The 743,951-nt window shown below is 71.9% G+C and carries 708 protein-coding genes, 9 tRNA genes, 3 rRNA genes, 1 other RNA gene, 4 pseudogenes and 1 riboswitch (1 of these 726 only partly in view); of the genes and pseudogenes, 499 read left to right on the forward strand and 226 right to left on the reverse strand.

Translation table 11 applies throughout. The annotated features are described in order from the left end of the window. Positions 1–152, forward strand: partial view of an N-acetyltransferase gene (locus ASC54_RS04210; RefSeq protein WP_055857179.1) — the end only. The gene continues 883 nt to the left of window position 1, outside the view; 152 of the gene's 1,035 nt are visible here — the last part of the coding sequence; its start codon lies beyond the left edge, outside the window; the stop codon is at positions 150–152. A gap of 33 nt (positions 153–185) precedes the next feature. On the opposite strand, the gene ASC54_RS04215 is transcribed toward ASC54_RS04210, so the two are convergent. After that, on the reverse strand, positions 186–2,054 hold the full coding sequence (locus tag ASC54_RS04215; RefSeq protein ID WP_055896864.1) for an acyltransferase family protein: 1,869 nt from the start codon (positions 2,052–2,054) through the stop codon (positions 186–188). A gap of 65 nt (positions 2,055–2,119) precedes the next feature. On the opposite strand from ASC54_RS04215, the gene ASC54_RS04220 reads away from it, so the two are divergent. The 4 genes from ASC54_RS04220 (at position 2,120) to glmM (ending at position 5,525) form a co-directional block, all read left to right on the forward strand. Next, the gene (locus ASC54_RS04220) at positions 2,120–3,034 is read left to right on the forward strand and encodes a tRNA pseudouridine(38-40) synthase TruA (protein ID WP_235451377.1); all 915 of its coding nucleotides are present in this window, start codon (positions 2,120–2,122) and stop codon (positions 3,032–3,034) included. Positions 3,035–3,168: 134 nt separating this feature from the next. Then, positions 3,169–3,615: a 50S ribosomal protein L13 gene (gene rplM / locus ASC54_RS04225; protein ID WP_055857173.1), complete on the forward strand. Its 447-nt coding sequence runs from the start codon at positions 3,169–3,171 to the stop codon at positions 3,613–3,615. Positions 3,616–3,647: 32 nt separating this feature from the next. After that, positions 3,648–4,130, forward strand: a complete 483-nt coding sequence (gene rpsI, locus ASC54_RS04230) for a 30S ribosomal protein S9 (protein WP_055857171.1) — start codon at positions 3,648–3,650, stop codon at positions 4,128–4,130. Between the two features lie 33 nt (positions 4,131–4,163). Next, complete coding sequence (glmM, locus tag ASC54_RS04235; protein ID WP_055896867.1) at positions 4,164–5,525, forward strand: phosphoglucosamine mutase; 1,362 nt, start codon at positions 4,164–4,166, stop codon at positions 5,523–5,525. Between the two features lie 24 nt (positions 5,526–5,549). Here the strand turns inward: glmM and coaA are convergent, their stop codons facing one another. Then, complete coding sequence (gene coaA, locus ASC54_RS04240; RefSeq protein ID WP_055857165.1) at positions 5,550–6,494, reverse strand: type I pantothenate kinase; 945 nt, start codon at positions 6,492–6,494, stop codon at positions 5,550–5,552. A gap of 57 nt (positions 6,495–6,551) precedes the next feature. Between coaA and glmS the strand changes: the two genes are divergently transcribed. From glmS to ASC54_RS04285, 9 genes are all read left to right on the forward strand, one after another. After that, positions 6,552–8,402: a glutamine--fructose-6-phosphate transaminase (isomerizing) gene (gene glmS / locus ASC54_RS04245; protein ID WP_055857163.1), complete on the forward strand. Its 1,851-nt coding sequence runs from the start codon at positions 6,552–6,554 to the stop codon at positions 8,400–8,402. A gap of 21 nt (positions 8,403–8,423) precedes the next feature. Continuing rightward, positions 8,424–8,777, forward strand: a complete 354-nt coding sequence (locus ASC54_RS04250; protein WP_055857159.1) for a holo-ACP synthase — start codon at positions 8,424–8,426, stop codon at positions 8,775–8,777. Beyond that, the gene (gene alr / locus ASC54_RS04255) at positions 8,774–9,880 is read left to right on the forward strand and encodes an alanine racemase (protein ID WP_055896870.1); all 1,107 of its coding nucleotides are present in this window, start codon (positions 8,774–8,776) and stop codon (positions 9,878–9,880) included. Before ASC54_RS04250 ends, alr begins: the two co-directional genes overlap by 4 nt. Next, positions 9,877–10,413 carry a tRNA (adenosine(37)-N6)-threonylcarbamoyltransferase complex ATPase subunit type 1 TsaE gene (tsaE, locus tag ASC54_RS04260; RefSeq protein WP_369813315.1) on the forward strand — a complete coding sequence of 179 codons (537 nt, stop codon included), beginning with the start codon at positions 9,877–9,879 and terminating at the stop codon, positions 10,411–10,413. Before alr ends, tsaE begins: the two co-directional genes overlap by 4 nt. Next, positions 10,397–11,011, forward strand: a complete 615-nt coding sequence (gene tsaB, locus ASC54_RS04265) for a tRNA (adenosine(37)-N6)-threonylcarbamoyltransferase complex dimerization subunit type 1 TsaB (protein WP_055896873.1) — start codon at positions 10,397–10,399, stop codon at positions 11,009–11,011. The genes tsaE and tsaB overlap by 17 nt, the downstream gene beginning before the upstream one ends. After that, positions 11,011–11,508, forward strand: a complete 498-nt coding sequence (gene rimI / locus ASC54_RS04270; RefSeq protein ID WP_055896877.1) for a ribosomal protein S18-alanine N-acetyltransferase — start codon at positions 11,011–11,013, stop codon at positions 11,506–11,508. Before tsaB ends, rimI begins: the two co-directional genes overlap by 1 nt. Next, entirely contained in the window at positions 11,505–12,569 is a 1,065-nt protein-coding gene (tsaD, locus tag ASC54_RS04275) for a tRNA (adenosine(37)-N6)-threonylcarbamoyltransferase complex transferase subunit TsaD (RefSeq protein WP_082514836.1), read from the forward strand. The genes rimI and tsaD overlap by 4 nt, the downstream gene beginning before the upstream one ends. Positions 12,570–12,683: 114 nt before the next feature. Then, positions 12,684–13,061, forward strand: a complete 378-nt coding sequence (locus ASC54_RS04280) for a DUF4190 domain-containing protein (RefSeq protein ID WP_055857143.1) — start codon at positions 12,684–12,686, stop codon at positions 13,059–13,061. A gap of 86 nt (positions 13,062–13,147) precedes the next feature. Then, positions 13,148–13,513 (forward strand): DUF4190 domain-containing protein, encoded by a 366-nt coding sequence (locus ASC54_RS04285; protein ID WP_055857140.1) that lies wholly within the window; start codon positions 13,148–13,150, stop codon positions 13,511–13,513. A gap of 8 nt (positions 13,514–13,521) precedes the next feature. On the opposite strand, the gene ASC54_RS04290 is transcribed toward ASC54_RS04285, so the two are convergent. Then, positions 13,522–14,700 carry a class I SAM-dependent methyltransferase gene (locus tag ASC54_RS04290; RefSeq protein WP_055896883.1) on the reverse strand — a complete coding sequence of 393 codons (1,179 nt, stop codon included), beginning with the start codon at positions 14,698–14,700 and terminating at the stop codon, positions 13,522–13,524. A gap of 142 nt (positions 14,701–14,842) precedes the next feature. Between ASC54_RS04290 and groES the strand changes: the two genes are divergently transcribed. From groES to ASC54_RS04310, 4 genes are all read left to right on the forward strand, one after another. Continuing rightward, positions 14,843–15,139 carry a co-chaperone GroES gene (gene groES / locus ASC54_RS04295; protein ID WP_055857134.1) on the forward strand — a complete coding sequence of 99 codons (297 nt, stop codon included), beginning with the start codon at positions 14,843–14,845 and terminating at the stop codon, positions 15,137–15,139. A gap of 90 nt (positions 15,140–15,229) precedes the next feature. Next, entirely contained in the window at positions 15,230–16,156 is a 927-nt protein-coding gene (rarD, locus tag ASC54_RS04300; protein WP_055857131.1) for an EamA family transporter RarD, read from the forward strand. A gap of 35 nt (positions 16,157–16,191) precedes the next feature. Continuing rightward, positions 16,192–17,490 (forward strand): ABC transporter substrate-binding protein, encoded by a 1,299-nt coding sequence (locus ASC54_RS04305; RefSeq protein WP_055896886.1) that lies wholly within the window; start codon positions 16,192–16,194, stop codon positions 17,488–17,490. Between the two features lie 264 nt (positions 17,491–17,754). Beyond that, positions 17,755–19,017, forward strand: a complete 1,263-nt coding sequence (locus tag ASC54_RS04310; RefSeq protein WP_055857127.1) for an ABC transporter substrate-binding protein — start codon at positions 17,755–17,757, stop codon at positions 19,015–19,017. A 286-nt stretch (positions 19,018–19,303) separates the two neighbouring features. Here ASC54_RS04310 and ASC54_RS04315 read toward each other — a convergent pair whose 3' ends face one another. From ASC54_RS04315 to ASC54_RS04330, 4 genes are read right to left on the reverse strand one after another with little or no spacing between them, the layout of a single operon-like run. Continuing rightward, positions 19,304–20,083: an ABC transporter ATP-binding protein gene (locus tag ASC54_RS04315; protein ID WP_055859186.1), complete on the reverse strand. Its 780-nt coding sequence runs from the start codon at positions 20,081–20,083 to the stop codon at positions 19,304–19,306. Next, the gene (locus tag ASC54_RS04320) at positions 20,061–20,990 is read right to left on the reverse strand and encodes an ABC transporter ATP-binding protein (RefSeq protein ID WP_055857124.1); all 930 of its coding nucleotides are present in this window, start codon (positions 20,988–20,990) and stop codon (positions 20,061–20,063) included. Before ASC54_RS04320 ends, ASC54_RS04315 begins: the two co-directional genes overlap by 23 nt. Continuing rightward, the gene (locus ASC54_RS04325) at positions 20,980–21,960 is read right to left on the reverse strand and encodes a branched-chain amino acid ABC transporter permease (protein WP_055859183.1); all 981 of its coding nucleotides are present in this window, start codon (positions 21,958–21,960) and stop codon (positions 20,980–20,982) included. The genes ASC54_RS04320 and ASC54_RS04325 overlap by 11 nt, the downstream gene beginning before the upstream one ends. A 12-nt stretch (positions 21,961–21,972) precedes the next feature. After that, positions 21,973–23,199 carry a branched-chain amino acid ABC transporter permease gene (locus tag ASC54_RS04330; protein WP_055857121.1) on the reverse strand — a complete coding sequence of 409 codons (1,227 nt, stop codon included), beginning with the start codon at positions 23,197–23,199 and terminating at the stop codon, positions 21,973–21,975. A 355-nt stretch (positions 23,200–23,554) separates the two neighbouring features. Here ASC54_RS04330 and guaB point away from each other — a divergent pair, with 355 nt between their 5' ends. From guaB to ASC54_RS04360, 6 genes are all read left to right on the forward strand, one after another. After that, the gene (guaB, locus tag ASC54_RS04335) at positions 23,555–25,057 is read left to right on the forward strand and encodes an IMP dehydrogenase (protein ID WP_055857118.1); all 1,503 of its coding nucleotides are present in this window, start codon (positions 23,555–23,557) and stop codon (positions 25,055–25,057) included. A gap of 39 nt (positions 25,058–25,096) precedes the next feature. Beyond that, positions 25,097–26,218, forward strand: coding sequence for a GuaB3 family IMP dehydrogenase-related protein (locus ASC54_RS04340; RefSeq protein ID WP_055857115.1), 1,122 nt, complete (start codon positions 25,097–25,099; stop codon positions 26,216–26,218). 6 nt (positions 26,219–26,224) lie between these two features. Further along, a complete protein-coding gene (locus ASC54_RS04345; RefSeq protein WP_055896889.1) occupies positions 26,225–26,977 on the forward strand; it encodes an SURF1 family protein in 753 nt (250 codons plus the stop codon). A gap of 9 nt (positions 26,978–26,986) precedes the next feature. Continuing rightward, the gene (locus ASC54_RS04350; RefSeq protein WP_055896892.1) at positions 26,987–27,439 is read left to right on the forward strand and encodes a DUF3817 domain-containing protein; all 453 of its coding nucleotides are present in this window, start codon (positions 26,987–26,989) and stop codon (positions 27,437–27,439) included. Further along, positions 27,436–29,010, forward strand: coding sequence for a glutamine-hydrolyzing GMP synthase (gene guaA / locus ASC54_RS04355; RefSeq protein WP_055896895.1), 1,575 nt, complete (start codon positions 27,436–27,438; stop codon positions 29,008–29,010). The genes ASC54_RS04350 and guaA overlap by 4 nt, the downstream gene beginning before the upstream one ends. Positions 29,011–29,209: 199 nt before the next feature. Continuing rightward, positions 29,210–30,061 carry an SGNH/GDSL hydrolase family protein gene (locus ASC54_RS04360; protein WP_082514837.1) on the forward strand — a complete coding sequence of 284 codons (852 nt, stop codon included), beginning with the start codon at positions 29,210–29,212 and terminating at the stop codon, positions 30,059–30,061. Positions 30,062–30,134: 73 nt separating this feature from the next. Here the strand turns inward: ASC54_RS04360 and ASC54_RS04365 are convergent, their stop codons facing one another. The 3 genes from ASC54_RS04365 to ASC54_RS04375 all read right to left on the reverse strand — a co-directional run bounded on the left by ASC54_RS04365 (position 30,135) and on the right by ASC54_RS04375 (position 31,927). After that, complete coding sequence (locus ASC54_RS04365) at positions 30,135–30,947, reverse strand: Bax inhibitor-1/YccA family protein (protein ID WP_055857101.1); 813 nt, start codon at positions 30,945–30,947, stop codon at positions 30,135–30,137. A gap of 93 nt (positions 30,948–31,040) precedes the next feature. Then, entirely contained in the window at positions 31,041–31,640 is a 600-nt protein-coding gene (locus ASC54_RS04370; RefSeq protein WP_200932267.1) for a hypothetical protein, read from the reverse strand. Next, entirely contained in the window at positions 31,637–31,927 is a 291-nt protein-coding gene (locus ASC54_RS04375) for a DUF4190 domain-containing protein (RefSeq protein ID WP_055896898.1), read from the reverse strand. The genes ASC54_RS04370 and ASC54_RS04375 overlap by 4 nt, the downstream gene beginning before the upstream one ends. Here ASC54_RS04375 and ASC54_RS04380 point away from each other — a divergent pair. After that, a complete protein-coding gene (locus ASC54_RS04380; RefSeq protein ID WP_055859180.1) occupies positions 31,926–32,969 on the forward strand; it encodes a glycerophosphodiester phosphodiesterase family protein in 1,044 nt (347 codons plus the stop codon). The two genes, ASC54_RS04375 and ASC54_RS04380, sit on opposite strands and share 2 nt — an antisense overlap. Positions 32,970–33,171: 202 nt before the next feature. Here ASC54_RS04380 and ASC54_RS04385 read toward each other — a convergent pair whose 3' ends face one another. Beyond that, positions 33,172–33,882: an endonuclease domain-containing protein gene (locus tag ASC54_RS04385; RefSeq protein ID WP_055896901.1), complete on the reverse strand. Its 711-nt coding sequence runs from the start codon at positions 33,880–33,882 to the stop codon at positions 33,172–33,174. Positions 33,883–34,031: 149 nt separating this feature from the next. Here ASC54_RS04385 and ASC54_RS04390 point away from each other — a divergent pair, with 149 nt between their 5' ends. The 7 genes from ASC54_RS04390 (at position 34,032) to sucD (ending at position 43,123) form a co-directional block, all read left to right on the forward strand. Then, entirely contained in the window at positions 34,032–36,446 is a 2,415-nt protein-coding gene (locus tag ASC54_RS04390) for an ATP-dependent helicase (protein WP_082514838.1), read from the forward strand. Positions 36,447–36,552: 106 nt separating this feature from the next. After that, positions 36,553–36,888 carry an STAS domain-containing protein gene (locus tag ASC54_RS04395; RefSeq protein ID WP_055897972.1) on the forward strand — a complete coding sequence of 112 codons (336 nt, stop codon included), beginning with the start codon at positions 36,553–36,555 and terminating at the stop codon, positions 36,886–36,888. After that, positions 36,881–38,491, forward strand: coding sequence for a SpoIIE family protein phosphatase (locus ASC54_RS04400; protein ID WP_082514839.1), 1,611 nt, complete (start codon positions 36,881–36,883; stop codon positions 38,489–38,491). Before ASC54_RS04395 ends, ASC54_RS04400 begins: the two co-directional genes overlap by 8 nt. Beyond that, positions 38,488–40,542 (forward strand): glycosyltransferase family 2 protein, encoded by a 2,055-nt coding sequence (locus tag ASC54_RS04405; RefSeq protein ID WP_235451379.1) that lies wholly within the window; start codon positions 38,488–38,490, stop codon positions 40,540–40,542. Before ASC54_RS04400 ends, ASC54_RS04405 begins: the two co-directional genes overlap by 4 nt. After that, a complete protein-coding gene (locus ASC54_RS04410) occupies positions 40,529–40,897 on the forward strand; it encodes an STAS domain-containing protein (protein ID WP_055857090.1) in 369 nt (122 codons plus the stop codon). Before ASC54_RS04405 ends, ASC54_RS04410 begins: the two co-directional genes overlap by 14 nt. A gap of 148 nt (positions 40,898–41,045) precedes the next feature. After that, positions 41,046–42,209: an ADP-forming succinate--CoA ligase subunit beta gene (sucC, locus tag ASC54_RS04415; RefSeq protein WP_055896903.1), complete on the forward strand. Its 1,164-nt coding sequence runs from the start codon at positions 41,046–41,048 to the stop codon at positions 42,207–42,209. Positions 42,210–42,220: 11 nt separating this feature from the next. After that, positions 42,221–43,123, forward strand: coding sequence for a succinate--CoA ligase subunit alpha (gene sucD, locus ASC54_RS04420; RefSeq protein WP_055896906.1), 903 nt, complete (start codon positions 42,221–42,223; stop codon positions 43,121–43,123). Between the two features lie 132 nt (positions 43,124–43,255). Here the strand turns inward: sucD and ASC54_RS04425 are convergent, their stop codons facing one another. Then, on the reverse strand, positions 43,256–44,026 hold the full coding sequence (locus ASC54_RS04425; RefSeq protein ID WP_055857079.1) for an IclR family transcriptional regulator: 771 nt from the start codon (positions 44,024–44,026) through the stop codon (positions 43,256–43,258). A 197-nt stretch (positions 44,027–44,223) separates the two neighbouring features. On the opposite strand from ASC54_RS04425, the gene ASC54_RS04430 reads away from it, so the two are divergent. The 9 genes from ASC54_RS04430 (at position 44,224) to ASC54_RS04470 (ending at position 56,640) form a co-directional block, all read left to right on the forward strand. Further along, positions 44,224–44,991: an MIP/aquaporin family protein gene (locus ASC54_RS04430; protein WP_055857075.1), complete on the forward strand. Its 768-nt coding sequence runs from the start codon at positions 44,224–44,226 to the stop codon at positions 44,989–44,991. Then, positions 44,988–45,986, forward strand: coding sequence for a dihydroxyacetone kinase subunit DhaK (dhaK, locus tag ASC54_RS04435; RefSeq protein ID WP_055857072.1), 999 nt, complete (start codon positions 44,988–44,990; stop codon positions 45,984–45,986). Before ASC54_RS04430 ends, dhaK begins: the two co-directional genes overlap by 4 nt. Before the next feature lie 76 nt (positions 45,987–46,062). Beyond that, positions 46,063–46,707 (forward strand): dihydroxyacetone kinase subunit DhaL, encoded by a 645-nt coding sequence (gene dhaL / locus ASC54_RS04440; protein WP_055857069.1) that lies wholly within the window; start codon positions 46,063–46,065, stop codon positions 46,705–46,707. Continuing rightward, positions 46,704–49,229 (forward strand): phosphoenolpyruvate--protein phosphotransferase, encoded by a 2,526-nt coding sequence (gene ptsP, locus ASC54_RS12570; protein WP_082514840.1) that lies wholly within the window; start codon positions 46,704–46,706, stop codon positions 49,227–49,229. Before dhaL ends, ptsP (ASC54_RS12570) begins: the two co-directional genes overlap by 4 nt. A gap of 23 nt (positions 49,230–49,252) precedes the next feature. After that, entirely contained in the window at positions 49,253–50,491 is a 1,239-nt protein-coding gene (locus ASC54_RS04450) for a DUF6350 family protein (protein WP_156376724.1), read from the forward strand. A 9-nt stretch (positions 50,492–50,500) separates the two neighbouring features. Further along, on the forward strand, positions 50,501–51,085 hold the full coding sequence (gene purN / locus ASC54_RS04455) for a phosphoribosylglycinamide formyltransferase (RefSeq protein ID WP_055896913.1): 585 nt from the start codon (positions 50,501–50,503) through the stop codon (positions 51,083–51,085). 38 nt (positions 51,086–51,123) lie between these two features. Next, positions 51,124–52,719: a bifunctional phosphoribosylaminoimidazolecarboxamide formyltransferase/IMP cyclohydrolase gene (purH, locus tag ASC54_RS04460; RefSeq protein WP_055896916.1), complete on the forward strand. Its 1,596-nt coding sequence runs from the start codon at positions 51,124–51,126 to the stop codon at positions 52,717–52,719. Positions 52,720–52,915: 196 nt separating this feature from the next. After that, on the forward strand, positions 52,916–54,835 hold the full coding sequence (locus ASC54_RS04465) for an ABC transporter ATP-binding protein (protein ID WP_082514841.1): 1,920 nt from the start codon (positions 52,916–52,918) through the stop codon (positions 54,833–54,835). Then, complete coding sequence (locus ASC54_RS04470; RefSeq protein WP_055896918.1) at positions 54,832–56,640, forward strand: ABC transporter ATP-binding protein; 1,809 nt, start codon at positions 54,832–54,834, stop codon at positions 56,638–56,640. Before ASC54_RS04465 ends, ASC54_RS04470 begins: the two co-directional genes overlap by 4 nt. Positions 56,641–56,699: 59 nt before the next feature. Here the strand turns inward: ASC54_RS04470 and ASC54_RS04475 are convergent, their stop codons facing one another. The 3 genes from ASC54_RS04475 to ASC54_RS04485 all read right to left on the reverse strand — a co-directional run bounded on the left by ASC54_RS04475 (position 56,700) and on the right by ASC54_RS04485 (position 59,102). Next, a complete protein-coding gene (locus ASC54_RS04475) occupies positions 56,700–58,187 on the reverse strand; it encodes an alpha-amylase family protein (protein ID WP_055896922.1) in 1,488 nt (495 codons plus the stop codon). 77 nt (positions 58,188–58,264) lie between these two features. Next, positions 58,265–58,591 carry an MGMT family protein gene (locus ASC54_RS04480; RefSeq protein WP_055896924.1) on the reverse strand — a complete coding sequence of 109 codons (327 nt, stop codon included), beginning with the start codon at positions 58,589–58,591 and terminating at the stop codon, positions 58,265–58,267. 58 nt (positions 58,592–58,649) lie between these two features. Continuing rightward, the gene (locus tag ASC54_RS04485) at positions 58,650–59,102 is read right to left on the reverse strand and encodes a GNAT family N-acetyltransferase (RefSeq protein ID WP_055857051.1); all 453 of its coding nucleotides are present in this window, start codon (positions 59,100–59,102) and stop codon (positions 58,650–58,652) included. Between the two features lie 174 nt (positions 59,103–59,276). Between ASC54_RS04485 and ASC54_RS04490 the strand changes: the two genes are divergently transcribed. After that, positions 59,277–60,494, forward strand: coding sequence for an NADP-dependent isocitrate dehydrogenase (locus tag ASC54_RS04490; protein WP_055896927.1), 1,218 nt, complete (start codon positions 59,277–59,279; stop codon positions 60,492–60,494). 368 nt (positions 60,495–60,862) lie between these two features. Further along, on the forward strand, positions 60,863–62,758 hold the full coding sequence (locus tag ASC54_RS04495) for a heavy metal translocating P-type ATPase (protein WP_055897978.1): 1,896 nt from the start codon (positions 60,863–60,865) through the stop codon (positions 62,756–62,758). Here the strand turns inward: ASC54_RS04495 and ASC54_RS04500 are convergent. The 3 genes from ASC54_RS04500 to ASC54_RS04510 are packed head-to-tail and all read right to left on the reverse strand — an operon-like array spanning position 62,740 to position 65,559. Next, positions 62,740–64,212 (reverse strand): FAD-dependent oxidoreductase, encoded by a 1,473-nt coding sequence (locus tag ASC54_RS04500; RefSeq protein WP_055896929.1) that lies wholly within the window; start codon positions 64,210–64,212, stop codon positions 62,740–62,742. The genes ASC54_RS04495 and ASC54_RS04500 overlap by 19 nt on opposite strands. A gap of 8 nt (positions 64,213–64,220) precedes the next feature. Beyond that, positions 64,221–65,120 (reverse strand): FAD:protein FMN transferase, encoded by a 900-nt coding sequence (locus tag ASC54_RS04505; RefSeq protein ID WP_055896930.1) that lies wholly within the window; start codon positions 65,118–65,120, stop codon positions 64,221–64,223. Further along, entirely contained in the window at positions 65,104–65,559 is a 456-nt protein-coding gene (locus ASC54_RS04510; protein WP_055896932.1) for a hypothetical protein, read from the reverse strand. Before ASC54_RS04510 ends, ASC54_RS04505 begins: the two co-directional genes overlap by 17 nt. 391 nt (positions 65,560–65,950) lie before the next feature. Here ASC54_RS04510 and ASC54_RS04515 point away from each other — a divergent pair, with 391 nt between their 5' ends. The 8 genes from ASC54_RS04515 to ASC54_RS04550 all read left to right on the forward strand — a co-directional run bounded on the left by ASC54_RS04515 (position 65,951) and on the right by ASC54_RS04550 (position 76,740). Further along, positions 65,951–68,887 carry a S8 family serine peptidase gene (locus tag ASC54_RS04515; RefSeq protein WP_156376725.1) on the forward strand — a complete coding sequence of 979 codons (2,937 nt, stop codon included), beginning with the start codon at positions 65,951–65,953 and terminating at the stop codon, positions 68,885–68,887. Between the two features lie 132 nt (positions 68,888–69,019). After that, the gene (locus ASC54_RS04520; RefSeq protein WP_055896936.1) at positions 69,020–70,186 is read left to right on the forward strand and encodes an ROK family transcriptional regulator; all 1,167 of its coding nucleotides are present in this window, start codon (positions 69,020–69,022) and stop codon (positions 70,184–70,186) included. 70 nt (positions 70,187–70,256) lie between these two features. Next, a complete protein-coding gene (locus ASC54_RS04525) occupies positions 70,257–71,528 on the forward strand; it encodes an extracellular solute-binding protein (protein WP_082514843.1) in 1,272 nt (423 codons plus the stop codon). A 146-nt stretch (positions 71,529–71,674) separates the two neighbouring features. Beyond that, positions 71,675–72,694, forward strand: coding sequence for a carbohydrate ABC transporter permease (locus ASC54_RS04530; RefSeq protein WP_082514844.1), 1,020 nt, complete (start codon positions 71,675–71,677; stop codon positions 72,692–72,694). Continuing rightward, the gene (locus ASC54_RS04535; RefSeq protein WP_235451380.1) at positions 72,691–73,545 is read left to right on the forward strand and encodes a carbohydrate ABC transporter permease; all 855 of its coding nucleotides are present in this window, start codon (positions 72,691–72,693) and stop codon (positions 73,543–73,545) included. The genes ASC54_RS04530 and ASC54_RS04535 overlap by 4 nt, the downstream gene beginning before the upstream one ends. Then, complete coding sequence (gene nagZ, locus ASC54_RS04540) at positions 73,542–74,972, forward strand: beta-N-acetylhexosaminidase (protein ID WP_055896940.1); 1,431 nt, start codon at positions 73,542–73,544, stop codon at positions 74,970–74,972. Before ASC54_RS04535 ends, nagZ begins: the two co-directional genes overlap by 4 nt. Then, positions 74,969–75,925, forward strand: coding sequence for an ROK family protein (locus tag ASC54_RS04545; protein WP_055896943.1), 957 nt, complete (start codon positions 74,969–74,971; stop codon positions 75,923–75,925). The genes nagZ and ASC54_RS04545 overlap by 4 nt, the downstream gene beginning before the upstream one ends. Then, positions 75,922–76,740: a glucosamine-6-phosphate deaminase gene (locus ASC54_RS04550; RefSeq protein ID WP_055896946.1), complete on the forward strand. Its 819-nt coding sequence runs from the start codon at positions 75,922–75,924 to the stop codon at positions 76,738–76,740. The genes ASC54_RS04545 and ASC54_RS04550 overlap by 4 nt, the downstream gene beginning before the upstream one ends. On the opposite strand, the gene nagA is transcribed toward ASC54_RS04550, so the two are convergent. Both nagA and purU read right to left on the reverse strand, forming a co-directional pair. Beyond that, positions 76,737–77,876, reverse strand: a complete 1,140-nt coding sequence (gene nagA, locus ASC54_RS04555) for an N-acetylglucosamine-6-phosphate deacetylase (RefSeq protein ID WP_055896949.1) — start codon at positions 77,874–77,876, stop codon at positions 76,737–76,739. The genes ASC54_RS04550 and nagA overlap by 4 nt on opposite strands. An 11-nt stretch (positions 77,877–77,887) precedes the next feature. After that, a complete protein-coding gene (gene purU / locus ASC54_RS04560) occupies positions 77,888–78,808 on the reverse strand; it encodes a formyltetrahydrofolate deformylase (protein ID WP_082514845.1) in 921 nt (306 codons plus the stop codon). Positions 78,809–78,858: 50 nt separating this feature from the next. Between purU and ASC54_RS04565 the strand changes: the two genes are divergently transcribed. Beyond that, positions 78,859–80,151, forward strand: coding sequence for an MFS transporter (locus ASC54_RS04565; RefSeq protein WP_156376726.1), 1,293 nt, complete (start codon positions 78,859–78,861; stop codon positions 80,149–80,151). Between the two features lie 38 nt (positions 80,152–80,189). Here the strand turns inward: ASC54_RS04565 and ASC54_RS04570 are convergent, their stop codons facing one another. Beyond that, complete coding sequence (locus ASC54_RS04570; protein WP_055857028.1) at positions 80,190–81,398, reverse strand: low temperature requirement protein A; 1,209 nt, start codon at positions 81,396–81,398, stop codon at positions 80,190–80,192. Between the two features lie 31 nt (positions 81,399–81,429). After that, positions 81,430–81,513, forward strand: a riboswitch (ZMP/ZTP riboswitch). Positions 81,514–81,565: 52 nt separating this feature from the next. Here ASC54_RS04570 and glyA point away from each other — a divergent pair. The 3 genes from glyA (at position 81,566) to ASC54_RS04585 (ending at position 85,584) form a co-directional block, all read left to right on the forward strand. Then, entirely contained in the window at positions 81,566–82,840 is a 1,275-nt protein-coding gene (glyA, locus tag ASC54_RS04575) for a serine hydroxymethyltransferase (RefSeq protein ID WP_055896954.1), read from the forward strand. A 2-nt stretch (positions 82,841–82,842) separates the two neighbouring features. After that, positions 82,843–83,751, forward strand: coding sequence for a bifunctional methylenetetrahydrofolate dehydrogenase/methenyltetrahydrofolate cyclohydrolase (locus ASC54_RS04580; protein WP_055897991.1), 909 nt, complete (start codon positions 82,843–82,845; stop codon positions 83,749–83,751). Between the two features lie 168 nt (positions 83,752–83,919). Continuing rightward, complete coding sequence (locus tag ASC54_RS04585; RefSeq protein ID WP_235451381.1) at positions 83,920–85,584, forward strand: ATP-binding cassette domain-containing protein; 1,665 nt, start codon at positions 83,920–83,922, stop codon at positions 85,582–85,584. A gap of 64 nt (positions 85,585–85,648) precedes the next feature. Here ASC54_RS04585 and ASC54_RS04590 read toward each other — a convergent pair whose 3' ends face one another. Both ASC54_RS04590 and ASC54_RS04595 read right to left on the reverse strand, forming a co-directional pair. Continuing rightward, the gene (locus tag ASC54_RS04590) at positions 85,649–87,298 is read right to left on the reverse strand and encodes an urea amidolyase family protein (protein WP_235451382.1); all 1,650 of its coding nucleotides are present in this window, start codon (positions 87,296–87,298) and stop codon (positions 85,649–85,651) included. After that, positions 87,295–88,056, reverse strand: a complete 762-nt coding sequence (locus ASC54_RS04595; protein WP_055857023.1) for a LamB/YcsF family protein — start codon at positions 88,054–88,056, stop codon at positions 87,295–87,297. The genes ASC54_RS04590 and ASC54_RS04595 overlap by 4 nt, the downstream gene beginning before the upstream one ends. A gap of 76 nt (positions 88,057–88,132) precedes the next feature. Here ASC54_RS04595 and ASC54_RS04600 point away from each other — a divergent pair, with 76 nt between their 5' ends. From ASC54_RS04600 to ASC54_RS04610, 3 genes are all read left to right on the forward strand, one after another. Beyond that, positions 88,133–89,215 (forward strand): Rv2578c family radical SAM protein, encoded by a 1,083-nt coding sequence (locus tag ASC54_RS04600; protein ID WP_055896957.1) that lies wholly within the window; start codon positions 88,133–88,135, stop codon positions 89,213–89,215. 63 nt (positions 89,216–89,278) lie between these two features. Further along, positions 89,279–89,935 (forward strand): response regulator, encoded by a 657-nt coding sequence (locus ASC54_RS04605; RefSeq protein ID WP_055857017.1) that lies wholly within the window; start codon positions 89,279–89,281, stop codon positions 89,933–89,935. Continuing rightward, on the forward strand, positions 89,935–90,603 hold the full coding sequence (locus ASC54_RS04610) for a thymidine kinase (RefSeq protein ID WP_055857014.1): 669 nt from the start codon (positions 89,935–89,937) through the stop codon (positions 90,601–90,603). The genes ASC54_RS04605 and ASC54_RS04610 overlap by 1 nt, the downstream gene beginning before the upstream one ends. Positions 90,604–90,853: 250 nt before the next feature. Here ASC54_RS04610 and ASC54_RS04615 read toward each other — a convergent pair. The 3 genes from ASC54_RS04615 to ASC54_RS04625 all read right to left on the reverse strand — a co-directional run bounded on the left by ASC54_RS04615 (position 90,854) and on the right by ASC54_RS04625 (position 94,519). Further along, positions 90,854–90,927, reverse strand: a tRNA-Pro gene (locus tag ASC54_RS04615). Positions 90,928–90,951: 24 nt separating this feature from the next. Further along, entirely contained in the window at positions 90,952–91,905 is a 954-nt protein-coding gene (locus tag ASC54_RS04620; RefSeq protein ID WP_055896959.1) for a metallophosphoesterase, read from the reverse strand. Then, entirely contained in the window at positions 91,895–94,519 is a 2,625-nt protein-coding gene (locus ASC54_RS04625) for a transglycosylase domain-containing protein (RefSeq protein ID WP_082514848.1), read from the reverse strand. Before ASC54_RS04625 ends, ASC54_RS04620 begins: the two co-directional genes overlap by 11 nt. Before the next feature lie 50 nt (positions 94,520–94,569). On the opposite strand from ASC54_RS04625, the gene ASC54_RS12755 reads away from it, so the two are divergent. Further along, positions 94,570–94,725 carry a DUF4177 domain-containing protein gene (locus ASC54_RS12755; RefSeq protein ID WP_156376727.1) on the forward strand — a complete coding sequence of 52 codons (156 nt, stop codon included), beginning with the start codon at positions 94,570–94,572 and terminating at the stop codon, positions 94,723–94,725. A 1-nt stretch (position 94,726) separates the two neighbouring features. Beyond that, positions 94,727–95,191, forward strand: coding sequence for a RidA family protein (locus ASC54_RS04630; RefSeq protein ID WP_055896961.1), 465 nt, complete (start codon positions 94,727–94,729; stop codon positions 95,189–95,191). An 84-nt stretch (positions 95,192–95,275) separates the two neighbouring features. Here the strand turns inward: ASC54_RS04630 and acs are convergent, their stop codons facing one another. Further along, complete coding sequence (acs, locus tag ASC54_RS04635; RefSeq protein WP_369813316.1) at positions 95,276–97,231, reverse strand: acetate--CoA ligase; 1,956 nt, start codon at positions 97,229–97,231, stop codon at positions 95,276–95,278. Positions 97,232–97,761: 530 nt separating this feature from the next. Between acs and ASC54_RS04640 the strand changes: the two genes are divergently transcribed. The 12 genes from ASC54_RS04640 to ASC54_RS04695 all read left to right on the forward strand — a co-directional run bounded on the left by ASC54_RS04640 (position 97,762) and on the right by ASC54_RS04695 (position 109,095). Further along, positions 97,762–98,823, forward strand: coding sequence for a CpaF family protein (locus ASC54_RS04640; RefSeq protein WP_082514849.1), 1,062 nt, complete (start codon positions 97,762–97,764; stop codon positions 98,821–98,823). Then, entirely contained in the window at positions 98,820–99,740 is a 921-nt protein-coding gene (locus ASC54_RS04645) for a type II secretion system F family protein (protein WP_055896965.1), read from the forward strand. Before ASC54_RS04640 ends, ASC54_RS04645 begins: the two co-directional genes overlap by 4 nt. Positions 99,741–100,018: 278 nt before the next feature. Next, complete coding sequence (locus tag ASC54_RS13145; RefSeq protein ID WP_235451424.1) at positions 100,019–100,174, forward strand: DUF4244 domain-containing protein; 156 nt, start codon at positions 100,019–100,021, stop codon at positions 100,172–100,174. Continuing rightward, entirely contained in the window at positions 100,171–100,509 is a 339-nt protein-coding gene (locus ASC54_RS04655) for a TadE family type IV pilus minor pilin (RefSeq protein ID WP_055856991.1), read from the forward strand. Before ASC54_RS13145 ends, ASC54_RS04655 begins: the two co-directional genes overlap by 4 nt. Further along, on the forward strand, positions 100,509–100,829 hold the full coding sequence (locus tag ASC54_RS04660; RefSeq protein WP_055859146.1) for an Rv3654c family TadE-like protein: 321 nt from the start codon (positions 100,509–100,511) through the stop codon (positions 100,827–100,829). Before ASC54_RS04655 ends, ASC54_RS04660 begins: the two co-directional genes overlap by 1 nt. 126 nt (positions 100,830–100,955) lie before the next feature. Then, positions 100,956–103,727, forward strand: a complete 2,772-nt coding sequence (topA, locus tag ASC54_RS04665; protein ID WP_055896969.1) for a type I DNA topoisomerase — start codon at positions 100,956–100,958, stop codon at positions 103,725–103,727. A 5-nt stretch (positions 103,728–103,732) separates the two neighbouring features. Then, entirely contained in the window at positions 103,733–104,365 is a 633-nt protein-coding gene (gene tmk, locus ASC54_RS04670; protein WP_055896971.1) for a dTMP kinase, read from the forward strand. Next, on the forward strand, positions 104,362–105,516 hold the full coding sequence (locus tag ASC54_RS04675; protein ID WP_055896973.1) for a DNA polymerase III subunit delta': 1,155 nt from the start codon (positions 104,362–104,364) through the stop codon (positions 105,514–105,516). Before tmk ends, ASC54_RS04675 begins: the two co-directional genes overlap by 4 nt. Next, positions 105,513–107,054, forward strand: coding sequence for an alpha/beta hydrolase (locus ASC54_RS04680; protein WP_055896975.1), 1,542 nt, complete (start codon positions 105,513–105,515; stop codon positions 107,052–107,054). The genes ASC54_RS04675 and ASC54_RS04680 overlap by 4 nt, the downstream gene beginning before the upstream one ends. A 106-nt stretch (positions 107,055–107,160) precedes the next feature. Continuing rightward, positions 107,161–107,236, forward strand: a tRNA-Thr gene (locus ASC54_RS04685). 220 nt (positions 107,237–107,456) lie between these two features. Then, positions 107,457–108,128 carry a cation transporter gene (locus ASC54_RS04690; protein WP_235451383.1) on the forward strand — a complete coding sequence of 224 codons (672 nt, stop codon included), beginning with the start codon at positions 107,457–107,459 and terminating at the stop codon, positions 108,126–108,128. Then, the gene (locus ASC54_RS04695; RefSeq protein WP_055896978.1) at positions 108,118–109,095 is read left to right on the forward strand and encodes a DMT family transporter; all 978 of its coding nucleotides are present in this window, start codon (positions 108,118–108,120) and stop codon (positions 109,093–109,095) included. The genes ASC54_RS04690 and ASC54_RS04695 overlap by 11 nt, the downstream gene beginning before the upstream one ends. A gap of 27 nt (positions 109,096–109,122) precedes the next feature. Here the strand turns inward: ASC54_RS04695 and msrB are convergent, their stop codons facing one another. Next, positions 109,123–109,548, reverse strand: coding sequence for a peptide-methionine (R)-S-oxide reductase MsrB (gene msrB / locus ASC54_RS04700; protein ID WP_055896980.1), 426 nt, complete (start codon positions 109,546–109,548; stop codon positions 109,123–109,125). A 97-nt stretch (positions 109,549–109,645) separates the two neighbouring features. Here msrB and ASC54_RS04705 point away from each other — a divergent pair, with 97 nt between their 5' ends. The 6 genes from ASC54_RS04705 to groL all read left to right on the forward strand — a co-directional run bounded on the left by ASC54_RS04705 (position 109,646) and on the right by groL (position 114,860). Beyond that, positions 109,646–109,969, forward strand: coding sequence for a hypothetical protein (locus tag ASC54_RS04705; RefSeq protein WP_055896982.1), 324 nt, complete (start codon positions 109,646–109,648; stop codon positions 109,967–109,969). Between the two features lie 27 nt (positions 109,970–109,996). Next, positions 109,997–110,971, forward strand: coding sequence for a DUF2332 family protein (locus tag ASC54_RS04710; protein ID WP_162242491.1), 975 nt, complete (start codon positions 109,997–109,999; stop codon positions 110,969–110,971). 55 nt (positions 110,972–111,026) lie between these two features. After that, positions 111,027–111,293: a DUF3263 domain-containing protein gene (locus ASC54_RS04715; protein WP_055856963.1), complete on the forward strand. Its 267-nt coding sequence runs from the start codon at positions 111,027–111,029 to the stop codon at positions 111,291–111,293. A gap of 64 nt (positions 111,294–111,357) precedes the next feature. Further along, positions 111,358–111,906 carry a LytR C-terminal domain-containing protein gene (locus tag ASC54_RS04720; protein ID WP_055896989.1) on the forward strand — a complete coding sequence of 183 codons (549 nt, stop codon included), beginning with the start codon at positions 111,358–111,360 and terminating at the stop codon, positions 111,904–111,906. Positions 111,907–112,028: 122 nt separating this feature from the next. Further along, positions 112,029–113,087 carry a DUF3048 domain-containing protein gene (locus ASC54_RS04725; protein WP_055896990.1) on the forward strand — a complete coding sequence of 353 codons (1,059 nt, stop codon included), beginning with the start codon at positions 112,029–112,031 and terminating at the stop codon, positions 113,085–113,087. A 144-nt stretch (positions 113,088–113,231) separates the two neighbouring features. Continuing rightward, positions 113,232–114,860: a chaperonin GroEL gene (gene groL, locus ASC54_RS04730; RefSeq protein ID WP_055856952.1), complete on the forward strand. Its 1,629-nt coding sequence runs from the start codon at positions 113,232–113,234 to the stop codon at positions 114,858–114,860. Between the two features lie 170 nt (positions 114,861–115,030). Here groL and ASC54_RS04735 read toward each other — a convergent pair whose 3' ends face one another. The 3 genes from ASC54_RS04735 to ASC54_RS04745 are packed head-to-tail and all read right to left on the reverse strand — an operon-like array spanning position 115,031 to position 117,819. After that, on the reverse strand, positions 115,031–115,321 hold the full coding sequence (locus ASC54_RS04735) for a WXG100 family type VII secretion target (RefSeq protein ID WP_055856949.1): 291 nt from the start codon (positions 115,319–115,321) through the stop codon (positions 115,031–115,033). Between the two features lie 52 nt (positions 115,322–115,373). Continuing rightward, entirely contained in the window at positions 115,374–117,098 is a 1,725-nt protein-coding gene (locus ASC54_RS04740; protein WP_055896993.1) for a cell wall metabolism sensor histidine kinase WalK, read from the reverse strand. Between the two features lie 28 nt (positions 117,099–117,126). Beyond that, the gene (locus tag ASC54_RS04745; protein ID WP_055896996.1) at positions 117,127–117,819 is read right to left on the reverse strand and encodes a response regulator transcription factor; all 693 of its coding nucleotides are present in this window, start codon (positions 117,817–117,819) and stop codon (positions 117,127–117,129) included. Positions 117,820–117,957: 138 nt separating this feature from the next. On the opposite strand from ASC54_RS04745, the gene ASC54_RS04750 reads away from it, so the two are divergent. Then, positions 117,958–118,674, forward strand: coding sequence for an alpha/beta fold hydrolase (locus ASC54_RS04750; RefSeq protein ID WP_055856940.1), 717 nt, complete (start codon positions 117,958–117,960; stop codon positions 118,672–118,674). A gap of 29 nt (positions 118,675–118,703) precedes the next feature. Here ASC54_RS04750 and ASC54_RS04755 read toward each other — a convergent pair whose 3' ends face one another. From ASC54_RS04755 to ASC54_RS04765, 3 genes are read right to left on the reverse strand one after another with little or no spacing between them, the layout of a single operon-like run. Next, positions 118,704–120,353: a DNA repair helicase XPB gene (locus ASC54_RS04755; protein WP_055856938.1), complete on the reverse strand. Its 1,650-nt coding sequence runs from the start codon at positions 120,351–120,353 to the stop codon at positions 118,704–118,706. A 44-nt stretch (positions 120,354–120,397) separates the two neighbouring features. Next, positions 120,398–122,299 (reverse strand): helicase-associated domain-containing protein, encoded by a 1,902-nt coding sequence (locus ASC54_RS04760; protein ID WP_055856935.1) that lies wholly within the window; start codon positions 122,297–122,299, stop codon positions 120,398–120,400. Further along, positions 122,286–122,537: a hypothetical protein gene (locus ASC54_RS04765; RefSeq protein ID WP_055856932.1), complete on the reverse strand. Its 252-nt coding sequence runs from the start codon at positions 122,535–122,537 to the stop codon at positions 122,286–122,288. Before ASC54_RS04765 ends, ASC54_RS04760 begins: the two co-directional genes overlap by 14 nt. Positions 122,538–122,665: 128 nt before the next feature. On the opposite strand from ASC54_RS04765, the gene ASC54_RS04770 reads away from it, so the two are divergent. Further along, positions 122,666–123,046 (forward strand): cold-shock protein, encoded by a 381-nt coding sequence (locus ASC54_RS04770; protein WP_055856929.1) that lies wholly within the window; start codon positions 122,666–122,668, stop codon positions 123,044–123,046. Continuing rightward, entirely contained in the window at positions 123,039–123,599 is a 561-nt protein-coding gene (locus ASC54_RS04775; RefSeq protein WP_055896999.1) for a DUF3027 domain-containing protein, read from the forward strand. Before ASC54_RS04770 ends, ASC54_RS04775 begins: the two co-directional genes overlap by 8 nt. A 24-nt stretch (positions 123,600–123,623) precedes the next feature. On the opposite strand, the gene ASC54_RS04780 is transcribed toward ASC54_RS04775, so the two are convergent. Further along, positions 123,624–123,842 (reverse strand): hypothetical protein, encoded by a 219-nt coding sequence (locus ASC54_RS04780; RefSeq protein ID WP_156376728.1) that lies wholly within the window; start codon positions 123,840–123,842, stop codon positions 123,624–123,626. Positions 123,843–123,857: 15 nt separating this feature from the next. Continuing rightward, positions 123,858–124,973 (reverse strand): phosphoserine transaminase, encoded by a 1,116-nt coding sequence (serC, locus tag ASC54_RS04785; RefSeq protein ID WP_055856920.1) that lies wholly within the window; start codon positions 124,971–124,973, stop codon positions 123,858–123,860. Positions 124,974–125,067: 94 nt separating this feature from the next. Here serC and ASC54_RS04790 point away from each other — a divergent pair, with 94 nt between their 5' ends. The 3 genes from ASC54_RS04790 to ASC54_RS04800 all read left to right on the forward strand — a co-directional run bounded on the left by ASC54_RS04790 (position 125,068) and on the right by ASC54_RS04800 (position 127,598). Beyond that, positions 125,068–125,757, forward strand: coding sequence for a metal-dependent transcriptional regulator (locus tag ASC54_RS04790; protein WP_055856918.1), 690 nt, complete (start codon positions 125,068–125,070; stop codon positions 125,755–125,757). Positions 125,758–125,961: 204 nt separating this feature from the next. Further along, positions 125,962–126,735: a C40 family peptidase gene (locus ASC54_RS04795; RefSeq protein WP_055897005.1), complete on the forward strand. Its 774-nt coding sequence runs from the start codon at positions 125,962–125,964 to the stop codon at positions 126,733–126,735. 362 nt (positions 126,736–127,097) lie between these two features. Next, positions 127,098–127,598 (forward strand): HNH endonuclease, encoded by a 501-nt coding sequence (locus ASC54_RS04800; protein WP_055897007.1) that lies wholly within the window; start codon positions 127,098–127,100, stop codon positions 127,596–127,598. 51 nt (positions 127,599–127,649) lie between these two features. On the opposite strand, the gene ASC54_RS04805 is transcribed toward ASC54_RS04800, so the two are convergent. The 3 genes from ASC54_RS04805 to ASC54_RS04815 all read right to left on the reverse strand — a co-directional run bounded on the left by ASC54_RS04805 (position 127,650) and on the right by ASC54_RS04815 (position 129,291). After that, positions 127,650–128,258, reverse strand: a complete 609-nt coding sequence (locus ASC54_RS04805) for a hypothetical protein (RefSeq protein ID WP_055856912.1) — start codon at positions 128,256–128,258, stop codon at positions 127,650–127,652. After that, positions 128,245–128,844: an RNA polymerase sigma factor gene (locus tag ASC54_RS04810; protein ID WP_200932268.1), complete on the reverse strand. Its 600-nt coding sequence runs from the start codon at positions 128,842–128,844 to the stop codon at positions 128,245–128,247. The genes ASC54_RS04805 and ASC54_RS04810 overlap by 14 nt, the downstream gene beginning before the upstream one ends. A gap of 72 nt (positions 128,845–128,916) precedes the next feature. Further along, on the reverse strand, positions 128,917–129,291 hold the full coding sequence (locus ASC54_RS04815; protein WP_055856910.1) for an iron chaperone: 375 nt from the start codon (positions 129,289–129,291) through the stop codon (positions 128,917–128,919). An 89-nt stretch (positions 129,292–129,380) separates the two neighbouring features. Here ASC54_RS04815 and ASC54_RS04820 point away from each other — a divergent pair. Continuing rightward, positions 129,381–129,452, forward strand: a tRNA-Arg gene (locus ASC54_RS04820). Between the two features lie 642 nt (positions 129,453–130,094). Here the strand turns inward: ASC54_RS04820 and ASC54_RS04825 are convergent. Both ASC54_RS04825 and ASC54_RS04830 read right to left on the reverse strand, forming a co-directional pair. Continuing rightward, entirely contained in the window at positions 130,095–132,125 is a 2,031-nt protein-coding gene (locus tag ASC54_RS04825) for a hypothetical protein (protein ID WP_055897012.1), read from the reverse strand. Further along, positions 132,122–133,033: a hypothetical protein gene (locus ASC54_RS04830; protein WP_055897015.1), complete on the reverse strand. Its 912-nt coding sequence runs from the start codon at positions 133,031–133,033 to the stop codon at positions 132,122–132,124. Before ASC54_RS04830 ends, ASC54_RS04825 begins: the two co-directional genes overlap by 4 nt. 39 nt (positions 133,034–133,072) lie before the next feature. On the opposite strand from ASC54_RS04830, the gene ASC54_RS04835 reads away from it, so the two are divergent. After that, the gene (locus ASC54_RS04835; RefSeq protein WP_055897018.1) at positions 133,073–133,348 is read left to right on the forward strand and encodes a transcriptional regulator; all 276 of its coding nucleotides are present in this window, start codon (positions 133,073–133,075) and stop codon (positions 133,346–133,348) included. Between the two features lie 71 nt (positions 133,349–133,419). Here ASC54_RS04835 and ASC54_RS04840 read toward each other — a convergent pair whose 3' ends face one another. Continuing rightward, positions 133,420–134,337 (reverse strand): site-specific integrase, encoded by a 918-nt coding sequence (locus tag ASC54_RS04840; protein WP_055897021.1) that lies wholly within the window; start codon positions 134,335–134,337, stop codon positions 133,420–133,422. A 43-nt stretch (positions 134,338–134,380) separates the two neighbouring features. Here ASC54_RS04840 and ASC54_RS04845 point away from each other — a divergent pair, with 43 nt between their 5' ends. The 12 genes from ASC54_RS04845 (at position 134,381) to ASC54_RS04900 (ending at position 142,738) form a co-directional block, all read left to right on the forward strand. Further along, positions 134,381–134,896 (forward strand): hypothetical protein, encoded by a 516-nt coding sequence (locus ASC54_RS04845; protein ID WP_055897024.1) that lies wholly within the window; start codon positions 134,381–134,383, stop codon positions 134,894–134,896. A gap of 316 nt (positions 134,897–135,212) precedes the next feature. After that, the gene (locus tag ASC54_RS04850; RefSeq protein WP_156376729.1) at positions 135,213–135,743 is read left to right on the forward strand and encodes a hypothetical protein; all 531 of its coding nucleotides are present in this window, start codon (positions 135,213–135,215) and stop codon (positions 135,741–135,743) included. A gap of 56 nt (positions 135,744–135,799) precedes the next feature. Next, complete coding sequence (locus ASC54_RS04855; RefSeq protein WP_055897030.1) at positions 135,800–136,222, forward strand: hypothetical protein; 423 nt, start codon at positions 135,800–135,802, stop codon at positions 136,220–136,222. Between the two features lie 77 nt (positions 136,223–136,299). Next, the gene (locus tag ASC54_RS04860; RefSeq protein ID WP_156376730.1) at positions 136,300–136,758 is read left to right on the forward strand and encodes a hypothetical protein; all 459 of its coding nucleotides are present in this window, start codon (positions 136,300–136,302) and stop codon (positions 136,756–136,758) included. A gap of 68 nt (positions 136,759–136,826) precedes the next feature. Then, positions 136,827–137,450, forward strand: coding sequence for a DUF305 domain-containing protein (locus ASC54_RS04865; RefSeq protein WP_235451384.1), 624 nt, complete (start codon positions 136,827–136,829; stop codon positions 137,448–137,450). After that, positions 137,447–138,349, forward strand: coding sequence for a hypothetical protein (locus tag ASC54_RS04870; RefSeq protein WP_055897036.1), 903 nt, complete (start codon positions 137,447–137,449; stop codon positions 138,347–138,349). The genes ASC54_RS04865 and ASC54_RS04870 overlap by 4 nt, the downstream gene beginning before the upstream one ends. A 120-nt stretch (positions 138,350–138,469) precedes the next feature. Beyond that, entirely contained in the window at positions 138,470–138,808 is a 339-nt protein-coding gene (locus ASC54_RS04875) for a helix-turn-helix transcriptional regulator (protein ID WP_055897039.1), read from the forward strand. Next, positions 138,805–139,509 (forward strand): cation transporter, encoded by a 705-nt coding sequence (locus tag ASC54_RS04880; protein WP_055897041.1) that lies wholly within the window; start codon positions 138,805–138,807, stop codon positions 139,507–139,509. The genes ASC54_RS04875 and ASC54_RS04880 overlap by 4 nt, the downstream gene beginning before the upstream one ends. Further along, positions 139,506–140,417, forward strand: a complete 912-nt coding sequence (locus tag ASC54_RS04885; protein ID WP_055897043.1) for a cation diffusion facilitator family transporter — start codon at positions 139,506–139,508, stop codon at positions 140,415–140,417. Before ASC54_RS04880 ends, ASC54_RS04885 begins: the two co-directional genes overlap by 4 nt. A 294-nt stretch (positions 140,418–140,711) precedes the next feature. After that, the gene (locus ASC54_RS04890; protein WP_055856907.1) at positions 140,712–141,542 is read left to right on the forward strand and encodes a phosphatase PAP2 family protein; all 831 of its coding nucleotides are present in this window, start codon (positions 140,712–140,714) and stop codon (positions 141,540–141,542) included. A gap of 49 nt (positions 141,543–141,591) precedes the next feature. After that, the gene (locus tag ASC54_RS04895) at positions 141,592–142,296 is read left to right on the forward strand and encodes a class I SAM-dependent methyltransferase (protein WP_082514850.1); all 705 of its coding nucleotides are present in this window, start codon (positions 141,592–141,594) and stop codon (positions 142,294–142,296) included. 49 nt (positions 142,297–142,345) lie between these two features. Then, entirely contained in the window at positions 142,346–142,738 is a 393-nt protein-coding gene (locus ASC54_RS04900; protein WP_055856902.1) for a PPOX class F420-dependent oxidoreductase, read from the forward strand. Positions 142,739–142,762: 24 nt separating this feature from the next. Here the strand turns inward: ASC54_RS04900 and ASC54_RS04905 are convergent, their stop codons facing one another. The 5 genes from ASC54_RS04905 to ASC54_RS04925 form a co-directional block, all read right to left on the reverse strand. Further along, a complete protein-coding gene (locus tag ASC54_RS04905) occupies positions 142,763–143,095 on the reverse strand; it encodes a YciI family protein (protein WP_055897047.1) in 333 nt (110 codons plus the stop codon). Positions 143,096–143,169: 74 nt separating this feature from the next. Next, positions 143,170–143,913, reverse strand: a complete 744-nt coding sequence (locus tag ASC54_RS04910) for a phosphatase PAP2 family protein (RefSeq protein ID WP_055856898.1) — start codon at positions 143,911–143,913, stop codon at positions 143,170–143,172. Positions 143,914–143,981: 68 nt separating this feature from the next. Then, positions 143,982–145,613 carry an AarF/ABC1/UbiB kinase family protein gene (locus ASC54_RS04915; RefSeq protein ID WP_082514951.1) on the reverse strand — a complete coding sequence of 544 codons (1,632 nt, stop codon included), beginning with the start codon at positions 145,611–145,613 and terminating at the stop codon, positions 143,982–143,984. A gap of 82 nt (positions 145,614–145,695) precedes the next feature. Next, on the reverse strand, positions 145,696–146,274 hold the full coding sequence (locus tag ASC54_RS04920; protein WP_055856893.1) for a PadR family transcriptional regulator: 579 nt from the start codon (positions 146,272–146,274) through the stop codon (positions 145,696–145,698). Between the two features lie 174 nt (positions 146,275–146,448). Next, a complete protein-coding gene (locus ASC54_RS04925) occupies positions 146,449–146,919 on the reverse strand; it encodes an Lrp/AsnC family transcriptional regulator (protein WP_055897051.1) in 471 nt (156 codons plus the stop codon). Between the two features lie 178 nt (positions 146,920–147,097). On the opposite strand from ASC54_RS04925, the gene ASC54_RS04930 reads away from it, so the two are divergent. From ASC54_RS04930 to ASC54_RS04945, 4 genes are all read left to right on the forward strand, one after another. Beyond that, positions 147,098–148,180, forward strand: a complete 1,083-nt coding sequence (locus ASC54_RS04930) for a Glu/Leu/Phe/Val dehydrogenase dimerization domain-containing protein (protein ID WP_156376781.1) — start codon at positions 147,098–147,100, stop codon at positions 148,178–148,180. Between the two features lie 454 nt (positions 148,181–148,634). After that, positions 148,635–149,741, forward strand: coding sequence for a substrate-binding domain-containing protein (locus ASC54_RS04935; RefSeq protein ID WP_055897054.1), 1,107 nt, complete (start codon positions 148,635–148,637; stop codon positions 149,739–149,741). A 94-nt stretch (positions 149,742–149,835) separates the two neighbouring features. After that, a complete protein-coding gene (locus ASC54_RS04940) occupies positions 149,836–150,867 on the forward strand; it encodes an ABC transporter permease (protein WP_055856877.1) in 1,032 nt (343 codons plus the stop codon). Then, positions 150,867–151,631, forward strand: coding sequence for an ATP-binding cassette domain-containing protein (locus tag ASC54_RS04945; protein WP_055898009.1), 765 nt, complete (start codon positions 150,867–150,869; stop codon positions 151,629–151,631). The genes ASC54_RS04940 and ASC54_RS04945 overlap by 1 nt, the downstream gene beginning before the upstream one ends. Positions 151,632–151,679: 48 nt before the next feature. Here ASC54_RS04945 and ASC54_RS04950 read toward each other — a convergent pair whose 3' ends face one another. From ASC54_RS04950 to ASC54_RS04960, 3 genes are all read right to left on the reverse strand, one after another. Continuing rightward, the gene (locus ASC54_RS04950; protein ID WP_055897057.1) at positions 151,680–152,681 is read right to left on the reverse strand and encodes a LacI family DNA-binding transcriptional regulator; all 1,002 of its coding nucleotides are present in this window, start codon (positions 152,679–152,681) and stop codon (positions 151,680–151,682) included. Positions 152,682–152,716: 35 nt separating this feature from the next. Beyond that, complete coding sequence (locus ASC54_RS04955; protein WP_235451385.1) at positions 152,717–153,442, reverse strand: nucleoside/nucleotide kinase family protein; 726 nt, start codon at positions 153,440–153,442, stop codon at positions 152,717–152,719. 114 nt (positions 153,443–153,556) lie between these two features. Then, entirely contained in the window at positions 153,557–154,192 is a 636-nt protein-coding gene (locus tag ASC54_RS04960; protein ID WP_055856873.1) for a TetR family transcriptional regulator C-terminal domain-containing protein, read from the reverse strand. Between the two features lie 112 nt (positions 154,193–154,304). On the opposite strand from ASC54_RS04960, the gene ASC54_RS04965 reads away from it, so the two are divergent. The 4 genes from ASC54_RS04965 to ASC54_RS13030 are packed head-to-tail and all read left to right on the forward strand — an operon-like array spanning position 154,305 to position 158,316. Continuing rightward, entirely contained in the window at positions 154,305–155,369 is a 1,065-nt protein-coding gene (locus ASC54_RS04965; protein WP_055898011.1) for an agmatine/peptidylarginine deiminase, read from the forward strand. Next, positions 155,366–157,090, forward strand: coding sequence for an amidase (locus tag ASC54_RS04970; protein ID WP_055897059.1), 1,725 nt, complete (start codon positions 155,366–155,368; stop codon positions 157,088–157,090). The genes ASC54_RS04965 and ASC54_RS04970 overlap by 4 nt, the downstream gene beginning before the upstream one ends. Positions 157,091–157,141: 51 nt before the next feature. After that, positions 157,142–157,555, forward strand: a complete 414-nt coding sequence (locus ASC54_RS04975) for an iron chaperone (protein ID WP_162242492.1) — start codon at positions 157,142–157,144, stop codon at positions 157,553–157,555. A gap of 23 nt (positions 157,556–157,578) precedes the next feature. Further along, positions 157,579–158,316: a hypothetical protein gene (locus tag ASC54_RS13030; RefSeq protein ID WP_200932269.1), complete on the forward strand. Its 738-nt coding sequence runs from the start codon at positions 157,579–157,581 to the stop codon at positions 158,314–158,316. Here the strand turns inward: ASC54_RS13030 and ASC54_RS04985 are convergent. After that, a complete protein-coding gene (locus ASC54_RS04985) occupies positions 158,303–158,635 on the reverse strand; it encodes a ribonuclease E inhibitor RraB (RefSeq protein WP_055856867.1) in 333 nt (110 codons plus the stop codon). The genes ASC54_RS13030 and ASC54_RS04985 overlap by 14 nt on opposite strands. Positions 158,636–158,747: 112 nt before the next feature. Between ASC54_RS04985 and ASC54_RS04990 the strand changes: the two genes are divergently transcribed. The 5 genes from ASC54_RS04990 (at position 158,748) to ASC54_RS05010 (ending at position 165,543) form a co-directional block, all read left to right on the forward strand. Next, positions 158,748–159,497, forward strand: coding sequence for a tyrosine-protein phosphatase (locus ASC54_RS04990; RefSeq protein WP_055897062.1), 750 nt, complete (start codon positions 158,748–158,750; stop codon positions 159,495–159,497). A 20-nt stretch (positions 159,498–159,517) separates the two neighbouring features. Then, entirely contained in the window at positions 159,518–160,261 is a 744-nt protein-coding gene (locus ASC54_RS04995; protein ID WP_055897065.1) for a CDP-alcohol phosphatidyltransferase family protein, read from the forward strand. Continuing rightward, positions 160,258–160,779 carry a GNAT family N-acetyltransferase gene (locus ASC54_RS05000; RefSeq protein WP_055856860.1) on the forward strand — a complete coding sequence of 174 codons (522 nt, stop codon included), beginning with the start codon at positions 160,258–160,260 and terminating at the stop codon, positions 160,777–160,779. Before ASC54_RS04995 ends, ASC54_RS05000 begins: the two co-directional genes overlap by 4 nt. Positions 160,780–160,798: 19 nt before the next feature. After that, the gene (locus ASC54_RS05005; RefSeq protein WP_055856857.1) at positions 160,799–161,662 is read left to right on the forward strand and encodes a putative RNA methyltransferase; all 864 of its coding nucleotides are present in this window, start codon (positions 160,799–160,801) and stop codon (positions 161,660–161,662) included. A gap of 80 nt (positions 161,663–161,742) precedes the next feature. Beyond that, positions 161,743–165,543: an ATP-binding protein gene (locus tag ASC54_RS05010; RefSeq protein ID WP_055897068.1), complete on the forward strand. Its 3,801-nt coding sequence runs from the start codon at positions 161,743–161,745 to the stop codon at positions 165,541–165,543. A gap of 414 nt (positions 165,544–165,957) precedes the next feature. Here ASC54_RS05010 and mscL read toward each other — a convergent pair whose 3' ends face one another. The 3 genes from mscL to ASC54_RS05030 form a co-directional block, all read right to left on the reverse strand. Beyond that, on the reverse strand, positions 165,958–166,395 hold the full coding sequence (gene mscL / locus ASC54_RS05020) for a large conductance mechanosensitive channel protein MscL (RefSeq protein ID WP_055856850.1): 438 nt from the start codon (positions 166,393–166,395) through the stop codon (positions 165,958–165,960). Between the two features lie 84 nt (positions 166,396–166,479). Then, positions 166,480–166,794, reverse strand: coding sequence for an FmdB family zinc ribbon protein (locus ASC54_RS05025; RefSeq protein ID WP_055856847.1), 315 nt, complete (start codon positions 166,792–166,794; stop codon positions 166,480–166,482). Positions 166,795–166,869: 75 nt separating this feature from the next. Further along, entirely contained in the window at positions 166,870–167,475 is a 606-nt protein-coding gene (locus tag ASC54_RS05030; protein WP_055897070.1) for a 5-formyltetrahydrofolate cyclo-ligase, read from the reverse strand. Between the two features lie 69 nt (positions 167,476–167,544). Between ASC54_RS05030 and galU the strand changes: the two genes are divergently transcribed. The 11 genes from galU (at position 167,545) to ASC54_RS05085 (ending at position 178,299) form a co-directional block, all read left to right on the forward strand. Then, complete coding sequence (gene galU, locus ASC54_RS05035) at positions 167,545–168,435, forward strand: UTP--glucose-1-phosphate uridylyltransferase GalU (RefSeq protein ID WP_055897072.1); 891 nt, start codon at positions 167,545–167,547, stop codon at positions 168,433–168,435. Between the two features lie 6 nt (positions 168,436–168,441). Beyond that, complete coding sequence (locus tag ASC54_RS05040; protein WP_082514852.1) at positions 168,442–169,095, forward strand: GNAT family N-acetyltransferase; 654 nt, start codon at positions 168,442–168,444, stop codon at positions 169,093–169,095. A 27-nt stretch (positions 169,096–169,122) separates the two neighbouring features. Next, positions 169,123–170,130, forward strand: coding sequence for a hypothetical protein (locus ASC54_RS05045; RefSeq protein WP_055856840.1), 1,008 nt, complete (start codon positions 169,123–169,125; stop codon positions 170,128–170,130). Positions 170,131–170,179: 49 nt separating this feature from the next. Next, positions 170,180–170,252, forward strand: a tRNA-Ala gene (locus ASC54_RS05050). Between the two features lie 180 nt (positions 170,253–170,432). Continuing rightward, a complete protein-coding gene (locus ASC54_RS05055; RefSeq protein ID WP_200932270.1) occupies positions 170,433–171,662 on the forward strand; it encodes an ROK family transcriptional regulator in 1,230 nt (409 codons plus the stop codon). A 34-nt stretch (positions 171,663–171,696) separates the two neighbouring features. Beyond that, positions 171,697–172,503 carry an ABC transporter permease gene (locus ASC54_RS05060; protein WP_055897075.1) on the forward strand — a complete coding sequence of 269 codons (807 nt, stop codon included), beginning with the start codon at positions 171,697–171,699 and terminating at the stop codon, positions 172,501–172,503. After that, a complete protein-coding gene (locus ASC54_RS05065; protein WP_055856835.1) occupies positions 172,500–173,357 on the forward strand; it encodes an ABC transporter ATP-binding protein in 858 nt (285 codons plus the stop codon). The genes ASC54_RS05060 and ASC54_RS05065 overlap by 4 nt, the downstream gene beginning before the upstream one ends. Before the next feature lie 8 nt (positions 173,358–173,365). Beyond that, positions 173,366–174,397 carry an aliphatic sulfonate ABC transporter substrate-binding protein gene (locus tag ASC54_RS05070; RefSeq protein WP_082514853.1) on the forward strand — a complete coding sequence of 344 codons (1,032 nt, stop codon included), beginning with the start codon at positions 173,366–173,368 and terminating at the stop codon, positions 174,395–174,397. A 3-nt stretch (positions 174,398–174,400) separates the two neighbouring features. Next, on the forward strand, positions 174,401–175,906 hold the full coding sequence (locus ASC54_RS05075) for a sulfatase-like hydrolase/transferase (RefSeq protein WP_055897077.1): 1,506 nt from the start codon (positions 174,401–174,403) through the stop codon (positions 175,904–175,906). Next, positions 175,903–177,342, forward strand: a complete 1,440-nt coding sequence (locus tag ASC54_RS05080) for a sulfatase (RefSeq protein ID WP_235451387.1) — start codon at positions 175,903–175,905, stop codon at positions 177,340–177,342. The genes ASC54_RS05075 and ASC54_RS05080 overlap by 4 nt, the downstream gene beginning before the upstream one ends. A gap of 30 nt (positions 177,343–177,372) precedes the next feature. After that, complete coding sequence (locus tag ASC54_RS05085; RefSeq protein ID WP_369813317.1) at positions 177,373–178,299, forward strand: formylglycine-generating enzyme family protein; 927 nt, start codon at positions 177,373–177,375, stop codon at positions 178,297–178,299. Here the strand turns inward: ASC54_RS05085 and ASC54_RS05090 are convergent. Together ASC54_RS05090 and ASC54_RS05095 are read right to left on the reverse strand one after the other, a co-directional pair. Next, the gene (locus ASC54_RS05090) at positions 178,248–178,697 is read right to left on the reverse strand and encodes a hypothetical protein (RefSeq protein WP_055897081.1); all 450 of its coding nucleotides are present in this window, start codon (positions 178,695–178,697) and stop codon (positions 178,248–178,250) included. The two genes, ASC54_RS05085 and ASC54_RS05090, sit on opposite strands and share 52 nt — an antisense overlap. Beyond that, positions 178,694–179,212: a hypothetical protein gene (locus ASC54_RS05095; protein ID WP_055856826.1), complete on the reverse strand. Its 519-nt coding sequence runs from the start codon at positions 179,210–179,212 to the stop codon at positions 178,694–178,696. The genes ASC54_RS05090 and ASC54_RS05095 overlap by 4 nt, the downstream gene beginning before the upstream one ends. 85 nt (positions 179,213–179,297) lie before the next feature. On the opposite strand from ASC54_RS05095, the gene ASC54_RS05100 reads away from it, so the two are divergent. Beyond that, entirely contained in the window at positions 179,298–179,522 is a 225-nt protein-coding gene (locus tag ASC54_RS05100; RefSeq protein ID WP_055856822.1) for an SCO4848 family membrane protein, read from the forward strand. 56 nt (positions 179,523–179,578) lie between these two features. Here ASC54_RS05100 and ASC54_RS05105 read toward each other — a convergent pair whose 3' ends face one another. Beyond that, a complete protein-coding gene (locus ASC54_RS05105; protein ID WP_055856821.1) occupies positions 179,579–180,247 on the reverse strand; it encodes a peroxiredoxin-like family protein in 669 nt (222 codons plus the stop codon). A 205-nt stretch (positions 180,248–180,452) separates the two neighbouring features. Continuing rightward, positions 180,453–181,007 carry a dihydrofolate reductase family protein gene (locus ASC54_RS05110; RefSeq protein ID WP_055856819.1) on the reverse strand — a complete coding sequence of 185 codons (555 nt, stop codon included), beginning with the start codon at positions 181,005–181,007 and terminating at the stop codon, positions 180,453–180,455. A gap of 51 nt (positions 181,008–181,058) precedes the next feature. Between ASC54_RS05110 and ASC54_RS05115 the strand changes: the two genes are divergently transcribed. From ASC54_RS05115 to ASC54_RS05130, 4 genes are all read left to right on the forward strand, one after another. After that, a complete protein-coding gene (locus ASC54_RS05115; protein WP_055897084.1) occupies positions 181,059–183,431 on the forward strand; it encodes an excinuclease ABC subunit UvrA in 2,373 nt (790 codons plus the stop codon). 156 nt (positions 183,432–183,587) lie between these two features. Beyond that, entirely contained in the window at positions 183,588–184,760 is a 1,173-nt protein-coding gene (locus ASC54_RS05120; RefSeq protein ID WP_055859107.1) for a Re/Si-specific NAD(P)(+) transhydrogenase subunit alpha, read from the forward strand. Then, the gene (locus tag ASC54_RS05125; protein WP_055856814.1) at positions 184,760–185,074 is read left to right on the forward strand and encodes an NAD(P) transhydrogenase subunit alpha; all 315 of its coding nucleotides are present in this window, start codon (positions 184,760–184,762) and stop codon (positions 185,072–185,074) included. The genes ASC54_RS05120 and ASC54_RS05125 overlap by 1 nt, the downstream gene beginning before the upstream one ends. Beyond that, a complete protein-coding gene (locus ASC54_RS05130) occupies positions 185,071–186,444 on the forward strand; it encodes an NAD(P)(+) transhydrogenase (Re/Si-specific) subunit beta (protein WP_055856811.1) in 1,374 nt (457 codons plus the stop codon). The genes ASC54_RS05125 and ASC54_RS05130 overlap by 4 nt, the downstream gene beginning before the upstream one ends. An 85-nt stretch (positions 186,445–186,529) precedes the next feature. Here the strand turns inward: ASC54_RS05130 and ASC54_RS05135 are convergent, their stop codons facing one another. Then, positions 186,530–187,270 (reverse strand): LuxR C-terminal-related transcriptional regulator, encoded by a 741-nt coding sequence (locus ASC54_RS05135; protein WP_055856808.1) that lies wholly within the window; start codon positions 187,268–187,270, stop codon positions 186,530–186,532. Between the two features lie 250 nt (positions 187,271–187,520). Here ASC54_RS05135 and ASC54_RS05140 point away from each other — a divergent pair, with 250 nt between their 5' ends. Together ASC54_RS05140 and sufU are read left to right on the forward strand one after the other, a co-directional pair. Beyond that, the gene (locus ASC54_RS05140; protein ID WP_055856805.1) at positions 187,521–188,843 is read left to right on the forward strand and encodes a SufS family cysteine desulfurase; all 1,323 of its coding nucleotides are present in this window, start codon (positions 187,521–187,523) and stop codon (positions 188,841–188,843) included. Beyond that, positions 188,840–189,310, forward strand: coding sequence for a Fe-S cluster assembly sulfur transfer protein SufU (sufU, locus tag ASC54_RS05145; RefSeq protein WP_055856802.1), 471 nt, complete (start codon positions 188,840–188,842; stop codon positions 189,308–189,310). The genes ASC54_RS05140 and sufU overlap by 4 nt, the downstream gene beginning before the upstream one ends. Positions 189,311–189,317: 7 nt before the next feature. On the opposite strand, the gene ASC54_RS05150 is transcribed toward sufU, so the two are convergent. Beyond that, positions 189,318–189,761 (reverse strand): nitroreductase family deazaflavin-dependent oxidoreductase, encoded by a 444-nt coding sequence (locus tag ASC54_RS05150; protein WP_055856799.1) that lies wholly within the window; start codon positions 189,759–189,761, stop codon positions 189,318–189,320. A gap of 135 nt (positions 189,762–189,896) precedes the next feature. On the opposite strand from ASC54_RS05150, the gene ASC54_RS05155 reads away from it, so the two are divergent. Both ASC54_RS05155 and ASC54_RS05160 read left to right on the forward strand, forming a co-directional pair. Next, entirely contained in the window at positions 189,897–190,235 is a 339-nt protein-coding gene (locus tag ASC54_RS05155; RefSeq protein ID WP_055856797.1) for a hypothetical protein, read from the forward strand. A gap of 62 nt (positions 190,236–190,297) precedes the next feature. Further along, entirely contained in the window at positions 190,298–191,125 is an 828-nt protein-coding gene (locus tag ASC54_RS05160; protein WP_055856794.1) for an alpha/beta fold hydrolase, read from the forward strand. Here ASC54_RS05160 and ASC54_RS05165 read toward each other — a convergent pair. Next, entirely contained in the window at positions 191,122–193,038 is a 1,917-nt protein-coding gene (locus ASC54_RS05165) for a BglG family transcription antiterminator (protein ID WP_055897089.1), read from the reverse strand. The genes ASC54_RS05160 and ASC54_RS05165 overlap by 4 nt on opposite strands. A 161-nt stretch (positions 193,039–193,199) precedes the next feature. On the opposite strand from ASC54_RS05165, the gene ASC54_RS05170 reads away from it, so the two are divergent. The 7 genes from ASC54_RS05170 to ASC54_RS05200 all read left to right on the forward strand — a co-directional run bounded on the left by ASC54_RS05170 (position 193,200) and on the right by ASC54_RS05200 (position 200,414). Continuing rightward, positions 193,200–193,550, forward strand: coding sequence for a hypothetical protein (locus ASC54_RS05170; RefSeq protein ID WP_055897092.1), 351 nt, complete (start codon positions 193,200–193,202; stop codon positions 193,548–193,550). After that, a complete protein-coding gene (locus ASC54_RS05175; RefSeq protein ID WP_055856786.1) occupies positions 193,543–193,806 on the forward strand; it encodes an HPr family phosphocarrier protein in 264 nt (87 codons plus the stop codon). The genes ASC54_RS05170 and ASC54_RS05175 overlap by 8 nt, the downstream gene beginning before the upstream one ends. 26 nt (positions 193,807–193,832) lie before the next feature. Further along, a complete protein-coding gene (gene ptsP, locus ASC54_RS05180; RefSeq protein WP_156376784.1) occupies positions 193,833–195,497 on the forward strand; it encodes a phosphoenolpyruvate--protein phosphotransferase in 1,665 nt (554 codons plus the stop codon). Positions 195,498–195,587: 90 nt separating this feature from the next. Further along, positions 195,588–197,060, forward strand: a complete 1,473-nt coding sequence (locus ASC54_RS05185) for a PTS mannitol transporter subunit IICB (RefSeq protein WP_055856780.1) — start codon at positions 195,588–195,590, stop codon at positions 197,058–197,060. A 104-nt stretch (positions 197,061–197,164) separates the two neighbouring features. Beyond that, complete coding sequence (locus tag ASC54_RS05190; protein ID WP_055856777.1) at positions 197,165–197,614, forward strand: PTS sugar transporter subunit IIA; 450 nt, start codon at positions 197,165–197,167, stop codon at positions 197,612–197,614. A 7-nt stretch (positions 197,615–197,621) separates the two neighbouring features. After that, positions 197,622–198,785 carry a mannitol-1-phosphate 5-dehydrogenase gene (locus ASC54_RS05195; RefSeq protein WP_055856774.1) on the forward strand — a complete coding sequence of 388 codons (1,164 nt, stop codon included), beginning with the start codon at positions 197,622–197,624 and terminating at the stop codon, positions 198,783–198,785. Between the two features lie 240 nt (positions 198,786–199,025). After that, on the forward strand, positions 199,026–200,414 hold the full coding sequence (locus ASC54_RS05200) for an HNH endonuclease signature motif containing protein (RefSeq protein ID WP_055897098.1): 1,389 nt from the start codon (positions 199,026–199,028) through the stop codon (positions 200,412–200,414). On the opposite strand, the gene ASC54_RS05205 is transcribed toward ASC54_RS05200, so the two are convergent. After that, on the reverse strand, positions 200,378–201,493 hold the full coding sequence (locus tag ASC54_RS05205) for a DUF4349 domain-containing protein (protein ID WP_055897100.1): 1,116 nt from the start codon (positions 201,491–201,493) through the stop codon (positions 200,378–200,380). The genes ASC54_RS05200 and ASC54_RS05205 overlap by 37 nt on opposite strands. Before the next feature lie 325 nt (positions 201,494–201,818). Here ASC54_RS05205 and ASC54_RS05210 point away from each other — a divergent pair, with 325 nt between their 5' ends. Genes ASC54_RS05210 through ASC54_RS05220 form a run of 3 tightly spaced genes read left to right on the forward strand, consistent with a single transcriptional unit; the run spans position 201,819 to position 204,993 of the window. Then, positions 201,819–202,805 (forward strand): aldo/keto reductase, encoded by a 987-nt coding sequence (locus tag ASC54_RS05210; protein ID WP_055897103.1) that lies wholly within the window; start codon positions 201,819–201,821, stop codon positions 202,803–202,805. Continuing rightward, complete coding sequence (locus tag ASC54_RS05215; RefSeq protein WP_055897105.1) at positions 202,802–204,157, forward strand: MFS transporter; 1,356 nt, start codon at positions 202,802–202,804, stop codon at positions 204,155–204,157. Before ASC54_RS05210 ends, ASC54_RS05215 begins: the two co-directional genes overlap by 4 nt. A 32-nt stretch (positions 204,158–204,189) precedes the next feature. Continuing rightward, on the forward strand, positions 204,190–204,993 hold the full coding sequence (locus tag ASC54_RS05220) for a siderophore-interacting protein (RefSeq protein ID WP_055856760.1): 804 nt from the start codon (positions 204,190–204,192) through the stop codon (positions 204,991–204,993). Between the two features lie 35 nt (positions 204,994–205,028). Here the strand turns inward: ASC54_RS05220 and ASC54_RS05225 are convergent, their stop codons facing one another. Next, positions 205,029–205,886 carry an aldo/keto reductase gene (locus ASC54_RS05225; RefSeq protein ID WP_055856757.1) on the reverse strand — a complete coding sequence of 286 codons (858 nt, stop codon included), beginning with the start codon at positions 205,884–205,886 and terminating at the stop codon, positions 205,029–205,031. Between the two features lie 107 nt (positions 205,887–205,993). On the opposite strand from ASC54_RS05225, the gene ASC54_RS05230 reads away from it, so the two are divergent. Next, positions 205,994–206,578, forward strand: coding sequence for an NADPH-dependent FMN reductase (locus tag ASC54_RS05230; protein ID WP_055897106.1), 585 nt, complete (start codon positions 205,994–205,996; stop codon positions 206,576–206,578). A 26-nt stretch (positions 206,579–206,604) separates the two neighbouring features. Here the strand turns inward: ASC54_RS05230 and ASC54_RS05235 are convergent, their stop codons facing one another. Then, complete coding sequence (locus tag ASC54_RS05235; protein WP_055897108.1) at positions 206,605–207,813, reverse strand: MFS transporter; 1,209 nt, start codon at positions 207,811–207,813, stop codon at positions 206,605–206,607. Positions 207,814–208,151: 338 nt separating this feature from the next. Here ASC54_RS05235 and ASC54_RS05240 point away from each other — a divergent pair, with 338 nt between their 5' ends. The 6 genes from ASC54_RS05240 (at position 208,152) to ASC54_RS05265 (ending at position 216,482) form a co-directional block, all read left to right on the forward strand. Beyond that, the gene (locus ASC54_RS05240) at positions 208,152–210,626 is read left to right on the forward strand and encodes a ribonucleoside-diphosphate reductase subunit alpha (protein WP_055897109.1); all 2,475 of its coding nucleotides are present in this window, start codon (positions 208,152–208,154) and stop codon (positions 210,624–210,626) included. Continuing rightward, positions 210,626–210,718 (forward strand): hypothetical protein, encoded by a 93-nt coding sequence (locus ASC54_RS05245; protein WP_055856743.1) that lies wholly within the window; start codon positions 210,626–210,628, stop codon positions 210,716–210,718. The genes ASC54_RS05240 and ASC54_RS05245 overlap by 1 nt, the downstream gene beginning before the upstream one ends. 75 nt (positions 210,719–210,793) lie before the next feature. Then, positions 210,794–211,777, forward strand: coding sequence for a ribonucleotide-diphosphate reductase subunit beta (locus ASC54_RS05250; protein WP_055856740.1), 984 nt, complete (start codon positions 210,794–210,796; stop codon positions 211,775–211,777). A gap of 20 nt (positions 211,778–211,797) precedes the next feature. Beyond that, the gene (locus ASC54_RS05255; protein WP_055898023.1) at positions 211,798–213,552 is read left to right on the forward strand and encodes an amidohydrolase; all 1,755 of its coding nucleotides are present in this window, start codon (positions 211,798–211,800) and stop codon (positions 213,550–213,552) included. Positions 213,553–213,777: 225 nt separating this feature from the next. Continuing rightward, on the forward strand, positions 213,778–215,466 hold the full coding sequence (locus ASC54_RS13150; protein ID WP_055897112.1) for a hypothetical protein: 1,689 nt from the start codon (positions 213,778–213,780) through the stop codon (positions 215,464–215,466). A gap of 35 nt (positions 215,467–215,501) precedes the next feature. Next, positions 215,502–216,482, forward strand: coding sequence for an acyl-CoA thioesterase (locus tag ASC54_RS05265; protein WP_055897114.1), 981 nt, complete (start codon positions 215,502–215,504; stop codon positions 216,480–216,482). 11 nt (positions 216,483–216,493) lie between these two features. Here the strand turns inward: ASC54_RS05265 and ASC54_RS05270 are convergent, their stop codons facing one another. Further along, on the reverse strand, positions 216,494–217,087 hold the full coding sequence (locus ASC54_RS05270) for a DUF2332 family protein (RefSeq protein WP_082514859.1): 594 nt from the start codon (positions 217,085–217,087) through the stop codon (positions 216,494–216,496). Between the two features lie 183 nt (positions 217,088–217,270). Then, on the reverse strand, positions 217,271–221,242 hold the full coding sequence (gene hrpA, locus ASC54_RS05275; RefSeq protein ID WP_082514860.1) for an ATP-dependent RNA helicase HrpA: 3,972 nt from the start codon (positions 221,240–221,242) through the stop codon (positions 217,271–217,273). Between the two features lie 310 nt (positions 221,243–221,552). Here hrpA and ASC54_RS05280 point away from each other — a divergent pair, with 310 nt between their 5' ends. Genes ASC54_RS05280 through ASC54_RS05305 form a run of 6 tightly spaced genes read left to right on the forward strand, consistent with a single transcriptional unit; the run spans position 221,553 to position 227,127 of the window. Continuing rightward, positions 221,553–221,960, forward strand: a complete 408-nt coding sequence (locus tag ASC54_RS05280; RefSeq protein ID WP_055856725.1) for a helix-turn-helix transcriptional regulator — start codon at positions 221,553–221,555, stop codon at positions 221,958–221,960. 32 nt (positions 221,961–221,992) lie between these two features. After that, positions 221,993–222,715: a GntR family transcriptional regulator gene (locus tag ASC54_RS05285; protein ID WP_369813318.1), complete on the forward strand. Its 723-nt coding sequence runs from the start codon at positions 221,993–221,995 to the stop codon at positions 222,713–222,715. After that, positions 222,712–224,223, forward strand: coding sequence for an MmgE/PrpD family protein (locus ASC54_RS05290; protein ID WP_055856723.1), 1,512 nt, complete (start codon positions 222,712–222,714; stop codon positions 224,221–224,223). Before ASC54_RS05285 ends, ASC54_RS05290 begins: the two co-directional genes overlap by 4 nt. Next, entirely contained in the window at positions 224,223–225,119 is an 897-nt protein-coding gene (prpB, locus tag ASC54_RS05295; protein WP_055897121.1) for a methylisocitrate lyase, read from the forward strand. The genes ASC54_RS05290 and prpB overlap by 1 nt, the downstream gene beginning before the upstream one ends. A gap of 23 nt (positions 225,120–225,142) precedes the next feature. Beyond that, entirely contained in the window at positions 225,143–226,270 is a 1,128-nt protein-coding gene (locus ASC54_RS05300; protein ID WP_055897123.1) for a bifunctional 2-methylcitrate synthase/citrate synthase, read from the forward strand. Between the two features lie 14 nt (positions 226,271–226,284). Further along, entirely contained in the window at positions 226,285–227,127 is an 843-nt protein-coding gene (locus ASC54_RS05305; protein ID WP_055897126.1) for an aldo/keto reductase, read from the forward strand. A gap of 30 nt (positions 227,128–227,157) precedes the next feature. Here the strand turns inward: ASC54_RS05305 and ASC54_RS05310 are convergent, their stop codons facing one another. Further along, a complete protein-coding gene (locus ASC54_RS05310; RefSeq protein WP_082514862.1) occupies positions 227,158–228,042 on the reverse strand; it encodes an MBL fold metallo-hydrolase in 885 nt (294 codons plus the stop codon). A 12-nt stretch (positions 228,043–228,054) separates the two neighbouring features. Between ASC54_RS05310 and ASC54_RS05315 the strand changes: the two genes are divergently transcribed. Both ASC54_RS05315 and ASC54_RS05320 read left to right on the forward strand, forming a co-directional pair. Next, entirely contained in the window at positions 228,055–229,947 is a 1,893-nt protein-coding gene (locus tag ASC54_RS05315; RefSeq protein ID WP_055897129.1) for a thioredoxin domain-containing protein, read from the forward strand. A gap of 65 nt (positions 229,948–230,012) precedes the next feature. Further along, positions 230,013–231,767 carry a hypothetical protein gene (locus tag ASC54_RS05320; RefSeq protein ID WP_055856709.1) on the forward strand — a complete coding sequence of 585 codons (1,755 nt, stop codon included), beginning with the start codon at positions 230,013–230,015 and terminating at the stop codon, positions 231,765–231,767. A gap of 54 nt (positions 231,768–231,821) precedes the next feature. Here the strand turns inward: ASC54_RS05320 and ASC54_RS05325 are convergent. The 5 genes and pseudogenes from ASC54_RS05325 to ASC54_RS05345 form a co-directional block, all read right to left on the reverse strand. Next, positions 231,822–232,079 (reverse strand): annotated as a pseudogene (locus tag ASC54_RS05325) (CoA-binding protein); the annotation flags it as partial. Positions 232,080–232,124: 45 nt separating this feature from the next. Beyond that, the gene (locus ASC54_RS05330) at positions 232,125–232,664 is read right to left on the reverse strand and encodes a DUF2231 domain-containing protein (RefSeq protein WP_156376731.1); all 540 of its coding nucleotides are present in this window, start codon (positions 232,662–232,664) and stop codon (positions 232,125–232,127) included. A gap of 69 nt (positions 232,665–232,733) precedes the next feature. After that, positions 232,734–233,351: a CoA-binding protein gene (locus ASC54_RS05335; protein ID WP_055897137.1), complete on the reverse strand. Its 618-nt coding sequence runs from the start codon at positions 233,349–233,351 to the stop codon at positions 232,734–232,736. A gap of 1 nt (position 233,352) precedes the next feature. Further along, positions 233,353–234,648 carry an O-acetylhomoserine aminocarboxypropyltransferase/cysteine synthase family protein gene (locus ASC54_RS05340; protein ID WP_055897140.1) on the reverse strand — a complete coding sequence of 432 codons (1,296 nt, stop codon included), beginning with the start codon at positions 234,646–234,648 and terminating at the stop codon, positions 233,353–233,355. A gap of 364 nt (positions 234,649–235,012) precedes the next feature. Then, positions 235,013–236,647: a dolichyl-phosphate-mannose--protein mannosyltransferase gene (locus tag ASC54_RS05345; protein ID WP_055897142.1), complete on the reverse strand. Its 1,635-nt coding sequence runs from the start codon at positions 236,645–236,647 to the stop codon at positions 235,013–235,015. An 83-nt stretch (positions 236,648–236,730) separates the two neighbouring features. On the opposite strand from ASC54_RS05345, the gene rsmI reads away from it, so the two are divergent. Continuing rightward, positions 236,731–237,546 (forward strand): 16S rRNA (cytidine(1402)-2'-O)-methyltransferase, encoded by an 816-nt coding sequence (gene rsmI / locus ASC54_RS05350; protein ID WP_055856698.1) that lies wholly within the window; start codon positions 236,731–236,733, stop codon positions 237,544–237,546. Between the two features lie 249 nt (positions 237,547–237,795). Here the strand turns inward: rsmI and ASC54_RS05355 are convergent, their stop codons facing one another. Genes ASC54_RS05355 through ASC54_RS05380 form a run of 6 tightly spaced genes read right to left on the reverse strand, consistent with a single transcriptional unit; the run spans position 237,796 to position 244,118 of the window. Next, positions 237,796–238,290, reverse strand: coding sequence for a hypothetical protein (locus ASC54_RS05355; RefSeq protein ID WP_055856696.1), 495 nt, complete (start codon positions 238,288–238,290; stop codon positions 237,796–237,798). A 41-nt stretch (positions 238,291–238,331) separates the two neighbouring features. After that, complete coding sequence (locus tag ASC54_RS05360; RefSeq protein ID WP_082514863.1) at positions 238,332–239,213, reverse strand: carbohydrate ABC transporter permease; 882 nt, start codon at positions 239,211–239,213, stop codon at positions 238,332–238,334. Beyond that, positions 239,203–240,156, reverse strand: a complete 954-nt coding sequence (locus ASC54_RS05365) for a carbohydrate ABC transporter permease (protein ID WP_055856692.1) — start codon at positions 240,154–240,156, stop codon at positions 239,203–239,205. Before ASC54_RS05365 ends, ASC54_RS05360 begins: the two co-directional genes overlap by 11 nt. A gap of 2 nt (positions 240,157–240,158) precedes the next feature. Further along, positions 240,159–241,448 carry a sugar ABC transporter substrate-binding protein gene (locus ASC54_RS05370; RefSeq protein ID WP_055897145.1) on the reverse strand — a complete coding sequence of 430 codons (1,290 nt, stop codon included), beginning with the start codon at positions 241,446–241,448 and terminating at the stop codon, positions 240,159–240,161. Positions 241,449–241,467: 19 nt separating this feature from the next. Next, a complete protein-coding gene (locus tag ASC54_RS05375) occupies positions 241,468–243,078 on the reverse strand; it encodes an FAD-dependent oxidoreductase (RefSeq protein ID WP_055897148.1) in 1,611 nt (536 codons plus the stop codon). Continuing rightward, positions 243,075–244,118 carry a LacI family DNA-binding transcriptional regulator gene (locus ASC54_RS05380; protein ID WP_055897150.1) on the reverse strand — a complete coding sequence of 348 codons (1,044 nt, stop codon included), beginning with the start codon at positions 244,116–244,118 and terminating at the stop codon, positions 243,075–243,077. The genes ASC54_RS05375 and ASC54_RS05380 overlap by 4 nt, the downstream gene beginning before the upstream one ends. A 424-nt stretch (positions 244,119–244,542) precedes the next feature. On the opposite strand from ASC54_RS05380, the gene ASC54_RS05385 reads away from it, so the two are divergent. After that, positions 244,543–246,705, forward strand: coding sequence for a DUF1349 domain-containing protein (locus ASC54_RS05385; protein WP_162242494.1), 2,163 nt, complete (start codon positions 244,543–244,545; stop codon positions 246,703–246,705). A gap of 70 nt (positions 246,706–246,775) precedes the next feature. Here ASC54_RS05385 and ASC54_RS05390 read toward each other — a convergent pair whose 3' ends face one another. Beyond that, positions 246,776–247,408, reverse strand: coding sequence for an alpha/beta hydrolase (locus ASC54_RS05390; protein ID WP_055897156.1), 633 nt, complete (start codon positions 247,406–247,408; stop codon positions 246,776–246,778). Positions 247,409–247,449: 41 nt separating this feature from the next. On the opposite strand from ASC54_RS05390, the gene metG reads away from it, so the two are divergent. The 3 genes from metG to rsmA are packed head-to-tail and all read left to right on the forward strand — an operon-like array spanning position 247,450 to position 250,908. Beyond that, the gene (metG, locus tag ASC54_RS05395) at positions 247,450–249,039 is read left to right on the forward strand and encodes a methionine--tRNA ligase (protein ID WP_055897159.1); all 1,590 of its coding nucleotides are present in this window, start codon (positions 247,450–247,452) and stop codon (positions 249,037–249,039) included. A gap of 12 nt (positions 249,040–249,051) precedes the next feature. Next, a complete protein-coding gene (locus tag ASC54_RS05400; protein ID WP_156376732.1) occupies positions 249,052–250,062 on the forward strand; it encodes a TatD family hydrolase in 1,011 nt (336 codons plus the stop codon). Further along, a complete protein-coding gene (rsmA, locus tag ASC54_RS05405) occupies positions 250,063–250,908 on the forward strand; it encodes a 16S rRNA (adenine(1518)-N(6)/adenine(1519)-N(6))-dimethyltransferase RsmA (protein WP_055856675.1) in 846 nt (281 codons plus the stop codon). It abuts the gene before it with no gap. Between the two features lie 12 nt (positions 250,909–250,920). Here the strand turns inward: rsmA and rlmC are convergent, their stop codons facing one another. Continuing rightward, the gene (rlmC, locus tag ASC54_RS05410; RefSeq protein ID WP_055897162.1) at positions 250,921–252,075 is read right to left on the reverse strand and encodes a 23S rRNA (uracil(747)-C(5))-methyltransferase RlmC; all 1,155 of its coding nucleotides are present in this window, start codon (positions 252,073–252,075) and stop codon (positions 250,921–250,923) included. A gap of 55 nt (positions 252,076–252,130) precedes the next feature. Here rlmC and ASC54_RS13040 point away from each other — a divergent pair, with 55 nt between their 5' ends. From ASC54_RS13040 to ASC54_RS05425, 3 genes are read left to right on the forward strand one after another with little or no spacing between them, the layout of a single operon-like run. Then, entirely contained in the window at positions 252,131–252,784 is a 654-nt protein-coding gene (locus ASC54_RS13040; RefSeq protein WP_082514864.1) for a TetR/AcrR family transcriptional regulator, read from the forward strand. After that, entirely contained in the window at positions 252,781–254,442 is a 1,662-nt protein-coding gene (locus ASC54_RS05420) for an MDR family MFS transporter (RefSeq protein WP_082514865.1), read from the forward strand. Before ASC54_RS13040 ends, ASC54_RS05420 begins: the two co-directional genes overlap by 4 nt. Positions 254,443–254,501: 59 nt before the next feature. Next, a complete protein-coding gene (locus ASC54_RS05425) occupies positions 254,502–255,437 on the forward strand; it encodes a 4-(cytidine 5'-diphospho)-2-C-methyl-D-erythritol kinase (protein WP_055856666.1) in 936 nt (311 codons plus the stop codon). Here the strand turns inward: ASC54_RS05425 and ASC54_RS05430 are convergent. Further along, on the reverse strand, positions 255,388–255,972 hold the full coding sequence (locus ASC54_RS05430; protein WP_082514866.1) for a signal peptidase II: 585 nt from the start codon (positions 255,970–255,972) through the stop codon (positions 255,388–255,390). The genes ASC54_RS05425 and ASC54_RS05430 overlap by 50 nt on opposite strands. A 71-nt stretch (positions 255,973–256,043) precedes the next feature. Here ASC54_RS05430 and ASC54_RS05435 point away from each other — a divergent pair, with 71 nt between their 5' ends. Then, complete coding sequence (locus tag ASC54_RS05435) at positions 256,044–257,915, forward strand: ABC-F family ATP-binding cassette domain-containing protein (protein ID WP_055897168.1); 1,872 nt, start codon at positions 256,044–256,046, stop codon at positions 257,913–257,915. A gap of 28 nt (positions 257,916–257,943) precedes the next feature. Here ASC54_RS05435 and ASC54_RS05440 read toward each other — a convergent pair whose 3' ends face one another. Both ASC54_RS05440 and fgd read right to left on the reverse strand, forming a co-directional pair. After that, a complete protein-coding gene (locus ASC54_RS05440; protein ID WP_055897171.1) occupies positions 257,944–258,375 on the reverse strand; it encodes a hypothetical protein in 432 nt (143 codons plus the stop codon). A gap of 6 nt (positions 258,376–258,381) precedes the next feature. Then, a complete protein-coding gene (fgd, locus tag ASC54_RS05445; RefSeq protein ID WP_055897174.1) occupies positions 258,382–259,431 on the reverse strand; it encodes a glucose-6-phosphate dehydrogenase (coenzyme-F420) in 1,050 nt (349 codons plus the stop codon). 120 nt (positions 259,432–259,551) lie between these two features. Here fgd and ASC54_RS05450 point away from each other — a divergent pair, with 120 nt between their 5' ends. After that, a complete protein-coding gene (locus ASC54_RS05450) occupies positions 259,552–260,319 on the forward strand; it encodes an SDR family NAD(P)-dependent oxidoreductase (RefSeq protein ID WP_055897177.1) in 768 nt (255 codons plus the stop codon). Between the two features lie 61 nt (positions 260,320–260,380). Continuing rightward, a complete protein-coding gene (locus tag ASC54_RS05455) occupies positions 260,381–260,782 on the forward strand; it encodes a hypothetical protein (protein WP_055897179.1) in 402 nt (133 codons plus the stop codon). A 111-nt stretch (positions 260,783–260,893) separates the two neighbouring features. On the opposite strand, the gene ASC54_RS05460 is transcribed toward ASC54_RS05455, so the two are convergent. Both ASC54_RS05460 and ASC54_RS05465 read right to left on the reverse strand, forming a co-directional pair. Further along, complete coding sequence (locus tag ASC54_RS05460) at positions 260,894–261,289, reverse strand: DUF2510 domain-containing protein (protein WP_082514867.1); 396 nt, start codon at positions 261,287–261,289, stop codon at positions 260,894–260,896. A gap of 82 nt (positions 261,290–261,371) precedes the next feature. Next, positions 261,372–261,875 carry a MarR family winged helix-turn-helix transcriptional regulator gene (locus tag ASC54_RS05465; RefSeq protein WP_055897184.1) on the reverse strand — a complete coding sequence of 168 codons (504 nt, stop codon included), beginning with the start codon at positions 261,873–261,875 and terminating at the stop codon, positions 261,372–261,374. A 146-nt stretch (positions 261,876–262,021) separates the two neighbouring features. Between ASC54_RS05465 and ASC54_RS05470 the strand changes: the two genes are divergently transcribed. The 6 genes from ASC54_RS05470 (at position 262,022) to ASC54_RS05495 (ending at position 267,347) form a co-directional block, all read left to right on the forward strand. Then, positions 262,022–262,093 (forward strand) — tRNA-Gln (locus tag ASC54_RS05470). Between the two features lie 309 nt (positions 262,094–262,402). Next, a complete protein-coding gene (locus ASC54_RS05475; protein ID WP_162242495.1) occupies positions 262,403–263,683 on the forward strand; it encodes an ABC transporter substrate-binding protein in 1,281 nt (426 codons plus the stop codon). Between the two features lie 76 nt (positions 263,684–263,759). After that, complete coding sequence (locus tag ASC54_RS05480; RefSeq protein WP_055856629.1) at positions 263,760–264,695, forward strand: carbohydrate ABC transporter permease; 936 nt, start codon at positions 263,760–263,762, stop codon at positions 264,693–264,695. Then, positions 264,692–265,516: a carbohydrate ABC transporter permease gene (locus ASC54_RS05485; protein WP_055856626.1), complete on the forward strand. Its 825-nt coding sequence runs from the start codon at positions 264,692–264,694 to the stop codon at positions 265,514–265,516. The genes ASC54_RS05480 and ASC54_RS05485 overlap by 4 nt, the downstream gene beginning before the upstream one ends. Beyond that, positions 265,513–266,463 carry a 5-dehydro-2-deoxygluconokinase gene (gene iolC / locus ASC54_RS05490; protein WP_055856623.1) on the forward strand — a complete coding sequence of 317 codons (951 nt, stop codon included), beginning with the start codon at positions 265,513–265,515 and terminating at the stop codon, positions 266,461–266,463. Before ASC54_RS05485 ends, iolC begins: the two co-directional genes overlap by 4 nt. Beyond that, complete coding sequence (locus ASC54_RS05495) at positions 266,460–267,347, forward strand: class I fructose-bisphosphate aldolase (RefSeq protein ID WP_055856622.1); 888 nt, start codon at positions 266,460–266,462, stop codon at positions 267,345–267,347. The genes iolC and ASC54_RS05495 overlap by 4 nt, the downstream gene beginning before the upstream one ends. Before the next feature lie 11 nt (positions 267,348–267,358). Here ASC54_RS05495 and ASC54_RS05500 read toward each other — a convergent pair whose 3' ends face one another. Beyond that, a complete protein-coding gene (locus ASC54_RS05500; protein WP_055856619.1) occupies positions 267,359–268,144 on the reverse strand; it encodes a GntR family transcriptional regulator in 786 nt (261 codons plus the stop codon). Between the two features lie 98 nt (positions 268,145–268,242). Between ASC54_RS05500 and ASC54_RS05505 the strand changes: the two genes are divergently transcribed. Continuing rightward, a complete protein-coding gene (locus tag ASC54_RS05505; RefSeq protein WP_055856616.1) occupies positions 268,243–269,235 on the forward strand; it encodes an alcohol dehydrogenase catalytic domain-containing protein in 993 nt (330 codons plus the stop codon). On the opposite strand, the gene ASC54_RS05510 is transcribed toward ASC54_RS05505, so the two are convergent. Both ASC54_RS05510 and ASC54_RS05515 read right to left on the reverse strand, forming a co-directional pair. Continuing rightward, positions 269,222–270,199 carry a hypothetical protein gene (locus ASC54_RS05510; RefSeq protein ID WP_156376733.1) on the reverse strand — a complete coding sequence of 326 codons (978 nt, stop codon included), beginning with the start codon at positions 270,197–270,199 and terminating at the stop codon, positions 269,222–269,224. The genes ASC54_RS05505 and ASC54_RS05510 overlap by 14 nt on opposite strands. Further along, the gene (locus tag ASC54_RS05515) at positions 270,196–270,978 is read right to left on the reverse strand and encodes an SDR family NAD(P)-dependent oxidoreductase (RefSeq protein ID WP_055856610.1); all 783 of its coding nucleotides are present in this window, start codon (positions 270,976–270,978) and stop codon (positions 270,196–270,198) included. The genes ASC54_RS05510 and ASC54_RS05515 overlap by 4 nt, the downstream gene beginning before the upstream one ends. A gap of 78 nt (positions 270,979–271,056) precedes the next feature. Here ASC54_RS05515 and ASC54_RS05520 point away from each other — a divergent pair, with 78 nt between their 5' ends. Genes ASC54_RS05520 through ASC54_RS05530 form a run of 3 tightly spaced genes read left to right on the forward strand, consistent with a single transcriptional unit; the run spans position 271,057 to position 274,075 of the window. Next, the gene (locus ASC54_RS05520; protein WP_055859087.1) at positions 271,057–272,244 is read left to right on the forward strand and encodes a Gfo/Idh/MocA family protein; all 1,188 of its coding nucleotides are present in this window, start codon (positions 271,057–271,059) and stop codon (positions 272,242–272,244) included. Further along, entirely contained in the window at positions 272,241–273,158 is a 918-nt protein-coding gene (locus ASC54_RS05525; RefSeq protein WP_055897191.1) for a sugar phosphate isomerase/epimerase, read from the forward strand. Before ASC54_RS05520 ends, ASC54_RS05525 begins: the two co-directional genes overlap by 4 nt. Next, on the forward strand, positions 273,158–274,075 hold the full coding sequence (locus tag ASC54_RS05530) for a Gfo/Idh/MocA family protein (RefSeq protein WP_055856606.1): 918 nt from the start codon (positions 273,158–273,160) through the stop codon (positions 274,073–274,075). Before ASC54_RS05525 ends, ASC54_RS05530 begins: the two co-directional genes overlap by 1 nt. Here the strand turns inward: ASC54_RS05530 and ASC54_RS05535 are convergent. Both ASC54_RS05535 and ASC54_RS05540 read right to left on the reverse strand, forming a co-directional pair. Beyond that, positions 274,072–274,839 (reverse strand): amidohydrolase family protein, encoded by a 768-nt coding sequence (locus ASC54_RS05535; RefSeq protein WP_055856603.1) that lies wholly within the window; start codon positions 274,837–274,839, stop codon positions 274,072–274,074. The genes ASC54_RS05530 and ASC54_RS05535 overlap by 4 nt on opposite strands. A 2-nt stretch (positions 274,840–274,841) precedes the next feature. Next, positions 274,842–275,927: a Gfo/Idh/MocA family protein gene (locus tag ASC54_RS05540; protein ID WP_055856602.1), complete on the reverse strand. Its 1,086-nt coding sequence runs from the start codon at positions 275,925–275,927 to the stop codon at positions 274,842–274,844. 139 nt (positions 275,928–276,066) lie between these two features. Here ASC54_RS05540 and ASC54_RS05545 point away from each other — a divergent pair, with 139 nt between their 5' ends. The 8 genes and pseudogenes from ASC54_RS05545 to ASC54_RS13215 form a co-directional block, all read left to right on the forward strand. Continuing rightward, entirely contained in the window at positions 276,067–276,765 is a 699-nt protein-coding gene (locus tag ASC54_RS05545) for an HAD hydrolase-like protein (RefSeq protein ID WP_055897194.1), read from the forward strand. Next, complete coding sequence (locus tag ASC54_RS05550) at positions 276,762–277,802, forward strand: Gfo/Idh/MocA family protein (protein WP_055897198.1); 1,041 nt, start codon at positions 276,762–276,764, stop codon at positions 277,800–277,802. The genes ASC54_RS05545 and ASC54_RS05550 overlap by 4 nt, the downstream gene beginning before the upstream one ends. Then, positions 277,799–279,163, forward strand: a complete 1,365-nt coding sequence (gene uxaC / locus ASC54_RS05555; protein WP_055897201.1) for a glucuronate isomerase — start codon at positions 277,799–277,801, stop codon at positions 279,161–279,163. The genes ASC54_RS05550 and uxaC overlap by 4 nt, the downstream gene beginning before the upstream one ends. Before the next feature lie 20 nt (positions 279,164–279,183). Further along, a complete protein-coding gene (locus tag ASC54_RS05560) occupies positions 279,184–280,491 on the forward strand; it encodes a mannitol dehydrogenase family protein (RefSeq protein WP_055897203.1) in 1,308 nt (435 codons plus the stop codon). After that, positions 280,488–281,726, forward strand: coding sequence for a D-mannonate dehydratase ManD (gene manD, locus ASC54_RS05565; RefSeq protein ID WP_055897206.1), 1,239 nt, complete (start codon positions 280,488–280,490; stop codon positions 281,724–281,726). Before ASC54_RS05560 ends, manD begins: the two co-directional genes overlap by 4 nt. Next, positions 281,723–282,214 (forward strand): gluconokinase, encoded by a 492-nt coding sequence (locus ASC54_RS05570; protein WP_200932272.1) that lies wholly within the window; start codon positions 281,723–281,725, stop codon positions 282,212–282,214. Before manD ends, ASC54_RS05570 begins: the two co-directional genes overlap by 4 nt. Beyond that, positions 282,214–283,254, forward strand: a complete 1,041-nt coding sequence (locus ASC54_RS05575) for a lactonase family protein (RefSeq protein WP_055897210.1) — start codon at positions 282,214–282,216, stop codon at positions 283,252–283,254. The genes ASC54_RS05570 and ASC54_RS05575 overlap by 1 nt, the downstream gene beginning before the upstream one ends. A gap of 210 nt (positions 283,255–283,464) precedes the next feature. Further along, positions 283,465–283,611: pseudogene (locus tag ASC54_RS13215) on the forward strand (serine dehydratase beta chain); the annotation flags it as partial. A gap of 405 nt (positions 283,612–284,016) precedes the next feature. On the opposite strand, the gene ASC54_RS05580 reads toward ASC54_RS13215, so the two are convergent. Then, on the reverse strand, positions 284,017–285,210 hold the full coding sequence (locus ASC54_RS05580) for a sensor histidine kinase (RefSeq protein ID WP_082514872.1): 1,194 nt from the start codon (positions 285,208–285,210) through the stop codon (positions 284,017–284,019). Positions 285,211–285,511: 301 nt separating this feature from the next. Here ASC54_RS05580 and ASC54_RS05585 point away from each other — a divergent pair, with 301 nt between their 5' ends. From ASC54_RS05585 to ASC54_RS05595, 3 genes are all read left to right on the forward strand, one after another. After that, positions 285,512–286,162: a response regulator transcription factor gene (locus ASC54_RS05585; RefSeq protein ID WP_055897212.1), complete on the forward strand. Its 651-nt coding sequence runs from the start codon at positions 285,512–285,514 to the stop codon at positions 286,160–286,162. Between the two features lie 195 nt (positions 286,163–286,357). After that, on the forward strand, positions 286,358–287,035 hold the full coding sequence (locus ASC54_RS05590; RefSeq protein ID WP_156376734.1) for a hypothetical protein: 678 nt from the start codon (positions 286,358–286,360) through the stop codon (positions 287,033–287,035). 18 nt (positions 287,036–287,053) lie between these two features. Then, positions 287,054–287,278, forward strand: coding sequence for a hypothetical protein (locus ASC54_RS05595; protein ID WP_055897218.1), 225 nt, complete (start codon positions 287,054–287,056; stop codon positions 287,276–287,278). A 462-nt stretch (positions 287,279–287,740) separates the two neighbouring features. On the opposite strand, the gene ASC54_RS12770 is transcribed toward ASC54_RS05595, so the two are convergent. Then, complete coding sequence (locus ASC54_RS12770) at positions 287,741–287,890, reverse strand: hypothetical protein (protein ID WP_156376735.1); 150 nt, start codon at positions 287,888–287,890, stop codon at positions 287,741–287,743. 202 nt (positions 287,891–288,092) lie between these two features. Here ASC54_RS12770 and ASC54_RS05600 point away from each other — a divergent pair. The 4 genes and pseudogenes from ASC54_RS05600 to ASC54_RS05615 all read left to right on the forward strand — a co-directional run bounded on the left by ASC54_RS05600 (position 288,093) and on the right by ASC54_RS05615 (position 292,337). Continuing rightward, a pseudogene (locus ASC54_RS05600) lies at positions 288,093–289,428 on the forward strand (L-serine ammonia-lyase). 36 nt (positions 289,429–289,464) lie between these two features. Then, on the forward strand, positions 289,465–289,866 hold the full coding sequence (locus tag ASC54_RS05605) for a polyketide cyclase (protein ID WP_055897221.1): 402 nt from the start codon (positions 289,465–289,467) through the stop codon (positions 289,864–289,866). After that, on the forward strand, positions 289,863–291,290 hold the full coding sequence (gene glmU, locus ASC54_RS05610) for a bifunctional UDP-N-acetylglucosamine diphosphorylase/glucosamine-1-phosphate N-acetyltransferase GlmU (protein WP_055897224.1): 1,428 nt from the start codon (positions 289,863–289,865) through the stop codon (positions 291,288–291,290). Before ASC54_RS05605 ends, glmU begins: the two co-directional genes overlap by 4 nt. 69 nt (positions 291,291–291,359) lie before the next feature. Continuing rightward, entirely contained in the window at positions 291,360–292,337 is a 978-nt protein-coding gene (locus ASC54_RS05615) for a ribose-phosphate diphosphokinase (RefSeq protein WP_055856579.1), read from the forward strand. Between the two features lie 180 nt (positions 292,338–292,517). On the opposite strand, the gene ASC54_RS05620 is transcribed toward ASC54_RS05615, so the two are convergent. Next, complete coding sequence (locus ASC54_RS05620; protein ID WP_082514873.1) at positions 292,518–293,879, reverse strand: transaminase; 1,362 nt, start codon at positions 293,877–293,879, stop codon at positions 292,518–292,520. Between the two features lie 245 nt (positions 293,880–294,124). Continuing rightward, a complete protein-coding gene (locus tag ASC54_RS05625; RefSeq protein WP_055897227.1) occupies positions 294,125–294,499 on the reverse strand; it encodes a hypothetical protein in 375 nt (124 codons plus the stop codon). A gap of 297 nt (positions 294,500–294,796) precedes the next feature. Between ASC54_RS05625 and ASC54_RS05630 the strand changes: the two genes are divergently transcribed. The 3 genes from ASC54_RS05630 to ASC54_RS05640 all read left to right on the forward strand — a co-directional run bounded on the left by ASC54_RS05630 (position 294,797) and on the right by ASC54_RS05640 (position 299,630). Further along, on the forward strand, positions 294,797–296,173 hold the full coding sequence (locus tag ASC54_RS05630; protein ID WP_055897230.1) for an APC family permease: 1,377 nt from the start codon (positions 294,797–294,799) through the stop codon (positions 296,171–296,173). Between the two features lie 24 nt (positions 296,174–296,197). Further along, positions 296,198–298,249 (forward strand): CoA transferase, encoded by a 2,052-nt coding sequence (locus tag ASC54_RS05635; protein ID WP_055897233.1) that lies wholly within the window; start codon positions 296,198–296,200, stop codon positions 298,247–298,249. Positions 298,250–298,373: 124 nt separating this feature from the next. Then, positions 298,374–299,630: a low temperature requirement protein A gene (locus tag ASC54_RS05640; protein WP_055856568.1), complete on the forward strand. Its 1,257-nt coding sequence runs from the start codon at positions 298,374–298,376 to the stop codon at positions 299,628–299,630. 64 nt (positions 299,631–299,694) lie between these two features. Here the strand turns inward: ASC54_RS05640 and gndA are convergent, their stop codons facing one another. After that, positions 299,695–301,143: an NADP-dependent phosphogluconate dehydrogenase gene (gndA, locus tag ASC54_RS05645; RefSeq protein WP_082514874.1), complete on the reverse strand. Its 1,449-nt coding sequence runs from the start codon at positions 301,141–301,143 to the stop codon at positions 299,695–299,697. A 126-nt stretch (positions 301,144–301,269) separates the two neighbouring features. Here gndA and ASC54_RS05650 point away from each other — a divergent pair, with 126 nt between their 5' ends. From ASC54_RS05650 to ASC54_RS05670, 5 genes are all read left to right on the forward strand, one after another. Then, positions 301,270–301,785, forward strand: a complete 516-nt coding sequence (locus tag ASC54_RS05650) for a gluconokinase (protein WP_055856565.1) — start codon at positions 301,270–301,272, stop codon at positions 301,783–301,785. 150 nt (positions 301,786–301,935) lie between these two features. After that, the gene (locus ASC54_RS05655) at positions 301,936–302,598 is read left to right on the forward strand and encodes a 50S ribosomal protein L25/general stress protein Ctc (protein ID WP_055897236.1); all 663 of its coding nucleotides are present in this window, start codon (positions 301,936–301,938) and stop codon (positions 302,596–302,598) included. 41 nt (positions 302,599–302,639) lie between these two features. Beyond that, positions 302,640–303,227, forward strand: coding sequence for an aminoacyl-tRNA hydrolase (pth, locus tag ASC54_RS05660; RefSeq protein WP_055897237.1), 588 nt, complete (start codon positions 302,640–302,642; stop codon positions 303,225–303,227). Positions 303,228–303,299: 72 nt separating this feature from the next. Next, positions 303,300–306,842, forward strand: a complete 3,543-nt coding sequence (gene mfd, locus ASC54_RS05665) for a transcription-repair coupling factor (RefSeq protein WP_055897240.1) — start codon at positions 303,300–303,302, stop codon at positions 306,840–306,842. A gap of 120 nt (positions 306,843–306,962) precedes the next feature. Continuing rightward, entirely contained in the window at positions 306,963–307,445 is a 483-nt protein-coding gene (locus ASC54_RS05670) for a CHRD domain-containing protein (protein ID WP_162242496.1), read from the forward strand. A gap of 45 nt (positions 307,446–307,490) precedes the next feature. Here ASC54_RS05670 and ASC54_RS05675 read toward each other — a convergent pair whose 3' ends face one another. Then, positions 307,491–308,363 (reverse strand): CPBP family intramembrane glutamic endopeptidase, encoded by an 873-nt coding sequence (locus tag ASC54_RS05675; RefSeq protein ID WP_055897244.1) that lies wholly within the window; start codon positions 308,361–308,363, stop codon positions 307,491–307,493. A gap of 188 nt (positions 308,364–308,551) precedes the next feature. Here ASC54_RS05675 and ASC54_RS05680 point away from each other — a divergent pair, with 188 nt between their 5' ends. The 11 genes from ASC54_RS05680 to ASC54_RS05730 all read left to right on the forward strand — a co-directional run bounded on the left by ASC54_RS05680 (position 308,552) and on the right by ASC54_RS05730 (position 319,571). Beyond that, a complete protein-coding gene (locus tag ASC54_RS05680; protein WP_082514876.1) occupies positions 308,552–309,964 on the forward strand; it encodes an MDR family MFS transporter in 1,413 nt (470 codons plus the stop codon). A gap of 187 nt (positions 309,965–310,151) precedes the next feature. Beyond that, the gene (locus tag ASC54_RS05685; RefSeq protein ID WP_055897247.1) at positions 310,152–310,892 is read left to right on the forward strand and encodes a MazG family protein; all 741 of its coding nucleotides are present in this window, start codon (positions 310,152–310,154) and stop codon (positions 310,890–310,892) included. Between the two features lie 47 nt (positions 310,893–310,939). Next, positions 310,940–311,863 (forward strand): ABC transporter ATP-binding protein, encoded by a 924-nt coding sequence (locus ASC54_RS05690; RefSeq protein WP_055856543.1) that lies wholly within the window; start codon positions 310,940–310,942, stop codon positions 311,861–311,863. Then, on the forward strand, positions 311,860–312,945 hold the full coding sequence (locus ASC54_RS05695; RefSeq protein ID WP_235451388.1) for an ABC transporter permease: 1,086 nt from the start codon (positions 311,860–311,862) through the stop codon (positions 312,943–312,945). The genes ASC54_RS05690 and ASC54_RS05695 overlap by 4 nt, the downstream gene beginning before the upstream one ends. Positions 312,946–313,008: 63 nt before the next feature. Further along, positions 313,009–314,343: a histidine--tRNA ligase gene (gene hisS / locus ASC54_RS05700; protein WP_055897250.1), complete on the forward strand. Its 1,335-nt coding sequence runs from the start codon at positions 313,009–313,011 to the stop codon at positions 314,341–314,343. Between the two features lie 94 nt (positions 314,344–314,437). Beyond that, positions 314,438–315,718, forward strand: a complete 1,281-nt coding sequence (gene eno / locus ASC54_RS05705) for a phosphopyruvate hydratase (protein WP_055856537.1) — start codon at positions 314,438–314,440, stop codon at positions 315,716–315,718. A 78-nt stretch (positions 315,719–315,796) separates the two neighbouring features. After that, on the forward strand, positions 315,797–316,315 hold the full coding sequence (locus ASC54_RS05710; protein WP_082514877.1) for a septum formation initiator family protein: 519 nt from the start codon (positions 315,797–315,799) through the stop codon (positions 316,313–316,315). Beyond that, positions 316,312–316,830, forward strand: coding sequence for a DUF501 domain-containing protein (locus ASC54_RS05715; protein WP_055856535.1), 519 nt, complete (start codon positions 316,312–316,314; stop codon positions 316,828–316,830). Before ASC54_RS05710 ends, ASC54_RS05715 begins: the two co-directional genes overlap by 4 nt. Beyond that, entirely contained in the window at positions 316,803–318,083 is a 1,281-nt protein-coding gene (locus tag ASC54_RS05720) for a S8 family serine peptidase (protein WP_235451389.1), read from the forward strand. The genes ASC54_RS05715 and ASC54_RS05720 overlap by 28 nt, the downstream gene beginning before the upstream one ends. A 38-nt stretch (positions 318,084–318,121) precedes the next feature. Beyond that, on the forward strand, positions 318,122–319,444 hold the full coding sequence (locus ASC54_RS05725) for an NAD(P)/FAD-dependent oxidoreductase (RefSeq protein ID WP_055897255.1): 1,323 nt from the start codon (positions 318,122–318,124) through the stop codon (positions 319,442–319,444). Positions 319,445–319,497: 53 nt separating this feature from the next. Further along, a tRNA-Leu gene (locus tag ASC54_RS05730) sits at positions 319,498–319,571 on the forward strand. A gap of 11 nt (positions 319,572–319,582) precedes the next feature. On the opposite strand, the gene ASC54_RS05735 is transcribed toward ASC54_RS05730, so the two are convergent. After that, positions 319,583–321,715, reverse strand: a complete 2,133-nt coding sequence (locus ASC54_RS05735) for a hypothetical protein (RefSeq protein ID WP_055897258.1) — start codon at positions 321,713–321,715, stop codon at positions 319,583–319,585. Positions 321,716–321,889: 174 nt separating this feature from the next. Between ASC54_RS05735 and ASC54_RS05740 the strand changes: the two genes are divergently transcribed. Both ASC54_RS05740 and ASC54_RS05745 read left to right on the forward strand, forming a co-directional pair. Then, positions 321,890–322,456, forward strand: a complete 567-nt coding sequence (locus ASC54_RS05740) for a LemA family protein (RefSeq protein ID WP_055897261.1) — start codon at positions 321,890–321,892, stop codon at positions 322,454–322,456. Positions 322,457–322,503: 47 nt separating this feature from the next. Next, positions 322,504–323,385: a M48 family metallopeptidase gene (locus tag ASC54_RS05745; RefSeq protein ID WP_055897264.1), complete on the forward strand. Its 882-nt coding sequence runs from the start codon at positions 322,504–322,506 to the stop codon at positions 323,383–323,385. Between the two features lie 141 nt (positions 323,386–323,526). On the opposite strand, the gene ASC54_RS05750 is transcribed toward ASC54_RS05745, so the two are convergent. Further along, positions 323,527–324,735 carry a winged helix-turn-helix domain-containing protein gene (locus ASC54_RS05750; protein WP_055897265.1) on the reverse strand — a complete coding sequence of 403 codons (1,209 nt, stop codon included), beginning with the start codon at positions 324,733–324,735 and terminating at the stop codon, positions 323,527–323,529. A 199-nt stretch (positions 324,736–324,934) separates the two neighbouring features. On the opposite strand from ASC54_RS05750, the gene ASC54_RS05755 reads away from it, so the two are divergent. From ASC54_RS05755 to ilvA, 6 genes are all read left to right on the forward strand, one after another. Next, entirely contained in the window at positions 324,935–326,059 is a 1,125-nt protein-coding gene (locus ASC54_RS05755; RefSeq protein ID WP_156376736.1) for an ABC transporter substrate-binding protein, read from the forward strand. Positions 326,060–326,213: 154 nt separating this feature from the next. Continuing rightward, complete coding sequence (locus ASC54_RS05760; RefSeq protein ID WP_055897268.1) at positions 326,214–327,035, forward strand: ABC transporter permease subunit; 822 nt, start codon at positions 326,214–326,216, stop codon at positions 327,033–327,035. Continuing rightward, on the forward strand, positions 327,032–327,847 hold the full coding sequence (locus ASC54_RS05765) for an ABC transporter permease (protein WP_055859050.1): 816 nt from the start codon (positions 327,032–327,034) through the stop codon (positions 327,845–327,847). Before ASC54_RS05760 ends, ASC54_RS05765 begins: the two co-directional genes overlap by 4 nt. Beyond that, a complete protein-coding gene (locus tag ASC54_RS05770; protein ID WP_055897269.1) occupies positions 327,844–328,905 on the forward strand; it encodes an ABC transporter ATP-binding protein in 1,062 nt (353 codons plus the stop codon). Before ASC54_RS05765 ends, ASC54_RS05770 begins: the two co-directional genes overlap by 4 nt. Positions 328,906–328,931: 26 nt before the next feature. After that, positions 328,932–330,095 (forward strand): AI-2E family transporter, encoded by a 1,164-nt coding sequence (locus ASC54_RS05775; RefSeq protein WP_235451390.1) that lies wholly within the window; start codon positions 328,932–328,934, stop codon positions 330,093–330,095. Further along, positions 330,092–331,399 (forward strand): threonine ammonia-lyase, encoded by a 1,308-nt coding sequence (gene ilvA / locus ASC54_RS05780; RefSeq protein WP_055856503.1) that lies wholly within the window; start codon positions 330,092–330,094, stop codon positions 331,397–331,399. The genes ASC54_RS05775 and ilvA overlap by 4 nt, the downstream gene beginning before the upstream one ends. 65 nt (positions 331,400–331,464) lie before the next feature. Here ilvA and greA read toward each other — a convergent pair whose 3' ends face one another. Both greA and ASC54_RS05790 read right to left on the reverse strand, forming a co-directional pair. Then, positions 331,465–331,959 (reverse strand): transcription elongation factor GreA, encoded by a 495-nt coding sequence (greA, locus tag ASC54_RS05785; protein WP_055897272.1) that lies wholly within the window; start codon positions 331,957–331,959, stop codon positions 331,465–331,467. An 83-nt stretch (positions 331,960–332,042) separates the two neighbouring features. After that, positions 332,043–332,552 carry a DUF4307 domain-containing protein gene (locus tag ASC54_RS05790; protein ID WP_156376737.1) on the reverse strand — a complete coding sequence of 170 codons (510 nt, stop codon included), beginning with the start codon at positions 332,550–332,552 and terminating at the stop codon, positions 332,043–332,045. Between the two features lie 98 nt (positions 332,553–332,650). Here ASC54_RS05790 and ASC54_RS05795 point away from each other — a divergent pair, with 98 nt between their 5' ends. Then, positions 332,651–332,983, forward strand: a complete 333-nt coding sequence (locus ASC54_RS05795) for a hypothetical protein (RefSeq protein ID WP_235451391.1) — start codon at positions 332,651–332,653, stop codon at positions 332,981–332,983. Here ASC54_RS05795 and ASC54_RS05800 read toward each other — a convergent pair. Then, positions 332,927–333,703, reverse strand: coding sequence for a hemolysin III family protein (locus ASC54_RS05800; RefSeq protein ID WP_082514879.1), 777 nt, complete (start codon positions 333,701–333,703; stop codon positions 332,927–332,929). The genes ASC54_RS05795 and ASC54_RS05800 overlap by 57 nt on opposite strands. A gap of 85 nt (positions 333,704–333,788) precedes the next feature. Here ASC54_RS05800 and ASC54_RS05805 point away from each other — a divergent pair, with 85 nt between their 5' ends. The 3 genes from ASC54_RS05805 to ASC54_RS05815 all read left to right on the forward strand — a co-directional run bounded on the left by ASC54_RS05805 (position 333,789) and on the right by ASC54_RS05815 (position 337,261). Next, positions 333,789–334,571, forward strand: a complete 783-nt coding sequence (locus tag ASC54_RS05805) for an isoprenyl transferase (protein WP_255357365.1) — start codon at positions 333,789–333,791, stop codon at positions 334,569–334,571. A 13-nt stretch (positions 334,572–334,584) separates the two neighbouring features. Beyond that, positions 334,585–335,715 carry an aminotransferase class V-fold PLP-dependent enzyme gene (locus tag ASC54_RS05810; protein ID WP_055897275.1) on the forward strand — a complete coding sequence of 377 codons (1,131 nt, stop codon included), beginning with the start codon at positions 334,585–334,587 and terminating at the stop codon, positions 335,713–335,715. A gap of 253 nt (positions 335,716–335,968) precedes the next feature. Continuing rightward, a complete protein-coding gene (locus tag ASC54_RS05815) occupies positions 335,969–337,261 on the forward strand; it encodes a PhoH family protein (protein ID WP_235451392.1) in 1,293 nt (430 codons plus the stop codon). A gap of 55 nt (positions 337,262–337,316) precedes the next feature. Here the strand turns inward: ASC54_RS05815 and ASC54_RS05820 are convergent, their stop codons facing one another. Beyond that, positions 337,317–337,613, reverse strand: coding sequence for a winged helix-turn-helix domain-containing protein (locus ASC54_RS05820; RefSeq protein ID WP_055856490.1), 297 nt, complete (start codon positions 337,611–337,613; stop codon positions 337,317–337,319). Positions 337,614–337,738: 125 nt separating this feature from the next. Here ASC54_RS05820 and ASC54_RS05825 point away from each other — a divergent pair, with 125 nt between their 5' ends. Genes ASC54_RS05825 through ASC54_RS05835 form a run of 3 tightly spaced genes read left to right on the forward strand, consistent with a single transcriptional unit; the run spans position 337,739 to position 341,822 of the window. Then, positions 337,739–339,064 (forward strand): proton-conducting transporter membrane subunit, encoded by a 1,326-nt coding sequence (locus ASC54_RS05825; protein WP_055897277.1) that lies wholly within the window; start codon positions 337,739–337,741, stop codon positions 339,062–339,064. Then, the gene (locus tag ASC54_RS05830; protein ID WP_055897280.1) at positions 339,061–341,502 is read left to right on the forward strand and encodes a putative inorganic carbon transporter subunit DabA; all 2,442 of its coding nucleotides are present in this window, start codon (positions 339,061–339,063) and stop codon (positions 341,500–341,502) included. Before ASC54_RS05825 ends, ASC54_RS05830 begins: the two co-directional genes overlap by 4 nt. Then, positions 341,499–341,822 carry a hypothetical protein gene (locus ASC54_RS05835; protein WP_055856483.1) on the forward strand — a complete coding sequence of 108 codons (324 nt, stop codon included), beginning with the start codon at positions 341,499–341,501 and terminating at the stop codon, positions 341,820–341,822. Before ASC54_RS05830 ends, ASC54_RS05835 begins: the two co-directional genes overlap by 4 nt. A gap of 85 nt (positions 341,823–341,907) precedes the next feature. Here the strand turns inward: ASC54_RS05835 and ASC54_RS05840 are convergent, their stop codons facing one another. Genes ASC54_RS05840 through xseA form a run of 5 tightly spaced genes read right to left on the reverse strand, consistent with a single transcriptional unit; the run spans position 341,908 to position 346,273 of the window. Beyond that, positions 341,908–343,311, reverse strand: a complete 1,404-nt coding sequence (locus ASC54_RS05840; protein ID WP_082514883.1) for an aspartate ammonia-lyase — start codon at positions 343,309–343,311, stop codon at positions 341,908–341,910. Positions 343,312–343,358: 47 nt separating this feature from the next. Next, positions 343,359–343,997, reverse strand: a complete 639-nt coding sequence (locus ASC54_RS05845; RefSeq protein ID WP_055856481.1) for a carbonic anhydrase — start codon at positions 343,995–343,997, stop codon at positions 343,359–343,361. A gap of 48 nt (positions 343,998–344,045) precedes the next feature. Next, complete coding sequence (locus tag ASC54_RS05850) at positions 344,046–344,687, reverse strand: DUF4245 domain-containing protein (protein WP_055856479.1); 642 nt, start codon at positions 344,685–344,687, stop codon at positions 344,046–344,048. A 10-nt stretch (positions 344,688–344,697) separates the two neighbouring features. Continuing rightward, positions 344,698–344,964, reverse strand: a complete 267-nt coding sequence (locus ASC54_RS05855; protein ID WP_082514884.1) for an exodeoxyribonuclease VII small subunit — start codon at positions 344,962–344,964, stop codon at positions 344,698–344,700. Positions 344,965–344,983: 19 nt separating this feature from the next. Further along, positions 344,984–346,273, reverse strand: a complete 1,290-nt coding sequence (gene xseA, locus ASC54_RS05860) for an exodeoxyribonuclease VII large subunit (protein ID WP_055897283.1) — start codon at positions 346,271–346,273, stop codon at positions 344,984–344,986. An 88-nt stretch (positions 346,274–346,361) separates the two neighbouring features. Between xseA and ASC54_RS05865 the strand changes: the two genes are divergently transcribed. The 5 genes from ASC54_RS05865 to ASC54_RS05885 all read left to right on the forward strand — a co-directional run bounded on the left by ASC54_RS05865 (position 346,362) and on the right by ASC54_RS05885 (position 351,823). After that, positions 346,362–347,273, forward strand: a complete 912-nt coding sequence (locus tag ASC54_RS05865) for an ATP-binding cassette domain-containing protein (protein ID WP_055897285.1) — start codon at positions 346,362–346,364, stop codon at positions 347,271–347,273. After that, positions 347,270–348,121: a hypothetical protein gene (locus ASC54_RS05870; RefSeq protein ID WP_055856469.1), complete on the forward strand. Its 852-nt coding sequence runs from the start codon at positions 347,270–347,272 to the stop codon at positions 348,119–348,121. Before ASC54_RS05865 ends, ASC54_RS05870 begins: the two co-directional genes overlap by 4 nt. Positions 348,122–348,259: 138 nt before the next feature. Continuing rightward, positions 348,260–349,264, forward strand: a complete 1,005-nt coding sequence (locus tag ASC54_RS05875) for a 4-hydroxy-3-methylbut-2-enyl diphosphate reductase (protein ID WP_055859030.1) — start codon at positions 348,260–348,262, stop codon at positions 349,262–349,264. 70 nt (positions 349,265–349,334) lie between these two features. Next, positions 349,335–350,534: an ATP-binding protein gene (locus tag ASC54_RS05880; protein WP_055897289.1), complete on the forward strand. Its 1,200-nt coding sequence runs from the start codon at positions 349,335–349,337 to the stop codon at positions 350,532–350,534. Further along, positions 350,531–351,823 (forward strand): hypothetical protein, encoded by a 1,293-nt coding sequence (locus ASC54_RS05885; protein WP_055856463.1) that lies wholly within the window; start codon positions 350,531–350,533, stop codon positions 351,821–351,823. The genes ASC54_RS05880 and ASC54_RS05885 overlap by 4 nt, the downstream gene beginning before the upstream one ends. 4 nt (positions 351,824–351,827) lie before the next feature. On the opposite strand, the gene fbaA is transcribed toward ASC54_RS05885, so the two are convergent. Then, on the reverse strand, positions 351,828–352,856 hold the full coding sequence (gene fbaA, locus ASC54_RS05890) for a class II fructose-bisphosphate aldolase (RefSeq protein ID WP_055856460.1): 1,029 nt from the start codon (positions 352,854–352,856) through the stop codon (positions 351,828–351,830). Between the two features lie 155 nt (positions 352,857–353,011). On the opposite strand from fbaA, the gene glpX reads away from it, so the two are divergent. From glpX to ASC54_RS05905, 3 genes are all read left to right on the forward strand, one after another. Further along, the gene (gene glpX, locus ASC54_RS05895; RefSeq protein WP_055856457.1) at positions 353,012–354,004 is read left to right on the forward strand and encodes a class II fructose-bisphosphatase; all 993 of its coding nucleotides are present in this window, start codon (positions 353,012–353,014) and stop codon (positions 354,002–354,004) included. A 99-nt stretch (positions 354,005–354,103) separates the two neighbouring features. After that, positions 354,104–355,837 carry an ABC transporter ATP-binding protein gene (locus ASC54_RS05900; RefSeq protein WP_055897291.1) on the forward strand — a complete coding sequence of 578 codons (1,734 nt, stop codon included), beginning with the start codon at positions 354,104–354,106 and terminating at the stop codon, positions 355,835–355,837. Further along, entirely contained in the window at positions 355,834–357,741 is a 1,908-nt protein-coding gene (locus tag ASC54_RS05905; RefSeq protein ID WP_055897293.1) for an ABC transporter ATP-binding protein, read from the forward strand. Before ASC54_RS05900 ends, ASC54_RS05905 begins: the two co-directional genes overlap by 4 nt. Positions 357,742–357,869: 128 nt before the next feature. Here ASC54_RS05905 and ASC54_RS05910 read toward each other — a convergent pair whose 3' ends face one another. After that, a complete protein-coding gene (locus ASC54_RS05910) occupies positions 357,870–358,280 on the reverse strand; it encodes a VOC family protein (protein WP_055897296.1) in 411 nt (136 codons plus the stop codon). A gap of 10 nt (positions 358,281–358,290) precedes the next feature. Next, complete coding sequence (locus ASC54_RS05915; RefSeq protein WP_055897299.1) at positions 358,291–359,616, reverse strand: DNA recombination protein RmuC; 1,326 nt, start codon at positions 359,614–359,616, stop codon at positions 358,291–358,293. A 66-nt stretch (positions 359,617–359,682) separates the two neighbouring features. Here ASC54_RS05915 and ASC54_RS05920 point away from each other — a divergent pair, with 66 nt between their 5' ends. The 10 genes from ASC54_RS05920 to ASC54_RS12775 all read left to right on the forward strand — a co-directional run bounded on the left by ASC54_RS05920 (position 359,683) and on the right by ASC54_RS12775 (position 369,417). Continuing rightward, on the forward strand, positions 359,683–360,597 hold the full coding sequence (locus ASC54_RS05920) for a LysR family transcriptional regulator (RefSeq protein ID WP_055897302.1): 915 nt from the start codon (positions 359,683–359,685) through the stop codon (positions 360,595–360,597). 112 nt (positions 360,598–360,709) lie between these two features. Continuing rightward, positions 360,710–362,200, forward strand: a complete 1,491-nt coding sequence (locus ASC54_RS05925) for a CoA-acylating methylmalonate-semialdehyde dehydrogenase (protein WP_055897305.1) — start codon at positions 360,710–360,712, stop codon at positions 362,198–362,200. A gap of 252 nt (positions 362,201–362,452) precedes the next feature. Further along, complete coding sequence (locus ASC54_RS05930) at positions 362,453–363,004, forward strand: TasA family protein (protein ID WP_055856437.1); 552 nt, start codon at positions 362,453–362,455, stop codon at positions 363,002–363,004. Between the two features lie 157 nt (positions 363,005–363,161). Further along, entirely contained in the window at positions 363,162–363,824 is a 663-nt protein-coding gene (locus tag ASC54_RS05935) for a signal peptidase I (protein ID WP_055856435.1), read from the forward strand. Positions 363,825–363,912: 88 nt separating this feature from the next. Next, on the forward strand, positions 363,913–365,718 hold the full coding sequence (locus tag ASC54_RS05940; RefSeq protein ID WP_055897308.1) for an Ig-like domain-containing protein: 1,806 nt from the start codon (positions 363,913–363,915) through the stop codon (positions 365,716–365,718). A 47-nt stretch (positions 365,719–365,765) separates the two neighbouring features. After that, a complete protein-coding gene (locus ASC54_RS05945) occupies positions 365,766–366,110 on the forward strand; it encodes a hypothetical protein (protein ID WP_156376738.1) in 345 nt (114 codons plus the stop codon). Between the two features lies 1 nt (position 366,111). Continuing rightward, the gene (locus ASC54_RS05950; protein ID WP_055856427.1) at positions 366,112–366,873 is read left to right on the forward strand and encodes a response regulator transcription factor; all 762 of its coding nucleotides are present in this window, start codon (positions 366,112–366,114) and stop codon (positions 366,871–366,873) included. Beyond that, a complete protein-coding gene (locus tag ASC54_RS05955; RefSeq protein WP_055856423.1) occupies positions 366,866–368,158 on the forward strand; it encodes a HAMP domain-containing sensor histidine kinase in 1,293 nt (430 codons plus the stop codon). Before ASC54_RS05950 ends, ASC54_RS05955 begins: the two co-directional genes overlap by 8 nt. Positions 368,159–368,252: 94 nt before the next feature. Next, positions 368,253–368,804: an OsmC family protein gene (locus ASC54_RS05960; protein ID WP_082514887.1), complete on the forward strand. Its 552-nt coding sequence runs from the start codon at positions 368,253–368,255 to the stop codon at positions 368,802–368,804. Between the two features lie 67 nt (positions 368,805–368,871). Further along, positions 368,872–369,417: a hypothetical protein gene (locus tag ASC54_RS12775; protein WP_156376739.1), complete on the forward strand. Its 546-nt coding sequence runs from the start codon at positions 368,872–368,874 to the stop codon at positions 369,415–369,417. Between the two features lie 33 nt (positions 369,418–369,450). Here the strand turns inward: ASC54_RS12775 and ASC54_RS05970 are convergent, their stop codons facing one another. Further along, on the reverse strand, positions 369,451–370,065 hold the full coding sequence (locus ASC54_RS05970) for an exonuclease domain-containing protein (RefSeq protein WP_055897314.1): 615 nt from the start codon (positions 370,063–370,065) through the stop codon (positions 369,451–369,453). Between the two features lie 106 nt (positions 370,066–370,171). Between ASC54_RS05970 and ASC54_RS05975 the strand changes: the two genes are divergently transcribed. From ASC54_RS05975 to ASC54_RS05990, 4 genes are read left to right on the forward strand one after another with little or no spacing between them, the layout of a single operon-like run. Beyond that, positions 370,172–371,194 carry a DMT family transporter gene (locus ASC54_RS05975; protein ID WP_055897317.1) on the forward strand — a complete coding sequence of 341 codons (1,023 nt, stop codon included), beginning with the start codon at positions 370,172–370,174 and terminating at the stop codon, positions 371,192–371,194. Between the two features lie 28 nt (positions 371,195–371,222). After that, a complete protein-coding gene (locus tag ASC54_RS05980) occupies positions 371,223–372,281 on the forward strand; it encodes an LLM class flavin-dependent oxidoreductase (RefSeq protein WP_082514959.1) in 1,059 nt (352 codons plus the stop codon). A gap of 22 nt (positions 372,282–372,303) precedes the next feature. After that, a complete protein-coding gene (locus ASC54_RS05985) occupies positions 372,304–372,762 on the forward strand; it encodes a GNAT family acetyltransferase (protein WP_055856409.1) in 459 nt (152 codons plus the stop codon). Further along, a complete protein-coding gene (locus tag ASC54_RS05990) occupies positions 372,759–373,271 on the forward strand; it encodes a metallophosphoesterase (RefSeq protein WP_055856407.1) in 513 nt (170 codons plus the stop codon). Before ASC54_RS05985 ends, ASC54_RS05990 begins: the two co-directional genes overlap by 4 nt. Positions 373,272–373,408: 137 nt before the next feature. Here ASC54_RS05990 and ASC54_RS05995 read toward each other — a convergent pair whose 3' ends face one another. Then, positions 373,409–375,250, reverse strand: coding sequence for a gamma-glutamyltransferase family protein (locus ASC54_RS05995; protein ID WP_055897323.1), 1,842 nt, complete (start codon positions 375,248–375,250; stop codon positions 373,409–373,411). Between the two features lie 80 nt (positions 375,251–375,330). Here ASC54_RS05995 and ychF point away from each other — a divergent pair, with 80 nt between their 5' ends. Both ychF and ASC54_RS12780 read left to right on the forward strand, forming a co-directional pair. Then, complete coding sequence (gene ychF, locus ASC54_RS06000) at positions 375,331–376,404, forward strand: redox-regulated ATPase YchF (protein ID WP_055897326.1); 1,074 nt, start codon at positions 375,331–375,333, stop codon at positions 376,402–376,404. A gap of 47 nt (positions 376,405–376,451) precedes the next feature. Then, positions 376,452–377,264, forward strand: coding sequence for a hypothetical protein (locus ASC54_RS12780; RefSeq protein ID WP_156376740.1), 813 nt, complete (start codon positions 376,452–376,454; stop codon positions 377,262–377,264). A 134-nt stretch (positions 377,265–377,398) separates the two neighbouring features. Here the strand turns inward: ASC54_RS12780 and ASC54_RS13270 are convergent, their stop codons facing one another. The 3 genes from ASC54_RS13270 to ASC54_RS06010 all read right to left on the reverse strand — a co-directional run bounded on the left by ASC54_RS13270 (position 377,399) and on the right by ASC54_RS06010 (position 379,378). Further along, positions 377,399–377,956, reverse strand: coding sequence for a Swt1 family HEPN domain-containing protein (locus ASC54_RS13270; RefSeq protein WP_162242497.1), 558 nt, complete (start codon positions 377,954–377,956; stop codon positions 377,399–377,401). Continuing rightward, positions 377,953–378,567 (reverse strand): DUF5343 domain-containing protein, encoded by a 615-nt coding sequence (locus tag ASC54_RS12785; protein ID WP_156376741.1) that lies wholly within the window; start codon positions 378,565–378,567, stop codon positions 377,953–377,955. Before ASC54_RS12785 ends, ASC54_RS13270 begins: the two co-directional genes overlap by 4 nt. Positions 378,568–378,802: 235 nt before the next feature. Then, the gene (locus ASC54_RS06010) at positions 378,803–379,378 is read right to left on the reverse strand and encodes a 1-acyl-sn-glycerol-3-phosphate acyltransferase (protein ID WP_055897332.1); all 576 of its coding nucleotides are present in this window, start codon (positions 379,376–379,378) and stop codon (positions 378,803–378,805) included. A 44-nt stretch (positions 379,379–379,422) separates the two neighbouring features. On the opposite strand from ASC54_RS06010, the gene ASC54_RS06015 reads away from it, so the two are divergent. From ASC54_RS06015 to ASC54_RS06035, 5 genes are read left to right on the forward strand one after another with little or no spacing between them, the layout of a single operon-like run. After that, the gene (locus ASC54_RS06015) at positions 379,423–380,049 is read left to right on the forward strand and encodes a dihydrofolate reductase family protein (RefSeq protein ID WP_055897335.1); all 627 of its coding nucleotides are present in this window, start codon (positions 379,423–379,425) and stop codon (positions 380,047–380,049) included. Continuing rightward, the gene (locus tag ASC54_RS06020) at positions 380,042–380,497 is read left to right on the forward strand and encodes an NUDIX domain-containing protein (protein WP_055897339.1); all 456 of its coding nucleotides are present in this window, start codon (positions 380,042–380,044) and stop codon (positions 380,495–380,497) included. The genes ASC54_RS06015 and ASC54_RS06020 overlap by 8 nt, the downstream gene beginning before the upstream one ends. Before the next feature lie 49 nt (positions 380,498–380,546). Continuing rightward, positions 380,547–380,888 (forward strand): DUF4190 domain-containing protein, encoded by a 342-nt coding sequence (locus tag ASC54_RS06025; RefSeq protein WP_055897341.1) that lies wholly within the window; start codon positions 380,547–380,549, stop codon positions 380,886–380,888. After that, positions 380,889–381,431, forward strand: a complete 543-nt coding sequence (locus ASC54_RS06030) for a GNAT family N-acetyltransferase (protein ID WP_055897344.1) — start codon at positions 380,889–380,891, stop codon at positions 381,429–381,431. Next, a complete protein-coding gene (locus ASC54_RS06035) occupies positions 381,424–381,963 on the forward strand; it encodes a DUF1697 domain-containing protein (protein ID WP_055897346.1) in 540 nt (179 codons plus the stop codon). The genes ASC54_RS06030 and ASC54_RS06035 overlap by 8 nt, the downstream gene beginning before the upstream one ends. 66 nt (positions 381,964–382,029) lie before the next feature. On the opposite strand, the gene ASC54_RS06040 is transcribed toward ASC54_RS06035, so the two are convergent. Then, positions 382,030–382,680: a DUF6518 family protein gene (locus ASC54_RS06040; protein ID WP_055897347.1), complete on the reverse strand. Its 651-nt coding sequence runs from the start codon at positions 382,678–382,680 to the stop codon at positions 382,030–382,032. A gap of 83 nt (positions 382,681–382,763) precedes the next feature. Here ASC54_RS06040 and ASC54_RS06045 point away from each other — a divergent pair, with 83 nt between their 5' ends. From ASC54_RS06045 to ASC54_RS12790, 14 genes are all read left to right on the forward strand, one after another. Next, positions 382,764–383,192: a DUF1761 domain-containing protein gene (locus tag ASC54_RS06045; RefSeq protein WP_055897349.1), complete on the forward strand. Its 429-nt coding sequence runs from the start codon at positions 382,764–382,766 to the stop codon at positions 383,190–383,192. A gap of 38 nt (positions 383,193–383,230) precedes the next feature. After that, positions 383,231–383,797, forward strand: a complete 567-nt coding sequence (locus tag ASC54_RS12970; protein WP_055897352.1) for a hypothetical protein — start codon at positions 383,231–383,233, stop codon at positions 383,795–383,797. Beyond that, a complete protein-coding gene (locus ASC54_RS12975) occupies positions 383,794–384,468 on the forward strand; it encodes a DUF2461 domain-containing protein (protein ID WP_055897355.1) in 675 nt (224 codons plus the stop codon). The genes ASC54_RS12970 and ASC54_RS12975 overlap by 4 nt, the downstream gene beginning before the upstream one ends. A 127-nt stretch (positions 384,469–384,595) precedes the next feature. Next, positions 384,596–385,810 (forward strand): ROK family transcriptional regulator, encoded by a 1,215-nt coding sequence (locus ASC54_RS06060; RefSeq protein WP_055859025.1) that lies wholly within the window; start codon positions 384,596–384,598, stop codon positions 385,808–385,810. 90 nt (positions 385,811–385,900) lie between these two features. Then, a complete protein-coding gene (locus ASC54_RS06065) occupies positions 385,901–387,265 on the forward strand; it encodes an extracellular solute-binding protein (RefSeq protein ID WP_055897358.1) in 1,365 nt (454 codons plus the stop codon). 151 nt (positions 387,266–387,416) lie between these two features. Further along, complete coding sequence (locus ASC54_RS06070) at positions 387,417–388,265, forward strand: carbohydrate ABC transporter permease (RefSeq protein WP_082514891.1); 849 nt, start codon at positions 387,417–387,419, stop codon at positions 388,263–388,265. After that, positions 388,262–389,131, forward strand: a complete 870-nt coding sequence (locus ASC54_RS06075; RefSeq protein WP_055856364.1) for a carbohydrate ABC transporter permease — start codon at positions 388,262–388,264, stop codon at positions 389,129–389,131. The genes ASC54_RS06070 and ASC54_RS06075 overlap by 4 nt, the downstream gene beginning before the upstream one ends. Before the next feature lie 20 nt (positions 389,132–389,151). After that, positions 389,152–392,178, forward strand: coding sequence for a glycoside hydrolase family 38 C-terminal domain-containing protein (locus ASC54_RS06080; protein WP_055897361.1), 3,027 nt, complete (start codon positions 389,152–389,154; stop codon positions 392,176–392,178). 66 nt (positions 392,179–392,244) lie between these two features. Beyond that, positions 392,245–392,838 (forward strand): GNAT family N-acetyltransferase, encoded by a 594-nt coding sequence (locus tag ASC54_RS06085; protein ID WP_055897364.1) that lies wholly within the window; start codon positions 392,245–392,247, stop codon positions 392,836–392,838. 160 nt (positions 392,839–392,998) lie between these two features. Further along, complete coding sequence (locus ASC54_RS13050) at positions 392,999–393,142, forward strand: GPGG-motif small membrane protein (RefSeq protein WP_200932273.1); 144 nt, start codon at positions 392,999–393,001, stop codon at positions 393,140–393,142. 222 nt (positions 393,143–393,364) lie between these two features. Further along, positions 393,365–393,814, forward strand: coding sequence for a hypothetical protein (locus ASC54_RS06090; protein WP_055897369.1), 450 nt, complete (start codon positions 393,365–393,367; stop codon positions 393,812–393,814). 114 nt (positions 393,815–393,928) lie between these two features. Continuing rightward, positions 393,929–394,273 carry a Gmad2 immunoglobulin-like domain-containing protein gene (locus tag ASC54_RS06095; protein WP_055897372.1) on the forward strand — a complete coding sequence of 115 codons (345 nt, stop codon included), beginning with the start codon at positions 393,929–393,931 and terminating at the stop codon, positions 394,271–394,273. A 48-nt stretch (positions 394,274–394,321) separates the two neighbouring features. Next, positions 394,322–394,981, forward strand: coding sequence for an LON peptidase substrate-binding domain-containing protein (locus ASC54_RS06100; protein ID WP_235451393.1), 660 nt, complete (start codon positions 394,322–394,324; stop codon positions 394,979–394,981). Continuing rightward, a complete protein-coding gene (locus ASC54_RS12790) occupies positions 394,978–395,127 on the forward strand; it encodes a hypothetical protein (protein ID WP_156376742.1) in 150 nt (49 codons plus the stop codon). The genes ASC54_RS06100 and ASC54_RS12790 overlap by 4 nt, the downstream gene beginning before the upstream one ends. Positions 395,128–395,145: 18 nt before the next feature. Here ASC54_RS12790 and ASC54_RS06105 read toward each other — a convergent pair whose 3' ends face one another. The 3 genes from ASC54_RS06105 to ASC54_RS06115 form a co-directional block, all read right to left on the reverse strand. Beyond that, positions 395,146–395,760 (reverse strand): hypothetical protein, encoded by a 615-nt coding sequence (locus ASC54_RS06105; protein WP_156376743.1) that lies wholly within the window; start codon positions 395,758–395,760, stop codon positions 395,146–395,148. 97 nt (positions 395,761–395,857) lie between these two features. Then, positions 395,858–397,387 carry an aminopeptidase P family protein gene (locus ASC54_RS06110; protein WP_055897378.1) on the reverse strand — a complete coding sequence of 510 codons (1,530 nt, stop codon included), beginning with the start codon at positions 397,385–397,387 and terminating at the stop codon, positions 395,858–395,860. Between the two features lie 59 nt (positions 397,388–397,446). Beyond that, positions 397,447–398,454 carry an endonuclease/exonuclease/phosphatase family protein gene (locus ASC54_RS06115; protein WP_055856346.1) on the reverse strand — a complete coding sequence of 336 codons (1,008 nt, stop codon included), beginning with the start codon at positions 398,452–398,454 and terminating at the stop codon, positions 397,447–397,449. A 101-nt stretch (positions 398,455–398,555) separates the two neighbouring features. On the opposite strand from ASC54_RS06115, the gene ASC54_RS06120 reads away from it, so the two are divergent. Next, the gene (locus tag ASC54_RS06120) at positions 398,556–399,407 is read left to right on the forward strand and encodes a PHP domain-containing protein (RefSeq protein WP_082514893.1); all 852 of its coding nucleotides are present in this window, start codon (positions 398,556–398,558) and stop codon (positions 399,405–399,407) included. A 97-nt stretch (positions 399,408–399,504) separates the two neighbouring features. Then, entirely contained in the window at positions 399,505–399,864 is a 360-nt protein-coding gene (locus ASC54_RS06125) for a hypothetical protein (RefSeq protein ID WP_055856343.1), read from the forward strand. Here the strand turns inward: ASC54_RS06125 and ASC54_RS06130 are convergent. Together ASC54_RS06130 and ASC54_RS06135 are read right to left on the reverse strand one after the other, a co-directional pair. Beyond that, positions 399,771–401,417: an MDR family MFS transporter gene (locus ASC54_RS06130; RefSeq protein ID WP_235451394.1), complete on the reverse strand. Its 1,647-nt coding sequence runs from the start codon at positions 401,415–401,417 to the stop codon at positions 399,771–399,773. The two genes, ASC54_RS06125 and ASC54_RS06130, sit on opposite strands and share 94 nt — an antisense overlap. A gap of 133 nt (positions 401,418–401,550) precedes the next feature. After that, complete coding sequence (locus tag ASC54_RS06135) at positions 401,551–403,029, reverse strand: DEAD/DEAH box helicase (protein ID WP_055897380.1); 1,479 nt, start codon at positions 403,027–403,029, stop codon at positions 401,551–401,553. Positions 403,030–403,120: 91 nt separating this feature from the next. Here ASC54_RS06135 and ASC54_RS06140 point away from each other — a divergent pair, with 91 nt between their 5' ends. Then, on the forward strand, positions 403,121–403,837 hold the full coding sequence (locus ASC54_RS06140) for a ferritin-like fold-containing protein (RefSeq protein WP_055897383.1): 717 nt from the start codon (positions 403,121–403,123) through the stop codon (positions 403,835–403,837). Here the strand turns inward: ASC54_RS06140 and ASC54_RS06145 are convergent. Next, the gene (locus tag ASC54_RS06145; protein ID WP_055856336.1) at positions 403,834–404,664 is read right to left on the reverse strand and encodes a carbon-nitrogen hydrolase family protein; all 831 of its coding nucleotides are present in this window, start codon (positions 404,662–404,664) and stop codon (positions 403,834–403,836) included. The two genes, ASC54_RS06140 and ASC54_RS06145, sit on opposite strands and share 4 nt — an antisense overlap. 168 nt (positions 404,665–404,832) lie before the next feature. Here ASC54_RS06145 and ASC54_RS06150 point away from each other — a divergent pair, with 168 nt between their 5' ends. From ASC54_RS06150 to ASC54_RS06165, 4 genes are read left to right on the forward strand one after another with little or no spacing between them, the layout of a single operon-like run. Further along, positions 404,833–405,072: a hypothetical protein gene (locus tag ASC54_RS06150; RefSeq protein ID WP_055856333.1), complete on the forward strand. Its 240-nt coding sequence runs from the start codon at positions 404,833–404,835 to the stop codon at positions 405,070–405,072. Then, positions 405,069–406,502 carry a cytosine permease gene (locus ASC54_RS06155; RefSeq protein WP_055856329.1) on the forward strand — a complete coding sequence of 478 codons (1,434 nt, stop codon included), beginning with the start codon at positions 405,069–405,071 and terminating at the stop codon, positions 406,500–406,502. Before ASC54_RS06150 ends, ASC54_RS06155 begins: the two co-directional genes overlap by 4 nt. A 1-nt stretch (position 406,503) precedes the next feature. Further along, positions 406,504–407,595 (forward strand): alcohol dehydrogenase catalytic domain-containing protein, encoded by a 1,092-nt coding sequence (locus ASC54_RS06160; RefSeq protein WP_055856326.1) that lies wholly within the window; start codon positions 406,504–406,506, stop codon positions 407,593–407,595. 24 nt (positions 407,596–407,619) lie between these two features. Beyond that, a complete protein-coding gene (locus ASC54_RS06165; protein WP_055856323.1) occupies positions 407,620–408,237 on the forward strand; it encodes a TetR/AcrR family transcriptional regulator in 618 nt (205 codons plus the stop codon). A gap of 46 nt (positions 408,238–408,283) precedes the next feature. On the opposite strand, the gene ASC54_RS06170 is transcribed toward ASC54_RS06165, so the two are convergent. Next, positions 408,284–408,604: a hypothetical protein gene (locus ASC54_RS06170; protein WP_055856320.1), complete on the reverse strand. Its 321-nt coding sequence runs from the start codon at positions 408,602–408,604 to the stop codon at positions 408,284–408,286. Between the two features lie 2 nt (positions 408,605–408,606). Continuing rightward, complete coding sequence (locus ASC54_RS06175) at positions 408,607–408,828, reverse strand: DUF3107 domain-containing protein (protein WP_055856316.1); 222 nt, start codon at positions 408,826–408,828, stop codon at positions 408,607–408,609. Between the two features lie 115 nt (positions 408,829–408,943). Here ASC54_RS06175 and ASC54_RS06180 point away from each other — a divergent pair, with 115 nt between their 5' ends. Both ASC54_RS06180 and ASC54_RS06185 read left to right on the forward strand, forming a co-directional pair. After that, a complete protein-coding gene (locus tag ASC54_RS06180; protein ID WP_055897386.1) occupies positions 408,944–412,174 on the forward strand; it encodes a UrvD/REP family ATP-dependent DNA helicase in 3,231 nt (1,076 codons plus the stop codon). Beyond that, the gene (locus ASC54_RS06185; protein WP_055897390.1) at positions 412,171–415,464 is read left to right on the forward strand and encodes an ATP-dependent DNA helicase; all 3,294 of its coding nucleotides are present in this window, start codon (positions 412,171–412,173) and stop codon (positions 415,462–415,464) included. Before ASC54_RS06180 ends, ASC54_RS06185 begins: the two co-directional genes overlap by 4 nt. On the opposite strand, the gene ASC54_RS06190 is transcribed toward ASC54_RS06185, so the two are convergent. From ASC54_RS06190 to ASC54_RS06215, 6 genes are all read right to left on the reverse strand, one after another. Beyond that, positions 415,461–416,684, reverse strand: a complete 1,224-nt coding sequence (locus ASC54_RS06190; RefSeq protein WP_055856307.1) for an NAD(P)/FAD-dependent oxidoreductase — start codon at positions 416,682–416,684, stop codon at positions 415,461–415,463. The two genes, ASC54_RS06185 and ASC54_RS06190, sit on opposite strands and share 4 nt — an antisense overlap. A 6-nt stretch (positions 416,685–416,690) precedes the next feature. Beyond that, positions 416,691–416,885 carry a ferredoxin gene (locus ASC54_RS06195; RefSeq protein ID WP_055897393.1) on the reverse strand — a complete coding sequence of 65 codons (195 nt, stop codon included), beginning with the start codon at positions 416,883–416,885 and terminating at the stop codon, positions 416,691–416,693. After that, the gene (locus tag ASC54_RS06200) at positions 416,882–417,808 is read right to left on the reverse strand and encodes a fumarylacetoacetate hydrolase family protein (RefSeq protein ID WP_055897396.1); all 927 of its coding nucleotides are present in this window, start codon (positions 417,806–417,808) and stop codon (positions 416,882–416,884) included. Before ASC54_RS06200 ends, ASC54_RS06195 begins: the two co-directional genes overlap by 4 nt. A 2-nt stretch (positions 417,809–417,810) precedes the next feature. After that, complete coding sequence (locus tag ASC54_RS06205; protein ID WP_055897400.1) at positions 417,811–418,722, reverse strand: catechol 1,2-dioxygenase; 912 nt, start codon at positions 418,720–418,722, stop codon at positions 417,811–417,813. Positions 418,723–418,724: 2 nt separating this feature from the next. Beyond that, positions 418,725–420,188, reverse strand: a complete 1,464-nt coding sequence (locus tag ASC54_RS06210; protein WP_055897403.1) for an aldehyde dehydrogenase — start codon at positions 420,186–420,188, stop codon at positions 418,725–418,727. An 83-nt stretch (positions 420,189–420,271) separates the two neighbouring features. Further along, the gene (locus ASC54_RS06215; protein ID WP_055897410.1) at positions 420,272–420,769 is read right to left on the reverse strand and encodes a MarR family winged helix-turn-helix transcriptional regulator; all 498 of its coding nucleotides are present in this window, start codon (positions 420,767–420,769) and stop codon (positions 420,272–420,274) included. Between the two features lie 162 nt (positions 420,770–420,931). Here ASC54_RS06215 and ASC54_RS06220 point away from each other — a divergent pair, with 162 nt between their 5' ends. Beyond that, the gene (locus tag ASC54_RS06220; protein WP_055897411.1) at positions 420,932–422,173 is read left to right on the forward strand and encodes a cytochrome P450; all 1,242 of its coding nucleotides are present in this window, start codon (positions 420,932–420,934) and stop codon (positions 422,171–422,173) included. Between the two features lie 314 nt (positions 422,174–422,487). Here ASC54_RS06220 and ASC54_RS06225 read toward each other — a convergent pair whose 3' ends face one another. Next, positions 422,488–423,198: a type 1 glutamine amidotransferase gene (locus ASC54_RS06225; protein ID WP_055897414.1), complete on the reverse strand. Its 711-nt coding sequence runs from the start codon at positions 423,196–423,198 to the stop codon at positions 422,488–422,490. A gap of 95 nt (positions 423,199–423,293) precedes the next feature. Between ASC54_RS06225 and ASC54_RS06230 the strand changes: the two genes are divergently transcribed. Next, positions 423,294–424,643, forward strand: a complete 1,350-nt coding sequence (locus tag ASC54_RS06230) for a glutamine synthetase family protein (RefSeq protein ID WP_055856284.1) — start codon at positions 423,294–423,296, stop codon at positions 424,641–424,643. A gap of 68 nt (positions 424,644–424,711) precedes the next feature. On the opposite strand, the gene ASC54_RS06235 is transcribed toward ASC54_RS06230, so the two are convergent. Next, the gene (locus tag ASC54_RS06235) at positions 424,712–425,524 is read right to left on the reverse strand and encodes an acetoacetate decarboxylase family protein (RefSeq protein WP_055856282.1); all 813 of its coding nucleotides are present in this window, start codon (positions 425,522–425,524) and stop codon (positions 424,712–424,714) included. Between the two features lie 147 nt (positions 425,525–425,671). Between ASC54_RS06235 and ASC54_RS06240 the strand changes: the two genes are divergently transcribed. Together ASC54_RS06240 and ASC54_RS06245 are read left to right on the forward strand one after the other, a co-directional pair. Further along, complete coding sequence (locus ASC54_RS06240) at positions 425,672–427,192, forward strand: APC family permease (protein WP_055897417.1); 1,521 nt, start codon at positions 425,672–425,674, stop codon at positions 427,190–427,192. Between the two features lie 95 nt (positions 427,193–427,287). After that, positions 427,288–427,548, forward strand: a complete 261-nt coding sequence (locus tag ASC54_RS06245) for a hypothetical protein (protein ID WP_156376744.1) — start codon at positions 427,288–427,290, stop codon at positions 427,546–427,548. 15 nt (positions 427,549–427,563) lie between these two features. On the opposite strand, the gene ASC54_RS06250 is transcribed toward ASC54_RS06245, so the two are convergent. Beyond that, positions 427,564–428,706, reverse strand: a complete 1,143-nt coding sequence (locus ASC54_RS06250) for a phosphotransferase (RefSeq protein ID WP_055897425.1) — start codon at positions 428,704–428,706, stop codon at positions 427,564–427,566. A 75-nt stretch (positions 428,707–428,781) separates the two neighbouring features. Here ASC54_RS06250 and nudC point away from each other — a divergent pair, with 75 nt between their 5' ends. Both nudC and ASC54_RS06260 read left to right on the forward strand, forming a co-directional pair. Then, positions 428,782–429,720, forward strand: coding sequence for an NAD(+) diphosphatase (gene nudC / locus ASC54_RS06255; protein ID WP_055897428.1), 939 nt, complete (start codon positions 428,782–428,784; stop codon positions 429,718–429,720). Further along, positions 429,717–431,471, forward strand: a complete 1,755-nt coding sequence (locus ASC54_RS06260; protein WP_055897431.1) for an ATP-dependent helicase — start codon at positions 429,717–429,719, stop codon at positions 431,469–431,471. Before nudC ends, ASC54_RS06260 begins: the two co-directional genes overlap by 4 nt. Here ASC54_RS06260 and ASC54_RS06265 read toward each other — a convergent pair. Continuing rightward, complete coding sequence (locus tag ASC54_RS06265; RefSeq protein WP_055897434.1) at positions 431,443–432,243, reverse strand: hypothetical protein; 801 nt, start codon at positions 432,241–432,243, stop codon at positions 431,443–431,445. The genes ASC54_RS06260 and ASC54_RS06265 overlap by 29 nt on opposite strands. 34 nt (positions 432,244–432,277) lie before the next feature. Beyond that, positions 432,278–433,675, reverse strand: a complete 1,398-nt coding sequence (locus tag ASC54_RS06270; protein ID WP_055897437.1) for a zinc-dependent metalloprotease — start codon at positions 433,673–433,675, stop codon at positions 432,278–432,280. Between the two features lie 82 nt (positions 433,676–433,757). Here ASC54_RS06270 and ASC54_RS06275 point away from each other — a divergent pair, with 82 nt between their 5' ends. The 5 genes from ASC54_RS06275 (at position 433,758) to ASC54_RS06295 (ending at position 440,335) form a co-directional block, all read left to right on the forward strand. Continuing rightward, entirely contained in the window at positions 433,758–434,870 is a 1,113-nt protein-coding gene (locus ASC54_RS06275; protein ID WP_055897440.1) for a PDZ domain-containing protein, read from the forward strand. Positions 434,871–435,003: 133 nt separating this feature from the next. Continuing rightward, positions 435,004–437,925, forward strand: a complete 2,922-nt coding sequence (locus ASC54_RS06280) for a UPF0182 family protein (protein ID WP_200932274.1) — start codon at positions 435,004–435,006, stop codon at positions 437,923–437,925. A gap of 12 nt (positions 437,926–437,937) precedes the next feature. Continuing rightward, positions 437,938–438,807, forward strand: coding sequence for a bifunctional 2-polyprenyl-6-hydroxyphenol methylase/3-demethylubiquinol 3-O-methyltransferase UbiG (locus ASC54_RS06285; protein ID WP_055897443.1), 870 nt, complete (start codon positions 437,938–437,940; stop codon positions 438,805–438,807). Positions 438,808–438,939: 132 nt separating this feature from the next. Beyond that, positions 438,940–440,178 (forward strand): GAF domain-containing protein, encoded by a 1,239-nt coding sequence (locus ASC54_RS06290; protein ID WP_156376745.1) that lies wholly within the window; start codon positions 438,940–438,942, stop codon positions 440,176–440,178. 83 nt (positions 440,179–440,261) lie between these two features. Next, positions 440,262–440,335: transfer RNA gene (locus ASC54_RS06295), tRNA-Met, on the forward strand. Positions 440,336–440,629: 294 nt separating this feature from the next. Here the strand turns inward: ASC54_RS06295 and ASC54_RS06300 are convergent. Further along, entirely contained in the window at positions 440,630–441,565 is a 936-nt protein-coding gene (locus tag ASC54_RS06300) for a ribokinase (protein ID WP_055856245.1), read from the reverse strand. 41 nt (positions 441,566–441,606) lie between these two features. Between ASC54_RS06300 and ASC54_RS06305 the strand changes: the two genes are divergently transcribed. Next, on the forward strand, positions 441,607–442,443 hold the full coding sequence (locus ASC54_RS06305) for a carbon-nitrogen hydrolase family protein (RefSeq protein WP_055856242.1): 837 nt from the start codon (positions 441,607–441,609) through the stop codon (positions 442,441–442,443). Between the two features lie 46 nt (positions 442,444–442,489). On the opposite strand, the gene ASC54_RS06310 is transcribed toward ASC54_RS06305, so the two are convergent. Beyond that, on the reverse strand, positions 442,490–443,689 hold the full coding sequence (locus ASC54_RS06310) for an aminotransferase class I/II-fold pyridoxal phosphate-dependent enzyme (RefSeq protein WP_055897446.1): 1,200 nt from the start codon (positions 443,687–443,689) through the stop codon (positions 442,490–442,492). Positions 443,690–443,731: 42 nt separating this feature from the next. After that, entirely contained in the window at positions 443,732–444,385 is a 654-nt protein-coding gene (locus ASC54_RS06315) for a TetR/AcrR family transcriptional regulator (RefSeq protein ID WP_055856236.1), read from the reverse strand. Positions 444,386–444,589: 204 nt separating this feature from the next. Here ASC54_RS06315 and ASC54_RS06320 point away from each other — a divergent pair, with 204 nt between their 5' ends. Then, the gene (locus ASC54_RS06320; protein ID WP_055897449.1) at positions 444,590–446,023 is read left to right on the forward strand and encodes a S1C family serine protease; all 1,434 of its coding nucleotides are present in this window, start codon (positions 444,590–444,592) and stop codon (positions 446,021–446,023) included. Between the two features lie 18 nt (positions 446,024–446,041). Continuing rightward, positions 446,042–447,091: a glycosyltransferase family 2 protein gene (locus ASC54_RS06325; protein ID WP_055856232.1), complete on the forward strand. Its 1,050-nt coding sequence runs from the start codon at positions 446,042–446,044 to the stop codon at positions 447,089–447,091. 36 nt (positions 447,092–447,127) lie between these two features. Here the strand turns inward: ASC54_RS06325 and ASC54_RS13155 are convergent, their stop codons facing one another. Continuing rightward, complete coding sequence (locus ASC54_RS13155) at positions 447,128–449,926, reverse strand: CDP-glycerol glycerophosphotransferase family protein (protein WP_235451395.1); 2,799 nt, start codon at positions 449,924–449,926, stop codon at positions 447,128–447,130. Between the two features lie 100 nt (positions 449,927–450,026). Here ASC54_RS13155 and ASC54_RS06340 point away from each other — a divergent pair, with 100 nt between their 5' ends. Continuing rightward, a complete protein-coding gene (locus ASC54_RS06340) occupies positions 450,027–451,325 on the forward strand; it encodes a CDP-glycerol glycerophosphotransferase family protein (protein ID WP_055897452.1) in 1,299 nt (432 codons plus the stop codon). A 3-nt stretch (positions 451,326–451,328) separates the two neighbouring features. On the opposite strand, the gene ASC54_RS06345 is transcribed toward ASC54_RS06340, so the two are convergent. The 4 genes from ASC54_RS06345 to ASC54_RS06360 form a co-directional block, all read right to left on the reverse strand. After that, on the reverse strand, positions 451,329–452,198 hold the full coding sequence (locus ASC54_RS06345; RefSeq protein ID WP_055856225.1) for a hypothetical protein: 870 nt from the start codon (positions 452,196–452,198) through the stop codon (positions 451,329–451,331). Further along, complete coding sequence (locus ASC54_RS06350) at positions 452,195–452,938, reverse strand: ABC transporter ATP-binding protein (protein WP_055856222.1); 744 nt, start codon at positions 452,936–452,938, stop codon at positions 452,195–452,197. Before ASC54_RS06350 ends, ASC54_RS06345 begins: the two co-directional genes overlap by 4 nt. Next, positions 452,938–453,735 carry an ABC transporter permease gene (locus tag ASC54_RS06355; RefSeq protein ID WP_235451396.1) on the reverse strand — a complete coding sequence of 266 codons (798 nt, stop codon included), beginning with the start codon at positions 453,733–453,735 and terminating at the stop codon, positions 452,938–452,940. Before ASC54_RS06355 ends, ASC54_RS06350 begins: the two co-directional genes overlap by 1 nt. A 133-nt stretch (positions 453,736–453,868) precedes the next feature. Next, positions 453,869–454,561 carry an NTP transferase domain-containing protein gene (locus tag ASC54_RS06360; RefSeq protein WP_055856218.1) on the reverse strand — a complete coding sequence of 231 codons (693 nt, stop codon included), beginning with the start codon at positions 454,559–454,561 and terminating at the stop codon, positions 453,869–453,871. Positions 454,562–454,818: 257 nt separating this feature from the next. Here ASC54_RS06360 and ASC54_RS06365 point away from each other — a divergent pair, with 257 nt between their 5' ends. From ASC54_RS06365 to ftsY, 4 genes are all read left to right on the forward strand, one after another. Beyond that, a complete protein-coding gene (locus ASC54_RS06365; RefSeq protein WP_235451397.1) occupies positions 454,819–455,772 on the forward strand; it encodes an ABC transporter ATP-binding protein in 954 nt (317 codons plus the stop codon). Then, positions 455,748–457,298 carry a hypothetical protein gene (locus ASC54_RS06370; RefSeq protein WP_055897455.1) on the forward strand — a complete coding sequence of 517 codons (1,551 nt, stop codon included), beginning with the start codon at positions 455,748–455,750 and terminating at the stop codon, positions 457,296–457,298. Before ASC54_RS06365 ends, ASC54_RS06370 begins: the two co-directional genes overlap by 25 nt. A gap of 39 nt (positions 457,299–457,337) precedes the next feature. Further along, entirely contained in the window at positions 457,338–457,607 is a 270-nt protein-coding gene (locus ASC54_RS06375; protein ID WP_055856209.1) for a DUF3039 domain-containing protein, read from the forward strand. A gap of 77 nt (positions 457,608–457,684) precedes the next feature. Continuing rightward, entirely contained in the window at positions 457,685–458,557 is an 873-nt protein-coding gene (gene ftsY / locus ASC54_RS06380; protein WP_055856206.1) for a signal recognition particle-docking protein FtsY, read from the forward strand. Between the two features lie 14 nt (positions 458,558–458,571). Here the strand turns inward: ftsY and ASC54_RS06385 are convergent, their stop codons facing one another. Then, positions 458,572–459,084 carry a gamma carbonic anhydrase family protein gene (locus ASC54_RS06385; RefSeq protein ID WP_055897458.1) on the reverse strand — a complete coding sequence of 171 codons (513 nt, stop codon included), beginning with the start codon at positions 459,082–459,084 and terminating at the stop codon, positions 458,572–458,574. Between the two features lie 59 nt (positions 459,085–459,143). Here ASC54_RS06385 and ffh point away from each other — a divergent pair, with 59 nt between their 5' ends. Continuing rightward, positions 459,144–460,748, forward strand: a complete 1,605-nt coding sequence (ffh, locus tag ASC54_RS06390) for a signal recognition particle protein (protein ID WP_055897460.1) — start codon at positions 459,144–459,146, stop codon at positions 460,746–460,748. Here the strand turns inward: ffh and ASC54_RS06395 are convergent. After that, the gene (locus ASC54_RS06395; protein ID WP_055897463.1) at positions 460,745–461,179 is read right to left on the reverse strand and encodes a hypothetical protein; all 435 of its coding nucleotides are present in this window, start codon (positions 461,177–461,179) and stop codon (positions 460,745–460,747) included. The genes ffh and ASC54_RS06395 overlap by 4 nt on opposite strands. A gap of 66 nt (positions 461,180–461,245) precedes the next feature. Here ASC54_RS06395 and ASC54_RS06400 point away from each other — a divergent pair, with 66 nt between their 5' ends. The 7 genes from ASC54_RS06400 (at position 461,246) to ASC54_RS06430 (ending at position 466,218) form a co-directional block, all read left to right on the forward strand. After that, on the forward strand, positions 461,246–462,637 hold the full coding sequence (locus tag ASC54_RS06400; RefSeq protein ID WP_055897467.1) for an amidase family protein: 1,392 nt from the start codon (positions 461,246–461,248) through the stop codon (positions 462,635–462,637). Between the two features lie 4 nt (positions 462,638–462,641). Further along, on the forward strand, positions 462,642–463,433 hold the full coding sequence (locus ASC54_RS06405; RefSeq protein ID WP_055856190.1) for an LLM class F420-dependent oxidoreductase: 792 nt from the start codon (positions 462,642–462,644) through the stop codon (positions 463,431–463,433). A 200-nt stretch (positions 463,434–463,633) separates the two neighbouring features. Further along, positions 463,634–464,119 (forward strand): 30S ribosomal protein S16, encoded by a 486-nt coding sequence (gene rpsP, locus ASC54_RS06410; RefSeq protein ID WP_055897470.1) that lies wholly within the window; start codon positions 463,634–463,636, stop codon positions 464,117–464,119. A 6-nt stretch (positions 464,120–464,125) separates the two neighbouring features. Next, positions 464,126–464,362 (forward strand): RNA-binding protein, encoded by a 237-nt coding sequence (locus tag ASC54_RS06415; protein WP_055897472.1) that lies wholly within the window; start codon positions 464,126–464,128, stop codon positions 464,360–464,362. Between the two features lie 6 nt (positions 464,363–464,368). Then, complete coding sequence (rimM, locus tag ASC54_RS06420; RefSeq protein WP_082514895.1) at positions 464,369–465,037, forward strand: ribosome maturation factor RimM; 669 nt, start codon at positions 464,369–464,371, stop codon at positions 465,035–465,037. A gap of 9 nt (positions 465,038–465,046) precedes the next feature. Continuing rightward, positions 465,047–465,730 (forward strand): tRNA (guanosine(37)-N1)-methyltransferase TrmD, encoded by a 684-nt coding sequence (gene trmD, locus ASC54_RS06425; RefSeq protein ID WP_055856184.1) that lies wholly within the window; start codon positions 465,047–465,049, stop codon positions 465,728–465,730. 2 nt (positions 465,731–465,732) lie between these two features. Then, positions 465,733–466,218, forward strand: coding sequence for a hypothetical protein (locus ASC54_RS06430; protein ID WP_055897476.1), 486 nt, complete (start codon positions 465,733–465,735; stop codon positions 466,216–466,218). A gap of 6 nt (positions 466,219–466,224) precedes the next feature. Here the strand turns inward: ASC54_RS06430 and map are convergent, their stop codons facing one another. Together map and ASC54_RS06440 are read right to left on the reverse strand one after the other, a co-directional pair. Then, the gene (gene map, locus ASC54_RS06435; protein ID WP_055897479.1) at positions 466,225–466,992 is read right to left on the reverse strand and encodes a type I methionyl aminopeptidase; all 768 of its coding nucleotides are present in this window, start codon (positions 466,990–466,992) and stop codon (positions 466,225–466,227) included. Then, positions 466,992–467,663 carry a TetR family transcriptional regulator gene (locus tag ASC54_RS06440; RefSeq protein WP_162242498.1) on the reverse strand — a complete coding sequence of 224 codons (672 nt, stop codon included), beginning with the start codon at positions 467,661–467,663 and terminating at the stop codon, positions 466,992–466,994. Before ASC54_RS06440 ends, map begins: the two co-directional genes overlap by 1 nt. Before the next feature lie 216 nt (positions 467,664–467,879). On the opposite strand from ASC54_RS06440, the gene rplS reads away from it, so the two are divergent. The 8 genes from rplS (at position 467,880) to ASC54_RS06480 (ending at position 474,434) form a co-directional block, all read left to right on the forward strand. Next, positions 467,880–468,227: a 50S ribosomal protein L19 gene (rplS, locus tag ASC54_RS06445; protein ID WP_055856171.1), complete on the forward strand. Its 348-nt coding sequence runs from the start codon at positions 467,880–467,882 to the stop codon at positions 468,225–468,227. A 137-nt stretch (positions 468,228–468,364) separates the two neighbouring features. Then, positions 468,365–469,147: a signal peptidase I gene (lepB, locus tag ASC54_RS06450; protein ID WP_055856169.1), complete on the forward strand. Its 783-nt coding sequence runs from the start codon at positions 468,365–468,367 to the stop codon at positions 469,145–469,147. Positions 469,148–469,149: 2 nt separating this feature from the next. Further along, a complete protein-coding gene (locus tag ASC54_RS06455; protein WP_055897484.1) occupies positions 469,150–469,824 on the forward strand; it encodes a ribonuclease HII in 675 nt (224 codons plus the stop codon). 10 nt (positions 469,825–469,834) lie between these two features. Beyond that, a complete protein-coding gene (locus tag ASC54_RS06460) occupies positions 469,835–470,158 on the forward strand; it encodes a DUF2469 family protein (RefSeq protein WP_055856165.1) in 324 nt (107 codons plus the stop codon). A 108-nt stretch (positions 470,159–470,266) separates the two neighbouring features. Beyond that, on the forward strand, positions 470,267–470,617 hold the full coding sequence (locus tag ASC54_RS06465) for a YraN family protein (RefSeq protein WP_055856163.1): 351 nt from the start codon (positions 470,267–470,269) through the stop codon (positions 470,615–470,617). After that, positions 470,617–472,149, forward strand: a complete 1,533-nt coding sequence (locus ASC54_RS06470; protein WP_055898070.1) for a YifB family Mg chelatase-like AAA ATPase — start codon at positions 470,617–470,619, stop codon at positions 472,147–472,149. Before ASC54_RS06465 ends, ASC54_RS06470 begins: the two co-directional genes overlap by 1 nt. Beyond that, entirely contained in the window at positions 472,149–473,489 is a 1,341-nt protein-coding gene (gene dprA / locus ASC54_RS06475; RefSeq protein ID WP_082514896.1) for a DNA-processing protein DprA, read from the forward strand. The genes ASC54_RS06470 and dprA overlap by 1 nt, the downstream gene beginning before the upstream one ends. 18 nt (positions 473,490–473,507) lie before the next feature. Then, positions 473,508–474,434: a phosphodiesterase gene (locus ASC54_RS06480; RefSeq protein ID WP_055898073.1), complete on the forward strand. Its 927-nt coding sequence runs from the start codon at positions 473,508–473,510 to the stop codon at positions 474,432–474,434. Here ASC54_RS06480 and ASC54_RS06485 read toward each other — a convergent pair. Further along, positions 474,431–475,000 (reverse strand): MarR family winged helix-turn-helix transcriptional regulator, encoded by a 570-nt coding sequence (locus tag ASC54_RS06485; protein ID WP_156376746.1) that lies wholly within the window; start codon positions 474,998–475,000, stop codon positions 474,431–474,433. The genes ASC54_RS06480 and ASC54_RS06485 overlap by 4 nt on opposite strands. Before the next feature lie 102 nt (positions 475,001–475,102). Between ASC54_RS06485 and ASC54_RS06490 the strand changes: the two genes are divergently transcribed. After that, positions 475,103–477,250: an MMPL family transporter gene (locus ASC54_RS06490; RefSeq protein ID WP_055897487.1), complete on the forward strand. Its 2,148-nt coding sequence runs from the start codon at positions 475,103–475,105 to the stop codon at positions 477,248–477,250. A gap of 98 nt (positions 477,251–477,348) precedes the next feature. Beyond that, positions 477,349–478,251 carry a tyrosine recombinase XerC gene (locus ASC54_RS06495; protein ID WP_055898076.1) on the forward strand — a complete coding sequence of 301 codons (903 nt, stop codon included), beginning with the start codon at positions 477,349–477,351 and terminating at the stop codon, positions 478,249–478,251. 119 nt (positions 478,252–478,370) lie between these two features. Here ASC54_RS06495 and ASC54_RS06500 read toward each other — a convergent pair whose 3' ends face one another. Beyond that, positions 478,371–478,910: a murein hydrolase activator EnvC gene (locus ASC54_RS06500; RefSeq protein WP_055856156.1), complete on the reverse strand. Its 540-nt coding sequence runs from the start codon at positions 478,908–478,910 to the stop codon at positions 478,371–478,373. A 250-nt stretch (positions 478,911–479,160) separates the two neighbouring features. Between ASC54_RS06500 and rpsB the strand changes: the two genes are divergently transcribed. From rpsB to ASC54_RS06550, 10 genes are all read left to right on the forward strand, one after another. Further along, complete coding sequence (rpsB, locus tag ASC54_RS06505; RefSeq protein ID WP_055897491.1) at positions 479,161–480,144, forward strand: 30S ribosomal protein S2; 984 nt, start codon at positions 479,161–479,163, stop codon at positions 480,142–480,144. Positions 480,145–480,175: 31 nt separating this feature from the next. Beyond that, positions 480,176–481,003: a translation elongation factor Ts gene (gene tsf / locus ASC54_RS06510; RefSeq protein WP_055856150.1), complete on the forward strand. Its 828-nt coding sequence runs from the start codon at positions 480,176–480,178 to the stop codon at positions 481,001–481,003. Positions 481,004–481,113: 110 nt separating this feature from the next. After that, positions 481,114–481,824 carry a UMP kinase gene (gene pyrH / locus ASC54_RS06515; RefSeq protein WP_055856148.1) on the forward strand — a complete coding sequence of 237 codons (711 nt, stop codon included), beginning with the start codon at positions 481,114–481,116 and terminating at the stop codon, positions 481,822–481,824. Further along, positions 481,821–482,717 carry a DMT family transporter gene (locus tag ASC54_RS06520; protein WP_055897494.1) on the forward strand — a complete coding sequence of 299 codons (897 nt, stop codon included), beginning with the start codon at positions 481,821–481,823 and terminating at the stop codon, positions 482,715–482,717. The genes pyrH and ASC54_RS06520 overlap by 4 nt, the downstream gene beginning before the upstream one ends. Positions 482,718–482,762: 45 nt before the next feature. Beyond that, positions 482,763–483,317 carry a ribosome recycling factor gene (gene frr / locus ASC54_RS06525; RefSeq protein WP_055856141.1) on the forward strand — a complete coding sequence of 185 codons (555 nt, stop codon included), beginning with the start codon at positions 482,763–482,765 and terminating at the stop codon, positions 483,315–483,317. Continuing rightward, on the forward strand, positions 483,318–484,325 hold the full coding sequence (locus ASC54_RS06530) for a phosphatidate cytidylyltransferase (RefSeq protein WP_082514897.1): 1,008 nt from the start codon (positions 483,318–483,320) through the stop codon (positions 484,323–484,325). A 35-nt stretch (positions 484,326–484,360) separates the two neighbouring features. Further along, positions 484,361–484,909 carry a DivIVA domain-containing protein gene (locus ASC54_RS06535; RefSeq protein WP_200932275.1) on the forward strand — a complete coding sequence of 183 codons (549 nt, stop codon included), beginning with the start codon at positions 484,361–484,363 and terminating at the stop codon, positions 484,907–484,909. A gap of 201 nt (positions 484,910–485,110) precedes the next feature. Beyond that, positions 485,111–485,629, forward strand: a complete 519-nt coding sequence (locus tag ASC54_RS12605; RefSeq protein ID WP_235451399.1) for a lytic transglycosylase domain-containing protein — start codon at positions 485,111–485,113, stop codon at positions 485,627–485,629. Positions 485,630–485,641: 12 nt separating this feature from the next. Then, positions 485,642–485,941 carry a hypothetical protein gene (locus ASC54_RS06545; protein WP_055856136.1) on the forward strand — a complete coding sequence of 100 codons (300 nt, stop codon included), beginning with the start codon at positions 485,642–485,644 and terminating at the stop codon, positions 485,939–485,941. A gap of 19 nt (positions 485,942–485,960) precedes the next feature. Then, positions 485,961–486,680, forward strand: a complete 720-nt coding sequence (locus ASC54_RS06550; protein ID WP_055897497.1) for an alpha/beta hydrolase — start codon at positions 485,961–485,963, stop codon at positions 486,678–486,680. Between the two features lie 13 nt (positions 486,681–486,693). Here ASC54_RS06550 and ASC54_RS06555 read toward each other — a convergent pair whose 3' ends face one another. Both ASC54_RS06555 and ASC54_RS06560 read right to left on the reverse strand, forming a co-directional pair. Continuing rightward, positions 486,694–487,755: an AI-2E family transporter gene (locus ASC54_RS06555; RefSeq protein WP_055897500.1), complete on the reverse strand. Its 1,062-nt coding sequence runs from the start codon at positions 487,753–487,755 to the stop codon at positions 486,694–486,696. Positions 487,756–487,829: 74 nt separating this feature from the next. Next, on the reverse strand, positions 487,830–490,286 hold the full coding sequence (locus ASC54_RS06560; protein ID WP_055897501.1) for a DivIVA domain-containing protein: 2,457 nt from the start codon (positions 490,284–490,286) through the stop codon (positions 487,830–487,832). Positions 490,287–490,550: 264 nt separating this feature from the next. Here ASC54_RS06560 and ASC54_RS06565 point away from each other — a divergent pair, with 264 nt between their 5' ends. Both ASC54_RS06565 and ASC54_RS06570 read left to right on the forward strand, forming a co-directional pair. Beyond that, positions 490,551–492,419 carry a hypothetical protein gene (locus ASC54_RS06565; RefSeq protein WP_055897504.1) on the forward strand — a complete coding sequence of 623 codons (1,869 nt, stop codon included), beginning with the start codon at positions 490,551–490,553 and terminating at the stop codon, positions 492,417–492,419. Beyond that, entirely contained in the window at positions 492,419–493,342 is a 924-nt protein-coding gene (locus tag ASC54_RS06570) for a tetratricopeptide repeat protein (protein WP_055856121.1), read from the forward strand. Before ASC54_RS06565 ends, ASC54_RS06570 begins: the two co-directional genes overlap by 1 nt. A 9-nt stretch (positions 493,343–493,351) precedes the next feature. Here the strand turns inward: ASC54_RS06570 and glgB are convergent, their stop codons facing one another. Next, positions 493,352–495,613, reverse strand: a complete 2,262-nt coding sequence (gene glgB, locus ASC54_RS06575) for a 1,4-alpha-glucan branching protein GlgB (RefSeq protein WP_082514898.1) — start codon at positions 495,611–495,613, stop codon at positions 493,352–493,354. After that, complete coding sequence (locus ASC54_RS06580) at positions 495,613–497,583, reverse strand: alpha-1,4-glucan--maltose-1-phosphate maltosyltransferase (RefSeq protein WP_055898085.1); 1,971 nt, start codon at positions 497,581–497,583, stop codon at positions 495,613–495,615. The genes glgB and ASC54_RS06580 overlap by 1 nt, the downstream gene beginning before the upstream one ends. Before the next feature lie 452 nt (positions 497,584–498,035). Here ASC54_RS06580 and glgP point away from each other — a divergent pair, with 452 nt between their 5' ends. Both glgP and cofC read left to right on the forward strand, forming a co-directional pair. Then, positions 498,036–500,588: an alpha-glucan family phosphorylase gene (gene glgP, locus ASC54_RS06585; RefSeq protein WP_055897505.1), complete on the forward strand. Its 2,553-nt coding sequence runs from the start codon at positions 498,036–498,038 to the stop codon at positions 500,586–500,588. A 15-nt stretch (positions 500,589–500,603) separates the two neighbouring features. Beyond that, positions 500,604–501,275, forward strand: a complete 672-nt coding sequence (cofC, locus tag ASC54_RS06590) for a 2-phospho-L-lactate guanylyltransferase (protein WP_055856116.1) — start codon at positions 500,604–500,606, stop codon at positions 501,273–501,275. 48 nt (positions 501,276–501,323) lie between these two features. On the opposite strand, the gene ASC54_RS06595 is transcribed toward cofC, so the two are convergent. The 3 genes from ASC54_RS06595 to cofD all read right to left on the reverse strand — a co-directional run bounded on the left by ASC54_RS06595 (position 501,324) and on the right by cofD (position 505,772). Further along, positions 501,324–503,945 (reverse strand): bifunctional FO biosynthesis protein CofGH, encoded by a 2,622-nt coding sequence (locus ASC54_RS06595; protein WP_055898087.1) that lies wholly within the window; start codon positions 503,943–503,945, stop codon positions 501,324–501,326. A 152-nt stretch (positions 503,946–504,097) separates the two neighbouring features. Then, positions 504,098–504,622, reverse strand: coding sequence for a hypothetical protein (locus ASC54_RS06600; protein WP_055897507.1), 525 nt, complete (start codon positions 504,620–504,622; stop codon positions 504,098–504,100). Between the two features lie 124 nt (positions 504,623–504,746). Beyond that, positions 504,747–505,772, reverse strand: coding sequence for a 2-phospho-L-lactate transferase (gene cofD, locus ASC54_RS06605; RefSeq protein WP_055897510.1), 1,026 nt, complete (start codon positions 505,770–505,772; stop codon positions 504,747–504,749). 196 nt (positions 505,773–505,968) lie between these two features. Between cofD and ASC54_RS06610 the strand changes: the two genes are divergently transcribed. The 13 genes from ASC54_RS06610 (at position 505,969) to mutM (ending at position 518,444) form a co-directional block, all read left to right on the forward strand. Further along, positions 505,969–506,817 (forward strand): nitrilase-related carbon-nitrogen hydrolase, encoded by an 849-nt coding sequence (locus ASC54_RS06610; protein WP_055897513.1) that lies wholly within the window; start codon positions 505,969–505,971, stop codon positions 506,815–506,817. A gap of 25 nt (positions 506,818–506,842) precedes the next feature. Beyond that, complete coding sequence (gene hydA / locus ASC54_RS06615) at positions 506,843–508,306, forward strand: dihydropyrimidinase (protein ID WP_055856104.1); 1,464 nt, start codon at positions 506,843–506,845, stop codon at positions 508,304–508,306. Between the two features lie 29 nt (positions 508,307–508,335). Then, entirely contained in the window at positions 508,336–509,352 is a 1,017-nt protein-coding gene (locus tag ASC54_RS06620; RefSeq protein WP_055897516.1) for a TIGR03842 family LLM class F420-dependent oxidoreductase, read from the forward strand. Then, a complete protein-coding gene (locus ASC54_RS06625) occupies positions 509,349–510,272 on the forward strand; it encodes an ABC transporter permease (protein WP_369813319.1) in 924 nt (307 codons plus the stop codon). Before ASC54_RS06620 ends, ASC54_RS06625 begins: the two co-directional genes overlap by 4 nt. Continuing rightward, positions 510,269–511,105, forward strand: coding sequence for an ABC transporter ATP-binding protein (locus ASC54_RS06630; RefSeq protein ID WP_055897520.1), 837 nt, complete (start codon positions 510,269–510,271; stop codon positions 511,103–511,105). The genes ASC54_RS06625 and ASC54_RS06630 overlap by 4 nt, the downstream gene beginning before the upstream one ends. Continuing rightward, positions 511,102–511,881, forward strand: a complete 780-nt coding sequence (locus tag ASC54_RS06635) for an ABC transporter permease (RefSeq protein ID WP_055897522.1) — start codon at positions 511,102–511,104, stop codon at positions 511,879–511,881. Before ASC54_RS06630 ends, ASC54_RS06635 begins: the two co-directional genes overlap by 4 nt. Before the next feature lie 84 nt (positions 511,882–511,965). Continuing rightward, positions 511,966–513,117 (forward strand): ABC transporter substrate-binding protein, encoded by a 1,152-nt coding sequence (locus ASC54_RS06640; RefSeq protein WP_055897525.1) that lies wholly within the window; start codon positions 511,966–511,968, stop codon positions 513,115–513,117. Between the two features lie 97 nt (positions 513,118–513,214). Continuing rightward, the gene (locus ASC54_RS06645; RefSeq protein ID WP_055897527.1) at positions 513,215–514,447 is read left to right on the forward strand and encodes an FAD-binding domain-containing protein; all 1,233 of its coding nucleotides are present in this window, start codon (positions 513,215–513,217) and stop codon (positions 514,445–514,447) included. A 40-nt stretch (positions 514,448–514,487) separates the two neighbouring features. Next, on the forward strand, positions 514,488–515,855 hold the full coding sequence (locus tag ASC54_RS06650; RefSeq protein ID WP_055897529.1) for an aspartate aminotransferase family protein: 1,368 nt from the start codon (positions 514,488–514,490) through the stop codon (positions 515,853–515,855). 122 nt (positions 515,856–515,977) lie between these two features. After that, entirely contained in the window at positions 515,978–516,490 is a 513-nt protein-coding gene (locus ASC54_RS06655; RefSeq protein WP_235451400.1) for a DUF177 domain-containing protein, read from the forward strand. Between the two features lie 49 nt (positions 516,491–516,539). After that, entirely contained in the window at positions 516,540–516,743 is a 204-nt protein-coding gene (rpmF, locus tag ASC54_RS06660; RefSeq protein ID WP_055856078.1) for a 50S ribosomal protein L32, read from the forward strand. A gap of 1 nt (position 516,744) precedes the next feature. After that, complete coding sequence (rnc, locus tag ASC54_RS06665; protein WP_055856076.1) at positions 516,745–517,491, forward strand: ribonuclease III; 747 nt, start codon at positions 516,745–516,747, stop codon at positions 517,489–517,491. Further along, the gene (mutM, locus tag ASC54_RS06670) at positions 517,491–518,444 is read left to right on the forward strand and encodes a bifunctional DNA-formamidopyrimidine glycosylase/DNA-(apurinic or apyrimidinic site) lyase (protein WP_055856073.1); all 954 of its coding nucleotides are present in this window, start codon (positions 517,491–517,493) and stop codon (positions 518,442–518,444) included. Before rnc ends, mutM begins: the two co-directional genes overlap by 1 nt. A gap of 182 nt (positions 518,445–518,626) precedes the next feature. On the opposite strand, the gene ASC54_RS06675 is transcribed toward mutM, so the two are convergent. Together ASC54_RS06675 and ASC54_RS06680 are read right to left on the reverse strand one after the other, a co-directional pair. Continuing rightward, positions 518,627–519,151 (reverse strand): glycosyltransferase, encoded by a 525-nt coding sequence (locus ASC54_RS06675; protein WP_369813321.1) that lies wholly within the window; start codon positions 519,149–519,151, stop codon positions 518,627–518,629. 79 nt (positions 519,152–519,230) lie between these two features. Beyond that, on the reverse strand, positions 519,231–520,349 hold the full coding sequence (locus ASC54_RS06680) for a GNAT family N-acetyltransferase (protein WP_055897530.1): 1,119 nt from the start codon (positions 520,347–520,349) through the stop codon (positions 519,231–519,233). A 100-nt stretch (positions 520,350–520,449) separates the two neighbouring features. Here ASC54_RS06680 and ASC54_RS06685 point away from each other — a divergent pair, with 100 nt between their 5' ends. After that, positions 520,450–524,169, forward strand: a complete 3,720-nt coding sequence (locus ASC54_RS06685) for a chromosome segregation SMC family protein (RefSeq protein WP_055897533.1) — start codon at positions 520,450–520,452, stop codon at positions 524,167–524,169. A 9-nt stretch (positions 524,170–524,178) separates the two neighbouring features. Here the strand turns inward: ASC54_RS06685 and ASC54_RS06690 are convergent, their stop codons facing one another. Next, entirely contained in the window at positions 524,179–524,616 is a 438-nt protein-coding gene (locus ASC54_RS06690) for a VOC family protein (RefSeq protein ID WP_055856061.1), read from the reverse strand. Between the two features lie 28 nt (positions 524,617–524,644). Further along, positions 524,645–525,982 (reverse strand): nicotinate phosphoribosyltransferase, encoded by a 1,338-nt coding sequence (locus ASC54_RS06695; RefSeq protein WP_255357372.1) that lies wholly within the window; start codon positions 525,980–525,982, stop codon positions 524,645–524,647. Between the two features lie 30 nt (positions 525,983–526,012). Here ASC54_RS06695 and ASC54_RS06700 point away from each other — a divergent pair, with 30 nt between their 5' ends. The 6 genes from ASC54_RS06700 to ASC54_RS06725 all read left to right on the forward strand — a co-directional run bounded on the left by ASC54_RS06700 (position 526,013) and on the right by ASC54_RS06725 (position 531,896). After that, a complete protein-coding gene (locus ASC54_RS06700) occupies positions 526,013–527,491 on the forward strand; it encodes a cryptochrome/photolyase family protein (RefSeq protein ID WP_055897536.1) in 1,479 nt (492 codons plus the stop codon). Between the two features lie 170 nt (positions 527,492–527,661). Continuing rightward, on the forward strand, positions 527,662–528,501 hold the full coding sequence (murI, locus tag ASC54_RS06705) for a glutamate racemase (protein ID WP_055856055.1): 840 nt from the start codon (positions 527,662–527,664) through the stop codon (positions 528,499–528,501). Beyond that, the gene (gene rph, locus ASC54_RS06710; RefSeq protein WP_055897539.1) at positions 528,498–529,259 is read left to right on the forward strand and encodes a ribonuclease PH; all 762 of its coding nucleotides are present in this window, start codon (positions 528,498–528,500) and stop codon (positions 529,257–529,259) included. Before murI ends, rph begins: the two co-directional genes overlap by 4 nt. 5 nt (positions 529,260–529,264) lie before the next feature. Next, positions 529,265–529,873, forward strand: coding sequence for an RdgB/HAM1 family non-canonical purine NTP pyrophosphatase (rdgB, locus tag ASC54_RS06715; RefSeq protein WP_055898091.1), 609 nt, complete (start codon positions 529,265–529,267; stop codon positions 529,871–529,873). A gap of 37 nt (positions 529,874–529,910) precedes the next feature. Then, positions 529,911–530,615: a metal-dependent transcriptional regulator gene (locus tag ASC54_RS06720; RefSeq protein ID WP_055856049.1), complete on the forward strand. Its 705-nt coding sequence runs from the start codon at positions 529,911–529,913 to the stop codon at positions 530,613–530,615. A gap of 9 nt (positions 530,616–530,624) precedes the next feature. Further along, positions 530,625–531,896, forward strand: a complete 1,272-nt coding sequence (locus tag ASC54_RS06725; RefSeq protein WP_055897542.1) for an Nramp family divalent metal transporter — start codon at positions 530,625–530,627, stop codon at positions 531,894–531,896. Between the two features lie 42 nt (positions 531,897–531,938). Here the strand turns inward: ASC54_RS06725 and ASC54_RS06730 are convergent, their stop codons facing one another. Beyond that, entirely contained in the window at positions 531,939–532,799 is an 861-nt protein-coding gene (locus ASC54_RS06730; RefSeq protein WP_082514899.1) for a DedA family protein, read from the reverse strand. Between the two features lie 89 nt (positions 532,800–532,888). Continuing rightward, positions 532,889–533,143, reverse strand: coding sequence for a hypothetical protein (locus ASC54_RS06735; RefSeq protein ID WP_055897546.1), 255 nt, complete (start codon positions 533,141–533,143; stop codon positions 532,889–532,891). Positions 533,144–533,297: 154 nt separating this feature from the next. Between ASC54_RS06735 and ASC54_RS06740 the strand changes: the two genes are divergently transcribed. Next, positions 533,298–533,594: a hypothetical protein gene (locus ASC54_RS06740; RefSeq protein WP_156376749.1), complete on the forward strand. Its 297-nt coding sequence runs from the start codon at positions 533,298–533,300 to the stop codon at positions 533,592–533,594. A 24-nt stretch (positions 533,595–533,618) separates the two neighbouring features. Here the strand turns inward: ASC54_RS06740 and ASC54_RS06745 are convergent. Next, positions 533,619–533,700: transfer RNA gene (locus tag ASC54_RS06745), tRNA-Leu, on the reverse strand. Between the two features lie 76 nt (positions 533,701–533,776). On the opposite strand from ASC54_RS06745, the gene ASC54_RS06750 reads away from it, so the two are divergent. Beyond that, positions 533,777–533,983, forward strand: a complete 207-nt coding sequence (locus tag ASC54_RS06750) for a hypothetical protein (protein ID WP_055856036.1) — start codon at positions 533,777–533,779, stop codon at positions 533,981–533,983. Here the strand turns inward: ASC54_RS06750 and ASC54_RS06755 are convergent, their stop codons facing one another. Continuing rightward, entirely contained in the window at positions 533,984–534,196 is a 213-nt protein-coding gene (locus ASC54_RS06755; RefSeq protein ID WP_055856033.1) for a hypothetical protein, read from the reverse strand. A gap of 73 nt (positions 534,197–534,269) precedes the next feature. Beyond that, positions 534,270–535,793, reverse strand: coding sequence for a PucR family transcriptional regulator (locus tag ASC54_RS06760; RefSeq protein ID WP_055856031.1), 1,524 nt, complete (start codon positions 535,791–535,793; stop codon positions 534,270–534,272). A 57-nt stretch (positions 535,794–535,850) separates the two neighbouring features. On the opposite strand from ASC54_RS06760, the gene gabT reads away from it, so the two are divergent. From gabT to ASC54_RS06775, 3 genes are all read left to right on the forward strand, one after another. After that, a complete protein-coding gene (gene gabT / locus ASC54_RS06765) occupies positions 535,851–537,212 on the forward strand; it encodes a 4-aminobutyrate--2-oxoglutarate transaminase (RefSeq protein WP_055897551.1) in 1,362 nt (453 codons plus the stop codon). A 70-nt stretch (positions 537,213–537,282) separates the two neighbouring features. After that, positions 537,283–538,743 carry an NAD-dependent succinate-semialdehyde dehydrogenase gene (locus ASC54_RS06770; RefSeq protein WP_055856025.1) on the forward strand — a complete coding sequence of 487 codons (1,461 nt, stop codon included), beginning with the start codon at positions 537,283–537,285 and terminating at the stop codon, positions 538,741–538,743. A 101-nt stretch (positions 538,744–538,844) separates the two neighbouring features. Beyond that, the gene (locus ASC54_RS06775) at positions 538,845–539,609 is read left to right on the forward strand and encodes a type 1 glutamine amidotransferase (protein ID WP_055856022.1); all 765 of its coding nucleotides are present in this window, start codon (positions 538,845–538,847) and stop codon (positions 539,607–539,609) included. 24 nt (positions 539,610–539,633) lie between these two features. Here ASC54_RS06775 and ASC54_RS06780 read toward each other — a convergent pair whose 3' ends face one another. The 3 genes from ASC54_RS06780 to ASC54_RS06790 all read right to left on the reverse strand — a co-directional run bounded on the left by ASC54_RS06780 (position 539,634) and on the right by ASC54_RS06790 (position 541,091). After that, entirely contained in the window at positions 539,634–540,410 is a 777-nt protein-coding gene (locus ASC54_RS06780) for a ZIP family metal transporter (protein WP_055856019.1), read from the reverse strand. 100 nt (positions 540,411–540,510) lie between these two features. Continuing rightward, a complete protein-coding gene (locus ASC54_RS06785) occupies positions 540,511–540,846 on the reverse strand; it encodes a hypothetical protein (RefSeq protein ID WP_055897554.1) in 336 nt (111 codons plus the stop codon). A 23-nt stretch (positions 540,847–540,869) separates the two neighbouring features. Then, positions 540,870–541,091 carry a hypothetical protein gene (locus tag ASC54_RS06790; protein ID WP_156376750.1) on the reverse strand — a complete coding sequence of 74 codons (222 nt, stop codon included), beginning with the start codon at positions 541,089–541,091 and terminating at the stop codon, positions 540,870–540,872. A 166-nt stretch (positions 541,092–541,257) separates the two neighbouring features. Between ASC54_RS06790 and ASC54_RS06795 the strand changes: the two genes are divergently transcribed. From ASC54_RS06795 to ASC54_RS13060, 9 genes are all read left to right on the forward strand, one after another. Beyond that, positions 541,258–542,484 carry a CpaF family protein gene (locus ASC54_RS06795; protein WP_082514901.1) on the forward strand — a complete coding sequence of 409 codons (1,227 nt, stop codon included), beginning with the start codon at positions 541,258–541,260 and terminating at the stop codon, positions 542,482–542,484. Then, on the forward strand, positions 542,481–543,341 hold the full coding sequence (locus ASC54_RS06800; protein WP_055856007.1) for a type II secretion system F family protein: 861 nt from the start codon (positions 542,481–542,483) through the stop codon (positions 543,339–543,341). The genes ASC54_RS06795 and ASC54_RS06800 overlap by 4 nt, the downstream gene beginning before the upstream one ends. Further along, positions 543,338–544,276, forward strand: a complete 939-nt coding sequence (locus tag ASC54_RS06805; protein ID WP_055856003.1) for a type II secretion system F family protein — start codon at positions 543,338–543,340, stop codon at positions 544,274–544,276. The genes ASC54_RS06800 and ASC54_RS06805 overlap by 4 nt, the downstream gene beginning before the upstream one ends. A gap of 90 nt (positions 544,277–544,366) precedes the next feature. After that, entirely contained in the window at positions 544,367–544,543 is a 177-nt protein-coding gene (locus ASC54_RS13055) for a hypothetical protein (protein WP_200932278.1), read from the forward strand. Positions 544,544–544,578: 35 nt separating this feature from the next. Next, positions 544,579–544,929: a TadE family protein gene (locus tag ASC54_RS06810; protein ID WP_235451401.1), complete on the forward strand. Its 351-nt coding sequence runs from the start codon at positions 544,579–544,581 to the stop codon at positions 544,927–544,929. After that, a complete protein-coding gene (locus tag ASC54_RS06815; RefSeq protein WP_055897560.1) occupies positions 544,904–545,353 on the forward strand; it encodes a hypothetical protein in 450 nt (149 codons plus the stop codon). The genes ASC54_RS06810 and ASC54_RS06815 overlap by 26 nt, the downstream gene beginning before the upstream one ends. Next, positions 545,350–545,832, forward strand: a complete 483-nt coding sequence (locus tag ASC54_RS06820; protein ID WP_235451402.1) for a pilus assembly protein TadG-related protein — start codon at positions 545,350–545,352, stop codon at positions 545,830–545,832. Before ASC54_RS06815 ends, ASC54_RS06820 begins: the two co-directional genes overlap by 4 nt. A gap of 28 nt (positions 545,833–545,860) precedes the next feature. Next, complete coding sequence (locus ASC54_RS06825; protein WP_055855995.1) at positions 545,861–546,547, forward strand: Type 1 glutamine amidotransferase-like domain-containing protein; 687 nt, start codon at positions 545,861–545,863, stop codon at positions 546,545–546,547. A 66-nt stretch (positions 546,548–546,613) separates the two neighbouring features. Further along, complete coding sequence (locus ASC54_RS13060; RefSeq protein WP_055855992.1) at positions 546,614–547,906, forward strand: SDR family oxidoreductase; 1,293 nt, start codon at positions 546,614–546,616, stop codon at positions 547,904–547,906. A 21-nt stretch (positions 547,907–547,927) separates the two neighbouring features. Here ASC54_RS13060 and ASC54_RS06835 read toward each other — a convergent pair whose 3' ends face one another. Next, entirely contained in the window at positions 547,928–549,151 is a 1,224-nt protein-coding gene (locus tag ASC54_RS06835; protein WP_055897566.1) for an MFS transporter, read from the reverse strand. Positions 549,152–549,210: 59 nt separating this feature from the next. On the opposite strand from ASC54_RS06835, the gene prfB reads away from it, so the two are divergent. The 5 genes from prfB (at position 549,211) to ASC54_RS06860 (ending at position 554,183) form a co-directional block, all read left to right on the forward strand. Further along, positions 549,211–550,320: a peptide chain release factor 2 gene (prfB, locus tag ASC54_RS06840; protein ID WP_055855986.1), complete on the forward strand. Its 1,110-nt coding sequence runs from the start codon at positions 549,211–549,213 to the stop codon at positions 550,318–550,320. Positions 550,321–550,384: 64 nt separating this feature from the next. Then, positions 550,385–551,134, forward strand: coding sequence for a cell division ATP-binding protein FtsE (gene ftsE, locus ASC54_RS06845; RefSeq protein WP_055855983.1), 750 nt, complete (start codon positions 550,385–550,387; stop codon positions 551,132–551,134). Beyond that, positions 551,131–552,045 (forward strand): permease-like cell division protein FtsX, encoded by a 915-nt coding sequence (gene ftsX / locus ASC54_RS06850; protein WP_055855981.1) that lies wholly within the window; start codon positions 551,131–551,133, stop codon positions 552,043–552,045. Before ftsE ends, ftsX begins: the two co-directional genes overlap by 4 nt. 81 nt (positions 552,046–552,126) lie before the next feature. Then, a complete protein-coding gene (gene smpB, locus ASC54_RS06855) occupies positions 552,127–552,603 on the forward strand; it encodes an SsrA-binding protein SmpB (protein ID WP_055855978.1) in 477 nt (158 codons plus the stop codon). Positions 552,604–552,677: 74 nt separating this feature from the next. Continuing rightward, a complete protein-coding gene (locus tag ASC54_RS06860) occupies positions 552,678–554,183 on the forward strand; it encodes an MFS transporter (protein ID WP_082514902.1) in 1,506 nt (501 codons plus the stop codon). Here the strand turns inward: ASC54_RS06860 and ASC54_RS06865 are convergent. Further along, positions 554,180–554,851 carry an SIMPL domain-containing protein gene (locus tag ASC54_RS06865; protein WP_055897569.1) on the reverse strand — a complete coding sequence of 224 codons (672 nt, stop codon included), beginning with the start codon at positions 554,849–554,851 and terminating at the stop codon, positions 554,180–554,182. The two genes, ASC54_RS06860 and ASC54_RS06865, sit on opposite strands and share 4 nt — an antisense overlap. A gap of 208 nt (positions 554,852–555,059) precedes the next feature. On the opposite strand from ASC54_RS06865, the gene ssrA reads away from it, so the two are divergent. Then, positions 555,060–555,431, forward strand: a transfer-messenger RNA (tmRNA) gene (gene ssrA, locus ASC54_RS12615). A 61-nt stretch (positions 555,432–555,492) separates the two neighbouring features. Beyond that, entirely contained in the window at positions 555,493–555,867 is a 375-nt protein-coding gene (locus ASC54_RS06870) for a YccF domain-containing protein (RefSeq protein ID WP_055855972.1), read from the forward strand. Positions 555,868–555,885: 18 nt separating this feature from the next. Here ASC54_RS06870 and ASC54_RS06875 read toward each other — a convergent pair whose 3' ends face one another. The 7 genes from ASC54_RS06875 to ASC54_RS06905 all read right to left on the reverse strand — a co-directional run bounded on the left by ASC54_RS06875 (position 555,886) and on the right by ASC54_RS06905 (position 564,526). After that, on the reverse strand, positions 555,886–558,000 hold the full coding sequence (locus ASC54_RS06875; RefSeq protein WP_055897573.1) for a prolyl oligopeptidase family serine peptidase: 2,115 nt from the start codon (positions 557,998–558,000) through the stop codon (positions 555,886–555,888). A gap of 85 nt (positions 558,001–558,085) precedes the next feature. Then, the gene (locus tag ASC54_RS06880; RefSeq protein ID WP_055897576.1) at positions 558,086–559,564 is read right to left on the reverse strand and encodes a cation acetate symporter; all 1,479 of its coding nucleotides are present in this window, start codon (positions 559,562–559,564) and stop codon (positions 558,086–558,088) included. 13 nt (positions 559,565–559,577) lie between these two features. Further along, positions 559,578–559,991 carry a hypothetical protein gene (locus ASC54_RS06885; RefSeq protein ID WP_055897579.1) on the reverse strand — a complete coding sequence of 138 codons (414 nt, stop codon included), beginning with the start codon at positions 559,989–559,991 and terminating at the stop codon, positions 559,578–559,580. After that, positions 559,988–560,722 (reverse strand): LytTR family DNA-binding domain-containing protein, encoded by a 735-nt coding sequence (locus ASC54_RS06890; RefSeq protein WP_055858971.1) that lies wholly within the window; start codon positions 560,720–560,722, stop codon positions 559,988–559,990. The genes ASC54_RS06885 and ASC54_RS06890 overlap by 4 nt, the downstream gene beginning before the upstream one ends. 26 nt (positions 560,723–560,748) lie before the next feature. Next, positions 560,749–561,975, reverse strand: coding sequence for a sensor histidine kinase (locus ASC54_RS06895; RefSeq protein ID WP_055855960.1), 1,227 nt, complete (start codon positions 561,973–561,975; stop codon positions 560,749–560,751). 23 nt (positions 561,976–561,998) lie between these two features. Next, complete coding sequence (locus ASC54_RS06900; protein ID WP_055858968.1) at positions 561,999–562,247, reverse strand: YbdD/YjiX family protein; 249 nt, start codon at positions 562,245–562,247, stop codon at positions 561,999–562,001. Next, entirely contained in the window at positions 562,247–564,526 is a 2,280-nt protein-coding gene (locus ASC54_RS06905) for a carbon starvation CstA family protein (RefSeq protein ID WP_055855957.1), read from the reverse strand. Before ASC54_RS06905 ends, ASC54_RS06900 begins: the two co-directional genes overlap by 1 nt. A gap of 268 nt (positions 564,527–564,794) precedes the next feature. Between ASC54_RS06905 and ASC54_RS06910 the strand changes: the two genes are divergently transcribed. The 3 genes from ASC54_RS06910 to ASC54_RS06920 are packed head-to-tail and all read left to right on the forward strand — an operon-like array spanning position 564,795 to position 566,546. Next, positions 564,795–565,271: a hypothetical protein gene (locus ASC54_RS06910; RefSeq protein WP_156376751.1), complete on the forward strand. Its 477-nt coding sequence runs from the start codon at positions 564,795–564,797 to the stop codon at positions 565,269–565,271. After that, positions 565,265–565,486 carry a helix-turn-helix transcriptional regulator gene (locus ASC54_RS06915; protein WP_055855951.1) on the forward strand — a complete coding sequence of 74 codons (222 nt, stop codon included), beginning with the start codon at positions 565,265–565,267 and terminating at the stop codon, positions 565,484–565,486. The genes ASC54_RS06910 and ASC54_RS06915 overlap by 7 nt, the downstream gene beginning before the upstream one ends. A gap of 46 nt (positions 565,487–565,532) precedes the next feature. Continuing rightward, positions 565,533–566,546 (forward strand): NAD(P)-dependent alcohol dehydrogenase, encoded by a 1,014-nt coding sequence (locus ASC54_RS06920; RefSeq protein WP_055897582.1) that lies wholly within the window; start codon positions 565,533–565,535, stop codon positions 566,544–566,546. Between the two features lie 30 nt (positions 566,547–566,576). Here the strand turns inward: ASC54_RS06920 and ASC54_RS06925 are convergent, their stop codons facing one another. Beyond that, positions 566,577–567,662, reverse strand: coding sequence for a maleylacetate reductase (locus tag ASC54_RS06925; RefSeq protein ID WP_082514967.1), 1,086 nt, complete (start codon positions 567,660–567,662; stop codon positions 566,577–566,579). Between the two features lie 116 nt (positions 567,663–567,778). On the opposite strand from ASC54_RS06925, the gene ASC54_RS06930 reads away from it, so the two are divergent. Then, positions 567,779–568,678, forward strand: coding sequence for a dioxygenase (locus tag ASC54_RS06930; RefSeq protein ID WP_055897585.1), 900 nt, complete (start codon positions 567,779–567,781; stop codon positions 568,676–568,678). A 10-nt stretch (positions 568,679–568,688) separates the two neighbouring features. Here the strand turns inward: ASC54_RS06930 and ASC54_RS06935 are convergent, their stop codons facing one another. Genes ASC54_RS06935 through aroA form a run of 4 tightly spaced genes read right to left on the reverse strand, consistent with a single transcriptional unit; the run spans position 568,689 to position 572,539 of the window. Continuing rightward, positions 568,689–569,201 (reverse strand): septum formation family protein, encoded by a 513-nt coding sequence (locus tag ASC54_RS06935; protein ID WP_055897588.1) that lies wholly within the window; start codon positions 569,199–569,201, stop codon positions 568,689–568,691. Between the two features lie 3 nt (positions 569,202–569,204). Beyond that, entirely contained in the window at positions 569,205–570,056 is an 852-nt protein-coding gene (locus tag ASC54_RS06940) for an inositol monophosphatase family protein (protein ID WP_082514904.1), read from the reverse strand. Positions 570,057–570,086: 30 nt separating this feature from the next. Further along, positions 570,087–571,133 carry a ribosome small subunit-dependent GTPase A gene (rsgA, locus tag ASC54_RS06945; RefSeq protein ID WP_055858961.1) on the reverse strand — a complete coding sequence of 349 codons (1,047 nt, stop codon included), beginning with the start codon at positions 571,131–571,133 and terminating at the stop codon, positions 570,087–570,089. Next, on the reverse strand, positions 571,130–572,539 hold the full coding sequence (gene aroA / locus ASC54_RS06950) for a 3-phosphoshikimate 1-carboxyvinyltransferase (RefSeq protein ID WP_055897595.1): 1,410 nt from the start codon (positions 572,537–572,539) through the stop codon (positions 571,130–571,132). Before aroA ends, rsgA begins: the two co-directional genes overlap by 4 nt. A gap of 147 nt (positions 572,540–572,686) precedes the next feature. Between aroA and ASC54_RS06955 the strand changes: the two genes are divergently transcribed. Further along, positions 572,687–573,289, forward strand: a complete 603-nt coding sequence (locus tag ASC54_RS06955) for a sigma-70 family RNA polymerase sigma factor (RefSeq protein ID WP_200932296.1) — start codon at positions 572,687–572,689, stop codon at positions 573,287–573,289. Then, entirely contained in the window at positions 573,286–573,528 is a 243-nt protein-coding gene (locus tag ASC54_RS06960) for a zf-HC2 domain-containing protein (RefSeq protein WP_055855935.1), read from the forward strand. The genes ASC54_RS06955 and ASC54_RS06960 overlap by 4 nt, the downstream gene beginning before the upstream one ends. 80 nt (positions 573,529–573,608) lie before the next feature. Here ASC54_RS06960 and ASC54_RS06965 read toward each other — a convergent pair whose 3' ends face one another. Then, positions 573,609–577,379, reverse strand: a complete 3,771-nt coding sequence (locus ASC54_RS06965; RefSeq protein ID WP_082514905.1) for a multifunctional oxoglutarate decarboxylase/oxoglutarate dehydrogenase thiamine pyrophosphate-binding subunit/dihydrolipoyllysine-residue succinyltransferase subunit — start codon at positions 577,377–577,379, stop codon at positions 573,609–573,611. A 131-nt stretch (positions 577,380–577,510) separates the two neighbouring features. On the opposite strand from ASC54_RS06965, the gene ASC54_RS06970 reads away from it, so the two are divergent. The 3 genes from ASC54_RS06970 (at position 577,511) to ASC54_RS06980 (ending at position 581,482) form a co-directional block, all read left to right on the forward strand. Continuing rightward, the gene (locus tag ASC54_RS06970) at positions 577,511–578,950 is read left to right on the forward strand and encodes a GuaB1 family IMP dehydrogenase-related protein (RefSeq protein WP_055897602.1); all 1,440 of its coding nucleotides are present in this window, start codon (positions 577,511–577,513) and stop codon (positions 578,948–578,950) included. Positions 578,951–579,113: 163 nt separating this feature from the next. After that, positions 579,114–580,436, forward strand: coding sequence for a hemolysin family protein (locus ASC54_RS06975; protein WP_055897604.1), 1,323 nt, complete (start codon positions 579,114–579,116; stop codon positions 580,434–580,436). Further along, positions 580,433–581,482: a hemolysin family protein gene (locus ASC54_RS06980; RefSeq protein WP_055855927.1), complete on the forward strand. Its 1,050-nt coding sequence runs from the start codon at positions 580,433–580,435 to the stop codon at positions 581,480–581,482. Before ASC54_RS06975 ends, ASC54_RS06980 begins: the two co-directional genes overlap by 4 nt. 93 nt (positions 581,483–581,575) lie before the next feature. Here the strand turns inward: ASC54_RS06980 and ASC54_RS06985 are convergent, their stop codons facing one another. Next, positions 581,576–582,670 (reverse strand): NADH:flavin oxidoreductase/NADH oxidase, encoded by a 1,095-nt coding sequence (locus ASC54_RS06985; protein ID WP_055897607.1) that lies wholly within the window; start codon positions 582,668–582,670, stop codon positions 581,576–581,578. A 169-nt stretch (positions 582,671–582,839) separates the two neighbouring features. On the opposite strand from ASC54_RS06985, the gene ASC54_RS06990 reads away from it, so the two are divergent. Further along, positions 582,840–583,685, forward strand: coding sequence for an ADP/ATP-dependent (S)-NAD(P)H-hydrate dehydratase (locus ASC54_RS06990; protein WP_055897609.1), 846 nt, complete (start codon positions 582,840–582,842; stop codon positions 583,683–583,685). 139 nt (positions 583,686–583,824) lie between these two features. Here the strand turns inward: ASC54_RS06990 and ASC54_RS06995 are convergent, their stop codons facing one another. Next, the gene (locus ASC54_RS06995; protein ID WP_055897613.1) at positions 583,825–584,787 is read right to left on the reverse strand and encodes a hypothetical protein; all 963 of its coding nucleotides are present in this window, start codon (positions 584,785–584,787) and stop codon (positions 583,825–583,827) included. 260 nt (positions 584,788–585,047) lie between these two features. Here ASC54_RS06995 and ASC54_RS07000 point away from each other — a divergent pair, with 260 nt between their 5' ends. From ASC54_RS07000 to ASC54_RS07015, 4 genes are read left to right on the forward strand one after another with little or no spacing between them, the layout of a single operon-like run. Then, complete coding sequence (locus tag ASC54_RS07000) at positions 585,048–586,460, forward strand: glycosyltransferase 87 family protein (protein ID WP_200932279.1); 1,413 nt, start codon at positions 585,048–585,050, stop codon at positions 586,458–586,460. After that, positions 586,457–586,765 carry a thiamine-binding protein gene (locus ASC54_RS07005; RefSeq protein ID WP_055897616.1) on the forward strand — a complete coding sequence of 103 codons (309 nt, stop codon included), beginning with the start codon at positions 586,457–586,459 and terminating at the stop codon, positions 586,763–586,765. The genes ASC54_RS07000 and ASC54_RS07005 overlap by 4 nt, the downstream gene beginning before the upstream one ends. A gap of 7 nt (positions 586,766–586,772) precedes the next feature. Then, on the forward strand, positions 586,773–587,969 hold the full coding sequence (locus ASC54_RS07010; protein WP_055855910.1) for a benzoate/H(+) symporter BenE family transporter: 1,197 nt from the start codon (positions 586,773–586,775) through the stop codon (positions 587,967–587,969). 9 nt (positions 587,970–587,978) lie between these two features. Then, positions 587,979–589,277 (forward strand): GNAT family N-acetyltransferase, encoded by a 1,299-nt coding sequence (locus ASC54_RS07015; protein WP_055897619.1) that lies wholly within the window; start codon positions 587,979–587,981, stop codon positions 589,275–589,277. A 4-nt stretch (positions 589,278–589,281) separates the two neighbouring features. On the opposite strand, the gene ASC54_RS07020 is transcribed toward ASC54_RS07015, so the two are convergent. Beyond that, positions 589,282–591,312, reverse strand: a complete 2,031-nt coding sequence (locus tag ASC54_RS07020; protein WP_055897622.1) for a M3 family metallopeptidase — start codon at positions 591,310–591,312, stop codon at positions 589,282–589,284. A gap of 131 nt (positions 591,313–591,443) precedes the next feature. On the opposite strand from ASC54_RS07020, the gene ASC54_RS13065 reads away from it, so the two are divergent. Together ASC54_RS13065 and ASC54_RS07030 are read left to right on the forward strand one after the other, a co-directional pair. Further along, positions 591,444–592,130, forward strand: a complete 687-nt coding sequence (locus tag ASC54_RS13065) for a transcriptional regulator (RefSeq protein ID WP_055897625.1) — start codon at positions 591,444–591,446, stop codon at positions 592,128–592,130. Then, complete coding sequence (locus tag ASC54_RS07030; RefSeq protein WP_055897628.1) at positions 592,127–592,348, forward strand: hypothetical protein; 222 nt, start codon at positions 592,127–592,129, stop codon at positions 592,346–592,348. The genes ASC54_RS13065 and ASC54_RS07030 overlap by 4 nt, the downstream gene beginning before the upstream one ends. Before the next feature lie 123 nt (positions 592,349–592,471). On the opposite strand, the gene ASC54_RS07035 is transcribed toward ASC54_RS07030, so the two are convergent. The 5 genes from ASC54_RS07035 to ASC54_RS07055 form a co-directional block, all read right to left on the reverse strand. After that, positions 592,472–592,717 carry a hypothetical protein gene (locus tag ASC54_RS07035; protein ID WP_055898104.1) on the reverse strand — a complete coding sequence of 82 codons (246 nt, stop codon included), beginning with the start codon at positions 592,715–592,717 and terminating at the stop codon, positions 592,472–592,474. A gap of 2 nt (positions 592,718–592,719) precedes the next feature. Further along, positions 592,720–593,172, reverse strand: a complete 453-nt coding sequence (locus tag ASC54_RS07040) for a GNAT family N-acetyltransferase (RefSeq protein ID WP_055855896.1) — start codon at positions 593,170–593,172, stop codon at positions 592,720–592,722. Positions 593,173–593,256: 84 nt separating this feature from the next. Next, a complete protein-coding gene (gene valS, locus ASC54_RS07045) occupies positions 593,257–595,848 on the reverse strand; it encodes a valine--tRNA ligase (protein ID WP_055897631.1) in 2,592 nt (863 codons plus the stop codon). 1,127 nt (positions 595,849–596,975) lie between these two features. Next, the gene (locus ASC54_RS12800) at positions 596,976–597,737 is read right to left on the reverse strand and encodes a hypothetical protein (protein ID WP_156376752.1); all 762 of its coding nucleotides are present in this window, start codon (positions 597,735–597,737) and stop codon (positions 596,976–596,978) included. Between the two features lie 272 nt (positions 597,738–598,009). Then, positions 598,010–598,951, reverse strand: a complete 942-nt coding sequence (locus ASC54_RS07055; RefSeq protein WP_055897637.1) for a serine protease — start codon at positions 598,949–598,951, stop codon at positions 598,010–598,012. 450 nt (positions 598,952–599,401) lie between these two features. Here ASC54_RS07055 and ASC54_RS13070 point away from each other — a divergent pair, with 450 nt between their 5' ends. Beyond that, entirely contained in the window at positions 599,402–600,976 is a 1,575-nt protein-coding gene (locus ASC54_RS13070; protein WP_156376753.1) for an RHS repeat-associated core domain-containing protein, read from the forward strand. Continuing rightward, a complete protein-coding gene (locus tag ASC54_RS12805; RefSeq protein WP_156376754.1) occupies positions 600,970–601,410 on the forward strand; it encodes a hypothetical protein in 441 nt (146 codons plus the stop codon). Before ASC54_RS13070 ends, ASC54_RS12805 begins: the two co-directional genes overlap by 7 nt. A gap of 144 nt (positions 601,411–601,554) precedes the next feature. On the opposite strand, the gene ASC54_RS12810 is transcribed toward ASC54_RS12805, so the two are convergent. Further along, a complete protein-coding gene (locus ASC54_RS12810; RefSeq protein WP_055897645.1) occupies positions 601,555–602,460 on the reverse strand; it encodes a hypothetical protein in 906 nt (301 codons plus the stop codon). Positions 602,461–602,560: 100 nt separating this feature from the next. Next, entirely contained in the window at positions 602,561–603,901 is a 1,341-nt protein-coding gene (locus tag ASC54_RS07070; RefSeq protein WP_055855878.1) for an MFS transporter, read from the reverse strand. Between the two features lie 344 nt (positions 603,902–604,245). On the opposite strand from ASC54_RS07070, the gene ileS reads away from it, so the two are divergent. The 4 genes from ileS to ndk are packed head-to-tail and all read left to right on the forward strand — an operon-like array spanning position 604,246 to position 609,751. Beyond that, on the forward strand, positions 604,246–607,506 hold the full coding sequence (ileS, locus tag ASC54_RS07075; protein ID WP_055897648.1) for an isoleucine--tRNA ligase: 3,261 nt from the start codon (positions 604,246–604,248) through the stop codon (positions 607,504–607,506). Then, a complete protein-coding gene (locus ASC54_RS07080) occupies positions 607,503–608,885 on the forward strand; it encodes a folylpolyglutamate synthase/dihydrofolate synthase family protein (protein ID WP_055897653.1) in 1,383 nt (460 codons plus the stop codon). The genes ileS and ASC54_RS07080 overlap by 4 nt, the downstream gene beginning before the upstream one ends. Continuing rightward, positions 608,882–609,277 (forward strand): DUF4233 domain-containing protein, encoded by a 396-nt coding sequence (locus ASC54_RS07085; protein WP_055897656.1) that lies wholly within the window; start codon positions 608,882–608,884, stop codon positions 609,275–609,277. The genes ASC54_RS07080 and ASC54_RS07085 overlap by 4 nt, the downstream gene beginning before the upstream one ends. Positions 609,278–609,328: 51 nt before the next feature. After that, a complete protein-coding gene (gene ndk / locus ASC54_RS07090) occupies positions 609,329–609,751 on the forward strand; it encodes a nucleoside-diphosphate kinase (protein ID WP_055855867.1) in 423 nt (140 codons plus the stop codon). A 34-nt stretch (positions 609,752–609,785) separates the two neighbouring features. On the opposite strand, the gene ASC54_RS07095 is transcribed toward ndk, so the two are convergent. Next, positions 609,786–610,412, reverse strand: coding sequence for a vitamin K epoxide reductase family protein (locus ASC54_RS07095; RefSeq protein ID WP_235451403.1), 627 nt, complete (start codon positions 610,410–610,412; stop codon positions 609,786–609,788). Positions 610,413–610,747: 335 nt separating this feature from the next. Between ASC54_RS07095 and ASC54_RS07100 the strand changes: the two genes are divergently transcribed. Genes ASC54_RS07100 through ASC54_RS07115 form a run of 4 tightly spaced genes read left to right on the forward strand, consistent with a single transcriptional unit; the run spans position 610,748 to position 616,731 of the window. After that, entirely contained in the window at positions 610,748–613,483 is a 2,736-nt protein-coding gene (locus ASC54_RS07100; protein ID WP_055897659.1) for an Rne/Rng family ribonuclease, read from the forward strand. Between the two features lie 6 nt (positions 613,484–613,489). Next, positions 613,490–614,533, forward strand: a complete 1,044-nt coding sequence (locus tag ASC54_RS07105) for a permease (RefSeq protein ID WP_082514909.1) — start codon at positions 613,490–613,492, stop codon at positions 614,531–614,533. Further along, complete coding sequence (locus ASC54_RS07110) at positions 614,523–615,275, forward strand: TIGR03943 family protein (RefSeq protein WP_055855862.1); 753 nt, start codon at positions 614,523–614,525, stop codon at positions 615,273–615,275. Before ASC54_RS07105 ends, ASC54_RS07110 begins: the two co-directional genes overlap by 11 nt. After that, positions 615,256–616,731 (forward strand): hypothetical protein, encoded by a 1,476-nt coding sequence (locus ASC54_RS07115; RefSeq protein ID WP_055897662.1) that lies wholly within the window; start codon positions 615,256–615,258, stop codon positions 616,729–616,731. The genes ASC54_RS07110 and ASC54_RS07115 overlap by 20 nt, the downstream gene beginning before the upstream one ends. Here ASC54_RS07115 and ASC54_RS07120 read toward each other — a convergent pair. Further along, positions 616,728–617,000: a DUF4031 domain-containing protein gene (locus ASC54_RS07120; RefSeq protein WP_055855856.1), complete on the reverse strand. Its 273-nt coding sequence runs from the start codon at positions 616,998–617,000 to the stop codon at positions 616,728–616,730. The genes ASC54_RS07115 and ASC54_RS07120 overlap by 4 nt on opposite strands. A gap of 154 nt (positions 617,001–617,154) precedes the next feature. On the opposite strand from ASC54_RS07120, the gene rplU reads away from it, so the two are divergent. The 14 genes from rplU (at position 617,155) to ASC54_RS07190 (ending at position 628,323) form a co-directional block, all read left to right on the forward strand. Further along, the gene (rplU, locus tag ASC54_RS07125) at positions 617,155–617,463 is read left to right on the forward strand and encodes a 50S ribosomal protein L21 (protein ID WP_055855854.1); all 309 of its coding nucleotides are present in this window, start codon (positions 617,155–617,157) and stop codon (positions 617,461–617,463) included. 15 nt (positions 617,464–617,478) lie between these two features. Beyond that, on the forward strand, positions 617,479–617,733 hold the full coding sequence (rpmA, locus tag ASC54_RS07130) for a 50S ribosomal protein L27 (RefSeq protein WP_055855851.1): 255 nt from the start codon (positions 617,479–617,481) through the stop codon (positions 617,731–617,733). Between the two features lie 129 nt (positions 617,734–617,862). Then, a complete protein-coding gene (gene obgE / locus ASC54_RS07135; RefSeq protein WP_055897664.1) occupies positions 617,863–619,371 on the forward strand; it encodes a GTPase ObgE in 1,509 nt (502 codons plus the stop codon). Further along, positions 619,368–620,156, forward strand: a complete 789-nt coding sequence (proB, locus tag ASC54_RS07140) for a glutamate 5-kinase (RefSeq protein ID WP_055897667.1) — start codon at positions 619,368–619,370, stop codon at positions 620,154–620,156. Before obgE ends, proB begins: the two co-directional genes overlap by 4 nt. A gap of 32 nt (positions 620,157–620,188) precedes the next feature. Then, the gene (locus ASC54_RS07145; protein ID WP_055897669.1) at positions 620,189–621,493 is read left to right on the forward strand and encodes a glutamate-5-semialdehyde dehydrogenase; all 1,305 of its coding nucleotides are present in this window, start codon (positions 620,189–620,191) and stop codon (positions 621,491–621,493) included. A 48-nt stretch (positions 621,494–621,541) separates the two neighbouring features. After that, positions 621,542–621,742, forward strand: a complete 201-nt coding sequence (locus ASC54_RS07150; protein ID WP_055855838.1) for a hypothetical protein — start codon at positions 621,542–621,544, stop codon at positions 621,740–621,742. A 13-nt stretch (positions 621,743–621,755) separates the two neighbouring features. Next, positions 621,756–622,379, forward strand: coding sequence for a nicotinate-nucleotide adenylyltransferase (gene nadD / locus ASC54_RS07155; RefSeq protein WP_255357375.1), 624 nt, complete (start codon positions 621,756–621,758; stop codon positions 622,377–622,379). Continuing rightward, positions 622,376–623,815, forward strand: a complete 1,440-nt coding sequence (locus ASC54_RS07160; RefSeq protein ID WP_055897672.1) for a hypothetical protein — start codon at positions 622,376–622,378, stop codon at positions 623,813–623,815. Before nadD ends, ASC54_RS07160 begins: the two co-directional genes overlap by 4 nt. A 25-nt stretch (positions 623,816–623,840) precedes the next feature. Further along, positions 623,841–624,227 carry a ribosome silencing factor gene (gene rsfS / locus ASC54_RS07165; protein WP_055855829.1) on the forward strand — a complete coding sequence of 129 codons (387 nt, stop codon included), beginning with the start codon at positions 623,841–623,843 and terminating at the stop codon, positions 624,225–624,227. A gap of 85 nt (positions 624,228–624,312) precedes the next feature. Beyond that, positions 624,313–624,708, forward strand: coding sequence for a zf-TFIIB domain-containing protein (locus ASC54_RS07170; protein WP_055855826.1), 396 nt, complete (start codon positions 624,313–624,315; stop codon positions 624,706–624,708). A gap of 120 nt (positions 624,709–624,828) precedes the next feature. Beyond that, positions 624,829–624,901: transfer RNA gene (locus ASC54_RS07175), tRNA-Ala, on the forward strand. Positions 624,902–625,022: 121 nt separating this feature from the next. Beyond that, a complete protein-coding gene (locus ASC54_RS07180; RefSeq protein ID WP_082514910.1) occupies positions 625,023–626,435 on the forward strand; it encodes an aminotransferase class V-fold PLP-dependent enzyme in 1,413 nt (470 codons plus the stop codon). A 63-nt stretch (positions 626,436–626,498) separates the two neighbouring features. Beyond that, positions 626,499–627,170, forward strand: a complete 672-nt coding sequence (gene pdxH, locus ASC54_RS07185; RefSeq protein WP_055855823.1) for a pyridoxamine 5'-phosphate oxidase — start codon at positions 626,499–626,501, stop codon at positions 627,168–627,170. An 88-nt stretch (positions 627,171–627,258) separates the two neighbouring features. Next, the gene (locus ASC54_RS07190) at positions 627,259–628,323 is read left to right on the forward strand and encodes an LLM class flavin-dependent oxidoreductase (protein WP_055855820.1); all 1,065 of its coding nucleotides are present in this window, start codon (positions 627,259–627,261) and stop codon (positions 628,321–628,323) included. Positions 628,324–628,325: 2 nt separating this feature from the next. On the opposite strand, the gene ASC54_RS07195 is transcribed toward ASC54_RS07190, so the two are convergent. The 3 genes from ASC54_RS07195 to ASC54_RS07205 are packed head-to-tail and all read right to left on the reverse strand — an operon-like array spanning position 628,326 to position 630,915. Beyond that, the gene (locus tag ASC54_RS07195; RefSeq protein ID WP_055897676.1) at positions 628,326–629,528 is read right to left on the reverse strand and encodes a cation:proton antiporter; all 1,203 of its coding nucleotides are present in this window, start codon (positions 629,526–629,528) and stop codon (positions 628,326–628,328) included. A gap of 2 nt (positions 629,529–629,530) precedes the next feature. Then, positions 629,531–630,031 (reverse strand): cation:proton antiporter regulatory subunit, encoded by a 501-nt coding sequence (locus ASC54_RS07200; RefSeq protein WP_055858942.1) that lies wholly within the window; start codon positions 630,029–630,031, stop codon positions 629,531–629,533. 50 nt (positions 630,032–630,081) lie between these two features. Continuing rightward, positions 630,082–630,915 carry a UbiA family prenyltransferase gene (locus ASC54_RS07205; protein WP_055897679.1) on the reverse strand — a complete coding sequence of 278 codons (834 nt, stop codon included), beginning with the start codon at positions 630,913–630,915 and terminating at the stop codon, positions 630,082–630,084. 33 nt (positions 630,916–630,948) lie between these two features. On the opposite strand from ASC54_RS07205, the gene ASC54_RS07210 reads away from it, so the two are divergent. After that, positions 630,949–632,223: a glycoside hydrolase family 3 N-terminal domain-containing protein gene (locus tag ASC54_RS07210; RefSeq protein ID WP_082514911.1), complete on the forward strand. Its 1,275-nt coding sequence runs from the start codon at positions 630,949–630,951 to the stop codon at positions 632,221–632,223. Between the two features lie 25 nt (positions 632,224–632,248). On the opposite strand, the gene ASC54_RS07215 is transcribed toward ASC54_RS07210, so the two are convergent. Continuing rightward, positions 632,249–632,497 (reverse strand): hypothetical protein, encoded by a 249-nt coding sequence (locus tag ASC54_RS07215; RefSeq protein ID WP_055855813.1) that lies wholly within the window; start codon positions 632,495–632,497, stop codon positions 632,249–632,251. A gap of 192 nt (positions 632,498–632,689) precedes the next feature. Between ASC54_RS07215 and ASC54_RS07220 the strand changes: the two genes are divergently transcribed. Beyond that, positions 632,690–633,922 carry a phosphotransferase family protein gene (locus ASC54_RS07220; protein WP_055897682.1) on the forward strand — a complete coding sequence of 411 codons (1,233 nt, stop codon included), beginning with the start codon at positions 632,690–632,692 and terminating at the stop codon, positions 633,920–633,922. 109 nt (positions 633,923–634,031) lie between these two features. Further along, positions 634,032–634,406: a hypothetical protein gene (locus ASC54_RS07225; protein ID WP_055855808.1), complete on the forward strand. Its 375-nt coding sequence runs from the start codon at positions 634,032–634,034 to the stop codon at positions 634,404–634,406. Positions 634,407–634,421: 15 nt separating this feature from the next. Here the strand turns inward: ASC54_RS07225 and ASC54_RS07230 are convergent, their stop codons facing one another. The 3 genes from ASC54_RS07230 to ASC54_RS07240 form a co-directional block, all read right to left on the reverse strand. Beyond that, positions 634,422–635,087 (reverse strand): response regulator transcription factor, encoded by a 666-nt coding sequence (locus ASC54_RS07230; protein WP_055855806.1) that lies wholly within the window; start codon positions 635,085–635,087, stop codon positions 634,422–634,424. After that, positions 635,084–636,643, reverse strand: a complete 1,560-nt coding sequence (locus ASC54_RS07235) for a HAMP domain-containing sensor histidine kinase (protein WP_055897684.1) — start codon at positions 636,641–636,643, stop codon at positions 635,084–635,086. Before ASC54_RS07235 ends, ASC54_RS07230 begins: the two co-directional genes overlap by 4 nt. A 77-nt stretch (positions 636,644–636,720) precedes the next feature. Next, on the reverse strand, positions 636,721–637,794 hold the full coding sequence (locus ASC54_RS07240) for an App1 family protein (protein WP_055855801.1): 1,074 nt from the start codon (positions 637,792–637,794) through the stop codon (positions 636,721–636,723). Positions 637,795–637,959: 165 nt separating this feature from the next. Here ASC54_RS07240 and ASC54_RS07245 point away from each other — a divergent pair, with 165 nt between their 5' ends. The 5 genes from ASC54_RS07245 to ASC54_RS07265 all read left to right on the forward strand — a co-directional run bounded on the left by ASC54_RS07245 (position 637,960) and on the right by ASC54_RS07265 (position 641,942). After that, the gene (locus tag ASC54_RS07245) at positions 637,960–638,601 is read left to right on the forward strand and encodes a TetR/AcrR family transcriptional regulator (protein ID WP_055855798.1); all 642 of its coding nucleotides are present in this window, start codon (positions 637,960–637,962) and stop codon (positions 638,599–638,601) included. 207 nt (positions 638,602–638,808) lie between these two features. Further along, positions 638,809–639,633, forward strand: a complete 825-nt coding sequence (locus ASC54_RS07250) for an ABC transporter ATP-binding protein (protein WP_055855795.1) — start codon at positions 638,809–638,811, stop codon at positions 639,631–639,633. Further along, entirely contained in the window at positions 639,630–640,274 is a 645-nt protein-coding gene (locus tag ASC54_RS07255; protein WP_055855792.1) for an ABC transporter permease, read from the forward strand. Before ASC54_RS07250 ends, ASC54_RS07255 begins: the two co-directional genes overlap by 4 nt. Next, on the forward strand, positions 640,271–641,008 hold the full coding sequence (locus ASC54_RS07260; RefSeq protein WP_055855789.1) for an ABC transporter permease: 738 nt from the start codon (positions 640,271–640,273) through the stop codon (positions 641,006–641,008). Before ASC54_RS07255 ends, ASC54_RS07260 begins: the two co-directional genes overlap by 4 nt. 16 nt (positions 641,009–641,024) lie before the next feature. After that, positions 641,025–641,942 (forward strand): ABC transporter substrate-binding protein, encoded by a 918-nt coding sequence (locus tag ASC54_RS07265; RefSeq protein ID WP_055855785.1) that lies wholly within the window; start codon positions 641,025–641,027, stop codon positions 641,940–641,942. Positions 641,943–642,038: 96 nt separating this feature from the next. Here ASC54_RS07265 and ASC54_RS07270 read toward each other — a convergent pair whose 3' ends face one another. Continuing rightward, on the reverse strand, positions 642,039–642,710 hold the full coding sequence (locus ASC54_RS07270) for a DedA family protein (RefSeq protein WP_055855783.1): 672 nt from the start codon (positions 642,708–642,710) through the stop codon (positions 642,039–642,041). 165 nt (positions 642,711–642,875) lie between these two features. Here ASC54_RS07270 and ASC54_RS07275 point away from each other — a divergent pair, with 165 nt between their 5' ends. From ASC54_RS07275 to cydC, 4 genes are read left to right on the forward strand one after another with little or no spacing between them, the layout of a single operon-like run. Further along, a complete protein-coding gene (locus tag ASC54_RS07275; protein WP_055897687.1) occupies positions 642,876–644,282 on the forward strand; it encodes a cytochrome ubiquinol oxidase subunit I in 1,407 nt (468 codons plus the stop codon). Positions 644,283–644,291: 9 nt separating this feature from the next. After that, positions 644,292–645,311: a cytochrome d ubiquinol oxidase subunit II gene (cydB, locus tag ASC54_RS07280; RefSeq protein WP_055897690.1), complete on the forward strand. Its 1,020-nt coding sequence runs from the start codon at positions 644,292–644,294 to the stop codon at positions 645,309–645,311. A gap of 20 nt (positions 645,312–645,331) precedes the next feature. Further along, a complete protein-coding gene (gene cydD, locus ASC54_RS07285) occupies positions 645,332–647,023 on the forward strand; it encodes a thiol reductant ABC exporter subunit CydD (protein WP_369813322.1) in 1,692 nt (563 codons plus the stop codon). Continuing rightward, entirely contained in the window at positions 647,020–648,681 is a 1,662-nt protein-coding gene (gene cydC, locus ASC54_RS07290) for a thiol reductant ABC exporter subunit CydC (RefSeq protein ID WP_055897693.1), read from the forward strand. The genes cydD and cydC overlap by 4 nt, the downstream gene beginning before the upstream one ends. 41 nt (positions 648,682–648,722) lie before the next feature. Here the strand turns inward: cydC and ASC54_RS07295 are convergent, their stop codons facing one another. Further along, entirely contained in the window at positions 648,723–649,190 is a 468-nt protein-coding gene (locus tag ASC54_RS07295; protein ID WP_055855772.1) for a nucleoside deaminase, read from the reverse strand. 187 nt (positions 649,191–649,377) lie between these two features. On the opposite strand from ASC54_RS07295, the gene ASC54_RS07300 reads away from it, so the two are divergent. Further along, positions 649,378–650,808: an aspartate ammonia-lyase gene (locus tag ASC54_RS07300; RefSeq protein WP_055858935.1), complete on the forward strand. Its 1,431-nt coding sequence runs from the start codon at positions 649,378–649,380 to the stop codon at positions 650,806–650,808. A gap of 51 nt (positions 650,809–650,859) precedes the next feature. On the opposite strand, the gene ASC54_RS13160 is transcribed toward ASC54_RS07300, so the two are convergent. From ASC54_RS13160 to ASC54_RS07320, 5 genes are all read right to left on the reverse strand, one after another. Beyond that, positions 650,860–650,976, reverse strand: a complete 117-nt coding sequence (locus ASC54_RS13160; protein WP_235451404.1) for a Rho termination factor N-terminal domain-containing protein — start codon at positions 650,974–650,976, stop codon at positions 650,860–650,862. Continuing rightward, positions 650,976–651,383 (reverse strand): SDR family oxidoreductase, encoded by a 408-nt coding sequence (locus ASC54_RS07305; RefSeq protein ID WP_082514968.1) that lies wholly within the window; start codon positions 651,381–651,383, stop codon positions 650,976–650,978. The genes ASC54_RS13160 and ASC54_RS07305 overlap by 1 nt, the downstream gene beginning before the upstream one ends. An 86-nt stretch (positions 651,384–651,469) precedes the next feature. Beyond that, on the reverse strand, positions 651,470–651,763 hold the full coding sequence (locus ASC54_RS07310) for a hypothetical protein (protein ID WP_055855766.1): 294 nt from the start codon (positions 651,761–651,763) through the stop codon (positions 651,470–651,472). A gap of 66 nt (positions 651,764–651,829) precedes the next feature. Then, complete coding sequence (locus tag ASC54_RS07315) at positions 651,830–652,060, reverse strand: hypothetical protein (RefSeq protein WP_055855763.1); 231 nt, start codon at positions 652,058–652,060, stop codon at positions 651,830–651,832. Beyond that, on the reverse strand, positions 652,057–653,604 hold the full coding sequence (locus ASC54_RS07320) for an AlkA N-terminal domain-containing protein (RefSeq protein WP_055897699.1): 1,548 nt from the start codon (positions 653,602–653,604) through the stop codon (positions 652,057–652,059). Before ASC54_RS07320 ends, ASC54_RS07315 begins: the two co-directional genes overlap by 4 nt. A 96-nt stretch (positions 653,605–653,700) precedes the next feature. On the opposite strand from ASC54_RS07320, the gene ASC54_RS07325 reads away from it, so the two are divergent. From ASC54_RS07325 to ASC54_RS07350, 6 genes are all read left to right on the forward strand, one after another. Next, positions 653,701–654,969 carry a PrsW family intramembrane metalloprotease gene (locus ASC54_RS07325; RefSeq protein ID WP_055897702.1) on the forward strand — a complete coding sequence of 423 codons (1,269 nt, stop codon included), beginning with the start codon at positions 653,701–653,703 and terminating at the stop codon, positions 654,967–654,969. A 519-nt stretch (positions 654,970–655,488) separates the two neighbouring features. Then, on the forward strand, positions 655,489–656,523 hold the full coding sequence (locus tag ASC54_RS07330; protein ID WP_055897704.1) for a zinc ribbon domain-containing protein: 1,035 nt from the start codon (positions 655,489–655,491) through the stop codon (positions 656,521–656,523). A gap of 158 nt (positions 656,524–656,681) precedes the next feature. Next, on the forward strand, positions 656,682–657,515 hold the full coding sequence (locus ASC54_RS07335; RefSeq protein ID WP_055855745.1) for a DUF4397 domain-containing protein: 834 nt from the start codon (positions 656,682–656,684) through the stop codon (positions 657,513–657,515). A gap of 16 nt (positions 657,516–657,531) precedes the next feature. Further along, positions 657,532–658,185 carry a class F sortase gene (locus tag ASC54_RS07340; protein ID WP_055855742.1) on the forward strand — a complete coding sequence of 218 codons (654 nt, stop codon included), beginning with the start codon at positions 657,532–657,534 and terminating at the stop codon, positions 658,183–658,185. A gap of 77 nt (positions 658,186–658,262) precedes the next feature. Beyond that, the gene (locus ASC54_RS07345) at positions 658,263–658,826 is read left to right on the forward strand and encodes an RNA polymerase sigma factor (RefSeq protein WP_055855739.1); all 564 of its coding nucleotides are present in this window, start codon (positions 658,263–658,265) and stop codon (positions 658,824–658,826) included. Beyond that, positions 658,807–659,631 (forward strand): anti-sigma factor, encoded by an 825-nt coding sequence (locus ASC54_RS07350; RefSeq protein WP_082514914.1) that lies wholly within the window; start codon positions 658,807–658,809, stop codon positions 659,629–659,631. The genes ASC54_RS07345 and ASC54_RS07350 overlap by 20 nt, the downstream gene beginning before the upstream one ends. On the opposite strand, the gene ASC54_RS07355 is transcribed toward ASC54_RS07350, so the two are convergent. The 3 genes from ASC54_RS07355 to ASC54_RS07365 form a co-directional block, all read right to left on the reverse strand. Next, positions 659,628–660,167, reverse strand: coding sequence for an HdeD family acid-resistance protein (locus tag ASC54_RS07355; protein WP_055855736.1), 540 nt, complete (start codon positions 660,165–660,167; stop codon positions 659,628–659,630). The genes ASC54_RS07350 and ASC54_RS07355 overlap by 4 nt on opposite strands. A gap of 35 nt (positions 660,168–660,202) precedes the next feature. After that, on the reverse strand, positions 660,203–660,625 hold the full coding sequence (locus ASC54_RS07360; protein WP_055855734.1) for a pyridoxamine 5'-phosphate oxidase family protein: 423 nt from the start codon (positions 660,623–660,625) through the stop codon (positions 660,203–660,205). An 80-nt stretch (positions 660,626–660,705) separates the two neighbouring features. Next, entirely contained in the window at positions 660,706–661,884 is a 1,179-nt protein-coding gene (locus ASC54_RS07365; RefSeq protein ID WP_055897707.1) for a MarP family serine protease, read from the reverse strand. A gap of 146 nt (positions 661,885–662,030) precedes the next feature. On the opposite strand from ASC54_RS07365, the gene ASC54_RS07370 reads away from it, so the two are divergent. The 5 genes from ASC54_RS07370 to ASC54_RS07385 all read left to right on the forward strand — a co-directional run bounded on the left by ASC54_RS07370 (position 662,031) and on the right by ASC54_RS07385 (position 666,317). Then, the gene (locus tag ASC54_RS07370; RefSeq protein WP_055897712.1) at positions 662,031–663,539 is read left to right on the forward strand and encodes a class I SAM-dependent DNA methyltransferase; all 1,509 of its coding nucleotides are present in this window, start codon (positions 662,031–662,033) and stop codon (positions 663,537–663,539) included. Between the two features lie 2 nt (positions 663,540–663,541). Beyond that, complete coding sequence (locus ASC54_RS12630) at positions 663,542–664,630, forward strand: restriction endonuclease subunit S (RefSeq protein ID WP_082514915.1); 1,089 nt, start codon at positions 663,542–663,544, stop codon at positions 664,628–664,630. Positions 664,631–664,647: 17 nt separating this feature from the next. Then, a complete protein-coding gene (locus ASC54_RS07375; RefSeq protein WP_200932280.1) occupies positions 664,648–665,559 on the forward strand; it encodes a restriction endonuclease in 912 nt (303 codons plus the stop codon). A gap of 93 nt (positions 665,560–665,652) precedes the next feature. Then, on the forward strand, positions 665,653–665,925 hold the full coding sequence (locus ASC54_RS07380) for a type II toxin-antitoxin system VapB family antitoxin (RefSeq protein WP_055897715.1): 273 nt from the start codon (positions 665,653–665,655) through the stop codon (positions 665,923–665,925). Further along, on the forward strand, positions 665,922–666,317 hold the full coding sequence (locus ASC54_RS07385; RefSeq protein WP_055897717.1) for a type II toxin-antitoxin system VapC family toxin: 396 nt from the start codon (positions 665,922–665,924) through the stop codon (positions 666,315–666,317). Before ASC54_RS07380 ends, ASC54_RS07385 begins: the two co-directional genes overlap by 4 nt. Positions 666,318–666,356: 39 nt before the next feature. Here ASC54_RS07385 and ASC54_RS07390 read toward each other — a convergent pair whose 3' ends face one another. After that, the gene (locus tag ASC54_RS07390; RefSeq protein WP_055897720.1) at positions 666,357–667,352 is read right to left on the reverse strand and encodes a hypothetical protein; all 996 of its coding nucleotides are present in this window, start codon (positions 667,350–667,352) and stop codon (positions 666,357–666,359) included. A gap of 209 nt (positions 667,353–667,561) precedes the next feature. Here ASC54_RS07390 and ASC54_RS07395 point away from each other — a divergent pair, with 209 nt between their 5' ends. From ASC54_RS07395 to ASC54_RS07440, 10 genes are all read left to right on the forward strand, one after another. Continuing rightward, the gene (locus tag ASC54_RS07395) at positions 667,562–670,957 is read left to right on the forward strand and encodes a DEAD/DEAH box helicase family protein (RefSeq protein ID WP_055897723.1); all 3,396 of its coding nucleotides are present in this window, start codon (positions 667,562–667,564) and stop codon (positions 670,955–670,957) included. A gap of 135 nt (positions 670,958–671,092) precedes the next feature. After that, positions 671,093–671,362 carry a 30S ribosomal protein S15 gene (gene rpsO, locus ASC54_RS07400; RefSeq protein ID WP_055855728.1) on the forward strand — a complete coding sequence of 90 codons (270 nt, stop codon included), beginning with the start codon at positions 671,093–671,095 and terminating at the stop codon, positions 671,360–671,362. A 164-nt stretch (positions 671,363–671,526) separates the two neighbouring features. Then, on the forward strand, positions 671,527–672,117 hold the full coding sequence (locus ASC54_RS07405) for a TetR family transcriptional regulator (protein WP_055897726.1): 591 nt from the start codon (positions 671,527–671,529) through the stop codon (positions 672,115–672,117). Continuing rightward, complete coding sequence (locus ASC54_RS07410; RefSeq protein ID WP_055855724.1) at positions 672,114–672,353, forward strand: hypothetical protein; 240 nt, start codon at positions 672,114–672,116, stop codon at positions 672,351–672,353. The genes ASC54_RS07405 and ASC54_RS07410 overlap by 4 nt, the downstream gene beginning before the upstream one ends. Before the next feature lie 50 nt (positions 672,354–672,403). After that, a complete protein-coding gene (locus tag ASC54_RS07415) occupies positions 672,404–673,117 on the forward strand; it encodes a hypothetical protein (protein ID WP_156376755.1) in 714 nt (237 codons plus the stop codon). Further along, positions 673,114–673,824 carry a hypothetical protein gene (locus tag ASC54_RS07420; protein ID WP_055855718.1) on the forward strand — a complete coding sequence of 237 codons (711 nt, stop codon included), beginning with the start codon at positions 673,114–673,116 and terminating at the stop codon, positions 673,822–673,824. The genes ASC54_RS07415 and ASC54_RS07420 overlap by 4 nt, the downstream gene beginning before the upstream one ends. Further along, a complete protein-coding gene (locus tag ASC54_RS07425) occupies positions 673,821–674,498 on the forward strand; it encodes a hypothetical protein (RefSeq protein ID WP_055897732.1) in 678 nt (225 codons plus the stop codon). Before ASC54_RS07420 ends, ASC54_RS07425 begins: the two co-directional genes overlap by 4 nt. A gap of 56 nt (positions 674,499–674,554) precedes the next feature. Continuing rightward, positions 674,555–675,043 carry a hypothetical protein gene (locus ASC54_RS07430; RefSeq protein ID WP_055855713.1) on the forward strand — a complete coding sequence of 163 codons (489 nt, stop codon included), beginning with the start codon at positions 674,555–674,557 and terminating at the stop codon, positions 675,041–675,043. Positions 675,044–675,052: 9 nt separating this feature from the next. Continuing rightward, positions 675,053–675,988, forward strand: coding sequence for an NADP-dependent oxidoreductase (locus ASC54_RS07435; RefSeq protein ID WP_055897736.1), 936 nt, complete (start codon positions 675,053–675,055; stop codon positions 675,986–675,988). A gap of 329 nt (positions 675,989–676,317) precedes the next feature. Beyond that, complete coding sequence (locus ASC54_RS07440) at positions 676,318–678,585, forward strand: polyribonucleotide nucleotidyltransferase (RefSeq protein ID WP_055855707.1); 2,268 nt, start codon at positions 676,318–676,320, stop codon at positions 678,583–678,585. Positions 678,586–678,659: 74 nt separating this feature from the next. On the opposite strand, the gene ASC54_RS07445 is transcribed toward ASC54_RS07440, so the two are convergent. Next, positions 678,660–679,190 carry a YbhB/YbcL family Raf kinase inhibitor-like protein gene (locus ASC54_RS07445; RefSeq protein ID WP_235451405.1) on the reverse strand — a complete coding sequence of 177 codons (531 nt, stop codon included), beginning with the start codon at positions 679,188–679,190 and terminating at the stop codon, positions 678,660–678,662. A gap of 261 nt (positions 679,191–679,451) precedes the next feature. Between ASC54_RS07445 and ASC54_RS07450 the strand changes: the two genes are divergently transcribed. Further along, positions 679,452–680,186 carry a bacteriorhodopsin gene (locus ASC54_RS07450; protein ID WP_055855703.1) on the forward strand — a complete coding sequence of 245 codons (735 nt, stop codon included), beginning with the start codon at positions 679,452–679,454 and terminating at the stop codon, positions 680,184–680,186. A 199-nt stretch (positions 680,187–680,385) separates the two neighbouring features. Continuing rightward, positions 680,386–681,444 carry an aldo/keto reductase gene (locus ASC54_RS07455; RefSeq protein WP_055897741.1) on the forward strand — a complete coding sequence of 353 codons (1,059 nt, stop codon included), beginning with the start codon at positions 680,386–680,388 and terminating at the stop codon, positions 681,442–681,444. 50 nt (positions 681,445–681,494) lie between these two features. On the opposite strand, the gene ASC54_RS07460 is transcribed toward ASC54_RS07455, so the two are convergent. Then, the gene (locus ASC54_RS07460) at positions 681,495–682,088 is read right to left on the reverse strand and encodes a TetR/AcrR family transcriptional regulator (RefSeq protein WP_055855697.1); all 594 of its coding nucleotides are present in this window, start codon (positions 682,086–682,088) and stop codon (positions 681,495–681,497) included. A 261-nt stretch (positions 682,089–682,349) separates the two neighbouring features. Here ASC54_RS07460 and ASC54_RS07465 point away from each other — a divergent pair, with 261 nt between their 5' ends. After that, the gene (locus ASC54_RS07465) at positions 682,350–682,952 is read left to right on the forward strand and encodes a histidine phosphatase family protein (protein WP_055855695.1); all 603 of its coding nucleotides are present in this window, start codon (positions 682,350–682,352) and stop codon (positions 682,950–682,952) included. Positions 682,953–682,976: 24 nt separating this feature from the next. Here ASC54_RS07465 and ASC54_RS07470 read toward each other — a convergent pair whose 3' ends face one another. Beyond that, positions 682,977–683,876, reverse strand: coding sequence for an oxygenase MpaB family protein (locus ASC54_RS07470; protein ID WP_055855693.1), 900 nt, complete (start codon positions 683,874–683,876; stop codon positions 682,977–682,979). Between the two features lie 91 nt (positions 683,877–683,967). Here ASC54_RS07470 and ASC54_RS07475 point away from each other — a divergent pair, with 91 nt between their 5' ends. The 3 genes from ASC54_RS07475 to ASC54_RS07485 are packed head-to-tail and all read left to right on the forward strand — an operon-like array spanning position 683,968 to position 686,211. After that, positions 683,968–685,632, forward strand: a complete 1,665-nt coding sequence (locus ASC54_RS07475) for an FAD-dependent oxidoreductase (RefSeq protein WP_055855690.1) — start codon at positions 683,968–683,970, stop codon at positions 685,630–685,632. Further along, the gene (locus ASC54_RS07480) at positions 685,625–685,945 is read left to right on the forward strand and encodes a rhodanese-like domain-containing protein (RefSeq protein ID WP_055855687.1); all 321 of its coding nucleotides are present in this window, start codon (positions 685,625–685,627) and stop codon (positions 685,943–685,945) included. Before ASC54_RS07475 ends, ASC54_RS07480 begins: the two co-directional genes overlap by 8 nt. Beyond that, on the forward strand, positions 685,942–686,211 hold the full coding sequence (locus ASC54_RS07485; protein ID WP_055855684.1) for a metal-sensitive transcriptional regulator: 270 nt from the start codon (positions 685,942–685,944) through the stop codon (positions 686,209–686,211). The genes ASC54_RS07480 and ASC54_RS07485 overlap by 4 nt, the downstream gene beginning before the upstream one ends. Positions 686,212–686,243: 32 nt before the next feature. On the opposite strand, the gene ASC54_RS07490 is transcribed toward ASC54_RS07485, so the two are convergent. Further along, positions 686,244–686,738, reverse strand: coding sequence for a GNAT family N-acetyltransferase (locus ASC54_RS07490; RefSeq protein ID WP_055897744.1), 495 nt, complete (start codon positions 686,736–686,738; stop codon positions 686,244–686,246). A 60-nt stretch (positions 686,739–686,798) separates the two neighbouring features. Between ASC54_RS07490 and dapB the strand changes: the two genes are divergently transcribed. Continuing rightward, positions 686,799–687,596, forward strand: coding sequence for a 4-hydroxy-tetrahydrodipicolinate reductase (dapB, locus tag ASC54_RS07495; protein WP_055855678.1), 798 nt, complete (start codon positions 686,799–686,801; stop codon positions 687,594–687,596). Further along, positions 687,593–688,048, forward strand: coding sequence for a hypothetical protein (locus tag ASC54_RS07500; RefSeq protein ID WP_235451406.1), 456 nt, complete (start codon positions 687,593–687,595; stop codon positions 688,046–688,048). Before dapB ends, ASC54_RS07500 begins: the two co-directional genes overlap by 4 nt. Here the strand turns inward: ASC54_RS07500 and ASC54_RS07505 are convergent. The 4 genes from ASC54_RS07505 to ASC54_RS13170 all read right to left on the reverse strand — a co-directional run bounded on the left by ASC54_RS07505 (position 688,045) and on the right by ASC54_RS13170 (position 690,481). Further along, the gene (locus ASC54_RS07505) at positions 688,045–689,049 is read right to left on the reverse strand and encodes a TIGR01777 family oxidoreductase (protein WP_255357373.1); all 1,005 of its coding nucleotides are present in this window, start codon (positions 689,047–689,049) and stop codon (positions 688,045–688,047) included. The two genes, ASC54_RS07500 and ASC54_RS07505, sit on opposite strands and share 4 nt — an antisense overlap. After that, positions 689,049–689,474, reverse strand: coding sequence for an OsmC family peroxiredoxin (locus ASC54_RS07510; protein ID WP_055855673.1), 426 nt, complete (start codon positions 689,472–689,474; stop codon positions 689,049–689,051). The genes ASC54_RS07505 and ASC54_RS07510 overlap by 1 nt, the downstream gene beginning before the upstream one ends. 96 nt (positions 689,475–689,570) lie before the next feature. After that, positions 689,571–690,056: a DUF4395 domain-containing protein gene (locus ASC54_RS13165; RefSeq protein ID WP_055897747.1), complete on the reverse strand. Its 486-nt coding sequence runs from the start codon at positions 690,054–690,056 to the stop codon at positions 689,571–689,573. Beyond that, positions 690,053–690,481 (reverse strand): thioredoxin family protein, encoded by a 429-nt coding sequence (locus ASC54_RS13170; RefSeq protein WP_055897749.1) that lies wholly within the window; start codon positions 690,479–690,481, stop codon positions 690,053–690,055. The genes ASC54_RS13165 and ASC54_RS13170 overlap by 4 nt, the downstream gene beginning before the upstream one ends. Positions 690,482–690,570: 89 nt before the next feature. Between ASC54_RS13170 and thyX the strand changes: the two genes are divergently transcribed. From thyX to dapF, 15 genes are all read left to right on the forward strand, one after another. Continuing rightward, a complete protein-coding gene (thyX, locus tag ASC54_RS07525) occupies positions 690,571–691,335 on the forward strand; it encodes an FAD-dependent thymidylate synthase (RefSeq protein ID WP_055858927.1) in 765 nt (254 codons plus the stop codon). Positions 691,336–692,032: 697 nt separating this feature from the next. Beyond that, a complete protein-coding gene (locus ASC54_RS12990; RefSeq protein WP_055897752.1) occupies positions 692,033–692,530 on the forward strand; it encodes an endonuclease domain-containing protein in 498 nt (165 codons plus the stop codon). 150 nt (positions 692,531–692,680) lie between these two features. Next, complete coding sequence (gene dapA, locus ASC54_RS07535; protein WP_082514919.1) at positions 692,681–693,655, forward strand: 4-hydroxy-tetrahydrodipicolinate synthase; 975 nt, start codon at positions 692,681–692,683, stop codon at positions 693,653–693,655. Between the two features lie 78 nt (positions 693,656–693,733). After that, positions 693,734–695,410 carry a ribonuclease J gene (locus ASC54_RS07540; protein WP_055897755.1) on the forward strand — a complete coding sequence of 559 codons (1,677 nt, stop codon included), beginning with the start codon at positions 693,734–693,736 and terminating at the stop codon, positions 695,408–695,410. 63 nt (positions 695,411–695,473) lie between these two features. After that, positions 695,474–696,217: a hypothetical protein gene (locus tag ASC54_RS07545; RefSeq protein ID WP_156376758.1), complete on the forward strand. Its 744-nt coding sequence runs from the start codon at positions 695,474–695,476 to the stop codon at positions 696,215–696,217. A 68-nt stretch (positions 696,218–696,285) separates the two neighbouring features. Further along, complete coding sequence (locus ASC54_RS07550) at positions 696,286–699,021, forward strand: DNA translocase FtsK (protein WP_055897759.1); 2,736 nt, start codon at positions 696,286–696,288, stop codon at positions 699,019–699,021. 110 nt (positions 699,022–699,131) lie between these two features. Continuing rightward, a complete protein-coding gene (pgsA, locus tag ASC54_RS07555) occupies positions 699,132–699,728 on the forward strand; it encodes a CDP-diacylglycerol--glycerol-3-phosphate 3-phosphatidyltransferase (protein WP_055898133.1) in 597 nt (198 codons plus the stop codon). Then, positions 699,725–700,246, forward strand: coding sequence for a CinA family protein (locus ASC54_RS07560; RefSeq protein ID WP_055855656.1), 522 nt, complete (start codon positions 699,725–699,727; stop codon positions 700,244–700,246). The genes pgsA and ASC54_RS07560 overlap by 4 nt, the downstream gene beginning before the upstream one ends. A 183-nt stretch (positions 700,247–700,429) precedes the next feature. Next, positions 700,430–700,738 (forward strand): helix-turn-helix domain-containing protein, encoded by a 309-nt coding sequence (locus tag ASC54_RS07565; RefSeq protein WP_055897760.1) that lies wholly within the window; start codon positions 700,430–700,432, stop codon positions 700,736–700,738. Positions 700,739–700,840: 102 nt separating this feature from the next. Further along, positions 700,841–701,065, forward strand: a complete 225-nt coding sequence (locus ASC54_RS07570) for a DUF3046 domain-containing protein (RefSeq protein ID WP_055855653.1) — start codon at positions 700,841–700,843, stop codon at positions 701,063–701,065. 296 nt (positions 701,066–701,361) lie between these two features. Further along, the gene (gene recA, locus ASC54_RS07575; RefSeq protein ID WP_055897763.1) at positions 701,362–702,435 is read left to right on the forward strand and encodes a recombinase RecA; all 1,074 of its coding nucleotides are present in this window, start codon (positions 701,362–701,364) and stop codon (positions 702,433–702,435) included. Between the two features lie 2 nt (positions 702,436–702,437). Further along, positions 702,438–703,193, forward strand: a complete 756-nt coding sequence (locus ASC54_RS07580; RefSeq protein ID WP_055897767.1) for a regulatory protein RecX — start codon at positions 702,438–702,440, stop codon at positions 703,191–703,193. A 25-nt stretch (positions 703,194–703,218) separates the two neighbouring features. Continuing rightward, a complete protein-coding gene (gene miaB, locus ASC54_RS07585) occupies positions 703,219–704,823 on the forward strand; it encodes a tRNA (N6-isopentenyl adenosine(37)-C2)-methylthiotransferase MiaB (RefSeq protein ID WP_055897770.1) in 1,605 nt (534 codons plus the stop codon). Further along, positions 704,820–705,767, forward strand: a complete 948-nt coding sequence (gene miaA, locus ASC54_RS07590; RefSeq protein ID WP_200932282.1) for a tRNA (adenosine(37)-N6)-dimethylallyltransferase MiaA — start codon at positions 704,820–704,822, stop codon at positions 705,765–705,767. Before miaB ends, miaA begins: the two co-directional genes overlap by 4 nt. A gap of 20 nt (positions 705,768–705,787) precedes the next feature. Beyond that, the gene (gene dapF / locus ASC54_RS07595) at positions 705,788–706,666 is read left to right on the forward strand and encodes a diaminopimelate epimerase (RefSeq protein ID WP_055855644.1); all 879 of its coding nucleotides are present in this window, start codon (positions 705,788–705,790) and stop codon (positions 706,664–706,666) included. 16 nt (positions 706,667–706,682) lie between these two features. Here dapF and ASC54_RS07600 read toward each other — a convergent pair whose 3' ends face one another. Further along, complete coding sequence (locus ASC54_RS07600) at positions 706,683–707,345, reverse strand: class I SAM-dependent methyltransferase (protein ID WP_055855641.1); 663 nt, start codon at positions 707,343–707,345, stop codon at positions 706,683–706,685. Between the two features lie 41 nt (positions 707,346–707,386). Between ASC54_RS07600 and hflX the strand changes: the two genes are divergently transcribed. Then, positions 707,387–708,943 carry a GTPase HflX gene (hflX, locus tag ASC54_RS07605; RefSeq protein ID WP_055898139.1) on the forward strand — a complete coding sequence of 519 codons (1,557 nt, stop codon included), beginning with the start codon at positions 707,387–707,389 and terminating at the stop codon, positions 708,941–708,943. An 18-nt stretch (positions 708,944–708,961) separates the two neighbouring features. On the opposite strand, the gene lexA is transcribed toward hflX, so the two are convergent. Continuing rightward, positions 708,962–709,651, reverse strand: coding sequence for a transcriptional repressor LexA (gene lexA, locus ASC54_RS07610; protein ID WP_055897771.1), 690 nt, complete (start codon positions 709,649–709,651; stop codon positions 708,962–708,964). 293 nt (positions 709,652–709,944) lie between these two features. Between lexA and ASC54_RS07615 the strand changes: the two genes are divergently transcribed. The 6 genes from ASC54_RS07615 (at position 709,945) to ASC54_RS07640 (ending at position 714,319) form a co-directional block, all read left to right on the forward strand. Next, positions 709,945–710,286, forward strand: coding sequence for a LysM peptidoglycan-binding domain-containing protein (locus ASC54_RS07615; RefSeq protein ID WP_055855636.1), 342 nt, complete (start codon positions 709,945–709,947; stop codon positions 710,284–710,286). A gap of 81 nt (positions 710,287–710,367) precedes the next feature. Further along, on the forward strand, positions 710,368–711,444 hold the full coding sequence (locus ASC54_RS07620; protein WP_055855631.1) for a histidinol-phosphate transaminase: 1,077 nt from the start codon (positions 710,368–710,370) through the stop codon (positions 711,442–711,444). Beyond that, positions 711,441–712,046 carry an imidazoleglycerol-phosphate dehydratase HisB gene (gene hisB / locus ASC54_RS07625; protein ID WP_055855628.1) on the forward strand — a complete coding sequence of 202 codons (606 nt, stop codon included), beginning with the start codon at positions 711,441–711,443 and terminating at the stop codon, positions 712,044–712,046. Before ASC54_RS07620 ends, hisB begins: the two co-directional genes overlap by 4 nt. A gap of 2 nt (positions 712,047–712,048) precedes the next feature. After that, on the forward strand, positions 712,049–712,687 hold the full coding sequence (gene hisH / locus ASC54_RS07630) for an imidazole glycerol phosphate synthase subunit HisH (RefSeq protein ID WP_055855625.1): 639 nt from the start codon (positions 712,049–712,051) through the stop codon (positions 712,685–712,687). 99 nt (positions 712,688–712,786) lie between these two features. Further along, positions 712,787–713,536 carry a bifunctional 1-(5-phosphoribosyl)-5-((5-phosphoribosylamino)methylideneamino)imidazole-4-carboxamide isomerase/phosphoribosylanthranilate isomerase PriA gene (gene priA, locus ASC54_RS07635; protein WP_055897774.1) on the forward strand — a complete coding sequence of 250 codons (750 nt, stop codon included), beginning with the start codon at positions 712,787–712,789 and terminating at the stop codon, positions 713,534–713,536. 18 nt (positions 713,537–713,554) lie between these two features. Further along, the gene (locus ASC54_RS07640) at positions 713,555–714,319 is read left to right on the forward strand and encodes an SseB family protein (protein ID WP_055897777.1); all 765 of its coding nucleotides are present in this window, start codon (positions 713,555–713,557) and stop codon (positions 714,317–714,319) included. Between the two features lie 4 nt (positions 714,320–714,323). On the opposite strand, the gene ASC54_RS07645 is transcribed toward ASC54_RS07640, so the two are convergent. Then, on the reverse strand, positions 714,324–714,680 hold the full coding sequence (locus ASC54_RS07645; RefSeq protein WP_055855614.1) for a DUF1844 domain-containing protein: 357 nt from the start codon (positions 714,678–714,680) through the stop codon (positions 714,324–714,326). Positions 714,681–714,866: 186 nt separating this feature from the next. Here ASC54_RS07645 and infC point away from each other — a divergent pair, with 186 nt between their 5' ends. The 21 genes and pseudogenes from infC to ASC54_RS07745 all read left to right on the forward strand — a co-directional run bounded on the left by infC (position 714,867) and on the right by ASC54_RS07745 (position 735,210). Then, positions 714,867–715,919, forward strand: a complete 1,053-nt coding sequence (gene infC / locus ASC54_RS07650) for a translation initiation factor IF-3 (protein ID WP_369813320.1) — start codon at positions 714,867–714,869, stop codon at positions 715,917–715,919. Between the two features lie 26 nt (positions 715,920–715,945). Beyond that, on the forward strand, positions 715,946–716,143 hold the full coding sequence (gene rpmI / locus ASC54_RS07655) for a 50S ribosomal protein L35 (protein WP_055855611.1): 198 nt from the start codon (positions 715,946–715,948) through the stop codon (positions 716,141–716,143). Between the two features lie 30 nt (positions 716,144–716,173). Beyond that, positions 716,174–716,560, forward strand: a complete 387-nt coding sequence (gene rplT / locus ASC54_RS07660) for a 50S ribosomal protein L20 (protein WP_055855609.1) — start codon at positions 716,174–716,176, stop codon at positions 716,558–716,560. Between the two features lie 136 nt (positions 716,561–716,696). Then, complete coding sequence (locus ASC54_RS07665; RefSeq protein ID WP_055897780.1) at positions 716,697–717,527, forward strand: RNA methyltransferase; 831 nt, start codon at positions 716,697–716,699, stop codon at positions 717,525–717,527. Between the two features lie 16 nt (positions 717,528–717,543). Then, positions 717,544–718,215: a response regulator transcription factor gene (locus tag ASC54_RS07670; RefSeq protein WP_055897782.1), complete on the forward strand. Its 672-nt coding sequence runs from the start codon at positions 717,544–717,546 to the stop codon at positions 718,213–718,215. A gap of 2 nt (positions 718,216–718,217) precedes the next feature. Further along, complete coding sequence (locus ASC54_RS12825; RefSeq protein ID WP_055897785.1) at positions 718,218–719,594, forward strand: HAMP domain-containing sensor histidine kinase; 1,377 nt, start codon at positions 718,218–718,220, stop codon at positions 719,592–719,594. Continuing rightward, positions 719,591–720,124, forward strand: a pseudogene (locus ASC54_RS13220) (TAXI family TRAP transporter solute-binding subunit); the annotation flags it as partial. The gene ASC54_RS12825 and the pseudogene ASC54_RS13220, both read left to right, overlap by 4 nt. A 106-nt stretch (positions 720,125–720,230) precedes the next feature. After that, positions 720,231–720,548, forward strand: a complete 318-nt coding sequence (locus ASC54_RS13225) for a TAXI family TRAP transporter solute-binding subunit (protein ID WP_255357376.1) — start codon at positions 720,231–720,233, stop codon at positions 720,546–720,548. Between the two features lie 200 nt (positions 720,549–720,748). After that, on the forward strand, positions 720,749–721,498 hold the full coding sequence (locus tag ASC54_RS07685; protein ID WP_055855593.1) for an amino acid ABC transporter ATP-binding protein: 750 nt from the start codon (positions 720,749–720,751) through the stop codon (positions 721,496–721,498). Between the two features lie 62 nt (positions 721,499–721,560). After that, positions 721,561–722,493 (forward strand): glutamate ABC transporter substrate-binding protein, encoded by a 933-nt coding sequence (locus ASC54_RS07690; protein WP_055897788.1) that lies wholly within the window; start codon positions 721,561–721,563, stop codon positions 722,491–722,493. A gap of 81 nt (positions 722,494–722,574) precedes the next feature. Further along, positions 722,575–723,222, forward strand: coding sequence for an amino acid ABC transporter permease (locus tag ASC54_RS07695; RefSeq protein ID WP_082514920.1), 648 nt, complete (start codon positions 722,575–722,577; stop codon positions 723,220–723,222). Beyond that, on the forward strand, positions 723,219–724,094 hold the full coding sequence (locus ASC54_RS07700) for an amino acid ABC transporter permease (protein WP_082514921.1): 876 nt from the start codon (positions 723,219–723,221) through the stop codon (positions 724,092–724,094). Before ASC54_RS07695 ends, ASC54_RS07700 begins: the two co-directional genes overlap by 4 nt. Before the next feature lie 33 nt (positions 724,095–724,127). Continuing rightward, the gene (pheS, locus tag ASC54_RS07705) at positions 724,128–725,168 is read left to right on the forward strand and encodes a phenylalanine--tRNA ligase subunit alpha (protein ID WP_055855586.1); all 1,041 of its coding nucleotides are present in this window, start codon (positions 724,128–724,130) and stop codon (positions 725,166–725,168) included. Then, positions 725,168–727,678: a phenylalanine--tRNA ligase subunit beta gene (gene pheT, locus ASC54_RS07710; protein ID WP_055897791.1), complete on the forward strand. Its 2,511-nt coding sequence runs from the start codon at positions 725,168–725,170 to the stop codon at positions 727,676–727,678. The genes pheS and pheT overlap by 1 nt, the downstream gene beginning before the upstream one ends. A 96-nt stretch (positions 727,679–727,774) precedes the next feature. Continuing rightward, entirely contained in the window at positions 727,775–728,821 is a 1,047-nt protein-coding gene (argC, locus tag ASC54_RS07715) for an N-acetyl-gamma-glutamyl-phosphate reductase (protein ID WP_055897793.1), read from the forward strand. Next, entirely contained in the window at positions 728,818–729,969 is a 1,152-nt protein-coding gene (gene argJ, locus ASC54_RS07720) for a bifunctional glutamate N-acetyltransferase/amino-acid acetyltransferase ArgJ (RefSeq protein ID WP_055897796.1), read from the forward strand. Before argC ends, argJ begins: the two co-directional genes overlap by 4 nt. Before the next feature lie 10 nt (positions 729,970–729,979). Next, on the forward strand, positions 729,980–730,894 hold the full coding sequence (argB, locus tag ASC54_RS07725; RefSeq protein ID WP_055897799.1) for an acetylglutamate kinase: 915 nt from the start codon (positions 729,980–729,982) through the stop codon (positions 730,892–730,894). Between the two features lie 68 nt (positions 730,895–730,962). Next, entirely contained in the window at positions 730,963–732,123 is a 1,161-nt protein-coding gene (locus tag ASC54_RS07730) for an acetylornithine transaminase (RefSeq protein WP_255357377.1), read from the forward strand. Further along, on the forward strand, positions 732,120–733,100 hold the full coding sequence (argF, locus tag ASC54_RS07735; protein ID WP_055897802.1) for an ornithine carbamoyltransferase: 981 nt from the start codon (positions 732,120–732,122) through the stop codon (positions 733,098–733,100). Before ASC54_RS07730 ends, argF begins: the two co-directional genes overlap by 4 nt. Further along, positions 733,097–734,497, forward strand: a complete 1,401-nt coding sequence (argH, locus tag ASC54_RS07740; RefSeq protein WP_055897805.1) for an argininosuccinate lyase — start codon at positions 733,097–733,099, stop codon at positions 734,495–734,497. The genes argF and argH overlap by 4 nt, the downstream gene beginning before the upstream one ends. A gap of 56 nt (positions 734,498–734,553) precedes the next feature. After that, positions 734,554–735,210, forward strand: a complete 657-nt coding sequence (locus ASC54_RS07745; RefSeq protein ID WP_055858901.1) for a DNA-3-methyladenine glycosylase — start codon at positions 734,554–734,556, stop codon at positions 735,208–735,210. A gap of 64 nt (positions 735,211–735,274) precedes the next feature. Here the strand turns inward: ASC54_RS07745 and ASC54_RS13175 are convergent, their stop codons facing one another. Both ASC54_RS13175 and ASC54_RS07755 read right to left on the reverse strand, forming a co-directional pair. After that, a complete protein-coding gene (locus ASC54_RS13175) occupies positions 735,275–735,844 on the reverse strand; it encodes a hypothetical protein (protein WP_055855560.1) in 570 nt (189 codons plus the stop codon). Beyond that, the gene (locus ASC54_RS07755) at positions 735,841–736,479 is read right to left on the reverse strand and encodes a SatD family protein (protein WP_055897807.1); all 639 of its coding nucleotides are present in this window, start codon (positions 736,477–736,479) and stop codon (positions 735,841–735,843) included. The genes ASC54_RS13175 and ASC54_RS07755 overlap by 4 nt, the downstream gene beginning before the upstream one ends. A 109-nt stretch (positions 736,480–736,588) precedes the next feature. Here ASC54_RS07755 and tyrS point away from each other — a divergent pair, with 109 nt between their 5' ends. The 4 genes from tyrS to rrf form a co-directional block, all read left to right on the forward strand. Then, positions 736,589–737,962: a tyrosine--tRNA ligase gene (gene tyrS, locus ASC54_RS07760; RefSeq protein ID WP_055897810.1), complete on the forward strand. Its 1,374-nt coding sequence runs from the start codon at positions 736,589–736,591 to the stop codon at positions 737,960–737,962. A gap of 636 nt (positions 737,963–738,598) precedes the next feature. After that, positions 738,599–740,121: ribosomal RNA gene (locus ASC54_RS07765) — 16S ribosomal RNA — on the forward strand. Positions 740,122–740,623: 502 nt separating this feature from the next. Then, positions 740,624–743,738: ribosomal RNA gene (locus tag ASC54_RS07770) — 23S ribosomal RNA — on the forward strand. A 128-nt stretch (positions 743,739–743,866) separates the two neighbouring features. Then, positions 743,867–743,951, forward strand: a 5S ribosomal RNA gene (rrf, locus tag ASC54_RS07775); the annotation flags it as partial.

The following is a 743,951-nucleotide window of genomic DNA, read 5'->3' on the forward strand; positions in this document are numbered from 1 at the left end:
TGGCCGAGGTTATGCGCGCCGCGCGCGACGCGGGCCTCGAGCGCGTCGTGCTCGACGTCGATGCCGAGAACCCCACGGGCGCGCTCGGCGTGTACACGCGGCTCGGCTTCACGGCGACATCGCGGGATGTCTCCTACCGCATCGCCCGCTGACCGGCGGCCCCGCGGGCGGTCGCCCTCCGGCGCTCAGCGCTGGTCGAGCGGATCCGGCAGGTAGTCCGTCACGCGCGGCAGCGAGGCGAGCCGGGTGAGCGGCGCCGCGAGAGCCTCGGCGTAGACCTCGCCGCCGGTCGGCCCGGGGTGGATCTGGTCGCCGGCCAGCAGGTCGAGGCGCGGCTGGATGGCCGCCCGCCAGTCGCTCAGCTCGACCGCGCGGTAGCGCTCGGCGAACGCGGTCAGGGTGCTGTTGACGCCGTCCGTCCAGCTGCGCGGCGCCTGGGTCGTGACGAGCACGAGCTCGCGCTGCGGGCCGATGATGTTCCGCACCTCGTCGAGGGTCTCCGCCTCGATCGGCCCGTTGGTGCCGAGGGCGACGACGACGACGGGGCGCAGCTCGCCGCGCTCGGCGAGCCCGCGGAGGATCTCCGGAGCCTGCCGCATCTGCCGCGACACGGCGGCGTCGATCGCGATCCCGGGGAAGCGCTCCGTGAGCGCGGGGGCGGAGGCGAGCATGACGGAGTCGCCGATCGCGAGCACATCCTCGCCGGGCGGCGTGCTCGGCGGAGGAGTGGGCGTCGTGGTGATGATCGGCTGCGGCGGCACCGACGCCGCGGGCGCGTCGGTCGGCGCCCGCAGCGCGGCCTCGCCCGCCGCGATGGCCGCCGCGGCGCTCGATGCGCCCGGGGAGCGCACGACGGCGGCGCCGGCGCCGACCGTCACCGCGAGTGCGACCCCGCCGGCGAGGGCGAGGCGCCCGACGTGCCGCTCGGGGCGCCGGAGGAGGCCGAGCCCGTTGCGACGCACGGGCTGCTCGAGCCAGCGGTACGAGGCCGCCGTGAGCGCGACGCTCGCGGCGAGGGCGACGGCCCCGAGCATCCACCCGCCGGTGCCCGCCCGCTCGACGGCCGGGAGCGCGGACCCCATCAGCACGATGATCGGCCAGTGCCACAGGTACAGGCCGTACGAGCGCTCGCCGATCCAGCGGGGCACGGGGGCGTCGAGCACCGCCGCGGCTCGCCCCTCCGGGTGGTCGAGGGCGACGAGCAGCACGACCGTGAGCGCGACGACGAGCGCCATCCCGCCGCGGTAGGCGAGCGCCGCGTCGATCGCGAGGGCGCTCGCTGCCAGCACGATGCCGATCGCGGCGGTGGCCGCGGCGGCATCGGCGACCCGGGCGGGGATGCGCGGCGTCCGCGCCCTCCCGCTCGACAGCGGCGTCCGCGCCATCGCGAGCGCCGCCCCCGCGAGCAGCCCCCCGCCGTGCGTGAGCGTCGAGTAGTACGCCGTCGACGCGGCAGCCGGATCCGCCGCCGGGTCGCCCGCGACGAGCGCCATGGCGAGGGCCGAGGCGACCGCGAGCGCGGCGACGGCGAGCACGCGCGGGGCGCGCCGAGGGATGAGCAGCAGGGCCATGAGCGCGAGCGGCCAGAGCAGGTAGAACTGCTCCTCGACGGCGAGCGACCACGCGTGGCGCAGCAGCTCGGGGCTGGTCTGCTCGAGGTAGCTCGCCCCCTGGGCGATCGCGAGCCAGTTGCTGGAGAAGGTCGCGGCGCCGAGGATCTGCCAGCCGACGCCGACGAGCACGTCGCCGCCGATGAGGGCGGCGGCGGTGGCGGAGACGCCGACGACGAGCGCGAGGGCGGGCAGCAGACGTCGGGCGCGGCGGCGCCAGAAGCGGCCGAGGGCGATGCGGCCCGTGCGCTCGTGCTCGGCGAGCAGCAGCGCGGTGATGAGGTAGCCGCTCACGACGAGGAAGACGTCGACGCCGACGAACCCGCCCGGCGCGAGGCCCGGGAACAGGTGATAGCTGAGGACGAGCACGATCGCGAGGGCGCGGATCCCGTCGAGACCGGGGAGCCGCTCGCGCGCGCTCGACACGGCGGTGGAGGAGCTCATGTCCCCTCCAGGCTCGCCGGTCGAGGCCGCGCCGTCAAAACGGACGCGCCGTAGACTTGCCGCTCGTGACCTCCGAGTCGCTCGTGACACCCGAGCCCGCCGTGCGCCTGCGCCTCGACCTGGCGTACGACGGCGCCGAGTTCTCCGGCTGGAGCCGCCAGCCGGGGCTCCGCACCGTCCAGGGCGAGCTCGAGGCCGCGCTCGCGACGATCGTCGCTCGCGCGGTACCCGACCAGCCGACCCCGACGCTCACGGTCGCGGGCCGCACCGATGCGGGCGTGCACGCGACCGGTCAGGTCGCGCATCTCGACCTCTCGGCGGAGCAGTGGGGCGCGGTGAGCGCACGGCGCCGCTCGGCCGCCGACGAGCACGACCCGCAGTCCTCGCTCGTCCGACGCCTGAACGGCATCGCCGGGGCGGAGGGCGATCTCGTCGTCCACCGCGCCTCGATCGCCCCTGCCGGGTTCGATGCGCGCTTCTCGCCCGTCTGGCGCCGCTACGAGTACCGGCTCGCCGATGCCGTCGCGAGCCGAGACCCCCGCCGCCGCGGTCACACCCTCTGGTACCCGGCCGCTCTCGACGGCGGGGCGATGGATGCCGCGGCGCGCGCTCTCGAGGGACTCCACGACTTCGCGGCCTTCTGCCGACCGCGCGAGGGCGCCACGACGATCCGCACGCTCCTCGACTACACCTGGGCACGGGATGACGACGGCGTGCTCGTCGCCGCAGTGCGGGCCGACGCCTTCTGCCACTCGATGGTGCGCGCCCTCGTCGGGGCGGCCGTCGCGGTCGGGCTCGGCCGGCTCGACGCCGAGCGGCTCGTCGCGATCCGCGACGGCGCAGCACGAACGAGCGACTTCCCCGTGCTCGGCGCGAAGGGGCTGACGCTCATGGAGGTCGGCTACCCCGACGACGCGGCGCTGGCCGCGCGGGCCGAGCAGACGCGGGCGAAGCGCGAATTGACCGCAGAACCGCGGTGATCTAGGCTTGCCCCTTGGTGTCCGTCGCCGACGGTCATCCAGTTGAGCCCTCCACCGGGACGTTCCCGTGCGATCCGCACGAAACCACCCACCGGAGCGGGATTCACGAACACCTCGACAAGAAAGCACGTACTGTGACGCGCACGTTCAGCCCCACGCCCGCTGACGTCAAGCGCGACTGGGTCATCATCGACGCAACCGATGTTGTCCTGGGTCGCCTTGCCAGCCACGCCGCCGCCCTCCTCCGCGGCAAGCACAAGCCCACCTTCGCCCAGCACATGGACATGGGCGACTTCGTCATCATCGTGAACGCCGACAAGGTCGCGCTCACCGGGTCGAAGCTCGCGCAGAAGAAGGCCTACCGCCACTCGGGCTACCCGGGCGGCCTCACGGCCACCTCCTACTCGGAGCTGCTCGAGAAGAACCCCGAGCGCGCCGTCGAGAAGGCGATCCGCGGCATGCTGCCGAAGAACAGCCTCGGTCGCGCCCAGCTCAAGAAGCTCAAGGTCTACCGGGGTGCCGAGCACCCCCACGCTGCTCAGCAGCCCAAGACCTTCACCCTCGACCAGGTCGCCCAGTAGCGACCGCCTGACGACGTTTAAGGATCGATACCGTGGCGAACGACACCACCACTGACGCAGCTCCCGAGAGCTACACGACCGAGTCCACCGCGGCGCCGGCCCAGGCCGCGCCCCGCGCCGTCCTCTCCGTCTCCGGCGCGGCCGTGGGTCGACGCAAGCAGGCCATCGCCCGCGTGCGCCTCGTCCCCGGCGCCGGCACCTACAAGGTGAACGGCCGTACCCTGGAGGACTACTTCCCCAACAAGCTGCACCAGCAGCTGATCAACGACCCGCTGACGATCCTGCAGCTCGGCGGCGCGTACGACGTCACCGCGCGCATCACCGGCGGCGGCCCCTCGGGCCAGGCGGGCGCGCTTCGCCTCGCGATCGCTCGCGCGCTCAACGAGATCGACCGCGAGAACAACCGCGCGACGCTCAAGAAGGCGGGCTTCCTCACTCGTGACGCGCGCGTCATCGAGCGCAAGAAGGCCGGTCTCAAGAAGGCCCGCAAGGCGCCCCAGTACTCGAAGCGCTAACGCGCTCCGGCTGCTCACCACTCGCCGATCGACATGGGTCGACTCTTCGGCACGGACGGGGTCCGGGGGCTGGCCAACGGTGATCTCACCGCTGACCTGGCCCTCGGCCTCGCCCAGGCCGCCGCACTCGTGCTCACGCAGGGCCGTCACGCCGACGAGCTGCGGGCTGCGGGCAAGCGCCCGCGCGCGGTTCTCGCGCGCGACCCTCGCGTCTCGGGCGAGTTCATCGGCGCCGCGGTCGCCGCGGGCCTCGCCTCGTCGGGCATCGACGTGCTCGACGCCGGCGTCATCCCGACGCCGGCCGCCGCGTTCCTCGTGAGCGACATCCGCGCCGACTTCGGCGTCATGATCTCGGCCTCGCACAACGCCGCGCCCGACAACGGCATCAAGTTCTTCTCCTTCGGCGGCGTCAAGCTGCCCGACGAGGTCGAGGACCGCATCGAGGCCGCCATGGCGGGCGACAAGCTCGCGCCCACGGGCGGCGGCGTGGGGCGCATCCGCCGCTTCGCCGATGCGGAGGACCGCTACGTCCTGCACCTGCTCGGCACACTCGACACGCGCCTGGACGGTCTGCACGTCGTCATCGACTGCGCGCACGGGGCCGCCGCGGGCATCTCGCCGCAGGTCTTCGCCGACGCCGGCGCGACGGTCACGGTCATCGGCTCCGACCCCGACGGCCTCAACATCAACGACGGCGTCGGCTCGACGCACCTCGAGCTCCTGCAGCGCACGGTCGTCGAGACGGGCGCCGACCTCGGCATCGCCCACGACGGCGACGCCGACCGCTGCCTCGCGGTGGATGCCCGGGGCCAGGTCGTCGACGGCGACAAGATCATGGCGGTCCTCGCCGTCGCCGAGCACGGGCGCGGGCTGCTCGTCGACGACACGCTCGTCGTCACGGTCATGAGCAACCTCGGTCTCAAGCGCGCGATGGCCGAGCGGGGCATCCGCATCATCGAGACCGGCGTCGGCGACCGCTACGTCCTCGAGGCCCTCGCCGAGCACGGGCTGAGCCTGGGCGGCGAGCAGTCGGGCCACATCATCTTCAGCCGTCATGCGACGACGGGCGACGGGATCCTCACGGGCATCCAGCTCGCCGCCGAGATGGCGCGTACGGGCAAGAGCCTCGCCGAGCTCGCGAGCGTCATGACGGTCTTCCCGCAGGTGCTCATCAACGTGCGCGGCGTCGACCGCACGGGGCTCGCGGGCCACGCGGGCATCGCGGCCGCCGTCGCGGAGGTGGAGGCCGAGCTCGGCGACACCGGGCGCGTGCTGCTGCGTGCGAGCGGCACCGAGCAGATGGTGCGCGTCATGGTCGAGGCCGCGACGGAGGAGACCGCTCAGGCGATGGCCGAGCGGCTCGCCGAGGTCGTTCGCGAGCAGCTCGCGGCCTGACCCGGCTCGCCGCGGCGCCCTTCGTCAGATCTTGCGGAGGAGCACCGTCGAGACGGCGTGATCGCTCTCCTTGCGGAGCACGAGCGATGCCCGCGCTCGCGTCGGCAGGATGTTCTGCACGAGGTTCGGCTCGTTGATCTCGCGCCAGATCTCGCGCGCCTTCGCGACCGCCTGCTCGTGGCTGAGCGCGGAGTAGCGGTGGAAGTAGCTGCGCGGATCGGCGAAGGCGCCGCGCTGGAGGGCGAGGAAGCGATCCTCGTACCACTGCGCGATGTCGCTCGTGCGGGCATCCACGTAGATCGTGAAGTCGAAGAGGTCGCTCACGGCGAGCGCGGCGCCCGGCCCGGGCGGCTGCAGCACGTTGAGGCCCTCGACGATGAGGATGTCGGGCCGGCGCACGATGATCTCGGCGTCGGGCACGATGTCGTAGCTCATGTGCGAGTAGACGGGGGCGCGCACCTCGTCGGCCCCGGCCTTGATGCGCGAGACGAACCGCAGGAGGGCCCGCCGGTCGTAGGATTCCGGGAAACCCTTGCGGTGCAGGATGCCTCGGCGCCCGAGCTCCGCGGTGGGGAGGAGGAAGCCGTCCGTCGTGACGAGCTCGACCCGGGGGGTGTCCGGCCAGCGCGAGAGCAGCTCCCGCAGCAGGCGCGCGATCGTCGATTTGCCGACCGCGACGGAGCCTGCGACGCCGATCACGAAGGGCGTGCTCGTGCCCGGCGCGCCGAGGAACTCGCGCGTGGAGTCGTGCAGGCGTCGCGCGCCGACGGCGTAGAGCGAGATCAGCCGGCTGAGCGGCACGTAGACCTCGGCGACCTCCTGGAGGTCGAGCTGGTCGCCGAGCCCGCGGAGCTGGACGAGCTCGGTCTCGCTGAGCGGCTGCGGAGTGGCGGGTGCGAGCGCGGCCCAGCGGCGTCGATCGAGCTCGACGAAGGGGGAGTTGTCGCGCGCTGCGCTCGCCTCGGACATCGGCTCCACAGTAGTGCCCGGCCACCCCCCGCCCGACCGGGCAATAGACTCGATCTCATGTGCGGAATCGTGGGCTATGTCGGAACCCGGGGGAGCGTCGACGTTCTGATCGGCGGGCTCAAGCGGCTGGAGTACCGGGGCTACGACTCCGCGGGTGTCGCCGTGATCGACGCCGACGGGCACCTCGGTACGCGCAAGCACGCCGGCAAGCTCGCGGTGCTCACCGACGACCTGGGAGCGAGGCCGCTCGCCGACGGCACGACAGGCATCGGCCACACTCGCTGGGCGACCCACGGCGGCCCGACCGACGAGAACGCGCATCCGCACCTCGGCGACGGCGGAAGGCTCGCGCTCATCCACAACGGCATCATCGAGAACTTCGGTGAGCTCAAGGACGAGCTCCTCGCGAGCGGCCACGAGTTCAGCTCGCAGACCGACTCCGAGGTCGCCGCCCTCCTGGTCGGCGACGCGTACCGCGAGACGGGCGACCTCACGAGCGCGATGCTGCAGGTCGTGAACCGGCTCGAGGGCGCCTTCACGCTCCTCGCCGTGCACGCCGACCAGCCGGGCGTCGTGGTCGGCGCTCGCCGCAACTCGCCGCTCGTCATCGGTCTCGGCGAGGGCGAGAACTTCCTCGGCTCCGACGTCGCGGCGTTCGTCGCGTACACCAAGCAGGCGATGGAGATCGGGCAGGACCAGCTCGTCACGATCCGCCCAGACAGCGTCGAGGTCGTCGACTTCCACGGCGCGCCCGTCGAGACGAAGACCTTCGAGGTCGACTGGGACGCGTCGGCGGCCGACAAGGGCGGCTGGTCGAGCTTCATGGCGAAGGAGATCAGCGAGGAGCCCGAGGCCGTCGCGAAGACGATCATCGGTCGTGTCGAGGACGGGCTCGTGCGCATCCCGGAGCTCGAGGGCCTCGACGCCGACACGCTCCGCGACATCGACCGCGTCGTCGTGATCGCGTGCGGCACCGCCGCCTACGCCGGCATGGTCGGCAAGTACGCGATCGAGCAGTGGGCCCGCGTGCCCGTCGACGTGGAGCTCGCTCACGAGTTCCGCTACCGCGACCCGGTGCTGAGCGCGCGCACGCTCGTGGTCTCGATCAGCCAGTCGGGCGAGACGATGGACACCCTCATGGCCGTCAAGTACGCCCGCAAGCAGGGTGCGCGCACGCTGTCGATCTGCAACACGCAGGGCGCGACGATCCCGCGCGAGTCCGACGCGGTCGTCTACACGCACGCCGGCCCCGAGGTCGCCGTCGCGTCGACGAAGGCCTTCGTCGCGCAGATCACGGCGATGTACCTGTTCGGCATCCAGCTCGGTCAGGTCCGCGGCACGCTCGAGCCCGAGCGCGCGCGCGGGCTCGTGCGCGAGCTGCAGGCCGTGCCCGACAAGCTGGCCGCGGTGCTGAGCTCGGGCGAGCGCATCCGCGAGATGGCGAAGTGGATGGCCGATACGCAGTCGGTCCTCTTCCTCGGCCGCCACGTCGGCTACCCCGTCGCTCTCGAGGGCGCGCTCAAGCTCAAGGAGCTCGCGTACATCCACGCCGAGGGCTTCGCGGCGGGCGAGCTCAAGCACGGGCCCATCGCCCTCATCGAGCCCGGTCAGATCGTCTTCGTGATCGTGCCGAGCCCGCGCGACCCGAACTCGCTGCACGCCAAGGTCGTCTCGAACATCCAGGAGATCCGCGCGCGCGGCGCCCGCGTCATCGCCATCGCGGAGGAGGGCGACGCGGCGGTCCTCCCGCACGCCGACGAGGTCATCCGCATCCCGCTCGCCTCGCCGTTCTTCGAGCCGCTCCTCGCCGTCGTGCCGTTGCACATCTTCGGCATGGAGCTCGCTGCCGCGAAGGGCCTCGACGTCGACCAGCCGCGCAACCTCGCCAAGTCGGTCACGGTCGAGTAGCCGGGGCTGCGCGGTGCGGTCGTGATCGTGGGCATCGGCGTCGACGTCGTCGACCTCGCGCGCTTCGAGCGGGCGCTCGGCCGCACGCCGGGTCTGCGCGAGCGGCTCTTCGCCGACCCGGAGCGCGCGCTGCCGCTGCGCTCGCTCGCCGGACGCTTCGCCGCGAAGGAGGCCCTCATGAAGGCCCTCGGCGAGACCGACGGCATCCGCTGGGTCGAGATGGCGATCGAGACGGATGCCGACGGCAACCCCGATTTCGCCCTTAGCGGGCGGGCGGCCGAGATCGCCGCGCGGCGGGGCATCGGCCGCATCCACGTGTCGATGTCGCACGACGCGGGCATCGCGACGGCCTTCGTCGTGGCGGAGTCGGTGTGAGCGACCGACCGTTCCGCGAGGCCCGCGTCGCGATCGACGCGATCGCGCACAACGTCGAGCTGCTGCGCCGCCTGGCGCCGAGCCGGCACCTCATGGCGGTCGTCAAGGCCGACGGCTACGGGCACGGAGCGGTGACGGCGGCGCGCGCGGCCCTCGAGGCCGGCGCCGATCACCTGGGCGTCGCCGACGTCACGGAGGCGCTCGAGCTGCGCCGCGCCGGCATCGACGCTCCGGTGCTCGCGTGGCTCCACGACCCCGCGGCCGACCTGTCCGTCGCGACCGAGGCGGGCATCGCGCTCGGGGTGAGCTCGCTCGCCGAGCTCGAGCGCGCCGCCGCCGCCGGCCACCGCCCTGTCGTGCACGTGAAGGTCGACACGGGACTGTCGCGCAACGGCGTCGTCGAGTCCGAGTGGGGCGCGCTCCTCGAGCGGCTCGCCGCGCTCGTCGATTCCGGGGACGTCCGGCTCGACGGCGTCTTCAGCCACCTGTCGAACACGAGCACCGACGACGACCGTGCGCAGCGCGAGGTCTTCGAGCGGTTCCTCGACGCCGTCGACGCGGTCGGCCTCGAGCCGGGCATCCGTCATCTGGCCGCCTCCGCCGCCGCGATCGACCTGCCCGAGACGCGGTTCGACATGGTGCGCTCCGGCATCGCGGTCTACGGCGTCGCCCCCGCGCCCCAGCACCGCGCGATCGGCCTGCGGCCCGCGATGGAGCTCAGCGCGACCGTCGTGAGCGTCAAGCGCGTGCCGGCGGGCAGCGGCGTCTCGTACGGCTACCTCCACCGCACCCAGGGGGCCTCGACGCTTGCGCTCGTTCCGCTCGGCTACGCCGACGGGGTGCCGCGACACGCGCGCGGGGCCCGCGTGCTCATCGGCGACGAGATCTTCCCGGTCGCCGGGCGCATCGCCATGGACCAGCTCGTGGTCGACGTCGGCGACCGCCGCGTCGCCGTCGGGGATCGCGCGGTGCTGTTCGGCGATCCCGCGTCGGGGGCGCCGACCGCCGATGACTGGGCCGACGCGGCCGGCACGATCGGCTACGAGGTCGTCACGCGCCTCGGCCGCCGCGTCACGCGCACCACCGTGAGGGCCCACGCGTGAGCGGAGGGAAGCGCCTCGTCATCGCCGACCCCGAGGCCATGGAGCGCTTCGGCGCGCGCGTCGCGGCCGAGCTGCGCGCGGGCGATGTCGTCCTGCTCACGGGCGAGCTCGGCGCCGGCAAGACGACCTTCACGCGCGGGCTCGGCGCCGCGCTCGGCGTGCGCGGCGCCGTCACGAGCCCGACCTTCGTCCTCGCCCGCACCCACCCGCGCGAGGGAGGGGCGCCGCTCGTGCACGTCGACGCCTACCGGCTCGCCGACGCGGCCGAGCTCGACGATCTCGACATCGACTTCGCGGGCTCGATCGTCGTGGTCGAGTGGGGCGCGGGGCTCGTCGAGCACCTCGTCGACGAGTGGCTGTCGATCGTGATCGAGCGCCCGACGGGAGGCGGAGCATCCGCGCCCGATGGTGCATCGGACGCCGACGAGATCGACGACCCGGACGACGCCCCCGTCGAGCCGCGCACCGTCACGGTCGCGGGCACGGGCGCGCGCTGGGCCGACCTAGGCTGGGTCCATGCTGCTCGCGATTGACACCTCCGCGGGCACGGCGGTCGCGATCGTCGCCGACGACGGCCGCGTGATCGCGGAGCGCTCGAGCGCCGACACTCGCCGTCACGCCGAGGTCATCGGGCCGCTCCTTTCCGAGGTGCTCGCCGCCGCGGAGGTCGACGACGCACGCCTCACGCACGTCGTCGCCGGCATCGGGCCCGGGCCGTTCACGGGCCTGCGGGTCGGCATCGCCGCCGCCCGCGCGGTCGCGATCGCCCGCGGCATCCCGCTGCTGGCCGTGCCGAGCCACGAGGCGGTCGCACTGCGGCTGACCGAGGGCGGCGTCGCCGCCGGCCGCTTCGCGGTCATCACGGATGCCCGCCGTCGCGAGGTCGCCGTCACCGTCTTCGCCGCGCAGCTCCCCCTCCCCGCCGAGGTCGAGTCCGCGCACCTGGTGGCCCGCGCCGCGTTCGCGCCCGCCGAGGGCGTCACGCCGTTCGAGGCGCAGGAGATCCCCGCCGCCGCGCTGGCGCACGCCGCCCTCGCGCGCCTCGCGACCGGGGTCGCATTCCCGGAGGCGCAACCGCTGTACCTGCGCGCCCCCGACGTCACGCTGTCGACGCCGAAGCGGGTGAGCTGATGGCGAGCACGCGCGGGGCGGCCGGGAGCGGGGGCGGCGCCCCCGCCATCCGCGTGCGCGATGCGGAGCTCGCCGATCTCGACGCGATCATGGCGCTCGAGATCGCGACCTTCCCCGGCGACGCGTGGAGCCGCGACCTCATGGCCGCCGAGCTCGCGAGCCCGCACACGGTGTACGTGGTCGTGGAGTCGGGCGACGAGGTCGTCGCCTACGCCGGGCTGAGCGCGCCGGCCGGGGCGGGGCAGGGCGACATCCAGACGATCGCGGTCGACCCGACGCATCGGCGCCTCGGCATCGGCACGGTGCTCATGCAGCAGCTCCTCGGGGCGGCGCAGGTGCGCGGGGCGAGCGAGGTGTTCCTCGAGGTGCGCGCCGACAACCCGGGCGCCGAGGAGCTCTACCGCCGGCACGGCTTCGTCCGCATCGGCGTGCGGCCCCACTACTACCAGCCCGACGACGTCGACGCGATCGTCATGCGATGGGAGGGGGAGGGATGAGCGCGCAGCCATTGGTCCTCGGCATCGAGACGAGCTGCGACGAGACCGGCGTCGGCATCGTGCGCGGCACCGAGCTGCTCGCGAACGTCATCGCGAGCTCGATGGACGAGCACGCCCGTTTCGGCGGCGTCGTGCCCGAGATCGCGGCGCGCGCCCACCTCGAGGCGCTCGAGGCGACGCTGCTCGCCGCCGTCGAGCGGGCCGGCATCGCGCTCACCGACCTCGACGCCGTCGCCGTCACGAGCGGCCCCGGCCTCAGCGGAGCGCTCATGGTGGGCGTCGGGGCGGCGAAGGCGCTCGCGCTCGCGCTCGGGAAACCGCTCTACGCCGTCAACCACCTCGTCGGTCACGTCGGCGCCGACATCCTCCACGCCCCGGGCGCCGACGATCGCGGCGAGCTCGAGCTGCCGACGATCGCGCTGCTCGTCTCCGGAGGGCACACGAGCCTGCTGCTCGTGCGCAGCCTCACCGACGACGTCGAGCTGCTCGGCGAGACGATCGACGACGCCGCGGGCGAGGCCTTCGACAAGGTCGCGCGGCTGCTCGGCCTGCCGTACCCGGGCGGGCCGCAGATCGACCGCGCCGCCGTCGACGGCGACCCGACCGCGGTCCGCTTCCCGCGCGGCCTCACGCTGCCGAAGGATCTCGTCGCGCACCGCTACGACTTCTCCTTCTCCGGCCTCAAGACGGCCGTCGCCCGCCACGTCGAGAGGCTGCGCGACGCGGGCCAGCCCGTCCCGGTGGCGGATGTCGCGGCGAGCTTCCGCGAGGCGGTCGCCGATGTGCTCACCGCCAAGGCGATCGCCGCCTGCGTCGATCTCGGCGTGCCGCGGCTGCTGCTCGGCGGGGGAGTCGTCGCCAACGCGCGGGTCCGCACCCTCGCCGCGGAGCGCGCGGCCGCCGCGGGCGTGAGCCTACGCATCCCGCCCCTGTCGCTCTGCACCGACAACGGGGCGATGATCGCCGCGATCGCCGCCCAGCGCATCATGGCCGGTCACGGCCCCTCCGACCTCGGCGTCGGAGCCGACTCGACCCTCCCGGTGACCGTCGTCCAGGCGTGAGGTCGCGCGTGGTTCGTTGACACCTCCTCAGCCCCCTGGCACAGTGGCGGATGCGCGCGCCCTGCGCCGCCGGCGGACTGCACCGTCGTCCTTCCACCCCACCAGGAGACCCCGATGACCGACGCCCCGCCGCCTCCCTCGCCCGACTACCCCGCGCAGCCGGCCGAGTCCGCCCAGCCCGCGCAGCCCAATCCCTACGCGAGCCAGAACCCCTACGCCTCGTCGACGCCCTACGCGGCCGCCCCGGCGCAGAAGACCAACGTCCTCGCGATCGTGTCGCTCGTCCTGTCCATCCTCTGGATCTCGATCCCCGGCGTGATCTGCGGCCACATCGCCATGAACCAGATCAAGAAGACCGGCGAGAACGGGCGCGGCCTCGCGATCGCGGGCCTCGTCGTCGGCTACCTCGGCATCGTCGGCGGGATCCTGCTCGCCGTGCTGTGGATCGGCCTCTTCGCGGTCGCGGGCGTCAACAGCTACACGACCTACTGATCCGCGTCGCACCACGGCCCGCCCGCGCTCAGCGCCGGCGGGCCGTCGTGCGTACGCTGGAGCAGGCCCAGCCCCCGAGGAGACCCATGCCCGCACCGACCGAGCCCGACGCCGAGCCCGGGTCGACCGCCGAGCTCCCGGCCCTCGCGCCGCACCCGCCCGCCGCCGCGAGCGCGCAGACGCTCAGCGTGCTCGGTCTCGTGTTCGGCATCGTCGGGCTGCTCGCCTCGTTCGCCGCCGTGGGCCTCGTGTTCGCGCTCGTCGGCGTGATCCTCAGCCACCTGGGCCTGCGGCGCGAGCCGACCGGGCGCTCGATGGCGATCGCGGGGCTCGCCTGCGGCTATGCGGGGCTCGGCATCTCGGTGATCTGGGGCGTCATCCTGCTCGCCTCGGTGCTCGTCCCGCTCTTCGCGGTCGGGCTGTTCGCGAGCCTCTCCACCATCGGCGGGTAGGGCGCCGCTCAGTCGACGCGCTCGACGAGCAGCGCGACGCGCTCGCCCGCGACCCGCGTGAGCACGAGCGTCGCCGCGTTCGGCCCCTGCGGCTTCAGCTGCTTCCGGAAGACGGCCGGGTCGATGTCGACGCCGCGCTTCTTGATCTCGATCGTGCCGATGCCGCGCTCCCGGAGCGCCTTCGCGATCCGCTTCGCGTCGAGCGGCCACCGCTCGAGCACGCGGAACGCCCGTGCGAACGGCGTCGGGGCGAGCCGATCGGCGGTCACCCACGCGATCGTGCCGTCGAGCATCCGCCCCTCGAGCGAGCGGGCCAGGTCGCCGATGAGGCGGGCGCGGATGACCGCCCCGTCGGGCTCGTACACGTACTCCCCGAGGGGGCCGGCCTCGACGTCGGGCGCATCCTCGGCCGCCACGAGCTCCGCGGCCCCCTTCGGGCCGAGCACGAGCGCCGCCCGCCGGACGCCCGGCCGCGCGAGCGCGCCGCTCCACAGCACGACCTCCACGACCTCGCCGCCGTCGCTCACCCACTGCGCCTCGTGCGTCTCGGGGATGAGCGCGCGATCCATGCCGGGCGCGAGCTTGATGCCGCCGGGCCGCCGCTGCGAGATCGCGAGGGCGGCGTCGAGCGAGGGCGACCAGTCGTCGGGGGAGGACAGCCGTCGGGCGCCCGTGCGTCGTGCGGGGTCGAGCCACACGGCGTCGGCACGGCTGACGTCGACGGCCTCCGCGTCGCCGAGCTCGACGGTCGCGCTCTCCCACGGGGCGAGGTTGTAGGCGGCGATCGCCGCGGTCGGCTCGTCGCGCTCGACGGCGAGCACCTCGAGGTCGAGGGCCGCGAGGGCCATCGCGTCGCCGCCGATGCCGCAGCCGAGGTCGGCGACGCGCGCGAGCCCGGCGGCGGCGAACCGGCCGGCGTGCTGCGCGGCCACTCCGAGCCGGGAGGCCTGCTCGAGCCCGGACTCGGTGAAGAGCATCCGCTCGGCGAACGGGCCGAACTTCGCGACGGCCCGCCTGCGCAGTCGGTACTGCGTCAGGACGGCGGCGACGCGAGCGGGTGGATGCCCGGCCGACCGCAGTCGGCTGACGAGAGCCACGGCATCGGTGGCCGAGTCGCTCGGCGCCAGGCTCGTGAGCAGCTCGAGCGCCTCCGCCGTCAGCAGCTCCCGCACCTCGGACGCGTCCATCGTCCGATCCTCCCACGCCCTCCCGCGGCGAGCGCTGGCACTCGGATTGCATGAGTGCTAACGGCTTGGGTACAGTGGTTCCTGGCACTCGCAGGGCGAGTGTGCCAATCCCCTCAACGTCTTAGGAAAGAAGAGGTCAACCGTGTCGGTCTCCATCAAGCCGCTCGAAGATCGCATCGTCATCAAGCAGGTCGAGGCGGAGCAGACCACCGCTTCGGGTCTCGTGATCCCCGACACCGCCAAGGAGAAGCCCCAGGAGGGCGAGGTCGTGGCGGTCGGCCCCGGCCGCATCGACGACAACGGCAACCGCGTCCCGCTCGACGTCGCGGTCGGCGACAAGGTCATCTACTCGAAGTACGGCGGCACCGAGGTCAAGTACGACGGCCAGGAGTACCTGGTCCTCTCGGCCCGCGACATCCTCGCGGTCATCGTCCGCTAGTCGCGACGCTGCGCTCCGGCCCCCACTCGCCTCGGCGGGCGGGGGCCGTTCGCGTCCGAACGGGCCGCTGCCCGGGCGTACACTGACCCGGTGCCCGACTCTCGCTCGTCCCGCAGCGGGTTGCCGCTCGCGGTCGGTGCCTACGGCCTCTGGGGCTTCCTGCCCGCCTACTTCCTGCTCCTGACCCCGAGCGGTGCCGTCGAGATCGTCGCCTGGCGGGTCGTGCTGTCCCTCGTCTTCTGCGTGGCGCTGCTCGCGCTCACGCGGGCGTTCCGGCCGTTCGCGGCCATGCTGCGCGACCGGCGGATCATGGTGCTGAGCCTCCTGGCCGGCATCCTCATCGCCGTCAACTGGACGGTCTACGTCTACGCCTCGACCAACGGCTTCATCGTCGAGGCCGCCCTCGGCTACTTCATCAACCCGATCGTCACCGTCGCCCTCGGCGTGCTCGTGCTGCGCGAGCGGCTGCGGCCCTGGCAGTGGGCCGCGGTCGGCATCAGCATCGTCGCCGTGCTCGTGCTCGCCATCGGCTACGGGCAGCCGCCGTGGGTCGCGCTCACGCTCGCTGCGTCGTTCGGTGTCTACGGCCTGCTGAAGAACCGCATGGGTCCCCGCGTGACCGCCGTCGCCGGGCTCACGCTCGAGACGGCCTGGCTCACGCCGATCGCCCTCATCGTGCTCGTCGCGATCACGAGCGCGGGCGATCTCACGATGGGGCGCGAGGGTCTCGGCCACGCCGTGCTGCTCGGGCTCGCCGGAGTCGTGACCGCGGTGCCGCTGCTGCTCTTCGCCGCGGCCGCCCGACGGCTGCCGCTCACCGTCATGGGCTTCATCCAGTACCTCGCCCCGCTGCTGCAGTTCGCCTTCGGCGTCGCCGTCATGGGCGAGCCGATGCCGTTCGAGCGGTGGGTCGGATTCGGTCTCGTCTGGCTGGCCCTCGTCGTCCTGACGGTCGACGCCGTCGGGCACCGGCGGCGCACCGGGGCGGTGCGCCTGCCGGAGGTCGCGGCCGGGTAGGGTTCCGCCGAGCCCTGCACCCCGGAAGGATCCCCATGCGCCGTCGTGCCGCGACCGCCCTCGTCGTCGTGATCGCGCTCGGGGCGCTGGCGGGGTGCACTCCGGCCGCGCCGGTCGCCGTCCCCACCCCCGCGCCCGGAACCGCAACACCCACGCCGATCCCGCCGAGCGGCGACGGCGTCCTGCGCATCGGCACCCTCGCGCCGCTCACCGGCCCCTCGGCCTCGCGCGGCCCCGTCCAGGTCGCCGCCGTCGAGATCGCCGCGCGCGACATCGCCGCCGCGGGCGGCATCCTCGGCGCCGCCGTCGAGGTCGTCCACCGCGACGTCGGCGACCCCGCGACGTCGACGGCCGAGGCGTCCCTCGCCGCCCTCGTCGAGCGCGGCATCGACGTCGTCATCGGTCCCTCCGATCCCGGCCTCGTGCTGCGGCTCGCCCCGCTCGCGGCGGAGGCCGGCGTCACGATGCTCGTCCCCGGCTCCGGCGGCGCGGCCGTCGGAGCGGCCGACCCCGCCGACGTGCTCTTCCGCATCGCGCCCCCGCTCACCGCGCAGGTCGCGGCCGTCGGTCGGGCGCTCGCCGCCGGCGGTGCCGAGTCGATCGCGCTGCTCACCGCCGAGGGTGACGAGGGCAGCGCGCTCGCCGAGGCGCTCCGCACCGCGCTCGAGGGCGTCGACGTCGACGTCGTCGTGCCCGAGCCCCTCACGGCGTCCACCCGCGCCCCGGCCCTCGCGCGCGCGCTGCTCGAGCCGGAGGCGGGCGACGGCGAGGAGCCCGCGCCGCGGACCGCCGACGCCGTCATCGTCGCCACGAGCGCCGACCTCGCGCCCCCGACCGCGGCAGTGCTGGAGGCGCTCGTCGATGCGGGGCTCGATGCCGACGGCCTGTGGCTCCTCGGCGACAGCCTCGTCGACTACACGACGGTCGTCGAGCCCGGAGCGCTCGAGGGGGCGCACGGCGTGCGCGCGGGCGCCGACGCGAGCGAGCGCTTCCGCACGATCCTGCGGCAGTCCGACCCGGGCATCCCCTCGTTCGCCCTCGCCGCCGAGGTGTACGACGCGGTCATGCTCGCGGCGCTCGCCGCGGAGCTCGCGGGCGACGACGGCGGGCCCTCGATCGCCGGCTCGCTGCGCGCGGCCGCGGCCGGCGGGGTTCCGTGCACGAGCATCGGCGCCTGCCTCGACGTCATCGCGCAGGACCGCGAGCCCGACTACGACGGCATCAGCGGCCCCCTGACGATCGACGACGCGGGCGATGTGGTGGATGCACTCCTCCCGCTTTTCCGATACTCCGCGGCGGGCTCTCCGGAGCGCGACGGGGTGCTCGGGGGCTGAGCCGCGCGGCCCCCGCCGCTGCGCCCGAGCAACGGCGGTGCGCCGCACGACCCGGCGGGTCGGACCTGCGGAATCCGTCGCCGGAAAGCGCGACCACTGCGAAAACCGCCGTCGAGCATCCGCCGTGAATTCGTTTCGGGGCGTTACAGGGCTGTAACCCCAATGTATTGTGCGCGCCCGCTCCGTCACCTACCGTGGCAGGACGGCGATGGCGCATGCGCGCTGTCGTCTTCCTGAACACATTCGAACTACGCAAGGAGCAACATGGGCGTATTCACCACGGCCTCGGCCGGCCGCTCGCGGTCCCTCTCAGCGACGCTCGGCGGCCTCTCGCTGCTCGGCGCCAGCGCGCTCATCCTGAGCGGCTGCGCTGCGCCCGCCGCGGAGGAGCCCGAGGAGTCGCAGGGCCCCCGCGAGGACCTCACTCTCACGATCGGCACGATCCTTCCCCAGTCCGGCACCCTCGCCTTCCTCGGCCCGCCCGAGATCGCGGGCGTCGACCTCGCTGCTCAGGAGATCAACGAGGCCGACCTCGGCATCCAGGTCGAGGTCGTCCACCGCGACTCCGGCGACACCACGACCGACACCGCGACCGTCTCGGTCACCGACCTCCTCTCGCAGGACGTCTCGGCGATCGTCGGCGCCGCCTCGTCGGGCGTCTCGTTCACGGTCATCGACCAGATCACGGGCGCCGGCGTCGTGCACTTCTCGCCGGCGAACACCTCGCCCGACTTCACCACCTACGAGGACGACGGGCTCTACTGGCGCACCGCCCCCTCCGACCTGCTGCAGGGCGAGGTCCTCGGCAACGTCATCGCCGGTGATGGCAAGTCGACCCTCGGCCTCCTCGTCCTCAACGACGCCTACGGCACCGGCCTCGCGGCCGCGGTCAAGGAGTCGTTCGAGGCCGCCGGCGGCGAGGTCGTCGCGGAGGAGCTGTTCAACGAGGGCGACACGAGCTTCGACGCTCAGATCTCCTCGCTGACGGCCGCCGCGCCCGACGCGATCGCGGTCATCACCTTCGACCAGGCCAAGGTCGTCGTCCCCGCCCTCGTCGGCACCGGCTACCCCGGTGACTCGCTGTACTTCGTCGACGGAAACCTCGCCGACTACAGCGCCGACTTCGAGGCGGGCCTCATCGAGGGCGCCAAGGGCACCCTCCCCGGCCCGGCCATCGAGGACGACTTCCGCGACCGTCTGCTCGAGGTCAACCCCGATCTCGACGACTTCTCCTACGCGGCGGAGTCGTACGACGCCGTCATCCTGATCGCGCTCGCCGCTCTCGCGGCGAACTCGACCGAGGGGGCCGACATCGCGTCGTACCTCCAGGAGGTCTCGGGCGGCTCCGGCGATGGCGAGCAGGCGACCGACTTCGCGTCGGCCGCGCAGATCATCCTCGACGGCGGCACGGTCGACTTCGACGGCGCGTCCGGTCCGATCACGTTCGATGAGAACGGCGACCCGACCGAGGCCACCATCGGCGTCTACCAGTACGGCGCGGACAACACCTACACCCGCATCAACTAGCTCTCGCGAGAGCGGCAGAGAAAGGGCCCCGGCATCGCGCCGGGGCCCTTTCCCGTGCGTCCGGATGCCCGTTGCGCAGCCACCGCCGCCGAGCCGGGCGGGGCCCGTACGCCACTCACGACCTGTCGACCCAAATGAAGGGAGCGCGGTTCGCTGCAGCGGCGTGTCGGCACGACACGCCGCGCGGAGACCCGCGGCTCCCTTCATTTGGTCGTGACAGGGCTCGGAGAGACGCTGATCGGCCCCGAGCGCGGTGCGCTCGGGGCCGATCAGCGGTGCTGCGGGGCTACTCCTGGCCGAGGGTGCCGAGGTAGAGCCCGATGACCTTGGGGTCGTTGAGCAGGTCGCGACCCGTGCCCTCGTAGGCGTCCGTGCCCTGGTCGAGCACGTAGCCGCGATCGCAGATCTGCAGGCATCGGCGCGCGTTCTGCTCGACCATGATCGTCGTCACGCCCGCCTTGTTGATCTCGCGGACGCGGATGAACGCCTCGTCCTGGCGCACGGGCGACAGGCCGGCGCTCGGCTCGTCGAGCAGGATCACCTCGGGGCTCATCATGAGCGCGCGGCTCATCGCGACCATCTGCCGCTCACCGCCCGAGAGCGAGCCGGCGCGCTGCGGGAGGCGCTTGCCGAGCTCGGGGAAGATGCCCGTGACGAAGTCGAGGCGGTGCTCGAACTCCTTGGGCTTCAGGAACATCCCCATCTCGAGGTTCTCGCGGATCGTCAGCGTCGGGAAGACGTTGTTCGTCTGCGGCACGAACCCCACGCCCTTGGCGACGAGCTTGTTCGCCTTCAGGTTCGTGATGTCCTCGCCGTAGAGCGTGATCTTCCCCTCGCGCACCTTCACGAGGCCGAAGATCGCCTTGAGCAGCGTCGACTTGCCGGCGCCGTTGGGGCCGATGATGCCGATGAGCTCGCCCGCGCGCGCGGTCAGCGAGCACGCGTTGAGGATGTTGATGCCGGGCAGGTAGCCCGCCGTCACGGTGTCGACGTGGACGACGACGTCGCGGGTCTCCGCCGCGGGCGATCCGGACGCGCCGGCCTCAGTGCTTGGACTCGTCGGCATCGTCATCTGCCAGCTCCTTGATCGCGGTCACCACGCCGGTGTCGGGGTCGCCGAGGTCCTGGTCGTGGTGCGAGCCCAGGTAGGCGTCGATCACGGCGGGGTTCGCCATGACCTCGTGAGGGTCGCCCTCGGCGACGACGCGGCCCTCCGCCATCACGACGACCCAGTCGGCGATGTGCCGCACCATGTGCATGTCGTGCTCGACGAAGAGCACGGTCATGCCCTCCTTCTTGAGGTTGAGGATGTGGTCGAGCAGCGACTGCGTGAGCGCGGGGTTCACACCGGCCATCGGCTCGTCGAGCATGACGAGGGTCGGCTCGCTCATCAGCGCGCGCGCCATCTCGAGCAGCTTGCGCTGGCCGCCGGAGAGGCTCGCGGCGTAGTCGTCCTTCTTCGCGTCGAGCTTGAAGCGGGCGAGCAGGTCGAGGGCTCGTGCCTCGATCGCCTCCTCCTCCTTGCGCCAGAACCACGGGAAGATCGCGCGGGCGAGGCTCTCGCCCGACTGCCCCTTCGCCCCGAGCTTCATGTTGTCGAGCACCGTGAGGAGGCCGAGGGCCTTCGTGAGCTGGAAGGTGCGCACCTGCCCCTTGCGGGCGACCCGGAAGGCGGGCACGCCCGAGATCGACTGCCCGTCGAAGGTCCAGGTGCCCTCGTTCGGCTTGTCGAACCCGGTGAGCAGGTTGAACAGCGTGGTCTTGCCGGCGCCGTTGGGCCCGATGAGCGCCGTGATGGCGCCGCGCGGGATCTCCAGGTGGTCGACGTCGACCGCCGTGAGACCGCCGAACTGACGCTTGATGCCGTCGGCGACGATGATCGGGTCGACCTTCTTGACGCCGGGAGCGGGCTCCCCGACGTGCAGGCCGGTGGACTTGACGGGGGCGCCGTTGGCGCCGGCGCTACTTGACAAAGGCCAGCTCCTTCTTGTTGCCGAGGATGCCCTGTGGTCGATAGATGACGATGACCATGATCGCGATTCCTACGAGGATGAATCGAAGCTGACCTGCCTGGACGCTCGACATGAACGGCAGCCAGCCCGCCTCGACGGCGCGGGCGATGAAGCCCGAGAAGAACGACAGGAGCACCCAGAAGATGACGGATCCGACGATGGGCCCGAGCACCGTCGCGGCCCCGCCGAGCAGCAGGATCGCGTAGATGAAGAACGTCAAGGACGTCTGGTAGTTCGAGGGCACCACGGCGCGCGGAAGGATGAAGATCATGCCTGCCAGGGAGCCGAACACGCCGCCGATGACGAGCGACTGCATCTTATAGAAGTAGACGTTCTTGCCGAGCGCGCGCACGGCATCCTCGTCTTCGCGGATGCCCTTGATCACGCGGCCCCAGGGGCTCTTCATGAGGCGCCACGTGATGAGCGCGGCGATGACGACGAGACCCCAGCCGAAGATGCGGACCCACCAGTCGTACTCGTTGTAGACCCACGGGCCGAAGCCGTACGTGCCCTCCGGGATGGGGTTCAGATCCTCGAAGCCGCCCTTGTAGCCCTGGAGGCCGTTCGCCGAGCCCGTGACGGGCTCGAACGTGTTGGTCGTGAAGAGCAGGCGGAGGATCTCGGCGGCCGCGATGGTCACGATCGCGAGATAGTCGGCGCGCAGCCGCAGCGTCGGCACGCCGAGTATCAGCGCGAACACGATCGAGGCGACGATGCCGAAGAGGACCGCGCCCCACACCGGCAAGCCGAACGTCAGGGTCGCGATCGCATACCCGTACGCGCCGAGGGCCATGAAGCCGGCCTGACCGAAGTTGAGCAGGCCCGTGAACCCGAAGTGGATCGCGAGGCCGAGAGCCGCGAGCGCGTAGGCGGCCGTCGTGGGAGAGATGATCTCCTGCGCGGCGTTGGAGAAGAGGAGAAGCCAGTCGATCATGATGCGCTCCTAGCCGATCCGCTCTTTGCGGCCGAGGATTCCCTGGGGCCGGATGAGCAGGACGATGATGAGGATGACGAGGGCGCCGACGTACTTCATGTCGGACGGGATCCACAGCGTCGAGATCTCGACGAACATGCCGACCACGAGCGAGCCGACGAGGGCGCCGAACGCCGTGCCGAGACCGCCGAGCGTGACCGCGGCGAAGGTCAGGAGCAGGATCTGGAAGCCCATGTCCCAGCTCACGCCCGGCCGGAAGTACGCCCACAGGATGCCCGAGAGGCCGGCGAGAGCGCCCGACATGACCCAGACGATGCGGATCACTCGGTCGACGTCGATGCCGCTCGCGGCCGCGAGGGCCGGATTGTCGGAGACCGCGCGGGTGGCCTTGCCGATCCGCGTCCGCAGGAGGAAGAACGCGACGCCGAGCAGGACGACGATCGACAGCGCCATGCTGCCCACGTCGACCCAGGTGAGGCCGAAGAGGCCGATCGACCCGGAGGTGTCGGTCGCGCCGGGAAGCTGCGAGGTGCCGCCGCCGATGAAGTACTGGTAGACGTAGCGGACGGCGAGCGAGAGGCCGATGCTCACGATCATGAGCGGGATCAGGCCCACGCCCCTCTTGCGCAGCGGCTTCCAGAGGGCGGCGTCGTTGAGCCAGCCGAAGGCGCCGCTCAGCACGACCGCGATCGGGATGGCGAGCCAGATCGGCACGTCGAGGAAGACGCTGAAGAGCAGCGTCATCAGGCCGCCGAAGGTGATGAGCTCGGCGTGGGCGAAGTTGCTCAGCCCCGTGGTGCCGAAGATCAGCGAGAGCCCGATGGCCGCGAGCGCGAGGAGCAGGCCGAAGTTCAGGCCGTTGAAGATGCGGTCGACCACCTGGTCGAGGTAGCTGGTCGTGTTGCGCTCGCCCTGCCCGATGAAGAAGTTGGCGACGGTGCTGCCGCTCTGGCCGACGTTCACCTCGCGGACGTTCGGGGTCTCGTCCTCCTCATCGATGACGGCGATGCCCTCGGGCAGGCTCTCCTCGTCGAGGGTGACGTTGTAGTCCGCTTTGTCCGGGACTCCGACCGCCCAGCGGCCCTCCGCGTCCGTCTCGACCTCCACCTCGAACCCGCTGCCGGTGATGACGAGCCGGACATCCTCCAGCGGCTCGTCGGCCAGCTCGACGATGCCGAAGATGCGGAAGTCGTAGTCGTCGAGGCCGACCTCGTCGGCGACGGCGGGTGACGCCATCGAGAGCGAGAGTGCGGCCAATCCGGCGGCGAAGAGGCCGGCGAGGAACCGCGGGGCCTTTCGCGCGCGTGGTCTGCTAGCAGCGTGAGCCACGAAACCTCCAGGTCGTTTCGGGTGAGGCGCTCTGCCCCGCGGGCGGGTAGCCCGAGTTCGTCCACGGTGACGATACGGACGGGATGTTGCACGCGTGTTTCCGCGCCCAGCCTCCCGACCGTCCCCCATTATGACCGCGGAATACTCACGGGCCTAACTCGTTAAGATGAAGCACCGGCATTCGATGCGGCATCCGGGGACCTCCGGCTCGCGAACTCGCTCACGGCCGCGCTCTCGACCTCTCTCTCGACCAAGGGGACTCATGGACCAGCCCGACCCGTTCGGCTTCATCGGACTCACCTACGACGACGTGATGCTCCTCCCGGCGCACACCGACGTCATCCCCTCCGAGGCCGACACGAGCTCGCGGCTCTCGCGCCGCATCCGCGTCCACGCCCCGCTGCTCTCGGCCGCGATGGACACCGTGACCGAGGGCCGCATGGCGATCGCGATGGCGCGCCAGGGCGGGATGGGCATCCTGCACCGCAATCTCTCGATCGACGAGCAGGCCGAGCAGGTCGACAAGGTCAAGCGCTCCGAGTCGGGCATGATCTCGAATCCGGTCACGACGACGCCCGATGCGACGGTCGCCGAAGTGGATGCCCTGTGCGGCCAGTTCCGCGTGTCGGGTCTGCCCGTGGTCGAGGGCGACGGTCGCCTCGTCGGCATCATCACCAACCGCGACATGCGCTTCGTCTCGCCGTTCGAGGCCGCGACGACGCTCGTCCGCGACGTCATGACCCCGGCGCCGCTCATCACCGGGCCCGTCGGCATCTCGCAGGGCGAGGTGCTCGCGCTCTTCGCCCAGCACAAGATCGAGAAGCTCCCTCTCGTCGACGACGAGGGCCGTCTGCACGGCCTCATCACCGTGAAGGACTTCGACAAGAGCGAGCAGTACCCGAACGCCACGAAGGACGAGGAGGGTCGCCTCCGAGTGGGCGCGGCGATCGGCTTCTTCGGCGACGCGTGGGACCGCGCGGGCAGCCTGCGCGACGCCGGTGTCGACGTCATCGTCGTCGACACCGCGAACGGCGACAGCCGCGGCGTGCTCGAGATCATCGCGCGCCTCAAGGCCGACCCCGCCTTCGCCCACATCGACGTCATCGGCGGCAACGTCGCGACGCGATCGGGGGCCCAGGCCCTCGTGGATGCCGGTGCCGACGCCGTCAAGGTGGGCGTCGGTCCCGGATCGATCTGCACCACGCGCGTCGTCGCGGGCGTCGGCGTGCCCCAGGTCACCGCGGTGTACGAGGCGTCGCTCGCCGCGCGCGCCGCGGGCGTGCCGGTCATCGCCGACGGCGGCCTGCAGTACTCGGGCGACATCGCGAAGGCGCTCGTCGCCGGCGCCGACACCGTCATGCTCGGCTCGCTGCTCGCGGGCACCGACGAGAGCCCGGGCGACCTCATCTTCGTGAACGGCAAGCAGTTCAAGTCGTACCGCGGCATGGGCTCGCTCGGCGCACTGCAGACGCGCGGCAAGAAGACGTCGTACTCGCGCGACCGGTACTTCCAGGCCGACGTGCCGAGCGACGAGCAGCTCATCGCCGAGGGGATCGAGGGTCAGGTGCCCTACCGGGGCCCCGTCGGCTCGGTCGTGTACCAGCTGCTCGGCGGCCTGCGGCAGTCGATGTTCTACACCGGCGCGCGCACGATCGACGACCTCAAGGTGCGCGGCAAGTTCGTGCGCATCACGGCCGCCGGCCTCAAGGAGTCGCACCCCCACGACATCCAGATGGTCGTCGAAGCGCCCAACTACCGCCGGTAGCCGCTCGGCCGCTCGGCGGCGCGCCGGTAGGCTGGGAGCGTGACGGACATCGAGATCGGGCGGGCCAAGCGCGCCCGGAGGGCCTACTCCTTCGACGACATCGCGGTGGTGCCCAGTCGGCGCACGCGCGACCCCGAGGTCGTGTCGCTCGCGTGGAGCATCGACGCCCTCAAGTTCGACATCCCGGTCATCGCGGCGCCGATGGACTCGGTCGTGAGCCCGGAGACGGCGATCGCGATCGGGCGGCTCGGCGGCCTCGGAGTCCTCGACCTCGAGGGGCTGTGGACCAGATACGAGGATGCCCCGGCGCAGCTCGCCCGGATCCGCGAGCTCGACGGCGACGAGGCGACCGCGGAGATGCAGCGCATCTACGCCGAGCCGATCAAGCCCGAGCTCATCAGCGCGCGCCTCGCCGAGATCCGCGCGGCCGGGGTGCCCGTGGCCGCTGCGCTCAGCCCCCAGCGCACGCAGGAGCATCACGCGGCCGTCGTCGACGCCGGCGTCGACCTCTTCGTCATCCGCGGCACGACCGTGAGCGCCGAGCACGTGTCCAACTCGAGCGAGCCCCTCAACCTCAAGAAGTTCATCTACGAGCTCGACGTGCCCGTCATCGTGGGCGGCGCCGCCACCTACACCGCCGCGTTGCACCTCATGCGCACGGGTGCGGCCGGGGTGCTCGTCGGCTTCGGCGGCGGGGCCGCGTCGACGACGCGCCTGAGCCTGGGCATCCACGCCCCGATGGCGACCGCGGTGAGCGACGTCGCCGCCGCCCGACGCGACTACCTCGACGAGTCGGGCGGGCGGTACGTGCACGTCATCGCCGACGGTGGCCTCGGCACGAGCGGCGACATCGTGAAGGCGGTCGCGATGGGCGCCGACGCGGTCATGCTCGGCTCGACCCTCGCGCGCGCCGCCGAGGCGCCCGGCGGCGGCTGGCACTGGGGCGCCGAGGCGCACCACCCCGAGCTCCCGCGCGGCAACCGCGTGCACGTCGGCCAGCTCGCGCCGCTCGAGCAGCTGCTGTTCGGGCCGAGCTCGCACGCCGACGGCCGGGTCAACCTCATGGGTGCGCTCCGGCGCTCGATGGCGACGACCGGCTACTCCGACCTCAAGGAGTTCCAGCGGGTCGACGTCGTCGTCGCGCCCTACCAGGGGCACTAGCCGACCGTGTGGCGCATCGCTCGCCGCCCCAGGTGGATCGCGGCGCTCCTCCTCGCGCTCGGCGTCGCCGCGGCCTTCGCGGCCCTCGGCCAGTGGCAGCTCGAGCGCTCGATCGACGCGGCGACGGTCGTCGAGCGCGACACCGAGACGCCGGTGCCGCTGGCGAGCATCGCCGAGCCGCAGGAGGTCATGACCTCCGACGCGAGCGGCCGCACCGTGACGGTCGAGGGCACCTGGGTCGAGGGCGACGAGGTCGTCGTGACGGGTCGCGAGAGCGGGGGAGAGCCCGGCGACTGGGTCGTCCGCCACCTCGAGACGAGCGATGGGGCGAGCCTCGCGGTCGTCGTGGGGTACGTCGCTCCCGGAGCGGGCATCCCCGACCTGCCTCTCGGCGAGGCGAGCCTCGTCGGCCGCTACGTGCCGAGCGAGTCGCCGCAGCAGTCCGACTTCGAGGCCGGCGAGCGGCGCGCGATCGCGGTGGCCGAGCTCATCAACCTGTGGCGCGACGTCGACCTCGTCTACTCGGGCTATCTCGCGGTGGCGGATGCTCCGCCGGGGCTCGCCGAGATCGCCGCCCCGCCGCCCGAGGCCGACGTCGAGCTCAACCTGCTCAACCTCTTCTACGCGATCGAGTGGGCGCTCTTCGGCGGCTTCGCGGTGTACCTCTGGTGGCGCCTGGTGAGGGACGAGTTCGAGAAGGAGCAGGCGGCGCTCGCCGAGGTCGAGGCGGCGGCCGAAGCCTCCAGCGAGCCCGCCTAGACTTGAGGCATGGCGCTCGGCCCTCAGCCCTCTGACATCCCTCTCATCCGGCGCACGCTCGCCGTGTTCAAGGTCTCGTCGATCGTCACGGGCGTCTTCCTCCTCGGCCTGGTCGTGATGATGGTCACGCGCTACGGCTTCGGTCGCGACATCGAGCTGATGGGCCCCGACGGGTTCCTCGCCCTCACGCCGAAGGATCAGCTGACGGGCGTGAACCTCTCGATCGTGCTCCTCACCGTGCACGGCTGGCTCTACGTCGTGTACCTCGCCTGCGACTTCGTCCTGTGGCGCGTCGCCTACCAGGGGGCGCGCTCGAACGCGTTCCTGCGCTTCCTCTGGATCGCCATGGGCGGCATCGTCCCCTTCCTCTCCTTCTTCTTCGAGCGGCGGGTGCCGGGCGAGGTCGAGGCGATCGTCGCCGAGCTCGACCAGCACCCCACGACCCAGGAGGCCGCCGCGTGAGCGAGACCGTCCACCGCCCCGTTCTCGTCGTCGACTTCGGCGCTCAGTACGCGCAGCTGATCGCGCGCCGCGTGCGCGAGGCGAGCGTGTACAGCGAGATCGTGCCCCACACCATCACGGCCGAGGAGGTCGCGGCGAAGAACCCCGTCGGCATCGTCCTGAGCGGCGGCCCGTCGAGCGTCTACGAGCCCGGCTCGCCGACCCTCGACCCGGGAATCCTGCAGCTCGGCGTGCCGGTGATGGGCATCTGCTACGGGTTCCAGGTGATGGCGCAGCAGCTCGGCGGCGAGGTCGCGAGGACCGGCCGCCGCGAGTACGGCGCGACGACGACGACCATCCTCGGCGACGGCGGCGCGCTCCTCACCGAGCAGCCCGAGACCCAGACGACCTGGATGAGCCACGGCGACTCGGTCGCGAAGGCCCCCGAGGGCTTCCAGGTGCTCGCCTCGACCCCCGACACCCCCGTCGCCGCCTTCGCGAGCGACGAGCGGAAGATGTACGGCGTGCAGTGGCACCCCGAGGTCAAGCACTCGGAGTTCGGCCAGCGCGTGCTCGAGAACTTCCTGCACCGCGCCGCCGGCATCGCCCCCGACTGGAACAGCGGCAGCGTCATCGCCGAGCAGGTCGAGCGCATCCGCGAGCAGGTGGGGGATGCCCGGGTCATCTGCGGACTGTCGGGCGGCGTCGACAGCGCGGTCGCCGCGGCCATCGTGCACGAGGCGGTCGGCGACCAGCTCGTGTGCGTGTTCGTCGACCATGGCCTGCTGCGCGCCGACGAGCGCCGCCAGGTCGAGGAGGACTACGTCGCGGCGACGGGCATCCGCCTGGTGACGGTGGATGCGCGGCAGCAGTTCATGGACGCCCTCGCGGGCGTCACCGACCCCGAGACGAAGCGCAAGATCATCGGGCGCGAGTTCATCCGCACCTTCGAGAGCGCGGCCGAGGCGCTCGTGCTCGAGGCGCAGGGCGAGGGCGAGGCCGTGAGGTTCCTCGTGCAGGGCACCCTCTACCCCGACGTCGTCGAGTCGGGCGGCGGCACGGGCACGGCGAACATCAAGAGCCACCACAACGTCGGCGGTCTCCCGGAGGACCTGGAGTTCGAGCTCGTCGAGCCGCTACGCACCCTCTTCAAGGACGAGGTGCGCTCGATCGGCCGCGAGCTCGGGCTGCCCGAGGCGATCGTGTCCCGTCAGCCGTTCCCCGGCCCGGGCCTCGGGATCCGCATCATCGGCGCGGTCACCGAGGAGCGCCTGGAGATCCTCCGCCAGGCCGACGCGATCGCGCGCGAGGAGCTCACGGCGGCCGGCCTCGACGGCGAGATCTGGCAGTGCCCGGTCGTGCTGCTCGCCGACGTGCGCTCGGTCGGCGTGCAGGGCGACGGACGCACGTACGGGCATCCGATCGTGCTGCGCCCCGTGTCGTCGGAAGACGCCATGACGGCCGACTGGACGCGCCTGCCCTACGACGTGCTGGCGCGCATCTCGAACCGCATCACCAACGAGGTGCCCGACGTCAACCGCGTCGTGCTCGACGTCACCTCGAAGCCCCCGGGCACGATCGAATGGGAGTAGTTGCACGTTCTGGAAGGCCGGCAGGCCTTCCAGTGCAACTACTCCTGCCAGCGCCCCCGCCGGCAGAGCCTTGCGTGAGCGCGGCATGAACGCAGTGGGTCGAGCGGCAGGGCGAGGTCGCACCCGCGGATAACGCGAGCACGTGCACGAACCGCCCGGTCTACTGTGCGCGCGCTCGGGGCAGGCGTACCGTCCCACCATGACACGAACCCCGCACACCCGAATGCGCTTCCTGTCACGGCTCAGCGCCGTCTCGATCCTCACGCTCGGCCTCGTGGTCGCCGCAGGGATCGCCCCCACCTCCGCGGCGCCCGGCGCCTCCGTCGGCAACTCGGTCGGAGGCTCGTACGTCGCGCTCGGCGACTCGTTCACCGCCGGGCAGGGCGCCTCGCCCTCGCTCGATGATCCGTGCCTCCGGAGCGCGACCGAGAGCTACCCGGCGATCCTCGCGAGCACGAGCAGCTATCGGGACAGGACGATCAATGCCGCATGCTCGGCGGCCAGCACGGGAAGCATCCCCGGTCAGATCGCGTCGGTCGACCCGAGGGTCGCGGCCCAGGCCTCGCTCGTCACGATCACGGTGGGCGGCATCGACGCGGGCGTCGCGGCGATCGTCGCGGCGTGCGGGCAGGACGCCCAGTCGCTCGCGTGCCAGGCCGCGTTCGGCACCGCGCTGGAGAACCTGCCGGACGTCGGCACGAGGCTGGCCGGAACGTACGCCGCCGTCGCGGCCGCGTTCCCCCGCGCGCGCATCCACGTGCTGACGTATCCGCGACTGTTCGACCCGGGGTTCCCCGACCCGGTGACGGCGGCCACGGTGAACGGCGCGACCGACGCCCTCAACCAAGTGATCGCGGGCGCCGTGGTCGCGAGCGGCCAGTCGCGCGTCTCGCTCGTCGACGTCACCGCGCGGTTCGCCGCCCACGGCATCGGCTCGTCGGACCCGTGGATCGCCTTCGGCCCGCCCGTCGAGAGTCTCCACCCGAACGCCGCCGGCAACGCCGCCTACGCTGCTGCGGTGCGGGAGGTCGCCACGATCCGCGGGCGCTGAGCACCCGCCTCCACCCACCCGGAACGCAGAACGGGCCGCCCCGAGGGGCGGCCCGTTCGTGCAAGAGGTGCGGCTACTCGCCGCCGCGCAGGATCGCGAGGAGGCGCAGGATCTCGACGTAGAGCCAGACGACCGTGACCATGATGCCGAACGCGGCGGTCCAGCCGAAGGCGGCGGGGGCGCCGCGGCGGACGCCCTGCTGGATCGAGTCGAAGTCGAGCACGAGCGAGTACGACGCGAGCAGGATGACGAAGATGCCGATCAGCACGCCCCACGGGATTCCGAAGAGCGGGCTCGGCGCGCTGCGGAGACCGAAGTCGCCGTCCGTCCCGCCGAAGACCATGAGGCCGAGGTTGATGAGGGAGAAGACCCCGTATCCGATCATCGCGACCAGGAAGACCTTCGTCGCCCTCTTCGACGCGCGGATCTTGCCGCTCCGGAAGAGGACGAGCACGACTCCCACGACGACCATGGTGCCGATCACGGCCTGACCGACGATGCCGTCGAGCTGCGACTCGAAGATCGCCGAGATGCCGCCGACGAAGATTCCCTCGAGGGCGGCGTAGGCGAGGGTGAGAGGCGCGCTGGGCTTCTTCTTGAAGATCAGGATGAGCGAGATGACGAACGCGGCGATCGCGGCCGGGATCGCGAGCAGCGGCACGAACCAGCCGACCGCGGCACCCGCCAGGAGGACGGCGAACGAGCCGACGATCTTCTGGATCGTGTTCTCGTACGTCATGCGGTCGGTCTGCTCCGCCGTGGCGGCGGGCCGGCCGTAGAGCTCGTCGAGCTGCTCGGCGCTCGGCGTCTGCGAGAACTGGACGGCCTTCGATGCGCTCTGCGTGAAGGCGGGGGAGTTCGAGAAAGCGGGATTGGACGTTGCCATGGGTTCCTCTTCGACGTGTCGGCCGCGGGGAGGCTCCCCGGTCGGCACTGCCCCCAGTGTAGAGAGGGATGCTCGGCGAAGGAACGCGGAACCCTATGCGCTCGCTGTGGGCGTATCGGGCGCGGTCGCGGCCTCCGGGCCCCGGGCGGGGCGGCGGATGCTCGCCACGGGCCGGGCGAGAGCCCGAGCGCCCCAGGCCGACGCGACGAGGACGGCGGCCGAGAGGGCGACGGCCACGGGCATCCAGCGATATTCGGTGAAGAGGGTCGCGCAGACGACGCCGTTGAGGAGGACGGGGCCGACGGCGAGCGCGCTGCGCCACGGACGGTGCCGCACGAGGAGCCAGAAGAGGAAGGGGACGGTCAGCGTCCACATGGACGACGGGCCGGTGAGGAGGAGCCAGACGACGAGCGTCGACGGTCCGAGCGGGACGATGCGTCGCCACCCGGCGGCGGGCATGATGAGCCAGCCGAGGACGTGCGCGGCTGAGCCCGTGATGAGCGGGATGAGGTTGCCGGTGTCGGAGGACTGCAGGTGCAGCAGGCCGCCGGCGATGAGGAGCAGGCCCAGCACCCAGCGGTCGCGGTAGCTGCCCCAGCGCAGGGGGAGGCGCGCGGCGGGCTCGACCCATGGGGTCGGAACGCGGGAGGCCGGGGGCGCGTCGGGCTCGCGACGGGGCGCGTTCTCGCTCACGAGCTCAGGGCCACCCAGACGGCGCCCACGGCGATGACCAGCAGCAGGAACCACAGCCAGCCCAGGCCCACGGCGACCCAGGCGATTCCGGCCCCGCGCTCGGCGCCGAACGAGCGGGCGACCTGACCGGCGGCGAGGTGGCCGAAGAGGGCGGCGAGCGGGCTGAGGAGGACTCCGAGGATCAGGGCGAGCACGGCGAGCGGGTTGAGGCGGGCGGCGCGAGCGGGCGGCGCGAGCGGGGCGACGTCGGTCGCGGCGGGGCTCGGGCCGGGCATCCCGTCGATCATGCTCGGCAGGCTACCCCGTAGGGTGGTCGCCGTGATCGAGCCCACGCGCGCGCTGCCGCTCATCGTCGCCCACCGCGGAGCGAGCGGGCATCGGCCCGAGCACACGCGGGCCGCGTACGAGCTCGCGATCGCCCTCGGCGCCGACGCGATCGAGCCCGACATCGTCGCCACGCGCGACGGCGTGCTCGTGCTGCGGCACGAGAACGAGATCAGCGGCACGACCGACGTCGCCGACCGCCCCGAGTTCGCCCACCGGCGCACGACGCGCGTCATCGACGGCGAGCGCCTCACCGGCTGGTTCACCGAGGACTTCACGTGGGGCGAGCTGTCGACCCTGCGCGCGCGCGAGCGGCTGCCGGGCACGCGGCAGGCGTCGACGCGCTTCGACGGGCGGTACCCGATCCTGCGCCTGCGCGACCTGATGGCGATCCTGGATGCGGCGCCCCGGCCCGTCGGCATGGTCGCCGAGATCAAGCACGCGACGCACTTCGCGGCGCTGGGCCTTCCGCTCGACGAGCTGTTCGCCGCCGAGGTCGCCGGCTGGAGCCCGGCGGCCCCCCTCGTCGTGGAGTCGTTCGAGCAGTCGGTGCTGCGGCAGCTCAGCGCGCGCGGGCTGCCGGCGCGGTACGTGTTCCTGCTCGAGAAGAGCGGGTCGCCTGCCGACCTCGTCGCCCGGTACGGCGCCGCGTCGCTCTCGTACGCGGGCCACCTGACGGATGAGGGACTCGCGCGGCTCGCGCGCGAGGTCGACGGGATCAGCGTCGACACCGCGCTCGTCGCGCGACCGGCCACGCGGGGCGGACCGGTCGTCGTGAGCGACCTCGTCGACCGCGCCCACGCCGCCGGGCTCTCCGTGTTCGCGTGGACCCTGCGCCCCGAGAACCGCTTCCTGCCCGGCTCGCTGCGGATCGGCTCGAGCGCCGCGGCGCACGGCGACTGGATGACCTGGTTCACCACCCTCATGCGGGCAGGCCTCGACGGCGTCTTCGCCGACCATCCCGACCTGGCGCTCGAGGCGCGCGCGGCGCTCGCCGCGGGCTGACCGGCTGCGCGCCCGCCCGCGGCCTGCCCGCGCGGTCGATCCTCCCGGCCCGCCCCGCGCTCCCCGCGCGGCAGTGCTCGACCAAATGAAGGGAGCGACGCGCGCGAACGCGGCGTGTCGAGCTCGACACGCCGCGGAGCGGCGTCCTGCTCCCTTCATTTGGTCGACGGCCGGGGCGTGAGCGCGGTTGCTGATCACCGCGTCAGTGGTGATCGCCGCGTTCGATCGCGGCGAGTACGGCGTGCTCGACCTCGGCCCAGCGGTGGAGCACCTGGTCGTGGCTGAACCGCAGACCCCGGCGGCCGCCGCTGCTGATCGCCGCGTCGCGTGCGCGATCCCGCTCGAACTGGTCCGCGAGATCGTGATAGCCGCGTCCATCGACCTCGATGACGAGCCTGCGCCCGATGAGGAAGTCGACGCGTCCCACTCCCGGCAGCGGGACCTGCCGGAGCGGCGCGATACCGAGGCGGAGCATCCGCACGGAGAAGACCGTCTCGGTGCCGGAGTCGCGGCGTCCATCCACGCCTTCCCACTCGTCGACCCCGAAGCGCCGACGGAGCTCGGAAGCCTGCTCCGGCACCCGCCGGATCAGCGAATCGAGCGCCGCGAGCGCGATGTCGCGCTCGATGCACGAGAAGTAGTCGTCGAGTGCGTCGAGCGGGCCGGCGAGGAGGCGCGAGGAGTCGGTCGAGCTCGGTGACCAGTGCACGACTGCGCGATCGTCGGGATGCTCGGAGAGGCGCTCGCGCGAGTCCCGAGTCGTGCGCAGCCGGCACGAGGTGTGGTGCACGCGAACGTGCACGCCGCTCCGCTGCACGCTCCATAGGTCGTGAGCCTCGAGCGCCCGTGAGCAGGTGAGCACGCCTCCGACGCGCACGGCCTGGAGCGCGGGAGCGGCGGTGCCGGGCAGCACGTACCAGCCCTGCCGGGCGCGCCCGCACTCCCTTCATTTGGTCGATCCCGGGGGCGAGGGGTGGGGGGTGAGGGCGACGGCGGGCGGCGCGGATGCTCTGCTCCCGCTCGGCGGGCGGCGTCGGGGGTGCGACCTAGACTTGGGCGGTCATGTCCTTCCTGCCCGACGAGTCCCTCGACATCCCCGGTCTCACGCCGCCGCCGCGTGCGCAGCCCCCCGCCGCCGCACAAACCGCCCCCGCCGCCGCGACCGACGACCCCCTGCTCGCGGGCCTCAACCCGCAGCAGCGCGCGGCCGTGCTGTCGCGCGCCGAGGCGCTGCTCATCGTCGCGGGCGCGGGCTCGGGCAAGACGAGCGTGCTGACCCGGCGCATCGCGCGCCTGCTGCGCGATCGCGAGCTGTGGCCGAGCCAGATCCTCGCCATCACGTTCACGAACAAGGCCGCGGGCGAGATGCGCGAGCGGGTCGGCCAGCTCATCGGCCACGAGGCCGCGAACGGAATGTGGATCTCCACCTTCCACTCCGCGTGCGTGCGCATCCTGCGCCGCGAGGCCCAGCAGTTCGGCTTCACGCAGGCCTTCACGATCTACGACTCCGCCGACTCGCGCGCCCTCATCAAGCGCATCGTCAAGGACCTGCAGGCCGACACCCTCGGGCTCACGGTCAGCGCTGCGTCCGGCAAGATCTCGCGCCTGAAGAACGAGCTCATCGACGCGGAGGGCTACAGCCGCCAGCTCAACCCGAACGATCCGACCGAGGTGATGTTCCTCGAGGTGTTCCGCCGCTACTCGGCCGAGCTCGCCCGGGCGAACGCCTTCGACTTCGACGACCTCATCGCGCAGACGGTCTACCTGTTCCGCGCCTTCCCGCAGGTCGCGGCGCTCTACCAGCGCCGCTTCCGGCACATCCTGGTCGATGAGTACCAGGACACGAACCATGCCCAGTACGCGCTCATCCGCGAGCTGACGCGGGCGGTCGAGCCGCAGCACGTGCCCGCCGACACCCGCATCGAGACCGACGCGACCGGGGGCATCCCCGCTGCGGCCCTCACGGTCGTCGGCGACTCCGACCAGTCGATCTACGCGTTCCGCGGCGCCGACATCCGCAACATCGTCGAGTTCGAGCGCGACTTCCCGGGCGCCGAGGTGATCCTGCTCGAGCAGAACTACCGATCGACCCAGACGATCCTCGACGCCGCGAACGCCGTGATCGGCAACAACTTCGACCGCATCGCCAAGAACCTCTTCACCGAGGTCGGCGCGGGCGACAAGATCACGGGCTTCACCGGCTACAGCCAGCACGACGAGGCGCAGTTCGTCGCGGACGAGATCCAGAAGCTGCACGAGCAGGGTGTGCCGTACAACCAGATCGCCGTGTTCTACCGCACCAATGCGCAGACCCGCGCGCTGGAGGAGATCTTCATCCGCTCGGCGCTGCCGTACCGGGTGCTCGGCGGCACGAAGTTCTACGAGCGCGCCGAGATCAAGGACGTCATGGCGTACCTGATCGCGGTCGCGAACCCCGCCGACGCGCTCGCGCTGCGGCGCATCCTGAACACCCCGAAGCGCGGCATCGGGCCGGCGACGGAGACGGCCCTCGCCCTCCACGCCGACCAGCTGGGCGGCACCATGCGCGATGCGCTGGGGGATGCCGCGGCTCTCGGTCTCGGACCGAAAGTCACCGCGGCCATGCTCGACCTCGCCGGTGTTCTGGACGGCGCCTCGGCGAAGGTCGACACCGCGCTCGTGCCCGACATCCTGACTGCGATCCTCGAGCGGACGAAGTACGTCGAGCTGCTGCGCGCGAGCCGCGACCCGCAGGACGAGGCGCGCGCCGAGAACGTGGAGGAGCTCGTGGCGGTGACCCGCGAGTTCCAGCGCAACAACCCCGAGGGTCGCCTCATCGACTTCCTCACCGAGGTCGCGCTCGTCGCGGCCGCCGACGACCTCGACGACTCGAGCGGCACGGTGTCGCTCATGACGCTTCACACCGCGAAGGGCCTCGAGTACGACGCCGTCTTCATCACGGGCGTGGAGGAGAACCTCCTGCCCCACCAGATGAGCGCGAGCGAGCCCGGCGGCCCGGCGGAGGAGAGGCGCCTGTTCTACGTCGGCATCACGCGCGCCCGCAAGAGGCTGCACCTCTCTCTCGCCATGACGCGCTCGACCTTCGGCGACACCCAGGTCGCCGCGCCCAGCCGGTACCTCCAGGAGATCCCCGCCGAGCTCATCGACTGGCGCGATGCCCCCGGCATGGGCAATCGATCGGGTTCGAGCCAGCGCGCGCTGGGCACGACCCGCAGCGGGCGCGAGCAGTTCAGCTACGGCACCTCGCTCCCGCCCGGCAAGCCGAAGACCGAGTGGGCGAACCGGGTGACGGCGACCGTGCGCGACAACGGCGACCTCACCCTCGCCGCCGGCGACCGCATCCGTCACGTCGACTTCGGCGAGGGGCGCGTGACGGCCGTGACGGGCATCGGGCCCAAGAGCATCGCCGAGGTGCAGTTCGAGTCGGCGGGGCGGAAGAGGCTCCTCATCAAGATCGCGCCCATAGAGAAGCTGTAAGTCCCGAGACGCCCGTGTGAACGTCCTGGCCCGTGCGGCGTGCGAGCGACGCCGACCCGCACGCACCAGAATGGGTGACGACGATCATCCGATGAAGGAGACGACCATGGATCTCGTGTCCATCCAGCACCCCGGCGGAGTCACCGAGCTCACCCTCGACGGCCGCCTGAACATGGTCACCGCCGCGCGCGTGCGCGAGGCCATCCACGAGGCGATCGTGGCGAACAGCGCCTCGATCGCGGTCGACCTGTCGAGGACGTCGTTCCTCGACTCCTCCGGTCTCGGAGCCCTCGTCTGGGGCCTCAAGGCCGCCCGCGAGGCCGGAGGCGACCTCGTGCTCGTGAACCCCACCGAGCAGGTCGTCCTCGTGCTCGACCTGACCAACATGAACGCGACCCTGCGGTCGTTCACGAGCGTCGCCGAGGCCTACCCGCATGGCTGACATGGTGGCGCGCACTCTGCGCATCACCTCCCCGCCCGACACCGTCGACACCGTCCACTCCGCCCTCGAATCCGTCTGGGCGGTCGTGCCCGACGTGCACCCCACCGACCGGATGTCCGTGGAGACCGCCGTCATCGAGCTCACCGCGAACGTCATCCAGTACGCCAATCGCGGAAACCCGGTCTCGTTCGCCCTCACGATCGTCGTCTACGACGATCGCATCGAGGCGACGCTGAGCGACGGGGGAGAGGTCGACGACGTCGGCCTCCACGACCGCGGGATGCCCGAGCCGATGGCCGAGCACGGCCGCGGCATCCCGATGATCCAGGCGCTCGTGGACTCGGTCGAGCACCGCCGCGTCGAGGGCTTCAACCACTGGACTCTCGTGCGCGCGCGCGAGGCCTCGCGCGACGTCCTGACCCCGGCCCGCGGCCTCCCCTCGGTCTCGATCAGCGGCGTCATCGACGAGATGGCACGGCAGCGCGCGCTCGAGGAGCTCGCGATACTCGACACCGCCCCGGAGGAGCGCTTCGACCGCGTGACCCGCCTCGCGCAGCAGCTGTTCGGCGTGACGGGCTCTGCGATCAACCTCATCGACCGCGACCGGCAGTGGTCGAAGTCGATGGTCGGGCCGTTCGGCACCGAAGTGCCGCGCGAGAACTCGGCGTGCGCCGTGACGATCGAGTCGGACGACACGCTCGTCGTCGCCGACCTCACGGCCGCACCCGGCTTCGAGCTCATCGCCATCCCCGGCGAGTTCGAGTTCTACGCCGGTCACCCGCTCTACGCTCCGGGCGGCGAGCGCATCGGATCGTTCTGCGTCTACGACGCGAAGCCCCGGCACTTCAGCGAGAAGGAGGCCGCGATGCTGCGCGACCTCGCCGCGTGGGTGCAGCAGGAGCTGTCGGTCAGCCAGGAGCTGAGCCGCGCCGCCGAGGTGCAGCAGGGCCTCCTGCCGCAGCAGCTGCTGAGCATGCCCGGGTGGGACATCGCCGGCATGTGCCTGCCCGCGCGCGCGGTCGGCGGCGACTTCTTCGACTGGTACCCGGTGGGGGAGGGCGCGGCGTTCACGCTCGCCGACACGATGGGCAAGGGCATCGGGGCCGCGATCATCGCCGCCACCGTGCGAGCCGTGCTGCGATCGGCGGCGCGATTCGGCGACGTCGCCGGCGCGGTCGACGCGGCCGCGGCATCCCTCACCGGCGACCTCGACTCGACGGGCCTGTTCGTCACGCTCTTCCACGGTCGTCTCGACATGGACTCGGGCGAGCTGACCTTCGTCGATGCGGGCCACGGTCTGACCTTCATCGCGCGGGCCGACGGCACGGTTGAACGATTGAAATCGACATCGCCTCCCCTCGGGATCGACATCGAGACCGAGTGGATCCCGCAGACGGTGACGATCGAGCCCGGCGACGCGCTCATCAGCGTGAGCGACGGCGTGCTCGATCTCTACGACGGCGTCCCCGAGGCGCTCGAGAGCGTCACGACGCTCACCCTGCTCGCCGACAGCGCCGCGGAGATCGTCGATGCGATGCGCGCGCGTGCGCGAGGCGTGGCCCCCGACGACGTGACCGTCCTCGTCGTCCGGAGAGACGTGTGAGCCCGGAGAACGACCTGACGCCGGAGACCTCCGCGCGTCGCCATCTGCTCCTGCGGATCCTCGTCCTGCTGACGCTCACCTCCGGGCTCGTCTACATCTCGTGGCGATGGACGGCCTCGCTGAACTTCGACGCGTGGTGGATCGCGATCCCTCTCGTCGTCGCGGAGACCTACAGCATCATCGACGTGGCTCTCTTCGGCATGACCATGTGGAGGGCCAGGCGGCGGCCGGCGCCGCCCGCCGCCCCCGATGGCGCGACGGTCGACGTCTTCATCACGACCTACAACGAGGACGTCGAGCTCGTCTCCGCCACCGCCGCCGCGGCGCGGCGGATCAGCTTCCCGCATCGCACCTGGATCCTCGACGACGGCGCCCGGCCCGAGATGGCGAAGGCCGCCGAGGCGCTCGGAGTCGGATACATCACGCGCACGCCCGACTGGAAGAACAAGCCGCTTCACGCGAAGGCGGGCAACGTCAACAACGCCCTCATGCAGACGGACGGCGAGTTCCTCCTGATCCTCGACGCGGACCAGATCCCCCGTCCCGAGATCCTCGACCGGACGCTCGGCTACTTCGACGATCCGCGGGTCGCGCTGGTCCAGACCCCGCAGCGCTTCTCGAACGTCGCGTCGGGCGACCCTCTGGGCAGTCAGGCTCCGCTCTTCTACGGTCCGATCCAGCAGGGCAAGGACGGCTGGAACGCCGCATTCTTCTGCGGCTCCAACGCCGTCCTGCGGCGCGACGCGCTCATGCAGCTCGGCGTCACGCGCTACGTCGTCGAGCTCGAGCAGGCGCTCGTCCGGGCGCTCCGCGGGGCGCGCAGCGTCATCCGTCGCGCGCGCCGTCATCCGGCGGCGGCGCACCCCGGGGTCTCGGAGGCGCTCGACGAGGTCCAGGCCGCCCTGCGTGACGCTCGGCAGGCGCTCGCCGCGGGTCAGGCCTTCGGGCGCGTCACCTACGACCTCCAGAGCCGTGTCGGCGAGATCTCGAGCCGCCTCGTCGAGTCCGACCTCCGACTGATCCGCTCCGATCTGGATGCCCTGCGCGAGCTCCCGATGGAGTCGGACGAGACCGTCGACACGGTCTCCGACATCGACCTGACGATCGACCGCCTGACGGCTCAGCAGCTCAGCCCCCTCGGCGCGATCGAATCCGTGCAGCGGCTCATCCGCTCGATCGACGTCGATCGTCACGACGAGGCGCAGCCCCTCATGCCGCTCGCCACGATCTCGGTGACGGAGGACATGGCGACGTCGATGCGCCTGCACGCTCTGGGCTGGTCGAGCGCGTACCACCACGAGACGCTCGCCGACGGTCTCGCGCCGGACGATCTGGGCACGATGCTCAAGCAGCGCCTTCGCTGGGCGCAGGGGACGGTCCAGGTCATGCTCCGCGACAATCCTCTGGTCAAGCGGGGCCTGAGCCTCGCGCAGCGCCTCATGTACTTCTCGACGATGTGGAGCTACCTCAGCGGGTTCGCGGCCGTGGTCTACTTCACGGCGCCGGTCGTCTTCCTCCTCTTCGGGATCCTCCCCGTGGACACGACGGCCGCGGAGTTCTTCCTCCGCTTCCTGCCCTTCATGGTGCTCAACCAGCTGATGTTCCTGGTGGCCAGCCGCGGGGTCTCGACCTGGCGCGGGCAGCAGTACAGCCTCGCGCTCTTCCCCGTGTGGATCCGCGCCGTCGTGAGCGCCGCGGGCAACGTACTCGCGGGCCGCCCGCTCGACTTCGTGGTCACGGCGAAGAGCCGCCAGTCCACCTCCGGAGGATGGCGGCTCGTGCGCTGGCAGCTCGTGGTCGCCGTGGTCCTCATCGTCGCGGCCGTCGTGGGGATCGTGCGCCTGGCGCTCGGAGTCGGGGAGTGGATCGGGACCGCCGTGAACCTCGCCTGGGTCGTGTTCGACCTGGTGATCCTGAGCGTGCTGATCCCCGCGCTGCGGTACGACGGCTACGACGGTGACGGTGCGGAGGCGCCGGAGGATGCCGCCGACGCTCGCGATCTCCGCGCGCGCGTCGGCGATGAGAGAGGAGAGGCCCATGGAGCTGAGTGAGCGGATGACGGATGACGGCATCTCGGTGGTGTCGCCGTCGGGGCGTCTGACGATGGTCGGAGCCCCGGACCTGCGTGAGATGGTCTCGAGCCTCGTCCGGGACGGGCGCACCCGTCTCGTCGTCGACCTGAGCGGCGTCACGTTCCTCGACTCCTCCGGCCTCGGGGCGCTCGTGGCCGGTCTGAAGTCGGCGCGTCAGGCGGGCGGCGACCTGCGGATCGCCGCGGCCTCCGAGCAGGTCCTCCTCGTCCTCAAGCTCACGAGCCTGGATCGCGTGCTCGAGCCCCACGCGAGCGTCGACGCGGCGTTCGCCGAGCTCCGCCCGCGGGATCGGCGGGGGCGTCGGGCTCGCTGACGAGTGTCACCGATGCCTCTCGGCGGGAGTACCCTGGACGAGGCCGTTTCTCTCGATATCGAGAGATCTCTCGACGTCGAACCACCTCGAGACCGAGAACCGCCGGCCGGTTCCGACGTACATCGCACGTGGATGGGAAGAGCAGAGCGTGGATCTTTTCGAGTACCAAGCACGGGACATGTTCGAGAAGCACGGTGTTCCCGTGCTCGCCGGCATCGTCGCCGACACCCCTGAGGAAGCCCGCGCCGCGGCCGAGAAGCTCGGCGGCGTCACGGTCGTGAAGGCTCAGGTCAAGACCGGAGGCCGCGGCAAGGCCGGCGGCGTCAAGGTCGCCAAGACGCCGGAGGACGCGGAGGCCGCGGCCGAGGCGATCCTGGGCCTCGACATCAAGGGCCACGTCGTCAAGCGCGTCATGGTCGCCGCCGGAGCGGACATCAAGGAGGAGTTCTACTTCTCCGTCCTGCTCGACCGCGCGAACCGCAGCTACCTCGCGCTGTGCAGCTACGAGGGCGGCATGGAGATCGAGCAGCTCGCCGAGGAGCGCCCCGAGGCGCTCGCGCGCGTCGAGGTCGACCCGGGTCGCGGCATCGACCTGGACAAGGCGCGCGAGATCGCGGTCGAGGCGAAGTTCCCGACCGAGCTCGTCGAGAAGGTCGCCCCCGTCTTCGTGACGCTGTACGACGTGTACGTGAAGGAGGACGCGACGCTCGTCGAGGTCAACCCGCTCGTGCTCACCGGCGCCGGCGACATCGTCGCCCTCGACGGCAAGGTCTCCCTCGACGAGAACGCCTCGTTCCGCCAGGCCGACCACGCGGCGCTCGAGGACAAGGACTCGACCGACCCGCTCGAGGCCAAGGCCAAGGAGCACGACCTCAACTACGTCAAGCTCGACGGCGAGGTCGGCATCATCGGCAACGGCGCCGGGCTCGTCATGTCGACGCTCGACGTCGTCGCCTACGCCGGTGAGGCGCACGGCGGCGTGAAGCCCGCCAACTTCCTCGACATCGGCGGCGGCGCCTCGGCCGAGGTCATGGCCGCGGGCCTCGACGTCATCCTCGGCGATGAGCAGGTCAAGAGCGTGTTCGTCAACGTCTTCGGCGGCATCACCGCGTGCGACGCCGTCGCGAACGGCATCGTGAAGGCCCTCGAGATCCTCGGCGACACGGCGACCAAGCCGCTCGTCGTCCGACTCGACGGCAACAACGTCGAGGAGGGTCGCCGCATCCTCGCCGACGCGAACCACCCGCTCGTGACGATCGCGAGCTCCATGGACGAGGGCGCCGACAAGGCCGCCGAGCTGGCTGCGAAGTAAGGGACGCGAACATGTCGATCTTCCTCAACAAGGACTCCAAGGTCATCGTCCAGGGCATCACCGGCGGCGAGGGCACCAAGCACACGGCGCTCATGCTGAAGGCCGGCACCCAGGTCGTCGGCGGCGTCAACGCCCGCAAGGCCGGCACGACCGTCTCGCACACCGCGGCCGACGGCTCGACCGTCGAGCTCCCGGTCTTCGGCACGGTCGCCGAGGCGATGTCGGCCACGGGCGCCGACGTCTCGATCGCGTTCGTGCCGCCGGCGTTCGCCAAGGACGCGGCGATCGAGGCCATCGACGCCGAGATGCCCCTCCTCGTGATCATCACCGAGGGCATCCCCGTGCTCGACTCGGCCGAGCTGTGGGCGCACGCGAAGGCCAAGGGCGGCACGACCCGCATCATCGGCCCGAACTGCCCGGGCATCATCACGCCCGGCGAGGCGCTCGTGGGCATCACGCCCGCGACGATCACCGGCAAGGGCCCGATCGGCCTCGTGTCGAAGTCGGGCACGCTGACCTACCAGATGATGTACGAGCTGCGCGACCTCGGCTTCTCGACCGCCATCGGCATCGGCGGCGACCCGATCATCGGCACGACGCACATCGACGCCCTCGCGGCGTTCGAGGCCGACCCCGAGACGAAGGCGATCGTCATGATCGGCGAGATCGGCGGCGACGCCGAGGAGCGCGCGGCCGACTTCATCAAGGCGAACGTCACCAAGCCCGTCGTCGGCTACGTCGCGGGCTTCACGGCCCCCGAGGGCAAGACGATGGGCCACGCGGGCGCGATCGTCTCCGGCTCGGCCGGCACGGCGCAGGCCAAGAAGGAGGCGCTCGAGGCCGCCGGCGTGAAGGTCGGCAAGACGCCGAGCGAGGCCGCCGCCCTCATGCGAGAGATCATCGCGGGGCTCTAGCGGGCATCCGCACCATCGACGGCCCTGTCGCTCCTCGTGAGCGGCGGGGCCGTTCGCATGCCCCGGCGGGCGCACCGAATCAGCGGATGCTCGCCCGGACCCGATCGTCGACCGAGGCCGCGCTCCGCCGGGTCAGTCGTCGTCGCGCGGGCTCACCGCGGGCGGCCAGCTCGACGAGCCGAGCTCGCGGGAGATGTTGCGCGCCGTCTCGCGCAGGTCGTTGAGCACCCCCGCCTCGGGGGGCCACTCGCTCGAGGGCATGACGACCGAGACCGCGGCGATGACGGAGCCGCTGCGGTCGGCGACGGGCACGGCGACGGACGATTCGCCGAGGACCGCCTCGTCCTCCTCGAAGGCGAGGGCGCGCTCAGCGATCTGTGCGAACTGGAGGCGGAGCGTCGCCGGGTCGGTGATGGTGTCACCCGTGAGGCTGCGCAGGGGCTTCGCGAGCAGCTCGTCGGCCGCCGACGGGTGGTAGGCGAGCAGCACCTTGCCGAGCGCCGAGGCGTGGGAGGGGATGGTGAGGCCCGTCTCGAGCATCTGCTGGCTGCCGTCGGGGCGCCGGTTGTGGTGGATGATGATGACCTCGTCGAACAGCTCGGCCCCGAGCCGGGCGGAGAGCCCGGTGCGGCGGGCGAGCTCGCGCGTCCAGCGCATCGCGCGCGCGCGAACGTCGAGCGTGTCGAGGTAGACGTTCGAGAGCTTGAGCAGTGCAGGGCCGAGCATGTAGCGCTGGCTGCCGGGCTCCTTCGCCACGAGGCCGTGGGCCTGCAGCGACTTGACGATGCCGTGCACGGTCGACGGCGGGAGCTCGAGGATCGCCGCGAGCTCGGTGATGCCGAGGTGCCGGGCGCCCTGCAGCGACGTGAGCACGCGCGCGGCGCGATCGATCGCCTGGATCATCGTCGAACCTCCTCGGTCTCCGCCCATTATGCGTGCTGTGCGCCTCGCCATCCGCAATTGCCGAACCCCTCAGCGATTCGCTCTTGACAGCACCCGCATTCTCGTCGCATATTCGACATTATCGAAAGGTGTTCCGGAAAACCCGGCTCACTCGGCGCCCATCGCCATCGATGATCCGCATGTTCGAAGGAGCACATATGGATGACAACCGGCAGTGGCAGAAGCTCGCCGCCGAGTTCCTCGGCACCGCCTTCCTCGTCTTCGTCGGGGTGGGTTCGGTGCCCGCCACCCTCATCGTGAACGGCGACGCGCCCTTCACGATGGCCGACCTGGGCATGATCTCGCTCGCGTTCGGGACGATCGTCGTCGTCACCGTCTACGTGTTCGGGTACATCTCGGGCAACCACATCAACCCGGCCGTGACCATCGCCCTCGCGGTGAGCGGCAAGTTCCCGTGGCGCGACGTCCCGGCCTACCTCGCCGCGCAGGTCGCCGGCGCGATCGCCGGCTCGTTCGCCATCGTCGGCGTGCTCGGGGCCCGCGCGAGCGAGGTCGGCCTCGGCGTCGCCGCCTACGATGCGGCGACCGTGCCCTGGTACCAGGCGTTCTTCGCCGAGTTCGTCGGCACCTTCCTGCTCGTGTTCGCGGTCTTCGGCGTGATCTACCGCCGCGCGGCGCCGGGCTGGGCGGGCCTCGCGATCGGCTTCGTGGTGTTCGCCGCGATCATCCCGGTCGCCCCGACCACGGGCGCATCCATCAACCCCGCCCGCACGACGGGGCCGATGCTCGTCCAGCAGCTGCTGGGCGGCGAGGTGGCGTGGGAGCAGTGGCCCGTGTACGTCGGCGCCGAACTGCTCGCCGGTGCACTCGCCGCACTCGCATTCGCCCTGTTGGCTCACACTGAAGGCGACAAGACTGGCCTCAAGGAAACCCTTGCGAAGAAGGAAGGAACCCTCTCGTCATGAAGAAGCTCATCAACGACCCCGATCACGTCCTCGCCGACGCGCTCCGCGGCATCGAGGCCGCGCACGCCGACCTCCGCGTCGATCACCAGAACCGCATCATCTACCGCGCCACCCCGAAGGACCACGGCACGGTCGCCCTCGTCAGCGGCGGCGGGTCGGGTCACGAGCCCCTGCACGGCGGCTTCGTCGGCTTCGGGATGCTCGACGCGGCCTGCGCGGGGGAGGTGTTCACCTCGCCGACGCCCGACCAGATGCAGGAGGCGACGAAGACCGTCGACCGCGGCGCGGGCGTTCTGCACATCGTCAAGAACTACACGGGCGACGTCATGAACTTCGAGATGGCCGCCGAGCTCGCCGCCATGGAGGCGAGCGTCGAGGTGCGCACCGTCGTCGTCAACGACGACGTCGCCGTGCAGGACTCGCTCTACACCGCGGGGCGCCGCGGCGTCGGGCTCACCGTCCTGCTGGAGAAGATCGTCGGCGCCGCCGCCGAGCAGGGCCGCAGCCTCGACGAGATCGTGGCGCTCGCCGAGAAGGTCAACGGCGACGGCCGTTCGATGGGCATGGCGCTCACGAGCTGCACGGTGCCCGCGGCCGGCAAGCCGACGTTCGACCTGCCCGACGACCAGATGGAGATCGGCATCGGCATCCACGGCGAGCCCGGTCGGCATCGCGTGCCGATGGGCACGGCGAGCGAGATCGCCCAGCAGCTCGTCGAGCCCATCCTCGGCGACCTCGACTTCGGCTCCTCCCCGACGATCGTCATGCTCAACGGCATGGGCGGCACGCCGCTCATCGAGCTGTACCTCATGTACGGCGAGGTCGCGGCGATCCTCGAGAAGCACGGCGTGACGGTCGCCCGCAGCCTCGTGGGCAACTACATCACCTCGCTCGACATGGCGGGCTGCTCGGTCACGGTGCTGCGCGCCGATGACGAGATCGTCTCGCTGTGGGACGCCCCCGTGGAGACGAGCGGTCTCCGCTGGGGTCGCTGACCGAGAGCGCCGCCGCGACCACCCGCACCCCGCACCGCCTGCCACCCCGGCACCGACGCCGAGACCGAGGAGAACCATGAGCACCACCGACACCATCACGATCGAGGGCTTCACCGCCTGGCTCGCCGCTTTCCGCGACCGCGTCACCGAGCACAGGTCGTACCTGACCGAGCTCGACTCGGCCATCGGCGACGCCGACCACGGGGCCAACATGGCCCGCGGCATGGCCGCCGTGATGGAGAAGGTGGGCGCCTCGCCCGCCACGACCGCCGACGAGCTGTTCAAGACGGTGGGGATGACCCTCGTCACGTCGGTGGGCGGGGCGAGCGGGCCGCTCTACGGCACCTTCTTCCTCCGACTCGGGATGACGGCCGGGGCGGTCGCGGAGTGCGATGCGGCGGCGCTCTCCTCCGCCCTCCGCGCCGGGCTCGACGGAGTCGTCGCGCGCGGCAAGGCCGAGGCGGGCGACAAGACGATGTTCGACGCGATGGCGCCCGCGCTCGAGGCGATGGATGCGGCGATCGCCTCGGGCGCATCCCTCGCCGAGGCGACGGCCGCGGCCCGCGATGCCGCCGAAGCCGGCCGCGACGCGACCGAGCCGCTCGTGGCCCGCAAGGGTCGCGCGAGCTATCTCGGCGAGCGCAGCGCCGGCCACCTCGACCCCGGCGCCACCTCTACCGCGCTGCTGTTCGACGCCCTCGCGGAGGTCACGGCGTCGTGAGCGTCGAAGCCCCCCGCGTCGGCATCGTCGCGGTCTCGCACAGTCGACCCCTCGCCGAGGCGGCCGTCGCCCTCGCCCTCGAGATGGTCGCGGGCGATCCGCCGCCCATCGCGATCGCGGCGGGCACGGCCGACGGCGGCACGGGCACCGATGCGGTGCGGGTCTCCGAGGCGATCGTGGAGGTCGGCGCGGGCGGCGCGGGCGTCGTCGTGCTCATGGATCTCGGCTCGGCCGTCATGAGCGCCGAGATGGCGCTCGAGTTCGTGGCCGACCCCGATCTCCGCGTGCGCCTCGTCTCGGCGCCCTTCGTCGAGGGCCTCCTCGCGGCCGTCGTCCGCGCGGCCGGCGGGGCCGACCTCGACACCGTCGCCACCGAGGCGCTCGGCGCCCTGCGTCCGAAGAGCGAGCAGCTGGGGGACGCGCCCGTCGTCAGTGGGGACTCCGCGACCGCCGACGCGACGAACGCGGCGGATGCCCCGCCGGCCCCCGTCGACGACCTCGCGTCGGCCGCACCCCCGCCCGCGATCGCGGAGGCGGTCGTGCGCAACGTGGCAGGCCTTCACGCCCGCCCGGCGGCCGAGATCGCCGGTCTCGTGGCCGAGCGCGGCGTCGCCCTCACTCTCGCGACCGGGTCGAAGGGCCCGGTCGACGCGACGAGCCCGATCGGCATCGCCATCCTGGGCGCGGGCCCCGGCACGATCGTCCGCATCGCGGCGAGCGGCGCGGGCGCCGCCGAGGCGGTCGAAGAGGTGCGCGCGCTCATCGAGTCGGGCTTCGGCGAGGAGCTCGCCGAGCTCGACGGCGCCGCTGCGACACCCGCCGCCCCGGCCGCCGCCCCCGCCGCCTCGGCCCCCGTCGCCCCCGCGCGCCCTGCCGCCCTGTCCCACCCCCTGGGCGTGAGCTCCGGCCGTGTGGTCGGCCCCGTCGCCGTCATGGTGCACGCGGCCGACGAGCCTGACGCGGCCGCGCGCATCCCCGCCGACGAGCGGCGCGGCGCGGCGACGCGCCTGCGCGAGTCGATGCTCGCCGTCGCGGGCGAGATGCACACGACGGCGCAGACCCTCAGCGGCCAGCGCCGCGACGTGCTCGTCGCGACCGCCGCGATCGCCGCCGACCCGGCCCTGCATCGTGCGGCCGAGTCGCTCGTGCGCGACGAGGGGCTCACGCCCGAGCGCGCGGTCTGGGTCGAGCTGGGCCGCACCGCCGCGCAGTACCGCGAGCTCGGCGGGCGCATGGCCGAGCGCGTGACCGACCTCGTCGACGTGCGCGACCGCATCATCGCCCGTCTCACGGGCGTCGAGCGGCCGGGTGTGCCCGAGCGCGACCACCCGTTCATCCTCGTCGCCGACGACCTCGCCCCCGTCGACACGGTCGGCCTCGACCCCGAGCGCTGCCTCGCGATCGTCACCGAGCAGGGCGGTCCGACCTCGCACACGGCGATCCTCGCGCGCGAGCTCGGTCTGCCGGCCATCGTCGGCGCGGCCGGGGCGACGGCGCTCGCCGACGGCACCGTCGTTCTCGTCGACGGCGACACGGGCGAGCTCATCGTCCAGCCCGACGAGGGCACGCGCGCGACCGCGACGGGCGTCATCACCCTGCCGCCCTTCGAGGGCCCGGGCGAGACGGCCGACGGGCACCGCGTCGTGCTCGGGGCGAATGTCGGCGCCCCCCGCGACATCCGCCGCGCCGTCGAGCGCGGGGCCGAGGGCGTCGGGCTGTTCCGCACCGAGTTCTGCTTCCTCGACCGCACGAGCGAGCCGAGCGTCGACGACCAGATCGCGGCCTACCGCGAGGTCTTCGCGGCCTTCCCCGGTGCGCGCGTCGTCGTCCGCACCCTCGACGCCGGCAGCGACAAGCCCCTGCCGTTCCTCACCTCCGACGACGAGCCGAACCCCGCGCTCGGAGTCCGCGGCTACCGCACCTCCCGCCGCGACCCCGAGGTGCTCGACGCGCAGCTGCGCGCGATCGCGCGCGCCGCCGGCGCCGAGAGGGCGGATGCCTGGGTCATGGCCCCGATGATCGCGACCGTCGCCGAGGCGACCGAGTTCGCCGCGCGCGCCCGCGCCGCGGGCAACGCCACGGTCGGCGTGATGATCGAGACTCCGGCCGCGGCGCTCGTCGCCGACGAGCTGTGCGCCGCCGTCGACTTCGTGAGCATCGGCACCAACGACCTCTCGCAGTACACGATGGCCGCCGACCGCATGTCGGGCGAGCTCGCCCACCTCGCCGACCCGTGGCAACCCGCGGTGCTCCGCGCCATCCGCCTGATCGGCGCGGCGGGCACCCGGTCGGGCACCCCGGTCGGGGTGTGCGGCGAGGCCGCCGCCGACCCCGCGCTCGCGCCCGTGCTCGTGGGGCTCGGCGTGACGAGCCTGTCGATGGCGGCGCGCGCGATCACCGCGGTGGGGGCGATCGTGTCCTCCGCGACGCTCGCGCAGTGCCGGGCCGCGGCCGAGGCGGCGTGCGCGGCGACCGATCCGGCGGCGGCCCGAGCGGCGGCGCGGGAGGCCCTGGCCAGCTAGCCCCGCCGGTAGGCTCGCCCCCGATGAACCGCCGGTCGACCGTCCTCTTCTCCGCTCTCGAGGCGTTCCTCGTGGTCGGCATCGGCATCGGCATCCCGCTGTCGATCCTCACCGTGATGTGGGCGGTGCAGTTCGGCTTCCAGCTCGACTGGCTGCCGTTCTGGCGCGCCGCGGTCGACATCTGGGCGCTCGGCCACGGCGCCGACGTCACGTTCACGCTCGACCCGGTGACCGCCGCGGCCGTCGGCGCCGACGCGGCGGCCGAGCCGTTCCTCGTCTCCCTCGCCCTCCTGGGCTTCGCGGCGCTCACGCTGCTCGCCGGGTGGCAGATGGGCCGGCGATCGCTGGGCGAGCCGCACCGGGCGCTCGGCGGCGCGGTCGCGATCGCGGGCATCCTCGTCATCGGCGGTCTCGCGGCGCTCAGCGCGACCCACCCCGCGGCTCTCATCGCGCGCGGGCAGACCGCGATCTTCCCCGCCCTCGTCTTCGCTCTCGGCTTCGGCGTCGCCTCGCTCGACGCGCGCGGTCCGTGGCGCGAGCGGGCGGATGCCCTGCTCGAGCGCCTCCCCTCCCTCGCGCGCGGCATCATCGGCTCGGCGCTGCGCCTCGGCTCCGGCGCCGTCATCACCGTCGTCGGCGCGGCCGGCGTCGTGACGGCCGCCGCGCTCGTCCTCGGCTACGGGCAGGTCATCGCCCTGTACGAGAGCGTGCAGGCCGACGTGCTCGGCGGCATCGCCCTCACGGTCGGGCAGCTCGCGCTCATCCCGACCGTCGTGCTCTGGACGGCCTCGTGGCTCATCGGCCCCGGGTTCGCGATCGGCACCGGCTCGGCGATCTCGCCGCTCGGCACCGTCGTCGGGCCGCTCCCGGCCGTCCCGCTGCTCGGCGCCCTGCCGACGAGCGATGCGAGCCCCGGGCTCGTGGTGGTGCTCGTGCCGGTGCTCGCGGCCTTCGTCGCGGGCGTGCTCGTGCGGCCGCGGCTCGTCGCCGCGCTCGGCCCCGACCGGCGACCGGAGCCCTGGGCGCTCGCGACGGCGGGGGCGGCGGCGCTCGCCGCGGGCATCCTCGCCGCCTTCTCGGCCTGGATCGCCGCGGGCGCGGCGGGCCCGGGTCGCCTCGCGACGGTCGGCCCCGACCCGGTCGCCGTGGGGGTCTGGATGCTCGTCGAGACGCTCGTCGGCGCCGCACTCGGCCTGCTCGCCGGGGGAGTGCGCCTGCCGTGGGCCCCTCGGGCGTCCGATGCTCATCCGCGCAGCGAGTAGCCTGGGAGCGTGCTGCGGGTCGTCGTTCTGATCTCGGGCGGCGGGTCGAACCTGCGCGCTCTGCTCGAGGCGTCGGCGCACGCGGACTACCCCGCGCACATCGTCGCGGTCGGCGCCGATCGCGAGGCCGACGGTCTCGCGCACGCCGAGGCCTTCGGGATCCCGAGCTTCACGGTGCCGTACTCGTCGTTCCCCTCGCGCGAGGCCTGGGGCGACGAGCTGCTGACGACGATCCGCGAGTGGGAGCCCGACCTCGTCGTGCTGAGCGGGCTCATGCGCCTGCTGCCCGCGACCGTCGTCGACGCGCTCGCCCCGACCATCATCAACACGCACCCCGCCTACCTGCCCGAGTTCCCCGGCGCCCACGGCGTGCGCGACGCGCTCGCGGCCGGTGTCGAGCAGACCGGCGCGAGCGTCATCGTCGTCGACGCGGGCGTCGACTCCGGGCCGATCCTCGCGCAGGAGCGCATTCCGGTCCTCCCCGGCGACACCGAGCACAGCCTGCACGAGCGCATCAAGCCCGTCGAGCGGCGCCTGCTGATCGAGACCGTGCGCGGCATCGCCACGGGCGAGATCGACCTCGCCGCCCTCTAGAACCGCACCCCACCACCCCACACTCGAGGAGCACCCCCATGGCCGGCCCCGCCCACGACCCCGCCTCGTACCGCCACCGCGACGCCGTGCCCGTGCGCCGCGCGCTCGTGAGCGTGAGCGACAAGACCGGGCTGCTCGAGCTCGCGGCGATTCTCGCGAGCGCGGGCGTCGAGATCGTGTCGACGGGCTCGACGGCGTCGACGATCGCGGCGGCCGGGCATCCGGTCACGGAGGTCTCGAGCGTCACGGGCTTTCCCGAGGCGCTCGACGGGCGCGTGAAGACCCTGCACCCGAGCGTGCACGCGGGCGTTCTCGCCGACCTGCGCCTCGAGAGCCACGAGCGGCAGCTCGCCGAGCTCGGCATCGCCGCCTTCGACCTCGTCGTCGTGAACCTCTACCCCTTCGTCGAGACCGTCGCGAGCGGCGCCGAGGGCGACGCGGTCGTCGAGCAGATCGACATCGGCGGCCCCGCGATGGTGCGCGCCGCGGCGAAGAACCACGCCAACGTCGCGATCATCGTCGACCCGGCCGACTACGTCATGATCAGCAAGGCCGTGACGCTCGGCGGTACGACGCTCGCGCAGCGCCAGCGCTTCGCCGCGAAGGCGTTCGCGCACACCGCCGCGTACGACACCGCCGTCGCCGGCTGGTTCGCCGACTCGCTCGGCATCCGCGCCGAGCATCCCGCGGCCGGCGGCAGCCCCGCGACGATCGACGTGCACGCGACGCTGCAGCAGGTGCTGCGATACGGCGAGAACAGCCACCAGGCCGCCGCGCTCTACCGCGTCGACGGCGCGCAGGGCATCGCCCACGCGCGCCAGCTGCACGGCAAGGAGATGTCGTACAACAACTTCGTGGACGCCGACGCCGCCGTGCGCGCCGCGTACGACCACGAGGCTCCCGCCGTCGCGATCATCAAGCACGCGAACCCGTGCGGCATCGCCGTCGGGTCGAGCATCGCCGAGGCCCACGCGGCCGCCCACGCGTGCGACCCCGTGTCGGCGTTCGGCGGCGTCATCGCCGCCAACCGCGTCATCACCGCCGAGGCCGCCGCGTCGATCGCGCCGATCTTCACCGAGGTCGTCGTCGCTCCCGGCTTCGAGCCCGAGGCGCTCGAGCTGCTGATGGAGAAGAAGAACATCCGCCTGCTCGAGCTGCCCGCCGGCTTCGCCGTGCCGAGCGTCGAGCTGCGCCAGGTGAGCGGCGGGATGCTGCGGCAGCAGGCCGACCACCGCTTCGCACCGGCCTCCGACTGGACGCTCGCGAGCGGCGAGCCCGCCGACGATGCGACCCTCGCCGACCTCGAGTTCGCGTGGCGGGCCTGCCGCGCCGTGAAGTCGAACGCGATCCTGCTCGCCGCAGGCCTCGCCTCGGTAGGCGTCGGCATGGGCCAGGTCAACCGCGTCGACTCGTGCCACCTCGCGGTGTCGCGCGCCGGAGACCGGGCGCGCGGCTCGGTCGCGGCGAGCGACGCGTTCTTCCCCTTCGCCGACGGCCTGCAGGTGCTCATCGACGCGGGCGTGCGCGCGGTCGTGCAGCCCGGCCGCTCGGTGCGCGACGAGGAGGTCATCGCGGTGGCCCAGGCGGCCGGCGTGACGATGTACCTCACGGGCGAGCGGCACTTCTTCCACTAGGCGCCGACCCGGAACCGGTGTCGACAATCCCTCCGCTCCGGGTCTAAGCTGGAAGGCTACGCTGCGCCGCTCCCGATCGGGGGCGGTCGCAGCCCGGCACCGCACCAGCAGCCACCAGCATCCGCCACCTGACTGCGGCATCCGCCGCTTCGATGCGCGCCCCGACACGATCGGAGCGCGCCGCCAGAGGACCACCATGTCGACGACGCAGCACGACCGACCCCGCTTGAGCACGGCCAGGGCCATCGCCCGGCTGTACCCGTACGCGAAGCCGGCGATGCCGCGCATCTACCTCGGCATGGTCGCCGCGCTGCTCGCCGGAGTCGTCGCGCTCGCGATCCCGCTCGTGCTGCAGCAGCTCGTCGACGGGCCGCTGTCGTCGGGCTCGTCCGAGGCGATCGTGCCCGCCGTCGTGCTCGTCCTCGTGCTCGGCGTGCTCGAGGCCGTCATGATCGCCCTGCGCCGCTGGTTCGTGCTCACGCCCGGCACCCACATCGAGGCGCGCATGCGCAACGGCCTCTACGCGAAGCTGCAGGACCTCCCCGTCGCCTTCCACGACCGGTGGCAGTCGGGCCAGCTGCTGTCGCGCGCCGTGAGCGACCTCAACCTCATCCGCCGCTGGATCTCGTTCGGCCTCGTGCTGCTCGTCGTCAACGTCGTGACGATCGTCATCGGCTTCGGCGTGCTCGTGTACTGGAACCTCTGGCTCGGACTTCTGTTCCTCGTGTGCTCGGCCCCGCTCTGGATCTACGGCTACGTCTTCGAGAAGAAGTACTCGGTCATCTCGCGCCGCGCGCAGGACCAGCAGGGCGACCTGGCGACAGCGGTCGAGGAGAGCGTGCACGGCATCCGCGTGCTCAAGGCGTTCGGTCGCGGCAAGCACTCGCTGCTGAAGTTCGCCGACCAGGCCGAGCTGCTGCGCTCGACCGAGATCGAGAAGGCGCGCTCCGTCGCCGGCATCTACTTCTGGCTCATCATGATCCCCGACGTCGCCTTCGCGCTGTGCCTGCTGGGCGGCGTGGGGCTCGCGGCGGCGGGCGAGCTGAGCGTGGGCGAGCTGCTGGCCTTCTTCGCCACGGCGACGGTGCTGCGCTTCCCCGTCGAGTCGATCGGGTTCCTGCTCGCCATGACCTACGACACGCGGTCGGCGACCGACCGATACTTCGAGGTCATGGACGAGGTCAATGCGATCGTCGACCCCGCGCATCCGGCCACGATCGGTGCGCCCGAGGGGCGGCTGACGTTCGAGAACGTGGGGTTCCGGTACCAGGATGCCCCTGCCGACCGCCCCGGGACCCTCGCGGGGCTCGTTCTCACCCTCGAGCCCGGCGAGACCATGGCGCTCGTCGGCATCACGGGCAGCGGCAAGACGACGCTCACCGCGCTCGCGACGCGCCTGTACGACGTCACGAGCGGGCGCGTTCTGCTCGACGGCGTCGACATCCGCGACCTGTCGCGCGAGGAGCTGCGCCGCCACATCGCGATGGCCTTCGAGGACGCGACGCTGTTCTCGGCGAGCGTGCGCGACAACGTGCTGCTCGGCCGCCCCGAGCTCGAGGGCGACGACCCCGCGGTGCGCGCCGAGGCCGACCGCGTGCTCGCCGAGGCGCTCGAGATCGCCCAGGCCGACTTCGTGCACCGGCTGCCCGACGGCGTCGACACGACCGTGGGGGAGGAGGGGCTGAGCCTCTCCGGCGGCCAGCGGCAGCGCCTCGCACTCGCGCGCGCGGTCGCCGCGCGCCCCGCGGTGCTCGTGCTCGACGACCCGCTCTCGGCGCTCGACGTCGACACCGAGGCGCTCGTCGAGGCGGCGCTGCGGCGCGTGCTCGCGACGACGACCGGACTCATCGTCGCCCACCGACCCTCCACCGTGCAGATGGCCGACCGCGTCGCCCTCCTGCAGGAGGGGCGCATCACCGACGTCGGCACCCACAGCGAGCTGCTCAGGCGCAACGAGCACTACCGCTACGTCATCTCGTCGCTCGAGGACGAGGAGCTCGCTCAGACCGAGCGCGAGGATCGCGAGCTCAAGCTCGCGGAGGAAGAGGGTCGGCGCCGCGAGGCCGTCGATCGCGAGTCGCGCGTCATCGAGCGCGACGGGGAGGTCAAGCGATGAGCGTCACCGGTGTCGAGGGCGAGGAGAGGGACGACTTCTCGAAGGCCGAGTCGCGCGCCCTGCGTCGGCGATCGCTGCGCCTGCTCGGGTCGCTCGTGCGCCCGGTGCGCGGTCGCGCCATCGCGACGATGGCGGTCATCGTGCTGTCCATCGCGCTGCAGGTGGCCGGTCCCGCTCTCATCGCGGCGGGCATCAACCGAGGACTCCCGGCGCTGCAGGGGCAGGGCGACTGGATGCCCGTGGTCCTGATCGTGTCCGCCTACGTTCTGACGGGCGTGGCCGGCGCGAGCTTCATCGCGCTGTTCCAGGTGATGGCGGCGCGGCTGAGCCAGGCCATCCTGCTCGACCTGCGCAAGCGCGTGTTCCTGCACACCCAGCGGCTGTCGCTCGAGTTCCACGAGTCGTACACCTCGGGGCGCATCATCGCGCGGCAGACGAGCGACCTCGACTCGATCCGCGAGCTGCTCGATGCGGGGCTCACGCAGCTCGTCTCGGGCGCCCTCTACATGGGCTTCACCGCCGCCGCACTCGTGCTGCTCGACCCCACCTCGGGCCTCGTGCTCGCGGTCGCGCTCATCCCGCTCATCGCGCTCACGCGGTGGTTCCAGGTGCGATCGCAGAAGCTCTTCCGGCAGACGCGCGTGGCCTCCGCGCGCCTCATCGTCCAGTTCGTCGAGACCATGACGGGCATCCGCGCCGTCAAGGCGTTCCGGAAGGAGAAGCGCAACGAGGAGCACTTCGGCGGACTCGTCGAGGACTACCGGCACGCCAACGCGCGCGTGATCCAGGTCTTCGGCATCTTCGATCCCGGGCTCGTGCTCATCGGCAACATCACGGTCGCGGCCGTGCTCCTCGTCGGGGCGTTCCGGATCATCGAGGGCGACCTGCTCATCGGCTCGCTGCTCGGCATCGTTCTCTACACCCGTCGGTTCTTCGACCCGGCGGAGGAGATGGCGATGTTCTACAACTCGTACCAGTCGGCCGCCGCCGCGCTCGAGAAGATCTCGGGCGTGCTCGAGGAGAAGCCGTCGGTGCCCGACCCCACGACGCCGATCGACCTGTGGAAGGCGCGCGGAGCCGTGCACTTCGACCAGGTGCGCTTCTCGTACAACGACGACTCGGTCGTGCTGCCGCGCCTCGAGCTCACCATCCCGGCCGGGCAGACGATCGCGCTCGTCGGCACGACGGGGGCCGGCAAGTCGACGCTCGCGAAGCTCATCGCGCGCTTCTACGACCCCAGCGAGGGCGCGGTGACGCTCGACGGCGTCGACCTGCGGAAGCTGCACCCGAAGGATCTGCGGCGCGCGATCGTCATGGTCACGCAGGAGGCGTACCTGTTCTCCGGCACCGTCGCCGACAACATCGCGCTCGGCAAGCCCGAGGCGACGCGCGACGAGATCGTCGCGGCGGCGCGCGCGGTGGGGGCGCACGAGTTCATCGAGTCGCTGCCCGACGGGTACGACACCGACGTCAACAAGCGCGGCGGCCGCGTCTCGGCGGGGCAGCGGCAGCTGATCTCGTTCGCGCGGGCGTTCCTCGCCGACCCGGTCGTGCTGATCCTCGACGAGGCGACGGCGTCGCTCGACATCCCGAGCGAGCGGCTCGTGCAGATCGGCCTGCAGACGCTGCTCGCCGACCGCACCGCGGTGATCATCGCGCACCGGCTCTCGACCGTCGCGATCGCCGACCGCGTGCTCGTCATGGAGCACGGCGAGGTGATCGAGGACGGCACGCCGGCCGAGCTCATCGCCGGGTCGGGGAAGTTCGCGCAGCTGCACGCCGCCTGGCGCGAGTCGCTCGTCTAGGGGCTCTGCGGAAGGCGAGTCGCGCGGCGCGGTCGGCGCGCTCCGTCGGCGCGGTCGCGCTAGCGCTCGACCGCGCCGACGTGCAGCGCGACCACGCCGAGCCCCGGCACCTCGGCCGTGAATCGACCCTCGCCGTCGACCTCGATCACCTCGCCCGACACCGCGTCGGTGTACCGGCCGGCCACGAGCGACGTGTCGAAGCTCGCCGTCGCGCCCGTGGCGCCCGCGTTGAAGGCGACGAACCCGTAGGCGCCGCGGCCGAATGCCGTGACGCTGCGCAGCTCGCGCGCCTCGAACTCGGTCGCGTCGGTGAGAGGAGCGTCTCCGACCGCGGCGCGGAAGGCGAGCATGCCGCGCACGAGATCCCAGCTCTGCGGGCACACCCAGGTGCCGGGCTCGTAGCGCGGACGCGGCTCGGCGGGGGCCTCCGCGCAGGAGGCGTCGATGACGCGACCGGAGTCGTCGGCCGGCGCCCCGGCATCCCGCCCCTCGAAGGCGTAGCCCGAGGTCAGCTGCGGCGTTCCGTACGGGTGGGCGAGGAGGAACGCCGTCGCGAGGGCGTACGCCTCGCCGTCCTTGTACGAGAGCGTCTCGCCGTTGCGCTCGGTGTCGTGATTGTCGACGAAGGCGATCGCCTGCTCGCTCGGCAGGGTGCGGCCCTCGGGGCCGAAGCGCACCTCGGGGTTGAGCGCGCCGGTCTCGATCATGCTCGTGAGGGTGCGGGCGTAGGCGAACTCCCATACGGGGCCGGTCGCTGCGTAGTCCTCCGGCTGGATGGGCTCGCCCTGGCCGCGGATGACCTCCTGGTAGACGCGCGTGCCCTCCGGGAGGCCGTCGACGATCGCGGCGATGTCCTCCGGCGGCATGTGCTTCGCGGCGTCGATGCGGAAGCCCGCGACGCCGAGCGACAGCAGGTCGTCGAGGTAGGCGCGCAGCCGCTCGCGCACCCGGTCGGTCTCGGTCGCGAGGTCGGCGAGGTTCACGAGCTCGCAGCGCTGCACCTCGGCGCGGTCGCGGTAGTCGATGATGTCGCCCGTCGGAGACTCGGTGCAGGAGTGGAAGTCCGCAGGCGTGAACAGCCCCGGGTAGCGGTAGTGCTCGTACGCGCTGCCCGCCCAGCCGACGCCGGGGTCGTCCTGCCCCGACATGTGGTTGATGACGGCGTCGGCGACGACATCGACGCCGGCCTCGCCGCACGACTCGACCATGGCCGCGAACTGCTCGCGCGAGCCGAGCCGCGACTCGATGCGGTGCGACACCGGCTGGTACGCGACCCACCACTGCGGCCCGACGACGTGCTCCTGCGGCGGGCTCGTCAGCACCCAGTCGATGCCGATCTCGCCCAGGGCCGGGCATTCCGCGGCGATCGCATCCCACGTCCACTGGAACATGAGGATGCCCGCATCGCGCCGATCCTGCGGCTCCGGCGGCTGCGAGGCCGGGGTGCAGGCCGCGAGCACGAGCAGCACGGAGGCGGCGAGCCCCGCGAGCGCGGTGCGCGCGCGGCGGCGGGCGGCCGGAGGTCGAGCGGGTCGGGTGCGGCGCATCGGGACACTCCTTCGTGCAGTCTGCAAGCGCTTGCACAGAGTGTACGGTGCGCCGGGCATCCCGCCCATCGCGCCGCTCAGCTGAAGCGGTGCCGCGCCTGCGCGAGATCGATGCGGTAGGCGTCGGGCTCGCCGCGGTCCCCGACCCAGCGCAGGGGAGTGCCCTCGCGCTCGTAGTGCTCGAGCGCCTCGACCTCGTGGCCCGCGGGCGGGCGGCCGTCGGATCCGATGACGCGCCACCAGGGACCGGTGCCGTCGGAGGTGGCGAGGATGCGCCCGACCGCTCGGGCGCCCAGCGAGCCGAGCTCGGCGGCGACGTCGCCGTAGGTCATGACCCGACCGGCGGGGATGTCGCCGACGATGACGTGCACGAACGCCGCGAAGTCGAGGGGCGACTCGCTCATGTGCGACCGCGCTCGGGCCGGGAGAGGGCGTCCGCGCGTATCGGGCGGGTCTCGCGCATCAGACGGGCAGCGACCCGATCTTCTCGCCGTACTCCGTCTCGCCGACCTCCTCGAATCCGAGTCGGCGGAAGAACTCGCCCGGGCCCTCCTCGCCGGTCTCCCAGATGACGGTCACGGTCTCGAAGCCGCGTGAGCGGGCTTCCTGGGCGAGCTCGCGCACTGCGAACCGCCCGACGCCGCGACCCTGCTTGGTGGCGTCGACGTTGATGCGCCAGATGCAGCTGCGGAACTCGGGCTTCTCGTGATCGGGGTCGAAGTTGCCGCGGATGAAGCCCACGACCTCCTCCCCGTCGAGCACGACGCGCGCCCACGTCGTGGTCGGGTTGAGGTACGCGTCAGCGGCCGAGTACGAGACGGGAGTGACGAACTGCTCCTGCCCGGGCCGCAGGGTCAGGCCGTTCGCGGCCACGATGGTCTTCGCCGACAGTTCTTCCAGTCTCAGATCGCCCATGACCCCAGGGTAGTCAGAACGTGCGCCGAGCATCCGACCGATTTATCTCGACGTCGAGACAGATGACCCGACGCGGTAGGATCGAGCCGGGCCTCACCGTGCCCCCGATCGGCCGCCATCGCGGCCCCGGGCCGTCGACCACCTCGACGCCCGTGAACGTGCGAAAGGATCCCTGTGCAGAAGATCAAGGTCGAAGGCACCGTCGTCGAGCTCGACGGCGACGAGATGACCCGCATCATCTGGCAGTTCATCAAGGACCGCCTCATCCACCCGTACCTCGATGTGACGCTCGAGTACTACGACCTCGGCATCCAGCACCGCGACGAGACCGACGACCAGGTCACGATCGACGCGGCCCACGCCATCCAGAAGCACGGCGTCGGCGTGAAGTGCGCGACGATCACGCCCGACGAGGCGCGCGTCGAGGAGTTCGGCCTCAAGAAGATGTGGAAGAGCCCCAACGGCACGATCCGCAACATCCTCGGCGGCGTCATCTTCCGCGAGCCGATCATCATCTCGAACATCCCGCGCCTCGTGCCCGGCTGGAACAAGCCGATCATCATCGGCCGCCACGCGTTCGGCGACCAGTACCGCGCGACCGACTTCCTCTTCAAGGGCAAGGGCACGCTGACGGTCGAGTTCACGCCGGAGGACGGCTCCGAGCCGCAGAAGTTCGAGGTCTACCAGTCGCCCGGCGACGGCATCGCGCAGGTGCAGTACAACCTCGACGCGTCGATCCGCGACTTCGCCCGGGCCTCGCTCAACTACGGCCTCGCGCGCAACTACCCCGTGTACCTCTCGACGAAGAACACGATCCTGAAGGCCTACGACGGCCGCTTCAAGGACATCTTCCAGGAGATCTACGACGCCGAGTTCAAGGACCAGTTCGAGGCCGCCGGCATCACCTACGAGCACCGCCTCATCGACGACATGGTCGCCTCGGCCATGAAGTGGGAGGGCGGCTACGTCTGGGCCTGCAAGAACTACGACGGCGACGTGCAGTCCGACACCGTCGCGCAGGGCTTCGGCTCGCTCGGCCTCATGACGAGCGTGCTGACGACGCCCGACGGCAAGATCGTCGAGGCCGAGGCGGCCCACGGCACGGTCACGCGCCACTACCGCCAGCACCAGCAGGGCAAGCCGACCTCGACGAACCCGATCGCGTCGATCTTCGCGTGGACGCGCGGCCTCATGCACCGCGGCAAGCTCGACGGCAACGCCGAGCTCATCACCTTCGCCGAGACCCTCGAGGACGTCGTCATCACGACCGTCGAGAGCGGCAAGATGACGAAGGACCTCGCGCTGCTCGTGAGCCCCGACCAGGCGTGGATGACCACCGAGGACTTCCTCGAGGCCCTCGACGAGAACCTGAAGCAGCGCCTCGGCGCCTAGCCGACCGAGAACGACCGGATGCCCGTGGCCGCGTGCCACGGGCATCCGTCGTCTGCGGCGACTTGCGCGCATATACCCCCCGGGGTATTCTGACGCCACGGGCCGAACCGACGCCCCCTCCACCGGAAGGAACCACCATGTGCTCTCCCGCCCGCTGCGACCGTTGCGGCAAGACCACCTGGGCCGGCTGCGGCCAGCACATCGAGCAGGCGCTCGAGGGAGTCCCCGCCGAGCAGCGCTGCACCTGCGACTGACGCGCACGGTGCGCGTCACGAGGTTGCCCGGTCCGGGACGGACGACTCTGGCGCCCGCCCCCTCGGCACGATAGACCTGGGAGCGTGACCCGCGTCCTCGACCTCGCCCGCCGCATGCCCCTCGTGGCCCTCGCGCTCGTCATCGGCGCGATCGGGCTCGGGCTTCTCGCCGCCGGCGCGGAGCCCGCGGCGCGGTGGGGCATCTCGATCTTCGCGCTGACCGTCGCCGCGATCGAGGCGGTCCGCATGATCAGGGGGCTGCTCTCCGGGCAGTTCGGTCTCGACATCCTCGCCGTCACCGCGATCGTCAGCACGGTGGTCGTCGGCGAGTACTGGGCGAGCCTCGTGATCGTGCTCATGCTCGCCGGCGGCGAGGGGCTCGAGCTCGCCGCGGCCGGTCGCGCCCAGCGCGAGCTGCGCGCGCTGCTCGACCGCGTTCCGCAGCTCGCGCACCGCATCGACTCTACGGGCGCGATCACCGACGTGCCCGCGGCGGATGTCCGGGTCGGCGACCGCCTGCTGGTGCGGCCCGCCGAGATCGTGCCCGTCGACGCCGAGCTCACGAGCGCGCATGGCGAGTTCGACGAGTCGTCGCTCACGGGGGAGAGCCTGCCCGTGGAGAAGGCGGCGGGCGACCTCGTGCTGAGCGGGTCGGTGAACGGCTCGGCCGCGCTCGAGGTCGTCGCGGCGGCCGCCGCGGTCGACAGCCAGTACCAGCGCATCGTCGAGCTCGTCCGCGAGGCCTCCAGCAGCAAGGCGCCGCTGGTGCGGCTCGCCGACCGCTACGCGCTGCCGTTCACGGCCGTGTCGCTCGGCATCGCGGGCGTCGCATGGGCATTGAGCGGCGACCCCGTGCGCTTCGCCGAGGTGCTCGTCGTCGCGACCCCGTGCCCCCTGCTCATCGCCGCGCCCGTCGCGTTCATGGGCGGCATGAGCAGCGCCGCGAAGCGCGGCATCGTCATGAAGAGCGCGGCCTCGCTCGAGAAGCTCGCGCGCGCCCGCACGGTCGCCTTCGACAAGACGGGCACGCTGACCGCGGGCCGCCCGGAGGTCGTCGGCGTCCACCCCCGTGACGGGCTCGCCGCCGACGAGCTGCTGCGCCTCGTGGGCTCGGCCGAGCGGTACTCGTCGCACGTTCTCGCCGCCTCGCTCGAGCAGGCCGCGGTCGAGCGCGGCCTCGCACTCGCGGAGTCGGCCGACGCCCGCGAGGTCGCGACCTTCGGAGTCACGGCGACGGTCGACGGCCGCAGCGTCGTCGTCGGCAAGCCGGCCTTCGTCGCCGAGCACGCGCCCGACCTCGAGCGGGTGACGACGGCGAGCGGCGAGGCCGTCGTCTACGCCGCGATCGACGGGCGCTTCGCCGGCACCCTCGTGCTGCGTGACGGCGTGCGCGGCGACGCCGCCGCGACGCTCGATGCTCTCGCCCGCCTCGGGGTGACGCGCACGCTCATGGTGACGGGCGACGTCGAGGCGACCGCGCGGCCGATCGCCGACGCGCTCGGCATCGACGAGCTGCACGCCGAGTGCCTCCCGGAGGACAAGGTCCGGCTCATCCGAGAGGCCCGCCCGCGCCCCGTCGTCATGGTCGGCGACGGCGTCAACGACGCGCCCGTCCTCGCCGTCTCCGACGTCGGCATCGCGATGGGGGCGAAGGGCTCGACTGCGGCGAGCGAGTCGGCGGATGTCGTGATCCTGCTGGACGACGTCTCGCGCGTCGCGCGCGCCGTCGCCATCGGGCACCGCACGGTGCGCATCGCCCTGCAGAGCATCTGGCTCGGCATCGCGATCTCGATCGGGCTCATGATCGTGGCGTCGATCGGGCTCCTGCCCGCGATCGCGGGAGCCGCGCTGCAGGAGGTCGTCGACCTCGTCGCCATCCTGGGCGCGCTGCGCGCCGTGCGGGCCGGAGCGGCGCCCGTGCCCGGTCTCGACGATGCGCCGCGGGCGCGCCCGGCCGCGGCGCGAGAGTCACTCGTCGACGACGAGCCGGCTCAGTACCCCGCGAAGTAGTCGGTGCGCACGCGCTTCGCCCCGGCCGAGCGCAGGGCCGTGCGGCCCGCCGCGACGAGCGCCGGAGCCCCCGACACGTAGCCGCGCCGCCTCGCGATGTCGGGCACGGCCCCGCGCAGGCCCTCGGCGGTGAGCGCGCCGCGCGCGAGCGTCACGACGCGCGCGCCCGACGCCTCGAGCACGTCCGCGTAGAGCGACTCGTCCTCGCCCGACGGGATCACGACGATCACGACGTCGCGCTCGTCGCCGAGGCGGCGCAGCTCGTCCAGCTGGCTCGCGAACGGGGTGATCCCGATGCCGCCGGCGACGAGGACGATGGGCTCCGTCGGGTCACGCGGGAGGAGGAAGTCGCCGCTCACCTGCGTCACGCGCACGAGCGACCCCGGCTCGAGCGCGGCGAGCGCGCGCTTGAACGAGGAGCCCTGCTCGGGCATTCGGAGACCGATCGCGATCTCGGGGGCGTCGCCGACCGCCGCCGACGGCGCCGAGGCGATCGAGAAGACGCGGCGCGTGCCGCGGACGTCGGCCGAGTGCGGAAGGTGCAGCTCGAGCCACTGGCCGGCCGCGAACCGCACGGGCCGCGTCGGGGCGAAGCGGAACTCGGTCGCGGTCGGCGAGAGCGCGCGAGAGCCCGTGAGGCGCAGCGCGAACCCGGGGCGGCGCGAGACGGCGAACGCGACGACGTTGCCGAGCAGGAGCGCGAGCTCGGGCGAGGTGTAGATGAGCACGGGGCCCAGCGGGAACGAGAACGGGATCGAGAACGCGACGGCGACGACGGCCGCCGTGAGCCACTGCTGCCAGCGCCGCGGCGGCAGGGTGAGGGGCTCGGAGAGCATGTACCCCGCGAGGAATACGACGGGGTAGACGACGAGCACGGACAGGTAGGCGTCGAGCGGCGTGGCGCCCGTGAGGACGAGCCGCGTGCCGATGATCGCGACCGTGAGCACGACGAGCACGACGCCCACGTCGAGCCGCCGCGTGCGGTCGAGCAGCACGAGGGCGCCGAGCGCGACGATCGGCAGCATCTCGGGCGTCGCGATCCACCAGATGCCGACCGTGAGGCCGAACAGGCCCGCGACCCACACGCCCGTCGCCGCGGGGTTGAGGATGTGGCGTCCGCGCCAGACGAGCAGGTACTTCGACAGCGCGGCGATGACGCCCGCGGCGGCGGCGCCGACGAGATCCATCGTCGCGACCGACGGCGGCACGAGGCACACGATGATGAGCGCCGTGATGACGCTCGACTCGCGATGCGGCACGACGCGCGCCGCCCGGGCGGCGATCTCGTTCGCGCCGAGCGTCGCGACGCCGACGACGCCGAGCGTGCCCAGGAGTCCGATCGGGTCGGCCCCGATGATGTCGAGAGCACCGAGCAGGAGGCCCATCGCGAGCACGGCGGCGAGGGTGATCGTCGCCAGGCGGTACATGCTCACACGGCCGGTCAGGGCATCCACGGTCGCTCTCATCGGTACAGCTCGCCCTCCCAGTTCGCGCTCGCCTCGAGGCGGCCGTCGCGGAACATCCTCGCCCACGCGAATGCGAACGCGCCCTCGAGCTCGCGCGGGTCGACGAGGAAGAGCGCGGTCGCGAGACCGTCGGCCTCGAGCGCGGTCGGCGCGATCGCCCACGTGCCGATGACGTCGTCGACCGGCCGGCCCGTGACGGCGTCGATGATGTGGTGCAGCCCCTCGCCCCATGTGCGGCGCGACGGCGACGACGCGCACAGCGCGGCATCGCGCAGCTCGACGACGCCCACCGCCTTCGACGGGTTGGCGGGGTTCTCGAGAGCGATGCGGATGCCCGCTCCGCCCCGATGACGGATGTCGCCGCTGCCGTCGACGACCGTCTGGGTCGCGCCGCGGGCCGCGAGCAGGTCGCCGACGATGTCGACGAGGTGGCCCTTCCCGGCCGCGCCGACGTCGAGCAGCACGGGCCGCATGGTCGTGAGTCGCACGGCGCCCGCGTCGTCCGTCGCGAGGTCGAGGAGCTCCTCCCACGCCGGCGCCGGCAGCGGCTCGCCCGCGGGCCGCAGCCGGTAGGCCGCGTCGTAGCCGAGCCGCTCGAGGGAGGCGCCGACGAGCGGGCTCACCCGCCCGCGACTGAGCGCGTGCAGCCGCGCGTACAGCCCCAGCAGCGGCGCGGCGTCGTCGGGGAGCTTCCACGTCCCCCCGTCGCCCGCGGCGGCGATGGCGGACACGAGCGAGTCGGGTCGGAAGCGCGACCAGTCGAGGTCGAAGCGCTCGACGCGCTCGGCGACGGCGGAGCGGTCGGACTCGTCGAGGGGTCGGTCGGCATCGATGCGCCAGGCGGTGCCGATCGCCTCGAAGAGCCAGGCGTCGCCAGCGCTAGCCGACGAGGGCATCCGCCTTGATCGTCTCGAGGGCCTGGCGGAATCCGCCGCTCGTGAGCGACGAGCCGGCGACGCGGGTGACGTCGAGGGTGTCGATGTCCTTTCCGACGACCTCGGCGGCGATCCCGCCGGCGAACTCGCCCTGGAAGCGCTCGGTCGTGGGGTTGTTGGCGTTGGTCGTGACGACGACGTCGGTGACGATGTCGCCCTCGAGCGTCAGCTCGACGATGATGCTCTCGCCGCCGTTCGGGCTCTGGTACTCGCCGGTCGCGGCGTATCTGCCGTCCTCGTAGACGGCCGAGGTGTCGGCGTCGGCTCCCGTCGCGGGCTCGATCGGGGCCGGGGCGCCGGAGACGGGTCCCGCGGCGCATCCGCTGAGCGTGCCGAGCAGGGTCGCGGCCGCGGCCGACGCGTACAGCGGGGCGACGAGGAGGCGGGACGTGCGGGTCATGGTGTCTCCGGGCGACGGTGGTCGAGTGGGCGGGCGGAGCGGAGAGCGGCGGTGGGTCAGCGCGTGGGCGGACACCAGCATCCTGGGGCTCGATGGGTATTCGCTGTAGTCGGCCGGGACGATTGCTCCACGGCGCATGAATGCTCGCCGATCGAAGAGCCCCGGGCCGCAGCACGACCGAGACAGAAAAGGTTGTCCACCCCCCTTCGCGGGACATAAGGTGAGCGAATCCACGGTTGCAGGACTCTCTGCAGCGCCCACCTCCACACGAAGGATGCACAACGCTGTGACACCTAGGGCACGCCGTACCTCGGCACACCATCCCATCCGTTCCCTCCTCTCTCTCGCCACCGGTACCGCGCTCGTCGCGGCGGGTGTGCTCGCGGCGCCGATGACGTCGACCGCGGCCCCCGCCGATCGCGCGGCATCGGTCGCCTCGTTCGAGGACGGCCGCTACGTCGTGCTTCTCGCCGACGACGCGGTCGCCACCTACGAGGGCGGCGTCGCCGGCCTCGCGCGCACCGCGCCGAAGAAGGGCGAGCAGCTCGACTCGAACCGCTCGGCCGTCGCGAAGTACCGCCAGTACCTGAAGCAGCAGCAGAGCGAGATCGCCGCGACCGTCGACGCCGCCGTCGGCGCGTCGTACACGACCGCGGTCAACGCCTTCACCGCCGACCTCACCGCGGCGCAGGCGGCGAAGCTCGCCGCGCAGCGCGGCGTCGTGGCGATGGCGCCCGACGAGCTGCTGAAGATCACCTCCGTCCCCGGCACCGAGTTCCTCGGTCTCGAGGGCCCCGGCGGGGTCTGGGAGCAGGTCGGCGGCGCCGAGACCGCCGGCGAGGGCATCGTCATCGGCGTGCTCGACACCGGCATCGCCCCCGAGAACCCGTCCTTCGCCGGCGACAAGCTCGGCAAGTCCCCGGGCGACGCCCCCTACCGCAAGGGCACCTCGATCATGTTCGAGAAGGCCGACGGCGGCATGTTCGCCGGCGTCTGCCAGACGGGCACGCAGTTCTCGGTCGACGACTGCTCGACGAAGGTCATCGGCGCCCGCTACTTCGTCGACGGCTTCGGCTCGAAGAACATCGGCAGCGTGAAGACCGGCCCCGGCGAGTTCCTCTCGCCGCGCGACGGCGACGGCCACGGCTCGCACACCGCGGGCACCGCGGCAGGCAACCACCTCGTCGAGGCGAGCGTCTCGGGCATCGACTTCGGCACCATCTCCGGTGTCGCGCCCGCTGCGAAGATCGCCGCGTACAAGGTCTGCTGGAACGGCAAGGACGCCGCCTCGACCGCCGATGACGGATGCGCGACGAGCGACCTGCTCGCGGGCATCGACGCGGCGACTGCCGACGGCGTCGACGTCATCAACTACTCGATCGGCGGCGGCGCCGCCGACTCGACGGTGTCGATCATCGACCAGGCCTTCCTCGGCGCTGCCGCTGCGGGCATCTTCGTCTCGGCGTCCGCCGGCAACTCCGGCCCCGACGCCTCGACGCTCGACAACGCGAGCCCGTGGATCACGACGGTCGCCGCGAGCACCATCCCCTCGTACGAGGCCACGGCCACGCTCGGCGACGGACAGGCCTTCGCGGGCGCGTCGATCACCGTGGACATGACCGAGGGCGCTGAGCCCACGACCGGAGCGCTCGTGCTCTCCGACGTGCTCGGGGCCGCGACCGCGACCGCCGCGGACGTCAAGCTCTGCGCCCCGAACTCGCTCGACGCGAGCAAGGTCGCCGCGGGCACGATCATCGTCTGCGACCGCGGCGTGTACGACCGCGTCGCGAAGTCGGCCGAGGTCGCCCGCGTGGGCGGCATCGGCATGATCATGGTCAACGTCACGCCGGGCTCGGTCGACGCCGACGCGCACTCGGTGCCGAGCATCCACCTCAACAGCCAGTACCGCGACGCGGTCCGCGCCTACGCGGCGACTCCCGGTGCCACGGCGAGCCTCGCGTTCGGCAACTCGACGGATGTCGTGACGGCCGTTCCGCAGGTGGCCGGCTTCTCGTCGCGCGGCCCCGTGCTCGCCGACGGCAGCGACATCCTGAAGCCCGACATCTCGGCGCCCGGCGTGGGGATCCTCGCCGCGACGTCGCACCGCGAGGGGAACGCTCCGACGTTCAACTTCCTCAGCGGCACGTCGATGGCGGCTCCGCACATCGCGGGTCTCGCGCTGCTCTACCTGGGCGAGCGTCCGAACGCGACGCCGGCCGAGGTCAAGTCGGCGCTCATGACGACGGCCTACGACACGAAGAAGGTCGACGGCTCGCCGATGACCGACCCCTTCACGCAGGGCGCCGGTCACGCCGACCCGACGCGGTTCTTCGAGCCGGGCCTGCTCTACCTGAACGGCCTCGGCGACTGGTACAGCTACATCGAGGGCATCGGCTACGAGCTGGGCGACAGCGTCGACCCGGTGGACGCGAGCGACCTGAACCTCGCCTCGCTCACCGTCGGTGAGATGACCGCACCGCAGACGCTCACCCGCACGGTGACGTCGACGCAGGCCGGCACCTTCACCGCCTCGGTGCAGGGCATGGCGGGCATGGACGTCACGGTCGAGCCCTCGACGCTGAGCTTCGGCGCGGCCGGCGAGACGGCGACGTTCACGGTCACCTTCGCGCGCACCACGGCGCCGCTGGACGCGTACGCGACCGGCTCGCTCACGTGGACCGCGGGCGAGACCACGGTGCGTTCGCCGCTCGCGGCCAAGCCCGTCACGATCATCGCCGCGGCCGAGGTCGCCGGCGAGGGCGTCGACGGCTCGGTCGAGATCAGCGTGACGCCGGGCGGCACGGGCGACATCGCCCTGTCGACGACGGGGCTGTCGGCGGGCGAGGTGCTCTCGGGCAGCGGCGCGACCGGCTTCACCGGCGAGTACACGGTCGAGGTCCCGGAGGGAGCCGCGATGGCGCGCTTCGACCTCGACTCGCTCGACGACACGGCCGACCTCGACCTCATCGTGTACCAGCTCGATGAGACGGGGACTCCGATCGCGGTCTGGTCCTCGGCGACGGGAGCGGCCGACGAGCGCGTCGACCTCGTGGCGCCGGAGGCGGGTCAGTACCTCGTCCTCGCCGACGTCTACTCGGCGTCGGGCACGGTCGGCTGGGATCTGACCGTCACCTCGGTGGTGCCGGGAGGTGCCGAGCTCGCGCTCGACCCCGCGGTCCTGGCGGGCGAGCAGGGAATCCCGACGACCTACACCGCGTCGTGGAGCGGGCTCGAGCCCGACTCCAGCTACCTCGGTCTGGTCAACTACGGCGAGACGGGCGCGTTCACGGTCGTGACCGTGGACACGGGAGTCGTCCCGACTCCGTAGCGCAGTGAGACCACGACGGCCCGGGTCCTGTTCAGGAGGCCCGGGCCGTCGTCATGCGCGGCCGGGACCGCGACGGGGTGAGATCGGAGAAAATGCTTGCGCATTGATTGTTCGTAAGGTGTACTAACAATCATGAGCTCGCAGGGACGCGACCCGCATTCGCCGACGACGCAGATCGGCGGCGCGCAGCGCACCCTGCGCCCGAGCGCCAAGGTGCTCCCCGAGCAGGCGCGCTCGCACAACCGCTCGCTCGTGCTGCAGACGCTCTACCGCCAGGGCCCGCTCAGCCGCGCGGATCTCGCGCGCGAGACCGGGCTCACGCGCGTGACGATCGGCGACCTCGTCGGCGGCCTCATCGGCGAGGGTCTCGCCCTCGAGCTCGGCGCGCGCGTCGACCCGACCCGCCCCGGCAAGCCCGCGATCCTGGTCGACCTCGACCGCGACGGCCACCGCATCATCGGCCTCGACCTCAGCGATACCGCCGTGTTCCGCGGAGCCCTCATCGACCTCGATGGCCGCATCGTCGAGCGCCGCGAGGTCGCCGCCGTCGGGCTGACGGGGGCGGATGCCACGGCAGCGGCCCTGACGCTGGCCGAGGGCCTCGCCGCGAGCGCCGACCGCCCGGTGCTCGGCGTCGGCGTCGGATCGCCCGGCATCGTCGACCTCGCCGGCACGGTGCTGTCGGCGCCCAATCGCGGCTGGATCGACGAGCCGCTGCAGCGTCGGCTGCAGGAGGCGCTCGGCCTTCCCGTCATCGTCGGCAACGACGCGAACGCCGCGGCTCTCGCCGAGTACGGCTTCGCGGGCGCCTCGGCCGACCTCATGCTCGTGGCCGTCGGGTACGGCGTCGGCGCCGGCCTGCTCATCGCCGGCAGCCCCATCTTCGGTGCCCGCTTCGCGGCGGGCGAGATCGGTCACGTCGTCGTCGGCACCGACGGCGGCGAGGCGTGCGCGTGCGGCAAGCGCGGCTGTCTCGAGACCTGGCTCGCGGTTCCTCGGCTGCAGGCGCGCATCGCGGCCGGGCAGCCGCGCGAGCACGTGCTTCGTCAGGCGGGCGAGCGCCTCGGCATCGCCCTCGCGCCCGTGGTGGGCGCCCTCAATCTCAGCGAGGTGGTGCTCTCGGGCCCCGTCGAGCTGCTCGACGGCGACCTCGCCGAGGCCACCGTCGAGACACTCCGTCAGCGCACCATGGACCAGTTCCACGGCGACCTGACGGTGCGCATGACCACGCTCGGAGCCGACATCGTGATGCGCGGCGCTGCCGTCATGGTGCTCTCCGCGCGACTCGGGGTCTCGTAGACCCCCGCACCAAGGGTGTCGAGCGCCCCCGCGCCCGGCACGACCATCGCCCTAGGAAAGGAACACAGTGATGAGGAAGATCAGCATCGTCGCATTCGGTGCGGCTGTTGCACTCGCCCTGGCGGGCTGCGCCGCCGCGGAGCCCGCGGGCTCCGACGGCGAGGCCGAGGGCGCGGAGATCCGCGTCTGGCTCGTCGGGGCCGACACTCCCCAGGAGGCGCGCGACTACCTCAAGGAGACCTTCGAGGACGAGAACCCCGGCAGCACCCTCGTGATCGAGGAGCAGGCCTGGGGCGGTCTCGTCGACAAGCTGACGACGGCTCTCTCGGGCTCCGACAGCCCCGACGTCGTCGAGGTGGGCAACACGCAGGCCGCGGCCTTCACGACGGCGGGCGCGTTCCTCGACATCACCGACGAGTACGACGCTCTCGGCGGCGACGACCTGCTGCCGGGATTCGTCGAGGCCGGCTCGGTCGGCGATGCCTTCTTCGCCGCTCCGTACTACTCGGGTGCGCGCGTCGTGTTCTACGACACCGCGCTCTACGAGGAGCTCGGCCTCGAGGTGCCGACCACGCTCGACGAGTACATCGCGAACGGCCAGGCGATCGCCGAGGCGAAGCCCGGCGTCTCGGGCATCTACTTCCCCGGCCAGGACTGGTACAACGCGCTTCCGTACATCTGGGAGAACGGCGGCGACATCGCGACGCTCGACGGCGACGAGTGGGTTCCGGCCCTCTCGACCGACGGCTCGATCGCGGGTCTCGAGATGGTGCAGGAGGTCATGACCACGGCCTCCGTCGCCCCGAAGGACGGCAACGAGGCCGAGGCGCAGGTGCCGTACTGCGCCGGTCAGATCGGGCACCTGAGCGCTCCGAGCTGGTTCAAGTGGAGCATCCTCGCCCCGGCCGACGCCGAGGCGCCCGGCTGCCCCGAGCGCGAGGCCAGCCTCGGCGTCTTCGCCCTCCCGGGGCTCGACGGCGGCCCCGCCCAGGTCTTCGCGGGCGGCTCGAACATCGCGGTCTCGGCCAACTCGGCCAACCCCGAGCTCGCGAAGAAGGCGCTCGCGATCATGCTGAGCGACGAGTACCAGTCGATCCTCGGCGGCGCGGGCCTCGTGCCGGCGCTCACGAGCCTCGGCGACACCGTGGGCACCGACGCGACCGCGCAGGCGATCGCGCAGGCGGCGAGCAACGCCAAGCTCACGCCGGCCTCGCCCGCGTGGGCCGAGGTCGAGGCCTCCGGCGTGCTGCAGGACTTCTTCGTGAAGATCGCGCAGGGTGGCGACGTCGCCGACCTCGCGGCCGAGACGGATGCCCGCATCGCGGAGATCCTGAACCCGTAATCCCGCGGCGGCGCGGGCCCATTGCCCCGGAGCTCGCGCCGCAGCCCTCGCCCCACCGGTGGTGGCCAGTTGCCCCTGGCCACCACCGGACGGTGACCATCGCCCTAGGACGGTGACGGCACCCGCTCAATCTACAAGGAGCCCCCATGGCTGTGGCACCCCTCGGCACGCGGGCAGCGCCGACCTCCGCGACCGCGGGACCGCCCGCGAACCTGCCCGGCGACCGGGAGCGAGACCGCGACCGCGACCGCATCGCTCGCCGCGATCGCCGCGGCCGCCGCGTCGTCGCCCTGACCCCGGCGATGCTGCTCATTCCGGCGACGGCGGTGCTGCTCGTCATCATCGGCTGGCCGCTCGTGCAGCTGCTCGTCATCTCGTTCCAGGAGTTCGGCCGCGCCCAGGTCTTCGGCGCTCCCGCTCCGTTCGTCGGCTTCGACAACTACGCCGACGTGCTCGGCGACGCGACCTTCTGGGAGGTCCTCGGCCGCAGCATCCTCTTCGCCGCCGCCAACGTCATCCTCGCCATGGGTCTCGGCACGCTCGTCGCGCTGCTCATGACGCGCCTCGCTCGCGCGCTGCGCCTGCTCGTCTCGGTCGGCCTCCTGCTCGCGTGGGCGATGCCGGCCCTCACGGCCGTCGTCGTCTGGGGCTGGATGTTCGACACCCAGTTCGGCGTCATCAACTACCTGCTCAGCCAGCTGCCGGGCGTCGACATGATCGGCCACTCGTGGCTCATCGATCCGCTGAGCTTCTTCGGCGTCGCGACGGTCATCATCACGTGGCAGTCGGTGCCCTTCGTCGCCTTCACGATCTACGCGGGCCTCACGCAGGTGCCGACCGAGGTGCTCGAGGCCGCGCAGCTCGACGGCGCGAACGGGTTCGCGCGCTTCCGCTTCATCGTCTTCCCGTACCTGAAGTCGATCTTCCTCGTCGTGACGATCCTGCAGGTCATCTGGGACATGCGGGTGTTCACGCAGATCTACGCCCTGCAGGGCATCGGCGGCATTCGCGAGCAGACGTCGACGATCGGCGTGTACATCTACCAGGTCTCGGTCGGCTCGGGCGACTTCGCCGCGGGCGGCGCGATCGCCGTCATCCTCGTCGTCATCATGATGGCGATCTCGGCGTACTACGTGCGCGCCTCGATCAAGGAGGAGCAGCTGTGACCCCCGCCCTCGTGCGCCGCCGCGTCTCGACCGTGGTTCTCAGCGCGATCGCGATCGTCGTGTTCGTCGCGAGCGTCTTCCCGGTCTACTGGATGCTCAACTCGTCGTTCCTGCCGAACAACGCCATTCGCGGCCCGGTGCCGCACTTCTGGCCCGACGAGTTCACGCTGCGCAACTACGAGACCGTGCTCGGCGACGGGGGCCGCGCGCCCTTCCTCCCCGCGCTCATGACCTCGCTCACGGTGACGCTCATCACGGTCGCCGCGGCGCTGCTGCTCGCGTTCCTCGCCGCGCTCGCCGTGACGCGGTTCCGATTCACGGGCCGCCGGTCGTTCATCATCGCGATCCTGCTGATCCAGATGATCCCGGGCGAGGCGATGATCGTCTCGACCTTCCGCGTGCTCGACGGCTGGCAGCTGCTCAACACGATCGCGGGACTCACGATCGTCTACGTCGCGACGGTGCTGCCCTTCACGATCTGGACCCTGCGCGGCTTCGTCGGCGGCGTGCCGATCGAGCTGGAGGAGGCGGCGATGATCGACGGCTGCACGCGCATGCAGGCCTTCCGCCGCGTGACCTTCCCGCTGCTCGCTCCGGGTCTCGTCGCGACGGGCGTCTTCGCCTTCATCCAGGCGTGGAACGAGTTCCTGCTCGCCCTCGTCATCATGCAGCGCCCCGACATGATGACGCTGCCGGTGTGGCTGCGCACCTTCCAGCAGGCGACGCAGACGACCAACTGGGCCGCGATCATGGCGGGCTCGACGCTCATGGCCATCCCCGTCATCATCTTCTTCCTCATCGTGCAGGGGCGCATGACGAGCGGGCTCGTCGCCGGGGCGGTGAAGGGATGACCGCCGCGAGCGTGCTGCTGCCCGGGTTCGACGGCCCGATCCTTCCCGAGTGGCTCGACCGACGGCTGCGCGCGGGGCTCGCGGGCGTGTGCCTGTTCGGGGCGAACATCGTCTCGCGCGAGCAGGTCGCCGAGCTCGTCGCGGCGATCCGCGCCGCCAACCCGCGCGCGATCATCGCGATCGACGAGGAGGGCGGCGACGTCACCCGACTGCACTACGATGTCGGCTCGCCCTACCCCGGCAACGCGGTGCTCGGGCGACTCGACGACGAGGCGCTCACCGAGCACGTCGCGCGCGCGGTCGGGTGGGAGCTGCGACGCTTCGGCATCGACCTCGACCTCGCCCCCGATGCCGACATCAACTCGAACCCCGACAATCCCGTCATCGGCACGCGCTCCTTCGGCGCCGACGCCGGGCTCGTCGCGCGCCACACGGCCGCGTGGGTGCGGGGCCTGCAGTCGACGGGCGTCGCGGCGAGCGTCAAGCACTTCCCGGGCCACGGCGACACGGCGCAGGATTCGCACCTTGCACTGCCCGTCGTGAGCGCCCACCTCGAGACCCTGCACCGGCGCGAGCTCGCGCCCTTCGTCGCCGCGGTCGAGGCGGGCGTCCGAACCGTCATGTCCTCGCACATCCTGCTGCCGGCGCTCGACGCCGAGCGGCCCGCGACGCTCTCGCCGCGCGTGCTCACGGGCCTGCTGCGGGACGAGCTCGGCTTCGACGGCGTCATCGTCTCCGACGCGCTCGACATGGCCGGCGCGAGCGCGGGTCGAGGCATCCCCGCCGCGGCCGCGCTCGCTCTCGCGGCGGGCTGCGACCTGCTGTGCCTCGGCACGAACGGCACCGAGCAGCAGCTCGACGACATCGAGGCGGCGGTCGAGGCGGCTCGTGCGAGCGCAGAGCTCGACCCCGCGCGGCTCGCCGACGCGGCGCGCCGGGTGGCGGCGCTCGCCGAGGAATCCGCCGCGCTCGCGGCCGCGCGACCCGTCGCGACGGAGGGCACCGGTGCGGGTGCGTCCGTCGTCGAGGGCGGGATGCTGCGCTCGGCGATCGAGGCGAGGCCGGGCATCCGCATCGCCCAGGATCGTGAGCTCATCGTGCTCGCCACGACCGTCAACATCGCCGTCGGCACCGCGCCGTGGGGGCCAGCCGCTGCGGGCGCGACCGTGCGCGTCGTGCACGAGGGCGAGTCGATCTCGCCGCGCACCGGAGCGCAGCCGGTGCTCATCGGGCAGGGCAACCATCGCCACGACTGGGTGGGGGCCGCGATCGCGACCGTGCGCTCCGAGCATCCGGATGCGGTCGTCGTCGAGATGGGCTGGCCGTCGTCGGATCGTGCGCACGCCGACATCGTGACGTGGGGCGCCTCGCGCGCCATGGGGGAGGCGCTGCTCGCGTGGCTCCAGGAGCAGGAGGAGCGCTCGTGAGGATCGGCATCGACATCGGCGGCACGAAGACCCACGCAGTCGCGCTCGACACCGAGGGGCGTGTGATCGCGCAGTGGCGGGGCGCGACCGGGCAGGGGGATGCGGCCGTCGTCGCCGCCGCACTCGCCGCGGCCGAGGCGATCGCCGATCGGCTCGGCGCGCCGCTCGCGGCGTTCCGCTCGGTCGGGGTCGGCATTCCCGGCACCGTCGACGGCGCCACCGGGCACGTCGCGCACGCCGTCAACCTCGCGGTCGAGTCGCTCGCCCTCGGCGAGTTGCTCGCGGCGCGCCTCGGTCGCCCCGTCGCGGTCGAGAACGACGTCACGGCGGCCGCGCTCGGGGCCCATCACCTGCTCGGGCCGGCGGTCGGAGCGCGGTCGATGGCGTACCTCAACCTCGGCACCGGACTCGCCGCGGGACTCGTGCTCGACGGCGCCCTCTGGCGCGGGTCGCGCGGGGCCGCGGGCGAGATCGGGCACATTCCGATCGACCCCGCCGGCGAGCCGTGCCCGTGCGGGCAGCGGGGCTGCCTCGAGACGATGGCCTCAGGGTCGGCGATCGCGCGGCTGTGGCCCGAGGGCGACGGGGCTCCCGCGAGCGCGCTGCTCGCCGCCGCCGATGCCGGCGACGCGCGGGCGTCGGCGGTGGCCGAGCAGCTCGTGGCCAACATCGCCGCGGCGGTGCGCATCCTCGCCCTCACGGTCGACGTCGACGCGGTCGTCATCGGTGGCGGCGTGAGCGCGAGCGGCGCCCGGCTGCTCGACCGGCTGCGGTCGCAGCTCGATGCCGACGCCGCCCGCTCGCCGTTCCTCGCCTCGCTCGCGCTCTCGAGCCGCGTGCTGCTCTCGCCGCCCGGGGCACCCGTCGCGGCCGTCGGCGCGGCGCTCGTGGGTGAGCGCGCGCTGCCCGTCGTCGCTCGCGCGCCGCAGCCTGCAGCAGTGCCCGCGTCGTGACCGAGGTCATCGTCGTCGGCTCGCCCCGCGAGGCCGGCGAGCTCGTCGCGGGCGCCATTCTGCGCCTCGTCTCCGATCGGCCCGACGCCGTACTCGGCCTCGCGACCGGGTCGACGCCGCTGCCTGTCTACGAAGCGCTGCGCCCCCACGCTCGAGCTCTCGCGCGCGTGCGGGGATTCGCACTCGACGAATACGTGGGGCTGCCGGCCGGTCATACGGAGTCGTACCGGGCCGTCATCGACCGCGAGGTCGTCGGGCCGCTCGGGCTCGACCCCGCGCGCGTCCGTGTTCCCGGCGACGACATCGCGGCCGAGAGCGCGCGTCTCGGCGGTGGCCCGGCTGCCGACGAGCTCGCCCTCGCTACCGCGGGCGACCGGTACGAGCAAGCCTTGGCGGCAGCGGGCGGCGTCGATCTGCAGCTGCTCGGCATCGGTGCGACGGGCCACATCGGCTTCAACGAGCCCGGGTCGTCGTTCGCCTCGCTCACGCGCGTCAAGACGCTCACCGAGCGCACTCGCCGCGACAACGCACGGTTCTTCGCCTCGCCCGACGAGGTGCCGCAGCACTGCATCACGCAGGGTCTCGGCACGATCCTGCGCGCACGGCACCTCGTGCTGCTCGCCTTCGGGGCGGCGAAGTCGGATGCCGTGGCCGGCGCCGTCGAGGGAGCGGTCACCTCGTCTCTGCCCGCGTCGGCCATCCAGCTGCACCCGCACGCCACCGTGGTGGTCGACGCGGCCGCCGCCTCGCGCCTGCGATTCCTCGACTACTACCGGCAGGCGTGGGCCCACAAGCCGGCCTGGCAGCAGATCTAGAGCGCGACCGGCTCGCCGGCGGCCCACACGCGCTCGACCCGCAGGTCGGCGTCGAGGACCACGAGATCGGCGGCGAAGCCCGCGGCGAGCATCCCCCACTCGCCCTGCCGGCCGAGCGCGCGCGCGGGCGTCGCGGTCAGGGCCTCGATCGCCGCCGACTCGTCGATGCCCGCGGCGAGGGCCGTGCGCAGGGCGACGTCCTGGGTGAGCGTCGAGCCGGCGATCGTCGAGGTGCCGTTGAGCACCGCGATGCCGTCCTTGACCGTGACGTTGAGGCTGCCGAGCCGGTAGAAGCCGTCGGCGCTGCCGGCTGCGGCCATCGCGTCGGTCACGAGCGCGACGCGATGCGGCGCCGAGCGGAAGGCGATTCGCGCCACGGAGGGGTGCACGTGCACGCCGTCGAGGATGAGCTCGAGCACGACGCGCTCGTCGTCGAAGGCGGCCGCGACGGGGCCGGGGGCCCGATGGTGGATGCCCGGCATCGCGTTGAACGCGTGCGTCAGCATCGTCGCCCCCGCGTCGAACGCCGCGCGCGTCACGTCCTCGTCGGCGTCGGTGTGGCCCACCGCGGCGACGACGCCCGCGCCGGCGAGTCGCCGGATCGCGTCGAGCGCCCCGGGCAGCTCGGGCGCGATCGTGACCTGCACGAGCGCGCCGGCGGCGGCCGAGAGGAGGATCTCGACGACGTCCTCGTCCGGGGCGAGGAGGTGCTCGGCGGCGTGGGCGCCGCGGCGAGTGGGCGCGAGGAACGGGCCCTCGAGGTGGGCGCCGACGATCGTCGGGTCGTCGGCGGCGACGCGCGCGATGAGCCGCAGGCTCTCGACGAGCGACTCCACGGGGTTCGCGACGAGCGAGATCACCGAGCGGGTCGTGCCGTGCGCCCGGTGGACGCAGATCGCCGCGGCGATGCTCTCGGCGCCGTCGTCGAAGCCGCCGCCGCCGCCGCCATGGCCGTGGAGGTCGATGAACCCGGGGGTCAGGGTGCGGCCGGGGAGGTCGAGGCTCGCGTCGGCGGCGGGAGGAGCATCCGCCCCGCCCCCCACGGCGGCGATGCGGTCGCCGTCCAGCAGCACCCAGCCGGGTCGGCGGCCGCTCGCGTCGAGCAGCTCGGCCCCCTGCAGCAGCGTCCTCGGCACGCGGGCTCCTCCTACTTGAAGATGATGGTGCGGCGGCCGTCGAGCAGCACGCGGTCCTCCGCGAACCAGGTGACGGCCTGGCTGAGGGTGCGGCTCTCCTCGTCCTGCCCGATCGCGACGAGCTCGGCGGGGCTGCGCGAGTGGTCGACCCGCACGACGTTCTGCTCGATGATCGGGCCCTCGTCGAGGTCGCTCGTGACGAAGTGCGCCGTCGCCCCGATGAGCTTCACTCCGCGCGCGTGCGCCTGCTTGTATGGGTTCGCGCCCTTGAAACCGGGCAGGAAGGAGTGGTGGATGTTGATGATGCGGCCGGCGAAGCGCGCGCACAGCTCGGGGGAGAGGATCTGCATGTACCGCGCGAGCACGACGAGCTCGATGTCGTGCTGCTCGACGACCTCGAGGATGCGCGCCTCGAACGCCGCCTTCTCCTCCGGTGTCGTGACGGGCCGCGACTCGAACGGCACGCCGTAGAAGCTCGCGAGCTCGCCGAGCTCGGGGTGGTTGCCCATGACGAGCGGGATCTCGGCGGGCAGCTGACCGGCCCGCTGGCGGAAGAGCAGGTCATTGAGGCAGTGCGCGGCCTTCGACACGAGCACGAGCGTGCGCAGCGGTCGGCCGACGCGGTCGATGCGGCAGTCCATCCCGTACCGCTCGACGACGGGGGCGAGGGCGGCGGAGAGCCGATCGTGGTCGGCAAGGGTCTGGGTCTGCAGTCGCAGGAAGAAGCGCCCCGACTCCAGGCTCGAGAACTGCTGCAGCTCGGTGATGTTGCCCTCGGCCTCGACGATCGCGCCCGTGACGGCGTGCACGATGCCGGGCCGGTCGTCGCAGACGAGGGTGACGATCCAGTGGTGGGGGGTGTCGGTCACGGCCCCCAGCCTATGGGCCGAGCGCGGAGGCGTTAGCGTAGAGGCGGATGCTCTGCCGGGCATCCCCGGATGCGTCGGCCCGCCACGCCGACCGCGAAAGCCCCACCAGCCGCATGACCTCCCCCCAGCCGGGCGCCGAGCGCCCCTTCCCGTGGATCGGCCTGCTGACGCTCGCCGCCGCGATCTTCGTGCTCGTCACGAGCGAGTTCCTCCCCACCGGGCTCCTGCCCGACATGGCTGCCGACCTGCGCGTGAGCCCCTCCCAGGTGGGGCTGCTCGTCACGATCTTCGCCGCGACCGTCGCCCTGTCGACCGCTCCTCTCGCCGCACTCACGCACCGCTACTCGCGCAAGTGGCTGCTCATCGGAGTGCTCGGGGTCTTCGCGCTCGCGAATCTGCTGGCCGCGATCGCACCGAGCTACGAGCTGCTGATCGGCGCTCGAGTGCTCGGCGGTCTCGCGCACGGCCTGTTCTGGGCGATCGCGGGCGCCTACGCCGGCCACCTGGTGCCCCGCCACCAGATCGCGCGGGCGGTCGCCGTCACGAGCGCCGGCGGCACGACCGCGTTCGTGCTCGGCGTGCCGGTCGGCACCGCGATCGGTCAGGCGCTCGGCTGGCGCGCGGCGTTCGGCATCATCGCCGCGTCCGTCGTGCTGCTCGCCCTGCTCGTGCTGCGCTTCCTGCCGCCCGTCGATCACCGCGTGACGCTCGCGACGGGCGAGATCCCCGTCCCGGCCCGCCGCGACCCGACCTTCCCTGGCGTGCTGCTGGTGTGCCTGCTCGTGGTGATCATCGTCATGGGGCACAACGTCTTCTACACCTACATCGCGCCGTTCATCATCGACGAGGCGGGCTTCCCGCGCGACTCGGTGAGCGTCATGCTCTTCCTCTACGGCGGCGCGGGCGCGATCGGCCTCGTCCTCGCGGGCGTCGTGGGCAGCCGGTTCCCGCGCGCGGGCCTGTACGGGATGCTCGCGGGCGTCGCGCTGTCGGTGGCCGTCCTCGCCGCCGCGCCGGGCATCCCCGTCATCGTCGTCGTCGCGATCGTGGTCTGGGGCGTCGCGTTCGGCGGCATCCCTGCCCTCCTCCAGACGCGGCTGCTGCACGTCGCCTCGCCGCGCGTGCGCGACCTCGGCGCTGCGCTGCTGACCACGTCGTTCAACATCGCGATCGGCGGCGGCGCGCTCATCGGGGGGCTCCTGCTCGACGGCGCGGGTCTGCTCGTGCTGCCCGTGGTCGAGGCCTCGGTCATCGTGCTCGCGATCCTCGTGCTCGTGATCGCCGATGCGCGATCGCGGCGCGAGCCGGGCGCCGCGCCCGCGGGGGACCAGTCCGACGCCCCCCGCGAGCTCGAGTTCGGCTCGCCGCTCACCGGGCCGATCCCGACCGCAGACCGCGACGCCTGAGCGCGGGGGCGCCGCCCCTCGGTCCCGCCCGGGCGCGATCAGCCGAGCGATGGCGCCCCGCGGCGTCGGCGCAGGAGGGTGTCGGCGACGCAGGCGACGACGAGCACCCCCGTCGACAGGCACGACAGGACCCACGGCTCCAGCGCGCCCGAGAACGGCACGAACGCCGCGCAGGCCCCGGCCGCGGCGAGGACGATGCCGACGCCGGGGGCTCCGACGATGCGCCGGTACAGCGCGATGCCGAGCGCGAAGAGCGCGGGCCCGCCGAGGACGAGCGCGATGGCGAGCGGGCTCGACGTCCGCGGCTCGGCGATGATCGTCTTGTCGGCGGCGCCGATCATCACGACCCCGGCGATGACGGGGATGTGCGCGTAGGCGTACGCGGCCCGCGCGATGGCGCCCGCGCGCGGATCGTGCTCCATCCGCTCCTCGCCCCGCTTCTCGCCGTGGTCGAAGTAGAGCCACCAGAGCGCGGCGGCCGCGACGAACGCGCTCGCCAGGGCGGCGTTCCGCTCGCCGCCGCTCGGGTTGCCGACGAAGGCGAAGCCGCTCACGAGGAACCCTTCGCCGATCGCGATGATGACGAACAGCGCGGCGCGCTCGGCGAAGTGGTGCGCCGAGAGATCCCACCCCTCCAGCCGGCCCCGCCCGAGGCCCGGCAGCGCGTAGGAGATCGCAGGCCCCGTGAGGTCGATGAGCGCGGCGAGGGTCCAGGCGGCGAGGAGAGCGCCCGCGCCCGCCTGCGCGCCGACGACGGCCCCGCCGATCCAGAGGACGCCGCTCGCAGCGAACCACAGCAGCATGCGAGCGAAGTCGGTCGCGATGCTGCCGTCGTGCCGCACGGCCGCGACGACCATGAACGCCGTCCGGGCCAGCTGCAGACCCACGTAGGCGATCGCGAAGGCGAGCGCGCGGTCGCCGAGCGATTCCACGATTGCCGTGGAGAGCACGAGGCCCGCGCCCGCGAGCGCGATGATCGCCAGCCGAACGGGGAGCCGGGCGGGGTCGAGCCAGTTCGTGACCCAGGTGGTGTGCATCCACAGCCACCAGACCGCGACGAGGACGAGCACGGCGTGGAGGGCGTGGAGCCCCGTGGCGACCGTCGCGACGACGGCGCCGACCTGGGTGAGCGCGAGCACGAACACGAGATCGAAGAACAGCTCGACGAAGCCCACGCGCTCGCCGCGCTCCCGATCGGCGCGGCGGAGCAGGTCGGTTCGGATTCCCCATCCGGGCGGCGACGGCATGGGCGCATCCTCGCAGATCGCGACGTAGACTGGGGGCAGTCGCGACTGGCGTTGAGATGGTGAACCATCAGGGAGCGACCGACACGGTGAGCTGCCGTCCGCCTGGGCCGCTCGTCCGGCCGACCTGCGAGGGCCGCTGGCCTCCGCCCCGTACCGAGGAGCATCCCGTGTCCGCACTTCCCAGCTCGTTCAACGAGCCCCTCTCCGTCGTCGACCCCGAGATCGCCGCCGTGCTCGAGCAGGAGCTCGGCCGCCAGCGCGACACCCTCGAGATGATCGCGAGCGAGAACTTCGTCTCGCGCGCCATCCTCGAGGCGCAGGGCTCGGTGCTCACCAACAAGTACGCCGAGGGCTACCCCGGCAAGCGCTACTATGGCGGCTGCGAGTTCGTCGACATCGCCGAGAACCTCGCGATCGAGCGCGCCAAGAAGCTCTTCGGGGCCGAGTTCGCCAACGTGCAGCCCCACTCGGGCGCCTCGGCGAGCGCGGCCGTGCTGCACGCCCTCGCGCAGCCCGGCGACACGATCCTCGGCCTCGAGCTCGCCCACGGCGGCCACCTGACCCACGGCATGAAGCTCAACTTCTCGGGCAAGGTCTACAACGCCACGAGCTACGGCGTCGACCCCGAGACGATGCTCGTCGACATGGACGTCGTGCGCGCGAAGGCCCTCGAGGTCAAGCCGACCGTCATCATCGCCGGCTGGTCGGCGTACTCGCGGCAGCTCGACTTCGCGGCCTTCCGCGCCATCGCCGACGAGGTCGGCGCGAAGCTCTGGGTCGACATGGCGCACTTCGCCGGCCTGGTCGCCGCGGGCCTGCACCCCTCGCCGCTGCCCCACGCGCACGTCGTCAGCTCGACCGTGCACAAGACCCTCGCCGGTCCGCGCTCAGGTCTCCTCCTGAGCAACGACGAGTCGCTGTTCAAGAAGCTCAACTCGGCCGTCTTCCCCGGTCAGCAGGGCGGCCCGCTCATGCACGTGATCGCCGCGAAGGCCGTCGCGTTCAAGCTCGCGGCCCTGCCGGAGTTCGTGGAGCGCCAGGAGCGCACGATCGCGGGCGCGCGCATCCTCGCCGATCGCCTCACGCAGGACGACGCGATCGCCGCCGGCGTCAACGTGCTCACCGGCGGCACCGACGTTCACCTCGCCCTCGTCGACCTGCGCACCTCGCCGATCAATGGCCAGGAGGCGGAGGACCTCCTCCACGAGGTCGGCATCACCGTCAACCGCAACGGCGTGCCCTTCGACCCGCGCCCGCCGATGGTGACGAGCGGCGTGCGCATCGGCACCCCGGCGCTCGCGACGCGCGGCTTCGGGGAGGCGGAGTTCACCGAGGTGGCCGACATCATCGCGCGCACTCTCATGCCGAGCCCCGACATCACCGCCCTGCGCGGTCGCGTCGACGCGCTCACCGCCGCGTTCCCCCTCTACCCGGGGCTGTGAGCGTGACGGATCCCCGGCCCGCCGGCGCATCCGCTCAGCTCCTCGACGGCACCGCGACCGCTCGCGCCATCAAGGCCGAGCTCACGACGCGGGTGTCGTCGCTGCGTGAGCGCGGCATCGTGCCGGGCCTCGCGACCGTGCTCGTCGGCGACGACCCGGGCTCGCGCTGGTACGTCGGCGGCAAGCACCGCGACTGCGCCGAGGTGGGCATTGCATCGATCCGCCGCGACCTGCCCGCGTCGACGACGCAGGAGGAGCTCGAGGCGGTCATCGACGAGCTCAACGCCGACCCGGCCGTCACGGGCTTCATCGTGCAGCTGCCGCTGCCGAAGCACCTCGACACCGACGCGATCCTCGAGCGCGTCGCCCCGGAGAAGGACGCCGACGGCCTGCACCCGACGAACCTCGGGCGCCTCATGCTGCGCGTCGACCGCGCGATCGACACTCCGCTGCCGTGCACGCCGCGCGGCGTCATCGAGCTCGTCGAGCGGCACGGGCTGTCGTGGGCGGGCAAGGATGTCGTGGTCGTCGGTCGCGGCGTCACCGTCGGTCGCGCGATCGGCAGCCTGCTGACGCGACGCGAGTACAACGCGACGGTCACCCTCACGCACACCGGCACGACCGACCTCGCCTCGCACCTGCGTCGCGCCGACGTGATCGTGGCCGCCGCGGGCGTGCCGGGCATCGTGTCGGCCGCCGACGTCAAGCCGGGCGCGATCGTGCTCGACGTGGGCGTCTCGCGCATCACCGACGCCGACACGGGCGAGTCGCGCATCGCGGGCGACGTCGCCGACGACGTGCGCTCGGTCGCGGCCTGGGTGTCACCGAACCCCGGCGGGGTCGGGCCGATGACGCGCGCGCTGCTGCTCGCGAACGTCGTCGAGACGGCGGAGCGCGCGGCGGGTCTGTAGCTCGTCGGCGGGGCCGCTCGTGCGCGACCCCGCCGACGAGGCTCACCACGCACTTGACCGTCGGCAGGAGCTGACGTATCGCCGACCCCGCTATGAAGAGATGACGCAGTCCGTCCCGCGCCCGAGGCTCAGCCCGGCGGGGTCCTGCGAGCCGATCGGCACTCGCTCTTGGCACCTGCATCTCTGTCTTCCGCGCGCTCGACGCGCGCATCCGTCACACGTCCGCTCGTCGCGACGGGCATCCATCGCACCTACGATCGCGCGCCGGTGCTCGACGGCGTCGACCTCGTCGTCTCGCCGGGCGAGCGCCTCGGCCTGATCGGCGAGAACGGCGCGGGCAAGTCGACGCTCCTGCGCGTTCTCGCCGGGGTCGAGGCGCCCGACGCGGGTCGGATCGAGCGCCCGACGAGGGTCGGCTACCTGCCGCAGGAGGTCGAGCACGACGCGGCCGCGCCGCTCTCGAGCCTCATCGAGGATGCCGTGGCGCCGCTGCGAGCGCTCGAACGACGTCTCGAGGCGGCGGCCTCCGCTCTCGCCGTCGACCCGCGTGCGGATGCCGCCTACGCGGCCGCGCTCGACGAGGCCGAGGCGCTCGATCTCTGGAGCTGGGAGTCACGCCGCGACGCCCTCCTCGAAGGGCTCGGCGTCGCGGGCATTCCGTTCGAGACGCCGCTCGGGTCGATCTCGGGCGGACAGCGCAGCCGACTCGCGCTCGCCGCTCTCCTGCTCGCCCGGCCCGATGCGCTGCTGCTCGACGAGCCGACGAACCATCTCGACGACGCGGCTGTCGCCCTCCTTCAGCGCGAGCTGCGCGCGTGGTCGGGGCCGGTCCTCCTCGCGAGCCACGACCGCGCGTTGCTCGACGACGTCGCCACGGGGCTCGTCGACCTCGACCCGAGCCGTCGCTCGGCCTCGGGCGAGAACGGCGGCGGCATGCTCACGCGCTTCGGCGGCGGATTCAGCGACTACCTCATCGAACGCGCGCTCGAGCGCGAGCGGTGGGAGGAGCGCGTCGCGGCCGAGGAGCGCGAGCTGACGCGAGCGCGGGGCGCCCTCACGGGCTCGGCGAGAGCGCTCGACGGGCCCGATCGCCCTCCGCGCGACAACGACAAGTTCGTCAAGAACTTCAAGCGCGGTCGGCAGCAGAGCGCGACGAGTCGCCGGGTGCGCGCCGCCGAGCAGCTCGTGGCCGAGCTCGAGGCGTCGCGCCTATCGTCGCCGCCAGCGGTGCTGACCTTCGCGGGCATCCCGACCGGGTCGACGGCGCTCGCGGACGCGACGCTCGTGCAGCTCACGGATGCTCGGATCGACTCCAGGCTCGCCCCTGTCTCTCTGCGCATCGGCGGCGCCGATCGCGTGCTCGTCACGGGCGCGAACGGCGCGGGCAAGTCGACCCTGCTCGCGGCGATCGCGGGGGCGCTCGCGCTCGACGGCGGACGGCGCACCGCGCGGCGAGGGCTGCGCGTGGAGCTGCTCGCGCAGGACGTGCGCTTCGCCGACCCGAGCGCGACCCCGCGCGCGCTCTACGAGCGAGCCGCGGGCGAGCGCCGAGCCGAGACGCAGCCGCTCGCCGGGCTCGGGCTCATCGCGCCGCGCGACCTCGATCGCGCGGTCGGGTCGCTCTCGACGGGACAGCAGCGCCGTCTCGCGCTCGCCCTCGTCATCGCGCGCCCGCCGCACCTGTTCCTGCTCGACGAGCCCACCAACCACCTGTCGCTGCAGCTCGCCGGCGAGCTCGAGGAGGCCCTCGGCGGGTATCCGGGCGCCGTCGTCGTCGCTTCGCACGACCGGTGGCTCCGGGCGCGGTGGGAGGAGCGCGTGGTGCGACTCTGACGCTCACGCGTGTGTCGCGCGCGGGTGTCGAGCGGTGTCGGCGGGCGACGCGGCCGGCTCGACGCTACGGTCGACCCGTGGCGAGGCGCAGGCGCACCGTCTGCCCGGGGCGGGCCTGCGCGAGCGAGTCGAGCGCAGCATCCGTGACGACCGCGATGACGGGGTAGCCGCCCGTGACCGGCGCGTCGGGGCCCAGGATCGTCGGGGCGCCGTCGGGCGAGACCTGGATGCTGCCGGGCAGCATGCCCTCGCTCGGCAGCTCGCGGCCCGTCGCCTCGGCGGTGCGGTCGAGTCCGGGCCCCTCGAGCCGCACGCCCGTGCGGTCGGAGCGCGGCGACACTCGCCATTCGGTGCTCAGCAGGCTCTCGTGAGCCGACTCGGTGAACCAGTCGTGCCGGGGGCCGGGCCGCACGGCGAGCTCGACCGGGCCGTCGTCGGGAGCGTCGAGCGGAACGAGGTCGATCGTCGGAACGGGGCCCTCGACGGCGTCGCCGATGCTGAGGATGCTCCCGGCTGCGAGCGGCGCCGGTCCGATCCCCGAGAGCGTGTCTCGCGATCGCGACCCGAGCTCGGCGGCGGCGTCGAGCCCCCCGCGCACGGCGACGGTCGCCCGCAGGCCGTGCTCGAGGCGGCCGATGTGCAGGAGCGCCCCCTCGCGGCCCGCGCGCGCGGGCAGGCGCGGAGCCAGGCTCGCGCCGTCGAGCGTCACGGCGCCGACACCGCCCGTGACCGCGACCCAGGCGCCTTCCGGAAGCGCGAGGGTCAGCCCGCCGAGCAGCACCTCGAGGGCGGCTGCCGTCTCGTCGTTGCCGACGAGCCGGTTCGCGAGCCGGTGGGCCGCGCGGTCGAAGGCGCCCGCGGCGCCCACGCCGATGGCGGCGCGGCCGGGGCGCCCGAGGTCCTGCACGAGGGGGAGCGGGCCGGGCTCGACGACCTCGATGGCGCGACCGTGGGCGGCCGGAGGCGCGGGGGCGACGGGCGCGGAGCTCGCGCGCGAGCGCGTCGTACCGAGCTCGGGCACGGGGACGAAGCGCACGCGCGCACCCGGCGCGACGAGCGCGGGCGGGTCGCGCCGGGCATCCCACAGCGTCGCGTCGGTGCGGCCGATGAGCTGCCACCCGCCGGGGGAGGAGCGCGGATACACCCCCGTGTACTCGGCGGCGAGGGCGACGGCGCCGGCCGGAACGGCGGGGCGCGAGGTCGCGCGACGCGGCACGGGCGGCGGTGCGAGGGCAGCATCGACGGGTAGGAGGTACGGGAATCCGGGCGCGAAGCCGACGAAGGCGCAGCGCCACTCGGTGCGCGCATGTCGTTCGACGACCTCGACCGGTTCGCATCCCCAGTGGTCGGCCACGGTCGCGAGATCGTCGCCGTCGTAGACGACGGGCAGCTCGACGAGGGGGCCGTCCGGCAGCGCGGCATCCGGGTCGGTCTCGGCGAGCGTCTCGCGCACCCAGTGCTCGGCGTGCGCGAGACCGAGCACGCGCGGGTCGAGCCGCACGAGCACCGTGCGCGCGGCGGGCACGAGCTCGAGCACTCCGGCGGGCGCACTCTCCGCGAGCGCCGCATGGGCCGCGAGGGCCTGCTCGAGCGCGTCGACCTCGACGAGCAGGGCGCGATCGCCGCAGGGCAGGATGCGCGCCGCGAGCCCCGCGCCCGACCTCGCGCCCGACCTCGCGCTCGTTCCCGCGCCTGCCGCCGCCCCGTCGCTCACGGCGCGCCGAGCACGGGTCGCACGTCGACCCCGGCCTCCGCGAGGGCCTCCCGCACGGCCCGCGCCATCGCGACAGCGCCGGGAGTGTCGCCGTGCACGCACAGCGACTCGGCCTCGACGCGCACGATCGACCCGTCGACCGCGACGACCGAGCCGTCGACCGCGAGCCGCACGGCGCGCGCGGCGACCAGCGCGACGTCGTGCAGCACGGCGCCCGGCTCCGACCGCGGCACGAGCGACCCGTCGGGCCGGTACCCGCGATCGACGAAGGCCTCCGCCACGAAGCGGATGCCCGCCTCGCGCGCGGCGCGCTCGATCGCCGACCCGGGCATCCCCATCACCGGGAGCCCGGCCGCGGCCGCGACCCGCGCGACGACCTCGGCGCGCTCCGCGTCGCGCACGATGCGGTTGTAGAGGGCTCCGTGCGGCTTGAGGTAGCGGGCCGCGCCGCCCGCGGCCGCCGCGACCCCGGCCAGTCGCGCGACCTGCTCGCGCAGCTGCGCGTCGAGCGCCTCGGGGGCGACGTCGACGTGGCGCCGGCCGAAGCCCGCCCGGTCGTCGTACGAGGGATGCGCGCCGATCACGACTCCGCGCGCGGCCGCCGAGCGGCAGACGGCGGCCATCGTGGTCGGGTCGCCGCCGTGGGCTCCGCAGGCGAGGTTCGCGCTCGAGACGAGAGCGAGCATGGCCTCGTCGTCGCCCACGACGTCGGGCAGCCACGACTCGCCGAGGTCGCTGTTGAGGTCGATCGCGGGCATGCTGCGAGCCTACGACGCGGGGCGCCCCGGGATCCGAGCCTTGCGCGCGAGTCGAACATGTGTTCGAATATCGGCCATGCGGTGGAGCGGCCAGGCGGCGAGCGCGACGAGCCCCGACGCGCTGCCCGAGCTCGGCAGCACGGCTGCGATCGCGCGCCTGTCGGGGCTGCAGCGCACGGTGCGACCGCCGGAGTTCTCGGGGCTCGTCTTCCACGAGGTGCTCGCGAAGTCGGCGCTCAATCGCGTGCCCGGCGGGGGAGGGGCGCTGCCTTTCGGCCACACCGTGAACCCGTACCGCGGCTGCGCGCACGCGTGCGTGTACTGCTTCGCGCGCCCCACGCACGCCTACCTCGACCTCGACACGGGCGAGGGCTTCGACCGCGAGATCGTCGTCAAGATCAACGTCGCCGACGTCCTCGCGCGCGAGGTGCGCCGCGCATCGTGGGGGCGGCATCCGGTCGCCCTCGGCACCAACACCGACCCCTACCAGCGCGCTGAGGGCCGGTACGCGCTCATGCCCGGCATCATCACGGCGCTCGCCGAGAGCGGCACGCCGATCAGCATCCTCACCAAGGGCACGCTCCTGCGCCGCGACCTGCCGCTGCTCGCGCGCGCGGCCGAGCTCGTCCCCGTCGACGTCGCGATGTCGATCGCCATCTACGACGACTCCCTGCAGCGCTCGATCGAGCCGGGCACCCCCTCGACGGATGCCCGGCTCGCGACCGTCGCCGCCGCCGTCGCCGCGGGGCTCGACCCCGCCGTGTTCCTCATGCCCGTGCTGCCCCACCTCACCGACACCCGCGCGCACCTCGACGAGGCGTTCGCCCGCATCAGCGAGACCGGAGCGACCACGGTCATGACCTCCGCGCTGCACCTCAAGCCCGGCGTGCGCGAGTGGTGGTTCGCGTGGCTCGAGCGCGAGCATCCGGAGCTCGTCGCCCGCTACCGCGCGCTCTACGCGGCCGGGCCGTACGCGCCCGCCGGCTACCGCGAGTGGCTCGTCGCGCGGGTCCGCGAGCTGCGCGCGCGGCACGGGCTCTCCTCGCGCCCGCTCGACGCGGCGACCGGCACGGTGCGCAGCCGCGCGCTGCAGCCCGACGCCGCGCGATCGCCGGGCGAGCGCGCGCCCCTGACCGCCGGCGCGCCGACGCTCTTCTGACGGGAACGGCGCCGACGTGCGCACTGCACCCGCGCGGCGCGGCCGAGGTTCTAGAGTCGACTCATGGACCCGAGCGCGCGCACCCCCGTGCGGCTCGCGATCCTCGACGACCACGAGCTCCTGCTCGACAGCATCGCCTCCTGGATCTCGGCCAACGCTCCCGACTTCGACCTCGTGCTCACGGCGTCGACGTGGTTCGGGCTCGTGCAGAGCGACCGCTTCCCGACCGACCTCGTGCTCATCGACTTCCAGCTGCAGGAGCCGGTCTCGATCGAGGCGCGCGTGCGCACCTGCCGCGCGGCGGGGGCGAAGGTCATCGTGCTGTCGAGCCTCGAGACCGCCGACGACCGCGACCGCGCCTTCGACGCCGGCGCCTCCGCGTTCCTCTCCAAGGCGCTCCCGCTCGGCGAGGTCATGGAGACGGCGCGCCGCGTGATGGGGATGGAGTCCTCCGGCGAGCCGTCGCGCGACTGGCGGCCGCTGCCCTCCGGCGCCCAGCACGCGGCGCGCCCGAAGCTCTCCACGAGCGAGCGCGAGGCGCTCGTGCTCTACGTCAACGGCAACTCGACCGCCGAGGTGGCGCGTCAGATGCACGTGCAGTACGAGACTGCGAAGACCTACCTGCGCCGCGTGCGCGAGAAGTACGCGCGCGCCGGCAGGCCCGCGAGCTCCAAGACCGACCTCATCCGACGAGCAGCAGAAGACGGGCACTTGCGCTGATGGCGAAGCTGTACTTCCGATACGGGGCGATGAACAGCGGCAAGAGCACCGCTCTGCTGCAGGCCGCCTACAACTACGAGGAGCGCGGGCAGAAGGTCCTGCTCGCCAAACCCCGCATCGACACCAAGGGCGACCAGCTCATCGTGTCGAGGCTCGGCGTCACGCGGGAGGTCGACTTCACGATCGGCCCCGACGACGACATCTACGCGCTCTTCCAGCGCGAGCGCGAGGCCGTCATCCGCTCCACCGGCCGCGACGTCGCGTGCCTCCTTCTCGACGAATCCCAGTTCCTGAGCCCCCAGCAGGTCGACGACCTCCTGCGCATCGCCATCCGCGAGAACATCCCCGTTCTCGCCTACGGCATCCGCACCGACTTCCAGACCGCCGCGTTCCCCGGCAGCCGACGCCTGCTGGAGGTCGCGCACTCGCTCGAGGAGCTCAAGACCATCTGCCGCTGCGGCCGCAAGGCCGTCTTCAACGCCCGCACCATCGGGGGCGTGTTCGTCTTCGACGGCGACCAGGTCGCGATCGACGGCGCGGATGTCACGTACGAGAGCCTGTGCGGAGCGTGCTACCTCGACGAGTCGGGCGACTCGCTCGCCTCGGGGTGGCGGGCGCCGGTGGCGCTCGGGAGTTCGGAGCTGGGGCCGGATCCGGACTTCGCGTAGGTCGTCGTCCTGCTTTGCGGGGCGGCTGCCGCGATGCGGCCGCCGTCCGCTGCGCGCGGCTTCGGAGCGCGGGCCCGCGACACTCCTGCTCGCGCAACCGGATTTGTCCCCATCGCACCGACGGCACAGCGCTGCGCGCTGCGCCATTACGGGCGACGTGGGCCCACCTGCTGGGTGCAGCTTCGCGTCCGAGATACCCCAGACCCAATGAGAAAGGGACCGCCCTCTGGGCGGTCCCTTTCTCATTCAGTCGGGGTAACAGGATTTGAACCTGCGGCCTCGTCGTCCCGAACGACGCGCGCTACCAAGCTGCGCCATACCCCGGTGCGCCGCGCGAGCGGCACCTCGTCAAGAATAGCCGATGTCGTCGGCCACGAGCGTCACGAGCACCGCCTCGGGCGGGCAGGCGAATCGGAAGGGCGCGAAGATCGAGTGCCCGAGGCCCGCCGAGACGTTCAGGAAGGCGGCTCGATGCGCGTGATGCCACATGCTCAGGCCCCGCGCTCGCTCGCGCGGAAGGTCGCAGTTGGTGACGATCGCGCCGAAACCGGGCAGCGCGACCTGACCGCCGTGGGTGTGGCCGGCGAAGATGACGTCGGCGGCCTGCGTCGTGAAGGCGTTGAGCACGCGCTGGTACGGAGCGTGCGTGACGCCGATCATGACCGCGGGGTCGTCGCTGTCGTCCTCGTCGAGCTCGCGCAGAGCATCCACGAGACCCGGGAGCACATCGAGGCGGTCCCAGCCCCGGTGCGCGTCGTTCGTGCCCATGAACTCCAGGATCGACCCGTTGATCGTGAGCTGCGCGACGTCGTTGTTGAGCGAGTGCCAGCCGAGGCGGTCGACGTACAGCCGCTCGAGGGCATCGATGTCGAGCCGGGTGGGCTCCGAGGCGTCCCGCGAGCCCGACGGGCCGGTCAGGTACGCGAGCGGATTCTTGAAGGTCGGCCCGAAGTAGTCGTTGGAGCCGTGGACGAAGACGCCGGGCACGCCGTCGAAGACCGACAGGGCCTCCTCGAGCGCGGGGAGGGCATCCACGTGGCCCATGCTGTCGCCCGTGTTGACGATGAGATCGGGCCTCAGGTCGGTGAGCGAGCGCACGAAGTCGATGCGGTCGAACTGCCACGGTGCAAGGTGGAGGTCGCTCAGGTGCAGAATCCGGATCGGGTCGGCTCCCGGGGAGAGCACGGGGACGGTCTCCCGGCGGAGGCCGTAGGCGCGGCGCTCGACCGCGGTGGCGTACACGGCGACGGCCGCCGCGGCCCCGAGGGCCGCGACGGCCGCGAGCCGCGCGCTACCCGCCACCGGGGTCCGGGGTCGGGGTCGGCGAGCCGCCGCCGCCCCCGCCTCCGCCGCCGTTGCCGCACTTGTCGCTCGCCACGCCGAGCGTGATGAGCGTGCTGCGGCTCGTCGACGTGCCGGCGGCCGGGCTCTGCGACTCGACGATGCCCTCGCGCGCGGGGTCGGCGCCGCCGTTGATCGGCACGCAGGAGGTCGCGATGTTGCTGAAGCCGGCGCCCTGCAGAGCCGCGCGGGCCTGGGCCTCGTCGTAGCCGGCGCTCGTGACGTCGGGGACCGTGGCGAGGTTGCCGTTGCTCAGCTGCACGCGCACGATCAGGCCGCGGCCGACGACGGAGCCGGGCGCAGGCGACGTGGCGGCCACCGTTCCCTGGGGCTGAGCCGAGTCGATCGTGTCGCCCTCGCCGTAGCGCAGACCGAGGCCCTCGAGGATGGCGCGCGCCTGCGACGGCGACTGCCCGATGAGGTTCGGGAGCTCGATGCCGCTACCGCGGATGAGACGCTGAGGCGGCTCCGGGAAGGCCGAGCCGCCGTACTGGGCGTTGGCGGCGCCGAGAATCTCGCGCATGATGCGGTGACGCAGCTCGCCGCCCCAGAAGCCCTCGGGGTTCTGGTACTGACGGATCCGGGCGTTGCCGACGATGTTGCCCACCCAGACCGCCGTGGCGAACTCGGTCGTCGACGTGATCACCCAGGTGTCCTTCGACTGGTCCGTCGTCCCCGTCTTGCCGATGATCGGCGTGCCGTCGAACGGGTTGCTCGCGACCGCGGTGCCGCCGTCGACCATCGTGTACCCCATCGCGAAGGAAGCGGCTGCGGCGACCTCGGGGTCGATGCCCTGATCGCACTTCGGCGTCTGCCCCGGGAGCTCCTCGCCCTCGCGCGTGACGAAGCGGTCGACCATGATCGGCTCGCAGTACTGGCCGCCGTTGGCGATGCCGGCGTACGCGGCGGCCATCGTCAGCGGGGCGATCTCGTTCGTGCCGAGCACCGAGGAGGGGTTGGTCTGCAGCTCGCCCCCGTCGGCGCGATGCACGCCGAGGTCGGCCGCGCGGTTGCGGATCTCGCACAGGTCGAGCTGCGTCGCCATCGACACGAAGGCCGAGTTCACGGAGCGTCGCGTCGCCTGGATCGGGTCCATGGAGCCCGCGGCGCCCTCGTCGTTGCCGAACTTGAAGGTCTGGCCGGGGTCGACGCCGTTGCAGGAGTCGGTGAAGGCCGAGAACGGATACTGGAAGGTCGAGGCGTCCACCACCTCGCGCAGCCCGCGCCCCTGGTTGAGCCACTCGATGAGGGTGAACATCTTGTAGGTCGAGCCCGGCTGGAACCCGCTCGAGCCGCCGTAGGCGCGGTCGGTGTTGAAGTTCACGGCCGTGTACTCGGGCCCGGGAGGAACCTCGCTGTTGTCGAAGAGCTTGTTCTGCGTCATCGTCAGGATCCGACCCGTGCCGGGCTCGACCGACACGGCGACGGCGCCGAGCTCGAGACGCGTCTCGCTGGCGGGCGCGTAGCGCAGCACGGCGTCGTACGCGACCTGCTGCAGGGACATGTTGAGCGTGGTGTAGACGTCGATGCCGCCGGTCTTCCAGGCGTCCAGCCGAGACTCGGCGTCGGCGCCGAGAGACTCGAAGTTGGCCACGTTGCGCACGACGTAGTCGCAGAAGAACCGCGCGTAGTCGTTCGCCGCGATGCAGCCGTTGCGCGGCGGGGTCGGGGTGACGAAGGCCTCATCGACGGGGATGGCGACCGCCTCGTCGTACTGGGCCTGCGTGATCATGTCGTAGGCGAGCATGTTGCCGAGGATGACGTCGCGGCGCTCCTGGTTGCCCGCGTAGTTGTCCGGCGTCTTGAGCGAGCGCGCGCCGGGCTCCTGGACGATCGCGATGAGGCTCGCCGCCTGGGCCAGGGTGAGATCGGCGGCGGTCGTGTTGAAGTACTCCTGCGCGGCGGCCTGGATCCCGTACGTGTTGCCGCCGAAGCCCGCGATGTTCAGGTAGGCGAGCATGATCTCGTCCTTCGTGAACTCCTTCTCGAGGTTGATCGCGAGCTTCGCCTCGTTGAGCTTGCGCTCCAGGCTCGACTCCTGGCACGAGTCGTACTCGGCGCGGAACGCCTCCTCGTCGGTGCCCTGGAGCTTGAGCGACTCCTGGATGCAGATGTTCTTCACGAGCTGCATGGTGAGCGTCGAGGCGCCGGACTCGATGCCGCCGGAGACGACGTTGCCGACGGCGGCGCGGATGACCGACTGCACGTCGACGCCGTTGTGCTCGTAGAAGCGGCGGTCCTCGCCGGCGAGAGTGGCGTCCTTGACGAAGTCGCTGACCTCCTCCCACGCCACCTCCTCGCGGTTCTGGGCGAAGACCGTGGCGATCGCCGTGTACCCCGCGGCGGGGTCGGCGGTCTTCTGCGCGTAGATCGTGTTGCGCTGCTGGAGCTCGTTGATCTCGATGTACTCGGGCAGGCTGTCGAAGATGCCGATGGTGTTGCTCGCGGCCATCCCCGTCAGCGCGATCGCGGGCGTGACCATGACGGTGGCGAGCACGCCGGCGATGACCGAGAGGCCGAGCATCCCGATGAAGGATCCGGCCCGCGTCGAGACCGGGCGATTCTGGGCAGACATAGACTCAAGGGTACGCGATGACCCTATGAGGAAGACCGAAGGACCCGACGATGACTCAATGGGAGTACACGACCACTCCGCTCCTCATCCACAGCACGACCGCGATCCTCAACAACTGGGGCGAGCAGGGCTGGGAGCTCGTGCAGATCGTCACCGGCCCCGAGGGCGGTCTCGTGGCCTACCTCAAGCGCCCCAAGGCGGCGTGAGATGAGCCGCATCGACGCGCGTCTCGCCGAGCTCGGGCTGAGCATCCCCGCCCTCGCCAAGCCGGTCGCCGCCTACGTGCCCGCGACGATCTCGGGTCACCTCGTCTTCACCGCCGGCCAGCTGCCGTTCGTCGACGGCGCGCTGCCGGCGACCGGCAAGGTCGGCGACGCGGTCTCGGCAGAGGATGCGGCCGGCTATGCCGGCCGGTGCGTCCTCAACGCGCTCGCGGCGGTGCAGAGCGTCATCGGCTCGCTCGACCGGTTGACGCGCATCGTCAAGGTCACGGGCTTCGTCGCCTCGACCCCCGACTTCACCGGCCAGCCCGCCGTGCTGAACGGCGCGAGCACCCTGCTCGGCGAGATCTTCGGCGATGAGATCGGCGCGCACGCCCGCAGCGCCGTCGGCGTCGCCGTTCTGCCGCTCGACGCCCCCGTCGAGGTCGAGCTCGTCGTCGAGTTCGCCTAGGCGGCGCCCACGACGAGAAACGGGGCCCCCGCCTGGCAGGGGCCCCGTTCGTCGTGATCGGCGGCCGCGCGGCCGCCGACGGTCTCAGCGCATCGTGTCCGTGATGACGGTGATGACGGTCGAGTCGGTGAGCGTGGTCGTGTCGCCGATCTCGCGACCCTCGGCGACGTCGCGCAGGAGCCGCCGCATGATCTTGCCCGAGCGCGTCTTCGGCAGCTCGGCGACGACGAAGATCTCGCGCGGTCGCGCGATGGCCCCGATCTGCTCGGCGACGTGCGCGCGCAGCTGCTGGCTCGCCTCGGTCGCCGAGATGTCCTTCGCCTTCTTCGAGCGGAGGATCACGAACGCCACGACCGCCTGACCGGTCGTGTCGTCGCTCGCGCCGACGACGGCCGCCTCGGCGACGATCGGGTGCGAGACGAGCGCCGACTCGATCTCCATCGTCGACAGCCGGTGGCCCGAGACGTTCATGACGTCGTCGACACGGCCCAGCAGCCAGACGTCGCCGTCCGCGTCGAGGTGCGCGCCGTCGCCGGCGAAGTACTTGTCGCCGAACTTCGACCAGTAGGTCTCCTGGAACCGCTCGGGGTCGCCCCAGATGCCGCGCAGCATGCTCGGCCAGGGCTCGGTGACGACGAGCAGACCGCCCGCCTCCTTGCCGACGTGGGTGCCGTCCTCGTCGAGAACGTCGATCGAGATGCCCGGCATGGGCACCTGCGCCGACCCGGGCTTGGTCGTCGTGACGCCCGGCAGCGCGCTGATCATGATGGCGCCCGTCTCCGTCTGCCACCAGGTGTCGACGATCGGGGTCTTCCCCCCGCCGATGATCTCGCGGTACCAGATCCACGCCTCCGGGTTGATCGGCTCGCCGACCGAGCCGAGCACGCGCAGGCTCGACAGGTCGTAGGCGAGCGGGATCTCGCGGCCGGCCTTCATGAACGAGCGGATGGCCGTGGGCGCCGTGTAGAAGATGGTCACGCCGTACTTCTGGATGATCTCCCACCACCGGCCCGGGTGCGGCGTATCGGGAGTGCCCTCGTACATGACCTGAGTCGCGCCGTTCGCGAGCGGGCCGTAGACCATGTACGAGTGGCCCGTCACCCAGCCCACGTCGGCGGTGCACCAATAGACGTCGGTCTCGGGCTTGAGGTCGAAGACGCTGCGGTGCGTGAAGGCGGTCTGCGTCAGGAAGCCGCCGCTGGTGTGCAGGATCCCCTTGGGACGGCCCGTGGTACCGCTGGTGTAGAGGATGAACAGCGGGTTCTCGGCCTCGAAGCCCTGCGCCTCGTGCTCGGGCGATGCCGCGGCCATCGCCTCGTGCCACCAGAGGTCGCGGCCGTCCTGCCACTCGACCTCGTTCTCGCCGCGCCGCACGACGACGACCGTCGTCACGTCGGTCTCGGCGGCCGCGAGGGCGGAGTCGACGGCGTGCTTGAGCGGGAAGACCTTGCCCTTGCGCCAGCCGCCGTCGGCGGTGATGACGAGCTTGGCGTCGGCATCCTCGACGCGGGCGCGGATGCTCTCGGCGCTGAAGCCGCCGAAGATGACGGAGTGGATCGCGCCGAGGCGGGCCACGGCGAGCATCGAGATGACGGCCTCGGGGATCATCGGCAGGTAGATCGCGACGCGATCGCCCTGGCCGACGCCGAGGTCGGCGAGCATGTTCGCGGCGCGCTTCACCTCGGCCGTGAGCTCGGCGTAGGTGATGGTTCGGCTGTCGCCCGGCTCGCCCTCCCAGTGGATGGCGACGCGGTCGCCGTTGCCCGCCTCGACGTGACGGTCGAGGCAGTTGTAGGCGACGTTGAGCTCGCCGTCGTGGAACCAGCGGGCGAACGGCGGGTTCGACCAGTCGAGGGTCTGGGTGAACGGCGTGTGCCAGTGCAGCTCGCGGGCCTGGTCGGCCCAGAAGCCGAGGCGGTCCGCCCGCGCCCGCTCGTAGAGCTCGGGGCCGGCGACCGCGTGGGCGGTGAAGTCGGGGTCCGGCGCGAAGCGCCGCTCCTCGTGCAGGAGGCTGTCGATCGAAGTCGTGGACATCGTCATCCTTGGTCGATGTGCGTAACAGGCCTGGACTGCCGCAACGCTGAGGTGGTCGACCGCCATCCTATTCACCGGCGAGGCGGTCGCCACGGCTCGGGCCCGTCCTGCGACGAACGCGCGCGATCCGGCGACGAGCGGGCTCATCCGCGCCTCCGATCCCCGCTCGTCCCGGTCCGCGAGCTCCACCGATCGGGGCTGCGGCTCCCGTCGGTCGGGGGCCCGATCGTGCCCCCGACCGGGGGTCGGCACTTTGGGGGACAATTCGGGGTCGGAAACTCTTGACGCACGGGTGCGCTGTCGTAGACTGATCCCTGTCAGCAGCAAGACTGACTTGAGCAGCACGGCTACGATTCCCCCCAATCGCGTGCTGCTGAGGCGGCGCCCATTTCCCCCCAAAGTTGGGCGCCGCCCCCCAAACTCCGCACGACACAGCTCGACGAACGGCTCCTCCCCACGAGGAGCCGTTCGTTCTTTCTCCCCTCGTGCGGGTCGGAGCCGGCCTCCGCGGTCGCGCGTCCGGCGAGGATCGGGCGATGCACCGCGCGCCGTTCGTCCCCCGAGATCCTCGTCGCCCGACAGAGGGGGAGGGCCCTTCCGGACCTGTCCCGATCCCCCGTGAGCTCGACGCGGACCTGCGCGCGATCCTCGGCCCCCTGGCCCGCGCCGTCGAGGACGACGCGACGACCGACGTCTTCGTCACGGGCGACGGGGCGGTGTGGCGCGATGCCGGGGCGGGCGTGCACCGCGTGCCGGGCATCCGCCTCGATGCCACGGCGGCCAGGGAGCTCGCCGTCCGCCTCATCGAGCACGGCGGACGGCACATCGACGAGGCGACGCCCTGCGCCGACGTGCGCATCGGCGACGGCATGCGCGTGCACGCCGCACTCCCGCCGATCGCATGGGCGGGGCCGGCGCTGTCGATCCGGCTGCCGCGATCGCGTCCGGTGACCCTGGCGGACTCGGGGCTCGCCCCCGCGGTCGTCGACGCCCTGCGCGGTGCGCTCTCCGATCGCCGCACGGTGCTCGTCACGGGCGCGACCGGAAGCGGGAAGACGACGCTGCTTGCGGCCTGGCTCTCCGAGGCCGCCCCGACCGAGCGGATCGTCGTCATCGAGGACGTCGCGGAGGCGCGCATCCGGCACCCCCACGTCGTCGGTCTCGAGTGCCGGCAGGCGAACCTCGAGGGTGCCGGCGAGGTCGATCTCGCCCGGCTCGTGCGCGAGGCGCTCCGGATGCGCCCCGATCGGCTCGTGGTGGGGGAGTGCCGGGGTGCGGAGGTGCGCGAGTTCCTCGCCGCGCTCAACACCGGGCATCGCGGAGGGGCGGGGACCCTCCACGCCAACTCTCTCGCCGACGTGCCGAGCCGTCTCGAGGCGGTGGGCATGATCGCGGGCCTCGACCCGCTCGCCCTCGCGCGCCAGGCGCTCAGCGGCATCGACCTGGTCGTGCACCTCGCGCGCGCGCTCGGAGGCGCGCGGACCGCGGAGCTCGGCCGGTTCCGGCTGGACGGGCGGGAGCGCCTCGCGATCGAGCCGCTCCCGCCCGAGCCGCTCTCTCGTCGGCAGCTCTCCGATCCAGCCGGGGTCAGAGCATGACGGAGGAGTCGGACGCCCTCGCGAGCCATGTCCACCGACTGGCGGTCCTCGTCGGCGCCGGCATCGCGCCCGCGTCGGCGTGGAGGCACGTCGCCGGTGCGGCCCACCCGCCGGACCGGGCACTCGACGCGATCGTGCACGGCGTCGACGCGGGCGCGCCGCTGTCGGAGTCTCTCGCCGCGGTCGCGCGCGAGCACGGAGCGAGGTGGCGGGCGCTCGCGGCGGCCTGGTCGGTCGCGTCCATCAGCGGCGCGCCGCTGGCTCCGGCGCTCACCGCGTTCGCCCAGGCCGTGCGCGATCGCACGGCCGCCCAGCGCGACATCGAGGTGGCGCTCGCCGGCCCGCGGGCGACCGCCCGCATCGTCCTCGCCCTGCCCCTCGTCGCCGTCGGTCTCGCCCTGCTGGCCGGCGCCGACCTCGCGGCGAGCCTCGCGCATCCGATCGGTGTCGCGAGCATCGCGACGGGTCTCGCTCTCGGGGTGCTCGCACGGGTCTGGATGAGACGGATGCTCCGCGCGGCCTCGCCGCCTCCGCCGACCATCGGCCTGCCCCTCGACCTCCTCGCCGTCGCGGCCGCCGGAGGCGGCTCGCCCGAGGCCGCCCGCGAGACCGTGCTGCGGGCGCTCGTCGAGGCGCAGCTCCTCCCGCCGCGAGGCGACCGCGCGCAGGAGGCCGACGCGCTCGGTCGGCTCGTCGAGCTCTCCCGCCGGTCCGGCGCGCCGCTCGGAGCGCTCGCCCGCGCCGAAGCCGCGGAGGCCCGCGCCGCCGAGCGCGCTCGGGCACGACGATCGGCGGAGGAGCTGGCCGTGAGGCTCATGCTCCCGCTCGGCGTCTGCGTCCTTCCCTCCTTCCTCTGCCTGGGCGTGGTGCCGATGCTCGTCGGACTCCTCTCCTCCACAGCGGGGGCGGGGTCATGAGCTTCGCCGTTCTGCCGCTCGGGGCCGCCGAGCGAGCGGCGCTCGCCGCACACTGGTTCCGGTTCGTGCCCCCGACCGCGATCACCTCTCACGGTGATCGCACCGACCCGAAAGGCGCGACCACCATGTCCCGCAGCCACTCCTCTCTTATGCAGCTCACGACCGCGGGCGGCGCGATCCCGCCGCACCGCGCGTCGGGGCTCCGCTCGCCCGCGCGGCAGCGCGCGTCGCTCGCGGCCGCGCTCCGCTCCGATGACCGCGCGCCGCGCGCGCTCTCGATCGCCGATGATCGCGGCGCGGCGACCGCCGAGTACGCCATCGCGACGATGGCCGCCGTCGGATTCGCGAGCCTCTTGGTCGTCATCATGCGCAGCGACGAGGTGCGGGGCATCCTCACCGACATGGTGCGCACCGCCCTGACCTTCGGCGGATGACCCGGACGCGCCGGGATCGCGGAGCGGTGACCGCCGAGGTCGCGATCGCCCTCCCCGCCGTCGTCCTCGTCCTCGTCGCCTCGATCCACGGGCTCACCGCCGCGACGACCCTGATGCGCGCGCAGGATGCGGCGGCGGACGCGGCGCGATCCGTCGCGAGGGGCGAGTCCGCGGCGGCGGCCGCGGGCCAGGTCGTCGGCGCGCTCCCGGGCGGACGGCTCAGGACCGAGCTCTCGGGCGATCTCGTCTGCGCGACGGTCGTCGTGCGCCCGCGCATCCTCGGCGTCCCGATCGCGCTCGACGCCCGATCGTGCGCGCTCGCCGGGGGCCGCTGATGGCGGGCGCGCCGCTCGTGGTCGGCCTCCTCGCGGTCGTGGCGCTGGGCGGCGGGGGCATGACGCTCGCGAGCACCGCCCTGGCCGAGTCGCAACGGCTCGCGGGCGTCGCCGACGCCGCGGCCCTCGGGGGAGGGGACGCGCTCCTCGGGTGGGTGCCCGGGCCGCCGTGCGCCGTCGCCGAGCGCGTCGCCGAGGCCAACGGAGCAGGCCTGTCCGGGTGCCGGGTCGAGGGGCTCGAGATCGTCGTCTCGGTCTCCGGAACGACCGCGGGGATCCCCGTCCAGAGGTCCGCGCGCGCCGGGCCGCCGCGATCGTGAGCGGCCGCCCGTGGGGCGACGGCCTCGACAACCTGTGTATGGTGTGCCTGACCGCGGCATGCGAGCCGCAGCGACCGCCGGGGTGCGGAGACATCCCCCCGGACGCCCCCGAGATCGAGGAGTACCGTGCCGAGCACGAAGAAGCTGGTCATCGTCGAGTCGCCCGCGAAGGCGAAGACGATCGGCAAGTACCTGGGCGAGGGCTACGAGGTGCAGGCCTCGGTCGGCCACGTGCGCGACCTCATCGAGCCGAAGAACCTCCCGGCCGAGCTCAAGAAGGGCCCGCTTGGCAAGTTCTCGATCGACGTCGACAACGGCTTCGAGCCCTACTACGTCGTCTCCGACGAGAAGAAGCGCGTCATCGCCGACCTCAAGAAGGCGCTCAAGAGCGCCGACGAGCTCTTCCTCGCCACGGATGAGGACCGCGAGGGCGAGGCCATCGCGTGGCACCTGCTCCAGGTGCTCAAGCCCTCCGTGCCGGTCAAGCGCATGGTGTTCCACGAGATCACCCCCGAGGCGATCGCGCGCGCGACCGAGTCCACCCGCGAGCTCGACACGGCGCTCGTCGACGCCCAGGAGACCCGGCGCATCCTCGACCGTCTCTACGGCTACGAGGTCAGCCCCGTCCTGTGGCGCAAGGTCGGCCCCGGGCTCAGCGCGGGCCGCGTCCAGTCGGCCGCGACGCGACTCGTCGTCGACCGCGAGCGCGAGCGCCTCGCGTTCGTCGCCGCTCAGTACTGGGACCTCGACACCACCCTCTGCCCCGTCGGGGCCGAGACGGCCTTCACCGCGCGTCTCACGCGCCTCGCGGGCGATAAGGTCGCGAGCGGCCGCGACTTCGACGACCGCGGTGCGCTCAAGGGCTCCGGCACGGTCGCGCTCGACGAGGCGACGGCGACGGCGCTCGCCGAGGCCCTCCGCGCGCCCGACGTCGCGGTCACGGTGACGAAGGTCGAGTCGAAGCCCTACACGCGGCGTCCAGCCGCGCCGTTCACGACCTCGACGCTGCAGCAGGAGGCCGCGCGCAAGCTGCGCTTCACCGCGCGCCAGACGATGTCGGTCGCGCAGTCGCTCTACGAGAACGGCTATATCACCTACATGCGCACCGACTCCTCGTCGCTGTCGCAGCAGGCCATCGCCGCCGCCCGCTCGCAGGCGTCGTCGCTCTACGGCGCCGACAGCATCCCCGACAAGCCCCGCGTCTACGCCAGCAAGTCGAAGAACGCGCAGGAGGCTCACGAGGCCATCCGCCCCGCGGGCGACACCTTCCGCACGCCCAGCGCGCTCGAGGGCATGCTCCGCGGCAACGACTGGAAGCTCTACGACCTGATCTGGAAGCGCACCATCGCGAGCCAGATGGCGGATGCCCGCGGCCAGACCGCGTCGGTCGCGATCCAGGCGGGCCCGCTCTCCGCTCCGGCGCAGGCCGGCGCCCTCGCCGAGTTCGCGGCGAGCGGCACCGTCATCACCTTCCGCGGCTTCCTCGCCGCGTACGAGGAGGGCCGCGATGAGGAGCGCGACGCGGAGAAGAGCTCCGACACCGCCGAGGCCAAGCTGCCGCCGCTCGTCGAGGGCCAGAACCTGACGGTGCAGGACGTCGAGGCCAAGGGCCACGAGACCAGCCCGCCCCCGCGCTACACCGAGGCGAGCCTCGTCAAGGCGCTCGAGGAGCGCGGCATCGGCCGCCCGTCGACCTACGCCGCGATCATCTCGACGATCGTCGACCGCGGGTACGTCACGCCGCGCGGCACCGCCCTGGTGCCGAACTGGATCGCCTTCTCGGTCGTCCGCCTTCTGGAGGAGAACTTCGCCGACCTCGTCGAGTACGACTTCACCGCCGAGATGGAGGCCGACCTCGACCGCATCGCCAACGGCGAGGCCGACCGCACCGACTGGCTGAAGGGCTTCTACTTCGGCGACGCCCACCAGCCGGGCCTCCGCCCCGTCATCGACAACCTCGGCGACATCGACGCGAAGACCCTCAACTCGATGCCGATCACCGATGCGATCACCCTGCGCATCGGCAAGTACGGCCCCTATCTCGAGGTCGCCGAGGAGGGATCCGAGACGCCCCGGCGCGTGAACCTCCCGGAGGACCTCGCCCCCGACGAGCTCACCCCCGCCAAGGCCCAGGAGCTCATCGACGCCCCCGTCGTCGGCGACCGCGTGCTCGGCATCAACCCCGAGAACGGCAAGCAGGTCGTGGCGAAGGACGGCCGCTTCGGCCCCTACGTGACCGAGGTCGACCCCGAGCCCGAGGTGCCCGCCGAGCCCGCGGCCGCCGAGCCGGTCGTCGACCCCGCCACGGGCGAGGTCGTCGAGCCGCCCAAGAAGCGCGCCCCCGCGAAGAAGAAGGCCGCTGCGGAGAAGCCGCGCACGGCATCCCTCTTCAAGGACATGGACCCGGCGACGGTCGACTTCGAGACCGCGATGAAGCTCCTCGCCCTCCCGCGCGAGGTCGGGATCGACCCGGAGTCGAGCGAGCCCATCACCGCGCAGAACGGCCGCTACGGCCCGTACCTGAAGAAGGGCACCGACACCCGGTCGCTCGACAGCGAGGATCAGATCTTCGAGATCGACCTCGACGGCGCCCTCGCCAAGTTCGCCGAGCCCAAGTACGGGGCCCGTCGCGCATCGAGCGCGCTCAAGGAGTTCGACGCCGACCCCGTGAGCGGCAAGCAGATCAAGGTGAAGGACGGCCGCTTCGGCCCGTACGTCACCGACGGCGAGACGAACGCGACCATCCCGCGCGGCGAGGACGTCGAGGCGGTCGACTTCGACCGAGCGGTGCAGCTGCTCGCCGACAAGCGAGCCAAGGGGCCGGCCAAGAAGCCCGTCAAGCGCGCCTCCGCGAAGAAGCCCGCCGCCAAGCGCACGACCGCCGCCAAGAAGAAGTAGCCGGCATGACCGGCCTCTTCCTGACGTTCGAGGGCGGCGACGGCTCGGGCAAGTCCACGCAGTCCGCCCTTCTGACCGAATGGCTGACCGGGCGGGGCGAGACTGTCGTCCACGCGCGCGAGCCCGGGGGCACCGAGCTCGGGCTCGAGCTGCGCGAGATCATCCTTCACCGGCGCGGGTACATGGCGCCGCGGGCCGAGGCGCTGCTGTACGCCGCCGACCGCGCGCACAATATCGCGACCGTCGTGCGGCCCGCGCTCGAGCGCGGCGAGGTCGTCATCCAGGATCGCTACCTCGACTCCTCGGTCGCCTATCAGGGCGCCGGTCGCGTGCTCTCGACGACCGAGGTCCGCGACCTGTCGCTCTGGGCGACGGAGGGGCTGCTGCCGCACCTCACGGTGCTCCTCGACCTCGACCCCGCGCGCGGGCGCGAGCGGCTCGACGCGAGCCGCACCCGGTACGACCGGCTCGAGGCCGAGGCCGCCGTCTTCCACGAGCGCGTCCGCGACGCGTATCTCGCCCTCGCGCGAGACGAGCCCGATCGCTTCCTCGTGCTCGACGCGACCGAGGCGGTCGAGGCGCTGCAGGAGCGCATCCGTGCCCGGGTGTCCGATGTGCTCGATACCCTGACCGCATGACGGGCTGGGACGACCTCACCGGGCAGGAGGCGGCCATCGCGCTGCTGCGCTCGGCGGCGAGCGACCCTGCGTCGATGACGCACGCGTGGCTCATCACAGGGCCGCCCGGCTCCGGTCGGTCGAACCTCGCGTTCGCCTTCGCGGCCGAGCTCCTGACGCCCGAGCCCTCGGCCGCGGCGAGGACCGCCGCCCAGGTCGCGGCGCGCACGCACCCCGACCTCGCCGTGCTCGCGACCGAGCGGGTCATCATCTCCATCGAGGAGGTGCGCCAGCTCGTCTCGCAGAGCCAGTATTCGCCGAGCGTCGCCCCTTACCGCGTGATCATCGTCGAGGACGCCGATCGGATGAGCGAGCGCACCTCGAACGTGCTGCTCAAGGCGCTGGAGGAGCCCCCGCCGCGCACGGTGTGGATCCTCTGCGCGCCGAGCGCCGCCGACCTCATCCCGACCATCCGCTCCCGCGTGCGCGCGGTCCGCCTGCGCGTGCCGAGCGTGCGCGAGGTCGCTGACCTGCTCGAGCGCCGCGACGGCGTCGACGCCGCGCTCGCCGAGCGCGCCGCCCGCGAGGCGCAGAGCCACATCGGGATGGCCCTCCGCCTCGCGACGGACGCCGAGGCCCGCGAGCGGCGGGCCCGCACCCTCGAGCTCGCGCTCGGGGTGTCGAGCGTCTCCCGCGCGGTGCTCGCGGCGGAGCAGCTCGTCTCCCTCGCCACCGACGACGCTAAGGCTTTCACCGCCGAGCGCGAGGCCCTCGAGCGCGATGCCGCCCTCCGCTCGCTCGGTCTCGACCCCGGCGGCGCCATCCCTCCCGCCATGCGCGGGGCGCTCAAGGCGCTCGAGGAGGACCAGAAGCGCCGGGCGACCCGCTCGGTGCGCGACGGCATCGACCGGGTCCTCGTCGACCTGCTCTCGCTCTACCGCGACCTGCTGCTGCTGCAGCTGGAGGCCGGCGTCGAGCTCGTCAACGAGTCGCAGCGAGCCCGGCTGGAGGAGGCCGCGCGCTCGAGCTCGCCCGAGCAGTCGCTCGCCGCGCTCGACGCCATCGGGCAGGCCCGCCGTCGGGTCGAGGGCAACACCCCGCCGGTGCTCGCCCTCGAGGCCATGCTGATCACGGCCAGCGGGCGGGTGCCCGCGTTAGGCTCGCCCGCGTGAGGACCCGAACCCGCCTATCCGCCGTCGCCCTCCCTCTGGTCGCGGTTCTCGCGCTCTCCGGCTGCGTGCCGACCTGGCTGAGCGGCCTCACCGGCCAGGACACCTCGACGCCCACCGGCGAGGAGGTCGAGGCCGCGCTCGAGCCCTACTACCGTCAGGCGCTCGTCTGGGAGCGCTGCGGGGGCGGGGCGCAGTGCGCGACGGCGATCGCCCCTCTCGACTGGGACGACCCGGGCGCCGGCGACGACATCGAGCTCGCGCTCGTGCGCTACCGCGCGACCGACGAGGCTCAGGGGTCGCTCTTCGTCAACCCCGGCGGCCCCGGCGCCTCGGGCTTCGACTTCGTGCGCGACAGCGTCGACTTCGCGGTGAGCGAGCGCCTGCGCGCGAACTTCGACGTCATCGGGTGGGACCCTCGCGGCGTGGGACGCTCCTCGGCCGTGACCTGCTTCACCGACCCGGCCGACATGGACGAGTTCATCTACGGCGTGCCGGAGGCCGAGCCCGAGACCCCCGAGTGGGTCGCCGAGGTCGAGCGGAGCGCGCAGCGCTTCGTCGACGCGTGCGCCGAGAACACCGGCCCGCTGCTCGAGCACGTCGACACCGACTCCACGGTGCGCGACCTCGACATGCTGCGCGCGGTGGTCGGCGACGAGGCGCTCAACTACTTCGGCTACTCGTACGGCACGGAGATCGGCGCCCGCTACGCCGACCGCTTCCCCGATCGCGTCGGCCGGCTGGTGCTCGACGGCGCCACCGACCCGACGACGACCCAGTTCGAGGTCGTCCTGGCCCAGTCGATCGGCTTCGAGGCCGCGCTCACGACCTACCTGACCGAGTGCTCCGCCGCGGCGAGCTGCCCGTTCCCGACCGACACGACCGCCGCTCTCGCGATCGTCGAGCAGCTGTACCAGCAGCTCGAGGCCGATCCCATCCCGGCCGCCGACGGGCGCCTGTTCACCGACTCGGTGCTCGACATCGCGGTCGCCACGGCCCTCTACGACGAGGCCTCGTGGGAGTTCCTGAGCCAGATGTTCACCGAGCTGCGCACGGGCGTCGTCGAGACGGGCTTCCTCCTCGCCGACTTCTACTACGGGCGCGAGAACGGCGAGTACGTCGACAACTCGCTCGAGGCCTTCATCGCGATCAACTGCCTCGACTACCCCGTCGAGCGCGACCCGGAGACGATCGTGGAGCAGAACGCCGCGATCGCCGAGGCGGCTCCCGTGACCTCAGACCCGAGCATCCTGGGCGACGTGGTGTGCCAGAGGTGGCCGTTCGCCTTCGAGGGGCAGCTCGGTCCGGTGAGCGCCGAGGGCGCCCCGCCGATCCTCGTCGTCGGCACCACGGGCGACCCCGCGACCCCCTACGTCTGGGCCGAGGCGCTCGCCTCCCAGCTCGACAGCGGCGTGCTGCTGACCTACGACGGCGAGGGCCACATCGCCTACGACGAGGGCGACCCGTGCATCAACGAGCTCGTGGACGACTACTTCGTGACTGGGGCGGTGCCCGCGCGCGATCCCGTCTGCGCGGGCTGAGCGCACCGAGCTGCCGCTCGCCCCGCCGCCACGGCGCCGCCCGGTGCGAACGGCGCCCTCCGGATGGGCTAGACTCCATAGCCGTGTCCCGGTGAGAGCCGTGCACGCCGCCTTAGCTCAGTCGGCAGAGCGATTCACTCGTAATGAATAGGTCGTGGGTTCGATTCCCACAGGCGGCCCCACCTCCCATCCAGCTCCGGCCCGCTCGCGATCGGAACCGCGATCGCTCGCAGTGCGACGGTGCAGCCCTGCGCGTGGCCGGTCGCGTTCGGGTGGAACGCGTCGTACTCCGCCTCGCCGCCGCCGGGCTCGCCGCCTCGCGGTCGGAACCCGCAGCCCCCCGAAGGGGGGTGGACGGGAGCCGCGTCCGCGAGCGGCCGCCCGATGCGCGACGATGGGACAGTGGATCAGGGTGAGGACGACGCCGGCATCGGGTCGAGGGCGTCGTCCGACCCGCCGAGCACCCCGGTCTCGGCCCTCCGCCGGACCGTGCTGACCGTCGCGGTCCTCAACCTCGCGTACTTCTTCGTCGAGGGGGGAATCGCCGTGGCCATCCGGTCGGTCTCGCTCCTCGCCGACAGCGTGGACTTCCTGGAGGACACCGCGGTCAACCTCCTCATCGCGCTGGCCCTGGGCTGGACGCTCGCGGCGCGAGCGGCGGTCGGCCGCGCGCTCGCGGTCATCATCCTCATCCCCGCGGTCGCCGTCGTCGTCCAGCTCGTGCTGAAGGTCGGCGAGCCGGAGGCTCCGGGCGTCGTGCCCCTCATCCTCACCGCGGCCGGCGCGGCGGTCGTGAACCTGATCGCGGCCCTCCTGCTCGCCCGCATCCGCGCCTCCTCGGGCGCGATGGGCCGCGCCGCGTGGCTCGCCGCGCGCAACGACGTCGTGGTCAACCTCGCGATCATCCTCATGGCGCTCATCACGCTCGCGGTCGGCACGGGCTGGCCCGACATCGTGCTCGGGGCGCTCATCATCGCCCTCAACGGCCGGGCCGCTCTCGAGGTGTGGCGGCTGGCCGGCGAGGAGTCGCTCGCGGCCCGCGCTCTCGCGGGGGAGGACCCCGATGTCGACTGAGCCCCGCCACGCCCTCCTCGTCGCGGTCGCCAGCGTCGCCACGGTGATCGCCGGACTCGGCGTCGCCGCGCAGCACCGCGTCAACGGCGAGCTCGGCCAGGTGATCGGCGACGGGTTCACCGCCGCGATCATCTCCTTCTCCACCGGCCTCGTGATCCTGCTCGTCGCCTCGGCGGCCTCACCGCGCGCTCGCGCCGCCTTCCGCGCGATCCGTCCGCTCGTCGCGTCGGGCGAGCTGCGGGGGTGGATGCTCCTGGGCGGGCTCGGCGGAGCATTCCTGGTGCTCGGCCAGAGCCTTGTCGCGGGCATCCTCGGGGTCGCGATCTTCACGGTCGCGACGGTGACCGGTCAGACGGCGATGGGTCTCTGGATCGACGCCACCGGCTTCGCGGGGGGTCGCCGCGCCCCCGTGACGCCGCAGCGGCTCATCGGCACGGTTCTCACGCTGGCCGCGGTCGTCGTCGCCGTCGCGCCCGAGATCGGCGGCCAGGTCCCCGTCGCCGCTCTCGTGCTGCCGCTCCTCGCGGGCCTCGGTGTCGGCGCCCAGGCCGCGGTCAACGGGCGCGTCCGCGTCGCGACGGACTCGCCGATCGCCGCGACGACCATCAACTTCATCGTCGGCACCGCGGCGCTCGCGGTCGTGACGGGTGTCCACCTGCTGATCTCGGGGCTGCCCGCGTCGTTGCCGACCGACCCCGTGCTCTACCTCGGCGGGGCGATCGGGGCGGGCTTCATCGCGATCCAGACGATCACGGTCGCGCGGATCGGCGTGCTCGTGCTCGGGCTCTGCCTCGTCATGGGCCAGCTCATCGGCGCCCTCGTGCTCGATCTCGTCGCCCCGATCGGCGTCCCGACGACCGCCTCGACGGCGATCGGCGCGGCCCTCACCCTCGTCGGCGTGCTCGTGGCCGCCATCCCCGCCCGCCGACGCCGCGGTCGGGCCGCGCCGGCGACCGTCGAGCGGTAGGGGCGGGTCCGCGACTCCTGGGCGCTCCTACGCCTCGTCGTTCGCCTGGAAGTCGAGCGCGAGCGAGTTCATGCAGTAGCGGTCGCCCGTGGGCGTGCCGAAGCCGTCGGGGAAGACGTGGCCCAGGTGCGAGCCGCAGTTGGCGCAGCGGACCTCGGTGCGCACCATGCCGAGCGATGTGTCCTCGAGCAGCTCGACCGCCTCGGGACGCACCGACTCGTAGAAGCTCGGCCAGCCGCAGCCGGAGTCGAACTTGGTGCCCGCGACGAACAGTTCGGCGTGGCAGGCGCCGCACGTGTAGATGCCGGAGCGGCTCTCGTCGAGCAGCTCTCCCGTCCAGGCGCGCTCGGTACCGGCCTGCCGCAGCACCTGGTAGCGCTCCTCGCCGAGCTCCTCGCGCCACTGCTCCTCGGTCTTCTGGACGGCGTACGTGCCGGTCTGCTGCTCGGTCATCGTGTCTCTCCTCCTCGCCCCGCAGGGCGGTACGTCACCTCTCATTAAACTCGACGCCGCGGCGGACTCTTCCCCGATCCAGCGTTCCTGGAGCCAGATGACGCCCGATGACGCGTTCGAGATCGTCGCTCTGCGCACGAGCGTCTTCTCCCTCGAGCAGCGCATCGACGAGGAGGAGCTCGACGCGCGCGACCGCGATGAGTCCACGCTGCACGTCTGGATCCGCGACGACGCCGGGGTGGCGAGCTCTCTGCGCGTGCTCGAGAACGACGAGCCCCGTCCCGGTGACGCGGATGCCCGGCGCCTGATCGGCCGCGTCGTCACCCGCGCCGACCGCCGCGGGCGGCTTCGCACCCTACAGGACGAGCACTTCGAGGCGGGCATCCCGCACATCGGGATGCGGCGCGCGCCGACCGCCTGATCGCGCCGCATCTGCCAGGATTCGAGCGTGATCTCGACCGCCGAGAGGTACCGCCGCTTCGCCCGCGAGGCCGCTCCGCGCTCGCCGATCTACGCAGCGTGGTCGGAGGCGATCGCGGGCGACGACGAGCTTCTCGCCCTCATCGACACGCTGCCCGTCGCCGATCGGCAGCCCGTGCTCGTGCTCACGGCGGCACGTTTCACCGGCCTGAGCCCGCGCGGCGACGTGCGCACGTGGCTCGAGGGGGAGTGGGACGCCGTCGCCGCCGTCGCCCGCGCCCGCGCGACGCAGACCAACGATCCGCGGCGCACGGGCCCGCTCATCGCGGCGCTGCAGGGCATCTCCGGGCCCATCGCGCTCCTCGAGGTCGGAGCCTCCGCGGGGCTCGGCCTCCTCGCCGATCGCTACAGCCACGTCTTCGCCGGGCCGTCCGGTGAGCGCCGCATCGACCCGCTCGACGGTCCGTCGAGCCTCGAGCTGCGGTGCGAGCTCGGCGCGGGCGTGCCGCTCCCGGGACGGATGCCCGACATCGTCTGGCGCGCCGGTCTCGACCGCAGCCCCCTCCGCCTCGATCGCGCCGACGACGAGCGCTGGCTGCGCACCCTCGTGTGGCCCGAGGAGCGGGCGCGAGCGGCGCAGCTCGACGCGGCGATCGGCATCGCGCGCGAGCATCCGCCGCATCTCGTCGCCGCCGACGCGGTCGACGGGGTCGCCGCGCTCGCCGCCCACGCGCCCGCCGACGCGACGCTCGTGGTGTGGAGCCCGGCCGTGCTCGTGTACCTCGCGCCCGCCGAGCGCGACCGCTTCGCGCGCACGGTCGCGGGTCTTCCCGGGAACTGGATCTCGCTCGACGGCCGGCGCGTGCTCGCCGGGGTGGGCGAGCGCGCCGACGAGAGCCTGCCGGGCGCCGACGGCGACTTCCTGCTCAGTCGCGACGGGCATCCGCTCGCCGTCGTCAGCCCGCACGGCGAGCGCATCGACAGGTGGGCCGCTCGCGACTGAGTCGGGAGCGCGCGTCACGAGCGACGACGGGCCGCCGCGGGCCTACCATGCGAGCGTGACCACCGTGCCCGACGCCGACCGCATCGCGAGCGTGCTCGAGTTCGAGCGGCGCTGGTGGGGGGCCGCGTCGGGCCGCAAGGAGGTCAGGATCCGCCAGGAGTTCGGCTGGAGCCCCGCCCGGTACTATCAGGTCCTGAACGCTCTCCTCGACGAGGAGGCGGCCGTGCGGTACGACCCCGTGCTCGTCGGCCGCCTGCGCGAGGTGCGCGCCACCCGCGCCGAGCTGCGCCGCACGCGGCGCCCCGGCACCGGGGCCGCCTGAGCGCCGCCGAACCTCCCCGCTCCGACCGACCCCTCGCCCACCCGCCCCGGAGGCAGCCGACAGCATGGCCGAGTACCCGAGCGATCGCTTCGACGACGTGCCCGCCGAGCTCGGCCGCGTCGGGGCGCACCGCGCCCCCGTCCCGCCCTCGCGCGGATGGGTCGCGGCGGGCGTCATCGCGCTGGCCACGGGGATTCTCGTAGGGCTGGGCCTGCTGGCCCTCCAGGCCATCGACAGCGGTCTCGATCTCGGCGCACCGCCGCCCGTCTCCGAGCCCTCGGCCGAGCCCGAGCCGGAGGTCGCACCCGTCACCGACCCCTCGACCGTCCAGCTGCCGGAAGGCTTCACGATCACGGTGCTCAACGGCGCGGGCGTCGACGGGCTCGGGCAGTCGAGCGCCGATGCGCTCATCGCGGCCGGCTGGCCGGTGGGGGCCGTGACGAACGCCGCGGCCGACGACATCGAGACGACCACCGTGTACTACTCGGACCCCGCGGACGAGGGGATCGCGCTGGGCATGGTCGAGCTGCTCGGGCTCGGGACGATCGAGCTCTCCGACGCCTTCCCCGGGGCCCCGATCACGATCGTCGTCGGGGCCGACGCCGCCGGTTGAGCCGCCCCTGGGGTGCTCGAGGGGGCCCCCATCGCTCCGTTCGGGGGCGCGCCCCCGAACGGAGCGCGGCGCGCCCGATCCCCCTGCGCCGCCCGTCCGCGCGCCCGGGTTATCGTGACCGCATGGATCGCCCCGCCCGCCGCCGCTCGACCGCTGTGATCGCGCTCGGCGCCGCGGCGGCGCTGCTCGTCGGGTGCACCGGCGCGGCGGAGCCCGACCCCGTCTCGACGAGCGCGGCCCCCGAGGCGACGCCCGAGCCGGCCTTCACCTCGACCTACGTCGCTCCGGAGGACTTCGATCTCGCCCCGCTCACGGGCGAGCGCATCGCGGTCGGCGGTCTCGCCGCGCCGTCGCTCGCGGCCAAGATCGACAACCACCCGCGCGCCCGACCGCAGATCGGGATCGACCGCGCCGACATCGTGTTCGAGGAGCTCGTGGAGGGCGGCCTCACGCGCTACGTCGCGGTCTGGCACTCCGACATCCCCGCCGAGATCGGCCCGATCCGGTCGATCCGCCCCATGGACCCCGACATCATCTCGCCGCTGCGCGGCATCGTCGCCTACTCGGGCGGCCAGCAGCGATTCGTCGACATGATGCGCGCCACCGACGTGTACAACGCCATCCACGGGCAGGCCGACACGGACGCGGTGATGTACCGGGGCGGCGGCGCCCCCGCGCCGCACAACGTGATCGTCCGCGCCCCGCAGCTCATCGCCCAGCACTCCGAGCTCGCGCCGCCCCAGCAGCACTTCGGCTACGCCGCCGAAGCGGCGTCCGCGACCGCCGCGCGCGAGGGCGCTCCTGCCTCCAGCGCCGCGCTCGTCTTCGGCTCGCTCGCGACGCCCTCGTGGGCGTGGGATGCCGGGTCCGCGACGTGGCTGCGCACCATGACCGGCGGCGCGCCGGACGTCGCGGCCGGGGGCGCGCGGCTGTCGGCGGTCAACCTCGTGATCGTGCGCGTCCCGGTCGACGTGATCCAGGACATCCCGACCACCCAGATGATCGGCAGCGGCGAGGCCTGGGTGCTGCAGGCGGGCAAGGCCCTGAAGGCGACCTGGAGCAAGGCGGATCGGAGCTCCCCCGTTCGCCTGGTCGACGCGAACGGGCTCGCGGTGCGCCTCGCCCCTGGCAACACCTGGGTCGAGCTCGTGCCGAACGCGGGCTCGGTCGCCATCGGCTGACGAGGCTCGCTCGCCGCCGCTTCCTCGGTGGGCCCTCGGCTTGCACTCGGCCTACGAGAGTGCCAGAATCGCTGTTAGCACTCCGGTTCTGCGAGTGCCAGAAGCTACCGTACGTACTGCGTCCGGGAGGGACGAAAGACACACATGGCTAAGATCATCGCTTTCAACGAGGAGGCCCGTCGCGGCCTCGAGCGCGGCCTCAACATCCTGGCCGACGCCGTCAAGGTCACGCTCGGCCCCCGTGGTCGCAACGTCGTGCTGGAGAAGAAGTGGGGCGCCCCCACGATCACCAACGACGGCGTCTCGATCGCCAAGGAGATCGAGCTCGACGACCCGTACGAGAAGATCGGCGCCGAGCTGGTCAAGGAGGTCGCCAAGAAGACCGACGACGTCGCCGGTGACGGCACGACCACGTCGGTCGTCCTCGCCCAGGCGCTCGTCCGCGAGGGCCTGCGCAACGTCGCGGCCGGCGCCGACCCCATCAGCCTCAAGCGCGGCATCGAGAAGGCCGTCGCGGCCGTCTCGGAGCAGCTGCTCAAGAACGCCAAGGAGGTCGAGACCAAGGAGGAGATCGCCGCGACCGCGAGCATCTCCGCCGCCGACCCCGAGATCGGCGCGCTCATCGCCGAGGCGATCGACAAGGTCGGCAAGGAGGGCGTCGTCACCGTCGAGGAGTCGAACACCTTCGGCACCGAGCTCGAGCTCACCGAGGGCATGCGCTTCGACAAGGGCTACCTGTCGGCGTACTTCGTCACCGACCCGGAGCGCCAGGAGGCTGTCTTCGAGGACCCGTACATCCTCATCGTCAACGGCAAGATCTCGGCGATCAAGGACCTCCTCCCCGTCGTCGACAAGGTGATCCAGAGCGGCAAGCAGCTGCTCATCATCGCCGAGGACGTCGAGGGCGAGGCCCTCGCGACGCTCGTCGTCAACAAGATCCGCGGCATCTTCAAGTCGGTCGCCGTCAAGGCCCCCGGCTTCGGCGACCGCCGCAAGGCCATGCTCCAGGACATCGCGATCCTCACCGGCGGCCAGGTCATCAGCGAGGAGGTCGGTCTCAAGCTCGAGAACGCGACCCTCGACCTGCTCGGCCGCGCCCGCAAGGTCGTCATCACCAAGGACGAGACCACGATCGTCGAGGGCGCCGGCGAGGCCGACGCGATCGCCGGTCGCGTGAAGCAGATCCGTGCCGAGATCGAGAACACCGACTCGGACTACGACCGCGAGAAGCTCCAGGAGCGCCTCGCCAAGCTCGCCGGCGGCGTCGCCGTCATCAAGGCGGGTGCCGCGACCGAGGTCGAGCTCAAGGAGCGCAAGCACCGCATCGAGGACGCCGTCCGCAACGCGAAGGCCGCCGTCGAGGAGGGCATCGTCGCCGGTGGTGGCGTCGCGCTCATCCAGGCCGGCAAGCTCGCCTTCGAGTCCGACGCCCTCACGGGCCTCGTCGGCGACGAGGCGACGGGTGCGAACATCGTGAAGGTCGCGATCGACGCCCCGCTCAAGCAGATCGCCCTCAACGCCGGCATGGAGCCGGGCGTCGTCGTCGACAAGGTGCGCCACCTCGCGGTGGGCCACGGCCTCAACGCCGCGACCGGCGAGTACGTCGACATGCTCGGCGCCGGCATCGCCGACCCGGTGAAGGTCACGCGCTCCGCCCTGCTCAACGCTGCGTCGATCGCCGGTCTCTTCCTCACCACGGAGGCCGTCGTCGCCGATAAGCCCGAGAAGAACCCCGCCCCCATGGGCGACCCGTCGGGCGGCATGGACTTCTAGGTCTCGCTCGTACGACACGACAACGGGGCGGTTCCCTTCGGGGAGCCGCCCCGTTCCGCGTGTCCGGGCGCGGGAGCCGGTGGGGGGAGCCGACCTCTCGTGCCGGAGCGGCTCGAGAGCGTCGCGCGTCGGGTCGCGCGACGGCCACGAGCCGGTCGATGCCGGAACGATCAGCGCGCGAAGAGCCGCGCGTTCGCCTGCTCGATCTCGGCGTAGTGCTGGCCGGCGCTGCCGAGCGCCTCGGTGAGGGCCGCGAGCGTCTGCTCGATGCGCTGCTGCGTGGCCGTCCACTCACCGACGAGCGACTGGAACGCCGTCGCGGCCGAACCCTGCCACGAGCCCTGCAGCGCGCCGAGCTGGCCGCTGAGCGAGGCCACCTCCGCCTGCAGGCGCCCGATCGAGGCGCGGGCCGCACCCGTCGCGCTGATGATCGCGTCGCTGTCGACCTGGTACCGGGTCATGAGTGCCTCCTGAGCTCGGTGCGGCGGGCGTGCCCCCGCCGACGCGAGCAGGTTAGGAGGCCGAGGCGGTGCGGCGCGCCGCGGTGCCGCTCGCGGCGGAGAGCGTCGCGCGACGCGGGCTGGGGAGGAGCGGCAGCGACACCATGAACGTCGCGCCGCCGCCCGCGGTGTCGAGCACGTCGATCCGCCCGCCGTGCTGGTTGACGATCGACGCCACGATCGCGAGGCCGAGCCCCGACCCGCCCGTGTCCCGGGTGCGCGACGAGTCCGCGCGGAAGAAGCGCTGGAAGATCTTCTCCTTGAGCGCCGCGGGGATCCCCTCCCCGTGGTCGACGACCGAGATCGTGCCCATGCTCCGGGCGCGGTCGATGCCGACGACGAGCTCGATGGGCGAGCCGGCCGGGGTGAAGCGCATGGCGTTGCCGACGAGGTTCGTCACGACCTGGCGGATCTTGTTCTCGTCGCCGAGCACGACGGCCTCCGCGGCGGGCAGCTCGGGCACCGCGAGCTCGAGGACGGGCTCGGCCGCGGCGGCGGCGGTGCGGCTCCGTCGCCCGCGCAGGCGGGCGATCGCGGCGATGGCCGCGGTGCTCAGTGAGGAGGTGGTGGCGGGCTCGGGATTCCGTGCGGGCTCGGGCCGGGCATCCGTCGCAGGCGTCGCGGGGGATGCGGCGGCCTCGTCGACCGCGACCGTCACCTCGCGATCGGGGGCGCCGGCCATCGCGTCGAGGGCGGCGTCGCGCGCGAGCGGCACGAGGTCGACGGGGCCGGCCTCGAGCGGCTTCGACTCGTCGAGGCGCGCGAGCTCGAGCAGATCGGAGACGAGCGCGCCCATGCGGATCGCCTCCTTCTCGATGCGCTCCATGGCCTGGGCGACGTCCTCCGGCTTCTGGATGGCGCCCATGCGGTAGAGCTCGGCGTAGCCGCGCAGCGATACGAGGGGGGTGCGCAGCTCGTGGCTGGCGTCGCCGACGAAGCGGCGCATCTGGTCGATCGTCGCGGCGCGGTCGGCGAAGGCCCGGTCGATGCGGGAGAGCATCGTGTTGAGCGAGCGGCTGAGGCGCCCCACCTCCGTGTTCGGCGTCGCGCCGCCGAGTCGCTGACTGAAGTCGCCGCCGGCGAAGCGCGCCGCCGTGGCCTCCACGTCGCGCAGGGGGCGGAAGGTCGAGGTCACGAGCAGCCGCGTCAGGGCGGCGCTGATGATGACCGCGACGATGCCGAATCCGAGGAAGATCGAGGCGAACGATCCGATGATGCCGTTGGTCTCGGCGAGGTTGGCGCCGATGACGAGGGTCGCCCGCATGGGCTCGCCGTCCTCCTCGTCGCGCAGCGTGAGCGAGAACGGGGCGAGCCGCCACTGCGCGGTGCGGTCGGCGCTCGCGACGGTGACGCCCTCGCCGTAGCGCCCGTCGATCGTGTCGAAGGTCAGCCGGCTGACGTCCGGGGCCTGCCGCAGCTGGCTCGCGTCGACGTTGTCGACGAGCACGTCGCCGTCGGCGTCGACGGCCGCGAAGTAGAACGGGCTCGAGAACACCGAGCCGGTGAGGTCGCTGAAGTCGTCGAAGTCGTCGATCGAGAGCTGGTCGGGAGCCTGGGGGAGCTCCGTCGCGGCCTGCCGCAGCTGCCGGTCCACCTCGCCCACGAGGGTCTGCTGCAGCACGGTGAGCGTGCCCATGCCGACGACGAGCAGCCCCACCGTCACCACGAGGACGGTCACGCCCGTGATCTTCGATCGGAGGGAGATGCCCTCCCACCACTGGCTCAGCTGCTCATGCATCGCGCACGACGGCGCCCGTCGGCACGGTCTAGGCCTTCGCGGCCTTCAGCATGTAGCCGAAGCCGCGCTTGGTCTGGATGAGCGGCTCGTCGGTGTGCTGGTCGAGCTTCCGGCGCAGGTACGAGATGTAGCTCTCGACGATGCCGGCGTCGCCGTTGAAGTCGTACTCCCACACGTGGTCGAGGATCTGCGCCTTCGACAGCACCCGGTTGGGGTTGAGCATGAGGTAGCGCAGCAGCTTGAACTCGGTGGGGCTGAGCTCGATGACGGCGTCGCCGACGGTGACCTCGTGGGTGTCCTGGTCCATGGTGAGCTCGCCGGTGCGGATGATCGCGTCGTCCTCCTCCTGCATGGTGCGGCGGAGGATGGCCTTGATGCGCGCGACGATCTCGTCGAGGCTGAACGGCTTGGTGACGTAGTCGTCGCCGCCGACGGTCAGACCCATGATCTTGTCGTCGGTGTCGTCCTTGGCGGTGAGGAAGAGGATGGGGCTCGTGTACCCGCTCGAGCGGAGGCGCTTGGTGACGCCGAAGCCGTTGATGTCGGGGAGCATGACGTCGAGGATGATCAGGTCGGGCTCCTCCTCGAGCACCGCCGAGATCGCCTGGGCGCCGTTTCCGACCGCGCGCACCATGAACCCCGCGAAGCGGAGCGACGTGGTGAGGAGGTCGCGGATGTTGGGTTCGTCATCGACGATGAGGATCTTGGGACCGTCAGCCATGGCCTTAGTATCTGCGCGTCCGTTGCGAGTTTCCTGAATGCCGCGCCGATGCGGCCAGAACGGGATGCCCGACCCGGGCCGGAGCGCGCTGCGAGCCGGCGGGGCGACGGTGTCGGTGCCCGGCCGTAGATTCTCCCCATGGACATCGTGCTCATCCCCGGCTTCTGGCTCGACGGCGACTCGTGGAGCACGGTGACCCCGCCGCTCGCGGCCGCCGGCCACCGCGTGCATCCGCTCACCCTTCCCGGCAAGGAGGCCGACCCCGCGGCGCACGCCGGCATCGGCCTCGGGACGCACATCGATGCGGTGGTCGCCGAGCTCGACGCGCTCGCGGCAGCCGGCTCGACGCCCGTCGCGCTCGTCGGGCACAGCGGCGGGGCGGCGATCGCGTGGGGTGCGGCGGACGCCCGACCCGAGCACATCGCCCGACTGGTGTTCGTCGACGCCTTCCCCCTCGGTGACGGCAGCGTCGTCAACGACGAGCTGCCCGTCGAGGGCGACTCGGTGCCGCTCCCGGCGTGGGACGTCTTCGAGGAGGCCGATCTGCGCGATCTCGACGACGAGCTGCGGTCGCGCTTCCGCGCGATCGCCGTGGCCGAGCCGGCGGGGGTGGCCCGCGATCCGCTGCGTCTGACGAACGAGTCGAGGTACCGCATCCCCGCGACGGTCATCGCGTGCGAGTTCCCGGCGTCCGACCTCGAGGGCGCGATCGAGCGCGGGGCGCCGTGGGCCGACGAGCTCGCGCGACTCGACGTGCTCGAGGTCGTCGAGCTGCCGACCGGGCACTGGCCGCAGCTGACGCGTCCCGTCGCCCTCGGCGAGAGCATCCTCGCCGCGGTCGGGCCCGCGCGGTAGCGAGGGCGGCGGCTCCTCCGCGGCCGCTCCTACGCGGCGGCTCCGATCGAGGTCGCGTCCATGATCGTGTAGCTGTAGCCCTGCTCGGCGAGGAAGCGCTGGCGGTTCTGCGCGAAGTCCTGGTCGACGGTGTCGCGCGCGACGAGCGTGTAGAAGTGCGCAGGCAGCCCGCTCTCCTTCGGGCGCAGCAGGCGCCCGAGGCGCTGGGCCTCCTCCTGCCGCGAGCCGAACGAGCCCGAGACCTGGATCGCGACCGTGGCCTCGGGCAGGTCGACGGAGAAGTTCGCGACCTTCGACACGACCAGCACGGGCGTCTCGCCGACGCGGAACTCCTGGAACAGCCGCTCGCGCTCGTCGACAGGCGTCGAGCCGGTCAGCTGCGGCACTCCGAGCGCCTCGCTCAGCTCGTCGATCTGGTCGAGGTACTGCCCGATGATGAGGATGCGCTCGCCCTCGTGCTGGGCCACCAGCTGCTTCACGACCTCGAGCTTCGCCGGGGCCGTCGCGGCGAGCCGGTACCTCTGGTCGTCGGCGCTCGCCGCGTACTCGAGCCGCTCGGTCGCGGGCAGGTCGACGCGCACCTCGTAGCAGGAGGCGGGGGAGATGTAGCCCTGCGCCTCGATCTCCTTCCACGGCGCGTCGAAGCGCTTGGGCCCGATGAGGCTGAACACGTCGCCCTCGCGGCCGTCCTCGCGCACGAGCGTCGCGGTGAGACCGAGGCGCCGGCGGGCCTGCAGCTCGGCGGTGAGCTTGAACACCGGGGCCGGCAGCAGGTGCACCTCGTCGTAGATGACGAGACCCCAGTCGAGCGCGTCGAGCAGCGCCAGGTGGGCGTACTCGCCCTTCCTCTTGGCCGTGAGGATCTGGTACGTCGCGATCGTGACGGGCTTGATCTCCTTCAGCTGCCCCGAGTACTCGCCGATCTCGTCGGCGGTGAGCGAGGTGCGGCGCAGCAGCTCGTCGCGCCACTGGCGGGCCGAGACCGTGTTGGTCACGAGGATGAGCGTCGTGGTGTCGGCCGCGGCCATCGCGGCGGCGCCGACGAGGGTCTTGCCCGCGCCGCAGGGCAGCACGACGACTCCCGACCCGCCTTCGAAGAAGTGGTCGACGGCGGTCTGCTGGTACGGCCGCATGCTCCAGCCGCTCAGATCGAGGTCGATCTCGTGCGGGGTGCCCGGGGTGTACCCGGCGAGGTCCTCCGCGGGCCAGCCGATCTTCACGAGCTCCTGCTTGACCTGGCCGCGGGCCCAGGCGGCGAGCTCGAACGCGGAGTGGTCGATGCGCCGCGTGAGAAGCGGGGCGACCCGCTTGCTGTGGGCGATCTCGGTCAGTACCGCCGCATCCGTCGATCGCAGCACGAGATTGCCCTCGTCGTCGCGCACGATGATCAGGCGGCCGTAGCGGCCCACCGTCTCGGTGATGTCGATCGACACCGACTGCGGCACGGGGAACTTCGCGTACTTCTCGAGCACGGCGAGCATCTCGGCGGCCTCGTGGCCGGCGGCTCGGGCGTTCCAGAGGCCGAGGCGCGTGATGCGGTAGGTGTGCACGTGCTCGGGCGCGCGCTCGAGCTCGGCGAACACGGCGAGCGCGTGGCGGGCCTCGTCGGCGAGCGGGTTGGCGACCTCCAGCAGCACGGTGCGGTCGCTCTGGACGATGAGCGGGCCCTCGGGATTCATAACGGGCCAGTCTAGGTGCGCCGGCTGAGAGGGGCGGGCGCGCCCTACTCGAGAGGCTCGAGCGCCGTGATGCTCGAGATCGGCAGGGTGCGCTCGACGTCGGCCTGCAGGTCGCGGCCGCGGACGCGCGAGCCGGCGATGCCCGTGGGCTCGAGCTCGAGCACGCGCTCGGTGCCGTCGGGCATCGCGATCGTCGCGCGCACGCCGAGCCTGCCGCGCACCGCGAGCTCCCACTGCCGCGAGACCCACGCCGCGCCCGACTCGCTGCTCGTCGAGGCGGCGGCGTGCCGCAGGCGGGCGACTGCGGCGAGCACCGGATCCTCCGTCGGAGCGGCGGGCGGGCGGGCCGAGCTGGAGCGCGGGCGCTCCGGCGGGAGCGCCCCGTCGTCGGGAGCTGCAGGGTAGCGGGCGTCGATGAGGGTCCAGAGCACGATCGCGGGCTCGACGCGACTGACGAGCCGGTGCGGCCCGGTGCGGCGCAGACCGAGGGATGCGGTGGCCGCGTCGACGAGGACGGCCTCGAGCATGACGCCGTCATCGCTGCGCACCGCCGTCCGGGCGCCGAGCGCCGTGCTCTCGTCGTGGTCGAGCGCGCCGACGCGCACCGCGCCGTAGCGCCGCGCGGTCTCGCGCACGAGGTACTCGAGCGGCTGCGGCACGCCCGTGAGCGAGATCTCCTGGAGGAACGTCACGAGCGTGTCGGCGGTCTCGCCGAGCGCGATCGCGCGCGTCACCGACTCCTGCGTGACGCGGTAGCGGCCCGCGAGCCCCGCGGCCTCCATGACGGCGACGCGGCGCAGCCGCTCGTCGAGCGCACCCTCGAGCGGTCCGGGCGAGACGATCGTGAGATCGTGCTGGAGGTAGACCCTGTCGACCGCCGGCGGGATGAGCGGAGCGAGCACCTCGGCGGCCGCCGCGGCCCCGGAGGTCACGAGCGCCGCACCGATCGACGACGGGCGGCCGTCGGTCGCGATGCCGAGGCGATCGCCCTGGGCGCCGCGCCGGTGCAGGCGACGCAGGAGGGCATCCCCGCCCGCCGGGTACAGCCAGTCGACGAAGTCGGCGATGCCCTCGCCCCAGCGGGCGTCGACGCGGTCGGCGAGCAGCTCGCGCAGCTCCTCCGGCAGGGCGGATGCCCAGGCGTCGGCGAGCGCGGCCCACCGGTCGGCGACGGGGAGGCTGCGCCACGCGTCCACGGCAGGCAGGGGGCGCGTGTGGCCCGCCGCGTCGTCGACGAGCCCGGCGAGGACGGCGAGGTCGAGCAGCACGGGGACCTCGTCGAGGTCGGCGTCGGCGGCGGCCGCGAGGCGCTTCGCCTCGGGCAGCGACAGCCCGCCCTTCGCGAGGAGGCGCGCGGGGCTGTCCTGCAGGGCGATGAGCAGCTCGGTGACGCGCGTGACGGTCGTGTAGGCCTTCTCGGCGGCGCCGCGGTCCAGGAATCGGCGGTCGGAGTCGTCGACGGGCTCGAGCGCCGGGGGAGCGGGGTCGTCGCGGAGCGCCTCCGTGCTCGGCAGTCCTCGGGCCGGCCAGCTCGCGAGCTCGGCGGCGACGGAGGGCCAGACGAGCACGGTCGGGTCGCCGGCGACCGTGGGCTCGGTCCGGCCGTCGGCCGCCTCGCCCAGGGCCACGAGCGCCGCGCGCTCGGCGGGCACGAGGTCGTGGAGGACGGCGGCAGGGTCGCGGTCGAGCCCGGAGGCCAGGTCCGAGAGCGGCACGCCATCGGAGTGCTGGGCGGCGGTCGCGATCGCGGCGAGCGCGCGCCGGCTGAGGGCGGCGAGGGAGGAGGCGACGGTGCCGCCGTCGAGCAGCGCCTCGGCGAGGTCGAAGACGTCGCGGAGCCCCGCGGGGCTCACGCCGCGGTCGCGGATCAGGCGAGCCAGGCTCGCGTCATCCCGGTCGCGCAGCCGCGCGGCCAGGGCCAGGGAGGCGGCGCTAGTGCCCGGCATCCCGCGCGGCCCGCCCCCGGCGCACGGCGCTCACGACGAGCAGCGTGATGATGAGGACGAACCCGATGGGCAGGCCGATGAGGGGCAGGACGGTCACGGCCGGCCAGATGCCGACGGCGAAGTCGCCGCGCTCGAGTCCGGAGGCGGTCGCGATGATGACGGCCACGAAACTCGCGAGGCTCAGCACGATGATGCCGGCGACCATGTAAGCCAGGATGCGCTCCACGCGGTTGGTCATCACGACGGATTCTTCTGGCACGTCACCAGGATAGGTGCCGCCGCCGACGCGGCAGTACCCCCGATCCTGGGGCCGCGGGTTCGCGGTATCCTCGAAGGCTGGATCATCCACAGGCGAGGAGTGAGCGCATGCCCACCGGCAAGGTCAAGTTCTACGACCAGGAGAAGGGTTTCGGGTTCATCAGCGGCGACGATGGCTCCGAGGTCTTCCTGCACGCCTCCGCGCTGCCGGAGGGGGCGGTCGTCAAGGCCGGCAGCCGCCTCGAGTTCGGCGTGGCCGACGGCAAGCGCGGTGCGCAGGCACTCTCGGTGCGCGTGCTCGACGCGAAGCCGAGCCTCGCGAAGGCACACCGCAAGCCTGCCGACGAGATGTCGATCATCGTGGAGGACCTCATCAAGCTCCTCGACGGCGTCGGCGGCCGGCTCAAGGGCGGGCGCTACCCCGATGGCGAGCACGGCGCCAAGATCGCCGCGGTGCTGCGCCGCGTCGCGGACGAGCTGGATGCCTGAGTCGCCCGAGGGCTCGACGATCGACCGAGCGACCCTCGAGCCGCTCGCGCGTGCGGCGCTCGGCGAGATCACGAACCCCAAGCACGTCGGAGCGCTGCGCGACGTGACGATCGCCGATGACGTCGCCACGGTGCGCTTCTCGACCACCCAGGGCGGCTACCCCGGCTGGGCCTGGACGGTCAGCATCGCCGTCAACCCCGGCATGGAGCCCGCCATCCTCGAGACCGAGCTCATGCCGGGCGACGGCGCACTCGTCGCGCCCGACTGGGTGCCGTGGTCCGACCGGCTCGAGGACTACCTCGCGCAGCAGGCGGAGGCGGGTGCCGGCGAGGGCGACGAGTCGGACGACGACGACCACGACGACGACCACGAGCTCGATGACGACGTCGACGGCGTCGACATCGACCTGCACGCGGACGACCTCGACGACGAGGACGACGAGGACGACGATGACGACGACGACATCGACGACGACGGCATCGAGGACGACGAGGACGACGACGAGGACGACGACGAGGACGACGACGACGACGAGGACGACTCGGGCCTCTGAGCCCCGAACCCCGTCCGGGAGGGGCTAGGTCCGGCGGGAGGAGACGACCCAGCCGGCCACGCCGAGCAGGAGCCCGACCCCGATCGTGACCAGGGCGCCGACGCTCGCCTCGCGATCGGTCAGCACGAGCATCCCGACCGTCACGATGCCGGCGATGATCCAGCCGACGATGCCGATCGTGAACGCGAGCCGGTCATCGGTGCGCAGCGGCGCCGGGTCGGCCCGGCGCTCGTCGCTGCGCACCCACAGCCGCACGCCTCAGCCCGCCGTGCTCTCGAGGACGAAGTCGATCGCGCGCGTCAGCTGTCGGACGTCGTCGGGCTCGATGGCGACGAACGTCGCGATGCGCAGCTGGTTGCGGCCGAGCTTGCGGTAGGGCTCGGTGTCGACGATGCCGTTGGCGCGCAGCGTCTTCGCGACCGCGGCGGCGTCGACCGAGTCGTCGAAGTCGATCGTGACGACGACCGGCGAGCGGTGGTCGGGGTCGGTGACGAAGGGGGTCGCGAGCGCGTGCGCCTCGGCCCACGCGTAGAGGTGGTTCGAGCTCTCGGCGGTGCGAGCGCTCGCCCAGGCGAGGCCGCCCTCGCCGTTGATCCAGCGCACCTGCTCGTCGAGCATGACGAGGGTCGCGAGGGCCGGGGTGTTGAGCGTCTGCTGCAGGCGCGAGTTGTCGATCGCGGCGGTGAGGGAGAGGAACGGCGGGATCCAGCGCCCGCTCGCGCCGATGCGCTCGGCCCGCTCGATCGCGGCGGGGCTCATGACGGCGAGCCAGAGCCCGCCGTCGCCGGCGAAGTTCTTCTGCGGGGCGAAGTAGTAGACGTCGGTCTCGGTCACATCGAAGTCGATGCCGCCGGCCGCGCTCGTCGCGTCGACCACCGTGAGGGCGTCGGGGGATGCTCCGATCCGCGTGACCGGAGCGCTCACGCCCGTCGACGTCTCGTTGTGGGGGTAGGCGTAGACGTCGACGCCGTCGACGACATCGAGCGAACCGCGCGTGCCGCCGGGGGTCTTGACCACGTGCGGGGCCTCGAGCCAGGGCGCGCTCGCCGAGGCGACGAACTTGCTGCCGAACTCGCCGAAGTCGAGGTGGGCGCTGCGCTGCTCGATGAGGCCGGCCGCTGCGACGTCCCAGAAGGCGGTCGACCCGCCGTTGCCGAGGACGACCTCGTAGCCGTCGGGGAGGCGGAACAGGTCGGAGAGCCCGCTGCGCACGCTCGCGACGAGATTCTTCACCGGAGCCTGACGGTGCGAGGTGCCCAGCAGATCGTGGGCCGCGGCCAGCGCGGCGAGCTGGTCGGGGCGGACCTTCGACGGGCCGCAGCCGAACCGCCCGTCGCGCGGGAGGAGGTCGGCGGGGATCACGGTCTCGGCCATGCCCTGATCCTACCGACGTCGGGTGCGACGGAGCGCCGTCGGGCGTTCCCGTTAGGCTAGCCTCACCATCCGGAGTGCGACGAGGAGGCACCGCGTGACCGATCTGGTCGACACCACCGAGATGTACCTGCGGACCATCCTCGACCTCGAGGAGGAGGGGATCATCCCCCTCCGGGCCCGCATCTCGGAGCGCATCGGGCACTCCGGCCCCACCGTCTCGCAGACGGTCGCGCGCATGGAGCGCGACGGGCTGCTGAGCGTGGAGGGCGACCGTCATCTCGAGCTCACCGCTGAGGGCCGGCGCAAGGCCGTGGGCGTCATGCGCAAGCACCGCCTGGCCGAGCGCCTGCTCGCCGACGTCATCGGGCTCGACTGGTCGCTCGTGCACGACGAGGCCTGCCGGTGGGAGCACGTCATGAGCGAGCAGGTCGAGCGCCGCCTGCTCACGCTGCTGGAGTCGCCGACGGAGTCGCCGTACGGCAACCCCATCCCGGGCCTGGAGGAGATCGGCGGCCCCGCGGCCGAGTCCTTCCTCGACGGCGTCATCTCGCTCCCGACCGCGGTCGCCGCGGGAACCCGGCACTGCACGATCCGGCGCCTGGCCGAGCCCGTGCAGTTCGATCCCGATCTGCTCCACCAGCTCCAGGAGGCAGGGGTCCTGCCCGGTGCGGAGGCCACGATCCGCGGCGAGTCCTCCGGCTACGTGAGCGTCGAGATCGACGGTCGGGCCGAGGGGATCGAGCTGCCGCTCGAGGTCGCGCGGCACATTTACGTCGGCGACTGACGTATTTACACAACATCTAGTGTTCGTGTCCTGATTGTGACCTTCTCGTAACCTCGCGTACACTCGCACAGTCCGACACGGCCACCCAGCCGGCAAGGGCTCTTCGCGCGGCGCTCTCGCTCGCCCGTCCCGCGCGGGGACCGTGGAATACACGAAAGAGGACGGGCCGCCCCAAGGAGCGGCGAGGCGCAGGAGGTCACACTCTTGATCCAAGGCACTGATTCCGGCTCCGTCGCCCGAACGGACACCGGCAGCTCGACCCCCCGCACCACCCGCTCACGCCGCTCCTCCCTGCGCGGCACGGCGCTCAACGTCACCGTCATGGCCGTCGCCACCGGAATCGTCGCCACCCTCGCCCTTCCCGGCTACGCCGTGAATCCCGCCGCCAACGCGGACGGCGTCGAGGCGGCGGAGGCCATGGCGCAGCTGCGCGCGACGCAGTCGCAGAGCCTCACCGTCGAGTCCGAGACGGCGCAGACCGTGTCGCGCGACCAGTTCACCGCCACGAGCGAGGAGGAGCTCGCCGCCGCCCAGGCCGCGCAGGCCGCCGCCGAGCGTCGCGCCGAGCTCGCCGCCAGCTACACGGCGTACAGCGGGCCGACCGCGCAGGACTTCCTCGCCGCGCCGCCCGCCTCGTACAGCCAGAGCGCGGTCGTCAACATCGGCCTGCAGTACGTCGGCACGCCCTACCAGTACGGCGGCACGACGCCCGCGGGCTTCGACTGCTCGGGCTTCACCGCCTACGTCTTCGCCCAGGTCGGCATCGCCCTCCCGCACAGCGTGTCGGGCCAGGCCTCGATGGGCACCAGGATCTCGCGGGCGGATGCCGTGCCCGGCGACCTCGTCGTGCTCAACGACCACAGCCACATCGGCATCTACATGGGCAACGGCGCGATCCTCGACGCGCCCTACCCCGGCAAGACCGTTCAGGCCCGCCCGCTCTGGACCGACGCGTACTACATCGTCCGCATCGGCTGAGCGCCTCGGGCGTCACCGCGCACTCCGGTGAACAGACCATGAATCGGCGTGCCCGCTCAGGCGGGTGCGCCGATTCTGGGTTAGCCTGATGCCCTCGGCGCCATCAGAGGACATAACCGGGAGAGGCCATGTGCGAGCGACGCGACATCCAAACCGTGGATGCGCGCGCCGTCTTCCGCATACGGCACAGCGTTCGCACGGCCCTGCCCTGTCGGGGCCGCGCGCGATCGAGCACTGCAGTCTGACTGCAGTGCTTTTTTTGTGCCCGTCACCGCGGGCGCGCTGAACCTCCCGCCCGCGGCGGCACCGGGACGCAAGGACAGCCCGCAGGCCATGCGGGCTCCGTTCATGGAGGTCAGCGGATGCGCACTCTCGTTCTCAACGCCGGATACGAGCCCCTCGCGGTCGTCTCGTTCCGTCGAGCCCTCGTGCTCGTGATGAACGGCAAGGCCGTGGTGCTCGCGCGCGACGACGCGCACCCCGTCATCGGGATCCACGACGCCTTCGAGCGACCGAGCGTCATCGTCCTGCGCCGCTACGTGCGCATCCCGCACGCGCGGCAGGTGCCCCTCACGCGCCGCGGCGTCCTGCGTCGCGACGGCAACCGCTGCGCCTACTGCGGGTCATCGGCCACGACGATCGACCACGTCATGCCGCGCTCGCGCGGCGGCGCCGACTCGTGGGAGAACCTCGTCGCCTGCTGCCTGAAGTGCAACAACATCAAGAGCGACCGCACCCCGGCGGAGATGGGGTGGCGCCTGCGCGTCCAGCCCAAGGCCCCGCACGGGACGGCCTGGCTCGTGCGCGGCATCGAGCGCCCGCAGCCGGCGTGGGACGAGTACCTCGCGCCGCTCGCGGCGTAGGGCGGGCATCCGCCGGTCGTCGCCGACCGGCGGGCCCGCCCCAGCCGGCGGTCAGCCCGCGAAGGCCGCGTCGTAGAGCGCGCGGAGCTCGGGGGAGTCCTCGCCCGTGACGCCGCAGCCCGTGATCATGCCGTCGAGGGCGCCGACGAGGAACTCGCCGCCGACCGTGAACGGCACGCCCGAGTAGTCGGACGAGGTCGCGTCGATCTGCGGCACCTCGACGCGATCGGCGACCTCGCCGGCGAACGTCTCGGTGACCTCGAGGGTGACGGTGCCGCCGTCGACCTCGAGCACGGTGGCGGCGAAGGCCTGATCCTGCGCGGCGATCGTCGCGGGGTCGAGGGCGAGGCAGCTGCCGCTCGCGAGTCCGCCGCCCTCGGGGGCGGCGAGCTGCTCGACGGTGGGCTGCGTGCCGCCGAGGGCGAGGGGCGCGACGATCGCGGCGGCGATCGCGACGGCCGCGGCGGCGCCGGCCACGGGCATCCAGCGGGGGATGCGCGAGCGGGCGTGGGTCGCCGACTCGGGGGCGGTGGCGGTGCTGGTGTCGGTCATGAGCTGCTCCATCCTGTGGTCGAGCCACGTCGCAGGGAGGGGAGCGAGCGCGCGCGCCGGGTCGGCGGCGCCGAGCTGCTGGCGCAGCTCGCGGTCATCGTCGGACATCGATGCTCCCTTCCTCTTCCCTGACATGTCCAGATGAAGCGGCTGCTTTCAGCGCGGCGTGCGACTCGTCCGACAGCTCGGCCTTCAGTCGCGCCTTCGCGCGGTGCAGGCGGATCGACGCGGCGTTCGCGCTGATGCCGAGCACGACTGCGATCTGCGGGCTCGTGAGCTCGTCCCACGCCCACAGGCGGAGGATCTCGGCGTCGTCGCGGCGCAGTCGGGCGAGGGCGGCGCGGAGCCGGACGTGGTCGTCACCATGGGGGTCATCGTCGTCTGCCGCGGCGTCGGGCGCGTCGATCGGCGGCGGGTCGATCGCGATGATGCGGCCGACGAGGCGCGTGCGGCGGCGCTCGGCGCGCTGGGCGTTCGCGAGGCACTGGCGGGCGACGACGATCGCCCAGGGCAGCGCGTCGGCCTCGGCGGGAGGGACCTCGTCGAGCCTCCGCCAGCACACGAGCAGCACGTCGCCGAGCACGTCGTCGGCGGTCGCGGCGTCGGTGCGGCGATGCAGATAGCGGCGCACCGGGTCGGCGACGAGGTCGACGAGGGCGCGCATCCGCCGCTCGCGATCGGTCGAGGTGCTCACACCCTGCTTATGTCGCGGCGCGGGGCGATCTTTCGTGCTCGCGCCCAGGCAGACCCGCGCGGACTCCGCGTCTCAGTGGTCGAGGGCCGCGTCGATCTCGTCTCGCCGGGCGAGCAGCATCGCGTCGAAGGCCTCGCGCGGCAGCGGCCGGGCATCCGTGAACGCGACGGCGCCCTTCGATCGCTTCAGGTCGCCGAGCAGCGGCGCGACCGCCACGATCACGGCGGGGCTGAACGGGTACACCGAGTAGCCCGCGGCGGTCGCGGCGACGGCGATGAGCGGACGCCCGCGGTAGCGCAGGGCGGGCATGCCGTACGAGACTCCCTCGGCGGCGCGCGGCTCGAGCTCGAGCGCGCGAGCGTACCAGCCGGCGAGGACGTCGCGGGAGGGGTGCGGGGCCGCAGCGATCGAACCGGTGAGCGGATGCTCAGGGCTCGAGTCGGGCATCCGGTCATGGTTGCAGAGGCCGGCGCCGGCGGGAAGGGGCCGCGACCGCGGTGCCGTGCCGACGCCCGCGGTTTAGAGTGGAGGCGTCAGCCTCTGTAGCTCAATGGAAGAGCAGTTCCGTCCTAAGGAAAGGGTTGGGGGTTCGAGTCCCTCCAGGGGCACGCAGGGCCGATTGCGGAAATGTCGGATCTCGATTGCGGAAATGTGGCGATCTGACCGGCCGCTGTCCACCCCGGCAGGCGCTGCTCCGACACGCCCGATCGGGCTGTGTGTTGCGTAGGACGTCAGGGCGACATACGTTCGACCTACGTCAACGAAGAAGCCCCCGGCAGATGCGCCAACATCCACCGGGGGCGTTGCTAGTACAGCTAGCCGTTGATTCTCTTACCGGAGATTGAACGCCCTGCGGCACCGCGAGCAGGACACGAGCCCCGGCGTGCGCAGGCGTACGCCGGGGAGCTCGTGCCTGAAGTGGCAGTACGGACAGGTGACGATCAGGGCGGGGATGCGGCGCATCTCATGCTCCTTCCTGGCCGGCTTAGCAGCCGGACCTTCTTTGTGGTGCCCGAACGGTCGCCCGAGCACCACAACGGTACGTCCGCCTACAGACATCGAAGCGACACCACATCTAGTGGGCGTGTCCTCCACAGCTGTGCATATCTTGTGGTTTGAGTTCTCCACAGGGGCCTCGCTCGAAATCCCCGCCACTGATGGAGCCGGCCCCGCTTGTCCTCACCGTGTCCTCCAAAATGGGGACAACGCTGTGGAGAACTCGTAGGGCGGGTCGGTGCCGAGTTGATTGCCTAACCAGCGAGCTTGAGAGCCTGCAGTCGAGAGAGGCGCCGCCTCTTCCGTCTGCGCTGCTCGCGGGCTGCCACCAGTCTCGCGACCTCCTCCATGTCGCCGATCCGACGCGCGGCCTTGACGTCCTCGCCACGACGACGATCCGCGATGATACGCCGGCGGCTCATCTCCGCCTCCGAGAGAGGCATCAACGTCGGAGTCACCGCCCAGGTCGTCCCGGCCGCAACTTCCTGGACGACAGGCTTCTTCACCACGCGCGGAGGCTTCGGAGGATCGATGAGGAAGGTACGGACCTTGCGGAGGTTGCTCGCGGTGACCAGGAACGCCGCAAGGACGTACTGCGCCGCGTGGCCACGGAGCCGCCGGCGGCTGCTCCGGCCAGCCTGCTCGGGCGTGTTCTCCTTCAGGTAGCCGTTGTAGCCCTCCACGATCGTCCGCTGGGCGTACTGGATGAGGAACTCCTCGGAGCCCCAGATCAGGCCCTGCCGATGACGGGCCCATTCTTCGAACGGGATCGACACGGACTCCTCGTTCGTGCAGATCTTGCCGGGGTGGTCAGGAAGGTTCGAGGGCAGGATCGGCAGGAGCACTTTTCCCTCGGGGACTGCGCTGCTCCGAGGCTTCAGCGGGCAGGAGACCGTGGCGTTCGGTCCGGCCGCCGGGCAGGTGATGACCAGAGCGCCGCCGGGCTTGGGCTTCTGCTTCTGCTTCAGCTCGTACGGCCGCAGCGCGTTCACGGCCCGGACGAGTCGCTCTTTCGCGGGCTCTCTCTCCTCGCTAGGACGCTGACGGTCCTGGAAAACCACCGCCGTGTTGAAGGGCTCCTCGAGCAGCGCCTTGGGCGTCGCCGGGCAGAAGTGGCGGCCGACCAGTTGCAGGCCGCCACCAGATCCCCCCTGAACCCCGGTCTTGCCCGGCACCTTCGTCCCGTCGGAGCGGGTCTCCGGGAGGAGATCGAAAATGACCTCGTAGCCCATGGCGATGATCGGGTACCGGAGCTTCTCCGGAAGAGCCTGCGTGTAGGCGGCATCACCGATCCAGTAGCCGGCCGGATGACCCCGATCGCGAATCGACGCAGTGCAGTTCACTGCCTCGAGCGCGAACGCCTTGCCCGGGCGGTGGAATGACATCCCGGCGGCCAGGTCGGGGAACTGCGGCTCGTCGAACGGAGAGTTCGGCAGCCAGATCGCGAGCGTGGCCTCGTAGCCGTTGACGAGCTTGCCCTTCTTCGCGTTGTCGCCGTCGTGGTCTCCCTCTCGCACGTATGGGCCGGCGTCTCTGTCGGAGGAGGACCGTCCGGTGTGGATGTTGGTGGTTTGCCGCGCGAAGGCGTCGAAGAGCGTCGCGTCGACCGCGATGTTGCCCTTCCACTGGTCGCGGTAGACCGCCGGCAGAGTCCGAATACTGGCCTCCAGCAGATGGTTGGCCAGCCAGTCAAGGCGCGCAAGCATCACTTCGACGTTCGGATCGTCGTTCTCCTCATCCGTGAGTCGCTGGTGCTCCTCTGCGGACACCCGCGTGCGCCGCTCGGACGGAAAGGGATCGATGCTCTCGATCCAGGAGTCGAAGGCTCGCCGGATCCGGGTGCATCGACCCTCCTCCCGGATGGCGTGCTCGGGAATGCCGATCCGAGCGACCTGGTCGCTGGTCAAGCGTCCTACCAGCTCGTCGATCCGGGTCATGAGGATCGGCTTTTCGTCGAACAGGGTGACGAGGATCAGGATGAAGATGTGCCGGATGGTGAACTCGCTGCGCCGTCCGGCGCGACCTCGCGCTCCGCGAAGCTTCATCCGGTACTCCTCAGCCCACACCTCGAGCTGCGGCACGACACCGGATCCGTCGATGAAGGCGATCGCTCGGTCGATGGCGACGTCAGACACCCCTCCGATGTTGTGCAGTTCGGCGTACTCGCCGTTCGGGCCGAAGATGAGGAGCTTCTCCCCGTCGAGAGTCGCCTCTCCGGCGTGCGCGAGGCGCAGGCTGATCTCCTTACGGGGCGGGTTCTTGGGTCCCAGTCCCTTGGCGCTCATCGGACAGCCCCTGACCCGCGCATGAGTCTGTCGGCTGACTCGCTGTCTCGCTGGACGTGATCGAGGTATCGCTGGAACGAGTCCAGTGTGGTGTTCCCTGCTGTGGCGAGCAGAAGGTCCAGCGGTGTTCCGAACTGGAGGTGAGTGACGAGCCAGGTCACTCGCATCCGTCGTGAGTCGGGCCCGCCTGACTTGGTCGTGAAATCGCCGACGTAGTTTCCGCCGGAGACCTCGCCCGTGACGCCGACGAGATGATCGGTCTCTCCGGCCTCCTCCAGCGACAGGTGGAGAAGCGGCTCCCAGTCGTGGAGAAGCGGAACGGTTCGAGGATGGCCGACCGTCACGTTGACGCTCAGGCCGCCCGGCAGGTGCAGCACGTCTGCGCGCCTCACGCCCGCCATCTCTGCAGCGCGAAGCCCCGCTCCCATCCCCAGCGCGGCGATGGCGCAGGCAGTCCGTCGGTGGTTCGCATCGCGTCGGGACTTGGCCCACGACTCGATAAGGGAGTAGTCCGACGGATCGAACGGCGCGGGAGAGCGGTGGCGCTGAGGCCGCGTGAAACGCACGCCGAGCGGTTCGCTGTCGACGAGCGTCAGACGGGCCTGGCGGAGTGTGGTCCGCGCGTGGGGGTTGTCCGCGTGGCCCTTCCTCACCCGAAGCGCGATGTGATGCTCGACGACTGCCTCGGAGAGCACCGTCTCGGGGGTCAGGTCCCACCCCTGCTCCCAGCAGTGGGCCGCCAGTCGTGTCAGGTTGAAGAGCAGGTCCTTCGTGAGCGCGACAGGCGCGGGCCCGATCTGCTCCATCCATTCCAGGAGTCGCGGTCGGATCATCGCCCACGCCTCGCCATCGATCCGCGGCGAGTAGTCATGGAGCTGCTTGCGCCAGCGCTGCTCGCGGTCGGCCATGGGGCCTCCGCCAGACGCACTGTCGAGTACGCTCGCGCCATGGCTCGAACCACCCGTCCGACGCCTCGGGAGCTGGCCGTCGACTGGCCGCGAGTCGCTTCCGGCGATCCCATCGGGGAGATCGCGCGAGGCTTCACGCTGAACCTCATCGAGGCGATCGGTGATCGCAGTCTGCGCAGCGTCGCCGAATCCACCGGCGTGGGGCATGCGAGTCTGTCGCGCATCATCGAAGGCCAGCTGTGGCCGGACATGTGGACTGTCGCCCGTCTGGAGCGAGGTCTCGGCAGGGCGCTGTGGCCCCGCGGGGACGAGTGAGTTGGATTCCATGTAAAGCCCTATGCGGGCTTGTTCGGATCGGCCGGAGTGTGAGCCTCACCTGGCCCCCGCTACATGGCATGTCGAAGCTCCGCGTCGGCAAGCTCGTCCATCGGTGCGTCGGCGAAGGGCATGAAGCGGTTCAGTGATTCCAGCGAGCTGAACCCTGCTGCGCGGGACAGCGCGATGAGGTGCGTACCAGCGCTGATGTGGCGGATGAGCCATGTGGCGCGCAACCGCTGCATGTTCGGCCGGGCGCTCGGGGCTCCCGCAGACTTCGCGATGAAGTTGGTCACCAGGTTCAGGTGGTGGCCGCGGGGGCCCGGCCGAAACACCCAGTCGCGGTCATCGAGATCAACGCACGCGTCGGCCAATGGCGATTCCCACGATGCCAGTAGCGGAACCCGCCGCGGTCTCGGCCCTCGGACCTCGACCGTCGTCCCACCCGGTTCGCGCGTGAGGTCGCCGCGACGGAGGTGGAGCAGTTCCGACGAGGTGAGACCTGCGCCCGCCCCGAGCGAGACCAGAGCGAGAGCGCTCCCGCACCTCCACCGGCCGGATTGGGTTCGCGCCCACCAGGCGAGCTCGCCCAGCTCTTCGGATGTGTACGGCCGACTCGGTTCGGAGCCAGGGAGCGCTGCGAGTCGACGAGGCGTCCCCTCGGGGCCGATCGCTTCCGCGATCCTCAGCAGGATCGGGCGGACACACGTCCGACTGCCAGCGGACAGATTCGGCATCTGATTCGACACGGCGAAGTCGATGACCTCGCGCCGGAGCGCCGTGGCTGTCTCGAGCGGCCAGCCGAGTTCAACACACGCCCTGGCCAGGTTGCAGAGCGCATGGATGATTCGACGCGGTGGGTAGCTGACCAGGGGAGCCGCTGCCGTGGCTGTCTCCAGCACGAAGGGCCCGATGGTTGTCCACTCCGAGGCGGAAGACTTGGCCTGATACAGGCGCAGCGTGCTCTCCAGCAGCTTCGTGTCGGACATGGTGATTACTATCGCCATTACCCCCGACAATGGAGGAGCCCCGATGCACACTGCCGCCCCGCAGGCCCGATCGTTGCCTGTCCACGAGCACCCGACCCTCAACCGGATGGCCACCGCCCGTAGGCTCCAGCTTGTCGCTGAAACGGACTTCCAGCCCTTCCTCTTCGGGTGGAGGAACCGATCAGGCGAGTCGCACTACAGCTCGAACCTGCTGACGCTCGTCGATCTGCTTGGCCGGGTGGGCCACACGGAGGAGTGGGCATGGGTGACCACCTGGCCGGTGGACGATCCGGCTGCCATCGCCCAGGCATGCGGACGTGTGGACCGCGGGTTCGTCGTCGAAGTCGGCTGGCGATGGACCACAAGTCAGATTGTCCGACTCGGTGCTGCCCACTTCCCGCGCGTGAACGTTGCGACGCCGCGGTGGGCCCGCTGGAGCTCGCTCGATGAGCTCCACGGACTGGGGGAGGCGGCAACGATCATGGGCGACTGGCTGATCGACCGGGAGATCGGACAGGGCTTCGAGAGTCGCGCGCCCGACCCATACGCGTCACGATGACATCGGACATCCATGTCCCCCCGAAGGACAGAGCGCGGACATTCGGAGGACACACCTGTCCCGTGGTGTCTCGCCACATCGGACGTGCACGTCTCGCGCTCGGGACAAGCAGCGTGGGCGAAGGTCGCGCCGCGACGAGAAGATCTACCAGCCTCGCGGTGCCAAGCGAGCGTGGAGCGGCTCCCACTTTGCCTGCCACGGATCGGCGTCCTAACGACGGGCCTCGGAAGTCGCGAGCCAGCTGTCGCGCTGAGGGGAACGGCGATACCGTCTGGATGCGGGGTCAGGTTTGACAAGGACGGGATAACGTGGCGCCGTGCAGGCTGCAGCCGAGGAGTCCGACCGATCCGCGAAGAGCGGCAGCCTGTTTCCGCCAATGCGATGGTGGGTGCCGGCCGCATCTGCGGCGCTGCTGGTCTTGTTCCTGATCGCGGTAGTCGCCATCCTCGTGCGGCCGCCGGGGCCTCTCGATGACCCTCGGCCAGCGTTCCAGCGGGATGGACTTCTCCGTGATGGACCGGTACTCGATGCCGACGTCGCGGGTGTTCGATTCGGGGAGCGCACTGTGATCGTGCTCTTCGAGCGGGAGGAACCCGAAGGCCGAACGTGGGACCAGTGGTCCGCGGACGTGACTTCGGGTGGCGCCGCGTTGGTCGTCGTGACGCCGGTTCAGGTTGCCCACGGATCGTTGGTGGACGCGATCGGCATGCCCGCACCGGTCGATGGCGGGCCGCCCATCGGCTACGCGGTGGTCGATTCGAGCCGCCAGGTGCGGTACGCAACGATCGACCCCCAGTACCTCAAGAACGCCTTCGAAGTCGACGTCATCAGCGGGGCCGTGGAATGAGAGCAGAGCATCGGCCCGGCGCGTCCAGCTATCGAGCGCTCCATCCGCGTTCATTGATGATCCAGCTGGCGCTTCTGCTAGTCGTTGAGGTCCTGCTGTTCCTGAGCTACAGCGTCCACGACGCCCGATTCCACTGGGCGACCCACTTCCTCGTCGCCGTGATCGTGGCGATAATCGTCATGGCGATCTACCTCCGCGTGCGGAAGGCACCGGGTCCGCGTTTCCTCCTCATGCTCGTCCTCGGGCTTCACGTCTTCGCTATGGCGCCGGACCTGCTGTTCCGGGCAGGAGCTCCTCACGCTGCATGGATGGACATCTTCCTCGGGCACGTATCTGCGCACTACATGCCGGGAGGTGACACGACATGGCTCGTCATCGCCGTGACCGCGATCACCGGCTACGTCGTCGCGCTAACGCGATGGCTTCGATCACAAGCTCCCGAAGCTGGCACCATCGACCGTGGCGGCGTGGACAGATGAGCCGAGATCGGGCCTCTGCTGCCCCGCGACCCGCTCACACACAGTCATTCCGCACCACCTCGTGGCACTATTGCCGCGTGAGAATCGGCCTGAGCACGACGAGCGCGCGCGCGATGAGTCTGCTCATCGCGCTGGCACTTGCCCTGTTCGGAGCGCTGATGGCAGGGCACGGCGCGGGATCGGCGAGCCACGACGAGCACACGCTCTCCGCCGCTCTCACCATCGACACTCACTCGAGCATTCAGGCGCCGCCTGCATCCAGCCACCACGCCGGATCTTCGGCGCTCACTGCCAACCCGGGCGAAGTCCCTCCCACAGACACGTGTTCGACCTGCCTCACTGAGGGGCAGATGCACGTGCTGACGGTTTGCGGCCTTCTCATCATGTCCGCGGTGACGCTGCTGCTCATGCCCCGGTGGCGCGAATCGATCCACCGAGCTGCGGAAGCGATCGGCCTCCTGGTCGCGCAGACGGCTGTTGCTGCCGTCGGCGCAGCGACCCCGAACCTTCTCTCGCTCGGCATCAGTCGCAGGTGATGCGCGGAGCTCGGTTTCCCGCCGACTCCACTGCTCACCAGACAACACCGACAGATGAAGGACCAATGATGACCACCAATGCAATGCGGCGCGCCCTCGCGGGCGCCCTGACCCTCGCCGTGGCGGCGACCCTCACGGCCTGCGCGATGCCCTCCGACATGGACATGAGCGCCGGAAACTCCGACCGGACAGCATCCTCCGCCCCCGACGCCTCGGTCGAGCCGAACAACGCCGACGTCATGTTCGTCGGCATGATGATCCCGCACCATGAAGAAGCCGTCGAGATGGCCGACATGCTCCTCGAGAAGGACGGCGTCGAGTCGGAGGTGATCGAGCTTGCCGAGGCGATCAAGGCAGCGCAGGAGCCTGAGATCGAGTTGATGGAGTCCTGGCTCAAGGAGTGGGACTCGATGCCCGCCGAGGGCATGGGCGGCATGGATCACGGAGATTCTGGCATGGGCTCGATGATGGGCATGTCCGAGGAGGACATGCAGGCTCTGGAGGAAGCGCCGGGCCCCGAGGCGGGTGACCTGTTCCTGGAGCTGATGATCGTGCACCATGAAGGGGCGATCGTCATGGCGCAGGACGTGTTGGATGACGGCCGCCACCCGGACGTCCTCGACCTGGCGACCCAGATCATTTCCGATCAGGCAGCCGAGATCGAGCTGATGCGCTCGATGCTCGACTCATGATCGCGCCGAAGGCGGCACTCGCAGCGGTCGTGACCGCCCTCACATTGTTCATCGCTGGGTGTACAGCGCCGGACGCTGAGGGCAACCGGGAGGAGGTGCCCGCGCCGGAGTTCCAAGCTGGCGTATCGCATGTCCACGCGATCGACCTCGACGAGATGACCGGATTCGTCCACATCGCCACCCACGAGGGCATCCTTCTTGCGGGCATGCCGCACGATGGCGAGACCGTCTCAGAGGCGAATCCCCTCGGAGACTGGCGAGGCGATGCGATGGGGCTGGTTCGAGTGGGCGATCGTCTGCTCGTCTCGGGGCACCCTGGACCGACTGAGGAGGGGCCGGGCGCTATCGGGCTCCGCGAGTCCGACCTCTCCGGCGATGAGTGGACAGCGATCAGCCTGGAAGGCGAGGCCGATTTTCACTCGCTCGCAGCGGGAGGCACCAGTCCGGGGATGTCCATGCTCGCCGGTGTGGACTCCATCTCCGGGCGCGTGATGGTCAGCCCGGACGGCGGAGCTGGCTGGCAGCAGGGCGCCGCCATCGCAGCGGCGTCAGTGGCGTGGAATGCCGATGCTTCGGCGCTGCTCGCCACGACATCTAACGGCCTGGTCGTGAGTCGGGATCGAGGGCAGAGCTTCGAGGCGGTTCCGGATGCTCCTTACCTCGTGCTTCTCGCGTCGAGCCCGACGGAGTCCGACACCTTCACCATGGTCGGCATCGACGTTCAGGGTGTCCTGCACCGCTCGACCGACGGCCTGACGTGGGAGGCGGTCGGGGCTGTCCCCCTCGAGCCGGCCGCCATCTCGGTAGGCATGACCGGTGCGATCATCGTGGCGGACACCACACAGGTCATGCATTCAGTGGACGGCGGAACCACCTGGAACCTGATCGTCGCTCTCTGATCCGCAGTGCCGGCGGGGTGGGACCAGTCGTGCTGGACCCACTCCGCTGGCGGGCGGCAGACCGAACCAGAAATGCCAGCCCCGGTGCGAACAGTACATCGTCCGATGTACAGTTTTGCCATGACCTCTATGTCCTTGTCCCGCCTCGACGCCATTCGCCGCATCGGGAAGGCCCTCGCCGACCCGACGCGCGCGGCGATTCTCTTGGCACTGCTCGACGAACCCCGCTATCCGGCTGATCTGGTCGATGAGCTTGGGATCACCAAACAGAACGCGTCGAACCACCTCGCCTGCCTTCGCGACTGCGGCATCGTCGTTGCCGAGCCGGCAGGCCGACGGGTTCTATACGACATCTCCGACGCTCGTCTCCGTCACGCGCTGCAGGATCTCGTCGGCGTCGTGCTCGCCGTCGACCCCGAGGACGCTTGTGATGTCCACGCCGGATCGGTGCCCGCATGACCTTCCCAACCACCGTCGCGCCGGACGTCGCGCGGAGATCGGCGCTGCGTCGAAGGGTCAAGATTATTGTTGCCATCACCATCGTCTACAACGTCGTGGAGGGCGTCATCGCTCTCATCGCCGGGGCCGCCGCCGACTCGGCAGCGCTCATCGGGTTTGGGCTGGACTCCGGCGTCGAGGTCCTTTCCGCGACCGCGGTGGCCTGGCAGTTCACCAGACGAGACCCTGAACGGTATGAGAAGCCGGTGCTTCGGGTGATCGCGTTCGCCTTCTTCGCTCTGGCCGCGTATACCATCGTCGGCTCGACCCTGTCGTTGACTGGGTTGAGCACGCCCGAGTCCAGCGGCGTGGGGATCGCGCTCGCCGCCATCAGTGTCGTCGTGATGCCCGTCCTCTCTCTGATCGAGCGACGCACCGGACGAGAGCTTGGATCAGCGACTGTCGTGGCCGACTCCAAGCAGACCCTCATCTGCTCCCTGTTGTCGGCGGCGGTCCTGTTGGGTCTTGTCGCTAACGCGACGCTCGGATGGGCATGGGCGGATGCCGTCGCCGCTCTCGTGATCGGCGCCTTCGCTATCCGCGAGGGTATTGAAGCGTGGAACGGCGACACGTGCTCGACCGCGATCGGCGAGCTGATGGAGCACAAGGATCCAGATGCCGATGGCGGCGACGCGATCTCCAGCCGCGGAGCCGGCGTATGACCGAAGAGCCGCACAGTCATGGGACCGCGAGTAGCTCTCCTCGGCGCCTAGCGATTGCGTTCGGGCTGACGCTCAGCGTTTTCATCGCCGAGGTGATCGGCGCAATCGTCACCGGTTCGCTTGCTCTGTTGGTTGACGCAGCCCACATGCTCACCGACGCTGGCGGCCTTCTTGTTGCTCTCCTGGCGGCTCGACTCATGGTGCGCCCGGCGACCTCGCGCCGTACGTGGGGGTTTCGTCGCGCTGAGGTCCTCGCAGCGACGGCGCAGTCCGCGGTGCTTCTTGGGGTAGGGCTCTTCGTGGCCATCGAGGCGATCCAGCGTCTCAGCGACCCGGCAGAGGTCGGGGGGCCCGAGCTGCTCGTCTTCGGCGTCATCGGGCTCGCGGCCAACCTCACCGCGGTCGTCGTGCTGGCCGGGGGACGGCGCGAGAATCTCAATATGCGGGCGGCGTTCCTCGAGGTTCTCAACGACACGCTCGGATCGGTGGCCGTCATCGTTGCGGCTGTCGTGATCGCCACCACCGGTTTCCAGCAGGCCGATTCGATCGCCGCGCTTCTCGTCGGTGTTCTCATCATCCCGCGCACGGTGCGACTGCTCCGTGATGCCGTGGACGTGCTGCTGGAGTCTGTGCCACGAGGGGTCGACCTCGAAGCCATTCGGCAGCACCTCCTCGACGAGGAACACGTGGTCGACGTCCACGATCTGCACATCACGCAGATCGCGACAGGCCTGCCGGTTCTCACTGCACACGTGATCGTCGAGGACGGGTGCTTCCACGATGGCCACGCTCCCGAAATCACCGAGGCGCTCGAAACCTGCGTCGCAGAACACTTCTCTGTCGCCATCGGCCACTCGACCTTCCAGCTGGAGCCTGCAGAAGCGGGCCGATCGCACGACCTCCACTGACCGTCGAACCATCGTGGAGCCGCGGCTCGTCAGCTCCTGATCATCGGGGGTGCCGGTGATTCACCTTGTTGTCGCGGTGTCGCCCCGCTACGGTCAGCGATGGGATTTTTGTAGCCACAGCGTGGGATCGTCATCGATCTCGTTTGCGGATATGTGCCCGAAGTTCGCCTGTGGTTCGCCTGAAGCGCGGAGGGCGGGCTCATTCCGCAAACCCCCCACGCACGGCACCATGCGCGGGGACAGGGTCCTGCCGTGGTCGTAGGGTCCTCCACCGAGGCCAGTGAGGCGGCGTCCATGATCGAGTTCCTCGCCGGAGTGGCGGCCGAGATCGGGTGGGCGCTTCCCGTCGCAGCCGTGCTGTGGTTCATCGCGCGACGCGTCACGCGCATCGAGACCACGGCCGGCTCGACCCGCACCGCGGCGACTCGCCCGGCCTGGCAGCGTGCGGTCGGTCTCGTCGGCGCCGCCGCGGCCCTCTGGGGGCTGCTCATCGGGATGGGCGCGCTCATCACGACCGTCCTGGCGCCGGTGCGCGACCTCGACGTCGCCATCATCGAGCGCCTGGTCGAGAGCCGGACCGATCCGCTGACCGCGCTCGCTCACATCGGCGACAAGATCGGGAACACGCCGGGCATCATCGCGATGGTCGTCATCTCGGCCACCGTCGCGCACGCGCTGACGCGGCGCTGGGCGCCGGCGCTGGTCGTCGTGGCCGCTGCGGCGGGCGAGACCTCCATCTTCCTCGCGACCCAGGTGGCGATCAGTCGGGCGCGACCGGATGTCGAGCAGCTCGCCGGCGAGCCGGCGACGTCGTCGTTCCCGTCCGGGCACGTCGCGGCGACGATCGTCACCTACGGCTGCATCGCCCTGCTCGTGCTCGCCTGGTCGCGCGGCGCGGTGCGCGTCGTGGCCGTCGCCGCGGCCATCGTGCTCCCGCTGCTGGTCGCGTGGGCGCGCATGTACCAGGGGATGCACTTCCCGAGCGACGTGCTCGCGAGCTTCCTCTTCGCGCCGCTGTGGCTGGCCGTGTGCTGGTGGGCGATCCGACCGCAGCCGCGAGGCGAGACGGTGCGGATGGGCCGGGCAGTGGCGGACGTGGAGAACGCGACGCCCCCCGCACGCTGAGTCCTCTAGGTTCGTGCGGGCGCCACCGCCGTCTTTCGGAGAGGACCCCATGAGGACAGACCACTACGACTCCTTCGCCGAGGCCTACGACGCGGAGAACGCCTCGAGTCTCGTCAACGCCCATTACGAGCGGCCCGCGATGATCGCGCTGGCGGGGGATGTCCGCGGCCGGCGCATCCTCGACGCCGGCTGCGGATCGGGCCCGCTCTCGGCCGCCCTGCGCGAGCGCGGCGCCGAGATGTCCGGCTTCGACGGCAGCCCCGCGATGATCGAGCTCGCGCGCCGGCGGCTGGGCGACGGCGTACCGCTCGAGGTGGCGGATCTCGCCGAGCCGCTTCCGTACGATGACGAGTCGTTCGACGTCGTCGTCGCCTCGCTCGTGCTGCACTACCTCGAGGACTGGTCGGGGCCGCTGGCCGAGCTGCGTCGCGTGCTGACACCGGGCGGGCGTCTGATCGTCTCCGTCAACCACCCGACGGTCTACATGATCAACTACCCGGATCAGGACTACTTCGTCACGCGACGATTCTCTGAGGAGTACGAGTTCGCCGGGCAGGCGGGCACGCTGACCTACTGGCATCGACCGCTCCACGCGGTCACCGACGCGGTCATCTCGGCCGGATTCCGGATCGCGGCGCTCGCCGAGCCGCCCGTGTCGCCCCTCGCCCCGCCGGAGCTGCTCCCTCCGAAGATCCGCAGCGGCGAGAAGTCGGCCTTCCTGTGCTTCCTGTTCCTCGTGCTCGAGAAGGCCTGATCGAGGCGGCGTCGGCCGGTTCGGATCCGCACGGGCCTAGGGTGGGGGCATGACCGACTCGCTCCTCTCGCTGGGCGATCAGCGCTTCCTGCTCCTGACGACGTATCGCCGGACGGGAGCCGCGGTCTCCACACCCGTGTGGGTCGCGCGCGACGGTGACGCTCTCCTCGTCTCCACGCCGCGCGATTCGGGCAAGGTCAAGCGACTGCGCAATGACGCGCAGGTGGAGCTCACGGCGTGCGGACGATTCGGGCGGCCGCGGCGGGGCAGTCGAGCCGTCCGCGCCGTGGGACGCCTCCAGGACGATCAGACGGCCGTGGATCGCGTCACCGCGCTGCTGCGCGCCAAGATGCCGCTGGAGTACCCCCTCGTCATGCGGCTCGAGGGCTCCCTGGGCTCCGAGCGCGAGAAGCGCGTGGTCATCCGGATCACCGAGGAGTAGGCGCCCGCCACGGCCGGAGCCGAGCTACGACTCCTCGTCGTACATGAACTCGCGCAGCTCCTGCGGGCACCGGCACGCGGCTGCGATCCGCTGCGCCCAGTGCAGCGCCTCCTCCCGCGTCGGCACCTCGATGATCGTGAAGCCGCCGTCGAAGGGCGGGTAGATCGGCGCGCTCACGGCGCCGTCCGCGGCGACCGTGACCGGCTCGACGCCCTCGTCGATGCCTCCGCCGAAGACGTAGGCGCCTGCGGCCTTGAGATCGCGGATCACCTGGTGCGAATCGTCGACGACCTGCTGCCACTGGCCGTCGGGCACCTGCATGACACCGCTCGGGAGCGAGATCACGTACTTCGTCATCACAGACCTCCGATACGGGTGGCGACCGTGCGGGCGACGACGCCGATGACGGAGAAGCTACACCTGCCGCAGCCTCACGGCTGCGGAGTGCCCACCCGGACCGTCCGCCACGTGTCGATCGCGATCACGCCGCCGAGCACGATGAGCGAGAGCGAGATCGACGCGAGCGCATCGGTCGGCCAGTGGTAGCCGAGGTACACCCGGCACACCGCCGTCGCGGCCACGAGGACGATCGCGACGAGGAACGCGATCACGGTCGAGATCGGGTACCGGCGGCGCGAGAACACGAGGAAGGTCGTGATGAGCAGGAAGTCGGTCGCGCCCATGACGTGCCCGGAGGGGAACGACGGCGTGTAGTCCGCGTCGAGCAGCATGAGGGAGATCGGCGGGCGGTCGCGGCCGATGATCGGGGCGAGCGTCTGCACGATCGCCACGCCGACGATCATGCCGCCGGCGAGAACGAACGGTCGCCAGGCGTGCTTGGCGGCGAACCCCCACCACACGGTCGTGACGAGGACGATGATCGGCATCGCGATGGGGCCGAAAACGTTCGCGATGATCGTCATGACGATCGTGAGACCCGGCGACTCCATGCTCCGCAGCCAGTCCTGGATCGGCTGATCGATGACCGACAGCCCATCGCTCTCACGGACCGAGTCGAGGATGACGAGGAAGGCGACGAGCCCGATCGCGCCGAGCGACCCGGCGATGATGTACAGATTCCGTCGGGCGGACGGGCGCACCGTCCGCTCCTCGACGACGAACTTCTCGTGGAAGCGACGCAGCGCCCCCGGCTTCTTCGCGGCCGTCTCTGTCACTCCCGGTACTCCTCCGTCGCTCCGCCCGGCACGCCGAGATGTCACCGCAGGGTATCGCGACCTCCGCTCTACCGCAGGCGCCAGGGAGCGACGGCGTGCAGGGCCGGCAGCGCGGCGGCGATGACCAGCACCGTGCCGAGGACCTCGTCACCCGGGCGGAGGATCGCGCCCGCGATGAGCAGCCCCGCCGCGAGAATCGCCGAGGTCGTGCGGCGCACGCTCGCGTCGATGACGCGCAGGCGCTGCTCGACCTCGGGGCTGCGGACGGCGAGCTCGCCGCGGTCGAGGCGCGTGGCGAGAGCATCCACCCGCTGGGGGAGCCGGGCGAGCGCGGACAGGATGGACACGGCCTCGCGACCGAGCGATCGAGCCGTCGACGCGCCGCCGCCGTTGAGGAGGGTGCGGGCGAAGGGGTCGACCGCGTCCCACATGTTGAAGTCGCGGTTGAGGGCGCTCGTGACGCCCGAGATGAGCGAGATGGTGCGGATCAGCAGCAGGAAGCTCTCCGGCAGCTGGAACGGGAGCGTGCGGATGACCTCGCTGAACTGGCGAGCGAACGCCTCGAGCTCGCGCGGGTCGATGCGCGTGAGCTCGGCGACGCCCATGCCGCCGAAGCGGTCGAAGAGGGCCGAGATCGCGCGCTCGAGCTCGACCGTGTCGGCCGACGGCAGCAGCACGCCGAGGCGCTGGGTCGCCGCGACCCAGCCGCGGGCGTCCCGGGCGGCCACCGCGAAGATGAACTGCCGCAGGCCGTCGCGCAGCTCGTCGTCGATCTCGCCCATCATGCCGAAGTCGATGAAGGTGAGCGCGAAGCCGCCCGGGTCGCCGCCGGCGGCGGGGGTGACGAAGATGTTGCCGGGGTGCGGGTCGGCGTGGAAGAACCCGGCGACGAAGATCTGCTCGAACGTCGCACGCGCGAGCTCGGCGGCGACGGCGTTCGGGTCGATGCCGGCGGCCTGCAGCGCGGCGATGTCGGTGATCTTGATCGCCGTGACGTCGCTGAGCGTCAGCAGGCGGCGGGCGCTGCGCTCCCACACGACGACGGGGGTGCCGACGCGCGGATCGTCGGCGAAGTCGGCGGCGAAGCGCTCGACGTTGACGGCCTCGTGGACGTAGTCGATCTCCTCCAGGCTCGTCGTCGCGAACTCCTCCACGAGCGCCGGGGCGTCGGTGCGCCGGTTGACGAGCCGCACGCGCGAGAGCCAGCGGCCGACACGGCGCAGCGCGGCGAGGTCGACCTCGACGATCTGCTCGATCCCGGGGCGCAGGACCTTCACGACGACGTCCTCGAAGCCGAGGTCGGCGGCGATGCCGGGCGACAGGCGGGCCCGGTGCGCCTGACCGAGGGAGGCGGCCGCGATGGGCGTCGGGTCGACGAACCCGAACGCGCGATCGAGGGGGATGCCCAGTTCGCGCTCGGCCTGCGCGACGATCGCCGCGAACGGCTCGGGAGCCACCTCGTCCTGCAGCCCCTCGAGCTCGCGCGTGATCTCCGGCGGCAGCACGTCGAGCCGCGATGACAGGAACTGGCCGACCTTGATCATGAGCCCGCCCAGATCGGCGGCGAGGTCGTGGAATCGGCGCGAGAGCCGCTGCAGGCGACGGATGCGCCCGCGCGCTGCGAGCCGGCCGAGGCCGAACCGCGGCAGCACGAGCTCGAACCACCACGCCTGCACGAGCGCGCGCGCCGCGAAGCGCATGATCCGCCGGTAGCGCGCGCGAAGAGCCGGGTTGCGCTGGACCTCGGCGGAGAGCGTCTCGTCGCCGGGTGTCGGCACCCTCCTAGCCTTCGGCGAGGAGGGCGTAGAGCTTGCGCCGCGTCTCGTCGAGGAGGGCGGCCGCGCGCTCCTTCTGCTCGCGCGAGCCCGACTGCGCGACCTGCGCCGCGGCCTGGGCGAGGCGGGCGCCGGCGCGCGGCACGGCGGCGGAGGTCTCGTCCCAGCGGGGCAGGCGCCAGTCGTGCTCGTCGCGTCGGGCGTGCTCGTGGTCGTGCGCGTCGGCGGCCGCGGCCGCATGGGCGGTCGCCTCGGCGGCGGCCGCGCGACCCGTCTCGGTGAGCGAGTAGACCGTGCGCTCGCCGTCGTTCTGCGTGTGGAGGAGCCCCTCATCGGTGAGCTGCTGCAGCATCGGGTAGACGGCGCTCGCGCCGGGCGTCCACGCCCCACCGCTCGCGGCCGCGATCGTCTGCATGACCTGGTGGCCGTTCATCGGCTCGCGGGAGAGCGCGGAGAGCACGGCGACCCGGATGTCGCCGTGGCCCGAGGTCGTGGAGGAGCGCCCGCCGGAGCGAGGCGAGAACGCGTCGCGGAGGCCGTCGACGGCCTCGCGGAGGTCGAAGCCGGCGGAGGAGGAGCTGCGCATCGGGGAGTCCCTTCGGAGAGGGCGGCGCGAACGGCCGCCGTGCTGATGCCGACGGTACGCCGCGTCTCTGGATGCGCGCTCACCGCCGGCCGCAAGCCCCTGTCGAGCGACCTGAGCGTCTGCTCGTCCTTCCCCGAGGCCCCGCGACCTTCGCTCGACGTTCCGCGATCGAGGTCAGTCCACGAGCAGCTGGGCGATCCGGTGCTCGATGAGCTCCTTGAGCACGAGCGACGTCGCGGTGCGTCGGATGCCCGGGCACCGCAGGATCTTCTGGCCCACCTCGTACAGATGGTCGGCATCGCGCGCGACGACCTGGATGAGCAGGTCGTCGACGCCCGACATCGCGACGCACTCGATGATCTCTGGGATCTCGCGCAGCGCGACCATCGCGTCGTCGAAGCGGTGCTGATCGACCTCGGCGGTCACCATCGCGCGGACCGCGTAGCCGAGCGATTCGGGATGCGCGGTGATCGAGTGCGGGCGCAGCGTGCGGCCGTCGAAGAGCTGGCTGATGCGGTTCTGCACCGTACCGCGTGCGAGGCCGAGCGCCTCGGCGAGCCAGCCGACCGTCGCGCGCGGGTCGCGATCGAGAGCGGCGAGGATGCGCCGGCTCGACCGATCGAGGAGTCTGGGCGAATTGACCATGGTGCGCTCACAGTACGCGCTCATCATGGTCGGATCGACCACTTGTCGCAGGCGCACTGGCGCAGAACGCGCAGACGGCGTTGACTCACTGGTCATGATGCGCACCGGTGCGCGAGCGGCGATCCCGCGCGGGCGCCGGATCGATCCCGCCCACGACCGCACCGATCTCCCTGGAGTCATCATGCCGACCGCACCCCTGCCCGAGTTCACCCACGAGCGCGTCTCGACCGTGCGCGGCGAGCGCTCGGGCCTCGCGATCACCGTCGCTCTGCACTCCTCGGCGATCGGGCCGGCGCTCGGCGGCTGCCGCATGTGGCGCTACCCGCAGTGGATCGACGGGGTCGCCGACGCGATGCGCCTCGCCTCCGCGATGACGATGAAGAACGCGCTCGCCGACATCGGCGCGGGCGGCGGCAAGTCGGTCATCGCGCTCGGCCCCGACGACGTCGTCGACGACGAGCGCCGCCGTGCCGCGCTGCTCGACCTCGGCGACCTCATCGAGACCTTCGGCGGGCGCTACCGCACGGCCGAGGACGTCGGCACCACCGAGCACGACATGCTCGTCGTGCGCGAGCGCACCGAGCACGTCGTCGGCCTCCCTGCCGCGAACGGCGGGGCGGGGGAGCCCGCCGAGGGCACCGCTCTCGGCGTGTACGTCTCGATCGAGCGCGTGATCGAGGAGCTCTTCGACTCCGGCTCGCTCGTCGGCCGCTCGTTCGTGATCTCCGGTCTCGGCCAGGTCGGCTCGCGCCTCGCCGAGCGGCTCGCCCGCGCCGGCGCGCGACTGTTCGTCACCGACATCGCCGAGTCGAAGCGCGCCCTCGCGGCTGACCTCGGCGCGACCTGGATCGACGTCGACGCCGCCCTCACGACCCCCGCGGACGTGTTCGTGCCCGCCGGACTCGGCGGGGTGCTCACCCCGGCGACGATCGCGACGCTGCCGGTCCGCGCGGTCGTCGGCCCGGCCAACAACCCGCTCGCCTACCGGTCGGGAGCGGAGCACCTGGCGGCCCGCGGCATCCTCTACGCACCCGACTTCGTGGTCAACGCGGGCGGCGTCATCCACCTCGCGCTCACCGGCGACGGCGCCTCGCCCGCCGCGATCGACGCGCGCCTGCGCGGCATCGGCGACACGCTGTCGGAGATCCTGTGCGCGGCGCGCGCGAAGGGCGTCACGCCGCTCGCGGCGGCCGAGGCCCTCGCAGTCGAGCGCGTCGAGCGGGCGCGCGCGGCGTCCGCGGTCGGGGTGCTCGCGGTCTGACGGATGTCGCACCCGACGAGTCGACGCCGGTCGCCGTCATCGCGACGACGCTCGACGCACCGACCTTCATCCCGGTCTCCGTCCCGCAGCGCCTGACGCGAGCGGAGGAGGACGAGCAAGGACGCTGCGTGGGCATCGCGACACCGCGCACTGCATCCTTCGTGGGGTCGGTCGGACGCAGCGTTGGGCGGCCAGCGACGGCCGACTGCGGCCAGCGATCCGGCGCGCCCGACGCCTGCGCCCCGGCGGCCGCGAGCAGCCCTGCTCGGAAGCGTCGTGCCGCCGTGCCCCGTCCTGGTCGGCGTTCTCCTGCGCGGCACCTCACGCGCGGACGCCCGCCGAACCTGATGCACGCTCGCGCATTCGTCTGCGTATACGGTTGCGCAATCGCATGCGGAGCTGTTTGACTGTGTTTCGGCACCAACGGGGGATGACCGATTCCAAGGAGGATTCAATGAAGAGTCAGACTGCACGAGCACCGCGCTTCGGACGGATCACCACGGCGACGGCCGCATTCGCGTCCGCTGCCCTGCTGCTCTCCGGATGCGCCGCCTCCGCCGACAGCGGCGCGACCGAGGGCACCGAGGGCGACGACCCGATCGGCGTCACGCTGATCGTGAAGACCGAGGCGAACCCGTTCTTCGTCGCGATGCAGGAGGGCGCCGAGGCGGCCGCCGAGGAGGCCGGCGTCGAGCTGACCTTCGCCGCGGGCAGCGAGGACGGCGACGAGGCGAGCCAGATCACCGCCATCGAGAACGCGATCGCCCGCGGCGACGAGGGCATCCTCATCGCCCTCAACGGGCCCGGCGTCAACAGCGCGATCGAGCGGGCCCGCGACGCGGGGCTGTACGTGATCGCGCTGGACACCGCGCCCGACCCGGCCGATGTCGTCGACATCACCTTCGCCACCGACAACCGTCGAGCGGGCAACCTCATCGGCTCGTGGGCCGCCGCGCAGCTCGACGGCGAGAAGGCCGTCATCGCCCTGCTCGACGTCTTCGACGACCGCATCGTGAGCGTCGACTACAACCGCGACCAGGGCTTCCTCGAGGGGATGGGGATCGACGTCGCCGACCCGAACCTCAACGGGGATGAGGCGCCGACCGGCACGTACTCGGGCGGCGACTACGAGATCGTCGGCAACGAGGCCACCGGAGGCGCCGAGGACGGCGGCCGCGCAGCGATGGAGACCCTGCTGTCCAAGAACCCGGACATCAACATCGTCTACACGATCAACGAGCCGGCCGCCTTCGGCGCCTACCAGGCCCTCGAGGCGGCAGGACGCGAGGACGACGCCCTGATCGTCTCGGTCGACGGCGGATGCGCGGGCGTCGAGTACGTCTCCGATGGCATCATCGACGCCACGGCTCAGCAGTACCCCGTCGACATGGCGCGGCTCGGCGTCGAGGCCATCGTCGAGCTCGTCGAGACCGGCGAGGCCCCGGAGGTCACCGACGGACTGGACTTCTTCGACACCGGGGTCGCCCTCGTGACGGACGACCCGGTCGACGGCGTCGAGAGCATCGACACCGCCGAGGCCAGCGAGCTCTGCTGGGGCTAGACGGCACCGGATCCACCACGGGCGTCGGCCCTGGGGTCACCCTCAGGGCCGACGCCGCACATCCTGATCCGCGACGAACGAAAAGGCCATCGACATGACATCGAATCCGCCCACGGATGGCATCCATCTCGCCACCGAGTTCCTGGACAGGTCCACGCCGGCGTCGCGGATCCGCCATCTGCTGCTGAGGTACCCGGCGCTCAGCCCGGCGATCGTGCTGCTCATCGCCGTCATCATCTTCGGCCTGCTCAACGAGCGCTTCCTCCTGCCGAACAACCTCTCGCTCATCGTCCAGCAGGTCGCGATCGTCGGGACGGTCGCCGCGGCGCAGACGATCATCATCCTCACCGCCGGCATCGACCTGTCGGTCGGCGCCGCGATGGTGCTCTCGTCGATGGTCATGGCGCAGCTCGCGACCGAGGCCGGCGGGCTCCCCGCGGCCGTCGCGCTCGTCGTCGGGTTCCTGGCCGCGGTGGGCGCCGGGGCCCTCAACGGGGCGCTCGTCACGCGGCTCAAGCTGCCGCCGTTCATCGCGACGCTCGGCACTCTCAACATCTTCATCGCCCTGACCCTCCTCTATTCGGGCGGCCAGACGATCATCGGGGCCGACCTGCCCGAGCTGCTGACCTGGACGGGCTCGATCATCGACATCGCGGGCGTGCGCATCACGACGGGCGTGCTCATCATGGTCGTCCTGTACCTCGTCCTCGCCTTCGTCCTCGGACAGACGGCCTGGGGCCGCCACGTCTACGCGGTCGGCGACGACAAGGACGCCGCGCGTCTCGCCGGGATCCCGGTCACCCGCGTGCTCATGAGCGTCTACCTGACCGCCGGGGCGATCCTCGCGATCGCCGCCTGGCTGCAGATCGGTCGCAGCGACGCGGCCGGACCGAACGCGGCGGTCGACGTCAACCTCGACTCGATCACCGCCGTCGTCATCGGCGGCACGAGCCTGTTCGGCGGTCGAGGGATCATCTGGGGAACCCTCCTCGGCGCGCTCATCGTCGGCGTCTTCCGCAACGGGCTCTCGCTCGCGGGCGTCGACTCGCTCTACCAGACCTTCGCGGTGGGCGTGCTCGTCATCGCCGCGGTCTCGATCGACCACTGGATTCGGAAGGCGAAGTGATGACTGACCGTGAACCCGTGATGCGGGCCGAGCGCCTCGTCAAGACCTACGGCCGCGTCGTCGGCCTCGACGGCGTCGACTTCGAGCTCATGCCGGGCGAGGTGCTCGCCGTCATCGGCGACAACGGCGCGGGGAAGTCGACCCTGATCAAGTGCCTCACGGGCGCCGAGATCCCGGACGAGGGCGACATCTACCTCGACGGGAAGAAGGTGACGCTCTCCCGGACCCAGGACGCGCGCGCGCTCGGGATCGAGACCGTCTACCAGAGCCTCGCCGTCTCGCCCGCGCTGGACGTGGCCTCCAACCTCTTCCTCGGCCGAGAGCTGCGGCGGCCCGGGCCGCTCGGCTCGATCCTGCGGATGATGGACACGCCGGCGATGCGGCGGCGCGCCCGCGAGGAGCTCACCGAGCTCGGGATCACCACGCTGCAGGACGTGACCGTCGCGGTCGAGAACCTCTCGGGCGGCCAGAGGCAGGCCGTCGCCGTGGCTCGAGCGGCGGCGTTCGGGTCGAAGGTCGTCGTCCTCGACGAGCCCACCGCCGCGCTCGGCGTGCGCGAGTCGAACCAGGTGCTCAACCTCATCGGGCGGCTGCGGGAGCGCGGGGTCTCAGTGATCCTCGTCAGCCACAACATGCCGCACGTGTTCGACGTCGCCGATCGCATCCACATCCAGCGGCTGGGCAAGCGCGCGACCGTCATCACCCCGCAGTCGCACAGCATGACCGACGCCGTCGCGATCATGACGGGCGCCGCGCGCTCCTGAGCTCGAGGGGGCCCGCGCGCTCGTCGAGCGTGCGGGCGCTCCTCTCTCTCAGCGGCGCAGGGCTCCGGAGTCGCGCACGATCAGCTCCGTGCGGAGGCGGACCTGGCGTGCGGCGAGCTCGGGCGCGGCCATGCGATCGAACAGCATCGTGACCGCGCGCGAGCCCAGCAGGTCGACCGGCTGGCGGACGGCCGTGAGGCGGGGGTGGAAGAGGTCCGCCCACGGGAAGTCGTCGAAGCAGGCGAGCGCCAGGTCCTCCGGGATGCGGATGCCCCGCTCGGCGAGGCGGCGCATCGAATCGATGGTGGCCTGGTTGTTGCCCATGACGAGCGCGGTCGGAGGCTCGGGGAGCGCGAGCAGAGCATCCACCGCCGCACCGGCGTCCTCCGCGCCGTGCGCGACGTCCGCCTCGCTGCTGGCGAGACCGCGGCGGCTCATGCCCAGATGGAAGCCCTCGATGCGCTCGATCGTCGTCTGCAGGCCCTTCTTGCCCGCCACCATCGCGATGCGCCGATGGCCCTGGTCGACGAGATGCTCGACGAGCTCGGCCATGGGCTCGACGTTCTCCACGCCGATCGCGTCGAAGGGCCAGCTGTCGATCTCGGGGTGCACGCGGTCGATGAGGACGGTGGGGATGCGCCGGCTCGCGATCCGGTCGAGCGCCGTCTGCGGGTCGGAGGACGGTGCGATGAGGATGCCGTCGGGCCGATGGGCGAGCAGGTCGGTCACCGCGCGCAGCTCGTGCTCGGGGTCGTCGTGCGTGTCGGCGAGCAGGAGGGAGTGGCCGTTGGCACTGACCGTCCTCTCGATCGCGTGGACGACGTCCGCGAAGTAGGGGTTCGAGATGGCGGAGATCGCGAGCCCGATCGTCATCGTCTTGCCGGTGCGCAGCGAGCGCGCGACCCGGTCATTGAGGTAGCCCGTCTCGGCGATCGCGGCGAGGACGGCCCGTTCGGTCTCCGGCTCGATCTTGCGGGTCTTGTTGATGACGTGCGAGACCGTCGTCGCGGAGACGCCGGCGACTCGCGCGACGTCCGACATCGTCACCATGGGGTTCTCCGTTCGCGTGCCTGGGGTGCGGGGTGTCAGGGGTGCTCGGGCGGGGGTTCCGCGCGCGTGGGCGCGCGCCTCACAGTAATGATCCGATCGGCCGACGCGCGGGTCGCCTCGACCTCCTCGGCGTTTCGCTGATCGGTGCCGGTGGCCCAGGCCCTCGCGTCGGCGGCGGGCTTGCCGAACTCCATGTGGCGCGCCACGAGCTGGGGGAGCCGGATCTCGGGCGGCGTGTCGAGGTACCACACGGCGTCGAGCAGCCCGCGGACCTCCTGCAGAATCGGGTCGGCGGAGAGCAGGTAGTTGCCCTCGGTGATGATGAGGGGCGTCTCGCGCGGAACGGGGATCGCCGAGGCGATCGGCTCCTCCAGGCCGCGCACGAAGGTGGGCGCGTAGACGGTTGCCTCGTCGCGGCGGCGCAGTCGCTCGATGAGGGAGCGGTAGGCGCCGAGATCGAAGGTCTCGAGGGCTCCGCGACGGGCGGCGAGCGGGGTGCCCTCGAGCACGCTGCTCGCGAGGTGGAAGCCGTCGAAGGGGACGACGACCGCGGTGTCGCGCGCGAGGTGGGCGGCCAGCGCGTCGGCGAGGACGGACTTGCCCGCGCCCGGAGCCCCGCAGATCCCGAGGATGACGCGATGGCCCGACTGCCGCGCCATCGCCAGCAGGTCGTCGGCGAGCTCGCCGATCGTCGATTCCGGCACGAGGTCGCCGCGCGGGGAGGCGCCGAGGCGCTCTGCTGCCGGCCCGTCATCTCGCACGACGCGTTCCTTCCTCTCCTGGTCGGCACGGACATCCACCCCTCGATCATGCCCGTGCGCATGCGATTGCGCAATCGGGTGCGCCTCAGTGTCCCGGGCGCCCCCGATCCGGGCTCAGCGGGTGAGCGCGCCCTCGGGCAGCGACAGCTCGCGCTCGACGACGCGCGCGATGAGGGCCAGGCCCGGGCCGGTCGGGCCGTAGCCGACGAGCCCGTGCGCGTTGAGCCCGTCGACCATCGCGAGCACGTGCGCCGCCACCCGGTCGAGCTCGCGCGCGGGCATCGACGCCGGCGCGGCCTGCGTCAGCACCTCGACGATGGCCGCGTGCCAGGCCGTCATCTGCTCGCGCACCGCGGCGGCGAGGGGGGATGACCGGCGCGCGATGCTCCACGCGTCGACCCACACGCCCGTGACGTCGTCGCGGCTGCCGTCGAGGAGGGTCGCGAGCAGCGCCTGCAGCCGGGCGGTCGGATGACGCACGACGCTCGCGTGCGCGCGCACCTCGGCGAGCTCGGAGGCGACGATGGATGTGAACGCGTCGGCGACGAGCTGCTCCATGCTCGGGGCGTAGTGCGCGACGAGGCTCGAGGCGACTCCGGCGCGCGCGGCCACGGCGCGCAGGGTGAGGGCGTGCAGACCCTCCTCGAGCGCCAGGGCCTCCGCGGCGGCGGCGATCTGGGCGGCGCGCTCAGTGGGCGAGGTCCGGGGGGCGCGGGGGCGGGCATCCGCCCCGCTGCTCGCTGTTGACACGCCGACCCCCGCCTCGGTAGCTTTCGAGCAGTCTAGATATTGATCGCCTGATCAACAAGAGATGCCGCGCCGCGGTCGCGGCGGCGGCGTCCGACACGACGAGGAGCCGACGATGGCCTGGCGCATGCCCGCGGAGACCGCTCCGCACGACCGCATCTGGATGGCGTTCCCGCGCGAGGGCGAGGTGATGGGCGACAGCTCGGCCGCCCGCGAGGCCACCTACGACGCGTGGACGACCGTCGCCCACGCGATCCTCCCCTTCGAGCCCGTCACGATGGTCGTCGACCCGAGCGAGCGCGAGCGCGCCCGCCGCATGCTGAGCGCCGACATCGACATCGTCGAGGCCCCGCTCGACGACTTCTGGATGCGCGACTTCGGCCCCACCTTCGTCATCGACGACGCCACGGGCGAGCGCGGCGGCGTCGACTGGATCTTCAACGCCTGGGGCCAGGGCGCCGACTGCGAGAACGATGCGCTCATCGCCGCGCGCATCCTCGACGAGCTCGGCCTCGCGCGCGTGCCGAGCCTGCTCGTCAACGAGGGCGGCGGCATCCACGTCGACGGCGAGGGCACCGTGCTCGTCACCGAGACCGTGCAGCTCGACCCCGACCGCAACCCCTGGGCGACGAAGGAGCGCGTCGAGGCCGAGCTCGCCCGCACGCTCGGCGTCGAGACGGCCATCTGGCTGCCGCGCGGCCTCACGCGCGACTACGACGAGCTCGGCACCCGCGGGCACGTCGACATCGTCGCGACCTTCGCGAGCCCGGGCCGCGTGCTCGTGCACGCGCAGCACGACCCGGCCCACCCCGACCACGCTGTGATGCCCGCCATTCACGACGCCCTGCGCGCCGCGACCGACGCGCGCGGCCGCTCACTCGAGCTCATCGAGCTGCCCGCTCCCGCGCAGCTGCGCGACGAGGAGGGCTTCGTCGACTACAGCTATGTCAATCACCTCGTCGTCAACGGCGGCGTCATCGCGTGCGGCTTCGGCGACGACGCGGCGGATGCCCGGGCTCGCGACATCCTGCGCGACGCGTACGGGCGCGAGGTCGTGACGGTCGACGCGCGCGAGATCTTCGCGCGCGGGGGCGGTATCCACTGCATCACGCAGCAGCAGCCGCGGGCGGGGCTCGCGACGCTCGCGGGCGGCGACGCGGCGGGCGCGGGCGACCGGTGACGAGCATCCCCCTCGTCGAGGCGTCGATCGGCGAGCTGCGCCGCGCGCTCGACGACGGCCGCCTCACCGCCGTCGAGCTCGTGCAGGGCTACCTCGAGCGCATCGCGGGCTACGACGCGGCCGGCCCGACTCTCAACGCCTACGTCGTCATGAATCCGGATGCTCTCGCCGAGGCCCGCGCGAGCGACGAGCGACGCGCCCGCGGTGAGGTGCTGAGCCCGCTCGACGGGATCCCGTACGCGGCGAAGGACAGCTACATGGTGCGCGGCCTCACGGTCGCGAGCGGCTCGCCCGCGTTCGCCGACCTCGTCGCGCAGCGCGACGCCTTCACGATCGAGCGGCTGCGCGCCGGGGGAGCGATCTGCCTCGGGCTGACGAACATGCCCCCGATGGCCAACGGCGGCATGCAGCGCGGGCTCTACGGTCGCGCCGAGAGCCCCTACAACGCCGACTACCTGACGGCGCCGTTCGGCTCGGGGTCGTCGAACGGCTCGGGCACCGCCGCGGGCGCGAGCCTGTGCGCCTTCGCCCTCGCCGAGGAGACCTGGTCGAGCGGCCGCGGCCCGGCCTCGAACAACGGTCTCGTCTGCTACACCCCGAGCCGCGGCGTCATCTCGGTGCGCGGCAACTGGCCGCTCGTTCCGACCATGGATGTCGTCGTGCCCTACACGCGCACGGTCGACGAGCTGCTCCTCGTGCTCGATCAGATCGTCGCCGACGACCTCGAGACGCGCGGCGACTTCTGGCGCGTGCAGCCCTGGGTGGGCATCCCCGCCGCATCGACCGTGCGCCCGCTCTCGTACGCCGCCATCGGCGCGCCCGCGGCCCGGGACGCCGCGCTCCGGGGAGCCCGGGTCGGCGTGCCCCGCATGTACATCGGCGCCGAGCCCGACTCCGACGACCCGATCGAGACGCGCGCGACCGTCATCGCGCAGTGGGAGCTCGCCCGACGCGACCTCGAGGCCGCGGGCGCCGAGGTCATCGAGGTCGACCTCCCCGTCGTGACGAACTACGAGAGCCGCGGGCGCGCCGACGACCGCTCGCTCACCGTGCGGGGCCTCGTGCCGGAGGGCTTCGCCGACTCCGAGCTGTGGGAGCTGTCGATGTGGGGGTGGGAGGAGTTCCTGCAGGCCAACGGCGACCCGCACCTGCACCGCCTCGTCGACGTCGAGCCCGAGCTCATCTTCCCGACCCCGCCCGGGTCGCTGCCCGGCCGGTACGACGATCATCTGAGCCGGTTCGCACCGGAGGACGTGCCGCTCGAGGACTACGTGCACCGCGCGCGCCGCGAGGGCGTGCCCGCGCTCGCGGACATCCCGCACCTCGAGGCGGGGCTGCGCGGCCTCGAGGAGGCGCGCCGCCTCGACCTCGAGCAGTGGATGGACGACCTCGGCCTCGACGCCGTCGTCTTCCCCGCCGTCGCCGACGCCGGCCCCGCCGACGCCGACGTGAACCCCGCGAGCGCCGAGCTCGCCTGGCGCAACGGCACGTGGGTCGCCAACGGCAACCTCGTGCCGCGCCACCTCGGGATCCCGTGCGTGCAGGTCGGCATGGGGCTCATGAGCGATATCGGGATGCCCGTGGGGCTGACCTTCGCCGGTCGCGCCTACGACGACGCGCGCCTCCTCGCTCTCGCGGCGGCGTTCGAGGCGTCGGCGAACCGGGCGGGCTCGGCGCTCGGGTCGACCCGCTCGCCCGCTCCGCGGGCGCCGGAGCTGTGATGGCCTCCGACTCTTGACCTTCCCTCGCTCCGGGTGGATGCTGGCGGCACCATGAGCGACGTCGACGACTACATCGCGCGGTTCCCGGCCGACGTCCAGTCCATCCTGCGCGGCGTCCGCGGCGCGATCCGCAGCGCCGCCCCCGCGGGCGACGAGCGAATCCGGTACGGGATGCCGGCGATCCCGCTCGACGGCGGCTACTGGCTGCACTTCGCGGGGTGGAAGAACCACATCGGCATCTACCCGGTGCCGCGCGGCGACGATGCGTTCGAGGCCGAGATCGCGGAGTACCGATCGGCGAAGGACACCGTCAACCTCCTCTACTCCAAGCCCATCCCGTTCGACCTCGTGACGCGCATCGCGCAGCACGCGGTGCAGCACGCCGCGCAGCACGGCGCGCGGCCCGCGGCGCAGCACCCGGCGGTGCACGCAGGACCGGCGCACGCAACCCCCGCGCGCGGCTGAATCCTGTTCAGTAGGGTCGCTCCATGAACCTCTTCTCGAAGAAGGCCGACGCGGACCCCGCGGTTCCGGCCGCCCCGGCCTCCGCCCCGGCCGGCAGCGCCTCCTCCTCGGAGGACTCCGCGATCTCGTGGCGCGACGACCGCGTCGGGGCGAGCGCCCGCGGCGAGAACCCGATGGTCATGCTCGAGCTCTCGAGCGGCTGGGCGGTCATCGGCGACACCCAGTTCCTCCCCGGCTACTCGCTGCTCATCAGCAAGCACCGCGACGCCGCGATGCTCAGCCAGCTCACGCGCGAGCAGCGGCTGCAGTTCCTCGCCGACCTCGACCTTCTGGCGATCGCGGTCGAACGCGCGTGCATCGAGAAGGACCCGGCCTTCCGGCGCGTCAACATCGAGATCCTCGGCAACACCGACGCGTACGTCCACGCGCACGTCTTCCCCCGCTACGAGTGGGAGGGGCCGAAGGCCGAGCGCCCCGTCTGGGAGTACCGCGACACGCACTGGACGGACGAGCTCCACGAGTACAAGCCGGGGCACCAGCCGCTGCGCGATGCGATCACCGCGCAGCTCCGCGAGCTGTCGGGCGTCAGGGAGGAGCCGGAGGGCCCTCTGGCCCAGCCGCACGAGATCGAGCTCGAGGGTCCGGTGAGCACCGAGCCGGAGTCGGCGCCCGAGCCGCAGCCGGTCCAGGACCCGCAGCCCGCCCTGGATCAGCAGCCCGCCCAGGAGCAGAGGCCCGAGCCCGCGCCTACCGCTGGATGACCGGCGCGCCCCAGCCGTCGTAGTCGCCACGGCGCGCCTCGACGACGCCGAAGACCTCCTCGACCATGGCGTCGGCGGTCTCGATGTCGACGGTGGACTGCTTGGTGGCGCGCAGCGTCGCGCGGAACACCATCCGGCGCGTGACGGCGACCTCGTAGCCGAGCGCCTGGAGGTCGCGCGCGGCCGACCGGGCGTCCTTGATGGCGGCGAAGTTGGCGAAGTGCTCGACCTCGCGCGGCAGGTCGACATCGTCGCGCATCTTGATTCGCTGGCTGAACTGCTCGACGTTCGAGGTCAGGTGCGGCTGGATGTCTCCCACGGCGGTTGAGCATAGACCCGACCGAGCGCGCTCGCGTAGCCGACACCGGTCGCCCGGCCGACCCCTCGCACTCGGACTCGCACAAGCTGAGGATTCATGGTCTTATGACTCCATGACGCGCGCGCTCCCCATCACCGGCCTGCACAACGCGTGGGATCTCGGCGGGCTCCCGCTCGACGACTCCCGAGGCGACACCGTGCGCGGCCGTCTCTACCGGTCGCCCCAGCTCGATGCTCTCGATGACGCGGGGTGGGATGCCCTGCTCGAGGCCGGCGTGCGCACCGTCGTCGACCTCCGCAACGACGACGAGGTCCGCACGACCGGGGCGCCGGCCGCCATCACCGTTCACCGCGCCCCCATCGAGGATCAGGGCGACGCCGAGTTCATGGCCCGCTACGGCGAGCACCTCAACTCGCCCCGCTACTACCCGGAGGTCCTGCGCCGCTGGCCGCACCTCGTCATCGGAGCTCTGCGCCCGATCGCCGAGGCGCCCGCGGACGGCGCCGTGCTCATCCACTGCGCGGGCGGCCGCGACCGCACGGGCCTCATCGCCGCGATGCTCCTCCAGCTCGCGGGCGTCATGCGCGCGGGCATCGTCAACGACTACTGGCTCGCCGTCATCGCGACGAACTTCCACCTGCGCGAGAACCCGCGCCCGCACGACCCGTGGCGCTCCAACCGCGAGCTCGGGCCCTGGCTCGATCGGGTCACGGGCGAGCTCCACCTCTTCCTCGATGCGTTCGACGCCGAGGCCTGGCTGCGCGAGCACGGCGCGGGCGAGCTCGTCGCGCCCCTCCGCGCGCGGCTGCGCGACGCATGGCACCCTGACGCGGGTATCGAGTTCTCCTCGCGCTCCGCTTAACCTCTGGTGAGGAGGTGCGCATGACCCGAACGCGCGCGCGCGATGATGCGCGTCGTCGTGCCCTCGCGGGCGACGACAGCCGTGCGGCCTCGAACGCCCTCCTCGACGGGCTTCGCGAGGGGCGATTCGGGCCGGCCGCCTGGGGCAGGTTCGCGGTCGACACGACGGCCCGCAGCATCCTGGAGGCCCGCAAGCGGCCGCGCGCGGTCGTGGAGGCGACCGCGGTGCACCTCGCGATGGCCGCCCTCGCGCACCCGCGGGGCCGCGCCTGGGTGCTCACGAGCTGGCTCATGACGGTCACCCATCTGGGGATGCTCGAGGAGCGCCGCACGCTCGGCGCCCCCAATCTGCTCACGATCGCCCGCGCCAATCTGCCCGCGGCCTCGGCCCGACTCGGCGGCGCCGTGCCCGTGCTCGCGCTCGCGACCGACTTCGTCGACGGCAAGCTCGCCCGGGGCACGGGCACGGTCACGCGCTTCGGCACGCAGGGCGACTACCTCTCCGACACCGCGCTCTGGACGTGGTTCGTCGTCACGCACGAGCCGAGCACCGCCTGGCGCGCCATCACGTTCGCCGCGTGGGCCGCGCCCGTGGCGGCTCTCGCCGCGGTGAGCTTCGCGCGCGGCGGCGTCGTCGACCTGCCGCGCTCGGCGTGGGTGCGCCCCGCCGCCGTCGTCGAGGTCATCATCGGAGCGCGCGCGATCGGCCGCATCGTGAGCAGGCGCCGGGATGCCCGGCTCGAGCGCGGGGGAGCCCCCACATGAGCGCGCCCCTGCCGTACCGGCCGCTCGACGCCGAGCTCGCGACCGAGAGGCTGACACTCACGCCCTTCCAGCCGGAGGACGCCGTCGCCTACGCCGCGATCTGGACGGCGCGCGGCGGCGAGCCCGCCTCGGCCGAGCAGGTGCTCGCGCGCATCCCGGCCCTCGAGGGCCAGCTCGCCGACCACCGACTGGGGCTGCGGATGATCCGGCTCGCGGGCGAGCGCTGGCCCGTCGGCTACGTCGCGCTCGTCCCGGGGCGGGCGACCGTCGACGAGCCCGAGCTCGTCTCGGAGCTACTGCCCGCCGTGCACGGCCACGGGCTCGCGACCGAGGCGGCCCGCGCGCTCGTGGCCGCCGCGTGGCGCACCGGCCGCGAGAGGCTCTGGACGACGATCGCGGCGACCAACGCCGCGTCGCTGCGCGTCGCCGCGAAGGTCGGCTTCGTGGCCCAGCACGTCACGCACGACGAGCGGGGCGAGGTCGTCTGGTGCGCCCTGGAGCGCCCCGCACAGCAGTGAGCGCCCGTACAGTAGCGGCGTGACCCCGGCCCCGCCGCACGACCCCGATGCTCTGACCGCAGCCCTCGAGATCCTCGAGTGCCCGCTCTGCCGCGAGGCGCTCGAGCGCGTCGACGGGGGAGTCCGATGCGAGGCGGGCCACCACTTCGACGTCGCGCGCCAGGGCTATGCGAGCCTGCGCGGGGGCGCCTCGACGGCGACGGGCGATACCGTGCCCATGGTCGAGGCGCGCGAGCGCGTCCAGGCCTCCGGTGTGCACGACGCCATCGCGGCGGCCGTCGTCGACGCCGTTCCGACCGACGCCCGCTGGCTCGTCGACCTCGGCGGCGGCACCGGGTGGCACGCCGCCCGCGCCCTCGTCGCTCGACCCGCGCTGCGCGGTGTCGTGCTCGATGCCTCCGTGCCCGCCCTGCGCCGCGCGGCCCGCGCGCACGAGCGCCTCGCGGCTGTCGGGAGCGACGTCTGGCGCGGCATTCCGGTGGGGGATGCGGGCGTCGACGTCGCGCTCCGCGTCTTCGCGCCGGGCGGCGGCGAGCGCGGAGCCGCGGAGCTCGAGCGGATCCTCGCCCCCGGGGCGCGCGTCGTGATCGTGGTGCCCGAGGCCGACCACCACCGCGAGCTCGTCGAAGCCCTCGGGCTGCTGCGCGTGCCGGCCGGCAAGGCGGAGGAGGCGGCGGCGAGCATCCCCGGCGCCCGCGTGGTGTCGTCGACGCGGGTGAGCGCGGTGCACGAGCTCGGCCGCGAGGAGCTCCTCGACCTCGTGATGATGGGGCCGAACGCCTTCCATCACGATCGTTCCGAGCTCGTCGACCGGCTCGCCGGATGGCCCGAGCCGACGCCCGTGACGATCGCGGTGAGCGTCGTCGTCCTCCAGGTCGCGTGACTCGGCGGGCGCGCGCCCGATTTGCCGCCGAACGGGGCGCAATGCCCCGAGTCGGACCGCACCGCGCGTAGGGTGTCGGCGTGTGGCGTGCCGACCGATACGACGATCCCGATGTCGCTGACGACGACGCCCCCGCGACCGCCGCATCCGGGGGCACGAGCGCGAGCGCGCTCTCGATCGGGGATCCGACGGTGAGCGTCGGCAACATCGCGACCCCCGTGTGGGAGCGCTGGCGCGAGGAGCTCGCCGCTCTCGGCGGGCGCTCGCCCCTGCTGCACTTCGAGGACTCCGACCGCACCCGCATCGAGCTCGGCACGAGCCACCCGGGCGGGCTCGCCCGCTTCATCGCCGGGAGCCCCACCCTGCTGAGCAACCTCGTGCGCGACGACGTCGCTCTGCGCCGGGCGCGCCTCGCCGCCGAGCGCATCGCCGACAAGGGGCTCGAGCTCGCGAGCGTGCGCGGAATCGACGCCGTCGCGCTCGGCATCGGCATGGTCGCCTGGCACCACGAGGGCGTCGACCACCGCGCCCCCCTCCTGCTGCGCCCCCTGCGGCTGCGCCGTCGGGGTCGGGATGTCGAGCTCACCCTTCGCGGCGAGGTCGCCGTGAACCCCGCCCTGGTCCGCGCCCTCTCGCAGCAGTTCTCGGTGCACCTCGACACGCACGCCTTCGTCGCCCTCACCGACGACGAGGGGACCTTCAAGCCGAACCCGCCCCTCGACCGGCTCCGCGGGCTCACCGCGCACCTCGACGGGTTCACGATCGCGCCGCGCCTCGTCGTGAGCACCTTCGCGGAGATCGGCGCCCCGATGGCGGCCGATGCGCACGACCTCGCGCATCCCGTTCTCGACGCCCTCGCCGGCAACCAGAGCGCCCGCTGGGCCGTGCGCGAGAGCACGACCCCGGTCGAGCTCGTGCATGCCGACAGGCGCCCGCCCGAGACCGACCTCCTGCTGCTCGACGCCGACGCCGAGCAGGAGCAGGTGATCGCGAGCATCGCGGCCGGCAATTCGCTCGTCGTGAAGACGCTGCCGGGCACGGGCGGCACCCAGACCGTGGTCAACGCCGTCGGAGCCCTCGTCGCCCAGAACAAGCGCGTTCTCGTCGTGAGCCCCCGCCGCGCGAGCGTGCGCTCGGTCGCGAGCCGGTTCGCCGAGATCGGGCTGCCGGGCATGGCGGTCACGGCGCGCTCGCTGCGGCGCGACGTGATCCGCGCGATCTCCCGCAACGAGAAGGCATCCCGCCCCCAGGTCGCCGACGTCAACGAGGCGCTCGCCCGACTGCGCGGCGTGCTCGTCGACTACCGCGAGGCGCTCGCCCGGCCCGATGCGGCGCTCGGCATCAGCGTCTACGACTGCGTCACCGAGCTCAGCCGCCTCGCGCTGCTCCCGACGCCCCCGACGACCCGCGCGCGCCTGAGCCGCCAGGCCGTCGAGCTGCTCGCGAAGGATCGCGCCCACGCGAGCTCCGTCATGGTGCAGGCCGCCGAGCTCGGGCAGTTCAAGTACGGCCCGGACGACTCGCCCTGGTACGGCGCCCGCTTCGCGACCGGTCAGGAAGCGGAGCGCGCTCACGAGCGGGCGAAGCGCCTCCACCGCGAGCTGCTGCCGCGCCTGCTCGAGCGCGCCAACGCCCTCGTCGGCTCGACCCACATGCGCCCCTTCGAGTCGGTCGCCGAGCTCGGCATCTACCTGCGCCTGCTCATCGACATCCGCGACACGCTCGACAAGTTCCAGCCGTCGGTGTTCGACCGGTCGCTCAGCGAGCTCATCGCGGCGACCGCGCCCCGGCGCGAGGGCTCGTCGATGCCCGCGGCGACGCGGCGGCGCCTGAAGTCGCTCGCGAAGGAGTACCTGCGCCCCGGCGTCCACGTCGGCGACCTGCACGAGGCGCTCACGCGCATCCAGCAGCAGCGCGTCCTGTGGCAGCGCTTCGTGCCCGTCGGCATCACCCCCCAGGTGCCGGTCGGCATCGCGGACGTCCATCACGCCTTCCAGCAGGTCGAGCAGGATCTCGACGCGCTCGATGCCCCGCTCGGCCACGAGTCGAAGCCCGAGCTGCTCCGCCAGCGCCGCATCGCCGACCTCGTCGAGCTCGTCGAGGCGCTCGCCGCGGAGAGCGATGTGCTCAACAACCTGCAGGAGAGAACCGAGCTGCTGCGCGAGATGGAGCGCTGGGAGGTCGGCCCGCTGCTGAGCGACCTGTCGGCCCGTCACGTCCCGCACGACCAGGTCGCCGCCGAGCTCGAGCTCGCCTGGTGGCGCTCGGCCCTCGACGCGCTCCTGCAGAGCGATCGCGCGCTGCTCGGCGCCGACACCGCCGTGCTCGACCGCCTCGAGGCCGACTTCCGTCTCGTCGACGAGGCGCACGCCGCGGGAACCGCGTCGCTGCTGGGGTGGCAGCTGGCGGAGAACTGGTCGATCGGCATCACCGACTGGCCCGACGAGGCCGCCGCGCTCAAGGCGCTGCTGAAGGCGGGCATGCTCACCTCGGGCGACCTGCAGAAGTGCGCTCCGCACCTCAGCCGCCCGATCGCCCCGGTCTGGCTCGCCTCGCCGTACGACGTGCACCGCATCAGCGACGACATCCCCTTCGACACCGTGTTCCTGCTCGACGCGGGTGCCGTGACGATCCCCGAGGTCGCCGGAGCCATCCGTCGGGCCCGGCAGGTCGTCGCCGTCGGCGACCCGGTGACGCAGAGCCCGTCGCCGTTCACCGTCGCGCTCGACGCCGACGAGACCGAGGGCGACACCGACGTGGATGCCCGGCACGCGGCCTCGGCGCTCTTCCAGCTCGCCGAGCTCCTTCCCTCGATGTCGCTCACCCGCTCCTACCGCGCGGGCGGGGAGGATCTCGCCGAGCTCGTCAACCGACGCTTCTACGCCGGGCGCATCGACTCGCTGCCGTGGGCCGGGTCCTTCCTCGGCCACCCCTCGATCGCGGTCGACCACCTCGACGGCCACGGCATGCCCGATGACGAGTCGGGGGCGGTCGAGAGCGTCGACATCGAGGTCGAGCGCGTCGTCGACCTCGTGCTCGAGCACGCGACGGCCCGCCCGCACGAGTCGCTCATGGTCATCACCGCGAGCACGAAGCACGCCTCGCGCGTGCACGCCGCCGTGCTCGAGGCGATCGGCACGCGGCCAGACCTGCACGACTTCGTGCTCGGCGATCGCCCGGAGCCCTTCGCCGTCCTCACGATCGAGCAGGCCGTCGCCCAGAGCCGCGACCGCGTGATCTTCTCGATCGGCTTCGGCCGAACACCGCACGGCCGCGTCCTGAGCGAGTTCGGCGCGCTCGGCCGACCGGGCGGCGACCGCCTGCTCGCCGTCGCGATGACGCGCGCCCGCCGCTTCGTGCGCATCGTCAGCTGCGTCCGCGCGGAGGACCTCGACGACGACCGCATGTCGCACGGCGCCCGGGCCCTCGCCGACCTCCTCGCCGACATCGAGGCGCGCCGCTCGCGCGTCGACCTGCCCGACGACAGCGACCCGATGCTCATCGACCTCGCTCGGCGCCTCGAGGCGCGCGGGCTCCGCGTCTCGCTCGGGCACCGCGGGAAGTTCCGCCTCGTCGCGAGCCGCGGCGGCTACTGCATCGCCGTCGACACCGACGCCTCGCTCATGGACATGAGCCTGCGCGAGTCGCTGCGCCTGCGACCGGATCTCCTGCGCCGCCTCGGCTGGCATTACGCGCGCGTCCACGTCTTCGAACTCTTCAGCCAGCCCGACGCGGTCGCCGACCGTATCGCGGCCATGGCGGGAGCGAGCGCGGGGACGACGGGTCGCCCCTCGGCGGCGACCGAGGCCGCGGCGGCCCGGCACCGCGCGGCCCTCACCGAGACGCAGCCGATCGACGTGCTGCCGCCGATGCCGCGGTAGGCCCGGTGCGCGATCTCCCCTCGGATCCCGAGCCTGCGGACTCGGAGCAGCGGCCGTCCGCACCGCCGCGACGACCCCGCGCTCGCCGACGCGCGACGACCCCGCCGCCGCCGGGCTCGGACCCGACCCCGGTCGGCGAGCCGGAGCGTCACCGCCTCGACGAGAACGACGCGCGCCTCACCGCCGATAAGCCGCCCCACTACTGAGCGGTGACGGTCCACCGCGTTCCGCCGTCTCGTCGAGCACCAGGCGACGGCGCCGCTGTCTTGCGGACCGTCTATCGGCCGCTCGTTGCGGGCGGCCGCGCGAGCGTCCGCAACGACTGACCGATAGAGGGCTCAGCCGTCGCCCGCACAGGCGCGGGTGCAAGCTCCGACGCGCGCGCGTGGGCGGGCAGAGCGGGTGCGCGCCGCGCTACTCCTTCGGCTCGGCGGCGTCGCGGCGGGCGAGGAGGTCGCGGATCTCCCCGAGCAGCTCGATCTCCGTCGGCGGCTCGTCGGCCGCCGTCACGGGCTGCCCCGCCTGGCGCGCCGCCTCGGCGCGCTTCGCCAGCGCGTTCATGGGCATCACGAGCGCGAAGTACACGACGGCCGCGACGATGAGGAAGTTCAGGAGCGCGGCGATCACGGCGCCGAACATGAGCTTCGCGGGCTCGCCGCCCGTGAGGGTCGGGATCTCCACGACGAGCGCCGTGCTGAGGCTCTCGGCGCTGAAGAGCGCGCCGATCGCCGGGTTGATGACCGCCGAGACGATGGCGTTGACGAGCGCGGTGAACGCCGTGCCGACGACGACCGCGACGGCGAGCTCGATGACGTTGCCGCGCAGGATGAATGCCTTGAAGCCGCTGAACACGGGGACTCCCGGGGGTGAGGTGGTTGACAGTGCCTCGAGCCTAATCGGCGGTGCGGCCCGGGCGCCCCACCGAGCCGGAATCGATCAGCTCGCGGCCGCGGAGGTGCTCGCCGGAGCGGAGGAGCTCGCGGGAGCGGGCGCGCTCGATCCGCCCGATGACGTCTCGGATGATCCGCTCGACGATGATCCGCCCGACGACGATCCGCCCGACGACGATCCGCTCGCGCGGCTGTCGGTGCGGTAGAAGCCCGAGCCGTTGAAGGTCACTCCGACCGCCGAGAACAGCTTGCGGAGCCGACCGCCGCACTCGGGGCACTCCGTGAGCGAGTCGTCGGTGAACGCCTGCTGGATGTCGAACGCGGTCGAGCATTCCGTGCAGCGGTACGAGTACGTGGGCATGGCGATCCTCCTGGACAAGGATACGGGCGACCGCGCGTCGTTCCGGACCAGGTCGACCCTCCCGGCCCCGACCGCTCAGCCGAAGCGGACGGTGCCGCTCGGCGTCACGACGCCGTCGACGCGCTGGTCATGCGGCTCGCTCGGCAGCTCGTCGACGAGCTCGTCGTCGAAGACCACCGCGAACACCGGCGGGCGGCGGTCCATCGACCCGAGGGTCTTGTCGAAGTAGCCGCGACCCCAGCCCATGCGCATGCCGGAGCGGTCGACGGCGGCGGCGGGGACGAGGATCAGACCTGCGTCGTTGATCGCGAGCGGGCTCAGCAGCTCGGCGTCCGGCACGGGCATGCCGGCGGCGTCGAGGAGCTCGGCGAGGGCATCCGCCCCCGAAGGCGGGAGCGCCGCCCAGTCGAGCAGGCCGTCATCGCGCGAGACGGGCAGCAGGACCTCGATGCCGCGATCGCTCGCCCATTCGAGGAAGGCGCGGGTCGGCGGCTCGTCCGGCTTCGAGAGGTAGCAGCTGAGCCGTTGCGGGGCGAGCGCGGAGACGAGCTCGATGAGCTGCCCCGTGAGCCGCTCGCAGACGGTCTCGCGCTCGTGCCTGGGCCGGATGCGCCGGCGCTCCCGCAGCTCGGCGCGGAGGGCGCGCTTGGCGTGGGCGGCGTGCTCGGCGTCGCTCGGCATGGGGCAATCCTAGAGTTCGCCGGGCGCTCGCAGGAGGCCTGTCGGGGCCCCTTCGCTAGGGTTGCGGGCATGACTCCCGCACTCACGAAGGCCGTCATTCCCGCCGCCGGACTCGGAACGCGCTTCCTCCCGGCCACCAAAGCGATGCCCAAGGAGATGCTGCCCGTCGTCGACAAGCCCGCCATCCAGTACGTGGTGGAGGAGGCGGTGGGCGCAGGCCTGCACGACGTGCTCATGATCACGGGGCGCAACAAGGCCGCGCTCGAGAACCACTTCGACCGCATGTACGAGCTCGAGTCCACGCTCGAGGCGAAGGGCGACCACGAGAAGCTCGAGAAGGTCGAGTACTCCACCGACCTCGCTGACGTCCACTACGTCCGTCAGGGCGACCCGCTCGGCCTCGGCCACGCCGTCCTCCGCTCGAGGATGCACGTCGGTCACGAGCCGTTCGCCGTCCTGCTCGGCGACGACATCATCGACCCGCGCGACCCGCTGCTCTCGCGCATGACCGAGGTGCACGAGCGTCGCGATGCGACCGTCGTCGCCCTGCTCGAGGTGCCCGCCTCGCAGACGCACATGTACGGCATCGCGACGGTCGAGAAGACCGAGGACGACGACGTCGTCCGCATCACCGGCCTCGTCGAGAAGCCCCCGCAGGGCGAGGCGCCTTCGAACTACGCCATCATCGGTCGGTACGTGCTCAAGCCCGAGATCTTCGATGTCCTCGAGCACACGGCGCCGGGCAAGGGCGGCGAGATCCAGCTGACGGATGCGCTGCTCGAGCTCGCCAACGACGAGAGCTCCGGCGGCGTCTACGGCGTCGTGTTCCGCGGGCGCCGCTACGACACGGGCGATCGCCTCGACTACATCAAGGCGATCGTGCAGCTCGCCGTCGAGCGCGACGACCTCGGCCCCGACCTGCGCCCCTGGCTGCGCGACTTCGCCGCGAACCTCGACTGACCGGCAGTGGCGACGAGCATCCCGACCCTGCGCGACGGGGCGACCACCCTGCGGCCCATCCGCGTGCGCGACGCGAGGGCCCTCGAGCGCGAGCTGCTCGTGAACCGCGCCTGGCTGCGCCCGTGGGAGGCGACGAGCCCCGTGGCCCCCGTCTCGTGGGACACGCGCGGGAGCATCCGCGGGCTGCTCGCCGCAGCGCGCACCGGGTCGGGACTGCCGTTCGTGATCGAGAGCGAGGGCGAGTTCGCCGGCCAGCTCAACGTCTCGGGCATGACCTACGGCTCGCTCGCCTCGGCGACCATCGGCTACTGGGTCGGCGAGCGCTTCGCCGGGCGCGGGCTCACCCCGACCGCCGTCGCGCTCGCCACCGATCACGTGTTCTTCACCCTCGGTCTGCACCGCATGGAGATCTGCATCCGCCCCGAGAACGGCCCGAGCCTGCGCGTGGTCGAGAAGCTCGGCTTCCGCTACGAGGGGCTGCGACGCCGCTACATCCACATCAACGGCGACTGGCGCGACCACTTCTGCTTCGCCCTCACCGTCGAGGAGGTGCCGCAGGGCGTGCTGCAGCGCTGGCGGGCCGGACGCGCCCCCGCGACGGCCGCGAGCATCCCCGAGGTCGACCTCATCGCGGCGCGCCGCGGGATCGCCCTGCCGTAGCGTCCGCTCGGGCATACCGTTGCCGCCATGGAGTTCACAGGCGGTGGAACAGCGATCCTCATCGCTCTCGCCGCAGGGCTCTGGCTCGTCTACCTCGTGCCGATGTGGCGCCGCCGCACCGAGTACCTGTCGACCGAGCGGAACGCTCTGCGGCTGCAGCAGACGCTGCGCATCATGGCGCAGACGGCCGAGCTCCCCGAGGCGGTGCGCGCCGAGATGACGGCGCGCGAAGTCGCCAACCAGGAGCGCACCCTCGCCGCCCGTCAGCGGGAGGAGCAGGCCATCGCCCGCGCTCGTGAGGCCGCCGCGCAGCGCGCCGTCCGCGAGCGTCTGCAGCAGACCGCCCCCGGTCTCGCCGCCGAGGTCGACGCCGCCCAGCGCGGCCAGGCGCGCGTTCGCCGCTCGCGCGCGGCCACCTCCCTGCTCACGCTCCTCGCCCTCGTCGGCGTCGTCGTCTCCGCCGTCGCCGGCGCCTGGGCGTGGACGGCTCTCGCCTCCTTCATCGTCGTGAGCGGCGTCACCCTGCTGGTCGGGCTCGCGCGTGCGAGCCGTCGCCGCTCGACCGGCGCCGTCGTCCCCCGCCGCGCGCAGCGCTTCGTCGACTTCGCCGCCGACGCCGACCGCGGGTCCCGCGCCGCCGAGCCGCGCGACTGGACGCCGGTGCCCCTGCCGAAGCCGCGCTACCTCGCCGTGCCGAGCGCGAGCTCCGGCCGGCCGGGCCTCGGCGCGATCGACCACGCCGCCGTGCTGGCCGCCGCCGCGGCCGAGGCCGAGCGGGCGCAGCGGGCCGCGACGGCGCCGAGCGCGCCCGCGGTCGCGAGCGCCGCATCCGCCGCCCCCACGCCGGCCGACTCGGCCGCGGCCGAGACCGCCCCTGTTCCTGCCGCTCCGGTCGCCGTCCCCGCTGCTGACGCGACCGGGGGCAGCTCCTCCGAACCGGTCAGCCGGTTCGCCCGGATGGGCCTGCTCGAGGGGCTGCCGACCGCGGCGCCCGACCTCGACGAGGTGCTCGAGCGCCGTCGCGCCGCCGGCTGAGCGGGGTGCGATCGGCCTCGTCGGCAGTGATAGTGTTGTCGTCGTTCACGGGCCTGTGGCGCAGTTGGTAGCGCGCTTCGTTCGCAATGAAGAGGTCAGGGGTTCGAATCCCCTCAGGTCCACCGAGCAGCATCAGCGTCATCGCTGAGCACGAGAGAACCCCGGCCCCGCGGCCGGGGTTCACTCGTTTGCGCCCGCCGAGGGCGTCGAGACCGCGAGGATATGTCCGCGGTGCGAGGGAATGAGAACTTCTTTCTGTCGGAATACTGACGGAAAAAAATCGCCTCCGTAGCGTCGCTCTCGTGTTCGAGCCCATCGGAGTGCACGCCCTCGTCCGGCGATCCCACGTCGACCGCGTCATGCGGGCGCTCCAGCGCGACGGCGCCCTCAGTCGCGGCGAGATCGCGGCTCGCACGGGCATCTCACGGACGACCGTCTCCGATATCGTGGGCGGCCTCCTCGCGAGCCGTTCGATCGTGGTCGTCGCGACCGACGCGAGCGGGCGCACGGGAAGCGGTCGTCCCGCGGAGCTTCTCGCCCTCGACCCAGCGGCTGGGCAGTTCCTCGGCATCGACTTCGGGCACCGCCGCGTGCACGTGTCGATCGCCGACGCCTCGCACGACGTCATCGCCTCCGGCTCCGTCGCCTACGCGGAGGATGCGCGCTGGCCCGAGCGCCTGGCCGCCCTCTACGCGCTCGTCGAGGACCTGCAGACCTCGACTGGCATCCACCTCGAGTCCCTCCAGGGCATCGGCGTCGGCGTTCCCGGCCCATTCGTGACTGCCGAGTGGGCGCCCGGCGAGGGCTGGGGACGACTCTCGGAGAGCCGGTCGATCGAGGCGGAGCTGAGCGAGCGATTCGGCGCACGGGTGCTGCTGGACAACAACACCCAGTTCGCCGCGCTCACCGAGGCGCAGCACGCCACGGGCGACGAGCCGGGCGACGTCGTCTACATCCGGCTCGGCGACGGCGTCGGCGGCGGACTCGTCGTCGGTGGCCGACTCGTGTCCGGCTCGATCGGTCTGGCCGCCGAGTTCGGGCACATCCGCGCCACCGAGGGCGGGCGGCTGTGCCGATGCGGGAAGACCGGGTGCCTCGAGACGATCGCGTCCATGCCCGCCGTGCTCGCGGGTTGCGCGGCGCGCGGGCTGGAGCTCGGTTCGATCGAGGAATTCCGTGCCGCGGTCGCGGTCGCGCACCCCATCGTCGACGAGGTCGTGCGCGAAGCGGGCGTCGCGGTCGGCCGCGTGCTCGCCGCGGCCACGCTCATGCTCAACCCCGCGATCGTCGTGGTCGGTGGAGACGTGCCGCACCACGCGCCCGCGATCATGCGGGCGATCGGCGACACGATGACGTACGAGCTGTCGTCCACCGCCCCCGCTGCTCCGCAACTGCGCCAGGCGGCCTACTCGGGCGACGAGGGATCTCGCGGTGCGATCGCCGCGCTCTTCCACGCCTCGCCGCTTCTCATCGACTACCCCGAGCGGGAGACCGCCCCGCGCGCCGCGGACAGCAGAAGGAGCTTCGCATGATCCCCGCGACCACCCCCGACCGAGGAGGAACGATATGGCCGTCCTGACCGCTCCTGCCGCGACGCTCACGGCACCGCCGCGCCCCCGCCGGAGATCCACGCGCAGGTTCCTGCTGGTGCTCAACGCGATATCGGTCGCCGCGGGCATCGCCATTTGGTGGGTGCTCGCCCTCAACGGCTTCCAGTTCCCGACGCCGGACGAGGTCGTCATGAAGGCGATGGCGCTGTGGAACGCGGGGATCCTCCAGGAGGACATCCTCGCAAGCCTCGGCCGCGTCCTCAGCGGGTTCCTCCTCGGCTCCGCGCTCGCGATCCCGGTCGGCTTCCTCATGGGCTGGTACACGGTCGCGCGCGGGCTTTTCGAGCCGTGGATCCAGTTCTTCCGCACCATCCCGCCGCTCGCTCTGCTGCCGCTCGTGCTCGTCCTGCTCGGCATCGGAGAGGTCCCGAAGGTGTTCGTGATCTTCCTCGCGGCGTTCCTCGCGTGCGTCATCTCGACCTATCAGGGCGTGGTCACGGTCGACAAGACGCTCATCAACGCGGCCCGCGTCCTCGGCGCGAAGGACGGCACGATCTTCGTCCGCGTCGTGGTCCCCGCCTCGACCCCGTTCATCCTCGTCGGCATGCGGGTGGGGCTCGGATCCTCCTGGGCGACCCTCGTGGCCGCCGAGCTTCTCGCAGCTCAGGCGGGCCTGGGCTATCGGATGCAGAACGCGCAGCTCTACTACGACCTCGCGACAATCTTCGTCGGCATCGTCCTCATCGGGATCCTCGGCCTCGTGATGGACCGCCTCCTCCTGCTCGCCGAGACCAAGCTCACCGGATGGCAGGAGCGTCGATGACCGCCACGATCCCCACCCCCGCGCCGCGCGTCGACGGCAGCGCCGCGAAGATCTCCGTCCGCGAGGTCTCCAAGGTGTTCCCCCTCAAGGACGAGCAGTTCGTCGCCCTCGATCGCGTCTCGCTCGAGATCGAGGACAACGAGTTCGTCACCGTCGTCGGCCCGTCGGGCTGCGGCAAAAGCACGCTCATGAACATCCTCGCGGGCCTCGAGACCCCTTCGGGCGGCTCCGCGCTGGTCGACGGCGCCGAGGTCCAGGGTCCCGGCCCCGAGCGCGGCGTGATCTTCCAGCAGTACGCGCTCTTCCCCTGGCTGACCGTCCGTCAGAACGTCGAGTTCGGTCTCTCGGTCGGCAAGGTGGCCGCCCGCGAGCGCCGCGAGCGCGCCGACCACTTCATCCGCATGGTCGGTCTCGAGCAGTTCGCGGATGCGCTGCCGAAGATGCTCTCCGGCGGCATGAAGCAGCGCTGCGCCATTGCCCGCGCCTACGCCGTGAATCCGTCGATCCTTCTCATGGACGAGCCGTTCGGGGCGCTGGATGCTCTCACGCGCGTCACTCTCCAGGAGCAGCTGCTCGACACCTGGAGCAAGGAGAAGCGCACCGTCATGTTCATCACGCACGACGTCGACGAGGCCGTCTTCCTCGCCAACCGCGTCGTCGTCATGGCAGCCGGGCCCGGTCGGATCTACGACATCGTCGAGGTCGACCTGCCCTACCCCCGAACCGAGGACGTGCGTCTGAGCCCCGAGTTCGCGCAGCTGCGAAATCGGGTCTGGACCTCCGTCTATCACCAGACCGCCGGCACCCACGCCGCGACCGCGTCGTCGTCGACGACCACCCCCACCGAGAAATGAGGATCACAATGGTGTTGTCATCACGGATCTGGAGCGCTGCGGCCCTCGGGCTCGCCACCGCTCTCGTCGCTACGGGCTGCGCGAGCAGCCCGGCCGCCGAGCCCGCCGCTCCCCAGGCGGGAGAGAGCGCAGAGGCGCTCGAGCCCATCGACGTCAACTTCGGCTACATCCCCGACTTCAACGGCACGAGCCTGCTGGCGATCGCCGAGGACCAGGGCATCTGGGAGAAGTACGCGCTCAACGTCGAGACGCTCAGCTTCACGAACGGCCCCCTCCAGATCCAGGCGCTCGGCACGGGCGACCTCGACTTCGGCTACATCGGCCCCGGCGCCATGTGGCTCCCCGCCTCGGGGCAGGCCAAGGTGGTCGCGATCAACACTCTCGGCAAGGCCGATCGCGTCGTGGCCCAGCCCGGCATCGACTCCATCGAGGACCTCCGCGGACAGACGGTCGCGGTTCCCGAGGGCACCTCGGGAGACATGATCCTCACCCTCGCGCTCGCCGAGGCGGGCATGACGAAGGACGACATCGAGCTCGTTCCGATGGAGCCGTCGGCGATCGTCGCCGCGCTGTCATCGGGGCAGGTGCAGGGCGCCGGCTTCTGGTACCCCGGCCTCGCCACCGTCAAGGAGAACGTGCCCGACCTCGTCGAGCTCGCCCAGAACACCGACTTCGTCGACCAGATCGCCTTCCCGACCGCCTTCGTCGCCGGCAACGACGTCGTGGCGAACGAGGGCGAGAAGGTGCAGCGCGTGCTCGCCGCGCTGCGGGAGGCGATCGACTACCGCGCCTCGAACCCGGAGGATGCGATCGCGCTGACTGCCGCCTTCCTGGCCATCAGCGAGGAGCAGGTTGCGGCAGACGCGGGCAACGTGCAGATCATGTCGCTCGCCGAGCTCGACGAGCTGACCGAGGACGGCACCGTCAACACGTGGCTGTCGGGAATGGTCGACTACTTCGTCGGAGCCGGCAAGCTCACCGAGCCCGCCGACCCGGCCGATTTCTACACCGGCGACCTCTTCCTGGGAGCGGGCGAGTAGACGATGGCGGGGAACATCCTCTTCCTGATGACCGATCAGCACCGGGTCGACACTCTCGGCGCATACGGGGCGACGGCAGGGCGCACGCCCGCGCTCGACGCTCTCGCGGCCGGGGGAACCCGGTTCGATCGGTGGTACACGCCGACCGCGATCTGCACGCCCGCGAGGGTGAGTCTGCTCACCGGTCAGGCGCCGTTCCGCCACCGGGTGCTCGCCAATCACGAGCGCAACGTCGGCTATCTGGAGGATGTTCCCCGCTCCGCCTTCACCTTCTCGCAGGCGCTGACCGAGGCCGGCTACAACTGCGGCCTCATCGGCAAGTGGCACGCGGGGCATCTGCGCCCCGCCGCCGATTTCGGGTTCGACGGGCCCGACCTGCCGGGCTGGCACAACCCGATCGACCACGAGGAGTACGTGGCGCACCTCGCCGCGAACGACCTCCCGCCGTACGCCATCAGCGATCGCATCCGGGGCGTCCTGCCCAACGGAGGGCCGGGCAATCTTCTCGCCGCTCGCCTTCATCAGCCGGTCGAGGCCACGTTCGAGTACTTCCTGGCCGAGCGCACCATCGGACTGCTCGAGCAGTACGCCGACGAGTACCGCAGCGGTGCGCGCCCGTTCTTCCTGGCACTGAACTTCTACGGTCCGCACCTGCCCTACATCCTGCCGAACGAGTACTTCGACCTGGTGGACCCGTCCGAGGTGGAGCTGCCGGCCTCGATCGCCGAGACCTTCGAAGGCAAGCCTCCGGTGCAGGCCAACTACAGCGCCCACTGGACCTTCGATACGATGCCGCTCGAGATCTCGCGCAAGCTCATCGCGATCTACCACGGCTATGTCGCGCTCATCGACGACCAGATCGCCCGGGTCATGACCGCGCTCGATCGTCTCGGTCTGACCGACTCGACCACCGTTTTCTTCACCAGCGACCACGGCGAGTTCACGGGGTCGCATCGTCTGCACGACAAGGGTCCGGCGATGTACGAGGACATCTACCGCACCGCCGGCATCATCAGGATGCCCGGGGGCGCGCCCGGGCAGGTGCGGGATGAATTCGTCAGCCTCGTCGACTGCACGGCCACGATCCTGGAGATCGCCGGGCTCGACGCGGGGTTCGCCACCGATTCGCGCAGCCTCGTGCCTCTCGTCGCGGGCGAGGAGGTCGAGTGGGACGAGGACATCGTGTGCGAGTTCCACGGCCACCACTTCCCCTACCCGCAGCGGATGCTGCGCACCGACCGCTACAAGCTCGTGGTCAACCCCGACTCGGTCAACGAGCTCTACGACCTCGAGGCCGACCCCGATGAGATGACCAACCGATACCTCGACCCCGCCCTCGTCGAGGTGCGCGCCCGGCTGATGCGGCGGCTGTACCGCTGCCTCGTCGAGCGCGGCGACAACTTCTTCCACTGGATGACCTCGATGTACGAGGTCGGCGAGGTCGACCACGACCCGACCATGAGCGGGCTCGACGAGTCCACTTACGCCCCGGCGGCGCCGGCATCGTGAGCACCCGCCCCAACATGGTGCTGGTCATGTCGGACGACCATGCCGCCCACGCGATCGGCGCCTACGGCTCGGTCGTGAACACCACCCCGCGCATCGACGAGATCGCCGAGCTCGGGTGGCGGTTCGAGAACTGCTTCGCCGCGAACGCGCTGTGCTCGCCCAGCCGGGCGAGCATCCTCACCGGCACCCACAGCCACGTGAACGGCGTGACGACGCTCGCGACCCCGATCGACTCCGGTCAGCCGACTTTCATCACGCAGCTGCGCGAAGCCGGCTACCGCACGGCGATCATCGGCAAGTGGCACATGGGCGACGGGGAGGGCCACGATCCGCAGGGGTTCGACCACTGGGAGGTGCTCATCGATCAGGGCGAGTACCACGACCCGCGCCTGCTGTCGCCGAGCGGCCTGCGCACGGTACCCGGGTACGCGACCGACATCATCACGGAGCTCGCGATCGACTGGGTCGAGTCGCTCGAGGGAGATGCGCCGTGGTGCGTGCTGGTCTATCACAAGGCTCCGCACCGACCGTGGGAGCCCGACGAAAAGCACCGCGGCCGCTTCACCGATCTGCCGGTGCCCGCCACGTTCGACGACGACTACCGCTCCCGATCGGCGAGCGTCCGTCGGGCGGCGATGCGCATCGCCGAGCAGCTGACGATCGAGGACGTCAAGCGGACCCCGCCGGAGGGCCTCGACTACGAGGAGCGCGCGATCTGGCTGTACCAGCGGTACATGGAGGACTACCTCGCGTGCGTCGCCTCCGTCGACGACAGCGTCGGTCGGCTGATCGACTGGCTGCGCGGGCGCGGCGAGTTCGACGACACTCTCCTGATGTACACGAGCGACCAGGGCTTCTTCCTCGGCGAGCACGGCTGGTTCGACAAGCGCCTGATGTTCGAGGAGTCGCTGCGGATGCCTCTCGTGCTCAGCTGGCCCGCGGCCATCCCGGCGGGTCGCGTGCACGACGGCATCGTCACGAACGTCGACTTCGCCCAGACCCTCCTCGACGCGGCCCGCGTGGCCCACCACCCGCGCATGCAGGGCCGCAGCTTCTGGGGCGACCTCACCGGCGTCGACCCCGAACCACCGGCCGAGGGCATGTACTACCGCTACTGGGAGCACGACGACCCGCACCATCGAGCGCCCGCCCACTACGGCTATCGCACTGACCGCTACAAGCTCATCTACTACTACAACGACGGTCTCGGGCTGCCAGGCGCAGGCCCCCGCGTCTACGACCCCGAATGGGAGCTCTACGACCTCGAACGCGACCCGGACGAGCTGCGGAACGTCGCCCACGAGCCCGAGTACGCAGACGTGCGCGACGAGCTCGACGCGGCGATGTGGCGGCTTCAGGCCTCGCTCGGCGACGTGCCGCACTCGTCGCAGCCGATGCCCCGGCTGATCGCCGAGCATCCCGCCGCCTCCCTGTAGTTTCGGAGAGCATCGAAAGGAGACGCGGCCGTGGCCACTGACCTCGGAATCGACCTCGACCTCGTCGCTCTCGATGGCGGCGTCGTCGCGATGGGCTCGACGGACTTCTACCCGGAGGAGGGCCCCGTGGTGAGGCGGCAGGTCGGCCCCTTCGCTCTCGCCCGCACTCCCGTCACCACCGCTCATTTCGCCGCGTTCGTGGCCGCGACCGGCTACGTCACCACCGCCGAGCGGCCCCTCGACCCCGCCGACTTCCCGGGCGCCGTCGATCTCGACACGACGCCCGGCTCGCTCGTGTTCACGCCGACCGACGGCCCCGTCGATCTGCGCGACTGGCGCCAGTGGTGGCGCTGGGTGCCGGGAGCGAGCTGGCGCGCGCCCCGGGGGCCGGAGGCGCCGGCGGCGGCGCTCGACGGGCATCCCGTCGTTCAGGTCTCGTTCGAGGACGCGCTCGCATTCTGCGATTGGGCCGGCGTGCGCCTGCCCACCGAGGAGGAGTGGGAGTTCGCCGCGCGCGGCGGCCTCGACGGCGCGACCTACGCGTGGGGCGAGGAGCCGCAGCACGTCGGCGCGCTCAAGGCCAACACGTGGCAGGGCGACTTCCCGTGGCGCAACACCGGCGCGAACGGCTGGGTCGGCACGTCGCCGGTCGGCAGCTTCCCGCCCAACGGATTCGGCCTGCTCGACATGACCGGCAACGTCTGGGAGTGGACGTCGACCCGCTGGACGGACCGTCACGAGGCGGTGCCGCCCGCGTCGTCATCGAGCTGCGGATGCTCGCCCGCGGCCGCGCCGGGCACCGACGATCGCGTCGCCAAGGGCGGCTCCCACCTGTGCGCCCCCGAGTACTGCCTGCGCTACCGACCGGCGGCGCGGACCCGGCAGACCACCGACTCGGCGACCACTCACATGGGGTTCCGGGTGGCCCGCAGCCAGCGCGTGAGCGCTACGACGTAGGCGCCGACCGCGACGAGCGCGATCGCGAGCCCCGCGGTGTCGCCGCCCGGCAGGTAGTGCACCGAGATGTGCCCGAGGAAGACGTCCATCCAGAGCGCGTGCGGGGCCCCGGCGCGGAAGATGAGGTCGGGAGCCATCGCGAACAGGTGCAGGGCGAGGACGAGCAGGAGCGGGTACCGCCCGGGCGAGCCGCGCACGAGCAGGACGGCGAGCAGGACGAGGGCCGCGGTCGCGACGGCGACGAGGAAGTGCGCCGCCCAGTGGAACCGCGCGTCGTGCGCGCCGTACGTCTGGAACAGCGCGATCTCGGCGAGCACGAGCACGGCGAGCTGGATCGAGAGCGAGAGGGGATGCCACGAGCGCGCGGTCGTCGTCGACCCCGGGTCGCGCGCGCTCACGAGACCGCTCCCGTGATGACGTCGACCTCGAAGGCGTTGAGCAGGTACTTCGGGTCGAGCGTCGCGTAGCGCACCTGGCGATCGGGGTCGACGACGGCGTATCCGACGGGCGGTCCGCCGTCGACGGGCACGGGCATCCCGACCGCCGCCGCGAGGGCGCTCGCCCCGTCGACGCTGGCGGGCACGAGCACGAGATCGACGCCGTCGTCCGAAACGTCCTGCCGCCACTCCTCCCACTCCGCTCCGGTGGGCGCGTCGCGCTCGAACAGCAGGACGACCGTGCGCTCGCCGAACGGCACCCCGGCGACCTCGCGCGCGAGGACGGGGCCATCGCGGAGGATGCCGTCGCGCTGGTACGCGGGTCGCGGGTCGTCGAGCGGACCGGGCGGCCGGACGAGCCCGATGACGACACCGATGAGCACGATGGCGAGCACCGCCGTCGCGGCGGCGGGGACCCACCAGCGCACGACGCGGCTGAGGTGCGCGCGGTCAGGAAGATCTGCGTCCCGGGTCACGTCCCCACGGTAGCCCGATCGTCCTGAACGAGGCCTGTCGTCGGATCGACGCGGGACGAGGGTCGCGCAGGCTAGCCTCGAGGCGATGGATGCCCCCTCGATCGCCGCCGTGGTCGTGCTGCTGCTCGGCGCTCTGTTCAACGCCGTGGCCTGGCCCCGGTTCTACCCGCGGATCGCCTCCGATCCGCGATCGAGGAACGCCGCGGGGCGCCGCACGGCGTTCTTCCGCGTGCACGTCGTGCTCATCGCGCTCGCGCTCGTGATCGCCGTGCTCTCCGTCATCGCGGCCGTCCTGCTGCTCGCCGGCTGAAGCGACGGTCGCGCCCAGGACCCGATCGTCTCGGAGTCCCGGGCGTCGAGCTCTCGTCAGAGCGCGTCGACGGCGGCGAGGATGTCCGGAGTCTCGGTGCGCTGCGTGTAGTCGGCCTTGATGTCGACGAACGCGATGCGCCGATCGGCGTCCACCACGATCACGGAGGGGTACGGGATAGCCGGCGAGTCGTCGGCGTTGCTGTCCTTCACGGCGAACCCCAGGGCGGTGTGCGCGCGCTGGGCCTCTTCGCTCGGCGCCGTGACGATGCCGAGGGCGCCTGCGAGGGCGTTGCCGGGGTCGGAGACGACCGCGAACCCGAGCTCTCCGTTCTCGACGGCCGATCCGGTGCCCTCCGGCCTCTGGGGACTGATCGCGATGAGTCGCGCGCCGCGCTCCTCGAGCGCCGGGGCGAGCGTCTGCTGGTAGTGCCTGAGCGTGATGTTGCAGAAGGGGCACCAGGCCCCGCGGTAGAAGACGAGAACCGCGACTCCGTCGCCGAGCAGGTCGTCGAGGTCGTGAGCAGTGCCATCGGCGTCGAGCACCGAGACTCGAGGCAGCGGGGCGCCGACGACAGCGGCCTCCGCCGGTGCCCCCGCGGCACGGAGGTCGGCCTGCTCGCCCTCGAAGACCGCGGAGAGTTCCGGTCCGATGGCGCCGCTGAAGCCCGGCAGGAACGCGGCGATCTCGTCGGCGATGGTGGAGGTCGTGGTGTCGGTGGTCATGCTCGCTCCTGTCGATAGCGGTTGCGCCCCGGGCGTCGATCGGAGAGGCGGGTGGACGAGACGCTACGTGCGCTTCGGAGCGGGATCCAGGCGGGGCGTTACGCGCCGTCATCCGGCGTCACAGATCGTCATGCTGCAGGCGCTCGCGTCGCGAGGGCGGGCCTCATCATCGAGCGGCTTCGCGCCGCGCCGCTCTCGCAGCCGGTCAGGCGCGCTCGTACGTCACCTGCACCATGCCGTTCTCGAAGCGGCGTTCGCGCACGAGCCGCAGGTCGAGGCGGACGTCATCGGGGAGGGCGCGGATGCCGCCGCCGACGACCGCGGGGCAGATGAGCAGCTGCACGACGTCGACGAGACCGAGCCTGAAGGCCAGGGCCGCGAGAGTCGGACCCTCGATCGTCACGTCCCCGGCCGCGGAGTCGAGCGCGCGGGCGATCGACTCCGCGGTGAGCTCGCGCTCGAGCCGGGTCCGGGTGGTGACGACGCCGTCGAGGGTGCGCGAGAAGACGACCTTCTCCGCGCGCTGCCAGATTTCGGCGAACCGGACCATCTCGGGGGTGTCCGCCCATGCCGGCTCGGTCTCCCAGCCCGACATCGTCTCGTACATGCGGCGTCCGTAGAGGAAGGTGCTGACCGAGCCCATGTCGTCGTTGATCGCGGTGACGACCTCCTCGCTCGGGAAGGCCCACTCGAACCCTCCGTCGGCATCGGAGTTGTAGCCGTCGAGCGAGCAGGCGACCGAGTACACGAGGCGCGACATGGGCACACGGTACCCCTGCCCCGTGCCGGCGTGCAGGACTACGCTCGCGCCATGACCGCAGCGCAGCATCCCGCCGACAGTCACGATCTGATCCGGGTGCAGGGCGCGCGCGAGAACAATCTGCGCGACGTGAGCGTCGACCTCCCGAAGCGGCGCCTCACGGTGTTCACGGGCGTCTCGGGCTCCGGCAAGTCGAGTCTCGTCTTCGCGACGATCGCGGCCGAGTCGCAGCGGATGATCAACGAGACCTACAGCGCGTTCGTGCAGAACTTCATGCCGAGCCTCGCCCGCCCCGATGTCGACGTGCTCGAGGGGCTCACGACCGCGATCATCGTCGACCAGGAGCGCATGGGCGCGAACTCCCGCTCGACGGTCGGCACCGCGACCGACGCGAACGCGATGCTGCGCGTGCTCTTCAGCCGCCTGGGCGAGCCGTACATCGGCCCGCCCAATGCCTTCTCGTTCAATGTGCCGACGACGCGCGTGAGCGGCGAGCGCGAGAGCTCGACGGGCGAGCGCACGGTCATCGAGAACGAGGTGTACCTGGGCGGCATGTGCCCGCGCTGCGAGGGCATGGGCAGCGTGACCGACATCGACATCAGCCAGCTCGTCGACGACAGCCGCTCGATCGCCGACGGCGCGATCACCGTGCCGGGCTACACCGCCGACGGGTGGATGGTGCGCATCTTCACCGAGTCCGGCTTCGTCGACGGCGGCATCCCGGTGCGCGACTTCAGCCCCGAGATGCTCGCCGACTTCCTCTACAAGGAGCCGACGAAGGTCCGGGTCTCCAACATCAACATGACCTACGAGGGCCTCGTGCCGCGCATCCAGAAATCGATGCTCAGCAAGGACGTCGACGCGATGCAACCGCACATCCGCGCCTTCGTCGAGCGCGCGGTCACCTTCACGACGTGCCCCGAGTGCGACGGCACCCGCCTGAGCGAGGCCGCGCGATCGTCGCGCATCGCGGGCGTCAGCATCGCTGAGGCGTGCGCGATGCAGATCAGCGACCTCGCCGCGTGGGTCGCCGCGATCGACGATCCCGGCGTGGCGCCGCTCGTGACGACCCTCCGCCGCACGCTCGACTCGTTCACCGAGATCGGGCTCGGCTACCTGAGCCTCGACCGGCCTGCCGGCACCCTGTCGGGCGGCGAGGCGCAGCGCACGAAGATGATCCGGCACCTCGGCTCGTCGCTCACCGACGTCACCTACGTCTTCGACGAGCCGACCGTCGGGCTGCACCCGCACGACATCCAGCGCATGAACGGGCTCCTGCAGCGGTTGCGCGACAAGGGCAACACCGTGCTCGTCGTCGAGCACAAGCCCGAGGCGATCGCGATCGCCGACCACGTCGTCGACCTCGGCCCGGGCGCCGGCACCGCGGGCGGCGAGATCGTGTTCGAGGGCACGGTCGACGAGCTGCGGAGGAGCGGCACGCTCACCGGCCGGCACCTCGACGACCGCGCGGCCCTCAAGGCCGGCGTGCGCACGCCGACGGGGGCGATCGCCGTGCGCGGAGCATCCGATCACAATCTGCAGTCGGTCGACGTCGACGTGCCGCTCGGCGTGCTCGTCGTCGTCACGGGCGTCGCGGGCTCGGGCAAGAGCTCGCTCATCCACGGCTCGGTCGTGCGCGACGGCGGTGGCCCGCGGGAGGGCGTCGTCGCGGTCGACCAGGGCGCGATCCGCGGCTCGCGGCGCAGCAACCCGGCGACCTACACGGGCATGCTCGAGCCGATCCGCAAGGCCTTCGCGAAGGCGAACGGCGTGAAGCCCGCGCTCTTCAGCGCGAACTCCGAGGGCGCGTGCCCGACCTGCAAGGGAGCGGGCGTGATCGACACCGATCTCGGGATGCTCGCCACGGTGTCGTCCCCGTGCGAGGACTGCGGCGGCCGGCGCTTCCAGTCGTCCGTGCTCGAGTACCGCCTGAACGGCGCCAACATCACCGACGTCCTGGCGATGCCCGTCAGCGAGGCCGTCGACTTCTTCGTGACGGGGGAGTCGCGCGTGCCCGCGGCGCTCGCCGTCCTGCAGCGACTCGTCGACGTCGGACTCGGCTACCTCACGATCGGCCAGCCGCTCTCGACGCTCTCGGGCGGCGAGCGGCAGCGGCTCAAGCTCGCGATGGCCATGGCCGACACCGGCCGCGTGCTCGTGCTCGACGAGCCCACGAGCGGCCTGCATCTCGCCGACGTCGAGCAGCTGCTCGGCATGCTCGACCGGCTCGTCGACGCGGGCACGTCGGTCATCGTGATCGAGCACCACCAGGCGGTCATGGCGCATGCCGACTGGATCATCGATCTCGGCCCCGGCGCGGGTCACGACGGCGGTCGGGTCGTGTTCGAGGGCACGCCGGCGGACCTCGTCGCCTCCCGCGCGACGCTCACGGGCGAGCACCTCGCCGAGTACGTCGCCCGCTGACGACGCGCACCGGAGACCGCGCGGCGTTCTCATTTCCGAAAGATCCGCCGTTCCTTCACGCTGTTCAGCCAGAATGAACGCCCAGAAGTGCGCTCGGCGTGGATACAGTTCGTCAACACCACCGTGCTTTACGAGCACATCGACCGAGGGAGCTGCATGGACATCGCCGTCCGCCGCGAACCGATCGAGGGGGAGCGCCGCGTAGCGGCCACACCCGCCTCGACGGCGCAGTATCTGAAGAACGGGCTCACCGTCACGATCGAGCGAGGGGCCGGCGAGGCCTCAGGCTACGCCGACGCCGACTACGAGGCCGCGGGCGCGACGCTCGTCGACGCGGTCGACCTGGGCCGCGTCGAGGTCCTCGCCCACGTGCGCCCGCTCGACGCCGCGACGATCGGAGCGCTGCCGAGCGGCGCGGTCACGGTCGGATTCGGATCGCCCGCCTCCGAGCTCGAGGGTGTCGCCGCGCTCGCCGCGCAGGGCGTCACCGCCTTCTCGCTCGAGCTCATCCCGCGCATCTCGCGCGCCCAGTCGATGGACGCCCTCACCTCTCAGTCGCTCATCGCGGGCTACCGCTGCGTGCTCGAGGCCGGCATGCGCTTCCCGCGCTTCTTCCCGCTCTACATGACCGCCGCCGGCACGATCCCGCCCGCGCGCGTGCTCGTGCTCGGTGCCGGCGTCGCGGGCCTGCAGGCCATCGCGACCGCGAAGCGCCTCGGCGCCAAGGTTTCGGCGTACGACGTGCGCTCGGCCTCCGCCGATGAGGTCCGCTCGATGGGCGGCACGTTCATCCACCTCGACCTCGACGCCGCGGCCGACGCCGCGGGCGGCTACGCCAAGGAGCTCGCCGCCGACCGCGCCGACCGCCAGCGCGAGCTGCTCGCCCCGCACGTCGCCGACGCCGACGTCATCATCACGACCGCGGCCATCCCCGGCCGGCCGGCGCCGCGCCTCATCACGGCGTCGATGCTGCAGGGCATGAAGCCCGGCTCGGTCATCGTCGACCTCGCCGCCGAGACCGGCGGCAACGTCGAGGGCGCCGTCGCGGGCGAGGATGTCCGCGTCGAGGTCCCCGGCGGGTTCGTCACGATCGTGGGCATGAAGGACGCCCCCTCGACCATGGCCTTCGACGCGAGCCGCCTGCTCGCCCAGAACATCGCCAACCTCATCGGCCTCATGACCGTCGAGGGCGCCATCGCGCCCGACTTCGACGACGAGGTCGTCGCGGGCGCCTGCCTCGCCCACGCGGGCGAGGTCCGCCACGAGCCCACGGCCGCCGCGATCGCGGCCGCCGCCACCTCCTCGACCGGAACGACGGGAGCGCACTGATGGACCCCATCACCCTGCTGACCTTCTTCGTGCTCTCGGTCTTCGTCGGCTTCGAAGTCGTCTCGAAGGTCTCGAGCACCCTGCACACGCCCCTCATGTCGGGCGCCAACGCCATTCACGGCATCATCCTCGTCGGGGCGATCATCGTCGCCGGCCAGGCCGAGAACGTCGGCCTGCTGATCGTCGCGCTCATCGCCGTCCTGCTCGCGACGGTCAACCTCGTCGGCGGCTTCGTCGTCACCGACCGCATGCTCGAGATGTTCGGCGGGCGCAAGCAGCCTGCCAAGGCGACCACCGAGGAGGGCGCGCGATGAGCATCCTCTCGATCGAAGCCACGGCGCTGCTCTACCTGATCGCCGCGGTCTGCTTCATCCTCGCCCTCAAGGGCCTCAGCTCGCCGAAGTCGGCGCGCCGCGGCAACCTCATCGGCGCCGCCGGTGCGGTCATCGCGCTCGTCACGGTGTTCCTGTCGACCGAGCTGGACAACGTCGCGCTCATCATCGCGACGATCCTCGTCGGCTCGGCGATCGCCGCCCCGATCTCGCGCCGCGTCGCCATGACGCAGATGCCGCAGCTCGTCGCGCTGTTCAACGGCGTCGGCGGCGGTGCGGCGGCGCTCGTCGCGCTGCTCGAGCTCACGCACGTCGAGGGCATCGGCGCGGTCATCGCGGTCGCCTTCACCGTGCTCGTCGGCGCGGTGTCGTTCTCAGGCTCGGTCATCACGTTCGCGAAGCTCCAGGAGCTCATGCCGACGCGGCCGATCGTCTTCCCCGGCGGCCCGGTCGTCATGGCGATCGTCGCGATCGCCTCGCTCGCCGCGGCCGTCTGGCTCGTCGTGACGAGCGACCCGACGGCGGCGTACGTGCTGCTCGCGCTCGGCCTCGCGCTCGGTGTGCTGTTCGTGCTGCCGGTCGGCGGCGCCGACGTGCCGATCGTCATCTCGCTGCTCAACGCCTTCACGGGCCTGACGGTCGCAGCGTCGGGCCTCGTGCTCGGCAACACGCTCCTGCTCGTCGCCGGCACGCTCGTCGGCGCCTCGGGCACGATCCTGACCCGTGCCATGGCCTCGGCGATGGGGCGCAGCGTCGCGGGCATCCTGTTCGGGGCCTTCAAAGGCGGTTCGACGGCGGGCTCCACGGTCGCCTCCGACCGCCCGGTGCGCTCCTCCAGCGCGGAGGACGTCGCGATCCTGCTGGGCTACGCGCAGCGCGTCATCGTCGTGCCCGGCTACGGCCTCGCGGTCGCCCAGGCGCAGCACACGATGGCCGAGCTCGCGACGACGCTCGAGGCGAAGGGCATCGAGGTCGTCTTCGGCATCCACCCCGTCGCGGGCCGCATGCCCGGGCACATGAACGTGCTGCTCGCCGAGGCGAACGTGCCGTACGAGGTGCTGCAGGAGATGGACGAGGTCAACCCGCAGTTCAAGACGGCCGACGTCGCCCTCGTGGTCGGCGCCAACGACGTCGTGAATCCCGCGGCGAAGTCCAGCCCCGGGTCGCCGATCTACGGGATGCCCATCCTCGACGTCGCCTCGGCCCGCCAGGTCGTCTTCCTCAAGCGCTCCATGCGCCCCGGATTCGCCGGCATCGAGAACGACCTCCTGTTCGAGCCGCAGACGACCCTGCTGTTCGGCGACGCGAAGGAATCGCTCACGAAGGTGCTCGGAGCGGTGAAGGCGCTGTAGCGCCGCATCGCACGTTCACCCGCAGACGGACGACGCGCGGGGCTTCCGGTGGTAGGAGCCCCGCGCGTCGTCGCATCCGAGCGAGTCAGAGCGACGGCTGCTCGCGCGGGGCGAGGATGCCCGCGCGCTCGGCGGCCGCCACGGCCTCGCGCCGCGACTCGACCCCGAGCGCGTCGAAGATGCGCATGATGTCATGACCGATCGTCGACGTGCCGAAGTTCATCGCGCGGGCGATCTGGCCGTTCGTGCGGCCCTGCTGCATGTGCCCGAGGATCTCGCGCTGCCGGGCGCTCAGTGGAGCGCTCCGGCGTTGGCGGTCGCGCGGCGCGACGGGGGCGGGGTCATCGCTCGAAATCGTCGCCGACACCAGATCGGCCACGGCGCTCCAGAACACGCGGTTCTCCTCATGGCGGGGCGCGGCATCCATGAGGATCGCCATGCCGCCGATCGTGGCCCCACGGAACAGCAGCGGAGTGAGGAGCATGTGCCTGCCCCGAAGCTCGAGAGGACCGATCGCGGGGTATCTGTCGACCAGGTCATCGAGAGTCCCCTCGATGGCGACGCCGCGACGCACCGCATCGGGTAGCGGGTAATCGTCGTCCAGCAGATAGCGGGGGCCGTCGCGCAGCGCGCCAGCAGGAAACCCGTACATCGTGCGCATGTCCAGATAGCCCTGACCGTCGACGATCCCGACCCCTGCAGCCCGAGCCTCGAAGGGTCGCAGCACTTGGAGGACGAGCGAGCACGCGAACGACGCGCGGTCGGGTCGGTTCGCGCAGATGCGCGCCAGCTCGGCGAGGCAGTCGAGGAGGTCGCTCTCCCTCATCGGGTCGGGAGGTGCAAGGTCGCGGGGAGGGGGGCGGGGCCGACGCAGGCGGCTCTCGTCATGGATCGTCTCTCAAGGTGTTCGGGGCGGTGCTGTCCGCCGGTGCATCCTTGTCATCCGAGCATATGGAATGTTCCGTCGGTAGGGATTGACGAAATCGCTCGGATAGGGCATGCAGCGAACACGCTACCGACCTCGGCGGAGTCGCCCCGCGCAGCGGCTCCCCGGCGGCACGGCCTACCCTGGAGGGGTGCTCGCCGCCCCGCTGACCTCCGCCGAGATCGAGGGGATCCGCGCGCGGTTCCCGATCCTCCGTCGCGAGGTCAACGGGCATCCCCTCGTCTACCTCGACTCGGCGGCCACCGCGCAGAAGCCCGACTCGGTGATCGACGCCGAGAGCGACTTCCTGCGCACCTCGAACGCGGCCGTCAATCGCGGAGCGCACTCCCTCGCCGGCGAGGCCACCGAGGCGTACGAGGATGCCCGGGGCGCGATCGCGCGCTTCCTCGGCGTCGACGACGACGAGATCGTGTTCACGAGCCACGCCACCGAGGCGCTCAACCTCGTCGCGTACTCGCTCGGCACGGCGAGCATCGGCGCGTCGAGCCCGGGCCGCGGCGCCGGATCTCACCCCGGTGCGGCACCCTTCGCCCTGCGCGAGGGCGACGAGATCGTCGTCACCGAGCTCGAGCACCACGCGAACCTCATCCCGTGGCAGGAGCTCGCGGCGCGCACCGGCGCGACGCTGCGGTACATCCCCGCGCTCGACCACGGCGGGCTCGACCCCGAGGCCGCCGCGCGCATCATCGGCGAGCGCACGCGCGTGCTCGCCGTCACCCACGTCTCGAACGTCACGGGAGGCGTCACCCCGCTCGACCGGCTGGTGCCGCTCGCCCGCGCGGTCGGCGCGCTCGTCGTGCTCGACGCGTGCCAGTCGGCGCCGCACCTGCCCTTGCGCCCGCGCGAGCTCGACGTCGACATCGCCGTCTTCAGCGGCCACAAGCTCTACGGGCCGACCGGCATCGGCGTGCTCTACGGCCGCGCCGAGCTGCTGGACGCGCTGCCCCCGTTCCTCTACGGCGGGTCGATGATCACGACCGTCACGATGGAGCGCGCCGAGTACCTGCCCGCGCCCCACCGCTTCGAGCCGGGGACGCCCCGGCTCTCGCAGGCCGTCGGGCTCGCCGCGGCGATCCGCTTCGTCGAGGAGGTCGGGATGGAGCGCATCGCGGCGACCGAGCACGTGCTCGCCGCGCGTCTGCTCGACGGCCTCGCCCGCGTGCCCGGCGTGCGCATCCTCGGCGCCGACAACCCCGCGCCGCGCGTCGCCCTCGCCTCGATCGTCGTCGACGGCGTGCACGCGCACGATGCGGGCCAGGTGCTCGACGACCGCGGCATCGCGGCCCGCGTCGGCCACCACTGCGCGCAGCCGCTGCACCGGCGCTTCGGCGTGAGCGCGAGCCTGCGGCTGAGCGCGGGCATCCACACGACGGAGGACGAGCTCGATCGCGCGATCGACGCAGTGGCGGGCATCCGCCCGTTCTTCGGTCTCGGCGAGGGGGCGGGAGCATGAGCGGTCTCGAGCAGCTGTACCAGCAGATCATCATGGATCACGCGAAGCACCCGCACGGCACCGACCTCGCCGCGGGCGAGAAGACGAGCCACCAGCGGAACCCCGTCTGCGGCGACGAGGTGACGCTCGCCCTACGGTGGGATGCCGCGGGCGATCGCATCGCGGACGTCGCGTGGGAGGGGAGCGGGTGCTCGATCTCGCAGGCGAGCGCCTCGCTCCTGGCGACCCTCGCGGAGGAGAGCGCCGCCGAGGGCGCGGCGTGGACGCCGGAGGAGCTCACGGCGCTCATCGCGGAGTTCCGCGAGGCGCTCCGCTCGCGCGGGGCGATCGCCCTCGACGAGGAGCGCTTCGGCGACGCGGCGGCGCTCAGCGGCGTCTCGAAGTACGTCGCGCGCGTGAAGTGCGCGATGCTCGCGTGGGTCGCGGCGGAGGACCTGCTCGTGCGGCGCGCGGGCGAGGGCCGCTAGGCGCGGCTCAGCCCTCGACGGCCTCGAGCACCCAGATCGGGATGCGCCGCTCCGTCTTCTTCTGGTACTCGGCGTAGTCGGGCCAGACGGCGCAGGCGCGCTCCCACCACAGCGCCCGCTCGGGGCCCTCGGCGAGCTCGCGGGCCCGGTAGTCGCGCTTCTCGGCCATGTCCTGCAGCTCGCACAGCGGGTGCGCGACGAGGTTGCCGTGCCAGGCGGGATGCTCGGGGGCTCCGCCCTTCGACGCGACGACGAGGTAGTCGCCCTTGTGCTCGACGCGCATGAGCGCGGTCTTGCGCAGCTTGCCGGTCGACGCGCCGAGCGTGGTCAGGACGATGATGGGCCGGCCGCGGAGGTCGTTGCCCTCCAGGCCGTTCGTGCGCTCGTAGAGCTCCGCCTGCTCGCGGGCCCACTCGGACGTGCTGGGTGCGTACTCTCCGGTCAGCGGCATGACTCGAGGCTAACGCCGACGGACGCCTCTTGGCGTGTCGCGTGCGCGAGGCGTACTGTCGGCACTCGAACGTATGTTCGAGTGATCCCATCAGTCGCGCGGGCCGGAGCGCACGAGCCGATGAAGGAGGCAGCCGTGCCGGCTCCTGCTCCCACCCCGTCACCCGCCGTGCTCCCCGCCGAGCGCGCCGCCGCTCTCGAGCCCGCCGTCGTCTGGAGCGACGCCGATGGCCGCCCGATCCGCCTGATCTGGCAGGGCTCCCGGTGGCGCGTCACCGATCGCCCCACGGTCATCACCGAGCCGGTCGCGTGGTGGCGCCGCCTCGATCCGGATGCCCTCGCTCTCGATCGGGCGCCGCGCGAGTGCACCGGCTGGCGCCTGCAGGCCACGGCCGACGACGGGCGCAGCTGCATCCTCGACCTCCGCGACGGCGGAGACCCCTCGCGCTGGCTCGTCGTGAAGGTCTACGAGTGAGACGGCGCCCGTAGCGGCCCGACCGTCGGGCCCCGGCCATCCCGGTCCGACATAATCGGGCCATGGCACCCCGGCCGTGGCGCGGCGCTCCGCTTCTCGCGGTCACGAACGACTCCGGGAGCGGCCCGGTCGTCGTCATGATCCACGGCATCGCGTCCTCCTCGGTCACCTTCCATCACCTCGTGCCGCTCCTGGAGCCGCACTTCCGCGTCATCACCCTCGACATCCTCGGCTTCGGCGCCTCGCCCGCGCCGGAGGGAGCGACGTACACGCTCGAGGAGCACGAGCGCTCGCTGCACGCGACGCTCCGATCGCTCGGGCTCCGGCGCGACGTCATCCTCGTCGGGCACTCGCTCGGCGGGCTCATCGCCGCGCGCTACGCCGCGACGCACCGCAGGGTGCTCTCGCGCCTCGTGCTCGTGGGGTCGCCGATCTACCTGCCTCCGGCGCTCATCGGCGACCCGGTCGATCGGGCGAGCATGGGCGCCTACTTCTCCGTCTACGAGTTCCTGCGCTCCAACCCGCGCTTCACGACGCGCACGGCGGCGGCGCTCGCCGCGATCGCGCCCATCAAGAACGTCCTCGAGCTCACCGAGACGAACTGGACGCCGTTCATGCTCTCGCTGCAGAACGCGATCGAGTCGCAGACGACCCTCGCCGATCTCGCGCGCGTGAGCGTCCCGATCGACCTCGTCTACGGCGCGCTCGATCCGTTCCTCGCGCCGAGCGGCATCGGGATCGTCGAGCAGCTGCGCCACGTGACCGCCCACCGCGTCTCGGGCGTCGCGCACATCCTCCGCCCCCGACTCGCGCAGGCGGTCGCGCGCGTGCTCGACTCGTCGCGGCCGGTGAGCCCGGCGGCGACTCGGACGCCCGTCGATCCGGGCTAGCGGCGTTCGATGAGCTGCGCGAGCTCGCCGATGAAGCTCGCGAAGTCGCCGCCCGCGCGCACGAGCTCGCCGACCTCGCGGCGCGAGGCGAACACGTCGACGAACTGATCGAACAGGGGCTGGAAGCGCGCCCTGCCCTCGGGGCTGAACGCGATGAGAGCCACGACCGAGACCCGGGCATCCCCCCACGCGACGGGGGTGGGGCACAGCGCGAGGGCGATCGCGGTGCGCGCGGCCGAGAGCCCCATGGCGTGGGGCATCGCGAGGGTCTCGCTGAACGCGGTCGACGACATCCGCTCGCGCTCGAGGGCGCCCTCGACGTAGCGATCGTCGACGATGCCCGCGGCGACGAGCGATGCCCCGAGCCCGCGGATGATCGACTCGGGGTCGTCGCCCGGGGGCTCGGCGAAGAAGAGCTCGGCGTCGAAGTACTCGAGCAGCTCGTCGGTGATGCGCTGGCGGCGGCGCTGCCGGCGCACGCGCCAGATCGCCTGGCGGATCGCGTCGATGTCGTCGTCGGTGAGGAAGGGCTGCACGACGACGACGCCCTCGCGCAGCGCGGGGGAGGGGATGGTCGAGATCACGAGGTCGCTCGTGAGCTCGCGCGGGTCGACGTCGGTGCGCGTGACGACGAACTCGATCGACAGGTCGGCGCCCAGCTCGCGCTCGATGCGGCTGCGCAGGATCGCGTGCAGGTCGTAGTAGCTCGGGCAGATGATCGTCCCGGTCACGCGCTCCTCGCGGCGGGCGACGCGCTCGAGGTGCGAGCCGAGGTGCAGGGCGATGTACGAGATCTCGTCGTCGTCGACGGTGATACCGCGCTCGCGCTGCACGATCGAGGCGATGAAGACGGCGATGTCGAAGATGAGCGGGTACGAGCTCTTGATCGAGCGCGCGAGCGGATTCCGCGAGCGGGCGTCCTCGCGAGCGCGCGTCACGAGGTTCCCGAGGTGCAGCGCGAGGCGGGCGATGAAGGCGTCGTCGCGGAAGTCGACGAGGTACTCCTCGGCCACGAGGTCGACGATGCGGCGCACGGTGCCGAGGTCGGCCTCGTCGACGTGCGGCGCGCCCTCCGACCCGGCGCCGGGCGCGATGACGCGCGTCGTGAGCAGTCGTGCGAGGTACTCGACGTCGGCCTCGGTGACCGCGACGTCGAAGTGGTCGGGGATGAGCCGGTGCAGGGTCGCGTTGATGGGGGCGGCGCGGTTCGCGGCCGTCGGGGCCGTCGCGGTCGGCGGCAGGTGACGCTCGCGCCGCGCGCGCTCGACCGCGATCGCGACGTGCAGGATGACGGCGTCGATGCCGTACTCGTTGATGAAGAAGCCGTCCGCGTCGAGCGCCTGGATCAGCTCGGTCTTGAACGCCCCGAGCCCGCCCACGCCGAACTCGCTCTCGATCGCGTCGAGCTCGAGCACGCCCTGCGCGCTCTCGCTCTGCAGGAGGCGGCTGAGCAGGCGGCGGCTCGCGGCCTCCGACCCGGCGAGCGCGATCGTGCTGCCGCGTCGGGTGAGGGATGCCCCGCTCTCCTCCGCGAGCGCCCTCACCTTGCGCAGGTCGGCCTCGAGGGTCGAGTCGCTCACGTAGAGGCTCTCGGCGAGCTCGTAGGCGTCGAGTCCCTCGTCGGCGTCCGTCAGGCGGCGGACGAGGTGGTGCACGCGCGCCTGCGGGGTCTCGGCGGCGCTGCCCCGACCGCGGCCCGCGGCGAGGAACTCGGCGTAGGCCTCGCGGTTCAGTCGATAGCCGGCGGTCGACGCGGTCACGATGACGAGCGGGTGCGCGGCGGTCTTCGCGGCGGCGACGTAGCTGCGCACCGACCGCGTCGTCACGCCGAGCCGCTCGGCGAGCTCGGTGGCGGTCACCCAGTCGTCGGCGTGCAGCAGGAGCTCGAGCATCCGCTCGTACTTGTCGGCCATGTCCGGCTCACTGTAGACCAGCCCGTCGCGCGGGCCGACGGTCGCAGCGGCGCGGATGCCCGGCGCGCCTTCCGCAGGGGTGGGAAGGAAGTCTGCTGGAGCCGCGGGCGGCCCGCGGGCGAGCATGAGTACGTTCCGCACACGATCGCGAGGAGGCGCTCATGACCCGCACGGTCGCCGTCGTCTGCGGTTCGGGCGTCTCGAGCACCTTCCTCGCCCGCGGGCTCCGCGGCGCGATCGCCGAGCGCTCGCTCGACTGGCGCGTCGAGCCGCTCTCGGTCGACGAGCTCGCCGACCGCGCGGACGACCTCGATCTCGTGATCGTCGGGCAGCACCTCGCCGCCGGCGTCGACGCGGTCACCTCGGCGCTCGACGGTCGCGCACCGTCCGTCGTTCTCGACGCCCCGGGCACCGGGCCCGACGCCGTCGCGTCGGCCCTCGCGCACCTGACCGCCGCCCCCTCCGCAGCCTCGTCCACCACCGCCCCCTCCGAAGGAGAGCACCATGGCTGACCGCACCCTCGTCGTCGCATCCGCCCACGGGCTCCACGCCCGCCCCGCCGCGCTGTTCGTGAGGTCGGTCACCGAGTCGGGCTGCGCGGTGCAGCTGCGGAAGGGCGAGCGCAGCGTCAACGCCGCGAGCATCCTCGGCGTCGTCTCGCTCGGCATCGAGCACGGTGACGAGGTGACTCTGACCGTCACGGGCGACGACGACGAGCGCGTGCTCGCCGAGCTCACCTCCTTCCTCGAGCAGGACCACGACGCGTGAGCGGCACCTCGACCCGCCCGGCCCTCATGCGCGGCATCGGAATCGGTCGCGGCACCGCCGTCGGCCCCGTGCTGCGCATGCCCGACCCCGTGCCCGAGCCGAGCGACCGGCCGAGCACCCTCGCGCCGGCGGAGGAGCAGGCGCGCGCGGCCCAGGCGCTCGCGGCGACGGCTTCCCACCTGCGCGAGCGCGGTCAGGCCGCGGGCGGCACCGCCGCCGAGGTGCTCGACGCCCTCGCCATGATGGCGGAGGACCCCGCGCTCGCCGCCGACGTGCAGCACCGCACGGAGGACGGCGCGACCGCGGAGTTCGCGATCCACGCCGCGATGACGACCTTCCGCGAGCTCCTCGCGGGGATGGGCGGCTATCTCGGCGAGCGGGCCGGCGACCTCGATGACGTCGCGCGCCGCGCGATCGCCCGCCTGCAGGGGCTGCCGGCACCGGGCATCCCCGAATCGGCGACTCCGTTCGTGCTCGTCGCGCGCGACCTCGCCCCCGCCGACACGGCGACCCTCGACCTCGACCGCGTGCTCGCGCTCATCACGACCGACGGCGGCCCGACCTCGCACACGGCGATCCTCGCCCGCGAGAAGGGCATCACGGCGATCGTCGGCGCCTCCGACGCGGCCGGGCTCGTCGACGGCGACCTCGTGCTCGTCGACGCCGAGAACGGCACGGTGGAGCTCGACCCCGCGCAGGAGCGCATCGACCTCGCCCGCCAGCGCACCGCCACGCTGCAGGCTATCCGCGCCGCGAGCAGCGGCCCCGGGCGCCTCGCCGACGGCCGGGCCGTGCCGCTGCTCGCCAACATCGGCTCGCCCGAGTCGGCGCGCGAGGCGGCCGCCCGCGGCGCCGAGGGCGTCGGGCTCTTCCGCACCGAGGTGCTCTTCCTGGGCGCCGAGACGGCGCCGAGCGTCGACGAGCAGGCGGCGACCTACCGGGATGTCTTCGCGCAGTTCCCGGGGCAGAAGGTCGTCGTGCGCGTGCTCGACGCCGGCGCCGACAAGCCGCTCGCCTTCCTCACCGACCAGGGGGAGGAGAACCCCGCGCTCGGCCGCCGCGGGCTGCGCGCGCTCGCCGCGCACGAGGAGGTGCTGCGCGATCAGCTCACGGCTCTCGCGACGGCCGCCGCCTCGAGCGAGGCGCATGTCCAGGTCATGGCGCCGATGGTGTCGACCGCGGCCGAGGCGAAGTACTTCCGCGACCTGGCCCATGAGCTCGGCATCGCCGTCGCGGGCGTCATGGTCGAGGTGCCGTCGTGCGCGATCATGGCCGACCACGTCGCGGCGAACGCCGACTTCCTGTCGATCGGCACGAACGACCTGACGCAGTACGTCTTCGCCGCCGACCGCCTGCTCGGCACGGTGTCGGCTTTCCAGGACCCGTGGCACCCGGCGGTCCTCCGGCTCATCGAGCAGGTCGGCCGCGCGGGCGCCGAGCACGACGTGCCCGTCGGCATCTGCGGCGAGGCCGCCGCCGACCCGCGGCTCGCCCTCGTGCTCGTCGGACTCGGTGCGACGAGCCTGTCGATGTCGTCGACGTCGATCGCCGACGTGCGGGCCGAGCTCGCGCTGCGCACGTTCGACGAGGCGACCGAGCTCGCCGCCCTCGCTCTCGGCGCCGACAGCGCCGAGTCGGCCCGCGCCGCGGTCGCCGACCGCATCGCGTCCTGGCCCCCGCCCGCCATCTGACCCGCACCCCGGCATCCACCGCACCACCCGGCAATCGCACACCTGCACTCCGAAAACACCCCGAACCCCAGAAAACAAGGAGCGACACCCATGACGACGACGTCAGCCCCTCCCGCCAGCTCCGCACGCGTGCGCGTGCAGCGCTTCGGCACCTTCCTGAGCGGCATGATCATGCCCAACATCGCGGCCTTCATCGCGTGGGGCTTCATCACGGCCTTCTTCATCCCGACCGGCTGGACTCCCAACGCCGACCTCGAGAAGCTCGTCGGCCCGATGATCGTCTACCTGCTCCCGCTGCTCATCGCGAACACCGGCGGCCGCATGGTCTACGGCACGCGCGGCGGCGTCGTGGCCTCGATCGCGACGATGGGCGTCATCGTCGGCACGAGCGTGCCGATGTTCCTCGGCGCGATGATCGTCGGCCCGCTCGCGGCGTGGCTCATGAAGAAGGTCGACGCGCTGTGGGCCGGCAAGATCCGCGCCGGCTTCGAGATGCTCGTCGACAACTTCTCCGCCGGAATCCTCGGCTTCGGCCTCGCGATCCTCGCGTTCTTCGGCCTCTCGCCCGTGTTCACGGTCGTGAGCGACGCCCTCGGCGCCGGCGCGAAGTTCCTCACCGAGACGGGCCTGCTGCCGCTCGCGAGCCTCGTGATCGAGCCGGGCAAGGTGCTCTTCCTCAACAACGCCATCAACCAGGGCGTGCTGACCCCGCTCGGCATCGAGCAGGCCGCTGAGCAGGGCAAGTCGATCCTGTTCCTCCTGGAGGCCAACCCCGGCCCGGGCCTCGGCCTGCTGCTCGCGTTCGCCGTCTTCGGCGTGGGCATCGCGCGCGCCACCGCGCCCGGCGCGATCATCATCCAGTTCCTCGGCGGCATCCACGAGATCTACTTCCCGTACGTGCTCATGAAGCCGATCCTCATCGTCGCCATGATCGGCGGCGGCATGACCGGCATCGCGACGAACCTGATCTTCCAGTCGGGTCTGCGCGCTCCCGCCTCGCCCGGCTCGATCTTCGCGGTGCTCCTGCAGACGGCGAACGACAGCTACCTCGGGGTCATCCTCTCGGTCGTGCTCTCCGCGACGGTCTCCTTCCTCATCGCCGGCGTCATCCTCCGCGCGAGCCGCAAGAAGGACATGGCCTCGCTCGAGGCGGGTGCCGACGGGTTCACCGGCGCCGTCTCGCAGAACGCGGCCAACAAGGGCGGCGACTCGAAGGTCGCGGGCCTCCTGGGCCAGGAGGCGGCGACGGCGACGGCCACGCGCATCCAGAACATCGTGTTCGCGTGCGACGCCGGAATGGGGTCGAGCGCGATGGGTGCGACCGTCCTGCGCAAGAAGCTCAAGGACGCGGGCATCGAGGGGGTCACGGTCACCAACCAGGCGATCACCAACCTCACCGACGAGGCCGACCTCGTGATCACGCACCAGGACCTCACGGCCAGGGCCCACGAGCAGGCTCCGCACGCGCAGCACGTCTCGGTCGAGAACTTCATGGCGAGCCCGCAGTACGACGTCGTGGTCGGACTCCTGACGTCGCAGCAGTCGCCGCGGCAGCAGGGCTAGTCTCTGCCGCAACCCGGGGGCGGTCGTCCAGGCGGCCGCCCCCGGGCCCCCGCACTCCGGCGCCCGTCCCCGCGCGCCGACTCCCAGGAAGGACCGGCGACCCCATGACCGCCACCGTGCTCACCACCGACCGCATCGTCCTCGACGGCACCGCGCGCACGCGCGACGAGGCCATCGCCGAGGGCGCCCGCCTGCTCGAGGCCGCCGGGGCCGTCACGAGCGAGTACCACGCCGCGATGCTCGCGCGCGAGGAGCTCACCTCCACCTTCATGGGCAACCACCTCGCCATCCCGCACGGCACGAACGACGCGAAGGACGCGATCAAGGCGTCGGCGATGACGATCGTCCGCTACGCCGAGCCCATCGACTGGGACGGCGACCCCGTGCGCGTCGTCGCTGCGATCGCCGGCAAGAACGGCGAGCACATGAGCGTGCTCTCGGCCCTCGCCCTCGTCTTCAGCGACGAGGAGGCCGTCGAGCGGTTGCTCGTCGCGCCCGACGCCGAGACCGTCCTCGCGATGCTCGGCGACGTCAACGACGCCGTCGCGGAGTGACGGCGCGATGACCGCCGTCCACTTCGGCGCCGGCAACATCGGCCGCGGGTTCATCGGCCTGCTCCTCCACGACGCCGGCCACGAGCTCGTCTTCGTCGACGTCAACGCACCGCTCATCGCCGCGATCGCGGCCGCCGATTCGTACCGGGTGATCGAGATCGGAGGCGAGGAGCGCATCCGCACCGTCACCGGCTTCACCGGCATCGACTCGTCCGCCGACCCGGACGGCGCGGCGGCGGCCGTCGCCTCGGCCGACGTCGTGACGACGGCCGTGGGCCCGAGCATCCTGCGCTTCATCGCGCCCGTCATCGCCGCCGGGCTGCGCGCCCGCCCCGCAGGCCGCGCCCCTCTGCCGATCATGGCGTGCGAGAACGCGCTCGGAGCCACCGACCTGCTGCGCGCCCACCTCGCCGAGCTGCTCGTCGACGACCCGTCCGTGCTCGACCGCGCGGTCTTCGCGAACACGGCCGTCGATCGCATCGTCCCGATCCAGGAGCCCGAGGCGGGTCGTGAGCTGGATGTCCGCGTCGAGCCGTTCTGCGAGTGGGCGATCGAGGCGGGCCCGTTCGCCGACTCGCCCCCCGTCATCCCGGGCGCCCACCTCGTCGACGACCTCGCCCCCTACATCGAGCGGAAGCTCTTCACCGTCAACACCGGGCACGCGGCGACCGCGTACCTGGGGCGGCTCGCCGGCGCCACCACGGTCGACGAGGCCATCGGGATGCCGGCGGTGCGCTCCGGTGTCGAGGCGGCGCTGCGCGAGACGTCGCGGCTGCTCGTCGCGCGACACGGCTTCCCGGTCGAGGTGCAGGACGCGTACCGCGAGACCGCCCTGTCGCGCTTCGCGAACCCGGCACTGCACGACGGCGTCGAGCGCGTCGGGCGGCAACCGCTGCGCAAGCTCTCGCGGCACGAGCGGCTGATCGAGCCGGCCGCGGCGCTCGCCGAGCAGGGGGTCGAGCCGGTCGGACTGCTCGCGGTGATCGCGGCCGCGCTGCGGTTCCGCGTCCCGGACGACCCCGAGAGCGTCGAGCTGCAGGAGCGGCTGGGGTCGGAGAGCCCGTCGGCCGAGCTCGTGGAGTCGGTCACGGGGGTCGAGCCGGGGCATCCGCTGTTCGCGGCGCTGGAGGCGGCTGTTGCGGGGGCGCGGGTGGACGGCGTCGGGGCGTAGGGCGCGCTGTCGGGGGCGTCCTGGTGGCCGCCTTCGTCCTGCCGCCCTCGCCCTGCCGCCCTCGTCCTGGCCGTCCTCGCTGCCGTCGCCGCCCTCGCGTCGCACGTGCTCCTTGGTCGCACAGCGGCCCCCGGTTCGCCGCTCGTCCACATTTGCCCAGGTCAGGGGGCGTTCCCCATCGATTCGGCGCTGAAGCTCGGCGACGTTCGAATGTCGGCGGTGGGGTGTTGAGTGGGATGCATGACGAGCCCGATCGAACCGCCCGCACCGGGGGAGAGTCCTTGCAACTCCGACCTGCGTCGCGCGTTCGACGAACTCATCGCCGCTGCAGAATTCGACGAGCTCACGGCGGAGATCAGCGTTACTCTCGCATCGTCGCGAACGGATGCCCTGCTCGAGGCGCTCGTCGAGTGCGAGGTGCGCGCGTCCCGCATCGCCGCGCGCCGGCTCGAGCTCGTGCACGAGCTGCGGGTCGAGCAGGAGCGCGTCGAGAAGGAGCGGGCTGAACGGGAGCACGGGGCCCCGGTGTCGACCGGCGCGAACTGGGATCCCGGCGTCATCGCTCGACGGAGCGCGTCGGCGGAGCTCGCGTGCGCACTGCGCATCACCTCCCGCACGGCGGACTCGCTTCTTGCTCGGGCGGCGACGCTCATCACGACGCTGCCGGTCACGATGGAGGCGCTGCGGGACGGGCGGGTCGCGTTCGCGCATGCCGCCGTCATCGCGGATGCCGCTGACGCTCTTCCTGTTGATTCGCGCGCCGAGTTCGAGTTGGCGATCCTGCCGAGCGCGGAAGCGCAGAACCCTTCCCGGCTGACGTCACGTGCGCGCATCCTCCGCGAGCGGATGCACCCCGAGTCCATCGCCGCGCGCAAGGCGGAGGCGATGGCGGCGCGAGATGTCTTCGTGGACCCTGTAGCCGACGGCATGGCGTGGCTGAGCGCGCTCCTGCCCGCCGAGAAGGCCTACGGCGCTTATCGGCGGCTCACGCGAATCGCCGAGTCGCTCGAGGACGAGCACGACCTCGGCGTCGGCGCGCCGGCCCGTTCCGGCATCGAGCGCCGGACGCTCGGCAACCGTCGCGCCGACGTGCTCGCCGACCTGCTCATCGCCGGAGAGATCGACGCGGGCGGTCTCGGCGTCGGCGTGCGGGCCGAGGTGCACGTGACGGTACCGGTTCTGACGCTGCTCGGGCAGAGCGGCGGTGCGCCCGCGACCCTCGAGGGCTACGGCCCGATCGACGATGACACCGCTCGCCGGCTCTCTGCGACGGCCCCGAGCTTCACGCGACTGCTGACCCACCCCGAGACCGGCGTCGTCCTCTCGGTCGGGCGCGATCGGTACCGGGTCCCTGCCGACCTCCAGACCTGGCTGCGGGTGCGCGACGGCACCTGCCGCTTCCCGGGCTGCGCGCGCAGCGCCGCCCGCTGCGACCTCGACCACACGCGCGACTGGCAGCACGGCGGCACGACGAGCCACGACAACCTCGCCCACCTGTGTCGACAGCACCACCGGCTCAAGCACCAGACCGGCTGGACCGTGGCTCAGGAGCACGGGGGAGTGCTGCGGTGGCGTGCGCCGTCGGGCCGCTCCTACGCGTCGGAGCCGGCGCTCGCGCTCACCGGCTGAGCGTCGCTCGTCGCCTTCGACCGCCGCGTCCATGCGCGCCGCAGGATCGCCCACGCGACGAGCGCGAGCACCCCGAGCGCGATGAGCCACGGCAGGAGCACGCCCGCGACGACGAGGGCGCCGCCGAGGAAGGCGAGCAGGGCATCCCACCCGGTGGCCAGCCCCGACCAGAACGAGTCGGGCTCGTCGACGGGCGCGACGTCCTCCGACCCGAGCGTGAGCGTGATCGTCGAGAGCGACACCTGGTCCTCGTAATAGCGTTCCTGCGCCTGCAGGCTCTCGAGCTCCGCCTGCCGGTCGCTGATCGCCGACTCGAGGGCGATGAGATCGTCCAGGTCCGCGGCCGCATCCTGCAGGGCCAGCAGGCGCGCGACCGACGACTCGAGCGCCGAGATGCGCGCCGTCAGGTCGCGCCGCTCGAACGTCACGTCGTCGCTCGAGAGTACGAGCTCCTCGCGCTCGCCGAGCGCCTCCAGTTCGTCGAGGGTCTCCATCAGCCGCGTGCTCGGGATGCGCAGCTCCAGAACCGCGCCGCCGCCGTTCCCGAACGAGTAGTAGCCGCTGTACCCGCCGTACTCGTCGACCGAGTAGTCGGGCGCGAACTCAGTGCCGCCGCCCGACGAGGTGCCGTCGCCGCTCCCAGCGTCGCGCGGGGCGGACTCCCGCCGCCCATCCACCCGGCCGCCCGCGCGCTCGACGATGCGCGCCGCCTCGTCCGCCGCCTCGAGCGGATCCTCGACCGTCACGTAGAGCGACCCCGTGATGACGAGCTCGCGATCCTCCGAGGGAGCATCGCCGCCACCCGACTCCTCGCCGCCCAGGTCGCCGCCGTCCTGGACCGGAGCCTCGCCGACGACGCCGGGCTCGCCGCCCGCGCCGCTCGACTCGTCGCGCGCGCCGATCGCCCCGCATCCGGCGAGGAGCGGCGCGACCACGACGGCGAGAGCCGCGAGCGACAGCGCCGCGCGGCCGCGTCGTCGGAGGCGCGACCGGTGGTCGGCCGTCGGCCCGGATCGAGCCGCGACTCCCGCCCCGCGCATCGTCCCGACCGGGTCTCCCGCCGCATCCTGGGTGCTCATGCGGCTGACGGTAGACCCGGCCCGCTCGCCCGCACCAGGGTCCGAAGACCGGTGCAACGCGATCGTGACCTGGGCGTGATCCGAGAGTGATCTGAGCGTCGGCCTCGAACGGCTCGAGGGCCCTCGACGCCCCGCTACGGTCGACTCAGCGCGGTGGGGATGCGCACCGGATCGGCCTGATGGACGGCGGTCCGAGCATCCGTCGCCGCTCTGACAGCCTGCGCGCTCAGGGGTGGACGCGAGGGACGAGGGGGCCGAGAGATCGGCCCCCTCGCTGCGTCTGCGGCTGTCCCCGGCTGTCCCCCGCCCTGCGTAGGCTGGCCTCATGCGCACTTCGATCCTCGGCCGCACCGGTGCGACCGTCTCCTCCATCGGCCTCGGAACCTGGCAGCTCGGCGCCGACTGGGGCGACGTCAGCGAGTCGGATGCCCGGGCCGTCCTCGACGCCGCCGTCGAATCCGGCGTCACCGTCTTCGACACCGCCGACGTGTACGGCGACGGGCGCAGCGAGCAGCTCATCGGCCGCTACCTGCACGATCGCCCCGAGCTCGACGTCTTCGTCGCGACCAAGATGGGCCGCCGCCTGCCGCAGGAGCCCGAGAACTACTCCGCCGAGAACTTCGACGCCTGGACGCGCCGCAGCCTCGACAACCTCGGCGTCGAGACGCTCGACCTCGTGCAGCTGCACTGCCCGCCGACCGCCGTGTACGGCATCGACCGCGTCTTCGACGACCTCGACGCCCTCGTCGAGCAGGGGCGGATGCGCCACTACGGCGTGAGCGTCGAGCGCGTCGACGAGGCCCTCGCCGCGATCGCGCGCCCGAACGTCGCGAGCGTGCAGATCATCGTCAACGCCTTCCGGCTCAAGCCGCTCGACGAAGTCCTGCCCGCCGCGCAGGCCGCCGGCGTCGGCATCATCGCGCGCGTCCCGCTCGCCTCGGGCCTGCTGAGCGGCCGGTACACGCGCGACACGACCTTCGCCGCCGACGACCACCGCACCTACAACCGCCAGGGCGAGGCCTTCGACGTCGGCGAGACCTTCTCGGGCGTCGACTACGCGACGGGCGTCGAGGCCGCGCAGCGGTTCTCCGCGCTCGCCGCCGAGCACGACCTCGCGCCCGCGACGGCCGCGCTCGCCTGGCTCGCGCAGCTGCCGGGCGTCTCGACCGTCATCCCCGGAGCCCGCAGCCCCGAGCAGGCGCGCGCGAACGCCGCCGCCGGCGAGGTCGCCGACCTGCCGCCGAGCTTCCACGAGAGCGTCGTCGCGCTCTACGACGAGTACTTCCGCGCGACCATCCACGAGCGCTGGTGACGGCGGCGGCCGGGCCGGCCGCGGGCGAGGAGAGCGGCGGAGGGCGACCGGCACGGTCGGGCCTCGGCCGCACCTTCGGCACGGTCTTCACCGCGAACCTCGCGTCGAGCCTCGGCGACGGCATCGCCCGCACCGTCTCGCCGCTCCTGGCGGCGCGGCTCACCGACGACGCACTGCTGATCGCCGGGATCGCGGCGGTCGCGATGCTCCCGTGGCTGTTCTTCGCGCTGCCGGCGGGCATCCTCGTCGATCGGATGGATCGTCGACGCGCCCTCGCCCTCGCGGCCGGAGTGCGCACGGCCCTCGCGGTCGGGCTCGTGGTGCTCGTCGCGACGGACGCGCTCACGATCTGGTGGCTGTACCTCGTGATCTTCGTCTACGGCGCGTGCGAGACCCTCTACGACGGGGCGATCCGCGCTGTCGTGCCGAGCATCGTGCCGAAGGCGAAGCTGCCGCGTGCGAACGCCCGCATCGAGGGCGCCGAGCTCGTCGTGCAGAACTTCGCAGCGGCCCCGCTCACCTCGGTGCTCTTCGCCGTCGCCGTGCTCATCCCCGTCGGCGGGCTCGTCGCGGCGTTCGGGCTCGCCGCCCTCCTCGCCGCCTTCCTGCCCGCGGTCGCGTCGGGCAGGCAGTTCCACGCGCCGAAGGACGAGGCGGCGGTCCCCTTCCGCCGGCAGCTGGCCGACGGCTGGCGGTTCATCATCGGCAACCGGATGCTCCGCACCCTGTGGTTCTTCTCCATCGGCACGGCCATCCTGTTCTCGGCGGCCTCGGCCACGCTCGTGCTGTTCGTCCTCGACACGCTCGCCGTGCCGGAGGCGGCGTTCGGCGGGTTCCTTCTCGCGGGCGCGATCGGCGGTCTGCTCGGCTCGGTCGTCGCCTCGCGCCTGCAGGCGCGCTTCGGCCTGGGCCGCGTCATGGCGGCCATGAACCTGCTGTGCGGCGTCACGACGCTCCTCATCGGCGTGTGGCCGCAGCCGATCTGGGTGGTCGTGATGTTCGCGATCGGCTCGGGCGCGGTCACGATCTGGAACATCCTGATGATGTCGTTCCGGCAGGCGATCATCCCCGGTCGCCTCCTCGGCCGCGTGCACGGAACCTGGCGCACCCTCCTGTGGGGCTCGATGCCGCTCGGCTCGCTGCTCGGCGGCGGGCTCGCACTGCTCGGCCTGGCCGTGCCGTGGATCGTCGGCGGCGCCGCCCTCACCGTCCTCGCCCTCGTCTTCTACCGCTTCCTCACGACGCTGCCCGACCCCGAGACGATCGACAACGGCGACGAGCCGCCCGCCGAGACCGGGGCGATCGGCACGCTCCCGCCGGGCGAGCCGCCGGGCGTGCCCGCGGCCGACTGACCCGCGGCGCGACCGTCTGCGAGCATGAGCCCATGCCGTTCACGCTGACCCGCCACCCGTTCCCGCCGCGCCGGCGGCAGGTGCGCCTCGCCGCGCGCACCGACCTCGTGCCGCGGGCCGCCGACGGCGCCGGGTTCATCCGCATCCGCCTGCAGAGCGGGGTGCCGCTCGACGGTTTCACGTCTCCGGGAGCGGGCGACCATCTGCGGGTGTTCGTGCCCGAGGCCCCCGAGTGGGCGAGCGTCGCGGTCGACGATGCCGGGCATCCGACCGCGCCGTCGCGCACCGAGACGATCGTCGCGTTCGACGCCGAGGCCGGCTGGGTCGACCTCGACATCCTCGTGCACGCCGCCGACGAGACGGGCGACGCGGGGCTCATCGGCCCGTGGGCCGCCCGCGCACCGCTCGGCTCGCCCGCGATGCTCGCCGACCCGAAGGGCTCGGTCGTCCTCGGCGGCGCCCCGGTCGCGTTCGTCCTCGCGGGCGACGACTCCGCGATCCCCGCCCTCCGCCGCTATCTCGGGATGTTCGGCGCCGGCACCCCCGGCCTCGTGCTGCTCGAGACCGCGTTCGACCCCGCGGCCCTCGGAGTCGCGGTCGGCCCGGGCGTCGAGCTGCGCGTGCTTGCCCCCGACCCCGCGCGCCCGAGCGCTGCACTCGCGGCTGAGCTCGCCGCGCTCGCGGGGGAGCCGCCGCCCGCAGCCTCCCCCGACGTCTTCATCTTCGCGTGCGGCGAGCAGTCGCTGCTGGCCCCGGCGCGGGCGCTCCTCGCGGCCTGGGGCATCGATGTCGAGCACGCGGTCGCGAAGGGCTACTGGAAGCGGCGCGCGGACTGAGGCGCGTGGCGCCGCGGCCGGCAGGCGGGTCCTGCTCAGTCCAGGTCGTCCGGGTGCCGCCCCGTGCGCGCGCCGGTCTCGAGCGTCGCGATCTCGGCCATCTCCTCGACCGTCAGCTCCCATCCGAACAGGGCGGAGTTCTCCTCCACGCGTCGCAGCGACGTCGACTTCGGGATCACTACGAGCCCCTGCTGAACGTGCCAGCGCAGCGCGACCTGCGCGGCTGAGCGGCCGTGCCGCTCGCCGATGGCCGACAGCACCGCGAGATCGCGCGAGCCCTCGGCGAGCATCTGACCGCGCGCGAGGGGGCTCCAGCTCTCCGTCACGATGCCGAAAGCCGCGTTCGCCTGCCGCACCGCCGTCTGCGGAAGATGCGGGTGCAGCTCGACCTGGTTGACCACCGGCACGACCCCGGTCTCGTCGACGAGGCGCTGCACGTGGTGCGGCTCGAAGTTGCTCACCCCGATGGAGCGCACGCGGCCCTCGTCGCGCAGCGCGATCATGGCGCGCCACGCGTCGACGTAGCGGTCCTGCGTCGGCGCGGGCCAGTGGATGAGGTAGAGGTCGAGAGTCTCGAGCCCCAGCAGCGCCATGCTCGCGTCGAACGCGCGGCGCGTCTCGTCGAGCCCGTGCGCGTCGTTCCAGACCTTCGTCGTGACGAACACCTCCTCGCGCGGCAGTCCGCTGGCACGGATGCCCTCGCCGACGCCGCGCTCGTTCAGGTACAGCGCCGCGGTGTCGACGTGCCGGTACCCCCGGCGCAGCGCGCCGGCGACGAGGTCGGCCGTCTGCGGCTCGGGCACCTTGTAGACGCCGAGCCCGAGCTGCGGGATGGCGGCGCCGTCGTGGAGGCGGATGGTCGGGCCGATCGCGGGGAGGATGCTGTCGGTCATCGCTCCAGTATCGTCGCCGACCCTGGATCTCCGCGTCGGCAGTGCGCGCGGTGGGAGTCGGCTGGACGCGCGGAATGGACGCGCGGTCCATGCGGTTGCATGGAGACATGACCCGCATCATGATCATCGTCGGCAGTGTCCGCCCCGGCCGAGTCGGCCTCTCCGTCGCGGAGTGGGTCCGCGATCGCGTCCAGGAGACCGTCCAACGCGACAGGCACGGGGGAGGGGACGCGGCATCCATCGACCTGGTCGATCTCGCCGAGCTGAACCTGCCGTTCCTCGACGAGCCGCACCATCCGGTGAAGAAGCAGTACACGAAGCCGCATACCGTCGCGTGGAGCGAGCGGGTCTCGGCCGCCGACGCGATCGTGCTCGTGTCCCCGGAGTACAACCACTCGTACAGCCCGGCGCTGAAGAACGCGATCGACTTCCTCTTCACCGAGTGGGCGCACAAGCCCGTCGCGGTCGTCAGCTACGGCGGCGCCTCGGCCGGCACGCGCGGCGTCGCGGCTCTCGACCCGGTGCTCTCGACGGTGGGGCTCGTGAAGATCGCCGCGAACCCGGAGATCAACTTCATCGGCTCGAAGATGGTCGACGGCGTCTTCCAGGGCGACGACAAGCTCGCCGGCACGGTCGCCGCGATGACGACGCAGCTGATCGAGACCGCCGAGGCGCTGACGCCGCTGCGCTGAGCCGCCTGCTCAGCCGCCCTGCCTGCTCAGCTGACGGGAAGGCGCACGGGCTCGGTGTCGGGCAGCGGGCTCGCGTCGCGCCCCCGCAGGTCGGGGTGGGCGCGCCGGAAGACGATCGCGATGAGCATGCCCGCGAACGCGAACGCGGCGCCCGCGGCGAATCCGCCGCTCGCGCCGAACCCGTCGATGAGGAAGCCCGCGGCGGCCGAGCCGAGCGCGGCGCCGATGAGCTGGCCGGTGCCGACCCACCCGTAGGCCTCGGCGGTGTCGCTGAACCGCACGCTCGCCGAGACGATCGCGAACATGACCGCGAGCGCGGGGGCGATGCCGGCGCCGGCGATGAGCAGCGTGATCGCGAGCCCCCAGAAGTCGAGGAAGAACATCGCCGCGGCGCCGCCGACGAACACGACGGCCATGCGCCGCGCGAGCGCCCATGGGCCGATGGGCACCTGGCCGAAGCCGAGGCCGCCGGCGAGCGAGCCGATCGCCCAGATGGCGAGGATGACGCCCGCCTCGACACCCTCCTTGCCGAAGTTCGCGACGACCGCGGCCTCGATCGCGGCGCACGAGGCGACGAGAAGGAAGCCGACGACCGTGGCGAGCAGCACGGGCGGGCGCGCGAGGACCGCGCCGAACGAGCGCTTCGACCGGGGGATCCGCACGCGGCCGAGCTCGGGGGAGGCGAGGAACCAGACGCCGCCTCCGAGGAGGAACGCGCCCGCGAGGGCGATCGCGGCGACGGTCGAGACCTGGGTCGCGACGAAGGTCGTCATGACGGGGCCGGCGATCCAGATGATCTCCTGGGCGGAGGCGTCGATCGCGAAGAGCGGGGTGAGCTGGCGCGAGTTCACCATCTTCGGGTAGATCGTGCGCACGGCCGGCTGGATCGGCGGGTAGGCGAGGCCGCCCACGAGCCCGACGAGCATGTAGCCCCAGAGCTCCATCGGCACGAAGGCGATCGCGGCCATGCTGGACGCGCACACCGCGATGGTCAGGGCGATCACGGGGCGCATGCCCCACACTCCCATCCAGCGGCTCGTCAGCGGGCCGGCGACGGCCTGCCCGACGCTCGTCGCGGCGAGCACGAGCCCCGCGGCGCCGTACGAGCCGAAGATGCCCTCGACGTGGATCAGGTACGCGAGCGAGAGCATCCCGCTGGGGAACCGCGCGGTGAGCTGCGCCGCGATGATGCGGGCGACCCCCCGGGTTCTCAACAGGTCGCCGTATCCGCTCACGAGAGCCCAGCCTAGGGGAGCCCGACGACACTGTCGGAGGGCCGGGGGAGGCGCGAGGATCCGCCGGTCTGCGTCCATCCGCCGGGGTGTCGGCGGTTACCCCCAGACTGTGGATAAGGCGGCGGACTTATGCACAGCTGTGGACGACACGCCCACTACATGTGGGGTGTGCGCATTGTCAGTGCCCCGATATATAGTGGCGGAACCGCCGGACCGGAGCATCGCTCGGTGGCCCCCGATCGGGGGTCGGAGCCCTCGCCGACAGGCGATAACCACGCCGATTCGGGCGAGAGAGAACCGCAGAGCCGCGCCGCTGGCGCGAAGAGGAGAAGAGCCACGTGAGCAGCATCACGGTCGTCAAGCGCGACGGGACCCGCGAGCCCTACGACGCCAACAAGATCAACCTGGCGATCGAGAGCGCCGCCGAGGGCCTCGACCCCAGCATCACGTGGGTCACCCAGATCGCGAGCGAGCTCGAGCTCACGCTCTTCGACGGCATCACGACGCAGCAGCTCGACGAGGCCGTCATCCAGGTCGCCCTGCAGAACATCAAGGACGACCCGGCGTTCGACATCGTCGCCGCGCGACTCCTCCTCAAGACCATCTACAAGCGCGTGCTCGGCGACTACTCCTCCGCCGACGAGCTGCGCGGCCTGCACCGGGAGCACTTCGCCGCCTACGTCCGCCGCGGCGTCGACGAGGTCCTCCTCGACTCGCGCTTCACCGAGCTCTTCGACCTCGAGAAGCTCGCCGCGGCCCTCGAGCCCGCGAACGACGAGCTGCTGAAGTACATCGGCGTCGTCACGCTCAACAACCGCTACGGCATCAAGGCCCGCAACGGCGAGCCGCTCGAGGTCCCGCAGTACTTCTGGATGCGCGTCGCCATGGGCCTGTCGCTCAACGAGGCCGACCCGACGAGCCACGCCATCGCCTTCTACTCGAAGATGTCGACGCTCGAGTACCTCGCCGCCGGCTCGACCCTCGTCAACGCCGGCACGAGCTACCCGCAGCTGTCGAACTGCTTCGTCATGGAGATGCAGGACGACATCGAGCACATCGCCAAGAGCGTGCGCGACGTCATGTGGCTCACGAAGGGCACCGGCGGTATCGGCCTCTCGGTCACGAAGCTCCGCGCCCAGGGCTCGCCCATCCGCTCCAACAACACGACCTCGACCGGGCCGATCCCCTTCATGCACACGATCGACTCGGTGCTGCGCGCGGTCAGCCGCGGCGGCAAGAAGTTCGGCGCCCTGTGCTTCTACATGGAGAACTGGCACATGGACTTCCCTGAGTTCCTGGACCTCCGCCAGAACTCCGGCGACCCTTACCGCCGCACCCGCACGGCCAACACCGCCGTCTGGATCAGCGACGAGTTCATGAAGCGCGTGCAGAACGACGAGGACTGGTACCTCTTCGACCCGCTCGAGGTCAGCGACCTCAACGAGCTCTACGGCAAGGCCTTCTCCGCCCGGTACGCCGAGTACGTGGCGATGGCCGAGCGCGGCGAGCTGAAGATGTTCAAGAAGCTCGGGGCGCGCGAGCAGTTCAAGCAGATCCTCATCTCGCTGCAGTCCACGAGCCACCCGTGGCTCACGTGGAAGGACACGATCAACAACCGGGCGATCAACAACAACACCGGCACGATCCACCTCTCCAACCTCTGCACCGAGATCTGCCTCCCGCAGGACCGCGACAACATCTCCGTCTGCAATCTCGCCTCGATCAACCTCTCGCGTCACGTCGAGAACGGCGTCGTCGACTTCGCGAAGATCGCTGAGAGCGCCCGCCTCGCCGTCCGCCAGCTCGACAACCTCATCGACATCACCGTCTCGAGCGTCGACGAGGCCGACTTCGCCAACCAGCAGAACCGCGCGATCGGCCTCGGCGTCATGGGGTTCACCGACGTCGTCGAGAAGCTCGGCTTCTCGTACGACTCGGAGGAGGCCTTCGACCTCATCGACGAGATCATGGAGCACGTCTCGTACGCCGCGATCGACGAGTCGACCGAGCTCGCGAAGGAGCGCGGCTCGTACGCGAACTTCGAGGGCTCGCGCTGGTCGCAGGGCCTCGTGCCCCTCGACACGATCGACCTCACCGAGGCCGACCGCGGACTCGAGGTGCAGGTCAACCGCACGAGCCGTCTCGATTGGGACGCGCTGCGGGCGAAGGTCAGGGGCGGGATGCGCAACGCGACCCTCATGGCCATCGCGCCCACGGCATCCATTGGCCTCGTCGCCGGCACGACGCCGGGCCTCGACCCCCAGTTCTCGCAGATCTTCAGCCGCTCGACGAGCTCGGGCAAGTTCCTCGAGGTGAACCGCAACCTCGTGGCGACGCTGCAGGAGCACGGCCTGTGGGAGCGCGTCCGCGAGGACATCCTCCGCAGCCAGGGCGACATCCAGGGCATCGCGCTCATCCCCGACGAGATCAAGGCGACGTACAAGACGAGCTTCCAGCTCTCGCCGTACGCCTTCCTCGAGGTCGCGGCGCGCGCCCAGAAGTGGATCGACCAGGCCATCAGCCGCAACATGTACCTCGAGACGCGCGACGTCGACGAGATGGTCGACATCTACTCGGCCGCGTGGAAGAAGGGCGTGAAGACGACCTACTACCTGCACATGAAGCCGCGCCACACCGCTGAGCAGTCGACGGTCAAGGTCAACAAGGCCGAGACGATCAACGCCGGCGGCGGCGCGCCCAAGAAGGGCTTCGGCGCGGCCGGCGGCTCCGCTGCGCCGGCGGCCGAGCCCGCCGCGGCGGCCCCCGCGCGCAAGGGCTTCGGCTTCGGCGGCGTCGCGAAGGGCGGCGAGTGATGGACCCCCGCGACTCCACCGTCGACACCGTCGGCGGCTACTACGTCCCGACCGATCCGATGGACGACCTGCACTGCGAGAGCTGCCAGTAGGCGCAGCGCTCGCACGACCGCTCCACCCATCCACCCCACACTTCCCCTCCTCCCGAACAGAAAGAACGACAGATCATGGGAATTCTCGGCACCGGCATCCAAGAGGGCCTGCTGCTCAAGCCCGTCACGTACAAGTGGGCGATGGATCTCTACGACCAGGCCGTCGCCAACACCTGGTTCCCCAACGAGGTGCAGCTCGGCGAGGACATCGCCGACTTCAAGAAGATGACGGACGAGGAGCGCCACGCGATCACGTTCCTCATGAGCTACTTCAACCCGAACGAGCTGCTCGTCAACAAGGCGCTCGCGTTCGGCGTCTACCCCTACGTCAAGGCTCCCGAGGCGCACCTCTACCTCGCGAAGCAGATGTGGGAGGAGGCCAACCACTGCATGAGCTTCGAGTACGTGCTCGAGACCTTCCCGATCGACCGCGCCGCGGCCTACGACAGCCACATCGACGTGCCGTCGATGGCGCGCAAGGAGGAGTTCGAGGTCAAGTTCATCCGCCGCATGACGGAGGACACGCTCGACATCACGACGACCGAGGGCAAGCAGGACTTCATCCGCAACCTCGTCGCGTACAACGTGATCCTCGAGGGCATCTGGTTCTACTCGGGCTTCATGGTCGCCCTGTCGTTCCGCCAGCGGAACCTGCTGCGCAACTTCGGCTCGCTCGTCGACTGGATCGTGCGCGACGAGAGCCTGCACCTGAAGTTCGGCATCAACCTCATCCTCACGGTGCTGGAGGAGAACCCCGACCTGCAGACGCCGGAGTTCGCCGCCGAGATCAAGCAGATGATCCTCGACGCCGTCGAGATGGAGTCGGCGTACAACCACGACCTGCTTCCCAACGGCATCCTCGGCCTCAACGCCAACTACATCAACCAGTACGTCAAGTACCTGGCCGACCGCCGCCTCGAGGAGCTCGGCTTCGAGCCCGAGTACAACGTGTCGAACCCGGCGAAGTGGATGGCGACGGCGAACGACACCCTGCAGCTCGTCAACTTCTTCGAGTCGACGAACACGTCGTACGAGGTCAACGCGAAGACCTCGGCCTAGCTGTTCCCGACGTGCGGCCCGTGCTCCCGGCAGACCTCCTCTTCATCGGAGGGGTCGTCTACCGGGGCGCGGGCCGCTCCGTCGTTCCCGAGCCCCTCGAGGTCGCGGTGCTCGACGGCTGCATCGCGGCGGTCGACGCCGACCTGAGCGCCTGGCGCGGGCTGGCGACCGACGTGGTCGATCTGGCGGGCGGGATGCTCCACGCCGGGTTCGTCGACGCCCACATCCACCCCATCCAGGGCGGCCTCGAGCGGCTCGCGTGCGACCTGAGCGAGGGCTCGACGCGCGAGGAGTACCTCGAGCTCATCGCCGCCTACGCGCAGCTCAACCCGCCGAGGGGATGCGACGCCTCCCGCTCCTGGATCACCGGGGGCGGCTGGGCGATGAGCGCCTTCCCCGGCGGCACACCGACCGCCGCCGAGCTCGACGCGGTCGAGCCGATCCGGCCGGTGCTCCTCTACAACCGCGATCACCACGGCGCGTGGGCCAACTCGGCGGCGCTCGCTCTCGCGGGCATCACCGCCGAGACGCCCGACCCGGCCGACGGGCGCATCGAGCGGCTGCCCGACGGATCGCCCTCGGGGACCCTGCACGAGGGTGCGGCGAAGCTCGTCGCCGACCTCGCGCCGACGCCGAGCCCGGACGACGTGCACGCGGCGCTGCTGGAGGCGCAGCGGTACGCGCTCAGCGTCGGCATCACCGGCTGGCAGGATGCGATCGTCGGCGACTACTTCGGCTCGGCCGACACCGCGCAGGTGTATCGGCGTGCGCTCGCCGACGGCCGACTGCTCGTCGACGTCACCGGCGCGCTCTGGTGGGACCGCGATCGCGGCGTCGAGCAGGTGCCCGAGCTCGTCGCCCGTCGCGATGCGCTCGCCGCCGACCTCGGCCCGCACGCGCGCTTCCGCCTCCCCGCGGTGAAGATCATGGCCGACGGCGTCGTCGAGAACGGCACGGCGTCCATGCTCGAGCCGTACCTCGGGCCGCTCGGCGAGACCGAGCACCCGCGCGGCATCGCGTTCGTGGGCGGACGGGAGCTGATCGACGCGATCGTCGCCCTCGACGCCGCCGGGTTCAGCGCGCACGTGCATGTCATCGGCGACCGCGCCGCGCGCGACGCTCTCGACGGCTTCGAGGCGGCGCGCACCGCGAACGGCTGGGCCGAGCGCGATCCGGCGGATGCCCGGCGCCACCACCTCGCCCACCTCCAGTTCGTCCACCCCGACGACGTCGCCCGCTTCGCCGCGCTCGGCGTGACCGCCAACATGCAGGCCCTCTGGGCCTGCTACGAGCCGCAGATGCGCGAGCTCACCGTCCCGTTCGTGGGGGAGGCGCGCGCCGCGACGCAGTACCCCTTCGCGAGCATCCTGCGCTCGTCGGGTGCCCGCGGCGGCATGCATTCCGACACCGGCATGGATGCTCGCCCGGTGCTGTGCGCCGGCTCCGACTGGCCCGTCTCGACCCCCGACCCGTGGCAGGCGATCCACGTCGCGGTGAACCGGCGCCTGCCGGAGGACGACCCGGAGTTCGACCCGGAGGCGCTGCTCCCGCACGAGGCGCTCACGCTCGCCGAGGCTCTCGACGCGTACACCGCGGGCTCGGCGTGGATCACCGGGCGCGGGCCGGGCGACGCCGAGGTCGCGGGCGTCATCGCGGTGGGCGCGATCGCGGACCTCGCCGCGACGGACCGCGACCCGTTCGCGGGGGAGGCGACGGGTATCCACGCCGCCCGTACCGTCGGCACGTGGATCGCGGGCCGCCGCGTCTTCGGCTGAGCGCCGGGTTCTGCCGCTCCGTAATCGGTCATCCCGTAACCGGGGGCTCAAGTCAATCCTGCGCTCCCGGCGTTGGCGTGGCGTCCTCCGTGCCCTCCGGAGTGCAGTACTGTCATCGCAAGCTCGGATGCCCCTCTAATTCGAATCGCTTTCATCGCGATCCGGCGGGGCGCGACGGTCGACCACTGCGTGCTGCTTCCTCCCCCGGATCGATCGGACCTGCCCATGGGCTTCCTCACTGCACGTGCACCCCGTCGAGAGACTCCCATCGGCGCGCGACGACCTCGCGTCGCGACGCAGGCCGTCTCATCGGTCGCGGTAGTCGCTCTCGGGCTCGGTGCGGCCCTCGCGGTCGTTCCCGCGATCGGCGCGAGCGCGGCGGTGCCCGCCGACTGCCGGCTCGATCTCTCGACCGGAGCGCCGGTCGCCGTCTGCGACTTCACGACCAGCGCGAGCTTCACGGTGCCGTCGGGGGTGACGCAGCTCACCGTCGTCGCGAGCGGCGCGGCCGGCGCGATGAACTGGATCATGCCCGGCGGCGCAGGGGCCACCGTCACCGCCCTCGTGCCCGTCATCGAGGGCGAGCAGCTCACCGTCACGGTCGGGGCCAATGGCGGCGCGCCCGGTGGCGGCGGCGCGTCCGACGTGCGGACCGGCGTCGACTTGACGACCGCGCTCGTCGTGGGCGCGGGCGGCGGCGCCGGGGGCTACGCCGGTGCCGGAGGGCTCGGCGGGGCGGCCGGGGTGCCGGACGGCTCGGCGCCGTGCGCGCCGGGTGCTGCCGGAACGAACGCCTCGACGAACCCGACGCGAGGCGGCAGCGGCACGGGCGGCGGCGGCGCGACCTGCAGCGCCGGCGGCGCGGCCGGAGTGTCGAACGCCGGTGCAGGCCTGCTCGGCATCGGCGGTGCGGGCGGCGTCGGCGGTAACGGCGGAGGCGGCGGCGGGGCGGGCTACTACGGCGGTGGCGGCGGCGGCGCATGGACGGGCAGCGGTGCGAGCAACGGCGGCGGTGGCGGTGGAGGCTCGAGCTATCTCGCCGACGGCGTGACATTCGTGAGCGGCGCCGCGAACGCGTCCACGACCGCATCCGTCAGCATCAGCTACGCGGTGCCGATCGCCAGCATCGCGATCAGCCCCGCCACGAGCGTCGTCACGTTCCCCGCGGCCGCCACCTTCGCCGTCGAGGGTTTCGATCGCGATGGCGACTCGCTCGGGGACCTGACCGCGATCGCGAGCTTCTCGATCACGAGTGCTGGCGGCTGCACGGGCTCCAAGTGCGGCGGGCCGGTGGGGGTGCACACGGTCACCGCGACGGTCGGCGACCTCACGGCGCAGGCTGCGCTCACCGTCGACCCGGCCGAGGTCACGCCTCCGGTTGATCCGGTTGATCCGGTTGACCCGGTGGACCCGGTGGACCCGGTCGAGCCGGTCGACCCGGTCGACCCTGTTGATCCTGTTGACCCCGTCGAGCCCGTGGAGCCCGTCGACCCGTCGGTTCCGATGGAACCCGAATCGCCCACTCCTGATCCGCCCACCGCGGTGGACACGTCGGCGACCAGTATCGAGCCCGGCGGCACGATCACCGTGAACGCGTCCGGCTTCCTCCCGGGCGAGCGGCTCCAGGTCTGGCTCAATTCGACTCCCGTGCTGCTTGCGACCGGCGTCGCCGAATTGGACGGGACCTTCGCGACCACAGTGAGGATCCCGGCGGGGACGGAGGCCGGTGCGCACCGCATCGAGGTGCGCGGCGCCGCCTCGGGCTCGGTCTTCACGGGGGTGACAATCCTGCCCGCGCTGGCCGCGACCGGCTCGGCCGGCGTCGACCCGCTCATCCGCACGGCGCTGCTCGTGCTGACGCTCGGGGCTCTGCTCCTCACGGCGCGACGCCGCGAGCTTCTCTCGCAGCCTTGACGGGGCGCCCCCTCACGGGGTGATTCAATCGAGCCATGAAGCCTCCCGCCGACCGCATCACGCTGCAGTTCTTCGCCGAGCCGATGGACTCGGCCGTCGGCGGGAAGACGGTCGCCGCGGGCAGCGTGCTGGAGTGGATCGACAAGGCCGGCTACGCCTGCGCCGTCGGATGGAGCGCGTCATACTGCGTGACCGCCTACGTCGGCAACGTGCACTTCACCCGCTCGATCGCCCCGGGCGACCTCGTGCAGGCGCACGCCCGCATCGTGCACACCGGTCGCACCAGCATGCAGGTGCTCGTCGTCATCGAGTCGGCGAGCCCGCGCACGCGCGAGTTCTCGATCGCGACGCACTGCATCCTCGTCTTCGTCGCGGTGGACGCGAACGGCTCGACGACGACCGTGCCGGAGTGGCGACCGCGCACGGACGAGGATCGTGAGCTGAGGGCGAGCGCCGAGCAGCGGATCCTCGTGCGACGGGAGATCCGCGAGGCGATGCTCGCTCAGGTCTACTCGGACGCGGGGACAGCGCCGCGAACGGTGTTCCGCTTCCTGTCCGCGCCGTCGGTCGCGAACTGGGGCGGGAAGGCGCACGGCGGCACGGTGATGCGCTGGATCGACGAGGCCGCCTTCGCGTGCGCGGCCGGCTGGTCGAGCGAGCACGCCGTCGCCGTGTACTCCGGCGGCATCCAGTTCGCCAGCCCCATCGGCATCGGCGACCTCGTCGAGGTCGAGGCGCGACTGATCCACACGGGGCGGCGATCGATGCACATCGCCGTGCACGTGCGGGCGGGGAGCCCGACGCGCCCGCACGAGCTCCCTCTCACCACGACGTGCATGACGGTGTTCGTCGACCGCGGCGACAGCGGACGTGCGCTTACGATCGCCCCGCTGCCGCTCGAGTCGGAGGAGGACCGCCGCCTCGACCGGCACGCCCTCGAGCTGGTCGAGCTGCGCAAGAAGCCCGCACCGATCCCTCCGAGCGCACTGTCCGTCGCACCAGTCGCGAGCCGATAGGCGGCGAGAGATCAGAGGGCGGCGAATCGTCCGCCGTGCGGGGCCGCGTAACCGAGCGGTACCCCGTCCAGGGCGAGTACGAAGTCGCCATCCTTGGCCACAGGCTTGCTCGGGAGCCGGGCGGCGACATCGGGGAGCGCCAGGACCCCTTCGAGGCTCACGCGTCGCGCGTCACGTCGTGAGATGACGGATTCCGCGGCCGCCCGCGCCGACTCATCGAGGTACGCGAACACTGCGCTGTGCATGATCACCACTGTCGAGTCAGACGGGGCTCTCGCGACGAGGGCGGGAAGCTCGGTCACGAGGTCGCCGTGAAAGATGGCTGGCGGGTCTTCGCGAAGCACGTCGACCGCGCGACGGAATCGATCCCGTCTCGCGGCGTGCTCCGGCCAGATCAGCGTCTCCATCCAGGAGCGCTCGTCAGCGTCTGAGAGATCGACCGGATTCAGATCAAGGCCCGCACGCCAGACAATGTCCGGCATCCGCGCAGGGGCCTCTGTGCCTTCGACGGCACACTCGATCACCAGCGAACCGTCATCGGCAGGTCCGAGCGTGCGTGTCGTCCGTCCGTGGGTGAATCGATAGCCGTAGCGATCCGGAATCAGGCGCCACCCGGGTTCGGCTGCCGGTTCCCGTCAGGCCGAGCGCGAATCAGCGGAAGCCGAGAGTCCGACTCTGAGACAGCCACAGCCCACGCCTCGTAGATGTCACTGGAACCGCGGGCTTCGATCTCCGCCCAGCGGCGATACCCCTCGGCGATTCGATTCACGGCGCAGACCGCAGCAGCGCTACCCGCCGAGCGCCTTGCGGATGCGCTGCACCGAGATCGGCCCGTGCGCGCCGAGCGGCTGCGCGAAGAGCGAGATGCGGAGCTCCTCGAGCATCCACCGGGCGGTCACGAGGTCGGGTCGCGCGTCGGGCGGCAGCGGCAGCGAGCCGCCCGCGCGGGTGAAGAGCGTCGTCGCCTCCTGCTGCTCGGTCATGCGCTGGCGGTCGCGGCCGACGTCGTCGGCGAGGCGCTCCACGCGGTGGGTGATGCCGCGCACGTAGACGGCGAGGCGCGGCAGGCGATCGAGGCCCGTGCGTGAGAGGAAGCCGTCGAACACGAGGTGGTTCAGGTGCTCGCGCGCGTCGGCGAGCGGCGCCATGAGCGACATCGACGAGGCGCGCCCGATCGCGACGTCGGCCTCGCGTGCCGCGGCGAGCACGGAGACGCACGTCGCCACGATCCGGAACAGGCGGTCGGGGAGTCCGGCATTGACGCGATCGCGGAGGGCCTCGAAGGACGCGCGATCCCAGGGGATGCCGCCCGCCGCATCCATCTCGGCCTCGACGACGGCGCGCAGCGCGTCGTCGATGAGCGCCGCGGTCGACCGGTACGGTGAGGCGGCGAGGGTGAGCTTCTCGGGCGTCGTGAGGTGCTCCTGCACGTACGACAGCGGAGAGGGCACGCCGAGCTGCACGAGTCTGCGGACGCCGCCGCGGTGGGCGCGCTCCTGGTCGGCGGCGGTCGCGAAGAGCTTCAGGGCGACGCTCGAGCCCTCGTCGACGAGGGCGGGGTAGGCGCGGATGGTCGTCTCGCCGCGCCGCGAGTCGAGCGCGCGCGGGAGGGTGCCGGCGGGCGCGCCCGAGCCGGCGCCGATCGAGTCGTCCCACGCCGTGATGCCGCCGCGCTCGATCGGACTGCGTGTCGCGGCGGTTGCGACGCGGGCGACCGAGTCGCGCGTGCGCTCCTTGAGCTTGGCCTGCAGAGCGGTGAGGTCGGTGCCGCGCGCGAGGCGCGACCCGCGCTCGTCGACGACCGCATAGCCCATGCGCAGGTGGGCGGGCAGGCGCTCGAGGTCGAAGTCGTCGGGCTCGACGGGCGTGAACGTCTGCCGCCGGATCTCACGCGCGAGGAACTCCGTGATCGACAGCTCGCGCAGATCGGCGCCCTCGGGAACCGCGGCGAGCAGCTTCGCGGCCCAGTCGGCGGCGGGCACGACGCTGCGGCGGATCGCCTTCGGCAGCGTCTTGAGCAGCGCCGTCACGAGCTCGAGGCGCAGCCCGGGCACGAGCCAGTCGAATCCCGCGGTGTCGAGGCGCGGCAGCAGCGGCAGCGGCACGGTGACGGTGACTCCGTCGTCGGCGGTGCCGGGGTCGAAGCGGTATCCGACACTCAGGGTCTGGTCGCCGAGCGTGAGCCGAGTCGGGTACGCGTCGTCGTCGACCGCGATCTCGTCGGCCTCGACGAGATCGTCGCGCGTAAGGGTCAGCAGGTCGGGATGCTCGCGCCGGGCATCCCGCCACCACTTCTCGAAGCGGCGCACGTCGGTGACGTCCGCGGGGATTCGCGCGTCGAAGAAGTCGACGATGCGCTCGTCGTCGAGCAGGATGTCGCGGCGGCGCGTGCGCTCCTCGAGCTGCTCGAGCTCCCGGCGGGTGCGCTGGTTGTCGCGCAGGAAGGCGGTGAGGCGCTTGTCGATGCGCGAGACATCCCAGTCGCCCTCGACGAGGGCGTGCCGGATGAACAGCTCGCGCGCCTGCGCCGGGTCGATGCGGGCGAGCTGCGCGCGGCGCCGCGGGATGATCGGCACGCCGTAGAGCGTCACCTTCTCGTCGGCGACCGCGGCGCCCTGCCGCTTCTCCCACCGCGGCGCGCTGTACTGGCGCTTGGCGAGATCGCCGGCGATCGGCTCGGCCCACGCGGGGTCGATCGCCGCGATCGTGCGCGCGAAGAGGCGACTCGTCTCGACGAGCTCGGCGGCCATGATCGCGGCGGGCTGCTTCTTCGCGAGCCCCGAGCCGGGGAAGAGGACGAAGCGGCGCTGGCGGGCGCCGAGGTAGTCGCGCTTCTCGGCGTCGCGGATTCCGAGATGGCTGAGAAGGCCCGCGAGCAGCGAGCGGTGGATGGCGTCGCCGTCGGCGCCGCTCTCGGCCGGGCGGCGAGCCTCCTCCTTGGTGAGCAGCCGCAGCTGCTGGCCCTGGCGGGTGAGCTGGCGGTAGACGTCCTGCCACTCTCTGATTCGGAGGTAGTTGAGGAACTCGGCGCGCACCTCCTTGCGGAACTGGTTGCCGCTGAGCTCGGACTGGCGCTGCTGGAGGTGGTTCCAGAGGTTGAGCAGGCTGATGAAGTCGCTGTTCGGGTCGCGGAATCGCGCGTGCAGCTGGTCGGCGCGCTCGCGCTTCTCGGCCGGTCGCTCGCGCGGATCCTGGATCGACAGCCCGGCGACGATCGCCATGACCTCGCGCACGACGCCGTGCTTCCTGGCCTCGAGCACCATGCGGCCGTAGCGGGGGTCGAGCGGCAGCTGGGCGAGGTCGCGGCCGAGCTGGGTGATGCGGTTCTCGCCATTCGCCGGCACGATCGCGCCGAGCTCGAGCAGCAGGTCGAGGCCGTCCTTGATGCCGCGCTTGTCGGGCGGCTGCAGGAAGGGGAAGCGCTCGATGTCGCCGAGCCCGAGCGAGATCATCTGCAGGATGACCGCGGCGAGGTTCGTGCGGAGGATCTCGGGGTCGGTGTACTCGGGACGCTTCGTGTAGTCGAGCTCGGAGTACAGCCGGATCGCGATGCCGTCGCTCGTGCGCCCCGAACGGCCCGAGCGCTGGTTGGCGCTCGCCTGCGAGATTGGCTCGATGGGCAGCCGCTGCACCTTCGCGCGGGCCGAGTAGCGGCTGATGCGGGCCGTTCCGGTGTCGACGACGTAGCGGATGCCCGGCACGGTGAGGCTCGTCTCGGCGACGTTGGTCGCCAGAACGATGCGGCGACGGATGCCCGCGGGCGCCCGCTCGAACACCCGGTGCTGCTCGGCCGCGCTGAGCCGACCGTAGAGCGGCAGGACCTCGGTGCCTGCGCCGCGCGGAGCTTGGCGGGCCAGGTGGCCGCGCAGGGCATCCGTCGCGTCACGGATCTCGTTCTCGCCGCTGAAGAACACGAGCACGTCGCCGTCGCCGCTGCCTTCGCGCGCGAGCTCGTCGACCGCGGCGATGACGCCGTCGATCATGTCGATGGCCTCGCCGGGGGTCGACGGGCCGTCGGCCTCGTCATCGTCGGGGTCGGGGTCGGTCAGACTGTCGGTGTCGACGCCGTCCGGGACGAGCGGCCGATACCGCACCTCGACCGGGAACGTGCGCCCGCTGACCTCGATGATGGGGGCGGGCGTGCCGTCGGCGGCGGCGAAGTGGGCGGCGAAGCTCTCGGGGTCGATCGTCGCGGAGGTGATGATGACTTTGAGCTCGGGGCGGCGGGGGAGGAGCTGCTTGAGGTAGCCGAGCAGGAAGTCGATGGTGAGGCTGCGCTCGTGGGCCTCGTCGATGATGATCGCGTCGTAGTTCCTGAGCTCGCGGTCTCCGCGGAGGGCGGCGAGCAGGATGCCGTCGGTCATGAGGGTGACGCGCGTGGTCTTGCCGACCTGGTCGGTGAAGCGCACCTTGTAGCCGACGAGCCCGCCGAGCTCGGTGCCGAGCTCTTCGGCGACGCGCTCGGCGATCGTGCGGGCGGCGATGCGGCGCGGCTGCGTGTGGGCGATGCGCTCCCGGCCGAGCTCGAGCAGGATCTTCGGCAGCTGCGTCGTCTTGCCCGACCCGGTCTCGCCTGCGACGATGACGACCTGGTTCGCGGCGATCGCTGCGGCGATGTCGTCGCGTCGCTGACTGACCGGCAGGTCCTCGGGGTAGGTGATGCGCAGGGGGGCGGCGCTCGCCGGAGAGGTGGCGGCGCGGTCCGCGGTCGCCGACGGCGCCGACGAGTCGGCCGGCGTGGTCTCGGGCTGCGCGGTCATGAGCCCTCCAGTCTAGATTCCCGCACCTGCGGCCTCGCCCGCCCGCTCAGCCCGCTCAGCCCGCTCAGCCCGCTCAGCCCGCCCCTCCCGCCCCGCCCGCCCAGCCCGCCCCGCTCGCCGGCCCGCCGGACCGCCGGCCGAGCCGGCCCGCGGCCACGCCGACCGACTGCGGTTTCTGTTTCGCCAGTGTGCCTGTCGCGGCACGTGCCGCGCTTGGCCGTAGTCGTCCACAACCGGGAGGGGCCCGGCGCACTCGACTGATCCGACGCAGGCGCCCCGCGGCATGTGCCGCGGCGGGCACACTCGCGAAATGGAAACTCTCTTCCTGCTGGCGCACCCGCTGCGGTGGCGCCTCATCGAGATCCTCGCGAGCGGCGAGCACAGCGCCGGGCAGCTCGCCGACGCGGTGCAGTCGATGCGGGGCGTCGGACGCGAGGCGGTCTCCAAGCACCTCGGCCGCCTCCGCCGAGCGGGCCTCGTCGAGATCCGCATCGACATGAACAACCGCATCTACCGGCTCAGCCCTCGCGTCATCGGGGCCCTCGACGGTCTCGTCGCCCACCTGATCCAGTTACGAGCGGCGACCGAGTACGACGACCTCGACCTGGACGGCGGCGACCGCGACATCGGCTGGGAGCCGCCGCCGACGTTCGACACCGAGGAAGACGTCGCGCGCTGCTGGTGTATACGACGGGGCCTCTATCTGCAGAATCGCTAGCGCCCGATGCCCTCAATGTATACATTGAGGGCATGGCGATGGATGCGGCGGTGAAGCGGGCGAGCGCCCTCACCTCCGCCGACCGCGCGTTCGAGACGCTGCGCACGCAGATCGTCGAGGGTGAGCTCGCGCCCGGCGCCCCGCTCGCCGAGGTCGAGCAGGCGACGCGCCTCGGCGTGAGCCGCACGCCCGTGCGCGAGGCATTCGCCCGGCTCATCGCCGCCGGGCTCGCGACCGAGCGCGGGCCGCGCTCCCTCGTCGTCTCCGACATCGACGCGGCCGACGTCGCCGCGCTCTTCGACCTCCGCCGCGCGCTCGACGAGCAGGCCGCCCGCCTCGCCGCCGCCCGCGCGTCCGCCGACCCGCACACCGCGGCTGCCTTCGCCAACCTCGCCGACCGGTTCCGCGCCGTCACCCCATCGACCCTCGCCGACGACGATCCCCAGCGCCACGGCTACTACGCCCTCGTCGCCGAGTTCGACGCCGCTCTCGACGACGCGCTCAGCCGCAGCCCCTACCTCGCGGCCGCGATCGCGAGCACGCGCGTCCACCTCGCGCGCGTGCGGCGCCTCGCCCGCGACGATGACGCCCGCCTCGCGGCCAGCGCCGCCGAGCACGGCGCCATCGCCCGCGCGATCGCCGACGCGGACGGCGAGCGCGCCGCCGCCGCCACCCGGCTGCACCTGCACGAGGCTCTCACGAGCATCCACCGCCACCTGCCGCCCGGCGCCGGCCAGAACCAGGAGACACCATGACGACCGTCCACACCGTCCGCACCTACAAGAGCAGCGAGCCCCTGAGCGCAGAGAACCAGCTCGCCGGCAAGCTCGCGGCGCTCGCCGCCGAGCAGGACCGCCCGCTCGACGACCGCGCCGTCGACATGGTCATCAACCGCATCATCGACAACGCTGCCGTCGCTACCGCGAGCATCGGCCGCGCCCCCGTCGTCAGCGCGCGCGGCCAGGCCGAGGCGCACCCGTACAGCCCCGGCGCGACCGTCTTCGGGCTGACCCAGCAGCAGCGCGTCAGCCCCGAGTGGGCCGCCTGGGCCAACGGTGTCGCCGTGCGCGAGCTCGACTACCACGACACCTTCCTCGCCGCGGACTACTCGCACCCGGGCGACAACATCCCGCCGATCCTGGCCGTCGCGCAGCACACCGGCCAGAACGGCGCACAGCTCCTCAAGGGCCTGCTCACCGGCTACGAGATCCAGATCGACCTCGTCCGCGCGATCTGCCTGCACGAGCACAAGATCGACCATGTCGCCCACCTCGGCCCGAGCGCCGCCGCCGGCATCGGAACGCTTCTCCAACTCGACCAGAGCACGATCTTCCAGGCCATCGGCCAGGCCCTCCACACGACGACCGCCACGCGCCAGTCGCGCAAGGGCGAGATCTCGACCTGGAAGGCGCACGCCCCCGCCTTCGCCGGCAAGATGGCCGTCGAGGCCGTCGACCGGGCCATGCGCGGCCAGACGAGCCCGAGCCCCATCTACGAGGGCGAGGACGGCTTCATCGCGTGGCTGCTGAGCGGCCCGGATGCCCGGTACGAGGTCCCGCTGCCGGACAGCGGCGAGCCGCTCACGGGCATCCTCGACAGCTATACGAAGGAGCACTCGGCCGAGTACCAGGCGCAGGCGTGGATCGACCTCGCGCGACGCCTCGGCACCGAGCGCCCCGAGCTGCGCGACCCCGCGAACATCGCGAGGATCGTGCTGCACACGAGCCACCACACGCACTACGTCATCGGCTCGGGCGCCAACGACCCGCAGAAGTACGACCCCACCGCGAGCCGCGAGACGCTCGACCACTCGATCCCGTACATCGTCGCCGTCGCGCTGCAGGACGGCCGCTGGCACCACGTCGACTCGTACGCCCCCGAGCGTGCCGCCCGCGCCGACACCGTCGCGCTGTGGCAGAAGATCACGACGACCGAAGACGCCGAGTGGACCCGCCGCTACCACTCGCTCGACCTGAGCGAGAAGGCGTTCGGCGGTCGCATCGAGATCGAGCTGACCAACGGCGAGAAGGTGATCGACGAGATCGCCGTCGCTGACGCCCACCCGCTCGGCGCTCGGCCCTTCGGCCGCGCCGAGTACGAGCACAAGCTGCGCATCCTCGCCGACGGCGTGCTGGCCGACGAGGAGGTCGACCGCTTCCTCGCCCTCGCCGCTCGCCTGCCCGGCCTGAGCGCCGACGAGCTCGGCGGCCTCACCGTCACGCCGATCAGCCCGGTGCCCGCCGCCCCGAAGGGACTCTTCTGATGCTCTCCACGACGACGACACCCAGTCAGCGCCGCCAGGCCTTCCGGGCGGGGCTGCGGAGCGACCGCCTGCAGGTCTTCCCCGGCGCGTTCACGCCGCTGAGCATCCGCCTCATTCAGGAGAAGGGCTTCGACGGCGCTTACATCTCGGGAGCCGTCATGGCCGCCGAGCTCGGCCTGCCCGACATCGGCCTCACGACGCTCACCGAGGTCGCGCAGCGCGCGCACCAGATCAGCCGCATGAGCGACCTGCCGACGCTCGTCGACGCCGACACCGGCTTCGGCGAGCCGATGAACGTCGCTCGCACGGTGCACGAGCTCGAGGACGCGGGCGTCGCGGGCCTGCACCTCGAGGACCAGGTCAACCCGAAGCGCTGCGGTCACCTCGACGGCAAGGCGGTCGTGGATGCCGACACGGCGATCAAGCGCATCCGTGCGGCCGTCGACGCCCGCCGCGATCGCGACCTCGTGATCATGGCGCGAACCGACATCCGCGGGGTGGAGGGCATGGACGCCGCGATCGACCGCGCGAAGGCCCTGCAGGACGCGGGCGCCGACGCGATCTTCCCCGAGGCGATGAGCACGCTCGAAGAGTTCGAGCAGATGCGCAAGGCGGTGAGCGTGCCGATCCTCGCCAACATGACCGAGTTCGGGAAGAGCCAGCTGTTCACGCACGCCCAGCTCGCCGACGTCGGCGTCAACATGGTGATCCACCCCGTGTCGCTCCTGCGCATCGCATTCGGAGCCATCGAGCGCGGGCTCGACACCCTGCTCACGACCGGCACTCTCGACGGCGAGGTCGCGGGCATGCAGACTCGGGGCAGGCTCTACGAGCTGCTCGACTACGAGGCCTACAACGCCTTCGACGACAGCATCTTCACGTACACCGGCCACTGACCCCGCACCCCCAAGGAGCCACCATGACCGAAGACATCCGCAAGGGCCTCGCCGGCGTCGTCGTCGACCGCACCGCCGTGAGCAAGGTGAACCCCGACACCAACTCGCTGCTGTACCGCGGCTACCCCGTGCAGGAGCTCGCTGCGAACTGCACCTTCGAGGAGGTCGCGTACCTGCTCTGGCACGGCGAGCTGCCGACGGATGCCCAGCTCGCCGAGTTCGAGACCCTCGAGCGGGCGCACCGACGCCTGAACCCCACGGTGAAGGACGCGATCGACGCCCTGCCGCTCTCGGCCCACCCCATGGACGTCGTGCGCACGGCCGTGAGCGTCATCGGCGCCCTCGACGAGACGCTCACGACCGACCGGACGTGGATCGATCTCGACCTCACCCTCGAGCGGAGCATCCGCCTCTTCGCCCAGCTGCCCGCGATCGTCGCCTACGCGCAGCGCCGCCTGCGCGACGAGCACCTCGTCGAGCCCCGCGACGACCTCGGCTACTCGGCGAACTTCCTGCATATGACCTTCGGCGAGGTGCCCGAGAAGGTCGTCGTCGACGCGTTCGACGTGTCGATGATCCTGTACGCCGAGCACTCGTTCAACGCCTCGACCTTCACCGCGCGCGTCATCACCTCGACGCTCAGCGACGTCTACTCGGCGGTCGTCGGCGCGATCGGCGCGCTCAAGGGTCCGCTGCACGGCGGCGCCAACGAGGCCGTGCAGCACACCTTCGACGAGGTCGGCTCGGCCGACGGCGCGCGCGAGTGGCTCGCGACGGCGCTCGCCGAGAAGCGCAAGATCATGGGCTTCGGCCACCGCGTGTACAAGAACGGCGACTCCCGCGTGCCGACGATGAGGGCCGCGCTCGAGACCCTCGTCGCGCACTACGACCGGCCCGAGGTGCTCGACCTGTACGACGCCCTCGAGACCGCGATGGTCGAGGCGAAGAACATCAAGCCGAACCTCGACTACCCGTCGGGCCCCGCCTACAACCTGATGGGCTTCGACACGACGATGTTCACGCCGCTGTTCATCGCCGCGCGCGTCACCGGCTGGACGGCCCACGTGCGCGAGCAGCTCGCCTCGAACGCGCTCATCCGTCCGCTGAGCGCGTACAACGGCCCCGACGAGCGGCACCTCACGGTTTCGTGAGTCAGCATGGGGCAATGACTTCTGCGATTCCCACCCCCCACCTGACGCTCAACGACGGCCGCACGATCCCGCAGCTCGGGCTCGGAGTCTTCCTCGTCGACCCCGCCGAGGCCGAGCGCATCGTCTCCGACGCGCTCGAGGTCGGCTACCGTCACATCGACACGGCGATGATCTACAAGAACGAGGAGGGCGTCGGTCGCGCGGTCGCCAAGTCCGGCATCCCGCGCGAGGAGCTCTTCATCACCACCAAGCTCTGGAACAGCGACCAGGGCACCGACTCGGCCCGCGCCGCGCTCGACACCTCGCTCGAGAAGCTCGGGCTCGACTACGTCGACCTCTACCTGATCCACTGGCCGGCGCCGAAGTACGGCAAGCACGTCGAGTCGTGGCAGACGCTCGTCGAGCTGCGCGAGAGCGGCAAGGCGCGGTCGATCGGCGTCTCGAACTTCATGCAGACGCACCTCGACGACCTCGCGCAGGTCTCCGACGTCGTGCCCGTCGTCAACCAGGTCGAGCTGCACCCCGCCTTCCAGCAGCGCGAGCTGCGCGCCTTCCAGGAGCCCCGCGGGACCCTCACCGAGGCCTGGGGCCCGCTCGGCCAGGGCAAGTACGAGCTCGCCGAGCTGCCGGGTCTCGCCGAGATCGCCGCGCGTCACGGCAAGAGCGTGCAGCAGGTCGCGATCCGCTGGCACCTGCAGGAGGGCATCATCGTCTTCCCGAAGACCACGAAGCGCGAGCGCATGATCGAGAACGCCGATGTTTTCGACTTCGAGCTCTCGGCCGACGAGATGGCGACGATCGCCTCCGCCGACCGCGACCAGCGCGTCGGCGCCCACCCCCTCAACACCGACTTCTAGGGGCGGGGCGGATGCCCGGCTCGCGCTGAGCTAGAGCACGAGCTCGGTGCGCTCGCCGAGCGGCGTCGCCGCGAGGAGCGCGCCGCCCGCGGGAGACTCGAGCCCGGCGAACTCCCGCTCGAGGGCGTCGCGACCCTCGCTGAAGTGCGTCCACTGGTCCACGTGCAGCCCCACGACTCGACGGGCGGCGAGCGCGAGGGCGGCGGCGCGCGCGTCCGCCGCGGTGAGGGTGAGGGCCGCATCGATCGCGGGGACGCGCGCCGCGCCCGCGAACAGGATCGCGGCATCCACCGCACCGTGGCGAGCGGCGATCGCGCGCACGACGTCGACCGACGAGTTGTCGCCCGACACGTAGATCGTCGGCTCGCCCGGAGCGGTGAGCACGAAGCCGATGACGGGGCCGAGCTCATCGGCGACCTCGAGCGGCCCGTGCTGCGCCGCGACGGCGATCACGCGCGCGCCGGCCGGGGCGTGCTCGGCGACCGCGTCGCCGACGAGCGCCGCGCTGTCGAGGGCGAGCGACTCGTCCTCGTCGAGTCCGATGACGGTCGCCGTGCCCTCACCGGCCTCGCAGCGGGCGGCGAGCTCGCTCGCGCCCTCGGAGGTCGTGATGACGAGCGGCAGCCCGAGCGAGACGGCGCGGCCGGCCACGTCGAGGTTGTCCTCGTGGTGATGGTGCGAGACGAGCGCGACGTCGATGCGGCCGAGGTCGGCGGCGGCGACGGCGGGCGGGTCGGTCTTCGTGAGGTCGTTGGGTCCGGGGCCGTAGACGGTCGGCGGGTCGAACGTCGGGTCGAGCAGCAGGCGCAGACCCGCCCACTCGAGCAGGGCGGTGGGCCCGCCGACGACGGTGACGGCGACCGGCGAGGCCGGGTGGAGGCTGGGAGACGCGGGGGAGTCGGAGGGGAGGCTCATAGGCTCGAATGTATGGCAGTCAGACTCGAGAACGCCGTCAGCCCGTACCTCCAGTCGCACGCCGACAACCCCGTCGACTGGTGGCCGTGGGGCGAGGAGGCCTTCGCCGAGGCCGCGCGCCGCGACGTGCCCGTGATGATCTCGATCGGCTACGCGACGTGCCACTGGTGCCACGTCATGGCGCGCGAGACGTTCTCCGACCCCGAGGTGGGCGCGTGGCTCGCCGAGAGGGTCGTCAGCATCAAGGTCGATCGGGAGGAGCATCCCGACGTCGACGCCGCGTACATGACCGCGGCGAGCGCGTTCAGCGACCAGCTCGGCTGGCCCCTCACCGTGTTCGCGACCCCGCAGGGGCGCGTGTTCTACGCCGCGACGTACCTGCCTCCGCAGCCCATCTCGGGGGTGCCGTCCTTCCGGCAGGTGGTCGACGCGGTTCTCGAGGCGTGGACGAGCCGCCGCGAGGAGGTGCTGCAGAGCGCCGACGGGCTGCGCGACGCGATCACCGCCGCGAGCCGCCGCGACCCCGGCGCGCTGCCGAACGCCGACGCTTTCGCCGAGATCGTCGCCGAGCTCGCGGGCTTCGAGGACCAGCTGCACGGCGGCTTCGGAGGCGCGCCCAAGTTCCCGGTCGCGCCCGCGCTGCTGTTCCTGCAGGCGCGCGGCTCCGCCGGTGATGCGGATGCCGATGCCCTCGCCGCGCGCACGCTGCAGCGCATCGCCGCGAGCGACCTGCGCGACCCCGTCGAGGGCGGCTTCTTCCGCTACGCCACCCGGCGCGACTGGAGCGAGCCCCACTACGAGCGCATGCTCAACGACAACGCCCTGCTGCTCGAGGTCGCCGCGCGCGCCGGGGCGCGGGAGACCGCGGCCGGGGTCGTGGGGTTCCTCCGCGAGATCTTGCGCGTCTCCGGCGGCCTCGCCTCGGGGCAGGACAGCGAGAGCCTCATCGACGGAGAGCGGAGCGAGGGCGGGTACTACGCGCTGCCGGCCGCGGCCCGCGCGGAGCATCCGCCGCCCGCTCTCGACGCGAAGGTGCTCACCGGCTGGAACGGCCTCGCGATCGGCGCGCTCGCCGTCGCCTCGCGGCTGCTCGACGAGCCCGAGTGGGCGGCGTTCGCGGCCGGGCTCGCCGACGAGCTGGTCGCCGCGCACCTGACCCGCGTCGACGACGGCAGTGATGACGACGGGGCGCCGCGACTGCTGCGCGCGAGCCGCGACGGGCGCCCGTCGACCGCCCGCGCGGCGCTCGAGGACTACGGCGACCTCGCCGTCGGCCTGCTCGAGCTCGCGATCACGACGGGCGAGCATCGCTACGCGACCGTGGCGCGCGAGCTCGTCGACGCGTGCCTCGTCGCCGGCGACCGCGAGGCCGTCGCGTCCGGGCGGCCGATCACCGCCGCGGTGCCCGGCGGCGGCGACCCCGTGCTCGCGGCGCAGGGCCTCGCGGCGGGGGAGGATCCGAACGAGGGCTCGGCCCCGAGCGGCGAGGCGGCGATCGCGCGCGCGGCCTTCCTGCTGCACCAGCTCACCGCTGAGCCGCGCTACCGGTTCTCCGCCGACGCGCTCGTCGCCGCGCTCGCCCCCCTCGCGCGGCAGCGGCCGATGGCGTTCGGGGCGACCCTCGCCGTCGCGTCGGCGCTCGCGGCGCCCGCCCGGCAGCTCGTCGTCGTGCGACCCGATGGCGCCGCGCCCGGAGAGCTCGAGGCGCGCGCCCGCGGGCCGCAGCGGGAGGGGACGCTCGCCATCGCCCTCACGGCGTCCGCGGCGTCGGCCTGGGCGGGCGCGGGATTCGCGCTGCTCGACGACCGGCAGCCGCAGGGGTCGGCGAGCACCGCGTTCGCGTGCACCGACTTCGTGTGCCGGCTGCCGGTCGCGAGCGTCGCCGAGCTCGACGCCGACGGCTGACAGGGGGAGGGGCGTCCGCCCTCGAGGTATTGTCACCCTGAGTCGATGGGTCTAGCATCGCGCTCGTGCGCATGCTCGCGTCGGCTCTCGCGATCGCGATGGTCGGCGCCCTCGTCGGCTGCGGCCCGACGGGGCCGATCGAGGCGGTCGAGATCATCGAGCTCGACGTGGCGCCCGTCGCGGTGCCCGACGCGGCACCACCGCTGCCCGACGACCCGGGCGGCATCTACTTCGCCACGGCGGAGCCGCTCGGCGACTACATCGCCCTCACCGGCGAGACGGTCGATGTCGCCGGGCTGCTCGAGGCCGAGCGTCTCGCCGGTGAGGAGCTGCGCGCCGCACTCGACGAGCCCGACCCCGACGCGCAGCCCGAGGCCGGGGCAGCGACCGGGAGCCCTCCGGGAGTCGCGCTCTTCGATCCGAGCCTGACGGCGGCGGACGCCCGGCCCGCCGCTACCGCGCAGCTCGCCTTCGTGGGGCCGCTGCTTCGCTCACCCACCGAGTCCGGCGGAGCGGGCGAGTCGCTCGTGGTCGGCATGCTCAGCTCGGGCCTGCTGGTGCCCGCCATGCAGGGCGCGTGGTGGGCGAGAGACCTGCAGATCGGCCAGTCGAGCGGGCGCATCGGCGACGCGCAGACCGCCGCCGCACGCAGCAGCGGTGAGACGGAGGTGCGTCGCGTCGGCGCGAATGAGCTGTCGGTCGCGATCCAGCAGGAGTCGACGTCCGCCAACGGCGTCACGACGCGCAACCGACTCACGCAGGAGGGGAAGGTCTGCCCGAGCGATGACGGTGAGTTCGACTTCACCGTGAAGCTCGATCGCGAGGTGACCGGCCCCGGGGGCGACACGGTGCGGGAGGAGCTCACCGTGCGCGTCACGGGGCGGCTCGGTGAGGACGGCTATCCCGAGTCCATGGCCATCGACGCCACCCAGGCGACCCGGGAGGCGCCCGCGGGCAAGCAGCCGATCTACGTCGAGACGCGGCAGACGCTGCCGGAGGCGAACATCCTCAACGTCGTCCTGGTCAGCCAGCAGCCGGCGCAGCTCGTCCGCTCCTCGAGCGGTGCGACGAGTGCCGACGTTCGTCGAATCGCCAGTCGCGCGGCCGCACGCCTCGGTGCGCTGTCGTGGGGTTCGGCACTGGGCTCCGTGACGGGGATGTGGAACAACGGCTGCGTCGGCATCGAGGCGACGGGTCCGAAGACGGCGCCGCCCCGGTCCGGCACCGAGATCCCGGTCGTCGTGCGCTCGAAGCTCTCGGCTGAGGAGTTCAGCTCCTCCGTCACGGCCGCGCTCACCGGCAGTGACTCGGTGTCACCCGATTCGTTCCGATCGACGAGCTCGGTCACGTTCGTGGCGGGCGAGGCGGGCACGCAGGGCACGATCCTCTTCCGGGCGGCGTCACGTCGCGGCGTTGCGACGAAGGAGATCACGATCTCGACCGGCGGCCGCGCGTACTTCGTCGAGGGCACGAACGGCGACGTGTACGCCTCGGGCGTGATCTGCGACCTCTCGAGCGGTCGCTCGTTCGATCTGGTCGGCACCGGCACTGTGACGACGTTCTCGCCGAACGATGATCGCAGCGGCACCTTCCGGTACGTCGACGACGGCACCTACGGGCAGGGCCTGATCGAGCTGGATGCGCGCGGCACGTACACGATCGCCCTCGAGCCCGACGGGCTCACGGGCCGCCTCACGACCGACGGCACGGGCACGACCGCCTACGAGACGCCGCTCGGCCGACAGGAGTTCGAGTTCCCGGCGAACCTCACCTTCACGATGACAGCGGTGGAGGGAACGCCCGACGCGTGCGCCGGATGAGGCGTCGACCGCGAGGTCAGGGTGCGGTCGGCGGCGAGGGCTCGACCGCCGGGCTCAGCGCACCTGCTTCTTCGCGCTGATGACTCCCGTGTCGAAGCCCATGAGGTGCAGGCCGCCGTGGAAGCGCGCGTGCTCGACCGTGATGCAGCGGTCCATGACGACCGTGAGCCCGCGCTTCTCGGCGTCGATCGCGGCCTCCTCGTTCCCGACGCCCAGCGGCACCCAGATGGTCGAGGCGCCCGCGGCGACGACGTCGTCGACGACGGAGGGGATGTCGCTCGCCCTGCGGAACACGTCCCCGATGTCGGGCACCCGCTCACGGGGTCGCGCGGAGCGGCGCCCGTGCGCGTCGTGCGCTCAGCCGCCCAGTCGCGACATCCACACCGACTCCGCGCCCGAGTGCCCGACGAGGATCGTGTACCAGACGGTGTAGATCATCCAGCCGGCCGCGATCACGGAGACGACGATGCGCGCGATCGCGAGTGCGCGCACGGGGGTCGCGCCGCGCCGCGCGGCCCGGGCCATCAGGTGGCTGATGACCGCCCACACGATGCCGAGCAGCAGGGCGATGCCCGCGATCACGGGAAGCTTCTCGCCGAGCTCCGCATGGACCTCGGGCTCGCCGACGCGCTCGGACAGCGCCTCACCCGACTCGGAGGCGACCCACGCCGACACCGCGCCGACCGCGAGAGCGCCGACGACGCTCCAGCGCACGGCCGCGTGGACCCGCGGGAACGCCATGGCCACGATGAGGCCGAGGGCGGCGACGGGGAGCGCGATGACGGCGAGGTGCACCACGAGGGGGTGCACCGGCAGGCCGCCGATCAGATCGAAGACGCCTCCGCCCTCTGTGGGGCGAGCGAGCGGGGCGGCGGCGAGGGCGGCGAGAGCGGTCATGGCCGTGATCTTAGGGGTCGCGTCGATGCGGCGCGCCTGCGCCGCCACCGGACCCGCCGACGATCGGCGTCAGCGCACCTGCTTCTTCGCGCTGATGACTCCCGTGTCGAAGCCCATGAGGTGCAGGCCGCCGTGGAAGCGCGCGTGCTCGACCTTGATGCAGCGGTCCATGACGACCGTGAGCCCGCGCTTCTCGGCGTCGATCGCGGCCTCCTCGTTCCAGATGCCCAGCTGCACCCAGATGGTCGAGGCGCCCGCCGCGATGACGTCGTCGACGACGGAGGGGATGTCGCTCGCCTTCCGGAACACGTCGACGATGTCGGGCACCTCGGGCAGCGACGCCAGGTCGGGGTAGGCGGGCCGGCCCAGGATCTCGGTCGCGTTCGGGTTCACGAAGTACACGCGGTAGTCGCTCGACTGCTGCAGGTAGGTGCCGACGAAGTACGAGCTGCGGGCCGGGTTCGGCGAGGCTCCGACGATCGCGACGCTCCTGGCCCGGCGCAGGATGCCCAGCCGCTCCTTCGCGGACGGGCCCACCCAGGTCCGCTGCGACTTCAGCAGCTTCGCGAGCGGCGAGCTCGCCGGGATCGCGCAGGTGAGGCCGTTCGCGAGGGTGACGGTCTCGGTGCTGTCCGTCGCCGTCGCCGTCGGCGTCGCGCCCCCGGCATCCGTCGTCGTCTCGCTCATGTCACACCGCCTTCTGCGCCGCGTCGAGCGCCTGATCGAGGTCGTAGATGATGTCGTCCACGTCCTCGATGCCGACCGAGAGGCGCACGAGGCCGGGGCCGATGCCCGAGGCGTGCAGCTGCTGCTCGGTGAGCTGCGCGTGCGTCGTCGAGCCGGGGTGGATGATGAGCGTCTTCGCGTCGCCGATGTTGGCGAGGTGGCTCGCGAGCTGCACGTTCTCGATGAGCGCCTCGCCCGCGGCGCGACCGCCCGCGACGTCGAACGAGAAGACCGAGCTCGGCCCGATCGGCAGGTACTTCGCCGCGCGGTCGTGGTGGCGGTGCGAGGGCAGCCCGGCCCAGCGCACCTGCTCGATGCGCGGGTCGGCCTCGAGCCACTCGGCGACGCGGCGCGCGTTGTCGACGTGCGCCTGCATCCGGTACGGCAGGGTCTCGACGCCCTGGGCGAGCAGGAAGGCGGAGTGCGGCGCGAGCGCCGGCCCGATGTCGCGCAGCTGCTCGGCGCGCAGGCGCGTCAGGAAGGCGTACTCGCCGAAGTTGCCGTACCAGGTGAGCCCGCCGTAGTGCGGCACCGTCTCCTCGAACAGCGGGAAGTTGTGGTTCGACCAGTCGAAGCGGCCCGACTCGACGACGACGCCGCCGAGGGTCGTGCCGTGCCCGCCGAGGAACTTCGTCGCCGAGTGCACGACGACGTCGGCTCCCCACTCGATCGGGCGGCACAGGTACGGCGTCGCGACGGTCGAGTCGATGATGAGGGGCAGGTCGGCGGCGTGGGCGACGTCGGCGAGCCCGGCGATGTCGGCGATGTCGCCGCTGGGGTTCGCGATCGTCTCGGCGAACACGAGCTTCGTGCGCCCCGGGATGATCGCGGCGGCGTAGTCGGCCGGGTCGTCGCTCGCGATGAAGGTCGTCTCGACGCCGAAGCGGCGCAGCGTGACGTCGAGCTGCGTGATCGATCCGCCGTAGAGGTTGGCGCTCGCGACGATGTGGTCGCCGGCGCCGGCGAGGGATGCGAAGGTCACGAACTGCGCGGAGAGCCCGCTGGAGGTCGCCACGGCCCCCAATCCCCCCTCGAGGCTCGCGATGCGCTCCTCGAAGCTCGCCACGGTCGGGTTGGCGAGGCGGCTGTAGATGTTGCCGTACTTCTGCAGCGCGAAGCGCGCGGCGGCGTCCTGGGCGTCGTCGAAGACGAACGCGCTCGACTGGTAGATCGGCAGGGCGCGAGCGCCGGTCGCCGAGTCGGGGACGTTGCCCGCGTGGAGCGCGCGCGTGCGGAAGCCATAGTCGCGGTCGGCCATGGAGTCAGGCTACGTCGCGGCGGGGTGCGGCGGCGGTCGGCGGCGTCACAATCCGTAGCGTGCGCGGGGCGGGTTCGGCGGTGCTCGATCGGCGATCCCCACCGCGATCGAGCACCGCCCGGGCGGATCGACTCCGCCCGCCCCCGAACGCGAGCTCCCCACCGCCCCGCACCCTCGGGGCAGGCAGGCAGGATCGCGTCACATCGTGGCCCCCGCGCACGGCGCGAGGAGGGGATCGCCGCTGAGGCGTCGACGCGGGGTGGGCGTCTGCCAGGTTCTGCGGCGGGTGGGTACAGACAACCTAACCCCCGAACGGGTCACACGGAAGACGGTGTCGCGAAAAGGATCCTCGGGTGTCGGAAGCTCAGATCCAGCCCGGCAGCCAGTAGTGCAGGCGCAGGAAGTCGAGCGGCACGGGCGAGCCCGTCCACAGCGGCAGGAAGAAGACGCTGAGCGCGACGGCGGCGACCACGAGCGAGGCCACGACCGCGATGCCGAGCCGGCGTCGGGGCGCCGGATCGGCGGGCCCGCCGAGCACCGCACGCAGCACCGCCACGAGCGCGAGCGCGAGGAACGGCGTCAGCACGACCGTGTAGAAGAAGAACATCGTGCGCTCCGGGTAGAGCAGCCACGGCAGCCAGCCCGCCGCCACCCCGGTCAGGATTACGGCGAGGGCCCACGGGGAGCCGAACGGCGCGATCGCGGCGCGGGCGCCGGTTCCGCGCGCCGCCGCGACGGCCGCCAGGAGGCATCCGATCACCAGCACGATCACGGCCGCGACCGACGCCCACCACAGCAGCGGATTCGGAATTCCCGTGATCGCGACGGCCGTGCCGTCGCCCTGATCGACGTAGTGCATGTAGGTGGGGCGCAGTAGCAGCGGCCAGCCGAGCGCGGGCGCCTCGTACGCGTGCGGGCTCGACTCGCCCACGTGATACCCGTACACGGACGCCTGGTAGTGCCACAGGTTCTGCACCGCGTCGGGCACCCAGGCGAGGATGCCCGACCATCGCTCGCCGCCCGACGCGATCCACTGCCGGTCGTAACCGTCGCTCGACAGGAACCAGCCCGTCCACGTCACCAGATGCGCGGCGAGCGCCGCGGGCAGGACGAGCAGCGCGCTCGCCGGAGCCTGCCGCAGGAGCGTGCCCGAGGCCCACAGCGCGACGCCCGCGCTGCGGCGGTCGAGGGCGTCGGCGGCGACGGTGAGCACGGCGAACGCGGCGAGCAGGTAGAGGGCGCTCCACTTGATCGAGACGGCGATGCCGAACGCGACGCCGGCCGCGATGAGCCAGGGCCGCCCCCACAGCACGGGCCCCCAGTCGGTCGCACGCCCCTCGAATCGTCGTCGGGCGAGCCACTCTCGCAGCCGATGATGGCTCCCGCGCCGGTCGAGGATCACGAAGAGCACCGCGATGAGCACGACGAGCGTCAGCAGCCCGTCGAGCAGCGCGACGCGGCTCATGACGATCGCGTTGCCGTCGATCGCGACGAACCCCCCGGCGAGGCTCGCGAGCCCCACCGACCGCCACAGCCGGAACGCGATGAGCATGACGATCCCGACGACCGCGACGCCCGCGAGCGCCGTCGCGATGCGCCAGCCGACGGGCGAGTCGGGCCCGAGCGCGGCGAGGCCGAGCGCGATGATCCACTTGCCGAGCGGCGGGTGCGCGACGAACGCCGCCTCCGGGCCCACCGCGCCGGGCTCGCCCGCCGCGAAGGCCTCGTTCGCGCCCTCCGGCCAGCGGCCCTCGTAGCCGAGCTGCAGCAGGCTCAGCGCATCCTTCACGTAGTAGGTCTCGTCGAACACGAGCGTCCGCGGCTCGTCGAGCCCGATCAGGCGCGTGGCGGCCGCGACGCCGAGCACGAGCGTCGGTGCGGCGATGCGCACCGCGCGGCGGGCGGCGGGGGATGCCGCGGCCCAGCGCTCGTCGAGGCGCGAGCCGGGCATCCCGCCACCGACCCCCGAGGGTGCGGTCGTGGGTTCGGCTCGCGTCACGCGCTCATGCTAGCCGCGCCCGCCCCGGGCAGGACCCCGCCCGCTCCGGGCCGCCCCGGGCGCTCGAGTGGGAGGATGACCGGATGATCGTGCTCGCCGCCACCCCCATCGGCAACCTCGGCGACGCGTCGCGGCGGCTCATCGAGACCCTCGAGGCGGCCGAGCTCGTCGTCGCGGAGGACACCCGCACGACGGCCCACCTGCTGCGCGCCCTCGGCATCGAGAACCGGCCGCAGCTGCTCGCCCTGCACGAGCACAACGAGCGCGCGCGCTCCGCCGAGCTCGTCGAGCGGGCCCGCGACACCGACGTCGTCGTGCTCACCGACGCGGGCATGCCCGGCATCAGCGACCCCGGCTACGTGCTCGTCGAGACCGCGATCGCAGCCGGGGTCGGTGTCACCGCCCTGCCTGGGCCGAGCGCCGTACTCATGGCGCTCGTGCTGAGCGGGCTGCCGACCGACCGGTTCGCGTTCGAGGGGTTCCTGCCGCGCAAGGGGCGGGCCGGGTCGCTCGCGGCGCTCGCCGCCGAGCAGCGCACCCTCATCTTCTTCGAGGCGCCCCACCGCATCGGAGCGGCGCTCGCCGACCTGCGCGACGCCTTCGGAGCCGACCGCCGCGCCGCCGTCTGCCGCGAGCTCACCAAGAGGTTCGAGGAGGTCGCACGCGGCACCCTCGCCGAGCTCGCCGACCGCTACGCCGACGGAGCCCGCGGCGAGATCGTCGTCGTCGTCGAGGGCGCGCCCGCGCGGTCGGGCGACCTGCCCGGCGCGGTGGCGGAGGTCGTCGCGCGTGCGGCGGCTGGCGAGCGGCTGAAGGATGCGGCGTCGGCCGTCGCCGCCGCCACCGGGCTCGGCACGCGCGAGCTCTACGAGGCCGCGCTGGCGGCCCGGCGCGGGTAGGCGCGGGCGCGCGGCTTCCGCGCCGCGCGCCCGGGCCCGCCGCCCCCGAGCTGTCCCGTCCCCGCCGCCCCCGCGTTGTCCCGCCCCCGCCGCCCCCGCGCTGTCCCGCACCGACCCCTCTGACAATGCGTCAGTTTGATGACGATGCGCCACATTGATCCCGCGCATTCTCACCAATCCGGCGCATCGTTGGGTCGCACGGCTCGCACGGCTCGCACGGCTCGCACGGGCCGCGCCCGCGCCTCGCGCTTACCCGCAGTCGTCGAGCAGCACGAGGCGCACGGGCGCGATCGTCTCGCGCTCGTCCGTCGTGATGACGACGCCGTTCACGCGGCCCTCGGCGGCGCCCGTGCGCTCGACCTCGATGCCGACGAACGCGGCGGCGCCCGGCTCGATGCTCGCGTCGGCGAGGTCGACGCCGTCGAACCCACCGCGCCCCTCCGACTCGAACAGCACGGGCGTCGCCCGCGCCTCCGGGTCGATCGCGATGAACCGGTCGACGACCGCGACGCCTTCGGCCTCGGCGAGCTCGACCCCGGTGATCTCGAGCGGCTCGCCGGCCGAGTTGGTCACTCCGAGGGCGAGGGTGCCGCGATCGCCGACCAGGCACCCGCTCAGCTCGGCGTTCTGGTCAGGAGGCGGGCCCGAGCATCCGCCCAGCACCGCGACGGTCGCGATGACCGCGCCGACGGCGATCGCGCGGGATGCCCGTGGCCGGGCCGGGCGGGTCGGGTCGCGTCTCACGCTCAGAACGCTACGCGACCCCGCTCGCCCCGACCGTCGGCTCAGCCCTTGAGCCCGGTGTGCGCGAGCCCCTCGACGAACTGCCGCTGCGCGACGATGAAGACGAGCAGCACGGGCACCGCGGTCATGGTCGCCGCCGCGAGCTGCACGTTCCAGAGCGCTCCGCCGTAGGCGTCGGTGAATCGCGTGAGCGCGACGGGGAGCGTGAACAGTTCGGTCGACTGCAGATACACGGTCGGCTCGAGGTACAGGTTCCATACGTGGAGGAACGAGAAGATCGCGACGGCCGCGAGGGCGGGCCGAGCGAGCGGCATGGCGATCCGCCACCAGATGGAGAACCGGTTGAGCCCGTCGAGGCGCGCTGCCTCCTCGAGCTCGACCGGCAGCGAGAGGAAGAACTGGCGCATGATGAACGTCGTCAGCACGCTCGGTGCGCCGAAAGTCGACACGAGGATGATCGGCCAGTGCGTGTCGATCAGCCCGAGGCCGTTGAACATCTGGAACAGCGGGACGATCGTCACCTCGGCGGGGATCAGCAGCCCGACGAGCACGACGAGGAAGATCGCGTTGGCCCCCGGGAACTGGATGCGCGCGAACGCGTACCCGGCGAGCGACGACACGAGCATCGTGCCGATCGTGACGACGATCGCGATGTAGGCCGAGTTCCAGTACTGCTGGGCGAACGGCTGAAGTGCGAACACGTCGAGGAAGGGCTGGATCGTCGGGTTCTCCGGCACGAGCGTCGGCGGGAAGGCGAAGATCTCGGTGATCGGCTTGAAGCTCGAGGTGATCATCCACCAGGTCGGGAAGACGAAGGGCACGGCGAGCACGGTCATGGTCGCGTAGAACGCGAGATACGACAGGGTGCGGCGACGCGAGCGGCGGGAGGCGCGGCTCACGTCGGGGGCCGTCTCAGTTCTCATGGAAGACCCACTTCCGGCGCAGCATCCACTGCACGATCGTCAGGACGAGCACGATGAGGAACAGCAGGATGGCGAGGACGGAGCCGTAGCCGAACTTGCCGAACTGGAACGCCTGCTGGAAGAGGTAGTAGACGAGCACGGTCGTCGAGGTGCCCGGCCCGCCCTGGGTGAGCACGGCGATCTGCGCGAACACCTGCAGCGAGCCGACGATCGTGATGATGACGGTGAGCAGGATCGTCGGCGAGATCATCGGGAAGGTGATGCGCCAGAAGATCGTGGACGGGCGGGCACCGTCGACGCGAGCGGCCTCGAAGAGCTCGTGAGGCACGCCCTGCAGCGCGGCCAGGAACAGCACCATGTTCAGGCCGACGTTCTTGAACACCTGCACGATGACGACGCTGGCCATGGCCGTCGGTCCCTCGCGGAGCCAGTTCGGGCCCTCGATGCCGATCGTGGCGAGCATCCCGTTGATGCCTCCGTCGGCCTGCAGCAGGAAGCCCCAGACGATCGTCCAGGCGACGAGCGAGACGACGACGGGGGAGAAGAACACCGTCCGGAAGAATCCGACCCCGCGCATCCGCCGGTTGAGGAGGAGGGCGAGTACGAGGGCGAGCGTGAGATTCGCGATGACGAGCGCGATCGAGAAGATCGTCGTGGCCTGGAGCACGCCACCGAGCTGCGGGTCGGTGAACAGGCGCTCGAAATTCTCGGTGCCGACGAAGCGGAAGGTGCCCGCGAGCACGTTCCACTCGTGGGCGCTGTAGTAGGCGATGAGGCCGAGCGGCACGAGCACGAAGGCGACGATGCCGAGCGCCTGCGGGGCGATGAAGAGGTAGCCGACGAGCGCATCCTGCCGGCGATGCCGGTGGGGCCGCCGCCGGGGCGCGCCCCCGGGCCGGGCCGGAGCCCGGCTCGGGAGCGCGCGAACAGCGGTGAGGGTCACGGTCAGCCCTGGATGAGCGGCTGCATCGCGTCGCACACCGACGTCAGAACCGCGGGGATGTCCGCGTCCGGCGTCCAGAGCGCGTCGAGCTGGGCGCGCACCGCCTGCTGGATCTCGGCGGAGCCCTCGATCGTCGGGCGAGTGACACCCGTTGCGATGCCGTCGACGACGACCGCGTCGAGCTGCTCGGCGCTCAGCAGGGGGTTGGTCTGCGCGAGCGTCTCGCCGGTGAGCAGCGACGCCCGCGGCGGCGGGAAGTACTGCGCGAGCTGGCGCGAGTTCTCCGGGTTGGTGAAGAACGCGAGGAAGTCGGCTGCGGCTTGCGCGTTGGGGCTGTCGGCGATGACGCCGATGCCCGCCTGCCCGAAGACCGAGTACTCGCCCGCGGGGCCCGCCGGCAGCGGGTGGAGCTCCCACTCGAACCCGGCTTCGCCGAGCAGCGCGGCCCGCGAGATCTGGGTCACCGTGTAGGCGACCTCGCCGGCGAAGAAGTCGGCGGTCGTGCCGGGGCCGGGCATCGCGCCGGTCTCGAACGCGGCCTCGTGCAGGAATTCGAACGCGTCGACCATCTCGTCGGAGTCCATCGTGCACTCGGTGCGCTCGTCGTTCCAGGGCTGCGCGCCCCAGCCGTTCCAGACCGTCGAGAGGAGATCCCACTGCTGGTACTCGAAGTCGCGGACGATGAAGCCGGCCTTGCCCGTCGCGGCCTTCACGGCGGCGCCGTTCGCGGCGACCTCCTCCCAGTTCCAGTCGCCGGCGGCGACCTGCTCGCTCGCGCTCGGCACGCCCGCCTCGGCGAGAAGGGTCGTGTTCGAGAAGATCGCCATGGGCGAGGTCGAGAACGGGTAGGCGTAGAGGCCCTCTCCGTCGCGCCACAGCCCGGTCGCCGAGTCGGTGAGGTCGTCGTAGTCGAAGCCCTCCGCCTCCTCGAAGGTCGGGGCGAGGTCGAGCAGGGCGCCGCTGCCGACGAAGTCGAGCGCGGCGTTCTCGAGCACCCACGCGAGGTCCGGGGCGTTGCCGCCCGCGATCTGCGTCGTGATGGTCGTGGTGTAGTCCTCGAACGGCAGTGGGTCGAAGGTGATCGACGTGACGTTCTCGTTCTCGGCCATGTAGGCCTCGGCGATGGAGTCGAAGAGGGCCAGGTGGTCCTCGTTGGCCGTCCAGACCGTCATGCGCAGGTCGACCGGGCCTTCCGGCTCGACGGCCGTGGGCTCGGCCGCGGCGCACGCGGCGAGCGTCATCGCCGACGCGGCCAGCACGCCGGTGATGGTCAGCATCTTCGCTGATCTCATGAGTTGCTCCTCTTGGGTGTCAGTAGCCCTCGACGTCGGGCCAGTGCAGCTCGACGCCGGAGCGGTGGAGAAGGGATTGGAACTCCTCGAGCAGTCGAGGAGTGGAGCGGACCGCGCGGGGATCCACCGCACGGTCCAGGCAGAAGGCCGCTAGCCAGCCCGCCGCCTCGCCGATGCTCCACTCCACCGGATGGAGTCGGAAGGCTCCATTGGTGATGTGAGTCGTACCGACGTTCTTTCCCGCGGCGAGCAGATTCCGGGTCCGAACCGGAATGAGCGCACCGAGGGGGATCTCGAACGGCGCCGAAGCGACGTCGATGTAGTTGTCCCCTCCCGTGGAGGGGTGCAGGTCGATGCGGTACATGCCGACACCGACCGAGTCGGAGAATCGCGCGGGGCGGCCGTGGCCCCTGATCGCGATCGAGAGATCCTGCTCGCGGACCGTCACCTGGGCGCGGATGCGACGCGATTCGCGGATGTACGCCGCTTGCGCGAATCCGTCATCGGTTCCGGTCACGTCGCCGCGCAGGCGGAGGCCCGGCCATCCCGTGCCGCCATCCGGGCGCGGGGCCTCGGTCTGCAGCCAGTAGAACATCGACAGCGACTGGCGCCTGGCGCCCTCGAAGTGCCGCTCGGCGTCGGGGTTGTCGATGACGGTGCCGCCGAGGTAGTCGATCATCGGCCAGTTCACGAGCACGATGTCGCTCGGGTAGAGGCCGCCGGTGAATTGCGCCCGCGCGGCGATGCGGCGGAAGGTCCAGAGCTCGCGGTCACCGCCGCTCGCCCGCTGGTCGGCGATCATGCCGTCCGGGTCGTCGTGCTGGTTCGGCGTGAAGGTGCGCGTGACTTGCTCGAGCGTCCGCGGGTCGGGCCCGGTGAGGGAGAGCATCGGCGCGCCCCAGAACTCGGGCTGGAGCGATCGCCAGTGGTCGTAGTCGTGCGGTCGATCGATCGTCCGGTCGCCGTCGACGTGGTCGACGACGAAGCACCAGCTGATGGCCTGCTGGTTGTCGGGCTGCGCCTCGGAGGGTGCGCTCGGCTCGCCCGTCTCGGCGCTCGATTCGAACCCGGTCACGTACTCGGTGCCCGTGAGCGGCAGCAGGTCGCCGAGCTCCGTGGCGTCGAGGATGTACGCGGCCTCGATCTCGATGCGATCACCCGTCGACAGGTGCTCGAGCGTTACCGATCGCACATCGTCGCCGTCGGTGGCAGCCTCGATCGGCCGGTACGGCTGCAGGACGGTGAGCCGGTCGGACGAGCGCCACGGGGCGAGCAGCTCGTCGATGACGGCGGCGCCGACGCGCGGCTCGGCGCAGAGGCGGCTCACGAGCCCGGCGCCGGGGTTGAGGGCGAGATCGGCGCGAGCCCGCGCGGTGAGCGGATAGTTGCGGCGGTAGTAGTCGCGGATTCCCTCGCGCAGTCGGCGATAGGTCGCGCTCACGCCGAACTGCTCGACCCACGTGTGCTCGTCCATGGGGACGGCCTGGCTCGTGAGCTGGCCGCCGAGCCACGCAAACTCCTCGGTGAGCACGACGCTCCGGCCGGCGCTCGCCGCGGCGAGCGCGGCGGCGACGCCGCCCATGCCGCCGCCGACCACGAGCACGTCGCAGCGGAGGGTGCGGTGGCTCATTCGACCACCGCCACGAGCGTCGAGCCGTCGGTGATGTCGCAGTCGAGCAGGCGGCGGAGGTCGGCGTCGGTCGGTTCGTCGTCCGGGTCGAGGATGCGCGTGAGCAGCGCGACGGCGTCGGCGCCGAGCTGGACGCGAGGCGGGCTCAATCGGGTGAAGTCGACCGCGAGTGCGTCGTGTACGGCGACCTCGCCGAGCACGACGATCGACACTTCGCGAGGGATCTCGACGCCGTCATCGATGGCGATCCGCCGGAGCTCGGCGGCGTGGTCGGGCGATTCGACGAACAGCACGGTGGGGCGGAAGTCGCGGATGCGGGTCCAGGCGCCGACGAGATCGTCGCCGCGGGTCGGGCCGCTCCAGACCCGGATGTCCGCGTGCGCAGCCACCTCCTCGCGGAATCCTCGCTGCCGGTCGAGCACCGATTCGGCCGTCGAGTCGAGGTGCAGCAGCGCGAGGCGTCGATGGCCGAGCGCCACGGCTCGGCGGACGAGCTCGGCCGTGCCGGCGGCGTAGTCCACGCCGACGTAAGGCACGCCCGGGACGTCGCGGCGACCGATCGCGACGAAGGGGAACTGCATGTCGACGAGTCGTTCGAGCTCGACCGGGTCCATCTCGCGTCCGAGCAGCAGCGCGCCGTCGGCGAGCCCGAGGCGGTTGTTCTCGTGGAAGAGCCGGCGTCGTCCGTTCTCGACGGGAGCGCTCGTGAAGACGAGGAGGTCGCAGCCGTGCTGCTCGGCCTCGGCCTCGATGCCGGTCAGCAGCGGTGTGTAGAAGTCGATGCTTCCGCTCGGGAAGGCGGGCTCGTAGGTGAAGACGCCGAGGATCTTGTTGCCCACCCCGGCAAGCCGGCGAGCGGCAGGGTCGGCGACGTAGGACGTGCCGGCGATCACATCGAGCACGCGCTGTCGCGTCGCCTCGGGGATGCGTGCGTCGCTGTCGGCCTTGCCGTTGAGCACGAGGGAGACCGTCGCCTGGCTCACGCCGGCGAGCTCGGCGATGCGGCGCTGGGTCATCTTGGTCTTGCCGGGGGCGGTCATGCGCGGGTCATCCTTCGTGGGGAGGGTGCTAATCCGTATTAGCGGGGCGTTGAGGTGATGCTAATGCGCATTACCACTCCTGTCCAGTCCGACTTCCGCGACGCTTGCTCTCGACCCGGCACTCGGGTTACCGTGATCTCGAATCGGGTGCTAATGCGCATTAGCGTTCGGGAGATTCGCTCCGGTTCTCGAGAGGCCGCCGTATGGGGGCGACGACGATGTCGCCGCGGCGCCTCATGAGGAGACCGTCATGCCATCGTCCCGTCGAGAGCGAACCGGGCGCATCGTCGCCGCGGCCATCGCGATCGTTCTCGCTGCCACCGTCGTTCCCGGCGGACCGCCCGCGAGTGCCACGCACCCACCCGCCCCGACCGTTGCCGACCCGCTGCCCTCGTGGCGTCACGGGGGAGTGATCACCGATCCCGTGACGATCAAGTGGAAGCCCAACCCGACGAACTACGAGTACATCTTCCCGGGGGTCATCGAGACCACCGAGCTCGAGAATCCGCTTGGGCGCTACTACCTCTACACGGCGCCGCACGACAGGCCGGGCGGCATCATCCTGCTCTACTCCGACTCCCTCGAGGGCCCGTGGACGCAGTACGGCTCGACCCCGCTGATCGACAATCGATGGGAGAAGAACGACGGCTCGGGCCAGGTCTACTACGACGTGGATCACGTCTCGGGTCCGGATCCCATCTGGAACCCGACGGACGGGCTGATGTACCTGTACTTCCACGGCGAGAACTACACCACGCGGTGGGCGACCTCGAGCGACGGCATCACCTTCACCTACGGCGGCGAGGCGCTCAATTCCCAGGACGGCAACACGATCATCAAGAACGGCGTCGCAGTCGGCGAGACGATCACCGAGCGATCGTACGGCCGGGTGTTCATCCACCCCGCGCCGACCAGCCAGGTGAAGTGGGGCATGCTCTACATGGACCACCGCGGTGACCCGACCTACACGAGGCGAGTCCGCCTTGCCGAGTCGGCAGATGGTCGGAACTGGACGGTGCGACCAGACTTCGTGATCACCGGCGACTCGGTCGCAGGCGCGCAGGTCTCCGGCGGCAACCTCTGGACCTGGAACGGTCAGAACTACGTCGTCTACCACGGGTCCAACGGCAAGACGATCGCCCGGACGGTGAACTCCACCTTCACCGACATCGGCGAGCCGATCGTGCTCCACGAGTCCACGGGCATCAGCGGAGACGTCGGTGGCGTGAAGTCGCCCGAGATCATCACCGATGAGACCGGCACCTACCTCTTCTACACGGGCAATCAGGGTGGCGCCGGCACGAACGAGACCGTGCGCTGGGCGAAGCTCGATCCGTCGGCGCCGTTGCACGACAGCTGCCCCGGGACAGGGTCAGACGAGTTCCGCGGGTCGGCGCTCGGGTCGAGCTGGACCGTCACGAATCGCGCGGGCGTCGCAACAGCCCATCGCGTCGAGGGCGGCGAGCTCGTCATCCCGACCTATGCGGCCGGCGTCGCGGGCGCCCCGCTCGTGCAGCGCTCGCTGCCCAGCGGAGCGTGGGAGTACACGGCCGAGGTCCGCGTGGACCCGCAGACCGCGTATCAGCAGGGCGGAATCCTCCTGCACGGAACTGACTCGACCTACGCGAAGCTCGCACTCGCGCAGAGCTCGAGCGGCGAGCGCTTCGAATTCACGTGGAGGAAGAACGGGACCGAGCAATCCATCGGGGTGGGGTTCGCTCCATCGGAGGACATCGCGGGCGAGCCCGTGTGGCTGCGCCTCGTGAGCGACGGCTCGTCCGTGCGAGCGCGCTACTCGACGGATGGCGATCGCTTCCAGCCGCTCGGCGGCGCGGTACCGCTCGCGGAGGTCGCCGCGACGCGCATCGGCCCGGTCGCACTGCAGGGAGCGACGGGCGGCGCAGCGACCGAGGCGTCGTTCCGCTGGGCGCGATTCACGCCGTCCGATGCGCAGCGCGACGCGTGCGCGCTCGGCGGGCCGACAGCGGCGAGCGCGGGCAGCGGCTCCGACGAATTCGCCGCAGCATCGCTGTCGAGCTCGACGTGGCCCATCCGACCGTCGACGTCGACCTACCGGCTCGAGAACGGCCAGCTCGTCATGCCGACGGTCGCGGCGGGCATCTCCGGTGCGCCGCTTCTGGCGCAGCCGGTCCCGGCGAGCGCCCCGTGGGCGGTGACCACGCGCATCCAGATCGACCCGACGCAGCCGTTCCAGCAGGGCGGGCTTCTGCTGAGGAGCGACGGTGATGACTACGCGAAGCTCGTGCTCGGTCGCGCGAGCGCCGGGCTCGTCGTCGACTTCGCCTGGCGTCACGAAGGAGTCGACCGGCCGTCGACGTCGGTCGACACGCGAGGACCGGGTTCGGGCACGGCTGCCGGATTCTGGTTGCGACTGTCGAGCGACGAGCGCTACATCACCGCGAGCATCTCGCACGACGGCGTGCTCTTCACTCCGATGGGTCGACGGATTCCGGTTGAAGAGCTCCCGCTGGCGACGATCGGCCCGGTCGCCATCCACGGCGCGACCGCCGCCTCGCCGACGGATGCCCGATTCGACTGGTTCCGCTGGCGCAGTCCCGGTCGATGACAGACCTGAGGGGGTGCGCGCCTGGGCGCACCCCCTCAGCCATCTCGGCACGCCTCGCGCGCGCTCGAGATCAGTTGACCCAGCCCAGCTCCCGCAACCAGCCCGCGCACTCCTCAGACCACCGCGCGGCCGCGCCCTCACCATGCGCGAGCCCGAGGCCGTGCCTCCCGTGCGGATAGACGTGCAGCGCGTGGGGAACCTCATGTTCCGCGAGGGCGGCACCCAGGCGGTACGCATGCTCGACGCGCACCGAGGCGTCCTCCGCGGTGTGCCAGACGAAGGTGGGCGGCATCGCCGCGGTGACGAGTCGGTCGATCGAGAGAGCGCGGCGTCGCTCGTCAGCGGCGTTCTCTCCGGCGAGCCAGCGCTGCGAATCGGCGTGCGTCTCCGTCTCCATCGAGACCACGGGGTAGCAGAGGATGGCCGCGTCGACGAGCCCCGACACCGCGGCGTGCCCCGCCAGGTGCCCGCCCGCTGAGAACCCGATGATGCCGAGGCGCTCGACGCCGCGCGCGCGCAGCTCGTCCACTCGCGCCCGCACGGCATCGAGCGGGGCAGGGTGCTGCGTCTTCACCGGGTACAGAAGCTCGCTCGCCTCGAGGCCGAGGGACTCGAGCCACTCGATGACGGGGGCGCGCTCGTGGTCGGCATGACGCCAGTACCCGCCGCCGGGGAGGACGATGATGTGGGGAGGTCTGCTCACGCGGAAAACGCTACGCGACCCCGCCCGTAGACTTGTGCGCTATGGCCGCAGGCGACTCCTTCTCCGTCACGACCCCGATCTTCTACGTGAACGACGCTCCCCACATCGGGCACGCGTACACCGAGGTCGCGGCAGATGTTCTCGCACGCTGGCACCGGCAGAGCGGCGTCGACACCTGGTCGCTCACGGGCACTGACGAGCACGGGCAGAAGATCCTGCGCACGGCGGTCGCGAACGGCGTCACCCCGAAGGAGTGGGCCGACAAGCTCGTCGCCGACGCGTGGGTCCCGCTGCTGCAGACGATCGACATCGCCAACGACGACTTCATCCGCACCACGGAGGAGCGCCACGAGTCGGTCGTGCAGCAGTTCCTGCAGAAGCTCTACGACGACGGCCTCATCTACGACGGCGAGTACGAGGGCTACTACTGCGTCGGCTGCGAGGAGTACAAGCAGCCGTCCGACCTCGTCGACGGCTCGGGCGAGTTCGAGGGCCAGTACGTGTGCCCCATCCACGGCCGCCCGGTCGAGGTGCTGAAGGAGAAGAACTACTTCTTCCGCATGAGCCGGTTCCAGCAGCGCCTGCTCGACCTGTACGAGTCGCAGCCCGACTTCATCCAGCCCGACAGCCTCCGCAACGAGATCGTGTCCTTCGTGCGGCGCGGCCTCGACGACCTGTCGATCTCGCGGCAGAGCTTCGACTGGGGCGTGCGCGTGCCGTGGGACGACAAGCACGTCGTCTACGTGTGGTTCGACGCGCTCATCAACTACATCTCGGCCCTCGGCTGGAACCCGGAGCAGCCCGGCGAGCTGTTCGACCGCTTCTGGCCGTCGAACCACATCGTCGGCAAGGACATCGCGCGCTTCCACGCCGTCATCTGGCCCGCCATGCTCATGGCGGCCGACCTTCCGGTTCCGCGTCGCGTCTTCGGTCACGGCTGGCTGCTCGTCGGCGGCGAGAAGATGTCGAAGTCGAAGCTCACCGGCATCGCGCCGTCGCAGATCACCGACGTGTTCGGCTCCGACGCGTTCCGCTACTACTTCCTGCGCGCGATCGCGTTCGGCCAGGACGGCTCGTTCTCGTGGGAGGACCTCGCCGCCCGCTACCAGGCCGAGCTCGCCAACGGCTTCGGCAACCTCGCCTCGCGCGTGGTCGCGATGGTCGGCCGGTACTGCGACGGGGTCGTTCCCGAGGCGGGCCCGCTCGGCGAGGCCGAGGCGGGCATCCAGCGAACGGTGGCGGATGCCGTGGTCGCCGCGACCGCCGCGATCGACCGGTTCGCGATCCACGATTCGATCGCGGCCGTGTGGTCGATCGTCGACGAGCTCAACGGCTACCTGACGGTGCAGGAGCCCTGGAAGGTCGCGAAGGACGAGTCGCAGACCGAGCGCCTCCGCACGATCCTGTACACGGCGGCCGAGGGGCTGCGGGCGCTCGCGGTGCTGCTGAGCCCGGTGCTGCCGCAGGCGACGCAGAAGCTGTGGACGGCCCTCGGCGCTGAGCCGCACCTGGGAGCACTGGTCGACCAGCGCATCCCCGATGCGGGAGAGTGGGAGCAGCTGCCGGCGGGCGCCCGCACCCAGGCGCTCGAGGCTCTCTTCCCGCGCATCGAGCACGAGGCCACCGCCTAGAAGGGGCGCGACATGACCGACGAGATGGCACCGCACGTGCGCTCCCGCGCCGCGATGGAGGACTCGTCGCGCGACCTCAGCTACCCGCCGAGCCCCGAGGCGCTCGTCGTTCCGGTGTACGACAACCACACGCACCTCGAGATCGCCGACGGCGAGAACCCGATGCACTACCGCGAGCATCTCGACCGCGCGTCGGCCGTCGGCGTGCGCGGCGTCGTGCAGGTGGGCACCGACGTGCCGACCTCGCGCTGGTCGGCGGCGATCGCGGCGCGCGAGCCGCGCGTGCTCGCCGCCGTGGCCATCCACCCGAACGAGGCCGCGACGCTCGCGGCGGCGGGTGAGCTGGATGCCGCTCTCGCCGTCATCGACGAGCTCGCCGCGCAGCCCCGCGTGGTCGCCATCGGCGAGACGGGCCTCGACTACTACCGCACCGAGTCGGGCACCGGACGCGACGCTCAGCTGCACGCCTTCGAGGAGCACATCCGCATCGCGAAGGAGCACGGCCTCGCTCTGCAGATCCACGACCGCGACGCGCACGACGACGTGGTGGCGACGCTGCGCCGGGTGGGGGCGCCGGAGCGCACGGTCTTCCACTGCTTCAGCGGCGACGTCGAGCTCGCGTCGATCCTCGCCGAGAACGGCTGGTACGCCTCGTTCGCGGGCACGGCGACGTTCAAGACGGCGCGCAACCTCCGCGACGCGCTCGACGTCCTGCCGCGCGCGCTGCTGCTCGTCGAGACGGATGCGCCGTTCCTGACCCCGCACCCGTTCCGCGGCCGTCCGAACTCGCCGTACCTGCTGCCGTGGACGCTCCGCGCGATGGCCGACCACCTCGGCACGGACGTGTCGATGCTCGCGGCGCAGATCAGCTCGAACACCGAGACGGTGTACGGCACGTGGGATGCCGAGCCGGTCACCGCCCCCGGCGACCCCTGGGCCGATCGCCCGGATGCCGATCACCCCGAGCGCGACGCTCTGCCGGGCCGTGCCGACGACCTGACGACCGAGCAGGGCGGGGCCTGAGTGGCGGGGCTCCTGGGCCCTGCTGAGGTGCGCGACCTCGCCGCGCTGCTCGACGTCACGCCCACGAAGAAGCTCGGGCAGAACTTCGTCCACGACGCCAACACCGTCCGCCGCATCGTCGCCACGGCCGCCCTGCCGCCGGGCTCGACGGTGCTCGAGGTGGGGCCCGGGCTGGGCAGCCTGACGCTCGGCCTGCTCGAGGCCGGGCATCCGGTCGTCGCGGTCGAGCTGGATGCCCGGCTCGCCGCCCAGCTGCCGCTCACGGTCGCCGAGCTGCAGCCGTCGGCGCGCCTCGAGGTCGTGCACGCGGACGCCCTTCGCGTCACGTCTCTGCCGGAGACGCTGGGGGAGCCGACGTCGCTCGTCGCGAACCTCCCGTACAACATCTCGGTGCCGGTGCTGCTGCACCTGCTCGCGCACGTCCCGTCGATCACGCGCACGCTCGTCATGGTGCAGGCGGAGGTCGGTCAGCGGCTCGCGGCGGGGCCGGGCTCGAAGATCTACGGCAGCCCGAGCGTGAAGGCCGCCTGGTACGGGCAGTGGGGGCTCGAGGGCGTCGTGAGCCGGCAGGTGTTCTGGCCGGTGCCTAACGTCGACAGCGTGCTCGTCGGGATGAAGGCGCGAACGGCGCCGCCGGGGACGGAGGAGGAGCGGCTGCGCATGTTCGCGCTCGTCGACGCCGCGTTCGGTCAGCGCCGCAAGATGCTGCGGCAGGCGCTCGCGGAGCTCTTCGGGTCATCGGCGGCCGCCTCGGCGGCGCTCGAGGCGGCGGGGCTCGACCCGACCGCCCGCGGAGAGCAGCTCGTCATGCGCGACTTCCTGGCGCTCGCGCGCGTGCAGGGCTGAGCCGCAGGCAGATCACCGCTCGAGCAGCACCATGACCTCCGAGTGCGTCGACTGCGGGAACATGTCGAACAGCCGCGCCTCGACGACGCGGTACGACGGCATCGACTCGAGGTCGCGCGCGAGCGACGCGGCGTTGCAGCTCGAGTAGACGACCGTCGGCACCCCCGACCGCTCGAGCCAGCTCGTGAGCGACTCCCCGAGTCCGCGCCGCGGCGGGTTCACGACGACGAGGTCGGGCGGCGGAGCGCCCGCGCCGCGACCCCGGGCGGTCGCGGCGCTCGTCGCGTCGCCGACTTCGAAGCGCACCGCGGGCATCCGCCCATCGGGCCCGGCCGGCAGCGCGGCGGCGGCGATGCGCGCGCTCGCGACCGCGTCGGAGGAGAGCTCGACGCCGAGCACCTGCCGCCCGGGCGCCGCGGCGTGAAGGGCGAACCCGCCGACTCCGCAGTAGAGATCCCAGACCGACGCCGCCTGAGCCGCGTCGATCCACGCGCGGCCCTGGCGGTAGAGCGCCCCCGCGATCGCCGTGTTCGTCTGCACGAAGCTCTGCGGCCGCACCTGCAGCGTCGCGTCGCCCACGCGCATCGGCAACGTCGACCGCGAAGTCAGCACGACCTCCTCCGCTCCCTCGACGACGGCCTTGTGCTCGGAGTGCAGATTGACCGAGACGACGGCGATCTGCGGCACAGCATCCGTCAGCCACGGAACGACCGCCCGCACGGCGGCGACCGACGCGCGCGACCGCACGACGAACCGCACCATGAGCTCGCCGTCGGCCGACTCGGTCACGATGAGGTACTTGAGCTCGCCCGCCCGCGACGGCACGTCGTACGGCTCGAGCCCCGACCGCGTGATCGCCTCGGCGAGCTGGTCGAACACGGCGCGGATGCCCGGCGCGATGATCCCGCAGGCGCGCAGATCGACGCCCCGCCCGCGGCCGTCGAGGATCCCGAGGGTCGGCGCGGTGCTCGAGCCCCCCACGACCATCTTCGCCTTCGCGCGGAAGCCGGACTCCTCGCTCGCGACCGCGGGGAGCCAGCGGGCCTCAGGATGAGCGGCGAGGAGCGTGCGCGCCGTCGCCTCCTTCACGGCCAGCTGCTCGGCGTACGGCGTGCCCATGAGCGTGCACGAGCGGCACAGTCCGGCGTCGAAGTAGGAGCACTGCATGGGCCCCCAGGCTAACGCTCAGGCTGCAACCTGCATCAGTGCATAAGATGCACCAGTGCAAACTTCTGTCGAGCATCCCGTCGGGGCCGCCGTGAGCCTGCGCGAGCGCAACCGGCGCGAGACCTGGTCCGCCCTCTACGAGGCCGCCGCCTCGCTTGCCGAGGAGCGCGGACCGAGCGCCGTGACCGTCGACGACATCGCCTCGCGCGCGGGCGTGAGCAAGCGCACCTTCTTCAACTACTTCGGCACGAAGGAGGACGCGATGCTCGGATTCCGCGAGCCGCGCCTCACCGATGCGGCGGTCGCCGCGTTCCGCGGCGGCGACGGGACCCTCCTCGACCGCACCGTCGCCCTCATCATCGCGGCGATCCACGAATCCACGGATCTGCCCAGCACCGGCGGACGGCGGCTCGCGCTCGTGCGCGCCCACCCAGAGCTGCGCGGACGGCTCGACGCCCTCGCCGGAATGCTCGAGTCGCTCGTCGCGCCCAACATCGCCGACGAGCTCGCCACCGACCACGTCCCCCTCGACGCCCCCGCCGAGCGCGACCCCGACCAGCGCCGCGCCGCCGCGACCTTCATGCTCGCGACGACGATCGTGCGCTTCGCCTACAAGACCGACCTCGCACAGGTGGCCGCCGGCGATGAGCGCCCCGCGCTCGATGCCGCGCTCGACCTGTTCCGCGATCTCCTCAGGAAGGAATCATGACCGCCACCGCGTCATCCAGCCCCACCGCGTCATCCGCCCCCACCGGAGCGTCCGCCGCATCGCCCACCGCGCGCGACCAGGCGCACGCGCGCCGCACTCTCGTGCTGCTCTTCGCGACCCTCATGATCGTCATGCTGCTCGCCTCGCTCAGCCAGATGGTCCTCTCGAGCGCCCTCCCGACCCTCGTCGGCGAGCTCGACGGCGTCGAGCACCTCTCGTGGGTGATCACCGCCTACCTGCTCGCCTCGACCGTGACGATGCCGATCTACGGCAAGGTCAGCGACCTCGTCGGCCGCAAGCCCATGCTCATCGCCGCCGTGGTGCTCTTCGTCGTCGGCTCGGTGCTCGGCGGCCTCGCGACCGACATGACCGCGCTCATCACCGCCCGCGCCGTGCAGGGGCTCGGCGGCGGAGGACTCATGGTGCTGTCGCAGGCCGCGATCGCCGACGTCGTCCCGGCGCGCGAGCGCGGCAAGTACATGGGGATCCTCGGCGGCGTCTTCGCCCTCTCGTCGGTCGCCGGCCCGCTCCTCGGCGGCTGGTTCACCGAGGGCCCCGGCTGGCGCTGGACGTTCTGGATGAACGTGCCGCTCGGGCTCCTCGCGATCGTCGCGATCCTCGTGCTCATGCGGATCCCCCGGCCGGAGCTCACCGCGCGTCCGCGCATCGACGCGCTCGGGATGGCGCTGCTCGCCGCCGCGACGACGGGAGCCGTGCTCATCGCGACGTGGGGCGGCTCGCAGTACGCCTGGAACTCGGCCGAGATCATCGGACTGGCCATCGGCACCGTCGTGGTGAGCATCCTCTTCGTCCTCGTCGAGCGCCGGGCGAGCGAGCCGGTGATCCCGCTGCGACTGTTCGCCGACCGCAACTTCGTGCTCGCCACCGTCGCAGGACTGCTCGTGAGCGTCGCCATGTTCGGCGCCATCGGCTACCTGCCGACCTACTTCCAGATGTCGGTCGGCGCGAGCGCCACCGAGGCGGGTCTGCTGATGATCCCGATGATGGCCTCGCTCCTGCTGACCTCGATCATCACCGGCACGATGATCTCGCGCTCGGGCCGCTACAAGCGCCTCCCGATCGTCGGCACGGCCATCCTCGCCGGCGGCCTCGTCGGCCTCTCGAGCGTCACCGTCGACACCCCCGTGGCGGTCGTCTGCGCCTGGATGGCCGTCATCGGCATCGGGCTGGGGACGAGCATGCAGGTCATGACCCTCGTGGTGCAGAACTCGTTCGCGCATCGCGAGGTCGGCACGGCCACTGCGGCGCACAACTTCTTCCGTCAGGTGGGCGGCAGCCTCGGCTCCGCCGTCGTCGGCTCGGTGTTCGTGACGCGGCTCGGCGACCTGCTCGCCGAGCGGCTTCCCGCGGCGCCGGGCGAGGGCGGTACCGGCTCGCTCACTCCCGCGCTCGTGCAGGAGCTCCCGGACGCCCTGCGCATCCCCATCATCGAGTCCTACAACGACGCGCTCATGCCGATCTTCCTCGTGATCGCGCCGCTCGCGGTCGCCGCCGTGATCGCGCTGCTCTTCATCGTGGAGCGTCCGCTCTCGACGAGCATCGAGCACGAGATCCCCGCCGAGTCGCTCGCCGAGGGTCAGCTGCTGCTCACCGAGGAGGACGACGTCGCGACCGCCCCGCGCGGCGCGCGGAACTGAGCACGGGGGCCCGGGAGAGAGCGCACGAACGCACTCCCGGGCTCCCATAAGGTGTTCTCATGGTCGCCACCGGAGCCTCGCGCGCAGTGCACGTGCGGGCGCCCGGCAAGATCAACGTCTTCATGAAGGTCGGCGTCCTCATGGGCGACGGCTACCACGACGTCGCGACCGCGTACCAGGCCATCTCGCTCTACGAGGAGGTCTCCGCCCGCCCGGCCGACGACTTCTCGGTGAGCTTCTCCGGCTCGATCGACACGAGCGCGCTCGCGACCGACGGCTCGAACCTCGCCATCCGGGCCGCGCGACTCCTCGCTCGCGTCGCCGACTACCGCGGCGGCGTGCACCTCGACATCGAGAAGAACGTGCCCATCGCGGGCGGCATGGGCGGCGGCTCGGCCGACGCCGCCGCGACCCTCCTCGCGTGCGACCACCTGTGGGGCACGGGCCTCGGGCGGGAGGAGCTGCACTCCCTCGCCGCCGAGCTCGGCGCCGACGTGCCCTTCGCGCTCATGGGAGGCACCGCCGTCGGCACGGGCCGCGGCGACGCGCTCTCGCCCGCCCTCGCGCAGGGCACGTTCCACTGGGTGCTCGCGCTCTCCGAGGCGGGGCTGTCGACGCCCGAGGTCTACGCCGAGCTCGACCGGCACCGCGAGCGCCACGTCAACGACATCGCGCCCGCCCCCGAGCAGCCGACCGTCGACATCGAGGTTCTGCAGGCGCTGCGCGCGGGTGACCCGCACCAGCTCGCCGAGTACCTCCACAACGATCTGCAGGCTCCCGCGCTGCACCTCGAGCCGGGGCTCGCCCGCACGCTCGAGGCGGGTGAGAAGGCCGGAGCCCTCGCGGGCATCGTGTCAGGCTCGGGCCCGACCGTCGCCTTCCTCGTCGCTGACGCCGACGCCGCGCTCGAGCTGCAGGTCGAGCTGAGCGCGGGGCGTCACACGGTCATCCGTGCGACGGGTCCGGTTCACGGGGCTCGGGTCGTCGCGGGCTGACGCCCATCAGGCTCAGCAGCACGACGCCGACGGCGCCGAGCACGAGTGCGATGTCGGCCACGTTGCCGATGAAGTAGCCCGCGTAGTCGATGAAGTCGACGATCTCGCCGCGCGCGAACGCGGGCTCGCGGAAGAGCCGGTCGCCGAGGTGGCTGATCGCCCCGCCGAAGAGCGCCCCGGCCGCGATCGCCCAGCGGATGCTCGACAGGCGTGACACGAAGACCGCGAGCCCGATGACCGCGAGCGCGGCGACGAGCGTGAGGATCCACGTGTAGTCGCCGCCGATGCCGAACGCGGCACCCGGGTTGTAGACGAGCCGCCACTGGATGAGCTCGCCGATGACGGGGACGCCCACGCCGCGCTCGAGCGTCGCCTCGGCCCAGAACTTCGAGCCCTGGTCGAGCAGGATGATGCCGGCGGCGAGCACGAGGGTCCACGGCAGCACGCGGCGGATGCGCGCCCGCACGGCGGGGTTGTCGAGCGCGGTCGCGCGCTCCTCGTCGGCGGGCACGGCGGGACCATCAGGCGAGGACATGGTGACCATTCTGCCCGGTCCGCGCCCCTGCCCCGTCCGGCCGCCCGGCCCGCGCGCCGTAGGCTCGACGGGTGGCCCACCTCCTGGGAGCCGAGCAGCTCCGCGTCGAATACCCCACCCGCGTCGTGCTCGACGGGGTGACGGTCGGCATCGGCGACGGAGACCGCATCGGCGTCGTCGGCCGCAACGGCGACGGCAAGTCGACGCTGCTGCGCATCCTCGCCGGCAAGCAGGAGCCGGACGGCGGTCGCGTCACGCGCCGCCGCGGCGTCACCCTCGGGATGCTCGACCAGGGCGACGAGCTGGCGACCGGCCGCACGGTGCTCGACACGGTCGTGGGCGGACGGCCCGAGCACGAATGGGCGGGCGATCGGAACGTTCGCGACGTTCTCGCGGGACTCATCGCGGACATCCCCGGCGACACGCTCGTCGATGATCTCAGCGGCGGCCAGCGGCGCCGCGTCGCGCTCGCCGCGCTGCTGAGCCAGGAGTGGGACATCGTCGTGCTCGACGAGCCCACCAACCACCTCGACATCGGCGGCGTCGCGTGGCTCGCCGAGCACTTGAAGCGCCGCTGGCCGGCGGGGCAGGGCGCGCTGCTGGTCGTGACGCACGACCGGTGGTTCCTCGACGAGGTGAGCCTCGACACGTGGGAGGTGCACGACCGCATCGTCGAGCCGTTCGAGGGCGGCTACGCGGCGTACGTGCTGCAGCGCATGGAGCGCGACCGGCAGGCCGCGACCATGGAGGCCAAGCGCCAGAACCTCATGAAGAAGGAGCTCGCGTGGCTGCGCCGCGGAGCCCCGGCCCGCACGGCGAAGCCGAAGTTCCGCATCGAGGCGGCGAACGCGCTCATCGCCGACGTTCCGGAGCTGCGCAACCCGATCGAGCTCGCGCAGATGGCGACCGCCCGCCTCGGCAAGGACGTCATCGACCTGCTCGACGTGTCGGTCTCGTACGGCGACCGCCAGATCCTCCACGACATCGAGTGGCGCATCGCGCCGGGTGAGCGCACGGGCATCCTCGGCGTCAACGGCGCCGGCAAGTCGACGCTGCTCAAGCTCATCGACGGCTCGCTCGCCCCGACGACCGGACGCGTGAAGCGCGGCAAGACGGTCGTCGTCGCGACCCTCGATCAGCAGCTCGGCGACCTCAGCGCCGTCGAGCACGAGCGCGTCTCGGCGGTCATCGCGACGAAGCGCACCAGCTACGTGGCCGGCGACAAGGAGCTCACGCCCGGCCAGCTGCTCGAGCGGCTCGGCTTCACGTCGGCGCAGCTCTCGACCCCGATCAAGGACCTCAGCGGTGGCCAGAAGCGCCGCCTGCAGCTCCTGCTCATCCTGCTCGACGAGCCGAACGTGCTCATCATGGACGAGCCGACGAACGACATGGACACCGACATGCTCGCCGCGATCGAGGACCTCCTCGACTCGTGGCCGGGCACGCTCATCGTCGTGTCGCACGACCGCTACCTGCTCGAGCGCGTCACCGACCAGCAGTTCGCGGTGCTGCCGGGCTCCGACGGCGTCGGGCGCCTGCGGCACCTGCCGGGCGGCGTCGACGAGTACCTGCGGTTCGCCGCGGCATCGGCAGGGTCGGTATCGGATGCCGGGCGCGCGACGGTCGCGTCCGTCACGAGCGCGGGCGGGGCATCCGGTGCCTCGTCGTCGGGCTCGGCCGGTGCAGGCTCGGCGGCCCCTGCGGCTGCCGCGCTCTCGCTCGGAGGGGCCGAGCGCCGCAACGCCGAGAAGGAGCTCGCGTCGATCGAGCGCCGCATCGCGAAGCTGCAGGGCGAGATCGACCGGCTGCACGTCGCGCTCGCCGAGCACGACACGAGCGACTACACGGGGATCGGCGCGCTGCACGACCAGGTGCGCCGCCTCGAGGATCAGCGCGACGAGCTCGAGACGCGCTGGCTGGAGCTCGGCGAGCTGCTCGGCTGAGGCCGCGCGGCGGGTCGGACCTAGCGCGCTACTTCGTGCGGCCCATGAGCAGGTCGACGCGCCAGCCCTGCTTCGTCTGCACGACGGCGACGGGGATGCGCGGCTTGTCGCCGCGGCCATCCAGTCGGCGCACCGCCTCGTCGTAGACGCTCTCCAGCCCGCGCGGCACGACGCCCACGACACCCGAGACGCGCCTGCCTGAGAAGACGCGCACCTCGATGGGGGCATCCACCCGCTCTTGATCGAGGCTGCGCGCCGGGGTCGCCGTCGCGAGCGCCTCGGGGTCCTCTCCGGCGAGGGCGGCGATCTCGTCCTGGTGCGACGTCGCGTCGGCGAGGCGCATCGTGATCTCGCGGTTCTTCGGCAGCAGGTCGTACGCGTAGTCGTCGAACGAGCCCTTGCCGCGGTCGTCCTTGGGCAGGGCGGGGTCGCCGAACTCCTTCTTGCTCCAGAACGGCATGAGCGACTAGCCCTGGGTCTCCGACGAGCCCTGCGCGTCGAACGCGGCGACCGCGGCCCGCAGGCGCGGCACGACCTCCGTGCCGTACAGCTCGAGGAACCGCGCCTGGTCCGGGCCCGGAGCGTGGAAGACGAGGTGCCGGAAGCCCATTCGCACGTAGTCCATGACGCGCTCGACGTGCTCGTCGGGGTCGGTCGAGACGATCCAGCGCGAGGCGGCGCGCTCGAGCGGGAGGGCGTCGGCGAGCTTCTCCATCTCGCGCGGGTCTTCCACCCCCATCTTCTCGTCGCCGCTGAGCGCGAGGGCGGCCCAGTGCCGGGTGTCCTCCATGGCGCGCTGCCTGTCGGTGTCGAATGAGACCTTCATCTCGATGAGGGTGTCGACGCTCCCGGGAGCCCGCGACCCTTTCTCGAGGCCCTCGCGGAAGGCGGGAAGCAGGTTCTCGGTGTAGAGCTCGCGCGGCTTGCCGGAGGTCGTGATGTAGCCGTCGGCGATGCGGCCGGCGAGGCGCGTCGCGGCGGGGCCGGAGGCGCCGATGTAGATCGGCACCTTGACCTCGGGCCGGTCGTAGATCGTGACGTTCTCGGTGCGGTAGTGCTCGCCCTCGTGGCTGACGCGCTCCTCGTCCCACAGGCGCTCGATGAGCTGCACCGCCTCCTTGAGGCGAGCGAAGCGCTCCTTGATGTCGGGCCAGACGAAGCCGAGCGGGGCCTCGTTGAGCGACTCGCCCGTGCCGACGCCGAGGATCACCCGGCCCGGGAACAGCTGCCCGAGCGTGCCGAACGCCTGCGCGACCATCGCCGGGTGGTGCCTGAAGGTCGGCGTCAGCACCGAGGTGCCCATGACGATGCGCTCGGTCTTCGCGCCGAGGGCTCCGAGCCAGGCGATCGCGGCGGGCGCGTGGCCGTCGGTGTGCTTCCACGGCTGGAGGTGGTCGCTGATGAAGACCGACTCGAAGCCGGCCTGCTCGGCGAGCGCGCCGTAGTCGAGCAGCTCGCGCGGAGCGAACTGCTCGCTCGAGGCCTTGTAGCCGATGCGGAACGGGACAGTGCTCATGCGTGACTCCAGTCGACGGCGGCGGGTGCAGAAGAACCCTACGCGGCGCACCCCCGTGGTAGGCATGGAAGCCGCGCCGTCATCGTCGTCGGCGCTCGGAAGAGCTCTCGGAGGACATCCATGCACATCACCGGCCGCACCGCTCTCATCACCGGTGGCGCTTCGGGGCTGGGCCGGGCGACGGCTGAGCGGATGCTCGCCGCGGGCAGCTCGGTCGTCATCGCCGACCTGCCCCAGTCTCCGGGAGCCGCGCTCGCCGACGAGTGGGGCGACCGCGCCGTCTTCGTGCCGACCGACGTCACCGACGCCGAGCAGGTGCAGGCCGCCGTCGACGCGGCGAGCGAGCTCGGGCGGCTCGACGTCGTCGTGGCGTGCGCGGGCATCGTGCGCGGGGCGCGCGTCGTCGGGCGGAAGGGGCCGTTCCCGCTCGACATGTTCCGGCAGGTGGTCGACATCAACCTCACCGGCACGTTCACGGTCGTGAGCCTCGCGGCGGCGCGCATGGTCGAGACGGCGGCCGACGCCCCGGACGAGGAGTCGGGCGTGATCGTCATGACCGCCTCGGTCGCGGCGTTCGACGGGCAGGTCGGTCAGGCCGCCTACTCGGCGTCGAAGGGTGCGATCGTGGGTCTCACGCTGCCGCTCGCGCGCGACCTGGCCGAGCACCGCATCCGGGTGATGGCGATCGCGCCGAGCCTGTTCCGCACGCCGATGGCTGAGATGCTGCCGGAGGAGGCGCTCGCCTCGCTCGAGGAGCAGACGCTGCACCCGCACCGCCTCGGCAGACCTACGGAGTACGCGGCGCTCGTGCAGCACATCGTCGAGAACCCGATGCTCAACGGCGAGGTGATCAGGCTCGACGGCGCGGTGCGGATGGCTCCCCGCTGAGCACGGCCCGGGCCCGCCGCGCGACCCGTCGTGACCGAGCGTTCGCCCCTACGATGAGCACATGACCGACCCCCTCGACGCCATCGCGATCGTCGCCGAGGCCGTGTCGTGGCTGCTGCTGCCGAGCGGCATCATCCTGCTCGTCATCGGGCTCTCGCGCCGCGCGTGGGCGCGCCGCTACCGCACGGCGAAGGCGGTCATCACGAACGTGCACGAGCGCGACGCCAAGCTGCGCTGGTTCGGCGACGGAGGCGACGTGCACGAGACCGTCTCGCCCCTCACGGGGCCGATTCCGGCGGTGGGGGATGCCCGGACCGTCTGGGTGCACCCCTCCCGCCCCGAGAACGCCCGCCTCGACTCGCCGGCCCACGACGGGCGCGCGCTCATCACGCTCGGCGGCATCCTGACGGCGGTCGGAGTGATCGCGGTCGTGCTGTCGTTCGTGCTGCCGCTGCTGGGGTGAACGGCATCGGTCGACGAGGCGGGTTCTAGATCGCCCCCTCGAAGTCGGCGCCGGCGACGACGGGTTAAGGCGATCGCGTGGTGATTCCGGTCGCTCCCGGCTGTCGTTGAATTACAGATAGGCCGGTTGAATGCCGGCTCTTCGATTTGCTTGCGCGACGAGGTTCGGCAGGGCGACCAGGTCATAGATCCACCACACGAAGACGGCAAAAAGCATGACAAACCCGACACCGATGCCAGTCAGGAGCCATCCACCCCACCAGAGCGCGAGCAGGATCCAGGCTTCAGCCCATCGGCGGAGGTAGAAGTGGTGAGCGGCGAAGCCTCCGAGTAACAGCAGGAATGCGTAAGCGGCTCCGACCGACTTTGACGGGATCGCGGACACCGTGACTTGAACGGGAGGTGCCGTTCCTGGTGTTCGGTGCTCGGTCCAGGCCTGCCCGTTCCACCATCGCAGAGAACCGTCCTGCGGATACCAACCTGCGGGGGGCTGCTGAACTTCGCTCATTGCCTGAGGCTAGTTGACCGCGTCGGCAGATATCCAGGCCTAATCATCGGCCGCACGAACGCTTAGCCCGAATGCGATCTCCTCAAACCGACCCCTCGAAGTCGGCACCGAGCGTCCGCAGAAGGCTCGCGAGCCGCTCCTGGTCGGCGCGGGTGAGGCCGCTGAGCAGCTCGCGTTCGGCGACGACGAGTTCGGCGATCGCATGGTCGACGCGCTCGCGGCCCGACTCGGTCATCCGCACCAGAATGCCGCGGCCGTCGTTCGGGTCCGTCCGCCGCTCGACGAGTCCGCGCGCGGTCAGCCGGTCGATGCGGTTGGTCATGGTGCCGCTCGAGACGAGGGTCTGGCGCAGCAGCGAGGTGGGGCTCAGCTCGTACGGGGAGCCGGCGCGGCGCAGGGCCGCGAGCACGTCGAACTCCCAGCTCTCGAGCGCGGATGCCGCGAACGCCGCCTTTCGTGCCCGATCCAGGTGCTTGGCGACGCGGCCGAGCCGCGACAGCACGTGCAGCGGAGAGAAGTCGAGGTCGGGCCGCTCGCGCTGCCACGCGTCGACGATGCGGTCGACGTCATCAGCGGGGGCGGTCATGCGTTCATTATCGCGGGCGCCTCATGTGTGGCGGTCGCGTCGCGTCTCGGTCGCCTGCCGGCGGCGACGGATGCTCGGCGCGCGCCCGCCGCCCGCGGGCCGCTCGGGCTCGTCTGGCAGACTTGCCCCGCGCCCGTGAGGCGCGATCCGCCTTGGTGTAACGGCAGCACGACAGCCTTTGGAGCTGTTAGGCCCAGGTTCGAATCCTGGAGGCGGAGCTGATGGAACTACGGCGCCCACAGGCGGCATTTCTGAGCCGCTCGCTCTCCTGCCCACGCAGATCGCATGCGCTCCCAGTCTTCTCTCCCGGTCATGTGCGGCCCGAAGAAGTTCGACGGCGAGACCAGACTGCGCGTCGGAACTCGGGGAGCGGGGTCGGCAGGCCATGCTGTCGTCCGTGCTCGCGCGGTCGAGAGCTCGCTTTCCCGTCAATACTTTGGCTTGACATTTGTTTGTTAGTACATTTGAATGGCGTCGCACCAGGACCCGATGGGCCCCCGCTTTCACCTACGAAGAAGAAGGACGAAATGCGCAAATCACGTGGCAGTGTCGCCATCGGACTTGCAGCGCTCATGGCGCTGACCGGTCTCACGGCGTGTGCGAGCGAGGCAGAGGAGCCCGCCGCCGAGTCGCCCCAGAGCGACATCACCCTCACCGTCTCCCGCTGGGCCGGGCCTCAGGCCGACGCTCAGCAGGAGCTCCTCGACCAGTACAGCGCTGAGACCGGCGTCACCATCCGATTCGACGCCATCGACTACGGCCAGCTCAAGCAGAAGCAGACGCTGAACATGAGCACGGCCACGGGCGAGTACGATCTGATCTACGTGCCCGAGGCTTGGGTCGGCGAGTACACCGAGGCTGACTACCTCACCGATCTCTCCGACTTCGTCACTGACGAGGCCCTCACCGGCCCCGATTGGGACTTCGCGGACTTCAACGAGAGCGGCGTCGAGGTCTACACCCGCGACGGCGCTCTGTACGCCCTTCCCTACTTCGTGCAGACGCCGCTCGTGGTCTTCGATGAGGAAGCACTCGACGCCGCCGGGCTCGAGGCCCCGAGCACGTGGGACGAGACGCTGGAAGTCGCGAAGTACTTCAAGGAGCAGGGCTCCGGAATCGCGCTCCCCTTCCGTCAGGGCTCGGCCATCGTCAACATCATGGCGGTGCTTCTCGCCGGGAACGACACCGATTTCTTCGACGAGAGCGGGGCGCTAGACCTCACCAACCCTGATGTCGTCGAAGCCGTCGAATTCATCCAGGAGCTCAGCCAGTACGGACTCGAGGGCAGCAACGCGTGGCACTGGGATGAGGTGAACAAGGCGCTGCAGTTCGGACAGGCTCCCATCGGCATCCTCACCTCCGGCCTCTTCACGGCGCTGGAGAACCCGGACGAGTCCAATGTCGCCGGCAAGCTCGCCTACGCACCGCTCCCGTACAGCGAGACGCCCGCGGGCCTCTTGCAGACCTGGGGCTGGGCCGTTCCGGCCGACTCGAAGCACCAGGAGGAGGCCTTCAAGCTCGGCGCCTGGCTCACCAGCAAGGCCGCGCAGAAGGAGATGGGCACGATCGACCCGTCGTTCATCAGCTTCCGCGAGTCGCTCTATACCGACGCCGACCTCACTGCGAACGCCCCGTGGCTCCCGACGGTTCAGGAGGCGCTCGCTAAGGGCGTGACCGTTCCTCTGCAGCCCAACGCACCCGCGCTGACGGACGCGCTCAGCGTCGGACTCTCGGGAGTGGTGAGCAGCGGTGAAGACCCTGCGACGATGCTGCAGGGGATCCAGGACACGCTGGCCTCGCAGTTCTAGACGCTGGTCCATCGCCGGTGCGGGCTCGTTCACGGCCCGCACCGGCGCCCTCTCCCCCGACGCCCCGGAGGTTCCCATGACCCGCATCCAGCTCGCCCCGAGGGGCCGAGCGCAGAGGCGCAGCACGAGCAGCTACGCACGCAAGGATCTCCGGCTCGCCCTCTATCTCGTGCTGCCCGCGGCCGCCGCGATCTTCATCGTCATGATCGTCCCGCTCGGCTTCGCTCTCATCGCCAGCACGTTCGAGTACAGCCTGGGTCAGGAAGAGTCGGCGGTCTTCGTCTTCCTTGACAACTACGCCAAGTTCTTCGCTGACCCCGTGGCCATCTCCTCGTTGCTCAACACCGCCCTGTTCACCGTGATGTCGCTGTTCCTCTGCATGCTGATCGGCGTCGGCATGTCCGTCCTGCTCAAGAGCCTGAACCCGCGCACCGGCAACATCCTCCGGGCGATCTTCGCGATGCCGCTGCTGATCTCCCCGATCATCGTCAGCCTCATCTGGCGGTACATGTACGACCCCACCTACGGACTCGTCTACTACGTGCTGAGTTGGTTCGGGCTGGAGGAGTGGGGCGGTCTGACCGACACCACCACGGCCCTCTTCAGCATCGTGATCACCGATGTCTGGCACGCCGTCCCGTTCATCATCCTCGTGACGTCAGCGGGTCTGACCGTGATCCCGGAAGAGCTCTACGAGGCGGCCCGCATCGATGGAGCAGGGACGATCGGCACGCTTGTCAACGTCACGCTGCCGCTCCTCGTCAAGACATTGATCGTGCTCATCCTCATCCGCGGCACCGACGCCTTCCGCGTCTTCGACCTCATCTACGGACTCACGGGCGGCGGCCCCGCGAACTCGACCTCATCCCTGAGCATCTACGCCTACAAGCAGGCCTACGAGAACAACGAGATGGGCTACGCCATGGCCGTGGCGATGATCACGCTCATCGCCCTTGTGATCCTGTTCGGACCGCTCATGCGCAACTCCGCTCGAAGCAAGGGCGACTCATGACCAAGCGCGCGCTCGTCACCATTGCGAAATGGCTCGTGATCGTCCTCTTCCTGCTCTGGACGGTCGTCCCGATCGCGCTCATCATCGTCAACTCGTTCAAGCGGGCGAAGGACATCTTCACCGACGTCCCGAAGATCTTTTTCGAACCGACGCTCGATAACTACGTGAACGCCTTCACGAAGAGCGACTTCGGCCTCTACTTCATCAACAGCACGGTCGTCGCCGTGTGCTCGACCTTCATCGTGATCGTGCTGGCGACCTTCGCGTCGTACGGCCTCACGAGCTTCGAGCTGCGGTTCGCGAACTCGGTGGCGAACGGCTTCCTGGTCGGCAAGCTGGTCCCTGGTATCGCGATGATGCTCCCGATCTTCGTGATCATCAACGCGGTCGGATTGCGCGGCACGCTCGTCGGGCCCGTGCTGGCTCACGTGGCGCTGAATCTTCCGTTCGCGGTGTGGCTGCTCATGGGGTTCTTCCGCGACATCCCGCGCGAGCTCGAGCACGCCGCGATGATCGACGGATGCACGCGCATGCAGGCGTTCTGGCGCGTCATGCTCCCTGTCGTCGTCCCAGGGATCGCCGCGGTGTTCATCCTGAGCGCGCAGTACTCGTGGAACGAGCTCCTGTTCTCGCTGCAGCTGACCACCTTGGAGACCTACACGCTGCCCGTCGGCATCGCGAGCTTCGTCGGCGCCATCTCGGTCGACTGGGGGCTGTCGAGCGCCGCAGCCACCGTGACCATGGTGCCCATGATCATCATCGGCTTCTTCGTGCAGAAGTACATCGCTGAGGGCACGACCGGAGGGGCGGTGAAGGGATGACCGCGCCACTGGACGTCCTCACGATGGGTCGGGTCGGCGTCGACCTCTATCCGCTGCAGGACAGCACGCCGCTCGAGGACGTCGCGACCTTCAGCAAGTCGGTCGGCGGAAGCGCCACGAACGTCGCGATCGCGGCCGCTCGACACGGTCGGGCGAGCGCGGTGATCACCGCCGTCGGCGACGATCCGTTCGGCCGCTTCGTCGCACGCGAGGTGGCGCGACTCGGAGTCGACCCGCGGTACATCGCGGTCACGGCTGGCCTCAACACGCCCGTCGCGTTCTGCGAGATGTTCCCGCCCGATCACTTCCCCATCTACTTCTACCGCGAGCCCGTCGCACCCGATCTCATGATCGAGGCCGGGTCCCTGGATCTCGAGGCGGTGCGGGAGTCCAGGATCTACTGGTCGACGGTCACAGGCCTCTCCCGGGAGCCCAGTCGCGCCGCTCACCATGCGGCCTGGTCGGCGCGGGGACGAGCGGGAATCACGGTGCTCGATCTCGACTACCGACCGATGTTCTGGGACAGCGCGCAGCAGGCGCGGGCGCAGGTGGCGAGCGCGCTCGAGCACGTGAGCGTCGCCGTCGGCAATCGCGAGGAGTGCGAGATCGCGGTGGGGGAGACCGACCCGCATCGAGCGGGGGATGCTCTGCTCGAGCGCGGCGTCGAGCTGGCGATCGTGAAGCAGGGCCCGAAGGGCGTTCTCGCGAAGACTCGCGACGAATCCGTCGAAGTGGCACCGTTCCCCGTCGACGTCGTCAACGGCCTCGGGGCGGGGGACGGATTCGGTGGCGCACTCTGCCACGGGCTCTTGAGCGGCTGGTCGCTCGAGGCCACGCTGCGCTTCGCCAACGTCGCGGGAGCGATCGTGGCGAGTCGGCGCGAATGCTCGACCGCGATGCCGAGCACCGACGACGTTGAACGCCTCTTGGAAGGGACGCCTCAGTGACGACTCAGCGAGACTTCGAGGCGGTTCGCCACGCCAGGGCATCCGATCCGGAGGCGATCCGCCGTGCGCTGGTGAACCGATCGCGGCGGCCTCTGCTCGTCGGCGACAACCGGCTGTTCATCCTCGCTGCTGATCACCCGGCGCGAGGGTCGCTGGGTGTCGGCACCGACGGCATGGCGATGGCCGATCGCTACGACCTGCTCGACCGCCTCGCGGAGGGTCTGGCCAACCCTCGAGTCGACGGGTTCCTCGGCACTGCCGACCTCGTCGAGGACCTCGCGCTCATGGGCGCTCTGGAGGACAAGATCGTCGTCGGCTCCATGAATCGCGGAGGCCTCAAGGCCGCGGTGTTCGAGATGGACGACCGATTCACTGCGTACGACCTCGACACCATCCGCGAGCTGAATCTCGACTTCGCGAAGCTCCTCGTGCGGATCAATCTGCAGGACGCCGGCTCGGCTCAGACGCTGCACACCGCCGGCGATATCGTGACGCGCGCCGCCGAGGCGCGGATGCCGCTCATGATCGAGCCGTTCATGAGCGAATGGTCGGAGGGCTCGATCAAGAACGACCTCACGGCCGACGCCGTCATCAGGTCTGTGGCGATCGCGTCTGCGCTGGGCGCGAGCTCGGCGTACACGTGGCTCAAGCTCCCGGTCGTTCCCGATATGGAGCGAGTCATGAAGGCCACGACGCTCCCGACCCTCCTGCTGGGCGGCGACCCGGCGATGGCATCGGAGGACATCTACCGATCGTGGGAGAACGCACTCGGCCTGCCAGGCGTTCGCGGACTGGTCGTCGGTCGGACGATCCTGTACCCCCCGGATGGCGACGTGGGCCGTGCTGTGGAGCGCGCCGCCGAGCTCGTGCACGGCGCCCGCTGACGCCGCTCGTGCTACTTCTCGACGAGCGTGACCTCGAACGAGTAGAGGTCGGGCCGGTAGGAGTGCTCGCCGTACTCGACGGCGTGTCCCGACTGGTCGTACAACGTGCGCGACATGACGAGCACCGGCGAGCCCGCCTTTTGCGCGAACAGCTTCGCCTCCTCCGGCGTCGCGCTCCGCGCGCCGATCGTCTGGCGGGCGACGCGCATGGTCGTGCCGCGCGCTCGCATGAGCTGGTAGAGCCCATGCTTCTCGAACTGATCGGCGGTCAACGTCAGAAACTCGGGCGGGAGGAAATTCTCCAGGAGGGCGAAGGGCACGCCATCGGATGCCCGAAGTCGCTTGATATGGAGGACCGACGTCCCGGCGGGGAGGGTCAGCGACTCGAGGACCTCCGCGGACGGCACGACCTCTTCGTGCAGCAGGACGGTTGTGGAGGGGGAGCGGTTCGACAGGCTGAGGTCGTCGTAGAGACTCGTGAGCTCGACGCTGCGCGTGAGTCGCCCCCTGACGACCTGGGTGCCCACCCCGCGTCGTCGCACGAGAAGGCCCTGGTCGACGAGCTCCTGGATGGCGCGGCGGATCGTCGGTCGCGAGATGGCGAGCTGCTCGGCGAGCGCGAGCTCGTTCTCGATCCGAGAGCCGGGCGGCAGCGCCCCGCTCTCGATGGCCGCCTGCATGCGACGAGCGATCTGGTAGTAGAGCGGCACGGGGCCCGAGCGATCGAGGTCCATGAAGAGTTCGGCCGTGGGGATGGTCGGCTCGGCCTGCGAGGCGGACGGCGGAGGCAAGGGCATACCAAAATGATAAGACAAAGAAACATAATGGCAAGTGTGAACGGGTTCGCGAGTGGCGCGGAGCCGATTCGGCCGCACCGAGTACGAGGAGAGAGCGCATGAAGGCAGTGGTCAAGATGGGGCGGGGGCCGGACAATGTCGTCCTGCGCGACGTGGAGGAGCCGGTCGCGGTCCCCGGCCACGTCCGCGTGCGCGTCGTGGCGACGGGCATCTGCGGCACGGACATCCATGTCGCCCACGACGAGTACGCCCACGAAGTCCCGGTGATCATGGGGCACGAGATCCTCGGAGTGGTCGACGCGGTCGGGGACGGGGTCGACGAGCAGTGGATCGGCGCCCGCGTCGCGTGCGAGACCTACTACTCGACCTGCGAGACGTGCGAGTGGTGCCGGGCCGGACGGCGCAATCTCTGCCCGTCTCGCCGATCGCTCGGTTCGTTCGAGAACGGGGGCTTCTCGGCATTCGTCGTCATGCCGGTGACCAACCTGCACCGACTTCCGGATTCGCTCGGGCCGCTGGACGGCGTGCTGGCGGAGCCTCTTGCGTGCGTGGTGCAGTGCCTGCTCGACCCCGCGGTCGTCAACGCCGGCGATCGCGTGCTCGTCACGGGGCCGGGAGCGATGGGGCAGCTCGCGGCGCAGGTGGCTCTCGCGCAGGGAGGGAGGGTGACGCTGATCGGCCTCGCGAAGGATTCCGACCGACTCGCGATCGCCGCGGCACTGGGCATCACCACGAGCACGGAAGCGCCCGAGACGGACGCCTATGACGTCGTCATCGAATGCTCGGGAAGCGCCCCGGGTGCTGCGGCGGCGCTGCGCGCCGCCCGGCGCGGCGGTCGCTACGTCCAGGTCGGGATCTTCGGCAAAGAGGTGACGCTGCCGTTCGACGTCGTGCTCTACAAGGAGCTCGTGGTCTCGAGCGGCTTCGCCTCGACCGCCACGTCCTGGCGCCGCGCCATCGCGCTGATCGAGCAGGGCCAAGTGTCGCTCGGCCCGCTCGTGACGCGAGAGGTGCCGATCGAACGATTCGCTGAGGCCTTCGCCGCGGCGGCCGCCGGCGAGGGCATCAAGACGGTCATCATCCCGTCGTGACGATCCCCTCCCGCGAGATCCCCGTCACCTGATCGTCGGTGGCGGGGAAGACGGTCATCGTGATCCAGCTCGATGTGCTCTCGCCGGGCTCGAGGACGATCTGCTGTCCTCGCTCGATCGCACCGACCAGCCCGTCGAACGGCCACGAGCGCTGTGGCTCGAGGCCGACCATCCGGGCCCGGCCGTACCAGGGGAATCCCGGGTCGCCGTTCTGCAGCCACAGCCACATATGCGGGAAGGTGGCGAGATCCCACGCGAGACCGACTGCGGGCCGGCCGTCGGCCAGCGGAGGTCGCAGCGCCACCCAGCCTTCGGCGAGATTGGGCAGATAGGTCACTCTCACCTGCTCCTCGGCGGGGATGACCGACAGATCGGCGGAGCCGCCGTCCGATCGGGGGAGTGTCGGCCATGCGCCGCTCCCGGTTGCGAGCGGACCGGGGATCGTCGGCTCGACGATCGCCGTGGGTGCGCTGGGGAGGTCGATCCGAGATCCGGTGATGGCGGGGAAGGTCGGATGGTGGCCCCAGATGAAAGGGACGGGCCGGGCGCCGACATTGACGACGGTCTCCTCCACGAGCACGGCGGGGTGGTCGTGCGCGAGACGGATCGTCCTCGTGAGCTCGAGGGGCAGTCGGGCGACCGCACGCAGTGAGCACGAGTCGACGGTCTCGGACAGGACCGAGAGCCGGGCGAGCGCGGTCTCCCCGTGGAAGGCGACAGGTACGCCGTCGACCACTCCTTCGGCGCCCGCGTTCGGGAACAGCACCTGCCAGCCGGCTCGGTACATCGACAGGAAGTCCAGCTCGCTCGAGCCGTACCCGGGCCCGTCCGCGGCGGACAGCGGAGCATCCCATTCGTGCCATGCGAGCAGATTGGGGGATCCATGCGCCACGACGGACTGCAGCTCTCCTCCCCGATTAGGGTCGAGGCGAACCGTCAGATGGGGGGAGCGCAGCGTGATCATGCGCTGCGCTTGTGCCCGACGGAGCCGTTGAGCGTGAGCCCGCCGTCCACCAGCAGCATCTGCCCCGTCACATAGCGCGCGCCCGAGGACGCCATCATCACGATGCAGTCGGCGATCTCCTCCGGAGCCGCGATCCGGGCGAGCGGGATGCGCGCTCGGTAGGTCTCTCGGACGTCATCCGTGTAGCTCTCCGCGTTGAGCGGCGTCTCGGTGGCTCCGGGCGCCACGGAGTTCACGGTGACGCCGGTCGGCCCGAGCTCGACCGCCAGCGCGCGCGTCAACCCGCCGATGCCACCTTTCGCGGTCACATAGGCCGTCATGTCGGTCGGCGGGAGCGGGTCGACCGCCGAACTGACATTGATGATGGTGCCTCGACCGGCGGGGACCATGACGCGCGCCGCCGCACGAGCGCCGCGCACGTACCCGAGCAGGTTCGTGTCGAGAAGCCTCTGCCAGTCCTCGTCCGACATCGACAGGAACGGCTGCACGAGGAGACGTGCCGCGTTGTTCACCCACACGTCGATACGGCCCCATCGACGAACGACCTCCGCAGCGAGCGCGTCCACGTCGTGCGTCGAACCGGTGTCGCCCACAGCGATGCAGGCCTCGCCCCCGCGTCCGATGATCTCCTGCTCGAGCTCTCGGGAGACCTCCGGATCCGCTCCCCGGTGCATGCCGGCGACGCGGAAGCCCTGCTCGGCGAAGGCGAGGGCGGCTGCGCGTCCGATGCCGCGGGATATCCCCGTGATGACGACGGTCGGCGAATCGGTATTGGCCACGAGCTCCTCCTACGTTAGTATGTAAAGACATTCTGACCGCATGGTCACCCTGATGTCCAGCCGAGAGGGCCGATGCGCATGTCGAGCTCGACCGAGCGGCCCCGTGCCGCCATCGTCGGAACCGGATTCATCGGCGCCGTCCATCTGGACGCGCTGCGGCGACTCGGCGTTCCCGTCGCGGGCGTTCTCGGATCCTCGCACTCGCGCAGCGTGGAGTTCGCGCAATCGTGGGGCCTCGGACGCGCCTATCGCGACTACGACGAGCTGCTGTCGGATGAGGCTGTCGATGTCGTGCACATCACCTCGCCGAACGATCAGCACTTCCCTCAGGCGCGCGATGCCCTGCGGGCCGGCAAGCACGTCGTGTGCGAGAAGCCGTTGGCGATGGATTCGGTCGAGACCGGGCAGCTCGCGGCGCTCGCCGAGTCGACGGGTCTGGTCGCGGCGGTCAACTTCAACATCCGCTTCTATCCGCACGTGCACGAGATGCGGAGTCGCGTCGCGACGGGCTCCGTCGGGCGCCCGTATCTCGTCACCGGGTCATACCTCCAGGACTGGCTGCTGCTGGACACGGACTGGAACTGGAGGCTCGACAGCGCTCGGGGGGGCGACCTCCGCGTTGTCGGAGACATCGGCTCGCACTGGTTCGATCTCGCAAGCTTCGTGACCGGTCAGCGCATCGTGGAAGTCATGGCCGATCTGACGACGTTCATTCCGGTCAGGAGGCGGCCGAGCGGAGAGGTCGCGACCTTCAGCGCCGTCTCGGGGCCCACGACGGACGCGAAGATCGGATCCGAGGACGGCGGAAGCATCCTTCTCCGTTTCGACGGCGGAGCGCGCGGGGCCGTCTCCGTGTCGCAGGTGAGCGCAGGGCGGAAGAACGCGGTGTCGATCGAGGTGAGCGCATCGACGGCATCCCTGTCGTGGCGCGGCGAGCGGCCCGACGAGCTCTGGATCGGTCACCGCGAGTCGCCGAACGAGGTCCTCCTCCGCGACCCCGCCCTGCTCTCTCCTTCGGCAGCGAGTATCACAAGGCTGCCGGGTGGTCATGCCGAGGGGTTCGAGAACGGATTCGCAGCTCTCTACGCGGCCGTCTACGGGGATGTCGCAGCCGGCGGACCTGCCGCAGATCCGACGTACGCAACCTTCGCCGACGGGCACTACGAGGCTCTCGTGATCGATGCCGTCGCGGAGAGCGCACGCACCTCGTCGTGGACGGCCGTCGCCGACCACGGATTCGGAACAACAGGAAGTGAGCGAACATGAAGCTGGGACTCCTCACAGCGGCGTTCCCCACGCTGACCCTCGACGAGGTCGCGGACTGGGCGTCGAGCAACGGGTTCGAGGCGATCGAGATCGCCGTCTGGCCGACCGGCGCCGGCGCCTCGCGGCGGTACGCGGGAACCGCCCACATCGACGTCGAATCGCTCGATGCATCGAGCGCGCAGCGCATCGTCGACGACCTCGCCGAGAAAGGACTTTCGATCTCGGCCCTCGCCTACTATCCCAATCCGCTCTCGGCCGACGAGACGGAGGCCGCGGCCGCCTTCGAGCACCTCAAGGCGGTCGTGCGCGCCGCGAAGCTCCTGGGGGTGTCGACCGTCGGGACCTTCGCGGGCCGCGAGAAGGGCACGTCGCTCGACGAGAACTTCGATCGATTCGCCGCCGTCTGGCCGGAGATGGTGCATTATGCGGGGGATCATGGCATTCGGATCGCCATCGAGAACTGCCCCATGATCTTCAGCGGGGATGAGTGGCCGGGGGGGACGAACATTGCCTTCAGCCCGGCGAACTGGCGGCGGATGTTCGAGATCATCCCGGACGAGAACTTCGGTCTGAACTTCGACCCCTCGCACCTTGTCTGGCAGTTCATCGACATCCCCCGAGCCGTCCACGAGTTCGGCGACCGGATCTTCCACGTGCATGCGAAGGACCTGGAGATCCGGAGGGACGGGCTGTACGACCACGGGATCATGAGCGCCGGAGTCGGATGGCAGGTGCCTCGGCTCTGCGGCCTCGGCGAGGTGGATTGGGGCGCCTTCTTCGGAGCGCTCTACGCGGTCGGCTACGACCATGTGGCTTCGGTCGAGCACGAGGATCGCGCGTTCGAAGGGTCAGTGGAACTCGTTCAGCGCGGGTTCCGAATCGCGAGAGACACCCTGCGACCGTTCGTGCACTGATGCCGGCCGCTCTGCGCTTCGGCGTGATCGGCAGCGGCACCTGGGCGCGATCCGTCCACATCCACGCCGCAGCCTCGGAGCCGCTGGTGCAGCTCACCGGTGTGCTCGGCCGCGACGCCGATCGAACGACGGCCGCAGTGGACGGCACGTCGGCGCAGCCGTTCTCTCAGCTCGAGAAGTTCCTCGATGCGGTCGACATCGTCGGATTCGCGGTGCCGCCCGCGGTGCAGATTCGCATGGCACGGAGCGTGATCGAGGCGGGCAAGCACGTGCTGCTCGAGAAGCCCGTCGCGATCGATGCGGACGACGCGGCCGACCTCGCTGCACGCGCTCGCGCACGCTCGATCCGATCCCTCGTGTTCTTCACGCATCGCTTCGTTCCCGAGCTCGCGAAGTGGACGGCGGAAGCGAAGGGCGAGGGCCCGTGGGCCATCGGCCGGGTCGACAGCTACTCGTCGCTGCTCGCAGTCGCAGGCGATGCGGTCGCCGACTCCGCCTGGCGCCACGAGCATGGGTCGCTCTGGGATGTCGGCCCGCATGCGGTGGCTCGTCTGTGCGGCGTGCTCGGCCCGGTTGCGACGGCCGTCGCCCGCCGCGGGAGGGGCGACTGCCGCACGATCGTGCTCCAGCACGACTCCGGGGCGATCGGCATCATCTCGCTCGCCGCCGACCTGCGCATCGCGCCGCCCGGCGGCATGCAGCTGGTCGGCTCGCTGGGCAGCGCCGCTCCGCCAGCGGTCACGGACTGGGTCACCGGTGCGCGGCGCGCGTACCGCTGCGCTCTCCAGCGCCTCGCAGCAGAGGTCACGCACGGCGGCCCTGCGCACGAGTGCAATCTCGAGTTCGGCGCGCACGTCACGCGAGTGCTCTCCGCCGCGGAGCGCTCGACTCAGACCGATCGCGTCGAGGTCGTCTAGAGCGAGGCCAGGAGTGCCTCGGCGTTGCCCGAGAAGATCGCTGCGCGGTCGTCGTCGCTGATCTCGGCCTGCTCCACAGAGCGGATGACGTCTCGAGCGGAGAAGAACGGGGCGTCACTGCCGAACAGCACCCGACTCGCGCCGACCTCGCGAACGAAGTACTCGGTGACCGCTGGGTCGGCCTGATAGGCGATGTCCACGTGCAGGTTGGGCGTGGCCGTGACGGCTCGCACCGCTTGCGACCGCTGATCCTCGGTGAACAGGGGATGGCCCATGACGAACGTGAGCAATGGGTAGTCGGCCGCGACCTGGGCGATCGCGCTCGGGCTGGCCTTCGGATCCGGCGTCGAGTGCAGAAGGATGAGCGCAGGCGTGCTCGCGACGGCGTCCAGCACTGCTGAGAACGCGGCCGACCGCACGGTGAACCCTTCGAAGGTCGCATGAAAGGCGAGCCCCTTAAGCCCCAGCTCATCGATCGCGCGACGTGCTTCGGCAACCCCCGCCAGGCCGTGTCGCACCTCGACGCTGCCGAGTCCGGCGAGGAACAGCCCAGGATGCGCGACCACTGCCGCGGCCACGGCATCGTTCGCGCGGCGGGTGTCGATGATGCCCTCGGTCTGAAGACCGCCGGCTGCGACCGAGATGACCGACCTCGTGACCCCGCTCGCCGCCATCTCGGCGATCCACTCGTCGACTGTCTGGCCGACGTCGGAGGTGATCGTGCGTCCGATGTGCGCGTGCACGTCGATGACGGAGTGCGCCACCGTCACGACCCGATCGGCAGCTTGCGACCCTGCCGACCCGACTCGTAGGCGGCATCGAGGATCAACTGGGTCTTGAGACCGAACCGCGCGTCGCTGCGCACCTCCGTGTCATCCAGGCATGCGTCGACGAAGTGCTGGTGCTGCGGAACCCAGGGGCTCTCCTCGCCGTTGATGTGCATCGAGAACTCGCGGTGGTCCGCGGCCATCACGGGGAGCTTGGGGCTGATCCAGCCGTCTGAAAGCAGTTCGTCGGTCGCCGACTTCTCGCTCGTGAAGACGCGGAACGTGGGCCGCGCCGCGGCATCCCACTGCACGGTGCCCTTCGTGCCGTATACGGCCCACTGATCCTTGAAGGCCATCGTTGCCCCGCCCGGCTCCTGCAGCCGGTTGGAGCCTGAGATCTCGAGGATCGCCGAATCGGTTCGAATCACCATGACCGCCGTGTCTTCGACCTGGATGTCGGCGGTGAGCGCCCCGTACTCGGCGTACACGCTCTGCACCTCGGGATTCCCGAGCAGGTAGAGCGCATTGGAGACGTGGTGCACGCTGCCGTCGAGCATGATGCCGCCGCCCGCGAGCGCCGGATCGAATCGCCAGCTGCTGGTCACGTCGGGAGTGTGCCAGGCCATGATCGCCTTGAAGAGGAAGGGGTCGCCGATGAGCCCTGCCTCGATGATCGCGCGAGCGCGCTCGATGGGGGGGAGGAAGAGCTCGAAGAACGAGACCATGAGCTTGAGGCCGGTCGTGTCGGCGAGCTCGAGTGCGGCGCGCGCCTCGTCGACGTTCGCGGTCATCGGCTTCTGCACGAGCACGTGCTTGCCGGCCTCCAGTGCCTTGATGATCAGCGGGCCGTGCGACTTCGATGACGTCGAGATCACGACGGCGTGGACGTCGTCGCGCTGGAGCACAGCATCCAGGTCGGTCGAGTGCGTCTCGAAACCGAATCGTTCCTTGAATCGGAGCGCGGCCGCCTCATCGATGTCGACGCTCGCGATCAACCGGGCGCGAGCCACCTTGGTGAGCGCGAAAGCGTGGCTGCGGGCGATGCCGCCGCAGCCGACCATGGCGATGCCGAGAGTGTCGGGCATGGAGTGTGGGTCCTTTCGACGGCGAAGATCGGGCGGCTCGGCGGGTTGGCCATCGCGCTACGACTATGACAGAATGTTCGCACATAGTCTGACGCGCCGTCAAACCCCGACGCGTCTCGCCGAGAGATCGGATCCGCTCATGACCGCAGGCGCGCTGACGAGGGTGTCGTGCGTGCTCTTCGACCTCGACGGTACTCTCGTCGATTCGGCGCCCGGCATCACGGAATGCCTTGCGCAGACGGTGCGAGAGTTCGGCGGCGACGACCATCCGCCCGAGTCGTTGCGGGAATTCGTCGGGCCGCCCGTCGTCGAGACCCTTCGAGCGTTGACACGGGTGCCCGCTCCCGAGTTACCCCGGGTGGTTCAGCACTACCGAGCCCTCTACTGGGAGCGCGGCATGCACGAGAGCTCGGTGTTCCCGGGTATCCGCGCGCTGCTGGATGCCATCCATCGCTCGAACGTGCCCATCGCTGTCGCAACCTCCAAGCGGGAGAGTCACGCACGCGCGATCCTGCAGCTCCACTCGCTCGAGAGCGGATTCATCGCGGTGCACGGCGCCGGTGAGGACGACGAGGGAGGAGGGAAGGTGACGGTGATCCGCGCCGCCCTCCGGAGCCTGGCAGCAGCAGCGGAAGCGCCCCTCATGATCGGCGACCGGTCCTTCGACATCCGCGCTGCGAGTGCGGTCGGTATTCCTTCATTGTTCGCGCAATGGGGGTACGGTCGCCGCCACGAGTCCGAGGGCTCGATCGTCACCGCGAGCGACCCCCTGCACGCGCGCGAGCTCATCAGCCCGCTGCTCTCCCGTCACGCCGAGCTGAACCCAGGAGAACGATGACTGCCTTCCCGACCTCGCTTCCCGCTGCGCGAACCGTCGCCCTGCGCGGCGGGCCCGCCCTGCGCTGGGGGATCCTCGCACCCGGCGACATCGCGAAGGACTTCGTGCGAGCCGTCCACACGCACACCGATCAGCGCATCGAAGCGGTCGCCTCGCGATCCCTCGAACGCGCGCAGCAGTTCGCGGCGACGCACGGCATCGCCCGTGCCTACGGGGAGCACGCTCAGCTCGTCGACGACCCTGACATCGACATCGTGTACGTTGCCTCTCCGCACACCGAGCACAAGCGCCTGGCACTGCTCGCGATCGCGGCGGGGAAGCACGTGCTTATCGAGAAGCCCATCGGCGTCACCGCTCAGGACGCGCGCGACATCCAGGCCGCGGCGCGCCAGGCGGGCGTCTTCGCGATGGAGGGCATGTGGTCCCGCTATCTGCCGCAGACCGACGTCATGCTCCAGCTCTTCGAGGACGGTGTGCTGGGTGATGTTCGGCTCGTGCTCGCCGACTTCGCCACGATCGCGCCGACCGACCCGACCGGCCGGAACTACAACCCCGACCTCGCCGGCGGGTCCTTGCTCGATCTCGGCATCTACCCGCTCTGGTTCAGCCAGCTCTTCCTCGGCGCTCCCGACCGCGTGTCGACGTTCGGCAGCCTGACCGCGACCGGCGTCGATGCGCAGACCGCCATGGTGCTCGAGTTCGAGGGCGGTGCGCAGTCCGTCCTCACCACGAGCCTGCTGCACTTCAGCCCCGAGCGCGCGAGCGTCAACGGCACCGCTGCGCGCATCGAGGTGAATTCGTGGTTCGTGGTGCCGGCGGGCTTCGACCTGATCGCCCCCGGCAAGGGCGACAAACGCTTGTCGTTCGTCAACGACACCGGGCTCGAGTTCCGCGATGGGATCGCATGGGAGGCCGCCGCGGTCGCGCAGCATGTCGACGACGGTCTGCTCGAGTCGCCGGTCCACCCGCTCGACCTCTCCATCGAGATCATGACCACGATGGATGCGGTGCGCCGTTCGGTCGGGACGCTCGCGTGACGAGCGACGAACCGCTCGACCCCGACCGGCTCTTTCCCGTCGAGGGCCGCACGCGGGCGATCGCCCGCGAGCTCTACGCTCTCGTGGACGAGGCCCCGATCGTCTCGCCGCACGGGCACGTTCCTGCTCGACTGCTGCTCGACGACGCGCCGTTCCCCGACCCGGCGACGCTGCTCGTCTCCGCAGACCACTACGTCACTCGGCTGCTGCACGCCGCGGGAGTCCCGCTCGCCGCTCTGCGGGAGAACCCCGACCCCCGCGAGGTCTGGCGACTGTTCTGCGATCACTGGCATTGGTTCCACGGCACGGCGGTCGGTTTCTGGATGAGGGAGACGCTGTCGACCGTGCTGGGCGTGAACGGAGCACCGCGCGCGACCATGTACGACACCCTCGTCGCGGCACTCGCGCAGCCCGGCATCCGGCCCAGGGCCCTGTTCGATGCGTTCCGAATCGACGTGCTCGCGACGACGGATGATCCGCTCGACGACCTCGCGGCGCATCAGGCGCTTCGTGCGGACCCGAGCTTTCGCGGTCGAGTGCTGCCCACGTTTCGGCCCGACGCCTACCTGGACCCGTCGATGCCGGGCTGGGGCGACCGGGTCGAGCGACTGGGGGCGACGAGCTACGCGACCTACCTCGATGCTCTGCGCGAGCGTCGCGCCTACTTCATCGCGCACGGTGCCGTCTCGGCCGATCACGGGGTCGCGCACGCCGCCGCGATCGACATCGACGACCGCGACGCAGCCGCGCTCTTCGAGCGAGCGCGATCCGGTGACCTTGACGCGAGCGAAGCGGCCATCTTCAGCGCTCACATGCTCCTCGCATCGGCGGAGATGTCGGTCGACGACGGCCTCGTCATGACGGTGCACGCGGGCGTGCAGCGGAATCACCACACGGCCACCTTCGATCGATTCGGTGGCGACACGGGTCACGACATCCCTCTGGCGACATCGTTCACCCAGCCCCTGCGCCCTCTTCTCGAGCGGTTCGGCACGACGCCCGGCTTCCACCTCGTGCTCTTCGCGATCGATGAGTCGGTGTGGTCGCGTGAGATCGCGCCGCTCGCCGGCTTCTATCCATCGGTGTTCATCGGGGCTCCGTGGTGGTTCCTCGACGCGCCGGACGCGAGCCGACGTTTTCGGGAGGCCACCGTCGAGACGGCCGGCTTCTACCGCGGCTCGGGGTTCATCGATGACACCCGAGCCTTCCTGTCGGTGCCGGCTCGACACACCATGGCGCGTCGAATCGACTCGGGCTTCCTCGCTCAGCGGGTCGTGGAAGGTCGGCTGACGATGTCGGAGGCCTCGAGAGTCGCGACGGACCTCGTCGGAGCGATACCGAGAGCGGCCTTCAAGCTGTGAGAGAGCTCAGCCGAGCCGCCATGGGCTCCTCCCCGGCGCCCGTCAGGATCGCTCACCTCGGGCTGGGAGCGTTCCATCGTTCGCACCAGGCCTGGTACACCGACGCGGTGACCGACGAGTGGGGGATCGCCGCATTCAGTGGCCGCCGCTCGACGGCCGCCGACGTGCTCGCGGGCCAGGGCGGCCTCTACACGCTCATCGAGCGGGGGGCGGATTCTGACCGCGCGTCCGTCGTCGCGAGCATCGTCGAAGCGACCGACGGGTCACGGGTCGATCGCCTGGTGGAGGTCGTCGCCGCCGAGACGACCGCGCTCGTCACCCTCACGATCACGGAGGCCGGCTATCGGCTCACGAGCGACGGCCGGCCGGACGAGACCGACCCGATCATGGCCGCCGATCTGGCAGGCGGAGTCCCGATCTCTGCGCTCGGTCGCCTCACCGTCGCTCTTGAAGCGCGGCGCCGAACGGGCGCTCCGATCGCGTTGGTGCCGTGCGACAACCTGCCGTCGAACGGCCCCTTCCTGCGGTCCGGTGTGCTCGCCATCGCCGCACGGCGAGACCCCCGACTCGCGGAGTGGATCGAGACCAACGTGTCATTCGTCTCGACCTCGGTCGACCGCATCACCCCGAGACTCACGGAGGACGAGCGAGCGGTCGCCGGACGACTGGGCGGCTGGCTCGACGCGGCACCGGTCGTCACCGAACCCTTCACCGACTGGATCCTGAGCGGGGAGTTCCCGCTCGGGCGGCCTCGATGGGAGGACGCCGGGGCCCGATTCGTCGACCGCATCGACGCCTTCGAGCATCGCAAGCTCTGGCTGCTCAACGGGGCGCACTCCCTCCTTGCATCCCTCGGAGTCGTGCGCGGCTTCACCGTCGTGGCCGAGGCCATCGTCGACCCGGTGTGCCGCGCGAGCGTGCTCGAGTTCTGGCGCGAGGCTCGTCGAGCTCTCGACGACGAGACGCTGGGGCTCGACGAGTACTGCACGGCGCTGCTCGGCCGCTTCGAGAATCCGCGCATTCGGCATGAGCTCGCGCAGATCGCCACCGACGCAGCCGCCAAGCTGCGGCTCCGCGTTGTGCCGACCGCACGCGCAGAACGTGAGGCCGGTCGCGATGCGGCAGGATGCGCGACCGCTGTGGCCGCGTGGATCGCCACGCTCCGAGCCGGACGATCGGGAGCCGACTCGGCGTCGGATGCCATCGCGGCCAGCGAGGGCGACCTCCGCGCTCTGGTCGCGATCCTCGACTCCGACCTCGCGGCCGATCGCGCCTTCCTCGACACCATCACCAACGCCCTCACGAACCTGCAGAAGGAGTCATCATGATCATCGAGCGTGCCGACGTCATCGTCACGAGTCCGGATCGGAACTTCGTCACCCTCCGGTTGGAGACGAGCGACGGCCACGTCGGACTCGGCGACGCCACCGTGAACGGCCGCGAGCTCGCCGTCGTGAGCTACCTGCGCGACCATGTGGTGCAGCTCCTGATCGGGCGAGATGCCTCACGGATCGAAGACACCTGGCAGTTCCTCTATCGGAGCGCCTACTGGCGACGCGGCCCCATCACCATGGCCGCGATCGCGGCCGTCGACATGGCGCTGTGGGACATCAAGGGCAAGGCGGCAGGCCTGCCGGTGTACCAGTTGCTCGGAGGCGCCAGCCGCACCGGACTGCTGGCCTACGGCCATGCGTCCGGCCGAGACAACGAGGAGCTGTTCGACAGCGTCCGGAAGCACCAGGCGGAGGGCTACAAGGCCATCCGGATCCAGGCCGCGGTACCCGGCCTCACCTCGATCTACGGGATCGCATCCAACGCGACCTTCGAAGCGAACAAGGGTGCCCGGTACGACCACGAACCCGCGCAGCGAGGCGCGTTCCCTGCCGAGGAGGATTGGGACACTCGCTCGTATCTCCGGCACATCCCCACCGTGTTCGAGGCGGTTCGGAACGAATTCGGACCGGAGATCCCGCTGCTGCACGACGGCCACCACCGCATGACACCGATCCAGGCCGCCTCACTCGGCAAGTCGCTCGAACCCTTCGACCTCTTCTGGCTCGAAGACCTCACGCCGGCCGAGAACCCCGAGGCGCTGCGGCTCGTCCGTCAGCACACCACGACCCCCCTGGCGATCGGCGAGATCTTCAACACCGTGTGGGACTACCAGCAGATCATCCGCGAGCAGCTGATCGACTACGTCCGCGGGGCCGTCACGCACATGGGAGGCATCAGCCACCTCAAGAAGACGCTGGAGTACGCGGCGCAGTACCAGATCAAGTCGGGCATGCACGGGCCGACCGACATCTCGCCGGTCGGCATGGCGGCGGCGATGCACCTGGGGCTGAGCATCCACAATTTCGGGATTCAGGAGTACATGAAGCACGGCGCAGCGACCGATTCCGTGTTCGAGCAATCGTTCACCTGGGCGGATGGCATGCTGCACCCCGGGGACGAGCCAGGGCTGGGCGTCGCTCTGAACCTCGACGAGGCGGGCCGCTACCCGTACGAGCAGGCCTACCTCCCCTACAACCGGCTCGCGGACGGCACGGTCCACGATTGGTGACGCTCGTCGTCGTGATGGGAGTGGCGGGGAGCGGGAAGTCGACGGTCGGCGCCCTGCTTGCGGAGCGACTGGGGGCACCGTTCGTCGACGCGGATGCCCTGCACTCGGATGAGAGCATCGCCAAGATGACGCGGGGCGAGCCGCTCGTCGACGCGGACCGCTGGCCCTGGCTCGCGCGCGTCGCGGACGTCGTGGCCACCGGTCGCGAGGGGCGAGGCGTCGTGATCGCGTGCTCCGCGCTGCGAACGGCGTACCGTGATGCCATTCGCCGAGGGACGGATGACGTGGTGTTCGTTCATCTCGCCGCCGACGAGTCCGTGCTCGCTGCTCGACTTCAGACCCGCACCGGCCACTTCATGCCTCCGGCGCTGCTCGCCAGCCAGCTCGATGCACTGGAAGGATTGTCGCCATGCGAGAACGGGGTGACGATCACGGCGTCGGCGCATCCGACCACGATCGCCGATCTCCTGGTCGATCAGCTGACGTGATGCGCGGTCTGCTGCTGGTCGGCACCTACACCGAGGAGATGCCCCACGTGCTCGGGCGCGCGAATGGCGTTGTGCTCGCCGAGTACGACGGCACCATCGGAGCGGCGCGGACGACGCCGCTCCGCAACCCGTCGTGGCTCACCGCATCCCCAGACGGCGAGCGCGTCTACGCCGTCGTCGAGGCCGGCGGTGGCGATGCCGGAGAAGTGGCGGTCCTCTCGGTCGTCGACGGGGCGCTCCTTCTTGACCAGCGCGTGAGCAGCGCTGGTCGCGAACCGGCGCACCTCGCTCTCGATCCCACCGGCCGCTTCCTCCTCGTCGCCAACTACGACGACGGCCGCGTCGCGGTGCTCCCGCTTCGGCCTGACGGCCGAGTGGACTCGCCCGTGCACGTCGTCCAGCACCGCGGTGCGAGCGCGCATCCGGTGCGGCAGACCGGTCCGCACCCGCATCAGATCGTCCCGGATGCTCGGACGGGCAACATCCTCGTCACCGACCTCGGGATCGACGCCATCATCAGCTACTCACTCGACGCGTCCGGCGTGCTCGCTGAGCGCGGTCGGGTCTCGCTGCCGGCGGGGTCCGGACCACGGCACATGGTGCTCCACCCGGATGGTGAGCGCGCGATCGTCGCCAACGAGCTCGCGAGCACCGTGGCCGTGCTCTCGCGGGCGGGGGAGACCTTCGTCGTCGAGTCGATCACCTCGACGGTGCCCGCTGGGCACGCGAGACCGAACCACGCAAGCGCGGTGGCGGTCACGTCCGACGGTGGCACCGTCTACGTCAGCAATCGCGGGCATGACAGCATCGCCGTCTTCTCGTGGGATGACGGAGCGCTTCGCCCCATCCAGTTCGAGCCGACTCGCGGCCGGACGCCTCGAGACTTCACGCTCGCTCCCGACGAGTCGCTGCTGCACGTCGGCAATCAGGACTCGGACAGCATCGTGACCTTCACGCGATCGGCGGATGGGCGGCTGCACTACCGGGATGAGGTGTCCGTGCGGACACCGGTGTGCCTGGTGATCGTGCCGTCTCGCTGACATTCGCGCTTCGCCAGCACCCAGTCGGCGCGCACGCGCGCAAGGTCGTGCGCCCCCGAACGATCCGCGCCACAATGGACGTGCGGCTCGACGACGCCCGCACGAGGGGCGTCGCGCGCGCCGCCGACCCGCGCAGCGCGAGCAGAGCTGGTCGCTCCACCCCAGGCCGCGACCCGGCCGCACCGATCGGAGCCCGCCGTGAGCATCCCCGTGGCCGTCAGCCTGCCGCTCGCCGAGCGCGCCTTCATCTCCGTGCACGACCTCTTCCGCGTCGGCATCGGCCCCTCGAGCTCTCACACGGTCGGGCCGCTCCGCGCCGCCAAAGCGTTCGTGAGCGCCCTGAGCGATGCCGAGATCTCCAGGGCTCCACCGGCGTCGGCCGCGGGCGAGGCGGAGCATCGGCACCAGGCCCGCAGCCGACTCGAGATTCGGATCATCGAACACCGCCGACACAGCAGCGGGAGCATGCTTGAATTGCTCCTACGAGATACCTCTCGTTTCCGGGAACTAGAACCTTCGACAAGCTCTATTTTCCCTGATCCGAGCTGCATTTCCGCGCGACGCCACCCCCTCCAACCCCAGGCTTGCGCATCGAGGCTTAGACATGGAGGACTGGTTCTGACCTGAACGGTTGCAAGGGGGAGCTTCCTGGTGTCCCCCGCGGTCCCCGCGTTCCCATCGCGACGGAATCTCCGAGTTGGAAGAACCCGCTGCTCGAGCAGCTTTCGTCCGAGTCCAAGCCTGCATGACCCGACCGCGATGTCACTTCTGCGGGTGATGAGTCGGCACTGTCGCGCGCAACTCCCACCCGTCGGCCGTCGACCCTGACTCCAGGCGCCCACCGCACAGTGCAAGCCGTTGTCGCGCGCGGGGCAGTCCTCGACCTCCACCACTGGCGCGAGTCGCCCCCACCGCCAGGCCCGCCTTGTTGTTCACGACGAGCTCGACGATGTCTGGGCCATCGCTGATCTTGATGCTTGCGGACTGCGAACTAGGTGCGTGCTTGAGGATGTTGGTGACGGCCTCGATGGCGGTCTCCGCAAGGACTCGTCCGACCGCTGGGGTCGCGCTGTGCAAGGCTTCCGGCGCCAAGACGCGCGTCGGAATGCCCGCCTCGCTGAGCAGCATGCCGAGAGATGTGGCGGTCTGCGCAGCGTCCCCGTCGTACCGTGTCGGGCATGCCTCTGCACCCTCAGGCCGAGTCTCACGCATCAACGACAACAGCGATTGGACGCTCTGCAACGCATTTTCGGCGGAATCCTCGATAGTAGTGAGCGACACCTGCCGCGCCGCCTCATCTGGCTGGCGCGGGAGCGCACGGGCGTGGAACAGGACCAGGGTGAGATCGTGTGCGATCCCGTCGTGCAGAGCGTCGGCGATCCGCTCCTGCTCCTCTCGAGCGAGTGCCTCTAGATCTGTGACGACGCGGGCGCGTTCCGCGACGAGGATGGCTTCGCGCGCGGTGACGATCCGGAACGCGAGACCTGCGAGGAACGCGATCATGGCGATACCTGCGATCCCGTACACGCCTCCATCTGTGAGCGACGAACCGTTGAGGGCGATATCTGCGGTCAGCGCGCTGAGCACCAGCACGTGGAGTCCGATCACCCACGGCGCGCAAGTCGCTGCGACGAGACCGAGCGCGATCGCCAACTCAAGGAGGTCTCCGCCACTACCAGTGAGAACGGCGCCGAGGCTGCAGATCACCATGACCATGAACGCCGCCGTGAGCGGATGCCAGGCGTACGCGGCGATTGCGGCGTACAGCATGAGCGCGAGCAGGTCGGCGCGAGCGAAGTGGCCAGCTGTGATGATGAAGCCGACCGCGATGCACAGGAGCACACTCACCACGACGATGAGCAGAATCCGTGCGACCGGGTGCAGGGCTCGCTGGTTCCAGAACTCCCGGGAACCGAGCACGCGCCGGAGGGACGTCGGCGCGGCGTCGGAGATCATCAGCGCGCGTCCGGAGGGGCGCCGACGATGTCAGGCACAGATCCCCAGCATCTTGCACAGCCAGTCGCCGAGATCCGCGTTGGAGGCGACCATCGTGCTGATGAGCGGGCCGATTCCGAAGGGGTTCAGCGGGGACATGGTGACTCCTCAGGGTCGGGTGACGAGGTCGACACATGCCCGTGGGTTCGATGTCGACCTCAACGTGAATGCTCCGTCCACCCTACGTCGGGCATCCGCGGGGCCAGACATCCATAGCCCTAGGGCTAAGGATCGGCGCGCACCCTGGCGATAGCGTGAGGGAGTGAGCCAGGCCGTGAGAGTTCTCGTCGTCGACGACGAGGCCCTGGTTCGCCATGCGCTGCGTGCGTTCATCGCCGATGACGACCGCGTCACCTTGGTCGGGGAGGCCGCTGACGGATCCGAGGTCGTCGACGTCTGCAAGCAGACGAGCCCCGATGTCGTCCTCATGGACATCAAGATGCCCGAGGTCAGCGGTGTCGAGGCCACGCGTCGCGTCCGCGAGTGGCAACCGAGCTGCCGGGTGGTCGCACTCACGACCTTCGCTACAGAATGGCGCGCCCTCGAAGTTCTCCGAGCGGGGGCATGCGGGTATCTCGTGAAGAACTCCACGCCCGATGAGATCATCGACGCCATCGTCGCGGCTCACGCCGGTGACCGGGTCGTCTCGCCTGAAGTCCAGGAGCGGTTCGTGCGCAGCGCGATCGAGGCGGGTGATGGGCGGTCCCCTGAAGCGCCCGCTCTCAGCGAGCGTGAGCGCCAGGTCATCGAGCTGATCGCCAAGGGTCTGTCGAACACGGAGATTGCGGATGCACTCCATTACGCGGAGGCGACGGTGAAAGCCGACATCCGGCACATCAACCAGCTCTGGGGCGTCGAGAACCGCCTCCAGATCGTCCTCCGAGCAACACAGCTCGGGATCATCAGCCTGTGATCCAACCCCGCCGCTGGTTTCTGAAGCCCTAGGGCTACTACTGCCCTGGGGTGCTTGAGCTAGATGAGTGGGCGTGCACAGGATGCCAGAGTCCGGTCATTACTTCTCTGATCGGGCACCGTCAATGCGCCTCTTCCGGATGTGACCGGTTACGGCGCTCCCCACCCGGCGAGCCGGACTTCGGAAAGGACAACGATGAACTCATCCACGAAGACGCGGGGGCGACTGATCGCCTCGATCACCGCTGCTACCGCAACAGTACTGGCAATGCTCGTTATGGCCCCAGCCGCCAACGCCGCGGAAGGGGCGGCAGATCCAGCTCCCCGGGTTGAGATCTCTGCGGAAGAGCAGGCGAACCTGGACGCACTCCTCGCCGCGTCGGACAACTCCGGCGATGTCGCGGTATTCGACATCGACCAGGCGCTGGCGCTCGGGGCTGATGCCACCGCTACCCAGGAGTACGCGGCGTCCTTCGTCGAAGCGGGCGGGACGCTCGCGCCGACCGAGTCTTCGTCGGCGGCCGACGTCGCCAAGGGCACCGAGGCGGGCGCCATGGCCCTCGCGGCATGCCGCGGCAAGAACGGCTTCACCGGGTACTACTGGTTCGGTTCCCAGACGGCAATGAACTCGTGCAACACGCAAGCGCTGATCAACGGCATCACTCTGGCCGCCGCCGGCGGCGGAACCTACGCCGCAGCCTCTGCTCTCACCGTGGCTGGGCTTCCGGCTGCCGCCGTTGTCGGGGTCATCGCCGGGATCCTCGGAATCGGGGTGGCGTTCTTGAACATCTGTAAGGACACCAGTAGCGTCAACGCCATCTACCTCAACGGCGGAGTTGCTGGCGTGGTTCCCCCCAGCTGCTGGGCTCAGTAAGGAGCAGAGGTAACCCTCATGTCCACCGATAACCGTTTCACCACCGTCGGCATTGTCCTCGGCGTCCTCGCCATCGGGATCGGTGTCGGTCTCGTGATCGCGAGCTTCATGGTCGGGCTGGGAACGTCGCAGGGGTCGGCGTTGTCGTCGTCCGGAACAATCACGACCATCGCGTTCGTGATATTGACGGTCGTCTTGGCCGCTGCATCGCGGCGGCAACGCCAGCTTGGCAGCCAGGGCTGATCACGATCAACCTGAAGAAGAGGGTCTCGGATACCGGGACCCTCTTCTGCTGCCTCCGACAGAGCCAACCTGACAGCACCTGGCGTCCAGACCCTCTGAGCCAGGTCAGTTCCCATTCATCCTGTGGCGTACGGCTGTCCAGAACGTTCTTCCAGAACAACTAGCGCGCCAGGCTGATGTCAGCCCGGGTCTTCGGGCCGAAGATCCAGGATCGGGTACCAGAAGTTCCCCACGATGTGGGGTCGAGGTACTGACGGATCTGCTCGAGCTCGCGGCCGACAGGAGACTCGGATCATCGAAGCCTGCGGACCCCGCGGCCGGAGCATGCGTCAATCGCATCTACGAGATGCCTCTCAGATCGGCAGAAATGGAACCCTTAACAAGCTGTATTCTCCCAGATCAGAGGGGCATTTCCGTTTCGCGACGCTCGTTCAAAACCTCTCCACACCGGTGGATCGAGGCTTAGCCGGGGGCGAGCAGGGGCGTGCCGTTCAGCACCGACTGCGCGAAGTTCTCGAGCACGCCCGAGTGCTGCGCGCCCCACGGGGAGTCGAACTCGATGACCTCGGTGTCGCAGAGGACGGCGGCTTTGAGCTGGCCCGACCGCCGCATGACCTTGACGCGTACCCGCGCAAGGTCGTGCGCCCCCGAACGATCAGGGCCACAATAGAGTCGCGGCTCGACGACGCCCGCACGAGGGGCGTCGCCTGCGCCGCCGACCCGCGCAGCGCGAGCAGAGCGGGTCGCTCCACTCCTCGGCCGCGACCCGGCCCCACCGATCGGAGCCCTCGTGAGCATCCCCGTGGCGGTCAGCCTGCCGCTCGCCGAGCGCGAGTTCATCTCGGTGCACGACCTGTTCCGCGTCGGCATCGGCCCCTCGAGCTCTCACACGGTCGGGCCGCTCCGCGCCGCCAAAGCGTTCGTGAGCGCCCTGAGCGATGCCGAGATCTCCAGCCCCCGACGCCGTGCTCGCCGGGCTCGCCGGCCACGAGGTCGAGCACGTCGTGCGCGACGACGTCGTGGCCGTCCGCGGGCGCGCCGACACCGAGCGGCGCCTCAGGCTCGACGGCCGCCACGACATCGCGATCGACGAGAGCTGGCTGACGTTCGCGCCGCGCGAGCTCAAGCCGCGGCATCCCAACGCCCTCACCCTCACCGCCCGCGACGCGGATGGCGCGGTCGTCGCGGAGGAGACCTACTACTCGATCGGCGGAGGCTTCGTCGAGCAGGAGAGCGCGCCCGCCTCCGAGCGCGCCGGCGACGCGCACGTCGGGGCCCCGCGAGTCCCGTACCCGCACGACACCGCCGCCGAGCTCCTGCGCCTGTGCCGCGCCAACGGGCTCACGATCGCCCAGCTGGCGCGCGCCAACGAGGAGTCGCTGCGCACCTCCGACGAGTCGAGCGCCGCCCTCCGCCGCATCTGGCACGCCATGAACGCGTGCATCGACGCCGGCCTCGAGACCCGCGGAACCCTGCCCGGCGGGCTCAACGTGCCGCGCCGCGCCGCCGCGATGGCCGGCCAGCTGCGCGACATCGACGAGGCGCACACGCGCGACTGCACCCTCGAGTGGCTGCAGGCCTACGCGATCGCCGTCAACGAGGAGAACGCCGCGGGCGGCCGCGTCGTCACCGCGCCGACGAACGGGGCGGCGGGCATCATCCCGGCCGTGCTGCGGTACGCGCTCGACGTCCTGCCGATCACCGACAGGGATGCCGCGGCCGAGGACTTCCTGCTCGTCGCGGGAGCCATGGGCGCCCTCATCAAGAACAACGCGAGCATCTCGGGCGCCGAGGCCGGCTGCCAGGGCGAGGTCGGCTCCGCCGCGTCGATGGCCGCCGCCGGATTCACCCACCTGCTCGGCGGCAGCAACGAGCAGATCGAGAACGCCGCCGAGATCGCCATGGAGCACTCGCTCGGCCTCACGTGCGACCCCGTCGCGGGCCTCGTGCAGCTGCCCTGCATCGAGCGCAACGCGATCGGCGCGGGGAAGGCCGTCGCGGCCTCCCGCATGGCGATGCACGGCGACGGCACGCACCTCATCAGCTTCGACACCGTCGTCGCGACGATGCGCCAGACGGGCGACGACATGTCGCGCAAGTACAAGGAGACGTCCGAGGGCGGCCTCGCTGTGAATTACGTGGAGTGCTGATTCCCTCCGCCCGCGCCCGACCGACAGACTGACCCCATGTTCAGAGCCCGGCACGTCAGCGAGTCGATCGCCCGCCCGCCCTCGGTCGTCATGGCCATCGCCCGCGACCCGCTGAGCCTGCCCGAGTGGGCCGCGGGGCTCGCCGAGGGCATCCGCCGCGAGGGCGACGCGTGGATCGCGAGCTCGCCGATGGGCGACGTGCGGGTCGAGTTCCGCACCGACATCGAGCGGGGCATCCTCGATCACGACGTCACGATACCCGACGGCACCGTCGTCACGAACGCGATGCGCGTCCTGCCGAACGATGGCGGAAGCGAGGTCGTCTTCACGCTCTTCCAGCGCGACGGGATGTCCGACGCCGAATTCGACGCCGACGCGGCCGCCGTCGCGGCCGACCTGCGGTCCCTGCGCGAGCTGTGCGAGAGAATGGCCGGATGACCGATTCGCAGCTCGCCGTCATCGTCCTCGCCGCCGGCCAGGGCACCCGCATGAAGTCGCGCACGCCGAAAGTGCTGCACCGGCTCGCGGGAGTCCCGCTCATCGGGCACGTGCTCGCGACCGCCCGCGCGCTCGACCCCGCGCACGTCGTCGCCGTCGTGCGGCACGATCGCGACACGGTCGCCGCCGCGATCACCGAGCTCGACGCCGACGCGCTCATCGCCGACCAGGACGAGATCCCGGGCACCGGCCGGGCCGTCGAAGCAGCATTGGATGCCCTTCCCGCCGACTTCGCGGGCGACGTGCTCGTCGTCTCGGGCGACGTGCCCCTGCTCGACGCCGACACCCTCGCCCAGCTCATCGCCGCGCACCGGACCCGCTCCGCCGCCGCGACCGTGCTGAGCGCCGTGCTCGACGACGCCACCGGGTACGGCCGCATCGTGCGCTCGACCGCCGGCGACCTCGACCGCATCGTCGAGCAGAAAGATGCCACCGACGACGAGCGCGCCATCACCGAGATCAACTCGGGCACCTACGTCTTCAGCGTCGCCCCGCTGCGCTCGTCGCTCGCGCTCGTGTCGACCGACAACGCGGCGCAGGAGAAGTACCTCACCGACGTCATCGGCCTGCTGCGCGGCGACGGGCAGGGCGTCGCGGCGCTGCCCGCGGGCCAGTCGTGGCTCGTCGCGGGTGTCAACGACCGCGTGCAGCTCGCCGACGCGGCGCTGCGCCTCAACCGGATGATCGTGCGCGGCTGGCAGCTCGCGGGCGTCACGATCAGCGACCCCGCCTCGGTCTGGATCGACCGCACCGTCACGCTCGAGGCCGACAGCGAGGTGCTTCCCGGCACGCAGCTGAAGGGCGCGACGACGATCGCGGCCGGAGCCGTCGTCGGCCCCGACTCGACGCTCACCGACACCGAGGTCGGGCAGGATGCGCGCGTGAGCCGCACCGACGCCACGCTCGCGGTGATCGGAGCGGGAGCATCCGTCGGCCCCTTCGCCTACCTGCGCCCCGGCACCGTCGTGGGTGAGAAGGGGAAGATCGGCACGTTCGTCGAGACGAAGAACACGACCCTCGGCGCCGGCAGCAAGGTGCCGCACCTGTCGTACATCGGCGACACGACCGTCGGCGAGGGCTCGAACATCGGCGCCGGCACCATCACCGCCAACTACGACGGCGTCAACAAGCACAAGACGCAGGTCGGGTCGCACGTGCGCACCGGGTCTCACAACGTGTTCGTCGCCCCCGTTAGGATTGCTGACGGAGCGTACTCCGGCGCCGGAACGGTCATTCGCAAGGATGTCGGGCCGGGCGAGCTGGCCGTGAACGTCGCTCCGCAGCGGAACATCGCCGGCTGGGTGGAGAAGAACCGGCCGGGAACCGCGGCGGCCGAGGCGGCTGCCGCAGCCTCGGACGACTAACACCCCCCTGCCGCCACAGTAGAACCACACCGATCGCAACGTCGCCGCGGCGGCAGAAACCGAGGACTCGTGGCCAGCATCAAGATCACCGGCCAGAAGCGCCTCGTCATCATCTCGGGGCGCGCCTACCCCGAGCTCGCCGAGCAGGTCGCGGCGGAGCTCGAGACCGAGGTCCTGCCCACCGACGCGCGCACCTTCGCCAACGGCGAGATCTACGCGCGCTTCGACGAGAGCGTGCGCGGCTGCGACGCCTTCGTCATCCAGTCGCACGCGCGCCCCATCAACGAGGCGCTCATGGAGCAGCTGATCATGGTCGACGCCCTCAAGCGCGCCTCGGCCAAGCGCATCACCGTCGTCGCGCCGTTCTACCCGTACTCGCGGCAGGACAAGAAGGGGCGAGGCCGCGAGCCGATCTCGGCCCGCCTCATCGCCGACCTGTTCAAGGCCGCCGGCGCCGACCGCATCATGAGCGTCGACCTGCACGCCGCGCAGATCCAGGGCTTCTTCGACGGGCCGGTCGACCACCTGTTCGCGATGCCCGTGCTGCTCGAGCACTTCCGCGCCAAGCTCGACCCCTCGACCCTCGCGGTCGTCTCGCCCGACATGGGGCGCGTGCGCGTCGCCGACATCTGGAGCGACAAGCTCGGGGCGCCGCTGGCGATCATCCACAAGCGCCGCGACCCGCTCGTGCCGAACCAGGTCTCGGTGCACGAGATCGTCGGAGAGGTCGAGGGCAAGGTCTGCCTCCTCGTCGACGACATGATCGACACCGGCCGCACGATCGTGAAGGCCGCCGAGGCGCTCAAGAAGGCCGGCGCGATCGGCGTCGTCGTCGCCGCGACCCACGCGATCTTCTCCGACCCCGCGTTCGACATCCTGCAGGCGGAGGCGATCGACCAGGTCGTCGTGACCGACACGCTGCCCATCCCGGAGGACAAGCGCTGGGATCGCCTCACCGTCCTGCCGATCGCCCCGCTGCTCGCGCGGGCCATCCACGAGGTGTTCGACGACGGGTCGGTCACGAGCATGTTCGACGGGGCCGCGTAACCGCACCTGCGCCCCGCGCACCGTGCACCTGCGTCCTCGCGCCCCCGCGCCGAACCGCTTGCCCGCGGTTGAGCCCGAAAGTCGCGGTTGAGCCCGAAAATTCGGGCCCAACCGCGACTTTTCGACTCATTCGGCGCTGATCGACGCCCCGCCGACGCCGAGTCCACGCCCCGCGGCGCGCTACGCGGCCACGAGCTCCCGGATGCACTCCTCGAAGACGCGGTGGTGGGCATCCACATCGGCGCGCGTCGTCATGGGAGCCATGAGCGCCATGTTGTGGAACGGCGTGAGCATGATGCCGCGGTTCGCGAGGTACAGGTGGATCATGTCCTCGAGCTCGCCGTCGGCCGCCTCAGCCGCCTGCGTCCCGTTGAGCGGGTAGGGCCGCGCGAAGCGGTACTCGGCCCGCGCGCCGAGCTGGTTGATCGCCCACGGAAGGTCGTACTGGTCGAAGAGCGCGTTGACCCCGTCGGTGAAGTACGTCGCCGTGTCGATCATGTGCGCGAACGCCTCGTCGGTGAGCACGTGCTCGAGGGTCGCGCGCATGGCCGCGACCGAGACGGGGTTGCCGGCGAGCGTGCCGCCGACGCCGCCCATGTCGACGAGGTCGAGGTCGGTGCGGGCGAGGGCGCGCTCGGCGAACTCCGCAGACAGGCCGTAAGCCCCGGTCGGGATGCCCCCGCCGATCGCCTTGCCGATGACGACGAGGTCGGGCTCGATGTCGTAGGCGGTCGTCATGCCGCCGGGCCCGGCCGAGAAGGTGTGCGTCTCGTCGATGATGAGCAGCGCGTCGTACTGGCGCGTCAAGGCGCGCACGCCCTCGAGGTAGCCGGGCTCGGGCAGCACGATGCCGATGTTGGTGAGCGCGGGCTCGATGAGCACCGCGGCGACGTCGCCATGCGCGAGGGCGCGCTCGAGGCCGGGCAGGTCGTTGTACTCGGCGGCGCGCGAGGTCTCCGTCACGGGCACGGGGGCGCCGACGTTGCCGGGGCGCGACATGCTCTCGCCGTCGGGCCCGACGACGACGAGAGACTCGTCGACCGATCCGTGGTAGCAGTACGAGTGGAAGACGATCTTGCGTCTCCCGGTGATCGCGCGCACGAGACGAATCGCCCAGCGATTCGCATCCGTCGCCGTCAGTGAGAAGCTCCAGCGGTCCATCTTGAAGCGGCGCGAGAGCTCGGCGCCGACCCACTCCGCGTCCTCCGTCGGCAGCATCGTCACGAGGCCGCCGAGCTCGCCGATGCGGCGCGTGACGGCCTCGACGACGATCGGGTTCGAGTGCCCGGCCATCGAACCGGTGTCGCCGAGGGCGAAGTCGATGTACTCGTGCCCGTCGATGTCCCACACGCGGTTGCCGTGCGCGCGGTCGAGGTAGATGGGGAAGCCGCCGGCCTTCTTGTTCATCCAGGTCATGGGCACGCGGCCGAACAGGTGCTCGGCGCGCTCGTAGGCGGCCTTCGACTTCGGGCGGGCGGCGGTGAACGCCTCCTGCTCGCGGGCGTACATCTCGGCCAGGCGGGTGCGATCGATCGTGATCATGGGGTCCTCATTCGTTTCGTCGACGGTGCGAGCGCTGCTGGGCGCGGAGTCTCCGCGGGCAGGGCGCACCGGCTCCGTGCTGGTGATCGCATGAGGTGACCGGAAGCGATGAAAGCAACCACCGCTCCTCGACGGGTCAGGCGCTGCGCCCTCCAGGGCGCGGCCATCGGCGAACACGGAACGCTCTTATCATCGCAAACCGGCCCGGCATCCCGAAAGAGGGGCGACGGATGCGCGGCGCGGGTTCAGGCGCCGCTGCGCGGCCGCAGGTCCGGCGCCCCCGGGATCACCCCGAGCACGGCCACGCGCACCTCGCCCGTGGGGGCGAGCGCGTAGCAGTTCCAGCCCACGGTCTCGAGGCTGCCGAGCTCGAAGGCGACGCGGGTGGGGATGCGGGCATCCGCCTGCGTGTCGACGGCGAGGCGGCACGCGCGCGCCGCGGTCGACTGGGCGAGCGCCCACGTCGCGAGGGCGCCCGGGACGATGAGGGAGAGGAGGGCGACGATGCTGACGATGCGCATGACGCGGGCACGGCGCTCCCACGCGGGGGAGCGACCGTCGGCACCGTCTCCGTCGCCGGGCCAGTCGGCCTCGCGGAGCTCGCGGGGGTCGTCGTCCATCCCGGCCAGTCTCGCACGCGGGGTCGCGGGCCGCGTGCCCGGGGGAGTGCGGGGCGGCGGGTGCGGGGCGGCGGGTGCGGGGCGGCGGGTGCGGGGCGGGAGGCGCGCCACCCCACGCGTACCGACCCGCCGCACTCATGATGTGGAGGAATGACGAAAAAGCATTACGTCACTCCTCCGCATCGTGAACGGGTGCGCGACTGACCGTGGTCGCCGGCGGCCTGGACACCCCGACGTGCGTCGCGCGCCCGCCCCGTCCACCCCGCCCCGTCCACCCCGCACCGGTAATCTGCGCGCGTGACCTCCGACGCCGACGCCGACGAACCGCCGACCGGCGCCGAGCCGCCGACGCCGCCAGGTCGCTCCGCCCTCGCGCGCAGCGTCGCGCTCGGCGGCGCGATCGGCATCGGGCTCGCGTCGATGATCGGGGCGGGCGCGTTCTTCGTGTGGGCTCCCGCGGCGGCAGCGGCCGGCGAGCTTCTCCTGCTCGCGCTGCTCATCGCCGCCATGGTCGCGACGCTCAACGCCTTCAGCTCGGCCCAGCTCGCCATGGCGCACCCCACCTCCGGAGGTGCGTACGCGTTCGGCCGCCGCTACGTCGGCCCGTGGATCGGCTTCAGCGCGGGCTGGCTCTTCGTCGTCGGCAAGACCGCCTCGGCCGCCGCGATCGCATCGGTCGCCGCCACGTACCTCGGCACCGCCCTCGGGCTCGACGCCGTCCCGACCCGCATCCTCGCCGCCGCGTTCATCGCTGTGCTCGCCGCACTCAACATGTCGGGAGTCCGCACGACCGCGCGCGTCGCGATCACGATGGTGAGCATCGTGCTCGCGGGCCTCGCGGTCTGGTTCGTCGTGACGGCGCTCACGGCGGCCCCCGACTTCGGCGGCGTCGACGGCCCCGTCGTCGGCTCGGTGGGCGACCCGGAGTCGGGCGACGGAGCCCCACCGCCCGCGCCCGAGCCGACGCTCGGAGGCCTCCTCGAGGCCGCGGCCCTCCTCTTCTTCGCCTTCGCCGGATACGCGCGCATGGCGACCCTCGGCGAAGAGGTCCGCGCGCCGCGCCGCACGCTCCCCCGCGCGATCCTCATCGCGCTCGGGGTCGTGCTCGCGCTCTACGCGGCCCTCGCGCTCGTGCTCGTCGACCGGCTCGGGGTCGACGCGCTCGCCGCGAGCAGATCACCGCTCGCCGACGCGATCGACCCGCGCTGGGCGCTGCCGATCGCGCTGCTCGCGGCGCTCGCGTGCCTCGGGTCGCTCGCGGGCATCCTCGCCGGGCTCAGCCGCACGAGCCTCGCGATGGCGCGCGAGCGCGACCTGCCCGGCCCGCTCGCGCGCATCTCGACCCGCACCGGGGCGCCCGTCGTCTCGGAGGCGCTCATCGCGCTCATCGCGATCGGCATCGCGCTCCTCCTGCAGCCCGCCCAGCTCGTCGCCGCCTCGAGCGCCGCCGTGCTCGTCTACTACGCCATCGCCCACCTCTCCGCGCTCCGCCAGCCCGCGGGCGAGCGGTGGCAACCGCGGCTCGTCGCCGGCGCCGGGCTCGTGGGGTGCCTCGTCCTCGTCGCCGCGCTGCCGGCGGCGTCGCTCCTCGGCACGGCGGGCATCCTCGTCGTCGGGCTCGTCGCCCGGGCCGTCGCCCTCCGGGTCCGCGCCGGAACGAGCGGCGCGCGCTGAGCGCGACTGGGGCAGACTGAGGGCGTGACCCGACACGCCCACCCCGGCGCGCCCGGCGCGGCGAACGGCGATCCCGACGGCCCCGGTCGGCTCGGCGACAGCGGCGACGTGCGCGCGCTCGAGCTCGCCGCCGCCGCCCTCGCGGCGAGCGCGGGCGTCGCGGGCGGCGTCACCGCCCGCGGACGGCCCGCACTCGGCGGCGCCTACCCCGTCGGCGCCTTCGCGGCCGCCGCCGTCTCCACGACCGCGCTCGCGCTCGCCGACCTCATCGACCACGACGGGCCCGTGACGGTCGACGCGGCGCTCGCGGGAGCCTGGTTCCGGGCGGCCGTGCGGCCGCGGGCCGAGCAGCCGAGCCCGTGGGACCCGCTCAGCGGCGACTACCGCGCCGTCGACGGCTGGATCCGGCTGCACATGAACGCTCCGCACCACCGGGCGGCGGCCCTCGCCGTGCTCGGCCTGGCCCCCGCCGGCGTGACGGCCGACACCGCGGCGGCGCAGCCCGACCGCGAGACCGTCGCTCGCGCCGTCGCGCCCTTCGGCTGCGACGCCCTCGAGGCCGCGGTCGTGCAGGCGGGCGGGGCGGCCGCCCGACTGCGGTCCGTCGCGGAGTGGAGCGAGCATCCCCAGGGCGTCGCCGTCGCCGCCGAGCCCCTCATCGCCGTCGAGACGACCGCGATCGCGCGGCCGGACCAGCCGTTCCCGCCCGGCGTGCCCGAGCGCCCCCTCGTCGGCGTGCGCGTGCTCGACCTGACGCGCGTGCTCGCCGGGCCCGTCGCGACGCGCACGCTCGCGATGCTCGGGGCCGATGTGCTGCGCATCGACCCGCCCGGCTGGGACGAGCCCGCCGTCGAGCCCGACATGACCCTCGGCAAGCGCTGCGCCCGCGTCGACGCGCACACCGTCGAGGGGCGCAGCGAGCTCATCGCGCTCGTCGCCGAGGCGGACGTGATCGTGCACGGCTACCGGCCGGGGGCCCTCGCCGGGCTCGGCCTCGACGACGACACCCTGCGCGCGATCCGCCCCGGGCTCGTCGAGGTCCAGCTCGACGCGTGGGGGTACTCGGGGCCGTGGGCGGGCCGGCGCGGGTTCGACTCGCTCGTCCAGCTCGCGACCGGCATCGCCGATCCCGCGACCGCGAGCGTCGCGGCCCCCGCGCCCTCCGAGGGGGATGCGCACCGCGCACCCGACGCCCCGATCGCCCTGCCCGTCCAGGCCCTCGATCACGCCACCGGGTGGCTGGCCGCGACGGCCGCCCTGCGCGCTGTCGCGCACGCCCGCCGCACGGGGGAGGGGTCGCGCAGCCGCCTGTCGCTCGCCCGCACCGCCCTCGAGCTCGAGCGCTTGCGCGACGCGCTCGGGCCCGCCGAGGCGCACGCCGAGCCGCGCGTGCCGTCGACGCCGCTCGACACCCCGTGGGGGCTCGCCGACGTGCTCGCCTCGCCGCTCGAGGTCGGGGGAGTCCGCTTGCACACCGTCCACCCGCCGCGCCACCTCGGCTCCGACGACCCGTTCTGGCTCGTCGACGAGCGGCACGACGAGGCGGAGGCCGAGCGGGTCGCTCCGCGCGGGCCGCGCGCGGTCATCATGCGGCCGACGCGCGCGATCGTGTGGGCGCTGCTGAGCGCCGCGCTCGTGTGGGCGATGCAGGGGCTGCCCGAGACGCTCGGCGCCGCGCTCCTCGCCCAGCCCGACATCGGCGCGCGCTGGTGGTCGAACCCCGGCTGGGCGGTCGGCGCCGCCGCGCAGGCGCTCGCGCTCGCGCTCGGCTGGGTCACCCTCTCGCGCCGCCTCGCGGTCGGCCCGACGCTCGCGATCACGAGCGCGCTGGGTCTCGTCGCGCACGTGGTCGGCGCGACGCTCGCCTACACCGGGTCGCTGCCGACCTCCGGCGAGGCGGCCTGGAACCTCGGGGTCGGTCTCGGCCTCGCGGTCGCCGTCTCGGGGGCGGCGCTCATCCAGCTCGCCGTCCCCGTGCTGCTCGCGCTGACCCGACCGTTCCTGGGGCGAGCGTCCGCGCGGTCGCGCGCGGTGACGCCGGGCTACGCGCGTCGCCGCGGCCGCCGGGCCCGCTGAACGCGCGGGAGCGCCTCGCCCGAGACGACGGGGGAGGCACGCCGTTCCGCTCCCCGTCGCGGTCACGTGCCACAATCGGGCGGCGGCTCCATCGCGGCGAGGGGCGCAGGACAGGAGCATCCTCATGACGTCGTCCCAGGCCATCGCACGTGGACGCATCGGACGCATCGGTCTCATGGTCGGGCGGGACCCGCGCGAGCGCGGTCGGGTGGTCACACCGCTCGAGCTTCTCTTCGATCTCGCCTTCGTCGCGGCGATCGGGGTCGCCGCCGACCAGTTCGCCCATCTGCTCACGCACGGGCACCCGGCCGAGGGCGTGTTCGGCTTCGGATTCGCGATGTTCGCGATCTCGTGGGCCTGGATCGCGTTCTCGTGGTTCGCCTCGGCGTTCGATACCGACGACTGGTTCTATCGCATCACGACGATGGTTCAGATGACCGGCGTCATCATCCTCGCGCTCGGGCTCCCCGTCTTCTTCCACTCGCTCGAGGAGGGGCAGCCGCCAGCCAACCTCGTGGTGGTCTCCGGGTACGTGGTCATGCGCGTGGCCATCGTCGTGCAGTGGCTCCGCGTCGCCCGGCAGGACCCCGAGCATCGGGCGACCGCCATCGGCATGTCCGTCACGACCCTGGTCATTCAGCTCTTCTGGGTCGCCCTGGCGATCGCCGCGCTCCCGCTGCCGCTGTTCATCGTCATCGGCGTCACGCTCACCGTGATCGAGCTGGCGGCCCCCCGCGTCATCGAGCGGCGCTCGGGCAGCACCCCGTGGCATCCGCATCATCTGGCGGAGCGGTACGGACTGTTCGCGATCATCGTTCTCGGTGAGGGGGTCTTCGGAACGATCGCCGCGGTCAACGCGCTCGTCGACGTGCAGGGCTGGAGCGGCGACGCGATCATGGTGGTCGTCGCCGGCACCGCACTCACCTTCGCCATGTGGTGGGCGTACTTCACCCTGCCATCGGGGCCCGTCCTCGCGCGGTATCGCGACCGTCTCGTCAGCTGGGGCTACGGGCACATCGTCCTCTACACCTCGATCGCCGCCGTCGGCGCCGGCCTGCACGCGGCCGCGTACTTCATCGAGGGCGAGTCCGAGCTGAGCTCGCTGCTCACGGTGGTCGCGGTCTCGCTTCCCGTGCTCGTCTTCGTGGTCGCGCTCTTCGTGCTCCACACCGCGCTCGTCGGCGAGGGCGACCCGTTCCACTGGGGCCTGTTCGCCGGAACGATCGCGCTGCTGGTGCTCGCGGTGGCCCTCGCCGCTGCGGGCGTCGCCCTGTCGATCTGCCTCGTGGTCGTCACGCTCGCGCCGATCCTCATCGTCGTGGGCGATGAGACCGTCGGGCATCGCCACCGCACGGAGCTCCTGTCGCGCGTGCTCTCCTGATCTCGGCGCGTCGTCGAGTGCCCCCCGCCGCAGCGGCGGCCGCGCGACGACGCAACCGTGAGGCTCAGTGCGCGTCCGCCGCCGAGATCTCGCTCCGGTCGCCGCTCCACAGCGTGTGGAACGTGCCCTCGCGGTCGACGCGCTCGTACGTGTGCGCGCCGAAGAAGTCGCGCTGGCCCTGCACGAGCGCGGCCGGCAGGCGGTCGGCCCGCAGCCCGTCGTAGTACGAGAGCGACGACGCGAACGTCGGGGTCGGGATGCCCGCGAGCGCGGCCCCCGAGACGACGCGCCGCCAGGAGGGCAGTGCGCCCGCGACCGCGTCGGCGAAGTACGGCGCCGTGACGAGCGCGACGAGCTCGGGGTCGTCCGCGTAGGCCTCGGTGATGCGGTTGAGGAACTGGGCGCGGATGATGCAGCCCGCACGCCAGATCTTCGCGATCTCGCCCTTCCTGATGTCCCAGTCGTACTGCTCGGCGCCGGCGACGATCGCGTCGAAGCCCTGGCTGTAGGCGATGATCTTCGAGGCGTAGAGGGCGCGGCGCACGTCCTCGACGAACGCGGCGCGGTCGCTCACCTCCCACGCGTCGACGGCGCCCGGGAGGTCGCGCGCGGCGAGGCGCTGGGCCGGCTTCGACGAGAGCGAGCGGGCGAACACGGCTTCCGCGATGCCCGACACGGGAACGCCGAGGTCGAGCGCCGACTGCACGGTCCATGCGCCGGTGCCCTTGGCGCCGGCCTGGTCGAGGATGACGTCGACGAGCGGCTTGCCGGTCGTCGCATCCACCTGCTTCAGCACCTCGGCGGTGATCTCGATGAGGTAGCTCTCGAGCTCGCCGCGGTTCCACTCGGCGAAGATCTCGGCGATCTCGGCCGGCTCGAGGCCTCCGACGCGGCGGAGCAGGTCGTACGCCTCGGCGATGAGCTGCATGTCGGCGTACTCGATGCCGTTGTGGATCATCTTGACGAAGTGGCCGGCGCCGTCGGTGCCGACGTGGGTCACGCACGGCTCGCCGTCGGCGACCGCCGCGATGGAGCGCAGGATGGGCCCGAGGGTCTCCCACGCCTCGGCCGAGCCGCCGGGCATGATCGAGGGTCCGTTGAGGGCGCCCTCCTCGCCGCCCGAGATGCCGGCGCCCACGAAGTTGATGCCCGTCGCCCGCACGGCCGCCTCGCGGCGGATGGTGTCGGTGAAGAGCGCGTTGCCGCCGTCGACGATGATGTCGCCCGGCTCGAAGACCGTCGTGAGGGCGTCGATCACGGCGTCGGTTCCGCGACCGGCCTGCACCATGATGATCGCCGTGCGCGGCTTCTGCAGCGCCGCGGCGAACTCGTCGTACGTGCTCGTCGCGATGAACCCGGCCTCGGGGTGGTCGGTGATGAGCGTCTCGGTCTTCTCGTACGAGCGGTTGAAGACGGCGACCGTGTTGCCCTCGCGGCTGGCGAGGTTGCGGGCGAGGTTCGAGCCCATCACGGCGAGTCCGACGACGCCGATGTTGGCCTGGGGCTGGGTCACGGGGTGCTCCTGAAGGGGGGTGAGGGCGCTCGGCGCCGCGGTCAGAGAGGTGGTGGCACGACCGTCTCCAGCCTATTCCCTGAACGCTCGGCGCCGGCCCGACGGCCTCCCGCCTACGGTGGAGGCATGCCCGATCGCCCCTCCCTCGTGCTCATGGGCGTCTCGGCCGCCGGCAAGACGGTCGTCGGTCGTGACGCGGCGGCCCGCGCGGGCGTCGTCTTCCTCGACGCCGACGACCTGCACCCGGCCGCCAACGTGGCCAAGATGGCGGCGGGGCATCCGCTCGACGACGCCGACCGCGCCCCCTGGCTGGATGCCGTGGGCGCGGCCCTCCGCGACCACCGCCCCTGCGTCATGGCCTGCAGCGCCCTCAAGCGCTCCTACCGCGCACGACTGCGCGAGCTCGCCCCGGGCACGCTCTTCGCGCTGCTCGACGTCCCCCGCACCGTCCTGGAGGGGCGGCTCGCGCGGCGTCAGGGCCACTACATGCCGGCGAGCCTGCTCGACTCGCAGCTCGCGACGCTCGAGAGCCCCGCGCAGGGCGAGCTCGTCACGGTGCTCGACGGCGAGCGGAGCATCCCGCAGCTGGCACAGGAGGTCGCCGACCTGCTGCCGGTGCCGGCGTCGCCCGATGTCGCGTAGACTGGCCCACTGAACTTCGGCGAGGAAGGGCGCGTGCCCTTCGTTATCGACGCGGTGGGCGAGGCGCCAGGTCTTTCCTCACGCGTGAACGCGTTCGAGTCGACACACACGACCGGGTCTCAACGGCCCACTGATCACAAGGAGTCCGGCATGTCCGAGAACACCCACCTCGCAGCGGAGGTGCGCTCGAGCTTCGGCAAGGGCGCCGCGCGCAAGATCCGTGCGACGAACAAGATCCCCGCCGTCATCTACGGCCACGGCACCGAGCCCCGCCACGTCACCCTGCCGGGTCACGAGACGGCTCTTCTGCTCCGCAAGAAGAACGTCGTGCTGACGCTCGACATCGAGGGCGACGAGCAGCTCGCGCTCGTCAAGGACGTGCAGAAGGACCCGGTGCGCCAGCTCATCGAGCACATCGACCTCATCGTCGTCCGCAAGGGCGAGAAGGTCGTCGTCGACGTGCCCGTGCACCTCGAGGGCGAGAGCTTCGCCGGCACCATCGCGATGCTCGAGCACACGACCCTCTCGGTCGAGGCCGAGGCCACGCACATCCCCGAGAGCTTCGTCGTCTCGATCGAGGGCCTCGAGGAGGGCACGCAGATCCTCGCGGGCCAGGTCGAGCTGCCCAAGGGCACGACCCTCATCACCGACCCGGAGGCGCTCGTCGTCGTCGTGTCGACCCCGCAGCTCGACACGACCTCCGACGCCGACGGCACGACCGAGGCCGAGGGCGCCGAGGGCGAGGCCGCTGAGGGCGCTGAGGGCGCCGAGGGCGAGACCGCCGAGGGCGAGTCGACCGAGGCCGCCGAGTAGGCATCATCGTCGGATTCACGAGGCGTCAGGCACCTCCGGCTGTGGCCGACGACGTCTGGCTCGTAGCCGGGCTCGGGAACCCCGGGCCCGGCTACGCCGGCAATCGGCACAACGTCGGCCAGATGGCGCTCGACGAGCTCGCGCAGCGGCTCGGCGGGAGGTTCTCGCGCCACAGGTCGACGACGATGCTCGCCGAGGTGCGGCTGCGCCCCGGCGGCCCGAAGCTCGTGCTCGTCAAGCCGCTCAGCTACATGAACACCTCCGGCGGGCCCGTCTCGAGCGCGGCCAAGTACTTCGGCATCCCGCCCGAGCGCGTCGTCGTCCTGCACGACGACCTCGATCTGCCGTTCGAGTCGATCAAGCTCAAGGCCGACGGCGGGCACGGCGGCCAGAACGGCGTGCGCGACATCATCAAGGCGCTCGGCACGCAGGAGTTCCCGCGCGTCCGCATCGGCATCGGCCGCCCGCCCGGGCGGCAGGATGCCGCCGATTACGTCCTGAAGGACTTCCCGGCCGCCGAGAGGGCGCGCCTGCCGTTCCTCCTCGGCGACGCCGCCGACGCGGTCGAGCTGCTCGTCGAGCAGGGGCTGCTCGCGGCGCAGCAGAGGTTCCACGGCCCGCGCGCCTGACCCGCAGCGCACCCGCTCCGCGCCGCCCGCCACCCGCGCAACCCTCAGCCGCCCGCGCGTACACTCACTCCAGTGAGTCTCGAGCGGTTGATCCCGGCCCTGTCGCGCGCCCGCACGCTCCAGGAGGCGCTCGAGGCCGCGAGGGTCTCGACCGATTTCTCGGTCGTCGAGGGCCTCCGCGCTCCGCTCGTGGCGAGCATCCTGACTGCTCGTGACGCCCCGCAGTGCCTGCTCGCGATCACCGCGACCGGCCGCGAGTCCGAGGGCCTCATCGACGCGCTTCGCTGCCTGCTGCCCGACGCGACGATCCTCGACCTCCCCGCGTGGGAGACCCTGCCCCACGAGCGACTGAGCCCGAGCGCCGAGACCGTCGGCCGCCGCATCCGCACCCTGCGGGCGCTCGCGCAGTGGGCGGATGCCCCCACCGGCCACCTCGTCGTCGTCGCCTCCGTGCGCGCGGCGCTGCAGCCCCTGCCCACGGGTCTCACGAGAATCGAGCCCGTCGTGCTCGCCGCAGGCGAGCGCGGGCACGAGCTCGCCCCGACGGTCGAGCGGCTCATCGACCTCGCCTACGCGCGCGTCGACATGGTCACGCGGCGCGGCGAGTTCGCGGTGCGCGGAGGCATCCTCGACGTCTTCCCGGCCGTCGCCGAGCACCCCGTCCGCATCGAGTTCTTCGGCGACGAGGTCGAGCAGCTGCGCGAGTTCTCCGTCGCCGACCAGCGCTCGCTGCCCGAGCCCGTCGCGCGCATCGAGCTGCCGCCGACGCGCGAGCTCCTGCTCACCGAGAGCGTGAAGCAGCGGGCGCGCGAGATGCAGCACGAGTTCCCGAGCCTCGCGCAGATGCTCGCGAAGATCGGCGAGGGGATCCCGGTCGAGGGCATGGAGAGCCTCGCCCCCGCGCTCGTCGACGAGCTCGTCCCCCTCACGCACTACCTCCCGGCCGGCGCGGCGGTCGCCGTCCTGAGCCCCGAGCGCGTCGCGAGCCGGGCGACGACGCTTGTCGAGACCAACCGCGAGTTCCTGTCGGCGGCGTGGCACGCGGCCACGGCCGGAGCCGAGGCGCCCATCGACCTCGACGCGGGCGACTTCCTCACCGTGAACGGCCTGCGCGCAGCATCCGGTGACCGCCCCTGGTACACGATCAGCGCGTTCGACGCCGACGACCCGGATGTCCTGCGCATCGACGCGACCGAGCCGCCGAGCTTCGCGGGCATCGCCGGGGGAGCCGTCGACCACGTCGTCGATCGCGTGCGTGACGGGTGGGCCATGGTCGTCGTCGCGGGCGGCGCGGGCCTGCTCGAGCGCGCGAGCGACGTGCTCTCCGAGCAGCAGGTCGCCGCGCGCATCGTCGACGAGCTGCCCGAGACGCTCGAGCCCGGCGTCGTGCACCTCGTGCGCGGCAGCGTCGAGCACGGCTTCGAGCTGCCCGAGCTGCGGATCGGCCTGCTGAGCGAGACCGAGTTCTACGGCCGCGCCGTCGGCTACGACTCGCGCCAGCCGAAGAAGCTCGCGAGCCGCCGCAAGAACGTCGTCGACCCGCTGCAGCTGAAGACCGGCGACTTCGTCGTGCACGCCACGCACGGCATCGGGCGCTTCCTCGAGCTCGTGCAGCGCGAGGTGTCGACGGGCGGCGGGCGCAGCGCCGTGAAGAGCACGCGCGAGTTCCTGGCTCTCGAGTACGCGCCCTCCAAGCGCGGCTACCCGGGCGACAAGCTCTACGTGCCGACCGACCAGCTCGACCTGCTGACGCGGTACGTCGGCGGCGAGGCGCCCGCGCTCAGCAAGATGGGCGGCAGCGACTGGGCGGCCGCGAAGGGCAAGGCGCGGAAGGCCGTCCGCGACATCGCCGTCGAGCTCGTGAAGCTGTACTCGGCGCGCATGTCGAGCCGCGGGCACGCGTTCGCGCCCGACACCCCGTGGCAGCGCGAGCTCGAGGAGGCGTTCCCGTACGCCGAGACCCCCGACCAGCTCACGACGATCGATGAGGTCAAGCGCGACATGGAGTCGCCCATCCCGATGGACCGCCTCCTCGCGGGCGACGTCGGCTACGGCAAGACCGAGGTCGCCGTGCGCGCCGCGTTCAAGGCCGTGCAGGGCGGCAAGCAGGTCGCGATGATCGTGCCGACGACCCTGCTCGTGAAGCAGCACATGGAGACCTTCGCCGACCGCTTCGCCGGATTCCCGGTGCACGTGCGGGCGCTCAGCCGGTTCCAGACCGACAAGGAGGCGAAGGAGACGATCGAGGGGCTCGCCCGCGGCACGGTCGACGTCGTCCTCGGAACCCACCGCATCCTGAGCCAGGGCGTCACCTTCAAGGACCTCGGCCTCGTCATCATCGACGAGGAGCAGCGCTTCGGCGTCGAGCACAAGGACGCGCTCAAGAAGCTCAAGACGAACGTCGACGTGCTCGCGATGTCGGCCACGCCCATTCCCCGCACCCTCGAGATGGCCGTGACGGGCATCCGCGAGATGTCGACCCTCGCGACGCCGCCGGAGGACCGCCACCCGATCCTGACCTTCGTCGGGCCGTACAGCGACAAGCAGGTCGCCGCGGCGATCCACCGCGAGCTGCTGCGCGAGGGCCAGGTGTTCTACGTGCACAACCGCGTCTCGAGCATCAACCGCGTCGCCGCCCACCTCGCCGAGCTCGTGCCCGAGGCGCGCATCGCCGTCGCGCACGGGCAGATGAGCGAGTCGAGCCTCGAGCAGGTCATGGTCGACTTCTGGGAGCGCCGCTTCGACGTGCTCGTCTCCACGACGATCATCGAGACCGGCCTCGACGTCGCGAACGCCAACACGCTCATCATCGACCGGGCCGACAAGTACGGGCTCAGCCAGATGCACCAGCTGCGCGGGCGCGTCGGCCGCGGCCGCGAGCGCGCGTACGCGTACTTCCTCTACGACGAGCTCAAGCCGCTCACCGACACCGCGAACGACCGCCTGCAGACCCTCGCCGCGAACACCGACCTCGGCGGCGGCATGCAGATCGCGATGAAGGATCTCGAGATCCGCGGTGCTGGCAACCTGCTCGGCGCCGAGCAGGCCGGCCACATCGCGGGCGTCGGCTTCGACCTCTACCTGCGCATGATCGGCGAGGCCGTGAGCGCCTTCCGCGGCGACGCGGCCGACGAGCAGACCGAGCTGCGGCTCGAGCTGCCGGTCGACGCGCACATCCCCGAGGAGTTCATCGAATCCGAGCGCCTGCGACTCGAGGCGTACCAGAAGCTCTCGGCGGCGGCGGGCCCCGCGAGCCCCGATGACGCGCTGGATGCCGTGCTCGACGAGCTCACCGACCGCTACGGCGACCCGCCGCAGGCGGTGCTCGCGCTCCTCGCGGTCTCTCGCCTGCGCCGCCAGGCCCAGGCTCTCGGACTCAGCGACGTCGTCGTCATGGGCTCCAACCTCCGCATCGTCGGCAAGGAGCTCCCCGATTCGCGTCAGCTGCGCCTGCAGCGCATGTACCCCGGCTCGAAGTACTTCGCGCAGCAGAAGGTCGCGACGATGCTGCTGCCGAAGGACGCGAGCGACGACGACCTCATCGCGTGGGTCGGCTCGGCGCTCACGAACCTCTACGCGGTCGAGCCCGCGCCGTCGGCCGCGCCCTCCACCTGACGATCGAGTGCGACATCGCTCCCGGTTCGCTGGGGGCGGGGGTCGCTCTCGGGAGGGCCGGGTGAGCATCATCGGGCGCGGCGCTGCGCCGCGGTTCCCCCGATGAGTCTGGAGCACCACATGATCGCCACTCGAACCCGCTCGATCATCACCGCGGCCGCGGTTCTCGGCCTGCTGAGCGCGCCCGCGGCCGCCCATGCCGCCTCGGTCAGCGACGACGGATCCTCCGGCCGCCCGCTCGCCGCCGAGCTCAGCGGCGCCAACGAGGTCGGCGCGACCCCCGGCGCCGTCGTCGGCGACCCCGACGGCATGGGCACGGCGAACGTCACGGTGAACGTCGGCCAGGGCGAGCTCTGCTACGACATCGCCTTCAGCGGCGTCGCGCCGATCTTCGGGCACGTCCACGCGGGCGGGGCCGGGGTCAACGGACCCGTCGTCATCACGCTCGCCGCGGTCGCCGGAGCCGACGGCGTCGCCGCCGGGTGCGTCGACGCGCCGCGCGAGCTGCTGCGCGACATCGTCCGCGATCCGGGCGCGTACTACGTCAACATCCACAGCGACGAGTTCCGCGCGGGCGCGATCCGCGGTCAGCTCGAGCGCTGACGCAGGTCGAGGGGTGAGGGGCGGGGCGCTTCGGCGCTCCGCCCCTCATCGCGTCTCGGGTGTCTCCGCGTCCGCGTCGGCCTCGGCAGCCGGCTCCGGCTCCGGCTCCGGTTCGCTGAGCGACAGCGCCGCGAGCGCCGGCGGGAACCGCCGAGTCCCCGGCACGCGGTGCACGTCGTACACGGCGACCGGCACGAGCACGAGCGTGCGCAGGTCGAGCAGCGCGTGCAGCACGATCGCGACGACGATGCTGCCGCTCAGCACGTACGCGGCCGTCAGCAGGAGCCCGACGACGAGCGTGCCGATCACGCCCGGAACCCCCTGGTAGGCGTGCAGCGCCGCGAACAGCAGCGCCGCGAGCCCGAACGCGCTGAGCGGCTCGCCCGTCACGACGAACAGCAGCGCCGGCAGGCACAGCCGGAACAGCAGCTCCTCGACGACCCCCGCGTTGACCGCGAGCGCCGACGCCCAGCCGAGCTCCGGGCGGTTGCGGGGCAGCAGCGCCGCGATGTCGCCGATCATCACGACGCCGCCCTCGCGGCGGGCGGAGCGCACGCCCACGATCGTGAGCGCCACGGCGAGGGCGGCGGCGAGCGCGAGGACGAGCATCCCGACCGGGCTCGAGAGCCAGCCCACGACGGCCGCGACCCACCCGACCGCGCGGGCCGCCTCGAGGACCGACCCCGTGAGCGGATGCACGACCGCGGCCAGCACGATCGCCGAGCCGCCGAACAGGAGCAGCGACTCGATCAGCCAGCGCCGCATCATCGCCCGGCGCTTCGCGCTCGAGCGGTAGCGACGGAAGCGGGAGTACTCGCGGCGGTCCTTGCGGATCGCCCGCCAGATCAGCAGCGCGACGAGCCCGACCGCGATCGCGGCCGCGATGCCGCGGCTGAGCGGGTCGTCGGGGGTGAGCACGGGGCCATCCTGACAGGGAGCGGATGATCGGCTCCCGAGCGGTCGCCTCCCAGACTGCGGTGCCAGCATGAGCCGACCGCGCGCAGCGGCCAGCAGCGTGCCGATGACGGCCCCGAACCGAGGAGCGACCCCTGAGCACTGCCGACGTCGGACTCCGCTCCTCGCGCGGGCCGATCCTGCTCTCGCTCATGGTCACCACGGGCCTCGTCGCGATCGACGCGACCATCCTCGCGACCGCCGTGCCGACCCTCGTCGCCGAGCTCGGCGGGTTCGAGCAGTTCCCGTGGCTGTTCTCGATCTACCTGCTCGCCCAGGCCGTCTCGGTGCCGATCTACGCGAAGCTCAGCGACGTCGTCGGGCGCAAGCCGATCATCCTCACCGGCATCGCGCTCTTCCTCGTCGGCTCGATCCTGTGCGGCCTCGCCTGGAGCATGCCCGCCCTCATCGCCTTCCGCGCCGTGCAGGGCCTCGGCGCCGGTGCGGTCGGCCCCATGTCGATCACGATCGCAGGCGACATCTACTCCGTCGCCGAGCGCGCCAAGGTGCAGGGCTACATCGCGAGCGTGTGGGGGGCATCCGCCGTCATCGGGCCCCTGCTGGGGGGCCTGTTCGCCGAGCTCGACGCGTGGCGCTGGATCTTCCTCGTCAACGTCCCGCTGTGCGTGCTGGCGGGGTGGATGCTCATCCGCCACTTCCACGAGACCGTCGAGCGCCGCACCCACCGGGTCGACTACCTCGGCGCCGTGCTTCTCACCGCCGCACTCGCGCTGCTCCTCGTCGGAGTGCTCGAGGGAGGCCAGTCGTGGCCGTGGCTCTCGTGGCAGAGCGCGCTCGCGTTCGGAGGGGGCGGGGCGCTGCTCGTCGCGTTCGGCCTCGCCGAGCGGCGCGCATCCGAGCCCATCCTGCCGATGTGGGTATTCTCGCGGCGGCTGCTGCTCACCACGACGCTCGTGTCGACGGGCATCGGCGCGGTGCTGTTCGGGCTCACCTCGTACGTGCCCACCTACCTCGAGGGCTCGCTCGGGGTCTCGCCGCTCATCGCCGGTCTCGCGCTCGGCGCCCTCACGATCGGCTGGCCCATCTCGGCCGCGCAGTCGGGGCGGCTCTACCTGACGGTCGGATTCCGGAACACGGTGCTCATCGGCATGGTGCTCGTGATCGCGGGGCCCGTCGTGCTCGCCGCCACGGCCGGGGTGCCGTCGGTCGCCGTCGTCGCGGTCGCGTGCTTCGTCAGCGGCCTCGGCATGGGGCTCGTCGCCACGCCCTCGCTCATCGCCGCGCAGTCGAGCGTGCCCTGGAACGAGCGCGGAGTGGTCACCGGCACCAATCTCTTCGCCCGCTCGATCGGCAGCGCCGTCGGCGTCGCCATCTTCGGAGCCATCGCCAACGGCATCATCGGCCGCGAGGGCGCTCCGGCGGGGGAGGGCGTGAGCGCGGAGGCGATCATCGCGGCGTCGTCGGCCGTCTTCGCCGCGACGCTCGTCGCCGCCGTCGTCACCCTCGTCGCGGCGTCCACGATGCCGCGCACGCCCGCGCCGAAGGGCGACGAAGCGCACGCCGCGCCCGACCGCGCGGCCGCGGACGCTGCCGCGCCCGCCTGAGCTGCACCCGCCGAACTGGGTGGGCCGGCCCACCCCGCGCGCGCCCTGACGACCAAATGAAGGGCGGCGACACCTCGGCATCGGAGTGTCGCGGCGACACGCCGGGTGCGCCGCCGCGTCGTCCTGCATTTGGTCTCGAGAGCCGCGAGGGGGCCGGGGAGTGGCGAGCCGATGCCAGGATGACGGCATGAGTTCGCCGACCCCCGCCGCCTCCGCCGCGCCCCCGGCCGGCACCCCGGTCGAGCCGCACCCCGCGCTCGACGCGCTCATCGGCGTGATGGCGCGGCTGCGCGCCCCCGGCGGCTGCGCGTGGGATGCCGAGCAGACCCACGAGAGCCTCACGAAGTACCTCATCGAGGAGGCGCACGAGCTCATCGAGGCGATCGAGCACGGATCCCGCGACGACCTGCTCGAGGAGCTCGGCGACGTGCTCTACCAGGTGCTCTTCCACGCCGACATCGCCGCCGCCGACTCCGACGCGCCCTTCACGATCGAGGATGTCGCCGCCCGCAGCATGCTCAAGATGGTCGGCCGCCACCCGCACGTCTTCGCCGACGTCGTCGCCGACACCGCCGACGAGGTCTCCGCCAACTGGGAGACGTGGAAGGCCGCCGAGAAGCCCAACCGCACGAGCGTGCTCGACGGGCTGCCGGGCGGACTGCCGGCGCTCGTGCGCGCCGACAAGGTGCTGAGCAAGGGCGGCGCGCTCGGCGTCGCGCCGCAGACTGCGGGGCGCGAGCGCCCTGACCTCGCCGACGAGCGGGCCCTGGGCGAGGAGCTCCTCCACCTGGTCGCGGTCGCCCGCGAGCGGGGGTGGGATGCCGAGCGCGCCCTCCGCACGGCGACGCGCGATCTGGAGGCGGGCATCCGCGCCGCCGAGTCGACGGCCGCGACCGCGACGGTGTCCGGCGAGGAATCGTCGCCATAGGCGAGTCCTCCTCGACACCGGGTGCCGTGAGTGCTTGACTCACCCCCATGACCACCCAACCCGCGATCGCGGTCGAGGGCGTCGCGCGCAGCTTCGGCGACGTGCACGCCGTGCGCGACGTGACCTTCGAGGCGCGAGCGGGCGCCGTGACGGCCCTCATCGGGCCCAACGGCTCCGGCAAGACGACGCTGCTGCTCATGCTCGCGACCCTCCTCGAGCCCGATCGCGGCTCGATCCGCATCGAGGGCCACGACCCGATCTCCGACCCCCGCGCCGTGCGGCGCGTCATGGGGTGGATGCCCGACGTGCTCGGTTCCTGGGCCACGCTGACCGTGCGCCAGACCCTCGAGACCACCGCGCGCCTGTACGAGATCGAGGCCGCGCAGGCCCGCGTCCGCGCATCCGAGCTCATCGATCTGGTGGGCCTGGAGGCGCTCGCCGACCAGCCGACGCGCGTGCTGAGCCGCGGGCAGAAGCAGCGCCTGAGCCTCGCGCGGGCCCTCGCGCACCGCCCGAGCGTGCTGCTGCTCGACGAGCCCGCGTCGGGCCTCGACCCGGCCGCGCGCATCGACCTCCGCGTCCTCGTGCGGCGGCTCGCGAGCGAGGGCGCGGCGATCCTCGTCTCGAGCCACGTGCTCGCCGAGCTCGACGAGATGGCCGACGAGGCCGTGTACATCGACGCCGGCGTCACCGCGTCGCGCGCGAGCGTCGAGGCGAGCCGCGCGACGGTGCGCGACTGGCGCATCCGCGCGCTCGACCCCGCCGCCCTGACCGCGGCGCTCGCCGAGTTGGGAATCCCCAGTTCCGGCGCCGACCATCTGGGCGTGCTCGTGCCCGTCGCGGGCGAGCCGGAGGCCGCGGCCCTGCTGGCCCGGCTCACGGCGCACGGCGTCGGCATCAGCGCGTTCGGGCCCGCGGTCGGCGACCTCGAGCACACCTTCCTCGACCTCGCGAAGGGCGGCCGCTCGTGAACCGCTGGATCATCGGCCTCGGCACGATCGCGAGCCTCGAGCTGCGCCAGCGCGTCCGCTCGGTCGCGTGGATCGTCCTGCTCAGCGTCGTCTTCGTCGTGGTCGGCGTCGTCACGCTCCTGCTGTGGCTCGCGCTCACGCAGTTCGGCGCAGGCAGCCTCGACAACGCGGCGATCTACTCGAGCATCATCTTCTTCGTGCTGCTCGTCGGCACGCTCGTCACGCCGGCGGTCTCGGGCGGTGCGATCAACGCCGAGCGCGACGCCGGCACTCTCGCGACCACGCAGGTGACGCTCGTCAGCGCGGGGCAGATCGTGCTCGGGAAGTTCCTCGCCGCCTGGACGATCGCCCTGACGTTCCTGGCGGCGAGCCTCCCGTTCATCGTCCTCGCGGTCGTCCTCGGCGGGGTGCCGTTCCTGACGATGCTCACCTCGCTCGGCGTGCTCGTGCTCGAGCTCGGCGTCGTCGCGGCGGTCGGCGTCGGTCTGTCGGGCCTGCAGACCCGCGCGCTGTTCTCGGTCGTCACGACCTACCTCGTCGTCGCTGCACTCAGCATCGGCACGCTCATCGCGTTCGGGCTCGGCGGCCTCGTCAACCAGACCGAGGTGCGCAACGTCTACATCGGGCTCGACTACTCGGGCGAGATCGACCCCGAGACGGGCATCCCCGAGGAGATCCGCTGCCTCGAGCCGGAGGTCACCACCTACCAGTCGCCGCGCTTCGACCGGGTGTGGTGGCTGCTCGCCGCGAACCCCTACATCGTGCTCGCCGACGCCTCGCCGACGACGTTCGACAGCAACGGCAACCCGGAGGACCTCTTCGGCGGCATCGGGCTCGGCATCCGTCAGGCGCAGATCGCGCCGGACGCCGAGACCGTCTACGACGAGTGCGAGAGCGCCCGCAACGGCTTCCAGGATCCGTACGACTACCCGACGCCGGAGGAGATCTACGCCTCCACGGTGCCGAGCTGGTTCGTGGGTCTGCTGATCCACGCCGGTCTCGCGGCACTCGCGCTGTGGGGCGCGGTCGCCCGCACGCGGACGCCCTCCCGACGTCTGCCGAAGGGCGCGCGCGTCGCGTGAGGCTCCAGGCGGAGCATCCGCCGCTCGCCGGGACCCCGCCGCGCGCTCTGACAGAATCGAGGCATGGCCAGCCCGGTGACCCCGCCCCGCGGGATGCGCGACTTCCTGCCCGGTGACAAGGCCCGCCGCGAGCACGTGCTCGCGCGGATCCGCGGGGTCTACCGCGCGCACGGCTTCGACGAGATCGAGACCCCTGTGATGGAGGACGCCGCGCGCCTGCATGCGGGCCTCGGCGGCGACAACGAGAAGCTCGCCTTCGCGGTCATGAGGCGGGCGCTGACGACGGATGACCTGCGCTCCGCCGCGACCGCGCTCGACCTCGCCGACCTCGGCCTGCGGTTCGACCTCACGGTGCCGCTCGCGCGCTTCTACGCGAGCAACCGCGGACAGCTGCCCGGCGTCTTCCGGGCCATCCAGATCGCGCCCGTCTGGCGCGCGGAGCGCCCGCAGAAGGGCCGGTTCCGCCAGTTCGTCCAGTGCGACATCGACATCATCGGCGAGCCGGGAGTCATCGCCGAGATCGAGCTCATCGCGGCGACGTCGAGCGCGCTCGACGCCCTCGGGATCCCCGGCTGCAGCATCCGCATCAACGACCGCCGGTTGCTCACGAGCATGCTCACGGTGCTCGGCTTCGCCCCCGAGAGCCACGCCGAGGTGCTCATCACGCTCGACAAGCTCGACAAGATCGGCACGGCCGGCGTGCTCGCCGAGCTGCGCGAGCGCGGCCACGCGACCGACGCGATCGAGGCCCTCGCCGCGGTTCCGGCGTTCGCCGCGTTCGGGGCGGAGGCGGCGTCCGCCGCCGACGGCTCGGGGGAGCGCCGCGCGCCCGCCGCCGGCGGCGCCCTCACCGCCGAGAGCATCGCCTCGCTCCTCCCGGCCGGCGTCGACGAGGCGGCCCTGACCGACCTGGCCGCGATCGCCGCGGGCCTCGGCGACGCGGTGCCGCTCGTCTTCGACCCCTTCCTCGTGCGCGGCATGGGCTACTACACGGGCCCGATCTTCGAGGTCGCTCACCCCGAGCTCGGCTACTCGCTCGGCGGCGGCGGGCGCTACGACGGCATGATCGGCCGCTTCCTCGGCAGCGACGTGCCCGCGACGGGCTTCTCGCTCGGCTTCGAGCGGCTCATCGACCTCGTCGAGCTGCCCGAGGGCGACGGCGACGGCGACGCGGCCCTCGTCTACGACCGCGACGTGAGCGCCGCCGACCTCATGGCGCTGAAGTCGACGCTCGTCGCCGAGGGCGCCCGCGTGCGCCTCGTGAAGCGCCCGAAGAACATGAGGACGGCGCTCGACCAGCTCGCCGCCGACGGCTTCGCCCGGTTCGCGACGGTCAGCGCGAGCACCGGGGCGGATGCCTCGGCTCTCGACTGGCGGCCGCTCGAGCGCAGCGCCTGAGGCGACCGGGGCCGCGTTCCTCGCGGCGAGTAGGATTCCCTGCGGACGACCACCACCGTCGCGTCCGCACCCCCACTGGTTAGGAGACCCATTCGTGGCAGCTATCGAGGCCGTTGGAGCCCGTGAAATCCTCGACTCGCGAGGCAACCCGACCGTCGAGGTCGAGGTCCTGCTCGACGACGGAACCGTCTCGCGCGCGGCCGTGCCCTCGGGTGCGTCGACCGGTGCGTTCGAGGCCTACGAGCTGCGCGACGGCGACAAGGGCCGCTACCTGGGCAAGGGCGTGCTGAAGGCCGTCGACGCCGTCATCGACGTGCTCGGCCCGGCGATCGAGGGCCTCGAGGCCAGCGACCAGCGCCTGATCGACGGCGAGCTGCGCGCCGTCGACGGCACCGAGAACAAGTCCAAGCTCGGCGCGAACGCCATCCTCGGCGTCTCGCTCGCGGTCGCGAAGGCCGCCGCCGACTCGGCCGACCTGCCGCTCTTCCGCTACCTCGGCGGCCCCAACGCCCACGTGCTGCCGGTGCCGATGATGAACGTCATCAACGGCGGCGCGCACGCCGACACCGGGGTCGACGTGCAGGAGTTCATGATCCTCCCGATCGGCGCCGAGAGCTTCACCGAGGCCCTGCGCTGGGGCGCCGAGACGTACCACGCGCTCAAGGGCGAGCTCAAGGCCGGGGGCTTCGCCACGGGCCTCGGCGACGAGGGCGGCTTCGCCCCCGACCTCGCGGGCACGACCGCCGCGCTCGACTTCCTGCTCGCCGCGATCGAGAAGGCCGGCTTCACGCCGGGCACCGACATCGCGCTCGGCCTCGACGTCGCCGCGACCGAGTTCTACCGCGACGGCGCGTACCACTTCGAGGGCTCGCAGCGCTCGGCGACCGAGCTCGCCGCGTTCTGGGCCGACCTCGTCAAGAACTACCCGCTCGTCACGATCGAGGACCCGATGTCGGAGGACGACTGGGACGGCTGGGCCGCGCTCACGACCGAGATCGGCGGCGCCGTGCAGATCGTCGGCGACGACCTCTTCGTCACCAACCCCACGCGCCTCGCCGACGGCATCGCGCGCGGCACGGCGAACTCGCTGCTCGTGAAGGTCAACCAGATCGGCTCGCTCACCGAGACGCTCGACGCGGTCTCCCTCGCGCAGCGCAGCGGCTACACGGCCGTGCTCTCGCACCGCTCGGGCGAGACGGAGGACACCACGATCGCCGACCTCGCCGTCGCCACCAACTGCGGGCAGATCAAGACCGGTGCGCCCGCCCGCAGCGAGCGCGTGGCGAAGTACAACCAGCTGCTCCGCATCGAGGAGGAGCTGGGCGACGCCGCCGTGTACGCGGCGCGGACCGCCTTCCCGCGCTTCCGCGGCTAGTCCGTCCGCCGCGTCAGCGCTCCGGGGCCCGCCCTCTCCCTCCCGGGAGGAGGCGGGCCCCTCGCGTAGGCTGGAGGCATGGCCGGCCGCTCGCGACACCTCCCCGTCGAGCTGCCCGCCGACGCTCCGGCCTCCACCCCGTGGTTCCGCAATCTCGAGATCTCGGGCTTCACCGTCACGGTGCTCGTGCTCATCATCGGCGCCCTCGTCGTGCTCGCCCCGTCCCTGCGCATCCTCGTCGAGCAGCAGCAGGAGATCGCGGCGCTCGAGGCCCGCGTCGCCGAGCAGGAGCGCGCCGTCGAGGGTCTCTCCTCCGAGATCGACCGGTGGTCCGACCCCGCCTACATCGAGTCGCAGGCCCGCGACCGCCTCCTCTACGTCAAGCCCGGCGACATCAGCTACCTCGTGATCGACGACGGCGCGACGATCGACGTGGGCCCCGTGCAGCCGGTGAGCGACGAGATCCAGCGCACCCGCATCGACTGGAGCCGCGCCGTGCTCTCCTCCGTCCTCACCGCCGCCCTCACCGACCTCCCGGCCGTCGAGCTCGTCGGCCCCGAGATCGAGACCCCGCCCGCGACGGAGCCCGCCCCGTGAGCCGTCCGCCCTTCGACCCCGCGAGCGAGCGGGATGTCCGGATCGTCTCCGCGCAGCTGGGCCGGCCCGCGCGCGATGTCATCGGCATCCCCGCCCGCTGCGTCTGCGGCGCTCCGACGGTCGTCGCGACCGCCCCGCGGCTCGAGAGCGGCACGCCCTTCCCGACCCTGTACTACCTGACGCACCCGGCCGCGACCGCCTCCGCCTCGCGGCTCGAGGCGAGCGGCGTCATGGCCGAGTACCAGGCCGAGCTCGCCGACGACCCTGCGCTCGCCGCGGCCTACGCCCGCGCCCACGAGAGCTACCTCGCCGATCGCGCGACCTTCGGCGACGTCGACGAGATCGCGGGCATCAGCGCCGGCGGCATGCCGACGCGCGTGAAGTGCCTGCACGCCCTCATCGGCCACAGCCTGTCGGTCGGCCCCGGCATCAACCCGATCGGGGATCGCGCTCTAGCCGAGTGCGACTGGAGTCCCGAGGTGTGCGCGTGCGCCCCCGACCAGCGCGGCTCGTAGCGGCCGCGCTCCTCCTCGCCGCGATCGCCGGCGCGGCGCCCGCGGTGCCCGCCTCCGTCGCCGTCGCGGCCCCGGGCATCCTCGCCGCCGACGCCGTCCGCGACCGGCAGTACTGGCTCGACGAGTACGGGATCCGCGCGGCGTGGGCCGTGACGCGCGGGGCGGGCGTCACGATCGCGATCATCGACTCGGGGGTGGATGCGACGCATCCCGATCTGCGCGGAGCCGTCGTCGACGGCATCGACCTCTCCGGCGTCGGCTCGTCCGACGGCACGCGGCCGGTCGGAAGCGATGCTCCCGATCACGGCACGATGGTCGCCTCGCTCGCCGCCGGCCGGGGGAGCGCGCCCGGCGACGGGGTCATCGGCGCGGCCCCCGAGGCGAGCCTCCTCAGCGCCTCGCTCGCGTTCGGCCCCGAGCAGCGCGACGGCGACGCCCAGGTCGCCGAGGCCGTGCGCTGGGCCGTCGACGCGGGCGCCGACGTCATCTCGCTCTCGCTCACCCGCAACACGCTGTCATGGCCGGAGAGCTGGGACGACGCGTTCGGGTACGCCGAGGCCAACGACGTCGTCGTCATCGCCGCGGCCGGCAACCGCGGCAGCGGCACCGAGCAGGTCGGCGCGCCCGCGACCATCCCCGGCGTCGTCGCCGTCGGGGGAGTCGACCGGCGCGGTGTCGCGAGCGACACGGCGAGCGCGCAGGGCATCTCGATCGCCGTCATGGCTCCGAGCGAGCAGCTCGTCGGCGCCGTGCCCGGGGGCGGCCACGTCATCTGGCAGGGCACGAGCGGCGCGGCGCCCATCGTCGCCGGCATCGCCGCGCTCATCCGCTCGGCGCACCCCGAGGCGACCGCCGCCGACGTCGTCGCGCGCCTCATCGGCACCGCCAGACCCGTCACCGCGACCGTGCCGGACCCCCTGTACGGCTACGGGCTCGTGGATGCGGCCGCCGCCGTGCGCGCCGACCTCCCTCCCGTCGCCGAGAACCCCCTCGGCAGCCTCGCGGAGTGGATCTCGCTCAACCGACGGGCCGACGCCGAGGTGCGGAGCGTGCGCGTCGAGAGCGCGCGCGAGGCGGTCGGGCGCGCCGGGCATCCCGGACTGGGTAGGATCGGTGAGGCAGTGCGCCCCGTCGTGGCGGCCATCGCCCCCCTCGCAACCGTCGGGGCAGCCGTGCTCGGCGGCTCGCTCCTCGTCATCGCGGCCGTCTCGATCGGCGCCGCGCGATTCGTCAGGCGTGCTCGCTCGGGGTAGATTGTCCGGGTCCCTCACCACAAGGAGATCGTTCCCCCGTGCCCAGAATCCTGATCGTCGGTGGCGGTTACGCCGGTTTCTACACCGCACTGAAGCTTCAGAAGTGGCTCCGCCCGGGTGAGGCCGAGGTCGTCGTCGTCGACCCGCTCCCCTACATGACCTACCAGCCCTTCCTGCCGGAGGTCGCCGCCGGTCAGATCGAGCCGCGGCACGCGGTCGTCTCGCTGCGCCGCCACCTCGACAGGACGCGCATCATCACGGCCAAGGTCACGGGCATCGACCACGCCGCGAAGACCGCGACCATCACGCCCGAGGCGGGTGAGCCCTGGCAGCTCGAGTACGACCACATCGTCGTCACCGCGGGCTCCGTGTCGCGCACGTTCCCCATCCCGGGCGTCGCCGACGAGGCCATCGGCATGAAGGCGATCGAGGAGGCCGTCGCCGTGCGCGACCGCCTCATCGACAACTTCGCCCGCGCCGCGCTCCTGCCGGCCGGCCCCGAGCGCGACCGCCTGCTCACGGTCGTCGTCGTCGGCGGCGGCTTCGCCGGCATCGAGACCTTCGCCGAGCTGCGCAGCCTCGCGAGCTCGCTGCTGAAGGAGTACCCGCAGCTCTCGATCGACGACACCCACTTCCACCTCATCGAGGCGATGGGCCGCATCATGCCCGAGGTGTCGCTCGAGACGAGCCAGTGGGTGCTCAAGAACCTCGCGCAGCGCGACGCGATCGTGCACCTCGACACCCAGCTCACGAGCGCCGTCGACGGCGTCATCGAGCTGTCGACGGGCGAGAGCTTCCAGAGCGACCTCATCATCTGGACGGCCGGCGTGATGGCGAACCCCGTCGTTCGCTCGACCGACCTGCCCGTCGAGGAGCGCGGCCGCATCCGCGCCCGTGCCGACCTCCGCGTCGTCGACGAGAGCGGTGCCGTCGTCGAGGGCGCCTGGACGGCCGGCGACGTCTCGGCCGTTCCCGACCTCACCGGCGGCGGCGTGGGCGGCTTCTGCGTGCCCAACGCCCAGCACGCCGTGCGCCAGGGCAAGCGCCTGGCGAAGAACCTCGTCGCGGTCCTGCGCGGGGAGGAGCCCCAGGACTACGTGCACAAGAACCTCGGCGCGGTCGCGGGCCTCGGCCTCGGCCACGGCGTCTTCCAGTCGGGCAGGATCGCGATCAAGGGCTTCCCGGCGTGGGTCGCGCACCGCGGCTACCACGGCCTCGCGATCCCGATGTGGGAGCGCAAGATCCGCGTGTTCAGCGGCTGGCTCTGGAACCTCCTCCTCGGCCGCGACAACGTCACGCTCGCCGCGCGCGAGGAGCCGCAGGAGTACTTCCAGGCCTTCGCCACGCGCCCGAAGGCGTAGCAGCGCACCGCAGAGCTGTCGGGGGCGGGTGCTCGTCCTAGGCTGATCGGTGCGCCCCGGTAGCCCAACCGGCAGAGGCATCCGACTTAAAATCGGACCAGTCTGGGTTCGAACCCCAGCCGGGGCACGCACGGGGGATCACGCGAGGGCGGGCTCGACCCAGCGCACCCACAGGGTCGTGCCGACGAGCACGGCGCCGATGCCCGCGGCGGCGAGCCCGAGCCCGACGATCGGGAAGCTCGCGCCGGAGGCGAGGATCGCGCCCGTCACGGTTGCCACGGCGAGCGACGCGACGCCCCACGTCGTGCGGGAGATCTGGAACACCGCCCGGCCGGGGAATGAGCCGACGGGGAGCAGCATGAGCAGCAGCGAGCCGAGCCCGCCGAGCGCGACCGTGGCGGCGGTCTCGGCCGCGAAGCTCACCCAGAACCCGGTGCTCGGGGTCAGCAGGTCGTGGGTCGCCCAGGCGGCGAGCGCGAGCGCGGCGACAGCGACGAGCTGCAGCACGGCGAGCCCCACGCGCACTCGGAACCGTGCGACGCCCACGACGCTCGCCGCCACGAGCACCCCGATGAGGATGGCCGGTCGCAGCTCGGCCACGCGCGAGAGCAGCGCCGCCCCGATCGCCGCGGCGAGGATGCCCGGCAGGAGCTGCGTGACGACCGGCACCCGCGCCGCTCGCCGGATGACGCCGGCCGGCAGCAGCACCCCGACGGCCGCGAGCACGAGCAGGCCGAGCCCGATGGCCGCGGTCAGGCGGAGGTAGCGCACCTCCAGGTCGAGACCGCCGCCGACCGCGGCGACGACGGCGGCCCCGGCGAAGACGCCGACGGCCGTGAGCGCGGGCGAGACCACGGGGTCGTCGGCGCTGAGCACCGTTCCGCGGTTGCGGCCAGTGAGGCGGGGCATCGCCAGGCGGATGCGCGGCGCGGCCCGCGTCGCGAACCAGCGCAGCGGCAGCGCGATGAGCGCGAGGTAGCCGAGCGCGAAGAGGGGGGCGATGGCGAGTCCTCCGCGCTCGAGGATCTGCGCCGCGGTCGGCAGGGTTCCGCCGAACCCGGTCGGCGTCCCCCAGTTGGAGGAGGGCGCGTCGCTCGACGACCCGGGCAGGGGCGGCGCGGCGGGGGGCGCTCCGGCGTCGCCGCCCGGATCGCCCGGGCCGCCGGGATCTCCGCTCGCGTCGTCGGGTCCCTCGGCGGATCCGCCCGATCCGCCGTCGTCCCCGGGCGTCGCGGGCGCGCCCGGCTCGGCGTCCCCGCCCGGCGCGTCGGTCCCCTCGTCACCGGGAGCGGCCCCGTCGGTTCCGCCCGGCGACGGCTCGTCGGGCACGGGGCTCGCGCCGCCGGGCACCGCCCACTCGACCCGCACGCCCGTGCTCGCCGAGCTGAAGTTGCCGGCCGGGTCGCGCTGCAGCGCCCGGAGCTCGCGCACCCCGGGCGCGGGGAGGCGCGCCTCGCACGCCCAGAGCTCGCCGGGGTCGACGGTCGTCGCGCACACCATCTCCCCGTCGACGTAGAGCTGGAGCGTCGCGCCGGGCTCACCGGCGCCCTCGGCGCGGACGTTCGCGGTGGCCGTCCGCGTTCCCGTCCGCGGGACGTCGATGGTCGGAGCCGCCGGCACATCGCGGTCGACCGTCGCGACGGTCGCCGCCGACCAGCCGGACGGCTCCGGCCCGATCTCGGCGAGCGACTGCCGGGCGCTCGTGCGGTACTGCCCGCTCGGCACCGTCACGATGCACGACCAGTATCCGTCCGGCAGCGCGGCCGGGCAGTCGTGCACGATCGAGCCCCGCGGCCCGATCGTGCGTACCTCGATCGCCGCCCCGGGCGCCGCCGTGCCGGTGAAGCGCCCGGCCGTGAGCAGCGTCCCGCCGCCCCCGTCGATGCGCGGAGGGCCGAGCACCCGCACCGGCAGGGGCCCGAACTCCTCCGTCGTGCCGTCGTCGAGCGTCTCGACGCCCGCGAGCTCGATGACGCCGTCGGGCAGATCGACGCCCTCGCAGCGCCAGACGGTCGAGGCGTCGGCGACGATGCAGACGACGGGGCCGCCGACGACGGCGACGCGCACGCCGCTGCCGGCATCCTTCGTGCCCGCGACGGTCACGCGATCGCTGCCCACGAATCCGCCCGACGGCTCCGCGAAGGATGCCGCCGCGGCGGCCGGCGACGCCGGCAGCGCGATCGAGGCGAGGGCCGCGATCGCGGCGAGGGCGATGACGAGGGCGCGGGTCGCACCGCGGCGCCGCGCGGGGCGGTGCGGGTGCGCGCGCATGCCGCCTCCTCGGGCCGATGGTGCTCGGTCGTCGTGCGGGGGAGGTGCTGCCCTCCCGCCGCTCGACATTCTTCCAGGTGCGTGCTGAGCGATCGTCGCGATCCGGGCGGATCCATAGCCGGGGTCGAGCGGGCCACCTGTCGGCGGGTCGGCGGCGGCCCTAAGCTGTGCCGCATGGAAATCCTCATCCTCGTCGGAGTGGTCGTCCTGCTCGCGGTCATCGTGGGCATCTACCTCTGGGCGACGTACAACTCGCTCGTCACGCTGAACGTCCGCGTCGACGAGGCATGGAGCGACATCACGGTGCAGCTCAAGCGCCGCGCCGACCTCCTGCCGAACCTCATCGAGGCCGTCAAGGGCTACGCGGCCCACGAGAAGCAGGTGTTCGAGAGCGTCACGCGCGCCCGGGCCGAGACGCTCAGCGCGCAGGGCCCCGCCGATGCCGCCGTCGCCGAGGGGCACATGCAGCAGGCGCTCAAGAGCATCTTCGCCGTCGCCGAGGCCTACCCGCAGCTGCAGGCGAGCCAGAACTTCCTCCAGCTCCAGGGCGAGCTCGTCGACACGGAGGACAAGGTGCAGGCCGCCCGCCGCTTCTACAACGGCGGCGTGCGCGAGCTCAACGTCAAGATCAAGCAGTTCCCGAACACCCTGTTCGCGCGCCGCCTGGGCTTCCACGAACGCGACTTCTTCGAGGTCTCCGACGCCGCTGCGATCGCCGAGCCGCCGCGCGTCCAGTTCTGACCCCGCCCCGAGCATCCTGACCCCGACCCCGCCCGAGGAGGGCTGACGTGTATCGCGCGATCGCCGCGAACAAGCGCAACACCATCGTCATCATGCTCGTGTTCCTGGTGCTCATCGGGCTGCTCGGTCTCGTCGCCGACTACCTCTACGGGGGCGGCTACAGCATCTTCATCGGCACCCTCATCGGCGCAGCGGCTTACACCGCCTTCCAGTACTTCGCGGCGGGCAGGCAGGCGCTCTCCATGGCGGGTGCGCGCCCGATCGAGAAGGCCGATAACCCGCGGCTGTACCGCATCGTCGAGAACCTCGCCATCTCCGAGGGGATGCCCATGCCGAAGGTCTACCTCGTGGAGGATCCGGCCCCGAACGCCTTCGCGACCGGCCGCGACCCCGAGCACGCGAGCGTCGCCGCGACGACCGGGCTCCTCGAGATCATGACCGACCGCGAGCTCACCGGTGTCATGGCGCACGAGCTCGGGCACGTGAAGAACTACGACATCCGCGTCTCGACGATCGTGTTCGGGCTCACCGTCGCCGTCGGCCTCATCGCCGACATCCTCGCCCGCATGGCCTTCTTCGGCGGCAACCGCAACAACAACGGCGGCAACCCGATCGTGCTCGTCTTCGGCCTCGTCGCGATGCTCGTCGCCCCGCTCGTCGCCGCGATGATCCAGGCGGCGGTCTCCCGGCAGCGCGAGTACCTCGCCGACGCGACCGGCGCCCTCACGACGCGCGACCCGGAGGGTCTCGCGAGCGCGCTGCAGAAGCTCGGCGACTACGCCCGCCCGATGCGTCGCCAGAACTCGACCATGGCGCACCTCTGGATGAACGACCCCATGAAGCCCGGCGTCATGGACCGCATGTTCCAGACGCACCCGCCGATCCCCGACCGGGTCAAGCGCCTGCTGGAGAACTCGGCGCGCTTCTAGCGGAGGCGCTGGCTCCGCCGCCGGCTCCCGCCCGCGCTCGCGAGTGAGCCCGTTCGTCGCATCTGAGCCCGAATTTTCGGGCGCATTCGCGACGAATGGGCTCAGGTGCGCGAGTGCGGCGGTTCTGCGGCGGCCGCGGCCTCAGCCGCGGTCGAGGGCCGCGCGCACGGCGGCCGTCGCGTCGCCGCGGTCGGCGACCACGACATCCCCCAGCCCCTGCCACGCGGCGGCCGCCCGCAGGGCCGGCGCGACGCGCTCGGCCATCGCCCCCGCGTCGGCGCCCTCCTCGGCCCACGCCGACTGGACGCGCAGCACGCCCGCCGCGCGGTCGCTCTTGAGGTCGATGCGGCCCGGGAGCGCGTCGTCGACGAGCACGGGCAGCGAGTAGTAGCCGTACACGCGCTTCGGAGCGGGCGTGTAGATCTCGATGCGGTAGTGGAAGCCGAAGATCCGCAGCGCGCGGTCGCGGTTCCAGACCACGGGATCGAAGGGCGACAGCAGCGCCGTCGCGTCGATGCGACGGGGGATGCGCGTGCCCGGCACCCGGAACGCCGGCAGCGACCTGCCGCCCCGCTCCCACCCCTCGACCGCGACCTTCTCGACGTCGCCGGCCTCCACGAGCTCGCGGAGCGCGGCCTGCGTCGGAGCGATCTTCAGCCGGTGGTAGTCGGCGATGTCGCCGACGGTGCCGACGCCGAGGGCGCGCACGCCGCGCAGCACGAGCTCGCGCACCGCATCGGCCTTCGGCACGGCGACCTCGTGCAGCTCGGCGAGGCCGACGTGCTCGGGCAGGGCGTAGACGCGCGAGAAGCCGCGGCGACCGCCGCTCACGACGTCGCCGAAGGCGAAGAGGTACTCGAGCCCGTTCTTGACGTCCGACCAGCCCCACCAGGGCCCGCGCCGCCCGGTGGCGTCGTGCTCGACCTCGGCGACCGTCAGCGGGCCCTTGTCGGCGAGCTCGGCGCGCAGCCACGCCATGAGCGCGGCGTTCTCGCCGACCCACGGCACCTTCCGCGTGAAGCGCTCGCGCAGCTCGCCGCGCTTCCAGTGCCAGAGCGGCCAGTCCTCCCGACGGATGACCGCCGCCTCGTGCGCCCAGTACTCGGTGTAGCGGCCGCCGTGGGCGAACAGCAGCCGGTCGAGGACGGCGCGGTCGTAGGCGCCGAGCCGTGCGAGCAGGGGCAGGTAGTGCGAGCGCGCGAACACCGACACCGAGTCGAGCTGGAGCACCTGCAGGCGGTCGACCGCGGCCGTCAGCTGCCGAGACCCGACGGCGGCGGGATGCGCGCGGTCGAAGCCCTGCGCGGCGAGGGCGAGGCGGCGCGCGGCGGCGGCGGAGAGGCGATCCACGCCGCCACGCTAGCGGCTCGCACCGACACCGGCGGAGCGCGCCGGCGATCGGTGAGGCACCCTCGTCCACCGATGATTGGCCCGCCGTTCACCCGCCGGGGGCCGCCCGGTCACGGGGCCTTCGTACGGTTCGACCAGTCGCGGTTCCCCGTGCTCGTCAGCCCTCGAGCCGCCGCGACGCACCCACGGAGGAAACACAGTGATCCGTTCTCGCACTCTCGCCGGCGCCGCCCTGCTCGCCGCGACCGCGATCAGCCTGTCGGCGTGCGCCGTCGACGCCGAGCCCGTCTCCGACGTCGACGCCGCCGGCGCGACGAGCCTCGCCGACTTCGGCTCGTTCGAGGCGCTCGAGGCCGCCGCGAAGGCGGAGGGGCAGCTCAACGTCATCGCCCTGCCGCGCGACTGGGCCAACTACGGCGAGATCCTCGACCTCTTCGCCGAGCGCTACCCAGAGATCACGATCACCGAGGCCTCGCCGGACGCCTCGAGCGCGGAGGAGATCCAGGCCGCCGAGAACCTCAAGGGCCAGGACACCGCGCCCGACGTCTTCGACCTCGGCCTCGCGGTCGCGCTCAGCAGCACCGACTACTTCGCGCCGTACACCGTTCAGCGCTGGGACGAGATCCCCGATGAGCTCAAGCACCCCGACGGTCTCTTCGTCGGCGACTACGGCGGGTACATGGCGGTCGGCTACGACCCCGACGCGGTGCCCGCGCCGGAGTCGCTCGAGGACCTCCTCGGCGAGGAGTACCGAGGCAAGGTCGCCATCAACGGCGACCCGACGCAGGCCGGCGCGGCCTTCGCGGCCGTCGGCATGGCGACCGTCCAGAACGGCGGCGAGCTCGACGACTTCCAGGCCGGCATCGACTTCTTCGCCGAGCTCGACGAGGTCGGCAACTTCGTGAAGATCGACCCGACGCCCGCGACGGTCGCCTCGGGCGAGACGCCCGTCGTCTTCGACTGGGACTACCTCAACAGCGGCTACGCCGCCGAGCTCGAGGGTCAGCGCAACTGGGAGGTCGTGGTCTTCGACGGCGTCGGCTACGCCGGCTACTACAACCAGGCCATCAACATCGACGCGCCGAACCCCGCCGCCGCGCGCCTCTGGATGGAGTTCCTCTACTCGGCCGAGGTGCAGAACCTGTGGCTGAAGGGCGGCGCCCGCCCCGTGCTCGAGGCCGCGATGGTCGAGGCCGGCGAGATCGACGAGGCGCTCTACGCCGCGCTGCCCGAAGCTCCCGCCGAGACGGTCGTGCCGACCGCCGAGCAGAGCGAGGCCGCGGCCGCGCTCCTCGGCGAGAAGTGGGCGACGGCTGTCCAGTAGCGCGCCCGTCGCGATCGCGGCCGACCCCCGGGGCGACGCGCTCCGGGGGTCGGCCCGCGCGACCGGCACCGCCCGCCTCGGCCGCTCCGGCCACCCCCCGCGCTCCGGCGGCGCCCGACGACTCCGCGCGGCGCTCGCCCACCCCGGGTGGGGCGTGGCGCCCTTCGCCCTCTACGTCCTGCTCTTCCTCGCCCTCCCGACCGGCATCGCCCTCGGCACCGGCTTCCTCGACGGCGACGGCGCACTCACCCTCGACAATCTCGCCGCCCTAGGCGACCCCTTCGTCGTGAGCGGCCTGCTGACCTCGGTGCAGCTCTCCGCGGTCACGGCGGTCGTCGGCGCGGTCCTCGGCGCGCTCGTCTGCTACGCGCTGCTCGGGCTCCGCCCGGAGGGGCCTGTGCGCTCGGTCATCGACGCGGCCAGCGGCGTGCTCGCCCAGTTCGGCGGCGTCATGCTCGCCTTCGCCTTCGTCGCGACCATCGGCATCCAGGGAGTCATCACGGTTCTGCTGCGCGACCGCCTCGGCATCGACATCTTCGCCGACGGCGTCTGGCTCTACGAGGCCCCGGGGCTCGTGCTGCCCTACATCTACTTCCAGGTGCCCCTCATGGTCATCATCTTCATGCCGGCCCTCGAGGCGCTCAAGCCGCAGTGGGCGGAGGCGAGCGCGACCCTCGGCGGCACGACGGCGACGTTCTGGTGGCGCATCGGACTGCCCGTGCTCGCCCCCTCGTTCCTCGGCTCGCTCCTGCTCCTTTTCGCCAACGCCTTCTCGTCGTACGCCACGGCGGCCGCGCTCACGAGCCAGGGGCAGGCGATCCTGCCGCTGCAGATCCGCGCCGCGCTCACGAGCGAGACGCTGCTCGGGCGCGAGAACCTCGCCGGAGCCCTCGCGCTCGCGATGATCCTCGTCATGGCGGTCGTCATGCTGCTGTACGGCCTGCTGCAGCGTCGCGCCTCCCGGTGGCAGCGATGAGCGGGATGCCCGGCGCGGGCATCCCCGTCCCCTCCCGCCGCGCCCGCTGGACCATCCTGGGTCTCGTCGGCGCCGTGTTCGCGATCCCGCTCGTCGCGATGCTCGAGTTCACCCTCCGCCGCGGGCTCGAGGGCGGGTACGACCTCTCCCGCTGGGCCGCCGTACTCACGGGGAGCCTCGGGCCCGAGTACCGCGTCCTCGGAACCGCGATCGGCAACTCGCTCGTGCTCGCGGCGGCCACGGTCGCGATCGTGCTCGTGCTGCTCGTGCCGACGATGATCGTGGTGCACCTGCGGCTCCCGCGCCTGCGCCCGGTGCTCGAGTTCGTCTGCCTGCTGCCGATCAGCATCCCCGCGATCGTGCTCGTGGTCGGGCTCGCCCCCGTCTACGGGGTCATCGCGCGCGCGGCAGGCAGCGGCGTGTGGAGCCTCGCGTTCGCCTACGGGATCCTCGTGCTGCCCTTCGCCTACCGCGCCGTGCAGTCGAACCTCGACGCGGTCGACGTCGCGACCCTCACCGAGGCGGCGCGCTCCCTCGGGGCGAGCTGGCCCGTCGTGATCGCGCGCGTGCTGCTGCCGAACCTCCGCCCCGGGCTCCTCGCGGGCGCCTTCATCACCGTCGCGGTCGTGCTCGGCGAGTTCACGATCGCCTCCCTCCTCAACCGCCAGAACCTGCAGACGGCGCTCGTCATCGTGCAGAAGGACGACCCCTTCATCGCCGTCATCGTCGCGCTCCTCGCCCTGTTCCTCGCCCTCGCCCTGCTGCTCGTCATCGGGCGGCTCGGGCGCATCCGCTCCGGAAGGACCCCATGACCTCCGTCACCGCCGCTCGCGTCTCGGCCCCCGTCTCGCTCCGCGGCGTCGTCAAGCGATTCCCCGGGCTGACCGCGCTCGACGGGGTCTCCCTCGACCTCGCGCCGGGCGAGCTCGTCGCCCTCCTCGGGCCGTCCGGCTGCGGCAAGACTACTGCCCTGCGCGTCCTGGCCGGGCTCGAGGCGGCCGACGAGGGCAGCATCCTCATCGACGGCGACGACGTCGACGGCACGCCCACGAACAGGCGCGACATCGGGATGGTCTTCCAGTCCTACTCGCTGTTCCCGCACCTCACCGCGATCGAGAACGTCGAGTTCGGCCTGCGCATGCGCACGGTGGCCGCGCCCGACCGGCGGCGTCGCGCGGCCGAGGCGCTCGAGCTCGTCGGGCTCGACCACCATGCCGCCCGCTACGCCCACCAGCTCTCCGGCGGCCAGCAGCAGCGCGTCGCCCTCGCGCGCGCCCTCGTCACGCGACCGCGCGTGCTCCTGCTCGACGAGCCGCTCAGCGCGCTCGACGCGAAGGTGCGCGTGCAGCTGCGCGACGAGATCCGCCGCATCCAGACCGAGCTCGGCATCACGACCCTCTTCGTCACCCACGACCAGGAGGAGGCGCTCGCCGTCGCCGATCGCGTCGCCGTCATGCGCGCCGGCCGCATCGAGCAGATCGGCAGCCCGGAGGAGCTCTACGCGCGCCCGGCGAGCGCCTTCGTCGCCGACTTCGTCGGCCTGTCGAATCGGATGCCCGGCTGCGTCGTCGACGACGTCGTCCTCGTCGCGGGCCAGCCGCTCCCCCTCCTCGACCCCGGCTCGGCGAGCGGCGACGTCCACGCCCTCGTCCGTCCGGAGGACGTCGAGCTCGTGGGCGAGCACGAGCCGGGATCGCACGCCGGGCGCGTCATCACCACCTCGTTCCTCGGCGCGTTCCGCCGCACGCGCGTGGAGCTCGACGGGGGAGCCGAGCTCCTCGTCCAGCACCCCGCCGGCGCGGTCGCGCACCCCGGCGATCGCGTGCACGTGAGGCTGTCGGGCCGGCCGGTCGCGGTCGCACCGCGCTGAGGACCCCGCGCTCGTAGACTGGGGCGATGTTCCGACGCCTGCGCACGCCCGTCGAGTCCACGACGCTCCGCCCGGACGACGTGCCCCGCGGCATGCGCATCGCCGGCGCCTACTCGTGGCGGCTCCTCGCGGTCGCGGGAGTCGTGGCCGTGGTCATCTTCCTCGTCATGCAGCTGCGACTGCTCGTCATCCCGGTCTTCGTCGGCGTGCTCCTCGCGGCCCTGCTCGGCCCGTTCGTCGGCTGGCTCCGACGCCGGCGCGTGCCGAACGGGCTCGCGGCGACCATCGGCCTGCTCACCCTGCTCGGCGTGATCACCGGTCTGATCTGGCTCGTCGTGAGCCAGGTCCGGTCGGGGATGGCCGACCTGCAGGAGCGCTCTGCCGAGCGCTTCGACGAGCTGCTCTCCTTCGTCGCCACGACCTTCGGTCTGTCGCAGACCGAGATCCAGGCCTCCATCGACGAGTTCTTCGGTCAGTTCGAGCTCACGGACGACTGGTTCGTCGACGGCGCGCTCTCGATCGGGGCGACCACCGCCGACATCCTCACGGGGGCGGTGCTCGCGCTCTTCGCCCTCCTGTTCTTCCTCCTCGACGGCCGCCGCATCTGGCTCTTCGTCGTCGGGCTCTTCCCGCGCAGCGCGCGCGAGGCCGTCGACGGCGCCGCGAGCGCCGGATGGCGCACCGTCACCGAGTTCGCCAAGGTCCAGATCTTCGTCGCTTTCGTCGACGCGCTCGGCATCGGGCTCGTCGCTCTCGCCCTGCAGCTGCCGCTCGTGCTGCCCATCGCGGTCGCCGTCTTCCTCGGCAGCTTCGTGCCGATCGTCGGCGCCGTCGTGACGGGCAGCCTCGCGGTCGTGGTCGCGCTGGTCTACGCCGGGCCCGTGCCGGCGCTCATCATGCTCGCCGGCGTCCTGCTCGTGCAGCAGATCGAGGGCAATGTTCTGCAGCCGCTCGTCATGGGCTCGGCGATCAAGGTCCACCCGCTCGCGGTCGTGCTGGCCGTCGCGGCGGGCGGCTTCCTCGCGGGCATCCCGGGCACGCTCTTCGCGGTGCCCATCGTGGCGTTCCTCAACGTGTTCGTCCGGTACATTGCGACGGGGGCGTGGCGTGCCGACCCGGCCGCGCTCGCACCCGGCCCGCTCACCCCGGGGGCCTCGCCACCACCTCTCGCAGACAAGAGACCCCGATGACCGACATCGCCGCCGCCGCGCCCGCGGCCGGTGCTGCGCCTGCCGCTGACGCTGCGCCTGCGGCCGGCGCGCTTCCGCGGTACCCCGGCCCGTCGCTCGCCGAGGTCGAGGAGGCTCGGCGCGTCGTGAGCGCGGTCGCCGAGGTCACCCCGATGGAGACCTCGCGGTACCTCAGCGAGATCCTCGGCGCCCCCGTCCTGCTCAAGGCCGAGAACCTCCAGCGCACCGGCTCGTACAAGATCCGCGGCGCCTACTACCGGATGTCGCGGCTCACCGCCGACGAGAGGTCCCACGGCGTGGTCGCCGCGAGCGCCGGCAACCACGCGCAGGGCGTCGCGTTCGCCGCCCGTGAGCTGGGCATCCGCGCCACGATCTTCATGCCCGTCGGTGTCGCCCTGCCCAAGCTGCAGGCGACCCGCCACTACGGCGCCGACGTCGTGCTGCGCGGCCACACCTTTGACGAGTCGCGGCGCGCCGCGCAGGAGCACGCCACCGCGACGGGAGCCGTGTTCATCCCGCCCTTCGACCACCCCGACGTCATCGCGGGGCAGGGGGCGCTGGCCCTGGACATCCTCGACCAGGTGCCGGACATGGAGACCATCGTCGTGCCCATCGGCGGGGGCGGGCTCATCGCCGGCGTCGCGACCGTGCTCAAGCAGCGGGCGTCGGCCGAGGGGCGGAGCATCCGCGTCATCGGCGTGCAGGCCGCGAACGCCGCCGCCTACCCCGCGAGCCTCGCGGCGGGAGAGCCGACCGCCATCACCATGACACCGACCATCGCCGACGGCATCGCGGTCGCCAAGCCGGGGAAGCTCAACTTCGCGATCGTCCGCGAGACCGTCGATGAGGTCGTCACGGTCGACGACGACGACATCGCCCGCGCGATGCTCGTGCTGCTCGAGCGGGCCAAGCTCGTCGTCGAGCCCGCCGGAGCCGTCGGCGTGGCCGCCGTGATCACCGGTCGCCTGCGCGCGACGGGGAAGACGGTCGTCGTGCTGTCGGGCGGCAACATCGACCCGCTCATCATGGAGCGCGTCATCAGCCACGGCCTCGCCGCGAGCGAGCGCTACCTGAAGCTGCGCATCCCGCTGCCCGATCGCCCGGGTCAGCTCGCGCGCACGAGCGAGATCGTCGCCTCGCAGAACGCCAACGTCGTCGAGGTGCTGCACACCCGGCACGGCTCGGGCCTGCAGATCAGCCAGGTCGAGCTCGAGCTGCACATCGAGACCCGCGGCCCCGAGCACGCCGAGCAGGTGCTCGCCGCGCTGCGTGACGCCGGGTACGAACCGCGCCGCACGCTCTGAGGCGTCGCGGCCCCGCAGACGCCGACGGCGCCCGCCCCGAGGGAGCGAGCGCCGGCGACTCGTGATCAGGGGCGGTAGGTCTGCACGTCGAGGATCTCGACGTCGATCTCCTTGCCGCTGGGTGCGGTGTAGGTCGTGAACTCGCCGATCGTGAGCCCGAGGATCGCCGCGCCGAGGGGGCTCTGCTCGCTGTAGACGTCGAGTTCGCTGCCGTCGGCGAGGATCTCGCGGCTGCCGAGGAGGAACTTCTCCTCGTCGCCCATCACCTTCGCGGTCACGACGGTGCCGGGCTCGACGACGTCGGTCGCCTCGGGCACCTCGCCGACCGTCGCGGTGCGCAGCAGCTCGGTGAGCTGGCGGATGCGCGCCTCGATCTTCCCCTGCTCGTCTTTCGCGGCGTGGTAGCCGCCGTTCTCCTTCAGGTCACCCTCGTCGCGCGCGGCCTCGATGCGCTTGGCGATGTCGGAGCGCCCCGTCGTCGACAGGTACTCGAGCTCGGAGCTGAGACGGTCGTGGGCCTCCTGCGTGAGCCACTTGGTGGAGCTGCCGGTGTCGCTCATGGGAGTGCCCTTCGGTCGGTCGTTCGTGTCAACGCACGAGAACCGGCCACATGGGCCGGTTCCGCGGATCGATTCCGTGGATTCTACGGAAGCCAGCAGCGATACGGCAAACCCGTCACCGCGGGCTCCGCGGTCCGCAGAGACTCCTCGAAGACGCGCGTGCGCCGCTCCGACGCCCCGAGGTCGATGACCCGCCAGCCCACGATGCCGAAGCTGCCGTTGAGGGCCTGGATCGCGCACGACACCTCCGTGCCTGGCTCGGTCGTCACCTCCCAGCGGACGGAGATCGACGTGTCGGTCGCGTCGCTGTAGCCGAGCTCGCGCACCTCCAGGGTCGCGTTCGTGCCCGAGAGGCCGCCCCACACGACCCACGCGGCGAAGACCACGACGAACGCCGCGGCGGTCGCGATGACGATGGTCCGCGTTCGGCGGCGCTCGCCGGGCGTGCGGCCGTACCGGGCATCGAGCCGCGCCTGCGCCGTCATCGGCCGGCCGTGTGCGGCCGCGGCGGAACCGGCGCTCGTGCCACCGGTGCTCCTGCGGTCGGAGGTCGCGTCGTCGGGCATCGCGCGGAGGGCATCCTGTCTGCTCACGGAATCGGACGGATAGTCTGGAGCAACGCTACTGCGCGGCGCTGAGCGCCGACCGCACCGGGCCCCCCGCGCGGTCCACCCTTCTCGAGGAGCTCGTCGTGAACTGGCTGTCGTCTCTCGCCCCCCTCACCGTGGGCCCCGGCCCTGTCGACGACCCGGGCGACCCGTTGATCCCGCCCATCGAGGTCGACCCGAACTCGGTCACCCCCGGCGTCGTCGGCTTCCTGGCGATCGCGCTCGTGACGATCGCCGCGATCCTGCTGATCATCGATATGGCGCGCCGGGTCCGGCGCGTGCGCTACCGCGGCGAGGTGCGCGAGCAGCTGGAGGCGGAGCGCGCCGAGGCGGCGCTGCGGGCCGCGAACCCCGGCGCGTCAGCCGCCGAAGGGCGGGTCGAGGGCGACGAGCAGGATCCCCGTCCAGTGGCATAGGAACGCTACGACGGTGAGCGTGTGGAAGATCTCGTGGAAGCCGAAGACGCCGGGGACGGGGTTGGGGCGCTTCATCCCGTAGATCACCGCGCCGGCCGTGTAGGCGAGGCCGCCGACGATCACGAGCACCATCATCGCCCGGTTCGCCGCGTAGAGGTCTGCCATGTACAGCACGGCGGCCCAGCCGAGCACGACGTAGAGCGGCACGTAGGCCCAGCGCGGAGCGTGGATCCAGAACACGCGGAACCCGATGCCGATCGCGGCGCCGGCCCATACGAGCGCGAGCAGCAGCAGGCCCTTCTCGGGCGGGAGCGCGAGCACGGCGAGCGGCGTGTAGGTGCCCGCGATGAGCAGGAAGATGTTCGCGTGGTCGAGGCGCTTGAGCAGGATGCGCGTCCGCTCGCTCCACGTGAACCGGTGGTAGGTGGCCGAGATGCCGAAGAGCAGCAGCGACGTCGTCATGAACACCGCGCTCGACCACGTCGCGCTCGCGCCGTCGGCGAGCACGAGCAGCACGACGCCGAGCACGATCGCGAGGGGGAAGGTGCCGGCGTGGATCCAGCCTCGCCAGAGCGGCTTGCCCTCGACCGGCGGGTGCTCGAGCTCGTCCTCCAGGAGCGGGATGTTCGGGATGTCCGCGCCCGCCTCGCGGTCGACGGCCGCCTCGTCCGCCGACTCGTCGTGCGATCGCGGCGAACCGGGGGCGGGGGTCGAGGTCATGCGCCCACGCTACGCGGCCCGGGGTGCCCCGCCCAATCCCTTGACGCTCGGGCACAAGCCCTCGGCAGTGGACTACCGTAAGCCTGTGCGTTCGAGGAGAATCCCCGGCGGGAGCGGGCTGCTCTACGAGCTCTACATGCGTCGGCTGCGCCGCCAGCTGGCGGAGACCGTGCACCCCCGCCACGTGGCGATGATCATCGACGGCAACCGGCGGTGGGCCCGGCAGTTCGGCGGAACGACCGAGCACGGCCACCGCGCCGGCGCCGAGAAGATGCGCGAGTTCCTGTCGTGGTGCGACGAGGCCGGCATCGGCGTCGTGACGCTCTACCTGCTGTCGACCGACAACCTCACCGGGCGCGACGAGGCCGAGCTGGCCTCCCTCACGGGCATCATCGCCGAGCTCGCCGACGAGCTCTCGCGCGTCCCGCAGTGGAGGGTGCAGCACGTGGGCAGCCGCGAGGGGCTGCCGGAGCCGCTGCTCGCCGCCCTCGACGCCGCCGAGGCGCGCACCGCCGACGACCGCGGCCTGCACATCAACCTCGCCGTCGGCTACGGCGGTCGCCGCGAGATCGCCGACGCCGTGCGCTCGATCGTGCACCATCACGCCGAGCGCGGCGGCACCCTCGACGAGCTCGCCGAGCAGGTCACGCCCGAGAAGATCGCCGAGCACCTGTACACGGGGGGCCAGCCCGACCCGGACCTCGTGATCCGCACCTCGGGCGAGCAGCGCCTGAGCGACTTCATGCTGTGGCAGAGCGCGCACAGCGAGTTCTACTTCGTCGAGGCCCTCGGCCCCGACCTCCGCGAGGTCGACTTCCTGCGCGCCCTCCGCGACTTCGCCCGCCGCCAGCGACGCTTCGGCGCCTGAGAGGAGCAGACGGATGCCCGCCATCGACGACTACGCCGCCCGCTTCTCCGAAGAACCGGGCTACCTGAACTTCCCCTCCTTCGGCCCTCCCGGCGAGGCCGCGCTCGCCGAGCAGCGCGCCCAGTCGGAGCTCATGGCCCGCGCGCGGTTCGGCTCCGTCCCCTCCATGGACGCAGAGGAGGAGCGAGCGGATGCGGCGGTCGCCTCGCTCATCGGCTTCCGCCCTGATCAGGTCGTCTTCCAGCCCTCGACGAGCCAGGCGCTCATGCACACGATGTTCGGCGTGACCGGCGGCGTCGCGGCGAGCCAGGGCGAGTTCCCCTCCATCGGGTACGGCGTCGCTCGCGCGGCCGAGGCGCTCGGCGTGCTCGTGCCGCACACCATCACGCCCGACCACGATCGGGTGACGCCGGCCGTCGTCCGCGACCAGATGGCGAGCTCGGTGGTCGCGGTCGCGGTGAGCCTCGTCGACTACCGCACGGGGCACCTCATCGACCTCGAAGGCATCCGACAGGTGATCGGTGACCGGCTGCTCATCGTCGACGCCATCCAGGGGCTCGGCGTCGTCGAGGCGCCGTGGGAGCTGTGCGACGTCATCGTGGCGGGCGGCCAGAAATGGCTGCGCGCCGGGTACGGCACGGGCTTGCTCGCGCTCAGCGACCGCGCGCGCGAGCAGCTCACGCCCGTGTGGTCGGGCTGGAACGCGATCGATCACCCCCTCGACGACGGGCCCGTCCACGAGATCGTCGCGCCCCACCCGACGGCCCGCGCGTTCCGCGTCGGCTTCGCCGATCCGGTCGCGCAGGCGCGTCTCGCCGGTGCCGTCGAGGAGGTCGTCGCCGTGGGCGTCGCGGCCATCCGCGAGCGGGTGCTCGAGCGCGCCTCGGCCATCATCGCCGCAGCGGACGAGGTCGGGCTGCCCGTGAGCTCGCCGCGGGACGACGCCGAGCGGGCGGGGATCGTCGTGATCGATCCGCCCGCGGAGGAGCTGAGCATCCTCACCGCCGCACTGCACAACCACGGGGTGTCGACGACCGTCCGCGGGGGCCGGGTGCGCCTGGGCCCGCACGCGTCGACGACCGACGAGACCATCGAGCTGCTGCGCGCCGCGCTCGGCGAGTACCAGGCCGGCACGCGCGTCTGAGTCGGCACGGTCGGCACGGATGACCATTGCATGTCGCGCGCGTGTCGGTCCCGCGGGTCCGTTCCGGCGGGTCTAGCGTCAGCCGCATCGGGCACCTCGCCCGGTCGGGACGGCCTCGAATCGTCTCGCGAGCCCCTGGCCGTCTCGTCGCGACAATGGTCCGGGGATGCCCGCGCTCCCCGGGGATGGAGCACCGGTGGCCTCTTCCCGCACTACTCGCCAGGCAGCAACCAGCAGCGCGACGTCGGGGGAGGTGAGCCAGCGCACCTACGTGCTCGACACGTCGGTCCTGCTGAGCGATCCCACGGCGCTCTTCCGCTTCGCGGAGCACGCCGTCGTCATCCCCGTCGTCGTCATCGGCGAGCTCGAGGCCAAGAGGAACGACCCCGAGATCGGCTACTTCGCGCGGCAGGCGCTGCGCAATCTGGATGATCTGCGCGTGCAGCACGAGCGCCTCGACTTCCCCATCGCCGTCGGCGACGGGGGTTCGCTGCGCGTCGAGCTCAACCACTCCAACCAGTCGGTGCTGCCCTCGGGGCTCCAGCTCGGCGACAACGACTCGCGCATCCTCGCCGTGGCGATGAACCTCGCGAGCGAGGGCCTCGACGTCGTCGTCGTGTCGAAGGACCTGCCGATGCGCGTGAAGGCCTCCTCGATCGGCCTCGCCGCCCAGGAGTACCGCGCCGAACTCGCCGTCGACTCCGGGTGGACGGGGCAGGCCGACGTCACGCTCTCGAGCGACGAGATGGCCAGGCTCTACGACCGCGAGACGATCGAGACGTCGGCCGTCGCCGACGTGCCGATCAACACCGGGCTCGTCATCCACTCCGACCGCGGCTCGGCGCTCGGGCGCGTCATCGAGAAGGGCCGCATCGGGCTCGTGCGCGGCGACCGCGACGTCTTCGGCTTGCACGGGCGCTCGGCCGAGCAGAGGCTCGCGATCGACCTGCTCATGGATCCGCAGATCGGCATCGTCTCCCTGGGCGGTCGTGCCGGCACCGGCAAGTCGGCCCTCGCCCTCTGCGCGGGGCTCGAGGCCGTGCTCGAGCGGCAGCAGCAGCGCAAGATCATGGTCTTCCGCCCGCTGTACGCGGTCGGCGGGCAGGAGCTCGGCTACCTGCCGGGCGATGCGAGCGAGAAGATGAACCCCTGGGCGCAGGCGACGTTCGACACGCTCTCGAGCGTCGTGTCGCAGAACGTGCTCGACGAGGTCATCGACCGCGGGTTGCTGGAGGTTCTGCCGCTCACGCACATCCGCGGTCGGTCGCTGCACGACGCCTTCGTGATCGTCGACGAGGCGCAGTCGCTCGAGCGGAACGTTCTGCTGACGGTGCTGAGCCGCATCGGCCAGAACTCGAAGGTCGTCCTCACGCACGACGTCGCCCAGCGCGACAACCTCCGCGTCGGTCGTCACGACGGCGTCGCGAGCGTCATCGAGACGCTCAAGGGCCACGGGCTGTTCGGGCACATCACGCTGACGCGCAGCGAGCGCAGCGCCATCGCCGCCCTCGTGACCGACCTGCTGGAGGGCAACGAGCTGGCCTGAGCCGGGCATCCGCGATCGGACGGCGCTCGCCCCGCGGGGCGGGCGCCGTCCGTCGTCAGTCGGTCGACCGGGCGCGGCGCGACTGCGCGACCGCGGCGAGCAGCTCGCCGAGGGTGTGGTCGCCCTCGACGCGGTGGCGGAGGCTCGCGCTGCCGACCACCGAGTAGCGGTTGCGGCGGCCGTCGCGCTCCTTGAGCAGGTAGCCGCCCTCGACGAGCTCGGCGATGATGCGCTGGGTGGCGCGCTCGGTGATCCCCACGAGCTCGGCGATCTCGCGGATGCGCAGCTCGGGGTCGGCGGCGAGGCACACGAGCACGTGCGAGTGATTGGTCAGGAACGTCCACTCGGCCACCCGCCCACTGTAGAGCGAGAATCCTCCGATCGGCCGGATGAGCGCCAACACACGACGCCGATCGCGCGAACGACAAAACGCGATACGAATTGCGTGTATTGTGTGTCGCGTAAGGAGGTTCGCCCATGCCATCCGCCCCTCTCCTCAGCCTCGAGCCGCTCTCGGTGCTCCTGCTCGTGCTCGTCGGCGGCATCGCGCTCGCCGTGCTGCCGTACGCCCACCGCTCGCTGCGCGGCGATCGCCACGGGGTCGCCGTGACCGTCGCCCTCGCAGGGATGCTCTCGGCGACCGCGCTGCTCGCCGTCGCCGCCCGGCCCTGGCTCGTCGCCCTCGCGTGGAGCGCGGCGACCCTCGCGACGCTCACGGCGCTCCGACTCGGCGGCGGCCCCTCCGCCGTGCGGCGCGCGCTGCCGTGGCTCCTCGTCGGCGACCTCGCGCTCTGGGGCGCCGTCGCCGCGATCGCGGCGGGAGGGCGCGCCGATCTGGCGGCCGTCCTGCTCGTCGTGGCGGCGGGCATCCGCTGCGCCGCACCGCCCGCGCACGGCTGGCTCGTCGACTCGCTGCACGCCCCGACGCCGGTGAGCGCCGCCCTGCACGGCGGCATCGTCAACGGCGGCGGAATCCTGCTCCTCAGCCAGCTGCCGGTTCTGCAGCGGAGCCCCCTCGCGCTCGCGCTGCTCGCCGCCCTCGCCGCCGTCGCCGTGGTCGCCGGAACGATCGGCGCTCTCGTGCGCACCGATGTGAAGGGCCGCCTGGTGCTGTCGACCGTCGCGCAGATGGGCTTCATGCTGCTGTGCATCGCGCTCGGCCTGCACGCCGCCGCAGCGCTCCACCTCGTCGCGCACGGCTTCTACAAGAGCGCCCTCTTCCTCGGCTCCAGCGACGGCATCGACCGCCGCGCCGCCGACCGTCGCGCCCCGGCACCGATCCGCCTGTCGACGGCCGGGCGGCGAGGGCGGATGCTCGTGGGCGCGCTGCCCGCCGTGCTCGCCCTCGTCGTCACCGCGCTCGCCCTCTACCCGGGCGGCCGCGGCCTGCCCGAGGCGCTCCTGCTGCTCGTCGCGGCCACGGCCATCGCCACCGCCGGCTCCCGCGCCGCCCTCGCCGTGCGCAGTCTCCCGCACGCGCTCGGCGTCGGAGCCCTCGCCGCGCTCGCCGCCGCCGCGTTCGCCGCGCTGACCTCCGCGCTCTCCGGAGCGCTCGCGCTTCCCTCCGGTGACGCGGCGATCGGCGGGAGCACCGTGCCGCTCGTGCTCGCCGCGCTCGCGCTGTCGGCGCTCGCCGCGATCGCCGCCGTGCGCGGCACGGCGCCCACCGGGCGGCTCGCGCTGCGCATCCTCGCCTTCGGGCACCGCCTCGGCGGCCCCCGGACCCGCCGCCCGCACCGCCCCGGTGCCGCGCGCCCGGCTCGCACCGCCCGCGCGCTCGACCCGATCGGAGCCTCCGCATGACGACACTCCTGCCCACGACCGCGCGCATCCTCCGCGCCCGAGCCGACGCCGAGGTCGCCGCGAGCGTCATCGCCCCCTTCTACGGGCTCGACGCCGCGATCGCCGTCAACCCCGTCCTGCCCGCGCTGCGTCAGGGGATGCCCGCGGCACTCCGCGACGCCGCTCCCGCCCTCGGGGCGCGCGGCTCCGTCTCGGAGGCCTACGGGCGCGCCTGCGTCGAGTCGGGGCGCATCGCGCGCGCCGAGCTCGCCGCGGCGCTGCGCGAGCGGCTCGGCTCCGAGCACCCTGCGGCGGCGGAGCCCGACGCGACTCTCGTGGCGCGGTTCCTGGCCGGAGGCGAGTCGATGGAGAAGCACGCCCCCGCGACGGGCGGCGCGGAGCCCGACGGATCCGAGCGCATCGACGAGCTGCTCACCGCCTGGTGCCGCGCCGCGCTCGCGCCCGAGGCGGCCGCCTGGCCCGTCCCGGTCGCCGAGCTCGGCTTCTACGGCGCCTGGCGCGCGCTCGCGGCCGTCGACCCGACCCTCCCGCGCGAGGCCCGCCGTCTCATCGAGGAGGCGCCGGCCACGGCGGAGGCCGCGCTCGCCGCAGCCCTCGAGGCCAGCGGGATCCCGCAGGCCGAGCGCGCCGAGGCTCTGCGCCGGGAGCTCGCCCGCACGCCCGGCTTCACCGCGCACGTGCGGTGGCGGGCCGAGACGCGGGGCGACGTCGAGGTCGTCGACCTGCTCGCCGTCCGGCTCACGCTGCGCGCGGCCCTCGGCCTGCCGCTCCCCGCCGACGGGTCCGCCGCGACGACCCGCCCGCGACGGGACCCGCTCGGGCTCGACGACGTCGAACGGGCCCTCGTCTGGCAGGTCGCCCTCGAGGCCCGGGTGCACGGGCGTCTGCTGTCGCGCGTGCATACGGCGGCGACCGCGGCCGCCGCCGCGCCGCCGCGCGCCCACCTCGTGTTCTGCATCGACGTCCGCAGCGAAGGGATCCGCCGCCACCTCGAGGCGCAGGGTCCGTACGCGACCTCCGGGTTCGCGGGATTCTTCGGCATCGCGGCCGAGATCGAGCCGCTCGCCGCCTCCGGCGTCTCCGCAGCCTGCCCCGTGCTCCTCGCGCCGCGCTACCGCGTGAGCGAGCGGCCGGCACCGGGGGAGTGGCGCGGCGCGCGGACGCTCGTCGACCGGCTCGCCGGAGGCCGGGCGTGGCGCTCGGCGCTGAAGGCGCCCGACTCCGTGGCCGGTGCGCCGCTCGGGTGGGCCGAGATGACCGGCTGGCTGTGGGGTCCGGTCGCGGCGACCCGCAGCATCCTCGCCGGTGCCGCTGGACGCGGCCGCCGACCGGACGAGCCCGCGAGCGCGCCGTCGACGCTCTTCGACGTCGACTCGGCGATGACGGTCGAGGACCAGCTGGACGCGGCGGAGGTGATCCTGCGCACGATGGGCATGACCGCGCCGGATGCCCCGCTCGTCGTGCTCGTCGGCCACGGCTCCACGACCACCAACAATGCCTACCGGACGGCTCTCGACTGCGGCGCGTGCGGCGGCCATCGCGGAGCCCCCAACGCCCGCATCGCCGCCGCGATCCTCAACGCCGTCGCCGTGCGCGTCGGGCTCGCGGCCCGCGGCATCGAGATTCCCGCCGAGACCGTGTTCGTCGCCGCCGAGCACGACACCGTGAGCGACGCGATCCGCATCGTCGACGCCTCCGCGCTCCCGGCCGAGCGGCGAGGCGAGCTCGACGCGCTGCGGGCCGACGCGGCACGGGCGGCCGTCGCCCTCCAGCGCGAGCGCGCCGCCGAGCTCCCCGGCGCCCGCGCGCGCCGCCGCACCCGGCTCGAGCGCCGCGGCCGCGACTGGGCGCAGGTCTACCCCGAGTGGGGTCTCGCCGGCAACGCCGCGATCATCATCGCTCCGCGCTCGCGCACCGCCGGGGCCGACCTCGAGCGCCGGGCCTTCCTGCACTCCTACGACCCGGTGGCGGATGCCGATGGCTCCGCTCTCGAGACGATCCTCACGGCGCCGCTCGTGGTCGCGCACTGGATCAACGCCCAGTACTACTTCTCGGCCGTCGACCCCGACGTGCTCGGCGCCGGATCGAAGACCGTGCACAACCTCGTCGGCGGCGCGGGCGTGCTCACGGGCCCCGGCGGCGACCTCCGCATCGGACTGCCCTGGCAGTCGATCGGCACGCGCGCGGGGCTCCACCACGAGCCGCTGCGGCTGCTCGCCGTCGTCGACGCCCCCCTCGAGCGCATCGACGGCATCATCGCGCGCGCCGACGTGGTCGCCGACCTCGTCTTCGGTGCCTGGGTCGTGCTCGTGGCACCCGGCGCCGAGCCCGGAACGTGGGCGCGCCGCACGCGCGATGGCTGGGCGCCGTATCCACTGACCCCCCTCACCGCAGCGGCCGAGCCGGCCGTGAGCCCCGACCGGAAGGAGGCGGCATGAGCCGCGACTCGCTCACCAGGATGACCAAGATCGAGGTCGTCGCCCGCACCGCCGACTCCGACGCCGTGCGTCGGCAGATCGTCGCGTCGGGCGCGACCGGCTACACGAGCCTCCCGGCCGTGACCGGGCTCGGCCACCACGGCGCGCACGAGGGCCGGGCGCTGTTCAACGACCGCGATGCGCTCACGCTGACCATCACGGTCGTGCCCGACGACCGCGCCGACGACCTCATCGAGGGCCTGCGCTCGCTCCTCGAGCGCTCGACGGGCGTCATGTTCGTGAGCGACACCTACGTCAGCCGGCCGCACTACTTCAGCTGACGCGGGGCGCGAGCCGGGCATCCGCTCATGAGGACGGCGCCCGCCCCGGGAGGGGGCGGGCGCCGTTCCGCGACGAGAACCGGGCCTACAGGCCGGGCGAGGTCATCGAGAGCACGTCGAGGAGCTCGTCGAGCTGCTGCTCCGTGACCTCGCCGCGCTCGACGAAGCCGAGGTCGACGACGGCCTCGCGCACCGTGAGGCCCTTCGCTACCGAGTGCTTGGCGACCTTCGCCGCGGCCTCGTAGCCGATGACGCGGTTGAGGGGCGTGACGATCGAGGGCGAGGACTCGGCGAGCGCGCGGGCGCGCTCGACGTTCGCCTCGAGCCCGACGACGGTCTTGTCGGCGAGCACGCGCGTCGAGTTCGCGAGCAGGCGGATCGACTCCAGCAGCGAGGTGCCCATGACGGGGATGGCGACGTTGAGCTCGAACGAGCCGGAGGCGCCCGCCCACGCGACCGTCGCGTCGTTGCCGATGACGCGCGCGCACACCATGAGCACGGCCTCGGGCACGACGGGGTTCACCTTGCCGGGCATGATCGAGGAGCCGGGCTGCAGGTCGGGGATACTCAGCTCGGCGAGGCCCGTGTTGGGGCCCGAGCCCATCCAGCGGATGTCGTTGCAGATCTTCGTGAGAGACACCGCGATGACGCGCAGCGCACCGCTCGCCTCGACGAGGCCGTCGCGCGCGCCCTGCGCCTCGAAGTGGTCGAGCGCCTCGGTGATGGGAAGGCCGGTCGAGGAGGCGAGCTCGGCGATGACCTTCTGCGAGAAGCCGAGCGGGGTGTTGATGCCCGTGCCGGTCGCCGTGCCGCCGAGCGGCACCTCGGCGACGCGCTCGATCGTCGCCTGCACGCGGGCGATGCCGAGGCGGATCTGGCGGGCGTAGCCGGCGAACTCCTGGCCGAGCGTGACGGGCGTCGCGTCCATGAGGTGCGTGCGACCCGCCTTGACGACCGTCCTCCAGAGCTCGGCCTTCCGCTCCAGGGCCCCGGCGAGGTGGTCGAGCGCGGGGATGAGGTCGGCGAGCAGCGCGCTCGTGACCGCGAGGTGCACGGAGGTCGGGAAGACGTCGTTCGACGACTGCGAGGCGTTCACATGGTCGTTGGGGTGCACGGCGAGGGCCTCGGTCGACGCGAGCGTCGCGAGCACCTCGTTCATGTTCATGTTCGAGCTCGTGCCCGAGCCCGTCTGGTAGGTGTCGACGGGGAAGTGCTCGTGGTGGCGGCCGGCGATGATCTGGTCGGCCGCGGCGACGATCGCGCTCGAGCGATCGGCGTCGAGGATCCCGAGCTCGGCATTGACGATCGCGGCGGCGCGCTTGATCTGCGCGAGCGCGACGATCTGGCCGGGCTCGAGGCCCGAGCCCGAGATCGGGAAGTTCTCGACGGCGCGCTGCGTCTGCGCGCGGTAGAGGGCGCTGCGCGGGACGCGCACCTCGCCCATCGTGTCGTGCTCGATCCGGTACTCCGGCTCAGTGGTCTCGCTCACGGCGATCTCGTCCTTCTCGTAGAGGCGTGCGGGGGTCGGTGCGCCGGTCAGATCTGGCCGACGACGATGTCGGGCACTGCTCGACCCTCGAGCAGGCGGTAGTTGGCGCCGACGATAGCCAGGGTACCGGCGGCGACGGCGTCGCTGATGAGCTCCGAGGCCGCGAGCAGCTCGCCGACCGTGTCGCGCAGGTGCTCGCGCCCGACGTCCTGCGCGTCGAGCTCGTGGATGTCCGTGGTGCCCGTCGCGAGCAGGCACCGGTCGACCGCGGGCTGGATGCGCTCGACGAGCCCGTGGATGTGCGGGGGCAGCGGAGGAGCATCGGGGCCTCGCGAGTCGATGGCGGCCCGCACCGCACCGCACTCGTCATGGCCGAGGACGAGGATGAGCGGCACGCCCAGCACCCCGACCGCGTACTCGAGCGAGCCGACGACGCTGCTCGAGATCACCTGCCCGGCGTTGCGCACGACGAACAGGTCGCCGAGGCCCTTGTCGAAGATGATCTCGGCCGCGAGCCGCGAGTCGCTGCAGCCGAACAGCGCCGCGTGCGGCGCCTGCGCGAGGGCGACCTCGGTGCGGCGGTCGACGTCCTGCCGCGGGTGCGCCGGCTCCCCGGCGACGAAGCGGGCGTTCCCGCGCTCCATCTCGCGCCAGACGTCGGCGGGGGTGCGCGTGGGTGTCGTCATGGTCGTCCTCCGCGTGCGTCGTTCGGCTCGGGCGGTCGAGATCGGCGGTCAGCCGTCGGTGCCGTCGAGCTCGGCCGCGACCGCGGTGGCGAGCTGGGCGAACTCCGACTCCGACGCCGTGCCGTACAGCACGAGGGTGCTGCCGGTCGTCTCGGTCACGAGGGCGTAGCCGCGATTGCCGGCGCCCTCCACCTCTCGTCGATCGTAGAGCGTCCACTCGACGCCGCCGATCTCGACGCTCTCGCCCTGGCCGCTCGGCTGCCGCAGCGCCTCGTCGAGCCAGGTCGGGTTCGCGTCGAAGCCCTGCAGGACTCCGATGAAGCGGTCCTCGCCCGTGATGAGGCCCACGTACCACTCCTGCACCGAGCCGTCGCTGCCGAGATCGGCGCGGTTGGCGTACCAGCCCTCCGGCAGCTCGGGGGCGACCACGGGCATCCCCAGCCCCGCCTCGGCCTGCTGGGCCGTCGCTCGGTAGTCGACGCTCTCGGGGGTCGGGTCCTCCCGCACCGTGACGACGACGAGGAACAGCACGATGAGCAGCGACGCGGCGATCGACAGCAGGAGGTTCGTGGACGACTGATTCGCGCGCCGCTTGCGGCGATTCTCGGCGACGCGGGCCGCGCGCTCGTCGTCGGTCTCGGGGCGGCCGAGCTCGGCGACGATGGGGCGGCCGGTGACGGGGTCGGTCATGCGCGGATGCTCAGCCCTGGCCTGCGGCGGACCGCGCGGCATCGAGGCGCTCCTTCGCGCCGATCAGCCACTCCTCGCAGCGGCGCGCGAGCGCCTCGCCCCGCTCCCAGAGCGCGATGGACTGCTCGAGCGTCGCGCCGCCCTGCTCGAGCTCGGTGACCACGCGCACGAGCTCGTCGCGCGCCTGCTCGTACGACAGCGCGTCGACGCCATCGGCCGCGGCCGCGGCGGGGGCGCCGGCGGGAGCGGGAGCGGCGGGAGGGGTCACATCAGCCATGGTAGGAGCGTCTCTCTGTCTACAGGGTGGGCGTCTGCGGCTCGGGGGCTGGCGGGGTGGGCGTCCGCGTGCCGGACGCCGGGTTCGCGCTCGCCGACGGGTGCGCCTCGCCGGCGGTCGCCGCGATGCGGCCGCGCGCGAGCGTCAGCACGAGGGCGTCGCCGGGCGCGGTCTCGGCCGCGTCGCGCACGACGCCGCCCGCGCCGGTCTGCACGATCGCGTACCCGCGGTCGAGCGTGTGCTGGGGCGAGAGGGCGCGGAGCTGGCCGCGGCGCTCGGTGAGGTCGAGGTGCGCGCGCTCGAGGCGGCGCGCGGTGAGCTCGACGCCGCGCGCGACGAAGCGCGTGAGCTCCTCCGCCCGCTGGTCGATGATCCAGGTCGCGCTCGCGAGCGCGGGCCGCGAGCGGATCTGCGCGAGCCGGTCGATCTCGGTGCCGATGAGCCCCGTGACGCGCGTCAGCAGGCGCGAGCGCACCTGCTGCACCTTCGCGAGCTCGTCGCTCACGTCGGGCACGACGCGCTTCGCGGCGTCGGTCGGCGTCGAGGCGCGCAGATCGGCGACCTCGTCGAGCAGGGGCCGGTCGTTCTCGTGCCCGATCGCGCTCACGAGCGGCGTCTCGCACGCGGCTGCCGCCCGCACGACGGCCTCGTCGCTGAACGGCAGGAGGTTCTGGAAGTCGCCGCCGCCGCGCGCGACGATGATGACGTCGACCTCGGGGTCGGCGTCGAGCGCGCGGATGCCCGCGATGATCTCGCCCACCGCGCGCTCGCCCTGGACGGCGGAGTGGTGGACGCGGAAGCGGACCGACGGCCACCGCAGCTGGGCGTTGCGGAGGACATCCTTCTCGGCGTCGCTGTCGGCACCGGTCACGAGGCCGATGCAGTGCGGCAGGAAGGGGAGCGGCTTCTTGCGCGAGGGGTCGAAGAGCCCCTCGGCGCGGAGCTGCTGCTTGAGCCGCTCGAGCCGTTCGAGGAGGTCGCCGAGCCCGACGCGGCGCATCTCGAAGACCTGCATCGTGAGCGAGCCGCCCTTGACCCACCAGTTGGCCTTGACGAGCGCGACGACGCGGTCGCCCTGCCCGAGACCCTGCGGGAGCTTCGCCTTGACCGACGACCACACGGTGAACGAGACGGTCGCATCGACCGCGAGGTCCTTGAGCTTGCCGTAGACGTTGCCGCCCGAGACGCCCCACTGGGTGATCTCGCCCTCGACCCAGACGCTGCCGAGGCGGTCGATGTAGCCCTTGATCTTCTGCGACAGCTCGCCCACGGGCCAGGGCGCGTCGGCGGTGGACGGTGCCTCGCTCATGACCCTCCCTTGCCTCGATCGGCGGCCTCCGCCAGGGTAGTGGACGCCCCCGACGCCGACGCGGGCCCGCCGCCGACCGGAGGACACCATGCCGTTGCCCACACCCCTCGCGGTCGAGCGGCTCTCGAAGGTCTACGGCGAGGTGACCGCGCTCAGCGACGTGTCGTTCACGGCGCGGCCGGGTCGCGTCACGGGCTTCCTCGGTCCGAACGGCGCCGGCAAGACCTCGACGCTGCGCATCCTGCTCGGGCTCAACGCCCCGACCGCGGGTACGGCGACGATCGCAGGGCTGCCGTACCGCGCGCTCGACCGGCCGCTCGCGCGCGTCGGCGGGTCGCTCTCGGCCGACGTCTTCCACCCCGGCCGCAGCGCCCGCGACCACCTGCGCGCGCTCGCGCTCGCGGCGGGCATCCCGACCTCCCGCGCCGACGCCGTCCTTCAGCAGGTGGGGCTCGCGCACGCGGCGCGCCGCGCGGTCGGCGGCTACTCCCTCGGGATGCGCCAGCGACTCGGCCTCGCGAGCGCGCTCCTCGGCGACCCCGACGCGCTCGTCCTCGACGAGCCGATCAACGGGCTCGACCCCGACGGTATCCGCTGGATGCGCGGCCTGCTGCGCGCTCTCGCCGACGAGGGCCGCACCGTGCTGCTCTCGTCGCACGTGCTGAGCGAGGTGCAGCAGACGGTGGATGACGCGGTCGTCATCCGCCGCGGACGCATCGTCTTCGACGGCCCGCTCTCCGATCTCGAGGCGGGCACCGCGCAGGTGCGCGTGGACGCGCTCGACCGCCCCGCGCTCGCGGCGGCGCTCGCCGCGGCCGGGGCCCGCGTCGAGCCGGCCGAGCAGCCCGGCCACGGCCTCGTCGTCGCCGGGCTCGACGCCGCGCGCACGGGCGAGGTCGCGCGCGACGCGGGGATCGCCCTCACGCACCTGAGCGACGAGGGCGACGGCCTCGAGTCGGTCTTCCTCGCGCTCACCGCCGATGCGGAGGGAAGCGCGTGACCGCGCTCGCGACCGCCCTCGCCCGCCAGACGGCCTCCGAGTTCTCGAAGGTTCTCTCGCTGCGCGCGTGGTGGCTCCTCGGACTCGTGCTCCTGGTCTACGTGGGCGTGACGGCAGGCGGCCTCGCCTTCTTCCTGAGCGACGTGGGCGCCCGGTTCGGGGGAGCCGGCGCGCCCGCTCTCGACCCCGTCGTCTCCGCGAATCTCGTCTACAGCAGCGTCACGGCGGTCGGGCTGGTGATCCCGCTGCTGTTCGGCGCGCTCCTGGCGACGACCGAGCACCGCCACCGAACGCTCACCCCGACCGTGCTGGCCCAGCCCCGCCGCGGCGTCGTCCTCGCGGCGAAGGCGGTCGTCGCTCTCGTCGTCGGCGCCCTCTACGGCGCGATCGGCCTCGTCGGCTCGGTCGGCGTCGGCGCGCCCGTGCTCGAGGCGCTCGGCGAGAGCGCGGCGCTCGACGAGCCCGAGGTCATCGGTCTGCTCCTGCGCACGCTGGTCGCCACGGCGCTGTGGTCGCTCCTGGGGCTCGGCCTCGGCGCGCTGCTGACGAGCCAGATCGCGGCGATCGTCATCGTGCTCGCGTTCACGCAGTTCGTCGAGCCGATCCTGCGGATCCTCGCCGGCGTCTGGGAGACCACGGCCGCGATCGGGCGCTTCCTGCCCGGGGCGGCGACCGACGCGCTCGTCGGCGCGGGCATCCTCAGCTCGCTCGGGTCGATCGATCCGACCGTTCCGCAGGCGGCGACGGATGCCCTGCTCTGGTGGCAGGGGGGCCTCGTTCTCGCGGCCCTCGCCGCGGTGCTGCTCGTCGTCGCCGCCCTCACGACGCTGCGGCGCGACGTCGAGTAGCGCGAGCGAGCCCGACCCCGGCCGCGCACGGCGGTCCCCCACGCGAGCCCTCGTAGACTGGCGACCGTGAGCACGATCACGAACGGCGCCCTCGGCGTCACCCTGACCACGCCCGTCGTCCCCGAGCGGCGCGAGCGCCTGCGCGCGACCGACGTCGCCGCGCCCCGCCGCATCCTGCTCGCCGCGCCGCGCGGCTACTGCGCGGGAGTCGATCGTGCCGTCATCGCGGTCGAGAAGGCGCTCGAGCAGTACGGCTCGCCCGTGTACGTGCGCAAGCAGATCGTGCACAACGTGCACGTCGTGAGCGAGCTCGAGCAGGCCGGTGCGATCTTCGTCGACGAGGTCGAGGAGGTTCCGGAGGGCTCGCACATCGTGTTCTCGGCCCACGGCGTGAGCCCGGCCGTCGTGCAGGGCGCGGCCGACCGCAACCTCGCCGCGATCGACGCGACGTGCCCGCTCGTGACGAAGGTGCATCGCGAGGCCGTGCGCTTCGCCAAGCAGGACTACCGCATCCTCCTCATCGGTCACGCCGGCCACGAGGAGGTCGAGGGCACGATGGGGCACGCCCCCGAGCGCACGATCCTGATCGGCACGCCGGAGGAGGCCGACACGGTCGAGGTCCCCGCCTCCGACGCGCTCATCTGGCTGTCGCAGACGACGCTGAGCGTGGACGAGACGATGGAGACCGTGCGCCGGCTGCGCGCCCGCTTCCCCCACCTGCAGGACCCCCCGAGCGACGACATCTGCTACGCCACGCAGAACCGCCAGGTCGCGATCAAGAAGGTGGCACCGGATGCCGACCTCGTGATCGTCGTCGGTTCGGCCAACAGCTCCAACAGCGTGCGGCTCGTCGAGGTCGCGCTCGAGTACGGCGCGAAGGCCGCGTACCGGGTCGACTACGCGAGCGAGATCAAGCAGGAGTGGCTCGAGGGCGTCGCCACGGTCGGCGTCACGAGCGGCGCGAGCGTGCCCGAGGTGCTCGTCGAGCAGGTGCTCGCCGACCTCGCCGACGCCGGATTCGCCGACGTGGAGGTCGTGAAGACGGCGGAGGAGGACCTCATGTTCTCGCTGCCGAAGGAGCTCCGCACGACCGCGAGCGGAGAGCAGGACGCCCGCGCTCTCGGCGGCCGCACCCGCGCGTAGCCCCCGCTCGGCGCTCGCGCGCCCGGTAGTCTGCGAGCAGCGCGCCGCGCGGCGCGCACCGGGAGGGCCCATGGCATCCATCGCGCTGCCCCGCGACGTCGCCTCGGGCATCATCGTGCGCGGCTTCGCGACCGCGCAGCGCGCCATGGTGGTCGTGGGCGCGGCGCTCACGGCGGTGGCCAGCACGGTCGCGGTGCTCGCGCGCGGCGGCGAGCCGCTCGCGCTCGTCCCCGTCCTCGCCGCGCTCGCCGTGATGGGCGTCCTCGCCCTGCGGCTCCTGCTCCGCCCGACCGCCGCTCGTGCGACCGTCTTCCTCGCCGTGGGCGCGGTGGCCTCCGTCGTCTACACGGTCGCGCTCCTGACCGCGGATGCCCGGCTCGACGAGCCCGGCCCGTCTCTCGTGAACCGCGCCGCGGCCGGGCTCGTCCTCGTCGGGGCCCTGCGCGGCAGCGCCCGCAGCGGCGTGCTGTGGACGGCGGCGGGCCTCGTGCTCGCCGAGCTCTCGCTCGTCGTGGGCTTCGCGCTCGCCGGGCGGCCGCCGGAGACGGGGGTGGCGCCGCTGCTCGGCGCGATCATCGTCCTCCTCGCCTACGGCGCCCTCGTTCTCAGCCATGCGCGCGCGCGCCGCCGTGTGCCCGACCTCGATCGTCTGCAGCGCGAGCTCGAGCTCGGCGATCGGGAGCGCGAGCTCGAGCGCCGCGCCGCTCGAGTCGCCCACGACACCGTGCTCGCCGACCTTGCGATCATCGCCGCGCGCCCGGGGCCGCTCGACCCGGGTGCGCGCGCCCGCCTCGAGCGCGACCTCGCGCTCGCGCTCGCGGGGACGGTCGCGCTCGACACCGCGGAGCCGTCGGAGCCTCGGCGCTCGCCGATCGCGGACGACCTCCTCGAACTCGTCCGCGAGTACCAGTGGAGCGGTGTCACCGTGGACGTCTCGGGCTGCGACGACCTCGTGGTCGCGGTCGACGAGCCCGTCCGCGCGGCCGTGCTGGGCGCCGCGCGCGCCGCACTCGACAACGTGGTCCGTCATGCCGCGACCGACCGGGCCGAGCTCGTCGTGGGGGAGCGGCACGGGACGCTCTCGGTGCTCATCGTCGACGACGGGGTCGGGTTCTCCTCGACCTCCGTCGACGCCGATCGCCTGGGCGTGCGCTCCTCGATCGACGCGCGCGTGCGCGAGGTGGGCGGCTCGGCGCGCGTGTGGTCGGGCGAGGAGGGCACCACGGTCATGCTCTCGGTCCCGATCGGCGGAGACGGGACGCCGTCGTGATCGGCCGGGCCGCCGCGCGGCGCAGGGCGGCCGACCGCTCGCGCTCGCCCTGGAGCGCGGACCCGCTGAGCTGGCTCGCGATCGACCTGCTGGCGCTCGGCTGCGCCGCGTACGCGGCCGTGCGCTCTCTCGTGATGCTCCTGCTGATGGACCCGGACGACTCGCGCCCCCTCCTTCAGGTGGCCGCCGCGGTCCTCCCCATCGTCGCCTTCCTGCTCGTGCACGTCACGACCCGCCCCCATCGAGGACCTCTGCGGGAGCCCGTCGCCTGGGCCGCCATCGCCATCGTGATCGGTGCCCTCGCCCTCTCGGCGTACGGCTACGCCGGCTCGCCGTTCCCCGCCGACATGTGGTCGGCTCCCGCGAGCGTCGCGCTCATGCTCGTCGCGCTCACCCCGTTCTCGACCGGCCTGCAGCTCGCGCGCTACGGCGCCGTCTCCTTCGCCGTGACGGCGTTCGCCACCCTCGCGCTCGAGGCGGAGGCCTCTCTCGGCTGGCCGGTGCTCGTGACGGTCTACCTCGTGGAGCTGCAGATCGTTCTCGCGGCGGTCGGCTGCATCGTGTTCGTGGCCGTCGTCACGCGCCTGTTCGAGACCTGGAACGAGAGGCCGCTGGGGAACGACGGCGACACGATCGACGCGATCGACCCGGTCGGCGCGGTCGGCGCCATGGACGGTGCCGATGGGGCACGCGTGCCGGCGGCATCCGATCCTGGCGCGGCTCTCGCGAGACGCGTCGACGGCCAGATGTCCGCCCGCCTCGCCGTCCCCCTGCGCTTCGTGCGGGAGATCCTCGATCGCGGTGCGGTGACCCCGGAGGACCGCGAGCGGGCGCGCGCGCTCGCGGCGGCGCTGCGGGCCGAGCTCATCGCCGAGGCGGAGGACACCTGGCTCGCGCGCCTCGTGCGCGGCAGGCCGATCGAGGTCGACGACGTCGACCGCCTGGCCGAGCGGTTGAGCCTCCCGCAGCGCACGGCGCTCCGCGCGATGCTGGATGCCCTGCTCGCTCAGCCCGATTCGGGCTTCGTCGCGGGGCAGGTCGAGCTGAAGGCGGCCGATCGCGGAACGGTGGCGGTCGCGCTGCGGATCCTCAGCACGCTGCCGGAGGGGCGACGCGTGACGTTCCTCGCGCCGTACTACGTGACCCTGCAGGCGACGGTCGACGACATCCGCTGGCGCAACGGCACGACCCTCGTCGTCGACTTCGAGGTGCCGCTGAACGACCTCGCGCCGCGGGCGGTCGTGCAGCACTCGCCCGCCCCGGCGCCCGCCCGCCCGCGCGCGATGTGACTCGCTACTTCCCCGAGTGACCGGCCGAGCCGAGCTGGCGCGTCGCGTCGACGACGCGCTCGGCCATCGCCTTCTCCGCGATCTTGCCCCAGGCGCGGGGGTCGTAGATCTTCTTGTTGCCCACCTCGCCGTCGACCTTGAGGAAGCCGTCGTAGTTCTTCAGCACCGTGTCCGCGATCGAGCGGCTGAAGGCGTACTGCGTGTCGGTGTCGATGTTCATCTTGATGACGCCGTTGCGCACCGCCTCGGCGATCTCGGCGTCGGTCGAGCCCGAGCCGCCGTGGAAGACGAGGTCGAGGGGCAGGGCATCCGTGCCGTACTTCTGAGCGATGCCGGCCTGGATCTCGGCGAGCAGCTCCGGGCGGAGCTTCACGTTGCCCGGCTTGTACACGCCGTGCACGTTGCCGAAGGTGAGCGCGGCCATGTAGCGGCCGTTCTCGCCGAGGCCGAGGGCCTCGACGGCCTGGGTGACGTCGCCGAGCGTCGTGTAGAGGGCCTCGTTCGAACCCTCGTGCTGGACGCCGTCCTCCTCGCCTCCGACGACGCCGATCTCGACCTCGAGGATGGCGTTGATGCTCTTCATGCGGGGCAGGAGCTCGCGGGCGATCTCGATGTTCTCCTGCAGCGGCACGGCCGAGCCGTCCCACATGTGCGACTGGAAGATCGGGTTGCGGCCCGCCCTGACCTCGGCCTCGCTCGCCTCGATGAGCGGCATGACGAAGCCGTCGAGCGCGTCCTTCGGGCAGTGGTCGGTGTGGAGGGCCACGGTGATGGGGTAGTTCTTGGCGACCTCGGTCGCGAAGGCGGCGAAGGCGAGGGCGCCGGAGGCGCGGGCCTTGACGCTCTGGCCGGCGAAGTAGTCGGCACCGCCCGTGGTCACCTGGAGGATGCCGTCGGAGCCCGCCTCGGTGAGGCCCTGCAGCACGGCGTTGATCGTCTGCGACGACGACACGTTGATCGCGGGGTACGCGAACCCGCCCTTCTTGGCCTTGTCGAGCATCTCGGCGTACTGCTCGGGGGTGGCGATGGGCATGGGACTCCTTCGACGGCGGTGTGGTGGATTTCGTGCGTCAGTCTAGCGACGGGGCCCGCAGCCGTCAGCGGCCCCGCGGTAGGGTTGGCGCAGCGCTGTGCTACCACCCGGCGCGTCCTTCACTCAGCTCGCCACGACTCGAGAGGACGCCACTCATGGTGACCACGCAGACCGGATCCCTCTACCTCCAGCCCGACCGCAACCTCGCCATGGAGCTGGTCCGGGCGACCGAGGCGGCGGCCATCCGCGCCACCCCCTTCATCGGCAAGGGCGACAAGAACGCGGCCGACGGGGCGGCGGTGGATGCGATGCGCAAGTTCCTGGGGACGGTCAACTTCGCCGGCGTCGTCGTCATCGGAGAGGGCGAGAAGGACAAGGCGCCGATGCTGTACAACGGCGAGGAGGTCGGCAACGGCCAGGGGCCCGCGTGCGACATCGCCGTCGACCCGATCGACGGCACCTCGCTCACGGCCGCGGGCCGCTCGCACGCCATCTCGATGCTCGCGGTCGCCGACCGCGGCTCGATGCTCGACGCCTCGAGCGTGTTCTACATGGACAAGATCGTCACGGGCAACGAGGGCATCGGGGTCGTCGACATCCGCCAGTCGGTCGGCGAGAACATCCGCGCCCTCGCCAAGGCCAAGGGCAAGCCGGTGGAGGAGATGCGCATCGCCGTCCTCGACCGTCCCCGCCACGAGCAGCTGATCGAGGAGATCCGCAGCGCCGGCGCCGGCACCCGCATCATCCTCGACGGCGACGTCGCCGCGGGCATCAACGCCGCCCGTCACGACTCGCGCATCGACATGGCCATCGGCACCGGTGGGAGCCCCGAGGGCGTCGCCACGGCGTGCGCGATCCGCGCGCTCGGCGGCTTCATCCAGGGTCGGCTCGCGCCCGGCTCGCAGGAGGAGATCGACAAGGGCCTCGCCGCGGGCCTGAAGTTCGACCACGTCTACGAGGCCAACGAGCTCGTGCGCAGCGACAACACCTTCTTCGTCGCGACGGGCGTGACCGACGGCGAGCTCGTGCGCGGCGTGCGCCGGCAGGGCGACATCATCACGACCGAGTCGATCGTGCTGCGCTCGCGCTCGGGCACCGTCCGCCGCGTCGTGGCCGACCACCTCGCGTCGAAGTGGCTCGACTTCTGAGCCTCCTCGGGCGGAGCTGACCGCTTCCCGCGAGAGCGGTGACGCTCACGGCGAACGCGGGCGCTCGCCGGGCATCCGCGGGTGAAGAATGAGCCCACGATGCTCGCGCGAATCCTGAAGCGGTACCTCCGCCCCTCCGCACCCCTCATCGTCGACGTCGTGGTGTTCCAGCTCGCGCAGGCGCTCGCCTCGCTGCTGCTGCCCGCGCTCAACGCCGACATCATCGACCGCGGCATCGCGCGCGGCGACACCGGGTACATCCTCGGCGTCGGCGGCATGATGCTCGGCATCGCGCTCGTGCAGATCGCGTGCGCGATCACCGCCGTCTACTTCGGCGCGCGCGTGGCGATGGCGCTCGGCCGCGACCTGCGCGGCGCGATCTTCGCCCACGTCGGCACCTTCAGCGAGCGGGAGGTCGCCCGCTTCGGCGCCCCCTCGCTCATCACCCGGTCGACGAACGACGTGCAGCAGGTGCAGATGCTCGTGCTCATGAGCCTGACGATGCTCGTGAGCGCGCCCATCCTCGCCGTCGGAGGCGTCGTCATGGCGCTGCAGCAGGATGTCGGGCTCTCGGCGATCATGGCGGTCGCGATCCCCGTCCTCCTCATCGCCGTGAGCCTCATCATCGTGCGCATGGTGCCGCTCTTCCGCGTCATGCAGGAGCGCATCGACGGCGTCAACCGGGTGCTGCGCGAGCAGCTCGCGGGCATGCGGGTCGTGCGCGCGTTCGTCCGCGAGCAGCACGAGATCGACCGGTTCGCCGACGCGAACGCGGCGCTCACGCAGACCGCGCTGCGGGCCGGGCGGCTGTTCGCGCTCATGTTCCCGATCGTGCTGCTCGTGCTCAACGCCTCGAGCGTGGCGGTGCTGTGGTTCGGCGCCGCGCGCATCGAGGCGGGCCAGATGCAGGTCGGGGCGCTCACCGCGTTCCTCACCTACCTGATCCAGATCCTCATGGCCGTGCTCATGGCGACCTTCATCGCCGTCCTGCTGCCGCGCGCGACCGTCTCGGCCGACCGCATCGGGGAGGTGCTCGAGACGCGGTCATCGGTCGTCCTCCCGAGCGCGCCGGTGACGGAGCTCGCGACGCGCGGGCGCGTCGAGCTGCGCGGCGTCGGCTTCGAGTACCCGGGCGCCGCCGAACCGGTGCTCGCCGGCGTCGACCTCATCGCCGAGCCGGGAACGGTCACAGCCATCATCGGCAGCACCGGCTCGGGCAAGACGACCCTCGTGAGCCTCCTCCCGCGGCTCATCGACGCGACCGCGGGCCAGGTGCTCATCGACGGGGTCGACGTGCGCGACCTCGACCCCGACGTGCTGTGGGCGCGCATCGGTCTCGTGCCGCAGCGCCCCTTCCTGTTCTCCGGCACGATCGCGTCGAACCTCCGATTCGGCAAGCCCGACGCCGCCGACGACGAGCTGTGGGCAGCGCTCGAGATCGCGCAGGCCGCCGACTTCGTCCGGGCCATGCCCGACGGTCTCGACACCGCGGTCGCCCAGGGCGGCACGACCGTGTCGGGCGGACAGCGCCAGCGACTCGCGATCGCCCGTGCGCTCGTCAAGCAGCCGCCGATCTACGTCTTCGACGACTCCTTCTCGGCCCTCGACACCGCGACGGATGCCCGGCTCCGTCAGGCGCTGCGCCGCGCCGTCGCCGACGCCACGGTCATCATCGTCGGCCAGCGCGTCGCGACCGTGCAGGACGCCGACCAGATCATCGTGCTCGAGGACGGCGCCGTCGTCGGCCGCGGCACCCACGCCGAGCTGCTCGCCCGCAATGGGACGTACGCCGAGATCGTCAGCAGCCAGCAGCGGGTGGAGGCGGGAGCATGAGCGAGCGGGCCAGCGCCCCCGAGCGCCCGGTCGGCCCTCCCGGCGGGGTGCGGCGCGGCCCGATGGGGGGTCCGATGGGCGGCGGCATCGGCATGCCGGCCGAGAAGGCGACCTCGTTCGGGCCGTCGGCGAAGCGACTCGTGGGCCGGCTCCGACCCGAGCGGGGCCGCGTCATCGCGGTCATCGCGCTCGGCGTCGTCAGCGTGCTGCTGAGCGTCGTCGGCCCCGCGCTGCTCGGACTCGCGACGAACCTCATCGTCGAGGGGGTCTTCGGCAGCGCCGACCTCGCCGGCGAGGCCGGCGACGGCGGGGGAATCGACGTCCCCGCGCTGCAGCTGCTGCTCGGCGGCGTGCTGCTCGTCTACGTCTTCTCGTCGCTGTTCTCGTGGCTGCAGGCCTACGTGCTCAACGGCGTCACCCAGCGCACGATCTACCGACTGCGCGAGGAGGTGCAGGCGAAGCTCAACCGGCTGCCGCTGACCTACTTCGATCGCGTGCAGCGCGGGGAGGTGCTGAGCCGCGTCACCAACGACATCGACAACGTCTCGCAGAGCCTGCAGCAGACGATGAGCCAGCTCCTCACCTCGCTGCTCACGGTCATCGGCGTCGTCGTGATGATGTTCGTCATCTCGCCCGTGCTCGCGCTCGTGTCCCTCATCACCATCCCGCTCACGCTCGTGATCACCGCGGTGATCGCGAAGCGCTCGCAGTCGCTCTTCGCGGCGCAGTGGCGGCACACCGGCGAGCTCAACGCGCAGATCGAGGAGACCTTCACCGGCCACGCCCTCGTGAAGGTCTTCGGCCGGCAGCGCGAGGTCGAGGCGCGGTTCCGCGCCAAGAATGACGAGCTCTACGCGGCGAGCTTCGGCGCCCAGTTCGTCAGCGGCATCATCATGCCCGCCATCATGTTCGTCGGGAACCTCGTCTACGTCGCGATCGCCGTCGTCGGCGGCCTGCTCGTCACGACCGGGGCGATGACGATCGGCGGCGTGCAGGCGTTCATCCAGTACTCCCGGCAGTTCACCCAGCCCCTCAGCCAGCTCGGCTCGATGGCGAACCTCCTGCAGTCGGGCGTGGCGAGCGCCGAGCGCGTGTTCGAGCTCATGGACGCGCCCGAGCAGTCGGCCGACCCCGACCCGGGGGAGCGGCCCGAGGCATCCACCGGTCGACTCGTGTTCGAGGGGGTGTCGTTCCGCTACGAGGCAGACCGGCCCCTCATCGACGATCTGTCGCTCGTCGCCGAGCCCGGCCAGACGGTCGCGATCGTCGGGCCGACGGGCGCCGGCAAGACGACGCTCGTGAACCTCATGATGCGCTTCTACGAGCTCGACGGCGGTCGGATCACCCTCGACGGGGTGGACATCGCCGCGATGACGCGCGACGACCTGCGCTCGCGCATGGGCATGGTGCTGCAGGACACATGGCTGTTCGGCGGCACGATCCGCGACAACATCGCCTATGGCCGCCCGGACGCGACCGAGGAGGAGATCCTCGACGCCGCCCGCGCGACGTACGTCGACCGGTTCGTGCACTCGCTGCCGGACGGCTACGACACCGTGCTCGACGACGACGGCGGGAACGTGAGCGCGGGCGAGAAGCAGCTGCTGACCATCGCGCGGGCGTTCCTCGCCCGGCCGAGCGTGCTGATCCTGGACGAGGCCACGAGCTCGGTCGACACGCGCACCGAGGTGCTCGTGCAGCACGCCATGGCGGCGCTGCGTCGCGACCGCACGAGCTTCGTCATCGCGCACCGCCTGTCGACGATCCGCGACGCCGACCTCATCCTCGTCATGGAGGCGGGACGCATCGTCGAGCAGGGCAGCCACGCGGAGCTGCTCGTCGCCGACGGCGCCTACGCGCGGCTCTACGACGCGCAGTTCGCTGAGCCCTTGGGCGAGGCGTAGCTAGCACAGTGCTGAGCCCTTGGGCGAGGCGTAGCCAGCACAGTGCTGAGCCCTTGGGCGAGGCGTAGCCGGCACAGTGCTGAGCCCTGGGCGAGGCGTCGGCACGGCGCCGAGAACGCCGCTCGTGATCAGATCGGTGCGGCCTCGTCGCGCGGCGGGTTCTGCAGCACCGAGATGATGTTGCCCGCGGGGTCGGTGAACCAGGCGATGTCGGGGCCGCGGTCGGTGGTGATCCCGCGGGCGATGCCCCGGGCATCCTGCCCGAAGCCCTCGTAGCGCAGGAGCGTCACGCCGGCCGCCTCGAGCTCGTCGACGGCCCGGTCGATGTCGTCGACCTCGAGGTTCAGCACCGTGTAGGTGGCGGGCTCGTGGTCGGGCTTCGGGTAGATGAGCACCCAGCCGCCGCCGGGCAGCTCGAGCGAGAGCTGCCCCATCATCTCGGTGGCGACCTCGAGGCCGAGCACGCCCCCGTAGAACGCTCGCGCCGCGTCGATGTCGGGAACGGCGAACCCGGCGAAGGCGAAGGCGAGGGTCCTCATGGACGGGAGGCTACTCCCGTGCGGGCAGCGCGTCGACGGGCTGCCCGCCGGAGGCGAGCTCGTCGGTGAGCTCGGGAGCGGTGAGCTGTCTCGGCTGCTCCTCGATCGTGCGCGGAGCGGGCACGACCTTGCTCTCATCGAGCCCGTCGAGCCGTCGGGCGGTGACGAGCACGCGGCTCTCGAGCGAGCTCGCGAACTGGTTGTAGGCCTTCACGCTGCGCTCGATCGCGCCGCCGAGAGCGTCGGCGTGCTCGGCGAGCTTGGCGAGGCGCGAGTAGAGCTCCTTCGACAGGTCGAACAGCAGCTTCGCCTCGTCGGTGAGCACCTCCTGCTGCCAGGTGAAGGCGATCGTCTTCAGCACCGCCCAGAAGCTCACCGGGCTCGCGAGCGCGATGCGCTTGGAGAACGCGTACTCGAGCAGGCTCGGGTCCTTCTCCAGCGCGGCGGCGAGCAGCGGCTCGTTCGGGATGAACGCGATCGTGAACTCGGGGCTCGCCTCGAGGCCCGTGAAGTAGTTCTTCGCGGCGAGCGCGTCGACGTGCGCCTTGATGCGCTTGGCGTGCTCGGTCAGCAGCGAGGCGCGACGCGCCTCTTCCTCGCCGGTCGCCGTCGCGGGGATCGCGCTCGCCTCGATGTAGCTGTTGTACGGCACCTTCGCGTCGACCGCGATCGACTTGCCGCCGGGCAGTCGCAGCACCATGTCGGGACGACGCGCCGCGCCGTCGGCCTCGATCGACTCCTGCAGGAAGAAGTCGACGCGGTTGAGCAGCCCGGCCGACTCGACGAGAGTGCGCAGCTGGGTCTCGCCCCAGACCCCGCGCGTGGCGTTGTTGCGCAGAGCGCTCGCGAGCGACTCGGCGGTCGCCCGCAGGCGCTCCTCCGCCTCGGTCGCCTGCCGAAGCTGCTGCGAGAGCTCGCCGTGCTGCCGGCTGCGCTGCGTCTCGAGCTCGGTGACCTTCGCCTGCATCGTCCGCAGCATCTCCTGGACGGGGGTGAGCTGCTGCAGGACTCGGCTCTCGGCGCGCTCTCGCTCCGTCTGCACCTGCTGCTCGGCGCGCTGGCGCTCCACGAGCTCACGGTGCTGCTCCTGCTGCTGCACGACCTGATCGCGCAGGGCCGCGGCCGTCGCCTGCAGGCCGGCGAGCTCGCTCGAGAGCCGCGCCCGATGCGAGGCCTCCTCCGCGCGCACCTCGGCCAGCAGGGCCTGATGCCGCGCCTCGATGATCGCCGGGTCCTCCGTCGCGGGGCGTGCGCGTCGCGCCAGCAGCACGCCGACCGCGAGGCCGAGCAGCACACCGAGCAGCGCGCCGATGAGGAGGGGGAGGAGGAAGTCCATAGCGAGGAGTGTGGCAGGGGCGTCCGACATCGCCGGCGCCCGCGCACCGCGCCATAGGGTGAGCGCATGGCCTCCGCTCCGCGCCCGCAGGACGTCTCGACGGATGACGTGCGCTACCTCGTCGCCGTCGCGCGCGTCGGGCGCATGACCTCGGCGGGGACGCTCCTCGGCGTCGACCACACGACCGTCCGCCGCCGCATCGACCGGCTCGAGGCCGCGCTCGGCGCTCGGCTGCTCGACCGGGGCGCCGACGGATGGGAGCTCACCGCGATCGGGCGCGAGGTCGTCGATCGGGCATCCGCCCTCGAGGGCATCGTCGAGCAGGTCGTCGCGGCCGCCTCGGGCGACGGGGCCGTGCGCGGCACCGTGCGCGTCGCCGCCCCGGACGGCTTCGGGGCGATGTTCGTGGCTCCGGCGCTCGCCGCGGTGCGGGCCCGGCACCCCGGCATCGCCCTCGAGCTCGTGACCTCGACGCGGCCGCTGAGCCTGCGCGGCTCCGGCTTCGACCTCGCCGTGACGATCGGCGCGGCCCGTGCGGCGCGGGTGCAGTCGGAGCCGCTCGCGGAGTACGCGCTGCGCCTCTACGCCTCGCGCGACTATCTCGCCGCCCGCCCGCCAGTGCGCGCGCTCGCCGACCTCGAGGGCCACGACCTCGTCTTCTACGTCGACGCGCTGCTCACGGTGCGCGAGCTCGACCTCGCGCCCGTGCTCGGCGGCATGCGGCTCGGCTTCGGCTCGACGAGCGTGTTCGCGCAGGTGGAGGCCACGCGCGCTGGCGCCGGCATCGGACTCCTCCACGCCTTCATGGGCGAGGCGGATGCCCGGCTCGTGCCCGTGCTGCCCGAGCTCGTCGACTTCCGGCTGGAGCTCACCCTCTCGACGCGGCCCGAGAGCCCCGCCGTCGACGCCGTCGCGATCGTGCGCGACGCCCTGCGGGCGGAGGTCGCGCGCCGGCGGGACGAGCTCGTCCCGCCGCGCTGAGACGCATCTGCAGATCTGCACATCGACTGTGCACCTTCACCGCTTGAGTGCAGATCACAGGGAGCGCAGACTGGGCACGAACCCCACCCTCTTCGCTGTCAGGAGCATCCCCATGACCATCGTCCAGCACTGGGTCGACGGAGCCGCGTTCGCGGGCTCCTCGACGCGCACCGCTCCCGTCTACAACCCCGCCCTGGGCTCCGTGGCCCGCGAGGTCGCGCTCGCGACGACCGCCGACGTCGACGCCGCCGTCGCCTCGGCGAAGGCCGCCCTGCCCGGCTGGTCCCGTACGCCCGTCGGCAAGCGGCAGCAGATCATGTTCGCCTTCCGCGAGAAGCTCAACGCGCGCAAGGACGAGCTCGCGGCGATCCTCACCGCCGAGCACGGCAAGGTCACCTCCGACGCGCTCGGCGAGATCGCCCGCGGCCTCGAGGTCGTCGAGCTCGCCTGCTCGATCCCGCAGCTCATGAAGGGTGAGTACGCCGAGCAGGTCTCGACCGGCGTCGACGTGTACTCGATCAAGCAGCCCGTCGGCGTGGTCGGCATCATCAGCCCCTTCAACTTCCCGGCCATGGTGCCGCTGTGGTTCTTCCCTCTCGCCGTCGCGGCGGGCAACACCGTCGTCCTGAAGCCGAGCGAGAAGGACCCGTCGGCGTCGATCTGGCTCGCCGAGCTCCTCACCGAGTGCGGTCTGCCGAACGGCGTGCTCAACGTCGTCAACGGCGACAAGGAGAGCGTCGACGCCCTCCTCGACAACCCCGACGTCGCGGCGATCAGCTTCGTCGGCTCGACGCCCATCGCGAAGTACATCTACGAGCGCGGCACCGCGAACGGCAAGCGCGTGCAGGCCCTCGGCGGCGCGAAGAACCACATGCTCGTCCTCCCCGACGCCGACCTCGATCTCGTCGCCGACTCGGCCGTCAACGCCGGCTTCGGCTCGGCCGGCGAGCGCTGCATGGCGATCTCGGTCGTCGTCGCCGTCGAGCCCGTCGCCGACGAGCTCATCGCCAAGATCTCCGAGCGCATGAGCACGCTGAGGGTCGGCGACGGCACGCGCAACTGCGACATGGGCCCGCTCATCACGAAGGAGCACCGCGACAAGGTGGCCGGCTACCTCGACGTCGCCGAGACCGACGGCGCCGAGATCGTCGTCGACGGCCGCGGCATCGACATCGACGGCGACGCGAACGGCTTCTGGCTCGGCCCGACGCTCATCGACAAGGTGCCGACCTCGTCACGCGTCTACACCGAGGAGATCTTCGGCCCCGTGCTCTCGATCGTGCGCGTGCAGAGCTACGACGAGGGCCTCGAGCTCATCAACGGCTCGCAGTACGGCAACGGCACGGCGATCTTCACCAACGACGGCGGTGCAGCGCGCCGATTCCAGAGCGAGGTCACCGTCGGCATGATCGGCATCAACGTGCCCATCCCCGTGCCGGTCGGCTACTTCTCGTTCGGCGGCTGGAAGGACTCGCTGTTCGGCGACACGAAGGCCTACGGCACGCAGGCGATCCACTTCTTCACGCGCGAGAAGGCGATCACCTCGCGCTGGCTCGACCCGAGCCACGGCGGCATCAACCTGGGCTTCCCCCAGAACGGCTGATCACCGCCGCCGCTGCCTCCCATCGGGGCAGGGGCGGGGCGGATGCGGGGCTCGCGCCGAGGCGCGAGCCCCGTTCTCGTTCTCCGGCGACCGTTCTCGGTCGCTGACAGGCGGGCGAGTTGTGGAGGAGCCGTGGATGAGCGATGGACGACGTGTGGCCGATCGGTGGATCGCGGCTTCGTAGTTTGAACCCATCGCACCACCCCCAGACCTTCAGAGCTCGTCCGCTCCACCCCACCAAGGAGAACCCCCATGAAGCACGCAGCCGCTCCCGCCAAGAAGTCCGCCGGCCTGAAGTTCCTCGTCCCGGTCGCCACCCTCCTCGCTGCCGTCGCGCTGACCGCCGGCTCGGGCGCCGACTTCGTCTCCACCTCGGTCAACACGAGCAACGTCTACGCCTCCGGCACCCTGACCCAGAGCAACAGCAAGGCGAACGCCGCGATCTTCTCGCTCTCGAACCTCAAGCCGGGTGACTCGGTCGTCGGCAGGGTCACGATCACCAACACGGGAACGCTGCCCGCGACCTTCCGCCTGAGCGAGGCCGCGACGAACGGCTTCGTGAACAAGGCCAACCTGTCGCTCTCGATCGCCGCGGCCTCGGCCCCCGGCACCCCGGTCTGGGCCGGAACCTTCGGCACCGCAGGAACCGTCGCCCTCGGCAACTTCGCCGCCGGCGAGGCCCGCGAGTACATCTTCACGGTCACCCTCGCGCAGTCGGCCGACAACACCGAGCAGGGCAAGACCGCCTCGGCGACCTACACCTGGGACGCCATCCAGACCGCGGCGACGACCTACAACCAGTAGTCGCTCGCCCCGCCAGCCGCGCCGGCGCGGGCCTCCCTCCTGGGGCCCGCGCCGGCGTCGCCGCATCACCGCATCGCATCACCGCACTGCCGCACCGCACTGCCGCACCGCTCCGCCGCTCGACTCTCCGTCCGCCCCGACCGCGAAGGACCCCACGATGCTCTCGATCGCCCGCCGCGCAGCCCGCCGCACCGCCCGCGTCCTCGTCGGCGTCGTCGGCGTCGCGACCCTCGTCTTCGCCCTCATCATCCTGATCCCGGGGATGCTCGGCCTCGAGCGCTACGTCATCACGGGCGGCTCGATGTCCGGGTCCATCGAGCGGGGCGACCTCGTGTTCTCCGAATCCCGCCCCGTCGGCGATCTCGCGGTCGGCGACGTCATCACCTACATTCCGCCGGCCGAGTCCGGCCTCACCGAGCTCGTGACCCACCGCATCATCGAGGTGGAGCAGAGCGCCGAGGGCCCCCTCTTCCGCACGCAGGGCGACGCGAACGCCTCGGCCGATCCGTGGCAGTTCCGTCTCGACGGCGAGTCGCAGGCCGTCCACATCGCGACCGTTCCGGCGCTCGGCTGGGTCTTCATCGCCCTCGCCGACTCCGCCAACCGCATGCTGCTGCTCGGCGTGCCCTCGGCGATCATCGCCCTCATGGCGCTCCGCGAGATCGTCCGGCTCCTCCGCCCCGCCCCCGGCACCGTCCGGAACCTGGACGAGCTCTCGGCCCGCGCTCGAGCCACGGACTCCGCCGCGACCGCCGCCGACGCGGAGGCCCCCCGCGTCCTCGCGGCGTCGCGCGTCACCGCGATTGTGGATCAGCCGTAACCATCGCGTTGACGGGGTGTGGGCGCCTCCTCCGTAGTTTCGGAAGCAGCCCCGCACCCGCGGGCATCGAGCAGAGAGGAGACACGTCATGTCCGGGCGCTCCTCTCTGCTCGTCTCCTCGCTCGGGCTGCTCGTCGGCGCCGCCGTCCTCGGCGCCCCGGCCTTCTCGACCGCCGCGTTCACGGCCAGCACGAGCAACGCCGCCTCGACCGTCTCGGCCGCCGCCGACTGGACGCCGCCCACCGTGGCGATCGCCGACCCGGGCTCGCCCGTGAAGGGCACGGTCGCTCTCTCGGCGACGGCCTCCGACGGCGAGTCCCTCATCGCGACCGTCGTCATCCAGTACCAGCTGCCCGACGCCGCCGCCTGGACCACTGTCTGCACCGACACGACTGCCCCCTACTCGTGCGCCTGGAGCACCGCGGGCCTCGCCGACGGCAACTACGACGTCCGCGCCATCGCCACCGACGCTGCCGGCTACTCGACCGCGTCGGCACCGGCCCGCACGCTCGTCGCCAACAACGTCCTCGTCGTCCTGGCCGCTCCCGCCGACGTGGTCCGCGCGACCGTGCCCCTCTCCGCGTCGATCGTCAACGGCGGCACCGCCGCCTACTCGATGCGCATCGAGTACGCCCCGGCCGGCACGACAACGTGGAAGACCCTCTGCACGATCTCCGCCTCCCCCTACACGTGCTCGTGGGTGACGACCGGGTACGCCAACGACTTCGTCGACCTGCGCGCCGTCGCCACCTCCGGCGGCACGAGCCACACCTCCGCCGTGGTCGCCGACATCCTCGTCGACAACCTGGCTCCCGTCGCGACGATGGTCGACCCGGGCTCGCCTCTGAGCGGCTTCGTGACGCTCGCGGCGACCGCGACCGACGCCCACTCCGGCGTCGCCCAGGTCGTCATCCAGTCGGCCCCCACCGGCTCTACGACGTGGACCTCCCGCTGCACCGTCACCGCGGCGCCCTACAGCTGCCGCATCGACAGCGCGGCGCTCGCCGACGGCGGCTACTCGTTCCGCGCCATCGTCACCGACGCCGCAGGCAACAGCACGACCTCGGCGACGATCGCCAACCGGATCGTCGACAACACGGTCTCCTCCGTCTCGGTCGTCGATCCCGGCGCCTACCTCCAGGGGACGGTCTCGGTGAGCGCGAACGCGTCGTCCACCGCGGGGATCACGTCAGTGACCATCCAGCGCTCCCCGAGCGGCGCCGGCACCTGGACGGACATCTGCGTCGACTCCGCGAGCCCGTACGCCTGCTCGTGGACGACCACGGGCGTCGCGGACGGCACGTACGACCTCCGTGCCGTCCTGGTGGATGGCGCCGGACGCACCACGACCTCCGCGATCGTCGCCGCTCGGCAGGTGGACAACACACCGCTGCGCGGCTACGACGTCCAGGCCGTCAACGGCGGCACGACCCTCGGGCGTCTCGAGTCAGGAGACACCCTGACCCTCACCTACAACGACGCCGTGTCGCTCGGCACCATCACGAGCGGCTGGACGGGCTCGGCGCTCGCCGTCACGCTCCGCCTCCAGGATGGCAACCTGCTCGGTCTGGGCAACGCCGGCGACACGATCGACGTCCTGCGCAGCGGTTCGGCCGTCGCCCTCGGCTCCGTCGCGGTCAGGAACGATGTGATCAAGTCGTCGAGGACGGTCAGCTTCGCCTCGACGATGACGGCCTCCACCGCGGTCGTCAACGGCCGCACCGTCACGGTCGTGAGCATCCGCCTGGGTGCCTCCAGCGGCGGCGGGCTGCGCACCACGAGCCTGACCGGTGCGATGATCTGGACCCCCTCGAGCTCCGTCACCGACGCCTTCGGCAACCGCGCCTCGACCGCCCCGACCACCGAGCTCGGCACGCTCGACCGGGACTTCTGATGCGGTCGTCGACGGCCACTCGGCTCGTCCTCGCCACGGGCGCGGCCATGCAGGCAGCGGCTCACGCGGCGGCGGCGGGGCCGCTCGTCGCCTCCGGCCACGTCATCGGGAGCATCCTGGCCCTCTTCTGCCTCGTGGGCGTGTGGGCCGCACTGCGCCTCCTCCTCGTCGACTGCGTCGAGGGCCGGGCGATCGTCGTCACGCTCGCCGTGCTCACGCTCATCGGCATCGGCCTGTCGACGACGATCGGGTACCCCGGGCAGGAGGCGGCGCCCCTCACCGCGGCGGGGATCGTCGGAGCGCTCTCGAGCGTCACCGCGTGCGCCGCGATGCTCGTCCCGCGCACGGCGCGAGCGCCCGGAGTGACGGAGCGGGCGACCTATCATCGATGAGATGGCGCACACGATTCTCGTCGTCGAGGACGACGACGGCATAGCCCTGCCTCTCACGCGCGCCCTCGGCCGCGAGGGCTACACCGTCGAGCGCAGCGCCACGGGCGGCGACGCCGTCGACCGCGTGGGCGTCGGCGACGTCGATCTCGTCGTGCTCGACCTCGGCCTGCCCGACATGGACGGCCTCGAGGTGTGCCGCTGGATCCGCGTGAACGGCTTCGACGGCCCCGTGCTCATCCTCACGGCGCGCGGCGGGGAGCTCGACCGCGTGGTCGGCCTCGACGTCGGCGCCGACGACTACATGGCGAAGCCGTTCGGACTCGCCGAGCTCCTGGCGCGCGTGCGGGCTTTGCTGCGGCGCGCGGTGCGTCCGGCGACGGATGCTCCTGCCGCGACCCCGTCGGTCGCCTCCGACGCAGCGCCGCCCGCCGACGCCGGGCCGGCCGCGCCGGTGCCGGCGCCCGCACTCCCGTCGACCGCCCTGCGCCTCGACTCGAGCGCCCGCCGCGCCTGGGTCGGCTCCGACGAGATCGTGCTCACCACGAAGGAGTTCGACGTCCTCGCCCTCCTCCTCGTCGACCGCGGAGCGGTCGTCACGCGCGAGGAGCTCATGGATCGCGTCTGGGACGAGAACTGGTTCGGCTCGACCAAGACCCTCGATGTCACGATCGGGCGCCTGCGCCAGAAGCTCAGCGCCGCCGGGTCGGGCTCGCGCGTGACGGCGATCCGCGGCGTCGGCTTCCGGATCGACGACGATGCGTGAACGGCTCATCGCGGCCTTCGTCGGCCTGACGATCGCGGTGGTCGCCCTGTACGGGATCCCGCGCGCCTACATCGTCGCCGAGCAGGTGCAGCAGAACGAGGAGCGCAAGATCGAGCGCTCGCTCGACCTGCTCGCCGTCCTGCTCGTCGAGCGCTCGAGCGACGCCGCCCCCATCACCGAGGACTTCCTGTCGCGACTCCTCAACGAGGCCGAGCGGATCGAGTACGTGGCCCCCGACGGCGCGAGCACGGTCGCGGCCGGCAGCGAGGTGTCGGACGGGTCGCACGACATCGTGCGGAGCATCCCCCTCGAGAACGGCGGGAGCGTCACGCTCTCGCGCGCGAGCGACCTCATCGAGCAGCGCATCGCGGACGCCGTCATGCCCGTCGTGCTCATCGGCATCGCCCTGGTCCTCGGCTCCGTGCTCCTCGGCTTCTGGCTCGCGCGACGGCTCGCCCGCCCGTTCCAGGAGCTCGCACGCGTGGCCGACGAGCTCGGGTCCGGGCGGTTCGACGTCGAGGTGCCCCACTACCGGGTTCCCGAGGCGGAGGAGATCGCCTTCGCCCTGCGATCGAGCACGGATGCCCTGCGCGAGCTCGTCCGCCGCGAGCACGAGTTCGCCGCCAACGCCTCGCACCAGCTCCGCACCCCGGTCACGGCGCTGCGGCTCGAGCTCGAGGACCTCGCGATGTGGCCGGAGACGCCGCCGGTCGTCGCCGACGAGCTCGGCCGCGCACTGCGCGAGCTCGACCGGCTGTCGGAGACCGTCACCGAGCTGCTCGCGCTCGCGCGCGGTCAGCGGCTCGCCGCAGTCGCGGAGGTCGACCTCGGCGCGATCGTGCGCGAGGCGGAGGCGCGCTGGTCGCCCACCGCCTCGGGCGAGCGTCGACGCGTCACCGCGAGCACCCCCGACGCGCCGCTGCCCTCGCTCGTGCCGCCCGGCCCCGTCACCCAGATCCTCGACGTCCTCATCGAGAACGCGCTGCGGCACGGGCGCGGCCCGATCGCCCTCTCGGCCGTCGACCGCGGGACGCACGTCGAGCTCGCCGTCGCCGACGACGGGCCCCGGCCGAGCGATCAGGGCATCTTCGCCCGCGCGACCCGCGGCGATTCCAGCACGGGGGAGGGCATCGGGCTCGCGGTCGCGCAAGAGCTCGCGACGGCCCTCGGCGGCCACCTGCTGCTCGCGGAGGGGCGGACGACGACCTTCACCCTGCTGCTCGCGAAGCCTTCAGACGCGGGCGTCGGGCTCGGCGCCTCGGGCGTGGAGCGCCCCGCACGGTGACGTCGCGTGACGCGCGATGGCGGTTCATGACGGTGCGCGACGCCGCGTGACGGGCCCGCGTGACGCGGGGCGGGCATCCGCCTAGCGTGCCCGCATGACGATTCTCACCGCACCCTCCGTCCCCCTCTCGACCGCCGACGACCGCGCGGCCCGACTCATCGACGCCGGCGCCACGTGGACCGACCGCATCGCCGCGTCGCCGGCCTCCGCGCAGCTCACCTACCGCGTCTCGGGCGAGGGCGAGGGGTCGGTCGCGACGCGCATCCGCGCCGGCAAGCACGAGTTCGTCGTCGACGAGCCGGGAGCCCTCGCGGGCGACGACGTCGCGGCGAGCCCCGTCGAGTACGCGCTCGGCGCGCTCATCTCGTGCCAGGTCGTGGTCTACCGCCTGTACGCGCAGGCGCTCGGCATCCGCGTCGACGAGATCGACATCGCGGCCGAGGGCGACCTGGATGCGCGGCGACTCTTCGGCATCGACGAGAGCGTGCGGGCCGGCTTCAGCGACATCCGGCTCGTCATCACGATCACCGGGCCCGAGACGCTCGAGCGCTACGACGAGCTGCGGGCCGCCGTCGACGCGCACTGCCCGGTGCTCGACCTCTTCGCGAACCCGACGCCCGTGAGCGCGGTCGTGCGCAAGGGCTGACGGGCAGGATCGACCCCGTCTGTCAACGGGGTCACGGCGAGCGGATGCCCGGCCTAGCGTTCGGCGCATGGATCAGTCACAGATCATCACCCTCGTCGTCATCCTCATCGTCGTCGCGGCCCTCGCGGTCGTCGTCGCCGTCGTCGTCTCGCGCAAGCGCAAGGAGCAGCACGCGGAGCAGGAGCGCCGTCGTGCCCAGGAGCTGCAGGCGCAGGCCGAGCGCGACCGCATCACCGCCGCAGACCGCGAGGCGCGCGCCGCGGAGGCCGAGGCGGAGGCACGCCGCGCCGAAGCCGACGCCGCGAAGGCCCGCCAGGCCGCCGAGGAGCACGCGAGCACGGCGCAGGAGGTCCGCGCGCGCGCCGACGAGCGCAGCCGCGAGGCGGCGACGATCGTCGGGAACGACGGTCACGCCGACGGCGCGCACGCGGATGCTCGTCACGAGGATGTTCGTCACGACGATGTTCGTCACGACGACGTCCGTCACGACGACGTCCGTCACGACGACGTCCGTCACGACGAGGTCCGTCACGACGAGGTCCGTCACGACGAGGTCCGTCGGGATGGCGCCCAGCACGAGGGCATCCGCCTGGACGACGAGCCTCGCCGCTGAGCCGACGCTGAGTCGACGCTCTCGGCCGGTCGGCTAAGCGAGCGCGGCGGGGCGGCGCTCCGCCGCGGCCTCCGCGGCAGCCGCTCCGATCGCGCCGATCGTCGTGCCCGTGATGCGGGCGAGCTCATCGAGGTCGCCCGCGTCGTGGCGCTTCGCGGCGTGCACCATGATCGCCGCGCAGGCCTCGGCGTCGGCGAGCGCGTCGTGATGCGCGAAGTCCTCGAAGCCCGCGGCCATCGCCGCCACGGGGAGCCGGTACGAGTCGAGGTGGTAGGTGCGACGGGCGACGCGCAGGCTGCAGGCGTACCGCAGGCTCGGCACCTCGAGTCCGCTCGCCTCGGTCGCGGCGCGCAGCACGCCCATATCGAACCCCGCGTTGTGGGCCACGAGGGCGTCGTCGTCGACGAACTCGAGCAGGGCATCCAGCTGGTCGGCCCACAGAACGGCGTCGACGATGTCAGCGGCGGTGATGCCGTGGATGCGCGTGTTCCACTCGAGCATGTGGTCGAAGCCGAGCGGCGGCCGGATGAGCCACCCCGTCTTGTCGACCACGCGGCCGTCGGCGACCTTCACGAGGCCCACCGAGCAGGCCGAGGCCGCGTGGTTGTTGGCGGTCTCGAAGTCGATGGCGGTGAAGTTCAGCGGCACCCCTCCAGGGTCGCACGGGCCTCCGACGGCGCCGCACCGAACCGCCGCGCCGATGCGCCCACCATCCGTGTCATCGTTCGGCCCCGCACGGTTCTAGCCTGGTGACGTGCACTCCCTCCGCCGGTTCGCGCCGCCCGTCCTCGCGCAGCTGTTCTGGGCGACGAACTTCATCTTCGGCGCCCGCCTCATCGACGAGTTCACGCCCGTCGAGCTGACGACCTACCGCTGGCTCGGCGCGCTGCCGCTCCTGCTCGTCATCGCCTGGTGGCTCGAGCGCCCCGACTGGCGCGTCGCGTGGGCCGAGTGGAAGTGGCACCTGCTGCAAGCGATGCTCGGAATGGTCGGATACACCCTGCTGCTCTACGCGGCGCTCGGCACGAGCTCGTCGGTCAACGCCGCCGTCATCAGCGCCATGAGCCCGGCCACGATCACGATCGCCGCCGTCATCCTTCTCGGCGAGCGCGTCACCCGCATCGGCGTCGTCGGCATCGCGCTGTCGATCGTCGGCGTGCTCCTCGTCGTGCTCGCGGGGCAGGGGGATGCCTCGGCCGGCTTCTCCGTGTCGGTGGGCGACCTGCTGCTGGTCGGCTCCGTCCTCTCGTGGACGGCGTACGTCATCGTCTCGCGCCGCCTCACGACCCCGCCGATCACGGCGACGACCGTGCAGGTCGCGCTGAGCGTCGTCGTGCTCCTGCCCCTGCTGCTCATCACCGGCGCGCCCGCGCAGCCGACCGACGCCGGCTGGTTCGGCCTCGCCTGGATCATCGTCTTCCCCAGCGCCCTCGCCTACCTGCTGTGGAACATCGCCGCCGCGACCCTCGGCCCCTCGAAGACGGGCGTCTTCCTCAACCTGCTGCCCGTGTTCACGACGATCATCGCGATTGCCCTCGGCGACGTCGTCACGATCTGGCAGATCGTCGGCGGGCTCGTCGTCCTCGTCGGCGTCTACCTCGCGACGCGTCCGCCGCGCGTGCCGGCTGACCCGCCGCTCTACGCCGACGGCGCCGGCGAGCCGGGGGCCGCGCACACCGCACCGATCGAGATCGTCGGGCACGGGCATCCGTCGCCCCACGATGCTCACGCGGTGACCGACGCGGGGGATGCCCGGGGCCGGTACCGCGCGGAATAGCGCCCGCGCTCCATGCGTTCGCATGAGCATGACGCGACTCGGCTTCCTCTCGTTCGGCAACTGGAGCAACGTCCCCGGCTCGCTCACGCGCACCGGCGGCGAGGCGATCCTGCAGGGCATCGAGCTCGCCGTCGCGGCCGAGGAGGCCGGCGTCGACGGCGCCTACTACCGCGTGCACCACTTCGCGAAGAACTACTCCTCGCCCTACCCGATGCTCGCAGCAGCCGCGGCGCGCACCTCGCGCATCGAGCTCGGCACGGGCGTCATCGACATGCGCTACGAGAACCCGCTCGCGATGGCCGAGAACGCCGCCGCGACCGACCTCATCAGCGGCGGGCGCCTGCACCTCGGCATCAGCCGGGGGTCGCCCGAGACGTCGATCGCCGGGTACCGCGGCTTCGGGCACGTCCCCGGTGAGGGCTCGGTCGGCGACGTGCGCGCCGACGAGACCGACGCCGACATGGCGCGTCGCCACACGGCCGTCTTCCGCGAGGCGCTCACCGGAGCCGGCATGGCTCCCGCGAACCCGCAGATGGTCGGGGTGGGCGGGCTGCTGCCGGTGACGCCGCAGTCGCCGGGCCTCGCCGACCGCATCTGGTGGGGAGCCGGCACCCGCGCGACCGCCGTCTGGGCGGCCGAGCAGGGCATGAACCTCATGAGCTCGACGCTGCTGACGGAGGACACGGGCGTGCCCTTCGATGAGCTGCAGGCCGAGCAGATCGCCCTGTTCCGGTCGACGTGGGCCGCCGCCGGGTGGGAGCGTGCGCCGCGGGTGTCCGTGAGCCGCAGCATCATCCCGCTCATCGACGATGAGACCGAGTACTACTTCGGGCTGCACGGGCAGGCCGAGCAGCGCGACCAGGTCGGCATCCTCGATGGGTCTCGCTCGCGGTTCGGGCGCCAGTACATCGGCACGCCCGATCGCCTCGCGAAAGAGCTCTCTCGCGACGCCGCGGTCCTCGCGGCCGACACGCTGCTCGTGACGGTGCCGAACCAGCTCGGGGTCGACGTCAACGCGCGCATCCTCGCGTCGCTCGCGCGCGACGTCATGCCGGCGGTGCGGGCGGCGGTGCCGTCGCTCGCGTAGTGCGATCTGGGATGCTGGCGAGGTGAGCCGCGCCGCATCCGACGTCAGCATCCGTCCCTTCGACCCCGCGGATGAGCACGCGGTCATTGGGCTGTGGGACGAGGCCGGTTTGCTGCGCCCGTGGAACGACCCGCACGCCGACATCGCGCGCAAGCTCGCCGAGCAGCCCGAGCTCTTCTTCGTCGCCGCGCGGCCCGACGGAGAGATCGTCGGCGCCGTCATGGCCGGGTACGACGGCCACCGCGGCTGGCTCAACTACCTCGCGACGTCGACAGCTGCACGGGGGACGGGCGCCGGGCGCGCCCTCGTCGAACATGCCGAGGCGGAGCTGCTGCGCCGCGGATGCCCGAAGATCAACCTGCAGATCCGAGCGGGCAATGACGCCGTCGCGGGCTTCTACCGGCACCTCGGCTACACGGTCGACGAGACGATCGACATGGGCAAGCGGCTGATCATCGACGAGCCGCCGGCGGCGACGTGAAGCTCCTTCTGCTGAGCGATACGCATCTGCCCGTGCGAGCCAAGGCGCTGCAGGATCAGGTCTGGCGGCTCGTCGACGAGGCCGACCTCGTCATCCACGCCGGCGACTGGGTCGACCTCGCGACGCTCGACGCGCTGTCGGCGCGCGCCCGGAGGCTCGTCGGCGTCGCGGGCAACAACGACGGCCCCGAGCTGCGGGCGCGGCTCGGCGAGGTCGCGCGCGTCGAGGTCGAGGGCGTGCGCATCGCGGTGATCCACGAGACCGGGGCGGCCGCGGGTCGCGAGGCACGGTGCGACGTCCGCTTCGGCCCGGCATCGGAGCTCGAAGCCGACGTGCTCGTCTTCGGCCACTCGCACATCCCGTGGGATTCGACGACGCCCGGCGGCGTGCGCCTGCTCAACCCGGGTTCGCCGACCGATCGGCGGCGGCAGCCCGTCGGCACGGTCATGACGCTCGAGGTCTCCGGCGGGGCCGTGCGCGGCGTCGAGCTGGTGCAGACGCCGCGCTAGCCGCGCCCGGCCGCGCCCCGCGGTTCGACGAAGAGCGGGTTTGATGACGAAGAGCTCCGGTGATCGCGCTCGTCGTCACCAAAGCCGCTCATGCTCGCGCCTGCAAGCCTGCGCTGGCTCGATCTAGTCAGCCCGCCCTATCGCCCGGCCGCGTACCCCTGCGCCCCGCGCGAGTTCGACGCCGCGTACATCCACCCGCGCGAGCGGTCGATGCCGACGCAGCTCATGCGTCCGAGCGTCCACGGCCCGACGACGCTGACCGCGTGCCCCCGCGCGCGCAGCCCCTCGATCACGTCGTCGCCGAGCCGCGACTCGACCGTGAGCGACGCGACCTGCACCGTGCGCGGCTGGAACGACGCCACCATCGCGTCCGTGTGGAACATCGGCGCATCGATCGCCTGCTGCGGCTCGTAGCCGCCGACGATGCGGCGCAGCAGGTAGAGCAGCTGCCACTGGTCCTGCTGGTCGCCACCGGGCGTGCCGAGCGCCTCGAACGCTTCACCGGCGACCGCGAGCATCGTCGGCGAGAGCGTCGATCGGGGGCGGATGCCCGGCTCGAGCCGCGACGGAGACGCCGGGTCGAGCCACATCATCTGGGCGCGCGTGCCGAGGCAGAAGCCGAGGCTGGGGATCGTGGGGGAGGACTGCAGCCATCCGCCCGAGGGAGTCACCGACACGAGCGTGCCCCACTGGTCGACGACGTCGAGGTGGCACGTGTCGCCGCGGGAGCGGCCGCTGCGGTCGATCGTCGGCTCGCCCGCGCCCGACGGCGAGGCCGCGCCGCCCGCGACGGCGGCGGCGTGGTCGACGACCGGGGGCATCCACGGCGTACGGCCGCCGGGGCTGCCGGGTCGCACCTCGCGCGAGGCCTCGTCGCCGATCAGCTCGGCCCGCGAGGCCAGGTACGACGACGACAGAAGGTCTGCGAGCGGCACCTCGACCGCCGCCGCGTCGGCGAACCACGCGTCGCGGTCGGCCAGCGCGAGCTTGAGAGCCTCGACGATCGTGTGCACTCCGAGCTCGGTCGACGGGTCGAGCACGCCGTCTCCGTGCGTCGCGGCGCGCGCCTCGAGGATGCCCAGCGCCATGAGCAGGGCGGGCCCCTGCGTCCACGCCCCGGCCTTCACGACGTCGACCCCGCGGAAGGCGAGCATGACCGGCTCCTCCTCCGCTGGCGCGAACGCCGCGACGTCGGCCGCGGTGATGACGCCCGCGTGGTCGCCGCCCGTCGAGTGCCGCACGGGGGTCCGCACGAACTCCTCGATCGCCTCGGCGACGAAGCCGTGCTGCCACATTCCGATCGCGGCATGGATGCGGTCCTCGCGCGAGCCGGTCGACTCGCCGGCCGCGATCAGTCGCCTCAGCACCCCGGCCCACGCCTCGTTGCGGATCAGATCGCCCGCCTCGGGCACCTCGCCGCCGGGCATCCACTGCGCCTTCGACGTCGGCCAGTGCTCGTCGAACAGCGGCGCGACCGCGCGGATCGTGCGCACCACGTTCTCATGCACGGGGTGGCCCTCGGCCGCGTAGCGCAAGGCGGGGGAGAGCACGTCGCGCAGCTCCCACGTTCCGCGCTCGGCGAGCAGGGTCAGCCACGTGACGACCGAGCCGGGCACGGCGGCCGCGAGCGGGCCCGCGCCCGGAACCTCGTCGAGACCGAGAGACCGGTAGTGCGAGATCGTCGCGCCCGCGGGCGCCGCGCCCTGCCCCGCGAGCACGATCGGCGCCTCGCCCGCGGGCGCGATGAGCCCCGTGAGATCGCCGCCCGGCCCGTTGAGGTGCGGCTCGACGACGTGCAGCACGAACGCGCACGCGACGGCCGCGTCGATCGCGGTACCGCCGCGCTCGAGCACCGACTGGGCGGTCGCGGTGGCGAGCCAGTGGGTGCTCGCCGCCATGCCGAAGGTGCCGCGCAGCTCGGGGCGCGTGCGATCGGCGAGCGGAGGGGTGAAGGCGGAGCCAGCATCGACGGTGGTCATCCTTCGAGGCTAGCCCGGGCATCCCTCATCGAATGCTGCGACGGCGGGCGCGCCGCGCCCCGCCGGTAGGCTGGTGGATCGTGGCTCTCTCTATCGGCATCGTCGGCCTGCCCAACGTCGGCAAGTCCACCCTCTTCAACGCGCTCACCGAGAACGACGTGCTCGCGGCGAACTACCCGTTCGCGACGATCGAGCCCAACGTCGGCATCGTCGAGCTGCCCGATGAGCGCCTGCAGGTGCTCGCCGGCATCTTCGGCAGCGAGCGCATCCTGCCCGCGACGGTGTCGTTCGTCGACATCGCCGGCATCGTGAAGGGCGCGAGCGAGGGCGAGGGGCTCGGCAACCAGTTCCTCGCGAACATCCGCGAGTCGGATGCGATCGCGCAGGTCGTGCGCGCCTTCACCGACGATGACGTCGTGCACGTCGGCGGCAAGGTCGACCCCGCCGGCGACATGGAGACCATCAACACCGAGCTCATGCTCGCCGACCTGCAGACGCTCGAGAAGGCGATCCCGCGCTACGAGAAGGAGGTCAAGGGCAAGAAGCTCGACCCCTCGGTGCTGCAGGTGGCGCAGGATGCTCACGCGCTGCTCTCCGCGGGCACCACCCTCTCGGCGGCGGGCTTCGACGCCGCGCCGATCCGCGAGCTCGGCCTCCTCAGTGCGAAGCCGTTCATCTACGTGTTCAACGTCGACGAGGGCGTGCTCGGCGACGCTGCGCGCATGGACGAGCTCGCCGCGCTCGTCGCGCCCGCGAAGGCCGTCTTCCTCGACGCCAAGATCGAGAGCGAGCTCATCGGGCTCGACGCTTCAGATGCTGCGGAGCTCCTGGCCTCGACCGGGCAGACCGAGAGCGGGCTGCACCAGCTCGCCCGCATCGGCTTCGACACGCTCGGCCTGCAGACCTACCTCACTGCGGGCCCCAAGGAGTCGCGCGCCTGGACGATCGGCAAGGGCTGGAAGGCTCCGCAGGCGGCCGGCGTGATCCACACCGACTTCGAGAAGGGCTTCATCAAGGCGGAGGTCATCTCGTTCGACGACCTCGTCGCGTGCGGCTCGGTCGCCGAGGCCCGCTCGAAGGGCAAGGCCCGCATCGAGGGCAAGGACTACGTCATGCAGGACGGCGACGTGGTCGAGTTCCGCTTCAACGTGTAGTGAGCCCCGGCTCCTAGATTCTCACCCGAACGCACGCGGAGGTTGCCTTGAACGCATTCGAAGGGACGGGCCAGAACTCGGCCGTCGTGCAACTAGTGGCAGCTGGGTCGGGAGCAACCGGCGTTGCCGCCGGCGCGCTTTTGGGATTCCTGGTCGGGGGCCCGGAGGGGGCCGCCTTGGGGGGCGGTTCAGGCGCGCTACTTCAGGAGGGAATAAAGGGTGCCGTCGGGCACATAGCGGTTCGTTTGTCCACTGATATGGAAAGGGAGCGAGTAGGCACGTGCCTTATCCTCGCCCACCGCCTGATCGCGGAAAGGCTAAACGCCGGAACTCCTCTACGGGAGCCCGGCTTTTTCAGTCGGCGTGAACGTCGTGCACAGAGGCAACTGCGCTCAGAAGCCGAAGAGTTGCTAGAGGGAACGTTCCTTGCCGCCCGGGATGCCTACGAAGAACGAAAGGTCGAACTGCTAGCGCGTTTTTACGCCAACGCGGCGTTTGCGACGAATTTGGATCCAAGCCATCTGAATCATATCTTGAATCTGGCAAAGCTGCTTACCTACCGACAACTCGTGATTGTAGGTATTCTGGGGAGTCAAGAACTTTCGCGGGTGAGGTCCCTTGACTTCAGGGGCAGCGAATCATTGCCGGCAGCTACAGTCGGCGTGCTGTTCGAGCTTTACCAGATGGTAGGTCTGGACCTAATAGTCTCGGCGGACAGTTCTTACATCATGGGCGTGGCGGATATAAACCCGAGCCTATTGCGATTGCAGGGAAACGGAGTCCACCTTTTTCAGCTACTCAGGCCCGACGAGGTGCCGACAGACGAGCAGCGGTTCTTCTTCGAAGCGTTCGGTGTGTAGACGCCGTGTGAGTCCTGTCCGCAAGAATAGGCTGATGAAGCTTATTGTGTCCGGGCGGACACAAATGCCATTCTGCTCGGCGCTGTTTTGGTACCCGTGTACGAGCGCATCCGAGGTAGGCGCCGACAGTGAGGTCAGCCCACTACTCGAAGCCAGTCCCTGACTCGCACTTCCATCCGTTCCACATCGGCTTCCGTCAAGCGTCCAGTGTGGGCAAGAGCGCGACGAGTTCGGTTCAGCTCCTCAAAATAGTATTTGACCCACGCTTGATCTCCCAGCAGACCTTCGAAGTGAGGCCATTGGGACAAGATTATGTCCGCGTACTGAGGAAAATCGACATACGAGAGCAGGGAATTGCCCCGAGGCCCGTGCCATCGCGACCGAGCGTCGTCATCGCGACGTCTTTCGGCACTCTTCCTAATTGTGGGATCTACACCGATCGACCACCAGGTTTCGGCTCCTAGCGCATCGCGCAAGGTTGACTCGATCAGCTCTCGAATTGAGTTCTCCAGGCAGTACAACAACTCATAGACATCTCCCATGAAGCCTGCCTGAGCTCGAGAAGCTTCGGAAAAGTTTGCGATCGTACTTGGGCGGTCTGCATTCCGGATCGCCTCGGTGACGTTGGTTGCTCGGTTTACGTTCAGCGCTCTAAATAGGAAAGCTTGCAGCTCAGTGGACGAGCTGTTCATGACAAGTGAGACTTCAGAGATTTGAATATGGCGTCATAAACGGCCACGTCAGTGGTTAGCGGCAGGTGTACATGCACGTCATGTCGGAGTGTGAGTCCGCCGACGGACCCGACCGGGTGCGGCGTCTCGGTGGACGCTGCCTCAACAAGTACCTGGTCATTCGTCCTCTCCGAGGTTGGCGTTGCCCCGCCACTTGTGAAGTCGGCGAGCGAGCACAATGCGGTGAACGTCAGTGCCATCTTGGCGCTTATCGAGTCGCCCTTGTCCGACAGTCGGCCGAACACGCCCGTGAGTTGCGAAGAGGACTTTCTATATGCTTCGGTGTCAATCGCAAAAACGTCGGCGTAGGCTTCACGGATGCCCTGTGCAAGGGACGTTTTGGCTACTGATTTGTCTTTGTAGCGCCTATATCGATCTGTGGGTGTCGCGGCGTCATTCAGAAATCCAAGGGATTTCAGAACCGGAATCATTGGACGATCGCCTGAACTCGCGTATCCGAGCTGTTTCAGGAATTCGTATGAGAACTTTTCGGGAACACCGGCGCGCTGAATCGCATCGAATATTGCTGCCGTGTTCTTAGTGGAAGTGAGGTACGAAGTCGGGACGGACATGTCCGCAGAATACCCCGAGTGTGAGGATTGCGCACTCTATCTCTGCCTTTGATCGTATCGCAATTTGTAGTCGGCCGGCCCGGAGTCGGAGAGCTCGACAGTAGATGGGGGTGATGACACAGATGGCACCGGAAAGTGGAGAGCGCCCTGCGATGGGTTGGCGATGCGGAACAAAGGGCCGATCTCCGGGGCGCGAAACCCGGAATGTGGTTGCATGCCACCCCGTGGTTATGTCCTATACAGCGGGTTCCTCCCGCAGCCGCGGCTCGACGCGGTTCTTCGGGTGGTAGCCCGACTTGTCGGCGTAGTACCCGCGGATCCGCTCCATGTCGGCCGCCACATCGCCGGTGAGCTCGAACGTCGGCCCGAGGCCGGTGGTCATCGTGGTCCGGTCGACGTACCCGAGGGTCACGGGCAGGCCGGTCTCGCGCGCGATCCGGTAAAAGCCAGACTTCCAGTGCGTGTGCCCCGAGCGCGTGCCGTCCGGTGTGACGACGAGGCTGAACACCTCGCCGGAGCGCATCCGCTCGACGACCTCCGACACCACACGGCCGGGCGCCTCCCGATCGACCGGGATACCACCGAGGCGCAGCATCAGCGGCCCCCTCCACCCGCGGAACAGGCTCTTCTTGCCGAGCCACTTGATGTGGATGTCGAGCTTCCACGTGATGGCGAGCATGAACACGAAGTCCCAGTTCGACGTGTGCGGCGCCCCGATGAGCAGGGTCGGGCGGTCCGGGGCGGTTTCGGTCTCGAGGCGCCACGGGCTGACGGCCCAGAACGCACGGGAGGCGAGGCGGCGCAGGAGCATGACTCAAGCGTATGCCGAGGGTCCTGCAGCGATAGCGTCGCCGCATGCGCACCCTCACCGTCTGCAACTTCGTCACGATCGACGGCCGCTACGAGGACGACGACCACGACATCGCATCGTTCTTCGAGCACCTGCACGCCGACTACCGCGCCGCCGACCACTTCGACCACTACAACGCCGGTCTCGTCCGCTCGTCCGACACCCTGCTGCTCTCGGGCCGTCAGTCGACGCTCGGCAACCTCGGCTACTGGAAGGGCGTGCGCGACGACCCGCACGCGACCCCCATCAGGCGCGAGTTCGCCGAGCTCATCGAGGCGATCGAGAAGGTCGTCGTCTCCGACACGATCACCGAAGAGGATCTCGCGCCGCATCCGAACACCCGCATCGTGTCGGTGGCGGATGCCCGCGCCGAGGTCACTCGCCTGAAGCAGCTCGACGGCCGCGGCATCCTGGTCATCCTGGGCCGCCGTCTCTGGAACGACCTCATGCACGCAGGGCTGGTCGATGAGCTGCACCTCGTCACGTTCCCGCTCATCGCCGGAGGCGGGGTCGCCCTCTTCGACAACCGGCCACCGGTCTCGCTGAGGCTGCTCGGCACCGAGACCTGGGCCGAGGCCGGGCAGGTGCTCATGCGCTGGGCGGTCGAGCCCGCGAGTGCTGTCGATGCCTGACGCGACCGAGCGGAACCTTGTGCGCAAAGTCGTCGGCTACGTGCTCCGTGACGACCGACTGCTCGTCTTCACCCACGACGACGTGCCCCTCGAGGAAGCCGGCATCCAGGTGCCCGCTGGCTCGATCGAACGTGGCGAGGAGCCGCGCGATGCTGCAGCGCGCGAAGTGCTCGAGGAAACCGGCGTCGAGACGCGCGTCGTGAAGGAGCTCGGTATCGAGCACTACGACATCAGCCCGTCCCGACCGGAGATTCACGAGCGCCACTTCTTCCAGCTCGAACCCGCCGACGCCGACCTGCCCGAGCGGTGGGCGGCAGGCGAGTTCTCCCCGTCCGGCAGCGGGGCCGGAGCGCGGTGGACGTGCTGGTGGCTCCCGATCGAGCACGGCCACGTGCTGAGCGCCGGCTTCGGGGCGCGCCTCGGTCAGCTCGACCTCGGGCGCGGCTGATGCGGCAAAGGCATCCTCGGCCCGCCCTTGGTCCTGACAGAATCTCCGCATGACGGATCTCCCGCCCGACCACGGCCCGGCGCAGCAGACACCGGCGGCCGCGCCGCCGCTCGGTGCTCCGGTCGCGTCCACCGCCCCGCCGACGAACGTCCTCGCGATCCTCGCCCTCGTCGCGGCCTTCATCGCCCCGCCCGCGGGGCTCGTCCTCGGCATCATCGCCCAGCGGCAGATCGCCCAGTCGGGGGAGTCGGGCAGCGGCCTCGCGCTCGCCGGCACGATCGTCGGCGGCGTCTTCACCGCGTTCATCGCGCTCTTCCTCATCGCGTGGCTCGGCACGTTCGTGTCGATCTTCGCGACCTTCTTCACGGTCTTCGCCGCCACCGGGGCCTGAGTGCTCCAGCTGCGTCCCGTCGAGGTCGGCGATATTCCGAGGCTCACCCGCCTGCTCCACGCGGCGTACGCCGAGCTCGGCGCGGCCGGCCTCAACTTCACGGCGGTCGACCAGAGCTATGAGGTGACCGCGCGGCGCATCAACAGCGGCTCGACCTGGGTGGCGGAAGCCGGTGGCCGCCTCGCCGCGACGGTCACGCTCGCAATCCCGCCCTCGTCGCCGCTGCGCGCGCTCAGCCTCACGGCCGCGGCACCGCGCACTGCGTGGCTCAACCAGCTCGCGGTGCACCCCGATCACCGAGGCGCCGGGTGGGGCCGCGCGCTGTTCGAGCGGTGCGTACGGGAGGCCCGCGCCCGCGGGGCGGAGCGACTCGGCCTCGACACCGCTGAGCCGGCGGAGCACCTGCGCGCGATGTGCAACCGGTGGGGGTTCGAGGGCCGCGAATCGATCCACTGGGAGGGCAAGACCTACGACAGTCGCGTCATGTCGCTCGACCTCGCGGGAGCATCGGTCGGCACGACAGCGGAGGTGAACAGTGCCTGACCCCTGCGTCGCCCTCCTGCGCGCCGTCAATCTCGGGGCGCGCAACAAGGTGCCGCAGCGTCCGCTCGCCGAAGCGCTCGAGGCCGAGCTCGGCGTGCCCGTGCGCCACTACCTGCAGTCGGGCAACGTGCTCGTGGCCTCGGGAGACCCTGCTGCGGTCGGCGCGCGGGTCGCGGCGAGCATCCGCGCTCAGACGGGGCTCGAGATCCCCGTGATCGTGCGCACGCTCGCCGAGCTCGAGTCGCTCGCCGCGTCGAACCCGTGGCCCGACGTCGACCCGGTTCGCGTGCACCTCGCCGTGTGGGACGAGCGACCGGATGCCGCGGCGCTCGCCGCGGTGCGCGCCACCGACTGGACGGGCGACGAGCACGTCATCGACGAGTCGTCGGCGTGGATGCGCTTCGCCGACGCCTCCCGCACCGCCAAGCTCGGAGCCGCCGTGCTCGAGCGACGGCTGAGCGTCGTCGCGACGGCCCGCAACGCGCGGACGATCGCCGAACTCGTGGAGCGACTGCGCGCGCTCGCGACCTGACCTGACCTGGCCTGATCTGATCTGACCTGACAGGTCGCGATCCGCGCCCCCGCCGGCTGGCCAGCCCTACAGGAACCCGAGCAGCAGGAAGAAGCCGATGAAGGCCAGCGACCCGGCCACGATGAGACCGACGGTGAGGGCGGCGATCGGCACGGGCATCCGCGGTCTGAGGACGACCAGGAGCGTCAGCGCGACGCCAATGACCATCTGCACGGTCCAGTACACGGGCGATGTCGTGTCGCCGACGACGGTGAGCCCGAAGATCCCCTCGCCGATGAGCACCGCCGCAACCGGCGCGATGGCGATGCCCCGCCACAGCGGATTCGGGTGCCGGACGAGCACCGCCGCCGCCCCCACGATCGGCCCGGCGAGCACGCCGATGATCGTGAACATGCCCGTGAACGGCTCGCCGTAGTCGTAGCCGCGCCACTCCGAGACGAGGCGATAGCCCTCGACGAGCAGCACGAAGCCGACCGCGCCGAGCACGGCCGACAGCCACAGCGGCGTGCGCACAGCCCAGACGATGGCGAAGGTCAGCAGCGTCCAGCCGCCGGCCGAGTTCGCGAACGACGACAGGGCATCCGGCAGGGCGCCCTGCGCGGGGCTCGTGAGCCCGCCGAGCACGAGCGCGGCGAGCGCCACGAGCATGCTCCGAACGACCAGACCGAGACGGCTCGTGCGCGAGGCGGCGGATGCTCGGGCAGACGTTTCGGGCACACCGAAGTCTAGAGCGGCTCGCGTCGGCGACACGCTCGCGACCGGGCATCCCGCTCGCCCCCGTGCGGGAGTACGGTTCCCCCATGTTCCTCACCGAGCTCAACTGGCTGGGCGTCCTCGCCGGCTTCGTCGTCTACTTCGTCACCGGCGCCATCTGGTTCGGCCCGAAGACCTTCTACCCCGCGTGGATGCGCGCGAAGGGCCTCGACCCCGCCGAGCCGCAGGGCTCGCACGGCATGGCGGTCGTGTTCGGCATGACCGCGCTCGGCGCGCTCGTGCAGGTGCTCGCGCTCGCCATCGTGCTCGCGTTCGTCGCTCAGGCGACGGGCGACCCCGTCGGGCCGCTCGGCGGCGCACTCGGCGGCCTGCTGCTCGGCATCGGGCTCGTCGCGGCGAGCTCGCTCTCGCACCGGCTCTTCGGCGGCGACGGGTTCCGGGTCTGGGCGATCGAGGTCGGCGGCGACGTCGTCGGTCTGACGCTCGCGGGCCTCGTCGTCGGCCTGATCGGCTGACGTCGCGCGCACCCAGCCGCATCCGGCACGATGAGCGGGTGGATGCTCCCCGCGCGCTCGCCGCCGCTCGAGCCGCGCTCGCCGAGGCCGTCGCCGAGCTTGCCGCCGCGGGTGCGCGCCCCGAGCAGATCGCCGTCCTCGCGCCGGCGCACCGCGCTCTCGGGTTCATCCCGGTGCGCGAGAAGCTCCGCCGCACCGGCGAGGGATTCCTCCTCGGCGCCCTCATCGCCACGCGAGACGGAGACGTGCTCGATCCGGGTCGAATCGTGCGCGCGAGCCGGCAGGTACTGCCCGGGCACCAGTCGGCGAGCGCCCAGGAGCGCCGCGCCCTCCGGCAGACGGCTCTCGACTCCGGGTTCGACGAGGGCGAGACCCTCGTGCTCGACTCCCGCGCAATCCCGCTCGACGACCCGGAGGCGATGCGCGCCGAGCGGGGCCCGCTCGTCCTGCGCGAGACCGAATCCGGCGAACTCGAGGTCCTCGTCCGCTGGATCCCGACCGCCCCGGACAGCGCGCTGCGCCCCATCGCGGCCTACCTCGCCGAGCGCGTCGACCTCGCGCGCGGAGCCCTCGTCGCCGCGCGAGCCGAGAGCGAGCATCCGTGACCGAATCGACCGGCCCAGCCCCCGCGACAGGCCTCGACCCCGACGTCTTCGCCTTCTACGCCGAGCTCGAGCAGAACCAGGACCGCGAGTGGTGGCTCGCCAACAAGACGCGCTACGACGAGCGGGTGAAGGCCCCGGTCGAGCGGCTCGTCGACGCGCTCGGCGGCGAGTTCGGGCCGCTGAAGATCTTCCGGCCCTACAAGGATGTGCGATTCAGCGCCGACAAGCGCCCCTACAAGGACCACCTCGGGCTCGTGAGCGCCGACCGCTCCGCCGGCACGTACTACCTGCAGGTCTCGCAGCACGGGCTCATGCTCGCCGGCGGTGAGTACCAGCCGAGCCGCGAGCAGCTCGCGCGATTCCGAGAGATCTGCGACGACAACCGTCTCGTCGGCGATCTCGAGGCCACGCTGGACGAGGCCGCCGAGCGCGGCTTCGCGATCATGACGGCGGATGCCCTCGCCACCGCCCCCCGCGGCTACCGCGCCGACCACCCGAAGATCCATCTGCTTCGCCTGAAGCGCCTGGCCGTCGCCGCCGAGCACGACCCCGCCGACTGGATGACCGGGCCCGAGCTCGTCGACCGCGTGCGCGCGGGCTGGCGCGTCGTCGGCGAGTGGAACACGTGGCTCGCCGAGAATCTGCCCGCGCCCGTCGAGGCGGCCCGCTGACGCGAGCGGGCGGCCCGCTCACGCGCGCGGGCTCGCCCGCTAGGGTGCACGTATGGTCGGCGACGGGGCTCTGCGCGCGCTGCCGCTCGACGGCGCCGGCGGACGGCGCGGGACCAACCTGCCCGCGATGGGCGACTTCAACCAGTCGGTCATCCTCGAGGCGGTGCGACGCGCGCCGCAGGGGCTGAGCCGGGTCGAGCTCGCGGAGGCGACGGGGCTCTCCGCCCAGACGGTGTCCAACATCAGCCGTCGACTCCTCGACGCCGACCTGATCTCGGAGGCGGGCAAGGAGGTGAGCGGGCCGGGGAAGCCCCGCACGATCCTGAGGCTGAACCCGGGCGGGCGCTTCGCTCTCGGCGCGCACCTCGACCCCACGGTGACGACGGTCGTCCTCCTCGATCTCGCGGGGTCGGTCATCGCGCGCGAGCGGATCGGCACGCCGCTGCAGCAGCGCCCGGACGAGGTGATCGACGCGATCGCCGCGACCGCCGAGCGGCTCCTCATCGACTCGGGCATCGACCGGAGCCGGCTCGCCGGCCTGGGCGTCGCGGCGCCCGGTCCGATCGACCCCGTCGCGGGCGCGCTCGTCGGGCCGCCTAACCTCCAAGGCTGGCACCGGGTCGCGGTGCGGGACGAGCTGCGGCTCCGCTCGGGCATGGAGGTCGTCGTCGACAAGGACGTCACGGCGGCCGCCGTCGCCGAGAAGTGGGCGGCGGCGAGCGGCGCGGGGAGCGGCTCGTTCGTGTTCCTGTACGTCGGCACGGGCATCGGAGCGGGCATCGTCGTCGACGGCGAGGTCGTGCGGGGGAGCGCGGACAACGCGGGGGAGGTCGGGCACATCGTGGTCGACCCGGGCGGTCCGGAGTGCACCTGCGGGTCGCGCGGCTGCGTCGCCGTGACGTGCACGCCTGAGGCGCTGGTGCGGGAGTGGTGGGGGCTCGGCGGGCGCTCCGCCGACCGCGGCGCCACCGACACCGAGGCGATCGACGGCGCCTTCACGCTGCTGGCGGCGGAGGCCGGGAGCGGCGACCCCCTGGCGGTCCTCGTGCTGGAGCGCGCGGCGATGAGGTTCGCACGACTGCTGGCGGTGATGACCAATCTCCTCGACGTGGACCGCGTCGTCCTCGGCGGCCCGTTCCTCACCCCCATCAGCGCGCTCATGATGTCGACGGTGCCCGTGGAGCTCGAGGGGCTCCGCGCGGCGCGCGGCATCCACCCGCTCGGTGTCGGGACGTCCGCGCTCGGCGACGACGTCGCGGCGATCGGGGCCGCGGCGCTCATCCTCGATCGCACGCTCTCGCCGCAGACGCGCTCGCTGATGCTTCCGGCGATTCTCGCTTGACGCGGATTACTCCATTCGATTTACTTATCGTGATCGGGCTGCGGGTCAGTGCTCGGTCCCCCTCCGCCATGCCGAGCAAAGGAGCACAGCATGAGGCGCACCCTTCGCACGACCACCACCGCCCTCGTCGTCACGGGAGCCCTCATCGGCGTCGCCGGCTGCTCCGCCGCGGGGGAGGAGTCCGACGACCAGACCCTCACCGTCTCCTACATCCGCACGGATGCCTTCACCGCGCTCGACACCCTGTTCCAGACGGTCAAGACCGAGTTCGAGGATGCGAACCCCGGCGTCACCGTGGAGCTCCAGCCCGTCTCCGCTCCCGATGAGGACTACAAGACCCGCCTGGCCCTCTCGCACCGCTCGGCCGAGACCGCGCCCGATGTGTTCTACCAGGACACGACCACGATCCGCGCCGACGCCGAGGCCGGCTACCTGCTGGCGCTCGACGACTACCTCGCCGAGTGGGAGGACTGGGGCCAGTTCAGCGAGGCCGCGCGTACCGCGGGCCTCGGCACCGACGGCTCGACCTACGCCGTCTCCCTGGGCACCGACACGCGCGCCCTCTGGTACAGCATCCCCGTGCTCGAGGCAGCCGGCATCCCGACCCCGTGGGAGCCCGAGACCTGGCAGGACGTCCTCGATATGGCCGAGGCCGTGCAGACCTCCGACCCCGAGGCCGTGCCCTTCATGCTGTACTCGGGCACCGGCACCGGTGAGGGCTCGAACATGCAGGGCTTCTACCAGCTCCTCTACGGCACCGAGCTCGGCGGCGACGCTCTCTTCGACTCCGAGTCGGGCAAGTGGGTCGTCGGCTCCGAGGGCTTCGTCGACGCGCTCGAGTTCGTCGACACCGTCTACTCCGAGGGCTACTCGCTCCCCGCCGACCAGGCGCTCGACCCGAACGTGTGGCAGTCGGTGTTCGGCGAGCTCTTCCCGGAGGGTCGCCTCGGCGCCACGATCGAGGGCTCCTACACGCCGTCGTTCTGGGTCGAGGGCGGGTCGTTCGAGTGGCCCGAGTACGCCGATCAGATGGGCGCCACGGCGTTCCCGACGAAGAACGGGGACGGCGAGGGCGTCAGCATGTCCGGCGGATGGACGCTCGCGGTCGGCGCTGCGTCCGAGATCCCCGACCTCGCCTTCGAGTTCCTCACCATGGCTCTGAGCAAGGAGAACTCGCTGTCCTACGTCACCGAGAACTCGCAGATCGCGGTGCGCGCGGACGTCGCGGCGGAGCCGAGCTACCTGGAGTCGAATCCCTTCGTCGGCGCGGTCACGGAGCTCGTGGAGATCACGAACTTCCGCCCGGCGACGAGCGACTACAACCAGATCTCCGCCGCGGTCCAGAACGCGACCGAGGCGGTGATGACCGGTCAGTCGACCCCCGAGGAGGCCGCCGCGGCGTACGACCGCGACGTCGAGTCGATCGTCGGCGCAGACGGCATCATCGAGAGATGACCCCAGACCTCGATGCGGCACCGCCCCACCGGTGCAGCCGGGCAGCAGCCCGGTGACGGCAACCGCATCGTCGTCGCAGCGTCCGTCCGGTACCTTCGGACGCCGCGACAGCCCGTTCGGGCGGCGAGCCTCTCGGCTCGCCGCCCGGACGATGCCTCTTCTTCCCGCACTCCTGCTGCTCGCGGTCTTCCTGCTCGGTCCCATCGTCTGGTCGATCGTCGGGTCGCTGACGAACGCGACCCTCACCGGAGCCTCCGCGACCTCGCCCGACTGGGTGGGGCTCGCGAACTACGAGCGGCTCCTCGCCGATCCCGACTTCCCGCTCTCGCTGTGGCTGACCGTCGTCTTCACGGTCCTGTCCGCCGTCGTCGGGCAGAACGTGCTGGGCTTCCTCGTCGCCTTCGCCATGACGCGGGCCGATCGCCGGGTCGCGACGATCGCGAGCGGCGCGGTGATCGGCGCCTGGGTGCTGCCGGAGATCGTCGCCGCGTTCGTCGCTTACGCGTTCTTCTCGCGTGACGGCACGCTCAACCAGCTGCTGGCGGTCATCGGGCTCGAAGGCGACAACTGGCTGTTCACCGTCCCCATGCTCACGATCGTGCTCGCCAACGTGTGGCGCGGCACCGCCTTCTCGATGCTCGTCTACCGGGCGGCCCTCAGCGAGGTGCCGCCGGAGCTCACCGAGGCCGCGCAGATCGACGGGGCGAACGGCTGGCAGCGGCTGGTGCGCGTCACCGTCCCTCTGCTGCGCGGCACGATCGCTACGAACCTCATGCTCGTCACCCTGCAGACGCTGTCGGTCTTCACCCTCATCTACGTCATGACAGCCGGCGGCCCCGGCAATGCGAGCGCGACCCTGCCGGTGTACGCCTACCAGGAGGCGTTCCGCTTCGGCAGCATCGCGTTCGGCACCGCGATCGCGACCGTCATGCTCGTGATCGGGGCCGTCTTTTCGATCGTCTACATCCGCATCCTCAACCGGGCGGAGGCCGACCGATGACGGCCGCCGTCGCCCGCGCCCCTCGACCGGTGTCGGTGGCCTCCCCGCGTCGATCGGTCTCCCGCGGGCTGTCGACCGCGGCGCTCGTGCTCGTCACCGCGGCCTTCCTGCTGCCGCTCGCCTGGCTGCTGCTCGCGGCCTTCGACGCGAGAGCCACCTACGAGACCCGACTGCCGCAGGAGCTGTCGCTGGACAACTTCGCCGCGGTCCTGACCCCGCAGACGACGTTCGTGCCGCTGGGCAACAGCCTGCTGCTGTCGACCGCGACGGCCGCGATCACGGTGCTCGTCGCGCTGCTCGCGGCGTATCCGCTGTCGCGCTATCGCTCGCGCTTCCATCGGGGCGTCATGTACGGGGTCCTGTTCGGCACCTGCCTCCCGATCACGGCGATCATGGTGCCGGTCTACAGCCTCTTCGTCGTGCTCGACCTCCTCGACTCGATGCCCGGCACGATCCTCTTCCTGGTCGCGTCGTCGCTGCCGATGGCGGTGTTCATGACGAAGAGCTTCATGGATGCCGTTCCTGTCACTCTCGAGGAGGCGGCGTGGATCGACGGCGCCTCCGCGATGCGCGCGCTGCGGATGATCGTCGTGCCGCTCATGCGCCCGGGCATCGCCGTGGTGTTCGTCTTCGTCTTCCTGCAGGCGTGGGGCAACTTCTTCGTGCCGTTCGTCCTGCTCTACTCGCCGAGCAAGCAGCCCGCGGCGACGAGCATCTACACCTTCTTCGGACAGTTCGGCTCGATCGCCTACGGTCAGCTCGCTGCCTTCTCGCTGCTCTACTCGCTGCCCGTCGTCATCCTGTACATCCTCGCCTCGAGACTGATCGGCGGGTCGTTCGCCCTGGCCGGCTCGGTCAAGGGCTGACCCCACCCGGAAGGACCACCGTGCACGAGCACCGCCTGACCACCGACGGTCGCATCGAGCGCTTCCTGCGCGACGTCCTCGGCCCGCAGCGCATCGCCGAGCGCATCCCGCTCGCGGTGACGGCGTCGGTGGTCGACGGGGAGCCCATCCCGTTCGCCGAGGCCGTCGCGCGCCCCTTCGCCCCGTTCGCCGTCGGGTCGGAGTGGGGCAGGGCGTGGGACACGGTCTGGTTCCGCGTCACCGGCGAGGTGCCCGCGGAGTGGTCCGGCGCGGACGGGCGCCACGAGGTCGAGCTCGAGGTCGATCTGGGGTACTCGTCGCGGCTGCCCGGCTTCCAGGCCGAGGGCATCGTGTACGACGCCTCGGGCCGCATGCTCAAGGGCCTCGAGCCGCTCAACCGCTTCGTTCCCCTGCCGCACGCGGGCGCGGTCGATCTGCTCATCGAGGCCGCGGCGAACCCGAACATCGCCGACGACTTCAGCTTCCGGGCGACGCCTCTCGGCCACCGCGATACGGCGGGGGATGCCCTGCTCTACGTGCTGCGACGCGTCGACCTCGTCCGGCGAGACGTCCGGGTCACCGAGCTCTGGCACGACGCCACCGCCCTGTGGGACCTCGTCGGCCAGCTGCCGGACGAGCAGCCGCGTCGGCGGCGCATCGTGGAGGCGCTCGCGCGCGTGGTCGACCTCGTCGACCCCGACGACGTGGCCGCCGACGTCGACCGGGCGCGGGAGGTGCTCGCGGTGGAGCTCGGGCGGCCCGCCCACGCGAGCGCGCATCGCGTCCACGCCGTGGGGCACGCCCACATCGACTCGGCGTGGCTCTGGCCCACGCGGGAGACCGTGCGGAAGTTCGCCCGCACGCTCTCCAACGTGCTCGACCTCATCGACCGAGACCCCGACTTCCGCTTCGTGGCCTCCTCGGCCCAGCAGTACGCGTGGGTGCAGCAGCACTACCCGGAGCTGTTCGAGCGGCTGCGCACGGCGGTCGACTCCGGCCGGATCATCCCGGTGGGCGGGATGTGGGTCGAGTCCGACGCCACGATGATCGGCGGTGAGTCGATGATCCGGCAGTTCCTGCTCGGGTCGCGGTTCTTCCGCGAGGCCTTCGGGGTCGAGAGCGACATCGTCTGGCTCCCCGACTCGTTCGGCTTCTCGGCCGCGCTGCCGCAGATCTTCCTCGGCGTGGGGGCGACCGGTTTCGTGACGCAGAAGATCTCGTGGAACGACACCAATCGGATGCCGCACCACACCTTCTCGTGGGAGGGCATCGACGGCTCGCGCATCCTCACCCACTTCCCGCCGGTCGACAGCTACATGAGCGATCTCGGAGCTGCCGATCTCGCCAAGGCCGAGCGGCAGTACGCCGAGAAGGCGGTGGGATCGAGCTCGATCGTGCCCTTCGGCTGGGGCGACGGCGGCGGCGGCCCGACGCGGGAGATGATCGCTCTGGGTCGACGCAAGGGCGACCTGGAGGGCTCGCCGCGCGTGGAGTTCTCCACGCCCGCCGCGTTCTTCGACGAGGCGCGCCAGGAGATCGCTCGCCCGCCCGTCTGGTCGGGGGAGCTCTATCTCGAGCTGCATCGCGGCGTGTTCACCTCGCAGGCCGAGACCAAGCAGGGCAACCGCCGCAGCGAGGCGCTCCTGCACGAGGCGGAGCTCTGGGCGGCGACCGCCGCGGTGCGCTCCGGCGCCCCCTACCCGCACGAGGAGCTCGACGCGGCCTGGCGCATCGTCCTCCTGCAGCAGTTCCACGACATCCTTCCCGGCACGTCGATCTCGTGGGTGCACGAGGAGGCGGAGGAGCGCTACGCGCAGGTGCGCCGCTCGCTCGAATCCCTCATCGACGCCTCCGTGGCCGCGCTGGCCGGGGAGGGCGACCGCGAGCTGCGGGCGATCTCCTCGCCCTGCGATCCGGCGGCCTTCGCGATCGTGGAGTCCGACCTCGGCACCCGCTCCGACGCCCTCGGCCGGGCCGTCGGGCGCGCGGACGACGGGGGATTCGTGCTCGAGAGCGACACGCTCCGCGTCGTGATCGATCGGGGCGGGCGCATCGTCTCGTTCGTCGACCTGACCAGCGGGCGCGAGCTGATCGTGGCGGGAGAGCCGGCGAACCGCTTCCAGCTCTTCCGCGACCGCCCCGCGCAGTGGGACGCCTGGGATCTCGACGAGAACTACCGGCGCACCGGTCGCGAGGTCGATGACGTCGTCTCGTGCGAGATCGAAGGCGAGGCGGTCGTCCTGCTGCTCACCGCGGGGGCGTCCACGATCGAGCAGCGGATCTCGCTGTCGCCCGACGGCGCGGCGCTCGACCTCGACGTGCACGTCGACTGGCGCGAGGACCGCATGATCCTGAAGCTCGCGCTGCCCGTCGGCATCCTCGCCGATCGCGCCTCCTCCGAGACCCAGTTCGGCCACGTCCATCGGCCGACCCACGCCAACACCTCGTGGGACGCGGCGCGGTTCGAGACGGTCGCCCACCGCTGGGTCCAAGTCGAGGAGCCCGGGCAGGGGCTCGTCGTCGCCAACGCCAGCGCGTACGGGTGGGACATCCAGCGTCTCGATCGGGACGGTCGCGGCGTCGGCACGCTCCTGCGGGCTTCGCTGCTGCGGGCGGCGACCTTCCCCGACCCCGACGCCGATCGGGGCGAGCACGATTTCGCGCTCTCGCTCCGGCCGACCCGCTCGATCTCCGACGCGGTCGCCGAGGGCTACCGACGGAGCCGTCCGCCTCGCGCCCTGCGCGGCGCGACGCCGGTCGCGCCCCTCGTCCGGCTGGAGGGAGGCTCGGCCGTCATCGAGACCGTGAAGCTCGCCGACGATCGATCGGGCGATCTCATCGTCCGGATCTACGAGGCGAGCGGCGCGTCGACCACGACCGCCGTCGTGGTCGACGCCCGCCGCGGCGAGGCCCAGTGCGTCGACCTGCTGGAGCGCGAGCGCGGCGACCGGCGCGACGCGTTCGCCCCGGACGAGGAGATCGTGCTGCTGCTGCGGCCCTTCGAGATCGTCACCCTGCGCATCCGCCTCGACGCGTCGGCGGTGTGACGGCGTGTGACGCTCCGGCCGCGAGCCCCGCGACCGTTGTCGGAGGTTCGACATAGTCTCGACTCCGTGCTCCTCGAGACCCACGTCCTGCAAGACACCGATCCCGACCTCCCGGGGCTCCTCGGTGACGGCTTCGAGGTGGTCGGCGAGTCATGGGGCGCCGAGCTCGTGATCGACGGGGGCGCCGACACGGCGGCTCTGCTCGAGCGCCTGCGCGGCTTCGTGGCGTCCGCCCGCGGCTCCGGGCTCGAGCTCCGCGAGCTCGCCCCGCGCGACGCTCCCGCGATCGAGGCCCTCGACGCCGAGAGCTGGGCCGACGTGCCGACGACGCCCGCGACCGTCCACGCTCCCGTCTCGGCGGCCGACGTGCACGACTGGGCCCGCCGCGGTCGCCGCGCGTTCGGCGCGCTCGACGGCGACCGACTCGTCGGCGTCTGCGTGGGCTCGGCCGGCGACAACGACTTCGTGGTCGTCGCCCCCGATCAGCGCGGTCGCGGCATCGGCGCCGCCGTCGTCGCGGCGTGGATGCTCGGCGCGATCGCCGCGGGCGAGCGCGCCTTCACCGCGGGCGGGGCCTCGCAGAACGCCCGGAGCCTCGGCATGATCCGAGCAGTGGGGTTCCGCGTCACGGAGCGCTGGCTGAGCCTGCAGCGCCCCTGACGTCGCGGGCGGCTCCGCGAATCCATGTCAGCACTTCGGTCCGTCGTCAACCCCCTTCTCGCTCTCTCGCGCTGACCGTTAGCGTCAGCCCATACCGACAGGTCGTCGGAGGTCACGGCACGAGCCGGGGCGCGATCCGCGACCGGAAGGAGGCACCACCATGGCAACACTTCTCTGGATCATCGCGGCCATCCTCGTCATCGCGGGAATCGTCACGCTCGTCCGCGGTCAGATGCTGTGGGGCATCGTGCTGATCGTTCTCGGTCTGCTCGTCGGCCCCGGTGGCGTCAGCATCTTCACTTGATCGGACGTGGCTAGGCCCTGAGCCCCCGATGTGATCAGGATCACGGCGCCCCCGGGCGCCGCACCCCGAGAGGCGGTGCCGCGGACGCGGCCCGCCTCTCGGCATGTCCGGGCTCCATCCCTGCGAGCGGATGCTCGGCTCGGGACCTTCGGCCCTGACCGGCCGCTCTCGCGCAGGGCTACCGTGACCCCACGCGGCGTCGAGCCGCACCAGGAGGTCACCATGAGCCGCCGACGCCTCGCCACCCGCGCCGAGCTCCTCATCCGCGCGTCCGCGCACCTGGCCCTCGCCTCGGCCCTCGCGGTCGCGCTGGCCGGCTGCGTCCCGCCCCCGGGCCCCGAGCCCACCGCATCGACCGCGCCGCCGAGCGCGAGGCCGAGCGAGACCGCCGAGCCTACGGCGGCCCCGACCGAGACGGCCGAGGTCGAGCTCTTCTTCGCGGTCTCGCACCCGACCGACATCGACCTCATCCCCGAGACCCACGAGCTCGAGGTCGAGTCCGATGGCAGCGCCATCGAGGCCGCGCTCGCCGCGATCACGGAGGGCGCGATCGCGCCGACCGACCCCGACTACGCGAACCTCTGGCGCGATGTCCCGCTGAACGGCGTCGAGCGCGGGGGCGACGTGCTCCGCGTCGACCTCGGCGGGCTCCTCCAGGGCGTCGGTGCCTAGGCCGAGACCGTCGCGATCGAGCAGCTGGTCTGGACGGCGACGGACATCGAGCCGGGCATCCGCGCCCTGACCTTCACGGTCGATGGCGACGTCGTCGAGACGCTCGGCGGGCACGTGGATGCCCGGGGCGAATTCGCGCGCGGCCTCGCCGAGAGCACCCTCAGCCCCCTGCAGATCGACACCCCCGCGCAGGGCTCGACGGTCACGAGCCCCCTGCGGGCGAGCGGCCTCGCGTGCGTGTTCGAGGCGACCTTCGGGTGGGAGCTGCTGCAGGGCGGGATGGTGCTCGAGGAGGGGTCCGCGATGAGCGAGGAGGCGTGCCCCGCACGGGCGCCCTGGAGCCTCGACCTGGGCCCGCGACAGCCGGGGGAGTACACCCTCGTCATCACCGAGTACTCGATGAAGGACGGCTCGGTCGCGAGCACCGACTCCAAGACCTTCACCGTCAGCGGCACCTGAGCGCTCCGCGGGGTCGACGCGCACAGGTTGCGGTGCGACAGTGGAGGCATGACGGTCATGCCGATGTTCCCCCTCGGGTCGGTGCTCTTCCCGTCCATGCCGACCGCGCTGCGCATCTTCGAGGAGCGCTACATCGTCATGCTCTCGACCGTGCTGCAGGAGGAGCCTGCGGAGTTCGGGATCGTGCTGATCGAGCGCGGTTCAGAGGTCGGCGGCGGCGAGCAGCGGTTCCCTGTCGGCACGATCGCGCGCATCGCGCAGGTGCAGGCCAGCGAGGGCTTCATCGGCCTCGTCGCGCAGGGCACCGCGCGCGTGCAGGTCGAGGAGTGGCTGGAGGACGACCCCTACCCGCGGGCGCGGGTGAGCACCCTGCCCGAGCTGGAGTGGCACGACGCGCTCGGCCCGCTCTTCGACGAGGCCGAGTCGACCGTGCGCCGCGCGCTCGCCCAGGCGAGCGAGTTCGTCGAGCAGCAGTGGGGCGCCGACGTCGAGCTGAGCGCCGACCCCGTGGAGGCGATGTGGCAGCTCGCCGGCATCGCGCCGCTCGGACCGCTCGACCAGGTCCGACTGCTGCGCGCGCCGGACGCCGAAGCGCTCCTCCGTCAGCTCATCGAGCTCGCCAACGACGCCATCGAGGTTCTCGCCATCACGTGGGATGACACCGACGACTTCCCGACCCCCGACGACTTCCGCGACGGCGACGCGTGACCGCGCTGCTCGCCTTCCCCATCCCGACCGACCCCGGCACGGCATCCGCCGCGAGGCCGCTCTTCCTCGCGATGGGCCTCGCGACCGTCGCCGTGCTCGTCTGGCAGGCCGTCCGCTACTTCCGCGACTCGCGCGACGACGACTGAGCCGGCGCGACCGCGGGGTCAGGCGAGACCGGTGCCCGTGGCGTGCCGACCTCGCTCGAGGAGGATGGCGATCGCGGCCGTCATGAGCGCCGCGATCAGGAGCGCGCCGTAGACCGTGCGATCGGCCATGAGGAAGTCCGAGATCGGCGGCGTCGGCACGATCATGATCAGGAGCGACAGCGCCGCGGTGAGCGCGAAGATCGCCCAGGCGCCGCGCCGCGCCCAGCCGGCCGAGCGCAGAGCGCCGAACAGCAGCGTCAGGTGCCCGGCGGGCACGAGCAGGAGCACGGGGACGTCGAGGGCCGTGCCCGTCGGGGCTCCGGCGTAGTCGCTGCCGAGCAGCTCGTTGGCCACGAGCAGGGTCCCGATGGGCGCGGCGAGCATCACCGCGCCGGTGCGGCCCATCGCGCCGAGCCGCGGCATGAGCGCGAGACCGAGGAGGGTCGCGGCGCCGAGCAGCAGGGCGGTCGCGGGCGATCGATGGCCGAGCACGGGGTGGAGCTCCCGCGGCGCGAGGGCCGCGGCGGCGAGCGCGACACCGACGAGCACGAGCAGGACGACGAGCGCGCCCATCGCGATCCGCGGAGCGGTCCGCGCGAGCCTCGTCGGTCGAGCAGCGCGTGGGGTCACCATGGCGCGGCCTCCTCCATCACGAGGGCTGGGTGGCGCCAGTATCCTCCTGCGTCGGCGCGGGCACCAGGGGCGGTCGGCCCGCTGCGGTGCGGGATGCTCAGCGCGCGGCGCGCGCCATCCAGGCCTCGACCTCGTCGGCCGTGCGGGGGATGCCCGCGGAGAGGCTCTCGCAGCCGTCGGCGGTCACGATGACGTCGTCCTCGATGCGCACGCCGATGCCGCGGTACTCCTCGGGCACGGTCAGATCGTCGGGCTGGAAGTACAGGCCGGGCTCGATCGTGAAGACCATGCCCGGCTCGAGGATGCCGTCGAGGTAGAGGTCGCGCCGGGCCTGCGCGCAGTCGTGCACGTCGAGGCCGAGATGGTGCGAGGTGCCGTGCACCATGTAGCGGCGGTGCTGGCCGCCCTCGGGCTGCAGCGCCTCCTCCGCGGTGACGGGCAGCAGGCCCCACTCGGCGGTCCTCCGCGCGATGACCTCCATCGCGGCGGCGTGGATCTCGCGGAACCGGATGCCCGGCCGCACGACCGCGAAGGCCGCGTCAGCCGCCTCGCGCACGGCCTCGTACACCCGGCGCTGCACGTCGGTGAAGGTGCCGCTCACGGGCAGGGTGCGGGTGATGTCGGCGGTGTAGTAGCTCTCGAGCTCGACGCCCGCGTCGATGAGGATCAGGTCGCCGGGAAGCACCGGGCCGTCGTTGCGCGTCCAGTGCAGGATGCACGCGTGCGGGCCGCTCGCCGCGATCGTGTCGTAGCCGACGGTGTTGCCCTCGGCCCGGGCGCGGCGGTCGAAGGTGCCCTCGACGAGGCGCTCGCCGCGGGGGTGCCGGACGATCTCCGGCAGATCGGCGATGACGTCGTCGAATCCCTGCCGGGTGGCGGCCACGGCGCGGCGCATCTCCTCGATCTCGAAGGAGTCCTTCACGAGCCGCAGCTCGCTCAGGTCGCGCGCGAGGTCGGCGTCGCGCTCCGTCAGCTCGCCCGCGAGAGCCTCGGCGTCGTCGGCTCCGTCGGTCGCGAGCAGCAGACGCAGAGCATCCACCCGGTCGGTGATGGCGCGGTCGGCGTCGCGCACCACGAGAGTGCGGGCGTCGAGGCTCTCGAGCACGGCGTCGAGGTCGCCCAGGCCCCGGGTGGCGAGCGCGAGGTCGGCGGCGACGTCGTCGGCCGTGGGGCGCGGGCCCGTCCAGAACTCGCCGATCTCGGGGTTGGCGTAGAACTCGTCGGAGTCGCGGCCCGCGGCCTCGCGGAAGTAGAGCACGGCGTCGTGCCCGTCGGGCTCGCCGGCCTCGTCCGTGCGCGGCTCGAGGATGAGAACGCTGCCGGGCACGGTGTCGGAGCCCCAGCCGGTCAGGTGCGCGAAGGCGGAGTGCGCGCGGTACGGGTAGTCGGTGTCGTTCGAACGCTGCTTGGCCGGTCCGGCGGGGATCACGAGGCGCGCGGTCGGGTGCAGCGCCGAGACGCGGGCGCGGCGCTCGGCGGCGAACGCCGCCTGCTCGCGGGGCCCGCTCGCGCGGCTCGGGCGCTCGGCCCAGCCCTGCGAGATGTACTCCTTGAAGGCGTCGGAGCCGGGAGTGGTCGAGCGGTTCGCGGTCGCGCGCGGGGCATCCTTCTGATCGGTCTCAGCCATGCCCCCATCCTCCCACCCGGCGCGGGGCGGGGGTGCGGGATGCTCGCACGCGCACTCGATCAGAGGCCGAGTCGCGCCACCACGGGCCGGTGGTCGCTCCCGGCGTCGTCGAGGGTCGTGATCACACGATAGGAGCGGATCTCGAGATCCGGGGTCGCGAGCACGTGGTCGATCGGTGCGCCGAGGAGCGCGGGCAGGCGCGTCGGCCACGTGCCCACGGCCCCGCTGCCGGTCGCGAGTGCGGCATCGACGCACGAGCCGAGGCCCGGTCCGTCGTCGGTCGCGGTGAAGTGGTCGGCGGTCGCGTTGAGGTCGCCGGCCATGATGACGCGCTCACCCGTGCACACCTCGTCGAGCCAGGCGAGGTCGGCGCGCCAGCTCTCCAGCTCGCCCGGGACGGGCGCGATCGGGTGCACGCCGATGATCGTCGGCCCCTCGCCCGAGATCGGCCGCAGGACGATGCTCGGCAGCACGGTGGTCGAGCCGACCGAGTCGTCGCGCGCGTACTCGCCGAGCTCGACCGAGACGAGCACGCTCGTCGACCGCGCCTTGAGCTCCAGCTCGGGGTCGAAATCGAGCGTGTGCACCCACATCGGCCGGCCCGCGTCGCGGAGGATCTCGGCGACGACGACCGCGGTCTCCTCCGTGGTCTCGGGCAGAACGATCACGTCGGCCCGCTCGGCGGCGGCCAGATCGGCGATGATGCCCGGGCCGGTGGCGTCGCCGAGGGTGTTCCAGGAGAGCACGACGAGGTCGTCGCCGGCGGGCGCGGGCAGGGCATCCGCCCCGAAGCCGCGACTGGCGAGGACGGCGACGTTGATCGCGGTGAACCCGAGGGCGATGACCGCGAGGCCCGCGAGGAAGCGCCGCCCGCCCGCCCACATCGCCGCGATGATGAGCAGCGTGACGGCGACGAGGACCGCGACGAGCGAGCTGAGGCCGCGCAGCCCGACGAGCTGCGCGATCACGGGCGCCCCCGCGAGCCCGAAGAGGCTCGGCCACGCGATGACCAGGAGGGCCGCGGCCGCGCCGAGCAGGAGGGCGGCGGCGGCGGAACGGCGGATCATGACCCCGTGAGCCTATCCCGCGCTCTCGCGAGCCCCCTCGGCGGCGGATGCCCGGCGCGCGCGGGGCGGGCCCCGAGCTCCTCCTGCGTAGCATGAGGAGCATGCCGCGCCCCACGATCGACCTGCACAGCCACAGCAGCGTCTCGGACGGCACGGAGACCCCCACCCAGCTCGTGCGCGCGGCGATCGCAGCCGGGCTCGACACCCTCGCGATCACCGACCATGACTCCACGGCGGGGTGGGACGAGGCGGTCGCGGCGGCGGCGGGCAGCGGGCTCCAGATCATCCGCGGAATGGAGCTGTCGACCCGCTACGAGTGGCGCAGCGTCCACGTGCTCGGCTACCTCTTCGACCCGCACGACGCGGACCTCGTCGCGGAGACCGGCCGCATCCGCGACGATCGCCTGACCCGCGCGGAGCGCATGGTCTCGCGCATCTCGGAGGACTACGACGTCACCTGGGACGACGTTCTCGCCCAGTCGGGCGGGGTCTCGATCGGCCGCCCGCACATCGCCGATGCGCTCGTCGCGCGCGGCATCGTCCGCACGCGCAGCGAGGCCTTCGAGTCGATCCTGCACTTCCGCGCCGGCTACTACCTGCCGCACGCCGCGCCGACCGTGCTCGACGGCGTGCGCATCATCGCGAGCGCGGGCGGCGCCCCCGTCATCGCGCACCCCGCTACGCGCGGTCGCGACGCCGTGATCGATGAGGGGATGCTCGAGCAGCTGGTCGACGCCGGTCTCGTCGGCCTCGAGGTCGATCACCGCGAGAACACGAGCGAGGGCCGCGCGACGCTGCGGGAGTGGGCGCGGCGGTACGACCTGGTGATGACCGGGTCGAGCGACTACCACGGCGACGGCAAGCCCAACCGCCTGGCCGAGAACACGACCGACCCCGAGTCGCTCGAGGCGATCGTCGCCTGCACGCGCGGCGTCGCGCCCGTGCGCGCCTGAGGGCGATCCCGGCGCCCGACGGCGACGGCGGCGTACCGTCGGTGCTCAGCCGACGCCGACCCGCGGCGTCCGGCCGACGACCGGGAGGCGATGCCGCGTGATCACCGAGCTGGGCCCGAACGAGATCTTCGTCTTCGGCTCCAACCCCGACGGCTGGCATGCGGGGGGTGCGGCGAAGACCGCGCTCGACCGTTTCGGCGCCGTGTGGGGCGAGGGCCACGGGCTGCACGGCCGCTCGTACGCGGTCGACTCCATGAGCGGGCTCGGCGTGCTGGAGGAGGAGGTGCGGACCCTCCTGGAGTTCGCCGCCGAACACCCCGAGCTGCGGTTCCTCGTCACCCCGATCGGGACGGGCATCGCCGGCTACGACCCCGAGGAGGTCGCGCCGTTCTTCGTCGGAGCGCCCGACAACGTCGTGCTGCCTGAGGAGTTCTCGGCGGTGCTCGCGGCGGAGTGATCGGCGCCCTCGGTCGCGGGGGCGCTCGCGGCGCGAGCCCCGCCCTCGGCCGGGGCTCCGCCCTCGGCGTCGGCCGAGCCGTCGCCGGCTCCGTCGGGTCCGGGTGTCGCGAACGGAACCGGCTCGGCGCGGCGCACCATGAGCACGAGCGGGATCGTGACGAGCGCGATGATGGCGCCGACCGCGAAGGCCGCGCGGACTCCCTCGGCGGTCACCGAGTCGGTCGTCGCGCCCTCGGGCCCGGCGAAGGCCGACGAGACCGAGATGAAGAGCGCGATCCCGGCGGCGCCCGCGACCTGCTGGATCGTACCGACGATCGCGCTGCCGTACGAGCTGAGCGGCGGCGTGAGCGATGACATGCCGTTCGTGATGAGCGGCGTGAACAGCAGGGCGAGGCCGAGGCTCGTGCCGAGGTTCGCGACGGTCACGAGCCAGAGCGGGGTCGTGGCCGAGAACAGCGTCATGCCCCACAGCGACGCCGAGAGCAGGATCGCGCCGGGGATGACGAGGGAGCGCGGCCCGACGCGGTCGTACCGGCGGCCGATGACGGGGGCGGCGAAGGCCATGAGCAGCCCCCCGGGGAGGATGAGCAGCCCGGAGACGACGGCCTCCGCACCCAGGACGTCCTGGACGTACAGCGGGATCAGGATGATCGCCCCGAAGAGCGCCATCGACGCGATCGTCACGGTCGCGATCGCGAGGGCGAACTCGCGCGATGCGAAGGTGCGCAGGTCGAGCAGTGCGCCGTCGGTGCGCTGCAGCACGACCTGTCGAGCGGTGAACAGGGCGATCGCGCCGATGCCGATGCCGAGCGCGATCAGCCCGGGGACGAGCTGCTCGCCGCCGCGCTCGCCGAGCAGGCTGAGCCCGTACACGAGGCCGCCGAAGCCGGGGATCGAGAGCACCACCGAGGGGACGTCGAGGCGCACCGGGCGCTGCTCGCCGACGTTGACGATGCGCGCGGCGCCCAGCGCGAGCGCGCCGATGGCGAAGGGCATCATCGTGATGAAGAGCCAGCGCCAGTCGGCGATCGACAGGATGAGGCCCGAGACGGTCGGGCCGAGCGCCGGCGCGACCGAGATCACGATCGAGATGTTGCCGACGACGCGCCCGCGCATGTGGGCGGGCACGAGCGCGAACACGGTCGTGAAGAGCAGCGGCATCATGATCGCCGTGCCGCTGGCCTGCACGACGCGTGCGATGAGCAGCACCGCGAAGCCGGGCGCGACGGTCGCGATCGCCGTGCCGATCGTGAAGAGCGACATCGCGGCGAGGAACATGCGCCGGGTGGAGAAGCGCAGCATGAGGAAGCCCGTGATCGGGATCACGACGGCGAGCGTCAGCATGAACGCGGTCGTCAGCCACTGCGCGGCGCTCGCCGTGATGCCGAGGTCGTCGATGAGCTCGGGGATCGCGACTCCCATGAGCGTCTCGTTGAGGATCACTACGAACGCCGAGACCAGCAGAAGGCGGATGACGAGCATGTTGCGCGCGTGATCGGGCGACTCGGCGGTCGACGGCGTGGTCGCGGGGGAGGAGGGGGAGGAAGTCACGAGTCTCCGAGGCGGTCGGCGGCGAAGCGGGGGATGCGCGGCGGTGGCCGCGAATGCACAACCTACTCCTGCCCTCCGTCATTCCCGTCCGTGAGGAATCCGCAGCGCGAGTTCCTCCGGACGGGGTCGGCGACTAGGACTGCGCGGCGGCCGAGCCCTCGCCCGCGCCGCCCTGCCCGGCTTCGCCGGGGCCGCCCGACCCGCCCGAGCGACGACGGCGGCGACGGCGCTTGGCCGCGGGTGCCGTGCCATCGGCCGCGGGCGACGCTGCGGGGGCATCCGTCGTCGTGCTCTCGGCGGGCTCGCTGCGACGGCGCTCGCGCGGCGGCCGCGACCCGCCGCGCGAGCCCTCGCCCGAACCGGCCGAGCGGGACCGCGAGCGCTCGCGCGGCGGGTGCGAGGCCTCCTTCTCGACCTTGGGGATGGGCGTCGCCTTGAGGCGGCCCTTCGAGCCGGCGGGGATGTTGAGGTCGCTGAACAGGTGCGGCGACGAGGAGTAGGTCTCGACCGGCTCGGGGATTCCCATCTCGAGCGCGCGGTTGATCAGCGCCCACTTGTGCATGTCGGCCCAGTCGACGAAGGTGACGGCGATGCCGGTCTTGCCGGCGCGGCCCGTGCGGCCGACGCGGTGCAGGTAGGCGTCGTGGTCGTCGGGGACGGTGTGGTTGATCACGTGGGTCACGTCGTTGACGTCGATGCCGCGGGCCGCGACGTCGGTCGCGATCAGGATGTCCTTCTTGCCGGCCTTGAACGCGGCCATCGAGCGCTCGCGGGCCTCCTGCGTCATGTCGCCGTGGACGGCGCCGGCGCTGTAGCCGCGGTCGTTGAGCTCCTCGACGAGCTTCGCGGCGGCGCGCTTGGTGCGCGTGAAGACGACGGTCTTGCCGCGGCCCTCGGCCTGGAGGATGCGGCCGATCACCTCGTCCTTGTCGAGCGCGTGCGCGCGGTAGACGATGTGCTCGATGTTGGCCTGGGTGAGGCCCTCGTCGGGGTCGGTCGCGCGGATGTGGATGGGCCGGTTCATGAAGCGGCGCGCGAGGGCGACGATCGGACCGGGCATCGTCGCCGAGAACAGCATCGTGTGGCGCGTCGGCTTGGTCTGCGAGAAGAGCTTCTCGATGTCGGAGAGGAAGCCGAGGTCGAGCATCTTGTCGGCCTCGTCGAGCACCATGACCTCGACGTTCGCGAGGCTCAGCAGGCGCTGGCTCGCGAGGTCGAGGAGGCGCCCGGGGGTGCCGACGACGATCTGCGCGCCCGCCTTGAGCTGGTCGATCTGGCCCTCGTACGCCTTGCCGCCGTAGATCGACACGATCTTCACGTCGCGGTTCTTCGAGGCGAGCTCGAGGTCCTCCGTCACCTGCACGCACAGCTCGCGCGTGGGGACGACGATGAGGGCCTTGACGCCGGGCTCGGGGTGCAGGCCGAGGCGCTGGATGAGGGGGAGGCCGAAGCCGAAGGTCTTGCCGGTGCCGGTCTTGGCCTGACCGATGATGTCCTGCCCCGTGAGGGCGAGGGGGATGGTCTGCTGCTGGATCGGGAAGGGCTCGATGATGCCCTGGGATGCGAGGGCATCGACCAGGTCGGTCTCGATGCCCAGATCGGTGAAAGTCACGTGAAGGTTCGCCCTGTCTGGTATTGGTAGCGCTCAGTTTACCCGTCGGTCCCGCTCTCCGGCCGACGAGAGCATCGCCTAGGCTGTCCGCGTGACTCCGTGGCTCCGACGCTCCCGTCCGCGCACGCCCGCGCCGACGCTCCCGTCGCGCGACACGTCGACGGCCACGACGCGCGTCGACCTGCACGAGCTGACCCCAGACACCGGGGTCTTCCTCGGCCACTGCGCCGCGCTGCACCTCACCTTCTTCGAGCAGCTGAGCCACGCGGTCGCGAACGCTCCGCGCGTCGCCGAGAAGGATGCCCTCGCCGAGGCCGCGGCCACCACCCTCGCTCGCTACCGCGGGCTCGTGGCCGAGATGGGGCGGCTCAAGCTCGACCCGGCCGCCGTCATGGAGCCCCACCTCGCGGGCGTGCAGGAGTTCGAGCGCCGCACGATGGGCGCCGACTGGCACGAGCAGGTCGCGAGCGCGCACGTCGCGATCGGCTTCCTCACCGACTTCTGGATCCGGCTCGGCGCGGGCCTGCCGCGCGAGTCGCGCGACCGGGTGGAGGCGGTGCTCGCCCAGGGCGACCTCGAGCGCCCGCTGCACGCGATCATCGAGCGCGCCATCGCCGCGAACCCGCGGCTGTCGTCGCGGCTCGCGCTGTGGTGCCGCCGACTGGTCGGCGACACGATGCTGCAGGCCCGGTCGGCGCTCGCCCTGCATGCCGATCGGTCGCGCGACGAGGAGCAGATCGAGCCGGTGTTCACCGAGCTCATCGCGGAGCACACCCGGCGGCTCGACCGCCTCGGCCTCACGGCCTAGGCCGGCGCGGGCTCGGCCTTGTCGAGCGCGCCGAGGTCGGCGAGGTAGCTGTTCACCCTCCGAGCCCGCTCGATCGCCCCGGGCGGGACCTCGAGGACCCCGATCCCCTCCGCGTCGCCGAGCAGGACGGCATTGCGCCCGAACGGCGTCGCGAGGCAGCTGCGGCCCGTGAACCCGGGGCCGCAGTGGTTCGCGTAGGCGATGACGACCCCGTTCTCGAGCGCCCGGGCCGGCACCTGGAGGGTGGAGGTCTGGGTGGAGGAGTAGTGCCACGGGTCGTCGAGGCCGGGCGCGCCGTCCTCCACGAGGGGCACCGCCGTCGGGACGAGCAGGATGTCCGCTCCCGCGAGGGCCGCGGCGCGCGCGAACTCCGGGTACTCCAGGTCGTAGCAGATGCCGAGGCCCCAGAGAGCGCCGTCCCACGAGATCGGGTCGGCGTAGTGGTGACCCGGGCTCATCCACCGCTGCTCGACCGGTCCGAACAGGTGGCGCTTCGGCGCTCTGCCCAGCTCCTGCCCGTCCGGTGAGAAGAAGGAGGCGGAGATGCGGTGCTCGCGCGTCGTCGAGTCGACGGTGGAGGCGACGAGCGCGACGCCGTGCCGGCGGGCGATCCCGGCGAGGGCCTCGCGGACGGCCGCGCCGTCGTGCCGCCAGGCGCGGTCGGGGGCGTAGCCGGTCGCGAACAGCTCGGGAGTGACCACGATGTCGGCGCCCTGCTCGGCCGCCTCCTGCACCAGCCGGCTGATGGTGGCCAGATTGCGATCGATGTCGTCGACCACGGCCTCGGCCTGCGCCACGGCCACGAAGCGGGATCGTGGGTCGCTCATGGGTCCATCCTCTCCGAGCGTCCGGGGGGACGCGTCTGCGTCGGCGCGCCGACGGCCGAGAAAGCAGTTGACGGCCGACCGCTCATCGCCCAAGATATCCGCTAACCCAACTACATTGGGTTACCGGCTCACAAGGATGTGGGCCGCGACCGTCCCCGAGGAGCCGAGATGACGTCCACTCCGTACACCGATACCGCTCCGGCGGAGCACAGCGGCTTCCAGGCCGCGATGGTCGACGGGGGCACCGAGCCCGCCGTCGCCGCCGAGCTCGAGCGGCGCATCCGCGTCATCGAGCACGACGAGGCGCAGGACGAGTCCCGGCGGCCGATGTCCGGTCGCGAGCTCGCCGTGTACGTCGCCGTGTCGGTCGTCGTCGTGGTGCTGGGCCTGCTGGTGGTGATCCTGTGAGCCGTGCGACGGCGACGGAGGCCGACGGCTCGCTCACGCGCGATCTCCTCTTCGGCACCTTCCCGCTCCTGAAGAAGGAGCGCAGCTGGAGCGCGCTCGACTTCACCTGGGTCAACACCGCGCTCGCGATCGCGACCTGGGCCTTCCTCGTGGGCGGATCGACCGCCCTCCTCGTCGGCTTCCAGGCGGGCGTCGCCGCCATGGTCATCGGCAACGCGATCGGGCTCTGCATCATGGTGCTCGCCTCGGTCGTCGCCTCGCAGCGATGGGGCTCGGAGCAGTACATGCTCCTGCGCGGCGCCTTCGGGGTCGTCGGAGTCGGGATCGTGGTCTTCACCGTCATCCTCATCACCGAGATGGGCTGGTCGTCGCTGCTCGCGGTCATGGCGGGCCGGGCCACGAGCCAGGTCGCCTCGACCCTCGTCGGCGTCGACCTCGGGCAGTACGGCCCGGTCGTGACGATCGGCGGCCTGGTCGCCATCGTGATCGCGTGGTGGGTCCTCTCGCGCGGCCCCGTGACGATCGGCCGCTTCAACGCGGTCATCGCCCCCGGGCTCGCGATCATCACGGTCGTGATGATGGTCTTCCTCGTGATCAACACCTCGTGGGAGGCGCTCTTCGCCGCGGCGCCCATCGCGCCGTTCGACGACGCGACTCTCAACTTCGTGGTCGCCGTCGAGTTCAACGTCGGAGTCGGCGTGTCGTGGTACCCGGTGATGGGGTCGCTCGCGCGCATGACCCGCACGCGTCGGGCCGCGGTGTGGCCCGCCTACGGCGGGCTGCTGGTCGCGACCCTCATCGCCCAGGTCGTCGGCATGGCGGCGGCGCTCACGCTCGGCGACTCGGACCCCACCGTCTGGATGGTGCCCTTCGGCGGCGCCGTTCTGGGAGTCGCCGTCCTGATCTTCATCGCCTTCGCGAACATCACCTCGATGTCGTCCATCGTCTACTCGACGATCCTCGCCATCCGGCAGTCGTCCGGTCGGCTCATGGCGCGCGTTCCCTGGCCTGTCCTCACGGGAGCGTTCTTCGTGCTCCCCGCGATCATGACGTTCTTCCCGCAGTTCATGTACGAGCAGTTCATGATCTTCGTGCTCATCTCCGGGGCGTTCCTCGCGGCGCTCTGCGGCGTCGCGCTCGCCGACTACTTCATCCTGCGCCGGCAGAGCATCGACCTCCGGGAGATCCACCTCGGTCAGCGCGGAACGCTCTACGCCTTCCGCGGCGGCATCAACTGGGCGGGCATCGGATCGCTCGCGGTGGGCACGCTGTTCTACCTGTGGCTGTACAACCCGATCACGCTGGAGACGCAGCCGGCGTTCGTGGTGATCAGCGCGACCCTCCCGTCGGCGATCGTCTCCGCGGTCGTCTACCTCGTCCTCGCCCGCGTGCTCTACCGCGGACGCACGTTCACCGCCGGAGCGCAGTGACGTGACGACCACTCGCGCCGCCGTCTACACCGGCACCGGCACGCTGCAGATCCGCGACGTGGCCCTGCGCGAGCCGGGCCCGGGCGAGGTGCTCGTGCGTCTCGGAGCATCCGGGGTGTGCGGCTCCGACCGGCACGTGCTCGACGGCGACTGGCGGATGCCGACGCCGATGATCCTGGGGCACGAGGGCGCGGGGGTCGTCGAACGGGTCGGCACCGGGGTGCGCAGCCTCGCCCCCGGCGACCACGTGATCATGACCTGGTTCTACCCGTGCGGGTCCTGCACGAGCTGCCGCGAGGGCCGGACCTGGGTGTGCACGGGCTCGAACTCGGAGGCGTGCCTGCTGCCTGACGGCTCGACGCCCATGACGCTCGACGGCGAGACCGCCTACCCGTACCTCGCGGTCGGCTCGATGAGCGAGAGGGTCGTGGTCGCGGAGCAGGCGGCGATCCGCGTGCCGGAGGAGCTGCCGTTCGATGTGGCGGCGCTCATCGGATGCTCGATCGCCACGGGCGTCGGCGCGGTCGTCAACGGCGCCCGGGTCCGGGCGGGGCGGTCGGCCCTCGTGATCGGCGCGGGCGGAGTGGGGATCAGCATCGTGATGGGGCTCGCGCTGGCCGGCGCGAGCCCGATCATCGTCGCCGACGTCACCGAGGAGTCCCTCGAGCTCGCCCGCGAGTTCGGCGCGACGCACACGGTGAGGTCCGACGCCTCGCTGCCGGACCGCATCCGCGAGATCGCTCCCGACGGGGTGGACGTCGCCTTCGAGGCGATCGGGAGGCAGGAGACCATCGCCCTCATGCCGGCGACGCTGAAGCGCGGGGGGACGGGCGTGATCGTGGGCCTGCCCCCGCAGGATCGACCCGTGCCCATCGACGTGCTCGCGCTCGCGGAGGAGGGCAAGTCGCTCCTCGGCTCGAACTACGGGTCGACGGTCCCGGCGAGGGACTTCCCCATGCTGGCTCGGCTCTACCTCGACGGCCGCCTGCCGATCGACCGGCTGATCACGAACCGCTTCCCTCTGGCCGACGTGAACGCCGCGTTCGACCTCATGCGCGCGGGAGCCCGGGGGCGAAGCGTCATAATGTTCTGATCGCTCACTTCTGACGGGGGCACGGTGGCACGACCCAGGCAGCAGCTCCTCTCGCCGGAGATCATCGCCGATGCCGCCATGCGGCTCGTCGCGAAGAACGGCGACTTCACGATCCCCGGCGTCGCCGCCGCGCTCGGGGTGCACCCGTCGTCGCTGTACCACCACCTCCCCGGCGGCAGGCTCGCGATCGTCCACCAGATGCGGCAGAGGCTCTACTCCGCCCTCGACCTCGGCTCCTCGATGGACTCATCGAGGCCGGCTCTCGATCGGCTCCGGCAGTGGATGCGCGCCTACCGATCGGCCACCGCCCAGGTCCCCGAGGCGGTCACCGTCCTCGTCGGGGCGCAGGTCGAGGACCGCCCGACCCTGGAGATCTACGAGGCGCTCTTCGTCATCCTCCGCGACGCGGGCGTGCCGCGCGAGCAGCGGGTGGCGGCCTCCGCGATGATCGACGCCGTCGTGCTGGGCTCGGCCGTCGACGCCGGATCGCCCGTGCCGCTGTGGCGGATCGGCGCAGAGGACCTCCCGGAGCTCCGCGACGTCGCCGCGACCGATGACGACGAGCGCCGCAACGAGTCGGGATTCGAGCTCGCCGTGGACGCGGTCGTCGTCGCCGTGGCGTCGATGTCTCGACCCGGCTGACGCGGCAGCAAGCCTCGGGCGAGGGGCGAGTCGAGCGCCGAGCGCGTCAGGCGGAGCGGGCCGGAGCGGGCATCCCGCCCGGGGCCATGAGGCGCGCCAGGAGCGCGTCGTCGGCGGCGCGCCGGCGGGGAGGCAGCAGGAGCGCGAAGGCGAGCGCGACGCCGGGGCCGATCACGAGGCTGAACACCCAGATCCACCCGCCGTCGAAGGTGAAGCCGAGCCACAGCAGGAGCACCCAGGTCGCCGCGGTCGCGGCGGCGGCGATCGCGGGGATCAGCAGCAGGCCGTGAGTGTCGCGGCCCGGCGCGCCGTAGCGGACTCCGAGGCCGAGGGCGGCGCCGATGACCGTGACGAACAGGAGCTCCATCGTCAGCCGACGAAGCCGATGCGGCGGGTCGACTCGGAGCCGATCTCGACGTAGCCGATCGCCGCGGCCGGCACGACGTACTGCTTGCCCTTGTCGTCGGCGAGGGAGAGCACGGTGCCGGCGGCGAGAGCCTCGGTCACGGCCTTCTCGATGTCTGCGGCGGTCTGCGAGGTCTCGAAGGCGAGCTCACGGGGGCTGTTGAGGATGCCGATGCGAATGTCCACGAACGTCACTGTACCCCGGCGCGCGGGGCGGTCCCGCGGCGTTCACCGAGAGCGGAGCGCGCGGGCCGCGCGGCGGCGGCGAGGCGGTGTCGGAGGGCGGCGCTAGCGTGTGGGCATGCCCCCGCTCGACCCCTCGCAGCTCGCCGCCGTCGAGGCCCGGCGCGGCCGCGGGGCCGTCGTGCTCGGCGCGCCAGGAACGGGGAAGACGACCGTCGCGATCGAGCTCCTCGCGCTCGCGGTGCTCGAGGACGGGCTCGCCCCCGACGAAGTGCTCGTCCTCACGCCGTCGCGGCGGTCGGCGACCGCCCTGCGCGATCGGATCGCCCTCCGGCTCGCCGAGCCGGACGAGACCCGCGCCCCTGTCCTGCCCGGTCCGCTCGCGCGCTCGATCGCCTCCTTCGCGCACTCCGTGGTGACCGCGGAGGCGCGTCTCGCCGGGGACGCCGATCCGCGCCTGCTGTCGGGGGCCGATCAGGATGCTGACATCGCCGAGCTGCTGGACGGCCACCTCGCCGACGGGGCCGGCCCGGTCTGGCCCGCGCACCTCGGGCCGGACGTGCGCGCGCTCGGCGCGTTCCGAACGGAGCTGCGGGACGTCGTCGCGCGGCTGTCGGAGCACGACTGGTCCTCCGACGACCTGCGGGCGGCGGCCGCCCGGCGGTCGCGGCCCGAGTGGGCGGCGATCGCCGACTTCGTCGACGAGTACCGCGCCGTCCTCGGCGGCGCGCGGGCCGACCAGGTCGACCCCGCGGAGCTCGTGCGCGCGGCGATCGGCCTCGTCCGCGACCCGCTCCCGAGCGCGCCTCCGGTGCCGCGCCTCGTCGTCCTGGACGATGCTCACGACGCGACGCCGAGCGGCTTCGACCTGCTCGCCGCTCTCGCCGCGCGCGGGTCGACCGTCGTGGTGATCGGCGATCCCGACGTCGCGACGAACACCTTCCGCGGCGCCGAGCCGGATGCGGTCGCTCGCTTCGCGGCCCTCGTCGAGGGTGCGGCGCTGCCGACGCTCGTGCTCGGCGTCGCGCATCGGCACGGGCCCGCGCTGCGCGCGCTCACCGCTTCCCTCGCCGGCCGGGTGGGTACGGCCGCGGCCGGAATGCAGCGGCGCGCGGTCGCCGGACGCGAGCGGGATGCCGGTGCTGCGGAGGGGGTGGCTGCGGAGGGCCCGGGCGCGGCTGGCCTCGACCCGCTCGTGCTCCCGCTCGACCCGCCCCTGATCGCGCTCACCGCGCCGAGCGGTGCGCGGGAGCGCACCCTCGTCGCCGACCTGCTCCGCGAGAGGCACGTGCTCGATCGGGTGCCGTGGTCGCGCATGGCGGTCGTCGTGCGCAGCGGCGCCCAGGTGCCCCTCATCGCGCGCGCGCTCGCGGTCGCCGATGTGCCGGTGCGCACGACGGCGGCGGGCCGACCGCTGCGGGAGCACCCCGCGGCGCGCGCGCTCATCCGCTTCGTCGACGTCGGGGTCGGGCGCAGCGCGCTCGATGCCGACTCCGCCACCGAGCTGCTCCTCGGCCCGCTCGGCGGTCTCGACCGCATCGGCCTGCGACGGCTCCGTCGCGCGCTGCGGGCCGAGGAGCTCGCGGGCGAGGGCGACCGACCGGCGGACGAGCTGCTGGTCGAGGCGCTCGCCGCCCCCGACCGGCTCGAGACGATCGACCATCGCGTGGCCCGTCGCGCCGCGCGCGTCGCGCGGACCCTCGCGGGCATCCGCGCCCGGCACGAGGCCGGGGCGACCGTGGACGAGCTGCTGTGGGCGGCGTGGAGCGATGCGCGTACCGCCGACGAGTGGGCGCGCCAGTCGGCCGGCTCCGGCATCGCCGCCGTCGAGGCCGATCGCGCGCTGGATGCGGTCGTCGCGGTGTTCACGGCGGCGACGACGATCGTCGACACTGTGCCGGAGGCGACCGTCGAAGCCTTCCTCGCACGCGTGCTCGACAGCGACGTCGCCGACGACCTGCTCGCCCCCGTGCGCGTCGCGGAGTCGGTGCTCGTCACGACCCCCGCCTCCGCGACCGGCCTCGAGGTCGACGTCGTCATCGTCGTCGGCCTGACGGAGGGGGTGTGGCCGAACCTGCGCATCCGCGGCACGCTGCTGCACGCGCCGCAGATCAGCCGACTCGCGAGCGGGCTGCCCGTCGATGACATCGACGAGCGCCGCCTCGTGCTCGACGACGAGCTCCGGATGGCCGTGCTCGCCTTCTCGCGCGCCCGGTTCCAGCTCATCGCGACGGCGACCGCGGGCGACGACGAGCAGCCCAGCGCCCTCTGGCAGGTCGTCGCCGACGCGGCCTCCGCGCTCGAGAGCCGCGAGGACGGCGACGGAGCCGGAGGCGCTGCGGGCTCGGGCGCAGCGAGAGCGGCGGCCGAGCGTCGGCGCGGCCGACCGCGGTCGCTGCGCCGGCTCGTCGGGCACCTGCGACGCATCCTGACCGACCCGGGCTCGGGGGAGACCGCGCGCGCCGACGCCGCCGTCGCACTGCGACGGCTCGCCGAGGCCGAGGTCGCCGGCGCGGACCCCGCCGAGTGGTGGGGCCTCATCGACCCCTCGACGACCGAGCCGCTCTTCTCCGAGACGGAGCACGTCGCCCTCTCGCCCTCGAAGCTCGAATCCATCGAGTCGTCGCCGCTCGACTGGTTCCTGGACCGGATCGCCCCGGAGGAGTCGAGCCCCGCGATGGGCATCGGCACGATCGTGCACGGCGCGATGGAGACCGCCGCCGACCCGAGCGTCGATGCCGTGTGGGCCGCGATCGAGGCGCGCTGGAGCGAGCTCGTCTTCGAGTCGCCCTGGCTCGCCGATCAGCAGCGGCGCCTCGCGCGCCGCTACGCCGAGGGCGTCTCGGCCTACCTCCAGGACGCCGCGCGCGCCGGCCGCGCGCTCGTCGCGGCTGAGAGCCGCTTCGAGGTCGAGGTCGACCGCGCGCGCCTGCGCGGCACGGTCGACCGCATCGAGCGGGGTGCCGACGGCGCCGTGCGGATCATCGACCTGAAGACCGGGCGACCCGTGACCGACGCCGGCGCCGCCGAGAACGCGCAGCTCGGCGCGTACCAGCTGGCCTACGCCGACGGCGCCTTCGACGAGCTCCTCGACGGCCTGGGGCCGCATCACGCCGAAGGGGCGCGCCTCCTGTTCGTGCGCGAGGGGGTGCGGGGAAAGCCCTACCGGGAGGCGAGCCAGCCGGTGCTCGATGAGGCCGGGCTCGAGACGTTCCGAGAGCGGCTGCGCCAGGCGGTCTCCGCGATCGCCGTCGCCGAGCTCACCGGAGCCCGTACCATCGGCCGCTACGACTACGGGGCACTGCGCCACCGCATCCACCGCGTGCCGCCCGTGACGGGAGAGTCATGACGAGCTGGATCGCCTCCGTGCCCGGCGCCCGCGTGAGCGCCGATGAGATCGCCGACGCCATCGGCCAGCACCGACCCACTCCCGAGCAGCGCGCCGTCATCGAGTCGCCGCTCGGCCCCGCGCTCGTCGTCGCCGGCGCCGGGTCGGGCAAGACCGAGACCATGTCGGCGCGCGTGCTCTGGCTCGTCGCCAACGGCTTCGTCGCGCCCGAGCAGGTGCTCGGGCTCACCTTCACCCGCAAGGCGGCCGGCGAGCTCTCGCACCGGATCCGCGAGCGGCTGACCGCGCTCGGGAGCACACCGCTCATGAGCCGGGGCGCCGACGCGCCCCCGCTCGTCGATGCGTTCACCCAGCCGACCGTCTCGACCTACAACGCCTTCGCCTCCACGCTCTACCGCGACCACGCCGTGCTCATCGGCCGCGACCCCGAGGGGGCCGTGCTCGGCGAGGCGAGCGCCTGGCAGCTCGCGCGCCAGCTCGTGACGGGCTCCGACGACGCCCGGCTCGCCGAGCTCGACCGGCCCGTCGACCGCATCTCGGCCGCCGTGCTGCAGCTCGCCCACGCGGTCGCCGAGCACGACGCCGACATCGCCGACGTGCGCGCGCTCATCACCGACTTCCTCGGCGTCGCCGACCTGCCCCTCGGCGATCGCCACGAGCGCAGGCAGGGAATCGAATCGCTGCTGCGGCTCGGCGCGACGCTGCCGATCGTCGACCTCGTCGAACGGTTCCAGTCGCTCAAGGCGCGGGAGGGGCTCGTCGAGTTCAGCGACCAGGTGAGCCTCGCTCTGCGCATCGTCGCCCGCCACGGCGAGGTCGCCGCGGGGGTGCGCGACCGGTACCGCGTCGTGCTGCTCGACGAGTACCAGGACACCAACGTCGCCCAGTCGCGCCTGCTGGCCTCCCTCTTCGCCGGACTCCCCGTCATGGCCGTCGGCGACCCGCACCAGTCGATCTACGGCTGGCGCGGCGCGAGCGCGTCGAACCTCGACGACTTCGCCCGGCGCTTCACGCGCGGCGAGGAGGCGAGCGTCGCCCGTTACTCCCTCAGCACGTCCTGGCGGAACGGCCACCGCATCCTCGACGTCGCCAACGCACTCGTCGAACCGCTCACCGCGCGCGGGGGAGTGCCGGTGGAGCGCCTCCACCCCGGCCCCTCCGCGAGCGCCGAGCCCGTCGAGCTCGCGCAGCGGGAGACGGTGACGGAGGAGGCCGACGCAGTCGCGCGCTGGCTCGCCGCGCGGCTCGCCGAACCGCCGCACGGGCTCGACCCCGGCGCGGTCGACGACGCCGGGCGCCCGCTGCGGCCGAGCGCCGCGCTGCTCATGCGCAATCGCACGCTGCAGCCGATCTTCCTCGCCGCGCTGCGCGAGCACGGGGTCCCCTTCCACGTGCTCGGCATCGGCGGGCTCCTCGCCGAGCCCGAGATCGCCGACCTCGTGAGCGCGCTCGCGGTCGTCGACGACCCCGCCGCGGGAACCGAGCTCGTGCGCCTGCTCGCCGGGCCGCGCTGGCGGATCGGACTCGCCGACCTCGAGGCGCTGCGCGGCATCGCCTCCTGGCTGCGCGAGCGCGACCTCGCCCAGCGCGCCTTCCCGCCCGAGGTCATCGAGCGGATGCGCGCCTCGGTCGCCGCCACCGACGGCGTCTCGCTCGTCGACGCCCTCGACTTCGTCGCCACGGCCCCCGACGGCCACGGACAGCTCGCCCGCCTGAGCGAGACAGGACGGGAGCGACTGCGCGAGGCGGGCCGGCTCTTCGCCCGCCTGCGCGCGCGGACGGCCCTCGACCTCCCCGACCTCGTCGCGGCCGTCGAGCACGAGCTGCAGCTCGACATCGAGGTCATCGCCAACCCAGCGCGGGTGCTCCGCGACGCGCCGCGCGACGCGTTCCTCGACGCCCTCGACGGGTATCTCGCGCTCGCCGACCACGCGACGCTCGGCGGGTTCCTCTCCTGGCTGCGCGAGGCGGAGTGGCGCGACAACCTCTCGCCGCGCAGCGAGGACCCGGAGCCCGGCACGGTGCAGGTGCTCACCATCCACGGCGCCAAAGGACTCGAGTGGGACCACGTGGTCGTCCCCCGATTCGTCGCCGACGAGCTGCCGTCCAAGCCGCGCGACGGCACCACCGGCTGGCTCAGCCTCGGCGTCCTCCCCTACGAGCTGCGCGGCGACGCCGCGGAGCTGCCCGTCTTCGCCTGGCGCGGGGCGGAGACGCGGAAGGAGCTGCTCGAGCGCCGCGACGCCTACTCCGCCGAGGTCGGCGCGCACCTCGAGCGCGAGGAGCGCCGGCTCGCCTACGTCGCCGTCACGCGAGCCCGCCACCGGCTCCTGCTGACGGGATCGTTCTGGGCGGGGCAGTCGAATCCGCGGCCGGTGAGCCCCTTCCTCGTGCCGCTCGTCGAGCGGGGCATCCTGCCCGGGGTGCCGGAGGCGAGCGCCCACCAGGAGAACCCGCTCGTGCTCGACGACGATGACGCGCCCTGGTGGCCCGGCGATCCGCTCGGCGCCCGCCGCCCCGTGCTCGAGCGCGCCGCTGCGCGCGTGCGGGCGGCGAGCCCCGACGCCGCGAGCGCCTGGCACGACGACGTCGAGCTGCTCCTCGCCGAGCGGGCCGAGCGGCTCGCCGGCGCCCGCCGCGCGCCCGTTCCCCTCCGCGTGGCCGCCTCCACCCTGAAGGACTTCGTCACCGACCCCGAGGGCATCGCCGAGCGTCTGCGGCGCCCGATGCCGCAGCGCCCGTACCGCGCGACGCGACTCGGCACCGTCTTCCACCGCTGGGTCGAGCAGCGCTACGGCCTCGCGACGATGGAGGACGCCGTCGACGGGATCGTGCTCGACCCCGACGCCGTCGACGAGCTCGGAGGCGAGGAGGTCGAGCGCGAGCGGCTCGCCGAGCTCCAGGCGACCTTCGCTCGATCGTCGTGGGCGACTCGCCGACCTCTCGATGTCGAGCGCGAGCTGCACGTGCCGCTCGAGGGGCGCATCCTCGTCTGCAAGATCGACGCCGTCTACGCGCTCCCGCCCGGCCCCGACGGCGAGGAGCGGGTGGAGGTCGTCGACTGGAAGACCGGCCGCGCCCCGCGGGATGCCGACGACCGCGCGGCGAAGGAGCTCCAGCTCGCCGTCTACCGGCTCGCCTACGCGCGCTGGCGCGGACTGCCGCTGGCGAGCGTCGATGCGGCCTTCTACTTCGTCGCCGACGACAAGGTGGTCCGGCCGGAGCGGCTGCCCGACGAGGCCGAGCTGCGCGCGCTCTGGCGCGCGGCGATCGACGCGGAGGCGGGCTAGACCGCGGCGGTCGGCACCGTGAAGCGCGAGCGGTAGCTCTGCACGAGCGAGCGCATCCCGATGCCGCACACGCCCACGAGCGCGTCGCCGCGGTGGTACTCGACCACGCACTCGTCGTCGAGCGAGCCGGCGACGAGCTCGCGCCGGTCGGCGAGGTACGTCATGCCGAAGGCGAGCAGGTGCATGTCGTACTGGTCGCTCCAGAACGACGGGAGCGGCGCGAAGCCCGCGGCGGCGAGCGGCTCGCAGTCCGCGCCGGCGAGGTGCGCGGCGATGAGCTGCCCCGCGCGCTTGCCCGTCTCGGTCGGCAGGTTCCAGTGCTCGACGCGCCTCGCGACGTCGTCGAAGAGCGGGTTCGGGTAGCGGGCCACATCGCCCACCGCGAAGACGTCCGAGCGCACGACGCCGTCGTCGCCGACGGCCCGAAGGCCCCCGTCGACGAGAACGCCGTCGCTCACGTCGAGCCCCGAGCCGTCGAGCCACTCGGTGTTCGGGTCGCTGCCGACCGCGACGACGAGCACGTCGCACTCGAGCATGACCCCGCTCGTGAGGATCACGCGCTCGACGCCCGGATCGCCGACGAGCCCGAACAGCCCGTCACGGGTGAAGAACCGCACGCCGTGCGCCTCGTGCCGTCGTCGCACCTCGCCCCCGAGCTCGGGGCCGAGCGCCCGCTCGAGCGGCACCGCGCTCTGCGTGACGACCGACACCGCGCATCCGTTCTTGGCCGCCGTCGCCGCGATCTCGCAGCCGACAAACCCCGAGCCGAGGATCACGACGTTCGCCCCCGACCGCAGCGCCGACCGCAGGCCGACGGCGTCGTCGAGGGTCCGCAGAACGTGGATGCCCGTGAGCCCGTGATCAGGGATGGGCAGCGGCTTGGGGCGCAGCCCGGTCGCGATCACGAGCGCGCGGTACGGATGCTCGTCCCCAGCCTCGTCGGTCACCACGCGCCGCTCGGCGTCGAGCGATGCGGCCGCTCGACCGAGCGTCCACGTGACGTCCTGCTCGAGCGCCGAGCGGATCGGGAAGGCCACCTCGTCGTGCCCGTGCCCCTCGGTCTGCAGGAGCTCCTTCGACAGCGGCGGCCGGTTGTACGGCGCGTGCGCCTCGGCCCCGAGGAACTCGATGGGGCCCGCGTAGCCCGCGCGCCGGGCGCTCTCCGCCGTGCGGAGGCCCGCCATCGCGGCTCCGACGATGAGGAGCGGGGCATCCGTCATCAGGAATCAGGCCCGCGTGATCGTGATCGCCTGCATCGGGCACACGTCGGCGGCGGCCTCGAGGTCGGCGAGCATCTCGTCAGGCGCCTCGGCGACGTACTCGAGCTTGTCGTCGGCGTTCAGCTGGAACACCTCGGGCGCCTCGAACACGCACTGGCCGTAGTGCTGGCACTTGTTCATGTCGACATCGATCTTGATCATGCGTCTTCTTCCTCCTGGACGGTGGACGGGTAGAGGTCTTTCGAGGGGGTGCGGATGCCGCGGAACTCCCAGTCGCCGCCGAGCGCGGTCGAGACGACCTCCTCGCTCTCGGTCGGCTGCGCGCCGACGTCGGTGCGGATCGGCGTGGGGCCCTCGACGATGCGGTTGCGCAGTCGGCCGAGGCCTTCGACCTCGACCTCGACGACGTCGCCGGGGACGACCGGGCGCGAGTTCGCGGGCGTTCCGGTGAAGATCATGTCACCGGGCTCGAGGGTGATCGTTCGCGCGAGGTCGGCGACGAGGTAGTGCATGTCCCACTCCATGTTGTCGGTCGAGTCCTCCTGCTTGAGCTCGCCGTTCACGTAGGTGCGGATCATCTTCCCGCGGAAGTCCCAGCCCTCCACGAGCCCGGGGCCGACGGGCCCGAGCGTGTCGGAGCCCTTCACGCGCAGCATCGAGCCGGCGTCGGTGTCGCGGAAGTCGTGCAGCCCGTAGTCGTTGCCCACCGAGTAGCCGGCGATGTAGTCGCCCGCCTCGGCCGGTGACACGTTGCGGCACGTGCGCCCGATGATGATGACGATCTCGCCCTCGTAGTTGAGCCACTTGCAGCCGACCGGGCGCACGATGTCGCCGTCGTGGCTGTTGAGGGCCGTGATCGGCTTGTGGAAGTACGTCGGCGCGGCCGGGAGCCTCGTCATGAACTCCTCGGTGCGGCTGGCGTAGTTCAGGTGCACCGCGAGAATCTTGGTGGGGATGCTCGGCGCGAGATGCACGGCCTCCGCGATCGCGACCCGGCGCCCGTCGGGGGCGACGAGCTCCTCGCCCTCGCGGCGCACCCGCACGGGCGCCCCGCCGAGCAGGATGCGGCGGTACTCGGTCGTGGCTGTCGTGCCGGCGGCGGCGGCGGTCGTCGTCTCGCTCACGCTCAGCGCTCCCGCGAGAGGACGAGGTCGCGCGGCTGCGGGAACCCTCCCTCGGGCTCGGCGAAGTACACGTGCACCTGGCCCGTGCCGATCGAGTTCTCGTACTCCGAGTACAGGACGCCCGGCGCGGTGTTGGCGCCCTCGCCGGTCGCGCCGGCCATCGTCAGCCAGTGGCTGAAGTTGGCCTCCGGCTTGTACCTCTTGAACTCGTCCATCGTGTCGAGGATGCGCGCGTGGTCGCCGGCCTTCATCCACTCGATGCGCTCGAGGTCGGCCTCGCGGGCCTCCGGGCTGTAGATGTGCGAGGGGTCGCTCGACTCGTGCGCCCGCAGGTCGCGCAGCTTGTAGAAGGTGTGCGAGAGCGCCCCGGAGGCGAGCAGCAGCACCTTGCGGTCGCTGTCGCGGATGGCCTCGCCGAGGGCGCGGCCGGCGCGGAGGAAGTCCTCCGTCTCCGCCGTCTGGCAGACCGACATGCTGACCCAGCGCTTGTCGAGCCCGCGGCCGAGGTAGTGCCAGAGGTTGACGGTCGCGTAGAAGATCGGCAGGTGCGGGTCGCTGATGGGCGTGATCCAGGTGCCGTTCTTCTCGTCGTACTCGGCGGTGAGGTTCGCGAGCTCGGGGTCGCCCTTGAACGCGTAGGGGATCTGCGACATGCCGCGCGGCAGCTCCTCGCTCGTGAAGAGCCCGCTGCGCTCGGCCTGGGCGGTGATGACGAACTCGACGGTCGTCGCCCAGTGCGAGTCGAGCACGACGACCGTGTCGTAGTCGAGGGTCTCCATGACCTCCTCGCGCAGCCGCTTGAGGCCGGGAACGAGCGAGATCTCCTTCCCCTCGTTGAGGTCGTACCGGACATCCTGCGGGAGCATGATGGTGGGCACGTGAGCCAGGATGGCGGCTCCGACGACTCTTCCCATGACTATTCCTTCCAACCGGTCGGTGCGTAGACGGTGTTCTTGACGTCGGCGTAGAAGTCGAAGGACCACGTGCCCCCCTCGCGGCCGATGCCCGACTTCTTGGACCCGCCGAAGGGCGCGGCGAGGTCGCGCACGAAGAAGCAGTTGACCCAGATCGTGCCGGCGACGAGGTTCTTGGTGAGGCGCTCGGCGCGCGCGCGGTCGCCGCAGACGACGACAGCGGCGAGGCCGAACTCGGTGCCGTTGGCGAGCTCGACGGCCTCCTCGTCGGTCGAGAAGGTCTGCATCGCGAGCACGGGCCCGAAGACCTCGGCGGTGAGGATCTCGCTGTCGGGCGCGGCGTCGACGACGAGCGTGGGGCGGTAGTAGAGCCCGCCGAGCTCCTCGTTCGGCCCGCCGCCGAACGCGATGCGGGCGCCGCTCTCGCGAGCGCGTTGCACGAAGCCGTCGACGCGGTCGAGGTGCACGCGGTGGATCTGCGGCCCGATCTGGGTCTCCTCCTCGCGCGGGTCGCCCTGGCGCAGGGCGGCGGCGCGCGCGGCGAAGGCCTCGGCGAAGCGCTCGGCGACGGCCTCGTGCACGAGCAGGCGAGTGCCCGAGAGGCACACCTGGCCGGCGTTGTCGTACTGCTCGACGGCGAGACCGACGGCGAGGTCGAGGTCGGCGTCGTCGGCGACGATGAGCGGGCTCTTGCCGCCGAGCTCGAAGCTCACGGGCGTGAGGTTGTCGGCCGCCGCGCGCGCGATCGCCTTCGCCGTCGGCACCGAGCCGGTGAACGAGATGCGCGCGATGCCGGGGTGGGCGACGAGCGCGGCCCCCGCCTCTGCGCCGAACCCCTGCACGACGTTGAACACACCGGCCGGGATGCCCGCCTCGTTCGCGAGGTCGGCGAACACGCTCGCAGTGAGCGGCGTCCACTCCGCGGGCTTCAGCACCACGGTGTCGCCGGCCGCGAGCGCCGGGCCGATCTTCCAGGTCGCGAGCATGAGGGGCGCGTTCCACGGCGTGATGAGCGCGGCGACGCCCGAGGGATCCCACGAGACGTTGTTGTCGTGCCCGCGGGTCTGCCACACCTCGTGGTGCAGGCGGTTCATCGCCCAGTCGGCGAAGAAGCGGATGTTCATGGCGACGCGCGGCATGACGCCGCGGAGGTGGCTGCGCAGCAGCGAGCCGTTGTCGAGGGTCTCGAGGTTCGCGAGCGGCTCGAGGTTCGCCTCCACGAGGTCGGCGAGGCGATGGAGCAGCTCGCCACGGCCCTCGGGCCCGAGGTCGCGCCAGGCGGGGAAGGCCGCGCGAGCGGCCTGGACCGCCGCATCCACCTCAGCGGCACCGCCGCGGGAGACGTGCGCGAGGATCGAGCCGTCGATGGGCGAGATGCTGTCGAAGGTCTCGGCCGATGCGAGGCGCTCGCCGCCGATCGCGTGTCGGGTGTCGACCGTCAGGCCCGCGAGTTGCACCTGGTGCACGTGGCTGCTCCCTTGCAGTGGCGATTCATTCGGATGCGAATGACTGCGACGATACTAACGGAATCGCCCTCCGCGCGACAGGCTCAGCGCTCCTTCTCGACGACGAGCGTCACCGCGCGCAGCAGCACGGCGAGCTCGACGCGCCGGTCGCCGGCCGCCCCCGCGATGGTCCGCTCGTGCTCGTTGAACTCGGGGAAGAGCGTCAGCATGAGCGCGCGGCCCGCCTCGGTCATCGACACGACCACGAGGCGGCCGTCCGTCGCACTGCGCTCGCGGGCGAGGAGGCCCTTGGCCTCGAGGGTCGTGAGCACGCCCGTGAGGGTGGCCTTCGAGAAGCCGCCCTCCTCGGCGATCTGGCGGGTCTCGATCGGCTCCCAGATCCAGGTCACCCAGAGCACGACGAAGGCCGTCCACGACAGGCCGTGCGGGGCGAGCACGGTGCGCTCGAGGTAGTTGCGCGTCGCGTTGGCCGCGCGGAAGAGGTTCGACACGACGGCCATGGCCTCGAAGTCGATGGGCAGGCCGCCGAGCTTCTGCGCGACCTGCTGCTCCGTCTCGGCGAGCGTGTGGGGGCTGGGCATCGATGGATCCTCTCCACGAGCATCCAACCTCATTCGGACGCGAAACGTGCTGAGAGACCGCGCCCGCGTCGCGATGGCGCGCCGGGGGAATCGGCACTCGACGCGGGGTGCCAAAGATTGTTAGCATCCGAATAATCAGCCTCCGACGAAAGCAGGCGCACCATGTCGACGACGACAGCCCTCACCCTCGCCGACCTCGACCTGTTCGCCCACGGGGCGCCGTGGGAGGTCTTCGAGGGGCTCCGGCGCACTCCGGGCCTCCACTTCTCGACCGAGGAGGCCCCCAACAGCGGCTTCTGGTCGGTCACCCGATACCACGACATCGTGCGCGTGCTGCGCGACACCGAGACCTTCACCTCCACGCACTTCACGAACCTCGAGGAGGTCGACGCCGAGCAGGAGGAGATGCGGCGCTCCCTGCTCGAGACCGACGGCCTCCGGCACCGCGCCGTGCGACGGATGCTCCAGGGCGAGTTCACGCCGCAGGCGGTCGCGAAGTACGAGACCTTCCTTCGCGGCATCACCGCGAAGACGCTCGACGCCGCGCTCGCCAAGGGCGAGTTCGACTTCGTCGAGGAGGTCAGCGCCGACTTCCCGATCCGGGTCCTCGCGCGCATCCTCGACGTACCGGACAGCGACACCGGCAAGCTCATCGAGTGGGGCAACCGGATGGTCGGCAACACCGACCCCGAGCACGCCGACGTGCTCATCGGCTCGGCCGACAGCGAGGCGTACCGGCACGTGCCCTTCCGCTCGCCCGCGGCGATCGAGGTCTACGAGTACGGCAAGCACCTCAAGGCCGAGCGTCTCGGGAAGGGCGGCACCGACCTCGTGTCGCTGCTCGCCAACGGCGTCCCGAGCGACGGCGTGCCGCTCAGCGAGCGCGACTTCAACACCAACTTCCTGCTGCTCGTCGTGGCCGGCAACGAGACGACGCGCCACACGATCACGCACTCGATGAGCAACCTGCTGAACAACCCCGACCAGCTCGCGCTGCTCAAGAACGACCCCTCGCTCATCCCGTGGGCGATCGAGGAGTTCCTGCGCTTCGCCTCGCCCGTCTACCACTTCCGGCGCACGGCGACGAAGGACGTCGAGTTCGCGGGGACCGAGATCACGGAGGGCGAGAAGGTCGTCACGTGGTTCGCCTCCGGCAACCGCGACGACGCGATCTTCGAGGACCCGTACCGCTTCGACGTGACGAGGAACCCCAACGAGCACATGTCGTTCGGCCGCGGCGGCCCGCACATGTGCCTCGGCAACGCGCTCGCGCGCATCGAGCTGCGCATCATGTTCGAGGACCTCCTCACGCGCGACGTCGTCCTCGAGCGCACGGGCGACATCGACTACCTGCGCAGCAACTTCGTGCACGGCATCAAGCGGATGCCCGTCCGCGTCGTCTGACCCCGGCGCTCCGCGCAGGGCGTCGGCGGGTCGCACGGGTCGGGCCCGCGGCGTGCGTCAGGTCGCGGGCGCGCGCCTGCGGGCGGCCGCCTGCGAGCGCCCCTGCGCGCGCCGAACATGCGGAACTCAGGACGGATCCGGCAGGGCGCGCCGATGTCCCGCACGTTTCCGCGGTAAAGCGCGGCGGTCGCTGCCGGAGTTCCTGAGTTGCGCAGTGAGGGCGCAGTGCGGGGGAGTCGGCGCGCCCGGGGTGCGGTGCACCGGGTCCGCGGGATGCACGCGCGCTCGCGAGCGCGCCCGATCGGCCTCCCGTCTCAGGGGACGAGCAGCGCGACGCGCGTCAGGAACGCGTCGACGAGCGCGAAGGTGCGCTCGCGCGCGGCGGCCTCCTCGGCGCGCGTCTGCGCGAGCATGATCGCCGGGTCCTGGCCGTCCTCCGCGACCGCGCGGACGCCGCCCCAGTCGAGCCAGCCCGTCAGCCCGGCGGCGTCGAGCTCGGGGTGGAACTGCACCGCGAGGGTCCGCTCGATCGTGAACGCCTGCGAGGCGACGGGGGTGCGCGCGATCTCGACGGCGCCGGGCGGAAGAGTCCAGCGGTCGAAGTGGAACTGGAACCACGGGCCGGGCCCGACGAGCGACGGGTCGTCGCTCCAGATGGCCGTCCACCCGATCTCGCTCTTCGGCGCGGGCGCGACCGAGCCCCCGAGCGCGCGCGCGACGAGCTGGCCGCCGAAGCAGATCCCGAGCACGGGCATCCCGCCCCGCACCGCCTCGCCGAGCCAGTCGAGCTCGGCGCGCAGCCAGGTGCCGATGCACGCGTCGTCCCACGCGCCCCACGGGGCGCCGAGCGGCACGACGACGTCGTAGTCGGCCAGGTCGGGGAAGTCGACGGCGATGTCGGGGGAGTGGAAGCTCTCCTCCGGCACGACGAGGAAGGCGTCCACGTCGAAGCCGTGGTGGGCGAATCGCTCGCCGACGGGGCCGAGCGGGCTCACATGATCGTGCTGCACGAACAGGACTCGCAACGGGGACCTCCTCATCGACGGCGCCGGGTGCCTACTGTATCGTTTGAAGCCGAACGATCCAGAGCCGGATCACGAGTGCCACAAGGGAGTCGCACATGAGTCGGAGCCTCGTCAACCTGCAGAGCGAGCTCACGGAGGCGGGCATCGACGTGCTCCGCGTCGTCTACGCCGACATCATCGGCACGGTCCGCTCGAAGGATCTGCTCGTCAGCCAGCTCGACAAGGTGAGCCACGGCGGCCCGACCTTCTGCCAGGGCGTGTGGGTCACGACCACCCAGGGCGGCGTGCTCGACGGCGGCGACGTGCTGAGCGACGGGCTCGAGGACTTCGTCACCCAGATCGTGCCCGAGAGCTGGCGCGCTCTGCCGTGGGAGCCGGGCGTCGCCTACGTCGTCGCGGGCGCCAACAACCCCGACATGACGCCGAACGAGTTCGCGCCGCGCACCCTGCTCGAGCGCATCGTCGGCGAGTACCGCGCGCTCGGCCTCACGCCCGTCGTGGGCCCCGAGCTCGAGTTCTACATCGCCGACCGCAACGAGGACGGCTCGTTCCGCCGCGCGCTCACGCAGCCCGGCCGCGTCTACACGAGCGGCGCGACCGTCGACCCCAAGGGCACCTTCCTGCACCTGCTGCGCATGCTCGACCAGCTGCGCATCGGGGTCTTCGCGGGCAACCACGAGTTCAGCCCGAGCCAGTACGAGATCAACATCTGGCACGGCGAGGCGCTCGACGCGTGCGACCGCATCTTCATGCTCAAGGCCGGCGTGAAGGACCTCATCGCGCGCCTCGGCCAGGCGGCGACGTTCTCGGGCAAGCCCTGGAGCGACGAGGGCGGCAGCGGCTTCCACCTGCATGTCTCGCTCGAGAGCGCCGAGGGCGAGAACCTCATGCACGAGGGTCACGACCTGAGCGTGCTCGCCCAGCGCATGATCGCGGGCATCGTCGCGCACGCCCCCGCGCTCACGGCGCTCTGCAACCCGACCATCAACGCCTTCAAGCGACTCGGCCCCGACACCCTCGCCCCGTACCGCGCGAACTGGGGCTACGACAACCGCAGCGCGATGCTGCGCATCCCGCCCGAGCGCGGGTCGGGCACGCGCCTGGAGGTGCGCCTCGCCGACGGCGCGGCCAACCCGTACCTCATGACCGCGGCGATCCTCGCGGCCGGTCTCGACGGCATCCGCCGCGAGCTCGACGCGCCGCCCGCGGCCGTCGGGTACTCCTACGAGGACGAGACGCAGGAGATCCTGCCCATGTCGCTCGGCGATGCGCTGGATGCCCTGCGCGCCGACAGCGCTCTCATCGAGCTGCTCGGCGGCCCGCTCGTCGACGTCTTCGAGGTCATGAAGCGCGACGAGATCGAGCGCTACACCGAGGCCGTGGACGACCCCTGGACGCGCGACGTCACCGAGTGGGAGGTCAAAGAGTATTTCCTCGACCTGTAGATCGAGGGAATCAGATGCGAGGGGCCCGGGAGCGACGCTCCCGGGCCCCTCGCCTTTCTCGCCCTGATCTAGATCGCCGGGTTCGAGAAGTCCTTCACGAGCGTTCCGCCGTTGAACGTCACGCCGACCTCGCGGTAGTATGCGCCGATCTTCTCGCGCATCGGCAGGATCGACGCGAGCTCGTCCCAGGGGGAGTCGTGCAGCTCGAGCTCGAAGTCGCCGCGCCAGGTCGCGCCGATCTCGGCGTCGGTCGTGCTCATGGTGATGAGCTGGTCGAAGCTGTTGCCGGCGCCGGGCGTGATGGAGGGCATCCACCGCGAATGCAGCATGGGGTGCCCGTTCACGAAGCCGTTGCTCTCGCTCTCGGCCTCGAGGGTGACGACGAGCGAGGCGAGGCGGTGGTCGTACGCCGCGAGCGACGCGCCGATCCTCGCGCCGGGCGCGAGGCGGGGCGCGGCACGGCCGACGTTCATGACGCGCGTGACGGCCATCGAGCCGAGCTTCTTCGGGTAGCCCTGGAACCAGCCGCGCGCGATCGCGAAGTCCTTCGTGACCCATATGGCGACGCACCGCGTGTACGTGACGCCCTCGTGCTTCACGCGCACGACGGCGAAGGTCTCGAGGTACTGCGAGCGCTGCGGGTCGAGCAGCTCGGCGCCCGAGGCCGAGCACGACTGCCAGTCGGCCCAGATGAGCGCGACGGCGCCCGGATCCTCGTCGGCGAGCTCGAGTCCCTCGGGCAGGAGGGCGGCGACCCTCTCGGGGTCGGTGCGGTACTCGGCGGTCAGCAGCGTGCCCGAGTAGTACCAGGGCATGTCGGGCACGATCGCGCTCGCGCCGGAGGGGGTCTTCGGGGCCATGAAGCCGTTCAGGTCTGCCATGCGCTTCAGCGTACCCATTCGTTCGCAAACAAACGATAGGGAAAATCGCCGAGCGCCGCTGCTTGACGGAGGGAGGAGCGAGGGCCATTCTGTGAATCAGTCGTTTAGGCCCAAACGATCAGCCCTGCTCAATGAGGAGTTCTGGACATGACCTATTCCACCCCCACGGCCACGACCGAGCGCTCCTCGCTCCGAGCCGGCCGACTCGGCGTCATCGGCGTCGTCTTCTTCGTCGTCGCGGCATCCGCCCCCCTCGTGGGCATCACGGGCGCCGTCCCCGTCGCGATGCTCGTCGGCAACGGCGCGGGCACCCCGGGCGCCTACCTCGTCGTCGGCCTCACCCTGCTGCTGTTCAGCGTGGGCTACGCCGCGATGAGCAACCGCGTGACGAACTCCGGCGCCTTCTTCGCCTACGTGGGCAAGGGCCTCGGAGTGAACGCGGGCGTCGCCTCGGCGTTCGTGTCGATCCTCACCTACGTCACCATCCAGCTCGCCATCTACGGCTTCTTCGGCGGTCTCGTCGCCGGCACGATGGCCGAGCTCGGCCTCGACCTGCCCTGGTACCTCTGGTCGATCCTCGCCTGGGTGCTCGTCACCGGCCTGTCGCTCCTCACCGTCGACATCGGCGCGAAGGTGCTCGGCGTGCTGCTCGTCCTCGAGCTCCTGTCTCTGCTCGTCGCCGCGATCGCCATGCTCGCCGATGGCGGCCCCGAGGGCTGGAACATCGCGGCCTCCTTCAGCCCCGAGAACATCTTCGCCGGCGGGTTCGCCGGGGGCGCCGGCATCGCCCTCGCCTTCGCCCTCGCGAGCTTCATCGGCTTCGAGGCGACGGCGATCTACGGCGAGGAGTCGCGTGACCCGAAGCGCACCGTCCCCCTCGCGACCTACATCGCGATCTCGACCATCAGCATCCTCTTCGCCATCGTCTCGTTCGGCATGGTGACCGGCATGGGAGCGAGCGGCATCATCGACGAGGTCGTCACCCGCTCGGCCGACGCCGACGGCAACCCTCTCGTGAACCCCGCGGGAGTGCTGTTCAGCCTCACCGAGCAGTACGTCGGGGGCTGGCTCGTCACGATCATGACCGTGCTCGTGATCACGAGCCTCTTCGCCGGCCTCCTGGCCTTCCAGAACGCCGCGGCGCGCTACTTCTTCGCCCTCGGGCGCGGCGGGGTGCTGCCGCAGCGCGCGGCGACGACCAACCGCGCGGGTGCCCCGGTGGGCGGGGTCGTCATCACGTCGGCGCTCGCCCTCCTCGTGATGATCGTCTTCGCGGTCGCGGGCCTCGACCCGGTCGCGAACCTCTTCTTCTGGATGAGCTCGATCACGGCGATGTCGGTGATCGTCGTCGAGATCCTGGTCTCGATCGCGATCATCGTCTACTTCCGCCGGGAGGGCGGCGGCTCGATGTGGAAGACCACGATCGCGCCCGCGCTCTCCGCCGTGCTGCTGGTGCTCGGCCTCTACCTGGTGATGTCGCGCTTCAACCTGCTCGCCGGCACCGTGCCCGACGGCGTCGACCCGACGCTGCCCGAGAGCGCCTTCCAGCTCAACGCGCTCGGCTGGTTCCTCGTGCTCCTGCCGTTCATCGCGCTCGCCGTCGGCTACGCCGTCGCGATCGTGAACAAGAAGGAGAACGAGCAGCTCGTGCGCGACTTCGCGTCCTAGCCGCCAGCACCTAGGCTCGGATGCTCCGCCCGGTCGGGCGGCGCGCGCTCCGGCTCGCGCCGCCCGGCCCCCTATCCCTCCCGGAGGTTCCGCGCATGTCCGACGACTTCGACCTCGACGTCACGCCCGAGCACGACATCGACGACTCGGCGGTCGACGCGCTCGGCTACGACGAGCTCGTCGGGCGCATCTCGCAGCTGCCGCCCGAGCTGCGGGCGCCGCTCGGCGGGATCCTGCTCGAGAAGCGCAGCTACTCCGATGTCTCGCAGGAGCTGGGCATCCGCCAGCAGGAGCTCGTCCGCGCCGTGCAGCGCGGCCGCGCCCTCATCGCGCGTCGGATCGCCGCCGACGAGTAGCCGGCGCGCGGCGCGCTAGTCGCGGGGCGTGGGCGGCGTCGGCGGAGTCGCCGCGCTGCCGTTCGAGCCGGGGCTCGCGGGCGAGCCGCCCGAGGCCCCCGATGCGGTCGACCCCGCCCATGCCGGGCTCGCGGACGACGGCCCCGCGGGCTGCGTCGCGATCCGAGCAGCCTCGGGCGCGCCGAGCTCGGCGAGGTCGTGCGCGTCCGTGAGCGACGCCGGGCGATCCTGCTCCATCGTGAGGGGGTTCGTCATGTCGCGGTGCACGCGGTCGAGCAGAGCGTGCAGCATCTCGACGGCGTCGTCGGTGACCTCGGTGCTGCGGGTCGTCGTGCCGTGCAGCAGCCAGCGCGCGACCTCGAGCTCGGCGGCGAAGACGGCGCGTCGGGCGAGCTCGCGATCGTGGATGCCGCGGGCCTCGTGGTATGCCTCGAAGGCCGATTCGGGCACGGCGGCGTCGGCCGAGCCGAGCAGCCAGAACAGGTCGCGGGCGGGGTCGGCGATCTGCAGGCGCGACCAGCCGAGCACGCCCGTGACGGTCTCGCCGATCGAGAGGAACGACCCGGCCGAGAGACCTCCGTTGATGACGGTGGGCGTGAACTGCCAGAGCGACTGGTCCTCGCTCGCGAGCTCCCAGCGCCGAAGCAGCCCCGCGGGCACAAGCCCGGTCTCGCTCGCGCGGTCGAGGGTCGCGAGGGATTCGCGCATGACGTCGATCGCCCGCAGCTGGGGCAGCCCGACGTCGGCGACGACGCTCGTGGGCAGCGCGTGCACGGCGGCGATGGCCCGCCCGATCGAGGAGGCGAGCCCCGGCGTGATCGACTCCAGGGCCACCGGATCGCCATCGACGAACTCGTGCACGATCGCGCGCGTGCCGCCGACCGGGGTCTGACCGACGAGCCGCGGCACGGCGAACGGCAGCCGCGAGCGCACGCCGTCGCTGAGCGCCCGCAGCGCGACGAGATCGGCCGACTGCTCGGCCTCGGCCGGCTCGGTGCGCGGAACGCGGATGACGAGGTGCCGCCCGTCGCGGCTCGTGAGCACGGCGGCGTCGACGTCGCGCCCGGGGGAGGAGCCGAGGCGCGAGGCGTGCGTGACGTCCAGTCCCGGAACGGCCGCCGTGGCGAGCGCGGCTAGAGTGAGAGGGGATCTGGCCATGCCCCCAGGGTAGGCGGCGGGCACCCCCCGGCCGCCCTGCGCCACGCAGTTCCCACCCGGCAGTTGGAGGCATCCATGCAGTTCTCGCTCACCTCGTCGCTGCCGCTCTCGCGCTATCGCATCGACCGCGATGACGCCTCGCGGACGCGGCCGAGGCTGTTCGACGAGCTGTGGGCCGAGCCGACGACGCGCATCCTGGCGGTGTGGCGCGGCGAGGTCCTGCTCTCGGCGGGCGACGCGCCGGCCCTCGCCCTCCTCCCGGTGCAGGCGGCGCCGTCGGATGCCCTGCGCATCTACCTCGGGCGCTCGACCGACGACGCGCCCGACCTCCCGGCCGGCGCCGCCGTCGTCGCCGTCGTGCTCGACGACGACCGCGCGACCGGATTCGCCGCCGACATCGCCCGCTGGGGGAATCCCCGCTCGCTCGGCCACGCGCTCGGCGACCGCGACGCCGGTCTCGCCGTCGAGGCGCTCGGCATCGCGAACTGGCACGCGGTCCACGCCTTCTCCCCCCTCACCGGCAACCCGACCCAGCCCGGTCGCGGCGGCTGGGTGCGCGTGGACGTCGAGACGGGCCGCGAGCTCTTCCCGCGCACCGACGCGGCGATCATCGTCGCCGTGACCGACGTCGACGACCGCATCGTGCTCGGCTCGAACGCTCAGTGGGAGGCCAATCGGTTCTCGCTGCTCGCGGGCTTCGTCGAGCCGGGGGAGTCGCTCGAGGCCGCCGTGGTGCGCGAGGTGCGCGAGGAGTCGGGGCTCCGCGTCGTCGACCCCGTCTACGTCGGCTCCCAGCCGTGGCCGTTCCCCGCCTCGCTCATGCTCGGCTTCCGCGCGCGCCTCGACCCGTCGCTCGAGCACGAGCTGCGCCCCGACGGCACCGAGATCCTCGACCTGCGCTGGTTCAGCCGCGAGGAGCTCGCCGCGGCGCTCGACGACATCGCCCTGCCGGGGCGCACCTCGATCGCCCGCGCGATCATCGAGGACTGGTACGGGGGCCCGATCGACGCATGACCGGCCCCGACCCCGATCGTCTGCTCGCCCAGCTCGACGACCAGCAGCGCGTCGTCGCCGAGAGCCTGCTCGGCCCCGTGTGCGTGCTCGCCGGCGCCGGGACGGGCAAGACCCGCGCGATCACCCACCGCATCGCGTACGGCGTCGCGACGGGCGCCTACGACCCCTCGCGCGTGATGGCGCTCACCTTCACCGCGCGCGCGGCCGGCGAGCTCGTGGGCCGGCTGCGGGCGCTCGGTGCTGACGGCGTCTCGGCCCGCACCTTCCACTCCGCGGCCCTGCGGCAGCTCCACTACTTCTGGCCGACCGTCGTCGGGGGGTCGCCGCCGCGCGTGCTCGACGGCAAGGGGCCGCTCATCGGCCAGGCGGCGTCCTCGCTCAGGCTGGGTCTCGACACCGCGGCGCTCCGCGACGCCGCCGCCGAGATCGAGTGGCGCAAGGTCTCGCGCCTGTCGCTCGACGAGTACGCGCGCGCCGCCGAGAGTCGCACGATGCCCGCGCGCCTGCCCGTCTCCGCCATGGTCGACCTGCACCGCCAGTACGAGGCGATCAAGGATGAACGGCGCCAGATCGACTTCGAGGACGTCCTGCTCGCCACGGCCGGGATGCTCGAGGTCGAGCCGCGCGTCGCCGAGCAGGTGCGCGAGCAGTACCGCTTCTTCGTCGTGGACGAGTACCAGGACGTCTCGCCCCTTCAGCACGACCTCCTCTCGCTCTGGCTGGGCGGCCGGCGCGAGCTGTGCGTCGTCGGCGACGCCTCCCAGACGATCTACTCGTTCGCGGGCGCGTCGAGCGACTACCTCGTGCGCTTCGGCAGCGAGTTCCCCGACGCGCGCGTGGTGCGGCTGGAGGACAACTATCGATCGACCGAGCCGATCGTGACGCTCGCCAATCGGCTGATGCGCGGGCGTCCCGGCGCGCTCACGCTGCGCGCGGCGGCCCGCGAGGCCGGCGCCGCCTCACCCGCGCCGACGGTGTCGGCGCACCCGGACGACGCCTCGGAGTCGGCCGCGGTGGCCGAGTCGATCGCGCGGCGCATCGCCGACGGCGCGAGCCCCGAGTCGATCGCCGTGCTGTTCCGCATCAACACGCAGTCGATTGCGCTCGAGGCCGCCCTGCGCCGCGCGGGCATCCCCGTGCAGACCCGCGCGAACAGCCGCTACTTCGACCAGCCCGAGGTGCGGCAGGCGATCATGCTGCTGCGCGGCGCCGCGATCTCGATCGGCGACGAGCCGCTGTTCAAGAGCGTGAGCGATGTCCTGCGCGGTCTCGGCTGGCGGCAGGACCCTCCCGAGGGCGGCGGCGCCGAGCGCTCGCGGTGGGAGAGCCTCACCGCCCTCCTCGGTCTCGCCGAGGAGTCGCCCGCGGGCACGACGCTCGCCGATTTCGTGCGCGAGCTGCAGCGCCGCGCCGAGCAGCAGCACGCGCCCGCGCGCTCGGCCGTGACCCTCTCCACCCTCCACGCCGCGAAGGGCCTGGAGTGGGATGCGGTCTACATCGTCGGCCTCAGCGAGGGCACCGTGCCGATCACGTTCGCGACGAGCCTCGAGGCCGTCGACGAGGAGCGCCGCCTGTTCTACGTCGGCATCACGCGCGCCAGGCGGGCGCTCGAGCTCTCGTGGGCCCAGCGCCCGAGCGCGAGCCGCGCCGAGCGGTCGCCGAGCCGCTTCCTCGACGAGGTGCGCGCCCCCGGCTCCCCGCCCGTCGGTGCGACCGGCGGCGTCAGCCGGCGAGGGGCTGCGCGGCGCTGAGGCCGAGATCGAGACCGCGGCAGCCGCAGCGCGCCGACGGCGCCCACGTCCGGCGGTGGCGGCGGCCGGTGACGGCGTCGATGCGCACGCTCGCGGCGTCCCGCTCGCGCAGCACTCGCAGCACCTCGATCGCGGCCTCGGTCGCGAGCATCGGCGCATCGGCGTGCGCCTCCTGGCCCCACAGCTGCGCCTCGATGGCGGGCCACGCGGGGTCGGCGGCGGTGCGCGCCTGATCGACGCAGGCCAGGCACGGCGTCGAGCCCGGCTCGACGCGCGGGCCGACGGTCGCGGACTGCTCGCCGATCACGACGGGCACGTGCACGATGTCGCGGCGCAGCCACGCGAGGTGCTCGGTCGGGTCGATGACGTGGTGGCTGACGAGCACGGCGGCGTCGATCGACTCGTCGAGGACCCCCGCGCCGTGCGCGGCGGCGATGACCGGATGCCCGGCATCGGCCACGATGCGCGCGATCCGCCCCGCGGCCGGCACCGCACCGATCACGGCCACGCGTCGCACGGCGGCGACGGGCGGGGCGGTGAACGCGGGCTCGAGCGCGGTCAGCAGCTCGTCGACGCGGCTCGCGGCCACGCCGAGGGTCGAGGCGAGCATCCCGAGCCCGCTGCGCGTGACGCCCGTCGCAAGGGCGGCGATCAGCCGCGCGTCGCCGTCGTCCACGGGGTCGATGATCGCGACGACGGGGTCGACGCCGATCTGGATGCTGTGCGGCGTGCGCCACACGAGGGGGCGACGCGGATCGATGCGCAGAACCATGCGCACATGATGCGCGGCGGCTCCCCGCGGGGCCTCAGTTGTGCACAGGGCCCTCGTCGTCGCCCTCGGTCGGCTCCTCGCCCGGAGCGCCCTCGACGGGGCGGTCGCCCTCGCCCGCGAGCAGCTCACTGAGCGCCTGGTCGAAGGCATCGTCGTCGACGGGCCCGGCCTGGATCCCCGCGATGATGCGCGACGGGTCGTCGATGTCCTCCGCGGTCGGCAGCAGGTCGGGGTGGCCCCAGAGGTCGTCGCGGGCGGCGGCGCCGACGGCGTCCGTGATCGCGCGCCAGAACGCGGCCGCCTCGCGGAGGCGCCGCGGGCGCAGCTCGAGCCCGACGAGTGTCGCGAAGGCCGACTCGGCCGGCCCGCCCGCGGCCCGGCGCCGGCGCACGGTCTCGGCCGCCGCATCCGCCCGGGGCAGGCGCGCGGTCGCGTCGGCGGTGACGACGTCGACCCAGCCCTCGATGAGGGCGAGGGTCGTCTCGAGCCGCGCGAGCGCCGCGAGCTGCGACTCCGTCTTCGGCGGGATGAGCGCGCCGCTCGTGAGCGCCTCGCGCAGGCTCTCGGGGTTCGCGGGGTCGAAGTCGGCAGCGACGCTCTCGATGCTGGAGGCGTCGATGCTGATGCCGTGCGCGTAGTCGGTGATCGCGCTGATGAGGTGCGCGCGCAGCCAGCGCGCGTGCCGGAAGAGGCGGGCGTGGGCGAGCTCGCGCACCGACAGGTAGAGGTGCACCTGGTCGAGGGGGATGTCGAGGCCCTGCGCGAACGCCGCGACGTTCTGCGGCAGGAGCGCCGCCTGCACGTCGTGGTCGTCGCGGCCCGGGAGGAGCGGGATACCGATGTCGCCGCCCGAGACGACCTCGGCTGCGAGCTGGCCGACGACGTGCCCGAGCTGGAGGGTGAAGAGCGTGCCGCCGAGCGAGCGCATCATGCCCGTGGCGTCGCCCATCATGGCCTTGAGCTCCTCCGGCACCTGGGTGTCCAGGGCCTGCGTGAGGGCGTCGGCGATCGAGAGCGCGACGGGCTCGGCGAGCTGGCTCCAGACCGGGAGCGTCTGCCGCGCCCAGTCGGCGCGTGAGATCAGGGAGGGCTCGGCCGTCAGCTGCGTGATGCTCGTCGCCTCGTCGAGCCAGAGCGCGGCGACGTGGAGCGACTGACGCAGCGCTTCGAGCTCGGCGGCGGTGGGGGTGACGGCGCCGGTCGCGGCGATGCGGCCGGCCTCCTCGCGCGCGAGCTTCTCGTCGATGCCCTCCGTCTGCGCGCTCATCGCCCGCTGCAGCTGGCCCATGAGCCGCGCGACCATGGCGGGGTCGGCCGGCAGCCCCGCGGCTCCGGCGAGCCTCGCGGGGTCGATGTCGCCCTCTCCCGCCAGGAACCTGCGCATCATCTCGCGGAACTCGTCCTCGGCGCCGCCGAGGGAATCGTCAGCCATGCCGCCTACGCTAGTGCGGCGCCCGCGCTCTCCGGCCGGGTTTCGCCGTAGGCTGACGGCCGGATTTCGAGAGGAACAACCCGTGTCGCTCTTCACCGACGGGGCCGACGCCGAGCAGGACGACGCGCGATCGCGCGGCCGCCGCATCGGCTGGCTGCTGCTCGCCGTGACCGTCTTCGGCGTGCTCGGCATGGCCGTGCTGCCCTCGCCCTACGTCATCGAGCGGCCCGGCCCGGTCTTCGACACCCTCGGAACGGTCTCGGTCGACGGCGAGGAGGTTCCGCTCATCACGATCCCCAGCGAGCCCACCTACCCCACCGAGGGCTCGCTCAGCCTGCTGACCGTGAACGTGCTCGGCAACCCGGAGGCGCAGCCCTCGTGGTTCGAGGTCGCCACCGCCTGGCTCGATCCCGAGCAGTCCGTCGTGCCGCTCGAATCCGTCTTCCCCCCGGGTCTCTCGACCGACGACCGCCGCGAGCAGAGCCGCATCGAGATGGAGAACTCCCAGCAGGAGGCCGTCGCCGCGGCCCTGCGCGCGATCGGCGAGCCCTACGAGAGCCGCCTGTACGTCGTCGAGGCGCAGGAGGGCGGCGCATCCGTCGGCGTCCTCGAGGCCGACGACGTCATCCTCTCGATCGAGGGCGAGCCGGTGCGGGATGTCACGGCGCTGCGCGCCGCGATCGCGGAGAACGGCACGGGGTCGCCGGTGCTGCTCGGCGTCGAGCGCGACGGCCGGGAGCTCACCGTCGAGGTGACCCCGCGCCTGAGCGAGGGCGAGAACCGCGTGCCCGTGATCGGCGTCCTCGTAGCGGGCGACTACGAGTTCCCGTTCGAGGTCGACATCGAGCTGTCGAACGTGGGCGGTCCGAGCGCCGGCATGATGTTCGCCCTCGGGATCATCGACAAGCTCACCCCCGGCTCGCTGGCGGGCGGGGCGGAGGTCGCCGGCACGGGCACGATCGCCGCCGACGGCACTGTCGGCCCGATCGGCGGCATCGTGCAGAAGATGTACGGAGCCGTCGACGCGGGCGCCGAGGTGTTCCTCGCGCCGGCCGGCAACTGCGACGAGGTCGTGGGGAGCATCCCCGAGGGCCTCGAGGTCTTCCGGGTCGCGACCCTCGACGAGGCGATCGGCGTCCTGCAGACGATCGCCGACGACGCTGATCGCGACGCCCTCGCCCGCTGCGGTTCGTAGCCCGACGCGCCGACCGGGAGCGGCGGAGGAGGGCCCCGCGCCCTGAGCGAACACCGCTCGAGCGCGGGGGTGCCGCCAAGGTTGCGCCCGATAGTCTGGCGGGGCTCGCCACCCGACTCCTGGGAGACCCTCCGTGACGTCCACCGCACCGCCGCCCGCCACCCGAAGCCGGGCGACTCTCGCGATCTCGGCCGGCATCCTCGCCGTCATCGTCGTGCTCTTCTTCGTCTTCGCGAACTTCTACACCGACGTGCTGTGGTTCGACCAGCTCGGCTACCTTCCGGTGCTGACGACGCAGTGGTTCGCCACAGCGGGGATGTTCGCGGTCGGCTTCCTCGGCATGTTCCTGCCGGTGTTCGCGAGCCTCCAGATCGCGTACCGATCGCGCCCCGTCTACGCCAAGCTCTCCAGCCAGCTCGATCGCTACCAGGAGGTCGTCGAACCGCTGCGCCGGGTCGCGATGCTGGGCATCCCGGCGGTCCTGGGGCTCTTCGCGGGCGTCGCGGCGGCGAGCCGCTGGCCGATGGTCCTGCAGTGGATCAACCGCACGCCCTTCGGCGACGTCGACCCGCAGTTCGGCCTCGACATCTCCTTCTACGTCTACGAGCTCCCGTTCTGGCGCGGCGTCGTCGCCTTCGCCTCGGGAGCCGTGCTGCTCTCCGCCATCGCCGCGGTCGCGACGAGCTACCTCTACGGCGCGATCCGATTCACGGGGCGCGAGGTCCGCATCTCCCGCACCGCGCGCATCCAGCTCGCCGCGACGGCGGCGGTCTACATCGCCCTGCAGGCGGTCTCGATCTGGCTCGATCAGTACGCGGCCCTCGTCCAGCCGAGCGACGGCTTCCTCGCTGCGGGCGCCGGCTACACCGAGGTCTTCGCGACCATCCCGGGCCGGCAGATCCTCGCCGGGATCGCCGCGCTCATCGCCATCCTCTTCATCGTCACGGCGATCATCGGCCGCTGGCGCCTGTCGATCGTCGGCACCGCGCTGCTCATCGTGTCGGGCCTGCTGGTCGGCAGCGTCTACCCGTGGATCGTCCAGCGCTTCCAGGTCGAACCGAGCGCTCGCTCGCTCGAGGCGCCGTACATCGAGCGCAACATCGAGGCGACGCGCGACGCCTACGGCATCTCCGGCATCGAGGAGGTGCCCTACGCGGCGACCACGAGCGCCGAGGAGGGCGCGCTGCGGGAGGACGCGGAGACGACCGCGAACATCCGCATCATCGACCCCGCGCTCGTGACCGACGCGTTCGCGCAGCTCGAGCAGTTCCGCCCCTACTACGGGTTCCCGACGTATCTCGACGTCGACCGCTACGAGGTCGACGGCCAGACGCAGGACACCGTCATCTCCGTCCGTGAGCTCACCCCGAACGAGCAGACGGAGGAGAGCTGGTACAACTCCCGCATCGTGTTCACGCACGGCTACGGCGTCGTCGCGGCCTACGGCAACCAGCGCGCCGACGACGGCCAGCCGCTCTTCCTCGAGTCGGGCATCCCCGCCAGCGGCCCCCTCTCGGAGTCGGTCGGCGAGTACGAGCCGCGCATCTACTTCGGCGAGACCTCGCCCGAGTACTCGATCGTCGGCGCTCCCGAGGGCGCTCCGGCGCTCGAGCTCGACTACCCGTCCGAGGGCGGCGAGGAGGACGACACCTCCGGCAACCGCACATACACCTTCACGGGCGAGGGCGGGCCCGCGCTCGACAACGCCTTCAAGAAGCTGCTGTACGCGATCAAGTTCCAGTCCGAGCAGATCTTCCTCTCCGACGCCGTCAACGACGACTCGCAGATCCTCTACGACCGCAACCCGCTCGACCGCGTGCAGAAGGTCGCCCCGTACCTGACGCTCGACAGCGACCCGTACCCGGCGATCGTCGACGGGCGCATCCAGTGGATCGTCGACGGCTACACGACCTCGGCGAGCTACCCGTACTCGACCTCGGTGCCGCTCTCGGCCGCGATCGCCGACACGTACACGCCCACGCCGACCTTCCCGATCGACGACATCAACTACATCCGCAACTCGGTGAAGGCCACGGTCGACGCCTACGACGGCTCGGTGACGCTCTACGCGTGGGACACCGAGGACCCGATCCTGCAGACGTGGCAGAAGATCTTCCCGTCCACTCTCGAGCCGATCAGCGAGATGAGCGACGAGCTCCTCGACCACGTCCGCTACCCCGCCGACCTGTTCAAGGTGCAGCGCGACATCCTCGGCGAGTACCACGTGACCGACGCGGGCTCGTTCTTCTCGCGCGACGACGAGTGGGTCACGCCCAATGATCCCGGCTCGCCCGCGACGAACCCGACGCTCCAGCCGCCGTACTACCTGACGATGCAGGTGCCCGGCACCGAGAGTCCCGCGTTCACGCTGTACTCCACGTTCATCCCCGCCTCGTCGGGCGGCAACAGCCGCAACGTGCTCTACGGCTACCTCGCGGCGAACGCCGATGCGGGCGACGACTACGGCAAGCTCACGCTGCTGACCCTGCCCCGGCAGACGACGGTGCCCGGCCCCGGCCAGGTGCAGAACCAGTTCGACTCCGACGCGAACGTCGGCCAGCAGCTCAACCTGCTGCGCCAGGGCGAGACCGAGGTCATCAGCGGGAACCTGCTGACTCTCCCCGTCGGCGGCGGTCTGCTCTACGTCCAGCCGGTCTACGTGCAGTCGACCGGAGGCACGAGCTACCCGCTCCTGCGCAAGGTCCTCGTCGCGTTCGGCAACGAGATCGCCTTCGAGGACACGCTCGATCAGGCCCTCGACAGCCTCTTCGGCGGCGAGTCGGGCGCGGAGGCCGGCGACGGCGACGTCGACCCGGTCGACCCGCTGCCGCCGACCGACCCCGAGGCGCCGACCGACCCCGAGCAGCCGACCGACCCCGAGGCGCCGGCCGAGCCGGACCTCGACTTCGAGGCGGCGCTGCAGGAGGCCCGAGCGGCGCTCCTGGAGCGCGAGGCGGCTTACGCGGCGAACGACCTCGTGGCGGCCGCCGAGGCGGATGAGCGGCTGCAGACGGCCCTTGAGCGGCTCTTCGCGTTGAGCGAGCAGCAGCCCTAGGGGTCGTCCGGAGTGGGAGCCGACGTCGAGCCCGAGTGGGTCGCCCTCAACCGCGCGCACTGGGATGAGAAGGTCCCCGTGCACCTCGGCAGCGAGTTCTACGACCTCGCGCCCCTGAGGCGCGGCGAGGGGCGGCTCTACTCCATCGAGGAGGCGGAGCTGCCCCGCATCGCGCCCGACGGCTGGGCGGGTCTGCGAGTGCTCCACCTGCAGTGCCACTTCGGCGCCGACTCGCTCGTGCTCGCGCAGCGCGGCGCCGAGGTCGTCGGCATCGACTTCTCGATGCCCGCCATCCGCGCCGCGCGCGAGCTCGCGACCGAGCTCGGCCTCGACGAGCGCACGCGATTCGTCTGCGCCGACCTGTACGACGCCCGCCACCGCCTGCCCGACCCGGAGGGCTTCGACGTCGTCTACACGACGTGGGGCACGATCGGCTGGCTGCCCGACACCGCCGAGTGGGCGCGCATCATCGCCTGGTTCCTGAAGCCCGGCGGGCGGCTGTACTTCGCCGACGGGCATCCGACCGCCTTCGTCTTCGACGACGCGGCCGGAAGCGTCCCGATCGACGGCGCGCCGTTCCCGCTGCCCGCCTACGGCTACTTCCTCGAGGAGGGGCTCTCGCTCGACGAGGGCGGCGACTACGCCGACCCCGACGCGACGCTCGCGAACTCCCGCACCGTCGAATGGTTGCACCCCCTCGGCCGCACGGTCACCGACCTCATCGAGGCGGGTCTCGCCATCGACTTCCTGCACGAGCATGACGCCGTCCCGTGGAGGATCTTCTCGGTGTGCGAGCGCGACGAGAGCGGGATGTGGCGCATGCCGGGCGAGTCGATGATCCCGCTGGGGATGAGCCTCGGCGCGACGCGTCGGGCCGACTGACGACGGCCCAAGGGCGGGGGCGCGCCCGGTCCGTTCGCAATGCGAACATCCGCTCTGTCCTCCAAACGGAGGACACTCGGTCGGAGGCCCGCGCGGGCCTAGCCTGAGCGCAACCCGACCCGGGAGGTGCTCATGTCCACAGATCTCGCCGACGCCATGGCGGTGTCGCTGCGGCCCGTCCTCCGCGCGTGGGAGGCGTGGGCCTCCGACGTCCGCGACTCCACTCCGCGCCCCATCGACGGCCCGCGCGCGGTCGCCGACGGCCCCTCGCCCGACCGCGTCCTGCTCGTCGGCGCGGGCGCCGCCGTGGGCTGGGGCGTCGCCTCCCACGAGCTCGCCCTGCCGGGCTCGGTCGCTCGCGCGCTCCGCGCGGGAACGGGGCGCGGCGCCGTCGTCGACGTCCTCGCCGACCACCGCTGGGGCCTCGCCGACATCGCGCGCGAGCTCCGACCGGCCTCGCCCGGCCGCTACGACGTCGTCGTCGTGGTCCTCGGGGGAGCGGACGTGCTCTCCGGCCAGACCTCCCGTGCCTGGCGCGACGCGATCCACGAGCTGCTCGAGGGCTGGCGGGCGACGGCGGGCTGGGCGACGCGCCTGGTCGTGCTCGAGATCCCCGAGATGGGCGAGATCGCCGGGCTCCACGGCGCCGTGCTCGGCTGGGCCGAGCGCCGGGCGGTCGAGCTCAACGAGATCCTGCGCTCCCGCATCGCGACCGAGTCCGGCATCGACGTCGTCCGCCTCCCGGCATCGCCCGCGCACGGGGTCGCTCCCGACCCCGCCGTCGCGCGCGGCGACTACGCCCTGACCGGGACCCTCCTCGCGGCGTCCCTCATGGACGAGCTCGACCGCGTCGTCGGCGTGCCCGTCGCCCGCCGTCGATCGCTCGACGCGGCCGATGCCGCGCGCAACGACCTCCTCGTGCTCGCGCTCTCGCAGCACCGCGCCCGCCTCGAGTGGATCGTCACGGTCGCCGCCGCGGCGTTCCGGGCTCCCTCCGCTCTCGTGACGGTGCTCGGGCCCGACCGCCAGTGGCACGTCGCGCGCACCGGTCACGCGACCGACAGCGTGCCCATCCAGGACTCCTTCTGCCTCTACGCCGTCGAGCTGGACGAGCCGCTCATCGTGCTCGACGCTCAGCGTGACGCGCGTTTCGCCGACAACCCGCTCGTCACCGAGCCCGACGGCATCCGCTTCTACGCCGGCGCCGCGATCGAGGGCGCCGACGGCCGCCCGGTCGGAGCGGTCTGCGTGATCGATCGCGAGCCGCGCACGGGGGTGACCGCGGCCGAGCGCGGCCTGCTGATGAGCCTCGCCCGCCGCGCCCAGGAGGTCGTGTGGGCGGCGGAGGCCGAGTTCGCCCGCGCCTCCTGAGCCGTCCGGAGCGCGCCGGCATCGGTGCGGCGCGGCCCCGATTCGACGGATGCTCCAGCCCCTGGTATCGTTGACTCTCGTGCCGCGGGGTGGAGCAGTTCGGTAGCTCGCTGGGCTCATAACCCAGAGGTCGTAGGTTCAAATCCTGCCCCCGCAACAAGAAGAAGGCCCGGAATCCTGGATTCCGGGCCTTCTGCGTTCTCCGGGCCTTCTGCGTTCTCCGGGCCTTCTGCAATCCTGGCCCTCTGCATTCCCGCCGCATGTGCGCTATGCGAACATCCGGCGCGCCGCCCTCGCTCGCGCATCCGGTCGATACCGCCAGAGTGGTCGCGGGAGATCGGGTCCGACCCGACCGCACAGCCCCCTCGCGCTCCCGACGGGCCGGTGCCCACCTCGTTCGCCCCCCGAGCGCGTGAGCACCGGCCCCTGCCGGGGCGACGCTCGCACCCTGTCAGCCGCGCGGCGGCTGGGCGCCCGGCCACTGCACGGCCTCGGCGCCGGCTGCGACGCCGCTCTCGACGGCCTCCTCCAGCGAGCGTCCGCGGGCGAGCTCGGCCGCGACGGCTCCGACGAACGCGTCCCCCGCGCCCGTCGTGTCGAGCACGTCGACCCGCGGAGCCGGCCGGTGGCCCGAGACGGTCCGGTCGGCGGGGCCGGCACCGTGCTCGAGCGCCGCGCCGTCGTCGGACGCGCGCCGCGCGAAGACCGCGCCCTCGCCGCCGAGCGTGATGACGACGCTCCGGCAGCGCTCGAGCAGGGCGACCGCGGCAGCCGCCGCGGAGGCGGGGCCGTCGACGGACGTCGCGGCGAGATCGGAGGCCTCGGACTCGTTGACGACCAGGGGGTCGCAGAGGGCGAGGAGGGCATCCGGCACGGGAGCGCTCGGGGACAGATTCAGCACGACGCGACCGCCCGCCGCGTCGACGGCGGCGGCGGCCGCCGCGACGACGTCGATCGGCACCTCCAGCTGCGCCAGCATCACGGTGCCCGGGGCCGCGAGCGCGCGCAGGCGCTCGACGGTCGGCTCGACGGCGAGCCGGCCGTTGGCTCCGGGGGCCACGACGATCGAGTTCTCGCCGTCGCGGGCGAGGGTGATGAGCGCGACCCCCGTGGGGGCGCCTGGCACGGTCTCGACGTGGGCGACGTCGACCCCGCCGGCGGCCAGCGCCTCGAGCAGGGTGCGACCGCCCGCATCGTCGCCGACGGCTCCGAGGAACACGGGCGGGGCGCCGAGCCGCGCGGCCGCGAGCGACTGATTGGCGCCCTTCCCGCCGGTGCCCGTCGCCACGTCGCCGCCCATGACGGTCTCGCCGGGCCGCGGGTGCCTCTCGACGGCGACCGTGTAGTCGGTGTTGGCGGAGCCGAGGACGACGAGGGAGGCGCTCATGGCCTCCAGCCTGGCAGAGGGCGCGGCTCTAGGCTGAGCGCATGACCGACCACGCCGCCCCCGCCGGGCCCGGGGCCGCGCGCACGGGCGTCGCCGTGGCGCAGTTCTCGCCGGGCGCCGATCGCGACGAGAACCTCGCGAGCATCCGAGGCCTGGCCGCGCTGGCCGTCGAGCGCGGGGCGGGCCTCGTCGTCGCGCCCGAGTACAGCTCGTACTTCGCCCCCGAGCTCGGCCCCGACTGGGTGGCCGCGGCCGAGCCGCTCGACGGCCCTTTCGTCACCGGTCTGGGAGCGATCGCTCGCGACCTCGGCATCGTCCTCGTCGCCGGACTCGTCGAGACCGGCACGCGGCCCGACCGGTTCCGCAACACGATCGTCGCTGTGGGTGCCGACGGTGCGGTCGTCGCGATCTCGCGCAAGCTCCATCTCTACGACGCGTTCGGAGCCCGCGAGTCCGACTGGGCGGAGGCCGGCGACATCGAGCCGCCGCAGCTGCTCGCCTTCGCGGGACTCCGGGTGGGCATCCAGACCTGCTACGACGTGCGGTTCCCCGAGGTCACGCGCCGCCTCGTCGACGCGGGCGCCGACCTCGTGCTCATCCCCGCCGAGTGGGTGCGCGGCCCGCAGAAGGAGCACCACTGGCGCACCCTCGTCACCGCGCGCGCCCTCGAGAACACGATCTACGTCGCCGCCGCCGACCACGCCCCGCCCATCGGCGTCGGCTGCAGCCTCATCGTCGACCCCATGGGAGTTGCGATCGCCTCCCTCGGCGAGCAGACGGATGCCGCGGTCGCCTTCCCGACGCGCGCCCGCCTCGACGAGGTGCGGGCCGCGAACCCCGCCCTCGGCCTGCGGCGCTTCGGGGTCGCGCCCCGCTGACGCGCGCTCGGGCCCGGCGGCGGTTGCCGCCCACCCGTGACCCGGCTCAGCGGCGGTAGGCGCTCAGCCGGCGCACGGCCTCCTCGATGGCCTCATCGCGGCGGCAGAACGCGAAGCGCAGCGAGCTTCGGATCGCGGGGTCGGTCGTGCCCGGCGCGAAGGCGGCGAGCGGTATCGAGGCGACGCCGGCATCCCTCACCAGCTCGCGCGCGAACGCCGCGCCGTCCTCGACGCCCAGGGGCGCCGCGTCGGCGACGACGAAGTACGAGCCGCGGCTCGGCGACACCGCGAAGCCCGCCTCGCGCAGCCCCGCGCTCAGCAGGTCGCGGCGGCGCTGGAGCGTCAGGCTCGCCTCGGCGAAGTAGGAGTCGGGCAGCCGGAGCCCGACGGCCACGGCGGGCTGGAAGGGCGCGCCGTTGACGTAGGTGAGGAACTGCTTGACGGCGACCACCGCGTCGATGAGGGCGGCGGGGCCCGTGATCCAGCCGATCTTCCACCCCGTGACGCGGAAGGTCTTGGCGGCGCTCGAGATCGACAGTGCGCGGCCGACGGCGCTCGGCACGGTCGCGATCGGCGTGAACGGGGCGTCGTCGAACACGAGGTGCTCGTACACCTCGTCGCTCACGACGATCGCGCCGTGGGTGGCCGCGCGAGCGGCGATGCGCTCGAGCAGCTCGGGCGAGATGACCGCGCCGCTCGGGTTGTGCGGGTTGTTGAGCAGCACCGCGCTCGTGCCCGGGCCGATGGCCGCGTCGATGTCCGCCGGGTCGGGCTGGAAGTCGGGGCCGCGCAGCAGGATCACCGTGTGCCGCGCGCCGATGAGGCCGATGATCGCGGCGTAGCTGTCGTAGAAGGGGGAGAGGGTCACCACCTCGCCGCCCGGAGGGACGAGCGCGAGGAGCGCGGCGGCGATGGCCTCCGTCGCGCCGGCCGTGACGAGCACATCGGTCTCGGGATCGGGAGCGGGGCTGCCGAAGCGCGCGCGGTGCTCGCTGATCGCCGCGCGGAGCTCGGGTGCTCCGCGGCCCGGCGGGTACTGGTTCACGCCGGAGCGGATCGCCGCGATGGCGGCCTCGAGCACCTCCGCGGGGCCGTCCTCGTCGGGGAAGCCCTGGCCGAGGTTGACGGCCTCGTACCGAGCGGCGAGCGCCGACATCTCGGCGAAGATCGTGGGCCGCGTCGTGCCGTCCGCGTCGAGGAGGCCAGCGGCCGCGAGAGATCGTCGCCAGGGCTCCGTCGCGCTCATGCGCCCACCCTAGCGATGCCCGGCACCGGCGACCGGCCGCGCTCAGTCGTCCGAGCCCGACCTGCCCGAGATCGTCAGGCTCGTGGCCCAGTCGTAGAAGACGCGCTTGCCGGGCGTCGTGTCCTCCACGGCCGCGTCGACCCCGCGCGAGAGGAGGTCGCTGATGCCGCGGATCACCGTGTCGAGATCGTCGTGCGGCGCGGTGAGGGCGAGGCCGGCCGAGCACACGGAGAGCACGGACGAGACCATCGACGCGTCGACGTCGCGGCGGACCATGCCCGCTTCCTGGAGGCGCTCGATCATCTCGCCGCGGATGCCCACCTGGGGCACGTAGCGGAAGGAGTGGCTGTGGCGCATGATGCGGTTGAGGGCGTCGCGATCGATCACGAAGAGTGTCTTCGACAGCGGCCGCTCGTAGATGCCGGCGAGGATGTAGAGGTAGATCCGCGAGAGGAGGCCGCCGCGCGGGTCGCGCTCGATGTGATCGACGATGCTCGCGTACATGGCCGTGAATTCGCGGTTGAGCATCGCGACGAGCGCGTCGCCGGGCGTCTCGAACAGCTCGCCGACGTCCGACTCGCTCATGCCGGCCGATGCGGCGATGCGGGGGATGCTGACGGCGTCGTAGCCGTCCGCCATGAGGATGTCGGCAGCGGCCGTGAGAATCCGGTCGACGTCGGTGGGCGGAGCGGGCATGGAGCGTCCTCATTCGGGTGATGGGCGGCGTCAGCATTGTACGACGGGGAGGCGGAACGGTGGGTGCACCCCTTCCGGGGGTGCTGGTCGAGCCCCGCCCCGCATAGACGCCGTTGACCGGAGCGTCAGGCCGCCCTCAGTGGGGGCAAATAGACTGCACAGGTTTGCGGAGGACGCTGACAGCGGCCGAAAGGAGACCTCGCCATGACCGAGAACCCGACCACCCCCGAGCCCCCCGCGCACGAGCCGTCGGCGGGCCCGACGCCCGAGCAGCACGCGGCCCCCGAGCAGCACGCGGCCCCCGAGCAGCATCCTGCCCCCGACCAGCACGCGGCCCCCGACCAGCAGGCCGGCCCCGATCGGCATCCCGCCCCGAGCGCGCCCGTGCCCCCTGCGCCTCCCGCGGCGGCCGCCGCACCGGCCCCCGCAGCCGCTCCGACGGCCCCGCAGCGCTCGCTGGCCCCGCTCATCGCGGCGCTCGCCGTGGGAGCCCTCGTCGGCGGAGCCGCGGGCGGCGGCATCGCCGCCTGGGCCCTCGCCGACCGCGGCGGCTCGATGTCCGCGCCGACCGGCCCCGCCTCGGTCACCGTCAACGACCCGGAGGACGCGACCATCGTCACGGGCGTCGTCGCCACGGCGATGCCCTCGGTGGTCACGATCCAGGTCGCGGGCGGCGGCGCGCAGGGCAGCGGCTCCGGCGTCATCCTGAGCGACGACGGCTACGTGCTCACGAACGCCCACGTCGCGACGCTCGACGGGGCGGCCGGCGACCCGACCATCCGCGTCACGACCGCGGACGGTCGTCTGTGGGACGCGACCCTCGTCGGCGCCGACCCGATCGCCGACCTCGCCGTCATCCGCCTCGACGGAGCGACCGACCTGCAGCCCATCGAGTTCGCCGACTCCGACGAGCTCAACGTCGGCGACCGCGCGATCGCCATCGGCGCCCCCCTGGGGCTCGCCGGAACGGTGACCGACGGCATCGTCTCCGCCCTCAACCGCTCGATCACCGTGAAGTCGTCCGCGGTGCCCGAGGCCCCCGAGGCCCCCGAGGCGCCGGGTCCGGACAGCGGGGGACCCTTCGAGTTCTGGAACTTCGACATCCCCGGCCGCGACAGCCAGCCCTCGGCGTCGTCGACCATCTCGCTCGCGGTCATCCAGACCGACGCGGCGATCAACCCGGGCAACTCCGGCGGCGCCCTCCTCGACCAGGACGGCCGTCTCATCGGCATCAACGTGGCGATCGCCACGGCCGGCGGGGGCCAGGGGAGCGCCGGGAGCATCGGCGTCGGCTTCTCCATCCCGGCCAACTTCGCCCAGCGCATCGCGACCGAGATCATCGAGACGGGGTCGGCGAGCCATGGCCTGCTCGGTGCGACGGTGACCGACGCGAGCGCCGCCGCCTCGAGCGACGTCGTCGGCGCCCTGATCGATCAGGTCTCGCCGGGCGGGCCGGCCGATCAGGCGGGTCTGCGCGGCGGCGACGTCATCACCGAGTTCAACGGTGTTCCGATCACCGACCAGATCGACCTGACCGCTCAGGTCCGGGCCCTGGCCGGGGGCGAGAGCGCCGAGCTCACCTACGTCCGCGGCGGTCGCAGCGAGACTCTCACGGTGACGCTGGGCGAGCTCGGCTAGGCAGTAGCCTCGGGAGCTATGGCCGCTCCACCCTCAGAGACCCCCGGTGTGAGCTACGTCATGCCGGTCTACAACGAGGCGGCCTACATCGACGACGCGATCGCGAGCGTCCTGGCGCAGCGCTACGGCGGCGACCAGGAGCTCGTGCTCGCGCTCGGTCCCTCGACCGACGGCACGAGCGAGCGCGTCGCACGGCTCGCCGCCGCCGACGAGCGCATCCGGATCGTCCACAACCCGGAGATGGCCATCCCGATCGGGCTCAATCGCGCGATCCGGGCCGCGCGCCATGACGTCATCGTGCGGGTGGATGCCCACACCGAGCTCGACCCCGACTACACCGCCACCGCCGTCGCCACCCTCACCCGCACGGGCGCCGCGTCGCTCGGGGGCCTCATGGTCGCCGCCGGTCGGAGCCGCTTCCAGTCGGCCGTCGCGCGCGCCTACAACTCCCGGCTCGGACTCGGCGGCGGGGCGTACCACGGCTCGGCCGTTGAGGGCCCGGCGGAGAGCGCCTACCTCGGCATCATGCGCCGAGCCGCGGTCGTCGAGGTCGGCCTCTACGACGAGGGCCTGCGCCGGGGGGAGGACTGGGAGCTGAACTTCCGGCTCCGCAGCGCCGGTCACGTGGTGTGGCTCGACCCCGCGCTGCGCGTCACGTACTGGCCGCGCGACACGTGGTCGAAGCTCACCCGCCAGTTCGTGGCGACGGGGATCTGGCGGGGCGAGCTCGTGCGCCGCCACGGCGGCCGGCACCCCGTGCGCTACTTCGCCCCTCCCGCTCTCGTAGTCGCGAGCGCGGCGAGCCTCGTCGTGCTCCTGCTCCAGCTGACCGGAGCCCTCCTCGGCCCCGCGTCGGTCGTGCTCGGGCTCGTCCACCTCGCGCCGCTCGCGTATCTCCTCCTCCTGCTGGGGCTCCTCGGGGTCCCGTCGAGCGGGCGCTCGCTCGCCGACCGCGCGACCTTCGCGCTCGTGATCGCGACGATGCACGTGTCGTGGGGCTCGGGCTTCCTCCGCGGCGTCGCGCTCGGCGCGCGGGACGCGGTCGACCGTTCGCGCACCGAGTCCTGACCCGCGCCGCGGCACGCCGCGCCGCAGGAGCCGGGCTCAGCCGAGCATCCCCGCCGCGATCATGCGCGCCACGACGCGTTCGGCGGCGCGTCCGTCGTCGAGCGGGTTGAACCGCGCGCGCCACGCGGCGAGGGCCGCGGGGTCGGCGGCCGGCGCTCCCTCCGCGAGGTCGCCGAGGACCGCGAGCAGGGCATCCCGGTCGGTGACGACGGGGCCGGGGGCCTCGGTCGTGACGTCGAAGTAGAAGCCGCGCAGGTCGCGACGGTAGTGCTCCAGGTCGGGCAGGAAGAGCACGAGCGGGGCATCCGTCGTCGTCGCATCGAACATGATCGAGCTGTAGTCGGTCACGACGACGTCGGCCGCGAGCAGGAGGTCGCTCATCGACGGGTACGTCGTGACGTCGATGAGCCCCGGCGCCGAGAGGTCGCGGCCGAAGCGCAGCGTGCGGCTGTGCCCGCGCACGAGCAGGACGTGGTCGCCGGGCAGGTCCGCGAGCGCCGCCGCGAATCCGGGCAGGTCGAGGAAGTCGACGATCTCGGTGCGGTCGTCGCGCCACGTCGGGGCGTAGAGCACGGCCCGCTCGTGCGCGCCGACGCCGAGGCGCTCGCGCGCGGCCGCGCGGTCGCCCGTCACGAGGACGTCGTTGCGCGGGTACCCCTCGACCCAGACGGGGCCGCGGAAGGCGTAGGCGCGGCGCAGGATGCCGGCGGCGTAGGGGTTCTGCGCGAGCAGGACCGACCACCGGGCGCTCTCGCGCCGCACGGCGATGCGCGTGCGCGGCCCGACCCGATCGCGGTCGAGCGCGAGGCGCTTGAGCATCGTGCCGTGCCAGGTCTGCAGCACCGTCTGGTGCGGGCGGGGCCGCCAGCGCTTGCGCAGCCAGTCGTTCACGACGAGCACGCGCGCGTCGGCCCGCACGCGCCACCACTCCGCCGAGCCCTCGACGAGCGGCACACCGCCCTGGGGAACCGCCACCGAGCGGTCCACGACCGACCAGTAGCGAACCACGTCGGGGTGCGCGCGGGCGAGCTCGCGGTCGATCGCGAGCGGGTTGCAGGCCGCGGTCTGGGCGTAGAAGCTCTCCAGGAGCACGGCGCGCTCGGGGGTCGCCTCGCGATGACGGTAATCGGCCTCGAGGCGGCGCTGGGCGGCCGCGCCGCGCTCGTCCTCGGCGAGGGGCGGGGCGAGCGTGACCAGGAGGGTTCCCCGGTCGGCGGCGACCTCGACGCGCAGGAGGGGCGAGAGGGATGCCGTGGGCAGCGTCGCCGCGACCGTAGCGCGCGCGGTCGGGCGCGCCGCGCCGTCGAGCTCGAGCTCGAGCGCGTACGCGCCGCTCGGCGCCGGCAGCGGCTCCGAGCCCCAGCGGGAGACGAGGAGGGGGATACGCGCGGTGAAGCGCTCGCCGTCGACCGAGAGCGCGCCCGGCAGGTGCTGCCGGGGCCCGACGAGCGCGATGCCGCGCAGGCCGAGGGCGCATCGCCCCGCGACGACCACGGTCGCGCCCGCGCCGTCGTCCCCGCTCTCGATCGCGACGGCGTCGACGACGACGGGGCGCTCGGGCACCGCGTCGAGGTCCTCCGGCGCCGCGCGCTCGACGAGCAGGGCGAGGATCGCCGCGCGGACCCGCTCGGTCGCGCGCCCGTCGAGGCGGTCGACGTGCTCGTCGCGCAGCCACGTCGCGTGCGCGAGGGCGGCCGCGCGCGCCGAGCCCTCGTCGAGGGCGCCGTCGAGCCGTTCGAGAGTGCGCGACCAGGTCGTCGCCGGGTCCTCGCCGCTGAACGCGCGGTACGGGGTGTAGAGGCCGCGGGTCGAGAGGTAGCGCGCGAGGTCCGGCGCGAAGAACACGCTCGGCACGCCCGCGATCGCGGCGTCGAACGCGATGGAGGAGTAGTCGGTGACGAGCGCGTCGAGAGCCGGCAGCGCGGGGGTCGCATCCCCCAGGAGGTCGCGCCCCATGAGCCGGATCCGCGGTGACAGCGCCGGCCCCGCCGCGTACGAGCCCGCGCCGAGCGGGTGCGATCGGATCAGTAGCACGGCGTCGACGCGCTCGGCCCACTCCGCGATCGCCCGCCACTCCTGCTCGGTCGGGATGGCCGGGTCGGTCTCGCCGTCCCGCCAGGTGGGGGCGTAGAGGACCACGCGCGCGGACTCGGGGAGGACGCCGACCACGCTCTCGACCAGCGCGCGCGCCGCGGCCCGGCGGGCGTCCGCATCGCCGTGCAGGAGGACGTCGTCGCGGGCGTCGCCGAGCACGCGGACGCGGGAGGAGGGCAGTCCGAACGCCGAGCGCACGCGCGCGGCGACGAGCTCGCTCGCTACCGGGAACAGCGCGATGCGCGAGGAGCCTGCGCGGTACAGGCGGGCCATGAGCGCTCGGGCTCCCGGCAGGGATCCGATGAGGGGCAGGCGCAGCGCGGCCCCCGTGTCGAGGTGCAGCCGCTTGAGCGGGATCCCGTGCCACAACTGCACGACGAGCGCGCGGCTCGAGCCGTAGCGGTTGACGTCGCCGAGCCCGTGCGTGACGATGACGACGCCCGACCGCAGGGTCTCCCAGAACCCGCGGATGCCCCGCGCCGGCACCGCGCGCATGCCCCGCGCGATCGCGTCCGCGAGCTCCTCGTCGCTCGAGGCGAGCCACACGAGGCGGCGCTGCGGGTCGCGATCGCGGCAGAGCTCCCACAGCGCGAGAGCCCCCTCGCCGACCCCGATGCCCGAGCCGAAGACCCACCGGGACGGGTCGCGGGGCACGAGGCGCGCGGCGAGCGCGCCCAGCCCGTACAGCGGGGCGCGAGCCAGGGCGCGCGCGTTGCCGGCGCTGAACGTGAAGCGGGCCATCGCGGGCGATTCTTCCACGCCCGCGCCTCCAGCGAACAAACGCATAACGGTTGCCCCCTGTTCGCGGGGTCGCGTCGACGGCGGAGACCATGATGGAGCAGTGAGCATTCTGAAGCAGCTGGGCACGGCGCGACGCCTCGCGCGCAACATCCTGCGGTCGCGCCGCCATCGCGCGCAGCTGGCCGCGCGACTGGCGTCCGTGACGCCCCCCGCCCCGGGCAGCATTCAGATCGCCGTGTATTTCGCCGACACGCGGGTCAACCTGTACCAGATCCGCCAGTGGTACGCGCCGCTCGCCGAGCTCGCGGCCGAGCATCCCGTCGCCATCATCGCCCGCAGCCCCGGCACGATGCTGACGCTCCTCGAGGAGTCGCCCGTTCCTGCCGTGTACCTGCGCCGCGTCGTCGATCTCGAGCGGTTCGTCGCTGAGCAGCCGCTGCGCATCGTGCTCTACGTGAACCAGAACGCGAAGAACTTCCAGATGTTCCGCTACAGCCGCATGTGGCACGTGTTCGTCAACCACGGCGAGTCGGACAAGATGTACATGACCACGAACCAGTACAAGGCGTACGACTACGCGTTCGTCGCCGGCGACGCCGCGAAGGAGCGCCTGCGCCGCAAGCTCTGGAACTACGACATAGAGAGCAAGGCCATCGCGATCGGCCGCCCGCAGGCCGACCACTTCGCGGGAGCCCTGCCCTACGCCCCCGACGACCGCACGGTCGTGCTCTACGCGCCCACCTGGGAGGGCGACCGGCCGGCCGCCGCCTACGGCTCGATCGCGAGCCACGGGGAGGCGCTCGTCGACGAGCTGCTCGCATCCGGCCGGCATCGGGTCATCTACCGGCCGCACCCGCGCAGCGGCGTCGTCGACCCCGAGTACGGTGCCGCGAACGCGCGCATCGTCGCCGCTCTCGCCCGCGCGAACGCCGCCGACCCGCGCGCGCAGCACGTCTTCGACGACGGCCCGGAGCTCGGCTGGCAGCTCGCCGCCGCCGACGTCGCCATCACGGACATCTCCGCCATGGTCTACGACCGGCTCGCCACGGGCAGGCCCATCCTCATCGCGCGTCCCGCCTCGTCCCAGGCGGAGATCGATGCCACCGGCTACCTCGGCGCGTGCGAGTGGCTCACCGCGCACGAGGCGCGCGAGGTCGTCCCCGCCATCGACCGCGTGCTCACGAGCACCGAGGCGCACGAGCGCCTGCAGCACTGGGTGGAGCGCTACTTCGGCGACACGACGCCGGGTGCCGCGACGGCTCGCTTCCACGCCGCCGTCGAGACGCTCATGGCCGAGTGGGAGCGCGCGGCGGCCCAGCACCGCGACGACCCCATCACGAGCGAGTCGAACCCCTTCGACGAGGACATCGACGAGGACGCGGCGCCCGGCGAGGGCTGAGCGTCAGATCTCGAACGCCTCGTCCGGCGCGTCCGTCTCGCCGCGCCGCTCGATCGCGAGCCGAGGGACCCGTACGGGCCCGATACGGCCGGCCTCGCGGATCACGACGCGGCGGCCCGGGCGGGGCGCGCCGGGTGCGCGGGTCTCGATCTCGAGGGTGATGGGCCACATCACGGGTGCGGGGCCGAACGCCTCGCGCGCGTTGCTCACCACCTTGCGACCGAGGATGTGATTGCCCGTTCCGCCGATGACGGCGCCGATGCCGAAGGGAATGGCGCGGCCGATCGCCGTGCCGCCCTGCGTGACCGCGAAGCGCCGGACGAACGCCGTGCGCAGCCGGTCGGCGAGCGAGTCGAGCATGACCCGCGGCATGCTCTTGGTCACGAGCTCGCCCCAGTAGGCGTTGCGCGGAGCGCCGCCCGTCATCTGCCGCGCGAACTGCGTCACGAGATCCTTGCCGGCGCCGCCGAGCATGAGCGCCATGACGAGGCTCTGCGCCCGCTCCGGGTCGTCGATCGCGATGCCGTGGACCTCGGTGACCGACTGCGCGAACAGCGCGCTCGCCTCGAGGAAGGCGACCGTCTCGACGCCGCTGAGCGTCAGGGAGGCGGCGATCCCGACGGCGGGCACGGCCGCCGCGGCGCCGACGGATGCCCCGCTCGCGGTCACGAGCGTCAGGTAGTGCTTCTCCAGCATCCTGATCACCTCATCGGGCGAGGCGTTCGGCGAGCGGCGGCGCAGTCGGCGCACGTGCGCGATGACCGCGGGGCGCTGGGACGACATGATCGCCTGCAGGGCGCGCACCATGCGCGGGTCGGCCTCCTCGTGCGGCGGCGGGACGATCCGGGGCGTCGTGGGGTCGTGGGAGCTCATGAGGGGGAACCGTAGTCCCTGTTGTAGGCCGCGAGAACCCCCTCGATCGGCCCGTCGAGCTGCAGTAGGCCCTTGTCCAGGTAGAGGCCGCGCGTGCAGAACCGCGTGAGGTCCCGCTCGTTGTGCGAGACGAAGAAGAGGGTGCGACCGCCGGCGAGCAGCTCGTCGATGCGCTGGTAGCACTTGTCGCGGAAGGCCTTGTCGCCGACGGCGAGCACTTCGTCGACGAGGAGGATGGGCTCCTCCAGTCGCGAGATGACCGAGAACGCCAGGCGCACCTTCATCCCGCTGGAGAGGTGCTTGTACGGGGTGTCGACGCTCTCGCGGAGCTCGGCGAAGTCGATGATCTCGTCGTAGCGCTCGTCGATCTCGGCTCGGGTCATGCCGTGGAGCCCGGCCGTGAGGTGGACGTTCTCGCGCACCGTCAGATCGTCGACGAATCCGCCGGTGATCTCGATGAGTGGGGCGACGCCGCCGATCACATCGACGCGACCCTCATCGGGGAGCATGACGCCGGCGACGAGCTTGAGGAGGGTCGACTTGCCCTGGCCGTTGCGGCCCACGACCCCGATCGCCTCGCCGGCCCGCACCTCCACGTCGACGCCGCGCAGGGCCCAGAACTCGTTGGGGCGCGCCCGGCGGTTGCTGCCGGCGAAGAGGTCCTTGAAGCTCCGGCGCCCTCGGCGGTTGCGCCGGAAGCGGATCCCCGCTCCCTCGACGCGGATGACGACGTCGCCCATCAGATCTCCTTCAGCACGGCGCGCACCATGCGCCGGAAGACGAGGATGCCCGCTCCGAGGATGACCAGGCTCATGATCGCCGCGACGACCACGGCGAACGGCTCGACCTGGTCGGGGAAGAAGCTCGCGCGGTACAGCGAGAAGATCCCCGAGAGCGGGTTGAACGCCATCCACGCCTCCAGTCCGTCCGGCAGGTCGGTCAGGCCGTAGATGATCGGCGAGGCGTAGAAGAGGAACCGCAGCACGAGCTTGACGGCCCGCTCGAGGTCGCGGAAGAACACCACGAGCGGCGCGATCATGAGGCCGAGCCCCAGGATGAGGGTCGCCTGCAGCAGGATCGCGAGCGGGAGCCACAGGACGCCCCAGGTGGGCTCGGCGCCGTAGATGACCGCGAACGCGATCACGACCGGGATCGCGAGCACGAACTCGATGCCCTTCGACAGCACGATGCGCGCGACCCAGACGCTCCGGGGGAGGCGCGTGGATCGCACGAGCTTGGCGTCCTTGATGAACGCCCGCGTGGAGTCTCCGATCGCGCCGTTGAACCACGTCCAGGGCAGGAGCCCCGCGAGGAGGAAGACGATGTAGGGGTCCGCGCCGATCGACCGGTCGACGATCTGCGTGAACACGAACCAGTAGATGACGGCCATCACGAGCGGGTCGAGCACCGACCACACGTAGCCCAGGAACGACGTCGAGTACCGCACCCTCAGATCGCGACTCGTGAGCAGCCAGAGCGTCTGACGGTAGACCCGTGCGGGGGTGCGCGGCGGGCGCGACGGCGAGGCGAGGGTCACAGTGCACAACGCTAGCGGCATCCCGCCCGCGTCGGCCGAGAGCGGCACCGATCGATCGAGCGGCGGGGCGGATGCCGAACGGCCCGCCCCCTGCCGGGGTCGGGCCGTTCGCGGTCGTTCGGGGGCGCGTCGATCAGACGAAGAGGTTCGCGCGCTCCAGGTCCTCGGCGAAGTCGATCTCGACGGCGTAGAGGTCGGAGATGTCGAGCGGCTCGACGCGGAGGCCGTTCTGCTCGATCGCGAGCTCGATGCCGCGCTCGAAGTAGTCCTGGTCGGCGACGCGCTGCAGGTGGTGGATGAGCGTCGCCTTGTCGGCGGAGGCGATGTAGTTGATGCCGACGGCCTCGCCGAGCCCGCCGACGACCTGCTTGGAGAGCTCCTTGATGAAGCCCTCGGCGTCGACGGTGTACTTGACCTCCTCGTCGGAGACCTTGGAGGTGTTCACGCTCACGAACGAGCGATCGGCGTGCACGAGGCTCGCGGCGCGGACGAGCGCCTGCGGGTCGAAGACGACGTCGCCGTTCATCCAGAGCACGCCCTGCGACCCGGTCGCCTTGAGCGCGCGCAGGAGGCTCTTGGAGGTGTTGGTCTGGTCGTACTGCTCGTTGTAGACGTAGTTGACGTCGGGGAAGGCGTCGATGATGTGCTCGAGCTTATAGCCGACGACGGTCGTGATGGTGGCGTCGGTGCCGAACGCGGCCGCGATGTTGTCGTGCTGCTGCTGCATGATGGTGCGGCCGTCGCTGAGCTCGGTGAGCGGCTTCGGGAGCGAGCGGCCGAGGCGGCTGCCCATCCCGGCGGCGAGGATGACGATCTGCGTGGTCATGAGACCTCCTGTGTCTTCAGTCGGCTGCGCAGGCTCTCGGCGATCATGCTCCCGTGTCGGGGGATCGGTCGGTGAGAGTTCACCGAACGGTCAACTGCGCGCTGTGGATCAGACACTCCCTTGTGCTGCGGCGAGTTTACCGGCCTTTCCGCCGGATGGACAGGAAATGCCCCGCATCCGTTGCCGGATCGTGACCGGCCGTCACGAACGTGGAGGGAGGGCGGGCCGGGAACGGCAGGCGTTGCTAGCGTGGACGCGTGGACTCCCCGACGCCGCACTCGACCAGCGACGCGACCCCCGGCACGGGGGTCGACGGCGCGGCGGCTCCCGCGCGGCCGGCGAAGGCCAGGACACCGGCCTCCACGAAGTCCGCCTCTCGTTCCCGCGCGTCCGCGGCGACCCCCACCGGCCCGCGCGCGCACCTCCCGGCAGCCCCGCCGCCCCCTCCCGCGCCGATCGTGCTGCAGGTCACGGGCCTGCGCAAGCGCTTCGGGCGCACGATCGCCGTCGACGGCATCGACCTCGCGGTGCGCAAGGGGGCCATCTTCGGCTTCGTCGGGCCGAACGGCGCGGGGAAGACGACCACGCTGTCGATGATCACCGGGCTGCTCCGGCCCGACGCGGGCTCGGTCGTGGTGGGGGAGGCCGATGTCTGGCGCTCGCCCGGCGACGCGAAGCGCGTCCTCGGCGTCCTGCCCGACCGCATGCGCCTGTTCGATCGGCTCACCGGCGCGCAGATGCTCTACTACTGCGGCGTGCTCCACGGCCTCGATCGCGAGACGGCGCGCAGCCGATCGGAGGACCTCTCGCGAGCCCTCGCCCTGGAGGGCTCGCTCGACCGCCCGGTCGCCGACTACTCGATCGGCATGATCAAGAAGGTCTCGCTCGCGGCCGCGCTCATCCACTCGCCGCGACTGCTCGTGCTCGACGAGCCCTTCGAGGGGGTCGACCCGGTCTCGACCGCGCACGCGATCGACCTCCTTCGCTCCTACGCCCGCGCGGGCGGGACGGTCGTGCTCTCCAGCCACAACATGGACCTCGTCGAGCGGGTGTGCGACTCGGTCGCGGTCATCGTCGGCGGGAGCATCCTCGCCACGGGAACCCTGGAGGAGGTGCGCGCCGGATCCTCGCTCGAGGAGCGGTTCGTCGATCTCGCCGGCGGCCGCAGCGCGGTGGAGGGGCTCGAGTGGTTGACGACGTTCTCCGACTGAAGCTCGCGCTGCTCGGCTCCGCGTTCCGCGGCGCTCGCCGGCTCGCCCGGACGGGGCTCGTCGCTGTGCTCATCGCGGTGTTCACGGGCGCCGTCCTCGACGCGGCGCAGTCCTTCCGGCCCGAGGACGACGGGCACCGTGCCGGGCTCATCGTCATCACGAGCATCCTCGCCCTGGCCCTCGCGATCTGCCCCCTGACCTCCGGGCTTGGCTCGGCGCTCGAGCCGCGGCGCTTCGCGCCGTTCCCGATCGCGCCGGGTCGCCTCGCCGCGACGCTCGCGCTCGCGGGGGCGGTGGGAGTCCAGGGTCTCCTCACGATCGTGCTCGTCATCGCCCTCGGTGTCGCCTGGGCGGGCACGCCGTTCGAGGGCGCCGCGGTCGGGGGAGGCCTCGTCGGCGGCGTCGCGATCGTCCTCACCGGCCAGTTCCTCGTCGCCATCGCCGCGCAGCTCGCGGTCGCGCCGACCACCGCGCGCACCGTCGCGCTGTTCGCCCGCGGCGTCGTCGGGCTCTGCCTCGCCGCCGCGATCACCACCGCCCTCGTCGTCGAGCGCGGCCGCGACGACGCGCGCGTGGACGAGGTCGCCGCATTCCTCTCCTCCTCGCCGCTCGGCCTGCCCTGGGCGGTGGCGGGCAGCGAGCCCCCGGCCCTCACGGCGCGTATGCTCGGCGCGATCGCCCTCGTGGGGGTGCTCGCACTCGGCTGGCGTCTGCTCGTCGGCCGCCTCCTCGAGGCGCCCGAGCGGCAGCGGTGGGTCCCGCGCTCGCGCGGACTGGGCGTCTTCGACCTCGTGCCGGCCACGCAGGGCGGCGTGATCGCTGCGCGGAGCATCCTCTACTGGACCCGCGACCCGCGCTACCGTCTCGCGATCCTCGCCCTGCCGGTCGCTCCCGCGCTCATGATGATCGCCCTCGCGATCGCCGGGGTCCCCGGTCAGTACCTGTGGCTCATCCCGATCCCCGTGCTCGCGCTGTTCCTGGGCTGGTTCAGCCACAACGACGTCGCCTACGACCACACCGCCGTGTGGCTGCACGTCGCTGCCCACGTGCGCGGAGCATCCGACCGCTGGGGGCGCGCGGTGCCGCCGCTCCTCCTCGGGGTCCCGCTCGTCGTACTCCTCGCCCCGCTGTTCGCCGTCTGGTCGGGGATCGAGGGGATCGAGCCGGCTCTCCTCGGCACGAGCCTCGGGCTCCTGCTCACGGGCATCGGCGTCTCGAGCGTCGCCTCGGCGGCCGCCCCCTATCCCGCCCCGCGCCCGGGAGCCGGCCCGTTCGATCAGCCCCCGCTCACCGCCGCGACCGCGGGCTGGTCGCAGGGGCTCTCGCTTCTGGCGATCATCGTCCTGATGTCGCCGACCCTGCACACCGCCTGGCGCGGGGCGACCGGCGAGCCCGAGCTGCTGCCCGCCGCGGCGATCGCGGGCGCGGCCACCGGCGTCGTCATGCTCGCGCTCGGCGTGCTCATCGGCGGGCGGGTCTTCCGGCGTCGCGCGCCTGAGCTGCTCGACCTCGTGCTGCGCAGCTGACTCGGCCCCCGCGCTCGGGGCGCGTCGTAGAATCGGAGCATGGCGACGACGGACGACACCGGAACCGGCGGAGGGCTCGACGTCCTCGACCGCGAGCTCGAGAAGCTGCTCAACGAGGAGCAGCTGGAGGACGGCGACCACGAGCGGTTCTCCCACTACGTGCCGAAGAGCAAGATCATGGAGTCCGCGCTCACGGGGAAGCCCGTGCGCGCGCTGTGCGGCAAGAAGTGGACGCCGGGTCGCGACCCGGAGAAGTTCCCGGTCTGCCCCACCTGCAAGGAGATCTACGAGAAGATGCGCGACGCGTAGTCGTCGGCGCCTCGCACCCTCGAGCCTGCTGAGTGCCGCGCCGCGGTCGCCCCGCCGGCCGCACTAGCCTGGGGCGCATGGCGGAACGCTCCTGGAACCTCGGCGGCGCCCTCAAGGGGCTGTTCACGAAGCCGACGATCGATGAGACCACCTGGGACGACCTCGAGACGGCGCTCATCCGGGCCGACTTCGGCCCCGATCTGACCGAGAGCATCCTCGAGCAGATGCGCGCGCAGGTCGAGCGGTACCGGACGACCGATCCCGCCGACCTCAAGCGCATGCTGCGCGAGTCGATCGAGGAGCGACTGGCCGCGCACGACCCGACCCTGACCCTGAGCGCACGGCCGGCCGTGGTGCTCGTGGTGGGCGTCAACGGCGTCGGCAAGACCACGACGATCGGCAAGTTCGCGAAGTTCCTCACCGGCTACGGGCGCAGCGTGGTCGTCGGCGCCGCCGACACCTTCCGTGCCGCCGCGGTCGAGCAGCTCGCCACGTGGGCCGACCGCGCGGGAGCATCCGTCGTGCGCCCCCAGCAGCACGGACAGGACCCGGCGAGCGTCGCCTTCCAGACCGTGCAGAAGGCGATCGACGACGGGATCGACATCGCGATCATCGACACCGCCGGCCGCCTGCAGACCAAGGCGGGCCTCATGGACGAGCTCGCGAAGGTCCGGCGCGTGGTCGAGAAGCTCAGCCCGATCGCCGAGGTCCTCCTGGTGCTCGACGGCACGACCGGCCAGAACGGGCTCGCGCAGGCCGAGGCCTTCATCGAGCACGCGGGCGTGACGGGTCTCGTGATCACGAAGCTCGACGGCTCGGCCAAGGGCGGGTTCGTGCTCGCCGTGCAGGAGCGCACGGGGATCCCGATCAAGCTCATCGGCCAGGGCGAGGGCATCGGCGATCTCACGGGATTCACGCCGCACGTCTTCGCGGCCTCGCTCGTCCCGTAGCGGACCCCGCGCGCTCAGTCCTCGATCGCCGCGTGCTCCCGCGAGAGCATGAGATAGGTGTCGGCATTGCGACGGATGCCCGCCACCTCGTCGTCCGTGAGCGCGCGCCGCACCTTCGCGGGCACGCCGGAGACGAGCGATCGGGGCGGCACGACGGTGTCCTCGAGCACGACCGCGCCCGCCGCGACGAGGGACTCGCTGCCGATGACCGCCCGGTTGAGCACCGTCGCGCTCATGCCGATGAGGCAGTCGTCCTCGATCGTGCAGCCGTGGAGTACGGCGGCGTGGCCGACGCTGACCCGTCGGCCGACGATCGTCGGCGTGCCCGGGTCGCAGTGCACCGTCACCGAGTCCTGGAGGTTGGAGTCCTCCCCGAGGACGATCGCGGCGCGATCGCCGCGGAGCACGGCGCCGTAGAAGACGCTCGCGCCCGGGTGCACCGTGACATCGCCGATGAGCACCGCCGTGGGGGCGATCCACGCCCGCTCGTCGACCGCGGGCTCCCTGCCGAAAATGCGCCGTCGCATCCCGCCTCCTCGCTCTCGCCTCCAGTCAACCAGACGGGCCCTTCTAGAATGGGCGGATCATGGCGACCTTCGGCACCCTCTCCGACCGGCTGACTCAGACGTTCAGCGCCCTCCGCACGAAGGGCAAGCTGAGCCCGGCCGACGTCGACAAGACCGTCCGCGAGATCCGGCGCGCGCTGCTCGACGCCGACGTCGCGCTGCCCGTCGTCAAGGACTTCACGAATACGGTCCGCGAGCGCGCGCTCGGCGACGAGGTCAACAAGGCGCTCAACCCCGCGCAGCAGGTCGTGCAGATCGTCAACGAGGAGCTCGTGGCGATCCTCGGCGGCGAGCAGCGTCGCCTGGAGTTCGCGAAGAACCCGCCGACCGTCATCATGCTCGCGGGCCTCCAGGGCGCCGGCAAGACGACCCTCGCGGGCAAGCTCGCCAAGTGGCTCAAGGGCCAGGGCCACACCCCCCTGCTCGTCGCCGCCGACCTCCAGCGCCCCAACGCCGTCACGCAGCTGCAGGTCGTCGGCGAGCAGGCCGGCGCCGCGGTGTTCGCCCCCGAGCCCGGCAACGGCGTCGGCGACCCGGTGCGCGTCGCGAGGGACGCCGTCCAGTTCGCCCGGACGCGCCTGCACGACGTCGTGATCGTCGACACGGCCGGCCGCCTCGGCGTCGACGCCGAGCTCATGACGCAGGCCGCGAGCATCCGAAAGGCCGTCGACCCCGACGAGGTGCTCTTCGTCATCGACGCGATGATCGGTCAGGACGCGGTCGCCACGGCCCAGGCCTTCCAGGAGGGCGTCGACTTCACGGGCGTCGTGCTGTCGAAGCTGGATGGCGACGCGCGCGGCGGTGCCGCGCTCTCCGTCGCCTCGGTGACCGGTCGCCCGATCATGTTCGCCTCGACGGGCGAGGGCCTCGACGACTTCGAGCCCTTCCACCCCGACCGCATGGCGAGCCGCATCCTCGACCTCGGCGACATCCTCAGCCTCATCGAGCAGGCGCAGAAGGCCTTCGACCAGGACGAGGCCCAGAAGGTCGCTGAGAAGTTCGCGACCGACAGCTTCACCCTCGAGGACTTCCTCGCCCAGATGCAGCAGCTCAAGAAGATGGGCTCGATCAAGAGCATGCTGGGGATGCTCCCCGGAGCCCGCGGCATGCGCGAGCAGCTCGACAACTTCGACGAGAGCGAGCTCACCCGCACTGAGGCGATCATCCAGTCGATGACGCTCGCCGAGCGCCGCACGCCCAAGCTCCTCAACGGCTCGCGCCGCCTGCGCATCGCGCGCGGTTCGGGCACGACCGTGACCGAGGTCAACGCCCTCGTGAACCGCTTCGAGCAGGCGGCGAAGATGATGAAGACCGTCGCCAAGGGCGGCGTGCCGAACGTCCCGGGCATGGGGCCCATCCCGGGCATGGGCGGCGGAGGCGGAGCGGCGAGCGCGCGCAAGGCCGCGGCGAAGAAGAAGGGCAAGGGCGGCTCCAAGTCGGGCAACCCCGCCAAGCGCGCGGCCGAGGAGGCCGCTCGCGCTCAGGGCGTGCGCCCCGCCGGTGCGGCGGCCGGCTCGGGCTTCGGGCTCGGAGGCCTCGGCGGCGCCGGGGGAGCGGGCGCCGCGGGCGGCACCGAGCCGACGCCGGAGGAGCTCGCCGCTCTGCAGAAGTTCCTCGGCCGCTAGCGCGTCCGAGCGGAGTCCCGCCAGGCGCGCCAGGCGCCCGTCGACCACAGCGCCCACGCGACGAGGACGGGCTGGAAGAGCAGCCGGATGCCCCGCGCGACATCGGTGTCGAGACCGAAGCCGTCACGACCTTCGGTGAACTGCGCGATGTTGCCGGGGAAGATCGCGAGGAAGAACAGCGCCGTCGCCCAGCCGACGGCGACGCGCCACTGCCCGAGCACGATGAGAGCGAGGCCGAGCCCGATCTCTACGACGCCGGAGCCGAGCACGACGAGGTCGGCGTCGACCGGCAGCCACGGCGGCACCTGGGCGAGGAACTCCTCGCGCCCGTAGGTCAGGTGGCTGACGCCCGCGAACGCGAGCGCGCCCCCGAGGGCCCAGCGCGTGAGTCGCTGCGGCCAGCTGGTTCCGGGCTCCCGTGCGTCACTCATCGCTCGATTCTGGTGCGGCGCGCCCCTGCCGCGGCTGGGAGCCGCGCGTCGACTTAGGGTGAAGCCATGAGCCTCCCCGCCGCCGCGGAGTCCGCCGTCGCGACCGCCGCCGCCGTGCGCGCCGGCGCAACCACGGCCCTCGCCGAGACCCGTGCCGCCCTCGCCCGCATCGCCGCGCTCGACCCGCAGCTCGGCGCCTTCCAGCTCGTCCGCGCCGAGCGCGCGCTCGCGGAGGCCGCCGAGGTGGATGCGCGCCTGGCGGCGGGGGAGGACCTCCCGCTCGCGGGCGTGCCGATCGCGATCAAGGACAACATCCCCGTCGCGGGCGAGCCGATGCTCGAGGGCAGCGCCGCGACCAGCGCCGCGCCGAGCCTGGCCGACCACGAGGTCGTCGCGCGGCTGCGCGCCGCGGGCGCCGTCGTCGTCGGCCTCACGCGCGTGCCCGAGCTGTGCGTGTTCGGGACCACCGACTCCGTGCACGGCACGACGCGCAACCCCTGGAACCCGACCCGCACCGCCGGCGGCTCCTCCGGCGGCTCGGCCTCCGCGGTCGCGAGCGGCATGGTGGCGGTCGCCCACGCGGCCGACGGCATGGGCTCGATCCGGATCCCCGCCGCCAATTGCGCTCTCGTGGGGCTCAAGCCCGGCGCGGGGCTCGTGCCCGCGGAGATGGGCGCCGACAGCTGGTTCGGGATGAGCGAGAACGGCCCGCTCGCGACGACCGTGGCGGATGCCGCTCTCCTGCTCGCGGTCATGGCGGGCCGCCCCGCCCTCGCCGACGTCGCGCCGCCCGACCGCCGTCTGCGCATCGGGCTCGCCCCGGGCATCCCCACCCCTCTCGCCCGGCTCGATCCGCGCTGGGAGGCGGCCGCCCGTCGCACGGCCGCCACGCTCGCCGCGGCGGGGCACGAGGTCGTCGAGCTCGCCCTTCCCTACCCCGCCGACCCGCTTCCGGTGCTCGCGCGCTGGTTCGCGGGGGCCGCCGCCGACGCCGCGCATCTCGGGCTCGACGACCGCCTGCTCGAGCCGCGCGTGCGGGCGCACGTCCGGGCCGGGCGCGTGCTCGAGCGCCTCGGCGCCCTGCGGCCCGGCCCCGTCGACCGGCTGCGGGCTCGCGTCACTGCGGCGACCGCCGATGTCGACGTCGTGCTGACGCCGGCGCTCGCGCAGCCGGGGCCGGATGCCGAGGGCTGGCACCGGCGCGGATGGATCGCGAACCTGCGCTCCAGCATCGGGTACGCGCCCTACGCCGCCCTGTGGAACCTGCTCGGCTGGCCGGCCGCGGTCGTTCCCGCCGGGTGGCACCCGGAGGCGGCCGTGCCGCTCGCGGTGCAGCTCGTCGCCCGCCCGGCCGCGGACGGCGCGGGGGAGGCGCTCCTGCTCGCCGTCGCCGCCGAGCTCGAGCTCCTCGCGCCCTGGGAGCGCACCGCCTCCCCGGCGGCGTCGACCGTAGTCTGAGGGCATGACCATGCGACCCATCCGCATCGGGGTTCAGCTGCAGCCCCAGCACGCGCCGTACGAGCTCATCCGCGATCGCGTCACCGAGCTGGAGGAGCTCGGCGTCGACATCGTCTTCAACTGGGACCACTTCTATCCGCTCTACGGCGAGCCCGACGGCCTGCACTTCGAGTCGTGGACGATGCTCGCGGCGATCGCCGAGCAGACGAGCCGCATCGAGCTCGGCGCCCTCGTCAACTGCAACTCGTACCGCAACCCCAACCTGCAGGCCGACATGGCCCGCACGATCGATCGCATCAGCGCCAAGGGAACCGGCACGGGCCGCTTCATCTTCGGCACCGGCTCCGGCTGGTTCGAGCGCGACTACGCCGAGTACGGCTACGAGTTCGGCACGGTCGGCTCGCGGCTCAACGATCTCGCGCGCGACCTGCCGATCATCCGCGACCGGTGGACGAGGCTCAACCCGCCGCCCACGCGCGACATCCCCATCCTCATCGGCGGCGGGGGCGAGAGGAAGACCCTCCGCATGGTCGCCGAGCACGCGAGCATCTGGCACAGCTTCAGCGACGCCGAGACTCTGGAGAGGAAGCTCGGCATCCTCGCCGGCCACTGCTCCGACGTCGGTCGCGACCCCGGCACGATCGAGATCTCCGTCGAGCTCGGGCGGAAATCGTCAGCAGAGGCTGACGAGCTGCGCGGCCTCGGGGCGAGTCTCTTCACGATCGGGCTCACGGGGCCGGACTACGACCTCGCGCCCGTGCGCGACTGGCTCGCCTGGAGGGACGGCTCGCGCTGAGCATCCGTCGCCCGCGGCCCCGATCGCGGTCGCGAATGCGGGCGGTAGGCGACCGCCCGCGGAATCTGCAAGAATAGGCGGTCGAGTGCTCGCGCGCCCGACCCTCTAATCAGGCCAGCGAGCAACCCTTCCGAGCTTTCGCGCCGAGTGTGCCCCACGCAACCGGCGTCGACTCACCCCGTTCACACTTCTGGAGAATCGTGGCTGTCAAGATCCGTCTCAAGCGCATGGGCAAGATCCGTGCGCCGTACTACCGCATCGTCGTCGCCGACTCGCGCACCAAGCGCGATGGTCGCGTCATCGAGGAGATCGGCAAGTACCACCCCACCGAGGAGCCCTCGGTCATCGAGGTCGACTCGGCCCGCGCGCAGTACTGGCTCAGCGTCGGCGCCCAGCCGACCGAGCAGGTCACCGCGCTGCTGAAGCTCACCGGCGACTGGGGCACGTTCAAGGGCGAGAAGGGTGCGAAGAGCACCGTCCGCTACGCGGAGCCGAAGGAGGCGTTCCAGTTCGACGCCGCCAAGAAGCCCGTCCTGAAGCCCAAGGCCGAGAAGAAGGCCGAGGAGGCCCCCGTCGCCGAGGCGCCCGCCGAGACCGAGTCGGCCGAGGCCGAGGTCGTCGAGGCCCCCGAGGCCGTCGAGGCGGAGGCCCCCGCGGCCGACGCCGCCGAGGCCGACAAGGCCTGACGCATCGTGCTCGCTGACACGCTGGAGCATCTGGTCAAGGGGATCGTCGATCACCCTGACGATGTCGCTGTCGTCGCGCAGAGCACGGGTCGCGGCGAGGTCCTCGAGGTGCGCGTGCACCCCGAGGACCTCGGCCGCGTCATCGGCCGCGGCGGACGCACCGCCAAGGCCCTGCGCACCGTGATCTCGTCGCTCGCCGACGGTCGCCGGGTGCGCGTCGACGTCGTCGACACCGACGCCTAGGCGATCGTGGCCGAGGTGAAGATCCCCCGTCCCGACGCGTCGACCCAGCAGCTGCGGGTCGGCCGCCTCGTGAAGGCGCACGGGCTCAAGGGCGCCCTCAAGCTCGAGCTCTACACCGACGACCCCGATCGTCGGTTCACCCCGGGAGCCGTCTTCACGCTCCAGGTTCCGACGAGCTCGCCCTGGCACGGCTCGACGCTGACTCTCGCCGAGCTGCGCTGGTACAACGGCCAGCCGGTCGGCTTCTTCGAAGGCGTCGCCGACCGCACGGCCGCCGAATCGCTCGTCAAGGCGATCCTCTGGATCGACCAGGACGCCGAGGAGGAGCCGGAGGAGGACGCCTGGTACGACTTCCAGCTCGTCGGTCTCCGCGCGCAGCGCGACGGCGAGGAGGTCGGTCGCGTCGTGCGCGTCGAGCACTTCCCCGCGCAGGACCTCCTCGTGATCGACACCGGCGAGCGCGAGGTTCTCGTGCCCTTCGTGTCGGCGATCGTGCCCGCGGTCGACATCGCCGCCGGCGTCGTCACCATCACTCCGCCGCCGGGGCTCCTGGAGGACCTCCCGGAGGAGGCGGCCGCGCCGGTCGACGCGCCGGAGCCGCAGGACGAGGATGCGCCGCAGCACGCGGGCGCGGACGAGGCGGACGCCGCCGAGCCCGAGGAGCGCGAGCTCTAGGCTCGAGCCGTGCGCGTCGACATCGTCACGATCTTCCCCGAGTTCTTCGGGGTCCTCGACGTGTCCCTGCTCGGCAAGGCGCGCCAGACCGGGCTCATCGAGGTGCGCGTGCACGATCTGCGCGACGCCGCCCACGACCGTCACCGCACCGTCGACGACACCCCCTACGGGGGCGGTGCCGGAATGGTCATGAAGCCCGAGCCCTGGGGCGAGGTGCTCGACGGCCTCGTGACGGAGCGCTCGACGCTCATCGTTCCGAGCCCGGCCGGGCATCCGTTCACGCAGGCGACGGCCCGCGAGCTCGCGACGCGCGGGCACCTCGTCTTCGCCTGCGGGCGCTACGAGGGCATCGACCAGCGGGTGATCGAGCACTACGCTGACCGCATCGAGGTTCACGAGGTGAGCCTCGGCGACTACGTGCTCAACGGCGGGGAGGTGGCGGCGATGGCGATCATCGAGGCCGTCGGCCGACTCGTGCCCGGTGTCATCGGCAACCCGGCGAGCCTGGAGGAGGAGAGCCACGAGTCGGGCCTCCTCGAGTACCCCAGCTACACCAAGCCCGCCGTGTGGCGCGATCGGGCCGTGCCCCCCGTTCTGCTGAGCGGGAACCACGGCGCGGTCGACGCGTGGCGCCATGAGCAGCGGCTCGAGCGCACGCGCCGGGTCAGACCCGACCTGATCGGCGGGGAGTGACCATGGGCGAGCGGATCTGGATGCTCGCGCAACCCCTCATCGCGGCCCTCGCCCTCACGGGGTTCGCCGCTGCGACCGCCTTCCAGGCGGCCGATCGCACCGACCTCATCCCCTCGGTCCAGGCGCTCATCACCGCCTCGTTCGTCTACCCGGGGCTGGCGCTGTCGATGATCGTCAATCAGACGATCGTGATGGGTCGGCGGCCTCGTCGGCTGACCACGGTCGAGAAGATCCTCGTCACCGGCCAGTTCCTCATCGCGGGCCTGCTCGCCCTCACCTCGCTCGAGCCCGGCGCCCTGCTCCTGGGCTTCCTGCTGTGGCCGCTGCTCATCGTCGGCGCCGTCGCGGCGTGCTGGACGATGGCAGGAACGACCGTGCGCGAGCGCCGTGCGCATCGAGCGCCGCGCGAGCTCGGGGGCGAGCCGCGCCCCGACCTCGACGACCACCCGGGCACGGGCGGCGTCGTCTCGGTCGCCCCGCGGGTCTGAGCGGGCTCAGCCGCGGGCGGTGAGCACGAGCGGGCCGTCGGCCGTGATCGCGACGGTGTGCTCCGCGTGGGCGGCGCGCGCGCCGGTGCGGCTCCGCAGCGTCCAGCCGTCGGCGTCGGTGTAGATCTCGTCGGTGTCGTGGATGAACCACGGCTCGATCGCGATCACGAGGCCCGCCTTGAGCTTGAGCCCGCGTCCGGCGCGGCCGTCGTTGGGTACGTGCGGGTCGCCGTGCATCGTGCGGCCGACGCCGTGCCCGCCGAAATCGAGGTTGACCAGCAGACCCGCGTCGTGCGCGACGTCGCCGATCGCGGCCGAGACATCGCCCATGCGGTTGCCGGGCCTCGCGGCCGCGATGCCCGCCGCGAGCGCGCGCTCCGTCGTGGCGATGAGCCGGGCATCCTCGTCGCGGGGAGTGCCCACGATCACGGTCGTCGCCGAGTCGCACACCCAGCCGTCGACGGAGGCCGCGAAGTCGAGCGAGAGCACGTCGCCGTCGCGCAGCGCGTAGTCGAAGGGGAGCCCGTGCAGGGCGGCGTCGTTGACGGAGGTGCAGATGACCTTCCCGAACGGCGAGCCGCCGAAGGAGGGGTGGTAGTCGATGTAGCAGCTCTCCGCGCCCTCGGCCCGGATCATCTCGTGCGCCAGCGCGTCGAGCTCCAGGAGGGTGACGCCGACCGCGGCGGCGCGGCTCGTGGCCTCGATCACGCTCGCGACGAAGCGTCCGGCGGGGCGCATCTGCTCGATCTCGTCGGGGGTTCTCAGTTCGATCATCAGGACCTCGGCTGGGGCTGCTCGGCCGGCAGCGGGATGTTCGTGGTCAGGTAGTCGGTGCACAGGCGGCGCGTGGCCTCGATGAAGCGCTCGTCGCCGTCCTTGTCGAGCTGGAATGCGCGACCGAGCAGCCCGCTCGCCATCTCGATCGCGACCTCGACGTGGAAGACCACCTCGTCGTCGGGCTCGAAGTCGTACGTCTCGCCGATCTGGCGGGCGAACTCGCGGGCGAGGATCGAGTTGTTGCTGAGCTCGGGGTTGAGGAAGCGCTGGTCGATGACGTCGCCGAACCGCAGCGCGCGGAAGCCGGGCTCGTCGCGGTTCATCTCGATGAAGATGTCGAGCGTCCGGTCGAACGAGCTCCACGGGCCGGGCGGGGAGCTCGCGACGTTCTCCTGCACCCGCTCGACGTAGCGGTCCATGTTGCGCACCGCGAGCGCGCGGAGGAGGGTCTGGATGTTGGGGAAGTAGCGGTACACGACGCCGACCGAGCTCTTCGACTTCTTGGCCACGGCGCTCGTCGTGACCCCGTCGATGCCGCCCTCGTCGATCAGCGCGGCGGCGGCGTCGAGGAGGGTCTCGATGCGCTCGGCGCTGCGCTGCTGGATCGGCTCGGTGCGCATGACGACCTTGTCGGTCGCGAGCGTCGGTTCCTGCGTTTCGTCGGTCATCGACGACATCTCCCCCTCAGAAGCGGTCGCGGCGGGTCGCGGCGGGCGCGGATCTCGCGGGATTGGCCGGACGGCGCCCAGTATGGCATCATTTCACTTTGTGCCTCGGCACGGTTCTGCCACAGGGGAGCCGTCGTTCCACGGGGCGAGAACCACTCTTCGGATACCACATTCCTACCGCGATCGACCTGTGGCGGTGGCAGAGAGCGAACAGCCATGCACATCCTCGACCACGTCGACGCGGCCAGCCTGCGCACCGACATCCCCGACTTCCGCGCCGGCGACACCGTCAAGGTGCACGTGAACATCGTCGAAGGCAACCGCTCGCGCATCCAGGTCTTCCAGGGCGTCGTCATCGGCCGCTCGAACGAGGGCGTCCGCGAGACCTTCACCGTCCGCAAGGTCAGCTTCCAGGTCGGCGTCGAGCGCACCTTCCCCGTGCACTCTCCGGTCATCGACCACATCGAGGTCGTCACCCGTGGCGACGTCCGCCGCGCGAAGCTCTACTACCTGCGCGGTCTGCGCGGCAAGAAGGCCAAGATCAAGGAGAAGCGCGACAGCTAGGCTGTCGAGCGACTCTCGACACGGGCTCCGTCGGTCTCCGACGGAGCCCTTCGTCGTCTCATCGGGATGCCCGGCGCGCCTCGATCGGAATCGAGAGCCGAGCGCCGCCTAGACTGGACGCGAGGCACAGGGGAGTCATGACAGAGAACGCAGCGCAGCCGACGGACGCGGCATCCCCGCCCTCCGACGCCACCGCGCAGACGGTCGACGCACGGACGAGTCGTCGGCGCGGGATCCTCCTCTTCCTGCGCGACGTGGTCATCATCGTCGGCGTCGCCCTGCTGATCTCCTTCCTCATCAAGACCTTCCTGATCCGGTCGTTCTACATCCCCAGCGACTCGATGATGAACACGCTCGTGCGGAACGACCGCATCATCGTCAACCAGCTCGTTCCCGAGGTCGTGCCGATCGAGCGCGGCGACGTCGTCGTGTTCCGCGACCCGGGCGGGTGGCTCAACCCGGCTCCGCAGCCGGAGGCGCCGCCCCTGCAGGCGGCCCTCGACTGGCTCGGCGCGATCGTCGGCATCTCGGCCCCCGACAGCGACGAGCACCTCGTCAAGCGCGTCATCGGGCTGCCGGGCGACCGCGTCGTGTGCTGCAACGACCTCGGCCAGATGAGCGTGAACGGCGTGCCGCTGGAGGAGCCCTACGTGCGCCTGCCCGCCGGGTCGACGGCCGTGAGCGCCGACGACTTCCAGGCCGAGGTCCCCGCGGACTCGCTGTGGGTCATGGGCGACAACCGGTGGGACTCCGCCGACTCGCGCTACAACCGCGACACGTTCACCGAGGGCTTCGTGCCCTTCGACGACGTGGTCGGGCGCGCGGTCGTCATCAGCTGGCCTATCGACCGCTGGACCTGGCTCGACAACTACCCGCTCGTCTTCGACGGCGTCGGCGACGCCCAGGTGCCGGCCGAGTAGCGGTGCCTCCCGCCGACCCCACGCTCGACGTCGAGCGCTCGCTCCTCGAGGCGGGCGCGCCCGTCGTCATCGGCATCGACGAGGTCGGTCGCGGCGCCATCGCGGGCGTCGTCGCGGTCGGCGCGTGCGCGATCGTCTCGGTGGCGGATGCCGCTCCCGCGGGCCTGCGCGACTCAAAGCTCCTCAGCGCCTCTCGCCGGGCCGCGGTCGAGCCGCTCGTCCGCTCCTGGGCGCTCGCGGTCGCCGTGGGCGAGGCCGAGCCGGCCGAGGTCGACGCCCTCGGCATCGTCGCCGCGCTGGGCCTGGCGGGGCGCCGCGCGCTGATCCGGCTCTTCGAGCAGGGCGTCGACGTGGCCGCCGCCTCCGTCATCCTCGACGGCAGCCATGACTGGCTCACCCCCGAGCTCGTCTCGCCGCCGCGGGTGATCACGCGCGTCAAGGCCGATCGCGACTGCGCGGCCGTGGCGGGAGCATCCGTCGTCGCGAAGCAGCACCGCGACGCGCTCATGATCGCCGACCACGAGCGCTGGCCCGTCTACGAGTGGGCCGGCAACAAGGGCTACGGCAGCGCGGGCCACTTCGCGGCGATCGCGGAGCACGGAGCGACCGAGCGCCACCGCCGCACCTGGCTGCGCTCGGTGCCGCCCGCCGCGGTGACCCTGCCGATCTCGGTCTAGACTGCGTGCGATGGACGACGACGAATTCGAGGACTACGACCGCGAGGTCGAGCTCGCCCTGTACCGCGAGTACCGTGACGTGGTCTCGCAGTTCCAGTACGTGGTCGAGACCGAGCGGCGCTTCTACCTCGCCAACGAGGTCACCCAGGTGGTGCGCGAGGTCGCCGGCGACTTCTTCTTCGAGCTCACGCTGACCGACGTGTGGGTGTGGGACGTCTACCGCAGCGATCGCTTCGTCAAGAGCGTCAAGGTGCTGACCTTCAAGGACGTCAACGTCGAGGAGCTCGGTAAGAAGGAGCTCAAGCTCCCCAAGGAGCTCGCGCTCGACGAGTAGCGTCGCCGCTCCTCCCCATCGCCGCCCTCCGGCGCGCTCGCCCCTGATCGCGCACCGCCCGCCTCGCCGGTGCGGCTGCCCGGCCATCCTCCTTGCCAGGAGGAACCGATGGCACGCAAGGACGTACTGGGTCGCACGGGCGAGCAGCTCGCGGTCGACCACCTGACCGACCAGGGCTACGAGATCGTCGAGCGCAACTGGCGCTGCTCCGCCGGCGAGATCGACATCGTCGCGAGGGATGCCGCGACGACCGTGATCGTCGAGGTCAAGACGCGAGCGGGGCTGGGCTTCGGGCACCCGCTCGACGCGATCACGCCCGTCAAGCTCGCCCGGCTGCGGCGGCTCGCGGGTGCGTGGTGTGCCGAGCACGAGCCGGGCGGGCGGGTTCGCATCGACGCCGTCGCCGTGATCGCGGGCCGCGACGGCATCACGATCGAGCACGTGCGGCAGGTGTGCTGATGCCCGTCGCGCGCACGCGGGCCGTCGCCCTCACCGGCGTGGACGGATCGCTCGTGGAGATCGAGGCCGACCTCGCCAACGGGCTGCCTGCCTTCACCATCATCGGGCTGCCCGACACCGCCCTCGGCGAGGCGAAGGACAGGGTGCGGTCGGCCGCCTCGAACTCGGGGGTCGAGCTGCCCGCCCGACGGGTCACCGTCAACCTCTCGCCCGCCTCGCTGCCCAAGCACGGCTCGGCGTTCGACGTCGGCATCGCCGTGGCCGCGATCGCGACGACGGGGCTGCTCGCGCTCGACCACGTCGCGGAGACCGTGCACATCGGCGAGCTCGGGCTCGACGGCCGGTTGCGCCCGGTCGCGGGCGTGCTGCCCGCGGTCCTCGCCGCGAAGCGCGCCGGGGCGCGGCTCGTGGTCGTGCCGTGGGGCAACCGGGCGGAGGCCGAGCTCGTGCCGGGCATCCGCATCATCGCCGCCGCGACGCTGCGCGACGTCCTCGCCGTCCACGGCGCCGACATCGACCCGCCGGCCGAGCCGGTCGCCCCGATCCCGTCGCCGCCGGTCGTCGAGTCCCGCTCGAGCGAGGGCGATCTCTCCGACGTCATCGGCCACCCCGAGGCGATCGAGGCGCTGCAGGTGGCTGCGGTCGGCGGCCACCACCTCATGATGCTCGGGCCGCCCGGGGCGGGGAAGACCCTGCTCGCGTCGCGACTGCCCGGGCTGCTGCCCGACCTCGACGCCGACGCCGCGGTGGAGGTCTCGTCGGTCCGCTCGCTCGCCGGGCTCGGGGTCGGCGAGGGCCTCGTGACGCGCCCGCCCCTCGAGGCGCCGCACCACAGCGCGACCACGGCCTCGCTCGTCGGCGGAGGCAGCGGGCTCGTGCGCCCCGGCGCGATCTCGCGCGCCGCCCACGGGGTGCTCTTCCTCGACGAGGCGCCGGAGTTCCCCTCCGCGGTTCTGGACGCGCTGCGTCAGCCGCTCGAGACGGGTGAGATCACCATCCACCGCGCTCGGTCGGTCGCGCGCTTCCCCGCGCGCTTCCAGCTCGTCCTGGCCGCGAACCCGTGCCCATGCGGGCAGGCGGGCACCGGCGACGCCGAGTGCACGTGCACTCCCCACGCGCGGCGACGCTATCTCGCGCGGCTCTCCGGGCCCCTGCTCGACCGCGTCGATCTCCGGCTCACCGTGCGTCGCGTCGGCGCCGTCCAGCTCACGGGCGCCGAGGGTGGGGCCCTCACGACGGCGGAGGCCCGCGCTCGCGTCGTCGCCGCTCGCGCCCGCACCCGCGAGCGCTGGGGCGCCGAGGGCTGGTCGCTCAACGCCCACGTGCCCGGCACGCCGCTGCGCAGCCCGCGCTGGCGCCTCGCGCCACCCGACCGCGCCGCGCTCGACCGCGCCCTCGAGCGCGGCGGGCTGACGATGCGCGGCTACGACCGCGTGCTCCGCGTGGCGTGGAGCATCGCCGACCTCGAGGGCGACGACCGCCCGCGCGCCGACCACGTGGGTCGGGCGCTGTTCCTGCGGAAGGGGATCTGATGATCGACTGGGGCCTGCCCGAGAGCGCCGTCGCGGCTCTGCTGCGCGGCGTGGGGCGCGAGGATGCGCTCGAGCGCGCGTCGAGCGGCGGAGGCGACGGCGGCGACGGCGCAGGAGCCGCCCACGAGGCAGGGGCAGATCGCGACGAGGTGCTGGCGCGAGCGCTGTGGAGCGTCATCGTCGAGCCGGGGGACGGCGCCGCGGGAGTCCTGATCGGCGCCGTCGGCGCGGTGGAGGCGGCGCGCCTCCTCCTGGAGAGCCCCGCCCCGGCCACGATCGCCGCCGCGACCGACGGCGAGCTCGCCGGGGCCGCCGCGGAGCGCGCTCTCGGTCGATGGCTGCCCCGCCGACGTCAGTCGGATCTCGTCCGGGCGCTGGAGTCTGCGGCCCGAGTGCGCGCCCGACTGGTCATCCCCGACGATGCCGAGTGGCCGATCGCGCTCGATGACCTCGGCGAGTGCGCACCGATCGCCCTGTGGGCGCGGGGCGAGGCGGGTCTGCTCTCGCGGCAGGGCGTCGCGCTCGTCGGCGCTCGGGCGGCGACCGGCTACGGCGAGCACATCGCCATGGAGCTCGCCGCCGGCGCCGTTCGACAGGGGGCGACGGTGGTCTCCGGCGGCGCCTACGGCATCGACGGGATGGCCCATCGCGCCGCGCTCGCGTCGAGCGGCGACACGATCGCCGTGCTCGCCGGGGGTGTGGACCGCCTGTACCCGGCCGGCCACGAGGCGCTGCTCACCCGCATCGCCGAGCAGGGGGTCGTGGTGAGCGAAGCGCCGTGCGGCACGGCGCCGACGCGCTGGAGGTTCCTGCAGCGCAACAGGAGCATCGCGGCGCTCGCCGGGGCCACGGTCGTCGTGGAGGCGGGGCTCCGGTCCGGGGCGCTGAGCACGGCGCGCCACGCTCTCGGGCTCGGCCGGCCCGTCGGAGTCGTCCCCGGCCCCGTGACCAGCGCCTCGAGCGCCGGGTGCCACGCGATGCTGCGCGAGGGCCCGGTCGTCTGCATCACCGGCGTTGCGGAGCAGATGGAGCTGCTGCACGGGGGTCTCGGGCTCGGTCTAGGTCACGGCGCGGGAGGTCATGTCGCCGGCGACGCCGACGGCGCACCTCGCGCCGCCCCCGACCCTGACGGCATGGTCACGCGAGTGCTCGACGCGCTCCGACCGCGCCGTGCCCAGACCGTCGACGAGCTCGCTCGCGCGGTGGGCGAGTCCTCGGCGCGGATCCGCAGCGTGCTCGGCGTCCTCGCGCTCGAGGACCGCGTCGCCGCGAAGGCCGACGGCTGGGTGAGGTGCGCGGAACCGGGGAGAACGCGAACCGCGTTCACGGCGAAGGAGTAGCCTGCTCGCGTGATCCAGATGGGCCAGCATCCACCCGCGTCGCGCGTCATCGCGCACCTCTCCGACACGCACCTCCTCGGCGAGGGCCGCCCGCTCTACGGCTCCGTGCCGGTCGAGGATCGCCTGCGCGTGGCCCTCGAGCGGCTCGAGGCCTCGTCGGTCGCGCCCGACGCGGTCGTGTTCACCGGCGACCTCGCCGACATCGGCGAGCCCGACGCCTACCGGCGCCTCCGCGCGGCGGTCGAGCCGGTCATCCGGCGCATGGGCGCTCAGCTCGTGTGGGTCATGGGCAACCACGACGACCGCGAGGCGTACTCCTCCCTGCTGCTCGACGAGGAGCCGAGCGACCGCCCTCAAGACCGCGTGCACGACATCGCAGGCCTGCGCGTTATCTCCCTCGACACCACGGTGCCGGGGTACCACCACGGCGAGCTCGAGCCCGCGCAGCTCGAGTGGCTGCGAGGCGTCCTCGCGGAGCCCGCGCCCCTCGGCAGCATCCTCGCCCTGCACCACCCGCCCGTGCCGACCCCGCTCGAGGTCATGGCGGTGCTCGAGCTGCACCGGCAGGACGAGCTCGCCGAGGTCGTGCGCGGCACCGACGTCCGCGCCATCCTCGGCGGCCACCTGCACTACTCGACCCATTCGACCTTCGCGGGCATTCCCGTGCACGTCGCCTCCGCGACCTGCTACACCCTCGACCTCGGCGCCGACGCCGGGCGGCTGCTCTCCGGGGTCGACGGCGGCCAGTCGTTCGACCTCGTCCACGTCTACGACGAAGTCGTCGTCAGCTCGACGGTGCCGCTCGCCACGCACCCGGAGGCGACGGGTTTCTCGAGCGACTACCGGCCCATGATCGAGGGCATGGACCCGGATGTCCGGCTCGAGCAGCTCTCCAGCAAGAGCTCTCACCTCAACCTCAACGAGGCGGCGAGCTCCTCGGGCTAGCGGGTCGGGCTCGCGCCCGCGCTCGGCGGCGGCGGGGCATCCGCGCGCCACGAGCGGGTCCTGTCGGACGCGCCGGCGTGGCCGCGGTAGGTCGCGACCACGCGCTCCAGATACCGGGTGATGACGGCCTGCTCCTGCTCGTCGAAGGCGTGAATGGTGCGGTCGACCTCGCTCACCATCGGCAGGATCCGGCCCATCGCCCGCGCGACCGACGCGCGCTCGGGCACCACGAGAGTGCCGCGTCGGTCGTCGGGATTCGGGGTGCGACGCACATGCCCGAGCCCTTCGAGGCGATCGATCACGGTGGTGACGGCGCCCGACGACAGCCCGAGTCGCTCGGCCAGCGCGGTGGGGCTCAGCGCGCCGGCCACGATCAGGTGCTGCATGGCCTTGAGATCGGTCGGGTTGACGGAGAGGTCATCGCCGAGGGAGCGCTCGAAGTCCTCCGTGACGTCGAGGAGCTCGCGCAGTAGGAGCGTCGCGGCGTGCGAGCTCCCGGCGCCGGGCGGCTGCGCGGCGGCCGCGGGCGGCACGGAGCCGGGGGGCTGCTCGACCGATTCGCTCACGCGGCCATTCTACGGCTATATTGCTTGATGATCTAATATCTTGATGATCGAGATAAGTCCGTCCCCCGCCGCCGACCGTGCGGCACCCCGTTGAGGAGCCTCATGATCGCGATCTCGCGCTTCATCACCGCCGCCCGAACGTCCTGGATCGTGCTGCTCGCGGGGATCGCCGCGACCGTCGCGCTCGTCGTGATCGCCGGGTATCAGTCCGCCGACTCCGCACCGCCGGTGGGCCTTCCCGACTCGGCGGAGTCGATCCGAGCGGCGACGCTGCAGGAGCAGTTCCGCGATGACGACTCCACGAGCGGCATCCTGGTCTTCGGTCGCGAGAGCGGCGAGCTCAGCGCCGACGACATCGCCGCGATCTCCGAGCGCGCGGCCGAGCTGGGTGACATCGCGCTCGACGGCGTCGTCCCGCCGCCGACAGTGTCGGAGGACGGCACCACGGCACTCGTGGCGGTGCCGCTGGAGATCGAGGAGAGCGTCTCGGTCCAGGCCGAGCGGGCCGAGCAGATCCGCACCATCGCCGCCGACGGTCTCCCCGACGGCATCGAGGTGTGGTTCACGGGAGCCGAGGGCTTCCTCGTCGACATCTCGGCCGTGTTCGAGGGCGCCAACTTCGTCCTGCTCGGCGTCACGGCGCTCGTCGTCGCGGTTCTGCTCATCGTGACCTACCGCAGCCCGATCCTCTGGATCGTCCCCCTCGCCGTCGTCGGCATCGCCGACTTCATCGCCGGCATCGCCGCACGCCTGGTCGCGGATGCCGCCGGCATCACCCTCGACGGCTCGGTCACAGGCATCCTCTCCGTCCTCGTCTTCGGGGCGGGGACGAACTACGCGCTCCTGCTCATCGCCCGCTATCGCGACGAGCTGCGACTCCACCAGGATCGCCGCGAGGCCATGGCGGTCGCCCTGCGCGGCGCCGGCCCGGCGATCATCGCGAGCGGCTCGACCGTCGCGCTCGCGCTCGCGACCCTCCTGTTCGGCGAGCTCTCGGGCAACCGCTCGCTCGGACTCGCCGGCGCCGTCGGCATCGTCGTCGCGATGGCCTACGCGCTGCTCGTGCTGCCCGCCGCTCTCGTGCTGTTCGGCCGCTGGCTCTTCTGGCCCCTCGTGCCCCGCTACGGCACCCCCGACACGGTCTCGCGCAGCCCCTGGGGCAGGCTCGGCCGGGCTGTCAGCAAGCGCCCGGTGATCGTCGCGATCGCGGGCTTCGCCGTGCTCGGCGCCTTCGCCTCGGGGCTCACGACCCTCAACGTCGGGCTCTCGCAGAACGATCGCTTCATCGTCAAGCCCGAGGCCGTCCTCGGTCAGGAGCGCCTCGCGGAGGCCTTCTCGGCGGGCAGCACCGCGCCCGCGTCCGTGATCGTCCCCGTCGACGACGTCGCCGAGGTGAGCGAGGGCCTCGCGAAGGTCGACGGCGTGGTCGAGGTGCGACCCGGGCCCGCTGATGAGGACATCGCGCAGCTCGACGTCGTGCTCGACGCCGACCCCGAGAGCCAGGAGGCGTTCGCGATCATCTCCGATCTGCGGCTGGCGCTCGACGACCTCGGAGACGGCTCCGGTCTCGTGGGCGGGATCGACGCCGAGGGCCTCGACCTGCGCGATGCCCAGCAGCGCGATCAGAACCTGGTGATCCCGCTCATCCTCGTGCTCGTGCTCGCCGTGCTCATCGTGCTCCTCCGCTCGCTGCTCGCTCCGGTCCTGCTGCTGCTCGCCGTCGTGGCGAGCTTCTTCAGCGCGGTCGGCATCGGCTCGATCCTGTTCGAGACGGTCTTCGGCTTCCCCGGCGTCGACACGAACGTGCTGCTGTTCAGCTTCTTGTTCCTCGTCGCACTCGGCGTCGACTACTCGATCTTCCTCGTCACGCGCGCCAAGGAGGAGGTCCCGAGGCTCGGGACGTCCGAGGGCATGGTGCGCGCCCTCGCGGCCACCGGCGGCGTGATCACGAGCGCGGGAATCCTGCTCGCGGCGGTGTTCGCGGTGCTCGGCGTGCTGCCGCTCATCACCCTCACCCAGGTCGGCGTGATCGTCTGCATCGGCGTCCTGATCGACACGCTCCTCGTGCGCACGGTCATCGTGCCGGCGATGGCCTTCATCGCCAGGGATCGCTTCTGGTGGCCGCGCCGCCCCGAGCTCTCCGACGCCGAGGCCGCCGCGCGCGGCGCGAACGGCCAGGCCGAGCGGATGCCCGATGCGGTCGCAGGGGACGCCCCGCCGACCGAGCGCGAGGCCGTCGCCGCCGGCTGAGCCCCGTCCGTCGTCGCGAGCCCCCGTCCCGGCCTGTCGCCGTCGCGGGGGCTCGTACGAGGGCGCATGCTGGGGGAGTGCACGAGCGGGTGAGCGCCCTGGACGAGGCCATCGACGCCTACGTGCGCTCCGTCGAGCTCGAGCGCGGCTCCTCGCCCCACACGGTCCGTGCCTATCGGGGCGATCTGGTGACGCTCGCCGCCTTCGTCGAGGAGCGCGGGGCGGAGCCCGATCCGGCCCTCCTCGATCTGGAGCTGCTGCGCGAGTGGGTCTGGCAGCAGAACGCGGCCGGGCTCGGCGCCTCGACGCTCGCCCGACGCACCTCCACCGTGCGCGGGTTCACGGCGTGGCTCSCCCGGACGGGCCGGGCGCCCGCCGACGCCGGCGCCCGGCTGCGGGCCCCGCGCGCCGACCGCCATCTGCCGCGCGTTCTCAGCCGTGGCCAGATCGATGGGGTCCTCGACGGGCTCGACGCCCGGGCCGCGACCGGCGACCCGATCGCCCTCCGAGACCGAGCGATCGTCGAGCTGCTGTACGCGAGCGCGCTGCGCGTGAGTGAGCTCGTCGGCCTCGACCTGGGCGACGTCGACGACGCCCGCCGCACCGTCCGGGTCATGGGCAAGGGAGCCAAGGAGCGCATCGTGCCGTTCGGGATGCCCGCCCGGCGCGCCCTCGACGCCTACCGCGAGCGGGCCCGCCCCGCGATCGCGGGCCCGCGATCGGGCACCGCGCTGTTCCTCGGCGCCCGGGGGGCGCGCGAGTCGACGCGCGGGGTCTACTCCCTCGTCGCCGGACTCCTCGCCGAGCTGCCGGGCAGCGGTCCGGCCGGACCCCACGCGCTGCGGCACACGGCCGCGACGCACCTCCTGGACGGCGGCGCCGACCTCCGTGCGGTGCAGGAGATCCTCGGCCACGCGAGTCTCGGCACCACGCAGATCTACACGCACGTGAGCGCCGAACGGCTCGCGGAGGCGTATCGCACGGCGCACCCGCGCGCGTGAGCCGCTGCGCGCGGTGACGGCCGCTGCGCGCGGTGACGGCCGCTGCGCGCGGTGACGGCCGCTGCGCGCGGTGACGGCCGCTGCGCGCGGCGGCGGCCGTGCCGGCCGAGCCCGGGCGCTCACCGCTCGAGCGGCAGCAGCACGGCCCGCCGAAGCCCGCCCAGCCATCGAAGGGGCGAGACGTAGACGCCCGCCTCGCGCACGCCCAGGTGCACGCACGCCGCCGCGCAGTGGCCGGACTCGAGGACGCCGATCGGGTCGCCGGCCGCCACGACCTCGCCGACCGCGACCGACGGGCTCACCGGCTCGACCGTGACGAGCAGCGGCCCCGAGCGGATCGTCACCACCCCGCGATCGACGACCGTTCCGGCGAAGTGGATCACCCCACCGGTCGCCGCCCGCACGGTCGCCTCCGCGCCCTGCGCGCGGAGGTCGACCCCCCGGTGGCCCGCGCCGTACGGGGTGGGCGGGGCTACGAACGGACGCTCCACGACGCGCGGTCCGTCGATGGGCCACTCCCAGCCGGGGTCGGCCGGCGAGACCCCGGAGGCCTGTGGCACCCCGGAGGCCGGCGAGGCCCCGGAGAGGAGGAGCGCGAGCGCGGCGGCGGAGGCGAGGAGTCGGAGGCGCATGCCGACGATCGTGGGCGATGCGGGCATCCCGCACGCCCCGTTCGCGGCGATCGGGGGAGAGCGCGACGGCCGAGGCCGGGGCGGGGGAGCGGTGATATGCTGGCCTACGCAGTCGGCATGTCCGGCTGACTTCGCGTGCCCACCACAGCGCACACCCCCATCAGTCCCGAACGACGCCCCGGAAGCGGGGAGCCGTCGCGCGGGTCGGGGGCAGCGCCGGGCACCAGGGCCCCTCCCGTCGGGCGGGGCGACAACTGAGAACAGAAGGAGTACGGCCATGGCCGTCGTCACCATTCGCCAGCTGCTCGACAGCGGCGTGCACTTCGGGCACCAGACCCGCCGCTGGAACCCGAAAGTCAAGCGCTTCATCCTCACCGAGCGCAGCGGCATCCACATCATCGACCTGCAGCAGTCGCTCGCCTACATCGACAAGGCCTACGACTTCGTCACCGAGACGGTCGCCCACGGCGGCACGATCCTCTTCGTCGGCACCAAGAAGCAGGCGCAGGAGTCGATCGCCGAGCAGGCCACGCGCGTCGGTCAGCCCTACGTCAACCAGCGCTGGCTCGGTGGTCTGCTGACCAACTTCCAGACCGTGTCGAAGCGCCTCGCGCGCATGAAGGAGCTCGAGGAGCTCGACTTCGACGACACGACCAAGGGCTTCACCAAGAAGGAACTGCTGATCAAGAAGCGCGAGCTCGACAAGCTGCACAAGTCGCTCGGCGGTATCCGCAACCTCACCAAGACCCCGAGCGCCATGTGGGTCGTCGACCCCAAGCGCGAGCACCTCGCGATCGACGAGGCCAAGAAGCTCGGCATCCCCGTGATCGGCATCCTCGACACGAACGCCGACCCCGACGAGCTCGCGTACCCGATCCCGGGCAACGACGACGCCATCCGCTCCGTCGCGCTCCTGACGCGCATCATCGCGGATGCTGCTGCCGAGGGTCTCATCCGCAAGCACGCCAAGCCCGAGGCCGAGGGCAACGTCTCCGCCGTCGAGCCGCTGGCCGAGTGGGAGCGCGAGCTGCTCGAGCAGGGCGCCGCCGCTGCTGAGGCCCCCGCCGCCGAGGCCGCCCCCGCCGAGGAGGCTCCCGCCGAGGAGGCCGCCGCCGAGGCGCCCGCTGCCGAGTCGACCGAGGCTCCGGCCGAGGCCGCCGCGGAGGAGGCGCCCGTCGAGGCGCCCGCAGCCGACGCGCCCGCCGCGGAGGAGGCTCCGGCCGCCGAGGCCGAGACGCCCGCCGCGACGCCCGCTCCGTAACACGACCCGAGACACGAGAAGGAGTCCCTCCATGGCCAATTTCAGCCTGGAAGACGTCAAGAACCTGCGCGAGCGCCTCGGCACCGGCATGGTCGACACCAAGAATGCTCTCGTCGAGGCCGACGGCGACGTCGAGAAGGCCGTCGAGATCCTGCGCCTGAAGGGTGCGAAGGGCAACGCGAAGCGCGCCGACCGCTCCACGAGCGAGGGCCTCATCGCCGCGCACGAGGCCGCGGGCGCCGCGACGCTCATCGAGCTCGCGTGCGAGACCGACTTCGTCGCGAAGGGCGAGAAGTTCGTCGCCCTCGGCGACAAGGTGCTCGCCGCCGTCGCCGGCGCCGGCGCGTCGACCGTCGAGGAGGGCCTCGCGGCCGCCGTCGACGGCACGACCGTCGCCGCCGCGATCGACGACGAGGCCGCGATCATCGGCGAGAAGATGGAGCTGCGTCGCGTGGCGCGCGTGGAGGGCGAGAAGTTCGCCGTCTATCTGCACCGCACCAACAAGGACCTCCCGCCGCAGGTCGGCGTCGTCGTCGCCTACACGGGCGATGACGCGGAGACCGCGCGCAGCATCGCCCAGCACATCTCGTTCGCCGACCCGCAGTACCTGTCGCGCGACGAGGTGCCGAGCGAGGCCGTCGAGAACGAGCGCCGCATCGTCGAGGAGATCTCGCGCAACGAGGGCAAGCCCGAGGCCGCCCTGCCGAAGATCGTCGAGGGTCGCGTCGGCGCCTTCTTCAAGCAGGTCGCGCTCCTGGAGCAGGACTACGCGCGCGACAACAAGCTGTCGGTCGCGCAGGTCCTGAAGGACGCGGGTCTGACCGTGACGGGCTTCGCCCGCTTCAAGGTCGGCGCCTAGCACTGATGGAACGGGGTCCGGAACGCGAGAGCGATCCGGACCCCGTTCCCATGCGCGACCGGTTCTTCACTACCCTGACAACGACATCCCCCACGGAAACAGAGGACCTCATGACCGAACGCCGCCGACGTGTGATGCTCAAGCTCTCGGGTGAGGCGTTCGGTGGTGGCTCTCTCGGCGTGAACCCCGACGTCGTCGGCGCGATCGCGCGCGAGATCGCCGAGGCGGCGAAGGACGTCGAGGTCGCGATCGTGGTCGGCGGCGGCAACTTCTTCCGCGGCGCCGAGCTCAGCCAGCGCGGCATGGATCGCGGTCGGGCCGACTACATGGGCATGCTCGGCACGGTCATGAACGCGCTCGCCCTGCAGGACTTCCTCGAGCAGGCCGGCGCGCAGGTGCGCGTGCAGTCGGCCATCCAGATGACGCAGGTCGCCGAGCCGTACATCCCGCTGCGCGCCGAGCGCCACCTCGAGAAGGGCCGCGTCGTGATCTTCGGCGCCGGTGCGGGACTGCCCTACTTCTCGACCGACACGGTCGCGGCGCAGCGCGCTCTGGAGATCAGCGCCGACGAGGTGCTCGTGGCGAAGAACGGCGTCGACGGCGTCTACTCCGACGACCCGCGCCGGAACCCCGGCGCCCACAAGCTCGACGAGATCACCTACCAGGAGGCGCTCGTCAAGGGCCTCAAGGTCGTCGACTCGACCGCCTTCAGCCTCTGCATGGACAACCGTATGCCGATGATCGTCTTCGGCATGGAGCCCCAGGGCAACATCGCGCGCGCCATCCGCGGCGAGCGCATCGGCACGCGCGTCTCGGCGTGATCGCCGCGCTCCTCGTCGCCGGGGGAGCGCTCGCCCACGCGGCATGGAACGTCGTCCTCAAGGCCTCCCCGGCTGCGGGCGTCCGCTTCGTCGCGCTCACGGTCGCGCTCTCGACCGTCCTGCTCGCCCCTGCCGGGGCTCCCGCGCTGCTGCCCGCTCTCGCCGATCGTCCCGCTCTCGCGGGCCTCGTGGCGGCGAGCGGCGCCCTGCACTGCGGGTACTTCCTCCTGCTGCAGCGCGCCTACGTGCTCGCGGACGTCTCCGTCGTCTATCCGTTGGCGCGCGGAACCGGCCCGCTGCTGAGCGTCGTCGCGGCCGTCCTCGTGCTCGGCGAGCGGCCGGCCCCGATCGCCCTCGCCGGTGCGGCGGTCGTCATCGCGGGCGTCGTCGTCATCGGCCTCGCGGGCTCCCGCCCGGCGCGTGGGTCCGCGCCGTTCGTTTCGGCGACGGATGCCCGTGGCCGGAACCGCCGCGCCGTCGGCGTCGCGCTCGGCGCGGCCGTCGGCGTCCTCATCGCCGGCTACACGGTGCTCGACGCCGTGGCGGTGACCGTCGCGGCCCTGAGCCCGGTCGGCTACTTCTGGGGCTCGCTGGTCGTGCAGCTCGCGATCCTCGCGCCGTGGCTCGTCTCGAGCCCGGCGGCGACAGCGCGGGCCGTGCGACGGCACGCTCCCGCGATCGTCGCGGTGGGCATCCTCTCACCGGTCGCGTACGTCCTCGTGCTCGTCGCCTACGCGTACGCGCCGGTCGCGATCGTCGCCCCCGCCCGGGAGGCGAGCGTCGTGCTCATCGCGCTCGCGGGCTGGCTGCTGTTCCGCGAGCCGCACCCCGCCCAGCGCCTGATCGGCAGTGCGGTGGTCGTCGCCGGGGTGGCGCTGCTCGCCGCCGGCTGAGCGACCGCCCACTACACTCGACACCGACCCACGAAGGAGTTGCCCGTGATTGCCGATGTGCTCGCCGAAGCCACCGAGAAGATGACCAAGGCCGTCGAGGTCGCGAAAGAGGACTACGCGACGGTCCGCACGGGCCGCGCGAACCCGCAGCTCTTCCAGAAGATCCTCGTCGACTACTACGGCACGCCGACGCCTCTCGGCCAGCTCGCGAGCCTGCAGAACCAGGACGCCCGCACCCTCGTCATCACTCCCTACGACAAGAGCGCGCTGAAGGAGATCGAGAAAGCGATCGTGAGCTTCCCGAACCTCGGCGCGAACCCGAGCAACGACGGCACGATCGTCCGCGTGACGATGCCCGAGCTCACGGAGGACCGCCGCAAGGAGTACGTGAAGATCGTCAAGGGCAAGGCGGAGGACGCCAAGGTCGCCATCCGCAACATCCGCCGCAAGGCGAAGGAGGACCTCGACAAGCTCAAGAGCGAGGTCGGTGACGACGAGGTGGCCCGCTCCGAGAAGGAGCTCGAGGCCCTCACCAAGAAGCACACCGATGCGGTCGACGAGGCGCTCAAGAAGAAGGAAGCCGAGCTGCTCGAGGTCTAGATGACCGACTCGACCCCGGGCGCTCCCGACGCCGCGAGCCCCCCCGACCCCCGCCCCGCGTCCGCCGCGCGCCGCCGTCGCGGCGCTGCCGCGCGCGCCGACGTTGAGGCGCGCATCCACGATGTCGAGAGCGCCCTCCTCGATCTCGAGGCCCGCGCGCGAGAGATGGATGCCCGCATCGAGGCGCGCGCCGGCCGCAACCTCCCGAAGGCGATCTTCTTCGGCCTCGTCCTCGGTCTGACGCTGCTGTTCAGCCTCATCGTGGTCAAAGAGCTCTTCATGCTCTTCGGCGCGGCCCTCATGGTCTTCACCGTGTACGAGCTCGCGAGCGCTCTGCGGTTCGCGGGGCGCGACATCCCGCGCATCCCCCTCGTCATCGCGTCGCTCGCGGTCGTGCCCGCGGCCTTCTACCTCGGCGCCGAGGGCCTCTGGTGGTCGTTCCTCGCGGGCATCGCGTTCGTGAGCCTGTGGCGCATCGTCGAGTCGGTGCGGCCCTCGATGCGCGGACCGGGCGTCTCGCTGCCCACCGACCTCGCCGCGGGCGTCTTCGTGCTCGCGTACGTGGCGCTGCTCGGCGGCTTCGCGATCGTCATGACGGCGGAGGAGGGCGGCCAGTGGTGGACTCTGGCGTACCTCATCACCGTCATCTCGATCGACACCGGCGCGTACGCCTCGGGGCTCGCGTTCGGCAAGCACCCGATGGCGCCCCGCATCAGCCCGAAGAAGACGTGGGAGGGCTTCGCCGGGTCTGTCGTCGCCGCGATCACGGCGGGCATCCTCCTCGCGTGGCTCATGCTCGGCGAGGAGTGGTGGGTCGGCCTGATCCTCGGCCTCGCGCTCGTGGGCACGGCGACGCTCGGCGATCTGACCGAGTCTCTCATCAAGCGCGACCTCGGCATCAAGGACATCTCGACCTGGTTGCCCGGCCACGGCGGCTTCCTGGACCGCCTGGACTCGATCCTGCCGTCGACGATCGTGGCCTACGTGCTCTTCACCCTGCTCGGATGACCGCCGCGTCCTCCCCCCTCGGGCAGAATGGTCGGGTGACCTCGACCTTCCCGCTCGCCCGCAAGGGCAAGCCCGGGTACGACATCGACGAGGTCGAGACCTTCCTGGCGGATGCCCGGCGCGCGTACAGCGCGATCGACGGGGGCGGCCTCTCGAGCGACGTCATCCGGCACACCGCCTTCCGCGTCGTGCGTCGAGGCGGCTACTCCGTGCGCCACGTGGATGCCGCGCTCGAGCGCCTCGAGGAGGCCTTCGCGGCGCGCGAGCGCGATCGTGCGATCGCCGAGCGCGGGGAGGGAGCGTTCTACGCGGAGGTCCGGCAGACGGCCCAGGAGCTCGTCGATCGGCTCGCCCGGCCGCACGGCCGCCGCTTCCGCCGAGCGAGCGCCCTCGCCCGCGGCTACCACCCGGCCGACGTCGACGCCTTCACCGATCGCGTCGCGGGATACTTCCAGAACGGCGATCCGCTCGCGATCGACGCGGTGCGCACGATCGCCTTCCGGAGCCGCTTCGGGGGGTACGACGAGACGCAGGTCGACGTCGTCCTCGACGCCGTCATCCGGGTCATGCTGGCCGTTCGCTGAGCACCGGGGTCGACCGTCGGGTAGACTGCTTCGATCGTGGGTAAGCACAAAGCGCAATCATCGCGCCCCACCGGTTCGGCTCCGCGGCTCTCGCAGCGTGCGTCGACCCGGCCCGGAGGCGCCGCTCCCCAGCGACCCCGTGCTCTCGAGCGGCACGTACGCTCTCGGTGGTCGCTCCCGATCTTCAGCTCGATCGCCGTCGTGTCGCTCGCGCTCGTGTCGATCTCCGACACCTCGACGCCGGCCGCCGCCATCGAGGCGATGGCTCCCGCCTCGCCGATCGTCGGCCAGGAGTTCACGGCCACGGCCGAGCACTCGATCGGCGCATCGCTCGCGAGCTACGAGATCGTCGAGCCGGCCCCCGAGCCGGAGCCGGCCCCCGCATCCTTCAGCGCTCCCGCCGCCGGCATCCCTGATCCCGGCTCGGCCAAGGCGATCGCCGCCGACATGGTCGCCGCGCGCGGCTGGGGGTCCGGAGAGTTCGACTGCCTCGTCGCCCTCTGGAACAAGGAGTCGGGCTGGAACGTCTACGCCATGAACTCGAGCTCGGGCGCCTACGGGATCCCGCAGGCGCTCCCCGGATCGAAGATGGCCACGGCCGGCGCCGACTGGCAGACCAACGCGGCGACGCAGATCACGTGGGGTCTCGGATACATCCAGGCCCGCTACGGCACGCCGTGCGGTGCCTGGGCGCACAGCCAGTCGGTCGGCTGGTACTAGCAGGCCGCTGCTGTGCCCCGCTCCAACAGACCGCGTCATCGGCGTGCCGTCGACGACGATGACGCGCTCGACCTCGATCGCGTCCGACGCGGCCTGAAGCGCGTCGAGTCGAAGCGGTCGGGCGAGTGGAACGTGCAGCCGGTGACCGCCGCGGGGGCCACCAAGCCCTACGTGTGCCCGGGCTGCCGCGGCGAGGTCGTGGTCGGCACGGCGCACCTGGTGGCCTGGCGCGCGGACGGCCTCATGGGCGAGCAGGCGGATCTGGCCGATCGACGGCACTGGCACGAGCACTGCTGGCGCATCGCGCCCTGAGGTGCGAGAGGATCGACGCGTGACCGACATCATCCGCGGAGGCTCCCTCCTGCCCGCCCGTCGCGAGAACATCGAGCTGCGCACCCCCGACGGGCTCACCCTCGTCGGCGAGCTCAGCCTGCCGGCCGACCGCGACCCGGTCGCGACGCTGATCTGCCTGCACCCCCTGCCGACCGCGGGCGGATTCATGGATTCGCACATCATCCGCAAGGCCGCGGCGCGCCTGCCCGCGCTGGCCGACCTGGCCGTGCTGCGCTTCAACTTCCGCGGCGTCTCGAGCCCTCGCGGCCGGTCCGAGGGCGAGTTCGGCCACGGCGACGCCGAGCGCTTCGACCTCGACGCTGCGGTCGCCTTCGCGGAGGACCGCGGACTGCCGCAGCGCTGGCTGCTCGGGTGGTCCTTCGGCACCGAGGTCGCGCTCAAGCACGGGCTCGAGCACGACGTCATCGGCGCGATCCTGCTCTCCCCGCCCCTGCACCGCACGAGCGAGGACGAGCTGGAGGCGTGGGCGGGCAGCGGCAAGCGCCTCGTCGTCGTCGTCCCGGAGCTCGACGACTACCTGCGCCCGGCGGAGGCGGAGGAGCGCTTCGCCGTCGTGCCCGAGCGCGAGCTCGTCGCCGTCGAGGGCGGGAAGCACCTGTGGGTCGGCGAGAACCAGACCTATCGCGTGCTCACCGAGGTCGTCGAGCGGCTCAACCCCGCCGCTCTGCCGCTGCCGACCCGCTGGCCGCAGGCGTAGGCGCGGGCATCCCCTAGAGGCGCTCCTGCCGCGGGACGACCACCTGGTCGATGATGATGAGCACTGACGCCGCCACCGGGATGGCGATGAGCGCCCCGAGGACTCCGAGGAGCGTTCCGCCGATGAGGGCGGCGATCACGACCACCGCGCCCGGCACCTTCACGGCGCGGTTCATGATGTTCGGGCTCAGCACGTAGGCCTCGACCTGCATGTAGATCAAGTAGTAGACCGCGGCCGTGATGACGGTCGAGGTCGACTCGGGGTTCGTGATGAACTGCGTGAACACGATGAGCACCGAGCCCGAGAGCGTGCCCACGAGGGGCACGAGCGAGAACAGGAACGCCACGAACGCGAAGAGGGCGGGGTACTCGGCGCCGATGAACGTCAGGAACAGGAAGCTCAGCACGCCGTTCACGAGTGCGAGGCTGGCCTGCCCGACGACGAACCGGCCGACCGCGGAGGCGACCTGCTCGGCGATGCCGACGAAGGTCGTGCGGCGCGACGCGGGGACGAGGCGGTAGAGGGCGCTCTTCATGCTCGCGAGCGAGGCGACGAAGTAGAGCGTCAGGATGAGGATGATCAGGGCGCCGAAGGTCCCGGAGGCGATGGCGATCCCGACGCCGAGGACGCCGCCGCCGATCTCCGCGAGGTTCGCCGGATCCTGCAGGAACGTGATCGCGCCGTCGATCGCGGCCTGCACGTCGAGGACCTCGACCGGCACGAAGGTCTGCACCGTCGCGACGAGCTCCTCGAGGGACTGCACCGACCCGAGGAAGTCGCCGATCTGCTGCACGAGGCGGCTGACCTGCTCGACGATGACGGGTACGATCGCGAAGATCAGACCGGTGAAGATGCCGAGCACGCCGATGAGAACGGTGAGGATCGCCGCCCAGCGCGGCCACTTCCGGTCCTCCAGCCACGACACGATCGGGTCGAGCCCGAGGGCGATGAACAGCGCCGCACCGATGTAGGTGATGATCGTCGCGAGCGCGCTGACCGCACCGCCGATGAGGAGGGCGACGAGGACGCCGAGGCCGCCGAAGAGCCCGAACCGGAACGCGTTCTGGATCCTCATGGCGGGCACCTCTCGTCGGCGGGATGTCCGCGCGGCTTCCCGGGGATCGCGCGCGGATCAGGCCATCGGGCCCGTCACTCGTCGCTGATCGAGCCCGAGATCTTCTCTGCCTGCGACAGTACCCCGCGCAGGCCCTCGAGGTAGCCAGCCACGGCGTCGCGCTCGACGCGGAGTCGGGCGAGGCGCTCCTCGGCCTCGGACACGAGAGCGGCCGTGCGCTCCTCGGCGTCGGCGACGAGGGCGGCGGCGCGGTGCTCCGCGTTCTCGAGCACCTCGCGCGCCGTCGCATCGGCCGAGCTGCGGAGCTCCTCCGCCTCCGCGCGCGCCTCTCGCGTGAGCCTCTCGGTCTCGGCCCGTGCCTCGGCGGCGGCCTGCTGGGCCGCCGTCAGCTGCGCGGTCGCCTCGTCGAGGTACTTCTGCGTCTGCGCGCTCGCGTCCTGCTGGCGGGCGAGGTACTCGCGCTCGGCCTCGTCCCGGCGGGCGGCGAGCTCGACGTCGAGGTCGATGCGGGCCTGCTCGGCGGCGCGGGCGAGCTCGGCGCGCTGCTCCTCGGTCTCGCGGGCGAGCGCCGCCCGGACCTGCGCGGCCTCGTCGGCGAGGGCGCGCTGCTGGTCGGATGACGCCCGGGCGAGCGCCGCGCGCCGTGCCGTCTCGTCGGCCTCGAGAGCCGCGCTGCGGCTGGCGAGGTCGTGCTCGAGGGCCTCCAGCGCGGCCGTCCGCTCACGCTCGACGGTCGACCGCTGCTCGGCGATCTCGGCGGTCAGGGCGTCGCGGGCGCTGCTGGTCTCGCGCTCGAGCTCGGCGCGCGCGGCGGCCAGCTCGAGGGCGAGGTCGGTGCGCGCCGCGGTGAGCTCGCGCTCGAGGTCGGCGCGGGCCGCGGTCGTCTCGCGCTCGAGCTCGGCGCGCGCGGTCGCGGTCTCGCGCTCGAGGGAGGCGGAGGCCGCGCTGAGGCGCGCCTCCAGCGCGGCCTGCTGCTCGGCGATCGCCGCATCAGCGGTCGCGCGCAGCCCCGCGGCATGGGCCTCGGCCGCGGCGCGCGCGTCCGCGGCGTACGCGTCCACCTCGGCGCGCGTGTCGAACGCGTACGCGTCGGCGCTCGTCCGCAGCTCGAGCGCCGCGGACTCAGCGGCCCGCTGAGTCTCGGCGGCGGTCGCGACGGCCTCGGCGCGCAGCTCGGCGGCGTAGGCGTCGGCGGCCTGCCGCGACTCGGCGGCCGCGGCGTTCGCCTGCGCGCGCGTCTCGGCGGCGTAGGCGTCGGCGGCCTGCCGCACCTCGAGCACGTACGACTCGGCGCCCTCGCGTGCGGTCGCGGCGTCAGACTCCGCCGCCGTGCGCAGCTCTCCGGCGCGGGCCTCGGCCTCGGCGCGGACGCTGGTGCCGTGCGCGTCGGCGGCGCTGCGGGTGTCGAACGAGTAGGCGTCCGCAGCCGTACGGGTCTGCTCGGCGTAGACGTCGGTCTCGGCCCGGAGCTGCTCGGCGTAGCCGTCGGCGTCGCCGCGCACGGTCTCGGCGTAGCGGTCGGCCTCGCTCCGAACCTGCTCGACGTAGCGCTCGGCCTCGCCGCGGGCGGCGTCGATCTCGCGTCGGAGCTCGGCGCGCGCCGTCGTCGTCTCCGTCTCGAGGGCGGCGCGCGTTCGCTCCTGGAGCTCGTCGACCTCCTGTCGCGTGCGGTCCTCGAGCGCGTCCACCTCCGCGCGGCGTCGCGCCTCTTCGGCGTCCCAGTCCGCGCGCTCGCGCTCCAGCTCGCTCGTCGCGGCAGCGCGCGCGGTCGTGAGCTCGTGCTCGAGCTCGCTCCGGCCCGCCTCGATGTCGGCCTCCAGCTGGGCGCGGCGCGTGCTGCTCTCGCTCTCGAAGCGGGCGCGCTCCTCCGCGGTCTCGCGGGCGAGGGCCCCTGCCGCGGCGCGGGCGTCGGTGACCTCGCGGTCGGCGACGACGCGCAGCTCGGCGACGTCGCGCTCGGCCTCGGCTCGCAGAGCCCCGGCCTCCCGCCGGGCCATCGAGCGGACCTCAGCGGCCTCGGTGGCGACGGCGCCGCGAATGGCGGCGGCCTCCCGCGTGGCCTCCTGGACGAGCTGGTCGGCGTCGTCGCGGGCCCGCTCGAGAAGCTCCTCCGCCTCCCGGGCGGCGTTCTCGCTCATCGCGGCTGTGCGCTGGGCCGCCTCGGCGACCATCCTCTCGACGCGATCGGCGGCCTCCGCCTGCAGGCGCTCGACGTCGGACTGCGCGGCGGTGCGCACGCGCTCGGCGTCGATGTCCGCCTGGCTGATGAGTCGCGTCGACTGCTCCTCGGCCAGGCGCAGCGTCTGCTCGAGCTTGGTGCCCAGGCCCGCGTAGGTGGGGCGACCCACCTCGTCGAGCTCGGCCTGGAGATCCTCGACGACCGCCTGCAGGCGCTTGAGCTCCTTGGCGGTCTCCGCGCGGTCCGAGTTCGCCTTGATGACGTCGCGACGGAGCTCCTGGATCGCCTTGTCGACCTCGTCGCGCTTGTAGCCGCGCATCTCGGTCCCGAAGTCGCTATCGATCGCTGCCACGTGTGGTCTCCCTGTCCGATGAGGCGAACGGGTTCGAGTGTAATCGGCGCGCGCGACCGCGCCTCCTGCGCGCAGGCTGAGCGCGAATGGGCGCCGCGGAGCGATTCCGGTAAGCTGGAACGTCTTTGTTCTGCTGGCCGGAGAGCTCGAGCGTCGAGCCTCCGTCCGAGATCCGCTGCTTGAGGGTGCGCGACCGCCGCCCGCAGCGGACGGTCGGGACGCGCGCAGGCCAGCGCGCCGGGCCAGCATGAGAGGAGTGAACCCGTGCGATTCATCATCGCGATCGTGCTCTTCGTCGTCGCCTTCGTCGGCATCGGCCTCGGGATCGCCGAGCGCACCGTCTTCGCGGAGGCCGACCGCGTGACCGAGTCGGTCGCGCTCGACTCGACCGCGCCGGTGACGGTCATCGACGGCTCGGCGCTGAACGCCTTCGACGGCCGGCAGACCCTCGCGATCCTCGGCGGCGTCGAGGCGGGTCCCGCTCCCGCCCCGAGCGCGGGCCCGAGCGGCTCGCCGTCCGCCGACCCGAGTCCGTCGCCGATCACGGAGACCGCCGCCGCGACGGAGTCCGACGCCATCGCCGCCGTCTACGGCACGACGACCGACGTCCTGGGCTGGGTGGGGGAGTCCTCTTACACCCTCGTCACGTGGGACGCGGAGGAGCAGGAGCTCGTGACGGAGGAGGTCGTGGGCTCCGAGACGGCCGTGCCCACGCCGATCGGCAGCGACCTCTGGTTCGGCGAGTTCGAGGGCTCGGGCGAGCTCGGCCTCACGGTGAACGTACCGCGCGACGTGTCGCTGCTCATGGTCTCCGACGGCACCCTCCCCGCTCCCCAGGAGTTCTCCATCACGTGGCCCCTCGAGGTCGACTCCCCGCTCGCGACGCCGCTGACGATCGCAGGCTTCGCGGCCCTCCTCCTGGGCCTGCTCGCCCTCATCTGGGCGCTCGTGCACATGCGCAGGCAGCGGGGGCCGCGTCGGAAGTCGCCCAAGGGCCCGAAGATGCCGCGCGTGCCGAAGCCCTCGCGCTACCGCCCGGTCAAGTCGAGCACTCTCATCGGCCGGCCGAAGGGCCGCCGCGCCGTCCGCCGCATCGCTCTCCTCCCCGGCGCACTGGCGACCGCCCTCCTGCTGAGCGCGTGCGGCATCGGTGACGGCCTGAGCATCTCGCAGCCGACGGAGGCCGCGACCGCGTCCTCGACCGCCGAGCCGGAGGAGGAGCTGCCGCCCGTCGCCGTGACCGCCCGGCAGGCCGAGCGCATCATCGATCGTCTCGCCGCGACCGTCGCGGAGGCGGACGAGGCCGCGAACGGCGACCTCGCCGCGTCGCGACTGGTCGGCCCCGCTCTCGCTCTGCGCCAGGCGAACTACGCGGCGCGCGCGAACAGCGCCGACGTCGCGGCGCTCCCGGCGATCCCCACCGGCTCGGTCGATCTCGTCCTTCCGCAGCAGACCGACGTCTGGCCCCGCCAGGTCTTCGCGATCGTCTCCGACCCGGAGGACGAGACGGTGCCGCCGCTGGCGATCGTGCTCACGCAGGCGACCGCGCGCGACCAGTACCGCGCGAGCCACCTCATCACCCTCGAGCCGCAGGCGACGCTTCCGGAGGTCCCGCCGGCGTCGCTCGGCACCGCGTTCCTCGGCGCCGACACGCCCTTCCTCCCGGTTCAGCCGGCGACCGTCGTCCAGTCGTACGCCGAGGTCCTCCTGCTCGGCGAGGCGGGAGCACCGAACTTCGCGCTGTTCCAGGCCGAGGGCGACAGCCTCCGCACCCAGATCGGCTTCGAGAAGAAGGAGGAGCGCCGGGCGGCGATCCCCTCCACCGCGTCGATCGACTTCACCAACGGCGTCGGCGACGCCGACATCATCACGATGAGCACCCTCGACGCGGGTGCGCTCGTGGTGGGATACCTGACCGAGACCGAGACGGTGACCCCGACGCAGTCGGGCGCCACCGTCAACGCGAGCGGCACCGTGGCCGCCCTCGCGAACATCGAGTCGAGCGAGCGCGGGATCACCGCCACCTACGGCGTGCAGGTGCTCTTCTACGTGCCGTCGCTCGAGAACCCCGATGACCCCGTCGTGCTGCTCGGCTACACGCAGGGGCTCGTCGCCGCTTCGGAGGTGCAGTGATGGAACCCGTCAACCCGGCCGCGATGCGCGGCGCCGTCGACCTCTCCGGCCTCGTCCGTCAGGCATCCGCGCCGACGGCCGCTCCCGGCCGCCCGGCCTCGCCGTCGGGCGCTCGCCCGACGGGCGGCGCGGGCGTCGTCCGCGAGGCCGACGACGCGACGTTCGGCGAGGTGCTGGAGCTCTCGCAGCGGGTGCCGGTCATCGTCGAGTTCTACGCGAGCGGCATCGCACCGGCGCTCGAGCCGATCGTCACCGCCTACGGCGGGCGCATCGCTCTCGTCACGGTCGACGGCAACCGCTCGCCGCAGCTCGCCCAGGCATTCCAGGTGCAGCAGGTGCCCGCGGTCGCCGCGGTCATCGGCGGACGCCCGCTCCAGCTCTTCGTCGGGATGCCCGCCGAGGCCGAGGTGCGCCAGGTGCTCGACCAGGTGCTCGAGCTCGCCCAGCAGCAGGGCGTCACGGGCGTCCTCGAGCAGGGCGACGCTCCGGCCGAGCCCGTCGAGGAGCCCCTGCCCCCTCTGCATCAGGAGGCCTACGATGCGATCGCCCGCGGCGACTACGCGGCCGCGGCATCCGCCTATCGCACGGCGATCGCGCAGAGCCCTCGCGACCAGGAGGCCGTCGCGGGCCTCGCCCAGGTGACCCTGCTGCTGCGCCTCGAGGGCGCGGTCGCGGCCGACATCCGGACGGCAGCCGCGGCGAGCCCCGATGACGCGGATGCCCAGCTCGCGGTCGCCGACCTCGACCTCAGCGGCGGCCACGTGGAGGACGCGTTCGCGCGCCTGCTCGACGTCTTCCCGGCGCTCGACGCCGAGGGCCGCACGGCCGTGCGCACGCGCCTGCTCGACTACTTCGAGATCGTCGGCGCCGACGACCCGCGCACGATCGCGGCCCGCCGGCGCCTCACGGCGCTGCTGTACTGAGCCGCCCGGCTACCGCTCCGGCGCGAGCCACAGGCCCGCGAGCGGCGGGAGCGTGAGCTCGGCCGAGGCCGGGCGACCGCCCCACGGGGTGTCGTCGCCCGTGACCGAGCCGAGGTTGCCGACGCCCGATCCGCCGTACTCGTGCGCGTCGGTGTTGACGACCTCGCGCCAGGCGCCGGCTCGCGGGAGCGGCAGGCGGTACGAGCCGACGGTGTTGCCGCTGAAGTTGAAGACGCCCACGAGCGGGCTGCCGTCGGCGGAGCGCCGCTCGAACGCGATGACGTTGTTGCCCGCGTCGCCGCCCTCGAGCCACGAGAAGCCCTCGGGCTCGTTATCGAGCTCCCAGAGCGCCGGATTCTCCCGGTAGACGGCGTTGAGGCGCGAGACGAGCGCGTGCAGCCCGCGGTGGACGGGCTGGTCGAGGATCCACCAGTCGAGGCCCCGCTCCTCGCTCCACTCGCTGGGCTGGCCGAACTCCTGGCCCATGAACAGCAGCTGCTTGCCGGGGTGCGCCCACATGAAGGCGAGGTAGGCGCGCACGTTGGCGAGCTTCTGCCACTGGTCGCCGGGCATCTTGCCGAGCAGCGAGCCCTTGCCGTGCACGACCTCGTCGTGGCTGATGGGCAGCATGAAGTTCTCGCTGAACGCGTAGAGGAAGCTGAAGGTGATCTCGTTGTGGTGGTGCGAGCGCCACATCGGGTCGCGCTGGAAGTACGAGAGCGTGTCGTGCATCCACCCCATGTTCCACTTCATGCCGAAGCCGAGGCCGCCCTCGCTCGTCGCGCGCGTGACGCCGGGCCACGAGGTCGACTCCTCGGCGATCATGACGATGCCGGGCACGCGCTTGTACGCGGTCGCCGTCGCCTCCTGCAGGAAGCTGATCGCCTCGAGGTTCTCGCGCCCGCCGTGCTGGTTGGGCAGCCACTGCCCCTCCTCGCGCGAGTAGTCGAGGTAGAGCATGCTCGCCACGGCGTCGACGCGGAGGCCGTCGATGTGGAACTCCTCCAGCCAGTAGAGGGCGTTGGCGACGAGGAAGTTGCGGACCTGGCTGCGGCCGAGGTCGAAGATGTAGGTGCCCCAGTCCGGGTGCTCACCGCGACGGGGGTCCGGATGCTCGTAGAGCGCTGCGCCGTCGAACCGGCCGAGCGCCCACTCGTCCTTGGGGAAGTGCGCGGGGACCCAGTCCATGATCACGCCGATGCCGGCCTGGTGGAGGCGATCGATGAGGTACTTCAGGTCGTCCGGGTGCCCGAATCGCGACGTCGGCGCGAAGTAGCCGGTCACCTGGTAGCCCCACGACGGGCCGTAGGGGTGCTCCGCGAGCGGCATGAACTCGATGTGCGTGAAGCCGAGCTCGGTCACGTACTCGATCAGCGGGTCGGCGAGCTCGCGGTAGCCGAGCCCGGGCCGCCACGAGCCGAGGTGCATCTCGTAGACGCTCATCGCGCCGGAGTGCGGGTCGTTCGCCGCGCGGTGCGCCAGCCAGTCGCCGTCGCCCCACTCGTAGTGCGACTCGCCCACGACGGAGGCCGTCGCCGGCGGGACCTCGGTGAACCGGGCCATGGGGTCGGCGCGCGTGACCCACGCGCCGTCGGCGGTGAGCAGCTCGAACTTGTAGGTCGAGCCGGAGCCGAGGCCCGGCACGAAGAGCTCCCACACGCCGTTGTCGTCGAGTCGGCGCATCGCGTGCAGGGCGCCGTTCCAGCCGTTGAAGTCGCCGATGACGCGCACGGCCTGGGCGTGCGGCGCCCAGACGGCGAATGCGGTGCCGTCGACCCCCTCGTGGGCGCGCCGGTGCGCGCCGAGCACGTGCCAGAGCTGCTCGTGGCGGCCCTCGCCCCACAGGTGCAGGTCGACCTCTCCGACGCTCGGCACGAAGCGGTACGGGTCGTCGGCGTTCCAGTCGGGGCCGCCGTCGTAGGTGGTGCGCACGGTGTACGCCTGGCCCTCCGCGGGGCCGCCCGGCAGGAGGCCGTGCCAGAGACCGTCGGCGTCGTGGGCGAGAGCGTGCTCGCTGCCGTCGGCGCGCACGACCATGACGGTCGCCGCGAGAGGCCGCACGACGCGCACGACCCAGCCCTCGTCGCCGAAGTGCTGACCGAGAGCGTCGTGGGGGCGGGGGTGGCGAGCCTCGACGAGCGCGCGGCGGTGGTCGGGATGCAGGGGTGCGGGCCCCGGGGCGCCGGCCGGCGCCGACGGGGCGGGCGCGGCATCCCCGCTCGGGCCGGCGGTGCCGGCGGAGGGCTGGTGCGTCTTCTTCTCGATCGCCATCAGAGGCCCTTCGGGTAGTCGATGCGGAGGATGTGGACGGGCTCGGTGAACGCGTCGAGGCGCACGTAGTTGTCGGTGCCCCAGCGGTAGCGGGCGCCCGTGATGAGGTCCTTCACCTCGAAGGTCGAGCCGGGTTCGAGGCCGAGCGCCTCGAGGTCGAGGTGCACGGTCGTCTCGCGCACCGAGTGCGGGTCGACGTTCGCGACGACGATGATGCCGTCGGTGCGTCCCGAGCGCACGAAGCGGCCGGGGAGCACCTTGGAGTAGACGAGCACGGCGTCGTCGTCGCTCCAGTGCACGCGCAGGTTGCGCAGCTGGCGCAGCGCGGGGTGCTGGGCGCGGATCGTGTTGAGCTGCGTGAGGTACGGCGCGATCGTCGAGCCGCTCTTCGCGGCGGCGGCCCAGTCGCGCTGCTTGTACTCGTACTTCTCGTTGTCGATGTTCTCCTCGCTGCCGGGCCGCGCGACGTTCTCGATGAGCTCGTAGCCGGCGTAGACGCCCCAGGTCGGGCTCGCCGTCGCGGCGATCGCGGCGCGGATGCGGTACGCGGGCACGCCGCCGAACTGCAGGTACTCGGTGAGGATGTCGGGGGTGTTGACGAAGAGGTTCGGCCGCAGGAAGGCGCTCGTCCCGTGGCTGAGCTCGGTGAGGTAGGTCTCGAGCTCCTTCTTCGTGTTGCGCCAGGTGAAGTAGGTGTACGACTGCTGGAACCCGACGGCGGCGAGCGACTGCATCATCGGCGGGCGCGTGAAGGCCTCGGCGAGGAACACGATGTCGGGACGCTCGGCGTTGATGACGCCGAGCAGCCACTCCCAGAACTGGAGGGGCTTGGTGTGCGGGTTGTCGACGCGGAAGATGTTGACCCCGAGGCCGATCCAGTAGCGGACGACGCGCAGTATCTCCTCGCGCAGCCCCTCCGGGTCGTTGTCGAAGTTGAGCGGGTAGATGTCCTGGTACTTCTTCGGCGGGTTCTCGGCGTACGCGATCGAGCCGTCGGGGAGGGTCGTGAACCACTCGGGGTGCTCGGCGACCCAGGGGTGGTCGGGCGCGCACTGCAGGGCGAGGTCGAGGGCGACCTCGAGGCCGTTCTTCCTCGCGGCGGCGAGGAAGGCGGTGAAGTCGTCGACGGTGCCGAGATCGGGGTGGATGGCGTCGTGCCCGCCCTCGGCGGCACCGATCGCCCACGGGCTGCCCGGGTCGTTGGGCCCGGGGGTGAGCGTATTGTTCGGCCCCTTGCGGTTGACGCGCCCGATCGGGTGGATGGGAGGCAGGTACAGCACGTCGAAGCCCATCTGGGCGACGGCGGGCAGGCGGCGGGTGGCGGTGCGGAACGTGCCCGAGGTGAACGAGCCGTCCTTCTTCCGCTTGGCGCCCTCGCTGCGGGGGAAGAACTCGTACCAGCTGCCGAGCCCCGCGCGGGAGCGCTCGACGCGCAGCACCTGCTCGTCGCTCAGCGTCTCGTGGCTCATGAGGCGGTGGCGGGCGACGGCGGCGACGACGCGCGCGTCGGTCGCGACGGCGAGGCGCGCGGCGGGGGTCTGCTTCGCGTTCTCCATGGACTTGCGGGCCTGGCCGAGCACGGTCGCGTCGGGCGTGCCCTTCGCGAGCGCGCGCGCCCGGTCGAGCAGCTGCGCGCCGGCGAGGAGCATGACGTCGACGTCGACGCCCGCGTCGATCTTGACGGTCGCGTTGTGCAGCCAGGTCGCCCAGTCGTCGGTGTACGCGCGGATGCGCCAGCTCCAGAGGCCCTCCTCATCGACGAGCGCCTCGGTCTCCCATCGATCGGTGCCCGTGGTGCACATCGCGAGCGGATGCTCGGTGGTCTCGCCCTCGGGGGAGACCAGGACGAGGTCTCCGCCGAGCACGTCGTGGCCCTCCCGGAAGATCGTCGCGCCGAAGGGCACGACCTCGCCGGCGAAGGCCTTGCTGGGCCATCGATCCTCGGGCTGCTGCGGGGTGAGGTGGCGGATGGGGATCCGCCCGATCCTCGGGCTGAAGGGGGACTTCTCGTTCGCTGCCACCCCTCGACGCTACCGCTGGACCGGGCTCGCGCGAGGGCGGATGTGCAGGTCTCGCACAGAACGCTCGGCGGTTCCGCACCCGCCCGGGAGGCGTGTCGGCATTAGGGGGGACAGAAATGTACCCCGGGAGGGGTACGCGAATCGGCGTCACTTCCGTTGCGCGAGGCCGTCGGGCGCGTACTGTCATGAGTGGACGCAGAAGACGTCGGAGGCCACCCGAAGCCCCCGAACCCGCTGCCCGCATCCGAAGTGACCCGAACGCGGCGGATGAGATGCAGGACCGAGACCCGCCACCCATGGCGGGGACCGGTCCTGCTCCTCGTTAACGGGCAGGCATCCCCTCGCTTAGGCTGTCCCTTCGTGGGCTTCCGCCACCCTGCCCGCGATCGAGGAGTGATGTCGTGAAGGCGATCCGCCGTTTCACCGTTCGTACTGTCCTGCCGGCGTCGCTCGCCGCCGTCGGCGATCTCGCGGCCAACCTCCGCTGGTCGTGGCACGAGCCGACCCGCCAGCTCTTCGAGCGCATGGACCCGGAGCGCTGGGACGAGCTCGGGCACGATCCCATCGCCCTCCTCGGCGGCATCGACCCCGACCGGCTTCAGGAGCTCGCGCAGGACGCCGGCTTCATCGCCGAGGCCGAGGCGCTGCGCGACGACCTGCGCCGCTATCTCGACGAGCCGCGCTGGTATCAGTCGCTGCAGAGTGCGCCCGCGCGGATCGCGTACTTCTCGCCCGAGTTCGGCATCGCCTCGGCGATCCCGCAGTACTCCGGCGGCCTGGGGATCCTCGCCGGCGACCACCTCAAGAGCGCGTCCGACCTCGGCCTGCCGCTGATCGGCGTCGGCCTCTTCTACAAGGCCGGCTACTTCCGCCAGGCGATCGACCGCGACGGCTGGCAGAAGGAGAGCTACCCCGTCCTCGACCCCGACGGGCTGCCGATGCAGCTGCTCCGCGACGCCGACGGCGCGGCCGCGCTCGTCACCCTCGCGCTGCCGGGCGGGCAGGCCCTGCACGCGCGCGTGTGGCAGATGACGGTGGGGCGCGTCGTCCTCCTCCTGCTCGACACGGACATCCACGAGAACGCCGAGGAGCTGCGCGGCGTCACCGATCGCCTCTACGGCGGCGGCGGAGAGCACCGTCTGCTGCAGGAGCTCCTGCTCGGGGTGGGCGGCGTGCGCGCGATCAAGCGCTACGTCGAGGTGAGCGGCACGGCCGCGCCCGAGGTCTTCCACACCAACGAGGGGCACGCGGGCTTCCTCGGCCTCGAGCGCATCAGCGACCTGATCGGCCAGGGCCTGAGCTTCGACGAGGCGCTGCAGGTCGTCAGGGCCGGCACCCTCTTCACGACCCACACGCCCGTGCCCGCGGGCATCGACCGCTTCGACCTCGGCCTCATCGAGCGCTACTTCTCGACCGACCTGCTGCGCGGTGTCGACGTCGCCGACGTGCTCGCGCTCGGCGCCGAGGACTACGAGGGCGGCGACTCGGGCGTGTTCAACATGGCCGTCATGGGCCTGCGCCTCGCGCAGCGCGCCAACGGCGTCTCGCAGCTGCACGGCGACGTCTCGCGCGGCATGTTCGGCGCGCTCTGGCCGGGGTTCGACCAGGACGACGTCCCGATCACCTCGGTCACGAACGGCGTCCACGCCCCGACGTGGACGGACCCGCTCATGGTCGGGCTCGTTCGCGAGAAGCTCGGCCACTTCGAGACCTCGGCGGCCGACTTCGCGGGCCCCGCGATCACCGACGGCGACCTCTGGTCGGTCCGCCGCGCGATGCGCGAGCAGCTCGTGGCAGACGCCCGCTGCCGCGTCAAGGCTGCGTGGGAGGAGGAGAACCCCGGTATCGCCGCACCCGCGTGGATGGACTCCCTCCTCGACCCGGACGTCCTGACGATCGGCTTCGCGCGGCGCGTGCCGACGTACAAGCGCCTCACGCTCATGCTCCACGACGAGAACCGGTTGCGCGCGCTGCTCACCGACCCCGAGCGGCCCGTGCAGCTCGTGATCGCCGGCAAGTCGCACCCGGCCGACGACGGCGGCAAGGCGCTCATCCAGCGCCTCGTGCAGTTCGCGAGCGCGCCCGAGCTGCGCGAGCGCATCGTCTTCCTGCCGAACTACGACATCGCGATGGCGCGCCTGCTCTACCCGGGCACCGACATCTGGCTCAACAACCCGCTGCGCCCGCTCGAGGCGTGCGGCACGTCGGGCATGAAGGCCGCGCTCAACGGCTCCCTCAACCTGTCGATCCTCGACGGCTGGTGGAACGAGTACTACGACGGCGAGAACGGCTGGGCGATCCCGACGGCCGACGCCGCGGGCGACGGCGCCGAGCGCGACAAGCTCGAGGCCGACGCGATGTACGACCTCATCGAGCACCAGATCGCGCCGCGCTTCTACGACCGCGACGAGGAGGGCGTACCGCGCCGCTGGGTGCAGAGCATCCGCCACACGCTGTCGACCCTGTCTCCCGAGCTCTCGGCCGACCGCATGGTGCGCGAGTACGTCGAGCGCCTCTACATGCCGGCCGCCGAGGCGCAGCGCATCATCTCGCAGCAGGACCACTACCCGGCCAAGCACCTCTCGGCCTGGAAGCAGCGCGTGCAGGCCGAGTGGCCGAGCGTCTCCGTCGCGCACGTCGAGTCCGGGGGCGTCGAGTCGCCCCAGCTCGGCGACGAGCTCGAGGTTCGCGCGTACGTCGAGCTCGCCGGCCTCACGCCCGACGACGTGCTCGTCGAGGTCGTGCACGGCCGTGCCCGCAACGGCGACGACCTCGCCGACGTGCAGCGCCAGCGCCTCGTGCTGGTGTCGCACGACCTCGGCCAGCCGGCGACCTTCGCGGGCACCGTGCGCCTCGCGCGGTCGGGCCCGTTCGGCTACACCGTGCGCGTGACGCCGCGGCACGAGCTCCTTGCCTCGCCGGCCGAGCTCGGTCTCGTCGCCGTCGCCCACTAGCGACCGGGCGGCCGCGTGTCCTCGTCGGCGCCGCCGTCGGGCAGGGATGCCCGCGGCGGCGCCGTCCGCGTCTCTCTCGTGATCCCGGTGCGCGGCGGCGATCGCGGCAAGAGCCGGCTGGACGTCGAGCAGCCGCGCCGCTCCGCGCTCGCCGCGGCGTTCGCGCTCGACACGGTCGCGGCGGCGCGCGCCGCGTCGCTCGTAGGCGAGCTCGTCGTGGTCGGCGCGCTCGCCGAGCCCCTCGACGGCGTGCGGGTCGTCCCCGACCCGGGGGAGGGGCTGCTCGCGGCGGTCGCGACGGGACTCGCGGCGCTGGGCGCGTCGACGGCGCGCACCGCTGCTGACGGTGGTGCGGGCCCCGCGCCGACGGCCGTGCTGCTCGGAGACCTCCCGGCGCTGCGCCCGGTCGAGCTCGACGACGCCCTCGCCGCGGCCGCGCGCCACGAGCGCGCGTTCGTGCCCGACGCCGAGGGCTCGGGAACCGCGCTCATCGTCGCGCGGGCCGGGGTGCCGCACGCGCCGGCGTTCGGCCCCGAGTCGGCTGAGCGGCACCGCGCGGCGGGGTACGTCGCGCTCCCGCTGCCGGCATCGTCGGGTCTGCGCCGCGACGTCGACACGCTCGAGCAGCTGCGCGCCGCGGCATCCCTCGCTCTCGGGCCGCGCACGCGCGCCCTCCTCGACGGCTGACCCGCCGGCCGCCCGCGGCCCGACCAGCCGCGCGGCGAGGGAGATCCGCTACGCCCCCGCGCGCACCTCGGCGATCGTGAGCGCGAGGCGCCTGCCGGTCGCGGCGTAGCCCTCGGCGCGGTGGGCCCGCGCGGCCGCGAGGCGATCGTCGCTCGGGGTTCCGTACGTCGTGGTCCGCTGCCGCGCCGGTCGGCCGATCGCCGCGGCGAGCTCCTCGAGCTCGGCGACGGTCTTCTCCGAGCCGTTGTCGGCGCCCGCCATGCGGCTGATGGTCTCCTCCATGAGGGTGCCGCCGACGTCGTCCGCCCCGCCCTGCAGCATGAGCTGCGTGCCGGCGGTGCCGAGCTTGACCCACGAGGTCTGGATGCGGTCGATGCGCCCGTGCAGCAGGAGGCGCGCGACGGCGTGGACGGCGCGATTCTCCTGCGCGGTCGGGCCGGGGCGCGCGACGCCGGCGAGGTAGACGGGCGAGCTCGCGTGCACGAAGGGCAGCAGCACGAACTCGGTGAAGCCGCCGGTGTCGTCCTGCAGCGCCGCGAGCGTGCGCAGGTGCCCGACCCAGTGGGTCGGGTTGTCGACGTGCCCGTACATCATCGTGCTCGACGAGCGGATGCCGAGCCGGTGCGCCGTCGACACGATCTCGACCCACGTCGCGGCGGGCAGCTTACCCTTCGTGAGAACCCAGCGCACCTCGTCGTCGAGGATCTCGGCGGCCGTGCCGGGGATCGTGTCGAGCCCGGCCTCCTTCGCCGCGGTCAGGAACTCGGCGAACGACAGGCCGGTGCGAGTGGCGCCGTTGACGATCTCCATGGGGCTGAAGGCGTGCAGGTGGATCTCGGGCTGCCGGCGCTTGACCTCGCGCGCGAGGTCGAAGTACGCGGTGCCGGGGAGGTCGGGGTGGATCCCGCCCTGCATGCAGATCTCGGTCGCGCCGAGGGCCCAGGCCTCGTCGACGCGGTCGCCGACCTGCGTCATCGACAGCGTGTAGGCATCCGCGTCGGTGCGCCGCTGCGCGAAGGCGCAGAAGCGGCAGCCGGTGTAGCAGACGTTGGTGAAGTTGATGTTGCGGTTGACGACGTAGCCGATGGGGTCGCCGACGGTGTCGCGCCGCACGTCGTCGGCGAGCGAGGCGAGCGCGTCGAGGTCGTCGCCGTCGGCCTCGAGCAGCGTGAGGTATTCGGCGTCGGTGAGGCCGGCCGGGTCGGTCTCGGCGCGGCGCAGCGCTGCGCGCACGCCCGCCGATAAGGCGGGGGATGCCGTGCGCACCCTAGTCGTGTCGCCGACGGCCTCGCGCAGCTCGTCCCAGTCGCCGTACACGGCGTCGACGTCGCTGCGAGCCGCCGTGCGCCGCCCCTCGGTGTCGATCGCGGTGTGCAGGTCGACGCGGCCGGAGCCGGCCCAGTCGGGGTCGGGCTCCTGCCACGGCAGGCCGACCGGCCGCACCGACTCGTCGGCGAGCCCGTCGGGCCCGGCGAGCGCGCGCACGTGGGGCAGCACGCGCGGGTCGAGCCAGGGCTCCTCGGCCCGCACGTAGTGGGGGTGGGCGGTGAGGCGCTCGCGCAGCGTGAAGCCGGAGAGCGCGGTGAGTCGCGTGAGCTCGTCGATCTGCGGCCAGGGGCGCTCGGGGTTGACGTGGTCCGGGGTGAGCGGGCTCACGCCGCCCCAGTCGTCGATGCCGGCGCGGATCAGCAGGCCGAGCTCCTCGGCATCGGTGAGGTTGGGCGGCGCCTGCAGGCGCGCGCCGGGCCCGAGCACGAGCCGCGAGACGGCGACGGCGGCGATGTACTCCTGCAGATCGAGGTCGTCGGTGGCGCGCATGGCCGTGCGGGGCTTGGCGCGGAAGTTCTGGATGATCACTTCCTGGATCGCCCCGAAGCGGCGCGAGGTGGCCCGCAGGGCGAAGATGCCGTCGACGCGCTCGGCGTAGGTCTCGCCGATGCCGAGCAGGAGGCCCGAGGTGAACGGCACGGAGCTGCGGCCCGCATCCTCGAGGACGCGGAGGCGGACATCCGGGTCCTTGTCGGGGCTGCCGAAGTGGGCGAGGCCGCGCGTCTCGAACAGGCGCCGCGAGGTCGTCTCGAGCATCATGCCCATGCTGGGCGCGACGGGCTTGAGACGCTGGATCTCCTCCCACGTCATGACGCCGGGGTTGAGGTGGGGCAGCAGCCCGGTCTCCTCGAGCACGCGGATCGCCATCGCCCGCAGGTAGTCGATCGTCGAGTCGTAGCCGTGCGCGTCGAGCCACTCGCGCGCGGCGGGCCAGCGGTCCTCCGGCCGGTCGCCGAGCGTGAACAGCGCCTCCTTGCAGCCGAGCGCGGCGCCCTGGCGCGCCACCTCGAGCACCTCGTCGGGACTCATGAACGGCGCCTTGCCTTGCGCGGCGAGCTGGTTGGGGGTCTGCACGAACACGCAGTAGTGGCAGCGGTCGCGGCACAGGTGCGTGAGCGGGATGAACACCTTGCGCGAGTAGGTGATGACGCCGGGGCGGCCCGCGCGCTCGAGCCCCGCGTCGCGCACGCGGCCCGCGACGGTGAGCAGGCGATCGAGATCGTCGTGCCGGCAGTGCAGCAGTGTCTCGGCCTCGGTCGCGTCGAGGGCGACCCCCGTCTCGGCGCGCTTGAGCGCGCGCGACAGGGCGGATGCGGTGGGCACGAAAGCGGCGTCGGTCACGAGGTCTCCGTGGTCGGCCCGCGATCGCGGCACGGGCGGCCGCGGGCGCGAGCGGATCGGCTGCGGGCACGCCGACCCGCGGGGGAGGAGCGGGCGAGTGCCGCTCCGTCTCGAGCGCTCAAGACGGAGCGCACTGCGTGAGTGCCGCCAGCCTAGCCCCGGTGCTCGCCGTGCTGGTGCATCCCGCGGTCGCCGTCGCCCCGCTCCGGAGCCTCGCCGGTCACGCGGTCGGTGATGCGCTCCTCGAACTCGGCGAGCCGCTCGTCGGCCTCCTCCTGCGTGAGGTCGCCGTCGGCGACGTGCTCGGCGATGTGCTCCTCGGCTGCGGCGACGAGCGCGTCGACGAGGGTGTCGACGTCGACGCCCTGCGCCTCGGCGAGCTCGGCGAGCGTCAGGCCCTCTTCGCGCGCGTCGCGCAGTTCGTCGACCGTGATGCCGAGGGTCTCGAGGATGATCGCGATCGCGGCGCCGCGGTGCTCGCTGCGATCGCCGCGATCGCCGTCGTGCCCGCTGCCGGGCCGGTGGCCCGCGCCGGGGCCGCGGCGCTCGCCGTTCTCGGTCGTGCTCGTCGCGTCGTCGTCCGCGGTCGCGGCGAGCGCCGCGGGGGCGAGGGCGGCACCGCCGACGGCGAGCGCGCCGGCGGCGATGAGGGCGGTGAGGGTCGTGGACTTTCGCAAGATGGGTCTCCCTGAGTCGGTCGAGGATCGATGGCAGGGTTCACGGTCGACCGTGGGTCTATGCGCGTCCTATGCGGCGTCTATGGCCGGCGAGCGAGTTCCGTCAGCGCACGCCCGGTCCGGCTCACGGCCGGCTGCGGAGCTCCACCGCGAGGTCGAGCGCGTCGCGCGCGAGATCGGCGGCGGTGTCGAGATCGCGCATCCACAGCGGCACCGCGCGGGTCTCGATCCCCTCCGACTGGAGGCCATCCGCGGCGTCGGCGTCCTCCTCGCCCACGAGCCACGCGTCGAGGAGGCCCCGGGCCCCTGTCGCCTGCCGGACGACCCGCGACCGGGCGCCGTAGTGGCGGGCGACCGCCGCGGCATCTGTCGCCACCCCGATCGCGGAGAGGCACTGATCGGCCATCCCTCGCACGGCGGCGCCGGCGATGATCGGCGAGACGCCGACGATCGTGCCGGGGGAGGCGGCGACCGCCTGCGCCATGCCGGGGATCGACAGGATCGTGCCGATCGACACGACGGGGTTCGAGGGCGCGACGAGCACGACGTCGGCGTCGAGGAGGGCGCCGAGCGCGCCGACCGAGGGGATCGCGTGGTGGAGCCCGTGCTGGTGGAAGCGCAGGGCGGGGATGCCCGCGCGGTGGCGCGTCCACCACTCCTGGAAATGCAGCTCGCGCTCGCCCGTGCCGTCGAGCGCGCCCGGGTCGGAGACCACGACGTGCGTGTCGACCTCCTGGTCGCTCGCGGGGTGGAGGGTCACGCCGAGCTCCCACCGCTCCTGCAGCCGGCGCACCACCTCTGACGGGGAGAGACCCTGTCGGAGCCAGGCGGTGCGGGCGATGTGGGTGCCGAGGTCGAGGTCGCCGAGCGTGAACCACTCGGGCGTCACGCCGTAGGCGCGCAGTTCGGCCGAGACGCGCTCGCTCTCGCCGACGCGACCCCAGCCGCGCTCCTCGTCGTTCTGCCCGCTCAGGGTGTAGAGCATCGAATCGAGATCGGGCGTGATCCGCAGGCCCGCGAGCCACCAGTCGTCGCCCGTGTTGACGATGACATCGACGGATGCCCCGGGCCGGTTCCGGCGGACCTCCTCGCGCACGCCGCGCACGAAGCGCGCCCCTCCGACGCCGCCCGCGAGCACAGTGATCCGCATGACCCCACGGTAACCCGGGCCGTGCCGGGTCGCCCTGCACGGGCCGGCCGGGAGCGGCTCTGCTCGTTCGTGCGCCGGTCTGTCCAATCGCGCATGCGCGGGCCTAGGTTTTACCCACGCGTCATTGGGCGAAACGAGCCGGAAACGCTCGCACCGCACACTGGCCCCAGTTCAACGATGAGAAGGGGTTTCATCAATGTCAGTCATCCGCGCCGCCATCACTCAGACCACCTGGACCGGCGACAAGGAGTCGATGATCGCGAAGCACGAGCAGTTCGCTCGCGATGCCGCGGCCGATGGAGCGCAGATCATCTGCTTCCAGGAGCTCTTCTACGGCCCCTACTTCGGCATCATCGAGGACGCGAAGTACTACGACTACGCCGAGCCCGCGGACGGGCCGATCGTGCAGCGCTTCGCGAAGCTCGCGAAGGAGCTCAAGATGGTCATGGTCCTCCCGATCTACGAGGAGGACATGCCCGGCGTCTACTACAACACCGCCGTCGTGGTCGATGCCGACGGCACCGTGCTCGGCAAGTACCGCAAGCACCACATCCCGAACCTCGACCGCTTCTGGGAGAAGTTCTACTTCCGCCCCGGCAACCTCGGCTACCCCGTCTTCGACACCGCCGTCGGCAAGGTCGGCGTGTACATCTGCTACGACCGGCACTTCCCCGAGGGCTGGCGCGAGCTGGGCCTGAACGGCGCAGAGCTCGTGTTCAACCCGAGCGCGACGAAGCCCGGCCTCTCGAACCGCCTGTGGGAGCTCGAGCAGCCCGCCGCGGCGGCCGCGAACCAGTACTTCATCGGTGCGAACAACCGCATCGGCACCGAGAGCGACGAGTTCGGCGACCTCGCCGTGACCTTCTACGGCTCGAGCTACTTCGTCGACCCGCGCGGCAACTACGTCGGCGAGGTCGCGAGCCAGGACGAGACCGAGATCGTCACGCGCGACATCGACCTCGGGCTCATCCGCGAGGTGCGCAACTCGTGGCAGTTCTACCGCGACCGCCGGCCGGACTCCTACGCCGCGACCACCCGCCCGTAAGCCCGCCCGCACCCGAAGGAGCACCATGAGCACCATCCTCATCACGGGCGGAACGGTCGTGAGCGCCACGGGGCGCGGCGCGGCCGACGTCCTCATCGACGGCGAGCGCATCGTCGCCGTGCTCGAGCCCGGCTCGACCCTCCTCGGCCACGACCTGGCCGCATCCGTCGACGACGTCATCGACGCGACCGGCAAGTACGTCATCCCCGGCGGCATCGACGCCCACACCCACATGGAGCTGCCCTTCGGCGGCACCGCCGCGATCGACACCTTCGAGACCGGCACGATCGCCGCCGCGTGGGGCGGCACGACGAGCATCATCGACTTCGCCGTGCAGACGGCGGGCCAGAAGGTCTTCGACGGGCTGAACGCCTGGCACGAGAAGGCCGCGGGCAATTGCGCGATCGACTACGGCTTCCATCAGATCGTGGGCGGAGTCGACGACGACTCGCTGGATGCCCTGCCGAAGCTGATCGACGAGGGCATCACGAGCTACAAGATGTTCATGGCGTACCCCGGCGTCTTCTACGCCGACGACGCCCAGATCCTCCGCGCGATGCAGGTCGCCGCCGAGCACGGGCTCATGACGATGATGCACGCCGAGAACGGCCCAGCGATCGACGTGCTCGTCGCCCAGCTGCTCGCCAAGGGCAAGACCGACCCGTACTACCACGGCGTCGCGCGCGCCTGGCAGATGGAGGAGGAGGCGACGCACCGCGCGATCATGCTCGCGAACCTCACCGGTGCGCCGCTCTACGTCGTGCACGTGAGCGCCAAGCAGGCCGTCGAGCAGCTCGCCGCGGCGCGAGACATCGGGCAGAACGTGTTCGGCGAGACGTGCCCGCAGTACCTGTACCTGTCGCTCGAGGAGCAGCTGGGTGCGGTGAGCGAGAAGTACGGCGCGTTCGAGGGTTCGAAGTGGGTCTGCTCGACGCCGCTGCGCTCGCGCGCGGAGGGCCACCAGGACCACATGTGGCAGTCGCTGCGCACGAACGACATCCAGATGGTCTCGACCGACCACTGCCCGTTCTGCATGAAGGACCAGAAGGAGCTCGGCCTCGGCGACTTCTCGAAGATCCCGAACGGAATCGGCTCGGTCGAGCACCGCATGGACCTCATGTACCAGGGCGTCGTGACCGGTCAGATCACGCTCGAGCGCTGGGTCGAGATCACGAGCACGACGCCCGCGCGCATGTTCGGCCTCTACGGCAGGAAGGGCGTCATCGCCCCCGGCGCCGACGCCGACGTCGTCGTCTACGACCCGAACGGCCACACCTCGATCGGCATGCCCGTCGACGACGAGGGCCGCCCGACGGGCCGCAAGCACCACATGAACATGGACCACGCGGCGTGGGAGGGCTTCGAGATCGACGGGAAGGTCGACACGGTCATCTCGCGCGGCTCGGTCGTCATCCGCGACGACGCCTTCCACGGGCGGGCCGGGCACGGTCAGTACCTGCGCCGCGGCCTCAGCCAGTACCTCGTCTGAGCCTCCGAGACACCGAGAGAAGAGCATCCATGGATTTCGGAGCAGTACTCCAGACCAACCCGCCCGCCAGCCGCACCGTCCGCCTCGCGAAGCTCGCCGAGCAGTACGGCTTCAGCCACGTGTGGACCTTCGACAGCCACATCCTGTGGCAGGAGCCGTACGTCATCTACTCGGCGATCCTCGCTGAGACGCATCGCGTGAAGGTGGGCCCCTTCGTCACGAACCCCGCGACGCGCGACTGGACGGTCACCGCGAGCGTCTTCGCGACGCTCAACGAGATGTACGGCAACCGCACGATCGTCGGCATCGGCCGCGGCGACTCGGCGGTGCGCGTCACGAACGGCAAGCCGACGACGCTCACGGAGCTGCGGGAGGCGATCCACGTCATCCGCGAGCTCGGCAACTCGCGCGCCGTCGACTACCACGGCACGACGCTGCAGCTTCCGTGGAGCCAGGGCAGCGAGCTCGAGGTGTGGGTCGCCGCCTACGGCCCGCTCGCCCTCAAGCTCACGGGCGAGGTGGGCGACGGGTTCATCCTCCAGCTCGCCGACCTCGACATCGCGAAGTGGATGATCGAGACCGTGCGCACCGCCGCCGACAACGCCGGGCGCGACCCGATGTCGATCAAGTTCTGCGTCGCGGCGCCCATGTACGTCGGCACGGACTGGGATCACATGCGCAACCAGACCCGGTGGTTCGGCGGCATGGTCGGCAACCACGTCGCCGACATCGTCGCCAAGCACGGCGAGGGCTCGGAGGTGCCGCGGGCGCTCACCGACTACATCGCCGGGCGCGAGGGCTACGACTACAACACGCACGGCAAGGCGGGCAACGACCACGTCGACTTCGTGCCCGACGAGATCGTCGACCGGTTCTGCGTGCTCGGCTCGGCGCACGACCACATCGAGAAGCTCGAGGCGCTCCGCGACCTCGGGGTCGACCAGTTCGCCGGCTACCTCCAGCACGACAACAAGGAGGAGACGCTGCGCGTGTACGGCGAGACGATCATCCCCGCACTGCGCGGCACGAGGCGGGCCACGGCGTGACCGACGCCGCGATCGCCCTCACGCCGCCGCGCCGGCGCGCGCGCGATCGCGGCGCACGGCTGCGGCTGTGGGGCTACGGGCTGCTCGGCCTGCTGCTGCTCGCGGTCGGCTGGGAGCTCTACAAGGCGATGGGGCCGGCCGACGGCGTCGTCATCGGCGACGCGCGCGTGCTCCCTCGCACGAGCGACCTCGCGATGCCCCACGTGTGGGAGATGGCGACGCGGCTGCTCGAGCCGGTGACGCGCGCCGAGGGTGCGCGGCCGCTGTGGCTCGAGATCGTGCTCGCCGCGGCCCTCACGCTCGGCATCGCCGCGGCGGGCTGGGTCGTCGGCGTCGTCGTCGGCATCGCCCTCGCGCTCATCATGCAGCGCTGGCACCTCGCCGAGTCGGCGATGCTGCCGTGGATCGTGCTGAGCCAGACGGTGCCGCTCATCGCCTTCGCGCCGCTCGTCCGCAGCTGGGGCTCGCGCATCGAGATCGGCGCCTTCGAGTGGCAGGACTGGATGAGCGTCGCGGTCATCGCGAGCTACCTCGCGTTCTTCCCCGTCGCGGTCGGCGCGCTGCGGGGTCTGCAGGCGCCCGACGCGATCCACCTCGAGCTGCTGCGCACGTACTCGGTCGGCTGGTGGGCGACGCTGCGCAGCGTCCGCCTGCCCGCCGCCGTGCCGTACCTGCTGCCGGCGCTGCGGCTCGCCGCGGCGAACGCCGTCGTCGGCGCGATCGTCGCCGAGGTGTCGACGGGCCTCCAGGGCGGCATCGGCCGCCTCATCATCCAGTACGCCGGGCAGGCGAGCGGCGACCCGGCGAAGGCGTGGGCCCCGATCGCGGGCGCCGTCGCCCTCGGCCTCATCGCCGCGGGGTCCGTCGCGATCCTCGGCCTCATCTTCCGGAACTACCGACGCGCGGAGGCGACGCAATGATCCCCACCAGCACCTCGACCCCCCCGAGCGCTGCGACCGCCGTGAGCGCGCGGGGCGTCGACAAGACGTTCTCGACCAAGCAGGGCGAGGTCGTCGCGCTCAGCGGCATCGACCTCGACGTCGCGCCCGGCGAGTTCGTCTCCCTCATCGGCCCCTCCGGCTGCGGCAAGTCGACCCTCCTGCGGCTCATCGCCGATCTCGACTCCCCGAGCGCGGGCACCGTCGAGGTCTTCGGCACGAGCGCGCACCAGGCCCGGATCGACCAGCGGTACGGCATCGCCTTCCAGCAGGCGGGGCTGCTGCCCTGGCGCACCGTCGCGGGCAACATCGCCCTGCCGCTCGAGCTGCACGGCATGGCGCCCGCCGAGCGCACTGCTCGCGTCGACGAGCTCGTCGCGCTCGTGGGCCTCGGCGACTTCGCGCAGAAGTTCCCCGACCAGCTCTCCGGCGGCATGCAGCAGCGCGTCGCGATCGCCCGCGCCCTCGCCGAGAAGCCCGCCCTCCTGCTCATGGACGAGCCCTTCGGCGCCCTCGACGAGATGACCCGCGAGTACATGCAGACCGAGCTGCTGCGCATCGCCGCCGAGACCGGCGCCGCGGTGGTCTTCGTCACCCACTCCATCCCCGAGGCGGTGTACCTGAGCGACCGCGTCGTCGTCATGTCGCCGCGCCCCGGCCGCATCGCCGACATCGTGCCGATGCGCCTCGGCCGCGCCGCCGACCGCGCCGACGACCTGCGTGAGGACGGCGCCTTCTTCGAGATGATCACCGCGGTGCGCGAAGCGCTCCACGGCGCTCCCGTCACCGGGCCGCGCGGGGTCGAGACGCGATGAGCCGCGCCCCGGTCGTCGAGCGCGTGCCGAGCACGGCCGAGCGCCTGCTCGCGCCGGTCATCCTCGGCGTCGTCGTCATCGTGCTGTGGCAGCTGCTCGCCGGGAGCGGCCTCATCGAGGCCTACCTCCTGCCGAGCCCCGCCGCGATCGGCGCGGAGATCGCCGCGTTCCTGCCGTCGATGGCGAGCGCGGCCGGGCTCACGGGTCTCAACGCGCTCATCGGCCTCCTTGCGGGCACGATCGTGGGCATCGTCGCGGCCCTCGTCGCCTCCGCCGCCCGCATCATCGACGGGATGCTCGCGCCGATCGTCGCCGCCCTCGCGGTCGTTCCGATCGTGGCCCTCGCCCCCGTGCTCAACACGGCGTTCGGCGCCGACGCGCAGACCGGCAGGCAGCTCATCGCGGCGCTCGCCGCCTTCGTGCCGGTCTTCATCAACACCGCGCGGGGCCTGCGGCAGACGCGCCCCGTGCACCGCGACCTCATGCGCGCCTACGCCGCGACGCCGTGGCAGGTGATGCGGACCATCACGCTGCGCACCGCCGCGCCCTTCACCTTCACGGGCATCCGTCTCGCGTCGTCGCTCGCCGTGATCTCGGCGCTCGTCGCCGAGTACTTCGGCGGCCCGCGCGGCGGGCTCGGCGGGCTCATCTCGACCTCGGCGGCCTCGAGCGCGTACCCGCGCGCCTGGGCGTACGTCGTCGCCGCGATCGTGCTCGGCCTCGCCTTCTACCTCGTCGCGCTCGCCATCGAGCGCGCCGTCTCGCGCCGAGGCTGACGCGAGGGCACCGCACCCGCTCCACCGACCCGCACCTCCAGACCCCGCACCACACCACCCCGGGAAGCACTGAAAGGACACGACATGATCCACAGCACCCGTCGCCTCGCGACGATCGGCGCGCTCGGCCTGACCGCCGCGCTCGCACTCTCCGCCTGCGCCGCCGACACGGGAGGCACCGACGGCGGCTCCGGCTCCGACGGCGAGCTCACCGAGGTCAAGCTGCAGCTGCAGTGGCTGCCGCAGGGCCAGTTCGCCGGCTACTTCGCCGCGCAGGAGCAGGGCTACTTCGAGGAGGCCGGCCTGGACGTCGAGATCATCCCCTCCGGCGGCGACATCGTGCCGCAGGACGCCCTCGCGAACGGCGACGTCGACTACGCGATCGCCTGGGTGCCGAAGGTGCTCGGCTCGATCGAGGCCGGCGCGAACGTCACCAACATCGCGCAGATCTTCCAGCGCTCGGGCACGCTGCAGGTCGCGTGGGCCGACAGCGGCATCGAGTCGGTCGCCGACTTCGAGGGCAAGAAGATCGGCTCGTGGGGCTTCGGCAACGAGTGGGAGATCTTCGCCGCTATGGCGGAGGAGGGCCTCGACTCCACGACGGTCGAGATCATCACGCAGGACTTCAACATGAACGCCTTCCTCTCCGGCGACATCGATGCGGCCCAGGCGATGACGTACAACGAGTACGCGCAGGTGCTCGAGACGGTGAACCCCGAGACGGGCGAGCTGTACACGCCCGACGACCTGAACGTCATCAGCTACGAGGACACCGTCGGCGCGATGCTCCAGGACGCGATCTGGGCCGACACCGAGCGACTCGAGAGCGACGAGGCGTACCAGGAGACGACGGTCGCCTTCCTCAAGGCCGTCATCAAGGGCTGGGTGTACGCCGCCGAGAACCCGGAGGACGCCGCCCAGATCACGATCGACGCGGGCTCCGGCTGGGGCCCGAGCCACGAGCTGTGGATGGTCAACGAGACCAACAAGCTCATCTGGCCGGCTCCGGACGGCATCGGCTACATCGACGAGGGCGCGTTCGACGACACCGTCGCGGCCGCGCTGAGCGCCGTCAACGAATCGGGTGCGAGCCTGATCACCGAGGAGCCCGGCGACGGCGTCTGGACGAACGAGTACATCGAGCAGGCTCTCGCCGAGCTCGATGAGGAGGGCGTCGACGTCTTCGGCGAGGGCTTCGAGCCCATCGAGGTCGAGCTCATGGAGGGCGGCAACTAGCCCCTGCCGACCGACCTGCGGGGGCGGGATGCCCGAGTCGGGCATCCCGCCCCTTCTTCGCCCCCGGCTCCCAGCCGACAGGCCGCACGATTGCCGCATGACGTTCGACGCCACGCGCGCCGCTGGCAGGGAGCGGCTCGCCGAATTCGTTCCCCGAGCCGGCCGCGCCTACGCCGCCGAGCGCAACACCGACCGAGGCCCGCACGACCGGGCGAACGTCTCGACGCTCTCGCCGTGGGTGCGGCACCGCCTCATCACCGAGCGCGAGGTCGTCGAGGCGGTGCTCGAGCGGCACTCGCTCGACGCGGCGGGGAAGTTCGTGCAGGAGGTCTACTGGCGCACCTACTGGAAGGGCTGGCTCGAGCTGCGGCCGAGCGTGTGGTCGCGGTACGGCGCGGCGATCGCGCCGGCGCTCGAGGGGCTCAGCGCCGCCGACCGCGCGACCTACGACGACGCCGTCGCCGGCCGCACCGGCATCGACGGTTTCGACGACTGGGCGCGCGAGCTCGTCGAGCTCGGCTACCTGCACAATCACGCCCGCATGTGGTTCGCGAGCATCTGGATCTTCACGCTGCGCCTGCCCTGGCAGCTCGGCGCCGACCACTTCCTGCGCCACCTGCTCGACGGCGACCCCGCCTCCAACACGCTCTCGTGGCGCTGGGTGGCCGGGCTGCAGACCGTCGGCAAGACGTACCTCGCGACGACGCAGAACATCGACGTCGCGACGGAGGGCCGCTTCCGGCCGACCGGGCTCACGGCGGAGGCTCCCGCCGTGAGCGAGGACGCGCCCGTGCCGCCTCCCGCCGCGCCGCCCGGCGCCGTCGCCCCGCCGCGCGGGCGTGTCGCGCTCCTGCTGCACGAGGACGACCTGCACGCCGAGAGCCTCGCCGCGCAGCTCGGGACGGCCGGTGCCGAGGTCGTCGCCGTCGCGAGCCCGGTGGCGGGGGAGGAGCGCTCCCCGGTCGGGGCGCGCGGCCCGCTCGTGGCCGAGTTCACCGCGCACGCGCTCGCCGATGGCCGCGATCGCGCGGCGACCGCGTTCGGAGCGCCGGCGGTCGCGCTCGACGGGATGCGGGCATCCGCCCTCATCGAGTGGGCGCGCGCCCACGGCGCCACGGCCATCGTGACGCCCTATGCGCCCGTCGGCCCCGCCCGCGCGCGGCTCGACGCGGCCGCCGCGGAGCTCGCCGCCGAGGGGCTGAGCCTCACGATGCTGCTGCGCGAGTGGGACGCCACGGCGTGGCCGCACGCGACGCGCGGGTTCTTCCCGTTCCGCGAGCGGATCCCTGCGCTCCTGCGCACTCAGCGAATCGGCCGGGACGGACGATAATGAGCACCATCCCGTCCCTCCGACTCAAGGACCGATAGCGATGACCGACATTCTGAACCGGTCGCACACCACCCAGCCCGACCTCGACCCGGCCGACGGCGCCCGCGCCCTCGAGCTCGATCGCCAGTACGTCTTCCACTCGTGGAGCGCGCAGGGCGCCCTCGCCCCGTTCGTCATCGCGGGCGCGGCGGGCAGCGAGGTCTGGACGTACGACGGCGAGCGCTACCTCGACTTCTCGAGCCAGCTCGTCAACACCAACATCGGCCACTCGCACCCGAAGGTCGTCGCGGCGATCCAGCAGCAGGCCGCCGAGCTCGCGACCGTCGCCCCCGCCCACGCCAATCTGGCGCGCGGCGAGGCGGCCAAGCGCATCGTCGAGAAGGCCGGCCCCGGCTTCGCGAAGGTCTTCTTCACCAACGGCGGCGCCGACGCGATCGAGAACGCCATCCGCATGGCGCGCCTGACGACGCGCAAGCACAAGGTCATCTCGACCTTCCGCAGCTACCACGGCAACACGGGCGCCGCGATCGCCGCGACGGGCGACTGGCGCCGCATGCCCAACGAGTACGCGTGGGGCCACCTGCGCGTGTTCGGGCCGTTCCTGTACCGCAGCGAGTTCCACTCCACGACCGAGGCCGAGGAGTGCGAGCGCGCCCTCCAGCACCTCGAGCGCACCATCCAGGCCGAGGGGCCCGACACGATCGCCGCGATCGTGCTCGAATCGGTGCCCGGCACCGCCGGCATCTTCTCTCCGCCCGCCGGCTACCTCGCGGGCGTGCGCGCGATCTGCGACCGCTACGGCATCGTCTGGATCGCCGACGAGGTCATGGCCGGCTTCGGCCGCACGGGCGAGTGGTTCGCCTGGCAGGGCGAGGCCGTCAACCCCGAGGGCGTCGTGCCCGACCTCATCGCCTTCGCGAAGGGCGTGAACTCCGGCTACGTGCCCGTCGGCGGCGTCGTCATCTCGCCCGACATCGCCGCGGCGTTCGACGAGCGCGTCTTCCCCGGCGGCCTCACCTACTCGGGCCACCCGCTCGCGATGGCCTCGATCGTCGCCTCGATCGACGCGATGACCGACGAGGGCATCGTCGAGAACGCGAAGATGATCGGCGAGAAGCACCTCGGCCCGGGCCTGCGGGCGCTCGCCGAGAAGCACGACATGATCGGCGAGGTGCGCGGCCTCGGCGTCTTCTGGGCGCTCGACCTCGTCACCGACCGCGCGACGCGGGAGCCCGTCGCCGCGAGCGTCATCGGGAAGCTGAAGGCGGAGCTCATGAAGCGGCACGTGCTGCCGTTCGCGGCCGACAACCGCATCCACGTCGTGCCGCCGTGCATCGTCACGCCGGAGGAGGTCGAGCGCGCGCTCGTCGCCTACGACGAGGCCTTCGCGGCCGTCGCCGCGGGCTGAGAGCCGGCGCGCGCACCGCGCGAGGCGCCCGCATCGACGGCGGGCGGGCATCCCGAATCGGATGCCCGCCCGCCGTCGTGCGAGAATGGAGCGTTATGCCTACCTCCCCCTACCGCGTCGACGTGCGCGACCTCATGCACCGCGCCGGCGAGATGCGCGAGAAGTCGCTCGCCTTCGACGTGCCCGAGCAGCTCGGCGCCTCGGTCGTCACGGTTCCGCAGGGGACGCCCATCGAGATCGACCTGCGACTCGAGGGCCTGCACGAGGGGATCTTGGTCTCGGCGACGGTCACGACGACCGCCGTTGGCGAGTGCGTGCGCTGCCTCGACCGTGTCGAGCTGCCGCTCGAAGTCGAATTCCAGGAGGTTTTCGCGTATTCTCCTGACGACGCCTTCGACTACACGGTTCACGACAACCACGTGGATTGTGAACCTGTTGTTCGGGATGCGGTAGTGCTGTCGCTGCCGTTCCAGCCGGTGTGCCGACCTGATTGCCCCGGTCTCGACCCCGAGACCGGCGAGCGCCTGGCCGACCACCCGGAGCGGACGCCGCGCGAGATCATCGATCCGCGCTGGGCCGCTCTGCAGGGCTTTGCCGCAGAGACCACTGACAGCACCGACCAGAGCACGAACTGACGGAAGACTCCGGCGCCTCCGCGCGCTGACACGAGAGAGAGAAGAGATCATGGCTGTTCCCAAGCGGAAGAAGTCGCGCGCCAACACCCACGCGCGCCGCTCGCAGTGGAAGGCGGAGGTTCCCACCCTCGTCAAGACCATCGAGAACGGCAAGGTCGTCTACAGCCTTCCGCACCGCGCCCGCGTGGTCGAGGACTCGGCGGGCACCCCGCTGTTCCTCGAGTACAAGGGCCGCAAGGTCGCCGACGTCTAACGTGTCCGGCGCCGCGTCCTCTCCGCAGAGACGCACGCCTGCGCGCGCCCGCGAGAGCGCTCCCGATCGCTCGGAGCTCACGCGGGCGCTCGGCGTATCCGTCGACCCCGAGCTGCTCGAGGTCGCGCTGACCCACCGCTCGTGGGCGTACGAGAACAACGCTCCTCGCACCAACGAGCGGCTGGAGTTCCTGGGCGACGCCATCCTCGGGCAGGCCGTGACGGTCATGCTGTACTCGCGCTACCCCGACCTCGACGAGGGCGATCTGGCCAAGCGCCGCGCCTCGCTCGTGTCGGCGGTCGCACTCTCGGAGGTCGCCCGCTCGATCGGTCTCGGCGATCATGTGAAGCTCGGCAAGGGCGAGGAGCTCACGGGCGGCCGCGACAAGTCGTCCATCCTCGCCGACACGCTCGAGGCGCTCATCGGCGCGACATTCCTCGACCTCGGCGACGACGCCGCGACCGACCTGGTGCTGCGCCTCGTCGCCCCGCTCGTCGCCGACCCGACGCGCTTCGGTGCGGCGATGGACCCGAAGACCTCTCTCCAGGAGCTCGCCGCGCACCTCGGCCACGGCCTGCCCGTCTACGAGCTCACCGACACCGGCCCCGACCACTCGAAGCGGTTCACCGCGACGGTGCTGCTCTCGGGCGAGCCGATCGCGTCGGGCGAGGGCACGAGCAAGAAGCAGGCCGAGATGGCCGCCGCGCTCACCGCCTGGACGACGCTGCAGGGCCGCCCCTCGGCCTGATGCCCGAGCTCCCCGAAGTCGAGGTCGTGCGCCACGGCCTCGCCCCCGCCATCACGGGCGCGACGATCACCTCGGTGCGCGTGCTCGACGAGCGCTCGCTGCGCCGGCACGACGGCCCCGCCGAGGACTTCATCGATCGCCTCACGGGCGCGCGCATCGACTCGGCCGTGCGCCGCGGCAAATTCCTGTGGATGCCCGTGGCGGTCGGCGACGCCGCCCCCGCCGGCGGGACGGGAGCGTTCGGCGACCCCATCGAAGCGGTCGTCGTCCACCTCGGCATGAGCGGCCAGGTCCTGCTGCGGAGCGTCGATGAGGAGGTCGCCCCGCTCACGCGCATCGTGCTCGGCGTCGCGCATCCCCATCACGGAGACCTGCGCGTGGACTTCGTCGACCAGCGCATCTTCGGCTCGATGGCGCTCGACGCGCTCGCCCGCACCCCCGACGGCGCGCCCGGCGGATACGGCAGCACCCTGCCGCTCGTGCCGGGGCAGGTGGCGCACATCGCGCGCGACCCGCTCGACCCGGCGTTCGACGATGCGCGGTTCCTCGCCGCGCTGCGCTCCCGTCGGACGGGCATCAAGCGCGCCCTGCTCGACCAGGGGCTCATCAGCGGCATCGGCAACATCTACGCGGACGAGTCGCTGTGGGCCGCGCGCCTTCACTACGACCAGCCGACCTGGTCGATCTCGACGAGGAAGGCGCGCGAGCTGCTGGGCGAGGTGCGTGCCGTGCTGCGCCGCGCGCTCGAGGAGGGCGGCACGAGCTTCGATGCGCAGTACGTCAACGTCAACGGCGCCTCGGGGTACTTCAGCCACTCGCTGCGCGCCTACGGGCAGCACGGCACGCCGTGCTCGCGCTGCGGGCGGATGCTCGTGCGCGAGCAGTTCATGAACCGCGGGTCGCACTACTGCCCCCGCTGCCAGCGCCTGCGCGCGGTGCGCGGCGCGGCCTGAGCCGGGGTGGCGGTTCGGCCCGAGCCGCGCATTCCCTCTTCGCGCTGCCACCCTCTCGACCTATCGATCAGTCGTTGACGGGCGCGCCGGCCTTGGCCGCAATGAGTGACCGATAGACGGTGGTGAGGACCACCGGCACCGCGCACGACCGGCGCTACCGAGGTCGGCGGGCGCGGCCTCGGTCAGTGCGCGACGAGCACGGTCGCGATCGCGTCGGCGGCGCGCTGCGGGGCGCGGGCGGCGCGCTGCGGGGCGCGGGCGGCGGGGATGCCCGTCCCGAGCCGCGCGGCTCCGGCGCGGTACCCGGGCTCGCCGAGCGCGCGCCCGGCGGCCGAGGCGATCCGCGCGGACGACGCGCGCTTCGGCAGGGCCGGGCCGGCCCCGGCATCCTGCACCGCTCGCGCGACCATCGGCTGGTCGATCATCGGGTGCAGGGGCAGCATCACGAGGGGCAGCCCGTGCGCGAGGGCCGCGGTCGTCGTGCCGTACCCGCCGTGCCCGATCACGAGAGCGCTGCGGCGCATGGCCTCGGCGTGGGGGAGGACGCGGTGCACCTCGGCTCCCGCGGGGAGGCGCAGGTATGCGGGGTCGATCGCCGGACCTGTCGTGACGATGACCGGGCGGTCGAGCGCGGCGGCGCCGTCGAGGGCGCATTGCAGGACGATGCGCCGGCCGGTCAGGTTGTTGGTGCTCAGACTCGGGAGGATCGCCTCGCCGGTGGCGGGCCGCGACTCCTTTGGCGCGACCTGGTAGCCGTTGTGAAGGTCCGGTCCGCCCCGGTGGCGGCTAGACCTGCCGCAGGTCCTTCCGCCACGCGCCCTCGTAGATGAACGGCCGGAACCCGAGCGCCTCGTTGACGTCGAGCATGTGCCGGTTCTCCTCGGCGTTGTAGGTCGTGATCGACCGGCGCTCGGGGTGGTGCTCCTGCAGCAGGCGAAGGTTCTCGGCCTTGAGCAGAAGCCCGAGCCGGTGACCGCGGTGCTCGCGCAGGACGAGCGTGTCCTCCTGCCAGGGCGCGCGGTCCTGCTCGGCGGGGACGGCGATCTCGGTGAACCCGACGAGGGCTCCCGACGGGACGTGCTCGACCGCGGTCGTGAGCGCGATCCGCACGCCCGCGTTCGACTCCTCGTCGGTCAGGAGGCGCTCGATCGTCCACTCGTCCTCGGGCTCCTCGAGGCCCGCGCTCGGTGCGTCGGTGCTCATGCGGGTCAGGAGGTGCACGATGCCCTCGCGCCACTGCGGCGGGGTGCGGTCGACCCACGAGTGGAGGAGGTACTGCGCCGCCGGCGCCGACGCGCGAGCGCGAGCCGTGGCGGCAGCCAGGAGCTCGCGGTCGACGGGCAGCGGCAGGCGCGAGCCGCGCACGACCTGCTCGAGCGTGTAGCCGAGGTCGCGCAGCAGCCGCACCTCGGGGCTGCCGGCGGGGACGGAGCCGAACCCGGTGGGGGCATCCACCCGCTCGATGTCGGCCGAGCCGCCCGCCGCACCGCCCGCCTGCCCGCCCCCCACGGGCTCGGGCGAGGGCGCGTACACGATGAACTTCGAGCGCCCCTCGGCCCGCGCCGCCTCCTCGAGCGCGAGGCTCAGCGCGCGCCCGATGCCGCGCCTGCGGAAGTCGGGGTGCACCTCGGCGATCATCCACGCCGTCTCGGTCTCGTCGACGCGCCGCTCGCACACCCCGCGCGCGACGATGCGCCCGTCGACGCGCGCGACGAGCAGGGTCTTCGGCTCGTGGGGGTCGAGCCAGCCGGGCAGGAGCAGCTCGGCGCTCGCCGCGACGTCGTCCGTGCCGGCATCGTGGACGCGCACCGCGTTGCGGACGTCGACGCTCGCGCGGAAGTCCTCCGCCCCGGGGGCGTCGAGGCTCGTGGGGATGCTCAACTGCTCGATCGTGAACGTCGTCATCGTGCGCCTCCTGAACCGTCGGCCAGCCCGCCAGGCTACAGCGCACCGAGCCGCTACGGTAGGGGACGATCGCCACCCCACCCCCGAGACGGAGCGCCGCGTGCACCTGAAGAGCCTGACTCTCAAGGGCTTCAAGTCGTTCGCGCAGCCGACCACGTTCCAGTTCGAGACGGGCGTCACGTGCGTCGTCGGGCCGAACGGCTCGGGCAAGTCGAACGTCGTCGACGCGCTCGCCTGGGTCATGGGCGAGCAGGGCGCGAAGACCCTCCGCGGCGGCACGATGAGCGACGTCATCTTCGCCGGCACCGCGACGCGCGGGCCGCTCGGTCGCGCCGAGGTGCAGCTGACGATCGACAACTCCGACGGGATGCTCCCGATCGAGTACACGGAGGTCACGATCTCCCGCACGCTGTTCCGCAACGGCGGCAGCGAGTACGCGATCAACGGGCAGTCGTGCCGGCTCCTCGACGTGCAGGAGCTCCTGAGCGACTCGGGTCTCGGCCGCGAGATGCACGTCATCGTCGGCCAGGGCCAGCTCGACGCCGTGCTGCACGCGAGCCCGGAGGAGCGCCGCGGCTTCATCGAGGAGGCCGCGGGCATTCTCAAGCACCGTCGCCGCAAGGAGAAGACGGTCCGCAAGCTCGAGGCGATGCAGTCGAACCTCACGCGCCTCAACGACCTCGCGGGCGAGATCCGCCGGCAGCTGACCCCGCTCGGCCGCCAGGCCGAGATCGCGCGCGAGGCGCAGACGATCGCCGCGATCGTGCGGGATGCCCGGGCGCGCCTCCTCGCGGACGAGGTCGTCGCCCTGCGCGCCTCGCTCGCCGATCACCAGCGCTCCGAGAGCGAGCGCACGAGCGAGCGCATCGTCGTGCAGGAGCAGCTCGATCAGGCGCGCATCCGCGTCTCGCGCATCGAGAGCCAGATGGTCGGCGACGCCGTCGACGGCGCGCGCCGCACCTCGTTCGCGCTCGAGCAGGTCCAGGAGCGCGTGCGCTCGCTCAGCTCGCTCGCGCAGCAGAAGCTCACGCTCCTCAGCCAGCAGTCCGAGCTCCCCGGAATGCAGTCGACCGTCACGCAGGCGATGGTCGACGAGGCGCTCGCCGAGGCGGAGGCCCTGCAGTCGGGCGTCGCCGACGCCGAGCGCGCGGTCGGCGAGGCTGCGGCCCGCACCGCTACCGCTCGCGCCGCCCTCGACTCGCTCGACGAGGAGATCGCGGCGCAATCGGCGCTCGTCTCGCAGCACGACCTCGAGCTCGCCGGGCTCGCGAGCCGCGTCGACGTCGCGCGCTCGACCCTCGCGGCGGCGCGCGGCGAGCTGCTGCGCCAGGAGAACTCGCTCGAGGCCGCGCGCTCTCGGCAGGAGTCGTCGCGCGCCGAGCTCGCGGCCCTCCCCGCGCTCGAGGACGACGCCGACGCCGACGCCGAGCTCGACGCCGCCCTCACCTCCGCCGACGCGCGCGTCGCGTCGCTGTCGTCGACGATCGACTCCGAACGGGATGCCCTGCACGCGCTCGAGCGCGAGCGCGACGCCCTCGCCGCTCGCGTGAGCGCCCTCTCGCAGGCGATCGACTCCGGCGAAGGCGCGAGCGGCCTCATCGGCTCGGCCGGCGTGCGCGGACTCGTCGCCGACCACCTGCAGGTCAAGCCGGGCTTCGAGGCCGCGATCGCCGCCGCTCTCGGCACGCTCGCCGAGGCCGTCCTCGTCGACGACCTCGACGCCGGTCTCGCGGCGCTCGAGCGCGCGCGCGACGCCGAGGCGGGGCGCGTCGAGGTCGTGCTCGCCGAGCTGCGCACCGCATCCGCGCCCACGACGGGCCTGCGCTCGACGGGCGGCCTGACTCCCGCGATCGACGTCGTCACCGCCCCGCCCGGCGTCGCCGACCTGCTCTCGCGCACCCTCATCGCCGACGACCTCGCCGCCGCGCGCGCCGCGTGGCCCGCGATCGAGCGCCTCGGCGCCGTGACCGACGCCGTCAACGTGGTCACGCGCGAGGGCGATGTGCTCACGCGCTCCGTCCTCCGCGGCGGGTCCGGCGCGGGCCGCAGCCGCCTCGAGCTCGCCGCCGAGCGCGACGCCGCGGCCGAGCGCCTCGCCGACGTCTCGACCGGCATCGAGCGCGCCCGCTTCACCCTCGACGAGTCGCGCACCGCCCTCGCCGACGCCCGCCGCGTCGCGACCGAGGCGCTCGCCGCCGTCCGCGACCAGGATGCCCAGCGCGCCGCCCGCAGCGAGCAGGTCTCCCGCGCCCGCGCCCAGGCCGAGGCTGCCGAGGCCGAGGCTGCGCGCCTCGCCGCCTCGCTCGAGAAGGCGCAGGAGGTCGTCCGCGAGGCCGAGTCCGGAGTCTCCCGCGCCGAGAGCGCCCACGCCGACTTCGCCGCCCGCCCGCGCCCCATGCTCGACGCGAGCGCCCGCGACGGGCTCGTCGGCGAGCTCGAGTCCGCGCGCGCGACCGAGATGGAGCGCCGCATCGAGCTCGAGACCGCGCGCGAGCGCGTCCGCGCCGAGCGCGACAAAGCCGTGCAGCTCGAGCGCCGCCGCGAGGCCGAGCGCGCCGCCGCCGAGGAGGCCGCGCGCCGCGCCGTCCTCCGCCAGAAGCAGGTCGAGCGCGCCGCGCGCGTCGCCGAGTCAGTGCCCGCGGTGCTCGCCGCCGTCGACCGCGCCGTCGCCGAGGCCCGCGTGGAGCTGCACCGCGCCGAGTCCGAGCGCCAGCAGCAGAACGAGGAGCTCGGCGAGCTGCGCCGCACCGAGTCGGCGCTGCGCGAGCGCCTGCACGCGATCACCGAGAACGTGCACGGGCTCGAGCTGCAGATCTACGAGAAGAAGCTGCACCTCTCGCAGCTGCTCGAGCGCGCGGGCGATGAGCTCGGTCTCGTCGAGGACGTCCTCGTCGCCGAGTACGGGCCCGCCGTGCCGGTTCCCGACGACGACGCCCTGACCGCCGCGGCGCGCGCGGTCGCCGACGCCGTCGCCGCCGAGGCGGCCTCGCGCGTCAACCCCGACCCGGATGCCCCGCTCTTCGACCCCACGACCGACGAGGAGTCGGCCCGCGTCGCCGAGCTCGTCGCCGAGGGTCGCGCGCACCCGCTCGCCGCGCCCGCTGCCGATGCCGACGAGCCGGGGGCCCCCGCGGGCCGCCCGTTCGATCGGGCCGAGCAGCAGGCGCGCCTCGCGCGGGCCGAGCGCAAGCTCAGCCAGCTCGGCCGCGTGAACCCGCTCGCCCTCGAGGAATTCGCCGCGCTCGAGCAGCGCCACAAGTTCCTCAGCGAGCAGCTCACCGACCTCGCCAACACACGACGCGATCTGCTCGCGATCATCGACGAGCTCGACGAGACGATGCAGCACATCTTCGCCGCGGCCTTCGCCGACACGAAGGACGCCTTCGACCGGGTCTTCCCGATCCTCTTCCCGGGCGGCACGGGCCAGCTGCTGCTGACCGACCCCGAGAGCATGCTCACCACCGGCATCGAGGTCACGGTGAAGCCGGCGGGCAAGAAGATCGAGCGGCTGAGCCTGCTGAGCGGCGGCGAGCGGTCGCTCGCGGCCGTCGCGCTGCTCATCGCGATCTTCAAGGCGCGCCCGAGCCCGTTCTACATCATGGACGAGGTCGAGGCGGCGCTCGACGACGCCAACCTCGGCCGCCTGCTGACGATCTTCCGCGACCTGCGCGAGACCAGCCAGCTCATCATCATCACGCACCAGAAGCGCACGATGGAGATCGCCGACGCCCTCTACGGCGTCAGCATGCGGCAGGACGGCGTGAGCGCCGTCGTCGGCCAGCGCGTGCAGGCCCCCGACCTCGAGGCTACAGCGAGCTGAGGCGGCTCATCACCCGGCGGTGAGCCACTGCGCGAGCATGACGATGATGCCGCTCGGCCCGCGCACGTAGGTGAGCGTGACGGCCCCCTGGTAGTCGGCGACCCCGCGGAGCGGGTAGCAGCCGTGCCGGGCCGCGATCTCGAGCGCGGCGTCGAGATCGTCGACCGAGAACGCGACGCGGTGCATCCCGATCTCGTTGGGCAGCGTCGGCTCGGTCTCGATCGCCTCGGGGTGGATGTACTCGAAGAGCTCGAGCTGCCCCGAGCCGTCCGGAGTCTGCAGCAGGGCGATGCGGGCGTGGTTGCCGTCGAGCCCGACGGCCGTGTCGGCCCACTCGCCGCTGATCTCGTCGCGCCCGGAGACGGTCAGCCCCAGGTCGGTGAAGAAGGCGATCGCGGCGTCGATGTCACGGACGGCGATGCCGACGTTCTCGAATGTGATGGACATGGTCGGATGCTAGACCTCGCGCCGGTCCTCAGCGAACGACGGTCGGCAGCACGGGCTCGCCGCGGCCCAGCCGGAAGGCCTCGAGCGGCAGCTCGGCGATCGCGGCCGCGTGGTGCATCCGCGCCCGGCGCACGCCCTCGGCGCCGATCCAGCGCTCGTCGGCCTCACCGCCGAGCAGCAGGGGGACGGTGAGCGGGCGCACGGTGCCGCCGTGGCTCCCCTCCGTCACTGCGGAGGCGTCCTCATCGGGCACGCCGTCGCGGTCGTCGTCGACGAGGATGTGCTCGGCGATCGCGCGCCCGTCGTGCAGGAGCCGCTCGCCCCGCTTGGCCCCGCCGAGCGACACCTTGTCCGGGCTCCTCTTCGCCACGGGCATCCACGTCTCGGAGGCGTCGGCGCGATGCGCGACGAGCTTGTAGACGAAGCCGGCCGCGGGGGAGCCGGAGCCGGTGACGACGGAGGTGCCGACCCCGAAGCTGTCGACGGGCGCCCCGCGGAGGGCCGCGATCGTGTGCTCGTCGAGGTCGTTGGTGACGGTGATGCGCGTGCCGGTCGCGCCGAGGGAGTCGAGCTGCGCGCGCACCTCGCGCACGAGGGCGGGCAGGTCGCCGGAGTCGAGGCGCACCGCGCCGAGCTGCGGGCCGGCGACGCGGACGGCCGTCTCGACGCCCGCCCGCACGTCGTACGTGTCGACGAGCAGGGTCGTCCCGGCGCCGAGGGCCTCGACCTGGGCGCGGAAGGCGGCTTCCTCGGTGTCGTGAAGCAGCGTGAACGAGTGCGCGGCCGTGCCCATCGTCGGGATTCCCCAGCGTCGCCCGGCCTCGAGGTTCGAGGTCGCGCTGAAGCCGGCGATGTAGGCGGCGCGGGCGGCGGCGACGGCGGCCTCCTCGCCCGTGCGGCGGGATCCCATCTCGGCGAGGGGGCGCCCGTCGGCGGCGGCGACCATGCGGGCGGCGGCCGTCGCGACCGCGGTGTCGTGGTTCAGGATGCTCAGCACGACCGTCTCGAGCACGACCGCCTCGGCGAAGGTCCCGGTGACCGTCAGCAGCGGCGAGTTCGGGAAGTACAGCTCGCCCTCCCGGTAGCCGTGCACGCTGCCCGTGAAGCGGTAGTCGGCGAGGTACCGCAGCGTCGTCTCGTCGACGACGCGTTTGTCGCTCAGCCAGTCGAGCTCGGCCGTGCCGAAGCGGAAGTCGGCGATCGCCTCGAGCACGCGCCCCGTGCCGACGACGACGCCGAAGCGCCGGCCGCCGGGAAGCCGCCGCCCGAAGACCTCGAACACGCACGGCCGATGCGCGCGGCCCGAGCGCAGCGCGGCCTCGATCATCGTCAGCTCGTAGCGGTCGGTGAGCAGCGCTGTCGTCACCCGCTCAGCCTAGGCCTCTAGGTTTCGACCGTGACTGCCCCTACCCGCTGGCTAACCGCCGAGCAGCTCGGCCCGCACTTCGACGACGGCGGGCGCATCATCCTCATCGAGAACCACGACGTCTTCCGTCGTCGGCCGACGCACCGGCTCAAGGCGCACCTCTACTTGAGCGCGCTGCGGCATCGCGCGCGCGAGCTTGGGCTTCGGGGCGAGCTCGTCGAGGCGCCGTCGTACGCCGCCGCGCTGCGCGAGCGCGGGCTCACGGGCGAGCGGCTCGAAGTGGTCGGGGCGACCTCGTGGGCGCAGGCCCGGCTCGTCGAGCGGCTCGGGGCGAGCATCCTGCCCGATCGCGGCTTCGTGACCGATCGCGCGACGTTCGCGGCGTGGGCGGAGGGGAGGAAGCCCACCCAGCTGCTCATGGACCGCTTCTACCGCGAGGTCAGAGAACGCACCGGCATCCTCATGGAGGGCGGCGAGCCCGTCGGCGGGCAGTTCAGCTTCGACCACGACAACCGCGAGCGCCCGCCGAAAGGCGCTGTGTCGCTCGGGCTGCCCGACCCGTGGCGGCCCGTCGAGGACGACATCGATGCGAGCGTGCGCGAGACGCTGGATCGGCTCGAGGCCGACGGCGTGCGGTTTCTGGGGGCGGATGCTCCGCGCGCGTTCGCGGCGACGCGCGACGAGGCCCTCGCCGCCCTCGATGACGTCATCGGCACGAGGCTGACCGACTTCGGCCCGTTCGAGGACGCCTCGCTGCAGGGCGACGACACCATGGCCCACAGCCGCTTGAGCGTGCCGCTCAACCTGGGGCTGCTGCACCCGCTCGAGATCGTCGACCGCGTCGTGGCGGAGCACGCCGCGGGGAATGCCCCGCTCAACAGCGTCGAGGGGCTGGTGCGGCAGCTCATCGGTTGGCGCGACTGGGTGTGGCACCTGTACTGGCACCTGGGGCCCGACTACGTCGAGCGCAGCAACTTCCTCGGTGCGACGACGCCGCTGCCGGCCGAGTGGTGGGAGCTCGACGGTGCGGGGGTGCAGGCCCGCTGCCTGAGCCACGTGCTCGACGGCGTCGGCCGCACGGGCTACGCGCACCACATCCAGCGGCTCATGGTGCTCGGCAACTTCGCGCTGCAGCGCGGGTACGACCCGGCCGAGCTGACGGCGTGGTTCCAGGGCGCGTTCGTCGACGGCACGCCGTGGGTCATGCCCGCGAACGTCGTCGGCATGAGCCAGTTCGCCGACGGCGGGATGGTCGCGACGAAGCCTTATGCGAGCGGCGGGGCGTACATCGACCGCATGAGCGACTTCTGCGGGTCGTGCCGGTTCTCGCCCTCGAAGCGGCTGGGGGAGGATGCGTGCCCGTTCACCGCCGGGTACTGGGCGTTCCTCGACCGGGTCGAGCCGCGCATCCGTGGCAATCATCGCATGGCGCAGCCGCTCGCGGGGCTGCGCCGCCTCGCCGACCGCGAGGAGGTCGTCGCGCAGGAGCGCACCCGCACGACGTACTGAGCCGCACGCCGTCATGGCGCGGAGGACGAGAGGAAGTGGGTGCGAGTTCTCGCAGTGTGCCATCCGCGGCACGTGCCGCGAGCGGCGTCTCCGTGCCGTCAGCGGCACATTCGCGAAGCGCGTCCACGACGCCCCGCCGGGACAACCGCGCCCCCCTCTAGACTCTCGGGGTGAGCAGCGCGCCGATCGGAGTCTTCGATTCCGGCGTCGGCGGCCTCACCGTCGCCCGCGCGATCATCGACCAGCTGCCGCACGAGCAGCTGCTCTACCTCGGCGACACGGCGAACGGCCCCTACGGCCCGCGCCCGATCGCCGAGGTGCGCGAGCACGCGCTCGCGGTGCTCGACGAGCTCGTCGATCAGGGCGTGAAGGCGCTCGTGATCGCGTGCAACACGGCGAGCGCGGCGATGTTCCGCGACGCGCGCGAGCGGTTCGAGCAGGGTCACGGCATCCCCGTCATCGAGGTCATCCAGCCGGCCGTGCGCCAGGCGGTGCGCCGCACGCGCACGAAGCGCATCGGCGTCATCGGCACCGAGGGCACGATCCGCTCGGGCGCCTACACCGACGCCTTCGTCGCCGACCCCGAGCTCGTCATCACGACCGCGGCCGCCCCGCGCTTCGTCGAGTTCGTCGAGGCCGGCATCACGACGGGCCCCGAGCTCATGGCCGTCGCCGCCGAGTACCTCGCCCCGCTGCGCGAGGCCGAGATCGACACGCTCGTGCTCGGCTGCACGCACTACCCGCTGCTCGCCGGGGCGATCCAGTACGTCGTCGGCCCCGAGGTCTCGCTCGTCTCGAGCGCCGAGGAGACCGCCTACGACGTCTACCGCCGCCTCGTCGAGCACGACCTGCTGTCGCAGGCGACGGATGCCCCGCGCCACGTCTTCGAGGCGACCGGCCCCGACACGCAGCGGTTCCGGCAGCTCGCCGCCCGCTTCCTCGGCCCGGAGGTCTCGCGCGTCGAGACCTTCGCGACCGGCACGATCCCCCTCCCGAAAGGCACCCCATGACCACGATCGCCGAATCCACGGGCCTCGGCTCGAGCAAGCGCGCCGACGGCCGCGCCGCCGACGAGCTGCGCCCCGTCACGATCGAGCGCGGCTGGAGCGCCCAGGCCGAGGGCAGCGCGCTCATCACGTTCGGCGGCACGAAGGTGCTGTGCACGGCGAGCTTCACCAACGGCGTGCCGCGCTGGCTCACCGGCAAGGGCAAGGGGTGGGTCACCGCCGAGTACGGCATGCTGCCGCGCTCGACGAACAGCCGCATGGACCGCGAGAGCGTCAAGGGCAAGGTGGGCGGCCGCACGCACGAGATCTCGCGCCTCATCGGCCGCAGCCTGCGCGCCGTCGTCGACACGAAGGCGCTCGGCGAGAACACGATCGTCATCGACTGCGACGTGCTGCAGGCCGACGGCGGCACCCGCACGGCCGCGATCACGGGCGCCTACGTCGCGCTCGCCGATGCGATCGAGTGGGGCCGCGCGCAGGGCTTCATCGGCAGGAAGGCCGTCGCCCTCAAGGACTCGGTCGCGGCGATCAGCGTCGGCATCATCGACGGCGTCCCGCTCCTCGACCTGCCCTACGTCGAGGACGTCCGCGCCGAGACCGACATGAACGTCGTCGTGACGGGCTCGGGGAAGTTCGTCGAGGTGCAGGGCACGGCCGAGGGCGCGCCCTTCGACCGCGCCGAGCTCGACGCGCTGCTCGACCTCGCGCTCGGCGGCTGCCGCACGCTCGCCGAGCACCAGCGAGAGGCGCTCGGGCTGTGAGCACGATGCGGGTCGTCGTCGCGACGCACAACGCGCACAAGGTGCAGGAGCTCCAGCGCATCCTCGGCGCCCAGGTGCCCGACCTCGAGCTTCTCGCCTACGACGGTCCCGCGCCCGAGGAGGACGGCGACTCGTTCGCCGCTAACGCTCTCATCAAGGCCAGGGCCGCGGCCGCGCACACGGGGCTCCCCGCGATCGCGGACGACTCCGGGATCTCGGTGGATGCCCTCGGCGGCGCCCCGGGCATCCACTCGGCCTACTACTCGGGGCAGCGCGATGACGCGGCCAACGTGCGCCACCTGCTGAGCGAGCTCGCCGCCCTCGGGGCCGACGCCGATCGCACGGCGCAGTTCACGTGCGCCGCGGCGCTCGTCGACCCGACCGAGACGGTCGACGGGGCTCCGTTCGAGGCCGTCGAGCTCGGCATCTGGCCCGGCCTCGTCGCCGCCGAGGCCGCCGGCGGGGGAGGGTTCGGCTACGACCCGATCTTCGTGCCCGACGGCCTGACGGTCACGAGCGCGGAGATCACGGCCGACGAGAAGAACGCGATCAGCCACCGCGCGCTCGCCTTCGCGGCGCTCGCCGCGGTGCTGCGCGAGCGCGCCGCTCGCTAGCCCGCCCGCGCCGACGCGCTCGCCTACGCTGGGAGGCATGGTCGAATCGGGGGTGCGCGCGGCGCTCAGCGGCGCCGCCTCCACGGCCGCCGACGACTACCTCAAGACGATCTACTCGCACACCGAGTGGCAGCCCGAGCCGATCACGCCGAGCCAGCTCGCCATGCGCCTCGGCCTCGCCCCGTCGAGCGTCACCGAGATGGTGAAGAAGCTCGCCGCCGCCGGTCTCGTCGACCACCGCCCGTACTCGGCGATCTCGCTCACGGCCGACGGCGAGCGGCGCGCCCTCGCGATGCTCCGCCGGCACCGGCTCATCGAGACCTGGCTCGTGCGCGTGCACGGCTACGGCTGGGACGAGGTCGATGAGGAGGCCGAGGTGCTCGAGCACGCCATCAGCGACCGCCTGCTCGACGCGATCGACGCCCAGCTCGGGCACCCGGACCGCGACCCGCACGGCGATCTCATCCCGAGCGCCACGGGTGCGCTCACGCGGCCCGACGCCGTGCGCCTCGACGCCGCGCCGGTCGGATTCGCGGGCCGCGTCGTGCGCATCAGCGACCGCGACCCCGACACCCTGCGCGTCCTCGACCGGCTCGGCATCGCGCTCGACGCTCCGCTGCGGGTCGCCGACGAGCAGACCGCCGCGGCCGGGGTCGCGATCGTGCGCGGGCCGGGCGGCCCCGTCGTGATCTCGCCGAGCGTCGCGGCGTCCGTGTGGCTCGAGCGGAGCATCCGGGCCTAATATTTCGGCATGCCGAAAAATGCGACGGATGCCCTGCCTCGCGATCCGCGCCCGGTGAGGGCCGCGCGGGGCGGCCTGCTCGTCGCCCCGCTGCTCGGGCCGGCGATGGTCGCGGGCGTCGCGTACCTCGACCCCGGCAATGTCGCCGCGAACATGACGGCGGGCGCGGCGTTCGGCTACCTGCTCGTGTGGGTCGTCGTGACGGGCAACGTCATGGCGTGGCTCATCCAGTACCTGTCGGCGAAGCTCGGCATCGTCACCGGGCAGAGCCTGCCCGAGGCTCTCGGGAGGCGCTTCCGGTCGCGGTCCACGCGCTACGGCTACTGGCTGCAGGCCGAGGGCGTCGCGATGGCGACCGACGTCGCCGAGGTCATCGGCGGCGCCGTCGCCCTGCACCTCCTGTTCGATCTGCCGCTCATCGTCGGCGGGCTCATCACGGGCGTCGTGTCGATGCTGCTGCTCGTCCTGCAGTCCGAGCGGGGGGCGAAGCCGTTCGAGCGCGTCATCACCGGGCTCATGCTCGTGATCGCCGTCGGGTTCTGCGCCGGGCTCGTCATCGGGCCGCCCGACCCCGCGGAGGCCGCGGCGGGCCTCGTGCCGATGTTCGACGGGGCGGAGTCCGTGCTGCTCGCGACGAGCATCCTCGGGGCGACCGTCATGCCGCACGCCATCTACGCGCACTCGGCCCTCACGCGCGACCGCTTCGGGCTCGTCGAGGCCGGCGTCGAGCGCCGTCTCGTGCTGCGCGCGACGAAGGTCGACGTCACGATCGCGCTCGCGATCGCCGGAACCGTCAACGTCGTGATCCTGCTCCTCGCCGCCGCGAACCTCGAGGGAGTCGAGGGCACCGACTCGCTCGAGGGGGCGCATGCGGCGCTCGGGGCCGCGCTCGGCGAGCCCGTCGCGCTGCTGTTCGCGATCGGCCTGCTCGCCTCGGGCCTCGCCTCGACCTCGGTCGGAGCCTACGCGGGCGCCGAGATCATGCGCGGGCTTCTGCACGTGAAGATCCCGCTGCTCGTGCGGCGCGCGATCACGATCACGCCCGCGCTGCTGCTGCTCGTCATCGGCGTCGACCCGACGCTCGCGCTCGTGCTCAGCCAGGTGGTGCTGAGCTTCGGCATCCCGTTCGCGCTCATCCCGCTCGTGCGGCTCACCGCCGACCGCGCGCTCATGGGCTCGGCGGTCAACGCGCGGCTGACCACGGCGCTCGCGATCCTCGCCGCGGGGCTGCTCATCGCGCTCAACGTCACGCTGCTCGTGCTCGTCGCGACGGGCGCGTAGGCGGGCGCCGTCTGCCGCGGGCGCTGCGGGGCGGATGCCCGGCTAGAGCAGCCCGTCGGGCTTCTCGTGAGCGCCGTCGGGCTTGCCGACGAGCTTGCGCGGGTCTCCGCGTCGAGGGGCGGCCCCGTCGCCCTCGCCGTGCTGCGCGTGATCGCCGCCGTGCCGGGCGTGCGCGGAGGCCTCGTGGCGACCGTCGCGCTGGGGCTCGTCGAGGCGGACGATCTCGACCTCGACCGGAGCGCCGGCGCGCTCGGCGGCCTCCTCCTGCTTGCGCTCGTGGCGCTCCTTGAGCGCGTGGTAGCCGATGCCCGCGAGGGCCATGCCGATGACGGCGAGGAGGACGACCTCGATGTACTCGGTGACGATCTCGGAGACGCCGGGGATGTGCGCGACGCCCCATCCGAGGACGGTGAGCCCGACGGCCCACAGGAAGGCGCCGATCGTGTCGAAGACGAGGAACGTCCGGTAGTTCATCCGGCCCACGCCCGCCGCGACGGGCGCGATCGTCCGGACGACGCCGATGAAGCGAGCGATCGTGATGGCGAAGCCGCCGTACTTCGCGAAGAACGCCTCGGTGCGGGCGACGCTGCGCTTGGAGAAGAACCCGGCCGACTTCTTCTCGAAGATCGCCGGCCCCGCCTTCCGCCCGATCCAGTAGCCGAGGTTGTCTCCGCCCATCGTCGCGAGCATGATCGCCAGCGAGGCGAGCCAGATCGGCTGCGGGATGACGCCCGTGTAGGTGAGGACGCCCGTGATGACGAGGAGCGTGTCGCCCGGCAGCAGGAAGCCGACGAGCAGGCCCGTCTCGACGAACACGATCGCGCACACGACGAGCAGGGCCCAGGGGCCGGCTCCCGTGATGATGCCCTCCACATCGAAGAGACCGATGTCGGTCGCGAGCATGGCGGCTCCGGGTTCGTCGAAGAGGGTGCGGTGATCGATGCTCAGGCTACCGCGCTGAGGCTATGCGTCGGCTTGCGGGAAGGTGACCGTTATGCGGCGGTCGAGTCGCTCGATGCGAGCTCGGAGGCGGGGTCTAATGCGGGTGCCGGCTCGGAATCGCGCGAGCGCTCGAGATGCCACGCGATCGCCCCGACGGTCAGCCACAGCAGGCCGGCCGCGGTGCCGATCGTGAGGCAGCCCGACGCGAACTCAGGGGCGCTGAACGCCAGGGCGAGAAGACCGAGGACGAGGAGCGACAGCGCGATCGTTCCGAGGGCCGTCAGGTACGGGTTGCGCGCGATCATGAGCGAAGCCTACGTCTCTGCGGGCATTGGGAGCGAGGGCTCCAGCGACCCCGGTTCGAGGGTCGCGACACCGTGGGTGGCGGGTGTCGGCGCCGGCTCGTACGCTGGTGCCGCGGTGGCCGGACTGCTCGACTCGAGTCCGGAGGGAGCCTGCGTGGTGCAGCGCGCGAACCACTGGCATCCGCTGCTCGCCGCGGTCGAGCAGGAGCCCGGGCTCTGGCATCTCGCCACGCAGACCGGCCCGTACGCGGTCGTGCGCCTGATCGAGATCGGCGGCGAGCGCGGCTATCGCGCGACGACCTTCGCCGAGCCTCGGCGGCTCATCGGGTATCGCCGCACCCTTCGGGGCGCGTGCGAGGCGGCGCACCGCGACTGGCTGCGCCGGCACGGCCCCGACCCGGGTGCCGAGCAATACCCGGATCTGTCCGGCGGTCGGCGGATGCCGCGGTGATGGCGGAGGCAGGGAGGACCTAGGTGCGGAAGGAGGGACTTGAACCCTCACGCCCGAAGGCACAGGAACCTAAATCCTGCGTGTCTGCCGATTTCACCACTCCCGCTGGTGCGGCGTCAGTCTATCGACGCGCATCCCTCGACCCCCTCGCCGCGGAGCGCCCGCGGGCGTACGATGCGCGCATGGACGCCAGCGAGCCGCAGAGCGGCACCACGGAGACCGGCACCACCCACGATCGTGCGCTGTGCCCGCTGTGCGCGCATCCCATGAGCGAGCACCGGATCGACCATTCGGGCCGCGACGGCATCCTGCACTGCCCCGTGGATCACCTGCCCGAGCCGGACGACCGGCGCCCGCTCAACGAGCTCGGGATGACCCGCAGCGACTGATCAGCGCGCGCCCGGAGGCAGCTTCGGCAGGCCGTCGATGTCGGGGCCCTCGTGCTGCGCGGCGGTCGCGTCGCTGATGACGTCGCGCGAGTCGGGGTGCGCGCCGTCGTCGCCCGGGTAGTGCTGGTCGGTCGTGCGGGCGTCGCCCTCCTCGCGCTCGTCGCGGGGCGGCAGGTGATCGGTGGGCTTCGTCGGTTCGGGGTGCTCGGTCATGCGCACACTGTCCTCCGAGCATCCGTCGCCGTCAACGGGGTCGTCAGCGATCGGCGGCGGGCGGATGCTCCGCTCAGGCCCGCCCGGCCGCGACGAGCGCGGCCCACAGCTCGGCCCGCGCCGGGAACGACCCGAGGTCGCGCCCGAGCAGCTGCTCGGCCCGCTTGACGCGGGCGCGCAGGGTGTGGCGGTGGATGCCCAGCCGGGTCGCCGCCGCCTCGGCCACGGCGTCGGCCGCGAGCCACTCGCTGAGCGTGCGCACGAGCTCGTCGCGCGACCGGGAGTCGTGCTCGTCGAGCGGCGCGAGCACCGAGGCGGCGATGCGGCGCGTGTCGTCGCCCGAGAGCGACGCGAGCACGCCGTCGTCGCGCAGCATCGCGTAGTCGACGAGCCGCTGGTCGCCGTGCGCGCGGTCGGCGGCGCGCCCGGCCTCGTCGACGGCGGTGGAGAGCGCGGCGTACCGGGCGCCGCGCACGAACCCGCCGGTGAGGCGCACGCGATCGGCGAGGTAGTCGAGCACGGGGGTCTCCGACTCGGGAACGATGACGACGACGCGCTGCCCGTCCCGGGCGTGGAACACCGCGCCCCGCGCCCGCTCGGCCCGAGATTCGAGCAGGTCGAGGAGGGCGGCCCGACGCGCTCCGCGCGCATCCACCACCGCGACGGTGAGCGGCTCGGCCGGCAGTGCGCCCCACAGCGCTCGGGAGGTCGAGGCGACGAGGTCGCGCTCGCCGCGCAGGAGGGCGGCGAGCAGGCCCGTGCGGAGGTGGTCGAGCGTGCGGGCGAGAGTGCGGTCCTGCTCGAGCGCGAGGCCGGTCATGGCGACGACGCTCGTGATGACGGCGCGCACGGCATCGTCGTGCTGGCTCGCGGCGCCGACGACGAGCACGCCGCGCAGCGCCTCCGAGCGGCCGACCGTCTGCAGGGCGACGCCGTCGGCGACGACCGCGGCGCGGCGCGCCTCGGCGAGCATGCGGCGCGCCTCCTCCTGCGCCTCCGGGGTGACGGGGCCGCCGTGCACGATCTCGGCGTCGGTGCCGAGCAGGGCGACGGGGGCGTCGACCCGGCGGGCGAGCTCGCCGATGACCTCGGCGAGGCCTCCGGGTTTGAGGGCGGCGACGGCGATCGCGCGCTGCGCCTCGAGGGTCCAGCGCAGCCGCGCGTAGCGCTCGCGCGACTGCGCGTCGGCGACCGCGCGCGCAACGGCGATGAACGGGGTGCGGTACGGCACTTCGAACAGGGCGATGCCCGCGTCGGTGCAGGCGCGCACGAGCGGCTCGGGGGTGCCGGCCCGCACCACCTCGGTTCCGAAGCCGATCGCGGGCACGCCGCGCTCGGCGAGCCGGGCGACCCACGGCGCGATCGCGTCGTCGTCGGCCCACTGCGTGCCCGTCGTGAGCAGGGCGTCGCCGGGGGAGAGGAAAGGCGTCGGGTCGGCGAGATCGCTCGAGTGCACCCACGCCCACGGCCGAGCGAGCGCGGCCTCGTCGGCCCACACCGTGCGGAGGGCGAGGTCGCGCTCGTCGAGCAGCGTGCGCAGCGAGACGGGCATGCGACCCTCCAGAGGCGGGATGTCCACGATGTACAGAGCGGGCATCCGCATTGTACTGATCGGACAGCCGCGATCGCGAGCCCCCGCCCTACGCTGGCCGTCATGAGCATGACCGTCACTGCGCCCGAGTCCCTCGCCGGCGGGCCCTCGCTGCCCCAGGAGCGCCGCCTCGTCACCGCGATCCCCGGCCCCGAGTCGCAGGCCCGCATGGCGCGCAAGACCGCCGCCGTCGCCTCCGGCGTGAGCACGATGATGCCCGTCTTCGCCGTCGCCGCGGGCGGGGGAGTCGTCGTCGACGCCGACGGCAACAGCCTCATCGACCTCGGCTCCGGCATCGCCGTGACGACCGTCGGCAACGCCGACCCCTTCGTCACCGAGGCCGTGCTCGAGCAGGTGCGCCGCTTCACCCACACGTGCTTCACCATCACGCCCTACGACGGCTACGTCGAGGTGGCCGAGGCGCTCAACCGGCTCACGCCGGGCGACCACGAGAAGCGCACGGCGCTGTTCAACTCCGGCGCCGAGGCCGTCGAGAACGCGATCAAGATCGCGCGCCACTACACCGGCAAGAGCGCCGTCGTCGCGTTCGACCACGGCTACCACGGCCGCACCAACCTCACCATGGCGCTCACCGCGAAGGCGATGCCCTACAAGGCCGGCTTCGGCCCCTTCGCGCCCGACGTGTACCGCGCGCCGATGTCGTACCCGTTCCGCGACGGCCTCAGCGGGGCCGAGGCGGCCGAGCGCGCCATCCACATGATGGACCGCCAGATCGGCACCGACCGCCTCGCCGCGATCATCATCGAGCCCATCCAGGGCGAGGGCGGCTTCATCGTCCCCGCGCCCGGGTTCCTCCCCGCGCTGCAGGAGTGGGCGAACGCGAACGGCGTCGTCTTCATCGCCGACGAGGTGCAGACCGGCTTCGCCCGCACCGGCCAGATGCTCGCGAGCGAGCACGAGGGCATCGTCCCCGATCTCGTCGTCATGGCCAAGGGCATCGCGGGCGGCCTGCCGCTCTCGGCCGTCACCGGCCGCGCCGAGATCATGGATGCGCCGCACGCGGGCGGGCTCGGCGGCACGTACGGCGGCAACCCCATCGCCACGGCCGCGGCTCTCGGCACCCTGCGCGCCTACGACGAGCACGACCTGCTCGCGCGGGCTCGCGAGCTCGAGGGGATCATCCGCGACGAGCTCACGGCGCTGCAGTCGCGCGACGCGCGCATCGGCGACATCCGCGGTCGCGGCGCCATGATGGCGATCGAGCTCGTCGACGCCCACGGCCGCCCCGACGCCGCCCTCACCGGCCGCGTCGCCAAGCACTGCCACGCCCAGGGCGTCATCGTGCTCACGTGCGGCACCGACGGCAACGTCATCCGCCTGCTGCCGCCGCTCTCGATCAGCGACGCGCTGCTGCGGGAGGGCATCGGCGTCATCGCCGAGGCCCTTGCCGCGAACGCCGCCTAGGGCCACTCTCGAGACCGAACCGCGGATCGCCACCACCGCATCCCCCCATAAGGAAGATCAGGGAAACGACATGATCAGCGAAGCAGACCTCCTCGCCAAGGTGCCCCGCGGGCTCTACATCGACGGGCAGTGGATCGACGCCGAGGGCGGCGCGACCATGGCCGTCACCGACCCGAGCACGGGCGAGACGCTCGTCGAGATCGCGAGCGCGTCGGTCGCCGACGGCAAGCGCGCGATGGACGCCGCCGCGAACGCCCAGGCGAGCTGGGCCGCGACCGCCCCGCGCGTGCGCGGCGAGCTGCTGCGCCGCGCCTTCGACCTCGTCATCGAGCGCGCGGACGAGTTCGCGCTGCTCATGACGCTCGAGATGGGCAAGCCGCTCGCCGAGTCGCGCGGCGAGGTCACGTACGGCGCGGAGTTCCTGCGCTGGTTCAGCGAGGAGGCCGTGCGCATCACCGGCCGCTTCGGGCAGAACCCCGAGGGCACCGGCCAGATCGTCGTCTCGCACGCGCCCGTCGGCCCGTCCTTCCTCATCACGCCGTGGAACTTCCCGCTCGCGATGGCGACCCGCAAGATCGCGCCCGCGCTCGCCGCCGGCTGCACCTCGATCATCAAGCCCGCGGCGCTCACGCCGCTCACGACGATGTACTTTGTCAAGACGCTCGAGGACGCCGGGCTGCCCGCCGGAGTCGTCAACGTCGTCACGACCGCGAAGTCGGGGGCCCTGTCGGCCGAGATCATCGCCGACCCCCGCCTGCGCAAGCTGAGCTTCACCGGGTCGACCGAGGTCGGGCGCATGCTCATGAAGCAGGCCGCCGACGGGATCCTGCGCACCTCGATGGAGCTCGGCGGCAACGCCCCCTTCGTCGTGTTCGAGGATGCCGATCTCGACAAGGCGATCGATGGCGTCCTGCTGGCCAAGTTCCGCAACATCGGCCAGGCCTGCACGGCGGCGAACCGCATCCTCGTCCAGTCGTCCGTCGCGGACGAGTTCGGCCGCCGCGTCACCGAGCGCGTGGCCGCCATGCGGATGGGCCGCGGCACCGAGGAGGGCGTGCAGATCGGCCCGCTCGTCGACGACAACGCCGTGAAGGGCTCGCACGAGCTCGTCGAGGACGCCGTCGCGAAGGGCGCGACCGTCACGACCGGCGGCGTCATCCCCGACCGCGCCGGCTCGTTCTACCCCGCGACGGTGCTCACGGGCGTGCAGCCCGGCACGCGCCTGCTGAGCGAGGAGATCTTCGGGCCGGTGCTCGCGATCGTGCCGTTCGAGACGGAGGACGAGGCGGTCGAGCTCGCCAACGCGACCGAGTACGGCCTGATCAGCTACGTCTACACGCAGGATCTCGCACGCGGCATGCGCATGATCGACCGCCTCGAGACCGGCATGATGGGCCTCAACGCGGGCGTCATCTCCAACGCCGCGGCCCCCTTCGGCGGGGTCAAGCAGTCGGGCATCGGCCGCGAGGGCTCGCTCGAGGGCATCGACGAGTACCTCACGACCAAGTACACGTTCATCCCGAAGGCGTAAGCCTCCTCGCGGAATCATCGGTTTCCGCCGCCGGGCGCTGTGGTGGCCGCCCGGCGGCGGATCTCTCTCCGGCCGCCACCCGGCCCCGTACGGTGAGGAGCATGACCGTGCCCGACTCGCAGCCCGCAGCGCAGCCCGCCGTCCTCGTCATCCAGCACGACGTCGACGACAACCTCGGCGAGCTCGCACCACCCCTCGCCGAGGCGGGCATCCGCATCGTCATGTGGGATGCCGGGCGCGTCCCCGACGGCGCACCCGCGACCCTCGACGGCTTCAGCGGCCTCATCTCCCTCGGCGCCTACGCGGGGGTCCGCGACGAGGCCGAGAAGGAGTGGATGCCGGTCGAGAAGGCGCTCATGCAGCAGGCGTTAACGCGGCGGATGCCCGTCCTCGGGCTCTGCTTCGGCGCCCAGCTGCTCGCCGCCGCGGCCGGCGCCGCGTTCCGCCCGTCGCCCGTGCCCGAGCTCGGCTGGACCCGCGTGACGCCGACGCCGGAGGCCGCACTCGACCCGGTCGTCGCCCCGCTCGCGGCCGAGAGCGACGCCGACGGCGGTCTCGACGTCTTCCACTACCACTTCGACTCGTTCGAGCTCCCGGCCGGCGCGACGCTGCTCGGAGAGACCGACGGCATCATCGAGGCCTTCCGCGTGGGGGAGTGCGCGTGGGGTCTGCAGTTCCACCTCGAGGTGGGCCTCGCGACCCAGCTCGCGTGGATCGCCGGCGACCGCTCCGGCTTCGAGCGCGTCGGCGCCGACCCGGAGCGGCAGGAGGCGCTGAGCCACGAGAAGTGGCTCGCCTACCGCGAGCGCGCGCACGCGGTCGGTGCGGCCTTCGCGCGCGAGGTGCGTCGCTTCGCGGAGGCCTGAGCCGGGCATCCGACGCCCGGTCGCTCAGCCCAGCTGCGTGAGGGCGAACGAGAGCGCGAAGCCGAGCGCCGCCCACAGCCCGGTGAGCGAGCGGTCGGCGGCAAACGCCTCGGGGATCATCGTGTTCGCGACCATGGCGAGGATCCCGCCGGCGGCGACGGTCGTGACGGCGGCGATGACCTCGACCGGGGCGTTCGCGAGCAGTGCGAAGCCGAGCGCGGCGGCGATGCCGGACGCGAGCACGATGCCGCCCCACACCCCGAAGACGTAGCGAGCGCTGCGGCCCTCGTGGCGCATGCCCGCGGCGCTCCCGAGTCCCTCCGGCAGGTTCGAGACGGCGACCGCGACGAGGATGGGCAGGCTCACCACGCCGCCCTCGGCGAGCGACAGGCCGAGCACGAGGCTCTCGGGCACGCCGTCGAGCAGGGCCCCGACGGCGACCGCCAGGCCGACGGTCGTGCTCGCCCGGGCGGCGGGGTGCGCGTGGATGCCCGGCTCGCTCTGCAGGGCGATCGATCGCTTCCGCGCGCGGGCGCCCTGCCGTGCCAGCAGCAGGTCGGCGATGACGAAGATGATCGCCCCGAGCAGGAAACCGCCGAGCGTCGCACCGAGCCCTCCCGTCTTGTGCGCCTCGAGCACGAGCTCGAAGGCGAGGGTCGAGATGAGCGCGCCGGCGCCGAACGCCATGATGCCGGCGACGACGTTCGCGGGCACGCGGGCGAACCAGCCGATCGCGGCGCCGACGAGCAGGAAGCTCGCGGCGCCGAGCCCCGCGGCCGCGGCGATGAGCACGTCGAGCATGCGGCCTCCCGGGTCCGATGGCGGTGCCCCGACGGCGAGCGCCGGCGGTGCGGAACGCGCCCAGCCTAGGGCCAGGCCGGCCGACGACGAGCGCGATCCGTCAGCGTCGCCTCGCGGCGCGCGATCGGAGGCGTGACAGCCGGTTGGACGTGACGATGGCGATGATGGTCGCGAGCCACACGAGCGCGGCCCCGATCAGCAGCAGCTCGGCCTCGAGCGAGTCGGCCGTGATCGCCTCCGCCAGCCGCGCCGGGGTGGGGGCGCCGGAGAGCCCGACGAGGGTGAGGGTGCGCCCGGTCGCGATGGCCCAGACGACGAGGGTGATCGCGGCGCCCGTGAGCCCCACGGCGAGGGCGATCGGGTACCCGCGGCGCAGGGCGGCCTCGCGGCGGCTGAACTCTTCGACGGTGAGGGTGCGCGGATCGTGCGGAGTCATGGTGTGCGGCGCCACGGCTCCGGTCAGTGCGCCGCCCTGTCGGGGACGGCCGACACGGCGGGCGAGGAGTGGTCGGTCACCGGCTCGGCGCCCGGCTCGACGGCCGATTCGAGCAGGTTCCCGATGCGCCACATCCACACCATGAGCACCACGACCCCGATGGCGAGGACGACCGCGAGCACGCTCGTGAGGCCGCTCAGATCGAGCTCGATCGCCTCCGTCGTCGTCGTCGCGAACGCGCTCATGATGTGCACCTCGGGGGAGTGGGGGCCAGCGGGGAAAAGCGGGGAATGGTCAATAACAGCACATCCGCGCGTAGAACGCACGGGTTTTCTCCATCCTGGGAGAAGACCGGAACGACTGTGGAAAGAGCGGCGGATGCCCGGTGCGCTTCGGGCGACCATGTCGCGCATGTCGACCGCCGTCTCCGCCATCACCGACCGGGTCCGCGAGCGAGTGCGCAGCGAGCGACTCGACCTGCATCGCGATCCCGACGCGGCCGAGCGGCTCGTCCGCGAGGAGCTCCGGTCGTACGCCGAGCGCTCGCTCGCCGGTTCCCTGCCGCAGATCGCCGACGAGGCGCACGCCTTCGGCCAGGTGCTCGCCGGCCTCACCGGCTACGGCCCGCTCCAGCCCTTCTTCGACGACCCGAGCGTGGAGGAGATCTGGATCAACCGCCCCGACGCCGTCTTCATCGCTCGCGCGGGCGTGAGCGAGCGCACCGACGTCCGGCTCACCGACGAGCAGGTGCGCACCCTCGTCGAGCGCATGCTCCAGGCCACCGGTCGCCGCGTCGACCTCAGCTCGCCGTTCGTCGACGCCTCGCTCCCCGACGGCTCGCGCCTGCACGTCGTGATCCCCGACGTGACCCGCTCGCACTGGGCGGTCAACGTCCGCAAGTTCTCGCAGCGCATCGGCGACCTCTCCCGGCTCGTCGAGCTCGGGACCCTCACGCCGCAGGCGGCGGAGTTCCTCCGGATGAGCGTCCTCGCCGGCTGCAACATCCTCGTGTCGGGGGCGACGCAGTCGGGCAAGACGACGATGCTCGGCGCGCTCCTGGCCGGTGCGCGCCCTCGGGAGCGCATCGTGACGGTCGAGGAGACCTTCGAGCTCGACCTCCACGCCCTGGACTGCGTCGCGATGCAGTGCCGCAGCCCGAATCTCGAGGGCACCGGCGAGATCTCCCTCCGTCGTCTGATCAAAGAGGCCCTGCGGATGCGCCCGGACCGCCTCGTGGTCGGCGAGGTGCGCGAGGCCGAGTCCCTCGACCTCCTGATCGCCCTCAACAGCGGCCTTCCCGGCGCCTGCAGCCTTCACGCCAACAGCGCTCGTGACGCCCTCATCAAGCTCTCCACCCTGCCGCTGCTCGCGGGCCGCAACATCGACGCGTCGTTCGTCGTGCCGACGGTCGCGAGCGCGATCGACCTCGTCGTCCACTGCGAGCTCGTGGCGGGCGGCCAGCGCCGCGTGGCGGAGATCGTCGCGCCGACCGGCGCGCTCGAGGAGGGGCGCATCGCGGTCGACACGATCTTCCACCGCGTCGGCGGGCGCCTCGAGCCGACCGGTGCCGTGCCCGCCCGCGGCGAGAAGTTCGCCGCGGTCGGCCTCGATCCGCGGCTCGTCACGGGGGCCGCATGACCCTCATCGCCGCCCTGCTCATGGCAGCAGGGGTCCTCCTCATCGCCTCGCCGTGGCTCTGGCCGGTGCGCGAGGGCGGCCCGGCCTCGCGCGGCGCGCTGCGACCGCTCGCCGAGCTCCTCGCCCGCGCGGGGCTCGTCCACGCCAGTCCGCTCGCCCTGGTCGGCATCGTCGCGCTCGTGGGGGTGGTCGGCGCCGCCGGGACCCTCCTGCTCGTGCCCGTCGCCGCGCTGGCCCCGGTCGCCGGGCTGGTCGCGGCGAGTCTGCCGATCGTCGCGCTCCGGGCGCGGGCGGCGGCGCGGCGCCGAGCGCTGCGGCAGGTCTGGCCCGATGTCGTCGACCATCTCGTGTCGGGCATCCGCGCCGGTCTCGGACTGCCGGAGGCGATCGGCTCCCTCGCGGAGTCGGCACCGGACGCCGTTCGCGCGCCGTTCCGCGACTTCCGACGCGAGTACGCCCGGACGGCGCAGTTCGGGGAGGCGCTCGACGACCTCAAGGAGGCGCTCGCCGATCCCGTCGCCGACAGGATCATCGAGACGCTGCGGATGGCGCGCGAGGTCGGCGGCACCGAGCTGCCCGGGGTGCTGCGCTCGCTCGCGCAGTACCTCCGGACCGACGCCGCGGTGCGCGCCGAGGTGGAGGCGCGGCAGTCGTGGGTGCGCAATGCCGCGCGCCTCGGCGTCGCCGCGCCGTGGGCCGTGCTCCTCCTTCTCAGCACGCGGCCGGAGGCCGCGGCCGCCTACAACTCGGCGGGCGGTGCGGCTCTTGTCCTCGTCGGACTCGGAGTGACCCTCGTCGCGTACCGGCTGATGATCGCTCTCGGGCGGCTGCCGGAGGAGGGGCGGTGGTTCCGATGACGCCGACCCTCGCGCTCGCGGCCCTCGTGGGCGCGGCTCTCGGCACCGGGTTGTGGCTGCTCGCGAGCCTCGCTCCTCGCCTCGGACGACCTCGCCTCACCGCGCGACTGGCTCCGTACCTCGTCGACGTCTCGAGCGAGGCGCGCGCGATGACGAGGCCCCGGAGCTCCGACCCGCTCCCCTTGCTCGGAGCGATGGTCGCGCCCCTCGCGGACGCCCTCGGCCGCACGCTCGACTCGGTTCTCGGCGGCGCGACGGTCATCCGCACGAGGCTGCGCCAGTCGGGTTCGGAGGCGACGCTCCAGAGCCATCGCGCCCGGCAGCTCCTCGGCGCGGCTCTGGGGGGTGCTGCCGGCGCCGGCGCCGCTCTCCTCGCCGGACGCGACGGCGGCGTCCTCATCCCCATCGGGATCGCCGGCCTGGTGGCGGGTGCCATCGCCGGCATCGGTGCGACGGATGCTCTGCTCGCGCGGGCGGCCGCTCGACGCGTCTCGCGCATGACGCAGGAGTTCCCCACGGTCGTCGAGTTCCTCGCCCTGAGCGTCTCCGCGGGGGAGTCGATCCTCGACGCGCTGCGCCGCATCGCCGCGACCGGCTCGGGGGAGCTCGCCGGTGAGTTCGCGCGGGTGGTCTCCCGCGCGGCCGCCGGTCAGCCGCTGCCCCGCGCGCTCGCCGAGCTGCGCGACGACCTCGCGATGCCCGCGGTGTCGCGGCTCGTCGACCAGATCCTCGCCGCGCTCGAACGCGGCACGCCTCTGGCGGAGGTGCTGCGGGCGCACGCCCTCGACGCGCGCGAGGAGTCCAAGCGGCACATCCTCGAGGCCGCGGGCACCCGCGAGGTCGCGATGCTCGTCCCTCTCGTGTTCCTCATCCTCCCGGTCACCGTCCTGTTCGCGGTCTGGCCGGGGCTCATGGTCCTGCAGGTGGGGCTGTGACCGCGCCCCTGCTCGGCCTGTGGACAGCCCTCGTCGCTCTCGTGCGCGGATGCGCATCCTGTCGGCGGCCATCGAACGAAAGGATCCATCATGTCCCGCTGGACGACTCTCACCTCCCGCCTGCGGTCCGAGGAGCGCGGCGACGTTCCCGGCTGGGTGCTCATCACCCTGATGACCGCGGGGCTCGTGATCGTCATCTGGGCTCTCGCTGGTCCGGCTCTGAGCGGGGTGTTCCAGCAGGCCATCGATCGGGTCACCGGCTTCTGATGCGCGCGGGGCGCGATGATCGCGGTTCGGCTCCGGTGGAGTTCGTGCTCGTCGGCACGCTCCTCACGCTCGTCGCCGTGTCCGTTCTGCAGGTCGCCCTGGCCTCGCACATCCGCTCCACCCTCATCGACGCGGCGGCCGAGGGCGCTCGGCACGCCTCCCTCGCCGACACCACGCTCGCCGCCGGCGTCGATCGCACCCGCGACCTCATCTCGACCGCTCTCGGGCCCGCATACGCCCGCGCCGTGACCGCCACGACGAGCGAGTACGCGGGCGCTCCGGTGGTCGTGATCACGGTGCGCGCCCCGCTGCCGCTGCTCGGCCTGGCCGGACTCGACGAGGGGCTGGAGGTGTCGGGTCGTGCGGCGATCGAGCCCCGCGGCTGACGACGCGGGCTCGGCGTCGATCGAGTTCCTCACCGCGGGCATCCTCCTGCTCGTGCCGATCGTGTACCTGGTGGTCCTCGTCGCGACCGTGCAGTCCGCCGCTCTCGCGACGGAGGGCGCCGCGCGCCAGGCCGCCCGTGTCTTCGTCCAGGCGCCGTCGGTGGAGGCGGGGGAGGAGGGCGCCGCGCGAGCGCTCGAACTCGCCCTCGCGGACCACGGCGTGAGCGCCGAGACGCGCGTGACGATCACCTGCACGCCCGCGCCCGCCGACTGCCTCGCCCGCCGCAGCTGGGTGACCGTGCGCATCGATGCCCGCGTGCCGCTCCCGCTCGTGCCGCCGCTGCTGGATGTCCGCGCCCCGCTCGCCGTGCCGCTCGAGGCGTCGGCCACCCAGCAGGTGTCGCGATTCGGGGGACGACCGTGAGCGCGCCGCGGGTCCGCGCGAACGAGCGCACCGCGGTCATCCGGGCTCTGCGGCGCTGTGACGACGGCTCGATACTCCCGCTCATCGCCGGCTTCGCGAGCCTCGGTCTGGTCGTCGTGCTGCTCGTGACGGCCGCCACCTCCCTCTATCTGGAGCGCAAGCGACTGCTCTCGCTCGCGGATGGAGCCGCGCTCGTCGGCGCCGAGTCGTTCGCCCTCGACGACGTCCAGCTCGTGGGGGAGGAGCTGCGGCCGCGCCTCACCTCCGCGGCCGTCGCGCGCGACGTGGTCGCCTACCTGCGCGAGGCGCCGCTGGGCGGGCTCGAGGATGTGCGGCTCGAGCGCGCCGCGACCGACGACGGGGCGACCGCCGTCGTGAGTCTGTCGTCGTACTGGAGGCCGCCGATCGTCACGCTGTTCGTCCCGGAGGGGATTCGCATCGACGTGTCCGCCGAGGCCAGGAGCGTCGTGGCACGATGATCACCACGCCGACGAGAAACGGTCTCCCATGAAGTTCCTCCTCACGTCCTCCGGCATCAGGAATGCGAGCATCGCGGACGCGCTGACCGACCTGCTCGGCAAGCCGGTCTCCGAGTCGCGCGCCCTCGTCGTGCCGACCGGGGTGCACCCCTTCCCGGGCGGGACGGCGAGCGCGTGGGAGGCGATCACCGGCAAGGAGGGCGTCCCGCTGACCGCCCTGGGCTGGAAGTCGATGGGTGTGCTCGAGCTCACGGCGCTCCCGACCATCCGGAGGGAGAACTGGGTCCCCGCCGTCGAGGAGGCCGACGCCCTCCTCGTCTGGGGCGGCGACGTCCTCTACCTCACGCACTGGATGCGCGAGTCCGGCCTCGCGGACCTGCTCCCCGCTCTCGACCTCGTCTACGTCGGCGTGAGCGCCGGCAGCATCACCGTCACTCCCTACAACTGCGATGCCGAGTTCGACCGGGAGTTCGTCCCCGACGGCAGCGACATGGCGCAGGGCGCCGACCGCGCGCTCGGTCTCGTCGACTTCACCCTGTATCCGCACCTGAACGACCCGGACATGGAGGACACGGCGCTCGCGAACATCGAGAAGTGGGCCTCCATGATCCCCGTCCCGACGTACGCGATCGACGACGAGACCGCGATCGTCGTCGTCGACGGGAACGAGCGCGTCGTCTCCGAAGGCGACTGGGTGCTCCTGAACGCCGGCTGAGCCCCCGTCCGCCCCCCCGAACCGATCGGCGCGCGCCCCCCGGAATGGTGTGGTTAGGTTGCTTCCATGGCTGAACTGGCTGGCTCTTCGATCCTCATCCTCGGCGCGACCGGGGGATTGGGTCGGCACCTCGCTCGACAGCTCGCCGAGGCGGGCGCGAACCTCGTCCTCAGCGGTCGCTCGCAGGAGGCCCTCGACGAGCTCGGCGTCAGCGCGATCTCCATCGCCGGCGACCTGCGCGACCCCGAGCTGCCCCGCACGCTCGTCGCGACCGCCGTCATGGCCTACGGCCGCCTCGACGGCGTCATCAACGCCTCCGGCGTCGTCGCGTTCGGCCCCATCGCCGACACGAGCGACGACGTGCTCGACGAGCTCTGGCAGGTCAACGCCCTCGCCCCCATGCGCATCGTCCGCGCCGCGGCCCCCGCGCTCGCCGAGGCGAAGACCGAGGGCTCCACGCCCTTCATCGTCAACTTCAGCGGGCTCGTGAGCGAGTCGCCCACGTCCGGCCTCGGCGCCTACTCCGCGGTGAAGTCGGCGCTCGCCGTCTACCAGCAGGTCGCCGCCCGCGAGCTGCGCCGGCAGGGCATCCGTGTTCTGGATGCCCGTCCCGGCCACACCGAGACCGAGCTCTCCCGGCACCCCATCGCCGGCGATGCCCCCAAGCTCCCCACGGGCTACGAGCCCGAGGGCGTCGCGCGACGCGTCATCGCCGCGATCGTCACCGACGAGAAGGACCTCCCCTCGAGCGCCTTCACCGAGGTACCGGCCGCCGAGTCCGAGATGATCCCCGTCGAGCCCGCCGATGTGAACACCGGTGCGCACCCCGCCGTGCGCATGGCCGCGCAGATGCCGCTCGAGGCATCCGCTCCCGTGAACAGCTCGTCGGAGCCCTCCTCCGCGACGGAGACCGGCGCCGCCGAGGGCGAGCAGGCCGCTCCCGAACCGGCCGCCGACGACCAGCCCACGCTCGAGCAGCCCGCCGCCGAGCAGGCGAGCAGCGCGCCGGCTGACAGTCCCGCATCCGTCGACAGCGCCGCGTCCGTCGACAGCGCCGCGTCCGTCGGGAGCCCCGCGTCGGTGGAGAGCGCCGATTCGGCGGAGAGCGCAGAGTCCGTGCCCAGCCCGCCGACGGGGGAGGACGACGACTCCGAGGTCATCCACGCCGAGGCCGTCGAGTACGTCGCCCCCGAGCCGTTCGTCGAGCCGGGCCACGAGGGAGAGTCGTCCGATGCCCCGCAGGAGGGCGAGGCCCACGAGCCGCACGACGGCGAGCAGCACGAGCAGCACGACGGCGAGCAGCACGACGGCGAGCAGCACGACGAGGGCCAGCAGCCCGAGCACGCCGAGCACCGCTGAGCCGGACGGCCAGCGCCCGCCTCAGCCCTCATCGCGCGGCAGCTGGCGCGGGATGTAGCGGGCGAGCAGCACCGCTCCGCCGAGCCCGACGACGCCGAGGGCGGCCGCAGCGACGGAGAGGCTCGCGACGGCGGTGATCGCCGACAGCAGCAGCGGGGCCGACGCGCCCCCGGCATCCATCGTGAACCGCCACGCGCTGAGGAACGGCGCAGGGTTCTCGCGGCCCGCGAGGTCGGAGCCCATCGTCATCACGACGCCGGCGCCGATGCCGTTCGCGAGCGACAGCCACAGCGCGACCGCGACGAACCAGGCGACGGGGTCGGAGCTCCCCGCCGAGAGAGCCAGGCCGATGAGCCCGAGCCCGAGGCCGATCATCGAGGGCACCGCGGTGTAGAGGCGGCCGAAGCGGTCCATGAGCCAGCCGCCGAGGTAGAACAGGGCGAAGTCGACGCCGCCCGCGACGCCGATGATGAGCGCCGTCTCGCCGCCGCCGAGTCCGATGCTCGCCGCCCACAGGGGCAGGATCACCTGCCGCGCCGACCGCGTCGCCGCGATGGTGAGCGCGCCGACGCCGAGGCGCGCGAGCACCGAGCGTCGCGCCGCGATGGTGCGGAACACGGCCCCGAGCCCGAGCTCGGCCCCCTCGGGCGTCGAGCGGTGGTGGAGCATGCCCTCCGGGTCGGGCAGCAGCAGGATGCTCGCCGCGACGACCGCGCACATCACGAGCGAGAACCACAGCACCGAGGTGAGCTCCCCGGTCAGGGCGATGACGCCCGCCGCGACGAACGGACCGATGAGCAGGCCGAGCCGGAAGGACCCGCCGAGGGTCGAGAGCGCCCGAGCGCGGAAGGCGGCGGGGACCACGCTCGTGAGCAGCGCGTGGCGCGCGAGACCGAAGACGGCGGCCGCGAAGCCGATCATCGCCATGGCTGCGCCGAGAGCGACGGCGTTCGGGGCGATGATCGCGAGCAGCACGCCCGTCGCCGCGAGCGCCGAGGCCCCGAGCATCGTCGCGCGCTCGCCGAGGCGGCCGACGATCCAGCCGGCGGGGATGTCGCCGAGCAGGACTCCGACGACGACCATCCCGGCGACGAGCCCCGCGCCGGCGAGGTCGGCGCCGACGCGCCCGGCGAGGGCCGGGATGACGGGGAGGATGGCGCCCTCGCCGATGACGAAGAGCGTCGACGGCACGAACACGGGTGCGGCCATCGTCCTCCAGCGGAAGGCGGGCTCGTCGGTCGACATCTCGAGCCCGATGCTACGCCCGCTTCCGCCCGCGTCCCCGCGGGTAGGCTGGGTGCGACATGATCGAACTCGACATCGCCGAGCGCATCGCCGCCGCCCGCTCCACCTTCCGCGACATCAAGTCGGTCGTCAACGTCGAGGGCCTCGCGGCCGCCGTCGCCGAGCTGAGCGAGCAGGCGAGCGCCCCCGACCTCTGGGACGACACCGAGAAGGCGCAGAAGATCACGAGCGCCCTCAGCCACCGCCAGACCGAGCTGCGCCGCATCACCGAGCTCGAGCAGCGCCTCGACGACCTCGACGTCCTGCTCGAGATGGCGAAGGAGGCCGACGACGAGGACGCGACGGCCGAGGTCGCGAGCGAGCTCGACGCGATCGAGAAGACCCTCGGCGACATGGAGGTGCAGACCCTCCTCGACGGCGAGTACGACGACCGCCCTGCCGTCGTCACGATCCGCTCCGGCGCGGGCGGCGTCGACGCCGCCGACTTCGCCGAGATGCTCATGCGCATGTACCTGCGCTGGGCCGAGAAGCACGGCTACTCCGCGACCGTCATGGACACCTCCTACGCGGAGGAGGCCGGCATCAAGAGCGCCACCTTCCAGATCGACGCGCCCTACGCCTTCGGCACGCTCAGCGTCGAGGCCGGCACGCACCGCCTCGTGCGCATGAGCCCGTTCGGCGCCGCCGGAAAGAGGCAGACGAGCTTCGCCGCGGTCGAGGTCATCCCCCTCATGGAGGAGACCGCCGAGATCGACATCCCCGAGTCGGACATCCGCGTCGACGTCTTCCGCTCCTCCGGGCCCGGCGGTCAGAGCGTCAACACGACCGACTCGGCCGTCCGCATCACCCACCTCCCGACGGGGACCGTGGTGTCGATGCAGAACGAGAAGAGCCAGATCCAGAACCGGGCCGCCGCGATGCGCGTCCTCCAGTCGCGCCTGCTGCTCATCCAGAAGGAGCAGGAGGCGGCCACGAAGAAGGAGCTCGCCGGCACGATCACGGCGAGCTGGGGCGACCAGATGCGCTCGTACGTGCTCGCGCCCTACCAGATGGTGAAGGACCTGCGCACCGAGTACGAGGAGGGCAACCCCTCGAAGGTGTTCGACGGCGACCTCGACGGCTTCATCGCCGCGGGCATCAAGTGGCGCAAGCGCCCGCAGGACGACTAGGAGCCCTCCCGCTTCCGGGTGTCGCTCCTCGCGGCCTCGTGGCCCCGGCCTAGGCTGACGCGCGATGATTCGATTCGACGAGGTCACCAAGGTCTACCGCGGAACCGCGAAGCCGGCGCTCAACAGCGTCAGCCTCGAGGTGCTCAGCGGCGAGTTCGTCTTCATGGTCGGCGCCTCCGGCTCCGGCAAGTCGAGCATGCTGCGCCTCGTGCTGAAGGAGGACCGCCCCTCCTCGGGCTCGATCCACGTCCTCGGCCAGGATCTGAACCGCATCTCCAGCCGGAAGATCCCGTACTTCCGCCGCAACCTCGGCGTCGTCTTCCAGGACTTCCGGCTCCTGCCGAACAAGACCGTCTTCGCGAACGTCGCCTTCACCCTGCAGGTGATCGGCAAGAGCAAGGGCTTCATCCACGAGGCCGTCCCCGACGTCCTCGCGATGGTCGGGCTCGAGGGCAAGGCAGAGCGCTTCCCGCACGAGCTCTCCGGCGGCGAGCAGCAGCGCGTCGCGATCGCGCGCGCCGTCGTCAACAAGCCGTCCATCCTCCTCGCGGACGAGCCGACCGGAAACCTCGACCCCACGACGAGCATGGGCATCATGACGCTCCTCGAGCGCATCAACGCCAACGGGACGACCGTGCTCATGGCGACCCACGACGCCGGCATCGTCGACCGCCTCCAGCGCCGCGTCGTCGAGCTCGTCGGCGGCCGCGTCGTGCGCGACGAGCGCGGGGGCGGCTACGTGACGCAGGCGATCCCGCAGGTGCAGCCCGACATCGTCATCCCCGCCGCCGGCCCGAGGGAGGGGCTGCGATGAGGCTCGCGCTCGTCCTGAGCGAGGTCGGCCAGGGCCTCCGCCGCAACCTCTCGATGGTCGTCTCCGTCGTGCTCGTGACGTTCATCTCGCTCACCTTCGTCGGAACCGCGATCCTCCTGCAGGCGCAGATCAACCAGATGAAGTCGTACTGGTACGACCGCGCCCAGGTGGCCGTCTACTTCTGCACGGACTTCTCGAGCGTCGGCACATGCGATCAGACCGCTGCGACGCCCGAGCAGGTCGCCGCCGTCGAGGCGCAGCTCGAGTCGGAGACCCTCGCGCCCTTCATCGACGCGTACTACTTCGAGGACCGCCAGCAGGCGTTCGAGAACTTCCAGGACCAGTTCGAGGGCAACGCGATCGCCTCCCTCGTCACGCCCGAGCTCATGACCGAGGCGTACTGGGTGAACCTCGTCGACCCGACCCAGAGCCAGATCCTGGCGGATGCCCTCTCCGGGCTCGCGGGCGTCGAGAGCGTCGTCGACCAGCGCTCCTACCTCGACCAGATCTTCGACATCCTCAACGCCTCCAGCTTCACCGCGATCGGGATCGCTGCGCTCATGCTCGTCGCGGCCGCCCTCCTGATCGCCACGACCATCCGGCTCTCGGCGTTCTCGCGGCGGCGCGAGCTCGGCATCATGCGGCTCGTGGGCGCCTCGAACCGGTTCATCCAGACGCCGTTCGTGATCGAGGGCGTCGTCGCGGCGCTCATCGGCTCGGTGCTCGCCGCCGGCGCGATGGTCGCGATCGTGCAGTTCTTCGTCCAGGGCTATCTCTCCGAGACCCTGCCCCAGACTTCCTTCGTCGGGCTCGACGACGCGCTGCTCGTCGTCCCCGTCCTGCTCGGGGTCGGCGCGCTGCTCGCGGCCCTGTCGGCGAACGTCGCCATCTCGCGCTACCTGCGCGTGTAGCGCGCGACCCTCGCCGGGTATGCTGGAGGGCTGCGCCGCACCCGCGGTGAGCATCCGACAGCCGAACCGGAGGTGATGGCAATGCCCAAGGAGCAGGGTCGCAAGGTCGTCGCCACCAATCGCAAGGCGCGCCACGACTACACGATCGAGGACACGTTCGAGGCCGGTCTCGTGCTGAGCGGCACCGAGGTCAAGTCGCTGCGCATGGGCCGCGCGAGCCTCGTCGACGGCTACGGGTTCATCGACGGCGGCGAGGCGTGGCTCGACGCCGTGCACATCCCCGAGTACTCGCAGGGCACGTGGACGAACCACCCGCCGCGCCGCAAGCGGAAGATGCTGCTGCACAAGGCGCAGATCATCAAGATCAGCCAGAAGACGAAGGAGGGCGGCTACACGCTCGTCCCTCTCAGCATCTACTTCAGCGACGGCCGCGCGAAGGTCGAGCTCGCCGTCGCGAAGGGCAAGCGCGAGTACGACAAGCGCCACGCGCTGCGCGAGCGGCAGGACAAGCGCGAGGCCGAGCGCGCGATGTCGAGCCGTAAGAACCTCGGCGACTGAGCCGGCGCGAGCGGTGCGGCTCCTGGCCGCTCCCTGAGCGTCGGGCCCGAGAGGCGGGCGTAGGCTCGACGCTCGTGACCGCACGATCCGACGCCCCCGCTCCCGCAGACGCATCCGAGACCGGCGGTGAGGCGGTCGGGGCGGATGGCGTGAGCGAGCGCACCCGCTGGCAGGCCTTCGCGGTCGCGGTCGCCGTCGCCTCGCTCACGATCCTCGACCTGTCGAAGGTCAACGTGGGAATCCCCGCCATCGAGCAGGCGTTCGGAGCGGGCCCCACGCAGATCCAGCTCATCGTCGCCGGCTACGTGCTCGCCTTCGGCATCGTGCTCGTCCCCTCCGGCCGGTTCGGCGACCTGCACTCGCGGCGGCGCATGTTCCTCGTCGGCCTCGTCGTGTTCCTCATCGCGAGCCTGCTGTGCGCGATCGCGCCGACCGTCGAGCTGCTCGCCGCCTCGCGCATACTGCAGGGGGTCTCGGCGGGTCTGCTCATGCCGCAGGTGCTCGGGCTCACCCAGCAGCTCTTCACGGGCGCCGCGCGCGGGCGCGCCTTCGGCATCTTCGGCGCCGTCATCGGGCTCTCGACGGCCTTCGGGCCGACGCTCGGCGGCCTGCTCATCGGCGTCGGCGGGCCCGAGCTCGGCTGGCGCCTCATCTTCTGGATGAACGTGCCGCTCGTCATCGGCCTCTTCCCCTTCGCGTACAGGCTCCTGCCCCGCACGCAGCCCGACGCGCACGGCCCGCGCGACCTCGACCTGTTCGGCACCGCGCTGCTCGGCGGCACGGTGCTGAGCCTCATGCTGCCGTTCGTGCTCACGACCGGCTCGCCCGATGACGACCCCGCCCGCTGGTGGTGGCTCGCGGCCTTCGTCGTGCTCGCCGCCGCGTTCGTCGCATGGGAGCGCCGCTACACCTCCCGCGGTCGCGCTGCGATCGTCGACTTCGCGCTCTTCCGCATCGGCGCGTACCGCAACGGCACGCTCATCGCGACGACCTACTTCGCCGCCCTCCCGGCCACCTTCCTCACCCTCTCGCTCTTCCTGCAGTTCGGCCTCGCCCTCGAGCCGGTCTACGCGGGCATGGTGACGATCCCGTTCGCCCTCGCCTCCGCCGTCACATCCTGGTACAGCGGCCGCGTCGCGACGACGATCGGCCGCCCCGTCGTCGTCTGGGGCCTCCTCGGCGTCGTCGCGGGCCTCGCGGGCACGATCGCGTCGGCGTTCCTGCTCCCCGCAGGCGTCTCTCCGTGGGCGATCGCGGGCTTCATGGCGCTCGCCGGCGCGGGCGGCGGCGCCGTCATCGCCCCCAACCAGACGTTGACCCTGGCGGATGTCCCGCTCACCTCCGCGGGCGTCGCCGGCTCCATCGGGCAGGTCGGCCAGCGCGCCGGCACTGCGGTCGGCATCGCGGCGGCCACCGCCGCCTTCTACGCCACGATCTACGCCGAGGAGGGGATGGGCGGCCGGGTCGACATCTACCAGGACGCCTTCCTGCACGCGGCCCTCGTCATCCTCGGCTTCGTCGGCGCCGCGCTGGCGCTCGCGCTGCTCGACCTGCGGGAGCGACGCACCGGCTCGCTCTAGCGGGCGACGAACCTGGCGTCGACGGCGACCTCGACCACGATCGGTTCGGGGCGAAGCGAGAAGGCGCCGCCCCGGGCATCCGACGCCATCATCGCGACGCGCTCCATGCGCGGCTGCGGGCCGCTGCCGGCGCCCGGGTCGCCGAGCATGCCGGGGTCGGCGAGGGCGACGGCGTGGACGCTGCCGAGCCCGATGCTCTGCGCGTAGATCGTCGCCTTCGTCACGGCGTCCTTCACGGCGCGCGAGCGCACCTCGGTGAGCACCGACGTGCGACGGCCCTCCGTGAGCGACCACTCGAGGCCGTCGATCATCGCGAGCTCCTCCGCGGCGATCGCCTCGACGAGCTCGGGCAGGGCGTCGAGACCGGTGATGGTCGCGCGGCCCGAGACCGCGGCGCGGTGCACGATCGGGGCGACGGAGCCGTCGTTCGTCCAGGGGCGCCCCGCGGTGACCGAGACGCGGTCGGCCGACCACGCCGACACGGGCCCGGCCGTCGCGTCGTGACGGTCGGCGATCGCGGCGCTCACCCGGTCGAGCGCCGCCGTGACGCGCTCGACCGCGTCGGTGCGGTCGGGGCCGTCGGCGGCGATCGTGAAGCTCAGGATGCTGCGCTCGGGGGAGTACTCGGCGCGAGCCGTGCCCTGCACGGTGATGACGGTCTCGGTCACGGGCTCCTCCTCGATGCGGCCGCACCCGCCTCTGGGCGGAACGTCAGCGGTGAGCTATACTGTAGGGCTGCGCCATCACCGGCGCTCGATGCGCTCCCGAGGCCACTCGGGCCGCGCTTCACAACTCCACAGCGCGTGATGACGACCCACCTCAGCACCCCGACACCGCCTCGTGCCCCGCACGATTCGGAGGGGTGAGGTGACGCACGGGGATGATCGGTTTCGACATTGCCTGCGAAACGATGAGAAGCGGGTCGAGGATGCAGGGTTATCTCGTAAACGATCTCTGCAAACAACAGGTGCCAATGCTAAGCGCACCGACTTCGCTCTCGCCGCCTAAGGCAGAGTAGATAAGTCCGTCAGCCCGGGTTCGCCTCCGCCCCGGTCGCTGGCGTCATCAAGGAGGCTCGCTGCGTGCCTGCGTCTCAGGTGCACGCGGGACTTTCACTGAGGCTGGGCTCGTCGACCTAGGGGTCTGCAACAAAGGTCGGAGCCGAGCAGAACGTCTCAGCAGACTACGCCCGTAGAAGGCATCGGATCACAGCAGTGGACGGGGGTTCGATTCCCCCCATCTCCACCACTGGTCGTCATCACGCGCTGTGCGAGTTCGCCACCGCCCCTCGAGACGGATCGAGTCCGCCATGCGCACGCTCCTCAACATCATCTGGCTCGTGCTCTCGGGCTTCTGGCTCTTCCTGGGCTACGCGTTCGCCGCACTCATCATGGTCGTGCTCATCGTCACGATCCCGTGGGGGATCGCCGCGTGGCGCATCGGCGTCTACTCGCTCTGGCCGTTCGGCAAGGACGTCGTCGACCGTCCGACCGCCGGCGTCGGCTCGGCGATCGGCAACGTCGTCTGGGTCGTCCTCGCCGGCTGGTGGCTCGCGCTCGGGCACATCGCCTCGGCGCTCGCGCTCGCCATCACGATCATCGGTCTGCCCTTCGCGTGGGCGAACCTGAAGATGGTGCCCATCGCGCTCCTGCCGCTCGGCAAGCAGATCGTCGACCAGCCCTAGCCGAGCATCCGCCCGGCGTCAGCCGATGTTCGCCGGCCGGGCCCACTCCTCGCCGAGGACGTGCTGGTCGAGGAAGGCGAACACGGTCTCGTACCAGACGATCGCGTGCTGGGGTTTGAGCACCCAGTGGTTCTCGTCCGGGAAGTACAGGAAGCGGTGCACGGTCGAGCCGTCGTCCTCCGCGTGGCGGGCGTTGAGCTCCGACCACAGCCGCAGGCTCTCGCCGATCGGCACGCGGTAGTCGCGGTCGCCGTGGATCACGAGCATCGGCGTCACGATGTCGTCGATCGCGTGGTGCGGCGAGTTCTCCGCGAGTCCCTTCTCGTCGAAGATGCTCATCCAGTACGCCGAGTTGTCGGTCGTGCCGCCGAACTGGTCGAGCGCCCACAGGCTCGCGTGGCTCACGGTCGCGCGGAAGCGGTCGGTGTGCCCCGCGACCCAGTTGGCCATGTAGCCGCCGAACGAGCCGCCCATCGCCGCCGTGCGGGTCTCGTCGATCTCGGGGCGCTGCTCGACCGCGTCGGTGATCGCCAGGAGGTCGGTGTACGGCTTCTGCCCCCAGGAGTTCCAGCCTCGGGCGATGAACTCGAGCCCGTAGCCGGTCGACAGCGCCGGGTCGGGCAGCAGCACCGCGTAGCCGTGCGCGACGGCGAGCTGCGGCGCCCAGCGCCAGCTCCAGGCGTTCCAGCTGTTGAGCGGCCCGCCGTGGATCCACAGCAGCAGCGGGGCGGGGCTCTCTGCCGAGGCCCCCTCGGGCGTCAGCAGCCAGCCGCGCACGCGCGCGCCGTCCTCCGCCGTCGTCTCGACCTCGACCATGTCGCCCACGGGGGCGGGCGGCGCGGCGGGGGTCGCGAGCTCGGTCACGTCTCCGGTGCGGGCATCGATGCGCACGGGATGCGGGGGCGACTGCCACGAGGATCGCAGCGCGATCACGTCGCCGGTCCGCGCATCCACGCTCAGGCTCGCGTACGCGAAGTGATCGTCGACGAGGCGGACCACGGGGCCGCCGTCGAGCGGGGCGCGGAAGACGGGACCGCGTCCGTCGTGGTCGGCAGAGACGATGAGCGACTCGCCGTCGGGGGCGAAGAGGAACTCGGCCGGCCAGTGATCCCAGTCGGCGGCGATTCGGCGCGGGTTCGCGCCGTCGAGGTCGGAGACCCAGAGCTCGTGGTCGCTCGGGCCCGCCGGGGTGCTCACGGGCACGCGCAGGTAGGCCATGCGCGTGCCGTCGTGGCTGATCGTCGGGAACTCGTACTGCACGCCCTCCTCGCCGTGGACGGTGCGGCGCTCGCCGGTCGCGACGTCGATCGCGACGAGCTCGTAGCGGGCGAGGCCGCGGCGCGGCAGTCGCACCGCGGCGATGAGCGTGCGGCCGTCGGGCGTGAGCGCCTGGCCGGCGGTGTCCGCGGTGCGGCCCGGCGTCGGGGTCAGATCGCGCGGGCGGGGGAGGTGCGCGGGGTACGGGGTCGGGGTGGCGTCGGCGCTGTCGGGCGCGACGCCCGCGTCGGCGGCCTCCGGCGACCGGTCGGGCAGCGCGTCGACGAGTGCGTCGAGGTCGAGCGCGAGGAGGTGCGGCTCGGCGGGGCCGAGATCGTGGTCCCAGTACCGCACGGGGTAGCTCTCGTGCAGGATCGCCTGGACCTTGCGCTTCTTCCGCTCGGCGCGGGCCGCGGCGTCGTCCTCGAACGAGCCGGAGCTCGGCAGCAGGTCGGCGGCGATGACGACCGTGTCGCTCGCGAGCGCGGTCGCCGCGACCCCGCTCACGCCGCCCGCGAGCCGGGTGATCGGGCGGGCCTCGCCGCCGGGCGCGGGCAGCAGCCAGAGCTGCGCCGACTCGTCCTCCCCGTCGGCGTCGGCGTCGGGCCGGCCGGAGACGAAGAGCGCGTCGCCGGAGGCCGTGAAGGCGACGCCCGACTCGCCCTTCGCCGAGCGGGTCAGGCGACGCGGGGTGCCGCCGCCCTGCGCGGGGACCTCCCAGAGCGCCCGCTCGTAGCGCGTGCGGTCGGAGGAGAGCGAGGCGACGGTGAGCACGACCCGCTCGCCGTCGGGCGAGAGGGCGACGCCGTCCACGCGCGGGAGCGCGATGTAGGCGTCGAGCGAGTGGAAGGGAGTCGAGGGCGTCGCGTCGGTCATGCCCTCGACGCTACCGAGCCCGACTGGGCGGCGTCGCCGAGCGCTCGCACGAGCATCCGTTCTCGCTGGGGGCGGGTCCGGCGGCTCAGCCCGCCGCGAGCTCTCCCCGCGACCGCTCGGGCGAGTGCAGGCGGCTGAGGATGCGGTCCGCGCTCACCGGCGTGCGGCCGTCCACGAGCGACACGATGACGCACGTGAGCGTCGCGGCCGAGATCGTCCAGAGACCGGGCTGCTCGAGCAGGGTCGAGAGCGGGCCCGCGGCGGATCCGAGAGCGGCCGACCCGATGAGGGCGGCACCGCACAGACCGGCTCCGACGAGCATTCCCGCGATCGCCCCGCGCGCGGTGAGGCGCCGCCACCAGATGCCGAGCAGGATGATCGGCGACAGCGCCGAGGCGGCGAACACGAACACCGTGCCGACCGAGGTCACGAGCCCCTGCGGGGCGGTCGCGAGGGCGACGAGGAGCGGCACGAGCGTGCAGAACACGGCCGCCCACCGGAACGAGGTGACGGTGCCGTGGAAGAGGTCCTGGCTGACGGCGCTCGAGAGCGAGACGATGAGGCCCGAGGACGTGCCGAGGAATGCGGCGAGTGCTCCCGCGACGACGAGGGCGGTGAGCAGGTCGCCGGCCGGGCCCGGGATCAGCCGCGACGGCAGCTGCAGCGCGACGGTGTCGGCCACACCGGGCGCGGCGAGGTCGGGCGCGGCGATACGAGCGATGAGCCCGATCGTGCTGGAGGCGATGTAGAAGACGCTGATCAGCACGATCACGCCGACGGTCGTCCAACGGGCCGAGCCGCCGGTCGGGCTCGTGTAGAAGCGGACGAGGACGTGCGGGAGCCCGACGGTGCCGAGCAGCAGCGCGATGAGCAGCGAGGTCGTCGCGTAGGCGTCCAGACCTGCCGGCCCTTGATCCTGCGGGAAGACGAGCGCCGGATCGATCGCGGGCTCCGTGCCGCTGAGGGTGATCGCGAAGAAGATGGCGGGCACCGCGAGCGCGGCGAGCTTGAGCCAGAACAGGAACGCCTGGACGAAGGTGATCGAGCGCATGCCGCCGGCCGCGACCGAGCCGCCGACGACGACCGCGACCGTCACGGCGCCGACCCAGGGCGGGATGTCCGCGACGACCGTGAGCGCGAGCGATGCCCCGTGCAGCTGGGGCACGATGTACAGCCAGCCGATGATGAGCACGAGCGCGCTCGTCAGGCGCCGCGCGGCGAGCGAGTCGAGGCGGGCGTGGATGAAGTCGGGGATCGTGTACGCGCCGCTGCGCCGGAGCGGCGCGGCGACGAGCATGAGCACGAGCAGGTAGCCCGCGGCGTAGCCGATCGGGAACCAGAACGCGTCCGATCCTGACAGCAGCACGAGCCCCGAGAGGCCGAGGAAGGTGCCGGCCGAGAGGTACTCGCCGCTGATGGCGGAGGCGTTCCAGACCGGTCGCACGGTGCGGGAGGCGACGAAGAAGTCGCTCGTCGTGCGCGAGATGCGCAGCCCCCAGATGCCGATGATCGCCGTCACGACGACGACCCCGACGATCGCGCCGATCGAGAGGGCCGCGCTCATCGGGCCGCTCCGCTCACTCGGGCTCCACGAGCTGCGCGAACCGGCCCTCGAGCCGCTGGCAGGCGAGGGTGTAGCCGACAGCCCAGACGATCATGAGCGGGTAGAAGCCGTAGGCGTGGATCAGCCACGTGAGCGGCACGCCCCCGAGCGCGATCTCGTCCAGCAGCGGGATCCGGCTCATCACGACGGTGACGAGCACGAGCGCGATCGCGAACGAGACGAGGCACATGATCGCGAGCCGGCCGTGGGCGCGCATGAGGCTTCGCGTGAAGAGCGTCTCGGCCTCCCCGACCGCCCATCGACCGGTGCGCGGGGGCGGCTCGGTGCGCGCGCTCGCCGCATCGACCGAGGTGACGCGCTCGCGCACCGGTCGCGTCCCGGCGCGACGGCGATCCCCGGCGGAGCCCGTGGACCCGAGCTCGGTCATCGCCCGGCCTCGCGCGGCCGCAGCATCGCCTCGCGCACGATCGGGATCGAGCGCCGGCTCACGGGGACCTCCTCGCCGGCGACCGTGAGCGTCGGATGCGCGCCCACGAGCCTCACCGCGGTGATCGCGTCGCGCAGCACGAGGTACGAGCGGTGCACGCGGATGAACCCGGCGTCGTGCCAGCGCTGCTCGAGCTCGGAGATCGGCTCGCGGATGAGGTGGCTCTCGGTCTCCGTGACCAGCCGCGAGTAGTCGCCCTGCGCCTGCACCCAGCGCACGTCGCTGCGGTGCACCACGCGCATCGCGTTGCCCACCCGGACGGGGATGCTCTCGTCGGGCGGGGCGTCCGGGCCGAGGGGGCTGTCGCGCAGCGCGAGGATGCGGCCGACCGCGCGCTGCAGCCGCTCGCGCCGGATGGGCTTGAGGATGAAGTCGACGGCCTGCACGTCGAAGGCCTCGATCGCCCCGGCCTCGTCGGCGGTCACGAAAACGATCGCGGGCGGCTCGGCGAACCGCGAGACCGCGCGCGCCAGGTCGAAACCGGAGAGCCCTGGCATGTGGATGTCGAGGAAGGCGGCGTCGACCTCGCGCTCGGCCAGCAGCCGCAGGGCCTCCGAGCCCGTCGCGGCGCGCAGGATCTCGCGCACCCGCGGGTCCGCCCGCAGCATCGACTCGAGCTCGTCGAGCACGCGCCGCTCGTCGTCGGCGATGAGCACGTCGATCGCGCGCATCGGCTCGCCGGTCTCCGGGCGGGCCGTCACGGGCCCGCCGGCCTCTCGGTCTCGTTGAAGGGCTGCGACTTCGGGATGCGCATCCTCACCATCGTCCCGGCCCCCTCGTTGGTCTCGATCACGAGCGCGTGGTCGTCGCCGTAGATGCTCCGCACGCGGGCGTCGACGTTCCGCAGCCCGATGTGGTCGGTGCGCTCGGACTCCGTGAGCAGCTGCCGCAGGGCCGAGGGCCGCATGCCGACGCCGTCGTCGTCGACCGTGATCTCGGTGTGGGTGCCGTCGTCGCGAGCGGCGATGACGACGGTGCCTCCGGCCTCGCGCGGCTCGAGACCGTGACGGATGGCGTTCTCGACGAGCGGCTGCAGGCTCAGGAAGGGGATCACGGTGGCGAGCGTCTCGGGTTCGATGCGCAGCGTGACGCTCAGGCGCTCCTCGAAGCGGGCGCGCTCGAGCTCGACGTACGAGTGGACGCTCGTGAGCTCGTCGGCGAGCGTCGTGAACTCGCCCTGCGAGCGCAGCGTGTACCGGATGAAGTCGGCGAAGTCGAGCAGCAGGTCGCGCGCCCGCTCGGCATCCGTGCTCGTGTAGGAGGCGATGACGCTGAGCGCGTTGTAGATGAAGTGGGGGCTGATCTGGGCGCGCAGCGCCCGCAGCTCGGCCTCGGCGAGGGCGGCGCGCGAGGTCTCCAGCTCGCCGAGCTCGATCTGCGCGCCGCACCACGCGGCGACCTCCGTCGTCGCGCGGACGAGGGGGGCGTGCACCCGCGTCGCGAAGGCCACGATCGCACCGACCACGCGGCCGTTGACGATGACGGGCGCCCCGACGGCCTGGGGGGAGCCTCCCTCGTCGTCTCCGATCGACCCGCGCGGAGCATCCGCCCCTGATGACCGGGTCGACAGCAGCTGCCGCTGGCCCGTCTCGATGACGCTCGCCGCGACCCGCGCCGCGACCGGCGCGAGGTCGCCGCGGCCGTCGAGGGCGACGACGCCGTCCCGATCGGCGACGGCGATGGCCTCGCTGCCGAGGAGGGTGCGCAGGTAGCGGCCCGCGCGATGCGCGCCCTCGCCGTCGAGCCCGCCGCGCAGGTGCACGGCCGCGCGCGAGGCGAGCGAGAGCGTGCGGAACGTCGCGCGCTCGGCGTCGCTGCCGAGGTCGCCGCCGCCTCGGGCGTGCCGCCGGATCAGCTGCGCGAGCAGCGTGACGGCGATGCCGAGAGCGAAGGCGGCGACGGCGAGGAGCGCGGCGTCAGGCATCGGCGCTCCTCGTCACGTCGTCGTCAGCAGCAGCGGGCCCCGGGGTTCTGGTCCTGCTCGTCCATTCTGCCCCGCCAGAACTCCCGCTCGGTCATCGGGGCGACATCCGCTCCGTGCGTGGCGGCGTGATGATCGAGGTACGTGCGGTAGGCGGTGTCGCCCATGAGCTCGCGCATGTACCAGGTGACGGCTCGTCCGGCGCGCCCGAGGACGGCGGCGCCTGCCCGGACCGAGAGAGTCCGGGCAGGGCGCCGTGATTCGGTCGCGGTCATCAGTGCCTGGCCGACGAGGGCCGTGTGGCGGCGGGCAGCTGCGCCCACCGGCGCTCGAGCTCGCGCTCGGCCCTCGTGGCGAAGAAGCCCTCCGGCGCGTACCGGCGCGAGGCGACCGGGGCGTCCTCGTGGCTCTCGCCGCCGCCGGCGCGGATGGCGCGGACCGTCACGATGAGCGAGGTGATGACGACGATGATCGCGAGCGTCACGAACACGATCGACAGGATGCCCTGCACCATCGTGTTCCGCACGACCGCCTCCATCGCCTCGACCGTCGGGGCCGTGCCGAACGAGGTCTCTCCCGCCTCGAGCGCTCCGCGGAACGCGAAGTGGTTCGCCCAGTAGCCCACCTGGGGCACGGGGGAGAAGATCTTGAAGGCCGACGCGGTGATCGTCACGACCGCGGCGAAGGCGAGCGGCACGCCGATGATCCACAGCCAGCGCACGTAGCCCGGCCCGCGCTTGGCGACGATCGCGAGCACGACCGCGAGCGCGATGACCGCGAGCAGTTGGTTCGCGATGCCGAACAGCGGGAAGAACGTGTTGATGCCGCCGAGCGGATCCGTGACGCCGAGGATCAGGATCCAGCCCCAGCCCGCGACCATGAGGGCCGTCGTGATCCACACGCCGGGGCGCCACCCCGTGTCCTTGAACCTCGGGAGGACGTTGCCGATCGAGTCCTGCAGCATGAAGCGGGCCACGCGCGTGCCGGCGTCGACCGCGGTGAGGATGAACAGCGCCTCGAACATGATCGCGAAGTGGTACCAGAAGCCCGCGAGCGCGGCGCCGCCGAAGAGCTGCTGCATGATGTTCGCGATGCCGAGCGCGAGGGTCGGCGCGCCGCCCGTGCGGGAGACGATCGACTCCTCGCCGACGGCCGCCGCCGTGCTCGTGAGCATGTCGGGCGTGAGGTTCACGCCCATCAGACCGAGCGAGTTGACGAAGGCGACCGCGCCCTCGACCGTGCCGCCGGTGGCGGCCCCGGAGGAGTTCATCGCGAAGTAGATCCCGCGGTCGAGCGAGAGCGCGGCGACGAGCGCCATGATCGCCACGAAGGACTCCATGAGCATGCCGCCGTAGCCGATGAAGCGCGTCTGGCGCTCCTTCTCGATGAGCTTCGGCGTCGTGCCCGAGGCGATGAGCGCGTGGAAGCCGGAGAGGGCGCCGCACGCGATCGTGACGAACAGGAACGGGAACAGCGTGCCGGAGACGACCGGGCCGAGCTCGCCGCCGGCGAACTCGCTGAGCGCGGGGACCGAGATCTCGGGCCGCACGAGGACGACGGCGCCGGCGAGCATGACGATGACGCCGATCTTCATGAACGTCGAGAGGTAGTCGCGCGGGGCGAGCAGCAGCCAGACGGGCAGGATGGCGGCGACGAAGCCGTAGATGATGATGCCCCACGCGATCGTCGTGCGGTCGAGCGTGAAGAGCTCGATGCCCCACGGCGTCTCGGCGACCCAGCCGCCGGCGATGATCGCGGCCATGAGCAGCACGAAGCCGATGATCGAGACCTCGGAGATCTTCCCCGGGCGCAGGTAGCGCAGGTAGACGCCCATGAAGAGGGCGATCGGGATGGTCATCGCGACGCTGAAGACGCCCCACGGGCTCTCGCCGAGCGCGTTGACGACGACGAGCGCGAGGATCGCGATGATGATGAGCATGATGAGCAGCGAGGCGAGGATCGCCGCGGTGCCGCCGACGCGGCCGAGCTCGTCGCGGGCCATCTGGCCGATCGTGCGACCGCCGCGGCGCATCGAGAAGAACAGCACGAGGTAGTCCTGGACCGCGCCGGCGAGCAGCACGCCGACGATGATCCAGATCGTGCCGGGCAGGTAGCCCATCTGCGCGGCGAGGACGGGGCCGACGAGCGGGCCGGCGCCGGCGATCGCGGCGAAGTGGTGGCCGTAGAGCACACGGCGGTCGGTCGGCACGTAGTCCTTGCCGTCGGCGCGCACCTCGGCGGGCGTGGCCCGCCGGTCGTCGGGGCGCGTGATGTAGCGCTCGATGACCTTCGAGTAGAAGCGGTAGCCGATGAGGTAGGTGCAGACGGCGGCGAACACGAACCAGAGCGCGTTGACGGTCTCGCCGCGCACGATTGCGATCATGGTCCACGAGATGCCGCCGAGCAGCGCGATCGCCGCCCAGACCAGGATCTTCGGCAGGGTCCACCGGGTCTCGCGCTCCGCGGCGGGCAGCTCGGTGGGGGGAAGGGCCGGGTCGGGCTCGGGGCCGTCGGGCCGGGCCTCGACGGTCGATCCGGGTGGCTGTGACGTCATTGTGCTCCTCCAGGGGGTCGCATCGTTGCGTGTGGTCACCCTAGGAAGGGGCGCCGGCGCGCGCATGGCCCTGCCGACGGGCGGCTGTTCGGTGCGACGAACGGCGGATCCGTGCGACGAACAGCGAGCCGAGCTGCGCCTTCGACGCGCCTGCGCCGCGCGGGCGAGCGGGGCGCCGGTGAGGGGGCGCGCGCCGGAACCGTCACCCGCCGCATCCTGGCTGTGTAAAAAATCATTGACAGGATGTCCGTTGCGCTTTACCTTGAGCGTGTCAGGAATTCTTGACATCCGCATCGATCGACCAGAAGGAGACCCCGTGGCGCAGGAGGAGAAGGTGGCCTGGATCGGCCTCGTCGTCGGCATCGTGACGGGCGTCGTCTACGGCGTCGTGCTCGCCGCCCGCGCGGCCGGCGGGCCGCTCGTCGAGGCGCCCTACGTCGACGCGATGCTCTGGAGCATCGGCATCGGCATCATCGTGACGGCCGTCGTGACGATCGTCGTCGCCATCCTGACCCGTCGGGACGGCCAGGGGACCGACGTCCGCGACCGGCAGATCAGCGCCCGCGCCGAGCACACCGCGCGCGCCGTGCTCGTGATCGGAGCCCTCGCAGCCCTCGTGCTCGCGATGCTCGAGGCCGACCACTTCTGGATCGCCCACGCGCTCTTCCTCGGCTTCTACGCCTCCGCGGTGCTCGAGGGCATCACGAAGGTCGCCCTCTACCGCGGGGGAGTGCCCGCGTGGTGAAGCCCACTCGCGTGGAGAACCGCATCCGCGCCCTCCGCTTCGCCCACGGCGAGCTGACGCAGGCCGATCTCGCCGAGCGCATCGGCGTCACCCGCCAGACCGTCATCGCCATCGAGCAGGGCAAGTACTCGCCCTCGCTCGAGGTCGCCTTCCAGATCGCCCGCGTCTTCGGGGTCCCGCTCGACGACGTGTTCCAGTATCCGGACGGCGCGTGAGCGCCGCATCCGCCCCCGCGCCCGACCGATGAGACGAGAGACCACCATGACCACGATGACGACGCCCGCGACCATGCGGGCCCTGCTGCAGAGCGGCTACGGCGGCGTCGAGATGCTGCGACTCGATCAGGCGCCGGCGCCCGCACCGCGCGCCGGTCGCGTGCTCGTGCGCGTCGAGGCCGCGAGCCCCGACTCGGGCACGATCCACCTGCTGACCGGGCGGCCGACGCTCGTCCGCCCCTTCCTCGGGCTGCGCCGGCCCCGACAGCCGATCCCCGGCCTCGCGTTCGCGGGGCGCATCGAAGCGCTGCCGCTCGGCGCGACGCCCGAGCAGGTCGGGTTCGCCGTCGGAGATCGCGTCGCCGGGTCGGCGCCCGCGGCGTTCGCCGAGCTCGTGCTCGCGACGCCGCGGAAGCTCGCGCGCATCCCCGACGCGGTGTCGTCGACCGACGCCGCCGCGCTGCCGATCTCCGCCGTCACCGCCCTGCAGGCCGTCCGCGATGCCGCTCGCGTCGGCGCGGGGCAGAAGGCGCTCGTCATCGGCGCGGGGGGCGGAGTCGGGGCGTACCTCGTGCAGCTCGCCGTTCTCGCGGGCGCCCGCGTCACGGGCGTCGCGAGCGGGGGGAAGGCCGCCTTCGTCCGCTCTCTCGGCGCCGAGCGCACGATCGACTACCGCACCGATCCCGGGCCCGAGGGCTGGGGGCGCTTCGACGTCGTCATCGACACGGCCGACGGCCGCGACCTGCCGGTGCTGCGCCGACTGCTGACCGAGCGCGGCACGCTCGCGATCGTCGGCGCCGATCACGTCGGCGGGCCCGTGCTCGACGGGCTCGACCGGCAGTTCCGCGCTGCGCTGCTCGACCCGTGGGTGCGGCACCGCCTCGTGATGGTCATGCAGAAGGAGTCCGGCGCCGATCTCGCGATCCTGCTCGATCACCTCGCGGCAGGGCGGATGTCCGCGGCCGTCGACGAGGTCGTCCCCCTCGAGCGCGCCCTCGGAGCGATCGACCGGCTCCGGCGGCGCGAGGTGCGCGGCAAGGTCGTCATCGCGCTCGGCTGACCGGGGCCGGACGAGCCCGGCCGGGAGCGCTCAGCCCGAGAAGGCTCCGGTGAGGATCGCCTCGACGTCGGCGCGGTCGACCGGGCGGGGGTTCGCGATCGGCAGCCGGCCCGCCACGAGGTCGATCGCCTCGGTCAGCTGCTCGCGCGTGAGACCGAGCTCGGCGAGCCCGCGCGGAGCGCCGATCGCGCTCGCGAGGTCGCGCAGTCCCGCGACGGCGTCGTCCGCTCCGAGCGCGCGCGCCATCATCGCCGCCGACTCGGGGGCGGCGACGGCGTTGAACGCGAGGACATGTGGCAGGACCACGGCGTGCGTCTGCGCGTGCGGCAGGTCGAACGCGCCGCCGAGCGCGTGGCAGATCTTGTGGTGGAGGCCCGAGCCGGCTGTCGCGAAAGCCATCCCCGCGAGGAAGGAGCCGTAGAGGAGTCGCTCACGGGCGGCGGCGGTGTCGGTCCCGGCATCCGCCGCAGAGGCGCCGCTCGCCCGCTCGGTGCCCGCGAGGCCGCGCAGGCCCTCCGCGAGAGCCTGGACCCCGTCGGTCGCGATGAGCCGGACGATCGGGTTCGAGGCCTCCGTCCAGTAGGCCTCGACGCAGTGCGCCATGGCGTTGAGCCCCGAGGCGACCGCGAGGTCGACGGGCAGGGTCGCGACGAGGTCGCTGTCGTAGACGACGGTTGCGGGCAGCACCCGTCGGTCGACCCCGGTCTCCTTCCGCGCCGCAGTCGTCATGCCCCACATGGGCGTCATCTCGCTGCCGGCGTACGTCGTCGGCACGGCGATGATGGGCAGCTCCGTGGTGAGCGCGACGATCTTCGCGGTGCCGGTCGTCGATCCGCCCCCGATCGAGACGAGGCCGTCGACGCGGTGGTCGACGGCCATCCGTCGCGCCTCGGCCGCCACGGAGTCGGGCACGTGCGGACGCACCCCGGTGAAGCGGACGGCGACGCGATCGCGCCACGGCGCGAGGAGCTCGTCGACGAGCGCCGTGTCGCGATCCGACGCGATCACCATGAGGCGCTCGGCGCCGAGCGCCTCGACCTCGGCCGCGAGCGAGGTCCGGCTCGAGCCCGCGCCGAAGATCACGCGGTGAGGCAGCGATGCGTAGCGGAACTCCACGGCGCGAGCATATCCGCGCGGCGGCATCGCGACGATGCCCGCGCGGTCGCGGGAGAGCGCATCGTCTGCCATCCTGACGCGAGGAGCGCAGCGCTGCGCCCGGAGGGGAGCCCGCGGTGGTCGATGAGCCGGAGGCCGCGCTGCGGGCCGAGCGCGAGGAGCACCTCACCCGGGAGGTCGAGGCGAGCTTCGAGGCGACCCCCGACGAACGGCTGAGAGCCGTCATGCAGGCGCTCACCCGCCACCTGCATGCGTTCGCGCGCGAGGTCCGGCTCACCGCACCGGAGTGGGAGGCCGCGATCGCCTTCCTCACCCGAGCGGGGAGCATCACCGACGACCGCCGTCAGGAGTTCATCCTGCTGAGCGACGTGCTCGGGCTCTCCATGCTCACGGTGGGCATGAACGCGCCCGTGACGGCGGAAGCCACGGAGTCGACCGTGTTCGGGCCCTTCTTCGTGAACGGCAGCCCCGAGATCGCGCTCGGCGACGACATCGCCGAGGGAGTCCCCGGTCGACCGTGCCACGTCGCCGGTCGCGTCACGAGCACCACGGGCGCCCCGATCGCCGGCGCGCGCGTCGAGGTGTGGGGCGCCGACGAGGACGGCTTCTACGACGTGCAGTACGAGGGCGACCTCGTGCAGGCCCGCGCGCACCTCTTCACCGACGGCGACGGGCGCTACGACTTCTGGACGGTGCAGCCCGCCGCCTATCCCATCCCGCACGATGGGCCGGTCGGCGATCTGCTCGCCGCGACCCGGCGCTCGCACATGAGGCCCGCGCACATCCACTTCATGGTGAGCGCGCCCGAGCACGCGACGCTCATCACCCACATCTTCGTCGCGGGCGACGAGTGGCTCGATCGCGACGCCGTCTTCGGCGTGACGGAGAGCCTCGTCATCGACTTCGCGCAGCACGACCGCGGCGAGGCGCCGGGGCGCATGATCGACGGGCCGTGGAGCTCGGCGCGCTTCGACATCGTCCTCGCGCCGAGAGAGGGCGCCGAATCGAGACCCTAGCGCCGGATTCTCAGCTCGACGAGCCCTCGAGGCTGCCCGTCACGGGGCCGGCCGGGTCGTAGATCACGCAGAGGATCTCGCGATCGCCCTGCGCCCAGCTGCCCTCGGTCGGGAAGTAGTAGCTGAAGTCGTAGGGCGACTCGTCGTAGCTCGCGCCGACGAACGACTCGAACCCGGTCAGGCACTCGGCATCGGCGCGCTCGAGGATGGCGTCCTCGCCGGGGTAGTCGTCCTCCGACATGATCACCGAGGCGTACACCTCGCTGTCGTGCGGCTCGTCGCACGGCGTCGTCGGAACGGTCTCGACCTGCTCGGTGGCCTCGGCGTCGTTGAGGCAGTCGCCGACCTGGATGGTGAACACGTCGGTCGAGTCGTTGCCCTCGATGACCTGGCCCTCGGTGTCGCGCTCGGCCTCCCCTCCTCCCGTGAACTGCGAGAGGAAGGCGCACCCGGATAGCGCGGCGGTCGCCGACACGAGTGCGAGCGCTGCGAGGGCTCGGCGGAACGGGGTGGACGCGGACATGGGCTACTCCTCTTCGTCGGGGGCGAGCGCGATCTCGTCGGATGCGTCGTCGCGGGCGACGAGCGCGAGCACAGCATCGTGCAGGTGGCCGTTGGTGGCCAGGGCGCTGCCGTGCCACGGCCCCGGTGCGCCATCGACCGAGGTGAAGCGGCCGCCCGCCTCCTCGACGATCGGCTGCAGGGCGGCCATGTCGTAGGGCTGCAGGTCGAACTCGCCCGCCACGTCGATGACGCCCTCGGCGACGAGCATGTACGACCACATGTCGCCGATGGCGCGCGAGCGCCAGGCGGCGCGCGTCAGCGCGAGGAGGCCGTCGAGGCGGCCCTCGTCGTCCCACCCGGGCAGGCTGTTGTATGAGATCGAGGCGTCGGCGAGATCGCGCACGCCGCTCACGCGCAGCGGGCGGGCATCCGTCTCAGGGGCGGGGCCCGTGCGCAGCACGAAGGCGCCGAGACCGCTCGCGCCCCACCAGCGGCGCTCGAGAGCCGGCGAGCTCACGACGCCGACGACGGGCACGCCCTCGATCGCGAGCGCGATGAGGGTGCCCCAGATGGGCATGCCGCGCAGGAAGTTGGCGGTGCCGTCGATGGGATCGATGATCCACTGGCGGCGGGCGCCCTCGCCCGTGCCCGTCGCGGTGCCGTACTCCTCGCCGAGGATGCCGTCCTCGGGTCGCGCCGCTGCGAGGCCCTCGCGGATGACCCGCTCGACGGCCCGATCGGCGTCGGTCACGGGGGTGCGGTCGGGCTTCGTCGTCACCTTGAGGTCGACGGCGCGGAAGCGGTCGAACGAGACGGCGTCGGCCCGCTCGGCGAGCTCGAGCGCGAGCGCCAGATCGGCGGCGAGGTCGGTCACGGCTCTCACAGTAGCGGTCGCGAGCCTCGCTCAGTACGCGGACTTGGTGAGCGTCGTCAGCAGCCGCTGCAGCGAGTCGAGACGCTGCGGCCCGAGCGCGCCCAGATCGCCCCGCGCGGCCGCGTCGACGAGCTCGCAGTCGGGCGAGTCGGGGAGGTGCGTGCAGCCGCGCGGGCACGAGCGGGCGACCTCGGCGAGGTCCTCGAACGCGGTGAGGATGCTGTCGGGGTTGACGTGCCCGAGGCCGAACGAGCGCACGCCGGGAGTGTCGATGATCCAGCCGCCGTCGGGCAGCCGCAGCGACACGGTCGAGCTCGAGGTGTGCCGACCGCGCCCCGTCACGGCGTTGACGTGGCCGATCGCGCGCTGGGCGGAGGGCACGAGAGCGTTAACGAGCGTCGACTTGCCGACGCCCGAGTGCCCGACCGCGACGGTCGTGCGGTCGCGCAGCAGAGCGTGCAGCTCGTCGAGCGGGGGATGCTCGGCCGAGCTCGTGACCACGCGCACGTCGAGCCCCGCGAAGTGGGCGAGGAAGGCCGTGGGGTCGGCGAGGTCGGTCTTCGTCACGACGAGCAGCGGAGAGATGCCGGCGTCGAACGCGGCCACGAGGTAGCGGTCTACGAGCCGGGGTCGCGGCTCGGGGTTGGCGGCGGCGACGACGATCATGAGCTGGTCGGCGTTCGCGACCACGATGCGCTCGACGGCGTCGGTGTCGTCGGCGCTGCGTCGCAGAAGGGTGCGGCGCTCGTGCACGCGGACGATGCGCCCGAGAGCGCCCTCCTCGCCGCTCACGTCGCCGACGACGTCGACGCGGTCGCCCGTGACGATCGCGGTCTTGCGCAGCTCGCGGGCGCGCGTGCAGATCACCGCGCGCTCGGACGGTTCGCCCTCGTCGATGAGGGCCAGGTACCGGCCGCGGTCGACCGTGACGATGCGGCCGACGACGGCGTCGTCGTGGGCGGGCCGCTGCTTCGAGCGCGGCCGGTTGGCCTTCGGGTTCGGGCGCGAGCGCACGGCCGACTCGTCGTACGCGCCGTACGGCTCGTCCTCGTCGTCGTCGGGCGGCAGCCAGCTCATGCGGAGCCGGACCCCGCCCGCGCGGAGGCGACGAGACGATGCCACAGCTCGGGGAACTCCGGGAGCGTCTTCGACGTCGCGCCGATGTCGTCGATGTCGATGCCGTCGACGGCGAGCCCGATGACGGCACCCGCGTGGGCCATTCGGTGATCCTCGAACGCGCCCCAGTCGGCGCCGTGGAGGGCGCGCGGCTCGAGGGCGAGCCCGTCGTCGAGCTCGGTCACGGTGCCCCCGGCGCGCGTCAGGTCGTCGGCGAGCGCCGCGAGGCGATCGGTCTCGTGGCCGCGGAGGTGCTCGATGCCCGTGATGCGGCTCGGGGAGTCGGCGAGGGCCACGAGCGCGACGAGCGCGGGCGCGAGCTCGCCCCCGCGCGAGAGGTCGAGGTCGACGCCCGGCATCGAGCGACCGCCGAGCAGCCCCTCGCCGCCGTCGACGACGAGCGCGTCGCCTTCGCGACGGACGGTCGCACCGAAGCGGGGGAGGATCTCGATGAGATCGGCGCCGACCTGCGTCGTCGTCTCGGGCCAGCCCTCGATCGCGACCGTGCCGCCCGCGACGACCGCGGCGATGAGGAAGGGCGCGGCGTTCGAGAGATCGGGCTCGATGTCGACGTCGCGCGCCGCGATCGGCCCGGGCGCGACGACCCACACGCCCTCATCAGGGCTCGAGACCGTCACGCCGCGCGCCTCGAGAGCGGCGATCGTCATCTCGATGTGCGGCATCGACGGCAGCCGCTCGCCCGTGTGCCGCAGGGTGAGACCCTCGGCGAAGCGCGGGGCGGCGAGCAGGAGGCCCGACACGAACTGGCTCGACGCGCTCGCATCGATCGCGACCTCGCCGCCGCGCACCGCGCCCGAGCCCCACAGGCTGAACGGCAGGGCGCCGCGGCCGTCGTCGTTGACGTCGACGCCGAGCGCGCGCAGCGAGTCGATCGTCGTGCGCATGGGGCGCCGCCGCGCGGCCTCGTCGCCGTCGAACGCGACGGGGCCGAGCGCGAGCGCCGCGACGGGCGGGAGGAAGCGCATGACGGTGCCCGCGAGCCCGACGTCGATGCTCGTCGAGCCGGTCAGCTCGGTCGCGGGCGTCACGCGCAGGTCGGGGCCGTAGGCGCCATCGCCCGGCACCTCGTCGATGCCCACGCCGAGCGCGCGCAGCGCCGCGATCATGAGCGCCGAATCGCGCGAGTGCAGGGGCCGGCGCAGCAGCGAGGGGCCGTCGGCGAGAGCGGCCAGCACGAGCTCGCGATTGGTGAGGCTCTTCGATCCGGGCAGGGCGAGCCGGGCGTCCAGCGGGCCGGTCGCTCGCGGCGCGCGCCACGGCCCCTCGTCGCCCGTCGGAGCCGAGTGGTCGGCGCGGTCGTCGTCGTAGGGGCTGAATCGGGGCGAGGAATAGCCGAATACCTGCATCGGTTACAGAGTATCGGCAGCACGAGCGAAGGGAGCCGCCGTATGACGAGCGCCGTCCTCGAGCGCGTGAGCACCGCATCCGTCGACCCCGACGGGGCGCCGCGCACCGGCGCGGCCCCGCAGGCACCGGTCGTAGACTCGCTCCCGATGACTGACGAGCTCGCCGAGCGCCGCCAGCTGTTCCAGGAGCAGGCGCTCCCCTTCATGGACCAGCTCTACGGCGCCGCCATGCGCATGACCAAGAATCCCGCCGACGCCTCCGACCTCGTGCAGGAGACCTTCGTGAAGGCCTTCGCCGCCTTCGGCCAGTTCGAGCAGGGCACGAACCTCAAGGCGTGGCTGTACCGGATCCTGACGAACACGTTCATCAACGTGTACCGCAAGAAGCAGCGCGACCCGTACCAGGGGTCGACCGACGAGCTCGAGGAGTGGCAGCTCGGCAGCGCGCAGTCGGCGACGTCGAGCTCGAGCCGCTCGGCCGAGGCCGAGGCCATCGATCGGATGCCCGCGAGCGCCGTGAAGGACGCCCTCCAGTCGATCCCGGAGGACTTCCGTCTCGCCGTGTACTTCGCGGACGTCGAGGGGTTCTCGTACCAGGAGATCGCCGACATCATGAAGACCCCGGTCGGCACCGTGATGAGCCGGCTCCACCGCGGCAGACGCCTGCTGCGCGAGCTGCTCGCCGACTACGCCCGCGAGCGCGGGATCACGCTGAAGGACACCATGACCACATCGAGGAGCACGACATGACCGACTGCGGCTGCGACAAGGCCAAAGCCGAGCTGGAGGAGTTCCTGCACAACGAGCTCAGCGCCGAGCAGTGCCAGGACATCCGCGACCACATGAGCAACTGCGACGACTGCTCGGCCGAGCATCTCGTCGGCCTCACCCTCACCACCAAGGTGAAGGAGGCCTGCCAGGAGAAGGCGCCGGACGAGCTCCGCGCGATGATCCTCGGCACGATCGAACGTCTGGATGCTCGCGCCTAGCCGCGCGATCCCTCATCCCGAAACGCGAACGGGCCCGCCCCTCCAGACGGAGGAAGCGGGCCCGTTCGGCGTTCTGCGGCCTAGTCGCCGAGCGCCGCGTCCATGATCGCGGCGTGCTCCTGCGCGCTGCGCTTGGTCGATCCGGTCGCGGGCGAGGCGGATGCCGGGCGCGAGATGACGCGGACGGGCCGGCCCCCGCGCTTGGCGCTCTCGAGCGCGAAGAAGGGCCAGGCGCCCTGGTTCTCGGGCTCGTCCTGCACCCACACCAGCTCGGCGTTCGGGTACCGGTCGAAGACCTCCTGCAGCTCGGCCTCGGGCAGCGGGTAGAACTGCTCGAGCCGCACGAGTGCGACGTCGTTCGTGCCGCGCTTCTCGATCTCGCTCTTGAGGTCGTAGTGGATCTTGCCGGCGTGCACGAGCACGCGACGCACCGACTGCGCGTCGGTGATGTTCGCGTCGTCGAGCACGGGCTCGAAGCGGCCCTCGGTGAAGTCGGCGACCTCGCTCGTCGCACCGCGCAGGCGCAGCATCGCCTTCGGAGTGAAGACGATGAGCGGGCGGCGGGGGCGCGCGTAGGCCTGGCGACGCAGCAGGTGGAAGTACGACGCGGGCGTCGAGGGGCGCGCGACGGTCATGTTGTCCTCCGCCGCGAGCTGCAGGTAGCGCTCGATGCGCGCCGACGAGTGGTCGGGGCCCTGGCCCTCGTAGCCGTGCGGCAGCAGCAGCACGACGCTCGAGCGCTGGTTCCACTTCTGCTCGGCGGAGGAGATGAACTCGTCGATGATCGTCTGCGCGCCGTTGGCGAAGTCGCCGAACTGCGCCTCCCACAGCACGAGCGAGTCGGGGCGCTCGACCGAGTAGCCGTACTCGAAGCCCATGGTCGCGTACTCGCTCAGGAGCGAGTCGTAGATCCAGAGCTTCGCCTGGTTCTCGGCGAGGTTCGCGAGCGGCAGCCACTCCTGGCCGTTGGCGCGGTCGTGGAGCACGGCGTGGCGCTGCACGAACGTGCCGCGGCGCGAGTCCTGGCCCGACATGCGCACGGGCGTGCCCTCCATGAGGAGGGAGCCGAGGGCGAGCAGCTCGCCGAAGCCCCAGTCGATGCCGCCGTTGCGGCTCATCTCGACGCGCTTCTTGAGCATCGCCTGCAGCTTGCCGTGGATCGTGAAGCCGGCGGGCGGGTTGTCGTGGGCGTCGCCGATGTGCTGGATGACCTCCACCGGCACGCCGGTCGTCTCCGGCTCCGCCGCGATGGTCTCCATCGCGGGCGAGGCGACCGCGCCGGCTCCGACGACGGGGATCTGCCCCGTCTGGACGGCGTGGGTCTCGGCGAAGGCGACCTCGAGGCGCTCCTGGAAGTCGCGGTGCGCGGCGTCGAACTCGTCCGGCGTGATGTCGCCGCGGCCGACGAGCGACTCGGTGTAGAGGGTGCGCACCGAGCGCTTGGCCTCGATGAGGTTGTACATGAGCGGCTGCGTCATCGAGGGGTCGTCGCCCTCGTTGTGGCCGCGGCGGCGGTAGCAGATCAGGTCGATCACGACGTCGCGCTTGAACTCCTGCCGGTAGGCGAAGGCGAGCTCGGCGACGCGGGTGACGGCCTCGGGGTCGTCGCCGTTCACGTGGAAGATCGGCGCCTGGATGGTCTTGGCGACATCCGTCGAGTAGTTCGACGAGCGCGCCTCCCCCGGGGGCGTGGTGAAGCCCACCTGGTTGTTGACGACGACGTGGATCGTGCCGCCCGTCCGGAAGCCGCGCAGCTGCGACAGCTGCAGGGTCTCGAGCACGACGCCCTGGCCGGCCATCGCCGCGTCGCCGTGCACGAGCACGGGGAGGACACCGAACTGGCCGTCGCCCTTGCGGTCCTGCTTGGCCCGGACGATGCCCTCGAGCACGCCGTTCACGGCCTCGAGGTGCGAGGGGTTCGCGGCGAGGTAGACGGGGATCTGCTTGCCGCTCATCGCGGTGAAGACGCCCTCGGTTCCGAGGTGGTACTTCACGTCGCCCGAGCCCTGCACGCTGCGCGGGTCCTGCGTCCCCTCGAACTCGCGGAAGATCTGGCCGTAGGTCTTGCCGGCGATGTTGGCGAGCACGTTGAGGCGGCCGCGGTGCGCCATGCCGATCGCGACCTCGTCCATCTCGGCCTCGGCGGCTCCCTGGAGGATCTCGTCGAGCAGCGGGATCACCGACTCGCCGCCCTCGAGGCTGAAGCGCTTCTGACCGACGTACTTGGTCTGCAGGAAGGTCTCGAACGCCTCGGCCTGGTTGAGCTTGCCGAGGATGCGCATCTGCTCGTCGTGCGTCGGCTTCTGGTACGGCCGCTCCAGGCGGTCCTGGAACCAGCGGCGCTGCGCCGGGTCGGCGATGTGCATGTACTCGAGGCCCACCGTGCGGCAGTAGGAGTCGCGGAGGACGCCGAGGATGTCGCGCAGGAGCATCGTGCGCCGGCCGCCGAAGCCGCCCGTGACGAACTCGCGATCCAGATCCCAGAAGGTCAGGCCGTGGCTCGCGATGTCGAGGTCGGGGTGCGAGCGCTGGCGGTACTCCAGCGGGTCGACGTCGGCCATGAGGTGGCCGCGAACACGGTACGCATTGATGAGCTCGTGCACGCGCGCCGTCTTGTTGATCTGGTCCGCGAGGTCGACGTGGATGTCCTGCGCCCAGTGAATCGGGTCGTAGGGGATCCGCAGGTCGGCGAAGATGTCCTCGTAGAAGCCGCGCTGCCCGATGAGCAGCTCATGCACCTTCTTGAGGAACTCGCCCGAGCCCGCGCCCTGGATGACGCGGTGGTCGTACGTGCTCGTGAGCGTGATGGTCTTGCCGATGCCGAGCTCGGCGAGCGTCGCGGGCGACGAGCCCTGGAACTCAGCCGGGTACTCCAGCGCGCCGGCGCCGATGATGGCGCCCTGACCGCGCATGAGGCGCGGTACCGAGTGCACCGTGCCGATGCCGCCGGGGTTGGTCAGCGAGATGGTGTTGCCCTGGAAGTCGGAGGCGGCGAGCTTGTTGTCGCGCGCCCGCTTGACGACGTCCTCGTAGGCGGTGAGGAAGTCGCCGAAGCCCATCGTCTCGCACTTCTTGATGCCGGGCACGAGGAGGGCGCGCGAGCCGTCGGGCTTGGGCAGGTCGATCGCGATGCCGAGGTTGATGTGCGCGGGCGTGACCACGACCGGCTTGCCGTCGACCTCGTCGTAGTAGACGTTCTGGCTCGGGAACTCGCGCAGCGCGCGGACCATCGCCCACGCGATCAGGTGCGTGAAGGAGACCTTGCCGCCGCGGGCGCGCTTGAGGTGGTTGTTGATGACGATCCGGTTGTCGATCATCAGCTTCGCGGGGATCGTGCGCACGCTCGTCGCGGTCGGGACGCTCAACGAGGCGTCCATGTTGGAGGCGAGGGTCTTGGCCATGCCCCTGAGCGGGGTGACCGTGTCCTCCGCCGGTTCCTCGGCATCGGCCGTCGCCGCGGGCGCGGAGGCCGTCGCGGGCGCCTGCGCGGGGATCGGCTGGCGCTGCGGGGGAGCGGAGGTCGTGCGGGCCACCGGCTGGCTGCCGGTGATCGGGACGGACGCCGGCGGGACGGAGGACGCCGCGGGCACCGAGGCGGGGGCCGCCTCGGGTGCGTCCATCGCGACCGGGGCGGGGGATGCCGCGGGAAGGGGCTCGGCGTCCGACGCGGGCGGCGGGGCGTCGGCGAGAGCCGACTGGTGGTACTTCTCGAGGATCGGCCACCATGACGGGTCGACCGAGTTCCTGTCGGCCTTGTACTGCTCGTACATCTCGTCAACGAGCCACTCGTTGGCACCGAACTCGCCCGCGGCGCCGCCGTCGGGGCTCACTCCGGTCACTTGGCTTGACACAGCCGACCGCCCACTTCCGTTTCGCTAGATGCTCGGATCGAATGGGAACCCTCGCTGGTCCCCAGCCCGTCAAGCCTACCCATGGAAGTCCCGCCCCCCGTGCGCGAGAGGCCCGCCGTAGTCTGAAAGATGTGCGATTCTTCGACGAACGACCCGCCCACGATCTGACCTACTCCGACGTGTTCCTGGTGCCGGGCCGATCGGATGTCGGAAGCCGGCTGAGCGCGGACCTGACGGTCGACGACGCGACCGCCCTGGGCATCCCCCTCGTCGCCGCGAACATGACGTCGGTGACGGGCCCGCGCCTCGCCGCCGCCCTGGCTCGCCGCGGCGGTCTCGGGGTGCTGCCGCAGGACACCCCGCTCGGCGAGCTCGACGCCGCGATCCGCGCCGTGAAGAGCGCGCACGTCATGCTCGACCCGCTCGTCGCGGTGGGCGTCGAGACGACGATCGCCGAGGCGCTGCGGCGCGCCCCCGACACCGCGGGCGCCCTGCTGACCGTCGTCGACGCCGACGGGGCGCCCGAGCGGTGCATCCCCGTCAGCCGCCTGCGCGGCGCGCTGCCCGATTCGCGCATCGGCGACCTCGTCGGCGACCCCGTGCCCGCCCTCGACGACGAGGACGTCACCGACCCGCGCCAGGCCTTCGACCTCATCGACGCGGCGGGCGTCGACGCCGTCGCCGTCATGCACCACGGGCGCATCATCGGCTCGCTGAGCGCGCGCAGCGCCGTGCGCGCCACGCTCTACACCCCGGCGACGGATGCCCGTGGCCGGCTCCGCGTCGCGGCCGCGATCGGCGCCAACGGCGACCCGGCGGCGCGGGCCGAGGCGCTCGTCCGGGCCGGCGTCGACGTCATCGTGCTCGACACCGCGCACGGCCACCAGGCGTCGATGCTCGCGGCCGTGCGGGCGGTGGCTGTTAAGGAGCTGGGCGTCCCGCTCGTCGCGGGCAACGTGGTGACCCCGGAGGCCGTGCACGACCTCGTCGAGGCGGGGGCCGACATCCTCAAGGTCGGCGTCGGTCCGGGCGCCATGTGCACGACGCGCATGATGACCGCCGTCGGCCGCCCGCAGTTCTCTGCCGTGCTCGACACCGCGCAGGCGGCCCGCGAGAAGGGCGCCCGCGTCTGGGCCGACGGCGGCGTGCGCTACCCGCGCGACGTCGCGCTCGCGCTCGCGGCGGGAGCCTCGGCCGTCATGATCGGCTCGTGGTTCGCCGGCACGCTCGAGGCGCCGGGCGAGATCGAGGTCGACGACCAGGGGCGCTGGTTCAAGAGCTCCTGGGGCATGGCGTCGACGCGCGCCGTCGAGCAGCGGTTCCGGCGGCTCGACGCCTTCGAGCGGGCGCGCAAGACGCTCTTCGCGGAGGGAATCTCGAGCTCGCGCATCCTGATCGATCCGCAGCGACCCTCGATCGACGACCTGCTCGACATGATCACCTCGGGCCTGCGCTCGTCGATGACGTACGCGGGCGCGGCCACGCTGCCGCAGTTCCGCGAGCGGGCGGTCGTCGGCGTGCAGTCGGCCGCGGGCTACGAGGAGGGGAAGGCGCTGCCGGTCTCGTGGTGAGCGTCCGCCCCGCGAGGGTGCGCGTCGTCGAGAGCGCGCCCCCGGGCATCCGACGCTCAGCCGCGCCGGGGTCGCCTGGCTATACTTCCTCGCATCATGGATGACCCGCCGTCTTCGCCGTCCGACCCCAGTCATAGTCCCTCGCCGATGATCGGGGGCACCCGTGGGCGCTGAGTGGATCCTCCTCGGCGCGGGCGTGCTCCTCACCATCGGCACCGGCTTCTTCGTCGCGAGCGAGTTCGCGCTCGTCAATCTCGATCGCTCCGATCTCGAGGCGCGCCAGGCGCGCGGCGAGAAGCGGCTCGGGCCCACGATCGCGGCCCTCAAGATCACCTCGACGCACCTCTCGAGCGCGCAGCTGGGCATCACGCTCACGACGCTCCTCACGGGCTACACGATGGAGCCCGCCATCTCGATGATGCTCGCCGGGCCGCTCACGGCCCTCGGCCTGCCGGAGGGCGCCGTGAGCGTCGTCGGCACGATCGTCGCCGTCGTCATCGCGACGCTGCTGTCGATGATCGTCGGCGAGCTCGTGCCGAAGAACTTCGCGCTGTCGCTGCCGCGCCAGACGGCGAAGCTCGTCATCCCCTTCCAGACGCTGTTCACGACGGTGTTCAAGCCGGCGATCTCGCTGCTGAACAACACGGCGAACGCCATCCTCCGCGCCGTCGGCATCGAGCCGAAGGAGGAGCTCAGCGGCGCCCGCACGGCGGAGGAGCTCGCCTCGCTCGTGCGACGCTCCGCGAAGGAGGGCTCGCTCGAGGCCGACACGGCGACGCTGCTCTCGCGCACGCTCGCGTTCTCGCAGCACTCCGCCTCCGACGTCATGACCCCGCGACCGCGCGTCGCGAGCATCGACCGCACCGACTCGGCGCTCGCCGTGATCGAGCTCGCGCGCCGCACGGGCTTCTCGCGCTTCCCCGTCACCGACGATTCGATCGACGACATCGTCGGCATCGTGCACGTCAAGCAGGCCGTCGCGGTGCCGCACGACCGGCGCCCCGACGTGCCCGTCTCCGCGCTGCAGAGCGACGCGCTGCGCGTGCCCGAGACGATGATGCTCGACACCCTGCTCGCCGAGCTGCGCGGCCGCGGCTACCAGATGGCCGTCGTCGTCGACGAGTACGGCGGCACGGCGGGCGTCGCGACGCTGGAGGACCTCGTGGAGGAGCTCGTCGGCGAGGTCTCCGACGAGCACGACCGCGTGCTCGTCGGCGTCGTCCGCTCGCGCGACTGGCTGACCTTCCCCGGCATCCTCCGGCCCGACGAGCTGCGCGACCGCGCGGGGGTCTCGGTGCCGGACGACGGCCCGTGGGAGACCGTCGGCGGCTGGATGATGTCCGAGCTCGGCCGCCTGCCGGCCGTCGGCGATCTCGTCGAGATCGACGCGGGCGCCTTCCGCGTCGAGAGGCTCGACGGCCGCCGCATCGACCGCGTCCGCTACACCCCGAGACCGGTCATCGAGGACGAGGAGGCCGGTCGATGATCAGCGACTCCGACTGGTGGGGACTCGCCTGGCTCGTCGTCCTCCTCGCCGGCAACGCGTTCTTCGTCGGCGCCGAGTTCGCCGTCATCTCGGCCAAGCGCTCGCAGATCGAGCCGCGCGCCGAGGCGGGATCCCGTGCCGCGAAGACCGCCCTCTGGGCCATGGAGCACGCGACGCTCATGCTCGCGACGAGCCAGCTGGGCATCACGGTGTGCTCGCTGCTCATCCTGAACGTCTCCGAGCCGGCCATCCACCACATCCTCGAGATCCCGCTGCAGCTCACGGGGCTGCCGTACGAGGTCGTGAGCGGCGTCGCGTTCACGATCGCGCTGCTCATCGTGTCGTTCCTGCACGTGGTGCTCGGCGAGATGGTGCCGAAGAACATCTCGTTCTCGCTGCCGACGCGCTCGGTGCTGCTGCTCGCGCCCCCGCTCGTGGCGGTCGCGCGCGTGCTCCGCTTCGTCATCGTCGCTCTCAACTCGGTCGCGAACGGCGTGCTGCGCCTGTTCCGCGTCGAGCCGAAGGACGAGGCGACGAGCGCCTTCACGCTCGAGGAGGTCGCGACGATCGTCGAGCAGTCGCAGCGCGAGGGTCTCCTCCACGACCGCTCGGGCGCGCTCAGCGCGGCCTTCGAGTTCACGACGAAGAAGGTCGACGACGTCGCCGTGCCGATGGGCGAGCTCGTCCACCTGCCGGAGGACGCCTCGCCCGCCGACGTCGAGCGGGCGGTCGCTCAGCGCGGCTTCAGCCGCTACGTCCTCGTCGACGACGACGGCGAGCCCACCGGCTACGTGCACCTGAAGGACGTCATCGACCTCGACGAGGACGAGTTCGACGACCCGGTGCCGCCGAAGCGCATCCGTCGCCTCGTGTCGATCCTCGCGAGCGCAGACCTGGAGGACGGCCTCGCCGTCATGCGCCGCTCGGGCGCCCACCTCGCTCGCTCGGTCGACGCGCAGGGCAGCACGACGGGCGTGCTCTTCCTCGAGGACATCATCGAGGAGCTCGTCGGCGAGGTGCAGGACGCCACTCGCCGCCGCCCCTAGGCGGGGGCTCGCGCAGACGACGACGGCGCCGCTCCCGAGGGGGCGGCGCCGTCGTGCGAGAGGTCGCGCTCCGCGCGCGGTGCGGATGCGCCCCTAGAAGAACGCGCGCCGGTACTGCGGCGGCACGAGCTGCTGCAGCGCCGCCTCATCGCCGAGGTCGCGCGCGAAGCTCAGCGCGGCATGCGGGTCGCGCATCCACTTGCGCCCCATGAGGATGGCGTCGGCCTGACCGGAATCGATGATCTGCTCGGCCTGCGCAGCCTCCGTGATGAGCCCCACGGCGGCGACGGGCACGTCGCCCTCCGAGCGCACGTGCGCCGCGAGCGGCACCTGGTAGCCGGGCCCGACCGGGATCGACGCGCGCACGAGCCCGCCGCTGGAGATGTCGAAGAGATCGGCGCCCGCCTCGAGCGACCAGGCCGCGACCTGAGCGGTCTGCTGCTCGTCCCAGCCGCCCTCCGTCCAGTCGGTGGCCGAGAAGCGCACGAGCACGGGGACGTCGACGGCCGCGCGCACCGCGCGCACCACGTCGAGCACGATGCGCGCGCGGTTCTCGAGCGAGCCGCCCCACGCGTCGTGGCGCTGGTTCGACAGCGGCGAGAGGAACTGGTGGAGGAGGTAGCCGTGGGCGGCGTGAACTTCGACGAGATCGAAGCCCGCCGCGACGGAGCGGCGCGCCGCGTCGGCGAAGGCGGCCACGACATCCGCGATGCCCTGCTCGTCGAGGGCGACGGGCGCGTCGTAGCCGTCGAAGGCGATCGCCGAGGGGGCCACCGTCTGCCAGCCGGCCTCGCTGACCGGCATCGTGCCGCGGCCCGACCACCCCTCGGGCGTCTCGCCCCACTCGGGGTAGATGCTCGCCTTGCGTCCGGCGTGCGCGAGCTGGATGCCGGCCGCCGCGCCCTGCGAGTGCACGAAGTCGACCACGCGCGACCAGGCCTCGGCCTGCGCGTCGTTCCAGATGCCGGTGTCGTGGGGGCTGATGCGCCCCTCGGGCGTCACGGCGGTCGCCTCGGCGATCACGAGGCCGGCACCGCCGCGCGCGAACGAGCCCAGGTGGGCGAGGTGCCAGTCGGTGGGCACGCCGTCGCGCGCGATGACGGAGTACTCGCACAGGGCGGCCACCCACAGTCGGTTGCGCAGCGTGAGGGAGCGGACGGTGAGCGGGGAGAAGAGCGCAGAGGTCACGAGACAGTGCAAGCAGCCAGCGGCCCGGGGTATTCCTGGGAGCGGCCGCGCGGGTGGGGGCGGCCGTGCGCGGGGGCGGGTGCGGCCGGGCAGGCGGGCGCGGTCGGGAGCCCCGCGCTCGTGCGAGCGGACGGGCCGGGCGTCGAGCGCCGCTCGATAGGGTGTCGGCGTGACAGGCCCGACGCAGTTCCTCCCCGACGCCGCCGCTCGCCTCCTCGCCGTCCCCGGCGAGCACGACGACAAGTACCGGCGCGGCGTGCTCGGCGTCGTGACCGGCTCGGCTCAGTATCCGGGGGCCGCGGTGCTCGGCGTCGAGGCGGCCCTGCGCACCGGCGTCGGCATGGTCCGCTACCTCGGCCCCGATCGTGCCGCCGACCTCGTCCTGCATCGCCGCCCCGAGGCGGTCACCGAGCCGGGGCGCGTGCAGGCGTGGCTCCTGGGCAGCGGGATGCCCGTGCCCGGGCACGGCGGGGAGCGCGACGCCGCCACGCGCGACCGCTTCGAGCGCGCGCTCGAGTCGGGTCGCCCCCTCGTGCTCGACGCCGGCGCGCTCGATCTCGCAGCCTCGTCGACGGCGCCCACGGTCATCACTCCGCACGCCGGGGAGCTCGCCCGGCTCACGAGCGTCGACGCGGACGCGGTGCGCGCCGACCCGCTCGGCTCCGCCCGCCGGGCGGCCGAGCGCTTCGGGGTGACCGTGCTGCTCAAGGGGCACACGACGCATGTCGTGGGTTCCACGGGCGAGGAGCTCGTGGCGCGATCGGCGCCCGCGTGGCTCGCGACCGCGGGGGCGGGGGATGCCCTCGCGGGCATCCTCGGAGCCCTCGTCGCGACGCACGGCGACGCGGTCGTCGACGATGCGGCGCTGCTGGGGCGGCTCGCGGCGGCGGCCGCGGTGATCCACGGGCTGGCGGCGCAGCGCGCCTCGGCCGGCGGGCCCTTCACGGTGCTCGACCTGTGCCGCGAGCTCGGCCCGACGATCGCGCAGCTCGTGAAGTACCGCCCGGTCGTGTAGCGCGCGGGCCCCCCGCCCGGCCCCCGCCCGGCCCCCGCCCGGCCCCCGCGCCCGCGCCCTCACACGCGCTCGGCCCCGAACATGAGCTGCTTTAGTGAGCGGGCGCGGCTTCGGTCGAGCGCATCATCATCAAACCCGCTCATCGTCGCTCGCGGCCGGGGAAGAGGAAGCCGGCGGCCCGCAGGCGCGCCGCGAGCCGCATCGGCGCGAGCGCGACGGCCCACCCCGCCCGAGCCATGCCGCGCACGCGAGCGCGAATCTCGTCCTCGCGCTCCTTCTCCGCGACGAGCACCTCCTCCGCGGTGCGGCCGCCGCGCAGTGCGGGGTCGAGGTACTTGGCCCTGCCGTCGAACTCGAGCACGAAGTCCTGGTCGGGCCAGTAGCAGTCGACGAAGTACCGTCGGCCCGAGTCGCCGCGGAACTCCCACTGCAGCTCGGGCTGCGGCAGACCGAGCAGGTGGATGCTCGCCCGCAGCAGCGACTCGCCCGGGCTCTCCGCGCGAGCGTCGGCAAGCTGCGCGACCGTGAGCGCGCGCGTCCGGCCGTGTCGCACGGGGCGGCGCTCCGCCTCCTGCAGGAGCAGGTCCTGGTCGAGCGGCGCGCGAAGGAGGGCTCGCGCCGAGCTTCCGCGGACCGCGGCGTCGGCGGCCATGAGCCCGGCGGCGAGGGATCGCGTCGCTGAGACGTCCGACACCGTCCGCGCGAGCGAGGTCACCGGGAGGCCGTCGATGTGCTCACCAGGATCCGGCCGGGAGGTGACGTGACGGATCAGCCCGCCGGAGTGCCGCCCGCCTCCCCGGCTCGGGCGGACCGAGTGCACGGTCGAGGGCCACCCGTCGATCGTCGGCAGCCGCCAGAGCGCCAGCGCGCTCGGTCCGCAGAGCAGCTCGTCCGACGCGAGGCCGCCCGATGCGGCATGCACGAGCGCGCGATACCGCGCGTCGGGGTCAAGCTGATCCCATGCCTCGTAGTGGATGTACACGCCACGCGCGAGACGGATCAGGGTCGACCGGCGCGCGGCATCGATGGTGGCGCTCCGATCCGAGGGGGTGGCGATGCCACGGAGCCGGATGAGCCCGCGGTCGTCAGCGAAGTCGTTCATGGCCGGAGCATCGAGCAGGTCGAGCCGGCGCCGCAGCCGCAGGTGGAATGACGGGGGATTCCGTCCGTGCACGGTGCGCTGGTGACGACACGCAGAGCCCGCTCGCCGCCCCAGCCCGCTCGAGGATGCGCAGGTCTGATGACGATGAGCGCTGTCGATGCGGCGCTTGCTCATCAAACCCGCTCATCGTCAAGGGTGGAGGGCGCGGGTGGCGTGCGCGGGCGAGCGGTCGTGCGCGCACCCGCCACTACGCTGGGCCGGTGACCGAGCCCCGCAGCGAGCGCCCCACGGCGGACGCGCGCACGGCGCGGGCGGGCACCTCGGACGCGCGCACGGCGCGGGCGGGCACGGCGCGGGTCGCCGTCGCCCGCGGCCTCGCCGAGCTGGGCGCGCATCCCCTCGCCCTGTGGTCGGCGTTCGGCGTCATCCACCTGTGGCTCATCGCCTACAACCTTCTCGGCCCCGGGCTGCCGCTCGGCGACGTGACGCTCGTGTACCGCTTCTGGGTCGAGCAGGGCCTCATCGCGAACGACTGGGTCGGCATCGACTCGTCGTGGGTGTACCCGATCGTCGCGCTCGTGCCGATGCTCGCCGCGTACGTGCTCGGCCCCGACCCGTACCCGATCGTCTGGCTCGTGATCGTCATGCTCATGAACGCGGGCGCGCTGCTGGTGATCGCGGGAGCCGGCCGTCGCGTGCGCGATGCGGCCGCCGCCTGGTGGTGGATGCTCTTCCTCCTCGCCCTCGGACCGATCGCGCTCGGCCGCATCGACTCGATCACGGCTCCTCTCGCAGTCGCCGCGGTCGCCCTGCTCGCCCGCCACCCCCGGACCGCCGCCGGGCTCCTCGCCCTCGCGGCGTGGATCAAGGTGTGGCCCGCCGCGATCCTCCTCGCCGCGGTCATCGGGCTGCGCGAGCGCGCGCGCGTCGTGCTCGCGACGGTCGCCGTGACGATGGTCGTCGTCGCGGGCGGGCTCGCGGTCGGCGCGGGCGCCTCGCTGCTGTCTCCGCTCACCGAGCAGTCGGGGCGCGGCCTGCAGGTCGAGGCGCCGCTCACGACGCCGTGGCTGTGGGCGGCGTGGGCGGGGGAGTGGAGCGCGCGCGTCTACTACGACCGCGACATCCTCACCTGGCAGGTGTTCGGCGAGGGCTCGCAGCAGGCGGCAGCGCTCGCGACGCCGCTACTCGCGATCGTCGTGCTCGCGATCGTCGCGCTCGGCCTCCTCGCGCTGCGCGCGGGGGCGCCCGAGGCGCGGCTCGTCCCCGCCCTCGCGCTCGCGCTCGTCGCCGCGCTCATCGTCGTCAACAAGGTCGGCTCGCCCCAGTTCGGCACGTGGCTCGCCGCACCGGTCGTCCTCGGCATCCTGTGGCGGGCGCGCGGCGGCGCGTCCTTCGCGGTGCCGGCCGGGCTCGCGCTCGCGATCGGCGCGCTCACGCAGGCCGTGTACCCGTTCCAGTACGGCGAGCTGCTGGGGCTGCAGACGTCGCTCGTCGTGATCCTGACCCTCCGCAACGCGCTCGACGTCGTGCTGCTGGTGTGGGCGGTCGTCGCGGTGGTGCGGGCGTGGCGGTCCGGAGCGACGGGCGCCGAGCATCCGCCCCGCGCCCGTCGTGGCACGCTGGAGGTCGACGGCCCCGCGGGCCGCGCGAGAGACAGGGAGCCCCACTCATGATCGTCGCCTTCTCGGTCGCCCCCTCGGGCGGATCCTCGACGGACTCGGTGCATGACGCGGTCGCCGCCGCCGTGCGCGTCGTGCGGGAATCGGGGCTGCCGAACCGCACGAGCAGCATGTTCACCGAGGTCGAGGGGGAGTGGGACGAGGTCATGGAGGTCGTGCGGCGCGCGACCGAGGCGGTCGGCGCCTACGGCTCGCGCGTCTCGCTCGTGCTCAAGGCCGACATCCGCCCCGGCCACGTCGGCGAGCTCGACGGCAAGGTCGAGCGTCTCGAGGCCGCGATCGCGCGCCAGGAGGCGTAGCCCCTCGATGCTGCAGCCCGTCATCGCCGGTGTGATCGGCGCCGTCACCGGGTTCGCGAGCTCGTTCGCGCTCGTCATCGCCGGGCTCATCGCGGTCGGTGCGAGCCCCGCCGAGGCCGCCTCGGGCCTGCTCGCGCTGTGCCTCGGGCAGGCGGTGCTCGCGATCGCCCTCTCATGGCGGTACCGGCTGCCGCTGTCGTTCGCGTGGTCGACGCCGGGCGCAGCGCTCCTCATCGCGGCCGAGGGCACGACGGGCTCGTACGCCGCGGCGATCGGCGCGTTCCTGGTCTGCGGGATCCTCATCGCTCTCACGGGTCTGTGGGGCGCGCTCGGGAGGGCGATGACGCGCATCCCGATGCCGCTCGCGGGTGCGATGCTCGCGGGCATCCTCTTCCCCATCTGCCTCGCCCCGGTCACGGCGGTCATCGACGAGCCGCTCCTGGCGATCCCGGTCGTGCTCGTCTGGCTCGTGCTCGTGCGGCTCGCGCCCCGGTGGGCCGTTCCCGCGGCGATGCTCGTCGCGGTCGTCGGCATCGCGATCACCGCGACCGGCAGCGGGATGCTCGACGCGGGCCTCGCGCCCGCCCTCGCCGTGACGCTCCCCGCCCTGGACCCGCTCGTGATCGTCTCGCTCGGAGTCCCGCTGTTCATCGTCACGATGGCGGGCCAGAACGTCCCGGGCTTCGCGGTGCTCCGCACCTTCCGGTTCGAGCCGGTTCCCGCGCGGGCGATCCTCGTCGCGTCGGGCGGCATGACGGCGGCGGTCGCCGTGCTCGGCGGCTACGCCCTCAACCTCGCCGCGATCACGGCGGCGCTCATGGCGGGGCCGGACGCGCACCCCGACCCGCGACGGCGCTGGGTCGCACCCGTCGCCGGAGGCGTCACCTACGTGCTGCTCGGCCTCGCCGCGGGGGTCGCGACGGCCGTCGTCGCCGCGGCCCCGCCCATCCTCATCATCGCCGTCGCGGGCCTCGCCCTGCTCGGCGCCCTGACGACGAGCCTTGTGAGCGCGTTCGAGTCGCCCGAGACGCGGCTGACCGCGGCGGCGACCCTGATCGTCGTGGCCTCGGGCGTCGTCGTCGCGGGCATCGGCAGCGCGTTCTGGGGTCTCGTCGTCGGCGCCCTCGTACTGGCCGTGACGACCTGGCGGCCGACGCGCGGGCGCGAACCGGAGGAGCTGTCGGAGGCCCCCGAGCCTCACTAGCCTGGGCGGATGCACGCCGACTTCCGCACCCTCCCCGCCGACCCCGCCTCGCACGACGCCCTCGCCCGCCAGGGCCTGCGCTACGAGCTCGTCGGCGACGACACCGCCCGGCAGGACGCGTTCTCGCAGGCGGTCGCCCGCGGGTTCCACGGCGGAGCGCCGGAGGATCAGGCGCTCGTCGAGATGCGCGAGTCGTCGCGCGAGCGGCGCGCGATCGGCGTCTGGGACGACTCGGCCGCCGAGCCCGAGGTGCCCGTCGCGACGGTCGACAGCTGGCCGACGCCGCTGCGCGTGCCGGGCGACCGCGACCTCGAGGCGTGGGCGATCAGCGTCGTGACGGTCGCCCCGACCCACCGGCGGCGCGGCATCGCGCGCGGGCTCCTCGAGGGCGAGCTGCGCGCGGCGATCGCGAACGGCACACCGCTCGCGATCCTCACCGTCTCCGAGTCGACGATCTACGGCCGGTACGGCTTCGGCCCCGCCACGTGGTCGACCGAGCTCGTCGTCGACACGAAGCGCGCGCGCTGGGTCGGACCGACGCCCGCCGGCCGCGTGCACCTCATCTCCCGTGAGAGCGCCCGCACGATCGCGCTCGACCTGGAGGAGCGCGCGCGGGTCGCGGGCGGCATCCCGACCTGGGGCGGTCATTGGGATCGCCAGCTCGGCCTCCGCCCCTCGCAGGCGTCGAAGTCGGCCGACCTCCGTGCCGTGCGCTACGACGACGAGGCGGGCGAGCCGCAGGGCTTCGCGGTGTACCGCGTCAAGGACGCCGGCGCCGACTTCACGAAGCACCCCGTCGAGATCGTCGACCTCATCGCCGCGACCCCCGACGCCTACGCCGCGCTGTGGCGCTACGTGCTCGAGCTCGACCTCGTCCACGAGGTGGTCGCCCACCAGCGCAGCGTCGACGAGCCCGTGAAGTGGATGGTCGCGGATGCCCGAGCCGTGCTCACGCGCTCGGTCACCGACCACCTGTGGGCGCGCATCCTCGAGGTCCCGAGGTGCCTCGAGGGCCGCACCTGGCAGCGCCCCGGCCGCGTCGTGCTCGACGTCGCCGACGACCTCGGCCTCGCCGGCGGGCGGTTCGCGCTCGAGGTGGACGACGCGGGCGCCGCGCGCGTGAAGACGACGGACGAGCCGGCCGACGTGAGCCTCGGCATCGCCGCGCTGAGCTCGCTGCTGCTCGGCGGCGCGAGCCCGATCACGCTCGCCGCCGCCGGCCGCCTCGAGGGCGACGCGGCGGCGGTCGAGCGCCTGCACGGCATGGCGGTCACTCCCGTGCCGCCGTGCCTGGGCTTCTGGTTCTAGCCGCTCAGGCGGCGAGCCCGCGCCGCGTCAGCAGCGGCTCGATGACCGCGTCGCGGCCGCGGAACTCGCGGTACGCCTCGAGCGGGTCTCCCGCGCCGCCGAGCCCGAGCACGTACTGCCGGAACCGGTCGCCGTTGGCGCGCGTGAGACCGCCGTTCTCCTGGAACCACTCGACGGTGTCGGCGTCGAGCACCTCGCTCCAGATGTAGCTGTAGTAGCCGGCCGAGTACCCGCCCGAGAACACGTGGGCGAAGTACGTCGAGCTGTAGCGCGTCGGCACCGCGGGGTTGTCGAGGCCCACGCGCGCGAGCGCCTCGGCCTCGAACCCGGCGACATCCGTCACGGCGGCGGCCTCGGCGGCGCTGAGCGTGTGCCAGGCCTGGTCGAGCAGGGCCGCGGCGAGGTACTCGCTCGTCGCGAAGCCCTCGCCCCAGGTCTCGCTCGCGCGAATGCGATCGAGGATCTCGGTGGGGATCGGCTCGCCGGTGATGTGGTGCACCGCGTAGTCGTTCACGATCTCGGGCCACAGCATCCACATCTCGTTCACCTGGCTGGGGAACTCGACGAAGTCGCGGTACACGTTCGTGCCCGTGAACGAGGGGTAGGTGACGTGCGCGAACAGGCCGTGGAGCGCGTGGCCGAACTCGTGGAAGAAGGTGTTGACCTCGTCGAAGGTGAGCAGCGCGGGCTCGCCTGCGGCGGGCTTCGGCACGTTGAGGTTGTTGACGACGATCGTGGGGTGGTCGAGCAGCTCGTTCTGGCCGATGAGCTCGTTCATCCAGGCGCCGCCGCGCTTGCTGTCGCGCGTGAACAGGTCGAGCAGGTACAGGCCGAGCTCGGAGCCGTCCTCGTTGCGCACCTCGAAGGCGCGGACGTCGGGGTGGTAGCCCGTGAGATCGGTGCGCTCGGAGAACGTGATGCCGAAGACCTTCGTCGCCGCCGCGAAGACGCCCTGCTGCAGCACGCGCTCGGCCTCGAAGTAGGGCCGAAGGGCGGCGGTGTCGACGTCGAACTCGGCCGCGCGCACGCGCTCGCTGTAGAAGGACCAGTCGTGCGCCTCGATGGGGTGGCCGGCTTGTCGCTCGAGCTTCTCCTGCTCGGCACGGGCGTTGCGGGCGGCGGCGGGGGCGAGCTTCTCGAGCATCTCGGCGACGCGCGCGGGCGTCTTCGCGGTGCCGTCGGCCGTCACGAAGGCGGCGTGGTTCTCGAAGCCGAGCACCTCGGCGCGCTCGGCGCGCAGTCGCACGATCTCGAGCAGCACGGCGCTGTTGTCGTGCTCGTTGCCGCGCGCGGCGCGGGCGCGGGATGCCGCCATGATCCGTTCGCGGACGTCGCGGTTCGTGAGGGAGGCCAGCCACGGGTGCCCCGTCGGCAGCACGAGGGTGACGAGGTGCTTGCCCTCGAGCCCGCGATCGGCGGCCGCCTGCGCCGCCGCGGAGATCTCGCCGGGAGTGAGCCCGTCGAGCTCGGCGACGTCGTCGATGACAACGGCGAGGTCGTTGGTGTCGGCGAGGAGGTTCTTCTCGAAGCGGGTCTGCAGCACCGACAGGCGCGAGTTCAGCTCGCTCAGGCGCTCCTTCTGCGTGTCGTCGAGGCCCGCGCCGGCGAGGGTCATGACGGTGTGGCGGCGCTCGATGAGGTACCGCTGCTCGGGCGTGAGCTCGAGGCTGTCGCGCTGCTCGTGGAGCGCGGCGATGCGCGCGTAGAGCGCGGAGTCGAGCGTGATGGCGTCCTCGTGGGCGGCGAGCTTCGGCGCGAACTCCTCCTCGAGCGCGTTGCTCGCGTCGTTCGAGTCGGCCGAGCTCTTGTTGAAGAACACGCGCAGTACGCGCGTGAGCAGCTGGCCGCTGCGCTCGAGGGGCTCCATGGTGTTGGCGAAGGTCGCCGGCTCGGTCTGCGCGGTGATCGCGGCGATCTCGGCGCGCTGCTCGGCCATGCCCTGCTCGATCGCGGGGCCGAAGTGATCGTCGCTGATCTCGGCGAAGGGCGGCAGCTGGTACGGCAGGGTGCTGGGGGAGAGGAAGGGATTGCTCATCCGTTCACCCTAGGGCCGACGAGCCGCAGCATCGCCGAACTGCAAACAGTCCTCTGCAAAGATCCATCTGCAAAAAAGTTTCTGCAAAAAAATACTTGCAAAGACTCTTTTGCAAGCGTATCTTTGCAGTCATGGGACACGATCCGAACGGCAGGGCAGACCTCGAAGGCCTCAAGGCCCTCGCGCACCCCCTTCGCGTCACGATCATCGACGCGCTCTCGACGTACGGCCCGCAGACCGCGAGCATGCTCGCCGAGCGGCTCGGCGAGTCGAGCGGATCGACGAGCTACCACCTCCGCCAGCTCGAGAAGCACGGCTACGTGGAGGAGCTCGCGGAGAAGGGCACCGGCCGCGAGCGCTGGTGGCAGCGCGTCCAGGCCCCCATCTACCTCGGTGACGAGGAGACGGGCAGGAGCGAGACGGGCCGCGAGGTCTCGCGCATCGTCATGCGCGAGTTCGCCCACCACCGCGAGCAGTACTTCCGCGACTTCATCGAGCGCGGCATGACCGAGCTGAGCGAGGAGTGGCAGCACGCCTCGAGCATCACCATGTCGAACGTCCACGTCACCGCCGAGCAGCTCGCTCAGCTCCACCACGACGTCGGCGAGCTCGTCCACGAGTTCGTCGAGAAGCACCGCGGTCAGCGGGTGCCGGGCTCGCGCCCCGCGCTCGTGCAGTTCTACGCCTTCCCGGTCGTCGACGGAGCCGAGATCCCCCACGAGGGCAGCATCCCTCGCGAGGGCATCATCCCCGCAGACGGCAGCACCCCTGAATCCCCGTCCGACACCACCGATACCGCGAAGGAGGAGAGAGCATGACCGCCGTCACCATGAGCACGGGCATGATCACCATCCAGCTGCCGCGCCGTCGCACTCCCGTTCTCCGCCGCCTCGCCCTGAGCGCCGGCCTCGCTCTGCTCACCTGGTCGGGCGCTCGCGCCTCGGTCAGCGGGCACGACGAGCAGGCTAGCCTCATCGCGACGGAGACCGCCGTGCGCCGCACCCGCGACGGCTTCCGCTACGGCTTCGTGCAGTAGCCCCCGCCGCCCCACGATCAACGGGCGCGCCGATCCCTCCTGGTCGGCGCGCCCGTTTCGCGTCTCCGGCGCATCCGCCGACGCGGCCGTCTCCGGCGCCGGCCGTCTCCGGCGCGAGCCGTCTCAGGCGTCGTGCGTCTCGTCGTCGTCGAGCGTCGTCGTGACGCTTCCGTCGTGCCCTTCGCGGATGACCGTCCCGTCGTCGAGCTCGACCACGGGTCGCCCCTCCAGCCACGTGAGGGTCCAGCGCCACTGCGTCGTGTCGCGCCCGAGCAGGTCGCCCTCGACGGCGCGGATCGCCGCGCGGACGGCGGGGCTCACGCGGGCCGGCGGCTCGCCGCCCACGGTCCAACGGGTTCCGAGCTGCATGCTCAGCACTCCTTCTCGTAGGTCACCCAGCTCGTGCGGGTCGCGAGCCGGTCGTACACGCGCTGGGCGCGGTCGTTGTCGTGCGCGGTGATCCAGCGCAGGGTTCCGCCGCCGTGCGCGGTCGCGTGCGCGGCGACCGCGTCGAGGAGCGCGGTCCCGGCGCCCGTGCCGCGCAGCTCCTCGTCGACGTACAGGTCGTCGAGGAACCAGCCGGGCCCGGCGGTGAAGGTGTCGGGCTGCTCGCGCACGTGCGCGAAGCCGCGGACCTCCCCGTCGATCTCCGCGACGAACGCGGTCAGCGGGTGGCGGGCATCCATCAGCCAGGCCCAGACGCCGTCGATGACGGCCGCCTCGAAAGCGGTCTCGTAGAACGCGCCGTAGGCGAGGAAGAGCCGCTGCCACGCGTCGCGATCGGCGGCGGCGATCGGCCGGATCGTCAGGGGGCTAACGGTCATGCGCTCAGTGAACCACGGCGCGCGCCCCGGCCGAGGAAACGGCGGGGCGCGCGTCGCGAGAGGCTCGCACGAGCAGGGCGCGGGCTACGGCGCCTCGGGAAGCGGCGCGAGCTCGATCGCGAGCACCTCGACGCTCTCGCCCTGCTGGATGTCGAGCGTGTCGATGCGCCCGACGGCCTTGAGGTCGCCGGCGGCCTCGGCGAGGAGGAGCGGCGCCGAGAGCGTCGCGTGCGCGACGGGCGTCTTCTGCGACGCCTTCGCGTCGGTCTTCGCGCGGCGGATCCCGATGAGGGCGGCCGAGACGAGCGGCAGGAGCCCGCTCGGGGCGGCGTCGACGCCGAGCTCGTCGACGGTCGGCCAGGCCGCGCGGTGCACGCTGTCGTCGTGGGTCCAGCTCCACACCTCCTCCGTGGCGAAGGGGATGACCGGCGCGAGCAGGCGCAGCATGACGTCGACCGCGCGGCGCAGCGCGGTCACGGCGCTCGCCTGCCCGTCGACGCGATCCGACTCATCGCCGGGCGTGGAGCCGTAGGCGCGCTCCTTCACGAGCTCGAGGTAGTCGTCGCAGAACGTCCAGAAGAACTGCTCGGTCAGCTCGAGGGCGCGGGCGTGGTCGTACTCCTCGTAGGCCTTCGTCGCCTGGCGCACGACGTCGCCGAGGGTCGCGAGCATGTCGACGTCGAGCGGGTCGGTGACGACCGCGTCGCCCGCCGGCACGGGGAATGAGTAGACGAACTTCGCGGCGTTGAGCACCTTGATCGCGAGGCGCCGGCCGATCTTCATCTGCTTGGGGTTCTGCGGGTCGAAGGCCGCGTCGGTGCCGAGGCGCGAGCTGGCGGCCCAGTAGCGCACCGCGTCGGAGCCGTGCTCGTCGAGCATGCCCTGCGGCGTGACGACGTTGCCCTTCGACTTCGACATCTTCTTGCGGTCGGGGTCGACGATGAAGCCCGAGATGCCGGCGTGCTTCCACGGCACCGTGCCGTGCTCGAGCTCGGCGCGCAGCACGGTCGAGAACAGCCAGGTGCGGATGATGTCCTGACCCTGGCTGCGCAGGTCGTACGGGAAGACCAGGTCGAACAGCTCCGGGTCGTCCTCCCACTTCGCCGCGATCTGCGGGGTGAGCGAGGAGGTCGCCCACGTGTCCATGATGTCGACCTCCCCGATGAAGCCGCCCGGCTGGCCGCGCTGGGCCTCGTCGAACCCGGGGGCGGGCATCGATGACGGGTCGACGGGCAGCATGTCCTCGGTCGGCACGATCGGGTCGCCCGTCTGCTCGCCGTTCTCGTCGAGGCGGTACCAGACGGGGATGGGCACGCCGAAGAAGCGCTGGCGTGAGATGAGCCAGTCGCCCGAGAGCCCGCCGACCCAGTTCTCGTACCGCACGCGCATGAAGTCGGGGTGGAAGGCGATCTGGCGGCCGTTCTCGAGCAGCCGCTCGCGCAGGCCCTCGTCGCGTGCGCCGTTGGCGATGTACCACTGGCGCGTGGTGACGATCTCGAGCGGCTTGTCGCCCTTCTCGAAGAACTTCACGGGGTGCGTGATGGGCCGCGGGTCGCCGTGCAGGTCGCCCGACTCGCGCAGCAGCTCGACCATGCGGGCCTTCGCGCTGAACACGGTCGTGCCGGCGAGCTCGCCGTAGACCGCGAGGGCGTCGCCCTCGATGCCCTCCGGGGCATCGGCGAGGATGCGGCCGTCCTTTCCGAGGATCGGGCGCGTCGGCAGGTCGAGCTCCCGCCACCACACCACATCGGTCACGTCGCCGAAGGTGCACACCATGGCGATGCCGGAGCCCTTGTCCTGCTGGGCGAGGTGGTGGGCGACGACGGGCACCTCGACGCCGAAGAGGGGCGTGCGCACGGTCGTGCCGAAGTAGGGCTGGTAGCGCTCGTCGTCGGGGTGGGCGACGAGGGCGACGCACGCGGCGATGAGCTCGGGGCGCGTGGTCTCGATCTCGATCGTCCCGCCGTCGGGCGTGTGGAAGCTCACCCGGTGGTACGCACCGGGCATCTCCTTGTCCTCGAGCTCGGCCTGCGCGACGGCGGTGCGGAAGGTGATGTCCCACAGCGTGGGGGCGTCGGCGCGGTAGGCCTCGCCGCGGGCGAGGTTGCGCAGGAAGGCGCGCTGCGCGACACGCTGCGCCTCGTCGCCGATCGTCCGGTAGGTCTGGGTCCAGTCGACGCTCAGGCCGAGCGCTCGCCAGAGGTCCTCGAACTGCTTCTCGTCCTCGACGGTGAGGCGCTCGCACAGCTCGATGAAGTTGCGGCGGCTCACGGGCACCTGGTCGGCGGGCTTGCCGCTCGTGCCGCCGCCCTCGAAGGGAGGCGTGAAGTCGGGGTCGTAGGGGAGGGCCGGCTCGCAGCGCACGCCGTAGTAGTTCTGCACCCTGCGCTCGGTCGGCAGCCCGTTGTCATCCCACCCCATCGGGTAGAAGAGGTGCTGGCCGCGCATGCGCTGGAACCGCGCGGCGAGATCCATGTGGGTGTAGCTGAAGACGTGGCCGATGTGGAGGGAGCCCGAGGCGGTCGGCGGGGGAGTGTCGATCGCGTACACGGCGTCGGAGCCGGCGACGAGGGCGGCGTCGCGGTCAAAGCGGTAGGTGCCCTGAGCCTCCCACACCTCGCCCCACTTCGGCTCGAGACCCTCGAGGGCGGGCTTGTCGGGGATGGCGTTGCTCATGGGTTCTCGCTCCGTATGGGCGGCACCGTGTCAGAGGTAAGGGTGCCTGGGTGTGGGTGTGACTCCATCGTATCCAAGGAAGCGTCAAGCGCCGTTCTCACCGGTAGAGCCTCGATCGAATGAGACCAGTGGCCTCTCGCAGCGAGCAACTCTGTTGACCCCTTCGGATAACGCACCAACCCGCGAGGCTCGTGCGGGGCAAAGTCCGCACGGTCACCGTAGATCGGCACATCGAGAAAGCACCCATACGTAAAACCGCAAGTTACGCGGAAGAGAAGTTCTTTCCGAGCCTTGACGGCGGAGCGATACCAGCGACGGATGACGCTCGAGAAATGCGCCTTTCGATGTCGCCCTTGGTTGAGATTACGTGGCTATGCTCACCTTATTCGCGTGTCGCCATCTCAAGTCGTGAGTTCAACCGGAAGACTATTTCGGTCACAGTTCGGCGATAGGGCAGTAAGAGACCTCGAAATGGACCAACGAGTTCCGCTCGAGCGACAAAACCGTCTGCGAAAAGAAAGACAATTGTGGCGGGCGCGTGGCGGACCTGCCAGCTAGCATCAAGCTCAACTCTTACAAGCTGTCGATTCTGAAGTAGAGCGTAGACGCTTGGAGGCGAAGTTGGCGCGTAAACCCGAAGCTCCGTCGAGGTCGGGCGCAATGCAATTGCCGAGATTGAAGTAGTTACTTGCCGAAAATCAAGCTGTCCATAAACCCCTTCGCTAACGGAGATGGGCCCGACGAGCGCCACGACATCTTGAAGATGCCGACGTGCTTCCCGAGTGAAATGTCGAGCTTGCAGGTGACGTCCAAGAAGCCAGATCAACAGTAACGCGTACATTGAAATGGCAACAATCCACGAAGCGGGCACGGCCGAGTCGCTCTGGGGATTTCTTAGGTAAGAGAGACTGGAAAGAATTAGCGGGATTAGCGGTAACGGAAGCAGGGCGAAGAAGGCAGCCGGGTGATTTTTGATGTCTGCCTCCGTTGGTGTCAGATATTTGGCTCGGTTGATGATGACTACTGGCCGGAGTACCAAGGCCCCGAGAACGTCCATGCCGAGGATCCCACAAATATTACGGTCTCCAGCAATTTCTTGGCTCCCAGTAGGGAGTAGGCGCTCAAGACTACAAAACCGCGCCCCTCCCGAGTCTCCCCGGCGTCAATACTCTCAACAACGACGATGTCCCCGCGTTCGGCGTCGCGAGTATCACCGTCTCCTTCACGCTCGACTGCTCCACCACATGCTCGAGGTCGACCTGTGGCGCGATGCCGCGGAAGATCAGCGAGTCGCGAACCTTCCCGTTCGAGGACTGAGTGCTCGCCGTTCCCGGCCCGGCGCCCGTGAGCGAGAAAGTGACCTCGTGGCCCTCACGGGTGAGCACGACAGCTCGTGAGCTATCCGCCCTATCGGCGAAACGCGGATTCAGGGGGTGCTTATCGGTTCGCCATCCCGACGCTGCTGCCTCGAGCCGAGTCTGGCCTGGCACCCACCTGTCGTCGACGTCACGAACGTTCGATGGATACGGCGTGGTGACATCGACAAACGATCCATCGGGGGTGCGGTATGTCGTCGCGTACTCCGAGCGGCGAACGACGTCGGCTTCGGTGGCAGTCGCCAACCATTCGTTCAGGGCCGCTTCGTTTGCGCCGGCTCCCTCTGGCCCCGCAGGGGCCAACTCGTGAGCGCCCGAATCCCCGACGGATGAGAAATCTCCAGCAGGAGTGCTCGATGCCCGATCAGGAGCAGCAGAGGAGCCGATGGACGGCAGATCCAGCACGGATCCCGCCGCGAGTGCTGGCGCCGCGACAGCCTCCACGGCCACGAACATCAGCATCGATGAGATGAGAGAGAAACTGGTGATCGACGCGACGACGACGGCGAGCAACCCACGAGCAGCACTGACCAACGTTGGCCTTCCGGACGCCACGGGCATTTGGAGGACCGCTCACCTGGTGTGGTTAAAGCAAAGCATCTTCACAAATCGCGCAGGGTGACAGATGCCGTTGATAACGGATGCATAACGAATGGACAGAACGGTCGGTAACCACGCGGTACTGTCCTCTGCGGCCCGTCTGCTGCCGCTATCCACAAACACCGACGTGCAGGAGCCCCGCGGCGTGGACGACCGCGGGGCTCCTGGCTTCCTGTGGGGCGGGGCTAGTTCGCCGCCGCCTGGTAGGCCTGCTGGATGGCCGTGCCGAAGTACGGCCCGAACATCGTGTTGCGCACGCCCGAGTAGCCGAAGCTGTTGACCGAGTTCTGCAGGCCCTGCGTGAACCACGGTCCGCCCGAGGAGCCGCCCGTCATGTCGCACGGGATGCCCTGCGAGAGCGTCTGGTTGTACGGGTCGGGCTTCGCCGTGCCCGTGCAGCCCTGCAGCGTCTCGCCGTTGAAGGGCCGCGCTGCCGGGTAGCCGAAGGCTTCGTAGGCGAGCCCGCGGGAGAGGTTGAAGCCGACGCCCGTCGCGCCGACCGTGTCGCTCAGCGTGCGGCCGTTGAGGGGGGCCATGACAGCGAAGGCGCCGTCGTAGCTGATGTCGCCCGAGTTCGCCCAGGCGGAGGTCGTGATGAGCTCGGTGGCCGTCCACTGGCCGTACGGCGCGCGGCCGTTCTCGTAGGCGGGCACGAAGATCCAGCGCGAGGCGTAGGCCCCGCCTCCCTCGTTGACGCAGTGGCCCGCGGTCGAGACGGTGAGCTCGTTGGCGGAGGAGACCGCGTTGCCCGAGCAGACGTAGTTGCCGCCGTTGAGGGTGAAGAAGACCTTGCCGATGTGCGAGACGGGCGAGTAGCGCGTCGCCGACGGCTTCTGCGCCTGGATGCGCTGCGGCTGACCGGCTTCGACGGGCTTGCCCGGGTTCGCGTTCTTCGCGGCGCGGGCGTTGTCGGCGACGAGGACGTCGGCGGGGATCGCGGAGCGCATGCGCTCCTCCGTCCAGTAGGCGGCGGCCGAGGCGGCGTGCGCCGGGACGTGCCGCTCGATGCCGTTCTCGAGGCCGTTCTGGCTCGGAGCCGCGGTGGCGGTGGCCGGCGCGGACAGCAGCGCGGCGGCCATGAGCGCGGCGAGCGCGCCCAGACGAGCGCGCGTGACGTGCGTGGTCATGGTTCTCCTTCAGGGGTGACCGCCGTGTCGACGGCCCGGCTGGACCGCGATCATGGCGTGATGCGATGCTGGCGGTCGCCCCCCGCTCGGGGGTGAGGTTTCTCGGTTAGACAGAAAGGTCTGTCTCTTAACGACAATCTCGGTTTGCGGCTCATTGCTCTTAGTACTGTCGTCAGTCGGCATCTGGAGCACCGCAAGGAGGCTCGGTCTTCTTGGCACCCGCGCCGACTAGCGGAAGCCCCTGGCCTTTCTAGGTCCCGCTCATCAACGGCACTGGATTCAGTCGAAAGTAGCGCCAGGCTCGCGAGCGCTTGAGGCCTTCGGAAGCGCCAGTCTCTCGGCGCAGCGCACATTCGTCCAGCAGCGACTCCCGTCGCCTCAAGCCAGGAGTCGCTTAAGTCTTCAGCAGTCCCGACCGATGCCGTGGTCCGGTCGCAGTCGGGCCGGATCGTGGCTTCCACTCTCACCAGCGGTGATCCGGCTGCGGGGGGTGTGGCTTATCGGGGAGTGTTCGGCTTCGATGCCGCCGCGCGTCTGGTGAAGGCAACCCTCTCGGTGAATGGGGTTGTGGACCACACTTTACAGTATGGATTCGCGGACTCTTCGGCGGCGTGCTCGACGGCGGGTTTCGCCGGGTCGGTGGCGGGTGCCGGGCGCAATGGCAACCGCACCTCGTACTCCGATTCCTTCACCCCCGCATCAGGTACGGCGGAGACGACCGCGTCAACGTATTGCTATGACGCCGCTGATCGCCTGCTGGGCTCGATCGTGACCGGGGCTGCGGCAACGACCAACCCGGTCGCGGATGGCCTGGCAGCCTCCGAGCTCGCCTACGATTCGCGCGGCAATACGATCACGTTGGCGGATCAGCAGCTGGCATACGACGCAGCGAATCGTCATTGGCGCACGATCACCGGCGTCGGCAGCCCGTCGCAGACGACCATCACCTACACGCGGGATGCGGTAAGCCGCATCGTGGCGCGTGAGGTGAAGGAAGGTGCGACATCGACCGAGAGCGTCCGCTACGCGCATGCCGCCTCCGGGGACGTCTCGACGCTGGTCGTGGACGAGGCCGGTGCGATCCTGGACTACACGGTCGCCCTGCCGGGCGGGGTGGCGGCGCGGATGCTGCCGGGTGCGCAGCAGTGGTCGTATCCGAACATGCATGGCGACATCGTGCTGACCGCGGATGGCGATGGAGTGCGTGGGGCGCAGTTGGTGCGGTATGACCCGTTCGGTCAGCCGATCGATCCGGCGACGGGGCGGATCGGATCGAGCAGCGCGGATGATGCGGTGATCGACAACGCTCCTGGAAGTGCGGACTATGCCTTCGTGGGTCAGCATCGCAAGCTGTATGAGCATCAGGGGTCGGTCGCGATCGTGCAGATGGGTGCGCGAGTGTTCGTGCCGGCGCTGGGGCGGTTCTTGAGAGTGGACCCGGTCGAGGGCGGGGTGGATAACGATTATGTTTATCCGACGGACCCGATCAACAAACTTGACCTGAGCGGCGAGCGCGTCCATGCTCTGCACGATGGCGGTGGCGGAACATACCGATGCGGACACCGGAGCGTGGCATGCGGTATCCAGGAAGTCAAACGAGCCAATAAGATTGCCGCCAAGACGGTGGTTTCTAACCGCGCCGCGATCATGCAAGTCCGCGCAGTTAGAAATCTCCCGCTGAGCCTCGTGGGAACCGTTGTGGCTGGCACGTCCGGCGCGAACTGTGCTGACGGGGGTGATGGCTTGTCGATTTGTACGCGAGCTAACATTGGCGGAACAATCACCCTTGGCAACATCGTGGTAAGTAACCGTCGGGACGTTACCGGGAGTCTGCTAAATCACGAGGCGGATCATGCCACGCAGAGCGCGCTACTAGGGAACGATGTGTATGCGATTACATGGCTAGCTGGATGGGGGGCCTCCTGGGTCTTCGATTATCCACGCAGGTCCCGAATTGGAGGCGGAGGCTGCATGAATCCGCTAGAGACCTCTGCTTCGCAGGGGGGCGGGTACGAGCAATGTTAGCCAAACGACTCCGTGCGATCAGCCTGGTGCTCGTCTCCTTTTCCCTGGTCGGCTGCACAACGCTTGCGCCGATGCAGTTGTCCGTCATGGATGGGAGGCTGTCGGTCGCATTCTGCCAGTCGTCCGCGTTTAGCGAATTCGAAGTATTGCAATCCCAAGGCGCGAAGGGTGTCGAAGAGGAGTGGGTTGTCGTCGCAAACGCAGATGAGCCTTTTGAGGTCAAGGCTAACGACGTGCTAACCGTGGGAACATCTGATGTGCTGCTCGTCGGACCTTCTGACGTCCAACTAAAGTCCTCTGCTGATCTCTCAGTAGAATTTGAACGCGATGGCGCAGGCTTTGATAACCCGCTCTTCCCTCTCCCTAGTGAGGGCCTGCAGGAAGGCGTGTGGCTTCGAAGCGACGGCAGCACCGCCAGCATGCCGTGTGGTTGAACGTCGTGGTGACCGCATAAAACGATGAAGTGATGAGGGCGCGCCAACACCTCGATTAGCGCGAACTTTGCATCAAGGCCAATTTGTCGCCAACTAATGTGGTGTCGCGGGCGGCAGGGACTCGGACCTGACGAAGCGACAGCGCTACGGCAGCAGGCGCACGACCTCGACGGTCTGATGCGTCACGAGCCCGTCGGCGTTCTCGGCCGAGACCGTGTAGAGCTGGCTCTCCTCCGAGCACTGGTACGCGAACTCGTAGGTCGCCGTCGTCGGGACCTCCTCGAACGGCTCGGCGCGCGCGTCATCGGTGCCGATGCCGAACCAGGCGTTCGTGGCGCCGTCGATGCTCCAGCTCCAGAACAGCGGAACCGACCCGCTCTCGTCGGGGCAGTTGGCGGTGTTCTCGGCCTGGAAGACGGTGAACGTCGGCGCCGGGGCGGGCTCGGGGGCCGCGCTCGACTCGGTCGGGGTCGGCGAGGGCGACGGCTCCTCGGTCTCGCTCGGCGTCGGCGAGGGCGACGGCGTATCCGACGGCGAGGCGCTCGTGCTCGGGGTGTCCGATGCGGCCGGTGCGGGCGCGTCGTCGCGGTTGAGCAGGGCGAAGATGAGCACGACGAGCGCGATGAGCAGGATGACCGCGAGCACGATGAGCGCGATCGCCCCGCCGCTCAGTCGGCGCGATTCCGTCGCGGAGCTCGCCGGGGCGGGGCCCGCAGCCGGGCCGCCCCCGATGGGCGCGCTCGAGCGCGGGAAGCCGCCGGCGGCAGCACCCGCGGCGGCTCCGGCACCGAGGCCGGCACCCACGCCGGCGGCGGCTCCGACCCCCGCGGGGCGGAAGATCTCGGTCGGCGCGGTCGGCGGCGGGGGAGTCGGCGCGACCGGCGGCACGGCGCCGGGCTGGTCGAGCGGTCGGGTGAAGGCGCGAGTCGGGGCATCCCCGGCATCGACGGCGTCGTACGCCTCGGTCGGGGCGTCGCCCGCAGCATCCGCCCCGCTCACCGGCCGCAGCGGCTCGGTCGGATCCTCGTTCGGCGTTCGCTCGTCGGCCATGGTCGCCCCCGTCCCCTGAGACGGAGACCGCCCCCGTCGCGGCCAGTGTAGGGCGCGAGCGGGGGCGGTCGGGGGAGGCGGGTGGCGCGGGGAGCGCCGATCAGCGCTCGGCGCCGACGACCTCCGGAGCCGTCACGGCGGGCGCATCCTCATCGCGATCGACGCGGATGCGGATCGCGACGAGCGAGGCGACGAGCGTGATGAGCGACATGCCCGCGAGCACGATCGCCGGGTGCCACCAGGCGTTGCCGGTCGCGACGCCGAGCTCGGCCGTGAGATACGGCACGAAGCCGGCCACGACCGCGGCGAGCGCGTAGGCGAAGCCGAGCGCCGAGTAGCGGTAGCGCTCGTCGAAGAGCTCGGTGAAGATGCCTCCGAGCGCCGCCCAGCTCATCGTGGGCAGGATGCCGCCGATCACCATCATGCCGACGAGGAAGCCGAACGAGGCGTCCTGCAGGAAGAAGTAGATCGGGAACGACACGAGCAGCGTGCCGAGCGCGCCGATCGCGATCACGAGGCCCGAGCCGATGCGCGTCGCCCACGCTCCGAACAGCGGGATCGTCACGAGCTGCAGCAGGCCGCCGATCGTCGTGGCGATGAGCAGCTGGTAGTAGTCGTAGCCGAGCACCGCCGCGCCGTAGTTGAGCGTGTAGGTGTTCATGAGCGAGTACGAGCCGATGCCGAGCAGCGCGACGCCCACGGCGACGACGATCGTGACGGGCTGCGCACGCAGCAGGGCGGCGAGGGGGATGCGCGGCGCACGGCCGGCTCCCTTCACGGCCGCGAAGACCGGGGTCTCGGTGATCGCGAGGCGCAGGTAGAGCGAGATCGCGAGCAGCGGGATCGCCGTGAGGAACGGGATGCGCCACGCCCACTCGCCGATCTCCTCCGTCGTGAGAGACAGGGTCAGCCAGAGAAACGCGACGGCCGAGAGGATCGAGCCGATGGGCGAGCCGAGCTGGGGCATCGCGGCGGCGAACGCGCGCTTGGCCTTCGTCTCGTGCTCGGTCGCGATGAGGATCGCGCCGCCCCACTCGCCGCCGAGCGACACGCCCTGCAGTACGCGCAGCAGCACGAGGAGCACGGCGCCGACCCAGCCGGCCTGGTCGAAGGTCGGCAGCACGCCGATGAGCGCCGTCGCGACGCCCATCATCGTGATCGTCACGATGAGGGTCGTGCGGCGGCCGATGCGGTCGCCGACGTGGCCGAAGACGATCGCGCCGATCGGGCGGATCACGAACGCGACACCGATCGTCGCGAGCGCGGCGAGGTTTGCGCCGACGGGGCCGAGCGGCTCGAAGAACAGCGGGCCGGCGAAGAAGGCCGAGAAGTACGCGAACAGGTAGAAGTCGTACGACTCGAGCGAGGTGCCGACGAGGGATGCCCAGCGGGCGCGACGCGCGATGCGGGGGTCGGAGGGGGCGGGGGTCAGGGGCTGCATGGTGGGCGCTTGGCCATGCGTATCAGTAGTCACAAGCACACCAGCGTAGTGACGCCCGGGCGTATTCCCGGCGGCCGGCCCTCGGGCGTTCGGTACCATGGACGCACAGGCGTCGATCCGGCCATCACCGGGGAGCCCTCGGAAGAACAGCGGGACGCTCGTGCTCGAGCGACCCGCCAACTAGACCCGAGCGGGGCAGGCCCGTCACAGCCGCAGGAGAGGGGCCGGAGCATCCGCCCGCCAGCACGGCGAGCGGAGGGCATCGGCAAGCGGGGTGGTACCGCGGCGGGCTCGACGAGCCCCGTCGTCCTCGCGGTGAGTGCGCTGCAGACACCGGAGACACCATGGGCTACCCCCTCCACCGCGACGACCAGGGCGTCGTCGCCTCCCCGCGCTTCCCCGCGCTCGAGGCCGACGTGCTCGAGTACTGGGCGACGAACGACACCTTCCGCCGGTCGATCGAGCAGCGCGAGGGCTGCGAGGAGTGGGTCTTCTACGACGGCCCGCCGTTCGCCAACGGCCTGCCGCACTACGGGCACCTGCTCACGGGCTACGCGAAAGACGTGTTCCCGCGGTTCCAGACGATGCGCGGCAAGCAGGTGCACCGGCGGTTCGGGTGGGATACCCACGGTCTGCCCGCCGAGCTCGAGGCGATGAAGCAGCTCGGCATCACCGAGAAGGCCCAGATCGAGGAGATGGGCATCGAGGCGTTCAACGCCAGGGCCCGTGAGAGCGTGCTGCGCTACACCGACGAGTGGGAGACCTACGTCACGCGGCAGGCCCGCTGGGTCGACTTCGAGAACGACTACAAAACGCTCGACATCTCGTTCATAGAGAGCGTGCTGTGGGCCTTCAAGACCCTGCACGACAAGGGCCTCGCGTACGAGGGATACCGCGTGCTGCCGTACTGCTGGCGCGACGAGACGCCGCTGTCGAACCACGAGCTGCGCATGGACGACGACGTCTACCAGATGCGCCAGGACCAGTCGGTGACCGTCACCTTCCCGCTCGTCGGCTCGAAGGCCGAGGCGCTCGGCCTCACGGGCGTCAAGGCGCTCGCCTGGACGACGACGCCGTGGACCCTCCCGACGAACGCGGCGCTCGCCGTCGGCCCCGAGGTCGAGTACGTCGTGCTGCCGGCGGGCCCCCACGGGGCGGCGGATGACCGGGACGGGTCGGGCGCCCGCGACGCGGTCGCCGGCGAGAGCCAGTACATGCTCGCGAACGACACCCTGGGCGCCTACGTCAAGGAGCTCGGCTACGAGACCGCGGCCGAGGCGCACGCGGCGATCACGCGGCGGATGCTCGGGGCCGAGCTCGGCGGCGTGCACTACGACCGCCTCTTCGACTACTACGCCGACGTCGAGGCCTGGGGCATGCAGCACGCCTGGCAGATCCTCGTCGCCGAGTACGTCGCCACGGGCGAGGGCACGGGCATCGTGCATCAGGCCCCCGCCTACGGCGAGGACGACCAGGCGATCTGCGCCGCCGCGGGCATCCCCATCATCATCTCGGTCGACGACGGCGGGCGATTCCTGCAGCAGGTGCCCGAGGTCGCGGGACTGCAGGTCTTCGAGGCGAACAAGACGCTCACGAGCATGCTGCGCGAGCAGGGCCGGCTGCTGCAGGTGCGCAGCTACGAGCACAGCTACCCGCACTGCTGGCGCTGCCGCAATCCGCTCATCTACAAGGCCGTCTCGAGCTGGTTCGTGCGCGTGACCGAGATCCGCGATCGGATGCTCGAGCTCAACGAGCGGATCCGCTGGGTGCCCGACAACGTCAAGCACGGGCAGTTCGGCAAGTGGCTCGAGGGCGCGCGCGACTGGTCGATCAGCCGCAACCGCTTCTGGGGCAGCCCCATCCCGGTGTGGAAGAGCGACGACCCCAACCACCCGCGCGTCGACGTCTACGGCTCGCTCGCCGAGCTCGAGGCGGACTTCGGCGCCCTGCCGCGCAACGCCGCGGGCGAGGTCGACCTGCACCGCCCGTTCATCGACGAGCTCACGCGCCCGAACCCCGACGACCCGACCGGGCGCTCGACGATGCGCCGCATCGAGGACGTCTTCGACGTGTGGTTCGACTCCGGCTCGATGCCGTTCGCGCAGGTGCACTACCCCTTCGAGAACGCCGACTGGTTCGAGAACCACAACCCGAGCGACTTCATCGTCGAGTACATCGGGCAGACCCGCGGCTGGTTCTACACGATGCACGTGCTCGCGACGGCGCTGTTCGACCGCCCCGCGTTCTCGAACGTCATCAGCCACGGCATCGTGCTCGGCAACGACGGCCAGAAGATGTCGAAGAGCCTGCAGAACTACCCGAGCGTGACGGAGGTGTTCGAGCGCGACGGCTCCGACGCCATGCGCTGGTTCCTCATGTCGAGCTCGGTGATCCGCGGCGGCAACCTCATCGTCACCGAGGAGGGGATCCGTGCGGGCGTGCGCGAGTTCCTGCTGCCGCTGTGGAGCACGTACTACTTCTTCACCCTCTACGCGAACGCGGCGGGGGTGGCGGATGCCCGCTGGCGCACCGACTCGACGAACGTGCTCGACCGGTACCTGCTCGCGAAGACGCGCGACCTCGTCGAGACCGTGACGGCCGAGCTCGATGGCCTCGACAGCCCGCTCGCGGCCGCCGCGCTGCGCGACTTCGCCGACGTGCTCACCAACTGGTACGTGCGGCGCAGCCGCGAGCGCTTCTGGGCCGGCGACGACCGCGACGCGATCGACACGCTCTACACGGTGCTCGAGACGCTCGCGCGCGTGGCGGCGCCGCTCGCGCCGCTCGTCTCCGAGGAGGTCTGGCGCGGCCTCACGGGCGGCGAGAGCGTGCACCTCGCCGACTGGCCGGGCGCGGATGCCTTCCCCGCCGACCCCGCGCTCGTCACTGCGATGGACCGCGTGCGCGCGATCGCGAGCTCGGGCCTTGCACTGCGCAAGGCGCAGAGCCTGCGCGTGCGCCTGCCGCTGTCGACCCTCACGGTCGTCACGCCCGACGCCGCCGCGCTCGCGCCCTTCTCCGACATCCTCCGCGACGAGCTCAACGTCAAGGCCGTCGAGCTCGTCGAGTTCGACGACTCGCTCGTCGCCGCGTACGGCATCACGCGACGCCTCGCCGTCAACGCGCGCGCCGCCGGGCCGCGCATCGGCAAGCAGGTGCAGCAGGCGATCGGCGCCGCGAGGGCCGGCGACTGGCAGGTCGCGGGCGAGGGCGTGGTCGTCGGCGGCATCGCGCTCGAGCCGGGCGAGTTCACGCTCGAGCTCGAGCTGGAGGACCCGGCCGCGGCCGTCGTCTTCCTGCCCGGCTCCGGCTTCGTGCTGCTCGACACGACCGTGACCCCCGAGCTCGAGGCCGAGGGCGTCGCGCGCGACGTCATCCGCGCCGTGCAGCAGGCCCGCAAGGACGCCGGGCTCGACGTGAGCGACCGCATCGCGCTGACGCTCGGCTCGAGCGATGCCGCGACGCGCGCCGCGATCGAGACGCACCGGGAGCTCATCGGCGGCGAGACGCTTGCCACCTCGCTGAGCGTCGGGGAGGCTGGCGAGGGGGCGGCGGCGCCGGTCGGGGCCGGGGCATCCGTGACGATCGAGGTGGAGCGAGCATGACCGGGGCGCAGGACAGCCGGGAGCCGAGCGAGCAGGAGCTCGCCGACCGGGACGCCGCCGACGCCGTCTTCGCCGAGCTGCTCGCGCGCCTCGGCGAAGGCAGCCCGCAGCCGCGCCTCGAGCCCACGCGCCGAGCCGTCGAGCTGCTCGGCGACCCGCAGCGCTCGTACGGGGTCATCCACATCACCGGCACGAACGGCAAGACGTCGACGAGCCGCATGATCGAGAGCATCCTGCGCGCCTACGGGCTGCGCGCCGGGCTCATGACGAGCCCGCACCTCGTGCGCGTCACCGAGCGCATCATGATCGACGGCGCCCCGATCGCCGATCGTGCGTTCGCCGACAACTGGGCCGACATCCAGCCCTACCTGCTCATGGTCGACGCCGAGCTCGCCGCGAACGGCGAGGAGCCCCTCACCTACTTCGAGGCGCTCACGGTGCTCGCGTTCGCATGCTTCGCCGATGCGCCCGTCGACGTCGTCGTGCTCGAGGTCGGCATGGGTGGGGAGTGGGACTCGACCAACGTCGCCGACGGCGACGTCGCCGTGCTCACGCCCATCGCGCTCGACCACGAGAGCCGACTCGGCCGCACCGTCGCCGAGATCGCGCGCACCAAGGCGGGCATCATCAAGCCCGCCGCGCACGTCGTCACCGCGCTGCAGCAGACCGAGGCGATGGATGAGATCCTGCGCGCCGCCGAGCACGACGAGGCGCCCGTCGCCGCCGAAGGGGTCGATTTCGCGCTGCTGGATGCCCGGCTCGCGGTCGGCGGCCAGGTCATCGACGTGCGGGGCCGAGCGGGGGAGTACCGCGACCTCTTCCTGCCCCTCTACGGCGAGCACCAGGCGCGCAACGCCGCTCTCGCGATCGCGGCGGTCGAGTCGTTCCTCGGCGGAGGCGAGCAGCCGCTCGCGATGGACGTCCTGCACGAGGGCTTCGCGACCGTGACGAGCCCCGGCCGGCTTCAGCTCATCGGCGTCGAGCCGAGCGTGCTCGTCGACGCCGCCCACAACCCGCATGGCGCCGAGGCGCTCGCGACGGCGCTGCTCGGCTCCTTCGCGTTCGAGAAGGTCACGGCGATCGTCGGGATCCTCACCGACAAGGACGCACGCGGCATCATCGAGGCGCTCGACCCCGTCGTCGACCGGTTCGTCGTCACGCAGTCGGAGTCCGATCGCGCGCTCGACTCCGACGAGCTCGCCGAGCTCGTGACGCACATCGCCGGCCACGACCGCGTGCGCATCGAGCCGGAGCTGTCGGTCGCGCTCGAGGAGGCGCGTGACGAGGCCGGCCCGAGCGACGCCGTGCTCGTGACCGGGTCGATCACGCTCGTCGGTCAGGCGATGCGCATCGCGCGTGAGGAAGGCTGGGCGCTGTGAGCGCACCCGCATCCGCCTCCGCCGACGACGCGGCCCGGAAGCCCCGTCGCGCGCGAACCGCGACCGAGTCCCTCCTGAGCGTCGTGCTCGTCATGGAGGCCGTCGTCGTGATCTTCGGGGCCCTCGTGATCTACGGCCTCCGCGTCGTCGACCCCCTCGCCGCGTTCGGCGGGGGAGCCGTCCTCATCGTCCTGCTGCTCGTCGCGGTGCGCCTCGTGCGCTACCCGTGGGGGCAGTGGTTCGGCCACGCGCTGCAGCTGCTGCTGCTCGCGACCGTGTTCCTCGAGGTGCTCGCGGGCGTCGCCGCCGCGATCTTCGTGGGATTCTGGATCTGGGCCGTCATCAAGGGCCGCCAGCTCGACGCCGCGAACGGCGTCGGCCGAGCATCCTGACCCTCGCGCCCCAACAATCGCACGACCGCACCTGACCGCCGGGAGGCCACCATGACCACGTCCGTCGAAGAGACCCTCGTCCTGCTCAAGCCCGATGCCGTCGCCCGCAACCTCACCGGCGAGATCCTGCGCCGCATCGAGGCGAAGGGCTACCAGCTCGTCGACCTGCGCATGGTGCAGGCCGACCGCGACCTGCTCGCCGCCCACTACGCCGAGCACGAGGGCAAGCCCTTCTACGAGCCGCTCATGGAGTTCATGGAGTCGGGCCCCGTCGTCGCCGCGCGCGTCGCCGGCCACCGCGTGATCGAGGGGTTCCGCTCGCTCGCCGGCACGACCGACCCGACGACCGCCGCGCCCGGGACGATCCGCGGCGACCTCGGCCGCGACTGGGGCCTGCGCGTGCAGCAGAACCTCGTGCACGGCTCCGACTCGTCCGAGTCGGCCGCGCGCGAGCTCGCCCTCTGGTTCGCCTGAGCGGTCGCCCGCCGCCGCGCCGCCCTCGTCGGGGCTAGAGCAGGCTCGGGAGCAGTGTCGGGAACTGCACGATGATCGCGAGCACGATCACCGCGTAGTTGACGACGACGATCGCCCACGTGAACGGCAGCACGGCCGCGCCGACCCGTCGGCCGGCGCCGCCCGTGAGTCGGCCCGTGGCGAGCAGCCACGCGAGCAGCCACCAGAACAGGGGGATGACCGCGGCCCAGACGAGCATGCACCACGGGCACAGCGCGCCGATCTCGTAGACCGACTGGGTGAAGAGCCACGTCACGAACACCCACGCGCCCGCGACCCCCGCGAGGAAGAGCGCCCAGAACCAGCGCGCGAACCGCGCACCGGCGAGCAGAGCGACCCCGACCGCCATCGGCGCGACGAAGCCCGCGACGCCCAGCAGGGGGTTCGGGAAGCCCAGGAGGGACGCCTGCCAGCTCTCCATCACGCTGCCGCACGAGACGAGCGGGTTGATGTCGCAGTTGAGCACGTGCTGCGGGTCGATGAGCTTCGCGACCCGCTCGGTGATGAGGGCCATGGCGCCCCACCAGCCCACCGCGCCCGTGAGCAGGAGGAACGCGCCCATGAGCCAGGGGCGGCGGGCCGGTGCGGCGGTGGCGACGGAGGCGGGATCGAGCGCGGTCACGACTCGATCCTCCCGCACGCGGCGCGCGGGCGCCCGGGTCGAAGGTCCCCCGTCGGCGCGGGTCGTGCGATAATGAGGAGCAGTCGTCGCCAGCCGCGCTCGCGACGCACCAGAGACAAGCTTTCCGGGCACACCGGACCATCCTCGCGACACCGAGTCGCGAGCGTCGGATAGCCAGTTCCGAGTATGCGCAGTGACAGTGCGCGGGCCCGCGCCCGACCCGAACCGGGGGGCTGCGGCCCGACAACCGAAGAGTTTCGCAGCGGGGGCGACGCGCCCGCTGCCGGAGAGTTCCCGTCCAGGCGCGGCCCGGACGGTCGAGGAGTGCACCAGCGATGGTGAGTGACGACAACGAGACGAACCCGAAGAAGCGCACCCGGCTGTTCAAGCCCCGCGCCGCCCGCAAGGGCCAGGACGACGCGCAGAGCGCCCGCGAGAGCGCGGCGACCGCGCCCGTGACGGAGGACGTCGCGGCGCCCGCCGTCGAGGCGCCCCCGGCCGCCCCGCCCGAGGACGCGGCGTTCGAGGTCGAGTCGCCGGCTGCCGAGCCGGAGCCCGTCGAGCCCATGGCCGTCGAGCCGGAGCCCGTCGAGCCCGAGGTCAGCGAACCCGAGGCCAGCGAGCCCGAGCCAGAGACCCCGACGACCCCGTTCCCCGTGCTGAAGCCCGAGAGCACCACCTCGCTGCTGTTCTACGCGCCCCCCGTCGAGTACCTCGCGCCGCGTCCCGGCACCGGCCCGGTGCGCGAGCGCGATGACGACGACGAGCCCGAGGAGGGCACGAGCACGAGCCGTCGGCGCTCGCGCGCGCGTCGCAGCCGCGGTGGAGCATCCGTCGATGGCGACCAGGCCCCCGCCGAGCGCGAGGACCGCGCCGAGCGACCGGACCGTTCAGACCGCTACGACCGCTCGGAGCGCACCGACCGCCGCGACCGTCGCGAGCGCCGCCCCGCCGAGCTCATCACCGAGCCGCAGCGCATCAAGGGCTCCACGCGCCTCGAGGCCAAGAAGCAGCGCCGCCGCGACGGCCGCGACGCCGGTCGCCGCCGCCCCGTCATCACCGAGGCCGAGTTCCTCGCCCGCCGCGAGAGCGTCGACCGCGTCATGGTCGTGCGCTCGAAGGACGGCCGCATCCAGATCGGCGTGCTGGAGGACGGCGTGCTCGTCGAGCACTACGTCGCCCGCTCGCAGGAGTCCAGCCTCATCGGCAACGTCTACCTCGGCCGCGTGCAGAACGTGCTGCCGAGCATGGAGGCCGCCTTCGTCGACATCGGCCGCGGCCGCAACGCCGTGCTCTACTCGGGCGAGGTCGACTGGGAGGCCGCGCAGGCCGAGGGCGAGAAGAATCAGCCCCGCCGCATCGAGCTCGCGCTCAAGCCCGGCGACCGCATCCTCGTCCAGGTCACCAAGGACCCGATCGGGCACAAGGGCGCGCGCCTGACGAGCCAGGTCAGCCTCCCGGGCCGCTACCTCGTCTACGTGCCCAACGGGTCGATGAACGGCATCAGCCGCAAGCTCCCCGACACCGAGCGGGCGCGCCTGAAGAAGATCCTCAAGGAGGTCCTGCCCGACAACGTGGGCGTCATCGTGCGCACGGCCGCCGAGGGCGCGACGGAGGAGCAGCTGACGCTCGACGTCAACCGCCTCACCGCGCAGTGGGCCGAGATCTCGAAGCAGGTCGCGAACCCCAACGCGCAGGCGCCGATGATGCTCCACAGCGAACCCGATCTGCTCGTCAAGATCGTGCGCGACGTCTTCAACGAGGACTTCCGCTCCATGGTCATCCATGGTCAGGATGCCCAGCAGACCATCGAGGCCTACCTCCGGTCGGTCGCGCCCGATCTTCTCGATCGCGTGCAGAAGCACGAGGGCGACCACGACCCCTTCGACGAGTACCGCATCTCGGAGCAGATCGAGAAGGCCCTCGAGCGCAAGGTCTGGCTGCCCTCGGGCGGCTCGCTCGTCATCGACCGCACCGAGGCCATGACGGTCGTCGACGTCAACACGGGTAAGTTCGTCGGCTCGGGCGGCAACCTCGAGGAGACGGTCACGAAGAACAACCTCGAGGCCGCGGAGGAGATCGTGCGCCAGCTTCGGCTGCGCGACATCGGCGGCATCATCGTCGTCGACTTCATCGACATGGTGCTCGAGTCGAACCGCGACCTCGTGCTGCGGCGCCTCGTCGAGTGCCTCAGCCGCGACCGCACGAAGCACCAGGTCGCCGAGGTCACGAGCCTCGGCCTCGTGCAGATGACGCGCAAGCGCCTGGGGCTCGGCCTGCTGGAGACCTTCAGCGAGCAGTGCGACGTGTGCGCGGGCCGCGGGCTGATCCTCCACCACGACCCCGTCGTCAAGCACCGCTCCTCGCAGGGCGGCGCCGACCAGGGCGGCAGCCGTCGAGGCGGGCGCTCGGGCTCCGACCGCTCGGGCGGCGACCGCACCGGCGGCGACCGCGGCGGTCAGCGCGGCGGCGCCGGCCAGAACGGTCAGAACGGCCAGAGCGGCGGAGCGAAGTCGTCCGGCCACGCCGGCACTCACGCGATCACCGAGGACGTCTCGAAGGCGCTCGCGACCATCGCCGCGAAGACCGTGCACCACGATCCCGCGCCCGAGGCCGAGCGCCCCGCGGCCGACTCGGCCGCCGCCGCCGAGTCGCCGAGCGGGACGTCGGCTGTGAGTGCGCCGGCTCCCGAGAGCGCGACGAGCGAGGCGGGCGCGACGGGCGGCTCCCGCGCGGACGGCGCGTCGAGCGCCCCCGAGTCGCCCGCCCGTTCGGGACGCTCGCGCGGCGGTCGCCGTGCTCGCGGAGGCGCCGGGGCCGCATCGGCGGCGTCCGAGCCCGCGACGACGAGCGGCTCGGCCGACGCCGTCGTGCCCGTCCTCGACCTGCCCGAGCCGCCCGTGAGCCGGTCGAGGCAGCGCATCGACCCGCGCGCCGCCGAGCAGCTCCTCGGCTCGGTGCTCGAGGCCCTGCCCGAGCCCCCGGCCCCCGGCACGCGCAAGCGCGGCTCGCGCCGCGCGACGTCCGGGACCATCTCGACCGCCGGTCTGGACGCCGCGAGCGACGCCTAGCGTTCGATGACCGCTCGACTTCAGACGCCCGTGCGGCGGGAGGACCACCGAGCCTCCCGCCGCTGGGGCGCCCGGCACCTCATCGCCGCCGGGCTCGGAGTCCTCGGCATCATCGCGCTCATCGTGCTGCGGGCGGCGACCGCCGAGTCGGGACCCGCGGGTCTGCCCGACGTCGCGCAGGATCTCCTGACGCTCTCCACGAGCGTCGTGATCGAGTCCCTGCCGTTCATCGTCCTCGGCATCGCGCTGTCGATCCTCGTCCAGGTCTGGATCCCGGAGGCGTGGCTGCTCCGGATCCTGCCTCAGAACCCGTGGGGCCGGCGCGCGGTCATCTCGCTCTTCGGCATGCTCCTGCCCGTGTGCGAGTGCGGCAACGTGCCCCTCGCGCGGGGGCTCGTGCGGCGCGGCTTCACGATCCCCGAGTCGATGGTCTTCCTCGTCGCGGCGCCGATCCTCAACCCGGTGACGATCCTCACGACGCACGCCGCGTTCGGCTTCGACGACGGCATCCTCGTCGCGCGCCTCCTCGGCGGCTTCCTCATCGCGAACGTCCTCGGCTGGCTGTTCTCGCTGCACCCGGAGCCCGAGTCGCTCCTCACGGGCCGGTTCGCCGAGGAGTGCCGGGTGGACGACGGCCACCGGCACGGCACCCGCGCCGAGCAGTCGGTCGACCTCTTCGTGCGCGAGTCGAGCATCCTCATGCCTGCCCTCGTGATCGGCGCCCTCGTCGCCGGGGGCATCCAGGTGGCGGTGCCGCGCGACGTGCTCGTCGCCCTCGGCAGCGACCCCCTGTTCAGCGTGCTCGCGATGATGGCGCTCGCGTTCGTGATCTCCGTGTGCTCGAACGTCGACGCGTTCTTCATCCTGCCGTTCGCGTCGACCTTCCTGCCCGGCTCGATCGTGGCCTTCCTCGTCTTCGGCCCGATCATCGACATCAAGATGCTCGCGCTCATGCGCACGACGTACTCCACGCGCACCCTGCTGCGCGTGACGCTCGTCGTCGGCCTGCTGAGCGCCGTGCTCGGACTGGTGGTGAACTATGTGGTCTAGCGTCCAGCGCTGGCGCGGGGTCGCCCTGATCGCCGCGATCTCGGCCGTCGCCCTGTGGCTCGCGGCCTCCGGCCGGCTCGTGCTCTACATCCACCCGCGCTACATCGTCTTCACGGTGATCATGGCGGCGATCGCCCTCGTGCTCGTCGTCGCCGCGGTCGCTTCGGCCGCCTCGCGACGGCGCCGCGATGAGGAGGCGCCCGTCTCGCGCCGCGAGCGCGCGCTCGGCCTGACGGCGGCGGCGATCGCGGGCGCGTTCGTGATCGGGATGCTCGTCATCCCGCCCGCGACGCTCTCCACCGCCACCGCCCAGCAGCGGCAGATCAACGCGACCGCGGCCGATCTCGACGCCCTCGACGACGCGGCGCAGGCCGACGACGCCGCCGTCGCCCGCTTCACCGTGCGCGAGTGGTCGGGCATCCTCCGTCAGACGAGCGACCTCGGATTCTTCGCCGACAAGCCGGTGACCGACCTCGTCGGCTTCGTCGCGCCCGACCCCGACGACCCCGAGAACGTCTTCTACGTCTCGCGCTTCGTCATCACGTGCTGCGCGGTCGACGCGCAGCCGCTGGGCGTGCCCGTGCATCGGCCCGGCTGGCAGAGCGAGTTCCCGATCGACACGTGGGTGAGCGTGTCGGGGGAGCTCGGAGCGAACCCGAGCGAGTCGAGCCTGCAGCCGCTCGTGGTGCTGCCCGACGCGGTCGAGGCGGTGGAGCAGCCGAGTGAGCCCTACCTCTTCTGAGCACACCCGGACGGAGGAGCGGTTCCCGGGCGTCGCCCGCGCCGCCGACCACGGCCGCCGCCTGCGGGACGAGCGCGACCAGCGCCGATTCTCCCGCGCGTTCGCCGCGCTCGTAGGGGTGCTCGCCGGGCTCGGCCTGATCTTCCTCGCGCTCGGCGTGCTGCAGGGCCCCAAGCTCTCCTCCGCGCAGGTCGACGCGACCCGGGTCACCGAGCAGTCGGGCCAGCAGCTCCGGCTGTTCGCCAACCAGCCCGTCGACGCCGTCGACGCGGACGCCGTGACCGTCGAGCCCGCCGCGGCGACGAGCGTGTCCGTGCAGGGCGAGCTCATCGTCGTCCAGTTCGACGAGCGCCTGCGCTACGGCACCGAGTACACGGTGCGCGTCGAGGGCGTCGGCGCTCCCTCCCGCCCGAACACGAGCACGTTCGAGCATCGCTTCACGACCGCCTCCGCGAGCGTGCTGTACCTCGACCGCGAAGACAACGGGGTGGACGAGATCCTCCGCGCCGACATCGAGGGCGCGGGTCGCGGCGCGGTCGTGCACGCCGCGCCGGGCATCCAGCACTTCGCGCCCGTCGAGCGGGTGCTCGTCGTCGCGCGCGACGACGGCGCCGGCGGCACGGTCCTCGAATCGGTGGATGCCCGCAGCGGCCGCATCGAGCGCCTGCAGCTCCCCGACGGGGCGCGCGTCGATCGCCTCATCGCGCCGCGCGCGGGCACGACCCTCGCGCTCGTGCTCTCTCCGGCCGCGGCGGCGGACGCTCCGGGCGGGATCTCCCCGCGGTCCCTCGCCCTGCTCGACATCGGAGGGGATCGCGCTCTGCGTCCGCTCGTCGACCTCGACGGCGAGCCGCTCACGGCCCTCGACGCCTGGTTCCTGCCGGAGGGCGACCTGCTCGTCCACACGGTCGACGAAACGCTCGTCCGGCTCGACCCCGGCGCCCCGGAGACCGTGCTGCCGGTCGGCGCCTACCCGACCGTCCACGGCGTCTCGAGCGACGGAGGCCGTGCGAGCGCGGCCGACAGCTTCGGCGGAGTGGCCCTCGACCTGGCCACCGGCGAGGAGGAGCGCCTGAACCCCTCGCTCGTCGAGGGCGAGGTGGCGTTCGGCGGCGAGGCGGCGCTCACCGCGGCGGGCCTGCGCGTGCAGAAGGTCGCCGTGGCCGACTCCGAGACGGGCGCTTTCGCGACCGTGCTCGTCGCCGACGACGGCGGAGGAGCAGCGCGCGTGCTCGCCCGCACGATCGAGAACCGCGGCAGCCTCGGCGCCGTCCTGCTCTCGCCCAACGACCAGTTCGTCGCCGTCGAGGTGACGCCCGACGTCGAGGCGGCGGTGGGCGACGGCCGGCCCGTCGAACCGCGCCCGACGAGCGTCACCCTCGCGATCATCGACGTGGAAACCGGGCAGCTCGTGCGCACGCTCGAGGGCTTCGCCCCGGTCTGGACGACCGGCTAGAGCCCGCGCTTCGCCCGCTGGCTCACCCGCAGACCGGCGGCGCTCAGGCGGGCGACGAGCTCCTTCCCGGTCACCGGCTCCGCGCCCTGCGCGACGAGCGCGTCGTAGCGCTCCTGCGGGTAGTCGTAGTGATCGTGGTCGAATCCCCGCTCGGGGATCCCCGCGGCGCGCGCGAAGGCGTGCAGCTCCTCGAGCGAGGAATCGCTCACGAGATGCCCCCAGAGCCGGCCGTGGGCGGGCCAGACGGGCTCGTCGATCAGCACAGCCATGCGGGAGATTGTAGGCTGGGGGTACGCGGTTCGAGGCGCGCCGGTCCTTTTGACCGGCATCCTGCGATCAGGTATGCTCGACCGTTGGTGTGCGCTGGGCCGAGCCCGCGCGAGACGCCAGGAGTTTTCTTCCATTCCGAAGTAAGGGTGAAACGTGGTCTACGCAGTTGTGCGCGCCGGTGGGCGGCAGGAGAAGGTCGAGGTCGGCACGGTCGTCGTCCTCGATCGAGTCAAGGCGGGCGAGGATGGCACCATCCAGCTCACCCCCGTTCTGCACGTCGACGGTGACACGGTCACCACCGACGCGAAGAAGCTCGCGAAGATCACCGTGACCGCCGAGGTCCTGGGCGACCTGCGCGGCCCGAAGATCGTCATCCAGAAGTTCAAGAACAAGACCGGGTACAAGAAGCGCCAGGGTTTCCGCGCCGACCTGACCCGCGTCAAGATCACCGGCATCAAGTAAGAAGGGGCGCGAAGAATGGCACACAAGAAGGGCGCTTCGTCCACCCGCAACGGCCGCGACTCCAACCCCCAGTACCTGGGCGTGAAGCGCTTCGGCGGCCAGGTCGTCAAGGCCGGCGAGATCATCGTCCGCCAGCGCGGCACCCACTTCCACCCCGGCGCCAACGTCGGGCGCGGCGGTGACGACACGCTGTTCGCGCTGTCGGCCGGCGCCGTCGAGTTCGGGCGCAAGGGCGGCCGCAAGGTCGTCAACATCGTCGCCAGCGCCTGAGCATTCAGGTCTCGGTCTCACGACCGCAACGTCAGCGAATGGGCGGGCTTCGGCCCGTCCATTCGTCGTTCAGGGCCTATTCGCCCGTACGGCGGATGCCCCGCTCATGATCCACAGGAGGGAACAGCCATGGCGACCTTCGTCGACCGCGTGACCCTCCACGTCCGCGCCGGCCACGGCGGGCACGGGTGCGTCTCGGTGCGCCGCGAGAAGTTCAAGCCGCTCGCGGGCCCCGACGGCGGCAACGGAGGCGACGGCGGCGACATCGTCCTCGTCGCCGACGCCCAGGAGACCACCCTGCTGCCGTACCATCGGCGGCCGCACCGCTCGAGCGACAACGGCGGTCCCGGCATGGGCGACAACCGCTCGGGCTTCTCCGGCGGCGACCTGATCCTCCCCGTTCCGGTCGGCACCGTCGTCCGCGACGAGAACGGCGAGGAGCTCGCCGACCTCGCCGAGCCCGGCATGAGCATCGTCATCGCCCCGGGAGGTCAGGGCGGGCTCGGCAATGCCGCGCTCGCGACGACCAAGCGCAAGGCCCCCGGCTTCGCGCTGCTCGGCACGCTGGGCTGGGAGGGGGACATCCTCCTCGAGCTCAAGACGGTCGCCGACGTCGCCCTCGTGGGGTTCCCGAGCGCGGGCAAGTCGAGCCTCATCGCCGCGATATCGGCCGCGAAGCCGAAGATCGCCGACTACCCGTTCACGACCCTGCATCCGAACCTCGGCGTCGTCGAGTCGGGCGAGAGCCGGTTCACCGTCGCCGACGTGCCCGGCCTCATCGAGGGCGCCAGCGAGGGCAAGGGCCTGGGTCTGGAGTTCCTCCGTCACGTCGAGCGCTGCAGCGCCCTGCTCCACGTGCTCGACTGCGCGACCCTCGAGCCCGGCCGCGACCCGCTCAGCGACCTCGACGTCATCCTCGGCGAGCTCGCCCAGTACCCGGTGCCCGAGGGGCAGACGCCCCTGCTGGAGCGCCCGCAGCTCGTCGCCCTCAACAAGGTCGACGTGCCCGAGGGCCGCGACCTCGCCGACATGGTGCGCCCCGAGCTCGAGGCGCGCGGCTATCGCGTGTTCGAGATCAGCGCCGTCAGCCGCGAGGGCCTGCGCCAGCTGACCTTCGCCCTCGCCGAGCTCGTCGAGCGCGACCGCGCCGCACGCATCGCCGAGAGCGCCTCGCGCGAGCGCATCGTGATCCGCCCGCGCGCCGTCGACGCCGTCGACTTCACCGTCACCGCCGAGGGCACGCACGAGGGCACGATCTACCGCGTGCGCGGTGCGAAGCCCGAGCGCTGGGTGCAGCAGACGGACTTCACGAACGACGAGGCGGTCGGCTACCTCGCCGACCGGCTCGCGAAGCTCGGCGTCGAGCGCGAGCTCTTCGCCAAGGGCGCCGTGGCCGGGGCGACCGTCGTCATCGGCGGCCGCGACGGCATGGTCTTCGACTGGGAGCCCACCCTCACGAGCGCCGCCGAGCTCATGACCGCCCCGCGCGGCACCGACGCGCGCCTCGACGCCCTCAACCGGCCCACGACGAGCCAGCGCCGCCAGAGCTACAAGGAGCGCATGGACGCCAAGACCGAGGCGCGCGCCGAGCTCGAGCGCGAGCGGGCGGCCGGCATCTACTCCGGGGAGGACGAGTGACGTCAGGCGTGCGACCGGAGGTCGTGAGCGCCCATCGGGTCGTCGTGAAGGTCGGCTCGTCGTCGATCAGCGGCGAGAACGCCGCGCAGATCGGCCCGCTCGTCGACGCGCTCGCGGCGCTGCACGCGCGCGGTGCGGAGGTCGTGCTCGTGTCGTCGGGAGCGATCGCCACGGGCATCCCCTTCTTGGCGCTGGATGCCCGTCCCACCGATCTGGCGACGCAGCAGGCCGCGGCCGCCGTCGGGCAGAACGTGCTCATGGTGCGCTACCAGGAGAGCCTGTCGCGCTACGACCTCGTCGCCGGGCAGATCCTGCTCACCGCGACCGACCTCGAGCACTCCACGCCCCGATCGAACGCGCAGCGCGCCATGGAGCGCCTGCTCGGGCTCCGGGTGCTGCCGATCGTCAACGAGAACGACACGGTCGCCACCCAGGAGATCCGCTTCGGCGACAATGACCGCCTCGCGGCTCTCGTGAGCGAGCTCGTCCACGCCGACCTGCTCGTGCTGCTCAGCGACGTCGACGCGCTCTACACGCGCCCGCCGCACGAGCCGGGCGCCGAGCGCATCGAGCACGTCGCCCACGATGACGACCTCGGCGGCGTCGAGCTCGGCGACATCGGCGCGGCCGGCGTCGGCACCGGGGGAGCGGGCACCAAGATCGCGGCGGCGCGCCACGCGGTCGGGAACGGGATCCCCGTCGTACTCACCTCGACCGGCAACGTCGGAGCGGCCCTCCGCGGCGAGGCCGTCGGCACCTGGTTCGAGGCGGCCCCGCGCGACTGATCAGGCCCCGAGCGCGCGCCTACACTGGGAGCATGACCGCTCCCGCCGGCGCTCCCACCGCTCCTCCCGCCTCCGCGCCCGCGATCACGACGCCCGGGCTCCTCGACGTCCTGGGCGCCGCGAAGGACGCCTCGCGCGCGCTCGCGACCCTCACCGCGAACGCCAAGAACGCCGCGCTCGAGGCCATCGCGCGCGAGCTCGAGGGCGGCGTCGAGCGCGTGCTCGTCGCCAACGAGCTCGACCTCGCCAACGGCAGGGAGAACGGACTCTCCGCCGGCCTCCTCGACCGCCTCCGGCTCGACGAGGCGCGCATCGCCGGCCTCGCGCGCGCCGTGCGCGACGTCATCGCCCTGCCCGACCCGGTCGGCACCGTCGTGCGCGGCTCGACGCTTCCCAACGGCGTGCGCCTGAGCCAGGTGCGCGTGCCCTTCGGCGTCGTCGGCGCCATCTACGAAGCGCGCCCCAACGTCACGATCGATATCGCCGCGCTCGCGCTCAAGAGCGGCAACGCCGCGGTCCTCCGCGGCGGCAGCGCGGCCGAGAGCACCAACCGCGAGCTCGTCGCGCTCATCCGCGCGGCGCTCGAGTCGGTCGGTATGCCCGCCGCGGCCGTCCAGACGATCGACCCCTTCGGCCGCGCGGGCGCGACCGAGCTCATGCGCGCGCGCGGGTACGTCGACGTGCTCATCCCGCGCGGCAGCGCCGACCTCATCCAGACCGTCGTGCGCGAGTCGACCGTTCCCGTCATCGAGACCGGCGCGGGCGTCGTCCACATCGTCCTCGACGCGAGCGCCGACGAGTCCATGGCCGTCGAGATCGTCCACAACGCCAAGGTGCAGCGGCCGAGCGTCTGCAACGCGGTCGAGACGGTGCTCGTGCACCGCGACGCGGCCGCCCGCCTGCTGCCGCCGATGCTGGCGGCCCTGCGGGCATCCGGCGTCACGGTGCGCGGCGACGAGCGCGCTCGCGCCGTCGCGGGCGATCTCGAGCCCGCCACCGACGAGGACTTCGCCACCGAGCACATGGCCCTCGAGATGTCGGTCGCCGTCGTCGACGATCTGGATGCGGCGCTCGCGCACATCCGCCGGTTCTCGACCCAGCACACCGAGTCGATCATCACCGCCGACATGGCCAACGCCGAGCGCTTCCTCGCCGAGGTCGACTCGGCCGTCGTGATGGTCAACGCCTCGACGCGGTTCAGCGACGGGGGCGAGTTCGGCTTCGGGGCCGAGGTCGGCATCTCCACGCAGAAGCTCCACGCGCGCGGGCCCATGGGTCTGTCCGAGCTCACGAGCACCAAGTGGATCGTGCGCGGCGACGGGCAGGTTCGCGGCTAGGCCGCGATAGACTGCACCGGCCGCCCCGACACCGTCAGGAGAACCCGCATGTCGCTCACCAGCCTCCTCATCGCCTCGGAGGAGCTCGCCCCGCTCATCGCTCCGCCGCTCGTGATCGCCGGTGTCGCCGCTCTCGCATTCCTCATGATGGGCATCGTGACCTTCACCTACCGCGACGTCGCCAACCGCCACGCGGGCAAGGGCCCCGCCCGCGGCCACGACGCCGGTCACGACGGCGGCCACCACTAGACCGGCCGGCGCGATCTCCGCCCTCGCCGCCGCCCCGTCGTCCGCACCCGCGCGGGCGCGGATCGGCATCATGGGCGGCACCTTCGATCCGATCCACCACGGTCACCTCGTGGCCGCGAGCGAGGTCGCCGACCACTTCCAGCTCGACGAGGTCGTCTTCGTCCCGACCGGCCAGCCGTACCTGAAGCCGGAGGCCACGGGCAGCGAGCACCGCTACCTCATGACGGTCATCGCGACCGCGTCGAACCCGAGCTTCAGCGTCAGCCGCGTCGACATCGACCGCGACGGGCCCACCTACACGATCGACACCCTCCGCGACCTGCGGAAGCGCTTCCCCGACGCCGAGCTGTACTTCATCTCCGGTGCCGACGCCATCGCCCAGATCCTCGACTGGAAGGACGTCGCGGAGCTCTGGGAGCTCGCGCACTTCGTCGCGGTGAGCCGCCCGGGTCACCCGCTCACTGCACGCGGGCTGCCCGAGGGCGACGTAAGCTTGGTCGAGATTCCGGCCCTGGCGATCTCGTCGACCGACTGCCGCGAGCGCGTGGGGCGGGGATCGCCCGTGTGGTACTTGGTTCCGGATGGCGTCGTCCAGTACATCGCCAAGCACCGCCTGTACCGGAGAAGCTCGTCATGACCACCTCGAACGAACCGCCGCTCAGCCGCCGGGCCGCCCGTCGCGCGCAGCAGGACGCGCAGACGATCGGCGAGCCCCGCGATCCGGCGCCGCTCGCTCAGCCGGATGCCCCTCAGTCTGATTCCCCCGAGCGCTCGGCGAGCTTCGCGGCCGTGCACTCGGCCCCCGCGCACTCCGCTCCCGCGCATTCGGCTCCGGTCGACTCGATCGAGTACCGCACCGAGGTGCGCCCGCGCGTGCCCCGCTACGAGCCCCTCTCACCGCTCACGCCCGCGAGCGGCGACGACTCGCCGGCGCTGCCGCCGTCCGCCCCGCTCGCCCCGCCCTTCGCGCCGCCGACCGCCCCCGGGCTCCGCCGCGAGACCCGGACGCGCGACTTCCGTCCGCCGGCCGAGCGCGCGCGAACGTCCTTCTCGCCCGTCGCGCAGCCGGAGGACGCCGCCCTCGACTACCGCACGCAGCAGGGCCCGGCGGGCTCCTACGCCGCGCCGGCCCCCTCAGCACCGGCGCCGTCGGCCCCGGTCGCGTCGGCGCCGACGGTCGACCCCGCCTTCGCCGCGCTCGACCCGGACCCGGACCCGGTCCCGGAGACGGCCAGCGGCGCGTCAGCCGATGTCCCCGAGCCCGACCTCCAGGCGATCTCCGAGCCCCAGCCCGAGCCTGAGCCCGAGGCGTCCCCGGAGCCGGATCCCGAGCGCGCGTCCTCGGCCCCCGCGGCCGCGACGGCCGCCGACTCCGGAGCGTTCGTGCTCCCCGAGTACACGATGACCCGCCGCGAGCTGCGTGCCCTGCGCGAGAAGCACGAGCAGCAGTCGTCCGCCGTCGAGCCGGAGCCCGTGCCCGAGCCCGAGCCGGCGCCCCTGCATCTGTGGCAGCCGACCTCGACCGGTGCGTCCGCACCCGCCCCGCTCATCGAGCCCGGCCCGCCCGCGTCCTCCGAGGTTGCGGCACCCGCCGTCTCGACCGCGACCGGGTCCCACTGGTCGGCCGGATTCCACGAGCCCGCCGACGATCCCTTCGAGAACACCTTCAGCCGTCAGGTCGGCTCCGCATCCGTCTCGACGAACGCGCTCGTGCTGCCGGAGATGCCCGTGGGCAGCCTCGCCGGTCCCGTCCCCGGTACGGGGGAGATCATCATCACCGGCATGGTCGACGTGCCCTCGAGCATCGCATCGACCGGCGCCGTCCCGTCCGTCCACGACAGCCCCGACATCGACGACCTCATCGATCCGGGCGATCGCGAGTTCGTGAGCTCCGACTCCGCCCCGGTGAGCGCGATCAACGCCGTCAGCAGCCACACGGCGACCCGCAACGTGATCTCCGGGCCGCGTCCGCGCGGCGCGATGCTCACGACCGTGCTCATCGTCTCGACCGTCGTCATGGCCATCGCCGCCGTGACGATCTTCGTGGTCGCCGCGGCCAACGGTCTATTCTGATCTCTCCCCACCCCCGAAGGATGCTGTGACCGCCACCGACCGTGCCATCGATCTCGTTCGCGTCGCCGCCCGCGCCGCCGACGCCAAGCAGGGCGACGACATCGTCGCGCTCGACGTCTCGGGTCCGCTGCCGCTGGCCGACGCCTTCGTCCTCGTGACCGGGCGCAACGAGCGCAACGTGCAGGCCATCGCCGCCGAGGTGGAGGAGAAGATGATCGAGGCCGGCGCCAAGCCGCTGCGCCGCGAGGGCCGAGCCGAGGGCCGCTGGATCCTCCTGGACTTCGGCGACGTCATCGTCCACGTCTTCCACGAGGAGGAGAGGCTCTTCTACTCGCTCGAGCGCCTCTGGAAGGACTGCCCGGTCATCCCGATCGACCTCCCCGAGCACGCCGCGGCATCCGACCAGGTCTGACCGCCGGGCGCCGGTCCGACCCCCGCGCCTCCCCGGCTCCCGCGATGCTCAGCGCTCCCATAGAGGAGCTTGGGAGGGTCGACGCATGAAGTGTCCTGCAGACGACGCCGTCCTCGTCATGAGCGAGCGCAACGGCATCGAGATCGACTACTGCCCCCAGTGCCGAGGCGTGTGGCTCGACCGCGGCGAGCTCGACAAGATCATCGAGCGCGCCGCGGGCTTCGACGCCGCCGGCCCGACGGCCGCGAGCGCCGCCCCGCCCGCCGCCCCGCGGGTCGAGCTTCCGCGCGACGTCCCGCCCGCTCAACCCGGCGGGTTCCCCGCCCCCGGCTACGCGCAGCCCGGCTACGCCGCTCCGTACGGCGACCCTGTGCACGGCCGTCCGCGCTGGGGCTCGAACTCGCCGTCGTCGGCTCCGCGATACGGGCAGGGCGGGTACCCGCGCAAGCGCAAGCACTGGCTGAGCGAGCTCTTCGACTGAGCGAGCGGGGCGGCCTCGGCCTCCGCCCGCGCGACCCTCCCGAGGGGGTCGCTCGAATTGGCCGAGGCGCACCCCGTGTACTACAGTGATCGAGTTGTCATCGGCTGGTCCGGTGGCTGCGGGCCTGTGGCGCAGCTGGTAGCGCACCTGCATGGCATGCAGGGGGTCAGGGGTTCGAATCCCCTCAGGTCCACGACACGATCCCCGGTTTCGGCCGGGTTTCGTCGTATTCGGCGCCTGCTGACCCGATCGGCGGGGCGGCGCGCCGGAGGCCGTGCGCGGTGAGCGCCGGCCCGGCCCGGAAGGACCACCCCGTGAGCTCCTCGCTCTCCGCCGCCTCCCGCTCGGTTCCCGCCTCCGCTCAGCGCATGCACGTCGTGAGCGATGAGACCACGCAGATCGCCGACATGGTGCTCGACTACGCGCGCCGTCGACTGCTGAGCACCGACACCCCACTCGACAAGCCCTTCTCGCCCGCTGAGCTCAAGCGCCTCGCGTCGGGCAGCATCGGCGAGAGCGGCATCGGCGCACGCCGTGCCCTCGCCCTGTTCGAGAACGTGCTCGCCCCCTCGTGCATCACGACCGACCACCCGCAGTACCTGTCGTTCATCCCCTCCGCGCCGACCAAGGCAGCGACGGCCTTCGACCTGGTCGTCTCCGCGACCGCGGTGTACGGCGGCTCGTGGCTCGAGGGCTCGGGCGCGGTCTTCGCCGAGAACGAGGTGCTCCGCTTCCTCGCGACCGAGTTCGGCCTGCCCGACGGTGCGGGGGGCGTCTTCGTGCAGGGCGGCACGGTCGGGAACCTCTCGGCTCTCGTCGCGGCGCGCGACCACCGGGCCCGCCGGCTGCGCGAGGCCGGTCGCCCCCGGCCCGAGCGCTGGGTCGTCGTGTGCGGCGCCGAGGCTCACTCCTCGATCGTCTCCGCGGCGCACGTCATGGACATCGACGTCGCGATCGTGCCGATGGACGAGTCGGGCTCCCTGCGCGGCGCCGACGTCGAGCCGGCGCTCGTCGAGCACGGCGACGCGGTCATCGCGGTCGTGACGACGGCGGGCTCCACGAACTTCGGCATCGTCGACGACATCGCCTCGATCGCGGCGCTGAAGGACGCGCACGACTTCTGGCTGCACGTCGACGGAGCCTACGGCCTCGCGGCCATGCTCGCGGCGGGCTCCCGACACCGGTTCGCCGGCGTCGAGCGCGCCGACTCGCTCATCGTCGACCCGCACAAGTGGCTCTTCGCCCCCTTCGACGCCTGCGCGCTCATCTACCGCGACCCCGACCACGGGCGTCTCGCTCACACCCAGCACGCCGAGTACCTCGACACCCTCACCGAGGCGGCCGACTACAACCCCTCCGACTACGCGATCCAGCTCACCCGCCGCGCGCGCGGCCTGCCGCTGTGGTTCTCGCTCGCGACCTTCGGCGCCGAGGTCTACCGCGAGGCGATCGAGATCTCGATCGACCTGGCCCGTCGCATCGCCGATGAGATCACGAGACGCCCGCACCTCCGTCTCGTCCGCGAGCCGCAGCTCTCCGTCGTGGTCTTCGAGCGCGAGGGGTGGGATGCCCGTGACTACGCCGCATGGAGCGACCGTCTGCTCGACGACCAGCACGCCTTCGTCGTGGCGAGCTCGCACGCCGGCCGCCCCAACACGCGCTTCGCGATCGTGAACCCGACGACGACGTTCGAGCAGCTCGTCGGCATCCTCGACACGATGGAATGAGCCCCCGCGGGAGTGCGCCGATCGCTCGGCCCGCTCCCGGCGACGCGGCCATACGCTGTCGCCATGAGCCACGACGCCGTTCCCGACCCGCTCGACGACGCCCTCCGGCGCCACACCGACTACGGCGCCGAGAGGCTCGAGGAGGAGGACGTCGCGGCCGATCCGATCGCGCAGTTCACCGCGTGGATGGCCGAGGCGGCCGAGCGCGGCGTGTACGAGCCGAACGCGATGGTGCTCGGCACGATCGACCCCGACGGCCAGCCGTCGATCCGCACCGTGCTGCTGCGCGGCGTCGACGAGCGCGGCTTCGAGTTCTACACCGACTACACCTCGCGCAAGGGCCGGGCGCTCCTGGCGAACCCCGCGGTGTCGGTCGTCTTCCCCTGGTACACGCTCCATCGCCAGGTGATCGTCTTCGGCGAGGCGCACCCGGTCGAGCGCGAGGCGAGCGAGGACTACTTCGCGCGGCGCCCGCGCGGGGCGCAGATCGCAGCGTGGTCGAGCGATCAGTCGCAGCCGATCGCCTCGCGCGAGGCGCTCGAGGAGAAGGTCCGCGACACGGAGGAGCGCTTCCGCGACGACGAGACCGTCCCGCGGCCCGAGCGCTGGGGCGGCTTCCGCATCGCCCCGCACCGGGTTGAGTTCTGGCAGGGGCGCACGTCGCGGCTGCACGATCGGCTCGTGTTCCGCGCGGCTGTGGGCGGGGGATGGGAGCTCGAGCGCATCCAGCCGTGAGTCGACTGCGGGAATGGCCTCGGGCATCCATGCGTTTGCATAGTTCGATAAGCTCGTATCGCCACATCCGCGAGAGAGACGGAAGACCATGACCGCGACCACCGACCCGGCAGGCCTGCAGTTCGGCCTCAACACCTTCGGCGACGTCAGCCACGACGCCGCCGGCGAGCCCGTACCCTACCCGCAGGTCATCCGCGACGTCGTCGCCGAGGGCGTCCTCGCTGACCAGGTCGGCATCGATGCGTTCGCGATCGGCGAGCACCACCGCGACGACTACGCGGTCTCCGCCCCCGACATCGTGCTCGCGGGCATCGCCGCGCGCACCGAGCGCATCCGGCTCTCCTCCGCCGTCACGGTACTGAGCTCGGACGACCCGATCCGCGTCTTCCAGCGCTTCGCGACGATCGACGCGATCTCGAACGGCCGCGCCGAGATCGTCGTCGGGCGCGGCTCATTCACCGAGTCGTTCCCGCTCTTCGGCTTCGAGCTCTCCGACTACCAGGTGCTCTTCGATGAGAAGCTCAACCTGCTCGCCGAGGTGCTCAAGGAGGGCCCCGTGACCTGGAGCGGCAGCACGCGCGCACCGCTCACGGGCATCGAGGTGTACCCGAAGACGGCGAACGGGAGCATCCCCACCTGGGTCGGCGTCGGGGGCAGCCCCGAGTCGGTCGTGCGCACCGCCCACTACGACATGCCCATGATGCTCGCCATCATCGGCGGCGACCCGCAGCGCTTCGCGCCGTACGTCGACCTGTATCACCGCGCGCTCGACCAGATGGGCAAGGACCGCCTGCCCGTCGGGGTGCACTCGCCCGGCTTCATTGCCGACACCGACGAGGAGGCCCGCGAGCTGTTCTGGCCGCACTACCAGGCCGCCTTCGGCCGGATCGGCCGCGAGCGCGGCTGGGGCCCCACGACTCGCGAGCACTACGACGCCGAGATCGAGCACGGCTCGCTCTACGTCGGTGGCGCCGAGACGGTCGCCCGGAAGATCGCGGCGACGGTCACGGGGCTGGGGGTCCAGCGCTTCGACCTGAAGTACACGACCGGGCCGGTGCCGCACGCGGCCAACATGCGCGCGATCGAGCTCTACGGCACAGAGGTCATCCCGATGGTGCGCGAGCTCGTCGCCGAGACCGTACCCGTCGGCTGAGCTCAGCCGGCGGGGGCCGGGGCGGTGGGGCGCGCGGGCAGGCGACGGGCGAGCATCCGCTGCTTGAACCAGTCGGTGTCGGGCACGCGCGCGAGGATGGAGCCCGCGATGATCGTGATGAGCACGTAGGCCGTCGCGAGAGGCGCGAGCTGCGGCTGGAGACCCGCCGCGACCGCGAGGCCGGCGATGACGATCGAGAACTCTCCGCGCGGGGTGAGGGTCAGGCCCGCGCGCCATCGCCCCGGGAGGGCGATCCCAGCGCGTCGGGCCGCGATCCAGCCCGTCGCGACCTTCGTCGCCATCGTGACGATCGCGAGGATGATCGCCGGGACGAGCACCGGCACGATGTCGGCGGGGTCGGTGGCGATGCCGAAGAACACGAAGAACACCGCGGCGAAGAGGTCGCGCAGCGGCGAGAGCACGATCTCGGCCGAGCGCGCGACCTGGCCGGAGATCGCGATGCCGACGAGGAAGGCCCCGACCGCGGCCGAGACGTTCACCTGCTGAGCGATGCCCGCCACGAGCATCGTCAGACCGAGCACCCCCAGCACGAGCGACTCCGCGTGGTGCGGCGAGAACAGGGCCGAGACGATGCGGCCGTGGCGCAGCGCCAGGTACAGGATCAGCAGCGCCACGAGAACGGCGATGACGAGGGCGGTCGCCCCTGCGAGGAGCCCCGCGCCGATCACGAGGGCCGAGAGCACGGGCAGGTAGAACGCCATCGCGAGATCCTCGATCACGAGGATCGAGAGGATGGTCGGGGTCTCGCGGTTCGACAGGCGCCCCAGATCGCGCAGCACCTTCGCGATCACCCCCGAGGAGGAGATCCAGGTGATGCCCGCGAGCGCGACCGCGGCGACGGGACCCCAGCCGAGGATGAGCGCCATCGCCGCGCCGGGGACGGCGTTGAGCAGGGCGTCGACCAGGCCTGCGCGTCGCGAGCGCCTGAGGCTCTGCACGAGTTCGGTCGCCGTGTACTCGAGCCCCAGCATGAGCAGCAGGAGGATGACGCCGATCTCGCTGCCGATGGCGAAGAACTCCCCGCTCTCCTCGAGAGGGATCATCCCGCCCTCGCCGATGAGGAGGCCGATGATGAGGAAGAGGGGGATGGGGGAGAACCCGAAGCGGTCGGCGACCCGGGAGAGGAGCCCGAGGGCGAGCAGGAGGGCGCCGACCTCGATCAGGAGGAGCGTCGTCCCGTGCATCGTCAGCTCGGCAGCGTGCCGTCGGCGAGCAGGCGCGCGAGCGTCTCGAGCGCCGGCCGCGTGCCCACCACGATGAGCGTGTCGCCGGCCCGCAGCTCGGTCTGCGGCGTGGGAGAGGGGACGACCTCGCTGTCGCGGACGATCGCGACGATCGACGTGCCGGTGAGGGTGCGCGCCTTCGTGTCGCCCAGGCGGCCGCCGACGAACGGCGAGGAGGCGGGCAGGAGGAGCTGCTCGGTGAACAGGCCGGCTGCCTGCTCGCGGATTCCGGCGAGCTGACCGAGCATCACCGAGGCGCCGAGCACGTCGGCGAGGGCGAGCGCCTCGTCCTCCGACAGGCTCACGCGTTCGCGGCAGGCGTCGGGGTCGACGTCGTCGAAGACCGCGAGCTCGCGCTCGCCCGTGCGGTGCGAGACGATGCCGATGCGCCGGCCGTCCTCGGTCACGATGTCGTGCCGGGTCCCGATGCCGGGAAGGTCCACTTTCTCGATGCGCACTCCCACGCCGCTCACGGTATCAGCGGATGCGGGCGCCGCCGACTCCACGACGGACGCTACGGAACCGCGATGAGGGCCCCGACCCCGGCGAGGCTCACCACGGCGGCGAGGGCCGCGCTCATGATGATCCGGAACAGGGCCCGCGACCGCGGAGCGCGCGCCACGACCACGGCCCCGACCACGAGGAGCGCGAGCCCCGCGGCGGCGCCCACGGCGCTGAGCGGGGTGACGCGGGCGGGGCCGAGCACGCCGAGCACGGCGGCGAGGGCGAGGCTCGCGAGCGCGACGAGCCCGGACGCCCGCGCGCCCCAGCGGTGGGGCAGCGCGCGGATCCCGTGCCGCGCATCGTCCTCCAGGTCGGGCAGCACGTTGGCGAAGTGGGCGGCGACGCCGAGCAGCGCGCCCATCGCGATCGCCCACCACTGCGCGCCGCGGGGGTCGGGCGCGGCGAGGGTGACGATGAGCGGCAATGCGCCGAAGCCGACGGCGTAGCAGGCGGTCGCGAGCGCTCCGCGCTTGAGGCCCGCGTTGTAGGCCCAGCCCGCGAAGAGGAAGACCGCGTGCGCGAGCGCCGCGCCCGGGCCGAGCAGGAGCGACAGCGCGATCGCGCCGAGCGCCGCGCCCGCGGCCAGCGCGAGGACGAGCCGCGCCGAGAGGTCGCCGCGCGCGATCGGCTTGTCCGCCCGCCCGTCTGCGGTGTCGCGCGCGGCGTCGAGCGCGTCGTTCGACCAGCCGATCGACAGCTGCTGCAGCAGGATCATGAGCGCGACGAGCGCGGCCCGCCCGGGCCCCAGCCCCGACGCGAGCGACAGCAGGAGCGCGACGAGCGTCACGACCACGGTCGGCCCCGCGTGCGCCGCGACGACGAGCGCGAGCAGGGGACGGGGCATGGGGTCATGCTAGGCGCGGGCTACCCTGGAACGATGCGCCGACCCCCGACGACGCTCTCCGGACGGTCCGCGCGCGTCGCGCGACCGGGCATCCGCCGCGGCCTCGCCGCCCTCGCGCTCCTGCTCGCGGCCTCGACGGCGCTCGCCGCGTGCGGTGCCGCGCCGGAGGCCTCGCCGGTCCTCCGCGGGGTCTCGGCGCCTCCCGCCGCCGACCCGACGGAGATCAACGTCGCCCAGCGCATCGCCTCGATGTCGCTCGAGCAGAAGGTCGCCGCGCTCGTCATGGTGCACGTGCCGGGGACCGACCCGGCCGCGATCCGCTCGGTCGTCGACGGCCACGGCCTCGGCGGCGTGATCCTGATGGGCGACAACGTCGCCGGCGACGTCGCGGCGACCCGGGCGCTCACGAGCGCTCTCTCCTCCGATCCGGGGCTGCCGCTGCTCACCGCGATCGACCAGGAGGGCGGGGTGGTGGCCCGCCTGCCCGGCGACGTGTGGCCGGCCGGGCGCGCGCTGCAGTCGGCGAGCCCGGAGGAGGTCGAGGGCGTCTTCGCCGCGCGCGCCGGACTCGTCGAGAGCGCGGGCGTGCTCGTCAACTTCGGCATCGTCGCCGACATCGAGATCGGCTCCGGCTCGTTCATCGGGCCGCGCACGCTCGGGGAGACTCCCGAGGCGGCGGCCGAGCGCGTCGCGGCGGCCGTGCGCGGCGAGCAGGGTCGCGCGCTGTCGACGCTCAAGCACTTCCCGGGCCACGGGGCGAGCCCGGACGACTCGCACGTGAGCATCCCGACCTCGAGCCTGACGCTCGCCCAGTGGCGGGCGACGCACGCGGTGCCCTTCGCGGCGGGGATCGAGGCGGGGGCGCCCCTCGTCATGACCGGTCATCTGCGGTTCGACAGCGTGAGCCCGCTGCCGGCCTCGCTCTCCCCGACCTGGATCCGCATCCTCCGCGACGAGCTCGGATTCGACGGCGTCATCGTCACCGACGACCTGCTCATGCTCCAGCGCTCGGGCGACGCGCACTTCGGCGACCCCATCGAGAACGGGGTCCGCGCCCTCGCCGCCGGCAACGACCTGCTCCTCTACGTCCTCCCGGGGGATCCCGCCTCGGTCGGTTTCGACGTCGGCGCGCTCGTGGATGCCCTCGTCGCCGCCGTCACGAGCGGTCGCGTCGACGAGGAGGCCGTCGACGACTCCCTGCGCCGCGTGCTCGCTCTGCGTCGGGCGGCGTCCGCCGAGACCGGCCCCTTTTCCGACTGCGGGCTGAAGTGCGTCGGCCTGTCGCCGCGAGCGCGGCCCGCCGACTGATGGCCCACCGCAGTCGGCAGCCGGCTCAGAGCGTCGGCAGCTGCAGGTCGCGGATCGTCTTGACCTCGCCGCGCTCGCTGACTCCGCGCTCGGCGCCCTGCGCGTCGGCGGTGAGCGCGAGCGTCCCGATCGCCGCGCCGCTCGTGAGCACGAGGCCAACGAGCGCGAGCCCGATGGTGCGGTGGAAGCTCTCGCTCGCGACGGCGGGCGTGCGCAGAGCGGCGCTCGTGAGCGCCGTCGCCGCCGCGCCGCCGCGCGCGAGCAGACTCCACATGGGGTGCTCCTCGTCGGGTTGAGGAACTCGAGCGCGTGGGTACGCGCCCTGAGAAGCGACCTCGTTTCGGGTTCGGTCGCTCGCTGTCATGGTACGTCGAGCCCTTCGGGCGCGCCAGGAGGCGCGACGAGTTCGCGCGGGCCGCGCGCGGCGCGTTCGCGCGCGGGGCCCCGATCATCCATGATGAGAGCGATGAGCGCCTCCGAGTCCCAGGTTCTGCACCGTGATGTGCTGCACGCCGTCGCCGGCTCGCTCGGTGCGACGCTCGTGGACGCGCACGCGCTGCAGATCGAGCCGACGGGTCAGGGGTTCACCCACGGCTACCGCGTGACCCTTCGCGACGACTCCGGCGGCACCGCCGACCACACGGTCTTCGTCGAGACCTCGCCGCCGGACACGACCCGATCCGGGGTGCTCACCCTCACGCAGCCCGAGACGGGCGAGCGCGTCGACGTCTGGGTCTACCCGGCCGACCCCTCGCTGCCCGCGCTGCGCACGGCCGTCTACGCCGAGGCCGCCTCGATCGTGCTCGCCCGCCTGGGCCTCCCCGTCGAGGATCTCCGCGTGAGCCTCGCCGCCTACCGCCCGGGCAAGCGCGCGGTCGTGCGCGTCGACACCGCCCGCACCGCCTACTTCCTGAAGGTCGTCCGGCCGCCGGCCGCCGAGCCGCTGCAGGCCAAGCACACGCACTGGCGCCACGAGGGCGTCCCCGTGCCGACCGTGCTCGGCTGGAGCGAGGAGGGTCTCGTCGCTCTCGAGGCGCTCGCGGGCTCGGAGCTCATCTCGGTGCTCGACCGGGTCTCGGGGCCGGATGCCCTGCTCGACGAGATCGTCCGGCTCATGCAGCGCATCGCCGCCGTCCCGTCCACCGCCCCCGCGCGCGCATCGCTCGTGCGACGCCTCGACTGGTACGAGGAGCGCCTGGTCGAGCAGCTCCCCGCCTACGACGGCCTCATCGAGAGCACCTCCCGCGCGATCGCGCGACGCTTCCGCGCCGGCGGCGCACCGCCGCCCAGCCGCACGGTCCACGGCGACCTCCACCTCGCCCAGCTCCTGGTCGACCCCTCCGCACCCACGACCATCACGGGCGTGCTCGACATCGACACCTCCGGCTGGGGCGACCCGGCGGACGACGCCGCCGCCCTCTACGCGCACCTCATCGCGACCGTCGTGCACGACGGCGGCAGCCGCGCGACGCTCCGCGCCTCGCGCGCCTCGGTGCTCGCCGACGGCTGGCGCCGCCGCTGGTTCTCGTGGCCCGAGGCGGGCTTCGCCGACCGCGCTCACGCGATCGCCGCGACCCAGCTGCTCGGCCACGCCCTCGCGCGCTCCGCCGCCGGCTCCGATGACGCGGCGGTGCTCATCGAGCGCGCGCACCGCGTGGTCGCGGCCGACGACGCGCCCCTCACCTCCGCCGCCTGGTGAGTCGCCCCGGAGGGTGAGAGTTCTCTCATCCCCGGCACCTCCGCCGCGCATCCTGGCACCATGGAGTCTGGGCGCGACCGGCGCGCCCGCGTGCACGGGGAGGGTCGGCATGCAGCAGAACGGCTGGATCGCACTGGGCGCCGCATCGGCGCTCGGGCTCGGCGTGCTCGCCGGCAGCGCCGTGACCGCCGCGACGGCGATGCCGCTCGCCGACACGACCGAGAGCGTCGACATCGCCCCGATCTCCGACCTCCGCGGCGACGCGAAGCTCTTCGCGGGTGCGCGCGACGACCGCGTGACGGTGCCGGGCAGCACGCCCGCTCCGTCGAGCTCGCCCGGCCCCGCGACCGCGGCGCCCGCATCGGCCCCCGCCGTGACGCAGGCACCGGCCCCGCAGCCCGTGCCGGTCGCGCCCGTCGCGCCGGCGCAGAGCGTCGACTCGCCGGATTCCCCGGACGACGGCGACGACGACGTCGACGACTAGGAGCTCGCCCGTCGATCAGACGAGCCGGTAGCCCATCCCGCGCACCGTCTCGATGCGCTCCGCTCCGATCTTGCCGCGCAGGTATCGCACGTACACGTCGACGACGTTCGAGCCGGGGTCGAAGTCGAACCCCCACACCCGCGACAGCAGCTGCTCGCGCGAGAGCACCTGGTCGGGGTGCTGCAGGAACTGCTCGGCGAGCGCGTACTCGCGCGCGGAGAGGTCGACCGCCGTCTCGCCGACCGTCACCCGCCGGGTGCGCATGTCGAGGGCGAGGTCGCCGTGCCGGAGGATCGTCTCGCCGGCGGCGATCTGCCCCGATTCGCGCAGTCGAAGGCGGATGCGCGCGAGCAGCTCGTCGAACTTGAACGGCTTCGGCACGTAGTCGTTGGCGCCGCCGTCGAGCCCCTGGACGGTGTCGTCGAGACTCGTGCGGGCGGTGAGCATGATCACGGGGGTGGTATCGCCGCGGGAGCGGATGCGCTGGAGCACGGCGAAGCCGTCCATGCCGCCGGGCAGGCCGACGTCGAGCAGGACGAGGTCGAACGAGCCGGTGGCGAGGTAGTCGAGCGCCTCGCGCCCCGATCCGACGACGGTGGGCGCGTACCCGCTGGAGGTCAGGCCCTTCTCCACGAACGTCGCGATGCGCGCTTCGTCCTCCACGACGAGGATGCTCGTCATCGCGTCTCTCCGTCCTCGCGGGTCGTCGGGCTCACGTCCGCGGGCGGCGGTGGCGCGGGGGCGTCCGACTCGACCGGCACGACGATGCCGAAGCGGGATCCCGCCGGCGAGGTCTCCAGGCTCACGTGGCCGCCGTGGGCGCGCGCGATCGCGGCGACGATCGGCAGCCCAAGGCCCGAGCCGGCGATGCCGCGGCCCGTGTCGGCGCGGCCGAAGCGCTCGAAGATGCGGGCGCGCGACTCCTCGGGGATTCCGGGGCCCTCGTCGGCGACCCAGAGCTCGACGGCGCCGCGGTAGGCGCTCGAGCCGATGCGGATGGTCGAGCCGGCGGGGGAGTACTTCGCGGCGTTGTCGGCGAGCTGCAGCCAGGCCTGGGTGATGCGGCTCGGCGAGAGCGAAGCGACGACTGGGACGGAGCTCTCGAGCTCCCACTCGTGGTCGCCGATCGCCTGCGCCTTGCCGAAGACGGCCGCCGTGAGGTCGGCCACGTCGGTGGGCTCGGTCGCGAGGAGGCCGCGCTCGGTGCGAGCGAGGTCGTCGATGTCGCTCACGAGCTCCGACATGCGGTCGAGCTCTTCGATCGCGATGTCGCGAGCCGCCCGCACCTCGGAGGGCTTCCGCGGGTCGAGGAGCTCGAGGTTCCCGCGCACGATCGTGATCGGCGTCGCGAGCTCGTGGCGCACGTCGTCGAGCAGCTGGCGCTGGGCGGTGAGCGCGCCGTCGATGCGGTCGAGCATGTCGTTGACGGTCGTGGTCAGGGCACCGAGGTCGTCGCGCGTGCGGACGGGGATGCGTTCGGTCGTGTTCTGCGCGGTGATCCGCTCGGCGGCCAGGCGCAGCTCGCGCAGCGGCGCGAGCAGGCGACCGGAGACGAACCAGCCGGCGGCGCCGATGAGGAGGATCGTGAGCCCGCACAGCCACGCGTAGGTGACGAAGGCGCCGCCGACCTCGTCGATCTCCCGCTGCACGTCGATCGCGGTCATGTAGGCGCCGCGCTGCTCGGAGCCGGAGATCTCGACGGGCGCGACGACGTAGCGCACGGCCCGGACGTCCTCGAGGGCGGGGGTGCTGGCGGTGCCGAGCACGACGGTGCCGCCCTGCGACTCCTCCCACGCCCGGGCGAGCAGGGCCGGGTCGTCGGCGAGCTCGAACGACACCGTCACGCTCGGCTGCCATGCGGGCGCTCCGTCGAGCAGCGCGATGCTGCTCTCGTGCCGGCCGGGGATCACGTACGACAGGATCGCCTCGAGCGCCTCCTCGACCGTCGCGTAGGCGGGCGCCGCGGGCGCGTCGGCGGGCGCCTCCGCGCCGCCCTCGGCGGGCACCTCGGCCGCGGGCTCGTCCACCGCGGCAGCCGCGGGCGGGTTCTCGAGCACCTGCCTGGCGGACTCGACGGCGGCGAGCAGCTCCTGATCGACGCTCTCGATGACGCGGTCGCGCTGCACGAAGTACGCGCTGATGCCCGCGAAGGTCATCCCGACCGTCGTGATGACGAGGATGACGGCGAGGATGCGCGCGCGCACCGACCACGTCGGGAAAGCGATCGCGCGCACCATGCCTTCATTATCGGCACCGTGCGCCCGCGAACCCGCCCGGATGAGAGGACTCTCACGCCCGGGCCCGCCTCGCCGTCTCAGTCGAGCCGCGGGGTGTCCTCCGCCGCGAGGACGCCCGCCTCGCCGAGCTCGAAGGCGAGACCGGCGCCGTCCGGGGCGGACACCCACGGGGCCTCGGCCGCCGCGCGCGCGGCGTCGTCGACGTGGCTGCGGCCGCCCGCGAGCACCGCCTCCCCTGGCGACAGCTCGCGGATCGCGACGGCGCGCACGTTCTCGGGGTGAGCGGCGGCGAAGTCCCGGTAGAGCTCCTCATCGTGCTGGCCGTCGTCGCCGACGAGGATCCAGCGGATCGTCGGGAACTCGCGGGCGAGGCGCTCGAGGCTCTCGCGCTTGTGGTCGCGGCCGCTGCGGAAGAGCCGGTCGTGCGTCGGCCCCCAGTCGGTCAGCAGCAGGGTGCCGTCGGGGTAGAGGTGGCGCGAGAGGAATCGGTCGAGGGTCGGTGCGACGTTCCACGCGCCGGTCGAGAGGTAGACGACGGGGCAGGAGGGGTTCTCGCGCACGATGCGCTCGTAGAGCACCGCCATACCCGGAACGGCCTGGCGCGCGTGCTCGTCGAGCACGAAGGTGTTCCAGGCGGCGAGGAAGGGCCGGGGGAGCGCGGTGACCATGACGGTGTCGTCGATGTCGCTCAGGAGGCCGATGCGGGCATCCGGCTGCACGACGTAGACGGGGGCCTCGACGGGCGGGGTGTCCTCCACCTGCAGCTCGATCGTGCGCAGGCCCGGCTCGAGATCGACGGCGACGTCGACGTCGACGACGCCGCCGCGGTCGGCGTGGACGGTGAACTCCTGCCCGTCGACGCGCACGACGATCTCCGCGCCGCCGATCGCGATGCTCGTGAAGCTGCGCCACCCGCGGATGGCCCGGGCGGGCTTCCGGAGGTCGAGCCCGGGCTTGACCAGCAGGACGCGGCAGAGCACGCGCACCCAGCCGGGCCCGCCGTACCCGCTGTAGGGGAGGACGATCGGCACGAGGCCCCGCTTCCGGCCGCGGCGCTCGCGCATGCGGTGCACCGAGTCCTCGAGAGCGGCCGCCCGGCGCGCCCACGACGGACGGTGCTCGGGCTCGTGGTCAGGGGTGACGGCCGCCATCGCTCCAGTCTGTCACGAGGCCTCCGACCGGCCAGGACGCGACCGGATGTTCGCCACAGCGAACAGCCCCACGGCGCGCCGAATATTCCTGAGAGGAAAACCGGTCGAAGTCTCACCTTGCGCGCTACCATCGCACTCAGCCCGGTCGTCGAAAGGTACCCACCCATGTCAACCATCGAACTGAGTACGACGCTCCTGACCGCGTCGGCTCCCATCCGCAACGAACCCGTCCAGGCGCGCAGCACGGCGCGCCTCGCCGCCCTCCTCGATTCGGCCGCCGCCGTCATCGACGAGATCGGCTACGAGCGCCTCACGACCGCCATGGTCGCCGATCGCGCCGGTGCCTCGATCGGTACCGTCTACCGCTACTTCCCCGACCGCATCGCCGTCCTGCAGTCGCTCGCGGCGCGCAACTCCGAGCGCCTGCTCGCACGGCTCGCGGGTGAGCTCGCCGCCGAGGGCCACGCGACGGCGACGGACGCCCTCCTCGGCGTCCTCGACGTGACGGTCGACCTCGTCCGCTCGGAGCCGGGCTACCGCTCGCTCCGCGTGGGCGACGTGCTCGATCTGCTCCCGCCGAGCGCGGAGGAGACCGCCAACGGCGTCGTCGCCGGTGCCGTGGCCGACGCGCTCGAGCAGCGCTTCGCCCTCTCGCTCGATGACAGCGGCCGCCTGGCGATCGCGACGGCCGTCGAGGTGATCGACGCGCTCGTCGCCCGCGCCTTCGCGCGGGACGGCGACGGCGACGCCGCGCTCCTCGACGAGGCCCGCCGCGTCGTGCGCGCGACGGTCGCCGGGGTGCTGTAGCCCGCTTCCCGCGCTTCTCCACGAGAGCCCCCGCCGACCCGCGGGGGCTCTCGTGCGTCTCCGTGCTCGGTGCGCCGAGCATCCGCATCTTCTGGATATGTGCCGGGAAAACCGCGCGATTCGCCCCTCTCGCGGGGCGGCGGCTGTTTGACTGGGAGCGCGCTGAGTGATCCCTCGGCGGCGATCGACATCGAGGAGACGCGTTCCGTGATCGAGTTCCGCTCCATCTCCAAGACCTTCCCCGGCGGCACGACCGCCGTCGACGACTTCAGCCTCGTCATCCCCTCGCACCGCACGACCGTGTTCGTCGGGTCGAGCGGCTGCGGCAAGACCACCCTGCTGCGCATGATCAACCGCATGGTCGACGCGTCGAGCGGCGACCTCGAGATCGACGGCGAGAACGTCTCGACCATCGACCCCGTGAGGCTGCGCCGCCGCATCGGCTACGTCATGCAGAACTCGGGGCTTCTGCCGCACCGCACCGTGATCGACAACATCGCGACCGTGCCGCGCCTCAACGGGGTGCCGAGGAAGGACGCGCACGAGCGCGCGCTGCAGCTCATGGACACCGTCGGCCTCGACCGCTCGATGGCCGAACGCTACCCCTCGCAGCTCTCCGGCGGCCAGCAGCAGCGCGTCGGCGTCGCGCGCGGTCTCGCGGTCGACCCCAACATCCTGCTCATGGACGAGCCCTTCGGCGCCGTCGACCCGATCGTGCGCGCCGAGCTGCAGCAGGAGCTCCTGCGCCTGCAGCGCGAGCTGGGCAAGACGGTCGTGTTCGTCACGCACGACATCGACGAGGCGTTCCTGCTCGGCGACCAGGTCGTCATCCTCGAGAAGGGCGCCCGGATCGCGCAGAAGGGCACCCCGGAGGAGATCCTCGCGAACCCCGCGAGCGACTTCGTCGCGAGCTTCGTCGGCGCCGATCGTGGCAAGCGCGCGCTGAGCATCCGCGAGATCGACGGCGCGCGCGTGCTCGTCGACGCCGACGGCACGGTCGCGGGCCGGCTCGTGGAGGCGGGCCCGTCGTGACCTGGATTCTCGCGAACATCGAGCAGATCCTCGAGCTGTCGATCGAGCACGTCCGGCTGAGCATCCTGCCGATCGTGCTCGGCTTCATCATCGCGCTGCCGCTCGGCTGGGTCGCGCACCGCTACCAGCTCACGCGCGGGCTCATCCTGACGCTCGTGGGGCTCCTCTACACGATCCCGTCGCTCGCGCTCTTCGTCATCCTCCCTCCGCTGCTCGGTCTGCCGTTCATCGGTGAGGCCAACGTGCTTATCGCGCTCACCATCTACGCGGTCGCGATCATGGCCCGATCGACGGCGGATGCCCTCGCGAGCGTCGATCGCGACATCCAGCAGGCCGCCACGGCGATGGGGTACTCCTCCTGGCGGCGCTTCTGGGCCGTCGACTTCCCCCTCGCCGGGCCTGTCCTCCTCGCGGGCCTCCGCGTCGTCGCCGTCAGCACGGTGAGCCTGCTCACGGTCGGGGTCATCGTCGGCGTCGACAGCCTCGGCTACCTGTTCACGAACGGCTACCAGCGCGGCATCCTCGAGTCGGTGCTCGCGGGCGTGGTCGCGACCGTCGTGATCGCGCTCCTGTTCGACCGCATCCTCGCGCTCGTCGGCGCGTGGCTCATGCCGTGGACGCGCGTGAAGGGGGCATCGTGAACCTCTTCCTGGACGCGCTCGCGTGGATCGGCGACCCGACCAACTGGCAGGGGTCGACGTCGATCCCCGTCCGCATCGGCGAGCACCTGTTCTACACGGTGCTCGCGGTGCTCGCCGCGTCGATCATCGCGATCCCGCTCGGCTGGCTCATCGGGCACACGGGCAGGGGCCGCGAGATCGCGGTCGGCATCTCGGGCGCCGCGCGCGCCCTGCCCTCGTTCGGCCTCCTCTTCCTGTTCGTCATGCTCGCGGGCGTGCTGCTGCGCGGGCCGTCGACGGTCCTCGTCCTCGTCCTCCTCGCGATCCCGCCGATCCTCGCGGGCGCCTACGCCGGCCTCGAGGTCATCGATCGCCGCGTCATCGACGCCGCGCGCTCGATGGGAATGACCGAGTGGCAGATCCTGTGGCGCGTCGAGGTGCCGCTCGGCCTGCCGCTGCTGATGGGCGGGCTGCGCAGCGGCACTCTGCAGGTCGTCGCGACGGCCGTGCTCGCCGCCTTCGTCAACCTCGGCGGCCTCGGGCTGCCGATCGTGGAGGGCATCGCCCTGCGCGACTACGACCGCATGCTCGGCGCGGCGATGCTCATCATCGCCCTCGCCCTCCTGCTCGACGCGCTGTTCGCGGTGCTCGAGCGCTATGCGGTGCCACGCGGCGTGCGCGCGCGCCGCGCCCCTGAGCTCCGCACGGCGGCCCCTCGCCGTCGTGCGGCGGCGGAGACCCCCGCCACCACCTGAGAGAAAGAAGATCGTGATGTTCACAGCAAGGAACAAGGGCCGGTTCGCGATGACCGCGACCGTGGTCGGGGCGGCATTGGCCCTGGCAGGGTGCGCGTCGGGTGATCCGCTGGAGCCCGGCACCGACCCGGATGCCGGCGGCTCGAGCGAGACGATCGTCATCGGCTCGCAGGCCTACTACTCGAACGAGATCATCGCCGAGATCTACGCCCAGGCCCTCGAGGAGGCCGGGTTCGAGGTCGAGCGCAACTTCAACATCGGCCAGCGCGACGCGTACATCCCCGCCATCGAGGCGGGCGAGGTCGACCTGTTCCCCGAGTACACGGGCAACCTCCTGCAGTACTACGTGCCCGACACCGAGGCGACCGCGGAGGACGAGGTCTACGCGGAGCTCCAGGGCGCCCTGCCCGAGGGCCTCCAGGTGCTCGACCAGTCGTCGGCGACCGACCAGGACAGCTACAACGTGACGGCCGAATTCGCCGAGGCCAACGGCCTCGAGTCGATCGCCGACCTCGCGGGCGTGGAGGGCCTGATCCTCGGCGGCAACCCCGAGCTCGCCGAGCGCCCCTACGGCCCCGCGGGCCTCGAGTCGGTCTACGGCGTGACGGTGGAGTTCCAGGCCACCGGTGAGACGACCGTCGAGTCGCTCCTCGAGGGCGTCGTCAACATCGCCAACGTCTACAGCGCCGACCCGCGCATCGGCGAGAACGACCTCGTGACCCTCGCCGACCCCGAGGGCCTCTTCCTGGCCTCGAACGTCGTGCCGGTCGCGAGCGCGGACCTGTCGCAGGACGCGATCGACGTCATCAACGAGGTCAGCGCCGCGCTGACCCCCGAGGGCCTGGTCGCCCTCAACGTCCAGAGCACGGTCGACCAGCTGTCGGCCGCCGATATCGCCCAGGGCTGGCTCGAGGAGAACGGCTTCCTCGGCTAGTAGCCACGGCTTCCCACGCCCGACGGGGGCGGAGCGCTCGCTCCGCCCCCGTCGTCGCACTCGGGGGATGCCCGGGGCGGGCGGGAGCGCGCCGGCTCAGTCCTCGCGCGTACGGGCGTCGTGATCGCCCGGACGGTCGGCGAAGCGCGACGAGTACCGATCGAGGAGCTTCTTCACGATCCACACCAGGAGGAGGAATGCGATGATGATGCCGACGAACAGGTACGCCGCCCCGCCGAGCGTGTCGTCGAGCTCGCGGTAGGTGCCCGCGGCGGCCGAGCCGACCGAGACGTACGCGAACGACCAGATGGTCGAGGCGGCCGCGAGCCACAGGATGAAGGTGCGGTAGCGCAGCGTGCTCATGCCGACGGTGAGCGGCGTGAGCGAGTGCAGCACCGGCAGGAAGCGCGAGATGAACACGGCGATGCCGCCGCGCTGGTCGAGGAAGTTCTCCGCCCGCACCCAGTTCTTCTCGCCGATGAGCCGCCCGGCGCGCGAGGCGCGCAGCCAGGGGCCGATGGTGCGGCCGATCCAGAAGCCGATCGAGCCGCCGGCGAGAGCGCCCGCGATGCACGTGATCGCGAGGGCGAAGTACTCGACGGGCGAGTCGACGGCGGTCGAGGCGACGAGCACGACGGTGTCGCCGGGGACGACGAGGCCGATGAGCACGCTCGTCTCGAGCATGATGAACAGCCCGGCGAGGAGGGTCCGCACGACGGGGTCGACGCCCTGAACGGTGTCGAGCAGGCCGTCGAGGATCTCGTTCACGAGCGCGAGCCTACCGACGACCGCCTCGCGCGCGCTGGGGGCGTCGGCGCCGATCGGAGGCGCCGCCTCCGGATTCGGGACCTTCGGCCCCTGCCGACCCCGGAGCCCGATTCCTAGGGTGGAAGGGAACCCCACCCCTCACCCACGCAAGGCGGTCCGTCTCCCGTGCTCGACTGGCTCGATCCGCTCGCCCTCGCCCGCTGGCAGTTCGGTCTCACGACCCTCTACCACTTCCTCTTCGTCCCCCTCACGATCGGCATGGCGTTCCTCGTGGCGCTGCTGCAGACGGCGTGGGTGCGCACGGCGAAGCTGAAGTACCTGCACCTGACGCGCCTGTTCGGCCGCATCTTCCTCATCAACTTCGCCATGGGCGTCGTGACGGGGATCGTTCAGGAGTTCCAGTTCGGCATGAACTGGAGCGACTACTCCCGCTTCGTCGGCGACGTGTTCGGCGCTCCGCTCGCGATGGAGGGCCTGCTCGCGTTCTTCCTCGAGGCCACCTTCATCGGCCTGTGGATCTTCGGCTGGGACAAGCTGCCGGCGAAGCTCCACCTCGCCTCGATCTGGGTCGTCTCGATCTCGACGATGCTCTCGGCGTACTTCATCCTCGCCGCGAACGCCTTCATGCAGAACCCCGTCGGCTTCACGATCAATGAGGAGCGCGGGCGCGCCGAGCTCACCGACATCGTCGCGGTGCTGACGAACCCGGTCGTGCTCGCGTCCTTCCCGCACACGATCTTCGCCTCGATCATGTTCGCCGCGGTCGTCGTCGTCGCGATCGCCGCGTACCACCTCTCCCGCGGCCAGTACGACGAGACGATGCGCACGGCGCTCAGGTTCGGCGGCGTCACGAACCTCGTCGCATTCGCGGGCGTCGCGCTGAGCGGAGACCAGCTGAGCCTCGTTATGGTCGCGACGCAGCCCATGAAGATGGCGGCGGCCGAGGCGCTCTACGAGACCGCGGGGCCTGCGAGCTTCTCGATCTTCTCGCTCGGCACGCCCGACGGCTCGAGCGAGGTCTTCTCCATCCGCGTGCCCTATCTGCTGTCGCTCCTGTCGACGCACACCCTCACGGGCGAGGTCGAGGGCATCAACGACCTGCAGGCGCAGTACGTCGAGCAGTTCGGCCCCGGTGACTACACGCCCATCATCTGGGTGACGTACTGGTCCTTCCGCTGGATGATCGGCCTCGGCTCGCTCGCCGCCCTCATCTCGGCCGTCGGCCTCTGGCTCACGCGCGGCGGCCGCACGCCTGCCGGCTGGGCGTGGAAGGTCGCCATCTGGGCCGCCCCGCTGCCCATGATCGCGAGTCTCGTCGGCTGGATCTTCACCGAGATGGGCCGCCAGCCCTGGCTCGTGTTCGGGCTCATGAAGACGGAGGACGGCGTCTCGCCGAACGTCACGGGACTCGAGGTGCTCATCTCGCTCGTCGTCTTCACGGTGCTCTACGGCGCGCTCGCCGTCGTTGAGTTCCGCCTCATCCGGCGAGCGGCGATCGAGGGCCCGAAGGAGTGGGAGGACCACTCCGACGCGGACGACATCGACCGCTCGAAGCTCGCCACGGTCTACTAGGAGGACCCCATGGATCTCGCCACCCTCTGGTTCCTCATCGTCGGGTTCTTCTTCATCGGCTACTTCGTGCTCGACGGCTTCGACTTCGGCGTCGGCATGTCGCTGCCCTTCCTCGGCAAGGACGACACCGACCGTCGCCAGATCATCAACACGATCGGCCCCGTCTGGGATCTCAACGAGACCTGGCTCATCGTCGCGGGCGCCTCGCTCTTCGCAGCATTCCCGTACTGGTACGCGACGCTCTTCAGCGGCTTCTACCTCGCGCTCCTGCTGATCCTCGTCGCGCTCATCCTCCGCGGCGTCTCGTTCGAGTACCGGCACCAGGGCCGCAGCCCCGAGTGGTCGGCGGCGTTCGATCGGATGATCGTGATCGGGTCGGCGGTTCCGGCCCTCCTGTGGGGCGTCGCCTTCGCCAACATCGTCCAGGGCACCCCGATCGACGCCGACGGCAACTTCACCGGCACGCTGCTCACGCTCCTGAACCCGTACGGGCTCCTCGGCGGGCTCACGACGCTGCTGCTGTTCTTCACGCACGGCGTCCAGTTCGTCGCCCTCAAGACCGACGGCGAGCTGCGCGAGCGCGCCCGTGCCCTCGCCTCGCGCGCGGGCATCGCGACGATCGTCGTCGCGGCCGCCTTCCTGACCTGGACCGTCCTGGCGCACCTCGACGTCGCGCACGCCCCGCTCATCGCGGCGCTCGCCGCAGGCGCGGCCGTCGCCCTCATCGGCGCGACGCTCGCCAACCGCGCGGGCCGAGAGGGCTGGGCCTTCGGGCTCTCGGCCGCGACGACGCTCCTCGCGGTCGCGACGATCCTCGCTGCGATGTTCCCGAACGTCATGCCCTCGACGATCGACCCGGCCTACAGCCTCACGATCGAGAACGCCTCGAGCACCGAGTACACGCTGCAGGTCATGACCTGGGTCGCGGTGTTCATGATCCCGCTCGTGCTGCTCTACCAGGGCTGGACGTACTGGGTCTTCCGCAAGCGCGTCACGCGCGCCTCCATCCCGGTGGGGGCGGCGCACTGAAGCCCCTCGACCCGCGCCTGCTGCGCACGGCCTCGGCCGCGCGAGCGCTCCTCGCGCTCGGCGCGGTCGTCGGCGCCGCGCACGTCGCGAGCATCGTCGCGTTCTGCTGGTCCGCCGCGAGCAGCATCGCGGCCGTGATCGAGGGCGCGCCCCTCGATTCGATGGGGATGCTCGTGGCGGCGACCGCCGCATCCGTCGTCGCCCGGGCGCTCACCCAGGCCGCGCTCGACGCGCTCGCCGCCCGCGGGGCCGCGCGGGTGAAGAGCCAGCTGCGCGAGCGCGCGATCGCCGCGATCGACCGCGGCGGCTCGGCGCAGCTCGGCCGGCGGTCGAGCGGGTCTCTCGCGACGATCATCGGCCCGGGCCTCGACGCGATGGACGGCTACGTGGGGCTGTATCTGCCGCAGCTGATCCTGACGGTGGTCGCGACGCCGATCGTCGTGGGAGTGCTCCTGCTCGCCGACCCCGCGACGGGCATCGCGGTCATGCTGACGCTCCCGCTCATCCCGGTGTTCATGGTGCTCATCGGCTGGGCGACCCAGGCGATGCAGCGCTCGCAGTGGGAGGCCCTGCAGTCGCTCTCGACGGGCTTCCTCGAGGTCGTGCGGGGGCTGTCGACCCTGACGATCTTCGGGCGCCAGCACCGGCAGACGGCGCGCATCGCGGCCGTGACCGACGCCTACCGCGCGCGCACCATGAGGGTCCTGCGGGTGTCGTTCCTGTCGAGCTTCGCGCTCGAGCTCGCCGCGAGCCTGTCGGTCGCGGTCGTCGCGGTGTCGGTGGGCGTGCGCCTCATCGACGGGGCGATCCCGTTCGCGCTGGGGCTCTTCGTGCTCATCCTGACCCCTGAGGCGTACCTGCCGCTGCGTCTCGTCGGCGCGCGCTTCCACGCGGCGGCCGACGGCATCGCCGCCTCCGACGACGTGCTCGATCTCATCGAGGGCGACGGCCGAGAGGGCGGCGCGGATGCCCCGCCCGCCCCGACCGCGCCGCTCGCCTCCGCGACGCCCCGCGACGGCGAGACGCACGACGTCGCCCTCGCCCTCGAGGGCGTGGGCGTCGCCCGCGGCGGCCGCGCGGTCGTCTCGGGCCTCGACGCCGCCTGGCGGCGCGGAACCCTCGTCGCGATCACGGGCCCGAGCGGCGCCGGCAAGTCGTCGCTCGTCGCCGCCCTCCTCGGCCTCGTCCCCGCCGAGGGGCGCATCGTCCTCGCGGGCCGCGAGGTCCCGGCCGAGGAGCGCCTCGCGCGCATCGCCTGGGCCGGGCAGAGCCCGGAGCTCACGGCGGGGTCGCTGGAGGAGGTCGTGGCGCTCGGCTCGGAGCATCCGGACCCCGCGCTCGTGGCTCGCGCGCTCGCGCTCGCCGGTGCGCTCGACGTCCCGCTCACGACCGTCCTCGGCCCGGCCGGTCAGGGGCTGTCGGGCGGGCAGGCGCAGCGCGCGGCGATCGCGCGCGCCGCCTACCGGGCCCTCGAGCGCGACCTCGACACGATCGTGCTCGACGAGCCGACCTCGGCGCTCGACGCGGAGGCGGAGGGGCGCGTCGTCGCGGGGCTGCGCTCGCTCGCCGACGAGGGGCGCCTCGTGGTCGTCGTCACGCACCGACCCGCAGTGGTCGCGGCCGCCGACGAGGTGCTCGACCTCGCCGCGATCGCCGCGGGGTCGGAGCGCTGGGGACGCGACGCCCGCGCCCCGGAGGTGATCGCGCGATGACCCGCATCGGCATCCGCCCGGTGCTGCGGGCCGCGCAGCCGCCGCTCGCGGCGCTCGCCCCGGCCCTCGCGCTCGGCGCCCTCGCGGCCGGCTCGTCGGTCGCCCTGCTCGCGACCTCGGCCTGGCTCATCGCGCGCGCCGCCGAGCAGCCGCCGATCCTCTTCCTCGGCTTCGCGATCGTGGGCGTGCGCGCGTTCGCGATCGGCCGTGCCGCACTGCGCTACCTCGAGCGCGTCGTCGGGCACGACGCCGCCCTGCGCGCGCTCGCGGGGCTGCGCGTGAGTGTCTTCCGGCGCCTCGTGCCGGTCGCGCCCGACGGGCTGCGCGCCGCGCGCTCGGGAGACGTGCTCACGACGCTCGTGCAGGACGTCGACGCCCTGCAGGACCTCCCGCTGCGGGTGGTGCAGCCGCTCGTGAGCGCCGGGGTCGTCGCGGGGCTCGCCGTCGTCGGCGTGGCCTGGGTCTCGCCCGTCGCCGCGCTCGTGCTCGCGCTCGGGCTCGCGGCCACGGCCCTCGCCGCGACCGCCGTGCTCGCGGCGCTCAGCCGCGGGGCCGAGCGTCGCATCGCCCCGCTCCGCGCCGACCTCGCCGACGCCGTGCTCGAGTACGTCGCCCGCTGGGAGACCCTGCGCGCGTTCGGCGCCGACGCGCCGCGACGCGCCGCGCTCCTCGCCCTCGACGACCGGCTGCGCCGCGCCCAGTCCCGGCAGTCCGCCGCGGCGGGCGCGGTCGTCGCGCTCCTGACGCTCGGCGGGGGGTCGATGCTCATCGCCACGCTCCTCGCGGTGCAGCCCGAGCTCGCGAACGGAGCGCTCACCGGCCCGCAGCTGGCCATGCTCGTCCTGCTGCCGCTCGCCGTGATCGAGGTCGTGGGCGCCCTCCCGTCGGCGGTCGGGGCGTGGTGGCGCGTGCGGGCGAGCGCCGAGCGCGTCGCGACCGTCGTGCCCGAGCACGTCCCCGACGAGATCCCGCTCGCGCCCGAGAATCCGCGCGCTCTGCCCGCAGGAGCATCATCGGTGCGGCTCACGGGCGTCGCGGCGCACTGGCCGGGGGATGCCCGCCCCGCGCTCGCTCCCCTCGACCTCGAGCTGCACCCCGGCGACCGGGTCGTCCTGCAGGGGCCGAGCGGGGCGGGCAAGACGACGCTCGCGCACGTGCTCGTGCGGTTCCTCGAGCACTCCGGGCGCTACGAGCTCGGCGGCGTCGACGTGCGCGAGCTGCACCCCGACGAGGTGCGGCGCCGGGTCGTGCTGCTGGAGCAGCAGCCGCACCTGTTCGATGAGAGCATCCGCCAGAATCTGATCTTCGCGCGCGACACCGCGACCGACGACGAGCTCGTCGCCGTGCTCGAGCGCGTCGGGCTCGGGGAGTGGCTCSCCGAGCGCGGCGGTCTCGACGCCACGGTCGGCGAGCGCGGCAGGCTCGTCTCCGGCGGTCAGGCGCAGCGCATCGCGCTCGCCCGCGCGCTGCTGAGCGCGGCGCCCGTGCTCGTGCTCGACGAGCCGACCGCGAACGTCGACCCCGAGCGCTCGGAGGCGCTGCTGGAGGAGCTGCTGGGCGCGGCCGCGGGGCCGGAGCGCGCCGTGCTCGTGATCTCGCACGCACCCGTGCCCGACCGGCTCGTCACCCGTCGGGTGCGCATCGCCCCCGCGCGCTGAGCGGGCGACCGGCGAGCAGGCCGATCGGCCGGATCGGGCGCTCAGTACTCGACGCGCTCGGTGTTCTCGCGCCAGGCGTCGAACGGCGCTGAGGCGCCCGACGACGGCGCGTGCTCGACGGGCGTGGGCCACGCGTCGCGGGGGGTGTCGAAGAGGTCGTAGAACACCGCGTCGTCGAAGCCCGCCCGTGCGGCATCGTGCCGGTCGGCGGCGAACACCACCCTGTCCAGCCGCGCCCAGAGCGCGGCGCTCAGGCACAGCGGGCACGGCTCGCAGCTCGCGTAGAGCACGCAGCCGCTCAGGTCGAAGGTGCCGAGCTCGCGCGCGGCGACGCGGATCGCGACGACCTCGGCGTGGGCGGTCGGGTCGTTGTCGCGGGTGACGCGGTTGACCCCGGCGAACTCGCGGCCGTCCGGGGCGACCACGATCGCGCCGAACGGACCGCCGCCGTCGGCGACGTTGCGGGCGGCGAGAGCGATGGCGCGATCGAGCGCGGAGGAGTCGTGCACCGCGACAGCCTAGCCGCGCCCTCACCGATAGACTCGAGCCGCCACCGCCACTGCTGTCGGACCCACAAGGAAGAGGCATCCATTCATGGTGCGCACCACCGGCCCTGCTCCCAGCTTCACGACGAGTGACGACGGAGTCCCGATCTATCGACCCGGTCTCGCGGAGGCGGGCGCCCCGCCGCGCGAGATGCGCATGGAGCACGACTCGCTCGGCTCGATGCCCATCCCGGCCGACGCCTACTGGGGCATCCACACCGCTCGCGCGCTGGAGAACTTCCCGATCACGCGTCGGGCGCTCTCCAATCACCCGAATCTCGTCATCGCCCTCGCGTTCGTCAAGCAGGCGGCGGCGCGCGCGAACGCCGAGATCGGCGTGCTCGACACCGAGAAGGCCGAGGTCATCGACCGCGCCTGCCAGGAGATCATCGAGGGCCACCACCACGACCAGTTCGTGCTCGGCGTGCTGCAGGGCGGCGCGGGCACGAGCACGAACATGTCGGTCAACGAGATCATCGCCAATCGCGGCCTCGAGCTGCTCGGCCACGCCAAGGGCGAGTACGAGCACCTGCACCCGATCGACGACGTCAACCGCAGCCAGTCGACGAACGACGTGTACCCCACCGCGATCAAGCTCGCGATGGTGCTGAGCCTGCGCACGCTGCTGGAGGAGCACGAGCTGCTCAGCGAGTCGTTCGCGAGCAAGGGGCGCGAGTTCGCGCACGTCCTCAAGGTCGGTCGCACGCAGCTGCAGGACGCCGTGCCGATGACGCTCGGCCAGGAGTTCCGCGGCTTCGCCACGACGATGCGGGAGGACCACGACCGGCTCTCCGAGGTGATCCCGTGGCTCAACGAGATCAACCTCGGCGCGACGGCGATCGGCACGGGCATCACCGCCGACCCGCGGTACGCCGAGAGCGTGCGCCGGCACCTGAGCGAGGTCTCCGGCTACGCCATGGTGACCGCCCCCGACCTCATCGAGGCGACGAGCGACGCGGGCATCTTCATGACCCTCTCCGGTACGCTCAAGCGCGCCGCCGTGAAGCTCTCGAAGATCTGCAACGACCTCCGCCTGCTCTCCAGCGGGCCGCAGGCGGGCTTCGGCGAGATCAACCTGCCGCCGCGCCAGGCGGGCTCGTCGATCATGCCGGGCAAGGTCAACCCGGTGATCCCCGAGGTCGTGAACCAGGTCGCGTTCTCGATCATCGGCGCGGATGCGACCGTCACGGCGGCGGCCGAGGCGGGGCAGCTGCAGCTCAACGCCTTCGAGCCGGTCATCGCCACGAGCATCATGCAGTCGCTCGCGTGGATGACGAACGCGTGCCGGACGCTCCGCCTAAACTGCGTCGACGGCATCACCGCGAACGTCGAGCGGCTGAGCGAGATGGTCGACCTGAGCGTCGGCGTCGTCACCGCCCTCACGCCGTACATCGGCTACCAGGCCTCGGCGAAGCTCGCCTACGAGGCGCTCAACTCGCCCCTGTCGATCCGGCAGATCGTCGTCGAGCGCGGCCTCATGTCGGCGGAGGACGTCGAGCGCGTGCTCTCGCCGGAGCGGCTCTCGGGCTCGGTGCCGATGACGGGCGCGATCGCCCTGCCGATGGTGCCGGTCGAGGACTGACCGCGAGCCGACGCCGGCCCCGTGGTCGCCACGGGGCCGGCGCTCTCGGCGTCAGTGGTCCCTGAGCAGCGCGATGAGCTCGCTCTTGCGCAGCCTCGAGCACCCGGTGAGTCCGAGCTCCGTCGCGCACGGCCGCTCCTCCGCCGCGCCCGTCCGCGCGGGCGCCATCAGAGGCTCTTCCCGCCGGTCACGGGCAGCACCGCGCCCGAGACGTCGCTCGCGGTGTCGCTCGCGAGGTACACGGAGGCGGGGGCGACCTCGGCGGGCTGCCCCGCGCGACCCAGCGGGGTGTCCTGCCCGAAGTCGGGTAGCGTCTCCGGCCAGCTCGTCGCGGGGATGAGCGGCGTCCAGATCGGCCCGGGCGCGACGGCGATCGCGACGGCGCGGCCGATGCCGCTGTCGGCGCCGGTGATGAGCGCGCGGCGGTCGCGCAGGCGGTCGGCGCCGCGGTAGCTCTCCTCGCCGTGGTCGGGCGTCGGGCTCGTCGCGTCGGTGAGACCGGGCTGCGACTGCTCCTGCTCGGGGAAGCCCTCGCTGCGGTGGAGGGACGTCGGGTCGGTGGTCGATGCGCTCATGTCGCTCCCTTCGTCGACCGCCGGCGCGGTCGCGGGGGCCACGGTACGACCGGGGCGTCGCCGGTCGTCACGGGGTTGACAGCCGGTCAGTTCGACTCGGCGCTGCCCTTCTCGACGAGCCGCTTGGAGAGCAGGACGATGAGGATCACGCCGTACGTGTCGGCGACGATGCTGATGTTGTACTCCCAGAAGAACCAGATCCAGAACTCGCTCGCCTCGAGCGGGGCGCCCGCGTGCTCCTGCTCGCCGACCCAGACGTGGTGCCCGGCGAGGACAGCGACCAGCGTCTGGACGACGAGGATCGCCGCGAGGACGATCGACAGGCTGTGGCGCTGCCAGAAGGAGCCCTCCGTGCGCGCGCCGCGGTAGTGCATGACCATGGGGGCACGCTAGCGACGGCGATCGCGGGCGAGGAGGGGGTTGCGCGAGCGGCCGCGAGGGCATGCTCAGACGGCGGGGCGCTCGTCGTCCAGGGCGACGTCGGGGTCGGGCTCGACCTCGACGCGCTCGTCCGGGTCGATCGTCGGCGGCGGCAGTGCCTCGTCGAGGGCGTCGTCGAGGTCGACGGGGCGCTCGGCGTCGTGGTCGATGTCGCGGGCCAGCAGCTCGCGGTCGACGAGCTCCTCGTCGCCGCTGCGGGGCTCGTGGTTCCGGGGCTCGTGCTCGTTCGCGGTCATGCCCGCTCCCTCCGTCGGTGCGCGGTGCGCGCTCCATCCTCCCGCGCTCCCGTCGCCACCGGGGGAGCGCTCCTCCACAGGTGCAGGGTCGCGTAGCTGCGCCACGGCGCCCAGCGCTCGCCGAGCGCGTGCGCCTCGCGCGTCGTCCCGGCGGCTCCGGCCGCGCGCAGCGAGCGCAGAAGCACGAGGTCGTCCGCGAGCAGGATGTCCGGGGCGCCCAGCACGCGCATGGCCACGTATCCGGCCGTCCACGGACCGATCCCCGGCAGCGCCTCGAGGCGCGCCCGCAGCTCGGCCGCCGGCATCCCGACGTCGATCGCGAGCCGCCCGCTCGCGAGCTCCTCGGCGACGCCGATGATCGTCGCCACCCTCCGCGCGGGACCGCGCAGCACCGAATGCCCGTGCTCGGCGATCGCGGCAGCGTCCGGGAAGGCCCGCAGACCGGCGCGCGGCTCGTGCGCGGCGAGCGCATGGAGGTCGGCCGCGAGGCGCCCGAGCACGGTGCGCGCGGCCGGCAGCGAGATCTGCTGCCCGACGATCGTCCGCAGGAGCGTCTCGGCCGCGTCGACCGCTCCGGGGATGCGGATGCCCGGCTGCGCGGAGACGAGCGGCCCGAGCAGGGCATCCCGCCCGAGGGCCTCGTCGATCGCGGCCGCGTCGGCGTCGAGATCGAACCAGCGGCGGATCCGCGCGACGAGCGGAGCGAGGTCGGCGATCGCGGCGAGCTCGGCCGAGCAGACGACGCCCGGGCGCTCGGCGTCCAGGCGCACCCTCACGAGCGCGGGGCCGTGGGGGAGGGGGATCCAGCGCCGGACGGCCCCGTCGTCGACCTCCTCGACGCCCGAGATCGCGTGGTCGGCGACGTAGCGGACGAGCCCGGCGCCGTCGAAGGGCGCCCGCGCCGCGAGCCGCACGCTCACGGCGGTCGCTCCGCCCGCGGCGGCCGCGCCGGGCGTCGCGCGGACGCCGTGACGCCCGGACCGCGCGAGGCCGCGCAGAGCCGTGGGCGTGAGGCCGTAGACCTCCTGGATCGTGTCGTTGAACTGCCGCAGGCTCGCGAACCCCGCCGCGAACGCGACGTCGGCGACCGGGAGGTCGGTGCCCGCGAGCAGGGCCCGCGCCGACTCGGCCCGGTGGGCGCGCGCGAGGGCGAGCGGCCCGGCGCCGAGCTCGCCCTGCAGCACGCGCACGAGGTGCCGGCTCGAGTAGCCGAGCCGCGACGCGAGCCCCGGAACGCCCTCGCGCTCGACGACCCCGTCGAGGATCAGCCGCATCGCGCGGGCGGCGAGATCGTCCCGTCGATTCCAGTCGGGGTTGCCCGGCACCGCGTCGGGCTGGCAGCGCTTGCACGCGCGCAGCCCCGCCTCGTGCGCCGCCGCTGCGGTCGGGAAGAAGTCGACGTTGTGCGGCCGTGGCGTCGTCGCGGGGCACGAGGGGCGGCAGTAGATGCCCGTCGTGCGCACGCCGGCGATGAACTGGCCGTCGAAGCGCGCATCGCGCGCGGCGAGGGCCCGGTAGCAGACGGCGTGGTCGAGAGGGGGCACGCCCCCACCCTGCCACCGGGCGGATGCCCGCACCAGCGGGATTCGGACATCCCGATCAGGGCGCCGCGCCCCGATCGCCTCGCTAGGCTCGCGAACATGAGCGAGCCCCTCCACCCGCCCGCATCCGCGCCGAGCACGCCCGACTGGTCGGCGACCGCGGGGCTCGCGCCCGACTCGGCACCCGCGCCCGCGAGCGCGCCGCCGGAGGTGCGCGCGGAATCGTCCACGCCGGCCCAGCCCGGGTTCGCGACGCCCCCGCGGCGCCGGTCGGCGGGGATGCTCGTCCTCGCCGTCATCGGATTCGTCGTCCTCGGCGCGGTCGCCCTCGTCGTCGGGCTCTACCTCCTCGCCGGTCTCGGCCCTGCGGGCCTCGTGATCGGCGCGATCATGGCGCTCGTGCCGCTCGCGATCGTGTTCGCGGGCATCCGCTGGATCGATCGATGGGAGCCCGAGCCGCGCGGCGCGCTCGTCTTCGCCTTCCTGTGGGGCGCGGGCATGAGCGTGCTCATCGCGCTCGCCGTCGACGCCGAGATCCGCAACGTCGTCGCGATGGCGGGCGGGTCGAGCGAGGCGTTCGAGTTCTTCGGCGCCGCGATCCAGGCGCCGATCGTCGAGGAGCTCGGCAAGGGTCTCGGCGTGCTCATCCTGTTCTGGACGGTCCGCCGCCACTTCGACGGGCCCGTCGACGGCATCGTCTACGCGGCGACCGTCGCGGGCGGGTTCGCGTTCACCGAGAACATCCTCTACTTCGGCACGCAGCTCGCCGATGGCGGGCTTCTGAGCGGAGGCACGATCGAGATCTTCTTCATCCGCGGTCTCATGTCGCCGTTCGCGCACGTCATGTTCACGGCCTTCATCGGCGCCGCGCTCGGGTTCGCCGCTCGCCGGGCGGGGGCGCTCGCGGGCCTCGGGCTCTTCGTCGTCGGGGCGATCCCGGCGATCCTGCTCCACGCGTTCTGGAACGGCGCGCTGTTCTTCGTCGGCGACTTCTACGGCTACTACCTGCTCGTGCAGGTGCCGATGTTCCTCATCGCCGTTGCGATCGTCATCGCGCTGCGCAGGCAGGAGCAGCGGCTCACCGCCGTGCGCCTCGGCGAGTACGCCGCGGTCGGCTGGCTGCACCCGCAGGAGGTCGCGATGCTCGCCACGCCCGCCGGGCGGCGCACGGCGCAGGCGTGGGCCGCGCGCCACGGGGTGCCGGGGCTCATGCGCGCGTTCATCCGCGACGCGACGCGCCTCGCGCACGCGCGCCAGCGCATCCTCGGCGGTCGCGACGGCATCGGCGCCCACGTCGACGAGGCGGAGCTCCTGCAGCGCGTCGCCGCCTCGCGGCACGCCCTCATGTCGGGGCGCGCGACGCCCTGAGATCGGCCGACGCTGCGACCGTCCCGCGCGAGCGCGCGGTCGGGCGGATGCCCGTGGCCCCTTAACGAGATGGGGGCCGGTCGGTGCGCCCCCGCGCTCCGACCGGCCCGTCCGATTCCCTCCCTGCGTCGCAGCCCCCTGCGACTCACCCCCCGGTTGCAGTCCCCCGGAGTTCCTCGGCTCGTTCCCGATACACACGGCATTCGGCGCCCGCCCGAGAGCGGATTGCCAGAGTGCGGGCCCCCACTTCGGGGGATATCCGCGGCGGGAGCGAGCGGAGTCGAGGCGGACGGCGCCGGTTAACAGACTCGCCGCCCAGTGGCGGGGCAGGGCCTCCGGCGCTTCTGGGCGGCGAGTTGATCTGCCCCTATGGTGCATCGCGCCTCGCGCGGGGTCAAGAGACGGGGAGAATCGGGCGTTCGACCCCCTGACTGGGGCGTGAGCGGACCGAGCGCCGCTCGCTAGCCTGACCAGCGGGGAATCGACCGCGCTTCGGCCCCGCTGACCCGACGAGCGCGAGTGAAGGCGGTGACGCGGGTGGCGGCCTGCCCGAACTGCGCTTCGCCGCTGCGCGACGGGCTCCGATTCTGCACGCAGTGCGGCACCGCACTGCTCACCGCTCCCGCCATCTCCGCGCCCGCTCCCGCGGTCGACGCCGTGCCCGCCCCCGTGCCGGCGCTCGGTCCCGGGGCTCCCGAGCCCGTCGCCCGCCCGAGCATCCTCGGGCTCCTGGTGTCGCCGTCGCCGGCATCCGTCGAGGCGGAGGACGCAGAGGAGGACGGCGACGCGCGTGAGGCGGACACGGCCGAGCCCGAGGCGCCGCCGGAGCCCGCCGAGCACGCCGTCCCCGTCGCGCCCCTGCATCCGCTGGGCGTTCCGGTCATCAGCGCGCGGCAGCCGCCGAGACCGGGCGCGAACCCGACGCACATCGGCCGCGCACGCTCGTACATCACGGCGCCTCCCGCGCCCGTGGCGTCCGCGACGTCCGCGGAGCCCGCGAGTGCGCCTCTGCCGACTGCCGACGCGGCAGCCGCCCGGATCCCCTCACCGCCGGCAGCGGTGGTATCCGGGTCGAGCGCGGCATCGGGGGCGACCGCGCCCTCCGCCTCGACCGCGCCCTCCGCGCCGTCGCCGTCGATCGATCAGCGACCCGCGGGGCGCACCTCCGGCCGTCGCTACTCTCCGCCGCCCGCGCGCAGCACCGCCGCGTCGTGGGCCCTCGTCACCGGTCTCCTGCCGCTGCTCGTATCGATCTTCGGCAACGCCGTGACGACCGAGCTCGGCACCGAGGCGCTCGAGGCGACCGCCTCCGGAGTGACCTCCGGCGCGTGGGCGCCCGTCTTCGTCGCGCTCTCGCTCGTGTTCGTCGCGAACGCCGCCCTGCTCACCGTGTGCGCGATCACCGGGGTCCGGGGCATCCGCGAGACGAGCAACGGCATCACGCGGGGTCGCCCTCTCGCGGTCTCCGGGCTCGCCGCCGGCGCTGTCAACGTCGTGCTGCTCGTGGCGGGGCTCGTGATCTCCATCTCGGGGCTGTCGGCCGTCCTCGCCTGACCGCCCCCAGCATCCGGTCGGTGCTCTGACGGCCTTCTCCCAGGTTCCAGCGCATCCGGATGCGCGGGCCGAGGGGAAGTGACTGATGTAAGGCGAATTCCGCCTTGACCCCGGAAGGGGCATCCGCCCCGCCCCCGGGGCCGTCAACTGGAGGAACCATGCGCAACCGAATCCTCGCGGGCCTGGGCGTCGCCGCCCTCGCCACCGTGGGCATCGCTGCCCCCGCGAACGCCATCAGCGACACCTCGGCCGACCTCTACGTCGTCCACGCCTTCCCCGGCCTCACCGTCGACGTCTACGTCAACGACGGCGCCGAGCCGGCGCTCGCCGACTTCGAGCCCATGGACGTCGCGGGCCCGCTCGACCTTCCCGCCGGTGACTACAACTTCAAGGTCGTCGCCGCCGGTGGCGACCCGACCGTCCCCGAGGAGGTCGCGATCGAGCTCGACGCGACGCTCGCGGCCAACACCAGCTACACCGCCGTCGCGCACCCGGCCGAGGACGGCACCCCGGTGCTCTCGGCCTTCGTGAACGACATCTCGGAGATCCCCGCGGGCGAGGGCAAGATCACCGTCCGTCACACCGCGCAGGTCGGGGCCGTCGACGTCCGCTCGGGAGACGCCGTCCTGATCGAGGCGCTCGCCAACCCGGACGAGGCCGACGTGCTCCAGCTCCCCGCTGACACCTACGCCGACATCAACGTCGTGCCGACCGGCACCGACACGCGCGCGATCGAGCTCGGCGATGTCGCGCTCCCCGCCGGCACGAACATCTTCGTCCACGCGTTCGGCCCCATGGAGGACGACACCTTCAGCGCCGTCATCTTCACGATCGACGGCCTGGGCGCGACGCCGGCCGAGATCCCCGCGGGTGAGGCCGGCCTCGGCCAGCAGCCGAACACGGGCCTGATCGCCGCCGGTGCGGCGCTCCTGCTCGCGCTCGCCGCGGCCGCGGTCATCGTCCGTCGTCAGACCGTCGGCGCCGAGCGCTGATCGCGGTTTGCCTCACATGACGACGAGCGGGAGGGCGGCGCGAGCGATCGGGCTCACGGTCGCCGCCCTCCTGCTCCTCGCCGGGTGCGCTGCTCCGGAGCCGGAAACGGCTCCGGAGCAGCGTGCTTCCGACACGCCCCGCCCGACCCCCACCTCGACGGCGTTCACCGATCCGCGCGAGGCTCTGGACGCCCTGGCGGCCCGCGTCGCTCCGGCTCCGGTGTCGCTCTCCATCCCCGACCTGGGGATCGAGATGGACGTCCTTCCGCAGGGTCTCGACGAGCGCGGGGCGATGGCGCTGCCGGCCAGCGCCTTCGACGCCGGCTGGTACGAGTACAGCGCGGGCCCCGGCGCGAGCCAGGGCGCGACCGTCCTGGCCTCTCATGTCTTCACCGTCGCCGAGGGAGAGGGCCCCTTCCTCCGGCTTCTCGACGCGCAGCCGGGTCAGCTCGTCGCGGTCGTGGACGCCGAGGGCGTCCGGCACGAGTACCGCATCTCGATGGTCGAGCAGATCTCCAAGGACGTCGTCCCGCTCGATCGCGTGTTCACCTCGGTGGGCGACCCCCATCTGGTGATGGTCACGTGCGGGGGCGACTACGACTACGGGTACGCCGGTGGCCGCGGCCGCTACGAGGACAACGTCATCATCACGGCGGAGCGGTTGTCATGACAGCCCCGTTCGCTACCATGGCGCGCACGGCCGATGCTCGTCCCGGCCGTTCGACGCACGGGGAGCGGAGCCGGCACGTGGTGGCAGCGATCGACGACGGCACCGAGCTCGCTCGGCGCTTCGTCGCCGGCGACGAGCGCGCGCTCGCCGACATCTACGGTCGGTGGAGCTCGCTCGTCTACTCCCTCGCCCTGCGCTCGCTCGGCGACGTCTCCGACGCGGAGGATGCCGCCCAGCGCGTCTTCGTGAAGGCGTGGCAGAGCCGCGAGCGCTACGACGCCAGTCGCGCCAGCCTCTCGGCGTGGCTCGTGGGCATCACGCGCAACGTCATCGCCGACGCCCACGAGGCGCGGGCGCGCGAGCGGTCGATCACCGAGCAGCTCACCGCCATCACCTCGCCGGGCGAGTCGGCGGCCCCCGACGCGGAGCTCGCCGATCGCCTCGTCGTGGCCGACGAGATGGCGCGGCTCGAGCCCATCCCGCGCCAGGTCGTCGAGCTCGCGTTCTTCGACGACCTGACCCATACGCAGATCGCCGACCGGCTCGGGATGCCCGTCGGCACCGTGAAGTCCCACATCAGACGCAGCCTCGCCCGGCTCCGAGACCGCATGGAGGTGACCCATGGAGCAGCACGACTCTGACCGCGCCGCGCACGATCGGTCGGATGACGACGCCCTGGCGCATCTCGACGCCGAGGCCATCGCGCTCATCGCCATCGGCGAGGCGCCGTCCTCACTCGGCGAGTCGCGCCACCTCGCGGTCTGCCCCGCCTGCCGCTCCGAGCTCGACCAGCTGCACGGCGCCGCCGAGATCGCCCGCACCACGATCGGCGAGGGCGCGTTCGTCGCCCCGTCGTCGGCGGTCTGGGCGGGCATCCACCGCGAGCTCGGCCTCGCCGCCGACGTCCGCCCGCCCGGTCTCGACACCGACCCCGCATCCGAGCCGGTCGCCTCCGCCCCGGCCGCACCCGTGAGGAGCCTCGCCGACGAGCGCGCGCGCCGGGGCCGCATGCGTCGCCTGATCGCTCCCGTCGCCGGCATCGCGGCCGCAGCCGTCGCGGTCGGCGCCGTCGCGCTCTCCTGGGAGGCCCTGCGTCCCGCCCCCGAGTCCGTCACCGTCGCCCGCGCGGCCCTCGACGCCCTCCCGGCCTGGCAGGGCTCGACCGGCACCGCGGTCGTGTCCGAGACCGCCGACGGCGAGCGGGTCGTCTCGATCGAGCTCGACGCCTCCGTCGAGGCGGACGGGGTCCGCGAGGTGTGGCTCCTCACTCCCGAGGTCGACGGGCTCATCAGCCTCGGCCTCCTCGAGGGCGGGTCGGGCACCTTCGTCATCCCCGACGGCATCGACCTGGCCGAGTACCCGATCGTCGACGTGAGCCTCGAGCCCGTCGACGGCGACCCCGCCCACTCGGGCGACTCGATCGTCCGCGGCGCGCTCGACGTCTAGTCGGCCGAGCGGCTCGCGAGCACGCCGACTGCCACGAGGAGCAGGCCCGCCACGATGAGGAACGCCGCGCCGACCGCGATCACGGTCGCGAGCGCGGCCCCCGGCAGGGCGAGCACGAGGATGCCCGCGATGATCGACAGCGCGCACGTCGCGATCGCGAGGCCCCGCGGCGCGATCGCGGCATCGGGCATTCCGCCGAACAGCCCCGCGATGCCGTCGGTGATCCAGCCCACGCCCACGACGGTGACGAGTAGCGCGAGCCCGGCCCCGGGGCTCGCGATCGCGATGACGCCCGCGACGAGCACGAGCGCCCCGAGCGCGCCGACGAAGACGCGCAGCGCGCGGGGGAGCTGCGGCCCTCGGAGGGCGACGAGCAGCCGGAGCGCGCCGACGACGAGCAGGTGCGCGCCGAACAGGACGGCGACGGTGACGAGCGTGGCCGCCGGCCAGGCGAGCGCGGCGACGCCGAGCAGGGCCGAGACGACGCCGGTGACGAGCAGGAGCGGGCGCGGGCGCGACGGAGCGTTCGAGGGCATGATCCCAGTGTGCCCGACCCGCCGGTGCCCGCCGATCAGTAGCGGTCGGGCTCCGGTGCCCGCACGAAGCGGCGCCCGGTGACCTCCTCGGGCAGGATCCTCACCCACCGGTACTTGAGGGTCGGCAGCCACGGCGAGAGCGGAAGCGTGTCGGCCGCGTCGATCTCGCTCTGCAGTTCGAGCCGTTCGGCGCGCCCCTTCGCCACGACGCTCCACGCCTCCTCGTCGGTGGCGCCGTCGATCTCGAAGGCGACGCGGTCGTTGATCGAGAGCTCGAGCAGCTTCGTGCCGGGCGCCGTGCGGAAGTAGAGCATCCGCTCATGGGTCGCGTAGTTCACGGGGAAGATGTCGACAGTGCCGGCCGCGGTGACGGCGAGCCGGCCGAGGCTGCGCGAGGCGAGGGCGTCCCAGCACTCGTCCGCCGTGAGCTCCGTGATGGGGCCGAGTCCGATGGTCATGAGGGGCTCCTTTCCGCTGCCCCTCATCTGACTCCAGGGGCAGGCGGCCGCGTCAGGGCCGAAAGTCCCCAGTCGGCCGCTCAGCGCGTGCAGGAGCCGGTGCTGACGCTCTCGCTCAGGCCGGGCGCGGCGGCGATGACGGGGTCGAGCTCCGCCATGGTGTGCGCGTAGCCGATGTCCTCGCGGTTCTGCGCCTTGGCGAAGATCATGCCCACGACCGCGCCATCGAGGGAGAGCACGGGGCCTCCCGAGTTGCCGGGGTTCACGTCGGCGGCGAGCGTGTAGGTGTCGCGGGGGAAGGAGCCCTCCCCGTCGATCCCGGGCGAGATGATCGTGCCGACCTGCACGACCTCGGCGCCTCCGGAGACGAAGGGGCCGCCCCAGGGGTAGCCCTGCACCGCGCCGACATCGCCGACCCCCATCGTGTCGCCGAGGGGGAGGGTCGCGACGGGCAGGTCGTCGACCGCGACGACCGCGACGTCCTGCTGTCCGTCGAAGTAGACGACCCGACCGGCGAGGCCGCCGACGCCGGGGAACTCGATCGTCGGCTCGGTCACGCCCGCGACGACGTGCGCATTGGTCAGCAGTCGATCCTCCGCGATCACGAACGCCGTCCCCGACTGCACCTGCCCGCACGCGTAGGCGGAGCCCGAGATGCGCCCGACCGACTGCCCGGCGCGCCGCAGCTCCGGGTTCTGCGCGTCGATGACGGGCGGGGGAGGCGGAGCGATGTCGCCGAGCGCGTCGGCGATGCGGGGGATGCCCTCGCTCACGACGAGGCTGCGCACCTGGCCGAGCGCGCTCGCCACGGGGCCCGGGGTGAAGCGCTCGATCGTGCGGAGCACGGTCGAGTTCGCGGTGGTCGTCGACACGAGGGGGATGCCCAGGGCCGTGACGGTCGAGCCGACGAGGCTCATCACCAGGAGGGAGACGACGCCGCCCGCGATCGCGCCGCCCACGCGGTCGAGGGGTCGGGCGCGCCGCGCGACGCCGCGCCGCCAGACGTGGCCCAGGCGCTCGCCGAGGCTGAGCCCGCCCACGACGAGCAGCACGATGGCGAGGAAGACCGCGGTCGCCCTCCAGGTCGGCTCGGAGATCCACGTCGTGATGGGCGGGATGAGCAGGAAGGCGAGCACCGCGCCGAGCGCGGCCCCGATCACCGAGCCGAGCGTGAAGAGGAAGCCTGCGGCGGCCCCGCGCGCGATCGCGCCCGCGGCGAGCAGGAGGAGGAGCACGTCGAGCAGCAGCGGCAGCAGCATCCGGCCCCCATTTCGACTGTCGGCGTCGTCGGAATTCTTGCACGCCCTCCACGGCGCTGTCGGGTCTCGCACGTCGGGGGCCTCTGACAGACTTCCGGAGGAGCCGTCAACTCGGCTCGATGCACTGCGGAAGAGGTCTTCACCGAATGGTCACCGGCGCCCTGAAGTCGAAAGTCGACGCCGTCTGGAACGCGTTCTGGACGGGCGGCATCGCCAACCCGATCGAGGTGATCGAGCAGATCACCTACCTGCTCTTCATCCGTCGGCTCGATGAGCTCCAGCTGCTGGCCGAGAACCGCGCGCGGGTGACGGGCGAGCCCATCACGAAGCCCGTCTTCGGTGACGGCATGAGCGAGCCCCCCGGCCGTACGCCCCGCCCACTCGCCGACCTGCGCTGGTCGCGCTTCAAGAACCTCGACCCCGCCGCGATGTTCGAGGTCGTCGACGGCCACGTCTTTCCGTTCCTGCGGTCGATGGGCGAGCAGGGGTCGAGCTTCTCGGCCAATATGAAGGACGCGCGCTTCACGATTCCGACCCCGGCGCTGCTGGCGAAGGTCGTCGACCTGCTCGAGGCAATCCCGATGGATGACACCGATGCCAAGGGCGACATCTACGAGTACATGCTCAGCAAGCTCGCCACCTCGGGCACGAACGGGCAGTTCCGCACCCCGCGTCACATCATCCGGCTGATGGTCGACATGACGGCGCCGAAGCCGGGCGACCGCATCGTCGACCCCGCTGCCGGCACGGCCGGCTTCTTGACGGTCGCGAGCGAATACCTGCGCGAGCATCACCCCGAGATCTGGGCGGATGCCGCCAGTCGCGATCACTTCAACCGTCACGCCTTCAGCGGCTTCGATTCCGACGCCACCATGAGCCGTATCGGCAGCATGAACCTGCTGCTGCACGGCGTCGAGGCGGCCACGGTCGAGCGCCGTGACTCTCTCGCCGAGGGGGTCGGCGCCGACGACGGCGAGTTCTCGCTCGTGCTCGCCAACCCGCCGTTCGCGGGCTCGGTCGACGCCGAGTCGATCGCCAACGACCTCACACGCATCGTGAAGACGAAGAAGACCGAGCTGCTGTTCTTGGCGCTCATGCTGCGCGTCATGAAGAACGGCGGGCGCGCCGCGGTGATCGTTCCTGACGGAGTGCTCTTCGGCTCGTCGACCGCGCATAGAGACCTGCGCCGCATGCTGGTCGACGACCACAAGCTCGACGCCGTGGTCAAGCTGCCCAGCGGCGTCTTCAAGCCCTATGCCGGGGTCTCCACCGCCATCCTCTTCTTCACCAAGACCAGTTCGGGCGGCACGGACCACGTGTGGTTCTACAACGTGCAGAGCGACGGCTTCAGCCTCGACGACAAGCGCACCCCGCTCACGTCGAGCGACCTGTCCGACGTGCTCGCCCGCTGGCAGACGCTGACGGACGCTGACTCACCCGAGGCGGAACGCCCTCGAACCGCGCAGAGCTTTCTGGTGCCTCGCCAGGAGATCGTCGACGCCGGCTACGACCTCAGCCTCAACCGCTACAAGGAGGTCGAGCACGACGAGGTCGAGCACCGCGACCCCCTCGAGATCATCACCGAGCTGCAGGCCCTCGAGGCCGAGATCGCCGCGGCCACCGCCTCTCTCGCCGAGTCTTTGAAGGGTGTTTAGCTGTGTGGTCGACCTTTCGTCTGGAGGACATCGCCCGCGTCGTTGCGGGGGGCAAGAGCGGCCTTAGTGGGAAGCACTTCGTCGACAATGGGTATCCCGCCTATGGAGCGGGCGGATTGAACGGATTTCTCCCCACCTGGGAGCACGAAGACGGAGCCGTCGTTCTCTCCTCTATTGGCGCACGATGTGGAAAATGCTTCTTGCCGTCAGGCAAGTGGTCGAGTCTTGCGAACACGCAGCTGATATTCCCGGACCCTAATCTCGCTGATCGCAAGTTTCTTTGGTACTTACTTGACGATGAATCACGTTGGCACCGTTCCGGCAGCGCTCAGCCGTACATCAAGCCTTCCGATGTGAAGACTCATCGTGTGACGCTCCCACCACTTCCAGAGCAGCGCCGGATTGTCTCCATTCTTGATGAGGCGGCCTACGTTGTCCGCGGGATCTCTAGGAGAACGCAATTCCTCGATGAGCTCGCGGGGGCCGAGTTTCACCGGGTTGTTTCCGAATCGTCGAAGCACCGATTTCGCTTGAGCGAGATCGCGGAGATCGTTGGCGGCTCAACGCCGAAGTCTGCGGTCGTGGAATATTGGGACGGCGACGTTTCGTGGATCACGCCGGCCGATCTATCACGGCGGCGGGATGTCCTAATTACGGAGACTAATCGCCGAATCTCCTCGTCGGGGCTCCGGTCAATTGGGGGTCGCTTGCTGCCGGTGGGAAGTGTGCTCTTGAGCTCACGGGCGCCCATCGGCCTCACTGGCATCGTCGGTGTGCCGATGTGCACCAACCAGGGTTTCAAGAGTCTTGTGCCTGACGCATCGTTAGTTGACTCAATGTTTCTTTACTGGTGGCTTCGTTCGAATCGCTCGACACTGGAAAGCCGAGGCGTCGGAGCAACGTTCAAGGAGCTGAGCAAAGCCGCGACTGAATCACTGGACATCGATCTTCCGCCGCTCGATGTGCAGCGGAATTTCGCGGCCGTCGCGTGGAAGGTAGAAAAAGCTCGATTGGAGTCCGTCAGGCAACACAAAGTCGCTGAGTTGCTGATGGATTCGCTCATGTCCCGAGCGCTAGAGGGGAAACTGTGAACGAGAACGACAGCGCTGTGAGCACGATCCCGCCGTGGCATGCCTTCCTCAAACCGGTGCTCGAGGTGATGTCAGACGGGCGGCAGTGGCCGTCCCGGGCGCTCAAGGAAGCCGTCTGCGATCACGTCGGCCTCACAGAGCAGCAGCGCGCGGAGGTAGTCCTCAACGGGGACCCTCGGGCGGTGAACCGCGTCGGCTGGGCGATGTCGGCGCTGTACCGAGCAAAGGCGATCGATAAGCCGGCGCGCGGCGTGAACGTGATCACCGATTTCGGTCGTCAGTTCTTAGTCGAGCACCCAGGAGCCATCACCGACGCCGACGTGAAGTCGCTGCCCGTGTGGAGCGAGTACGAGCCGACCCCCCGGCGGTCCAATCGCTCTGCGGTGCTTGTGGATCGCAAATTCGACGAGAGCGACGACCCGACCGAGCTCATCGAGGCGGGTATCCAGAGCTTCGAGGCCGATACAGCGGCCGAGCTGATCCGGCGGCTGCAAGGGCAGCATCCTGACTTCTTCGAGCAGGTGGTCGTCGACCTGCTCAACGCGATGGGCTACGGCGGCGCCGAGCAGCGGGGCCAGCGCATCGGCCGCTCGGGCGACGGGGGCGTCGACGGCGTCATCGATCAGGATGCCCTGGGTCTCAGCCAGATCTACGTGCAGGCCAAGCGCTACGCAGCCGACAACGCGGTGCAGCGTCCCGAGCTGCAGGGCTTCATCGGCGCACTCGCCGGGCGCGGAGCCAGCCAGGGAGTCTTCGTCACCACGAGCCGATTCAGCCCGGGAGCGCGCGACTACGCCGCCAGCATCCCCCAGCGCATCGTGCTGATCGACGGTCCGCGCCTGGCCGAGCTCATGATCCAGTACCGCGTCGGCGTGCAGGTGAAGAAGTCCTACGACGTGGTCGAGGTCGACGAGGACTACTTCGACTGAGCGACGAACTCCACAGATCCGTTCCACGAACGATCTCGACCTCATACGCGCGCTACTTTCTACCCTCTCGCATCGGAAGGTAGAATCATGACCATGGGGTTGAACATCAAGGACGACGAGACGGTCGCACTCGTCTCCGAGGTCGCACGACGCCTCGGCACCACCAAGACGGGCGCAGTTCGCGAGCTGGCGCGCCAGCGGCTCGCAGAGCTCGACGTGGAGCGCGAAGACGACCTGCAGGCTCGAATCGCACAGACGACCGCTTGGCTCGAAGAGCGCATCTGGCCGCACACGCGGAATCTGCGGCCCCTGACGCAGCAGGAGGAAGACCAGTTGCTCGGCCACGATGAGCTGTTCCCGCGATGATCGTCGACACCTCCGCGCTCATCGCGATCATCACCGACGAACCCGATGCGGCGCGCGTTCGCGACGCCATGCTCACCGCCGCTCGGGTTCAGATGTCAGCCCCGAACGCCGTCGAGGCGGGGCTCGTGCTGGGAGGCCGGGGTCTCGAGCGGCCCGAGCGCGTCGTCGACGAGATCCTCGACCACTTCCGCATCGAGACGATCGACTTCACTGCCGTGCACGCTCGCGCCGCAGTCTCGGCCTGGAACACCTACGGACGCGGCAGGCACCCCGCGAAGCTCAACTACGGCGACTGCATGGCCTACGCCACAGCGAAGCTCGCCGGCGAGCCCCTCCTGTTCGTCGGCGCAGACTTCGGGCTGACCGACATCGAACCAGCGCTCCGCTCCTGACGGCGCGGGCGGGCCAGAGCCCGCCCGCGCCGTGCTGACCTACTGCAGCGCGATCGTCCAGGCCCCGTCCGCCGAGATCTGGACCAGCGCCGTGCCGGCCGGCCAGCGGACCTGACCGGTGTATGCGCCGATCTCGTTCACGATCAGATCGCTGCTGGCGCCGTACGACCACACCGCGAAGTTGCTCTCGCCCGTGTGCGCGAGGTCGGCGACCGTCGCGTCGCCGAAATAGACCAGAACATCGTCGCCCTGGCCCGTCGTCGTCGCGCTCGCCGGCAGCTCGCGCACCGAGAGCACGTCGCGCAGAGTCACCGTCCATGCCCCATCCGCCGTGATCTCGAAGGCGGTGATCCGCTCCGCCGTCGACAGGTTGAACGGCACCGTGCCGGCGTAGCCGCCGATCACGTTGACGAGCAGGTCGCTCTGGTTGAGATCGCCGTCGAGCGACCACACGGCGAAGTTGCTGCTGCCGCTGTGCGCAATCGTCGCGATGCCGATCGAGTCGGGCCCCGCGGGAAGCTCGATCTGCAGAATCGTGTCGCCCGTGCCGCTGTAGACGACATCGGCCGCCGGCGCGACGACCTCCGGCTCAGGCTCGGGCGCCGGCTCCGGCTCGGACTCCGGTTCCTCCGCGACCGGAGCGGGCGCCTCCTCGACGGCCACCGGGTCGTCGCCCGCCGAGTCGTCGACGCCGCCGCTGAGCCCGGCGATGAGCCCGACGCTCACGATGATCGCGGTGACCCAGGCGAGCGGACCGAGAACGACTCCGGTCAGAGCCTGGCCGCGCCGCGGGGTCCTCCTGATGAGCGCGATGACGCCGAGCGCGATCGCGGCGATCGCGGGAATCCATGCGGCGAAGCTCAGGCCAGGAATGACCGCGCTGACCATCGCGACGATGCCCACGATCATCGCCCAGAGGGCGAGGGCCGAGCGCGGCTTGGGGGTCGCGCTCGACGGCGCAGCGGCCGGCGGCGCGGGGGGCGGCGGCGCGGGGGAGTCCGACGGCCGCTCGGGGGTGGTGGGGGTGTCGCTCATGAGGTTCTCCTCGGTGATGCTCCGGCTCGCCGGAGGATGTCACGCGCGCTGTCGTCGACCTCGCGCGACCGACCCGACATTCGGGCAGTAGACCAGAACAGCGGCGACCTCCGACATTCGCGGCGGCATCACCCCCCTTCGGGGGCCAAAGTCGACCCGATGTCATCTCTCGCACATAGAGTTGCCAGACCGACGAAAGGCACGGCCGGGTGACCAATTTCGACTTCCTGCACGAGCGGTTCGCCGCGATCGTGCCCGAAGCGCGTCGCGCCGAGGGCTACGCCTACGGCGACCCCCGCACGTCGTCGTTCTACGCCCGCCGGGCGCTCGAGCTTGCCGTCGAGTGGATGTACTCCTACGACGCCGCCCTGCGCGAGCCCTACCAGCGCGACCTCAGCGCACGGCTCCATGAGCCGAGCTTCACGCGGCTCGTCCCGCCCGTCGTGGTCGCGAAGATGCACATCATCCGACGCCGCGGAAACGAGGCGGTCCACCGCTCGGGCCTCTACGGCGACGCGCAGAGCGTGCCCGTCGTGCGCGAGCTCTTCCACGTGCTGTTCTGGCTCGCCACCCAGTACGCGCCCACCGCCGACGCCCGCCCCGCCGCTGGCCGCGTCTTCGATGCCTCGCGCGTCCCCCGCCCGCAGCCGGGTGCCGCCTCCAGGACGCGCGCCGAGCTCACGGCCCTCACCGAGCAGCTGGCGGCGCAGGACTCCCAGCTCGCCGCCGCCCGTGCCGACAACGCGGCACTGGCCGCCGAGCTCGACGACGCGAGAGCCGAAGTGGCCGCCGCCAAACAGGCGGCAGCCGCGTTCATCGACACCCACGACTACGACGAGGAGGAGACGCGCGACCTCTTCATCGACCTGCTCCTCGCCGAGGCGGGATGGCCGCTCGACCAGGAACGGGACCGCGAGTACCCGGTCAGCGGCATGCCCAACAACTCGACCGGCGGGGCAGGCTTCGTCGACTACGTGCTGTGGGGCGCCGACGGTCTGCCGCTCGCCGTCGTCGAGGCGAAGCGCACGCGCAAGGATCCGCAGGCCGGGCAGCAGCAGGCGAAGCTCTACGCCGACGCGCTCGAGCGCGCCTTCGGCCAGCGCCCGCTGATCTACTACACGAACGGCTACGAGCACTGGCTGTGGGACGACGCCCAGTACGCGCCTCGCAGCGTGCAGGGCTTCGCCACGCGCGATGAGCTGGCGCTCGCCGTGCAGCGGCGCACGTCGCGCCTGCCGCTCTCGAGCATCCCGATTGATGAGTCGATCGCCGAACGCCCGTACCAGCACCGCGCCATCCGCCGCGTGGGCGAGGTGTTCGAGCAGCAGCAGCGCCGTGCGCTGCTCGTCATGGCGACCGGATCGGGAAAGACCCGAACGCTCATCGCGCTGAGCGACCTGCTCATGCGCGCCGGGTGGGTCAAGCGCGTACTCTTCCTCGCCGACCGCGTCGCCCTCGTCAACCAGGCGACGGCGGCCTTCAGGACGCACCTTCCCGTCTCGAGTCCGGTCAACCTCGTCACTGAGAAGGGCGTCGACGGCCGCGTCATGGTCTCGACTTACCCCACGATGATGGGCCTGATCAACGAGGTGGATGGCGGCGTGCGCCGCTTCGGCCCGAACCACTTCGACCTGATCGTGATCGATGAGGCGCACCGCTCGGTGTATCAGAAGTACGGGGCGATATTCAGGTACTTCGACGCCCACATCGTGGGGCTCACGGCGACGCCGAAAGACGAGGTCGACCACAACACTTACAGCCTATTCGGGCTCGAAGACGGCGTGCCGACCGACTCATACGATCTCACCGACGGGATCGCAGACGGCTACCTCGTGCCGTCGGTGGGCAAGTCGGTCGCGACGTCGTTCGTGCGCCAGGGCATCCGCTACGACGACCTGTCGGAGGACGAGAAGGAGCAGTGGGACCTCCTCGACTGGGCCGACGGAGACGTGCCGGATGAAGTGGACGCCTCCGCGGTGAATCAGTGGCTGTTCAACGCCGACACCGTCGACAAGGTGCTGGAGGCGCTCATGACGGAGGGACGTCGAGTCAACGGCGGCGACCAGCTCGGCAAGACGATCGTGTTCGCCAAGAGCCAGCGGCACGCGCAGTTCATCGTCGAGCGCTTCGACGCCAACTACCCGCACTACGCAGGGCACTTCGCCCGGATCATCACGCACCAGGTGAACTACGCGCAGAGCCTGATCGACGACTTCTCGGCCACCGGCAGTTTCCCCCAGATCGCCGTGTCGGTCGACATGCTCGACACCGGCATCGACGTCCCCGACGTGGTCAACCTCGTCTTCTTCAAGGAGGTCCACTCGAAGACGAAGTTCTGGCAGATGGTGGGGCGCGGAACGCGCCTTCGCCCCGACCTCTACGGGCCGGGTGATGACAAGAAGGACTTCGTGATCCTCGACGTCTGCCAGAACATCGAGTACTTCAACCAGGAGCTGCCTCCCGACAGGTCGACCCGCGCCGCATCGCTCACCGAGCGGCTCGTCGGGGCGCGGGTGCAGATCGTGCGGACGATCGACCGCGCCTCCGCGGGCGGAGCCCACCCCGACCCCGAGCTCGCCGCGCTGCGCGAGCTGCTCGTCGGCCGCCTGCAGAGCCGTGTGGCGGGGATGACGCTCGACAACGTCCTGGTTCGTCCTCACCGCCGCGACGTCGAGACGTTCCGCGAAGGGCGGACCTGGCTGTCACTGGGGGAGGACGACTACGAGCGCATCGTCGCTCTCGGCGGGCTGCCGTCGGAGGCGGATGCCGACGACACCGACGAGGCGGCGAAGAGATTCGACCTGCTCGCCTACCGAGCGCAGCTGGCCGCCCTCGAGGGTGATGCGGCCGCGCTGACCGCGGTTGGGAACTCCGTCCGCGGGATCGCGGACGCGCTCGCGCACCAGAAGGCGATCCCCGTGATCGCCTCCCAGCTCGAATTCATCGACCGCGTCGCCTCGATCGACTGGTGGATCGACGTGACTGTCCCGATGCTCGAGCAGATGAGAGTGCGACTGCGAGATCTGGTCCGGCTCCTCGACCCGCGGGAGCGCCCGCTCATCTACACCGACTTCGAGGACACGCTCGGTCCGATCACCGACGTCGCCGTCGTCCCCGGCGCGCCGGGCATCGACATCGCCCGCTTCCGCGCGAAGGCGCTCTCCTTCCTGACGGCTCACGACGACGAAGCCGTGCTCTTCAAAGTGCGTCATGGCAGGCAGCTCACGGCGCTCGACCTCGAGTCGCTCGAGTCGATCATGCGGGAGAGCGGTCAGTTCTCCTCCGGCGAGCTCGCGCTGGCGGTCGACGAGAGCGGAGGGCTCGGACTCTTCGTGAGGTCGCTCCTCGGGCTCGACCGCGCGGCCGCCCAGGAAGCCGTGCAGGAGTTCATCGCCGGTCAGATCTTCACCGCGAACCAGCTCGCCTTCCTCGACCTGCTGGTCGCGCAGCTCACCATGCGCGGCGTCGTCGAGCCCGGGCTGCTCTTCGAGGACCCGTTCACGACGCTCGCGCCGACCGGCCCGCAGGCGCTGTTCAGCGAGGCGCAGGTGGCTGATCTCGTCGTCGTGCTGACGCACGTCCGGCAGTCGGCCGTCGTCGCGTGAGCGAAAGACGACCGCAGCGCGAGGAGTCGCGGCCGACTGCTAGTATCTGAAGGTTGCCGTCGAACGGCCGCGGAGAAAGAGAGCCCCGAGCATCCCGCTCAGGGCGCCGCGCAACGAGGAGAGAGGGGATCACCTATGGCACTGGAAGCAGACGTCAAGAAGGCGATCATCGACGAGTACGCGACGCACCCCGGTGACACCGGATCCCCCGAGGTGCAGGTCGCGATGCTCACCAAGCGCATCAAGGACCTCACCGAGCACCTCAAGGAGCACAAGCACGACCACCACTCGCGTCGTGGTCTGCTGCTCCTCGTGGGCCAGCGTCGCCGTCTGCTGGGCTACCTGCAGAACATCGACATCGAGCGCTACCGCTCGCTGATCGAGCGACTGGGTCTGCGCCGCTAACACGCTCTGCGCGTTGGCGGGTCGTCGAGAGACACCGCGAGCTTCTTGCGCGAAGGCCGCCCCCGACCTCGTCGGGAGGTGGCCTTCGTCGTCGGGGGGGAAGGAACGACCGGAATTCTGGCACTTCTGCTCCCTTCTTCCGCAGCAGGGCTAGGGTGTCTCGGATGAACGAACCACGCCGCCGCGGTCGCCCCGTCGAGCTCGACCTCGAGCGGGTCGGACATGTGGCGCTCGATCTGTTCCGCGAGCACGGCTACGACGCCGTGACGATGGAGGACATCGCTCGCGTCGTCGGGCACAGCCGCCGAACGATCTTCCGCCACTTCCCGGCCAAGGCCTCGCTCGTCTGGGCGGGCACCGACGGCTTCGCCGATGCCGTGAAGTCCGAGCTCGAGCGTATCGACCCGGCCGTCCCGGCGATCGACGCGGTGCGTCAGGCCTACATCGCCGCCGCGAGCGTGCCGCCGGAGATCCGCGAGGTCACGCGGCAGCGCCTCCACCTCATCGGTGACAACCACACGCTCCACGCCGACGGCGTCGCCCGATTCGCCGACGTCGGCCTTGTGATCCGCCAGGCGTTCATCGATCGCGACGGGCTCGACCCCGACGGACTCGAGGCGGCCATCGTCGGCGACACCCTCGTGCTCGTCGCGCACCAGGCCTTCGTGTGGTGGGCCCGCCACGGCGAGGGCGAGCCGGCCGCCGTGCTCGAGGCGGCGTTCGACCGCGTCGCCGAGGGCCTCCGCCACCGGTGAGGCTCCGCCCCGCCCGCGGCCCCGTCACCCGCGCCGTCCGCCGACCGTCCGCGCTGCGCCGCGTCAGCCTCGTGCGCCTCGCGCTCGTGGCGGCCCTGATCGGTCTCGTCGTCGCCGCGGGCTCGCCCTCGCTCGGTCCGCTCAGGAGCCTCGCGCGCGGGCTGCTCGTCGCCGTCGTCGTCGCGATCGTGGCGAGCTACCTCGTCGAGTTCCTCCTCGCGCGCCGGCGGCGCTGACCGCGACGGATTCCCTGCCGAATCCCCGCTCCGCGTGCGATTCTCGAGGCATGCCCGAGCAACGACGCGCGCCGCGACGCCCTCGTGCGCGCCCGCTCCGCGCGCGGCTCGTCGCGGGTGCGGTGGCCGCGCTGCTCGCGCCGGGCATCCTCGCCGCCTGCGCCCCCGCCCCGATCGAGACCGCGGCCGGCCTCGGGGCGGTGACCGCCCAGCGCGACCGCGTCGCCGAGCAGGCGCACGAGCGGTCGATGCAGCGCCTCGCCGAGTTCGTGCGGGCCAAGTGGGGCCCCGTGTCGCTGCCGGAGGTCGTCGTCGAGCGATGGGTCGACTACGGCGAGTGGGGCGGGCTGATGTCGGAGTGCCTCGCGAGCGCGGGCTTCCCCGGCGCTCGCGCCGCCGACGAGGGCGAGCGCATCGACTACAGCGGGGTCGACGTCGACTCCCCGCGCGAGCTGTTCGACGTCGACGTCGCGACGTACGCCTGCCAGGGCCGCTTCCCCGTGCGCAGCTGGTTCGTCGACTCGGTGCGCGGCGTCGAGCTGCCCTGGGCGTACGAGTACGCGACCTCCGAGCTCCCGGCGTGCCTCGCCCGCCACGGCTGGGCCGTCGCCGAGGCGCCCCCGAGCCAGGAGTTCGCCGCGACCTGGCGCACCGACGACGCCTACGACCCCTACGCGCTCGTCGGGCCCGACCCGCTCGAGCGCGCGGCCGCGAGCGCCCGCTGCCCTGCTCCCGAGGTCCTCCTCGACGGGGCGTCGCGATGACCGCCCGCCGCGCCGTCGCCGCCCGCAGCGCCGTCGCCGCCTCCCTCCTCCTCGCCGCGCTCGCCGGCTGCGCGTCGCCGACCGCGGCCCCCGCCGTGACGATCGAGGATGTCGTCGCCGAGCGCTCGGCGACGATCTCGGCGCAGTGGCGCGCGGCCGTCGCCCACTCCACGCGGTTCGTCCGCGAGCGCTGGCCCGAGGCGGAGCTCGAGATCGCGTTCGACCGCTGGGTGCCCGTGGAGGACATCGACGAGGCGCGCGCCGCGTGCCTGAGTGAGACCCTCGGCCGCGAGGTCACCGTCACGGAGGCGAGCGGGCTGCTGCAGGTCGGGCCCGGCCCCGTCTCCGAGCCGGTCTGGCGCGCGCCGGTCGCCGACATCGGCTGCGGGCTCTCCGTCCAGCCGTGGAGCTCGCTCTACCCGTTCGGCGGGCCCGTCGAGCGGCAGTGGGTGCGCGAGCAGCTGCTCATCGAGCTGCCGGCGTGCGCGAGCAGCCTCGGCGCCCGCCTGATCGTGCCCGACGTCGACGCGGCGATCGACGGCGCGATCTACCCCACGAGCGTGGGCCGCTCGGTGAGCGCGATGCAGAGCGTCTGGCCGCACGTCGAGATCGTCGGCGACCCGACGGCGCAGGCGCGCGTGCGTGCGCAGTGCACCGACCCGGGGCCGGCCCTGCTGGCGCTCGACCCTCCGGAGATCGTGCCGTGACCTCCGGGCCGCGGCGATCCGCCCTCGCGCTCCTCTGCGGGGCGCTCGTGATCGCCTGCGGCGCGTGCTCCGGCGTCGAGCCGCCGAGCGTCAGCCTCGAGCTCGTCGCGGCCGAGCGGGCCGAGCGCCTCATCGGTCTCTGGTTCGACAGCACCCAGGCCACGCAGCGGGATCTGCGCGAGCGCTGGCCCGACTCCCCGCCCCTGCAGTTCGAGTTCACCGCGTGGGTCGACCCCGCCGACTACCGCGCGCGTCTGCTCTCGTGCGCCTCCGAGAGGCTGGGGCGGCCGGCGGTGCTGGGCGGCGAGGCGCTCGCGGGGGAGGACCCGTGGGCCCCGGCCGTCGCGGAGGCGCTGTGCCGCCACGAGTTCCCGCCCTTCAGTCAGGAGTTCTCGCTCGGCGGGCCGATCGAGGCGCGCTGGCTCGACGCGCAGCTCACGACAGCGCTGCCGGCCTGCGTCCGCGCCTTCGGCGGTCGGCTCGACATCGCCGACACGTCAGCGGTCATCGACGCCATCCGCGACCGGCCCCTGAGCTCCGAGGGTCCGCGCGACATCTGGTCGATCATCGCGGTCACCGGCGTCACCGCCCTCGATCGCGCGGCGATGCGCGCGGCCTGCCCCGACCCGGCGCTCGCCCTCGACCGCCTGCCGCTGCCCGTCATCGACCGGTAGCGCCCGCCCGAGCGGATCCTCAGCCGCCCGCGGGCCGCGGGCCGCACAATGTCCTCATGCCGTCGGACGACCTCCTCCGCCCGATCGCCGTCGTGCGGGCCGGGGCGGGGCCGTGGGGGCTCCGGCTCGCCCTCGCCGCGATCGCGATGGTCGCCGCGGCGACCGGGCTCGTCGTCGGGGTCGCGCCCCCGGGCATCCTCACGGGTCTTCTCATCGCCGTCTCGCTCGGCGGGTTCCTCCTGCTCGCCGCGAGCGCCGCGCAGATCACCACCCGCTGGCGCACGAGCCTGCGCTCCGACGGCTGGTCGCTCGTCGTGCGCTCACCGTTCGCCGTCGCCGAGCACTCCTACGGGCACGAGCTCGCGATCGGCCGCTGGCTCGACGCTCGTCGGGGGCGCCCCGAGCTCTGGGTCATCGAGTCGGGTCGCATCGCAACTCCCATCGGAGACGCCCTCGACCCCCTGCGCGTGGAGGCCTTCGCTCTCGCGGTCGGCGTCCCCGTCGTCGACGTCGACGGCGACCCGCCGAGCGCGCGCGGTGCCTAGGCTGAGCGCATGAGCCCTCGCCCCCGCCCATCCCGCGTCGTCCGGTACCACGAGCGCGGCGGACCCGAGGTGATGGGCCTCGAGACGATCGAGGTGCCGCCGCCCGGCGCGGGCGAGGTGCGCGTGCGCTTCGCCGCGGGTGGGCTCAACCCCGTCGACGCGAAGATCCGGTCGGGCCGCTCGCGCATCGCGATCCCGCTCCCGGTCGACGTGGGCCGCGAGTTCGCGGGCGTCGTCGAGGAGGTCGGGGCGGGCGTGACCGGAATCGCACCGGGCGACCGCGTCTTCGGCTCGATCCCGCAGCGCGCGTTCGCCGACTGGGTGCTCGCCCCCGCCGGGGTCGTCGCGCGCGTGCCCGACGGCGTCGCGCTCGAGGTCGCCGCCGGGCTCGCGCTCGCCGGCCAGACGGCATGGGACGCCCTGGAGTCGCAGGGGCTCGTCGCGGGCGACACGATCGTCGTGAGCGCGGTCGCCGGCGGCGTCGGCGGAATCCTCGGCCAGCTCGCCGTGCATCGCGGCATCCGCGTCATCGGCACGGCCGGTGCCGGCAATCACGCGTGGCTGCGCGCCCGCGGCGTCGAGCCCGTGCTCTACGGCGAGGGCCTCCGCGAGCGGCTCGCCGCGGCCGCGCCCGGCGGCATCACGGCGGTGTTCGACCAGGCCGGCGCCGAGACCATCGAGGCGGCGCTCGCGCTCGGCGTGCCGCCCGAGCGCATCAACACGGTCGCGACCGATGCGAGTGCCTACGGGGTGCGGGGCGTGGGGCGCGGCGCCGTGCATCCGCCCACTCTGGATGCCCTCGCCGCGCTCGTCGCCGACGGCACCCTCGACGTGCCGATCGCCGCGACGTTCCCGCTGTCGGAGGTGCGGACGGCGTTCGCGTTCCTCGAGGCGGGGCACCTGCGCGGCAAGGTCGTCGTGACCGCCGACGCGCCTTCGCAGTAGCCGCGGCCCCGCGGTGGCGCGGTGCGACGCGCCCCGCGCGCCTCTTCACTAGGCCGCGACACGCCGGGCTGATAGCCTGGGCGAGGCGCGGTTCCGCGTCACCCAAATGAATACCGCACGGAGCAGGCCGGCTCGAAGCTGGTCACCGGTGGTGATCTCCCGTCTCGCAGCGCTCGCGCAGCGCCGGAACGGTGGATGTCTACTGTTGGCCAGAGCAGACCCGGCGGCATCACGCCGACGTCCCTTCCTGCCCGCTCCTGCTCCGCGCGTCGCGTCGCGCATCCACTTCGGGATGCCCGGTGCACAGACGTGTAAGGAGACAGACCTCAATGGAAGGTCCTGAAATCAAGTTCGCCGAGACCGTTCTCGACAACGGCAAGTACGGCACCCGCACCGTCCGGTTCGAGACCGGTCGTCTCGCGCAGCAGGCGCAGGGCGCCGTCGCCGCGTACCTCGACGAGGAGACCATGCTGCTGAGCGCGACGAGCGCCGGCAAGCACCCCCGCGAGGGCTTCGACTTCTTCCCCCTGACGGTCGACGTCGAGGAGCGCGCGTACGCCGCGGGCAAGATCCCCGGCTCGTTCTTCCGCCGCGAGGGCCGCCCCTCGACCGAGGCCATCCTCGTGTGCCGCCTCATCGACCGCCCCCTGCGCCCGACCTTCATCGAGGGTCTGCGCAACGAGGTCCAGATCGTCATCACCGTGCTGAGCATCGCGCCCGACGAGTTCTACGACGCCCTCGCGATCAACGCCGCGAGCGCCTCGACCCAGATCTCGGGTCTGCCCTTCAGCGGCCCGATCGCGTCGGTGCGCCTCGCGCTCATGCCCGACAACGCGGGCGGCGGCCAGTGGGTCGCCTTCCCGAAGCACAGCCAGCTCGCCGAGGCCGTCTTCGACATCATCGTCGCCGGCCGCGTCGTGACGAACGCCGATGGCAGCGAGGACGTCGCCATCACGATGGTCGAGGCCGAGGCGACCGAGGGCGCCTGGGGTCTCATCCAGGGCGGCGCCGTCAAGCCGAGCGAGGAGATCGTGGCCCAGGGCCTCGAGGCCTCGAAGCCGTTCATCATGCAGCTCGCGAAGGCCCAGCAGGAGCTCGCCGCGCAGTCGGCGAAGGAGATCCAGGACTACCCGGTCTTCCTCTCCTACAGCCCCGAGCTCTACAGCGCCGTCGACGAGATCGCCCACGAGGAGCTCGCGGGCGTCTACCAGATCGCCGACAAGGTCGAGCGTCAGACCGCTGACGACGCCCTCAAGGCGCGCGTCAAGGTCGCCATCGAGGGCCGCATCGCCGCGGGCGAGCTGCCCGAGGACTCGCTGAAGGACTTCGGCGCCGCCTACAAGTCGGTCTCGAAGAAGATCATGCGCACGCGCGTGCTCACCGAGGGCGTCCGCATCGACGGCCGCGGCCTCGCCGACATCCGCGCGCTCGACGCCGAGGTGCAGGTCATCCCGCGCGTCCACGGCTCGGCGATCTTCCAGCGCGGCGAGACGCAGATCCTCGGCGTGACGACGCTCAACATGCTCAAGATGGAGCAGCAGATCGACTCGCTGAACCCCGTCACGAGCAAGCGCTACCTGCACCACTACAACTTCCCGCCGTACTCGACCGGTGAGACCGGCCGCGTCGGCAGCCCCAAGCGTCGCGAGATCGGGCACGGCTTCCTCGCCGAGCGCGCCCTCGTGCCGGTGCTGCCGAGCCGCGAGGAGTTCCCCTACGCGATCCGTCAGGTCAGCGAGGCCATGAGCTCGAACGGCTCGACCTCGATGGGCTCGGTCTGCGCCTCGACCCTGTCGCTGCTCAACGCCGGTGTGCCGCTGCGTGCGCCGGTCGCGGGCATCGCGATGGGCCTCATCAGCGACGAGGTGGATGGTGAGACCCGCTACGCGGCCCTCACCGACATCCTCGGCGCGGAGGACGCCCTCGGCGACATGGACTTCAAGGTCGCCGGCACGAGCGAGTTCGTCACGGCCATCCAGCTCGACACCAAGCTCGACGGCATCCCGTCGTCGGTGCTGCAGCAGGCTCTCGGCCAGGCGAAGGACGCCCGCATGGCGATCCTCGCGGTCATGAACCAGGCGATCGACGCGCCCGACGAGATGGCCCCCACGGCTCCTCGCGTCATCAGCGTGCAGATCCCGGTCGACAAGATCGGCGAGCTGATCGGCCCGAAGGGCAAGACGATCAACGCGATCCAGGACGAGACCGGCGCCCAGATCTCGATCGAGGAGGACGGCACGGTCTACATCGGCGCCGTCGACGGCCCCTCGGCCGAGGCCGCCCGCGCCCGCGTCAATCAGATCGCCAACCCGATCAACCCCGAGGTCGGCGAGCAGTACCTGGGCACCGTCGTGAAGCTCGCGGCGTTCGGCGCGTTCGTGTCGCTCATGCCCGGCAAGGACGGCCTGCTGCACATCAGCGAGGTCCGCAAGCTCGCCGGTGGCAAGCGCGTCGAGAACGTCGAGGACGTGCTCAGCGTGGGTCAGAAGATCCTCGTCGAGATCACGAAGACCGACGACCGGGGCAAGCTGTCGCTCGCGCCCGTGCTCGCCGACGGCGAGGGCGCCGAGGCGCCCGCCGAGGGCGAGGACGGCTAGTCCGACCCGAGCACCGAACGACCGGATGCCCGCTCCCGACCCCGGGGGCGGGCATCCGTCGTTCGCGGCGAGCGCTACTCGGTGCGCGAGAGCCCCGAGAGCACGGCGCGGCCGATGAGGTGGTCGCGCAGGATGAAGCCGAGCAGCGCGGGCGTCGCGTCCTCGGGGACCTCGATCGACGGGACGTCGAGGGCGTTGACGATGAAGTAGTACCGGTGGTCGCCGTGGCCCGAGGGCGGCGCAGCGCCGAGGAAGCGCTTGAGACGCAGCTCGTTCGCGACCGTCACCGCGCCCTCGGGCAGGAGCCCGGCATCCGGGTCGCCCGCGTTCGCCGGGAGGGATGTGCACGAGGCGGGCAGGTTGTAGACCGCCCAGTGCCACCAGCCGCTGCCGGTCGGCGCGTCGGGGTCGTACATCATGACGACGTAGCTCTGCGTCCCCTCGGGGGCGCCGCTCCAGTGCAGGGCGGGGGAGCGGTCCTCGCCGCCGGCTCCCGCGATGCCGGAGCGCGCCCACTGGGGCAGCTCTTCGCCCTCGGCCAGGTCGGGGCTCGAGAGCGCGAAGGTCGGAACGTCGGGCAGTCGCCACAACGGGTCGTTGGTCACGGTAGGCCTCCTGAGGCGTCGATCCATCGTGCGGATGCTCCTACCGTGCCATGCCTCCCCGTACGACCCCTCGGATCTATGCAAATTCATGCAGTTTTTCCCCAGGTGATGCACAGCGCGCTCAAGCCGCACTGGGGGGTTATTCCGACACTCAACGATAGATTCGCGACCGTCAACCCAAGCCGGAGGGGCCCACGACCCGATGGAGTCACTACCGCCGTTCGCCCCCGAACGGCGCCTCACACGATTCGAAGGAGAACTGTGGACTTCCAGATTGTGCAGGCGTTCTTCATGCTCGGCTTCGTCGCGATGGCGGCGGGCACTCTGTGGTTCTTCATGGAGCGGAACGATCTCAAGCCGGAGCTGAGGTCCGTCGCGACGTACGCCGCGGTCATCACCTTCGTCGCGTCCGTCCTCTACTACGTCATGAAGGACATCGTCGCGTTCCCCGGCGGCGCCATCGACGCTGCGGCCGTCGAGGCGACCGCTCCGATCCGATACATCGACTGGCTCATCACGACCCCGCTGCTGCTCATCGAGTTCGGCATCATCGTCGCGCTCGCGGGTGCCGCGAAGAAGGGCCTCGTCACCCGCCTCGTGATCGCCGACATCATCATGATCGTCACCGGCTACCTCGGCGAGATCGGCGAGCCCGGCTCGGCCGGCAACGTCGTCTTCTTCGTGATCTCGGTGCTGGCGTGGCTCTACATCGTCTACGCGATCTTCCAGGTCAAGGTCGGCGGCGCGCCCGAGCACGTCAGGCGCGCGGTCTCGATCATGCGCCTGTTCGTGATCATCGGATGGTCGATCTACCCGCTCGGCACGGCCACGCAGGAGTTCCTCGAGCTCAGCGGAAGCGACCTCGCCGTCGCCGCGAGCGCCGCCGCGATCATCTACGTGATCGCCGACGTGCTCAACAAGGTCGGGTTCGGCATCGTCGCGGTCAACGCGGCGAAGAAGTCGTCGGGCATCGACGAGGTGCACCCCGCCTCGTAGCCCGAGAAGATCCCCGATGCGGTCGCGCCTGTGGGGGCGCGGCCGCATCGTGGCATCCGGACCGGAGCATCCGACCTTTCGTCATTCACGGTCGGATAACGATGGCGTGGCGGAGTCGAGAGGACGTCGATTCGAGCGCTACCGTGTGGCCACGTTCCGACCCCGCGGCGACCCGGCCGCAGCTCGAAAGGCCCCGACCGTGACCGACACGAGGGGCGGCGCCGACCTGATGGCGTCGCCGCCGATGACCTCCCCGTCATCGATGCCCAGCGCACCCGCCTCTCCGGCCGCGGCATCCTCGCCCTCGTCTCCCGCCGATTCCTCGGCCGACGTCCCGGTCCGGTGGCGGCGCATCGGCCCGAGCGCTCTCCGCGTCTTCCCCCTCGCTCTCAGCGGCACGACCTTCGGCTGGACCGCCGACGAGTCGACCACGACGGCGATCCTCGATCGCTTCCTCGAGCTCGGCGGTTCGTTCATCGACACCGCCGACTCCTACGCCGGCGGACGCAGCGAGATCATGATCGGCAACTGGATGCGCCGCCGCGATGCGCGCGACCGTCTGACGATCGCGACCAAGATCGGCAAGAGCGCCGACAGCCCCGGCCTGTCGGCGCGCGCGGTCGAGTCCGCCGTCACCGCGTCGCTGGATCGGCTCGGCGTCAGCAGCATCGACGTGCTGTATCTGCACATCGACGACGAGTCGGTGCCCTTCGAGGAGACCCTGGCCGCGGTGGACGAGCTCATCCGTGACGGTCGGGTGCGCGCCTTCGGCGGCTCGCACCACACTCCCGACCGGCTGCTCGAGGCGCGGATCGCGGCCGGCCAGCTCGGGGTCGCGCCCATGATCGCGCTGCAGAACCACTACAACCTGCTGCACCGCACCGAGTTCGAGGGCGGCCTCGCGCGGGTCGCCGCCCAGCTCGACCTCGGCGTCATGCCGCGCTTCGCGCTCGAGGGCGGCTTCCTGACCGGGAAGTACCGCGGGCGCGCCGATCTCGAGCGGCACCGGCGCGGGTCGGCGGCGGCGAGGCACCTCACGCGCCGCGGGATCCGCATCCTCCACGCCCTGGATCGCGTCGCGGCCGACGTCGGAGCGCCCGTCGCGACCGTGTCGCTCGCCTGGCTGCTCAGTCGTCCGCGCGTCGTCGCCCCGGTCGTGTCGGTGAGCGGGGCGGAGCAGCTCGACGCGGTGATGGCCGCGCCGTCGCTCGTGCTCGGCCGGCACCATCTGACGGAGCTCGACCGCGCGAGCTCCTAGCCGCACGGTGTCCCGCTCGGCGGCCGCGACTGCCGGTGCGGAGGAGGCGGTCAGCGCGCGGTCTCGCCGATGACGCGGTCGAACACGCGGCGCAGGGCCGAGCTCGCGGCGATCACGTCGCCCACGTGGCTCCAGGCCATCGCGCCGTCGTAGGCGAGCATGAGCTCGTCGGCGGCCTCGCCCGGCAGCGGGTGGTCCATCCTCGAGAGCGTCGATTCGAAGATCTCGTGCAGCGACTCGTGGAACTCGGTGACGACGACGCGCACCGGGTGCGTCGGGTCGGGGAACTCCGCTGCGGCCTTCTGGAAGGGGCACCCGCGGTAGCCGGGGGCGTTCACCTGCGCGACCACGGCATCCGCCACCAGCCGGAGCCCGACGCGCGGGTCGGCGTGGGCGGCGACGAGGCCCTCGAACGACTCGATCGAAGCGTCGCGCCGCGTTGAGATGTACTCGAGCACGAGGCGGTCCTTCGAGCCGAAGTGCTTGTAGAACGTCGCCTTGGTGACCTTCGACTCCGAGATCAGCAGGTCGACGCCGACCTGGCGGATGCCGTCGTCGTAGAACCGGCGCATGGCGGTCTCGAGGATCCGGGCCTTCGCAGGGGCGACACGCCGTGCGGCCTCGAGGGGGGCGCTGACCGTCACGGTGTGTCTCCTCACTGCAGCGCTGCCGATGTCGTCGATCGGGGGTCGGGACGACAGGGGCGCTGCATCTGCTTCGCGAGGAGTGGGTAGCTCCTCCGACCGCTCCGGAGAACCGGCTCGATGCGATCACTGTAGCAGGGGACAGACCGGGTTGTCTGTCCGCATTTGAATTCCTTTCGTTCCCCAATCCGGGGGGTCGGCCGTTCACCGACCCGCACGAGCGCGATGACATAGGGTCGAGGGCGACGAAGGAGTGCGATCGTGTCCCGGTACGTGTACCTCGTGCGCCACGGCGAGCAGCAGGACGCCGAGCACGGGCTCCCCGACGGCCCGCTCAGCGGGCGCGGTCAGCGGCAGGCGACGGCGATCGCGGAGCGACTCAGCGGCGTGCCGTTCGCGAGCGTGCACACCTCGCCGCTCCAGCGGGCGGTCGAGACGGCGCGCACGATGACCGCGCGCATGCCCTCGATCGAACCCGTGCCGACCGCGCTGCTCATGGACTGCATCCCCTCAGGGCCCTCGCCCGACATGCCGCACGCCTTCGAGTCGTTCTTCGGGGGCGTGACCGAGGCCGAGATCGCGGCCGGTGAGGCGCAGATGGCCGACGCGACCGCCGAGTGGCTCTCGCCCTCGCGGGACGATCGCCACGACCTGCTCATCACCCACAACTTCGTCATCGCCTGGTTCGTGCGCGAGGTCTTCGACGCACCCGCCTGGCGATGGATGGGCGTCAACCAGGCCAACTGCGGCCTCACGATCATCCGCGTGCGCTCGGCGAAGCCGCCCGTGCTCGTCGCGCACAACGACCTGGGGCACCTGCCCGTGGAGCTGCGCACCGGACTCCCGGTCGACCAGCCCTTCTGAGCGGCCGCGAACGTCCGAGAGCGCTCAGGCGTTCTGGCCCGCGAGGCGCTCCAGACGCAGCTGGGTGAACCGCATGCTCGACGACTCGGTGCCGAGCACCGCGCGCATGACCGCGAGCATCAGGCGCGTGGCCGTGATCGCCGGCCACCACGGGCGACGCAGGCCGAGCATCCGCCGATAGCGATCGGGGAGGGAGGCGACCGCGCCGGCGAAGAGGATGCGGTACGCGGGCCCCACCGCACGACCGAGCTGCGGCGACCGGAGCCAGCGCACGGCGTCGTCGACGCGCTCGTCGCGCCGCAGGACGGGGATGTAGGAGGCGATCGCGGCGTCGAGCTCGGCACGCGAGCGCGGCGGGTCGACCATCCCCATGAGCTCGCCCGCGATCGCCCACTCGCGCACGTACTGGTCGGAACCGCCGGGGATCGGTCCTCCCCAGGTCTCGTGCGAGCCGATGAAGGCGTCCGCGAAGACGCAGTGCACCCAGCCGATGAGGTCGGCGTCGTCGGCGCGGTAGGCGCGCGGGGCGCCGTCCGGGCCCGCGTACTCGCCGCGCACGCGCTCGTGGAGGCGCGACACCCATGCGCAGCCGGCCTCGGCCCGGGTGCGGTCGGCGAAGGTCGTCGTGAGCACCCAGCGCACCGTGCCGGCGAGGCGGCCGAGCGGGTCCTGCTGGTAGCGGCTGTGGTCGTGGACTCCGGCCATCGCGCCCGGGTGGAGGGTCTGCATGAGGAGGGCGCGGATCCCCGCCACGATGGTCGGGGTTCCGTTGTGCACGACCCACACCGCGGAGCCCGGCCCGAAGAAGCCCTCGTCGTCGCCGCTCTCGAGGGCGCTCACCCAGGCGGGGACGCCGTCGGGATCGCCCGAGAAGATGGTGAGGATGCGCGCCCTCGCACGACGGAGGACGGCGGGTCGCGGCATGAACGAGACTGTCGCACATCGCTCTGAGGGGCGATCGGGAGTCGGCTGGGAGCGCTTGCCAAAAATACCCCCGGGGGTATACTCTCGCACCATGACCCAGCCCCGAACCTATGTGATCGTCGGCGGAGTGGCGGGCGGCATGTCCGCCGCCACGCGCCTGCGCCGTCTGGACGAGACCGCCCGCATCATCGTCCTCGAGCGCGGCGAGCACGTCAGCTTCGCCAACTGCGGCCTGCCGTACCACGTGGGCGGCGTCATCGAGGATCGCTCCTCGCTCGTCCTGCAGACCCCCGCCGCCCTCGGAGCCCGGTTCGGGCTCGACGTGCGCGTGCGCACCGAGGCCGTCGCGATCGACCGCGAGGCCCGCACGGTGACCGCCCGATCGGTCGAGACCGGCGCGGAGGAGCGCATCGGCTACGACGCCCTCGTGCTGAGCACCGGCGCGAGCCCCGTGCGCATACCCATCCCGGGCGTCGAGCGCGGTCTCGCGCTGCGCGACCTCGCCGACATGGACGCGATCATCGAGCGCGCCCGCGACGCGCGCCGCGTCGTCGTCGCCGGCGGCGGCTTCATCGGTCTCGAGCTCGCCGAGAACCTCCGCCACCGCGGCCTCGAGGTCACGGTCGTCGAGATGCTGCCGCAGCTGCTGCGCCCCTTCGACGTCGAGATGGCCCACCTGGTCGCTGAGCGGATGCGCGCCCACGGCGTCGACGTCCGTCTCGGAACCGCCCTGTCGGCCATCGAGCCCGACCTCGTGGTGCTCGACGGCGGCGCCGCGACCCTCGACGCCGACCTCGTCATCCTCTCCGTCGGCGTCCGCCCCGACACGGCGCTCGCCCGCGCGGCGGGGCTCGCGCTCGACGAGCGCGGCTACCTCGTCGTCGACGCGCAGCAGCGCACCTCAGACCCCTCCATCTGGGCCGTCGGCGACGCCGCGCTCAAGCAGCGCGCCGAGGGCGGCTCGGCTCCCGTCTGGCTCGCCGGGCTCGCGAACCGTCACGGCCGTCTCGCCGCCGACGCGATCGCCGGGCGCTCGCACGACGCGGTCCCCGCGTTCGGCACCGCCGTCATCGGCGTATTCGGCCTCACGGCCGCCGTCGTCGGCCGCACCGAGCGCGAGCTGCGCGAGGAGGGGCGGCGCATCCGCGTGATCCACACCCACCCGAGCGATCACGCCGGCTACTACCCGGGCGCGACCACGCTCTCGCTCAAGCTCATCGTCGACGCCGAGACCGACCGCATCCTCGGGGCGCAGGCGATCGGCGAGAACGGGGCGGACAAGCGCATCGACGTCATCGCCACGGCGATGGCGGGCGGCCTCACCGGTCGGCAGCTGGCCGACCTCGAGCTGGCCTACGCGCCGCAGTTCGCCTCGGCAAAGGACCCGATCAACATGCTCGGCTACGTCGACGACAACCTCATCGACGGGGAGGACAGCGTGCAGTGGCACGAGCTCGCCGACCGGCTCACCGAGGGCTGGCGTCTGATCGACGTGCGCACCACCGGCGAGAACGCGGCGGGCGCCATCCCCGGCGCCGAGCTCATGCCCCTCGATGAGCTGCGCGAGCACGCCGAGTCGCTGCGCGGCGAGCGCGTCATCGTGCACTGCAAGGTCGGGCAGCGCGGCCACACCGCGGCATCGCTCCTGCGGCAGTACGGTGTGACCGCGGCGAACCTCGACGGCGGCTACACGACGTGGCTCGCCGGCACGGCGGCGACCGCCGCCCCGACCCTGACTGGAGCATCCCGTGGCTGACGAGATCACCGTCGACGAGCTCGCGCAGCACCACGCGCAGGGCCCGATCGCCCTCATCGACGTGCGCGAGCCCGACGAGTACGCGGCGGCGCACGTGCCGGGAGCGCGGCTCGTCCCGCTCGGCACGGTGCCCGACGCGGTCGAGACGATGCCGCTCGACGAGCGCATCTACGTCATCTGCCACTCCGGCGCGCGCAGCCAGCGCGCCGCCGACTACCTGCTCGCGCGCGGCTTCGACGCCGTGTCCGTCGCGGGCGGGACCTCCGCGTGGGTGCAGCGCGGGCTCGACTACGAGACGGGGGCGCGACCGTGACGACCATCCCGGCGGCCGAGGCCAAGAAGATCTCCAATCGCCTGCGCCGCGCGCAGGGGCAGCTGACCGCGGTGCTCGCGATGATCGAGGAGGGGCGTGACTGCCGCGAGATCGTGACGCAGCTGTCCGCGGCCTCGAGCGCGATCGACCGCGCCGGCTTCGCCCTCATCGCCTCGGCGATGAAGGAGTGCCTGCGCGACGACACCGGCGCCGACAACGACGTCGAGGTCGCCGACCTCGAGAAGCTCTTCCTCAGCCTCGCCTGACGACCCGGTCGTTCGCGCGCACCCGCTCGACGTCAGTCGGCGGGCGCGAGCGGCTTGCCGAGCCAGAGGGTCGCGTTCGGGTTGTCGTTGAACGGCTCCACCGGCGCGAACCCGAGGCTCGCGTAGAGCGCGCCCGCCGCCGTCTGAGCGTCGTGCGTGTCGAGCACGAGCTCGCGCGCGCCGCTCTCGCGAGCCCGGCGCTCGAGCTCGAGCATGAGCGAGCGCCCCGCGCCGATCCGCCGCGCGTGGGGCTGCACCCACACGTGCTTCACCTCGCGGCGCGACCCGAGGGGACCATCGGGGATCGTCCTGATGCCTCCGCAGCCCACATCGGCCGGCTCGCCCGCGAGATTCTCGCCCTCCAGGAGCAGGAACACCCCGCCCGGGGGCGCGAACTGCGCGGCGTCCACGGTCGGGCGCCGGTACGCGCGACCGGAGGGGAACCCCTCGGCGCGCGCGGCGAAGTACTGGTCGAGCAGCGCCGCCGCGGTCGGGTCGGTCGGCATCGCCTCGCGGAAGGTCACCATCCCTGAAGCCTACGAGCGCACGGCGGCGGACGCTCGGCATCCCGACAGTAGGCTGATCCCATGGTCATCCGGGTCGCCGTCGTGGGCGCGAGCGGGCGTCTGGGCTCCGTCGCGTGCCGCGTCATCGAGCAGCAGCCAGATCTCGAGCTCGTCGCGCGCCTCACCTCGCGCAGCTCCCTCGACGACATGCTCGGCGCTGACGTCGTGCTCGACGTCACCCACCCCGGCGTCTCGCCGACGGTCGTCGATCACGCGGTGCGCGCCGGCCTCGCGGTCGTCGTCGGAACGAGCGGCTGGAGCGAGGACCGCGTGCGGACGCTGCGCACCCTCCTCGCGGGCCGAGAGGATGCCGCGGTCGTCATCATCCCGAACTTCTCGGTCGGGTCGGTGCTCGCGACGCACTTCGCGACCATCGCCGCGCAGTTCTACGAGTCGGTCGAGATCGTCGAGGCGCACCACGCCGCCAAGGTCGACTCGCCGAGCGGCACGGCCGTGCGCACCGCGGAGCTCATCGGCCACGCGCGCGCCGAGCTCGGGCCCGTGGTCGCGCCGCACGTCGACCAGCGCGCGAGGGGTCAGCAGGTCGCGAGCGTGCCCATCCACTCGCTGCGACTGCAGGGCGTCGTCGCGAAGCAGGACGTCCACTTCGGCGGAACCGGCGAGGTGCTCACGCTCACCCACGAGACGCTGTCGCCCGCCGCGTACGAGCAGGGCATCGCGCTGTCGATCCGCGCCGCGGCGCACGTCCGCGGCCTCGTCGTCGGGCTCGACCGCCTCATCGGGCTCGGTGCTCCCGGTTCTCCGGGTGCGCCGGCGGATCCCTCCGCGCCGTCCGCGGCGACGGACGCTCCCGCGTGAGGAATCGCACGCGCTGGAGTGCGCTCGCGATGGGCGCACTCCTCCTCCTGTACCTGACGTTCACGGTCTTCTACGCCGTGCAGCTCATCACGGCTCCGCAGCCTCTCGCGCAGGTGATCGGCTGGGCGCTCCTCGCTCTGCCGCTGCTGGGAGCCGTGTTCGCCGTCGCCGAGTTCGTGTTCGGCTTCCGCACCGAGCGGCTGGGCCGTCGGCTCGAGGCCGATGGAGGGCTGCCGGCCGACGAGCTCCCGACGCGCGTGAGCGGTCGGGTCGAGCGCGCGGCGGCCGACGAGGTCTTCGCGCGCTACGCCGCCGAGGCCGAGGCGAACCCCGGCTCGTGGGCGCATTGGTTCCGCCTGTCGCTCGCGTACGACGGCGCGCGCGACCGTCGGCGCGCCCGGTGGGCGATGCGCGAGGCGATCCGGCTCGCGCGCGCGGACGGGATCCTCTAGGCCGCGGCGTCGGACGACGCGGCGGGGGAGCGCCCGCCCGTGACCGATGCGCGCGCCTCCGGATGCACGAGCTCCGCGATCGCCTGCTCGATCGTCTCGTGCCGGAACCGGAACCCGTCGGCGATCAGCTTGGCCGGCACCATCTTCTGGCTCGCGAGCAGCAGCTCGCGCCCCGCCTCGCCCATCCCGAGCGCGATGACCCTCTCCGGCAGCACGAGCGCGTGCGGGCGGTTCATCGCCGCCGCGAGCGCGCGCGTCACGCGGTCGCTCGTCGCGGGCGTCGGGCCGGCGAGGTTGACCGGTCCGCGGACGCCCGAGGTGAGCAGGTGCACGATCGCGTCCGCCTCGTCGTGCAGGCTGATCCACGGCCAGTGCTGGCCGCCGGAGGCGACGCGCGCGGCGAGTCCGAAGCGGGTCAGCAGGCGCAGCGGCGTCATCGCGCCGCCGGGGCCGATCACGAGGCCCGTGCGCGCCAGGACGACGCGCGTGCCCTCCGGCGCGAGCTGCGCGGCCTGCTCCCAGGCCTCGACGACGTCGGCGAGGAACCCTTCGCCCTTGCTCGACTCCTCCGTGAGCCGCACCGCGGGGCGGTCCCCGTAGTAGCCGACCGCGGATCCGCTGATGAACGTCGCGGGCGGCCGCTCGGCCATGCCCATCGCCTCGGCGAGGGCGCGCGTCGCGCCGATGCGCGAGTCGAGGATCTGCCTCTTCCAGCCCGGCGTCCACGGGATGCGGCTGATCGAGGCGCCCGACAGATTGACGACCGCATCCACCTCATCGAGGATGCGCGCGTCGAGAACGCGCGATTCCGGCGACCAGGCGAACTCGGTCTCCGATCGCGGCGGACGCCTCACGAGGGTGCGCACCGCGTGCCCCTGCGCGCGCAGCTGACGCTGCAGCTCCGAGCCGATCATGCCGGAGGCGCCGGCGATGAGCACCGTGAGCGGCCGGCCCGCTCCGTCGGAGCTCGCGCCGCGGCCGGTTCGGGGTGCGGCCGCCACTACGCGAGCGAGGCTTCGAGCGTGATCCGCACGCCCGCGAGAGCGGCCGACACGGGGCAGTTCTTCTTCGCGTCCTCCGCGAAGGTCGCGAAGTCGTCGGCCGAGATGCCGGGGATCTTCGCGCTCACGAGCAGGTGGCTGCCCGTGATGCCCTCGCCGGGCACGAAAGTGACGGCGGCGGTGACCTGCAGGCTCTCCGGGGCGTGCCCGGCACCGGTCAGCGCGTGCGAGAGCGCCATCGAGTAGCAGGCCGAGTGCGCGGCGCCCAGGAGCTCCTCCGGGTTCGTCTTGCCGGGGACGCCCTCGCTGCGGGCCGCCCACGTGACGGGGAACTCGGCCGCATCCGACGAGTCGAGGGATGTCGTGCCGTGCCCCTCGGTGAGGGATCCGAACCAGAGGGTGGTGGCTTCGCTCGTGACGGCCATGGGGGTCTCCTTCGTCCTGACGGGAGCTTCAGCCTACGGAAGCGATCCGACCCGCGCGAGAGGCCTCCGCTCAGGCGCGTCGGCTAGAGGAGCCGGCTACGCGCGTCGCGGCCGGATCGCGCCGGCGCGCACGAGCAGCACGTACAGCTGGCACCCGAGGCAGTAGTCGAAGACGGCGTTGAGGAAGGCCGCGATGAACGCCATCGAGGCGGCGACGACGAAGGCGCCAGGGACGCCGAGCAGGTGCAGCACGAGACCCGCTCCCGTGATGAGGAAGCCGACGAGCTGCGCGAAGGTCGGCGCCGCCGGGTCCTCGCGGTGGGTCGGGGGAGCCAGGCGCGGAGCGACGAGCGTCGCGTACAGCCGACCCCACGGGTGGCGGCGGATGCCCGCGAACGCCCCCCAGGCGAAGATCGCGACGAGAGCGGCGAGAACCGCGGTCGCGGCGACGGCCGAGCCGCTGAGCGCGAGCCCCACGACCACGAGCAGCAGCACGGCGGTGATCGCGGCGCCGAACCGGGGCCCGCGCGGGTCGATGCCGGGCTGCGTGCCGGGCTCCGATGACGTGCCGGGGGCGCTCACGCGGCGGCTCCGATGCTCTCGCGCACCGACTGCACGGCCGCGCGCACTTCGGCGGGCTTCGCCGCGCCGACGATGCGGCCGCGGACGACGCCGTGAGCATCGACGAGCAGGGTCGTCGGGGTGCTGAGGACGTTGTGCGCCGACGCGAGGTCGGGGTGCTCGGTGACGTCGAGCTCGCGACGCGCGAGGCCGCGCTCGCCCGCGACGAGCTCCTCGCTCACGCGTCGCATGACCGCGCAGGCCGAGCAGACGGGGCTCGAGAGCTGGAGCAGGGTCACGTCGGCGCCCGCGACCGCGAGACGGGCATCCGCCGCCTGCGATGCATCGGAGACCACGACGCGACCCGACCGGGCGCGGATGACGAGGCCGATCGCCGTCGCGCCGATGACGAGCGCGGCGATCGCGAGGAGCGCGGGGGAGTCCATGAGATGAGGGAACCACGCACGGGGCTTCATCTATTCCCCGACCGGCCCGCATGTGACGTTCCATGACGCGCGAGCGCACCGGCGGTCGGATGCCCGCGGCCGCCGGTAGGGTTTCGAACGTGTCCGACGCAGCCGAGATCACCTTCCGCTCCGATGTGACCGTCGAGCTCGTGCGCGCGAGCGCCGCCGACTCCGACGTGCTCTTCGCCGCCCGCGTCTCGACGCAGGGGGAGCAGACGCTCGAGAGCGCGTCCTCCGGGCAGGACGCGACGGTGCGCGACCGCGGCCTCATCAACTACCTCATGCGCGACCGGCACGGCTCGCCGTTCGAGCACAACTCGATGACCTTCTACGTGCAGGCGCCGATCTTCGTGTTCCGCGAGTTCATGCGGCACCGCATCGCCTCCTACAACGAGGAGTCGGGCCGCTACCGCGAGCTGCGTCCCGTCTTCTACGTGCCCGGCGCCGACCGGAACCTCATCCAGGTCGGCAAGCCCGGCGCCTACGACTTCCTCCCCGGGACCCCCGAGCAGCACGCGATGGTCGATGCGGAGGTGCGCGGCGTCTGCGAGGCGGCCTACGCCTCCTATCAGCGGATGCTCGACGCGGGCATCGCGCGCGAGGTGGCCCGAACGGTCCTCCCGGTGACGATCTACAGCTCGATGTACGTCACGATGAACGCCCGCTCGCTCATGAACTTCCTGTCGCTGCGCACGAAGCGCGAGGGCACGCACTTCCCCTCCTTCCCGCAGCGCGAGATCGAGATGGTCGCCGAGCTCATGGAGCAGCGCTTCGCCGAGCTCATGCCGCTCACCTACGAGTCGTTCAACGCGAACGGCCGCGTCGCCCCGTAGTCGGCACCGCGCGGCCCGCGCCAACCGCGCGGCACGCGCCAACCGCGCCGCCCGCGCCAACCGCGCCGCGCGAGCCCGCGCACCTGAGTCCCTCTCTCCGTGCCCGACCGCGGTGCGCCCGACCGCGCTTCGCGAAGTGTTCACGACTGCAGGACCGACAGGACGGTGCGCTGTCCCGCGCGTCGAGCGGTGTCGACGGCGTGTCGATGCTCGCTGTCGGTCCGACGGACAGCACTCGTCCTCAGACGGCTCGACCGCATCCAGGCTCACCGATCCCGGTAGAGCCCGTTCGCTGCGGCGCCTCTCGCCGCAGACTCGCCGAATGACCTCACTCTCGTCGTCGATCCGCGCCGCGGGAGGCATCGCGACCCTCCGGGAACTGAACGCGTCACCAGCGCAGCAGCGGCAGCTCGCCCGCTCGGTCGATCGCGGTGAGCTGCTCCGACCCCGAAAGGGCGTCTATGCGATACCGGATGTCCACCCCGACCTTCTGCGGGCAGCCCGTGTCGGCGGCCGACTGACGTCAGTCTCCGCTCTCCCGCATCACAGGCTGTGGACCCCGCCCTGCGCGAGACGCGCACCCCTGCATGTCGACGTTCACATCGCGACGACTCCGCGAAGGCAGCCCTGGAATCCGCGGATCCACTGGAGTCGCGAGCGGGTCCATCCGCAGTTCGGTCTCGCTCCGCTGGAGCAGGTGCTGCGGCTCGCCGCCGCGGACCTTCCGCTGCCGTTCGCGGTGGCCGTGCTGGATTCCGCGATGCGCGTCTCGCCGCTCACGCCGGTGGAGCTGCTCATGGCGGCGCAGTCCTGGCGCGGGCCGGCTCGCGAGGCGGCGGAGCTCTCCGATGAGCGATCCGACTCCGGAACGGAGAGCGTGCTGCGAGTCCTCCTCCATCAGGCGGGCATCCCCGCGACACCGCAGGTCCCGCTGCCGACGGGCGACCTGGATCGCGCTGACCTCCTCGTGGGCGATCGGCTGATCATCGAGTGCGACAGCGAGGCGCATCACGCGGAGGCTGCACATCGCCGAGCTGACCTAAGACGGGATGAGCTTCTCGTCGCTCTCGGATTCCTCGTGCTCCGACTCGACTACCGCCAGGTGTTCGACGATCCGGCTGGTGCGGTCGCGGTCGTGGAGGCCATCGTCGCGCGCGGAGAGCATCTGTCTGCGAGGCCGACTCTCTGTGGGTGACACCGGCGTGAGGAGCTGGATCATCGGCGTGTCGATTCCGACTGTCGGTTCTGCAGACACCTGACCGGCGTGGCGGCGCCCAGCGACTGGCGTGGCGGCGCCGAGCGACCGGCGCGGCGGCGGCGGGCCCGAGCCGATACCCTGGGAACCGTGAGCGAGCAGAACCCCTTCGGCCAGGTCCTGGTCGCCCTGGTGACCCCGATGACCGCCGACGGCGAGGTCGACTGGCCCGGGGTCGAGAAGCACATCGAGCACCTCATCACCCACGGCGCCGACGGCATCGTCGTCACCGGCACGACGGGCGAGACGAGCACCCTCACCGACGCCGAGAAGCTCAAGCTCGTCACGGTGGGCAAGGCGGTCAGCTCCGGCCGCGCGACGATCATCACGGGCGGCGGCTCGAACGAGACGGCGCACGCGATCGAGCTCTACAAGGCGAGCGAGAAGGCCGGCGCCGACGGCGTCATGATCGTCACGCCCTACTACAACAAGCCCACCCAGGCCGGTGTGCTCACGCACTTCCGCATGATCGCGGACGCGACCGATCTGCCGGTCATCCTCTACGACATCCCGGGACGTGCGGGCATCGAGATCAAGTACGAGACGATCCTCCGCGCCGCGAAGCACCCGAACATCCTCGCCGTGAAGGACGCCAAGGGCGACCTGAGCGAGGTCAGCCGCGTCATGAACCAGACCGACCTCATGTACTTCGCCGGCGACGACGCGAACGTCCTGCCGACGCTCGCGATCGGCGGAACGGGCCTGATCGGCGTCACCGCGAACGTCGCACCCGCGAGCTACCGCGCGATCGTCGACGCCGTCAACGCGAACGATCTCGCGTCGGCGACCGCCGAGCACCAGCGCCTCGAGCCGCTCGTGCGGGCGCTCATGACGCACGTCCCCGGCACGGTCGCGACGAAGTACGTGCTCCACGGGCTCGGCCGCATCGGGTCGCCCCGCGTGCGTCTGCCCCTCGTCGGCCCCGAGGACCACGAGGCGGCGATCATCGAGGACGAGATGGCGCTCGTGCACGACATCGACGGCGTCGACCTGCGAACGTTCCGGCCCGATCGCAACGCCGCGGCCGGCGGTGCCCTGCCCAAGGTGGCCGGCACCACCCGATAACAGCCTCACCAGGGGGCACGAGGCCCCGCCATGATCAGGCCCGCCAGGGCCGAGCGAGACAGATACGAGGTTCCACCCGTGCCCCATGCCATCGAAGAGGCCCCCGCCCTCGAACCCGGAACCCTCCGCGTCACGCCGCTCGGCGGCCTCGGCGAGGTCGGCCGCAACATGGCCGTCTTCGAGATCGACGGCAAGCTGCTCATCGTCGACTGCGGCGTCCTCTTCCCCGAGGAGCATCAGCCCGGCGTCGACCTGATCCTCCCCGACTTCTCGCCCATCCGCGACCGTCTCGACGACGTCCTCGGCGTCGTCCTGACGCACGGCCACGAGGACCACATCGGAGCCGTCCCGTACCTGCTGCGACTCCGCAACGACATCCCCCTCATCGGCTCGACGCTCACGCTCGCCCTCATCGAGGCGAAGCTCAAGGAGCACCGCCTCCAGCCGTACACGCTCACCGTCACGGAGGGCCAGCAGGAGAAGCTCGGCCCCTTCGAGCTCGAGTTCGTCGCCGTCAACCACTCCATCCCCGACGCTCTCGCCGTCGCCATCCGCACGGTCGCGGGCACCGTGCTGCACACGGGCGACTTCAAGATGGACCAGCTGCCGATGGATGGCCGCATCACCGACCTGCGGGCGTTCGCGCGCCTCGGCGAGGCAGGTGTCGACCTGTTCATGACCGACTCCACGAATGCGGATGTCCCCGGCTTCACCCCGAGGGAGCGCGACATCGGCGCGGTGCTCGAGACGGTCATCGCGAAGGCTCCCCGCCGGGTCATCGTCGCGAGCTTCTCGAGCCACGTGCACCGCGTCCAGCAGGTGCTCGACGCCGCGGCCGCGAACGGCCGCAAGGTGGCGCTCATGGGCCGGAGCATGGTCCGCAATATGGGCATCGCGGCCGAGCTCGGCTATCTGAAGGTGCCGGAGGGCATCCTCATCGACTACAAGAAGGCCGCCAACCTGCCCGACGACCAGATCGTCTACATGTCGACGGGGTCGCAGGGCGAGCCCATGGCGGTGCTCGCGCGCATGGCGAACCTCGACCACCAGGTCGAGGTCGGCAAGGGCGACACGGTCATCCTCGCCTCGAGCCTGATCCCGGGCAACGAGAACGCGGTCTACCGCGTCATCAACGGGCTCATCGCGCTCGGCGCGACGGTCGTGCACAAGGGCAACGCGAAGGTGCACGTGTCGGGGCACGCCGCCGCCGGCGAGCTGCTCTACTGCTACAACATCGTCCGGCCTCGCAACGTCATGCCCGTGCACGGCGAGGCCCGCCACCTCGTCGCCAATCAGCAGCTCGCGATCGACACCGGAGTCCCGGAGGAGCGCACGATCCTGGCGGAGAACGGCACGATCGTCGACCTGCGCGACGGCGTAGCCCGCATCGTCGGTCAGCTCGATCTCGGCGAGGTGTACGTCGACGGCTCGACGGTCGGCCAGATCACCGACGCCGACCTGAAGGACCGCCGGATCCTCGCCGAGGAGGGCTTCATCTCCATCTTCGTGGCGGTGGATGCTCAGACCGGTCGTGTCGTCGTCGGCCCCGAGCTGCACGCTCGCGGGTTCGCCCCCGACGACAGCGTGTTCGACGCCGTCATCCCGCAGATCGAGAAGGCGCTCACGGAGGCGGCCGAGAACGGCACGCGCGACAGTCACGCCTTCAGCCAGGTCGTGCGCCGCGTCGTGGGCCGCTGGGTCAACACGCAGCACCGTCGTCGGCCGATGATCGTGCCGGTCGTCATCGTCGCCTGATCGATACCGGTTCGGGACCGACGACCCCTTATCGCGGCGAGGGGGCGGGAGTACGGTCTCCGCATGATCCGTCCTCAGTTCCGACGTCGGGCGATGGGCGGGGCGCTCGCAGGGGCGCTCCTCCTCGCCCTCGTGGGGTGCGGCCCGACCGCTGAGCCGGTCGCCTCGCCGAGCGCGAGCGTCGACGTCTCGCCGAGCGCCGAGCCCTCGGAGTCCCCGACTCCGACCCCGGACCCGACGCGACCGGCGCTCGCCGAGCTCGCCCTGAGCGCGGAGGGTCTCGGGCCACTAGCCCTGGGCGACCCGCCGGACGAGGACCCCGCCACGCGCATGGTGTCGTTCGAGCCGGATGCCTGCGTGAGCACCGAGGCCGAGATCGCCCCGGGAGGCCCCGGCGCCGACCTGTGGCGCACTGACCCGGCGTACGCGACGACGACCCCCGCGTACGGCCCAGGGACAGCGTTCGGCGTCGGCGTCGACCGCGACACCGGCATCGTCGATCGCATCGATCTGTACTCGGCCGACATCCCGACCGACGGGGGAGTCCGCATCGGCGACGCGGGGGCGAGCGTCGCCGCGGCGCACCCCGACGCGACTGTCGTCCCCGAGTACTTCACCGACATCCACGTGGTGACCGGCGCGATCGGCACCCTTCAGATCGAGGTCGCGAAGAACCCTCCCGACATGGAGGGCGACTACTGGGAGGGGCGCGCCGGGACCGTCGTCTACATCCACGCGGTGACGACCGACCTCGGCGTGTTCTCGGTGGCGGCGAGCGGCAACCTCGTCGGCGTCTGCGGCGCCTGAGCCGTGCCTCCCGCCCGCGCGAGCGTGTCGGGCCGGTCGGCGTCGGAGGTCGCGGGTACCGTGACTCCATGGCTTCGTCCAGTCGCACATCGTCGCGCCCGCGCACCTCGACGCCGCGCGGTTCTGCGGCGGCGAAGAAGCCGAGCGCCCGCACGCAGGCCACGAAGAGGCTGCCCGCTCCGCCGACCGAGCAGCCGGGCATCCTCTCGAGCGCCTGGATGGGTCTCGCGCACCTGACCGGCGGCGCCTTTCGAGCGCTCGGGAAGGAGACCCTCGCGAAGGAGGAGCGCCGCGACGGCGTGCCCTTCCTCATCGTCTTGCTCGCGGTCGTCGGAGCGATCGTCGAGTGGTTCACGCCCGCCGATCCGGTCGCGCTCGCGCTCGACGCGTACACGTTCGGCGGGCTCGTCGGCCGCGTGGCCTACGCGCTCCCGGTGATCATGGTCCTGTTCGCGGCGTGGCTCTTCCGGCACCCGGCGAGCGTCCACGACAACACGCGCATCGGCATCGGGCTGGGCCTCCTGATCGCGAGCGTGAGCGGTCTCTGCCACATCGCCCTCGGCGCCCCTCAGCCCACGGAGGGCGCGCTCGTCCTCGCCCAGGCCGGCGGCGTCATCGGCTGGCTCCTCGGCGGGGCTCTGCTGCTCGCGACCGTCTGGGTGGCGATCCCCGCGCTCGTCGTGATCGCGTTCCTGTCGGTGCTGATCATGACGAAGACGCCGCCGAACCGCATCCGCGAGCGCCTCGGCGAGCTGTACGCCTACCTGTTCGGGGCCGAGCTGCCCGAGCGCGGCCGCGACAAGAGGCCCAGCGCCGACGACGCGATCGCCCCCGAGTTCGGCAGTTTCAGCGACCTCGGCCTCGACATGGAGGACACCTCCTCGATGCCGTGGTGGCGCAAAGGCCGCCCGCGGGCCGAGGTGCCCGCCTTCGACACGCCCGTCGAGCGCGACCAGCCCACCGATGTGATCGGGGCGGATGCCGTGGCCAGGGCCACGGGGGGCCTCGCGGCCGTTCTCGACCAGGCCGAGCAGGCCATCCAGCGCGCGACGGGCGAGCAGCCGGCGCGCCCCTCCGGCGTCCGCGAGGACGCGGAGCCCGCGATCCTCCCGGGCTTCCCGACGACGGCGAGCGAGAAGGGCGAGGCCGGCGAGTTCGCGCCCCCGCCGATCGCGAAGACGAGCCCGCCCTACCGTCTGCCCGCGGCATCCGTGCTCGCCCCCGGCACGCCGCCGAAGGCGCGCAGCGCGGCGAACGACGCGGTCGTCGCGGCGATCACCGAGGTGCTCACGCAGTTCCAGGTCGACGCGCGCGTCACGGGGTTCAGCCGCGGCCCCTCGGTCACGCGCTACGAGATCGAGCTCGGTCCGGGCGTGAAGGTCGAGCGCTTCACGGCGCTCACGAAGAACATCTCGTACGCGGTCGCGAGCAACGAGGTCAACATCCTCTCGCCGATCCCGGGCAAGAGCGCGATCGGCGTCGAGATCCCGAACGTCGACCGCGAGGTCGTCTCCCTCGGTGACGTCCTGCGCTCGAGCGCGGCCGGCAAGGCCCTCCACCCCATGACGATCGGCGTCGGCAAGGACGTCGAGGGCGGCTACGTCGTGGCGAACCTCGCGAAGATGCCCCACCTCCTCGTGGCCGGATCGACCGGCTCGGGCAAGTCGAGCTTCATCAACTCGATGATCACGAGCCTCCTCATGCGCGCCAAGCCCGCCGAGGTGCGCATGGTCCTGATCGACCCGAAGCGCGTCGAGCTCGCGGCGTACCAGGGCGTGCCGCACCTCATCACTCCGATCATCACGAGCCCGAAGAAGGCGGCCGAAGCCCTGCAGTGGGTCGTGAAGGAGATGGACATGCGGTACGACGACCTCGCGTCGTTCGGCTTCCGCCACATCGACGACTTCAATCGCGCCGTGCTCGCCGACGAGATCGTCCTGCCGGAGGGCAGCAAGCGCCAGCTGCAGCCCTACCCGTACCTGCTCGTCGTCGTCGACGAGCTCGCCGACCTCATGATGGTCGCGCCGCGCGACGTCGAGGACTCGATCGTCCGCATCACCCAGCTCGCCCGCGCGAGCGGCATCCACCTCGTCCTCGCGACGCAGCGCCCGAGCGTCGACGTCGTCACGGGCCTCATCAAGGCGAACGTGCCGAGCCGACTGGCCTTCGCGGTCTCGAGCATGACCGACAGTCGCGTGATCCTCGACCAGCCGGGCGCCGACAAGCTCATCGGCCAGGGCGACGGCCTGTTCCTGCCCATGGGGGCGAGCAAGGCGGTGCGCGTCCAGGGCGCGTGGGTCACCGAGCCTGAGATCGCCGCGGTCGTCGACCACGTCAAGAAGCAGGCCCGCCCCGAGTACCGCAACGACGTCGCCGTGGAGGCCGAGAAGAAGCAGATCGACGCCGACATCGGCGACGACCTCGAACTGCTGCTGGCCGCGACCGAGCTCATCGTCGGCACGCAGTTCGGCTCGACCTCGATGCTGCAGCGCAAGCTCCGCGTCGGGTTCGCGAAGGCCGGCCGTCTGATGGATCTCCTGGAGTCGCGCGACGTCGTCGGCCCCTCCGAGGGGTCGAAGGCGCGCGACGTCCTCGTCAGCCCTGAGCAGCTGCCGGAGGTCCTCGCGCGGCTGCGCGGGGACGACGCGCCGAGCGGCTCCTCGGCCGCCGGCGGCTCGAGCGGCGCGGTGTCGGTCGCATCCGCCGCCCTCGGGAGCGATCCGGTCGACGAGATGACCCGGGGGTATCCTGAGGCCGAGGGCGATTCCGACGAGGACGCCTGGGGGCTCACCGGTCGCGACTGAGCCGCGCCCGGGCTCGACGAGAGGACACCATGCCGCGCTCCGACGCCGCAGGCGACGAGACGACCGCCGGCCCCGAGGCCGCCGCATCCGCCTCGAGCCGCTCGTTCCCGATGCGCGGGCGCGTCGTCAGCGCGGGGGAGACCCCCGCCTCGACCGGCAACGTGGCGAACATCATCACGGTCGTCCGCATCCTGCTCGCCCCGCTCTTCGTCGTCCTGCTCCTCCTCGACGGCGGTGCTGACGGGGCGTTCCGCGTGGCCGCTGCGCTGCTCTTCATCGTGGCGATCGCGACGGACAGCCTCGACGGCCATCTCGCGCGCAGCCGCAATCTCGTGACCGACCTGGGCGTGCTGCTCGATCCGATCGCCGACAAGGTGCTCACGGGCACCGCCCTCGTCATGCTCGCGGTTCTCGCCGAGCTGCCGTGGTGGGTCGTCGCCGTGATCCTCGTGCGCGAGTGGGGCATCACGCTGTTCCGCTTCCTCATGCTGCGCGACCGCGTCATCCCGGCGTCGCGCGGCGGCAAGCTCAAGACCGTCGTGCAGTCGGTCGCCATCTCGTTCGCGCTTCTGCCGCTCTGGAACCTCCTCGGCGAGTGGGTGCACTGGCTCAACGGCGCTCTCATGACGGCGGCCGTCATCCTCACCGTGGTGACGGGTCTCGACTACCTCCGCCAGGCCCGCGTGCAGAACCGCCGGGTCGAGTGACCCCGACGCCGCGATCGGGCGGGGCGGATGCCGCTGCCGAGGTGATCCGCCGACTCACGGCCGCGCATCGCACCGTCGCGGTCGCCGAGTCGCTCACGGGCGGCCGGGTCGTGTCGGCCCTCGTCGACATCCCCGGAGCCTCCGCGGTCGTCCGCGGTGGCGTCGTCGCCTACGCGACGCCGCTCAAGTCGTCCCTGCTCGGCGTCCAGGCGCGCCTACTCGACGCGCGCGGGCCGGTCGATCCTGATGTGGCCGCGGCGATGGCCGAGGGCGTGCGCCGCGCGGCCGCGGTCGAGGGCGCCCCCGCTGACGTCGGGCTCGCGACGACGGGCGTCGCCGGGCCCGATGCGCAGGACGCGGCTCCGGTCGGGCTCGTCTTCGTCGCGGTCGCCGACGACCGCGGCACGGAGGTGCGCGAGCTGCGGCTGGAGGGAGATCGCGAGGCCATCCGGGCGGCCGCCGCGGAGGCGGTTCTCGACCTGCTGGTCGAGCGACTGGTCGCCGCGTCGAAGAGCTGAGCCGCAGGGGCTCAACTTCGCCGCCTCGCGGGAATAGCTGTGGTGACGGTCGTGTTACAGACAGCAGACTGACACGCGTCATCCAGGCGCAGCCGGTTAGAGTCGACGCACTCGGCGGTGGGATACAGTGATCCACCCGGTGCCCGCACCGACCGCGAGTTCAGGCAGAAGAAGGAGGCACCCATGGTTCTCGTCCGACAGGAAATCGGTGAGGTCCTCCGCGATGTCCGCCTGCAGAAGGGCCGCACCCTCCGCCAGGTCGCCAGTCGCGCGAGCGTCGCTCTCGGCTACCTCAGCGAGGTCGAGCGCGGGCAGAAGGAGGCCAGCAGCGAGATCCTCGCCTCGGTCGCCGACGCCCTCGACACCCCGATCTCGGTCATCATGCGCGAGGTGGGCGACCGCCTCGCCGTCATCGAAGGCCTCTCGAGCGTTCCCGACACCCTTCCCGACGACCTCGTCGCGGAGTTCGACGCCGACCTCGCGGTCCGCTAGTCGTCGTCCACGGGTTCTCAGCCCCGCCGGCTCGCCGGCGGGGCTTGTTCGTGTCCGCGACCGTGTCCGCAGCCCGTCGTCGTCCGTGACTAGGGTGGTCGGGTGACCCGCAGCGAGTTCTCCCGCGCCGTCGTCGACGAGTTCGGCGAGGCCTACGGGCGCACGCTCGTCCGCGATCTGGTCCTCACGCCGCTGGGCGAGCGCACGGCCGAGCAGGCTCTCTCGGCGGGCGTCGCACCCCGCGACATCTGGTTCGCGCTGTGCTCCGAGATGGATGTCCCGCGCGAGCGCTGGTACGGCGCCGGCCGACCCGAGCCGCGTCGCTGACGCCGTCCTCCGCCGCGCTGGGGGCGCAGTTTCTCCGGAGTTCCCGGGTGACACGCCGACCATCCGATCATTCGAACATTCGTTCGGTTCGCGCGTAGACTCCTCCACAGCGGCTCTCGAACACGAGTGGTGCACGGATCACGGACGGAACTCCCCGATGTCGGGGGTCGTGCGTACCGTCGTCCTCGTCGGCGATCGTCGTCACCGCCTTGTCGCAGAACGATCAGCCCGGCTCCATCGGCTCGTCGTCGCGCGGCAGCCGACAGGCAGCAGCTCACTACGCGAAGGAGACCGCAATGCCCTCACCTGCAGACCGCGAGAAGGCCCTTGAGACCGCTCTCGCCCAGATCGACCGACAGTTCGGCAAGGGCAGCGTCATGCGCCTCGGGTCGGACGAGCGCGCACCCGTCGCGGTCATCCCCACCGGGTCGATCGCCCTCGACGTCGCGCTCGGCATCGGCGGCCTCCCCAAGGGCCGCATCATCGAGATCTACGGCCCCGAGTCCTCGGGAAAGACCACGCTCACCCTCCACGCGATCGCGAACGTGCAGCGCGCCGGCGGCATCGCGGCGTTCATCGACGCCGAGCACGCCCTCGACCCCGACTACGCCAAGAAGCTCGGCGTCGACATCGACCAGCTCCTGGTATCGCAGCCCGACACGGGCGAGCAGGCGCTCGAGATCGCCGACATGCTCGTGCGCTCGGGCTCGATCGACCTCGTCGTCATCGACTCGGTCGCGGCCCTCGTGCCGCGGGCCGAGATCGAGGGCGAGATGGGCGACTCGCACGTCGGTCTCCAGGCCCGACTCATGTCGCAGGCTCTCCGCAAGCTCACCGGCGGTCTCAACCAGACGCAGACCTCGATGATCTTCATCAACCAGCTCCGCGAGAAGATCGGCGTGTTCTTCGGCAGCCCCGAGACGACCGCGGGCGGCAAGGCGCTGAAGTTCTACGCGTCGGTGCGACTCGACATCCGCCGCATCGAGACCCTGAAGGACGGCACCGAGGCGGTCGGCAACCGCACGCGCGTGAAGGTCGTGAAGAACAAGATGGCCCCGCCCTTCAAGCAGGCCGAGTTCGACATCCTCTACGGCATCGGCATCTCGCGCGAGGGCAGCCTGATCGACTTCGGCGTCGAGCACGAGATCGTCCGGAAATCGGGCGCCTGGTACACCTACGACGGCGACCAGCTCGGCCAGGGCAAGGAAAACGCGCGTCGCTACCTCCTCGACAACCCGACCGTGGCGGAGGAGATCGAGAAGAAGATCCTCGCCAAGCTCGGCATCGGTGCGGCTCCGACCTCGGTCGACGCCGCCCCGGTCGATTCGATCCAGCAGAAGATCGCTCAGCGCAAGGCCGCGGGCGCCTGATCGTGCCCTCGACTCCCTCCGGCTCCGGGCAGGAGGCGACCGACAACGTCGCCTTCCTGCCCGGGGTCAGGGAGGCCGACGAGAAGCGGGCCGAGAACGTCAGTCTGCACGCTCTCGGCCGACGAGGCATGTCGCGGGCCGAGGTCGTCGACCTCCTCGCCCGCCGCGAGATCGACCCGATCGTCGTCCAGGCGGAGGTTCAGCGACTTGAGGGCGTCGGGCTCATCGACGACGCCGCTCTCGCTGCGACGCTCGTCGACCGGCTCGTGGACCGGAAGAAGTTCGGGCCGACGGCCCTGCGCGCCGAGCTCGTGCGGCGTCGCATCGATCCACAGGCGATCGAGTCGGCTCTCGCGCTGCAGGAGCCCGACGATGAGGGCGCGCTCATCGCGACGCTCGTCGAGGAACGCATGCGTCGCATCGGCGCGCTCGATCGGGAGACCGCCGAGCGGCGACTGCTGTCCTATCTCGCCCGCAAGGGTCATGGCGGTTCCGCGGCGCGCGAGGCCGTGAGATCCGCGCTCGACGAGGCGGGTCTCGAGCGCGCTCCTCGCTCGAGCGGGTTCGGCTCGCGCGGCGGCAGCGGGTTCGGCTCGCGCGGCGGCGGCAGCGGGGGATTCGGTTCGCGGAGCGGGAACAGCGGGTTCAGCTCGCGTGGCTCCAGCTCCAGCTCCAGCTCCAGCTCCAGCTCCAGCTCCAGCGCCGGCACGGGCCGCTCCTCCGCGAGCGACGGCCCCCGTCGCGTCGAGTTCGAGTGAGCCCCCGCCGTACACTCGAGACACCATGAGCACGACCCTCCCGCGCCCCGACCTCGGCACCGTCAGCGGTGACGACAGCGGCCGCGTCCGCACCTACGAGGTGCGCACGTACGGCTGCCAGATGAACGTCCACGACTCGGAGAGGCTCAGCGGGTCGCTCGAGGCGGCCGGCTACCGGCGGGCCGAGACGGGCGGCCCCGCCGACGTCGTCGTGATCAACACCTGCGCGGTGCGCGAGAACGCCGACAACAAGCTCTACGGCAATCTCGGCCACCTCGCGAGCGTCAAGCGCGAGCGCGGCGGCGACATGCAGATCGCCGTCGGGGGCTGCCTCGCCCAGAAGGACAGGGCCGTCATCCTCGAGAAGGCCCCGTACGTCGACGTCGTCTTCGGCACGCACAACATGGGGTCGCTCCCCGCCCTGCTCGAGCGGGCCCGTCACAACGGCGAGGCGCAGCTCGAGATCCTCGAATCGCTCGAGGTCTTCCCCTCCACGCTTCCGACCCGCCGCGAATCCAGTCACAGCGGCTGGGTGAGCATCTCCGTCGGCTGCAACAACACGTGCACCTTCTGCATCGTCCCGAGCCTCCGCGGCAAGGAGAAGGACCGCCGGCCCGGCGACATCCTCGCCGAGATCCAGGCGCTCGTCGATGACGGTGCGATCGAGGTCACGCTCCTGGGCCAGAACGTGAACTCCTACGGTGTCGAGTTCGGCGATCGCCTCGCGTTCGGCAAGCTCCTGCGCGCGGCCGGCGGGATCCCGGGCCTCGAGCGCATCCGCTTCACGAGCCCCCACCCCGCCGCCTTCACCGACGACGTCATCGACGCGATGGCGGAGACCCCGGCCGTCATGCCGCAGCTGCACATGCCGCTGCAGTCCGGGTCCGATCGCGTTCTCAAGGCGATGCGGCGCTCCTACCGCAGCGAGAAGTTCCTGGGGATCCTCGATCGCGTGCGCGCGCGCATCCCGAACGCCGCGATCAGCACCGACATCATCGTCGGCTTCCCCGGCGAGACCGAGGAGGACTTCGCCGACACCCTCCGGGTCGTTGAGCGGGCCCGCTTCGCGAGCGCCTTCACCTTCCAGTACTCCATCCGCGAGGGCACGCCCGCCGCGACGATGCCCGACCAGGTCCCCAAGGCGGTCGTCCAGGAGCGCTACGAGCGGCTCGTCGCCCTCCAGGAGCGCATCAGCCTCGAGGAGAACCATCGCCAGATCGGCCGCGAGGTGCAGGTGCTCGTGTCCGCGGGGGAGGGCCGGAAGGACTCGACGACCGAGCGGCTCTCCGGTCGCGCGGAGGACAGCAGGCTCGTCCACGTGGCACTCCCCCTCGGCAGCGACCGGCCGCGGCCCGGTGACATCGTCACCGCGACCATCACCCACGCCGCGCCCTTCCACCTCATCGCTGACGAGACCGAGCCGCTGCGCATCCGCCGCACCCGCGCCGGCGACGCGTGGGACCACCAGCAGGCCGAGAGCTGCGGCGTCCCCGCGAGCGGTCCCGCCACCGGCGCCCCCGGCACCACCGCCGGCGCTGCGCCGCGGGTCGCGCTCGGTCTGCCCGTCCTCCGGGTCGCGACGAGCCCGATCTACGACTCCGGCGACGGAGAGCGCGGCTCCCTGCTGTGATCGTCGCGGTCGTCGGCGCGACCGGCACCGGCAAGAGCGAGCTCGGCCTCGCCCTCGCTGAGCGGCTCGCCGCGCGCGGCGTGCGCGCCGAGATCGTCAACGGGGATGCGATGCAGCTCTACCGCGGGATGGACATCGGCACGGCGAAGCTCCTCCCTCCCGAGCGCCGCGGCATCCCGCACCATCTGCTCGACGTGCTCGACGTGACTGACGAGGCCTCCGTCGCGCGCTACCAGCGGGATGCCCGCCTCGTGATCGAGGGCATCCTCGCCCGCGGCGCCGTGCCCCTGCTCGTCGGCGGCTCGATGCTCTACGTCGCCGCCGTCCTCACCGACTTCCGGTTCCCCGGCACCGACGCGGAGATCCGCGGCAGGTGGGAGGCCCTCCACGTCGAGCGCGGTACGACCGAGCTCCACCTCGAGCTCGCGCGCCGCGACCCCGCCGCCGCCGCCGCGATCGGCCCGCACAACGCGCGTCGCATCATCCGCGCGCTCGAGGTCATCGAGCTCACCGGAGAGCCGTTCAGCGTCGGCCTCGCCGCGCGCGACAGCCCGTGGCGACCGTACCGGCAGCTCGGCCTGCAGCTCGAGCGGGCGGCGCTCACCCCGCGCCTGGACGAGCGGGTCGAGCGCATGTGGCGACTCGGGCTGATCGACGAGGTCCGCGAGCTCCGCGATCGCGGGCTCGAGCGCGGCGCCACCGCGAGCCGCGCGATCGGCTACGCGCAGGCGCTCGCCCAGCTGCGGGGCGACTGCGACGAGTCCGCGGCGATCGCCGAGACGGCGGCACTCACGCGGCGCTACGCGCGACGCCAGGTGAGCTGGTTCCGCCGCGACGGGACGATCGAGTGGCTCGACGCGCTCGACCCGGAGCTCGCGCAGCGCGCCGAGGAGCACGTGCTCGCCGCCCTCGTGGCCGGCGACGGGGCCGAGGGCGCGCCCTGACCGCGCCGTAGACTCGGGGAATGGCCGCGAGCATCCGATTCACGAAGGGGCACGGCACGGGCAACGACTTCGTGCTCTACTCCGACCCCGAGGGTGAGCACGGGCTGAGCGCCGCCCAGCTCGCCGCGATCGCCGACCGGCGCTTCGGCGTCGGAGCAGACGGGGTCATCCGAGCCGTGCGCTCCGCCCATCTGACCGATGGCGCCGTCGCTCTCGCGGAGGACCCGGACGCCGAGTGGTTCATGGACTACGTCAACAGCGACGGCAGCGTCAGCGAGATGTGCGGCAACGGCATCCGCGTCTTCGTGAGGTATCTGCTCGAGACCGGGCTCGCCGAGCTCGAGCCCGGGCAGTCGATCGCGATCGGCACCCGTGCCGGCGTTCGCGATGTGCAGCGGCTCTCCGACGGATTCGCGGTCGACCTCGGTCGCTGGCGCCTCGACGGAGGCGAGCCGCTGGTCCGCGCCCGTGAACTCCCGGTCGCGCGCCCCGGCCTCGGCATCAACGTGGGCAACCCGCACGTGGTGGTCGCCGTCGCGAGCGACGACGAGCTCGCCGCGATCGATCTGACCCGCGCCCCCGAGCTCGAGCCCGCGCCGCCCGCCGGGGCCAATGTCGAGTTCGTCGTCCCGCGCGACCCGCTGGTCGTGGACGGCATCGGGCGCATCCGGATGCGCGTGCACGAGCGGGGGAGCGGCGAGACTCTCTCGTGCGGCACCGGCGCGGTCGCCGCCGCGCTCGCGGTGCGCCACTGGGCGGGGCCGCACGCGCCGAGCGAGTGGCGCGTCGAGGTTCCCGGCGGCGCACTGGGCGTGCGGATGTTCGCGGCGGAGGACGGCGAGCACGTCGCCCTGAGCGGCCCCGCCGAGCTGGTCTTCGAGGGCGAGCTGCGCGTCTGACAGGCGCGGGGCCCGGTCAGGCGACCGGCGCCTCCGGCGTACCGACCACGGGGATCGCGCCGGTCGTCGCGCCCTTCCTGCGCACCCGCAGCACGCGGAAGCCCTTGCTCGTCGCGGCGCGCTGAACGCGCAGCATCTCGCCGTGCTCGGCCTCGATCCAGCGCTGCAGCGAGTCCGAGCCGAGGTTGCGCGCCACCACGAGCCACGCGTCGGACGCGGCTGCGATGCGCGGAAGCCAGATGCTGAGCATGCTGTGGAGCTCGTTCTTGCCGACGCGGATCGGCGGGTTCGACCAGATCGTGCGGAACGTCAGCTCGGCGGGAACATCCTCCGGCCGGACGGCGTTGACGTTCGTGAGGCCGAGGCTCTCGGCGTTGCGCCGCGTGAGGTCCAGCGCGCGCTCGTTCACGTCGACCGCCCACACGGTCGCGCGCGGCGACTCGAGGGCGAGCGACAGGGCGATGGGCCCCCAGCCGCACCCGAGGTCGAGGAGGTTGCCTCCCGGCGGAGGGGGAGGGACCGACCCGAGCAGCACGCGCGTCCCGATGTCGAGCCCGCCGGGGCTGAAGACTCCTCCGGCCGTCTGCACCTCGAGGGCCCGGCCCGCGAGCGTCACCGGAAGCGCCTTGACGACCATCTCACTACTCGGCTGCGCGCTGAAGTAGTGGTCGGAGGGCATGGGCAGAATCTACCGAATAGCAAGAGAGTATGGTGAAGCGGATGAGCGACCAGACCACCGCCCCCGGCGCTGACGAGCCCCGCGAGGTCCCGATCGGCGATGACGCCGAGGAGGATGCTGTGGCCCGCGTCCTCGCGCACGCCGACTCCCGCGCGCGCTCCGTCTCCCTCCACGGCGGCCGTGCGTCCGCCCTGCAGGACGACGACTCCTACCTCAGCGATCGCGACGGCGACCAGTTCGATCGCGAGGACCGCGCCGCGCTGCGCCGCGTCCGGGGCCTCTCGACCGAGCTCGACGACGTCACCGAGGTCGAGTACCGGCAGCTGCGACTCGAGAACGTCGTGCTCATCGGCGTGTACTCCGGCGGCTCGATCGCCGACGCCGAGAACTCGCTGCGCGAGCTCGCGGCCCTCGCCGAGACCGCGGGCGCCGTCGTGCTCGACGGCCTCCTGCAGCGTCGCCCGCATCCCGACCCCAGCACGTACCTCGGCAAGGGCAAGGCGGCCGAGCTCGCGCTCATCGTCGCGGAGCTCGGCGCCGACACCGTCATCGCCGACACCGAGCTCGCGCCGAGCCAGCGCCGCGCTCTGGAGGACGTCGTGAAGGTCAAGGTCATCGACCGCACGGCCGTCATCCTCGATATCTTCAGCCAGCACGCCAAGAGCCGGGAGGGCAAGGCGCAGGTCGAGCTCGCGCAGCTCGAGTACCTCCTGCCGCGCCTGCGCGGCTGGGGCGAGTCGATGTCGCGCCAGGCCGGTGGCCAGGTCGGCTCGGCGGGCGCCGGAATGGGCAGCCGCGGCCCGGGTGAGACGAAGATGGAGCTCGACCGCCGCCGCATCCACACCCGCATGGCGAAGCTGCGTAAGCAGATCAAGGGCTTCGCGCCCGCTCGTGCCGCCAAGCGCGCCAACCGCGACCGCTACACGGTGCCGAGCGTCGCGATCGCCGGTTACACCAACGCCGGCAAGTCGAGCCTGCTGAACCGCATCACGCGCGCGGGCGTCCTGGTGGAGAACGCCCTGTTCGCGACGCTCGACGCGACCGTGCGCAAGTCGTCGACGCCCGACGGCCGCCCGTTCACGCTCGCTGACACCGTCGGGTTCGTGCGCAACCTGCCGCACCAGCTCGTCGAGGCGTTCCGCTCGACGCTGGAGGAGATCGCCGAGTCGGACGTGATCGTGCACGTCGTCGACGGCGCCCACCCCGACCCTGCTGCGCAGATCGCGACGGTGCGCAACGTCATCGGCGAGGTCGAGGCGCGCCATCTGCCCGAGATCATCGCCTTCAACAAGGCCGATCTGCTCGACGACGACGCGCGGCTGGTGCTGCGCGGTCTCGAGCCGACGGCCGTGTTCGTGTCGGCGAAGACGGGGGAGGGCATCGACGAGCTGCGCGCGCGCATCGCCGAGCTGCTGCCGAACCCCGAGGTCGAGCTGGAGCTGCTGATCCCGTTCGAGCGCGGCGAGCTCGTCGCGCTGCTGCACGAGCGCGGGCGCGTGATCTCGACCGACTACGACGAGCGCGGCACGCGGGTGCACGCGTTCCTCGACCCGCAGTTCACGGGGCCGTTCGAGCCGTTCGTCGTCGTCGGCGCCTGAGCGCGGCGGCGCGGTCGATCAGACCGAGCGCAGCACCGCCACGACCTTGCCGAGGATCGTCGCGTAGTCGCCGACGATCGGCTCGAAGGCCGAGTTGCGCGGCAGCAGCCAGGTGTGGCCGTCGCGCTGCTTGAACACCTTGACGGTCGCCTCGTCGTCGAGCATCGCGGCGACGATCTCGCCGTTCTCCGCGGTGCTCTGCTGGCGGACGACGACCCAGTCGCCGTCGCAGATGGCGGCGTCGATCATCGACTCGCCGACGACCTTGAGCATGAAGAGCTCGCCCTTGCCGACGAGCTGGCGGGGGAGGGGGAAGACCTCCTCGACCTGCTGGTCGGCGGTGATCGGGATTCCCGCGGCGATCCGCCCGACGAGCGGCACCATCGCCGCGTCGCCCACGGCGGGCCCTGCGGGCGCGTCCGATGAGGGGGATGCCGTGCTCTCGAGATCGATGAGGACCTCCAGCGCGCGCGGCCGGTTCGGGTCGCGGCGCAGGTAGCCGCTCAGCTCGAGCTGACCCAGCTGGTGCGACACGCTCGACATCGACGACAGACCCACGGCGTCGCCGATCTCGCGCATCGACGGCGGGTATCCGCGGTTCGCGACGGAGGCCTGGATGACCCCGAGGATGGCGCGCTGCTTGTCGCTCAGCGTCGTGCGGCGACGCGTGGAGGGCGCGGACGCCCCGTCGGCGAGTTCGTCGGCCATGGAGGGCTCCGTTCCGAAGCGGTCGAGGAGGAATGTCGGTGGTCGCTGATGGAGTGACCGGTGAGTCTTCGAAACTCTATCCGCCCGGGGCGCCGCGTTCAAACACCCGTTCGAACGTGTCGCGCTCCATTCGGAGGAAAAGCGGGTCGAAGTCTTGAATCTCTGTTCGATCGAATGTATGTTCGGAACACAGGTTCGCAGAGCCCCTCCCGGCCGAGGGGCGCTGCATCCCCGGCGGTCCCCGCCGTCGGGGGCCTGTCGACATCCTCACCATGAGGGCCCAGGAGGACACCATGACCGCCATCGCACTCGCCGAGCTCGCAGCCCCCCGCACGCGCCTCCGCATCACGCGCCGCGGTCGCATCGTCCTCGCCGGCATCGTCGCCGCCCCGCTCGTCGTCGGCATCTTCGCCACGGCGCTCGGCGGGGCGGCGGCGACCGCCACCTCCACGAACGCCGCACCGGCGAGCATCACGGTCGAGGCGGGGCAGTCGCTCTGGCAGATCGCCGCGCTCGTCGCCCCCGAGGCGAACCCGGCCGACGTCGTCGCCGACATCATCGCGGTCAACGATCTCGCCGGCGGCTCGGTGCAGCCGGGCCAGTCGCTCGTGCTCCCCGCAGCCTACGCCGACTGAGCCGGGTCGGCGCGAGGCCCGCCAGGCAGACGGGGCCGAGCGCGACGCGACGGCTGATTCCGACCGCCTAGCATTGACGGAGTGACGTCCCTCGCCGACCTCCCCATCCGCGACGACCTGCGCGGTCTGACGCCCTACGGCGCCCCGCAGAAGCCCGTCCGCATCGCTCTCAACGTCAACGAGAACACCCACCCGGTTCCCCCGGAGGTCGTCGCGCACGTGACGGCGGCGGTCGAGCGCGAGATGCGCAGCATCAACCGCTACCCCGACCGAGAGTTCACCCTCCTCCGAGAGCACCTCGCGGGCTACCTCGGCGGCGGCATCGCCCCCGAGCAGATCTGGGCGGCGAACGGCTCCAACGAGGTCATCCAGCACATCCTGCAGGCGTTCGGCGGCCCCGGGCGGCGCGTGCTCGGCTTCCCGCCGACGTACTCGATGCACGCGATCATCGCCGCCGGCACAGGCACGCAGTGGGTCGAGGGCGCGCGGGATGACGACTACCGACTGAGCCCCGCGACCGCGGCCGCCGCCGTCGAGCGCACCGACCCCGACCTGGTGTTCCTGTGCGCGCCCAACAACCCGACCGGCACCCCGATCGGCCTCGACACGATCGCCGCCGTCTACGAGGCGAGCCGCGGCATCGTCATGGTCGACGAGGCGTACGCCGAGTTCATGCCGGAGGGGGAGGCCTCGGCCCTGAGTCTTCTCGAGGGGCGTCCGCGCCTGGTCGTCTCGCGCACGATGAGCAAGGCCTTCGCCTTCGCCGGCGGCCGGCTCGGCTACCTCGCCGCCGACCCCGCCGTGATCGACGCTCTGCGGCTCGTGCGTCTGCCGTACCACCTCTCCGCTCTCACGCAGGCGGCGGCCGTCGCCGCGCTCGAGCACGCCCCGGCGATGCTCGCGACGGTCGGGGCGATCCGCGAGCAGCGCGACCGCCTCGTCGTCGAGCTCGCCCGGCTCGGCTACGCGCCGCACGAGAGTTGGGCGAACTTCGTCCTGTTCGGCGGCGTGACCGATCCGCATGCGACCTTCGAGCGCCTGCTCGAGCACGACATCCTCATCCGCGACCTCGGGATCCCGCACCACCTCCGCGTGACCGCGGGCACCGAGGCCGAGACGACGGAGTTCCTCGAGGTGCTCGGTAGGATCGAGCGGTGACCTCACCCCGCACCGCCGACCTCCGCCGCGAGACGAGCGAGTCGAGCATCCGCCTCTCGATCGATCTGGACGGCAGCGGCCAGTCGTCGATCTCGACGACGGTGCCGTTCTTCGACCACATGCTGACGGCGTTCGCGAAGCACGCGCTCGTCGACCTGACCGTCGAGGCCCACGGCGACACCGCGATCGACGTGCACCACACGGTGGAGGACACGGGCATCGTGCTCGGCCAGGCGATCCGCAGCGCGCTCGGAGACAAGTCCGGCATCGCGCGCTTCGGCGATGCTCTCGTGCCGCTCGACGACGCGCTCGCGCAGGCCGTCGTCGACGTCTCCGGCCGCCCCTACCTCGTGCACTCCGGCGAGCCCGCCGGCTTCGAGCTGCACCTCATCGGCGGCCACTTCACCGGGTCGATGGTGCGCCACGTCTTCGAGGCCATCACGATGCACGCCGGGCTGACCGTCCATCTCACGGTGCTCGCCGGTCGAGACCCGCACCACATCGCCGAGGCCGAGTTCAAGGCCTTCGCCCGCGCGTTCCGCCAGGCCGTGCAGCTCGACGCGCGCGTGCAGGGCGTGCCGTCGACCAAGGGCGCGCTCTGACCGTGAGCGAGCGCCCCAGCGTCGTCGTCCTCGACTACGGCTCCGGAAACATCCACTCGGCGGCGAAGGCGCTCGAGGCCGCCGGCGCGCGCGTCGAGGTCTCGGCCGACCGCGCGCGCGTCCGCGAGGCCGACGGTCTGCTCGTGCCCGGCGTCGGGGCGTTCGGTGCGGTCATGACGGCCCTCCGCGCGGTCGGCGGCGACGAGATGATCGACCGCCGCCTCGCCGGGGGTCGACCCGTCCTGGGCATCTGCGTCGGCATGCAGGTGCTCTTCGAGCGCGGCGACGAGCGCGGCGTCGTGAGCGAGGGCCTCGGTCAGTGGCCCGGCACCGTCTCCGAGCTCGACGCGCCCGTGCTGCCCCACATGGGCTGGAACACGGTCGACGCCCCGGCCGACTCCCGGCTGTTCGCGAGCCTGCACGACGAGCGGTTCTACTTCGTGCACTCCTACGCCGCCCGTGACTGGACGCTCGAGATCACGAACCCGAAGATCCCCGCCCCGGCGGTCACCTGGGCGGATCACGGCGGTCGCTTCGTCGCCGCGGTCGAGAACGGTCCGCTGAGCGCGACGCAGTTCCACCCCGAGAAATCGGGGGAGGCCGGTCTCCGACTCCTCGGGAACTGGCTGAGCACTCTCTGAGCACGGGGGTCCGCGCGAAGGGGAGTACGATTCTGTGCTTGTGCCCGGGCCGACCCCGATGCCCCCCATCGCCGCACACGCACCCACAGAAAGACTGTCATGAGCGAGTTCTCTCGAATCCCCGCCCTCACCCTGCTCCCGGCGGTGGACGTCGCGAGCGGCAAGGCCGTGCGCCTGACCCAGGGCGAGGCCGGTACCGAGACGAGCTACGGCGACCCCGTGGACGCCGCCCTCGAGTGGGCGAATGACGGCGCCGAATGGATCCACCTCGTCGACCTCGACGCCGCCTTCGGACGCGGCAACAACCGCAAGATGATCCAGAAGGTCGTCAAGGCCGTCCCGCGCCACGTCAACATCGAGCTCTCGGGCGGCATCCGCGACGACAAGAGCCTCGAGGCCGCGCTCGCGACGGGCGCCAAGCGCATCAACCTCGGCACCGCCGCCCTCGAGAACCCCGAGTGGGCCGCTCACGTCATCGCCGAGTACGGCGAAGCGATCGCGGTCGGTCTCGACGTCCGCGGCTCCACGCTCGCCGCCCGCGGCTGGACGGAGGAGGGCGGCGACCTCTGGCACGTCCTCGAGCGCCTCGAGGAGGCCGGCTGCGCCCGCTACGTGGTCACCGACGTCACGAAGGACGGCACCCTCAACGGCCCCAACCTCGAGCTGCTGCGCGACGTCATGGAGCGCACCCACCGCCCCGTCATCGCCTCCGGCGGCGTCTCGAGCCTCGATGACATCGCCGCGCTCCGCGAGCTCGTGCCGCTCGGCCTCGAGGGCGCGATCGTCGGCAAGGCCCTCTACGCGGGCGCGTTCACGCTGCCCGAAGCCCTCGACGTCGCCGGCAACTGACGCTGGCTCCGGCCGCGCATGCCGTCGACCGACTCCGCCGGCCAGCCCTGGGCCGGCCGCAGCTTCGCCCCGAACCCCGGCGCCGGTGACGATGGCTCGGCGCCCGCGGCGTTCGTCGAGGGGATGCGCGCCTTCCGCGCCGGCGAGCTGACCGCGAGCGGCCTCGTCTCCGCGATCGCCGACTGCCGCTTCCTCATCCCGCTCGTCGCCGTCGCCGGCGAGGAGGGCGAGAACGAGCACGGCGTCCGCGTCGACAAGACGCAGGAGCTCTCGATCATCACCGTCGCCGGCCCCGACGGGCGGCCGATCCTGCCCGTGTTCTCCTCGGTCGCGGCCATGACGAACTGGCGGCCGGATGCTCGTCCGGTGCCCGCGAGCGCGCAGCGGGTCGCTCTCGCCGCCGCGAGCGAGCAGACCGACCGCGTCGTGATCGACGCCCGCGGCGACGAGCTCGTGCTGCCGCGGCCCGCGGTCTGGGCGATCGCGCGCGGCACCGCGTGGGTGCCCGCGATCGACGACCCCGAGGTGGTCGAGGCGATCGCGCGCCCCGCCGAGGAGCACCCCGAGATCGTGGCCGTGGCGCCCGTGCGCGGCGACCCCGAGCTGCGCGGAAGCGGGCCGGAGGTCGTCGTGCGCCTCGCCGTCGCGTCGGGGGTCGGGGCCGACCGCCTGCGGGAGGTCATCGGCGCGATGAGCGCGCGGTGGGCATCCGACCCGATCGTGGCGGAGCGCGTCGACGCGCTCTCCGTCCAGCCGGTGATGCTGCCGGCAGACGGCGACTAGAGGGCTACGAGACCGGGCCGGTCCACTTCTCGCCCGGGCCCTGGCCCGGCGCGTCGGGGAACGGGGATGCCTCGCGGAAGGCGAGCTGCACCGAGCGGAGCCCGTCGCGCAGCACGCGCGCGTGGTGGTCGCCGAGCTCGGGCGCCGAGGCGGTGATGAGACCCGCGAGCGCGGTGATGAGCTTGCGCGCCTCGGCGAGGTCGATCTCGTCCTCGCCCTGCTCGGAGAGCCCGCACTTCACGGCGGCGGCGCTCAGCAGGTGGACGGCGACGGTGTTGATGATCTCGACGGCGGGCACATCGGCGATGTCGCGCGAGGCGTCGGTGTCGGCATCGGGCGCGTCGTTCAGGGGCTCGGACATGAGGCCTTCCGGGTGGAGGAGGGGCCGCGACTTCTCGCAGCGGCGCAGTACTGCTATGGTTATGCGGGCTCCGGGGCCAGATCCCCGGTACGAAAGTGGAGGACTCCTCCCACCCGCTCTTGACCGCATCACTAGGTTACCGGGTCAGATCACCCCGCTCGTCGGCAGCAGCGCCGTGCGAGGGCCGTGGGTGAGCATGGCGTTGCGCCGTGCGGAGTCGCTCTCTCTCGACATCATCACGACATTCCCGTCACGACAGAGGAGACTCGCATCAGCGAACCGAGAACGAACGACCGCATCCGCGTCCCCGAGGTCCGACTCGTCGGTCCCGGAGGCGAGCAGGTCGGCGTCGTCAAGATCGAGGTGGCCCTGCGCCTGGCGCAGGAGGCCGACCTCGACCTCGTCGAGGTCGCCCCGAACTCGAAGCCCCCCGTGGTCAAGATCATGGACTACGGCAAGTTCAAGTACGAGGCGGCGCAGAAGGCCAAGGAGGCCCGACGCAATCAGGCGAACACCATCCTCAAGGAGGTGCGCTTCCGCCTGAAGATCGACAAGCACGACTACGAGACCAAGCGCAAGCGCGCCGAGAGCTTCCTGCAGGCCGGCGACAAGGTGAAGGCCATGATCCTGTTCCGCGGCCGCGAGCAGTCGCGCCCCGAGCAGGGCGTGCGTCTGCTGCAGCGCTTCGCGGAGGACGTCGCCGAGTTCGGCTCCGTCGAGTCGACGCCGACGATCGACGGCCGCAACATGGTCATGATCATCGGCCCGCTCAAGAACAAGGCCGACGCGAAGGCAGAGCAGAACGCCGCTCGCGCCCAGTCGAAGGCCGAGCGCAAGAGCGCCGAGGCCTCCGCGAAGGGCACGGATGCCGCGGCGGTTCCCGCCGCGGAGAAGCCGGCAGACTCGACGCCCGCCGCCGAGAAGCCGACCCCCGAGCGGGATGCGGCCGAGGCCGAGCTCGCGAAGGTCGCGCCCGCGAAGGCGGCGAAGACGGAGCCCGTGGCGACCGAGCCGGCGGCCGAGGAGCCCGCTGCGGCGGAGACGGAGCCGACTAAGGCCGAGCCGGCCAAGACCGCGAAGCCCGCGGCGAAGCCGGCGACGTCGAAGCCCTCGACCCGGACGGGCACGGCGAAGACGAGCACGGTCAAGCCCGCGGCGGTCAAGCCCACTCCGGCCAACGCCCCCAAGCCGTCGGGCAAGCCCGCGGCCCCCACGACGCCCGCCCCTGCGGCGGACTAGTTCCAGCCCACGAAAGAGAGAAACGAATGCCTAAGCAGAAGACCCACTCGGGAGCGAAGAAGCGCTTCAAGCTGACCGGCTCCGGCAAGGTCATGAAGCAGGGCGCGGGTATGCGTCACAACCTGGAGAAGAAGTCGAGCGAGCTCACTCGCCGCCTCAACCAGGAGCAGGTGCTGGCTCCGGCCGACGCCAAGGTCATCAAGAAGCTCATCGGCAAGAAGTAGCCGGCACGGAAAGACTGAAGGACACCGAAAATGGCAAGAGTCAAGCGGGCCGTCAACGCCCACAAGAAGCGTCGCGTCATCCTCGAGCGCGCCGAGGGCTACCGCGGCCAGCGGTCGCGTCTCTACCGCAAGGCCAAGGAGCAGGTCACCCACTCCCTCGTCTACGCGTACCGTGACCGTCGCGCCAAGAAGGGCGAGTTCCGCCGCCTCTGGATCCAGCGCATCAACGCGGCCGCCCGTGCGAACGGCATGACCTACAACCGCCTCATCCAGGGCCTCGGCCTCGCGGGCGTCGAGGTCGACCGTCGCATGCTCGCCGAGCTCGCGGTCAACGAGCCCGCCGCGTTCACCGCGCTCGTGAAGGTCGCCAAGGAGGCCCTCCCGGCCGACACCTCGGCGCCGAAGACCGCCGCGTAACGCAGCACTCCTCGCACGAAGGCGCGCTCCCGATCGGGGGCGCGCCTTCGTCGTTCCCGGCGGCGCCGGCGCGGGATCGGGCGCGCGTCGGCGCGGGGCCGCTGATCGTCTCCCTGCCGTCCGTATCATGACGGCCATGATCGACAACCCGCGCTCGCCGCGCGTGCGGGCGGCCGCGAAGCTCGCGAAGCGCTCTCAGCGCGCCGAGACCGGGCTGTTCCTCGTCGAGGGTCCGCAGGCGGTCGACGAGGCGGTGCGCACACGCCCCGAGCTCATCCGCGAGATCTTCGTGACCCCCGCCGCCGACGACCGCCATCATGCGCTCCTCGGTACCGCTCGCGCCGCGGGCATCCGCGTAGAGCAGGTGAGCGAACCCGTGCTCGCGGTGATCGCCGACACCGTCACCCCGCAGGGCATGGTCGCCGTCTGCGCCCTCTTCCCGACCGCCCTCGACGACGTGATCGCGCGCGGGCCGCGCCTCGTGGCCGTGCTGGAGGAGGTGCGGGATCCGGGCAACGCGGGAACGATCATCCGCGTCGCCGATGCCGCGGGCGCCGACGCCGTGATCCTCACGGGCTCGAGCGTCGACCCCTTCAACCCCAAGGCCGTCCGCGCGACGACCGGCTCGATCTTCCACATCCCCGTCGTCGTGGGGGTCTCGCTCGAGTCGGCGCTCGACCGACTGCGCGCGAGCGGCATCCGCGTGCTCGCCGCCGACGTGTCGGGGGAAGACCTGCTGGGCGTCCGCGCGGCGGGCGAGCTCGACGGCCCGACGGCGTGGCTCTTCGGCAACGAGGCCCGCGGGCTCACGGTCGAGCAGCTCGGGATGGCCGACCGCGCCGTCGTCGTGCCGATCTACGGCGCCGCCGAGTCCCTCAACCTCGCGACGGCCGCGGCCGTCTGCCTGTACGAGAGCGCCTTCGCGCAGCGGTCGCACGACGCTCACCGTCGTACGGCGGCCGAGTGACCGACCGGGCGCGGCCGTGACGGTGCTGATCGTCGAGGACGACGATCGACTGATGGATGCCCTCCGCGCGTTCCTGCGCAAAGCCGGCTACGACACGGTGAGCGCCGCCGATGGCGCGCAGGCCCTCGAGGCTCTGAGCTCCGACACCGAGGTCGTCCTCCTGGATCTCGGCCTGCCCGACGCCGACGGCATCGAGCTGTGCCGGAGGATCCGGGAGCGCTCGGGCGTGCCGATCATCATCGCCACGGCGCGCAGCCACGTCCAGGAGCGGATCCGCGGTCTTCGCGCCGGAGCGGACGACTTCCTGGTCAAGCCGTACAACGTGCTGGAGATGGTCGCGCGGATCGAGGCGGTCACCCGGCGCGCGCGGGCGCTCGTGGCTGAGCCGACGCCCGAGCAGGTGATCGATGTCTCAGGAGTCCGCATCGACCTGTCGGGGCGCCAGGTGCTCGTCGCCGGCACGGCCGTCGACCTCACGCGGACGGAGTTCGACATCATCGCAGCGCTCGCGCGCTACCCCGGGGTCGTGGTGCCGCGAGAGCGCATCATCCGCGAGGTCTGGCAGACCGACTGGCACGCGTTCAGCCGCTCGCTCGAGGTGCACGTCGGGTCGATCCGGCGCAAGATCGGGCGCGGCGATCTGATCGAGACCGTCCGAGGCGTCGGCTACCGATTCGCGGGGCGGTAGCCGTGCGCAGGCGGCTCATCGTCGTGTTCCTCGTCCCGCTCGTGGGTGTCCTGCTCGTGCTCGGCGGGGCCTACGCATGGAGCGCCGCCCGCAGCATCCAGCAGGAGCAGATCTCGCAGCTGCTGGGCGACGTGGCCTACTTCGTGACGAGCGCGCGCCAGGCGCTCCGGTCCGGCAGCCCCGAGCTCGTGGCGAGCGAGGCGGGCCGCTACTACGAGCTCTACGGCACGCGCGTGCTCGTCATCGACCGGTCGGGAGCGCCGTGGGTCGACGGCGGCGGCGACCCGGGCGTGCTCGACGAGGCGACGACCGCGCAGATCCAGCTCGCCCTCGCGGGCCGTCGCGGCGAGGTGCCCGAGCCGGCGCCTCCGTGGGCCCTGAGCGACCTGATCATGGTCGAGCCCGTGATCGACAACGGCGAGGCCATCGGAGCGGTCGTCGTGACCGCCAGCGGAGACATCGCCCGAGAGACGATCCTGCGGCAGTGGGGGCTCCTGCTCGGCGGCGCCATCCTCGCCACCTCCGTCGGCATCTACGTGGTGTTCCGGCTCGCCAACTGGGTGCTCCGACCCATCCGCCGAGTCGACCGGGCGATGGAGGCGATCGAGCGCGGCGACGTGGAGGCGCGCATCGCCGACGAGACGGGCCCGCCGGAGCTGCGCAGCATGATCCTCGTCTTCAACCGCATGGCGGAGGAGATCGAGCGCGTGATGTCGCGCCAGCAGGAGTTCGCGCTCAACGCCTCGCACGAGCTGCGGAACCCGCTCAACGCGCTCCTCGTGCGCGTGGAGTACCTCGCGACCGGGCTCGGCGACGAGTGGGGTCGCGACATCGAGGAGACGCGCGAGGAGGGGCGACGCATGACGCGCATCCTCGACACGCTCCTCAGCCTCGCCAGGAGCAGCGAGCGCGGCGCCGCTGCCGGCGTCGTGGACGTCGCGGAGGTCGGGAGGGCGCGGGTCGAGGCCTGGCGGCAGGCGGCCTCGCAGTCGGGCGTCGACCTCCTCGCGGACGGCGACGCACCGGTTCTCACGGTGACCGACCGGACGATCCTGGAGAGCGCGCTGGATGCGGTGATCGACAACGCGGTGAAGTTCTCCCCGTCCGGCACGCGGGTCGTGGTCTCGGTGACCGACTCCGTCGAGGGTGCCGAGATCGTGGTGCGCGACCACGGCCCCGGCGTCCAGGAGGACGAGCTCGCGCACCTGACCGAGCGCTTCTGGCGGAGCCCGCGCAACCGGAGCACGCCCGGCTCGGGCCTGGGGCTCGCGATCGCGACCGATCTGCTGCACTCGATCGGCGGCCGGCTCCGCGTGGAGTCGCCCGAGGACGGAGGGCTCGCGGTGCATCTGCGGCTCGGCAGGGGGGAGTCGTCGTGAGGGCACGAGCGCGGCGGAGCCTCCTGATCGCCCTCGGCGGGGTTCTCGCACTGGCGGCGCTGGGAGGATGCGGACCCGCGCCTGCGCCCGATCGCTTCTCCATCGCGGGCGGCGGCGTGACGGGGGTGTACTACTCCTTCGGGGGCCAGCTCGCGGAGGTGCTGTCGAGCAGGCTCGGGTCGGAGGTCTCGGTCGACGAGACGAACGGCTCGGTCGACAACCTCCTGCGCGTGGCCGAGGGGCGCGCCCTGTTCGGGTTCGCGCAGAGCGACGCCGCCGCCGATGCGGTCGCCGGCGTCGGGGCGTTCCCCGAGCCGCTCGACGTGCAGGCCGTGGCGCGGCTCTACGACGAGTACGTGCACGTCGTGGTGCGCTCCGACTCCGACATCCGGCGGATCGCCGACCTCGCCGGGCGCGGCGTCTCCCTCGGCGCGCCCAGCTCCGGGGTGAACATCGTCGCGACGAGGGTGCTGGACGCCGAGGGCGTCGCGCCGAGCGACGTCGAGGACGAGGCCCTCGGACTGGCGGAGTCGATCGACGCGTTCCGCGCCGGCGAGATCGAGGGGTTCTTCTGGGTGGGGGGGTCTTCCGACCCCGGGACTGGCCGAGCTGTTCACCGACGCACCCGCGCGCCTCCTGCCGATCGAGCCGGCCACGGTCGACCGCGTGAACGCCCGGCACGGCGGCGCGTACCGTCTCGCCGAGTTCCCCATCGGCGCCTACGGCCGGACCCAGGCCACGGAGACGATGACGGTGCCCAACTACCTGATGGTCGCCGAGCGGGCCCCCGACGAGCTCGTCCGCGATGTGCTCGCCGTGCTGTTCGAATCGCGCTCGACGATCGCGGAGGAGGTGCCGGCCGCGGCTCTGCTCGACCGGCGGCAGGCCATCTTCACCGACCCCGTCGACCTGCACCCGGGGGCCGTCGCCTACTACAGCCAGTCGAGGCGCTGAGCCGCGCGTCCGGCCGCGACCGGACGCTCAAGAAACGCTCAAGGCCCGTGACGGTCGGAGGTCGGCGACCTACCGTGAACCCGTGCCACCGATGCCGATGCGCTCATTCCTCGTCGTGACCGATCCCTGTCGCCTCCGCGGCGCCGGTCTCTCGCGGCGGTCCGGATGCTCGACATCGACCATCGGCCGAACTGGAAGGGATGGCGCTCGTGTCTGAACCGCTCGTCGCGATCGAACGCATCAACAAGTCGTTCGGCGAGGTGCACGTCCTGAAGGACATCTCCACGACCGTTCAGAGGGGCGAGGTCGTCGTCGTCATCGGGCCCTCGGGCTCGGGCAAGTCGACCTTCTGCCGCGCGATCAACCGCCTCGAGACGATCGACAGCGGTCAGATCCGCATCGACGGCACGCCGCTGCCGGAGGAGGGCACCGCGCTCGCCGCGCTCCGGGCCGACGTCGGCATGGTCTTCCAGTCGTTCAACCTCTTCGCCCACAAGACCGTTCTCGAGAACGTGACGCTCGCCCCGATGCGCGTGCGCGGCACCTCGAAGGCCGAGGCCGAGAAGCGCGCGATGGAGCTCCTCGACCGCGTGGGCGTCGCCAACCAGGCCCAGAAGATGCCCGCGCAGCTCTCCGGCGGCCAGCAGCAGCGCGTCGCGATCGCCCGCGCCCTCGCGATGGACCCGAAGCTCATGCTCCTCGACGAGCCGACGAGCGCGCTCGACCCCGAGATGATCAACGAGGTCCTCGACGTCATGGTCCAGCTCGCGAAGGACGGCATGACGATGATCGTCGTCACGCACGAGATGGGCTTCGCCCGTCGCGCGGCCGATCGCGTCCTGTTCATGGCCGACGGCCGCATTCTCGAGGATGCCCCGCCCGCGTCGTTCTTCGACGACCCGAAGACCGACCGCGCGAAGGACTTCCTCTCCAAGATCCTCAGTCACTGAGGTCTCGTTCCACCAGCCCATCCGAAATGCATCACTCGATCCGACACCAAGGGGTACAGCACATGCGCATCACACGGAAGAGCACGATCCTCAGCGCGGCGGGCGCCGCGCTGCTCCTCGGCCTCACGGCCTGCGGTCCGGCCGGCAGCGCCGGCCCCGGCGGCGTGGAGGAGCCCGACGAGAGCGGCGAGGCGGCGACCGGCAACGGCCCGTACAGCCTCGAGATCGCCGAGAATCCGGAGTTCGAGGCGGGCACGACGATGGCCGAGCTCGCCGAGGCCGGCTCGATCACCATCGGCACGAAGTTCGACCAGCCGCTGTTCGGTCTCCAGGGCCCGGACGGCTCGCCCGTCGGTTTCGACGTGGCCATCGGCGCCCTCGTCGCCGCCGAGCTGGGCATCCCGTTCGAGGACATCGAGTGGATCGAGGCTCAGTCGTCCGTCCGCGAGTCGTTCCTCGAGTCCGACCAGGTCGACATGGTCGTCGCGACCTACACGATCAACGACGCCCGCAAGGAGCGCATCGACTTCGCGGGCCCGTACTTCATCGCCGGTCAGGACATCCTCGTCGCCGCGGGCAACCCCGAGGGCATCGAGGGCCCTGAGGACCTCGAGGGTCTCCCGGTCTGCTCGGCGGAGGGCTCGACGCCCGCCGCGACCATCTCCGAGCAGTACGGCGCCGAGCTGCTCGCCGCGGGCGGCTACAGCGACTGCCTCGACCCGCTGCGCAACGGCCAGGTCGTCGCGGTCACGACCGACAACGTGATCCTCTCGGGCTTCGTCGACCAGAACCCCGGCGAGTTCGAGCTGCTCGGCGAGACCTTCACCGAGGAGCCCTACGGCATCGGCGTGCCGCTCGGAGACGACGCGTTCCGCACCTTCATCAACGACGTCCTCGAGGAGGCCTTCGAGGACGGCACGTGGGCTCGCCTGTTCGAGGAGACCGCCGGCACCGTCATCGACGTCCCCGAGCCGCCGTCGGTCGACCGCTACTAGTCGATCACCGCAGCACCCGAGTGCGGGGCGGCTCAGGCCGCCCCGCACCATCCCCCCTCACTCTGACCACTGGAGGCCCGCGTGCAGTTCCTCATCGAGAGCGGCGACGTGCTGCTCGAGGGCTTCCTCGCCACGCTCCGCATGCTCGCGCTCACGGTGCTCTTCGCCCTGCCGCTCGGCGTCGTGCTCGCGGGCATGCGCATCTCGCCCGTGCCGAGCCTGCGCTGGGTCGCGACCGGATTCACCGAGCTGCTGCGGAACACGCCCCTCACGCTCGTGTTCTTCCTGCTCGTGTTCGTGATCCCTCGGCTAGGGCCGATCATCCCATTTCCCGTGAGCGCGATCATCGCGCTCACGCTCTACACGGCCCCGTTCTACGCGGAGGCGATCCGCTCCGGCGTCAACTCGGTGCCGGTCGGCCAGGCCGAGGCCGCACGTTCCGTGGGTCTCACCTTCAGCCAGACGGCCGTGCACGTGATCATCCCGCAAGCGGTGCGGTCGGTCATCCCGCCGCTCATCAACGTCACGATCGCCCTCACGAAAAACACCTCCGTGGCCGGCGGGTTCTTCGTCTTCGAGCTCTTCGCCTCCAGCAAGCGGCTCGCCAACAGCTACGCGGACGAGACGATCGCGATCTTCCTCGCCATCGCCGCGTGCTATCTGCTCGTCACGATCCCGCTCGGACGCATCGCCGACCGGCTCGAGAAGAAGGTCGCGGTGATGCGATGACCTCCGTCCTCTACGACGTGCCGGGCCCCAGGGCCCGCCGCCGCTCGCTCATCGCGTCGATCCTCACGGGAGTCGGTCTGGCTGCCGGTCTCGCGTGGGTCATCGCGACCCTCGCCGGGGAGGGTCTCTTCGACTACGAGCGCTGGGACATCTTCCAGGACCCGCTGGTCTGGGAGGGCCTCCTCGTCCGCGGCCTCCTCACGACGCTGCAGGTGGCGGCCCTCGCGAGCGTGCTCGCCATCCTGGTCGGAAGCGTGTTCGCGGTGCTGCGGCTGTCGTCCCTCGCGCTCGTCCGCATCCCCGTGACGATCGTGCTCGAGTTCTTCCGCGGCATGCCCGTGCTGCTCATGATGTTCTTCATCCTGATCCTGTTCGCGACGAGCCAGTACTGGGCCGTCGTGCTCGGCCTCGCCCTCTACAACGGGGCGATCATCGGCGAGGCGCTCCGCTCGGGCATCGTCGCGCTGCCGAAGGGTCAGCGCGAGGCCGGTCTCGCGCTCGGGCTCACGCCGCTCAAGGCCCGACTGCTCATCGAGTTCCCGCAGGCGTTCCGCGCCATGGCGCCGATCGTCGTCGCGCAGCTCGTCGTGCTGCTGAAGGACAGCTCGCTCGGCTACATCGTCGGCCTCCAGGAGCTCGTGCGCGAGCAGCGGCTGCAGGCGGAGTTCTTCGGGTTCTCCCAGTACGGCTTCTCGTTCTTCGTCATCACGCTCGGGCTGTTCCTGACGGTGAACCTGACGCTGTCGTGGTTCGCCCGACGCCTGGCGGCGCGCACGCCCGGCGGACGGGCATCCCGCCGGGCCGCTCGACGGGCGATCGGCGAGAGCGCCGACACCACGGTCATCCGCACGGCGGGCGACGGGCGCGCATAGGGTCGACGCGGCCCGCGGCTAGACTCTCGTCTCGTGCCTGACACCCCCCAGATCTCGGAGTCGGCGGTGGAATCGGCGGTCGAGGCGGCCCTCGCCGCGATCGCCGCCGCACCCGACACCGCCGCCCTCAAGGCCGCGCGCTCCGCCCACACGGGCGAGGCCTCGACGCTCGCTCAGCTCAACGCGAGCCTGCGCGACGTGCCGAACGACCAGAAGGCCGCGCTCGGCAAGCTCGTCGGCCAGGCGCGCGGCCGGGTGCAGCAGGCCGTCGCCGCGCGCGAGGCCGAGCTCGCCGTCGCGGAGGAGCAGGCGCGGCTCGACGCCGAGACGATCGATGTGACGGGCATCCCCGCTCGTCAGGCGCACGGTGCGCGGCACCCGCTCACGACGATGATGGAGCAGATGAGCGACATCTTCCTCGCCATGGGGTGGGAGGTCGCGGAGGGCCCCGAGCTCGAGAACGAGTGGTTCAACTTCGACGCCCTCAACTTCGACCCCGACCACCCCGCGCGCGCGATGCAGGACACCTTCTTCATCGACCCCGTCGAGCGGCACCTCGTGCTGCGCACCCACACGAGCCCCGTTCAGGTGCGCTCGCTGCTCGAGCGCGAGCTGCCCGTCTACGTCGTCGCGCCCGGTCGCGTCTTCCGCACCGACGAGCTCGACGCGACGCATACGCCCGTGTTCCACCAGATGGAGGGCATCGCGATCGACAAGGGCCTCACGATGGCCCACCTGCGGGGCACGCTCGAGCACATCGCGCGGTCGATGTTCGGCGAGGGCGCCCGCATCCGCCTGCGCCCCAGCTACTTCCCCTTCACCGAGCCGAGCGCCGAGCTCGACGTCTGGCACCCGACCTTCACGGGCGGCGCGCGCTGGATCGAGTGGGGCGGCTGCGGCATGGTCAACCCGAACGTGCTCCGCGCGGCGGGTATCGACCCCGACGTCTACCAGGGCTTCGCCTTCGGCATGGGGATCGAGCGCACGCTCATGTTCCGCAACGACGTGAGCGACATGCGCGACATGGTCGAGGGCGACGTCCGCTTCTCGCAGCAGTTCGGAATGGTGGTCTGATGCGCGTCCCGCTGTCCTGGCTCCGCGAGTGGGTCGAGGTGCCCGCCTCGGGCGACTCCGCGGCGGATGCCGATCACGTCCACGCCGCGCTCGTGAAGGTCGGCCTCGAGGAGGAGGGCGTCCACGGCGGCGCCCTCACGGGCCCGGTCGTCGTCGGCGAGGTGCTCGACTTCGTCGAGGAGCCCCAGTCGAACGGCAAGACCATCCGCTGGTGCCAGGTCCGCACGGGCACGACGACCGAGGGCGAGCCCGAGGTGCGCGGCATCGTGTGCGGCGCGCGGAACTTCCATGTCGGGGACCTCGTCGTCGTGTCGCTGCCCGGCGCCGTCCTTCCCGGCCCGTTCCCGATCTCGGCCCGCAAGACCTACGGCCACGTCTCCGACGGCATGATCGCCTCGGCGCGCGAGCTCGGCCTCGGCGACGAGCACGACGGCATCCTCCGCCTCGCCGAGCTCGGCGTCGCCGCCGAGCCCGGCACCGACGCGATCGCCCTCCTGGGGCTGGATGACGTGGCCGTCGAGGTCAACGTCACCCCCGACCGCGGGTACACGCTCTCCATCCGCGGCATCGCCCGCGAGTACTCCCACTCGACCGGCGCGTCCTTCCGCGACCCCGCGAAGGCGCTCGAAGTGGGGGAGGGGCTCGGCTTCTCCGTCGTCGTCGACGACCAGGCGCCCGTCCGCGGTCGCCGCGGGTGCGACGTGTTCGTCACGCGCGTCGTGCGCGGCATCGACGCGACCGCGCCGACGCCGCAGTCGATGGTCTCGCGCCTGCAGCTCGCGGGCATCCGCTCGATCTCGATCGCCGTCGACATCACCAACTACGTGATGCTCGAGCTCGGCCAACCGATCCACGCCTACGACCTGACGAAGCTCTCCGGGGGCATCACGGTGCGCCGCGCGCTTCCGGGCGAGACGCTCGTGACGCTCGACGACCAGACTCGCGCCCTCGACGCGGAGGACCTCCTCATCATCGACGAGTCGGGCCCCATCGGCATCGCGGGCGTCATGGGCGGCGCGAGCACCGAGGTGAGCGACGCGACGACCGACGTGCTCATCGAGGCCGCGAACTTCGACCCCGTGTCGATCGCGCGCTCGGCCCGCCGGCACAAGCTCCCGAGCGAGGCGTCGAAGCGCTTCGCGCGCGGCGTCGACCCGCTCGTCGCCGAGCCGGCCGCCCAGCGCGTCGCCGACCTGCTCGTCGAGCACGCGGGCGGCACGATCGACGAGCTCGGCTCGGCGTGGATCGAGGCCAAGCGCCCCGAGTCGATCGCGCTCGCCGAGGGCTTCGTCGACCGCCTCATCGGCGTCGACTACTCCCTCGACGAGGTCACCGACTCGCTCGGCGCGGTCGGCTGCAGGCTCAAGCCCGAGGGTGACGGCTGGCTCGTCGAGCCGCCCAGCTGGCGCCCCGACCTCGTCGACGCCCCCTCGCTCGCCGAGGAGGTCGCGCGCATCGTCGGCTACGACCGCATCCCCTCCGTGCTCCCCGTGGCCCCGCCCGGGCGCGGCCTCACGCGCTCGCAGCAGGTCCGCCGAGGCGTCGGCCGCGCCCTCGCCGCCGCGGGTCTCACCGAGGTGCTCGCCTACCCGTTCGTCCGCAGCGCCGACAACGCGCTCATGGGCGGCGCCGATGCCGCGCAGGTCCGCGTCGCGAACGCGCTCGACGCCGAGCAGGGCATGCTCCGCGTGAGCCTCGTCCCCGGCCTCGCCGCGATCGCGCACCGCAACCTCTCCCGCGGCCTCACCGATCTCGCGCTGTTCGAGCTCGGGCACGTCTTCCAGCCCGAGCCCGCGCGCACCTACGGCGTCGATTCGGTGCCGTTCGGCACGGCGCGGCCGAGCGACCAGGCGATCACCGAGCTCGAGCAGAGCATCCCGCATCAGCCCTGGAGCATCGCCGCGCTCTTCGTCGGCGACCGGCGCGCCCGCGGCATCGGCCAGCCGGCCGAGGAGGCGGGCATCGCCGACGCCCTCGACGCCGCCCGCCTCATCGCGAGCGTCGCGGGCGCGAACCTCCGCGTCGAGAGCGGGTCGCACCCCGCGCTGCATCCGGGACGCACGGCCGCGCTCCTCGTCGGCGACGAGACCGTCGGGTTCGCCGGCGAGCTGCTGCCGCAGGTGGCGCTCGACCGCGACCTGCCGCGCCGCGTGGGCGTGCTCGAGCTCGACCTCGACCGTCTGATCGCGCTCGGCGCGGGCGAGGTCGCGGCCCGCGCGCTGTCGACCTTCCCCGCCGCGACGCAGGATCTTTCCCTCGTCGTCCCCGTCGAGGTGCCCGCGGGCGACGTGCGCGACGCCGTCGTCGAGGGGGCAGGCGCGCTCCTCGAGCACGCCGAGCTCATCGACGACTACCGCGGCGCGGGCCTTGCGCCCGGCACGAAGTCGATCACGCTCGCCCTGCGCTTCCGCGCGCCCGACCGCACCCTCACGGCGGCCGAGGCGACCGAGGCGAAGAGCGCCGGACTCGCGCGCGCGGCCGAGCTGTTCGGGGCGACGCTCCGCGGGTGAGGATGCGCGGCGGGCCGCGACGGGTCGTCGCCGACGGGCGGCCCGCGGTGGACCGCGCGGTCAGCGGCGCGCGCGGCGGGCTCCTAAGCTAGAGCAATGCCGTATTCCGTTGCGGTCGCCGGCGCGAGCGGGTACGCCGGCGGCGAAGTCCTGCGACTCCTCTCCGCGCACCCCGAGCTTCAGGTGCGCACCGCGACCGCGCACTCGCACGCCGGTCAGCGTCTCATCGACGTGCACCCGCACCTGCGATCGCTCGCCTCGCTCGACCTCGTCGAGACGACCGCGTCGACCCTCGCCGGCCACGACATCGTCGTGCTCGCGCTGCCGCACGGCGCCTCCGGGGCGCTGGCCGCCGAGCTGCCCGACGACGTGCTCGTGCTCGACCTCGGCGCCGACCACCGCCTCACGAGCGAGGCCGACTGGGATCGCTTCTACGGCGGCGAGTGGCACGGCGCCTGGGCGTACGGCCTCCCCGAGCTCGTGCACGCCGGAAGCGGCCGTCAGCGCGACGCCCTCGCGGGCGCGCGCCGCATCGCCGTGCCCGGCTGCAACGTGACCGCGGTCACGCTGGGTCTCGCCCCGGGCATCCGCGCCGGCGTCATCGAGCCGGGCGACCTGACGGCCGCGCTCGCCGTCGGGCCGAGCGGCGCCGGCCGGTCGCTCAAGACCGAGCTGCTCGCGAGCGAGCTGCTGGGCTCGGCCTCCCCGTACGCCGTCGGGGGAGTCCATCGGCACATCCCCGAGATCCTCCAGAACCTCGCCGTCGCCGGCGCCGAGACGCCGACGATCTCGTTCACGCCCGTGCTCGTGCCGATGAGCCGCGGCATCCTCGCGACCCTCACCGCCCGACTCGTGCCCGGGACGAGCGCCGCGGCCGTGCGCGACGCGTGGGTCGACGCCTACGCGAGCGAGCACTTCGTGCACGTGCTCCCCGAGGGGCGCTTCCCGAAGACGGCCGACGCGCTCGGCGCGAACACGGCGCTCATGGGCGTCGCGGTCGACGCCGACGCCTGCCGCGTGGTGGTCGTCGTCGCGATCGACAACCTCGTGAAGGGCACCGCGGGAGCGGCCGTCCAGTCGCTCAACATCGCCCTCGGACTCGACGAGACCCTCGGCCTCCCCCTCGACGGGGTGGCCCCGTGACCGTCACCGCGCCGGCCGGGTTCGAGGCCGCCGGCGTCGCGTGCGGCCTGAAGTCCAGCGGCAGTGCCGACCTCGCCCTCGTCGTCAACCGCGGACCGCTCCGCGCCGCCGCCGCCGTCTTCACGAGCAACCGCGCGAAGGCGAACCCCATCATCTGGTCGCAGCAGGTCATCGCCGACGGTGAGGTGAGCGCGATCGTGCTCAACTCCGGCGGCGCGAACTGCTTCACCGGCGCGGAGGGCTTCCAGACGACGCACGCGACCGCCGAGGCCGTCGCCGAGGCGCTGCAGGTGGGCGCAGGCGACGTGCTCGTGTGCTCGACCGGCCTCATCGGCGAGCAGCTCGACCGCGCGAAGCTCGCGGCGGGCGTCGCCTCGGCCGCCGCCGCGCTCTCCGCCGGGGGCGGAGCGGATGCGGCGCGCGCCATCATGACGACCGACTCCGTCCCGAAGACGGCGCACGTCACGGGCGACGGCTGGAGCATCGGCGGCATGGCGAAGGGCGCGGGGATGCTCGCTCCGGGCCTCGCGACGATGCTCGTGGTCATCACGACCGACGCCGTGCTCGACGCCCCCGTGCTCGACGCCGCCCTGCGCGAGGCGACGCGGATGAGCTTCGACCGCCTCGACTCCGACGGCTGCATGTCGACCAACGACCAGGTGACGCTCATGGCGAGCGGAGCATCCGGCATCGAGCCCGACCGCGCCTCCTTCCAGGGCGCGCTCACCGCGCTCTGCCTCGACCTCGCCGAGCAGCTGCAGGGCGACGCCGAGGGTGCGAGCCACGACATCCGCATCGAGGTCGTCGGCGCGGCGCACGAGGCCGACGCCGTCGAGGTCGGCCGCTCGGTCGCGCGCAACAACCTGTTCAAGGCCGCCGTGTTCGGCAACGACCCCAACTGGGGCCGCGTGCTCGCCGCGATCGGTACGACGAGCGCCGCCTTCGACCCCTACGACGTCGACGTCAGCATGAACGGCGTGCGCGTCTGCCACGCCGGCGGACCCGACCGGCCCCGCCATGAGGTCGACCTCACCGGCCGAGCGGTGCACCTGCTCATCGACCTGCGCGCGGGCGAGGCGACCGCGACGATCCTCACGAACGACCTCACGCACGACTACGTGCACGAGAACAGCGCCTACTCGAGCTGACAGGGCCGGCATGAGCGAACTGAGAACCCCCGACGAGGTCGCGAGCGAGCACGCGCGCGCCGCCGCGAAGGCCGAGACGCTCATCGAGTCGCTGCCGTGGCTGCAGACCTTCCGTGACGCGATCGTCGTCGTGAAGTTCGGCGGCAACGCCATGGTGAGCGACGAGCTGCAGCGCGCCTTCGCCGAGGACATGGTCTACCTGCGCACGGTGGGCCTCCGCCCCGTCGTCGTCCATGGCGGCGGCCCGCAGATCTCGGCCATGCTCGAGCGGTTCGGCATCGAGAGCGAGTTCCGCGGCGGCTACCGCGTCACGAGCCCGGAGGCGATGGACGTCGTGCGCATGGTCCTCACCGGCCAGATCAGCCGCTCGCTCGTGAGCCTCATCAACCAGCACGGCCCGCTCGCGGCCGCGGTCTCCGGCGAGGATGCGGGCCTGTTCCGCGGCAAGCGGCGCGGCACCGTGGTCGACGGGGTCGAGGTCGACCTCGGCCTCGTGGGCGATGTCGTGGAGGTCGACCCCGCCGCTGTGCTCGCGCTCATCGACGCGGGGCGCATCCCCGTCGTCTCGTCGATCGCGCCCGACCTCGACGCCCCGGCGCAGTCGCTCAACGTCAACGCCGACTCGGCGGCGGCGGCGCTCGCGGCGGCGCTCGGCGCGCAGAAGCTCGTGATCCTGACCGACGTGGCCGGCCTCTACCGCGACTGGCCCGACCGCGACTCGCTCGTGTCGTCGATCGGCACCGACGAGCTGCGCGCGCTGCTGCCCCGGCTCGAGTCGGGCATGATCCCGAAGATGACGGCGTGCCTCGACGCCGTCGACGCGGGAGTCCCGAAGGCCGCGATCATCGACGGCCGCGTGCCGCACTCGATCCTGCTCGAGATCTTCACGCGCTCGGGCATCGGCACCGAGGTGGTCGCCTCGTGAGCGCGACCGCCGCGACCGCCGCCACCTCTCTGCCCGCCGGCTTCGCCTCGGGCCCGCAGACGGATGCCGTGCGCGCGCGATTCGCGCACGTCGCGATGCGCTCCGCCCCGGCCCCGATGGCCGTCCTGAGCCACGGCGCGGGCGCGAGCGTGTGGGATGTCGACGGGCGCGAGTACCTCGACTTCCTCGCCGGCATCGCCGTCAACGCGCTCGGCCACGCGCACCCCGCGCTCGTCGCGGCCGTCAGTGAGCAGGCCGCGCGCCTCGTGCACGTGAGCAACTACTTCACCACCGAGCAGGCCGTCGGCTTCGCCGAGCGGCTCGTGCGCCTCACCGGCGCGGGGGAGTCGGGGCGCGTGTACCCGGCGAACTCCGGCGCCGAGGCGATCGAGGCCGCGGTGAAGCTCGCCCGCCGCACCGGCCGGCCGCGCATCCTCGCCTTCGAGCAGGCCTTCCACGGCCGCACGATGGGCTCGCTCGCGCTCACCGGCAAGCCCGCGCTGCGCGCGCCGTTCGAGCCGATGCTCCCGGGCGTCGAGCACCTGCCCACCGATCTCGACGCGCTCGAGGCGGCCATGGACGGCGACGTCGCGGCGCTCGTGCTCGAGCCCATCAAGGGCGAGGCGGGCGTCGTACCGCTGCCCGACGGCTTCCTCACCGCGGCGCGCGAGCTGACCCGCCGCCACGGCGCGCTGCTCATCGTCGACGAGATCCAGACCGGTGCGGGCCGCACGGGCGACTGGTTCGCCTTCCAGCACGAGGGCGTCGTGCCCGACGCGATCGCGCTCGCGAAGGGCATCGGCGGCGGCATGCCGATCGGCGCGCTCGTGACGATCGGCGAGGCGAGCGAGCTCTTCACGCTCGGCCAGCACGGGTCGACCTTCGGGGGCAATCCGCTCGCCACCGGGGTCGCCAGTGCCGTTCTCGACGAGATCGAGCGGTCGGATCTCGTGAGCAACGCGGCCCGACGCGGCGAGCAGCTGCGGGCGGGCATCCTCGCTCTCGCATCGCCTCTCGTGACCGAGGTGCGCGGGCGCGGGCTCCTGCTGGGCGTGGGTCTCGACCGGCCCATCGCGGGTGCGGTCGTCGCCGCCGCCCTCGACCGCGGGCTCATCGTCAACGCCGCGAACGACACGAGCATCCGCCTCGCGCCGCCGCTCATCATCGGCGACGGCGAGATCGAACGCTTCCTGACCATCTTCTCCGCGAGCCTGGAGGCTGCAGCGTGACCACCACCGCACCGAGCACCGTCCGCCACTTCCTGCGCGACGACGACCTCAGCCCCGCCGAGCAGGCCGAGATCCTCGATCTCGCCGACCGGCTCAAGGCCGACCGCTTCGCCGAGCGCCCCCTCGCGGGCCCCGAGACCGTCGCGGTGTACTTCGATAAGACCTCCACGCGCACGCGCGTGAGCTTCACGGTCGGCATCGCCGACCTCGGCGGGCAGCCGCTCGTCATCCAGTCCGGCGAGAGCCAGCTCGGCGCGAAGGAGTCGATCGCTGACACCGCGCGCGTGCTCGAGCGCATGGTCGCCGCGATCGTCTGGCGCACCTTCGCGCACGCCGGCCTCGAGGAGATGGCAGCGAACGCGAGCGTGCCGATCGTCAACGCTCTCAGCGACGACTTCCACCCCTGCCAGCTGCTCGCCGACCTGCAGACGATCCGCGAGCACCGCGGCGCGCTCGCGGGCCTCACGGTCGCCTTCCTCGGTGACGGCGCGAGCAACATGGCGCACTCGTACCTGCTCGCGTGCGCGACCGCGGGCATGCACGTGCGCATCGCCGCACCCGCCGAGGCGTCGCCCGAGGCGCGCATCGTCGCCGATGCCGAACGCCGTGCGGCGGAGACGGGCGGCTCAGTCCTCGTCACGATCGACGCCGATGCGGCCGCCGCGGGCGCCGACGTCGTCGTGACCGACACCTGGGTGTCGATGGGCAAGGAGGACGAGAAGGAGGCCCGGGTCGCCCTCTTCGACGCCTATCGCGTGGATGCGCGGCTCATGGCCCTCGCCGACGACGACGCCCTCTTCCTCCACTGCCTGCCGGCCTACCGCGGGTACGAGGTGACGGCCGACGTGCTCGACGGCCCGCAGTCCGTCATCTGGGACGAGGCGGAGAACCGCCTGCACGCGCAGAAGGCGCTGCTGGTGTGGCTGCTGAGGCAGGCGCGAGGCGGCGCGGCGACCCAGTCGGGGGTCGCCCGATGAGCGGCGCGACGAACGAGGGCTCGCTCTGGGGCGGCCGCTTCGCCGACGGGCCGAGCCCCGAGCTCGTGCGCCTCAGCCGCTCGACCCACTTCGACTGGCAGCTCGCCCCCTACGACCTCGCCGGCAGCCGCGCGCACGCGAGCGCCCTCGCGGCGGCCGGCTACCTCGACGCCGACGAGCTGCGACGGATGCGCGACGCCCTCGACGCGCTCGAGTCACGCTGGCGAGACGGCAGCCTGCAGCCCCGCCCGGAGGACGAGGACGTGCACGGAGCCCTCGAGACCGCGCTCCTCGCCGAGGTCGGCCCCGAGCTCGGCGGGAAGCTGCGCGCCGGCCGCAGCCGCAACGACCAGATCGCCACGCTCATCCGGATGTACCTGCGCGACCACGGCCGCGCGATCGCGACGGAGGTGCGGCGCCTCATCGAGGCGCTCGCGCTGCAGGCCGACGCGTATCCCGATGCCGTCATGCCCGGCCGCACCCACCTGCAGCACGCGCAGCCGGTGCTGCTCGCGCACCACCTCCTCGCCCACGTCTGGCCGCTCGTGCGCGACCTCGAGCGCCTGCGCGACTGGGGGGCCCGCGCCGACCGCTCGCCGTACGGCTCCGGCGCGCTCGCAGGCTCGAGCCTCGGGCTCGACCCCGCCATCGTGGCCGCCGAGCTCGGCTTCGCCGGCCCCACCGAGAACTCGATCGACGCGACCGCGAGCCGCGACCTCGTCGCCGAGTTCGCCTACATCGCCGCGCAGATCGGCATCGACCTCTCGCGCCTGGCGGAGGAGATCATCTTCTGGAACACCCGCGAGGTCGCCTTCGTCACGCTGCATGACGGCTACTCGACGGGGTCGTCGATCATGCCGCAGAAGAAGAACCCCGACATAGCCGAGCTCGCGCGCGGCAAGGCGGGCCGGCTCATCGGAGACCTCACGGGGCTGCTCACGACTCTCAAGGGCCTGCCGCTCGCGTACAACCGCGACCTGCAGGAGGACAAGGAGCCGGTCTTCGACGCCGTCGAGACGCTCGAGGTGCTGCTGCCGGCATTCACGGGCATGGTCGCCACCCTGCGCTTCGACACCGCGCGCATGGCCGAGCTCGCTCCGCAGGGGTTCTCGCTCGCGACCGACGTCGCCGACTGGCTCGTGCGGCAGGGTGTGCCGTTCCGCGAGGCGCACGAGATCTCGGGCGCGCTCGTGGCGCACTGCGAGCGCGCGGGCCTCGAGCTCCACGAGCCGAGCGACGCCGACTACGCCGCGATCGATCCGCGCCTGACCGGCGAGGTGCGCGCGGTGCTCACCGTCGAGGGCTCGATCGCCTCCCGATCGGGAGCGGGCGGCACGGCCGCGGTCGCGGTCGCCGCGCAGCGCGCCCACCTCGGCGAGCGGCTCGCCGCGCTCTGATCGCCATGGTCGACGACGCTGGCGCGCCGCCCCCGGAGGGCATGACGCCGGAGGGAATGACGCCGGATCCGGCGACGGCGGCGCTCCTCGCCGGCGACCCGCTCGAGGTCGCCCCGCGCCTGCTCGGCTCCCTCCTGCACGGGCGCGGCGTGACAGTTCGGCTCACCGAGGTCGAGGCCTACCGCGGCGCGGACGACCCCGGCTCGCACGCCTTCCGGGGCGAGACGCCGCGCACGCGCCCGATGTTCCTCGGCGCCGGGCACGTGTACGCGTACTTCACCTACGGCATGCACACGTGCGTCAACCTCGTCTCGGGCGAGCCGGGTGTCGCCTCGGGCCTGCTCATCCGGGCGGGCGAGGTGGTCGAGGGCGCCGAGCTCGCGCTCGCCCGCCGGAGCGCGGACCGCCAGGGCCGCGTCATCCCGCATCGCGACCTCGCCCGGGGGCCTGCTCGGCTGGCGCGGGCGCTCGGCGTGGTCCTCGCCGATTCCGGGTCGCCGCTGCTGCCGCTCGATCGGCCCGACCTCGACGGTCTGCGGCTCGAGCCACGCGCTCCGCTGCCGGCCTCGCGCATAGCCTCCGGTCCGCGGGTGGGCGTCGCCGGTCCGGGCGGGGATGCCGCGGCGCACCCCTGGCGGTTCTGGATCGCCGACGACCCGACGGTCTCCGTCTACCGCCCCGCGGTCGCCCGTCGGCGCCGACCGCCCGGCTGATCGCCCGGCCGACCGCCCGGCCGACCGCCGTACCCCTCGCGACGGGGTGCGCTGCGTGGGGCGGTCAGGCGAGCACGATCAGGCCGGCGCAGGCGCCCGCCCACAGCAGGCTCACGAGCGTGCCGATGATGAAGCGCTCGGTCGCGGCGCCGGCGTCGAGGTCGCGGAAGCGCCCGAGACCCTTGATGGCGATGAGGGCGGCGAGCAGCTCCCATCGGCCGATGAGCACCGCGGCGACGATGATGGTGCGCTCGAGGAAGCCGATCGTCGTGCCGCCGCGCAGGACCTCGCGACCGACGCCGTCGCCGACGAGGATTCCGCCGTGCGCCCCCTCGGGGGCCGCGCTGCCGCGGGAGGCCGCGGCGAGGACGAGCGTCGCGACCGGTCCGCCTCCGGCGACGCCGAGGGCCGCCATGCCGAGCTGGGCGAGGAGCGCCGAGCCCGACGGCAGCGCATCGCTCGCGCCCGTGGCGACGGCGAGCCCGCCGACGAGCACGACGCCCACGCCGACGATGACGAGCCGCGGCTGCGCCTCGGTCGTCGCGAGCACGGCGAGCACGACGGCGAGCCAGACGATCCCGACGAGCCCCGACCAGGCGAGCGCGAGGGAGAGCTCGACGGGATCGATGATCATGCGGCGGAGTCCTCCGAGTTCGGGCCGATCGCGCTCTGGGAGCGGTCGGCGTCGGCGAGCAGGCGGCTGAGGGAGGCGCGGGCCTCCGCGTCGAGCTTCAGCCCCGCGGCGCGAGCGCGCTTGCTCGCGGCCTGGGGGGTGATGCCGATGCGCTCGGCGGCGTCGGCCTGCGTGTCGCCGCCCTCGAGCAGGTCGTGCATCTCCCAGCCCTGCTCGCTCCATCGTGCCCGCTGGGTGAGCAGCAGGTCGACGAGCGCCCCCAGGTCGGCGACGCGGTCCTCGTCGCCCGACGAGCCGCGCACCGCGCAGTGCGTCGGCCGCTTGTCGGCGGCCTCGACGGCCGCGCGCGCCGCGAGGAACGCGGGGCCGCGGGCCTCCCGGACGCTCTCGGGCAGGGGAGTGCGCACCGACCCGAGGCCGATGCCGACGCGCCAGTGCTCGTCGCGCAGCAGGCGCAGGGCGATCTCGAGCGCGGCCTCGGCGCTCGCGGTCAGCAGCTGCAGCTCGTCGCCGGCGGTCCGCTCGGGCGGCAGCGCGAGGTCGTCTCCGTGCTCGTGCTCGATCTCGGAGATGGCGCCGGCGACGCGGTCGTCGTCGTGGCGGCTGTCGATCTGGTCGGCGATGATGACGAACACGGGATGCTCCTCTCGCGAATTCGGCTCGCATCAAGTCTACGAGGCTGATCACCTCGCAAGCAACCATGCAGGGTTGATAACCGTGCACGCAACCGTTCAGGGTGGACAGATGCGCGAGCCCGCGCTGCCCCCTGCGACGGAGTCGCCGCGCGCCCGTTGGTACGCTGGCGCGGTGCCCGCCGCATCCGTGACCCTGACCGAGCCGCGCAACGACGACTCCTTCGAGACCCTGTGGGACGAGATCGTCTGGCGCGGCCTCGTCCACGTCTCGACCGACGAGACCGCGCTCACGGCGCTGCTCGACGGCCCGCCGATCACCTACTACTGCGGCTTCGACCCGACCGCGCCGAGCCTGCACCTGGGCAATCTCGTGCAGCTGCTGCTCATGCGCCGCCTGCAGCTCGCCGGCCATCGCCCGCTCGGTCTCGTCGGCGGGTCGACCGGCCTCATCGGCGACCCGAAGCCGACGGCCGAGCGCACGCTCAACGACGAGGCCGTCGTCGCCGAGTGGGTCGGCTATCTGCAGGCTCAGGTCTCCCGCTTCCTGTCCTTCGAGGGCGACAACGCGGCGCGCCTGGTCAACAATCTCGACTGGACGGCGCCGATGAGCGCGATCGAGTTCCTCCGCGACATCGGCAAGCACTACCGCGTGGGCACGATGCTCAAGAAGGACGCGGTGAGCGCGCGCCTGAACAGCGACGAGGGCATCAGCTACACCGAGTTCAGCTACCAGATCCTGCAGGGCCTCGACTTCCGGCGCCTGCACCTCGACTACGGCTGCGTGCTGCAGACGGGCGGCAGCGACCAGTGGGGCAACCTCACGAGCGGAGTCGACCTCGTGCGCCGTGCGGAGGGCAGGGTCGTCCATGCGATCGGCACCCCTCTCGTCACGAACGCCGACGGCCGCAAGTTCGGCAAGAGCGAGGGCAACGCGGTGTGGCTCGACCCCGAGCTCACGAGCCCCTACGCGATGTACCAGTTCTGGCTCAACACCGACGACGCGGACGTGATCGATCGGCTCAAGGTCTTCACGTTCCTCTCGCGCGCCGAGATCGAGGAGTACGCCCGCACGGTCGAGAACGAGCCCTTCCGCCGCGAGGCGCAGCGGCGTCTCGCGCTCGAGGTGACCGGTCTCGTCCACGGTGCCGACGCGGTGGCTATGGCGATGGATGCCACGGCCGCCCTGTTCGGAGGAGGCAACCTCCACGCGCTCGACGCCCCCACCCTGGCTGCGGCGGTGCACGAGCTCCCGTACGCGGAGCTCGACCCCGCGCAGACCGTGGCGCAGGCGCTCGTCGCCACGGGGCTGAGCGCGAGCCTCAGCGACGCTCGCCGCGCGATCGCCCAGGGCGGCGTGACGGTCAACAACGAGAGGGTCGCCTCCGACGAGGAGACCCTGGAGGGCCGTGCCCTCGCCGGGGGAGTGGCGGTCCTGCGCCGCGGGAAGAAGACCCTCGCCGGCGTCCGCATCGCGGGCGCCTGAGGCCTCCCGCGACGCGACACGCCCGGGATGCCCCGCTGATTGGCCCGGACGACCCGCGCCGCGTACATTTCTAACTCGTCGCCCCAAAGGCGCAGGAGAGCCGAAGAGCCTCCCGCCTCACGCGGAGACCACATCCCCGCCTGATCGTCACGACTTGTCGTGAGCCGGTCGGAGGCGTAGGATGGCGAATCCAGCCCAGGCAAAGTCCGAGCTCGTCGCCCGCGGTTCACCGCGGTAGCCGACTTGCGTCGAGACGCCGGGCCGGATAAGTTAGGACAGTTGCCCTGAAACAAGCGCCGAGAGGCGTGCGGTCAGGTGCGCCCGATCCTTGAGAACTCAACAGCGTGCACTAAGTCAATGCCAAATTATCCTCGTCGGTCGACATCGTCGGCCGGTTGAGATTCCTTTAGGTCAGGTGCGCCCGATCCTTGAGAACTCAACAGCGTGCACTAAGTCAATGCCAAATTATCCTCGTCGGTCGACATCGTCGGCCGGTTGAGATTCCTTTGGATTGAAACGAATGTCAGTAGATATTCGAACTTCAGTCAGACAAACTCGTGGCAGCTCATCACTTCGGTGGCGGTTGTCGCAACTAGATGTGTCGTTCTGCTTTTTGAGCGGTTCGGCTATCAAACATTTACGGAGAGTTTGATCCTGGCTCAGGACGAACGCTGGCGGCGTGCTTAACACATGCAAGTCGAACGGTGAAGGTGGGAGCTTGCTCCTGCTGGATCAGTGGCGAACGGGTGAGTAACACGTGAGTAACCTGCCCTTGACTCTGGGATAAGCGTTGGAAACGACGTCTAATACCGGATACGAGCTTCAGCCGCATGGCTAGGAGCTGGAAAGAATTTCGGTCAAGGATGGACTCGCGGCCTATCAGCTTGTTGGTGAGGTAATGGCTCACCAAGGCGACGACGGGTAGCCGGCCTGAGAGGGTGACCGGCCACACTGGGACTGAGACACGGCCCAGACTCCTACGGGAGGCAGCAGTGGGGAATATTGCACAATGGGCGCAAGCCTGATGCAGCAACGCCGCGTGAGGGACGACGGCCTTCGGGTTGTAAACCTCTTTTAGCAGGGAAGAAGCGAAAGTGACGGTACCTGCAGAAAAAGCACCGGCTAACTACGTGCCAGCAGCCGCGGTAATACGTAGGGTGCAAGCGTTGTCCGGAATTATTGGGCGTAAAGAGCTCGTAGGCGGTTTGTCGCGTCTGCTGTGAAAACGCGAGGCTCAACCTCGCGCCTGCAGTGGGTACGGGCAGACTAGAGTGCGGTAGGGGAGATTGGAATTCCTGGTGTAGCGGTGGAATGCGCAGATATCAGGAGGAACACCGATGGCGAAGGCAGATCTCTGGGCCGTAACTGACGCTGAGGAGCGAAAGCGTGGGGAGCGAACAGGATTAGATACCCTGGTAGTCCACGCCGTAAACGTTGGGAACTAGATGTAGGGACCATTCCACGGTTTCTGTGTCGCAGCTAACGCATTAAGTTCCCCGCCTGGGGAGTACGGTCGCAAGACTAAAACTCAAAGGAATTGACGGGGGCCCGCACAAGCGGCGGAGCATGCGGATTAATTCGATGCAACGCGAAGAACCTTACCAAGGCTTGACATATAGAGGAAACGTGCAGAAATGTACGCCCCGCAAGGTCTCTATACAGGTGGTGCATGGTTGTCGTCAGCTCGTGTCGTGAGATGTTGGGTTAAGTCCCGCAACGAGCGCAACCCTCGTCCTATGTTGCCAGCACGTCATGGTGGGAACTCATGGGAGACTGCCGGGGTCAACTCGGAGGAAGGTGGGGATGACGTCAAATCATCATGCCCCTTATGTCTTGGGCTTCACGCATGCTACAATGGCCGGTACAAAGGGCTGCGATACCGTAAGGTGGAGCGAATCCCAAAAAGCCGGTCTCAGTTCGGATTGAGGTCTGCAACTCGACCTCATGAAGTTGGAGTCGCTAGTAATCGTGGATCAGCAACGCCACGGTGAATACGTTCCCGGGCCTTGTACACACCGCCCGTCAAGTCATGAAAGTCGGTAACACCCGAAGCCAGTGGCCCAACCGCAAGGAGGGAGCTGTCGAAGGTGGGATCGGTGATTAGGACTAAGTCGTAACAAGGTAGCCGTACCGGAAGGTGCGGCTGGATCACCTCCTTTCTAAGGAGCATCTGCTGCGCGAGCCTCGGTTCGCTGCAGCCAGAACCCGCATCGCAGGCGTTCGTTCTGCGGCGGGAGCTCATGGGTGGAACATTGACTTAGGTGGCCGGCGATTCTCGCCCAGCTCAGTACGACCCGCTTGCGGGTCTGGAACGGCTGTAGGGAGGAGTCGGTCACATGCACGCTGTTGGGTCCTGAGGGACCGGGCACCGCGAGCGCCGCGAGTGGGGAGATCCGAAAGGGTCGAGCTACTGGCGGCGGGATGCGGGGAGCTGGTTTCTCGGACTTCCGAGCTGAGCACAGGAGTTGTGCGAGGCAGGGAGTGCCGACCGTACGTTGAGAACTACACAGTGGACGCGAGCATCTTAGAAACATCAACCGTCAAAGTTGGTGATTTCTGAAGATCACCAGATCGAGAGATCTGGATAGATCATTGGTCTGCGCAGCGAGGCATCCTCTCGAGGGTGCTGTTCGGCGCACGATCGATTCAACATACTCATGTAGTCAAGTTTCTAAGAGCAAACGGTGGATGCCTTGGCATCTGGAGCCGAAGAAGGACGTAGCAATCTGCGATAAGCCTCGGGGAGCTGATAAGCGAGCTTTGATCCGAGGATGTCCGAATGGGGAAACCCCGCTGGGCGGCGTGCCGACCTAGTGACTCCCGCCTGAATATATAGGGCGGGTAGAGGGAACGTGGGGAAGTGAAACATCTCAGTACCCACAGGAAGAGAAAACAACAGTGATTCCGTCAGTAGTGGCGAGCGAACGCGGAAGAGGCTAAACCGATCATGTGTGATAGCCGGCAGGTGTTGCATGGTCGGGGTTGTGGGACTTTCCTGGAGATCTGCCGATCTCCAAGGGTTACAGCGCGATATAGACGAATGGTCTTGAAAGGCCAGTCATAGAGGGTGCCAACCCCGTAGTCGAAATGTCGTTATGGCCCGGAGAGTATCCCAAGTAGCACGGGGCCCGAGAAATCCCGTGTGAATCTGTCAGGACCACCTGATAAGCCTAAATACTCCCAGATGACCGATAGCGGACAAGTACCGTGAGGGAAAGGTGAAAAGTACCCCGGGAGGGGAGTGAAATAGTACCTGAAACCGTTTGCTTACAAACCGTCGGAGCCGCCCTAGCAGCGGTGACGGCGTGCCTTTTGAAGAATGAGCCTGCGAGTTAGCGATATGTGGCGAGGTTAACCCGTGTGGGGTAGCCGTAGCGAAAGCGAGTCTGAATAGGGCGATTCAGTCGCATGTCCTAGACCCGAAGCGAAGTGATCTATCCATGGCCAGGTTGAAGCGACGGTAAGACGTCGTGGAGGACCGAACCCACTTAGGTTGAAAACTGAGGGGATGAGCTGTGGATAGGGGTGAAAGGCCAATCAAACTTCGTGATAGCTGGTTCTCTCCGAAATGCATTTAGGTGCAGCGTTGCGTGTTTCTTGCCGGAGGTAGAGCTACTGGATGGCCGATGGGCCCCAAAAGGTTACTGACGTCAGCCAAACTCCGAATGCCGGTAAGTGAGAGCGCAGCAGTGAGACAGTGGGGGATAAGCTTCATTGTCGAGAGGGAAACAACCCAGACTACCGACTAAGGTCCCTAAGCGTGTGCTAAGTGGGAAAGGATGTGGAGTTGCACAGACAACCAGGAGGTTGGCTTAGAAGCAGCCACCCTTGAAAGAGTGCGTAATAGCTCACTGGTCAAGTGATTCCGCGCCGACAATGTAACGGGGCTCAAGCACACCACCGAAGTCGTAGGATTCGCATATTAGGTAGGCCTTCGTGGTCCAGCCGTGCGGATCGGTAGGAGAGCGTCGTGTGGGCAGWGAAGCGGCGGTGTGAACCAGCCGTGGAGGCCACACGAGTGAGAATGCAGGCATGAGTAGCGAAAGACGGGTGAGAAACCCGTCCTCCGAAAGACCAAGGGTTCCAGGGCCAGGTTAATCCGCCCTGGGTAAGTCGGGACCTAAGGCGAGGCCGACAGGCGTAGTCGATGGACAACGGGTTGATATTCCCGTACTGACGAAGAACCGCCCAAGCTAATCCAGTGATGCTAAGTGTCCGAATCCCTCTGACTGAGCCCTTCGGGGTGAGGCGTTGGGGCTAGCACACGACCCTATGCTGGTGCGGCTAGCGTATTAACAGGTGTGACGCAGGAAGGTAGCTGAGCCGGGCGATGGTAGTCCCGGTGTAAGGACGTAGGGCGAGGGATAGGCAAATCCGTTCCTCACATAGCCTGAGATCCGATGCGTACCCCTCACGGGGGAAATCAGTGATCCTATGCTGCCGAGAAAAGCATCGACGCGAGGTTCTAGTCACCCGTACCCCAAACCGACTCAGGTGGTCAGGTAGAGAATACCAAGGAGATCGAGAGAATCGTGGTTAAGGAACTCGGCAAAATGCCCCCGTAACTTCGGGAGAAGGGGGGCCGGATTCGTGAAGGGATTTACTCCTGGAGCGTTGAAGGCCGCAGAGACCAGTGGGAAGCGACTGTTTACTAAAAACACAGGTCCGTGCCAAGTCGCAAGACGATGTATACGGACTGACGCCTGCCCGGTGCTGGAAGGTTAAGAGGAGTGGTTAGCGCAAGCGAAGCTACGAATTTAAGCCCCAGTAAACGGCGGTGGTAACTATAACCATCCTAAGGTAGCGAAATTCCTTGTCGGGTAAGTTCCGACCTGCACGAATGGCGTAACGACTTCCCAGCTGTCTCAACCGCGAACTCGGCGAAATTGCACTACGAGTAAAGATGCTCGTTACGCGCAGCAGGACGGAAAGACCCCGTGACCTTTACTACAGCTTGGTATTGGTGTTCGGTGTGGCTTGTGTAGGATAGGTGGGAGACTGTGAAGCTGGCACGCTAGTGTCGGTGGAGTCGTTGTTGAAATACCACTCTGGTCACTCTGGATGTCTAACTTAGAACCGTAATCCGGTTCAGGGACAGTGCCTGGTGGGTAGTTTAACTGGGGCGGTTGCCTCCCAAAAAGTAACGGAGGCGCCCAAAGGTTCCCTCAACCTGGTTGGCAATCAGGTGTCGAGTGTAAGTGCACAAGGGAGCTTGACTGTGAGACTGACAGGTCGAGCAGGGACGAAAGTCGGGACTAGTGATCCGGCAGTGGCTTGTGGAAGCGCTGTCGCTCAACGGATAAAAGGTACCTCGGGGATAACAGGCTGATCTTGCCCAAGAGTCCATATCGACGGCATGGTTTGGCACCTCGATGTCGGCTCGTCGCATCCTGGGGCTGGAGTAGGTCCCAAGGGTTGGGCTGTTCGCCCATTAAAGCGGTACGCGAGCTGGGTTTAGAACGTCGTGAGACAGTTCGGTCCCTATCCGCTGCGCGCGTAGGAAGTTTGAGAGGATCTGACCCTAGTACGAGAGGACCGGGTTGGACGAACCTCTGGTGTGTCAGTTGTTCCGCCAGGAGCACCGCTGATTAGCTACGTTCGGGATGGATAACCGCTGAAAGCATCTAAGCGGGAAGCCGGCCTCAAGATGAGACTTCCATGCCCCTTGTGGGTGAGAGGCTCCCAGCCAGATTACTGGGTTGATAGGCAGGATGTGGAAGAGGGGACTAAAGACCCTTGCAGCTGACCTGTACTAATAAGCCGATGACTTGACAACACCCCCACCCTCGCGGTGKGGTGAGTATGCGCTTGCGTCCACTTTGTGGTTCTCGATTGACGGTCGGGATCCGCGCACAGAAACACTTSTTGTGTTCTGTCCGTAAACGATTGATAAATCAATAGTGTTTCGGCGGCCATAGCGAAGGGGAAACGCCCGGTTACATTCCGAACCCGGAAGCTAAGACCTTCTGCGCCGATGGTACTGCGAGGG

It is taken from the genome of Yonghaparkia sp. Root332, from assembly GCF_001425665.1.
In the GTDB taxonomy this organism is placed as follows: domain Bacteria; phylum Actinomycetota; class Actinomycetes; order Actinomycetales; family Microbacteriaceae; genus Microcella.

What these genes read in the sequence shown, in the direction of transcription:
- ASC54_RS06645 (WP_055897527.1), top strand. Translation starts at nt 513,215, where the DNA reads ATGACGTTCGACGCCACGCGCGCCGCTGGCAGGGAGCGGCTCGCCGAA.
- ASC54_RS05315 (WP_055897129.1), top strand. Translation starts at nt 228,055, where the DNA reads ATGGCAGTCAGACTCGAGAACGCCGTCAGCCCGTACCTCCAGTCGCAC.
- lepB (WP_055856169.1), top strand. Translation starts at nt 468,365, where the DNA reads ATGACAGAGAACGCAGCGCAGCCGACGGACGCGGCATCCCCGCCCTCC.
- ASC54_RS04950 (WP_055897057.1), bottom strand. Translation starts at nt 152,681, where the DNA reads ATGGTGACGATGTCGGACGTCGCGCGAGTCGCCGGCGTCTCCGCGACG.
- guaB (WP_055857118.1), top strand. Translation starts at nt 23,555, where the DNA reads ATGGACCAGCCCGACCCGTTCGGCTTCATCGGACTCACCTACGACGAC.
- ASC54_RS04940 (WP_055856877.1), top strand. Translation starts at nt 149,836, where the DNA reads ATGACATCGAATCCGCCCACGGATGGCATCCATCTCGCCACCGAGTTC.
- ASC54_RS07615 (WP_055855636.1), top strand. Translation starts at nt 709,945, where the DNA reads ATGACCGCCATCGCACTCGCCGAGCTCGCAGCCCCCCGCACGCGCCTC.
- ASC54_RS07240 (WP_055855801.1), bottom strand. Translation starts at nt 637,794, where the DNA reads ATGGCGGCCGTCACCCCTGACCACGAGCCCGAGCACCGTCCGTCGTGG.
- prpB (WP_055897121.1), top strand. Translation starts at nt 224,223, where the DNA reads ATGCTCTCCACGACGACGACACCCAGTCAGCGCCGCCAGGCCTTCCGG.
- fgd (WP_055897174.1), bottom strand. Translation starts at nt 259,431, where the DNA reads ATGAGCACTGTCCCGTTCCGCATCGGCTACAAGGCCTCGAGCGAGCAG.
- ASC54_RS05285 (WP_369813318.1), top strand. Translation starts at nt 221,993, where the DNA reads ATGGCGATGGATGCGGCGGTGAAGCGGGCGAGCGCCCTCACCTCCGCC.
- ASC54_RS07335 (WP_055855745.1), top strand. Translation starts at nt 656,682, where the DNA reads ATGCGCAACCGAATCCTCGCGGGCCTGGGCGTCGCCGCCCTCGCCACC.
- ASC54_RS04750 (WP_055856940.1), top strand. Translation starts at nt 117,958, where the DNA reads ATGGACATCGTGCTCATCCCCGGCTTCTGGCTCGACGGCGACTCGTGG.
- ASC54_RS04660 (WP_055859146.1), top strand. Translation starts at nt 100,509, where the DNA reads ATGGCGGGCGCGCCGCTCGTGGTCGGCCTCCTCGCGGTCGTGGCGCTG.
- ASC54_RS06115 (WP_055856346.1), bottom strand. Translation starts at nt 398,454, where the DNA reads ATGATCCGCCGTTCCGCCGCCGCCGCCCTCCTGCTCGGCGCGGCCGCG.
- ASC54_RS06570 (WP_055856121.1), top strand. Translation starts at nt 492,419, where the DNA reads ATGGAACCCGTCAACCCGGCCGCGATGCGCGGCGCCGTCGACCTCTCC.
- groL (WP_055856952.1), top strand. Translation starts at nt 113,232, where the DNA reads ATGGCTAAGATCATCGCTTTCAACGAGGAGGCCCGTCGCGGCCTCGAG.
- ASC54_RS06205 (WP_055897400.1), bottom strand. Translation starts at nt 418,722, where the DNA reads ATGGGAAGAGTCGTCGGAGCCGCCATCCTGGCTCACGTGCCCACCATC.
- ASC54_RS04740 (WP_055896993.1), bottom strand. Translation starts at nt 117,098, where the DNA reads ATGCATGAGCAGCTGAGCCAGTGGTGGGAGGGCATCTCCCTCCGATCG.
- smpB (WP_055855978.1), top strand. Translation starts at nt 552,127, where the DNA reads ATGCCCAAGGAGCAGGGTCGCAAGGTCGTCGCCACCAATCGCAAGGCG.
- ASC54_RS06400 (WP_055897467.1), top strand. Translation starts at nt 461,246, where the DNA reads ATGAGCCTCCCCGCCGCCGCGGAGTCCGCCGTCGCGACCGCCGCCGCC.
- ASC54_RS07070 (WP_055855878.1), bottom strand. Translation starts at nt 603,901, where the DNA reads ATGCAGCCCCTGACCCCCGCCCCCTCCGACCCCCGCATCGCGCGTCGC.
- ASC54_RS05830 (WP_055897280.1), top strand. Translation starts at nt 339,061, where the DNA reads ATGACGACACTCCTGCCCACGACCGCGCGCATCCTCCGCGCCCGAGCC.
- ASC54_RS05880 (WP_055897289.1), top strand. Translation starts at nt 349,335, where the DNA reads ATGGCATCCATCGCGCTGCCCCGCGACGTCGCCTCGGGCATCATCGTG.
- ASC54_RS07645 (WP_055855614.1), bottom strand. Translation starts at nt 714,680, where the DNA reads ATGTCCGAGCCCCTGAACGACGCGCCCGATGCCGACACCGACGCCTCG.
- ASC54_RS07340 (WP_055855742.1), top strand. Translation starts at nt 657,532, where the DNA reads ATGACGACGAGCGGGAGGGCGGCGCGAGCGATCGGGCTCACGGTCGCC.
- ASC54_RS05430 (WP_082514866.1), bottom strand. Translation starts at nt 255,972, where the DNA reads ATGTCCTCGCCTGATGGTCCCGCCGTGCCCGCCGACGAGGAGCGCGCG.
- ASC54_RS04815 (WP_055856910.1), bottom strand. Translation starts at nt 129,291, where the DNA reads ATGCCCGACTCGAGCCCTGAGCATCCGCTCACCGGTTCGATCGCTGCG.
- ASC54_RS07245 (WP_055855798.1), top strand. Translation starts at nt 637,960, where the DNA reads ATGTCAACCATCGAACTGAGTACGACGCTCCTGACCGCGTCGGCTCCC.
- ASC54_RS04215 (WP_055896864.1), bottom strand. Translation starts at nt 2,054, where the DNA reads ATGAGCTCCTCCACCGCCGTGTCGAGCGCGCGCGAGCGGCTCCCCGGT.
- ASC54_RS05220 (WP_055856760.1), top strand. Translation starts at nt 204,190, where the DNA reads ATGCCGTTCACGCTGACCCGCCACCCGTTCCCGCCGCGCCGGCGGCAG.
- ASC54_RS05400 (WP_156376732.1), top strand. Translation starts at nt 249,052, where the DNA reads ATGACCGACGAGATGGCACCGCACGTGCGCTCCCGCGCCGCGATGGAG.
- ASC54_RS04875 (WP_055897039.1), top strand. Translation starts at nt 138,470, where the DNA reads ATGACCTCTATGTCCTTGTCCCGCCTCGACGCCATTCGCCGCATCGGG.
- ASC54_RS05065 (WP_055856835.1), top strand. Translation starts at nt 172,500, where the DNA reads ATGACCGCCACGATCCCCACCCCCGCGCCGCGCGTCGACGGCAGCGCC.
- ASC54_RS05075 (WP_055897077.1), top strand. Translation starts at nt 174,401, where the DNA reads ATGGCGGGGAACATCCTCTTCCTGATGACCGATCAGCACCGGGTCGAC.
- ASC54_RS13160 (WP_235451404.1), bottom strand. Translation starts at nt 650,976, where the DNA reads ATGGCGCCCGCGCGGACGGGCGCGGCGGAGGAGCGGCCGTGCGCGACG.
- rpmF (WP_055856078.1), top strand. Translation starts at nt 516,540, where the DNA reads ATGGCTGTTCCCAAGCGGAAGAAGTCGCGCGCCAACACCCACGCGCGC.
- ASC54_RS04395 (WP_055897972.1), top strand. Translation starts at nt 36,553, where the DNA reads ATGGATCTCGTGTCCATCCAGCACCCCGGCGGAGTCACCGAGCTCACC.
- serC (WP_055856920.1), bottom strand. Translation starts at nt 124,973, where the DNA reads ATGGCCGAGACCGTGATCCCCGCCGACCTCCTCCCGCGCGACGGGCGG.
- ASC54_RS04350 (WP_055896892.1), top strand. Translation starts at nt 26,987, where the DNA reads ATGGCGCTCGGCCCTCAGCCCTCTGACATCCCTCTCATCCGGCGCACG.
- ASC54_RS13270 (WP_162242497.1), bottom strand. Translation starts at nt 377,956, where the DNA reads ATGAACAGCTCGTCCACTGAGCTGCAAGCTTTCCTATTTAGAGCGCTG.
- ASC54_RS07015 (WP_055897619.1), top strand. Translation starts at nt 587,979, where the DNA reads ATGCACGCCGACTTCCGCACCCTCCCCGCCGACCCCGCCTCGCACGAC.
- ASC54_RS05070 (WP_082514853.1), top strand. Translation starts at nt 173,366, where the DNA reads ATGGTGTTGTCATCACGGATCTGGAGCGCTGCGGCCCTCGGGCTCGCC.
- ASC54_RS05300 (WP_055897123.1), top strand. Translation starts at nt 225,143, where the DNA reads ATGACCGAAGACATCCGCAAGGGCCTCGCCGGCGTCGTCGTCGACCGC.
- ASC54_RS06360 (WP_055856218.1), bottom strand. Translation starts at nt 454,561, where the DNA reads ATGACCACGCAGATCGTCATCCTCGCCGCCGGGATGGGCAGCCGCCTC.
- ASC54_RS06250 (WP_055897425.1), bottom strand. Translation starts at nt 428,706, where the DNA reads ATGGCCAGATCCCCTCTCACTCTAGCCGCGCTCGCCACGGCGGCCGTT.
- ASC54_RS06430 (WP_055897476.1), top strand. Translation starts at nt 465,733, where the DNA reads ATGGGCGAGCGGATCTGGATGCTCGCGCAACCCCTCATCGCGGCCCTC.
- ASC54_RS05710 (WP_082514877.1), top strand. Translation starts at nt 315,797, where the DNA reads ATGGCCGGCCGCTCGCGACACCTCCCCGTCGAGCTGCCCGCCGACGCT.
- ASC54_RS04425 (WP_055857079.1), bottom strand. Translation starts at nt 44,026, where the DNA reads ATGATCCAGGCGATCGATCGCGCCGCGCGCGTGCTCACGTCGCTGCAG.
- ASC54_RS07475 (WP_055855690.1), top strand. Translation starts at nt 683,968, where the DNA reads ATGACCCAGCCCCGAACCTATGTGATCGTCGGCGGAGTGGCGGGCGGC.
- rpsB (WP_055897491.1), top strand. Translation starts at nt 479,161, where the DNA reads ATGGCCGTCGTCACCATTCGCCAGCTGCTCGACAGCGGCGTGCACTTC.
- ASC54_RS05945 (WP_156376738.1), top strand. Translation starts at nt 365,766, where the DNA reads ATGCAGGCAGCGGCTCACGCGGCGGCGGCGGGGCCGCTCGTCGCCTCC.
- ASC54_RS06900 (WP_055858968.1), bottom strand. Translation starts at nt 562,247, where the DNA reads ATGACCGCGACCGAATCACGGCGCCCTGCCCGGACTCTCTCGGTCCGG.
- ASC54_RS06880 (WP_055897576.1), bottom strand. Translation starts at nt 559,564, where the DNA reads ATGAGCGCGGCCCTCTCGATCGGCGCGATCGTCGGGGTCGTCGTCGTG.
- ASC54_RS06680 (WP_055897530.1), bottom strand. Translation starts at nt 520,349, where the DNA reads ATGACGACGTTCACGATCGAGCAGTTGAGCATCCCCACGAGCCTCGAC.
- ASC54_RS06805 (WP_055856003.1), top strand. Translation starts at nt 543,338, where the DNA reads ATGACGCCGACCCTCGCGCTCGCGGCCCTCGTGGGCGCGGCTCTCGGC.
- ASC54_RS06995 (WP_055897613.1), bottom strand. Translation starts at nt 584,787, where the DNA reads ATGAACGACTTCGCTGACGACCGCGGGCTCATCCGGCTCCGTGGCATC.
- ASC54_RS06180 (WP_055897386.1), top strand. Translation starts at nt 408,944, where the DNA reads ATGCCCCCGCTCGACCCCTCGCAGCTCGCCGCCGTCGAGGCCCGGCGC.
- pyrH (WP_055856148.1), top strand. Translation starts at nt 481,114, where the DNA reads ATGACCGAACGCCGCCGACGTGTGATGCTCAAGCTCTCGGGTGAGGCG.
- ASC54_RS06885 (WP_055897579.1), bottom strand. Translation starts at nt 559,991, where the DNA reads ATGACCGAGCTCGGGTCCACGGGCTCCGCCGGGGATCGCCGTCGCGCC.
- sufU (WP_055856802.1), top strand. Translation starts at nt 188,840, where the DNA reads ATGAGCGGTCTCGAGCAGCTGTACCAGCAGATCATCATGGATCACGCG.
- ASC54_RS06150 (WP_055856333.1), top strand. Translation starts at nt 404,833, where the DNA reads ATGACGTCCACTCCGTACACCGATACCGCTCCGGCGGAGCACAGCGGC.
- ASC54_RS04720 (WP_055896989.1), top strand. Translation starts at nt 111,358, where the DNA reads ATGGCCGAGTACCCGAGCGATCGCTTCGACGACGTGCCCGCCGAGCTC.
- ASC54_RS06235 (WP_055856282.1), bottom strand. Translation starts at nt 425,524, where the DNA reads ATGGCAGACCTGAACGGCTTCATGGCCCCGAAGACCCCCTCCGGCGCG.
- purU (WP_082514845.1), bottom strand. Translation starts at nt 78,808, where the DNA reads ATGCCCGGCAGAGCATCCGCCTCTACGCTAACGCCTCCGCGCTCGGCC.
- ASC54_RS07235 (WP_055897684.1), bottom strand. Translation starts at nt 636,643, where the DNA reads ATGGTGCGCGCGATCGCTTTCCCGACGTGGTCGGTGCGCGCGCGCATC.
- ASC54_RS05550 (WP_055897198.1), top strand. Translation starts at nt 276,762, where the DNA reads ATGACTGCCTTCCCGACCTCGCTTCCCGCTGCGCGAACCGTCGCCCTG.
- ASC54_RS05540 (WP_055856602.1), bottom strand. Translation starts at nt 275,927, where the DNA reads ATGCCCGACACTCTCGGCATCGCCATGGTCGGCTGCGGCGGCATCGCC.
- ASC54_RS06345 (WP_055856225.1), bottom strand. Translation starts at nt 452,198, where the DNA reads ATGAGCTCCCACGACCCCACGACGCCCCGGATCGTCCCGCCGCCGCAC.
- ASC54_RS07405 (WP_055897726.1), top strand. Translation starts at nt 671,527, where the DNA reads ATGAACGAACCACGCCGCCGCGGTCGCCCCGTCGAGCTCGACCTCGAG.
- ASC54_RS07380 (WP_055897715.1), top strand. Translation starts at nt 665,653, where the DNA reads ATGGGGTTGAACATCAAGGACGACGAGACGGTCGCACTCGTCTCCGAG.
- metG (WP_055897159.1), top strand. Translation starts at nt 247,450, where the DNA reads ATGGCCGCAGGCGACTCCTTCTCCGTCACGACCCCGATCTTCTACGTG.
- ASC54_RS05360 (WP_082514863.1), bottom strand. Translation starts at nt 239,213, where the DNA reads ATGAGAACTGAGACGGCCCCCGACGTGAGCCGCGCCTCCCGCCGCTCG.
- ASC54_RS07305 (WP_082514968.1), bottom strand. Translation starts at nt 651,383, where the DNA reads ATGAGCGCATCGACCACCGACCCGACGTCCCTCCACCGCAGCGAGGGC.
- ASC54_RS07685 (WP_055855593.1), top strand. Translation starts at nt 720,749, where the DNA reads ATGGCGCTCGTGTCTGAACCGCTCGTCGCGATCGAACGCATCAACAAG.
- ASC54_RS05810 (WP_055897275.1), top strand. Translation starts at nt 334,585, where the DNA reads ATGCCCGCCATCGACGACTACGCCGCCCGCTTCTCCGAAGAACCGGGC.
- ASC54_RS04890 (WP_055856907.1), top strand. Translation starts at nt 140,712, where the DNA reads ATGATCGAGTTCCTCGCCGGAGTGGCGGCCGAGATCGGGTGGGCGCTT.
- ASC54_RS07310 (WP_055855766.1), bottom strand. Translation starts at nt 651,763, where the DNA reads ATGGTCATGCACTACCGCGGCGCGCGCACGGAGGGCTCCTTCTGGCAG.
- ASC54_RS07265 (WP_055855785.1), top strand. Translation starts at nt 641,025, where the DNA reads ATGTTCACAGCAAGGAACAAGGGCCGGTTCGCGATGACCGCGACCGTG.
- ASC54_RS07230 (WP_055855806.1), bottom strand. Translation starts at nt 635,087, where the DNA reads ATGACGAGCATCCTCGTCGTGGAGGACGAAGCGCGCATCGCGACGTTC.
- ftsE (WP_055855983.1), top strand. Translation starts at nt 550,385, where the DNA reads ATGATTCGATTCGACGAGGTCACCAAGGTCTACCGCGGAACCGCGAAG.
- ASC54_RS04480 (WP_055896924.1), bottom strand. Translation starts at nt 58,591, where the DNA reads ATGAGCGAGTCGCCCCTCGACTTCGCGGCGTTCGTGCACGTCATCGTC.
- rdgB (WP_055898091.1), top strand. Translation starts at nt 529,265, where the DNA reads ATGCGGGTCGTCGTCGCGACGCACAACGCGCACAAGGTGCAGGAGCTC.
- ASC54_RS04725 (WP_055896990.1), top strand. Translation starts at nt 112,029, where the DNA reads ATGGATCGCCCCGCCCGCCGCCGCTCGACCGCTGTGATCGCGCTCGGC.
- priA (WP_055897774.1), top strand. Translation starts at nt 712,787, where the DNA reads ATGAGCGAGTTCTCTCGAATCCCCGCCCTCACCCTGCTCCCGGCGGTG.
- ASC54_RS04975 (WP_162242492.1), top strand. Translation starts at nt 157,142, where the DNA reads ATGAGCGACGTCGACGACTACATCGCGCGGTTCCCGGCCGACGTCCAG.
- ASC54_RS05060 (WP_055897075.1), top strand. Translation starts at nt 171,697, where the DNA reads ATGGCCGTCCTGACCGCTCCTGCCGCGACGCTCACGGCACCGCCGCGC.
- cydB (WP_055897690.1), top strand. Translation starts at nt 644,292, where the DNA reads ATGGATCTCGCCACCCTCTGGTTCCTCATCGTCGGGTTCTTCTTCATC.
- ASC54_RS05925 (WP_055897305.1), top strand. Translation starts at nt 360,710, where the DNA reads ATGACCATCGTCCAGCACTGGGTCGACGGAGCCGCGTTCGCGGGCTCC.
- ASC54_RS06770 (WP_055856025.1), top strand. Translation starts at nt 537,283, where the DNA reads ATGATCAGCGAAGCAGACCTCCTCGCCAAGGTGCCCCGCGGGCTCTAC.
- ASC54_RS04945 (WP_055898009.1), top strand. Translation starts at nt 150,867, where the DNA reads ATGACTGACCGTGAACCCGTGATGCGGGCCGAGCGCCTCGTCAAGACC.
- ASC54_RS05910 (WP_055897296.1), bottom strand. Translation starts at nt 358,280, where the DNA reads ATGAGGACCCTCGCCTTCGCCTTCGCCGGGTTCGCCGTTCCCGACATC.
- ASC54_RS05340 (WP_055897140.1), bottom strand. Translation starts at nt 234,648, where the DNA reads ATGGCCGACCGCGACTATGGCTTCCGCACGCGCGCGCTCCACGCGGGC.
- ASC54_RS05625 (WP_055897227.1), bottom strand. Translation starts at nt 294,499, where the DNA reads ATGGACGACGACCCCCGCGAGCTCCGCGAGGCCGACTGGCCCGGCGAC.
- ASC54_RS04475 (WP_055896922.1), bottom strand. Translation starts at nt 58,187, where the DNA reads ATGCGCCGCACCCGACCCGCTCGACCTCCGGCCGCCCGCCGCCGCGCG.
- ASC54_RS05590 (WP_156376734.1), top strand. Translation starts at nt 286,358, where the DNA reads ATGAACTCATCCACGAAGACGCGGGGGCGACTGATCGCCTCGATCACC.
- ASC54_RS04330 (WP_055857121.1), bottom strand. Translation starts at nt 23,199, where the DNA reads ATGGCGTCACCCGCCGTCGCCGACGAGGTCGGCCTCGACGACTACGAC.
- ASC54_RS06480 (WP_055898073.1), top strand. Translation starts at nt 473,508, where the DNA reads ATGGGCCAGCATCCACCCGCGTCGCGCGTCATCGCGCACCTCTCCGAC.
- ASC54_RS05655 (WP_055897236.1), top strand. Translation starts at nt 301,936, where the DNA reads ATGTCCGAGAACACCCACCTCGCAGCGGAGGTGCGCTCGAGCTTCGGC.
- fbaA (WP_055856460.1), bottom strand. Translation starts at nt 352,856, where the DNA reads ATGCCCATCGCCACCCCCGAGCAGTACGCCGAGATGCTCGACAAGGCC.
- map (WP_055897479.1), bottom strand. Translation starts at nt 466,992, where the DNA reads ATGATCGAACTGAGAACCCCCGACGAGATCGAGCAGATGCGCCCCGCC.
- ASC54_RS07390 (WP_055897720.1), bottom strand. Translation starts at nt 667,352, where the DNA reads ATGAGCGACACCCCCACCACCCCCGAGCGGCCGTCGGACTCCCCCGCG.
- ASC54_RS07490 (WP_055897744.1), bottom strand. Translation starts at nt 686,738, where the DNA reads ATGGTGACCTTCCGCGAGGCGATGCCGACCGACCCGACCGCGGCGGCG.
- ASC54_RS05305 (WP_055897126.1), top strand. Translation starts at nt 226,285, where the DNA reads ATGACTTCTGCGATTCCCACCCCCCACCTGACGCTCAACGACGGCCGC.
- ASC54_RS05175 (WP_055856786.1), top strand. Translation starts at nt 193,543, where the DNA reads ATGGCTGACCGCACCCTCGTCGTCGCATCCGCCCACGGGCTCCACGCC.
- rpmA (WP_055855851.1), top strand. Translation starts at nt 617,479, where the DNA reads ATGGCACACAAGAAGGGCGCTTCGTCCACCCGCAACGGCCGCGACTCC.
- ASC54_RS05165 (WP_055897089.1), bottom strand. Translation starts at nt 193,038, where the DNA reads ATGGCCGACAAGTACGAGCGGATGCTCGAGCTCCTGCTGCACGCCGAC.
- ASC54_RS04675 (WP_055896973.1), top strand. Translation starts at nt 104,362, where the DNA reads ATGACGGGCTGGGACGACCTCACCGGGCAGGAGGCGGCCATCGCGCTG.
- ASC54_RS04515 (WP_156376725.1), top strand. Translation starts at nt 65,951, where the DNA reads ATGACGTCGACCGCGGCCCCCGCCGATCGCGCGGCATCGGTCGCCTCG.
- dprA (WP_082514896.1), top strand. Translation starts at nt 472,149, where the DNA reads ATGATCGACTGGGGCCTGCCCGAGAGCGCCGTCGCGGCTCTGCTGCGC.
- ASC54_RS07205 (WP_055897679.1), bottom strand. Translation starts at nt 630,915, where the DNA reads ATGCCCCGTCCCCTGCTCGCGCTCGTCGTCGCGGCGCACGCGGGGCCG.
- ASC54_RS05605 (WP_055897221.1), top strand. Translation starts at nt 289,465, where the DNA reads ATGTTCAGAGCCCGGCACGTCAGCGAGTCGATCGCCCGCCCGCCCTCG.
- ASC54_RS05560 (WP_055897203.1), top strand. Translation starts at nt 279,184, where the DNA reads ATGGGCTCCTCCCCGGCGCCCGTCAGGATCGCTCACCTCGGGCTGGGA.
- ASC54_RS05335 (WP_055897137.1), bottom strand. Translation starts at nt 233,351, where the DNA reads ATGAGCGAGACGACGACGGATGCCGGGGGCGCGACGCCGACGGCGACG.
- ASC54_RS05690 (WP_055856543.1), top strand. Translation starts at nt 310,940, where the DNA reads ATGACCACCCAACCCGCGATCGCGGTCGAGGGCGTCGCGCGCAGCTTC.
- aroA (WP_055897595.1), bottom strand. Translation starts at nt 572,539, where the DNA reads ATGCAGGTATTCGGCTATTCCTCGCCCCGATTCAGCCCCTACGACGAC.
- ASC54_RS04610 (WP_055857014.1), top strand. Translation starts at nt 89,935, where the DNA reads ATGGCGAAGCTGTACTTCCGATACGGGGCGATGAACAGCGGCAAGAGC.
- ASC54_RS06720 (WP_055856049.1), top strand. Translation starts at nt 529,911, where the DNA reads ATGGTCGAATCGGGGGTGCGCGCGGCGCTCAGCGGCGCCGCCTCCACG.
- ASC54_RS05290 (WP_055856723.1), top strand. Translation starts at nt 222,712, where the DNA reads ATGACGACCGTCCACACCGTCCGCACCTACAAGAGCAGCGAGCCCCTG.
- ASC54_RS06730 (WP_082514899.1), bottom strand. Translation starts at nt 532,799, where the DNA reads ATGCTCGCGACCGACATCGGTCTCTTCGATGTGGAGGGCATCATCACG.
- ASC54_RS06750 (WP_055856036.1), top strand. Translation starts at nt 533,777, where the DNA reads ATGGACGCCAGCGAGCCGCAGAGCGGCACCACGGAGACCGGCACCACC.
- glgB (WP_082514898.1), bottom strand. Translation starts at nt 495,613, where the DNA reads ATGGCGATCGAGAAGAAGACGCACCAGCCCTCCGCCGGCACCGCCGGC.
- ASC54_RS07210 (WP_082514911.1), top strand. Translation starts at nt 630,949, where the DNA reads ATGCGCCGACCCCCGACGACGCTCTCCGGACGGTCCGCGCGCGTCGCG.
- ASC54_RS07010 (WP_055855910.1), top strand. Translation starts at nt 586,773, where the DNA reads ATGCTGCAGCCCGTCATCGCCGGTGTGATCGGCGCCGTCACCGGGTTC.
- ASC54_RS06395 (WP_055897463.1), bottom strand. Translation starts at nt 461,179, where the DNA reads ATGAGTGACGCACGGGAGCCCGGAACCAGCTGGCCGCAGCGACTCACG.
- ASC54_RS05190 (WP_055856777.1), top strand. Translation starts at nt 197,165, where the DNA reads ATGACCGCCACCGTGCTCACCACCGACCGCATCGTCCTCGACGGCACC.
- ASC54_RS06385 (WP_055897458.1), bottom strand. Translation starts at nt 459,084, where the DNA reads ATGCGACGGCGCATTTTCGGCAGGGAGCCCGCGGTCGACGAGCGGGCG.
- ASC54_RS06060 (WP_055859025.1), top strand. Translation starts at nt 384,596, where the DNA reads ATGGGCGACTTCAACCAGTCGGTCATCCTCGAGGCGGTGCGACGCGCG.
- rplT (WP_055855609.1), top strand. Translation starts at nt 716,174, where the DNA reads ATGGCAAGAGTCAAGCGGGCCGTCAACGCCCACAAGAAGCGTCGCGTC.
- ASC54_RS05620 (WP_082514873.1), bottom strand. Translation starts at nt 293,879, where the DNA reads ATGATCACGATCGATCGCACCCGCCTGGCCGAGATGTACGCCCGCGAG.
- tsf (WP_055856150.1), top strand. Translation starts at nt 480,176, where the DNA reads ATGGCCAATTTCAGCCTGGAAGACGTCAAGAACCTGCGCGAGCGCCTC.
- ASC54_RS04390 (WP_082514838.1), top strand. Translation starts at nt 34,032, where the DNA reads ATGTCCTTCCTGCCCGACGAGTCCCTCGACATCCCCGGTCTCACGCCG.
- glmU (WP_055897224.1), top strand. Translation starts at nt 289,863, where the DNA reads ATGACCGATTCGCAGCTCGCCGTCATCGTCCTCGCCGCCGGCCAGGGC.
- ASC54_RS04925 (WP_055897051.1), bottom strand. Translation starts at nt 146,919, where the DNA reads ATGGTCAATTCGCCCAGACTCCTCGATCGGTCGAGCCGGCGCATCCTC.
- rplS (WP_055856171.1), top strand. Translation starts at nt 467,880, where the DNA reads ATGCACATCCTCGACCACGTCGACGCGGCCAGCCTGCGCACCGACATC.
- ASC54_RS07545 (WP_156376758.1), top strand. Translation starts at nt 695,474, where the DNA reads ATGATCCGTCCTCAGTTCCGACGTCGGGCGATGGGCGGGGCGCTCGCA.
- ASC54_RS06890 (WP_055858971.1), bottom strand. Translation starts at nt 560,722, where the DNA reads ATGCGCGCGATCGACGTGCTCATCGCCGACGACGAGCGGCGCGTGCTC.
- ASC54_RS05380 (WP_055897150.1), bottom strand. Translation starts at nt 244,118, where the DNA reads ATGACCGCCCCCGGCAAGACCAAGATGACCCAGCGCCGCATCGCCGAG.
- galU (WP_055897072.1), top strand. Translation starts at nt 167,545, where the DNA reads ATGACTCCCGCACTCACGAAGGCCGTCATTCCCGCCGCCGGACTCGGA.
- glmS (WP_055857163.1), top strand. Translation starts at nt 6,552, where the DNA reads ATGTGCGGAATCGTGGGCTATGTCGGAACCCGGGGGAGCGTCGACGTT.
- ASC54_RS05455 (WP_055897179.1), top strand. Translation starts at nt 260,381, where the DNA reads ATGACCGACCCCCTCGACGCCATCGCGATCGTCGCCGAGGCCGTGTCG.
- ASC54_RS05500 (WP_055856619.1), bottom strand. Translation starts at nt 268,144, where the DNA reads ATGCCCTTGCCTCCGCCGTCCGCCTCGCAGGCCGAGCCGACCATCCCC.
- ASC54_RS04380 (WP_055859180.1), top strand. Translation starts at nt 31,926, where the DNA reads ATGCTCGGCAGGCTACCCCGTAGGGTGGTCGCCGTGATCGAGCCCACG.
- ASC54_RS13050 (WP_200932273.1), top strand. Translation starts at nt 392,999, where the DNA reads ATGGCAACACTTCTCTGGATCATCGCGGCCATCCTCGTCATCGCGGGA.
- ASC54_RS07100 (WP_055897659.1), top strand. Translation starts at nt 610,748, where the DNA reads ATGGTGAGTGACGACAACGAGACGAACCCGAAGAAGCGCACCCGGCTG.
- ASC54_RS06230 (WP_055856284.1), top strand. Translation starts at nt 423,294, where the DNA reads ATGAGTCGGAGCCTCGTCAACCTGCAGAGCGAGCTCACGGAGGCGGGC.
- ASC54_RS05640 (WP_055856568.1), top strand. Translation starts at nt 298,374, where the DNA reads ATGACGTCGTCCCAGGCCATCGCACGTGGACGCATCGGACGCATCGGT.
- ASC54_RS05650 (WP_055856565.1), top strand. Translation starts at nt 301,270, where the DNA reads ATGCCCGATCGCCCCTCCCTCGTGCTCATGGGCGTCTCGGCCGCCGGC.
- valS (WP_055897631.1), bottom strand. Translation starts at nt 595,848, where the DNA reads ATGAGCAACGCCATCCCCGACAAGCCCGCCCTCGAGGGTCTCGAGCCG.
- ASC54_RS05680 (WP_082514876.1), top strand. Translation starts at nt 308,552, where the DNA reads ATGGTCACCACGGGCCTCGTCGCGATCGACGCGACCATCCTCGCGACC.
- ASC54_RS07700 (WP_082514921.1), top strand. Translation starts at nt 723,219, where the DNA reads ATGACCTCCGTCCTCTACGACGTGCCGGGCCCCAGGGCCCGCCGCCGC.
- hrpA (WP_082514860.1), bottom strand. Translation starts at nt 221,242, where the DNA reads ATGACCGCGCAGCCCGAGACCACGCCGGCCGACTCGTCGGCGCCGTCG.
- cofD (WP_055897510.1), bottom strand. Translation starts at nt 505,772, where the DNA reads ATGCGGATCACTGTGCTCGCGGGCGGCGTCGGAGGGGCGCGCTTCGTG.
- ASC54_RS04765 (WP_055856932.1), bottom strand. Translation starts at nt 122,537, where the DNA reads ATGACCAACCGCGTGGAGCGCATCCTGGCTTACATGGTCGCCGGCATC.
- ASC54_RS07600 (WP_055855641.1), bottom strand. Translation starts at nt 707,345, where the DNA reads ATGCCCTCCGACCACTACTTCAGCGCGCAGCCGAGTAGTGAGATGGTC.
- ASC54_RS04595 (WP_055857023.1), bottom strand. Translation starts at nt 88,056, where the DNA reads ATGCCCGCGATCGACCTCAACAGCGACCTCGGCGAGTCGTGGCTGCCC.
- ASC54_RS04605 (WP_055857017.1), top strand. Translation starts at nt 89,279, where the DNA reads ATGGACCCGAGCGCGCGCACCCCCGTGCGGCTCGCGATCCTCGACGAC.
- ASC54_RS05450 (WP_055897177.1), top strand. Translation starts at nt 259,552, where the DNA reads ATGCACATCACCGGCCGCACCGCTCTCATCACCGGTGGCGCTTCGGGG.
- ASC54_RS06635 (WP_055897522.1), top strand. Translation starts at nt 511,102, where the DNA reads ATGAGCCGCGCCCCGGTCGTCGAGCGCGTGCCGAGCACGGCCGAGCGC.
- ASC54_RS07195 (WP_055897676.1), bottom strand. Translation starts at nt 629,528, where the DNA reads ATGCACGGGACGACGCTCCTCCTGATCGAGGTCGGCGCCCTCCTGCTC.
- ASC54_RS06620 (WP_055897516.1), top strand. Translation starts at nt 508,336, where the DNA reads ATGGATTTCGGAGCAGTACTCCAGACCAACCCGCCCGCCAGCCGCACC.
- ASC54_RS07315 (WP_055855763.1), bottom strand. Translation starts at nt 652,060, where the DNA reads ATGACCGCGAACGAGCACGAGCCCCGGAACCACGAGCCCCGCAGCGGC.
- ASC54_RS06170 (WP_055856320.1), bottom strand. Translation starts at nt 408,604, where the DNA reads ATGGAGCTCCTGTTCGTCACGGTCATCGGCGCCGCCCTCGGCCTCGGA.
- ASC54_RS06555 (WP_055897500.1), bottom strand. Translation starts at nt 487,755, where the DNA reads ATGAGGATCCAGAACGCGTTCCGGTTCGGGCTCTTCGGCGGCCTCGGC.
- ASC54_RS04315 (WP_055859186.1), bottom strand. Translation starts at nt 20,083, where the DNA reads ATGCCGACGAGTCCAAGCACTGAGGCCGGCGCGTCCGGATCGCCCGCG.
- ASC54_RS05525 (WP_055897191.1), top strand. Translation starts at nt 272,241, where the DNA reads ATGAAGCTGGGACTCCTCACAGCGGCGTTCCCCACGCTGACCCTCGAC.
- ASC54_RS06795 (WP_082514901.1), top strand. Translation starts at nt 541,258, where the DNA reads ATGTCGACCGCCGTCTCCGCCATCACCGACCGGGTCCGCGAGCGAGTG.
- ASC54_RS05905 (WP_055897293.1), top strand. Translation starts at nt 355,834, where the DNA reads ATGAGCGAGCGGGCCAGCGCCCCCGAGCGCCCGGTCGGCCCTCCCGGC.
- ASC54_RS06835 (WP_055897566.1), bottom strand. Translation starts at nt 549,151, where the DNA reads ATGTCGACCGACGAGCCCGCCTTCCGCTGGAGGACGATGGCCGCACCC.
- ASC54_RS06920 (WP_055897582.1), top strand. Translation starts at nt 565,533, where the DNA reads ATGACCACGATGACGACGCCCGCGACCATGCGGGCCCTGCTGCAGAGC.
- ASC54_RS06185 (WP_055897390.1), top strand. Translation starts at nt 412,171, where the DNA reads ATGACGAGCTGGATCGCCTCCGTGCCCGGCGCCCGCGTGAGCGCCGAT.
- ASC54_RS04525 (WP_082514843.1), top strand. Translation starts at nt 70,257, where the DNA reads ATGAGGAAGATCAGCATCGTCGCATTCGGTGCGGCTGTTGCACTCGCC.
- ASC54_RS05225 (WP_055856757.1), bottom strand. Translation starts at nt 205,886, where the DNA reads ATGACCGACAGCATCCTCCCCGCGATCGGCCCGACCATCCGCCTCCAC.
- ASC54_RS04470 (WP_055896918.1), top strand. Translation starts at nt 54,832, where the DNA reads ATGAGCGTCACCGGTGTCGAGGGCGAGGAGAGGGACGACTTCTCGAAG.
- prfB (WP_055855986.1), top strand. Translation starts at nt 549,211, where the DNA reads ATGATCGAACTCGACATCGCCGAGCGCATCGCCGCCGCCCGCTCCACC.
- ASC54_RS06405 (WP_055856190.1), top strand. Translation starts at nt 462,642, where the DNA reads ATGACCATGCGACCCATCCGCATCGGGGTTCAGCTGCAGCCCCAGCAC.
- ASC54_RS06265 (WP_055897434.1), bottom strand. Translation starts at nt 432,243, where the DNA reads ATGGTTCTGCGCATCGATCCGCGTCGCCCCCTCGTGTGGCGCACGCCG.
- ASC54_RS07150 (WP_055855838.1), top strand. Translation starts at nt 621,542, where the DNA reads ATGTCGCTCACCAGCCTCCTCATCGCCTCGGAGGAGCTCGCCCCGCTC.
- ffh (WP_055897460.1), top strand. Translation starts at nt 459,144, where the DNA reads ATGGCGACCTTCGGCACCCTCTCCGACCGGCTGACTCAGACGTTCAGC.
- ASC54_RS06305 (WP_055856242.1), top strand. Translation starts at nt 441,607, where the DNA reads ATGACCGACCACGCCGCCCCCGCCGGGCCCGGGGCCGCGCGCACGGGC.
- ASC54_RS06045 (WP_055897349.1), top strand. Translation starts at nt 382,764, where the DNA reads ATGTTCCTCACCGAGCTCAACTGGCTGGGCGTCCTCGCCGGCTTCGTC.
- ASC54_RS05920 (WP_055897302.1), top strand. Translation starts at nt 359,683, where the DNA reads ATGGCCTCCGCTCCGCGCCCGCAGGACGTCTCGACGGATGACGTGCGC.
- manD (WP_055897206.1), top strand. Translation starts at nt 280,488, where the DNA reads ATGATCATCGAGCGTGCCGACGTCATCGTCACGAGTCCGGATCGGAAC.
- ASC54_RS04885 (WP_055897043.1), top strand. Translation starts at nt 139,506, where the DNA reads ATGACCGAAGAGCCGCACAGTCATGGGACCGCGAGTAGCTCTCCTCGG.
- lexA (WP_055897771.1), bottom strand. Translation starts at nt 709,651, where the DNA reads ATGGCCGACGAACTCGCCGACGGGGCGTCCGCGCCCTCCACGCGTCGC.
- argC (WP_055897793.1), top strand. Translation starts at nt 727,775, where the DNA reads ATGCCGTATTCCGTTGCGGTCGCCGGCGCGAGCGGGTACGCCGGCGGC.
- ASC54_RS06530 (WP_082514897.1), top strand. Translation starts at nt 483,318, where the DNA reads ATGACCGACTCGACCCCGGGCGCTCCCGACGCCGCGAGCCCCCCCGAC.
- ASC54_RS05375 (WP_055897148.1), bottom strand. Translation starts at nt 243,078, where the DNA reads ATGAGCCACCGCACCCTCCGCTGCGACGTGCTCGTGGTCGGCGGCGGC.
- ASC54_RS06315 (WP_055856236.1), bottom strand. Translation starts at nt 444,385, where the DNA reads ATGCCCGCTCCGCCCACCGACGTCGACCGGATTCTCACGGCCGCTGCC.
- ASC54_RS07370 (WP_055897712.1), top strand. Translation starts at nt 662,031, where the DNA reads ATGGTCACCGGCGCCCTGAAGTCGAAAGTCGACGCCGTCTGGAACGCG.
- ASC54_RS05595 (WP_055897218.1), top strand. Translation starts at nt 287,054, where the DNA reads ATGTCCACCGATAACCGTTTCACCACCGTCGGCATTGTCCTCGGCGTC.
- ASC54_RS05425 (WP_055856666.1), top strand. Translation starts at nt 254,502, where the DNA reads ATGGTCGCCACCGGAGCCTCGCGCGCAGTGCACGTGCGGGCGCCCGGC.
- ileS (WP_055897648.1), top strand. Translation starts at nt 604,246, where the DNA reads ATGGGCTACCCCCTCCACCGCGACGACCAGGGCGTCGTCGCCTCCCCG.
- hisS (WP_055897250.1), top strand. Translation starts at nt 313,009, where the DNA reads ATGGCCAGCCCGGTGACCCCGCCCCGCGGGATGCGCGACTTCCTGCCC.
- ASC54_RS07385 (WP_055897717.1), top strand. Translation starts at nt 665,922, where the DNA reads ATGATCGTCGACACCTCCGCGCTCATCGCGATCATCACCGACGAACCC.
- ASC54_RS05185 (WP_055856780.1), top strand. Translation starts at nt 195,588, where the DNA reads ATGACGACGACGTCAGCCCCTCCCGCCAGCTCCGCACGCGTGCGCGTG.
- rimI (WP_055896877.1), top strand. Translation starts at nt 11,011, where the DNA reads ATGGCGAGCACGCGCGGGGCGGCCGGGAGCGGGGGCGGCGCCCCCGCC.
- ASC54_RS04565 (WP_156376726.1), top strand. Translation starts at nt 78,859, where the DNA reads ATGACCTCCCCCCAGCCGGGCGCCGAGCGCCCCTTCCCGTGGATCGGC.
- ASC54_RS06460 (WP_055856165.1), top strand. Translation starts at nt 469,835, where the DNA reads ATGGACGACGACGAATTCGAGGACTACGACCGCGAGGTCGAGCTCGCC.
- ASC54_RS05740 (WP_055897261.1), top strand. Translation starts at nt 321,890, where the DNA reads ATGGAAATCCTCATCCTCGTCGGAGTGGTCGTCCTGCTCGCGGTCATC.
- ASC54_RS04880 (WP_055897041.1), top strand. Translation starts at nt 138,805, where the DNA reads ATGACCTTCCCAACCACCGTCGCGCCGGACGTCGCGCGGAGATCGGCG.
- ASC54_RS04855 (WP_055897030.1), top strand. Translation starts at nt 135,800, where the DNA reads ATGATCCAGCTGGCGCTTCTGCTAGTCGTTGAGGTCCTGCTGTTCCTG.
- ASC54_RS07080 (WP_055897653.1), top strand. Translation starts at nt 607,503, where the DNA reads ATGACCGGGGCGCAGGACAGCCGGGAGCCGAGCGAGCAGGAGCTCGCC.
- ASC54_RS13170 (WP_055897749.1), bottom strand. Translation starts at nt 690,481, where the DNA reads ATGGACTCCCCCGCGCTCCTCGCGATCGCCGCGCTCGTCATCGGCGCG.
- ndk (WP_055855867.1), top strand. Translation starts at nt 609,329, where the DNA reads ATGACCACGTCCGTCGAAGAGACCCTCGTCCTGCTCAAGCCCGATGCC.
- ASC54_RS07040 (WP_055855896.1), bottom strand. Translation starts at nt 593,172, where the DNA reads ATGACCGTTAGCCCCCTGACGATCCGGCCGATCGCCGCCGCCGATCGC.
- ilvA (WP_055856503.1), top strand. Translation starts at nt 330,092, where the DNA reads ATGACCGACATCGCCGCCGCCGCGCCCGCGGCCGGTGCTGCGCCTGCC.
- ASC54_RS04400 (WP_082514839.1), top strand. Translation starts at nt 36,881, where the DNA reads ATGGCTGACATGGTGGCGCGCACTCTGCGCATCACCTCCCCGCCCGAC.
- ASC54_RS04655 (WP_055856991.1), top strand. Translation starts at nt 100,171, where the DNA reads ATGACCCGGACGCGCCGGGATCGCGGAGCGGTGACCGCCGAGGTCGCG.
- ASC54_RS04805 (WP_055856912.1), bottom strand. Translation starts at nt 128,258, where the DNA reads ATGTCCGACGATGACCGCGAGCTGCGCCAGCAGCTCGGCGCCGCCGAC.
- ASC54_RS05915 (WP_055897299.1), bottom strand. Translation starts at nt 359,616, where the DNA reads ATGGACTTCCTCCTCCCCCTCCTCATCGGCGCGCTGCTCGGTGTGCTG.
- ASC54_RS04835 (WP_055897018.1), top strand. Translation starts at nt 133,073, where the DNA reads ATGGCTCGAACCACCCGTCCGACGCCTCGGGAGCTGGCCGTCGACTGG.
- rph (WP_055897539.1), top strand. Translation starts at nt 528,498, where the DNA reads ATGACCACGATCGCCGAATCCACGGGCCTCGGCTCGAGCAAGCGCGCC.
- ASC54_RS13060 (WP_055855992.1), top strand. Translation starts at nt 546,614, where the DNA reads ATGGCTGAACTGGCTGGCTCTTCGATCCTCATCCTCGGCGCGACCGGG.
- ASC54_RS05865 (WP_055897285.1), top strand. Translation starts at nt 346,362, where the DNA reads ATGCCGTTGCCCACACCCCTCGCGGTCGAGCGGCTCTCGAAGGTCTAC.
- ASC54_RS04600 (WP_055896957.1), top strand. Translation starts at nt 88,133, where the DNA reads ATGCGGTGGAGCGGCCAGGCGGCGAGCGCGACGAGCCCCGACGCGCTG.
- ASC54_RS07055 (WP_055897637.1), bottom strand. Translation starts at nt 598,951, where the DNA reads ATGACCACGCACGTCACGCGCGCTCGTCTGGGCGCGCTCGCCGCGCTC.
- glpX (WP_055856457.1), top strand. Translation starts at nt 353,012, where the DNA reads ATGGTGACCACGCAGACCGGATCCCTCTACCTCCAGCCCGACCGCAAC.
- acs (WP_369813316.1), bottom strand. Translation starts at nt 97,231, where the DNA reads ATGACGATGTCCACGACTTCGATCGACAGCCTCCTGCACGAGGAGCGG.
- glmM (WP_055896867.1), top strand. Translation starts at nt 4,164, where the DNA reads ATGGGTCGACTCTTCGGCACGGACGGGGTCCGGGGGCTGGCCAACGGT.
- ASC54_RS07745 (WP_055858901.1), top strand. Translation starts at nt 734,554, where the DNA reads ATGACGCCGGATCCGGCGACGGCGGCGCTCCTCGCCGGCGACCCGCTC.
- ASC54_RS07020 (WP_055897622.1), bottom strand. Translation starts at nt 591,312, where the DNA reads ATGAGCAATCCCTTCCTCTCCCCCAGCACCCTGCCGTACCAGCTGCCG.
- dapF (WP_055855644.1), top strand. Translation starts at nt 705,788, where the DNA reads ATGGCCGCGAGCATCCGATTCACGAAGGGGCACGGCACGGGCAACGAC.
- ASC54_RS06640 (WP_055897525.1), top strand. Translation starts at nt 511,966, where the DNA reads ATGATCCACAGCACCCGTCGCCTCGCGACGATCGGCGCGCTCGGCCTG.
- ASC54_RS07005 (WP_055897616.1), top strand. Translation starts at nt 586,457, where the DNA reads ATGATCGTCGCCTTCTCGGTCGCCCCCTCGGGCGGATCCTCGACGGAC.
- thyX (WP_055858927.1), top strand. Translation starts at nt 690,571, where the DNA reads ATGCCCGCGGCCGCCGGTAGGGTTTCGAACGTGTCCGACGCAGCCGAG.
- ASC54_RS05160 (WP_055856794.1), top strand. Translation starts at nt 190,298, where the DNA reads ATGGCACCCCGGCCGTGGCGCGGCGCTCCGCTTCTCGCGGTCACGAAC.
- ASC54_RS06325 (WP_055856232.1), top strand. Translation starts at nt 446,042, where the DNA reads ATGGCCGCTCCACCCTCAGAGACCCCCGGTGTGAGCTACGTCATGCCG.
- ftsY (WP_055856206.1), top strand. Translation starts at nt 457,685, where the DNA reads ATGGCGGAACGCTCCTGGAACCTCGGCGGCGCCCTCAAGGGGCTGTTC.
- ASC54_RS05265 (WP_055897114.1), top strand. Translation starts at nt 215,502, where the DNA reads ATGAAGCCTCCCGCCGACCGCATCACGCTGCAGTTCTTCGCCGAGCCG.
- ASC54_RS12805 (WP_156376754.1), top strand. Translation starts at nt 600,970, where the DNA reads ATGTTAGCCAAACGACTCCGTGCGATCAGCCTGGTGCTCGTCTCCTTT.
- ASC54_RS07350 (WP_082514914.1), top strand. Translation starts at nt 658,807, where the DNA reads ATGGAGCAGCACGACTCTGACCGCGCCGCGCACGATCGGTCGGATGAC.
- ASC54_RS06260 (WP_055897431.1), top strand. Translation starts at nt 429,717, where the DNA reads ATGACCGGCCCCGACCCCGATCGTCTGCTCGCCCAGCTCGACGACCAG.
- recA (WP_055897763.1), top strand. Translation starts at nt 701,362, where the DNA reads ATGCCCTCACCTGCAGACCGCGAGAAGGCCCTTGAGACCGCTCTCGCC.
- ASC54_RS05170 (WP_055897092.1), top strand. Translation starts at nt 193,200, where the DNA reads ATGACCCGCACGGTCGCCGTCGTCTGCGGTTCGGGCGTCTCGAGCACC.
- mutM (WP_055856073.1), top strand. Translation starts at nt 517,491, where the DNA reads ATGCCCGAGCTCCCCGAAGTCGAGGTCGTGCGCCACGGCCTCGCCCCC.
- ASC54_RS04625 (WP_082514848.1), bottom strand. Translation starts at nt 94,519, where the DNA reads ATGTCTGCCCAGAATCGCCCGGTCTCGACGCGGGCCGGATCCTTCATC.
- ASC54_RS05110 (WP_055856819.1), bottom strand. Translation starts at nt 181,007, where the DNA reads ATGTCGCGCCTCGTGTACTCGGTCGCCTGCTCGCTCGACGGCTACAAC.
- ASC54_RS05545 (WP_055897194.1), top strand. Translation starts at nt 276,067, where the DNA reads ATGACCGCAGGCGCGCTGACGAGGGTGTCGTGCGTGCTCTTCGACCTC.
- ASC54_RS06610 (WP_055897513.1), top strand. Translation starts at nt 505,969, where the DNA reads ATGTCAGTCATCCGCGCCGCCATCACTCAGACCACCTGGACCGGCGAC.
- ASC54_RS06800 (WP_055856007.1), top strand. Translation starts at nt 542,481, where the DNA reads ATGACCCTCATCGCCGCCCTGCTCATGGCAGCAGGGGTCCTCCTCATC.
- ASC54_RS05440 (WP_055897171.1), bottom strand. Translation starts at nt 258,375, where the DNA reads ATGCCGTTCTGGAGCAAGAAGGAGTTCGGCGACCCCGCCCTGCCCAAG.
- sucD (WP_055896906.1), top strand. Translation starts at nt 42,221, where the DNA reads ATGTCGATCTTCCTCAACAAGGACTCCAAGGTCATCGTCCAGGGCATC.
- rsgA (WP_055858961.1), bottom strand. Translation starts at nt 571,133, where the DNA reads ATGAGCTGGCTGCCGCCCGACGACGACGAGGACGAGCCGTACGGCGCG.
- ASC54_RS04770 (WP_055856929.1), top strand. Translation starts at nt 122,666, where the DNA reads ATGCCCACCGGCAAGGTCAAGTTCTACGACCAGGAGAAGGGTTTCGGG.
- ASC54_RS06025 (WP_055897341.1), top strand. Translation starts at nt 380,547, where the DNA reads ATGACGGATCTCCCGCCCGACCACGGCCCGGCGCAGCAGACACCGGCG.
- ASC54_RS06870 (WP_055855972.1), top strand. Translation starts at nt 555,493, where the DNA reads ATGCGCACGCTCCTCAACATCATCTGGCTCGTGCTCTCGGGCTTCTGG.
- ASC54_RS07215 (WP_055855813.1), bottom strand. Translation starts at nt 632,497, where the DNA reads ATGTGGAGTCTGCTCGCGCGCGGCGGCGCGGCGGCGACGGCGCTCACG.
- rlmC (WP_055897162.1), bottom strand. Translation starts at nt 252,075, where the DNA reads ATGCAGTGCTCCTACTTCGACGCCGGACTGTGCCGCTCGTGCACGCTC.
- ASC54_RS04990 (WP_055897062.1), top strand. Translation starts at nt 158,748, where the DNA reads ATGACGCGCGCGCTCCCCATCACCGGCCTGCACAACGCGTGGGATCTC.
- ASC54_RS04965 (WP_055898011.1), top strand. Translation starts at nt 154,305, where the DNA reads ATGGCCTGGCGCATGCCCGCGGAGACCGCTCCGCACGACCGCATCTGG.
- ASC54_RS05995 (WP_055897323.1), bottom strand. Translation starts at nt 375,250, where the DNA reads ATGACCACCGTCGATGCTGGCTCCGCCTTCACCCCTCCGCTCGCCGAT.
- ASC54_RS05520 (WP_055859087.1), top strand. Translation starts at nt 271,057, where the DNA reads ATGTCGAGCTCGACCGAGCGGCCCCGTGCCGCCATCGTCGGAACCGGA.
- ASC54_RS06935 (WP_055897588.1), bottom strand. Translation starts at nt 569,201, where the DNA reads ATGTCCGCGTCCACCCCGTTCCGCCGAGCCCTCGCAGCGCTCGCACTC.
- purH (WP_055896916.1), top strand. Translation starts at nt 51,124, where the DNA reads ATGGCCGGCCCCGCCCACGACCCCGCCTCGTACCGCCACCGCGACGCC.
- ASC54_RS05940 (WP_055897308.1), top strand. Translation starts at nt 363,913, where the DNA reads ATGTCCGGGCGCTCCTCTCTGCTCGTCTCCTCGCTCGGGCTGCTCGTC.
- ASC54_RS04305 (WP_055896886.1), top strand. Translation starts at nt 16,192, where the DNA reads ATGCGCCGTCGTGCCGCGACCGCCCTCGTCGTCGTGATCGCGCTCGGG.
- ASC54_RS07420 (WP_055855718.1), top strand. Translation starts at nt 673,114, where the DNA reads ATGACCGCCCGCCGCGCCGTCGCCGCCCGCAGCGCCGTCGCCGCCTCC.
- ASC54_RS06790 (WP_156376750.1), bottom strand. Translation starts at nt 541,091, where the DNA reads ATGAGCGCGTTCGCGACGACGACGACGGAGGCGATCGAGCTCGATCTG.
- pheT (WP_055897791.1), top strand. Translation starts at nt 725,168, where the DNA reads ATGCGCGTCCCGCTGTCCTGGCTCCGCGAGTGGGTCGAGGTGCCCGCC.
- ASC54_RS07640 (WP_055897777.1), top strand. Translation starts at nt 713,555, where the DNA reads ATGCCGTCGACCGACTCCGCCGGCCAGCCCTGGGCCGGCCGCAGCTTC.
- ASC54_RS07430 (WP_055855713.1), top strand. Translation starts at nt 674,555, where the DNA reads ATGCCGTCGGACGACCTCCTCCGCCCGATCGCCGTCGTGCGGGCCGGG.
- rpmI (WP_055855611.1), top strand. Translation starts at nt 715,946, where the DNA reads ATGCCTAAGCAGAAGACCCACTCGGGAGCGAAGAAGCGCTTCAAGCTG.
- ASC54_RS06775 (WP_055856022.1), top strand. Translation starts at nt 538,845, where the DNA reads ATGACCGTGCCCGACTCGCAGCCCGCAGCGCAGCCCGCCGTCCTCGTC.
- ASC54_RS12785 (WP_156376741.1), bottom strand. Translation starts at nt 378,567, where the DNA reads ATGTCCGTCCCGACTTCGTACCTCACTTCCACTAAGAACACGGCAGCA.
- ASC54_RS05200 (WP_055897098.1), top strand. Translation starts at nt 199,026, where the DNA reads ATGACGAGCCCGATCGAACCGCCCGCACCGGGGGAGAGTCCTTGCAAC.
- nagZ (WP_055896940.1), top strand. Translation starts at nt 73,542, where the DNA reads ATGACCGCCGCGAGCGTGCTGCTGCCCGGGTTCGACGGCCCGATCCTT.
- ASC54_RS05900 (WP_055897291.1), top strand. Translation starts at nt 354,104, where the DNA reads ATGCTCGCGCGAATCCTGAAGCGGTACCTCCGCCCCTCCGCACCCCTC.
- ASC54_RS06070 (WP_082514891.1), top strand. Translation starts at nt 387,417, where the DNA reads ATGCCTCTTCTTCCCGCACTCCTGCTGCTCGCGGTCTTCCTGCTCGGT.
- ASC54_RS06905 (WP_055855957.1), bottom strand. Translation starts at nt 564,526, where the DNA reads ATGACGTCACAGCCACCCGGATCGACCGTCGAGGCCCGGCCCGACGGC.
- rpsO (WP_055855728.1), top strand. Translation starts at nt 671,093, where the DNA reads ATGGCACTGGAAGCAGACGTCAAGAAGGCGATCATCGACGAGTACGCG.
- ASC54_RS07690 (WP_055897788.1), top strand. Translation starts at nt 721,561, where the DNA reads ATGCGCATCACACGGAAGAGCACGATCCTCAGCGCGGCGGGCGCCGCG.
- dapB (WP_055855678.1), top strand. Translation starts at nt 686,799, where the DNA reads ATGGTCATCCGGGTCGCCGTCGTGGGCGCGAGCGGGCGTCTGGGCTCC.
- ASC54_RS05100 (WP_055856822.1), top strand. Translation starts at nt 179,298, where the DNA reads ATGGATGCCCCCTCGATCGCCGCCGTGGTCGTGCTGCTGCTCGGCGCT.
- ASC54_RS06110 (WP_055897378.1), bottom strand. Translation starts at nt 397,387, where the DNA reads ATGGCTGAGACCGATCAGAAGGATGCCCCGCGCGCGACCGCGAACCGC.
- ASC54_RS04870 (WP_055897036.1), top strand. Translation starts at nt 137,447, where the DNA reads ATGATCGCGCCGAAGGCGGCACTCGCAGCGGTCGTGACCGCCCTCACA.
- ASC54_RS05250 (WP_055856740.1), top strand. Translation starts at nt 210,794, where the DNA reads ATGGGAATTCTCGGCACCGGCATCCAAGAGGGCCTGCTGCTCAAGCCC.
- ASC54_RS04430 (WP_055857075.1), top strand. Translation starts at nt 44,224, where the DNA reads ATGGATGACAACCGGCAGTGGCAGAAGCTCGCCGCCGAGTTCCTCGGC.
- ASC54_RS06465 (WP_055856163.1), top strand. Translation starts at nt 470,267, where the DNA reads ATGGCACGCAAGGACGTACTGGGTCGCACGGGCGAGCAGCTCGCGGTC.
- ASC54_RS05045 (WP_055856840.1), top strand. Translation starts at nt 169,123, where the DNA reads ATGGAGTTCACAGGCGGTGGAACAGCGATCCTCATCGCTCTCGCCGCA.
- ASC54_RS06875 (WP_055897573.1), bottom strand. Translation starts at nt 558,000, where the DNA reads ATGACCGACGCGACGCCCTCGACTCCCTTCCACTCGCTCGACGCCTAC.
- ASC54_RS05765 (WP_055859050.1), top strand. Translation starts at nt 327,032, where the DNA reads ATGAGCGGGATGCCCGGCGCGGGCATCCCCGTCCCCTCCCGCCGCGCC.
- ASC54_RS06270 (WP_055897437.1), bottom strand. Translation starts at nt 433,675, where the DNA reads ATGGCTGACGATTCCCTCGGCGGCGCCGAGGACGAGTTCCGCGAGATG.
- ftsX (WP_055855981.1), top strand. Translation starts at nt 551,131, where the DNA reads ATGAGGCTCGCGCTCGTCCTGAGCGAGGTCGGCCAGGGCCTCCGCCGC.
- ASC54_RS04360 (WP_082514837.1), top strand. Translation starts at nt 29,210, where the DNA reads ATGACACGAACCCCGCACACCCGAATGCGCTTCCTGTCACGGCTCAGC.
- ASC54_RS05370 (WP_055897145.1), bottom strand. Translation starts at nt 241,448, where the DNA reads ATGAGATCAGCGAAGATGCTGACCATCACCGGCGTGCTGGCCGCGTCG.
- ASC54_RS05735 (WP_055897258.1), bottom strand. Translation starts at nt 321,715, where the DNA reads ATGCGCGCGCACCCGCACCGCCCCGCGCGGCGCCGCGGTGCGACCCGC.
- miaB (WP_055897770.1), top strand. Translation starts at nt 703,219, where the DNA reads ATGAGCACGACCCTCCCGCGCCCCGACCTCGGCACCGTCAGCGGTGAC.
- ASC54_RS04505 (WP_055896930.1), bottom strand. Translation starts at nt 65,120, where the DNA reads ATGCCCTCGTCGGCTAGCGCTGGCGACGCCTGGCTCTTCGAGGCGATC.
- ASC54_RS04935 (WP_055897054.1), top strand. Translation starts at nt 148,635, where the DNA reads ATGAAGAGTCAGACTGCACGAGCACCGCGCTTCGGACGGATCACCACG.
- ASC54_RS05210 (WP_055897103.1), top strand. Translation starts at nt 201,819, where the DNA reads ATGCGCACTTCGATCCTCGGCCGCACCGGTGCGACCGTCTCCTCCATC.
- ASC54_RS04570 (WP_055857028.1), bottom strand. Translation starts at nt 81,398, where the DNA reads ATGCCGTCGCCGCCCGGATGGGGAATCCGAACCGACCTGCTCCGCCGC.
- ASC54_RS07105 (WP_082514909.1), top strand. Translation starts at nt 613,490, where the DNA reads ATGACCGCTCGACTTCAGACGCCCGTGCGGCGGGAGGACCACCGAGCC.
- ASC54_RS07415 (WP_156376755.1), top strand. Translation starts at nt 672,404, where the DNA reads ATGCCCGAGCAACGACGCGCGCCGCGACGCCCTCGTGCGCGCCCGCTC.
- ASC54_RS06725 (WP_055897542.1), top strand. Translation starts at nt 530,625, where the DNA reads ATGCCGAAAAATGCGACGGATGCCCTGCCTCGCGATCCGCGCCCGGTG.
- ASC54_RS06290 (WP_156376745.1), top strand. Translation starts at nt 438,940, where the DNA reads ATGTCCACAGATCTCGCCGACGCCATGGCGGTGTCGCTGCGGCCCGTC.
- ASC54_RS06215 (WP_055897410.1), bottom strand. Translation starts at nt 420,769, where the DNA reads ATGCCCAGCCCCCACACGCTCGCCGAGACGGAGCAGCAGGTCGCGCAG.
- ASC54_RS05845 (WP_055856481.1), bottom strand. Translation starts at nt 343,997, where the DNA reads ATGACGACACCCACGCGCACCCCCGCCGACGTCTGGCGCGAGATGGAG.
- ASC54_RS06895 (WP_055855960.1), bottom strand. Translation starts at nt 561,975, where the DNA reads ATGCCTGACGCCGCGCTCCTCGCCGTCGCCGCCTTCGCTCTCGGCATC.
- ASC54_RS06755 (WP_055856033.1), bottom strand. Translation starts at nt 534,196, where the DNA reads ATGACCGAGCACCCCGAACCGACGAAGCCCACCGATCACCTGCCGCCC.
- ASC54_RS05205 (WP_055897100.1), bottom strand. Translation starts at nt 201,493, where the DNA reads ATGAGCACCCAGGATGCGGCGGGAGACCCGGTCGGGACGATGCGCGGG.
- ASC54_RS12810 (WP_055897645.1), bottom strand. Translation starts at nt 602,460, where the DNA reads ATGGCCGACGAGCGAACGCCGAACGAGGATCCGACCGAGCCGCTGCGG.
- gabT (WP_055897551.1), top strand. Translation starts at nt 535,851, where the DNA reads ATGAGCATGACCGTCACTGCGCCCGAGTCCCTCGCCGGCGGGCCCTCG.
- ASC54_RS04920 (WP_055856893.1), bottom strand. Translation starts at nt 146,274, where the DNA reads ATGCGCAGCTCCTCCTCCGCCGGCTTCGACCTCCGCGAGGCCGTCGAC.
- ASC54_RS05150 (WP_055856799.1), bottom strand. Translation starts at nt 189,761, where the DNA reads ATGCCGCTGACCGGAGAGTACGCACCCAGCACGTCCGAGTGGGCCCGC.
- coaA (WP_055857165.1), bottom strand. Translation starts at nt 6,494, where the DNA reads ATGTCCGAGGCGAGCGCAGCGCGCGACAACTCCCCCTTCGTCGAGCTC.
- ASC54_RS06955 (WP_200932296.1), top strand. Translation starts at nt 572,687, where the DNA reads ATGACTGACGAGCTCGCCGAGCGCCGCCAGCTGTTCCAGGAGCAGGCG.
- ASC54_RS06440 (WP_162242498.1), bottom strand. Translation starts at nt 467,663, where the DNA reads ATGACCGACGAAACGCAGGAACCGACGCTCGCGACCGACAAGGTCGTC.
- ASC54_RS06145 (WP_055856336.1), bottom strand. Translation starts at nt 404,664, where the DNA reads ATGAGCGACCCACGATCCCGCTTCGTGGCCGTGGCGCAGGCCGAGGCC.
- ASC54_RS05000 (WP_055856860.1), top strand. Translation starts at nt 160,258, where the DNA reads ATGAGCGCGCCCCTGCCGTACCGGCCGCTCGACGCCGAGCTCGCGACC.
- ASC54_RS04485 (WP_055857051.1), bottom strand. Translation starts at nt 59,102, where the DNA reads ATGGGCGATCTGAGACTGGAAGAACTGTCGGCGAAGACCATCGTGGCC.
- obgE (WP_055897664.1), top strand. Translation starts at nt 617,863, where the DNA reads ATGGCGACCTTCGTCGACCGCGTGACCCTCCACGTCCGCGCCGGCCAC.
- ASC54_RS04530 (WP_082514844.1), top strand. Translation starts at nt 71,675, where the DNA reads ATGGCTGTGGCACCCCTCGGCACGCGGGCAGCGCCGACCTCCGCGACC.
- ASC54_RS04495 (WP_055897978.1), top strand. Translation starts at nt 60,863, where the DNA reads ATGCCCCTCGTGGCCCTCGCGCTCGTCATCGGCGCGATCGGGCTCGGG.
- ASC54_RS04410 (WP_055857090.1), top strand. Translation starts at nt 40,529, where the DNA reads ATGGAGCTGAGTGAGCGGATGACGGATGACGGCATCTCGGTGGTGTCG.
- ASC54_RS05460 (WP_082514867.1), bottom strand. Translation starts at nt 261,289, where the DNA reads ATGAGCGAAGTTCAGCAGCCCCCCGCAGGTTGGTATCCGCAGGACGGT.
- ASC54_RS05670 (WP_162242496.1), top strand. Translation starts at nt 306,963, where the DNA reads ATGATCGCCACTCGAACCCGCTCGATCATCACCGCGGCCGCGGTTCTC.
- ASC54_RS12755 (WP_156376727.1), top strand. Translation starts at nt 94,570, where the DNA reads ATGACTCAATGGGAGTACACGACCACTCCGCTCCTCATCCACAGCACG.
- ASC54_RS04755 (WP_055856938.1), bottom strand. Translation starts at nt 120,353, where the DNA reads ATGAATCCCGAGGGCCCGCTCATCGTCCAGAGCGACCGCACCGTGCTG.
- ASC54_RS04645 (WP_055896965.1), top strand. Translation starts at nt 98,820, where the DNA reads ATGACGGAGGAGTCGGACGCCCTCGCGAGCCATGTCCACCGACTGGCG.
- ASC54_RS07365 (WP_055897707.1), bottom strand. Translation starts at nt 661,884, where the DNA reads ATGCTGCTGCCGCTGCTGCTCGACGTGCTCCTCCTCCTGCTCGCCGCG.
- ASC54_RS05955 (WP_055856423.1), top strand. Translation starts at nt 366,866, where the DNA reads ATGCGTGAACGGCTCATCGCGGCCTTCGTCGGCCTGACGATCGCGGTG.
- ASC54_RS07550 (WP_055897759.1), top strand. Translation starts at nt 696,286, where the DNA reads ATGGCTTCGTCCAGTCGCACATCGTCGCGCCCGCGCACCTCGACGCCG.
- tsaB (WP_055896873.1), top strand. Translation starts at nt 10,397, where the DNA reads ATGCTGCTCGCGATTGACACCTCCGCGGGCACGGCGGTCGCGATCGTC.
- argB (WP_055897799.1), top strand. Translation starts at nt 729,980, where the DNA reads ATGAGCGAACTGAGAACCCCCGACGAGGTCGCGAGCGAGCACGCGCGC.
- ASC54_RS05485 (WP_055856626.1), top strand. Translation starts at nt 264,692, where the DNA reads ATGACCAAGCGCGCGCTCGTCACCATTGCGAAATGGCTCGTGATCGTC.
- ASC54_RS13175 (WP_055855560.1), bottom strand. Translation starts at nt 735,844, where the DNA reads ATGATCATCGATCCCGTCGAGCTCTCCCTCGCGCTCGCCTGGTCGGGG.
- ASC54_RS07510 (WP_055855673.1), bottom strand. Translation starts at nt 689,474, where the DNA reads ATGGCCGTCACGAGCGAAGCCACCACCCTCTGGTTCGGATCCCTCACC.
- ASC54_RS04735 (WP_055856949.1), bottom strand. Translation starts at nt 115,321, where the DNA reads ATGACCCGGTACCAGGTCGACAGCGACGCGATCATCAGCGCGACGGGT.
- msrB (WP_055896980.1), bottom strand. Translation starts at nt 109,548, where the DNA reads ATGACCGAGCAGCAGACCGGCACGTACGCCGTCCAGAAGACCGAGGAG.
- ASC54_RS04775 (WP_055896999.1), top strand. Translation starts at nt 123,039, where the DNA reads ATGCCTGAGTCGCCCGAGGGCTCGACGATCGACCGAGCGACCCTCGAG.
- ASC54_RS06100 (WP_235451393.1), top strand. Translation starts at nt 394,322, where the DNA reads ATGACGGTCATGCCGATGTTCCCCCTCGGGTCGGTGCTCTTCCCGTCC.
- ASC54_RS07145 (WP_055897669.1), top strand. Translation starts at nt 620,189, where the DNA reads ATGACCGCTCCCGCCGGCGCTCCCACCGCTCCTCCCGCCTCCGCGCCC.
- ASC54_RS06195 (WP_055897393.1), bottom strand. Translation starts at nt 416,885, where the DNA reads ATGATCAAGATCGATGTCGACATGAACAAGTGCCAGCACTACGGCCAG.
- ASC54_RS04995 (WP_055897065.1), top strand. Translation starts at nt 159,518, where the DNA reads ATGACCCGAACGCGCGCGCGCGATGATGCGCGTCGTCGTGCCCTCGCG.
- ASC54_RS04745 (WP_055896996.1), bottom strand. Translation starts at nt 117,819, where the DNA reads ATGGCTGACGGTCCCAAGATCCTCATCGTCGATGACGAACCCAACATC.
- ASC54_RS07565 (WP_055897760.1), top strand. Translation starts at nt 700,430, where the DNA reads ATGGTTCTCGTCCGACAGGAAATCGGTGAGGTCCTCCGCGATGTCCGC.
- ASC54_RS04510 (WP_055896932.1), bottom strand. Translation starts at nt 65,559, where the DNA reads ATGACCCGCACGTCCCGCCTCCTCGTCGCCCCGCTGTACGCGTCGGCC.
- ASC54_RS06105 (WP_156376743.1), bottom strand. Translation starts at nt 395,760, where the DNA reads ATGGTGACCCCACGCGCTGCTCGACCGACGAGGCTCGCGCGGACCGCT.
- ASC54_RS06300 (WP_055856245.1), bottom strand. Translation starts at nt 441,565, where the DNA reads ATGAGCGCCTCCCTCGTCGTCCTCGGCTCCGCCAACACCGACTACACG.
- ASC54_RS05530 (WP_055856606.1), top strand. Translation starts at nt 273,158, where the DNA reads ATGCCGGCCGCTCTGCGCTTCGGCGTGATCGGCAGCGGCACCTGGGCG.
- ASC54_RS06010 (WP_055897332.1), bottom strand. Translation starts at nt 379,378, where the DNA reads ATGCTCCTGCGCCGCCTCGCCTCCCGTGCGTTCTGGGCCGTCAGCCCG.
- ASC54_RS12770 (WP_156376735.1), bottom strand. Translation starts at nt 287,890, where the DNA reads ATGCGGCGGTCGGGCCAGCTCAAAGCCGCCGTCCTCTGCGACACCGAG.
- ASC54_RS05930 (WP_055856437.1), top strand. Translation starts at nt 362,453, where the DNA reads ATGAAGCACGCAGCCGCTCCCGCCAAGAAGTCCGCCGGCCTGAAGTTC.
- ASC54_RS05105 (WP_055856821.1), bottom strand. Translation starts at nt 180,247, where the DNA reads ATGACCACCGACACCACGACCTCCACCATCGCCGACGAGATCGCCGCG.
- tyrS (WP_055897810.1), top strand. Translation starts at nt 736,589, where the DNA reads ATGCGCGAGCCCGCGCTGCCCCCTGCGACGGAGTCGCCGCGCGCCCGT.
- ASC54_RS04640 (WP_082514849.1), top strand. Translation starts at nt 97,762, where the DNA reads ATGCACCGCGCGCCGTTCGTCCCCCGAGATCCTCGTCGCCCGACAGAG.
- ASC54_RS05575 (WP_055897210.1), top strand. Translation starts at nt 282,214, where the DNA reads ATGCGCGGTCTGCTGCTGGTCGGCACCTACACCGAGGAGATGCCCCAC.
- ASC54_RS04465 (WP_082514841.1), top strand. Translation starts at nt 52,916, where the DNA reads ATGTCGACGACGCAGCACGACCGACCCCGCTTGAGCACGGCCAGGGCC.
- ASC54_RS06500 (WP_055856156.1), bottom strand. Translation starts at nt 478,910, where the DNA reads ATGCCCGCATCGCCCACGATCGTCGGCATGCGCCTCCGACTCCTCGCC.
- ASC54_RS04915 (WP_082514951.1), bottom strand. Translation starts at nt 145,613, where the DNA reads ATGCGCTTCGCGGCGCGCGCGCTCGTGCAGGCGTGGTGGTTCGAGCTC.
- ASC54_RS06780 (WP_055856019.1), bottom strand. Translation starts at nt 540,410, where the DNA reads ATGCTCGACGTGCTCATCGCCGCGGCCGCGGGGCTCGGCGCCGCGAGC.
- greA (WP_055897272.1), bottom strand. Translation starts at nt 331,959, where the DNA reads ATGAGCGACACCGGCAGCTCCACCAAGTGGCTCACGCAGGAGGCCCAC.
- ASC54_RS04285 (WP_055857140.1), top strand. Translation starts at nt 13,148, where the DNA reads ATGCCCGCACCGACCGAGCCCGACGCCGAGCCCGGGTCGACCGCCGAG.
- ASC54_RS05420 (WP_082514865.1), top strand. Translation starts at nt 252,781, where the DNA reads ATGACCGCCACCGCGTCATCCAGCCCCACCGCGTCATCCGCCCCCACC.
- ASC54_RS05960 (WP_082514887.1), top strand. Translation starts at nt 368,253, where the DNA reads ATGACGATTCTCACCGCACCCTCCGTCCCCCTCTCGACCGCCGACGAC.
- nudC (WP_055897428.1), top strand. Translation starts at nt 428,782, where the DNA reads ATGCAGTTCTCGCTCACCTCGTCGCTGCCGCTCTCGCGCTATCGCATC.
- ASC54_RS06245 (WP_156376744.1), top strand. Translation starts at nt 427,288, where the DNA reads ATGTCCGACGACTTCGACCTCGACGTCACGCCCGAGCACGACATCGAC.
- ASC54_RS04375 (WP_055896898.1), bottom strand. Translation starts at nt 31,927, where the DNA reads ATGATCGACGGGATGCCCGGCCCGAGCCCCGCCGCGACCGACGTCGCC.
- ASC54_RS04830 (WP_055897015.1), bottom strand. Translation starts at nt 133,033, where the DNA reads ATGGCCGACCGCGAGCAGCGCTGGCGCAAGCAGCTCCATGACTACTCG.
- ASC54_RS07110 (WP_055855862.1), top strand. Translation starts at nt 614,523, where the DNA reads ATGTGGTCTAGCGTCCAGCGCTGGCGCGGGGTCGCCCTGATCGCCGCG.
- ASC54_RS07325 (WP_055897702.1), top strand. Translation starts at nt 653,701, where the DNA reads ATGAGCGAGCCCCTCCACCCGCCCGCATCCGCGCCGAGCACGCCCGAC.
- ASC54_RS05935 (WP_055856435.1), top strand. Translation starts at nt 363,162, where the DNA reads ATGCTCTCGATCGCCCGCCGCGCAGCCCGCCGCACCGCCCGCGTCCTC.
- ASC54_RS05280 (WP_055856725.1), top strand. Translation starts at nt 221,553, where the DNA reads ATGGAAACTCTCTTCCTGCTGGCGCACCCGCTGCGGTGGCGCCTCATC.
- ASC54_RS06240 (WP_055897417.1), top strand. Translation starts at nt 425,672, where the DNA reads ATGACCTATTCCACCCCCACGGCCACGACCGAGCGCTCCTCGCTCCGA.
- ASC54_RS06490 (WP_055897487.1), top strand. Translation starts at nt 475,103, where the DNA reads ATGATCGCGATCTCGCGCTTCATCACCGCCGCCCGAACGTCCTGGATC.
- ASC54_RS05030 (WP_055897070.1), bottom strand. Translation starts at nt 167,475, where the DNA reads ATGCCGAGCGACGCCGAGCACGCCGCCCACGCCAAGCGCGCCCTCCGC.
- ASC54_RS06190 (WP_055856307.1), bottom strand. Translation starts at nt 416,684, where the DNA reads ATGACGGATGCCCCGCTCCTCATCGTCGGAGCCGCGATGGCGGGCCTC.
- ASC54_RS07160 (WP_055897672.1), top strand. Translation starts at nt 622,376, where the DNA reads ATGACCACCTCGAACGAACCGCCGCTCAGCCGCCGGGCCGCCCGTCGC.
- ASC54_RS04280 (WP_055857143.1), top strand. Translation starts at nt 12,684, where the DNA reads ATGACCGACGCCCCGCCGCCTCCCTCGCCCGACTACCCCGCGCAGCCG.
- ASC54_RS05775 (WP_235451390.1), top strand. Translation starts at nt 328,932, where the DNA reads ATGTTCCGACGCCTGCGCACGCCCGTCGAGTCCACGACGCTCCGCCCG.
- ASC54_RS06015 (WP_055897335.1), top strand. Translation starts at nt 379,423, where the DNA reads ATGCGCACCCTCACCGTCTGCAACTTCGTCACGATCGACGGCCGCTAC.
- ASC54_RS06785 (WP_055897554.1), bottom strand. Translation starts at nt 540,846, where the DNA reads ATGACTCCGCACGATCCGCGCACCCTCACCGTCGAAGAGTTCAGCCGC.
- xseA (WP_055897283.1), bottom strand. Translation starts at nt 346,273, where the DNA reads ATGAGCGAGGCACCGTCCACCGCCGACGCGCCCTGGCCCGTGGGCGAG.
- ASC54_RS06690 (WP_055856061.1), bottom strand. Translation starts at nt 524,616, where the DNA reads ATGTCCATCACATTCGAGAACGTCGGCATCGCCGTCCGTGACATCGAC.
- ASC54_RS07470 (WP_055855693.1), bottom strand. Translation starts at nt 683,876, where the DNA reads ATGCCGCGACCCGCCGTCCTCCGTCGTGCGAGGGCGCGCATCCTCACC.
- ASC54_RS06470 (WP_055898070.1), top strand. Translation starts at nt 470,617, where the DNA reads ATGCCCGTCGCGCGCACGCGGGCCGTCGCCCTCACCGGCGTGGACGGA.
- ASC54_RS05850 (WP_055856479.1), bottom strand. Translation starts at nt 344,687, where the DNA reads ATGACCGACCCCGTCACCGGCCGCCCCATCGTCGCCGAGCTCGGCCGC.
- dhaK (WP_055857072.1), top strand. Translation starts at nt 44,988, where the DNA reads ATGAAGAAGCTCATCAACGACCCCGATCACGTCCTCGCCGACGCGCTC.
- ASC54_RS05505 (WP_055856616.1), top strand. Translation starts at nt 268,243, where the DNA reads ATGAAGGCAGTGGTCAAGATGGGGCGGGGGCCGGACAATGTCGTCCTG.
- iolC (WP_055856623.1), top strand. Translation starts at nt 265,513, where the DNA reads ATGACCGCGCCACTGGACGTCCTCACGATGGGTCGGGTCGGCGTCGAC.
- ASC54_RS05330 (WP_156376731.1), bottom strand. Translation starts at nt 232,664, where the DNA reads ATGACCGCTCTCGCCGCCCTCGCCGCCGCCCCGCTCGCTCGCCCCACA.
- ASC54_RS07190 (WP_055855820.1), top strand. Translation starts at nt 627,259, where the DNA reads ATGACCGCGACCACCGACCCGGCAGGCCTGCAGTTCGGCCTCAACACC.
- ASC54_RS12775 (WP_156376739.1), top strand. Translation starts at nt 368,872, where the DNA reads ATGGATCAGTCACAGATCATCACCCTCGTCGTCATCCTCATCGTCGTC.
- tsaD (WP_082514836.1), top strand. Translation starts at nt 11,505, where the DNA reads ATGAGCGCGCAGCCATTGGTCCTCGGCATCGAGACGAGCTGCGACGAG.
- ASC54_RS05580 (WP_082514872.1), bottom strand. Translation starts at nt 285,210, where the DNA reads ATGATCTCCGACGCCGCGCCGACGTCCCTCCGGCGCGTGCTCGGTTCC.
- ASC54_RS06825 (WP_055855995.1), top strand. Translation starts at nt 545,861, where the DNA reads ATGAAGTTCCTCCTCACGTCCTCCGGCATCAGGAATGCGAGCATCGCG.
- ASC54_RS13055 (WP_200932278.1), top strand. Translation starts at nt 544,367, where the DNA reads ATGTCCCGCTGGACGACTCTCACCTCCCGCCTGCGGTCCGAGGAGCGC.
- ASC54_RS07440 (WP_055855707.1), top strand. Translation starts at nt 676,318, where the DNA reads ATGGAAGGTCCTGAAATCAAGTTCGCCGAGACCGTTCTCGACAACGGC.
- ASC54_RS04705 (WP_055896982.1), top strand. Translation starts at nt 109,646, where the DNA reads ATGACGCCCGATGACGCGTTCGAGATCGTCGCTCTGCGCACGAGCGTC.
- ASC54_RS04290 (WP_055896883.1), bottom strand. Translation starts at nt 14,700, where the DNA reads ATGGACGCGTCCGAGGTGCGGGAGCTGCTGACGGCGGAGGCGCTCGAG.
- ASC54_RS04845 (WP_055897024.1), top strand. Translation starts at nt 134,381, where the DNA reads ATGCACACTGCCGCCCCGCAGGCCCGATCGTTGCCTGTCCACGAGCAC.
- ASC54_RS05855 (WP_082514884.1), bottom strand. Translation starts at nt 344,964, where the DNA reads ATGGCTGATGTGACCCCTCCCGCCGCTCCCGCTCCCGCCGGCGCCCCC.
- ASC54_RS13155 (WP_235451395.1), bottom strand. Translation starts at nt 449,926, where the DNA reads ATGGCCCGCTTCACGTTCAGCGCCGGCAACGCGCGCGCCCTGGCTCGC.
- ASC54_RS04900 (WP_055856902.1), top strand. Translation starts at nt 142,346, where the DNA reads ATGACCGACTCGCTCCTCTCGCTGGGCGATCAGCGCTTCCTGCTCCTG.
- ASC54_RS13030 (WP_200932269.1), top strand. Translation starts at nt 157,579, where the DNA reads ATGAACCTCTTCTCGAAGAAGGCCGACGCGGACCCCGCGGTTCCGGCC.
- ASC54_RS07355 (WP_055855736.1), bottom strand. Translation starts at nt 660,167, where the DNA reads ATGCCCTCGAACGCTCCGTCGCGCCCGCGCCCGCTCCTGCTCGTCACC.
- ASC54_RS06220 (WP_055897411.1), top strand. Translation starts at nt 420,932, where the DNA reads ATGTCGACGACGACAGCCCTCACCCTCGCCGACCTCGACCTGTTCGCC.
- ASC54_RS04520 (WP_055896936.1), top strand. Translation starts at nt 69,020, where the DNA reads ATGAGCTCGCAGGGACGCGACCCGCATTCGCCGACGACGCAGATCGGC.
- ASC54_RS05480 (WP_055856629.1), top strand. Translation starts at nt 263,760, where the DNA reads ATGACCCGCATCCAGCTCGCCCCGAGGGGCCGAGCGCAGAGGCGCAGC.
- ASC54_RS05120 (WP_055859107.1), top strand. Translation starts at nt 183,588, where the DNA reads ATGGACATCGCCGTCCGCCGCGAACCGATCGAGGGGGAGCGCCGCGTA.
- ASC54_RS06375 (WP_055856209.1), top strand. Translation starts at nt 457,338, where the DNA reads ATGGCGACGACGGACGACACCGGAACCGGCGGAGGGCTCGACGTCCTC.
- hydA (WP_055856104.1), top strand. Translation starts at nt 506,843, where the DNA reads ATGAGCACCATCCTCATCACGGGCGGAACGGTCGTGAGCGCCACGGGG.
- rsmI (WP_055856698.1), top strand. Translation starts at nt 236,731, where the DNA reads ATGATCGTGCTCGCCGCCACCCCCATCGGCAACCTCGGCGACGCGTCG.
- ASC54_RS07225 (WP_055855808.1), top strand. Translation starts at nt 634,032, where the DNA reads ATGCAGCAGAACGGCTGGATCGCACTGGGCGCCGCATCGGCGCTCGGG.
- ASC54_RS06960 (WP_055855935.1), top strand. Translation starts at nt 573,286, where the DNA reads ATGACCGACTGCGGCTGCGACAAGGCCAAAGCCGAGCTGGAGGAGTTC.
- ASC54_RS04630 (WP_055896961.1), top strand. Translation starts at nt 94,727, where the DNA reads ATGAGCCGCATCGACGCGCGTCTCGCCGAGCTCGGGCTGAGCATCCCC.
- ASC54_RS06120 (WP_082514893.1), top strand. Translation starts at nt 398,556, where the DNA reads ATGCCGCGCCCCACGATCGACCTGCACAGCCACAGCAGCGTCTCGGAC.
- ASC54_RS05125 (WP_055856814.1), top strand. Translation starts at nt 184,760, where the DNA reads ATGGACCCCATCACCCTGCTGACCTTCTTCGTGCTCTCGGTCTTCGTC.
- ASC54_RS05025 (WP_055856847.1), bottom strand. Translation starts at nt 166,794, where the DNA reads ATGCCCACGTACTCGTACCGCTGCACGGAATGCTCGACCGCGTTCGAC.
- ASC54_RS05245 (WP_055856743.1), top strand. Translation starts at nt 210,626, where the DNA reads ATGGACCCCCGCGACTCCACCGTCGACACCGTCGGCGGCTACTACGTC.
- ASC54_RS04840 (WP_055897021.1), bottom strand. Translation starts at nt 134,337, where the DNA reads ATGTCCGACACGAAGCTGCTGGAGAGCACGCTGCGCCTGTATCAGGCC.
- ASC54_RS07030 (WP_055897628.1), top strand. Translation starts at nt 592,127, where the DNA reads ATGACCGCCGTCACCATGAGCACGGGCATGATCACCATCCAGCTGCCG.
- argH (WP_055897805.1), top strand. Translation starts at nt 733,097, where the DNA reads ATGAGCGGCGCGACGAACGAGGGCTCGCTCTGGGGCGGCCGCTTCGCC.
- ASC54_RS05130 (WP_055856811.1), top strand. Translation starts at nt 185,071, where the DNA reads ATGAGCATCCTCTCGATCGAAGCCACGGCGCTGCTCTACCTGATCGCC.
- ASC54_RS13065 (WP_055897625.1), top strand. Translation starts at nt 591,444, where the DNA reads ATGGGACACGATCCGAACGGCAGGGCAGACCTCGAAGGCCTCAAGGCC.
- ASC54_RS05770 (WP_055897269.1), top strand. Translation starts at nt 327,844, where the DNA reads ATGACCTCCGTCACCGCCGCTCGCGTCTCGGCCCCCGTCTCGCTCCGC.
- ASC54_RS04905 (WP_055897047.1), bottom strand. Translation starts at nt 143,095, where the DNA reads ATGACGAAGTACGTGATCTCGCTCCCGAGCGGTGTCATGCAGGTGCCC.
- ASC54_RS05475 (WP_162242495.1), top strand. Translation starts at nt 262,403, where the DNA reads ATGCGCAAATCACGTGGCAGTGTCGCCATCGGACTTGCAGCGCTCATG.
- ASC54_RS06760 (WP_055856031.1), bottom strand. Translation starts at nt 535,793, where the DNA reads ATGCCCGCTCTGTACATCGTGGACATCCCGCCTCTGGAGGGTCGCATG.
- ASC54_RS04760 (WP_055856935.1), bottom strand. Translation starts at nt 122,299, where the DNA reads ATGCCGGGCACTAGCGCCGCCTCCCTGGCCCTGGCCGCGCGGCTGCGC.
- ASC54_RS06980 (WP_055855927.1), top strand. Translation starts at nt 580,433, where the DNA reads ATGATCAGCGACTCCGACTGGTGGGGACTCGCCTGGCTCGTCGTCCTC.
- ASC54_RS04310 (WP_055857127.1), top strand. Translation starts at nt 17,755, where the DNA reads ATGGGCGTATTCACCACGGCCTCGGCCGGCCGCTCGCGGTCCCTCTCA.
- ASC54_RS07220 (WP_055897682.1), top strand. Translation starts at nt 632,690, where the DNA reads ATGAGCGCCTCCGAGTCCCAGGTTCTGCACCGTGATGTGCTGCACGCC.
- ASC54_RS06350 (WP_055856222.1), bottom strand. Translation starts at nt 452,938, where the DNA reads ATGGGCGACGTCGTCATCCGCGTCGAGGGAGCGGGGATCCGCTTCCGG.
- ASC54_RS04450 (WP_156376724.1), top strand. Translation starts at nt 49,253, where the DNA reads ATGAACCGCCGGTCGACCGTCCTCTTCTCCGCTCTCGAGGCGTTCCTC.
- ASC54_RS07120 (WP_055855856.1), bottom strand. Translation starts at nt 617,000, where the DNA reads ATGGCTGTGCTGATCGACGAGCCCGTCTGGCCCGCCCACGGCCGGCTC.
- ASC54_RS04895 (WP_082514850.1), top strand. Translation starts at nt 141,592, where the DNA reads ATGAGGACAGACCACTACGACTCCTTCGCCGAGGCCTACGACGCGGAG.
- tmk (WP_055896971.1), top strand. Translation starts at nt 103,733, where the DNA reads ATGACCGGCCTCTTCCTGACGTTCGAGGGCGGCGACGGCTCGGGCAAG.
- ASC54_RS05980 (WP_082514959.1), top strand. Translation starts at nt 371,223, where the DNA reads ATGACGCGACTCGGCTTCCTCTCGTTCGGCAACTGGAGCAACGTCCCC.
- ASC54_RS06650 (WP_055897529.1), top strand. Translation starts at nt 514,488, where the DNA reads ATGACCGACATTCTGAACCGGTCGCACACCACCCAGCCCGACCTCGAC.
- ASC54_RS05835 (WP_055856483.1), top strand. Translation starts at nt 341,499, where the DNA reads ATGAGCCGCGACTCGCTCACCAGGATGACCAAGATCGAGGTCGTCGCC.
- ASC54_RS06065 (WP_055897358.1), top strand. Translation starts at nt 385,901, where the DNA reads ATGAGGCGCACCCTTCGCACGACCACCACCGCCCTCGTCGTCACGGGA.
- ASC54_RS05195 (WP_055856774.1), top strand. Translation starts at nt 197,622, where the DNA reads ATGACCGCCGTCCACTTCGGCGCCGGCAACATCGGCCGCGGGTTCATC.
- ASC54_RS06320 (WP_055897449.1), top strand. Translation starts at nt 444,590, where the DNA reads ATGACCGAGAACCCGACCACCCCCGAGCCCCCCGCGCACGAGCCGTCG.
- ASC54_RS05115 (WP_055897084.1), top strand. Translation starts at nt 181,059, where the DNA reads ATGACCGCAGCGCAGCATCCCGCCGACAGTCACGATCTGATCCGGGTG.
- pgsA (WP_055898133.1), top strand. Translation starts at nt 699,132, where the DNA reads ATGCGCGGGCGCGTCGTCAGCGCGGGGGAGACCCCCGCCTCGACCGGC.
- ASC54_RS06735 (WP_055897546.1), bottom strand. Translation starts at nt 533,143, where the DNA reads ATGATCGCGCGCAACCCGTACCTGACGGCCCTCGGAACGATCGCGCTG.
- ASC54_RS04365 (WP_055857101.1), bottom strand. Translation starts at nt 30,947, where the DNA reads ATGGCAACGTCCAATCCCGCTTTCTCGAACTCCCCCGCCTTCACGCAG.
- ASC54_RS05230 (WP_055897106.1), top strand. Translation starts at nt 205,994, where the DNA reads ATGACCCGCATCATGATCATCGTCGGCAGTGTCCGCCCCGGCCGAGTC.
- hflX (WP_055898139.1), top strand. Translation starts at nt 707,387, where the DNA reads ATGAGCGACCAGACCACCGCCCCCGGCGCTGACGAGCCCCGCGAGGTC.
- ASC54_RS06075 (WP_055856364.1), top strand. Translation starts at nt 388,262, where the DNA reads ATGACGGCCGCCGTCGCCCGCGCCCCTCGACCGGTGTCGGTGGCCTCC.
- ASC54_RS05135 (WP_055856808.1), bottom strand. Translation starts at nt 187,270, where the DNA reads ATGAGGGAGAGCGACCTCCTCGACTGCCTCGCCGAGCTGGCGCGCATC.
- ASC54_RS07035 (WP_055898104.1), bottom strand. Translation starts at nt 592,717, where the DNA reads ATGCAGCTCGGAACCCGTTGGACCGTGGGCGGCGAGCCGCCGGCCCGC.
- ASC54_RS05310 (WP_082514862.1), bottom strand. Translation starts at nt 228,042, where the DNA reads ATGAGCCTCCCCTCCGACTCCCCCGCGTCTCCCAGCCTCCACCCGGCC.
- ASC54_RS05950 (WP_055856427.1), top strand. Translation starts at nt 366,112, where the DNA reads ATGGCGCACACGATTCTCGTCGTCGAGGACGACGACGGCATAGCCCTG.
- ASC54_RS05510 (WP_156376733.1), bottom strand. Translation starts at nt 270,199, where the DNA reads ATGATCACGCTGCGCTCCCCCCATCTGACGGTTCGCCTCGACCCTAAT.
- ASC54_RS07435 (WP_055897736.1), top strand. Translation starts at nt 675,053, where the DNA reads ATGAGCCCTCGCCCCCGCCCATCCCGCGTCGTCCGGTACCACGAGCGC.
- dhaL (WP_055857069.1), top strand. Translation starts at nt 46,063, where the DNA reads ATGAGCACCACCGACACCATCACGATCGAGGGCTTCACCGCCTGGCTC.
- ASC54_RS05800 (WP_082514879.1), bottom strand. Translation starts at nt 333,703, where the DNA reads ATGACCTCGACCCCCGCCCCCGGTTCGCCGCGATCGCACGACGAGTCG.
- ASC54_RS07665 (WP_055897780.1), top strand. Translation starts at nt 716,697, where the DNA reads ATGATCGACAACCCGCGCTCGCCGCGCGTGCGGGCGGCCGCGAAGCTC.
- ASC54_RS04825 (WP_055897012.1), bottom strand. Translation starts at nt 132,125, where the DNA reads ATGAGCGCCAAGGGACTGGGACCCAAGAACCCGCCCCGTAAGGAGATC.
- ASC54_RS04800 (WP_055897007.1), top strand. Translation starts at nt 127,098, where the DNA reads ATGCGCACTCTCGTTCTCAACGCCGGATACGAGCCCCTCGCGGTCGTC.
- ASC54_RS05825 (WP_055897277.1), top strand. Translation starts at nt 337,739, where the DNA reads ATGCCATCCGCCCCTCTCCTCAGCCTCGAGCCGCTCTCGGTGCTCCTG.
- pdxH (WP_055855823.1), top strand. Translation starts at nt 626,499, where the DNA reads ATGAGCCACGACGCCGTTCCCGACCCGCTCGACGACGCCCTCCGGCGC.
- ptsP (WP_156376784.1), top strand. Translation starts at nt 193,833, where the DNA reads ATGCGCGGCATCGGAATCGGTCGCGGCACCGCCGTCGGCCCCGTGCTG.
- ASC54_RS07170 (WP_055855826.1), top strand. Translation starts at nt 624,313, where the DNA reads ATGAAGTGTCCTGCAGACGACGCCGTCCTCGTCATGAGCGAGCGCAAC.
- ASC54_RS04865 (WP_235451384.1), top strand. Translation starts at nt 136,827, where the DNA reads ATGACCACCAATGCAATGCGGCGCGCCCTCGCGGGCGCCCTGACCCTC.
- ASC54_RS07360 (WP_055855734.1), bottom strand. Translation starts at nt 660,625, where the DNA reads ATGACCATCGGACTCGGCCCCATCACGGAGCTCACGGCGGACGAGTGC.
- ASC54_RS06630 (WP_055897520.1), top strand. Translation starts at nt 510,269, where the DNA reads ATGATCCCCACCAGCACCTCGACCCCCCCGAGCGCTGCGACCGCCGTG.
- ASC54_RS05685 (WP_055897247.1), top strand. Translation starts at nt 310,152, where the DNA reads ATGAGTTCGCCGACCCCCGCCGCCTCCGCCGCGCCCCCGGCCGGCACC.
- ASC54_RS07300 (WP_055858935.1), top strand. Translation starts at nt 649,378, where the DNA reads ATGCGCATGGAGCACGACTCGCTCGGCTCGATGCCCATCCCGGCCGAC.
- ASC54_RS04695 (WP_055896978.1), top strand. Translation starts at nt 108,118, where the DNA reads ATGTCGACTGAGCCCCGCCACGCCCTCCTCGTCGCGGTCGCCAGCGTC.
- ASC54_RS06310 (WP_055897446.1), bottom strand. Translation starts at nt 443,689, where the DNA reads ATGAGCGCGACGGAGCCCTGGCGACGATCTCTCGCGGCCGCTGGCCTC.
- ASC54_RS13150 (WP_055897112.1), top strand. Translation starts at nt 213,778, where the DNA reads ATGGGCTTCCTCACTGCACGTGCACCCCGTCGAGAGACTCCCATCGGC.
- ASC54_RS05465 (WP_055897184.1), bottom strand. Translation starts at nt 261,875, where the DNA reads ATGACCGCCCCCGCTGATGACGTCGACCGCATCGTCGACGCGTGGCAG.
- ASC54_RS06090 (WP_055897369.1), top strand. Translation starts at nt 393,365, where the DNA reads ATGAGCCGCCGACGCCTCGCCACCCGCGCCGAGCTCCTCATCCGCGCG.
- ASC54_RS06020 (WP_055897339.1), top strand. Translation starts at nt 380,042, where the DNA reads ATGCCTGACGCGACCGAGCGGAACCTTGTGCGCAAAGTCGTCGGCTAC.